This is a genomic window from Citrobacter sp. LJND-P06, assembly GCF_058188415.1.
Genome location: NZ_CP187317.1, coordinates 1 through 922,746, shown reverse-complemented (window position 1 = coordinate 922,746; position 922,746 = coordinate 1). Strand labels below are relative to the sequence as shown.

The 922,746-nt window shown below is 52.6% G+C and carries 850 protein-coding genes, 13 tRNA genes, 4 rRNA genes, 3 other RNA genes, 10 pseudogenes, 1 riboswitch and 1 other annotated feature (1 of these 882 only partly in view); of the genes and pseudogenes, 362 read left to right on the top strand and 518 right to left on the bottom strand.

The genetic code is table 11. The annotated features are described in order from the left end of the window. Positions 1–1,071: the 3' portion of an L-serine ammonia-lyase II gene (sdaB, locus tag ACO7SM_RS04400; protein WP_490469851.1), read on the top strand. 297 nt of this gene lie to the left of the window's left edge; 1,071 of the gene's 1,368 nt are visible here — the last part of the coding sequence; the start codon falls outside the window, past its left edge; it ends in the stop codon at positions 1,069–1,071. A gap of 111 nt (positions 1,072–1,182) precedes the next feature. Continuing rightward, a complete protein-coding gene (gene xni, locus ACO7SM_RS04395) occupies positions 1,183–1,938 on the top strand; it encodes a flap endonuclease Xni (protein WP_490469850.1) in 756 nt (251 codons plus the stop codon). Positions 1,939–2,043: 105 nt separating this feature from the next. Here xni and fucO read toward each other — a convergent pair whose 3' ends face one another. The 7 genes from fucO to ACO7SM_RS04360 all read right to left on the bottom strand — a co-directional run bounded on the left by fucO (position 2,044) and on the right by ACO7SM_RS04360 (position 10,221). Beyond that, the gene (fucO, locus tag ACO7SM_RS04390) at positions 2,044–3,192 is read right to left on the bottom strand and encodes a lactaldehyde reductase (RefSeq protein ID WP_490469849.1); all 1,149 of its coding nucleotides are present in this window, start codon (positions 3,190–3,192) and stop codon (positions 2,044–2,046) included. A 26-nt stretch (positions 3,193–3,218) separates the two neighbouring features. Then, entirely contained in the window at positions 3,219–3,866 is a 648-nt protein-coding gene (gene fucA, locus ACO7SM_RS04385) for an L-fuculose-phosphate aldolase (protein ID WP_490469848.1), read from the bottom strand. Between the two features lie 146 nt (positions 3,867–4,012). Next, on the bottom strand, positions 4,013–5,011 hold the full coding sequence (locus tag ACO7SM_RS04380; RefSeq protein WP_490469847.1) for a LacI family DNA-binding transcriptional regulator: 999 nt from the start codon (positions 5,009–5,011) through the stop codon (positions 4,013–4,015). A gap of 64 nt (positions 5,012–5,075) precedes the next feature. Beyond that, the gene (locus tag ACO7SM_RS04375) at positions 5,076–6,656 is read right to left on the bottom strand and encodes an FGGY-family carbohydrate kinase (protein ID WP_490469846.1); all 1,581 of its coding nucleotides are present in this window, start codon (positions 6,654–6,656) and stop codon (positions 5,076–5,078) included. A gap of 54 nt (positions 6,657–6,710) precedes the next feature. Further along, positions 6,711–7,661: an ABC transporter substrate-binding protein gene (locus ACO7SM_RS04370; RefSeq protein ID WP_490469845.1), complete on the bottom strand. Its 951-nt coding sequence runs from the start codon at positions 7,659–7,661 to the stop codon at positions 6,711–6,713. Between the two features lie 73 nt (positions 7,662–7,734). After that, positions 7,735–8,718: an ABC transporter permease gene (locus tag ACO7SM_RS04365; protein ID WP_203360161.1), complete on the bottom strand. Its 984-nt coding sequence runs from the start codon at positions 8,716–8,718 to the stop codon at positions 7,735–7,737. 3 nt (positions 8,719–8,721) lie between these two features. Next, entirely contained in the window at positions 8,722–10,221 is a 1,500-nt protein-coding gene (locus ACO7SM_RS04360; RefSeq protein WP_490469844.1) for a sugar ABC transporter ATP-binding protein, read from the bottom strand. Positions 10,222–10,672: 451 nt separating this feature from the next. On the opposite strand from ACO7SM_RS04360, the gene fucI reads away from it, so the two are divergent. The 4 genes from fucI to fucR all read left to right on the top strand — a co-directional run bounded on the left by fucI (position 10,673) and on the right by fucR (position 15,179). Beyond that, positions 10,673–12,448 (top strand): L-fucose isomerase, encoded by a 1,776-nt coding sequence (gene fucI / locus ACO7SM_RS04355; protein ID WP_490469843.1) that lies wholly within the window; start codon positions 10,673–10,675, stop codon positions 12,446–12,448. A 125-nt stretch (positions 12,449–12,573) separates the two neighbouring features. Then, positions 12,574–13,992 (top strand): L-fuculokinase, encoded by a 1,419-nt coding sequence (gene fucK / locus ACO7SM_RS04350; protein WP_490469842.1) that lies wholly within the window; start codon positions 12,574–12,576, stop codon positions 13,990–13,992. A 1-nt stretch (position 13,993) separates the two neighbouring features. Beyond that, positions 13,994–14,416, top strand: coding sequence for an L-fucose mutarotase (fucU, locus tag ACO7SM_RS04345; protein WP_192613310.1), 423 nt, complete (start codon positions 13,994–13,996; stop codon positions 14,414–14,416). Positions 14,417–14,459: 43 nt separating this feature from the next. Continuing rightward, the gene (fucR, locus tag ACO7SM_RS04340) at positions 14,460–15,179 is read left to right on the top strand and encodes an L-fucose operon activator (RefSeq protein WP_490469841.1); all 720 of its coding nucleotides are present in this window, start codon (positions 14,460–14,462) and stop codon (positions 15,177–15,179) included. 19 nt (positions 15,180–15,198) lie between these two features. Here fucR and rlmM read toward each other — a convergent pair whose 3' ends face one another. The 4 genes from rlmM to ACO7SM_RS04320 all read right to left on the bottom strand — a co-directional run bounded on the left by rlmM (position 15,199) and on the right by ACO7SM_RS04320 (position 18,200). After that, positions 15,199–16,299: a 23S rRNA (cytidine(2498)-2'-O)-methyltransferase RlmM gene (rlmM, locus tag ACO7SM_RS04335; protein WP_490469840.1), complete on the bottom strand. Its 1,101-nt coding sequence runs from the start codon at positions 16,297–16,299 to the stop codon at positions 15,199–15,201. Beyond that, a complete protein-coding gene (locus ACO7SM_RS04330) occupies positions 16,292–16,687 on the bottom strand; it encodes a DUF423 domain-containing protein (protein WP_192613313.1) in 396 nt (131 codons plus the stop codon). The genes rlmM and ACO7SM_RS04330 overlap by 8 nt, the downstream gene beginning before the upstream one ends. 17 nt (positions 16,688–16,704) lie before the next feature. Beyond that, a complete protein-coding gene (gene gcvA, locus ACO7SM_RS04325) occupies positions 16,705–17,622 on the bottom strand; it encodes a glycine cleavage system transcriptional regulator GcvA (protein WP_490469839.1) in 918 nt (305 codons plus the stop codon). Between the two features lie 350 nt (positions 17,623–17,972). Further along, positions 17,973–18,200, bottom strand: a complete 228-nt coding sequence (locus ACO7SM_RS04320) for a YgdI/YgdR family lipoprotein (protein WP_490469838.1) — start codon at positions 18,198–18,200, stop codon at positions 17,973–17,975. A 191-nt stretch (positions 18,201–18,391) separates the two neighbouring features. On the opposite strand from ACO7SM_RS04320, the gene csdA reads away from it, so the two are divergent. Then, on the top strand, positions 18,392–19,597 hold the full coding sequence (csdA, locus tag ACO7SM_RS04315) for a cysteine desulfurase CsdA (protein WP_490469837.1): 1,206 nt from the start codon (positions 18,392–18,394) through the stop codon (positions 19,595–19,597). After that, the gene (gene csdE / locus ACO7SM_RS04310) at positions 19,597–20,040 is read left to right on the top strand and encodes a cysteine desulfurase sulfur acceptor subunit CsdE (protein WP_490469836.1); all 444 of its coding nucleotides are present in this window, start codon (positions 19,597–19,599) and stop codon (positions 20,038–20,040) included. The genes csdA and csdE overlap by 1 nt, the downstream gene beginning before the upstream one ends. A gap of 96 nt (positions 20,041–20,136) precedes the next feature. Here csdE and tcdA read toward each other — a convergent pair whose 3' ends face one another. Both tcdA and mltA read right to left on the bottom strand, forming a co-directional pair. Further along, entirely contained in the window at positions 20,137–20,943 is an 807-nt protein-coding gene (gene tcdA, locus ACO7SM_RS04305) for a tRNA cyclic N6-threonylcarbamoyladenosine(37) synthase TcdA (RefSeq protein WP_490469835.1), read from the bottom strand. A 99-nt stretch (positions 20,944–21,042) separates the two neighbouring features. Then, positions 21,043–22,140, bottom strand: coding sequence for a murein transglycosylase A (gene mltA, locus ACO7SM_RS04300; RefSeq protein ID WP_490469834.1), 1,098 nt, complete (start codon positions 22,138–22,140; stop codon positions 21,043–21,045). Positions 22,141–22,347: 207 nt separating this feature from the next. Between mltA and ACO7SM_RS04295 the strand changes: the two genes are divergently transcribed. From ACO7SM_RS04295 to ACO7SM_RS04285, 3 genes are all read left to right on the top strand, one after another. Then, positions 22,348–22,424, top strand: a tRNA-Met gene (locus tag ACO7SM_RS04295). 49 nt (positions 22,425–22,473) lie between these two features. Further along, a tRNA-Met gene (locus tag ACO7SM_RS04290) sits at positions 22,474–22,550 on the top strand. A 49-nt stretch (positions 22,551–22,599) separates the two neighbouring features. Beyond that, positions 22,600–22,676 (top strand) — tRNA-Met (locus tag ACO7SM_RS04285). An 88-nt stretch (positions 22,677–22,764) separates the two neighbouring features. Here ACO7SM_RS04285 and amiC read toward each other — a convergent pair. Continuing rightward, positions 22,765–24,018: an N-acetylmuramoyl-L-alanine amidase AmiC gene (gene amiC / locus ACO7SM_RS04280; protein WP_490469833.1), complete on the bottom strand. Its 1,254-nt coding sequence runs from the start codon at positions 24,016–24,018 to the stop codon at positions 22,765–22,767. 233 nt (positions 24,019–24,251) lie between these two features. Between amiC and argA the strand changes: the two genes are divergently transcribed. Next, on the top strand, positions 24,252–25,583 hold the full coding sequence (argA, locus tag ACO7SM_RS04275) for an amino-acid N-acetyltransferase (RefSeq protein WP_490469832.1): 1,332 nt from the start codon (positions 24,252–24,254) through the stop codon (positions 25,581–25,583). A gap of 205 nt (positions 25,584–25,788) precedes the next feature. Here argA and recD read toward each other — a convergent pair whose 3' ends face one another. From recD to rppH, 12 genes are all read right to left on the bottom strand, one after another. Next, on the bottom strand, positions 25,789–27,633 hold the full coding sequence (recD, locus tag ACO7SM_RS04270; RefSeq protein ID WP_490469831.1) for an exodeoxyribonuclease V subunit alpha: 1,845 nt from the start codon (positions 27,631–27,633) through the stop codon (positions 25,789–25,791). After that, positions 27,633–31,172, bottom strand: coding sequence for an exodeoxyribonuclease V subunit beta (gene recB, locus ACO7SM_RS04265; RefSeq protein WP_490469830.1), 3,540 nt, complete (start codon positions 31,170–31,172; stop codon positions 27,633–27,635). Before recB ends, recD begins: the two co-directional genes overlap by 1 nt. Next, on the bottom strand, positions 31,165–34,053 hold the full coding sequence (ptrA, locus tag ACO7SM_RS04260) for a pitrilysin (RefSeq protein WP_490469829.1): 2,889 nt from the start codon (positions 34,051–34,053) through the stop codon (positions 31,165–31,167). Before ptrA ends, recB begins: the two co-directional genes overlap by 8 nt. Before the next feature lie 175 nt (positions 34,054–34,228). Next, a complete protein-coding gene (gene recC / locus ACO7SM_RS04255) occupies positions 34,229–37,600 on the bottom strand; it encodes an exodeoxyribonuclease V subunit gamma (RefSeq protein WP_490469828.1) in 3,372 nt (1,123 codons plus the stop codon). A 12-nt stretch (positions 37,601–37,612) separates the two neighbouring features. After that, complete coding sequence (locus tag ACO7SM_RS04250) at positions 37,613–37,936, bottom strand: prepilin-type N-terminal cleavage/methylation domain-containing protein (RefSeq protein ID WP_490469827.1); 324 nt, start codon at positions 37,934–37,936, stop codon at positions 37,613–37,615. Continuing rightward, complete coding sequence (locus tag ACO7SM_RS04245; RefSeq protein WP_490469826.1) at positions 37,921–38,328, bottom strand: DUF2509 family protein; 408 nt, start codon at positions 38,326–38,328, stop codon at positions 37,921–37,923. Before ACO7SM_RS04245 ends, ACO7SM_RS04250 begins: the two co-directional genes overlap by 16 nt. Beyond that, complete coding sequence (locus ACO7SM_RS04240) at positions 38,325–38,888, bottom strand: prepilin peptidase-dependent protein (protein ID WP_490469825.1); 564 nt, start codon at positions 38,886–38,888, stop codon at positions 38,325–38,327. The genes ACO7SM_RS04245 and ACO7SM_RS04240 overlap by 4 nt, the downstream gene beginning before the upstream one ends. Continuing rightward, the gene (locus ACO7SM_RS04235; protein ID WP_490469824.1) at positions 38,879–39,349 is read right to left on the bottom strand and encodes a prepilin peptidase-dependent protein; all 471 of its coding nucleotides are present in this window, start codon (positions 39,347–39,349) and stop codon (positions 38,879–38,881) included. The genes ACO7SM_RS04240 and ACO7SM_RS04235 overlap by 10 nt, the downstream gene beginning before the upstream one ends. Positions 39,350–39,531: 182 nt before the next feature. After that, positions 39,532–40,326 carry a thymidylate synthase gene (gene thyA, locus ACO7SM_RS04230; protein ID WP_301699444.1) on the bottom strand — a complete coding sequence of 265 codons (795 nt, stop codon included), beginning with the start codon at positions 40,324–40,326 and terminating at the stop codon, positions 39,532–39,534. Between the two features lie 6 nt (positions 40,327–40,332). Further along, a complete protein-coding gene (gene lgt / locus ACO7SM_RS04225) occupies positions 40,333–41,208 on the bottom strand; it encodes a prolipoprotein diacylglyceryl transferase (protein ID WP_490469823.1) in 876 nt (291 codons plus the stop codon). 282 nt (positions 41,209–41,490) lie between these two features. Then, positions 41,491–43,737, bottom strand: a complete 2,247-nt coding sequence (gene ptsP, locus ACO7SM_RS04220; RefSeq protein ID WP_490469822.1) for a phosphoenolpyruvate--protein phosphotransferase — start codon at positions 43,735–43,737, stop codon at positions 41,491–41,493. Positions 43,738–43,749: 12 nt separating this feature from the next. Next, complete coding sequence (gene rppH / locus ACO7SM_RS04215) at positions 43,750–44,280, bottom strand: RNA pyrophosphohydrolase (RefSeq protein WP_162381426.1); 531 nt, start codon at positions 44,278–44,280, stop codon at positions 43,750–43,752. Between the two features lie 684 nt (positions 44,281–44,964). Between rppH and mutH the strand changes: the two genes are divergently transcribed. The 4 genes from mutH to ACO7SM_RS04195 all read left to right on the top strand — a co-directional run bounded on the left by mutH (position 44,965) and on the right by ACO7SM_RS04195 (position 47,972). Then, a complete protein-coding gene (gene mutH / locus ACO7SM_RS04210; RefSeq protein ID WP_490469821.1) occupies positions 44,965–45,660 on the top strand; it encodes a DNA mismatch repair endonuclease MutH in 696 nt (231 codons plus the stop codon). Between the two features lie 75 nt (positions 45,661–45,735). After that, positions 45,736–46,449, top strand: coding sequence for a TerC family protein (locus ACO7SM_RS04205; protein ID WP_192613333.1), 714 nt, complete (start codon positions 45,736–45,738; stop codon positions 46,447–46,449). Between the two features lie 144 nt (positions 46,450–46,593). Beyond that, complete coding sequence (gene ygdR / locus ACO7SM_RS04200) at positions 46,594–46,812, top strand: lipoprotein YgdR (RefSeq protein ID WP_490469820.1); 219 nt, start codon at positions 46,594–46,596, stop codon at positions 46,810–46,812. 119 nt (positions 46,813–46,931) lie between these two features. Continuing rightward, positions 46,932–47,972 (top strand): NADP(H)-dependent aldo-keto reductase, encoded by a 1,041-nt coding sequence (locus tag ACO7SM_RS04195; protein ID WP_490469819.1) that lies wholly within the window; start codon positions 46,932–46,934, stop codon positions 47,970–47,972. Positions 47,973–48,063: 91 nt separating this feature from the next. On the opposite strand, the gene lplT is transcribed toward ACO7SM_RS04195, so the two are convergent. Continuing rightward, positions 48,064–49,257 (bottom strand): lysophospholipid transporter LplT, encoded by a 1,194-nt coding sequence (gene lplT / locus ACO7SM_RS04190; RefSeq protein ID WP_490469818.1) that lies wholly within the window; start codon positions 49,255–49,257, stop codon positions 48,064–48,066. Then, positions 49,250–51,409, bottom strand: a complete 2,160-nt coding sequence (aas, locus tag ACO7SM_RS04185) for a bifunctional acyl-ACP--phospholipid O-acyltransferase/long-chain-fatty-acid--ACP ligase (protein ID WP_490469817.1) — start codon at positions 51,407–51,409, stop codon at positions 49,250–49,252. The genes lplT and aas overlap by 8 nt, the downstream gene beginning before the upstream one ends. Before the next feature lie 601 nt (positions 51,410–52,010). On the opposite strand from aas, the gene galR reads away from it, so the two are divergent. Continuing rightward, on the top strand, positions 52,011–53,048 hold the full coding sequence (gene galR / locus ACO7SM_RS04180; protein ID WP_490469816.1) for an HTH-type transcriptional regulator GalR: 1,038 nt from the start codon (positions 52,011–52,013) through the stop codon (positions 53,046–53,048). Between the two features lie 4 nt (positions 53,049–53,052). Continuing rightward, positions 53,053–54,069: a LacI family DNA-binding transcriptional regulator gene (locus ACO7SM_RS04175; RefSeq protein ID WP_490469815.1), complete on the top strand. Its 1,017-nt coding sequence runs from the start codon at positions 53,053–53,055 to the stop codon at positions 54,067–54,069. Here ACO7SM_RS04175 and lysA read toward each other — a convergent pair. Beyond that, positions 54,061–55,323, bottom strand: a complete 1,263-nt coding sequence (gene lysA / locus ACO7SM_RS04170) for a diaminopimelate decarboxylase (protein ID WP_490469814.1) — start codon at positions 55,321–55,323, stop codon at positions 54,061–54,063. The genes ACO7SM_RS04175 and lysA overlap by 9 nt on opposite strands. A gap of 119 nt (positions 55,324–55,442) precedes the next feature. Here lysA and ACO7SM_RS04165 point away from each other — a divergent pair, with 119 nt between their 5' ends. After that, on the top strand, positions 55,443–56,378 hold the full coding sequence (locus tag ACO7SM_RS04165; RefSeq protein ID WP_490469813.1) for a LysR family transcriptional regulator: 936 nt from the start codon (positions 55,443–55,445) through the stop codon (positions 56,376–56,378). Here the strand turns inward: ACO7SM_RS04165 and ACO7SM_RS04160 are convergent. The 5 genes from ACO7SM_RS04160 to ACO7SM_RS04140 all read right to left on the bottom strand — a co-directional run bounded on the left by ACO7SM_RS04160 (position 56,350) and on the right by ACO7SM_RS04140 (position 61,525). Continuing rightward, positions 56,350–57,057 carry an aspartate/glutamate racemase gene (locus ACO7SM_RS04160; RefSeq protein WP_490469812.1) on the bottom strand — a complete coding sequence of 236 codons (708 nt, stop codon included), beginning with the start codon at positions 57,055–57,057 and terminating at the stop codon, positions 56,350–56,352. The two genes, ACO7SM_RS04165 and ACO7SM_RS04160, sit on opposite strands and share 29 nt — an antisense overlap. 206 nt (positions 57,058–57,263) lie before the next feature. Continuing rightward, positions 57,264–58,025: a 2-dehydro-3-deoxy-D-gluconate 5-dehydrogenase KduD gene (gene kduD / locus ACO7SM_RS04155; protein ID WP_192613342.1), complete on the bottom strand. Its 762-nt coding sequence runs from the start codon at positions 58,023–58,025 to the stop codon at positions 57,264–57,266. A 56-nt stretch (positions 58,026–58,081) separates the two neighbouring features. Beyond that, complete coding sequence (gene kduI / locus ACO7SM_RS04150) at positions 58,082–58,918, bottom strand: 5-dehydro-4-deoxy-D-glucuronate isomerase (protein ID WP_490469811.1); 837 nt, start codon at positions 58,916–58,918, stop codon at positions 58,082–58,084. Between the two features lie 440 nt (positions 58,919–59,358). After that, positions 59,359–60,537, bottom strand: a complete 1,179-nt coding sequence (locus tag ACO7SM_RS04145; protein WP_490469810.1) for an acetyl-CoA C-acetyltransferase — start codon at positions 60,535–60,537, stop codon at positions 59,359–59,361. Between the two features lie 112 nt (positions 60,538–60,649). After that, the gene (locus tag ACO7SM_RS04140) at positions 60,650–61,525 is read right to left on the bottom strand and encodes a LysR family transcriptional regulator (RefSeq protein WP_490469809.1); all 876 of its coding nucleotides are present in this window, start codon (positions 61,523–61,525) and stop codon (positions 60,650–60,652) included. Positions 61,526–61,629: 104 nt separating this feature from the next. Here ACO7SM_RS04140 and ACO7SM_RS04135 point away from each other — a divergent pair, with 104 nt between their 5' ends. After that, a complete protein-coding gene (locus ACO7SM_RS04135; RefSeq protein WP_490469808.1) occupies positions 61,630–62,085 on the top strand; it encodes a multidrug/biocide efflux PACE transporter in 456 nt (151 codons plus the stop codon). A 142-nt stretch (positions 62,086–62,227) separates the two neighbouring features. Then, complete coding sequence (locus ACO7SM_RS04130; RefSeq protein WP_490469807.1) at positions 62,228–63,457, top strand: amino acid permease; 1,230 nt, start codon at positions 62,228–62,230, stop codon at positions 63,455–63,457. 64 nt (positions 63,458–63,521) lie between these two features. On the opposite strand, the gene ACO7SM_RS04125 is transcribed toward ACO7SM_RS04130, so the two are convergent. Beyond that, entirely contained in the window at positions 63,522–63,989 is a 468-nt protein-coding gene (locus tag ACO7SM_RS04125; RefSeq protein WP_490469806.1) for a YqeJ family protein, read from the bottom strand. Next, positions 63,979–64,785, bottom strand: a complete 807-nt coding sequence (locus tag ACO7SM_RS04120) for a winged helix-turn-helix domain-containing protein (protein WP_490469805.1) — start codon at positions 64,783–64,785, stop codon at positions 63,979–63,981. Before ACO7SM_RS04120 ends, ACO7SM_RS04125 begins: the two co-directional genes overlap by 11 nt. Positions 64,786–65,395: 610 nt before the next feature. On the opposite strand from ACO7SM_RS04120, the gene ACO7SM_RS04115 reads away from it, so the two are divergent. Both ACO7SM_RS04115 and ACO7SM_RS04110 read left to right on the top strand, forming a co-directional pair. Further along, positions 65,396–66,097, top strand: a complete 702-nt coding sequence (locus ACO7SM_RS04115) for a helix-turn-helix transcriptional regulator (protein WP_490469804.1) — start codon at positions 65,396–65,398, stop codon at positions 66,095–66,097. 70 nt (positions 66,098–66,167) lie between these two features. Further along, a complete protein-coding gene (locus tag ACO7SM_RS04110; protein ID WP_490469803.1) occupies positions 66,168–66,482 on the top strand; it encodes a hypothetical protein in 315 nt (104 codons plus the stop codon). A 31-nt stretch (positions 66,483–66,513) separates the two neighbouring features. Here ACO7SM_RS04110 and rcnR read toward each other — a convergent pair whose 3' ends face one another. Continuing rightward, positions 66,514–66,786 (bottom strand): Ni(II)/Co(II)-binding transcriptional repressor RcnR, encoded by a 273-nt coding sequence (gene rcnR, locus ACO7SM_RS04105; RefSeq protein ID WP_192613352.1) that lies wholly within the window; start codon positions 66,784–66,786, stop codon positions 66,514–66,516. A gap of 120 nt (positions 66,787–66,906) precedes the next feature. Between rcnR and ACO7SM_RS04100 the strand changes: the two genes are divergently transcribed. Beyond that, entirely contained in the window at positions 66,907–67,791 is an 885-nt protein-coding gene (locus ACO7SM_RS04100) for a nickel/cobalt efflux protein RcnA (RefSeq protein ID WP_490469802.1), read from the top strand. 59 nt (positions 67,792–67,850) lie between these two features. Here ACO7SM_RS04100 and ACO7SM_RS04095 read toward each other — a convergent pair whose 3' ends face one another. The 7 genes from ACO7SM_RS04095 to ACO7SM_RS04065 form a co-directional block, all read right to left on the bottom strand. After that, positions 67,851–69,233 carry an amidohydrolase family protein gene (locus ACO7SM_RS04095; RefSeq protein ID WP_490469801.1) on the bottom strand — a complete coding sequence of 461 codons (1,383 nt, stop codon included), beginning with the start codon at positions 69,231–69,233 and terminating at the stop codon, positions 67,851–67,853. Positions 69,234–69,245: 12 nt separating this feature from the next. After that, complete coding sequence (locus ACO7SM_RS04090; RefSeq protein ID WP_490469800.1) at positions 69,246–70,196, bottom strand: carbamate kinase family protein; 951 nt, start codon at positions 70,194–70,196, stop codon at positions 69,246–69,248. A gap of 24 nt (positions 70,197–70,220) precedes the next feature. Beyond that, positions 70,221–71,771: a xanthine permease gene (locus ACO7SM_RS04085; RefSeq protein WP_490469799.1), complete on the bottom strand. Its 1,551-nt coding sequence runs from the start codon at positions 71,769–71,771 to the stop codon at positions 70,221–70,223. Between the two features lie 118 nt (positions 71,772–71,889). Further along, the gene (locus tag ACO7SM_RS04080; protein ID WP_490469798.1) at positions 71,890–73,308 is read right to left on the bottom strand and encodes a YlbE family protein; all 1,419 of its coding nucleotides are present in this window, start codon (positions 73,306–73,308) and stop codon (positions 71,890–71,892) included. Then, the gene (gene fdrA / locus ACO7SM_RS04075; RefSeq protein ID WP_490469797.1) at positions 73,308–74,855 is read right to left on the bottom strand and encodes an acyl-CoA synthetase FdrA; all 1,548 of its coding nucleotides are present in this window, start codon (positions 74,853–74,855) and stop codon (positions 73,308–73,310) included. Before fdrA ends, ACO7SM_RS04080 begins: the two co-directional genes overlap by 1 nt. Beyond that, positions 74,833–75,732 carry an oxamate carbamoyltransferase subunit AllH family protein gene (locus ACO7SM_RS04070; protein WP_490470862.1) on the bottom strand — a complete coding sequence of 300 codons (900 nt, stop codon included), beginning with the start codon at positions 75,730–75,732 and terminating at the stop codon, positions 74,833–74,835. The genes fdrA and ACO7SM_RS04070 overlap by 23 nt, the downstream gene beginning before the upstream one ends. 15 nt (positions 75,733–75,747) lie before the next feature. Further along, a complete protein-coding gene (locus tag ACO7SM_RS04065; protein ID WP_490469796.1) occupies positions 75,748–76,353 on the bottom strand; it encodes an ankyrin repeat domain-containing protein in 606 nt (201 codons plus the stop codon). Positions 76,354–76,744: 391 nt separating this feature from the next. Here ACO7SM_RS04065 and ACO7SM_RS04060 point away from each other — a divergent pair, with 391 nt between their 5' ends. Next, positions 76,745–77,674, top strand: a complete 930-nt coding sequence (locus ACO7SM_RS04060) for a LysR substrate-binding domain-containing protein (RefSeq protein WP_490469795.1) — start codon at positions 76,745–76,747, stop codon at positions 77,672–77,674. A gap of 43 nt (positions 77,675–77,717) precedes the next feature. On the opposite strand, the gene ACO7SM_RS04055 is transcribed toward ACO7SM_RS04060, so the two are convergent. After that, positions 77,718–77,990 (bottom strand): GNAT family N-acetyltransferase, encoded by a 273-nt coding sequence (locus ACO7SM_RS04055; RefSeq protein ID WP_490469794.1) that lies wholly within the window; start codon positions 77,988–77,990, stop codon positions 77,718–77,720. A gap of 11 nt (positions 77,991–78,001) precedes the next feature. Continuing rightward, positions 78,002–78,232 (bottom strand): 4Fe-4S mono-cluster protein YjdI, encoded by a 231-nt coding sequence (gene yjdI / locus ACO7SM_RS04050; protein WP_490469793.1) that lies wholly within the window; start codon positions 78,230–78,232, stop codon positions 78,002–78,004. Positions 78,233–78,484: 252 nt separating this feature from the next. Between yjdI and ACO7SM_RS04045 the strand changes: the two genes are divergently transcribed. Continuing rightward, positions 78,485–80,065 carry a hypothetical protein gene (locus ACO7SM_RS04045; RefSeq protein ID WP_490469792.1) on the top strand — a complete coding sequence of 527 codons (1,581 nt, stop codon included), beginning with the start codon at positions 78,485–78,487 and terminating at the stop codon, positions 80,063–80,065. A 131-nt stretch (positions 80,066–80,196) separates the two neighbouring features. Here the strand turns inward: ACO7SM_RS04045 and ACO7SM_RS04040 are convergent, their stop codons facing one another. Then, the gene (locus tag ACO7SM_RS04040; RefSeq protein ID WP_490469791.1) at positions 80,197–81,990 is read right to left on the bottom strand and encodes a glycoside hydrolase family 2 protein; all 1,794 of its coding nucleotides are present in this window, start codon (positions 81,988–81,990) and stop codon (positions 80,197–80,199) included. Positions 81,991–82,164: 174 nt separating this feature from the next. Between ACO7SM_RS04040 and ACO7SM_RS04035 the strand changes: the two genes are divergently transcribed. The 5 genes from ACO7SM_RS04035 to arsA (ACO7SM_RS04015) all read left to right on the top strand — a co-directional run bounded on the left by ACO7SM_RS04035 (position 82,165) and on the right by arsA (ACO7SM_RS04015) (position 87,848). Next, the gene (locus ACO7SM_RS04035) at positions 82,165–83,661 is read left to right on the top strand and encodes an MFS transporter (RefSeq protein WP_490469790.1); all 1,497 of its coding nucleotides are present in this window, start codon (positions 82,165–82,167) and stop codon (positions 83,659–83,661) included. 23 nt (positions 83,662–83,684) lie between these two features. After that, on the top strand, positions 83,685–84,800 hold the full coding sequence (locus ACO7SM_RS04030; RefSeq protein ID WP_490469789.1) for a hypothetical protein: 1,116 nt from the start codon (positions 83,685–83,687) through the stop codon (positions 84,798–84,800). A 287-nt stretch (positions 84,801–85,087) separates the two neighbouring features. After that, the gene (locus ACO7SM_RS04025) at positions 85,088–85,633 is read left to right on the top strand and encodes a sigma-70 family RNA polymerase sigma factor (RefSeq protein ID WP_490469788.1); all 546 of its coding nucleotides are present in this window, start codon (positions 85,088–85,090) and stop codon (positions 85,631–85,633) included. A 74-nt stretch (positions 85,634–85,707) separates the two neighbouring features. Continuing rightward, positions 85,708–86,070, top strand: coding sequence for an arsenic metallochaperone ArsD family protein (locus ACO7SM_RS04020; RefSeq protein WP_490469787.1), 363 nt, complete (start codon positions 85,708–85,710; stop codon positions 86,068–86,070). Positions 86,071–86,090: 20 nt separating this feature from the next. Beyond that, a complete protein-coding gene (arsA, locus tag ACO7SM_RS04015) occupies positions 86,091–87,848 on the top strand; it encodes an arsenical pump-driving ATPase (protein ID WP_490469786.1) in 1,758 nt (585 codons plus the stop codon). A gap of 30 nt (positions 87,849–87,878) precedes the next feature. Here arsA (ACO7SM_RS04015) and arsC read toward each other — a convergent pair whose 3' ends face one another. From arsC to arsR, 5 genes are read right to left on the bottom strand one after another with little or no spacing between them, the layout of a single operon-like run. After that, positions 87,879–88,304, bottom strand: a complete 426-nt coding sequence (gene arsC / locus ACO7SM_RS04010) for a glutaredoxin-dependent arsenate reductase (protein ID WP_490469785.1) — start codon at positions 88,302–88,304, stop codon at positions 87,879–87,881. Positions 88,305–88,316: 12 nt separating this feature from the next. Beyond that, positions 88,317–89,606, bottom strand: coding sequence for an arsenite efflux transporter membrane subunit ArsB (gene arsB, locus ACO7SM_RS04005; RefSeq protein WP_490469784.1), 1,290 nt, complete (start codon positions 89,604–89,606; stop codon positions 88,317–88,319). A 46-nt stretch (positions 89,607–89,652) separates the two neighbouring features. Next, the gene (arsA, locus tag ACO7SM_RS04000; protein ID WP_490469783.1) at positions 89,653–91,404 is read right to left on the bottom strand and encodes an arsenical pump-driving ATPase; all 1,752 of its coding nucleotides are present in this window, start codon (positions 91,402–91,404) and stop codon (positions 89,653–89,655) included. A gap of 17 nt (positions 91,405–91,421) precedes the next feature. Then, entirely contained in the window at positions 91,422–91,784 is a 363-nt protein-coding gene (gene arsD, locus ACO7SM_RS03995; RefSeq protein ID WP_490469782.1) for an arsenite efflux transporter metallochaperone ArsD, read from the bottom strand. A 46-nt stretch (positions 91,785–91,830) separates the two neighbouring features. Beyond that, positions 91,831–92,184 (bottom strand): As(III)-sensing metalloregulatory transcriptional repressor ArsR, encoded by a 354-nt coding sequence (arsR, locus tag ACO7SM_RS03990; RefSeq protein WP_192613370.1) that lies wholly within the window; start codon positions 92,182–92,184, stop codon positions 91,831–91,833. 173 nt (positions 92,185–92,357) lie between these two features. Between arsR and ACO7SM_RS03985 the strand changes: the two are divergent. After that, positions 92,358–92,585 (top strand): annotated as a pseudogene (locus ACO7SM_RS03985) (IS3 family transposase); the annotation flags it as partial. Here the strand turns inward: ACO7SM_RS03985 and ACO7SM_RS03980 are convergent. The 10 genes from ACO7SM_RS03980 to ACO7SM_RS03935 form a co-directional block, all read right to left on the bottom strand. After that, positions 92,580–94,106 carry an O-antigen ligase family protein gene (locus ACO7SM_RS03980; RefSeq protein WP_490469781.1) on the bottom strand — a complete coding sequence of 509 codons (1,527 nt, stop codon included), beginning with the start codon at positions 94,104–94,106 and terminating at the stop codon, positions 92,580–92,582. The pseudogene ACO7SM_RS03985 and the gene ACO7SM_RS03980 overlap by 6 nt on opposite strands. 86 nt (positions 94,107–94,192) lie before the next feature. Further along, positions 94,193–95,131, bottom strand: coding sequence for a fimbrial protein (locus ACO7SM_RS03975; protein ID WP_490469780.1), 939 nt, complete (start codon positions 95,129–95,131; stop codon positions 94,193–94,195). Between the two features lie 12 nt (positions 95,132–95,143). Next, positions 95,144–95,656: a fimbrial protein gene (locus tag ACO7SM_RS03970; RefSeq protein ID WP_490469779.1), complete on the bottom strand. Its 513-nt coding sequence runs from the start codon at positions 95,654–95,656 to the stop codon at positions 95,144–95,146. A 32-nt stretch (positions 95,657–95,688) separates the two neighbouring features. Further along, entirely contained in the window at positions 95,689–96,204 is a 516-nt protein-coding gene (locus ACO7SM_RS03965; RefSeq protein WP_490469778.1) for a fimbrial protein, read from the bottom strand. 5 nt (positions 96,205–96,209) lie between these two features. Further along, positions 96,210–96,773: a fimbrial protein gene (locus tag ACO7SM_RS03960; RefSeq protein WP_490469777.1), complete on the bottom strand. Its 564-nt coding sequence runs from the start codon at positions 96,771–96,773 to the stop codon at positions 96,210–96,212. After that, positions 96,766–97,365: a fimbrial protein gene (locus tag ACO7SM_RS03955; protein ID WP_490469776.1), complete on the bottom strand. Its 600-nt coding sequence runs from the start codon at positions 97,363–97,365 to the stop codon at positions 96,766–96,768. Before ACO7SM_RS03955 ends, ACO7SM_RS03960 begins: the two co-directional genes overlap by 8 nt. A gap of 19 nt (positions 97,366–97,384) precedes the next feature. Further along, positions 97,385–98,137, bottom strand: a complete 753-nt coding sequence (locus tag ACO7SM_RS03950; RefSeq protein WP_490469775.1) for a fimbria/pilus periplasmic chaperone — start codon at positions 98,135–98,137, stop codon at positions 97,385–97,387. Between the two features lie 100 nt (positions 98,138–98,237). After that, positions 98,238–100,760 (bottom strand): outer membrane usher protein, encoded by a 2,523-nt coding sequence (locus ACO7SM_RS03945; protein WP_490469774.1) that lies wholly within the window; start codon positions 100,758–100,760, stop codon positions 98,238–98,240. A gap of 23 nt (positions 100,761–100,783) precedes the next feature. After that, positions 100,784–101,323: a fimbrial protein gene (locus ACO7SM_RS03940; RefSeq protein ID WP_490469773.1), complete on the bottom strand. Its 540-nt coding sequence runs from the start codon at positions 101,321–101,323 to the stop codon at positions 100,784–100,786. A 111-nt stretch (positions 101,324–101,434) separates the two neighbouring features. After that, positions 101,435–101,962 carry a fimbrial protein gene (locus ACO7SM_RS03935; protein ID WP_490469772.1) on the bottom strand — a complete coding sequence of 176 codons (528 nt, stop codon included), beginning with the start codon at positions 101,960–101,962 and terminating at the stop codon, positions 101,435–101,437. A 592-nt stretch (positions 101,963–102,554) separates the two neighbouring features. Between ACO7SM_RS03935 and ACO7SM_RS03930 the strand changes: the two genes are divergently transcribed. Continuing rightward, on the top strand, positions 102,555–103,229 hold the full coding sequence (locus tag ACO7SM_RS03930; protein ID WP_490469771.1) for a helix-turn-helix domain-containing protein: 675 nt from the start codon (positions 102,555–102,557) through the stop codon (positions 103,227–103,229). Positions 103,230–103,651: 422 nt separating this feature from the next. Further along, positions 103,652–104,299 carry an ECs1377 family protein gene (locus tag ACO7SM_RS03925; protein ID WP_490469770.1) on the top strand — a complete coding sequence of 216 codons (648 nt, stop codon included), beginning with the start codon at positions 103,652–103,654 and terminating at the stop codon, positions 104,297–104,299. 496 nt (positions 104,300–104,795) lie between these two features. Here the strand turns inward: ACO7SM_RS03925 and ACO7SM_RS03920 are convergent, their stop codons facing one another. The 3 genes from ACO7SM_RS03920 to actS all read right to left on the bottom strand — a co-directional run bounded on the left by ACO7SM_RS03920 (position 104,796) and on the right by actS (position 106,324). Beyond that, the gene (locus ACO7SM_RS03920) at positions 104,796–105,197 is read right to left on the bottom strand and encodes a hypothetical protein (protein ID WP_490469769.1); all 402 of its coding nucleotides are present in this window, start codon (positions 105,195–105,197) and stop codon (positions 104,796–104,798) included. A gap of 215 nt (positions 105,198–105,412) precedes the next feature. Further along, positions 105,413–105,486, bottom strand: a tRNA-Gly gene (locus ACO7SM_RS03915). Between the two features lie 79 nt (positions 105,487–105,565). After that, entirely contained in the window at positions 105,566–106,324 is a 759-nt protein-coding gene (gene actS, locus ACO7SM_RS03910) for an amidase activator ActS (RefSeq protein WP_490469768.1), read from the bottom strand. 316 nt (positions 106,325–106,640) lie between these two features. Here actS and xdhA point away from each other — a divergent pair, with 316 nt between their 5' ends. From xdhA to xdhC, 3 genes are read left to right on the top strand one after another with little or no spacing between them, the layout of a single operon-like run. Beyond that, positions 106,641–108,941: a xanthine dehydrogenase molybdenum-binding subunit XdhA gene (gene xdhA, locus ACO7SM_RS03905; RefSeq protein ID WP_490469767.1), complete on the top strand. Its 2,301-nt coding sequence runs from the start codon at positions 106,641–106,643 to the stop codon at positions 108,939–108,941. Between the two features lie 10 nt (positions 108,942–108,951). Continuing rightward, the gene (gene xdhB, locus ACO7SM_RS03900) at positions 108,952–109,830 is read left to right on the top strand and encodes a xanthine dehydrogenase FAD-binding subunit XdhB (protein ID WP_490469766.1); all 879 of its coding nucleotides are present in this window, start codon (positions 108,952–108,954) and stop codon (positions 109,828–109,830) included. Beyond that, positions 109,827–110,306: a xanthine dehydrogenase iron sulfur-binding subunit XdhC gene (gene xdhC, locus ACO7SM_RS03895; protein ID WP_490469765.1), complete on the top strand. Its 480-nt coding sequence runs from the start codon at positions 109,827–109,829 to the stop codon at positions 110,304–110,306. The genes xdhB and xdhC overlap by 4 nt, the downstream gene beginning before the upstream one ends. Before the next feature lie 40 nt (positions 110,307–110,346). On the opposite strand, the gene ACO7SM_RS03890 is transcribed toward xdhC, so the two are convergent. Then, on the bottom strand, positions 110,347–112,125 hold the full coding sequence (locus ACO7SM_RS03890) for a sigma 54-interacting transcriptional regulator (protein WP_490469764.1): 1,779 nt from the start codon (positions 112,123–112,125) through the stop codon (positions 110,347–110,349). A gap of 485 nt (positions 112,126–112,610) precedes the next feature. Between ACO7SM_RS03890 and ygeW the strand changes: the two genes are divergently transcribed. Genes ygeW through arcC form a run of 5 tightly spaced genes read left to right on the top strand, consistent with a single transcriptional unit; the run spans position 112,611 to position 118,744 of the window. Further along, positions 112,611–113,798 (top strand): knotted carbamoyltransferase YgeW, encoded by a 1,188-nt coding sequence (gene ygeW / locus ACO7SM_RS03885; RefSeq protein ID WP_192613383.1) that lies wholly within the window; start codon positions 112,611–112,613, stop codon positions 113,796–113,798. A 57-nt stretch (positions 113,799–113,855) separates the two neighbouring features. Beyond that, the gene (gene dpaL, locus ACO7SM_RS03880; RefSeq protein ID WP_490469763.1) at positions 113,856–115,052 is read left to right on the top strand and encodes a diaminopropionate ammonia-lyase; all 1,197 of its coding nucleotides are present in this window, start codon (positions 113,856–113,858) and stop codon (positions 115,050–115,052) included. A gap of 57 nt (positions 115,053–115,109) precedes the next feature. Continuing rightward, positions 115,110–116,321 (top strand): YgeY family selenium metabolism-linked hydrolase, encoded by a 1,212-nt coding sequence (locus tag ACO7SM_RS03875; protein WP_490469762.1) that lies wholly within the window; start codon positions 115,110–115,112, stop codon positions 116,319–116,321. A gap of 52 nt (positions 116,322–116,373) precedes the next feature. Beyond that, positions 116,374–117,759 carry a dihydropyrimidinase gene (gene hydA, locus ACO7SM_RS03870; protein ID WP_490469761.1) on the top strand — a complete coding sequence of 462 codons (1,386 nt, stop codon included), beginning with the start codon at positions 116,374–116,376 and terminating at the stop codon, positions 117,757–117,759. Positions 117,760–117,811: 52 nt separating this feature from the next. Further along, entirely contained in the window at positions 117,812–118,744 is a 933-nt protein-coding gene (arcC, locus tag ACO7SM_RS03865) for a carbamate kinase (RefSeq protein ID WP_490469760.1), read from the top strand. A gap of 103 nt (positions 118,745–118,847) precedes the next feature. On the opposite strand, the gene yqeB is transcribed toward arcC, so the two are convergent. Both yqeB and yqeC read right to left on the bottom strand, forming a co-directional pair. Next, the gene (yqeB, locus tag ACO7SM_RS03860; protein WP_490469759.1) at positions 118,848–120,473 is read right to left on the bottom strand and encodes a selenium-dependent molybdenum cofactor biosynthesis protein YqeB; all 1,626 of its coding nucleotides are present in this window, start codon (positions 120,471–120,473) and stop codon (positions 118,848–118,850) included. A gap of 48 nt (positions 120,474–120,521) precedes the next feature. Beyond that, positions 120,522–121,292 carry a selenium cofactor biosynthesis protein YqeC gene (yqeC, locus tag ACO7SM_RS03855; RefSeq protein WP_490469758.1) on the bottom strand — a complete coding sequence of 257 codons (771 nt, stop codon included), beginning with the start codon at positions 121,290–121,292 and terminating at the stop codon, positions 120,522–120,524. A gap of 70 nt (positions 121,293–121,362) precedes the next feature. Here yqeC and mocA point away from each other — a divergent pair, with 70 nt between their 5' ends. The 11 genes from mocA (at position 121,363) to idi (ending at position 137,461) form a co-directional block, all read left to right on the top strand. After that, complete coding sequence (gene mocA / locus ACO7SM_RS03850) at positions 121,363–121,929, top strand: molybdenum cofactor cytidylyltransferase (protein WP_490469757.1); 567 nt, start codon at positions 121,363–121,365, stop codon at positions 121,927–121,929. A 334-nt stretch (positions 121,930–122,263) separates the two neighbouring features. Continuing rightward, positions 122,264–125,368 (top strand): putative selenate reductase subunit YgfK, encoded by a 3,105-nt coding sequence (gene ygfK / locus ACO7SM_RS03845; protein WP_490469756.1) that lies wholly within the window; start codon positions 122,264–122,266, stop codon positions 125,366–125,368. Positions 125,369–125,370: 2 nt separating this feature from the next. After that, complete coding sequence (gene ssnA / locus ACO7SM_RS03840) at positions 125,371–126,699, top strand: putative aminohydrolase SsnA (RefSeq protein WP_490469755.1); 1,329 nt, start codon at positions 125,371–125,373, stop codon at positions 126,697–126,699. Positions 126,700–126,744: 45 nt separating this feature from the next. After that, positions 126,745–127,524: a molybdopterin-dependent oxidoreductase FAD-binding subunit gene (gene ygfM, locus ACO7SM_RS03835; protein WP_490470861.1), complete on the top strand. Its 780-nt coding sequence runs from the start codon at positions 126,745–126,747 to the stop codon at positions 127,522–127,524. Then, the gene (locus tag ACO7SM_RS03830) at positions 127,521–130,391 is read left to right on the top strand and encodes a molybdopterin-dependent oxidoreductase Mo/Fe-S-binding subunit (RefSeq protein WP_490469754.1); all 2,871 of its coding nucleotides are present in this window, start codon (positions 127,521–127,523) and stop codon (positions 130,389–130,391) included. Before ygfM ends, ACO7SM_RS03830 begins: the two co-directional genes overlap by 4 nt. A 161-nt stretch (positions 130,392–130,552) precedes the next feature. Then, positions 130,553–131,953, top strand: a complete 1,401-nt coding sequence (locus tag ACO7SM_RS03825) for a nucleobase:cation symporter-2 family protein (protein ID WP_490469753.1) — start codon at positions 130,553–130,555, stop codon at positions 131,951–131,953. Positions 131,954–131,970: 17 nt separating this feature from the next. Further along, entirely contained in the window at positions 131,971–133,287 is a 1,317-nt protein-coding gene (gene guaD, locus ACO7SM_RS03820; RefSeq protein ID WP_490469752.1) for a guanine deaminase, read from the top strand. 32 nt (positions 133,288–133,319) lie between these two features. After that, positions 133,320–134,687 (top strand): guanine/hypoxanthine transporter GhxQ, encoded by a 1,368-nt coding sequence (gene ghxQ, locus ACO7SM_RS03815; RefSeq protein WP_490469751.1) that lies wholly within the window; start codon positions 133,320–133,322, stop codon positions 134,685–134,687. A 508-nt stretch (positions 134,688–135,195) separates the two neighbouring features. After that, a complete protein-coding gene (locus ACO7SM_RS03810) occupies positions 135,196–136,644 on the top strand; it encodes a nucleobase:cation symporter-2 family protein (protein WP_490469750.1) in 1,449 nt (482 codons plus the stop codon). Between the two features lies 1 nt (position 136,645). After that, positions 136,646–136,771: a hypothetical protein gene (locus tag ACO7SM_RS03805; RefSeq protein ID WP_238929190.1), complete on the top strand. Its 126-nt coding sequence runs from the start codon at positions 136,646–136,648 to the stop codon at positions 136,769–136,771. A 141-nt stretch (positions 136,772–136,912) separates the two neighbouring features. Next, the gene (gene idi, locus ACO7SM_RS03800; protein WP_490469749.1) at positions 136,913–137,461 is read left to right on the top strand and encodes an isopentenyl-diphosphate Delta-isomerase; all 549 of its coding nucleotides are present in this window, start codon (positions 136,913–136,915) and stop codon (positions 137,459–137,461) included. Between the two features lie 49 nt (positions 137,462–137,510). On the opposite strand, the gene lysS is transcribed toward idi, so the two are convergent. From lysS to xerD, 5 genes are all read right to left on the bottom strand, one after another. After that, positions 137,511–139,028, bottom strand: coding sequence for a lysine--tRNA ligase (gene lysS / locus ACO7SM_RS03795; RefSeq protein WP_490469748.1), 1,518 nt, complete (start codon positions 139,026–139,028; stop codon positions 137,511–137,513). 9 nt (positions 139,029–139,037) lie between these two features. Then, a protein-coding gene (gene prfB, locus ACO7SM_RS03790) for a peptide chain release factor 2 (RefSeq protein WP_490469747.1) occupies positions 139,038–140,136 on the bottom strand; the annotation gives its coding sequence in 2 pieces (ribosomal slippage) (positions 139,038–140,060 and positions 140,062–140,136; 1,098 coding nt in all). 90 nt (positions 140,137–140,226) lie between these two features. Next, positions 140,227–141,960 carry a single-stranded-DNA-specific exonuclease RecJ gene (recJ, locus tag ACO7SM_RS03785; RefSeq protein WP_490469746.1) on the bottom strand — a complete coding sequence of 578 codons (1,734 nt, stop codon included), beginning with the start codon at positions 141,958–141,960 and terminating at the stop codon, positions 140,227–140,229. 5 nt (positions 141,961–141,965) lie between these two features. Then, a complete protein-coding gene (gene dsbC, locus ACO7SM_RS03780) occupies positions 141,966–142,679 on the bottom strand; it encodes a bifunctional protein-disulfide isomerase/oxidoreductase DsbC (protein ID WP_490469745.1) in 714 nt (237 codons plus the stop codon). 23 nt (positions 142,680–142,702) lie between these two features. Further along, positions 142,703–143,599, bottom strand: a complete 897-nt coding sequence (gene xerD, locus ACO7SM_RS03775) for a site-specific tyrosine recombinase XerD (protein WP_490469744.1) — start codon at positions 143,597–143,599, stop codon at positions 142,703–142,705. A 110-nt stretch (positions 143,600–143,709) separates the two neighbouring features. Between xerD and fldB the strand changes: the two genes are divergently transcribed. Further along, positions 143,710–144,231 (top strand): flavodoxin FldB, encoded by a 522-nt coding sequence (gene fldB / locus ACO7SM_RS03770; protein ID WP_490469743.1) that lies wholly within the window; start codon positions 143,710–143,712, stop codon positions 144,229–144,231. Between the two features lie 67 nt (positions 144,232–144,298). On the opposite strand, the gene ACO7SM_RS03765 is transcribed toward fldB, so the two are convergent. Genes ACO7SM_RS03765 through ACO7SM_RS03755 form a run of 3 tightly spaced genes read right to left on the bottom strand, consistent with a single transcriptional unit; the run spans position 144,299 to position 145,176 of the window. After that, positions 144,299–144,712 (bottom strand): protein YgfX, encoded by a 414-nt coding sequence (locus ACO7SM_RS03765; RefSeq protein WP_490469742.1) that lies wholly within the window; start codon positions 144,710–144,712, stop codon positions 144,299–144,301. Beyond that, on the bottom strand, positions 144,693–144,959 hold the full coding sequence (gene sdhE, locus ACO7SM_RS03760) for an FAD assembly factor SdhE (RefSeq protein ID WP_490469741.1): 267 nt from the start codon (positions 144,957–144,959) through the stop codon (positions 144,693–144,695). Before sdhE ends, ACO7SM_RS03765 begins: the two co-directional genes overlap by 20 nt. Next, positions 144,949–145,176 (bottom strand): hypothetical protein, encoded by a 228-nt coding sequence (locus ACO7SM_RS03755; RefSeq protein ID WP_490469740.1) that lies wholly within the window; start codon positions 145,174–145,176, stop codon positions 144,949–144,951. The genes sdhE and ACO7SM_RS03755 overlap by 11 nt, the downstream gene beginning before the upstream one ends. Before the next feature lie 39 nt (positions 145,177–145,215). Between ACO7SM_RS03755 and ygfZ the strand changes: the two genes are divergently transcribed. Then, complete coding sequence (gene ygfZ, locus ACO7SM_RS03750; RefSeq protein WP_490469739.1) at positions 145,216–146,196, top strand: tRNA-modifying protein YgfZ; 981 nt, start codon at positions 145,216–145,218, stop codon at positions 146,194–146,196. Between the two features lie 77 nt (positions 146,197–146,273). Here ygfZ and trhA read toward each other — a convergent pair whose 3' ends face one another. Beyond that, positions 146,274–146,933, bottom strand: a complete 660-nt coding sequence (trhA, locus tag ACO7SM_RS03745; protein WP_301699375.1) for a PAQR family membrane homeostasis protein TrhA — start codon at positions 146,931–146,933, stop codon at positions 146,274–146,276. Between the two features lie 162 nt (positions 146,934–147,095). Then, positions 147,096–147,407, bottom strand: coding sequence for a N(4)-acetylcytidine aminohydrolase (gene yqfB / locus ACO7SM_RS03740; RefSeq protein WP_490469738.1), 312 nt, complete (start codon positions 147,405–147,407; stop codon positions 147,096–147,098). 52 nt (positions 147,408–147,459) lie between these two features. On the opposite strand from yqfB, the gene ACO7SM_RS03735 reads away from it, so the two are divergent. Both ACO7SM_RS03735 and bglA read left to right on the top strand, forming a co-directional pair. After that, entirely contained in the window at positions 147,460–148,188 is a 729-nt protein-coding gene (locus ACO7SM_RS03735; protein ID WP_490470860.1) for a MurR/RpiR family transcriptional regulator, read from the top strand. Between the two features lie 121 nt (positions 148,189–148,309). Continuing rightward, complete coding sequence (gene bglA / locus ACO7SM_RS03730; RefSeq protein ID WP_490469737.1) at positions 148,310–149,743, top strand: 6-phospho-beta-glucosidase BglA; 1,434 nt, start codon at positions 148,310–148,312, stop codon at positions 149,741–149,743. A 73-nt stretch (positions 149,744–149,816) separates the two neighbouring features. Here bglA and ACO7SM_RS03725 read toward each other — a convergent pair whose 3' ends face one another. From ACO7SM_RS03725 to ACO7SM_RS03690, 8 genes are all read right to left on the bottom strand, one after another. After that, positions 149,817–150,560, bottom strand: a complete 744-nt coding sequence (locus ACO7SM_RS03725) for an SDR family oxidoreductase (RefSeq protein ID WP_203360062.1) — start codon at positions 150,558–150,560, stop codon at positions 149,817–149,819. 60 nt (positions 150,561–150,620) lie between these two features. Beyond that, positions 150,621–153,494, bottom strand: coding sequence for an aminomethyl-transferring glycine dehydrogenase (gene gcvP, locus ACO7SM_RS03720; RefSeq protein WP_490469736.1), 2,874 nt, complete (start codon positions 153,492–153,494; stop codon positions 150,621–150,623). A 178-nt stretch (positions 153,495–153,672) separates the two neighbouring features. Then, positions 153,673–154,062, bottom strand: a complete 390-nt coding sequence (gcvH, locus tag ACO7SM_RS03715; RefSeq protein ID WP_162380169.1) for a glycine cleavage system protein GcvH — start codon at positions 154,060–154,062, stop codon at positions 153,673–153,675. Between the two features lie 25 nt (positions 154,063–154,087). After that, positions 154,088–155,182 (bottom strand): glycine cleavage system aminomethyltransferase GcvT, encoded by a 1,095-nt coding sequence (gcvT, locus tag ACO7SM_RS03710; protein ID WP_490469735.1) that lies wholly within the window; start codon positions 155,180–155,182, stop codon positions 154,088–154,090. 452 nt (positions 155,183–155,634) lie between these two features. Continuing rightward, positions 155,635–156,837 carry an FAD-dependent 2-octaprenylphenol hydroxylase gene (ubiI, locus tag ACO7SM_RS03705; RefSeq protein WP_490469734.1) on the bottom strand — a complete coding sequence of 401 codons (1,203 nt, stop codon included), beginning with the start codon at positions 156,835–156,837 and terminating at the stop codon, positions 155,635–155,637. Positions 156,838–156,969: 132 nt separating this feature from the next. Continuing rightward, positions 156,970–158,148 (bottom strand): 2-octaprenyl-6-methoxyphenyl hydroxylase, encoded by a 1,179-nt coding sequence (ubiH, locus tag ACO7SM_RS03700; RefSeq protein ID WP_490469733.1) that lies wholly within the window; start codon positions 158,146–158,148, stop codon positions 156,970–156,972. Then, complete coding sequence (gene pepP, locus ACO7SM_RS03695; RefSeq protein ID WP_490469732.1) at positions 158,145–159,470, bottom strand: Xaa-Pro aminopeptidase; 1,326 nt, start codon at positions 159,468–159,470, stop codon at positions 158,145–158,147. The genes ubiH and pepP overlap by 4 nt, the downstream gene beginning before the upstream one ends. Positions 159,471–159,494: 24 nt before the next feature. Further along, positions 159,495–160,073 (bottom strand): YecA/YgfB family protein, encoded by a 579-nt coding sequence (locus ACO7SM_RS03690; RefSeq protein ID WP_490469731.1) that lies wholly within the window; start codon positions 160,071–160,073, stop codon positions 159,495–159,497. A gap of 166 nt (positions 160,074–160,239) precedes the next feature. On the opposite strand from ACO7SM_RS03690, the gene zapA reads away from it, so the two are divergent. The 3 genes from zapA to ACO7SM_RS03675 all read left to right on the top strand — a co-directional run bounded on the left by zapA (position 160,240) and on the right by ACO7SM_RS03675 (position 161,429). Further along, a complete protein-coding gene (gene zapA, locus ACO7SM_RS03685) occupies positions 160,240–160,569 on the top strand; it encodes a cell division protein ZapA (RefSeq protein ID WP_162380175.1) in 330 nt (109 codons plus the stop codon). A gap of 41 nt (positions 160,570–160,610) precedes the next feature. Further along, positions 160,611–160,794: non-coding RNA, 6S RNA (gene ssrS / locus ACO7SM_RS03680), on the top strand. A 20-nt stretch (positions 160,795–160,814) separates the two neighbouring features. Continuing rightward, positions 160,815–161,429, top strand: coding sequence for a 5-formyltetrahydrofolate cyclo-ligase (locus tag ACO7SM_RS03675; protein WP_490469730.1), 615 nt, complete (start codon positions 160,815–160,817; stop codon positions 161,427–161,429). 434 nt (positions 161,430–161,863) lie between these two features. On the opposite strand, the gene serA is transcribed toward ACO7SM_RS03675, so the two are convergent. Together serA and rpiA are read right to left on the bottom strand one after the other, a co-directional pair. Next, the gene (serA, locus tag ACO7SM_RS03670) at positions 161,864–163,096 is read right to left on the bottom strand and encodes a phosphoglycerate dehydrogenase (RefSeq protein ID WP_490469729.1); all 1,233 of its coding nucleotides are present in this window, start codon (positions 163,094–163,096) and stop codon (positions 161,864–161,866) included. A 267-nt stretch (positions 163,097–163,363) separates the two neighbouring features. Further along, on the bottom strand, positions 163,364–164,023 hold the full coding sequence (gene rpiA / locus ACO7SM_RS03665) for a ribose-5-phosphate isomerase RpiA (protein WP_271443918.1): 660 nt from the start codon (positions 164,021–164,023) through the stop codon (positions 163,364–163,366). Between the two features lie 158 nt (positions 164,024–164,181). Between rpiA and argP the strand changes: the two genes are divergently transcribed. The 5 genes from argP to scpC all read left to right on the top strand — a co-directional run bounded on the left by argP (position 164,182) and on the right by scpC (position 170,689). Then, complete coding sequence (gene argP / locus ACO7SM_RS03660) at positions 164,182–165,075, top strand: DNA-binding transcriptional regulator ArgP (protein ID WP_490469728.1); 894 nt, start codon at positions 164,182–164,184, stop codon at positions 165,073–165,075. A 194-nt stretch (positions 165,076–165,269) separates the two neighbouring features. Beyond that, positions 165,270–167,414 (top strand): methylmalonyl-CoA mutase, encoded by a 2,145-nt coding sequence (gene scpA, locus ACO7SM_RS03655; RefSeq protein ID WP_490469727.1) that lies wholly within the window; start codon positions 165,270–165,272, stop codon positions 167,412–167,414. After that, positions 167,407–168,402, top strand: a complete 996-nt coding sequence (gene meaB, locus ACO7SM_RS03650) for a methylmalonyl Co-A mutase-associated GTPase MeaB (RefSeq protein WP_490469726.1) — start codon at positions 167,407–167,409, stop codon at positions 168,400–168,402. The genes scpA and meaB overlap by 8 nt, the downstream gene beginning before the upstream one ends. A 10-nt stretch (positions 168,403–168,412) precedes the next feature. Beyond that, positions 168,413–169,198, top strand: coding sequence for a methylmalonyl-CoA decarboxylase (gene scpB / locus ACO7SM_RS03645; RefSeq protein ID WP_490469725.1), 786 nt, complete (start codon positions 168,413–168,415; stop codon positions 169,196–169,198). 24 nt (positions 169,199–169,222) lie between these two features. Next, positions 169,223–170,689: a succinyl-CoA:acetate CoA-transferase ScpC gene (gene scpC, locus ACO7SM_RS03640; protein WP_490469724.1), complete on the top strand. Its 1,467-nt coding sequence runs from the start codon at positions 169,223–169,225 to the stop codon at positions 170,687–170,689. Here the strand turns inward: scpC and srsR are convergent. From srsR to epd, 7 genes are all read right to left on the bottom strand, one after another. After that, positions 170,686–171,582 (bottom strand): LysR family transcriptional regulator SrsR, encoded by an 897-nt coding sequence (srsR, locus tag ACO7SM_RS03635; RefSeq protein WP_490469723.1) that lies wholly within the window; start codon positions 171,580–171,582, stop codon positions 170,686–170,688. The two genes, scpC and srsR, sit on opposite strands and share 4 nt — an antisense overlap. Positions 171,583–171,732: 150 nt before the next feature. Continuing rightward, positions 171,733–172,479, bottom strand: a complete 747-nt coding sequence (locus ACO7SM_RS03630) for an oxidative stress defense protein (protein WP_490470859.1) — start codon at positions 172,477–172,479, stop codon at positions 171,733–171,735. 93 nt (positions 172,480–172,572) lie between these two features. Then, entirely contained in the window at positions 172,573–173,208 is a 636-nt protein-coding gene (gene argO / locus ACO7SM_RS03625; protein ID WP_203360046.1) for an arginine exporter ArgO, read from the bottom strand. A gap of 208 nt (positions 173,209–173,416) precedes the next feature. After that, on the bottom strand, positions 173,417–174,277 hold the full coding sequence (gene mscS, locus ACO7SM_RS03620) for a small-conductance mechanosensitive channel MscS (protein ID WP_490469722.1): 861 nt from the start codon (positions 174,275–174,277) through the stop codon (positions 173,417–173,419). A gap of 190 nt (positions 174,278–174,467) precedes the next feature. Next, positions 174,468–175,547, bottom strand: a complete 1,080-nt coding sequence (gene fbaA, locus ACO7SM_RS03615; RefSeq protein WP_276293956.1) for a class II fructose-bisphosphate aldolase — start codon at positions 175,545–175,547, stop codon at positions 174,468–174,470. A 92-nt stretch (positions 175,548–175,639) separates the two neighbouring features. Further along, entirely contained in the window at positions 175,640–176,803 is a 1,164-nt protein-coding gene (gene pgk / locus ACO7SM_RS03610; RefSeq protein ID WP_490469721.1) for a phosphoglycerate kinase, read from the bottom strand. A 48-nt stretch (positions 176,804–176,851) separates the two neighbouring features. Then, positions 176,852–177,871 carry an erythrose-4-phosphate dehydrogenase gene (epd, locus tag ACO7SM_RS03605; protein WP_490469720.1) on the bottom strand — a complete coding sequence of 340 codons (1,020 nt, stop codon included), beginning with the start codon at positions 177,869–177,871 and terminating at the stop codon, positions 176,852–176,854. Between the two features lie 375 nt (positions 177,872–178,246). Between epd and ACO7SM_RS03600 the strand changes: the two genes are divergently transcribed. From ACO7SM_RS03600 to ACO7SM_RS03580, 5 genes and pseudogenes are all read left to right on the top strand, one after another. Next, positions 178,247–178,672, top strand: coding sequence for a PPC domain-containing DNA-binding protein (locus ACO7SM_RS03600; protein WP_490469719.1), 426 nt, complete (start codon positions 178,247–178,249; stop codon positions 178,670–178,672). 25 nt (positions 178,673–178,697) lie between these two features. Continuing rightward, on the top strand, positions 178,698–179,276 hold the full coding sequence (locus ACO7SM_RS03595; protein WP_301699353.1) for an ECF transporter S component: 579 nt from the start codon (positions 178,698–178,700) through the stop codon (positions 179,274–179,276). After that, positions 179,276–179,982, top strand: a pseudogene (locus ACO7SM_RS03590) (energy-coupling factor transporter transmembrane component T). The gene ACO7SM_RS03595 and the pseudogene ACO7SM_RS03590 overlap by 1 nt, the downstream one beginning before the upstream one ends. After that, positions 179,970–180,647, top strand: coding sequence for an ABC transporter ATP-binding protein (locus tag ACO7SM_RS03585; RefSeq protein ID WP_490469718.1), 678 nt, complete (start codon positions 179,970–179,972; stop codon positions 180,645–180,647). The pseudogene ACO7SM_RS03590 and the gene ACO7SM_RS03585 overlap by 13 nt, the downstream one beginning before the upstream one ends. After that, positions 180,641–181,294, top strand: coding sequence for an ABC transporter ATP-binding protein (locus ACO7SM_RS03580; RefSeq protein ID WP_490469717.1), 654 nt, complete (start codon positions 180,641–180,643; stop codon positions 181,292–181,294). Before ACO7SM_RS03585 ends, ACO7SM_RS03580 begins: the two co-directional genes overlap by 7 nt. A gap of 52 nt (positions 181,295–181,346) precedes the next feature. Here ACO7SM_RS03580 and tkt read toward each other — a convergent pair whose 3' ends face one another. Next, positions 181,347–183,338, bottom strand: coding sequence for a transketolase (gene tkt, locus ACO7SM_RS03575; protein ID WP_490469716.1), 1,992 nt, complete (start codon positions 183,336–183,338; stop codon positions 181,347–181,349). Between the two features lie 280 nt (positions 183,339–183,618). Between tkt and loiP the strand changes: the two genes are divergently transcribed. Beyond that, positions 183,619–184,377, top strand: coding sequence for a metalloprotease LoiP (gene loiP / locus ACO7SM_RS03570; protein WP_490469715.1), 759 nt, complete (start codon positions 183,619–183,621; stop codon positions 184,375–184,377). 149 nt (positions 184,378–184,526) lie between these two features. Here the strand turns inward: loiP and ACO7SM_RS03565 are convergent, their stop codons facing one another. From ACO7SM_RS03565 to ACO7SM_RS03500, 14 genes are all read right to left on the bottom strand, one after another. Next, a complete protein-coding gene (locus ACO7SM_RS03565; protein WP_490469714.1) occupies positions 184,527–186,167 on the bottom strand; it encodes a thiamine pyrophosphate-binding protein in 1,641 nt (546 codons plus the stop codon). Between the two features lie 13 nt (positions 186,168–186,180). After that, on the bottom strand, positions 186,181–187,650 hold the full coding sequence (locus ACO7SM_RS03560) for an aldehyde dehydrogenase (protein WP_490469713.1): 1,470 nt from the start codon (positions 187,648–187,650) through the stop codon (positions 186,181–186,183). Between the two features lie 9 nt (positions 187,651–187,659). Next, complete coding sequence (locus tag ACO7SM_RS03555) at positions 187,660–188,430, bottom strand: aspartate dehydrogenase (RefSeq protein WP_490469712.1); 771 nt, start codon at positions 188,428–188,430, stop codon at positions 187,660–187,662. Between the two features lie 9 nt (positions 188,431–188,439). Beyond that, positions 188,440–189,234 carry an SDR family oxidoreductase gene (locus ACO7SM_RS03550; protein ID WP_490469711.1) on the bottom strand — a complete coding sequence of 265 codons (795 nt, stop codon included), beginning with the start codon at positions 189,232–189,234 and terminating at the stop codon, positions 188,440–188,442. Beyond that, positions 189,218–189,988, bottom strand: a complete 771-nt coding sequence (locus tag ACO7SM_RS03545; RefSeq protein WP_490469710.1) for an alpha/beta fold hydrolase — start codon at positions 189,986–189,988, stop codon at positions 189,218–189,220. The genes ACO7SM_RS03550 and ACO7SM_RS03545 overlap by 17 nt, the downstream gene beginning before the upstream one ends. A gap of 9 nt (positions 189,989–189,997) precedes the next feature. After that, a complete protein-coding gene (locus ACO7SM_RS03540) occupies positions 189,998–190,528 on the bottom strand; it encodes a cupin domain-containing protein (protein WP_203360032.1) in 531 nt (176 codons plus the stop codon). Between the two features lie 10 nt (positions 190,529–190,538). Beyond that, on the bottom strand, positions 190,539–191,795 hold the full coding sequence (locus ACO7SM_RS03535; protein WP_490469709.1) for an MFS transporter: 1,257 nt from the start codon (positions 191,793–191,795) through the stop codon (positions 190,539–190,541). A gap of 26 nt (positions 191,796–191,821) precedes the next feature. Then, positions 191,822–193,009 carry an NAD(P)/FAD-dependent oxidoreductase gene (locus ACO7SM_RS03530; protein ID WP_490469708.1) on the bottom strand — a complete coding sequence of 396 codons (1,188 nt, stop codon included), beginning with the start codon at positions 193,007–193,009 and terminating at the stop codon, positions 191,822–191,824. Then, the gene (locus ACO7SM_RS03525; RefSeq protein ID WP_490469707.1) at positions 193,006–193,932 is read right to left on the bottom strand and encodes a VOC family protein; all 927 of its coding nucleotides are present in this window, start codon (positions 193,930–193,932) and stop codon (positions 193,006–193,008) included. The genes ACO7SM_RS03530 and ACO7SM_RS03525 overlap by 4 nt, the downstream gene beginning before the upstream one ends. A gap of 88 nt (positions 193,933–194,020) precedes the next feature. Beyond that, on the bottom strand, positions 194,021–194,809 hold the full coding sequence (locus ACO7SM_RS03520; protein ID WP_490469706.1) for an IclR family transcriptional regulator: 789 nt from the start codon (positions 194,807–194,809) through the stop codon (positions 194,021–194,023). Between the two features lie 14 nt (positions 194,810–194,823). Next, positions 194,824–195,573 (bottom strand): SDR family oxidoreductase, encoded by a 750-nt coding sequence (locus tag ACO7SM_RS03515; protein WP_490469705.1) that lies wholly within the window; start codon positions 195,571–195,573, stop codon positions 194,824–194,826. Next, positions 195,573–196,595 carry a Rieske 2Fe-2S domain-containing protein gene (locus ACO7SM_RS03510; RefSeq protein ID WP_490469704.1) on the bottom strand — a complete coding sequence of 341 codons (1,023 nt, stop codon included), beginning with the start codon at positions 196,593–196,595 and terminating at the stop codon, positions 195,573–195,575. Before ACO7SM_RS03510 ends, ACO7SM_RS03515 begins: the two co-directional genes overlap by 1 nt. Before the next feature lie 10 nt (positions 196,596–196,605). Next, on the bottom strand, positions 196,606–196,914 hold the full coding sequence (locus tag ACO7SM_RS03505) for a recombinase-like helix-turn-helix domain-containing protein (RefSeq protein ID WP_490469703.1): 309 nt from the start codon (positions 196,912–196,914) through the stop codon (positions 196,606–196,608). Beyond that, positions 196,911–197,234, bottom strand: coding sequence for a Rieske (2Fe-2S) protein (locus ACO7SM_RS03500; RefSeq protein WP_035892012.1), 324 nt, complete (start codon positions 197,232–197,234; stop codon positions 196,911–196,913). The genes ACO7SM_RS03505 and ACO7SM_RS03500 overlap by 4 nt, the downstream gene beginning before the upstream one ends. A 415-nt stretch (positions 197,235–197,649) precedes the next feature. Between ACO7SM_RS03500 and ACO7SM_RS03495 the strand changes: the two are divergent. Next, a pseudogene (locus ACO7SM_RS03495) lies at positions 197,650–197,916 on the top strand (MFS transporter); the annotation flags it as partial. Between the two features lie 89 nt (positions 197,917–198,005). Here the strand turns inward: ACO7SM_RS03495 and speB are convergent. The 4 genes from speB to ACO7SM_RS03475 form a co-directional block, all read right to left on the bottom strand. Further along, positions 198,006–198,926 (bottom strand): agmatinase, encoded by a 921-nt coding sequence (gene speB, locus ACO7SM_RS03490; protein WP_162380198.1) that lies wholly within the window; start codon positions 198,924–198,926, stop codon positions 198,006–198,008. Positions 198,927–199,097: 171 nt separating this feature from the next. Beyond that, positions 199,098–201,074, bottom strand: a complete 1,977-nt coding sequence (speA, locus tag ACO7SM_RS03485) for a biosynthetic arginine decarboxylase (protein WP_203360024.1) — start codon at positions 201,072–201,074, stop codon at positions 199,098–199,100. A gap of 8 nt (positions 201,075–201,082) precedes the next feature. Then, on the bottom strand, positions 201,083–201,214 hold the full coding sequence (yqgB, locus tag ACO7SM_RS03480; RefSeq protein WP_162380248.1) for an acid stress response protein YqgB: 132 nt from the start codon (positions 201,212–201,214) through the stop codon (positions 201,083–201,085). Between the two features lie 93 nt (positions 201,215–201,307). Next, complete coding sequence (locus tag ACO7SM_RS03475; protein WP_276293946.1) at positions 201,308–201,451, bottom strand: hypothetical protein; 144 nt, start codon at positions 201,449–201,451, stop codon at positions 201,308–201,310. Positions 201,452–201,864: 413 nt separating this feature from the next. On the opposite strand from ACO7SM_RS03475, the gene metK reads away from it, so the two are divergent. The 8 genes from metK to ruvX all read left to right on the top strand — a co-directional run bounded on the left by metK (position 201,865) and on the right by ruvX (position 209,130). After that, positions 201,865–203,019, top strand: coding sequence for a methionine adenosyltransferase (gene metK, locus ACO7SM_RS03470; RefSeq protein ID WP_490469702.1), 1,155 nt, complete (start codon positions 201,865–201,867; stop codon positions 203,017–203,019). Between the two features lie 401 nt (positions 203,020–203,420). Then, positions 203,421–204,815: a galactose/proton symporter gene (galP, locus tag ACO7SM_RS03465; RefSeq protein WP_490469701.1), complete on the top strand. Its 1,395-nt coding sequence runs from the start codon at positions 203,421–203,423 to the stop codon at positions 204,813–204,815. A gap of 79 nt (positions 204,816–204,894) precedes the next feature. Then, positions 204,895–205,392, top strand: coding sequence for a SprT family zinc-dependent metalloprotease (locus ACO7SM_RS03460; RefSeq protein WP_271443935.1), 498 nt, complete (start codon positions 204,895–204,897; stop codon positions 205,390–205,392). Between the two features lie 94 nt (positions 205,393–205,486). Next, positions 205,487–206,194: a deoxyribonuclease I gene (gene endA / locus ACO7SM_RS03455; RefSeq protein WP_490469700.1), complete on the top strand. Its 708-nt coding sequence runs from the start codon at positions 205,487–205,489 to the stop codon at positions 206,192–206,194. Between the two features lie 76 nt (positions 206,195–206,270). After that, on the top strand, positions 206,271–207,002 hold the full coding sequence (gene rsmE, locus ACO7SM_RS03450) for a 16S rRNA (uracil(1498)-N(3))-methyltransferase (protein ID WP_490469699.1): 732 nt from the start codon (positions 206,271–206,273) through the stop codon (positions 207,000–207,002). A 12-nt stretch (positions 207,003–207,014) separates the two neighbouring features. Next, positions 207,015–207,962, top strand: coding sequence for a glutathione synthase (gshB, locus tag ACO7SM_RS03445; protein WP_490469698.1), 948 nt, complete (start codon positions 207,015–207,017; stop codon positions 207,960–207,962). A 188-nt stretch (positions 207,963–208,150) separates the two neighbouring features. After that, positions 208,151–208,714, top strand: coding sequence for a YqgE/AlgH family protein (locus tag ACO7SM_RS03440; protein ID WP_490469697.1), 564 nt, complete (start codon positions 208,151–208,153; stop codon positions 208,712–208,714). Beyond that, positions 208,714–209,130: a Holliday junction resolvase RuvX gene (gene ruvX / locus ACO7SM_RS03435; RefSeq protein ID WP_490470858.1), complete on the top strand. Its 417-nt coding sequence runs from the start codon at positions 208,714–208,716 to the stop codon at positions 209,128–209,130. The genes ACO7SM_RS03440 and ruvX overlap by 1 nt, the downstream gene beginning before the upstream one ends. A gap of 47 nt (positions 209,131–209,177) precedes the next feature. On the opposite strand, the gene ACO7SM_RS03430 is transcribed toward ruvX, so the two are convergent. Next, positions 209,178–210,158: a type IV pilus twitching motility protein PilT gene (locus ACO7SM_RS03430; RefSeq protein ID WP_490469696.1), complete on the bottom strand. Its 981-nt coding sequence runs from the start codon at positions 210,156–210,158 to the stop codon at positions 209,178–209,180. A 17-nt stretch (positions 210,159–210,175) separates the two neighbouring features. Between ACO7SM_RS03430 and ACO7SM_RS03425 the strand changes: the two genes are divergently transcribed. From ACO7SM_RS03425 to hemW, 5 genes are read left to right on the top strand one after another with little or no spacing between them, the layout of a single operon-like run. Further along, positions 210,176–210,880, top strand: coding sequence for a YggS family pyridoxal phosphate-dependent enzyme (locus ACO7SM_RS03425; RefSeq protein WP_490469695.1), 705 nt, complete (start codon positions 210,176–210,178; stop codon positions 210,878–210,880). Between the two features lie 18 nt (positions 210,881–210,898). Next, positions 210,899–211,465, top strand: coding sequence for a YggT family protein (locus ACO7SM_RS03420; protein WP_490469694.1), 567 nt, complete (start codon positions 210,899–210,901; stop codon positions 211,463–211,465). Continuing rightward, entirely contained in the window at positions 211,462–211,752 is a 291-nt protein-coding gene (gene yggU / locus ACO7SM_RS03415) for a DUF167 family protein YggU (RefSeq protein WP_490469693.1), read from the top strand. Before ACO7SM_RS03420 ends, yggU begins: the two co-directional genes overlap by 4 nt. An 8-nt stretch (positions 211,753–211,760) precedes the next feature. Continuing rightward, on the top strand, positions 211,761–212,354 hold the full coding sequence (locus tag ACO7SM_RS03410; RefSeq protein ID WP_490469692.1) for an XTP/dITP diphosphatase: 594 nt from the start codon (positions 211,761–211,763) through the stop codon (positions 212,352–212,354). Further along, entirely contained in the window at positions 212,347–213,483 is a 1,137-nt protein-coding gene (gene hemW / locus ACO7SM_RS03405; RefSeq protein ID WP_490469691.1) for a radical SAM family heme chaperone HemW, read from the top strand. Before ACO7SM_RS03410 ends, hemW begins: the two co-directional genes overlap by 8 nt. Before the next feature lie 100 nt (positions 213,484–213,583). Here hemW and ansB read toward each other — a convergent pair whose 3' ends face one another. The 4 genes from ansB to trmB form a co-directional block, all read right to left on the bottom strand. Next, on the bottom strand, positions 213,584–214,630 hold the full coding sequence (ansB, locus tag ACO7SM_RS03400) for an L-asparaginase 2 (RefSeq protein ID WP_490469690.1): 1,047 nt from the start codon (positions 214,628–214,630) through the stop codon (positions 213,584–213,586). A gap of 189 nt (positions 214,631–214,819) precedes the next feature. Beyond that, positions 214,820–215,539, bottom strand: coding sequence for a YggN family protein (locus ACO7SM_RS03395; RefSeq protein WP_490469689.1), 720 nt, complete (start codon positions 215,537–215,539; stop codon positions 214,820–214,822). 52 nt (positions 215,540–215,591) lie between these two features. Continuing rightward, positions 215,592–215,918 carry a YggL family protein gene (locus ACO7SM_RS03390; RefSeq protein WP_206162993.1) on the bottom strand — a complete coding sequence of 109 codons (327 nt, stop codon included), beginning with the start codon at positions 215,916–215,918 and terminating at the stop codon, positions 215,592–215,594. Further along, positions 215,918–216,637, bottom strand: a complete 720-nt coding sequence (gene trmB / locus ACO7SM_RS03385; protein WP_490469688.1) for a tRNA (guanosine(46)-N7)-methyltransferase TrmB — start codon at positions 216,635–216,637, stop codon at positions 215,918–215,920. The genes ACO7SM_RS03390 and trmB overlap by 1 nt, the downstream gene beginning before the upstream one ends. 161 nt (positions 216,638–216,798) lie before the next feature. On the opposite strand from trmB, the gene mutY reads away from it, so the two are divergent. From mutY to ACO7SM_RS03365, 4 genes are all read left to right on the top strand, one after another. Then, complete coding sequence (mutY, locus tag ACO7SM_RS03380) at positions 216,799–217,851, top strand: A/G-specific adenine glycosylase (RefSeq protein WP_490469687.1); 1,053 nt, start codon at positions 216,799–216,801, stop codon at positions 217,849–217,851. A gap of 27 nt (positions 217,852–217,878) precedes the next feature. Beyond that, positions 217,879–218,154: an oxidative damage protection protein gene (locus tag ACO7SM_RS03375; RefSeq protein WP_192613456.1), complete on the top strand. Its 276-nt coding sequence runs from the start codon at positions 217,879–217,881 to the stop codon at positions 218,152–218,154. A gap of 53 nt (positions 218,155–218,207) precedes the next feature. Further along, positions 218,208–219,293 carry a membrane-bound lytic murein transglycosylase MltC gene (gene mltC / locus ACO7SM_RS03370; RefSeq protein WP_490469686.1) on the top strand — a complete coding sequence of 362 codons (1,086 nt, stop codon included), beginning with the start codon at positions 218,208–218,210 and terminating at the stop codon, positions 219,291–219,293. A gap of 216 nt (positions 219,294–219,509) precedes the next feature. Beyond that, on the top strand, positions 219,510–220,766 hold the full coding sequence (locus ACO7SM_RS03365) for a nucleoside permease (protein WP_490469685.1): 1,257 nt from the start codon (positions 219,510–219,512) through the stop codon (positions 220,764–220,766). 52 nt (positions 220,767–220,818) lie between these two features. Here ACO7SM_RS03365 and ACO7SM_RS03360 read toward each other — a convergent pair whose 3' ends face one another. Further along, the gene (locus ACO7SM_RS03360; protein WP_490469684.1) at positions 220,819–222,954 is read right to left on the bottom strand and encodes an ornithine decarboxylase; all 2,136 of its coding nucleotides are present in this window, start codon (positions 222,952–222,954) and stop codon (positions 220,819–220,821) included. A 427-nt stretch (positions 222,955–223,381) separates the two neighbouring features. Between ACO7SM_RS03360 and ACO7SM_RS03355 the strand changes: the two genes are divergently transcribed. Continuing rightward, complete coding sequence (locus ACO7SM_RS03355) at positions 223,382–224,089, top strand: DUF554 domain-containing protein (protein WP_490469683.1); 708 nt, start codon at positions 223,382–223,384, stop codon at positions 224,087–224,089. A 105-nt stretch (positions 224,090–224,194) separates the two neighbouring features. Further along, positions 224,195–224,270 (top strand) — tRNA-Phe (locus ACO7SM_RS03350). Positions 224,271–225,220: 950 nt separating this feature from the next. Here the strand turns inward: ACO7SM_RS03350 and ACO7SM_RS03345 are convergent. From ACO7SM_RS03345 to gss, 6 genes are all read right to left on the bottom strand, one after another. Then, positions 225,221–226,180 (bottom strand): endonuclease/exonuclease/phosphatase family protein, encoded by a 960-nt coding sequence (locus ACO7SM_RS03345; RefSeq protein ID WP_490469682.1) that lies wholly within the window; start codon positions 226,178–226,180, stop codon positions 225,221–225,223. A 13-nt stretch (positions 226,181–226,193) separates the two neighbouring features. Then, positions 226,194–227,438: an NAD(P)-dependent oxidoreductase gene (locus ACO7SM_RS03340; protein ID WP_490469681.1), complete on the bottom strand. Its 1,245-nt coding sequence runs from the start codon at positions 227,436–227,438 to the stop codon at positions 226,194–226,196. A gap of 2,316 nt (positions 227,439–229,754) precedes the next feature. Beyond that, positions 229,755–230,189, bottom strand: coding sequence for a nuclear transport factor 2 family protein (locus ACO7SM_RS03335; protein WP_490469680.1), 435 nt, complete (start codon positions 230,187–230,189; stop codon positions 229,755–229,757). Between the two features lie 425 nt (positions 230,190–230,614). Then, positions 230,615–231,025: a hypothetical protein gene (locus ACO7SM_RS03330; RefSeq protein WP_490469679.1), complete on the bottom strand. Its 411-nt coding sequence runs from the start codon at positions 231,023–231,025 to the stop codon at positions 230,615–230,617. Positions 231,026–231,218: 193 nt separating this feature from the next. Further along, positions 231,219–231,719 carry a hypothetical protein gene (locus tag ACO7SM_RS03325; RefSeq protein ID WP_490469678.1) on the bottom strand — a complete coding sequence of 167 codons (501 nt, stop codon included), beginning with the start codon at positions 231,717–231,719 and terminating at the stop codon, positions 231,219–231,221. A gap of 618 nt (positions 231,720–232,337) precedes the next feature. After that, a complete protein-coding gene (gss, locus tag ACO7SM_RS03320) occupies positions 232,338–234,197 on the bottom strand; it encodes a bifunctional glutathionylspermidine amidase/synthase (RefSeq protein WP_490469677.1) in 1,860 nt (619 codons plus the stop codon). A 237-nt stretch (positions 234,198–234,434) separates the two neighbouring features. On the opposite strand from gss, the gene yghU reads away from it, so the two are divergent. Continuing rightward, on the top strand, positions 234,435–235,301 hold the full coding sequence (yghU, locus tag ACO7SM_RS03315) for a glutathione-dependent disulfide-bond oxidoreductase (RefSeq protein ID WP_490469676.1): 867 nt from the start codon (positions 234,435–234,437) through the stop codon (positions 235,299–235,301). Positions 235,302–235,403: 102 nt separating this feature from the next. On the opposite strand, the gene ACO7SM_RS03310 is transcribed toward yghU, so the two are convergent. The 13 genes from ACO7SM_RS03310 to yghX all read right to left on the bottom strand — a co-directional run bounded on the left by ACO7SM_RS03310 (position 235,404) and on the right by yghX (position 247,081). After that, positions 235,404–236,096, bottom strand: a complete 693-nt coding sequence (locus ACO7SM_RS03310; protein WP_490469675.1) for a molybdate ABC transporter substrate-binding protein — start codon at positions 236,094–236,096, stop codon at positions 235,404–235,406. Beyond that, on the bottom strand, positions 236,096–237,148 hold the full coding sequence (locus ACO7SM_RS03305) for an ABC transporter substrate-binding protein (protein WP_490469674.1): 1,053 nt from the start codon (positions 237,146–237,148) through the stop codon (positions 236,096–236,098). The genes ACO7SM_RS03310 and ACO7SM_RS03305 overlap by 1 nt, the downstream gene beginning before the upstream one ends. Before the next feature lie 77 nt (positions 237,149–237,225). Then, the gene (hybG, locus tag ACO7SM_RS03300) at positions 237,226–237,474 is read right to left on the bottom strand and encodes a hydrogenase maturation factor HybG (RefSeq protein ID WP_192613473.1); all 249 of its coding nucleotides are present in this window, start codon (positions 237,472–237,474) and stop codon (positions 237,226–237,228) included. A 27-nt stretch (positions 237,475–237,501) separates the two neighbouring features. Beyond that, entirely contained in the window at positions 237,502–237,843 is a 342-nt protein-coding gene (gene hypA, locus ACO7SM_RS03295) for a hydrogenase maturation nickel metallochaperone HypA (RefSeq protein WP_490469673.1), read from the bottom strand. Then, a complete protein-coding gene (hybE, locus tag ACO7SM_RS03290) occupies positions 237,836–238,324 on the bottom strand; it encodes a hydrogenase-2 assembly chaperone (protein WP_490469672.1) in 489 nt (162 codons plus the stop codon). Before hybE ends, hypA begins: the two co-directional genes overlap by 8 nt. Next, positions 238,317–238,811, bottom strand: a complete 495-nt coding sequence (locus ACO7SM_RS03285; RefSeq protein ID WP_203359992.1) for a HyaD/HybD family hydrogenase maturation endopeptidase — start codon at positions 238,809–238,811, stop codon at positions 238,317–238,319. Before ACO7SM_RS03285 ends, hybE begins: the two co-directional genes overlap by 8 nt. Further along, positions 238,811–240,514, bottom strand: coding sequence for a hydrogenase 2 large subunit (gene hybC, locus ACO7SM_RS03280; RefSeq protein WP_490469671.1), 1,704 nt, complete (start codon positions 240,512–240,514; stop codon positions 238,811–238,813). Before hybC ends, ACO7SM_RS03285 begins: the two co-directional genes overlap by 1 nt. Beyond that, a complete protein-coding gene (hybB, locus tag ACO7SM_RS03275; protein WP_490469670.1) occupies positions 240,511–241,689 on the bottom strand; it encodes a Ni/Fe-hydrogenase cytochrome b subunit in 1,179 nt (392 codons plus the stop codon). Before hybB ends, hybC begins: the two co-directional genes overlap by 4 nt. After that, positions 241,679–242,665 (bottom strand): hydrogenase 2 operon protein HybA, encoded by a 987-nt coding sequence (hybA, locus tag ACO7SM_RS03270; RefSeq protein ID WP_490469669.1) that lies wholly within the window; start codon positions 242,663–242,665, stop codon positions 241,679–241,681. The genes hybB and hybA overlap by 11 nt, the downstream gene beginning before the upstream one ends. 2 nt (positions 242,666–242,667) lie before the next feature. Continuing rightward, positions 242,668–243,786: a hydrogenase 2 small subunit gene (gene hybO, locus ACO7SM_RS03265; protein ID WP_203359988.1), complete on the bottom strand. Its 1,119-nt coding sequence runs from the start codon at positions 243,784–243,786 to the stop codon at positions 242,668–242,670. A 188-nt stretch (positions 243,787–243,974) separates the two neighbouring features. Further along, complete coding sequence (locus ACO7SM_RS03260; RefSeq protein ID WP_490469668.1) at positions 243,975–244,262, bottom strand: DUF2623 family protein; 288 nt, start codon at positions 244,260–244,262, stop codon at positions 243,975–243,977. An 85-nt stretch (positions 244,263–244,347) separates the two neighbouring features. After that, positions 244,348–245,988: a methyl-accepting chemotaxis protein gene (locus tag ACO7SM_RS03255; RefSeq protein WP_490469667.1), complete on the bottom strand. Its 1,641-nt coding sequence runs from the start codon at positions 245,986–245,988 to the stop codon at positions 244,348–244,350. Positions 245,989–246,193: 205 nt separating this feature from the next. After that, entirely contained in the window at positions 246,194–247,081 is an 888-nt protein-coding gene (gene yghX / locus ACO7SM_RS03250) for a YghX family hydrolase (RefSeq protein ID WP_490469666.1), read from the bottom strand. Between the two features lie 156 nt (positions 247,082–247,237). Here yghX and ACO7SM_RS03245 point away from each other — a divergent pair, with 156 nt between their 5' ends. Further along, on the top strand, positions 247,238–248,278 hold the full coding sequence (locus ACO7SM_RS03245; RefSeq protein WP_490469665.1) for an aldo/keto reductase: 1,041 nt from the start codon (positions 247,238–247,240) through the stop codon (positions 248,276–248,278). A gap of 167 nt (positions 248,279–248,445) precedes the next feature. Here ACO7SM_RS03245 and mscS (ACO7SM_RS03240) read toward each other — a convergent pair whose 3' ends face one another. From mscS (ACO7SM_RS03240) to exbB, 3 genes are all read right to left on the bottom strand, one after another. After that, positions 248,446–249,363, bottom strand: a complete 918-nt coding sequence (mscS, locus tag ACO7SM_RS03240) for a small-conductance mechanosensitive channel MscS (protein ID WP_490469664.1) — start codon at positions 249,361–249,363, stop codon at positions 248,446–248,448. Positions 249,364–249,781: 418 nt separating this feature from the next. Continuing rightward, a complete protein-coding gene (gene exbD / locus ACO7SM_RS03235) occupies positions 249,782–250,207 on the bottom strand; it encodes a TonB system transport protein ExbD (protein WP_162379505.1) in 426 nt (141 codons plus the stop codon). Positions 250,208–250,213: 6 nt separating this feature from the next. Beyond that, positions 250,214–250,948 (bottom strand): tol-pal system-associated acyl-CoA thioesterase, encoded by a 735-nt coding sequence (exbB, locus tag ACO7SM_RS03230; protein ID WP_490469663.1) that lies wholly within the window; start codon positions 250,946–250,948, stop codon positions 250,214–250,216. A 253-nt stretch (positions 250,949–251,201) separates the two neighbouring features. On the opposite strand from exbB, the gene metC reads away from it, so the two are divergent. Both metC and yghB read left to right on the top strand, forming a co-directional pair. Then, positions 251,202–252,389 (top strand): cystathionine beta-lyase, encoded by a 1,188-nt coding sequence (metC, locus tag ACO7SM_RS03225; protein WP_490469662.1) that lies wholly within the window; start codon positions 251,202–251,204, stop codon positions 252,387–252,389. A gap of 131 nt (positions 252,390–252,520) precedes the next feature. After that, positions 252,521–253,180, top strand: coding sequence for a DedA family general envelope maintenance protein YghB (gene yghB, locus ACO7SM_RS03220; RefSeq protein WP_490469661.1), 660 nt, complete (start codon positions 252,521–252,523; stop codon positions 253,178–253,180). 39 nt (positions 253,181–253,219) lie between these two features. Here yghB and ACO7SM_RS03215 read toward each other — a convergent pair whose 3' ends face one another. Further along, entirely contained in the window at positions 253,220–254,119 is a 900-nt protein-coding gene (locus ACO7SM_RS03215) for an AraC family transcriptional regulator (RefSeq protein WP_490469660.1), read from the bottom strand. Between the two features lie 193 nt (positions 254,120–254,312). On the opposite strand from ACO7SM_RS03215, the gene yqhD reads away from it, so the two are divergent. The 3 genes from yqhD (at position 254,313) to ACO7SM_RS03200 (ending at position 258,058) form a co-directional block, all read left to right on the top strand. Continuing rightward, on the top strand, positions 254,313–255,476 hold the full coding sequence (gene yqhD, locus ACO7SM_RS03210; RefSeq protein ID WP_490469659.1) for an alcohol dehydrogenase: 1,164 nt from the start codon (positions 254,313–254,315) through the stop codon (positions 255,474–255,476). Positions 255,477–255,580: 104 nt separating this feature from the next. After that, complete coding sequence (gene dkgA / locus ACO7SM_RS03205) at positions 255,581–256,408, top strand: 2,5-didehydrogluconate reductase DkgA (RefSeq protein ID WP_490469658.1); 828 nt, start codon at positions 255,581–255,583, stop codon at positions 256,406–256,408. 174 nt (positions 256,409–256,582) lie between these two features. Continuing rightward, positions 256,583–258,058 (top strand): DASS family sodium-coupled anion symporter, encoded by a 1,476-nt coding sequence (locus tag ACO7SM_RS03200; protein WP_490469657.1) that lies wholly within the window; start codon positions 256,583–256,585, stop codon positions 258,056–258,058. Between the two features lie 98 nt (positions 258,059–258,156). Here ACO7SM_RS03200 and ACO7SM_RS03195 read toward each other — a convergent pair whose 3' ends face one another. The 6 genes and pseudogenes from ACO7SM_RS03195 to ACO7SM_RS03170 form a co-directional block, all read right to left on the bottom strand. Next, positions 258,157–260,376, bottom strand: coding sequence for a YgiQ family radical SAM protein (locus ACO7SM_RS03195; RefSeq protein ID WP_490469656.1), 2,220 nt, complete (start codon positions 260,374–260,376; stop codon positions 258,157–258,159). A 108-nt stretch (positions 260,377–260,484) separates the two neighbouring features. Further along, entirely contained in the window at positions 260,485–261,897 is a 1,413-nt protein-coding gene (ftsP, locus tag ACO7SM_RS03190; RefSeq protein WP_490469655.1) for a cell division protein FtsP, read from the bottom strand. 71 nt (positions 261,898–261,968) lie between these two features. Continuing rightward, on the bottom strand, positions 261,969–262,706 hold the full coding sequence (plsC, locus tag ACO7SM_RS03185; protein WP_490469654.1) for a 1-acylglycerol-3-phosphate O-acyltransferase: 738 nt from the start codon (positions 262,704–262,706) through the stop codon (positions 261,969–261,971). 184 nt (positions 262,707–262,890) lie between these two features. Then, positions 262,891–265,149, bottom strand: a complete 2,259-nt coding sequence (parC, locus tag ACO7SM_RS03180; RefSeq protein WP_490469653.1) for a DNA topoisomerase IV subunit A — start codon at positions 265,147–265,149, stop codon at positions 262,891–262,893. A gap of 121 nt (positions 265,150–265,270) precedes the next feature. Continuing rightward, positions 265,271–265,423, bottom strand: a pseudogene (locus ACO7SM_RS03175) (hypothetical protein); the annotation flags it as partial. Between the two features lie 189 nt (positions 265,424–265,612). Further along, positions 265,613–266,005 carry a YgiW/YdeI family stress tolerance OB fold protein gene (locus ACO7SM_RS03170; RefSeq protein WP_490469652.1) on the bottom strand — a complete coding sequence of 131 codons (393 nt, stop codon included), beginning with the start codon at positions 266,003–266,005 and terminating at the stop codon, positions 265,613–265,615. 152 nt (positions 266,006–266,157) lie between these two features. Between ACO7SM_RS03170 and qseB the strand changes: the two genes are divergently transcribed. Next, positions 266,158–266,817 (top strand): quorum sensing response regulator transcription factor QseB, encoded by a 660-nt coding sequence (qseB, locus tag ACO7SM_RS03165; protein ID WP_490469651.1) that lies wholly within the window; start codon positions 266,158–266,160, stop codon positions 266,815–266,817. Beyond that, a complete protein-coding gene (qseC, locus tag ACO7SM_RS03160; RefSeq protein WP_490469650.1) occupies positions 266,814–268,163 on the top strand; it encodes a quorum sensing histidine kinase QseC in 1,350 nt (449 codons plus the stop codon). Before qseB ends, qseC begins: the two co-directional genes overlap by 4 nt. 7 nt (positions 268,164–268,170) lie before the next feature. On the opposite strand, the gene ACO7SM_RS03155 is transcribed toward qseC, so the two are convergent. Genes ACO7SM_RS03155 through ACO7SM_RS03145 form a run of 3 tightly spaced genes read right to left on the bottom strand, consistent with a single transcriptional unit; the run spans position 268,171 to position 269,702 of the window. Further along, positions 268,171–268,503, bottom strand: a complete 333-nt coding sequence (locus ACO7SM_RS03155; protein WP_490469649.1) for a DUF2645 family protein — start codon at positions 268,501–268,503, stop codon at positions 268,171–268,173. A 6-nt stretch (positions 268,504–268,509) separates the two neighbouring features. After that, positions 268,510–269,220, bottom strand: coding sequence for a hypothetical protein (locus ACO7SM_RS03150; RefSeq protein WP_490469648.1), 711 nt, complete (start codon positions 269,218–269,220; stop codon positions 268,510–268,512). Between the two features lie 2 nt (positions 269,221–269,222). Beyond that, positions 269,223–269,702, bottom strand: a complete 480-nt coding sequence (locus ACO7SM_RS03145; protein ID WP_490469647.1) for an Hcp family type VI secretion system effector — start codon at positions 269,700–269,702, stop codon at positions 269,223–269,225. A 247-nt stretch (positions 269,703–269,949) separates the two neighbouring features. On the opposite strand from ACO7SM_RS03145, the gene ACO7SM_RS03140 reads away from it, so the two are divergent. Together ACO7SM_RS03140 and ACO7SM_RS03135 are read left to right on the top strand one after the other, a co-directional pair. Continuing rightward, positions 269,950–270,531, top strand: a complete 582-nt coding sequence (locus tag ACO7SM_RS03140) for an NAD(P)H-dependent oxidoreductase (protein ID WP_192613503.1) — start codon at positions 269,950–269,952, stop codon at positions 270,529–270,531. 88 nt (positions 270,532–270,619) lie between these two features. Next, the gene (locus tag ACO7SM_RS03135; protein WP_490469646.1) at positions 270,620–270,934 is read left to right on the top strand and encodes a putative quinol monooxygenase; all 315 of its coding nucleotides are present in this window, start codon (positions 270,620–270,622) and stop codon (positions 270,932–270,934) included. A gap of 99 nt (positions 270,935–271,033) precedes the next feature. Here the strand turns inward: ACO7SM_RS03135 and ACO7SM_RS03130 are convergent, their stop codons facing one another. The 3 genes from ACO7SM_RS03130 to ACO7SM_RS03120 are packed head-to-tail and all read right to left on the bottom strand — an operon-like array spanning position 271,034 to position 275,364. Next, entirely contained in the window at positions 271,034–272,221 is a 1,188-nt protein-coding gene (locus ACO7SM_RS03130; RefSeq protein ID WP_490469645.1) for a glycoside hydrolase family 88 protein, read from the bottom strand. A 28-nt stretch (positions 272,222–272,249) separates the two neighbouring features. After that, a complete protein-coding gene (locus ACO7SM_RS03125; protein WP_490469644.1) occupies positions 272,250–273,518 on the bottom strand; it encodes an oligosaccharide MFS transporter in 1,269 nt (422 codons plus the stop codon). A gap of 28 nt (positions 273,519–273,546) precedes the next feature. Continuing rightward, the gene (locus ACO7SM_RS03120; protein ID WP_490469643.1) at positions 273,547–275,364 is read right to left on the bottom strand and encodes a DUF2264 domain-containing protein; all 1,818 of its coding nucleotides are present in this window, start codon (positions 275,362–275,364) and stop codon (positions 273,547–273,549) included. 166 nt (positions 275,365–275,530) lie between these two features. On the opposite strand from ACO7SM_RS03120, the gene ACO7SM_RS03115 reads away from it, so the two are divergent. Beyond that, entirely contained in the window at positions 275,531–276,367 is an 837-nt protein-coding gene (locus ACO7SM_RS03115) for a helix-turn-helix transcriptional regulator (RefSeq protein ID WP_490469642.1), read from the top strand. 108 nt (positions 276,368–276,475) lie between these two features. On the opposite strand, the gene parE is transcribed toward ACO7SM_RS03115, so the two are convergent. From parE to nudF, 5 genes are read right to left on the bottom strand one after another with little or no spacing between them, the layout of a single operon-like run. Beyond that, complete coding sequence (parE, locus tag ACO7SM_RS03110) at positions 276,476–278,368, bottom strand: DNA topoisomerase IV subunit B (protein WP_490469641.1); 1,893 nt, start codon at positions 278,366–278,368, stop codon at positions 276,476–276,478. Positions 278,369–278,396: 28 nt separating this feature from the next. Then, the gene (gene yqiA, locus ACO7SM_RS03105; RefSeq protein WP_490469640.1) at positions 278,397–278,978 is read right to left on the bottom strand and encodes an esterase YqiA; all 582 of its coding nucleotides are present in this window, start codon (positions 278,976–278,978) and stop codon (positions 278,397–278,399) included. Next, positions 278,978–279,805, bottom strand: a complete 828-nt coding sequence (gene cpdA, locus ACO7SM_RS03100) for a 3',5'-cyclic-AMP phosphodiesterase (RefSeq protein ID WP_490469639.1) — start codon at positions 279,803–279,805, stop codon at positions 278,978–278,980. The genes yqiA and cpdA overlap by 1 nt, the downstream gene beginning before the upstream one ends. A 24-nt stretch (positions 279,806–279,829) precedes the next feature. Beyond that, on the bottom strand, positions 279,830–280,252 hold the full coding sequence (locus tag ACO7SM_RS03095) for a DUF1249 family protein (protein WP_012135164.1): 423 nt from the start codon (positions 280,250–280,252) through the stop codon (positions 279,830–279,832). Next, positions 280,249–280,881, bottom strand: coding sequence for an ADP-ribose diphosphatase (gene nudF / locus ACO7SM_RS03090; protein WP_490469638.1), 633 nt, complete (start codon positions 280,879–280,881; stop codon positions 280,249–280,251). Before nudF ends, ACO7SM_RS03095 begins: the two co-directional genes overlap by 4 nt. Before the next feature lie 205 nt (positions 280,882–281,086). Between nudF and tolC the strand changes: the two genes are divergently transcribed. The 3 genes from tolC (at position 281,087) to ACO7SM_RS03075 (ending at position 284,612) form a co-directional block, all read left to right on the top strand. After that, entirely contained in the window at positions 281,087–282,559 is a 1,473-nt protein-coding gene (tolC, locus tag ACO7SM_RS03085; protein WP_490469637.1) for an outer membrane channel protein TolC, read from the top strand. 215 nt (positions 282,560–282,774) lie between these two features. Further along, the gene (locus ACO7SM_RS03080) at positions 282,775–283,446 is read left to right on the top strand and encodes a DUF1190 family protein (RefSeq protein ID WP_490469636.1); all 672 of its coding nucleotides are present in this window, start codon (positions 282,775–282,777) and stop codon (positions 283,444–283,446) included. A 5-nt stretch (positions 283,447–283,451) separates the two neighbouring features. Then, positions 283,452–284,612 carry a glutathionylspermidine synthase family protein gene (locus ACO7SM_RS03075; RefSeq protein ID WP_490469635.1) on the top strand — a complete coding sequence of 387 codons (1,161 nt, stop codon included), beginning with the start codon at positions 283,452–283,454 and terminating at the stop codon, positions 284,610–284,612. Between the two features lie 83 nt (positions 284,613–284,695). Here ACO7SM_RS03075 and ygiD read toward each other — a convergent pair whose 3' ends face one another. Continuing rightward, entirely contained in the window at positions 284,696–285,484 is a 789-nt protein-coding gene (gene ygiD / locus ACO7SM_RS03070; protein WP_490469634.1) for a 4,5-DOPA-extradiol-dioxygenase, read from the bottom strand. A gap of 142 nt (positions 285,485–285,626) precedes the next feature. On the opposite strand from ygiD, the gene zupT reads away from it, so the two are divergent. Next, positions 285,627–286,400 (top strand): zinc transporter ZupT, encoded by a 774-nt coding sequence (zupT, locus tag ACO7SM_RS03065; protein ID WP_490469633.1) that lies wholly within the window; start codon positions 285,627–285,629, stop codon positions 286,398–286,400. A gap of 74 nt (positions 286,401–286,474) precedes the next feature. Here zupT and ACO7SM_RS03060 read toward each other — a convergent pair whose 3' ends face one another. Continuing rightward, positions 286,475–286,651: a hypothetical protein gene (locus ACO7SM_RS03060; RefSeq protein ID WP_490469632.1), complete on the bottom strand. Its 177-nt coding sequence runs from the start codon at positions 286,649–286,651 to the stop codon at positions 286,475–286,477. A gap of 283 nt (positions 286,652–286,934) precedes the next feature. Beyond that, complete coding sequence (gene ribB / locus ACO7SM_RS03055; RefSeq protein WP_192613514.1) at positions 286,935–287,588, bottom strand: 3,4-dihydroxy-2-butanone-4-phosphate synthase; 654 nt, start codon at positions 287,586–287,588, stop codon at positions 286,935–286,937. A gap of 105 nt (positions 287,589–287,693) precedes the next feature. Further along, a riboswitch (FMN riboswitch) is annotated at positions 287,694–287,906 on the bottom strand. A gap of 132 nt (positions 287,907–288,038) precedes the next feature. Between ribB and ubiK the strand changes: the two genes are divergently transcribed. Next, complete coding sequence (gene ubiK / locus ACO7SM_RS03050) at positions 288,039–288,335, top strand: ubiquinone biosynthesis accessory factor UbiK (protein WP_192613515.1); 297 nt, start codon at positions 288,039–288,041, stop codon at positions 288,333–288,335. A gap of 33 nt (positions 288,336–288,368) precedes the next feature. Here ubiK and glgS read toward each other — a convergent pair whose 3' ends face one another. The 4 genes from glgS to ACO7SM_RS03030 all read right to left on the bottom strand — a co-directional run bounded on the left by glgS (position 288,369) and on the right by ACO7SM_RS03030 (position 294,463). Further along, positions 288,369–288,578 carry a cell surface composition regulator GlgS gene (gene glgS / locus ACO7SM_RS03045; protein ID WP_490469631.1) on the bottom strand — a complete coding sequence of 70 codons (210 nt, stop codon included), beginning with the start codon at positions 288,576–288,578 and terminating at the stop codon, positions 288,369–288,371. A gap of 240 nt (positions 288,579–288,818) precedes the next feature. Further along, positions 288,819–290,252, bottom strand: coding sequence for a bifunctional D-glycero-beta-D-manno-heptose-7-phosphate kinase/D-glycero-beta-D-manno-heptose 1-phosphate adenylyltransferase HldE (gene hldE, locus ACO7SM_RS03040; RefSeq protein WP_490469630.1), 1,434 nt, complete (start codon positions 290,250–290,252; stop codon positions 288,819–288,821). Positions 290,253–290,299: 47 nt separating this feature from the next. After that, positions 290,300–293,140 (bottom strand): bifunctional [glutamate--ammonia ligase]-adenylyl-L-tyrosine phosphorylase/[glutamate--ammonia-ligase] adenylyltransferase, encoded by a 2,841-nt coding sequence (gene glnE / locus ACO7SM_RS03035; protein ID WP_490469629.1) that lies wholly within the window; start codon positions 293,138–293,140, stop codon positions 290,300–290,302. Positions 293,141–293,161: 21 nt separating this feature from the next. After that, positions 293,162–294,463, bottom strand: coding sequence for a CYTH domain-containing protein (locus ACO7SM_RS03030; protein WP_490469628.1), 1,302 nt, complete (start codon positions 294,461–294,463; stop codon positions 293,162–293,164). A gap of 241 nt (positions 294,464–294,704) precedes the next feature. Here ACO7SM_RS03030 and ACO7SM_RS03025 point away from each other — a divergent pair, with 241 nt between their 5' ends. Both ACO7SM_RS03025 and ACO7SM_RS03020 read left to right on the top strand, forming a co-directional pair. Further along, positions 294,705–295,325 carry a TIGR04211 family SH3 domain-containing protein gene (locus tag ACO7SM_RS03025; protein ID WP_490469627.1) on the top strand — a complete coding sequence of 207 codons (621 nt, stop codon included), beginning with the start codon at positions 294,705–294,707 and terminating at the stop codon, positions 295,323–295,325. A gap of 63 nt (positions 295,326–295,388) precedes the next feature. After that, positions 295,389–296,627 (top strand): multifunctional CCA addition/repair protein, encoded by a 1,239-nt coding sequence (locus tag ACO7SM_RS03020; protein ID WP_490469626.1) that lies wholly within the window; start codon positions 295,389–295,391, stop codon positions 296,625–296,627. Between the two features lie 81 nt (positions 296,628–296,708). Here ACO7SM_RS03020 and bacA read toward each other — a convergent pair whose 3' ends face one another. Further along, complete coding sequence (gene bacA / locus ACO7SM_RS03015; RefSeq protein WP_490469625.1) at positions 296,709–297,527, bottom strand: undecaprenyl-diphosphate phosphatase; 819 nt, start codon at positions 297,525–297,527, stop codon at positions 296,709–296,711. 91 nt (positions 297,528–297,618) lie between these two features. Next, positions 297,619–297,987, bottom strand: coding sequence for a bifunctional dihydroneopterin aldolase/7,8-dihydroneopterin epimerase (folB, locus tag ACO7SM_RS03010; RefSeq protein ID WP_490469624.1), 369 nt, complete (start codon positions 297,985–297,987; stop codon positions 297,619–297,621). Positions 297,988–298,093: 106 nt separating this feature from the next. Between folB and plsY the strand changes: the two genes are divergently transcribed. Beyond that, a complete protein-coding gene (plsY, locus tag ACO7SM_RS03005; RefSeq protein ID WP_490469623.1) occupies positions 298,094–298,711 on the top strand; it encodes a glycerol-3-phosphate 1-O-acyltransferase PlsY in 618 nt (205 codons plus the stop codon). A gap of 2 nt (positions 298,712–298,713) precedes the next feature. Here plsY and ttdR read toward each other — a convergent pair whose 3' ends face one another. Further along, a complete protein-coding gene (gene ttdR, locus ACO7SM_RS03000; RefSeq protein WP_490470857.1) occupies positions 298,714–299,664 on the bottom strand; it encodes an L-tartrate utilization transcriptional activator TtdR in 951 nt (316 codons plus the stop codon). A gap of 209 nt (positions 299,665–299,873) precedes the next feature. Between ttdR and ttdA the strand changes: the two genes are divergently transcribed. From ttdA to ACO7SM_RS02985, 3 genes are read left to right on the top strand one after another with little or no spacing between them, the layout of a single operon-like run. After that, a complete protein-coding gene (gene ttdA / locus ACO7SM_RS02995; RefSeq protein ID WP_490469622.1) occupies positions 299,874–300,785 on the top strand; it encodes a L(+)-tartrate dehydratase subunit alpha in 912 nt (303 codons plus the stop codon). Then, complete coding sequence (ttdB, locus tag ACO7SM_RS02990) at positions 300,782–301,387, top strand: L(+)-tartrate dehydratase subunit beta (protein ID WP_192613526.1); 606 nt, start codon at positions 300,782–300,784, stop codon at positions 301,385–301,387. The genes ttdA and ttdB overlap by 4 nt, the downstream gene beginning before the upstream one ends. A gap of 48 nt (positions 301,388–301,435) precedes the next feature. Then, a complete protein-coding gene (locus ACO7SM_RS02985) occupies positions 301,436–302,899 on the top strand; it encodes an anion permease (protein WP_490469621.1) in 1,464 nt (487 codons plus the stop codon). A gap of 100 nt (positions 302,900–302,999) precedes the next feature. On the opposite strand, the gene tsaD is transcribed toward ACO7SM_RS02985, so the two are convergent. Further along, on the bottom strand, positions 303,000–304,013 hold the full coding sequence (gene tsaD, locus ACO7SM_RS02980) for a tRNA (adenosine(37)-N6)-threonylcarbamoyltransferase complex transferase subunit TsaD (RefSeq protein ID WP_490469620.1): 1,014 nt from the start codon (positions 304,011–304,013) through the stop codon (positions 303,000–303,002). Between the two features lie 237 nt (positions 304,014–304,250). Here tsaD and rpsU point away from each other — a divergent pair, with 237 nt between their 5' ends. The 4 genes from rpsU to ybiA all read left to right on the top strand — a co-directional run bounded on the left by rpsU (position 304,251) and on the right by ybiA (position 308,995). Then, positions 304,251–304,466: a 30S ribosomal protein S21 gene (gene rpsU, locus ACO7SM_RS02975; RefSeq protein WP_001144069.1), complete on the top strand. Its 216-nt coding sequence runs from the start codon at positions 304,251–304,253 to the stop codon at positions 304,464–304,466. Positions 304,467–304,618: 152 nt separating this feature from the next. After that, positions 304,619–306,364, top strand: coding sequence for a DNA primase (gene dnaG, locus ACO7SM_RS02970; RefSeq protein WP_490469619.1), 1,746 nt, complete (start codon positions 304,619–304,621; stop codon positions 306,362–306,364). A gap of 165 nt (positions 306,365–306,529) precedes the next feature. Next, a complete protein-coding gene (gene rpoD / locus ACO7SM_RS02965) occupies positions 306,530–308,374 on the top strand; it encodes an RNA polymerase sigma factor RpoD (RefSeq protein WP_192613530.1) in 1,845 nt (614 codons plus the stop codon). 57 nt (positions 308,375–308,431) lie between these two features. Next, complete coding sequence (gene ybiA, locus ACO7SM_RS02960; RefSeq protein ID WP_490469618.1) at positions 308,432–308,995, top strand: riboflavin biosynthesis intermediates N-glycosidase; 564 nt, start codon at positions 308,432–308,434, stop codon at positions 308,993–308,995. 45 nt (positions 308,996–309,040) lie between these two features. Here the strand turns inward: ybiA and mug are convergent, their stop codons facing one another. Further along, positions 309,041–309,547, bottom strand: coding sequence for a G/U mismatch-specific DNA glycosylase (mug, locus tag ACO7SM_RS02955; protein ID WP_490469617.1), 507 nt, complete (start codon positions 309,545–309,547; stop codon positions 309,041–309,043). 125 nt (positions 309,548–309,672) lie between these two features. Between mug and ACO7SM_RS02950 the strand changes: the two genes are divergently transcribed. Both ACO7SM_RS02950 and ACO7SM_RS02945 read left to right on the top strand, forming a co-directional pair. Then, positions 309,673–309,748 (top strand) — tRNA-Ile (locus tag ACO7SM_RS02950). A gap of 118 nt (positions 309,749–309,866) precedes the next feature. Beyond that, on the top strand, positions 309,867–310,250 hold the full coding sequence (locus ACO7SM_RS02945; protein ID WP_490469616.1) for a hypothetical protein: 384 nt from the start codon (positions 309,867–309,869) through the stop codon (positions 310,248–310,250). A gap of 326 nt (positions 310,251–310,576) precedes the next feature. Here ACO7SM_RS02945 and ACO7SM_RS02940 read toward each other — a convergent pair. The 3 genes and pseudogenes from ACO7SM_RS02940 to ACO7SM_RS02930 form a co-directional block, all read right to left on the bottom strand. Then, positions 310,577–310,894 (bottom strand): annotated as a pseudogene (locus tag ACO7SM_RS02940) (Fic family protein); the annotation flags it as partial. Between the two features lie 109 nt (positions 310,895–311,003). Continuing rightward, a complete protein-coding gene (locus tag ACO7SM_RS02935; protein WP_490469615.1) occupies positions 311,004–311,327 on the bottom strand; it encodes a DUF1889 family protein in 324 nt (107 codons plus the stop codon). 237 nt (positions 311,328–311,564) lie between these two features. Then, positions 311,565–312,347 carry a siderophore-interacting protein gene (locus ACO7SM_RS02930; RefSeq protein ID WP_490469614.1) on the bottom strand — a complete coding sequence of 261 codons (783 nt, stop codon included), beginning with the start codon at positions 312,345–312,347 and terminating at the stop codon, positions 311,565–311,567. A gap of 240 nt (positions 312,348–312,587) precedes the next feature. Between ACO7SM_RS02930 and ACO7SM_RS02925 the strand changes: the two genes are divergently transcribed. Further along, positions 312,588–313,331 (top strand): PadR family transcriptional regulator, encoded by a 744-nt coding sequence (locus ACO7SM_RS02925; RefSeq protein ID WP_490469613.1) that lies wholly within the window; start codon positions 312,588–312,590, stop codon positions 313,329–313,331. Between the two features lie 71 nt (positions 313,332–313,402). Here the strand turns inward: ACO7SM_RS02925 and ACO7SM_RS02920 are convergent, their stop codons facing one another. Beyond that, positions 313,403–314,923 (bottom strand): methyl-accepting chemotaxis protein, encoded by a 1,521-nt coding sequence (locus tag ACO7SM_RS02920; RefSeq protein ID WP_490469612.1) that lies wholly within the window; start codon positions 314,921–314,923, stop codon positions 313,403–313,405. 430 nt (positions 314,924–315,353) lie between these two features. Here ACO7SM_RS02920 and ygjG point away from each other — a divergent pair, with 430 nt between their 5' ends. Beyond that, positions 315,354–316,733 carry a putrescine aminotransferase gene (gene ygjG, locus ACO7SM_RS02915; protein ID WP_192613541.1) on the top strand — a complete coding sequence of 460 codons (1,380 nt, stop codon included), beginning with the start codon at positions 315,354–315,356 and terminating at the stop codon, positions 316,731–316,733. 100 nt (positions 316,734–316,833) lie between these two features. Here the strand turns inward: ygjG and ACO7SM_RS02910 are convergent, their stop codons facing one another. Beyond that, a complete protein-coding gene (locus ACO7SM_RS02910; RefSeq protein WP_490469611.1) occupies positions 316,834–317,166 on the bottom strand; it encodes a tRNA-binding protein in 333 nt (110 codons plus the stop codon). Positions 317,167–317,314: 148 nt separating this feature from the next. Between ACO7SM_RS02910 and ebgR the strand changes: the two genes are divergently transcribed. The 7 genes from ebgR to ACO7SM_RS02875 all read left to right on the top strand — a co-directional run bounded on the left by ebgR (position 317,315) and on the right by ACO7SM_RS02875 (position 329,557). Then, positions 317,315–318,298, top strand: coding sequence for a transcriptional regulator EbgR (gene ebgR / locus ACO7SM_RS02905; RefSeq protein WP_490469610.1), 984 nt, complete (start codon positions 317,315–317,317; stop codon positions 318,296–318,298). A gap of 206 nt (positions 318,299–318,504) precedes the next feature. After that, positions 318,505–318,951 carry a beta-galactosidase subunit beta gene (locus ACO7SM_RS02900; RefSeq protein WP_490469609.1) on the top strand — a complete coding sequence of 149 codons (447 nt, stop codon included), beginning with the start codon at positions 318,505–318,507 and terminating at the stop codon, positions 318,949–318,951. A gap of 82 nt (positions 318,952–319,033) precedes the next feature. Beyond that, complete coding sequence (locus ACO7SM_RS02895) at positions 319,034–322,183, top strand: glycoside hydrolase family 2 TIM barrel-domain containing protein (RefSeq protein WP_490469608.1); 3,150 nt, start codon at positions 319,034–319,036, stop codon at positions 322,181–322,183. Between the two features lie 95 nt (positions 322,184–322,278). Next, positions 322,279–323,778, top strand: coding sequence for an APC family permease (locus ACO7SM_RS02890; protein ID WP_490469607.1), 1,500 nt, complete (start codon positions 322,279–322,281; stop codon positions 323,776–323,778). A gap of 140 nt (positions 323,779–323,918) precedes the next feature. Continuing rightward, a complete protein-coding gene (gene ygjJ, locus ACO7SM_RS02885) occupies positions 323,919–324,995 on the top strand; it encodes a protein YgjJ (RefSeq protein WP_490469606.1) in 1,077 nt (358 codons plus the stop codon). 46 nt (positions 324,996–325,041) lie between these two features. Then, positions 325,042–327,393, top strand: a complete 2,352-nt coding sequence (ygjK, locus tag ACO7SM_RS02880; protein WP_490469605.1) for an alpha-glucosidase — start codon at positions 325,042–325,044, stop codon at positions 327,391–327,393. Positions 327,394–327,538: 145 nt separating this feature from the next. Then, positions 327,539–329,557, top strand: a complete 2,019-nt coding sequence (locus ACO7SM_RS02875; RefSeq protein ID WP_490469604.1) for an oxidoreductase — start codon at positions 327,539–327,541, stop codon at positions 329,555–329,557. Positions 329,558–329,647: 90 nt separating this feature from the next. Here the strand turns inward: ACO7SM_RS02875 and rlmG are convergent, their stop codons facing one another. Beyond that, on the bottom strand, positions 329,648–330,784 hold the full coding sequence (gene rlmG / locus ACO7SM_RS02870) for a 23S rRNA (guanine(1835)-N(2))-methyltransferase RlmG (protein ID WP_490469603.1): 1,137 nt from the start codon (positions 330,782–330,784) through the stop codon (positions 329,648–329,650). 199 nt (positions 330,785–330,983) lie between these two features. On the opposite strand from rlmG, the gene ACO7SM_RS02865 reads away from it, so the two are divergent. From ACO7SM_RS02865 to sstT, 4 genes are all read left to right on the top strand, one after another. Continuing rightward, complete coding sequence (locus tag ACO7SM_RS02865; RefSeq protein WP_490469602.1) at positions 330,984–331,484, top strand: M48 metallopeptidase family protein; 501 nt, start codon at positions 330,984–330,986, stop codon at positions 331,482–331,484. 72 nt (positions 331,485–331,556) lie between these two features. Further along, on the top strand, positions 331,557–332,555 hold the full coding sequence (locus ACO7SM_RS02860; RefSeq protein ID WP_490469601.1) for a Gfo/Idh/MocA family protein: 999 nt from the start codon (positions 331,557–331,559) through the stop codon (positions 332,553–332,555). Positions 332,556–332,827: 272 nt separating this feature from the next. Beyond that, entirely contained in the window at positions 332,828–333,796 is a 969-nt protein-coding gene (locus tag ACO7SM_RS02855) for a TerC family protein (RefSeq protein ID WP_490469600.1), read from the top strand. 252 nt (positions 333,797–334,048) lie between these two features. Further along, positions 334,049–335,290, top strand: coding sequence for a serine/threonine transporter SstT (gene sstT / locus ACO7SM_RS02850; protein WP_490469599.1), 1,242 nt, complete (start codon positions 334,049–334,051; stop codon positions 335,288–335,290). Between the two features lie 16 nt (positions 335,291–335,306). Here sstT and ACO7SM_RS02845 read toward each other — a convergent pair whose 3' ends face one another. The 3 genes from ACO7SM_RS02845 to uxaC form a co-directional block, all read right to left on the bottom strand. Beyond that, the gene (locus tag ACO7SM_RS02845; RefSeq protein WP_490469598.1) at positions 335,307–335,861 is read right to left on the bottom strand and encodes a YgjV family protein; all 555 of its coding nucleotides are present in this window, start codon (positions 335,859–335,861) and stop codon (positions 335,307–335,309) included. Positions 335,862–335,938: 77 nt separating this feature from the next. Further along, on the bottom strand, positions 335,939–337,426 hold the full coding sequence (locus tag ACO7SM_RS02840) for a UxaA family hydrolase (protein WP_490469597.1): 1,488 nt from the start codon (positions 337,424–337,426) through the stop codon (positions 335,939–335,941). A 14-nt stretch (positions 337,427–337,440) separates the two neighbouring features. Further along, positions 337,441–338,853, bottom strand: coding sequence for a glucuronate isomerase (gene uxaC, locus ACO7SM_RS02835; RefSeq protein WP_490469596.1), 1,413 nt, complete (start codon positions 338,851–338,853; stop codon positions 337,441–337,443). Positions 338,854–339,329: 476 nt separating this feature from the next. On the opposite strand from uxaC, the gene ACO7SM_RS02830 reads away from it, so the two are divergent. From ACO7SM_RS02830 to ACO7SM_RS02780, 11 genes are all read left to right on the top strand, one after another. Beyond that, positions 339,330–340,631, top strand: coding sequence for an MFS transporter (locus ACO7SM_RS02830; RefSeq protein ID WP_490469595.1), 1,302 nt, complete (start codon positions 339,330–339,332; stop codon positions 340,629–340,631). A gap of 132 nt (positions 340,632–340,763) precedes the next feature. Further along, entirely contained in the window at positions 340,764–341,540 is a 777-nt protein-coding gene (gene exuR / locus ACO7SM_RS02825) for a transcriptional regulator ExuR (protein ID WP_490469594.1), read from the top strand. Positions 341,541–341,886: 346 nt separating this feature from the next. Further along, positions 341,887–342,549 carry a DedA family general envelope maintenance protein YqjA gene (gene yqjA / locus ACO7SM_RS02820; protein ID WP_192613558.1) on the top strand — a complete coding sequence of 221 codons (663 nt, stop codon included), beginning with the start codon at positions 341,887–341,889 and terminating at the stop codon, positions 342,547–342,549. Positions 342,550–342,552: 3 nt separating this feature from the next. Further along, a complete protein-coding gene (mzrA, locus tag ACO7SM_RS02815; RefSeq protein WP_490469593.1) occupies positions 342,553–342,936 on the top strand; it encodes an EnvZ/OmpR regulon moderator MzrA in 384 nt (127 codons plus the stop codon). A gap of 147 nt (positions 342,937–343,083) precedes the next feature. After that, entirely contained in the window at positions 343,084–343,452 is a 369-nt protein-coding gene (locus tag ACO7SM_RS02810) for a DUF1090 domain-containing protein (RefSeq protein ID WP_490469592.1), read from the top strand. 41 nt (positions 343,453–343,493) lie between these two features. After that, the gene (locus ACO7SM_RS02805) at positions 343,494–343,799 is read left to right on the top strand and encodes an ElaB/YgaM/YqjD family protein (RefSeq protein WP_162379426.1); all 306 of its coding nucleotides are present in this window, start codon (positions 343,494–343,496) and stop codon (positions 343,797–343,799) included. Between the two features lie 2 nt (positions 343,800–343,801). Beyond that, the gene (locus ACO7SM_RS02800) at positions 343,802–344,200 is read left to right on the top strand and encodes a phage holin family protein (protein ID WP_490470856.1); all 399 of its coding nucleotides are present in this window, start codon (positions 343,802–343,804) and stop codon (positions 344,198–344,200) included. Beyond that, positions 344,197–344,496: a YqjK-like family protein gene (locus tag ACO7SM_RS02795; RefSeq protein ID WP_490469591.1), complete on the top strand. Its 300-nt coding sequence runs from the start codon at positions 344,197–344,199 to the stop codon at positions 344,494–344,496. Before ACO7SM_RS02800 ends, ACO7SM_RS02795 begins: the two co-directional genes overlap by 4 nt. A 219-nt stretch (positions 344,497–344,715) precedes the next feature. Then, on the top strand, positions 344,716–345,108 hold the full coding sequence (locus tag ACO7SM_RS02790) for a DoxX family protein (RefSeq protein ID WP_193568566.1): 393 nt from the start codon (positions 344,716–344,718) through the stop codon (positions 345,106–345,108). Between the two features lie 71 nt (positions 345,109–345,179). Further along, complete coding sequence (locus tag ACO7SM_RS02785) at positions 345,180–346,166, top strand: glutathione S-transferase family protein (protein ID WP_490469590.1); 987 nt, start codon at positions 345,180–345,182, stop codon at positions 346,164–346,166. Positions 346,167–346,290: 124 nt separating this feature from the next. Continuing rightward, positions 346,291–346,656 (top strand): DUF805 domain-containing protein, encoded by a 366-nt coding sequence (locus ACO7SM_RS02780; RefSeq protein ID WP_490469589.1) that lies wholly within the window; start codon positions 346,291–346,293, stop codon positions 346,654–346,656. A gap of 39 nt (positions 346,657–346,695) precedes the next feature. Here the strand turns inward: ACO7SM_RS02780 and yhaJ are convergent, their stop codons facing one another. Beyond that, positions 346,696–347,592: a DNA-binding transcriptional regulator YhaJ gene (yhaJ, locus tag ACO7SM_RS02775; protein ID WP_192613565.1), complete on the bottom strand. Its 897-nt coding sequence runs from the start codon at positions 347,590–347,592 to the stop codon at positions 346,696–346,698. 104 nt (positions 347,593–347,696) lie between these two features. On the opposite strand from yhaJ, the gene ACO7SM_RS02770 reads away from it, so the two are divergent. Both ACO7SM_RS02770 and ACO7SM_RS02765 read left to right on the top strand, forming a co-directional pair. After that, positions 347,697–348,398 (top strand): pirin family protein, encoded by a 702-nt coding sequence (locus ACO7SM_RS02770; RefSeq protein ID WP_490469588.1) that lies wholly within the window; start codon positions 347,697–347,699, stop codon positions 348,396–348,398. A gap of 25 nt (positions 348,399–348,423) precedes the next feature. Beyond that, on the top strand, positions 348,424–348,585 hold the full coding sequence (locus tag ACO7SM_RS02765) for a hypothetical protein (RefSeq protein WP_490469587.1): 162 nt from the start codon (positions 348,424–348,426) through the stop codon (positions 348,583–348,585). A gap of 84 nt (positions 348,586–348,669) precedes the next feature. On the opposite strand, the gene ACO7SM_RS02760 is transcribed toward ACO7SM_RS02765, so the two are convergent. The 14 genes from ACO7SM_RS02760 to garP all read right to left on the bottom strand — a co-directional run bounded on the left by ACO7SM_RS02760 (position 348,670) and on the right by garP (position 366,206). Next, positions 348,670–349,980, bottom strand: a complete 1,311-nt coding sequence (locus tag ACO7SM_RS02760; RefSeq protein WP_490469586.1) for an L-cysteine desulfidase family protein — start codon at positions 349,978–349,980, stop codon at positions 348,670–348,672. A 27-nt stretch (positions 349,981–350,007) separates the two neighbouring features. Continuing rightward, a complete protein-coding gene (locus ACO7SM_RS02755) occupies positions 350,008–351,339 on the bottom strand; it encodes an SLC5/6 family protein (protein ID WP_490469585.1) in 1,332 nt (443 codons plus the stop codon). 309 nt (positions 351,340–351,648) lie between these two features. After that, complete coding sequence (gene tdcG / locus ACO7SM_RS02750) at positions 351,649–353,013, bottom strand: L-serine ammonia-lyase (protein WP_490469584.1); 1,365 nt, start codon at positions 353,011–353,013, stop codon at positions 351,649–351,651. Positions 353,014–353,110: 97 nt separating this feature from the next. Continuing rightward, positions 353,111–353,500, bottom strand: coding sequence for an enamine/imine deaminase (locus ACO7SM_RS02745; RefSeq protein WP_490469583.1), 390 nt, complete (start codon positions 353,498–353,500; stop codon positions 353,111–353,113). 13 nt (positions 353,501–353,513) lie between these two features. Beyond that, positions 353,514–355,808 (bottom strand): formate C-acetyltransferase, encoded by a 2,295-nt coding sequence (gene pflB / locus ACO7SM_RS02740; RefSeq protein ID WP_490469582.1) that lies wholly within the window; start codon positions 355,806–355,808, stop codon positions 353,514–353,516. A gap of 33 nt (positions 355,809–355,841) precedes the next feature. Then, positions 355,842–357,050 carry a propionate kinase gene (gene tdcD, locus ACO7SM_RS02735; protein ID WP_490469581.1) on the bottom strand — a complete coding sequence of 403 codons (1,209 nt, stop codon included), beginning with the start codon at positions 357,048–357,050 and terminating at the stop codon, positions 355,842–355,844. A gap of 26 nt (positions 357,051–357,076) precedes the next feature. Beyond that, positions 357,077–358,408 (bottom strand): threonine/serine transporter TdcC, encoded by a 1,332-nt coding sequence (gene tdcC, locus ACO7SM_RS02730; RefSeq protein ID WP_203359886.1) that lies wholly within the window; start codon positions 358,406–358,408, stop codon positions 357,077–357,079. Between the two features lie 20 nt (positions 358,409–358,428). Beyond that, positions 358,429–359,418, bottom strand: a complete 990-nt coding sequence (tdcB, locus tag ACO7SM_RS02725; RefSeq protein ID WP_276293795.1) for a bifunctional threonine ammonia-lyase/L-serine ammonia-lyase TdcB — start codon at positions 359,416–359,418, stop codon at positions 358,429–358,431. Positions 359,419–359,513: 95 nt separating this feature from the next. Continuing rightward, a complete protein-coding gene (tdcA, locus tag ACO7SM_RS02720) occupies positions 359,514–360,452 on the bottom strand; it encodes a transcriptional regulator TdcA (RefSeq protein ID WP_490469580.1) in 939 nt (312 codons plus the stop codon). 1,046 nt (positions 360,453–361,498) lie between these two features. Next, an RNA gene (rnpB, locus tag ACO7SM_RS02715) (RNase P RNA component class A) lies at positions 361,499–361,876 on the bottom strand. Positions 361,877–361,908: 32 nt separating this feature from the next. Continuing rightward, positions 361,909–363,054 (bottom strand): glycerate 2-kinase, encoded by a 1,146-nt coding sequence (gene garK, locus ACO7SM_RS02710; protein ID WP_490469579.1) that lies wholly within the window; start codon positions 363,052–363,054, stop codon positions 361,909–361,911. Positions 363,055–363,151: 97 nt separating this feature from the next. Further along, positions 363,152–364,042 (bottom strand): 2-hydroxy-3-oxopropionate reductase, encoded by an 891-nt coding sequence (gene garR / locus ACO7SM_RS02705; RefSeq protein WP_490469578.1) that lies wholly within the window; start codon positions 364,040–364,042, stop codon positions 363,152–363,154. Positions 364,043–364,072: 30 nt separating this feature from the next. After that, positions 364,073–364,843, bottom strand: coding sequence for a 2-dehydro-3-deoxyglucarate aldolase (gene garL / locus ACO7SM_RS02700; protein ID WP_490469577.1), 771 nt, complete (start codon positions 364,841–364,843; stop codon positions 364,073–364,075). Between the two features lie 28 nt (positions 364,844–364,871). Further along, entirely contained in the window at positions 364,872–366,206 is a 1,335-nt protein-coding gene (gene garP, locus ACO7SM_RS02695) for a galactarate/glucarate/glycerate transporter GarP (RefSeq protein WP_490469576.1), read from the bottom strand. 402 nt (positions 366,207–366,608) lie between these two features. On the opposite strand from garP, the gene garD reads away from it, so the two are divergent. Next, on the top strand, positions 366,609–368,180 hold the full coding sequence (garD, locus tag ACO7SM_RS02690) for a galactarate dehydratase (RefSeq protein ID WP_490469575.1): 1,572 nt from the start codon (positions 366,609–366,611) through the stop codon (positions 368,178–368,180). Positions 368,181–368,244: 64 nt separating this feature from the next. Here garD and ACO7SM_RS02685 read toward each other — a convergent pair whose 3' ends face one another. Next, positions 368,245–369,054 (bottom strand): DeoR family transcriptional regulator, encoded by an 810-nt coding sequence (locus tag ACO7SM_RS02685; RefSeq protein ID WP_490469574.1) that lies wholly within the window; start codon positions 369,052–369,054, stop codon positions 368,245–368,247. Between the two features lie 249 nt (positions 369,055–369,303). On the opposite strand from ACO7SM_RS02685, the gene kbaZ reads away from it, so the two are divergent. The 10 genes from kbaZ to ACO7SM_RS02635 all read left to right on the top strand — a co-directional run bounded on the left by kbaZ (position 369,304) and on the right by ACO7SM_RS02635 (position 379,558). Then, on the top strand, positions 369,304–370,599 hold the full coding sequence (gene kbaZ, locus ACO7SM_RS02680; RefSeq protein WP_490469573.1) for a tagatose-bisphosphate aldolase subunit KbaZ: 1,296 nt from the start codon (positions 369,304–369,306) through the stop codon (positions 370,597–370,599). Between the two features lie 19 nt (positions 370,600–370,618). Beyond that, on the top strand, positions 370,619–371,092 hold the full coding sequence (agaV, locus tag ACO7SM_RS02675; protein ID WP_490469572.1) for a PTS N-acetylgalactosamine transporter subunit IIB: 474 nt from the start codon (positions 370,619–370,621) through the stop codon (positions 371,090–371,092). Between the two features lie 10 nt (positions 371,093–371,102). Then, on the top strand, positions 371,103–371,882 hold the full coding sequence (gene agaW, locus ACO7SM_RS02670) for a PTS N-acetylgalactosamine transporter subunit IIC (RefSeq protein WP_490469571.1): 780 nt from the start codon (positions 371,103–371,105) through the stop codon (positions 371,880–371,882). Further along, positions 371,872–372,750, top strand: a complete 879-nt coding sequence (gene agaE, locus ACO7SM_RS02665) for a PTS N-acetylgalactosamine transporter subunit IID (protein ID WP_490469570.1) — start codon at positions 371,872–371,874, stop codon at positions 372,748–372,750. The genes agaW and agaE overlap by 11 nt, the downstream gene beginning before the upstream one ends. Before the next feature lie 18 nt (positions 372,751–372,768). Next, positions 372,769–373,203 (top strand): PTS galactosamine/N-acetylgalactosamine transporter subunit IIA, encoded by a 435-nt coding sequence (agaF, locus tag ACO7SM_RS02660; protein WP_490469569.1) that lies wholly within the window; start codon positions 372,769–372,771, stop codon positions 373,201–373,203. Then, positions 373,200–374,333, top strand: coding sequence for an N-acetylglucosamine-6-phosphate deacetylase (gene nagA, locus ACO7SM_RS02655; RefSeq protein WP_490469568.1), 1,134 nt, complete (start codon positions 373,200–373,202; stop codon positions 374,331–374,333). Before agaF ends, nagA begins: the two co-directional genes overlap by 4 nt. 307 nt (positions 374,334–374,640) lie before the next feature. Continuing rightward, complete coding sequence (locus ACO7SM_RS02650) at positions 374,641–375,795, top strand: AgaS family sugar isomerase (protein ID WP_490469567.1); 1,155 nt, start codon at positions 374,641–374,643, stop codon at positions 375,793–375,795. 12 nt (positions 375,796–375,807) lie between these two features. Next, positions 375,808–376,680 carry a tagatose-bisphosphate aldolase subunit KbaY gene (kbaY, locus tag ACO7SM_RS02645; RefSeq protein WP_490469566.1) on the top strand — a complete coding sequence of 291 codons (873 nt, stop codon included), beginning with the start codon at positions 375,808–375,810 and terminating at the stop codon, positions 376,678–376,680. Between the two features lie 121 nt (positions 376,681–376,801). Beyond that, entirely contained in the window at positions 376,802–378,373 is a 1,572-nt protein-coding gene (malX, locus tag ACO7SM_RS02640) for a maltose/glucose-specific PTS transporter subunit IIBC (RefSeq protein WP_490469565.1), read from the top strand. A 12-nt stretch (positions 378,374–378,385) separates the two neighbouring features. After that, positions 378,386–379,558 (top strand): MalY/PatB family protein, encoded by a 1,173-nt coding sequence (locus ACO7SM_RS02635; RefSeq protein ID WP_490469564.1) that lies wholly within the window; start codon positions 378,386–378,388, stop codon positions 379,556–379,558. A 217-nt stretch (positions 379,559–379,775) separates the two neighbouring features. On the opposite strand, the gene ACO7SM_RS02630 is transcribed toward ACO7SM_RS02635, so the two are convergent. From ACO7SM_RS02630 to rsmI, 3 genes and pseudogenes are all read right to left on the bottom strand, one after another. Further along, positions 379,776–380,021, bottom strand: coding sequence for a winged helix-turn-helix domain-containing protein (locus ACO7SM_RS02630; protein WP_490469563.1), 246 nt, complete (start codon positions 380,019–380,021; stop codon positions 379,776–379,778). Positions 380,022–380,050: 29 nt separating this feature from the next. Further along, positions 380,051–380,164: pseudogene (locus tag ACO7SM_RS02625) on the bottom strand (Fic family protein); the annotation flags it as partial. A 2-nt stretch (positions 380,165–380,166) separates the two neighbouring features. Then, positions 380,167–381,030 (bottom strand): 16S rRNA (cytidine(1402)-2'-O)-methyltransferase, encoded by an 864-nt coding sequence (rsmI, locus tag ACO7SM_RS02620; protein ID WP_490469562.1) that lies wholly within the window; start codon positions 381,028–381,030, stop codon positions 380,167–380,169. 62 nt (positions 381,031–381,092) lie between these two features. Between rsmI and ACO7SM_RS02615 the strand changes: the two genes are divergently transcribed. The 4 genes from ACO7SM_RS02615 to dolP are packed head-to-tail and all read left to right on the top strand — an operon-like array spanning position 381,093 to position 384,696. Further along, positions 381,093–383,147 carry a penicillin-binding protein activator gene (locus ACO7SM_RS02615; protein WP_490469561.1) on the top strand — a complete coding sequence of 685 codons (2,055 nt, stop codon included), beginning with the start codon at positions 381,093–381,095 and terminating at the stop codon, positions 383,145–383,147. Continuing rightward, on the top strand, positions 383,105–383,500 hold the full coding sequence (locus tag ACO7SM_RS02610; protein WP_490469560.1) for a YraN family protein: 396 nt from the start codon (positions 383,105–383,107) through the stop codon (positions 383,498–383,500). Before ACO7SM_RS02615 ends, ACO7SM_RS02610 begins: the two co-directional genes overlap by 43 nt. 20 nt (positions 383,501–383,520) lie before the next feature. Continuing rightward, positions 383,521–384,111, top strand: coding sequence for a DnaA initiator-associating protein DiaA (gene diaA / locus ACO7SM_RS02605; RefSeq protein ID WP_012908572.1), 591 nt, complete (start codon positions 383,521–383,523; stop codon positions 384,109–384,111). Positions 384,112–384,120: 9 nt separating this feature from the next. Next, the gene (gene dolP / locus ACO7SM_RS02600; protein WP_490469559.1) at positions 384,121–384,696 is read left to right on the top strand and encodes a division/outer membrane stress-associated lipid-binding lipoprotein; all 576 of its coding nucleotides are present in this window, start codon (positions 384,121–384,123) and stop codon (positions 384,694–384,696) included. 49 nt (positions 384,697–384,745) lie between these two features. Here the strand turns inward: dolP and ACO7SM_RS02595 are convergent, their stop codons facing one another. Next, on the bottom strand, positions 384,746–385,381 hold the full coding sequence (locus tag ACO7SM_RS02595) for an NAD(P)H-binding protein (RefSeq protein ID WP_192613599.1): 636 nt from the start codon (positions 385,379–385,381) through the stop codon (positions 384,746–384,748). 36 nt (positions 385,382–385,417) lie between these two features. Continuing rightward, the gene (locus tag ACO7SM_RS02590; protein ID WP_490469558.1) at positions 385,418–385,858 is read right to left on the bottom strand and encodes a YhbP family protein; all 441 of its coding nucleotides are present in this window, start codon (positions 385,856–385,858) and stop codon (positions 385,418–385,420) included. A 50-nt stretch (positions 385,859–385,908) separates the two neighbouring features. On the opposite strand from ACO7SM_RS02590, the gene ACO7SM_RS02585 reads away from it, so the two are divergent. Continuing rightward, positions 385,909–386,211 (top strand): GIY-YIG nuclease family protein, encoded by a 303-nt coding sequence (locus tag ACO7SM_RS02585; protein ID WP_490469557.1) that lies wholly within the window; start codon positions 385,909–385,911, stop codon positions 386,209–386,211. On the opposite strand, the gene ACO7SM_RS02580 is transcribed toward ACO7SM_RS02585, so the two are convergent. Then, positions 386,198–386,701, bottom strand: coding sequence for a GNAT family N-acetyltransferase (locus tag ACO7SM_RS02580; RefSeq protein ID WP_203359861.1), 504 nt, complete (start codon positions 386,699–386,701; stop codon positions 386,198–386,200). The genes ACO7SM_RS02585 and ACO7SM_RS02580 overlap by 14 nt on opposite strands. Continuing rightward, positions 386,695–387,219 carry a ubiquinone anaerobic biosynthesis accessory factor UbiT gene (gene ubiT, locus ACO7SM_RS02575; protein WP_490469556.1) on the bottom strand — a complete coding sequence of 175 codons (525 nt, stop codon included), beginning with the start codon at positions 387,217–387,219 and terminating at the stop codon, positions 386,695–386,697. The genes ACO7SM_RS02580 and ubiT overlap by 7 nt, the downstream gene beginning before the upstream one ends. 220 nt (positions 387,220–387,439) lie before the next feature. Here ubiT and ubiU point away from each other — a divergent pair, with 220 nt between their 5' ends. From ubiU to ACO7SM_RS02560, 3 genes are all read left to right on the top strand, one after another. After that, complete coding sequence (ubiU, locus tag ACO7SM_RS02570) at positions 387,440–388,435, top strand: ubiquinone anaerobic biosynthesis protein UbiU (RefSeq protein WP_490469555.1); 996 nt, start codon at positions 387,440–387,442, stop codon at positions 388,433–388,435. Positions 388,436–388,443: 8 nt separating this feature from the next. After that, positions 388,444–389,322: a U32 family peptidase gene (locus ACO7SM_RS02565; protein WP_490469554.1), complete on the top strand. Its 879-nt coding sequence runs from the start codon at positions 388,444–388,446 to the stop codon at positions 389,320–389,322. 78 nt (positions 389,323–389,400) lie between these two features. Continuing rightward, positions 389,401–390,408, top strand: coding sequence for a luciferase-like monooxygenase (locus ACO7SM_RS02560; protein ID WP_490469553.1), 1,008 nt, complete (start codon positions 389,401–389,403; stop codon positions 390,406–390,408). Between the two features lie 90 nt (positions 390,409–390,498). Here ACO7SM_RS02560 and mtr read toward each other — a convergent pair whose 3' ends face one another. The 12 genes from mtr to ACO7SM_RS02500 form a co-directional block, all read right to left on the bottom strand. Beyond that, entirely contained in the window at positions 390,499–391,743 is a 1,245-nt protein-coding gene (mtr, locus tag ACO7SM_RS02555) for a tryptophan permease (protein ID WP_490469552.1), read from the bottom strand. 153 nt (positions 391,744–391,896) lie between these two features. Next, positions 391,897–393,828 (bottom strand): ATP-dependent RNA helicase DeaD, encoded by a 1,932-nt coding sequence (deaD, locus tag ACO7SM_RS02550; RefSeq protein WP_490469551.1) that lies wholly within the window; start codon positions 393,826–393,828, stop codon positions 391,897–391,899. Further along, positions 393,821–393,901 (bottom strand): protein YrbN, encoded by an 81-nt coding sequence (gene yrbN, locus ACO7SM_RS02545; RefSeq protein WP_010723222.1) that lies wholly within the window; start codon positions 393,899–393,901, stop codon positions 393,821–393,823. Before yrbN ends, deaD begins: the two co-directional genes overlap by 8 nt. 106 nt (positions 393,902–394,007) lie before the next feature. Continuing rightward, positions 394,008–394,892 carry a lipoprotein NlpI gene (gene nlpI / locus ACO7SM_RS02540; protein WP_490469550.1) on the bottom strand — a complete coding sequence of 295 codons (885 nt, stop codon included), beginning with the start codon at positions 394,890–394,892 and terminating at the stop codon, positions 394,008–394,010. 109 nt (positions 394,893–395,001) lie between these two features. Further along, complete coding sequence (gene pnp, locus ACO7SM_RS02535; RefSeq protein WP_490469549.1) at positions 395,002–397,137, bottom strand: polyribonucleotide nucleotidyltransferase; 2,136 nt, start codon at positions 397,135–397,137, stop codon at positions 395,002–395,004. 243 nt (positions 397,138–397,380) lie between these two features. Further along, a complete protein-coding gene (gene rpsO, locus ACO7SM_RS02530; protein WP_003861789.1) occupies positions 397,381–397,650 on the bottom strand; it encodes a 30S ribosomal protein S15 in 270 nt (89 codons plus the stop codon). Positions 397,651–397,801: 151 nt separating this feature from the next. Further along, positions 397,802–398,746: a tRNA pseudouridine(55) synthase TruB gene (gene truB, locus ACO7SM_RS02525; RefSeq protein ID WP_490469548.1), complete on the bottom strand. Its 945-nt coding sequence runs from the start codon at positions 398,744–398,746 to the stop codon at positions 397,802–397,804. Then, positions 398,746–399,147, bottom strand: coding sequence for a 30S ribosome-binding factor RbfA (gene rbfA, locus ACO7SM_RS02520; protein WP_049848849.1), 402 nt, complete (start codon positions 399,145–399,147; stop codon positions 398,746–398,748). The genes truB and rbfA overlap by 1 nt, the downstream gene beginning before the upstream one ends. A 167-nt stretch (positions 399,148–399,314) precedes the next feature. Then, positions 399,315–402,011: a translation initiation factor IF-2 gene (gene infB, locus ACO7SM_RS02515; RefSeq protein ID WP_490469547.1), complete on the bottom strand. Its 2,697-nt coding sequence runs from the start codon at positions 402,009–402,011 to the stop codon at positions 399,315–399,317. Positions 402,012–402,035: 24 nt separating this feature from the next. Further along, positions 402,036–403,523: a transcription termination factor NusA gene (gene nusA, locus ACO7SM_RS02510; RefSeq protein WP_490469546.1), complete on the bottom strand. Its 1,488-nt coding sequence runs from the start codon at positions 403,521–403,523 to the stop codon at positions 402,036–402,038. A gap of 28 nt (positions 403,524–403,551) precedes the next feature. After that, a complete protein-coding gene (rimP, locus tag ACO7SM_RS02505) occupies positions 403,552–404,004 on the bottom strand; it encodes a ribosome maturation factor RimP (protein WP_203359850.1) in 453 nt (150 codons plus the stop codon). Positions 404,005–404,211: 207 nt separating this feature from the next. Next, positions 404,212–404,288: transfer RNA gene (locus tag ACO7SM_RS02500), tRNA-Met, on the bottom strand. A 347-nt stretch (positions 404,289–404,635) separates the two neighbouring features. Between ACO7SM_RS02500 and argG the strand changes: the two genes are divergently transcribed. Next, positions 404,636–405,979 carry an argininosuccinate synthase gene (gene argG, locus ACO7SM_RS02495; RefSeq protein ID WP_490469545.1) on the top strand — a complete coding sequence of 448 codons (1,344 nt, stop codon included), beginning with the start codon at positions 404,636–404,638 and terminating at the stop codon, positions 405,977–405,979. 214 nt (positions 405,980–406,193) lie between these two features. On the opposite strand, the gene ACO7SM_RS02490 is transcribed toward argG, so the two are convergent. The 6 genes from ACO7SM_RS02490 to rlmE all read right to left on the bottom strand — a co-directional run bounded on the left by ACO7SM_RS02490 (position 406,194) and on the right by rlmE (position 411,790). Continuing rightward, positions 406,194–406,280: transfer RNA gene (locus ACO7SM_RS02490), tRNA-Leu, on the bottom strand. A gap of 13 nt (positions 406,281–406,293) precedes the next feature. Then, positions 406,294–406,626: a preprotein translocase subunit SecG gene (gene secG / locus ACO7SM_RS02485; RefSeq protein WP_162379368.1), complete on the bottom strand. Its 333-nt coding sequence runs from the start codon at positions 406,624–406,626 to the stop codon at positions 406,294–406,296. Between the two features lie 226 nt (positions 406,627–406,852). Then, a complete protein-coding gene (gene glmM, locus ACO7SM_RS02480; RefSeq protein ID WP_490469544.1) occupies positions 406,853–408,190 on the bottom strand; it encodes a phosphoglucosamine mutase in 1,338 nt (445 codons plus the stop codon). Continuing rightward, positions 408,183–409,031, bottom strand: coding sequence for a dihydropteroate synthase (gene folP, locus ACO7SM_RS02475; RefSeq protein ID WP_490469543.1), 849 nt, complete (start codon positions 409,029–409,031; stop codon positions 408,183–408,185). The genes glmM and folP overlap by 8 nt, the downstream gene beginning before the upstream one ends. Positions 409,032–409,129: 98 nt before the next feature. After that, positions 409,130–411,061 carry an ATP-dependent zinc metalloprotease FtsH gene (gene ftsH / locus ACO7SM_RS02470; RefSeq protein WP_192613616.1) on the bottom strand — a complete coding sequence of 644 codons (1,932 nt, stop codon included), beginning with the start codon at positions 411,059–411,061 and terminating at the stop codon, positions 409,130–409,132. Between the two features lie 99 nt (positions 411,062–411,160). Then, positions 411,161–411,790, bottom strand: coding sequence for a 23S rRNA (uridine(2552)-2'-O)-methyltransferase RlmE (rlmE, locus tag ACO7SM_RS02465; protein ID WP_192613617.1), 630 nt, complete (start codon positions 411,788–411,790; stop codon positions 411,161–411,163). A gap of 126 nt (positions 411,791–411,916) precedes the next feature. Between rlmE and yhbY the strand changes: the two genes are divergently transcribed. Beyond that, positions 411,917–412,210 carry a ribosome assembly RNA-binding protein YhbY gene (yhbY, locus tag ACO7SM_RS02460; protein ID WP_004139797.1) on the top strand — a complete coding sequence of 98 codons (294 nt, stop codon included), beginning with the start codon at positions 411,917–411,919 and terminating at the stop codon, positions 412,208–412,210. A gap of 155 nt (positions 412,211–412,365) precedes the next feature. Here yhbY and greA read toward each other — a convergent pair whose 3' ends face one another. Beyond that, positions 412,366–412,842, bottom strand: coding sequence for a transcription elongation factor GreA (gene greA / locus ACO7SM_RS02455; protein ID WP_192613618.1), 477 nt, complete (start codon positions 412,840–412,842; stop codon positions 412,366–412,368). A 250-nt stretch (positions 412,843–413,092) separates the two neighbouring features. On the opposite strand from greA, the gene dacB reads away from it, so the two are divergent. Beyond that, positions 413,093–414,526: a serine-type D-Ala-D-Ala carboxypeptidase gene (gene dacB, locus ACO7SM_RS02450; RefSeq protein ID WP_490469542.1), complete on the top strand. Its 1,434-nt coding sequence runs from the start codon at positions 413,093–413,095 to the stop codon at positions 414,524–414,526. A 100-nt stretch (positions 414,527–414,626) separates the two neighbouring features. Here the strand turns inward: dacB and cgtA are convergent, their stop codons facing one another. From cgtA to rplU, 4 genes are all read right to left on the bottom strand, one after another. Continuing rightward, positions 414,627–415,799 carry an Obg family GTPase CgtA gene (cgtA, locus tag ACO7SM_RS02445; RefSeq protein ID WP_490469541.1) on the bottom strand — a complete coding sequence of 391 codons (1,173 nt, stop codon included), beginning with the start codon at positions 415,797–415,799 and terminating at the stop codon, positions 414,627–414,629. 15 nt (positions 415,800–415,814) lie between these two features. Beyond that, the gene (locus ACO7SM_RS02440) at positions 415,815–416,780 is read right to left on the bottom strand and encodes a DMT family transporter (RefSeq protein ID WP_490469540.1); all 966 of its coding nucleotides are present in this window, start codon (positions 416,778–416,780) and stop codon (positions 415,815–415,817) included. Positions 416,781–416,908: 128 nt separating this feature from the next. Further along, positions 416,909–417,166: a 50S ribosomal protein L27 gene (rpmA, locus tag ACO7SM_RS02435; protein ID WP_003025030.1), complete on the bottom strand. Its 258-nt coding sequence runs from the start codon at positions 417,164–417,166 to the stop codon at positions 416,909–416,911. A 19-nt stretch (positions 417,167–417,185) separates the two neighbouring features. Then, a complete protein-coding gene (gene rplU, locus ACO7SM_RS02430; RefSeq protein WP_203359842.1) occupies positions 417,186–417,497 on the bottom strand; it encodes a 50S ribosomal protein L21 in 312 nt (103 codons plus the stop codon). A gap of 257 nt (positions 417,498–417,754) precedes the next feature. On the opposite strand from rplU, the gene ispB reads away from it, so the two are divergent. Together ispB and sfsB are read left to right on the top strand one after the other, a co-directional pair. Next, positions 417,755–418,726, top strand: a complete 972-nt coding sequence (gene ispB, locus ACO7SM_RS02425; protein ID WP_276293756.1) for an octaprenyl diphosphate synthase — start codon at positions 417,755–417,757, stop codon at positions 418,724–418,726. A gap of 227 nt (positions 418,727–418,953) precedes the next feature. Beyond that, positions 418,954–419,238, top strand: coding sequence for a DNA-binding transcriptional regulator SfsB (sfsB, locus tag ACO7SM_RS02420; protein ID WP_490469539.1), 285 nt, complete (start codon positions 418,954–418,956; stop codon positions 419,236–419,238). Between the two features lie 58 nt (positions 419,239–419,296). On the opposite strand, the gene murA is transcribed toward sfsB, so the two are convergent. The 7 genes from murA to mlaF all read right to left on the bottom strand — a co-directional run bounded on the left by murA (position 419,297) and on the right by mlaF (position 424,146). Continuing rightward, on the bottom strand, positions 419,297–420,556 hold the full coding sequence (gene murA, locus ACO7SM_RS02415; RefSeq protein WP_192613624.1) for a UDP-N-acetylglucosamine 1-carboxyvinyltransferase: 1,260 nt from the start codon (positions 420,554–420,556) through the stop codon (positions 419,297–419,299). 53 nt (positions 420,557–420,609) lie between these two features. After that, positions 420,610–420,864 carry a BolA family iron metabolism protein IbaG gene (gene ibaG / locus ACO7SM_RS02410; protein ID WP_192613625.1) on the bottom strand — a complete coding sequence of 85 codons (255 nt, stop codon included), beginning with the start codon at positions 420,862–420,864 and terminating at the stop codon, positions 420,610–420,612. Between the two features lie 170 nt (positions 420,865–421,034). Beyond that, complete coding sequence (gene mlaB, locus ACO7SM_RS02405; protein WP_490469538.1) at positions 421,035–421,328, bottom strand: lipid asymmetry maintenance protein MlaB; 294 nt, start codon at positions 421,326–421,328, stop codon at positions 421,035–421,037. Continuing rightward, on the bottom strand, positions 421,328–421,963 hold the full coding sequence (mlaC, locus tag ACO7SM_RS02400) for a phospholipid-binding protein MlaC (protein ID WP_490469537.1): 636 nt from the start codon (positions 421,961–421,963) through the stop codon (positions 421,328–421,330). The genes mlaB and mlaC overlap by 1 nt, the downstream gene beginning before the upstream one ends. 18 nt (positions 421,964–421,981) lie before the next feature. Continuing rightward, positions 421,982–422,539, bottom strand: coding sequence for an outer membrane lipid asymmetry maintenance protein MlaD (mlaD, locus tag ACO7SM_RS02395; protein ID WP_490469536.1), 558 nt, complete (start codon positions 422,537–422,539; stop codon positions 421,982–421,984). A 4-nt stretch (positions 422,540–422,543) separates the two neighbouring features. Further along, positions 422,544–423,326, bottom strand: a complete 783-nt coding sequence (mlaE, locus tag ACO7SM_RS02390; RefSeq protein WP_162379349.1) for a lipid asymmetry maintenance ABC transporter permease subunit MlaE — start codon at positions 423,324–423,326, stop codon at positions 422,544–422,546. A 7-nt stretch (positions 423,327–423,333) separates the two neighbouring features. Further along, positions 423,334–424,146 (bottom strand): phospholipid ABC transporter ATP-binding protein MlaF, encoded by an 813-nt coding sequence (gene mlaF / locus ACO7SM_RS02385; protein ID WP_490469535.1) that lies wholly within the window; start codon positions 424,144–424,146, stop codon positions 423,334–423,336. A 212-nt stretch (positions 424,147–424,358) separates the two neighbouring features. Between mlaF and ACO7SM_RS02380 the strand changes: the two genes are divergently transcribed. From ACO7SM_RS02380 to yrbL, 12 genes are all read left to right on the top strand, one after another. Then, positions 424,359–425,336, top strand: coding sequence for a calcium/sodium antiporter (locus tag ACO7SM_RS02380; protein ID WP_490469534.1), 978 nt, complete (start codon positions 424,359–424,361; stop codon positions 425,334–425,336). Between the two features lie 13 nt (positions 425,337–425,349). Then, positions 425,350–426,336 (top strand): arabinose-5-phosphate isomerase KdsD, encoded by a 987-nt coding sequence (gene kdsD / locus ACO7SM_RS02375; protein WP_490469533.1) that lies wholly within the window; start codon positions 425,350–425,352, stop codon positions 426,334–426,336. Positions 426,337–426,355: 19 nt separating this feature from the next. Next, the gene (kdsC, locus tag ACO7SM_RS02370) at positions 426,356–426,922 is read left to right on the top strand and encodes a 3-deoxy-manno-octulosonate-8-phosphatase KdsC (protein WP_192613631.1); all 567 of its coding nucleotides are present in this window, start codon (positions 426,356–426,358) and stop codon (positions 426,920–426,922) included. Next, positions 426,919–427,494, top strand: coding sequence for an LPS export ABC transporter periplasmic protein LptC (gene lptC / locus ACO7SM_RS02365; RefSeq protein WP_490469532.1), 576 nt, complete (start codon positions 426,919–426,921; stop codon positions 427,492–427,494). The genes kdsC and lptC overlap by 4 nt, the downstream gene beginning before the upstream one ends. After that, positions 427,463–428,017, top strand: coding sequence for a lipopolysaccharide ABC transporter substrate-binding protein LptA (gene lptA / locus ACO7SM_RS02360; protein WP_490469531.1), 555 nt, complete (start codon positions 427,463–427,465; stop codon positions 428,015–428,017). The genes lptC and lptA overlap by 32 nt, the downstream gene beginning before the upstream one ends. A 6-nt stretch (positions 428,018–428,023) precedes the next feature. Further along, positions 428,024–428,749 carry an LPS export ABC transporter ATP-binding protein gene (gene lptB, locus ACO7SM_RS02355; protein WP_490469530.1) on the top strand — a complete coding sequence of 242 codons (726 nt, stop codon included), beginning with the start codon at positions 428,024–428,026 and terminating at the stop codon, positions 428,747–428,749. Positions 428,750–428,796: 47 nt separating this feature from the next. After that, complete coding sequence (gene rpoN / locus ACO7SM_RS02350) at positions 428,797–430,230, top strand: RNA polymerase factor sigma-54 (RefSeq protein ID WP_490469529.1); 1,434 nt, start codon at positions 428,797–428,799, stop codon at positions 430,228–430,230. A gap of 22 nt (positions 430,231–430,252) precedes the next feature. Further along, positions 430,253–430,540 (top strand): ribosome hibernation promoting factor, encoded by a 288-nt coding sequence (gene hpf, locus ACO7SM_RS02345; RefSeq protein WP_192613636.1) that lies wholly within the window; start codon positions 430,253–430,255, stop codon positions 430,538–430,540. Positions 430,541–430,658: 118 nt separating this feature from the next. Continuing rightward, entirely contained in the window at positions 430,659–431,150 is a 492-nt protein-coding gene (gene ptsN / locus ACO7SM_RS02340; RefSeq protein ID WP_162379339.1) for a PTS IIA-like nitrogen regulatory protein PtsN, read from the top strand. 45 nt (positions 431,151–431,195) lie between these two features. Beyond that, positions 431,196–432,050 carry an RNase adapter RapZ gene (rapZ, locus tag ACO7SM_RS02335; protein WP_162379338.1) on the top strand — a complete coding sequence of 285 codons (855 nt, stop codon included), beginning with the start codon at positions 431,196–431,198 and terminating at the stop codon, positions 432,048–432,050. After that, complete coding sequence (npr, locus tag ACO7SM_RS02330; RefSeq protein ID WP_012135339.1) at positions 432,047–432,319, top strand: PTS phosphocarrier protein NPr; 273 nt, start codon at positions 432,047–432,049, stop codon at positions 432,317–432,319. The genes rapZ and npr overlap by 4 nt, the downstream gene beginning before the upstream one ends. Positions 432,320–432,622: 303 nt before the next feature. After that, positions 432,623–433,255: a PhoP regulatory network protein YrbL gene (gene yrbL / locus ACO7SM_RS02325; RefSeq protein ID WP_490469528.1), complete on the top strand. Its 633-nt coding sequence runs from the start codon at positions 432,623–432,625 to the stop codon at positions 433,253–433,255. 7 nt (positions 433,256–433,262) lie between these two features. Here the strand turns inward: yrbL and mtgA are convergent, their stop codons facing one another. The 4 genes from mtgA to mnmL form a co-directional block, all read right to left on the bottom strand. After that, positions 433,263–433,994 (bottom strand): monofunctional biosynthetic peptidoglycan transglycosylase, encoded by a 732-nt coding sequence (mtgA, locus tag ACO7SM_RS02320; RefSeq protein ID WP_490469527.1) that lies wholly within the window; start codon positions 433,992–433,994, stop codon positions 433,263–433,265. Beyond that, the gene (gene elbB, locus ACO7SM_RS02315; protein WP_490469526.1) at positions 433,991–434,644 is read right to left on the bottom strand and encodes an isoprenoid biosynthesis glyoxalase ElbB; all 654 of its coding nucleotides are present in this window, start codon (positions 434,642–434,644) and stop codon (positions 433,991–433,993) included. The genes mtgA and elbB overlap by 4 nt, the downstream gene beginning before the upstream one ends. A gap of 231 nt (positions 434,645–434,875) precedes the next feature. Continuing rightward, positions 434,876–437,212 (bottom strand): aerobic respiration two-component sensor histidine kinase ArcB, encoded by a 2,337-nt coding sequence (arcB, locus tag ACO7SM_RS02310; RefSeq protein WP_490469525.1) that lies wholly within the window; start codon positions 437,210–437,212, stop codon positions 434,876–434,878. A gap of 171 nt (positions 437,213–437,383) precedes the next feature. Beyond that, entirely contained in the window at positions 437,384–438,319 is a 936-nt protein-coding gene (gene mnmL / locus ACO7SM_RS02305) for a tRNA modification radical SAM protein MnmL/YtqA (protein WP_490469524.1), read from the bottom strand. A 685-nt stretch (positions 438,320–439,004) separates the two neighbouring features. Between mnmL and gltB the strand changes: the two genes are divergently transcribed. After that, positions 439,005–443,465 carry a glutamate synthase large subunit gene (gene gltB / locus ACO7SM_RS02300; RefSeq protein ID WP_490469523.1) on the top strand — a complete coding sequence of 1,487 codons (4,461 nt, stop codon included), beginning with the start codon at positions 439,005–439,007 and terminating at the stop codon, positions 443,463–443,465. A gap of 9 nt (positions 443,466–443,474) precedes the next feature. After that, the gene (locus ACO7SM_RS02295) at positions 443,475–444,893 is read left to right on the top strand and encodes a glutamate synthase small subunit (protein ID WP_490469522.1); all 1,419 of its coding nucleotides are present in this window, start codon (positions 443,475–443,477) and stop codon (positions 444,891–444,893) included. 109 nt (positions 444,894–445,002) lie between these two features. Here ACO7SM_RS02295 and ACO7SM_RS02290 read toward each other — a convergent pair whose 3' ends face one another. The 7 genes from ACO7SM_RS02290 to nanR all read right to left on the bottom strand — a co-directional run bounded on the left by ACO7SM_RS02290 (position 445,003) and on the right by nanR (position 455,081). Beyond that, positions 445,003–446,019, bottom strand: coding sequence for a tetratricopeptide repeat protein (locus ACO7SM_RS02290; protein WP_490469521.1), 1,017 nt, complete (start codon positions 446,017–446,019; stop codon positions 445,003–445,005). After that, a complete protein-coding gene (locus ACO7SM_RS02285; RefSeq protein WP_490469520.1) occupies positions 446,016–450,020 on the bottom strand; it encodes an RHS repeat-associated core domain-containing protein in 4,005 nt (1,334 codons plus the stop codon). The genes ACO7SM_RS02290 and ACO7SM_RS02285 overlap by 4 nt, the downstream gene beginning before the upstream one ends. 123 nt (positions 450,021–450,143) lie before the next feature. Continuing rightward, a complete protein-coding gene (gene nanQ, locus ACO7SM_RS02280; protein ID WP_490470855.1) occupies positions 450,144–450,611 on the bottom strand; it encodes an N-acetylneuraminate anomerase in 468 nt (155 codons plus the stop codon). Further along, positions 450,611–451,483 carry an N-acetylmannosamine kinase gene (gene nanK, locus ACO7SM_RS02275; protein WP_490469519.1) on the bottom strand — a complete coding sequence of 291 codons (873 nt, stop codon included), beginning with the start codon at positions 451,481–451,483 and terminating at the stop codon, positions 450,611–450,613. Before nanK ends, nanQ begins: the two co-directional genes overlap by 1 nt. Then, positions 451,480–452,967 (bottom strand): MFS transporter, encoded by a 1,488-nt coding sequence (locus ACO7SM_RS02270; protein ID WP_490469518.1) that lies wholly within the window; start codon positions 452,965–452,967, stop codon positions 451,480–451,482. The genes nanK and ACO7SM_RS02270 overlap by 4 nt, the downstream gene beginning before the upstream one ends. A gap of 294 nt (positions 452,968–453,261) precedes the next feature. After that, positions 453,262–454,155: an N-acetylneuraminate lyase gene (gene nanA / locus ACO7SM_RS02265; protein ID WP_490469517.1), complete on the bottom strand. Its 894-nt coding sequence runs from the start codon at positions 454,153–454,155 to the stop codon at positions 453,262–453,264. Positions 454,156–454,289: 134 nt separating this feature from the next. Next, positions 454,290–455,081 carry a transcriptional regulator NanR gene (nanR, locus tag ACO7SM_RS02260; RefSeq protein ID WP_490470854.1) on the bottom strand — a complete coding sequence of 264 codons (792 nt, stop codon included), beginning with the start codon at positions 455,079–455,081 and terminating at the stop codon, positions 454,290–454,292. Positions 455,082–455,515: 434 nt separating this feature from the next. On the opposite strand from nanR, the pseudogene ACO7SM_RS02255 reads away from it, so the two are divergent. Next, positions 455,516–455,706 (top strand): annotated as a pseudogene (locus tag ACO7SM_RS02255) (anaerobic C4-dicarboxylate transporter DcuC); the annotation flags it as partial. 55 nt (positions 455,707–455,761) lie between these two features. On the opposite strand, the gene sspB reads toward ACO7SM_RS02255, so the two are convergent. The 5 genes from sspB to zapE form a co-directional block, all read right to left on the bottom strand. Next, complete coding sequence (gene sspB, locus ACO7SM_RS02250) at positions 455,762–456,265, bottom strand: ClpXP protease specificity-enhancing factor (protein WP_490469516.1); 504 nt, start codon at positions 456,263–456,265, stop codon at positions 455,762–455,764. Between the two features lie 5 nt (positions 456,266–456,270). After that, positions 456,271–456,909: a stringent starvation protein SspA gene (gene sspA, locus ACO7SM_RS02245; protein WP_490469515.1), complete on the bottom strand. Its 639-nt coding sequence runs from the start codon at positions 456,907–456,909 to the stop codon at positions 456,271–456,273. Positions 456,910–457,225: 316 nt separating this feature from the next. Further along, complete coding sequence (gene rpsI, locus ACO7SM_RS02240; protein ID WP_003860436.1) at positions 457,226–457,618, bottom strand: 30S ribosomal protein S9; 393 nt, start codon at positions 457,616–457,618, stop codon at positions 457,226–457,228. Positions 457,619–457,633: 15 nt separating this feature from the next. Next, positions 457,634–458,062: a 50S ribosomal protein L13 gene (gene rplM, locus ACO7SM_RS02235; protein WP_024551131.1), complete on the bottom strand. Its 429-nt coding sequence runs from the start codon at positions 458,060–458,062 to the stop codon at positions 457,634–457,636. 218 nt (positions 458,063–458,280) lie between these two features. After that, positions 458,281–459,408 carry a cell division protein ZapE gene (gene zapE, locus ACO7SM_RS02230; protein WP_490469514.1) on the bottom strand — a complete coding sequence of 376 codons (1,128 nt, stop codon included), beginning with the start codon at positions 459,406–459,408 and terminating at the stop codon, positions 458,281–458,283. A gap of 192 nt (positions 459,409–459,600) precedes the next feature. Between zapE and zapG the strand changes: the two genes are divergently transcribed. The 3 genes from zapG to degS all read left to right on the top strand — a co-directional run bounded on the left by zapG (position 459,601) and on the right by degS (position 462,694). Further along, on the top strand, positions 459,601–459,999 hold the full coding sequence (gene zapG / locus ACO7SM_RS02225; RefSeq protein ID WP_162379323.1) for a Z-ring associated protein ZapG: 399 nt from the start codon (positions 459,601–459,603) through the stop codon (positions 459,997–459,999). A 167-nt stretch (positions 460,000–460,166) separates the two neighbouring features. After that, the gene (degQ, locus tag ACO7SM_RS02220; protein ID WP_490469513.1) at positions 460,167–461,534 is read left to right on the top strand and encodes a serine endoprotease DegQ; all 1,368 of its coding nucleotides are present in this window, start codon (positions 460,167–460,169) and stop codon (positions 461,532–461,534) included. Positions 461,535–461,626: 92 nt separating this feature from the next. After that, on the top strand, positions 461,627–462,694 hold the full coding sequence (gene degS, locus ACO7SM_RS02215; protein WP_490469512.1) for an outer membrane-stress sensor serine endopeptidase DegS: 1,068 nt from the start codon (positions 461,627–461,629) through the stop codon (positions 462,692–462,694). A 73-nt stretch (positions 462,695–462,767) separates the two neighbouring features. Here the strand turns inward: degS and mdh are convergent, their stop codons facing one another. Beyond that, a complete protein-coding gene (mdh, locus tag ACO7SM_RS02210; RefSeq protein WP_192613659.1) occupies positions 462,768–463,706 on the bottom strand; it encodes a malate dehydrogenase in 939 nt (312 codons plus the stop codon). Between the two features lie 415 nt (positions 463,707–464,121). Here mdh and argR point away from each other — a divergent pair, with 415 nt between their 5' ends. From argR to yhcN-B, 3 genes are all read left to right on the top strand, one after another. Next, positions 464,122–464,592 carry a transcriptional regulator ArgR gene (gene argR / locus ACO7SM_RS02205; RefSeq protein ID WP_162379319.1) on the top strand — a complete coding sequence of 157 codons (471 nt, stop codon included), beginning with the start codon at positions 464,122–464,124 and terminating at the stop codon, positions 464,590–464,592. Positions 464,593–464,969: 377 nt separating this feature from the next. After that, positions 464,970–465,233: a peroxide/acid stress response protein YhcN gene (yhcN, locus tag ACO7SM_RS02200; protein WP_162379318.1), complete on the top strand. Its 264-nt coding sequence runs from the start codon at positions 464,970–464,972 to the stop codon at positions 465,231–465,233. A 99-nt stretch (positions 465,234–465,332) separates the two neighbouring features. Beyond that, the gene (gene yhcN-B / locus ACO7SM_RS02195; RefSeq protein ID WP_162379317.1) at positions 465,333–465,599 is read left to right on the top strand and encodes a DUF1471 family stress response protein YhcN-B; all 267 of its coding nucleotides are present in this window, start codon (positions 465,333–465,335) and stop codon (positions 465,597–465,599) included. Between the two features lie 62 nt (positions 465,600–465,661). On the opposite strand, the gene ACO7SM_RS02190 is transcribed toward yhcN-B, so the two are convergent. The 4 genes from ACO7SM_RS02190 to aaeX all read right to left on the bottom strand — a co-directional run bounded on the left by ACO7SM_RS02190 (position 465,662) and on the right by aaeX (position 469,175). After that, positions 465,662–465,934, bottom strand: a complete 273-nt coding sequence (locus ACO7SM_RS02190) for a barstar family protein (protein ID WP_490469511.1) — start codon at positions 465,932–465,934, stop codon at positions 465,662–465,664. Positions 465,935–466,058: 124 nt separating this feature from the next. Further along, positions 466,059–468,026 (bottom strand): p-hydroxybenzoic acid efflux pump subunit AaeB, encoded by a 1,968-nt coding sequence (gene aaeB / locus ACO7SM_RS02185; RefSeq protein ID WP_490470853.1) that lies wholly within the window; start codon positions 468,024–468,026, stop codon positions 466,059–466,061. Between the two features lie 5 nt (positions 468,027–468,031). Then, positions 468,032–468,964, bottom strand: a complete 933-nt coding sequence (aaeA, locus tag ACO7SM_RS02180) for a p-hydroxybenzoic acid efflux pump subunit AaeA (RefSeq protein WP_490469510.1) — start codon at positions 468,962–468,964, stop codon at positions 468,032–468,034. A gap of 7 nt (positions 468,965–468,971) precedes the next feature. Continuing rightward, the gene (aaeX, locus tag ACO7SM_RS02175; RefSeq protein ID WP_162379314.1) at positions 468,972–469,175 is read right to left on the bottom strand and encodes a p-hydroxybenzoic acid efflux pump operon protein AaeX; all 204 of its coding nucleotides are present in this window, start codon (positions 469,173–469,175) and stop codon (positions 468,972–468,974) included. Positions 469,176–469,357: 182 nt separating this feature from the next. On the opposite strand from aaeX, the gene aaeR reads away from it, so the two are divergent. Further along, positions 469,358–470,290: an HTH-type transcriptional activator AaeR gene (gene aaeR / locus ACO7SM_RS02170; protein ID WP_490469509.1), complete on the top strand. Its 933-nt coding sequence runs from the start codon at positions 469,358–469,360 to the stop codon at positions 470,288–470,290. Between the two features lie 79 nt (positions 470,291–470,369). Here aaeR and tldD read toward each other — a convergent pair whose 3' ends face one another. The 8 genes from tldD to csrD form a co-directional block, all read right to left on the bottom strand. Next, complete coding sequence (tldD, locus tag ACO7SM_RS02165; RefSeq protein ID WP_490469508.1) at positions 470,370–471,815, bottom strand: metalloprotease TldD; 1,446 nt, start codon at positions 471,813–471,815, stop codon at positions 470,370–470,372. Positions 471,816–471,890: 75 nt separating this feature from the next. Beyond that, positions 471,891–475,691, bottom strand: coding sequence for an AsmA2 domain-containing protein YhdP (gene yhdP, locus ACO7SM_RS02160; RefSeq protein ID WP_490469507.1), 3,801 nt, complete (start codon positions 475,689–475,691; stop codon positions 471,891–471,893). A 129-nt stretch (positions 475,692–475,820) separates the two neighbouring features. Continuing rightward, on the bottom strand, positions 475,821–477,290 hold the full coding sequence (rng, locus tag ACO7SM_RS02155) for a ribonuclease G (protein WP_192613665.1): 1,470 nt from the start codon (positions 477,288–477,290) through the stop codon (positions 475,821–475,823). Beyond that, entirely contained in the window at positions 477,280–477,873 is a 594-nt protein-coding gene (locus ACO7SM_RS02150) for a Maf family protein (RefSeq protein WP_203359803.1), read from the bottom strand. Before ACO7SM_RS02150 ends, rng begins: the two co-directional genes overlap by 11 nt. Before the next feature lie 8 nt (positions 477,874–477,881). Further along, positions 477,882–478,370, bottom strand: coding sequence for a rod shape-determining protein MreD (gene mreD / locus ACO7SM_RS02145; RefSeq protein ID WP_490469506.1), 489 nt, complete (start codon positions 478,368–478,370; stop codon positions 477,882–477,884). Continuing rightward, positions 478,370–479,386, bottom strand: coding sequence for a rod shape-determining protein MreC (gene mreC, locus ACO7SM_RS02140; protein ID WP_490469505.1), 1,017 nt, complete (start codon positions 479,384–479,386; stop codon positions 478,370–478,372). The genes mreD and mreC overlap by 1 nt, the downstream gene beginning before the upstream one ends. A gap of 64 nt (positions 479,387–479,450) precedes the next feature. After that, the gene (mreB, locus tag ACO7SM_RS02135; protein WP_000913396.1) at positions 479,451–480,494 is read right to left on the bottom strand and encodes a rod shape-determining protein MreB; all 1,044 of its coding nucleotides are present in this window, start codon (positions 480,492–480,494) and stop codon (positions 479,451–479,453) included. 306 nt (positions 480,495–480,800) lie between these two features. Then, positions 480,801–482,741 (bottom strand): RNase E specificity factor CsrD, encoded by a 1,941-nt coding sequence (gene csrD, locus ACO7SM_RS02130; protein ID WP_490469504.1) that lies wholly within the window; start codon positions 482,739–482,741, stop codon positions 480,801–480,803. Positions 482,742–483,009: 268 nt separating this feature from the next. Here csrD and acuI point away from each other — a divergent pair, with 268 nt between their 5' ends. The 13 genes from acuI (at position 483,010) to ACO7SM_RS02065 (ending at position 494,337) form a co-directional block, all read left to right on the top strand. Beyond that, positions 483,010–483,984 carry an acrylyl-CoA reductase (NADPH) gene (gene acuI / locus ACO7SM_RS02125; protein ID WP_490469503.1) on the top strand — a complete coding sequence of 325 codons (975 nt, stop codon included), beginning with the start codon at positions 483,010–483,012 and terminating at the stop codon, positions 483,982–483,984. Positions 483,985–484,102: 118 nt separating this feature from the next. Beyond that, positions 484,103–485,107, top strand: coding sequence for a protein-methionine-sulfoxide reductase catalytic subunit MsrP (msrP, locus tag ACO7SM_RS02120; protein WP_490469502.1), 1,005 nt, complete (start codon positions 484,103–484,105; stop codon positions 485,105–485,107). Continuing rightward, complete coding sequence (msrQ, locus tag ACO7SM_RS02115; RefSeq protein WP_490469501.1) at positions 485,108–485,707, top strand: protein-methionine-sulfoxide reductase heme-binding subunit MsrQ; 600 nt, start codon at positions 485,108–485,110, stop codon at positions 485,705–485,707. Between the two features lie 395 nt (positions 485,708–486,102). Then, complete coding sequence (accB, locus tag ACO7SM_RS02110) at positions 486,103–486,573, top strand: acetyl-CoA carboxylase biotin carboxyl carrier protein (protein ID WP_203359798.1); 471 nt, start codon at positions 486,103–486,105, stop codon at positions 486,571–486,573. A 10-nt stretch (positions 486,574–486,583) separates the two neighbouring features. Then, positions 486,584–487,933, top strand: a complete 1,350-nt coding sequence (accC, locus tag ACO7SM_RS02105) for an acetyl-CoA carboxylase biotin carboxylase subunit (RefSeq protein WP_490469500.1) — start codon at positions 486,584–486,586, stop codon at positions 487,931–487,933. A 108-nt stretch (positions 487,934–488,041) separates the two neighbouring features. Continuing rightward, a complete protein-coding gene (locus tag ACO7SM_RS02100; protein ID WP_192613676.1) occupies positions 488,042–488,284 on the top strand; it encodes a YhdT family protein in 243 nt (80 codons plus the stop codon). Then, positions 488,274–489,725, top strand: a complete 1,452-nt coding sequence (gene panF, locus ACO7SM_RS02095; RefSeq protein WP_490469499.1) for a sodium/pantothenate symporter — start codon at positions 488,274–488,276, stop codon at positions 489,723–489,725. Before ACO7SM_RS02100 ends, panF begins: the two co-directional genes overlap by 11 nt. Before the next feature lie 11 nt (positions 489,726–489,736). Next, positions 489,737–490,618 (top strand): 50S ribosomal protein L11 methyltransferase, encoded by an 882-nt coding sequence (gene prmA / locus ACO7SM_RS02090; RefSeq protein WP_490469498.1) that lies wholly within the window; start codon positions 489,737–489,739, stop codon positions 490,616–490,618. Between the two features lie 142 nt (positions 490,619–490,760). Next, positions 490,761–491,501, top strand: a complete 741-nt coding sequence (locus tag ACO7SM_RS02085; RefSeq protein ID WP_490469497.1) for a carbonic anhydrase — start codon at positions 490,761–490,763, stop codon at positions 491,499–491,501. A gap of 330 nt (positions 491,502–491,831) precedes the next feature. Then, on the top strand, positions 491,832–492,797 hold the full coding sequence (gene dusB / locus ACO7SM_RS02080) for a tRNA dihydrouridine synthase DusB (protein ID WP_490469496.1): 966 nt from the start codon (positions 491,832–491,834) through the stop codon (positions 492,795–492,797). Positions 492,798–492,822: 25 nt separating this feature from the next. After that, complete coding sequence (gene fis, locus ACO7SM_RS02075) at positions 492,823–493,119, top strand: DNA-binding transcriptional regulator Fis (protein ID WP_000462905.1); 297 nt, start codon at positions 492,823–492,825, stop codon at positions 493,117–493,119. A gap of 86 nt (positions 493,120–493,205) precedes the next feature. Next, on the top strand, positions 493,206–494,090 hold the full coding sequence (gene yhdJ, locus ACO7SM_RS02070; protein ID WP_490469495.1) for an adenine-specific DNA-methyltransferase: 885 nt from the start codon (positions 493,206–493,208) through the stop codon (positions 494,088–494,090). Between the two features lie 82 nt (positions 494,091–494,172). Further along, the gene (locus ACO7SM_RS02065; protein WP_490469494.1) at positions 494,173–494,337 is read left to right on the top strand and encodes a DUF2556 family protein; all 165 of its coding nucleotides are present in this window, start codon (positions 494,173–494,175) and stop codon (positions 494,335–494,337) included. 54 nt (positions 494,338–494,391) lie between these two features. Here the strand turns inward: ACO7SM_RS02065 and envR are convergent, their stop codons facing one another. Further along, the gene (envR, locus tag ACO7SM_RS02060; RefSeq protein ID WP_490469493.1) at positions 494,392–495,054 is read right to left on the bottom strand and encodes an acrEF/envCD operon transcriptional regulator; all 663 of its coding nucleotides are present in this window, start codon (positions 495,052–495,054) and stop codon (positions 494,392–494,394) included. Between the two features lie 405 nt (positions 495,055–495,459). Here envR and ACO7SM_RS02055 point away from each other — a divergent pair, with 405 nt between their 5' ends. The 7 genes from ACO7SM_RS02055 (at position 495,460) to ACO7SM_RS02025 (ending at position 504,843) form a co-directional block, all read left to right on the top strand. Further along, the gene (locus tag ACO7SM_RS02055) at positions 495,460–496,617 is read left to right on the top strand and encodes an efflux RND transporter periplasmic adaptor subunit (protein ID WP_490469492.1); all 1,158 of its coding nucleotides are present in this window, start codon (positions 495,460–495,462) and stop codon (positions 496,615–496,617) included. Positions 496,618–496,628: 11 nt separating this feature from the next. Then, positions 496,629–499,742: an efflux RND transporter permease subunit gene (locus tag ACO7SM_RS02050; protein ID WP_490469491.1), complete on the top strand. Its 3,114-nt coding sequence runs from the start codon at positions 496,629–496,631 to the stop codon at positions 499,740–499,742. A gap of 270 nt (positions 499,743–500,012) precedes the next feature. Beyond that, positions 500,013–500,234 (top strand): lipoprotein, encoded by a 222-nt coding sequence (locus ACO7SM_RS02045; protein ID WP_203359788.1) that lies wholly within the window; start codon positions 500,013–500,015, stop codon positions 500,232–500,234. 451 nt (positions 500,235–500,685) lie between these two features. Then, a complete protein-coding gene (locus ACO7SM_RS02040; RefSeq protein ID WP_490469490.1) occupies positions 500,686–501,711 on the top strand; it encodes an amino acid ABC transporter substrate-binding protein in 1,026 nt (341 codons plus the stop codon). Positions 501,712–501,782: 71 nt separating this feature from the next. Next, positions 501,783–502,964, top strand: a complete 1,182-nt coding sequence (locus tag ACO7SM_RS02035; RefSeq protein WP_490469489.1) for an amino acid ABC transporter permease — start codon at positions 501,783–501,785, stop codon at positions 502,962–502,964. A gap of 9 nt (positions 502,965–502,973) precedes the next feature. Next, positions 502,974–504,077, top strand: coding sequence for an amino acid ABC transporter permease (locus ACO7SM_RS02030; RefSeq protein ID WP_490470852.1), 1,104 nt, complete (start codon positions 502,974–502,976; stop codon positions 504,075–504,077). A 7-nt stretch (positions 504,078–504,084) separates the two neighbouring features. Further along, complete coding sequence (locus ACO7SM_RS02025) at positions 504,085–504,843, top strand: amino acid ABC transporter ATP-binding protein (RefSeq protein WP_490469488.1); 759 nt, start codon at positions 504,085–504,087, stop codon at positions 504,841–504,843. 163 nt (positions 504,844–505,006) lie between these two features. Here ACO7SM_RS02025 and rrf (ACO7SM_RS02020) read toward each other — a convergent pair. The 7 genes from rrf (ACO7SM_RS02020) to ACO7SM_RS01990 form a co-directional block, all read right to left on the bottom strand. Then, positions 505,007–505,122: ribosomal RNA gene (gene rrf, locus ACO7SM_RS02020) — 5S ribosomal RNA — on the bottom strand. Between the two features lie 40 nt (positions 505,123–505,162). Continuing rightward, positions 505,163–505,238, bottom strand: a tRNA-Thr gene (locus ACO7SM_RS02015). Positions 505,239–505,252: 14 nt separating this feature from the next. Next, positions 505,253–505,368: ribosomal RNA gene (rrf, locus tag ACO7SM_RS02010) — 5S ribosomal RNA — on the bottom strand. A 97-nt stretch (positions 505,369–505,465) separates the two neighbouring features. Then, positions 505,466–508,372: ribosomal RNA gene (locus ACO7SM_RS02005) — 23S ribosomal RNA — on the bottom strand. A gap of 206 nt (positions 508,373–508,578) precedes the next feature. Next, positions 508,579–508,654, bottom strand: a tRNA-Ala gene (locus ACO7SM_RS02000). Positions 508,655–508,764: 110 nt separating this feature from the next. Continuing rightward, a tRNA-Ile gene (locus ACO7SM_RS01995) sits at positions 508,765–508,841 on the bottom strand. Positions 508,842–508,911: 70 nt separating this feature from the next. Further along, positions 508,912–510,453: ribosomal RNA gene (locus ACO7SM_RS01990) — 16S ribosomal RNA — on the bottom strand. The 16S, 23S and 5S rRNA genes sit together here with 3 tRNA genes alongside, the layout of an rRNA operon. Before the next feature lie 472 nt (positions 510,454–510,925). Here ACO7SM_RS01990 and ACO7SM_RS01985 point away from each other — a divergent pair. After that, complete coding sequence (locus ACO7SM_RS01985) at positions 510,926–511,480, top strand: gamma carbonic anhydrase family protein (RefSeq protein WP_490469487.1); 555 nt, start codon at positions 510,926–510,928, stop codon at positions 511,478–511,480. Here the strand turns inward: ACO7SM_RS01985 and ACO7SM_RS01980 are convergent. Genes ACO7SM_RS01980 through dprA form a run of 6 tightly spaced genes read right to left on the bottom strand, consistent with a single transcriptional unit; the run spans position 511,456 to position 515,248 of the window. Further along, positions 511,456–511,713, bottom strand: a complete 258-nt coding sequence (locus ACO7SM_RS01980) for a DUF1488 family protein (protein ID WP_490469486.1) — start codon at positions 511,711–511,713, stop codon at positions 511,456–511,458. The genes ACO7SM_RS01985 and ACO7SM_RS01980 overlap by 25 nt on opposite strands. Further along, entirely contained in the window at positions 511,710–512,528 is an 819-nt protein-coding gene (aroE, locus tag ACO7SM_RS01975) for a shikimate dehydrogenase (RefSeq protein ID WP_490470851.1), read from the bottom strand. The genes ACO7SM_RS01980 and aroE overlap by 4 nt, the downstream gene beginning before the upstream one ends. A gap of 4 nt (positions 512,529–512,532) precedes the next feature. Then, positions 512,533–513,105 (bottom strand): L-threonylcarbamoyladenylate synthase type 1 TsaC, encoded by a 573-nt coding sequence (gene tsaC, locus ACO7SM_RS01970; RefSeq protein WP_490469485.1) that lies wholly within the window; start codon positions 513,103–513,105, stop codon positions 512,533–512,535. After that, positions 513,098–513,652, bottom strand: a complete 555-nt coding sequence (locus ACO7SM_RS01965; RefSeq protein ID WP_490469484.1) for a DNA topoisomerase family protein — start codon at positions 513,650–513,652, stop codon at positions 513,098–513,100. Before ACO7SM_RS01965 ends, tsaC begins: the two co-directional genes overlap by 8 nt. 26 nt (positions 513,653–513,678) lie before the next feature. Continuing rightward, entirely contained in the window at positions 513,679–514,152 is a 474-nt protein-coding gene (gene smg / locus ACO7SM_RS01960; protein WP_192610784.1) for a DUF494 family protein Smg, read from the bottom strand. Continuing rightward, positions 514,124–515,248, bottom strand: a complete 1,125-nt coding sequence (gene dprA, locus ACO7SM_RS01955; RefSeq protein ID WP_490469483.1) for a DNA-protecting protein DprA — start codon at positions 515,246–515,248, stop codon at positions 514,124–514,126. The genes smg and dprA overlap by 29 nt, the downstream gene beginning before the upstream one ends. 129 nt (positions 515,249–515,377) lie before the next feature. Here dprA and def point away from each other — a divergent pair, with 129 nt between their 5' ends. The 5 genes from def (at position 515,378) to mscL (ending at position 520,145) form a co-directional block, all read left to right on the top strand. Then, positions 515,378–515,887 (top strand): peptide deformylase, encoded by a 510-nt coding sequence (def, locus tag ACO7SM_RS01950; protein ID WP_192610782.1) that lies wholly within the window; start codon positions 515,378–515,380, stop codon positions 515,885–515,887. A gap of 14 nt (positions 515,888–515,901) precedes the next feature. Then, on the top strand, positions 515,902–516,849 hold the full coding sequence (gene fmt, locus ACO7SM_RS01945; protein ID WP_490469482.1) for a methionyl-tRNA formyltransferase: 948 nt from the start codon (positions 515,902–515,904) through the stop codon (positions 516,847–516,849). A 52-nt stretch (positions 516,850–516,901) separates the two neighbouring features. Continuing rightward, the gene (rsmB, locus tag ACO7SM_RS01940) at positions 516,902–518,191 is read left to right on the top strand and encodes a 16S rRNA (cytosine(967)-C(5))-methyltransferase RsmB (RefSeq protein WP_490469481.1); all 1,290 of its coding nucleotides are present in this window, start codon (positions 516,902–516,904) and stop codon (positions 518,189–518,191) included. Positions 518,192–518,212: 21 nt separating this feature from the next. Further along, the gene (trkA, locus tag ACO7SM_RS01935; RefSeq protein WP_490469480.1) at positions 518,213–519,589 is read left to right on the top strand and encodes a Trk system potassium transporter TrkA; all 1,377 of its coding nucleotides are present in this window, start codon (positions 518,213–518,215) and stop codon (positions 519,587–519,589) included. Between the two features lie 145 nt (positions 519,590–519,734). Further along, the gene (mscL, locus tag ACO7SM_RS01930; protein ID WP_203359776.1) at positions 519,735–520,145 is read left to right on the top strand and encodes a large-conductance mechanosensitive channel protein MscL; all 411 of its coding nucleotides are present in this window, start codon (positions 519,735–519,737) and stop codon (positions 520,143–520,145) included. Here mscL and ACO7SM_RS01925 read toward each other — a convergent pair. From ACO7SM_RS01925 to rpsJ, 31 genes are all read right to left on the bottom strand, one after another. Next, the gene (locus ACO7SM_RS01925) at positions 520,142–520,360 is read right to left on the bottom strand and encodes an alternative ribosome-rescue factor A (RefSeq protein WP_490469479.1); all 219 of its coding nucleotides are present in this window, start codon (positions 520,358–520,360) and stop codon (positions 520,142–520,144) included. The two genes, mscL and ACO7SM_RS01925, sit on opposite strands and share 4 nt — an antisense overlap. A gap of 54 nt (positions 520,361–520,414) precedes the next feature. Continuing rightward, complete coding sequence (gene zntR / locus ACO7SM_RS01920) at positions 520,415–520,840, bottom strand: Zn(2+)-responsive transcriptional regulator (RefSeq protein WP_203359774.1); 426 nt, start codon at positions 520,838–520,840, stop codon at positions 520,415–520,417. A gap of 10 nt (positions 520,841–520,850) precedes the next feature. Then, a complete protein-coding gene (locus tag ACO7SM_RS01915) occupies positions 520,851–521,219 on the bottom strand; it encodes a DnaJ family domain-containing protein (protein WP_490469478.1) in 369 nt (122 codons plus the stop codon). Positions 521,220–521,325: 106 nt separating this feature from the next. Next, positions 521,326–521,712, bottom strand: coding sequence for a 50S ribosomal protein L17 (gene rplQ / locus ACO7SM_RS01910; RefSeq protein ID WP_001216372.1), 387 nt, complete (start codon positions 521,710–521,712; stop codon positions 521,326–521,328). 40 nt (positions 521,713–521,752) lie between these two features. Further along, a complete protein-coding gene (locus ACO7SM_RS01905) occupies positions 521,753–522,742 on the bottom strand; it encodes a DNA-directed RNA polymerase subunit alpha (protein ID WP_001162094.1) in 990 nt (329 codons plus the stop codon). A 25-nt stretch (positions 522,743–522,767) separates the two neighbouring features. Beyond that, a complete protein-coding gene (rpsD, locus tag ACO7SM_RS01900) occupies positions 522,768–523,388 on the bottom strand; it encodes a 30S ribosomal protein S4 (protein ID WP_000135224.1) in 621 nt (206 codons plus the stop codon). A gap of 33 nt (positions 523,389–523,421) precedes the next feature. After that, a complete protein-coding gene (gene rpsK, locus ACO7SM_RS01895) occupies positions 523,422–523,811 on the bottom strand; it encodes a 30S ribosomal protein S11 (RefSeq protein WP_001029684.1) in 390 nt (129 codons plus the stop codon). A 16-nt stretch (positions 523,812–523,827) separates the two neighbouring features. Beyond that, positions 523,828–524,184, bottom strand: coding sequence for a 30S ribosomal protein S13 (gene rpsM, locus ACO7SM_RS01890; protein ID WP_003031135.1), 357 nt, complete (start codon positions 524,182–524,184; stop codon positions 523,828–523,830). Between the two features lie 146 nt (positions 524,185–524,330). Next, positions 524,331–524,447 (bottom strand): 50S ribosomal protein L36, encoded by a 117-nt coding sequence (gene rpmJ, locus ACO7SM_RS01885; RefSeq protein WP_000868187.1) that lies wholly within the window; start codon positions 524,445–524,447, stop codon positions 524,331–524,333. A 31-nt stretch (positions 524,448–524,478) separates the two neighbouring features. Then, positions 524,479–525,810: a preprotein translocase subunit SecY gene (gene secY, locus ACO7SM_RS01880; RefSeq protein ID WP_001118864.1), complete on the bottom strand. Its 1,332-nt coding sequence runs from the start codon at positions 525,808–525,810 to the stop codon at positions 524,479–524,481. Positions 525,811–525,817: 7 nt separating this feature from the next. Then, positions 525,818–526,252 carry a 50S ribosomal protein L15 gene (rplO, locus tag ACO7SM_RS01875; protein WP_162383474.1) on the bottom strand — a complete coding sequence of 145 codons (435 nt, stop codon included), beginning with the start codon at positions 526,250–526,252 and terminating at the stop codon, positions 525,818–525,820. A gap of 3 nt (positions 526,253–526,255) precedes the next feature. Continuing rightward, entirely contained in the window at positions 526,256–526,435 is a 180-nt protein-coding gene (gene rpmD / locus ACO7SM_RS01870) for a 50S ribosomal protein L30 (protein WP_001140434.1), read from the bottom strand. A 3-nt stretch (positions 526,436–526,438) separates the two neighbouring features. Further along, entirely contained in the window at positions 526,439–526,942 is a 504-nt protein-coding gene (gene rpsE / locus ACO7SM_RS01865; RefSeq protein ID WP_003031131.1) for a 30S ribosomal protein S5, read from the bottom strand. 14 nt (positions 526,943–526,956) lie between these two features. Then, complete coding sequence (gene rplR, locus ACO7SM_RS01860; protein WP_000358956.1) at positions 526,957–527,310, bottom strand: 50S ribosomal protein L18; 354 nt, start codon at positions 527,308–527,310, stop codon at positions 526,957–526,959. Between the two features lie 9 nt (positions 527,311–527,319). After that, a complete protein-coding gene (rplF, locus tag ACO7SM_RS01855; protein WP_162383475.1) occupies positions 527,320–527,853 on the bottom strand; it encodes a 50S ribosomal protein L6 in 534 nt (177 codons plus the stop codon). Between the two features lie 12 nt (positions 527,854–527,865). Beyond that, positions 527,866–528,258 carry a 30S ribosomal protein S8 gene (gene rpsH / locus ACO7SM_RS01850; RefSeq protein ID WP_003031127.1) on the bottom strand — a complete coding sequence of 131 codons (393 nt, stop codon included), beginning with the start codon at positions 528,256–528,258 and terminating at the stop codon, positions 527,866–527,868. A 33-nt stretch (positions 528,259–528,291) separates the two neighbouring features. Then, entirely contained in the window at positions 528,292–528,597 is a 306-nt protein-coding gene (gene rpsN / locus ACO7SM_RS01845; RefSeq protein WP_012135425.1) for a 30S ribosomal protein S14, read from the bottom strand. 13 nt (positions 528,598–528,610) lie between these two features. After that, complete coding sequence (gene rplE / locus ACO7SM_RS01840) at positions 528,611–529,150, bottom strand: 50S ribosomal protein L5 (RefSeq protein ID WP_003031123.1); 540 nt, start codon at positions 529,148–529,150, stop codon at positions 528,611–528,613. Between the two features lie 14 nt (positions 529,151–529,164). Beyond that, a complete protein-coding gene (gene rplX / locus ACO7SM_RS01835; protein ID WP_003031122.1) occupies positions 529,165–529,479 on the bottom strand; it encodes a 50S ribosomal protein L24 in 315 nt (104 codons plus the stop codon). A 10-nt stretch (positions 529,480–529,489) separates the two neighbouring features. Then, positions 529,490–529,861: a 50S ribosomal protein L14 gene (gene rplN, locus ACO7SM_RS01830; protein ID WP_000613954.1), complete on the bottom strand. Its 372-nt coding sequence runs from the start codon at positions 529,859–529,861 to the stop codon at positions 529,490–529,492. A 162-nt stretch (positions 529,862–530,023) separates the two neighbouring features. Then, positions 530,024–530,278, bottom strand: coding sequence for a 30S ribosomal protein S17 (gene rpsQ, locus ACO7SM_RS01825; protein ID WP_003031120.1), 255 nt, complete (start codon positions 530,276–530,278; stop codon positions 530,024–530,026). Continuing rightward, positions 530,278–530,469 carry a 50S ribosomal protein L29 gene (gene rpmC, locus ACO7SM_RS01820; RefSeq protein ID WP_049839668.1) on the bottom strand — a complete coding sequence of 64 codons (192 nt, stop codon included), beginning with the start codon at positions 530,467–530,469 and terminating at the stop codon, positions 530,278–530,280. Before rpmC ends, rpsQ begins: the two co-directional genes overlap by 1 nt. Continuing rightward, positions 530,469–530,879 carry a 50S ribosomal protein L16 gene (gene rplP, locus ACO7SM_RS01815; protein ID WP_000941212.1) on the bottom strand — a complete coding sequence of 137 codons (411 nt, stop codon included), beginning with the start codon at positions 530,877–530,879 and terminating at the stop codon, positions 530,469–530,471. Before rplP ends, rpmC begins: the two co-directional genes overlap by 1 nt. 12 nt (positions 530,880–530,891) lie before the next feature. Next, positions 530,892–531,593, bottom strand: coding sequence for a 30S ribosomal protein S3 (gene rpsC, locus ACO7SM_RS01810; protein WP_000529945.1), 702 nt, complete (start codon positions 531,591–531,593; stop codon positions 530,892–530,894). 17 nt (positions 531,594–531,610) lie between these two features. Continuing rightward, positions 531,611–531,943: a 50S ribosomal protein L22 gene (gene rplV / locus ACO7SM_RS01805; RefSeq protein WP_000448832.1), complete on the bottom strand. Its 333-nt coding sequence runs from the start codon at positions 531,941–531,943 to the stop codon at positions 531,611–531,613. 14 nt (positions 531,944–531,957) lie between these two features. Then, on the bottom strand, positions 531,958–532,236 hold the full coding sequence (rpsS, locus tag ACO7SM_RS01800; RefSeq protein ID WP_001138115.1) for a 30S ribosomal protein S19: 279 nt from the start codon (positions 532,234–532,236) through the stop codon (positions 531,958–531,960). 16 nt (positions 532,237–532,252) lie between these two features. Then, positions 532,253–533,074: a 50S ribosomal protein L2 gene (rplB, locus tag ACO7SM_RS01795; RefSeq protein ID WP_000301869.1), complete on the bottom strand. Its 822-nt coding sequence runs from the start codon at positions 533,072–533,074 to the stop codon at positions 532,253–532,255. A 17-nt stretch (positions 533,075–533,091) separates the two neighbouring features. After that, positions 533,092–533,394 (bottom strand): 50S ribosomal protein L23, encoded by a 303-nt coding sequence (gene rplW, locus ACO7SM_RS01790; RefSeq protein ID WP_004868363.1) that lies wholly within the window; start codon positions 533,392–533,394, stop codon positions 533,092–533,094. After that, positions 533,391–533,996, bottom strand: coding sequence for a 50S ribosomal protein L4 (gene rplD / locus ACO7SM_RS01785; protein WP_003031119.1), 606 nt, complete (start codon positions 533,994–533,996; stop codon positions 533,391–533,393). The genes rplW and rplD overlap by 4 nt, the downstream gene beginning before the upstream one ends. 10 nt (positions 533,997–534,006) lie before the next feature. After that, a complete protein-coding gene (rplC, locus tag ACO7SM_RS01780) occupies positions 534,007–534,636 on the bottom strand; it encodes a 50S ribosomal protein L3 (RefSeq protein ID WP_162383477.1) in 630 nt (209 codons plus the stop codon). A 32-nt stretch (positions 534,637–534,668) separates the two neighbouring features. Next, on the bottom strand, positions 534,669–534,980 hold the full coding sequence (gene rpsJ, locus ACO7SM_RS01775) for a 30S ribosomal protein S10 (protein WP_001181005.1): 312 nt from the start codon (positions 534,978–534,980) through the stop codon (positions 534,669–534,671). A 378-nt stretch (positions 534,981–535,358) separates the two neighbouring features. Here rpsJ and ACO7SM_RS01770 point away from each other — a divergent pair, with 378 nt between their 5' ends. After that, entirely contained in the window at positions 535,359–535,826 is a 468-nt protein-coding gene (locus ACO7SM_RS01770; RefSeq protein ID WP_490469477.1) for a prepilin peptidase, read from the top strand. On the opposite strand, the gene bfr is transcribed toward ACO7SM_RS01770, so the two are convergent. The 11 genes from bfr to fkpA all read right to left on the bottom strand — a co-directional run bounded on the left by bfr (position 535,823) and on the right by fkpA (position 544,036). Next, positions 535,823–536,299, bottom strand: coding sequence for a bacterioferritin (gene bfr / locus ACO7SM_RS01765; RefSeq protein WP_276293682.1), 477 nt, complete (start codon positions 536,297–536,299; stop codon positions 535,823–535,825). The two genes, ACO7SM_RS01770 and bfr, sit on opposite strands and share 4 nt — an antisense overlap. A 72-nt stretch (positions 536,300–536,371) precedes the next feature. Beyond that, positions 536,372–536,566 carry a bacterioferritin-associated ferredoxin gene (gene bfd / locus ACO7SM_RS01760; RefSeq protein ID WP_203359770.1) on the bottom strand — a complete coding sequence of 65 codons (195 nt, stop codon included), beginning with the start codon at positions 536,564–536,566 and terminating at the stop codon, positions 536,372–536,374. Positions 536,567–536,748: 182 nt separating this feature from the next. Then, entirely contained in the window at positions 536,749–537,933 is a 1,185-nt protein-coding gene (tuf, locus tag ACO7SM_RS01755; RefSeq protein ID WP_192610773.1) for an elongation factor Tu, read from the bottom strand. 70 nt (positions 537,934–538,003) lie between these two features. Further along, entirely contained in the window at positions 538,004–540,118 is a 2,115-nt protein-coding gene (fusA, locus tag ACO7SM_RS01750; RefSeq protein ID WP_203359769.1) for an elongation factor G, read from the bottom strand. A gap of 96 nt (positions 540,119–540,214) precedes the next feature. Beyond that, entirely contained in the window at positions 540,215–540,685 is a 471-nt protein-coding gene (gene rpsG / locus ACO7SM_RS01745) for a 30S ribosomal protein S7 (protein ID WP_003023657.1), read from the bottom strand. 95 nt (positions 540,686–540,780) lie between these two features. Beyond that, positions 540,781–541,155, bottom strand: coding sequence for a 30S ribosomal protein S12 (rpsL, locus tag ACO7SM_RS01740; RefSeq protein WP_003023654.1), 375 nt, complete (start codon positions 541,153–541,155; stop codon positions 540,781–540,783). Positions 541,156–541,280: 125 nt separating this feature from the next. Next, positions 541,281–541,568, bottom strand: coding sequence for a sulfurtransferase complex subunit TusB (gene tusB / locus ACO7SM_RS01735; RefSeq protein WP_192614278.1), 288 nt, complete (start codon positions 541,566–541,568; stop codon positions 541,281–541,283). Between the two features lie 13 nt (positions 541,569–541,581). Further along, a complete protein-coding gene (gene tusC / locus ACO7SM_RS01730) occupies positions 541,582–541,941 on the bottom strand; it encodes a sulfurtransferase complex subunit TusC (RefSeq protein ID WP_490469476.1) in 360 nt (119 codons plus the stop codon). After that, a complete protein-coding gene (gene tusD, locus ACO7SM_RS01725) occupies positions 541,941–542,327 on the bottom strand; it encodes a sulfurtransferase complex subunit TusD (protein ID WP_490469475.1) in 387 nt (128 codons plus the stop codon). Before tusD ends, tusC begins: the two co-directional genes overlap by 1 nt. Then, positions 542,327–543,052 carry a helix-turn-helix transcriptional regulator gene (locus ACO7SM_RS01720; RefSeq protein ID WP_192610769.1) on the bottom strand — a complete coding sequence of 242 codons (726 nt, stop codon included), beginning with the start codon at positions 543,050–543,052 and terminating at the stop codon, positions 542,327–542,329. Before ACO7SM_RS01720 ends, tusD begins: the two co-directional genes overlap by 1 nt. A 165-nt stretch (positions 543,053–543,217) precedes the next feature. Then, on the bottom strand, positions 543,218–544,036 hold the full coding sequence (gene fkpA, locus ACO7SM_RS01715) for an FKBP-type peptidyl-prolyl cis-trans isomerase (protein ID WP_490469474.1): 819 nt from the start codon (positions 544,034–544,036) through the stop codon (positions 543,218–543,220). Between the two features lie 218 nt (positions 544,037–544,254). On the opposite strand from fkpA, the gene ACO7SM_RS01710 reads away from it, so the two are divergent. After that, positions 544,255–544,473: a protein SlyX gene (locus tag ACO7SM_RS01710; RefSeq protein WP_490469473.1), complete on the top strand. Its 219-nt coding sequence runs from the start codon at positions 544,255–544,257 to the stop codon at positions 544,471–544,473. Positions 544,474–544,545: 72 nt separating this feature from the next. Here ACO7SM_RS01710 and slyD read toward each other — a convergent pair whose 3' ends face one another. The 4 genes from slyD to kefG all read right to left on the bottom strand — a co-directional run bounded on the left by slyD (position 544,546) and on the right by kefG (position 547,794). Further along, on the bottom strand, positions 544,546–545,133 hold the full coding sequence (gene slyD / locus ACO7SM_RS01705; RefSeq protein WP_203359765.1) for a peptidylprolyl isomerase: 588 nt from the start codon (positions 545,131–545,133) through the stop codon (positions 544,546–544,548). A 94-nt stretch (positions 545,134–545,227) separates the two neighbouring features. Next, a complete protein-coding gene (locus tag ACO7SM_RS01700; protein WP_192610765.1) occupies positions 545,228–545,428 on the bottom strand; it encodes a YheV family putative zinc ribbon protein in 201 nt (66 codons plus the stop codon). Between the two features lie 9 nt (positions 545,429–545,437). Next, entirely contained in the window at positions 545,438–547,243 is a 1,806-nt protein-coding gene (kefB, locus tag ACO7SM_RS01695; RefSeq protein ID WP_490469472.1) for a glutathione-regulated potassium-efflux system protein KefB, read from the bottom strand. Beyond that, complete coding sequence (gene kefG / locus ACO7SM_RS01690; protein WP_162383517.1) at positions 547,243–547,794, bottom strand: glutathione-regulated potassium-efflux system ancillary protein KefG; 552 nt, start codon at positions 547,792–547,794, stop codon at positions 547,243–547,245. Before kefG ends, kefB begins: the two co-directional genes overlap by 1 nt. Positions 547,795–547,922: 128 nt before the next feature. Here kefG and ACO7SM_RS01685 point away from each other — a divergent pair, with 128 nt between their 5' ends. Continuing rightward, positions 547,923–549,824: an ABC transporter ATP-binding protein gene (locus ACO7SM_RS01685; protein ID WP_490469471.1), complete on the top strand. Its 1,902-nt coding sequence runs from the start codon at positions 547,923–547,925 to the stop codon at positions 549,822–549,824. A gap of 106 nt (positions 549,825–549,930) precedes the next feature. Here the strand turns inward: ACO7SM_RS01685 and ACO7SM_RS01680 are convergent, their stop codons facing one another. Both ACO7SM_RS01680 and prs read right to left on the bottom strand, forming a co-directional pair. After that, positions 549,931–551,421, bottom strand: a complete 1,491-nt coding sequence (locus ACO7SM_RS01680) for a nicotinate phosphoribosyltransferase (protein WP_490469470.1) — start codon at positions 551,419–551,421, stop codon at positions 549,931–549,933. 13 nt (positions 551,422–551,434) lie between these two features. Then, positions 551,435–552,292: a ribose-phosphate diphosphokinase gene (gene prs, locus ACO7SM_RS01675; protein WP_490469469.1), complete on the bottom strand. Its 858-nt coding sequence runs from the start codon at positions 552,290–552,292 to the stop codon at positions 551,435–551,437. 194 nt (positions 552,293–552,486) lie between these two features. Here prs and ACO7SM_RS01670 point away from each other — a divergent pair, with 194 nt between their 5' ends. The 4 genes and pseudogenes from ACO7SM_RS01670 (at position 552,487) to ACO7SM_RS01655 (ending at position 555,448) form a co-directional block, all read left to right on the top strand. Next, entirely contained in the window at positions 552,487–553,206 is a 720-nt protein-coding gene (locus tag ACO7SM_RS01670) for an NUDIX domain-containing protein (RefSeq protein ID WP_490469468.1), read from the top strand. Between the two features lie 35 nt (positions 553,207–553,241). Then, a pseudogene (locus tag ACO7SM_RS01665) lies at positions 553,242–554,304 on the top strand (hydrolase). Positions 554,305–554,306: 2 nt separating this feature from the next. Then, positions 554,307–554,525 (top strand): YheU family protein, encoded by a 219-nt coding sequence (locus ACO7SM_RS01660; RefSeq protein WP_490469467.1) that lies wholly within the window; start codon positions 554,307–554,309, stop codon positions 554,523–554,525. A 53-nt stretch (positions 554,526–554,578) separates the two neighbouring features. Then, complete coding sequence (locus ACO7SM_RS01655) at positions 554,579–555,448, top strand: phosphoribulokinase (RefSeq protein ID WP_490469466.1); 870 nt, start codon at positions 554,579–554,581, stop codon at positions 555,446–555,448. Between the two features lie 88 nt (positions 555,449–555,536). Here ACO7SM_RS01655 and ACO7SM_RS01650 read toward each other — a convergent pair whose 3' ends face one another. Continuing rightward, entirely contained in the window at positions 555,537–555,941 is a 405-nt protein-coding gene (locus ACO7SM_RS01650; protein WP_271444043.1) for an OsmC family protein, read from the bottom strand. Positions 555,942–556,249: 308 nt separating this feature from the next. Here ACO7SM_RS01650 and crp point away from each other — a divergent pair, with 308 nt between their 5' ends. After that, the gene (crp, locus tag ACO7SM_RS01645; RefSeq protein ID WP_000242758.1) at positions 556,250–556,882 is read left to right on the top strand and encodes a cAMP-activated global transcriptional regulator CRP; all 633 of its coding nucleotides are present in this window, start codon (positions 556,250–556,252) and stop codon (positions 556,880–556,882) included. Between the two features lie 51 nt (positions 556,883–556,933). Then, complete coding sequence (locus ACO7SM_RS01640) at positions 556,934–559,021, top strand: YccS/YhfK family putative transporter (RefSeq protein ID WP_490469465.1); 2,088 nt, start codon at positions 556,934–556,936, stop codon at positions 559,019–559,021. Here the strand turns inward: ACO7SM_RS01640 and argD are convergent. The 5 genes from argD to ppiA form a co-directional block, all read right to left on the bottom strand. Continuing rightward, on the bottom strand, positions 559,011–560,231 hold the full coding sequence (argD, locus tag ACO7SM_RS01635; protein ID WP_490469464.1) for a bifunctional acetylornithine/succinyldiaminopimelate transaminase: 1,221 nt from the start codon (positions 560,229–560,231) through the stop codon (positions 559,011–559,013). The two genes, ACO7SM_RS01640 and argD, sit on opposite strands and share 11 nt — an antisense overlap. An 85-nt stretch (positions 560,232–560,316) precedes the next feature. Further along, positions 560,317–560,880: an aminodeoxychorismate synthase component 2 gene (pabA, locus tag ACO7SM_RS01630; protein WP_490469463.1), complete on the bottom strand. Its 564-nt coding sequence runs from the start codon at positions 560,878–560,880 to the stop codon at positions 560,317–560,319. Positions 560,881–560,911: 31 nt separating this feature from the next. Continuing rightward, a complete protein-coding gene (locus tag ACO7SM_RS01625; RefSeq protein WP_490469462.1) occupies positions 560,912–561,514 on the bottom strand; it encodes a putative adenosine monophosphate-protein transferase Fic in 603 nt (200 codons plus the stop codon). Then, the gene (locus ACO7SM_RS01620; RefSeq protein ID WP_490469461.1) at positions 561,504–561,671 is read right to left on the bottom strand and encodes a YhfG family protein; all 168 of its coding nucleotides are present in this window, start codon (positions 561,669–561,671) and stop codon (positions 561,504–561,506) included. Before ACO7SM_RS01620 ends, ACO7SM_RS01625 begins: the two co-directional genes overlap by 11 nt. Before the next feature lie 105 nt (positions 561,672–561,776). Continuing rightward, entirely contained in the window at positions 561,777–562,349 is a 573-nt protein-coding gene (ppiA, locus tag ACO7SM_RS01615) for a peptidylprolyl isomerase A (protein WP_192610751.1), read from the bottom strand. Positions 562,350–562,616: 267 nt separating this feature from the next. Here ppiA and tsgA point away from each other — a divergent pair, with 267 nt between their 5' ends. From tsgA to cysG, 5 genes are all read left to right on the top strand, one after another. Beyond that, complete coding sequence (gene tsgA, locus ACO7SM_RS01610) at positions 562,617–563,798, top strand: MFS transporter TsgA (RefSeq protein WP_490469460.1); 1,182 nt, start codon at positions 562,617–562,619, stop codon at positions 563,796–563,798. A 285-nt stretch (positions 563,799–564,083) separates the two neighbouring features. Continuing rightward, complete coding sequence (gene nirB / locus ACO7SM_RS01605) at positions 564,084–566,627, top strand: NADPH-nitrite reductase large subunit (RefSeq protein ID WP_490469459.1); 2,544 nt, start codon at positions 564,084–564,086, stop codon at positions 566,625–566,627. After that, positions 566,624–566,950 (top strand): nitrite reductase small subunit NirD, encoded by a 327-nt coding sequence (gene nirD, locus ACO7SM_RS01600; protein ID WP_490469458.1) that lies wholly within the window; start codon positions 566,624–566,626, stop codon positions 566,948–566,950. The genes nirB and nirD overlap by 4 nt, the downstream gene beginning before the upstream one ends. Positions 566,951–567,138: 188 nt before the next feature. Next, the gene (nirC, locus tag ACO7SM_RS01595; protein ID WP_490469457.1) at positions 567,139–567,948 is read left to right on the top strand and encodes a nitrite transporter NirC; all 810 of its coding nucleotides are present in this window, start codon (positions 567,139–567,141) and stop codon (positions 567,946–567,948) included. A gap of 11 nt (positions 567,949–567,959) precedes the next feature. Continuing rightward, positions 567,960–569,333: a siroheme synthase CysG gene (cysG, locus tag ACO7SM_RS01590; RefSeq protein ID WP_490469456.1), complete on the top strand. Its 1,374-nt coding sequence runs from the start codon at positions 567,960–567,962 to the stop codon at positions 569,331–569,333. A 52-nt stretch (positions 569,334–569,385) separates the two neighbouring features. On the opposite strand, the gene ACO7SM_RS01585 is transcribed toward cysG, so the two are convergent. The 20 genes from ACO7SM_RS01585 to ACO7SM_RS01490 all read right to left on the bottom strand — a co-directional run bounded on the left by ACO7SM_RS01585 (position 569,386) and on the right by ACO7SM_RS01490 (position 587,265). Then, positions 569,386–570,480, bottom strand: a complete 1,095-nt coding sequence (locus ACO7SM_RS01585; RefSeq protein WP_490469455.1) for an aminotransferase class I/II-fold pyridoxal phosphate-dependent enzyme — start codon at positions 570,478–570,480, stop codon at positions 569,386–569,388. 10 nt (positions 570,481–570,490) lie between these two features. Continuing rightward, on the bottom strand, positions 570,491–571,855 hold the full coding sequence (locus tag ACO7SM_RS01580) for a YhfT family protein (protein ID WP_490469454.1): 1,365 nt from the start codon (positions 571,853–571,855) through the stop codon (positions 570,491–570,493). Between the two features lie 8 nt (positions 571,856–571,863). Beyond that, positions 571,864–572,226 carry a DUF2620 domain-containing protein gene (locus ACO7SM_RS01575; RefSeq protein WP_490469453.1) on the bottom strand — a complete coding sequence of 121 codons (363 nt, stop codon included), beginning with the start codon at positions 572,224–572,226 and terminating at the stop codon, positions 571,864–571,866. 87 nt (positions 572,227–572,313) lie between these two features. Continuing rightward, positions 572,314–573,192, bottom strand: a complete 879-nt coding sequence (locus tag ACO7SM_RS01570) for a phosphotriesterase-related protein (protein ID WP_490469452.1) — start codon at positions 573,190–573,192, stop codon at positions 572,314–572,316. Further along, positions 573,189–574,415 carry a phosphopentomutase gene (locus ACO7SM_RS01565; RefSeq protein WP_490469451.1) on the bottom strand — a complete coding sequence of 409 codons (1,227 nt, stop codon included), beginning with the start codon at positions 574,413–574,415 and terminating at the stop codon, positions 573,189–573,191. Before ACO7SM_RS01565 ends, ACO7SM_RS01570 begins: the two co-directional genes overlap by 4 nt. Then, on the bottom strand, positions 574,415–575,578 hold the full coding sequence (locus ACO7SM_RS01560; protein WP_490469450.1) for a YhfX family PLP-dependent enzyme: 1,164 nt from the start codon (positions 575,576–575,578) through the stop codon (positions 574,415–574,417). Before ACO7SM_RS01560 ends, ACO7SM_RS01565 begins: the two co-directional genes overlap by 1 nt. An 83-nt stretch (positions 575,579–575,661) precedes the next feature. Continuing rightward, a complete protein-coding gene (locus tag ACO7SM_RS01555; RefSeq protein WP_490469449.1) occupies positions 575,662–576,024 on the bottom strand; it encodes a PRD domain-containing protein in 363 nt (120 codons plus the stop codon). 15 nt (positions 576,025–576,039) lie between these two features. Beyond that, on the bottom strand, positions 576,040–576,945 hold the full coding sequence (gene yhfZ, locus ACO7SM_RS01550; protein WP_490470850.1) for a GntR family transcriptional regulator YhfZ: 906 nt from the start codon (positions 576,943–576,945) through the stop codon (positions 576,040–576,042). 163 nt (positions 576,946–577,108) lie between these two features. Beyond that, positions 577,109–578,113: a tryptophan--tRNA ligase gene (gene trpS, locus ACO7SM_RS01545; protein ID WP_490469448.1), complete on the bottom strand. Its 1,005-nt coding sequence runs from the start codon at positions 578,111–578,113 to the stop codon at positions 577,109–577,111. Further along, positions 578,106–578,864, bottom strand: a complete 759-nt coding sequence (gph, locus tag ACO7SM_RS01540; RefSeq protein ID WP_490469447.1) for a phosphoglycolate phosphatase — start codon at positions 578,862–578,864, stop codon at positions 578,106–578,108. Before gph ends, trpS begins: the two co-directional genes overlap by 8 nt. Next, positions 578,857–579,534 carry a ribulose-phosphate 3-epimerase gene (rpe, locus tag ACO7SM_RS01535; RefSeq protein ID WP_162380530.1) on the bottom strand — a complete coding sequence of 226 codons (678 nt, stop codon included), beginning with the start codon at positions 579,532–579,534 and terminating at the stop codon, positions 578,857–578,859. The genes gph and rpe overlap by 8 nt, the downstream gene beginning before the upstream one ends. 17 nt (positions 579,535–579,551) lie before the next feature. Then, positions 579,552–580,388 carry an adenine-specific DNA-methyltransferase gene (gene dam, locus ACO7SM_RS01530; RefSeq protein WP_490469446.1) on the bottom strand — a complete coding sequence of 279 codons (837 nt, stop codon included), beginning with the start codon at positions 580,386–580,388 and terminating at the stop codon, positions 579,552–579,554. 69 nt (positions 580,389–580,457) lie between these two features. Further along, complete coding sequence (gene damX / locus ACO7SM_RS01525) at positions 580,458–581,786, bottom strand: cell division protein DamX (RefSeq protein WP_490469445.1); 1,329 nt, start codon at positions 581,784–581,786, stop codon at positions 580,458–580,460. Between the two features lie 90 nt (positions 581,787–581,876). Then, on the bottom strand, positions 581,877–582,965 hold the full coding sequence (aroB, locus tag ACO7SM_RS01520; RefSeq protein WP_490469444.1) for a 3-dehydroquinate synthase: 1,089 nt from the start codon (positions 582,963–582,965) through the stop codon (positions 581,877–581,879). Between the two features lie 57 nt (positions 582,966–583,022). Next, a complete protein-coding gene (gene aroK / locus ACO7SM_RS01515; protein WP_042322869.1) occupies positions 583,023–583,544 on the bottom strand; it encodes a shikimate kinase AroK in 522 nt (173 codons plus the stop codon). Positions 583,545–583,948: 404 nt separating this feature from the next. Continuing rightward, positions 583,949–585,187, bottom strand: coding sequence for a DNA uptake porin HofQ (gene hofQ / locus ACO7SM_RS01510; protein WP_490469443.1), 1,239 nt, complete (start codon positions 585,185–585,187; stop codon positions 583,949–583,951). Continuing rightward, positions 585,099–585,503, bottom strand: coding sequence for a HofP DNA utilization family protein (locus tag ACO7SM_RS01505; protein ID WP_490469442.1), 405 nt, complete (start codon positions 585,501–585,503; stop codon positions 585,099–585,101). The genes hofQ and ACO7SM_RS01505 overlap by 89 nt, the downstream gene beginning before the upstream one ends. Further along, positions 585,493–585,963, bottom strand: coding sequence for a HofO family protein (locus ACO7SM_RS01500; RefSeq protein ID WP_490469441.1), 471 nt, complete (start codon positions 585,961–585,963; stop codon positions 585,493–585,495). The genes ACO7SM_RS01505 and ACO7SM_RS01500 overlap by 11 nt, the downstream gene beginning before the upstream one ends. Further along, positions 585,947–586,486, bottom strand: a complete 540-nt coding sequence (locus ACO7SM_RS01495; protein ID WP_490469440.1) for a PilN domain-containing protein — start codon at positions 586,484–586,486, stop codon at positions 585,947–585,949. Before ACO7SM_RS01495 ends, ACO7SM_RS01500 begins: the two co-directional genes overlap by 17 nt. Further along, the gene (locus ACO7SM_RS01490; RefSeq protein ID WP_490469439.1) at positions 586,486–587,265 is read right to left on the bottom strand and encodes a DNA utilization protein HofM; all 780 of its coding nucleotides are present in this window, start codon (positions 587,263–587,265) and stop codon (positions 586,486–586,488) included. Before ACO7SM_RS01490 ends, ACO7SM_RS01495 begins: the two co-directional genes overlap by 1 nt. Positions 587,266–587,385: 120 nt before the next feature. Between ACO7SM_RS01490 and mrcA the strand changes: the two genes are divergently transcribed. Beyond that, positions 587,386–589,938: a peptidoglycan glycosyltransferase/peptidoglycan DD-transpeptidase MrcA gene (gene mrcA, locus ACO7SM_RS01485; protein WP_490469438.1), complete on the top strand. Its 2,553-nt coding sequence runs from the start codon at positions 587,386–587,388 to the stop codon at positions 589,936–589,938. Positions 589,939–589,997: 59 nt separating this feature from the next. Here mrcA and nudE read toward each other — a convergent pair whose 3' ends face one another. Beyond that, complete coding sequence (nudE, locus tag ACO7SM_RS01480) at positions 589,998–590,558, bottom strand: ADP compounds hydrolase NudE (protein WP_490469437.1); 561 nt, start codon at positions 590,556–590,558, stop codon at positions 589,998–590,000. 322 nt (positions 590,559–590,880) lie between these two features. On the opposite strand from nudE, the gene igaA reads away from it, so the two are divergent. From igaA to nadS, 7 genes are all read left to right on the top strand, one after another. After that, positions 590,881–593,013, top strand: coding sequence for an intracellular growth attenuator protein IgaA (igaA, locus tag ACO7SM_RS01475; RefSeq protein ID WP_490469436.1), 2,133 nt, complete (start codon positions 590,881–590,883; stop codon positions 593,011–593,013). A gap of 65 nt (positions 593,014–593,078) precedes the next feature. After that, entirely contained in the window at positions 593,079–593,747 is a 669-nt protein-coding gene (yrfG, locus tag ACO7SM_RS01470; protein WP_490469435.1) for a GMP/IMP nucleotidase, read from the top strand. Positions 593,748–593,757: 10 nt separating this feature from the next. Continuing rightward, complete coding sequence (hslR, locus tag ACO7SM_RS01465) at positions 593,758–594,159, top strand: ribosome-associated heat shock protein Hsp15 (RefSeq protein WP_490469434.1); 402 nt, start codon at positions 593,758–593,760, stop codon at positions 594,157–594,159. A 24-nt stretch (positions 594,160–594,183) separates the two neighbouring features. Beyond that, positions 594,184–595,062, top strand: coding sequence for an Hsp33 family molecular chaperone HslO (gene hslO, locus ACO7SM_RS01460; RefSeq protein ID WP_490469433.1), 879 nt, complete (start codon positions 594,184–594,186; stop codon positions 595,060–595,062). Positions 595,063–595,463: 401 nt separating this feature from the next. Continuing rightward, positions 595,464–597,083 carry a phosphoenolpyruvate carboxykinase (ATP) gene (gene pckA, locus ACO7SM_RS01455; protein WP_490469432.1) on the top strand — a complete coding sequence of 540 codons (1,620 nt, stop codon included), beginning with the start codon at positions 595,464–595,466 and terminating at the stop codon, positions 597,081–597,083. A 126-nt stretch (positions 597,084–597,209) separates the two neighbouring features. Then, positions 597,210–597,527 carry a type II toxin-antitoxin system RelE/ParE family toxin gene (locus ACO7SM_RS01450; RefSeq protein WP_490469431.1) on the top strand — a complete coding sequence of 106 codons (318 nt, stop codon included), beginning with the start codon at positions 597,210–597,212 and terminating at the stop codon, positions 597,525–597,527. A gap of 71 nt (positions 597,528–597,598) precedes the next feature. Next, positions 597,599–597,895 (top strand): NadS family protein, encoded by a 297-nt coding sequence (gene nadS / locus ACO7SM_RS01445; protein WP_490469430.1) that lies wholly within the window; start codon positions 597,599–597,601, stop codon positions 597,893–597,895. 68 nt (positions 597,896–597,963) lie between these two features. On the opposite strand, the gene envZ is transcribed toward nadS, so the two are convergent. Next, positions 597,964–599,316, bottom strand: coding sequence for a two-component system sensor histidine kinase EnvZ (gene envZ, locus ACO7SM_RS01440; RefSeq protein WP_490469429.1), 1,353 nt, complete (start codon positions 599,314–599,316; stop codon positions 597,964–597,966). Then, positions 599,313–600,032, bottom strand: coding sequence for an osmolarity response regulator transcription factor OmpR (gene ompR / locus ACO7SM_RS01435; protein WP_001157751.1), 720 nt, complete (start codon positions 600,030–600,032; stop codon positions 599,313–599,315). Before ompR ends, envZ begins: the two co-directional genes overlap by 4 nt. Before the next feature lie 227 nt (positions 600,033–600,259). Here ompR and greB point away from each other — a divergent pair, with 227 nt between their 5' ends. From greB to feoC, 5 genes are all read left to right on the top strand, one after another. Beyond that, complete coding sequence (greB, locus tag ACO7SM_RS01430; RefSeq protein WP_490469428.1) at positions 600,260–600,733, top strand: transcription elongation factor GreB; 474 nt, start codon at positions 600,260–600,262, stop codon at positions 600,731–600,733. 97 nt (positions 600,734–600,830) lie between these two features. Further along, the gene (locus tag ACO7SM_RS01425) at positions 600,831–603,164 is read left to right on the top strand and encodes a Tex family protein (protein WP_490469427.1); all 2,334 of its coding nucleotides are present in this window, start codon (positions 600,831–600,833) and stop codon (positions 603,162–603,164) included. Between the two features lie 484 nt (positions 603,165–603,648). Next, positions 603,649–603,876 carry a ferrous iron transporter A gene (gene feoA / locus ACO7SM_RS01420; protein ID WP_490469426.1) on the top strand — a complete coding sequence of 76 codons (228 nt, stop codon included), beginning with the start codon at positions 603,649–603,651 and terminating at the stop codon, positions 603,874–603,876. Between the two features lie 18 nt (positions 603,877–603,894). Then, positions 603,895–606,213 (top strand): Fe(2+) transporter permease subunit FeoB, encoded by a 2,319-nt coding sequence (feoB, locus tag ACO7SM_RS01415; RefSeq protein WP_490469425.1) that lies wholly within the window; start codon positions 603,895–603,897, stop codon positions 606,211–606,213. Positions 606,214–606,224: 11 nt separating this feature from the next. After that, positions 606,225–606,461 (top strand): [Fe-S]-dependent transcriptional repressor FeoC, encoded by a 237-nt coding sequence (gene feoC, locus ACO7SM_RS01410; RefSeq protein WP_490469424.1) that lies wholly within the window; start codon positions 606,225–606,227, stop codon positions 606,459–606,461. Positions 606,462–606,512: 51 nt separating this feature from the next. Here feoC and bioH read toward each other — a convergent pair whose 3' ends face one another. Continuing rightward, positions 606,513–607,283 carry a pimeloyl-ACP methyl ester esterase BioH gene (bioH, locus tag ACO7SM_RS01405; protein WP_490469423.1) on the bottom strand — a complete coding sequence of 257 codons (771 nt, stop codon included), beginning with the start codon at positions 607,281–607,283 and terminating at the stop codon, positions 606,513–606,515. 37 nt (positions 607,284–607,320) lie between these two features. On the opposite strand from bioH, the gene gntX reads away from it, so the two are divergent. The 3 genes from gntX to gntT all read left to right on the top strand — a co-directional run bounded on the left by gntX (position 607,321) and on the right by gntT (position 610,267). Next, positions 607,321–608,004 (top strand): DNA utilization protein GntX, encoded by a 684-nt coding sequence (gntX, locus tag ACO7SM_RS01400; protein WP_490469422.1) that lies wholly within the window; start codon positions 607,321–607,323, stop codon positions 608,002–608,004. A gap of 58 nt (positions 608,005–608,062) precedes the next feature. Next, a complete protein-coding gene (nfuA, locus tag ACO7SM_RS01395; protein ID WP_192614270.1) occupies positions 608,063–608,638 on the top strand; it encodes a Fe-S biogenesis protein NfuA in 576 nt (191 codons plus the stop codon). A 312-nt stretch (positions 608,639–608,950) separates the two neighbouring features. Further along, positions 608,951–610,267, top strand: a complete 1,317-nt coding sequence (gene gntT / locus ACO7SM_RS01390; protein WP_203359719.1) for a gluconate transporter — start codon at positions 608,951–608,953, stop codon at positions 610,265–610,267. Between the two features lie 205 nt (positions 610,268–610,472). On the opposite strand, the gene malQ is transcribed toward gntT, so the two are convergent. Both malQ and malP read right to left on the bottom strand, forming a co-directional pair. Next, the gene (gene malQ / locus ACO7SM_RS01385) at positions 610,473–612,560 is read right to left on the bottom strand and encodes a 4-alpha-glucanotransferase (RefSeq protein ID WP_490469421.1); all 2,088 of its coding nucleotides are present in this window, start codon (positions 612,558–612,560) and stop codon (positions 610,473–610,475) included. 9 nt (positions 612,561–612,569) lie between these two features. Then, positions 612,570–614,963 (bottom strand): maltodextrin phosphorylase, encoded by a 2,394-nt coding sequence (gene malP, locus ACO7SM_RS01380; RefSeq protein WP_490469420.1) that lies wholly within the window; start codon positions 614,961–614,963, stop codon positions 612,570–612,572. A gap of 633 nt (positions 614,964–615,596) precedes the next feature. Between malP and malT the strand changes: the two genes are divergently transcribed. Further along, positions 615,597–618,302, top strand: a complete 2,706-nt coding sequence (gene malT / locus ACO7SM_RS01375; protein WP_490469419.1) for an HTH-type transcriptional regulator MalT — start codon at positions 615,597–615,599, stop codon at positions 618,300–618,302. Positions 618,303–618,376: 74 nt separating this feature from the next. On the opposite strand, the gene ACO7SM_RS01370 is transcribed toward malT, so the two are convergent. From ACO7SM_RS01370 to glpE, 3 genes are all read right to left on the bottom strand, one after another. After that, positions 618,377–619,135 (bottom strand): DeoR/GlpR family transcriptional regulator, encoded by a 759-nt coding sequence (locus tag ACO7SM_RS01370; RefSeq protein ID WP_192614265.1) that lies wholly within the window; start codon positions 619,133–619,135, stop codon positions 618,377–618,379. A 65-nt stretch (positions 619,136–619,200) separates the two neighbouring features. Further along, a complete protein-coding gene (gene glpG, locus ACO7SM_RS01365; RefSeq protein WP_490469418.1) occupies positions 619,201–620,031 on the bottom strand; it encodes a rhomboid family intramembrane serine protease GlpG in 831 nt (276 codons plus the stop codon). Positions 620,032–620,075: 44 nt separating this feature from the next. After that, the gene (glpE, locus tag ACO7SM_RS01360; protein WP_490469417.1) at positions 620,076–620,402 is read right to left on the bottom strand and encodes a thiosulfate sulfurtransferase GlpE; all 327 of its coding nucleotides are present in this window, start codon (positions 620,400–620,402) and stop codon (positions 620,076–620,078) included. A 188-nt stretch (positions 620,403–620,590) separates the two neighbouring features. Here glpE and glpD point away from each other — a divergent pair, with 188 nt between their 5' ends. Further along, positions 620,591–622,099: a glycerol-3-phosphate dehydrogenase gene (gene glpD, locus ACO7SM_RS01355; RefSeq protein WP_490469416.1), complete on the top strand. Its 1,509-nt coding sequence runs from the start codon at positions 620,591–620,593 to the stop codon at positions 622,097–622,099. Positions 622,100–622,143: 44 nt separating this feature from the next. Here the strand turns inward: glpD and ACO7SM_RS01350 are convergent, their stop codons facing one another. Continuing rightward, positions 622,144–623,256, bottom strand: a complete 1,113-nt coding sequence (locus ACO7SM_RS01350; RefSeq protein WP_490470849.1) for a glycerol dehydrogenase — start codon at positions 623,254–623,256, stop codon at positions 622,144–622,146. Between the two features lie 337 nt (positions 623,257–623,593). Here ACO7SM_RS01350 and ACO7SM_RS01345 point away from each other — a divergent pair, with 337 nt between their 5' ends. Genes ACO7SM_RS01345 through ACO7SM_RS01335 form a run of 3 tightly spaced genes read left to right on the top strand, consistent with a single transcriptional unit; the run spans position 623,594 to position 627,596 of the window. Beyond that, positions 623,594–624,925, top strand: coding sequence for an MFS transporter (locus ACO7SM_RS01345; protein ID WP_490469415.1), 1,332 nt, complete (start codon positions 623,594–623,596; stop codon positions 624,923–624,925). Further along, entirely contained in the window at positions 624,922–626,637 is a 1,716-nt protein-coding gene (gene ilvD / locus ACO7SM_RS01340) for a dihydroxy-acid dehydratase (protein WP_490469414.1), read from the top strand. The genes ACO7SM_RS01345 and ilvD overlap by 4 nt, the downstream gene beginning before the upstream one ends. 53 nt (positions 626,638–626,690) lie before the next feature. Beyond that, entirely contained in the window at positions 626,691–627,596 is a 906-nt protein-coding gene (locus tag ACO7SM_RS01335; protein ID WP_490470848.1) for a dihydrodipicolinate synthase family protein, read from the top strand. Between the two features lie 51 nt (positions 627,597–627,647). Here ACO7SM_RS01335 and ACO7SM_RS01330 read toward each other — a convergent pair whose 3' ends face one another. The 8 genes from ACO7SM_RS01330 to asd form a co-directional block, all read right to left on the bottom strand. After that, positions 627,648–628,403 carry an IclR family transcriptional regulator gene (locus tag ACO7SM_RS01330; RefSeq protein ID WP_490469413.1) on the bottom strand — a complete coding sequence of 252 codons (756 nt, stop codon included), beginning with the start codon at positions 628,401–628,403 and terminating at the stop codon, positions 627,648–627,650. Between the two features lie 191 nt (positions 628,404–628,594). Next, a complete protein-coding gene (locus ACO7SM_RS01325) occupies positions 628,595–629,548 on the bottom strand; it encodes a PstS family phosphate ABC transporter substrate-binding protein (RefSeq protein ID WP_490469412.1) in 954 nt (317 codons plus the stop codon). 211 nt (positions 629,549–629,759) lie between these two features. Then, positions 629,760–632,207 (bottom strand): glycogen phosphorylase, encoded by a 2,448-nt coding sequence (gene glgP / locus ACO7SM_RS01320; RefSeq protein WP_490469411.1) that lies wholly within the window; start codon positions 632,205–632,207, stop codon positions 629,760–629,762. Between the two features lie 19 nt (positions 632,208–632,226). Then, a complete protein-coding gene (gene glgA, locus ACO7SM_RS01315) occupies positions 632,227–633,660 on the bottom strand; it encodes a glycogen synthase GlgA (RefSeq protein WP_192614260.1) in 1,434 nt (477 codons plus the stop codon). After that, the gene (glgC, locus tag ACO7SM_RS01310) at positions 633,660–634,955 is read right to left on the bottom strand and encodes a glucose-1-phosphate adenylyltransferase (RefSeq protein ID WP_490469410.1); all 1,296 of its coding nucleotides are present in this window, start codon (positions 634,953–634,955) and stop codon (positions 633,660–633,662) included. The genes glgA and glgC overlap by 1 nt, the downstream gene beginning before the upstream one ends. Before the next feature lie 17 nt (positions 634,956–634,972). After that, positions 634,973–636,946, bottom strand: a complete 1,974-nt coding sequence (gene glgX / locus ACO7SM_RS01305) for a glycogen debranching protein GlgX (protein ID WP_490469409.1) — start codon at positions 636,944–636,946, stop codon at positions 634,973–634,975. After that, positions 636,943–639,129 (bottom strand): 1,4-alpha-glucan branching enzyme, encoded by a 2,187-nt coding sequence (gene glgB / locus ACO7SM_RS01300; protein ID WP_490469408.1) that lies wholly within the window; start codon positions 639,127–639,129, stop codon positions 636,943–636,945. The genes glgX and glgB overlap by 4 nt, the downstream gene beginning before the upstream one ends. A 269-nt stretch (positions 639,130–639,398) precedes the next feature. Further along, entirely contained in the window at positions 639,399–640,505 is a 1,107-nt protein-coding gene (asd, locus tag ACO7SM_RS01295; RefSeq protein ID WP_490469407.1) for an aspartate-semialdehyde dehydrogenase, read from the bottom strand. A 189-nt stretch (positions 640,506–640,694) separates the two neighbouring features. Here asd and yhgN point away from each other — a divergent pair, with 189 nt between their 5' ends. Together yhgN and ACO7SM_RS01285 are read left to right on the top strand one after the other, a co-directional pair. Next, positions 640,695–641,288, top strand: coding sequence for an NAAT family transporter YhgN (gene yhgN / locus ACO7SM_RS01290; RefSeq protein WP_490469406.1), 594 nt, complete (start codon positions 640,695–640,697; stop codon positions 641,286–641,288). 295 nt (positions 641,289–641,583) lie between these two features. Continuing rightward, complete coding sequence (locus ACO7SM_RS01285) at positions 641,584–642,537, top strand: hypothetical protein (protein ID WP_490469405.1); 954 nt, start codon at positions 641,584–641,586, stop codon at positions 642,535–642,537. Between the two features lie 51 nt (positions 642,538–642,588). Here the strand turns inward: ACO7SM_RS01285 and gntU are convergent, their stop codons facing one another. From gntU to ACO7SM_RS01260, 5 genes are all read right to left on the bottom strand, one after another. Next, a complete protein-coding gene (gene gntU / locus ACO7SM_RS01280) occupies positions 642,589–643,929 on the bottom strand; it encodes a gluconate transporter (RefSeq protein WP_192614253.1) in 1,341 nt (446 codons plus the stop codon). Beyond that, positions 643,929–644,459, bottom strand: coding sequence for a gluconokinase (gene gntK, locus ACO7SM_RS01275; protein WP_203359706.1), 531 nt, complete (start codon positions 644,457–644,459; stop codon positions 643,929–643,931). The genes gntU and gntK overlap by 1 nt, the downstream gene beginning before the upstream one ends. A gap of 139 nt (positions 644,460–644,598) precedes the next feature. Further along, complete coding sequence (gene gntR, locus ACO7SM_RS01270; protein ID WP_490469404.1) at positions 644,599–645,594, bottom strand: gluconate operon transcriptional repressor GntR; 996 nt, start codon at positions 645,592–645,594, stop codon at positions 644,599–644,601. Between the two features lie 133 nt (positions 645,595–645,727). Further along, positions 645,728–646,423, bottom strand: a complete 696-nt coding sequence (yhhW, locus tag ACO7SM_RS01265) for a quercetin 2,3-dioxygenase (RefSeq protein WP_490469403.1) — start codon at positions 646,421–646,423, stop codon at positions 645,728–645,730. Between the two features lie 123 nt (positions 646,424–646,546). After that, a complete protein-coding gene (locus ACO7SM_RS01260; protein ID WP_490469402.1) occupies positions 646,547–647,584 on the bottom strand; it encodes an oxidoreductase in 1,038 nt (345 codons plus the stop codon). Positions 647,585–647,645: 61 nt separating this feature from the next. On the opposite strand from ACO7SM_RS01260, the gene ACO7SM_RS01255 reads away from it, so the two are divergent. The 5 genes from ACO7SM_RS01255 (at position 647,646) to ACO7SM_RS01235 (ending at position 651,384) form a co-directional block, all read left to right on the top strand. Next, complete coding sequence (locus tag ACO7SM_RS01255) at positions 647,646–647,834, top strand: hypothetical protein (protein ID WP_490469401.1); 189 nt, start codon at positions 647,646–647,648, stop codon at positions 647,832–647,834. 181 nt (positions 647,835–648,015) lie between these two features. Then, positions 648,016–648,504, top strand: coding sequence for an N-acetyltransferase (yhhY, locus tag ACO7SM_RS01250; RefSeq protein ID WP_490469400.1), 489 nt, complete (start codon positions 648,016–648,018; stop codon positions 648,502–648,504). Positions 648,505–648,554: 50 nt separating this feature from the next. Further along, positions 648,555–649,439: a hypothetical protein gene (locus tag ACO7SM_RS01245; protein WP_490469399.1), complete on the top strand. Its 885-nt coding sequence runs from the start codon at positions 648,555–648,557 to the stop codon at positions 649,437–649,439. Positions 649,440–649,714: 275 nt separating this feature from the next. Next, positions 649,715–650,869, top strand: coding sequence for a type VI secretion system tube protein TssD (gene tssD / locus ACO7SM_RS01240; protein ID WP_490469398.1), 1,155 nt, complete (start codon positions 649,715–649,717; stop codon positions 650,867–650,869). A 20-nt stretch (positions 650,870–650,889) separates the two neighbouring features. Next, positions 650,890–651,384, top strand: a complete 495-nt coding sequence (locus ACO7SM_RS01235; RefSeq protein WP_490469397.1) for a YrhA family protein — start codon at positions 650,890–650,892, stop codon at positions 651,382–651,384. Between the two features lie 383 nt (positions 651,385–651,767). Here ACO7SM_RS01235 and ACO7SM_RS01230 read toward each other — a convergent pair. Further along, a pseudogene (locus ACO7SM_RS01230) lies at positions 651,768–652,045 on the bottom strand (IS630 family transposase); the annotation flags it as partial. An 11-nt stretch (positions 652,046–652,056) separates the two neighbouring features. Here ACO7SM_RS01230 and ACO7SM_RS01225 point away from each other — a divergent pair. Then, entirely contained in the window at positions 652,057–652,311 is a 255-nt protein-coding gene (locus ACO7SM_RS01225) for a MarR family transcriptional regulator (RefSeq protein ID WP_490469396.1), read from the top strand. A 73-nt stretch (positions 652,312–652,384) separates the two neighbouring features. On the opposite strand, the gene ggt is transcribed toward ACO7SM_RS01225, so the two are convergent. Then, positions 652,385–654,130, bottom strand: coding sequence for a gamma-glutamyltransferase (gene ggt, locus ACO7SM_RS01220; RefSeq protein ID WP_490469395.1), 1,746 nt, complete (start codon positions 654,128–654,130; stop codon positions 652,385–652,387). Positions 654,131–654,251: 121 nt separating this feature from the next. On the opposite strand from ggt, the gene ACO7SM_RS01215 reads away from it, so the two are divergent. Then, positions 654,252–654,632: a DUF2756 family protein gene (locus ACO7SM_RS01215; protein ID WP_490469394.1), complete on the top strand. Its 381-nt coding sequence runs from the start codon at positions 654,252–654,254 to the stop codon at positions 654,630–654,632. Here ACO7SM_RS01215 and ugpQ read toward each other — a convergent pair. From ugpQ to livK, 10 genes are all read right to left on the bottom strand, one after another. Then, complete coding sequence (gene ugpQ, locus ACO7SM_RS01210) at positions 654,613–655,362, bottom strand: glycerophosphodiester phosphodiesterase (RefSeq protein ID WP_490469393.1); 750 nt, start codon at positions 655,360–655,362, stop codon at positions 654,613–654,615. The two genes, ACO7SM_RS01215 and ugpQ, sit on opposite strands and share 20 nt — an antisense overlap. Beyond that, on the bottom strand, positions 655,359–656,429 hold the full coding sequence (locus ACO7SM_RS01205; RefSeq protein WP_490469392.1) for a sn-glycerol-3-phosphate import ATP-binding protein UgpC: 1,071 nt from the start codon (positions 656,427–656,429) through the stop codon (positions 655,359–655,361). The genes ugpQ and ACO7SM_RS01205 overlap by 4 nt, the downstream gene beginning before the upstream one ends. A gap of 1 nt (position 656,430) precedes the next feature. Then, complete coding sequence (gene ugpE / locus ACO7SM_RS01200) at positions 656,431–657,276, bottom strand: sn-glycerol-3-phosphate ABC transporter permease UgpE (RefSeq protein WP_490469391.1); 846 nt, start codon at positions 657,274–657,276, stop codon at positions 656,431–656,433. Continuing rightward, positions 657,273–658,160 (bottom strand): sn-glycerol-3-phosphate ABC transporter permease UgpA, encoded by an 888-nt coding sequence (ugpA, locus tag ACO7SM_RS01195; RefSeq protein ID WP_490469390.1) that lies wholly within the window; start codon positions 658,158–658,160, stop codon positions 657,273–657,275. The genes ugpE and ugpA overlap by 4 nt, the downstream gene beginning before the upstream one ends. Positions 658,161–658,260: 100 nt before the next feature. Beyond that, positions 658,261–659,577 carry a sn-glycerol-3-phosphate ABC transporter substrate-binding protein UgpB gene (ugpB, locus tag ACO7SM_RS01190; protein ID WP_490469389.1) on the bottom strand — a complete coding sequence of 439 codons (1,317 nt, stop codon included), beginning with the start codon at positions 659,575–659,577 and terminating at the stop codon, positions 658,261–658,263. Between the two features lie 248 nt (positions 659,578–659,825). Then, positions 659,826–660,539, bottom strand: a complete 714-nt coding sequence (gene livF, locus ACO7SM_RS01185) for a high-affinity branched-chain amino acid ABC transporter ATP-binding protein LivF (protein WP_490469388.1) — start codon at positions 660,537–660,539, stop codon at positions 659,826–659,828. 1 nt (position 660,540) lies between these two features. Then, the gene (livG, locus tag ACO7SM_RS01180; RefSeq protein ID WP_490469387.1) at positions 660,541–661,308 is read right to left on the bottom strand and encodes a high-affinity branched-chain amino acid ABC transporter ATP-binding protein LivG; all 768 of its coding nucleotides are present in this window, start codon (positions 661,306–661,308) and stop codon (positions 660,541–660,543) included. Beyond that, complete coding sequence (livM, locus tag ACO7SM_RS01175; RefSeq protein ID WP_490469386.1) at positions 661,305–662,582, bottom strand: branched chain amino acid ABC transporter permease LivM; 1,278 nt, start codon at positions 662,580–662,582, stop codon at positions 661,305–661,307. Before livM ends, livG begins: the two co-directional genes overlap by 4 nt. Next, complete coding sequence (livH, locus tag ACO7SM_RS01170; protein WP_192614234.1) at positions 662,579–663,505, bottom strand: high-affinity branched-chain amino acid ABC transporter permease LivH; 927 nt, start codon at positions 663,503–663,505, stop codon at positions 662,579–662,581. Before livH ends, livM begins: the two co-directional genes overlap by 4 nt. Positions 663,506–663,552: 47 nt before the next feature. After that, positions 663,553–664,662, bottom strand: coding sequence for a high-affinity branched-chain amino acid ABC transporter substrate-binding protein LivK (livK, locus tag ACO7SM_RS01165; RefSeq protein WP_192614233.1), 1,110 nt, complete (start codon positions 664,660–664,662; stop codon positions 663,553–663,555). A gap of 422 nt (positions 664,663–665,084) precedes the next feature. Between livK and panM the strand changes: the two genes are divergently transcribed. Beyond that, positions 665,085–665,468 (top strand): aspartate 1-decarboxylase autocleavage activator PanM, encoded by a 384-nt coding sequence (gene panM, locus ACO7SM_RS01160; protein WP_490470847.1) that lies wholly within the window; start codon positions 665,085–665,087, stop codon positions 665,466–665,468. Between the two features lie 85 nt (positions 665,469–665,553). Here the strand turns inward: panM and ACO7SM_RS01155 are convergent, their stop codons facing one another. From ACO7SM_RS01155 to ftsY, 6 genes are all read right to left on the bottom strand, one after another. Then, complete coding sequence (locus tag ACO7SM_RS01155) at positions 665,554–666,657, bottom strand: branched-chain amino acid ABC transporter substrate-binding protein (protein WP_203359692.1); 1,104 nt, start codon at positions 666,655–666,657, stop codon at positions 665,554–665,556. 206 nt (positions 666,658–666,863) lie between these two features. Beyond that, positions 666,864–668,129 carry a 4-aminobutyrate--2-oxoglutarate transaminase gene (locus ACO7SM_RS01150; protein ID WP_490469385.1) on the bottom strand — a complete coding sequence of 422 codons (1,266 nt, stop codon included), beginning with the start codon at positions 668,127–668,129 and terminating at the stop codon, positions 666,864–666,866. Positions 668,130–668,259: 130 nt separating this feature from the next. Continuing rightward, the gene (gene rpoH / locus ACO7SM_RS01145; protein WP_192614230.1) at positions 668,260–669,114 is read right to left on the bottom strand and encodes an RNA polymerase sigma factor RpoH; all 855 of its coding nucleotides are present in this window, start codon (positions 669,112–669,114) and stop codon (positions 668,260–668,262) included. 253 nt (positions 669,115–669,367) lie between these two features. Beyond that, positions 669,368–670,426, bottom strand: coding sequence for a permease-like cell division protein FtsX (gene ftsX / locus ACO7SM_RS01140; protein ID WP_490469384.1), 1,059 nt, complete (start codon positions 670,424–670,426; stop codon positions 669,368–669,370). After that, entirely contained in the window at positions 670,419–671,087 is a 669-nt protein-coding gene (ftsE, locus tag ACO7SM_RS01135; protein ID WP_192614228.1) for a cell division ATP-binding protein FtsE, read from the bottom strand. The genes ftsX and ftsE overlap by 8 nt, the downstream gene beginning before the upstream one ends. Before the next feature lie 2 nt (positions 671,088–671,089). Further along, entirely contained in the window at positions 671,090–672,664 is a 1,575-nt protein-coding gene (gene ftsY / locus ACO7SM_RS01130) for a signal recognition particle-docking protein FtsY (protein ID WP_490470846.1), read from the bottom strand. Positions 672,665–672,814: 150 nt separating this feature from the next. Between ftsY and rsmD the strand changes: the two genes are divergently transcribed. Together rsmD and ACO7SM_RS01120 are read left to right on the top strand one after the other, a co-directional pair. Continuing rightward, positions 672,815–673,411, top strand: coding sequence for a 16S rRNA (guanine(966)-N(2))-methyltransferase (gene rsmD, locus ACO7SM_RS01125; RefSeq protein ID WP_490469383.1), 597 nt, complete (start codon positions 672,815–672,817; stop codon positions 673,409–673,411). Then, positions 673,401–673,676: a DUF1145 family protein gene (locus tag ACO7SM_RS01120; RefSeq protein WP_192614226.1), complete on the top strand. Its 276-nt coding sequence runs from the start codon at positions 673,401–673,403 to the stop codon at positions 673,674–673,676. Before rsmD ends, ACO7SM_RS01120 begins: the two co-directional genes overlap by 11 nt. A 24-nt stretch (positions 673,677–673,700) precedes the next feature. Here the strand turns inward: ACO7SM_RS01120 and ACO7SM_RS01115 are convergent, their stop codons facing one another. Then, positions 673,701–674,069 (bottom strand): DUF2500 domain-containing protein, encoded by a 369-nt coding sequence (locus ACO7SM_RS01115; protein WP_490469382.1) that lies wholly within the window; start codon positions 674,067–674,069, stop codon positions 673,701–673,703. A 141-nt stretch (positions 674,070–674,210) separates the two neighbouring features. On the opposite strand from ACO7SM_RS01115, the gene ACO7SM_RS01110 reads away from it, so the two are divergent. Beyond that, positions 674,211–674,837 (top strand): lysoplasmalogenase, encoded by a 627-nt coding sequence (locus ACO7SM_RS01110; protein WP_192614224.1) that lies wholly within the window; start codon positions 674,211–674,213, stop codon positions 674,835–674,837. 76 nt (positions 674,838–674,913) lie between these two features. After that, the gene (zntA, locus tag ACO7SM_RS01105) at positions 674,914–677,112 is read left to right on the top strand and encodes a Zn(II)/Cd(II)/Pb(II) translocating P-type ATPase ZntA (protein ID WP_490469381.1); all 2,199 of its coding nucleotides are present in this window, start codon (positions 674,914–674,916) and stop codon (positions 677,110–677,112) included. Between the two features lie 589 nt (positions 677,113–677,701). On the opposite strand, the gene tusA is transcribed toward zntA, so the two are convergent. Next, entirely contained in the window at positions 677,702–677,947 is a 246-nt protein-coding gene (gene tusA, locus ACO7SM_RS01100; protein WP_490470845.1) for a sulfurtransferase TusA, read from the bottom strand. A 168-nt stretch (positions 677,948–678,115) separates the two neighbouring features. Between tusA and ACO7SM_RS01095 the strand changes: the two genes are divergently transcribed. Together ACO7SM_RS01095 and ACO7SM_RS01090 are read left to right on the top strand one after the other, a co-directional pair. After that, positions 678,116–678,781, top strand: a complete 666-nt coding sequence (locus ACO7SM_RS01095; protein ID WP_192614222.1) for a 7-cyano-7-deazaguanine/7-aminomethyl-7-deazaguanine transporter — start codon at positions 678,116–678,118, stop codon at positions 678,779–678,781. A gap of 72 nt (positions 678,782–678,853) precedes the next feature. Then, positions 678,854–679,411: a DcrB family lipoprotein gene (locus tag ACO7SM_RS01090; RefSeq protein WP_192614221.1), complete on the top strand. Its 558-nt coding sequence runs from the start codon at positions 678,854–678,856 to the stop codon at positions 679,409–679,411. A gap of 3 nt (positions 679,412–679,414) precedes the next feature. Here ACO7SM_RS01090 and ACO7SM_RS01085 read toward each other — a convergent pair whose 3' ends face one another. Continuing rightward, a complete protein-coding gene (locus ACO7SM_RS01085) occupies positions 679,415–680,674 on the bottom strand; it encodes an MFS transporter (protein ID WP_490469380.1) in 1,260 nt (419 codons plus the stop codon). Positions 680,675–680,765: 91 nt separating this feature from the next. On the opposite strand from ACO7SM_RS01085, the gene ACO7SM_RS01080 reads away from it, so the two are divergent. From ACO7SM_RS01080 to nikR, 8 genes are all read left to right on the top strand, one after another. Further along, entirely contained in the window at positions 680,766–681,815 is a 1,050-nt protein-coding gene (locus tag ACO7SM_RS01080) for an AI-2E family transporter (protein ID WP_490469379.1), read from the top strand. Positions 681,816–681,869: 54 nt separating this feature from the next. Continuing rightward, the gene (gene acpT / locus ACO7SM_RS01075) at positions 681,870–682,457 is read left to right on the top strand and encodes a 4'-phosphopantetheinyl transferase AcpT (protein ID WP_490469378.1); all 588 of its coding nucleotides are present in this window, start codon (positions 681,870–681,872) and stop codon (positions 682,455–682,457) included. A gap of 179 nt (positions 682,458–682,636) precedes the next feature. Then, on the top strand, positions 682,637–684,211 hold the full coding sequence (gene nikA / locus ACO7SM_RS01070; RefSeq protein ID WP_490470844.1) for a nickel ABC transporter substrate-binding protein: 1,575 nt from the start codon (positions 682,637–682,639) through the stop codon (positions 684,209–684,211). Next, the gene (gene nikB, locus ACO7SM_RS01065; RefSeq protein ID WP_490469377.1) at positions 684,211–685,155 is read left to right on the top strand and encodes a nickel ABC transporter permease subunit NikB; all 945 of its coding nucleotides are present in this window, start codon (positions 684,211–684,213) and stop codon (positions 685,153–685,155) included. The genes nikA and nikB overlap by 1 nt, the downstream gene beginning before the upstream one ends. Continuing rightward, a complete protein-coding gene (gene nikC / locus ACO7SM_RS01060; protein ID WP_490469376.1) occupies positions 685,152–685,985 on the top strand; it encodes a nickel ABC transporter permease subunit NikC in 834 nt (277 codons plus the stop codon). Before nikB ends, nikC begins: the two co-directional genes overlap by 4 nt. Then, positions 685,985–686,749 carry a nickel import ATP-binding protein NikD gene (gene nikD / locus ACO7SM_RS01055; protein WP_490469375.1) on the top strand — a complete coding sequence of 255 codons (765 nt, stop codon included), beginning with the start codon at positions 685,985–685,987 and terminating at the stop codon, positions 686,747–686,749. The genes nikC and nikD overlap by 1 nt, the downstream gene beginning before the upstream one ends. After that, a complete protein-coding gene (nikE, locus tag ACO7SM_RS01050; RefSeq protein ID WP_276293578.1) occupies positions 686,746–687,543 on the top strand; it encodes a nickel import ATP-binding protein NikE in 798 nt (265 codons plus the stop codon). The genes nikD and nikE overlap by 4 nt, the downstream gene beginning before the upstream one ends. 15 nt (positions 687,544–687,558) lie before the next feature. After that, entirely contained in the window at positions 687,559–687,960 is a 402-nt protein-coding gene (gene nikR, locus ACO7SM_RS01045) for a nickel-responsive transcriptional regulator NikR (RefSeq protein ID WP_490469374.1), read from the top strand. A 40-nt stretch (positions 687,961–688,000) separates the two neighbouring features. On the opposite strand, the gene ACO7SM_RS01040 is transcribed toward nikR, so the two are convergent. The 8 genes from ACO7SM_RS01040 to ACO7SM_RS01005 form a co-directional block, all read right to left on the bottom strand. Next, on the bottom strand, positions 688,001–689,167 hold the full coding sequence (locus ACO7SM_RS01040) for an iron-containing alcohol dehydrogenase (RefSeq protein ID WP_490469373.1): 1,167 nt from the start codon (positions 689,165–689,167) through the stop codon (positions 688,001–688,003). Between the two features lie 32 nt (positions 689,168–689,199). Further along, positions 689,200–689,514, bottom strand: a complete 315-nt coding sequence (locus tag ACO7SM_RS01035) for a putative quinol monooxygenase (protein WP_490469372.1) — start codon at positions 689,512–689,514, stop codon at positions 689,200–689,202. Between the two features lie 31 nt (positions 689,515–689,545). Continuing rightward, entirely contained in the window at positions 689,546–690,106 is a 561-nt protein-coding gene (locus ACO7SM_RS01030; protein WP_490469371.1) for a glycerol-3-phosphate responsive antiterminator, read from the bottom strand. Beyond that, complete coding sequence (locus ACO7SM_RS01025; RefSeq protein ID WP_490469370.1) at positions 690,106–691,662, bottom strand: FAD-binding oxidoreductase; 1,557 nt, start codon at positions 691,660–691,662, stop codon at positions 690,106–690,108. The genes ACO7SM_RS01030 and ACO7SM_RS01025 overlap by 1 nt, the downstream gene beginning before the upstream one ends. After that, a complete protein-coding gene (locus tag ACO7SM_RS01020) occupies positions 691,659–693,338 on the bottom strand; it encodes a glycerol-3-phosphate dehydrogenase/oxidase (protein ID WP_490469369.1) in 1,680 nt (559 codons plus the stop codon). Before ACO7SM_RS01020 ends, ACO7SM_RS01025 begins: the two co-directional genes overlap by 4 nt. After that, complete coding sequence (locus tag ACO7SM_RS01015; protein WP_490469368.1) at positions 693,335–694,879, bottom strand: FGGY family carbohydrate kinase; 1,545 nt, start codon at positions 694,877–694,879, stop codon at positions 693,335–693,337. Before ACO7SM_RS01015 ends, ACO7SM_RS01020 begins: the two co-directional genes overlap by 4 nt. Continuing rightward, positions 694,876–696,351, bottom strand: a complete 1,476-nt coding sequence (locus ACO7SM_RS01010; RefSeq protein ID WP_490469367.1) for an MFS transporter — start codon at positions 696,349–696,351, stop codon at positions 694,876–694,878. The genes ACO7SM_RS01015 and ACO7SM_RS01010 overlap by 4 nt, the downstream gene beginning before the upstream one ends. A 264-nt stretch (positions 696,352–696,615) precedes the next feature. Further along, on the bottom strand, positions 696,616–697,815 hold the full coding sequence (locus ACO7SM_RS01005) for a BaiN/RdsA family NAD(P)/FAD-dependent oxidoreductase (RefSeq protein WP_490469366.1): 1,200 nt from the start codon (positions 697,813–697,815) through the stop codon (positions 696,616–696,618). A 230-nt stretch (positions 697,816–698,045) separates the two neighbouring features. Between ACO7SM_RS01005 and pitA the strand changes: the two genes are divergently transcribed. Then, on the top strand, positions 698,046–699,542 hold the full coding sequence (gene pitA, locus ACO7SM_RS01000) for an inorganic phosphate transporter PitA (RefSeq protein WP_490469365.1): 1,497 nt from the start codon (positions 698,046–698,048) through the stop codon (positions 699,540–699,542). A 76-nt stretch (positions 699,543–699,618) separates the two neighbouring features. Here the strand turns inward: pitA and uspB are convergent, their stop codons facing one another. Beyond that, positions 699,619–699,954 (bottom strand): universal stress protein UspB, encoded by a 336-nt coding sequence (uspB, locus tag ACO7SM_RS00995; RefSeq protein ID WP_490469364.1) that lies wholly within the window; start codon positions 699,952–699,954, stop codon positions 699,619–699,621. A 391-nt stretch (positions 699,955–700,345) separates the two neighbouring features. On the opposite strand from uspB, the gene uspA reads away from it, so the two are divergent. Both uspA and dtpB read left to right on the top strand, forming a co-directional pair. Continuing rightward, entirely contained in the window at positions 700,346–700,780 is a 435-nt protein-coding gene (gene uspA / locus ACO7SM_RS00990; protein WP_000323571.1) for a universal stress protein UspA, read from the top strand. Between the two features lie 282 nt (positions 700,781–701,062). Further along, on the top strand, positions 701,063–702,535 hold the full coding sequence (gene dtpB / locus ACO7SM_RS00985) for a dipeptide/tripeptide permease DtpB (protein ID WP_490469363.1): 1,473 nt from the start codon (positions 701,063–701,065) through the stop codon (positions 702,533–702,535). A 35-nt stretch (positions 702,536–702,570) separates the two neighbouring features. Here the strand turns inward: dtpB and ACO7SM_RS00980 are convergent, their stop codons facing one another. Next, entirely contained in the window at positions 702,571–703,074 is a 504-nt protein-coding gene (locus tag ACO7SM_RS00980) for an RrF2 family transcriptional regulator (RefSeq protein WP_490469362.1), read from the bottom strand. Positions 703,075–703,293: 219 nt separating this feature from the next. Here ACO7SM_RS00980 and ACO7SM_RS00975 point away from each other — a divergent pair, with 219 nt between their 5' ends. Next, positions 703,294–704,496, top strand: a complete 1,203-nt coding sequence (locus tag ACO7SM_RS00975; protein WP_490469361.1) for an NAD(P)/FAD-dependent oxidoreductase — start codon at positions 703,294–703,296, stop codon at positions 704,494–704,496. 128 nt (positions 704,497–704,624) lie between these two features. Here ACO7SM_RS00975 and rsmJ read toward each other — a convergent pair whose 3' ends face one another. After that, complete coding sequence (gene rsmJ, locus ACO7SM_RS00970; RefSeq protein ID WP_490469360.1) at positions 704,625–705,377, bottom strand: 16S rRNA (guanine(1516)-N(2))-methyltransferase RsmJ; 753 nt, start codon at positions 705,375–705,377, stop codon at positions 704,625–704,627. A 7-nt stretch (positions 705,378–705,384) separates the two neighbouring features. Then, on the bottom strand, positions 705,385–707,427 hold the full coding sequence (gene prlC / locus ACO7SM_RS00965; protein WP_490469359.1) for an oligopeptidase A: 2,043 nt from the start codon (positions 707,425–707,427) through the stop codon (positions 705,385–705,387). Between the two features lie 292 nt (positions 707,428–707,719). Between prlC and ACO7SM_RS00960 the strand changes: the two genes are divergently transcribed. Next, a complete protein-coding gene (locus tag ACO7SM_RS00960) occupies positions 707,720–708,562 on the top strand; it encodes a 23S rRNA (adenine(2030)-N(6))-methyltransferase RlmJ (RefSeq protein WP_490469358.1) in 843 nt (280 codons plus the stop codon). Between the two features lie 71 nt (positions 708,563–708,633). After that, positions 708,634–709,986, top strand: coding sequence for a glutathione-disulfide reductase (gene gorA, locus ACO7SM_RS00955; RefSeq protein ID WP_490469357.1), 1,353 nt, complete (start codon positions 708,634–708,636; stop codon positions 709,984–709,986). A 1,090-nt stretch (positions 709,987–711,076) separates the two neighbouring features. Here gorA and ACO7SM_RS00950 read toward each other — a convergent pair. From ACO7SM_RS00950 to ACO7SM_RS00920, 7 genes are all read right to left on the bottom strand, one after another. Continuing rightward, positions 711,077–711,742 (bottom strand): EAL domain-containing protein, encoded by a 666-nt coding sequence (locus ACO7SM_RS00950; protein WP_490469356.1) that lies wholly within the window; start codon positions 711,740–711,742, stop codon positions 711,077–711,079. A gap of 75 nt (positions 711,743–711,817) precedes the next feature. Beyond that, the gene (locus ACO7SM_RS00945; RefSeq protein ID WP_490469355.1) at positions 711,818–712,675 is read right to left on the bottom strand and encodes a hypothetical protein; all 858 of its coding nucleotides are present in this window, start codon (positions 712,673–712,675) and stop codon (positions 711,818–711,820) included. A 47-nt stretch (positions 712,676–712,722) separates the two neighbouring features. Continuing rightward, on the bottom strand, positions 712,723–713,253 hold the full coding sequence (locus tag ACO7SM_RS00940) for a fimbrial protein (protein ID WP_490469354.1): 531 nt from the start codon (positions 713,251–713,253) through the stop codon (positions 712,723–712,725). After that, a complete protein-coding gene (locus ACO7SM_RS00935) occupies positions 713,253–715,871 on the bottom strand; it encodes a fimbria/pilus outer membrane usher protein (protein ID WP_490469353.1) in 2,619 nt (872 codons plus the stop codon). The genes ACO7SM_RS00940 and ACO7SM_RS00935 overlap by 1 nt, the downstream gene beginning before the upstream one ends. 50 nt (positions 715,872–715,921) lie before the next feature. Next, the gene (locus tag ACO7SM_RS00930; RefSeq protein WP_490469352.1) at positions 715,922–716,623 is read right to left on the bottom strand and encodes a fimbria/pilus periplasmic chaperone; all 702 of its coding nucleotides are present in this window, start codon (positions 716,621–716,623) and stop codon (positions 715,922–715,924) included. Between the two features lie 73 nt (positions 716,624–716,696). Beyond that, positions 716,697–717,218: a fimbrial protein gene (locus ACO7SM_RS00925; RefSeq protein ID WP_490469351.1), complete on the bottom strand. Its 522-nt coding sequence runs from the start codon at positions 717,216–717,218 to the stop codon at positions 716,697–716,699. A gap of 60 nt (positions 717,219–717,278) precedes the next feature. Next, a complete protein-coding gene (locus ACO7SM_RS00920; protein WP_490470843.1) occupies positions 717,279–717,581 on the bottom strand; it encodes a helix-turn-helix transcriptional regulator in 303 nt (100 codons plus the stop codon). A 537-nt stretch (positions 717,582–718,118) separates the two neighbouring features. Between ACO7SM_RS00920 and ACO7SM_RS00915 the strand changes: the two genes are divergently transcribed. From ACO7SM_RS00915 to ACO7SM_RS00905, 3 genes are all read left to right on the top strand, one after another. After that, complete coding sequence (locus ACO7SM_RS00915; RefSeq protein WP_490469350.1) at positions 718,119–718,883, top strand: winged helix-turn-helix domain-containing protein; 765 nt, start codon at positions 718,119–718,121, stop codon at positions 718,881–718,883. A gap of 1 nt (position 718,884) precedes the next feature. Then, on the top strand, positions 718,885–719,328 hold the full coding sequence (locus ACO7SM_RS00910; protein ID WP_490469349.1) for a hypothetical protein: 444 nt from the start codon (positions 718,885–718,887) through the stop codon (positions 719,326–719,328). Between the two features lie 916 nt (positions 719,329–720,244). Then, positions 720,245–721,894, top strand: coding sequence for an alpha,alpha-trehalase (locus ACO7SM_RS00905; RefSeq protein WP_490469348.1), 1,650 nt, complete (start codon positions 720,245–720,247; stop codon positions 721,892–721,894). A gap of 8 nt (positions 721,895–721,902) precedes the next feature. Here ACO7SM_RS00905 and ACO7SM_RS00900 read toward each other — a convergent pair whose 3' ends face one another. After that, entirely contained in the window at positions 721,903–723,489 is a 1,587-nt protein-coding gene (locus tag ACO7SM_RS00900) for an STY4199 family HEPN domain-containing protein (RefSeq protein WP_490469347.1), read from the bottom strand. A gap of 265 nt (positions 723,490–723,754) precedes the next feature. Here ACO7SM_RS00900 and ACO7SM_RS00895 point away from each other — a divergent pair, with 265 nt between their 5' ends. Then, positions 723,755–724,282, top strand: a complete 528-nt coding sequence (locus ACO7SM_RS00895) for a GNAT family N-acetyltransferase (RefSeq protein WP_490469346.1) — start codon at positions 723,755–723,757, stop codon at positions 724,280–724,282. 63 nt (positions 724,283–724,345) lie between these two features. On the opposite strand, the gene ACO7SM_RS00890 is transcribed toward ACO7SM_RS00895, so the two are convergent. After that, positions 724,346–725,104, bottom strand: coding sequence for an SDR family NAD(P)-dependent oxidoreductase (locus ACO7SM_RS00890; RefSeq protein WP_490469345.1), 759 nt, complete (start codon positions 725,102–725,104; stop codon positions 724,346–724,348). A 119-nt stretch (positions 725,105–725,223) separates the two neighbouring features. Between ACO7SM_RS00890 and ACO7SM_RS00885 the strand changes: the two genes are divergently transcribed. The 3 genes from ACO7SM_RS00885 to ACO7SM_RS00875 all read left to right on the top strand — a co-directional run bounded on the left by ACO7SM_RS00885 (position 725,224) and on the right by ACO7SM_RS00875 (position 728,828). Next, positions 725,224–726,123 (top strand): LysR family transcriptional regulator, encoded by a 900-nt coding sequence (locus ACO7SM_RS00885; RefSeq protein WP_490469344.1) that lies wholly within the window; start codon positions 725,224–725,226, stop codon positions 726,121–726,123. 80 nt (positions 726,124–726,203) lie between these two features. Then, positions 726,204–727,232 carry an inner membrane protein YhjD gene (yhjD, locus tag ACO7SM_RS00880; protein ID WP_490469343.1) on the top strand — a complete coding sequence of 343 codons (1,029 nt, stop codon included), beginning with the start codon at positions 726,204–726,206 and terminating at the stop codon, positions 727,230–727,232. A gap of 273 nt (positions 727,233–727,505) precedes the next feature. Next, positions 727,506–728,828 (top strand): MFS transporter, encoded by a 1,323-nt coding sequence (locus ACO7SM_RS00875; protein WP_490469342.1) that lies wholly within the window; start codon positions 727,506–727,508, stop codon positions 728,826–728,828. 67 nt (positions 728,829–728,895) lie between these two features. Here the strand turns inward: ACO7SM_RS00875 and ACO7SM_RS00870 are convergent, their stop codons facing one another. Then, the gene (locus tag ACO7SM_RS00870; RefSeq protein ID WP_490469341.1) at positions 728,896–729,498 is read right to left on the bottom strand and encodes a hypothetical protein; all 603 of its coding nucleotides are present in this window, start codon (positions 729,496–729,498) and stop codon (positions 728,896–728,898) included. Between the two features lie 520 nt (positions 729,499–730,018). Beyond that, the gene (pdeH, locus tag ACO7SM_RS00865) at positions 730,019–730,786 is read right to left on the bottom strand and encodes a cyclic-guanylate-specific phosphodiesterase (protein WP_490469340.1); all 768 of its coding nucleotides are present in this window, start codon (positions 730,784–730,786) and stop codon (positions 730,019–730,021) included. Positions 730,787–731,018: 232 nt separating this feature from the next. Between pdeH and kdgK the strand changes: the two genes are divergently transcribed. Continuing rightward, a complete protein-coding gene (gene kdgK, locus ACO7SM_RS00860; RefSeq protein ID WP_490469339.1) occupies positions 731,019–731,948 on the top strand; it encodes a 2-dehydro-3-deoxygluconokinase in 930 nt (309 codons plus the stop codon). Positions 731,949–732,053: 105 nt separating this feature from the next. Here kdgK and ACO7SM_RS00855 read toward each other — a convergent pair whose 3' ends face one another. The 9 genes from ACO7SM_RS00855 to bcsR form a co-directional block, all read right to left on the bottom strand. Further along, entirely contained in the window at positions 732,054–733,550 is a 1,497-nt protein-coding gene (locus tag ACO7SM_RS00855; protein WP_490469338.1) for a M16 family metallopeptidase, read from the bottom strand. A gap of 223 nt (positions 733,551–733,773) precedes the next feature. After that, positions 733,774–735,060, bottom strand: a complete 1,287-nt coding sequence (locus ACO7SM_RS00850; protein WP_490469337.1) for a dicarboxylate/amino acid:cation symporter — start codon at positions 735,058–735,060, stop codon at positions 733,774–733,776. Positions 735,061–735,217: 157 nt separating this feature from the next. Then, positions 735,218–737,224, bottom strand: coding sequence for a biofilm formation regulator HmsP (gene hmsP / locus ACO7SM_RS00845; RefSeq protein WP_490469336.1), 2,007 nt, complete (start codon positions 737,222–737,224; stop codon positions 735,218–735,220). An 81-nt stretch (positions 737,225–737,305) separates the two neighbouring features. Further along, entirely contained in the window at positions 737,306–740,788 is a 3,483-nt protein-coding gene (gene bcsC, locus ACO7SM_RS00840; RefSeq protein WP_490469335.1) for a cellulose synthase complex outer membrane protein BcsC, read from the bottom strand. Further along, the gene (gene bcsZ, locus ACO7SM_RS00835; RefSeq protein WP_490469334.1) at positions 740,770–741,876 is read right to left on the bottom strand and encodes a cellulose synthase complex periplasmic endoglucanase BcsZ; all 1,107 of its coding nucleotides are present in this window, start codon (positions 741,874–741,876) and stop codon (positions 740,770–740,772) included. The genes bcsC and bcsZ overlap by 19 nt, the downstream gene beginning before the upstream one ends. Before the next feature lie 6 nt (positions 741,877–741,882). Further along, positions 741,883–744,234 (bottom strand): cellulose biosynthesis cyclic di-GMP-binding regulatory protein BcsB, encoded by a 2,352-nt coding sequence (gene bcsB, locus ACO7SM_RS00830; RefSeq protein WP_490469333.1) that lies wholly within the window; start codon positions 744,232–744,234, stop codon positions 741,883–741,885. A 10-nt stretch (positions 744,235–744,244) separates the two neighbouring features. Further along, on the bottom strand, positions 744,245–746,863 hold the full coding sequence (gene bcsA / locus ACO7SM_RS00825; protein ID WP_490469332.1) for a UDP-forming cellulose synthase catalytic subunit: 2,619 nt from the start codon (positions 746,861–746,863) through the stop codon (positions 744,245–744,247). Then, a complete protein-coding gene (gene bcsQ / locus ACO7SM_RS00820; RefSeq protein ID WP_490469331.1) occupies positions 746,860–747,612 on the bottom strand; it encodes a cellulose biosynthesis protein BcsQ in 753 nt (250 codons plus the stop codon). Before bcsQ ends, bcsA begins: the two co-directional genes overlap by 4 nt. Positions 747,613–747,623: 11 nt before the next feature. Continuing rightward, positions 747,624–747,812, bottom strand: a complete 189-nt coding sequence (gene bcsR / locus ACO7SM_RS00815) for a cellulose biosynthesis protein BcsR (RefSeq protein ID WP_162382606.1) — start codon at positions 747,810–747,812, stop codon at positions 747,624–747,626. Between the two features lie 307 nt (positions 747,813–748,119). Between bcsR and bcsE the strand changes: the two genes are divergently transcribed. From bcsE to bcsG, 3 genes are read left to right on the top strand one after another with little or no spacing between them, the layout of a single operon-like run. Next, positions 748,120–749,679 (top strand): cellulose biosynthesis c-di-GMP-binding protein BcsE, encoded by a 1,560-nt coding sequence (bcsE, locus tag ACO7SM_RS00810; RefSeq protein WP_490469330.1) that lies wholly within the window; start codon positions 748,120–748,122, stop codon positions 749,677–749,679. Continuing rightward, complete coding sequence (bcsF, locus tag ACO7SM_RS00805) at positions 749,676–749,867, top strand: cellulose biosynthesis protein BcsF (RefSeq protein WP_490469329.1); 192 nt, start codon at positions 749,676–749,678, stop codon at positions 749,865–749,867. Before bcsE ends, bcsF begins: the two co-directional genes overlap by 4 nt. Next, positions 749,864–751,543, top strand: a complete 1,680-nt coding sequence (gene bcsG / locus ACO7SM_RS00800) for a cellulose biosynthesis protein BcsG (RefSeq protein WP_490469328.1) — start codon at positions 749,864–749,866, stop codon at positions 751,541–751,543. The genes bcsF and bcsG overlap by 4 nt, the downstream gene beginning before the upstream one ends. Positions 751,544–751,626: 83 nt before the next feature. On the opposite strand, the gene ACO7SM_RS00795 is transcribed toward bcsG, so the two are convergent. Then, the gene (locus ACO7SM_RS00795) at positions 751,627–751,734 is read right to left on the bottom strand and encodes a type I toxin-antitoxin system toxin Ldr family protein (RefSeq protein ID WP_490469327.1); all 108 of its coding nucleotides are present in this window, start codon (positions 751,732–751,734) and stop codon (positions 751,627–751,629) included. Between the two features lie 436 nt (positions 751,735–752,170). Here ACO7SM_RS00795 and megL point away from each other — a divergent pair, with 436 nt between their 5' ends. Together megL and ACO7SM_RS00785 are read left to right on the top strand one after the other, a co-directional pair. Continuing rightward, positions 752,171–753,367 carry a methionine gamma-lyase gene (gene megL, locus ACO7SM_RS00790; RefSeq protein WP_490469326.1) on the top strand — a complete coding sequence of 399 codons (1,197 nt, stop codon included), beginning with the start codon at positions 752,171–752,173 and terminating at the stop codon, positions 753,365–753,367. A 129-nt stretch (positions 753,368–753,496) separates the two neighbouring features. Next, complete coding sequence (locus ACO7SM_RS00785; RefSeq protein ID WP_490469325.1) at positions 753,497–754,795, top strand: aromatic amino acid transport family protein; 1,299 nt, start codon at positions 753,497–753,499, stop codon at positions 754,793–754,795. 42 nt (positions 754,796–754,837) lie between these two features. Here ACO7SM_RS00785 and ACO7SM_RS00780 read toward each other — a convergent pair whose 3' ends face one another. From ACO7SM_RS00780 to ACO7SM_RS00730, 11 genes are all read right to left on the bottom strand, one after another. Further along, positions 754,838–756,052 (bottom strand): sigma-54 interaction domain-containing protein, encoded by a 1,215-nt coding sequence (locus ACO7SM_RS00780; RefSeq protein WP_490469324.1) that lies wholly within the window; start codon positions 756,050–756,052, stop codon positions 754,838–754,840. 180 nt (positions 756,053–756,232) lie between these two features. Further along, entirely contained in the window at positions 756,233–757,237 is a 1,005-nt protein-coding gene (dppF, locus tag ACO7SM_RS00775) for a dipeptide ABC transporter ATP-binding subunit DppF (protein WP_490469323.1), read from the bottom strand. Beyond that, positions 757,234–758,217 (bottom strand): dipeptide ABC transporter ATP-binding protein, encoded by a 984-nt coding sequence (gene dppD / locus ACO7SM_RS00770; protein WP_490469322.1) that lies wholly within the window; start codon positions 758,215–758,217, stop codon positions 757,234–757,236. The genes dppF and dppD overlap by 4 nt, the downstream gene beginning before the upstream one ends. A 10-nt stretch (positions 758,218–758,227) precedes the next feature. Beyond that, positions 758,228–759,130, bottom strand: a complete 903-nt coding sequence (gene dppC / locus ACO7SM_RS00765; protein ID WP_490469321.1) for a dipeptide ABC transporter permease DppC — start codon at positions 759,128–759,130, stop codon at positions 758,228–758,230. Between the two features lie 9 nt (positions 759,131–759,139). Next, complete coding sequence (dppB, locus tag ACO7SM_RS00760; protein WP_490469320.1) at positions 759,140–760,159, bottom strand: dipeptide ABC transporter permease DppB; 1,020 nt, start codon at positions 760,157–760,159, stop codon at positions 759,140–759,142. A gap of 161 nt (positions 760,160–760,320) precedes the next feature. Beyond that, positions 760,321–761,928, bottom strand: a complete 1,608-nt coding sequence (gene dppA, locus ACO7SM_RS00755) for a dipeptide ABC transporter periplasmic-binding protein DppA (protein WP_490469319.1) — start codon at positions 761,926–761,928, stop codon at positions 760,321–760,323. 824 nt (positions 761,929–762,752) lie between these two features. Next, a non-coding RNA gene (locus tag ACO7SM_RS00750) (RtT sRNA) lies at positions 762,753–762,885 on the bottom strand. 34 nt (positions 762,886–762,919) lie between these two features. Then, positions 762,920–762,996 (bottom strand) — tRNA-Pro (locus ACO7SM_RS00745). Positions 762,997–763,087: 91 nt separating this feature from the next. Beyond that, entirely contained in the window at positions 763,088–764,779 is a 1,692-nt protein-coding gene (gene eptB, locus ACO7SM_RS00740; protein ID WP_490469318.1) for a kdo(2)-lipid A phosphoethanolamine 7''-transferase, read from the bottom strand. Between the two features lie 278 nt (positions 764,780–765,057). Further along, positions 765,058–766,260, bottom strand: coding sequence for an L-lactate MFS transporter (locus ACO7SM_RS00735; protein ID WP_203359630.1), 1,203 nt, complete (start codon positions 766,258–766,260; stop codon positions 765,058–765,060). Between the two features lie 253 nt (positions 766,261–766,513). Next, on the bottom strand, positions 766,514–767,218 hold the full coding sequence (locus ACO7SM_RS00730; RefSeq protein ID WP_490469317.1) for an autotransporter domain-containing protein: 705 nt from the start codon (positions 767,216–767,218) through the stop codon (positions 766,514–766,516). A 156-nt stretch (positions 767,219–767,374) separates the two neighbouring features. Here ACO7SM_RS00730 and tag point away from each other — a divergent pair, with 156 nt between their 5' ends. Beyond that, on the top strand, positions 767,375–767,956 hold the full coding sequence (gene tag / locus ACO7SM_RS00725; RefSeq protein WP_490471011.1) for a DNA-3-methyladenine glycosylase I: 582 nt from the start codon (positions 767,375–767,377) through the stop codon (positions 767,954–767,956). After that, positions 767,934–768,374: an N-acetyltransferase gene (locus tag ACO7SM_RS00720; RefSeq protein ID WP_490469316.1), complete on the top strand. Its 441-nt coding sequence runs from the start codon at positions 767,934–767,936 to the stop codon at positions 768,372–768,374. Before tag ends, ACO7SM_RS00720 begins: the two co-directional genes overlap by 23 nt. Here ACO7SM_RS00720 and ACO7SM_RS00715 read toward each other — a convergent pair. Further along, a complete protein-coding gene (locus ACO7SM_RS00715; RefSeq protein ID WP_490469315.1) occupies positions 768,343–770,676 on the bottom strand; it encodes a molybdopterin guanine dinucleotide-containing S/N-oxide reductase in 2,334 nt (777 codons plus the stop codon). The genes ACO7SM_RS00720 and ACO7SM_RS00715 overlap by 32 nt on opposite strands. Positions 770,677–770,833: 157 nt before the next feature. Here ACO7SM_RS00715 and ACO7SM_RS00710 point away from each other — a divergent pair, with 157 nt between their 5' ends. From ACO7SM_RS00710 to ghrB, 6 genes are all read left to right on the top strand, one after another. Beyond that, positions 770,834–771,496 (top strand): OmpA family lipoprotein, encoded by a 663-nt coding sequence (locus ACO7SM_RS00710; RefSeq protein WP_203359625.1) that lies wholly within the window; start codon positions 770,834–770,836, stop codon positions 771,494–771,496. Positions 771,497–771,645: 149 nt separating this feature from the next. Next, complete coding sequence (locus ACO7SM_RS00705; protein ID WP_490469314.1) at positions 771,646–772,662, top strand: LacI family DNA-binding transcriptional regulator; 1,017 nt, start codon at positions 771,646–771,648, stop codon at positions 772,660–772,662. Positions 772,663–772,762: 100 nt separating this feature from the next. After that, positions 772,763–773,512 carry a sugar phosphate isomerase/epimerase family protein gene (locus tag ACO7SM_RS00700; RefSeq protein WP_490469313.1) on the top strand — a complete coding sequence of 250 codons (750 nt, stop codon included), beginning with the start codon at positions 772,763–772,765 and terminating at the stop codon, positions 773,510–773,512. A gap of 3 nt (positions 773,513–773,515) precedes the next feature. Further along, positions 773,516–774,454 (top strand): sugar kinase, encoded by a 939-nt coding sequence (locus ACO7SM_RS00695; RefSeq protein WP_490469312.1) that lies wholly within the window; start codon positions 773,516–773,518, stop codon positions 774,452–774,454. 65 nt (positions 774,455–774,519) lie between these two features. Further along, a complete protein-coding gene (locus tag ACO7SM_RS00690; protein WP_490469311.1) occupies positions 774,520–775,800 on the top strand; it encodes an MFS transporter in 1,281 nt (426 codons plus the stop codon). A 22-nt stretch (positions 775,801–775,822) separates the two neighbouring features. Then, positions 775,823–776,800, top strand: a complete 978-nt coding sequence (gene ghrB / locus ACO7SM_RS00685; protein ID WP_490469310.1) for a glyoxylate/hydroxypyruvate reductase GhrB — start codon at positions 775,823–775,825, stop codon at positions 776,798–776,800. A gap of 76 nt (positions 776,801–776,876) precedes the next feature. Here ghrB and ACO7SM_RS00680 read toward each other — a convergent pair whose 3' ends face one another. Further along, entirely contained in the window at positions 776,877–777,587 is a 711-nt protein-coding gene (locus ACO7SM_RS00680) for a DUF3053 domain-containing protein (RefSeq protein WP_490469309.1), read from the bottom strand. Positions 777,588–778,013: 426 nt separating this feature from the next. Between ACO7SM_RS00680 and ACO7SM_RS00675 the strand changes: the two genes are divergently transcribed. The 3 genes from ACO7SM_RS00675 to cueP all read left to right on the top strand — a co-directional run bounded on the left by ACO7SM_RS00675 (position 778,014) and on the right by cueP (position 779,508). Next, the gene (locus ACO7SM_RS00675) at positions 778,014–778,304 is read left to right on the top strand and encodes an HTH-type transcriptional regulator (RefSeq protein ID WP_490469308.1); all 291 of its coding nucleotides are present in this window, start codon (positions 778,014–778,016) and stop codon (positions 778,302–778,304) included. A 276-nt stretch (positions 778,305–778,580) separates the two neighbouring features. Continuing rightward, positions 778,581–778,793, top strand: a complete 213-nt coding sequence (cspE, locus tag ACO7SM_RS00670) for a transcription antiterminator/RNA stability regulator CspE (protein WP_004126446.1) — start codon at positions 778,581–778,583, stop codon at positions 778,791–778,793. A 175-nt stretch (positions 778,794–778,968) separates the two neighbouring features. Continuing rightward, on the top strand, positions 778,969–779,508 hold the full coding sequence (cueP, locus tag ACO7SM_RS00665; protein WP_490469307.1) for a copper-binding periplasmic metallochaperone CueP: 540 nt from the start codon (positions 778,969–778,971) through the stop codon (positions 779,506–779,508). Between the two features lie 56 nt (positions 779,509–779,564). Here cueP and glyS read toward each other — a convergent pair whose 3' ends face one another. The 3 genes from glyS to ACO7SM_RS00650 all read right to left on the bottom strand — a co-directional run bounded on the left by glyS (position 779,565) and on the right by ACO7SM_RS00650 (position 782,953). Beyond that, positions 779,565–781,634: a glycine--tRNA ligase subunit beta gene (gene glyS / locus ACO7SM_RS00660; RefSeq protein WP_490469306.1), complete on the bottom strand. Its 2,070-nt coding sequence runs from the start codon at positions 781,632–781,634 to the stop codon at positions 779,565–779,567. 9 nt (positions 781,635–781,643) lie between these two features. Then, positions 781,644–782,555: a glycine--tRNA ligase subunit alpha gene (glyQ, locus tag ACO7SM_RS00655; protein ID WP_004126458.1), complete on the bottom strand. Its 912-nt coding sequence runs from the start codon at positions 782,553–782,555 to the stop codon at positions 781,644–781,646. A 95-nt stretch (positions 782,556–782,650) separates the two neighbouring features. Then, positions 782,651–782,953: a YsaB family lipoprotein gene (locus ACO7SM_RS00650; protein ID WP_490469305.1), complete on the bottom strand. Its 303-nt coding sequence runs from the start codon at positions 782,951–782,953 to the stop codon at positions 782,651–782,653. A 178-nt stretch (positions 782,954–783,131) separates the two neighbouring features. Here ACO7SM_RS00650 and ACO7SM_RS00645 point away from each other — a divergent pair, with 178 nt between their 5' ends. Then, positions 783,132–784,127, top strand: coding sequence for an acyltransferase (locus tag ACO7SM_RS00645; RefSeq protein ID WP_490469304.1), 996 nt, complete (start codon positions 783,132–783,134; stop codon positions 784,125–784,127). A gap of 24 nt (positions 784,128–784,151) precedes the next feature. Here ACO7SM_RS00645 and ACO7SM_RS00640 read toward each other — a convergent pair whose 3' ends face one another. The 3 genes from ACO7SM_RS00640 to xylA form a co-directional block, all read right to left on the bottom strand. Then, positions 784,152–784,505 carry a hypothetical protein gene (locus ACO7SM_RS00640; protein ID WP_490469303.1) on the bottom strand — a complete coding sequence of 118 codons (354 nt, stop codon included), beginning with the start codon at positions 784,503–784,505 and terminating at the stop codon, positions 784,152–784,154. Between the two features lie 173 nt (positions 784,506–784,678). Beyond that, positions 784,679–786,133: a xylulokinase gene (gene xylB, locus ACO7SM_RS00635; RefSeq protein WP_490469302.1), complete on the bottom strand. Its 1,455-nt coding sequence runs from the start codon at positions 786,131–786,133 to the stop codon at positions 784,679–784,681. A gap of 74 nt (positions 786,134–786,207) precedes the next feature. Then, on the bottom strand, positions 786,208–787,530 hold the full coding sequence (gene xylA, locus ACO7SM_RS00630) for a xylose isomerase (protein WP_490469301.1): 1,323 nt from the start codon (positions 787,528–787,530) through the stop codon (positions 786,208–786,210). A 370-nt stretch (positions 787,531–787,900) separates the two neighbouring features. Here xylA and xylF point away from each other — a divergent pair, with 370 nt between their 5' ends. The 4 genes from xylF to xylR all read left to right on the top strand — a co-directional run bounded on the left by xylF (position 787,901) and on the right by xylR (position 792,955). Then, positions 787,901–788,893 (top strand): D-xylose ABC transporter substrate-binding protein, encoded by a 993-nt coding sequence (gene xylF / locus ACO7SM_RS00625; protein WP_490471010.1) that lies wholly within the window; start codon positions 787,901–787,903, stop codon positions 788,891–788,893. 101 nt (positions 788,894–788,994) lie between these two features. Continuing rightward, complete coding sequence (locus ACO7SM_RS00620) at positions 788,995–790,536, top strand: xylose ABC transporter ATP-binding protein (protein ID WP_490469300.1); 1,542 nt, start codon at positions 788,995–788,997, stop codon at positions 790,534–790,536. Continuing rightward, positions 790,514–791,695, top strand: a complete 1,182-nt coding sequence (xylH, locus tag ACO7SM_RS00615) for a xylose ABC transporter permease XylH (RefSeq protein ID WP_490469299.1) — start codon at positions 790,514–790,516, stop codon at positions 791,693–791,695. Before ACO7SM_RS00620 ends, xylH begins: the two co-directional genes overlap by 23 nt. Before the next feature lie 81 nt (positions 791,696–791,776). Continuing rightward, positions 791,777–792,955, top strand: a complete 1,179-nt coding sequence (gene xylR / locus ACO7SM_RS00610) for a D-xylose utilization transcriptional activator XylR (RefSeq protein ID WP_490469298.1) — start codon at positions 791,777–791,779, stop codon at positions 792,953–792,955. Between the two features lie 47 nt (positions 792,956–793,002). Here the strand turns inward: xylR and ACO7SM_RS00605 are convergent, their stop codons facing one another. Further along, positions 793,003–793,827, bottom strand: coding sequence for a protein bax (locus ACO7SM_RS00605; protein WP_490469297.1), 825 nt, complete (start codon positions 793,825–793,827; stop codon positions 793,003–793,005). A 316-nt stretch (positions 793,828–794,143) separates the two neighbouring features. On the opposite strand from ACO7SM_RS00605, the gene malS reads away from it, so the two are divergent. Continuing rightward, the gene (malS, locus tag ACO7SM_RS00600) at positions 794,144–796,174 is read left to right on the top strand and encodes an alpha-amylase (protein ID WP_490469296.1); all 2,031 of its coding nucleotides are present in this window, start codon (positions 794,144–794,146) and stop codon (positions 796,172–796,174) included. A gap of 177 nt (positions 796,175–796,351) precedes the next feature. Beyond that, the gene (gene avtA, locus ACO7SM_RS00595) at positions 796,352–797,602 is read left to right on the top strand and encodes a valine--pyruvate transaminase (RefSeq protein WP_490469295.1); all 1,251 of its coding nucleotides are present in this window, start codon (positions 796,352–796,354) and stop codon (positions 797,600–797,602) included. 43 nt (positions 797,603–797,645) lie between these two features. On the opposite strand, the gene ACO7SM_RS00590 is transcribed toward avtA, so the two are convergent. Beyond that, positions 797,646–798,119, bottom strand: a complete 474-nt coding sequence (locus ACO7SM_RS00590) for a 4Fe-4S dicluster domain-containing protein (protein WP_490469294.1) — start codon at positions 798,117–798,119, stop codon at positions 797,646–797,648. A 130-nt stretch (positions 798,120–798,249) separates the two neighbouring features. Next, the gene (locus ACO7SM_RS00585) at positions 798,250–799,068 is read right to left on the bottom strand and encodes a helix-turn-helix domain-containing protein (RefSeq protein WP_490469293.1); all 819 of its coding nucleotides are present in this window, start codon (positions 799,066–799,068) and stop codon (positions 798,250–798,252) included. Between the two features lie 237 nt (positions 799,069–799,305). Here ACO7SM_RS00585 and ACO7SM_RS00580 point away from each other — a divergent pair, with 237 nt between their 5' ends. Then, positions 799,306–800,706 (top strand): MFS transporter, encoded by a 1,401-nt coding sequence (locus ACO7SM_RS00580; protein ID WP_490469292.1) that lies wholly within the window; start codon positions 799,306–799,308, stop codon positions 800,704–800,706. Positions 800,707–800,716: 10 nt separating this feature from the next. Beyond that, on the top strand, positions 800,717–802,672 hold the full coding sequence (locus tag ACO7SM_RS00575; RefSeq protein WP_490469291.1) for a glycoside hydrolase family 127 protein: 1,956 nt from the start codon (positions 800,717–800,719) through the stop codon (positions 802,670–802,672). A 114-nt stretch (positions 802,673–802,786) separates the two neighbouring features. On the opposite strand, the gene ACO7SM_RS00570 is transcribed toward ACO7SM_RS00575, so the two are convergent. Further along, the gene (locus tag ACO7SM_RS00570; protein ID WP_490469290.1) at positions 802,787–803,527 is read right to left on the bottom strand and encodes a MipA/OmpV family protein; all 741 of its coding nucleotides are present in this window, start codon (positions 803,525–803,527) and stop codon (positions 802,787–802,789) included. A gap of 121 nt (positions 803,528–803,648) precedes the next feature. Here ACO7SM_RS00570 and ACO7SM_RS00565 point away from each other — a divergent pair, with 121 nt between their 5' ends. Next, positions 803,649–804,626 carry a LysR family transcriptional regulator gene (locus tag ACO7SM_RS00565; RefSeq protein ID WP_490471009.1) on the top strand — a complete coding sequence of 326 codons (978 nt, stop codon included), beginning with the start codon at positions 803,649–803,651 and terminating at the stop codon, positions 804,624–804,626. Here ACO7SM_RS00565 and ACO7SM_RS00560 read toward each other — a convergent pair. The 9 genes from ACO7SM_RS00560 to ACO7SM_RS00520 form a co-directional block, all read right to left on the bottom strand. Continuing rightward, positions 804,620–805,756, bottom strand: a complete 1,137-nt coding sequence (locus ACO7SM_RS00560) for an HlyD family secretion protein (RefSeq protein ID WP_490469289.1) — start codon at positions 805,754–805,756, stop codon at positions 804,620–804,622. The two genes, ACO7SM_RS00565 and ACO7SM_RS00560, sit on opposite strands and share 7 nt — an antisense overlap. Before the next feature lie 5 nt (positions 805,757–805,761). Continuing rightward, entirely contained in the window at positions 805,762–806,085 is a 324-nt protein-coding gene (locus ACO7SM_RS00555) for a DUF3302 domain-containing protein (protein ID WP_490471008.1), read from the bottom strand. 222 nt (positions 806,086–806,307) lie between these two features. Continuing rightward, positions 806,308–807,846 (bottom strand): aldehyde dehydrogenase AldB, encoded by a 1,539-nt coding sequence (gene aldB / locus ACO7SM_RS00550; protein WP_490469288.1) that lies wholly within the window; start codon positions 807,844–807,846, stop codon positions 806,308–806,310. A 93-nt stretch (positions 807,847–807,939) separates the two neighbouring features. Then, complete coding sequence (gene yiaY, locus ACO7SM_RS00545) at positions 807,940–809,091, bottom strand: L-threonine dehydrogenase (RefSeq protein WP_490469287.1); 1,152 nt, start codon at positions 809,089–809,091, stop codon at positions 807,940–807,942. Positions 809,092–809,281: 190 nt separating this feature from the next. Next, complete coding sequence (gene selB, locus ACO7SM_RS00540) at positions 809,282–811,129, bottom strand: selenocysteine-specific translation elongation factor (protein ID WP_490469286.1); 1,848 nt, start codon at positions 811,127–811,129, stop codon at positions 809,282–809,284. Beyond that, positions 811,126–812,517 (bottom strand): L-seryl-tRNA(Sec) selenium transferase, encoded by a 1,392-nt coding sequence (gene selA, locus ACO7SM_RS00535; protein ID WP_490469285.1) that lies wholly within the window; start codon positions 812,515–812,517, stop codon positions 811,126–811,128. The genes selB and selA overlap by 4 nt, the downstream gene beginning before the upstream one ends. 98 nt (positions 812,518–812,615) lie before the next feature. Then, the gene (locus ACO7SM_RS00530) at positions 812,616–813,224 is read right to left on the bottom strand and encodes a glutathione S-transferase (protein ID WP_203359600.1); all 609 of its coding nucleotides are present in this window, start codon (positions 813,222–813,224) and stop codon (positions 812,616–812,618) included. A 91-nt stretch (positions 813,225–813,315) separates the two neighbouring features. Next, positions 813,316–814,452: an HlyD family secretion protein gene (locus ACO7SM_RS00525; protein ID WP_490469284.1), complete on the bottom strand. Its 1,137-nt coding sequence runs from the start codon at positions 814,450–814,452 to the stop codon at positions 813,316–813,318. Positions 814,453–814,454: 2 nt separating this feature from the next. Next, positions 814,455–814,817, bottom strand: coding sequence for a DUF3302 domain-containing protein (locus ACO7SM_RS00520; RefSeq protein WP_490471007.1), 363 nt, complete (start codon positions 814,815–814,817; stop codon positions 814,455–814,457). Between the two features lie 535 nt (positions 814,818–815,352). Here ACO7SM_RS00520 and mtlA point away from each other — a divergent pair. The 3 genes from mtlA to mtlR all read left to right on the top strand — a co-directional run bounded on the left by mtlA (position 815,353) and on the right by mtlR (position 819,151). Then, entirely contained in the window at positions 815,353–817,269 is a 1,917-nt protein-coding gene (gene mtlA / locus ACO7SM_RS00515; RefSeq protein WP_490469283.1) for a PTS mannitol transporter subunit IICBA, read from the top strand. Positions 817,270–817,412: 143 nt separating this feature from the next. Further along, entirely contained in the window at positions 817,413–818,558 is a 1,146-nt protein-coding gene (gene mtlD, locus ACO7SM_RS00510; protein WP_490469282.1) for a mannitol-1-phosphate 5-dehydrogenase, read from the top strand. 5 nt (positions 818,559–818,563) lie between these two features. After that, positions 818,564–819,151: a mannitol operon repressor MtlR gene (mtlR, locus tag ACO7SM_RS00505; RefSeq protein ID WP_490471006.1), complete on the top strand. Its 588-nt coding sequence runs from the start codon at positions 818,564–818,566 to the stop codon at positions 819,149–819,151. A 12-nt stretch (positions 819,152–819,163) separates the two neighbouring features. Here the strand turns inward: mtlR and ACO7SM_RS00500 are convergent, their stop codons facing one another. Then, positions 819,164–819,373, bottom strand: coding sequence for a hypothetical protein (locus ACO7SM_RS00500; protein WP_490469281.1), 210 nt, complete (start codon positions 819,371–819,373; stop codon positions 819,164–819,166). Positions 819,374–819,662: 289 nt separating this feature from the next. On the opposite strand from ACO7SM_RS00500, the gene ACO7SM_RS00495 reads away from it, so the two are divergent. The 6 genes from ACO7SM_RS00495 (at position 819,663) to trmL (ending at position 825,952) form a co-directional block, all read left to right on the top strand. Then, positions 819,663–820,025 (top strand): YibL family ribosome-associated protein, encoded by a 363-nt coding sequence (locus tag ACO7SM_RS00495; RefSeq protein ID WP_203359596.1) that lies wholly within the window; start codon positions 819,663–819,665, stop codon positions 820,023–820,025. A gap of 253 nt (positions 820,026–820,278) precedes the next feature. After that, positions 820,279–821,934: an L-lactate permease gene (gene lldP / locus ACO7SM_RS00490; RefSeq protein ID WP_490469280.1), complete on the top strand. Its 1,656-nt coding sequence runs from the start codon at positions 820,279–820,281 to the stop codon at positions 821,932–821,934. Continuing rightward, positions 821,931–822,707, top strand: a complete 777-nt coding sequence (lldR, locus tag ACO7SM_RS00485; protein WP_490469279.1) for a transcriptional regulator LldR — start codon at positions 821,931–821,933, stop codon at positions 822,705–822,707. Before lldP ends, lldR begins: the two co-directional genes overlap by 4 nt. After that, the gene (gene lldD, locus ACO7SM_RS00480; RefSeq protein WP_490469278.1) at positions 822,704–823,894 is read left to right on the top strand and encodes an FMN-dependent L-lactate dehydrogenase LldD; all 1,191 of its coding nucleotides are present in this window, start codon (positions 822,704–822,706) and stop codon (positions 823,892–823,894) included. Before lldR ends, lldD begins: the two co-directional genes overlap by 4 nt. Positions 823,895–824,091: 197 nt before the next feature. After that, positions 824,092–825,432 (top strand): MFS transporter, encoded by a 1,341-nt coding sequence (locus ACO7SM_RS00475; protein WP_490469277.1) that lies wholly within the window; start codon positions 824,092–824,094, stop codon positions 825,430–825,432. A 46-nt stretch (positions 825,433–825,478) separates the two neighbouring features. Further along, entirely contained in the window at positions 825,479–825,952 is a 474-nt protein-coding gene (gene trmL / locus ACO7SM_RS00470; RefSeq protein ID WP_490469276.1) for a tRNA (uridine(34)/cytosine(34)/5-carboxymethylaminomethyluridine(34)-2'-O)-methyltransferase TrmL, read from the top strand. 228 nt (positions 825,953–826,180) lie between these two features. On the opposite strand, the gene cysE is transcribed toward trmL, so the two are convergent. The 5 genes from cysE to ACO7SM_RS00445 form a co-directional block, all read right to left on the bottom strand. Then, positions 826,181–827,002, bottom strand: coding sequence for a serine O-acetyltransferase (cysE, locus tag ACO7SM_RS00465; RefSeq protein WP_192614113.1), 822 nt, complete (start codon positions 827,000–827,002; stop codon positions 826,181–826,183). Positions 827,003–827,081: 79 nt separating this feature from the next. Next, a complete protein-coding gene (gene gpsA, locus ACO7SM_RS00460) occupies positions 827,082–828,101 on the bottom strand; it encodes an NAD(P)H-dependent glycerol-3-phosphate dehydrogenase (protein ID WP_490469275.1) in 1,020 nt (339 codons plus the stop codon). Next, the gene (gene secB / locus ACO7SM_RS00455) at positions 828,101–828,568 is read right to left on the bottom strand and encodes a protein-export chaperone SecB (RefSeq protein ID WP_003024155.1); all 468 of its coding nucleotides are present in this window, start codon (positions 828,566–828,568) and stop codon (positions 828,101–828,103) included. Before secB ends, gpsA begins: the two co-directional genes overlap by 1 nt. Positions 828,569–828,630: 62 nt before the next feature. Continuing rightward, positions 828,631–828,882: a glutaredoxin 3 gene (gene grxC, locus ACO7SM_RS00450; protein ID WP_152400605.1), complete on the bottom strand. Its 252-nt coding sequence runs from the start codon at positions 828,880–828,882 to the stop codon at positions 828,631–828,633. A gap of 25 nt (positions 828,883–828,907) precedes the next feature. Beyond that, the gene (locus tag ACO7SM_RS00445; RefSeq protein ID WP_203359590.1) at positions 828,908–829,339 is read right to left on the bottom strand and encodes a rhodanese-like domain-containing protein; all 432 of its coding nucleotides are present in this window, start codon (positions 829,337–829,339) and stop codon (positions 828,908–828,910) included. A gap of 248 nt (positions 829,340–829,587) precedes the next feature. Here ACO7SM_RS00445 and gpmM point away from each other — a divergent pair, with 248 nt between their 5' ends. Genes gpmM through ACO7SM_RS00430 form a run of 3 tightly spaced genes read left to right on the top strand, consistent with a single transcriptional unit; the run spans position 829,588 to position 833,400 of the window. Beyond that, entirely contained in the window at positions 829,588–831,132 is a 1,545-nt protein-coding gene (gpmM, locus tag ACO7SM_RS00440) for a 2,3-bisphosphoglycerate-independent phosphoglycerate mutase (RefSeq protein WP_490469274.1), read from the top strand. Positions 831,133–831,165: 33 nt separating this feature from the next. Beyond that, positions 831,166–832,425, top strand: coding sequence for a murein hydrolase activator EnvC (envC, locus tag ACO7SM_RS00435; protein ID WP_490471005.1), 1,260 nt, complete (start codon positions 831,166–831,168; stop codon positions 832,423–832,425). Positions 832,426–832,449: 24 nt separating this feature from the next. Then, positions 832,450–833,400 (top strand): divergent polysaccharide deacetylase family protein, encoded by a 951-nt coding sequence (locus ACO7SM_RS00430; protein ID WP_490471004.1) that lies wholly within the window; start codon positions 832,450–832,452, stop codon positions 833,398–833,400. Between the two features lie 97 nt (positions 833,401–833,497). On the opposite strand, the gene tdh is transcribed toward ACO7SM_RS00430, so the two are convergent. Then, positions 833,498–834,523: an L-threonine 3-dehydrogenase gene (gene tdh, locus ACO7SM_RS00425; RefSeq protein WP_192614107.1), complete on the bottom strand. Its 1,026-nt coding sequence runs from the start codon at positions 834,521–834,523 to the stop codon at positions 833,498–833,500. A gap of 9 nt (positions 834,524–834,532) precedes the next feature. Beyond that, positions 834,533–835,729, bottom strand: coding sequence for a glycine C-acetyltransferase (kbl, locus tag ACO7SM_RS00420; RefSeq protein ID WP_490469273.1), 1,197 nt, complete (start codon positions 835,727–835,729; stop codon positions 834,533–834,535). A 215-nt stretch (positions 835,730–835,944) separates the two neighbouring features. Between kbl and rfaD the strand changes: the two genes are divergently transcribed. Genes rfaD through rfaC form a run of 3 tightly spaced genes read left to right on the top strand, consistent with a single transcriptional unit; the run spans position 835,945 to position 838,892 of the window. Then, positions 835,945–836,877 carry an ADP-glyceromanno-heptose 6-epimerase gene (rfaD, locus tag ACO7SM_RS00415; protein ID WP_192614104.1) on the top strand — a complete coding sequence of 311 codons (933 nt, stop codon included), beginning with the start codon at positions 835,945–835,947 and terminating at the stop codon, positions 836,875–836,877. Positions 836,878–836,879: 2 nt separating this feature from the next. Continuing rightward, a complete protein-coding gene (gene rfaF / locus ACO7SM_RS00410) occupies positions 836,880–837,926 on the top strand; it encodes an ADP-heptose--LPS heptosyltransferase RfaF (RefSeq protein WP_490469272.1) in 1,047 nt (348 codons plus the stop codon). Positions 837,927–837,929: 3 nt separating this feature from the next. Beyond that, on the top strand, positions 837,930–838,892 hold the full coding sequence (gene rfaC, locus ACO7SM_RS00405) for a lipopolysaccharide heptosyltransferase RfaC (protein ID WP_490469271.1): 963 nt from the start codon (positions 837,930–837,932) through the stop codon (positions 838,890–838,892). 36 nt (positions 838,893–838,928) lie between these two features. Here the strand turns inward: rfaC and ACO7SM_RS00400 are convergent, their stop codons facing one another. The 9 genes from ACO7SM_RS00400 to rfaQ are packed head-to-tail and all read right to left on the bottom strand — an operon-like array spanning position 838,929 to position 847,823. After that, a complete protein-coding gene (locus ACO7SM_RS00400) occupies positions 838,929–840,185 on the bottom strand; it encodes an O-antigen ligase family protein (protein WP_490469270.1) in 1,257 nt (418 codons plus the stop codon). A gap of 34 nt (positions 840,186–840,219) precedes the next feature. After that, positions 840,220–840,993 carry a glycosyltransferase family 25 protein gene (locus ACO7SM_RS00395; protein WP_490469269.1) on the bottom strand — a complete coding sequence of 258 codons (774 nt, stop codon included), beginning with the start codon at positions 840,991–840,993 and terminating at the stop codon, positions 840,220–840,222. A gap of 41 nt (positions 840,994–841,034) precedes the next feature. After that, entirely contained in the window at positions 841,035–842,063 is a 1,029-nt protein-coding gene (locus tag ACO7SM_RS00390; RefSeq protein WP_490469268.1) for a glycosyltransferase family 8 protein, read from the bottom strand. 27 nt (positions 842,064–842,090) lie between these two features. Beyond that, on the bottom strand, positions 842,091–842,783 hold the full coding sequence (gene rfaY / locus ACO7SM_RS00385) for a lipopolysaccharide core heptose(II) kinase RfaY (protein ID WP_490469267.1): 693 nt from the start codon (positions 842,781–842,783) through the stop codon (positions 842,091–842,093). A 4-nt stretch (positions 842,784–842,787) separates the two neighbouring features. Next, a complete protein-coding gene (locus ACO7SM_RS00380) occupies positions 842,788–843,789 on the bottom strand; it encodes a glycosyltransferase (protein WP_490469266.1) in 1,002 nt (333 codons plus the stop codon). A gap of 19 nt (positions 843,790–843,808) precedes the next feature. Beyond that, the gene (gene waaO, locus ACO7SM_RS00375; protein WP_490469265.1) at positions 843,809–844,825 is read right to left on the bottom strand and encodes a lipopolysaccharide 3-alpha-galactosyltransferase; all 1,017 of its coding nucleotides are present in this window, start codon (positions 844,823–844,825) and stop codon (positions 843,809–843,811) included. Between the two features lie 16 nt (positions 844,826–844,841). Then, positions 844,842–845,639, bottom strand: coding sequence for a lipopolysaccharide core heptose(I) kinase RfaP (gene rfaP, locus ACO7SM_RS00370; protein ID WP_490469264.1), 798 nt, complete (start codon positions 845,637–845,639; stop codon positions 844,842–844,844). After that, entirely contained in the window at positions 845,632–846,756 is a 1,125-nt protein-coding gene (locus ACO7SM_RS00365; RefSeq protein WP_490469263.1) for a glycosyltransferase family 4 protein, read from the bottom strand. The genes rfaP and ACO7SM_RS00365 overlap by 8 nt, the downstream gene beginning before the upstream one ends. Next, positions 846,753–847,823 carry a lipopolysaccharide core heptosyltransferase RfaQ gene (gene rfaQ, locus ACO7SM_RS00360; RefSeq protein ID WP_490469262.1) on the bottom strand — a complete coding sequence of 357 codons (1,071 nt, stop codon included), beginning with the start codon at positions 847,821–847,823 and terminating at the stop codon, positions 846,753–846,755. Before rfaQ ends, ACO7SM_RS00365 begins: the two co-directional genes overlap by 4 nt. 403 nt (positions 847,824–848,226) lie before the next feature. Between rfaQ and waaA the strand changes: the two genes are divergently transcribed. Further along, positions 848,227–849,504: a lipid IV(A) 3-deoxy-D-manno-octulosonic acid transferase gene (gene waaA / locus ACO7SM_RS00355; protein WP_490469261.1), complete on the top strand. Its 1,278-nt coding sequence runs from the start codon at positions 848,227–848,229 to the stop codon at positions 849,502–849,504. Between the two features lie 8 nt (positions 849,505–849,512). After that, positions 849,513–849,992 carry a pantetheine-phosphate adenylyltransferase gene (coaD, locus tag ACO7SM_RS00350; RefSeq protein WP_490469260.1) on the top strand — a complete coding sequence of 160 codons (480 nt, stop codon included), beginning with the start codon at positions 849,513–849,515 and terminating at the stop codon, positions 849,990–849,992. Positions 849,993–850,048: 56 nt separating this feature from the next. Here coaD and mutM read toward each other — a convergent pair whose 3' ends face one another. From mutM to radC, 4 genes are all read right to left on the bottom strand, one after another. Then, entirely contained in the window at positions 850,049–850,858 is an 810-nt protein-coding gene (gene mutM, locus ACO7SM_RS00345; protein WP_490469259.1) for a bifunctional DNA-formamidopyrimidine glycosylase/DNA-(apurinic or apyrimidinic site) lyase, read from the bottom strand. A 98-nt stretch (positions 850,859–850,956) separates the two neighbouring features. Then, positions 850,957–851,124: a 50S ribosomal protein L33 gene (gene rpmG / locus ACO7SM_RS00340; RefSeq protein WP_003024094.1), complete on the bottom strand. Its 168-nt coding sequence runs from the start codon at positions 851,122–851,124 to the stop codon at positions 850,957–850,959. Positions 851,125–851,144: 20 nt separating this feature from the next. After that, positions 851,145–851,381 carry a 50S ribosomal protein L28 gene (gene rpmB / locus ACO7SM_RS00335; protein ID WP_003024071.1) on the bottom strand — a complete coding sequence of 79 codons (237 nt, stop codon included), beginning with the start codon at positions 851,379–851,381 and terminating at the stop codon, positions 851,145–851,147. A 216-nt stretch (positions 851,382–851,597) separates the two neighbouring features. Further along, positions 851,598–852,263: a RadC family protein gene (gene radC / locus ACO7SM_RS00330; protein WP_490469258.1), complete on the bottom strand. Its 666-nt coding sequence runs from the start codon at positions 852,261–852,263 to the stop codon at positions 851,598–851,600. Positions 852,264–852,443: 180 nt separating this feature from the next. On the opposite strand from radC, the gene coaBC reads away from it, so the two are divergent. The 3 genes from coaBC (at position 852,444) to slmA (ending at position 854,812) form a co-directional block, all read left to right on the top strand. Then, entirely contained in the window at positions 852,444–853,664 is a 1,221-nt protein-coding gene (gene coaBC, locus ACO7SM_RS00325; RefSeq protein ID WP_490471003.1) for a bifunctional phosphopantothenoylcysteine decarboxylase/phosphopantothenate--cysteine ligase CoaBC, read from the top strand. Then, positions 853,642–854,100: a dUTP diphosphatase gene (gene dut, locus ACO7SM_RS00320; protein WP_490469257.1), complete on the top strand. Its 459-nt coding sequence runs from the start codon at positions 853,642–853,644 to the stop codon at positions 854,098–854,100. Before coaBC ends, dut begins: the two co-directional genes overlap by 23 nt. Positions 854,101–854,215: 115 nt before the next feature. Further along, on the top strand, positions 854,216–854,812 hold the full coding sequence (gene slmA, locus ACO7SM_RS00315) for a nucleoid occlusion factor SlmA (protein ID WP_490469256.1): 597 nt from the start codon (positions 854,216–854,218) through the stop codon (positions 854,810–854,812). A gap of 88 nt (positions 854,813–854,900) precedes the next feature. Here the strand turns inward: slmA and pyrE are convergent, their stop codons facing one another. Both pyrE and rph read right to left on the bottom strand, forming a co-directional pair. Next, entirely contained in the window at positions 854,901–855,542 is a 642-nt protein-coding gene (pyrE, locus tag ACO7SM_RS00310; RefSeq protein ID WP_490469255.1) for an orotate phosphoribosyltransferase, read from the bottom strand. A 65-nt stretch (positions 855,543–855,607) separates the two neighbouring features. Beyond that, positions 855,608–856,324: a ribonuclease PH gene (gene rph / locus ACO7SM_RS00305; RefSeq protein WP_192614088.1), complete on the bottom strand. Its 717-nt coding sequence runs from the start codon at positions 856,322–856,324 to the stop codon at positions 855,608–855,610. 125 nt (positions 856,325–856,449) lie between these two features. Between rph and ACO7SM_RS00300 the strand changes: the two genes are divergently transcribed. After that, positions 856,450–857,313, top strand: a complete 864-nt coding sequence (locus ACO7SM_RS00300) for a YicC/YloC family endoribonuclease (RefSeq protein ID WP_490469254.1) — start codon at positions 856,450–856,452, stop codon at positions 857,311–857,313. Between the two features lie 257 nt (positions 857,314–857,570). After that, on the top strand, positions 857,571–858,188 hold the full coding sequence (locus ACO7SM_RS00295; RefSeq protein WP_162382369.1) for a trimeric intracellular cation channel family protein: 618 nt from the start codon (positions 857,571–857,573) through the stop codon (positions 858,186–858,188). On the opposite strand, the gene ligB is transcribed toward ACO7SM_RS00295, so the two are convergent. Beyond that, positions 858,185–859,870, bottom strand: coding sequence for an NAD-dependent DNA ligase LigB (gene ligB / locus ACO7SM_RS00290; RefSeq protein ID WP_490469253.1), 1,686 nt, complete (start codon positions 859,868–859,870; stop codon positions 858,185–858,187). The two genes, ACO7SM_RS00295 and ligB, sit on opposite strands and share 4 nt — an antisense overlap. A 256-nt stretch (positions 859,871–860,126) precedes the next feature. Here ligB and gmk point away from each other — a divergent pair, with 256 nt between their 5' ends. The 5 genes from gmk to recG all read left to right on the top strand — a co-directional run bounded on the left by gmk (position 860,127) and on the right by recG (position 866,233). Beyond that, on the top strand, positions 860,127–860,750 hold the full coding sequence (gmk, locus tag ACO7SM_RS00285; RefSeq protein ID WP_203359566.1) for a guanylate kinase: 624 nt from the start codon (positions 860,127–860,129) through the stop codon (positions 860,748–860,750). Positions 860,751–860,804: 54 nt separating this feature from the next. Further along, positions 860,805–861,080, top strand: coding sequence for a DNA-directed RNA polymerase subunit omega (rpoZ, locus tag ACO7SM_RS00280; RefSeq protein WP_000135058.1), 276 nt, complete (start codon positions 860,805–860,807; stop codon positions 861,078–861,080). 18 nt (positions 861,081–861,098) lie between these two features. Continuing rightward, positions 861,099–863,210 (top strand): bifunctional GTP diphosphokinase/guanosine-3',5'-bis pyrophosphate 3'-pyrophosphohydrolase, encoded by a 2,112-nt coding sequence (spoT, locus tag ACO7SM_RS00275; RefSeq protein ID WP_490469252.1) that lies wholly within the window; start codon positions 861,099–861,101, stop codon positions 863,208–863,210. 128 nt (positions 863,211–863,338) lie between these two features. Next, the gene (gene trmH, locus ACO7SM_RS00270) at positions 863,339–864,151 is read left to right on the top strand and encodes a tRNA (guanosine(18)-2'-O)-methyltransferase TrmH (protein ID WP_490469251.1); all 813 of its coding nucleotides are present in this window, start codon (positions 863,339–863,341) and stop codon (positions 864,149–864,151) included. Then, positions 864,152–866,233: an ATP-dependent DNA helicase RecG gene (gene recG / locus ACO7SM_RS00265; RefSeq protein ID WP_490469250.1), complete on the top strand. Its 2,082-nt coding sequence runs from the start codon at positions 864,152–864,154 to the stop codon at positions 866,231–866,233. A 41-nt stretch (positions 866,234–866,274) separates the two neighbouring features. On the opposite strand, the gene gltS is transcribed toward recG, so the two are convergent. Beyond that, positions 866,275–867,480, bottom strand: coding sequence for a sodium/glutamate symporter (gltS, locus tag ACO7SM_RS00260; protein ID WP_490469249.1), 1,206 nt, complete (start codon positions 867,478–867,480; stop codon positions 866,275–866,277). A gap of 226 nt (positions 867,481–867,706) precedes the next feature. Between gltS and xanP the strand changes: the two genes are divergently transcribed. Together xanP and ACO7SM_RS00250 are read left to right on the top strand one after the other, a co-directional pair. Next, on the top strand, positions 867,707–869,098 hold the full coding sequence (gene xanP / locus ACO7SM_RS00255) for a xanthine/proton symporter XanP (protein WP_192614080.1): 1,392 nt from the start codon (positions 867,707–867,709) through the stop codon (positions 869,096–869,098). Between the two features lie 121 nt (positions 869,099–869,219). Next, on the top strand, positions 869,220–870,944 hold the full coding sequence (locus ACO7SM_RS00250) for an AsmA family protein (RefSeq protein WP_490469248.1): 1,725 nt from the start codon (positions 869,220–869,222) through the stop codon (positions 870,942–870,944). Positions 870,945–871,365: 421 nt separating this feature from the next. Here the strand turns inward: ACO7SM_RS00250 and yicI are convergent, their stop codons facing one another. Next, the gene (yicI, locus tag ACO7SM_RS00245; protein ID WP_490469247.1) at positions 871,366–873,684 is read right to left on the bottom strand and encodes an alpha-xylosidase; all 2,319 of its coding nucleotides are present in this window, start codon (positions 873,682–873,684) and stop codon (positions 871,366–871,368) included. Positions 873,685–873,696: 12 nt separating this feature from the next. Further along, complete coding sequence (locus ACO7SM_RS00240) at positions 873,697–875,091, bottom strand: glycoside-pentoside-hexuronide family transporter (RefSeq protein ID WP_490469246.1); 1,395 nt, start codon at positions 875,089–875,091, stop codon at positions 873,697–873,699. A 278-nt stretch (positions 875,092–875,369) separates the two neighbouring features. On the opposite strand from ACO7SM_RS00240, the gene ACO7SM_RS00235 reads away from it, so the two are divergent. After that, a tRNA-Sec gene (locus ACO7SM_RS00235) sits at positions 875,370–875,464 on the top strand. A 232-nt stretch (positions 875,465–875,696) separates the two neighbouring features. Continuing rightward, positions 875,697–878,564, top strand: coding sequence for an SIR2 family protein (locus ACO7SM_RS00230; protein ID WP_490469245.1), 2,868 nt, complete (start codon positions 875,697–875,699; stop codon positions 878,562–878,564). A gap of 83 nt (positions 878,565–878,647) precedes the next feature. On the opposite strand, the gene ACO7SM_RS00225 is transcribed toward ACO7SM_RS00230, so the two are convergent. Continuing rightward, positions 878,648–878,815 (bottom strand): YlcI/YnfO family protein, encoded by a 168-nt coding sequence (locus ACO7SM_RS00225; protein WP_490469244.1) that lies wholly within the window; start codon positions 878,813–878,815, stop codon positions 878,648–878,650. Between the two features lie 128 nt (positions 878,816–878,943). Between ACO7SM_RS00225 and ACO7SM_RS00220 the strand changes: the two genes are divergently transcribed. Then, a complete protein-coding gene (locus ACO7SM_RS00220) occupies positions 878,944–879,234 on the top strand; it encodes a SymE family type I addiction module toxin (protein WP_490469243.1) in 291 nt (96 codons plus the stop codon). A gap of 158 nt (positions 879,235–879,392) precedes the next feature. On the opposite strand, the gene ACO7SM_RS00215 is transcribed toward ACO7SM_RS00220, so the two are convergent. Beyond that, entirely contained in the window at positions 879,393–879,515 is a 123-nt protein-coding gene (locus tag ACO7SM_RS00215; RefSeq protein ID WP_490469242.1) for a hypothetical protein, read from the bottom strand. A 51-nt stretch (positions 879,516–879,566) separates the two neighbouring features. Here ACO7SM_RS00215 and ACO7SM_RS00210 point away from each other — a divergent pair, with 51 nt between their 5' ends. Beyond that, positions 879,567–881,273, top strand: coding sequence for a SulP family inorganic anion transporter (locus tag ACO7SM_RS00210; RefSeq protein ID WP_490469241.1), 1,707 nt, complete (start codon positions 879,567–879,569; stop codon positions 881,271–881,273). Positions 881,274–881,353: 80 nt separating this feature from the next. Here the strand turns inward: ACO7SM_RS00210 and ACO7SM_RS00205 are convergent, their stop codons facing one another. After that, positions 881,354–882,262 carry a LysR family transcriptional regulator gene (locus ACO7SM_RS00205; protein WP_490469240.1) on the bottom strand — a complete coding sequence of 303 codons (909 nt, stop codon included), beginning with the start codon at positions 882,260–882,262 and terminating at the stop codon, positions 881,354–881,356. A gap of 175 nt (positions 882,263–882,437) precedes the next feature. Here ACO7SM_RS00205 and ACO7SM_RS00200 point away from each other — a divergent pair, with 175 nt between their 5' ends. Further along, positions 882,438–883,340: a carboxylate/amino acid/amine transporter gene (locus ACO7SM_RS00200; protein WP_490469239.1), complete on the top strand. Its 903-nt coding sequence runs from the start codon at positions 882,438–882,440 to the stop codon at positions 883,338–883,340. Positions 883,341–883,368: 28 nt separating this feature from the next. On the opposite strand, the gene nlpA is transcribed toward ACO7SM_RS00200, so the two are convergent. Then, positions 883,369–884,187, bottom strand: coding sequence for a lipoprotein NlpA (gene nlpA / locus ACO7SM_RS00195; protein ID WP_490469238.1), 819 nt, complete (start codon positions 884,185–884,187; stop codon positions 883,369–883,371). 166 nt (positions 884,188–884,353) lie between these two features. Next, on the bottom strand, positions 884,354–884,770 hold the full coding sequence (locus ACO7SM_RS00190) for a GNAT family N-acetyltransferase (protein ID WP_490469237.1): 417 nt from the start codon (positions 884,768–884,770) through the stop codon (positions 884,354–884,356). A gap of 128 nt (positions 884,771–884,898) precedes the next feature. Here ACO7SM_RS00190 and ACO7SM_RS00185 point away from each other — a divergent pair, with 128 nt between their 5' ends. Further along, positions 884,899–885,192, top strand: a complete 294-nt coding sequence (locus ACO7SM_RS00185; protein WP_490469236.1) for a YicS family protein — start codon at positions 884,899–884,901, stop codon at positions 885,190–885,192. Between the two features lie 128 nt (positions 885,193–885,320). Beyond that, positions 885,321–886,703, top strand: a complete 1,383-nt coding sequence (locus ACO7SM_RS00180) for a glycoside hydrolase family 1 protein (RefSeq protein WP_490469235.1) — start codon at positions 885,321–885,323, stop codon at positions 886,701–886,703. Between the two features lie 33 nt (positions 886,704–886,736). Here the strand turns inward: ACO7SM_RS00180 and nepI are convergent, their stop codons facing one another. The 5 genes from nepI to ACO7SM_RS00155 form a co-directional block, all read right to left on the bottom strand. Then, positions 886,737–887,933, bottom strand: coding sequence for a purine ribonucleoside efflux pump NepI (gene nepI / locus ACO7SM_RS00175; protein WP_490469234.1), 1,197 nt, complete (start codon positions 887,931–887,933; stop codon positions 886,737–886,739). A gap of 120 nt (positions 887,934–888,053) precedes the next feature. Further along, a complete protein-coding gene (locus ACO7SM_RS00170; protein WP_490469233.1) occupies positions 888,054–888,353 on the bottom strand; it encodes a helix-turn-helix domain-containing protein in 300 nt (99 codons plus the stop codon). A gap of 208 nt (positions 888,354–888,561) precedes the next feature. Beyond that, a complete protein-coding gene (locus ACO7SM_RS00165) occupies positions 888,562–889,101 on the bottom strand; it encodes an SRPBCC domain-containing protein (protein ID WP_490469232.1) in 540 nt (179 codons plus the stop codon). A 99-nt stretch (positions 889,102–889,200) separates the two neighbouring features. Continuing rightward, positions 889,201–889,653: a DUF1198 domain-containing protein gene (locus ACO7SM_RS00160; RefSeq protein WP_203359535.1), complete on the bottom strand. Its 453-nt coding sequence runs from the start codon at positions 889,651–889,653 to the stop codon at positions 889,201–889,203. A 52-nt stretch (positions 889,654–889,705) separates the two neighbouring features. Continuing rightward, positions 889,706–891,040 carry an NCS2 family permease gene (locus ACO7SM_RS00155; RefSeq protein WP_490469231.1) on the bottom strand — a complete coding sequence of 445 codons (1,335 nt, stop codon included), beginning with the start codon at positions 891,038–891,040 and terminating at the stop codon, positions 889,706–889,708. A 175-nt stretch (positions 891,041–891,215) separates the two neighbouring features. Here ACO7SM_RS00155 and adeD point away from each other — a divergent pair, with 175 nt between their 5' ends. Both adeD and ACO7SM_RS00145 read left to right on the top strand, forming a co-directional pair. Continuing rightward, on the top strand, positions 891,216–892,982 hold the full coding sequence (gene adeD / locus ACO7SM_RS00150; protein ID WP_490469230.1) for an adenine deaminase: 1,767 nt from the start codon (positions 891,216–891,218) through the stop codon (positions 892,980–892,982). A gap of 31 nt (positions 892,983–893,013) precedes the next feature. Further along, positions 893,014–893,925, top strand: coding sequence for a LysR family transcriptional regulator (locus ACO7SM_RS00145; RefSeq protein ID WP_490469229.1), 912 nt, complete (start codon positions 893,014–893,016; stop codon positions 893,923–893,925). A gap of 28 nt (positions 893,926–893,953) precedes the next feature. Here ACO7SM_RS00145 and uhpT read toward each other — a convergent pair whose 3' ends face one another. The 7 genes from uhpT to ivbL form a co-directional block, all read right to left on the bottom strand. Then, the gene (uhpT, locus tag ACO7SM_RS00140; RefSeq protein ID WP_203359532.1) at positions 893,954–895,345 is read right to left on the bottom strand and encodes a hexose-6-phosphate:phosphate antiporter UhpT; all 1,392 of its coding nucleotides are present in this window, start codon (positions 895,343–895,345) and stop codon (positions 893,954–893,956) included. A 143-nt stretch (positions 895,346–895,488) separates the two neighbouring features. After that, complete coding sequence (locus tag ACO7SM_RS00135; protein WP_490469228.1) at positions 895,489–896,817, bottom strand: MFS transporter; 1,329 nt, start codon at positions 896,815–896,817, stop codon at positions 895,489–895,491. Between the two features lie 9 nt (positions 896,818–896,826). Next, positions 896,827–898,329 carry a signal transduction histidine-protein kinase/phosphatase UhpB gene (uhpB, locus tag ACO7SM_RS00130; RefSeq protein ID WP_490469227.1) on the bottom strand — a complete coding sequence of 501 codons (1,503 nt, stop codon included), beginning with the start codon at positions 898,327–898,329 and terminating at the stop codon, positions 896,827–896,829. Further along, positions 898,329–898,919, bottom strand: coding sequence for a response regulator transcription factor UhpA (gene uhpA, locus ACO7SM_RS00125; protein ID WP_203359529.1), 591 nt, complete (start codon positions 898,917–898,919; stop codon positions 898,329–898,331). Before uhpA ends, uhpB begins: the two co-directional genes overlap by 1 nt. 197 nt (positions 898,920–899,116) lie before the next feature. After that, a complete protein-coding gene (ilvN, locus tag ACO7SM_RS00120) occupies positions 899,117–899,407 on the bottom strand; it encodes an acetolactate synthase small subunit (protein ID WP_490469226.1) in 291 nt (96 codons plus the stop codon). A gap of 3 nt (positions 899,408–899,410) precedes the next feature. Next, complete coding sequence (ilvB, locus tag ACO7SM_RS00115) at positions 899,411–901,099, bottom strand: acetolactate synthase large subunit (RefSeq protein WP_490469225.1); 1,689 nt, start codon at positions 901,097–901,099, stop codon at positions 899,411–899,413. A gap of 104 nt (positions 901,100–901,203) precedes the next feature. Next, the gene (gene ivbL / locus ACO7SM_RS00110) at positions 901,204–901,302 is read right to left on the bottom strand and encodes an ilvB operon leader peptide IvbL (RefSeq protein ID WP_047460165.1); all 99 of its coding nucleotides are present in this window, start codon (positions 901,300–901,302) and stop codon (positions 901,204–901,206) included. A gap of 450 nt (positions 901,303–901,752) precedes the next feature. Between ivbL and ACO7SM_RS00105 the strand changes: the two are divergent. The 4 genes and pseudogenes from ACO7SM_RS00105 to emrD all read left to right on the top strand — a co-directional run. Next, positions 901,753–901,864, top strand: a pseudogene (locus tag ACO7SM_RS00105) (hypothetical protein); the annotation flags it as partial. Further along, a complete protein-coding gene (gene tisB / locus ACO7SM_RS00100; protein WP_000060506.1) occupies positions 901,861–901,950 on the top strand; it encodes a type I toxin-antitoxin system toxin TisB in 90 nt (29 codons plus the stop codon). The pseudogene ACO7SM_RS00105 and the gene tisB, both read left to right, overlap by 4 nt. A gap of 119 nt (positions 901,951–902,069) precedes the next feature. Next, the gene (locus ACO7SM_RS00095; protein ID WP_490469224.1) at positions 902,070–902,903 is read left to right on the top strand and encodes an EamA family transporter; all 834 of its coding nucleotides are present in this window, start codon (positions 902,070–902,072) and stop codon (positions 902,901–902,903) included. Positions 902,904–903,079: 176 nt separating this feature from the next. Beyond that, on the top strand, positions 903,080–904,264 hold the full coding sequence (emrD, locus tag ACO7SM_RS00090) for a multidrug efflux MFS transporter EmrD (protein ID WP_490469223.1): 1,185 nt from the start codon (positions 903,080–903,082) through the stop codon (positions 904,262–904,264). Here emrD and ACO7SM_RS00085 read toward each other — a convergent pair. Continuing rightward, positions 904,191–905,252, bottom strand: a complete 1,062-nt coding sequence (locus ACO7SM_RS00085) for a cellulase family glycosylhydrolase (protein ID WP_490469222.1) — start codon at positions 905,250–905,252, stop codon at positions 904,191–904,193. The two genes, emrD and ACO7SM_RS00085, sit on opposite strands and share 74 nt — an antisense overlap. A gap of 86 nt (positions 905,253–905,338) precedes the next feature. Next, the gene (gene dsdC / locus ACO7SM_RS00080; protein ID WP_490469221.1) at positions 905,339–906,265 is read right to left on the bottom strand and encodes a DNA-binding transcriptional regulator DsdC; all 927 of its coding nucleotides are present in this window, start codon (positions 906,263–906,265) and stop codon (positions 905,339–905,341) included. Positions 906,266–906,493: 228 nt separating this feature from the next. Between dsdC and dsdX the strand changes: the two genes are divergently transcribed. Both dsdX and dsdA read left to right on the top strand, forming a co-directional pair. After that, positions 906,494–907,831, top strand: a complete 1,338-nt coding sequence (gene dsdX, locus ACO7SM_RS00075) for a D-serine transporter DsdX (protein ID WP_490469220.1) — start codon at positions 906,494–906,496, stop codon at positions 907,829–907,831. Positions 907,832–907,848: 17 nt separating this feature from the next. After that, positions 907,849–909,171, top strand: coding sequence for a D-serine ammonia-lyase (gene dsdA / locus ACO7SM_RS00070; protein WP_490469219.1), 1,323 nt, complete (start codon positions 907,849–907,851; stop codon positions 909,169–909,171). Here dsdA and ACO7SM_RS00065 read toward each other — a convergent pair. The 6 genes from ACO7SM_RS00065 to ibpA all read right to left on the bottom strand — a co-directional run bounded on the left by ACO7SM_RS00065 (position 909,168) and on the right by ibpA (position 913,501). Next, positions 909,168–909,704, bottom strand: coding sequence for a radical SAM protein (locus tag ACO7SM_RS00065; protein WP_490469218.1), 537 nt, complete (start codon positions 909,702–909,704; stop codon positions 909,168–909,170). The two genes, dsdA and ACO7SM_RS00065, sit on opposite strands and share 4 nt — an antisense overlap. Then, positions 909,701–910,063, bottom strand: coding sequence for a DUF202 domain-containing protein (locus ACO7SM_RS00060; RefSeq protein WP_490469217.1), 363 nt, complete (start codon positions 910,061–910,063; stop codon positions 909,701–909,703). The genes ACO7SM_RS00065 and ACO7SM_RS00060 overlap by 4 nt, the downstream gene beginning before the upstream one ends. Continuing rightward, positions 910,056–910,400 carry a YidH family protein gene (locus ACO7SM_RS00055; protein WP_490469216.1) on the bottom strand — a complete coding sequence of 115 codons (345 nt, stop codon included), beginning with the start codon at positions 910,398–910,400 and terminating at the stop codon, positions 910,056–910,058. The genes ACO7SM_RS00060 and ACO7SM_RS00055 overlap by 8 nt, the downstream gene beginning before the upstream one ends. A 353-nt stretch (positions 910,401–910,753) precedes the next feature. Then, positions 910,754–912,415 carry a putative transporter gene (locus ACO7SM_RS00050; RefSeq protein ID WP_490469215.1) on the bottom strand — a complete coding sequence of 554 codons (1,662 nt, stop codon included), beginning with the start codon at positions 912,413–912,415 and terminating at the stop codon, positions 910,754–910,756. Positions 912,416–912,539: 124 nt separating this feature from the next. Then, on the bottom strand, positions 912,540–912,968 hold the full coding sequence (gene ibpB / locus ACO7SM_RS00045; protein ID WP_490469214.1) for a small heat shock chaperone IbpB: 429 nt from the start codon (positions 912,966–912,968) through the stop codon (positions 912,540–912,542). Between the two features lie 119 nt (positions 912,969–913,087). After that, positions 913,088–913,501 carry a small heat shock chaperone IbpA gene (ibpA, locus tag ACO7SM_RS00040; protein WP_045448945.1) on the bottom strand — a complete coding sequence of 138 codons (414 nt, stop codon included), beginning with the start codon at positions 913,499–913,501 and terminating at the stop codon, positions 913,088–913,090. Next, positions 913,495–913,567, bottom strand: a sequence feature (ROSE (Repression Of Heat Shock gene Expression) occurs in the 5'-region of heat shock genes and acts as an RNA thermometer to modulate expression.). (Overlaps the previous gene by 7 nt.) A gap of 241 nt (positions 913,568–913,808) precedes the next feature. Between ibpA and ACO7SM_RS00035 the strand changes: the two genes are divergently transcribed. After that, entirely contained in the window at positions 913,809–914,141 is a 333-nt protein-coding gene (locus ACO7SM_RS00035; RefSeq protein ID WP_490469213.1) for a YceK/YidQ family lipoprotein, read from the top strand. A 1-nt stretch (position 914,142) separates the two neighbouring features. Here the strand turns inward: ACO7SM_RS00035 and ACO7SM_RS00030 are convergent, their stop codons facing one another. The 6 genes from ACO7SM_RS00030 to dnaA all read right to left on the bottom strand — a co-directional run bounded on the left by ACO7SM_RS00030 (position 914,143) and on the right by dnaA (position 922,746). Beyond that, on the bottom strand, positions 914,143–915,369 hold the full coding sequence (locus tag ACO7SM_RS00030; RefSeq protein ID WP_490469212.1) for a YidR family protein: 1,227 nt from the start codon (positions 915,367–915,369) through the stop codon (positions 914,143–914,145). 183 nt (positions 915,370–915,552) lie between these two features. Beyond that, complete coding sequence (gene yidA, locus ACO7SM_RS00025) at positions 915,553–916,365, bottom strand: sugar-phosphatase (RefSeq protein ID WP_490469211.1); 813 nt, start codon at positions 916,363–916,365, stop codon at positions 915,553–915,555. Between the two features lie 212 nt (positions 916,366–916,577). Then, positions 916,578–918,992 carry a DNA topoisomerase (ATP-hydrolyzing) subunit B gene (gene gyrB / locus ACO7SM_RS00020; protein WP_490469210.1) on the bottom strand — a complete coding sequence of 805 codons (2,415 nt, stop codon included), beginning with the start codon at positions 918,990–918,992 and terminating at the stop codon, positions 916,578–916,580. 28 nt (positions 918,993–919,020) lie between these two features. Then, positions 919,021–920,094, bottom strand: coding sequence for a DNA replication/repair protein RecF (gene recF / locus ACO7SM_RS00015; RefSeq protein ID WP_490469209.1), 1,074 nt, complete (start codon positions 920,092–920,094; stop codon positions 919,021–919,023). Between the two features lie 146 nt (positions 920,095–920,240). Next, the gene (gene dnaN, locus ACO7SM_RS00010) at positions 920,241–921,341 is read right to left on the bottom strand and encodes a DNA polymerase III subunit beta (RefSeq protein WP_192614034.1); all 1,101 of its coding nucleotides are present in this window, start codon (positions 921,339–921,341) and stop codon (positions 920,241–920,243) included. Positions 921,342–921,345: 4 nt separating this feature from the next. Further along, positions 921,346–922,746 (bottom strand): chromosomal replication initiator protein DnaA, encoded by a 1,401-nt coding sequence (dnaA, locus tag ACO7SM_RS00005; RefSeq protein ID WP_162382320.1) that lies wholly within the window; start codon positions 922,744–922,746, stop codon positions 921,346–921,348.

Below are 922,746 nucleotides of genomic sequence, written 5' to 3'. Positions count from 1 at the left end.
AATGGTCAGCATGAAGTCGAATTCCCGGTAGACAAGTGCATGAATTTTCATGCCGACAACCTGTCTCTCCATGAGAACGGGATGCGTATTACGGCACTGGCGGGCGAAAAGGCCATTTACAGCCAGACCTACTATTCCATTGGCGGTGGTTTCATCGTTGATGAAGAACATTTTGGTTTGCCGAACAGTGCGCCGGTAAACGTGCCGTATCCGTATAAATCGGCAGCCGATCTGCAAAAACATTGTCAGGAAACGGGATTGTCGCTTTCCGGTCTGATGATGCAAAACGAGCTGGCGCTGCACAGCAAAGAAGAGCTGGAACAGCACTTTGCCAACGTCTGGGAAGTGATGCGCGGCGGTATTGAGCGCGGTATCACCACCGAAGGCGTACTGCCGGGTAAACTGCGCGTTCCGCGTCGTGCGGCAGCGCTTCGCCGTATGCTGGTCAGCAGCGATAAAACCACCACCGATCCGATGGCGGTCGTTGACTGGATCAATATGTTCGCGCTGGCGGTTAACGAAGAAAACGCCGCCGGTGGACGCGTGGTCACGGCACCGACCAACGGGGCCTGCGGTATTGTTCCGGCAGTGCTGGCGTACTACGACAAGTTTATTCGCGAAGTAAACGCTAACTCACTGGCACGCTACATGCTGGTCGCCAGCGCAATTGGCTCTCTGTACAAGATGAACGCCTCTATTTCCGGTGCGGAAGTCGGTTGTCAGGGTGAGGTTGGCGTGGCGTGCTCCATGGCCGCCGCAGGCTTAGCCGAGTTACTGGGCGGTAGCCCGACTCAGGTGTGCATTGCCGCAGAAATCGGCATGGAACACAACCTCGGTCTGACCTGCGACCCGGTTGCCGGTCAGGTACAGGTTCCTTGCATCGAGCGTAACGCAATTGCCTCTGTGAAAGCAGTCAATGCCGCTCGCATGGCGCTGCGTCGCACCAGCGAGCCGCGCGTGTGTCTCGATAAAGTTATCGAAACCATGTACGAAACCGGTAAAGACATGAACGCCAAATACCGCGAAACCTCTCGTGGTGGTCTGGCCATGAAGATTGTCACCTGCGATTAATCTCCCCAAAGGGCTTCGTTTTGCGAAGCCCTTTCCCATTTTCACCGCTGTGAATAGCCTGACTTTGCCGTGAATGTTACCCTTAGCGCATGATCTATCAGGGAGAACGCCGTGGCCGTCCATCTGCTCATTGTCGATGCACTTAATTTGATTCGCCGTATTCATGCGGTTCAGGGATCTCCCTGCGTCGAAACCTGTCAGCGCGCGCTCGATCAATTAATCATGCACAGCCAGCCAACACACGCTGTCGCCGTGTTTGATGACGAAGCACGCAACGATAGCTGGCGCCACCAGCGACTCCCGGATTACAAAGCGGGTCGCCCGCCGATGCCCGACGACCTGCATCGCGAAATGCCCGCTTTACGCGCCGCCTTTGAACAGCATGGGGTGGCCTGTTGGGTTTCAGACGGGAATGAAGCCGATGATTTAGCGGCAACCCTGGCCGTAAAAGTCACCCAGGCCGGACACCAGGCTACCATCGTCTCGACCGACAAAGGCTACTGTCAGCTACTTTCTCCTGCACTGCGCATTCGCGATTATTTCCAAAAACGTTGGCTGGATGCCCCCTTTATTGAAAAAGAGTTTGGCGTACTTCCTCAGCAACTCCCCGATTACTGGGGGCTGGCGGGAATCAGCAGTTCGAAAGTGCCCGGTGTTGCCGGGATAGGCCCGAAAAGCGCCACGCAACTGTTGGTTCAGTTCCAGACGCTGGAAGGGATCTATGCGCAGTTAGACGAAGTGCCGGAAAAGTGGCGGAAAAAACTTGAAGCGCATAAAGAGATGGCGTTTTTATGCCGTGACATTGCCCGTCTGCAAACGGATTTACATCTCGACGGAAATTTACAGCAGCTTCGGCTGCCCCGGTAATTTTGCGACCGGATAGCGATGCAAACACCGTATCCGGCCAACAATATCACTCACACGGTAAGCCGGATATGCGCAGCGCCATCCGGCCATTTTTACCCCGCCCAATTACCAGGCGGTATGGTACAGCTCGACGATTTCAGAAAGCGTCGCTTCCCGCGGGTTACCGCCGGTGCAAATATCGTCAAACGCAGCCTGCGCCAGCGCTGGAATATCCTCTTTAAGCACGCCGACATCGCGCAGATGCAATGGGATACCGACATCACGGTTGAGGGCAAAGACAGCATCAACCGCCGCATTGCGTGCCTCTTCCAGGCTCAGACGTTCTACGTTTACCCCCATGACTCTGGCAATGTCACGGAATTTTTCCCCGGTAAATTCTGCGTTATAGCGCATGATATGGGGGAGCAGAATCGCATTGGCGACACCATGAGGCGTGTTATAAAACGCGCCGAGCGGATGCGCCATCCCATGCACCAGTCCCAGCCCGACATTGGAAAAACCCATGCCGGCAACATACTGCCCCAGCGCCATGGACTCTCCTGCGTCACGATCTCCGGCAACGGAACCCCGCAGCGCGCCAGCAATAATTTCAATCGCTTTGATATGCAGCGCATCGGTCAGAGCCCAGGCGGCACGCGTAATATACCCCTCAATGGCGTGCGTCAGCGCATCAACGCCGGTTGCCGCTTTGAGCGCGGCAGGCATACCGTCCATCATGTCGGCATCAATAAACGCGACCTGAGGAATATCATGCGGATCCACGCAGACAAACTTGCGCCGCTTTTCTTCATCAGTGATCACGTAGTTAATGGTGACTTCGGCCGCAGTCCCCGCCGTGGTGGGGATTGCCATAATCGGCACGCTCGGGTGGCGCGTCGGTGACAAGCCTTCCAGGCTGCACACGTCGGCAAATTCCGGGTTGTTGCTGATAATACCGATTGCCTTGCAGGTATCCTGTGGAGAACCACCGCCGACCGCGATGAGATAATCCGCCCCGCTTTGCTGGAATACGCTCAGCCCCTCTTTGACGACACCGATAGTCGGATTTGGGATCACGCCGGAGTAAATCTCCCAGGCCAACCCTGCTGCATCCATCTTATCGGTGACTTTCGCGACCACGCCGCACTGCACCAGCGTTTCATCGGTCACAATCAGTGCCTTAAGGTAACCACGGCGTGTGACCTCGCCGGTTAACGCCTCTACCGCCCCACGGCCAAACCATGCCGTTTCATTCAGAATCATTCTGTTAGCCATATCCGTCTCCTTTTCGCCTTGCGAAATTACTCTTCAATACGTAACCCGTAGGTTTTAAATTTCTCCAGTACTACGGCAATTTCTTCATCATCCAACACCGGTACGGGATCGGTAATCGCCAGCGTACTGAGGTAAAGCTGTGCCAACACTTCCACTTCATGTGCCAGCCACAGGGCCTTTTCCAGATTAACTTCACAGGCGATGAGCCCGTGATGTTGTAACAGCGTTGCTTTACGATCTTTTAACGCCGTTACGACGAATTCGGACAGGGCCTGCGTGCCAAATGTGGCGTACGGAGCGCAAGGAATCGTGTTTCCCCCTGCGGCGGCAATCATGTAGTGGATCGCCGGGATAGGACGGTTGAGGATCGAGACAGCGGTACAATGAATGGCGTGATTGTGTACCACGGCATTTGCATCAGGGCGCGTCTGATAAGCCGCCAGATGAAAACGCCATTCGCTGGAAGGTAACTGCCCTTCTTCATATTTCCCATCGTTATCGACATACACGATCATATTTTCAGTGAGGCGCTCATAAGGAATTCCGCTAGGCGTAATTAACATACCTTGTTCATAGCGAGCGCTCACGTTACCTGCGGTGCCTTGATTTAAACCAAGACGAGTCATTTCAAGACAGGTTTCAATTATTTCACGAGATAAACGCGATCTTTCCATCTTTATTCTCCGGGTACAGTTCCCCTCGTCTTTATCGCGAAAAGAAACAACCGCAAATGAAGACGGGTCAGGTTTCAGATAAGGGCAGCCACTGAATACTTATATTCTGATTCATATGGCTGTTTTATTTATATTGCTGTCGCGTATTATTTTTGTCGTACGCGCTTGATAAGTTTCATCTCAACTTTTACCGTCTCTTTAATGGGTCGTTCCTCAATAGCACTCAACATCATATCGAATGCTTTTTCGGCCCAGGCATTTTCATCCTGTTGCATTGACCATACATTATTGGACAGGAACCCCAGCATGGGGTGTTCATCGAATGTGCCAATGTTGATCTCCGGTGGAACCACGCCGAAGCGATCGCGAATAGCGCTGACTGCGCCTTCCAGTACCGGTAATGATGAGGCGATAAACGCCTGCGGGCAGCCCCGCTCACCGATCAACCGCTCCATAATCAGATAGCCACCTTCAGGTGTATTAACCGGGCCTTCGCGAACCCATTCCCGATGGTAAATGCCGTTTTTTTCCAGTGCGTTAAGATAACCGGTAATACGGTCGCTAATACTGGGCAATACGGCATCGCCGACGATAAGCCATACCGGCGATTTACCGGCATCCAGTATGCTTTGCGTCAATTTTTCACCGCCAGCGATATTGTGACTTTCGACCAGCGCGTTATCCGTATATTTAAAGTCACGGTCAAGTAATACCATTGGCTTTCTGACCTGACGTAAATGATGCTGTTGGTTCTCTAATGTCGAAGGCACAATAAAAAGGCCGTCAACATTCCTGGCAATTAACGCTTTCGTTAATTTATTTTCGTAATCAACATCATCATAAGTACAACTGATCGTTAATTGATAACCCGAACGACGGCAGCGCTGTTCAAGTTTTTCAGCAAGCGTTGCAAAAAAGACGTTAGAAATATTGGGCACGATCAAACCCAACGTGTCCGTCTTATTAAGTTTCAGACTCCGGGCCGAATGATTAATCACATAACCATATCGTTCTACATACTCATTGATGCGCGTTTGTGTTTTGACGCTGATCCTATACTGTTCAGCTTTTCCATTTAGCACCAGTCTTACGGTTGTCACCGATAAATCCAGATCACTGGCTATCTGCTCTACTGTTTTAGCCATTTATGTGCCTCAGTACACTTCCAAACACCTATGCCCAATCATAAAAGTATTTTGAACATTTGTCTTACTGCATCAGTCGGTTAAGTAACTGCTGCTGCTCCCAGAGCGCGAGGTAAGCCTGATACTTGCGTTCAAAGAAGTCCTGCCTCGCAGGATTTGCCTTAATCACCTCACCTGCCGCTACCATCTCCTGACATGCAGATGAGAAATCTGGCCAGCTACCGCTTGCCACCGCCCCGGTAATCGCCGCCCCCAGCGTTACCGCATCTTCCTCTTGCATAAGATGGATGTCGCAGCCCGTGGCATCCGCATATTCACGCAGCCACAGCGGATTGTGCGTTGCGCCGCCGCATAATGTCAGCCGGGAAATCGTATGCCCGCTTTCGCGCATGGCATCCATAATATGTCGCGTACCACAGGCGATAGCCTGTAGCGTGGCAAGGTACAACCGCGCCACCTGAGATTCTCCTCGCTCCAGTGTCAGGCCGCAAACGCTTCCTCTGGCATCCGGACGCGCACGTGGTGAACGGTTACCGTGATGATCGGCCAGCACATGCAGATAGCGAGTCGGTTCATGTTCATTCTCTTCCAGCGCCGCCACCCATTCATTGACCAATTCAACCGGATGGCATCCCCGCTGTTCAGCCTTGCTAAACAACGCCGCACTGGCTCCGGATTCCTGTAGCGTCCAGTCAACCAACGCCCCCGCGGCACTTTGCCCACCTTCCGTCAGCCAGTAGCCCGGCAGCATCGCCGACCAGTAAGGCCCCCACACACCCGCCGTGTGGATCTCCTGCTCGCTGCATAACATGTGACAGTTTGACGTTCCGCTGATCAGCGCCAGCGTCCCCGCAGGCTGTGCCCCGGCGAGCGCAACGCCGCCAGCATGGGCATCAATCATTCCGCTGGCCACCACAACGTCTGTCGTCAAGCCTAAGGCCTGTGCGGCGTCAGGACTCAGCGTTCCGGCGGCGGCACCAGGCGGGAGGATCTGCCGAGGAATTTTACTGAGCAAGTCGGTTAACCCGACAGCCCCCAGCAGGGAATCACTAAAACGCTGTTCGTGCGCTAAGTAGTTCCATTTGCAGGTCAGCGTGCACAGCCCGGCAACATCATTGCCGGTGGCTTTCCACACCAGGAAATCGGCCAGGTCGAAAAAGCGATGCGCCTGCTGCCAGGTTTCTGGAAAATGGTTTTTCAACCACAGCACCTTGGGCAGTTCCATTTCAACGCTAACTTCGCCGCCAACGTAACGCAGTGCAGGATCCCGGGTGGCATTAATGCGCTCAGCCTCTGCGATCGCACGGTGATCCATCCACATAATAATGTCGTGATCGGCTACGCCTTCAGGCGAAACCGCCAGCCCTTTTCCCTGCTCATCCAGCGCAACCAGAGAACACGTAGCATCGAAGCCTAACGAGCGAATCGCACTGACAGGAATACCCGCACTGGCTACCGCCCCTTTGACTACCAGACAAACCTGCTGCCAGATTTCAGCAGAAGATTGCTCCACCCGCTCCCCACCAGGTCGAAATTGAGAAATAGGGAGTGTGGCAAAAGACAGTCGCGTTCCGCTGGCATCAAATACCCCCGCCCTTACGCTTGCCGAACCGACATCCACACCGAGGAAATATCCACTACGCATAATGACTCCCTGACGCTGGCTTAAAAGGGGGGCGAAATGGTCGCCCCCACGGGTTTATTTCTTACCAAATGGGTGTAATAACTTCTCAATTTCCGGCGTATTAATGTTCTGCGCATTAACGAATTTCACCGGAATATCGATTTCTTTCGGTACAGTTTGACCAGACAGCGAGGCGTTCAGCGTTTTGATCCCCTGGTAGCCAATCTGGAAAGCATCCTGGACGACGAAGCCCTGAATGACGCCTGAGTTCAGGAAATTAATAATGGCCTCAGTGCTGTCAAAACCAATGACCTTAACTTTGCCTTTCAGGTTCTGGCTATCAATTGCGTTCGCGACGCCCAGCGTCGATCCTTCATTGGTGCCGTAGATCCCCGCCAGATCCGGGTTCGCCTGAATCATATCAATGGTTTTATCCATCGCCTTTTGCGGGTCGCCATCACTGTACTGAACCGGCAGCACCTGGATATCAGGATATTTTTCCTTCATGCGGGCGACAAATCCTTCCGAACGCTCAATCGCTGAAGAGGTGCCCGCCACGTGAGCAATAATGCCGACTTTCCCTTTATTATTGACCTGTGCAGCCAGCGCATCGGCAGCTTCGGCACCCGCTTTACGGTTGTTTGTCGCCACAAAACTGACCGGGATATCGGAATTGACGCCAGAATCAAACGTTACCACCTTGATCCCGCGTGAATTGGCGGTTTCCACCAGCGGAGCAAGGGCATTGGCGTCTAACGCCGCCAGCAGCAATCCGTTCGGTTTTTTCGCCATCGCGTTTTCAACCAACTGGATTTGCTCAGCAATCTGGGTTTCATCCGCAGGGCCAACATAGCTGGTTTTATCGCCCAGCTCTTTAGCCGCTGCTTCTGTCCCCATTTTCACGGTTTGCCAGAATTCATGCTGGAAACCTTTACTGACGACAGGAAGATTCAAATCTTTAGCCAACGCGCTGGATGTCATGCAAGCCAGCAGAGATAACGCATAGACAAAATGCCTGGTTTTCATTGTGGTACTCCGTTTTAAGTGAGTCACCCTTAACGTCAGGGTCATTGTTCCCCGTGACTTCCGGGAGCGTAAATCAACGAATCTTTTTGCGTAATGTGTCGAGATAGACGGCAGCGATCACCACGATACCCATCGCTACCATTTGCCAGAACTGCGAAACTCCCATCAGATTCAGGCCATTTTTCAGCACACTCATAATGAATGCGCCAATAATCGTGCCGCCAATGGTGCCAATGCCACCCATCAGGCTCGTGCCACCAATGACGACTGCCGCGATAGCTTCCAGCTCATAACCCACGCCGACCGTCGGCTGTCCTGAGTTCAGACGCGATGCCAGGATGACGCCCGCGATCCCGGTCAGCAGGCCGCAGAAGGCGTAGACGAAAACCTTGACGCGCTGGACTTTGATCCCGGAAAGGTGAGCCGCCACTTCATTGCTGCCGACGGCGTACACATAGCGACCAATAACGGTTTTCTTCAGGATGTAGCTGGCCACCAGCGCCACGATGACGAGGTAAAACACCGGATAAGGAAGCACGTCGAATAACCGTCCCTGCGCCAGCATTTTGAATGAGGGGTAGTCAGCAAAGTAAATGGCGCGACCATCGGTCATGACCATATTGATCCCCCTGATAGACATCATCAGACCCAGCGTGGCAATAAACGGGGGGATGGTTGCTTTCGTGACCAGCAGCGCATTAGCGTAACCGCACAGCCCTCCCGCCAGTACCCCTGCCAGAATGCAGACGGGCAACGGCATACCGAAACTGGCGCAAATCCCGACGGCGACGCCGGAAAAGGCCACTACCGATCCCAGAGAGAGATCGATCCCGGCAGTAATAATCACAAAGGTGACGCCAATCGCCATAATCCCGATCACCGACGTTTGCAGAGCAATCGTCATAATGTTTTCGGTATTAAAGAAAAAAGGTGAACTGAAACTGAAAAACACCACTAAAATAATCAGGCTAAAAAGTGGCGCAAGGCGCATCAAGAGTTCTTTATTAATTTTTATCTTCTTATTATTGCTGTCTGAAGAGGTTACAGAGATGGTCATAATTTAATCCTCTAACGTCGCATATTGCATGATTTTTTCTTGTGTGGCGTCATCAGAAGTTAACTCCCCGGTAATACGTCCATTACGCATCACTAAAATGCGATCGCACATACCCAGTACTTCCGGTAATTCAGAGGAAATCATAATAATTGACTTCCCTTTTGCCACAAGGCGATTCATTAATTCATAAATTTCCAGTTTCGCACCGACATCAATTCCTCGGGTAGGCTCATCAAAGATGAGAATATCGGTATCCTTACACACCCAACGCGCAATAATGATTTTCTGCTGATTACCACCACTTAAATTCAAGGCCGCTTGTTCCAGATGCGGGGTCTTAATTCTTAGCGCGCTAACCTGTTCCTGGCTCGTTGTCTGGCAGCGTTTGCTGTCCACGTTGCCATAGCGATCGGAATATTCAGGATAATTTCCCAGCATGATATTGCGTTCAACGGACAAGCCTAACGCCAGACCTTCTTTTTTCCGGTCTTCGGTTAAATAGCTAATCCCCTGTTTGATCGCATCAGGGATATCTTTAATTACCGTCACGTTACCGTTGAGTTTGATGGTTCCGGCATCAATCGGGTCTGCACCAAAAATAGCTCTGGCCAGTTCCGTACGCCCGGCGCCCATCAGACCGGCAAACCCTAAAATCTCACCACGATAAAGCGTAAAATCGATATTGTTCAGGACGCCTTTTCGCGTCAGGCCGCTGACTTCCAGCACCGGCGCCTGGCGAGCCTTCGCCTCACGACGCGGATAGATGTTCCCCAGATCGCGTCCAACCATCATGGCTATCAGGTCACTGATATTGACCGCGTCATAGTCGACGGTATCAATGTATTGCCCATCACGCATCACGGTGGCGCGATCGGCAATCAGCGCCAGCTCCTCCAGTCGATGCGAAATGTAGACAATTCCCGTCCCCTGTGATTTAAGCAAGCGCGTCACCTGAAATAAACTTTCTATTTCTGTTTCCGTCAGTGCCGCCGTTGGCTCATCCATAATAAGGATTTTGGCATTCACCGAGATAGCTTTCGCAATTTCGACCATTTGCTGCTGTGCAACGGTAAGGTCGGCAACCAGAGTGTCCGGTGAAATATTCAGGTTTAATTTTTGCAAAATTTCCGTCGCAGCCTGTCGCTGTTGTTTTTCGTCCAGGCGCCAGCTGTTATTTTTGCAAAACTCCCTGCCAATAAATATATTTTCTTCAACTGTTAATTCAGGGAAAAGATTAAATTCCTGGTGAATAATCGTAATTCCAGCCTGCTGCGCACTTAGCGGGCTGGAAAATGAAACGGGTTGATCTTCAAAAACAATATTACCTTCATCAGGTTGATAAACACCTGATAAGATTTTCATCAGCGTCGATTTTCCCGCACCATTCTCACCTAATAGCGCATGAACTTCGCCTCTGCGTAAACTAAAATCCACATTACTCAACGCCAATACACCGGGGAATCGTTTAGTAATATGACTCATTTGTAAAAATGTTTCGGACATTGCTGCTTTCCTCAATCATCAGAAATGGCAGTCAGTGAATCAGGCGAAGAACATGCCAGGGAACCCTCGTCACCGTTAATGCGAATACGTCCAGTCAACACATCTTGTTTTTGCTAACTCGAGTTAGCGATTGCCTTTTAAAGCTATTTTAGCCGCCCGAAATAACCAAATCATTTGATTTGAAATTGTGACGCCGAACAAGCATTTTATTATAACCACCTGATTATCAATAAATTAAGTTCATTAGGCCACAATTATTTATTTGACAGAGATCGAATTTTAACCACTTCTCGTGAAGCCTCTCACATATCCACAATAAAGAAGTTGTGTAAAAAACGCCACAATACCTAAGCTAACTCGAGTTAGCAAAATCAGCTATTCAGCCGACTGCTGAGGTGGGGTCCAAACGTCACCGGAGCAGAGCGCCATAAAGTGAGATGAGGAACCACGAATGAAGAAAATCAGCCTACCGAAAATTGGTATTCGCCCGGTCATTGATGGACGCCGCATGGGCGTGCGTGAATCGCTGGAAACGCAGACCATGAATATGGCGAAGGCCACCGCGGCCCTTCTTACCGAGAAGCTCCGCCACGCCTGCGGCACCCCCGTTGAGTGTGTCATTTCGGATACCTGTATTGCGGGTATGGCAGAATCTGCAGCCTGTGAAGAGAAATTCAGCAGTCAAAATGTGGGCTTAACCATTACCGTCACGCCATGCTGGTGCTACGGCAGTGAAACCATCGACATGGATCCGACACGACCAAAAGCCATTTGGGGATTCAACGGTACGGAACGCCCGGGGGCTGTGTATCTGGCCGCTGCGCTGGCCGCCCACAGTCAAAAAGGACTCCCTGCGTTTTCCATTTACGGTCAGGACGTACAGGACGCCAATGACACCTCTATTCCGGCCGACGTTGAAGAAAAACTGCTGCGCTTCACCAGAGCGGGTTTAGCAGTCGCCACGATGAAAGGCAAAAGCTATCTCTCGCTGGGCGGGGTTTCGATGGGCATCGCCGGTTCTATCGTCGACCACAATTTCTTCGAATCCTGGCTGGGTATGAAAGTGCAGTCTGTCGACATGACCGAACTGCGCCGCCGCATCGATCATAAAATTTATGACGAAACCGAGCTGGAAATGGCGCTGGCCTGGGCCGATCAGCACTTCCGCTACGGCGAAGATAAAAACGCTCAGCAATATCAGCGTAACGCCGAACAAAACCGGGAGATCCTGCGCGAAAGCCTGCTAATGGCAATGTGTATTCGCGACATGATGCAGGGTAACAGTAAACTGGCGGAAATCGGTCGCGTAGAAGAATCATTGGGCTACAACGCTATTGCTGCGGGCTTCCAGGGACAGCGTCACTGGACCGATCAATACCCAAATGGCGATACGGCCGAAGCACTGCTGAACAGCTCCTTTGACTGGAACGGCATACGCGAACCTTTTGTCGTGGCGACCGAAAACGACAGTCTGAATGGTGTGGCGATGCTGTTCGGGCATCAGCTCACCGGCACGGCACAAGTGTTCGCCGATGTGCGCACCTACTGGTCGCCGGAAGCCGTAGAGCGCGTGACGGGACAACCGCTGACCGGGCTGGCGGAACACGGCATCATCCACCTGATCAACTCAGGGTCTGCCGCCCTCGACGGCACGTGCAAACAGCGCGATAACGAAGGCAAACCGACCATGAAACCTCACTGGGATATCAGCCCTAAAGAGGCGGATGATTGTCTGGCCGCAACCGAATGGTGCCCGGCGATCCACGAATATTTCCGTGGCGGCGGCTACTCTTCGCGCTTCCTGACTGAAGGCGGCGTGCCGTTCACCATGACGCGCGTCAACATCATCAAAGGTCTGGGCCCGGTACTGCAAATCGCCGAAGGCTGGAGCGTCGAACTGCCGAAAGAGGTTCATGACACCCTCGACAAACGTACCGACTCCAGTTGGCCAACAACCTGGTTCGCCCCACGTCTGACGGGACAAGGCCCCTTCACCGACGTCTACTCCGTGATGGCAAACTGGGGAGCCAACCACGGCGTGCTGACCATTGGACACGTCGGGGCTGATTTCATTACCCTCGCCGCGATGCTGCGCATTCCAGTCTGCATGCACAACGTGGAAGCGGCGAAGATCTATCGTCCCTCTTCCTGGTCAGCGCACGGGATGGACATCGAAGGTCAGGATTACCGCGCCTGCGAGAACTACGGCCCGCTGTACAAACGTTGATGCGTCCCGCTCTCTAATTTCTTTGCCCGGTGGCGCACGCTTGCCGGGCCTACAACAACGCATTTTTTAGTGATTTTGTAGGCCGGATAAGCGCAATGCCATCCGGCAAAGTTCCAGGAGTTTTTATGAAGCAAGAGGTTATTCTGGTTCTCGACTGCGGCGCAACCAACGTAAGGGCCATCGCCGTCGACCGCCAGGGAAACATTGTCGCCCGGGCCGCAACCCCTAATGCCAGCGAACTCGCCACGGAAAATACCGCCTGGCATCAGTGGTCGCTGGAGGCCATTTTGCAACGCTTTGCCGATTGCTGCCAAACGCTCTCTGCGCAGCTCTCGACATGCCAGATTCGCGGCATTACGGTCACCACGTTTGGTGTCGATGGCGCGCTGGTCGACGAACACGGCAAGCTACTTTATCCGATCATCAGTTGGAAATGCCCGCGCACTGCCGCAGTGATGAATAACATCAGCCGAATGATGACGCCACAGCGGTTGCAGGAAATTTCCGGGGTCGGCGCATTCAGCTTCAACACATTGTATAAACTCGTGTGGCTCAAGGAGAATCATCCTCACCTGCCTGAACAGGCTCATGCCTGGCTGTTTATTTCATCCTTAATTAACCATCGTTTGACCGGTGAGTTCACCACCGACATCACCATGGCAGGAACCAGCCAGTTACTGGATATCCATCAGCGCGATTTCAGCCCGGAGATCCTACAGGCCGCCGGTTTGCCACGCCGTCTGTTTCCACGGTTAGTCGAAGCGGGAGAGAAAATCGGCACGCTGCAATCCGACATTGCTCGTCAACTGGGATTACCGGCAGGTATTCCGGTTATCTCTGCCGGGCACGACACACAATTTGCCTTGTTTGGCGCGGGTGCCCAGCAGGATGAGCCCGTGTTGTCATCCGGGACATGGGAAATTCTGATGGTACGCAGTTCCCGGGTAGATACCCCGTTGTTAAGTCAGTATCCCGGCTCTACCGCTGAACTGGACAGCCAGCGAGGCCTCACGAATCCGGGTATGCAGTGGCTGGCGTCCGGGGTGCTGGAGTGGGTACGCAAACTATTGTGGAGCCCAGAAACGCCCTGGCAAACGCTGATTGATGAAGCGCGCGCCATTCCCGCAGGCGCCGACGGCGTGAAAATGCACAGCGATCTGCTGACCAACGCCCAGGCCGGATGGCAGGGCGTCACGCTCACCAGCACCAGGGGCCACTTGTACCGTGCCGCGCTCGAGTCATTAACGGCTCAACTCAGGCAAAACCTGCAGACGCTGGAAAAGATCGGTCAGTTCAGTGCGACAGAGTTGCTGCTGGTCGGCGGTGGCAGCCGTAACGCGCTGTGGAATCAAATTAAAGCCGACACGCTTGGCATTCCAATCAAAGTATTGGATGACGCAGAAACTACCGTAGCCGGCGCGGCGATGTTCGCCTGGTTCGGCGTCGGTGAATTTGCCAGCCCGGAACAGGCCAGAGCGCAGGTGCGTTATCAATATCGTTATTTTTATCCGCAAACCGAATCCGAACGCATTGAGGAAGTGTGAAATGCTGAAAACAATTTCGCCGTTAATTTCCCCTGAACTACTGAAAGTCATGGCACAAATGGGCCATGGCGATGAAATTATCTTTTCTGACGCCCATTTCCCGGCTCACAGCCTGGGGCCGCAGGTTATCCGTGCCGACGGCCTGATGGTCAGCGACCTGCTCAGGGCAATCATTCCACTGTTTGAACTGGACAGCTACGCCCCGCCGTTGGTGATGATGGCCGCCGTTGAGGGGGATTCGCTCGACCCGGAGGTAGAGTCCCGCTATCGCGATGCGCTCTCATTGCAAGGCGTATGCCCTGACATTTCCCGTATCGACCGCTTTGCATTCTACGAACGGGCGCAAAAAGCCTTTGCAATCGTGATAACCGGTGAACGGGCAAAATACGGCAATATTCTTTTAAAGAAAGGCGTTACGCCGTAATCTCATTCCCAGGCAGGTGTACACGAATGATGGAGTGAGAAAAATGAAGACGACACGCCAGCACGCGATTGTAGACCTGCTCATGCATCACCAGAGTCTGACCACTGAGACGCTGGCGGCACGGCTTAACGTCAGTCAGGAAACCATTCGACGCGATCTGAACGCGCTGCAATCGCAGGGAAAAGTACGACGTCATCACGGACGCGCCACCGTGATTCATCGGGAAAACCCGGACGGCGGCGCCCCCTTTCATCTTCGACGAAAAAGTCACTACGCACACAAAGCGGATATTGCCCGCGAAGCGCTGACCTGGATAGAAGAAGGCATGGTGATCGCCCTGGACGCCAGCTCGACATGCTGGCATCTCGCCCGCCAGCTACCGGATATAAACCTACAGGTGTTCACCAACAGCCACCCAATTTGCCTTGAACTGGGAAAGCGCGAGCAGATCCAGCTCATCAGTTCTGGCGGCACGCTACAACGCAAACACGGCTGCTATGTCAATCCGTCGCTGCTCTCGCAGCTAAAACCCCTCGACATTGACCTGTTTATTTTCTCCTGCGAAGGGATCGATAACCGCGGCATATTGTGGGATTCCAGCACGTTCAATGCGGATTTCAAATCAACGTTGCTCAGGCGTGCATCGCAATCGTTATTGCTGATCGATAAGAGTAAATTTAATCGCTCGGGAGAGGCGCAGATTGGGCATCTGGATGATGTGACGCATATAGTGTCGGACACAAGACAGGTAGAGGCCGGATAGCTCACCCGGCCTCAGTATGTTATCGCTCGTCGCGACGACCGCCGACGGCAGCCCACAGGCGACGTACATGCACCGTCACTTCTTCACGGTCATGATAAAGCTGACGCGCCTGAATCTGTGCATTAATGTGGTGTTCATCAAGCTGGGCCTGAATATACGCCAGGTTCTGCGACACCTCTTCGTAGCGCTTTTTCATCGGCAGCTTGAGGTTGAAAATAGTCTCACGGCACCAGCCATTGACCAGCCACTGCGCCATCAACGCAGCTACTTTTGCAGGCTTCTCCACCATATCGCAGACCATCCACGAGATGTTGTTGCGATTCGGGCGGTACTTAAATCCGTCTTCACGCAGCCAAGTCACCTGCCCGGTATCCATCAGGCTTTGCGCCATCGGGCCATTATCAACGGAGTAAACCCACATGTTGCGTTTCACCAGTTGATAAGTCCAACCGCCAGGACAGGCACCTAAATCCACCGCATACATCCCGTTTGCCAGACGCTCATCCCATTCATCTTCCGGAATAAAGACATGCAGCGCTTCTTCCAGCTTCAGCGTTGAACGACTCGGCGCATCAGCCGGGAACTTCAGGCGCGGAATGCCCATGTAAAACGGTGAGTTATTATCAGGCCAGGAATAGCCGGTGTAACAACAGCCCGGTGCGATAAAGAAAACATGGACTACCGGACGTTTTGGCGTTTCATGTTTTGCCAGTACGCCGGCTTCGCGCAGCGCCGCGCGCAGCGGCACGGTAAATTTGCGGCAAAACTTGACCAGCTCTTTGCTTTCGTTGGTATCAGCCACTTCGACACGCAGGTCGCCGCCTTTCTCCACGACGCCCTGCAACATACCGACAATGGGTGTAATACGGTCTTCCGGCGGAAGATATTGCAGCAACTCGCCGACGACAAACATTTGGCGGGCAAAAATCAGCGAACTGAACGGTAGCTCTTTCACTAACTTTTCAGCATCACCCTGCTGGTAGCACTCAAAGATGACGTAACCCGCATTATCTTTTACGCGAGCGAAACCAAACACTTCCCGACGAGTTGCTTTATCCGTGATCTCTGCGGCACACTCTTTTTCAAACCCCGGGCGGCACAACAACACAACCTTATTCATGACTAACGCTCTTACGTTTCAAACGGATGGCGCCAATTAACATCAGCACCCAACCTGCCAGGAAACTCACGCCGCCGACAGGAGTAACAAACGCCCACAGGCGTAAATGGGACAGCGCCAGGCAATAGAGGCTGCCGCTAAACAGCACCGTGCCTAAAGCCAGAAAAACGCTGCTCCAGTAAAACCAGATACTGATGCGTCGCTGCATAGCAACAGCAAGACCAAAAATCGCCAGCGTGTGAAATGCCTGATATTCAAGGCCGGTCTGGATCCACCCCATTTCAACCACGCCAAGGGTCTTGCTCAGGACATGCGCCCCAAAGGCGCCCAGAGCAACAAAAATGAAGCCGCTAATGGCGGCGAAAATCAGCATAAAACGGCTGGTCATGGCAGTACCTACATAAATTATTGGTCGTAACGAAAGCGGAATTTTTCTTGTTCAGTGGCCGCTTTTGCCAGTATCCACTGACGAAAAGCAGCTATTTTACCCAGTTCTGCCTGACTGTCATGACAAACCAGATAAAAAGCATTTTTGCTGACCAGGACATCATTAAACGGACAAACAAGACGCCCGGCCTCAATTTCGGACTGCGCCATCACGTTGTTGGCCAACGCGACCCCTTGTCCATGGATGGCAGCCTGTAGCACCATGGCGCTATGGCTGAAGATAGGCCCCTGCTGCACATTAATATGATTCAGCCCCAACTGACGCGTATAGGTTTGCCAGTCACGCCGCGAAGCATCATGCAGTAACGTGTGTTGTGCCAGATTCTCCGGCGCCTTCAGCGGTTTGTCACCGGTGAGCAGCAAAGGCGAACAGACGGGCAGTAAATATTCTGCGTACAATTTTTCGACACGCAAACCCGGCCAGTTTCCACGACCATAAAAAATCGCGACGTCCACATCGTCCGCCAGTTTATCTTCCTGACGATCCACGGCCTGGATTCTGACATCGATTCCCGGATAAGCTGAATTAAAGCTTGTGAGTCTGGGCACCAGCCATTGAATGGCAAAACTGGGCAATAAACTGACCGTTAAAGCCCCTTTTGCACTACGAGCCTGAAGTTTACGCGTCGCTTCAGTTAATTGCGAAAAAATCTCTTTGATGTCGAGGAAATAGCTTTGCCCTTCCTCCGTCAGCAAAAGCGATCGGTTGCGACGGCGAAACAGCTTAAGTCCCAAAAAATCCTCAAGAGACTTGATTTGGTGGCTTACTGCGGCCTGTGTCACAAAAAGCTCTTCCGCCGCGCGCGTGAAGCTCAAATGCCTTGCGGCGGCATCAAAAACACGTAATGCATTCAGGGGTGGTAATCGTTTTGACATGGCTTTTAAACTTTGATGTTAAAAGAATTTAACAATTAGGTAACGTTATGTAACCTATTAGTTTTTTTAATCTGAGCCATTATAAATTGTCCGTTGAGGTTCTACCAGCAAATACCTATAGTGGCGTCACTTCCTGAGCCGGAACGAAAAGTTTTATCGGAATGCGTGTTCTGGTGAACTTTTGGCTTACGGTTGTGATGTTGTGTTGTTGTGTTTGCAATTGGTCTGCGATTCAGACCACGGTAGCAAGGCTACCCTTTTTCACTTCCTGTACATTTACCCTGTCTGTCCATAGTGATTAATGTAGCACCGCCAATTTGCGGTGCTTTTTTTTGCCCACGACTGACCGGTTACTGATCCAGTTCGACCATCTCTTTCACGTCAGTACGATTGATCTGCTGTTTGTTGCCATTCGCATCCTGGTACGAAATCATCCCTGTTTCATCATCCATCCTCGGTTTCCCCTCAGAGACAATGGTTCGCCCATCATTGGTGTGCATCACGTAATTGGAACCAGAACAGGCGCTGAGGGTAAATGTCAGCATACAGGCAGAGATAATGGCGGCTGTCTTATTCATCTTCTTCTCCTTACAGCGATTTATGCTATCTAAATAAATGTTCATAACAGGCAAAATCGTTTGCCCAACACTATTCAGCATAAGCCACTGGTCGGATTTCACATGGATAAGCAGACGATTCCGAGGGTAGGACAAACCTTGTATCAGGGCTCTTTTTGCGCCACGATCTGTTCACTGAACAGAGGAATTCCATGAACGCTTTTAATCCCGCGCAGTTTCGTGCGCAGTTTCCCGCACTCGTTGATGCCGGTGTCTATCTCGACAGCGCCGCCACCGCCCTCAAACCGCAGGCGGTTATCGACGCCACGCATCAGTTTTACAGTCTGAGCGCCGGAAACGTCCATCGCAGCCAGTTTGCCGAAGCCCGGCGCCTGACCGCACGTTACGAGGCGGCCAGAGAAAAAGTCGCGCAGTTGATCAATGCTCCCGACGACAAAGCGATCGTCTGGACCCGTGGCACTACCGAAGCAATCAACATGGTGGCGCAAAGTTATGCCCGCCCTCGCCTGCAACCGGGCGATGAAATTATTGTGAGCGCGGCCGAGCACCATGCCAATCTCGTGCCCTGGCTGATGGTGGCAGAGCAGACGGGCGCAAAGGTCGTCAAACTGCCGCTCAATGCGCATTTTGTTCCCGATGTTGGGCGTTTGTCCGATCTGATCACCCCTCGCAGCCGCATTCTGGCGCTGGGACAAATGTCCAACGTGACGGGCGGATGCCCGGATTTGGCCCGCGCGATAGCGCTGGCGCACGCAGCCGGGATGGTCGTGATGGTCGACGGCGCGCAGGGAGCGGTGCATTTCCCCGCCGACGTCCAGTTGCTCGACATCGATTTCTACGCATTCTCGGGCCACAAACTGTATGGCCCGACCGGCATTGGCGTGCTCTACGGTAAACCAGAACTGCTGGACGCCATGTCACCCTGGCTCGGTGGCGGCAAAATGATCAACGAAATCAGCTTCGAGGGATTTACCACGCAACCCGCGCCGTGGAAGCTGGAGGCCGGTACGCCAAACGTTGCAGGGGTTATTGGCCTGAGCGCCGCGCTGGAATGGCTTTCTGAGTTTGATATCGTGCAGGCCGAAAACTGGAGTCGTGGGCTGGCCACTCTGGCTGAAGAAGCGCTGGCGACCCGTCCGGGTTTTCGCTCGTTCCGCTGTCAGGACTCCAGCCTGCTGGCCTTCGACTTTGCCGACGTACACCACAGCGATATGGTGACGTTACTGGCAGAATATGGTATCGCACTGCGTGCCGGGCAGCACTGCGCTCAACCGTTGTTGGCGGAAATGGGCGTCACCGGGACTTTGCGCGCCTCTTTTGCGCCGTATAATACAAAGAGCGATGTCGATGCGTTGGTCAATGCGATTGACCGCGCGCTGGAAATACTGGTGGATTAATGACAAACCCTCTGTTCGCTGGACACCCGTTTGGCACAACCGTAACCGAAGAGACGTTACGTAATACATTCGCCCCACTGACACAGTGGGAGGATAAATATCGCCAGCTTATCCTGCTGGGTAAGCAGCTTCCCGCGCTACCGGAAGCGTTAAAAGCGCAGGCAAAAGAGATTGCCGGATGTGAAAACCGCGTCTGGCTGGGGCATACCCTGTCGGCCAATGGCACAATGCACTTTTTTGGCGACAGTGAAGGTCGTATTGTGCGCGGCCTGTTGGCCGTATTGCTGACCGCGGTAGAAGGCAAAACGGCGGCGGAGATTTTGACCCGCTCGCCGCTGGCATTGTTTGATGAGTTAGGCCTGAAAGCGCAGCTCAGCGCTTCGCGTAGCCAGGGGCTGAATGCACTTAGCGCGGCGGTTGTGGAGGCGGCGCGTAGCGCCTGATGGTTGTTGTGCCGGATGGCGACGCTGACGCGTCTTATCCGGCCTACAAAACCACTTGAACCACAGGGCGGATAAGCGTCGCGCCATCCGACACCATTAAGCCTCGCGCGCCGCTTTCGCCATCATTTTCTTCAACGCGTGGGAAACGGCAACAAAACCGAACGTGGCAGTCACCATGGTTGCCGCACCGAATCCAGAGGCGCAGTCCATGCGTTTTGGCCCTTCCGCCGTTGCTTTCATTGCGCAGACAGAACCGTCCGACTGGGGATACACCAGCGCTTCGGTTGAGAACACGCAGTCAACGCCCAGCTTGCCTTTGCTGTTTTTCACCACGCCAAAATCACTTTTCAGGCGCTCACGCAGTTTTGCCGCCAGCGGATCCTGAATGGTTTTCGCTAAATCGACGACCTGAATCTGCGTCGGGTCTATCTGTCCACCCGCACCGCCGGTGGTGACCAGTGGAATTTTATTGCGTCGACAATACGCAATCAGCGCCGCTTTTGGCCGTACGCTGTCAATCGCATCGATCACATAGGAAAAACCTGCCTTCATATACTCCGCAACGTTATCCGGCGTCACGAAATCATCGACAACGTTCACCCGGCATTCCGGGTTAATCAGACGGATACGATCCGCCATCACTTCCGCTTTCGCCAGCCCAACGTTATCGCGCAGGGCATGAATTTGACGATTCGTATTGGTGACGCAAACGTCATCCATATCAATCAACGTGATCGCGCCAATTCCGGTTCGCGCCAGCGCTTCTGCCGCCCATGAACCCACTCCACCGATCCCGACCACGCAGATATGCGCATCGGCAAACAGTTGCAACGCTTTTTCACCATACAGGCGCGCGGTGCCGCCAAAACGCTGACGCCAGGCATCACTTATTACAACAGACATAACACCTCAAATTCATTAATACCGAGCGGTATGACTCGGCTGTGCCTTATCCGGCCTACTCGATGATGTAGGCCGGATAAGCGAAGCGCCATCCGGCGACTAGCCGCTAAACACGTTACCTGCGCCTGACCCGCTCTTCAGCACCCAGACACGACCATAGTGATTATACCAGCCTGCACGGTGCCCGGCGTCCGCGCCAATGCCCTGGTAAATGTCAAAGTGCTGGCCTTTAATTGCGCCGCCAACGTCCAGCGCCACCATCAGGCGCAGTTCATACTGGCCGGTAAACTTACCGTCATTATCCAGCAGCGGCACTTCTGCCAGCAGCGTTGTGCCCGGTGGAATAATGCTGCGGTCAGAAGCAACAGAGGCGCGACCAATCAACGGTACCGCGCTGGCCCCTTTCACCGGAGCATAAGATTGCGGTTTAAAGAAGACAAATGAAGGGTTCTGCTCCAGCAGCTCACGCACTTCTGCTTCGCTGTGCGTTTCACCCCAATGGCGAATCGCCTGCATCGACATATCTTCTTTCTTTACTTCACCGCGGTCGATAAGCACCTTACCGATACTGCGGTAAGCATGGCCGTTCTTCCCGGAATAGCTGAAGAAGTTAAGCGGGCTGCCGTCGCCAAAATCAATATAGCCGCTGCCCTGTACATCCATGATGAAGTTATCCATCAACGAATTACTGTAAGCCAGAATGTAACTGTCGCTCAGTGCGCCGGAGTAGATCTCCGCACGGGACGGCAGGCGTCCGCGTTTTGGCGGCATCCGGTAAATCGGGTACTGGAACTCTCCCTGACGCGTATGGCGCGCCTGGATGACAGGCGTGTAGTAGCCGGTAAACTGTACGTTGCCGTAGTTATCCGCGCCTTCCATCTGCCAGGCATCAATGCCGAACTGACGCATACTGCGCGTATCGCCGCCAGCACGCAGCCAGTCCTGAACAGCGCTATAAACGTTGCTCTGATTACCATATAAACGCGGTGATGCACTGCGAATCTGATTCACCTGCTCGGCAAAGTCGCCCGCGTTAATCGGCGCGCCTACCGCATCAGGTTGGTTCACCAGTGAGAAAGGCTGGGTAAACTTCCCGTCTTTATACTGCTGTCCGCGATCGGTGGGTTTAGAGGAACACGCAGCAAGCATCGCCACGACGACTCCGGTGAGAAGATATTTTGCCCAACGTCCTTTCATTGTTCTCGTCTTTAAGTTGCCAATAATGCGAGATGAAGATAACAAACCCCCGGGCCTAATGAAATGCGCATCCAGCCCTTGTCGCAAATTTTGTGCAAAAAACGAGCCGATCAGAACCATTTTTAACCACTCTCGTACCAAATTTATGATCTGGTTAAAAAAAGGGTTGCATGAAAACGTTAGCAGAGTATAGTGCGCATCCACGGACGCGGGGTGGAGCAGCCTGGTAGCTCGTCGGGCTCATAACCCGAAGGTCGTCAGTTCAAATCTGGCCCCCGCAACCAATACAATGTGAAGAAAAAGACGTTACTTGTTCGTAGAGTAACAGACGGACGCGGGGTGGAGCAGCCTGGTAGCTCGTCGGGCTCATAACCCGAAGGTCGTCGGTTCAAATCCGGCCCCCGCAACCAACACATTGTGAAAAAGAAGAAGTTACTCGATGGAAGAGTAAAAGACGGACGCGGGGTGGAGCAGCCTGGTAGCTCGTCGGGCTCATAACCCGAAGGTCGTCGGTTCAAATCCGGCCCCCGCAACCAACAACATTAAGCACCCTTACGGGTGTTTTTTTGTTTCTGGCGTTCGGAAAAAATAGCTGTAAAAAAAGCGCTTTTCAGCGCTTTTTTATTATCCTCTTCTCGCCAGCGTCGCCCCATCGGCGAAGTAAGCTTTGATCCCCGCCAATATCGACTCCGCCACTTCCTGCTGGAACGTCGCTGTTTTGAGCTTCCGCTCTTCTTCAACGTTACTGATAAAGGCAGTTTCAACCAGAATCGAAGGGATGTCTGGCGCTTTCAACACGGCAAACCCGGCCTGCTCTACCTGATTCTTGTGCAGGTTGTTGATCTGACCCAGTTTCTTCAGCACCGCTTTCCCGAACTTCAGACTGTCGGCAATGGTCAGCGATTGCACCATGTCGAACATCGTATGATCGACGTAGCGATCGCCGCTTTTACTGACCCCGCCGACCAAATCCGAGGCGTTCTGCGTTTGCGCCAGGTATTTTGCCGCCGTACTGGTTGCGCCTTTGGTGGAAAGAGCAAACACCGACGACCCGCTGGGCTGTCGACTGGTAAATGCATCCGCGTGAATTGAGACGAAAAGGTCGGCACGCTGTTTTTGAGCTTTCGCGACGCGCACTTTCAGCGGAATGAAGATATCTTCGTTTCGCGTCATATAGACCTTCATGTTGCCCTCTTTCTCGATCAACGCCCGCAGGCGACGGGCTATCTGCAACACCACATCTTTTTCACGCGTTTTGTATTTGCCCACAGCGCCGGAGTCTTCGCCGCCGTGCCCCGGATCGAGCATGATCACAATCGGACGATCGCGCCCCGCTTTACCCGGTTGCGGGCCGCTCTGCGCGGGCGGAACCTGTTTCTCCAGATCGCCTTTGTTGTAATCCTCAAGCAACGCCAGCAGCGGATCCTGCATGTCCTGCGCATTGGCAGGATAGAGATCCATGACCAGACGTTCTTTAAAACCCGCCACTGGCGCGAGGGCAAACAGTTGCGGCTTCACGTTCTGCTTCAGTTCAAACACCATGCGCACGGTCTGCGGATCAAACTGCCCCACTCTTGCCGATTTGATGTAGGGATCATCCGGGCGGATCTGAGTTCCGATGCCTTTGAGCACAGAGTTCAGGTTCACACCTTCAATATCCACCACGACGCGCTCAGGATTACTCAGGGCGAATTGCTTGTATTTCAACTCGCGGTTCGATTCCACCGTCACGCGGGTGTAACTGGATGCTGGCCAAATACGAACCGCAACGACCTGACTGACCGCAGCCAGACCGACCTGGCTTACGCTCAATAGCCACATGGCGCCCGCCCCTTGCAGTAAACGACGACGGCTGATTGGTGGATTGGATCCCGACATGCTTCTCCCGAGCAAAACAAATCTAACGGTGCTGATTTACAAAACGTCTGAATTGACCGGAAACTTTAGCGAATGACGCATAATCTGTCATCTATAAAACGGTAAACTTTCTTTTTATATTCACGGTATTACTGATAAATACCTTCGATGGCAGGCAAAATTGCACTTGCGCCCGGAGAAAAAACAGAATAAAAATACACAAAATACGAATAATCATGCAAAGAGGGTGTGCCATGGTGAAGGAACGTAGAACCGAACTGGTACAGGGATTCCGCCATTCTGTTCCCTATATCAATACCCATCGGGGGAAAACGTTTGTCATTATGCTGGGCGGCGAAGCCATCGAGCATGAGAATTTCTCCAGTATCGTCAATGACATCGGACTTCTTCACAGCCTCGGCATTCGCCTGGTGGTCGTGTATGGCGCACGTCCACAAATCGACGCGAACCTGGCCGCACACCATCATGAGCCGGTGTACCACAAAAATACGCGTGTCACGGACGCCAAAACCCTGGAACTGGTCAAGCAAGCGGCGGGGACATTACAACTGGATATCACCGCCCGTTTGTCGATGAGCCTCAACAACACGCCGCTACAGGGGGCGCACATCAACGTGGTCAGCGGCAACTTTATCATCGCACAGCCACTGGGCGTTGATGATGGCGTCGATTACTGCCACAGCGGGCGTATCCGTCGTATTGATGAAGAGGCGATTCACCGCCAGCTCGACAACGGCGCGATTGTTCTGATGGGCCCCGTCGCCGTCTCTGTCACCGGTGAAAGTTTTAACCTGACCTCAGAAGAGATAGCCACCCAGCTCGCCATCAAACTGAAGGCGGAGAAAATGATTGGCTTCTGTTCCTCGCAAGGGGTTACCAACGACGATGGCGACATTGTTTCTGAACTGTTCCCGAATGAAGCGCAGGCCCGCGTTGAAGCGCAGGAAGAGAAAGAGGATTACAACTCCGGCACGGTGCGTTTTCTGCGCGGTGCGGTGAAAGCCTGTCGCAGCGGCGTACGTCGCTGCCATTTGATCAGCTATCAGGAAGATGGCGCGCTGTTACAGGAATTGTTCTCGCGTGACGGTATCGGCACGCAGATCGTGATGGAAAGCGCCGAACAAATCCGCCGCGCCAACATTAATGATATTGGTGGAATTCTCGAGCTTATCCGCCCACTGGAACAGCAAGGGATTCTGGTGCGCCGTTCCCGCGAACAACTGGAGATGGAGATCGACAAATTCACCATTATTCAGCGTGATAACCTGACCATCGCCTGCGCGGCGCTGTATCCTTTCCCGGAAGAAAGGATCGGCGAAATGGCCTGCGTGGCGGTGCATCCAGATTATCGCAGTTCATCACGAGGAGAAGTCCTGCTGGAGCGGATTGCCGCCCAGGCCAGACAAATCGGGCTTAGCAAGCTGTTCGTACTGACCACGCGGAGCATTCACTGGTTTCAGGAGCGTGGCTTTACGCCGGTGGATATCGACCTGCTCCCCGAGAGCAAAAAAGAGATGTACAACTATCAGCGCCGTTCAAAAGTGTTGATGGCGGATTTGGGGTAGCGGGTTGATACGGTGTCCGTCTGATAAAACCGTTTCACGTCGCCATCGGGCACATTGCCGGATGGCGCTTACGCTTATCCGGCCTACAGTGCGAATCTGGTCGCCATCGGGCACATCGCCGGATGGCGCTTACGCTTATCCGGCTTACAGTGCTAATCTGGTCGCCATCGGGCACATCGCCGGATGGCGCTAACGCTTATCCGGCCTACAAATCCTGCTGCGTATTACCTTCGTTAAACAAGGCCGACAGCCCGCTACGACGCTCGGTACGGGTCGCGATTGCGCCACTCAACACCCGTTCATCGGTATACAGCGACAGGCGACGGCGCGCGCGCGTCACCGCGGTATACACCAGCTCGCGCGTCACAACCGGCGTACGCTGCGTGGGTAGAATAAGCGCCGCGTGATCAAACTCCGAACCCTGAGATTTATGCACCGTCATCGCCCAGGTCGTTTCATGTTCAGGAAGACGACTCGGCTGCACAGATTTAATAACGCCGTCCGGCATCGTAAACCAGACTCGCAGCCCCTGACCGCGATCGAGCGCAATGCCGATATCGCCGTTAAATAATCCCAACGCGCTGTCGTTTCGCGCAATCATCACCGGCCGCCCTTCATACCAGCGCGAGTGCGCAAGAGTGGCAATTTTACGTTTTTCCCGCATCACGTGTTCGATACGTTCATTCAGTCCTTTTACGCCAAATGGCCCTTCGCGCAGCGCACACAGCAACTGGTAATCATTGAACGCCTGAATGATGGCATCGGGTTCCGCCCCCGCCCGAACCAGATCAAGATACCGCCCGTACCCAGCCATTGCCTCATCCAGCATCGCGGCATAGTCTTCACTGCTCAGCAGCGTGCGTTTTTCAATGTCGCCAAATCCCTGCTGGAAGACCGCCTTAATTGCAGATTTATCGCCGCAATTAATAGCGGCAGCCAGTTGCCCAATGCCGGAATCACTGCCAAAACGGTAGCTTTTTTGCAGCAGACAGAGGCTGTCACGCAGTGACGCGGCGGCTTCTGTTTCTGCGCCTGCCAGAACCTGGCATCCGGTAAGCCGACTGAGCTGTTGTGCACGTGCGGGCGTAAAGCCGTCCTTCACACAGGCACAGATATCCCCCAGCACAGCGCCCGCCTCAACGGATGCGAGCTGGTCGCGATCGCCCAGAAAAATGACCCGCCCGTGCGGCGGCAGCGCCTCAATCAGGCGCGACATCATCGGCAGGTCAATCATTGATGCTTCATCGACCACCAGCACGTCCAGATGCAGCGGGTTGCCAGCATGATGGCGCAGACGCTGGCTGCCAGGCTGCGCGCCTAACAGCCGATGCAAAGTGCTGGCGTCATCCGGGATCCGTTTTTTTTGCTCATCGGTAAGCGGTAGCTGGCGTAATGCTTTCCCCAGCGATTCCGTCAGTCGCGCCGCCGCTTTGCCCGTCGGTGCCGCCAGCCGGATACGACAGCGTTCGCCGTCAGCCATCTGAATCAACGCCGCCAGCAGCTTTGCCACGGTCGTGGTTTTGCCCGTGCCGGGGCCACCGGAAATCACCGAGATACGCCGGGTCAACGCCACGGCAGCCGCCACTTTTTGCCAGTTGATTTCATCAGTGGGAGGGAAAAGCGCATTAAGCGTCTGGGTTAGCTGCTGCTCATCCAGTTCAATGGCCTGATTCACCTCGCTAAAAAAACGCGCTACCGTACGTTCATTACGCCACATTCGGTTCAGATAGAGGCGGTCGTCGTGCAAAATGAGCGGCGTTGGCTGTTCGCCACGGCTAACCGCGGCAGACGTTAACAGGCGTTGCGTCCAGTCGATGCGCTCTGGCGCTTCTTTGAGCCATGTCTGCAACAGCGGATGCGCGTCCTCTGTGTTGGCCAGCCGCGAAAGCGGCAGACAGACGTGGCCTTCCCCCGCATCACGACTGAGCAATGCCGCCGCCAGCGTCACCGCTGGATCGTCATTGCCAGCAACCGCCAGCGCAAACTGCGCATCCAGCGGCCTTAACTGTTTTTGTTCTACCGCATCCAGTAAGCGTTTCTGGATTGTCATTACGCCTCCTCCCCTACCAGGCCTGCAAACATCTCGTCCATCTGTGCAATTAATTCGCGGTCTGGACGGGTCGCGTAAATGCCTTGCTGTGGTTGTTCGCTATCCACGCCGCGCAGGAAGAGATAGATAACGCCGCCGAAATGGCGCTCGTAGTCGTAGTCTGCGATGCGATGGCGCAGATACCGATGCAGGGCCAGGGTATACAACTGGTATTGCAGGTCGTAACGGTGCGCCTGCATCGCCGAGGCCATCGTCTGTTGGGTATAGGCGGCACTGTCCTCGCCAAGCCAGTTAGATTTGTAATCGAGCAGGTAATAACGCCCTTGATGGCGAAACACCAGATCAATAAATCCTTTCAACATGCCGCGCACCTGCATAAAGTCCAGCGGCGGGCACCCGGCAGAGAGCGGATCGTACTGGCGAATCAGCGCATCCAGTTGGCGGGCATTCAGCGGCTGGGCTATTGGCAGATAAAATTCCATCTCGACCTGTTTTTCTCGGTCGGAGAGCTGACGCAGACTCACGCCGGTATCGTTAAGCGGCGCCTGTAAGACGGCCTCCAGCCACGCGGTCAAAACCGGTTCCCAGTGAGCGTCGAAGCCTCCCAACGCCAGTCTTTCTTGTACCCAGGCGGCATCAACAGACTGAGTAAAATCGAGGTCTTCAAACAAGCTGTGCAGGAAAGTGCCCGGCGATGCGCCGCGCGGAAACTGATGTGGGGTTAACCCCGGCTCAACCGTCACCTCAGCGACACCGGCGGCATCAACATCAAGGCGAGGAATTAAGTCCTGTGCAACACTGTGACCCCGCTGCTGTAGGCCGGAATAACTGGTTACGCGCCAGCTATCACTCAGGGAGCGTTGTAACACTTTCGCGCTCAGTTCGGCGCGGGCGGCTTGCGCCACCTGCCAGCGCTCGGTGTCCGGCGCGCCCGCTATTTGCAGGGCAATATCTTCGCCACACAACGATTCAATACACGCGCGAAGCCCGGCGGCATCTTTCGGTTCCCCTTTTTGCAGCAGACGACCCAGCGCGCTCTGGTGAACATCCGTCTCCCCTTTTTTATCACTACGGCGGCGCACCAGCGGCGCAACGCCGAGACTGCAATGCCATACCGAACGGGTCAGCGCAACATAGAGCAAGCGGAGATCTTCCGCCAGCCGTTCAGCTTCTGCCAGTTCAATACTCTCGTCGGCCTCGCTGAGATCCAGTACCGCTTCAAATGAGCGGCGATCGTGATAATAGGCCTGATCCTGAATACGGAAATGGCTAATAAAGGGCAGCCAGACCAGCGGATACTCCAGCCCTTTCGATTTATGAATGGTGACGATTTGCACCAAATGCTTATCGCTTTCCAGACGCATTTGCTGGCTGGAGGCATTGCTGTCGGGTTCCAGAATATGCTGCGAAAGCCAGCGAACCAGCGCATGTTCGCTCTCCAGTTGCGATCCCGCTTCCTGCAAAAGTTCGCTGACGTGCAGAATATCGGTCAGGCGGCGCTCGCCTCCCGCTGTCGCCAGCAGGTTTTCCGCAATATTTCTCTGCGACATTAGCGCGCGCAGCATCGGCATCACACCGCGTTTGCGCCAAATCTGACGGTAGCCGTCAAACTCCTCCACAACCGCGTCCCAGGCGTTCTCGTTATCATTAAGTCTATCGATGTCCTGCGCATTTAGCCCCATCATCGAGGCGGCAAGCGCGCTGCGCAGCGTATTTTCGCGCTCAGGCGTCATCACCGCCTGTAAAATCCACAGCAGCTCTTGCGCTTCAAGGGTGTCAAAAACGCTGTCGCGGTTAGAGAGATAAACTGACGGGATATCCAGTTGCGTCAGCGCATCACGAATCTGGGCGGCTTCCTGACGACTACGCACCAGTACGCTGATATCCGAAGCGCGAACGGGTCGCGAGGTTTTGCCACTGTTCAGCAGCGCCTGACCCGAGTGTCCCGCCTTCAGCCAGTCACGGATTTGCGCGGCGCAAATGTGCGCCATGGTGCTTTGGTAGTCGCCAATGCCACAACTCTCACCGTCCATTAACCACATGCGCATGGCGGGTTGCGTCTCACCGTTCAACACAAATTGCAGCGCCTGGTTTTTATCAGCGGACTTCACCGGCGTGAACGGGATCTCGCGGAACATGAAGGCATCATCCATCTGAGCAAACAGCGTATTGACGCTGTTGACCATGCCGGGCGCAGAACGCCAGTTCGTGTCGAGCGTATAGTGCGCCGTCACCTCGCTACGCGCCTTCATATAGGTGAAGATATCCGCGCCGCGAAACGCGTAAATCGCCTGTTTTGGATCGCCAATCAGCAGCAGCGCCGTCTCCGGTTGATGCTGCCAGATGCGGCGAAAAATTCGGTACTGTTGTGGATCGGTGTCCTGGAATTCATCGATCATCGCCACCGGAAAACGACCGCGAATGGCCGACGCCAGCGCCTCGCCGCTTTCACTTTGCAGCGCCGCATCGAGGCGGCTGAGCATGTCATCAAAGCCTAACTCCCCCCGACGCTGCTTTTCCCTGGCGACCGTTTGCCGAATCTCCGCCAGTGCCCGGGTGATAACCAAATCGCGAATCGTCAGCGGCTCTGCAAGGAGTTCATCAATGGCCACAAACAGTGCGTGCTCAGGCGTGACGCCGCCCGCTTTGGTTCGCTCTTCTAAAAAGCGCTGCGAGAATTTCTCCAACGCTTCAGGTAACTGATAAGTCTGCGTTTCTGCCTGCGCCCATGCGGTTATCTTCTCGATCCATTTTGCCTGGTTACCACGGTTGAATTTTCTGCGATCGATGCCTGACGATTCGATCAGCGCGTCAAGCTCCTCAACGGATTCGCACCATTGCTGTTTGATCCGGATGATTCGCGCCAGAATCTGCGCATGGCGCGATGCCAGCGTCTCTTCGTCTGACGGAGGCGCTTTAATCACCGGCGCTTCACCCTGCAGATAGCGGTCAATATCTTTCAGCAGCGCCTGCGGGCCTTTCCATGTTTCAAAGACAACCTGGGCAATTTCCCGCGGAAGTGGGTAACAGTGACGACGCCAAAAATCCGCACAGGCCTGATAACGCAGGAGGGATTCGTCTTCAATGAGCTGTTGCTCAAATAACATCCCCGACTCGAACGCGTTAAGACTCAGCATGCGCTGGCAAAAACCGTGAATGGTGAAGACGGCAGCTTCATCCATCTGCCGTTCGGCCAACAATAACCACTGTGCGGCCTGCTTTTTATCGTTAATTTCGTCTAACAGGCGGGCATAGAGCGGGTTGTCGGTCGATTCCCGCAGACAGGCAATGCGCAATTCGTGGATATTACTGCGGATTCGGCCGCGTAGCTCTTCGGTGGCGGCCTCGGTAAAGGTCACCACCAATAACTCTTCTACGGTTAACGGACGGGGAAAGGCGGCAGAGCCGCCCAGTCCAAGTAGCAGGCGCAGATAGAGCGCTGCGATAGTAAAGGTTTTGCCAGTGCCTGCGGACGCTTCAATCAGGCGCTCGCCCGTGAGGGGCAAGCGTAGAGGATCAAGAGACTCAGCATCATTCATTCTTTTCACTCATCAGGGGCAAGGTTTGCTGCAACGCGCTGACGGTCTGCCACACTTTCCCGCCTTCCAGGGTCGCATATTCTGCTTTCCCGTTCTGGCTTCCGGAAACCTGTGACAGTATCGCCATGCCTTGCGGCTCTACCACCGCCTGATGGAAGAAGTCGGCAAGTTTTTGCGGCGTCAGCAGTTTAATCTGAGCCACGATTTTATCACGCGAATCGAAGCGCATATTACCCCGATCGAAATCTTTGCTTAATTGCGAAGCCTCCGCGCCCAGCGTTTGCGGCGCTTCTAACATTTGCGTAATGACCGCCTGCTGAATTTGTGCAAACTCGCCCGGTTTCATTGCCCGCAGCTTCGCTTCCGCCGTCGGGAAAAAGGCTTTATAGCGTTCCCAGAGATACGCCGGCTGTTTGTCGCTGCTTTGCAACAGGAAGCCCATTCCCCACTGACGACCCACGCTCATCGGAAAAGCAAACACCGCATAGCCTAACTGCTCTTCGGTACGCAATTGGTTGTAGAACCATGGCTGAACGATTTGCCCCAACATGGCGCTGTACGCGGTGCTGGTGTATTCATCGTATCCCGCAGGTACAAACACCGCCGCCAGCGCAGAGTCCGTGCTGCTGCCCGCTTTTTCAAAAATGACCGACTGTTTTTTATCGACCAGCACATCTTTGTTGCGACACCATTCAGAACCCTTTGCGCCCAACTGATTCTGGATATCCTGCGCCATGGTTTTGGCCTGCGCTTCGCTCATGTTGCCGATAACCAAAAACTCCGGACGGGCCCCCACTTTTAACGCATCGCGGTACGCCATAACCTCTTCCAGGGTGATTGATGGCAACAACTTACGGCGTTCATCGCGTGAGAAGTAAGGCACCTGAGACATCATCTGCACAGGCATAATGGCCTGATCGTAGGCTTTACCTTTCTCGGCAGAGTCCATCATCTGCACATACCAGGACTTCGCCTGTTCCAGTTGCTCTTGTGTCGCAGAGTAGCTGAAGTAGCCTTCCAGCAACGCCTGGAAAAGCTGCGGCAAACGCTGGGTGTAGCCATTGGCGTTCAGCATCAAGCCATTATTGGCGTTAGTCGAAAAACCTATCCCGCCCACCGCGGCCTGATTACTTAACTGATCAAGCGCAATACCGGCCAGATAATCATTCAGCGCAAATATCACCTGATTTCTGGCGCTGTTCATGGCTTTTGGATTACGCAGCACCACGCTCACATCGGCTTTTGGCTCACTGGCAAAGTAACGGCTCGGCGCGTACACCACGCGTAAATCCGGTTTATCGATGATCAATTCCGGGTGCGCATATTCCTTCTCGTTCTTAATCAACGAGAAGTCATCAGGAATGTAGGGGTTGAGCTCCGGCAGGGAGAGCGAAATCGCCTGCGCTTTTTGCTGCCACTGGGCAAAGGTGTTGTCGTCGATTTTGTTGACCTGATAAGGGGCATCAACAAAGTAGGCGGTTTTGTTATGTGGCTCATTCGGACTGATGTACCAGACGCGGGCATTCTGCGGCGTCATCATCGCCAGTCGGGCTTTTACCGCATCAGCGTCATACTGATCGGCGATGTTAACCGCATCGAGGGTATGGGCGACAGGTACGCGAATCATGGTGTCAGCCAGCCATTCCACGTAATCCATATCACGGGTGATGGACGGATAGCGGAAGTCGAGATCCAGGACGTGCGCCAGCTCATCAAAGTAGCGTTTATCCACGCCTTTTTCACGTAACAGATTGAGATAGCTAAAGATGGCCGCGACAACTTCATCACGATTCGCCAGACCTTTGTCGGTAAGCGTGGCTGAAATGGCCAGTACACCGCTGTTACCGTTGACGACAGGATCGGAATCCGCGCGAATACCTTCCACCAGTCCTTGCTTTTGCAACCAGTCAGAAAGGGTGCCCGGGCTACGATTACCAATCAGATAGGTCACCAGCTCGTCGGTTTTGCTACGGAACTGAGCGCTGTTGTTGTCGATACGAAACTCGACGCGCAGCACTTTACGCGGCAGCGCAGGCACATAATGGATGATGACCCCTTTTTGCGCGTCAGTGACTACCGGAACCGTGATTTCGGGTTTTACGGTATTTTTATTCGGTACCCGACCATAGGTGTCAGCAGCAATACGCGCCAACTCTGGCAACGGTTTATTGCTATAAATCACCGCCTTCATCAGGTTGGCTGAATAGTATTTCTCATGAAATTCCTGCAAAGCCTGCAACACCGGCTTACCGGGTTTGTCGCTTAACGTTTGCAGATTCCCGCCAGAAAAACGTGAGCCGGGGTGCGCCGGGTTAATGGTTTCCGCACTCACCTGCGCCATACGCATACCATCTCGCGTGCGCGCCAGTGTCAGTTCAGCGTTAACGGCATTGCGTTCGCGTTCGGCATATTTTTTATCCAGCAAGGGCGCTGCGATGGCATCGGCCAGGCGATCCACCGCCCCCACCAGCGCATCGTTCTCAACCTCCAGATAGAAGGCTGTGCGATAAGGCGCGGTGCTGGCATTGTGGCTGCCGCCGTGCATCTTGAGGAATTCAGACAGACTGTCAGCCTGCGGATATTTTTTCGAGCCCATCAGACTCATGTGCTCAAGGTAATGCGCCAGCCCCTGGTGCGCTTGCGGGTCTTCCAGCGATCCCACAGGAACCACTAATGCAGAAAGCGACTTTACGGCTTGCGGATCGGATACCAGCAAGACCACCATGTCATTATCCAGGCGTACGGCCTGATACTGACGGGTGTCTTTATCACTTTTACGGATGGTATCTGCCAAAGGCTGCCAACCTGTATCTGCCTGACTTAAAGGTGCCCAAAGGGCGACAAACAACAATAACGCGCTGAACCAGGTGCTGCGGGGCATTCACGAACCTCATCATTAACTTTCATTCCTGCTCGTACCCCACGCCACGAGGACATGTTTTTGAACAGGGCAAAGACTTTGTGCTGAACCCGTCAGCCTCTCTTAATGTAAAAATCAGTCCGTGACAGAAAACGCATGATAGTAGAAGACTCTCAATTGCGCAATTTTTATACAATCATCGAGACTGATTAAAACGAAATAACGGTAATAAATAGTGCTGCGACGTCTGGATAATGGCTTCCATGGTGTCTGGTTCCAGATGACGCCACAGGCGCTGATACCAGATGTCATCCCCTTCGCCACGCACCATCACGTTGCCTTCGTACGCCTGCAAAAACTTAGCCCTGGCTTTTTGCAGCGTGTCGTCGTCATCTACCATGGCATCATTTGCCGCGTCGTAACAGGTTTTTATCCATGCGCCTCCGCTTTCAGGTAGCACGAAGAGCGGGGAAGACATGCCTGCCCGATAACCGTCAATCAACTGCGCCAGGTAACCCTGCGCCTGCCCGGCCTCCATCGGCGGAAAACGCCATTCCCCTTCTTTACGCAGGAATAAACGACTCTCCCCGGTTCCTCCGCACGCACAATAGACAAGATGTTCCAGCCAAAGTTGCATTCCCTGAGCGACGCTGATTAATGATGGACGCCAACGCAACAACCCATCCTCCTGTACTTGCGGTAGCCAACCGGTCAGGTGTACGCCGTTACAGATGAGATCGATTTCCATGCTCTGACATGGCTGGCGACAGGCGATGACTCTCTGTGCAAGGCCTTGCATTTCCTGATGTTGCGTATCCCAGAGGATCTCGCCAAACGCGCCATAGGGCAGATCTCCTGCTGCGCGGAATCGGCGAAACAGGCGTTCGGCGTCCTCCTCCTGCACCAGGGCGTTAAGCAATTGCTGATTGAGCTGGTAACGGCTTAATCCTTCGAGGGTGAACGGCTCGGTTTCAGGAATATCGCTCTCTTCGGAGCGGAAATTCACCTGCAGGCGCATCTGGAAAAACGCGCGTACCGGATGCGCCCAGAACCGCTGCAGCGCTTCCAGTGTGAGTGTTTCAGGCATGACATAGGAGATAGGCTGTACAAAATTAGCATGCGCCTCCCCGGCCTGATTTGCCGCTGGCAGCCATTCACGGGCATAACTTTGCCACTCACCAGGCAGATAGTTTTGCGCATCAAAAGGCATACGGGTATGCAGGTGAACGATATGCGCTTTTACACGCGCCTCGCTCTCATCAGAGGTCAGTAACGCATCGCCAGGCAAATAGTGACTTTGCCCGATGTAATCCATCAACTCCTGAACCAATACTGACGGGAATCGTTCGCTGTTATCCTGAATGGAACGCCCAATGTAGCTGATGTAGAGTGTCTGCTGCGCGGAGATCAGCGCCTCAAGAAACAGGTAGCGATCGTCGTCACGACGGCTGCGATCCCCGCGTTTCGGTTTCTGATTCATCAGATCAAAACCGAGGGGCGCCAACTGTCGGGGGTATACTCCGTCGTTCATACCGAGCAGGCACACCACTTTGAAAGGAATAGAACGCATAGGCATGAGCGTACAGATATTCACCGGCCCGGCGAGAAAACGCTGGCTGATGCGTTCCTGATCTAATCGTTGCGCCAGCTCATCACGCAGTAGCGTCAGCGGTACTGCGTCGGCATACTCAGCGCCAACGCCCTCAGAAATCATCGCCTGCCACTGTTGCTCAATGAGCGTCATTGCGGCTTCTGTTTCCGTGTCTGGCTGGAAAAAATCATTCAGCATGTTACGGCAAACCGGCAGCCAGGCGTCCAGAGGACGTTCTTGCGCCAGCTCCCGACGCCAGATATTTAACTGCATCAGTAACGAGGCCAGATGACCTACCAGCTCGGCAATCAAACCGCTGGATTCGTCATACGGAAGCACCGACTGCCACTCTCCCTGCGCACTTTCCATGGCGTATCCCAGCAACATGCGTGTCAAACCAAATTGCCAGGTGTGCTGGCCGGTGGCGGGTAGCGCTAACTCGCGGACGTTGTCATCATCAATTCCCCAACGAATTCCCGACTCATTGACCCACAGGCGAAGATAACGCAGTCCTTCTTCATTGATATTAAAACGGGCAGCCAGAACAGGGACATCCAGCAATGCCAGTACATCTTCAGAGACAAAGCGGCTGTCCGGTAACGAAAGCAGACTGATAAATGCCTGCAAAACCGGGTGCGACTGACGGGCGCGACGATCCGAAATAGCATAAGGCAAATAGCGTTCAGCAGGCGCGCTGCCGAACACCGACTGAATAAACGGACTGTAGCTGTCGATGTCCGCCACCATCACAATAATGTCCCGCGGCGTCAGCGTGGGGTCTGCTTCCAGCATGGTAAGCAGTCGGTCATGCAATATTTCAACTTCTCGTTGCGGACTGTGGCAAACGTGAAAACTCACGCTGTTGTCGTTCGGGTCGAGCAGTCGTTTATTGTCGCTACGGGAATACTCGTCAAGATTCACCCCAGCCACCGCGTGGCTTTCTAACTCAAGGATGTCTGACTGAATGTTATGCAGCAGATTGTCCGGCGTGATATCAACGAACGCATCCAGCTCCTGCGCGCTGTCCAGCTCAGAAAGCAGATAAATATAATCCCGCCCCAGTTTTCCCCATGACGCTAACAGGGGATTCCCCACGTCCTGTTCGCCGTCGCTGTTAAATAATCCCTCTGCGTTTTGACCGTCGCGAAATAGCGGCAAATGGCGGTCTTCAAAGCTGTGACGACGCTGGCGAGCCATCAGCTTTGCCAGATACGCCGGATCTTTGATATCGCCCCAGTAGTAGCGACAGGGGTTGGTAAACAACAGGTGAATTTCGATATGTTTACCCAGCGCCTGTAACGCCTGAAGATACACGGGCGGCAACGCGGAAATACCACAAATAAAGACGCGCGACGGTAATCCCGCCGGGCAGGTTGCTGCGTTTTCCAGCGTCTGAATAAAACGCTGATAGAGATTGGCGCGATGCCAGCGAGGCTGCCCCAGTTCTTCTGTGTACTCGACCAGCGCCTTCCACAGAGGCGCTTGCCAGATTTGAGCTTCTCCCAGCCCTTCAACTAAACGCCCCGCTTCCCAGTGCGTGAGCCAGTCCGGGCGGTAGACCAGATACTGGTCAAACAGATCCGCAGCGCGAGAAGAAAGCTGAAACAGCTTGCGTTTGTCTGTGTCGTCAATCAGGTAGTTGCGCAGTAAGGCAAAGTCATCCTGATGCAGCAACTTCGGCAGCAAGGTCATTAACTTCCAACTCATGCTTTGCTTGCTAAAGGCGCTTTCTTTGGGGATCTCCGGCAGTACGCGCACGAACATATCCCAGATAAAACTCGCCGGCAGCGGAAAATCAATATTGGCGGCGATACCAAATTTCTGTGAAAGGGTCATCTGTAGCCACTGCGCCATACCGGTGCTCTGCACCAGTATCATCTCCGGCTCAAACGGATCGTTCAGACGCTCGCGCTCGACGATAAATTCCATCAACTCTTCCAGCACGTCCAGACGATTAGAGTGGTAGACCCTTAACATAGAAACTCCTGGCTACTGACTTGTTGGGCAATGTAAGCGCGTCATTTGGCCTTGTCTGCCCAGGGGAGAAATAAGTTTACTGCTGATGCTGACACATCCCGCCGATGTTGTCTGCATTCGGCTGACCTGCCAGTTCTCAGGCGGTGAAAATGAACGCAACGCCGTTTGCTGCCAGCCGTTTCGCCAAAGCTGCTGATACTGACTTTTAACGGCAAAGCCGTTCATTAATTCACGCTGATAGCCTGACAGCGCCGTAACGACCATCACCATTAAAAGCAGCGCCAGCATCACTTCCGGCAAGCTAAAACCGCGTTGTGTATTCAGGGTATCTGACATAGAAATACCTTGTTTAATGGACAAAAATCACTCCAGCCCTGCGAAGAAAAGACCAGGCGCCTCTCCTCAACGTTTCCAAGACGCCAAAGGGAAACGTCTTCATATTGTGCAATCAGCAAGAGTTCATCATCGGAAAGCACACGCAGACAAACGCGCGCTTGCGTCGACAAATACGCCCGGCACTGTACCGTGGGTTGCAGCAGCCAGGGCTGTACTCGCCCCCACTCCATCGCTGACTGCACAACGACCTGGCGTTGTAATGACTGACTTTCCATCGCGACACGGTTCGTGAAACTGACCTGCTGTTGATTCATCCCCTGGAGCATCAAACTCCCCAGGATCAGCAGCAACAGCACCATTGCCAGCGACGATACGCCCTGTTCACGGTTCACTGATTGAACCCCGTGACGCTGTAATCAGCCTCAATCGCTATCCGGGGTTCCGATGTAGTCGCCCCCCGAAGATGAACAGTGAGGATCGGCGAAAAACCCGCTATTTGCTGGCGTTCAACCTGAAATGTCGTTACCAGGAGAGTCTCAGGATCGGTCATTTTATCCCACCCTTTACCTTCGCATGACGTCGCCCCGCGCAATGTTTCAAGCGCCTTGTCTTTTAAACGAAATCCCGTTTGCTCAGCATCTTTAACCGGTAACGCGTCCCAGACGCCGTTATTGTTTGCATCCCACTGCGCAATGACGCAGTCCCCTTGCGCGGTAATCACCAGCCCAACACCGGCGCATTTTCCATGGCAGTATCCCGCTCGCTGTAGATGCTTTGCCACGGTATAGACGCGCTGCCAGAGTTCATCCTCCAGCGAAAGCTTGCGCGTGTTGTACAAAATCTCACGCTGCAACGCAGGTAAAAACCTGGCCGCCCCCATCAGTAAAATGCTGCTTATCGCCATGGCGATCATCACTTCCAGGAGGGAAAAACCCCGCTCGTTTACCGGCATACATCCCCTTCATTGCGCTCGCAAAGTCTGATTCGTCCCATCCCGGAGACGATCACTCGCCACTCGCCTGCGGCATTTCTCAGATAAATATGTCCAGCCCACGCGGTGTTTCGTAAGCCGAAAAATGCCAGTGACGGCGTTATATCCACCATCTCGACATCGGCCCATAACGGCGTAAAGACGAATGCGTTCTTTGATGCACAGGTGCTTTGTGGGACAACCGAACTGATGAAACACCATGACGCGCCCTCCCTGTTGATGCTGATGACATGATCCCGGTTATGCCAATTGGCGTCCTCACGCAGTTGCAGCAAGTAATCACGCACCTGAAAAGCGGTTTGCCACAGGCGTTGCTGTTGCTGCCAACGTTGCCAGCCATACAGCCCCGTAGCGCTGAGGACGGCAATCAGGAGCATCGTCACCATCATTTCAATAAGCGTGTAACCCTGCTGTTTTTTCATGACGGCAGTATGGAACGATGAGGAATAAACACGAGGGGAGAATTCAGACGGTGCGAGGCGCTACGAGGAGTGTTTACGCTGTTGCAGTACGTTGCACTATTTCGGGAATCCGCGTCGAACCAGGGAAATTAACGCAAAAAAAACCGACGCACGTTGGCGTCGGTTATGACAGAGTGAGCGCGTCAGATGGCAACCGGCGCTTTAATGCCCGGATGCGGATCGTAGCCTTCAATCTCGAAGTCGTCGAAACGATAATCGAAGAGAGAGTCCGGCTTACGTTTAATCACCAGCTTCGGCAACGCACGCGGTTCACGGCTCAGTTGCAAATGCGTCTGTTCCATGTGATTGCTGTACAAATGCGTGTCTCCGCCCGTCCAGACAAAGTCACCGACTTCAAGGTCGCATTGCTGCGCCATCATATGCACCAACAACGCATAGCTGGCGATGTTGAACGGAAGACCGAGGAAAACATCGCAGGAGCGTTGATAAAGCTGGCAAGAGAGCTTGCCATCCGCGACGTAAAACTGGAAGAAGGCATGGCACGGCGCCAGCGCCATTTTATCCAGTTCGCCCACGTTCCACGCAGAAACAATAATACGGCGGGAATCCGGGTCGTTTTTCAACTGGTTGAGCACGGTAGTGATTTGGTCGATATGGCGGCCATCTGGCGTTGGCCACGCCCGCCATTGTTTGCCGTAAACCGGCCCTAAATTACCGTTTTCATCAGCCCACTCGTCCCAGATTGAGACGTTGTTTTCATGCAGGTACGCAACGTTGGTGTCGCCCTGTAAGAACCACAGCAGTTCATGGATGATGGAGCGCAAATGGCAGCGTTTTGTCGTAACCAGCGGAAATCCTTCCTGCAGATTGAAACGCATCTGATGACCAAAAATGGACAGCGTTCCGGTACCTGTACGGTCGTTTTTCTGTGTGCCTTCATCCAGCACTTTTTGCATCAGTTCTAAATACTGTTTCATGGTTCCTCAGGAAACGTGTTGCTGTGGGCTGCGACGGTACGCCCAAACCATCATGATGATACCCGCGACAATCATTGGGATAGAGAGGATCTGCCCCATGCTGATGTACTGTACCCAGGCGCCGGTAAATTGCTGATCCGGTTGGCGGAAAAATTCAACGATGATACGAAACGCACCATAGCCAATCAGGAATAAGCCTGAAACGGATCCCATCGGGCGCGGTTTACGAATGAACAGGTTAAGGATGATAAACAGCACAATCCCTTCCAGCGCCATCTCATAAAGCTGGGAAGCATGACGCGGCAGCGCGCCGTAGGTATCGAAAATGGACTGCCACTGCGGGTTGGTTTGCAGCAGCAAAATATCTTCTGTACGGGATCCCGGGAACAACATGGCATACGGGAAGCTAGGGTCGACACGTCCCCACAGCTCACCGTTGATAAAGTTACCCAGACGCCCCGCGCCCAGACCAAACGGAATCAGCGGTGCAATAAAATCAGAAACCTGGAAGAAGCTGCGCTTCGTGCGTCTGGCGAAGATAATCATCACCAGAATCACGCCGATAAGACCGCCATGGAAGGACATACCGCCATCCCAGACGCGGAACAGATAGAGCGGATTCTCCAGGAACAGCGAGAAGTTATAGAACAGCACATAACCAATACGCCCGCCGAGGAAGACCCCAAGGAAGCCTGCATAGAGTAAGTTTTCAACTTCGTTTTTAGTCCAGCCACTACCAGGACGATTAGCACGGCGAGTCGCCAGCCACATCGCGAAGATAAACCCCACCAAATACATCATGCCGTACCAGTGAAGGGCGACGGGTCCAATTGAGAAAATGACCGGATCGAACTCCGGAAAATGCAGATAGCTACTGGTCATCTATCACCACAATTTCTTGTTATGTCGCTGAAATCAGACAGCGATTGATAAGCGCGCCTGAAGGTTACAGGCGCTCCAAAGGTGCGAATAATAGCACAAGGGGTGCATCGGAGATGCCGGGAAGATGTAAAAGATCTGTATAGGCTATCAATGACATACTCAGGAATGCCTGATGGCGCTGCGCATACCAGGCCGACAGATAAAGCGCAATCTATTGAGAATACCGCCGTTTGTCAGCCAGATAAGGCGATTTTCCCCCGATACCCCGAGACAGAACGCCTGTCACAGTCCCCCGCGAATTAAGCCTCCCATCCCGCGACGTTCCATAAATGCCGCCACCTGATGACGTACTTCGGTCGCCAGTTGCGCTTCCAGGCTACGTTGCGCAAGGGTTTGCGCTTCGTCAAACTCGATATGCCGCAACAGATATTTCACACGTGCGACTGAACGGCCGTTCATCGACAAATGCCGGAAGCCTAAACCGATCAGGATGACGACACACATGGGATCGCCCGCCATTTCGCCACACAGACGCAGATCGATACCGTTTTTTTCCGCTTCCTGGGCGATCATCGCCAACGCGCGCAGCATCCCTGGATGCAGACTGTCATAAATACTGGCCACCCGGGTGTTGTTACGATCGACCGCCAGAATATACTGGGTTAAATCGTTGGTTCCCACCGAGATAAAGTCGACCCGATTCGCCAGGTGCGGCAGCATGAACACCATTGAAGGCACTTCCAGCATGATGCCAATGCGCGGTTTCGGGATCGCGTAACCGATCATCTCTTCCACTTCGCGTCCGGCACGTTCAATCAGGCGGCGCGCTTCATCCACTTCATCAATGCTGGTCACCATCGGCAACAAAATGCTTAAATTTCCGGTCGCCGCATTGGCACGCAGCATGGCGCGAACCTGGATCAAAAAGATCTCAGGTTGATCGAGCGTTATGCGGATCCCACGCCAGCCCAGACACGGATTTTCTTCGCTGATCGGCATGTAGGGCAATTGCTTATCCGCTCCGACATCCAGCGTACGCAGCGTCACCGGTTTGTCGTTGAACATTTGCAGCATGCCCTGATACTGCGCAACCTGCTCTTCTTCCGAGGGAAAACCGCTTTGCAACATGAAGGGGATTTCGGTGCGATAAAGCCCAATGCCGTCGATCCGGGCGCCCAGTTTTTCTTCATGTTCCGGACTCAGACCGGCGTTGAGCATGACCTTCACCCGCTCGCCGCTTTTCAGTTGCGCGGGCTGATTGACGTCATCTTCCGCCAGGCGGCTCAGTTCGATCTCTTCACTGATAAGGCGCTGATATTCCTGAATCAATACCGGTTCAGGATCCACCAACAATTCACCGCGATAACCATCAACCACCAGCGTACGACGGTGCAAAACTGACGGTTGAATATCCGCGCCCATGACGGTCGGAATACCGAGCGCACGCACCATTATCGCCGCATGAGAGTTGGCAGCGCCGTCACGCACGACGACGCCTACCAGTCTGTCCTGGGGCAGTTCTGCCAGCGTCGTCGCGGAAAGTTCGTCGGCCACCAGTACAAAGCGTTCAGGCCAGGCGTTGGGGCCCTGAATGGAATCATCGAGATGGAACAGCAGTCGCTGACCCAGCGCACGTAAATCGCCAGCGCGTTCCTGGAGATATACATCGGTTAGTGCGGCAAACTGTTCGGCGAACTTTTCGATGATCTTTTTGACGGCCCACTCGGCGACCGATCCATTGTCGACCTCGGCGAACAGCTCCCGACGCAGTCGGGCATCCGAAAGCAGATGCGAGTAAAGATCAAAGATAGCCGCCGTCTCTTTCTGCGCACCGGCGGCGAAACGCTTGCTGTAACGGCGGAATTCATTTGCCGCTTCTTCGAGCGCCCCGGTCAGTCGTTCTCGCTCAAGCGCGGCATCCAGCGTCGAGGCTTCATAGACCTGCTCCATCAGCGGCAACGTGGCATCCTGCCAGCCTTCAGCAATCGCCACCCCAGGTGCGGCGGGCAGCGCGCGAATTCGCGTCTGTCGGTATTGACCAAACAGCGCGGTGAGCTGGGACTGGGAAAGAATGGCTGCCATTTGTGTGGCGAGCGTCACCAGGAAAGACTCTTCGCTTTCATCGTACTGGCGCAGCTCACGCTGCTGTACGACCAGCACGCCTAAAAGCTGCCGACGCTGAATGATCGGCACACCTAAAAACGCTCGGAAGCGCTCTTCTTTCACGGAAGGAATATATTTAAAACTGGGGTGTTTTTGCGCATCTGCAAGGTTGATAGGCTCTGCCAGCCTACCGACCAGGCCGACGATACCTTCATCAAACGCGAGCGCGACTGTGCGACCACGCGGTTTTTTTAGCCCCCGGGTCGCCATCAGGTAATAACAACGTCGGTCATGGTCGGCGAGATATACCGAACAGACCTCTGTGTCCATCGCAAGACAGATGTCAGTGACCAGAATATTCAGCGCCTCATTGAGACGCGGGGCACTGGCCACCTTTTCGACTATTTCTCGCAGGCGGGTGAGCATAATTTGCGTGGCTTAACCTCTTTTACGTCGATAAGCAGGTGCACTTTGCGGCTTAGGGGTACTTTCCTGAAGCGCCATCACAACACTTGCGAACTCTTTCATCACCCTGCGGTAGACATCGCGTTTAAATGACACCACCTGTCGAACCGGATACCAGTAGCTCACCCAGCGCCAACCATCGAACTCAGGAGTGCTGCTGGTTTGCATATTGATTTCCGCGTCACCGCTCATCAGTTGCAGTAGAAACCATTTCTGTTTCTGGCCGATACACACCGGCTTCGTATCCCAACGCACCAAACGTTTCGGTAACTTGTAACGCAACCAGTTGCGAGTAGATGCAAGGATCCGCACATCTTTGCGGCTTAACCCTACCTCTTCAAACAGTTCCCGGTACATCGCCTGTTCTGCTGATTCTCCTGGATTGATTCCACCTTGCGGGAATTGCCAGGAGTGCTGACCAAACCGCCGGGCCCACATAACCTGCCCCTGACGATTACAAATTACGATCCCTACATTTGGGCGGTAGCCATCGTCATCAATCACCGGACTACCTCAACATAAACCTTATATATGAACGATTGTTTCACACTACAGGGAGACGGTAAACCACTCTCTTAGCCGTACACATTTCTAATAACAATTGAATAACTCACAGTTAAGGACAGAGTTATAAACAGAGGAAGGGGCCTGAAGGCGATTTTATTCACTTTTTCTGTGGATATAGTTGTGAAGAAGTATGGAATTACCACGGGAAAACTGGGAACAATCTGAACATAGCTCTGGAACTCGTTAAAAAATAGCCGCGTATATTCATTGAGTTAACGGTCATATTCGCAACTCAAACCACAGAATCGTGATGGGTGTCACATCCAGGATCATCGGGCTGATGAAAGATCGACCAGCGTCGGTTTTATCCACAGATTGTGCCAATAAGTTAGGCACAATTTGTGTGAAAATTCGATTTTCGTCTCACGTCAAGGCTGTAAATTGAAACAGTAGTGAGGGTTTTGCACAGTTATCCCATCTTTCTGTGGATAACATGGTGTAAGATCCTGTTTACTTTCAGTGACCAGAATTGGAAAACTCATTTCTCTGTTGCGCAACTCGTCGATCAGAAAACTAAAAATCAATATAAATCATGAGATTGAACATAGCGTGTGGAAAAAGATAAACTCTGGTCACACGGTATAAAATCATTGCTCATTTTTTCACCTAAAGGATAACCCGATGTCCGGACTCCACCCATTACTTTCACCGCCTGAATCGGAGGCTCTGTTGCTGGCTCAGGCACAGCGACTTTCAGGCTACACATTGGGTGAACTGGCGGCACTGGCAGGGATCGTGACGCCAAAGGATCTGAAACGGGACAAAGGCTGGATCGGTGTGCTGCTGGAGATTTGGCTTGGTGCCAGCGCAGGCAGTAAGCCAGAGCAAGATTTCGCGGAATTAGGCGTGGAACTGAAAACCATCCCGGTGGACAGTCTGGGGCGACCTCTTGAAACCACTTTCGTTTGTGTTGCGCCACTGACTGGAAACAGCGGCGTAACATGGGAGACAAGCCACGTCCGCCACAAGTTAAAGCGGGTGCTGTGGATACCCGTTGAGGGTGAGAGATCCATCCCTCTGGCAGAGCGTCGCGTCGGTTCGCCACTACTCTGGAGCCCAAATGAAGAAGAAGAGCAGCAGTTACGTCTCGACTGGGAAGAGTTAATGGACATGATCGTACTGGGCCAGGTTGAGCGGATCACCGCCCGCCATGGCGAATTTTTACAACTGCGACCAAAGGCCGCCAACGCGAAAGCGCTGACAGAGGCTATTGGCGCGCAGGGCCAGCTAATCCTGACGTTACCGCGTGGTTTCTACCTGAAAAAAAGCTTCACTCGCCCACTTCTGGAGCGCCATTTTTTAATACAGCGTGATTAGGCACGCCCTGGCCTTTCCCCTGCCGCGTTAGACGCATATAATCACCGCTTCATTTTTTTTGCAGGACTTTGTTCGATGTTATTTGCATGGGTATCCGATCCTAACGCCTGGCTTGCGCTCGGTACGCTGACGATTCTGGAGATCGTTCTCGGGATCGACAACATCATTTTCCTTTCTCTGGTCGTCGCAAAACTCCCGACAGCGCAACGCAGTCACGCCCGTCGTCTTGGGCTGGCGGGTGCCATGTTGATGCGTTTAGGTTTACTGGCGTCAATTTCTTGGGTAATCAGTCTGACTAATCCGCTGTTTGAGGTGATGGGGCAAGCCATTTCCGCACGCGATCTCATTCTGTTTCTGGGGGGCTTGTTCCTTATCTGGAAAGCCAGCAAAGAGATCCATGAATCGATCGAGGGTGAAGAGGAGGGGCTTAAAACACGCGTGAGTTCCTTCCTGGGCGCCATTGTGCAGATCATGATGCTGGACATTATCTTTAGTCTGGATTCGGTGATAACCGCAGTAGGCCTTTCCGATCATCTGTTCATTATGATGACGGCGGTCGTTATTTCTGTTGGTGTGATGATGTTCGCCGCGCGCTCAATCGGTGATTTTGTCGATCGTCACCCTTCGGTAAAAATGCTGGCGCTCGCCTTCCTGATTCTGGTGGGCTTCACCTTGATTCTGGAAAGCTTCGAGATACATGTGCCGAAAGGGTACATTTATTTCGCCATGTTCTTCTCTATTGCCGTAGAGACGCTGAACCTGCTGCGCAATAAAAAGAATCCTCTCTGATTGACCCCTTCGCTCCTCTTTCGAGGAGCGAAGACTCACTTCCCTCTCCGATCCTCACAGTTTCAGATTTTCCTGCTTTCGCCAGGCATAACTTCGCGTTATTACTAGACTATTATCAGACTCAAGCCACGCGAGGATAAATGGATGAAAAAATGGGCAGTAGTAATTTCCGCTGTAGGACTGGCTTTTGCTGTATCTGGATGTAGCAGTGATTATGTCATGGCAACGAAAGATGGCCGCATGATCCTGACCGACGGCAAACCCGAAATTGATGACGATACCGGTCTGGTGAGCTATCACGATCAGCAAGGCAACTCCATGCAAATTAACCGTGATGATGTCTCCCAAATTATCGAGCGCTAACATACCTCCCCAAGATTGAGGTCAGCCTCCTGCTGGCCTTTAGAATTTTCGCTTCCCCTTTTCCCTTCCCTCTGCCATTTTTATAGTCCTTATGTCGTAATAATAAAAAGGAAACGGCTATGCAATATCACCGTATACCCCACAGCTCGCTTGAAATAAGTACACTGGGGCTGGGCACAATGACGTTTGGTGAACAAAATAGCGAAGCCGACGCACATGCACAGCTCGACTATGCCGTGGCTAACGGCATCAATTTGATTGACGTTGCCGAAATGTATCCGGTGCCGCCTCGCCCGGAAACCCAAGGATTAACAGAAACTTACGTAGGTAACTGGCTCGCCAGACACGGCAACCGCGAGAAGCTTATCGTCGCCACCAAAGTCAGCGGCCCAGCGCGTAACAATGACAACAGCATCCGCCCCCATCAGGCACTGGATCGTAAAAATATCCGCGAAGCGCTGCACGATAGCCTCAAGCGTCTACAGACCGATTATATCGATTTATACCAGGTTCACTGGCCGCAGCGCCCGACCAACTGCTTCGGAAAACTGGGTTATAGCTGGACAGATTCCGCGCCGGTAATTTCACTGCTTGATACGCTGGAAGCGCTGACCGAATTCCAGCGGGCGGGCAAAATTCGCTATATCGGCGTTTCCAACGAAACGGCCTTCGGCGTGATGCGTTATCTGCATCTGGCGGATAAACACAATTTGCCGCGCATCGTCACCATCCAGAATCCTTACAGCCTGATCAACCGCAGCTTTGAAGTCGGCCTGGCGGAAGTCAGTCAGTACGAAGGGGTGGAATTGCTGGCGTATTCCTGTCTGGGGTTTGGGACGCTGAGCGGAAAATATCTGAATGGCGCAAAACCGGCTGGCGCACGTCATACACTGTTTAGTCGCTTTACGCGCTACAGCGGCGAGCAGACGCAAAAAGCCGTCGCGGCGTATGTCGATATTGCAAAACGCCATAATCTCGATCCGGCGCAAATGGCGCTGGCCTTTGTCCGTCGTCAGCCGTTTGTCGCCAGCACTCTGCTCGGCGCAACGACGCTGGAACAGTTAAAAACTAACGTGGAAAGTCTGCATCTGGAATTAACCGAAGAGGTGCTGGCAGAGATTGAAGCGGTGCATCAGGTTTATACCTACCCGGCACCGTAATGGAAAAAGCCTGATGGCGTTACGCTGTTCGGGCCCACAACACGCATGATGCGTTGGCCGGGTATGGCAAAGCCGCTACCCGGCACACACATTACTGGCGGCGTTGCCAGATCCACAGCGCCGTTATCGCAAACGCAAATAGCGCCCCAAATCCGATACCAATCGCAACCGCCGGAATCCCCACCAGAACCGCTAGCGAGTAGATGCCCAGCATCAGCAGCATCGCGCTGTTTTCGCCCAGATTCTGCACGGCGATGGCATTCCCTGCGCCAACGCTTTTTTTACCGCGTTCTTGTAATAACGCATTGAGCGGAACCACAAAAAAGCCACCCAGTACGCCAATCAGCATCAGTAAAGCATAAGCCGGGAGCAGCGCGTGCTGGAGTGAGAAAATCAGTACCACCACGCCAATCAGAATCCCTGCTGGCATACAGCGTGCCACAGATTCCAGCGTGACCAGTTTTGCCGCCGCACCTGCGCCAACCACAATCCCAATCGCCACCATCGCATTCAGATAGGTCGGGGTGGCGTTATCGGTGATCCCCAGCGCCACAGGCACCCATAGCACCAACAGAAAACGCAGCGTAACCCCAGCCCCCCAAAAGAGACTGGTGCCAACCAGAGAGAATCGCGTTTCGCCATTGCGCCACAGTGAGATACAGGCGCGGAAAAAGCTACGCGCCATCTTGCCCAGGTGCCAGGATTGCCCCGGACGCGCGGCAGCCAGTTTAGGAATAAAGACATTCGCCGCCACCGCGCCGCCATACGCCAGGACACACGCCACCAGCGCGGCAATCACGTGCCAGTCTGCCAGCACGCCGCCAGCAACAGAACCCAATAAGATAGCCGCAATGGTCGAGGCTTCCATCAGGCCGTTGGCTTTCACTAACTTGTCGCCCGTGGTCAGCTCGCCGAGGATGCCGTATTTCGCCGGAGAGTAAGCCGCGGCACCAATCCCGACCAGCGTATAACCCACAAACGGGTTAAACCCGAAGCAGATACTGGCGGCGCCCAGCAGTTTGAGGCCATTGGCGAACATCATGACCCGACCTTTGGCAAAACTGTCCGCGACCTGCCCGACAAAAGGAGCAAACAGAATGTAAGCGCCCACAAACACCATTTGCAGGATCGGCTGACTCCAGTCCGGATAAAACTGCGCTTTCAACAGCGCCAGCGTGGCAAAGAGCAGCGCGTTATCGCCAAACGCAGAGAGAAACTGCGCGACAATAACGGACATCATCCCTTTCGACCAAATTGAAGTGTTAGTGTGCACTGACTCACTCATTATGTTTTTCCGGTTCATCCACCCAGCTTTTCAGCGTCACAAAATCGGGCTTGCCGCTGCCAAGAAGCGGAAGTTGTTTCAGGTAACGAATATCCCGCGGGACAGCCAGTTCAGGAATGCCGTGAGCGCGGGCATACTGCAGCAGTTTTTCACGCGTAAGCTCGCTATCGGTCGTGAAAAGAACCAGTGCTTCCCCTTTGCTGGCGTCGCTCTTGATGGCGGTGGCGTGCATTTTTTCAGCCGACACGCCCTGCGCCAGTTGTTCCACCATTTCTAGTGAGACCATCTCGCCTGCAATTTTAGCAAAGCGTTTGGCGCGGCCCTGAATTTTCACAAAACCATTTTCATCAATGCGCACTATATCGCCGGTGTCATACCAGCCGCGTTCTGTCTCACCCTGCGCATTTTCAGCGGTGGGGACTTCAAGCACGCCCGGTTTTTCGACCCGCAAATATCCGCTCATGATGTTGGGCCCTTTAAGTTGCAGACGACCGCCCTCTTCAATGCCAGGAACTGCAAGCAAACGCGCATCCATTCCGGGTAGGATCCGGCCAACCGTGCCCGGTTTTGCCGCCATCGGAACGTTAATCGAGACGACGGGGGCACATTCGGTGACGCCGTACCCTTCCAGGATACGCAGGCCAAATTTGTCCTGCCAAAGTTGTTTGGTGCTGTCCTGCAGTTTTTCCGCGCCCGCCACGACATAGCGCAGACGGTAGAAGTCATACGGATTGGCAAAACGCGCGTAGTTACCGAGGAACGTTGAGGTGCCAAACAGGACGGTGCAGTTACGGTCGTAGACCAGCTCCGGCACGATGCGATAATGCAGCGGGCTGGGATAGAGGAACACTTCCGCACCGGTCAGCAACGGCGTGAACAATCCGACCGTCAGTCCAAATGAGTGGAACAGCGGCAATGCAGACATAAAACGGTCATTGGCGGTGAAGTCCGCAATGGTTTTGATCTGCTCCACGTTTGCCAGCAAACTCTTATGGCTGTGTACCACCCCTTTCGGGTGCCCCTCAGATCCCGAGGTAAAGAGGATCATCGCGGCATCTTCAGGCTGCTGTTTCACCTGTGCGAGACGTGGCATCAGTAGATGGGCAAAAATCCACACTTTATCGGCAGTGGTGACATCCGCTTTGAGATCTTCCAGATACACCCAACGAACCTGCGTCAGTTGCTCAGGAAGATGCCAGAGTTTGCCTTTATCAAGGAACTGGCGGGAAGTAAAAATGGTTTTGATTTCAGCGGCGGTAATCGCGCTGGTCAGCCCTTTGACGCCTGCCGTGTAGTTCATCATCGCCGGAATACGGCGACGCGCAACCGCACCAAAAATCACCGCCGCGCTGATGCCCGCGTTTGGCAGCATCAGGCCAATCTTCTCACCTTCGACGCTGTATTTTTCCAGAATACGGCCAACAAACAGCGTCTTAGTGAGCAGTTTACGATAGGTATCCGGCGTGAAGTTGACATCTTCAATGCAGTTTTTGCCCGCACCGTAGCGATACTGAGCCGTCAGGAGCGACTCAAACAGAGTTTCACGCGGTCGCACGGCCATGCGCGCTTCCATCATGATTTGATGCAGCATCTCCCCTGCCAGCTTTCGGCGATCGCGCGCACGCGGCGCTTCTGGCATCGGTAAGTGCGTCGGCGGCAGGATGTGCAGGCGAATTTGCGGGAAAAAGCGCTGCTTCACCAGACCTTTCAGGCGGCTAAAACGCGTTAACTCGGCGCCTTCGATCCGGATAGGAACCACCGTCGCCCCCGATTTCGCCGCCACAAACCCGGCGCCATCGTAGATTTTCATCAACGAACCGCTCGTCGTAATACGCCCTTCCGGGAAGATAACGACCGGGCGTCCCTGCTCAACCAGACGTACCAGATGTTTAATGGCCATCGGTTTGGTGGGATCAAGCGGAACAAAATCAATCAGCGGCGTGAGCCAACGCATATACCACTGCTGGCTGATAGAGGAGTAGACCGCAAAGACAGGGCGAACCGGTAAAAATAGCGCAAGCAATATGCCATCAATAAAAGAAACATGATTTGGGGTGATTAAAACACGCTGTCCCTGCAACGCTCCGGCATCCCCCGTGACGCGTACGCGGTACAGCACGCGGAACAGGTTACGAAAAAATCCAAATAGCATTACCACTCCCTTTGTCCATCAATTGGGTAAAAATGAGTGGAGGCAGATTACACGAGATGAGCAGTGGGGGCGACAGTGAGCATAAAACAGAGGCAAAAAAAAACCTGCGCATCTGCGCAGGTTGGTGCAAGAGACAGGGTACGAAGTGCGTACCGAATAATCTCACCAATCAATACCTCTGGGATCTTGATTGTGGTCTCCACACTGGATGTGTGCCAGTGCGAAAACGCAAAGGAATGAACGCAAATGCAACGAGTTGTGTAAATTATGAGTTACTGTTTACAGATTGCGTCGGGGCAAAAAAAAACCTGCGCATCTGCGCAGGTTGGTGTAATTCTTGTGATCAACCCGAAAGCTGATTTCACCTATCAATACCTCTGGGATCTCGACTCTATCAATTCGCGCTAATTCCTCACCAGCGAACATTCGAAACAGCCTTTAGCAAAGTGTAACCAAAGGTTTGCATTCTCTATTTTCTGTCTTACTTCAGTGGTGTGCGCTCACATTTGCGAGGTCAGGATGGGCAATCTGCTTGAATAGCCCCTCTTTTTCCGTAACACTGGCAGGATGTAAGCGTTTGCCCCCAATAGGTACAAGTGTCATGGCGACCATAAAGGATGTGGCCCGACTGGCTGGTGTTTCAGTCGCCACCGTTTCTCGCGTGATCAATGATTCCCCAAAAGCCAGTGAGGCGTCTCGTCTTGCAGTGACTAGCGCGATGGAATCTCTCAGTTATCACCCCAATGCCAATGCCCGCGCTCTTGCCCAGCAATCGACAGAGACGGTCGGTCTGGTGGTGGGTGATGTTTCCGATCCTTTTTTTGGCGCGATGGTAAAAGCCGTTGAGCAAGTGGCCTATCACACCGGTAATTTTTTGCTGATTGGCAACGGCTACCACAACGAACACAAAGAGCGTCAGGCGATAGAACAGCTGATCCGCCACCGCTGCGCCGCACTGGTTGTTCACGCCAAAATGCTCCCGGATGCCGAGCTGGCCTCGCTTATGAAGCAAATTCCCGGCATGGTATTGATCAACCGGATCCTGTCTGGATTTGAGAAACGCTGTGTTGCCCTGGACGATCGCTATGGCGCCTGGCTTGCCACTCGCCATCTTATTCAGCAAGGACACACCCGAATCGGCTATCTGTGTTCAAACCACACTATTTCGGACGCGGAAGATCGCCTGCAAGGTTACTACGACGCGCTGGCTGAGAGTCAACTGCCGTGTAACGACAGGCTGGTGACCTTTGGCGAACCCGACGAAAGCGGGGGCGAACATGCCATGACGGAGCTGTTAGGTCGTGGACGAAACTTCACCGCAGTCGCCTGTTATAACGACTCCATGGCGGCGGGTGCCATGGGGGTATTAAATGATAACGGCATCGACGTCCCGTCGAAGATTTCCCTGATTGGCTTCGATGACGTTCTGGTTTCCCGCTATGTGCGCCCACGATTAACCACCGTTCGTTATCCTATTGTGACGATGGCCACGCAGGCAGCGGAGCTGGCGCTCGCGTTGGCGGAAAAGCGTCCTGTGCCGGACATCACTCATGTGTTTAGCCCTACTCTGGTTCGTCGACACTCTGTTTCGACGCCGGCGGAGTCAGGGAATCCTTCGTCAAACGAATCACCGGAATAGCGTCATGACAACAATGCTGGATGTTTCACGTCGTGCGGGCGTATCAAAGGCGACTGTTTCTCGCGTACTGAACGGAACGGGACAGGTAAAAGAGAGCACGCGGCAAAAAGTCTTTAACGCGATGGAAGCCCTGGATTATCGCCCCAACTTTTTAGCGCGATCGCTGGCAAACCGTACCAGTAACAGCATTGGTCTGGTGGTGTCGACGTTTGACGGATTCTACTTCGGTCGACTGTTGCAACAAGCCTCGCGCCAGACGGAATCTCACGGTAAGCAACTGATCGTCACCGACGGCCACGATACGCCGGAGCGCGAGCAGGAAGCCGTTCAGATGCTTGCCGACAGGCAATGTGACGCCATCATTCTCTATACCCGCTATATGAGCGAAAAGGCGATCATGGCGCTAATCAATACGATCGCCATGCCGCTGGTGGTTATCAATCGCGACGTCAGCCTGGCACGGGATCGCGCCGTCTTTTTCGAACAGGAAGATGCGGCTTTTCAGGTCGTGGATTATCTGATCTCGCAGGGCCATCGCGATATCGCCTGTATTACCGTTCCCATCCACACGCCGACCGGAAAATCCCGCTTAATGGGGTATCGTAAAGCGCTGGAGAAAAACGGCATTGCCTGGGATCCGGCAAAGGTAAAATACGGGGACTCCAGCATGATGCGTGGCTACGATGCATGCCGCGAATTGCTCGATGAAGGTGTGACGTTTAGCGCTCTTTTCGCCTGTAACGACGATATGGCGTTAGGCGCATCAAAAGCGCTGCATCAGGCTGGGCTTCGAATCCCACAGGATATTTCACTGTTTGGTTTTGACGATGCCCCCAGCGCAAAATGGCTTGAGCCGGGGCTTTCTACGGTCTATCTGCCCATTGATAATATGATAACCACCGCTATCGATCAGGCCATACGCCTGGTCAGCGGCAAGGTGCTGGAGCCCATCCCTCCCTTTACGGGAACTCTGGTGCTCCGCGATTCCGTCACCACCGGGCCGTATTACAAATCAGAATAACTCCAGCGCCAACAGCTCTTCGATAGTCTGACGACGGCGAATCAGTGTTGCTTCGCCGTTATCAAACAGCACTTCCGGCAGCAGTGGACGACTGTTGTAGTTTGAGGACATGGATGCGCCATACGCCCCCGTATCGTGCAGCACCAGATAATCACCGGGAGCCACCGCCGGTAACGCGCGGGTTTCCACTTTTCCGCCTTCCTGTTGGGTAAACACATCGCCTGATTCGCACAGCGGGCCCGCAACAACGGTATCCACTCGCGGCGCCGTTTCCAGTGAGCGGCCATCTGCCGCCAGGGCGCTGATACGATGATAGCTACCGTACATGGCCGGGCGCATAAGATCGTTAAAACCGGCATCCACTAACACAAAGTGTCGGCTACCCATCTGTTTTACGCTGCGCACCTGCGTCACCAGGACACCGGATTGCGCGACCAGAAAGCGCCCTGGTTCAATTTCCAGCGCCACGTGATGCCCAAGGTGACGCGCAATTTGCTCACGCGCGGCATTCCACAACCCGTAATAGTGCTGCGTATCAACGGATTCTTCGTCGTCTCGGTAAGGAATCGACAATCCACCGCCTGCGGAAATCGCCTCCAGATCCTGACCACATTCGATAACCTGACGCACCATCGCGCCGCACACCTGTTCCAGGTGACCGTAGTCAACGCCAGAACCGATATGCATATGAATACCCACGAGTTTAAGCTGGTGACGTTGGATAACCTCCAGCGCCGCAGGCAGATCGGTATGCCAGATACCGTGCTTACTGTTTTCGCCGCCGGTGTTGGTTTTTTGGCTATGACCATGACCAAATCCAGGATTCACACGCAGCCAGACCCGATGCCCGGGAGAAACCTGGCCGAGTTGATCCAGCATGTCCACAGACCCGGCATTGACCGGGATACGCAACTCGCTCACGCGGGCGATGGTGGCGGCGTCAATCACATCGGCGGTGAATACAATGTCATCCGGATGCGTTTGCGGGTTGTACCCTGCCGCCAGCGCGCGCTCGATCTCGCCCAACGAGACGGAGTCAACTTTTACCCCTTGCTCACGCATCAAGCGCAAAATATGGATGTTCGAGCAGGCTTTCTGCGCGAAACGCACCACATCAAACTGTTGCAGAGCGGCTATCTGGCGGCGAATAACCTGCGCGTCATACACCCAGACCGGGCAACCAAACTCAGCCGGTAAGTGAAGCAAATTCTCAGCGTTAAGCGAGGTTTCTGTGCAGTTCAGCGAATGTGGCATAGCGGGCTCCGGGCAAGATATTTTTTATGATTACGCCACAGCCTGAAGAGAATAAAAAATATCGTTTTATCCCGACTCTATGCAAAAATGATATGGATTACCCCCATTAAGGAAAAACGATGCCCGCCGTGAATCTTCGTCATATTGAAATCTTCCATGCGGTGATGACTGCCGGGAATCTGACCGAGGCGGCGGTGCTGCTGCATACCTCGCAGCCGACCGTCAGCCGGGAACTGGCGCGGTTCGAAAAAGTGCTGGGATTAAAACTCTTTGAACGAACTCGCGGGCGACTACACCCAACGGTACAAGGGCTGCGACTGTTCGAGGAAGTGCAGCGTTCCTGGTATGGGCTGGATCGCATTGTGAGCGCGGCGGAAAGTTTACGTGAATTCCGCCAGGGGGAGCTGTCGGTCGTCTGTCTGCCGGTGTTCTCGCAATCCTTTTTACCGGCGCTGTTGCAGCCTTTTCTTGCCCGTTACCCGGATGTCAGCCTGAACATTGTGCCGCAGGAATCGCCGTTGCTGGAAGAGTGGCTTTCCGCACAGCGCCACGATCTCGGCCTGACAGAAACCCTGCATGCGCCTGCGGGGACTGAACGCACCGCGTTACTCACGCGAAATGAAGTGTGCGTTCTGCCGTCAGGTCATCCACTTGCGGCAAAGTCCGTGCTGACGCCGAACGATTTTCAGGGGGAAAATTACATTAGCCTGTCGCGCACAGACAGTTACCGTCAGTTGCTGGATACGCTGTTCAATGAGCATCAGGTTAAGCGCCGGATGGTCATCGAAACCCACAGCGCCGCCTCGGTCTGCGCAATGGTGCGCGCGGGAGCCGGGATCTCCGTCGTCAACCCGTTTACCGCCCTGGATTATGCGGCAAGCGGCGTTACCGTGCGGCGTTTCAGTATCGACGTCCCCTTTACCGTCAGCCTGATCCGCCCCTTACACCGCCCATCGTCCGCACTGGTAGACGCTTTCAGTGAACATCTACAAGCTTCATTGCCGCGCCTTATCGACCCGCTGGACGCTATTCTTTCGCAGACGACGAAAGCATAAACTCCACCGCATCTGCGGCATGAATTGCAGCGGTATCAAACACCGGGAGCGCGCTGTCCGCTTCCGGAACCAGCAAGCCAATCTCGGTGCAGCCAAAAATGACGCCCTGCGCGCCTTGCGCCGCCAGGCTCTCGATCACCTGTAGATAATAATGGCGTGACCGTGCGGAAAACTCGCCAAGACACAGCTCATCGAAAATAATTTGGTTAATTTTGCCACGCGCATCCGCTTGTGGAACCAGGGTTTCAATCGCAAACTGCTGCGCCAGTCGCCCCCGGTAGAAATCCTGCTCCATGGTATAGCGCGTTCCCAACAGGGCCACGCGCGTCATATTTTGGCGGGTAATGGCGCGCCCCGTCGCATCGGCAATGTGCAAAAACGGTAACCGGCAACGCGTTTCAATGGCATCTGCCACTTTATGCATCGTATTGGTACACAGCACGATCCCTTCAGCGCCCGCCTGCTCAAGACCCAACGCCGCCTGTGTCAGAATATCGCCCGCTTTATCCCACTCGCCGCGGCTTTGGCACGCTTCAATTTCATGAAAATCAACGCTATGTAGCAACAGGCTCGCAGAGTGCAAACCGCCCAGACGTTGCTTAATGCCTTCGTTGATTAAACGGTAGTAGGGAATGGTAGATTCCCAGCTCATGCCGCCCAGCAAACCAATCGTTTTCATTGCGCACTCCTTCGTTGAAAGCTGATTGCAGTGAAACAAAGTTATGTTCAAGTTTCCAGTTCAATTGCGATGCGGTGAGAATCTGAGAATGTCAGGCCAGCGAAAAAACGAAGAGAAGAACAGAAGAAGGGAAGAAGGGAAGAAGGGAAAAGGAGAGGAAAATGCCCGACCCGCGTTCGCAGTATCGGGCATTTACGGTTGGCGAATTAACGCGCCAGCCAACCGCCGTCAACAGCCACGGTATAGCCGTTGATGTAGTCAGACGCGCTGGAGGCCAGGAACACAATCGGCCCCATCAGATCGCTCGGCAGACCCCAACGACCCGCCGGGATACGCTCAAGAATCGCCGCGCTGCGCTCTTCATCAGCACGCAGTTGCTGCGTGTTGTTAGTCGCCATATAGCCCGGTGCAATCGCGTTCACGTTGATGTTGTGCTTCGCCCACTCGTTCGCCATCAGACGGGTTACGCCCATAACGCCGCTTTTTGATGCGGTGTAAGACGGAACGCGGATGCCGCCCTGGAAGGAGAGCATAGACGCGATGTTGATGATTTTGCCGCCGTTGCCCTGAGCAATAAAGTGCTTCGCCGCTGCCTGAGACATGAAGAACACGCTCTTGATGTTCAGGTTCATTACGTCGTCCCAGTCTTTTTCACTGAAGTCGATTGCATCTTCACGACGAATCAGGCCCGCGTTGTTGACCAGAATATCGATATGACCAAATTCTGCCACCGCACGTTCCAGCAGAGCCGGGATACCGTCGATCTGACGCAAATCAGCGGTCAGACTTAAAAAGCGACGACCCAGCGCGGTAACGCGTTCAATCGTTTCTGTTGGTTCAACGATGTTAATCCCGACAATGTCGCAGCCCGCTTCTGCCAGACCCAGCGCCATACCCTGACCAAGACCGGTATCACAACCCGTAACGACCGCGACTTTACCTTCGAGAGAAAATGCATTCAGAATCATTGTAAACCCTTAATTTTTTAGTACCTGTCACGGACAGGCATCATTGCCGTTCGCGACTAGCGCAGATCTTTAACTGCGACGTGGTCCATGTCATCAAAGACCTGGTTTTCGCCTACCATGCCCCAGATGAATGTGTACGCTTTGGTGCCCACACCGGAGTGAATAGACCAGCTCGGCGAGATCACCGCCTGCTCGTTGTGCATCACGATATGACGCGTTTCCTGCGGCTGCCCCATCATGTGGAAAACACAGGTGTCTTCGTCCATGTTGAAATAGAAGTACACTTCCATACGGCGTTCATGGGTATGGCACGGCATGGTATTCCACAGGTTGCCTGGCGCCAGCTCAGTCAGCCCCATGCTCAACTGGCAGGTTTCCAGAACATCCGGAACGAAATATTTGTTGATGGTGCGACGGTTGCTGGTGAGGTCGTCGCCTAAAGTGACCGGAGCCACATCGGCTGGCGTCACTTTCCTGGTTGGGTAAGCGGTGTGTGCCGGTGCGCAGTTGTAGTAGAACTTCGCCGGTTTTGCGGTATCTACGCTGGCAAAAACTACTTCTTTCGCGCCTTTACCCACATACAGCGCATCGCGATGACCAATTTCATAGCACTGGCCGTCAACGGTAATCGTGCCCGGGCCGCCAATGTTGATCACGCCTAATTCGCGACGTTCCAGGAAGTAGGTCACGCCCAGTTGCTTACCAACTTCACCGCCGACCGACACTGATTTCGCCACCGGCATAATACCGCCGACGATAATGCGATCGATGTGGCTGTAAACCATGGTGTATTCGTCAGCCACAAACACGCTTTCAACTAAAAACTCATTGCGCAGTTCCTGGGTGTCCAGCGTTTTCGCGTGCGCACTGTGGATACTTTGTCTTACGTCCATATTTACCTCCAATGATAAATCGACCGTGAATTCCTGAACGGAGAGCAAAACGCTGTTCCGTTTTACCTAATGAAGCCATGATAGCCCTCCGCGAATCTGTTTTCAATTATAAATAAAACAACGTTTCATTTTTTCGGTGATTATTGTCAAAAATGCAGACCCGATCACGGTCAGGCACAGCGCTGAAAAAACATGAAAAATAATTTGTTTAAAAACAAAATGATATATGGAAAATTGAGATTATTACCCGGCAGAGAGGCGATGTGCAGAAAACGGAATGGAAATGAAGAGGCGGTTATGACGCGTTTTATCATCAAGTTGCGTCATGAATCACAAATATTAAAACGCTGTTTTGATAAATTATTCTTTGTTCGAGTGTTTCTGTAACTGGTCTTGCCCTCCGTGTGGAGGGCTTTTTTATGCAAGCGGCAAGCTGATGATCAGTCTCTCTCGATAGCCAATGCCACGCCCTGCCCGCCACCGATACATAACGTTGCCAGCCCTTTACGCGCTTTACGTTTAAGCATTTCATGCACCAGCGAAACTAAGATTCGACAGCCTGAAGCGCCAATAGGATGGCCGAGAGCAATGGCGCCGCCGTTGACGTTCACCCGACGTTCATCCCACTCCAGCATTTTTCCGACCGAAAGCGCCTGAGCGGCAAACGCTTCGTTGGCTTCGATGAGATCCACATCGGCAAGCTGCCAGCCAACCCGCTCCAGACAGCGGCGAGTGGCATAAACGGGGGCGATTCCCATCAGCGCCGGGTCGACGCCAACGCTGGCAAAAGCACGAATACGCGCCAGAATGGGTAAATTCAACGCCTGCGCTTTGGCTTCACTCATCATCATCACGGCGGCAGCGCCATCGTTAATTGACGAGGCATTTCCTGCCGTGACCGATCCCAGAAGATCGAACGTGGGATCGAGCCTGGCCAGCCCTTCGGCGCTGGCATCGGTTCTCGGCTGTTCGTCCGTATCAATCACCCTTGGTTGTCCATTGCGCTGAGTGATAACAGGCACGATCTCATCTTTAAAGCGACCCGCATCAATGGCCGCACGCGCTTTTTGCTGAGAGCTGAGCGCATAGGCATCCTGCAACTCGCGGCTGATCCCGTATTCCCGCGCCAGATTTTCAGCGGTCACGCCCATGTGGTAATCGTTGAACGCATCCCACAAACCGTCGTGAACCAGGCTGTCGACCAGTTGGCTGTTGCCCAGTTGTGCTCCGGTACGGCTGTCGGTGAGGACATGCGGCGCGCGGCTCATGTTTTCTTGTCCGCCCGCAATCACAATATCCGCCTCACCGCACTGGATGGCCTGGGTCGCCAGATGCAACGCTTTTAGCCCTGAGCCACATACATCGTTGATGGTGATAGCGGAAACCGTATTCGGCAACCCGCCTTTGATGGCGGACTGACGAGCAGGATTCTGCCCTGCTCCTGCTGTGAGAACCTGACCGAGGATAACTTCATCGATGGCATGTACATCAACACCCGTGCGCGCCAGCAACGCTTTGACGACCACGCTGCCAAGCTCAACGGCAGAATGACGCGACAACGCTCCCTGGAAGCAGCCAATGGGAGTCCGTAATGCCCCAACTATCACAACCTCTTTCATTACCACCTCTGCGCAAAATAACACCGCAATAGTAGAGGATTGTTAAAATATTGTTGTCATGAATGTTTAAAAAAAGTGAGTTTTATCACAAAGGAAATTCGTATTGATGTGGCTACGTCGCGACACGCCCCTGTTGTAAATGGTATCGGAGCCAGCTTCCCGCAGCACCTGGAGGGGATTTCTTATTCCAGAGGAGGTCGATTGAGATAGCCCTGGGCCAGCCAGGCACATCCAGTTGAACCAACGGTTTCTCAGCGGCAAATTCTTCGACCAGCGCACAGGGTAGCGCGCACCAGCCGAATCCCTGTACCGCCATACTGAGCAATAATAAATAGTTAGGCGCAGACCAGACCGGCCCTCTCGCCACGTTGGCGCCGCTTTCAAAATAGGTATTCAGTCGCAGCTCACGCCAGGTATGCAGTTGATCCCAGGAGACTTTTTCCTGCGTTGCCAGCGGGTGCGTCGCGGCGGCATACAGTCCCATCCAGGTTTGCATCGGCAACCGCGTGACGCCCATATCCGTAGGGTAGTCGTCACGGGCCTCTATCAACCCCACCTGCGCGCGCCCTTTTTGCAGCAGATCGATGACATCTTCATCTTCACCGATCAGGCATTCAAACTCGGTATGCGGAAATTGCCGATCAAACTGCACCATCAGCTCTTCGAGAACATCCGGATGCAGAGTGTCGGAAAGGACAAAGGTCAGGCGCGCTTCCGTTTCGCCGGACAGCGACAATGCCACTTCATCCAGCCGGTCGCTCGCCGACAAAATAGCCTGTACATAACTGAGCACCCGTTTTCCCTCTTCCGTCAGCACCGGTTGCCGCGACGTTCGGTCAAACAGCGAAAAGCCAAGATCGGCCTCCAGATGCGCTATCGCCGTACTGATGGTGGACTGGCTTTTACGCAGCCGCCGCGCCGCCGCAGAAAAGGAACCGCAGGAGACGGTTTCGACAAATGCCGTTAATGCTTCAGGAGAGTAGCGCATGAACTATCTACTTTATCGATGGATACTATCTTTTAGATATCACATTAAGCGATAAAATGCGCAGGAATCCACATTATTCCGAACATAAAAGAAGGTTTCACGCTATGCAACACGATGCTGTACAACGCCGCTCCTTACCTGAGCGTATTTTTCATGCCGTCTGCTTTGAAGGCATCGCAACGGCTATTCTCGCCCCAACAACAGCATGGTTGATGCAGCGCTCCGTTCTCGAAATGGGCGGCCTCACCGTGCTGCTGGCAACCACCGCGATGATCTGGAATATCATCTATAACGCGCTGTTTGACCGTTTTTGGCCCGCACATCTGGTCAAACGTACCGCCAAAGTCCGCGCCTTTCATGCCCTGGGATTTGAAAGCGGCTTTATCGTGATTGGGGTGAGTATTGTGGCGTATGTGCTGAGTGTGAGTCTGCTACAAGCATTCACACTGGAAATCGGTTTCTTCCTGTTCTTCCTGCCCTACACCATGCTCTACAACTGGGTCTACGATACGTTGCGCCATCGCGTTGTCAAACATCGCCAGCAGCGCGTTACTGCCTGATAACTCACTAATTTGCCGGAGTCGCTGTGATTCCGGCATTTTATCTGTTCGCTCCCTCTATGTATAAGCCTCCCTCAATAACCCCTGTTTATGGTAAATTGTGCTTCTTTTTTGTTTATTTTATAGTTGATACGTTCAGATAATGTCGAAAATTTGGTCAAAAGAAGAGACTCTCTGGAGTTTCGCGTTATATGGAACTGCCGTAGGTGCAGGAACCCTCTTCCTCCCCATACAGTTGGGTTCAGCGGGGGCGATTGTTCTGTTTATCACCGCGCTGGTCGCCTGGCCTTTGACTTACTGGCCGCACAAAGCGCTGTGTCAGTTCATCCTCTCTTCTAAAACTTCAGCAGGAGAAGGGATCACCGGCGCGGTCACACACTACTACGGTAAAAAAATCGGTAGCCTGATAACCACGCTGTACTTTATTGCCTTCTTTGTGGTCGTGCTAATTTATGCCGTGGCGATCACCAACTCGCTCACCGAACAGGTGGCAAAACACCTGCAGGTAGATCTCCGCATCCGTATGCTGGTCAGTCTGGGTGTGGTGGTGACGCTGAACCTGATTTTCCTGATGGGACGCCATGCCACGCTTCGTGTGATGGGATTTCTGGTGTTTCCGCTCATCGCGTACTTTCTGTTTCTTTCGTTCTATCTGACCGGAAGCTGGCAGCCCTCTTTATTGACCAGCCAGATGTCGTTCGACAAGCACACGCTTCATCAGGTATGGATATCTATTCCAGTGATGGTTTTCGCTTTTAGCCATACGCCGATTATTTCCACGTTTGCCATCGACAGACGTGAAAAATATGGCGAGCAGGCCATGGGTAAATGCAAAAAAATCATGAAGGTCGCCTACCTGATTATCAGCCTGAGCGTGCTGTTTTTCGTCTTCAGTTGTCTGCTCTCTATTCCACCCGCTTACATCGAAGCGGCAAAACATGAGGGCGTAACCATTCTGTCTGCGCTGTCGATGATGCAAAATGCCCCCGCCTGGCTGTCTATTTCCGGGATCATTGTCGCCGTTGTCGCCATGTCGAAGTCATTCCTCGGCACCTATTTTGGCGTGATCGAAGGGGCAACCGAGGTGGTGAAAACTGGCTTGCAACAGGTTGGCGTGAAGAAAAGCCGCGCCTTTCATCGCGCGCTTTCCATTATGCTGGTTTCGGTGATCACCTTTATTGTCTGCTGCATTAACCCAAATGCAATCTCAATGATTTACGCGATAAGCGGCCCGCTCATCGCCATGATTTTGTTCATCATGCCGACGCTGTCGACCTATCTGATCCCAACGCTAAAACCCTACCGCTCATTGAGTAATCTGCTCACCCTGATTGTCGGCCTGCTCTGCGTTTCCGTGATGTTTTTTGGCTAACAACCCTTTTAACGGCTCCTCCATCTGAAAGGGGGGGAGCCGTTAAATCTCCCTTCATTTCTCGTTAATTCGCATCCATACAGAGCAACGACGGCGAACCCACGGTGGTAAACGCCCAACCTTCCCGATACTTGTTAATCAACAGCGAAAATGAAACACCACTCGCTAAATAAAATGCGGGGAGTGCTTTGTACTCAACCGTGTCTTTTAGGTTGTCGGAAGGGAACTGAACAATCCTGCTGCTGGTAAGAATATAGTGTTTACGTATTTTCTCATAGGCGAAGTAAATAACACGACTGACTTTATAACGTTGTGAGTCAGATGTTTTCAATATCCCGGTAAGGGTAATGATCCCCTGACGGTTATGCATTTGATAAGAAATATCGCCTGAGAATACCTCATGATCAATATCCCAGACCGCATAACCACTGCAATCTATTCTTGGGTTAGTTTTCTTTGAATACCATATGCTTCCCCCTGTGGCCAGAGAGACTAATGCAACAATAGCGAACAATAGTATTTTAGTTTTCATTATTAATCGAATAGTAAGTTGTACATTTGGTAGAAGTCTTTTTCCTGACGTCCTGTGGGCATATCACGGCAGCAATATTTTTGGCACTATCCATTCCAGAAAGAAAGATATAATTATGCTCCCGGCATAATTCTTTATGCTTTCGAACAAACTGCAAGTACTGATTTTTCAGCGCATCATCCCCCTTCTGAAATACAGTACAGGCGGATAATTTATCCGTAGCTAAAATAGCATACGACGATAACAAGGATTTCTGGTGAAGAGGAAAAACACCGAGTACCCCACCGATAATAGCGACCAACAGCGATAAAGAAAGAAACAGGCCAGACGGAGGAAAACGGAACGGCAGTGTTTTCGGTTTATTCTGCCCATCAGCCACCGATTCAACAACAGGAACTTCAACCGGTGGCGTTAAAGCTGTTTCTGCCAGGGGTGTTTGTGCTACCTCGTGAACCTGAATATCCGCTGAAATCATTAGCCCACGGCGAGCAATTGTTTTGATTATGTCGCGGGGTAAACCCATGCCTTCTAATGCGTTTCTGAGAATAAGAATGGTTTGATAAAACGTATTTGCCGATGTCACACTGTTCTTCTCCCCCCACCCCGCAGCGATAAGTTCTTTCTGCGAAACGACGCTCCCATTATTCATTATTAGACATAAGAGAATCAGGCTCGCAGGCGTTTGTAGGGTAACCACTTCATCTGTAACACTATTTGAAAGTGTACGTTCGCCAGTGTGAAAGTAAACCTGGTGATTAATAGTGTAATATCCAGCATATTTTAACACGGCAGGCACGTACCCCTTTTTGTATTGATGTCGTGAATGTAATGCTACAAAATTCTTATATTGAGATCACTATAAATATCTTCCAATGCGGTAAGCATCAAAAAACATGACTAAAAATAGTTATAAATCAAACGCTTTAATTTTTACTAAGATCACTTTTTCTTAGCTAAGATACTTTTTGATGAATATTCACTCTTCCCTGGATATTATTACGACAAGACTAAAAACCGAACAAACAGATAAATTGCTCTTTATCTAACTCAATAGTCGCGTTACAAACTAACGGTTAAAATTAACAAAATTACAACCTTTAACTATTGATGCCATTTAGAGATAAATCTCATACATTTTTTTAATATAAGTATTCCTGGTACCATAGATAAAAATCCTGGTCGACCCGTACATGCGTTACGAGCTTGTGCCTTTCTCTCGACTGGATGTGCAAATGCAAACAAGCATTCAATTATTTTTTGAAAAATCAAAAAATACGATCAGTAAGAAAAGTCGTAATTTTTGATATTTAAATGTTTTCACGACAGAAACACGGCATGTTGTGGAGTATTGACAGGTTTAAAAACGGATGAAATTATGAAATTATCTACGGATAGGGAGGTTCTTTATGGGGCTGGATGTTAAATTAAAAAACATTACCTGCAGCAGTTGTACTTTACGTTGTAATATCATGCCAGAGAAATCACCGCGATTACAGTACTGCACCAATGCATGTTTTTGCATGTGGCCAGAACAAAGTATTTATTTTAATCGTGGGATCATGGATGGTATTTTAAATAACAATCACAACGCCAGATTAAGTGGCTATATCTTCGTGGATTTTTCGATTAGCTATCTGCGACTGTTTCTGAATACGGAATGGATCGAGTATCTCGCCAGTACCGGGATGGGGATAATTTTGGTCAGCGATCGAAATATGCAGTCGTTAGCAAACTATTGGCGAAAAAATCACACTGCCGTGTCGGCTGTCATCTACCATGACGACGGACTGGAGATCGCCAACGAAAAAATACGGCAAGTTTTCATTGGCCGTTATTTGTCTTTTTCGAAAGGGAATACACTCACGCAGATGGAATTTACCATTATGGGAAATATGGTGTCAGGGAAAAACCCACATCAAATAGCTCAAGCGTTAAATACGGATATACGCAGTGTGTATGCTTATAAGCAACGAATCGAAAAAAGAATGGGGGGAAAAATAAATACGCTATTTATTCATTCGCTGCCTATTGCAAAGGGGAAATCGCCCTTTCCGATGGTAAAGAAAGAATTTGATAGCTCGCTAATTCATTGGCAAAGACATCGGTAACACAACAAGGAACAGGTTTCAGGAAAGAAAGTCCGAAGCCACTATGTTTTGCACATGCAGGGACATCCAGATGGGATATTACGAAGAAGAGACGCAAGCATTAAACGCAATATTGTTATTGATTTTTACCATGCAGGTGGACGAAGCCTTTGCCGAACTGGAGCAGTCACTGCATCAACTGGCTTTTCCCCCCGCGGTACGCCGTTTATGTGAGAGCGCGCTGCAAAATCATATCGCCGCTCACAGCGCCCCCTTGGCGCATCAGTCTGCTCAGCCAGAAGCGCAAGCCGTCTCCTGCCTGTTACTGGCACTGGAGTCGATCAGCGGTTTTAAATATGTTGAACGTTATATTATGCACCGGAACCAAATATCTGTTTGTTGTTAATGACTCCGTCATAGTCGGGTGGCGCCCCCGGCTATTTGATATAGGAATCCAGCACTTTCAGGATCACATCCAAATCTTCTTCGCGCTTTACTTCATCGCCCTGATGAACAATATGTTCGGTCAGATGACCCTTGATCACTTCCCGCATAAGTCCGTTCACCGCGCCCCGAATCGCTGCGATCTGCTGTAAAACAGCCGCGCATTCATGGGGTTCATCCAGCATTTTTTTTAAGGCAACGACCTGCCCCTGAATTTTGCTGGTACGCGCTTTAAGCTTTTGTTTATCCCTGATTGTATGTGACATAACAATGCCTCCTTAACATAAATCATTATGGATTATAGCATTGCGTTTCTACTGGGGGGTAGTATTCAGTACTGGGGGGGAGTAGAATGAAACCAGGTAAAACAACTAAGAATCATTCTCATGGGTGAATTTTCGACACTTCTTCAGCAAGGCAATGCCTGGTTTTTTATCCCCAGCGCGATTTTGTTAGGCATTTTGCACGGGCTTGAACCGGGGCATTCCAAGACGATGATGGCGGCATTTATCATCGCCATTAAAGGCACCGTCAAACAGGCCGTGATGTTGGGGCTTGCCGCTACGCTCTCGCATACCGCGGTTGTGTGGCTTATCGCGCTTGGGGGCATGTATATCAGCCGGGCATTTACCGCAGAATCGGTTGAACCCTGGCTACAGTTTATTTCCGCGATCATTATTCTGGGAACCGCGACCTGGATGTTCTGGCGCACATGGCAAGGTGAGCGAAACTGGCTGACAGAAGCGCATGACCATCATCACCATGAGCACGATCATCATCACGATCACCACCATGAGCACGAGCATCACCACCACGAGCATGATCATGAGCATGAGCATGAGCATCATGACCATGCGGGACTGGAAGGGTTAACCGCAGGTACAAAAGAGTATCAGGATGCCCATGAACTCGCGCATGCTAACGACATCCAGCGCCGCTTTCACGGCAGAGAAGTGACGAACGGACAAATCGTGTTATTTGGTCTGACCGGCGGGCTTATCCCCTGCCCTGCGGCAATCACCGTACTGCTGATTTGCATCCAGCTTAAAGCCTTCACCCTGGGAGCAACGATGGTGCTCTGCTTCAGTGTGGGTCTGGCGTTCACGCTGGTGACTGTGGGTGTCGGAGCGGCAATCAGTGTCCAGCAGGCGGCTAAACGCTGGAGCGGGTTCAATCGTCTCGCCAGAAAAGCCCCTTACCTGTCCAGCCTGTTGATTGGACTGGTCGGCATTTACATGGGTATCCATGGCTATCTGGGGATTGTCAGATAAAGCATAGGTTGCGGGAGTCACTCACCGTGGAACACGCGGTTCCACGGTGAGCGTACACATTAGCTGGCGACGCTCCCCCACACCAGTTGGCCTTTATGGAAGGTCGCGGTACGCGGCGAAATCCGCGCCACCGCTTCGGCAGAACACGAGGCGTCCACCAGCACAAAACTGGCTTCATCCTGCGCCTTCGGCCAGACGCGTTCACCTTTATCATTCAATGGCAACACATCCCCCGTCGCCAGGAACAACGCCCGCGACAGATTTTGCTCATTAGGACGAATGTAGAGCTGCGCGTACAAGTTCGCTTTCTCCAGCATGTCGCCCTGGCCATATGGCGACCAGTGATCAATAACGCTGTCCGTACCGGTGATCACCGTCACGCCTTTATCGCGCAACTGCTTAAGCGGCATATGTAACGTGCCAATCGGCACCGTCGAGGCAATAGTGATTTGCTGAGCGGCCATTCGGGTTGCCAGCGTATCGATCTGCTGCTCATTCAGCGTGGCGAGTGCAAAGGCATGGCTGATGGTTAACTTCCCTTTGAGTTGCGGCGTTTTTTCTACCCGTTCAACCATGAAATTCACCGCCGCAACGCCCGCCGGGCTGGTTTCGTGCAGGTGAATATCGACGCCTTTGTCATAATCCAGCGCAATCTGGAACATAGTGTCGAGGGATTTCTCCATCGCGCCATCCACGCTGGTTGGGTCAAGCCCGCCAACGTAGTGCGCCCCCGCCTGCATTGCTTCGCGCATCAACGGTTCTGATTTTGAAAGCAGCAAACCATGCTGTGGAAACGCCACAATTTCACACGCAAAACCGGGTTTGCGACGTGCCAGTACCGCCTGCAAATTCTCAAGGTTCTTAAGCCCGGATACCGGCTCAATATTGCAGTGACTGCGTGCTACAGAGGTTCCTTTTGACTGCAACAGGTCAATCAGCTTTTCTGCCCGTTCCTGGGTATACGGCTGTAGCTCAGGCAACAACTTTTGTTCAAGCGCGATCATATCCTGAATGGTGGTGCCCGCCGGGCGATTCAGCGATCGCCACGGCCCGCCGTAGAAGGTTTTATCCAGGTGGATGTGCATATCGCGCATCGCAGGCAACATCAGCTTCCCGCCCGCATCGTAATGCGCCAGCGTCGCATCCGGATGGCTTTTATTGGCGCGGAGCGCAACAATTTTCCCGTCCTGAATCTCAACGGTTTGCAGCTCGGTTCGGGTATGCACCGCCACCGCATTCTCGTAATCGAAGCCGGCTTCCAGCAGAACGTTATCCAGATAGTAATGTGTGTCGTTGATGGTCATAGCGCCTTTCCCGTCGCCGGTTGTCCCGACAGAATTAGCAGCATACGCGACCGGCGCCGCCGCGCCAAACAGTGCGGCGGCGGTGACCATTTTGCCGCTCTGACTCAGAAACTCACGGCGGCTTTTGTTTTCCTTCATCGTATCTTCCTTTTATGAATGGACGATATGGGTGCCCGTTTCGCCGCGCAGTGCGGCGGGCAGGCATTCCGGCGTGGTGATGATCACCCGTTTGCCGCCCTGTTGCAGAAACGCCAGGCTGGCGACAATTTTGGGCAACATGCTGCCGGGCGGGAAATGCCCTTCCTGCATATAGCGGGTCATGGTGGGAACATCCACCTGCGCCAGCGCCTGCTGCTCAGGTTTGCCAAAGTGAATACAGACTTTCTCAACGCCGGTGGTGATAACCAGAATGTCGGCGTGGATCTCGCGGGCCAGCAATGCCGTGGAGAGATCTTTATCAATGACCGCATCCACGCTGTGATAATCGCCCTGCGGGCTTCGCACTACCGGTATCCCGCCACCGCCCGCGCCAATCACCACAAAACCTTGTTGAGTCAGCGTTTTAATGGCATCCGCTTCGACAATGCGTTTCGGCTCCGGTGAGGCGACTACACGACGATAGCCGCGACCGGAATCCTCCACAAAACGCCATTGCGGATTCGCCCGTTGCAGTTCATCGCGCTGGGTGGCGTCAAAAAACGCCCCGATAGGCTTCGTGGGGTGGGCAAAACCCGGGTCGTTTTTGTCCACCTCCACCTGCGTCACGACGGTCACCGCTTTCTGTTCCCCATGACGCGCCAGCCGGTTGTTCAACGCCTGCTGGATCAGATAACCGATACCGCCCTGAGTATCCGCCACGCAGTTCGCCAGCGGGGTTAACGGCAGCCCTTCGCGTTCATGGGCGATTTCCGCACGGCGCAGATCCAATCCCACCTGCGGCCCGTTACCGTGGGTCAGCACAATGTTGTAATCCGATGCCAGCATCTCCAGCACCGTATCCGCCACTGCTTTCACCGCCTCAGCCTGATGTTCAATCGACTGGCTGGCGTTATCTTTGATAATGCTGTTGCCGCCAATGGCAACGACCACAAGTTCTTTCATCGTGTCTTCATCCCATCAACGTATTCAGGTGGTTTTCGTCGGTTCTTGCGCGGTATCAGTCACCGCTTCCCGACTATCGAGAAAATGCTTCAGTACAAACACGCCGCTCACCATCAGATAGGCGAGGACGAACATCAGTGAAGTGCCTTCGGCAATCCCCACCATCGGTGAATGGATAACCCCAAACAGCGACAGCAGCGCGCCACAGGCGGCAGCCACCGCGCCACGTAGTGGTTTATTGATAATCGCGAAGATGGCAATACAGCCCCACAGCATACTGGCGAGCGGCGCGCCGTTGCCAAGATGCACCAGTCCGTCGTAATAGACGCCTTTACTGTGCAACAGATCGCTGCCCAGCTTCGCCGCCGACGTTCCCGCCGCCCCCATCACGCTATTCACGATGGTCAGCGCCCAGTTCGCAATCCACGGGAACAGACAGATGAAAATGACCGGTACCTCTATTTTTGGCGTTTCGCGCACCACCTGGTTGGCGGTGACCACGCCGATAAAGACCAGAATCGGCACGATGGCGGTCATCGGAATAATGGCGAGCATAAATGCCCCCAGTCCAAACAGCGGGACGAGGAACATGGTGACGCCCGACGCCAGGGTATAACCAATGCTGGCGCCCATCGCTTTCCACCCGGCATGTCCCACATAAACGGTGACCGGGAACGGGTTCCCCATCAAACAGCCGAGCATGGAAGAAAGCCCGTTCGCCAGCATCACTTTGCGGGTGTTGTACTCATCGCCAGCGGCGTGGGCGCTTTCGATGTTTTCGAGGTCAAAAATGTAGTTCGCCAGCCCCAACGGCACCGCCGAGGCCAGGTACGGCAGCGCATGTGGCAGCCCTTGCAGGAAGCTATCGACATGGATTTCCGGCGGGTTAAAACCGAAAGAAGACATCGACGCTTTAATCGCTTCCGGGCTTTGCAGACCGGAAATCCACGCCAGCGCAGTACCGGCAATCAGCAGTAACAGACCGGTAGGAATACGCGCAAAGATAGGCTTTTTGCCAAACCAGTTAATAAAGATCAGCAGCAAGACGATGAAGGAAACCGTTGGCGCTTCAAAAGCCTGCAACATCGGGTTCATTGCCAGCAGCAATAAACCAAGGCCGGAGAGACAGGAGAGCAGTACGGTACGCGGGATCATCTTACGGATGGTTTCGCCGAGGAAAGAACCGCCCGCCAGGATCATCGCTTCAACAAAACACCAGACCAGGCCTATCTGAATGGCGAACTCGGCATCCTGAGTTTGCTGATAAACCGGCATCAGTACGAGGAAAGTTACGGTAAAGATCGACGGCGCGCTCGGCCCCGAAGGCAGCGCCGTCACATCGGTACGTCCCGTCTGTTTTGCCATCTGCATGGCAAACCAGGCATAAAAGATACTCGCCACCAGCACCGCCAGGCCAAAAGCAGGCGCAATGCGGCCATAGACTATCTCTTTAGGGATCCCCACAACAAAGATGAGGAGCCCCATCATCGTCAGCAGGTTAGTCAGATTGTTGGTCATCAGCCCGAAGTAGGCGGCCCAGTCACCACGTTTCCACTCTAGTTTTATTCTGTTCATGGAATATCCTTCACAGGTTAAGCATCATTTGCGATCCCGACGATCGCCCGGCCCTGCAGGTGAACAACGTTATTAGCTTTGCGACACAGGGGCTAACGGCTGTTAGCCCCTGTGGTTGTTATTGGCAGTAGCGGTCACGCCAGCTCAGAATCGCCTTCTCAAAGCAGGCGAACGGCGGGTGGACAATGCCAGCGCCGATCATGCCGATCCCCGCATCTTTGTGCGCTATAGCGGTATTGATAACCGGCAAAATGCCGGTACTGCCGACACGCGTAATGTCGATAGCCGTAGGGATCCCCATAAAGCCCAGCAGTGGAATGGTGACGTTCGGATTTTCGCCCAGCGTTATCTCTCTCATCTGGCGGGAGAAATCGACGGCTTCTTCCACCGTGCCTCCCACCAGCGCCACGATGGCGGGCGCGGTTGCCATGGCAAAACCCCCGATGCCGTAGGTTTCCGTGATGGCGCTGTCGCCGATATCACGCCCGGAGTCCTCTGGCTTATAACCGGCGAACATCGGGCCTATCACCTGCTGTGCCGGGCCGGTGAACCAGTGTCCTGGCAGACCGCTGATGCGCAGACCAAACTCCACGCCGTTACGCGCCATGGTGGTCACGACGGTGCTGTACTCAATGCCGTGAGCGGCATCCATCGCGGCTTTACACATCGCCATCCATGTCGGGCCGGAGAAATAGTCGCTGCTGGCGACGAACTCAAACACTTCACGCTGCTGCGCCACCGGATACCCGGTCTGAATAATCCACGGCGTCAGGGCCTGAATCAGCAGCGCGGTGCCTGCGTTGTTGCGGTTATGGCATTCATCGCCCATATGCAACGCCTGCGCCAGCATCAGTCGCAGATCGATTTCACCCGCCAGTTTCATGGCATCACGCAACATCGGCCCCATCACATCGCGCATCCACACCAGACGGTCGATGACGCTCTGATCGTTAGCGCCCATGCGCAGGATCTTCGCCATCTGCTCGCTCATGTTGGTATACGCGCGATTGCCGTAGGTTTTGTTCTCCACGATGTGCATAAACATCGAGGCGGAAGTGACCCCAGCCATCGACCCCACGCAGTCGTGCTCATGGCAGGGCGAGAAAGTGATTTCACCGGAAGCAGCAAGCTCTGCGGCCTGTTCCAGATCGCTCGCCAGCCCTTCAAATACCAGCGCTCCCGTCACGGCGCCTTTCATCGCACCGCACATTTTTTCCCAGCGAATCGGCGGGCCCGCGTGGAGAATGGTTTTGCGGGTCATTCCCGGAACGACGTTGATCGCCTGGTCGTAGCCAATCAGTACCGGATGGGACTGAATAATGCGTTCCAGCGCCTGCTGGTTGGCGGCGGCAATTTTTTCCGCCAGCGGAGAATCGGTAATATCATCCAGCGCGCCGACAACCTGCATGTTGCCCTGACCCGGCGGCGTCCAGTCGAGTTGAGTGACCGGTACATGCTGTTTTTTCAGATCATCGCTGAACATGGCAATGCCGACGTTGATCACATTGAGTGGCTGGTTAAACAGTGACTGGCTCATCAGGCTTCCTCCCCTTTGCAAACAAATTCACGCGCCAGCAATCCGGTATTGGTGCTGCTGCTCGCCCAAATCACGCCAGCGTCCGTCAGCATCTGGCACTGTTTTTCCAGCGACGGCGTATCGAGATCGGTGCCAAGCACATAACCCAAAATTTCCAGCGGACGTCCTTCTGCGGCGGCAATCGCCTTCGCCTCTTTGATAGCATCGATCATGACGCCGACCGGATCCTCGTGCGATCCGAACCCGAGCACAAAATCCATCACGATCACGCCGACTTGTGGATCGCGCGCTTCCTGTAACAGGCGGCTGATGCGATTGGTGGGGTCGATCATCGGGTGCGGCTTGCCGTTGGTAAAATCGTCATCGCCAAAATCGAGGAAGGTATGCGCCACGCTGCGATTGAGATCCGTCAGACGACGGCTCGGATCCGGGTGGATATTGCTATAAACCTCGTCATGTTTTTCCATCGCGGCGAACATGGCTTCGTCGCACAGCGTGCCGCCGCAGAACAGTCCACGAATGTATTTTTGCTGCGGCGTCAGGCGGGCGCGCACCTCTTCGATCAGCGGCCAGTTGAGCGGATGGAGATCCAGACTCTCTTTTTTCACGCCCGTCAGCAGCACCGCTTTCAGCGCCGCCTCTTTGGTTCCGCGCGCAAACAGCAGACCGTTTTCGTCTGCGGGCGGTGCTTCACGACCGAGGAAACAGACCACTACCGGTTTCTGACAATTGCGCGCGCGTTCCAGCACCTTGCGGGCAACGGCAGGCGCAGGGGGTTTGGAGATCAGCGCGATAATGTCTGTTTGCGGGTCGGCTTCCAGCATACCGATGGCATCCAGCATCATCAGACCGCCGATCTTTTCACTCAGATCGCGCCCGCCGGTGCCGATAAGCTGGGATATCCCCCCGCCAAATTCGTGGATACGTACGCTCAGTTCCTGGCTACCGGTTCCCGATGCGCCCACAATACCGATATTGCCGCGACGCACGGCGTTGCCAAAGCACAGCGCCGTACCGTTGATGATGGCTGTGCCGCAATCCGGCCCCATCATTAGCAACCCTTTTTCGTGCGCCAGTTGCTTGAGCGCCAGTTCATCCTCAATGGAGACATTGTCGGAGAAAAGCATCACATTAAGGTTGTTTTGCAGTGCCTGCCGGGCTTCGCGCGCCGCAAATAACCCGTTGACCGAGATCACCGCCAGGTTGCTGTCTGGCACATGCGTTTTCGCGCTGGCGAGGGTGGCGTAACGCGCTTCATGTTGGCCGCCCTGTTCTTTATGTGTGAATAACGCATCAATGGCGACCAGGGTTTGCTCGTTCGCCGCGTCGCTGGCCCCCTTAATCACAATCATCAGATCGCCGCTTTTTGCCTCATTCAACTCTGACGTCAGCAGACCGAGATTTTTCAGTACGCCTTTATTCATCTCTGTTGCCATCGCCACAAACGCCTGTTCCACACCTTCCAGCTTATTGGCGCGGGTGGAGATGGACATCAGCGAGACAGAATCAAAATACGTGTTCTTTTTAACAACTATCCTGATAGACATAATTCCCTCCAGAGCAGTGGCTCAACGCGCAGGCATCCGCCATGCCGTAAAGCATGTCGCAGCCAGAACTTGAACCGATATTTTTAATGTCGGTAATAATGTGGGTAGAAAAATCATCTGACCCGGTAATAATGTTTTTTACCAGTCGCGTAATACTTTCCCGATAACGTCGATGAAAAGCCTCCTCCAGCGTTATTTTGCTGAACAGTGTGGTATTTTTTCCGGCGTATCGTAAGGCTGTTAAAAATGTGTCCTGATATTTTTCCAGCGGATGTCCGCGGATAAATAAAATAATGCTCAGGCCTACTAAATAATCATCAGATGACGGCGTTAATCCGATTCCAAGACCGATTAGGCGGGTAATCGAATCCGTCATATTTTGTTGTTGCTGCAACGCAGAAAGTAAATATTGGCGGCGCTGCTGCAATTCTCTGGCTAATTCGCGATAAAAGGGATTATCGCCGGTATACAAAAACAGAGTGTCGTCACATCCGAGATGCTGATACAGCGTCCCGGCCCAGCGTCGCCAGGGAATGGCGGTAAAACAGTCTGCGCTCAGTGATATTTCAGGCATCAACCAGCGCGTGCAGGCAACGGTTTCAATCCATTTATCATCGCCTATTGCTAACCCTGACGCCGTAAATCTGACCTGTTCACCTGGGCGGAACAGGTGGTTGCAATGTGTCAGCGCCAGACGGCAGCTATTGGGGGCGTTGTCACAGCGTTCACTGAGGAGTGTCAGTAAGCGCTGCTGTCCGGGAATGAGCAGGTTTACCGCCCGGGAAAAAACCTGTTCAACCCGTCCCTCCATTCGCTGTGCGAGAAACGCGCTATCTGCCGTTAACGCCCTGACGCATTGCCGTAATGGCGATGCGATAATGGTATTCCTCCGTCAGGCGCCTGCGGCAATCAACAGTTCGGCAATCTCGTGATACCCCTTCTCCTGCGCCAGTTCCAGCGGGGTTTTACCGTACTTGTCCGTCATGTGTGGGTTCGCACCGTTGTCCAGCAGCAGCTTGACGATTTCCTGCTGTTTTGCGCCGCCATCATTTAGCACAATGGCTTCCAGAAGCGGCGTCCAGCCAACAAAATTGGTGTGGTTGACGTTAATATTCGTTCGCGTTAGCAGTTCACGGACAATCTCGACGTGACCTTTTTCGCTGGCGGGCGTAATTCCCACACCGCCAAAACGGCTCAGACGGTCGAGATCAGGGTTGGCAGGTAATACCGTTCGCAGCAGGGTTAAATCGTTGGTCAGGCAACTGATGAGGAAAGGGTTAAAACAGGTTTGATCCTGCTTATTAATATCCGCACCTGCCGCAATCAATAAAGACACACACTCGTAGTGTTTATTCAGACTGGCAATAATAATTGCAGTACGTCCCTGACGATTCGTGGCGTTAATATCCACATTATTGTCGAGACAGGATTTTAATCCTTCAGCATTGCCCTGCTCTGCTGCTAGCAGAAATTCTGTAATGAGTTCGTTCTCAGACATATTCCCTCTCCTGCAGTTTTTAGACTTCTTGCAATTCCGATAGCCTGAGAATAGCAACAGAGTGATGAGAAAAACATCCGCTTAAATTTCATTCATCGTAAGTGCGTCGATTATTGAAATAAATTCCACAATAAAGACAAAATGTGCGGCAGTGCAACCTTTCTCTTATCGTTAGCCTCCTTTCTATCCTTAGTGGTAATGCGTAAGCGCCCCGCGCCAGGCAGCACAGCGTGTGGCCTGTCACTAAAGTTCAGAAGTGTGATTCTCTTCAAATCAAATGTAACTTTAGTGTTAAATTTCGTTCAAAACTGATTGTCTGCCATAAGGATTACAAATACATTCAACAATCGCTGCATGACAGACGGTACACTCAGGGCATGAGGGGAGAAGGATGAATTCAATTTTTACCGAGGAGAATCTGCTGGCCTTCACGATGGCTGCCCGCTATGGCAGTTTTAGTAAGGCCGCCGAAGAGCTTGGCGTAACCACCTCAGCCATTAGCTACACCATCAAGCGGATGGAAATGGGACTTGATGTTGTGCTGTTTACCCGCAACACGCGCAGCATTGAGCTAACCGAGTCCGGCCGCTATTTCTTTCGCAAAGCGACCGACCTGCTGAACGACTTCCACGCCATCAAGCGCAGTATTGACACCATTGCCCAGGGCATTGAAGCGCGAGTGCGCATTTGCATCAACCAGTTGCTCTATACCCCAAAACATACCGCCCGACTGTTGCAGGTACTGAAAAAGCAGTTTCCAACCTGCCAGATAACGGTGACGACCGAGGTGTACAACGGCGTCTGGGATTCCATTATCAATAACCAGGCCAACATCGCGATTGGCGCGCCGGACACGCTGCTCGACGGCGGCGGTATCGACTACACCGAAATCGGCGCTATCCGTTGGGCGTTTGCTATCGCCCCGGATCATCCGTTGGCCTTTATGCCGGAGCCCATTTCCGAGAGCCAACTGCGCTTGTACCCAAACATCATGGTCGAAGATACGGCGCACACGATTAATAAAAAAGTGGGCTGGTTGCTGCATGGTCAGGAGTCGATTCTGGTGCCAGATTTCAACACCAAGTGCCAGTGTCAGATTCTGGGGGAAGGGATTGGCTTTTTGCCAGACTACATGGTGCGGGAAGCGATGGAAAAATCACTGCTGGTGACGCGTCAGATCCACAACCCTCGTCAGGACTCACGTATGTTGCTGGCGACTCAGCATTCGGCTACAGGCCGCGTGACCCAGTGGATTAAAAAGGAATTTGGCTCACAAGGGGTGCTGACGGGAATTTATCAGGATCTGCTGCACCGGGAATGATATGCCGGATGGCGGCGGTGCCCTATCCGGCGGGAAATCCTACTCAGGCGCGGATATCGTCATACTCACGAGTATTATCAAATTCGTGTTTCGCAAACGGGCAGAGCGGAATGACCTTGCGGTTTTCCTGGCGCATTTTTTCCACCACTTTCGCCACCAGTTTTTTACCTACCCCCTGCCCTTTCAGACTGGGATCGACATCGGTATGCTCAATGATGCTCAGATGCTCCCCTGTCGGTACAAATACAATCTCCGCAACCTGAGTGCCTTCAGCATCGTTAACATAAAATTTGTTATGACCTTCAAGTATTTCCATTCGTCGCTCGCTTATTTATGCCGATACTTCAGCGCGCCGCTCGGGCACGTATCAATCACTCTGACCACCGTGGCGACATCCACTTCATCCGGGATAATCCACGGTTTGCGTTTCAGGTTAAAAAGCTTCGCGCTGCCGCGCACGCAGTTCCCCGAGTGCTGGCAAATCTGCGTATTGAAGTAGACATCTATTTTCTCACCGGTATAAGCCCGGAACCCCGCTTCCAGTAGTTCTTTATCCATGACATTGCCTCTGTTGTTTTTAGGGTGTCGAGACTAAGCATAGTCCTGTGCGCGTCTGGTGACTACGATACATTCACCAAAATGATATTTTAAAAAATGAGAACATCCGCCGGGACTCACCCTATTTTTGATTTTCATTCGACTTTTCCACAGTGTTTTAATCTGCTATTGGCCCTAACTAACTCTGGTGCGACAGAAGCAACGGCTATAAAATAGAAGGTATGGTTAACATTGTTCGCGTGGTTTCTTTAAGTGCAGACCTCTATTCCGCTTCGTTTATTAGAAGTGAATTCTTCGCTGATCTGGCACTGGCCATATTTGCAGAGTGTTATTGCGGTGATGGTTCGTGACCAATTTAATGGACTGGTCATTAACCAGCAGAATTTATTATCTTTATTAGTCTCACCCTCAGTTTATTGTCAACATGGCCGTGAAAATCTGCTACGCGAGCGTCAGGAACATTTATTATATCTGCAACGTTTATGCCGTTACTGTCGGGCATCAGGTATTGGTGTTTGGTTACAAGGTGAAGCCCTGCCCCGGGATGGAAAAATACAAGAAAAGTATCCCGAATATGCATTAATTGAAAATAGTAGTGCAGATGAAGTTTTCTGGAAAAACTTTTATCAGCAGGCGCTCTTTGAAGCCTTGCAACAATTATCCGGTATTGATGGCATAATTGTTAATCTTCCCCGACATCAACCCTACAAAGCCAGTTGGGTCACGACAATCCCTTACCTTTATCAAACCCTGCGAAGCCTCGGCAAGAAAATGGTGCTGCGTGACTATATGGAGGACGAGGCAGCATCATGGCAATTAGTGAATGCGTTAAAGGTATTACCACCGGATGTACGGGTGTCAATTAAGGCCGTGGCGCATGGTTATCGCCCCGGCTTTGTGAATAACCCTTTGCTGACTCAACTTGAAGGGCGGGTCAAGTGGATTGAATTTGATATGTGGGGGCTGGAGTACGGCTGGACACTGTTGCCTTGCTACTTATTAGAAGAGATTCAGGGTCGGCTAAGCTGGGTCGAAAGCATGGCTGGCGAGCATCTGGAAGCGATTACGGGTCGGCTCAGTTGGGAATGGATCTCTAACAGTTCCTTGATCAACTCGGTAAATTCAGTGAATTTACATGGTTTAGCCATGTTTGGCCGTGAAATATTTATGTCTGAAAAACAGGCGTTTCACTGCTGGCTCACCGATATGTTAGGGCATAAAGTGGGAATGGCTGAATTAAACACCTTTCATCAATTGTATACCTGTAGCTATGAATGGATGAGAAAAACACCCTATATCCTGGGGCATGTTTTACACCATTACAGCCAGGTACCTGAAAACTATGCCCAGGCCGTAAAACAGCTTCAGTTACATTTACGCCATTCTGACGATTATACGATGTCGGTATTATTCCCGATGGGCGATCCCGACACCGGACGCGAACAATACCAGCAATTATTATTAGAAAAGCAACGGGCCATTTTTTTGGCACAAGATTCCCGCAACCGACTACATCAAATAATACATTCGATTACGATGTCGGAAGAGAAAAGGGATCTGTTCAAACGCGTCTGGGAACGCGTCCCCTACTACACCGAGATGTTTAATGGCGTCGCTCGATGCGTTGCCATGAAAATGATGTTAGATCGCTACGGAAATCAAAGTGGCATCTCTTTATTTGAGTTAACCAAAGAAGTTAATCAACTACGCTTGTTAGCCCATCGAATTTCCGAATGGCTCGATAAAGAAGAACAACAGCAACCCCATTATCTGGCCATGTTATTTGATCCTGCCAGGCTACTTAGCCTGGCAGAAAGTCTGACAGCAGATTAATCCGCTAATGACTTAACACCGTTCACTTAAGTCAATGAATTAGGGGAAACACCGGGATTTGGTTCCCGGTGGGACGCCAAACCCGGTGGTCGCCCCGGATATCTCGGTCTTAAACTAACAGTGTTATCTTATTACCCGGCATTTTTGAGCTGCTGATAAAAATCGCGCAGCACATAAAATGCCTTTTTGCGTGTTATTTTGTCAGCAGTAATCAGCCCCTTACAGTTGAATCCTTTCTGGTAAGGATTCTGGCGTCTTTCTGTACGGTAGTCATACAATAGCCACGGGGTAAAACCACGGACATAATTAAGTTTTGGCAAATACTCGGTCTGCTTACGATACACATCCGCCATATAATTTTCCGAGAACGGCCCTGACTGAGGCGCATGATCGCCTATCACACCTTCGGCCCCTGTTTCAGTAATGACCACCGGTTTTGTGGGTGACGAATTTTCTCCCAGTACAATCAGATCATCAAAATTCTCTTCATACCAACCGTAATATTCGTTCAGTCCGATGATGTCGAGAAAATCGGCCAGACGATCTTCAATTTTCATTTTGGCATGATTGACCAGGCAAGCGGCAGAAATCAAACGGCTGGGATCGGCCTGGCGGGCGGCATCAACCAGCGAAGTCATAAAATTCAGTCGCTCATCGGTATCGGCATTTTCATTACCGACTGACCAGATAATCACGCTGGCACGATTTCGGTCACGGTAAATAAGCTCCATCAACTGATTATGCGCATCGCGTTGGGTTGCCGGATTTTTAAAATCGATGGCCCAGTAGTTTGGAATTTCCTCCCAGAGCAACAAGCCCACCTCATCCGCAATACGCGCGGCCATCTCATGGTGAGGATAATGCGCCAGTCGCAGGTAGTTGCAGTTGAGTTCTTTGGCATCCTGAAAACGGCGGCGAATATCCGCTTCGTTGGTCATTTTCCCTAACAGGACATCATCTTCATGGCAATTGACGCCTCGCAGATAGAGCGACTTGCCGTTAAGACGAATATCCGTCCCCACAACCTCAATGTGCCTGAATCCCACGCGGTCGCTAACACAGTCACGTCCCAGCGTCGCCATGACCCGATACAATTTAGGATGCTCAGGCGACCAGAGCTGCGGCTCAGCAGACAATGTCGCTTCAGCAACCCCGTCAATCACCGGCAGATTCACGCAGATACCCAATTCAGCGAGGGTGACATTGACCTCCGTCGCATCGCCTTCAACCGCTATTCTCACGGCAATTCGATTATAGTTTCCATCGGGGACTAAATAGACAAACAGATCCCGAATATAGGTTTGCGGCGTTCGGATAATATCGATTTCACGATAAATTCCGCCATAGTTAAACCAGTCGTTATTTCTCAGAGGAAGCCTGTCGGTGGTGCGATTATTATTCACGCACAGCATCAGCACATTATTGCCTGGTTGTAATAGCGGCGTTAACTCAGCACAAAATGGGGTGGAGCCACCGTAATGATTGCCGATGAACTGATGATTGAGGAAAACTTTGCAATCGTAGTTGGCGGCGCCAACGCGTAAGAAAATGCGTTCATCAGCGTCCTGAACAATATAGTCGATTTCGCGGGTGTACCACGCACTGCCCTCAAAATAGAACCATTTTTCGTTCATCATCTGCCAACATCCCGGCACTGGAACGGTATCACCGGCAAAAGGATCGTAATCGTAAGGATCCCGGCGCGTTTCAGCATCGCGCTTCTCCAGGAGATGCCATTTTTGCCGTAGCCCGGTGTCGTGAAGATCCAGCGTGAATCGCCATTCCCCGCTCAGACTTTCGCACTCGCGACCGCCAGTAAACAACAGATTGGTATGGTTAAGATTCTGCGCGTTGTAGGGCTGGTCATATTGCTCGTTGTGTAGGCATTCAACGGCATTTTCTGCCAGGTCAGATTTTTCCAGCATGAGATATCCTTCATAAAAGAGGTGTTGCTGAAGAATAACGGCTCAAAAACCGGGCTTGATGGCGATCCTTGGGATCAGAAGACTGAGAGTGAGGAAAAAACAAGTAAATGTGACAAAAGTCTAAAATGTTGAGCCTTTCAGTGTGACCAGCATCTCATAATAAATTTTATCGTAGTGATCTGCATCACATTAACAACCCTGGGTAGCGATATTACTCACATAAAATTATGGCAGGACTTCAGGGATCTCAATTCTCTTTCTAACCCGTCACGGACTCAGACCAGGTCACTTACACTGGCTGAACGTAATTTTAGCTGGGTCTGTTTGGAAAAGTTCTCATATCGTGACGGAGGAAATACGATGGGGCAGTTGCAAAGTGGTGTCAGTAATCAAGCAGTAAAGATGAGTTCTACAACCAGTCGATATCGATGGACAATTTGCGCGTTACTCTTTTTTTCAGTCACCATAAATAACCTTGATAGATCTATTTTAGGGTTACTCGCGCCAATGTTACAAAAAGATATTGGCTGGAACGAAATTGAATACGGCAATATTGTGACGGCATTTCAGGCCGCCTATGCGTTAGGTTTATTCCTGTGTGGACGTATCGTTGATGTTTATGGTGCCCGCCTGGTCTTACCTATCGCTCTGGCACTCTGGAGTGTGGCGGCGATGGCACATGGTATGGTCGGCACCGTGATTGGATTCATTTACGCCCGTATATTCCTTGGGCTGGGGGAAAGCGCCAACTTTCCTTCCGCAGTAAAGGTTGCCGCTGAATGGTTCCCGAAACGAGAACGTGCCTTTGCGACCGGTATTTTTAATGCGGGCTCCAATGTCGGTAATATTTTTGCCCCCATCATTATTCCCTGGATTGCCTTGCAATGGGGATGGCGTGAAGCGTTCGTCGTAACCGGTGCGGTCGGGTTTATCTGGATTGTTTTCTGGTTATTTTTATACGGAAAACCGGAGAAAGTAAAAAAAGTAAACGAAGAAGAGTTAGCCTGGATTAATCAGGATGATGACGCGGGCAGCACCGAACAATCACAGCAAAAAATTAGCTGGTTGGGGCTGCTGAAATATAAACAAACCTGGGCATTTGCCATTTGTAAGTTTCTGACTGACCCGATCTTCTGGTTCTTCCTGTTCTGGTTACCGAAGTGGCTGCATGATGCCCGCGGTATTGATATGGCTCATATGGCAATGCCTTTGGTTTTAATCAATATTTTGGCAACCATCGGGGGTCTTGCTGGCGGATATCTCCCGGCATGGATGGTGAATCGCGGTATGGCTGTCAATAAGGCGCGCAAATTAACGTTATTGCTCTGCGCCACCTGCGTGCTGCCTATTTTGTTGGTTTCGAATGCGTCTAATCTTTGGGTCGCGGTTTCGCTGATTGGACTTGCTGTTGCAGCGCATCAGGGCTGGTCAGTCAATCTTTATACCAGCGTATCGGATATGTTCCCTAAACAGGCTGTGGGTGCCGTTGTCGGTATTGGCTGCTTAATTGGTTCTCTCGGTTCAATTCTCTTTACACAGGCAACAGGCCATATCCTGCAAGCAACAGGCAACTATTGGTCTATTTTCCTGATGGGCGGATTTGCCTATCTGCTGGGTTTCCTGATTATGCATTTTTTAATTCCGACAATGGCTGCGGCTAAATTTAAATAATTTTCATCGTATAGGAACTGAACATGTCATTTACCGATAGCCTGTTACAGGAACGAATTCTTGCAGCCAAAGAGAAAAGTCTCCTCTGGCTTAACAGTATGCAACTCCCCAACGGAACGCCTGGCGTATTACGCGTCAGCGAACTTCATCAGCCAGAACAGTGGCCGCAGATGCTGCTGCCAGGTACGTATGATGGAACAATGGCTCGCGTTTTATTAGGCGATGAAATATCGGAGAAAAAAGCGCTGGCGGATTGGGTATTAGGTCATCAGCAAGAGGAAGGATTCTTCCAGTTGCCGGGGCTGCGCTGGAGCGAAACCTGGAAAGGGCCGGATGCCAATATCACTCGTCAATACATGCGCTTCCATGCAACAAACTACTGTATGGGTACGCTGGATGTTCTGGATCAACTGGATCGCCTCGAACTGCCGTTTTTGAAACCGTACCTCGACCCACAATATTTTTGGGCATGGTTAGGTCAACGCGATATGCGCGATCCCTGGCTGGAAGGGAACAATATCGTCAATATGGGCAGCTTTCTGTTACTCGAACAGCAAAGAGATCCAAACGGCCCTGCGGCTCAGCGTTTGCAGGATATGATCTTCTGGCATAATCAGCAAAGCGAGCCCTACTCCGGTTTCTGGGGGCCAGGCCAACAGTACAGTCAGGAGGCATTATTATTTGCTCTCTGCGGTGCGACGCATAATTTGCATGTCTTTTATGCACTCGATGAAAATATTCCCTATTTCAACCAGTCAATGAGCCGTTGCCTGGAGCAACCTCTGGCTGTTCGCAGTAGCTGCATTGATGTCGATATTATCGATATTCTGGCGCACGGTTATGCCCGTTGCCCACAACGCAAAGACGAAATTGAGCATTGGTTACGCAGTATGCTGGTGAAATTGCTCGATTTCCAGAATGCAGACGGCGGGTTCCCGGACACCCTGCTCGGCGAACGAGGTTATGACGGTTGGGTGAAGGGATATAAAGAGCCTCAGGGACACAGTAATACCTTCGCCACCTGGTTCCGCTGGATAGCCATTGCGATGATCGCCGATGTATTATGGCCACAATGGCAAAACTGGCGTTTTCGTAAAACGATCGGTATTGGTTATTTTAAACCAACAGTCGGAAAATAAATCGTTTATAGCCGCGTTGTTATATTTTCACGGCAACATGTTATTACCCGACAGCAACGATATTGAATAAACCTTCATGCAAGGCAGGATAATATCCTGAGGCTATCCTATACATATTGGTATAAGTTACGGCCGCCCCCTGCGCGATGTGCAAAGACATTCTGTTATTGTTCTATAAAAAGACAGGTATATAATGACCTGTCTTTTTTCTATTCTTTTTTCGTAATACAGCCTGACTTTTTTTATTTTGTCGAATCGCAAAAGCACTTTTACCACGGAGGTCTGACATGAGTAGTACCCGTGATTTCAACGCATGTATGACCATTTTCTGGCAACAGCACAAACCTGAACTCTTTCGTTTTCTGGTCTCAAAAACAGGCGATGAGGAAAAAGCCGCTGACCTGCTGCAAGAGCTTTTTCTGCGTGCCCGTGCTCATTCCGATCATTTTTGTGAGATGGAAAATCCGCGTGCCTGGTTGTATCGTGCGGCGCGAAATTTGCTCATCGACGAACACCGCAGCGCCAGGGAGTTTGTCGAACTGGAAGAAGAAACCCTGCTGTCTGATACATCTCCTGATGCCATTGCAATGCTGAATGTTTGTCTACCTGAAACCCTGCAGGCATTACCAGAAGATGAGCGATGGCTGATTGAAGAATCCGACCTGAACCGGCGTCCGCAGCAGGAGCTGGCAGAAGAGCTTGGCATCTCACTGACGGCGTTTAAATCCCGTTTGCTGCGGGCCAGAAAACACCTGAGAGAAGTGATGACCGCGCTCTGCCAGATTGAGGCGGATGACACATCTCCCGTCTGCTGTCACAAAAAAATGATGTAACCGCGCATCTTTTTCCCACCATCTTCGTTTACCTCAGTGTAAAGGCAAATAACTAACACTGAGGTAAATAACACATGGCAAAAATCGAGATCTTTGAAGCTGCGGGCTGCTGTGCCACCCGCAGCGTCGTGGTCAGCGACGAGGCGGTTAAATGGAACGCCAGCGCAGAATGGGCGAAGAAAAACGGCGTTGATATCCAGCGCTACAGCCTTGCGAAGAACCCGCAACAGTTCCTGAATACGCCGGTCATCAAAACGTTTCTTAACGCATCAGGGATGGAGTCTCTGCCGGTCACTTTGCTCGACGGTACGCTGGTGATGGCAGGCAAACTCCCAACTCGTGAAGATATCGCCCGTTGGGCGGGTATTCCGCTGACTCAGGACTGGAGTGAAGACAGCACTGAGCCACGCTGCTGCACCATTCCGCGTATGCCTTAATTCCAGAGGAGAAATCACTGATGAATATGCCATTTTTAAAAGACATTCCCCCGTTTATTTTCTTCACCGGTAAAGGTGGTGTCGGTAAAACATCTCTGGCCTGTGCCACTGCGGTATGGCTGGCCGATCAGGGTAAGAAAACGCTACTGGTGAGCACCGATCCGGCGTCCAATGTCGGCCAGGTCTTTAGTCAGACTATCGGCCACCGAATTACAGATATCAGTACCGTAGAAAATCTTGCCGCGATGGAAGTTGACCCGATGGCTGCCGCGCAGGCATACCGCGATAGAGTGCTTGATCCGGTTCGTGACATGATGCCCGCCGACGTAGTCAGCAGTATTGAGGAACAGCTTTCGGGTTCCTGTACGACGGAAATCGCGGCATTCGATGAGTTTACCGGTCTGCTCACCAACCATGAGCTGCGGGAGAAGTATGACCATATCGTTTTTGATACCGCGCCAACCGGGCATACGATCCGTATGCTTGAACTGCCGGGGGCGTGGAGCGGTTATCTGGCAGCAAATCCCGATGCCGCCGCTAATCTCGGCCCCCTGGTCGGACTGGAAAAACAGCAACACCAGTACGCAGATGCGGTTAACGCGTTATCTGACGCCACGCTTACGCGCCTGGTGCTGGTCGCCCGCGCCCAGACTTCAACGCTGAAAGAGGTTTCCCATACGCACGATGAGCTGTCTGCTATCGGTTTGCAGCATCAACACCTGGCCATCAATGGCGTGCTGCCTCCTTTTGCAGGTGAAAACGATCGACTGGCGCAAAGTATCCTGGCGAGGGAAGAAAAGGCATTACAGGCAATGCCTGATAATCTGGCGAATCTCCCCCGCTCGCAGCTGTACCTGAAGCCGTTTAATCTGGTGGGTCTGGATGCGCTACGGGCGTTATTTACTGACAGCAATGCAGCACCAGAGACTCCCATTACGGTTCTGAATACCCTCAAATTGCCGAAACTTGCTTCACTGGTCGATGAACTGAGCCAGACAGGGAAAGGTCTGGTCATGACGATGGGTAAAGGCGGTGTAGGAAAAACGACCGTCGCGGCATCCATTGCCGTATCGCTGGCAAAGCGCGGCCACAAAGTCCATTTGACGACGTCCGATCCGGCTGCGCACCTTGCATACACGCTGGATGGCTCCCTGCCAAATCTTCAGGTCAGTCGCATCGACCCGAAAGCAGAGACTGAGCGTTATCGTCGTTTTGTTCTGGAAAATCAGGGGAAAGGGCTTGATGCTGAAGGTCTTGCGGTGCTGGAAGAAGATCTCCGTTCACCCTGCACCGAAGAGATCGCCGTTTTCCAGGCATTCTCCCGGGTCATTAAACAAGCCGACGATCAGTTTGTTATTATGGATACCGCCCCGACGGGTCACACACTCCTGCTTCTGGATGCAACAGGGGCGTATCACCGTGAAATGGTACGTCAGATGGGGAAAACACATGACCATGTGATAACGCCAATGATGCAGTTGCAGAACCCGGAGAAAACGAAGGTGATTATCGTGACGCTGGCTGAAACAACGCCAGTGCTGGAGGCGGCAAATCTGCAAAACGATTTGCGCAGGGCTAAGATCGAGCCGTGGGCATGGGTTGTGAATAACAGTCTGGCAGCCGCTAAGCCGTCTTCACCTTTCCTGTTGACCAGAGCAAGCCGTGAGCTACCGCTGATCTCTGACGTAAAAGAACGGTATGCGAAGCGCATTGCGTTAACGCCTTTGCAAAGCGAAGAGCCGGTAGGCATAGACCTGCTGGAGGAAATGGCAAAATAACGGATAAGGGGGCAAATGCCCCCTTCATGTTTACTTCAGTCGTTTACCGGCAACATCGACAACTTGCTCACCGTCTTCCTTGGCGAAAGCCCCTTTCTGCGCATCCGGCAGAATATCCAGCACCACTTCAGAAGGACGGCACAGTTTGGTTCCCAGCGGTGTCACCACAATCGGACGGTTAATCAGAATGGGATGTTGCAGCATAACGTCGATGAGCTGATCGTCAGTAAAGCGGTCTTCGGCAAGCGCTAACGTTTCATACGGTTCCACGTTTTTACGCAGCAGCGCCCGCACCGTGATGCCCATATCGGCAATGAGTTTGACCAGCTCATCGCGCGTAGGTGGGTTCTCAAGATAATGAATAACCGTCGGCTCGATACCGCTGTTACGGATCATCTCCAGCGTGTTACGCGAGGTGCCGCAGGCCGGGTTGTGATAGATGGTGATGTTGCTCATATCAGTATCTCATTACAAAGTGACAGAGAGACGTAGCGCCAGCGCAGCCAGCGTTACAAACAGCACAGGCAGGGTCATGATAATCCCAGTGCGGAAGTAGTATCCCCACGTGATTGTCATATTCTTCTGTGAAAGTACATGCAGCCAGAGCAGTGTCGCCAGGCTACCAATAGGGGTAATTTTCGGCCCCAGATCGCAGCCAATGACGTTGGCATAAATCATCGCCTCTTTGATAACGCCGGTCGCAGTGCTGCCATCAATCGACAACGCGCCAACCAATACGGTCGGCATATTGTTCATGATAGAAGACAGAAATGCGGTCAGGAATCCTGTCCCTAGCGTGGCGGCCCACAGTCCTTTATCTGCCAGTACGTTCAGCACGCCAGAGAGATAATCCGTCAGCCCGGCATTACGCAACCCGTAGACCACCAGATACATACCCAGCGAGAAAATCACAATCTGCCAGGGCGCGCCGCGCAACACTTTACCGGTGTTGATGCCATGACCTTTTTTAGCCACCGCAAACAGGATTGCCGCCCCCACCGCCGCAATTGCACTGACAGGAATGCCCATCGGCTCAAGGACAAAAAAGCCGACCAGCAGAAGGAGGAGCACAATCCAGCCGGTTCTGAATGTTGCCGGATCTTTAATGGCTTTTGCAGGTTCTTTCAGGCGTTCCAGGTCATATGTTGGCGGGATATCTTTGCGAAAAAACAGATGCAGCATCACCAGTGTGGCAGTAATGGCGGCAATATCCACCGGCACCATGACTGACGCGTATTCCGTGAATCCCAGGCCGAAGAAATCAGCCGAAACGATATTGACCAGGTTTGACACAATGAGCGGCAGACTGGCGGTGTCGGCAATAAACCCTGCGGCCATCACGAACGCCAGCGTAGTGCTTTTACTGAATCCCAGCGCCAGTAGCATGGCGATAACGATAGGTGTCAGAATCAACGCCGCACCATCATTGGCAAACAGGGCTGCCACCGCCGCGCCAAGCAGTACGATATACGTAAACAGCAGTCGCCCACGCCCATTGCCCCAGCGAGAAACATGCAGTGCGGCCCATTCGAAAAAGCCGGACTCATCCAGCAACAGACTGATGATAATGACGGCAATAAAGGTTGCCGTGGCGTTCCAGACGATATTCCATACCACCGGAATATCAGCGATATGTATCACACCCGACGCCAGAGCCAGTACAGCGCCCAGCGTGGCGCTCCAGCCAATGCCCAATCCTTTTGGCTGCCAGATAACCAACACGATGGTCAGGATGAAAATGGCTCCTGCCAGTAACATAAAACCTCCTGACAGGGCAGCAATGCCACCCTGTTTACGTAAAAAATTAACCTGCGAGTTGTTTGAGTTTTTCGATGCCCGTCGGCTCTGACGCCAGCAGCGGCACCAGCGCGACACGAGAGGCGTGCTGCTGTTTAACTGCCTCTATTTGCGGGAGTTCCTGTTGCGCTCGCAGACGAAGCAGCGGCGAACGGGTATCCGCAATGGAAAGGCTGTTATTGATAATCCAGCCCCAGGGATGAATTCCCGCACGTTCAAGGTCGGCCTGCAAATTTGCCGCCTCCAGCACAGGCGTGGTTTCCGGCAGCGTGACCAGTAACACTTTGGTTCGCTCCGGGTCCTGAAGCTGCATCATTGGCGTGGTGAAATGGCCCTTATCGCCCATTTTCTTCGCAATTTCGCGGTGATACGCCCCGGTGGCATCCAGCAGCAGTAGCGTATGCCCGGTGGGTGCCGTATCCATGACCACAAAGCGCTTGCCCGCTTCACGAATCACCCGTGAAAAGGCCTGGAAAACCGCAATCTCTTCGGTACAGGGAGAGCGTAAATCTTCTTCCAGCAGGCGTTTTCCCACATCGTCCAGCGTTTTTCCCTTCGTCTCAAGAACATGCTGACGATAGCGTTGCGTTTCCTCGTGAGGATCGATTCTGCTGACTTGCAGATTGTTGAGACTACCGTTGAGGGTTGTGCTGAGATGCGCCGCAGGATCAGAGGTTGTCAGATGGACATCAAATCCCATTTCGGCCAGCCTGACGGCAATGGCAGCCGCCATCGTGGTTTTCCCCACCCCGCCTTTGCCCATCAGCATAATCAGGCCGTGTTCATTGCGAGCGATATCATCGACTAACGCTGAGAGCGACGGAATTTCAGGGCGTTGCTGAATGTATTCTTCAGAAAATGATGCCGTCTCCGGTTGTGGGGCGAGAAGCCCTCTCAGTGCCGGCACGCCGACCATATTAACCGGTTGAAGGAATAACGTGTCAGTGGGGAGTGCCGACAAACCGGCGGGAAGATTCGCCAGCGCCTCCTGCTCCCGCCGCCCGATTGCAGCAGTCAATGTGTCGCTTGCCGCTTCAGTTTCGGGCAGAACGCCATTGATGACCAGAAACTGGTTTTTAAGGCCAATCGCGGCAAGTTCGTCATGCGTACGCGCAACTTCCTGCAAGGTGGATTTTTGCAGTCGGGCGACAAGAACTAATCGGGTGCGTTGCGGATCAGAAAGCGCCTCAACGGCATGGGCATACTGTTCACGCTGCTTTTCCAGCCCCGCCATCGGCCCGAGACAGGACGCGCCATCGGGATTGCTTTCAATAAAGCTACTCCAGGCGCCTGGCAACTGAAGAAGGCGGATCGTGTGACCGGTCGGCGCAGTATCAAAAATGATATGGTCAAACCGGGTCAGCAGAGAGACGTCAGTCAGCAATCCGGTAAACTCGTCAAACGCGGCAATCTCTGTCGTGCAGGCTCCCGAAAGCTGCTCATTAATGCTATTGACCACCTCATCAGGCAGAAGTCCTTTGATGGGGTCAACGATTCTGGCCCGGTACTGTTGCGCTGCGGCCTGGGGATCAATCTCAAGTGCCGACAATCCAGGCACGGTGGCGATGGGCTGAATAGTATTGCCAATCGCCTGGTCAAAGACCTGGCCTACGTTTGAGGCCGGATCGGTACTCACCAGCAGTACCCGTTTGCCCTGCTCTGCCAGACGAATTGCCGTGGCGCAGGAAATCGAGGTTTTACCCACGCCCCCCTTACCGGTAAAAAACAGGTAGGGAGGGATATTCTGTAAGAATTTCATCTGTCCTCCTGACATACTTAACAACAAGACGTATTGCCACCACAGCAGCCTGAAGCCGCTAATCCTACTTTCTCCAGCGGAATACCAAACCAGCGAGCCAGTTCAGCGCGTTTTGGGTAACGCCCAGCCATCACCGTTTCACCATCCAGCAACAACAGCGGAAGCCCTTCTGCTCCAGAAGCCTCAAGAAATGCTTTCGCTTTCTCGTTCTGAACAAAGCTCATCGGCTGTTGCGCCAGGTTGTAACGCTCTACCTGAACACCACGCCCTTTCAGCCATTGCACATCCGCAGAAAAATCAACCAACACCTGATCGACATCTGTACCGCAGACACCGGTGCTACAACACAGCGCGGGGTCAAATACCGTTAACGTTTTCATTTCAACACCTCACATTCGAAAAATCACATATGTTCAGGCAAATTTTTTAGATGCAGACCGCTTTACCGCTACCAGAGCAGTTGGCGGATGCCAGCTTACGGGCGATAGCCTGAACGTCGTCCTGTTGGCTTAACCAGGCTTGCTCGATCACCTGAGCAGACCAGGAAGGAATATGTGGAGATAAGCGATAATGAACCCATTTGCCCTGTTTACGATCCAGCAATAGACCGCTTTCTCGCAACATTGCCAGATGACGGGAGATCTTAGGTTGCGACTGGTCCAGCGCCGTGCAGAGATCGCACACGCACAGTTCCCCCATCTCTCTGAGCAGCAACACAATGCCCAGACGAGTTTCATCGGAGAGCGTTTTGAAGAGTTGTAGAGAAGTCAGAGACATCATTCCTCCTGTTCAATGTAAAGACAGGATACGCCGCTCAAAAATAAAATCAAACACACATTCATAAAAACAGATATGAACACTAACTGCCACAGATGTCACAGACACCCCTGCGTCATTGAAGATGGTTTTAAGAGAGAGGCCCATGAGCGGTAAGTGTTATCCTGGAGAGTTTAAACTGGGTTGTGGACAGTTTTTTCCAGTTACTGAAGCGTGACCGGGTAAAGAAAACGATCTACGGAACGCGGGAAGAAACCTGGAGTGATATTTTTGATAACATCAAAATGTTTTATAACAGTAAGCGCCGGCATAGCTCGAGCACTCAAATGTCACCGGCGGAATATGAACATCGATATTATCAACCACCCGGAAGTGACTGGATTATCCATGGCGATTTATTATGACTCAGGGAAAAGCTTGTTGAATTGGCATTCAAGTCGATCTGCTTCGCTCCAGTGTCTCTGGTAATGTGCAATGGATATCATGCTGGACAATATATTCTTATCATTATGTTTTTCTAAATATTTTTCTCCGCTACGCATAAACACCGCCAGATCATTGGGATTTCGCGTGCGGTTATAATCGATCAGTATGGCCACCATCGCATCATAGTGCGCACGTTCATATTGCGCGGAAAAGTACCATGGCATCGGGTTAGGGAAAAAGGTGTATCCCTCCCGTTCATAGCGCGTCAGCTGCTGATGGGCACAAAGCGCTACAATGCTATAGCAAACCAGTCCTGCCCCGGTCATTACAGAGGCGATACGCGTGGTCCGATGATTCTCCATCACCACTGCCGGTTTGTCCTGCTCGCCCAATCTCAGCAGGACAACAAACACGGCGAGATGGATAAATGACTGATAAAATGGGTATTCCAGATTAAGATGGACAAGCAGCGGTATAATTAAGAGTGTATACCCCAGGGTTACGTTTTTATTCCGGGCAGCAACAATAATATTTTTGACCCAGCCCACGAACAATAAAATCATCCCCAGCAGGGCAATAATTCCCCCCTGGAACCAGGCGAAGAGAAGTTCGTTGTGAGGATGTTTAACAACAGCGTATTGATAGCCAGGATCGGAATGCAACATCCAGTATCGACTGAATGCGTACTCATAGGTGCCGTAACCCCATCCCAACCATGGCTTGAGCATAATCATCTTCATCGTGGTCGATAAAATATGCCACCTTTCGTTGTTAGAACCTTCGAATGCCCGTGCCATTAAGATCATTTTGCCATTGACCAGGACATGCGTGTGCTGTACAACCCATTGCCCAATAACTGCGGCGACGAAGCAAAGGGCAAGTAGAATGGCCACTCTGCGTTTTTGTTTTCCACCATAGAGACAGGCCAGCGCCACCGCAATGATCAGTGCGCCCAACTGCCCGGTTCTCGACTGGATAAGTGATAGCATAAAGGAGAGCAGCGTAAGTCCCACCAGCCAGACCACACTGAGATTCCTGCGTGTCTCTCTCAGCAATAACAACACCCCACAACCGAATCCCGTCGCCAGAAAACTGGCTAACAGATTATATTGCTGAAATATACCGTAAGGCCTGCCGTGATTAGCCAGCCAGTTATATTCATATAAACGGTAAGCCAGCGTCGGGAAAAATGTTTGCAGCAACGCAATAGCACTTTGCATTATCGCAAGGCAAAAGATCAGCATGACAACCTGATGTTTATGCGTATCACTAATGTATTTACGCCGCATCAGCAACCAGCACAAAATGGCCATCAGCAGAATAATGCACCCAGGGCTATTCTTAATCTGTAAAGCCCAGGGGACAATAAGGCAAGCAGCACCCAAAAGCATCAATATCTGATTATCATTCGCCCTGGAACGAGAAGGGCTTCTGAGGGCGGTGAGGATGACTATCAGGCCAAGACCTGAAAGAAGAAGTAAATTATAACCCAGATTCACCCCAGTACCTCCCGCGGAGGGGAGGTACCAGCACGAAATCAGGCAGCAGATAATAAAAATTACAGCAAACATATTATTAATAACACTTATTGTTCAGTCATAATAACGGTAGCACTGGCACTAAATGCCCCCGTAGGTACATCACCAACCACGGTATTAGGATCACGCACCGCCTCGAATGCTAAATCAATGACGTTAGACCCTGAATTAAACTGCACCGGTGTCACATCCGATTTAGAGAGGATCTGTTCATTATAAATGATTGATACCCCCAATCCATTTGCAGACGTCTGAACAACTTGTTTGCCATTAATGCTCATGGGCGTAAAACTTAACGTCATATTTACCGATATCGTCGGCGCACCACTGCACTCAACAGGAATTTGTATATGCCGTGCTGATCCTGTTCCGGGTACCGTCACTAATAATGCGCGATCAAGTGTGCCTAAATTGACGTTAAGTGCATTTGAATTATTAATGGTACAGGTCGTTGGGGGCGCGGGTGGGTCTGGAGGAAATGGCGTGGTTCCCCCTTTGCTACAACCGCTATAATCCCAACCGTTAAATCGGTAGAATTTACCCTCTCCGTACAAGTAGTAACACAGTTTCCCCACTGCACCTGATAAGCCGTGAGTAGAAGAACCTGAAGAAAAATCAAGCGACTGTTGGCTAATGGGTTTTGTTGAATCAATATGTACCCCACCCCCAGTCCATCCATATCCCCCCACATCAATTGCGATTGAGTAATTTCCAGTTTTGGGTGCATAGTTGTTTTGTGGAACGTTTAGCGTGCATGTTGGCACTGCCCATACAACTTCACCCGATGGCGGATATAGAGTCGCTCCTTGAGAACAGAATTGCGCGCTTGAGGGTTCGGTGTAAAAATCGGAATAAGCACCGCCAAAAACATGCGTCATCGATGCATGACATTTTCCAACGCAAATAATACACAGCGAGAGAAAAAAGCATAAAGCCACAATATATTTGGAAACATCTATATCTGCTTTAAAGGATTGTATCTTCATAATATCTGAACACTAATTATAATTCATTTCAAAAGTGGCAATCGCCGAAAAACTACCGGGAACAACAGATTGATTTTTTATCTCATCCGGCTCACCTTCAAGGAAAGCTTGAAAAGTGTAGGTATTTGTTCCGTTATTTAAGGTCAATTGCGGTGTAGGCTGGTTAAAAGGCAGTGGTGTACCATCCGGCATTTCCATGCCTATTGCCGCCCCCTTTGCCGAACCGGTAATGGCTAACAACCCCGGCAATGCCATACTTTCCGTACCTTTAAACGTGATAGTAACCTGATTTCCCAGCGTGATATCGCAATTTATAAGGTTAATGGTGAATGTTTTACTGTTAGTCCGCGTATTAAGGTACAGATATTTTTCAATCACGGTACCAAAATCAACCGTAATATCCGATGTCACGGGGTCTAAATCACAAGGTTCACTCACCAGCGTGCCATTAAAGCTCAGGTTATTTTCTATTGCCTGAACCGGCGAAATAAATGCAGCCACGCTGGAAATCAGAAAAGCAAACATGATAAGTCTATATTTGTGTCTCATTGATGGACTCACTGATATTCTGCCGTCAGCGTTGCCACTGCCGTAAATGGCTGCTCGGTTAATTCTTTAGACGGATCTTTTACCGGCACTGCGGTCAACGTTATCGATGAAACCGAGCCTAGTGTTGTAGACAGTGCTTCATTTAACGGCATCGGCTGACCGTTCGCCTCTATTCTTATTCCCAGCCCATCTGCGCTGGTCGTTACCGCGGCATTGTCATAGGACGTTACAGTACCTGTTACCATCAGATTTAACGGCGAATCATCCGGCGCGCCATGGCAATCAACGGTATACGGGATGATTTTCTGGTAATCCACCCCGTTCACCCTTTTCACCCCGACGTTACCAAAAGGGATATTCATCACCTGATCGTTATTGACTGTACAAGGCGTCGAGACCACAAAGGTGCCGGAAAAATTGTAGGTTACCGTATCTCCCGTTTGTTCAGCCTGAAGGTCTGAGGCGAAAACCAGGGAAAGCAGACTCACTACTTTTAAAATACGTATGGTGAAATTCATCATCATTCTGCCTAGTTGAACGCCAGCGTCAGCGTACCGGAGGCGGTAAACGTATCGCCACTGTCAACATTGCTACTATTGTTGGTGTCAATCTGCACCAGTTGCGCCTGTAATACTTGTGAACTGTCGGTACCAACGTTGAACCAGCTACCCATGTTTTGCGCCACACCGTTCACTAACAGTTGAATCGCCACAATCCCTCTGCTGGTAGCCAGTACTTTGGTGCCCTGATAGGTTTCATAGCTGCCGGAAGCCGACGTAAACTGCATCTGTAAAAGCCCGGCGACATCGCCTGAACAGAAGAAGTCGCTGGCCAGTGGACGTTGATAATCGCCATCAAGCAGTACCGTGTTATTCCCGGTATTTTTTAGCACCACCGTGCCAAAACTCACGGCGAGTGAACCATTCTGATTAAAGCCACAGGAGCCATTGGCCACTACCGTTCCGGAGATCGCAACATCCAGCGAATATTTATCACCGGTATCCGCCCTCACCACAGAAGTAAGGCCACCGAGAGCGATAACGACCAATAAAACAAAACGAACCAACATCACGCGATAATTACGGTTAGTCATAACTCACCTTAAAATCAACTACCGTTCTAAATGCCCCGGCAATGAGCGGCCCTTTTGTGCGTACCGGCGTGATGGTGTAAACCAGTTGATTACTGCCCGGTGTTACAAACTGCGGTTGCCCCCGTTCTCCAGGGCGAACCTGTCGTCCTTTGGTATCGAGAATACTGAGACCGGCGCCGTGAACGCCCTTCATCAGTAAAAGCGAGGGGTTATCCGGATCGCGCACCGCTTCAAAACTGATGGTGAGAACAGGTTGAATCGCATCCCACGTCACCGTTCCGCGCCGGTTGTACGTCTCTTTACCGCCTCCGCGCTGGCAGTCGTACAAGCGCAGGATCAGGTCGGCTGATTTCCCTCTGTCGCCCGGTTTTTTCATTGTCCCCAGAGCAGAACTGTCCATCACCACTTCCTGAAATTCAGAACGCATACCCAGGCGGCAACCACCTTCGCTCAAGGTGCCGTAAACATGCAGCTCACCATGCTCACCATCGATATTCCAGCCATCCTCAGCCTGGCAGGAAGCGGCCATCGTCAGGCCGAGCAACAGCGTGAGGCAAATCGCTGAAAGCGGAGTCTGTGCAGCGTTCATCATGTTCTCCTGCCCTCAGCGGTTAGCCCGCTTTTACATTACTGACAAAGCAGTTGCTGCCTGCACAGTTGAACGTCAGTTGTGGACGACCACCAAAATCATTGATAAACGTCAGTATCGGCTGCTTGCCCAGTGCCGCCGCGCTGCCACCGAGCGCAATTTTACCCTTCGGTTCCACCATCACTGGCTTAAAGCCACTCACGTTCTCGCCTTTCACCGACGCCTTCGCCTCAACGATAGTGACGTAGTACGGTGTCGGATTGTTCAGTTCAAAACCTTCACCCTGGCGGGTGAGCGTCAGTTTCTTCTCAGCTTCATTTTCCTGCCCCTGACCAATTGCCAGTGCCGCCGGGCGATAGAACATCTTCACGCGGGTTTGCAACGCCAGTTGCAAGGTATTGGGCTTATTACTTTTTGGTGGAATTTCGCGCACGTTAAAATAGAACAGCGATTCACGATCCTGCGGTAACGAAGCCGGATTACCGGTGGTCTGTATTTTCACCTGCCCTTTAGCACCCGGCTCAACACGCTGCAGCGGCGGCAACGCGGTAAGCGGCGTCTCCAGTTTGTGGCCACTGGCATCTTCTACCCAGGACTGTGCGAGATACGGCAGGGATTTGTTTTGGTTGGTGATCGGCACACTCATTGAGCTTTTGCTGCCATCGTAAATCACACGGGTACGGTCGAGGGCGATGGCGGCATGCGCCTGCTGAGCCAACAGGGCCAGGGCAACAACGCTGAGAACGGTTTTGGTCACTTTCTGAGTCTTGGTCATGGTTAGTTCACTTCTTACAAAATTTAAGAGATTAAAGGGTTAGGGCGTCCGGGCCTGGGCAGGGAGGGGGCATCATCAGTGATCCCCCGTTGCCTCATCCTCATTTCACCGGGACACAGGGCAGTAGCAGCCCCTTACCCAGTTCTGGTAACGGTGTGGGCAGCACTATCCGGCACTGCACGCCATCGTCCCAGCTCACGTCCATTTTTTCTCCGGCGCGAATACCTGCAAGCCAGGTACTGCCACCATCGCCGATAATCCCTGTCTGCGCTCCGCTTCCATTGCGAACTTCAGCGCCGAACGGCGGTGCTGAGCCATCAGCCAGTTTGATAACCGCCATCGCTTTTTCACCGGCTAAAATGCCAAACTTGCGATAACCAATAGCGCCTTCTGTTAAGGTGCCTTCGACGACAGAGCGCGTCGCATCGACGTTCTCCGGGAGTGCGTCCAAATCCACGGTAATATCACTGCGGTAATAGCTGTTGATATCGCCCACCACGGCTTTGCCGAAGTAGTTGGTTTTCACGTCGCCGCCGTAACCCCTGATGGGAACACCGCTCACGCCGTCCGTATCCACCATCATGCGGGTGCCGCCTGCCGCAGCGGTTCGGTGTAACGCCGCGCCGTGAGCAGTGGCGGTCATCCCACCCTGAAGCGACAAGCCTAACGCGTTGCTATTGTTGCCGGTCATACTGGCGTTCGCCGTCATGCTGGCCATATCCCCTTCATGGGTGAAGTAGCCGCTGCCCGTACCGCCGCCATCGCTGCTGGTGCCAACATCAATGCGATAATTATTGTTGTCATCGATGCGATCGTAATACCCCAGGGTATTGCTGTTATCACTGCCGTTAATCTGACCGTTATAACTGAGCGTACCGCTTTCCCCCCAGGGAAGCGTGACTCCGATATACATGCCATCATCTTGTGCACCGTCAAACTGCGTGCGGAACGCCGAGAGATTGACGTTGATATTCTTGAACCGACCAATATCAAAGAAATCCGATACCGACAGGTTCCAGTTATCACTCGCTTCACGATTCCAGTAGGTCTGGTGGCTATAGTTCAAATAGGCGCTCATGTTCAACGGGCGGAACTGCTTATTCAGAGTGATGGTGTACATCTCTTTATCATCACCCTCATCAGTGTTGTCGTGATAGCGTTCATCAATATACTGATTCATATTCATGTAGTTGCGATCAGCAAAGCGATAACCCGCGAACGTTACTTCACTGTCCATCTCTTCAAAGCGTTTGGAATAACTCACACGATAAGAGTTACCGCTTTTCGTCGCCTGGTTTGGAATGGCGGCCTGCGAATGCGTGATATCAAATGAGATCGCACCAAAATTCAGCAGGTCCCGACCAACACCTATCGCCGCAGAATTATAATCACCGGCAAAAATGCCGCCGCTATACAATGACCAACCGCTGTTCACGCCCCAGGAAAACTCACCCGTTACGAATTCCGGCCCCTGGCTATGGTGGTCATAGTCCGACGGTTTACCCGCAGCAACCTTGTAGCGAACCAGCCCCGGACGCGTCAGATAGGGAATGTTCGCTGAGTCAACCTGCCAGGTACGCACGCTGCCATCCTGTTCTTCTACCTTAACGTCCAGCGTCCCGGAGACGGCCGAGTTCAAATCCTGAATTCGAAATGGCCCCGATGCGACCGTCGTTTCATAAATCACTCGCCCCTGCTGGCTTACCGTGACCTTGGCGTTAGTTTTTGCAACGCCGGTCACTTCCGGTGCATAACCACGCAAATTCGGCGGCAGTTGTTTATCATCCGTCGCAAGGCTCACACCACTAAAACGGAAGCTGTCGAACAACGATGAATTCAGGTAGTTCTCCCCCATCATCAACTGCGCCTTAAGCGACGTAATGGCGCGATAAGCATAGTAGCGGCTCCAGTCCCAGCTTTGCTGATTGCCTGAACTGTCACCACTCTGCTGCTGATACTGCGCCTGCCAGTCGGCACGTAATCGCCATGGCCCGAAGTTGGCTCCGGTCGTGCCGTTACCACTGACGCTATTACTCCGCCCCCCGGTCTCCTGACGCGTGGACATGGCGTTCAGGTTGTAATCGAACAGCACGCCCGGAATACCATTATCCCAGCGTGAAGGCGGATCCCAGTTCTCTGCGGTATATTCCAGAAACGCCTGTGGCACGCTGACATACAATGCGCTACTGCCCAAATCAGGGCGAACCGTTACCCCTTCGAGCGAATTAAGATCAAGACACTGTCCGTCATGCCACCACTTTGCCTCTTTCAGTGCCGCATCTTTCAAGCCGAATAATTTCACAATATCCGGTGTCAAACACACTTCACTGCCTTTAGGGTCTTTTTCCGGGGTGATAAATTCGATAGTCTGCTCAGGAATTTCAGATTTATTCAAACGAATAATCATCTGATATTTACCTGGCATCAAATACCCGGCTTTTGAGAACTGACCAAGATCGATATTGCTACGCTCTTTGACGTCTAATACATCGGTATTAAATTCAACAGCATCCTCAGCCTGGGCAATTTGCATTGAACCGATCGCAATAAATACGCCTATAGCAATAGGATTAAACACACCGTCAAAAATATAAGGAAAACGACGAGAAACTGTTTTTAACATTACATTTTTCACTTTGTGTATATTTAAAAATAATCGACCTTAAATCGCAAAACAGTATGATAATCGCCAGTTTTAAATTGATGGCTATTTTCTACCAAGCGAAGTTTGTAAGTCAGATATTGTGAGCCAGCCGTAATTAAGTTCTCTGGCAAGGCCTGGCCCGGGATAGCGATATTACCGGCGGCATCAATAATTTGTAACCCAACGCCCGCAACACCCACTACGCTAAAGTTCTTACCTTCTGCCGGGCCATCAAATGTTACGCTGAAACGGTTATGATCGTTTCCCATTGACGATGAAGACGGTAAAGTACAGTTCACCAGTTCCAGGGAAAATTCGCTCTCTGGCCCATATCCGTTACGAATAATTTCACCCACGGTAGCCTTACGCATATGAATCGTTTGGTCGCGATCCGCGGTGGCTATCGCACAGGGGGTATCAATAATGCTGCCTTGCATGCTGACGCTACCATGCCCCGGGCTGAAGGGCTGGGCAAAAGCCATTCCCCAGACGCAACACACCAGCATGCAGGGAAGCACTCTCACCCTGAAAGAATTCTTCATATATTGATTCCAAATATTTACTGGAATAGCACACCGTGCCAGCCATGATAAATTACACACCTGGCACGGTGAATTGCCTGACAGATACTCACGAGTACCTGTCAGGCAAAATTACTGGTAAGACAGGGTGAAATCAGCAACAGACTGGAAGCTACCCGGGACGATAGTGGCAGAAGCACCGTCACCCTGCAGGTAAGCAGAGAATTCCAGGGTGTTATTGCCATCTTGAATAGTCTGCGCCGGAGACGCGGTACCCAAAGTAATAACCTGACCAGAACCGTCGGTGATCGCGATGGAAGCACCTTTCGCCGTACCGGTGATACCCAGTAAATCTTTGTTACCTGTAGACGCTGCGCCAGTGAAAGTCGTAGAGACAGTACTCACGGTAGAGGTGTCGCACTGTTCCAGTTTGATATCAAACGGACGCGGTACAGAAGTACCGTTGTCTTTCAGTGCAACACTGGAGACTTCACCCAGGTTAACCGTCTGGTCAATCGTATCCGGAGAAATAGAGCATGGAGCATTAATAATAGAACCGGTAAAGGTTACAGTACCGTGCCCCTGATCTTCCGCATGAGCCACACCCATTGCCATACCGGAAGCCATAGCCATTGCCAGAACGATTTTTTTCAAATTCATGATATTTCCTTACTGCGTTACTTTATGTTGAGATTAAATTTATTATTCCATTTCATTAATGAAATAAAGCAAACCGGACCAACATCAAACACGGATGCAACTGGGCAATTAAATCAATTAAATTGAATTTAAAAATCGCCATTAAATAACATTCGATGTATTCTGTCGAATCACTTCTCGGTGAAATTACTCACGGAGCGCAATCAGTTGGTGTGTGTATTTTGTGATTCCCATCCCGTTTAGTCAAAACGATATCTGTCCGAATTTGGACACCCCCTTCCCTAACCACACGCAACAAAAGAGGGTTTTCCATTGCCTGACTCATTTTTACCGAAACAGCACAATCACGCATAATACATTGATTTTAAACTAAAAAATTAAACCCGTAACGTTTATACCACAGTGAGCGTTGACAACAAAATATCGAGACAAAGCGTTGCCCCTATAGTTTTCATGTCAGTTTTATTTTTACCTTTCAGGCATATAATTTATATGTAACTTCTTTTTTTGTTTTCTCTTCTGTCTATACTCATAGCTGTAATATTTCGGTGGCGTCGGCCCCGTTGTTTAAAATGTGTATAAGGTATTCACCATGAACAACTCCCTCCCCCATAAAAACTATAAACGGACTTACAATGAATCTGTTTTTCTGATTAAACCACCTTATGAGAGCATTAATAGAATCATTCAGAAGCTTACGCCTGTTGGAACGCCAATGACAAAAGCACGTGGAAACCGTCTGTCCATGGACAAAAATGGCGAAAAAGTTTGCTACATATTACTCAGTGGGCACGTTTCATTCTGTAGCCTGGCAACCAACAAAACCGTCGCTTACGTTTATCCGCAAGCCATTCTTGGCCTGACTGAGATTTTGACTACAACGGTAGTTGGTCATTTTCGCGTTGAAGATGACTGTGAGTTGCTCAGAGTATCGCTCACTGATTTCATGGCGGTTTTAGGTAAAAATCAAGATCTTTGGCAGGATATTACCTATTTTTTATGCTTTATGGTTCAACGAATGTACGCCCGTGACGCTTCTCTTCATGGCGCAACTTCTTACGAAATCATTAAAGGCTTACTCACAGACCTCAATATGCAACCTGATGAAATCAAAAAGAAAACAAACGTATCAAAGTACATCATGGAGCGTGTTGCGATGTCGCGAAGCAATATCATGAATGTGTTATCACAGCTGCAAAAAGGGGAATATATAGAGATAGAAAACGGCTGTCTGGTGTCGCTAAAACAGTTGCCCGCTAAATGGTAGATCGGCAGGATTTGAGCACGGCGGCCCTCACCCCGCAGAGGCGAACAGTGCGCAGTCGCCCCCGGTCAGTTAAAGGAAATATCCTTGTTTGTTATCGGACTCAAACTGACAGAAGCAAACAATCCCGCCACCAGCGGTAGCGGGAATTATCTTTACTTCTGACGTTCGAAAGAGAAAGACCAACATCCAGAGTACTGACTGCATCTGAGTCATTTTGGTCAAGAATGAGTTGGGCAGATCACCCCTGTTCAGGTGGCCAAATTCATTAACCAATACAGTTTTAACCTCCCCACAAACAATGGCAGTAAGATGAAAACAAAGGCAAGCAAATCCATGTCGCGTGAAAATGACTTTTCCAGAGATCCCTCCGTGCTGGTAAAGTGAAGAGTTGAGACTGAAATGTAATCGGGAGGGAACTCAGGGTGACGGGACTGATTGACTATCAGATTGAAAAATATCGTTTTACGGAAGCAACTGAGACGCCACGTCTTAGCCAGCAATGGGCGGATGTGATTGCGGAATGCCGTGATGAGAAAGCCGATCCCCTGACGCGAGTGCGTATTGCCTTGCTGAATGTGGATTACGTCACCAGCTTTGAGCTTCCTTTTCGTCTTCTGCTAACCCGTACCCCCCAGTTAATTGCCAGCCTGCGTGAGGAATTTCAGCTTAGCCAGAAAAACGTGACCTTTAACGGAAAACGCTTTGGCTGCGTCTGGAGTCTGAAAGAGAATCTTATCGATATCCCTGAAACCTACCAGTACCGCCTTGCGACCCGTATACGACGGGTGGATCCGACAGGAACCACCGCGACACCTTATCAGCACATTGCAAAAGAGGTGAAGGCTCCGCGCGAACGACTCCGGCAGGCGCTGACGTCCGGACTGCAGGTCACCGCACTGGACGGGTTGTTCTGGTTTGGTCTTCAGCGCATCGCAGCAGATGTGCAGCGGTTGAGAAAAGCGGGCATGGTGATAGCCACATCGGAAACGGACGTCTTTGATAATCTGACCGGGACTACCCGGCGTGTCCCCGTCTACCGGAGCGAAATAGGTAAAGCCCCGTCACCCTGAAACGATGTACCTGAATACGACTAGCGAAAGCGTTACGCGCTGGCAGATGTATCAGATAACGAAAGGGAATTAACTAATCAGCCTTCTCCTGAAAACAATTGTTGCTGCGATCCTTGTCCTGTGGGCCGTTGATGCTCTGAGGGTAAAGCGAAAAAAAGAGCATAGCGACCCTGCTATTGCAGAGGCTGATGCCAATGAACGGCATCAATGGCGCTATGCCAGATGGGGGTTCCGGGTAATACAAATCGCCTGTGCAATATATTTCGTCCTGTCAGCAATTAAGTTCATACTGATATAGCCACGGAATGCTGAATTATTCGAAGATGAGATCTTCTGATAATTAACCTCACCTTGCAATCTAACGGAATTTAATGCTCGCCCAAAAATCGCCGCTACAGCCGCCTTTGAAACATCGTGTGTAGTGATGTGATGGACGCCCTTTCCTGTACACCGTCAGTCAGATTTCGAAACTGTTCAATGTAATATGACTTCATCATCAGTCCGCAATCGCTGTTTCATGCAGATAATGCCAGCAGGGTTGCTCATTCTGGATATCAATCACGGCAACCGACCAGCGAGAGTGCACATTGCCCTCATTGCGGTGAGTTTCACGGTAACGGCAAATGACTGAAGACGCCGACAACTGCAGGGTTTCAAAGCTATCAATGTCAATTTGCAGGTTCGGGCGACCACCTGTGTTATTGCGAAACAGTTTTTCCACCTCCTCAAAACCAATACTCTGCCCTTTCATGGTCACCATTTTGAACGACGGGCTGAAACTGCCGAGCAGGCGATTCAACGCGGCGGGATAATCAGAACGTCCCGCAAACACCTCTTCAATCCATTGATGCAGGTCTACTACGCTTTGATGTGCAATTAATTCTCTTTTCGATTGCATAATGAGGTCATCTTATAATGGTTATTGTGAGTGCTACTCACCTTCAATCTGAAACAGTAAATACCCTTCCGTTGATAAAGATAAGCATTGGCAGTCTGAATCATCGCTTGTAGACCCAATCAGGGTTACACAGTAGGTTACAGTCAGCTACTGTCGGGAGGCTTTACGCCACGTCTTCAAGGGATTCAACGAGATAGGTACTGAAAGAATGGTTTTGGAGCGGGCGAAGGGAATCGAACCCTCGTATAGAGCTTGGGAAGCTCTCGTTCTACCATTGAACTACGCCCGCTTTGAATTGCGTAAGGCATTATAAACCTTACGCTCTTGTTAGCAAGGGACTCGCACACTGACTGGCGATTAATTCGCCGTCAGCATTTTGGTTTACTCCCTTGCGGCGGTAAATATCGCAGAGGATCGATAGCCGTAGCGCGGTAGCGAATCTGGAAGTGCAACTGCACGGAAGCGGCGTCAGTGCTCCCCATCGTGGCGATTTTCTGCCCGGCTTTCACGCTTTGCCCGTTATTCACCAGCATCGTGTCGTTATGCGCATACGCAGTGATGTATTCCTCATTGTGTTTAATCATAATGAGGTTGCCATAACCACGTAATTGGTTGCCGACATACACCACCTTCCCGGCACCCGCCGCATAGATTGGGGTTCCACGCGCAGCAGAAATATCAATCCCTTTATTGCCGCCATCCGCTGTCGAATACCGCAGGACAACCTTACCGTTGGCAGGCCATACCCAGCAACGTTGTCCCACAGGAGGCCAGGAAGACTGCGGCACCGCAGAAGACGGTGTGACTGCAGCCGTTTTTGTCGAGGATTTTGTCGTTTTTTTGCTGGATGCTTTACTGGTTTTGGCCCCGCCGCTGACTTTCAGCTTTTGCCCGACTTCGATGGTATAAGGCGGCGAAATTCCGTTAAGACGCGCAATTTCTTTAACGCTGGTTCCCGTCACACGCGAAATGCGGTAGAGCGTATCCCCTCGCTTCACTGTGTAAACAGAACCAGAATAACTGCCTGCATCAGAGGATTGATCGCTGGAGCAACCGGCTAATAGCAGCCCCGCGCACAGTAACATCGCAATACTCAGGCTATTTTTGTTCAGGCATCCCGCACTCAAAACCATTCCTCGCAATATTTCCAGACCCCCTATAATAACAGCCAGAAGCCGGATGCCCAATGTATTGCGTCCGGAAAGGATCGCCATGAGCGGTATCACGACGTTATGCCCGTGTATCACAATGATTTGATTAAACTCATAATGATAAGTGGAATAGGCAGAATTCTGCGTTTATTACACCGTGGCAGCGTTATATTTTTAACATCATCACATTTCCCTGACATCCTTCCGCCAATTTGGTTTTCTGGCGTAATTCTTGCCTGATTTGACGAATACATGGCCGTAAGAACTAAATGTTCAAATCAAGGGGATGTCTATGGAAGCGCGGGAAGCAACCGCAACCGGGGAATCTTGCATGCGCGTGGATGCTATTGCGAAAGTCACCGGACGGGCTCGATACACTGATGATTATGTTATGGCGGGCATGTGCTACGCGAAATACGTTCGTAGCCCTATTGCCCATGGTTATGTCGTCAGCATCAACTGCGATCAGGCCAAAAATCTGCCTGGGGTGCTGGCCGTCTTTACCTGGGAGGATGTGCCTGATATTGCGTTTGCGACCGCAGGTCATGCCTGGAGCCTGGATGACAAGAAACGTGATGTTGCCGACCGTTTTCTGCTAACCCGCCACGTTCGCCATCACGGGGATGCTGTCGCTATCGTCGTGGCAAGAGATGAATTAACCGCAGAAAAAGCAGCGCTGCTGGTCAACGTCGAATGGCAATCGTTACCTGTGATCACGACGCTGGAAGCGGCTCTGGCACCTGACGCCGTCGAGATTCATGCCAGTGGAAATCTGCTTAACCAGAGCGAAATGACGACCGGCAATGTACAGCAAGAGATTGATGCGGCGGACTATAAGATTCAGGGCCGCTATCAAACCCCCGTCATTCAGCATTGCCATATGGAAAGCGTGACCTCTTTTGCCTGGATGGAAGAAGACTCCCGGATTTCAATCGTCACCAGCACGCAGATCCCCCATATTGTACGTCGGGTGGTGGGTCAGGCGCTCGGCATTCCGTGGTCGAGCGTTCGGGTTATCAAACCGTATGTCGGTGGGGGTTTTGGCAACAAACAGGATGTGCTGGAAGAGCCGATGGCGGCATTTCTGACCAGCAAACTCGGCGGCATTCCAGTAAAAGTGTCTCTCAGCCGTGAAGAGTGTTTCCTCGCATCCCGCACCCGCCATGCGTTTACGATAAACGGGCAACTGGGCATTAACCGTGACGGTACGCTGAAAGGCTACAGTCTTGATGTCCTGTCAAATACCGGTGCTTACGCCTCGCACGGCCACTCCATCGCTTCTGCCGGGGGGAGTAAGGTCGCATATCTTTATCCTCGCAGCGCTTACGCTTACCGATCAACAACGTGCTACACCAATCTCCCCTCCGCTGGCGCGATGCGTGGATATGGCGCACCGCAGGTGGTATTCGCCGTAGAGTCCATGTTGGATGACGCCGCCGCCGCATTGGGTATCGATCCGGTGGATATCCGTTTACGCAATGCTGCCCGTGAGGGGGATTCGAATCCAATCACGGGAAAACGCATCTACAGTGCAGGGCTCCCGGAATGTCTGGAAAAAGGCCGCGAACTGTTCGAGTGGGATGCGCGCCGCGCTGAATGCCAGAACCATCCGCAGGGTAATATTCGTCGGGGGATTGGCGTCGCCTGCTTTAGTTATACGTCCAACACCTGGCCTGTGGGGGTCGAGATCTCCGGCGCCCGCCTGTTGATGAACCAGGATGGAACAATCAACGTACAGAGCGGCGCCACGGAAATTGGCCAGGGGGCCGATACCGTGTTCTCACAGATGGTGGCTGAAACCGTCGGCGTACCGGTCAGCGATGTGCATGTCATTTCAACACAGGACACCGATGTTACGCCGTTCGATCCAGGCGCATTCGCCTCTCGCCAGAGTTATGTTGCCGCTCCGGCACTGCGCAAAGCGGCGTTGCAACTGCGGGAGAAAATCCTGGCACATGCCGCTGAAATAGTGCACCAGTCAGCCATGAGTCTGACGCTGAAAGGCGGCAATATCGTCCTTACCGATCGTCCGGACGAGCCGTTACTGTCATTAAAAGATCTGGCCATGGATGCGTTTTATCATCCCGAGCGCGGCGGTCAACTGTCTGCAGAATGCTCGGTAAAGACCACCACAAATCCGCCCGCGTTTGGCTGCACGTTTGTCGATCTGACGGTCGATATCGCGTTGTGCAAGGTCACCATTAATCGAATCCTTAATGTCCACGACTCCGGGCATATCCTGAACCCATTGCTGGCACAAGGTCAGGTACACGGCGGTATGGGAATGGGCATTGGCTGGTCGCTGTTTGAAGAGATGATCATCGATGCCGACAGCGGCATTGTGCGTAATCCCAACCTTCTGGATTACAAAATGCCCACCATGCCCGACCTCCCACAACTGGAAAGCGCCTTTGTCGAAACGCAGGAGCCGCAATCCGCTTACGGACATAAATCATTGGGTGAGCCCCCCATCATTCCCGTCGCAGCGGCCATTCGCAATGCAGTAAGAATGGCAACAGGCGTAGCAATCGATACGCTGCCCCTGACGCCGAAACGTCTGTTTGAGGAGTTCCATCTGGCAGGTTTGATTTGAGGATATCACCATGTTTGATTTTGCTTCTTACCACCGTGCTTCGGCTATTTCCGATGCCATCAGCCTGCTGACATGCTATCCGCAAGCGAAACTGCTGGCAGGTGGAACCGACGTGCTGATTCAACTTCATCACCACAATGACCGCTATCGCCATATTGTCGATATTCACAATTTGGCGGAGCTGAAAGGGATTACGCTTGCCGATGATGGCGCACTGCGAATAGGCTCCGCCACCACCTTTTACGAACTGATTGAACACCCCTTAACGCAACGCCATCTCCCTGCATTGTGCGCCGCTGCCGCTTCCATCGCCGGGCCGCAAATCCGTAACGTCGCCACCTACGGCGGCAATATCTGCAACGGCGCGACCAGCGCAGACTCTGCGACGCCGACCTTAATCTATAACGCCACACTGGAGATCCATTCACCAAAGGGGGTGCGTTTCACCGCGATTAACGGTTTTCACACCGGCCCTGGCAAAGTTTCTCTTGAACATGATGAAATACTGGTCGCCTTCCACTTCCCGCCGCAGCCCCCCCCCCATAGCGGCAGCGCGCATTTTAAATATGCAATGCGTGACGCCATGGATATATCCACGATCGGTTGCGCGGCCTTCTGTCGACTGGAGAATAGCAATTTCAGTGAGTTACGGCTGGCTTTTGGCGTCGCCGCGCCAACGCCAATCCGCTGTCAGCATGCCGAACAGACGGCGCAAAATGCACCATTAACCCAGCAAACGCTGGACGCCATCAGCGAAGCCGTCATCCAGGACGTCGCTCCGCGCTCTTCCTGGCGTGCCAGTAAGGAGTTTCGTCTACATCTGATCCAGACGATGACGAAAAAAGTGATCAGTGAAGCCGTCGTTGCGGCGGGGGGAGTACTGCAATGAACCACACCGACAGAATCGCGATGGAATGCGCAATCAATGGCGTCCCTTTTCAGCTAAGCATCATGCCGGGGATGCCGCTCTCCGAACTGTTACGCGAACAGGGATTGCTCAGCGTGAAGCAAGGGTGCTGTGTAGGTGAATGCGGTGCCTGTACCGTACTGGTTGACGGAACTGCCATCGATAGCTGTCTGTATCTGGCCGCATGGGCGCAAGGAAAGCATATCCGCACTCTGGAAGGCGAATCGGTGGGGGGTCAGCTTTCCCACGTTCAAATGGCTTACGCGAAATCCGGCGCCGTACAGTGCGGCTTTTGCACGCCAGGTTTGATCATGGCGACAACTGCGATGCTGGCTAAACCGCGTAATCAGCCGCTAACCATTCTTGAGATCCGCCGTGGCCTGGCAGGAAATCTGTGTCGTTGCACCGGGTATCAAATGATCGTCGATACCGTGCAACGCTGTGAAGAGCAGAAATAATCTACTATCCGGCCTGAGTGCAGGCCGGATAGTAAAAGATTTATACGTTCAACAGCTCATACTTTTTGATCTTGCGATACAGCGTGGCGATACCGATACCAAGCTCATCTGCCACCTGCTTTTTATTCGAGTGCCGGGACAGCGCTTCACGGATCATCTGTTTTTCCATCTCCTCCAGCGCAGTACCTCCGGCATCATCAGACAGCAGAAGCGTGGCACTGGTGGCACCCCCTTCTGAGTCTGGCGCTTTGCCATTGCAGGTCAGATTCGGCGGTAAAAGCGTACTGTCTATCACTTCACCAGAGGGAACAACGTTAACCAGATACTCCATCAGATTACTCAATTCGCGCAGGTTGCCTGGCCAGCGATGGCGCCTGAGCAGAGCCACAACATCCGGTGCGATACCCGGATAAACCAGCCCCAAACGACGAGTATGCAGATGCAGGAAATAATGCACCAGCAGTTCGATGTCCTCCTGGCGTTCGCGCAGAGGCGGTAATGTGAGCGGAATAACGTTCAGCCGGTAGAAGAGGTCTTCGCGGAATTTCCCCTCGGCAATGAACTGTCCAAGGTTCTGGTTAGTGGCCGAGATAATACGGATATCGACCTGCACCGGGCTACTGGCGCCAATGGGCAAAACCTCCCTCGCCTCAATGGCCCTCAGCAGTTTCGCCTGTAACATTAACGGCATATCGCCAATCTCATCAAGAAACAGCGTTCCGGTATTAGCCGCCTGAATCAGGCCTGTTTTTCCGTTAACAGATGCGCCGGTAAACGCACCTTTCACATAACCAAACAGCTCACTTTCCAGCAACTGTTCCGGAATAGCCGCGCAGTTAATGGCGATAAAGGGTTTATTACGTCGCTCACTCAGTTTGTGGATAGCCCTGGCAACAACCTCTTTTCCTGTGCCGCTTTCCCCCACAATCAAAATGCTGGAAGGACTGGGAGCGATACGGCCAATCAAGCGCTTAAGCTGGCGCATGACCCGACATTCACCAACCAGTTGTTCAATATGCGGTTCGTCCGGAGCAATCGCCACGGACGAACTGGTATGCGACTGGTGGAATGCCATCAGGAATAATTGCCGCCCCTGAACGCTATGTAACTGACCGATGATCAGCTCACTTTTATCGTCCCAGGAGACTATATGTTGCATATGTCCATGGGTGAAATTACTTTCAAATGTTAACGGTCTGAACCTGACTGATTTACCAACCATATTATTCTGTACAACGCCGAGTATTTTCAGCGCCGTTTGATTAGCAAACTGCACACGATTATCTTCATCAATAACCAACACGCCCTGGTCCATATTCTCAATCATCGTCGAGAATATTTTACTGATACTGTCACTCCCGCCCTGATCCTCCAGGAGTTTCGAAACAAAAATCGTGGATATATGGCGAACGTAATCTGAAAATTCCCGTAGGTTGTCATTGATATGTTCTTGTTGCTCATGCGTTACCGCAATCAGACTTATCACTCCCACACATCGATCCTGTAGAATAACCGGGGTTCCCAGGAAGGCCTTCTCACGGCAATTTTCTTTGCTGTCGCACCCTTCACACAGCGGGTCGAATCGGGAATGCGTGACGACTTTTTCTTTTTTTGTTTCCAGAACATAGCTCAGCAGCCTGGAATTGCCGCTCAATTGACGACCGAGAAATTTTCCATAAGCGCCAGTCCCTGCGACGCGGCACAGGTTTTCATCGACAATCTCAACCTCAAGTTGCAAAACGCTGGCAAGCATTCTGGCGAAACGCTGAATTGTCGGTTGAATATGCATCAAAACGGACTGCGTAGTTGCAAGCACCATGTTTTACCTTCCGAATCGCTTAAATGACTGATCATTTAGGACATTTATGGTTCGTAAAATATAATGATATTAACTCAGACAGAATTTACTTTGATAGAAACACGGGCTGTTTATCATTTTCTAATGAAATTATGGAAGAGAAATCACATTTCCATATCAATATGAGAATTACCGGCATTAATTTATCAAACTGGCGAGTCGTAACGCACACACCAACATTAATTTTCACGACGACGCAGAGTGACGAATGCAATATTTAAAAACCAAACGTTTCCGCTAATTCATTCCTTTAGGATACACCAGCATAATTTGTGATCAAGAGCACATATAGCCTGACAAAATACGCTTTCGCCACCATTTATATAATTCTGGCACACTTATTGTTAGTCCCAGGTATGGCTGTGATAACCCCAATCAGGAGGCTTAGTCACAGTGAAACAAAATAAACCGTTTTTTGCCTGTCATTCCACTACCGGGACCTTACAATGAAAACTGTTAATGAGCTGATAAAGGATATCAATTCGCTGACCTCACACCTTCATGAGAAGGACTTTTTGTTAACGTGGGAGCAGACGCCGGACGAACTAAAACAAGTACTGGATGTTGCTGCGGCGCTGAAAATACTGCGTGCCGAGAATATCGCGACGAAAGTCTTCAATAGTGGATTAGGTATCTCTGTTTTCCGCGATAACTCCACCCGTACTCGCTTCTCTTATGCTTCCGCCCTCAACCTGCTCGGTCTGGCTCAGCAGGATCTCGATGAAGGAAAATCACAAATCGCTCACGGCGAAACCGTGCGTGAAACGGCCAATATGATCTCTTTCTGCGCTGATGCTATCGGCATTCGCGACGACATGTATCTTGGCGCAGGCAACGCCTATATGCGCGAAGTCGGTGCCGCACTTGATGACGGTTACAAACAGGGCGTTCTGCCGCAGCGTCCAGCGCTGGTCAACTTACAGTGCGACATCGACCACCCGACCCAGGCGATGGCCGACCTTGCCTGGCTGCGCGAACACTTTGGTTCTCTGGAAAACCTGAAAGGTAAAAAAATCGCCATGACCTGGGCTTACTCACCCAGCTACGGTAAACCCCTTTCCGTACCGCAGGGCATTATCGGTCTGATGACCCGCTTTGGTATGGATGTCACGCTGGCACACCCTGAAGGCTATGACCTGATCCCGGATGTTATCGAAGTCGCGAAAAACAACGCGAATGCTTCAGGCGGCAGCTTCCGTCAGGTCACCAGCATGGAAGAGGCGTTCAAGGATGCAGACATCGTTTATCCGAAGTCATGGGCCCCGTACAAAGTGATGGAAAAACGCACGGAACTTCTGCGTGCGGACGATCACGCCGCCCTGAAAGATCTGGAAAAACAGTGTCTGGAGCAGAACGCGAAGCACAAAGACTGGCACTGCACTGAAGAGATGATGAAGCTCACCCGCGATGGCGAAGCACTTTACATGCACTGTCTGCCCGCAGACATCAGCGGCGTCTCCTGCAAAGAGGGGGAAGTCACCGAGGAAGTGTTCGAAAAATACCGCATTGCCACCTACAAAGAAGCCAGTTGGAAACCGTACATCATCGCCGCGATGATCCTGTCCCGTAAATATCCAAAACCAGGCGCATTGCTTGAGCAATTGCTGAAAGAAGCACAAGTACGCATGAAATAAAATCCCGAGCCGACCTGCCGGTCGGCTCTCCATTCCTGGAGGCCAAAAGGATAGGATATGTCCGTGTTCTCATTGAAGATCGATATTGCCGATAACCATTTTTATACTGGCGAAACGTCACCGCTCTTTTCGCAGAAACAAGCCAGAGTGGCACGCCAGTTCCACCAGAAAATCGCTGGATATCATCCAACGCCGCTCCGCGCGCTGGACAGCCTTGCCAGCCTCTTTGGCGTGAAAAAAATCCTCGTCAAAGATGAATCACAACGTTTTGGACTTAACGCATTCAAGATGCTCGGCGGCGCCTACGCCATCGCCCGACTGCTCTGCGAAAAATATCATCTTGATATAGAGACGCTATCCTTCGAGCAGCTCAAAAAAACCATTGGCGAAAAAATGACGTTCGCCACAACCACTGACGGTAACCATGGTCGCGGCATCGCATGGGCAGCCCAACAACTCGGGCAAAATGCGGTTATCTACATGCCTAAAGGCTCCGCTCAGGAACGCGTTGATGCCATTCTCAACCTCGGGGCAGAATGTATTGTCACCGACATGAACTATGACGATACCGTTCGCCTGACCATGCAGCATGCCCAACAAAATGGCTGGGAAGTGGTGCAAGATACCGCCTGGGAAGGCTACACCAAAATTCCCACCTGGATTATGCAGGGTTACGCAACTCTGGCTGATGAAGCGGTAGAACAAATGCGTGAGATGGGCGTTACACCGACCCACGTTCTGCTGCAAGCGGGCGTTGGCGCAATGGCGGGCGGTGTACTCGGCTACCTGGTGGATGTCTACACGCCACAACAGTTACGCAGCATCATCGTCGAGCCGGATAAAGCCGACTGCATTTATCGTTCAGGCGTAAAAGGTGACATCGTTAATGTCGGCGGCGATATGGCCACCATCATGGCCGGTCTGGCCTGTGGCGAACCGAACCCGCTCGGCTGGGAAATTTTGCGTAACTGCTCCACACAGTTTATCTCCTGCCAGGACAGTGTTGCCGCGCTGGGAATGCGCGTGTTGGGCAATCCATTGGGCAACGATCCGCGAGTCATCTCTGGTGAGTCTGGCGCTGTAGGCTTAGGCGTTCTGGCGGCGGTTCATCATCACCCACAACGTCAGACACTGATGGAAAAACTGGCGCTGAATAAAGACTCCGTCGTACTGGTTATCAGTACTGAAGGCGATACCGATGTGAAGCACTATCGTGAAGTCGTCTGGGAAGGCAAACATCCGGTCGCACCGTAATCCCCCTATTGGAACAGACTCCGTAGGAGATACGGGGTTAAATACTGGAGAAAAATAATGGCTAAGCACATTCCATTCAAATTGATTCTGGAAAAAGCAAAAGACTACCAGGCCGATATGACGCGCTTCCTGCGCGATATGGTCGCCATCCCCAGCGAAAGCTGCGATGAAAAACGCGTCATACATCGTATTAAAGAAGAGATGGAAAAAGTCGGCTTCGATAAGGTAGAAATCGATCCGATGGGCAACATCCTCGGCTATATCGGTCACGGCCCCCGGCTGGTCGCAATGGACGCCCACATTGATACCGTAGGTATCGGTAATATCAAAAACTGGGAATTCGATCCCTACAAAGGGATGGAAACCGATGAGCTGATCGGCGGGCGCGGTACGTCCGACCAGGAAGGCGGCATGGCGTCAATGGTTTACGCTGGCAAGATCATTAAAGACCTCGGTCTGGAAGATGAATACACGCTGCTGGTCACCGGTACGGTGCAGGAAGAGGACTGCGACGGCCTGTGCTGGCAGTACATTATCGAGCAGTCAGGCATCCGCCCGGAATTCGTCGTGAGTACCGAACCAACCGACTGCCAGGTGTATCGCGGGCAGCGCGGACGCATGGAAATTCGCATCGATGTGCAGGGTGTCAGTTGTCACGGTTCGGCGCCGGAACGCGGGGATAACGCCATCTTCAAAATGGGCCCGATCCTCAACGAATTACAAGAACTTTCACAACACCTGGGCCATGACGAATTCCTCGGTAAAGGCACACTGACCGTTTCTGAAATTTTCTTCACTTCACCCAGTCGCTGTGCCGTCGCAGACAGTTGTGCTGTTTCTATCGACCGCCGCCTGACCTGGGGTGAAACCTGGGAAGGCGCGCTGGATGAAATCCGCGCCCTGCCTGCGGTCAAGAGCGCAAACGCCGTTGTCTCCATGTACAACTACGACCGCCCATCCTGGACCGGACTGGTATACCCAACCGAATGCTACTTCCCGACCTGGAAAGTAGAGGAAGATCATTTCACCGTTAAAGCGCTTGTCAGCGCCTATGAAGGGTTGTTTGGTAAAACGCCGGTCGTTGATAAATGGACGTTCTCCACCAACGGTGTCTCGATCATGGGACGTCACGGTATTCCGGTCATCGGCTTTGGCCCAGGCAAAGAGCCAGAAGCCCATGCGCCGAACGAGAAAACCTGGAAATCTCATCTGGTCACCTGCGCCGCAATGTACGCAGCGATTCCACTGAGCTGGCTGGCAACCCAATAATTATCCTTCACGCCTCTCCCTCCGGTTCGCCGGAGGGAACATGGAGTCTGCTATGCGCGTATTAATCAAAAATGGCACAGTCGTTAACGCTGACGGACAAGCAAAACAAGACTTACTGATTGAGAGCGGCATCGTACGCCAACTGGACACAGAAATTACGCCACAGCTCCCCTGTGAAGTGATTGACGCTGATGGCTGTTATGTTTTCCCCGGTGGCGTGGATGTGCATACACATTTCAATATTGATGTCGGACTTGCCCGTAGCTGTGATGATTTTTTTACCGGTACCCGCGCGGCGGCGTGTGGCGGTACAACAACCATTATCGACCATATGGGATTTGGACCGACAGGATGTCGGCTGCGTCATCAACTGGAGGTTTACCACGGTTATGCCGCACACAAAGCGGTGATCGATTACAGCTTCCACGGCGTCATTCAGCATATCAATCACGCCATCCTCGATGAGATCCCGATGATGGTGGATGAGGGGATCAGCAGTTTCAAACTGTATCTGACGTATCAGTACAAACTCAATGATGACGAAACGCTGCAAGCGCTGCGCCGTTTGCATGAGTCCGGCGCGCTGACCACCGTACACCCGGAAAATGACGCCGCTATCGCCAGTAAACGGGCGGAATTTATCGTGGCAGGGTTAACGTCCCCCCGCTATCACGCGCTGAGTCGACCGCTGGAGTGTGAAGCTGAAGCTATTGCCCGGATGATCAATCTTGCGCAGCTCGCGGGCAACGCACCGCTGTATATCGTCCACTTGTCCAACGGATTAGGGCTGGACTATTTACGCCTGGCCAGAGCCAATCATCAGCCGGTATGGGTGGAAACTTGTCCGCAGTATCTCCTGCTCGACGAGCGTCGTTATGACGCAGAAGACGGCCTGAAGTTCATCCTCAGCCCACCGTTACGTAATGTTCGCGAGCAGGACAAACTCTGGTGCGGCATCAGCGACGGTGCGGTCGATGTGGTGGCAACCGATCACTGCACATTTTCGATGGCACAACGCCAGCAGATCTCCGGCGGCGATTTCAGCCGTTGCCCCAATGGGTTACCCGGTGTGGAAAACCGCATGTCGCTCCTTTTCTCCCACGGCGTCATGAGCGGACGTATTACCCCAGAGCGCTTTGTCGATTTAACCAGCGCAATGCCCGCCAGGCTGTTCGGCCTGTGGCCGCAAAAAGGGCGGCTTGCGCCAGGTTCTGATGGCGATGTGGTCATTATCGATCCGCGGCAACGCCAGGAGATTCGCCATGCCGACCTGCACGATAACGCTGATTACTCCCCCTGGGAGGGATTCCGCTGTCAGGGAACGATTGTCCGAACCCTCTCCCGTGGTGAAACCCTTTTCTGCGATGGCGTCTTTACCGGTAAAGCGGGTCGTGGACGATTCCTGCGACGTAAAGCATTTACGCCTCCCGCGATGTAATGACAGCCCGGGATTCATAAAACAGACAACTGAATAAAATGAGTGAGGAAAAATGAGTAAGAAAATTGTTCTCGCGCTGGGCGGCAATGCGTTGGGAGACGATCTGGCGGGACAGATGCAGGCGGTTAAAATTACCTCTCAGGCCATTGTGGATTTAATTGCGCAAGGCCATCAGGTGATTGTCACCCACGGCAATGGGCCTCAGGTAGGCATGATCAACCAGGCATTTGAAGCCGCATCAAAAACACAAGCGCACTCCCCCATGCTGCCAATGTCTGTCTGCGTGGCATTGAGCCAGGGCTATATCGGCTACGATCTGCAAAATGCGCTGCGCGAAGAGTTACTCTCTCGCGGTATGCACAACCCGGTTGCAACGCTGGTGACGCAGGTCGAAGTCGACGCCAACGATCCCGCCTTCCTCAACCCGACCAAACCGATCGGCTCGTTCTTCACTCAACAGGAAGCAGAACAACTTGAGAAGCAAGGTTATACGTTGAAAGAAGATGCGGGTCGGGGTTACCGCCGCGTTGTCGCGTCACCTAAACCGGTAGACATTATCGAAAAAGAGACGGTCAAAGCGCTGGTTGAAGCAGGTCAGGTCGTTATTACGGTTGGCGGCGGCGGTATTCCGGTGATTCGTGAGGGTCATCATTTACGTGGCGCCAGCGCCGTCATCGACAAGGACTGGGCCAGCGCCCGACTGGCAGAGATTATCGATGCGGATATGCTCATCATCCTGACCGCTGTCGAAAAAGTGGCGATTAACTTTGGTAAAGAAAATGAACAGTGGCTGGATCGCCTGTCACTAACCGATGCAGAACGCTTTATCAACGAAGGTCATTTTGCCAAAGGGTCAATGCTGCCAAAAGTCGAAGCGGCTGCCACATTTGCCCGCTCCCGTCCAGGACGCGAAGCCTTAATTACAGTGTTGAGCAAAGCGAAAGAAGGGATTGAAGGGAAAACCGGCACGGTCATTTGCCAGTAACCCGTGCGCCGCTGGCGACGCTAACACGTCTTATCGGGTCTACATGGCGAATCTGCGTTGTAGGCCCGATAAGATAAGCACAGAACAAGCCGGCGATTCGACGTCAGGCAACTTCCAGTACTTCCTTAGTCGATTTCACGCCCTGATGCATCAGCATCATTAAGGCCTCCAGGACACCGCCGCCAATCGCTCTTGCTTTATCGGATACGCTGGTAAAATCAGCCGTCTCTCCACGGGGGTCAATATCGCCAATTTTAAAACCGCCTACGACCGCCAGCCCGTCATTTAACAATCCACGCACCATGCCCGACAGCGGCGCTTTAATTTCATTTTCGCCAATCCAGGCAATCACGTCGCCCTCTTCCACCAGGTCGCCTAATTTAACGTTGGTTCGCATAATGCCCGCAGCTGGCGCACGGATCACGCGCCGGGAAGTATGCCCCATAATATTTCCAGGAACGCCGGTATTCTCCAGGGCGCAACCAGAGTAAATGACTTGCCCGAGCCAGTGCCCGCGATTTGTTTCAATCACCGCATGACAGTCTTCACCCACCGTAAATCCCGGCCCCAGGGCTATCGTCACTGGTGCCATATCGGCGCGTGTACCGAGGTTTTGTTTTGCCAGAATCGCATCCACCACGCAAACAGGTTGCAGCTCATCAATCAGCGTACAGTCAGGATCAATCAATACGGGAATAAAACCGCGATCCGACAACGTGAGCGCTTCCCCGGAGGTGGTTGCCAGTTGCGCCGTCACGCCTTCTACCGTCATCTCCCCATCGAATACGGCCTGGGCAAATGCTACGCTACGGCGGATCACCGTCGGTTTTTCCACTTCCAGCATGAAAACTTTGAATCCGGCATGGAACAAACGCAACGCCACACCACTGGCGATATCCCCCGCGCCACGAATCACCACGCGTTGATGCCCGGACGGATGTGCCGCTCGCATCATCAATCCGCCAGGCGCATTGTTTTTAACCTGTAAGATTTCCGCCAGCACGCTTACCGCAATCTCCTGCGGCGTTTCAGCGCCAATGTTATACCCCACCGGAGCATGCAAGCGGGCAATGTGTTCTTCATTGACGCCTTTTTCCCGCAACTGGCGCATGAAAAGTTGGACTTTACGGCGACTCGCCAACAGGCCGAGCCACGCAACGGGTCGTTCGATCAATTTATCTAACGCTTCCCGATCCTGATTGTTCGTGGCAATGAGGACAAAATTATCGTCCCGGATCTCCAGCGCATCCACGGCGGCGGCAAAGGAGTCGGCATGCAATAAGTGGACAGACGGAGGAAAGGAATCTGGGTTTAAACTGTCGCGATAGATATCCGCCACGGCAATATCAAACCCCAGCAGCGCTGCGCCCTGCGCGATTGCGCGATTCACATGCCCGGCGCCGATTAATACCAGACGAGGTCGCAGACCGTGCACACTAATAAACACGGACATCGCCCCCCCGCAATCCGATCCCACGGCATCAGCGCCGTTACGGGCCATCCGCCCATGAAACAGACGCGGTTTTCTCTCTTGCAACGCCTGTAGCGCTTCCTCAATAACTTTTCGTTCTACCATCCCACCGCCAATGGTTCCGATAATAGACCCATCCTGACGTACCAGCATTTGCGCGCAATGACGGGGCGTTGACCCCCGGCTATCAACAATTTGCGCCAGCGCAAACGGACAATTTAACGTTTCAAGTCTTGCAGCCTCTGTGAAAATATTCATAAAAACCTCAATGGATATCCTTTCGGTAACCCGGTTTCCCCGGGGTCGCTATCTCACAAATCTGCGTGTGATTGCAGGGCGTTCCTGAGCATCCCCCAACCAGACGGCATCTATATCTCCCTGTAATAGCGGTTGAATCAGTTCATTTTCATCAACGTGATTCTCACATTGAGAAAAACGGTTGATGAACCAGATCCGCCGACTGGTTGGCGGAGTGTTCTTAAATGCGCCCTGTGGATGTTGAACCAGCCGGATAAGATCCCTCAGTCGTAGGGGAACATCAGCCCTCAGGCCAGTGATCCCAGCAAACGTCGACCATCGATGCACATTGTCTGCCCCTGTTTTTTGCCCCAGGGTATGCCCGCCCATGACGGCAATCACACTGCAACTGCATTCAGGTATGCAAGGTTCGTGCTCATCCGGCGCTTTCAGCGGAAATCCGCGCGCGCCATCAGCTTCGACGAGAATCACGTCACATTCTGGCCGTTCAACTAACGCGTCAATGACGGCGGGCTGAAAGCCACGCGCTTTACCCAATGGCGCTTTCCATGCGTGAAAACATACCTGTATCGGTTGCATGAGTTGTTGATGAGGTAATTTCGCGGGTTCGTGACAGAAGATAATCGGCCAGGGTGTCTGGGGCAGAAACATATGCGTGGTCGTCGTAATCAACACCCGTCGACCGCAAGCGTGAAAAAGTTGAGCCAACCAGAAAAGGGTACTGGTTTTTCCTCCGGCGCCGACAACCGAAATAATCGTCGGATGTTTCTGTACACCCAAATCAAAGAATAACGACGTGGGGGTTATTATACTCTTCACTATCCTTCATGAGCCTCTGTGGTGACGACATTCTCTGGTCATGCCATAACAACAAAATAAAGGAATCACTATGCCAGACATCGACTGCATAATTACTGCCGCCGGATTATCATCAAGAATGGGAAAATGGAAAATGATGTTACCCTGGCAAGAGGGAACAATTCTTGATGCAAGTATCAAAAATGCGCTGCAATTTTGCAGCCGAATTATTCTAGTCACTGGCCATCGCGCCGATGAACTTCATCATCGCTATGCTGACCAGTCGAATATCATTATTACGCACAACCCAGAGTATGCCCATGGATTATTTTCGTCAATACAAACGGCAGCCACCGCAGTGAGCAGCGAATACTGCTTTATCACGCATGGCGACATGCCCTGCCTGAATGCGAATATTTTTAGCAAACTCTGGTCGTTACGTAATAATGGCGCACTCATTCCATACTATAAAGGTCGGCCAGGACACCCTGTTTTATTACCGAAAACGTGTCTGATACAGGCGATATCCCAACCCAATGTCAGTAGTATGCGCCAGGCATTACTGTTGGGTGAACATTATACGATTGAAATGACAGAGGCTGGCATTACTTTAGATATCGATACCCCCGAGGATTTTATCCGTGCGAGGAATAGGTAATAACAAAATTAATCAGCGGAGTTAAACGATTGCGTTCAAATATTTTTACTGCATTCTCCCCCCTTATCATAATGATAAGATCTCGCTATTTTGAGAAAATTAATCAAGCCATTCAACCAGGCACCATCAATATCCACCCAGACTGATTTTAATTCTCATCTGGTATCTGTGAGATATTTCACAAAGCATATCTAAGATTAGAAGCTCCTCACAAAATTTTATTTTTATGCCGTTAATTCGTAAGAGTGGTGCGAATGTTGCTCTATATCCCCAAACCGCCGGATTTCTCTACACCGGTCAATCAATGATATCTGTATAAGCTAAGGAGAGGGTTATGGGGGATATTATGCGTCCCATTCCGTTTGAGGAGCTTTTGACGCGCATATTTGATGAATACCAACAACAACGCTCTATCTTTGGTATTCCCGAACAACAGTTTTACTCGCCAGAAAAAGGGAAGTCGGTCAGCGTATTTGGTGAAACCTGTGCCACTCCCGTCGGTCCCGCCGCTGGCCCGCACACTCAGCTTGCCCAAAACATTATCACCTCCTGGCTAACCGGTGGTCGCTTCATCGAACTCAAAACTGTCCAGATCCTGGATCGCCTGGAGCTGGAAAAACCCTGTATCGATGCTGAGGATGAGTGCTTTAACACCGAATGGTCTACCGAGTTCACGCTGCTTAAAGCCTGGGATGAATATCTCAAAGCCTGGTTTGCCCTGCACTTGCTGGAACAGTTACTGCAGCCTTCTGACTCAAACGCAGGTAAATCATTTATCTTTAATATGAGCGTCGGCTACAACCTTGACGGAATTAAACAGCCACCGATGCAACAGTTCATCGACAATATGATGGACGCATCGGCACATCCGAAGTTCGCGCAATACCGCGACACGCTCCATCAGTGGCTGCATGACGACGCCTTTTTGGCGCGTCACGACCTTCTCCAACACCGGGAAAATCTGCACTCATTACCTGCCCGCATCCCTGCCAGCATGGTGCAAGGGGTCACGCTTTCGACAATGCACGGTTGTCCACCACACGAAATCGAAGCCATCTGCCGCTACATGTTAGAAGAGAAAGGGTTAAATACTTTCGTGAAGCTCAACCCAACGCTATTGGGTTACGAGAGAGTGCGTGAAATTCTTGATAACTGCGGCTTCGGTTACATTGGACTGAAAGAGGAGTCTTTCGAGCACGATCTTAAGCTGGCTCAGGCCCTGGAAATGCTGCAACGGTTGATGGCGCTGGCAAAAGAAAAATCACTCGGTTTCGGCGTTAAACTGACGAACACGCTGGGAACAATTAATAACAAAGGCGCCCTCCCCGGCGAAGAGATGTACATGTCCGGTCGGGCGCTATTCCCACTCTCCATCAATGTGGCAGCCGTTCTTTCCCGCGCCTTCGACGGCAAATTACCTATCTCCTATTCCGGCGGCGCAAGCCAGCTCACTATCCGCGATATCTTTGATACCGGTATTCGCCCTATCACCATGGCAACCGACCTGTTGAAACCCGGTGGTTACCTGCGCCTGAGCGCCTGTATGCGGGAACTGGAATCCTCGGATGCGTGGGAGATGCAACACGTCGATGTCGCACGCCTGAACGCACTGGCGGAAGACGCCATTACCATGGAGTACACGCAGAAGCACTGGAAGCCAGAAGAGCGTATTGACGTTGCTGAAGGTTTACCGCTTACCGACTGCTATGTCGCGCCCTGCATTACAGCCTGCGCCATCAAACAGGATATTCCTGAATACATTCGCCTGCTCGGCGAGCACCGCTACGCCGACGCGCTGGAACTTATCTATCAACGCAACGCCCTCCCGGCTATCACCGGCCATATCTGCGATCATCAGTGTCAGTACAACTGTACCCGACTGGACTATGACAGCGCGCTGAATATCCGCGAACTTAAAAAAGTCGCACTGGAGAAAGGCTGGGAAGAGTACAAACAACGTTGGCATAAACCGGCCGGTTCCGGTTCACGTCATCCTGTCGCGGTGATTGGCGCAGGCCCTGCGGGACTCGCCGCAGGTTACTTCCTCGCCCGGGCTGGGCATTCCGTCACCCTGTTCGAACGTGAAGCAAATGCGGGCGGCGTGGTGAAAAATATCATCCCTCAGTTCCGTATTCCGGCGGAGTTAATTCAGCATGATATCGACTTTGTCGCCGCTCACGGCGTGAAGTTTGAATATGGCTGCGCACCGGATCTGACCGTTGAGCAGTTAAAAAATCAGGGCTACCAGTATGTCCTGATCGCGACCGGTACCGATAAAAACAGCGGCGTAAAACTGGAGGGCGATAATCCACACATCTGGAAATCACTCCCCTTCCTGCGCGAATACAACGCGGGAGCAAACCTGACGCTGGGCAAACATGTCGCGATCGTCGGCGCAGGTAACACCGCGATGGATTGCGCACGCGCCGCGCTTCGCGTGCCTGGCGTGGAAAAAGCCACCGTCGTTTATCGTCGCTCTTTACAGGAAATGCCCGCCTGGCGCGAAGAGTATGAAGAAGCGCTGCATGATGGCGTCGAATTCCGTTTCCTGAACAATCCAGAACGCTTTGATGCCGACGGCACGCTAACGCTGCGTGTGATGTCACTTGGCGAACCCGATGAGAAAGGTCGACGCCGTCCCGTCGAAACTAACGAAACCCTGACCCTCCATGTCGATAGCCTGATCACGGCCATTGGCGAGCAGCAGGATACCGAGGCGTTAAATGCAATGGGTGTGCCGCTGGATAAAAATGGCTGGCCGGAGGTCAACAATAGCGGTGAAACACGTCTTACCAACGTCTTTATGATTGGCGACGTCCAGCGTGGCCCCTCATCCATCGTTGCGGCTATCGACTCGGCACGTCGGGCTGCGGATACCATTCTCTATCGGGAAAATATTCGTTCCCATCACGGAGATAAGCGCTGGAGCAACGTCAGCCCCGCAGAGATCTACCAACGCAAAGGCGCGATATCCGTGGCGATGGTCGACAAAAACGATCGCCACGCGTTTGTGGCGCAGGAAGCGGCGCGCTGCCTTGAATGCAACTATGTCTGCAGCAAGTGCGTTGACGTCTGTCCGAACCGCGCCAACGTTTCGATTCCGGTGCCTGGCTTCCAGAATCGCTTCCAGACACTGCACCTGGACGCGTACTGCAACGAATGCGGCAACTGCGCCCAATTCTGCCCGTGGCAAGGTAAACCATACAAAGACAAGATCACTGTCTTCAGCCTGCCACAGGATTTCGACAACAGCAGCAATCCAGGATTCCTGGTGGCAAATGACCAGGTGCGGGTACGGCTCAATCGTCAAAACTGGGTATTAAACATTAACAGCGAAGGTCAGTTCGCCAGCATACCGCCAGAGCTGGATGAAATGTGCCGCATCATCAGTGAAGTCCACCAGCATCATCATTACCTGCTGGGTCGGGTGGAGGCGTAATCATGTTAATACTGAAAAATGTCACCGCCGTGCAACTCCATCCGGCAAAAGTGCAGGAAGGCGTTGATATTGCCATCGAAAAAGACGTTATCGTCGACATCGGCGATGCGCTGACGCAGCGCTACCCGGCAGCGCAGTGGAAAGAGATGCATGGCCGGATTGTGATGCCAGGGCTGGTCTGTGCGCATAACCATTTTTACTCCGGTTTATCACGCGGGATCATGGCGAACATCGCCCCCAGCCCGGATTTTATCTCGACGCTGAAAAACCTCTGGTGGCGACTGGATCGCGCGCTGGATGAAGAGTCGCTCTACTACAGCGGGCTGATTTGCTCAATGGAGGCCATTAAGAGCGGATGCTCAGCGGTCATCGATCACCATGCGTCCCCGGCATACATTGCCGGGTCGCTCTCCACGCTGCGCAGCGCATTTTTAAACGTTGGCCTGCGCGCCATGACCTGCTTTGAAACCACTGACCGTAACAATGGAATCAAAGAGTTACAGGAAGGCGTTGAGGAGAATATTCGTTTCGCTCGCCAGATAGATGACGCGCGTAAAACCGGAAGTGAGCCGTATCTGGTCGAAGCGCATATTGGCGCTCACGCCCCCTTTACGGTACCGGACGCCGGGCTGGAGATGCTACGCGAAGCGGTTAAAGCGACGAAGCGTGGGTTACATATCCATGCCGCTGAAGACCTTTACGACGTTTCCCACAGCCACCACCTGTACGGCAAAGATTTGCTGGTCAGGCTGGCCGAATACGACCTTATCGACAGTAAAACACTGGTGGCGCACGGCCTGTATCTGTCTGCTGAGGATATCGCTCTGCTGAATCAGCAGGATGCCTTCCTGGTGCATAACGCCCGTTCCAACATGAATAACCATGTCGGCTACAACCCTCACCTTACCCACATTCGCAATCTGGCATTGGGTACTGACGGTATCGGCTCCGACATGCTTGAAGAGATGAAGTTTGCCTTCTTCAAACATCGCGACGCTGGCGGACCGCTATGGCCAGACAGTTTTGCGAAAGCGCTGGCTAACGGTAACGAGCTGTTGAGTCGTAACTTCGGAGCGAACTTTGGTCGACTGGAAGCAGGCTACAAAGCTGATTTAACGCTGTTCGATTATTCTGCGCCGACCCCACTGGTGGCAGAAAACGTCGCCGGGCATATCGCTTTCGGCCTCGGTTCCGGCAGTGTGCATAGCGTCATGGTAAATGGCGTGATGGTGTATGAAGACCGCCAGTTCACTTTCGATTGTGATTCAATTTATGCGCAGGCCAGAAAAGTCGCCGCCAGTATGTGGCGCCGGATGGATGCACTGGCATAGCCCACGCCCTCTCCTTCAAAGGAGAGGGATTGATGAGGAAAGATGATGATTGAACAATTTTTCAGGCCCGACTCCGTAGAACAGGCGCTGGAACTTAAGCGCCGCTACCAGGACGATGCCATCTGGTTTGCCGGGGGCAGCAAACTCAATGCCACTCCGACACGTACCGAGAAACGTATTGCCATTTCCTTGCAGGATCTGGAACTGGATTGGGTGGACTGGGACAACGGCGCATTGCGCATCGGGGCGATGACTCGCCTGCAACCCTTACGCGATGCCCGCTACCTCCCGGCTGCGCTACGGGAAGCGTTAGGTTTTATCTACTCCCGCCATTTACGCAACCAGTCAACCATCGGTGGTGAAATAGCCGCCCTACAGGAAGAATCCGTTTTACTCCCCGTGCTGCTGGCTCTGGATACGCAGTTGGTTTTTGGTAACGGCGAAAACCTGTCACTGGAGAGCTATCTGGCCTCCCCACGCGATCGTCTGCTGACTGAAATTATCATTAAAGATCCATACATCCCCTGCGCCACCCGCAAAGTCAGCCGCTCGCAGGCAGGATTAACCGTGGTGACCGCGGCCGTTGCGCTAACAGAACACGACGGTATACGCATCGCGTTGGATGGCGTGACAGACAAACCGCTACGGTTGCGCGATGTGGAAACGCAAAAACTGGAAGGCAGCGCGCTGGAACACGCGGTGGCTAACGCAATATTCCCGCAGGAAGATGTACGAGGCAGCGTAGCGTATAAGCGCTATATCACAGGAGTCCTGGTGGCCGATCTTTATGCTGACTGCCAGCAGGCCGGGGAGGAAGCCGTATGATAATTCACTTTACGTTAAACGGCGCGGCGCAGGAGATGAAAGTGAATCCTGGCGAAAACGCGCAAGCACTGCTGTTCAACCTGGGTATGCACTCAGTACGCAACAGTGACGACGGCTTCGGCTTCGCCGGCTCCGACGCGATTCTGTATAACGGACGCATCGTCAACGCCTCCCTGCTGATCGCCGCGCAGTTAGATCAGGCAAAGATCAGCACGACAGAATCCCTGGGTAAATGGAATGAACTGAGCCTGGTGCAGCAGGCAATGGTCGATACCGGTGTAGTACAATCCGGATACAACGATCCGGCCGCCGCCCTGATTATCAGCGATCTGCTCGATCGTATCGCCCTCCCCACCCGTGAAGATATCGATGATGCACTCTCTGGTTTGTTTAGCCGCGATGCGGGTTGGCAGCAATACTATCAGGTGATCGAGCTGGCTGTGGCGCGTAAAAACGACCCGCAGGCCAGTATCAATATTGCGCCCACCTTCCGTGATGACCTCGCTGTGGTTGGCAAACTCTTGCCTAAAACAGATGCCGCTAAAATGGTGCAGGCCAAGCCCTGCTATGTAGAAGACCGCATTACACCAGACGCTTGCGTCATCAAAATGTTGCGAAGCCCGCACGCACACGCGCTCATTACGGATCTGGACGTCAGTAAAGCACAAGCGCTGCCCGGCGTGGTTCACGTAATCACCCATCTTAACTGCCCGGACATCTATTACACACCGGGCGGTCAGAGCGCGCCGGAACCCTCTCCTCTCGACCGCCGTATGTTTGGTAAGAAACTGCGTCACGTCGGCGATCGTGTTGCCGCAGTGGTCGCGGAAAGCGAAGAGATTGCGCTGGCTGCATTGAAGCTCATCCACGTCGAGTATGAAGTGCTCAAGCCGGTCATGTCGATTGATGAAGCCATGGCAGAAGACGCGCCGGTGGTTCACGATGAACCGGTCGTGTATGTCGCCGGTGCGCCGGACACACTGGAAGAAGATAACCGCCACGCGGCGCAGCGCGGCGAGCACATGATCATCAACTTCCCGATTGGCTCACGCCCCCGGAAGAATATTGCGGCCAGCATTCACGGTCATATCGGCGATATGGAAAAGGGCTTTGCTGATGCTGATGTCATTATCGAACGCACCTATTCCTCCACTCAGGCGCAACAGTGCCCGGCAGAGCCTCATATCTGCTTTACACGTATGGACGGCGATCGCCTGGTGATTCACGCCTCAACCCAGGTTCCGTGGCACCTTCGCCGTCAGGTTGCGCGTCTTGTCGGCTTGAAGCAGCACAAGGTACATGTCATTAAGGAGCGCGTGGGCGGCGGCTTTGGCTCCAAGCAGGACATCCTGCTGGAAGAAGTCTGCGCGTGGGCCACTTGCGTGACCGGGCGTCCGGTTTATTTCCGCTATACCCGCGAAGAGGAGTTTATAGCCAATACTTCCCGCCACGTCGCGAAAGTGACGGTGAAACTGGGCGCGAAAAAAGACGGTCGCCTGACAGCAGTAAAAATGGATTTCCGTGCCAATACAGGGCCTTATGGCAACCATTCCCTCACCGTCCCCTGTAACGGCCCTGCGCTTTCGCTGCCACTGTACCCCTGTGACAACGTCGATTTTCAGGTCACCACCTACTACAGCAATATTTGCCCCACTGGCGCTTATCAGGGTTACGGCGCACCTAAAGGTACGTTTGCCATGACCATGGCACTGGCGGAGCTGGCTGAGCAGTTGCAAATAGACCAACTTGAGATTATTGAACGCAATCGGGTTCACGAAGGGCAAGAACTGAAAATACTCGGCGCAATCGGCGAAGGTAAAGCGCCGACCTCTGTCCCTTCTGCCGCCAGTTGCGCACTGGAGGAGATCCTGCGCCAGGGACGTGAAATGATTAACTGGACTTCACCCAAACCGCAGGACGGTGACTGGCGCACAGGTCGTGGGGTCGCCATCATTATGCAGAAATCGGGGATTCCGGATATCGATCAGGCCAACTGCATGATCAAACTGGAATCGGATGGCACCTTTATCGTTCACTCCGGCGGCGCAGATATTGGAACCGGACTCGACACTGTGGTGACGAAGCTGACGGCGGAAGTGCTGTGCTGTGCGCCGCAAGAGGTTCACGTCATCTCAGGCGATACCGACCATGCGCTCTTCGACAAAGGCGCCTACGCCTCGTCCGGAACCTGTTTCTCGGGTAATGCGGCGCGTAAAGCGGCGGAGAATCTGCGGGAAAAAATCCTCTTTCACGGGGCGCAAATGCTGGGTGAGCCTCTGGCCGACGTTCAACTGGCCTCGCCAGGCGTCGTGCGCGGCAAACACGGAGAGGTCAGCTACGGTGATATCGCCCATAAAGCGGAGACTGGCACCGGCTTTGGTACGCTGGTTGCCACCGCCAGTTATATCACCCCCGATTTCGCCTTCCCGTATGGCGCAAACTTTGCCGAAGTCGCAGTCAATACGCGTACTGGTGAAATCCGTCTGGATAAATTCTACGCATTGCTGGACTGCGGCACGCCGGTGAACCCAGAGTTAGCGCTGGGACAGATTTACGGTGCGTCGATGCGTGCTATCGGCCATAGCCTGACCGAAGAAATTCTCTATGACGCGCAAGGCCATCCGCTGACCCGCGATCTGCGCAGCTACGGCGCCCCCAAAATAGGCGATATTCCGCGTGATTTTCGTGCAGTCCTGGTGCCGAGCGACGATAAAGTCGGCCCCTTTGGCGCCAAATCCATCTCTGAAATCGGTGTTAACGGTGCCGCCCCCGCCATCGCGACCGCGATTCATGATGCCTGTGGCGTCTGGTTGCGGGAATGGCATTTCACACCGGAGAAAATACTGACCGCACTGGAAAAAATGTAACGACGTGGGCCGCTTCGGCGGCCCGTTTCCATGATTCAATAACGATTAAATGTCGTCTGCGGAAATGAGATAAGCCGTTCTCAGGGCGTCCTATACCTTAAATTCCCAGAATTTAATCCTGCTGACTCAGATGATCAAATTTGCTTATAAGGAGTGAAGGGATGTCTGATTTAACGCGTGCAGGCTCAGATCTTATTTACGAACTGGAGGATCGCCCTCCCTTTCACCAGGCCATTATTGCCGCCATCACTCATCTGCTGGCCATCTTCGTGCCGATGGTGACGCCAGCATTAATCGTTGGCACCGCGCTACAGCTCTCTGCTGAAACGACCGCCTATCTGGTTTCAATGGCGATGATCGCATCCGGCATCGGCACATGGCTACAGGTAAACCGCTACGGTATTGTCGGTTCCGGCTTACTCTCCATTCAGTCGGTTAACTTTTCATTTGTGACGGTCATGATTGCGCTTGGCAGCAGTATGAAAAGCGACGGTTTTCATGAAGAGTTGATCATGTCGTCTCTGCTCGGTGTTTCCTTCGTCGGCGCCTTTCTGGTGGTGGGTTCTTCTTTTATCCTGCCTTATTTGCGCAGAGTGATAACCCCAACCGTCAGCGGTATTGTGGTGCTGATGATTGGCCTGAGCCTGATTAAGGTCGGCATTATCGATTTTGGCGGCGGTTTCGCGGCAAAAAGCAGCGGTACATACGGGAATTACGAAAATATTGGCGTCGGTTTGCTGGTACTGGTCGTGGTCATCGGATTCAACTGCTGTCGCAGCCCGCTACTGCGAATGGGCGGTATCGCGATTGGGCTGTGCGTTGGGTATATCGTCTCTTTATGCCTTGGTATGGTGGACTTTCGCAGTATGCAGAACCTGCCGCTGGTCACCATACCGCACCCCTTCAAATATGGTTTTCAGTTCAATTTTCATCACTTCCTGGTCGTCGGCACCATCTACTTACTGAGCGTGCTGGAGGCGGTGGGTGATATTACCGCGACGGCAATGGTGTCCAGACGCCCGATTCAGGGAGACGAATATCAGTCACGCCTGAAAGGGGGCGTGCTGGCGGACGGTCTGGTATCCGTCATCGCTTCGGCAGTGGGTTCTCTGCCGTTAACGACCTTCGCACAGAACAACGGGGTGATTCAGATGACTGGCGTCGCTTCACGCTATATCGGACGCTCGATCGCCGTGATGCTGGTGATCCTCGGGTTATTCCCGATGATCGGCGGGTTCTTTACCACTATCCCTTCGGCGGTACTTGGCGGCGCAATGACGTTAATGTTTTCGATGATTGCGATCGCCGGGATCCGCATCATTATCACCAACGGGCTTAAACGCCGGGAAACGCTGATTGTCGCCACCTCGCTAGGACTTGGGCTTGGCGTCTCCTATGACCCGGAAATTTTCAAAATATTGCCTGCCACCATTTATGTGTTAGTGGAAAACCCCATCTGCGCAGGCGGGCTGACAGCCATTCTGCTGAATATCATTCTCCCCGGCGGCTACCGACAAGAAGAAGTCTTATCGGGCATCGCGGCTGTGGATGAGACGGATTAACTGTAAAGGAGTTTACGATGTCAGGAGAACAGACGTTAAAAGCAGTACGGGGCAGCTTTATTGATGTCCCTCGTACCGTCGAAGACCCCGAAGAAATCGCATCGGCGCTACGGTTTATTGAAGACGGGCTGTTGCTTATCCGCCACGGGAAAGTCGAGTGGTTTGGCGAATGGGAAAAGGGAAAACATCAAATCCCTGACTCCATTCGCATCCGCGACTATCGCGGAAAACTGGTCGTGCCGGGGTTTGTCGATACCCATATCCACTATCCACAGAGCGAAATGGTGGGCGCTTATGGCGAGCAGTTGCTGGAATGGCTGAACAAACACACTTTCCCCACAGAGCGCCGCTACAAGGATCTGGAATATGCCCGCGAGATGTCCTCTTTTTTCATCAAGCAGTTATTACGTAACGGCACCACCAGCGCTCTGGTCTTCGGCACGGTTCATCCCCAATCGGTAGATGCGCTGTTTGAAGCCGCAAGCCATATCAATATGCGCATGATTGCTGGCAAAGTGATGATGGATCGTAACGCGCCGGATTATCTGCTGGATGATGCCGAAAGCAGTTACCTGCAAAGTAAGGATCTGATTGAACGCTGGCACAAAAATGGTCGTCTGCTGTACGCCATCACGCCGCGCTTCGCACCGACCTCCTCCCCACAGCAGATGGCGATGGCTCAGCGCCTGCGGGAAGAGTACCCCGATACCTGGGTGCATACCCATTTATGTGAAAACAAAGACGAAATTGCCTGGGTGAAAGAACTCTACCCTGACCATGACGGCTATCTGGATGTGTATCACCAGTACGGTTTAACCGGTAAAAATTGCGTTTTCGCCCACTGCGTACATCTGGAGGAAAAAGAGTGGGATCGCCTGAGTGAAACCGGTTCAAGCATCGCCTTCTGCCCAACCTCCAACCTCTACCTCGGCAGCGGTTTATTCAACCTGCAAAAAGCCTGGCGTAAGAAAATTAAAGTCGGCATGGGGACTGACATTGGGGCAGGAACAACATTCAACATGCTGCAAACGCTGAACGAAGCCTACAAGGTCGTGCAATTGCAGGGATACCGACTCTCGGCCTATGAAGCGTTTTACCTTGCCACACTGGGCGGAGCGAAAGCACTGGGGCTCGACAACCTGATCGGCAATTTTATTCCGGGCAAAGAGGCGGACTTCGTGGTGCTGGAGCCCACGGCGACGCCTCTTCAACAACTGCGTTATGACAACTCGGTATCTCTGGTCGACAAATTGTTCGTGATGATGACGTTGGGCGACGATCGCTCGATTTATCGCACCTATGTCGATGGTCGTCTGGTTTACGAACGGACCTGATGTAACACTCACATTCTGCTGAGGACATTATTATGTCTGGAGATCTACTGCAAAACACCGACTCACCGAAATCTCGCGGCGCGTTGGATGCTTATTTTAAAATTTCAGCCCGGGGTAGCACGGTTCGCCAGGAGGTGCTGGCCGGATTAACCACTTTTCTTGCCATGGTGTATTCCGTCATCGTTGTCCCCGGAATGCTGGGTAAAGCGGGCTTTCCACCCGCCGCCGTTTTCGTCGCCACCTGTCTGGTTGCGGGTTTCGGCTCATTGTTGATGGGGCTATGGGCAAACCTGCCAATGGCGATCGGCTGTGCTATCTCTCTTACCGCCTTTACTGCATTTAGTCTGGTGCTGGGGCAACACATCAGTATTCCTGTCGCCCTCGGCGCTGTCTTCCTGATGGGGGTTATTTTTACCGCCATCTCCGTCACCGGCATACGCACCTGGATCCTGCGTAATCTACCGATGGGGATCGCCCATGGTACGGGGATCGGAATTGGACTGTTCCTGCTACTCATCGCGGCTAACGGTGTCGGTATGGTCATTAAAAATCCGCTGGAAGGGCTGCCGGTGGCGCTCGGGGCATTCACCTCATTTCCGGTTCTGATGAGCCTGTTGGGACTGGCGGTGATTTTTGGTCTGGAGAAAAGTCGCATCCCTGGCGGGATCCTGCTGGTCATTATCGCCATCTCGGTTATCGGCCTGATTTTTGATCCCGCAGTCAAATACCATGGCCTGGTGGCGATGCCCAGCCTGAGCGGTGAAGATGGAAAATCACTGATTTTCAGTCTTGATATCATGGGCGCATTACAGCCAGCGGTATTACCTAGCGTGCTGGCGCTGGTCATGACTGCGGTGTTTGATGCCACCGGTACTATCCGTGCCGTCGCCGGTCAGGCGAATCTGTTAGACAAAGACAACCAGATAATCAATGGCGGTAAGGCGCTGACCAGTGACTCCATTAGCTCCGTGTTCTCCGGACTGGTGGGCGCCGCACCTGCCGCCGTGTATATCGAATCTGCGGCGGGCACCGCTGCCGGTGGCAAAACCGGGCTGACCGCCACTATCGTCGGCTGTCTGTTCCTGTTGATTCTGTTTCTATCACCGCTCTCGTATCTGATCCCTGGCTACGCAACCGCCCCCGCGCTGATGTATGTGGGGTTACTGATGTTGAGTAACGTATCGAAGCTGGATTTCAATGACTTCATTGATGCTATGTCCGGACTGGTTTGCGCCGTCTTTATCGTTCTGACGTGCAACATCGTTACCGGGATTATGCTCGGTTTTGTCACCCTGGTCGTGGGGCGCGTTTTCTCACGCGAGTGGCATAAGCTGAATATCGGAACCGTCATCATCACCATCGCGCTGGTCGCATTTTATGCGGGTGGATGGGCGATATAAAAACACAGGCTCCGCGCAAGTCTGCACGGAGCCTGTCCCTGTGAATGTCCGTCAGACCGCCTGTCACCCGGCAGGCAGTTCGAGCTCAGATACCGCGAGGCAATAAACGGGCATATCTTTGCGAGCAGTGAACGTTATTTGATACGTTGCAACTTGCATCAAACTAAAAAATGAATAGCGGTGAATCTTTCTTTAATTAACCTCATTGATGATTCTTAAAATTCCACAGAAATAGCCGGTAAAATACAGGCTGCCTGGGTAATAAAAATGAATCACCCGATCCCATAATGATTAAAGAGTTATCAATATGAGAATAACAAAAGATCAAATCCAGGCCGTCTCTCTTTATCCAATGTTCCCAACATTCACCATAATGTGACTCCTTCCGCATTTCCACCCTATACCTATCCACACAGACTAAAACTGGCATCCCACGAGCATGTCCTTTTACTGTTTTAGCAAGCGTAAACGGTTGCTTTTTACTCAGGCGAGTTAAAGGAGAAAACGCATGAGCGCCATAGATTCTCAATTGCCCTCATCCTCGGGTCAAAACCGCCCTACCGATGAGGTTGACCGCATACTCTCTCCAGGAAAACTTTTCATACTCGGTCTCCAGCATGTTCTGGTCATGTACGCTGGCGCAGTTGCGGTACCGCTGATGATTGGCGACAGACTCGGGCTCAGCAAAGCGGAAATTGCTCTGCTCATTAGCGCCGATCTTTTTTGCTGTGGTGTCGTTACGCTTTTGCAATGTATCGGCATCGGTCGCTTTATGGGAATTCGCCTGCCAGTGATTATGTCGGTTACGTTTGCCGCCGTTACGCCAATGATTGCTATCGGTATGAATCCGGATATCGGTCTGCTGGGTATTTTTGGCGCGACAATTGCTGCGGGTTTTATCACAACGTTACTCGCACCGCTAATCGGTCGTTTAATGCCATTATTCCCCCCACTGGTGACCGGCGTGGTGATTACCTCTATTGGACTGAGTATTATTCAGGTTGGCATCGACTGGGCGGCGGGAGGGAAAGGAAATCCTGAATATGGCAACCCGATATATCTAGGCATTTCTTTTGCCGTATTAATTTTTATTTTACTCATTACACGTTATGCCAAAGGTTTTATGTCCAACGTTGCCGTTTTACTCGGCATTGTATTTGGCTTTGCATTATCGTGGATGATGAATGAAGTTAATCTGTCAGGCCTGCACGATGCCTCATGGTTCGCGATTGTGACACCGCTGGCCTTTGGCACACCGGTTTTTGATCCCGTCTCAATTCTGACGATGACGGCAGTACTGATCATTGTTTTTATTGAATCGATGGGGATGTTCCTGGCGCTCGGGGAAATTGTTGGGCGTAAACTCTCCTCACAAGACATTATTCGCGGGCTGCGCGTGGACGGCGTAGGCACAATTATTGGCGGCCTTTTTAACAGCTTCCCTCATACCTCATTTTCACAAAACGTCGGTCTGGTCAGCGTGACGCGCGTGCACAGCCGTTGGGTTTGCATTGCTTCCGGTATCATTTTAATTCTGTTTGGCATGGTGCCTAAAATGGCTGTCCTGGTCGCCTCAATTCCGCAATTTGTCCTCGGCGGCGCGGGTCTGGTGATGTTTGGCATGGTGCTGGCAACCGGGATCCGCATTCTGTCACGCTGTAACTACACCACCAATCGTTACAACCTCTACATTGTGGCGATTAGCCTTGGCGTCGGCATGACACCCACGCTGTCCCATGACTTTTTCTCCCAGCTACCCGCCGTTCTCCAGCCGCTACTCCACAGCGGCATTATGCTGGCAACGGTCAGCGCCGTGGTATTGAATGTTTTCTTTAACGGCTATCAGCATCACACCGAGCTGGCGCAAGAATCGATCTCCGATAAGAAATTAAAGGTCAGAACCGTCCGTATGTGGTTACTGATGCGCAAACTGAAAAAAAACCAGCAGGATGAATAAAATGCATATTTTATTGCGCTGTATTCTGAGTGTTCTGCTGCTGATGCTTATCTCAATACCCGCCATTTCTGAAGGTATTGCTCTGGGTATTGAAAGTCGGTTCAATTTCATGCTGCTGTTTTTCTGACCCCTCTTTTGCTCCTGACCCCCGCGTCAAATGACGCGGGGGGCGTAATTCCTCGCCATCACAGACTTTCGTGAGAAATCATTCTGTCGCGATATTTCATGCCCTATAATGGTGTGTGCTTAACATTCACTGCGAGACATCATGCAACAGGAACACATTATTTTATTGGATGAGCAGGCCAGGCCTTCCGGTACACTGGAAAAATATGCGGGGCACACCCTCAATACCCCTTTACACCTCGCCTTCTCTTGCTGGTTGTTCAACGCGCAGGGCCAGCTTCTGGTCACCCGCCGCTCGCTAGCGAAAAAAGCGTGGCCTGGCGTCTGGACGAATTCGGTTTGCGGCCACCCACAGCAAGGAGAAAGCACTGAAGACGCCATTATTCGACGCTGCCGTTTTGAGCTGGGCGTGGAGATTTCCAGCCTGACCCCCGTCTATTCGGCGTTTCGATACCGTGCAACCGATCCAAACGGGATCGTGGAGAACGAAGTGTGTCCGGTCTATGCGGCGCGAATGGTCAGCGAACTCAGCGTGAATAACGATGAGGTGATGGAATACCAGTGGAGCGCGCTGGAGAAGGTTCTGGATGGGATTGGCGCCGCGCCGTGGGCGTTCAGTCCGTGGATGGTGATGCAGGCATCAAACGATGCAGCGCGTGAAGCATTGTTGCATTACAGCCACCAAAAATAAAAAACCCCGACGCATTTGCCGGGGTTGGATTTATCTGACGCCGTGAGGTTTATTTAACCGGACGCATCGCCGGGAACAGGATCACGTCGCGGATGGTGTGGCTGTTGGTGAACAGCATCACCATACGGTCGATACCAATGCCCAGACCCGCCGTCGGCGGCAAACCGTGTTCCAGAGCCGTCACATAGTCTTCGTCATAGAACATCGCTTCGTCATCGCCCGCATCTTTCGCGTTAACCTGATCCTGGAAACGCTGCGCCTGATCTTCAGCATCGTTCAGCTCGCTGAAACCGTTACCGATTTCACGGCCACCGATGAAGAATTCAAAGCGGTCAGTAATTTCTGGGTTGTCATCGTTACGACGCGCCAGTGGAGAGACTTCTGCCGGATATTCAGTGATGAAGGTCGGCTGAATCAGGTGCGCTTCCGCCACTTCTTCAAAGACCTCGGTCACGATACGGCCCAGACCCCAGCTCTTCTCTACTTTGATACCGATGCTTTGGGCAATCGCTTTAGCAGAATCGAAACTGTCCAGATCCGCCATATTCGTCTCTGGACGATATTTCTTGATGGCTTCACGCATGGTCAGTTTTTCGAACGGTTTACCAAAGTCGAAGACTTCTTCACCGTAAGGCACTTCAGTGGTGCCGAGAACGTCCTGCGCCAGCGTACGGAACAGAGATTCGGTCAGTTCGATCAGATCTTTGTAGTCCGCATACGCCATGTAGAGTTCCATCATGGTGAACTCTGGGTTATGACGAACGGAGATCCCTTCGTTACGGAAGTTACGGTTGATTTCGAATACGCGTTCGAAACCACCGACCACCAGACGCTTCAGATACAGTTCCGGCGCGATACGCAGGTACATATCCAGATCCAGCGCGTTATGATGGGTGATGAACGGGCGTGCTGCAGCGCCGCCTGGGATCACCTGCATCATCGGGGTTTCAACTTCCATAAAGCCACGACCCACCATGAACTGACGGATACCCGCCATGATCTGTGAGCGCACTTTAAAGGTGTTGCGGGATTCATCGTTAGAGATGAGATCCAGATAACGCTGACGGTAACGTGCTTCCTGATCCTGCAGACCGTGGAATTTATCTGGCAGCGGACGCAGCGCTTTGGTCAACAGACGCAGCTCGGTGCAATGGATAGACAGTTCACCCGTTTTGGTTTTGAACAGCTTACCTTTCGCGCCGAGGATGTCACCGAGATCCCATTTTTTGAACTGCTCGTTGTAGATACCTTCCGGCAGATCGTCACGGGAAACGTACAGCTGAATGCGGCCGCCGACGTCTTGCAGCGTAACAAAAGACGCTTTACCCATGATGCGGCGTGTCATCATACGACCCGCTACGGATACTTCGATATTCAGCGCTTCCAGCTCTTCGTTTTCTTTCGCGTCGAAGTCAGCATGCAGTTGGTCTGAGGTGTGATCGCGACGGAAATCATTCGGGAACGGGATACCCTGCTCGCGCAGGCCAGCCAGCTTCTCGCGGCGCGTTTTCAGTTCATTATTAAGATCGGCTACCGCGTCAGCGCCCTGTGCGTGTTGTTCAGACATGTTGGTTCCTCATAACCCTGCTTTCAAACTTGCTTCGATAAATTGATCCAGGCTGCCATCCAGCACCGCCTGCGTGTTACGGGTTTCAACCCCGGTACGCAAGTCTTTAATGCGGGAGTCATCAAGGACATATGAACGAATCTGGCTACCCCAGCCAATGTCAGATTTATTGTCTTCCATCGCCTGTTTCTCGGCATTTTTCTTCTGCATTTCCAGTTCATAAAGCTTCGCTTTCATCTGCTTCATGGCCTGGTCTTTGTTTTTGTGCTGAGAACGGTCGTTCTGGCACTGGGTGACCGTCCCGGTCGGAATGTGGGTGATACGCACCGCGGATTCCGTACGGTTAACGTGCTGTCCGCCCGCGCCGGATGCGCGATAGACGTCGATACGCAGGTCAGCCGGGTTGATATCGATATCGATATCATCGTCCACTTCCGGGTAAACAAACGCAGAACTAAACGACGTATGGCGACGACCGCCGGAGTCGAACGGGCTCTTACGCACCAGACGGTGAACGCCTGTTTCGGTACGCAGCCAGCCATACGCGTAATCGCCAGAGATCTTAATGGTCACGGATTTGATCCCTGCCACTTCACCTTCTGACTCTTCGATAATTTCTGTTTTAAAGCCGCGCGCTTCTGCCCAGCGCAAATACATACGCTCCAGCATGCTTGCCCAGTCCTGCGCTTCAGTACCGCCGGAGCCCGCCTGAATGTCGAGGTAGCAATCCGCGCTGTCATACTCACCGGAGAACATACGACGGAATTCCAGCTGCGCCAGTTTGTCTTCCAGCGAATCAAGTTCAGCAACGGCTTCGTTAAAGGTTTCTTCGTCGTCGGCTTCTACAGCCAGTTCCAGCAAGCCGGAAACATCTTCCAGTCCCTGCAACATTTGATCGAGCGTATCGACAATGGCTTCAAGGGAAGAACGTTCTTTCCCCAGCGCCTGAGCGCGTTCAGGTTCGTTCCAGACGTCCGGCTGCTCCAGCTCGGCGTTTACTTCTTCCAGACGCTCTTTCTTGGCATCGTAGTCAAAGATACCCCCTAAGAACGTCGGAGCGTTCCGTGAGGTCCTGAATGCGGTTATTTACCGGATTAATTTCAAACATGGTCTGATTTCTTTTATTGGACGAGTCAAAATGCGGTTATAAGGGCGGAATAGTAGCGGATTTCGCCCTTTAATTACAGTGAAAGTGATGCTAAATCGGCCAGATGTTATCAATGATAATCTGTAAACTGCGATTGCCGCGGAACTCGTTAATATCCAGCTTGTAGGCCAGTTCCACTTCGCGCACACCGTTGTCCGGCCAGCACGTCGTGTCGACGTTAAACGCAATGCCGTCGAGTAATGGGCCACCACCGACGGGTTCGACCATCACCTTCAGATGACGCTCCCCCACCAGCCGTTGCTGCAACAGGCGAAAACGTCCGTCAAACAACGGTTCAGGGAACATTTGTCCCCACGGCCCGGCATCGCGCAACAGTTGCGCCACTTCCATCGTCATCTCATCCGCGCTGAGCGGCCCGTCGGAAACCACTTCACCTTGCAAGAGCGCCGGATCCAGCCACTCGGTGACCAGTTCGCCAAAACGTTGCTGGAAGCGTTCAAACTGGGCTTCCTCGAGGGATAACCCTGCCGCCATCGCATGACCGCCAAACTTCAGCATCATGCCCGGATAGAGCGTATCTAAACGCTCCAGCGCATCGCGCATATGCAGTCCCTGAATCGAACGACCAGACCCTTTTAGGGTGCCGTCGCCCGCAGGGGCAAACGCAATCACCGGGCGGTGAAAACGCTCTTTAATACGAGAAGCCAGAATCCCAACGACCCCCTGGTGCCACTCGGGATGGTACATCGCCAGACCGCCGGGAAGCGTTTCACCGCTGCGCTCCAGCTTTTCGCACAGCGTCAGCGCTTCAGCCTGCATGCCCTGTTCTATTTCTTTGCGGGTCTGATTCAGCGCATCGAGTTCGTTGGCCAATACGCGCGCTTCACCAATGTTGTCGCACAGTAGCAACGCCACGCCAACGGACATATCATCCAGTCGGCCTGCCGCATTGAGTCGTGGCCCCAGGGCAAAACCCAGGTCGCTGGCCGCCAGTTTTTGCGGATCGCGATTAGAGATCTCCAGCAGCGCTTTAATACCCGGACGGCACTTGCCCGCCCGAATGCGGCTTAATCCTTGCCAGGTCAGAATGCGATTATTCACATCGAGCGGCACCACGTCCGCCACCGTCCCTAACGCGACCAGATCAAGCAAGTCCGCCAGATTCGGCGGCGCAATGCCACGCTCGTCAAACCACCCTTTATCACGCAGGAACGTCCGCAGCGCCAGCATCAAATAAAACGCAACGCCGACGCCCGCCAGTGACTTTGACGGAAAAGTACAGTCCCGCAAATTCGGGTTGATGATGGCCTCTGCGGCGGGCAGTGTGTCGCCCGGCAAGTGGTGATCGGTGACGACAACAGGGATCCCCAGCGCTTTCGCATGTTCCACGCCCGCATGGGAGGAGATGCCGTTATCCACGGTCACGATCAGTTGCGCGCCACGGGCATGCGCCTGATCCACCACTTCTGGACTTAAACCATACCCATCTTCAAAGCGGTTAGGCACCAGATAGCTGATGTTGCCACAGCCCAGCGCGCGCATTGCGAGCACGCTGAGCGCGGTGCTGGTCGCCCCGTCCGCATCAAAGTCACCCACGACGATAATGCACGTTCCCTCGCGAAAGGCGTTATAGAGGATCTCAACGGCCTTTTCGACACCGCTCAGTTGCTGCCACGGCAGCATGCCTTTAACGCTACGCTCAAGATCCTGCGCGCAACGCACTCCCCGGCTGGCGTACAAACGTCGCAGCAAAGGTGGCAAATCGCCGGGAAGATCAGCCGTCTCATCGGCTTCACGCCGACGCAGTTGTATCTGTTGTTTCACGCGAATTATTTACCGCTGGTCTGTTTCTGGTGCTCGTCAAGAAACGCTTTCATCTCTTTCGGGCCTTGATATCCGGGAACGACATAGCCGTTGCTTAACACGATTGCCGGCGTACCGCTGACGCCAAACTGCACGCCCAGCGCATAATGGTCAGCGATATTCACGTCGCAACTGGCAGCAGTGACGCTCTTGCCCGCCATCGCATCATCAAAGGCTTTATTTTTGTCTTTTGCACACCAGATGGACTTCATATCTTGCTCAGCCTGGCTTGCCAGCCCCTGGCGTGGGAAGGCCAGATAACGCACGGTGATCCCCAGCGCGTTATAGTCTTTCATCTCTTCATGCAGCTTGTGACAGTAGCCGCAGGTGATGTCGGTGAAAACGGTAATGACGTGTTTTTCCTGCGCCGCCTTATAGACGATCATCTCTTTTTCCAGCGCGTTCAGGTGATTCATCAGCAATTTATTGGTGACGTTGACCGGATGGGCGCCGCTGACGTCATACATCGGCCCCTGGATAATGTGTTTACCGTCTTCAGTCACGTACAGCACGCCGCTGTTGGTCATCACCGTTTTCATTCCGGCAACCGGCGCCGACTGAATCTCAGTGCTCTGTACACCCAGTTTAGCCAGCGACTGTTTTATCGCGGCGTCGTCGGCATGGGCCATACCCGTAAACGCCGTCGCCAGCAGGGTGAACATCACAATACTTTTTTTCATAACCTATCCTTTCCTGTCAGCATTCACGCTCTGGGGTGATGCTGTTGATGAAGTTGACGCAAGCGCTCGGTCGCGACATGAGTATAGATTTGCGTCGTCGAGAGATCGCTATGCCCGAGCAGCATCTGCACAACGCGTAAATCCGCGCCATGATTGAGCAAATGCGTGGCAAAGGCGTGACGCAAAACGTGTGGCGACAATTTCTCGCTGTCGATCCCCGCCAGCACGGCATAGTGTTTAATTCGGTGCCAGAACGTCTGGCGCGTCATCTGCTGCGCACGTTGGCTGGGAAACAAAACATCAATCGACACGCCGTTTAACAACCAGGGACGGCCATGCTCGAGATACGTTTCCAGCCAGTACACTGACTCTTCGCCCAGCGGAACCAGCCGTTCTTTGTTTCCCTTACCGATGACCCGCACAACCCCCTGGCGCAGGCTAATGTCGCTCATTGTTAGCCCCACCAGTTCAGAAACTCGCAGCCCTGTGGCATACAAAATTTCAAGCATGGCTTTATCGCGTAACTCCAGCGGTTGGTCAACCACGGGCGCCTGTAATAATCTCTCAACTTGCGCTTCACTGAGATCTTTCGGCAACCGCTGCGGGAGTTTAGGCGACGCCAGCGTCGCGCTCGGATCGTCAGCGCGTATCTTCTCGCGATAAAGATGTTGGAAAAGCCGTCGTACCGCACTCAGCAATCGCGCGGTACTGGTCGCTTTATACCCACCGTCCATCCGTTCTGCCAGCAACGCCTGTAAATCGTCACTTTGCGCCGTCTCCAGTGACACGTCGCGGTGCGCGAGCCACTCCACCAGCATGGTCAGGTCGCGTCGATAGGCGCTCAGCGTATTTTCCGCCAGATTTTTCTCCAGCCAAAGCGCATCAAGGAATTGTTCGATACGTGCGAGATCCTGCTCCACTTTCGCCCCTTATTCCATTCTCATTTTTGATGCATTATGCCTCATTGTGCCGTGAATGCAGCGATTCTGGTACACTACCGGCAACGACAGCAGAATCGAGATGTTACGTAATGAACATGGGTCTTTTTTACGGTTCCAGCACGTGTTACACCGAAATGGCGGCAGAAAAAATCCGCGATATTCTGGGGCCCGAGCTGGTGACATTGCACAACCTCAAGGATGACGCCCCTACCTTAATGGAGCAGTATGATGTGCTCATTTTAGGTATCCCTACCTGGGATTTCGGTGAAATTCAGGAGGACTGGGAAGCCGTCTGGGAACAACTGGACTCTCTCAATCTGGAAGGCAAAATCGTCGCGCTTTACGGCATGGGCGACCAGTTGGGATACGGTGAATGGTTCCTGGATGCGCTTGGCATGTTGCATGACAAACTCGCCACCAAAGGGGTGAAATTTGTCGGCTACTGGCCAACGGAAGGATACGAGTTCACCAGCCCTAAACCGGTGATTGCCGATGGGCAACTGTTTGTCGGTCTGGCGCTGGATGAAACCAATCAGTACGACCTTAGCGACGAGCGCATTCAGGCCTGGTGTGAGCAAATTCTCAGTGAGATGGCTGAACACTATTCCTGAAACCAGCGCCGTTAAAAGATCGCTTTCTGACGCTTCTCACTGACGAACCAGGCATTCCGCCCGTTCGTCAGTGCTTCTGTTGTTCCGCTTGCTGCAACATTACCCGACGCAACTCACGCCATTCTTTTTCATCCATGCTATCCGCCGCCAGCCATAAATGCTGACGTCGACCGCTATCCGAGCGCAAACGCAACATCATTCCCGTTTTGAGCATCCAGGGTGCACTCTGAATCGCCCACTCCAGCCCCTGCCAGCGCAAACGCCCATCCATCAGCAATTTAATCTCGCCCTGACGGGTATTGATACGCCGCTGGCTGCGTACGCAATCGAACACCACCAGTGAGAGCAATATCAGCCACAAAGGGGTATAGCTCAATGGCCAGGGCATCAACAAAATCAATGCGGCAACCAACCCATGAAGAAGCAGGGACAACCACTGTGCGCGCCAGGAGACGCGTAAATCAGATTGCCACAGGACCACGTTCCCGATTCCGTGTCTGGATGAGTCTCACCATCTGCTCCAGTTCTGCATCTGCCGGTTTACCATGATTCATTAACCAGTTAAATAAATCCGGATCATCGCATTCCAGCAAACGAATAAAAGTGCGTTTTTCATCATCACTGAGGCTATCGTACTCATGTTCGAAAAACGGCATGATGGAAATGTCGAGCTCACGCATACCACGACGGCATGCCCAGTGAATACGTGCTTTATTGTTAATATCCATGTTCTTCTTCCTGTCTCGCGAAAATGAAGTACCCGGCTATTGTAACGTGTTTTTCATGTTCTTTTGCGGGAATCTCCATCATCGGAAGCACGATCGCTAAATAAAAAGTCATAGCCTCAAATGCGTCATCCATTTTGCATGGCGCTTCGCAAAGCAGACGAAAGGGCACAAATGGAATGTCTAAAGCACTTGCAATGGGCAATAGCTCTTTTACCATTAGTCATTATTACGGCGTTAAGCAAATCAGGACATTATTATGGCTTTTACACCTTTTCCTCCTCGTCAGCCTTCAGCATCGGCGCGTTTGCCTCTGACGTTGGTAACATTAGATGACTGGGCGCTGGCCACCATTACCGGCGCAGACTGCGAAAAATATATCCAGGGGCAGGTCACTGCCGACGTAAGTCAACTGACAGAGCATCACCATGTCCTGGCCGCCCATTGCGATGCCAAAGGAAAAATGTGGAGCACTCTTCGTTTGTTCCGTGATGGCGATGGATTTGCCTGGATTGAGCGCCGCAGTCTGCGCGATGCCCAACTGACTGAACTGAAAAAGTACGCCGTGTTCTCTAAAGTCGTCATTGCGCCTGATGATGAACGCGTTCTGCTTGGCGTCGCTGGGTTTCAGGCACGCGCAGCACTGGCACCTCTCTTTAGTGAACTGCCGGACGCCGAAAACCCGGTAGTAACGAAAGGGGCGTCTACGTTGCTGTGGTTTGAACATCCGTCAGAGCGCTTCCTGCTGGTAACCGATGTCGCCACGGCAGAAACCCTGACCGAAAAATTACGTGGCGAAGCCGCGCTTAACAACAGCCAGCAGTGGCTTGCGCTGGATATTGAAGCCGGTATCCCGGTCATTGACACGGTAAATAGCGGACAGTTTATTCCTCAGGCAACCAATCTTCAGGCGCTGGGAGGAATCAGCTTTAAGAAAGGCTGCTATACCGGTCAGGAAATGGTTGCTCGTGCGAAATTCCGTGGCGCGAACAAACGGGCGCTGTGGTCTCTGGTGGGGGTTGCCAGTCGGGTGCCGGAAGCGGGTGACGATCTTGAACTGCAGATGGGTGAAAACTGGCGTCGTACCGGTACGGTTCTCGCCGCAGTACAGTTAGACGATGGCCGATTGCGGGTACAAGTTGTGATGAATAACGACATGGAAGCCGACAGCGTATTTCGCGTTCGCGACGATGCCAACACATTGCACATTGAACCGCTGCCGTATTCGCTGGAAGAATAAGATATTAATGCCGGATGGCGGCTTACGATGTGCTTTTACAGGCCGGATAAGCGCAAACGCTATCCGGCAACAACGGTTCATGCCTGTCCGACATACAGATAAATCGCCAGGAAATGGCAGACGCTGCCTCCCAGCACAAAACCGTGCCAGATTGCATGGTTATAAGGAATGCGTTTGCAGACGTAGAAAATCACACCCAGCGAGTAAATCACGCCGCCGACCGCCAGCAACGTCACGCCACCCGCCGCCAGTTTGACCGCGAGCTGATACACCACAATCAGCGACAGCCACCCCATCGTCAGATACGTCACCAACGAGAGCACTTTAAACCGATGCGCGATGGTCAGCTTGAACAGTATTCCCAGCAGCGCCAGACTCCAGATAACGATCATCAGTCCATGCGCCAGCGGTGAATCCAACCCTACCAGCAGAAACGGTGTGTAAGTCCCCGCTATCAACAGGTAAATCGCGCAATGGTCGAATTTTTTCAACCACACTTTCGCTCGTTGATGGGGGATTGCGTGATACAACGTAGAGGCGAGAAACAGCAGAATCATGCTGCCGCCGTACAGGCTATAGCTGGTAATTGCCGTGACACTGGCATGGCTGTCTGCAGCCTGCACCAGCAGCAGAACCAGACCCACAATACCAAATACCAACCCAATACCGTGGCTAACGCTGTTGGCAATTTCTTCTGCCAGAGAATATCCCTGCTTAATTAAAGGTTTTTCAGCCATGAGCTACTCCGGAGAAACGTTCACGTTCGTGATTGCCTCTCTAGCGTAACTGAGAATGGTTCCAGTGAACACCTGTTAGCTCAAATAAATATCCAGTTTAAAATAAGCATTATAAATCATGCAATTAAATTAATTTTTTCAACTAACAACTGTTCTCAACAATCAAAGGCATTTAAAATCAATCACATAAAATTGTGACTGCCCAGGGTAAATTTCGGTAATCACCCGCTTCAACTCATCAAGAGACATGTTTTCTTGTTGCGCATGTTTTTCACCGATCGTGTCCAGGGTTACGGTAGAGGTTCCTGTGACTTTGATGGTGCAGAAATAGCCGTCATCTTCAAAGCGCCCCACGCGCAGAACATCCCCCACGTTAAAATGAGACTCTGAGGCGTCCCGGAGGGTAATGGTTTTCCGCCCGGCCAAAATGTCATCCTGAAAGCGCTGAAAAAAAGTGATGTCGTTTGGCTGCATGTTATTATTTCCTGAAGATGAAGTCTGATGAGTGAGTATTGCCATTGTGAGTATGTTCTCCCACGCTGCCATCGCCAGTCTCAACAATCTTGAGATGTTGGTCTACAACTATGTCATCAAAAATCGCGATAACATCGTCTACATGACTATTCGCGAACTGGCTGACGCTGCAGGGGTTTCGACCACCACGGTGCTGCGCTTTTGCCGCAAACTGAACTGTGATGGCTACTCTGAGTTTCGCGTACGGTTTAAATTATATTTAGAACAGAATGAACCGCAACAGGCTAATTTCGGTGCAAGCGAAATTATCAGTTTTTTTAAAAGTGTGAATAATGACGAGTTTGATAAATTACTCGATCAGGCGGTAGAGATTATTTTATCTTCCGAGCGAATTATATTCGTCGGTGCCGGAACCTCCGGCGCCTTAGCTAAATATGGTGCGCGCTTTTTCTCAAACGTTGGGAAATTCAGTAACCACATTGATGATCCTTATTTCCCTGTCACCAATGATATGGCCAGAAATGCCCTTGCGATCGTGCTTTCAGTCTCTGGGGAAACCGCAGAGATCCTGCGTTTTGCCAGCCAGTTCAGCCTGCATAACTGCAAAGTATTGTCTGTTACCAGCCATGAACACTCCGCACTGGCAAAACTGGCCGACTTTAATCTCTCCTGGCATGTGCCGCAAACGCGTATTGCCGGTGTTTATGATATTACAACACAGATCCCTGTCATTTATATTCTTGAAACATTAGGCCGTAAACTGGCGAAAAAATTAGCGTAAAAAAACAATTTGTTTTTTCGATGTAACAAGTCACAACGCGGCTATTTTGTTATATCGTGACATTTCAATTCCCTTTGTTAGACTCAAAATCAGAAGATCATTAATTTGAGATTGAGCCCAGATGAAAAAACTCACCTTACCGAAAGATTTCTTATGGGGCGGCGCAGTCGCTGCCCACCAGGTTGAAGGCGGCTGGAACAAAGGCGGCAAAGGCCCAAGTATTTGTGACGTACTGACCGGCGGCGCACACGGCGTTCCGCGTGAAATCACCCAGCACGTGGTGCCGGGAAAATACTATCCCAACCACGAAGCGGTCGATTTCTATGGGCGGTACAAAGACGATATTAAGCTCTTCGCAGAAATGGGCTTTAAATGCTTTCGAACCTCGATCGCCTGGACCCGTATCTTTCCACAAGGTGACGAAACCCAACCGAACGAAGAAGGGCTGCAATTCTACGACGACATGTTCGATGAGTTGCTCAAATACAATATCGAACCCGTTATCACCCTCTCCCACTTCGAAATGCCGTTGCATCTGGTACAACAGTACGGAGGCTGGACTCACCGTAAGGTGGTGGATTTCTTTGTGCGCTTCGCTGAAGTGGTGTTTGAACGCTACCAGCACAAAGTCAAATACTGGATGACCTTCAACGAGATAAACAATCAGCGGAACTGGCGCGCGCCATTGTTTGGTTACTGCTGTTCCGGTGTGGTCTACACCGAACATGAAAACCCGGAAGAGAGCCTGTATCAGGTTCTGCACCATCAGTTTGTCGCCAGCGCTCTGGCAGTGAAAGCGGCGCGCCGTATTAATCCTGCAATGAAAGTCGGCTGTATGCTGGCGATGGTGCCGCTTTATCCCTTCTCCTGCAAACCCGAAGATGTCATGTTCACCCAGGAATCCATGCGTGAGCGCTATGTCTTTACCGACGTTCAGCTTCGCGGTTACTACCCCTCTTATGTGCTGAACGAATGGGAACGCCGCGGTTTTAACATCAAAATGGAAGAAGGAGATGACGCGGTTCTGCGTGAAGGAACCTGTGATTATCTTGGTTTCAGCTATTACATGACCAACGCCGTGAAAGCCGAAGGCGGCAGTGGCGATGCCATTTCCGGCTTCGAAGGCAGTGTCCCAAATCCACATGTGAAAGCCTCGGATTGGGGGTGGCAAATTGACCCGACGGGTCTGCGTTACGCGCTTTGCGAACTGTATGAACGCTATCAGAAACCGTTGTTTATCGTGGAAAACGGGTTTGGCGCCTACGACAAAGTGGAACAAGACGGCAGCATCAACGATGACTACCGTATCGACTATCTGCGTGCCCACGTCGAAGAAATGATGAAAGCCGTGACCTATGATGGCGTGGATCTAATGGGCTACACTCCGTGGGGCTGCATCGACTGCGTATCTTTCACCACCGGACAGTACAGCAAGCGCTACGGCTTTATCTATGTGAATAAGCATGACGACGGCACTGGCGATATGTCACGCTCACGTAAGAAGAGCTTTAACTGGTATAAAGAGGTGATTGCCAGCAACGGCGAGACGCGCTAATTTTTTGCCGCCTTATCCAGCCTACACATCCCGTTGTAGGTCGGGTAAGGCGTAGCCGCCACCCGACAAAAAACTATTTGCCACCCGCCAGCTCAAGAAAACTGCCCGTCACATACGACGCCTTCTCACTCAACAGCCAGACAATCGCCTGAGCCACCTCTTTCGGTTGCCCGCCACGCTGCATAGGTAACGTAGACTTAACGCGATCAACCCTGCCAGGCTCACCGCCGGAAGCATGCATGTCGGTATAGATAAGGCCAGGACGCACGCAGTTCACACGTATCCCTTGCGCCGCAACCTCCAGCGCCAGCCCGGTGGTGAGCGTATCTACCGCCCCTTTCGACGCAGCGTAATCGACATACTCGAAAGGTGCGCCAAGCCGTGCTGCCGCCGAGGAGACATTCACAATCGCCCCGCCTTTGCCGCCATGCTTAAGCGACATTCGCTTCACGGCCTCCCGGCAACAGAGGAAATAACCGGTCACGTTAGTGGCCAGCACGCGATTAATCCGTTCGGCGGTCAGATTTTCTACCGTGCTTTGTTCAAATAAAATCCCGGCGTTATTCACCAGCGCCGTCAACGGTTCGCCGGTACGATCGAGAGATTCAAACATCGCCATCACCTGGCTTTCATCGCTAATGTCAGCACGCAGGGCGAATGCCTTACCGCCCGCAGCGACAATCGTGTTGACCACTTCCGTTGCCGCGCGGATATTGTGATGAAAGTTGACGGCGACGGTGTAACCCTCTGTCGCCAGTTGTAATGCGGTTGCGCGCCCGATCCCCCGACTGCCGCCCGTTACCAGTGCGATTGCCATACTATTCTCCCAAAAAATAAAGGCGCCGAAGCGCCTTTAAAAGATAGTTGAAGCGGAAAATTACTGGTATTCGCTCATCGGTACGCAAGAGCAGAACAGATTACGGTCACCGTAAACATCGTCGAGACGTTTTACCGTCGGCCAGTATTTGTTCTCTACGCCCGCCGGGAACACGGCGATTTCACGGGTGTATCCATGATTCCACTCCGCCACCAGCTCATTCTGAGTGTGCGGCGCGTTAACCAGAGGGTTATCTTCCAGTGGCCACTCGCCCGCTTTCACGCGATCGATTTCGGCACGAATCGCCAGCATCGCATTGATAAAGCGATCCAGTTCAACCTTGCTTTCGGATTCCGTCGGTTCCACCATCAGCGTACCCGCCACCGGGAAGGACATGGTCGGTGCATGGAAACCGTAGTCAATCAGGCGTTTGGCGATATCCAGTTCACTGATGCCCGTCTCTTCTTTCAGTGGGCGAATATCGAGAATGCATTCGTGCGCCACGCGGCCATCACGACCCGTGTACAGCACCGGGTATGCATCTTTCAGACGGCTGGCAATGTAGTTAGCATTGAGAATAGCCACCTGGCTTGCTTTTTTCAGCCCCTCTGCGCCCATCATGCGGATGTACATCCAGCTAATCGGCAGAATAGAAGCGCTACCGAACGGAGCCGCAGATACCGCGCCCTGACGGGTCAGCATGCCTTCGATCTGCACCACGCTATGACCTGGCACAAACGGCGCCAGATGCGATTTCACCCCGATAGGGCCCATACCTGGGCCGCCACCGCCGTGCGGAATGCAGAAGGTTTTATGCAGGTTGAGGTGCGATACATCTGCGCCGATAAAGCCTGGCGTAGTGATACCGACCTGCGCGTTCATGTTTGCGCCGTCAAGGTAAACCTGGCCGCCAAACTGGTGAACGATTTCGCACACTTCACGGATCGTCTCTTCATACACACCGTGGGTGGACGGGTACGTCACCATGATGCAAGAGAGGCTGTCGCCGTGCTGTTCCGCTTTCTCACGCAGATCCACCAGATCGATGTTGCCCTGTTTGTCGCACGCGACGACAACGACCTGCATCCCCGCCATTTGCGCGGATGCCGGGTTAGTACCGTGGGCTGACGCCGGGATAAGACAGATATCGCGATGCCCTTCGTTGCGGCTCTCGTGGTAATGACGAATCGCCAACAGACCCGCATATTCACCCTGCGCACCTGAGTTTGGCTGCATGCACACGGCGTCGTAACCGGTCAGTTTAACCAGCCAGTCAGAAAGTTGGCTGATCATCTGGTGATACCCTTCAGCCTGATCCGCCGGGCAGAAAGGATGCAGTTCAGCAAATTCCGGCCAGGTAATCGGGATCATCTCGGCAGCGGCGTTCAGCTTCATGGTGCAGGAACCCAGTGGGATCATCGCCTGATTCAGCGCCAAATCTTTGCGTTCCAGAGAGTGCATGTAACGCATCATCTCGGTTTCGCTGTGATAGCGGTTAAACACCGGATGCGCCAGGATCTCGTCGTCACGCAGCATGCTGTCCTGAATAGAACGGCTGTCATACGCAACGTCTTTGTCCAGCGTGTCGATATTCAGGCCATGGTTTTCACCAAGCAGCACGGAGAACAACGCCAGCACGTTTTCACGGGTGGTCGTTTCATCCAGCGTGATGCCGACCGCATTGTGGATATCGCTACGCAGATTGATTTCTGCCGTTTCCGCGCGCGCCAGCACCGCAGCTTTGTCAGCTACTTCAACGCACAGGGTGTCAAAGTAGTGCGCATGGCGCAGCTTCATCCCTTTCTGTTGCAGGCCGGTTGCCAGAATATCGGTCAGGCGATGAATGCGATTTGCAATGCGTTTCAGCCCTTCAGGCCCATGATAAACCGCATACAGGCTGGCGATATTGGCCAGCAGCACCTGAGAGGTACAAATGTTGGAGTTCGCTTTCTCGCGACGAATATGCTGCTCGCGGGTCTGCATCGCCATGCGCAGAGCGGTATTGCCCGCCGCATCTTTTGATACGCCGATAATACGGCCTGGCATAGAGCGTTTGAATTCATCTTTCGCGGCAAAGAATGCCGCATGCGGGCCGCCGTAGCCCATCGGCACGCCAAAGCGTTGTGCAGAACCGAAAACGATATCTGCGCCTTGTTTGCCTGGTGCGGTCAGCAGAACCAGCGCCATAAAATCGGCGGCGACGCTGACCACAATTTTGCGCGACTTCAGCTCGGTAATCAGCGCGCTGTAATCGTGTACTTCCCCGGTTGTGCCCACCTGCTGTAACAGCACGCCAAACACATCCTGGTGATCAACCACTTTTGCGGCGTCGTCGACGATCACGTCAAAACCGAAGGTTTCCGCACGGGTGCGAACCACGTCCAGCGTTTGAGGATGCACGTCGGAGGCGACGAAGAAACGGTTAGCGTTTTTCAGCTTACTCACGCGTTTCGCCATGGCCATCGCTTCGGCCGCCGCAGTCGCTTCGTCGAGCAGAGACGCAGAAGCCATATCCAGGCCAGTCAGATCCAGCGTCACCTGCTGGAAGTTGAGCAGCGATTCCAGACGCCCCTGGGAGACTTCCGGCTGGTATGGCGTATACGCGGTGTACCAACCCGGATTCTCTAACATATTGCGCAGGATAACCGGCGGCAATTGCACGGCGGTGTAGCCCATGCCGATGTAAGACGTGAAGCGCTTATTGCGGCTGGCGATCGCTTTGAGTTCTGCCAGCGCAGCATATTCGGTCGCAGCTTCACCCACCTGCGGCGGGGTCGCAAGCTGAATATCTTTCGGCACAATCTGGCCGATCAGCGCGTTTAACGACTCGGCGCCAACGGCATTCAGCATTTCTTGCTGTTGCGCAGCGTCCGGTCCGATGTGGCGTTCAATGAAAGCGCCGCTGTTTTCAAGCTGGCTTAACGTCTGTGTCATGGGCGATGGTTCCTGAAACGTGCAGTGAATCGTAGGTGTCTCTACTTACCTGAATACGCAAAATAATTCGCGTTGCAGGAAGGCGGCAAGTCAGTGAATCCCCAGGAACGTACATAAGTACGTGACTGGGGTGAACGAGCGCAGCCAACGCGCCTGCAGCGCGAAGTATGAAGCGTATTTATTCGTCTTCTAACAGGGCTTCGTATGCAGTGGCATCCAGCAGCGCGTCGATTTCGCTCGCGTCGTTGGCTTTGATTTTGAAAATCCAGCCGCCCGCATACGGTTCGCTGTTGATAAGCTCCGGAGAGTCGCTGAGCGCGTCGTTAACGGCCACGATCTCGCCTCCTACCGGCGCATAAATATCAGAGGCCGCTTTGACGGACTCTGCGACCGCGCAATCATCGCCTGCGCTAACGGTGCTGCCGACGTCTGGCAGATCGACAAACACCATGTCGCCCAACAGTTCCTGAGCGTGCTCGGTAATGCCCACGGTGTAAGTACCGTCCGCTTCTTTACGCAGCCATTCGTGTTCTTTGCTGTATTTCAGTTCTGCAGGTACGTTGCTCATCAATCAATCTCCAAAAAAGGATGAATCACGCGACGGCTTTGCCGTTACGCACAAAAACAGGTTTCGTTACTTTTACCGGCATCTCGCGGTTACGGATCTGCACAATCGCCGTTTCACCAATGCCCGCTGGCACTCGCGCCAGCGCAATGCTGTAACCCAGCGTCGGAGAGAAAGTGCCGCTGGTGATAATGCCTTCCTGCGTGTTGCCCTGCGCATCGATAAAGCGAACCGGCAACTCATTACGCAACACGCCTTTTTCCGTCATGATAAGACCGACCAACTGCTCGTGCCCTTTTTCACGCTGCGTTTCCAGCGCTTCGCGACCGATAAAATCACGGTCGGTCGGTTCCCAGGCAATAGTCCAGCCCATGTTGGCGGCTAATGGAGAAATGCTTTCGTCCATCTCCTGGCTGTACAGGTTCATGCCTGCTTCCAGACGCAACGTATCACGCGCGCCCAGACCACACGGCTTCACGCCTGCTTCCACCAGCGCACGCCAGAAATCTGCCGCCTTTTCATTTGGCATGGCGATTTCATAGCCCGCTTCACCGGTATAACCGGTTGTCGCAATGAAGAGATCGCCCGCCTGGACGCCAAAGAACGGTTTCATCCCGTCGACTGCGCGACGCTGTTCTTCAGTAAACAACGCGGCTGCTTTCGCCTGCCCGTTTGGCCCCTGTACGGCAATCAACGACAGATCGTCACGGACGGTAATGTCGATGGCATAAGGTTCGGCGTGTTGGGAAATCCAGGAGAGGTCTTTTTCGCGGGTGGCGGAGTTAACAACGAGGCGGAAGAAATCTTCAGTGAAGTAGTAGACGATAAGGTCATCTATCACGCCGCCCGAGGCATTAAGCATACCGGAGTAGAGGGCTTTCCCGGTTTTCGTTAGCTTTGCCACGTCATTTGCCAGCAGATAACGCAAAAACTCCCGGGTGCGGCTGCCTCGCAGATCGACAATCGTCATATGCGAAACATCAAACATACCGGCATCGGTGCGCACAGCATGATGCTCATCGAGCTGGGAACCGTAATGCAGCGGCATCATCCAGCCATGGAAATCGACCATTCGTGCGCCACATAACGTGTGTTGTTCGTACAAAGGAGTCTGTTGAGCCATCTTTTCCTCGTTGAATAAGCAGGGCTTACAACCATTTCGTGATGAAATTTACGCCACGAAACCCGTCATCGAAGCCACGTTATGGCCTCAACGCAAACGTTCTCTTTTCCATTGAACTTACCACCGAAACTGGCGCTTAACCATAAGGTAAAATTAACTATCACATTAGCTTATGCCAAAAAACGGCAAAGCAGACCACAGAACAAAAAACCAAAAATATAATTAACAGACCTATAACATGCAAACCACAAGCGCAATCCATCGAGATTATCGATATTAAATTCTAAAAAAATGTCAAAAATCGAGACGAGAGAAAATCATGATATAAAAAAATCTAATGCGAAAAACGGCGTGGAATTAGATTATTTCAAATGAGAGGAGTCCCCCGGCGCGAAGGCCGGGAGAAGAAAGTGTGACGGGTCTCAAACTCTTAGAAGCGGGGGCGAAATTTCTTAACGAAGCCACTCAGGCAAATCATTCAGTCCCATCGCCTGACGGATAAGTTGCGGTTTTACACCAGGGAGGGTATCGGCCAGTTTCAGACCAATGTCGCGCAGCAATTTCTTCGCCGGATTCTCCCCAGCAAACAGCTCGCGAAAACCTTGCATACCTGCCAGCATCATGGCGGCACTGTGCTTACGGCTACGCTCATAACGACGCAAATACAGATATTGACCAATATCTTTGCCCTGGCGCTGCAAGCGCTTCAGTTCGTCGATAAGTTCCGCAGCATCCATAAAGCCGAGGTTAACTCCCTGCCCCGCCAGCGGATGGATGGTGTGGGCGGCATCACCGACCAGTGCCAGACGATGGGCGGCAAACTGGCGCGCATAGCGCCCCGTCAGCGGGAAGACCTGACGTTCGCTTTCCACGCGACACAACCCGAGACGGTTATCAAACGCAATATTCAATGCCCGGTTGAATTCCTCTTCGCTCGCATGTTGCATCCGCTCAGCCTCTTGCGGCGAAAGCGACCAGACAATAGAGCAAAGATGCGGATCGACGAGGGGCAGAAATGCGAGAATACCTTCGCCATGAAACGCCTGGCGAGCAACGGCATCATGCGCCTCTTCGGTACGAATAGTCGCGACCAGCGCATGGTGGCGATAGTCCCAGAAGGTCAGCGGAATATCTGCTTTACTGCGCAGCCAGGAGTTTGCGCCGTCTGCCCCAACCACCAGGCGAGCAGTTAACATCGAGCCATCTTTCAGGGTCAGAAACGTTTCATTTTCCCCCCAGGCCACCTGCTGCAGTTCTGCGGGAGCCATCAGCGTAACATCCGAGGATTGCTGCGCTTTTTGCCACAGAGCGTAGTGGATCACCGTATTTTCAACGATATGCCCAAGATGGCTGTAGCCCATGCTTTTATCATCGAACGCAATGCGTCCAAAGCTGTCTTTGTCCCAGACTTCCATGCCGTGATAGCAACTGGCCCGACGGGCAACGATATCTGACCACACGCCGAGACGCGTGAGCAATTTTTCACTGGCAGCATTAATGGCCGACACGCGAAGCGCCGGTGGAGCATCATTTTCCAGTGGCTGAGGGACATGCTGTTCCAGCACGGCGACACGTAAGCCGCTACCCTGTAAGCCGCAGGCGACGGCCAGACCCACCATGCCGCCACCCACAATAGCTACATCAACACTTTGCACTGTTTGTTCCTCGAAAATGGGACTCTCAAAAACCGTAGGCCGGATAAGGCGAAGCCGCCATCCGGCATTGTTAGTTGCCCGATGGCGCTACGCTTATCAGGCCTGCCAGGTTCTGCGGCCTACAGGTCATATTTAACGCGCTACCCAACCCAGGGTCCGCTCCGCCAGCACATCGCGTGCCGGTGTCAATAATTCCATTGCCATCAACCCGATATTGCGTCCGACAACCAGCGGCGCCCAGTGGTTGGCAAACAGATAAACCAGACTGTTCGTCACGCCAATTGTTGTTTCACGGTCTGCCTGTCGACGTTGTTGATAACGCGACAGCACGCGATATTCGCCGATGTCTTCGCCAGCTTGCCCTGCCTGGGTCAGCGTTTCGGCAAGACTCATCACATCGCGCAATCCAAGATTAAAACCTTGTCCGGCGATAGGGTGCAGTGTCTGCGCGGCATTTCCCACCAGCACCGTACGATGGGTGACGGCTTTGACCGCCGTCGTCAGCGAAAGCGGATAGGCGCTGCGTTTCCCCGCCTGGGTAATACGTCCCAGTCGCCAGCCAAATGCGTTCTGCAATTCATGGCAAAACTGTTCATCGGACCAGGCCATCACCTCTTCACGTCGCTCCAGCGGATGACACCACACCAGTGAGCAGCGCCCGGCAGACATTGGCAACATCGCCAGTGGGCCATGCCGGGTAAAGCGCTCAAATGCACGACCTTCATGAGGCACAGAGACAGCCACGTTGGCGATGACCGCTAATTGTTCGTATGGCGTTTGCTGCCAGTCCACGCCGCAGGCCGTTGCCAGCGCAGAACGCGTGCCATCAGCCGCAACCAAAACGTCGCCGGTAATCACATTACCGTTTTCCAGCGTGACATTGACCTGCTCCTGCGTGCGCGAAACCGTCGCAACGCGAGCGGGGCAATGCAGCGTCACGCCCGGTGCTTTGCGCAACAGTCCGAACAAACGCTGACCGACATCGTGCAACTCAACGACCTGTCCTAACGCCGCAATACGATAATCTTGCGCATCCAGGGTCACAAACCCGGCATGCCCGCGATCGCTAACGTGAACGGTATTGATGGCCGTTGCGCAATCGGCAATCGCCTGCCAGATACCCATCCGTGCCAGTTGCTGACAAGTCCCTGCCGCCAGAGCTATCGCCCGGGAGTCGAAACCGGGGTGATCCTGTGCTTCAGGCGCCGTCGCTTCAATCAGATGCACCGGCAGTTTGCCATGACTCAATTGAGATATTGCCAGCGCCAGCGTCGCGCCGGCCATCCCGCCGCCTACGATAATCACGCTCATTGTTGACGCGCCGCAGCCATTAAGGCTTCGATGTCGTCCGCGTTTTTCACTACGCTGGCGGTCAGGTTTTCGTTACCGGTTTGTGTGATGACGATGTCATCTTCAATTCGGATACCAATACCGCGATACGCTTCCGGTACGTCGGCATCCGGCGCGATGTAAAGACCAGGTTCAACGGTCAGAACCATACCTGGCTCAAGCAGACGGGAGCGATCCTTACCATAGGTGCCGACATCATGCACATCCAGCCCCAGCCAGTGACTCAGGCCATGCATAAAGAAAGGACGATGGGCGTTATCGGCGATCAGTTGATCGATTTCGCCCTTCAGGATACCCAGTTTCACCAGGCCAGTTACCATAATGCGCACCACCTCGCCGGTCACGTCCTGAATGGAGGTGCCCGGGCGATACAGACGTAAACTGGTTTCCAGCGACGCCAGCACAATGTCGTAAATCTCGCGCTGAGCGGGCGTGAATTTGCCGTTGACCGGGAAGGTTCGCGTGATGTCTCCGGCATACCCTTTGTATTCACATCCGGCGTCAATCAACACCAGCGAGCCATCGCGCATTTCGCTTTCATTTTCGGTGTAATGCAGGATGCAGCCATTTGCGCCGCTGCCAACGATGGTGTTATAGGAAGGATAACGTGCGCCGTGACGGGTAAATTCGTGATGAATCTCCCCTTCCAGTTGATACTCAAACATGCCCGGACGGCATTTCTCCATCGCCCGCGTATGCGCCAGTGCGCTTACCTCTCCGGCACGCCGCATGACGGCGATTTCTTCTGCGGATTTAAACAGGCGCATCTCATGCACCATCGGGCGCCAGTCGGTGAGCGTCGCGGGCGCTTTCAGATTCTGACGCGCCCCTTTGCGCAGTTTATCCAGCGCGGTAAAGACAATTTCATCCGCCCAGGCATACTCGCCTTGCGCGTGATACACCACATCCAGGCCATTAAGCAGTTGGAAGAGTTGCTGGTTAATCTCGCTGAACGCCAGTGCGCGATCCACGCCCAGCTTTTCTGGCGCGGCATCCTGCCCAAGACGACGACCAAACCAGATCTCCGCAGTCAGGTCGCGAACCCGGTTAAACAAAACGCTGTGGTTATGAGTGTCATCGCTTTTAATCAGCACCAGCACAGCTTCCGGTTCATTAAAACCGGTGAAATACCAGAAGTCGCTACTTTGGCGATACGGATATTCACTGTCCGCGCTACGCGTCGCTTCTGGCGCGGCGAAAATCAGCGCCGCACTGCCTGACGGCATTTGCGCCAGCAATGCCTGGCGACGACGCAGGTATTCTTGCAGGGATAGTTCGCTCATAACACTCTCCTTGGCGTTTTGTTCTTAGTGCAGGGTCGGTTTGCGCACTTCCGGCGCGGTTGGCTGCTGACGCGTGAAGGTGTCGTGGCACAGCAGCGCCGCAACACGCACATATTCGATGATCTCTTCGAGCGACATCTCCAGCTGTTCCTGATCTTCGTCTTCGTCATAGCCCAACTGCGCAATGTTGCGCAGGTCGTCAATCGCTTCGCCGGTTTCACCCGTCACTTTGTCGAGCTTAGGCTGTGTGACGCCAAGGCCGAGTAAAAAGTGGTTGACCCAACCCGCCAGCGCATCGGCGCGATCGAACACGCTGACATCGTCTCCTTCAGGCAGAAAAAGCTGAAAAAGAAAGCCGTCATCTTCCAGCGCATCGCTGGTTGCAGCATGCATTTTGCGCAATGCTTGCGCCAGTTCATGACCAAAGGCCAGACCTTCGTTTGTCAGGTCATGAAGCAGCGGCTGCCAGGAGCTGTCGTTGTTGCCACCGCAAATCATTCCGCTGATCAAACCGTGCATTTCAGCAGGGGTCAATCCAGCCCCTTGTTGGGTCAAAAACTGGTTCATTTCGGTGTAACCAGGCATTTCGTTCTGTATAGACATAAGCATTCGTCATCAAAGGGAGGATATTCATGATATGCTACCACTTTGGACCCTGGTGAACCAGAAAAGGGCTTGTATCTTCATACCAGGGTAGCTATAGTGTCGCCCCTTCGCGAACCCTGGGTTCACAGACGAAGGCAGCGCAGTCAATCAGCAGGAAGGTGGCATGTCTGCACAACCCGTCGATATCCAAATATTTGGCCGTTCACTGCGAGTGAATTGCCCGCCTGAACAAAAGGATGCGTTGAATCAGGCAGCGGACGATCTTAATCAGCGGTTGCAAGATCTAAAAGTTCGCACTAGAGTCACAAATACTGAGCAGTTGGTTTTCATCGCTGCATTGAACATCAGCTATGAATTAGCTCAGGAAAAAGCGAAGACGCGTGACTACGCGGCGAGCATGGAACAACGTATTCGGATGCTGCAACAGACCATCGAACAAGCGTTGCTTGATCAGGGTCGCATAACCGAAAAAACGGGCCAAAACTTTGAATAACACTTTTCGGTTTACTATGGTAGAGTGACCGTGAAGACAAAATTTCTCTGAGATGTTTGCAAGCGGGCCAGTCCCCTGAGCCGATATTTCATACCACAAGAATGTGGCGCTCCACGGTTGGTGAGCATGCTCGGTTCGTCCGAGAAGCCTTAAAACTGTGACGACGCATTCACCTTGAACCAAGGGTTCAAGGGTTACAGCCTGCGGCGGCATCTCGGAGATTCCCCTTCTACCTACCAACAGCTATGACACAACTTCCCGAACTCCCTTTATCCCGACAAGAAATCCGCCAGCTAATACGTCAACGTAGACGAGCACTGACTCCTCAGCAGCAAACCCATTTCGGCCAGCTCGCGGCGAACAGAATGCTTGCTTACCCGCCGGTAGTCATGGCGCACACTGTCGCGTTATTTCTCTCGTTCGATGGCGAGCTCGACACGCAACCGCTGATCGAACAACTCTGGCGGGCAGGCAAACGTGTTTATCTCCCTGTCCTGCATCCGTTTAGCCCCGGTAATTTACTGTTTCTGCACTATCATCCCCAAAGCGAACTGGTCACCAATCGCCTGAAGATTCAGGAGCCAAAACTGGATGTGTGCGACGTATTGCCGCTGGCGCAACTGGATGTGCTGGTAACGCCGTTAGTGGCGTTTGACGAAGAAGGGCAGCGTCTGGGTATGGGCGGTGGATTTTATGACCGGACATTGCAGAACTGGCGGCAACACAAGATCCAACCGGTAGGCTACGCCCATGACTGTCAGTTAGTCGAAAAACTGCCGGTTGAAGAGTGGGATATTCCCTTACCGGCGGTAGTGACACCGTCGAAAGTGTGGGAATGGCCGGCGCCTTCTTCCCATTGACACCGCTTTTTTTTTGACCTAAATTTCTCGGTAAAGGGTGAGGGAGGCGAACCTCCCTCCTGCTTCCTCTCTGTTAATATGCTGGCCAGGCGATGATTAACAGGATTAGCAGCATGATGACGTATCTCATCATCGTCCCTTTCCTTTTTTAAGCCCCTGCTTCGGTAGGGGCTTTTCCGTTTCAGCCCTATGCTGAAGCCTCTATCGTAAATTCCTTTTTCTGATGCTCAACGCGCCACGATGCCTTTAATTGCCGATTGCGGCAACGCTCGTAAACAGGATGTATACGTTGCAAGAGGACTCAACTGCGACAGGAAACGACTCAGGGATGTTCATCCGAACCGGGCGACGTCTGTGCCTGGCCGGGACTACGAAGTGGATGAGTACACGAAATAAGACCCGGTAGCGTCGCGCCACCGGGCAGGACAGGTAAATTAGTACAGCAAACGCGCGCGAATGGTGCCCGGGAGCGCCTTCATCGCCAGCAGTGCTTTCTCCGCCACATCTTCATCGGCTTCAATATCAATGACCACATAACCCACTTGTGCAGAGGTTTGCAGATATTGCGCCGCAATGTTGACGCCCTGCTCAGCAAAAATCTGGTTAAGCGCCGTTAATACGCCTGGACGGTTTTCGTGGATGTGCATCAAACGGCGGCCGCCGTGCAGCGGCAGTGACACTTCCGGGAAGTTAACCGCAGAAAGCGTGGAGCCGTTGTCAGAATATTTCGTCAGTTTACCGGCAACTTCAAGACCGATATTTTCCTGCGCTTCCTGAGTTGAGCCACCAATGTGCGGGGTCAGGATCACGTTGTCGAACTCACACAGCGGCGAGGTGAAAGGATCGCTGTTGGTTGCCGGCTCCGTCGGGAAGACGTCGATCGCGGCACCCGCCAAATGTTTGGTTGCCAGCGCATCGCACAGTGCCGGAATATCCACAACTGTTCCACGCGCGGCGTTGATCAGCAGTGCACCCGGCTTCATCAACGCAATCTCTTTCGCGCCCATCATGTTTTTGGTCGAGGCGTTTTCCGGTACGTGCAGGCTCACGACATCGCTCATGTTCAGCAAATCGGAGAGGTGCTGTACCTGAGTCGCATTACCCAGCGGTAATTTGTTTTCAATGTCATAGAAGTAGACATGCATCCCCAGCGATTCCGCCAGAATACCCAACTGAGTACCGATATGACCGTAGCCAATGATGCCCAGTTTTTTGCCACGCGCTTCAAAAGAGCCCGATGCCAGTTTATTCCAGACGCCACGATGCGCTTTGGCATTTGCCTCCGGCACGCCGCGAAGCAGAAGCAGCAGCTCACCAATCACCAATTCTGCGACAGAACGGGTATTTGAGAATGGCGCGTTAAACACGGGGATCCCGCGTTTTGACGCCGCGCTCAAATCAACCTGGTTAGTGCCGATGCAGAAACAGCCAATCGCCACCAGTTTCTCTGCCGATTCAATCACATCCTCTGTCAGATGAGTACGGGATCGCAGGCCAATGAAGTGGGCATCACGGATCGATTCTTTCAGTTGCTCGGCATCCAGAGCGCCTTTATGGAATTCGATGTTGGTATAACCTGCTGCGCGAAGGTTTTCCAGTGCACGTTGGTGCACGCCTTCAACCAGCAGAAATTTAATTTTGTCTTTCTCCAGCGATACCTTTGCCATTTCCCCGATCCTGTCTTTTTATCAATCTGATGTTGTGTGTGTGGATTTGCATCCGCCTTCAACATATCAAAAAAAACTATCGCGGCAATATGAACGTTTGCGTCACCATTCTGGGGACACCGGATTCGGCAGGAAATAACAGAGGAAAATGCTGGGAAGTCGCGGGAGTTTAGCGAGATCGGTAGGGCAAGTTTCTAAACGTGATACATGTCACCAAATTTGCCCTACCGAAAATTTTTTAACAGGGGAAGCGGTTCCCCTGTCAGATTATTTCACGATAGTTTTCACACCGTCAGCGGTGCCAATCAGCGCAACGTCCGCGCCACGGTTGGCGAACAGACCGACTGTCACCACGCCCGGAATCGCGTTAATGGCATTTTCCATCGCGATAGGGTCGATGATTTCCATACCGTGTACGTCGAGGATCACGTTGCCGTTATCAGTCACCACGCCCTGACGATACTCCGGACGACCGCCGAGCTTCACTAACTGGCGTGCAACGGCGCTGCGCGCCATCGGGATCACTTCTACCGGCAGTGGGAAATTCCCCAGAATATCCACCTCTTTGGAAGCATCTGCGATACAAATGAATTTCTTCGCCACCGAGGCAATAATCTTTTCACGGGTTAACGCCGCGCCGCCGCCTTTGATCATCTGCATGTGGCCGTTGATTTCATCCGCGCCGTCAACGTAGACACCCAGGCTGTCCACTTCGTTAAGATCAAAAACGTGAATGCCAAGGCTTTTGAGTTTTTCAGTGGACGCATCCGAACTGGACACTGCGCCTTCAATCTGGCCTTTCATTGTACCCAGCGCATCAATAAAGTGCGCGGCGGTTGAGCCTGTCCCTACTCCTACAATGGTTCCGGGTTGTACATACTGAAGTGCCGCCCATCCTACTGCTTTTTTCAGTTCATCCTGCGTCATGGTCGTTTCGCCTGTGGTGTGAAATTTCAGGCGCATTATAGAACATTGATGAGAAAAATGTCCCAACCCCCATTTGCCAACGGTGGAATTCGTCTGTACCCAACTAAAATTTGTGTCATAGTGCATAACCCCCCAAATTTCAGGAGTACGTCATAGCAATGAAACGTCCGGACTACAGAACACTACAAGCATTGGATGCGGTGATACGTGAACGAGGATTTGAGCGCGCGGCACAGAAGCTGTGCATCACGCAATCCGCCGTCTCACAACGCATAAAACAGCTTGAGAATATGTTCGGGCAGCCGCTGCTGGTACGTACCGTTCCGCCACGCCCGACGGAGCAAGGGCAAAAGCTGCTGGCGCTGCTGCGTCAGGTTGAACTGCTGGAAGACGAATGGCTGGGAGACGAGCAAACTGGCTCAACGCCGCTGCTGTTGTCGCTGGCGGTGAACGCCGACAGCCTGGCAACCTGGCTGCTGCCCGCTCTGGCTCCCGTGCTGGCTGATTCGCCTATCCGCCTGAATTTACAGGTGGAAGATGAAACCCGTACGCAAGAACGTCTGCGTCGCGGCGAGGTGGTGGGCGCGGTGAGTATTCAGCACCAGGCGCTGCCAAGCTGTCTGGTCGATAAGCTCGGCGCACTCGACTATCTGTTCGTGGCCTCACGCGCCTTTGCGGCACGCTATTTTCCGAACGGTGTCACCCGCTCGGCGCTGCTGAAAGCGCCCGCGGTAGCATTTGACCATCTCGATGATATGCACCAGGCCTTCCTGCAGCAGAACTTCGACCTGCCGCCGGGTAGCGTACCGTGCCACATCGTTAACTCTTCTGAAGCCTTTGTGCAACTGGCTCGTCAGGGCACGACCTGCTGTATGATCCCCCATTTGCAGATCGAGCAAGAGCTGGACAGCGGCGAGTTGATCGACTTAACGCCCGGTCTGTTTCAGCGCCGGATGCTTTACTGGCACCGTTTTGCGCCGGAGAGCCGCATGATGCGCAACGTCACTGACGCGCTGCTGGCATACGGTCATAAAGTGCTGCGTCAGGATTAATGCCCGATTGCCGGATAACATTGAATTTATCCGGCTCACTTGCAAATAAAAGTCTTTGAAATACATCACAAAATAAATAATTCCAGGCGGCAAAAAACGACGCGTCGTTGGCTGTTTTTTGCTGGCGACAGCGCAGGTTAAAAAGCTCACCGTATTCGCAAGAACCCCTTCCATTGCGTAATACGGAGCAACACATGTCACATTTGCAGGACTGGCAACGGCTGGCCAATAAGGAACTCAGTCGTCAGGAAAAAACCGTCGAAGACCTTGTTCGCCACACGGCAGAAGGGATCGCCGTCAAGCCGTTATATACCCCCGCCGACCTCGATAATCTGGAAGTGATGGATACCCTCCCCGGTCTGCCGCCCTACGTTCGCGGCCCACGCGCCACCATGTACACGGCGCAACCCTGGACTATTCGCCAGTACGCCGGTTTTTCCACTGCCAAAGAGTCCAATGCCTTTTACCGTCGCAACCTTGCTGCGGGGCAAAAAGGATTATCCGTGGCGTTTGATCTCGCCACCCATCGCGGTTACGACTCTGATAATCCGCGTGTGGCGGGCGATGTGGGTAAAGCCGGTGTCGCCATTGATACCGTGGAAGATATGAAAGTCCTGTTCGACCAGATCCCTCTGGATAAAATGTCCGTCTCAATGACCATGAACGGCGCGGTATTGCCGGTAATGGCGTTCTATATCGTGGCAGCGGAAGAACAGGGCGCCACACCAGAACAACTCACCGGCACGATTCAAAACGATATCCTGAAAGAGTACCTGTGCCGCAACACCTATATTTATCCACCAAAACCCTCCATGCGCATTATCGCCGACATCATTGCCTGGTGTTCGGGCAATATGCCGCGCTTTAACACCATCAGTATTAGCGGTTATCACATGGGGGAAGCTGGCGCCAACTGTGTACAGCAGGTTGCGTTCACCCTGGCGGACGGCATCGAGTACATCAAAGCGGCACTCTCTGCCGGACTGAAAATTGATGATTTTGCCCCTCGCTTATCTTTCTTCTTCGGTATCGGCATGGATCTGTTTATGAACGTCGCCATGCTGCGCGCCGCACGTTACCTGTGGAGCGAAGCGGTCAGCAGTTTTGGGGCAACCAACCCGAAATCGCTGGCGCTGCGCACCCACTGCCAGACCTCCGGCTGGAGTCTGACCGAGCAGGATCCCTATAACAATGTCATCCGCACCACCATTGAAGCGCTTGGCGCAACGCTTGGCGGTACCCAGTCTCTCCATACCAACGCCTTCGACGAAGCGCTGGGCCTGCCCGGCGATTTTTCGGCGCGTATCGCCCGCAACACGCAAATTATCATTCAGGAAGAGTCAGAAATTTGTCGCACCGTCGATCCGCTGGCGGGCTCTTACTACGTAGAGTCGCTGACCGATCAGGTCGTCAAGCAGGCGCGGGCGATCATTCAGCAAATCGACGAGGCGGGCGGCATGGCGAAGGCTATCGAAGCCGGGCTGCCGAAACGGATGATCGAAGAGGCATCCGCTCGCGAACAGTCGCTTATCGATCAGGGCAAACGGGTGATCGTCGGGGTGAACAAATACAAGCTGGAGAAAGAAGATGAAACGTCAGTGCTGGAAATTGACAACGTTAAAGTCCGCAACGAGCAAATTGCCTCACTGAAGCACATCCGCGCCACCCGCGACGACGCAGCGGTCAAATCCGCACTGCGCGCCCTCACCCATGCCGCACAGCATAATGAAAACCTGCTTGCCGCCGCAGTCGTTGCCGCCCGGGCCCGCGCCACATTGGGTGAAATTTCCGATGCGCTGGAAACGGCGTTCGACCGTTACCTCGTCCCCAGCCAGTGCGTCACCGGCGTGATTGCGCAAAGCTATCATCAATCCAGCAACTCCGCCGCTGAGTTCGACGCCATCCTTGCGCAAACCGAACAGTTTCTCACCGATCATGGCCGCCGTCCGCGGATCCTGATCGCAAAAATGGGCCAGGATGGCCACGATCGCGGCGCGAAAGTGATCGCCAGCGCCTATTCCGATCTCGGTTTCGACGTTGATCTCAGCCCGATGTTTTCCACGCCAGAAGAAATAGCCCGTCTGGCGATCGAAAACGACGTGCACGTGGTAGGCGCATCGTCGCTGGCCGCCGGTCATAAAACGCTGATCCCTGAGCTGGTGGCTGCGCTCAAAAACTGGGGTCGCGAAGATATCCTGGTCGTGGCAGGCGGCGTGATCCCACCTCAGGATTACACTTTCCTGCAAGAACGCGGCGTCGCGGCAATTTATGGTCCCGGCACCCCCATGCTGGAAAGCGTGCGCGATGTGTTGACCCGCATTGAGCAACAGCATGATTAACGACGCCACGCTGGAAGAGACTATCCGGCGACTCCAACTGGGCGATCGCGCCACGCTCGCTCAGGCGATGACGCTGATAGAAAGCCGTCATCCCGGGCATCAGGCGCTGAGCACAACACTGCTGGATGCGATCATGCCGTTCACCGGCAATGCCCTGCGTCTGGGCATTACCGGTACGCCAGGTGCGGGGAAGAGCACCTTTCTCGACGCATTCGGCATGTTGCTTATCCGCCACGGCCTGCGGGTGGCGGTCATCGCCGTCGACCCGAGCAGCCCGGTGAGCGGCGGCAGTATTCTCGGGGACAAAACCCGCATGACGGAACTGGCGCGCGCCGATGCCGCGTTTATTCGCCCGGTGCCCTCCAGCGGGCATCTGGGTGGAACCAGCCAGCGCGCTCATGAATTGATTCTGCTCTGCGAAGCGGCGGGCTTTGATGTGGTCATTGTCGAAACCGTTGGTGTGGGTCAGTCAGAAATTGAAGTCGCCCGCATGGTGGACTGCTTTGTCTCGCTGCAAATTGCGGGCGGCGGCGACGCTCTGCAAGGGATCAAAAAAGGGATCATGGAGATGGCTGACCTGATCGTTATCAATAAGGATGACGCCGATAATCGCCCCAACGTCGCCATTACCCGCCATATGTATGACGCTGCGCTGCACATTTTACGCCGCAAGTATGAAGAGTGGCAGCCGCAGGTTCTGGCCTGCAGCGCTCTTGAGAAACGCGGCATTGACGAGATATGGCAAACCATCACCGACTTCAGAGCCGCACTCACCGCCAGCGGTCGGCTGGCGCACGTTCGCCAGCAGCAGTCGGTCGAGTGGCTGCAAAAACAGACCGAAGAATCGGCGCTGCGCCTGCTCTTTACCCGTACCGAATTTGATCGTTATTTCCATCAAATGCTGCAGGCGGTCAAAAACAATGACCTGTCACCGCGTACCGGCCTGCGTCACATCAACGAATTTCTTCAGCATCAGTATTTTGAATAAAGGAACTTTTATGTCTTATCAATATGTTAACGTTGTCATTATCCATAAAGTTGCGGTTATTGAGTTTAACTATGCCCGTAAACTCAACGCCCTGAGTAAAGTGTTTATGGACGATTTAATGCAGGCGCTGAGCGACCTGAATCGACCAGACATTCGTTGCATCATTTTGCGCGCTCCCAGCGGGGCAAAAGTCTTCTCGGCGGGCCATGACATTCACGAACTGCCCACCGGACGGCGCGATCCGCTCTCGTATGACGATCCGCTGCGCCAGATAACCCGCATGATCCAAAAATATCCTAAACCGGTTATTTCCATGGTCGAAGGCAGCGTCTGGGGCGGTGCGTTTGAAATGATCATGAGTTCCGATCTGATTATCGCCGCCAGCACGTCGACCTTCTCGATGACCCCGGTCAATCTCGGCGTGCCGTATAACCTGGTGGGCATTCACAACCTGACGCGGGACGCAGGTTTCCATATCGTCAAAGAGCTGATTTTTACCGCCTCCCCCATTACCGCACAACGGGCGCTGGCTGTCGGCATTCTTAACCATGTGGTCGATGTTGCTGAGCTGGAAGATTTCACCCTCCAGATAGCGCACCACATTTCAGAAAAAGCGCCTTTGGCGATCGCCGTCATCAAGGAAGAGCTACGCGTACTGGGTGAAGCACACACCATGAATTCTGATGAGTTCGAGCGTATCCAGGGAATGCGCCGCGCCGTTTACGACAGCCAGGACTATCAGGAAGGGATGAACGCGTTCCTGCAAAAACGGAAACCGAATTTTGTCGGTCACTAATAGCGTCCAACGAAGGAACGCAGAATGAAACGAATGAGCGCCGATGAAGCGGCGGAGTTTATTCAGCACGATGATATGGTTGCCTTCAGCGGCTTTACCCCGGCGGGTTCGCCGAAAGCCCTGCCCGCCGCCATTGCCAGACGTGCCAGTGAAAAGCATGGCGCGCAACAGCCTTTTCAGATCCGTCTGCTGACCGGCGCTTCTATCGGCGCGGCGGCCGACGACGCATTGTCAGAGGCGGACGCCGTCTCCTGGCGAGCGCCGTATCAGACCTCCGCCTGTCTGCGGGAAAAAATCAATCAGGGGCAGGTTAATTTTGTCGATCTGCACCTGAGCGAAGTGGCGCAAATGGTCAATTACGGTTTTTTTGGCGACATTGATATTGCGGTAATTGAGGCCTCCTCGATTGCGCCGGATGGCCGGGTCTGGCTTTCCAGCGGGATCGGCAATGCGCCAACCTGGCTGCTGCGGGCGAAAAAAGTGATCATTGAACTGAATCACTACCATAGCCCGCGAGTCAGTGAACTGGCCGATATTGTCATTCCCGGCGCGCCACCGCGGCGCAATAGCGTACCTATTTTTCATACCATGGATCGCGTAGGCAGCCAGTGTGTGCAGATTGATCCCAAAAAGATCGTCGCCCTGGTGGAAACTGAATTACCCGACGCCGGAAACACGACGGTAAAAGAAAACCCGACCTGCCAGCAAATTGCCGACAATGTCGTGGCGTTCCTACTCAATGAAATCGTGAATCAGCGCATTCCACCGGAATTTCTGCCCCTGCAAAGCGGGGTCGGCAATATTAACAATGCGGTTATGGCGAGGCTTGGCGAAAATCCGCAGATCCCGCCGTTTATGATGTATTCCGAGGTACTGCAGGACTCGGTGGTGCATCTGCTGGAGACGGAGAAAATTATCGGCGCCAGCGCTTCCAGCCTGACCGTTTCGGCCAGTTCACTGCAAAAGATTTACGACAATATGGATTTCTTCGCCAGTCGCATCGTGCTTCGCCCACAGGAGATATCCAATAATCCGGAGATTATTCGCCGCCTGGGGGTGATTGCGCTGAATGTCGGCCTTGAGTTTGATATTTATGGTCACGCCAACTCGACGCATATTGCCGGTGTCAATCTGATGAATGGTATCGGCGGCAGCGGCGATTTTGAACGTAACGCCTATTTGTCTATCTTTATGGCGCCGTCTATTGCGAAAGGCGGGAAGATTTCAACGATTGTCCCGATGTGCAGCCACGTTGATCACAGTGAACACAGCGTTAAGGTCATCATTACCGAGCAAGGTATTGCTGATTTGCGCGGGTTATCCCCGCTTCAGCGCGCGCGCACGATTATCGACAACTGCGCGCATCCGCTGTACCGGGATTATCTGCACCGTTATCTGGAAAATGCCCCCGGCGGGCATATCCATCACGATCTTCGTCACGCGTTTGATCTGCACCGCAACCTGCTGGAAAGCGGTTCGATGCTCGGTTAGTTCGCTGTACCGTCACGATCTTCGGCAATATGCTGAAGCATCGTGGTGGTATAACGATGGTTCTTCAGGGAATAGAGAAATTCCCGCATATACATCGGGCTGTGCGGCGCGTCGAAATACTTGAGTTTTGCCGGATTCACCAGACGCCAGGCAAAATGCGGTATTACCGTCAAAAACTGCCCGCGCTCCACGGCGCTGATCTTCGCCATAAAACTGTAAGGCCGATAAATAATTGTAGGGCTAATCCCACACGGGCGCATATACGCATCCAGCATTGCTTCAAAATTGGCTCTGTTCTGAAAGCGCATTTGTAGCCAGGGTAACTCCTGTAAGAGCTCCTGCGGCTGCCTCTCTTCATAACGCCGGGAAACCAGAAACCCCAGACGCAGCGGCGGCAGGTCTGTCACGGTGAGATTGTCCAGTTGCTCGACGCGGGCTGAAACCTGCTGCGGCGAAAGAATAAAATCGAGCTTCCTGTCGAACAAATTATCGATAACCCCGTTCTCGCTAAATTCAACGGCCTGCGCGGTCACACCGTCATACTTGTCACCGAGGCTTATCAGCTGATCGAAAATAATGGTGGGATACGTATTGTCGATTCCGATCACAATATTGCGCGAGCGGCGGGCCGAGTGCTGAATGTCGTTATCGATTGCGGATAAACGCTGATAAATCGGAAAAAGTTTTTGATACAACTCCTGCCCCGCCTTATTCAGGCTGATGCTGTTATCTTTGCGGGTAAACAGCGTGTAACCGATCTGCTCCTCCAGCGCCGAAATGCTTTTGCCAAAGGGAGAGGCCGTCATATGTATTTTTTCCGCCGCTCTGACAATATTGTTGGTTTGCGCCAACAGAATGAAATTACGCATCTTCTTTGAAATAAAGATATCCATAGTTACCTCATGAAATCACCATGGCATATCCTCATTTTGTCGAAGAAAAAGACTGGAAGCAGCGTCCCACTTTTACAGTTGTTCACAAAATAGATGAAGGGAAATACGGAAAGGATTAAAAAACCCGGCAGTGACGCCGGGTTCTGTAGATTACTGTGCTTTAGGGGGCGTTGCCTGTTGCTGCCCTGCGGCAGGTTCCAACTGGAATACCACATCGACCTGATCGCCAAACTGGATGGTTGGCTGCTCATAGCTTTCCTCAGCCGACACGGCAGGCGCCGCATCCGCTTTCATCATCCGTACCACCGGGCTGGGCTGATAGTTGGAGACGTGGTAGCGCACGCTGTAGACCGGCCCCAGTTTGCTGTTGAAACCCGCCGCCAGCTCCTGAGCCTGATGGATTGCATCGTCAATCGCCGCTTTGCGCGCCTTGTCTTTATATTCTTCCGGCTGCGCAACACCCAGCGAGACTGAACGGATCTCGTTCAAACCGGCCTTCAGTGCGCCATCCAACAGGGCGTTAAGCTTGTCCAGTTGTCGCAGAGTCACTTCAACGGTACGCACCGCACGGTAGCCTTTCAGAACACTTTTACCATTCTGATAATCGTAGTCCGGCTGCGTGCGCAGGTTGGCTGAACTGATATCTTTCTTCGCTATCTGATTTTGCTCAAGGAAGGAAAGATACTGCGCCACGCGCTCGTCCGCCTGTTTCTTGGCGGTTGCCGCATCTTTCGCCGCAACATTCACTTCAATCGCCAGGGTAGCGATATCTGGGGTCGCGTCCACACTTGCTGTACCGGAGGTCACAATGTGCGGCCCGGCAGGTAATTCATTTGCCTGTACCGAGATTGCACTGAATCCGACTAATGCCGCCAGGGCCATCATTTTGAACTTCACTGTCGCTCCTCCATGTTTCATTTATTGCCCTGAAACTCAGGGCGCATGCAGGCAAGCTTAGCGTGTATCTGCATATTGTCTATCAGACCAGGCCTAAATAAAGAGGGCATGAACGTGCGCAACACCTTCTTTTGCCAGTTGAAAAGCGATAAACCACATCACCAGTCCAACCAAAATATTGATCGTGCGTTGGGCTTTGGCGGTACGCAGTCTCGGTGCCAGCCAGGCGGCCAGCAGCGCCAGACCAAAGAACCAAAGAAATGACGCGCTCACCGTACCGAGAGCGAACCAGCGCCGGGGTTCGACATCCAGTTGCCCACCCAGACTCCCCAGCACCACGAAGGTATCCAGATAAACATGCGGATTGAGCCAGGTTACCGCCAGCATGGTGGCGATGATTTTCCAGCGCCCCTGTTTCATCACTTCCGCGCTGGCGAGTTCCAGGTTACTGCTCATTGCCGTTTTTAACGCGCCGAAACCATACCACAGGAGAAAGGCCACGCCGCCCCAGGTGACAAGCGCCATCAGCCACGGCGACTGCATTAACAATGCGCTGCCGCCAAAGATCCCCGCACAAATCAGCAGCAAGTCGCTGACAGCGCAAAGTAAGGCAATCATCAGGTGATACTGCCGACGAATCCCCTGATTCATGACAAACGCATTCTGTGGGCCGAGAGGCAGGATCATGGCCGCGCCGAGCGCAAGCCCTTGAAAATAATAAGACAACACGTTAGATATCCTGAGCAATTCATCTTTAATGCAGACTATAGCGCGGCAAAATCATTAGCGGAAATTGATAATTTTAATCACATATTAGAGGAATTAATGGAGAGCGAAGAAAATGCCGAATGGACTCTAATGCGTGATACGGACGACGAAAGACTGCCGTTGCAGGCCTGACAGCATCGCGCCATCAGGCCCTACGCGAACGTAAAAATTACTCTGCTACGCTCTCTTTCACACGCTTGAAGTTGACGTCCATTTTCGGCGACGGGAAGCGAATGCCCTGCGCATCAAACTCACGCTTAATGCGTTCCAGCACATCCCAATACACCTCTTGTAGATCGCCGCTGTTGCTCCAGGCACGCACCACGAAATTAATCGATGACGCGCCCAGCTCATTCAGGCGTACGGTCATTTCACGGTCTTTCAGAATACGATCTTCAGACTGAATGATATCGGTCAGGATCTTTTTCACCTGATCAATATCGGCGTCATAGGTCACGCTGATAATAAATTCGTTGCGGCGAACCGGCTCACGGGAAAAGTTAATGATATTTCCGGCGATGATTTTACCGTTGGGAATCACCACGATTTTACCGTCGAGAGTGCGCATGGTGGTGGAGAAAATCTGCACGTTAAGTACCGATCCCGCAACGCCGCCCAGATCAACATACTCACCGGCACGGAACGGACGGAACATCACCAGCAATACCCCAGCAGCGAGGTTAGACAAAGACCCTTGCAGCGCCAGACCAACGGCTAAACCTGCGGCACCCAGTACCGCAATGACGGAGGCCGTCTGAACCCCGACTCGACCCAATGCCGCAATCAGCGTAAAGGCGATGATACCGTAACGCACCAGCGCGGAGAGAAAGTCAGCGACCGTCGTATCAATTTGACGCGCAACCATCAGACGGTTCACGGTATTTGATACGATACGCGCCACGATCATCCCGACGATGATGATAGCGATTGCAGCAACGATGTTAACGGCATAACTCAGCAGTAATGCCTGGTTGCGAATCAGCCAGGTGCCTGCACCGTTAATGCTGTCGACAACATTGAGATCTTCCATTCACTATTCCTTTTTTGCTTACCCAAACGGGAGACATAAAGCCGGCCCCAAAAGACCGGCAGTCTGACAAGAGTAAACAAAAAGGAGGAATTCTGCCAAATTGATCACATATTCTGCACAAACAGTATATTGAATTCGCCATAAAAAAGGCCCGCAAATGCGGGCCTCATGTCATGCAGAATGGCTTACATTACAGAACGTCAACCGCGTTCAGTTCAGTGAAAGCCTGCTCCAGACGGGTGATCATGGTTGCCTGACCAGCACGCAGCCATACGCGCGGATCGTAGTATTTCTTGTTCGGCTGATCTTCGCCTTTCGGGTTGCCCAACTGGCCTTGCAGGTAAGCTTCGTTCGCTTTGTAGTAGTTCAGAACACCTTCCCAGGTCGCCCATTGGGTGTCGGTATCGATGTTCATTTTCACTACGCCGTAGCTTACGGAGTCTTTGATTTCCTGAGCAGTAGAACCGGAACCGCCGTGGAAGACGAAGTTCAGGCTGTTGTGCGGCAGGTTGTGTTTCTTAGAAACATAGTCCTGAGAGTCGCGCAGGATCGTCGGAGTCAGAACCACGTTACCTGGTTTGTAAACGCCGTGTACGTTACCGAAGGAAGCGGCGATGGTGAAACGCGGGCTGATTTTGCTCAGCTCGGTGTACGCGTAATCAACGTCTTCCGGCTGGGTGTACAGTGCAGAAGCGTCCATGTGGCTGTTGTCCACGCCATCTTCTTCACCACCGGTGCAACCCAGTTCGATTTCCAGGGTCATGCCCATTTTGGACATGCGCGCCAGGTATTTGGAGCAGATTTCGATGTTCTCTTCCAGAGACTCTTCAGACAGGTCGATCATGTGAGAAGAGAACAGCGGCTTGCCGGTAGCAGCAAAGTGTTTTTCACCCGCGTCCAGCAGACCGTCGATCCACGGCAGCAGTTTCTTCGCGCAGTGGTCAGTGTGCAGGATAACCGGAACACCGTAGTGTTCAGCCATCTGATGAACGTGATGCGCGCCAGAGATAGCACCGAGGATTGCTGCGCCCTGAGGAACGTCAGACTTCACGCCTTTACCCGCGATGAAAGAAGCACCACCGTTAGAGAACTGGACGATAACCGGCGCTTTTACTTTCGCAGCGGTTTCCAGAACGGCGTTGATGGAGTCGGTACCGACGCAGTTAACTGCTGGCAGAGCGAAGTTGTTTTCTTTTGCTACCTGGAACACTTTCTGTACGTCATCACCAGTGATTACGCCTGGTTTTACGAAATCAAAAATTTTAGACATGTTTCGTTGTCCTGTATCGTCGGGCCTTAGAAAATGGTGCGTGCTTGCAAAGCGCGCTGAAAATTGGGCAGGTTTCCCTGCCCTTAAATGACTTACTTCTTAGCGCGCTCTTCGAGCATAGCTACTGCCGGCAGTACTTTGCCTTCCACGAATTCGAGGAATGCGCCGCCGCCAGTGGAAATGTAGGAGATCTTGTCAGCGATACCGAACAGATCGATAGCGGCCAGCGTGTCGCCGCCGCCAGCGATGGAGAATGCTTCGCTGTCTGCAATGGCGTTAGCAACGATTTCAGTGCCTTTACGGAAGTTCGGGAATTCAAACACGCCTACCGGGCCGTTCCACAGAATGGTTTTTGCATTCTTCAGGATTTCAGCCAGTTGCTGTGCGGAAGCATCACCGATATCCAGGATCTGCTCGTCTTCTTTCACGTCAGAAACAGATTTCAGGGTAGCCGCTGCGGATTCAGAGAACTCAGTCGCGACGCGAACATCAGCCGGAACCGGGATGTCACAGATAGTCAGCAGACGTTTTGCTTCATCAACCAGGTCAGCTTCGTACAGGGATTTGCCGACGTTGTGGCCTTGAGCAGCAACGAAGGTGTTGGCGATACCACCGCCAACGATCAGTTGGTCAGCGATTTTAGACAGAGAGTCCAGAACGGTCAGTTTGGTAGAGACTTTAGAACCACCAACGATAGCGACCATCGGGCGAGCCGGTTCTTTCAGTGCTTTACCCAGTGCTTCCAGTTCGTCAGCCAGCAGCGGGCCTGCACATGCTACGTCTGCAAATTTGCCGATACCGTGGGTAGAAGCCTGTGCACGGTGAGCCGTACCGAAAGCGTCCATCACGAATACGTCGCACAATGCAGCGTATTTTTTGGACAGTGCTTCGTCGTCTTTCTTCTCGCCTTTGTTAAAGCGAACGTTTTCCAGAACCACCAGTTCACCGGCGGCAACTTCAACGCCGTCCAGGTAATCTTTTACCAGACGAACCGGGTTAGACAGCTTGTCTTTCAGGTAGTTAACAACCGGCAGCAGAGAGAATTCTTCGTTGTACTCGCCTTCGGTAGGACGACCCAGGTGGGAAGTTACCATCACTTTTGCACCCTGCTTCAGGGCCAGTTCGATGGTTGGCAGAGAAGCACGGATACGCGCGTCGCTGGTTACTTTCCCTTCTTTAACTGGTACGTTCAGATCCGCACGGATAAAAACACGTTTACCAGCAAGATCCAGATCGGTCATCTTAATTACAGACATGGTGAATCCTCTCGTTGATTCTTAAAGTTTTGCAAGCGCTTACGCGCTTTACCTGAAACCAATAGCAGCCATAGCTAACGTTGTGTCGAGCATGCGGTTAGCAAAGCCCCATTCATTATCACACCAGACCAGAGTCTTAATCAGGTGCGCACCACTCACGCGTGTTTGAGTCCCATCAACGATGGCACTGTGCGGGTCGTGGTTAAAATCTATCGAGACCAACGGTAATTCCGTATAGTCAACTATACCATGAAATGCACCTTGTGCTGCTTTTTGCAGCAACTGATTGACTTCATTGGCTTTTACTGGTTTTTTCACCGTCACACTTAAGTCGATCGCCGTCACATTTATGGTCGGTACGCGAACAGCAATCGCTTCGAATCGATCGTTGAATTGCGGAAAAATTCGCGTAATACCGGCAGACAGTTTGGTATCAACCGGAATAATCGACTGGCTCGCGGCTCGCGTACGTCGCAGGTCAGGATGATACGCATCAATCACCTGTTGATCGTGCATAGCCGAGTGGATCGTGGTGACGGTTCCGGACTCAATGCCATAAGCATCATCCAACAACTTGATGACCGGAATAATGCAATTCGTCGTGCAGGAGGCATTCGAGACAATGTGGTGTTCTGCCCGCAACTGTTCCTGATTCACGCCAAATACCACGGTGGCGTCGAGATCGTTGCTGCCAGGATGTGAAAAGAGCACTTTCTTTGCGCCAGCGGCGATATGTGCCTCGCCGTGTTCGCGGTTACCGTAGACGCCGGTGCAATCCAGCACAATATCAACACCCAGTTCACGCCAGGGCAGCACGTCGAGAGTCCGTTCGTGCAAAATGCGAATAGCATCATCGCCAACGATGAGTTGATCGCGCTCCTGGCGAACATCCCATGCAAAACGTCCATGGCTGGTGTCATATTTCAACAAATGCGCCATGCCTGCAGCATCCGCCAGTTCGTTGATTGCCACCACGGTGATTTCCGCCCGACGTCCGGATTCATACAAAGCACGAACCACATTACGCCCGATGCGACCAAAGCCATTAATCGCTACGCGTACGGTCATAGGTCTCCTGCAAGGCTATCCCGATTCAAATGAGGCTGACAGAGTAATCCAGCAAATCGTCGAGGAAAACCTTACCTGTCGCAAACTGCGACTGATTGATTATTTGTCGAACATTTAATCGACTGAAACGCTTCAGCTAGAATAAGCGAAACGAGGAATAAAAGGAATGATTGTCCAGCCAAAGAACGCAGTTATCTGACATACGTCACATTTTCGTACCTGAACACGTCAGTTTTATTCCATATTCCAGAATTGCGAATAAGCGTAGCAAAATCTTTTCGTTGTCGCGTTAAAAATCCTGATTTATATCAGGAAGTACCGCCACCAGCGTCTATATTATCAGCGTTACGTCCGAGTCTCGGAGTCCCCCAAAATATGACTACATCTCATCTCTCCTCGTCTGAAGCACGGTTTTATGCGCTTCGTTTGCTTCCCGGTCAGGAAGTCTTCACACAGTTACATGCGTTTGTAAATCAACACCAGTTGCAAGCCGCCTGGATTGCAGGTTGCACCGGCAGTCTGACCCACGTCGCCCTGCGGTACGCCGGACAAGAAGACACCACACTGCTTCGCGGAACTTATGAAGTTATCTCGTTGAGCGGCACGCTCGAACTTGCTGGCGAACATCTGCATCTCTGCGTTTCAGACTCAAAGGGCGCCATGCAGGGCGGTCATATGATGTCTGGCTGCACCGTTCGCACCACGCTTGAACTGGTGATCGGCGAGCTGACCGCACTGGCGTTTAGCCGCCAGCCTTGTGCGGTGTCTCACTATGACGAACTGGTTATTTCCCCCCGTTAACCCATTACCTGGTAAGAGGTTTTTTATGGCGCGTCGTCAATTTTCCAGCCAGTCGCTGGTGCTGATTGTGATTTCTATAGCCATCAATATGATCGGCGGACAGCTCATCAGCATGCTGAAGCTGCCCATTTTTCTCGATTCGATCGGTACCCTGATAAGCGCCGTGCTGTTAGGCCCCGTCATTGGTATGTTGACCGGATTACTGACCAATCTACTCTGGGGATTGTTGACCGATCCGATTGCGGCGGCATTCGCGCCAGTCGCCATGGTAATTGGTCTGGTCGCTGGATGGCTGGCACGGGCAGGCTGGTTTCGCACATTGCCGAAAGTCGTGGCCAGCGGCGTGGTGATCACACTGGCGGTCACGCTGGTTGCCGTGCCCTTGCGTACCGCACTCTTTGGCGGGGTGACTGGCAGCGGTGCCGATCTGTTCATCGCCTGGATGCACTCTGTCGGCCAGAATCTGGTGGAATCTGTCGCCATTACCGTGCTGGGCGCCAACCTGGTCGATAAGATCCTGACGGCGGTCATCGTCTGGATGCTACTGCGACAGTTGCCGCTTCGCACTACACGCCATTTCCCCACAATGTCTGCCGTGCGCTAATGCACCCGTTCACCTCGTTAACCCTGTGGGCACTGGCGGCATGCTCCACGTTGCTGCTGCCTGCTAATACCGTACTTCCGCTCTACAGCGGAGCCGCCTTTCTCTGCTTAGCGGGGGGAAGGCCACACGTCAGCGGGCAAAATACGTTGCCTGGCTGATGCTATCGCTGGGATTTGGCCTGTGGCTCGTACACGGCGGGTGGTTGAGCGAGTGGTTAAGCGGTAAGCCGCGCGATCCACAGCGCTGGGCGCAGGCCATCACGTTGTGGCTACGGATTCTGGCGATCGTCTCCACGTCACAGCTTTGGATGCAGTACGTACCGGTTCGCCAGTTTATCCGCGCGCTGTTTGCGTCTCGCTTACCCCCAGGTGTCGCCTACCTGTTCGCGGGGCCGCTTTTGGTGGCAGAACAGCTCAGGCAACAACTGTCTATCATTCACGAAGCGCAACGCGCACGCGGCGTGCCGCTGGATGAAGGCTGGTATCAGCGGCTTCGCGCCATGCCAGCACTGATTGTTCCTCTGACACATAATGCCCTCAACGATCTGGCGGTACGCGGCGCAGCACTGGATATGCGGGCATTTCGATTACACCGACGCCGTACCACGCTATGGGCGCCAGTGGACAGTACGTTTCAGCGCGTGGCGCGCTACAGTATGGTGTTTTTCATGCTGGCGGAAGCAGGAGTCTGGATATGGTTACGCTAGAACAGTTTTGCTACCACCCAACACAAACCACGCGCCCTGCGTTTAGGTTTGATTTCCACTACGCGGAATCCGGTATGGTGGCGATTTTTGGTGATAACGGCAGCGGAAAAAGCACCCTGGCTCAACTGATGGCTGGCTGGTATCCCGACTTTCTGCCCGGTGAGATTGCGGGCAAAGGCACCCTTCTGGGCGTGCCCATCGGCGAGCGCTCTCTGGTGGAGCAATCGCAAACCGTTCAGCTCGTCCAGCAGTCGCCTTATCTGCAGCTTTCCGGTTGTACCTTTAGCGTGGAAGAAGAAGTCGCCTTTGGCCCGGAAAATCTCGGGCTCAGCGAAGCGGAAATCATGCGCCGCATCGACCACGCACTCACTCTGACAGCGTGTCAGACGCTGCGCCATCGCCATCCCGGCACGCTCTCCGGCGGAGAGACGCAACGGGTGGTGATTGCCAGTGCATTGGCGATGCAACCGACGCTTCTGATCCTTGATGAAGCCTTCAGTCGTTTAACCGCCCAGGCCACCCGGTTGCTGCTGGAGCGTTTGCAGGACTGGGCGCAGGCGCAACAGGCACTGGTTATCCTTTTCGAGCGCAACCCCGAACCTTTTCTCGCCTATTGCCAACATAGCTGGCAGCTTCACAACGGAGAATTGTCTGTACGATGCTAACGCTAACTGAGGTCAATTATCGCTGGCCGGGCGCGTCGGACGATTGTCTTCGGGCAATCTCGCTGGAGTTAAAAACTGGCGAATGGCTGGCGCTGACCGGCGATAATGGCGCGGGTAAATCCACGCTGCTGCGAGTTATGGCCGGGTTACTCTCCCCGTCTTCCGGTTCCGTCCACCTTCAGGGAAGACCGATTGCGCAACTGAAAAACCGTGAACGAGCAAACGTGTTCGGCGTCCTGTTTCAGGAAGCCGAAAACCAACTGTTTCACAGCAAGGTATCTGAAGAAGTCGCCTTCGGATTGCGATTACAAAAACGACCGCCGGATGAGATTGCGCAACGCACCGCCGCCGCATTGCAATTGTGTCAGTTAGACGATGTTGCCGACGCGCACCCGCTGGATCTGCACACGGCGCAGCGCCGAATGGTCGCAGTTGCAAGCCTTGAGGCAATGGCGCCCGCCATTCTGCTGCTGGATGAACCCAGCCGGGACTTTGACGCACACTGGCTGGGCGTCTTCGAGAACTGGCTCGCAGTTTGCCGCCAGCGGGGCAACAGCGTGGTAGCAATTAGCCATGACGCTGCATTTACACAGCGTCACTTCCCACGGGCGGTTCGCCTGGAAACAGGGCAATTGATTATGGCGTAGCATGAAAAAAAACGGGCCGCCTGAGCGACCCGTTTTAACGATAACCGCGTAATTACAGCAGCGATTTCGCTTTGGCAACCACGTTATCAACGGTGAAGCCGAACTCTTCGAACAGCAGCTCAGCCGGTGCAGACTCACCGAAGGTGGTCATGCCGACGATAGCGCCGTTCAGGCCCACGTATTTGAACCAGTAGTCTGCGATACCGGCTTCCACAGCAACGCGTGCGGAAACGGCTTTCGGCAGTACGGATTCACGGTAAGCGGCATCCTGCTTGTCGAACGCATCGGTAGACGGCATGGAAACCACGCGCGCCTTAACGCCTTCGGCAGACAGTTTGTCCCACGCAGCCACAGCCAGTTCAACTTCAGAACCGGTGGCAATGAAAATCAGCTCCGGCTGACCGGCGCAATCTTTCAGCACGTAACCACCGCGAGCGATGTTCGCCAGTTGCTCAGCGGTACGATCCTGCTGCGCCAGGTTCTGACGGGAAAGGATCAGCGCGGTCGGGCCGTCCTGACGCTCAACGCCATATTTCCACGCTACCGCGGATTCAACCTGGTCACACGGACGCCATGTGGACATGTTCGGGGTCACACGCAGAGAAGCGACCTGCTCTACCGGCTGGTGAGTCGGGCCATCTTCGCCCAGACCGATGGAGTCGTGGGTGTAGACCATCACCTGACGCTGTTTCATCAGCGCAGCCATACGTACGGCATTACGTGCGTATTCAACGAACATCAGGAAGGTCGAGGTGTACGGCAGGAAACCGCCGTGCAGGGAGATACCGTTGGCAATCGCGGTCATACCGAATTCACGTACACCGTAATGGATGTAGTTACCGGCAGTATCTTCGTTAATAGCCTTAGAACCAGACCACAGGGTCAGGTTGCTTGGTGCCAGGTCAGCGGAACCGCCGAGGAATTCTGGAAGCCAAGGGCCAAACGCTTCGATCGCATTCTGAGACGCTTTACGGCTGGCGATTTTAGACGGGTTAGCCTGCAACTTAGCAATGAACTCGTTCGCTTTCGCGTCGAAGTCAGACGGCATTTCACCTTTCATACGACGGGTGAATTCAGCAGCTTCCTGCGGGAAGGCTTTCGCGTAAGCGGCGAATTTCTCGTTCCATGCGGACTCTTTCGCCTGGCCTGCTTCTTTCGCATCCCACTGCGCGTAGATTTCAGACGGGATTTCGAACGGCGCGTATTTCCAGCCCAGTTGCTCACGGGTCAGTGCAATTTCTGCATCGCCCAGCGGCGCACCGTGGGAGTCATGCGTACCGGCTTTGTTCGGGGAACCGAAACCGATGATGGTTTTGCACATCAGCAGGGACGGTTTGTCGGTCACAGCACGCGCTTCTTCTACTGCGCGTTTAATTGCTTGTGCATCATGTCCGTCAACACCACGCACCACGTGCCAGCCGTAGGCTTCGAAACGTTTAGCGGTATCGTCGGTGAACCAGCCTTCAACATGACCATCAATAGAGATGCCGTTGTCATCGTAGAACGCAACCAGTTTACCCAGTTTCAGCGTACCGGCCAGGGAACATACCTCGTGAGAGATACCTTCCATCATGCAGCCATCGCCCATGAAAGCGTAAGTGAAGTGGTCAACGATGTCGTGGCCAGGACGGTTAAACTGCGCTGCCAGCGTTTTTTCTGCGATGGCCATACCGACTGCGTTAGCAATACCCTGACCCAGCGGCCCCGTCGTGGTTTCAACACCCGCGGTGTAACCCACTTCCGGGTGACCCGGAGTTTTGGAATGCAGCTGACGGAAGTTCTGCAGCTCAGACATCGGCAGGTCATAGCCGGTGAGGTGCAGCAGGCTGTAAATCAGCATGGAGCCGTGGCCGTTAGACAGCACGAAGCGGTCACGGTCAGCCCAGGCCGGGTTCTGCGGGTTGTGGTTCAGGAAATCACGCCACAGGACTTCGGCAATGTCAGCCATACCCATCGGGGCACCCGGATGGCCGGATTTGGCTTTCTGTACTGCGTCCATGCTCAGCGCACGAATAGCATTGGCAAGCTCTTTACGTGAGGACATTTTGACTCCAGATCGGATGATGAAGGCCATACCCAAACGGCTTGACGACCGCGCGTTTTGGGCTACGCCGGAAAAAAGTGCCAACAATGTAACCCAAGCCGCGTGCCATGTACATGGAGCATCCTTTTGCCGTTTCGGAAATCTCCTGAACACGATCGTAGGTTGCGCAATCTACTCGCTCATTTATAAGGATTCTCTTTATACTTTGTCTAAATTCCCTGCTCTTCAACAGCGGGAAATTTCAGATGATGGCAATAATCATTAACGTGGAATAATCACAATGAAAATTCGTTCTGCATTACTAGCCTGTGGAATTGCATTCGCTCTGACCGGTTGTCAGAACATGGATTCAGGCGGGCTGATGACGTCTGGTAGTGAAGCCTTACAGGCTTATAGCCTGAGCGATGCACAGATCAAGACACTGAGCGATCAGGCTTGCCAGGAGATGGACGGTAAAGCAACCATCGCCCCGGCCAGCAGTGAATACGCTAAACGTCTGAGCAAAATTGCGGGAGCGCTCGGTGACAACATCAACGGGCAGCCAGTGAACTACAAAGTGTATATGGCGAAAGACGTGAACGCGTTTGCGATGGCCAACGGCTGTATTCGTGTCTATAGCGGACTGATGGATATGATGACCGATAACGAAGTCGAGGCGGTGATCGGCCATGAAATGGGGCACGTTGCGCTCGGTCACGTGAAGAAAGGGATGCAGGTTGCGCTGGGCACTAACGCCGTTCGCGTCGCCGCTGCCTCTGCGGGCGGGATCGTCGGTAGCCTGTCACAATCGCAATTGGGCGATCTTGGCGAAAAACTGGTGAATTCACAGTTCTCCCAGCGCCAGGAGTCCGAAGCGGATGACTATTCCTACGATCTGTTGCGTAAACGCGGGATTGATCCATTGGGACTGGCCACCAGCTTTGAGAAACTGGCGAAGTTAGAAGCGGGCCGTCAAAGCTCTATGTTTGACGATCACCCTGCGTCTGCCGAACGTGCGCAACATATTCGCGATCGCATGTCGACAGACGGCATTAAGTAACCATTGAACAGTGCCGGATGGCGGCGTAAACGCCTTATCCGGCCTACTTATTTCGTCCTGTGATCGGACGTTATTGGCGAAGTCAGTTTGGGGGCGGCCAGCGTGGTATGCCGGATAAGATGCGTTAGCATCGCCATCCGGCTTTTCTCTCAATACAACGTCTTCTGCGGCGGCCCGGCGAACTTCAGTGCGCCAATCTGCCCCATCTTCACCTCCACCACTGACGGCCCCGGGATCGCCAGCGCTTCAGTCATCACGGCATTAAAATCCTCCGCTCGCTCGACACACCATGCCTGTAGCCCAATAGCTTGCGCCAGCAGAGTAAAGTCCGGTGTATGCAGTTCGTTGTAGTACTGCCGTCCGCCGAAGTATTTATCCTGAATGCCGCGCATCACGCCGTAGCCACCGTCGTTCATAATCAGCAGCGTAACGTTGGCTTTCTCCTGCGCCAGCGTTGCCAGCTCGCCCAGGTTCAGACTCAGACCGCCGTCACCGACCAACCCCACCACCTTACGCTGTGGGTTAGCAATCGCCGTGCCGATAGCCATCGGCAGACCCATACCTATTGCACCAGCGAGGGAGTGGATGTTCATCAGTGGGCCGTTAGCGCGGAACAAGCGGCTGCCCCACAGGCTGCCAGACACGGTAATATCGCGTACCAGCAGGCCGTTTTCCGGCAGCGCCCGGTCGATGGCGTCGTTGAGTTTTGCATACTCGCCGCACTGCGTGCGCAACTCCTGCTCCGCTTTAGCGACCGCCTCGCTCACCCGCGCATCCCACTGCGCATTCCCCCACTCACGGCCCTGTACTTTCTCCGCCAATGCGGCGAGCAGAACAGAACAGTCGGCAATCAGAGTGTTGTCCATCAAATAGTTACGGCTGGCCGCCGCCGGATCGATATCAATTTGTACGCGCGGATGCGGTAGCTCCAGCGTCCAGGAACGCGTTTCATTGCTACGCAGGCGCGAGCCCGCCACCAGCGTAAAATCACAGGCAGAAATGACCGCTTCAACTGACGGCGAGTTATGGAAGGCCCGCAGGCTGGCGCGATGGCTGTCCGGCAATACGCCACGAGCGTGGGTACTGGAAATAACGGTCACCCCGGCATCGGCCAGCTTTTTCACCGCGTCTGCGCTACCCAGCGCCCCGCCGCCCAGCCACAGCAGCGGTAACTTCGCCTGCTTCAGTTGCGCCCACAGCGCATCCACCACATCGCTTGTTACGCCCGCCGCCGGAGGCGTTTGTACCGGTGCCGTCACCAGCGAAGCAGGGATTTTAGCGCTCTGAATATCGATCGGAATTTCAACCGAGACTGGCCCACACGGCGGCGTTTTCGCCTCCTGAATGGCCTTATGCAGAATCGCGATGGCCTGGTTGGCATTGCTGATGCGATACGCCCGCTTTGAGCTCGCCTTCAGGAAGGTGAGCTGATCGCGCGTCTCGTGAATAAAACCAGTGTCGGCATCCAACCAGGCCTTTTCGACCTGGCCCGTTAAGTGCAGCAACGGTGTGCAGGCGTTCATTGCTTCAACCAGCGCCCCGACCGCATTTCCGGCGCCCGCGCCGGTACTGGTCAGCGCCACGCCAAGCCCGGAGAAACGCCCGTGGGCGTCGGCCATGGTGACCGAACCCGCCTCGCCGCGCCCGGGCACGAAGCGGATATTGCCGCGCTGGCCGACCGCATCGGCGATCGGTAGGTTATGGATAGAGATGACGCCGTAGATGGCCTCAACGTGATACTGCTCCAGCGTTCTGGCGATGGCGTCGCCGACGGTTATCATTTCGCTCATTGCTCACCCTTTCTCAGTCGCACCAGTGGTTGACGCTATTACCCGTCGCCAGATAAATGCTCTTTTGTTGCATCCAGGCCTTCAGCCCCTGAATGCCCTTTTCGCGGCCCAGACCGCTCTCTTTAAAGCCCCCAAACGGGGTCGAAATAGAGAAAACTTTGTAGGTATTAATCCACACCGTTCCCGCCTCCAGCCGTTCGCTCAGGCGCAGGGCGCGGCCGGTATCACGCGTCCAGATGCCCGCCGCTAGCCCGTAGACCGAGTCATTGGCTTCGCGAACCAGCGCATCTTCATCGTGAAAAGGCATCACCACCAGCACCGGGCCGAAGATCTCCTCCTGGCTGGCGCGAGCGCTGTTCTTCAGCCCCTCGACGATCGTTGGCAGAAAGAAACTGCCCGCCGCCAGAGCAGGATCCGCCGGGATCTCACCACCGCACAGCACGCGCCCGCCTTCCCGCTTCGCAAGCTCTACATACTCCAGCACATGCTGGCGATGCGCTTCGCTAATCAGCGGCCCTACATGCGTGTCGCGGTTGAAAGGATGGCCTACGCGCAGACTGCGAGTTAGCTCCAGCAGCCGCGCCATCAGCGGGGCGTAAACCTGTTCGTGAATAAACAGCCGCGAACCCGCAATGCACGCCTGCCCGGCTGAACTAAAAATGCCGTAGCAGATGCCGCGCGCCGCCTGCTCGATATCGGCATCTTCCAGCACGATAGTCGGCGATTTGCCGCCCAGCTCCAGCGAGGTGGGGATTAACTTTTCCGCCGCCACGTGCGCCAGATGGCGACCGGTTGTCGTACCGCCGGTGAAGGAGATTTTGCGCACCTTCGGATGACGCGCCAGGGCGTCGCCGATCACCGAGCCTTTGCCCGGCAGCACGCTCAGCAGGCCTGCCGGCAGCCCCGCCCGTTCGAAAATTCGCGCCAGTTCCAGCGCCATCAGCGGCGTGGCCTCGGCGGGTTTCAGGATCACCGCGTTGCCAGCGGCAATGGCTGGGGCCACTTTTTGCATTTCGCTGGCAATCGGCGAGTTCCACGGCGTAATCGCCGCCACTACGCCGAGCGCTTCATAACGGCTCAGCGTCAGCAGATCCGGTTGGCGCGGCGTCGGCAGTTCGCCTTCCAGCAGCTCACAGGCGGCGGCGAAATAGCGGGCGGTCGCCGCTGCACTCATCACCAGGCCTCGCGCTTCCGCCAGCGGCTTGCCGTTGTCGCGGCTCTGCATGTGCGCCAGCTCATCGGTACGGGCTTCAATGTCATCCGCAACCTTGTGCAGGATCTTCGCACGCTGGTGCGACAGCGCGTTGCGCCACGTCGGCTCACGCCATGCGCGGTCCGCGCACTCAATCGCTTCCTGTAGATCATCAAGGCTTGCCGCGTGCATCGTGGCGTTGATAGAACCGTCAGCCGGGAAGCTGCTTTGCATCATCTTTCCGCCGCCGTGCCGCCAGTGGCCGCCGATAAAAATCATTAATTCATCCATTTCAGCCTCTCAGCGCTGGACCAGCTCGCGGCAGGCGCGCACTGCGCTTAACGCCGCCAGGGTGGAAGTTTTCGGGTTGCTGGCCAGCGGTAAGCCGCTCAGTTCCAGATGAAATTCGCCAAACAGACCTTCAACGTGCAGGGTGTGGGTATTGCGTTTCGTGGCCGGGTCTACCATCAGTTGCACGCGGGTGTCATCCATACCGATACCGCCGAGCGCCACGGTCGCCGCCACGTTGGCGTTAGCCGGAAACAGCCTGGCCGCCTCGCGGGCACTGCCTTCAAAGAAAATCTGCGCCTCGGAAACGGTGTTAAGATCGATAAGCTGTTCAGCGTGGCTACCGCGCCAACTGGCCGGGCTTTTACGCGACTGGTAGGTAACGCGCTCAAGCCCGCCCTCTTTCGCCGCCGCCAACCCGTCAATCCCCGCTACCGCGCCGCTCAGCAGCGTGAGCCTTCCGCTCGCGTTCAGCAGGCGTTGCTCCAGCGCGCTGTCGGCCAACGCCCCGGTGGAGATCACCGCCAGATGCCAGCCGCGCGCCAGTACCGCCTCGCCGTACTGCGCCACCGCCTGCTGACTGGCACACTCCAGCACCAGATCCGGCGTCTCAGCACAATCCATTGGCGTGATCAGTGCGGTGACTGTGCCGCCAAACTGCTCGTGGATCGCCGCGTGGTGAGATTCACGCGCGACGATCCAACCGATAGCCACCTGCGGCGGCAAGCGTTCAATCACCGCCTGCGCCATCGCGCCGTAGCCAATTAACATGATCTTTTTCATGACGCTTCCTTAAAGGTGACGGCAGAAACCGCCGGAGACATCCAGCGCCGCACCGGTAGTAAACGAGGCCAGCGGGGAGGCGAGGAATAACAGCGCCTGCGCTGGCTCCTGCGGTTTGCCCAGGCGGGCCATGGGAATACCGCGCTTGCGGGCGATATCCGCCGTCCACTCCGGCCAGCTCTGGTTCTTATCGGCGCGGTTAGCAAACCGGCGTTGCCACTGCCCGGACTCGACCATGCCGAGTAAAATTGAATTAACGCGAATGCCTTTTTCCACCAGATCTTTTGACAGTGTTAGCGTCATATTCAGTAGCGCTGCGCGCGCCGCCGAGGTGGCAATCATGTGCTCTTCCGGCTGTAGCGCCAGCAGGGAGTTTACGCAGGTAATCGAGGCGATATCCGACTGCTCAAGCTGCGGTAAAAACGCCTGCACCGGGTTAATCACGCCGAACAGTTTCAGCTCGGCTTCATGCAACCACGCCTCGCGCGGGGTATCAGCAAAATGCGCCACATAGCCCTGTCCGGCGTTGTTGATCAACATATCTGCCGGGCCAAAACGGGCGTTCACCGCCTCGGAAAACGCCTGCACCTCTTCGGCTTTCAGCACGTCGCAGCGCCATGAAAACACCTCGCCCTCAGGATATTCGTTTTGCAGCGCCGCGTGGGCGCTGGCAAGGCGGTCAGGATCGCGTCCGCAGAACGCGACTTTCGCCCCTTCGCCCAACAGCAGACGCAGCGTTTCAAAACCAATACCCGAAGACCCTCCGGTGACCACCGCGACACGTCCGTTAATTTGTGCATTCATCGCGCACCTCTTGTTTAATACGTAAAAGCTGTTGATTAAAAAACGCGTTGTTATCGAGATAACTAGCATGTCCGGCCTGCGGAATAGCGGTGTACGACATGCCGTAGCGCAGCGCCAGTCCGTGTACCAACTCAGGCGGGGTGATGGCATCCTGCTCGCCGCACCAGACTTCAAATGCGCCGCCGTAGATCCTGAGCCAGCCGTGAATGTCGTCGTGCGCCAGCATCCACGCGGCAGCGAGATAGCCCTCGGCGCGCAGCCTGCGCATCCCGGCGGCTACGGTGGCGATATCTGCCTCACGCGCACCGGGGTGCAGTAGCTTCGCCGCCCGGGTTTGCGCGAGGATCTCGCCACCGAGTGCGATTTGTTGCTCACGGCTGCGCCAAACTTTCTCGCGCTGCTCGGGCGCGCTCTGGCCGTAGCCCTGTGCGGCATCTGCCAGCACCAGGTGCAGCACGCGGTCGGGGTATTTCGCCGCAAACGCGCTGGCGACCAGCGCACCGAGTGAATGCCCTACCAGCACCGTCTGCCGAACGCCTGCGCTGTCCAGCATTGCCGCCAACGCGTCGGCGTAATCCCCCGCGTTGGCCTGTGCAACATCAAGTATTGGGCTCTCGCCGTAACCAGGCATATCCCAGGCCAGCACGCGGAAACCCGCCAGCGTCATCTGCTTATGCCAGGAGCTCGCGCCGGAGCTGATACCGTGCAACAGCATCAGCGGAATACCGCAGCCCTGTTCACGAAAACCCGTCATAGCGCCCCCTTAGCCCCGCTTCACTTTTGACAGTGGATGATCGGTCGGATAGGTCGGGATGTGCGGTTTCTGTGTACCCAGCATCACGCACATCAGCGCTTCTTCTTCGCCGTGGTTAAACAGTCCGCGATAAATACCCGGCGGCACAGAGATCAAATCGCGTTCGCGCAGCACGGTTTCGGTGTAGTTATCGCCGTCCTGAATCATCAGTGTGATCTGCCCTTTCAGCATGAAGAAAACCTCTTCCACATCATCGTGCAGGTGCAGCGGCCCTTCGCATTTTGACGGCAGCACCATGGTGGAGAAGGTGAAGTGCTCGGCGGGAACGGTATTGGCATCGGTTGCCACGCCCGTCGCGCCGGTGCCGATGTAGCGCATCTGCGCACGGCGATATTTCGGGTCATAGTCGGCCTGGAACTTCAGCGCGTTCCAGTCGTACTTGCGTCCTTCAAAGCGCGCAATGCGCGACTCGACCCACTCTTCCATGGTCAGATGGTCAGGTTTAATGCCCGGTTTTGCGGTTACGGTTGAATCAGTCATGACACTCTCCTCAGTAACGTTTCAGCAGCGGCAGTAACAGGACGCAGCCCACCGCCGCCATCACCGCCAGAAAAATCAGCCCGGAATCCATGCTGTGGGTGAAGGCGATAAGCACCCCCATCACCGCTGGCGACAGCGCACCCGCAAAGTTTCCCAGCCCGTTGAAGATACCGCCGGCGGTAGCGCTCACCCTCGGGTGGGTCGCCTTCGCCAGCAGCGCAAAAATGTTGGGGGCGCCGGTTCCCCACATAAAGGTGCTAAAGCTCATTGCCGCGATGACGGCCAGCGGGGTATTCAGATGCATCACCACCGCCAGCCCAACCCCTGCGCCCGCCATCGAGATAAAGCAGGCCGCCGCGCGTTTATCGACGCGGTCCGACAGCCATGCGCCAATCACTTCCCCTGCCAGCATGGCGATAAACGGCATCGATGAGAGCCAGCCGGCATGTTCGAGATGGATGCCTTTGCCTTTGATCAGATAACCCGGCAACCAGCCGTTAATGCCCCACAGATAGGTCAGGAAGGTGATGTTAAAGATGCAAATAATCCAGAAGTGCGGACTGACGAACAGCTCACGGCGCGCCAAACGTCGCGCTTCTTGTGTCGCCTGCGCGGTGGTCGGCTTTGCATCCAGACGGATGCCCCGCAGGCCAATGCGCACGAAAATCAGTACCGGCACAGTCAGCATCGCCATCACGAAGAAGGTGCTCTGCCAGCCGAAGGTGTTGAGCAGCCACAGGGAGAGCGGGAAGCCAATCGCTGCGCCAAACGGCGTGCCGAGCAGCCACAGCATGGTGGCCCGCGCCTGCAGACGCTGCGGGAAGTTGTGGCGAACGATGGCGAAAGCCAGCGGAAACAGCGGCCCCTCAGCGACACCGAGCAGAATGCGCAGCACAATCATCAGGGTGTAGTTGTGGGTGAAGCCCATCGCCACCATCAGCACGCACCACACCGCCATCATCCCGGTCAGCAGGCGCAGCGGCGCAATCTTGTCGCCGAGGCCGCTCAGAAATACCGATGAAAAACCGTAGCTCAGCAAAAACGCACTCATCAGAATGCCAAGGCGCGTGGTGTCAAAATCAATGCCCATCGCCTGCTGAAAATGGCCGTCAGAAAACAGCGCGGCAATGCTGATTTTGTCGAAAAACGCCAGCAGTACACAGGCCAGCAGCGACAGCGGGATCGCCCAGCGAACAGCTTTTTCAGGCGTACGGGTTCCCTCACCGTTCGCCTCTGCGGGCGCGGTGTTCGTCTCGAATGTGGTCATTTACCCCCCCTAAGGGTACGCGTCGGTTATCGCAATGACATCAGTGAAAAGGTCGGGTCGGCGAGCGGAACGTCAGACAGATCCCGTCCAGCCGCCATCCAGCGTTTCGCCAGCTTTACGGTGCGTGCGTCATTGAACGCCACCAACTGCGCCAGCCGTCCGTTTCCGTCCAACGAGAAGAAAAGCGTATTCTCACGGACGATCGTTTTACTGTCAGGCTGTGGAATGCCGAGGATCTGAATGTTGTTCTGGTATTGATCCGACCACAGCCACGGAGCTTCGTCATAACCTGCGGCGTCTGCATTGAGCATCGCTTTTGCCGTCGCCACCGACTGATTCTGCGCAAAGGCCCAGGACTGAATGCACAGGCCGTACTGGTGATGCTGCGCCACATCGCCTGCGGCAAAAATGGCCGGATCCGAGGTTCGCCCCTGCGCATCGACGACGATCCCGCGGTCGGTGTGCAGCCCGGCGTCACGCGCCAGCTCCAGATTGAGATCGACGCCGATCCCCACCACGACTGCGTCATAGGTTTCACGCTGGCTGTCACAATGGATCGTCGGCAGGCCATCGTTATCCTCCAGTTCCAGCGTGCCGCAGCCGGTACGGATATCCACGCCCTGCTCGCGGTGGACAGCCGCCAGGTGCGCAGAGACGTCGGCACTGACCGAGCGCATACACAGCGCAGGCTGCTGCTCAAACAGCGTAACCGCTATGCCGCTTTTGCGCGCCGAAGCGGCAATCTCCAGGCCAATCCAGCCGCCGCCGATGATCGCCAGCGTTTTGCACTCCGTCAGGCGTCCTTTCAAACGCTGGGCATCCTGCCAATGACGCAGCGTGTAAACCTGCGGATGCTGTTCCCACGCCGCCCCCGGCAAGCGTGCCCGTCCACCGGTGGCGATTAATAGCATGTTGTAACTAAGCAGTTCTCCGTTGCTTAGCTGTACCGTTTTCGCCTCACGGTGGATGGATTCCACCCGCAGCGGACGGTACCAGTTCAGGTTCAGCGCCTGTTGTGCCGCTTCGCTAAACAGTCGCGGCAACACAGCGTCCGGCTCCAGCAACGTGGCTTTCGACAGCGGCGGGCGCTCGTAGAAGTCCCACGCCTCTTCAGCGACGACGCAAATCTCGCCGTCAAAGCCTTCGTCGCGCAGGGTTTTCGCCGCCCATCCGCCCGCCTGACCGCCGCCAACAATGACAATACGCGTCGTCATAGGGCCTCCGTTTTCTTCTGCTGGCGACGCGTGTCATGATCGATACCGCCTTCCACCGCCCATTCAGTAAAAGAGACCAGCGAATGCTCCAGCTCACGCGGCTGCCAGTTTTCCGTCAGATAGTCGTCGTTGGTGTAGTACTCAAACGCGCCGCCGGTCGGACTGTTGACATACCAGAAGTAAGCCGACGACACCGGGTGGCGTCCCGGCCCAATAAAGGTGCTCCAGGCATTCTTGTTCATGGCGATGCCGCCGCCGATCACTTCATGGATATCACGCACGGTAAAGGCAACGTGGTTCAGACCACGCTTGCGGTTCGGCAGTTGCAGTAAGAAGAGGTTGTGGTGGCCGCCGCGTACGCCGCAGCGCAGGAACACCGCGCGATTGATATAGCGATCGGAAACCTGAAAGCCGAGCACGTCGCGATAAAATCTCTCCACCGCAGCCAACTCTTCGACGAAGAACACCACGTGGCCGACGTTGATCGGCTCAGCGCGATCGTAAACCGGGCTCGGCGTGTCGATACGGCGGACGTCGCCCCACTGATTGATTGGCTCGACGTTCAGCTCAACCGGCACCTGCTGGCTCACCTGTACGCGCAGAGTCATGCCGTTCGGATCGCGGCATTCCAGCGCGCCGTCTACTTCACGAAAACCCGGCTGCTGCGCCAGCTTCGGCTTTAAGGCTTCCAGTTCCTGCGGGCTGGCTACCGACCAGGTCATGCGGCGCAGGGTGTTACCGGCTTCAAACGCAGCAGGAAGATCCGGGCTGTCGATCGGGTTCAGCTCCACGCGGGCACCGCTTAGGGTGGTAAAACGCTGGCCGCTGGCGTCTCCCGTCAGGCCAAAATCACGCATAAATTTGGCGCAGTGCGTCAGGTCGTCGACGCCAAATTCCAGCTTTTCAATTCCGATTACGCTCATCGTTCGTTGCCTCATTTACCGTTCATCACCCGAATTTGGGCGTAAAATATGCCCGACGCAGTCAAGCGCCTGGCGTTAATCTTTTGATTTAGCTAGCTTTCGAGAGATAACCTAAGAAGCCGGAAATTTTATCCGCCGCCAGGCTCACCTCGCTTTGCAGCCGTTCGCGATCGCTTTGCGGGATCTCTTCCGACGGCACCAGAATGCTCACCACAGCCGCCACTTTCCCGCAGCGGTCATACACCGGATAAACGATGGAGGAGATGCCGTGGCGGAAGAAAGATTCGCCAATCACGTAGCCGCGCACCTTATCCTGCTGCACCATCTGCCACAGCGCTTCGCGGTCCTGCAACTGGCCCGGCGTGTTCCCCGGCAGGCGCTCTTGCGGGAACAGTTGTTCAAAATCGGCGCGGCTAAGGTCGGTCAGAAGCATGCGCCCCAGCGAGGTGCAGTGCACCGGTAAGCGGGTGCCAATGCTGACCTGGTTGATACGCGAGCCAGCGGCGCTGACACGGGCGATATAGATAATGTCGCGCCCATCGCGGATCGCCAGATGGCTGCTGCACTGGCTGGTGTCACGCAGTTGTTCAATCACCGGCTGGCCCACCTGGGCCACATCCAGCGAAGCAATATATTCAAAACCCAAACGCAGTACGTTCATGCCCAGCGAGAAGGTGTTGGTGCGCGTATTGCGCTCCAGAAAACCCATATACTCCAGCGTTTGCACCACCCGGTAGGCGGTGGCCTTCGGCATATCCACCAACCGGTGCAGCTCGGCAAAGGTCAGTTCGCGATGCTGCTCGCCGAAAGCCAGCAGCAGTTGCAATCCGCGCTCCAGCCCCGGCACCAGATATTTCACTTCCTGATCGTTTGCCATATCGACTCCGAAAATCAGTTAAAAACAAAGCCGCCGTTGACCGGAATCAACTGCCCGGTGATGAAACGCGACAGATCGCTGAGCAGCCATACCACGCTGCCGGTCACATCATCCGGCTGCTGCGCTCCGGTGAGTGCGCGGCCGTTTTCATACAACTGATGACGTTCAGCAGGCACGTACTCTGTCGCCTCAACGCGGGTCAGCCCCGGCGCGATGGCGTTGATACGGATGCGTTTTTCGCCTAGTTCGCGCGCCATTGAGCGGGTCATAGCAATCACCGCACCTTTACTGGCGACGTAGGCCATCAGGCGCGGCGCGCCCCATAGCGCGGTGTCCGACGCGATATTGACGATCCCCGCACCTTCACGCAGCAGCGGGACTGCGGCGCGTGTCACCAGCCAGGTTCCCTTCACGTTCACGGACATCACGCGATCCCAAAGATCCGGATCGTAATCGATCATGTTTTTACCGCCGACGCCGGTCGCCATCGCCGCGTTGTTCACCAGGCCATCAATTGGCCCGCGTTCGCCAACGGCGTTGAATACCGCGTCTATTGAGTCAGCATCCGCCAGGTCGATAACGTGTGATTCAATCGTGTAGCCCTGCTCGCTTAACTGGTGCGCACGCTCCAGCAGCTCACCTTTCAGGATGTCGCACATCACCACCGCCGCCCCCTGTTCCGCACAGGCTTTGGCGAAGTGGTAGCCCAGGCCGCGCGCAGCGCCAGTCACTACGATGCGTTTACCGTTCAACAGCCCATTCATCAGGCAACCCCCTGCTGCTGTTCGCGGATGGCCAGTTGCTCTTTGGCCGATTTTTGCATCATCCGGCGCAGGCGGGAAAGACCGACGTCATGCTGATAGAGATACTCATGGTCACGGGCGTTCGGCGCCATGCTTTCCAGCACTACGCGGTCCTGCTCAAGCACTTCCCAGTGCAGTTTTTCCAGACGGTTGCGGTACATAAAGCGCCACATGTCACGCTGCCAACCCTGCACGCGGCGGATACGCCAGAAGAAGACGCGACAGTTGTCGTTATCTTCCGGTACCACCATACCGACGATAAAGAAGTGACCACCCGGCCCAAAACGCTTCTTATACGGAATGGACAGACGCATCCAGAAGGTGCCGCTGTTGCCCAGTTCAACCCAGTCAAAGTTGACGCCGCTCTGGCCTTTTTTCTCAAAGATAAAGCCGGTTTTGGTTGGCTGTAGCACCATATCGGCCTTGCGGTCGCCTTCCGCCATCGAGTGCGATGAAGAGTGCAGATAGGTACCGTGCATCGGATCCATCACGTTTTCCAGCGCATACTGGTAGTTACATTTCCAGGCCGCAGTACACAGGAAGTTGCTGTAGGTTTCCGTATCGGCCAGCTCAGCCGGGAAGCTCAGCGCATCCGGCTGCTGATCGGCTGTCACGCCAAACCACAGGAAGATGGCACCGTGCGCCTCCTGGACGTTGTAGCTGCGCACGCACTGCTGGCCCACCAGCGGACACTTGTCGACGGCGGGGACATCTTTCACTTCGCCGTTGCCAGCCACTTCTACGCCGTGATACCAGCAGGCAATGCGGTCGCCGAGATTCCAGCCCATCGACAGGCGTGCGCCCCGGTGCGGACAGCGGTCTTCCAGCGCCTGCACCTGGCCGTCTTTGTTACGCCAGACCACGATTTGCTCGCCAAGACGAGTGATGCCCACCGGCGCAGACTGCACTTCCCAACTGGCCAGTACCGGATACCAAAGACCGCGCAGGCCTTTATCGAGATAATTTTGTACGGTTGTCGTCATCGCCTTGCCCTCAGTAGCCGTTAACCTGTAAGAATGCCTCGAAGCTGGCATCGCTCCACGGCTCGCCCTGCTGGTCGTGCATACGCACCGCGTTCAGCCCGCTCACCAGCTCCGGTAGGGTTTCGGCCCCTTGCTCAAAGAGATCTTCCAGCGTGGCGATAAGGTTCACTTCCCAGTTTTCCGGCGTGCGACTGCGGGTTTGCCAGATCAGGTTCTGGTAATCACCCGGCTTATGGATTGCGCCGTTGCCGCCTTCTGCGGGCGGGGTAAACTGGCGGCTTTCCGGCAGTGCCGGGTTAAAGTTCGGGGTGTCGCTCATGCCACGGTCTCCTCGATAAACGTAATCTGGATCTGGTTTTCAAATACCCGAACCGGGTAGCGGTTAAGATTGCGGCCGCCGGGGCCGTGCAGGCACTGCCCGGTTTTGACATCGAAAACCGCTTCATGCAGCGGGCACTCCACTTTGCCGTCTTCCACAAAACCCTGGCTCAGCAGCGCATAGGCGTGAGGGCATACGTCTTCCAGCGCGTAATATTCACCGTCAATTAAATAAACGCCGATCTCTTTGCCTTCGACATTGCCGCTAAAAGGGAAATCTTCCTGTACTTGTTCTGCGTCACATACGCCTATCCAGCTCATCGCGATCCTCCAGGCTTTTGTTTCATATATGAAACTCTGTTTCTTATTTAATACGGTCAATATAAAAGCGGTGAATGTTTCGTCAAGCATAAATGTGACTAATTTGTTAATTAATGCGCAGTTAATTAGCTAAGTGTGCAAACGATCACGAAAAAATGCAGCGATATGAAATTTTCATTATTCTGATGTGAATAGATACGCTTATTGATGGTTTCTTATTTTGAATAATAGATATTGACTTCTTTTCTTTTTACTCCTTGAAAATAATAAAGCCGAGCAAACACAGAGTTTCACCTGTGAAACAATAATTTATTTTATTGTTTATAAACAATGAGTTTCACAGGTGAACCATTTTAGCTGCGTGACAATCACATTGATAAAAATATAAATAAACAGAAAGGTTAAGGCGGGCTTGATGGCGGTAAGATGGCAAGGAACAATAGCACTCTTGTTGCTAACTATTCGCTCCTACGTTGACCGGGTGAATATCCCGGTAATGATTTTAAATCAGGAATTTGTCGAACACCCTCAGTTAAATGAAAACAAAATGTTACAGAGAATGCGGATGACATGCTTTCTTCTGGGTTATGGATTTTCCGCTTTATTATTAACTCAGGTTATTGAAAGAAAATTACATTACCGACAGGGATTATTAAGCAGCATCGCGATTTGGGCTGCGGTTTTGCGCTGGTGACCTGGCAGACGCCGCTGCTGGCTGGAGGAATTCTGCTGCTACGCATACGTCGCGCAGCAGCAGTGAGCGTCTGAGGCTTATTCGCCTTTTTTCGCCGCCTGGATGTACAACATTTCCAGCGCCAGGGTCGCCGCGGCCAGCGCGGTGATTTCAGACTGATCGTAGGCCGGAGCCACTTCGACCACGTCCATACCGACGATATTCAGATCTTTCAGACCACGCACCAGCTTAATGGCGCGATCGGTAGTCAGGCCGCCGATCACCGGTGTGCCGGTGCCAGGCGCAAAGGCCGGATCCAGCGCATCGATATCAAACGTCAGATACACCGGCATATCACCAACAATCTGCTTCACCTGCGCGATGATGTCATCCACGCCACGATCGTTGACCTGGCAGGCATCCAGCACGGTAAAACCGTTGTCTTTGTCGAACTCGGTACGAATGCCGATCTGCACGGAGTGGTTCGGATCGATCAGACCTTCGTTCGGCGCGGTAAAGAACATAGTGCCGTGGTCAAATTCACAGCCGTTGGCGTAAGTGTCGGTATGCGCATCAAAATGCACCAGCGCCATTTTGCCAAAGTGTTTCGCGTGTGCGCGCAGCAGCGGCAACGTCACAAAGTGGTCGCCGCCAAAGGAGAGCATACGCTTACCGGCGGAAAGCAGCTTTTCTGCGTGCGCCTGTAATTTCTCGCTCATTTCGCGGGCATCGCCAAACGCATACACCAGATCGCCGCAATCTACGACGTTCAGACGTTCGCGCATGTCGAAGTTCCACGGGAAGCGGTTGTGCTCCCAGGCCAGGTTGGTTGATACCTGACGGATAGCCGCCGGGCCGTGACGACCGCCCGCGCGACCGGACGTTGCCATATCAAACGGAACGCCGGTGATCACCCAGTCAGCGTCGCTGTCGTACGGCTGGAAGTTCATCGGAAGGCGTAAAAAACCAAACGCGTTAGATACCAGAGAGTTATCGTACTGATGACCTAAAGTGCTCATGTCCTGACCTCTTATAAAATCACTGTAAAAAAAATCCCCTCCGCGTCGTTAGGCCCGACGAGGAAGGGATTGATTTGCATATTACGTATTGGGCGTAATTATCGCCGTTAAATTGTTCAGGTTCAAGTATCCCGTAGGCCCGGTAAGCGCAGCGCCACCGGGCACGAGCGGTTACTCGTCTTCCAGATAGGTATACCCATAGAGTCCGGCTTCAAACTCTTCAAGGAACTGCTGTTGTAACGCATCATCCAGATCGGTTTGTTTTACCTGATCGCGGAAATGGGTCAGCAGCGTGTTCGGATCCAGCTGTACGTATTGCAGCATGTCCGCCACCGTATCGCCCTCGTCAGACAGTTCAACTTCTACGCTGCCGTCCGGGAAGACAAACACATCAACCGCTTCGGTATCGCCGAACAGGTTATGCATGTTGCCGAGGATCTCCTGATACGCGCCAACCATAAAGAAGCCGAGCATCGGCGGATTCTCAGGATCGTATTCCGGCATCGGCATGGTGGTGGCAATGCCGTCACCGTCGATGTAGTGATCGATAGCCCCGTCGGAATCACAGGTGATATCCAGCAACACCGCACGACGCTCTGGAACCTGATCCAGCCCTTCCAGCGGCAGAACCGGGAACAACTGGTCGATACCCCAGGCATCCGGCATTGACTGGAACAGCGAGAAGTTGACGTACACTTTGTCCGCCATACGTTCTTGCAGTTCGTCGATGATCGGGCGATGCGCGCGGTTTTGCGGGTCCAGTTGTTTCTGCACTTCGTGACACATGCTGAGGTAAAGCTGTTCCGCCCACGCACGCTCTTGCAGGCTAAACGTCCCGGAAGAGTAACCAACGTGGATATCGTGCAAGTCCATCTGGCTGTCGTGCAGCCATTCACGCAATGAGCGACGGGTACCCGGCTCGTGCATCTCCTGCCAGGTTTCCCACATACTTTGCAGCGCACGCTGAGCATCTTCGCCAGGCGCTGTAGGTTCGGTATATTCGTTACGCTCAACGCCGATGATGTTGGAAACCAGCACGGTGTGGTGTGCCGTCACTGCACGCCCGGATTCGGTGATCACCGTCGGATGTGGCAGGCCGTTCTCTTCACACGCATCGCCAATCGCCCAGATGATGTTGTTGGCGTATTCATTCAGGCCATAGTTGACGGAACAGTCAGACTGCGAGCGGGTTCCTTCGTAATCCACGCCCAAACCGCCGCCGACGTCGAAGCACTGAATATTGACGCCCAGTTTGTGCAGTTCAACATAGAATCGCGAGGATTCACGTACGCCGGTCGCGATATCGCGGATGTTCGCCATCTGGGAGCCAAGATGGAAATGCAGCAGTTGCAGGCTGTCCAGACGCCCGGCTTCACGCAGGGTTTCAACCAGTTGCAATACCTGAGTCGCCGCCAGGCCGAACTTGGATTTTTCACCGCCTGAAGACTGCCATTTGCCGGAGCCTTGCGACGCCAGACGCGCACGCACGCCCAGACGCGGAATGACGTTCAGACGCTCGGCTTCATCCAGAACAATGGCGATTTCCGACATCTTCTCAATGACCAGATAGACCTTATGGCCCATCTTCTCGCCGATCAGCGCCAGACGGATATATTCACGGTCTTTGTAGCCGTTACAGACGATCACGCTGCGGGTCATTCCGGCATGTGCCAGAACCGCCATCAGCTCTGCTTTAGAACCTGCTTCCAGTCCCAGCGGCTCGCCGGAATGGATCAGCGATTCAATCACCCGACGGTGCTGGTTAACTTTGATCGGGTAAACGAGGAAATAGTCGCCGTTGTAACCGTAGGATTCACGCGCACGTTTGAAGGCGGCGTTAATCGAACGCAGACGGTGTTGCAGGATCTGCGGGAAGCAGAACAATGCCGGCAGACGCTGGCCTTGCGCTTCACGCGCTTTTACCAGTTTGGCAAGATCAACGCGCGCGTCAGGGACGTCCGGGTCCGGGCACACACTGATGTGTCCCAGTTCATTGACGTCGTAGTAGTTATTGCCCCACCAGGCAATATTGTAAGTACGCAGCATCTTGCTGGCTTCCTGGGAACTCATTGCAACCTCCTGCATGGAGCGTAGTACACCCTGTCCGCCTGCTGACGAAAGCGAACCCATAGAAATGTCGTCAGACATAGCGAACCTCAGATTTTATTAACAAGTGTAAAACAGTTGACTACTATCGCAGTCCGAAGACGCGATAACAACCCATAAACAGGCGGATTTTCCAGCGGATAGTGCTGACGCTCCGACTGCGCGACCGGTTTCTTTTTCATATCATTGTAAAACACGTAACCGAACTTAAGCATGACGGTTCGGCGAAACCACGAGAAAACTCTTGTTTAACCAAGAGCGCCCTTGTTCAGTCCTTAGATGCCGTAACCGGCCCTGGAGTCCTGAGAAGCGCCGAGATGGGTATAACATCGGCAGGTATGCAAAGCAGAGATGCAGTATGTGGGGGACATTCGTACACCAGAACGGTGCGACTGATTCAGCAGAATACAACGGTTCATTATCTCGTATCACCTCCACGGCCGCTCCACACGGAACGAACCCACAAGCCAAAGCAAAAGTTTTAGCCCGGCTGGAAGTGGCAACACGATGAAAACGTCGTGTGCTGTATGAGCCGCGCGCCGCGTTTTATACCGACATGAAGCGTAAAAAGCAAAACATAAATGCGTACATTGCCATCACCGTCAGGAAAAATTTCCAGCTGTGTTTTCAACGCAATGAGGCTTTACTCAAAAAAAGCTGGAAATCGGGTGAACAAGTAACCTAAAATAGCCATCCAGATGTTAATCCATCCATACTGATTAACACTCAGACTGCCAGTGTCGCTAACCTGCAGGCCTTGGTAGAATCTTCGGCTATGGCTACTCCGCACAACAGTTTGAGCTAAACAAATTCTCCTTAGGTGAAATTAAACATGGCAAAACACCTTTTTACGTCTGAGTCCGTTTCAGAAGGGCATCCTGACAAAATCGCTGACCAAATCTCTGACGCCGTGCTGGACGCTATCCTGGAACAGGATCCCAAAGCACGTGTCGCATGTGAAACCTACGTTAAAACCGGTATGGTTTTAGTTGGCGGTGAAATCACCACCAGCGCCTGGGTTGATATTGAAGAGATCACCCGTAATACGGTGCGCGAGATTGGCTATGTGCATTCCGACATGGGTTTCGACGCGAACTCCTGCGCAGTGCTGAGCGCTATCGGTAAACAATCCCCGGATATCAATCAGGGCGTTGACCGTGCCGACCCGCTGGAACAGGGCGCTGGCGATCAGGGCCTGATGTTTGGCTACGCCACCAATGAAACCGACGTGCTGATGCCAGCGCCGATCACCTACGCACACCGTCTGGTGCAGCGTCAGGCTGAAGTGCGTAAAAACGGCACGCTGCCGTGGTTGCGTCCGGACGCGAAAAGCCAGGTGACCTTCCAGTATGACGACGGCAAAATCGTCGGCATTGATGCCGTGGTTCTGTCCACTCAGCATTCCGAAGATATCGACCAGAAATCCCTGCAAGAAGCGGTGATGGAAGAGATAATCAAACCGGTTCTGCCGAGCGAATGGCTGAGCGCGTCCACCAAATTCTTCATCAACCCAACCGGCCGTTTCGTTATCGGTGGCCCAATGGGCGACTGTGGTCTGACTGGGCGTAAAATCATCGTAGATACCTACGGCGGTATGGCACGTCATGGCGGCGGCGCTTTCTCCGGTAAAGATCCGTCTAAAGTTGACCGTTCTGCGGCATACGCGGCGCGTTATGTCGCGAAAAACATCGTTGCTGCGGGCCTGGCTGACCGTTGTGAAATTCAGGTCTCCTACGCTATCGGCGTGGCGGAGCCGACCTCCATCATGGTTGAAACGTTTGGTACTGAGAAAGTCCCTTCAGAGCAACTGACTCTGCTGGTGCGCGAGTTCTTTGACCTGCGTCCTTACGGCCTGATTCAGATGCTGGATCTGCTGCACCCGATCTACAAAGAAACCGCAGCCTATGGTCACTTTGGTCGTGAACATTTCCCATGGGAAAAAACCGACAAAGCGCAACTGTTGCGTGATGCCGCCGGTCTGAAATAATCCTCTGACTGAACGCTCTTAAAGGCCAGCCTCGTGCTGGCCTTTTGCTTTTCTCATACCGCCTTTCCCCCGCTGTTACCCATTCCGGTTTTCCGTATTTACCCTTCCACAGCTAAACAATGGAAGCGATTACATTCAATTTTACGTTATTAAAACTGGAGTAATGCTTCACCACAGTCAGACAGGCGTTGTTGTTACATTACATTTCGGCATTATCTTAATGCCGGGCAACACTTCATGTTACATGATTATTAAATTCACTATTTTTCATATAATTAAATAATACACCAACTAAATACCAGTGTAACCGATTACACCAATGTGATTAACCTCACATATTTTTACGCCGTACTCACCTACCCTTACCATCAACAAAATTGGCAACCCAATCGGAGGGCTTTATGCCTGACACTAAAAAACAGGGGCGTTCGAACAAGACAATGACATTTTTTGTCTGCTTTCTTGCCGCCCTGGCTGGATTACTTTTTGGCCTGGATATCGGTGTTATCGCCGGTGCATTACCCTTCATCACTGACGAATTCCAGATAAGCCCGCACACTCAGGAATGGGTGGTAAGTTCGATGATGTTCGGCGCCGCTGTCGGTGCCGTCGGCAGCGGCTGGCTCTCCTTCAAACTGGGTCGTAAGAAAAGCCTGATGATCGGGGCGATTCTGTTTGTAGCCGGTTCGCTATGTTCTGCCGCCGCGCCTAACGTTGAGATCCTGATTATCTCCCGCGTGCTGTTGGGTCTGGCCGTCGGTGTCGCCTCCTACACCGCGCCGCTGTACTTATCCGAAATTGCGCCGGAGAAAATTCGCGGCAGCATGATCTCGATGTACCAGTTAATGATCACCATCGGTATTCTGGGCGCGTATCTCTCCGATACCGCCTTCAGCTACAGCGGTGCATGGCGCTGGATGTTAGGCGTTATCATTATTCCCGCCATTCTGCTGCTGATTGGCGTGTTCTTCCTGCCGGACAGCCCGCGCTGGTTTGCCGCGAAACGTCGCTTCGTGGATGCAGAACGCGTCCTGCTGCGTTTGCGTGATACCAGCGCAGAAGCCAAACGCGAGCTGGACGAAATCCGCGAAAGCCTGCAGGTGAAACAGAGCGGCTGGGCGCTGTTTAAAGAAAACAGCAACTTCCGCCGTGCCGTCTTCCTGGGCGTGCTGTTACAGGTGATGCAGCAGTTCACCGGGATGAACGTCATCATGTACTACGCGCCGAAAATCTTTGAACTGGCGGGCTACACCAACACCACGGAACAGATGTGGGGAACCGTTATCGTCGGTCTGACCAACGTTCTGGCGACCTTCATCGCCATTGGTCTGGTAGACCGTTGGGGTCGTAAACCAACGCTGACGCTGGGCTTCCTGGTGATGGCTATCGGGATGGGTACACTGGGCACCATGATGCATATCGGTATCCATTCGGCCTCCGCACAATACTTTGCCATCGCCATGCTGCTGATGTTTATCATCGGGTTTGCGATGAGCGCCGGCCCGCTGATTTGGGTACTGTGCTCTGAAATTCAGCCGCTGAAAGGCCGTGATTTTGGTATCACCTGCTCTACGGCAACCAACTGGATTGCCAATATGATTGTGGGCGCGACATTCCTGACCATGCTCAACACGCTGGGCAACGCAAACACGTTCTGGGTGTACGCCGGTCTGAACCTGTTCTTCATCGTTCTGACCCTCTGGCTGGTTCCGGAAACCAAACACGTCTCCCTGGAACACATCGAACGTAACCTGATGAAAGGTCGTCGACTGCGCGAAATCGGCGCTCACGATTAATCCGCTACCGCTTCCTCCCGCAATTGGGAGGAAGCTTCCCCCTTGCAGTCCCCGCCCCCTCGCACTATTCTCTGCCGTTATGAAAACCGTCCGTCTCCCTATCGCCATCCAGCAAGCCGTTATGCGCAGCCTGCGGGAAAAGCTCGCCCAGGCTAACCTGAAACTGGGTCGTGACTACCCGGAACCTAAACTGGTCTATCAGCAGCGCGGCACCGCAGCAGGAACCGCCTGGCTGGAAAGTTATGAAATCCGCCTTAATCCGGTGCTATTAGCCGAAAATGTCGATGCGTTTGTCGACGAAGTTGTCCCGCACGAACTGGCGCATTTACTGGTGTGGAAGCACTTTGGCCGTGTTGCGCCGCACGGAAAAGAGTGGAAATGGATGATGGAGAACGTCCTTGGCGTGCCCGCCAGACGCACTCATCAATTTGAGCTGCAATCCGTTCGTCGCAACACCTTTGCCTACCGCTGCAAATGTCAGGAACATCAACTCACCGTGCGTCGCCATAACCGAATTGTGCGCGGCGAAGCCACTTACCGCTGCGTCCATTGCGGCGAACCGCTCGTCGCACAATAACATTCAGAATTATCAGGAACTTTTCTGATCTGCCTGATTGCATACAGGAACAACTTTCGCTACGTTGCGAGCTCGATTTAACACGGAGCTCGTGATGTACCGTAATTTTACTTTTGCAGTGGCGTTTCTGGCGACTGCTCTCTCAGGCCCGGCGCTGGCCGAAGGCATTAACAGTTTTTCTCAGGCAAAAGCCGCTGGCGTCAAGGTCAATGCCGACGTACCCGGCGACTTCTACTGTGGATGCAAAATTGACTGGCAGGGTAAAAAAGGTGTCGTAGACCTGAATTCCTGCGGTTATAAAGTGCGCAAAAATGAAAACCGCGCCAGCAGAATCGAATGGGAACACGTGGTACCCGCCTGGCAATTTGGCCACCAGCGGCAGTGCTGGCAGGAAGGCGGACGCAAAAACTGCGCCAAAGACCCGGAATACCGCAAGATGGAAAGCGACATGCATAACCTGCAACCGGCGGTCGGTGAAGTCAACGGCGATCGCGGTAACTTCATGTACAGCCAGTGGAACGGCGGCGAAGGCCAGTATGGACAGTGCGCGATGAAGGTCGATTTCAAAGAGAAAGTGGCTGAACCGCCAGCGCGCGCACGGGGTTCGATTGCTCGTACTTATTTTTATATGCGCGATCAATACAACCTGAACCTTTCCCGCCAGCAGACACAACTTTTCAACGCCTGGGATAAGCAATATCCGGTCACCGACTGGGAATGCGAACGCGACGAACGCATCGCCAGAGTACAAGGGAACCACAACCCGTACGTGCAACGCGCTTGCCAGGCGCAAAAGAGCTAACCTACACTAGCGGGAATAATTGTTAACCCAACCCCACGTGACTCGCTTGCGTGGGGAGATACGCGGATTTTTAACCATGCGCATTCCCCGCATTTACCACCCTGAACCTCTCTCTTCTGGCAGCCAGATTTCGCTGTGCGAAGATGCCGCCAACCATATCGGTCGCGTGTTACGCATGGGGCCGGGGCAGGCTTTGCAACTGTTTGACGGTAGCAACCAGGTTTTTGATGCCGAAATAGCCAGCGCCAGCAAAAAAAGCGTGGAGGTGAAGATACTCAGCGGTGAATTAGACGACCGTGAGTCCCCGTTGCATATTCATCTCGGACAAGTGATGTCGCGTGGTGAAAAAATGGAATTCACTATCCAGAAATCAATAGAACTGGGTGTAAGCCTCATTACGCCACTTTTTTCTGAGCGCTGCGGCGTTAAACTGGATAGCGAGCGTCTGAATAAGAAGCTCCAGCAGTGGCAAAAAATCGCCATTGCCGCCTGTGAACAGTGCGGTCGTAACCGGGTGCCGGAAATTCGCCCGGCCATGGATCTGGAAGCCTGGTGCGCTGAGCAGGATGAAGGTCTGAAGCTGAATCTGCACCCGCGCGCCAGTGCCAGTATTAATACGTTGCCACTGCCGGTTGAACGTATTCGCCTGTTGATTGGCCCGGAAGGCGGGCTGTCGGCAGACGAAATCGCCATGACCGCACGCTACCAGTTTACTGATATCCTGTTAGGACCTCGCGTTCTGCGTACAGAGACAACTGCGCTCACCGCCATTACCGCGCTACAAGTGCGATTTGGCGATCTGGGCTAACGGAGAAGAACAATGATCAAGCTCGGCATCGTGATGGATCCCATCGCTAGCATCAACATCAAGAAAGATTCCAGCTTCGCTATGCTGCTGGAAGCACAGCGCCGCGGTTACGAACTTCATTATATGGAGATGGCCGATCTTTATCTGATTAACGGTGAAGCCCGCGCCCGCACGCGTACTCTGAGCGTCGAGCAGAATTACGACAAATGGTATGACTTTACCGGCGAACAGGATCTGCCGCTGGCGGATCTGGACGTTATTCTGATGCGTAAAGATCCACCGTTCGACACTGAATTTATCTACGCCACCTATATTCTGGAACGTACAGAAGAGAAAGGCACGCTGATTGTGAACAAGCCGCAGAGCCTGCGCGACTGTAATGAAAAGCTGTTCACCGCCTGGTTCTCCGATCTGACGCCAGAAACATTGGTCACCCGCAACAAAGCGCAGTTGAAAGCCTTCTGGCAAAAACACAGCGATATCATTCTCAAACCGCTGGACGGTATGGGCGGCGCGTCGATCTTCCGCGTGAAGGAAGGCGATCCCAACCTCGGCGTGATTGCCGAAACGCTGACCGAGCACGGCACCCGCTACTGTATGGCGCAGAACTATCTGCCCGCGATTAAAGACGGTGATAAACGCGTACTGGTGGTGGATGGCGAACCGGTGCCGTACTGCCTGGCGCGTATTCCGCAGGGTGGCGAAACCCGCGGTAATCTGGCCGCTGGCGGCCGTGGCGAACCGCGTCCGTTAACGGAAAGCGACTGGGATATTGCCCGTCGTATTGGGCCAACCCTGAAAGCGAAAGGGCTTATTTTCGTCGGTCTGGACATCATTGGCGACCGTCTGACCGAAATTAACGTCACCAGCCCAACCTGTATTCGCGAGATTGAAGCAGAATTCCCGGTCTCAATTACCGGTATGCTGATGGACGCGATTGAAGCGCGCCTGCAGAAGTAAGCCGTCTGCTGGATGATGACATCCAGAATGCCTTTGTAGGCCAGATAAACGCAGCGCCATCAGGCATTAAAACACCGATGCCGGATGGCGACGCGAGCGTCTTATCCGGCCTCCGGTAGTGACATCCGTGCTCTTTACCCACATACTGACCCCTGTTGCTTTTTAAACCAGGAACAGAACCTCTGACAATGAATTTACAGCATCACTTTCTTATTGCCATGCCTGCTCTTCAGGATCCGATTTTCCGCCGCTCTGTGGTCTATATTTGCGAACATAATGAAAATGGCGCAATGGGGATCATCATCAATAAGCCTCTGGAAAATCTACAAATTGAAGGGATTCTGGAAAAGCTGAAAATAACGCCGGAACCCCGTGATCCCGCCATTCGCCTGGATAAAGCCGTGATGCTGGGCGGCCCGCTGGCAGAAGACCGTGGGTTTATTCTGCATACCCCGCCGTCGCGTTTTTCGTCCAGTATTCTGATTTCAGATAACACCGTGATCACCACCTCCCGTGACGTGCTGGAAACCCTGGGCACACAAGAACAACCTTCCGAGGTACTGGTAGCCCTGGGATACTCCTCATGGGAAAAAGGCCAACTGGAACAAGAGTTACTGGATAACGCCTGGCTGACAGCGCCTGCGGATCTCAATATTTTATTCAAAACGCCGATTGCCGATCGCTGGCGCGACGCAGCCAGACTGATTGGGATTGATATCCTGACCATGCCTGGCGTGGCGGGGCACGCATGATGAGCGAAACCTTACTGGCCTTCGATTTTGGCACGAAAAGTATTGGCGTCGCGATTGGTCAGCGGGTAACCGGCACTGCCCGCCCGCTGCCTGCTATCAAAGCGCAGGATGGAACCCCTGACTGGAACCTCATTGAACGCCTGCTCAAAGAGTGGCAACCCGATGAAGTCATTGTGGGACTGCCGCTCAACATGGATGGCACCGAACAACCGCTGACCGCCAGGGCACGCAAGTTTGCCAACCGTATTCACGGTCGATTTGGCGTGACGGTGACCCTGCATGACGAACGGCTCAGCACGGTTGAAGCACGCTCCGGCCTGTTCGAACAAGGCGGATACCGGGCGCTAACCAAGGGCAAGGTCGACTCCGCCTCGGCGGTCATCATTCTCGAAAGTTATTTCGAACAAGGGTACTGATCTCCCTCAGTCCGTAATCATGGCAGTGCGCATCGCCCTGACCCGTTTTAAAGCCTCCCTTGCGCCTGCCGCTGTTGCAGGCTTTGGGCGAAGGTCTGCATTCCCATCTGCTGCCCGGTTTGAATGATGCCGGGCAACTGGTGGCTCTTCCCTTCCCGGATCAGATTCCCTGCCGCTGGCGTATTGATGAGTAGCTCAAACAGCGCCACGCGCCCGTCCTGTTTGTCTTTTTCCAGTTTTTGCGACAATACCGCACGCAAACTGCCCGCCAGTTGACTGCGCACCGGATCCTTCTCCTGTGCCGGAAAAGAGTCGATCAGTCGCTCGATGGCTTGCGCCGCACCACGCGTGTGCAGCGTCGCCAGAACCAGATGCCCCGTTTCTGCTGCGGTCAATGCCAGACGGATCGTTTCGCTGTCACGCAGTTCGCCCAGTAAAATGACGTCAGGATCTTCCCGCAATGCCGCACGCAGTCCAGAAGCAAACGAACGGCAATGTACGCCAACCTCACGCTGCTGAATCAAACAACGCTGACTGGCGTAGCAGTACTCAATAGGGTCTTCAAGGGTCAGAATATGCGCTTCAGTATGCTGGTTGAGATAGTCAACCATCGCCGCCAGGGTGGTCGATTTCCCGCTGCCGGTGGCCCCGGTCACCAGAATAAGTCCATTCTCGCCGCTCAGCAGATTCGTTAAGACAGGTGGTGCCTGAAGTTCCGCCAGGATCGGGCAGGAAGCGGGTAACAGCCGCAGCGCCAGCGACGTCCCCTGCTGGTGAACAAAAGCGCTGGCGCGTAGGCGCAAGTTCCCCGCCAGCGACACCGCAAAATCAAGCTGACCATTTTTGCGCAATTGTTCCTGCTGAGCGTCATTAAGCCACTGCGCTAAGAGCGCCTGAATGTCCGGCGACGTAAAGGGTGCTATTTCCACCCGCCCCCGTTTTCGCCAACGCGCAGACCAGGCATTACACAGGTGTAGATCCGAGACGTTATGCTTTACACTAAGGGCCACAATTTCTTCCATATTCATATGAACATCCTCGGAAAATGAACGATATCGCGCATAACCTGGCACAGATCCGGGACAAAATCTCAGCCGCTGCGACGCGTTGCGGGCGGTCTTCAGAAGACGTTACATTGCTTGCAGTGAGTAAAACCAAGCCTGCGAGCGCCATCGCAGAAGCGATTACCGCTGGACAACGCGCATTTGGCGAAAATTACGTTCAGGAAGGTGTGGAAAAAATTCGCCATTTCCAGGAGAGTGGCGTCGACGGGTTGCAATGGCACTTTATTGGCCCGTTGCAGTCCAACAAAAGCCGCCTGGTCGCAGAACATTTCGACTGGTGCCATACGATTGACCGTCTGCGTATTGCTGCCCGTCTGAACGAACAACGCCCGGCAACGCTGCCGCCGCTGAACGTACTCATTCAAATCAATATCAGCGATGAGAACAGCAAGTCAGGAATTCCGCTGACAGAGCTGGACGCGCTCGCTGCAGAAGTGGCGGGAATGCCACATCTTCGCCTACGCGGACTGATGGCGATCCCGGCGCCTGAGTCAGATTATGTAAGGCAGTTTGAAGTTGCCCGTCAAATGGCTGTAGCATTTGACGGTCTAAAGACCCGTTACCCTGATGTCGATACGCTGTCTCTGGGTATGTCAGACGATATGGATGCCGCGATCGCGGCAGGTAGTACGATGGTGCGCATCGGCACTGCTATTTTTGGTGCACGTGATTACACAAAAAATTAAGGAAAACTAAGGAACGCCATGAACACGTTGACCTTCCTGCTCTCGACCGTTATTGAGCTGTATACCATGGTGCTGTTGCTGCGCGTGTGGATGCAGTGGGCTCGCTGTGATTTTTATAACCCGTTTTCGCAGTTTGTGGTGAAAGTCACTCAACCGATTATCGGGCCGCTGCGCCGTGTCATTCCGCCGATGGGGCCGATTGACAGCGCATCAGTCGTGGTGGCATTTATTCTCAGCTTTATCAAAGCGATAGTGCTGTTTAAAGTGGTCACTTTCCAGCCAATCATCTGGATTGCTGCCGTACTTATCGTACTGAAAACCATTGGTTTGCTGATTTTCTGGGTTCTGTTGCTGATGGCGATCATGAGTTGGGTTAGCCAGGGCCGCAGCCCGGTGGAATACGTACTCATCCAGCTTGCCGATCCGCTGCTGCGCCCGATTCGCCGATTACTGCCTTCTATGGGTGGCATCGATTTCTCTCCGATGATCCTCGTACTGTTGCTGTATGTCATCAACATGGGCATCGCAGAGGTTTTACAGGCGACAGGCAACATGCTGCTGCCGGGGCTGTGGATGGCGCTATGAGTGCCGTTACATCCTGCGATGACGGTCTGGTTTTACGGCTCTATATTCAGCCGAAAGCCAGCCGTGACAGCATTGTGGGTTTACATGGCGACGAAGTAAAAGTCGCCATTACCGCACCACCGGTTGATGGCCAGGCGAACAGCCATTTGGTGAAGTTTCTCAGCAAACAGTTCCGCGTGGCCAAAAGCCAGGTCGTTATTGAAAAGGGCGAACTTGGCCGCCACAAACAGGTTAAAATCATTCATCCGCAACAGATCCCGCCAGAAATTGCGGCGTTAACTGATTAGGTATCCCTATGCAAAAAGTAGTCCTCGCTACCGGCAATGCCGGTAAAGTGCGTGAGCTGGCTTCGCTTCTGAGCGATTTCGGGCTTGATGTCGTGGCGCAGACGGCGCTGGGCGTCGACTCCGCCGAAGAGACCGGCCTGACCTTTATTGAGAATGCAATTCTGAAGGCTCGCCATGCCGCGCAGGTGACGGGGCTGCCCGCCATTGCCGACGACTCCGGTCTGGCCGTTGACGTGCTGGGCGGCGCGCCGGGTATCTATTCCGCACGTTATTCCGGTGAAGATGCGACCGACCAGCAGAATCTGGAAAAACTGCTGGATGCCCTACAGGACGTACCGGACGATAAACGTCAGGCGCGCTTTCACTGCGTGCTGGTCTATCTGCGCCACGCGGAAGATCCTACACCGCTCGTGTGTCACGGAAGCTGGCAGGGCGTGATTACCCGTGAGGCAGCCGGCAACGGCGGCTTTGGCTACGATCCCATTTTCTTTGTGCCGTCTGAAGGTAAAACCGCCGCAGAGCTGAGCCGTGAAGAAAAAAGCGCGATTTCGCATCGTGGACAAGCATTGAAGCTGCTGCTGGACGCCTTACGACATGGTTAAGCTGCCGCCGCTGAGTCTCTATATTCACATCCCGTGGTGCGTGCAGAAATGCCCGTACTGCGATTTCAACTCGCATGCGCTAAAAGGCGAAGTGCCGCACGACGATTATGTGCAGCACCTGCTGCGCGATTTGGATACCGAAGTGGCTTACGCGCAGGGACGTGAAGTAAAGACCCTTTTTATCGGTGGCGGTACACCGAGCCTGCTTTCCGGCCCGGCGATGCAAACGTTGCTGGATGGCGTGCGGGCGCGCCTGAACCTAGCGGCAGATGCAGAGATAACGATGGAAGCGAACCCAGGTACGGTCGAAGCGGATCGCTTTATTGACTATCAGCGCGCCGGGGTGAACCGTATCTCCATTGGCGTGCAGAGTTTTAGTGAACCCAAGTTACAGCGTCTGGGGCGTATTCACGGCCCGGAAGAAGCTAAACGCGCGGCGAATCTGGCAAGCGGGCTGGGGCTGCGTAGCTTCAATCTCGATCTGATGCATGGCCTGCCGGATCAAACGCTGGAAGAGGCGCTGGACGATTTACAGCAAGCCATTGCGCTTAATCCGCCGCATCTTTCCTGGTATCAGCTCACCATCGAACCCAATACGCTGTTCGGCTCGCGCCCACCGGTATTACCCGATGACGACGCCCTGTGGGATATCTTTGAGCAGGGACATCGGTTATTAACCGCAGCAGGTTATCAGCAGTATGAAACCTCCGCGTATGCGAAACCCGGATATCAGTGTCAGCACAACCTGAACTACTGGCGCTTTGGTGATTACTTAGGTATTGGTTGTGGCGCTCATGGCAAAATAACGTTCCCGGATGGGCGTATTCTCCGTACCACCAAAACACGTCATCCACGTGGCTATATGCAGGGGCGTTATCTTGAAAGCCAGCGCGATGTCGAAGAGGCTGATAAGCCGTTTGAGTTCTTTATGAACCGCTTTCGCCTGCTGGAACCCGCGCCACGCGCTGAATTTACGCAGTACACCGGGTTAACTGAAGACGCTATTCGTACGCAGATTGATGAAGCTATTGCCCAGGGTTATCTGACCGAGTGCGAGGAGTACTGGCAAATTACCCGGCACGGTAAGCTGTTCTTAAACTCCCTTCTTGAGCTGTTTCTTGCCGAATAGTGTGGGATAACGCGTAGACCAGATAAGTACAGCGCCATCAGGCTATTTGCCGGATGGCGGCTACGCCTGTGAAAGACTAAGGCGTAGCCGACACTCTGGATTAATACTGATTAAACATGGTCTGGATCTGTTTTGGATCTTTGGTTTGCGTGAGTGCCAGTTGCAGCAGCACACGGGCTTTCTGCGGGTTCAGCGAACCTGAAGCGACAAAACCGTACTTCGCATCATCGATTTCAGCATCCTGAGTCGTGGCGCCGGTCGGTACGCGGGAAGAGCGAACAACGGCAGTCCCTTTTTGCGCAGCTGTCGCCAGGGTATCAAAGACCGTTTTGTACAGGTTACCGTTACCGACACCCGCACTTACAATCCCGTCATAACCTGCATCGACCAGCGCTTTTGCCGGCAGATCGGACGCATTCGCATAGTTATAGATAATCCCCACCTTCGGCAGTTCGTTCAGCTTAGAGACATCGAACGGCGTGGCGGAAGTGTGTTTACGCGCCGGAGTGCGCTGATAGTCGATTTTGCCGTTGTGGATGTAACCCAGCGGTCCGTAGTTAACGGACTTGAAGGTAGCAACATCGGTGGTATTGGTTTTCGTGACGTCACGACCATCCAGAACGGTGTCATTCATCACCACCAGCACGCCACGGTTGGCAGAGGCTTTGTCAGCCGCAGTCACCACCGCGTTATAAAGGTTGAACGGGCCGTCTGCGCTCATCCCGGTAGAAGGACGCATTGCCCCTACCAGCACGACCGGTTTGTCGCATTTCACGGTCAGGTCGAGGAAGTAGGCAGTCTCTTCCATGGTATCGGTGCCGTGAGTGATGACGAAACCGTCGGTTTTATCGCACTCGGTATTGATCTTCTTCGCCAGCGTTAACCAGACTTCATCGTTCATATCCTGAGAACCGATATTCACGACCTGTTCGCCTTTCACCACAGCAATATCCTTGAGCTGAGGTACTGCATTCACCAGGTTTTCAACGCCCACTTTACCGGCTGTGTAGTTCGATTTTGTTGCTGAGTCACCGCCGCCGGCAATCGTCCCACCGGTGGCAAGAATAGTGACATTAGGTAAAGCGAGTGCGGCACCGCTGAACCCCATAACCAGTGCGGCAAGTGCCGTTTTCTTGAAAAACTCCATGTTATTTCTCCAGTTACGTAAATAGTTGACGCATTATCGCAAGACAGGAGATGAATAATGTGACGCCTTCCAATTAAACAGATAAATATGTCATCCAATGTATTGATTCTAGAGATGGATATCAAAATGGGGGAAAAAAACAAAAAAAACGGCACAAAACCGTGCCGTAGCTTCAAAAAACAGAAAGGATTATTTCAGGCTACTGACCAACGCTTTGCGATTATCTTCCAGCGTCACCACGCGGCTACAGACATCTTTGCCAAACTGCTGGAAGTCTTTTTCCTGATTCTTCCATTCGTTTTGAATCGATGTTTGCAAGCCGCCAAGGCTTCCCAGTACGCCTTGCAGCGGATTACCGCCGCCTTTGAGCACCGCTTTGGCGCCCATCTCATTAATGCTGTCCTGCAGAATGCCGCCCATCGCCTGATTCACCAGTTGCTGGCCATCCGCACGCACCTGATCAATCGCCTTGTAGTGGAATGTCAGGCCGTCGGTGCGATGTTCGATAATACGGTTCATCTGCTCTTTCAGTTGCGCATCAAGTTTGGTCAGACGACCGCGCATACTGCTGCTTTCACCCACTTCTTTGGCGATGATTTTGTCCAGCGCCGCACGGCTTTTCTCGACCCGGGTTCTGGCGCCTTCGTCGATCCACGGTAACGCGGTGCGTAATTCAGACTGGTAATCTTTCGCCTGTTCACGCTGTGCAGCGCTCAGGGTGTACGACTTATCGTTGAATGTCAGGTTACCGTCCGGCGTAATGACCAGGTTGCCATTTTCGCCTTTCACCTGCACCGTTTGCGGGCTCAAAATAACATCGTCACGCGGCGTGACGCTGCATTTGTAATCTGCGTGTGCGGCCATCGCCGTGAACGTTAGGACTGCCGCCAGCAGCGTTTTGCGCATCATAACTTTCCCTCAAGACAAATCGGGCCAGCAAATGCTGGCCCCGTATGTTTTGTTAGTCCCACCAAACATCGAAAAGTTCGCTGGTGCGCACTTCTTCAAGTTTGCGCTCTTCCAGCCACTTACGGACTATTGCCTGATGTTCTTCCGTGCATTTACCGATTTCCTGCATGCAGATCAGACCTTCCCAGGCCAGATAACCGCTGCCGTCAAAGGCCAGTTTGTTCGGTTCAATGACGTCATTAATAAAATCATCAACGATTTTATCAACCTGCTCTTCAGATGTACCTTCCGGAAAACGCCATGCAACCGAAAATCCTAATTCCTGGAATTCGTCGATATGCATTTTTTTACGCAGACGACGGCTACGGTTCTTTGCCATTATTTCACCCTCTCGAACATTAAGTCCCATACGCCGTGGCCAAGACGATGACCACGCTGTTCAAATTTGGTTACCGGGCGCGATTGCGGGCGCGGTACATAATCGTTGGTTTCAGACTGGTTTTTATACCCGTCGATGGAGGTCATCACCTCAAGCATGTGTTCTGCATAGGCTTCCCAGTCGGTCGCCATGTGGAAAACACCACCCAGCTTCAGCTTGCTCTTCACAAGCTCAGCAAACGGTACCTGAACGATACGGCGTTTATTATGACGCGCTTTATGCCACGGGTCAGGAAAAAAGAGCTGAACCATGGATAAAGAATTGTCAGGAATCATTTTATGCAGCACCTCGACCGCGTCGTGGCACATCACTCGCAGGTTCTCAACCCCTTCCTCATGGGCTGAGGCCAGGCATGCGCCCACCCCCGGTGAATGCACTTCAATGCCGAGGAAATTCTGTTCCGGACGTTCTTTTGCCATCGCCACCAGCGATGCGCCCATCCCAAAACCGATCTCCAGCGTGATCGGCGCTTCACGGCCAAACAGCGCGGCAAAATCCACAGGATCTTCGCTGAATTCAACGCCCATCACCGGCCAGTAGTTTTCCAGCGCGTGCTCCTGCCCTTTCGTCAGTCGCCCCTGGCGACGAACAAAACTACGAATACGGCGCAACGGGCGGCCGTTTTCATCAAATTCCGGTGAAATGACGTCGTTCTTCATAAAAGTTAAGTCTGCTTGTGATTGAGTTGCGAAAACGGGCATTATCCAAAGTTAGTTGGCGGATGCAAGTAAAGGAAGAAAGTCAGCACCGGAAAGTTCCGGTTTACACCCTGTTGCCTCTGTGCTGCAATCTGCCCCCCAGCAAATATTAAGCGGTGACCATGCAAGCGTCTCAATTTTCAGCTCAGGTGTTGGGCTGGTACGACAAATACGGGCGGAAAACGCTGCCCTGGCAAATTGACAAGACGCCTTACAAAGTATGGCTCTCAGAAGTGATGTTGCAACAAACTCAGGTTGCCACGGTTATTCCCTATTTTGAACGCTTTATGTCGCGCTTTCCCACGGTGACGGATTTAGCCAATGCGCCGCTGGACGAAGTGCTTCATTTATGGACCGGTTTAGGTTACTACGCGCGAGCGCGAAATCTGCACAAAGCGGCCCAACAGGTTGTCACGCTACATGGCGGTCAGTTTCCGGAAACCTTCGATGAAGTGGCGGCATTGCCTGGCATCGGGCGTTCTACCGCGGGTGCCGTACTTTCTCTCTCTCTGGGTAAACATTTCCCGATTCTCGACGGCAACGTCAAACGCGTGCTGGCGCGCTGCTACGCCGTGAGCGGCTGGCCGGGCAAAAAAGAGGTCGAGAAAAAACTGTGGGAGATCAGTGAACAAGTCACGCCCGCCAACGGTGTTGCGCGTTTTAACCAGGCGATGATGGATTTAGGCGCGATGGTGTGTACGCGGTCGAAGCCAAAGTGTTCCCTTTGCCCGTTACAAAACGGCTGCATTGCGACCGCCAGTGACAACTGGTCGCTCTACCCCGGTAAAAAACCGAAACAGACGCTACCGGAACGGACAGGCTATTTTTTGCTGATGCAGCATGAAGACACCGTGCTGCTAACACAGCGGCCGCCCAGTGGATTGTGGGGAGGCTTGTACTGTTTTCCTCAGTTTGAAGATGAGGATGGCCTGCGTAAGTGGCTGGCGCAGCGGAATATTAAAGCTGATAATCTCAGCCAACTGAATGCGTTTCGCCATACCTTCAGCCATTTCCATCTGGATATTGTGCCTATGTGGCTTCCCGTGTCTTCCTTCACCTCATGCATGGATGAAGGCAACGCGCTCTGGTATAACTTAGCGCAACCGCCGTCAGTCGGACTGGCGGCTCCCGTGGAGCGTTTGTTACAGCAGTTACGCACCGGCGCTTTGGTCTAAGCCGTCGGGCGATAAAGAGGATAATTTATGAGCAGAACGATTTTTTGTACTTTCCTGCAACGTGATGCTGAAGGTCAGGATTTTCAGTTGTACCCAGGCGAACTGGGAAAACGCATCTATAACGAAATCTCCAAAGAAGCCTGGGCGCAGTGGCAGCATAAACAAACGATGCTGATCAATGAAAAGAAACTCAACATGATGAATATTGAGCATCGTAAATTGCTGGAACAGGAGATGATTAACTTCCTGTTTGAAGGCAAAGATGTACACATTGAAGGCTATACGCCGGAAGACAAAAAATAAGGGCTTAACCGCCCTTTTTTACATCACATAACAACACAACACGCACTCCCGGAATGATGAAAAAATTTTTCGCGCTTGCACTTGTTGCGCCGTTGCTCATCTCCTGTTCCAGTTCGACCGACAAAGGCGATTCGTACAATGAAGCCTGGGTCAAGGATACCAACGGTTTTGATATTTTGATGGGGCAATTTGCCCATAACATTGAAAATCTGTGGGGGTTCAAGGAAGTTCTGATCGCCGGTCCAAAAGACTATGTGAAGTACACCGATCAGTTTCAGACCCGCAGCCATATCAACTTTGATGCCGGTACCATCACCGTTGAAACGATTGCCGGAACGGATCCCGCCGGGCATCTGCGTCGGGCGATTATCAAGACGCTGTTAATGGGCGATGATCCGACGACCGTCGATCTCTATTCTGACGTTGATGATATTCAGATCTCCAAAGAGCCATTCCTGTACGGTCAGGTGGTGGATCACACAGGCCAACCCATTCGCTGGGAGGGTCGGGCGACAAACTTCGCCGATTATCTGCTGCAAACCCGGCTTAAAAGCCGCAGCAACGGTCTGCGCATCATTTACAGCATCACCATCAACCTTGTCCCAAACCACCTGGATAAACGCGCGCATAAATACCTCGGAATGGTGCGTCAGGCATCACGGAAATATGACGTCGAAGAATCACTCATTCTGGCGATTATGCAGACGGAATCTTCATTTAACCCGTACGCGGTCAGCCATGCCGACGCGCTGGGTCTGATGCAGGTAGTTCAGCATAGCGCCGGAAAAGACGTTTTCCGTTCACAAGGACGTTCGGGTACCCCAAGCCGCAGCTTCCTGTTCGATCCTGCCAGTAACATTGATACCGGCACCGCCTATCTGGCGATGCTCAACAATGTGTATTTAGGGGGAATCGATAACCCGACCTCACGACGCTACGCGGTGATCACCGCCTACAACGGCGGCGCGGGCAGCGTGTTGCGCGTATTCTCCAATGATAAGACTCAGGCTGCTGCTATCATTAACAGCATGTCGCCGGGAGATGTTTACCAGACGCTGACCACCCGACACCCTTCTGCAGAATCGCGTCGTTATTTGTATAAGGTCAATTCGGCGCAAAAATCATATCGCCGTAAATAGCCTCTCTGCGTCCCCTCCCGTCCTCTGTAAACCTCGAGGGCGGGAGATAAAAGTGTTAACTCCATCACTCTTTCGCCCTGCAATTGGAAAATGTTTGCAAATATTTGTCACAGGTAACAAAAAACGAAGGTCTGTCGTTGATAGAATCACATCATATTGCAACGGCAAATGTGCCTTTTAAAACATTCATCCGCATTACGGTGTGAGGAAATTAACATGAATCTTAAGCTGCAGCTGAAAGTCCTCTCCTTTCTGCAGTTCTGCCTGTGGGGAAGCTGGCTCACGACCCTCGGCTCGTATATGTTTGTCACCCTTAAGTTTGACGGTGCCTCCATCGGTGCTGTTTATAGCTCCCTGGGGATCGCCGCCGTCCTGATGCCTACGCTGTTGGGGATTGTGGCGGACAAATGGTTAAGTGCGAAATGGGTGTATGGCATTTGCCACCTGGTCGGTGCCGCAACGCTGTTTATGGCGGCGGAGGTGACCACGCCGGGCGCGATGTTCTTCGTGATCCTCCTTAACTCGTTGGCCTATATGCCGACGTTGGGCCTGATCAACACCATCTCCTACTACCGTTTGCAATCTGCGGGGATGGACATTGTGACCGACTTCCCGCCAATTCGTATCTGGGGCACCATCGGCTTTATCTTTGCCATGTGGGGTGTGAGCTTCTCCGGCTTCGAACTGAGCCATATGCAGTTGTACATCGGTGCAGTCCTTTCTCTTGTTCTGACGCTGTTCACCCTGACGCTGCCGCATATTCCGGTAGCCAACCAGCAGAAAAACCAGAGCTGGACTTCAATGTTGGGTCTGGATGCCTTCGCGCTGTTTAAGAATAAGCGCATGGCGATCTTCTTCATCTTCTCAATGATGCTGGGCGCTGAACTGCAAATCACCAACATGTTCGGGAACACCTTCCTGCACAGCTTCGACAACAACCCGCTGTTCTCCGGGAGCTTTATTGTTGAGCACGCCTCGGTGATGATGTCGATTTCACAGATCTCCGAAACCCTGTTTATCCTGACGATCCCGTTCTTCCTGAGCCGCTACGGCATTAAGAACGTCATGCTTATCAGTATTGTGGCGTGGATGCTGCGCTTCGGTCTGTTCGCCTATGGCGACCCGACGCCGTTCGGTACCGTGCTGCTGGTTCTGTCGATGATTGTTTACGGTTGCGCTTTCGACTTCTTCAACATCTCCGGTTCGGTGTTTGTTGAAAAAGAAGTTCGCCCTGAAATCCGCGCCAGCGCACAGGGGATGTTCCTGATGATGACCAACGGCTTCGGTTGCATCCTGGGAGGGGTGGTCAGCGGGAAAGTGGTTGAGCATTACACACTGAACGGTATTACCGACTGGCAAAGCGTATGGCTGATTTTCGCCGGCTACTCTCTGGTTCTGGCCTTCGCGTTTGTCGCCCTGTTTAAATACAAACACGTTCGCACGCCTGCTGGCTCTCAGCCCGTGACACATTAATTCTTCTCTGACAAAAACGGGTCGCCTTTGGGTGACCCGTTTTTTTTCGCGCTTACTTCAGCACATAGCCATACAAACGCTTAATGCCGTCTGCGTCTGTTTCGCTGTACACGCCCTGTAGCTCCGGCGAGAAACCTGGCAACAGGTTCACCCCCTCTTCCAGCGCGAGGAAGTAGCGCTGGACTGCCCCGCCCCACACTTCACCAGGAACCACGCACAGGACGCCAGGAGGGTAAGGCAACGCCCCTTCCGCCGCGATACGACCTTCTGCATCGCAAATACGTACCAGCTCGACATCCCCGCGGATGAACGCGCTGTTAGCATCCTGAGGATTCATTGCCACTTTTGGCAAACTCTCCTGACGGAACATCGCTTTTTGCAGATCTTTAACATCGAAGCTGACGTACAGATCGTGCATTTCCTGGCACAGTTCGCGCAGGGTATAGTCGCGATAGCGCACCGGGTATTTATTGAAGATGGTCGGCAACACCTCTGAAAGCGGCGTATCGTCTTCAATATGCTGCTCAAACTGCGCCAGCATCGCCACCAGTTGCGCCATTTTTCCAGCGCTTTCAGCGGGCGTCAGGAGGAACAAAATCGAGTTGAGATCGCATTTCTCCGGCACGATGCCGTTTTCGCGCAGATAGTGCGCCAGAATGGTGGCTGGGATCCCAAAATCGGTATAGCGCCCGGTCTGGGCATCAATGCCAGGCGTGGTCAGCAGTAGCTTGCAGGGATCGACAAAATACTGATCGTCGGCATATCCCGCAAAACCGTGCCATTTCGCACCAGGTTCAAAACTGAAGAAGCGGCGTTCACTGGCAATCACTGCCGTGGGATGTTCCTGCCACGGTTTGCCGTCGACGACGGGAGGAATAAAAGGCAGAAGCATCTTACAACTGGCGAGAATGGCTTTACGCGCTTCAATACCCAGCGTGACGCATTCCGCCCACAAACGGCGGCCGCTCTCCCCTTCATGAATTTTGGCATTAACATCCAGCGCCGCAAACAGCGGATAGAACGGACTGGTCGAGGCATGGAGCATAAAGGCATTATTCAGCCGCTTATGCGGGCAGAAACGCGCCTGACCGCGAATATGGTTATCTTTCTTGTGGATCTGCGAGGTTTGCGAGAAGCCGGCCTGCTGTTTATGAACAGACTGGGTAACGAAAATGCCCGGATCTTTTTCATTCAGATCCAGCAACAGCGGCGAGCCATCCGCCATCATTGGGATAAATTGCTCATAGCCCACCCAGGCCGAATCAAACAGGATGTAGTCACAAAGATGACCTATCTTGTCGATCACCTGACGCGCGTTGTAGATAGTGCCGTCATAGGTGCCAAGCTGAATAATGGCCAGACGAAAGGGCCGCGCTTTATCAGCATTTTCCGGCGCGACATTGCGAATTTGCTCGCGCAGATACGCCTCGTCAAAACAATGCTCATCAATGCCGCCGATAAAACCAAACGGGTTACGTGCCGCCTCAAGGTAAACCGGCGTAGCACCCGCCTGAATCAGCGCACCATGGTGATTCGACTTGTGGTTGTTACGATCGAACAGCACCAGATCACCACGCGTCAACAGCGCATTGGTGACCACTTTATTCGCCGCTGACGTCCCGTTGAGCACAAAATAGGTTTTATCCGCATGGAAGACTTTGGCGGCAAATTTCTGCGCATGTTTCGCCGACCCTTCGTGGATCAGCAGATCGCCCAACTTCACATCGGCGTTGCACATGTCTGCGCGGAACAGATTTTCACCGAAAAAGTCGTAAAAATGGCGACCCGCAGGATGTTTTTTAAAAAACTCGCCGTGCTGATGCCCTGGGCACGCAAAAGTACTGTTGCCCATCTCAACGTACTGCGTCAGCGTGTCATAAAATGGCGGCAGCAGATCCTCTTCATAGCGGCAGGCAGCAGACTCCAGCTCCAGCCAGTCCTGCGCGCTGCCCGCAATGACCGCCTCGACGCCCGCAGGCGCATCTGTCGTCTCTTCTGAAAACATAAATACCGGCAAATGAAAGCCGGTACGTTTGAGCAGGGAAAGAATGCCGCTACGGCTGTCCGCAACGGTAATGACGACTGCCGCGACGTCGGTAAAATCGGTACTGTCCAGCGCCACCACATGACGGTGGGTAGACAAGCAGGATACCAGCTCACCGCTGGCGGCAATATTCATTGATTTCATAAGCACAAAAACCCGTTTCGGGAGTGTAAAAGCCCCGGACAAAGCACAATGGCCCTGCCGAACGATTTGTCGGGTCAAACTGGTCACCAGCTCCGACCGCCAGACATCAGTAAAAGCAGACATTATCTGATTTTACTGTTGTCCTGCAGTGAGCGTACGCTTCCCTCACCGCATGGCGAGCGAATGTCGGGAGGTCACAGGAAAGGGCAAGCTTCGCGCGAGATGGCGATGTTGAAGGTGATGTGAGGGGAATACAATCATCCCAGGCAACCCCATTCAGACAGGAGAAAATTCGCGCAATCATGGCACCTTTCCCCAGGGGCTGCAAGATAAAATCCGTATGCATTCACTTTGCTAAGAAACCGCCATTAAACGCGATAATCAGAGCATAATAATGCAATCTGACAGTATAGTTATGGGAGCTAATATGGTAATTGGTCCTTTTATTAACGCCAGCGCTGTGTTGATAGGCGGTGTGATCGGTTCACTTCTCAGCCAGCGTTTACCGGAACGTCTTCGCGTCTCAATGACCTCGATATTCGGTCTGGCCTCACTCGGTATCGGTATTTTACTGGTCATCAAATGCGCCAACCTGCCCGTGATGGTTTTGGCGACCCTGATTGGTGCGCTGATTGGTGAGATCTGTTTTCTGGAAAAAGGCATCAACTCAGCGGTCGCAAAGGCGCAGCAACTGTTTAAGAAGCCGGGGAAAACGCCCGTCCACGACACCTTTATCCAGAATTATGTGGCTATCATTGTGCTCTTTTGCGCAAGTGGCACCGGTATATTCGGCTCGATGCATGAGGGCATGACGGGCGATCCGAGCATTTTAATCGCCAAGTCTTTTCTCGATTTCTTTACTGCGATGATTTTTGCCTGTTCGTTGGGGATCGCGGTTTCCGCCATCTCTGCGCCAATGCTCGTAATCCAGTTAATTCTGGCCGCCAGCGCTGCGTTGCTCCTGCCGCTCACCACCCCCGCCATGATGGCGGATTTTAGCGCCGTGGGCGGACTGCTCCTGCTGGCGACCGGTTTACGTATCTGCGGAATTAAGATGTTTGCCGTGGTAAACATGCTGCCTGCCCTGCTGCTGGCAATGCCGATCTCTGCCGCCTGGACAGCGTTTTTTTCCTGAAGATGTGTGCAATAACAGCAAAGTGGTGATAGATTGTGCAGTCTGCGTTAATTTGAAGAAATTTCGTTGACGAAACGAGGCGGATCGGTTTTAATGCGCCCCGTTGCCCGGATAGCTCAGTCGGTAGAGCAGGGGATTGAAAATCCCCGTGTCCTTGGTTCGATTCCGAGTCCGGGCACCACTATTTAAAGAAACCAGCCTACGGGCTGGTTTTTTGCTTTCTGGGGTTCCGGTAGATTTCTGGTCGTGTCGACCACAAGAGACACTGCTTTACACCTTGGGCCCCACCTGAGCATTGTCCTTTATATATGCCCTTCCAGTCACTGTGCCAACGTCTGCTGGTCTTCACTCTGCCAATAAATACTATTTCCACTAGGTATACCTATTGGTGAATTGATCATTGAAATGCAGAATCCGGTCTTTGTCCGGTCAGGAGAAGACAAGCAGCATCGCTTCACTTCGGAGCTCTGCAAAACACTACCGCGCCGGTAGGCTTGCTCAACCCCTCCCAATCCCGGAAAGTATTCCCGGCCTTGCTCACGGTTCTCAATAAAACCGGTTATCAGCCCTCAGGGAAACCAACTTACTCCCCACCACTGTTAAGCCTCCAGTAATTGATGTGAGAATCGCCCCATTCTTTAAATCACTCTTCAAAGTAAACCCTTTGCCCAAAAATAAACCTGAACTTTTTTCCGTTCTGATCAGTGTAGATTGTGGGCGGCAGCTCACAGTTCTCCTCTGGCATTTGCGAGGGGTCAGTCCAGATCAATAGGTGACTGGTTAGAGTTTGTGTAGTTTACTGCGTATTAGTGTGATGACCAGGGGACACTGACGGTATCCGTGTGGGCTCTGATTTTCTCCAACATGGCAGATATCCACTGGGTATCTTTTTTCATGTAACGCTCACACCAAAAGGTAAGCATTTTTTCGTCAGCCCGGAGATTGAATTTTTCTCCCTTCTTACAGCGCCATTGTTCATTCAGCCGTAAATCAAATTCCAGCGCCGTCTCTTCATCATCGGGAAATCCCCAATCTCATGGTAAACATCACTGTAAAATGCAGCCACCTGAGAGATGTGCGCCATCACACTGGTAACCGCCATGTTAGATGTGGTTTGAGTGCGACTGATATTCACCGTTTAAGCGTGACACTGACAGGATAGTGGTCACTAAATCCTGCAGTATCTCTCTCTTTTGGCTTAATACCGAATCGCCTTGGCCCATTACTTTGTGGGTGTGTCATTAAGGCAACGGCCTCAATCTGAGCATTTCCATGTTGCCGCCAACCGCCTTCTCCGCTAACAATCCCGCGGCTTATCATAATTTGGTCGAGCATGTTCCATTGCTGATTGTAAATGTGGGATCCTTTACTTGAGGCAAGGATTGGCCACATAAGATTCAGTAGGTATGGGTTTTTTCCATCGATAACTCGACTGCTATCGTTAATGGAGAGTGCGTATTCGGTGATCGAACGGTTAAATGGCTCATCATTAAAATCCCCCAGTGCAATGATAGGAATATCTTCGCCAAATTCTTGCTGAATCCGCTCAACCCAATAAGACAATGTTTCACCAGCCGTCATCCGGTATGGCTCAGTTTCATACTGCCCAGCAGTTCTTGATGGCCAGTGGTTTCCGATGAGTACTACTGTTTGTCCATCAATATTAAAATTCACCTGAAACAGCTCGCGAGTCGCATATCGCTTGACGACCCAATGTTGGTACATTTTGTCTGTGGATGTGCTCGCAATAGTGGGGTCGTAGAGAAAAGCAACATCAATTCCCCTGTTATCACTGGTATCTGCGTGTGCGATCTGATATTGACGTCCACCGTCAGTGACGATTTTCCCAGCGAGTTTCATCAGAACAGTTTGATTCTCGACTTCACATACACCTAGAATATCTGGCCCCTCCCCATTATTCATGGCTCTGATCACCTTTGAAAGCTGGCTCAGCTTTGCTTCTAGTAGGTCATCATTCCAACCCTCGATATCTTTACCGATAAGTTTGCGAACTTTCTCTGGTCGATCCGCAGACTCCACATCAAATAGATTTTCGACGTTCCAAAACGCGATGAACAGTTCATTTGGCATACGGCCTCCTGTGCTAATAACGAGGAATGCCCAACTTCAAGCTTTCTGGGTAGTCCCACACTTTATCATCTAACGACAATGGGAAATCTTCCGAGTGTGCTCTAAGCCAAGCTTTTGAAACTTCATCTTGTATCGCAGGCGGGGATTTTGTAAGTCCAATAGGTGCGCGTTTTGCTGCAACCTCGCGCATGCATACAAATAGTTCGCAATAAATCATGTCGAGAATTGTTCCAAGTATGCTGCTGTCTCTGAAGTTGATCGGAGTTCCTCCCAAAAGAACATAAAACAGCTTGCCGTTTGGCTGCTTAAATCTCCACACAAGGTCGGAGAATTTTTCAACCTCACATTCCCTTTCAAAATCTACGATAGCGAATTCGACAACTTTTGAGCTTGCACTCGCCAGAACCGCACCGTCCTTAATGAATGGCATATCTACGAGACGAATAGAAGTTTGCCCCGTGCATCCAACTACCAGATCAGATTTTGGCAATAAATCATGCAATGGCACCGGAAAGAAGCCTTCCACTTTTGCGCTCATATCTTTGGCAGGATTAATATCATAAATGGATACAACTGCTTCGCGTCCTTTTAGCGCAACTGCTGCAGATCGTCCGATTTTTCCAAAGCCAATGACCGCGCATCGTAGCCCCTGACAAATTGCCGCAAATTCCTCTCGGAGCACACGCTCAATGCTGAAAAGCACTGCATCTCCAATAATTGAGTCCTCAACTGCTTTCAAGGGGCTCAGGGCCATAGACATTACTGGTATGGGATGTGGCCCAGTCCTTTCATACAACCAGTGGCCATTATTCGTGTCCTCAACAACCCCCAAAAAATGCTGAAATGCAGATAGTTTCACAGAAGCATGAGCGAGATACCCCCCTACTTCTTGAGCCAATAACGGCTCTTGTGACTCGGTTAGAGCTGCAATTGCTTGCCTTTCAGCTTCTACAAAGGTATCGGGGATGGTGGCAGGTACTACGATATTGAATCCTTTTTCTTTAAGAGTCTGCACTGCGACTGACGATGCCGAATACGGAATTGCCACGATTCGAGCAACAGGGAATATCATATTAACAGCTTCAATATATGCAACTGCAGTGTCGAGCACATGCGTGATTAAAATTGAGCGCGGCCTTTGCCCTAGTGGAACCGTCGATAGCAAATGCGTCAAAGCGGGTAATTCAGCACCAAATTTTGGAACAGCATATGGCTCGACTGCGGCCTTCTCAGCAAATTGTAATTTTGAGAATTGCATAGAACCTCCAAGCATCTAACGTTTGAAGTAACGGGCCGACTTAGCAGGTCCCGGTTGACTGAAGTGTTAGAGGGCTAACGATTCGTGAGCATAGACAGTTTATGGTGGTTCGTAAGTTTGGATATTTTCTGGGACGAGGAAAGCATTGCCACCGGAATCAATCTTCACGTATTCAAGGTAGACGAACTTCCAAGAAAAGAGCAAATTGCTGGACTTTGCTCCGTTCCGGGTATTCATTACGGATAAGGAAACGCTTGGTTAGCGGTGCGGCGAGTGGCAGTGCTTCAGGAGTAACGAGTGGTAGTGGCTCAGGTAGCGGTTCAGGAGTTACGAGCGGCAGTAGTGGTTCAGGTAGCGGTGTAGAATCGGGGAGCTGTTCAGGTGGCAAGCCCAATCCCAACGATTATCCAGCTCCTGACGATCCTTCAGGCATGAGTTCCTACTACCCAACGCCCGATGACTGGTAGCCCAACCCCGACGATCCGAACGGCGGTGGTGGCCCAGCATCTGCAGGAGTTCGTAAAGTTGCTGGCATGGCGTTAGTTGGCCAAGGCATGTTGGGTTTTATCGTCGAAACAAGAATTGGGTCAGTGAGAATGCCTGGTGCATTTTCGGTAATAGACCAAGAAGGCGCAAGCCGAAACTACTTGGCGGCTTCGTTACTAGCCAGTGCACCTTAATCGTTTTGAAACCGACTGTTTGCAGGCAAGAAATTTGCTGTTGAGCCGTGGCTAGTGGTGTAGATTGTTTTCATCGGCTAGCGTTGGCCAAACCATGTGAGAATGGAGATCAGTACAAAGCAACTACTTAGCCAGTAACTGGGAGAGTAGATGGTCAAGTGCGATGCACTTACGTTGGTAGAGTCCACATACTGCGTGACTTCTAAACATCTGATGTGCATCAGAGGTCTTGTGGCGTGCCAAGGGACACTCCACAGCGTGTAAACTGAGAGTCAGGCACACCAAGCACGAGTTTTGAAAATCCCCGTGTCCTTGGTTCGATTCCGAGTCCGGGCACCACTATTTAGAAGAACCCGCCTATGGCGGGTTTTTTGCTTTTTCGGTTCCGGTAGATTTCTGGTCAACCTGACCACAGGTGAGACTGTAAGTGATCTCCTCCCTGAAAAAAGTGACAGTCTAAACTGAAGTATCCGGTCTTTCTTCCATCTCAGTTCGGGCTGGAGAGATTTTGGGGCAGGTAACAGTCAGAGTGCGCATAAGGCTATCGGATGGGTTTTACCGTCTGATGCTATCAAACTTTTAGCCGAAACAGATGCTGAACGTCGAATTGAGCTATTTAAATCGATTAGCGATGTTGTCGAATAGTGCCGCAAACAGCCAGGCGGTATTAGCTAAGACCTGACAGTTACCGGCTTTTTAACCGGTTCCGCCCGTTCACAAAACGGGCATTTTACGTCAGCTTTAGCCATTCAAGACACTCTGTCAAAAGAGCAATCTTGCAACATAATCAACACGTTGAATGCTTGAACAATAATGTTCAGTCGTAAAAATGAAAAAGCCCCTGCGATAAAACGCCGGGGCTTTTAAGATACTTTCAAATTAATATTTAACATTAATCAACTTAATTATTTAATACTACTTCTAAAGATGTACATGTTTTTACAGGATAAATCAGCACTTCACTTCAGATACGACTATCCTCCTGAAATCCTATTAGATAAATTTCTATCCTGTTTATTTCATTGAGAATTATCTTTACGACTTTTCTCAACAAGTACATCACCCGCGCGATATATACTCTTTGATGCGTTGCCTTACTCTCTTCGCCGTCCTTTCAATGTCGTATCTGCGACCTACCGAACCGCGGAATAACTATCAACAACAAGGCCTTACATCATCGCGCCATCGTCCACATTATGCGATTGTAGAGATTTACTACGTGGCCTTAAAACCTCTTCACACGGGCATAAACTTCCTGCTCAATGCTGAAGAACCCAAACAAAAAACACTTCGTGGCCTTTATCGCATCTCACTTACCTTGCAGGGTAAGTCATACCGGTAAATAACACTTTAACTTAATTCCATACCGGGTATAAGGTCAATCTACTCGTTATTAATCGTCTGTCAACACTGTATTTTAATACAGCACTTATGAGGTAATTCGTACCTGCATCACACGTAATAATCACGACTCACTGATCTCTGGTTTGATGCATCCACAGCAAGCTGATCGCTGGGGGGTACGCATGGGAGTCGCGGCAGAAACGCCTGTCTGGTTTTATGGAGCCCTGAGATGACAGGGCCTATAGTGCTAAATCAGGTACATCCGTCATTTGATGTACCTGATTCCTGAATATTACTGCGGTAACTTATACGCCTGACGCGCTAACAACTTCCATTCTCCAGCGCTGTCTTTTTTCATGACCAGCATCACGCCGATTTTAACTTCACCCGCCGGTTTACCGCTGTCATGGGTTTTTGCCTCCAGAATATGGCGGACAATGGCAACATCCCCGTCAACCTGAACAGTCTGGTCGTTAAGGTTCAGCGTCTCAAATTTTGATTTCCCGGTCACAATCGCATCAACAAACTCGGCGTTATTTTCAATTCTTCCGCTTGAGTGACCATAGCTCAGAGAAGGCAGGCCAACCTTTTCAAGACTGGCCTTTTCAGCGCTAAGCATGGCAAGACGCATATTTTCCACCGCATCAGTCACCGCTTTAACATCAGTACTTTGTGCAAAGCAGGAGGTGCTCAACAGCAATAATGCCGTACAAAATAATTTTTTCACGTTTGTCTCCAGTTATACGTATTGCGGTCAGAGTTGACCATCTGTCGGGATCCACGCCCCAGATCCCGAAAGTCGTGGCAACAACAGAATCCCAGAGGCGGAGTGTTACTGCCTGACACCGCGTAAATAAAACATATAACCGAATAAAATAAAACAGCGTTCTATAAACATGCATCACATATTTATAAAACTCTGGGATCCACAGATGAGAAGCACTCAGCCAGGCAGTCTGTGGTTACGCTGATGGGTTTTGATCTGGCAGTTTCCCCCTCCAGAGCGACTCAACCTTTACATTGCTCCTTGTCCCCTGGCGATTGTATGTCTGTGTTATCGGATTTGGCTGCAAACCCGAGTGTTGAAAATGCGACCATGCAGACTAAAACGAATAGCCAGCGCAACGCGCGAGATTCGCTCACTTCCTGAAGTCAACATCCATCCACGGTGAATGACAGAGCGATAAATTGGCCGTCGATGCCTAATGGTGAAATCAACATTGGCTGGACTGAATGATATGTTCCTGTTTTCGATTTATCTGAGAAACAGATTGTGTAATCAACAACGCCGTCTCTGTTCTTGTCTTTTTTCTCTATAACGCTAAATGTATAGATCCAGTCTTTATTTTCTATCGATAATCCATTACTAAAATACTCAGGAGCAGGAAGCCCTGCCTGACTTAAATAGACCATGTTTTTCGTTCTCTTTGGCATCAAAGAACTTCGAAAAGTTGAGATATTTAATTTATCGTATATGGCTTGCAATTCCGATAGTGCGAATAATTGATCTTTAGCCATGGCAGGAAATGAAAGTAGCAAAATAACGATAGTTATAATTTTCATAGTAAACCTTTTAGACATTTCTCTTCTCTACGCTGTCCTGAGCGTAAGTGAAAAAGAAAAATGAGGCAAGCAAGATCAACCAACACATACCCTGCCAATATGCGAAACGTCGATTGTTATGATGTGCAGTGCAATGACGTCTGAAGAAGGAAAGCGTTACCGCTTCCCTTCTGAATAATTCAAAAAGTTATGATCAGCGCTGCACAATACTGACACTATTTTGTGAACCGCTTTGGCTAACATATGCTGAAGCCGCAGTATTTTGAGTAATATTCACAGAACTCCCTGTCGCGCCAAGTTGCTGAACGTGAACCGTTCTTGCATCACGAGAATCCGTACCTAAATCCATAGTCCCCTGGTTAATGGTAATATCGCTGTTAGAGGTCGCGATATCCTGTTGCACATCAGCCATATCATAGCCACCATTTTGAGAGATCGACAGGCTATTATTATTACCATTTTGCTTTATATCTGCCGTATTCCCTGCATTCGCCTGAGTAATCGAGACTCGATTATTTACGCCGCCCTGCTCGACAGTCGCCATATGACGAGAAGCGCTTTGCATATGAGTAGCGGCACCGCTCTGATAAATTTTAGTCGTTTTAATCACTGCCGGAGTCACTGTAAAATCTGCTGCCAATACACTGCCAGAAATAACAAATAAAAAAGCCGCAACCAGTTTAATGAAATGCATTGCTAATACCTGTCTGTTGACTGTTAATAAATAGAGAGTGATGTTATTTTGTATGTAACATTGTTTATATCTGATGAACAATATCACTTAACAAAATTAAATGTATTTGACTACTCCAGAATTAAAACCAAACCCAGTACTGCCAGGTGTTATTTTATTTAGTTGGAATATTTTGATATGGGGCATAACAGTATGAGAACGTCTTGTTAACTCATGTCGCTGTATATCGAATTCTGCGACTGTGCATCTTTGCCAGTCACTTTTCATGGTGGGAATAATATCACACTTTTAATTTTCTGCTCAGAAATAACACAACACGTAATGCGAAAACACGCTAAAAGTAGTATTGCCTTAAATAAAAAAACAGAAAATTTGAAACAAATTGCGCCCCATTGCTCTGAAGTCAGTGACCCCATGAAAGTCGGCGTATAATTTCAGTTAAATATATCGCCGCTCAACACTAAATTCAGATATTTCAAGGGGAATACCGCGCCAGGGCAGGAGTTGTCGCATCAGCATGTCTGCCTGGAAGTCGTTTTTAGCGTTTTGAGAATGAAACGACCGTAATGAATCAGCGGCGGCAGACAACCACCGCTGATTTCGCTTCAAAACGAGAGGCTACGCCTTCACAACGATCAAAGGTTCTATATCACTCTCTTTCTTAATCACCAGTGATTCGTCACCACGCAGGCAAGTGCCGCCGTAGTTGCCGCCAACGGTGAACGTACAGACCTGAATGTACTTACCCGCCACGTTTGGCAGACACCAAAGTTGCTGATAAATGTTCTTCTGCTCTGCAAATTTACCGCTGGTTTTATCCAGTAGCTCTTCCTGATGGCTGACCAAATCGATGTTGCTGCCACAGCGGCCCGCGATCGGCTTCACCGCATATCCTGTCTGCGCCAGTTCATCGTTAACGGTGAAATCCGTATCAAGCAGATAGCGATGATGGGGGAACAGTTGCCACAGAATCGGCAGGATAGCTTTGTTGCCGGGGATCATTGTCCACAGCGGCTCAAAGACTAAAACTTCCGGGCGGAGCAGCACATCAATCAGCCGGACTTCCTGATGGGTATGCCCGGTACGAATAGGCACTGCCGCGTATTCTGTTTCGCTGACCTCGCGTACCTGTTCAATAGCCGTTTCCCACGCCCAGGTTTTCCAGACACAGTTCACCAGTCGACCCTCGCCATCAATCAACTGACCGGCATCATCCCAACGCAGTTCATCCAGACCGTGCAGGATCTTGCTTTCAAATCCCGCCTGGTGCAGCGCCTGCTGCATAAACTGCGCATGATAGTTCTCCTCAATATCCTTATCCTGCATGATATGCACGAAAGGACGCGCCCGGCTGTGCTTCCAGGCACCCGCCAGTTCGTTGATCAAACCCTCCGCCGGATTATGTCCCGTCCCTTTATAACCCTGCTCCGCCCATCTTTCGAGGATCAACCCTGCCTCGGTGTGACACGATGCGGAATCGGCGTTGTATTCGTAGACCTTCAGCCCGCGTTCATCCATACAAAAATCCATACGACCGGTGATCATATGGTGGCGACGGCGTTGCCAGGAGAGCCGCAAGCGCGGCCAGAGAATTTTCGGGATATCAAACAGCGCCAGCAGGCTGTCATCTTTCAGTACTTTGTCGGTCGCATGCAGGTACATCAGATGTAACTCATTGGTCGCTTTGATCAGCTCCTGCTCTGCGCTCTCAGTAATGGTGAAATACTGATGCGGATCCTGATTGATCACATGGCCGTTAGCCTGCACGTACGCTTTCTGCAACGGATCCTGTTCATTGAGCCATTTACCGTCAAACTGCCCGGTGTTCTCCAGTCGCGCACCACGGATCTTCAACGCGTCGTTGTCGATCTCAGGTTGCGGCAGGCTGTGGCGCGTATCATTCGTCTGGATCATCCAGCCCAGAATGGTGGTGTCATCAAAGGTGTCGCGAAGGGTATAACAGCCGTTCTCGACCACCATCTCCAGTTCACGAGTCCACTGTTGACCCGGAGGAAGCGGCGTGTGGATTACGTTCTGTTCCGCAATGCGGACTTTGGTGCCCAGTAGTTGGGTGATGATCGCCACATGGCCGGTATCTTTGAACTCACCGCCTTTTTGCCAGATCAGCAGCGCGCCCGCAACGGGTGCCCGGGGAGAACCATTAGGAAAAGCTTGTAACGGCAGGATGTTGTCATTCACCACTTCACGCAGGAAGCGCAGCGAGAAGATTTCCCACGCCATTCCAACATCAGTGAACACAACACCATAATTAAGAAAGAGAAAACGGCGGGCGAACTCAACGCACTGCCATTTGTGGCCCATATATTCGTCGTCAATGTAGCTACGAAAAGCTGCATCATCGTCGTAGTCCCGTGGGTCGAGGGAGCTGTAATCTGAAGAGTAGATCGCCACACCACCGGGGGCGTAGCCCAATAATGTCCCGAAAGGGGCATCCTGACTGGTCGTTCCTTTGCTCATGCACCTTACCTCAAAACAATACAGCCTGAGCAGCCTGGCGTGAATTTTTCGCTCTGATGGCCTGCTCTGCGACACTAACCGGACAGAGGTCGACTTATCATACACCTCAACGAAGCGGATGGCGTTCAGTGGCGAAAAATTCACAATCGGCGGCCATCTTAATGTCCCAATCTGTTAAATGAGGGTCGACTGAACTGCTACACTGCTTCAACACAACCCCTCTGAAGGCAGGTCAACATGTCCGATAACACTTATCAGCCCGCGAATGTCTGGACGTGGGAAAAATCCAACGGCGGCCCGTTCGCCAATATCAATCGCCCAGTTTCTGGCCCAACCCATGAAAAAACGCTGCCTGTCGGCAAGCATCCTCTACAGCTCTACTCCCTGGGAACGCCTAACGGTCAGAAAGTGACAATCCTGCTGGAGGAGTTGCTGGCGCAGGGCGTAACCGGGGCGGAATATGACGCCTGGCTTATCCGCATTGGCGAAGGCGATCAGTTCTCCAGCGGCTTTGTTGAGGTCAATCCAAACTCGAAGATCCCGGCGTTGCGCGATCATTCGCTGACCCCGCCGTGCCGTGTGTTCGAATCAGGTTCTATCCTGCTTTATCTGGCGGAAAAGTTTGGCTATTTCCTGCCCCTGGAACTGGCAAAACGCACCGAAACCCTGAACTGGCTGTTCTGGCTCCAGGGCGCAGCACCGTTCCTCGGCGGTGGTTTTGGCCATTTTTACCACTACGCGCCGGTGAAAATTGAGTACGCCATCAATCGCTTCACCATGGAAGCTAAACGTCTGCTGGATGTGCTGGATAAGCAGTTAGCGCATCACCAGTATGTTGCGGGAGATGAGTACACCATTGCCGATATGGCAATCTGGCCGTGGTTCGGTAACGTCGTGTTAGGTAACGTTTACGATGCGGCAGAGTTCCTCGATGCGGGCAGTTATCAAAACGTCCAGCGCTGGGCGAAAGAGATTGCTGAACGTCCGGCCGTGAAGCGTGGGCGGATTGTAAACCGCACTCACGGACCGCTGAACGAGCAGTTGCATGAGCGTCATGATGCCAGCGACTTTGACACACAGACCGAAGACAAGCGTCAGAGCTAAACCCGGATGCCGGATGAGACGTTTACGTCGCCATCCGGCATGAGATTGCCTGATGGCGCTTTGCTTATCAGGCCTACGCGTTTGTCCCTGTACATCTGGCCGTTACGTAAACCCGTGCTGCCTGAGGATCGCCCCCGCGGGTGGTGAAAGCAGAAAGTCTGAAAACGGCTTACCCTGTTCACTTAAGCAAGCAAAAGCGTACTGGGCTACCGGGTTATACGGCTCTGGTATCGCCAGGATTTTTAGCGTAGCAACCTCACGCAATCTGGGCGCATAGCTGGCGTAACCGATGAAGATATCGGTGTCGTCGTTGTTGATTAACCACTCAGCAGCCAGCCTGCCCGCCGGAGGAGTTAATGTGCCCCTGCCTCCGACCAACGCCACCGCACGCTCCCGCACACGTTCTCCTGCTTCCCCCATTCGTGAGAAAAGCTGCTGGGTATAATCACCTGACGGGTCGCAACCCGCTGTTGATGTCCCAATCCGTAGCGTCGGCCGGGTTAACAGCGCCAGCCAGTCATCACCGGCACGCACGAGATCTGCCCGCACACAAAGACACAGGCGATTGGTGGTGAATGGCGCGACAAACAGCGCGCGTCCGGCGTCCAGCAACGCTTGCGGATGCGCCAGGTTTGCCGAGGCAAAAAAGTCGCACGGCTCCCCTGCTTCAATCCGTTCACGCAGCAACCCCGCGGGACCAAAATCACAGGAAATATCCTGTCTTTCTTGCGCCTGAAAACACGCCATCAGCGGTCGCCAGACCGCGCGTAAACTCCCGGCTGCCAGTATGTGCATCAGTCAACGCCCTGATAATCGGTACGATAAAAACGCTGATACCAGTTATTGGCGACGTGACGCATATCAATATCCTGAAACGTCTGCGGATAGAGTTTTTTCGCCATCCACAATTCACCGATGCCCATCGCTTCCGGCATCGGGTAGCCCCAGGCTTTGGCGTAGTCCGGCATCAGGTATACGCGGTGATTTTTCACCGCATCAATCACCTGCCACTGCGGGCTTTGTAGGATCTCGTCGACCACTTTCGGATAGCGATCCTGCACAAAGATTACCTGCGGGTTCCAGGCGATCACCTGTTCCATGGCAACCGGTTTGAAGCCTTTAATCGTGGCAGCCGCTACATTCAGCGCCCCCGCATGTGCCATCATCAGCCCGGTATATTTACCGGAACCGTAGGTGGTCAGATCCGGATTCGCCATATAGGCGCGAACACGCTGATTTTCAGGAATAGCCTGTAAACGATCGCTAACACTCTTGCGCCCGTTATCCGTTGCTGCAATCAGCGCTTTTGCCTCTTCCGGCTTGTTGACGATATCGCCGATAAGCGTAATACCTTCGCGCAGACCCCGATCGTAAGCCTGTTCTTCATCCGCCATCGTCGGATTCATTTTGGCCTGTTCACCGGCGGTATCATGACGCAAAGAAATCGCCACCACCGGAATACCGAGGTGGCTTATCTTGTCGATCATCTCTTGTGGCGCGTAGTTTGTGACGAACACGACCTGGGGATGCAGAGCCACCAACGCTTCAGCATCCACATGGGTTAAATCGCCAAGGGCGGCTTTCTTTGTCAGTTCCGGAGCCAGGCGCGCGTAACCGTCGCCAAGCTGTTGTTTCCAGTTCGCCATCACACCAACAATTTTGTCGGTGGCATTCATTTGTACCAGCAGGTTGAGTGTCTGATGCTGAAGCACGACCACGCGATCCACGGAGTCTGGAACGGTCACCTGGCGGCCAAGCTGATCGGTAAATGTTCGGTCGGCCTGCGCCAGTAACGGCAGGGAAAAAAGCAACGCCAGCAAGGAAAGCTGGCGTAAGGATTTGAGCATAGGGGTGTCCTCACTATCGATATATAATTAAGTATACAGCGATGTGAGAACACTTAACAGATTGTCATCAGGGGTTATCAGGCGCTGGTGACGTCATACTCCATACGGCGTAGCGCATCTAATGTGGCTTTGGCTTCCTCTTCGTCAATGATACTCATCGCAAATCCCACATGCACCAGTACCCACTGCCCGACCAACTCAGCAGTATCGCCTTCACATATCAGCGCAATGTTGACATCACGCTTGATGCCACACACTTCAACCTGCGCAAGCTGGTGAATGTCTTCACCGACGGCCAACACCTGACCCGGAACTCCAATACACATAGTTAACCACCTGGAATGTACAACCGGTTATTCAACTTCAATACTTTTTACTTTCAACGTATCGCCAGTTTCAACACGCAGACGATCGCCATGGCAAAGCGGACACTGCGCATCATGCTGCGAGATTTCAACCACCTGGCTACAATCCCAACACCAGGCCTGAGCCGGTTTGTAGTCGATGTGAAGCTCACATCCCTGCGCAACCGTACCCTGGCAGACGATATCGAAACTGAAACGCACAGCGCTCTCTTCAACGCAAGAGAGCGCCCCGATCTCCAGCCACACACCGGTGACCCGCTTTACATCATGTTGTTCTGCCTGCTGCACGATGATCTCAACGGCGCTCTGGCACAGAGACAACTCATGCATTTTCGCAGTTCCTACGGCCCAGCAGCAGCGCACGACGATTTAGCTGTGGCGCGTCAGGGTTGCTGACCGGCAGCGACAGCAACATCCGCGCACAGTCGTCCGCCAGGCGAACCCCTTCTTCAGCCGACATGCTGTGATTAAGCGGCGACATCAGCGAACAGGAGAGATACTGTGAAACGCCATCCAGTTCGCCAACGGTGAAGGTCATTGTGCCATAGGGTAGACGAAGCCCCAGTTTTTCACTGACTTTACGCTGCGGCCAGAGTTGCTCCGGCCCAGGGAAAATCAGCGCACTCAACATCCACGGGGTGATAACACACCCCGTCCATTGACCTTCAAATAGCGTAAAATCAGAGACGTACACCGGCATGTTCGGATGCAGAAAAGAGAGATCGTGCATCGAACGCTGCGCAATCTCTTCAAACGCGGCCTGAACCTGCGCCTTCGGGGGAGTCTGGAACCCTAACAACTCCTCAGACATGCGCCGCCTCCCGAGGGATAGCTTCAACACCTGATTCGCGCAGCGCGGCAAGAACCTGCTCTAAAGCAGGTTCAATCATCGCTTCCACTGTTGGCGTTAAGCCAATATGCGGTTCCAGCGATTCCGGGATAACACCCACCAGGGTCAGTTTCTTCGGAAATTCGTCGGTGAAGCGAAGGGCCGACAAAACGTCGGCCAGGCCAAGCTGGTGCGGTGAGATCTTGTTGGTAAACAGCGCCGGAATCTCTTCATCCCGCAGGATCATCATGGTTCCCGGTGTGTTTTTTCTCGACACAATGGCATCAGCAATGATCAGATGATCTCTGTTCGCCATATCGCCGAGAAGCTCCATTCCCGCCGTGCCGCCATCGAGGATCTCAACGAAATCCGGCAGCACATATCGCTGCTCTAACGCTTCAACGATACGAACTCCGATGGCTTCATCGGTCAGCAAAATATTGCCGACCCCTAAGACTAATATCCGCATTACAGAACCTTAACTGAGACGACTTCGTTCCCGTCAACGTCCACCACATGCACCGCACATGACATACAAGGATCGAAGGAGTGAATGGTACGCACCACTTCCAGCGGTTTGTTCGGATCGGCGATCGGCGTCCCTACCAGAGAGCGCTCATACGGCCCCACTTCGTCATTAAAGTTACGTGGGCCAGAGTTCCAGGTTGACGGTACAACCGCCTGGTAGTTGCTGATAATGCCGTCTTTAATCACCATCCAGTGAGAAAGCATACCGCGTGGCGCTTCGAGGAAGCCAACACCTTTGAATTCACCGGTTGCCGGAATATTCGGTTTCACGAAGGTCGTGTGGTCGCCTTTACCGATGTTCACGATCAGCGCGTTATACTGATCCTGCAAAACATTCTGCAGTTCACAGCAGTGAACAGTACGACCAATAATGCGGCCCAGCGTCGAATGCAGTTGCGCCACTTCAATCGTTTTACCGGTCAGCTTGGTGTAAATCGCAATGATTTCATTCAACTTGGCATGGGTAGACTCACGTTTAGCCGCCAGTTTACACAGCATGTTGGCCAGCGGCCCCACTTCGACAGTCTTGCCGTAGAAGGTCGGTGCTTTAACCCAGGAGTATTTGCCGTCATCTGACCAGCCGGTGTAATCCGGAACCGTTGTGCCTTCCCACGGTGCCTGCGGATCTTCGTCTTTGTACCACGCGTGTTTCGCACTTTCCTGAATCCCTTTGATCAGGTATTCATCGGAGTGAGAGGTGATCGGACGATAGGTAGACAGGTTTGCATCCGTGATGTAACCACCAGGGAACAGGAAGCTACCGTTTTTACCGTCTGTCGGGAATTCCGGTGCGCTCAGGTAGTTCACCGCACCCTGACCGCGTTCCAGCCATTCAGGATAGAACGCTGCAATAACCGCGGTATCTACCTTGTAAACCTGCTCAACAAAGTCGCTCAGCTTATCGATGAAGGACTTAATGTACATCAGGCGTTCAAGGTTCAGCACGCCCAGACCGTCCAGATTGATTGGGTTCGCTACCCCACCGACCGCCAGGTTCTGAATGTGCGGTGTTTTACCGCCCAGCAGAGCCACGACGCGGTTTGCATCACGCTGGCATTCCAGCGCCTGCAGGTAGTGCGCCACCGCAATCAGGTTCACTTCCGGCGGCAGTTGCATCGCCGGGTGACCCCAGCAACCGTTAGCGAAAATGCCTAACTGACCGCTGGCAACCAGGTCTTTAATCTTGTTCTGAACCTTGGTGAACTCTTCCGCGCTGTTCAGGTGCCAGGTCGACACGCCGTTCAGCATCGCCGAGGCTTTCGCCGGATCGGCTTTCAGTGCGGAGGTGATGTCCACCCAGTCCAGCGCAGACAACTGGTAGAAGTGCACGATATGGTCGTGCGTGGTGTGCGCTGCCAGAATGATGTTACGGATGTACTGCGCGTTCACGGGAACATCGATATTCAGCGCGCTTTCTGCTGCACGCACTGAAGAGATAGCGTGAGTCGTGGTGCAGACACCACAAATACGCTGCACAATCATCCACGCATCGCGCGGATCGCGGTTTTTCACGATCTCTTCCATGCCGCGCCACATGGTGCCGGATGCCCATGCTTTTGATACCACGCCATTTTCGATTTCGCAGTCGATGCGTAAATGCCCCTCAATACGGGTTACCGGATCAATAGTAATTCTCTGGCTCATGCTTTGCTCGCCTCATGACGATTTTGATCGTTTTGCTTTAAAGGAGGAAGTATCGGCAGTAGACGAATGAGTACGATATATGCGCAAATCTCAATAGCCACAAAACCAATAGAAATCAACAGTTCTTCCCAGGTCGGGAAGTAGTGGTAGCCGCCGCCTGGATTAAATGCCACCAGCGAGTAGGACAGACGCCATGTTGCACAACCTAACAACGCGCTCAGCGCGGACAGGTACAACATGCGTGAGTCGTTACGCAGTTTCGCGACACGCAGCACCACCAGCGGGAAGACCATCAGAACAACTTCAAGCCAGAACATGGCTGAGTAAAAGTCGCCCGCAAAGGCATACGACAGTTTGTCCCGATAGATAAGTTCACCAAAGCGCAGAACCACGAAGATCGCCAGCAAGACGCTGATCGTGTTCGTCAGTTTCACGAACAGGCTTTTCTCATCCGGGCCGTTCCCTTTCAGACCGGCTTGTACCAAAGACCCCTCAAAGATGACTATCGAGAAGCCCATGATAAAGGCGGTCAATACCGAGAACAGCGGCAGCATTTCATAGGCTTGCCATAGCGGATGAACCTTATTACCCGCAGAAATCATCAATGAACCCATTGAAGACTGGTGCATGGTTGGCAGCAGCGCGCCAAGCGCGATGATAAAGAACATCACTTTGTTCAGACGTTTGAGCGAAACCTTCCACCCCAGACGTTCAAACAAGGCTGGGGCAAATTCCAGCGCCATGATGCCGATATAGATGGTCATACAGACCGCCGTCTCGAACAGTACCGAGTTCACGTTAAAGTGGCCCGGAATGTAGAAGTACGGCAGGTTCCAGTAGCGACCAACGTCAATGGTGATTGACAGGCCACCCAGGGAATAACCAAACAGGCTCGCCAACAGTGCAGGACGCACCAGCGGGTGATACTGTCCTTTATTAAAGACATATACCGCCCACGCCAGCGCCCAGCCACCACAGGCGAAACCGGTGCCGATCAACAGGTCAAACGCGATCCACACGCCCCACGGGAAACCGCCGTTCAGATCGGAGACAGACCCCAATCCGAATACCAGACGTTTCACGATGAGGATCATGCAGAGGATGATAAGCGGCCCAAAAATAATGACCGGTTTGCTGACTATTTTTCCGCCCAGCGGTTTAGGATCATGACTCATGATCGTCTCCTCCGTCGTGATGGTCGTTTTTGGTGTTACGACGAACCAGCACGGTTAAGCCCGCCAGCACGGCCAGTGGTAGCATCATGCCTTTATACAGGGTGTGTTGAACATGTTCTGAACGTGCGCCCGTTGAAAGATCGGCCAGTTGCGGAAGATCCAGATTCTCATAAGGAACCCCCGTCAACACCAGCACCTGTGTACCGCCGCCCTCTTTTTCACCGTAAAGATGCGGGTAGTACTTCGGTACCGTATGCAGATAGGTATCGTCCGATTTCAACGTTTGACGCGGATAGTGGTAGTCGCTGCCTGGTTTCAGTGCCAGACGTTTTTGCGCTTCCGCCATCAGTTCTTCACGCGTACCAAAAATGACCGCCCCGGCCGGACAGACTTCGACACAGCCTGGCAAACCGCCTTTATCAAGACGCTCAACACCTTTCTGGTTACACAGTTCACATTTATGAAGCGCACCAAACGGGTTGTTGTAGTCGTATTTCGGCACGTTGTAAGGACACGCAACCATGCAGTAACGACAACCGGTACACACATCTTTGTCATAATGAACGATGCCGGTTTTAGGATCTTTTTTGAGTGCAGATACCGGACAAACAGAGACGCAGTTGGGATCGACGCAGTGCATACATTGTTTTTTAATGTACGCGTAGCCGTTCTCTTCCTGGTCCTTGTTGACGCCATCGCCACTACGCCACACCTGAATAACGTTATTGGTGTATGGCGACAGTTTGTCGTTATTAGACCAGGTCTGCTCCCCTTCCGGGTTACGCGCCGGGAAGTTGATATCCTGACACTTGGTTACGCAGGCCTGACAGCCTACGCACAGCGTCGAGTCATACAACATCCCCAGCGATCCTGGGATCGGCGGGCGATTTTCGGCAGCTGCATAGCTGACAGACGGCGCGGCGCCTAACAGCAATGCCCCGCTGGAGGCTGCTTTAATAAAGTTACGTCTGTTCACGGTTATTCTCCCCGTGAGTCAGCGTCATCTTTCTTTTGCTGACGCCCCAGTTCACGTACCGCCATCACGCTGACACCGGCAACCAGCCCAGCAACACCGCCAAGCAACCCGATAGCGCCAGCAGAAACGTTGCCGCCCTCTTTCATGTTCACGTCAGGTTTTTCTGATCGCGGAGTTTGATTTTCCACATGAGCGAGCTGGTGGATACCTTTATTGAAACCGATGCCTTCTTCGTTACAGCCGTAGCAAGGGTGTCCAATCGCGACCGGCCACACACCGCCGACATCACAGAACTGCAGTGTAGAGCAGTTACCGTAGGTTTCTGGCCCTTTACAGCCCAGATGGTAGAGGCACCAGCCTTCACGGTGGCCTTCATCACCAAACTCTTTCGCAAAACGACCGGCATCAAAGTGCGGACGGCGTTCGCAATGTTCGTGAATCAAACGACCATAGGCAAAGGTAGGACGATTTTTCGCATCCAGTTTCGGTGGTTTACCATAGGTAATGATGTGCGCAACTGTCGCAAGGAAGTTGTGCGGGTTAGGCGGACAGCCTGGGATATTGATGATGGTTTTGCCTGGCAGCACTTCCTGCAAACCGACGGCACCCGTTGGGTTCACGCCCGCAGCCGCTACCCCGCCCCATGCAGCACAGGAGCCGATAGCGATAATCGCCGCCGCGCCTTCAGCCGCTCTGCGGATATGATCCACAATAGGCTCACCGGCAACCATGCAGTAAATACCGTTATCTTTTAATGGGATAGAACCATCAACGACCAACACATACTGCCCTTTGTATTTCTCCAGAGCATTATGTTTGTTCTCCTCGACCTGATGGCCGAAGGCGGCGGAAAGAACCTCATGATATTCAAGAGAGATAGTCTCCAGAACAAGGTTTTCTACCGTTGGGTGAGTTGCCCGCAGCAGGGATTCGGTACACCCCGTACATTCCTGAGCGCCAATCCAGATAACGGGTGGACGCTGAGGACGGGTAACCGACTCGGCCATTTCTGCGGCGGCTTTGCTACTGAGCCCCATCGTAGCGGCTAGTGCTGCACAAAGCTTCATGAAATCACGACGGTTAACGCCGTGAGAATTGGTGAGAGTATTATCTCCAGTCATTATATTGTTATTCCGTTGCAAAGACCTGGCTCTATTTTGCACCCATCGCAAAAACCATACTGCGATCGGTGCGCCATTTACCACACTTTCTTTATGGTTATGTATATTATGATACTGCGACGGGACAATAAAACGAAGGTGTAAGACAATAGTGTAATTAATTAAAGCAAGATAATACCCCTTTTGGATCAAGCTTCGAGTCGATAACCGGCCATGAAAAATCGAATTGTAGTATTCGACTGATTCTCTCTGAAGAAGTCCATCACCATCTCTTTATCCAGACCATAACGGCGAGTCAGTATTCCCGCCTCCCAGGCGCTAAGTTGGCGATCGCCTGTTTTTTCAAACATTCGATGCGAAAAACCTAATACGAAGCCACGTTTATAATCGGCACAAAAATTCGCCACATGACACGCGCTGTTAGCGTGCGATGCGTTTAACCCAGCCATCAAACCTTTGCCAAAATGATTTTTCATACCGCCCCCCAATCGCTATATAATAAATTATATAGCGATTTTTTAAACAAAGGCCAGCGGTATTGCGTACTTTTTTGCCCCCTGATTAAAAGGCTACCCACTCATCGGTTAAACCTGTAGTAGAAGCCCCGGTTTGGGCTGAGCCGGAGGCGTTTTTTCCCGGCTGAGTCTGCGGCTCGTTATGAGAGAGACGGAACCGTTGCACTGAGCGCTGCAGCTCCTCGGTCTGGCGCTCCAGCGCTGACGCCGCCGCTGAAACCTGCTCCACGAGCGCAGCGTTTTGTTGGGTTACGCTGTCCATCTGGGTGATCGCCACCCCCACCTGAGAGATGCCTTTACTCTGCTCCTCGGAGGCCGATGCAATTTGCTTCATGATGGTAGTGACTTCCGTGACGCCCCGCAGAATGGCCTCCATGGTCGAGCCAGTCTCTTTCACCAGTTGCGCGCCCTGCCCGACACGGTGCGCTGATTCGGCAATCAGCGTTTCGATCTCCTTCGCGGCGCCCGCGCTGCGGCTGGCCAGATTGCGCACTTCACCTGCGACAACCGCAAATCCGCGACCTTGCTCGCCCGCTCTGGCGGCTTCAACGGCAGCATTCAGCGCCAGGATATTGGTCTGGAAAGCGATGCTGTTGATAACGGTCGTGATTTCGGCAATCTGCTTTGAACTTGCGGAAATACCGTCCATGGTACCTATCACTTCCGACACCAGCGCGCCGCCTTTTTCGGCGGTGGCCGATGCAATATCAGCAAGCTGGCTGGCCTGGCGCGCGTTATCTGCATTCAGTTTTACCGTTGCGGTGAGTTGTTCCATGCTGGCCGCCGTCTCTTCCAGTGCGGCAGCCTGCTCCTCGGTGCGGGAAGAAAGATCGTTGTTTCCGCTTGAGATCTCCGTCGCGCCACGCCAGATATTGTCACTGCCCGAGCGAATCGTGCCCACCGCTTCACGCAGACTGTCCTGCATTGCACGGAGCATAGGCATCAGTTGCCCCACACAGTTACGCCCCAGATCCTCAATCGGCTGGCTGAGATCGCCCTGCGCAATCTGGCGAAACTGCTGACGGATGCGCGCCAGCGGTTTTATCATCAGCACCACAAGATAACGGTCAGTAAAGAGGAGGATCGCGATACCCAGAATCACCGCGGCGATGATCATGGTGCGGATAACCGATGTTTGACCATCGACCATGACGCGGGTGTGATCCAGTCGGGTTCCGGCTTCGTGGTTAAAACGCTCTACGCTGGCGCCAAACGCACGACTTAAGGCGGGCGTCACCGTCGTTGCCTGCTCGCGCCATGCCGCCTGAGAATCCTGCTTTGCCAGTTGCATTTGCGGCATAATCCCCTTGTCCAGCAAGGCTTGCCAACTCGCCAGCACCGCAGCAGCCACCTCCGGTTCCATTGGCCCCGGCGACAGCGTTTTCATTTCCTGGAGCTTTTTACGCATATTATCAAGCGATTGCTGTGCAGGCGCGAAGTCCGGGATGCCGCCGCCGATTTTCACGTCCATTGCGCGACTCAGACGGGTAACAAAGCGGAAATACTGATCGTTGCCCTGGCTAAGTACCGTCATCTGGCGCACCAGATGCCGGTCAACTTCATTCCCTTGCGTGACGTTAGATAAGGCATGGATGCTAAATGCACCGACGCCCGACCAGAGCAGACAAAAAAGACCCAATATTGTCAGCATGACAATACGAATAGAGAGGTTTCGCAATAAGTACATAAGAATTCCCTTGCCGTAAATGAGGATTCGCCATTAGGCGTGACTTATCCTGGTTATCGGCAAAGTGTGAAGAAGATATACTTACTTTTCATTTTTTATGCGATAAGACCTCCCTCAATCACAATATTGAATAATATGCTAGTGGAATGGGAAACTATTATTATTCAATATTTGGTCTTAATACTTATAAGCAGACTCATACCTTTCAGCGTAAATACTTTTCGAACCAGGCCAATGTACGCTGCCAGGCAAGATCGGCGGCAGATTTGTCATAACGTGGCGTCGAATCATTGTGAAAACCGTGATTTACCCCAGGATAAATATAGGCTTCAAAGACGTTATTATTGGCTTTAAGCGCCGTTTCATAGGCGGGCCACCCTTCATTAATCCGCGTATCCAGAGCGGCATAGTGTAATAACAAAGGCGCGTTGATTTTGGGGACATCTGACGCCGGAACCTGGCGACCATAAAACGGAACCGCGCAGGCCAACTCCGGATATGCTACCGCCGCCGCATTCGATACCCCGCCGCCATAGCAAAAGCCGGTGATACCGACCTTACCCGTCGCCGCCGGATGGCGATGCATAAACTCAATAGCGGCAAAAAAGTCATTCATTAATTTTGTGGGGTCAACCTGTTGTTGCAGCTCCCGACCTTTATCATCGTTGCCTGGGTAACCGCCCACAGAACTCAGGCCATCTGGTGCCAGTGCAATGTATCCGGCCTTTGCCACTCGCCGCGCCACATCTTCTATATAGGGATTCAATCCCCGATTCTCATGAACCACCACCACCGCGGGCGTTTTACCTTCAGCTTTTGCGGGCCTGACCAGATACCCGCGCACGTCGCCATGCCCGTTCGGTGACGGATAGGTAATGTATTCCGGCACAATATCCGGGTCGGTAAATTCCACCTGCACCGCCAGTGCATAATTCGGTTTCAGCAGGTTAAACAGCGCAAGCGCCGTCACACCCCCCACCGCGTACTTCGCGGCGAGGTTGAGAAACTCACGTTTGGATATCTTTCCATGCGCATAGTAGTCGTAGTAATCGAGCAGTTCTTGCGGAAAATCTTTGGCAGTTAGTCTTGGCATACCGTCACTCCGGCACAGATGTTTTTTTAAGCAAAGCATAGCCGCGTATTTTTGCCCAATATTTCATCCCAATGTGACCTGGCGAACGGGACTGTTCTGACACAATCGCTAGAATAGAAACGTTGTTTTGAAATCCAACAGCCTTAAGGAGATTGCATGACCTGGTTAGCTAACCCTGAACGTTATGAGCAAATGCTTTATCGCTATTGTGGGAGAAGTGGCTTGCGTTTGCCCGCGCTGTCACTGGGCTTGTGGCACAGTTTCGGTCACGTTCACGCGCTGGATTCACAGCAAGCCCTGCTGCGTAAGGCATTTGATTTAGGTATCACCCATTTTGATTTGGCCAATAACTATGGGCCGCCTCCGGGCAGCGCAGAGGAAAATTTTGGTCGCCTGTTGCGCCGCGATTTTGCGAATCATCGTGATGAACTGATTATCTCCACCAAGGCCGGATACGACATGTGGCCGGGTCCTTATGGCGCTGGCGGTTCACGTAAATACCTGCTGGCGAGTCTCGATCAAAGTTTGCAACGTATGGGACTGGATTACGTCGATATCTTCTATTCACACCGGGTCGATGAAAATACGCCGATGGAAGAGACGGCTTCTGCGCTGGCTCAGGCGGTACAAAGCGGGAAGGCGCTGTATGTCGGCATCTCCTCATACTCGCCCGAACGAACTCAACAGATGGCCGACCTGCTGCGCGAATGGAAGATCCCGCTGCTTATCCATCAACCTTCCTACAACCTGTTAAACCGTTGGGTTGATAAAAGCGGGCTGTTAAATACGCTGGAAGCCAACGGGACAGGCTGTATCGCCTTTACCCCGCTCGCCCAGGGGTTGCTCACGGGAAAATACCTGAACGGTATCCCGGAAGGTTCCCGCATGCAGCGTGAAGGGAAAAAGGCCCGCGGCCTGACGGAGAACATGCTCACCGAAGAGAATATTACCAGCCTGCGTCTGCTCAACGAGATGGCGCAACAGCGCGGACAGTCGATGGCGCAAATGGCATTAAGCTGGCTGCTGAAGGATTCCCGGGTCACATCCGTACTGATTGGAGCCAGTCGCCCTGAACAACTGGAAGAGAACGTTCAGGCGCTGAATAACCTGACGTTCACTCCTGAAGAACTCACGCAGATTGATAAGCATGTTGCGGATGGCAAACTGAATCTGTGGCAAGCATCATCAGATAAGTAAAGACATTGCGCCGGCTGAGCAGCAGCATCCCCCGGATGGCGGTAGAGATACCTCGCGTTAGGGAAGGTTTGCATGTCTGCTCACTGGCGCCACCGCGCTACCATCAACGGGTGGCGGTGATGCGCCAGGGCAGGGTTTTCAGTAAAGGAATTACCGGGATTGTGCGTTTACTGCAACGAGTCTTTTAATCTCAGTGTTGCATCAGGCAAATCGAGCCGCTGTAACGGGTTCGACGCTTTGGCGGCAATATTCTGGACACGAATATCCATCTGCGGATACGGCAAGTCGATATGGTTGGCATCCATTGCCTCTTTGATATTTTCCAGCAGGTCGTAATAGGTGTTCCAGTATTCCGCATTGGGTACCCACACGCGGACATAGAAGTTCAGTGATGAAGCAGCAAGTTCACCTAAGCGGACGGTGGTGCCACGCTGTTGGTCGATACGACTATCCTGCTCAATAATGCGCATAATGACTTTTTTCACATCAGCGATGCAACTGTGGTAGCCAACACCGATGACCAGATCGATACGGCGGTACGGATGCCGGGAATAGTTGATGATATTGTCGGCAATAATTTTACCGTTGGGAATCACAATCTCTTTGCTGTCACCGGTCAATAACGTGGTGGAAAATATATGGACTTTCTCCACCGTCCCGATTACAACACCAATTTGTACAATTTCACCCGCACGAAAGGGGCGCAAAGAAACCAACATTACGCCTGCGGCAAAATTAGACAATGAACTTTGCAATGCCAGGCCAATTGCCAGACCTGCTGCGCCAATTACCGCAATGATGGAAGAGGTTTCAATGCCGACGCGACCCAATGCGGCGACAATGAAAAACGCGAGCGTAATGTAGCGAACCAGGGCGGTAAAAAACTGCACGATGGTGATATCGACTTTACGTTTTAATAGCAGGTTCTCCAGCCCACGAGCGAGAAGGCGAGAAAAAAGTTTGCCTATAAACAATAAGATAATGGCGGCAATGATGCTCCAGCCAAACTGGATAACCGCTTCACTGTGCCCGGAAACCCACTCAATGCTTTCTCTTATTTTTGGGAATAATGTATAGCCACTCATGGTATTACCTTGTTATATTTAAAATATATATATTGAGCTTAATAAAAATAAAATAATATATGCAAATTAATAATACATATATCAGTTATATTTTTATTTATTATGAATTAGTGTTTTTATCTGTGTTTGATTTTTTTATGCCAAATAAACAGCAACGTTAAAAATCTGCCGAATGGTGCGGCGAATAATAAAGAAAAGATTGTGTAATTGTGCGGAATAAAGGACGAGCGGTTGATGTGATAAGTTATGGCGCAGGCAAAAGGTCGTGAGATGGAGATCTCAAATCCCTTAGCGAAAGTGTGTGGGGGGAGTTTTCAAGGACAACGCTGAGTAGGGTTGTGCCAGGCGACGATGCCTGCCCGACCAACAACCCGCAGAAAGCAGGCCGGACAGGCCCAGGCACCGTCCGGCAAAACGATTACTTCGCTTTTGCGACCTCTTCGCCAACCAAACCAATTTTCAGGTAACCCGCCTGATGCAGCGAGTCCATTACCTTCATCATGGTTTCGTAATCAACCGTTTTATCGGCGCGGAAGAAGATCGTGGTGTCTTTCTTTCCTTCGGTCAACGTATTGAGCGCGTTGATCATGGTTTCATCCGTGACCTGATCGTTGCCGATGAACATGGAGTTATCGGCCTTCACAGACAGGTAAATCGGTTTTTCCGGACGAGGTTGCGGCACACTGGAGGAGGCAGGCAAATTCACCTTCACATCCACCGTCGCCAGGGGCGCAGCCACCATAAAGATGATCAGCAGAACCAGCATAACGTCGATAAACGGCGTCACGTTGATTTCATGCATTTCACCGTTATCGTCCAGGTTTTCGTTAAGACGCATTGCCATGAAGCATTATCCTACACGTAATTTCTGCGCGGTACGTACCGGCTGAGCGGAGACACTCGCGTTCAAATCCAGATCACGGCTTTGCAGCAACAGCACCTGTGCCGCCACGTCGCCCAGCATCGCTTTATAGCCGCCAATCTGGCGTGCAAAGACGTTGTAGATAACCACCGCAGGAATAGCCGCCACCAGACCAATCGCCGTCGCCAAAAGTGCTTCTGCGATACCCGGAGCCACGACAGCAAGGTTAGTGGTTTGCGTTTGTGCGATACCGATGAAGCTGTTCATGATGCCCCATACCGTACCGAACAGACCCACAAAAGGAGAGATCGCACCGATAGTCGCCAGATAGCCGTTGCCCCGTCCCATATGACGACCCACGGCTGCGACGCGGCGTTCCAGACGGAACCCAGTACGCTCTTTAATACCTTCGTTGTCTTCACTGCCTTCTGACAGTTCAAGTTCGTTTTGCGCTTCGTTAATCAACATCGCGCTATAACTTTTTGCGTCAAATTCAGAAGCGATATCGCTTGCCTGATCCAAAGAACGGGCTTCAGCCAGTTGCTCCTGCTCACGCTTGAGTCGGCGCTTCTGCGTGAAATGTTCAACGCTTTTGCTGAAGAAGATAGCCCAGGTGACCACTGACGCCAGAATCAGACCAATCATCACGCACTTAACCACAATGTCGGCGTGCTGATACATACCCCAGACGGAAAGATCCGTCTGCATCAAATTATTACCCACTCTGTATCTCCAGGACGCAAATCACAAAATCTGAGCGTAATAATATCAAAACGACGTCGAATTGATAGTCGTTCTCATTACTATTTACATATTGCCGCACCTTTGGTTTCTTTTCCTTGCGCTTACGCAGTAAAAAAGTCACGAGAGGTTATTTTGATAAAATTTTCTGCTTTATCGCCATTCCTCTGGATGCGCGGTGCCGCATTCATGTTAGTTTAGACATCCAGACGTATAAAAAAACAGGTCGTGCGACATGGCAAAAAAACACCTTGATACCCAATTTGTGAATGCAGGGCGCAGTAAAAAGTACACCCTGGGATCGGTAAACAGCGTGATTCAGCGCGCGTCTTCACTGGTATTCGAGACAGTCGAAGCGAAAAAACACGCCACTCACAACCGCGCCAACGGCGAGCTTTTCTATGGCCGTCGCGGAACGTTGACCCATTTCTCTCTCCAGGAAGCAATGTGCGAACTGGAGGGCGGCGTCGGATGCGCCCTGTTCCCCTGCGGCGCGGCGGCCGTCGCCAACACCATTTTGGCTTTCGTCGAACAGGGCGATCATGTGCTGATGACCAACACAGCCTATGAGCCAAGCCAGGATTTCTGCACCAAAATTCTCGCCAAACTCGGTGTGAGCACCGGCTGGTTCGACCCCATGGTCGGCGCCGATATCATAAAACACATTCAGCCCAACACCCGAATCGTTTTCCTGGAATCGCCGGGCTCCATCACAATGGAAGTCCATGACATCCCAGCGATTGTTGAAGCCGTCAGACGCGTTGCGCCGGATGCGATTATCATGATGGATAACACCTGGGCCGCCGGGGTGCTGTTTAAAGCGCTGGATTTTGGAATCGATATCTCTATTCAGGCAGGGACAAAATATCTGATTGGTCACTCTGACGCGATGGTCGGCACGGCCGTTTCCAACGCCCGCTGCTGGGAACAACTGCGTGAGAATGCCTATCTGATGGGGCAAATGCTGGATGCCGACACGGCGTACATGACCAGCCGCGGTTTACGTACCCTGGGCGTGCGCCTGCGTCAGCATCATGAAAGCAGCCTGAAAGTGGCTGAATGGCTGGCAAACCACCCCCAAGTGGCGCGCGTCAATCACCCTGCGCTCCCTGGCAGCAAAGGCCATGAATTCTGGAAGCGCGATTTTACCGGCAGCAGCGGTTTGTTTTCATTTGTCCTGAATAAAAAGCTCAATAATAACGAGATGTCAGCCTACCTCGACAACTTCAGCCTGTTCAGCATGGCCTACTCATGGGGTGGCTTTGAATCCTTGATTCTGGCGAATCAGCCTGAACATATTGCCGCCATTCGCCCGGAAGGCGTGGTGGATTTCAGCGGAACACTTATTCGCTTACATATTGGTTTAGAAAATGTTGACGATCTTATTGAGGATTTAGCCGCAGGATTTGCCCGGATCGTGTAAAATTGCCGCCAATGGACATAATTGCAGACACTTCCAGCAGAAAAGTCTGTGTTTGTTGCGTCCGGGATCAAAGCGTCCCGGGCAATTCGAGAGTACAATAGGCACTTAAACGCGGTTCCACAGGAAAGTCCATGGCTGTCATTCAAGATATTATCGCTGCGCTCTGGCAACACGATTTTGCTGCGCTGGCGGATCCACACGTTGTTAGCGTTGTCTACTTTGTGATGTTTGCCACGCTGTTTTTAGAAAACGGCCTGCTGCCTGCATCCTTTTTACCCGGAGACAGCCTGCTGATACTGGCAGGAGCGCTGATTGCACAAGGAGTGATGGACTTTGTACCCACCGTGGCTATTTTAACCGCGGCGGCCAGTCTGGGCTGTTGGCTCAGCTATATTCAGGGTCGATGGCTGGGAAATACCCACACGGTGAAAGGCTGGCTGGCTCAGCTACCGTCCAAATACCATCAACGCGCCACCTGTATGTTCGACCGACACGGCCTTCTGGCCCTGCTCGTTGGGCGCTTTTTGGCGTTTGTTCGCACGCTGTTGCCCACAATGGCGGGAATTTCCGGCCTCTCTAACCGCAGATTCCAGTTTTTTAACTGGCTGAGCGGACTGCTGTGGGTTGGCGTGGTGACCAGTTTTGGCTATGCGCTTAGCATGATCCCCTTCGTCAAACGCCATGAAGATCAGGTGATGACGTTTTTAATGATCCTGCCGGTTGCCCTGCTGACCGCGGGTTTGCTCGGCACGGTGATCGTCGTCATTAAGAAAAAGTACTGCAACGCCTGAGCCTCTTCTCTTTCCCGGCCTTGCCAGCCGGGAAGTCAATTAACTCCCCTGAAGTGTCCGAATTCGCGCCGCATCCTCACCCGGCGTAACGCCAAAATAACGTTTAAATTCCCGACTGAACTGCGACGCGCTCTCATAGCCTACCCGCATCGCGGCAGCACTCGCTTTCATCCCATCATGAACGATCATCATACGCGCCTTGTGCAGTCGGTAGCTTTTCAGGTATTGCAACGGCGAGGTGCTGGTAACTGATTTAAAATTATGATGGAACGCGGAGACGCTCATATTGGCCTCTGCTGCCAGTTGCTCAACGTTCAGGTTTTCAGTGTACTTATTTTCTATGCGCTTCAGCACGCGGCTAATCAGGCTGAAGTGCGTCTGGCGACTCACCAGCGCCAGCAGCGCTCCCCCACGTGGCCCGGTCAACACGTGGTAAAGTATTTCACGGATGATCTGTTTGCCCAGAATACGCGCATCCAATGGACGTTCCATCACATCTAACAGCCTCTCGGCGGCGCAGAGGATCTCGTCTGACAGCGTGGCGGAGTTAATCCCGCTCGCCGCCATCGACGGCTGGAAGCGATCGTCCTCACCAATATCCATCAGCAGCTCCTGCAGTTGCAGGATATCAACATTCAGACGAATACCGGCCAGCGGGCGTTCTGGCGTCGCATAAGTTTCACATTCAAAGGGTAAAGGTACTGTCAGCAGCAGATATTCATTGGCGTCGTAGCGAAATACGCGCTCATTGATATAACCGATTTTATGTCCGGAGAAGAGAAATATGATGCCAGGCTCATACATCACCGGCGTACGCAGGCCAGGTTCAGTACCATACAGCAAGCGAATATCAGGAAGCCATTCACTGAGTTTCTTCTCATTATTTTTCAGTTGCTTAATTTTATCTGTCAGCAGAAGACAGGTCTCTTCTCGGTTCATAGCGCGCCACTTTGCCATTGGTTTACGACCTCTACATAGTGCGCACTTTTATCCGTTTTCTCCAGCCCTCTGGAGAAATGGGCAAGACATTGGCAGAAATGAGCATTGAGAGGCGCGCCGCTGAAGACCACAATATCCACCATCAGGCAGACATCCACCTGCCCTCTTTTCTACCCATATAAGGGAACGAACAATGAACAATTTTAATCTGCATACCCCAACCCGTATTCTGTTCGGTAAAGGCGCTATCACCGATCTGCGCCAGCAAATTCCGCAGGGCGCTCGTGTGTTAGTCACCTACGGTGGCGGGAGTGTGAAAAAGACCGGCGTTCTGGCTCAGGTACATGACGCCCTCAGCGGTCTTGATGTGCTGGAGTTTGGTGGGATTGAGCCGAACCCGTCGTATGAAACGCTGATGAATGCCGTCAAAATGGTGCGTGAAGAGAAGGTGACTTTCCTGCTGGCTGTGGGGGGAGGCTCCGTGCTGGACGGTACTAAATTTATCGCTGCCGCCGCTCACTACGCAGAAGGCGTCGATCCGTGGCAAATTCTGGAAACCCGTGGCAACGACGTGAAAAGCGCAGTCCCGATGGGCTCCGTTCTGACGCTGCCCGCGACCGGTTCCGAATCGAACTCTGGCGCGGTTATCTCACGTAAAACCACCGGTGATAAGCTGGCGTTTATGACGCCGTTTGTACAGCCGGTCTTTGCTGTGCTGGATCCGGTTTACACCTATACGTTGCCGCCTCGCCAGGTTGCCAACGGCGTCGTCGATGCGTTTGTGCACACGGTAGAACAGTATGTCACCTACCCGGTCGACGGAAAAATTCAGGATCGCTTCGCTGAAGGTATTTTGCTGACGCTGGTTGAAGACGGCCCGAAAGCGCTGCAAGAGCCTGAAAACTATGATGTCCGCGCCAACGTGATGTGGGCGGCGACGCAGGCGTTGAACGGCCTGATTGGCGCCGGTGTTCCTCAGGACTGGGCAACGCACATGCTGGGCCATGAACTCACCGCCATGCACGGCCTCGATCATGCTCAAACACTGGCTATCGTTCTGCCGGCGCTGTGGAATGAAAAACGCGATACCAAACGAGCCAAACTGCTGCAATACGCCGAGCGCGTCTGGAACATTACCGAAGGTTCTGATGACCAGCGTATTGATGCTGCTATCGCCGCCACCCGCAGTTTCTTTGAGCAATTAGGTGTGCCGACCCGCCTCTCGGATTATGGTCTGGATGGCAGCTCTATCCCGGCGTTAGTGGCGAAACTCGAAGCGCACGGCGGTACAAATCTCGGTGAACATCAGGACATTACGCTGGACGTCAGCCGCCGTATTTATGAGGCAGCGCGCTAAGGTTTTTTCGCTTCAGGCTTTCGTTTTCGGGCATTTCGTCCAGACTTAAGTCACACAACCTCACCGGGGCTATGCTCCGGTGAGCTCATATGAAGGAGGAACGCATGGCTACACCAACCATTATCAAGCTTCAGGATGGCAATGTAATGCCGCAACTGGGCCTGGGTGTCTGGAAGGCGAGCAATGAGGAAGTGATCTCCGCCATTCATAAAGCGCTGGAAGTGGGGTACCGCTCAATTGACACTGCTGCTGCGTATAAGAATGAAGAAGGGGTCGGCAACGCGTTAAAAAACGCGGGCATTGCCCGGGAAGAGCTGTTCATCACCACCAAATTGTGGAATGACGATCAGAAACGTCCTTATGAAGCATTGCAGGAAAGCCTGGAAAAACTGCAGCTCGACTACGTGGATCTCTACCTGATGCACTGGCCTGTCCCTGCCATTGATCATTATGTTGAAGCATGGAAAGGAATGATCAACCTGCAAAAGCAGGGGTTGGTGAAAAGCATTGGCGTATGTAACTTTCAGGTCAATCACCTCCAGCGTTTGATTGACGAAACGGGCCTGGCGCCGGTTATCAACCAGATTGAACTACACCCTTTGATGCAGCAGCGCCAACTGCATTCCTGGAATGCCACGCACAAAATCCAGACGGAATCCTGGAGTCCGCTGGCGCAGGGTGGCGAGGGGGTATTTGATCGCCCCATTATTCGCGACCTGGCTGACAAATATGGCAAATCCCCGGCGCAAATTGTGATTCGCTGGCATCTGGACAGCGGTCTGGTGGTTATCCCGAAATCCGTCACGCCTTCACGTATCGCAGAAAACTTTAACGTCTGGGACTTCCGCCTCGATAAAGATGAATTGAGCGAAATTGCCAAACTCGATCAAGGAAAACGTCTGGGGCCAGACCCGGATCAATTCGGCGGTTAACGCATCCACTTTCCTTTTTGAAGCCCGACGTTCTGTCGGGCTTTTTTCATTTTGACATACACCGAAACATTATCCGCCTGATTCTCTGTATATTTCCTGCCAGCTCAGGTGCAGCATTATATTAGTTAACCATTTGGTTACTCATGGAAATTATATTCACCATAACTGATAACAATGTTTTATAGGTGGCTTATTGTGAAGGAAAACAAATCCCAGGGCGTCAAATGGCTCCCGCTTATTATTATTATGTTGATCACCGTCGGACTGTGGCAACTCCCTCCTCCCTCCGGATTAACGGTACCCGCATGGCACTCGGCCATTATCTTTGTCGCCACTATCGCGTCTATTGTTGCAAAAGTACTGCCCATTGGCGCAGTGGGCCTCATTGGCATTACCGTTTTTGCACTCGTCTATGCAGCCGGGGATAAAACCGCCAGTGGCGCGATTACCACGGCACTGAGTGAACTGAACAGTTCGCTGATCTGGCTGATTGTCGTGGCGTTTATGATCGCCCGGGGATTTATCAAAACCGGCCTGGGTCGGCGTATTGCTTTGCAGATGATCCGCCTACTGGGCAAACGTACGCTGGGGCTCGCCTACGGCCTGGCCTGCGCCGACCTGATCCTCTCTCCGGCGATGCCAAGTAACACCGCTCGCTGTGGCGGCGTAATTTATCCTATCGCCGACTCACTGGCGCGCAGCTTTAATTCACGACCCGATGATGAGTCCCGCAGTAAAATCGGCACCTTTCTGATCACCTGTATCGGGAACGTGAATGACGTTACCGCCGCACTCTTCATGACGGGCTACACCGGTAACCTGTTGGCGGTGAAACTGGCGGCAAACGCAGGCGTCACCTTGACCTGGGGAAGCTGGTTTATGGCGGCGCTGCTGCCCTGTCTGGTCTCGCTGCTGCTCGTCCCCCTCCTCGTCTACTGGTTGACCCGACCAGAAATCAAACATACTCCCGATGCCCCCAATATCGCCCGCAAAGAGCTGGCAGAAATGGGAAGCATGACGCGGGGTGAATGGTTGATGCTGGCAACCGTCGGCGTCCTGCTGGTGCTGTGGATTTTTGGTGATGTGCTGGGGGTGGATGCGACAACGGCCTCGTTTGTCGGTCTCTCCATTCTGCTGCTGAGCGGCGTTCTCAGTTGGGAAGACGTCAAAAGCGAGAAAGGCGCATGGGATACGCTGATCTGGTTTGCGGCATTGTTAATGATGGCAAACCAGTTGAAGAAATTAGGTTTCACGACCTGGTTTGGCAATCTGATTGGCGACAGTATCGGCAGCACGATGCAGGGAACCAGTTGGGTAATTGTTCTGCTTATCCTGAATGCCGCCTATTTCTACACCCACTACTTCTTCGCCAGCGGTAACGCTCAGATCGCCGCCCTGTATGCCGTATTCCTGGGGGTTGGCCTGCACCTGAATATCCCGGCGGCGCCGATGGCGTTGATGTTGGCGTTTACCAGCAGCCTGTATTGCTCACTCACCCAGTACACCCACGCACGCGGCCCGATCCTGTTTGGCGCAGGATATGTTCCAACCGGTGTGTGGTGGCGAACGGGATTTGTCATCAGCTTGTTTAATCAGGCGGTCTTTTTGACCGTGGGTCTGGCATGGTGGAAAGTGCTGGGTCTGTACTAAGACGGTGACGCTGGCCGGAGGGTGGTGCAAGTCCCTTCCGACCGTTCATAAAGTAAAACGAAAGCCCGGTCAGCGTTAGCGCTGCCGGGCAATACGGTTTAGCGCCCTGCCGCAGGTTTCGCGCGTTTTTTCGCCCCTTCAGACGGTTTGCGCGACGGCGTTGACGGTGCTTTCTTCGCGCTCGCCGGAGTCTGACGCTGATGCGCCACTGGCGTGTGCTTGGTCAACGCCGGACGCGTATTACGGTTCTGACGACGCGCTTCGCGCATCTCTTCCAGCGTCGGAGACGGAACCAGGCACTCACGGCGACCGCCGATCAGATGCTTTTTACCCATATCTTCCAGCGCCTGACGGATTAATGGCCAGTTAGCCGGATCGTGGTAACGCAGCAGCGCTTTATGCAGACGGCGCTGTTTGTCCCCTTTCGGCACCACCACATCTTCACTCTTATAACCAATTTTACCCAGCGGGTTTTTCCCGGTGTAATACATGGTGGTCGAGTTCGCCAGCGGCGACGGATAGAAGTTCTGCACCTGATCAAGACGGAAACGACGCTGCTTCAGCCACAGCGCGAGATTCACCATATCCTCGTCTCGCGTACCGGGGTGCGCAGAGATGAAGTAAGGGATCAGGTATTGCTCTTTACCCGCCTGTTTCGAATAGGTATCAAACAGTTCCTTAAAGCGGTCATAGCTGCCCATACCCGGCTTCATCATCTTCGACAATGGGCCTTCTTCGGTATGTTCCGGCGCAATCTTCAGGTAGCCGCCGACATGATGGGTCGCCAGCTCTTTGATATAACGCGGGTCTTCAACGGCGATGTCATAACGTACCCCGGAGGCGATCAGGATCTTCTTGATGCCCTTCAGATCGCGAGCGCGGCGATAAAGGTTAATCGTCGGCTCATGATTGGTGTCCATATGCGGGCAAATATCCGGATAAACGCACGACAGACGGCGACAGGTTTGCTCCGCGCGCGGTGACTTACAGCGCAACATATACATGTTCGCCGTGGGGCCGCCGAGGTCAGAAATGATGCCCGTAAAGCCTGGAACGGTGTCGCGGATCGCTTCGATCTCATTGATGATCGAATCTTCCGAACGGCTCTGAATAATGCGCCCTTCGTGTTCCGTTATCGAACAGAAGGAACAACCGCCAAAGCAACCACGCATGATGTTGATCGAAAAACGGATCATCTCATACGCCGGGATACGGCTGTCGCCATATGCCGGGTGCGGCACGCGCTTATACGGCAGAGCAAAAACGCTGTCCATCTCTTCAGTCGAAAGCGGTATGGCCGGCGGGTTGATCCAGATATAGCGATCGCCATGTTTTTGCATCAGCGCGCGCGCACAGCCTGGGTTGGTTTCATGGTGCAAAATACGCGAAGCATGCGCATACAGGACTTTGTCGCCCTTCACCTTCTCAAAAGATGGCAGCAGCACGTAGGTTTTCTCCCACGGCTTCGGACGCGGCGGCTGCACAGTGACTGCTTTTGCTTCCTGCTTTTTCGGTGCTACCGGCTTGTTATCGGCGCACGGCAAATCTTCACCATACGGATGCGGGATGGGATCGATTTTACCCGGCGTGTCCAGACGCGTGGAATCCACGCCGCTCCAGCCCGGCAGTGCTTCTTTAACCATAATCGCGGTGTTACGCACATCACGGATCTGGTCGATGGTTTCTCCCATCGCCAGACGGTGCGCAACTTCTACCAGCGGGCGCTCACCGTTACCGAACATCAGCATGTCGGCTTTGGAGTCCACCAGTACCGAGCGGCGCACGGTATCCGACCAGTAATCGTAGTGCGCGGTGCGACGCAGACTGGCTTCAATGCCACCGAGGATCACCGGCACATCTTTCCACGCTTCTCTACAACGCTGGGTATAGACCAGCGTAGCGCGATCCGGGCGTTTGCCCGCCACGTTATCCGGGGTATAGGCATCATCATGGCGCAGTCGACGATCGGCGGTATAGCGGTTGATCATCGAGTCCATGTTGCCCGCGGTTACGCCGAAAAACAGGTTCGGTTTGCCCAAACGCATAAAGTCGTCTTTGCTGTTCCAGTCTGGCTGAGCAATGATGCCGACACGAAATCCTTGCGATTCCAGCATACGACCACAAATCGCCATACCAAAACTCGGATGATCGACATACGCATCGCCGGTAACCAAAATAATGTCGCAGCTATCCCAGCCAAGTTGGTCCATTTCGTCGCGTGACATCGGCAAAAAAGGTGCGGGACCAAAACAGGCTGCCCAGTACTGAGGCCAGGAGAAAAGGTCTCTGTCTGGCTGGATCAGGGATATTGCGCTCATAACACTTCCAAAAATGGTAAAAAAATAATCAAAGGCCGGCGATTATAAGCCGGAACGAATGAGAAATCGAAAGGTATTCTTATCTCGCCCTCGCGGGCGAGAAGAGGATTACGGCGCCGGGTTCACCAGTAACTGCCCGATAGAACCACGGTCGGCCATTTCCAGCGTCTGGCTGGTAAAGTAGAACGGGAAATGCGCCCAGGACGGTTGTCCATAATAGACCAGCAGTTCCACCTGACCATCCACCCAAACGGTGTCTTTCCAGCCCCGGTCTTCCGGGAAAGGCATTGCGCCGTTCACGTTGCGAATCAGGAAGGTCACACCCTCAATGTGGAACGACTGCGGCAGATCGGCGCGTACCGTCCAGCGCTCCCAGGAGCCCTGCTGAGCAGTGATATCGATACGGTTTACATCCCACAACTGCCCATTAATACCCGGATCTTCGCCAAGGCTGATATCCCGACTGCGAATCGGCGCGCCGCTCATGATTTCCGTCGGCAACAGGCGCATCGGCAGATTGTCTGTCACCAGCGGCAGAAGCCCCGTTGGGCGCAACGTCAGCACCAGCGTCGATACCAGAATACTGGAAGGCTCAAAGAACCCGCGGATCCTGTCGACAATGCTTGCCGCTTCGCCACAGGTGATCGACACCTCATCACCGTTGGTCATGTCTACCAGGATCTCACGACGCTCGCCCGGCGCCAGCGACAACTGTTTAACCGACACAGGCGCAGGCAAAAAGCCCTGGTCACCCGAAATCACATGCAGTGCACGACCGTCGCTCATCTGTAAAAGATAGCGACGTGAGTTGGAAGCGTTCAGCAAACGCAATCGCACCCAGCCGCGAGACACTTCCACATACGGGCTTTGTACGCCGTTAACCAGCAAGGAATCGCCGACAAAACCGCCGCTTCCCGGTTCGCTGTACTCTGGCGCACCAAAATTATCCAGCCGTTTGTCCTGGATGATGATAGGAAAATCATCCACACCGTAGTGGTTAGGGATCGGCAGCGACTTGCTGACTTCATCTTCTACCAGCCACATCCCGGCCAGGCCGTTGTACACCTGCTGCGCGGTTCGGTTCGGCGTATTGGCGTGATACCACAAGGTGGCGGCGCTCTGGCGAATCGGCAACACCGGCGCCCAGTCGGCATTCGGTGACATCATGCGCGCCGGGCCGCCCATCAGCGGTCCCGGCACCTGAAGACCCGCAATGGTCATCGAGACGTTTTCCGCCAGCCGGTTACTGTAGATAAGCTTAACGTCGTCCCCTTTCCAGACGCGGATCGTCGGCCCCAAATAGCGTCCATTAACGCCCCAGACCGGTGCGCGAGTCCCTTGGGTAAAAGACCAGTGCGCGCGCTGCAACGTCATAAATAATGGCTGTCCACGACGGGACTCTAACAGTGGCGGAATCGGCAACGGTTGCTGCTGTCCGGCAGCATGTGCTCGCAGCGGAACAGCACCAGCACACAGTGCGATCCCTGAGGCCTGAATGAACTGACGCCGACTGAGTGACATATAAGCTCCATGTAAAACTGGCTAAAATAATGCGCAGGAAATCGTATTCCGCAAATCTCTTGCTAACCGACTTAAACGTTGCCGGTCGCTTCCCGTTCTGCGACTTCTTTGTCGAGTTCCGCGATTTTTTGTTCCATCAGTGTACGGCAATGTGCCGCGAGTTCCCGAACCTGATCTTTACCAAAGGCGCTGATATCAATCGGCGGCAACATCTCAACAATCACCAGACCGTTATTCAGTCGGTTAAGGTTAATCTTATTTGAGGTATTGGATACGCACACGGGAATAACGGGTACGCCTGCTGCAATCGCGGCATGAAACGCCCCGGTCTTAAACGGCAGCAGACCACGCCCGCGGCTGCGCGTGCCTTCCGGGAACATCCAGACGGAAATATGACGCTTCTTAATATGGCGTACCACTTGTGCAATGGTACTGTGCGCTTTGGCCCGGTTATCTCGGTCGATCAATAAGTTGCCGGTTAACCAATATAACAGCCCGAAAAACGGTACCCACAACAGGCTTTTTTTACCCACGGTAACGGTAGGCGGTTGAACAATATTCGCGGCCGTAACCATGTCGTAATTATTCTGATGGTTAGCGATATAAATGGCATTGCCGTGGTTTTCAACACCGGCAGGCAAACGACATTCCACTTTCAAGCCATACAGCGGGGCCAGGCGGCCAAACATACGACCAAAGGTCGAGACGTGCTTAGGATTTCGTGGACTGAAGAGACAGTAGATACACCCAAAAATACAGACCAGAATGCAGTAAATAACAGTAATAAAGAGACGAAAAATATATAGCATAACAACCTCTGAAGCCCCAAGAGCCTACTATTGTACGTCACCTGCTATCAGGTTAGAGCTTTGTTAAGAGCGGCTCTCTGGAAAAGCGTATTGTTAATCGCAACGCACGAATAAACAACGGTTTCACGGGAATTTTTAACGTTTATTCTCCCTCCATGAAAGGAGGGAGAACAAGACGAGACAATTACTCTTCGCTATCGCCACTGCTTGCACGACGAGGAGAGTCGATCTCAATACGGTCGATACGTTGCAGACCACGCATCAGCGTACCGCGGCGACCACGTTCGCCAGTCACTTTTTGCAGCTCTTCAGGACGCAGTTTAATTTTGCGTTTGCCGACGTGAATCGTCAGCGTGCTTTGTGGCGGCAGAACGTAAAGCAGCGCCAGGCCATCTTCGCCTTTCGCGGCTTCTGCAGAAGGAACATTGATTATCTTATTCCCTTTGCCTTTCGACAATTGCGGCAGATCGCTGACCGGGAACATCAACATACGGCCCGCATGTGTTATTGCCAGCAGCATATCGGTGTCATCTTCAATCACCACCGGCGGCATGACATGCGCATTTTCCGGTAACGTAATCAGTGCCTTGCCCGCACGATTGCGCGCGACCAGATCGTTGAAGGTACACACAAAACCGTAACCCGCATCAGACGCCATCAACAGTTTCTGCTCATCGCCTTCCATCAGCATATGATCCACCGTCGCCCCCGGCGGCAGCGTAAGCTTACCGGTCAGCGGTTCGCCCTGACCCCGTGCCGACGGCAGCGTAATCGGGTCGATGGCATAGCTGCGCCCGGTCGTGTCGATGAAGACCACGGGCTGGTTACTCTTGCCTTTCACGGCGGCTTTGAAGCTGTCACCCGATTTATAGTTCAGCCCTTGTGCGTCAATATCGTGACCTTTGGCGCTACGCACCCAGCCCATTTGGGAAAGCACGATGGTTACTGGCTCAGACGGCAGCATGTCGTGCTCGCTCATCGCCTTAGCTTCTTCGCGTTCCTGCAACGGTGAACGACGATCGTCGCCATAGGCATCAGCGTCAGCCTGGAGCTCTTTCTTCAGAAGATTATTCATTTTGCGCTCAGAAGCCAGAATGCTCTGCAACTGATCACGCTCTTTCGCCAGCTCATCCTGCTCACCGCGAATTTTCATCTCTTCCAGTTTGGCAAGATGACGCAGTTTCAGTTCGAGGATGGCTTCAGCCTGCGTTTCAGTGATGCCAAAGCGCGACATCAACGCCGGTTTTGGTTCATCCTCGTGACGGATTATCTCAATGACTTCGTCGATATTGAGAAACGCCACCAGCAAACCTTCGAGGATGTGCAGGCGCTTGAGGACTTTCTCCAGGCGATAGTTCAGGCGGCGGCGCACGGTGTCACGACGGAACGCCAGCCATTCGGTCAGGATCTCCAGCAGATTTTTCACTGCCGGACGACCATCCAGGCCGATCATATTCAGGTTAATGCGATAGCTTTTTTCCAGATCCGTGGTGGCGAACAGGTGGTTCATCACCTGATCCATGTCCACACGATTGGAACGGGGTACAACCACCAGACGCGTCGGGTTTTCGTGATCCGACTCGTCACGCAGATCGTCCACCATCGGCAGCTTTTTATTGCGCATCTGGGCCGCGATTTGCTCAAGGACACGCGCGCCGGAAACCTGGTGCGGCAGCGCGGTAATCACCACTGCGCCGTCTTCTTTATTCCATACCGCACGCATACGCACGGAACCGCGCCCGTTCTCATAAATCTTACGGATCTCAGCACGGGAGGTAATGATCTCGGCTTCCGTCGGGTAGTCCGGCCCCTGCACGATATCCAGCAGTTGATCCAGCGTCGTTTTCGGCTGTTCAATCAGGGTGATGGCCGCTTTCGCCACTTCGCGCAGATTATGTGGCGGAATGTCTGTTGCCATCCCGACCGCAATACCGGTTGTTCCGTTGAGCAGAATGTTCGGCAGACGCGCAGGCAGCATTTTCGGCTCCTGCATCGTACCGTCAAAGTTCGGCACCCAGTCTGACGTTCCCTGCCCCAGCTCGCCCAGCAGAATCTCCGCGTACTTCGACAGGCGAGATTCGGTATAACGCATCGCGGCGAAGGATTTCGGGTCGTCCGGCGCCCCCCAGTTCCCCTGACCGTCAACTAACGGATAACGGTAAGAGAATGGCTGCGCCATCAGCACCATGGCTTCGTAGCAGGCGCTGTCACCATGAGGATGATACTTACCCAGTACGTCACCGACGGTACGGGCGGATTTTTTAAATTTGGCGCTGGCATTCAGTCCCAGTTCCGACATCGCATACACGATGCGACGCTGAACCGGCTTCAGCCCGTCACCAATAAACGGCAACGCCCTGTCCATGATGACGTACATGGAGTAGTTCAGATAGGCGTTTTCCGTGAATTCATGCAGCGCAAGGCGCTCTGCCATATCGCTCATTAATCGTGGTTCCTCAACTGTTAGCCTGAACAATACCCGCTATCTGTCAGGCAATATTGCCGCAGATATTACCCTATCTGGCGCGTTGAGTCACAAAGTCTGCCAGCTTTCCCCTATCCCGTTAGCAAGGACGGGGGCAACGCCACGAGTGTGCAGTGATGTACAACTCTTTGCTGTAGATATAATCCTGCGGATTGTGGACAGGAAAGCCGCCCACATACGGTTTAAGCAGTTTAATCAGCGGTTGCTAATAGAGTGGGATCAGCGGGGCTGGCGGATAAAATCGGTTTCCCTGCTTTAAATCGGCGGCCTGCGCCAGCAAGGCAACACAGTGCGCATTTTCATGATATCTCTGTCAGACAACGTTGAGCGTATCACTTTACGCCTGAATGCGGTCAGAAGGCTGATTTACATCATCTTTCAGACATAAAGAACAGGGCCGCCAGCGCGGCCCTGATGAGGATTATTTGGTCACTTTAGTTATCTGTTTTACATCGATCTCCACAGAGTTCCAGTCTTTATCGACCTCTCCCTGAATTTCCACAACGTCCTGCGGCGTCACGGTCACCCCGTTCCAGCGTTTGTGGTCGATATCCACATTCACGGTGCCGGAGGCATCTTTAAACAGATACAAATCGTCGGAAATGCGCTCAACGATATTCCCGCGCAGCGTTACCCAGGCATCATCGCGCAGCGATTTAGCACTTTCGACTGTCGTGCTGCTACCGTTCGGGCCAACAAACCCACCGCTTTGACTTTGCGTCGCCGTCGGACCAGAAAATCCGCCCTGTTGAGCCGCCAGGACCGGTGCAGAACTCAATGCCATCACGGCAATTATTGCAGCCAATTTCTTCATGATACTTTCTCCCTTTAATGTTGTTAGACGTCCATTAAATACGTTAATTCTTAACAACTTCTTAAGCCAAAAAAAGAGATTTTATTTCTGTACATCACCCGCAGCGCCGAGGTTTACTGACCACAGTCTGAATCACTGCAGGGACGAATATCATGCGAATTTTACTGGTAGAAGATGACGCGTTGATTGGCGATGGCATCAAAGCGGGTCTGGGTAAAATGGGATTCAACGTCGACTGGTTTACCGAAGGACGCCTGGGTAAAGAAGCGCTCTACAGCGCCCCTTATGATGCGGTGATCCTCGACCTGACGCTGCCGGGAATGGACGGGCGGGAAATTCTGCGCGAGTGGCGTGAAAACGGTAAACGCGAGCCGGTATTGATTTTGACGGCGCGTGATGCGCTGGCGGAACGTGTTGAAGGTTTGCGTCTCGGCGCAGACGACTACCTCTGCAAACCCTTTGCGCTCATCGAAGTCGCCGCCCGACTGGAGGCGCTGGTGCGCCGTGCCAACGGCCAGGCCAGCAGCGAACTGCGCCACGGACAGGTGGTGCTCAATCCCGGCAACCTGATGGCGACACTGGCGGGGGAACCTTTACCGCTCAAACCGAAAGAATTTGCGCTGCTGGAACTGCTTATGCGCAACAGCGGGCGCGTTCTGCCGCGCAAACTCATCGAAGAAAAACTGTATAGCTGGGACGATGACGTCTCCAGCAATGCCGTTGAAGTGCATGTCCATCATCTGCGCCGCAAACTCGGCAGCGACTTTATCCGTACCGTGCATGGAATTGGCTACACCCTGGGTGACGCATGAAATTAACGCAACGTCTCAGCCTGCGGGTCAGGTTAACCCTGATCTTTCTGATCCTGGCATCCCTGACCTGGGCGGTTTCCAGCTTTGTCGCGTGGAAGAAAACAACCGACAACGTTGATGAGCTGTTTGACACGCAACTGATGCTGTTTGCCAAACGTTTGAGCGCGCTGGATATTAACGACATCAACGCGTCAGAGCGAATGGCGCGCACGCCAAAAAAATTCAAACACGGCCACGTCGATGACGATGTTCTGGCCTTTGCGGTGTACACCCGCGACGGCAGAATGGTGCTGCACGATGGCGATAACGGACGGGACATTCCCTACAGTTACCGTCGGGATGGCTTTGATGATGGTCGGCTGAACGGGGATAACGATAAATGGCGGTTTATCTGGTTAACTTCCGCCGACGGTAAATACCGTATTGTGGCGGGGCAAGAGTGGGAATACCGCGAAGATATGGCGTTGGCGATCGTCACGGCGCAACTCACCCCCTGGCTTATCGCCCTCCCACTGATGCTGCTGATACTCATTGTGTTGCTCAGTTGGGAACTCAAACCGTTGAAAAAACTGGCGCAAACGCTGCGTGTGCGCGCCCCGGAATCAGAGGAGCCGCTTGATCCTAAAGGCGTCCCCAGTGAAGTCCGCCCGCTGGTTGAAGCACTCAATCAGTTATTTATCCGCACGCACTCAATGATGGTGCGTGAACGACGCTTCACCTCAGATGCGGCCCATGAACTGCGCAGCCCCTTAACGGCGCTGAAAGTCCAGGCTGAAGTGGCGCAACTCTCTGACGACGATCCGAAGGCGCGGGAAAAAGCGCTTGCGCAACTTCATGCAGGCATTGACCGCGCCACACGTCTGGTGGATCAACTCTTAACCCTTTCACGGCTCGACTCGCTCGACAATCTACAGGATGTGGCAGAACTCTCTCTGGAGGAGGTTCTGCAATCCGCGGTGATGGAGATTTATCATCTGGCGCAGCAGGCCCGCATCGATGTGCGTCTGAACATTAATGCACACAATGTTATTCGCACCGCGCAGCCGCTGCTGCTGAGTTTACTGGTACGAAATCTGCTGGATAACGCCATTCGCTACAGCCCGCAGGGTAGCATCGTGAACGTGACCTTACAGGCGCGCTGTTTTACCGTGACCGATAATGGCCCCGGCGTGGCGCCCGACATTCTGCCCCACATCGGCGAACGTTTTTATCGCCCACCGGGACAGAGCGTGACAGGCAGCGGGCTGGGCCTGTCGATCGTTCGCCGGATCGCCGCATTGCATGGTATGGAGGTGACGTTTGACAACACTCCGGAAGGTGGTTTTGAAGCTAAGGTCAGTTGGTAGACCAGACTCAGTGGCAATATAAATAACGCCCCCAAAAAAGCCACCAGCCAAAGAAAAGACAGGTGGCTACCGAGAGACAATATAACCAGAACTCAAACATTCTTCGGACATAGAGTTTTCTGATGAGGGTAATGATAAGCGGCGTGAGCAGAAAAAATGCTGCAACGGCAGCCTGCAAACCGCGATTATCGTTTGATACGACAGGTATACTACAGATTGAGTCATTCGGCTCAAGCATCCAACCGTATTTATTGAAGGCAAATAATGTATCAGTTAACCAATACGCAAGGACTATGTATATAGATACTTCAAGTATGGATATTGTTTTTTCTTTTAACATATACAATTATTCCCTAAGCAATGTTCTGATATGTTCTCTTATTTCCAGCAATCTCATACCATAGGATATATAGTTATAGTCTTCCGTACCTCGTTTGGGTACGTTTCTTATTAATCGGATAAAATCTTCTAAACGCCTTTGAACTCCCCGATTATACCTCACACCTGCCATTATGTATTGCTCATTGGTAATATAAAGTGTTGCTACATCAGGATAATCATAGAGAATAAGATCTCTCAAATAATTTGCTGTTACTCGCAAGTTAAAATCATCCTCCATGAGGCAAGTTGCTAACTCCAACTGATCCCTGGTAGTAAGCTCCGAAGGATCAAGACCAAGTGTAACAGCCGCGACGCGTATCTGTGCAGCTACAGAACCAAATGATGTTTTATCTGCAGATTTGCTCCCCCACCCAATCATCCTTTTAGCTTCAAAAACCTGAAATTTAAAATTTTCAGGCATTCCCCCTGATTCAATCCATGCTACTGCACCAAGCAGGTCGGGGCGTATCCCCGCAACATTAGCATTATTAATGATTTTATCTCTGTTGTATTGTACATATGCATCTTTATAGGCATTCAAATAAAAGACTCCTGAACGTCCACGGGCATCATTTATACCCAACTTCCAAAACAAAACATCAATTTCATCCCATTTCCGAAATTTTGTCTGTGGGATGGTACAGAAACGGTTCCTCAGCATAAAATCGTTTTTCATCGTTAGAAAACCCTTTCTTCCCAGAAGCTATATGACTCAGTACCTGCTATAAGATGTTTCCACGTGATATTTTTATAGCTCAGCATAACGACTTCCTCTGGCTGATTACCTGCATGTGTTAGCACATGAGGATAGCAGGATGAAATGTTAGACAAATAAGCTTCTTGTAACTCAATAGAGTAAAATCGTTCAATACCACCACCAGAAGCTGTTCTGTAAAAGTCAAATACAACAGATAGTTTTTCATTTTCAGATATCGCAGCATTTAACAAGGGTGATGACTTATCTATCGGTTTATAAAATTTCACAGGATGATGTAAAACATTATGCTCTCGACTCATGGAATGATCGAATTGCAGGACAAAAATTTCATCAGCGTGGTTTATTTGATATTTATTACCGATAGAAGCAATTGTTCCACAATCAGCAGAAATCACGCCCTGTTTTTCACCGGTAACAGTCGCATATATAATATTTGCCATGATTACTCCCTGTATATTGGTGTTTTTGGATAACTCAGCTACAGACAATTTATTCCTTCACTGTGATAAAAAAAAACGCTACCTATCAGTTACACACAATTCAGAATTCATTTAGCCTTAGCTAACCACTCTGGTCTCTCAAAAAATTATTGCTAAATTAGCAAAAGACTTTGCACATTTTGCTCATTTTACCAGGGCGTTCATCCGCGTAAAATTGCCTTCAAACGCATTCCTGTGAGGACAAATAATGAGCAACATTCTGATTATCAACGGCGCGAAAAAATTCGCCCATTCCAATGGTCAGTTGAATGACACCCTGACCGAGGTCGCGGATGGCCTCCTGCGCGACCTCGGGCATGATGTTAAAGTCGTCCGTGCCGACAGCGATTACGACATCAACACCGAAATTCAGAACTTCGTCTGGGCCGATACAATCATCTGGCAGATGCCAGGCTGGTGGATGGGCGCGCCGTGGACAGTTAAAAAATACATTGATGACGTTTTCACTGAAGGTCACGGCATCCTGTACGCCAGCGATGGACGCACCCGTTCAGACGCCTCGAAGAAGTACGGTTCAGGCGGTCTGATTCAGGGCAAAAAATATATGCTCTCGCTGACCTGGAACGCACCGATGGAAGCCTTCACCGAGAAAGATCAATTCTTTGAAGGCGTGGGCGTGGACGGCGCATACCTGCCGTTCCATAAAGCTAACCAGTTCCTGGGGATGGATCCGCTGCCGACCTTTATCGTCAATGACGTGATTAAAATGCCGGACGTCCCACGCTATATCGCAGAATATCGCAAGCATCTGAGCGAAATTTTTGGTTAACTGGTCATTCAAAATTAGCCCCCAGTAATTCGAGTTGCAGCCAACGCAGCTGCAGCTTGAAGTATGCCGGGTATAGAAGGAGTTAACCATGCTTACAGTCATTGCTGAAATCCGTACGCGTCCAGGCCAACACCACCGCCAGGCGGTACTGGAACAGTTCGCTAAAATCGTCCCTACTGTCTTGAGAGAAGAAGGTTGTCACGGCTATGCGCCGATGGTCGATCACGCCGCGGGTGTGAGCTTCCAGACCACCGCCCCTGATTCAATCGTGATGATCGAACTGTGGGAAAGCGTGGCGCATCTTGAAGCGCATCTGCAAACCCCACACATGAAAGCCTGGAGCGAAGCTGTTAAAAGCGACGTGCTGGAAACGAATATTCGTATTCTGGAGCAAGGGATTTAAGTTCAGTGGTATTGCCGGGCAGCATTGCGTTTACCCGGCCAGGAAAACCTTAAAACTTAATCTTCAGGCCCGGTAAGCGCTAGCCACCGGGCTTTTTTATTACCAGTACAACTTCCAGCTCTGGGTAAACCGCACCAGCGCCTCAACGTAGAAATAATCGCCCCAGCTTGCGCACTCATCCACGCCCTTGTTGCTCGCCAGATGGTAAACCGAGTGCTTCAGCAGACCATTCCCCTTCTCGTCTTTGCCCATCAGGTAGTGTTTCGTCAGCGATGACATGATCCCTTTCGCCCACGCCAGATAACGCTCTCGATCAGGATCGGTGACCGGCAGGTGTTTCACTAACTCCAGCAGCCCGCACACCGCGATTGCCGCCGACGAAGAATCACGCAATGCGTTGGTGCCGACCAGCGCCAGATCCCAGTGACAGACATAATCTTCCGGCAGACGGTTCAGGAAGTAGTTCGCCAGCCGTTTCGACAGAGCAATCATCGTCTTGTCGCCGGTGTAGATATAGCTCAGCAGAAAGCCGTAAATTCCCCACGCCTGGCCGCGCGACCAGCAGGAGTCGTCCGCGTAGCCCTGCTGGGTATTGCCGTAACGCGGCGCGCCCGTTATCACGTCCATATAATAGGTGTGGAACGTGGACGCATCCTCACGAATCAGGTACGTCGCTGCCTGCATCACGTGCGCTTTCGCCGCGTCTGCAAAACGCGGATCGCCAGTCTGCTCGGTTGCCCAGTAAAGCAGCGGCAGGTTCATATTACAGTCGATAATCATCCGCCCGGCTTGTTCAGGATCAGACAGATCGCCCCACGCCTGGATGATCTTCGCCTTCTCGTGGAAGCGCTCAAGCAGGGCTTCGGCAGCCAGCAGCGAGAAACCGCGCGCCTCGCGATTGCCCGTCAGACGCCAGGCCGCCACGCATGAGAGGGTGTACAGAAAACCTAAATCATGGGTATTGGTGTCGTTGCGCCCGGCGATGCGCAGGCCAAACGAACGCACATTTTTTTCTGCACATTGGCGGAATGCCTCATCCCCACTCATCTCCCACGCCAGCCACAGTTGGCCAGTCCAGAAACTGGTCGTCCACTCCACGTTTTCCGTCAGCGGGTAAAATCCGTCCTGGCAGGTTTCCGCCGGAAATTTTTCACCGAACTCCGTTAAATGACGGCGAATCAGTTCGAGGACATGGCCGCGCGCGGAACATAATTCATCGTTAAATGCGTGGGCATCAACGGGCGCAGGAATATCGGCCAGGCGTTCCTCTACGATACAACTTAACATATTTCGGTTCCTTCTTTTAAAGCTGTAATTAGCGTGATGGATGGTGTTCTGCAACGTTCATGGTCTGCGTCCCGCGCCATTTGCTCTGGCAGGCGGATAACGTAAAGGCAGAAATCAGGGTAAAGGTCAGCGCCGTGGCGCCCATGATGATATAGGTCTGTTCAAAACCAATGCGGTCGTACAGATATCCGGCCGGTGATGACACCACCACGTTTCCGACATACAGCATCGCCTGATAACCTAATAAATACATAGTGGCGTTAACGCGTTTATCGAAATGCTCGGCGATGTATTTAAATACCGACACCAGCAGCAGACAGATTTCCAGACCATACAGCGGTTTGAGAATCGAAATTAACAAGTGCGAATCACACATCCCGGAAATAATCAGACGCGCGCCCACCACCAATCCCACAATTAATAATCCGCGCTTGGCACCAATGAAATTCACAAACAGCGGGATAACCATATACATCAGGAACTCCATTCCCGACTGCACCGTGCCCAGGTAGCCAAACACCGCGTTGCCCTGTTGCACGTCATCAAAGAAGGTAACGAAATAACGCGAGAACTGTTGTTCGGCAATAAACATCATCCACGCTACGCCCGCCACGTACAGGCAGAAGGCCCAGAATTTGCGATTACGCAGCAGCGCATAAACGTCCGACGGCGCGATTTTCTCTTTGGTCAGTACTTCCCCGGCGTGAACGGAGTCAGTGTTCACTTTCAGGTTCAGCAGGACAATCAGCATGATGACCGACGCGACGCTGCCCATCATAAAGTTATACGCCGGAGAGAGGTTAAACAGCAGGCCGGAGAACGAGGACGCCACCGCCCAGCCGAGCGATCCCCACATTCTGATCTGGCCAAACTCCATCCCGTTCAGGCGGCTAAAACGATCAGAATAGGATTCGCACGCCGCCACGCCCGCATACCAGGCAAAGCTCAAATAGAGCGCCCCGATAATAATCCCGAGCATGGTGTTGGACATTAACAGCGGCTGATAGACGTAAATAAAGAACGGTGCCATCAGCGCCGACATCGCCACCACAAAATAGAGCAGGTATTTGCTCATGCCGATTTTATCGAGAATATAGCCGTAAATCGGTTTCAGAATAACGGCGAAGACGCCGTTAACCGCAAAGACGGTGCCAATGACCGAACCGCTCAGATTCGCCTTTTGGCCGAGCCAAATAGCCAGCAAGCCAATACTGGCTGACCAGGTAAAAAAGTAGAGAAAAATAAAAGTACTGATTTTGTAATATTCAGTTCTGTTATTCGTTGATGTATTTTTCATACCATCCTCGCCGGGATATCCCGAGTGATTAGATAAAGAATGCCAATTGACGTTCGTTTCCCGGTTCGTGAATCACGACCTGGTCGCTGTTGATGTGCAGTTGCGGAGTCACCGCGTCGTTTTTCTGTTTGCCTGAAGCTGTGACGGCGCAACAGAGCCAGCTTTCACCCACGGGAATCTCGGTGGTGAGCACAGGAATAGAGGCGCACTGCGCAAACATAATGCTGCTGTTCGGCGGCGTGACGACGCTGTCGGGCGCGCGGGCAATCACGGGAGACAAATCAATAATCACGCTGCTGCCGTTTTCCGCGTTCAGATAACAGCCTTTCTCCTGTATCTGGTGTTCGGTTTTTATGACCGCAAAACCGCCCTCTACCGTTTGCAGGGTACGCGCGCTATTAATGCGATGCAGACGCAGATGCCACTCGCCGAACGGCACCAGCCAGGTGTCGATATGCACGTCATGCCACGGCGACCAGCGCGAGAAAATGAAATTCTCATCGACGCGCACGTCCTCGCAGTCGCGACGACCACGGAAGTAGTTATCGCCGTCAGAGAGCAGCAGCATCGAGTCGCAGGCAGCGTGTTTAAGACCGTAACGCCCACGCTCAATGGTGAATCCAAAGCGGCTGGAATAGGCAAATTTGGTGTATTTCGCCTCGGTGTTGACGTAGTTATTCAGCTCCAGTTGCCCTGCGGTGAGCATCGTGACGTGCTGCGATTGCTCTGCGTGGATCAAAATCTGCTGCGCATTGGGGATCAGGTGTTTTTCAGCGCGTTCTGGCAACGGCTGTTCCTGCGCCTGCCAGAATGGATGGTTCTCGTTCAGCGCGAGGATCAGGTACGTTTTTAACGCCCAGTACGGCGATCCCGGCGAGTTGTAGTCTTCGCACATCGCCAGATTGGGGTACGCGAAACCCAGCGTCAGAATGCCATCGCGATCGCAGATCGGCTGCTGCTGCCACCAGCGCAGATGGCGCAGGATCACCCCTTTCACGACGCCTGGCGTGAAGACATCCAGCTCAGAAAACGCCACCGCGCTCCAGAAGGCGACCATCGCAAAACGGTAGGTCAGGCTGCGGCCAAAGGGGATAGATGCGCCGTCGGCGGCAGACATGTAGATAAAGTCTTCGGCAAACAGGCGCGCGCGGTCACGCAGTACCGCAGACCTCTCCTCGTCACCGCTGAGCGTGGCGTAGATCAGACCGTAGAAGTGAAACGCCATCGAGATGTAGTAATCTTTCGGGCGACCTGAGCCGTCGGAATACCAGCCATCGCCCAGGTAATATTCCTCCATCATGGCGAAACGACGGTCGATAGCGCCCTGGTCAAACGGCAGTCCGGCGCGTTTAAAACCGAGCTGAACCATAATGGCAAAATAGTTCCAGTTGCTGTCCGGCATCTGCGCATCGGTGATTTGATTCAGCCATGAATGCAGGTTCTGTAACTCGCGTTCGCTAAATCTGGCGGTGAGCTTATCCTGCAATAGCGAAAGCCCCAGGCCATACGCCGCCATCTCTACCAGACGCTGGTCGTACGGCGCCGTTTCACCCCAGTAGCCTGCGCTGTGTGGATCGGTTCCCAGCTTAATAGCCGTGATGTATTTGTCGCCAAACGGCGTGGCGTCACCGGACGCCATCAGCGGGAACAGCCCCCACAGTGCGCGGGAAAGTCCTTCCATCTGCGCAATATCCGTGGCGTAGTGCGCACAGGTATCGCCCAGAGAAAAGCGGGAACTCTCCTGCGGGAATTGTTTGTCCAGCGCGCCCAGCATCGCGTTTAACGCTGCCACGACATCCCGACGGGAAGACAACGGATTTGATTTTTCTCTATTTGCCGCCAACATACGCTCGTCCTCATAATCAACTGCGGCAAAGGATAGTGAATCAGGGCGGCGTAGAAATGTTAGCCATGTCACAGCGACAAGAGATGAATAAACTCATAGTTGAGAAAATTTAAAAAGGTGGTTTATAAATGCAGTGTGAGAGGTAAAAATTGAGTTTTATTGCACTATGCGCGACACGCCAAAATCCGATCATCTAGAGCTGATTGCCTTAAACGACGCCACCGTGTCGTTCAGTCGGCTATTTGCCAATACCGTGCGTTATCACCACTGGCATCAGTGCCTGGAAATTCTCTATGTCGAAGAGGGGTTTGGCGTGGCGATTGTCGATAATCGTCACTACACCATGCGCCCCGGACGGCTGTTTTTCTTCCCGCCGTTTACCCTGCATAAAGTGATGGTGGATGAGCAGGCCGTGGCGATTTACCGCCGCACCATTATTCATTTCGATCACCACGCGATATTGAAAACTCTGCGCGATTTCCCGCAAACCCAGCAACGATTGCAGAAACTGTCCCGGCGCGGAGGAGAGGCGTGGGTTGTCGATGTCGCGCACTGCCATACGCACGTTGTCCATCTCTTTGACTGTTATCAGCCGCCGCTGAACAGCGAAAATATCGCCAGCCTGCTCATCGGTCTGTTTGCCATGCTGCCAGGAAATGATGACAGCGCGCCCGGCAACAGCCACGGTATTGCAAGCCTCGTGATGTTCTGGCTGGATGAGAACTATCAGCACAAATTCAGTCTTGATGCGCTGGCGCAGGAGTTAGGAAAATCACGCAGTTACGTTTCACGAAAATTCCACGCTGAAATGGGCGAGAAAATTCATGATTATCTGAACACATTGCGGCTACGAAAGGCCTGTGAAAGGTTGCTCCACAGTGAGGAGAGCGTGCGGGAGATTGCCGCCAGAGTCGGGTTTTCTGACGTGACGTACTTTATCAGCGCGTTTAAAAAGGGTATCGGCGAGACGCCGTTACAATACCGTAAGGCGCATAAATCGTAATCCTGGATAGTGGCATGAACGCCTTATCCGGCCAGTGGGTTATTTCATGAACGACAGGCCGGATAACACGCTTTCGCGTCGCTATCCGGCACATAAGCGCGAGTGCGATTACCCTTCGAGATCCGCCAGGTCGCCTTTCTCCTGCAGCCAGTTGCGGCGATCTTCAGACCGCTTCTTAGCCAGCAGCATATCCATCATCGCGTTAGTACGCTGATCGTCTTCGTCATCAATGATGAGCTGCACCAGGCGGCGGGTGTTCGGATCCAGCGTGGTTTCACGCAACTGCATCGGGTTCATTTCGCCCAGCCCTTTAAAGCGCTGCACGTTCGGCTTGCCTTTCTTGCGCTTCAGTTGCTCGAGAACACCGGCTTTTTCTTCTTCCGTCAGCGCGTAATAGACCTCTTTGCCAAGATCGATACGGTATAGCGGCGGCAGCGCAACGTGGACGTGTCCATGCTTCACCAGCGTACGGAAGTGTTTCACAAACAGCGCGCACAGCAAGGTGGCAATGTGCAAACCATCGGAGTCCGCATCCGCAAGAATACAGATCTTGCCGTAACGCAGTTGGCTTAAATCATCGCTATCGGGATCAATACCGATCGCCACAGAAATATCATGAACCTCCTGCGACGCGAGAACTTCATCAGAGGAGACTTCCCAGGTGTTTAGGATCTTACCTTTCAGCGGCATGATCGCCTGATACTCACGATCGCGCGCCTGTTTTGCAGAACCGCCCGCCGAATCCCCTTCCACAAGGAACAGTTCGGTACGGTTGAGATCCTGTGCAGTGCAGTCCGCCAGTTTGCCCGGCAGCGCTGGGCCGCTGGTCAGTTTTTTACGCACCACTTTTTTCGCCGCCCGCAAACGGCGCTGCGCGCTAGAAATCGCCATTTCCGCCAGCAATTCCGCTGCCTGCACGTTCTGGTTCAGCCACAGGCTAAAGGCATCTTTCACCACGCCAGAAACAAAGGCCGCGCACTGACGCGAAGAGAGGCGTTCTTTGGTCTGACCGGCAAATTGCGGATCCTGCATCTTCACGGAAAGCACGTACGCGCAGCGATCCCAGATATCCTCCGCAGACAGCTTCACGCCGCGCGGTAAAATATTGCGGTATTCACAGAATTCGCGCATGGCATCCAGCAGCCCCTGACGTAAGCCGTTGACGTGGGTACCGCCCTGCATGGTCGGGATCAGGTTAACGTAGCTTTCGGTGAGCAACTCGCCGCCTTCCGGCAGCCACAGCAGCGCCCAGTCGACCGCTTCCGTTTCACCGGAGAAGTTACCGACAAACGGTTTTTCCGGCAGCAACGGCAAACCGTTCACCGCTTCGCTCAGATAGTCCGTTAAACCATCGTCGTAGCGCCAGGTCTGTTCGGTATCGTTGACCTTATCTTTAAAGATAATCTCAACGCCCGGGCAGAGTACCGCTTTAGCTTTCAGCAGATGACTCAGGCGGGAGGCGGAGAAACGCGGGCTGTCGAAGAAACTTTCATCCGGCCAGAAGTGGACGCTGGTTCCGGTGTTGCGTTTACCGCAGGTGCCGGAAACGTGCAGATCTTCGACCTTTTCACCGTGCTCAAAGGCGATACTGTGGATCTGACCGTCGCGGCGAACGGCAACTTCAACACGCTTTGACAGGGCGTTAACCACAGAGATCCCCACGCCGTGCAAGCCGCCGGAGAACTGGTAGTTTTTATTAGAAAATTTACCGCCTGCGTGCAACCGACAAAGGATCAGCTCAATGGCCGGAACGCCCTCTTCCGGATGGATATCGACGGGCATACCGCGACCGTCATCGATAACTTCCAGTGACTGATCGGCATGAAGGATTACCTCGACACGTTTCGCGTGCCCGGCAAGCGCTTCATCCACACTGTTATCAATAACTTCCTGACCCATGTGGTTAGGGCGTGTGGTATCTGTGTACATCCCCGGGCGGCGGCGAACCGGCTCAAGCCCAGTGAGTACCTCAATGGCATCGGCGTTATAAGTTTGCGTCATGGTTTAAATTAGCAATTCGAGTTGATCGTCAAAAACTGTGCAGCCCAAGGAAATCGACAATCTGGTTGAAATAATCTTCGAAGCCTGTGAATGCGTGGTTTCCGCCCTCAATCACTGTCTGACGGCAGGAGGCGTAATTCGCCACCGCCTGGCGGTAGTCCAACACTTCATCCCCCGTTTGTTGCAGCAGCCAAATCAAATCCGGCGCTTCCAGCGGGTCAATCTGCATGACTTTAAGATCGTAAATATGCCGTGACTCTAGCACATATTGCTGCCCCGTGTAGGGGTTCTCGTTCTGACCCAGATAGTCGACCAGCAGTTCAAAGGGTTTTACTGCGGGGTTTACTACCACGGCCGGTAACATGAAACATTGCGATAACCAGGTGGCGTAATATCCGCCAAGCGAGGAACCGACGATACCCAGCGATTCTCCGCCATGTTCAAGCACAATCGATTCCAGAAGCTCCGCCGCGTCGGCAGGATACGGCGGTAATTGCGGTACCACCATCTCAACATGGGGATGATGCTCCGCCAGCCAGCCTTTGAGCAGGCAAGCCTTTGCCGAGCGAGGAGAACTATTAAATCCGTGTAGATAAAGAAGCGTAGACATCAGTAGCCTTCTGAAGCGGTATCAGGTCGGAACTGTGTCCCCTGCAGACGACAGACTTCCGTTTTCAGCGTACCGTCGGCAAAGAGCTCCAGCGTACGCCAGCCAGGACCAATCGTGTCCAGCGTGAAATTCGCGCAATGCGGCTTAAATTGAACGCATGTCGACGGGGTCGCCATCAGGCGACGGCCGTTCCAGTCCAGATCCTGTTCCTGATGAATATGCCCGCACAACAAATACTTAACGCGAGGATAGTTCGCCAGTATGTTGTCCAGTTCCGCGGCGTTGCGCAGACTGTGCTGGTCAAGCCAGCTACATCCCGCAGGCAGCGGGTGGTGATGCAGAAGCAGCAGCGTATTTCGCTCCGGCGCATCGGCAAGTTTACGCTCCAGCCATTCAAGCTGGAACTCACTTAATTCGCCGTGGGGAACGCCAAAAACCTGACTGTCCAGCAACAAAATTTGCCACTGTTCGCCAATCCAGATGCGTTTAGCCGGGGAGATCCCCGCATCCTGTAGCGCACTGTACATCGCGGGTTGAAAATCGTGGTTGCCAGGCAACCAAACGCAGGGCGCACGAAAGCTTGCGATGCCTTCAGCAAAATGCTGATAGGCCGCAGAACTTTGATCCTGAGCCAAATCGCCCGTTGCCACGATCAGATCGAACGCAATCTGCTGCGCATGGATCGCATCCAGTACGGCCCGGTAGCTTTCCCAGGTATTCACGCCCAGTAGTGTTTCGTGCTTTGCGGCAAACAGGTGAGTGTCTGTAATTTGTAAAATCCTGACTCTGGCCTCACCAGCCAAAGGAAGGGTTAACAGGCTTTCCAAATGGTGTCCTTAGGTTTCACGACGCTAGTAAACCGGAATCGCCATCGCTCCATGTGCTAAACAGTACCTTAACCAATCAGCTAAAAACTGATTAATTTGATGCTTTTCGTCGCGTTGATGCAACTTTTTATTTGGATAATCATACCGCGCTTTGAAGCGAAAGATCTGCTGACTTGAACACACTTCAGCCACCATCGCATCATGATACAGGCGCACCGTCAGCGACGGCAGGCTCCAGTAGGTGATGGCAGGCGCGGTCTGCTCAATCGCCACCAGGGTAGTGTATCGGGTCGATTCCACAATCGTTAGCCGATATTGTGCGTTTGCCACCTGATAGCTCACTGTTTCGCCGGGTGCGTCATTACGTGGCAGCAGGCGGCGCAATTGCGAAAAGTTGGTTTCGCACAGGCGCATCATCTCAGGAAAGTCAGGTGTATAACGCTTCATTTTTTCCACTCGTTTTTTAACTCTTGATAGTGCAGTTGCAGCCATTGCAAAGCGATGACAGACGCCGCGTTGTCGATTTTCCCCTCTTCCACCCACTGGTATGCCTGTTCCCGACTTACCACATGAACACGAATATCTTCGTTTTCATCCGCCAGACCGTGAATCCCGCTCGCGGTCGTGGCGTCCACTTCGCCCACTAAAATTGACAGGCGCTCACTGGTGCCGCCAGGGCTTGCCAGATAACTCAACACCGGCTTCGTTCGTTTGACGTCAAGACCGGCCTCTTCCATCGCCTCGCGGCGGGCAACATCGTCTACGGTTTCGCCCTCTTCGATCATCCCGGCAACCATCTCCAGCAACCACGGACTCTCACTGGTGTCATACGCCGCAATACGGATCTGCTCTACCAGCACAACTTCGTCGCGCTCAGGGTCAAAGGGTAGCAAGACTGCGGCGTGCCCGCGCTCAAAAATTTCACGCTGAACCTCGCCGCTCATTTCGCCATTGAATAAACGATGGCGAAAGCGATAAAGGTCCAGTGAAAAAAAACCGCGATAAAGTGTTTCTCGTGCAATAATTTCTACATCGTTTTTGGAGAAAGTCATCGGCGAGCTGTCTTGTTTATGCATTGTTCTGTCCTGGTTACCAATAGTGATTAGAATGTGAATTTCAAGGCCGTTTGAATACTGTTTCACCTGGCTTGTGATAAATTGGTGCAAATTAACGCCGTATGGCACATAACGCCAACTTTTCGCAGTGGCGGATTCTGCTAGAATCATCAATTATTTTACAATTTGATCAGCGCTAAATACTGCTTCACAACAAGGAATGCAAATGAAGAAATTGCTCCCCATCCTTATCGGCCTGAGCCTGTCGGGGTTCAGCACTTTGAGCCAGGCAGAGAACCTGATGCAAGTTTATCAGCAAGCACGCCTGAGCAACCCGGAATTGCGTAAATCCGCCGCCGATCGCGATGCTGCATTCGAAAAAATTAACGAAGCGCGTAGTCCTTTACTGCCGCAACTGGGTTTAGGTGCCGATTACACCTATAGCAACGGTTACCGTGACGCCAACGGTGTCGACTCCAACGCAACCAGCGCCTCTTTGCAATTGACTCAGACCCTGTTCGATATGTCGAAATGGCGTGCGCTGACATTGCAGGAAAAATCTGCCGGTATTCAGGACGTCACCTTTCAGACAGACCAGCAAACGCTGATCCTGAACACCGCAACAGCCTACTTCAATGTGCTGAGCGCCATTGACGCGCTCTCCTTTACCGAAGCGCAGAAACAGGCGATTTATCGTCAGTTGGATCAAACCACTCAACGTTTTAACGTGGGTCTGGTCGCGATCACCGACGTTCAGAACGCCCGTTCACAATACGATACCGTGTTAGCGGACGAAGTGACCGCACGTAACAACCTCGATAATGCGGTTGAAACGTTGCGCCAGGTCACCGGCAATTACTACCCGGAACTGGCATCCCTGAATGTTGATGGTTTTAAAACCAACAAACCACAGGCCGTGAATGCACTGCTGAAAGAAGCAGAAAACCGTAACCTGGCGCTGTTGCAAGCCCGCCTGAGTCAGGATCTGGCGCGTGAGCAAATCCGTCTGGCGCAGGACGGTCACTTGCCAACGCTGGATTTAAACGCATCAACGGGGATCTCCGACACCTCATACAGCGGGTCGAAAACCAACACGTCTCAGTATGACGACAGCAACCTGGGCCAGAACAAAATTGGTCTGAGCTTCTCCTTGCCGTTGTATCAGGGCGGACAGGTCAATTCTCAGGTGAAACAAGCGCAATACAACTTTGTTGGCGCGAGTGAACAACTGGAAAGCGCACACCGCAGCGTCGTGCAGACCGTGCGTTCCTCCTTCAACAACATCAATGCGTCTATCAGCAGCATTAACGCGTATAAACAAGCCGTTATCTCTGCACAAAGTTCATTGGATGCCATGGAAGCCGGTTATTCCGTCGGTACGCGTACCATCGTGGATGTGTTGGATGCCACCACTACGCTGTACAACGCGAAGCAACAGCTTTCCAGCGCTCGCTATAACTACCTGATTAATCAGCTTAACATCAAAGCTGCACTCGGTACGCTGAATGAACAGGACCTGGTTGCTCTGAACAACACGCTGGGCAAACCGATTTCCACTACGCCAGATATCGTGGCGCCGGAAAGCGCACAGCAGGACGCCAGCGCTGACGGTTATACCGCCGACAACGCGGCCCCGGAAACGCAGCCTGCGTCAGTACAACCGACCAGCAGCAACGGCAACAATCCATTCCGTAACTGATAAAATTGCCGATGGCGCTTTGCTTACCGGGCCTACAAACGCGTAGGTTCGGGAAGCGCAGCGCCAGTTGGCGCTAAATTGCTGGTCGAACGTAAGGCAACGTAAAGATCCCGCGATTCCCCGCATTCTCGCCTCTTCTCGCTTCATTTTCGACCAGCCATCCTCTATCCTGAGCATTATTTGCCATATTCACCACTGGGTCCTGGAAGACGAAAATGAAACGGACAAAATCCATACATCACGCCTCGTTCCGCAAAAGCTGGAGCGCTCGCCATTTAACGCCGGTCGCACTGGCGGTCACCGCAGTCTTTATGCTTGCGGGCTGTGAACAAACCGATGAAACGGTTTCGCTTTATCAAAATGCGGACGACTGCTCTGCGGCGAACCCAGGTAAAAGCGCGGAATGTACGACGGCATTCAACAATGCCGTGAAAGAAGCAGAACGTACCGCGCCAAAATACGCCTCGCGTGAAGATTGCATCGCCGAATTCGGCGAAGGCCAGTGCCAGCAAGCGCCTGCTCAGGCAGGTATGGCGCCAGAGAATCAGGCACAGGCACAACAATCCAGCGGCAGTTTCTGGATGCCGTTGATGGCCGGTTACATGATGGGCCGCATGATGGGCGGTGGCGCTGGCTTTGCGCAACAACCGCTGTTTAGCTCGAAAAACCCGGCCAGCCCTGCTTACGGTAAATATACCGATGCCGGCGGCAAGAACTACGGTGCCGCGCAGCCAGGCCGCACTATGACCGTACCGAAGACGGCGATGGCGCCTAAACCGGCAACCACATCAACCGTGACGCGCGGTGGTTTTGGCGAATCTGTTGCGAAACAAAGCACAATGCAGCGTAGCGCCAGCGGCACCACAACACGTTCGATGGGTGGTTGATACTCATGGAAAGAGTCAGCATTACTGAGCGCCCGGACTGGCGCGACAAAGCCACAGAATACGGTTTTAATTTTCACACCATGTACGGCGAGCCGTACTGGTGTGAAGATGCCTACTACAAGCTGACGCTCGCCGAGGTTGAGAAACTGGAAGAGGTCACCGCTGAACTGCACCAGATGTGCCTCAAAGTCGTTGAGAAGGTCATCGCCAGCGACGAACTGATGACGAAGTTTCGTATTCCGAAGCATACCTGGGGATTTGTTCGCCAGTCATGGCAGACGAGTCAGCCTTCGCTCTATTCCCGCCTTGATCTGGCGTGGGACGGCATCGGTGAACCCAAACTGCTGGAGAACAACGCCGATACGCCGACCTCGCTGTATGAAGCGGCATTTTTCCAGTGGATCTGGCTGGAAGATCAGCTCAATGCAGGCAACTTGCCGGAAGGTAGCGATCAGTTTAACAGTCTGCAAGAGAAGCTGATCGAGCGCTTTGCAGCACTTCGTGAGCAGTACGGTTTTCAACTTCTGCATTTAACCTGCTGTCGCGACACGGTTGAAGATCGCGGTACGATTCAATACCTGCAGGATTGTGCGGCCGAAGCCGAAATCGCCACTGAATTCCTCCACATCGAAGATATCGGTCTCGGTGAAAAAGGTCAGTTCACGGACTTACAGGATCAGGTTATCGCCAACCTGTTCAAGCTCTATCCGTGGGAGTTTATGCTGCGTGAGATGTTCTCCACCAAGCTGGAAGATGCTGGCGTACGCTGGCTGGAACCGGCATGGAAAAGCATCATCTCCAACAAAGCGCTGTTACCGTTGCTGTGGGAAATGTTCCCGAACCATCCGAACCTGCTGCCGGCCTATTTTGCCGAAGATGACCATCCGCAGATGGAAAAATTCGTCGTGAAGCCCATCTTCTCTCGTGAAGGCGCCAACGTCTCGATCATTGAGAACGGTAAAACGATCGAAGCGGCAGAAGGTCCGTACGGTGAAGAAGGCATGATCGTGCAACAGTTTTATCAGTTGCCGAAATTTGGCGACAGCTACATGTTGATCGGCAGTTGGTTGATTAACGATCAACCCGCCGGGATCGGCATTCGCGAAGACAGAGCGCTGATCACGCAGGATCTTTCTCGTTTCTACCCGCATATTTTCGTTGAGTAATTCGTTGTGCCGGGTGGCGGCTTCGCCTTACCCGGCCAACAGCGAACGGCAGGCCCGATAAGCGTAGCGCCAACGGGCATTAATCACCCCACCTGTACCGACAACATACTCAGACTGCCCATCTCGATACCGTCCACCGGTATTGATACGGGTTCTTTGCCGTCCCACGCACCTAACACATACAGCAGTGGCAGGTAGTGATCCGGCGTTGGATTCGACAACGAACCCCCTTCATGCTCGAGATAGTTAACCAGCGGATGCTGCTCAACTGGCCCCTGCCACGTCAGATTCGCCTTCACATAATCATTGAATGATGTCGCCCACGGATACGGCGTATTCTCGCCGTGCCAGCGCGCCGTGCGCAGGTTATGCACCACGTTACCGCTGGCGACCAGCATAATCCCTTCATCGCGTAGCGCCGCCAGTTTACGCCCCATTTCGAGGTGCCAGGCGGCGGGTTTTGTGCTGTCGATGCTTAACTGCACCATCGGGATATCCGCGTCGGGATACATCTTGATCAGCACGCCCCAGGAACCATGGTCAAAGCCCCAGGCCTCTTTATCGAGCGTAACAGGAACCGGTGACAGCAGTTCCACCAGACGTTGCGCCAGCTCTGGCGAACCGGGCGCAGGATAGTGGGTGTCGTAAAGCGCCTGTGGAAAACCGCCAAAATCGTGAATGGTTTTCGGGGCTTCCATTGCCGTCACGCCGGTTCCGCGTGTGAACCAGTGAGCCGACACCACCACGATCGCTTTTGGACGCGGTAATACCTCCCCCAGATGCCGCCAGGCGCGGGTATAGACGTTATCTTCCAGAACATTCATAGGGCTGCCGTGTCCCAAAAACAATGCTGGCATACGCGTTGAAGACATGATGATATCCTTACTCAGGGAGGTCATTTTGATATCCTCACAATACGCTTTTTCGGTAGTTGAAGAACTCAGATAACCATGATGAAGATCATCAGTTATTTTGAAGGTCAGGCCCGGACAGCAGAATCATAAGGAGTTGTCGATGTCAGTACCTTTAATTCTGACCTTATTGGCGGGTGCCGCCACTTTTATTGGCGCCTTTCTTGGCGTACTGGGACAAAAACCCTCTAATCGCGTACTGGCGTTTTCGCTGGGATTCGCGGCGGGCATCATGCTGCTTATTTCGCTGATGGAAATGCTGCCGGCGGCGCTGGCTGCACAAGGAATGTCCCCCCTTTTGGGCTACGGCATGTTTATTACCGGACTGCTGGGTTATTTCGGGCTGGATCGCCTGCTTCCTCACGCCCATCCGCAAGATTTAGTACAGAAAACAACGCGCCCGCTGCCTGGCTCCATTAAACGCACCGCCATCTTATTGACGCTGGGCATCAGCCTGCACAACTTTCCTGAAGGGATCGCGACGTTTGTTACCGCCAGCAGCAATCTTGAACTGGGCTTCGGTATTGCTCTGGCAGTCGCCTTACACAATATTCCCGAAGGTTTAGCGGTTGCCGGGCCGGTTTATGCCGCAACAGGTTCTAAACGCACGGCCATTTTCTGGGCAGGAATTTCCGGTATGGCGGAAATTCTTGGCGGCATATTAGCCTGGTTAATTTTGGGCAGTTTGATTTCGCCTGTCGTAATGGCGTCGATTATGGCTGCGGTAGCGGGAATTATGGTAGCGTTATCCGTAGACGAATTAATGCCTCTGGCAAAAGAGATCGACCCTAATAATAACCCAAGCTACGGCGTACTGTGTGGGATGTCGGTGATGGGACTCAGTCTGGTGATACTTCAATCGATGGGAATCGGGTAAAGCAACCACAGATGTTGTCCTCATAATTAAGGACAACATCATGCTTTCCCATCAAGAAAATATGAGAATAAAAGTTATTCCCGATCCCCGGCAACATGACCGTCTTCACCAGTGCGGCGAAATAGCGTGTTGCGGGCTTCGAGCAGCGCGTCCCTGTCTTGCCTGAACGCTCTGCAATAACGTTTCATATGGCAAAAATAACCTACAACGACAAGAACAATTAATACAATCCAATACCAGGCGATAAACATCCTTTTACCCTTAAAATTTAACATTGCCAAACATTTAACGTTAAAATTTTACATACCTATCTTTAGGTATATTCATATACTGGCACAGTATGAAATTGAGAATATGATTTTGATCATAGAGAAAAAGATTGGGCTTTTATTAAAGGTCTGAGCGTCTGCAAAATTAAAGTATGTGGGATAAACGGTGTATTTTTTCGAACCGATAAAAACAAAAAACCGAAGTCAGTAAACTGGCTTCGGTTTCTTTTCATCACGTATTACCACCCGACGGGTGGCGCGCCAGTCAACTGGCCTTACGCGCGTGTGCCTGGCGGTAAGCCACCAAATCTTCAATGGTGACGACGGCCATATTGTGCTCGCCGGCAAACTTGATGCACTCCGGCGCGCGCGCCATTGTGCCGTCATCGTTGGTCAGTTCACACAGAACACCTGCCGGTTTAAAACCCGCCAGCGTCACCAGATCGATGGTCGCTTCCGTATGACCGCCGCGAGTCAACACGCCACCCGCCTGAGCGCGCAGCGGGAAAACGTGTCCCGGACGGTTGAGGTCAGAAGGTTTAGCGCCGTCGGCAATGGCAGCGCGCACGGTGGTAATGCGGTCGGCCGCAGAAACACCGGTGGTCACGCCTTCTGCGGCTTCAATCGTCACCGTAAAGCCCGTGCCGTAAGCGCTGGTGTTATTTTCCACCATCATAGGCAGGTCGAGCTGTTTGCGGCGATCTTCAGTGATACACAGGCAAACGATGCCGCTACCGTGACGAATGGTCAATGCCATCTGCTCAACGGTCATTATTTCGGCAGGGAAAATCATATCGCCTTCGTTTTCACGATCTTCGTCGTCAAGCACCATCACTCCGCGTCCTTCACGCAGCGCGGACAGAGCGTGTTCGACACGGTCAAAAGGCGTACCAAAAGAGGAAAGTAGCGTCTGATTCATGGTAAAAAAACCTCACTAAAATTATGGTTACCAGAATCAGGGCAGTCTTAGGAGTACCGCTATGCGGCAAAAAAATAACGTGAGCGGGTCCATGCCCGGCTGGATCGTTACTCTCTCCCATCCGGACTCTAACCGTCGGCTCCGGAATTACACCGGATCTGCTGACCTTTGAGTTTGCACCCAAAGCGCTCGCGGGCTTTCAACCTGTCCTTCATCTTTCACGCCGCAGCGGCATTGACTGCCTTGCTGCACGCGAAATCTTTTGGACATCGCTGATTTACCGCCGGTGGGGAATTTCGCCCCGCCCTGAGAATAAGCGAGTTAACTATAACGCTATTGATTACCTTCATCAACGCCTTTACTCCGCCACAGGTCACACAATTCTGGTTTATGCCTCACGCAGATCGCACTACAATGTGCCTCAACACTTACCAGTTCAGGGAAACCACAATGATTGACCCGAAAAAAATTGAGCAAATCGCTCGCCAGGTTCACGAGTCGATGCCGAAAGGGATCCGGGAGTTCGGGGAAGATGTCGAGAAGAAAATTCGTCAAACGCTGCAATCACAGTTGACGCGTCTCGATCTGGTGAGCCGCGAGGAGTTTGATGTGCAAACTCAGGTGTTACTGCGTACCCGTGAAAAGCTGGCACTGCTTGAGCAGCGCCTCAGTGAACTGGAAACGCGCCAGTCGCCTGTCGACGTCAAACCTGCGCCCGCCATTCCGCCGGTCGATACACAAGAGTAAAAAAGAAACGGGCCGATCGGCCCGTTTCTTTTTTCAGTGTTCGAGTTCTAATTGTTTTGCTCGTGTCGCCTGTTGGCAGTACAGCGCGTAGCGCTTGCAGAACCAGCTACGGTGCTCCTCATCCATATTTCCGGTAACGGCGTGGATATCGACAGGGCGACCTTCAGCCTGCATTCTGGCAAAGCTACGTGCCAGAAAATCGAAGTTGTTCAACGAATACACAGTCTTGTTGTTCATGAGCATACCCTCCAGTTAACGAATTTCTGATAAGGCCATATGCTTTTTCTGATTCCAGTATTCGCTCCCGGGCGCAAAGTATCTGTACATTATGTGCGCAAATTACCTGCAGGAAGTCACACTTTTCCAGGAAATGTAAAGGGATGGGAGTCAATGATAACGGAGCGCTTATCAGACCTGCATCGCACAGAGGCTCACAGGCCTGATAAGGTGTTTACAGCGCCGCCTAACTTACTGGCGGAGAGATTATTTGTTGCTGTCTTTCTGGATTTTTTTGATGATGTTGGTCGTTGAACAGCCGTCTTCAAAGTTCAGCACCAACACTTCACCGCCGTTGGCCCAAACTTCTTCACTACCCGCAATCTCTTCCGGCTTGTAGTCGCCGCCTTTAACCAGCAGATCCGGCAGTACGCCTGCAATCAGACGCTGTGGGGTATCTTCTTCAAAAGAGACCACCCAGTCGACGGATTCCAGCGCGCCCAATACGATCATGCGTTGTTCAAGCGGATTGACGGGACGTGTTTCACCTTTCAGACGTTTAGTGGACGCATCGCTGTTGACCGCCACAATCAGGCGGTCGCCCAGCTTACGCGCATTCGCCAGATAAGAAACGTGCCCGGCATGCAGGATATCGAAGACGCCGTTGGTCATCACCACTTTCTCACCGCGCTTACGCGCGCTGGCAACGGCCTGCTTCAGCTCGTTTTCAGTCATCACGCCAAAGCCCGTGTCAGCACGACCACGAACGGCATTTTCCAGCTCAATGGGTGAGACGGTGGATGTCCCCAGTTTACCGACGACCACACCTGCCGCCGCGTTGGCGAAGTAACAGGCTTCTTCCAGCGATTTCCCTGCCGCCAGCGTCGCCGCCAGCACGCCAATCACCGTATCGCCCGCACCGGTAACGTCATACACTTCCTGTGCCTGCGTCGGCATATGCAGCGGCGCTTTGCCCGGTTGCAGCAACGTCATACCTTGTTCAGAACGCGTCACCAGCAGCGCAGAGAAATCGAAATCCGCAATCACTTTCATGCCACGGGTGACAATCTCTTCTTCGTTTTTACACTTACCGGCCACCGCTTCAAATTCCGACAAATTCGGAGTCAGCAACGTGGCACCGCGATAGCGTTCAAAATCGGTGCCTTTCGGATCGATCAACACCGGTACGCCCGCTTTGCGCGCCAGCGCGATCATCTGCTGAACGCTGGCCAGCGCGCCTTTCGCGTAGTCAGAGAGTACCAGCGCGCCAATCGAACCCAGCGCCTGATTAATGCGCTCATGCAGCGGTTGCGGATCGACGCCCTCAAAGCCTTCTTCAAAGTCCAGACGAATAAGCTGCTGGTTGCGTGAGAGTACGCGCAGTTTGGTGATGGTGGGATGTGTCGGGACAGAAACAAAGTCGCATTTCACGTTCACCTCAGCCAGCGTTTTGCTGAGCGCACGCGCGGCATCATCAATGCCGGTCAATCCGACCAGGCGTGAATTGGCCCCCAGGGACGCAATGTTCATCGCCACGTTAGCCGCGCCACCAGGACGTTCCTCAATGGTGTCCACTTTGACAACGGGTACTGGCGCTTCCGGTGAAATACGGCTGGTCGGCCCGTACCAGTAGCGATCCAGCATCACGTCACCAACAACCATGACCCCTGCACGTTCAAACTCTGGCAGCGTTACTTTCATTCCTGTCTCCTGAGAGATTCAAAATTTGCGCGCGATAATAGCACATTTCACTCGGCAACCAGCCACTTCTGCCAGCTAGCCCGTACCCGCTCACGCTCTTTGCTAAAACACGTCTGCGCCACATGCCCCGGCAACTCTTGCAATGCCAGATGGTGGAGTTCGTCACGCAACGTGGTGTAGGCCAGCGTCAGCGCCTGCGCTTCCTGTTCTTCCATAATGTCATTTTGCGCCAACAGCTCCAGAATACGCACATTATCCGACCAACGCGTCAGCTTTGGTTTCTCATGCGCGTAGCGCAGCACCAGGTATTGCGTAATAAACTCAATGTCGGTGATCCCGCCCTCGTCAGCTTTAATATCAAAGCGGTCGCGATGCTTATTCCCCAGATGCGCGCGCATCTTTTCACGCATTTCACGCACGTCGGTTTGCAGCGTTTTACCGTCGCGAACGAGCGTCATGATCGTACGCCGCACGGCGTCAAACTGCGCAGTCAGTTGCGGATCGCCATACACCACGCGCGCACGCGCCAGCGCCTGATGTTCCCACGTCCAGGCTTCGTTTTTCTGATAATCGGCGAAGGCTTCGGCGGAGGTTACTAACATTCCCGCCGCGCCGGACGGGCGTAATCGCGCATCCACCTCATACAAAATACCCGAGGAAGTACGGGTGCTGAACAGGTGCATAATCCGCTGCGACAAGCGCAGATAGAACTGCCGGCCGTCAATTTCGCGCTCGCCATCGGTCATCACGTCCATCGGACAGTCGTGAAGGAAAATCAAATCCAGATCGGAGCTGTAGCCCAGTTCCCATCCGCCCAGCTTACCGTAACCGACTACGGCAAAGCCTCGCCCCTGGCGCTCGCTCAGGTGCGTCGGCTGACCGTAACGCGCCACCATTTGCGTCCACGCCTGTTGCACCACGGCGTCGATGATGGCTTCCGCCAGCCAGGTCAAATGGTCGCTGACTTTCATCACCGGTAACGTGCCCGCAATATCCGCCGCTGCGATACGCAGCAGTTGAGTCTGCTTAAACTGCCGCAACGCCTCCAGTTGCTGCTCTTCGTCATCTTCCGGCACACGCAGCAGATACTGACGCAACTCATCGCGATAAGCGTCTGTCGCGGTCGGCTGATACAGCGTGTTCGGGTCGAGCAGTTCGTCGAGCAACAGTGGGTAGCGCGCCAGTTGGCTGGCGACCATCGGGGAGGCGGCGCAAAGCGAGATCAGATGCTTTAGCGCCCCCGGGAATTCGCTCAGCAATTCGAGGTATGTAGTGCGGGTTACAATGCTCACCAGCAACGGCGTAATACGCGACAACGGTACGGAGGCGTCTTCACGGGAACAGACGTCGCTGAGCAGGTGCGGCATCAGATGATCGAGAACCTGACGGCCACGCGGGCCAATGGGGCGTTTATCCAGCTCTTTGCGGAAATCCGCAATCAGCGCCAGCACGCGTCCTCGCCCTTCATCGGTAAGATGGGCCAGGACGGGCGTGGAATCGTCTTCCTGTAGCGTATCCTGCCACAGTTCGCGCCACTGTTCTGACAATGACTCTTCCTGCGTCTCGGTTTCGTCATCGCCAATCAACTCATTAAACACCCGGCGCACATTCGCCATATGGCCGTCCAGCGCGTCGGTGAGCTGTGACCAGTCATCCGCATCCATTCCCCACGCCAGACGCGCCCGATTCAGCTCATCTCCCGGCAGTGTCTGCGTTTGCTCATCATTGATGCTTTGCAGCAGGTTTTCCAGGCGACGCAGGAAGAGATAAGCAACGCGCAACTGGTCTGCGTCGTTCTCAGACAACAGATGCAGCGCGGCAATCGCGCTTAATGTGGGTAAAAGAGAACGTGATTGCAGTGAAGGTTCACGACCGCCGCGAATAAGCTGGAACACCTGAACAATAAATTCGATTTCGCGAATGCCGCCCGCGCCGAGTTTAATATTGTCCTTCAGACCCCGACGGCGAACTTCACGGGCAATCATCCCCTTCATGTTTCGCAGAGACTGGATCACGCTGAAGTCGATGTAGCGGCGGAAGACGAAAGGCCGCAGCATGGCCCGCAATTCGTCAACATAAACGCCATCGGTATCGCCCATGATCCGCGCTTTAACCATCGCATAGCGTTCCCAGTCACGCCCCTGTTCCTGGTAATAATCTTCCAGCGCGGCAAAACTCAACACCAGCGGGCCGCTCTCGCCAAACGGACGCAGACGCATGTCGACACGGTAAACAAAACCATCCTGCGTGGGTTGGTCCAGCACCTTGATGAGTCGTTGCCCCATTCGCGTAAAGAACTGCGCGTTATCCAGCTCACGCCGCCCGCCTTGCGTGGAACCGTGCTCCGGCCAGGCAAAAATCAGGTCGATATCGGAAGAGAAATTCAGCTCACCGCCGCCCAGTTTTCCCATTCCTAAAATCAACAACGGCTGTGGGACGCCACTCTGGTTGCAGGGGGTTCCCCACTCACGACAACAGGCGGCGTACAGCCAGTCCCGCGCCGCGATAATCAGCGTTTCAGCCAGATGGCTTAATTGCTGCAAAATGCTCTCTTCTTCCACAAGCCGCAGTGCCTGCGCCCAGGCAATACGCACCATAATGCGACGGCGAAACACCCGCAGTTCCCGCATCAGCGACGCTTCGTCAGCGACCTGCGCCAGTGCTTCCTGCAACCAGGCCGCGTAATGTTGCCATTCGTCGGCCTGCGGCGACGCGCTTTCCAGTTCAGCAAGCCATTCGGGATGCGCAATAACGCTGTCCCGAACAAAATCGCTGAAGGTAAGTACTGACTTCGCCTGAACACCCGGCGTTGTCTCTGAAATTGCGGCTGGCAGGTTCTCAACAACGGTCTGCCAGTACTGCTGTAAGGGAGAAGAGAGCGGCTTCATAAAAGACGTATCCTTGCCAGATTATCGTTTTCCGCTGTGCAGCCAGAACGGTTCCTGAGAAATCGCTTCGTTGCGGAAATGTTCAATTTCAATATATTGGCGGGTCGCAATCGCATAACGTAATCCCTGCCAGTTCTCCAGCCAGCCCTGCGCCACATGAGTGTCGTAATAACCGGCCAGCAATAAGATGCTGTCAATGTTACGGTTCAGGCGCGGAATCTGATCGTTATACTGATCGCCTAACGGCTGGTCGAAAACAGATTTCAGATCGGCGGCATGTCGTGAGAGGTGAGTATCCGCAAAGCGCTTAAACGAACCGGAAATTTTGTCCTGCGCTTTGGCATCGAGGAACGGCTGCCAGCCTTTGGTCACCAGCCATTGCGTCAACGCCAGTTTCGCCATCGCGGTTTGTGTACTGTAAACCGCCGTCACCGCTGAAACCGCAGAGGCGATGGTCGCTTCTGACTGGGTTAACAAATCACGTAAGTGAGCGCTCGCTTTACGAGGAACAATCCCGCCGAACAGCATGAGGGTGTGGCGAACCAGCCCCATTGCCGCCAGAACATCAGCTTTGGCCTTTTTCTCACCGCGAACCCACAACTCTTCATGGTATTGCCACTGTGACAGCGCTAACTCCAGCGCCGCCTCAAGCCCCTGCTCAACGCTGGCTTTCGCTGGCACTTTCAGAATTTGTGTCGCCTTGATTTCACGCGGCGGGTTTCCCTGCGCCAGATGGTAGCCACGGGCGGCCTTGCTCAGACTGCCCTGGCGTAATCCGGATTGGGAAACCAGTTGATTTGCCAGTTTCAGCACGCTGCGCGTATCGCCTTTTAGCAGCTCAAGTTCCAGTTCGCAGATAGGCTCTGCAAACTCTCCCGCCTTCACGTCCCCCAGATCGAGCGCGATTTCAATCTGGCTGCCTTCAACCTCAACCACCCATTTTTCACGATAAAAATCCGTGCTGAACAGCGGCTGTACGTGTGAAGCGAGATCGGCCGGCATTTCGCCGTTTGGCCAGACTTCGGGAGGGAGTTTGGCGAGATCCAACGTCGGTTCGGTCAGCGGGACATTGTATTCCGGGCGCTGATGCAGTCCCCCAATCACCCGGCCGGCGATTTTCAGGGTCATTTCATACTGACCGTTCTCGCCCCGAATACGCAGCCCCATATCGTGACTGCGCAACCAATTCTCTGATGTTTCGTAGTAAATATTCAGCAATTGACTGGGGGCATGATGCTCCCCGCCTAACGTGTGCAGATGGTCACGCAGTGCGTCTACCGCTTCGCGATCGACGATAAATTTTAATTCGATTTCCTGAGCCATGGCCTTGTACTTATGGGTTATGTCACATATGGGAAGAATGACGGCGAACTTAATGCGTTCTTGTTTGTCAGTACATAGTATTTTGCGCCAAATTGCCATACAACGAGCAATTTGACGGGCGTAAAAGTTTGAAACAGTGGCATAGATGACACAGAAGATTCCGATTGATGCCGAATACTTTGCGTAGAGACACTGATGCCACTACTATCGTTCCACTTTCTATGACAATAACGACAGCCTGATGCCAAAATTACGCCTGATTGGATTAACTTTACTTGCACTTAGCGCCACTGCCGTCTCCCATGCTGAAGAAAAGCGCTATGTTTCTGACGAACTGAACACCTGGGTCCGTAGCGGCCCGGGGGACAACTATCGCCTGCTGGGGACGATTAACGCCGGCGAAGAAGTGACGCTCTTACAAACCGATGCGAATACCAATTATGCTCAGGTAAAAGACAGTACCGGCCGTACTGCCTGGATCCCGATGAAAGAGTTGAACAACTCGCCCAGCCTGCGCATTCGCGTACCGGATTTGGAAAATCAGGTCAAAACGCTGACCGATAAGCTCAACAATATCGATACGACCTGGAATCAGCGCACCTCCGACATGCAGCAAAAAGTGTCCCAGAGTGACAGCGTGATTAACGGGTTAAAAGAAGAGAACCAGAAGCTTAAAAACGAGCTGATTGTGGCGCAGAAGAAAGTCGATGCTGCCAGCGTGCAGCTTGATGACAAACAGCGCACCATTATCATGCAGTGGTTTATGTATGGCGGCGGCGTGCTGGGGCTCGGTCTGCTGCTTGGCCTCGTCCTGCCACACATGATCCCAAGCCGTAAACGCAAAGACCGCTGGATGAACTAAATCGCCTTCTCCGCCGCACTGACATATCATTGAGAGATGATGTTTTTCAGGAGAGGAAGTGGCGTGAAGATTTATCTGGTCGGTGGTGCTGTTCGGGACGCGTTATTAGGGCTACCGGTTAAAGATAAAGATTGGGTGGTGGTTGGCGCCACGCCTCAGGAAATGCTCGACGCGGGCTACCAGCAGGTAGGCCGCGATTTTCCCGTATTTCTTCACCCGCAAACGCGCGAAGAATATGCGCTGGCGCGCACCGAGCGTAAATCGGGTTCGGGCTATACCGGCTTTACCTGTTATGCCGCCGCCGATGTGACGCTGGAAGACGATTTGCAGCGCCGCGACCTGACGATCAACGCCCTTGCGCGTGACGATTACGGCCAGATAATCGATCCCTATCACGGGCATCGCGATCTGAACAACCGCCTGCTACGCCATGTCTCCCCCGCTTTCAGTGAAGATCCGCTGCGCGTCCTGCGCGTAGCGCGTTTTGCCGCCCGTTATGCCCACCTCAGTTTCCGTATTGCTGATGAAACCATGACGCTCATGCGTGAGATGACGGCTGCCGGTGAGCTGGAACACCTCACGCCGGAAAGGGTGTGGAAAGAAACCGAAAATGCCCTGACCACGCGTAACCCGCAGGTCTACTTTCAGGTGCTCCGCGACTGCGGCGCGTTGCGCGTGCTGTTCCCCGAAATAGACGCCTTGTTTGGCGTTCCCGCCCCGGCAAAGTGGCACCCGGAAATTGACACCGGGATCCATACGCTGATGACGCTGTCGATGGCCGCCATGCTCAGCCCTGAAGTGGATGTGCGCTTCGCCACGCTGTGTCACGATTTGGGGAAAGGATTAACGCCAAAGGCGTTCTGGCCGCGTCATCACGGTCATGGCCCGGCGGGCGTTAAGCTGGTGGAGCAGTTATGTCAGCGGTTACGCGTTCCCAATGACATTCGCGATTTAGCCAAACTGGTGGCGGAATTCCACGATCTTATTCATACCTTCCCCATCTTGCAGCCAAAAACGATCGTTAAACTGTTCGATTCGATTGATGCCTGGCGAAAACCGCAACGGGTGGAACAAATCGCGCTGACCAGCGAAGCGGATGTTCGCGGGCGTACGGGCTTTGAAGCTGCTGACTATCCGCAAGGTCGCTGGTTACGAGAAGCCTGGCAGGTGGCGCAGGCCGTCCCGACCAAAGAGGTGGTTGATGCAGGATTTAAAGGCCCGGCGATCCGTGAAGAGCTGACCCGGCGCCGTATTGATGCAGTGACGGACTGGAAAGCATTGCGCTGCCCGAAGCCGGAATAATTGCCGGATGACGGCGTAAACGCCTTATCCGGCCTACACGATGAATATCCGTAGGCCGGAACGCCATCCGGCAAGCTTACATCAGAAGAACACCACGTAAACGGCCGCTGCAACGATAAAACGGTAAATCGCAAACGGAATGAACGAGATGCGTTTGATCAGTTGCAGGAAGGTTTTGATCGCCACCAGCGCGACGACAAAAGCGGTGACAAAGCCGACGGCAAACATCGGGATGTCAGCAACCGTCAGGAACGACCAGCTTTTGTAGAGATCCAGCGCAGTGGCGCCCATCATCATCGGCACGGCCAGCAAGAAGGAGAATTCAGAGGCGGCATAACGGCTCACGCCCATCAGCATACCACCGGAAATCGTGGCGCCCGAGCGGGAAAAGCCCGGCCACAATGCCAGACACTGGAAACAGCCAATCATAAATGCCTGCCGATAGGTCATGTCATCCAGACCCGGTGCGCGCGGCTCTTTCGGCTTCAGGCATTCCGCCGCAATCAGCAACAAGCCACCGACCACCAGCGCATACATCACGTTAACCGGGTTAAACAGCGACTTAATAGCGTCGTGGAACACCAGTCCCAGCACCACCGCAGGGATCATCCCCAACAGAATATGACCCAGCGTCAGACGCCCTTTTCCGGTGCCTTCATGCGCAGGCTTGCCAAAGTGAATGCCGATCAGTCCGAATAAACGTCGCCAGAACATCACCACGACGGCCAGGATAGACCCCAACTGAATCACCACCTCAAACGTCTTCGCGGTATCGCCTTCGAACCCCAGCAGATGGCCAACGATAATCATGTGCCCTGTACTGGAGACGGGCAAAAACTCCGTCAATCCTTCGACCACACCCAATATTGCCGCCACCAGCAGCGAGTGCATATCGCTCATCAATAAACCCCTAAATGTAAAAAATCATGCAGCAAAAAATGGATCCTGCGTTAAGACCCATTTATACCCAGTTGGTTTAAAAATTATAAAGTTAATTATTTTCTTTCAGATTTTTGCCACGCTCAATGATTACACCCACATTTGCCGCGCGCGCCACGGCGCCGGGTTTGCTGAGCTTGATACGCACCCACGGCGAATTAAACCGTGCCAACAGCAGATCGGCAACCTCTTCCGCCACCCGTTCCACCAGCGCGAAACGACTGCCTTCCACATGATTAACAACCGTTTCGGCAATGTCAGCATAGCTTAGACAATCCGCTACATCATCGCTTTTGGCAGATTTGCGGTTGTCCCACGCCATTTCGATATCGAACACCAGTTTCTGTTCAATGGTCTGTTCCCAGTCGTAAACACCGATAGTGGTGATGACCGAAAGTTGCTCTATAAATACAATATCCATCACGACCTGCTCGCTTTTTGGCTAACCCGGATACCACTTCCGGCGAATTATGCGTATTATCCACAGAAGTAACGTTTAACACGACATTTTCAAAACGGAACAGCTTATGAGTGCAATCGCGCCTGGAATGATCCTCTTCGCGTACCTCTGCGGCTCAATTTCCAGCGCCATTCTGGTCTGCCGCATCGCTGGACTGCCTGACCCGCGTCAGAGCGGTTCCGGTAATCCGGGCGCGACCAATGTGTTACGAATCGGTGGCAAGGGAGCAGCCGTAGCAGTACTGGCTTTCGACGTCCTGAAGGGCATGTTACCCGTCTGGGGCGCATACGCGTTAGGCGTCAGCCCTCTCTGGTTGGGATTGATTGCGATCGCTGCCTGTCTGGGGCATATCTGGCCGGTCTTCTTTGGTTTAAAAGGTGGCAAAGGCGTCGCGACTGCATTTGGGGCGATAGCGCCCATTGGTTGGGACTTAACGGGCGTCATGGCGGGCACCTGGTTGCTGACCGTGTTGCTGAGCGGCTATTCATCGCTCGGCGCGATTGTCAGCGCCCTGATCGCGCCATTCTATGTCTGGTGGTTTAAACCGCAGTTTACCCTCCCGGTATCTTTGCTTTCGTGCCTGATTTTGCTGCGTCACCATGACAACATCCAGCGACTGTGGCGTCGTCAGGAGACGAAGATCTGGACAAAACTGAAGAAGAAGAGCGAAAAAGATCCCGAGTGATCTTATTCGCATCCCATCGTCAGCGCAGGCTGGTAGCCTTCATTGGGCCTGCCTAGCCGCTGCTGGCACCATGCCGCCAGAAACTCGACGCAAACCCTTAACTTCACGCTGCGATAAAGCGGTTCCTGATAAACCGCCCAGATATTGGCGCTTTGCGCATACTCCGGCAACACCCGAACCAGTTTGCCGCTGGCCAGAAACGGCTGCACATCCCACTCAGAACGCAACATAATCCCTTTTCCCTCCAGCGCCCATTGCAGAACAATTTCACCGCTGTTGGAGGAAAGATGGCCCGTCACCTTCACCGATTTTTTCTCTTCGCCATTTCCCAGTTCCCATACTCCGTGAGTCATATCTCGTTCTTTTGTTACCAGGCAGTCATGACGGATTAATTCCTGTAATGTTTTCGGTTCGGCATATTTTTGCAAATACGCGGGGGAAGCACACAATATTCTTTTATTTTTCGTTAACAAATGCGCAATATAATAATCAGGAATCTCATCATTAATCCGAATATCGAGATCGATATTGTCTTGCACCAAATCAATCTGCCGATCAAAGAGTTCAAAATGGACCTGTAATTCAGGATAATTGCGCATCAGTTCGGTAATTGCGGGGGCAATATGGCTACGCCCAAAACCAAAACTACAGCCAATGCGAATCATTCCCTCCGGACGCGTTTTGATTTGCGTCACGTCATCCACCAGATGCTGATACCGGGTAAGAATTTCCAGCGCATGTTCATAGCACCGCTGCCCGCTTTCCGTGAGCGCAACGCCTCTTGCCGAGCGGTTCAGCAGCGTGACGGCAAGGGTTGTCTCGAGGATCTGGATCCGTTTAGTCACAAACGCAGGCGTTTGCCCCAGCGCCGCCGCCGCCGCGCTAAAGCTTCCCGTATGGACAATTTCAATCAGTACCTGCAGGTCTTTGGCTAAGGGATAGTTGTTCAGCATTTTCGGATTACCCGTGATTTTGATAATCACAGTGTAATTCCCTTCATGCCGTTAATCCCTGCCTTTGCTCAATATTAATCACCTTTCTACAACACGATTCACGAACTGTTAATTGCAGATACACAGCAGCAAAAAATATAAACCCACATTTTTAGTGGTAGTTTACTTCGGAGAATTTATTTCCAGATAAATAAAGAACTGGAGTTAACATGATGAGCAATCAAAATAATCAAAGTGCGGTTAATACGTTGACGGAAATTGTCGCTAATTTTACCGCTATGATTTCTACCCGGATGCCCGACGACGTGGTGGATAAGTTAAAACAACTGCGGGATGCCGAAACATCATCCATGGGGAAAATTATCTACCACACGATGTTCGACAACATGCAAAAGGCGATTGATCTGAACCGCCCGGCCTGTCAGGACACCGGCGAGATCATGTTTTTTGTCAAGGTCGGCTCCCGCTTCCCGCTGTTAGGTGAGCTGCAAAGCATTCTTAAACAGGCCGTAGAAGATGCCACTGTGAAAGCACCGCTACGCCACAACGCCGTCGAAATCTTCGACGAGGTGAACACCGGCAAAAACACCGGCAGCGGCGTGCCGTGGGTAACCTGGGACATCGTTCCCGACGGCGATGACGCCGAAATTGAAGTCTACATGGCAGGCGGCGGTTGTACGTTGCCGGGTCGCTCCAAAGTGCTGATGCCCTCCGAAGGCTACGAAGGCGTAGTGAAATTTGTGTTTGAAAATATCTCCACGCTGGCCGTCAACGCCTGTCCACCGGTTCTGGTGGGCGTGGGAATCGCAACCTCCGTGGAAACCGCCGCCGTGCTGTCTCGCCGGGCCGTTCTGCGCCCCATCGGCACCCGCCATCCAAATCCGAAAGCGGCAGAACTTGAACTGCGTCTGGAAGAGGGTCTGAACCAACTGGGTATTGGCCCGCAAGGGCTCACCGGCAACAGTTCGGTGATGGGCGTACATATCGAATCTGCCGCGCGTCACCCCTCAACCATCGGCGTGGCGGTTTCCACCGGCTGCTGGGCGCACCGTCGCGGTACGCTGCTGGTTCATTCTGACCTCTCCTTCGAAAACCTGTCTCACACCCGGAGCGCGTTATGAAAAAGATCCTGACTACCCCGATCAAGGCCGAAGACCTGGAAGATATCCGCATTGGCGATGTTATCTACCTGACCGGCACGCTGGTGACCTGCCGCGACGTCTGCCACCGCCGTCTGATCGAACTTAAGCGTCCGATCCCTTACGATCTCAACGGCAAAGCAATTTTCCACGCCGGCCCCATCGTGCGTAAGAATGGGGAGAAGTGGGAGATGGTCTCCGTCGGGCCCACCACCAGCATGCGTATGGAAGCCTTTGAAAAAGAGTTTATTGAACAGACCGGCGTGAAGCTGGTGGTGGGGAAAGGCGGCATGGGGCCGCTCACCGAAGAAGGCTGCCAGAAATTTAAAGCACTGCACGTTATCTTCCCGGCGGGCTGCGCGGTCGTTGCGGCGACCCAGGTCGAAGAGATTGAAGAAGTGCACTGGATGGAACTTGGCATGCCGGAATCCCTCTGGGTTTGCCGGGTGAAGGAGTTCGGCCCGCTGATTGTTTCTATCGACACCCACGGCAACAACCTGATCGCCGAAAACAAAAAACAGTTCGCCGAACGTCGCGGCCCTATCGTCGACGAGATCTGCGAGCACGTCCATTACATTAAATAACCCTTCCGGAGAGGCTTTGCGCCTCTCCCTTTTCGCAGGGATACGACAATGGCACCTTTATCTGGTTGGTGGCGATACCTGGCTCCGCTGGTGGTCATCGCCATTATTGCTGTTTTGCCCGTCCCCACCGGTCTTGAGAGCCATACCTGGCTCTATTTTGCGGTCTTTACCGGCGTCATCGTGGGACTCATTCTGGAACCTGTACCGGGCGCGGTCGTCGCGATGATAGGGATTTCGATCATCGCCGTCCTGTCACCGTGGTTGCTGTTCAGCCCGCAACAACTCAGTCAGGAAGGCTTCAAATTTACCGCCAAATCACTGTCATGGGCAGTATCTGGTTTTTCTAACTCGGTTATCTGGCTGATTTTCGCCGCCTTTATGTTTGGCACCGGCTATGAAAAAACCGGACTCGGTCGGCGTATCGCCTTGATGCTGGTGAAGAAAATGGGGCATCGCACGCTGTTTCTTGGCTATGCGGTGATGTTCTCCGAGCTGATCCTCGCCCCCGTCACCCCCTCCAACTCCGCGCGCGGCGCCGGGATAATCTACCCGATAATCCGTAACCTGCCGCCGCTCTATAACTCACAGCCCAATGACGCCAGTTCCCGGTCTATTGGCTCCTATATTATGTGGATGGGAATTGTCGCCGACTGCGTGACCAGCGCCATTTTTCTGACTGCGATGGCGCCTAATCTGCTGCTGATGGGTCTGATGAAAGGCGCTTCCCATACGGCGCTAAGCTGGGGAGACTGGTTTTTAGGCATGCTACCGCTGAGTATTGCATTGGTTTTGCTGGTGCCCTGGCTGGCCTACGTGCTGTACCCGCCAGTGCTAAAATCAGGCGATCAGGTGCCGCGCTGGGCGGAGACGGAGCTGAAAGCGATGGGGCCGCTATGCTCGCGTGAGAAAAAGATGTTGGTGCTGATGGTTGGCGCGCTGGTGCTGTGGATCTTCGGCGGTGAATATATCGATGCCGCGATGGTCGGTTACAGCGTGGTGGCATTAATGCTGGTATTACGCATTATCTCCTGGGATGACATCGTCAGTAATAAAGCCGCGTGGAACGTCTTCTTCTGGCTCGCCTCGCTGATTACCCTTGCCACTGGGCTCAACAATACCGGCTTTATCGCCTGGTTTGGCAAGCAGCTGGCAAACGGGTTGAGCGGCTATTCGCCGGTGATGGTGATGGTCGCGCTGATTGTGGTGTTCTATCTGCTGCGCTACTTCTTTGCCAGCGCCACCGCTTATACCTCGGCGCTGGCACCGATGATGATCGCCGCTGCGCTGGCGATGCCGGAGATCCCGTTACCGGTGTTCTGCCTGATGGTGGGCGCGGCGATTGGTCTGGGCAGCATTCTTACCCCCTATGCGACCGGGCCAAGCCCCATCTACTACGGCAGTGGTTATCTGCCAACAGTCGATTACTGGCGGTTAGGCGCCATTTTCGGCCTGATCTTCCTTGTTCTGCTGGTCGTCACCGGCCTGCTCTGGATGCCACTCGTTTTGCTGTAAACCCGGTTGGGGCGCCATGATGTCGCCCCTTTTTTCCTACGCATCTCAGATGACCATCTTGCCGGATAAGGCGCTTACGCCGCCATCCGGCAAACACGCATTACGCCGCGGGTAACTCCGCCAGCGGCCAGCGTGGACGCACGGTCACGCCGAGATCCGCCGTCGCTCCGGCGTTAAAACGCACCATCCCGGCATAGGCGATCATCGCGCCGTTATCCGTACAAAACTCCGGGCGCGCATAGAACACTTCGCCACGACGCTTTTGCATCATCTCGGCAAGCTTTGCACGCAGCGTGCGGTTGGCGCTCACGCCGCCCGCCATCACCAGACGTTTAAAGCCGGTCTGATCCAGTGCGCGTTTGCACTTGATCATCAACGTGTCCACCACCGCATCTTCAAACGCGCGGGCGATATCCGCACGAGTCTGATCGTCATCGCCATTGTTGCGAATCGTGTTAGCCGCAAACGTCTTCAGGCCGGAGAAGCTGAAGTCCAGCCCCGGACGATCGGTCATCGGGCGTGGGAAGACAAAACGCCCGGCAGTGCCCTGGGCCGCCATTTTCGACAACATCGGGCCGCCAGGATAATCGAGCCCCAGCAGTTTGGCGGTTTTATCAAAGGCTTCACCCGCCGCATCATCAATGGATTCGCCCAACAGTTCGTACTGGCCAACCCCTGTCACGCTAATAAGCTGAGTATGACCGCCAGAAACCAGCAGCGCGACAAACGGAAATTCCGGCGGGTTATCTTCCAGCATCGGTGCCAGCAGATGGCCTTCCATATGGTGCACTGGGATGGCAGGAACATTCCACGCAAAGGCCAGTGAACGCCCAACAGTTGCGCCGACCAGCAGCGCGCCGACCAATCCCGGCCCCGCGGTATACGCCACCGCATTAATATCTTTCGCCGTTAAACCTGCCTCTTTCAGCGCTGCCTGGATCAACGGTACGGTTTTACGCACGTGATCGCGTGAGGCCAGTTCAGGCACTACGCCACCGTAGTCAGCATGCAATTTCACCTGACTATACAATTGGTTGGCCAACAGACCCTTTTCATCGTCGTAAATGGCGATGCCGGTTTCATCGCAGGATGTCTCAATACCCAATACACGCATGACTTATTCTACCTCGCTCTATTACCGCGCAGTGTAGGACCAATGCGGGTTGATGTAAAACTTTGTTCGCCCCTGGAAGAAGCCTCGTGTATACTCCTCACCCTTATAAAAGTCCCTTTCAAAAACGGCCGCGGTGCTTTACAAAGCAGCAGCAATTGCAGTAAAATTCCGCACCATTTTGAAATAAGCTGGCGTTGATGCCAGCGGCAAACCGAATTTATTAAAGGTGAGAGTTACATGCCGGTAATTAAAGTACGTGAAAACGAGCCGTTCGACGTAGCACTGCGTCGCTTCAAGCGTTCCTGCGAAAAAGCAGGTGTTCTGGCGGAAGTTCGTCGTCGTGAGTTTTATGAAAAACCGACTACCGAACGTAAGCGCGCTAAAGCTTCCGCTGTGAAACGTCACGCGAAGAAACTGGCTCGCGAAAACGCACGCCGCACTCGTCTGTACTAAGTCTTCTGAGGGTCGCGGCCCTCAATTCAGACCGAGTTGTAGTTGTAAGGCCGTGCTTCCGAAAGGAATGCGCGGCTTATTTTCGTTTATGCATTGGCATATACACAAAATCATTCATGATGCGTGAAAGATGAAGTGTATAAAAGGGGCATATGGCTGGACGAATTCCACGCGTATTTATCAATGACCTGCTGGCGCGCACCGACATCGTCGATCTCATCGACGCGCGGGTGAAGCTAAAAAAACAGGGCAAAAACTACCATGCGTGCTGTCCATTCCATAACGAAAAAACCCCCTCTTTCACCGTAAACGGTGAGAAACAGTTTTATCACTGCTTTGGATGTGGCGCACACGGTAACGCCGTCGATTTTCTCATGAACTACGACAAGCTCGAGTTCGTGGAAACGGTCGAAGAGCTGGCGGCGATGCACAATCTTGAAGTGCCCTATGAAGCAGGCAACGGCCCCAGTCAGATAGAGCGCCATCAACGGCAAAGTCTTTATCAATTGATGGACGGTCTGAACACATTTTATCAACAGTCTCTGATGCAACCCGCCGCTACCCCCGCGCGCCAGTATCTGGAAAAGCGAGGATTGAGTCGCGACGTGATCGCCCGTTTTGCTATTGGTTTTGCGCCTCCCGGCTGGGACAACGTCCTGAAACGGTTTGGCGACAATACTGAAAATCGCAAATCGCTGGTTGATGCGGGTATGTTGGTTACCAACGATCAGGGACGCAGTTACGATCGCTTCCGCGAACGGGTGATGTTCCCCATCCGCGATAAGCGTGGACGGGTGATTGGTTTTGGTGGACGCGTGCTGGGTGACGGCATGCCGAAATACCTGAACTCCCCGGAAACCGATATTTTTCATAAAGGCCGTCAGTTGTATGGCCTTTATGAAGCCCAGCAGGATAACGCTGACCCGCAGCGCCTGTTAGTGGTGGAAGGCTATATGGATGTGGTCGCGCTGGCGCAATACGGCATTAACTACGCCGTGGCGTCTCTGGGGACATCGACCACTGCCGATCACATCCAACTGTTATTCCGTGCGACGAACAACGTCATTTGCTGTTACGACGGTGACCGTGCCGGACGCGATGCCGCCTGGCGAGCGCTGGAAACCGCGCTGCCTTATATGACGGATGGTCGCCAGTTACGTTTTATGTTCTTACCTGACGGTGAAGATCCTGACACCCTGGTACGTAAAGAAGGTAAAGAAGCATTCGAAGCCCGGATGGAGCAGGCATTGCCGCTCTCCGCGTTTTTGTTTAACAGCCTGCTGCCACAAGTGGATCTGAGTACCCCGGACGGACGTGCCCAGCTCAGTACGCTGGCGCTGCCGTTAATCACGCAGGTGCCGGGTGAAACGTTGCGTATTTATTTGCGACAGGAACTGGGTAACAAGCTTGGCATTCTGGATGACAGCCAGCTTGAACGTTTAATGCCTAAATTGTCCGAAAGCGGTACTTCCAGGCCAGCTCCGCAGCTAAAACGCACGACCATGCGTATACTGATAGGACTACTGGTGCAAAACCCAGATTTAGCACCGCTGGTTCCACCGCTGAGTGGCCTGGATCCGAAAAAATTGCCAGGACTTGGCTTATTTGTAGAACTGGTCAACACTTGTCTGTCTCAGCCAGGTCTGACCACCGGGCAACTTTTAGAACATTATCGCGGCTCAAATGATGCGGCGACCCTTGAAAAATTGTCGATGTGGGACGATATAGCAGATAAGGATATCGCAGAAAAAACCTTCACCGACTCACTCAACCATATGTTTGATTCGATGCTTGAGCTGCGCCAGGAAGAGTTGATAGCTCGTGAGCGCACACACGGTTTAAGCAGCGAAGAACGCCGGGAACTCTGGACGCTAAACCAGGAACTGGCGAAGAAATAAACGAAAGACAAAAGTATTTAACGGCTTAAGTGCCGAATATCGTTCGGGAAGCCCCCGACAGCCGCACTGAGAGGCAGCGGCACAAATATAAGTACGCCCTCGTTTTGCCGTTGGCGGTTTAACCGCCCAACACCAATCAAACGAAATAAGTGTGGATACCGTCTTATGGAGCAAAACCCGCAGTCACAGCTGAAGCTTCTTGTCCAACGTGGTAAGGAGCAAGGCTATCTGACCTATGCCGAGGTCAATGACCATCTGCCGGAAGATATCGTCGATTCAGATCAAATTGAAGATATCATCCAAATGATCAATGACATGGGTATTCAGGTGATGGAAGAAGCACCGGATGCCGATGATCTGCTGCTTGCTGAAAACACCAACAGCACCGATGAAGACGCGGAAGAAGCTGCGGCTCAGGTTCTCTCCAGCGTGGAATCTGAAATCGGTCGCACAACTGACCCGGTACGCATGTATATGCGTGAAATGGGCACGGTTGAACTGTTAACCCGTGAAGGCGAAATTGACATCGCTAAACGTATCGAAGACGGGATTAACCAGGTTCAATGCTCCGTTGCCGAGTATCCGGAAGCGATTACCTATCTGCTTGAACAGTACGATCGCGTTGAAGCTGAAGAAGCGCGTCTGTCCGATCTGATCACCGGTTTTGTTGACCCGAACGCGGAAGAAGACCTGGCGCCTACCGCCACTCACGTCGGTTCTGAACTCTCCCAGGAAGAGCTGGATGACGACGAAGATGAAGACGAAGAAGAAGACGACGACAGCAGCGATGACGACAACAGCATCGATCCTGAATTAGCGCGTGAGAAATTCGGTGAGCTGCGTACTCAGTACGAAATCACCCGCGACACGATCAAAGCGAAAGGCCGCAGCCATGCAGCCGCTCAGGAAGAAATTCAGAAGCTTTCTGAAGTGTTCAAACAGTTCCGCCTGGTGCCGAAACAGTTCGACTACCTGGTGAACAGCATGCGCGTCATGATGGATCGCGTGCGTACCCAGGAACGTTTGATCATGAAGCTCTGCGTTGAGCAGTGCAAAATGCCGAAGAAAAACTTCATCACGCTGTTCACCGGTAACGAAACCAGCGAAACCTGGTTCAACGCCGCAATCGCGATGAACAAACCGTGGTCTGAAAAACTGCACGACGTGGCAGATGACGTTCACCGCGGTCTGCAAAAACTGCAACAAATTGAAGAAGAAACCGGCCTGACCATCGAACAGGTAAAAGACATCAACCGTCGTATGTCCATCGGTGAAGCGAAAGCCCGCCGTGCGAAAAAAGAGATGGTTGAAGCAAACTTGCGTCTGGTTATCTCCATCGCCAAGAAATACACCAACCGTGGTCTGCAGTTCCTGGATCTGATTCAGGAAGGCAACATCGGTCTGATGAAAGCGGTAGACAAGTTCGAATACCGTCGCGGTTACAAGTTCTCCACCTATGCAACCTGGTGGATCCGTCAGGCGATCACCCGTTCGATCGCGGATCAGGCGCGCACCATCCGTATTCCGGTGCATATGATTGAGACTATCAACAAGCTCAACCGTATCTCCCGCCAGATGCTGCAGGAAATGGGCCGCGAACCGACGCCGGAAGAACTGGCTGAACGTATGCTGATGCCGGAAGATAAGATCCGTAAAGTGCTGAAGATCGCCAAAGAGCCAATCTCCATGGAAACGCCGATCGGCGACGATGAAGATTCGCATCTGGGTGATTTCATCGAGGATACCACCCTCGAGCTGCCGCTGGACTCTGCAACTACCGAGAGCCTGCGTGCCGCAACGCACGACGTTCTGGCTGGCCTGACCGCCCGTGAAGCGAAAGTTCTGCGTATGCGTTTCGGTATCGACATGAACACCGATCATACGCTGGAAGAAGTGGGTAAACAGTTCGACGTTACTCGCGAACGTATCCGTCAGATCGAAGCAAAGGCGCTGCGTAAACTGCGTCACCCGAGCCGTTCTGAAGTGCTGCGTAGCTTCCTCGACGATTAATCGTAATTAATTGTTCTTAAGCCCTCCTCGTGAGGGCTTTTTTACAGGAGCACTGTCATGCAACAAGGATGCTATTCACTCCCCGCGCTAATCCGTGCGCTCAATAACAAACAGCATGTTGAATACCTGTGGTTCTGGGGACATCAACCCTCCGCTGACGGCACGATTACCGCCTCTTGTTTCAGTCAGTGGTGGCAGAATTCGCCATTCAGTCATAACGGTGTGGTCTATGCCACGGCGGAGCACTGGATGATGGCCGGAAAAGCGCGTCTGTTTGGCGATCAGGCCACGCTGGCGAAGATCCTCGCAGCGCAAACGCCCGCAGAAGCCAAAAAGCTGGGACGCAAAGTCGAAGGATTTGACGAACGCTGCTGGCAGGAGAGCTGTTTTGAGCTGGTATGCGAAGGCAATTACCAGAAGTTTAGCCAGCATCTTGCGCTTAAATCATTTCTCCTCAGTACCGCCCCTCGTGTTCTGGTGGAAGCCAGTCCGGTAGACAAAATATGGGGAATTGGTCTGGCAAAAGATCACCCTGATGCCGCAACACCGTCACGCTGGCAAGGTGAAAATCTGTTGGGATTTGCCCTTATGGACGTTCGTGATCGCCTGGCGAAAGAGTGATAATTCAACGTAACCCCGGCTTGCGTCGGGGTTTTCAAGTCATGTTTAACGTCCGCGCGCCGTCAACTCCTCATCCAGCTCCCGATAGGCTTCGACCAGCTTGTCCAGAGCGATCCGGCTTAGCCCACTGGTATTCGGTAACACCCAGACCTGAGTCGCGCCAATACTCATCGCCTGTTTGCCCCACTGCACGCCACGCTGTCTAAATCCCTGCTCAAAAGCCTGCTTACCCAGAATGGCCAACGCCTGCGGCTGATAGAATTCAATCTTCTCAATCAGGTTACGACCACCGCTGTGTAACTCCTCTCGCGACACCTCATTTGCTTGTACCGTCGGCCTGTCGACCAGTTTGGTCACGCCACAGCGGAAATCCAGCAGATGCTGCGCCTCTTCCGGTTTTAGTTGGCGATCGGTAAATCCGGCCTGATGAATCACCTTCCAGAAGCGGTTAGCAGGATGCGCAAATGGAAACCCCGTCCCCGCCGAAGACAGCCCCGGATTAATGCCGCAAAACACAACACGAAGCCCCGACGCCAGTATGTCCTTAACCATGATACCCCCCAAACAATACAACGGAGGGAAAGTATAACGAATTGAAAATACGTTGTTTATAAAAACAGCATACGTACGGTTATGGCTGGATTGCAGCAGAGAGTTACTTTATAATCCCTCGCCACGGCCCCTTAGCTCAGTGGTTAGAGCAGGCGACTCATAATCGCTTGGTCGCTGGTTCAAGTCCAGCAGGGGCCACCAAATTTTAGCTTTAAAATCATTGATTTAGGCCACTCAACAGAGTGGCCTTTTTTATTGCTTCTCAACGAGTGTCTCAAAAGTGTCGCACGAGACAAATGCTCCACTTAAGTAAACGTGGATGAGTGAGGTTAAAAACATGGCGATAGATTCAGAAACTTTCAGATGGTGTGCAGGCGGGTTCTTCACTGCAATGAGCGTGATTTCTGGTATTGCGTACCATGACCCGAACTTCTTTCTCAGCTGGTTTTTAAAAAAACTAATAGGTGCGATACTATTTATTGGCGTTGTCGTATCTGCTTTTTGGGGTGGCGCCAGGCTAATAAATGATTATGTAAATTATAAATTATCAATCCCGACAGACCAGACAGAAAAATTATTAGCTACTTACAATAACTTAACTGATATTTTATTCTTGCTGATTATTGGCGCTTTCATCGCATACTTTTGGGTGTTGGGACTTTATAGCCTCTCGGTTGAACGTCAAAAAAAGAAATCTCCATAATGTTTCCCTCGCCGATAACTATGCACTTTTTTCAGTTTTAAAACACATATCGACTTTCACCAGCCCAATAAGCGGCTGGTGTCTCCGCGTTTTACTATCTAGCCTTTCATCAACCTTGCCAGTACATTTCAGTACAACTACAATCCTGAAAAACATAACGAGGTCTTGCTAATGAGACCTGAATCAGCGCCATCTCAGGTTACCAAGGCACAGATATACCGTTCTGTTGCCAGCTCAACCGCTATCGAGACAGGTGTTTCAGTGCAAAAAATTGAGCAGCAACTCAAACAAAATCTGGCACAGGCGAAAGCCGTTGGCCTTGCACGCTAGTTTGGCAAGATGTCGTTCACCAGTTGCATCATAGGGCTGTAGTTCCCTGATACACCTGCCTGTATTGCCTTGAAGTAAAACGCCTTGTGCTCATCCCACAGGCTGTAATCCAGTAAGCCCTTCCCCGCCAAAACCGACAGCACATCACAAAGCAATCTCGACAGACGCCCGTTACCTTCTCTGAATGGGTGGATCACAATAAACTCCACATGGCATTCAGAAAGATAGCTAACCAGTTCAGAACGAGACAGGGATTTTAACTCACCAGACATGGAGAGAAACTGCTTCTCGAAACCATCAAGAAGAAGCGATAAAGAAAATGCGAAGGTAGGCTGTTCTGCCCATCCTTTATGGCAGAAATGGATGCTCCCACATCGGAGGTGAGAGCATTGGGAATAAGGTTATCTTTTGAAGCGTGTCGACCTATACCAGAGCCTGAAGTTGCTCACGCATATAGGACGTAAAAAATTCAGGGTTTTTGATCAGTACACGCTCCCCTGACGCAATTTTTTCAGCCCATCCGGCTACTTTTTGAGTGAATTCGGCGTTCCATCCCTCCTGCTCGCCTCGTGCAGTAATCTCGGCTGCGCTGGCGGGTACACCTAACTCATTCAAATACTTTAAAATTCCCTTAGTGGTACTTTCATCCATTGAGTCTGGGGGGGCGACGGATGTATTCATACCGTTAATGAAATCCAGTGCTTTCTCAATTGCTGTTGGCATGCTCTTATCCTTAAAATTAACCACGTAAACATCACATCTACACTATGACCTTAAACCGATCTTAATATCAAAGAAATCATTAAATTTATGTCGGTTTACGCGGTTCATTCCTTCGTTGCCGTTTCGTTGAGACGAAAAGGCGCCAGGGTGCTGGCGATACCTTTTCTATGCTAACAGCACCGACGCAACTCGGTTCGCGGCCATCGGGCAAGCCTCATCGCCCAATCCCCTCATTGCCTTTTTAGGGGGATGACTGATGAATTAATCGAGCGATGGCTTGCTGTGCCAGTAGGCTGCCGCCCGCACCAAATGAGGATCAAAAGCCGCAGTATCGAACCGTTGACTGAGATTTTTAACAACCTTCCCCTCACCGGTTATCCAGATGAAATAATCATCCGCAGGAATCGAAAGCTGGGACAATCGCGCATCCACTGCCTGCTCGTCCTGACCGACGAACCACTCAATCGCAAATCCATCAAGATGGGAGAGGTAATCCTGATACGCCGCGTTTTGCACACTGACCAGCACCGTGACATTTGGGCGCACCGTCAGTCGGCTGATAGCCTCCAGGCGGCGGCGCAATGCCGGCATTCCCGATTCATCACAAACATAAACCTGGTATGCGTAATCGTCTGGCACCACCAGCGAACCGCGCGGCCCGCCAATCGTGAGCGTGTCCCCCTCGCGGGCCTGCTTCGCCCAGGTGCTCGCTACCCCACCCTCATGGAGATAAAAATCCAGCACCAGTTCATGGCGTTCCTCATCGTATAACGGTGTGTAATCACGCGTTGTCGGACGAATACCATCAGCCCAAACGATACCTTCGTCAGTCACGGTCGGCGGTACAAAGTGACTGCCCGGCGCCGGGAAAAAGACCTTGGTGTGGTCGTCAAATCCCAGAGAGCGAAAGCCTTCCAGGGCATTCCCTCCCAGCACAATACGCTGAAAACCCGCGCTGATACGTTCAACACGCAGGACGGTCAGTTCGCGAAAGCGCAGTTCATTACGAATGCGCTGTGGGTAGCGTGAGGTTTTTTTGGTCATTCTTTTCGCCTTCGTGAGTGTATTACGATATATCTAAATCAACCATTCCAAATGATAATGATTGTTAATTAGAAATATTGCAAGTCTTTTCTGATATAGCCATCGTTCTTCAATCCATCATCAAAAACAAAATAAACACCAATAAAATCATAAAATTAAAAAACAAAACAACTTAAAACTTGCACAAATAAAATATTTAGATATAAATTAGATATATCGAAACAACATCAGGAGATGATCATGCGACACCCACATGAGGGTTGCTGTAAAGGCGAAGGACACCAGCACGAAGGCTGCCATCACGAGCATCATCAAGAGGGTTGCTGTAAAGGCGAAGGACATCAGCGCGAAGGCTGCCATCACGAGCATCATCAAGAGGGCTGCTGTAAAGGTGAAGGAGATCAGCACGAAGGCTGTCATCAAGGGCATCATCAAGAAGGTTGCGGCAGGGAACGTCATCACGGCCATGAACATGGCTGCGAGCATCGCCTCGGTCGGGGCGGGGGCGGAGGCGGACGTCGCCAGCGATTTTTCGGTCACGGCGAATTACGTCTGGTGATTCTGGATATCCTGACCCACGACGCGAGCCACGGCTATGAGCTTATCAAAGCCATTGAAACGCTGACTCAGGGTAACTACACCCCAAGTCCGGGTGTGATCTACCCAACACTTGATTTCCTGCAAGATCAGGAATTTATCAGCATTAGCGAAGAAGAAGGCGGTCGGAAGAAAATAGCGATCACCCAGGCCGGACAGCAATGGCTGGATGAAAATAATGAACAGCTAGAACGTATTCAGGAACGTGTAAAAGCACGCTGTGTCGGTTTCGAATTACGTAAAAACTCGCAGATGAAGCGGGCGCTGGATAACTTCAAAGCCGTACTGGATCTGCGGGTGAATCAGGCTGATATCAGTGAAGCACAGATCAAAAAAATCATCGGCGTGATTGACCGTGCGGCGCTGGACATTACCCAACTCGATTAAGCGGGCTGTGTATTCGCGTCCCTGCCCCGCCTCCTTCTGGAGGCGAGAGAAACCGCGTCAGGGACGCGGACTCAGTGCAGAACCGTGACGGCATCTTCCAGACGGCTGGCGCGGTGTTTTACCATTGCTGAAACTCTGGCGCTCTCTTCCACCAGTTCGGCATTCTTATGCGTGATGTTATTTAACTCATCCACCGCCAGCGTCAGGCTGGAAAGCCCGTCCGACTGCTCCAGCGTCGAATGACTGATTTGGGCGATGAGTTGGGTCACATTTTGCACCTGTGCCACAATGTCGTCCATCGTCCTTCCTGCCGCATGAACCTGCTCTGAACCGGACTGCACCCGGGAAGCACTGGCATCTATTAGCTTACGAATATCATTCGCCGCGCTGGCACTTCGACTGGCAAGGTGGCGAACCTCCCCGGCGACCACCGCAAACCCTTTGCCCTGTTCGCCTGCCCGCGCGGCCTCAACTGCGGCATTCAGCGCCAAAATATTGGTCTGAAACGCGATATCGTTAATGAGTGCGGTGATCGTGCCGATCCGTTGCGTACTGTCGGCAATGTCATCCATCGTTTTGATGACCGTCTCCATCGCCTCCCCACCCTGAGTTGCCGCACCGCTGGCCGCGATGGAAAGTTTGTCGGCAGCCGATGCGGTGGCGGTATTTTTCTTCACCGACTCCGCCATCTGGTTCATGGTCGTTACGGTTTGCTGCACATTTTCCACCGTCTGGCGGGTGTGTTTGTTCAGATCGTCATTCCCTTTCGCCAGGGTTTCACTGCCATTTCTGACGCTGGAAACCTGACTTGAGACATCATTAATGAGCCAGCGACACATCAACCCGAGCTGGCCCACAGCCCGCAACGTCAGCCCCAACTCGTCGCTACGATTCAGATGCGTCACACTGTTACGATCCCCTGTCGCCACCTTCAATGCCTGCCGGGCCACATTTTCAATCGGACGCACAATTTGCCACTCAAACATCGCCGTCCCCAGCAGCATGACCAGCGCGCCGATCACGAGAGAAGCCACGGGCGCACTCTGCTGCACCAGGCTCGCCGCCAGTACCGCGAAGATAAACGCCATCACACAACGTACCCGCCAGCGGATGGGAAGTGCCGGAAGTTTGCCTAACCAACCCTTACGCACCACCAGCCCTTTGTGGAGACGTTTACGGCAGCGTCCTTCCTTCAGAGCGTGATACAACGGCTCAACCGCCGCAATTTCATCTTCCGTCGCGCGGATACGAATGGACATATACCCGGTCACTTTTCCCTCGCGAACCATCGGCACCGCGTTGGCGCGGATCCAGTAGTGATCGCCATTCTTGCAGCGATTTTTCACGATGCCGCTCCACGGTTCTCCTTTTTGCAGGGTGTACCACATATCCGCAAATGCCGCTTTCGGCATATCAGGATGGCGCACAAGGTTATGCGGCTGCGCCTGGAGTTCGCTCAGCGAATAGCCGCTCACCTGGACGAAGGTGTCATTCGCATGCGTGATATAGCTGTTTAAGTCAGTCGTGGACATGAGGGTCGTATCGTCGTCCAGCGGAAGGCTTTTCTGGCTGACGTAGAGATGAGAAGACATGATCGCGTCCTATGCAGGTTATTTTGGTGTTAACTTTTCTGTCAGATGTTATTTCGGCGCTAATCGATTTATCTTTAGTTGTTAAAATTGATTTGGATCGCAATTTGCGATTAAACCTCAACATTTGTACGCAATCTAATCCATTGATTTAAAATACTTTCATTACGTAACTATCAAGCCATGCTGAATCCTCCGCCCTGTTTTTGGGCATTTTTTGCACTTTTTCGGGGCATTTTGCGGGTAAAAAGGAACGCGTCGACGTACGTAAAGTCGGTTATGCCGCCACGATTGTTAACAAATGAGATTAAATGTTGCGTAAATGCGATTATTCCTGGTGTTTATCCCGATTTTCGTGAACGCCTTCGGGATGGCGCAATCCCTGCAATACTTAAATCGGTATCATGTGATACGCGATCCCCGGGAGCACATTTTGAACAGGTTACCTTCCAGCGCCTCAGCGTTAGCCTGCAGCGCGCACGCACTGAATCTCATTGAGAAGCGAACGCTTGATCATGAGGAGATGAAAGCACTGAACCGAGAGGTGATTGAGTATTTCAAAGAGCACGTCAATCCGGGGTTTTTAGAGTACCGAAAATCTGTGACTGCTGGCGGGGATTACGGAGCCGTAGAGTGGCAAGCAGGAGGTCTGAATACGCTTGTCGACACTCAGGGACAAGAGTTTGTTGATTGCCTGGGTGGTTTTGGAATTTTCAACGTGGGGCACCGTAATCCAGTTGTGGTTTCCGCCGTACAGAATCAACTCGCGAAACAGCCATTGCATAGTCAGGAATTACTTGACCCGCTTCGTGCCATGCTGGCGAAAACACTCGCCGCACTGGCGCCCGGTAAACTGAAATACAGCTTCTTCTGTAACAGTGGAACAGAGTCTGTGGAGGCCGCGCTGAAACTGGCGAAGGCGTATCAGTCGCCGCGAGGCAAATACACTTTCATCGCCACCAGCGGCGCGTTCCACGGAAAATCGCTGGGCGCGCTTTCCGCTACGGCAAAATCCACCTTCCGTAAACCGTTTATGCCGCTGCTGCCGGGATTCCGTCATGTGCCTTTTGGTAACGTTGAGGCCATGCGTACCGCGCTTAGCGAGTGTAAAAAAACCGGTGACGATGTGGCCGCCGTTATTCTGGAACCTATCCAGGGCGAAGGTGGGGTGATCCTGCCGCCGCCAGGTTATCTGACCGCCGTACGTAAACTCTGCGATGAGTTCGGCGCGTTGATGATTCTGGATGAAGTGCAGACCGGAATGGGGCGCACCGGCAAAATGTTCGCCTGTGAACATGAGAATGTGCAGCCTGACATTCTGTGCCTGGCAAAAGCGTTGGGGGGCGGAGTGATGCCGATTGGCGCCACTATCGCAACCGAAGAAGTGTTCTCGGTGTTGTTCGACAACCCCTTCCTGCATACCACGACGTTTGGCGGTAACCCGCTGGCCTGTGCGGCGGCGTTAGCCACCATTAACGTGCTGCTGGAGCAGAACTTGCCGGCTCAGGCGGAACAGAAAGGCGATATCCTGCTGGACGGTTTTCGTCAGTTGGGTCGGGAATATCCGGATCTTATCCAGGAAGCGCGTGGTAAAGGGATGCTGATGGCGATTGAGTTTGTCGATAACGAGATCGGCTACAACTTTGCCAGCGAGATGTTCCGCCAGCGCGTGTTGGTTGCCGGAACGCTCAACAACGCGAAAACGATTCGTATTGAACCGCCTCTCACCCTGACCATTGAGCAGTGTGAACTGGTACTCAAAGCGACTCGCAAAGCGTTGGCGGCCATGCGCGTCAGCGTGGAGCAAGTGTGACAGATGCCGGATGGCAACGACGTTCTTAACCGGCCTACGCAGGCACCACACGTAGGCCGGATAAGATAGTTAGCATCGCCATCCGGCCTGTTCACACCACTCACACAATCCGCACACCGGCGGGCATCACGCGTTCCGGCGTCAACAGAACGCTTTCGCTACCATCGTCGGTTTCGGCGCACAGCAACATGCACTCCGAGGTTTCGCCGCGCATTTTGGCTTTGGCGAGATTACACAGCACCACCACCGTTTTCCCTGCCAGTTCCGCCTCACTGTAGTAAGGCACCAGGCTGGTGACGGTCTGCAACGTCCTCTCGCCAACATCGACCTGAACGATGTAAAGCTTATCGGCGTTTTCATGGCGTTTAACCTGAACAATTTTTCCAACCCGCAGTTCCAGCCGGGCAAACTCCTCAAATGCAACAGTATCCATTTCCCCTCCCCTAGTAAAATTTTACTAAAAAATAATAGCGCATTTATGAGAGACTAAGGCTAAAGAATTTACTAAAAGCAGATGCATATCATGGGGCTTCATTTACAATAACCCCCCATGCAGTCGAATGGCGGAATGAAAGGCAAATATGGCAACACTTAAAGATATCGCAACGGAAGCAGGCGTTTCCCAGGCAACTGTTTCCCGAGTTTTGAATGACGATCCAAATCTGAATGTGAAAGAGGAAACACGGCACCGTATTCTGGAAATTGCAGAAAAACTGGAATACAGGAGCAGTTCTTCACACAAAACGCAGGTTAACATCGTCAGCCAGCACCACATTCTTGTGCTTTATAGCTATCAGCAGAAGCTGGAGATCAACGATCCTTACTATCTGTCTATTCGCCACGGTATCGAAACTCAGTGTGAAAAGTTGGGCATTGAGCTAACGAGCTGCTACGAACATCATAGTTTACCCAGTATCAAAAAACTCACCGGGGTCCTCGTTGTAGGGAAGGCCAGCGATGCAATTCAGCGTACTGCGGCAACGTTGACGGATAACATCTGTTTTATCGATTTTCAGCCCCCATGCGGCAACTACGATTTTGTCGATACCGACCTGGCAAAGATCAGCCAAGATATCATCAACTTTTTCATACAGCAGGGCGCGACAAGAATCGGTTTCATTGGCGGCGAGGATGTGCCCGGTGAAACAGATATTCGTGAAGTCGCCTTTGTTGAATACGGGCGACAGAAAGGCGTCGTGTCAGAAACGGATATTTACCGCGGTGGCTTTTCCAGCGCCTCCGGTTATGAGCTGGCCCAAACTATGCTGGCTAAAAAAGATTACCCACCAGCGTTATTCGTCGCTTCCGACTCCATCGCTATCGGCGTATTGCGTGCGATTCATGAAAATGGGATTCGTATTCCAGAGCAGATATCGCTCATCAGCATCAACGATATCCCGACCGCACGCTTCACCTTTCCTCCACTCTCAACCGTGCGCATTCACTCCGAAATGATGGGTATCCAGGGCGTTAACCTATTGATAGAAAAAGCGCGTGATGGCCGAGAATTGCCGCTTCAGGTCTATGTTCCGAGTCAGTTGAAGTTACGCGGAACCACCCGCTAAGATCCACCTGGCCCGGCCATGTCGTCGGGCTCCCTCCTCTTCGTTGTTACGTGTCCAATTTCTTCATTTCGTGATCGAGTTAAAGTAAATCAGTTTTCTTAATTCCATTTAGTAAAATTTTTACTAAAATGATTACCTATGATGCAGCATCACTTATGGTAGCTCCGCAAACGTTGTTGACGATGGTTCATGCATAAGGAAGAAAAATGAGAATTCTCGATAGCTTCGAACTGTTTCAACAACATGCACATACGAAGAGTCACTGGCAGCGTTGTGCCGAGTTGATGGAAAAAATTGATGATCTCCCTACTGGTGTCATCCGTTCTCAGGGAAATACCCTGAACTACGGCATAAGAATCGACAGTACCACCGATGCCTTATTTATCGGTCATCGCGATTATGTTGAGGTGCATTGCTATTTACGCGGAACACAAAAGATCGAGTATGCGGCGAAAGAGCAACTACAGGAAGTCGATTACTATCGGAAGGAAACCGACCGGGAATACCTGAAAGGTTTAGGACAAACCGTTCAGATCCATGAAGGACAGGTGATCATTTGCGATAATCGTGAAGCGTACCGCTTTATTACCCACTCCACGGTAAAGAAACTGGTTATTAACCTCATAGATAAAGAAACCGAACAACTACCGTAAATAATGTTTGCGGAGATAACATCAAACCATTAATACATATCACAAATAGCATTATAAATATCATTTAATCTGGAGATATATTATGAGTGCCGTTGTCTCTGACAAACAGAAAATTATTTCTTTGTATGCAGAATACAATCATGTTCCAGCGGTGATGGAAGACCATCGCATCAATGGCATTAACAAAGAACCACCAAGACCGCATCTATTCCCATTTACTAGCTCGTATCTGGCAATAAAAAATGTACCCTCAGAAGCCAGCAACTACCTTTCTCTAAATGGAATATGGAAATTCAATTGTTCGAGTAACCCACAGTCAAGGCCAAAAGAATTTTACGAGGAATCCTATGACGTCTCTACATGGGATACGATTAAAGTGCCGGGTAATTGGGAAGCTCAAGGTTTTGATAAAGCTATTTATATTGACGAGCGTTTCCCGTTTACCACCCAATGGCCCGAAGTGCCTCGAGATTATAATCCCGTAGGCTCTTATCGCCGTACTTTTTCTCTGGACAACAGTTGGGCCGATCGTGAAATTTTTCTACAACTGGCCGGAGCCAGAACGGCATCATTTATATGGATAAATGGTCAACGCGTGGGTTATACCCAAAACGCTAAAAACCCAGCAGAATTTAACATCACACCTTATGTCAGAGCGGGTGAAAACACCATCGCACTGGAAATTTACCGTTGGTCCAACGCGAGTTATGTAGAAAAGCAAGATATGCTGGATATGTCAGGTCTTGAGCGGGAGGTTTTTATCTATTCGACCGCAAAAACGAGGATCTACGATGTCTATTGCAAGCCAGAATTAAACGATGATTATACGCAAGGAATATTCAACGTTAACGTAAGCCTGAAGCATTATGATAACCATTCTGACGACTTCTCATTGAATATAAAACTGCTGGACGATGCGTGTGATTTTTCTGTATTAATAGACAAAAATCAGTTATTTGTTCGCAACGGCACAGAACAACAATTCAGTTTCATCGATTACGTGCAGTCCCCTCGCCTTTGGAGCGCAGAAACCCCCAACCTTTATACATTGCTCGTTACGCTTACCAATCAACATGGTGAAACAATTGAGGCGACAAGCCATAAAATTGGCTTCCGTAAGATACAAATCATCAATAGTCAGCTAATGGTAAATGGCAAAGCGATTAAAATTAAAGGGGTAAACCGGCACGAACTCCACCCGTCTTTGGGACACGTCCCAACGGAAGAAAATATGCTCACTGATATTAAACTCATGAAAGAACATAATATCAATGCAGTGCGCACCAGCCATTTTCCCTGCCATTCCCGCTGGTATCAGCTATGCGATGAATATGGTATCTATATTGTCGATGAAGCCAATATTGAATCACACCCGTTAGCCTTAAAACCGGAGACGCAAATCGGCGACACCGAGTCCTGGATTCCCGTTCATTTAGATCGCGTACAGGCGATGGTCGAACGGGACAAAAATCATGCCTGCGTTATCGTATGGTCGATGGGAAATGAAGCCGGTACCGGATGTGTCTTTGAAACGCTTTATCAATGGATAAAAGAGAAAGACAGCAGTCGTCCGGTACAGTATGAGCCGGCAGGCGAAGCGCATTACAGCGATATTGTTTGCCCAATGTACCCCACACTTGAGCGTTTAGAGCAATTTGCCCAACAGGGCAGCGATCGCCCTATGATTATGATCGAGTATGCTCATGCCATGGGTAATTCAGTAGGAATTCTGGGCGATTACTGGAAAATTATCGACAGCCATAACAATCTACAGGGTGGTTTTATTTGGGAGTGGATGGATCATGCGCTGGAATTAACCAATGAACGCGGTCAAAAATATTGGGGATACGGTAAAGATTATCACCCTGATAAGCCCAGCGACGGTAATTTTATGAATGACGGACTGGTCGCTGCTGACCGCACTCCACATCCTCACATGGCGGAAGTGAAAAAAGTGTATCAACCCGTCAAATTTCACTCATCGAATCCGGTAGCGGGATTGTTCGAAATAGAAAATCGTTATGATTTTATTGAGTTATCTCATCTCGATATTCAGTACAGTATCACTGAAAACGGACATCAACTCACCAACGGTAGCCTGGGCTCCCATTCCGTTGCACCGGGTCAGCGTCAATCAATTTATATCCCCGTAGAAAATTTAGTGTTTCAGGAGAATAAAGAGTACCTGGTTACGCTTAGCGCAGTGACCAAAAATGAAGCTCCGCTTATTGGTAGTGGTTATGAAATCGCCTGGGAACAATTTAGCGTAACACCGCCCGCAGCTTATCTTATCAGCCCTGATGCGTGTTCCCTGGCTTTATCCGTTCAAGAAACACCGACTACCATTGATATCCGCGGTTCTGATTTTACCCTCGCATTCGATCGTCGAAATGGGCGAATGGATCACTTTGTCGTGGGAGGGAAAAATCTGATTCTTACCGGTATTGAACCCAATTTCTGGCGAGGACTGACAGATAACGATCTCGGCGCCAAACTTTTCGAAAAATCTGCAATTTGGCAAGACGCGGGTAAGCAACGCGTATTATCCAGCCTCAGCGTAGAGCAACCCTCCAGCCATAAAGCGATCGTCACCACAGAATTTACGCTTCCTACGGTTGATTGCAAATATACGCTGACCTACGCCCTATATGCGACGGGTGAAATGCACATCAGCATTGATTTTATACCGGGGTCTCGTGAACTTCCTTTGATGCTACGTGTGGGCTCACAACTGACCCTGCCCAGTGAATTTAAATACATCCAGTGGTTTGGTCGTGGGCCAGTAGAAACCTATGCGGACAGAAAGGGGGCAAAAGCAGGTATCTACGGCGGGACTCTATGGGAACAATTTCATGCCTACCCAAGACCGCAGGAAAGCGGTAATAAAACAGATGTTCGCTGGGTACGTATCGTAAATCATGACGGATTCGGACTAGAAGCGATTGCTGACGGCCAATTGTTAAACACCAGCGCCTGGCCCTTCGCCGCTAGCGAGCTCGATTTTGTCGCTGATAATAACGGCAGCAGCGCGTCGGGATTAACACCATTATCACGTAAACATGGCGTTGATGTTCAACCGGGAGATATAACCACGTGGAACATTGATCTGGCACAAATGGGCACGGGGGGACAAAACTCATGGGGCTCTCTCCCCCCCAAAGATTATCAATTACCGATACAGCCTTATCACTATGCGTTTTATTTACGCCTGGTTCAGCCCAATAGACAGTAACATTTAATGTACTCCCCTTTCGAATGCTCTTTAACGGGCATTCGAAACTACCTGTTAAATAAAACGATACTGATACACAAATAAAGGGAAATGGTATGTCTGAAAAATCCGATACAAGATATCAGATGTCATTAATTACATTCTTGTTTTTCTCTATTGCTGGGGGAGGTTTTGTTCTTAAAGGTGTGGTAAGTCAATATACTGACTGGGGCTATAACTCCTGGTTATTATATGCCTTCGCTTCATTATTTTATGCAATCCCCTATACGTTTATGATCATTGAGCTTTCATCGATTAAAAAGCTGCGTGAATCTGAAAGCGGATACCAAACATGGCTGAACCTGATTTTAGGCAGGAAATTTGGATTCATCGCCGGTTTTTTCTACTTCTACGTTAATATTTTTTACTTCGTTGATCTGTTGCCTAACATCATTACTTATTTTATCTATACCTGTAGTAGTGATGTGGCCTTTGTCACTGCGTTAACGAACCAGACCTGGTTTAAACCGGTGATCAGTATTACCTCGATTGCTTTGTTCTGGCTGGCAACCTGGGTATCGATGAAAGGGCCAAAGTGGCTATCGCGCGCACTGTCATTCTCCGGTTATGCTGGGTTTGCCTTGACCATGTTGTTCATCATTGCCGCAACCTGGAAGTTATCTACCGGCACCGTCACGTTTAACGGCACACCTATTGCTCCAGAGTATTTGCAGCACATTGACTTATCCTGGTCTAAAGTCGCATCAATGTCCTGGGCATTACAGTCATTGGGTGGGCTGGAAGCATTAGCCGCCTATAAGCGAAATATCCGCGGCGGCGATCGTAATTTCAGAACCGGGCTTATCCTTAACGTCTTCATCTTCTCAGGTATTATTGTGATTTCATCTATCTTGATGAACTTTATTTTACCTGCAGATCAAGCGTCTAACCTTGGCCTGCTTTCTGCAATCTACGTCGCATTTCAGCAGTTAGGTTTTCCTGCCTGGTGGACCAACGTTATTGCCTTGTTCCTGATGATTACCACGCTGTGTGGTTCCCTGATGCTGTGGACTGCCGCCCCCGTAAAAATGTTATTTGTCGATGCGCCAAAAGGCATTTTTGGACATAAACTCTCTGAAGTAAACAGCGAGGGTACTCCCATCAATGCTTTGAAAATGCAGGGCGTTGTCGTCACAATTATCATTATTCTGTTTATGCTAGGCCAGTTTAACTCCGAGATGAACACCATTCTGGTGGCGGTAAAAAATCTGGATGGCGGCGCAGCGACAATTCCGGTGCTGTTTATGGTTGCTGGCTATATTAAGCTGCGAATGAAATCCAACCATGAAGACTACGTTCGCGATTTTCACTTCCTTGGTAAAGGTCGCCTCTGGGCACTGTTATCCGTTGCACCAATAGTGATTATTTTTACCGCCTCTACAGTTGCCGCATTAATTCCTGGTCCAGAAGACTGGAATACAAACTTTATGGGGTCATTAATTCAGCTCATCCTGGGGCCTGTCAGTATCATTGCGGTGTTCTATTACTGTAGCATTATGTTTAATCGGTGGAGGGTCAAAAACCCTAACGATAATTCGCTGTTTAATAAAATTTAAGCCATCGTTTTATCGTTGCAATGCCATTATTTGAAATTTGCCACCCTATCAATAACATGACAGGGTGGCAAATTTATGGGCGAAATAATTACAGGATAATATATAAAAATATAATCATTTTTATCTAATGGAATAGAAACATGATACTTAATATTAATACTGGTAAGGCGTTGATAGCCTTATCCTTTTGCTGTTGCCTTCCTTCGGCAGTTGCGGAAGAGAACATTCCGGCAAGTCACGACGATACTAAAGTACCAGAAATAACAACGTCTTCTCCTTCATTTCGCTTTTACGGCGAAATGGGTGTTGGGGGTTATATGGCTCTGGAGGGTGATTACAAGGACAAATATGAAGATGGTACTTATATTGAAGGCGGCGTGGAGGGGAAATACGGTCACTGGTTTGGTTTGATTTATGGCGAGGGCTGGACAGTACAAGCAGATCATGACGGCAACGCCTGGGTACCGGATCACAGTTGGGGAGGATTTGAAGGTGGCATTAACCGTTTTTACGGCGGCTACCGTACCGATAATGAGACCGAAATAATCCTCAGCCTGCATAACGACTCCTCACTGGATGACCTGCAATATTGGGCCGACTTTACGCCTGAATTCGGTTACGAAATTCCTAATACCCGCGATATCACTACCGCGGTAAAAGTACAAAATCTCAGCGGTGATTTTCGCTATAGCGTCATCGCGACGCCAGCGGGGCACACAGATGAAAGTAAGGCGTGGCTGCATTTTGGTAAATACGACCGCTACTCTGATAAGTACATTTATCCAGCAATGATGAACGGTTATATCCAGTATGACCTAATGAAAGACGTGACCTGGATGGGAGGTGCGGAAATCACCGATGGCACCGGGCAACTGTTCGTGACCGGCCTCCTGACGCCAAATTTCGGTGCACGCGTCTGGCACCATACCGGGCGCGGCGAAGGCCTCGGTAACCCCGGCACGGAAACCGGCACCATGCTGAGCGCCATGTATGAGGCGTTTAAAGGTTTCTATCTATCCAGCGCCTACAGCTATGCAAAACACAACCTGGATAACGACCCTGACAAAACCACATCCTACGCGCAATTTGGTATCTGGTACGAGTATTACGGCGGCAAGTTTGCGACGGCTTTAGACAGCAGATTCAACCTGGGAAACAGTAGTGACGGGTCTGATAACAAGTTGTTTCTGATGCAATATTACTATTGGGGTCATTGATTTCGTTACTCATTGCGCCGTTAGCGTGAAAAGGAGCTTCATCATTATGAAAAAATTTTATGTATTCACCCCCCTGGCCTATGCGCTGTTACTCAGCATTTCTGCTCACGCGGCGACGGCTACCGATTTTAAAAACGTGATCGACCGCTATGGTGCACCTGAATATATGCGTGACGACGGCAATGACAGCCACCAGCGGTTTAATCCATTTTTCGATCTGGGCTCCTGGCACGGGCATTTGTTACCGGATGGCCCGAATACCATGGGCGGCTTCCCTGGCGTAGCGCTACTGACGGAAGAATACATCAACTTTATGGCGACGAATTTTGATCGCCTGACGGTATACCAGAATGGGAAAAAAGTGGCGCTCACTATGCAAGCCTGGAGCATTCCCGGTGCGTTGAAACAAACTCTCTCCGCCCCAGGCATCAGGATTGATATGACGCTACGTTTTGCCAGTTCACATACCTCCTTACTGGAAACCAAAATCAGCAGCAGCTCCCCACTGGATCTGGTATGGGACGGTGAATTGTTGGAGAACCTGGAAGCCACGGACGGAAAAGCGCTTTCTGATAAAACAATTGATAGCGAATACCCGGACTACCAAAGAAAAATCACAGCAACACGTAATGGCCTGAAGGTCACCTTCGGCAAAGTACGATCAACATGGGATCTGTTGACCTCTGGCGAGTCGGAGTATCAGGTACATAAATCCCTTGCAATGGAAACGACCGTTAACGGCCATCGATTTACCAGTAAAGCACATATCAACGGTTCTACGACCCTTTACACTACCTATTCGCATCTACTCACCGCGCAGGAAGTCAGTAAAGAACAAATACAGATCCGCGATATTCTGGCCCGCCCCTCTTCGTATATGGTTTCCTCAAAGAAACGGTGGGAGGAGTATTTGAAAAAAGGGTTAAACAACCCGGACGCCACCCCAGAGCAAACCCGCGTGGCAGTGAAAGCTATCGAAACGCTGAACGGCAACTGGCGTTCACCGGGTGGGGCGGTGAAACATAATACCGTCACGCCATCGGTAACAGCGCGTTGGTTCTCTGGCAACCAGACATATGCCTGGGATTCGTGGAAGATTGCCTATGCGATGGTGCACTTCAACCCGGAGATTGCAAAAGAGAGCATCCGTGCGCTCTTTGACTGGCAAATCCAGCCTAACGATCCGGTGCGCCCGCAGGATGCAGGTATGATCCTTGATTTAATCACATGGAACACGATCCCAGTGCGCGGGGGCGACGGCGGTAACTGGAACGAGCGTAACACCAAGCCAAGCCTGGCGGCATGGTCGGTGATGGAAGTCTACAACGTCACCAAAGACAAGAGCTGGCTCAAAGAGATGTATCCGAAGTTAGTGGCATATCACGATTGGTGGTTACGTAACCGCGATCACAATGGCAACGGCGTCCCGGAATATGGTGCAACCCGAGATAAAGCCCACAACACAGACAGCGGCGAAATGCTGTTTACCGTGAAGAAAGGCGACAAAGAAGAAACCCTGTCCGGTCTGAAAAACTATGCCGCCATCATCAGTAAAGGACAATACGACAGCCTGACAATCCCGGCGCAGGAAGCTGCTGGATGGGAGTCTGGCCGCGATAATGCCGCGGTATTTGGTTTTATCGATAAAGTGCAGTTGGATAATTACGTCGCCAATGGAGGGAAACGCAGCGACTGGATAGTCAATTTCGCTGAAAATCGCAGTAATGAAGGTAAATTACTGGGATATTCGCTGCTACAGGAATCAGTTGACCAAGCCAGCTATATGTACAGCGATAAACATTACCTGGCGGAAATGGCAACCCTGCTCGGTAAAACGGAAGATGCGAAAAATTATCAGGCACAGGCGAAGAAACTGGCTGATTACATCAATACCTGCATGTTTGATCCCACGACCCAATTCTTCTATGACGTGCGAATCGAAGATAAGCCACTGGCAAATGGGTGTGCGGGGAAACCGATTGTCGAGCGAGGCAAAGGGCCGGAAGGTTGGTCACCGCTGTTTAACGGTGCTGCCACACAACCCCATGCGGATTCGGTCGTTAAGGTTATGCTCAATCCTAAAGAATTCAATACGTTTGTACCACTTGGCACAGCCGCACTGACCAACCCGGCCTTCGGCCCTGACATTTACTGGCGCGGGCGCGTATGGGTGGATCAGTTCTGGTTTGGGCTACAAGGGATGGAGCGCTACGGTTATCGCAACGAGGCGTTAAAACTGGCGGACACATTCTTTAGACATGCCAAAGGACTCACCGCAGACGGCCCGATACAGGAAAACTACAATCCGCTGACCGGCGCACAGCAGGGTGCACCCAATTTCTCCTGGAGCGCGGCTCATCTCTATATGCTGTACAGTGACTTTTTTAAAAAGCAGTAACGTCAACCCCGCTCTCCCTTCGGGGGGAGCTTCTTTTTTGAATCCCATCACAATCATTACATTCCTCTTTTCCCTTTTGCGCGCCGACAGCTAAATTAGAACTCATCCGACCACATAACAATAATTTTACATACTGGACACCCTTATGAGCTATCCGTCGCTGTTCGCCCCCCTTGACCTGGGCTTTACCCAGCTTAAAAATCGCGTGCTAATGGGTTCAATGCATACCGGCCTCGAGGAGTATCCCGACGGCGCACAACGTCTGGCGGCCTTCTACGCCGAGCGCGCGAAACATGGCGTCGCGCTGATTGTCAGCGGTGGTATCGCCCCTGCACTCTCCGGCGTGGGAATGGAAGGCGGCGCAACGCTGAATGACGCCAGGCAATTGCCATTCCATCGCGAAATCACCGATGCGGTTCATGATGAAGGCGGTAAAATCGCCCTTCAGATCCTGCACACCGGTCGCTACAGCTACCAACCGCATCTGGTGGCGCCCTCTGCGCTACAGGCACCGATAAACCGCTTTACGCCTCATGAGCTGACCCATGATGAGATCCTGCAACTGATTGACGACTTCGCGCACTGCGCCCAACTGGCGCGCGAAGCGGGATACGACGGCGTGGAAGTGATGGGCTCTGAAGGGTATCTGATAAACGAGTTTCTCACCCTACGCACCAACCAACGCCAGGACCAATGGGGCGGCGACTATGCCAACCGTATGCGTTTTGCGGTAGAAGTCGTGCGGGCAGTACGCCAGCGAGTCGGCAACGATTTCATCATTATCTATCGCCTGTCGATGCTGGATTTGGTGGAAAATGGCGGCACTTTTGAGGAAACAGTACAACTGGCGCAGGCCATTGAAGCCGCTGGCGCAACGATCATTAACACAGGCATCGGCTGGCATGAAGCCCGTATTCCTACCATCGCCACGCCGGTTCCGCGCGGCGCGTTTAGCTGGGTAACCCGCAAGCTGAAAGGCCATGTGACGATCCCGCTGGTCACCACCAACCGCATCAACGATCCGCAGGTGGCCGACGATATTCTGTCCCGTGGCGACGCGGATATGGTGTCGATGGCGCGTCCGTTCCTCGCCGACGCCGAACTGCTTTCAAAGGCACAGTCCGGGCGTGCCGACGAGATCAACACCTGCATCGGTTGTAACCAGGCGTGCCTGGATCAGATCTTCGTCGGCAAAGTCACTTCATGTCTGGTAAACCCTCGCGCCTGTCACGAAACGAAAATGCCGGTCTTGCCGACGGTGGTGAAGAAAAAACTGGCGGTAGTCGGGGCCGGGCCCGCAGGTCTTGCTTTTGCGATCAACGCCGCCGCGCGCGGTCATGATGTCACCCTGTTTGATGCCAACGCCGAGATCGGCGGGCAATTTAACATCGCCAAACAGATCCCCGGCAAAGAAGAATTTTATGAAACGCTGCGCTATTACCGCCGGATGATCGACGTCACTGGCGTCACGCTGAAACTAAATCAGTTGGTGAGCGCCGATGCCCTTCAGTCCTTTGATGAAGTGATCCTCGCCAGCGGGATCGAGCCGCGCAAGCCGCCGATCGCCGGTATCGAACATCCGAAAGTGCTGACCTATCTTGACGTCTTGCGCGACAAAGCTCCGGTCGGAAAGCGCGTGGCGATTATCGGCTGCGGTGGGATCGGTTTTGATACCGCCATGTACCTGAGTCAGCCTGGCGATCCCACCAGTCAGAGCATTGCCGAGTTTTGCGTGGAATGGGGTATCGACACCAGCCTGCAACAGGCAGGCGGCCTGCGCCCGGAAGGCCCGCATTTATCACGCAGCCCGCGACAAATCGTGATGCTGCAACGCAAAGCCAGCAAACCCGGTCAGGGGCTGGGGAAAACGACGGGCTGGATCCACCGCGCGACCCTGCTCTCTCGCGGGGTAAAAATGATCCCGGCGGTCAGCTATCAGAAGATCGACGATGACGGATTACACGTATTGATCAACGGCGAGCCGCAACTTCTGGCCGTCGACAACGTGGTGATTTGCGCCGGGCAGGATCCAAGGCGCGAGCTGGCCGATCCGTTGCACGCGGCAGGTAAGGTGGTGCATTTGATTGGCGGATGCGATGTGGCAATGGAGCTGGATGCCCGACGCGCCATTGCCCAGGGGACAAAACTGGCGCTGGAAATTTAACCTATTGCCCGGTGGCGCTACACTACGCTTACCGGGCCTACAAAACCTCGTAGGCCGAAGCAAGCGAAGCGCCGCCCGGCAAACAATAGTTTAGCGACGACGGCCCAGTTTCACCGCCTTCAGCACCACAAATTTATTGTTGGTGGCGATGGTTTCGCAGTTGCCGAAGATCTTCTTCAGTTTGTGGAAGTAGTCGAGGTGACGGTTCGCCACAATATACAACTCGCCGTTGATTTTCAGGCAGCGGCGCGCGTGATGGAACATTTCCCACGCGACGTTATCCGTCAGGGCGTGCTTCTGATGGAACGGCGGGTTGCACAGCACAGCGTTAAAGCGGAATGGCTCCACACCAGAGAGTGCGTTATTGATCATAAATTCGCAGCGATCCAACGCTTCCGGCATGTTGGTTTCCACGTTCAGACGACTGGACGCCACCGCCATTGGCGACTCATCGGTAAAGATGACGCTGGCTTCCGGGTTTTTCTCCAGCAGCGTCAGACCCACAATACCGTTGCCACAACCGAGATCGACGATTTCGCCTTCCAGATTGTCCGGCAGATGTTCCAGGAAAAAGCGGGCGCCAATATCCAGCCCGGTACGTGAGAAGACGTTGGCATGGTTATGAATGGTCCAGTTGGTTCCGTCCAGCTTCCAGCTCAGCGTCTCTGGTGCATCGGCAAGTTCAGGTTTAGTGAACGTTGGGTTGATCAAACGCGCCTTTTTCCACGCCAGCGTAGTGGTGGTTGGCCCCAGCACTTTTTCGAACAGCTCAAGCGTGGAGTTGTGAATGTCACGCGCTTTAGCGCCCGCGATAATCCGCGTTTCTGGGGTGACTACCTGACGCAGTGCGCGCAGTTGCTGTTCCAGCAGGGCCAGCGTTTTAGGAATTTTAATCAGCACCACACCCGGCGCCTGCGGGTATTGTGCAGTGCTGTCGAGGAACTTGACGCTGGATTCTGCAATATCGTTATGGCGCAGGTTTTCACGCGTGGCGAGTTCGCTTAAATAGGAATCACCGATGCTGTAAGGCGAGTGTTCAGCCAGTGCGCAACCCAGTGCTCCGAAGGTATCATTCAGGATCAAAACCGGGCCGACAATTTCAGTGTCATCCAACTGTTGCAGCAGATATTCATCCGCCGCTTCCCACGCCTGAAGCGGGTTAACGTCGTCCGTTTCCGGGAAACGTTTAAGATTGAGTGAACGGAAACCGTTGTCTAAGTGGCTCATCGGCCCTCCTGAGTGGTAAAATTTCGGCGTTATCCCTGAAAAGGGTGCGTGAGTATACCCTTTTTATACACAAAATCATTCAAGTTGCATGAAGTCGGCAAGGGAGAGAATCCCCAGGAGTTTACATAAGTAAGTAACTGGGGTGAACGAACGCAGCCAACGCACAGGCAGCTTGAAGGATGAAGAGTATGGAGCGTTGATGAGCAATCTTAGTTATCTGCAGGGCTATCCGGAGAACTTACTTTCCCAGGTACGCACCTTAATTGCCGAAGAGCGGCTGGGCAGCGTTCTTGAAAAACGGTATCCAGGAACACACAGTTTCGCGACCGATAAAGCGCTCTGGCAGTACACCCAGGATCTGAAAAGCCAGTTTCTGCGTAATGCACCGCCGATCAATAAAGTGATGTATGACAATAAGATCCACGTCCTCAAGAACGCCCTCGGCTTACATACCGCCGTTTCACGCGTCCAGGGTGGAAAGCTGAAAGCGAAGGCGGAGATCCGTGTCGCCACCGTTTTTCGCAATGCGCCGGAGCCGTTCCTGCGGATGATCGTCGTCCATGAACTGGCGCATCTCAAAGAGAAAGAACACGACAAAGCGTTCTACCAGTTGTGTTGTCATATGGAGCCGCAGTATCACCAGCTTGAGTTTGATACCCGCCTGTGGCTGACGCAGTTGTCGTTAAAGGAAACTGCGTAGTCGCGCACTGGCTTTGCCATAAAGGCGTGATACATTGGCGCGAGAATCCCTTTATGGAGCCTGAAGGCGTTTATGATACGTTTCGCTGTTATTGGCACAAACTGGATCACCCGCCAGTTTGTCGATGCCGCTCATGAAACCGGCAAATATAAGTTAACCGCAGTCTATTCCCGCAGCCTCGAGCAGGCGCAAACGTTCGCTAACGACTATCCCGTCGAACATCTGTTTACCTCGCTGGACGCCATGGCGCAAAGCGAGGCGATTGATGCGGTCTATATCGCCAGCCCAAACTCGCTGCATTTTTCCCAGACCCGGCTCTTTCTCAGTCACCAAAAACATGTGATTTGCGAGAAGCCGCTGGCATCGAATCTGGCTGAGGTTGAAGCGGCTATCGCCTGTGCCCGCGAAAATCAGGTCGTGCTCTTTGAAGCCTTTAAAACGGCCAGCCTGCCCAATTTCTTGCTGCTGCAACAGGCCTTGCCGAAGGTGGGGAAAGTACGTAAAGCATTGATCAATTACTGCCAGTACTCCTCGCGTTACCAGCGCTATCTGGACGGTGAAAACCCCAACACCTTTAATCCGGCGTTTTCAAATGGCTCGATCATGGACATCGGCTTTTATTGCCTGGCGTCCGCCATCGCACTCTGGGGTGAGCCTCGCGGCGTGCAGGCGTCTGCCAGCCTGCTGGAAAGCGGCGTTGATGCCCACGGCGTCGTGGTGTTGAATTACGGTGATTTCAGCGTGACCTTGCAGCACTCCAAAGTCAGCGACTCTGTACTGGCCAGCGAAATTCAGGGTGAAGCCGGATCGCTGGTGATCGAAAAAATCGCCGAATGCCAGAAAGTTTGCTTTATTCCACGCGGCGGCAAGACGCAGGATCTCTCGGTGCCGCAGCATATTAATACTATGCTCTATGAGGCAGAGGTCTTTGCACATTTGGTTGAAACGCATGAGGTGAATCATCCCGCTCTGGAAGTCAGCCGCATTACCGCGAAACTGCAAACGGAAATTCGTCGCCAGACAGGCGTGGTATTCCCGGCAGATGACCAAAACCCGGTCGCCACTGCGTAAATCAATGTAAAACAGATGTAACAGGCCATTGACTGGAAGCATGGCCTGTCATATTTTGTTACCCGCAAAGGGGAGTAACTTCCTTGCCGGTGGATCGTCATTACGATGTGTGAAAAACCACATCCGGTCACCGGGCAACAACACAGGAATGCGTCGTCGTATTCCTGCGTTGTTGTAAGTGAGACCTTGCCGGAAGGCGAGGTCTATGCATATAAAAAGCAACGGCTGCCGTCTTCTGACGTCAGCCGTTTTTTTATGTGTAAGGAAATTTTATGAATACTGTCGGCACACCGTTGTTATGGGGTGGATTCGCTGTCGTTGTGGTGATTATGCTGGCTATTGATCTTCTGCTACAGGGGCGTCGTGGCGCACATACGATGTCAATGAAGCAGGCGACAGTCTGGTCCCTGGTCTGGGTAACGCTCTCATTATTGTTTAACGCCGTGTTCTGGTGGTATCTGGTTCAAACGCAAGGACGTGCGGTCGCCGATCCGCAAGCGCTGGCGTTTCTGACCGGTTATTTGATCGAAAAATCCCTGGCAGTGGATAACGTCTTTGTCTGGCTGATGCTGTTCAGCTACTTCTCTGTCCCGCCCGCGCTGCAACGTCGGGTGCTGGTCTATGGCGTACTCGGTGCGATCGTGCTGCGTACTATCATGATCTTTGCCGGAAATTGGCTGATAACACAGTTCGAGTGGCTGTTGTATGTGTTCGGCGCCTTCCTGCTGTTTACCGGTGTAAAAATGGCGCTGGCGAAAGATGATGCGTCCGGCATCGGCGACAGGCCGGTAGTCCGTTGGCTGCGTGGACATCTGCGCATGACCGACACCATCGAAAACGAGCATTTCTTTGTGCGTAAGAACGGCCTGCTGTTCGTGACGCCGCTGATGCTGGTACTGATTCTGGTTGAACTGAGCGACGTCATTTTCGCCGTCGACAGTATTCCGGCTATCTTTGCCGTGACGACCGACCCGTTCATTGTACTGACCTCTAACCTGTTCGCGATTCTGGGTCTGCGTGCAATGTACTTCCTGCTGGCGGGAGTCGCAGAGCGCTTCTCAATGCTCAAATATGGTTTGTCGGTAATCCTGGTGTTCATTGGGATTAAGATGCTGATTGTCGACTTCTATCATATTCCTATCGCCATCTCGTTAGGTGTGGTGTTTGGGATCCTGGCCGTCACGCTGCTCGTTAACGCATGGGTAAACCATCAAAACGACAAGAAACAGCAAGCGCAGTAATCACCATGGCCCGGCAGTGCCACTGCCGGGCCAATAAAAACAGGTTCCGCTGAGCGGTAAACGTAGCGCCCCCTGGCAATACGTAAATAAATAGTTAAAAAATATGATGTAACGCGTAAATTTCAGTATTTTACGCTTCCCCACACCGCATCTTTCCTTATACTCATTCAGGCAAACACTTATTACATCCGGGCATAAACGTAACAAAGAGTACGTTCCAGGATGAACGCAATATCACTTAAGGAAATCTTCATGAAGTCATCAACTTCAGGCCTGCTCGCGCGCCTGTCGCAAGGTAGTCTCGTAAAACAAATCCTCATCGGTTTAGTGCTCGGCATTTTACTGGCGCTGGTGTCTAAGCCTGCGGCGGAAGCATCCGGTCTGCTGGGAACGCTGTTTGTTGGCGCCCTGAAAGCCGTTGCACCTGTTCTGGTGCTAACGCTGGTCATGGCCTCTATCGCCAATCACCAGCAGGGTCAGAAAACCAATATCCGTCCGATTCTGTTCCTGTACCTGCTGGGTACATTTTCTGCGGCCCTGGCGGCAGTAGTGTTCAGTTTTGCCTTTCCGTCAACGCTGCATTTATCCACTGGCGCAGGCGATATCGTACCGCCCTCCGGTATTGTAGAAGTGTTACGCGGCCTGCTGATGAGCATGGTCACTAACCCGATCGATGCCCTGCTCAATGCGAACTACATTGGTATTCTGGTCTGGGCCGTGGGTTTGGGCTTTGCGTTTCGCCACGGTAATGAGACGACAAAAAATCTCGTGAATGACATGGCAAATGCCGTGACCTTCATGGTGAAAATGGTTATCCGTTTCGCCCCTATCGGTATCTTTGGGCTGGTTTCATCCACGCTCGCCACCACCGGTTTTGCGACGCTTTGGGGCTACGCTCAACTGCTGGTCGTGCTGATTGGCTGTATGCTGCTGGTCGCGCTGGTTATTAACCCGCTGCTGGTATTCTGGAAGATTCGCCGTAACCCGTATCCGCTGGTCATGGCCTGTCTGCGCGAAAGCGGAATCTATGCATTCTTTACCCGCAGTTCTGCCGCCAATATCCCGGTCAACATGGCGTTGTGCGAAAAGCTGAACCTGGACAGGGACACCTACTCCGTTTCTATCCCGCTGGGTGCGACCATCAATATGGCCGGGGCGGCGATCACCATTACCGTCCTGACGCTGGCCGCAGTTAACACGTTAGGCGTTCCGGTGGATCTCCCGACGGCGCTGTTACTGAGCGTGGTTGCCTCGCTGTGCGCGTGTGGTGCGTCGGGTGTGGCGGGGGGCTCTCTGCTGCTGATCCCGCTGGCGTGCAATATGTTCGGTATTCCTAACGATATTGCTATGCAAGTGGTAGCCGTCGGCTTCATCATCGGCGTACTGCAGGACTCCTGTGAAACGGCGCTGAACTCATCGACTGACGTCCTGTTCACCGCAGCGGCCTGCCAGGCAGAAGACGAACGTCTGGCTAACAACGCTCTGCGCGGTTAATCTCTTCCCCCCTCCGTCAACGTGCGGAGGGGTTTTCCTGCGACGCTGCATTCTCCATTCTGAAAGGATCAATACCGCGTTTTTGCATACGTCTGAAGCGGATGATATTGAGACCATTTATCACCAAAAAGCTGCCCTCAATAAGCGTACCGCCAATCGATCCCAACCAGAAGTTATGAATGACCCAACAGGCCGTGGCACACCACATCACGCAGCGCACGGTTAACCCTTTGCAGCGAAACAGCGCCCAGGTGCTGGCGAGCGTGCCCATAATGGGCAACAGTTCCATCGCATGTTGCAGTTTCGCCAGGCCGAGAACCAGCGTGAGCACAATGAAAACGGTCATCACCCAAAGCCGCCGGGTATACATCGACACCAGTGTGCGTATGGTGTTGAGTTCGGCACTCATTCCGGCAGGGGCGGCGCCCATCAAAAAGAAATGCACGCCAATGGTGGCGCTATAGACGGCAAGTTGCAGTCTGAAACGACGCTCGTCACGGTTGAAAAAGGTGGTAATACCAATCAGAAAAGCGATGACGCCAACGCTCTGGGCCAACCAATACGCGGTCATGAAGAGTCCCTGTAGACAGGCAAAAAGAAACGGCGCCCCATTGAATGAAACGCCGTTTCAATTTTAAAGCAATCGGTTTATAACGTCACGCCGCTTTTGAAGATCGCCAGTTCCCGGAAGTCGTTACGCTCATTGCAGGTCTGCTTACCATTAGCAAAATCAACGATCGTATCGACAAACTCATTGAGTAGCTGCGGCATCGCTTTACCGTGGATCAGTTGCCCGGCATCAAAATCGATCCAGTGCTTTTTCTTCGCCGCCAGCTCGCTGTTAGTGGCGATTTTTACCGTCGGTACAAAGCCGCCGTAGGGCGTGCCGCGACCGGTACTAAATAGCACCATGTGACAACCTGCCCCTGCCAGCGCACTGGTGGCGACAGCATCATTACCCGGCGCGCTCAGCAGATTCAGGCCCGGCGTTTTCAGACGCTCGCCGTAGCGCAGCACATCCACCACCTGACTGGCCCCCGCTTTCTGGGTGCAGCCCAGCGATTTATCCTCAAGCGTAGTGATACCGCCCGCTTTGTTGCCCGGTGACGGGTTCTCGTAGATCGGCTGGTTATGCGCAATGAAGTACTGCTTGAAGTCATTGACCATGGTGACCAGTTTTTCAAACGTCTCTTCGTCACGGCAATGCGTCATCAGCAATTGCTCTGCGCCAAACATTTCCGGCACTTCCGTCAATACGGTCGTTCCGCCATTGGCAATCACGTAATCGGAGAAGCGTCCCAGCATCGGGTTGGCAGTGATGCCAGACAGGCCATCTGAACCACCGCACTCCAGACCAAACTTCAGTTCGCCCAGTTTGCCCGGTTCGCGCTTGTCGTGACGCATCACGTTATACAGCTGATGAAGATGCTCGAGGCCCGCTTCCACTTCATCGTCCTGCTGCTGACAGATCATAAAGTGAACGCGGTCGGCATCAAACTCGCCCAGCGTTTCGCGGAAGGCGTCCACCTGGTTGTTTTCACATCCCAGGCCAATCACCAGCACCGCACCGGCATTCGGGTGGCGCACCATGTTTTGCAGCATGGTGCGGGTATTGATATGGTCGTCCCCCAACTGTGAACAGCCGTAGGTGTGGCTGAAGAGATGCACGCCGTCAGTTCCCTCGGCGTCGTTGGTCTCCTTCAGGAAGCGAGTCTGGATCTGACGTGCAATACCGTTCACGCAGCCGACCGTCGGCAAAATCCACAATTCGTTGCGCACACCCACCTCGCCGTTGGCGCGGCGATAGATCTGCACATTGCGATCGGCAGGCTGTACTTCTTCGGCCTGAAAATCGGGTTGATAGCGATACGTATCCAGATCGCTCAGATTGGTACGGGTATTGTGGGCGTGAATATGCTCCCCCGCCGCAATGTCCGCCAGCGCATGACCGATCGGCAGACCATATTTAATGACGTTTTCGCCTTTTGCGATCCGGCTTAACGCAAATTTATGTCCACGAGCAATGTCCTGACCTAGCGTTACGATGTGGTTATCAATACTGACTTCTGCGCCCTGCGCCAAATCGGCCAGGGCAACGGCAACGTTATCCAGCGAGTGGATCCTGATGTATTGCATATCAACCCCAGACCTTAGTTCAGTTCAATAGCGAAGTAGTCACGCGCGTTGTTAAAGCAAATATTCCGTACCATCTCGCCCAACAACTGGATATCCGCCGGCGCTTCGCCAGCCGCGACCCAGCGGCCAATCATCTGGCACAGGATGCGACGGAAATATTCATGGCGGGTGTAGGACAAGAAGCTGCGGCTGTCGGTCAGCATACCGACAAAGCGGCTCAGCAGGCCAAGCTGCGCCAGTTGGGTCATCTGACGTTCCATGCCGTCTTTCTGGTCGTTGAACCACCAGCCGGAACCGAACTGCATTTTGCCCGGCATCCCTTCGCCCTGGAAGTTACCGATCATCGTGCCCAGCACTTCGTTATCGCGCGGGTTCAGGCAGTAGAGGATGGTTTTCGGCAACAGGTTCTGCTCGTTCTGTTTGCTCAGCAGTCTGGAGAGCTCTTCCGCCATCGGGCGGTCGTTGATGGAGTCAAAGCCGACGTCTGCGCCCAGCAGTTTGAACTGGCGCAGGTTGTTATTACGCAGCGCGCCAATGTGGTACTGCTGTACCCACTCGCGACGCGCGTATTCTGCGCCAAGGAACACCAGTACAGCCGTTTTGAACTGCGCCACTTCGTGCTCGCTCAGGGTTTCGCCTGCCAGACGACGCGCCAGAATGCTGTCCAGCTCGGCGTCGCTCGCATCAGCGAACATCACGACGTCCAGCGCGTGGTCGGAAACTTTACAGCCATGTGCGGCGAAGTGATCCAGACGTTTGGTCAGTGCGGTTTGCAGGTCGGTGAAACGACGAATCTCGGTGTCGGAGACTTCGCCCAGTTTCGCCATGTAATCGTTAAAGGTCGCCTGCTCAATGTTGAAGGCTTTATCCGGACGCCAGCTCGGCAGCACTTTGATGGCAAAGGTGCTGTCTTTGGCAACCGTTGCGTGGTGCTCCAGCGTGTCGATCGGGTCATCGGTGGTGCCGACCATTTTCACGTTCATCTGCTGCATGATGCCGCGCGCGGAGAAATTGTCCTGCGCCAGCAGTTCGTTGCACTGGTTCCAGATTTCGTCAGCGGTAGACGGTGAAAGCAGTTTGCCGGTAATACCAAACGGACGACGCAGCTCGAGGTGCGTCCAGTGGTATAACGGGTTGCCGATAGTGTGCGGAACGGTCGCCGCCCAGGCATCAAACTTCTCACGATCGGAGGCATCGCCGGTACACAGGCGTTCAGCGACGCCGTTGGTACGCATAGCACGCCACTTGTAGTGATCGCCTTTCAGCCAGATGTCATACAGGTTGTTGAAGCGGTAGTTTTCGGCGATTTGCTGCGGCGGCAGATGGCAATGGTAGTCGAAGATGGGCTGGTCTTTGGCGTAATCATGGTATAGCCGACGGGCAAATTCGGTATCCAGCAGGAAATCTTCAGTCATAAACGGAGTCATTTATCGTCTTCCTCTCAACGAGTGCGTCAGATTGCTTATGTTTAGATGCTGCAAAGTTATCACACCAATTTCCAGTCACTGAAGAATTTTTCGTGAGATAGATCAATAAACCTAAACAATTAAATTCCCCTTCACGAAGTAAATAGCGCTCCAGACCGCGCCACTACTGGCTTCATGGAATCAAAATAATACCCCTGTGAAGATTCATACTTTTGTGATGTCACTCACCTTTTGAAGTTGTATGACAAGTTATCTTTTTTGCCGTCGCGATACATAAGCCGACTGAATCTAAAAATACCGGGGGTTCACTCCCGGATTAAACGGTACGGAAACCGAATTAGCACGATGACTTACATGGCAAGGTTCGGGGAGTATCTCATTTCACGGTTACCCCCCTTTCGTTAAAGAACATCCTCCGCCCCGAGCAGGAAGATAGCCGCATTTCTTGCGGAAATAACAAAACGATGAGGTTTTACATGCGTAAAATTAAAGGGTTACGTTGGTACATGATTGCACTGGTGACCTTAGGCACCGTGCTGGGTTACCTGACACGTAACACGGTTGCAGCCGCTGCGCCAACGCTGATGGAAGAGTTGCACATCTCCACCCAACAGTACTCCTATATCATCGCAGCTTATTCTGCGGCTTACACCGTTATGCAACCTGTCGCTGGCTACGTCCTGGATATACTCGGCACGAAAGTGGGCTACGCGATGTTTGCGGTATTGTGGGCCATTTTCTGCGGAGCAACAGCGCTGGCAGGAAGCTGGGGCGGTCTGGCCCTGGCGCGTGGTGCCGTCGGCGCCGCTGAAGCAGCCATGATCCCGGCAGGTCTGAAAGCCAGTTCTGAATGGTTCCCGGCAAAAGAACGTTCCATTGCCGTGGGATATTTCAACGTCGGCTCCTCGATTGGCGCGATGATAGCGCCACCTCTGGTGGTCTGGGCGATCGTCATGCACAGTTGGCAAATGGCGTTCATTATTTCCGGCGCGCTGAGTTTTATTTGGGCGATGTCATGGCTGGTTTTCTACAAACATCCTCGCGATCAGAAAAAACTGTCTGACGAAGAGCGTGACTACATCATTAGTGGTCAGGAAGCACAGCACCAGGTGGGTGCGGCGAAGAAAATGTCCGTTGGCCAGATCCTGCGTAACCGCCAGTTCTGGGGGATTGCACTGCCGCGTTTCCTGGCTGAACCGGCCTGGGGTACCTTCAACGCATGGATCCCGCTGTTCATGTTTAAAGTCTACGGCTTTAACCTGAAAGAGATCGCCATGTTTGCCTGGATGCCGATGCTGTTTGCCGACCTGGGCTGTATCGTTGGGGGCTACCTGCCACCGCTGTTCCAACGCTGGTTTGGCGTGAATCTGATCGTTTCCCGTAAAATGGTCGTCACCATGGGCGCATTTCTGATGATTGGCCCGGGCATGATCGGCCTGTTTACCAGCCCCTATGCCGCCATCGCGCTGCTTTGCGTCGGCGGCTTTGCTCACCAGGCGCTTTCCGGCGCACTGATTACGCTCTCTTCGGATGTCTTTGGTCGTAACGAAGTGGCGACGGCAAATGGTCTGACCGGGATGTCCGCCTGGATGGCAAGTACGATGTTTGCGCTGGTGGTTGGCGCACTGGCCGACACCATTGGCTTTAGCCCGCTGTTTGCGGTGCTGGCGGTGTTCGACCTACTGGGCGCGCTGGTCATCTGGACCGTGCTGCAAAACAAATCGGCGGACGATTCAGGTTCAGGCGAATCACTCAACGACCCCGCCCCGCAAAATTGACCCAACACAATCTGTCATCAACTACCGCTAAAGCCGCCTGTTCACAGGCGGCTTTTTCATCAGTACAAGTGGAGCCAGACTCGCAAAAGTGGTATAACAAATATAGTCTGCCGTATCATGCTTGGAGCGCATATGGAAATCACCGAACCACGACGTTTGTATCAACAATTAGCCGCTGACCTTAAAGAGCGTATCGAACAAGGCGCTTATCTCGTGGGCGAAAAACTGCCTGCAGAGCGTTTTATTGCCGATGAAAAAAATGTCAGCCGCACCGTGGTTCGCGAAGCTATCATCATGCTGGAGGTTGAAGGCTATGTAGAAGTGCGCAAAGGTTCCGGTATTCACGTCATTTCGAACCAGCCAAAACACTATGTTGCGCCAGACGAAAACCTTGAATTCGCCAGCTATGGCCCGTTTGAGCTGCTCCAGGCTCGACAACTCATTGAAAGTAATATCGCCGAATTTGCTGCCACCCAGGTGACCAAGCAAGACATCATGAAATTGATGCAGATTCAGGAGAATGCGCGTAACGAGAAATGTTTCCGCGACTCCGAATGGGATCTCCAGTTTCATGTCCAGGTTGCGCTGGCCACACAAAATACCGCACTGGCCGCCATCGTTGAGAAAATGTGGACTCAGCGCGTGCATAACCCTTACTGGAAGAAACTTCACGATCATATCGATCTCCGCACTGTGGATAACTGGTGCGACGACCATGATCAGATCCTGAAAGCGCTGATTCGCAAAGATCCCCACGCGGCCAAACTGGCGATGTGGCAGCATCTTGAGAATACAAAACAGATGCTTTTCAATGAAACCAGTGACGATTTTGAGTTCAACGCCGACCGTTATCTTTTTGCAGATAATCCCGTCGTTCATCTTGATACTGCGGCCAACAGCGCAAAATAAACACTCTGACGTCGGCAGGCGCGGCAATGCGCCTGTCAGCAGTATTCAGTAAGCGGAAGGTATAAAGTGTCAGCCTGTGTAAATCCTCTCGCCACCCTCCTTTGCGATAAGCAAAATCAGCGTGTATCAACGGCAATTTCTATAACGGACTACGTTGACCTTTGTTACACTTAGATGTTTTTTAAATTATGTGTGTTAGTACTTGCTTACTTCATAACTTAACCATGAATTGTGCAAGCCGTGACTTTGCACCCTACAGCGACCCATACGAAAAAACGAAGAATGTCGCAATGTTGCAAACTCCAGAAAACCGGCATGACGATAACCGATTCTCCAGGAATACTGAATGGAACTTTTGACCCAATTGCTGCATGCCCTCTGGGCTCAGGACTTTGAAACACTGGCCAACCCGTCAATGATTGGCATGCTTTATCTAGTCTTGTTTATGATTTTGTTCCTGGAAAACGGGTTGCTTCCTGCTGCCTTTTTGCCTGGCGACAGCCTGTTGGTTTTGGTCGGCGTACTCATTGCAAAAGGCGCCATGGGATTCCCACAAACAATTCTGTTACTCACCACCGCAGCCAGCTTAGGCTGCTGGGTCAGTTATATACAGGGTCGATGGTTAGGCAATACCCGAATCGTACAGAACTGGCTGTCTCATTTACCGGCGCACTATCACCAACGCGCTCACCATCTTTTCCACAAGCATGGCTTATCGGCATTATTGATCGGCCGCTTTATCGCCTTTGTGCGTACATTACTGCCCACCATCGCTGGTTTGTCTGGCCTCAATAATGCGCGTTTTCAGTTCTTCAACTGGATGAGCGGCTTATTGTGGGTGGTTATTCTGACCACCCTGGGCTACATGCTGGGCAAAACGCCCGTCTTCCTGAAGTACGAAGATCAGCTAATGTCGTGCCTGATGTTACTCCCCGTAGTCCTGCTTGTGTTTGGGCTGGGAGGTTCGCTGATTGTGCTGTGGAAAAAGAAATACGGTAATCGAGGGTAAGTGATGCTGAAACCACGCCTGACGCTTCGACAACTGGGCTGGACAACCTCATTTTTGGTGCTGCTGACCGTACTGATTCTGGTGTGGTCGGCGATTCGGCAACAAGAGTCGACGCTCGCTATCCGTGCGATTGATCAGGGCGCCAGCATGCCGGATGGCTTTTCAATCTGGCATCATCTGGACGCCAATGGCATTCGTTTCAAAAGCATCACCCCGCATAACGACACCTTACTGATCACATTCGACTCTCACGCACAAAGCGTGGCCGCCCGGGCGGTGTTAGTCAGAACGTTGCCCCGTGGCTACATCATTGCCCAACAAGATGGCCAAAACCCAGCGGTGCAGTGGATTTCCCGTTTACGAGATACCCCGCTTCGCTTCGGATAATTTCAAACAATCCGAATCATATCACTCACTTTGGTGATTTCGCTGTTTACTGGCTATGATTAAGTGAGCGGGTACATAACCCGCCGCGTTGTTATTTGGATCATCGGGCCCGAAAAATGGGTACGAGTCACAATGGAAGGTTCACGAATGAAATACCGCATTGCTTTAGCTATTACCCTTTTCACGCTCAGTGCCGGCAGCTACGCCAACACCCTCTGTCAGGAAAAAGAGCAGGATATTCAGCGGGAAATCAGCTATGCCGAGAAGCACAACAACCAGAACCGCATCAACGGTTTGAATAAAGCACTCAGTGAAGTCAGAGCAAACTGTAGCGACAGTCAGCTACGTGCTGACCATCAGAAAAAAATCGAAGAACAGAAAAATGAAATTTCTGAGCGACAACGTGACTTAGCAGAGGCGAAACAAAAAGGCGATGCGGATAAGATTGCAAAACGCGAACATAAGCTTGCCGAAGCTCAGGAAGACCTGAAAAAGCTGGAAGCTCGCGACTACTGATTTATCTGTAACAATCACTACTCACTCACCTGGAGAAAACTATGTCGAATGATAACACTACGGAACATCTGCGCGCTGAGTTGAAATCCCTGGCCGATACGCTTGAAGAGGTGCTTAGCTCCTCTGGCGATAAGTCAAAAGAAGAGCTGAGTAAGATTCGTAGCAAAGCCGAGCGCGCGCTGAAAGAAAGCCGCCATCGTCTGGGAGAAACCGGAGACGCGATTGCGAAACAGACCCGTGAAGCTGCGGCCCGCGCCGATGACTATGTGCGTGAAAATCCGTGGACGGGCGTCGGCATCGGCGCTGCGGTAGGTGTCGTGCTGGGCGTACTGCTGACGCGTCGTTAATGATGGCGGATTCTCATCAAACACCAGGACCGGGTAAAAGCGTTCTGGGGATTGGCCAGCGAATTGTCACTATTCTCGTTGAGATGGTGGAGACCCGTTTGCGACTGGCGGTTGTTGAGCTGGAGGAAGAAAAAGCAAACCTCATCCAGCTTTTGCTGATGCTGGGTCTTACCATGCTGTTTGCCGCTTTCGGTCTGATGAGCCTGATGATTCTGATCATCTGGGCCGTTGATCCCCAGTATCGACTCAATGTCATGATCGCCACGACAGCGGTGCTGCTGGTGATGGCATTGATCGGCGGAATCTGGACGTTACGCAAGGCGCGTCGCTCTACCCTGTTGCGCCACACACGACGCGAACTGGCGAACGACAGACAAATCCTTGAGGATGATGCCCAATGAGCAGCAAAGTCGAACGCCAAAAGCGTAAGGCCATCCTGCTTAGTCAGATCCAGCAACAAAGGCTGGATCTGTCTGTCTGCCGTCGGGACTGGCTTGAAACCACCCGGGCATACGATCGCGGCTGGAACACGCTACTCAATCTACGCTCCTGGGCGCTGGTGGGCAGCAGCGTGATGGCCATCTGGACACTTCGTCACCCCAGCAGGCTGGTGCGTTGGACGAAACGCGGATTCGGCCTCTGGAGCGCCTGGCGCCTGGTTAAGTCGACGCTACGGCAGCAGCATTTACGCGATTAACCTTGTCACACCTCAAGCCTGATAACGCTTCGTTTATCAGGCTGCCCCCCTTCTTCTGCGCATCACTCAAATTTTTTGAAAAATACTGACAGTTTTCCTTGCTAACAATTGTCATTAGCCACGTTTATGATTCTCTCCATCGACAGCAACGACGCGCCTTACCGCGTAATAGCATAAAAAAACATAATCAGCAGCCTGAGTGGTTTCCTGGAGAGTAAAATGAAAAAATTAGAAGATGTTGGTGTACTGGTAGCGCGCATTCTGATGCCAATCCTGTTTATTACCGCAGGATGGGGAAAAATCAGCGGATATGCGGGTACCCAACAATATATGGAAGCGATGGGCGTCCCTGGCTTTATGTTGCCGCTGGTTATCCTGCTTGAGTTTGGCGGCGGTCTGGCAATCCTGTTTGGTTTCCTGACCCGTACGACGGCGCTGTTCACTGCGGGCTTTACACTGTTAACGGCATTCCTGTTCCACAGCAACTTTGCCGAAGGCGTAAACTCGCTGATGTTCATGAAAAACCTGACCATCTCTGGCGGCTTCCTGCTGCTGGCTATCACGGGGCCGGGCGCATTCAGCATCGACCGCGTGCTGAATAAAAAGTGGTAAGCGCACTATAATTAAGAATCAAAAAACGAGGAGACTGACTCCTCGTTTTTACTATCCGCAGGAGAGAGAAAATGGGACAACTGATTGACGGCGTCTGGCATGATGTCTGGTATGACACCAAATCTACCGGCGGGAAATTTCAACGTTCCGTATCGGCGTTCCGTCACTGGCTCACTGCGGATGGCGCGCCGGGCCCGTCTGGCAGCGGGGGTTTTGCCGCGGAAAAAGACCGCTATCATCTGTACGTCTCTCTAGCCTGCCCCTGGGCGCACCGCACGCTAATTTTACGCAAGCTCAAAGGCCTGGAACCGTTCATCTCAGTGTCTGTCGTCAATCCGCTGATGCTGGAAAACGGCTGGACGTTCGACGATGATTTTCCCGCGGCGACGGGAGATACGCTCTATCAGCATGAATTTCTCTACCAACTTTACCTGCACGCCGACCCGCAATACAGCGGTCGCGTCACCGTGCCGGTGTTGTGGGATAAAAAGAATCACACCATCGTCAGTAACGAATCGGCGGAAATCATCCGCATGTTCAACACCGCGTTTGACGCGCTGGGTGCGAAAGCGGGCGATTACTACCCTCCGGAACTGCGCTCTGAAATAGACGAACTGAACAACTGGATTTATGACAATGTGAACAACGGTGTCTATAAAGCCGGTTTTGCCACCAGCCAGCAGGCTTATGATGACGCCGTGACCCATGTCTTTGATTCGCTGGCGCGCCTGGAACAGATTCTGGGGCAGCATCGCTATCTGACCGGCGATCGGTTAACGGAAGCAGACATCCGACTGTGGACGACATTAGTGCGCTTCGATCCGGTGTACGTGACGCATTTCAAATGCGACAAGTACCGTATCAGCGATTACCTGAATCTGTACGGTTTTTTGCGCGATATTTACCAGATTCCGGGCATCGCGGAAACGGTCAATTTCGACCATATTCGCCACCACTATTTCCGCAGTCACAAAACCATCAACCCAACCGGCATTATTTCTGTCGGCCCGTGGCAGGATCTTAATGAGCCTCACGGACGCGATCTCCGTTTTCGTTAGTTTACAGGGCACCCTTCAGGGTGCCTTATTTATTCACGTGGCAAATATTTACCACCAATCCATTCGCGACTATTCTTGATTTGATTACTTTAAAAACAAGTGATTGACCACGATTGAGGAAAAAATGGACTGGTATTTAAAAGTATTAAAGAACTACATCGGTTTTGGCGGTCGTGCGCGGCGCAAAGAGTACTGGATGTTTGTTCTGGTCAACGGCATCTTTACAGTGGTACTGGCGGTACTGGACAAGATGTTTGGCTGGGAGGGCACTGCGGGAGAAGGCACGCTGACCACTATTTATGGGTTTCTGATTTTTTTACCCGGATTAGCGGTACTGTTTCGCCGTCTGCATGACACAGACCGCACAGCATGGTGGCTATTGATATTACTCATCCCCATCATCGGCTGGCTGGTCATTTTTATCTTTACCTGCCAGAGCGGCGTGTCGGGCGAAAACCGTTTCGGCGCGGATCCGAAGCTTAACGCCTGATGTCAGCTTCGCACCTCTCGTCAGAGGTGCGTTTCACGTTTATTTTCCGGCAAACAGTTTGGGGATCTCTCGCAGACACCAGGACTTCGCTTCTCCCATGCTGTCACGTCGCCACGCCATGATGATATCGATCTCGCTGGTCGATTCCGGGCTGACAACGCGTAGCCGTCCTTCGGCAATATCCTGCTCCACCAGCGGATACGGCATCGTTGCAACGCCAAGTCCGGCCAATAGCGCCTGACGCTTATCCTCAATGGTGCTCACCGTCAGACGAGGCTGTTTATCCAGAAGCTGAACAGTTAACACCGGACGCTCACGGGCGGTATCCGCCACCGCAATCCCACGATATTTGACGCGCGTAACTTCCGATAATGGTTCAGGCTCCTGATGAATAGGGTGGTCAGGTGCTGCCACATACACGTTCATCAGGGTGTACAGCTTGCGGGAATTAATTTCTGACGATGAACGAAAATGCATATCCGGCGCGATGACAATATCGGCACGCCCCTGCTCCAGACGTTCCCATGCGCCCGCCAGCACTTCGGTAATAACCGAAAGCTGGGTATTCGCTTTACCGGCCAGCCTGTCGATCAGCGGGAAGAACGCCGACGTCGGCACCAGAGCTTCCGTTACCAACGTCAGATGCGTTTCCCAGCCACGCGCCAGCGCTTCCGCATCCGTCGTGAGCTTGTCAGCCGCTTCCAGCAGTACCCGCCCGCGCTCCAGCAACATACGCCCGACATTGGTGAATTTTGTCCGGTGGCCCGAGCGGTCAAACAGCACCACATCCAGCTCTTCTTCCAGTTTTTGCATGGTGTAGCTGAGCGCAGAAGGCACGCGCCCCAGCTCATCCGCCGCCGCAGCAAAACTGCCACGCCTGTCAATCGCATCCATTACACGTAACGCTTCCAGCGTTAACGCCCTTTCTTTGGCCATAGCGTTCTCATTCAGGAAATTTGAACATACCGGGCAGAATATCTGGCTAACAATGCAGCGTCCAGCCCCTTAACATAAAAGGAAGTAAAGAGAGGTCAAGAATTATGATTACTACACGAACAGCCAAACAATGCGGCCAGGCAGATTATGGATGGTTGCAGGCCCGTTATACCTTTTCTTTTGGACACTACTTTGACCCCAACCTGTTGGGATACGCCTCGCTGCGCGTCCTGAACCAGGAAGTCCTTGCGCCGGGCGCCTCTTTCCAGCCGCGCGCCTATCCGAAGGTGGATATTTTAAATCTGATTCTGGAAGGTGAAGCCGAGTATCGCGACAGCGAAGGCAACCATGTCCAGGCGAAAGCGGGAGAAGCATTACTGCTCGCTACCCAGCCGGGAATCAGCTACAGCGAACACAATCTCAGCAAAGAGAAGCCGCTGACCAGAATGCAGCTGTGGCTGGACGCCTGCCCTGAACGGGAAAATGCGCTGGTACAAAAAACCGCGCTAACCCTGGGCAAGCAGCAACTGATCGCGTCCCCGGACGGCGCGCAGGAAAGCCTGCAACTGCGTCAACAGGTGTGGGTGCATCACATTATGCTCAATCAGGGTGAATCCGTGAGTTTTCAATTGCATGGCCCACGCGCCTATCTGCAATCGATCCACGGTACGTTCCATGCGGTGACGCATAATGAAGAAAAAGAAGCGCTAACCTGCGGTGATGGCGCCTTTATTCGTGATGAAGCTAACATAACGTTAGTGGCCGATACGCCATTGCGCGCATTGCTGATAGATTTGCCTATATAGTCTGGAAAAACAAGGGAGTATGACTATGAGCAAAAAGTCGGCTAAACAGCGCCAATCCGTATCAAAAAAAAGCGTGCAGGACACCGTGAGCAAACCTGCCCCGTTTGGTTATGAAGAGATGTTGACCGAGCTGGAAGCGATTGTCGCGGATGCCGAAATCCGGCTGGCGGAAGAAGACGCCGCCTGACAACCCGATAAGCACAACGCCATCGGGGAGTCAGACGGTAAATTGCCGGATAATGACGCCAGCGCGTCTTATCCGGCCAGGCAATTAATGTGCCTTACTGGCCATGATCTCAATGATCTGCTTGTCCGTTTGCTGCATGGAGCGAGACGCCAGCGCACACAGGTTCGAGATAGACTGTTCGACGTTGTGCGCCACAATCCCCTCATTACCGGTCACCGCCGTATCATCCAGTGCCATTAACACCGCTTTCCATGCCGACGATGCGCTGGTGGACACTTTCATTGCACAACTGTTCGATGCACCATCGCAAATCATCCCACTGACGTCGCCGATCATACTGCCAATCGCCATCGCAATGGTGTTGTAGCGCCCGTCAATCAGCCACGCCATTCCTGCTGCTGCCCCCATCGCCGCCGTGGTCGCCGCACACAGGGCGGACAAACGCGGCAACTGGTAATGGATGTAAATCGCACTCAGGTGTGACAGCATCAACGCACGTGCGAGACGCTCCTCATCAGCGCCGAAATGCTCAGCAACCACCATCACCGGCACCGTCGCGGTAATCCCCTGATTACCCGAGCCAGAGTTACTCATTGCCGGTAACGTTGCGCCCCCCATTCGCGCATCCGACGCCGCACTGGTGCGGATCAGAATGGCGGTGGACAGATCGTTTGCCAGCAGACCCCGGGCACACTGTTTCTCCATCGTCGCCCCGATATGCAGACCCCAGGCGCCACGCAGGCCTTCCTGAGACAGCGCGCCGTTGAGCTTCGCAGCGTCGAGAATAAAACGGATCAAGTCGAACGGAACCGCGTTCACAAAGGCTAAAATCTCCTCCAGCGACGTCTCAGCAAGTACGTCCAGCGGCGACCCCTGCTCTTCATGCTGACGGCATTCATCCTGCGTAAACACCACGCCCTTGTTTGTTTCAACACGCACGATGTTGGTATGACCGCCGACGATCGTCACGCATGCCCATCCTGACGCGCTATAGACTTTAGCGCGTGAGAACAGGATATCTTCGCAAGGCTCCTGCAACATCACCGAAACCTTGCCGGCCGCCAGCAGGTTTTTCGCCTCTGCAATCGTCTTGGCAGACGCGTCTTTCAGTACTTCAAGACCGGCATGTGCATCTCCCCCCAACGCCCCCAGAGCTGCCGCAACGGGCAACCCGACCATCCCTGTGCCTGGCACGGTAACCCCCATGCCGTTTTTCATCAGGTTTGGTGAGACCCACGCATCAATGCGTTCGACCTGGCCTTCAAGCTCAGAGACCGCAACCGCTGCCGCCAGGGCCAGTGAAATGGGTTCAGTACATCCCAGCGCCGGTTTGACTTCTTCCTGCACCGCCAGGATAAAACGCTGCCATAATGGATTTACTGTAGTCTCAAACATAACAATGACCTTAAAATTTCATCAATATCAAGAAAATGCCAGGAACGGAGAAACGCACAGCAACAGGCCAGTGAAGATAATCAGATATAACGACGCGCCTTTGTATTTGTGCAATGCAGGAACTTTGTAGACCAGCCACGCTGGGATCAAACATCCCACCATGCCGAAGATTGGGCTACAAATTGAGGTAAAGCTAAGGACGGGCGCATTCAATACAATCGCGCTCCAGGCCAGTAAGATGGCGAACAGCATAATGCCGCGCTGAACGAGTGTTTCGTTGATTTTCTCGGCAGGCATTTTGCGGCGCAACAGGTTCATCACAATCCCTTGCGTGGCTTCACGAAAGCCCAGGTAAACCCCGAAGAATGCAGTCATCACCGCAAAGATGTTCAGAATGACGCTGACCACTTTGACCCAACCGGCCCCATCGCCACTGATAAACTGTGCAGCAATCGCGAGAGCGGAGATATTCTGCTCATACGCTTTCACCGCTTCATCGTGGCCCATCGCCAGAGTGAAAGAGACAGCATAGAAAAAGACCGTGACAAACAAGATCCCAAACGCAATATTCATGGCACGCAGGGCTTTATGACGCGCCACCTCGATGGATTTTGAACGTGAACGGTAAGAGATAACCATCGGGCTTAAGGTTTGGATAAACAGGATTGACGTCAGGGTAAACGGCAGCGTGATGATGGCGTTTTTCACCAGCAGCGCCATCGGCGGCAGTGCGCCAATGTTATACAGATGCCACATCCCGATCATTGATACACCCAATGCCGCCACCACTAATAGCTTGGTCAGCACCATGCCGGTAGAGATTTTAAACAGCAGCTTTTCACCGCGTGATGAGATGGCCACCAGCGCACAAATCAGTACCAGGCCATAGAACGGGCTGTCAGAGAGTAAACCTTCAGTGACGCCGAAGGTGTGCAGATATGACGCGCTGTCATTGGTTATGGCGGTGGAATACACAAACATCCAGATAACCAACATCACAAAGTAAAGCGCACCTAACAAGATCCCCCAGTTTTTACCCAGATAGCCGCTGATGACGCTGGGGTAGTCTTTGCACTCAGGGGATTCCGCCAGGGTGTTAATAAACAAACGCTGAAACAGGTACATCGCCGGGTAGCCAATAATGGAGGAGAGCAAAAAGACCCACAGCCCCATTAATCCCACCTGGACAGGGAGAAAAACAATCCCCGCGCCAATCGCCATGCCGATACTCATAATGACCCAGCCAGTATCCATGCTGTCGAATTTAATCGCTTCACGCCATTCACTTTCACTCATTCCAGCCCGGCGCGCTGGAGCCGATGCGTCGAGTATGACGCTGTTATTCGTTGCCGTTTCCATAGGGTTCTCGCTTAATGTCCAGGTAGAGGTATTTTTTTATTTTTTTCGTGCCGCATCAAGGCGATACGCGGTACGTTTTCTGCAGGCGAGCTTTTGTAATGAAGAAATCATACGCCCAGGGTCAGAGAAAAACTTCACAATAAAGCCCCTACAATTTCTAAAAGTTAAGAAATATTTTCTATTTAAAAAGCAATAAGTGAGTACATTTTCTCTATTTGAAGGGGATCACAACATGAATTTGACGGAGATCACAACATAAAAAAAGGCGCACCAGGATGCGCCTAAAGGGGGAAGAGAAGAAGGGTTATGTCAGGTACAAACGACTTTAATTGCCAGACCGCCACGTGAGGTTTCACGGTATTTATCGTTCATATCTTTACCGGTCTCATACATCGTCTCGATGACTTTATCGAGAGAAACCCGTGGTTCAGATGTCCGGCGCAACGCCATACGCGCCGCATTCACCGCTTTTACAGCATTAATCGCGTTACGTTCAATGCACGGAATTTGTACCTGTCCGGCTACCGGATCACAGGTTAATCCCAGGTTGTGTTCCATCGCGATTTCCGCCGCAATACAGACCTGCGCCGGACTACCGCCCAGCAATTCTGTGAGTCCTGCCGCGGCCATCGAACAGGCGACGCCTATCTCGCCCTGACAGCCAACTTCCGCCCCGGAGATGGAAGCATTCATCTTGTACAACGCGCCAATAGCGCCAGCCGCCAGTAAATAACGGGCAATTGAGTTTGCATTCACCGGACGGCGGAACTTGTCATAATAGGCCAGTACGGCAGGGATAATGCCACACGCACCGTTTGTCGGCGCGGTCACGACCCGTCCTCCCGCCGCGTTTTCTTCACTCACGGCTAAGGCAAACATGTTGATCCAGTCGATAACATTCATCGGATCGCTCGACAGGCTGTCGCTGGAAACCAGTAACCGACGCAGCGCGACCGCGCGACGCGGTACATTAAGCGGTCCTGGCAGCACGCCTTCGGTGTTCATGCCACGTTCTATCCCGGCATGCATCACCTCCCAGATACGCGCAAATCCCGCATCCACTTCGTCTTTACTGCGCATCGCCAGCTCATTTTGCATCATCAAGCCAGAGACGGAGAGACCATTTCGTTCACACAGTTTCAGGAGTTCGCTGGCGGAGTGAAAGCCATAAGGTACAGACGTTTCAACGTCATGCGCCTGACCAAAACGCTCCTCTTCGACGATAAAGCCGCCGCCAACGGAGTAATAGGTTTTGCTTAGCAGTTTTTCCTGCCCGTTCCACGCGGTGATGCGCATCCCATTCTCATGGCGCGGGAGCGTTTCTTCATGGAAGAGAATACTGTCGGCTACGGGAAAATCGACGACGTGAGCGCCTTGTGCCACCGACAGGCGTCCGGTACGGGTAGCTTCCTGAATAAACGCAGGAATACCATCAATATCAACATCCTGTGGGCTATTTCCAGCCAGTCCCATCATGATGGCGACATCCGTCGCATGACCTTTTCCGGTCAGCGATAACGATCCATACAGATCGACCACCATACGCGTCGTCTGCAGCAGTGCCCCAGAACGGGTCAGTTGATCAATAAAACATTTTCCAGCATTCATTGGCCCTACGGTATGCGAGCTGGAAGGTCCAATGCCAATCTTAAAAATTTCGAATGCGCTAATCATATCCACACCCTCGGATTGCCGTTCAGTGAAGACCAGGTTTCACACTCATTATTGAGTTCGGGGCGATCCTAACGATCGCCCCGCAGGGGATGACGACTTACGCGCTGCGCACCGCGATGGCTTCAATCTCCAGTTTCACGTCCTTCGGCAAACGGGCAACCTGAACGCAACTGCGTGCGGGATAGATAGCCTGGTGTTCGTCAAAGAACTGCTGGTAAACCTGATTGATAGTGGCAAAGTCATTCATATCGGTAATGAAGACAGTTGTTTTCACGATGCTGCCCACGTCTAACCCGGCGGCAATCACGATGGCCTTCACGTTCTCAAGGCTCTGGCGCGCCTGATCGGCAACGTTTTCAGCAACCTCACCCGTTTGCGGGCAAACCGGGATCTGGCCCGACGTCAGCACCATACTGCCTAAATCAACGCCCTGTACGTAGGGGCCGATGGCCCCCGGTGCACGTTGGGTCTCAATACTCTTTCTCATATCGCCTCCGGCGTTAAATCGCCTGGGTGAAAGTACGCGAAATGACATCCTGTTGCTGCTCGCGGGTCAGCGCATTGAAGCGCACAGCGTAACCGGAGACACGGATTGTCAGGTTTGGATAGTTTTCCGGGTGCTCAATCGCATCCAGCAGCATTTCACGGTTCATCACGTTCACGTTCAGGTGCTGCCCACCTTCAACATGTGCTTCATGATGGAAGTAACCGTCTAACAGACCGACCAGGTTGGTTTTGCGCACGCCATCGTCTTTACCCAGCGCCGCTGGCACAATGGAGAAGGTGTACGAAATACCGTCTTTGGCGTAGGTGAACGGCAGTTTTGCTACCGATGTCAGCGACGCTACAGCCCCTTTACGGTCACGGCCATGCATCGGGTTAGCCCCTGGCGCGAACGGCGTACCGGCGCGACGACCATCCGGGGTGTTCCCGGTTTTCTGTCCATACACCACGTTAGAGGTAATGGTCAGGATAGACTGCGTCGGCACTGCATTACGGTAGGTTGGCAACACTTTAATTTTCTTCATAAAGCGTTCAACCAGATCGCAGGCAATGCTGTCCACACGCTCGTCGTTATTCCCGTACTGCGGATAGTCGCCTTCAATTTCAAAGTCGACAGCCAGTCCGTTTTCATCACGAATCGGTTTCACTCGCGCATACTTGATGGCTGAGAGGGAATCCGCTGCGACGGACAAGCCCGCCATTCCGCACGCCATCGTCCGATAAACATCGCGATCGTGCAGCGCCATCAGTGACGCTTCGTAGCTGTACTTGTCATGCATGTAGTGGATGATGTTCAGGGCGCTGATGTACTGCACCGCCAGCCAGTCCATAAAGTGGTCAAGGCTCTCCATCACCGTGTCGTAATCCAGCACGTCATCCATCAATGGCGCCGTTTTCGGCCCAACCTGGATTTTCAGCTTCTCATCAACACCGCCGTTAATTGCGTACAGCAGGGTTTTTGCGAGGTTGGCTCGCGCACCAAAGAACTGCATTTGCTTGCCGATCACCATCGGGCTTACGCAGCAGGCAATGGCATAATCGTCGCTGTCGAAGTCAGCACGCATCAGATCGTCGTTTTCATACTGCAACGATGAAGTGACGATAGAAACCTGTGCAGCATACTTTTTAAACGCAATCGGCAACGCTTCCGACCACAACACGGTCAGGTTTGGTTCTGGCGCTGGCCCCATGGTGTGCAGCGTATGCAGGTAACGGTAGGAGTTTTTGGTCACCAGCGTGCGACCATCCAGCCCCATCCCGCCGATCACTTCGGTCGCCCAGATAGGGTCGCCGGAGAACAGCGTGTCGAATTCCGGCGTACGCAGGAAGCGCACCATACGGATCTTCATGATGAAGTGGTCGATCAGTTCCTGTGCCTGCTGCTCCGTCAGGACGCCGGCTTTGAAGTCACGTTCGATGTAGATATCAAGGAACGACGCGGTACGACCGAGTGACATTGCACCGCCGTTCTGCGATTTCACCGCCGCCAGATAGGCAAAGTAAACCCACTGTACGGCTTCCTGCGCATTACGCGCCGGACGGGAGATATCACAACCGTATTTCGCCGCCATTTCCTGCATTTGCAACAGCGCGCGACGGTGCTCTGAGAGTTCCTCACGCAGACGAATGGTCGCCTCAAGATTCTGCCCCCACTCCAGATTCGACTGGAGATCGGCAAATTGCTGTTCACGCTCACGCACCAGATAGCGGATACCGTACAGCGCGACGCGGCGGTAATCGCCAATGATGCGGCCACGGCCATAGCCATCCGGCAGACCGGTCAATACGCCGGACTTACGGCAACGCAGCATATCCGGGGAATAGGCGTCGAACACGCCCTGGTTATGGGTCTTACGCAGTTCTGTAAATTGATATTCGAAATCGGCATCCATCTCACGACCATAAGCATCGAACGAGCTTTTGATCATATTGACACCGCCAAACGGGTGCAGAGCGCGCTTCAACGGTTTATCCGTTTGCAGACCGACGATCTTTTCCAGCTCTTGTTCAATATATCCCGCATCATGCGCGGTGATCGTTGTCGCTACATTAGTATCGAAATCAACCGGGGCATGGGTTGAGTTTTCAATACGAATTCCCGCCATGACTTTTTCCCACAGTGCTGTGGTTGCCGGGGTCGCTTCTGCGAGGAAAGATTCATCCCCTTCATATGGCGTATAGTTGTGCTGAATAAAATCACGGACATTAATTTCTTCTTTCCAGTCCGTACCTTTAAAACCAAGCCAGGCGTCGGCATACAGCATATCGCTGGTATCGATATTTACCTTCATGAAAAATAATCTCTCTACAGAACAACAAATAAGTTATGCAAATTCCACGGGGGCGTTAACTTTGCCTAAATGAATAGCATCGAGTGCAATCATTTTTTCTTCATTCGTTGGAATGACGGCGCAAATAACACGAGCCTCTTTGCCTGAGATAATTCTTTCGCCATGGGAGTTAGGCAGACTGTTCATATCGCTGTCTACACTCACGCCCAGTACGGCCAGGTGTTCAATCACCAGGCGGCGAATTAACACGGAGTTCTCACCGATACCGCCAGTGAAAATAATGCCGTCCAGACGATGTAACGACGCAGCGTGGCCAGCAATATGGCGTGCAATGCGATGCACAAACGTTTTGATCGCCAACTGTGCGCGTTCATGACCTTCGTGCCAGGCTTTTTCCAGCACACGTAAATCAGAAGACAGACCCGAAATTCCCAGTAAGCCGGACTCTTTGTTGACCACACGCTCAAGGTCACTCAGCGTCTGGTTGGTTTCGCTGGCTACCCACGCCATGGCGCCAAAGTCCACGTCGCCGCTGCGCGTGCCCATCATCAGCCCTTCCAGCGGCGTCATCCCCATCGAGGTGTCGACGCTCTGTCCGTTACGCACAGCGCAGATTGACGCGCCATTGCCGAGATGAGCAATCACCAGACCTGAATCCGGCTCCTGAAGTTCGAGGAGATCGTACGCACGTTGTGAAACGTAGCGATGCGATGTGCCATGAAATCCATAGCGACGCACACCCAGCTCTTCAAAATATTTCCACGGTAAACCGTACAGGTAAGCCTCAGGTGCCAGCGTTTGATGGAAGCTGGTATCAAAAACGGCCACCTGCTGAACACCAGGGAACAACTGCTTTGCCGATTCAATTCCGCTTAAATTCGCGTAATTGTGTAAGGGTGCTAAAGGAGAAACCCGGCGAATATTTTCAATAACTTCATCAGTGATAATGGCCGACTCAGTAAAGATATTTCCGCCGTGGGCGATACGGTGGCCAATTAAGGCCACGCTATCGATTAAATTACGTTTTTCCAGCTCAACGGCTATTGCCTGGAATGCACCTTCGTAGCTGTGGTGAGCCAGCTGAGCTGGCTCTCCTCCATTCACGACCAAAAAAGCATTTTCAGAATTAATCCCGTCCGCAATACCCGCCATCAAAACATCACAATGGGTTGCATCCAGCACTGAAAACTTAATTGAAGATGATCCACAGTTAATAACCAAAACTACCGGGAATTCATTCATTTCACTACTCATCCTGCGTTTAAGGATTAAAACAGTTTGTACACGATGTTCAGAATGGTCAGCAGACCAATGACGGTAACAAACACGTTATCCAGACGACCACGGTACTTCGCCAGAGACGGCGCTTTACGGATGGCGTACATCGGCAGCAGGCAGAGCAGCGATGCAATGATCGGCGCACCCATGGCTTCAATCAGGTCCAGAATGTTCGGGTTGGCGTAGGCCACAACCCAGGTGGAACCCATGATGAAGATCATGCTGATGGTGTTAAGTTTGCCGGAGGAAACTTTGGTTTTATCGCCTTTATAACCGAACTTCAGCACCAGACCGTTCAGACCTTCCAGCGTGCCCAGATAGTGACCGAAGAAAGATTTGAAAATGGCGACCAACGCGATGATGGAAGCGCCGTACTCCAGAACCGTGGCGAAAGTCGATTTCGTGCCGGACAGTGAAGCAAAGTGGTTTGCCAGGTAAGAAAGCACCGGAATGTTCTGCGCTTTGGCTTCCGCCATGTTTGCCGGAGAGAGCGTGAACAGGCAGCTAAAGGCGAAGAACATCACCACGGCAACCATCAACATACTGGCGCGGGAGATGATTTTGGAACATTTCTGCTCAGTAAACTCACGACCGAAATCTTTCTCATACTCTTCGCGTTTAGAGACCACGAAAGAAGACACAATCGGCGAGAAGTTGAAAGAGAACACCATGATGGAAATACCCAGCCATACGGTAACCAGGATACCGTCATGCCCGGTCAACGCGATATTACTGAGATCCACCTGATCGATAACCGCTGAGTTCCAGTAAGGGATCAAGGACATGGAGATCAGCACCAGGCTGGCAATGAACGGCCATACCAGGTAGCTCATCACTTTAACCATCAGATCTTTACCGAACCAGATGACGAATGCCATCAGGAGCAGCAGGAACAGTGCCACGAAGCCACGGTTAAGCGCTGGCATCTGCAACTGGTTTTCCCAGAAAGTCATAAAGGTGTTGGTGATGGTGACGCCATAAATCCACAGCAGTGGGCAAATCGCAAAGAAGTAGAGGAACGTGATAACCACGCCGCCTGTTTTACCAAAATGCTCTTCAACCGTTTCTGTGATGTTCCCGGATGGATTAGAACCGGAAAGACACAGGCGTGCCAGTGCACGGTGGCAATAGAACGCGATGGGGTATGCTAGCACCAGCATCAACAAAATGGGGATCAGTCCGCCAAAACCTGCGCGGATGGGGAAGAACAATACCCCTGCGCCGATGGCTGTACCAAATAAACCCAGTGTCCAGGTGGTGTCCGATTTGCGCCAGGACGACTGTTTTGTCTGGCTGGATACAATGCTATCAGTAGTACTCATATCCTATCCTCAACGAAATATTAAGCGTCAACTAAACCAGTAATTTGAGAAACACGAGAAAGATCGATATTACCGCCAGAAATAATGCAGACTGTTTTTCTGTTCTGGATATAGCTATCTAATTTCCCGCTTAATAATGCTGCACAAGCCAGAGCACCAGCGCCTTCGGTGACAACTTTATTACGCTGTATTAACGCAATCATACTGCTGCGAATTTCGTCCTCGCTGACCAGTACGATGTCGTCAACTAATTCACGAACAATTTCATAGGTCAAATTACCCGGGCGAGAGACATCACAACCATCCGCCAGGGTGCCGGTCGTTCGATGCGTGGTTATTTCACCGGCATGGTAAGATGCCGCCATACCGTGTACGTTTTCAGACTGTACGCCGATAATTTTAATAGTCGGGTTGATCGATTTAATCGCAATCGCAACACCTGCAATTAAGCCGCCGCCGCCGATTGGCACAATCACGTTATCGACATCATATAAATCTTCCATGATTTCCAGGCCAATTGTACCCTGACCGGCAATCACTTTCGGATCATCATAAGGCGGAATAAAAATACGCCCTTCGGTTTCAACAATTTCACTGACTTTGGCAATCGTGTCGTTGAAGTTGTCACCGTGCAGGATTACTTCTGCAGAATAGTCACAGGTGGCCGCGACTTTAGACTTAGGCGCGCCTTTAGGCATAACAACCTTGCCGTCAATTCCGAGCATGGCACAGGAGAGAGAAACCCCTTGCGCGTGATTACCCGCAGAACAGGCCACCACACCTTTGCGTCTTTCCGCTTCCGTTAAAGAGCTGAGTTTATTAAATGCGCCACGGATTTTAAATGAGCCGGTACGTTGCATATTTTCAAACTTCAGGAATATTTCACCTTTGCAACGTTCACTCAAATAGTTGGAGCGAGGCATCCCCGTTTTATAGATTTTGCCCGCAAGTCTTTTTTTCGCTTCGATGACATCTTCAATAGCAACCGGGAGATCGTATGTAATGTGCATGAAAACCTCTTACCTGGGTATTAAACTAATATGAATAGCTGTTACCAATGCCTGATATTCAGACACATGGCGTCAATTACGGATTAAAACTAAGTTCAGTTAATTTCGATTAATTGCTTTCGTCTGCAACCATTATATGATGAATATTCTTTGGCTAATTCAACCAAAACCGATGCCGCCTTTTTAATTCGATAATTTTTAGACCATACCGCGGCATATCGCGCAACCGGTAAAGTCTCTTCTACTGGAATAGTAATAAACTGATTTGAACCAAAAGGTGTGGTCATATCGCAAGGAATGACTGTCAAGAAATCAGCATTGAGAACCAGATTATAAATGGTGACAACAGAATCTGTTTTAACGATGTTTTCACTGTTGATGCCGTTTCTTTGTAACGTGGTGAGGAGTTCGCTGTAGTAGCCCATATTCGTTTGTGGCAACACCCACTGTTCGTTCTTCAACGATTCCAGCGTAGTGATGCCGTTGCATGTTCGGGACTTGCTGGCAACTAACACAAACTCGGATTCAAAGAGCGGCTCCACATGCAGATCTTGCAGTTTCATCTCATCGCTCAGCGTACCGATAGCGAAGTCCAGTCGGCCATCACGAATCGCAGGTAGAAAAGAGGAAAGCTGCGCTTCGTACATCGAAACCTGCGCTTTCGGGAACACCTCTTTAAACTTGTGAATCATGTCTGACATGAACGTAAAGCCAATCAGCGAAGGAAAACCAAACGAGACGTCGACGACCGTATTACAGGTCATGCTATTCATCTCACTCACCATGTTTTTCATTTCACGGGTAATTGTTTCGGACCAGGACAACAATACCTGACCCGCACTCGTCAATGTCACACCCGTATTTTTACGAACGACTAACTCAACACCAAAATAGGCTTCAACATCACTGACAATTTTGCTGACTGCGGGTTGAGTTAAGCCTAATTCTTTTGCAGCCGAACCGATAGAACCACTCCTAATGACTTCCTGGAAGACCACTAAATGCTGTGTTTTAGGGAGAAGAATATTATTCATATCGGCCTGCACTAATTACTTTATTGACGGCAGGAAGTGTACCAAATAAAAGTTATGTGGTTATGTGCGACCACTCACAAATTACCTTACCTTACATTTATCAGACCTATGATTTTCAAAATAAACACTTATAAATCAATGCTATATTGGCTTATATCGAGGCTTTGACAGGACTTTCATCAAGAAAAACCACAGGGGATAACGATATTTTATGGCGATAACATCTGCGTTTTAGAGGTTATTTTAAAAAGACCGCACAGACGATAATTCAAGCAATTACAGCGTGATTATCACACAAATTTACATTTAAATTTATAAAGTAATTTATCAACTATCTGTATAAGCAGGACAAGATCGCCGTTAAAAATTGTGGCACATCACACTTTTTCACCCCGTTTGTTTGTAAAAAAATATTATATTTATCATTTCTTAAACTATTTAACTCCTTTTGTTATCATTTAAAACATTATTTTAACACTTAGTTTGTCAATTTTTGCAGCGCGTAATTTTGTGATTTTGATCATCTGCATTTCTTTTGTCTGGCAAAAATACTCAGCGGTAGCGATTTGCGTTAATCGTCACAAAACAAGAAATCTTTCCCGGTGGATGCTGCCCGCGTTATTTCAAATATGCCGATTTATTACCCGACCCCTCCCCACTTATTACGCTCCGGGAGCGCTAAATTCATGCCATCAACGAGTACATTATCCGCTAAAAAACGGGTTGTGCGGACACCGGCTCGCTCCCGGAGGGGAGCAAGCCTCACCCCCTGCCCCGTAAAAGCAAAAAAACGCCGAAGCGGTAACACCGTTAGTTGATGATCGAGATGTCCGGGGCGACCACCGGGTTTGGCGTCCCTCCGGGAACCAAATCCCGGCGTTTCCCCTCATTCATTGGCTTAAGTGAACGGTATTAGCCGAAGCGGGGTTCTTTAAGCGGTGAAACTGACCGATAAGCCGCTTTCTTTTGGGTATAGCGTCGTTGGACAGTCATTCATCTTCCTGCCCCTGAAAAGCAAAAACCCCGCCGAAGCGGGGTTTTTTAAGAGGTGAAACTGACCGATAAGCCGGGTTCTGTCGTTGGACAGTCATTCATCTAGGCCAGCAATCGCTCACTGGCTCAAGCAGCCTACCCGGGTTCAGTACGGGCCGTACCTTATGAACCCCTATTTGGCCTTGCTCCGGGTGGAGTTTACCGTGCCACGGACTGTTACCAGCCGCGCGGTGCGCTCTTACCGCACCCTTTCACCCTTACCTGATCCCGCTTGCGCGGGCCATCGGCGGTTTGCTCTCTGTTGCACTGGTCGTGGGTTTCCCCCCCAGGCGTTACCTGGCACCCTGCCCTATGGAGCCCGGACTTTCCTCCCCTCCGCCCGTCTCCCCCGAAAGGGACGACGACGAAGCGGCGACTGTCTGGTCAGCTTCGGCGCGAAGTATAGAGGGTTTGCGTGCCCTTGTCACCCCGCACTGTGCATCCCGACGGCCAGCGTGGCTGCAATATTGCGCGAGGCACGATAAATATTGTCAAATGCGCCCCGGAAGGCCTCTTCCAGCGTCTCAATCCGGGTCAGTACGCTGAAGACCGCGTCAATACCATACTGATGCACAACTGCGACATCGCTTGTCAGGCTGCCTGCAATGCCAATCACCGGTTTATGGTATTTTTTCGCCACGCTTGCCACGCCAACCGGCACTTTGCCGTGAATGCTCTGGCTGTCGATGCGCCCTTCACCTGTCACCACCAGCGTACAGTCGTGGATATGCTCTTCGAGATGAAGCGCCTGGGTCACTATTTCAATTCCGCTCTTCAACTCAGCGCCAAGAAACGCCATCAGTGCCGCGCCCATCCCTCCAGCCGCGCCCGCGCCAGGCACGTCTTTCACATCGATACGCAGTGATTTTTTTATTACGTCAGCATAGTGCGCAAGATTGCGATCCAGTTCAGTAATACGCGCTTCGGTCGCCCCTTTCTGAGGCCCAAAAATACGTGAAGCGCCATTCTCGCCGAGAAGCGGGTTGGTCACATCACAGGCGACGCGGATAGAGCAGCCTTTTAAGCGTGGATCCAGACCGGAGATATCAATGGAGTTCAGGCTGTTCAAACTCCCACCGCCGTAACCTATCTCTGTGCCATTTGCATCACAAAGTCGGGCGCCCAGGGCCTGTACCATACCGGCCCCACCATCATTGGTCGCGCTGCCGCCAATACCGATAATGATGCTTCTGGCGCCGCTTTCCAGAGCATGCAGAATGAGTTCCCCGGTTCCACGCGAGGTCGTGATTAACGGGTTACGCTTTTCCGGGGGAACCAGAGCCAGCCCGCTGGCCGCCGCCATTTCGATAAACGCGGTTTTACCGTCGCCGGATATCCCCCAACAGGCATTCACCTTGTCACCCAGCGGCCCGGTTACCCGCGCGACATGTGCAGAACCTTGCGTGGCGGCAATCATGGCTTCAACAGTCCCTTCGCCACCATCGGCAACAGGAACAGAAACATATTGCGCATCGGGGAAAATTTCCCGAAATCCTTTTTCTATCGCCTGTGCTACCTCGGTGGCAGAAAGGCTTTCTTTGTAAGAGTCTGGGGCGATTACGATTTTCATAGTAGTAGCCTGTTACTGCACAACGCCGGATGGCGTTTCACTTATCCGGCCTGGGATCCAGGCCCGGAGCGCTGGGCGCCATCCGGGCACAACGTCATTAGCGAGTGACTTCCACTTTCGCCAGTTTTTCGTAGTAGCATGCAAGCGCGCTGTGATCGGCCGTCCCCAACCCATCAGCACGCAGCGCCTGCATCATCTCCATCACTGCTGCGGTCAGCGGCAACTGCGCCCCAACGCCGTGAGAAGTATCCAGCGCATTGGCCAGATCTTTAATGTGCAGATCGATACGGAATCCCGGCTTGAAGTTACGATCCATCACCATCGGTGCTTTCGCATCCAGCACGGTGCTGCCCGCCAGACCGCCACGAATCGCCTGATAAACCAGATCCGGATTCACGCCCGCTTTGGTTGCCAGGGTCAGTGCTTCAGACATCGCGGCAATGTTCAGCGCGACAATGACCTGGTTTGCCAGTTTGGTAACGTTACCCGCACCGATTTCCCCGGTGTGTACCACAGAACCGGCCATCGCTTTCAGCAGGGGGTAATATTTGTCGAAAATCGCTTTATCGCCGCCCACCATCACCGACAACGTGCCATCGATCGCCTTCGGTTCACCGCCGCTTACCGGCGCATCCAGCATATCGATACCTTTCGCTTTCAGCGCGTCGCTGATTTCACGGCTCGCCAGTGGTGCGATGGAGCTCATATCGATAAGCACTGTCCCCGGTTTCGCCCCGTCGATGATGCCGTTTTCGCCCAGCGCCACCTCCTTAACGTGCGGGGAGTTTGGCAGCATGGTGATAATCACATCACACTGCTCCGCGATTGCTTTTGCCGTTGTCGCGGTTTCTGCGCCTGCCGCAATAACTTCAGCAATCGCATCACGGTTACGGTCTGTCACCACCAGCGAGTAGCCCGCTTTGAGGAGGTTTTTGCACATGGGTTTGCCCATAATGCCCAGGCCAATGAAACCTACTTTCATCGTCATAATTGCGTCTCTCTCTTCTTTTGGTGGTGTTTATTTCTTAAAGGAATCAGCCAGTTTTTGCGTAGCAGAACGGAAGACACCGAGGTCGCTGCCGACAGCAACGAAGGTTGCGCCCCATTCCAGATAGCGGCGCGCATCAGCGTCAACTGGCGCCAGAATGCCGCTCGGTTTGCCGTGTGCTTTTGCACGGGCAAAAATATGCTGGATGGCTTTTTGTACTTCCGGATGCGCCGCATTACCGAGATGGCCGAGTGCCGCCGCCAGGTCACTTGGCCCGACGAAGATCCCGTCCACACCGTCGGTGGCGGCGATGGCATCAACGTTGTCCACCCCTTGCTGGCTTTCAATTTGCACCAGAATGGTGATGTTCTTGTTTGACTGCGCAAAATAGTCCGGCACGGTGCCAAACATGTTGGCGCGGTGAGAAACGGAGACGCCACGAATGCCTTCCGGCGGATAACGGGTGGACGCCACAGCCAATACCGCTTGCTCTTCTGTTTCCACAAACGGGATCAGAAAGTTATAGAAACCGATATCCAGCAGACGCTTAATGATCACCGGCTCGTTGGTCGGGACACGCACTACCGGCGCGCTGGTACTGCCTTTCAGCGCCATCAGTTGCGGGATAAAAGTGGAGATATCGTTTGGCGCATGTTCGCCATCCAGCACCAGCCAGTCGAACCCGGCCAGACCCAGCACTTCTGTGCTAATCGGGTTTGCCAGCGCAGACCAGCAGCCAATCTGTACCTGTTTGGCAGCCAGCGCGGCCTTAAACTTATTCGGGAAGATATCGTTATTCATCGCTTATACCTTGTCTCTTAACCGTTAATTACTTTTGTAATTCCATACGTTTAATGTCGCCGACAATAAACAGGTAGCAGACCATCGCCATCAACGCTGAACATCCAACGAACACCAGCGCGGCATTAAATGAGTGCAGTTCACTGACCAGGTAGCCAATCACCAGTGGGGTGACAATGGAGGCCACGTTACCGAATACGTTGAATACCCCGCCGCACAGGCCAACAATTTCTTTCGGCGCGGTGTCGGAAATCACCGGCCAGCCCAGCGCGCCAAACCCTTTACCAAAGAACGCCAGCGCCATCAGCATCACCACTAACACGGTATTGTCGGTGTAGTTACACAGAATGATGGTCGAGGCCAGCAGCATACCGAGAACAATCGGTAACTTACGTGCCAGTGTAAGGGTAGCGCCGCGTTTAATCAGATAATCGGAGAACACGCCGCCGAGTACACCGCCCGCAAATCCACACAGCGCCGGGATAGACGCCACCAGACCCACTTTCAGAATCGACATCCCCTTTTCCTGCACCAGATAGATCGGGAACCAGGTCAGGAAAAACCAGGTAATGGTGTTGATGAAATACTGTCCGAAGAACACGCCCAACATCATGCGGCTGCTCAACAACTGCTTGATGTAATGCAGTTTTGGGCCGCTGGCTACCGCGTTGCCAGGCTTTTTGTGGTCCATATCCACCACTGCGCCGTTTTCAGAGATGAACTTCAACTCTTCCGCAGACATGCGTGGATGGTCTGTCGGGTTGTGGATCAGTTTTACCCACAGCGCCGTCAGTACGAAGCCGATGCCTCCCATCACGGTAAACACGTGCTCCCAACCCCAGGCAAAGGTCAGCCAGCCCAACAGCGGCGAAAACAGCGCCAGCGAAAAATATTGTGCCGAGTTAAAGATAGCGGAGGCAGTACCACGCTCTTTGGTCGGGAACCATGCGGCGACAATACGGGCGTTAGCCGGGAAAGAAGGCGCTTCTGAAAAGCCCAGCATAAAACGCATACAGAACATGGAGACACCCGCCCAGGCCAGCGGGAACATATCCACAAAGCCCTGCAGGAAGGTAAACAGCGACCAGAAGAACAGACTCCAGGTATAGACTTTCTTCGAGCCAAATTTGTCGAGCAGCCAGCCGCCAGGGATTTGCATCAGCAAATAGGCCCAGCCGAAGGCAGAAAAAATGTACCCCATTGACACCGCACTCAGCTGTAGCTCTTTCGCCACTTCGGTACCGGCAATGGAAAGTGTCGCGCGGTCAGCGTAGTTAACGGCCGTCACAATAAAAATTATTAGCAAGATTAAATAGCGGGTATGCGTACCTTTCTTTTTCTCTTCAACCGTATCCAGTATCATTTTATTTACCTCAGGCACTTAAGAAGACATTCTTATTATTATTTGATTGTGATTTCATATGACAAATTACTAAACAAAGAGAATATCAAATAATTTATCAGACACCTTAAACCGTGATTCAGTATAATCAGCGAGGCGATATCAGGCATTGTGCAAAAGAACATTTAATCCATAATATTTAAATATTATCTTGAGCAAATGCACATAATGCTGGGCGCTGATGCACAGATTTACGCTTTACTGCCCCTTGTGGCGCGGCGCTCACAGCAATGAGTGACATTGATCACATTCTTGACTTTGAACTCCTGACATTCTTATTTCACAACATTGAATCTTTAATTCTTATCATCAGATTCGACTCTTATTTTTTATTATCACCACCTGGCTGGAGAATACTGGACAATGGCCGACATCGAAATTAGGCAAGAATCGTCACCGGCGTTTTATATTAAGGTGCATGACACTGACAATGTAGCGATTATTGTCAATGACAATGGTCTGAAATCCGGAACCCGCTTCCCTGACGGACTGGCGTTGATTGAACATATTCCTCAGGGCCATAAAGTGGCACTGGAGGCCATTCCGGCTCACGGTGAAATCATTCGCTACGGCGAAGTCATTGGGTACGCAGTTCGCGACATTGCGCGCGGGAGCTGGATTGATGAATCGCTGGTTGAGCTGCCCAAAGCGCCGCCGCTGAATACCCTGCCACTGGCAACCAAAGTACCGGAACCGCTACCGCCGCTGGAAGGCTATACCTTTGAAGGCTACCGCAACGCCGATGGGAGCGTCGGGACCAAGAACCTGCTCGGTATCTCGACCAGCGTCCATTGTGTTGCCGGGGTTGTGGATTATGTGGTGAAAATCATTGAGCGCGATCTGCTGCCCCATTATCCAAACGTAGATGGCGTGGTGGGGCTAAACCACCTCTATGGTTGCGGCGTGGCGATTAACGCCCCGGCGGCTATCGTACCGATTCGCACCATCCATAACATCGCACTGAACCCGAACTTTGGCGGCGAAGTGATGGTTATCGGGCTGGGTTGCGAAAAGCTGCAGCCGGAACGTCTGCTGGAAGGCACCGACGATGTGCAAAGTATCCCGGTGGATAGCGCCAGTATCGTGACGCTCCAGGATGAGAAACACGTAGGCTTTAAATCGATGGTCGATGATATTTTGCAGGTGGCGAAACGGCATCTGGAAAAATTGAATCAACGCCAGCGCGAAACCTGTCCGGCCTCAGAACTGGTGGTGGGTATGCAGTGCGGCGGCAGCGATGCGTTTTCCGGTGTAACGGCCAACCCGGCGGTGGGTTATGCCTCTGACCTGTTAGTACGCTGCGGCGCAACGGTGATGTTCTCAGAAGTGACCGAAGTGCGCGATGCGATCCATTTGCTGACACCGCGCGCCGTGAATGAAGAGGTGGGCAAACGCCTGCTGGAAGAGATGGCCTGGTACGATAACTATCTTGATATGGGGAAAACCGACCGCAGCGCTAACCCCTCCCCTGGCAACAAAAAGGGCGGCCTGGCGAATGTGGTGGAAAAAGCGCTTGGCTCTATCGCAAAGTCCGGTAAAAGCGCCATTGTGGAAGTTCTCTCTGCGGGCCAGCGACCGAGTAAACGCGGTCTGATTTATGCCGCCACGCCCGCCAGCGATTTTGTTTGCGGCACGCAGCAGGTGGCTTCGGGTATTACCGTCCAGGTCTTTACCACCGGACGCGGAACACCGTACGGTTTGATGGCAGTACCGGTGATTAAGATGGCGACCCGTACAGAGCTGGCGAACCGCTGGTACGACTTAATGGACATTAATGCGGGTACGATCGCCACGGGTGAAGAGACCATCGAAGAGGTGGGACTGAAGCTGTTCGAGTTCATCCTTGACGTCGCCAGTGGCCGCAAGAAAACGTTCTCGGATCAATGGGGACTACACAATCAACTGGCCGTATTTAACCCCGCGCCAGTGACCTGATATTGATACCCTGGCCGGGTGCGGCACCCGGCCTTCCCCTCTTCTACACGGTGTAGAGAGGGGATTAATTCTCAACCAGAATCACATCAATACCCATTTTCCGTAATGCTTCCAGACACTCAACGGGAATGCCTTCATCAACAATAATCATATCAATACGCTGCATATCAATGATTTTATGCAGGCTGGAGCGGTTAAATTTGCTGGAGTCGGTGACGACGATAATCCGTTCCGCCACTTCACACATTCGGCGATTGAGTCTGGCTTCATCTTCGTTGTGTGTGCTGACACCGCGATCTAAATCGATAGCATCGACACCGAGAAACAACATATCAAAGTGGTAATTTTGCAGTGACTGTTCCGCCTGATCGCCGTAAAACGACTGCGACTGGCGACGCAAATGCCCGCCCGTCATCAGTAGTTCGACCCCTTCAGCGTCGAGTAACGCATTGGCAACGTTCATACCGTTGGTCATCGCAATCACATCGGTATGCTGGCGTAGCATACGGGCAATTTCACAGGTGGTGGTACCGGAGTCCAGGATCACACGATGCCCGGGTTTGATCAGTTCCGCGGCCGTTCTGGCAATACTGCGTTTCACCGCCGTATTAAGAGAACTTTTATCTTCAACAGAAGGTTCCGCGGCAGGCGTATTGCTATCGCAAATCAGCGCGCCGCCGTAGGCTCGAACAGCAATGCCCTGTTTTTCCAGAAATGCCAGATCGTTGCGGATTGTTACCGTGGAAACCCCGAATAAGGCTGAAAGATCGTTTACCTGCACACTTCCCTGCTGTCGCAACCGCTGAATAATCTGCTCACGCCTTTCGCTGGTACCCGTTACCCGCTTATCTGCAGAAGCGTCGGTATTACTCATAAAAAATCCTTTAGTAAATCTTTCGTTTCATTTCGTTTTCCTTATTAACGCCTTTCTTTTAGCGGAATGCAAGTCCCATAAGCCTGTCATGCCTCCGTCAACACGTCGCTGAAACCTTTCACTATGTTTCTTTTGTGAAGCAGATCGGAAAACCAATATCTTTCGTTTTATTTTTACAACACGATAAAGCAGTATCAATCGAAACAAAACGAAAGATTATTGTCATATACATCTGACCGGGAGAGGGAAGTGAAACATCTGACAGAGATGGTGGAACAGCATAAACGGGGAAAAACAAACGGGATCTATGCCGTTTGTTCCGCACATCCACTGGTGCTTGAAGCCGCATTACGCTACACCCACGAACACCAGACTCCGCTGCTGGTAGAGGCAACGTCGAACCAGGTTGATCAGTTCGGTGGCTACACCGGTATGACGCCCGCCGATTTTCGCGGATTCATTTGCAGGCTCGCCGACTCACTTGGCTTCCCACAGTCGCAGCTTATTCTGGGAGGCGATCATCTTGGCCCTAATCGCTGGCAAAATCTCCCCGCCGATCAGGCCATGGATAATGCAGACGAGCTGATCAAAAGCTATGTCGCCGCAGGATTCAAAAAGATCCACCTTGATTGCAGTATGTCATGTGCCAACGATCCTGTTCCGTTGACTGACGAGATTGTCGCAGAGCGCGCCGCTCGCCTCGCGAGGATCGCGGAAGAAACCTGCTGCGAACATTTTGGCGAAGCCGATCTGGTTTATGTCATCGGTACCGAAGTCCCCGTCCCCGGCGGCGCTCATGAGACACTCACTGAACTTGAAGTCACAACGCCAGATGCAGCACGCGCGACACTGGAAGCCCATCGGCACGCATTTGAAAAGCAAGGGTTAAATTCTATCTGGCCCCGCATCATTGGGCTGGTGGTACAACCCGGCGTCGAGTTCGATCACACGCATGTTATTGACTACCAGCCGCATAAAGCAGAAGCACTCAGCGCGATGGTAGAAGCGTATGACACGCTGATCTTTGAAGCACATTCAACGGACTATCAAACACCTCAGTCGTTGCGCCAGTTGGTGAAAGATCATTTCGCAATTCTGAAAGTCGGCCCGGCTCTCACCTTCGCCTTGCGCGAGGCGCTCTTCTCACTGGCAGCCATAGAAGAAGAATTACTCCCGGCAAAAGCAGGTTCTGGACTGCGTCAGGTTCTTGAAAACGTGATGATTGACCGCCCTGAGTACTGGCAAAGTCACTACCACGGTGATGGAAATGCGCGTCGGTTTGCTCGCGGTTACAGCTACTCCGACCGCATCCGCTATTACTGGCCTGACCAACACATTGATGACGCGTTTGCCCGTCTGGTGCGCAACCTGGCTGACGAACCGATTCCACTGCCGCTCATTAGCCAATATTTACCGCTGCAGTACGTCAAAGTCCGCGAGGGGGTTCTCAAGGCTGCACCACGAGACCTCATCATCGACCATATCCAGGACATCCTGCGACAGTACCATGCAGCCTGTCAGGACGTTACGTCCCATAACGCGTAGCCACAACGAGAAAAATACTATGCCAAACATTGTATTGAGTCGCATTGACGAACGTTTGATCCACGGTCAGGTCGGCGTTCAATGGGTCGGATTCGCCGGAGCGAATCTGGTGCTGGTCGCTAACGATGAAGTTGCTGAAGACTCTGTGCAGCAAAACTTAATGGAAATGGTGCTCGCAGAAGGTATCGCCGTACGCTTTTGGTCACTGCAAAAAGTGATCGATAACATTCATCGCGCCGCCGACCGGCAGAAGATTTTGCTGGTTTGCAAAACACCGGCGGATTTCCTCCGCCTGGTCGAGGGCGGCGTTCCCATCTCGCGAATTAACGTAGGAAACATGCATTACGCCAATGGCAAACAACAAATTGCCAAAACGGTTTCTGTCGACGCGCAGGATATTACTGCGTTTAACGACCTGAAAGCTGCCGGAATAGAATGCTTCGTTCAGGGTGTCCCAACAGAACCCGCTTTGGATCTCTTTAAATTACTCTGAGGGATTCACAATGGAAATCAGTCTGTTGCAGGCTTTCGCACTCGGCATACTTGCCTTTATTGCGGGCCTGGATATGTTCAACGGTTTAACGCATTTGCACCGCCCCGTTGTGCTTGGGCCGCTGGTCGGCCTGATTCTGGGGGATTTGCAAACCGGTATTTTAACCGGCGGTACGCTCGAACTGGTCTGGATGGGTTTGGCCCCGCTGGCCGGTGCCCAGCCGCCGAACGTCATCATTGGTACTATCGTGGGGACGACCTTCGCCATTACCACGGGGGTGAAACCTGATGTCGCTGTTGGTGTCGCGGTGCCGTTCGCCGTAGCGGTACAAATGGGGATCACCTTCTTGTTCTCAGTGATGTCCGGCGTGATGTCTCGCTGTGACCGTATGGCCGCGAATGCCGATACGAGAGGGATCGAGCGCATTAACTATTTAGCGCTATTGGCGTTAGGTATTTTCTATTTCCTGTGTGCTTTTCTACCGATTTATTTCGGCGCGGAACATGCGAAGACCACCATCGATGTCCTCCCGGAACGTTTGATCGACGGGCTTGGCGTCGCAGGCGGCATTATGCCTGCTATCGGTTTTGCCGTGCTGCTGAAAATCATGATGAAAAATGTCTACATCCCCTATTTCATTATCGGCTTTGTTGCCGCCGCCTGGCTCAAACTTCCTGTGCTGGCTATCGCTGCTGCCGCGCTGGCTATGGCGATGATCGACCTGCTGCGCAAATCTCCTGAAACAACGGCCCCAGCGGTCCAGAAAGAGGAATTCGAAGATGGCATCTAATCAAACCACCCTGCCAGGCGTCTCAGATTCCGAAGAGACATTGCTTTCCGGCGTGAATGAAAACATCTATGAAGACCAAAACATCGGTGCAGAGTTGACGAAAAAAGATATTAATCGCGTCGCCTGGCGTTCAATGTTACTTCAGGCCTCTTTTAACTATGAACGTATGCAGGCTTCCGGTTGGCTGTATGGTCTGCTCCCCGCACTGAAAAAAATCCACACCAATAAACGCGACCTGGCCCGCGCCATGAAAGGTCACATGGGGTTCTTCAACACCCACCCATTCCTGGTGACGTTTGTTATTGGCATTATCCTTGCCATGGAACGATCCAAGCAGGATGTGAACAGTATCCAAAGCACTAAAATTGCGGTAGGCGCGCCTCTTGGCGGCATTGGTGACGCCATGTTCTGGCTGACGTTGCTACCTATTTGCGGTGGTATCGGGGCCAGCCTCGCCCTACAGGGTTCCATTCTCGGCGCAGTCGTCTTTTTTGTGTTGTTCAATGTGGTTCACCTCGGCCTGCGTTTTGGTCTGGCTCACTATGCTTACCGCATGGGTGTCGCTGCAATTCCACTGATTAAAGCCAATACAAAAAAAGTGGGGCACGCAGCATCGATTGTCGGCATGACCGTGATTGGTGCCTTAGTTGCCACCTACGTGCGGCTTAACACGACGCTTGAAATTACCGCAGGTGATGCTGTGGTGAAATTGCAGACCGACGTTATCGACAAACTCATGCCTGCATTTTTACCTCTGGTCTACACGTTGACAATGTACTGGCTGGTGCGTCGTGGCTGGAGCCCGCTGCGTCTAATCGCCATCACCGTTGTACTGGGTGTCGTCGGCAAATTCTGTCACTTCTTATAGATACAGAGGGGTTATCGGATGTTAGGGATTATTTTGACGGGCCATGGCGGATTTGCCAGTGGTATGGAAAAAGCGATGAAACAAATCGCGGGTGAGCAGTTGCAATTTGCCGCCATTGATTTCCCCGAAACCTCAACCACTGCGCTGCTGACTTCTCAGCTTGAACAGGCGGTTGCTGAACTGGATAGCAAAGAAAATATCGTTTTTTTGACAGATCTTCTGGGCGGCACACCCTTTCGCGTGGCGTCAACACTGGCGATGCAAAAACCGGGAAGCGAAGTGATCGCTGGCACTAATCTTCAGTTGCTGCTGGAAATGGTGCTGGAACGCGAAGGATTAGATAGCGAGACGTTTCGCCTACAGGCGCTGGAGTGCGGACATCGGGGGCTGACGAGCCTGGCCGATGAACTGGAGCGCTGTCGTGAAGAAACCCCAGCAGAGGAAGGAATATGAGTCAGTGGCTACGCGCCAGGCGCCTGCTCACTGAAGAGGGCTGGCTCGACGACCACCAACTGCGTATCGAAGACGGCATTATCACAGCAATAGAGCCTATTCCTGCCGGTATCACCACGCGCGATACCGAGATGCTGTGTCCGGCTTATATTGATACGCATGTCCATGGTGGTGCAGGGATTGATGTCATGGATGAGGCTCCCGACACGCTCGACAAACTGGCGCTGTATAAAGCCCGTGAAGGCGTGGGGGGTTGGCTGCCCACGACCGTCACCGCTCCATTGAGCGCTATCCACACTACGCTTGCGCGTATCGCACAGCGTTGCCAAAACGGGGGGCCTGGCGCACAGGTATTGGGCAGTTATCTGGAGGGGCCGTATTTCACGCCGCAGAATAAGGGCGCGCATCCGCCTGAGTTGTTCCGCGAACTGAATATCGCCGAACTGGACGCACTGATTTCTGTCTCACAACACACGTTACGCGTGGTGGCGCTGGCTCCGGAGAAACCGGGGGCGCTGGCGGCTATTCAGCATCTCAGGCAGCAAGGCATTCGGGTAATGCTGGGTCATAGCGCGGCCACCTATGAGCAAACGCGTGAGGCATTTGATGCGGGAGCCGATGGGTTAGTGCACTGCTTTAACGGTATGACCGGCCTGCATCATCGGGAACCCGGAATGGTCGGCGCCGGACTCATCGATTCGCGAGCCTGGCTGGAACTTATTGCAGACGGACATCATGTCCATCCGGGCGTCATGCGAATTTGCTGCTGCTGTGCAAAAGAACGGGTGGTACTGATTACCGATGCAATGCAAGCCGCAGGGATGCCTGATGGGCGTTACTCGCTGTGTGGCGAGCAAGTAGAGATGCGTGATGGCATTGTGCGAACCGCCGCTGGCGGACTCGCTGGCAGCACACTCTCACTTGATGCGGCAGTGCGTAATATGGTTGAACACGCGGGTGTCACGCCAGAAGATGCCATCCACATGGCCTCGCTTCACCCGGCCCGATTACTCGGTATAGAGCGCCAACTCGGATCGCTAAGAGCAGGCAAGTGCGCCAACATTATTGCCCTCGATAGTGGACTCCATCTTCAGCAGATCTGGATTCAGGGTCATCCCCACCCTCTTTAGCCCTGATACGTTGTCTCACGCAGGCCTTCGGTACTCACCCGAAGGCCTTTTCTTTCTTTTCCTTTCGTTTAGTCAACTTTCTCCTGGCCCAGAGCCCAAATTCAAGAGATTAAATATCAATGAGATATCTTTTACTTTCATTTCATTGATCACAATTTTCGTTTTATTCCCCTTTCTTTCATTGAAGTTTCGATTTCTTTCTTATAGATTTCACTTAATTGATTATGTGAACAAGTGAAATGAAACGAAAGGTGATGACCTTTTGGCCAGCATCTGATGTGGAATTCACACGACTAAGGATTGAGTTATGCCTGAAACCTATACTTACGCCACCGCCGCAACCGGCACCTGGACTGAAGAAGAGATCCGCCAGCAACCCGCAAGCTGGACCCGCTCACTTAAAAACATCGACACTCTTCGAGCCGCTATCGATGATTTTCTTACACCGCTGTTGCGTAAGGATGATCTGCGGATCGTATTGACCGGCGCCGGTACCTCGGCATTTATCGGCGACATCATCGCCCCCTGGCTCGCCAGTCATACAGGAAAAAACATCAGCGCCGTACCGACGACCGATTTGGTTACCAATCCGATGGATTACCTGAATCCTGCACACCCTCTGTTGCTGGTTTCTTTCGCTCGCTCTGGCAACAGCCCGGAGAGCGTTGCCGCCGTTGAACTGGCAAATCAACTCGTCCCCGAGTGCTACCACCTTTCCATCACCTGCAATGAAGCCGGAAGCCTGTATCGAAATTCCGCCGATAGCGATAACGCCTTCGCTCTGCTGATGCCTGCAGAAACCCACGATCGCGGGTTTGCAATGACCAGCAGTATCACCACCATGATGGCCAGTTGCCTGGCGGTATTCGCCCCTGAAGCAATTAACAGCCAAACGTTTCGTGATGTGGCCGATCGTTGCCATGCGATCCTCACTTCACTCGGTGATTTCAGCCACGGCGTGTTCGGCAATGCGCCATGGAAACGCGTCGTTTACCTCGGTAGCGGTGGATTACAGGGCGCTGCGCGCGAATCGGCATTGAAAGTACTGGAACTGACGGCGGGTAAACTGGTTGCGTTCTATGACTCCCCTACCGGTTTCCGTCACGGTCCAAAATCACTGGTCGATGGCGAAACACTGGTTGTGGTGTTTGTCTCCAGCCATCCATACACACGCCAGTACGATCTTGATCTGTTGGCTGAATTACGTCGCGACCAGCAGGCAATGCGCGTCGTGGCGATTGCGGCTGAAAGCGATGCCATCATCGAGGCAGGCCCACATATCCTGCTGCCCCCTTCGCGCCCATTTATCGATATGGAGCAGGCATTTTGCTTCCTGATGTACGCGCAAGTATTTGCGCTGACGCAATCCATCAATGTCGGTAATACCCCGGATACACCTTCCGCCAGCGGCACGGTAAACCGTGTTGTGCAAGGCGTCGTTATTCACCCCTGGAATGCGTAAGAGGATCTCGCGATGAGTATTATTTCCACCAAATATCTTCTTCAGGATGCCCTGGCAAAAGGCTATGCGGTTCCCGCCTTCAACATCCATAACGCCGAAACGATCCAGGCGATCCTCGAGGTCTGCGCTGAAATGCGATCGCCGGTGATCCTTGCCGGGACGCCAGGCACCTTTAAACACATTGCCCTGGAAGAGATTTACGCACTGTGCAACGCCTATTCCACGACCTATGACATCCCGCTGGCACTGCATCTTGATCACCATGAATCGCTGGATGACATCCGCCGTAAAGTGAATGCCGGCGTTCGTAGCGCCATGATCGACGGCAGTCACTTCCCGTTCGAGGAAAACGTGAAACTGGTGAAATCGGTTGTCGATTTCTGCCACGCGCGTGATTGCAGCGTTGAGGCAGAACTGGGACGTCTGGGTGGCGTAGAAGATGACATGAGCGTCGATGCAGAAAGCGCCTTCCTGACCGATCCCCAGGAGGCAAAACGTTTTGTTGAGCAGACAGGTGTCGATAGCCTTGCCGTCGCTATCGGTACTGCACACGGTCTTTACACCAAAACGCCCAAAATCGATTTCCAGCGTCTGGCAGAGATTCGTGACGTTGTCGATATCCCACTCGTGTTGCACGGCGCAAGCGATGTACCTGACGAATACGTCCGCCGCACAATCGAACTCGGCGTCTGCAAAGTCAACGTCGCCACCGAACTGAAAATCGCCTTCGCCGACGCGGTCAAAGGGTGGTTTGCTGAAAATCCACAGGGTAACGACCCCCGCTACTACATGCGCGTCGGTATGGACGCCATGAAAGAGGTGGTGAGAAGCAAAGTCAATGTCTGCGGCTCGGCTAACCGCCTGCTGCTCACTGCTGAAGCCTGAAAAATATCAGGTATCAGGATCACCACATAAAAAAATAATTCTAAACCTCTCAAATATGAAGGTGCGTTCTTAATACAAGGCGGACCTTCAATTAATATTATCGATTCCGAGGAGTCCCTACATGACGCAGGCAAAGTCGTTTAAATCGAAGGCGTGGGAGTTTTTTCAGAGTCTGGGAAAAACATTTATGTTCCCAGTATCCCTCCTTGCATTTATGGGTTTATTACTGGGCATTGGTAGCTCAGTCACCAGTCCTTCTACAATCAAAAGCTTCCCCTTTTTGGGAGGAGAACTTACCCAATTAACCTTCGGCTTTATTGCTATGGTCGGTGGGTTCGCCTTCAGCTATCTTCCTATCATGTTTGCCATGGCTATCCCTATGGGCCTCGCCACACGTAACAAAGCGGTAGGTGCCTTTGCTGGCTTTGTGGGTTACATGCTGATGAACATGAGCATTAACTACTATCTCACCGTTACTCACCAACTTGCCGATCCTGCGGCGATGAAACAAGTGGGTCAGTCAATCGTGTTAGGTATCCAGACTCTTGAGATGGGGGTACTTGGCGGGATTGTGGTGGGCGTAATTACCTATTTTCTCCATGAGCGCTTTCAGGACACCGTGCTGCATGATGCTTTCGCATTTTTTAGCGGCATCCGTTTTGTCCCGATTATTACGGCGTTAACACTCTCGTTGGTGGGTCTGTTTATTCCTCTTCTGTGGGAGTACGTCGCGCTTGGCATTGCCGGGATTGGTCACCTCATTCAGGGTACCAGCGTCTTTGGGCCATTCCTGTACGGCGTGGGCGTGCTGTTGCTCAAACCCTTTGGCCTGCACCACATTCTGCTCGCGATGGTGCGTTTCACCCCAGCGGGTGGCATGGAAATTGTTAATGGTCATGAAGTCGCCGGGGCACTGAATATCTTCTACGCAGAACTTAAAGCGGGTTTACCGTTTAGCCCACACGTTACGGCATTTCTGTCACAAGGGTTTATGCCAACGTTCATTTTCGGCCTGCCTGCCGTGGCTTACGCTATTTATCGCACTGCTCGCCCGGAAAACCGCCCGGTGATTAAAGGTCTGTTGCTTTCTGGCGTGCTGGTGTCAGTGGTCACGGGGATTTCTGAACCTATCGAATTCTTGTTCTTGTTTATTGCCCCAGCGTTGTATGTCTTCCACATTGTGATGTCAGGTCTGGCCTTGATGGTCATGGCGCTGTTAGGCGTCACAATCGGTAACACCGACGGCGGTATTCTTGATTTACTGATCTTCGGTGTTATGCAGGGCTTGTCAACGAAATGGTACCTGGTCTTCCCTGTTGGGATCGTATGGTTCGCCACTTACTTCTTTGTCTTCCGTTGGTACATCCTCAAACACGATATCAAAACACCAGGACGCGAAGAGGACCAACAAGGCGCATCACAAGCGGTTGAAGCTAACACCAGAGCACGAGGGAAATCGAAATACGATCATGGCCTGATTCTCCGCGCCCTTGGCGGGAAAGAGAACATTGATTCGTTGGACAACTGCATTACCCGCCTGCGTCTGGTCGTGAAAGATATGAGCAAAATCGATCAGCAAACACTAAAGAATGCGGGTGCATTATCAGTGGTCGTTCTTGATGCGCACAGTGTGCAGGTCATTATCGGACCACAAGTCCAGAGCGTAAAAACAGGCATTGAAGCATTAATCTAACAGGGGGTTGTTGTGTTTGATTTTGATAAAATCATCGAACGAAAAAGCGATAAATGCCGGAAATGGGATCACGCTTTTGTCTGTTCTCGCTTTGGGGAGATCCCTGCGGACTTTATTCCGCTGTGGATTGCCGACATGGATTTCACTTCACCGCCTGAAGTTATTGAGGGTTTCCAGCGGATAGTCACGCACGGGACATTTGGATACACATGGTGCTTTGACGAATTTTACGATGCCGTTATTAATTTCCAGCGGCAACGTCATCACGTCAGTGTTGAAAAATCATGGATAACATTAACCTACGGTACTGTTTCTACATTGCACTACACGGTTCAGGCGTTTTGCCAGCCGGGCGATTACGTAATGATGAATACGCCAGTCTACGATCCTTTTGCAATGGCGGCGCAGCGACAGGATGTACGCGTTCTCGCCAACCCACTTCAGGTAGAGAACAATCGCTATCAGTTGGATTTTGATCTCATTGAAAACCAGCTTAAAACCTATCACCCTAAACTGTGGTTCTTCTGCTCTCCGCATAACCCGTCAGGGCGGATATGGCGCGCCGCTGAAATTCGTCAGGTTTCAGAACTGTGTAAACGCTACGGTGTGATACTGGTCGTCGATGAAGTGCATGCTGAACATATTCTTGACGGCGAGTTTGTCAGTTGCCTGACATCGGGGTGCGCAGCGCCAGATAACCTGATCGTCCTTACGTCGCCTAACAAAGCCTTTAACTTAGGTGGGTTGAAAACCTCGTACTCCATGATCCCGGATGCAACACTCCGGCAGCGTTTTCGCCAGCAACTGGAGAAGAACTCGATTACCTCGCCAAATATCTTTGGCGTCTGGGGAATTATTTTCGCCTATCAACAGGGACTTCCGTGGCTGGATGCGTTAAATAGCTACTTACGCAGCAACGCGTTATATCTGACGGACGCTATCAGATCACACTTCCCTGACTGGAAAATGATGAATCCAGAATCTTCATATCTTGCATGGATAGATGTCAGTGCCGATAAACGCAGCGCGACACAATTAACTCAGCATTTTGCCCGGCAGGCGGGTGTGGTGATTGAGGATGGCAGCCATTATGTACAGGATGGTGAAAACTACTTACGCATTAACTTCGGTACTCAGCGTTATTGGCTGGAACAGTCAATAGACCGAATGCTGAAGCATTACTGATCCTCGTACGGCAGTGCTGTCCCTTTTGGGGCAGCACTGTTTATCTTAAAAAACGAAAACCAGCACTCACCGTGAAACTAAGCCAACGGCAAAATACACTCCAGGCTATAGCGGTGAAAACTACTTGACGACGGCCATTCCGGCCTCGTTTTTGTGGCTGCATGACAATACAACATGCTTACTACTGGATGGCTCGCGTTATTCAGACCGATAGCCCTCAGCACACTCGCCACGTCCCGCCTTTCTTCGCGCCAACGCGTTGCAACTTTCCTTTTTGCTGCAACGCTTTCAGATATGGTTCAACGGTTCGGGATGAGATTTCGCATTCATCCGCAATATTTTTAGCGGTTAACTTAGGCTGAGTCGATAAGAGCCGTAGAATGCGTCTTTCTATTTCCACTAACTCAAACGGCGTTTCTTCCGACATTTCTTCCGACACTTCTTCCGATATTTCTTCCGACATCGTCGGCGCTTGCCCTAATCCTTCTTTCAAAGCGGAGATGATATACCCGCCATCGCCGCCCAGTGTCCCATAAGCTCACCAATCTCAATCACTTGATTGAGTATCAATGGGGTAACAACGAAAGGAGGCTGATATCCACCCACTCTTATTCTCCCTGCTGCTCCAGCGCATACTTATACAGCGCATTCTTTTTCACGCCGTGAATTTCAGCGGCCAGCGCGGCGGCCTTTTTCAGCGGCAGTTCCGCCTGTAATAATGCCAGCGTGCGTAGCGCATCGGCGGGAAGATCGTCGTCCTGCGCTTTGTGCCCTTCGACAATCAGAACCATCTCACCTTTGCGACGGTTTTCGTCCTCTTTAACCCATGCAAGTAATTCACCCACTGGCGCGCCATGGATCGTTTCCCAGGTTTTTGTCAGCTCACGGGCCAGTACCACATAACGGGACTCTCCCCATACGGCGACCATATCTTCCAGGCTGTCTAATAAACGGTGGGTGGATTCATAGAAAATCAGCGTACGCGGTTCTGTTTCGATAGCTTTCATCGCATCGCGACGCCCTTTGGATTTTGCCGGCAGGAATCCTTCGTAGCAAAAACGGTCAGACGGCAACCCAGCCGCACTTAAGGCCGCAATCGCGGCGCACGGCCCCGGTAAAGGCACCACGCGAATCCCTGCTTCACGGCAGGTACGCACCAGGTGGTAGCCAGGATCATTGATGAGCGGCGTTCCCGCATCGGAAACCAGCGCAATGTTCTGCCCTTCTTTGAGTTTCGCCACCAGCGTTTCAGCCTTTTGCTGCTCGTTATGGTCATGCAGCGCAAACAGGCGAGCGTTAATCGCAAAGTGTTGTAACAATAAACCCGTGTGGCGAGTATCTTCAGCAGCAATTAAATCAACGGCTTGCAAAACTTCGAGCGCTCGTTGGGTAATATCAGCCAAATTCCCGATAGGAGTAGGTACAATAAAGAGCTGGCCTTGAGAATTATCCGCCGATTCGTGTTGTTTCATTGTGTCGTCCGTATTGCCGATTTAATATTGAGCATTGCGTAAAAAATATCACTGGATACAGTATGGTACCCTCAACATTTTGTCGTTTGAAAGCCGCGCGTTGTCTGCCCGTCATCCTGGCAGCCTTGATGTTCGCCGGTTGTGGCACCCAGGCGCCCGATCAGAGTGCAGCCCATATGCAGGGCACTGCACAGGCTGATTCCGGCTTTTATCTGCAACAGATGCAGCAAAGTTCAGATGATAGCAAGACCAACTGGCAATTACTCGCCATTCGTGCACTGCTGAAAGAAGGTAAAAGTCAGCAGGCGGTCGAATTGTTTAACCAGTTGCCGCAAAAGCTGAACGATACCCAACGCCGTGAGCAGTCTCTGCTGGCGGTGGAAATCAAGCTGGCGCAAAAAGATGTGGCTGGCGCGCAGGCGTTGCTGGATAAGCTGACCCCTGCTGATTTCGATCAAAATCAACAGGCGCGTTACTGGCAGGCGCAAATTGATGCCAGCCAGGGCCAACCTTCCCTCTCCTTGCTGCGTGCATTAATCGCTCAGGAGCCGTTGCTGGCCGCTAAAGATAAGCAGAAGAATATCGATGCTACCTGGCAGGCGCTTTCGTCCATGACGCAAGAGCAAGCTCAGGCGCTGGTCATCAACGCGGATGAAAATGTCCTGCAAGGATGGCTGGATCTGCAGCGTGTCTGGTTTGATAACCGTAACGACCCGAACATGATGAAAGCTGGCATTGCTGACTGGCAAAAACGCTACCCGCAAAACCCGGGGGCGAAAATGTTGCCAACGCAGCTAACTAACGTTCAGAGCTTTAAACCCGCCTCGACCAGTAAAATCGCGCTTTTGCTGCCGTTGAACGGCCAGGCGGCCGTCTTTGGTCGCACTATCCAGAAAGGTTTTGAAGCGGCAAAAAATATGGGGACTCAGCCGGTAGCCTCGCAACCGACTGCAGCACCCGCGCCCGCGGCGGAACCTGTCGTCGCGGAGAGCCAACCGCAGGTCACGGACGGCGTCGCCAGCCCTTCTCAGGCCTCCGTCAGCGACCTGACGAACGATCAGCAGACGCAACCCGACGCGCCAGTCAGCGCGGTGCAAGCCGCACCGGCGCAAACGGTAACGGCCAGCGCCCCTGCGAACCCTTCGGCGGAACTGAAAATCTATGACACCAGCGCCCAGCCGCTGAGCCAGGTTCTGGCTCAGGTTCAGCAAGATGGCGCCAGCATTGTTGTTGGCCCGCTGCTGAAAAATAACGTCGAAGAGCTGATGAAGAGCAACACGCCGCTGAATGTACTGGCGCTGAATCAGCCTGAAGCGGTACAGAATCACGCCAATATTTGTTACTTTGCCCTTTCGCCGGAAGATGAAGCTCGCGATGCGGCACGCCACATCCGTGAGCAGGGGAAACAAGCCCCCCTGTTGCTGGTTCCGCGTAGCGGGCTGGGCGATCGCGTGACAAACGCGTTTGCTCAGGAATGGCAGAAATTGGGCGGCGGAACCGTGTTGCAGCAGAAGTTTGGCTCAACCGCTGAGCTGCGAATGGGCGTCAACGGCGGCGCAGGTATCGCGCTGAGCGGAAGCCCGGTCACCACCGGTAGCGCGTCACAACCTGGCGTTACGATTGGCGATCTGACGATTCCAGCCCCGCCGACAGACGCGCAAATCACGGGCAGCGGTGGTCGGGTGGATGCGGTCTATATTCTGGCAACACCAGAAGAGATCGCCTTTATTAAGCCGATGATCGCCATGCGTAACGGTAGCCAGAGCGGTGCGACGCTGTACGCCAGCTCACGCAGCGCACAAGGAACCGCAGGCCCGGACTTCCGTCTGGAAATGGAAGGTCTGCAGTACAGTGAAATTCCCATGCTGGCGGGCAACAATGCCCCGTTGATGCAGCAAGCACTCAGCGCGGTGGGGAATGACTACTCTCTCGCCCGTATGTATGCCATGGGCGTTGATGCCTGGTCTCTGGCCAACCATTTCTCGCAGATGCGCCAGATGCAAGGTTTTGAGCTTAACGGAAATACCGGCACATTAACTGCCACGCCAGATTGTGTGATTAACAGGAAGTTATCATGGCTCAAATACCAGCAAGGACAGGTTGTTCCCGCCAGTTAACGCATAAACAGACCGGAGACGCGTGGGAAGTAGCCGCGCGTCGATGGCTGGAGCGCAAAGGACTGCATTTTATTGCCGCCAACGTGCATGAGCGCGGTGGCGAAATCGATCTGATCATGCGTGAAGGCAATACCACAGTTTTTGTTGAAGTCCGTTACCGACGCTCTGCCTTGTTTGGTGGAGCGGTAGCCAGTGTGACCCGGAGCAAACAACACAAATTATTACAGACCGCCCGCGTGTGGCTCGCGCGCCATAACGGAAGTTTTGATACTGTGGATTGCCGGTTCGATGTGTTAGCCTTCACCGGAAACGACGTTGAGTGGATTCAGAATGCGTTTAACGATCGCTCGTAATTGAAGATTTAAGGATTAGCGTGCTAGAAAGAATCAAAGTTTGCTTTACAGAAAGCATTCAAACTCAAATTGCTGCGGCAGAAGCGCTCCCGGATGCTATCTCCCGTGCCGCCATGACGCTGGTTCATTCCCTGCTTAATGGCAACAAAATTCTCTGTTGTGGTAATGGTACCTCCGCTGCCAACGCACAGCATTTTGCTGCCAGCATGATCAACCGTTTTGAAACAGAACGGCCCAGTTTACCTGCCATTGCACTTAATACCGATAATGTGGTCTTAACAGCGATTGCTAACGATCGTCTGCATGATGAAATCTATGCCAAACAGGTCCGCGCGCTGGGACACGCGGGAGATGTCCTGTTGGCAATTTCAACGCGTGGCAATAGCCGCGATATCGTGAAAGCCGTAGAAGCTGCCGTCACTCGTGACATGACCATTGTGGCGCTAACCGGTTATGACGGAGGCGAACTGGCGGGATTGTTAGGGCCGCAGGATGTTGAGATTCGTATCCCTTCACACCATAGCGCGCGCATTCAGGAAATGCATATGCTGACGGTAAACTGCTTGTGCGATCTGATCGATAACACGCTTTTCCCTCACCAGGATGATTAAGGAGTACACATGAAGGCACTTTCGCCGCTCGCAGTCCTTATTTCTGCGTTGCTGTTGCAAGGTTGCGTCGCTGCTGCCGTTGTCGGTACTGCAGCCGTTGGAACAAAAGCCGTCACTGACCCACGTAGCGTAGGGACTCAGGTAGACGACAGTACCCTGGAGTTACGCGTGAACAGTGCGCTGTCTAAAGACGCGCAAATCAAGAAAGAAGCACGCATCAACGTAACAGCCTATCAGGGTAAAGTTCTGCTCGTCGGCCAGACGCCGAATGCTGAGCTTTCCTCACGAGCAAAACAAATTGCGATGGGTGTGGAAGGAACGACGGAGGTGTTTAACGAGGTTCGCCAGGGTCAGCCCATTAGTTTGACTGAGGCCTCTAACGACACCTGGATTACGACCAAAGTTCGCTCCCAGTTGCTCACCAGCGACCAGGTAAAATCGTCTAACGTGAAAGTAACCACCGAAAATGGAGAAGTCTTCCTGATGGGTCTGGTGACTGACCGTGAAGCAAAAGCGGCGGCGGATATGGCCAGTCGCGTCAGCGGTGTGAAACGCGTCACCACTGCCTTTACTTTTATTAAGTAGCCGTCATCCATTGCCCGGTGATGCTTCACCGGGCATGTTCACGATACCTTCACGCCGCTCTTTCACGAAGCTGTGAAGAGTTCAAAATAGTCACACCCTGTTGGTCTGGTGACAGAGCTTGCGCCAGCATCACGCTTGCCACATCACGCGCCTCGATCGATTTCCAGTTTCCTGGCAGCAGCCGAAACAACGGCGCAAAGATCGTTTCATTCATGCGTTGCTTTGACCTCTCGCCGAGCAACATGGAAGGACGCACAATGGTTAATCTGGGCCAGTTTTGCGCCATCAGCGCCTCTTCCATTTCGCCTTTTACCCGATTGTAGAAAAAAGGCGAATGGGCATTTGCCCCTATCGCGCTCACCACCAACATATGTTGCGCCCCCAGACGTTTCCCCGTCAGAGCGGTGTCCACCACCAGCGTATAGTCCGCATGGATAAACGCTTCTTTACTTCCTGCCTCTCGCCGGGTCGTTCCCAGACAGCAAAAAACAATATCTATCGGATCGGTGACCTGCGCCAGCGCATCGGTGAGTTGTGGATCGTGCGGGTTATAGATACCTGGCGTATCCGGGAGAGGACGACGTGTAGGCGCGGCGATGGAATGGATCTTCGGTTCGTTCAGCAACATTCGCAGTAGATGGCCGCCCACCAACCCTGTCGCTCCCGTGATTAACACCTGGCTCATCGCGTCTCCTGGTTTCTGGCACAATACGCCTGTTAACTATAGAACACCGGTTTGCTCACGTAACCAGTGCATTTTTTTGCCAAAACCCATGGTGTTGTCAGTAAACTTGATTTCGTCCAGGCGAATTTCCCATACCGGCGCATGTAGCACTCTGGCAACGGGGAAACGGCGGTTGTAGAGCCTGCGCGCGGAGTCACTGTCCTCACCGTCAAGACGCCGGATTTCCCCTTTAAACTGGACGCCACGGATCAGGGCGACGGTTTTTGGCTGACCATTCACCGTCCCGGCGACGGGCGCTCGCGGCCCTGACATCCGGGCGTGGCGGGTTTTCTCTTCCGTCAGCACATAAAATGCCATTTTCTGAGCATCAAACAGGTAAAAGGCATTGGCGCACCACAGTTCGCCGTCATGGTGTACACACCAGGTCACAACGTGCTGTTTCGTTAGCCAGCGAGTAATCGCCGCAAGTGTTTCCATCTCTGTTCTCTCTTATACTAAGCGCCTGAACGTTAACATATGATCATTCAATGACACCCTGGTATCTTTATCTCATCCGCACCGCAGACAACGCTCTCTACACCGGGATAACCACCGATGTGGATCGCCGTTACCGGCAACATCAACGTGGGAAAGGGGCGAAAGCGTTACGGGGAAAGGGGGAATTAACGCTGGCTTTTTCGGCACCCGTCGGCGATCGCTCTCTCGCTCTGCGCATGGAATATCGGGTCAAGCAACTGACCAAGCCCCAGAAAGAGCGTCTTGTGGCGAAAGGGGAAGGGTTTGAGGCGTTGTTAGCCAGCCTGCAAACCCCTTCGCTTAAAAACGATTGAAATGGTCGTGGTATTCCACCAGACCGGTGACGCCGTTTAGCGCGTCTTCTGCCAGTCGGTGCACCTGGAAGGCGCTTTCTGTTCCCGGCCAGCGGCAATGCAGATCGTAATGCGCTGCCAGTTCGAAGCCAAAGCGGCTGTATAATGCCGCATCGCCTAACGTCACGACGGCGGCATAGCCGAACTCATTAAGCGAATCCAGTCCTTCGTAGACCAGTTGGCGGGCCAGCCCCTGTCCACGGTAGTTTTCATCTACCGCCAACGGCGCCATCCCTACCCATTGCAGATCCTCGCCCTGCACATCGACAGGACTGAATGCAACGTAACCAATCACCTGACCTTCATCGTCAGTGGCCACCAGGCCCAGCGTCAGAAAACCATCTTCACGCAGGTCATGGACCAGTTTCGCTTCCGCATCGCTTTCGAACGAACGGCGTAACAGGGCATCAATACCAGGGGCATCAATGGGAATTTCTACTCGAATCAGCATGGTTCACCTACCGATGTCTGTTTAGTTTCCGGCGAGTGTTTCATGCCCGCCTCAACAAAATCTGCCAGTTGCATCAGCATAACGCGTAACGCTTTTGGCATCTGCTCCAGTTCGATCGCATCCATCAGGTTTTTCACATACAGCCCTAACTCGGTATCGCCTTCGATCACCAGGCGGCGCTGAAAGAAAAGCGTATCCGGATCCTGTTTACGTGCCGCGATCATCAGCAAATCACTGGCGTCGGCACTAAAACTCACGTCTGCATCAGCATTCTGGCTGACGATAAGTTTGCCATTCTCAACAGAGGTATACCATCTGAGATCAATATCACGAACATGAATACTCAACCAACGGCCTTCGAGGAACTCCAGCTCCCCATCTGCCAGCGCCTGGCGGAATTGCCAGCTCAGGACTTGTTCCAGAACCTGGCGCTTTAATGCAAAGGGCGTCAGTTTAACCGGTACACTCATCAGAGAAGGACCAACATGTACTAAGCGTGAACGCAGTTTTTCCAACACGAGCTTTACTCCCTGTTTCATTAGTCCTGCTATTTTGCCATATCAGATAAACAACATAGCGGCGTAAATCAACAATTACGTGTGAATTTGCTACCCCGTTATTGCTGTTACCAATACGACTTTAACTGCCTCAAATCAAAAATTGTCGCAGCAAGGTTAACTAAAATCCCTGTTCGTTAACAATTATGCGTCCCAGGCGGCGCAACCTTCAGGATAAATTATGGAGCTGCTCTGCCCTGCCGGAAATCTCCCGGCGCTTAAGGCGGCCATTGAGAACGGCGCTGATGCCGTTTATATCGGGCTGAAAGATGACACCAACGCCCGCCACTTCGCCGGCCTTAACTTTACCGAAAAAAAATTGCAGGAAGCGGTGAGTTTTGTCCATCAACATCGCCGTAAGCTGCACATCGCGATTAACACGTTTGCACACCCGGACGGTTACGCCCGCTGGCAGCGCGCTGTGGATATGGCGGCGCAACTCGGTGCGGATGCGCTGATTCTGGCCGACATTGCCATGCTTGAGTATGCCGCAGTTCGTTACCCCCATATTGAGCGCCATGTCTCTGTTCAGGCATCTGCGACCAATGAGGAGGCGGTGAACTTTTATCATCGCAATTTCGACGTCGCGCGCGTTGTACTCCCACGCGTACTGTCGATTCATCAGGTCAAACAACTGGCACGCTCAACTCCTGTACCGCTGGAAGTGTTTGCTTTCGGTAGCCTGTGCATCATGGCGGAAGGTCGTTGCTATCTCTCGTCTTATCTGACAGGAGAGTCGCCCAATACGGTAGGCGCGTGTTCCCCTGCCCGATTTGTACGCTGGCAGCAAACGCCGCAGGGTCTGGAATCCCGCCTGAATGAGGTGCTTATTGACCGTTATCAGGACGGTGAGAATGCCGGTTACCCAACACTGTGCAAAGGCCGCTATCTGGTGGATGGCGAGCGCTATCATGCGCTGGAAGAACCGACCAGTCTCAACACGTTAGAGCTGTTGCCGGAACTGCTGGCCGCCAATATCGCCTCCGTGAAAATCGAAGGTCGCCAGCGTAGCCCGGCCTACGTTAGCCAGGTGGCGAAAGTGTGGCGTCAGGCGATCGATCGCTGTAAAGCTGACCCACAAAACTTTGTCCCGCAACGCGCCTGGATGGAAACACTCGGTTCGATGTCCGAAGGCACGCAAACAACGCTTGGCGCATATCACCGTAAATGGCAGTGAGAAAAGCAATGAAATATTCATTAGGGCCGGTGCTGTATTACTGGCCGAAAGAGACGCTGGAAGCGTTTTACCAGCAAGCCGCGACCAGCAATGCCGACGTGATTTATCTCGGCGAGGCGGTCTGTAGTAAGCGCCGCGCAACCAAGGTCGGTGACTGGCTGGATATGGCGAAATCACTCGCCGGAAGCGGCAAACAGATTGTGCTTTCAACGCTGGCACTGGTTCAGGCATCGTCCGAACTGGGCGAACTGAAACGTTATGTTGAAAATGGTGACTTCCTGCTGGAAGCCAGCGATCTCGGTGTCGTGAACATGTGCGCTGAACGCAAACTGCCGTTTGTCGCCGGACATGCGCTCAACTGCTACAACGCCGTGACGCTGCGCCTGCTGCTCAAACAGGGAATGGTGCGTTGGTGTATGCCGGTGGAACTTTCACGCGACTGGCTGGTGAATCTGCTCAACCAGTGCGATGAACTGGGCATTCGCCAGCAGTTTGAAGTGGAAGTGTTGAGCTACGGCCATCTGCCGCTGGCTTATTCAGCCCGCTGCTTTACCGCCCGTTCAGAAGACCGCCCGAAGGATGAGTGTGAAACCTGCTGTATCCACTATCCGAACGGTCGCAATGTGCTGTCTCAGGAGAACCAGCAGGTGTTCGTGTTGAACGGGATTCAGACGATGAGCGGGTACGTCTACAACCTCGGAAATGAACTGAACTCCATGCAAGGGTTGGTCGATATCGTACGCTTATCGCCGCTTGGCACAGAAACGCTCTCCATGCTTGACGCCTTCCGCGCCAACGAAAATGGTTTATCGCCGCTGCCTCTGACAGCTAACAGCGACTGCAACGGCTACTGGAAGCGTCTCGCCGGTCTGGAGCTACAGGCGTAAAAAAGCTCACTTTGTTAACAACGATAATCAAATTTTAATGCAGTATTAAATGATTAACCGTCGACAAAGTGAGCTGTTATGACAGACAACACGATTCCCTTTTCGGTGCTGGACCTGGCGCCGATCCCCGAAGGCTCCTGTGCCAAAGAAGCGTTCTCGCACTCGCTGGCTCTCGCCCGTCTGGCAGAAAAGCGTGGCTATCATCGCTACTGGCTGGCAGAGCATCACAACATGACCGGTATAGCCAGTGCGGCAACCTCGGTACTGATTGGCTATCTGGCGGCGAACACGACCACCCTGCACCTGGGATCCGGCGGTGTCATGTTGCCAAACCATTCCCCGCTGGTGATTGCCGAACAGTTCGGTACGCTCAACACACTTTATCCGGGGCGTATCGACTTAGGGTTAGGTCGCGCGCCGGGCAGCGATCAACCGACAATGCGCGCGCTACGTCGCCATATGAGCAACGATATCGATAACTTCCCGCGCGATGTGGCCGAACTGGTCGACTGGTTCGATGCCCGCGATCCTACGCCACAGGTTCGCCCGGTGCCCGGCTACGGCGAAAAAATCCCGGTGTGGTTACTCGGCTCCAGCCTGTATGGCGCTCAGTTGGCCGCACAGCTCGGTCTGCCGTTTGCATTTGCCTCTCATTTCGCGCCAGACATGCTGTTCCAGGCGTTGCATCTGTACCGCACCCAGTTTAAGCCGTCTGAGCGGCTTGAGAAGCCCTATGCCATGGTGTGCATCAACATTATCGTCGCCGACAGCAACCGTGATGCTGAGTTCTTGTTTACCTCGATGCAGCAGGCGTTCGTAAAATTACGCCGTGGCGAGACAGGGCAACTGCCGCCGCCGGTAGAAAACATGCATCAGCTATGGTCTGCCTCTGAGCAGTACGGTGTGCAGCAGGCGCTGAGCATGTCGTTAGTGGGGGATAAAGCGAAAGTGCGCCACGGTCTGGAATCCATCCTTCGTGAAACCCAGGCCGATGAGATCATGGTCAACGGGCAGATCTTCGATCACCAGGCGCGGCTGCACTCGTTTGGGCTGGCGATGGATGTGAAAGAGGAACTGTTGGGGTAATTTGTCGTTTGCCGGATGGCGACTGCGTCTTATCCGGCCTACAAGAACCTGTAGGCCCGGTCATACAGCTGCGCCATCCGGCAAACGGTTTTACTGATAAACCGGCAACAAATTAAAGCTCGACAGAATATGCACCAGCGCGTTACCGACACCAAATACCAGAATCAGCGCAATCATCGGCTTGCCACCCCAGACGCGGAATTTCGGGCTGCCAAAGCGCTTACGTGACGCACGCGCCAGCAGTGCCGGTACAATTGCCGCCCAGATGGTCGCCGCCAGTCCGGCATAGCCGATAGCGTACAGGAAGCCGTTCGGCCACAGCAGGCCACCAATAATTGGCGGAATGAAGGTCAGCAATGCCGTTTTAAAGCGGCCCGATGCAGAATCGTCAAAACCAAACAGATCCGCCAGATAGTCAAACAGACCCAGCGTGACGCCGAGGAAAGAGCTTGCGACCGCAAAGTTAGAGAACACCACCAACAGCAGATCCAGGCTGCGGCTATTCAGTACGCCGCTCAGCGCCTGCACCAACACATCAATATTGCCGCCCTTCTGCGCGATACCGATAAATTCCGGGCGTGGAATATTACCCATCGTTCCCAGCAACCAGACCGTGTACAACACCAGCGCCAGGAGCGTTCCGTAGACCAGACACTTAACGATAGTGCGCGGATCTTTGCCGTAATACTTCATCAGGCTCGGGACGTTACCGTGATAACCAAACGAAGCCAGACAGAACGGCAGGGTCATCAACAGATATGGCGTGTACGATGCGTGGCTTTCCGTCACGTTAAACAGGGTTGTTGGCGTCACGTGCCCCAACAGACTGCCGAAGGTCAGGAAGAATGTAATCACCTTCGCACCCAGCACAATCGCCGTCATCCGGCTAACGGCTTTGGTACTCAGCCACACCACAAACGCCACCAACAGCGCAAACCCCAAACCTGCCGCCCGCGCCGGAACGTTCAATGACATTTCGGCAAAGGTGTGGTGCAGAATCGAACCACTCGCAGAGATGTAGGCATAGGTCAGGATATACAGGACAAAGGCGATGGAAATACCGTTGACCACGTTCCAGCTTTTACCCAGCAGGTCTTTGGTGATGGTGTCAAAACTCGAACCAATCCGGTAGTTGAGGTTAGCTTCCAGGATCATCAGCCCCGAGTGCAGCATACAAAACCAGGTAAAGATCAGCGCCGCCATTGACCAAAAGAACCAGCTACCCGCCATCACTACCGGCAGGGAAAACATCCCTGCGCCAATAATGGTTCCGCCAATAATCACAACGCCGCCAAGCAGCGAAGGGGACGTTTGGGTGGTGGTTAGTGTTGCCATTCAGCCATCTCTCCAGTGAATAATATTGCAACTGCATTTTATTGTGTCGCACTGTACCAGTACATGAGTACAAAAGAAATAAAAAAAGCCCCGATCATGAATATCGGGGCTGTATATTTTACTTTACAGTACGGGTGCGTTGATCAGCGTAGATTACGCGTCACCACCGAAACGACGACGACCGGTGGAGTCATCGCGACGCGGCGCACGGCCTTCACGACGCTCACCGCTGAAACGACGACCGTCACCACGGCCACCTTCACGGCGCTCACCGCTGAAACTACGACCGCCTTCGCTACGACCGCCTTCACGACGCTCGCCGCTGAAACGACCACCGCCACCACCACGACGCTCGCCACCGGTATGCGGAACTGCATCGCCAACCAGTTGCATGTTCATCGGCTTGTTCAGGATGCGGGTACGGGTAAAGTGCTGCAGCACGTCGCCCGGCATACCTTTCGGCAGTTCGATGGTGGAGTGGGAAGCAAACAGCTTGATGTTACCGATGTAACGGCTGCTGATATCACCTTCGTTAGCGATCGCGCCAACGATATGACGTACTTCCACGCCGTCATCACGGCCCACTTCAATGCGGTACAGCTGCATATCGCCAACGTCACGACGTTCACGACGCGGACGGTCTTCACCACCACGTTCTGGACGATCGCCACGCGGGCCACGGTCGTTACGATCGTTACGATCGCGTGGACCACGGTCATCACGGTCACGGAACTCACGCTTAGGACGCATTGGCGCATCTGGCGGAACGATCAGAGTACGTTCGCCCTGTGCCATTTTCAGCAATGCGGCGGCCAGGGTTTCGAGATCCAGCTCTTCACCTTCTGCCGTCGGCTGGATTTGTGCCAGCAGTGCGCGGTATTGATCCAGATCGCTGCTTTCCAGCTGCTGCTGAACTTTCGCGGCGAATTTCTCCAGACGGCGTTTGCCCAGCAGTTCTGCGTTCGGCAGTTCCACTTCCGGAATGGTCAGTTTCATGGTGCGTTCGATGTTACGCAGCAGACGACGCTCACGGTTCTCAACGAACAGCAGAGCACGACCAGCACGGCCCGCACGACCGGTACGACCGATACGGTGAACGTAAGACTCGGAATCCATCGGGATGTCGTAGTTCACAACAAGGCTGATACGCTCAACGTCCAGACCACGGGCTGCAACGTCAGTTGCAATCAGGATATCCAGACGACCGTCTTTCAGACGCTCCAGAGTCTGCTCACGCAGCGCCTGGTTCATGTCGCCGTTCAGCGCTGCGCTGTTATAACCGCTACGCTCCAGCGCTTCGGCCACTTCCAGGGTCGCATTTTTGGTACGAACGAAGATAATCGCCGCATCAAAATCTTCTGCTTCGAGGAAACGCACCAGCGCTTCATTTTTGCGCATACCCCAGACAGTCCAGTAGCTCTGGCTGATGTCCGGGCGAGTGGTAACGCTGGACTGGATACGCACTTCCTGCGGCTCTTTCATAAAGCGGCGGGTAATGCGGCGAATCGCTTCCGGCATGGTGGCAGAGAACAGAGCGGTCTGATGACCTTCCGGGATCTGCGCCATAATGGTTTCAACGTCTTCGATGAAGCCCATACGCAGCATTTCATCGGCTTCGTCCAGTACCAGACCACTCAGTTTAGAGAGATCCAGCGTACCGCGCTTCAGGTGATCCAGCAGACGACCCGGCGTACCGACAACGATCTGCGGCCCCTGACGCAGGGCACGTAATTGCACGTCATAACGCTGGCCGCCGTACAGGGCAACCACGTTCACGCCGCGCATGTGTTTAGAGAAATCTGTCATGGCTTCAGCAACCTGAACCGCCAGTTCGCGGGTCGGTGCCAGCACCAGGATTTGAGGTGCTTTCAGCTCAGGATCAAGATTGTTGAGCAGCGGTAAAGAGAACGCTGCAGTTTTGCCGCTACCCGTCTGGGCCATACCCAGAACATCGCGGCCGCCCAGCAGATGCGGAATGCACTCTGCCTGGATTGGAGATGGTTTTTCGTAACCCAGATCGGTAAGGGCTTCAAGGATAGGAGCCTTCAGGCCCAGATCTGCAAAAGTGGTTTCGAATTCAGCCATGTAGTACGTGTGCCTCAAAATTAATGGCGGCCAGTCTACATAACTCATCATGAAATTGATCTGCAATTTTCATTGAAAAGTGTGAACCGGCTCAAAGTAGGTGTATTAACGAACAACAACGCCCTCACCCGTTAAGGTGATGGCAATCAAAAAAGATTACGGGCTGATGTGTACGTCAGCTATTGCTGGTCCGATTCTGCCAGGTCATCTTGGTCCTGGCCCAGGAGCGATAATTCCAACAATGCGTATCGGTGCTCAACAAAGTTATGAACGTTGTTAGCCACCGCCAGTTTGAACAATGCCGTAGCGTTGTCCAAATCCCCCAGACTTAGGTAGTACTTACCTAAATAGAAGTTGGTTTCACTGAGATGCTCAGCGAGCGAGGTGTTATCCGTTGCGTCTGCCTTGAGCCTTTCCATCAACGTTGCTTCGTTAATGTTGCCCAGGTAGAACTCGACAATGTTCCATCCCCATTGCTCTTTATCCGATTTCTCGAAACGTTGCTTTAACGCTTCTTTAGCCTGCTTCTCATCGAGCTTCTGCTCAGCGAGATAAAGCCACAGACTGCGGAAAGGATCATTGGGATCGTCTTGATAAAACGCCAGCAGATCATCTTGCGCTAACTTGTCGCGGCCGCCGTAATACAATGCGATACCACGATTTAAGTGCGCGTAGTTGTAAGTTGGATCAAGCTCAAGTACAGAATCAAACGCTTCATAGGCAGCATCAAAATTGCCTGCCTGCGTTAAATAAATGCCTAAGTAATTGAATACTTCAGGCATATCTGGTCGGATTGCCAGCGCTTGTGAAAAATCATTTCGCGCTAATGCCCTCAGACCGAGACTATCATACAACACTCCGCGCTCATATAAAAGCTGTGCGCGTTCGTCATCGGTTAAAGCCCGACTGGCAAGAATTTGTTCCATGCGTGCCAGAATCACTTCCTGCTGCAAAGTCGGTTGCAATGGCACTGCGAGGACTTCACTCTTACGCCAGGCAGAGTTGCTGCATCCTGCCAGCGTGAGTGCTGTCGCAACGAAACACCAGCGCAAAAAAGGCTTCATTTCCCACTCCCGAAGACAACGATTGAATGAACGTCCTGTTCCCCGGTTGCTAACAAGGCTTCCTGCCGGGTCAGAGGCCCTCCGCAATGGCGGAGGGCAAATGGCAACCTTACTCGCCCTGTTCTGCTGCCGGTGCTTCCGGCGCAGCAGCTGGCTGAGAGTGCTCAGTTGCTTCTTTAATGCTCAGACGTACACGGCCCTGGCGATCAACTTCCAGAACTTTCACCGGTACTTCCTGACCCATCTGCAGGTAATCAGTCACTTTCTCAACACGCTTGTCAGCGATCTGAGAGATGTGAACCAGACCTTCTTTACCGCCACCGATAGCAACGAATGCGCCAAAGTCAACGATACGGGTTACTTTACCAGTGTAGATGCGACCCACTTCAATTTCTGCCGTAATTTCTTCGATGCGACGGATAGCATATTTTGCTTTCTCACCGTCGGTCGCCGCAATCTTAACAGTACCGTCATCTTCGATTTCGATAGTGGTGCCAGTTTCTTCGGTCAGGGCACGGATAACAGAACCGCCTTTACCGATGACGTCTTTGATCTTGTCCGGGCTGATCTTAATGGTATGGATACGCGGAGCGAACTGAGAAATGTCGCCGCGCGGCGCGTTGATCGCCTGTTCCATCACACCCAGGATGTGCAGACGCGCACCTTTAGCCTGGTTCAGAGCAACCTGCATGATCTCTTTGGTGATACCTTCGATTTTGATATCCATCTGCAGTGCAGAGATACCATCGCGGGAACCCGCCACTTTGAAGTCCATGTCGCCCAGGTGATCTTCGTCACCCAGAATGTCAGACAGAACAACAAAATTATCGCCTTCTTTCACCAGACCCATTGCGATGCCCGCAACAGCCGCTTTGATCGGCACGCCTGCGTCCATCAGCGCCAGAGAGGCACCACACACGGAAGCCATGGAAGAAGAACCATTGGATTCAGTGATTTCAGATACTACGCGAACGGTGTACGGGAACTTCTCGATATCCGGCATAACCGCCAGCACGCCACGCTTCGCCAGACGACCGTGACCGATTTCACGACGCTTCGGAGAACCGACCATACCCGTTTCACCCACGCAGTACGGAGGGAAGTTGTAGTGGAACAGGAAGGTGTCAGTACGCTCGCCCATCAGTTCATCGAGGTTCTGAGCATCACGCGTCGTACCCAGCGTTGCAGTAACCAGCGCCTGAGTTTCACCACGGGTGAACAGTGCGGAACCGTGGGTACGCGGCAGAACACCAGTGCGCACATCCAGGCCACGGATCATGTCTTTTTCACGACCGTCGATACGCGGTTCGCCTGCCAGTACGCGGCTACGAACAACGTTTTTCTCGATTGCGTGCAGGATTTCACCCAGTTCGTTAGCGTCCAGGGTTTCGTCTTCTGCAACCAGCGTCGCGATCACTTCAGATTTGATAACATCAACCTGAGCATAACGTTCCTGCTTGTCGGTGATGCGGTAAGCATCGCTCAGGCGGGATTCTGCCAGGGCTGCAACACGCGCGTTCAGTGCGTCGTTTGCTGCTTCCGGCTGCCAGTCCCAACGCGGTTTGCCCGCTTCTTTAACCAGATCGTTGATAGCCTGAATAACAGTCTGCTGCTGCTCGTGACCGAAGACAACGGCACCCAGCATGACGTCTTCGCTCAGCAGTTCTGCTTCGGATTCAACCATCAGTACAGCGGCTTCAGTACCGGCAACGACCAGATCCAGTTTGCTTTCTTTCAGCTCGTCCTGGGTCGGGTTCAGAACATACTGGTCATTGATATAACCAACACGTGCAGAGCCGATTGGGCCGTTGAACGGAATACCAGACAGAGACAGCGCTGCGGAAGCACCGATCATCGCAACGATGTCCGGGTTAACCTGCGGGTTTACGGACACAACGGTCGCGATAACCTGAACTTCGTTGACGAAGCCTTCCGGGAACAGCGGGCGAACCGGGCGGTCAATCAGACGCGCAATCAGGGTTTCGCCTTCGCTTGGACGGCCTTCACGACGGAAGAAGCTGCCCGGGATACGACCAGCAGCGTAGGTACGCTCCTGATAGTTAACGGTCAGCGGGAAAAAGTCCTGGCCTGGCTTCGCTTTCTTCTGACCTACAACGGTAACGAATACCGCAGTGTCATCCATGCTAACCATCACAGCGGCAGTTGCCTGACGCGCCATCATGCCGGTTTCCAGCGTTACGGTATGTTGGCCGTACTGGAATTTACGAACGATCGGATTAAGCAAAATTCTATCCTTTCTCTAATTTTTGATAGCACCACCGGCGCCATCGTTAATACCCGATCTTCAGCGCATCCTCGCGACTAATGACAATCCTAACCCGTCAGCGGGTCAAGCCTCTCATTAGCCGCGCGAACCTCTGCAACAGAAGATCATACTTAGCAACAATACATTAGTTTCCAGTGAATTGCTGCCATCAGCTTGAAAAAAGGGGCCATGAAGGCCCCCTCTTTCTGAAACTCGCAAGAATTAGCGACGCAGACCCAGACGCTCGATCAGCGCGGTGTAGCGTGCAACATCTTTACGTTTCAGGTAGTCGAGCAGTTTACGACGCTGAGAAACCATACGCAGCAGACCACGACGGCTGTGGTGATCTTTTTTGTGCTCTGCAAAGTGACCCTGCAGGTGGTTAATCTGTGCAGTCAGCAGTGCAACCTGAACTTCGGTAGAACCGCTGTCGTTAGTACCACGACCAAACTCAGAAACGATTTTAGCTTTAGCTTCAACGCTTAGAGACATGATGAACTCCAAAAATAATAAAAAATGAAAGGGTGCCAATCTCTAATTCAGCAACCCCAGGTAAACACCGCATGAACTGTTAAAAAATTTACGCGGTGTTAAGCGGCAGTATTCTACCCGCAGCGTCCTGTTATCGCAAGACTGAGCAGAGTTACGCCGGATACTCCACGACCAGACGACGAGGCGCTACGCGGCCTTCATCATCCATTTCGCCCATCCCGATAAACTTACCGTCATCGCCTTCCGTTACGCGAACTAATCCTTCCAGTGGCGCGCCTGTCGTACGAACCGGATTACCATTTTTAAAGTAAACCGACGAGGTTAAAGGAAGATTAACGATGGGGTAGTCCGAAGCCGGACTGTCCATGGGCATCAGCAGCGGATCAAGCAGTTGGGCTGCAGGGATCCCCTGCTGTTCGGCCTGCTCGATGAGAAAGCGTAAATGCTCCAGGGTGACCATCCGATCAACCGGGTATTTGCTGACAGTCAGACGACGCAGGTAAGTCACGTGCGCGCCGCATCCAAGCGCCTCACCCAGATCATCAATAATGGTCCGAATATAGGTGCCTTTAGAACAGTGAACTTCCAGCTCCAGTTCGTTACCTTCGTGACGAATAAAGAGCAGTTCATAGACGGTAATCGGTCTGGCTTCTCGCGGAACCTCAATACCCTGGCGCGCATATTCGTACAGCTTTTTACCCTGGTATTTCAGCGCCGAGTACATCGACGGTATCTGCTCGATATCACCTCTGAACGTTTCCAGCGCAGCCGCCAGTTGTTCCGGGGTAAACGTGACAGGACGTTCCTGCACGATTTGACCATCGGCATCTGAGGTGTCAGTCCGCTGTCCCAGCCGTGCAATGACACGATAACGCTTATCCGAATCAAGCAGATACTGGGAAAACTTCGTCGCTTCACCGAGACAAATCGGCAGCATACCCGTCGCCAGCGGATCCAATGCTCCGGTATGACCAGCGCGATTGGCGTTGTAAAGACGTTTTACTTTTTGCAGCACGTCATTGCTGGACATGCCCTGCGGCTTGTCCAACAACAGGACACCGTGAATGTCGCGACCACGACGACGAGGACGACTCATTAGTCCTCCTTGCTGTCGTCCGGGTTCACACGACGTTCTTCGTCATGTTTCACCACGTTAGTCACCAGGTTTGACATACGCATCCCTTCTACCAACGAGTTATCGTAGAAGAAAGTCAGTTCCGGCACGATACGTAAACGCATCGCTTTTCCGAGCAGGCTGCGGATAAAGCCAGAGGCTTCCTGCAACGCTTTGATGCCCGCTTTTACTGCGGCTTCATCTTTGTCGTTCAGGAAGGTGACAAACACTTTGGCATAGGCCAGATCACGCGACATTTCGACACCGGAAACCGTGGTCATCATGCCCAGACGAGGATCTTTAATTTCGCGCTGCAGGATGATAGCAATCTCTTTTTGCATCTCCTGAGCGACGCGCTGTGGGCGACCAAATTCTTTCGCCATAACAAATTCTCCAGAAAAAAGACAAAAAAGGGGCCAAAAGCCCCTTTTTAAAATAAGTTCCAGGTGGTTCGGGCTGTTCACCGTAGGCCTGATAAGCATATCGCCATCAGGCATCACATTACCGGACGCGGCGTAAACGCCTTATCCGGCCTACAACCCAGAAAACCTTAAGCAATAGTACGTTGGATCTCGATGATCTCGAATACTTCAATCATATCGCCAACGCGTACATCGTTGTAGTTTTTCACGCCGATACCACATTCCATGCCGTTACGGACTTCGTTAACGTCATCTTTGAAGCGGCGCAGGGATTCCAGCTCACCTTCGTAGATAACCACGTTGTCACGCAGTACGCGGATTGGGTTGTGACGTTTAATCGTACCTTCGGTAACCATACAGCCCGCGATCGCACCAAATTTCGGTGATTTAAACACATCGCGAACTTCAGCCAGACCGATGATCTGCTGTTTCAGTTCCGGAGACAGCATGCCGCTCATCGCCGCTTTCACTTCGTCAATCAGGTTATAGATGACGGAGTAGTAGCGCAGATCCAGGCTTTCGGATTCAATCACTTTACGTGCAGAGGCATCAGCACGAACGTTGAAGCCGACCAGAATCGCGTTGGATGCCGCAGCCAGGGTTGCGTCGGTTTCGGTGATACCACCTACGCCAGAACCGATGATCTTCACTTTAACTTCGTCAGTAGACAGTTTCAGCAAGGAGTCGGAGATCGCTTCCACAGAACCCTGAACGTCAGCTTTCAGAACGACGTTCACTTCGTGAACTTCGCCTTCGGTCATGTTAGCGAACATGTTCTCGAGTTTGGATTTCTGCTGACGAGCCAGTTTAACTTCACGGAATTTGCCCTGACGGTACAGTGCAACTTCACGCGCTTTCTTCTCGTCACGAACAACGGTAACTTCGTCACCCGCAGCCGGAACACCGGACAGACCCAGGATTTCGACCGGAATAGACGGGCCGGCTTCCAGCACTTCCTGACCCAGTTCGTTACGCATTGCACGAACACGGCCATATTCGAAGCCACACAGCACGATATCACCCTTGTTCAGGGTACCTTCACGCACCAGGACGGTAGCCACTGGGCCACGACCTTTGTCCAGGAAGGATTCAATTACCGCACCGCTCGCCATACCTTTACGAATCGCTTTCAGCTCCAGAACTTCAGCCTGCAGCAGGATAGCGTTCAGCAGGTCATCAATACCGGTACCCGCTTTCGCAGAAACTGGGATGAACTGTGATTCGCCGCCCCACTCTTCCGGCATAACACCGTACTGAGACAGTTCGTTCTTAACGCGATCCATATCGGCTTCTGGCTTATCGATTTTGTTCACTGCAACAACCATCGGTACCTGCGCTGCTTTCGCATGCTGGATAGCTTCGATAGTCTGCGGCATCACGCCGTCGTCTGCTGCAACAACCAGAACAACGATATCCGTTGCCTGCGCACCACGAGCACGCATAGAGGTAAACGCGGCGTGGCCCGGGGTATCCAGGAAGGTGATCATACCGTTGTCGGTTTCAACGTGGTACGCACCGATGTGCTGGGTAATGCCGCCCGCTTCGCCAGAGGCCACTTTCGTTGAACGAATGTAGTCCAGCAGAGAGGTTTTACCGTGGTCAACGTGACCCATGATGGTCACTACCGGTGCACGCGGTTCAGCCGCAGCGCCAGTGTCACGGTCGCTCATTACCGCTTCTTCCAGTTCGTTTTCACGACGCAGGATAACTTTGTGGCCCATCTCTTCGGCAACCAGTTGTGCGGTTTCCTGGTCGATGACCTGGTTGATGGTGGCCATTGCGCCCAGTTTCATCATCGCTTTGATGACCTGAGAGCCTTTAACCGCCATCTTGTTAGCTAAGTCGCCAACGGTGATGGTTTCGCCAATCACAACGTCACGGTTAACCGCCTGAGCTGGCTTCTGGAAGCCCTGCTGCAGAGAAGAACCTTTACGCTGTTTGCCGCCTTTACCGCCACGAACCGCTGCACGCGCTTCTTCACGGTCAGCTTTAGATTCAGCGTGTTTGTTGCCTTTTTTAGCCGGACGAGCCGCTTTCGTGGTGCGAGTACGGCCACGACCGCCTTCGACTTCACGATCGTTTTCGTCTTCAGCCTGGCGTGCGTGCTGAGAAGTGGTGACGTGATAATCGCTCTTATCCTCTTCCACTTTCTCTTTCTCTTGTTCAGCCCAAACACCGGCATTTTCTTCAGCCATACGGCGAGCTTCTTCAGCCACTCGGCGAGCTTCTTCTTCAAGCTTACGGCGTGCTTCTTCTTCCGCTTTGCGCTTCAGTTCAGCGGCTTCATTTTCACGGCGGGCTTTTTCTGCCTGGGCGGTTTTGGTCATATCGTCGGTCTGTTGATTGCTCACTTTGTCTTTTTCCGCAGCTTCACGTTTCGCTTTTTCAGCGGCTTCACGCTTAGCTTGTTCTGCGGCCTCACGTTCAGCTTTTTGTTGCGCCTCGCGTTTGGCTGTTTCTTCAGCTTCACGACGGGCTTGCTCTTCCGCTTCACGCTGCGCCTGCTCTTCCGCGGCAAGGCGTTCAGCCTCTTGCGGATCGCGTTTTACAAAGGTGCGTGTCTTGCGGACTTCGATTTGTACCGATTTACTTTTTCCACCGGTACCTGGAATATTGAGAGTACTGCGCGTTTTGCGCTGCAATGTCAACTTATCTGGGGTTGAACCGTTTTCACGGTTCAGATGCGCCAGTAAGGTCTGTTTCTCTTGTGCGGACACAGAGTCATCAGCAGACTTCGGGATACCTGCATCAGCAAATTGCTGTACCAGGCGATCCACGGAGGTCTGTATCTCTGCAGCCAGCGTTTTTACGGTTACATCTGTCATACTGTTCCTTCCTGCTACAGTTTATTACGCTTCGTCGCCGAACCAGCAAATATTACGGGCAGCCATAATCAGCTCACCGGCTTTTTCGTCGGTCAACCCTTCGATATCAGCCAGATCATCAATGCCCTGTTCAGCGAGATCTTCCAGCGTACAAACACCACGGGCAGCCAGTTTGAATGCCATTTCGCGATCTAATCCTTCCAGATTCAGCAGATCGTCAGCCGGTTTGTTATCACCGAGGCTTTCTTCCTGGGCCAGTGCCAGAGTGGTCAGTGCGTTTTTAGCACGCTCGCGCAGCGTTTCAACGGTCTGCTCATCGAGGCCGTCAATTGCCAGCAGTTCTTTCATTGGCACGTAAGCCAATTCTTCCAGCGTAGCAAAACCTTCTTCCACCAGAACAGTCGCGAAATCTTCATCGATATCGAGATATTTGGTGAAGGTATCAATGGCTGCATGCGCTTCAGCCTGATGCTTAGCCTGCAGGTCATCAACGGTCATCACGTTGAGTTCCCAACCGCTCAGTTGTGAAGCCAGGCGGACGTTCTGACCGTTACGTCCAATCGCCTGTGCCAAATTACCGGCTTCAACCGCGATATCCATAGTGTGTTTATCTTCATCCACTACGATAGAAGCGACGTCTGCTGGCGCCATTGCGTTAATCACGAACTGTGCCGGATTATCATCCCACAGGACGATATCGATACGCTCACCGCCCAGCTCGGTAGAAACCGCCTGAACACGCGCACCGCGCATACCCACACAAGCACCAACTGGATCAATACGCTTATCGTTGGTTTTCACTGCGATTTTCGCACGAGAACCTGGATCGCGAGCAGCCGCTTTAATTTCAATCACTTCTTCGCCAATTTCTGGCACTTCAATGCGGAACAGTTCAATCAGCATTTCCGGTTTGGAACGCGTCACAAACAGTTGCGCACCGCGCGCTTCTGGGCGCACGGAGTACAAAACGCCACGAATGCGGTCACCCGGACGGAAGTTTTCACGCGGCAGCATGTCTTCACGCTGGATCACGGCTTCAGCATTGCTGCCCAAATCCAGGGAAATGTTGTCACGGTTTACTTTCTTCACGACACCGGTAACGATCTCGCCTTCGTGTTCACGGAACTGATCAACAACCATCGCACGTTCGGCTTCACGTACTTTCTGTACGATAACCTGTTTTGCCGTCTGGGTAGTGATACGGTCAAAGGTGACAGATTCAATTTGATCTTCAACGTAACCGCCCACGTTCAGACTTTCGTCTTCATAACGTGCCGCTTCCAGCGTAATTTCTTTCGTCGGTTGAGTAACTTCTTCCACAATAACCCAACGGCGGAAGGTATCGAAATCACCGCTTTTGCGATCGATCTCTACGCGAACGTCGATCTCTTGCTCATATTTTTTCTTTGTAGCTGTAGCCAGCGCACTTTCCAGCGCTTCAAAAATTTTCTCGCGTGGCAGCGCTTTTTCGTTGGAGACGGCTTCAACAACAGCCAAAATTTCTTTGTTCATCGCGGGCTTTTCACCTCAATCCAGACTGTTAAAAGTGGGGAACCAGGTTCGCCTTCTGGATATTACTCAGCGCGAACACTTCATCTTTACCTTCGACTGTGACAGTGATCATTTCACCGTCCACCGCTTTGATAACGCCCTGCCATTTACGACGGTTTTGTACCGCCATACGAAGCACCAGTGCAACTTCTTCACCCAGGAAACGCACATAGTGTTCGGCAGTGAACATTGGACGGTCGAGGCCCGGTGAGGATACTTCCAGGTTGTAAGCAACGGTGATTGGATCTTCAACGTCCATTACCGCGCTGACCTGGTGGCTCACATCAGCACAATCATCAACATTGATGCCATCTTCACTATCAATATAGATGCGCAGTGTGGATGTGCGACCGCGAATAAATTCGATGCCGACCAGTTCGTAACCTAAGGCTTCAACTGGTGCTGTAATCATCTCTGTTAATTTTTGCTCTAATGTGGACAAGCCCACCCCCAAGACATAAAAAAAGGGCCTAAAGCCCAGTTATTCTGTAGTCAGATAACAAAAAACCCCGATAAATCGGGGCTTTAGATAACTGAACCCTATAACCGCAACTGCGGTCTGGAGAACCTTCCGAAAGAATTTTTTTCAAATCCAGCTACGAAGGCCATAGTCTTCACAGTATATTTGAAAAAGAACTCTAAGGGAAAGTGGTTGCGGGGGCCGGATTTGAACCGACGACCTTCGGGTTATGAGCCCGACGAGCTACCAGGCTGCTCCACCCCGCGCCTGAAACGTGGCAAATTTTACTCGCTTTGGGTAAAAAATGCAAATACTGCTGGGATTTGGTACCGAGGACGGGACGTAAAATCTGCGCGTAGTATAGTGATCCAGAGCGCATTTTGTCAACCAGGTTAATAATATGCACATTAATGAATAGCCGCGTTCTCCTCATAGCCTCGAAGCCAGATAAACACAGGGATACAATCAGGGGCATTTATTAACGAAATTATCACGAAGCTCTTCCTGTCACCCGCAAAAGATGATTAAATGAAAACTCATTTATTTTGCATAAAAATTCACTGAGAACAGAAAACCGATCTCTTCATCAGTCAATCAAGCAGGATTTTATTTTATGACGACGATTCTCAAGCATCTCCCGGCAGGTCAACGTATTGGTATCGCTTTTTCCGGTGGTCTGGACACCAGTGCTGCGCTGCTGTGGATGCGACAAAAAGGGGCTGTCCCATATGCATATACTGCAAATTTGGGTCAACCGGATGAGGATGACTACGACGCCATTCCTCGCCGTGCAATGGAGTATGGCGCAGAGAACGCTCGCCTGGTTGATTGCCGTAAACAATTAGTTGCGGAAGGGATTGCCGCTATCCAGTGTGGTGCATTCCATAACACCACCGGCGGGCTCACCTATTTCAACACGACGCCATTAGGTCGCGCCGTGACGGGCACCATGCTGGTTGCCGCCATGAAAGAGGACGGCGTGAACATTTGGGGCGACGGCAGCACCTATAAAGGCAACGACATTGAGCGTTTCTATCGTTATGGTTTGCTGACCAATGCCGAACTGCAGATCTACAAACCGTGGCTGGATACCGATTTCATTGATGAACTGGGCGGCCGCCACGAGATGTCTGAGTTTATGATTGCCTGCGGTTTCGACTACAAAATGTCCGTTGAGAAAGCCTACTCCACCGACTCCAATATGCTGGGTGCGACTCACGAAGCGAAAGACCTGGAATTTCTTAACTCCAGCGTCAAGATCGTTAACCCGATTATGGGCGTGAAGTTCTGGGATGAAGATGTGAAGATCCCGGCAGAAGAAGTGACCGTACGTTTTGAACAAGGCCATCCGGTTGCCCTGAACGGTAAAACCTTCAGTGACGACGTTGAGATGATGCTGGAAGCCAACCGTATCGGTGGTCGTCACGGTCTGGGCATGAGCGATCAAATTGAAAACCGTATTATTGAAGCAAAAAGCCGCGGCATCTATGAAGCCCCAGGAATGGCGCTGCTGCACATCGCTTACGAACGTCTGCTGACCGGTATTCACAATGAAGACACCATCGAACAGTATCATGCGCATGGACGCCAGTTAGGTCGCCTGCTGTATCAAGGACGCTGGTTCGACTCCCAGGCACTGATGCTGCGTGACGGTCTGCAACGTTGGGTGGCAAGTCAGATTACCGGCGAAGTGACTCTGGAACTGCGTCGCGGTAACGACTACACGATCCTGGATACCGTCTCCGACAACCTGACCTATAAGCCAGAACGTCTGACGATGGAAAAAGGCGACTCCGTGTTCTCTCCGGACGATCGTATTGGTCAGTTGACCATGCGCAATCTGGACATCACGGATACCCGCGAGAAGCTGTTCGGTTATGCGCAGTCCGGCTTACTTTCCGCCTCTTCTGCGACAGGTCTGCCGCAGGTTGAGAGTCTGGAAAATAAAGCGAAGTAATCGCGTTCCCGAGAGAAGATTAAAGCCGCGAAAGCGGCTTTTTTATTGCGTGAAGCGTAGGCCTCATCTAATGGCTTGTAGGTCGGATAAGGCGCTTGTGCCGCCATCCGACATTGAGCAGCGAGTGCATGCCTGATGGCGCTATGCTTATCAGGCCTACGTTCGGCTACAGACGAAAAAAAAGACGCTTTTCAGCGTCTTTTCTTCGGAATATTGGTACTGAGGATGGGACTCGAACCCACAAGCCCGTTAGGGCACTACCACCTCAAGGTAGCGTGTCTACCAATTCCACCACCTCAGCACGGATACTTCTATTAGTGTGGGATATCGCTGGTCGGCTTAGCCGGAGCAGCTGGCTGAGTTTGCTCAGTTTTCGCTGGAGCACTCAGATTTTCCCACTCACTTCCTTTATTGGTTTTGTTGCTGTTGATATTGCCCAGCACCAGACTGATAACGAAGAACAAGGTTCCAAACAGCGCTGTCATTCGGGTCATGAAGTTACCAGAACCACTTGAACCAAACAGCGTACCGGAAGCGCCTGCTCCAAAGGAAGCACCCATATCAGCGCCTTTACCCTGCTGCAGCATGATCAAACCAACCAATACAATTGCTACGACAAGGAAAATACCTAAAAGAGCTTCGTACATAATCAACCTGTTCCTTGCGGAGTTGCCGCGTACCAATGCTTCAACCAATAAAGCGGGACCATTTACTGTTTCCCACTGAAGCGGGTTTGAATACTAACCAAAGCGAATGACCTTCGCAAGGGCAATTTAAGCGCATTGTATCAACTGCGGAAAAAAACAGCAAAGCTGTCTCTTTCCGCGACTAAAAGGCGGTAATTGCCGCCTCTTTAGTCACTTAATACCCGCATTAAGCCGCTTTTACCGCATCAGCGATACGATGAGCAAATTCGGTCACCTGGTCTTCATCTTCGCCTTCAACCATGACACGAATTAACGGCTCAGTACCGGACTTACGCAGCAGCACGCGGCCACGATTGCCCAGCGCGGTTTCAACGTCAGCCATAACAGCCTTAACCGTTTCATTTTCCAGCGGATCGCCACTACCTGCGGTGTAGCGCACATTCACCAGGATTTGCGGGAACATTTTCATACCGCTACACAAATCGTGCAGACTCATATGATTACGAACCATTGCCGCGAGAACCTGCAAACCGGCCACAATACCGTCACCGGTGGTTGTTTTGTCCAGCAGGATCACGTGACCGGAGTTTTCTGCACCGATACGCCAGCCTTTTTCCTGCAGTTTCTCCAGCACATAGCGGTCACCCACTTTGGCACGGGCAAACGGAATGCCAAGCTGTTTTAACGCCAGCTCCAGACCCATGTTGCTCATCAGCGTGCCCACCGCGCCACCGCGCAACTGACCCTGACGCAAACCCTCACGGGCGATGATATACATGATTTGATCGCCGTCGACTTTGTTACCTTCGTGGTCAACCATGATCACACGATCGCCGTCGCCATCCAGCGCAATACCGATATCCGCTTTTTCCGCGAGCACGCGCGCCTGTAGCGCCCGCACATCTGTGGCACCGACTTCTTCGTTGATATTGACGCCATTTGGCTCGCAGCCAATCGTGATGACATTCGCGCCCAGCTCACGTAATACATTAGGCGCAATGTGATACGTCGCGCCGTTAGCGCAATCCACCACGATCTTGAGCTCATTGAGGCTCAATTCGTTCGGGAAAGTCCCTTTACAGAATTCGATGTAACGCCCGGCAGCATCCACGATACGGCTGGCTTTTCCCAGCTCAGCAGAGTCCACACAGGTTATCTCTTTTTCCATCTCCGCTTCGATGGCTTCCTCAACCGCATCTGGCAGTTTGGTTCCGTCGATGGAGAAGAATTTAATCCCGTTGTCGTAGAACGGGTTGTGTGAAGCAGAAATAACAATCCCGGCTTCTGCACGGAAAGTGCGCGTCAGATAAGCCACCGCAGGAGTAGGCATTGGCCCGGTGAAGGACGCAGATAAACCTGCCGCCGCAAGACCCGCTTCTAACGCAGACTCCAGCATGTAGCCAGAAATACGCGTATCTTTACCGATAATAATTTTACGGGAGCCATGGCGCGCCAGTACTTTCCCTGCGGCCCAACCCAGCTTAAGTACAAAATCAGGGGTGATCGGCGCATCGCCCACGCGACCACGGATCCCATCGGTACCAAAATACTTGCGATTACTCATAACGTTTATTTCCCTTCGCAGACAGGGTGGCCTCAACCACGCGCATCGCTTCAACAGTTTCTTTTACATCGTGGACGCGAACTATGTGCGCGCCCTGCATGGCTGCAATTACTGCACACGCCAGGCTGCCGCTAAGGCGCTCTGACGGCCCCACGTTAAGCAGCTGACCAATCATCGATTTCCGCGACATTCCCACAAACAGCGGTAGCCCAAAATGATGAAACTCAGACAGGCGAGCCAGTAAAGCATAATTATGAGAGAGATTTTTACCGAAACCGAACCCCGGGTCGAGCAACAATTTATCTTTTGCGATGCCCGCCTGCTCGCAACGTGCGATCTGCTCGACAAAGTAGCGATTAACATCAGCAAAGACGTCATCATACTTTGGTGCATCCTGCATCGTTTTGGGGTTGCCCTGCATATGCATCAGCGATACCGGCAGCCCGGTTTCCGCCGCGGCTTCCAGCGCGCCGGGTTCGCTCAGCGAACGGATATCGTTAATGATGTGCGCCCCCACGCGGGCAGACTCGCGGATCACTTCCGGCTTTGAGGTGTCGACTGAAATCCAGACTTCAAACCGTTGAGCAATCGCTTCAACGACCGGGATCACGCGTTCCAGCTCCTCTTCCACACTGACATCGGCCGCACCGGGTCGCGTTGATTCGCCGCCAACATCAATAATAGTTGCTCCGGCGTTAATCATCAGATTTGCATGTTTCACCGCCTCAATCAGCGTATTGTGCGTTCCGCCGTCGGAGAAAGAGTCTGGTGTGACATTCAAAATCCCCATGACGTGAGGATGGCTGAGATCCAGCGAAGTCCCCTGGGCAAAGAGTTTCATGGTGTTATCCCTGGTATGAAATGGGTTAAGCAGATAAGAAAAACCCCGGAGCAAGCCCCAGGGTTTTCGATTAAAACGCAGCCATCGACAACGTGAACTTATTTGTCGCCTAACTGCTCTGACATGTTGCCCGGATTCGGCGTACGCGGCTCTTCAGTCGGACGCGGCGCACTCGGGGTGCCATTGTTGCCAGAGTTGTTAGACGTACCGGACTCTTCCCAACCCGCAGGCGGGCGCACATCGCGACGAGCCATCAGGTCATCAATCTGCGGCGCATCGATGGTCTCATATTTCATGAGCGCATCTTTCATCGAGTGCAGAATGTCCAGGTTATCGTTCAGAAGACGACGTGCGCGGTCATAGTTACGTTCAATCAGCAATTTAACTTCCTGATCGATAATACGCGCGGTTTCATCGGACATATGTTTTGCTTTCGCAACAGAACGTCCCAGGAACACTTCGCCTTCTTCTTCTGCGTACAGCAATGGACCCAGTTTTTCAGAGAAGCCCCACTGCGTGACCATGTTACGTGCCAGGTTAGTCGCGACTTTAATGTCGTTCGACGCACCGGTAGAAACGTGTTCTACACCGTAAATAATCTCTTCTGCCAGACGACCGCCGTACAGCGTAGAGATTTGGCTTTCCAGTTTCTGACGGCTGGCGCTGATCGCGTCGCCTTCAGGCAGGAAGAAGGTCACACCCAGCGCACGACCACGCGGGATAATCGTTACTTTGTGTACCGGATCGTGTTCCGGCACCAGGCGACCGATAATCGCATGGCCTGCTTCGTGGTACGCGGTAGACTCTTTCTGCGCTTCCGTCATCACCATGGAGCGACGTTCCGCACCCATCATGATTTTGTCTTTCGCTTTCTCGAACTCAACCATCGATACAACGCGTTTGTTGCCACGGGCAGCGAACAGTGCCGCTTCGTTTACCAGGTTCGCCAGGTCTGCACCGGAGAAGCCAGGGGTACCGCGGGCAATGATTGCCGCATCGATATCCGGCGCCAGCGGTACGCGACGCATGTGAACTTTCAGGATCTGCTCACGACCGCGAACATCTGGCAGGCCAACCACAACCTGACGGTCGAAACGGCCAGGACGCAACAGCGCCGGGTCCAGAACGTCCGGACGGTTAGTTGCCGCGATAACGATGATACCTTCGTTACCTTCGAAGCCGTCCATCTCAACCAGCATCTGGTTCAGGGTCTGCTCACGTTCATCATGACCGCCGCCCAGGCCCGCGCCACGCTGGCGGCCTACGGCATCGATTTCATCGATAAAGATGATGCACGGGGCTGCTTTCTTGGCCTGTTCGAACATGTCACGCACACGAGATGCACCAACACCCACGAACATTTCAACGAAATCAGAACCGGAAATCGTAAAGAAGGGAACCTTCGCTTCACCTGCGATAGCTTTCGCCAGCAGGGTTTTACCAGTACCCGGAGGGCCGACCATCAGGACGCCTTTCGGGATTTTACCGCCCAGTTTCTGGAAACGGCTCGGTTCACGCAGATATTCAACCAGCTCAGCCACTTCTTCTTTCGCTTCGTCGCAACCGGCAACGTCAGCAAACGTGGTTTTGATCTGATCTTCTGTCAGCATGCGCGCTTTGCTCTTACCGAACGACATGGCACCTTTGCCACCACCGCCCTGCATCTGACGCATGAAGAAGATCCAGACGCCGATTAGCAACAGCATCGGGAACCAGGAAATGAAGATAGAAGCCAGCAGGCTTGGCTCTTCTGGTGGTTCACCAACAACCTTAACGTTTTTAGTCAGCAGGTTATCAAGCAGCTTCGGATCGTTAACCGGTATGTAAGTCGTGTAACGGTTACTATCTTTCTTGGTAACGTTGATCTCACGTCCGTTGATACGCGCTTCACGAACCTGGTCCTGGTTGACCTCTTGCAGGAAGGTAGAATAATCCACCTTACGGCCATTAGACTCGCTGGGCCCAAAGCTCTGGAATACTGACATCAGCACGACGGCAATGACCAGCCAGAGTATTAGGTTTTTCGCCATGTCACTCAAGGGATTAACCTCTTATTACAACTGTGTTAAAAACAGCGTCAGGATACTCTATATCCAGTGTCTTTCAAACTTTCGTTTGAAATCTACCGGTTATGGTTTTCGCCCGGTCGCTACAATGTACACTTCACGTGAACGCGCACGAGAAGAGTCCGGCTTACGAACTTTCACCTTCGCAAACAGGGAGCGAATTTCTCTTAGATACTCATCGAATCCTTCGCCCTGGAACACTTTCACTACAAAACTACCACCTGGCGCTAAAACATCACGAGCCATTCCCAGCGCCAGTTCTACCAGATACATCGCCCGGGGAATATCGACCGCCGGTGTACCACACATATTTGGCGCCATATCAGACATGACAACTTGTACTTTACTGTCACCGACACGTTCAAGTAACGCTTTCAGGACTAATTCATCACGAAAATCGCCCTGAAGGAAGTCTACACCAACGATTGGATCCATCGGTAAAAGATCACAAGCGATAATGCGACCACTGTTCCCTATCTGCGTAACCGCATACTGAGACCAACCACCGGGTGCTGCACCGAGATCGACAATCGTCATCCCCGGTTTAAAAATCTTGTCACTTTGCTGTATTTCATCAAGTTTAAACCAGGCACGAGAACGTAACCCTTTTTTCTGCGCCTGCTGAACATATTTATCGCTAAAGTGTTCCTGGAGCCAGCGACTGGAGCTGGCAGAACGCTTTTTACCTGTCATTTCACTTTCCCATCGGGGCAGTTCATCGTAACCAACGGTGTAAATTTCTACACGGCTATTTGGTGATATAAGGGAGATGGCGGTAGAATGACCCGTTTTCAATCCCAACCTAAGCAAAAATATACGATGAATCTGAGTACTAAACAAAAACAGCACCTGAAAGGTCTGGCACATCCGCTCAAGCCTGTAGTTATGCTTGGCAATAATGGTTTGACCGAAGGGGTACTGGCCGAGATTGAACAAGCGTTAGAGCACCATGAACTTATCAAGGTGAAAATCGCCTCGGAAGATCGCGAAACCAAAACCTTGATCGTGGAAGCTATCGTACGCGAAACCGGCGCCTGTAACGTACAGGTCATCGGTAAAACGCTGGTACTGTATCGCCCGACTAAAGAACGTAAAATCTCGCTGCCACGCTAAGAATATCCTAAAGTTGAACACGAATTCTGTGTAAAACGAGGGGTTTTCCGCAAGCAGGAGAGCAAAATGCCACGCTCTGTTCGTTGATAAAAGGCCGCTATGCGGCCTTTTTCCTTTCTTTACAATACATCAACAACCTGAGTATTGGGTAATTCTTACAGGTATTCTACCTTAATCACTTCATATTCTACTTCGCCGCCTGGCGTTTTAATCACCACAACATCATCCTGCTCTTTGCCCACCAGGCCACGCGCGATAGGTGAGTTCACAGAAATCAGGTTCTGTTTAAAATCCGCTTCATCATCGCCAACGATGCGGTAAGTCTGCTCTTCGTCAGTGTCGAGGTTCAGAACGGTGACGGTGGAACCAAAAATCACGCGGCCATTGTTTGGCATTTTAGTGATGTCGATGACCTGCGCATTGGACAGCTTTGCTTCGATATCTTTAATGCGTCCTTCGCAAAAACCCTGCTGCTCACGCGCGGCGTGATACTCAGCATTCTCTTTCAGGTCGCCATGTTCACGCGCATCGGCGATAGCGGCAATAATTTCAGGACGGCGCACAGATTTCAGAAAATCCAGCTCTTCGCGCAGTTTTTCAGCACCACGTAAGGTCATCGGGATAGCTTGCATTTGTTATACCTCTTGAACATTCCTGTAGGGGGGCGATAAACCCTGCCCCGGCTGCTAAGCCCGCCCTGGCATGACGCCACACCAAGGCCAGAAGCAAAAAAATACCGACCCGGGGCGCAAGGTCCCAGGTCAGCTACAATTCTCTATTTGATAGTCATTTTACCCTGGAGTTCCCTATGGGTCATCGTTTACTTTTCAGGGCAATGCGCCGTAGTATGACGGCTTGTTTCCAGGTTGTTAGCGCGAGATTATGCGATTTTCCAGATTTATCATCGGATTGACCACCAGTATAGCGTTCAGCGTTCAGGCCGCGAATGTTGACGAATACATCAATCAACTCCCCGACGGGGCCAATCTTGCCTTAATGGTACAGAAGGTCGGTGCCCCCGCGCCCGCCATTGATTATCACAGCCAGCAGATGGCGCTTCCCGCCAGTACGCAAAAGGTGATCACCGCGCTGGCGGCATTGATTCAGCTTGGCCCCGACTTTCGTTTTACCACCACGCTGGAGACAAAAGGGGCGGTGGAAAATGGAGTGTTGAACGGTGACCTGATTGCGCGATTTGGGGCCGATCCGACGCTAAAACGTCAGGATATTCGCAATATGGTCGCCACCTTGAAGAAATCTGGCGTGACGCAAATTTCAGGTAATGTCCTCATCGACACCTCCATTTTTGCCAGTCACGATAAAGCGCCCGGCTGGCCCTGGAACGACATGACGCAATGTTTTAGCGCGCCGCCCGCTGCCGCCATTGTCGACAGGAACTGCTTCTCGGTTTCGCTTTACAGCGCAGAAAAAGCGAATGATTTAGCGTATATCCGCGTGGCCTCGTATTACCCGGTGACGATGTTCAGCCAGGTTCGCACGCTACCGCGTGGCTCTGCCGAAGCGCAATATTGCGAACTGGATGTCGTCCCCGGCGATCTAAATCGCTTTACGCTCACCGGTTGCCTGCCTCAGCGTAGCGAACCTCTTCCACTGGCCTTCGCGATCCAGGATGGCGCCAGTTATGCGGGAGCCATCCTGAAAGATGAGTTAAAACAAGCGGGGATCGCGTACAGCGGTACGCTATTACGCCAGACGCAGAGCAACGAGCCAGGAACGGTCATTGCCAGTAAACAGTCTGCCCCTTTGCATGACCTGCTTAAGATTATGTTGAAAAAGTCAGACAACATGATCGCCGATACGGTGTTCCGTATGATTGGTCACGCGCGTTTTAACGTCCCTGGGACGTGGCGCGCAGGCTCTGATGCCGTTCGCCAGATCCTGCGTCAACAGGCAGGGGTTAATATCGGCAACACCATTATTGCAGACGGCTCTGGTCTTTCCCGCCATAACCTGATTGCCCCGGCCACCATGATGCAGGTGCTGCAATACATTGCCCAGCACGACAATGAACTGAACTTTATCTCGATGCTGCCGCTGGCGGGCCACGATGGTTCTCTGCAATACCGCGCAGGGCTTCATCAGGCCGGCGTAGATGGCAAGGTATCGGCGAAAACGGGTTCACTGCAGGGGGTGTATAACCTGGCGGGCTTTATCACCACCGCCAGCGGACAGAGGATGGCATTTGTGCAGTACCTTTCCGGGTATGCCGTAGAGCCAGCCGACCAACGCAACCGTCGTCTTCCACTGGTTCGTTTTGAAAGCCGTTTGTATAAAGATATTTATCAGAATAACTGAGTGCGTTTTACCGGATGACGGCGCGGTTGCGCCTTATCCGGCCTACGACAAGACGCAAAACGGGCCGCTGATGCGGCCCGTTTTTATGTGACGATGCGAATTAACGCTTGTAGATGAACTCGACGCCTTCTTCGTCGTCTTCATCCCAATCTTCATCCCAGTCATCTTCCGCTTCGTCTTCGACTTCCGCGAGCTGCTGACGGTGATAATCGTCCCACATGAACTCGACTTTCTCTGGCTGTTTCGCTTCTTCAGCCTGAACAATCGGATTCTCAATGATAAAGGTCATCACATCCCAGCAGAGATCTTTCACGCCTAACTGGCTGGCTGCGGAGATCAGATAGTATTTATCTTCCCAACCCAGCGCCCCGGCGATAGCTTTCGCTTTTTCTTCCGCTTCCGCTTTGTCCATCAAATCAATTTTGTTGAACACTAACCAGCGCGGTTTGGAGGCCAGATCCTGACTGTATTTTTCCAGTTCGCCAATAATGATACGGGCATTCTCAACCGGATCAGAACCGTCAATTGGATCGATATCAATGAGGTGCAGCAGTACGCGGCAGCGCTCAAGATGCTTCAGGAAGCGAATGCCCAGACCGGCGCCTTCAGCAGCACCTTCAATCAGACCAGGAATGTCGGCAACCACGAAGCTCTTTTCGTTATCCATACGCACAACGCCCAGGCTCGGCACCAGCGTGGTAAACGGATAATCCGCTACTTTGGGTTTCGCTGCAGAGACTGCGCGGATAAACGTCGATTTACCGGCGTTAGGCATCCCCAACATACCGACATCAGCCAGCAGCATCAGCTCCAGCATCAGATCGCGTTTATCACCCGGCGTACCCATCGTTTTCTGACGCGGAGTACGGTTCACCGAAGATTTGAAACGGGTGTTCCCCAGGCCGTGCCAGCCACCTTTGGCAACCATCAGACGCTGACCATGCTTGGTCATGTCACCCATCGTTTCGCCGGTACCCTGATCGATAACGCGCGTCCCTACAGGCACTTTAACGGTGACATCTTTGCCGCGTTTACCGGTACAGTCACGACTGGCGCCATTCTGGCCACGTTCTGCACGGAACGATTTTTCAAAGCGGTAATCGATCAGCGTATTCAGGTTTTCGTCGGCTTCCAGCCAGACGTCACCGCCATCACCACCATCACCGCCATCCGGGCCACCTTTCGGGATGTATTTCTCGCGGCGGAAGCTGACGCAACCATTACCGCCATCACCTGCAACGACCAGAATCGATGCTTCATCAACAAACTTCATTTTACTCTCCGTAAATCATTCGCCTGAGCGGGGTTGCGAAACCACCGTTTCATGCTTACGTAATCCGCCCCAAATACGATGACCAATGGCGGAATACATCGCGCCCGCAACCACGACAAACGCACCGAGATAACCTAAAAGGTTTAACATCGGTCTGGCGAAGAAATCGGGCCAGGCCATAGATAATAGATCTGAAAATAACAGCGTAAACAGCGGCGTGAGCGTGATTAACGCGCTCACCTGCGCTGCTTGCCAACGCGCCATCGCTTCCGCCAGGGCGCCATATCCTACCAGCGTATTCAGCCCGCAGAAAACTAAACACGCGAGCTGCCAGTCGCTAAGCTGCGATATCACCCCAGGCTTCGCCAAAGGCAATAACGCAATTGTACACAAAGTGTACAGCAAAAACAGAATCTGCTGTGAGGCCAGACGACGCAATAACACCTTTTGCGCGACGCCATAACTCACCCAGACTGTCGCCGCCCCGACACCAAAAATTACACCCCAGGTGTAATCCGTCAGTTTGGTAAAAATCTCGAACAGACTGGTGTTAAAGAACATCACCAGCCCACTCAGAAGCATGATTGCGCCAACAACCTGCGTGCCACGCATTTTCTCCTTGAGGATAAATACGCTGGCGACCATCATGCCAACCGGTGACAGTTGACCGATAACTTGCGAGGCCGTGGGACTCAAATACTGCAGAGAAGAGCTGAACAGGATGAAATTCCCGAACAACCCGCCAGTGGCAATGGCCAGTAATACCAGCCAACGCGGTTTACGAAAAATACGCAACGGCGGGAGCTTTCTTCTAACCGCAAGAATGGTTCCAAGACCGAGACTTGCCATTAGAAAACGGTAGAACACGACGGTAGGTGGTTCCATCACCTCCAGCACTTGCTTCATCGCGATTGGCAACGCACCCCAGCATATTGCGGTGATCAGCGCCAAAAGAATACCAATGCCTGCCTGCTGCTTCATACCGTATTCCCTGCAAAATCTCGCTTTCCGAAAGATAACGGTACCGCGAGCATATTTACCGGTCGTCGAATGTAAAAAGCCCCGCAACACGTTGCGGGGCTTTTATCCGTTACCGGGACGCGAAAAACTTATTCAGCAACGATGCTGATGAACTTACGGTTTTTCGGGCCTTTCACTTCAAATTTCACTTTACCGTCTGCTTTGGCAAACAGAGTGTGGTCTTTGCCGCAACCAACGTTAGAACCAGCGTGGAACTTAGTACCACGTTGACGAACGATGATGCTACCAGCCAGAACTGTTTCGCCGCCGAAGCGTTTTACGCCCAGACGTTTAGCTTCTGAATCGCGACCGTTACGAGTCGAGCCGCCAGCCTTTTTATGTGCCATTTAATCTGCTCCCCTTAACTTAAGCGCTGATGCCAGTGATTTTCACATCAGTGAACCACTGACGATGGCCCTGCTGCTTACGGTAGTGTTTACGACGACGAAACTTAACGATTTTAATTTTCTCGCCACGACCATGAGCAACAACTTCAGCTTTGATTACGCCGCCATCAACGAAAGGAACGCCGATTTTGACTTCTTCACCGTTTGCGATCATCAGAACTTCAGCGAACTCGATAGATTCGCCAGTTGCGATGTCCAGCTTTTCCAGGCGAACGGTCTGACCTTCGCTTACTCGGTGTTGTTTACCACCACTTTGGAAAACCGCGTACATAAAAAACTCCGCTTCCGCGCACACCTTTCAATGATTCAGAGTGCGCTATAAATATTCACAATAGGGCGCGAATATTACGCAAAACGCGAGCCTTTGACAAGTGCTAGCATCAATACATGAAGAAAAAAAACACAACACGTACGGTAACGTTTATCTATGGCGTTTTTTCAGTACAATCAGCATATATTCCTAACCCTAAACCCTAAGTTACCTTGTTGCACTGTGAGGTAATCGGGGCGATAAGCCCGGCTTTTGCGATGAATTTAGAAAAAATCAATGAGTTAACCGCGCAAGATATGGCGGGTGTCAATGCGACAATCCTTGAACAGCTTAATTCCGACGTCCAACTGATCAATCAGTTAGGGTATTACATCGTGAGTGGCGGCGGAAAACGCATCCGCCCGATGATCGCCGTCCTCGCTGCACGCGCCGTCGGTTATGAGGAGAAAAAACACGTCACGATTGCAGCGTTAATCGAATTTATCCACACGGCAACCCTGCTTCACGACGATGTTGTCGATGAATCAGATATGCGCCGTGGGAAGGCAACGGCAAATGCGGCGTTTGGCAATGCGGCCAGCGTATTAGTGGGTGATTTTATCTATACCCGCGCCTTCCAGATGATGACCAGCCTCGGTTCGCTGAAAGTGCTGGAGGTGATGTCTTCAGCCGTCAACGTTATTGCAGAAGGTGAAGTCCTGCAGCTAATGAACGTGAACGATCCTGACATCACCGAAGAAAACTATATGCGCGTCATCTACAGCAAAACGGCGCGACTGTTTGAAGCAGCGGCACAATGTTCAGGCATTTTGGCGGGTTGCAGCGACGAACAGGAAAAAGGATTGCAGGATTATGGCCGCTATCTTGGCACCGCTTTCCAGTTGATTGACGATTTACTGGATTACAGTGCGGATGGCGAGCAGTTAGGTAAAAACGTGGGTGACGACCTTAACGAGGGTAAACCAACGTTACCTCTGCTGCATGCCATGCGTAATGGCACCCCAGAGCAAGCGCAGATGATCCGTAGTGCCATTGAACAAGGTAATGGCCGACATCTTCTGGAACCTGTTCTGGAAGCAATGACCGCCTGCGGGTCACTGGAGTGGACGCGTCAGCGTGCAGAAGAAGAAGCCGATAAAGCGATCGAAGCCCTTCAGGTTCTCCCTGACACCCCATGGCGCGAGGCATTAATTGGCCTGGCGCACATTGCCGTGCAACGCGATCGTTAATCCCTTTCTCTCATCCCGTGCGATGCGCGGGATGATTCCTGTATGTTCCAAAAAAATCTAAAAACACCTCTACAACCCTTGCATGTGTTGCACCTTTCCCTTGGTATATTCTGAATATGCACACCCGTTACATGAACATTTTAGAACATTCGTTCTCCGGGAGTATAGTGTCTATCACCCGCTGATTTTTCCAACAGCAAGTGACTGACCAAAGGAGTGAGGGATTAATGGAGAGCAAACTCATTGACTGGCATCCCGCCGATATTATCGCTGGATTACGTAAGAAAGGGACATCTATGGCTGCGGAATCACGCAAAAATGGGCTCAGTTCTTCTACGTTAGCGAATACCTTGTCCCGCCCGTGGCCTAAAGGTGAATTGATTATTGCACAAGCACTCGGAACGGATCCCTGGGTGATTTGGCCATCACGCTATCATGATTCGCAGACCCACGAATTTATCGACAGAACACGACTGATGCGCGCTCGCAGAGAGAAGAAGGTCGTAGAGTGAAGGAAAACGGTAATCCCCATCTTGCTGTAAAAATGGGGATTACCAAATCAGAAGGCGATTATTCGCCTTTCACACGCTCAATGTTCGCACCCAGCGCACGCAGTTTATCTTCAATGCGCTCGTAGCCGCGATCGATGTGATAAATGCGATCCACCACCGTGGTGCCTTCCGCAATACAACCCGCCAGTACCAGGCTCGCAGATGCGCGCAGATCCGTCGCCATGACCTGCGCGCCGGAGAGTTTTTCAACGCCGTGGCAAATCACCGTGTTGCTTTCGATTTCTGCATGTGCGCCCATACGACTCAATTCAGGGACGTGCATAAAGCGGTTTTCAAAAACGGTTTCGGTGATGAATCCAGTCCCTTCCGCCACCAGGTTCAGCAGAGTGAACTGCGCCTGCATGTCGGTCGGGAACGCCGGATGCGGCGCAGTACGCACATTGACCGCTTTCGGACGTTTGCCGTGCATGTCGAGGCTTATCCAGTCAGCGCCAACTTCAATGTCCGCGCCTGCATCACGCAGTTTTGCCAGAACGGCGTCCAGGGTGTCTGGCTGCGCGTTACGGCAGACAATTTTGCCGCGAGAAATGGCGGCTGCCACCAGGAACGTACCGGTTTCAATACGGTCAGGCAGAACACGGTAGACACCGCCCCCCAAACGCTCAACGCCTTCGATGGTGATACGGTCAGTGCCCTGCCCGCTGACCTTCGCACCCATCGCAATCAGGAAGTTCGCCGTATCGACAATCTCCGGTTCACGAGCGGCGTTTTCGATGATGGTGGTGCCTTCTGCCAGCGTAGCGGCACACATGATAGTGACCGTCGCGCCAACGCTGACTTTGTCCATCACGATATGCGCGCCTTTCAGACGCCCTTCCACTGACGCTTTAACGTACCCTTCTTCCAGCTTGATGGTGGCACCCAGTTGCTCCAGACCCGTGATGTGCAGGTCTACCGGACGCGCGCCGATAGTACAACCACCCGGCAGAGAAACCTGGCCCTGACCAAAACGCGCTACCAGCGGGCCAAGCGCCCAGATGGATGCACGCATGGTTTTCACCAGGTCATAAGGGGCGCAGAAAACGTTCACGTCGCTGGCATCAATATGCACAGAGCCATTGCGTTCAACTTTTGCGCCCAGTTGGCTCAGCAGTTTCATTGACGTATCAACGTCTTTCAGTTTGGGGACGTTCTGAATTTCTACCGGCTCTTCTGCCAGCAATGCGGCGAAGAGGATCGGCAGTGCGGCATTTTTAGCGCCTGAAATTGTGACTTCGCCCTGGAGCGTAGTCGGCCCCTGAACACGAAATTTATCCATTATTCTGTTCTCTGTTAAGAATTCATACTCGCTACCGGTGTGTCACCCGTAGCTCAAAAACCGTTAAGTTTGCGATCGCGCGCCCACTCAGCAGGCGTAAACGTTTTGATCGACACGGCATGGATGCGGTTGTCCGCAATGTACTCCATCAACGGACCATAGACCGATTGCTGTTTCTTGACCCGGCTCATACCGTCAAACATCTCACCCACGGCGATAACCTGAAAGTGACTGCCATCGCCAGAGACGTGGACTTCCTGGAGGGAGAGTGCGTTCATCAGCACGCTCTGAATTTCATGATTTTCCATGGGCTCTTTATTCGTCAAATAGTGAAAACAGCCCAACATCTTAGAGCAAAGTGGCGCTGTCTTAAATAAGCAAAAAGCCCCGCCGATAAATCAGACAAGGCTTTGGTGGTTACTACCCTTTCAGGGGGGTTGCCGGATGGCGGCACAAGGCCTTATCCGGCCTACAATAATTAGCGTGGCAGCACGTCGTTGGGCAAATTGTAAAGCTGAGCCAGCGTATAAACTTTTTCGTTTACTCCGCTAAGCGAAACGGTATTACCCTGCCGTTTTGCCTGATTAATGAGATGGACCAGTAACGCCAGACCTCCCGAATCCACCCGGGAAACCTGGCTCAGATCGATGCAGGTGACACCTTTCATGACCTCCACACGTGCATCCCATAACGGGTTTAGCACGTCCTGATCCAGTTCACCCGCTAACGCCAGCTTTTCACCTTCACGCGTCCAGCTGAGTGACTGCGTCATTATTTTTTCTCTTCCAGTGTAATTTTTTGTTGAGCAATGGATTTCAACTGTGCGGTCAGGCCATCAATGCCTTTGGTACGCAGCAGGTCGCTCCACTCATTCTGTTTCGTGGTGATCATGCTGACGCCTTCCGCGATCATGTCATAGGCCTGCCAGTGACCGTTTTGCGAGTTTTTACGCCACTGAAAATCCAGGCGAACCGGAGGACGACCGTTCGGATCATTGATGGTGACACGAATCGGTACAATGGTCGCATCGCCCAGCGGTTGTTCCGGCGCAATCTGGTAAGTCTGACCATGGTACATCGCCAAAGCCTGACCATAAGCCTGTTTCAGGTATTCACGAAAAGCAGCAAAATAGGCATCGCGTTGTGCCGGAGTGGCGTCTTTGTAGTAACGCCCCAGAACCAGAGCGCCAGCGTATTTCACCTGCACATACGGCAGCAGTTCCTGATCAACGACAACACGCAGGTAATCCGGGTTAGCACGGATTTTAGGCTGTTCATTTTTAAGACGGTCAAAGGTTTTTTGCGCCGCTTCGTCCATCTGTTTGTACGGGTTGGTCTGGTCAGCCGCCGTTGCAGCGCTCAGCGGTGCAATCACCAGCAGCGCTACCATCATTAATCGTTTAAACATACGTCGATTCTCCTGAGATTATTTCGTTGCGCCCGCAGGCCCAGTAGCATCATTATTGCCGTCCGTTGCGCCAGGCGCATCGCCAGAATTCTGATTCTCATCCCCTTTACTGTTGCTGTTGTAAAGGAACTGACCAATCATATCTTCCAGAACCATTGCAGATTTGGTGTCCTGAATAGTGCTGCCATCCTTGAGCATAGACGTTCCCAACTCTGGATCGTCAAAACCGACGTTCAGAGCCAGGTATTGCTCGCCAAGCAGACCGGAGGTACGGATGCTCAGGGAACTGGTATCAGGAATTTGGTTATAACGCTCTTCGATATCCAGCGTAACGCGTGGCAGATAGGTTTTCGGATCTAACGAGATGTCTGACACCCGTCCCACAACCACCCCGCCAATACGGACGGGAGAACGTTCCCTCAGTCCACCGATGTTATCGAAAGTCGCATAAACCGTGTAGGTCGGCTCCGTTCGCATGGAGGTCACGTTTGCCGCTTTCAGGCAGATAAACAACGCCGCCAGCAGCGCAACCAACAAGAAGATCCCCACCCAAATTTCATTTTTTTTCGTTTGCATGAACTCAATTCCCAAACATCAGTGCGGTCAGCACAAAATCCAGACCGAGAACGGCCAGAGACGCGTGCACAACGGTGCGTGTCGTTGCCCGGCTAATCCCGGCAGAAGTCGGGATCGCGTCATATCCATTGAACAGTGCAATCCACGTTACTGTAATGGCAAACACCACGCTCTTAATCAAACAGTTCACCAGGTCCAGACGCCAGTCGACAGCGTTCTGCATCGCCGACCAGAAGAAACCAGCATCGATACCTTTCCAGCTTACGCCAACCAGCGACCCGCCCCAGACTCCCACCGCGACAAAAATAATGGTGAGCAACGGCAACGAAATAACGCCCGCCCAGAAGCGCGGTGAAATCACCCGGCGCAACGGATCGACCGCCATCATTTCCATACTGGAAAGCTGCTCGGTCGCACGCATAAGACCAATTTCCGCAGTTAAGGCAGAACCGGCGCGCCCGGCAAACAACAGCGCCGCAACAACCGGCCCCAGTTCACGCAGCAACGATAGCGCCACCAGCATACCGAGACTGGTTTCCGCGCTGTACGTCGTCAGAACCAGATAGCCCTGCAGCCCCAGCACCATACCAATGAACACGCCAGACACAATAATGATAAGCATCGACAAGACACCCACATTATAGAGCTGGCGAATCAGTAACGGCGCATGCTTGCGAAACTCCGGCTTACCAACCACCGCATTGAATAACATTAACCCGGCCCGCCCGAACGTCCTGAGAGTTTTGATCCCTCTGTGTCCGAGTGATGCCAGCGCATTTAACAGCATGAGTGGCTTAACTCCCTGTTTCGAGTAAATCGGTGTGATAGTCGCCCGCCGGGTAGCGGAACGGAACGGGTCCGTCGGCGATACCATCAAGGAACTGGCGTACACGCGGGTCTGCGTTGTCTTGCAGCGCCTGAGCACTGCCATGAGCCACAATTTTTTTATCCGCCATGATAAAGGCGTAATCCGCAATGCTCAGCACTTCGGGAACATCGTGAGACACCACGACGCAGGTCACGCCCAGTGAGCTGTTCAGTTCTGAAATCAGCTTCACCAGTACGCCCATGGTGATAGGATCCTGACCAACGAACGGTTCATCAAACATGATGAGATCCGGCTCCAGAGCAATAGCACGCGCTAACGCCGCCCGTCGCGCCATCCCACCAGAAAGTTCAGAAGGCATTAATTTTGCGGCACCGCGCAGACCAACCGCCTCAAGTTTCATCATGACGGTACTTTTGAGTAAGGCCGCAGGTAAATGCGTATGCTCACGCAGCGGATAGGCCACGTTATCAAACACATTCATATCAGTGAACAGCGCCCCTGACTGAAACAGCATACTCATACGCTTACGCACAGTGTATAGCCGTGAACGGGACATGGCGGGCACATTCTCGCCATCAAACAGAATCTCTCCTTTGTCAGGCGCGATCTGTCCACCGATCAAGCGTAACAGCGTGGTTTTACCGATGCCCGACGGCCCCATGATCGCTGTGACCTTTCCACGTGGCACCGTCAGGGAAATATTATCGAAAATACAACGATCGCCCCGGGTAAAGCTGACGTCGCGCATATCGACTAAATTCGCCACAGACTGACCCATTGATTCATCCTTCGTATTACTTTGTTGATCTCATCATGGAGCTGAATTTCACCATGAACCCAACATATTTACAGAATATTACCCGCCCTGGTTAGCTAAAGCTGGCATTTGTTTTACTTTTTAGCCGCATAAAGTCAAAATTAAGAATTCGTTACGGCCTCCAGGCAATCTCTCCCGTGGACCGGCGAGTATACCTGAAGAAAGGACTTTAGATGCTTTTAGCAACGGCGCTGTTAATTATTGGTTTACTTCTGGTCGTCTACAGTGCCGATCGCCTGGTGTTTGCCGCATCCATTTTATGTCGAATGTTGGGTGTCCCTCCTCTCGTCATTGGGATGACGGTGGTCAGCATCGGGACATCATTACCGGAAATTATCGTGTCGGTTGCCGCATCGCTACATGGACAACTCGATCTCGCGGTCGGTACGGCAATGGGTTCAAATATCACCAACATTCTGTTGATTTTAGGCCTGGCCGCGCTATTTCACCCTTTTACCGTACATTCTGATGTTCTGCGTCGTGAATTGCCATTAATGTTATTCGTCAGCGTTCTGGCAGGTTATGTCCTGCACGATGGGCAACTCAGTCGCAGCGATGGGATCTTTCTCTTACTTCTGGCTGTGCTATGGCTGCTATTCATTGTTAAAATCGCCCGTCTGGCCGACAGTCAGGGAAATGACAGCCTTACCCGTGAACAGGTGGCAGAGCTACCGCGTGAAGGCGGATTGCCCGTTGCATTTTTGTGGCTCGGCATCGCCCTGATTATCATGCCAATGGCAACCCGTATGGTGGTTGATAACGCGACGGTACTGGCCAATTATTTTGCCATGAGCGAGCTGACTATCGGGTTAACGGTGGTCGCCATCGGCACCAGCTTGCCTGAGCTGGCGACCGCTATCGCGGGTGTGCGTAAAGGAGAAAACGATATTGCCGTCGGCAACATCATCGGCGCTAATATTTTTAATATCGTTATCGTGTTGGGGTTACCGGCGCTGATAGCACCCGGTGGCGTTGACCTTTTGGCCTTTGGCCGTGACTACAGCGTCATGCTGCTGGTCAGCATTATTTTTGCAATACTCTGCTGGCATCGTTCACGCCGAATTGGTCGGGGCGCGGGCGCATTGTTGACTGGCGGTTTTATCATATGGCTGGCGATGCTGTACTGGATATCGCCACTTCTCGTTGGGTAACTGGAAACGGATTATGTCTCACTTAGAGTTGCAACCGGGTTTTGACTTTCAGCTAGCAGGCAAAGAAGTCCTGGAAATTGAACGTGAAGGCCTGGCCGAGTTAGGCCAGTACATCAACCAGAATTTCACCCTTGCGTGTGAAAAAATGTTCTGGTGCCCGGGCAAAGTCGTCGTGATGGGAATGGGGAAATCAGGACACATTGGGCGCAAAATGGCGGCAACATTTGCCAGTACCGGTACGCCGTCATTTTTTGTTCATCCTGGTGAAGCAGCCCACGGCGATCTCGGCATGGTGTCGCCGCAGGATGTGGTTATTGCCATTTCAAACTCCGGCGAATCGAGTGAAATCACGGCGTTGATTCCCGTACTCAAGCGCCTGCATGTCCCGCTCATCTGCATTACCAGTCGACCAGAAAGCAGTATGGCGCGTGCCGCAGATGTGCATCTGTGTGTTAAAGTGCCCCGGGAAGCCTGCCCTCTGGGCCTGGCGCCAACCAGCAGCACCACCGCCACATTGGTGATGGGGGACGCGCTTGCCGTCGCCTTACTAAAAGCCCGTGGATTCACCGCAGAAGATTTCGCGTTATCCCATCCGGGCGGGGCACTCGGACGTAAACTTTTGCTACGCGTTAACGATATCATGCACACAGATGATGAAATCCCGCATGTGAAAAAAGACGCCAGCCTGCGTGATGCGCTATTGGAAATCACGCGTAAGAATCTTGGGATGACCGTCATTTGCGATGACGATATGAAGATTAACGGTATCTTCACGGATGGTGATTTACGTCGCGTCTTTGATATGGGCGGTGATGTTCGCCAGTTAGGGATTGCCGATGTTATGACGCCTGGGGGCATTCGCGTACGCCCAGGTATTCTCGCCGTTGATGCTCTGAATTTGATGCAATCCCGCCATATTACCTCGGTGTTGGTTGCCGATGGCGACCAGTTACTCGGTGTGTTACATATGCATGATCTCCTGCGTGCAGGCGTAGTGTAGAAACTCAAGGATAATAAAAATGAGTACAGCAGGTGCGTCGCTTGCGACCTGTTATGGACCCGTCAGCACTCAGGTCATCGCCAGGGCGGAAAACATCCGTCTTCTCATCCTCGATGTTGATGGCGTACTGTCTGACGGTCTGATTTATATGGGCAATAACGGTGAAGAGCTGAAGGCCTTCAACGTCCGTGATGGCTACGGTATTCGTTGCGCACTCACTTCCGGGATTGAGGTTGCCATTATTACCGGACGAAAAGCTAAACTTGTAGAAGATCGCTGTGCCACACTTGGGATCACACATCTTTATCAGGGTCAGTCAGACAAGCTGGTCGCCTTTGCCGACCTGTTGAATAAACTGGGCGTGGCGCCTGAAAACGTCGCCTACGTCGGTGATGATCTGATCGACTGGCCAGTGATGGAAAAAGTGGGATTGAGCGTTGCCGTGGCGGACGCTCACCCATTGTTGATTCCACGCGCCGACTACGTGACGCGTATTGACGGAGGTCGCGGCGCCGTTCGGGAAGTTTGCGATTTATTATTATTGGCACAAGGCAAACTGGATGAGGCCAAAGGGCAATCGATATGAGTAAAACCAGACGTTGGGTTATCATTGTGCTGTCGTTGGCCATTCTGGTGCTTATCGGTATCAATCTGGCCGATAAAGACGATGCGCCCCAGGTTGTCGTGAATAACAGCGACCCAACTTACAAAAGTGAGCATACGGATACCGTCGTATACAGTCCCGAGGGGGCGCTGAACTATCGCCTCATAGCTCAACATGTTGAATACTATTCAGATCAGGCGGTTTCGTGGTTTACCCGCCCGGTGTTAACCACCTTTGATAAGGATAAAGTCCCGACATGGTCGATTAAGGCCGACAAAGCTAAATTGACCGATGACCGGATGCTGTACCTCTACGGCCATGTTGAAGTCAACGCGTTGGTGCCTGACTCTCAACTACGCAGAATTACGACCGATAACGCGAAAATCAATCTGGTAACGCAGGATGTTACCTCTGACGATCTCGTGACGTTATACGGAACAACATTTAACTCCAGCGGACTGAAAATGCGCGGCAACTTACGCAGCAAGAACGCCGAGCTGATTGAAAAGGTTAGAACCTCCTATGAAATTCAAAACAAACAAACTCAGCCTTAATCTTGTGCTTGCCAGCTCACTTCTGGCCGCCAGCATTCCGGCGTTCGCCGTCACGGGCGATACCGAGCAGCCGATTCATATTGAATCGGACCAGCAGTCCCTGGATATGCAGGGCAATGTCGTTACCTTCACCGGTAACGTTATTGTCACCCAGGGCACCATCAAAATTAATGCCGATAAAGTGGTCGTTACCCGTCCAGGCGGCGAAGAAGGCAAAGAAGTGATTGATGGCTTCGGCAACCCTGCCACCTTCTATCAGATGCAGGACAACGGTAAGCCGGTAAAAGGCCACGCCTCGAAAATGCATTATGAGCTGGCAAAAGATTTCGTCATTCTTACCGGAAACGCCTACCTGGAGCAGCTCGACAGCAACATTACCGGCGACAAGATCACCTATCTGGTGAAAGAGCAAAAAATGCAGGCCTTTAGTGAAAAAGGCAAACGTGTGACCACGGTTCTGGTTCCGTCGCAGCTGCAAGACAAAAACAAAGGCCAGGCCCCGGCACAGAAGAAGGGTAACTAATTCGTTATGGCAACATTAACTGCAAAGAATCTTGCAAAGGCCTATAAGGGCCGCCGGGTGGTGGAAGATGTCAGTCTGACCGTCAACTCCGGGGAGATCGTGGGTCTTCTTGGCCCAAACGGCGCGGGCAAAACCACGACCTTTTATATGGTTGTGGGCATCGTGGCGCGCGATGCAGGCAACATCATTATTGATGACGAAGATATCAGCCTGCTGCCGCTTCATGCGCGTGCACGCCGCGGTATTGGCTATTTGCCGCAGGAAGCCTCTATTTTCCGTCGCCTGAGCGTATTTGATAACCTGATGGCGGTGTTGCAAATCCGTGACGATCTGTCGAGCGAACAACGCGAAGACAGAGCCAATGAGCTGATGGAAGAATTTCACATCGAGCACCTGCGTGACAACCTGGGGCAGTCGCTCTCCGGGGGTGAACGCCGTCGTGTGGAAATCGCCCGTGCGCTGGCGGCAAACCCTAAATTTATCCTGCTGGATGAACCTTTTGCGGGTGTTGACCCCATTTCCGTTATCGATATTAAACGCATCATTGAGCATCTGCGCGACAGCGGACTCGGCGTATTGATAACTGACCATAACGTCCGTGAAACGCTGGCGGTCTGCGAACGCGCGTATATCGTGAGTCAGGGACACCTCATCGCACACGGTACACCGACTGAAATCCTGCAAGACGACCACGTTAAACGTGTATACCTTGGGGAAGACTTCAGACTCTGATAGGGTAGAAGATTGCGACGTCATAGCGGGAGAAAATCATTCTGAACATGAAGCAAGGTTTGCAACTCAGGCTCAGCCAACAACTGGCAATGACGCCTCAACTACAACAGGCTATCCGTCTGTTGCAGTTGTCCACGCTGGAACTTCAGCAAGAACTTCAGCAAGCGCTGGATAGTAATCCACTGCTCGAGCAAACCGATCTTCACGAAGAAATCGACACCCAGGAAACTCAGGACAGCGAAACCCTGGACACCGCAGACGCACTCGAACAAAAAGAGATGCCGGAAGAGCTGCCGCTTGATGCCAGTTGGGATGAAATCTACACCGCAGGAACGCCGTCCGGCCCCAGTGGCGACTATATCGACGACGAGCTTCCGGTCTATCAGGGTGAGACTACGCAGTCGCTCCAGGATTACCTGATGTGGCAGGTGGAGCTTACGCCGTTCTCGGACACCGACCGGGCAATCGCCACGTCGATCGTCGATGCAGTAGATGAAACCGGCTATCTCACCGTCTCGCTGGATGAGATCCTCGAGAGCATGGGTGACGAAGAGGTAGACCTTGATGAAGTCGAAGCGGTACTTAAACGCATTCAGCGTTTCGATCCTGTCGGCGTGGCGGCAAAAGATCTTCGCGACTGTTTGCTGATCCAACTCTCGCAATTCGACACCGCTACCCCCTGGCTGCAAGAGGCTCGCCTGATCATCAGCGATCACCTTGATCTGCTGGCCAATCACGATTTTCGCTCATTGATGCGCGTCACCCGCCTGAAGGAAGAGGTGCTTAAAGAAGCGGTCAATCTTATTCAGTCGCTCGATCCCAGACCCGGGCAGTCGATCCAGACTGGCGAGCCGGAATACGTGATCCCTGATGTGCTGGTTCGTAAACATAACGATCGCTGGACGGTAGAACTGAACAGCGACAGCATTCCGCGTTTGCAGATCAATCAGCACTATGCCGCCATGTGCAATGGCGCGCGTAACGATGCGGACAGCCAGTTTATCCGTAGCAATCTTCAGGATGCGAAGTGGCTGATCAAAAGTCTGGAAAGCCGTAACGATACGTTGCTGCGCGTCAGTCGCTGTATCGTTGAGCAGCAGCAAGCCTTTTTTGAGCAGGGCGAAGAGTTTATGAAACCGATGGTGCTGGCGGATATCGCCCAGGCCGTCGAAATGCATGAGTCGACAATTTCCCGTGTGACCACACAAAAGTATCTGCACAGTCCGCGCGGAATTTTTGAACTGAAATATTTCTTTTCCAGCCACGTCAATACCGAAGGCGGCGGTGAAGCCTCGTCCACGGCAATACGGGCGCTGGTGAAGAAGTTAATTGCTGCGGAAAACCCCGCGAAACCACTGAGCGACAGCAAGTTAACCTCTATGCTGTCAGAACAAGGTATCATGGTGGCGCGCCGTACCGTTGCGAAGTACCGAGAGTCTTTATCCATTCCGCCGTCTAACCAGCGCAAACAGCTGGTATGACCCAACCGATAAGGAAGACACTATGCAGCTCAATATCACTGGAAATAACGTCGAAATTACTGAAGCTTTGCGCGAGTTTATTTCAGGCAAGTTCGCTAAGCTTGAACAGTATTTTGACCGGATTAATCAGGTCTACATTGTGTTGAAAGTGGAGAAAGTGACCCACACCTCGGATGCGACACTGCATGTGAACGGCGGCGAGATTCATGCCAGTGCCGAAGGTCAGGATATGTATGCCGCTATTGACGGATTGATTGATAAACTGGCCCGGCAATTAACGAAACATAAAGATAAACTGAAACAACACTAATTGTCCGGGCAGTTAACGGGTGCAGGACGGCCTGTTGTGAAGCACAACAGGCCATTTGTACAGTTAGCGCTCCGAATCTGACCCGTCAGTTGGATGGGGCAGGTTCTTAGGTGAAATTATGATAAATAACGATTCGACTCTACAACTGAGCAGTGTACTTAACCAGGAATGTACGCGCAGTGGTGTCCACTGCCAAAGCAAAAAACGCGCGCTGGAAATCATCAGCGAACTGGCGGCAAAACAGCTCAGCCTGCCCTCTCAGGTGGTTTTTGAAGCCATTCTGACGCGTGAAAAAATGGGCAGTACCGGGATTGGCAATGGCATTGCAATTCCACACGGGAAGCTGGAAGAAGATACGTTACGCGCTGTCGGCGTGTTCGTACAACTCGAAACGCCTATTGCTTTCGACGCTATAGATAATCAGCCTGTCGACCTGCTTTTCGCCCTGCTCGTTCCCGCCGACCAAACCAAAACGCACTTGCATACGCTGTCTTTGGTGGCGAAACGTCTGGCGGATAAAACCATCTGCCGCCGCCTGCGCTCAGCCCAGAGTGACGAAGAACTCTATAAAATCATCACTGACACCGAAGGTGAACAGGATGAAGCATAACAACCCAATGGCATCTCTTTTTGTCGTTGTGAGGAGAAACGGTACATGGTACTGATGATCGTCAGCGGTCGTTCAGGGTCAGGTAAGTCTGTCGCCCTGCGTGCGCTGGAAGATATGGGTTTTTACTGCGTGGATAACCTTCCCGTAGTGCTGTTGCCCGATCTGGCCCGAACACTGGCCGATCGCCAGATTTCTGCGGCCGTCAGCATCGATGTGCGCAACATGCCGGAATCGCCGGAGATTTTCGAGCAGGCAATGAACAACCTGCCGGACGCCTTCTCCCCTCAGTTGTTGTTTCTCGATGCCGATCGCAACACACTCATTCGCCGTTACAGCGACACGCGCCGCCTGCACCCGCTGTCCAGCAAGAATCTGTCGCTGGAAAGCGCCATTGATGAAGAGAGTGATTTGCTGGAACCCTTGCGTTCCCGTGCAGATCTGATCGTTGATACATCCGAAATGTCGGTGCATGAACTGGCAGAGATGTTACGAACTCGCCTGCTGGGTAAACGTGAACGCGAACTGACGATGGTCTTCGAGTCTTTCGGCTTCAAGCACGGTATTCCGATTGATGCGGATTATGTGTTTGACGTGCGCTTCCTGCCTAACCCGCACTGGGACCCGAAACTGCGTCCAATGACGGGCCTGGATAAGCCGGTCGCCGCGTTTCTCGACCGCCACACAGAAGTACACAATTTTATTTATCAGACTCGCAGCTATCTTGAGCTATGGTTACCGATGCTGGAGACAAACAACCGCAGCTACCTGACCGTAGCCATTGGTTGTACTGGCGGGAAACACCGTTCGGTGTATATTGCAGAGCAGCTGGCAGACTACTTCCGTTCTCGCGGCAAGAACGTGCAGTCACGCCATCGTACGCTGGAAAAACGCAAAACATGACCGTGAAGCAGACTGTTGAAGTCACGAATAAGCTGGGTATGCATGCCCGGCCAGCAATGAAACTCTTTGAATTAATGCAGGGTTTTGAAGCTGAAGTATTGTTACGCAATGATGAAGGGACTGAAGCTGAAGCAAACAGTGTGATTGCACTCCTGATGCTGGACTCAGCGAAAGGACGCCAAATCGAAATCGAAGCCACCGGCCCCCAGGAAGTCGAAGCACTGGCGGCGGTCATCGCGCTGTTCAATTCAGGATTCGACGAAGACTAATCAGTCGTTCCTCTGCGATAGCGTCATCTCTCCCGAAAAACACCGTCCAGCCCGGTATGTATAAGCTTACCGGGCTGAACTGCCTGTATACACACTGATACGGTACGCCCCCTTCGGCAAACCTGCGATGTTCACCACCTTCGTGCTGCCCTCTTTACTGTTACATTCAGACATTACTTGTACATTTAGTGCGCTTTTTTGCCCTATAACAATATTAAGAAAACCTTAAGGCTGATCGTTTAGGATTCATTTAAGTTAGAAGGTCATACTGGATTTATGTCAGAAAACATTTCCAGAGATCTTATGATACGTTTATCCCAACAGATCCCCCTGGGCACCGGAAGACATCGTAAATGTTATGCGCATCCGGATGATGCCCAGCGTTGTATTAAAGTCGTCTACCACAATGGAGATGGCGGCGATAAAGAAACCCGACGCGAGCTGAAATACTACGCGCACCTGGCACGCCACCTGAAAGACTGGAGCGGTATTCCGCGCTATTACGGTACGGTGGAAACCGATTGTGGTACAGGTTACGTCTACGATGTCATCGCCGACTTTGACGGCAAACCGTCCGTCACGTTGACGGAGTTTGCTGCCCAGTGCCGCTATGAAGAAGACACCGTTGTCTTGCGTCAGCTCCTGAAAAAACTCAAACGCTATTTGCGTGACAACCGCATTGTCACCATGACCCTGAAGCCGCAGAATATTCTGTGTCATCGCATCAGCGAATCAGAGGTTATCCCGGTGATTTGCGACAATATCGGAGAGAGTACGTTTATCCCACTGGCGACCTGGTCGAAATGGTTCTGTGAGCGTAAACAGGAAAGATTGTGGGAGCGGTTTATCGCCCAACCTGCACTCGCGGTAGCGCTGAAGAAAGACGCGCAGTCGAAAGACAGAAACACGCTGGCTCTGTCATCCCGCGAAGCGTAACGCCCGTTTATTGATACAGACGGTGGCGGGTCATAAATGACTCTCCGCCTAGCTGGCGCATCTGGCGAAGGATCCACGCCTGACGGCTACGCACATACCCTGATGGCGCACTGGCTTTAAACCGCAATGGATTCGGTAGCACCGCCGCCAGAAGCGCCGCCTCCGACATCGTTAATCGGCTGGCGGGCTTGTGAAAGTAACGAAGCGCTGCGGCTTCCACACCAAAAACGCCGTCGCCAAATTCCGCGATATTCAGGTAAACCGTCAGAATACGTTTCTTGCTCCAGACCGTTTCCATCCCTAATGTTAAACCGGCTTCCAGACCTTTACGCACCCAACTGCGACCATCCCATAAGAACAGGTTTTTTGCGGTCTGCTGGGATAACGTAGAAGCACCACGAATACGGTTCTCATTGCGCTCATTGTGCGCCAGCGCTTTCTCAATGGAAGCCATATCAAATCCCCAGTGATCGGGGAACTTCTGATCTTCTGCGGCAATCACCGCCAGCCCCATCCACGGAGAAATTTCGTCCATGCTAACCCAGTCGGAATGCGCCACGTAGCCAAAGTTGCCCTGCAACCATGCGCCAATTTGCCGTTCCACCATGACCGCCGAGAAGGGCACGGGCACCACGCTGAAGAGCGCAATCCCCCCGCCCCAAAAAACCGCCAGCACGATAACCGCGCGCAGAAAAAAGCGCTTTAAGATAGCCAGCGGTATACCGTGCCCTTTACTCATTCGGTTAAAGCCAGTACGCGCGATACCAGTTTTTCGATACCGAGTGCCGCCTGAGCAATATCCTGCGCCAGCATATAGGCGGGCGTGGTGACAATTTTGTTGTCTTCATCCACCACGATATCGTCGACCGGGCACGGCACATGCTCTGCGCCCATATCTTCCAGCACTTCAGCCGTATCAATATCAGTGCCGATGGTTACGCGCAGCGGAAAATCGAAAATTTTCGGTAACATCGCGGGCGCAATGCACATAAATCCCAGTGGTTTACCCGCCTGATGCATCGCCACCGCCAGCGCCGCCAAATCGCTGTCGACCCGACATTCACTGCCCTGACTGGCAAAATTACTCAGGTTTTTCGCTGCCCCAAAACCACCGGGGACAATCAGCGCATCCAGGTCGCTGGCAACGGCCTGAGCCAGCGGGCGAATATCGCCCCGCGTAATACGCGCCGCTTCAATCAGAACATTGCGTGATTCTGCCATCGCTTCGCCAGTCAGATGATTAATCACATCCATTTGCTGCCTGTCAGGTGCAAAACAGATGGCCTGAGCGTCATTGCGGGCTATCGCCAGCAACGTCAAAACGGCTTCATGAATTTCAGAACCGTCATAGACACCACAGCCACTGAGCACTACACCAATTTTTTTCATCGTCATCGTCCTTTTCGCATCTGACTGAAACGCATTAATAATTGTAATAAAAATGCTACGCTTCACACATTTCGCTGTTTCGTGTAACAAAATATTTAAGATGTTGCTATCTTAACTGCGTGCGGCCTGAAAAACAGAGCTGCGCCCTTGTAAATCATCACTATAACTTACGGCGCAGCCACGATTTCCCTGGTGTTGGCGCAGTGTTCGCGCACCCCGGTCAAGCCGGGGTCATTTTTTTCCAGCGTTTGCCACCCAGGCTTTCAGTACAGCGACGTCGTGCTGCCACTCCTGCTTCATCTCTTCAATCCATTCACCCACGTTATCTTCCCAGGCCGGGAGATCCGGTGATTGAATTTGCTGACCGAGCTGTTGCAAGCGGCGCAGGCCAACGGAACCCGCCGCACCTTTGATTTTGTGGCCTTCTTCAACAACACCTTTTTTGTCACGCGCCGTTAAATTAGATTCCAGCACGCTTAAATAACCCGGCATCATCTTCTCAAACACCGCCAGACCGTCGGTAATTAACTTCGGCCCAACCAGGTCGATGTACTGCTCTAACATCGGGATATCTAACAGCGCTTGCGATTTACTGCTTTCTTCAGGTGTCACAGTGCTCTCCTCTTTATCACGGGTATCCCAGTATTTTTTAATCATGGCCATTAGCGCCGGAACTGACAACGGCTTGCTCAGCACATCGTCCATTCCCGCATCCAGGTACTCTTTTTTGTCTTTCAGCACGTTGGCGGTCAATGCCACCAGCGGCGGTAGCTCTTCCCGCGCAAAGCGCTGGGTGAGCTCTCTGGAGATATCCAGTCCGGTCATGTCCGGCAATTGAATATCCAGCAGCACCAAATCGTATTCACCCGGAGTAAACATTTCCAGTGCGGCTTTTCCGGTCATCGCCACATCCACGCTGTTACCCAGTTTTTCCAGCACCGAGCGCGCGACAATCACGTTCAGTTCAATGTCTTCGACCAGCAGTACATGAAGCGCCGGCAGCGGTAATTCGTTTTCCTCAAACGCATCCTCTACCTCTTCGGCAACGGCGGGCGCGTGCACGGTAAGCGTAAAGACAGAGCCGTGGCCCGGCTGGCTGGAAACCGTAATATCACCGCCCATGTTTTTGGCCAGACGCCGCGAGACGGCAAGGCCGATCCCGGTGCCCGTCGCAGGTTTACCGCCGTGGCTGTCTTTCACCTGATAATACATAGCGAAGATTTTATCCTGCTCATCCTGCGGGATACCGATCCCGGAATCTTCGACTTCGAAGTGCAGCATATCCCCTTCATCAAAGCGGGCCCGCACCGTGACCTGTCCTTGCTGGGTGAACTTCACCGCATTACTGATCAGATTCCACAGGATCTGACGCAGTCGCGTACCGTCAGTGATCACTTTATGCGGTAATGGCAAGGTCGGATCAAGGACAAAACGCAGCCCTTTTTGCTGGGCCTGCAGACCAGAGAGATTCTCGAGATCCGCCATAAAGCTGGTGAAATCGACCGGCTGGTTATCCAGTTGAACCTTACGCCGCTCCATCTTATCCATATCAATAATATCGTTGAAAATATTGCCCAGCGTCACCGCTGATACATGGATAGTTTTCAGGTATTTTTCTTGTTCGCTCGTCAGGTCAGTGTCGAGCAGAATGCGGCTTAAGCCGACAATACCGTTAAGCGGGGTGCGTAGCTCATGGCTGATGGTCGAAATAAACGTCGTTTTGTCGCGGCTGGCGCGCTCCAGCGCATCCTGATAGCGTTTACGTTCGGTAATATCGCGGCCAAAGCCCATAAGACCGTGGCGCTTACCTACGCGGTCGTAATAAGGGACTTTGCGAATTTCAAAGCAGGCTTTGCGCCCGTCGGGATAATCCAGCCATTGCTCATAGGTCAGCGAAACATTGTGGCGAAAGACTTTCTCGTCCGTTTCAATCACCTTCTCCGCGGCTTCTGGCGAGTAAACATCAATAGGCCTTAAATTAACCAGTTGCTTTTCGCTCTTCCCGGTCAGCAGTTCCATCGCGCGGTTACAGCCAGAAAACTCTTTATCTTCATTACGATAAAAAACCAAATCCGGCGAAGCGTCGAGGAAGGAACGTAAGAAGGAGGATTGCTGTTCAAGCTGGATTTGCGTCTCTTCACGCTCTTTAATTTCCACCTTGAGCTGCTCAAACGTCGAGTGCCGTTCCGCTTCTGCTTTTTCGCGGTCAGCGATCTCCTGATTAAGCTGGGAAATATTGTCTTTCAACTGCACATTGAGCTTGAGATCGCGTTCGCGCATCTCTTCCAGTTTTTGGACCAGACGCGACAAACGTTGCCTGGACTCTTCCAGTTGCTCCACCACCACCGACAGAAAATAGACCGCCCAGGGGGTGATTAGCAGGCCGAAAAAGATCGAGCGAATGACATCGATACTTTCGACCTCGCCATGCAATACCATGGTGACAGCCATCTGCACCACAATGGCCAGCACGACCAAAGCCAGCGCTAACAACAGCGAAAAGCGCACCAAACCCAATTTCATCATCAGGTCGACATAGTACTGCGCCAGCATACGGATTTGCTTCATAGAGGGTTCCTTCACGACAACCTGGCACAATAATACTCAATTCTGAGCAAGGCGTTGAAGAATGTGTGAAAAATACGTGAACGACACCATTTTTACGCCGGATGGCGCCAGCGCCTTATCCAGCTTGTGTTTTTCTGCCCATGTCGGATACGCGCTGCGTCCTCCAACATCTTAACGCACAGTGTCAGGTAGCACCCAACCGCGCCCCAGCGCCGAGCCCTGCACGCCGTGTTCATTCAGGTACTTATCCAGCTCTACCATACCGGTCCAGCGGTTTTCGCACCACAGCGGGGCCAGCAATGTTGGCCGACGGGCGCTGGCAGAGATGCGATGGAAAATCACCTCCGGCGGCGTGTGGCGGATCATCTCGCCCGCAGTAACGGTGTAATCCTCCAGTGCAATGCCGCTTAAGCGCCCCGCTTCCCACGCTTTCGCCATAATGCTGCCTTTAACAATGTGCAGCGGGTGCAACTTAATGCCATCGACGCCGGTTTCCACGACACGCTCCAGGGTTTGCAGACATTCGCTCTGCCCTTCTCCCGGTAGGCCGACAATCAGGTGCGAGCAGACTTTTAATCCGCGCTCACGGGCACGTTGGGTGGTGTGTTGATAACAGGCGAAATCATGGCCGCGATTGATGCGGTGTAGCGTTTTATCGTTCGCGGTCTGCAGCCCCAGTTCCAGCCAGACTTCATAGCCCTGGTCTTTGTATTCGCACAGCAGATCCAACACGGCATCGGGAACGCAGTCCGGGCGCGTGCCCACGCACAGTCCCACAATGCTGGCCTGGCTTACCGCCTGTTGATACATCGAGCGCAGTACCTGGACTTCGGCAAAGGTGCTGGTATACGCCTGGAAATAGGCCAGATAACGTTTGGCGCGATTCACCAGATTCGCCTGATGCGCGAGTTGCTCTGCAATGGAGTGATGCTGCTGCGCTTCATCGGCAAACGAGGCGACATTACAGAAAGTGCATCCGCCACGTCCGATGGTACCATCACGGTTTGGGCAGCTAAACCCGCCGTGTAGCGTCAGTTTATGAACCTTTTGCCCATAACGACGTGAAAGATCACCACCAAACATATTGACTAATTTCTGTAACTGCATAATCTGAGAGACCGCGCCTTGAAAAGAGGCCAAAGCCTGCCATTTTTAGCCTTTGTTGGCGATGACCTGGATCAATCGTCACGGCGGCCTTTTATCAATTGCATAATCAATCAAAATAAACGATATTTCATTCAAAGTAGCGTTGATTACTTTTCCTTATCTTTAGCCCTTTTTTTCATCTTCTGACAGCTTCAGCGCAAAAACAGTATCATGAAACGCCTGCCATCCATAAACCAGCATAAAATGCTGAATCTCACGGTTTATCAAGCGTAGACTGGGGTCAACAGCCCTTCCAGACAGTGAGACAGATCACACTCTCCGCTCCGTTTACCGAGCGTTAAATCAATGTAAAAAGCCTATCATTTTCAATGCATTCAATACATTAATCGACCAATAGCACATTTTTGCATAAATAAGATTGCCATTTGACCTGTGTGTGGATTCCCGATAAGTTGGAAATCCGCTGGAAGCTTTCTGGATGAGTCGTGTGCTCATCATATTTATGCAGTAATTGAGATTCCCTCTGACAGCAAGTCCTCAAACTTGTTTGACCTACGCGAAACGGATGAAAGAGGGCGAATGCGAGGTAAGCGTATGACACGCAAACCCCGTCGCCATGCTCTTGGTGTGCCCGTGCGCAGCGGTTCAGAGAGGCGTCCCTCAGAGCCTGGGGAGGTTCACTGATATGTTGTACGATAAATCTCTTGAGAGGGATAACTGTGGTTTCGGCCTGATCGCCCACATAGAAGGCGAACCTAGCCACAAGGTAGTGCGTACTGCTATACACGCGCTGGCCCGAATGCAGCACCGTGGCGCCATTCTTGCGGACGGAAAAACCGGCGATGGCTGCGGTTTGCTGCTGCAAAAACCCGACCGCTTTTTTCGCATTGTTGCCGAAGAGCGCGGCTGGCGTTTAGCCAAAAACTACGCCGTCGGCATGATCTTTCTGAATAAAGATCCTGAGCTGGCGGCCATATCCCGTCGTATTGTCGAAGAAGAACTCCAGCAGGAAACCCTGTCGATCGTTGGCTGGCGCGAAGTACCGACCAACGAAGGCGTTCTCGGTGAAATCGCCCTCTCCTCTCTGCCACGTATTGAGCAAATTTTCGTTAACGCACCGGCGGGTTGGCGTCCACGTGATATGGAACGCCGCCTGTTTATCGCCCGCCGCCGCATCGAAAAACGTTTGCAGGACGATAAAGAGTTCTACGTCTGTAGCCTCTCGAACCTGGTGAACATTTATAAAGGTCTGTGTATGCCGGCGGATCTGCCGCGCTTTTACCTGGACCTCGCGGATCTGCGTCTGGAATCAGCTATCTGCCTGTTCCACCAACGCTTTTCCACTAACACCGTGCCGCGCTGGCCGCTGGCGCAGCCGTTCCGCTACCTGGCGCACAACGGTGAAATCAATACCATCACCGGCAACCGCCAGTGGGCACGCGCCCGTACCTATAAATTCCAGACGCCGCTGATCCCGGATTTGCAGTCTGCCGCCCCGTTCGTCAACGAAACCGGCTCCGACTCCAGCTCACTGGATAACATGCTGGAACTGTTGCTGGCCGGCGGGATGGACATCATCCGCGCCATGCGCTTGCTGGTACCGCCAGCCTGGCAGAACAACCCGGATATGGATCCGGATCTGCGCGCTTTCTTTGACTTTAACTCCATGCACATGGAGCCGTGGGACGGCCCGGCAGGCATCGTAATGTCTGATGGTCGCTTTGCGGCCTGTAACCTTGACCGTAATGGCCTGCGCCCGGCGCGCTACGTGATCACCAAAGATAAGCTGATCACCTGTGCTTCTGAGGTGGGGATCTGGGATTACCAGCCTGACGAAGTGGTCGAGAAAGGCCGCGTCGGCCCGGGCGAACTGATGGTTATCGATACCCGCAGCGGGCGCATCCTGCACTCTGCGGAAACTGACGACGACCTGAAAAGCCGCCACCCGTATAAAGAGTGGATGGAGAAAAACGTCCGCCGTCTGGTGCCGTTTGAAGAACTGGCTGATGACCAGGTGGGTCAACGCGAGCTGGATGACGACACCCTCGCCAGCTACCAGAAACAGTTTAACTACAGCGCCGAAGAGCTGGATTCTGTGATCCGCGTATTGGGCGAAAACGGTCAGGAAGCGGTGGGATCAATGGGTGACGACACCCCGTTTGCCGTGCTCTCCAGCCAGCCGCGTATCATTTACGATTACTTCCGCCAGCAGTTCGCGCAGGTCACCAACCCGCCGATCGATCCGCTGCGTGAAGCGCACGTAATGTCGCTGGCCACCAGCATCGGTCGCGAAATGAACGTCTTTTGCGAAGCGGAAGGCCAGGCGCACCGCTTGAGCTTCAAATCGCCGATTTTGCTGTACTCCGATTTCAAACAGCTCACCACCATGAAAGAGGAGCATTATCGCGCAGACCGGCTTGACATCACCTTCGACGTAACAGAAACCTCGCTCGAAGAAACGGTGAAAGCGCTGTGCGACAAAGCGGAGCAAATGGTTCGCAACGGCACCGTGTTGCTGGTGCTCTCCGACCGTAACATCAGCAAAAACCGTTTACCGGTTCCGGCGCCGATGGCGGTTGGTGCGGTGCAGACACGTCTGGTAGAACAGAGCCTGCGCTGTGACGCGAACATCATTGTCGAAACCGCCAGCACCCGCGATCCGCACCACTTTGCCGTGTTGCTGGGCTTTGGCGCGACGGCAATCTATCCCTACCTCGCGTATGAAACGCTGGGCCGCCTGAGCGATACCCACGCGATTGCGAAAGACTATCGTACGGTGATGCTGAACTACCGTAACGGCATCAACAAAGGTCTTTACAAGATCATGTCCAAAATGGGCATCTCGACCATCGCCTCTTACCGCTGCTCAAAACTGTTTGAAGCCGTCGGGCTGCACGATGATGTGGTCAGCTTATGCTTCCAGGGCGTGGTCAGCCGCATCAGTGGCGCGGGTTTTACCGACTTCCAGCAAGACCTGCTGAATCTCTCTAAACATGCCTGGCTGGCGCGTAAACCGTTGGGTCAGGGCGGTCTGCTGAAATATGTTCACGGCGGCGAATATCACGCCTATAACCCGGATGTCGTGCGCACCCTGCAACAAGCCGTTCAAAGCGGCGAGTACAGCGACTATCAGGAGTACGCGAAACTGGTCAACGAACGCCCGGCGACAACGCTGCGCGATCTGCTGGCAATCACGCCCGGCGAAAAAGCCGTGAGCATTGATGAAGTTGAGCCCGCCACGGAACTGTTCAAACGCTTCGATACGGCAGCGATGTCAATCGGCGCACTGAGCCCGGAAGCGCATGAAGCGCTGGCGGAAGCGATGAACAGCATCGGCGGAAACTCTAACTCCGGCGAAGGCGGTGAAGACCCGGCGCGCTATGGCACCAACAAAGTGTCGCGCATCAAGCAGGTGGCTTCCGGTCGCTTTGGCGTGACCCCGGCGTATCTGGTGAATGCCGATGTGATTCAAATTAAAGTCGCTCAGGGCGCGAAGCCGGGCGAAGGCGGTCAGTTGCCGGGGGATAAAGTGACCCCGTACATCGCCAAACTGCGCTACTCGGTACCGGGGGTGACGCTGATTTCCCCGCCGCCACACCACGATATCTACTCTATCGAGGACTTAGCGCAGTTGATTTTCGACCTCAAGCAGGTCAACCCGAAGGCGATGATCTCCGTGAAGCTGGTTTCCGAACCGGGTGTCGGCACCATCGCCACCGGCGTGGCGAAAGCCTATGCCGATTTGATAACCATCGCCGGATACGACGGCGGCACCGGCGCGAGCCCGCTCTCGTCAGTGAAATACGCGGGCTGTCCGTGGGAACTGGGCCTGGTGGAAACCCAGCAGGCACTGGTCGCTAACGGTTTGCGCCACAAGATCCGTTTGCAGGTCGACGGCGGTCTGAAAACCGGTGTCGATATCATCAAAGCGGCAATCCTGGGTGCGGAAAGCTTCGGCTTCGGTACTGGCCCGATGGTAGCGCTGGGGTGCAAATACCTGCGTATTTGCCACCTGAACAACTGCGCAACGGGCGTGGCAACCCAGGACGAAAAACTGCGTAAGAACCACTACCACGGCCTGCCGTTCAAAGTGACCAACTACTTTGAATTTATCGCCCGCGAAACCCGCGAGCTGATGGCAAGCCTGGGCGTTACTCGCCTGGTGGATCTGATTGGCCGTACCGACCTGCTAAAAGAGCTGGAAGGGTTTACCGCCAAACAGCAGAAACTGGAGCTGTCTCGCCTGCTGGAAACCGCCGAGCCGCATCCAGGCAAAGCGGTGTTCTGCACCGAAAACAATCCACCGTTCGACAACGGTGTGCTGAACGCGCAGTTGCTACAGCAGGCAAAACCGTTCGTCGACGAGTGCCTGAGCAAAACGTTCTGGTTTGATATTCGTAACACTGACCGTTCCGTCGGCGCGACGCTCTCTGGCTATATAGCGCAGACGCATGGCGATCAGGGACTGGCGGCAGACCCTATCAAGGCACACTTCAGCGGTACTGCAGGTCAGAGCTTCGGCGTCTGGAACGCGGGCGGCGTGGAGTTGTACCTGACCGGCGATGCCAACGACTATGTTGGCAAAGGCATGGCGGGCGGCTTACTGGCGGTGCGTCCTCCGGTCGGTTCGGCCTTCCGCAGCCATGAGGCGAGCATTATCGGTAACACCTGTCTGTATGGCGCCACCGGGGGACGTTTGTTTGCCGCAGGGCGCGCGGGTGAACGTTTCGGCGTACGCAATTCCGGCGCGATCACGGTCGTGGAAGGCATTGGCGACAATGGCTGTGAATACATGACCGGCGGTATTGTATGTATTCTCGGTAAAACCGGGGTGAACTTCGGCGCTGGCATGACGGGTGGATTCGCCTACGTGCTGGACGAGAGCGGCGACTTCCGCAAACGCGTGAACCCGGAACTGGTGGAAGTGCTGAGCGTCGACTCGCTGGCTATCCACGAAGAACACCTGCGCGGTTTGATCACCGAGCATGTGCAGCACACCGGTTCTCAACGTGGTGAAGAGATTCTGGCAAACTGGCCTGCTTTCTCCGCGAAATTCGCGCTGGTTAAACCGAAGTCCAGCGATGTGAAAGCACTGTTGGGTCACCGTAGTCGTAGCGCAGCTGAGCTGCGTGTGCAGGCGCAGTAAGGGGTTAAGATGAGTCAGAACGTATATCAATTTATCGACCTGCAGCGCGTTGATCCGCCGAAAAAACCGCTGAAGATCCGTAAAATCGAGTTTGTAGAAATCTACGAGCCGTTTTCCGAAGGTCAGGCAAAAGCACAGGCGGATCGCTGTCTCTCCTGCGGCAACCCGTACTGCGAGTGGAAATGTCCGGTTCATAACTACATCCCGAACTGGCTGAAACTGGCGAATGAAGGGCGCATTTTTGAAGCGGCGGAGTTGTCTCACCAGACCAACACCCTGCCAGAAGTGTGCGGTCGCGTCTGCCCGCAGGACAGACTGTGCGAAGGTTCCTGTACGCTGAACGATGAGTTTGGCGCGGTGACTATCGGCAACATCGAACGCTATATCAATGATAAAGCGTTCGAAATGGGCTGGCGCCCGGATATGACCGGCGTACGCCAGACCGACAAACGCGTGGCGATTATCGGTGCAGGGCCTGCTGGGCTGGCGTGTGCCGATGTGCTGACCCGCAACGGTGTGAAGGCGGTGGTTTATGATCGTCACCCGGAGATTGGCGGCCTGCTGACCTTTGGTATTCCTGCCTTCAAGCTGGAAAAAGAGGTGATGACCCGCCGCCGTGAAATCTTCACCGGGATGGGCATTGAGTTCAAACTCAACGTTGAAGTGGGTCGCGACGTACAGCTCGACGCGCTGCTGAAAGAGTACGATGCTGTCTTCCTCGGCGTTGGAACCTATCAGTCGATGCGCGGCGGTCTGGAAAACGAAGATGCCGATGGCGTGTTCGACGCCCTGCCGTTCCTCATCGCCAATACCAAACAGATGATGGGCTTTGGCGAAACCACGGCTGAGCCGTACGTCACCATGGAAGGCAAACGCGTCGTGGTGCTGGGCGGTGGCGATACCGCGATGGACTGTGTGCGTACCTCGGTTCGCCAGGGTGCGACACACGTAACCTGCGCCTATCGTCGTGACGAAGAGAACATGCCAGGCTCCAGACGCGAAGTGAAAAACGCGCGTGAAGAAGGTGTCGAGTTCCAGTTCAACGTCCAGCCGCTGGGCGTTGAGATAAACGCGAACGGTAAGGTGTGCGGCGTGAAAATGGCGCGCACTGAGATGGGTGCACCGGATGCAAAAGGTCGTCGTCGCGCGGAGATCGTTGCCGGTTCCGAGCACGTTGTTCCGGCTGATGCGGTGGTGATGGCGTTTGGTTTCCGACCCCACAGCATGGAATGGCTGGCGCAACACAGCGTTGAACTGGATCCTCAGGGGCGGATTATCGCGCCGGAAGGCAGCGACAACGCCTTCCAGACCAGCAACCCGAAAATCTTCGCCGGTGGCGATATCGTTCGCGGTTCGGATCTGGTGGTCACAGCGATTGCCGAAGGCCGTAAAGCGGCGGATGGGATCATGAACTGGCTGGAAGTGTGATTCATTTACATTTTAATATTATATTATTTTAACAATAATATCTCCGCCCCGGTTTAATCCGGGGTGATTGCTTATTATAAAACCCACTGAAAATAAGTAATTTATTGCATTATGGATATCTACATTCTCTTTTAGATTTATATGTATCATTTTCTTGTTTTGATGATGGGTATTTTTCAATATAATCACCAGACACCAACACAGCCTGTTCAAGCTCTTTTCCTGTAAGTTTCATTGCTATTTTATCTCGTGAATCACTCGCATCCTTCTGGCCATTGAAAAATGCCACAGAAAACCAAGCATAAGCCTGGACATTATCTTGAGGTGTTTCACTATTGCCATTTGAATATACCAACCCCAGATTATTCTGTGCTACAACATAACCCTGACATGCCGAAGCCTTTAATAACCTCAGAGCTTTATAATTATCAACTGGAATATATCCTATTTCTTGTAGATAGTATAAAGCCAGCATATTTCGAGCCTTCATGGATCCTAAATCAGCCGATTTTTGATACCACTCGATAGCTTTGGAATGATTTTTTGGTATACCTAATCCTGAGCTATACATGTAGCCTAAGTTATTCATTGCTATAGTATTGTTTTTATCTGCGGCACTTTGAAACCAATGCCGTGCCTCTTTATAATCATTGATTCCTGCAATTCCTTCGAGATACATAGCCCCCAAATTAACTTGTGCCTGTTCAATCCCTTGCTCAGCTGAGCGGCTATACCATTTTCTTGCTTGTTGTAAATCACGTACGGTACCACGACCATTTTCATAGGCCGCGCCAAGATTATATTGTGCTATTGCATAGCCTTGCTCTGAGGATTTTTTATACCAATAAAATGCCATGCTGTAATTTTTCTCTACTCCTTTCCCATTCTCATATAAAAGGCCAAGGTCAGACTGTGCCTTCATATTTCCTTTTTCAGCATTTTTTCGCAGTTCGCTTACCGTGCTACTTGTATAGTATTTTTCTTGTATGTTTACAGCACCTACATTACTATCCCCTATCGAGATACTTTTCCAAATAAAAAAAACCAATAGCGACATCACTATTAATAGCGAAAGAATTCTCCTCACTATATTTTTGTTCATTTTACACATTTTCATAACCATCATGCTTTCTGTTTAAATGATGACAAACTATCAATTAAAAAATCGGACCATTTACTTTGTAAAGTCGACGTTCCTTTGTTCATAAAACTTTTTGTACAAGTCAAAGTCAATTCTTTGGCGTTTATATTTCCTTCCACTATCATTTCCTTAGCTACATCTTCAATGCATGCCGCGCTTTTCTCTGCCACGATAGCACCTGTTGCAGGCGCACTAAGTACAGCCATACCTACAACGGCGGGAATAACTGAAACTCCATAAGCAAATTCACCTAGTGGGTTATATACATTATGCATGGTTTCATTATTGTTTATCGCTATTTCAGCATCTTCCGGAGACAGATAATTAACAGCGGACCAAATACCCTGACAATATTTATCTGCCCCTCCCCCCCCAAGACCTAATCCTGTCAATCCCAGAGGATCCACGTTTTGGAGTGGGTCTAACGGATAAACATATCCATTCCATCCCCCCCTCAACCCAATCGGGTCCTGCGTAATATACCGTCCTTGCTGCGGGTCATAATAGCGATGCCGGTTATAATACAGACCTGTTTCTACATCGTATTGCTGTCCCGGCAGACGAATCAGCTGTTGCAAATTGCCCGGATTGTCTTCGTGCAGGAAGTTTCCCCATTCATCAAACTCAGCCTGCCACGCGAGACTCCCGTCTTCATTCACTAAGGCCAGCGGCAGCCCCCGGTGGTCGCAGTGGTACAGGTGGATTTTCCGCGCCGGAGTGTATTCCGGCTCCATCTGGTTTTTCATCTGCTCTGCCGTCAGCCCGTACCCGGCCAGCCACTGCTGATTGGGTTCACTTATCTGGTTGCGTTTCAGTTCCTGTTCCAGGTTATCCAGCCTCGCGATCAGCTCCGGCGCAAACACCATGTTTGCATCCTGCTGAAGTTTTTCCGCCAGCGAGCGGCGAATGGCTTTCGTCAGTTCGTCTGTGGCGGTTTCGACACGCAGCAGCGGGGTGAAAGCGCCCGGCTGGTAAATCGTCTGGATGCGTGTGGTGTCCGTCTGCGTGGTGGTCAGCCGGTCGCCGTCCCAGCCGTACCATACCGATTCGGCGGGCTCTGGCGGAACCCACCATCCGCCGTCGTATGCCTCACCCTGCCAGACCTGTTTGCGGATACGACGCCCGGACGGATCATACGCGTAACAGCTCTCAGTCAGCAGGTTGCCGTTCTGCATTTTTTGGTACTGCGTGAGCCGGTGCTGGTTATCGTATCCGTAGTGATGGGTGATGCTGCCGTCTTTATGAATGCAGCGCTCGTCTTTTTCCGTCAGCCTGCCGTGGCTGTCGTAATGGTAAAAGTGGTCTGCGTCCTGGGCGATGCGGTTATCGCGCCAGACATCCGGCAGGGTTTCCTGCGCCGCAATACGGTTACCCGCCGGGTCGGTCGGTGTGTGTTGCGACAGGTCATGGTGCGCGGAGGTGATGCGGGTGCTGAGCAGACGTCCGTTCTCATACCCGTAGTCGCGCTGGTCGTGCAGGCCACGGATTCGGGTGAGCTGGCCACTGTTGTTCCAGGTGTAGTCCCGGTTAAGCTGCGGGATGTTCAGGTGATGGCTCTGGAGCTGCCCGCCCGGCGTGTACGTCGTGGCTAACCCGTAGCCACCGAAGCAGCGCTGCGTTTCCCGGTGCAGGCGGTCACGGGTGTACTCGATTAGCGGCGTGTCGCCGAGCTTCATCCCGGCCAGGTAACCGGAGCCATACGTCAGCCATTCCACCGGCGGCAACTGATCGTGCTGCACCCGGTTCACCATACCGGCGCGGTAGTCGTGTTTTGTTTCATGCTGCCAGAGCAGAGCGTGCGTTTCGGGACAGTGCGCCATCTGGCGCTCACCGGTCAGGCGGCCTGTCTGGTCGTAACCATACTGCACCGCGATGCGATAACCTTCACTGAGATGACTGATGTCCGTCAGCCAGCCGCGCGCATCGTACTGCCACGCTTCTGCCGGTTCTCCATTTACGGTGCGACTGAGCAGACGGTCAGCGTCGTCGTATCGCCAGACTGTGACCACTCCTTCGTCTTCGCTATGGCTGAGTCTTCCTGCCGGGTCGTAGTGATACCGTTTTGTGCGCCCGTCAAAACCGGTTTCCTGTGTCAGTCTGTCCAGAACATCGTAAGAGAATTCAGTGTGGCTGCCGTTCTCGTTGATAAGGGTGGTGACACGGCCTGCGGCGTCGTACGCCATTCGCCGGGTGAGCGTGCCCTGTGTTGCGAGGATGATGTTGCCGAGGGCGTCATAACCCGTTTCACTGCGCTGACCATCCGGGGATATCACCACCGTCAGGTCGCCTGCGACATTGTATTCGTAACGGGTCTGATGACCGGCGGCATCGGTCTGACTGACCAGCCTGCCGCGCGCATCGTATTCCCGGTACTGGCTTAAACCCTCCTCCCGATGAACGGCGGTCAGCTGGCCGAAACGGTCGTATTCATTGCGGGTTTCATACCCCGAGCAGTCGGTGTACGTGAGAAGCTGGCCGTAGCGGCTCCAGGTCATCTGTTTCCGGCTGCCGGTCGGGTCTTCGGTCGCGGACGGATATTCGCTGTGCGGACGGTCATACTCATGGCGCGTCACGTCGCCCTGGCGCGAAGTGTCAGCCGTCAGCCTGCCCAGGTCATCGTACTCCTGACGACTTTTCAGCCCGTCCGGGTACACCGTGCAAGCCAGTTGGCGCTGGCTGTTGTAATAAAACTCCGTGAGTCTGCCGTCCGGCGTGACGGTTCCCGTCAGCAGACCCGAACCGGGGCTGAGCCGGTATTCGGTTTTGCGGCCTGCCGCATCGGTCTGAGCCACCAGGCGGCCTGCGTTGTCGAACTCACTGTGAATGATGCTCCCGTCTGCCAGCTCTTTCTTCACAACCCGTTTCAGACCGCCTTCACCTTCAGTGTGCAGCACTTCGCGGCGGTTCAGGCTGTCAGTGATGACCGTATGGTGTTTTTCATACTGGTAGCGGTAGCTGAGGCCGTTCTGACTGAGCTGTTCCGTAACGCGTCCGGTGGCATCGTAGCGATAGGTCGTCTGCGGTCTGCCTGCGTACTGATGGGCCACCATCCGGCCCGGAACTTTTTCATCGTAAGTGAAAGACCGCACCTGAATGCCGCTGCGGTCAAAGACGGCCACCAGTTCACCGCGCGGGGAATACTGATAACTGACCAGCGGTGCGGCGGGCAGATTGGCCGGGTATTCCGGGTCATGCATCAGCCAGACTTCGGAAAGCCGGATGCCGCTGGCTGTCGTGGCCAGCACCAACCGGAAGCGGCGACCTGCACCGTCGGTCACGCCAGTGACGACGCCGGTAAATTCCCCGGAGGCGGCGCGGTGAAACGTCAGCGTGCGGCCGAAATTATCCACCAGCCCGGTCAGCACCCGGTATGGCGGCAGCGGGGCGGGTAGGGTTTCATCCGCGGACGGCACACGTTCAGACCAGCCAAGGATCCACCACGGACCCTGCAGGCTGTTGGTGGCCAGCCAAATATTCGGGCTGAGGCGGATATCCTCGGGCAGGGTCTGCCAGAGACGATGCAGGGGATGAACTTCATTCAGATTCAGCACGCCACCGCGCGCCAGCCAGAAGGACTCGGTGCGGCTGAACGTCACCTCGCCCGGCAGTAGCAGGTCAAAGTGAATGCTGCGACCGCCGTTGTCGTTGAGGATGAGTGCGTTATCGCGAAGTTGCAGAAAAATATCAAAGGGTGCTTTCCAGCCGGAACCGAAAACGCCATCGGGTGCCGGGGTTCTGGTGAGGTAACTGCTGTAGGTTCGCGACAGGACAAACGGCAGCGGACCGGGAAGGGCGAGGTCGGTTTCGCCCGGCAGGACTTTGGCCCCGAGCAGCGGGTTCACCGGACTGCCGGACACCACACCGCCCGGGCACACCGAACAGGCAACGCCGGTCGGCGCGCCAATCATCACCCCGAGGCTGCCCTGCACAATGGGGCCACCGCTGGCAGTCATGTCGCCCTGGCGGGCGGCGGGTTTTCCGCTCATGGTCAATTCCTTTTGAAATTAGCGATGAGCGAAGACTACAGGGAACAGCGTCTGAAAAAATGGTCTGAAAAGCGACAACTGCAACTTTAGGAATTTATAAAGGCTGATGACATCAATCAGTCTTTATCTGTTCACCAAACCAGCACGCACCTTCACCACCACTTTCTTAATCTCTTCCGGTTCCTTCACCATACACCCAGGTTTATGCGGTTCGCCGGGCATAAAGATAGCGTACATGCCGGGTTTCAAATCAAGCGTCTGCATACCTTCGATAGCGCTGCACAGTTGATAATCCTCCTCGATATGCATCTCTTCACACTGACGCGCCGCGCCGGTGATGCCGAACAGAATGCGTTCCTCACCCGCCAGCAGCAGTTGGATATCGATATACTTTTCATGCAGCTCTGCCTTCTTCTCCTGCGGAGGCTGCGTGGCAAACTGCATCACATTCATAAAGATATCGTCACCGCGCAGTTCATAGCGCCCTGGCGTTGTTTCCTGTGGTCGGGCCGCTAACGCCAGCATCAGCGCCTCTTCCAGTACCGGATGTAGCCCCGCAGTCGGTAGCGACTGCACGTCCCCCATCATCATCATCTGTCTCCCTGAGCTATCAACGCAGCCCCTAATAACCCGGCGTCATGCCGGTAATGCGCGGCACTCAGCGCCACGTGGTACACCGACAACTCCTGCGCCAGAAAGTGACGAACCTGCGCCAGATACCCTGGCGACAGGCCGACACTGCCGCCAACGACCACCCACTGGCAATCGGTGGTGGCTTTCACATCAGCAATTAACCGTGCCAGCACCTGAGCGGAATGCTGAACCAACCGTATTGCCTGTTCATGCCCTTCAGCCGCCCGGGCAAAAATTGTTTTTGCATCACATCCGGCAAGTTCCCCCTGAGCCGCTGCCGCGATCCCACGTCCGGAGGCGATCGCCTCCACACACCCCACGCGGCCGCAGCCACACACCGGCCCCCGCGGATCCGCCAGCGTATGTCCCAGATGTCCGGCAAGTCCCCCCTCTCCGGTCAGTAATTGACCGCCGCTGACGATACCTCCCCCGACGCCGGTTGAAACGGTGATAAACACCATGTCGCTGACCTCTTTCGCCATGGCATGGTATTCCGCCCAGGCCGCCGCCTGAGCATCATTCACCGCCAGCGCCGGTAATCCGGTCAGTTTCTCTAAGGTGTGTACCAGCGGGAAGTGCATCAACCCACCCAGATTTTGCGGATTAATCGACTGCAAGACGCCCTGATGAATAATGCCGGTCGAGGCAATCGCCACCCGTTTCGCCTGACTTTGCAGCGGTTCAATCAGCGCTTTTAAGGCTTCACGTAGCGCATCCGGTGTTTTGCTGGCAGGGGTAGGACGTTCACAACGTTCACGGATCTGCAGATCGTCGCCCACCAGCGCGGCAGCCAGTTTGGTGCCGCCGATATCTATTGCCAACGTCGTCATTTCACCGCCTCGCGCTCGCTTTTGATGCTGCCCAACGGTACGACGCCGCTGAACGGTTTGCCGTCAATAGCGTCATGCGTACGCAGCGCTTCTGGACGCAGCCAGCGCTGAACACGCGTCGGCATATCGAGGCCAATCAGCAGGATCACCACAAACGTCAGGCTAAAGGAGAGCGATGCCAGCGCAGTGCCCAGATCCAGGCGTTGCGCAATCAATGCGCCGAGGATCGGCGCCAGCGCGCCACCCAGAGCACCCACGTTATAAGTAAAGCCCAGACCGGCCGCACGCTGGTCGGTATCAAAATAGCCGCCGATCAGTTTCGGCAGGATCCCTGAGATCCCCTGACCCAGCATCTGTTGGAAGAACAGCAGAAAACCCAATACCCACACGTTTGAACCGCCGATGGCAAAGACCGGGATAATGAGCAATTGTGAGGCCAGCAGGCTACAAACGTAGGCTTTGCGGGTGCCCAGCCAGTCGCCGAGGAAACCGCCCACGCAGCAGCCAACTGCCGCGCCGAAGCCGCTAAAGAACAGGATGTTCGCTACCGTGTGTGGATCATAAGACAGCTCGGTTTTGAGATAGGTCGGGAGCAATGCCTGGATAGGCCAGGAGTAGAGGAACGCGAACAGCACCACCAGCATGAGCGTGACGCCGGTTGGCCAGCGTTTACCGCTGCTCTGTACCATAAAACTGATGAAGATGACGGCACACAGCAGACCTAACCCCGCCACAATGGCGGCATTGTGCAGATTGCCTGCGAAGCAGAACCACAACGCAGTCGCCGCCACGATAGTCATCAGGATATTCATGACCCGATGTTCGCCCCGGTAGAGAATATCGACCATGGTGCGTACCGGCGCTTTTCCTTCGTGTTTTTCTTTCCAGTCTTCCGCTTCCGGGATATTTTTTCGCAGCCAGAGTGCAAAGACGATCGGTACGATGCCGATGAAAAAGAGGACTCGCCAGCCCCAGATGGGTACCACCAGACTGTAGACCTGGGCTGCGATAACCGCGCCAATAGAAAAGCCGGAGATCAAAAATCCGCTGGCTTTGTTACGCAACTGCTTCGGCCAGCTCTCAATCACGTAGGTTGCGCTTGAACCATATTCGCCTGCCATGCCCATACCAATGACCAGACGAGCGATAAACATGGTGGTGTATCCAGGTGCAAAACCGCAGGCCAGCGTACCGACGGAAAAAAGGATAATGCTACTGACCATTGCCAGACGGCGACCGTAACGGTCCCCCATGGCGCCAAGCATCAGCCCGCCGAACCAACGGGAAATAAACGCAGCCGAGATCAGACTTGCCGCCTGAACCGTCGTCAACCCAAACTCACTTTGCACATCTGTCAATACAAGCGCAATTAATACAAAATCAAATCCATCAAGCACATACCCTAACCAGGCGGCGGAAAATGCCCGCCACTGTGCCCGGTTGAGATAGCGATACCACGGGATGCTCTGGGTATTAGTACTCATTTTACTCTCCCGACGATCTTTGTTTGTATTGCCGGATGGCGGCTGCGCCTTATCCGGCCTACGTGTCATGTTTGGTAGGCCGGATAAGCGAAGCGCCATCCGGCCTATGTGTCGTGTTTAGTAGGCCGGATAAGCGAAGTGCCATCCTGCCTATGTGTCGTGTTTAGTAGGCCGGATAAGCGAAGCGCCATCCGGCCTACGTGTCATGTTTGGTAGGCCGGAAAAGCGAAGCGCCATCCGGCCTATGTGTCGTGTTTAGTAGGCCGGATAAGCGAAGCGCCATCCGGCATTGGGCTAACGCTGCTCCGCCATTAACTGCTCTGCGAGGGCTTTCAGCTCCGGCAGATACTTTTCATCCACAGGCGCAAACGGCTTGCGGCACAGCGGTACCGAGACGACGTCCATGTAGTGCAGTACGGTTTTCAGCCCACGGAACACGCCCACTTTGATCAGCAGGTCAATAACCTTGTTACATTCGCGCTGTAACTGCTGCGCTTTAGCGACATTTCCTTCTTTCAGGGCCTGCACGATCCCCATATAGCGCCAGCCCATAATGTTGTAGGTACTGCCGATCCCACCATCCGCGCCCGCCAGCAGGCCGGAAGCAAAAATTTCGTCGTAACCGTTGTAGAGCACCAGATCCGGATGCGCACGGCGGATCTGCTCCATCTGATAGAGATCGCCCGAGGTCTGTTTTAGCGCGCCAACGCCTGGCAGCGTGACCAGCGTATTGATTTGATCCAGCGTCAGTTTGACACCGCTCAGCGCCGGGATGTTGTAGACCACCATCGGTAATCCATCAGCAGAATCGATAATCGCACGGTAGTGATCGCAATGTTCTTCAAAGCTGAACGGGTAGTAGAACGGCGTAACCGCAGAGACAGCATCAAAACCATAACGTTTTGCCGCCGCTGCCAGTTGCTGGCTTTCCGCCGTGCTGACACAACCCACATGGGCAATCAGGGTGATTTTGCCTTTTCCCTCTTCGGCCACGATTTCAAGCACTTCTTCGCGCTCGGCAAGGCTTTGCACAAAGGCTTCCCCGGTGGAACCGCCGACATACACCCCATCAATTCCCTGCTCAATGTTGAATCGCACCAGGCGGCGCAGGCTGTCCTTATCAACCTTCTGCTGCGCGTCGAAAGGGGTCAGGAGTGCGGGCATCACGCCACGTAAATTGCTTGCCATAAATACCTCGTAGTGGTGTTTTAACTGATTAACTGTGTACCTTTATACCTGTTATACCAGATCGTTTTTACGACAGCGTAATACAGAAAGCTTATTGTGCGATCGACTTCACTAAACCGATCGCAATACGGGGATTACTTGCGGGATTTTTTGGCTTTACCGAAGGCGTGCCAGGTGGCAGACACGCTGTTGAGATGGCTTTGCAGTGCGCGATCCGCTTCGTCAGGATCGCGGGCGCGGATCGCATCGACAATAGCGATATGCTGTTGATAACTCACGCTGTTATGCTCATACAACGCTTCGTCGGCCACTTTCGGGCGCGTGGCGATCAGCCAGTCGAGTAGCGCGACGTGGATCGCCATAAAGATCGGATTACCCGGGATCTCTGCCAGCACACGGTGAAAATCAACGTCGGAACGAATGAACTGACTATTGTCATCCAGCGACTGACTGTTGATCTCCAGAGCTTTGCTCAACAGGGCTATCTGTTCGTCCGTGGCGTGCTCGGCGGCGTAACGCACCAGGCTTGATTCAAAGAAAAGACGTAGTTGTTCAAAATGCGCGATACCGCCAGGGTGCGAGAGAAAATCTTTCGCCATGCCGGAAAGTTCGCTGATGATGGTGTCCGCCGAGGGGCGCGAGACGCGCGCGCGTTCACCGTTGTTGATTTGTACCAGACCTTTGCGCTTGAGTGCGGCCAGTGCTTCACGTACCGACGGGCGTCCGACGTTAAAGAAGGCCATCAGTTCGCGCTCGGATGGCAACGGCTCACCTTCGCCAAATTCACGGCGCCGGATCATCTGCTCCAGTTCTTCTTCAACCATTTCAGAGAGTTTTTTACGTGCCAGCGGGCGGCGACGCAAACTGTTACCGATGGTTGATGGAGAATCTTCTGCTTGCGAATCAAATGCGTTCATAGCGTCCAGTCTGATGAATTATGACCAACAACAACAAAAGTTATCCTAACACAGGATCGAAAGCGGGGTGAAATGCGCCGGCTTATTCATTCAGAAAACATATGTTTCCTGAGTTCTATGATTATACATGAATTAGTCAGTGCGCTATTTTCCCCTCTATTTTCTCTTTATTTATTCTCTCTGTTTTAAGGAGATGCGTCCTCTGACCAGGTTAGTGAAACTTAAGAATATGATCTTGAAAAATAATCATAACAATATGTTTTTAAACACAATAACTAAATCTGCAATTTAAAAACACGATATCCCTACCACAAAGAGCGTAAAGGCAAATATAACATCCGCTTCAGCACACTATTATCACCTGTTTCATCTTCTTTCTGGCACATACCGACTGTATGCAGTCAGAACTCGATTTGGTCGTGGTGATGCTGATGAGCATTTCCGCCGTCGCTATGATCATGCCGATGCATTTTGCGACAACGCTGGCTCGTACGGTTTCACCGATCACCGCCGTCATTGTTGTGACGTCAGGCATTGCGGGCGTCTCACCCTTTGGGTGGTTAAGCGTACGGCGATCCCAAAGGCAGTAGGATTCGTGGTGAATATGATTGCCACTATCTTATTATTTTATTAGCGGACAATAGAATGCAAAACAGGCCCCTGGGGGCCTGTTTGATTTCATAGACGACTTATTTTACGACGCGGAGCGCCGGTCGACCACCACGCGGCGGTGGCGGCGGATCGTCATCGGGACGGTTGTCATCATCATGATCCGGCTTATCGCCATCGATAAGCGACATGACCGTTTCGCCCTCAACACCAGCGATTTCGTCGTCATCATTGATACTGGTGACGTTTTCGTCGTAAGCGGCTTCAGGTTCGAACATTGTACCCGCGCCATTCTCACGTGCATAAATCGCCAGTACGGCAGCAAGTGGAACTGAAACCTGGCGAGGTACGCCGCCAAAGCGCGCATTGAAACGCACTTCGTCATTCGCCAGCTCCAGGTTCCCCACCGCACGAGGCGCAATGTTCAGGACTATTTGCCCGTCACGCGCATATTCCATGGGGACATGCACGCCAGGAAGCGTCACATCCACCACCAGGTGCGGCGTTAGCTGGTTATCCAGCAGCCATTCATAAAATGCACGCAGCAGGTATGGACGGCGTGGGGATAGCTGTGACAAATCCATACAGATTAACCCCGGCCGAGGCGCATTTCACGCTCAGGTTCGGTCAGCGACGCCAGGAAAGAGTCACGCTCAAATACGCGAGTCATGTACCCTTTCAGCTCTTTCGCACCCGCACCACTGAACTCAATGCCCAACTGCGGCAAACGCCACAGCAACGGCGCCAGGTAGCAATCGACCAGGCTGAATTCATCACTCAGGAAATACGGTTTCTGACCAAATACAGGCGCAATCGCCTGCAACTCTTCACGCAGTTGTTTGCGTGCAGCGTCAGCTTCAGAAGCAGATCCGTTTACGATGACGTTCATCAGCGTATACCAGTCTTTTTCTATACGCTGCATGTACAGGCGGCTTTCACCGCGAGCAACCGGGTAAACCGGCATCAGCGGCGGATGAGGGAAACGCTCATCAAGATATTCCATAATGATGCGAGATTCCCATAGGGTCAGCTCACGATCCACCAGTGTCGGTACGCTCTGATTCGGGTTGAGGTCAATCAGATCCTGAGGTGGATTGTCCTTTTCCACGTGCTCGATCTCGAAACTAACACCTTTCTCAGCCAGCACAATGCGGACCTGATGGCTATAGATGTCAGTAGGACCAGAAAACAGCGTCATTACCGAACGTTTGTTGGCAGCGACAGCCATGAAAACCTCCAGGTATATTCAGAATTTTTACTGCTACCAGCCACCAGGTGACCAGTCAGAAGTTATGTTTCCCATCGTCGGAAAAGTCATTCGCTGTTCAAAAATCAAACAAAAAATGAACAATACTCGATATTTGGGCAGAAAATTGGATGATAGTTTACCAGATTTTGTGACCTTTGTGGTGAGTCGATTCTGGAAATGGGGAAAAAGAGGGCGCTAATCGGAGGATAGCGGTGCGTTTGATGGTGATATATCGATAAAAAAACCCGCCGAAGCGGGTTTTTCGCCAACTGTGCTCTGCCGAAGCAGAAACCAATTAACGTTTGGAGAACTGCGGACGACGACGTGCTTTACGCAGACCGACTTTCTTACGTTCAACCTGACGAGCGTCACGAGTAACGAAGCCAGCTTTACGCAGTTCAGAACGCAGGGATTCGTCGTACTCCATCAGAGCGCGGGTGATACCGTGACGGATCGCACCAGCCTGACCAGAGATACCACCACCTTTAACGGTGATGTACAGATCCAGTTTCTCAACCATGTCGACCAGTTCCAGCGGCTGACGAACTACCATGCGGGCAGTTTCACGACCGAAGTACTGTTCCAGAGAACGTTGGTTGATTACGATTTTACCACTGCCCGGTTTGATGAAAACGCGAGCTGCGGAACTTTTGCGGCGACCAGTGCCGTAGTATTGATTTTCAGCCATTGCCTATAATCCCGATTAGATGTCAAGAACTTGCGGTTGCTGTGCCGCATGGTTGTGCTCGTTGCCCGCGTAAACTTTCAGTTTACGGTACATAGCACGGCCCAGCGGGCCTTTTGGCAACATGCCTTTAACCGCGATTTCAATCACACGCTCAGGACGGCGGGCAATCATCTCTTCAAAGGTCGCTTGTTTGATACCGCCGATGTGGCCAGTGTGGTGATAGTACACTTTGTCAGTACGCTTGTTGCCGGTTACAGCAACTTTGTCAGCGTTCAGAACGATGATGTAATCACCGGTATCTACGTGCGGAGTGTATTCCGCTTTGTGCTTACCGCGCAGGCGACGAGCCAGTTCAGTAGCCAGACGGCCCAGAGTTTTACCGGTCGCGTCAACAACATACCAGTCGCGTTTTACGGTTTCTGGTTTAGCTGTAAAAGTTTTCATTAAAAGCTTACCCAAATAAATAAGTTACACGTTGGTGAACACCCAAACGTTTAGTCAGTTGAGGTTCACACGACATTGTCCAGCAAACCTACCCCTTCGAATAGCCTATGCCGGCGCAGAGAAAGTTTCGGGAAAAAAACTCTCTTGTAACGTGGGGTCGCAAGATTATAGAGAAGTCGGGGTCAAAGGTCGACCCCTTTATGTGATTTGCGACAGGTTTAACCGGCAAGGTGCTCCCGCTTGAGGTACTCCTCGCTCTGCATCTCCTGTAAACGCGACAGACAGCGCTGAAATTCGAACTTCAGACGCTCGCCCCGATAGATCTCATATAAAGGTACGGCGGCGCTAACCACCAGTTTGACGTGGCGCTCATAAAACTCATCCACCAGCGCAATAAAGCGACGCGCTTCGCTTTCCATCAACGGCGTCATCACGGGAACATCAAATAACAGCACCGTATGGAAAAGACGCGACAACGCAATGTAGTCATGCTGGCTGCGGGCATCCACGCACAGCGTAGAGAACGAGACTGCCAGCGTTTGGTTTTCTACTCCCAGCGTTGCGAGCGGACGATGGTTAACTTCCAGCGTCGGCGCATGCTCACGCTTTGCTCCCGCAAGCGCCAGCCAGAGCGAATCCATCTGCCGCTGCGTGTCATCGTTGAGCGGGTCGAGCCATAAATGCGCCTGAGTCAGCGTACGCAGGCGATAATCGACCCCGGCGTCCACATTCATGATGTCGCAGTGCTGTTTTATCGCGTCGATGGCCGGAAGAAAACGCGCACGTTGCAGGCCGTTACGGTACAAGTCGTCCGGTGGAATGTTGGATGTCGCCACCAGCGTGATACCGCGAGCAAACAGCGCCTTCATTAATCCACCCAGCAGCATCGCATCGGTGATATCCGAAACAAAAAACTCATCGAAACAGAGCACATCCGTCTCGGCTTTAAAACGATCGGCAATGGTCTCCAGCGGATCGGTTTTCCCCTGTAGGGCGGTCAATTCTTCATGTACACGCAGCATAAAGCGGTGGAAATGCAGTCGCTGTTTACGTTCGCCCGGCAAGCTGTGATAAAACAGATCCATCAGCCAGGTTTTCCCGCGTCCCACCCCGCCCCACATATACAGGCCGCGCACCGGTAAACGTGTTGCTGGCTCACGTTTTCCCAACAATTTGCCAAAACGGGCCATCAGTCCACCGGCCTGTGGCTCAGGGGACACGCTGCTCGTCAGCTCCTGGTAAATGGTTTCCAGCCGGTTAACCGCTTCTTTCTGTACGTCGTCGGGTTGATGGCTTCCCTCGTTGAGGGCATGGAGGTAACGCGATGTCGGGGAAAAGCTTTGCATGATGTTATTGTTATTCCTTGAGAATCGATGTGCCGTCGTTCACGGTTGACGAAAAAAAGGCCGTTCTACACTACGCGATATAAAGTCGGGATTCCACTTCTACGGGATTAGCGGTTATAGTGGCATAATCAGGCGCAGGCATGGAGCCTAAAGCCAACACCCTACGGAAACAAAAGACAACGGGAGATGTTCATGACCTGGGAATATGCGCTAATTGGGTTAGTCGTCGGTATCATTATTGGTGCCGTAGCCGTGCGTTTTGGTAATCGTAAATTACGTCAACAGCAGGCATTGCAGTACGAACTGGAAAAGAACAAAGCTGAGCTGGAAGAGTATCGTGAAGAGCTGGTCAGCCACTTTGCCCGCAGCGCTGAGCTGCTGGATACCATGGCGCATGATTATCGCCAGCTATATCAACACATGGCAAAAAGCTCCAGCAGCCTGCTGCCGGAACTGTCTGCAGAATCTAACCCGTTCCGTAATCGCCTGGCGGAGTCTGAAGCCGGTAACGATCAGGCGCCGGTTCAGATGCCACGTGACTATTCCGAAGGGGCATCTGGTCTGCTGCGTGCAGGCACTAAACGCGGTTAACCACACAACGTAAATTATTTTATTGGGCGCAGTCATTGCGCCCTCTCTTCTCTCCTGTCCCAGCTATTATTTAGTCAGCAGTCTCATTGTTGCCATGTCGAAAATTCAATAACATCAAACTGTTTTGAATCGTCTTTCCTTTCACTCAAGGTACGAGAGCAGGATCCATGAAAAAACAAACCCAGTTGTTGAGTGCATTAGCGTTAAGTATCGGTTTAACGCTCTCAGCGCCGTTTCAGGCCCTCGCGTCAATACCAGCACAAATTCCAGGCCAGGCAGCGCTGCCAAGCCTCGCCCCAATGCTGGAAAAGGTACTGCCTGCCGTGGTGAGCGTCAGAGTCGAAGGAACGGCTGTCCAGGGGCAAAAAGTCCCGGAGGAGTTCAAAAAATTTTTTGGCGATGAGTTGCCTGAACAACCGTCACAGCCATTCGAAGGTTTAGGGTCTGGGGTCATCATTGATGCCGCAAAAGGGTATGTTCTGACCAATAATCACGTTATCAGTCAGGCGCAGAAGATCAGCGTCCAGTTAAATGACGGGCGCGAATTCGATGCCAAACTGATCGGCAGTGACGATCAGAGTGATATCGCTCTGCTGCAAATTCAGAAAGCCAGTAATCTGACGCAAATTGCCATCGCTGACTCCGACAAGTTACGCGTAGGGGACTTTGCCGTCGCCGTAGGCAATCCGTTTGGGCTGGGGCAAACGGCGACGTCCGGTATTGTGTCTGCGCTGGGACGTAGCGGGCTGAATCTGGAAGGACTGGAGAACTTTATTCAGACTGACGCGTCCATTAACCGCGGTAACTCCGGCGGGGCCTTGCTCAACCTAAACGGCGAACTGATCGGTATTAACACTGCCATCCTCGCCCCTGGCGGCGGCAGTATCGGAATTGGGTTTGCGATCCCGAGCAACATGGCGCGTACGCTGGCGCAGCAGTTGATTCAGTTCGGGGAAATCAAGCGGGGTCTGCTGGGCATCAAAGGCACGGAAATGAGTGCCGATATTGCCAAAGCGTTCAAACTTGACGTACAGCGTGGTGCATTTGTCAGTGAAGTGCTGCCAAACTCAGGTTCCGCAAAAGCGGGCGTGAAGTCCGGCGATGTCATCACCAGTCTTAACGGCAAGCCACTCAACAGTTTTGCAGAGTTACGTTCGCGTATTGCAACAACGGAGCCCGGCACCACCGTGAAACTGGGTCTGTTGCGTGACGGTAAACCCCTGGAGGTCGACGTTACCCTGGACTCCAACACATCCTCCTCCGCCAGTGCTGAGATGATCGCCCCTGCGCTGCAAGGCGCTACATTAAGCGATGGCCAATTGAAGGACGGCAGTAAAGGCATCAAGATTGATAATGTTGAAAAAAGCAGCCCTGCGGCTCAGGCGGGTTTACATAAAGATGACGTCATCGTCAGTGTAAACCGCGATCGCGTGAACTCTATCGCAGAGATGCGCAAGGTGCTGGAGGCTAAACCGTCCATCATCGCCCTGCAAATCGTTCGCGGAAATGAGAGCATTTATTTGCTTTTACGTTAAGTCCGTCGTGAACCGGACATCAGCCTCGCGTGTGATGTCCGGTAAACTCATGGTATGCTGCTGCCGTTCCCTTTTTTAATGACGCCTCCATCATGTTTGTGAAGCTCTTACGTTCAGTCGCGATTGGTTTAATTGTCGGCGCCATTTTGTTGGCTGCTATGCCTTCGCTGCGCAAAATAAATACCCTTACGGCTCCGCAATTCGACAGCACCGATGAGACGCCTGCCAGTTACAACTCGGCGGTTCGCCGTGCGGCGCCTGCCGTCGTTAACGTCTATAACCGCAGTATGAACAGTACGGCGCATAACCAGCTTGAGATCCGCACGCTGGGCTCCGGTGTTATCATGGATCAGCGCGGTTATATCATCACCAACAAGCATGTCATTAACGACGCCGATCAGATAATCGTGGCCCTGCAGGATGGACGCGTGTTTGAGGCGCTGCTGGTAGGGTCAGATACGCTGACCGATCTGGCCGTGTTAAAAATTAATGCCGCCGGTGGACTCCCGACCATTCCGATAAACTCGCGCCGTACGCCGCATATTGGCGACGTCGTTCTGGCTATCGGCAACCCGTATAATCTCGGACAAACCATCACCCAGGGGATCATCAGCGCAACCGGTCGCATTGGTCTGAACCCTTCCGGGCGCCAGAATTTTCTACAAACGGACGCCTCCATCAACCACGGTAACTCCGGTGGCGCGCTGATCAACTCGCTGGGTGAGTTGATGGGCATTAACACCTTATCCTTTGATAAAAGTAACGACGGTGAAACGCCGGAAGGCATTGGCTTCGCCATTCCATTCCAGTTGGCGACAAAAATTATGGATAAACTTATCCGTGATGGTCGCGTGATCCGTGGCTACATCGGGATTGGCGGTCGCGAAATCGCGCCAATGCATGCCCAGAGCGGTGGGATAGATCAAATTCAGGGAATCGTCGTCAACGAGGTATCCCCGGATGGCCCGGCAGCTCAGGCTGGCATTCAGGTCAATGATTTGATCATTTCGGTGAACAACAAGCCTGCTGTTTCCGCGCTGGAAACGATGGACCAGGTGGCTGAAATTCGCCCTGGCTCGGAGATCTCGGTAGTCGTCATGCGGGATGACAAGCAGTTGACGCTGCAGGTGACCATTCAGGAATATCCGGCAACGAACTGAGTCTTTCCCGAAGCCAGAGACAAAAAAACCGGAGTCGCAATGCTCCGGTTTTTTTTCACTGATGGCGGTTCGCTTACTTATTAACGAACTCTTCGCCCAGGGTGATATCTTTCTTCAGCGTATCCAGCATACCTTCCATCGCATTCTGCTCAAAGGCACTCAGTTTGCCGATAGACTGGCGCTCTTCCACACCATTTTTGCCCAGCAGCAGCGGCTGTGAGAAGAAACGCGCATACTGGCCGTCGCCTTCAACGTAGGCACATTCCACAACGCCTTTTTCGCCCTGCAGCGCACGAACCAGCGACAGGCCAAAACGTGCGGCAGCCTGACCCATAGACAGGGTTGCAGATCCGCCACCGGCTTTAGCTTCAACCACTTCAGTACCCGCGTTCTGGATACGTTTGGTCAGGGCTGCGGCCTCTTCCTCGGTGAAGCTAACGCCAGGGATTTGCGACAGCAGTGGCAGAATCGTCACACCAGAGTGTCCGCCAATCACCGGTACTTCAACCTCAGTTGGCAGCTTGCCTTTCAGTTCCGCAACAAAGGTGTTGGAGCGGATGATGTCCAGCGTGGTCACGCCAAACAGTTTGTTCTTGTCGTAAACACCGGCTTTCTTCAGGACTTCTGCAGCGATAGCGACAGTGGTGTTCACCGGGTTGGTGATAATACCCACGCACGCTTTCGGGCAGGTTTTCGCAATCTGCTGAACCAGGTTTTTCACGATACCGGCGTTAACGTTAAACAGGTCGGAACGATCCATACCCGGTTTACGCGCCACACCCGCGGAGATCAGAACCACATCCGCACCTTCCAGTGCCGGGGTTGCGTCTTCGCCACAGAAACCTTTGATCTTCACAGCAGTTGGGATATGGCTCAAGTCAGTGGCCACACCTGGGGTCACTGGAGCGATGTCGTACAGGGAGAGTTCTGAACCTGAAGGCAGTTGATTCTTTAACAGTAATGCTAGCGCCTGACCGATACCGCCAGCTGCGCCGAGGACTGCAACTTTCATCCTAAACTCCTTATTATATTGATAAGCTAAGTGTTTAATGCTCCGCGGCGGCGACCTTAATTCACAAAATTAATGATTACAATACTCACGTGTCAAGAATGCGGAGTCACGCGAATTTGGCTTTTATGCATTTAATTTACGTAATCCAAAGCCACTGCAGCAGTAGAGCAACTTTTCCACAGGTGCGGACAATATACCCTACTCCCCCCTCAAAACAACATCAATTTGATAACATTTAATTTACTTTTAACCTTATTTGCGAGCCGTGACACAGGCATGTTTCTTGATAACGAAATTTGATAAAATTCCGCTCTTTCATAACATTATTTCAGCCTCGAACAAGGCAGACTGTTTGCATAAAAATTCATCTGTATGCACAATAATGTTGTTTCTACCGCCATATTACGGGTGACTTATGCGAAGCTCGGCAAAACAAGAAGAATTAGTAAAGGCGTTTAAAGCGCTGCTTAAAGAAGAAAAATTCAGCTCACAGGGTGAAATCGTCCTCGCTTTGCAGGATCAGGGCTTTGATAACATCAACCAGTCCAAAGTCTCACGTATGCTGACAAAGTTCGGCGCCGTGCGAACCCGCAACGCAAAAATGGAGATGGTGTACTGCCTCCCGGCAGAGTTGGGTGTCCCCACGACATCCAGCCCGTTAAAGAACCTGGTATTAGATATCGACTTCAATGATGCCGTTGTGGTGATCCATACAAGCCCTGGCGCTGCGCAACTGATCGCACGCCTGCTGGATTCACTGGGCAAAGCGGAAGGTATCCTCGGGACAATTGCGGGCGATGACACCATTTTCACAACCCCTGCTAATGGCTTCTCGGTGAAAGATCTGTACGAAGCGATTCTCGAACTGTTCGAACAAGAGCTGTAATCCCCTCTCCCCGCCGCCATACACGGCGGGGAAAATCCTGTCTTCCCCCCTGCTTCACGCATGTTTCCACTGCTTTTAATTTAACGAATAGTGCGTTTAACCGCTGAAACACATTCACCCAATCAATGATAAATTCAAAAACGCACATTTTGTTAAATATCATATCTTTATGAATTTATTAGCTTTAAATCGAAAAACTCGCCATCAGGCGCATTTTTAATTCCATGTGATTATAAAAACCATATTTTTTAATACTTAATTACCCACTAAACCATTAGCAGGGTATTAATTAATCGCGTGACTAGTGTATACTTGATTTTGTGATGAGGGTCACGAAACAAAAGACCCCAATAAAAGAATTCGACGAGGTAAATATCATGAAAATCAAAACAACGGTTGCTACGTTAAGTATTCTGTCTGTTCTCTCATTCGGTGCATTCGCCGCAGATTCCATCAATGCCCAGCAGGCGCAAAACCGCGAAGCTATCGGTTCGGTTTCCGTCAGCGCGGTCGGCTCTTCACCGATGGACATGCATGAAATGCTGAACAAAAAAGCGGAACAACAAGGCGCCTCCGCATATCAGATAACCGAAGCGCGTAGCGGTAGCCACTGGCACGCCACCGCAGAACTGTACAAATAAGTTACGCCTGGTATCGCTAATGCAAACAGTCACTCGCGGGAATATCGCATAAGAACACCCTGCAAACCGCTGAGTTAACCGTATTGAGGAATGTCTATAATGAACACTAAATATCTTATCGCTTCACTCGGCCTGGCTTCCGTTCTCTCTTTCGGCGCAAACGCCGCCGTACACCAGGTCAACGCGCAAGAAGCACAAAATCTGCAATCCATGGGCAGTATCTCTGTTTCTCAGATTGGTAGCTCGCCGATGGATATGCGTCAGGAACTCGCCGCTAAAGCCGAGAAAGCAGGCGCCAGCAGCTATCGCGTGGTTGAACTGAAAGAAGGGTCACAGTGGCACGCCACGGCAGAACTCTATAAATAAACCCTCGTCGTCTAGTCCGACGACTTGCCCCCGCCTGTCGGGGGCTTTTTTATACCTGACGTTTAGATCCGAACGTTAAAACGTAGCTGTCCTTCCAGCTCTTCTTCTGCTTCATCGAACAGCAAAATCAACGCCCCATAACGTCGGCGCTGCTTTTCAGGTAGATGAACAAACTCTATTTCCAGCGGCAACGGCAATACTTCGCCGGTCACTATCTCCCACAAAGAATCCAGATCGCTGATCTGTTCTCTGGCAATACCAAACATCCGCGCAAACTCACGGTAAAAATCACTCTGGTTTTCTATCTCATCAAAATCAAAGGTATAGATATTCATTGCCCGCCACCACCTCCGGTAAGCGCTTTCGCATCCCACCACACTACCTGCCACGACGATTCCTGCACATCGGTTAAGTATAGCCATAAAAAAACCGGCGCTTTTGGCGTCGGCTTTTCCGTGTTTAGTTATCCGTCAGGGCATGCTGGTATTTATGCAACATGCCAGAGAGGCGTTTTACCGGCTCCGTAACCTGCGGTGGCGCTTCCCAGATGCGCAGTTTTTCCTGATAGACATCGAGTTCCTCAAGGAGTTGTCCGAAGTATCGCCGACGCTTGTCGTCGCTGCTGGCGGAAATCACGCGATCGGCGGAGCGGCGAAGCTGACGGTGGAAAATAGAGAGATCGTCATTCACCGGAACCGGCGCGTCACGAAGACGTTGATGCGCAATGATCATCGTCAGCGCCAGGCGGAACTTGGGTAAGTCCCCGGGGAATTTGTTCATCAGCAAAAACAGTTGCTGGTAGAGCGCCGGCAGATGGTTTTGCTTACGCCGAACCACATTGGTGGTCATGGCTGAGACAGCCGCCGACACAAACTGATTGAGCAACACGCGACCGGTTCTGTCACGAGAGTTATCCCGCACCAGTAAGATCACGATAAACGCCAGCATACAGCCGACAATCTGCCCCAATGCACTGTCCAGAAACTGGCTGAAATGGAAGGTCATGGGGTTATCGAGCACGATGATGTTAATGGTACTCGCCAGCGCGCCCATGGAGCCCAGACGGCGTTTCTGGACTTCAATGCCCAGAAAGAAGCCCAGTACCGCCAGACTCAAACAGAGCAGCAACATACTTTGTTGGGTGTTAGGGATGATCACCAGAAAATAGAGTAACCCCAACGGCAGCGCCGCCAGCGTCCCGTAGATAAAGTCGATCGCGACCATTCGCGGATTCGGTAATCGCATCGCCAGTGAGGTTACGACGGCAATCATCACCATCGCGCCGCTACCCGACGTCCATCCCGTCCACAGCCAGAACAACGTCCCCAGCACGCATGACAAGGTGGTGCGCCAGAAGTTGACCATCGCATGGTGACGCTCGGCGGACTCCACCTTCACCACGGGCTCACCCTGTAAAACCTCTTCTTCAGTCGCACTGATTTTCGTATTGCCTACCACGCCGCGTTTCAATAACAGATACCGCGTTGCAGCCCCAGCCCAGGTGTACAGGGTGACAGGCGTTTCCCGCTCCCCCGTCCAGGCGATCACGCGGCGCATGCGCTTGAGCTGCCGATGAACATCCTGCGCAGTTTCAACGGGGGTTTCGAACAACTCACGAAACGTATCGGTGATCAGCTCCGGACGCGTATTTTGAATCATGTAGGTTTCACAGGATTGCGTAATCAGCGTCAGGGAGAGCGTATTCAGCGCCTTCAGGCGTCGGTTAGCACGCCCCCAGCGCGAGGACTCCATGTTCAGATTGCTGCGCATGCCATCCAGTGCCGCGGTACGGCGCACAAGTGCGCTCCAGGCGCGATCCACTTCCTCACTGTCACCGTGTTTAATACACAGTTGCATCAGTTGATACTGTGCGATGAGCAGGTTATCCAGTTCAAGATCAACCTCTTGCTTCACCGATCGTGGAGAGAAAATGAGATCCGCGACGATGGCGCAGACGATGCCAATCACAATCTCGCTACAGCGCTCAAGGGCAAACTGCGGCGTCAATAGCGGTTCCGTTTGAATGGTGATGACGATAATGAGTGCGGTATACCCCGAAAGCCCCCATGCGTAGGAATTTTCAAGGCGCACCAGAGAAGAGATCCAGGTACAAAATCCCGCCCAGATACAGCACACCAGAATCATCAGCAGCGGTGCGCGAATCATGGTGATGATGATCGCCAGCGCGGCGATACAACCAATAAAGGTTCCGATGATGCGCAACATACCGCGATAGCGGATGGCCCCGGAATAGGGTTCGCCTCCGGCAGCAAATGCCGGGCCCGCCGCAACAAGCGCCGCAGTCAGCACCGCCCAGCGTGGCGTTTCAAGCTGAAAGTGAAAGCCAACAAACAGCGCCAGTACAATTGCGCACGCCAGTTTTATCGCGAAGCGAACGTGTTGGCTGGCGATGGTGAACATCCCCATCATGATTAACCAAACTCGCGCAGACGATGCGCTATTTTGCGAAAGAAGGAATCCTGGCTTTCATCACGATCCTGCTGACCGGTGATCACGACCGTCGCCGTTGTGCCTGCTGGCCATATGTTGTTCTGCTGGTCATCAAGACGGATCCGCACCGGAACACGCTGCGCCAGCCGCACCCATTCGAGGTTGGAATCAATGGTCGCCATGCCTTTCGCATCGCGGGTACTGCTGGCATTTGTGACCCCTGCCGCCACGCTGTCCACACTTCCTTTTAATACCCGATTACTGCCCAGTGGCGTAATTTCCGCACGATAGCCCGGATGAACCCCCTCCAGCTTGGTTTCTTCCATATACGCCAGTACATAGAAAGAGTGCTGTTTTACCAGAGCAACCGCCGTGGAACCACGGGTAATAAACTCACCGGTATAGACGTTCAGGTTGGTGACCCACCCGTCTGCCGGCGCACGAATCACGGTTCGTTCGAGATCTAATTTTGCCAGGTCACGGGTAGCCTGCGCTCTCGCGAGCTGGTGTAATACGGTTTGCAGCATGTTGTTGGCCTGATCGATCTCTTCACGAGACATCGCCTGGACGCCAAGACGATTACGTCGACCGGCCTCCTGGCGTTTTTCCTGCGACAACACCTGGTAATACGCCACATCGGCTTCGGCCTCTTCAAGCGCCTTTTTATAACGCGGCTGATCGATGGTGAACAGCACCTGATCCTTTTTCACCAGTTGGTTATCGCGAACATTAACATGGGTGATAAGCCCTGCCACATCTGGCGCGATGGCCACAACATCCGCGCTGAAACGCGCATCACGCGTCCACGGTGACTCGGTGTAATAGACCCAGGCACGAAAAATGGCGATGAACGCCAGAATGACCAGTAACAGCGTAATGGCCGTGCGGGAGATTTTTCTTGTTAGTGTTTTCACTTCAGCCTCAAACAAACATGCGCGATATCAGATAAAACAGGCAGCAATAGAGCGCGGTATTAAACAGCGCCGGATGCCATACAAAATCATAGATACCTGTCGGTACCAGCACCCGGCGCACCAGCCAGAAAATCGCCAGTGATAAAAGAAGTTCGAAAAATATCGGTGGGAAGGACAGCCCAAACACCACGATAACGGGAAACAGACTCATGTTGACCTTGATTGTAGAGAGAGTGCAGGCGATAGAATTATCAGCCGGTGTCACCGCAGAGAAGGGCAAGGAAAGCCAGGCGAGAGCGACACTGCTGTTATTTGAATAATAATATATTAGCGTAACTGTTATGCTGTTATCTATATTATGTGATCTAAATCACTTTTAAGCCAGAGTGAATAATGGAACGATTAAAACGTATGTCGGTGTTTGCCAAAGTGGTTGAATTTGGCTCCTTTACCGCCGCTGCCAGACAGCTACAAATGAGCGTCTCCTCCATTAGCCAGACCGTGGCAAAACTGGAAGATGAACTGCAGGTGAAGCTGCTGAACCGCAGTACTCGCAGCATTGGCCTTACCGAAGCCGGTAAAATTTACTACCAGGGCTGCCGCAGAATGTTGCATGAAGTCCAGGATGTCCATGAGCAGCTCTACGCGTTTAACAACACCCCTATCGGTACGTTGCGCATCGGCTGTTCTTCAACCATGGCACAAAATGTCCTCGCGGGGATCACCGCCAAAATGCTCAAAGAGCATCCTGGTCTGGCGGTCAATCTGGTGACAGGGATCCCCGCCCCTGACCTGATTGCCGACGGTCTGGACGTCGTGATTCGGGTCGGCGCGTTGCAGGACTCGAGCCTGTTTTCTCGCCGTCTGGGAGCCATGCCGATGGTGGTCTGCGCCGCAAAAAGCTATCTCGCACAGTTTGGCATACCGGAGAAACCCGCCGATCTCAGCAACCACTCCTGGCTGGAATACAGCGTGCGACCGGATAACGAATTTGAACTGATCGCCCCGGAAGGGATCTCCACCCGGCTAATCCCTCAGGGAAGATTCGTGACCAACGATCCTATGACGCTCAGCCGCTGGCTGACTGCAGGTGCCGGGATCGCCTATGTGCCGCTGATGTGGGTGATCAACGAGATCAATCGGGGAGAACTTGAGATCTTACTGCCCCGCTATCAGTCGGATCCTCGTCCGGTCTACGCGTTGTACACCGAAAAAGACAAATTACCCTTAAAAGTGCAGGTGGTGATCAACTATCTGACGGACTACTTTGTCGACGTGGCGAAGCTGTTTCAGGGGATGTACGGTCGGGGAAAGAAAAAGTCATAATAAGGCCCGATAGCGCTGCGCGTATCGGGCCTGGAACAAGAATCAAATTCGCAGGCCGGATGAATCCGGCCTCTGATAATCAGGCAGTACCACCCACCGTCAGGTTATCCACCTTCAGCGTTGGCTGACCCACGCCAACCGGCAGGCTTTGCCCTTCCTTACCGCAGACGCCAACGCCGTTATCCAGTTTCAGGTCATTGCCGACCATCGAAATTTGCTGCATGGCTTCAATACCAGAACCAATCAGCGTGGCACCTTTGACCGGCTTAGTCACTTTTCCGTTTTCGATCAGATAGGCTTCTGAGGTCGAGAACACAAATTTGCCGGACGTGATATCCACCTGACCGCCGCCAAAGTTAGGCGCGTAGATCCCGAATTCAACCGATTCGATAATTTCCTGCGGTGTGGATTTTCCTGGCAACATGTAGGTGTTGGTCATACGCGGCATCGGCAGGTGCGCATAAGACTCACGACGCCCGTTCCCTGTCGGCGCAACGCCCATCAGACGCGCATTCAGTTTATCCTGCATGTACCCTTTCAGAATGCCGTTTTCGATCAAGACGTTGTACTGGCCCGGCGTCCCTTCGTCATCAATGGCGACAGAGCCACGGCGGTCAACCATGGTGCCGTCGTCAACCACGGTACAGAGCTCAGAGGCCACCAGTTCACCCATATGGCCGCTGAACACTGAGGTGCCACGACGGTTGAAATCGCCTTCCAGTCCGTGCCCTACTGCTTCGTGCAATAACACGCCCGGCCAGCCTGCACCCAATACCACCGGCAGCGTCCCCGCTGGCGCGGCAACCGCAGAGAGATTCACCAGCGCCATACGTACCGCTTCTTTTGCCCAGGCATCCGCGCGCACTTCGCCGTCCAGCGAACCTAAGAAAAACTCATAGCCAAAACGACCGCCGCCGCCGCTGGCGCCGCGCTCGCGTTTGCCGTCCTCTTCAACCTGTACACTGACAGACAGGCGCACCAGCGGGCGAACATCTGCCGCCAGCGTACCGTCGGTCGCAGCCACCAGAATAAGCTCATAAACGCCGGTCAGGCTGGCAGTCACTTCCTGCACGCGTTTGTCGGCTTCACGCGCCACTTTGTCCACGCGGCGCAGAATGTCCAGCTTCTCTTCACGGCTCATGCTTTGCAGCGGATCAGCCGAGGTATACAGCGCCTGATGCTCCACGGCACCCAGCGTTTTCACTTTGCCGTCGCCACTGTCCCGCACAATGGTACGCGCCGCGTGAGCACTTTGTTCAAGCGCCAGCAGGCTTATCTGATCCGCGTAGGCAAATCCGGTTTTTTCACCACTAACCGCACGTACACCGACGCCCTGATCGATGTTGTAAGAACCATCTTTAATGATGCGGTCTTCTAAAACCCAGGATTCGTGATAGCTCGACTGAAAATAGAGATCGCCGTAATCAAGACGGCGTTCGGCCAGTTGGCCCAGAATAGCGAACAGATCCTGATGTTTCAGGCCATTCGCCGCTAGCAATTGTTCACTTACCAGGTTCAGACTCATCGTTTTGCTACTCGTTAGTTACTGCGGTAGAAGTTCTATTTACTGAGATTGGGGCAATTACTCGCCCCCGTCAAATCATTGCGGGCTTTCTTTACGCGCCTGGCGCAGGACTTCGTTAATCTGCGGTTTGTCTACCGGCCCCGTGATGCGGTAGCGCAGGATCGACACTTTGCTCCACAACGGCCCCAGCACTTTACTGGCAGCAAACACTGCCGCACCGACAATCGGGTTAACCGCAAACGCAGCCGCCACGCCTACTGTCGCGGAGATCTCCGGCGCCACAACGGCTTCCAGATTGAGCTCCCGGCGCACCAGATTCACCGACCCCTTCATGGCGATATCGGCCTCCAGGCCATCCACCAGCGTGTCGTCTGTATTCAGGACGCCGTCTTTAATCCACGCCGTACTGCGGATGGAATCGAAATAAAAACCTTCGTTAAAGGTGTCACTGAAATCAAAACGCAGCTTACGTAGCAGGGCATCAAAACTCAGCAAACGCAGCAATTGACCGGCATGACCGGTACTCAGCTCCGTGATCTCACCTTTGCCAAGATTCACTTTTAAAATACCGTTAAGCGAGGATTCTTCGGGCTGCCACGGCGGGTTACGCCAGTGCAGATCGTAATCCACATTAAACGTCGCATTACGGATCGGGGTTGAGAAACCAAAGAATCCCGCAGCGGCGTCAATCTTGTTACCGCGCAGTTTACCTTTGAGCGATGTGCGTTCACGGTCAGGGATATTTACCCACTCGCCGTCTACCGTCAGTCGGGCGAAACCGGTATCCAGTAACCCATTAGACAGCGTCAGCGTGTCGCCTTTGATACCCACATCCCCGTCGATTCGCCCGTATTTTTGTCCCCACATCCAGCACTCTTCACAACGCAGTTGTACGTCTGGCCAGCCACGGAAACTCACCCGGTCAGTCGACGAGAACGGTGAGGGTGACGGCGTGCTTCCGCTACTCTTCGCTATGTTCGGGTTGTAATAGAGGTACTTAATATTGGCCAGCCATGGCGCGTTATTACGCATCGCCAGCGTTGCGTTAATTTCTCGTCCTTGTGCAGCGACCTGAGCGCCATTCGACGAGGGTTCTGAGACAATACTCAGGTTATTCCACTGCTGCCCACCGAGAGCCAGAGAAGGCGTACGCAGCGTAATACGCTGAGGGAAATTGGCATTGGCGCCGACATTATCTGCCGCACCTTTCTGGAACAGCGCTAACCATTCTGCGCCATCCATTGCCGGCAGGTTGAGTTCGACACCTTCTTTCTCCGGCAGTTGCGGCGTTGTGTGGCTGTCGGTTGTCCAGATAGCGCGATCCAGCGTCAATTTGTGATTCAGCAGCCAGCGGGTATTAAAATGGTTTTTATTGCCTGCGCTACCTGTCAGGTCGAAACTCTGCAAGTTACCCGTTGCTTTAAGATTCACAGGCAACGGTTCACCGGGCTGTTTATTTAACGGCGCGGGTAAGTGACTACTTACATTGCGCAGATCGCCCGTCATGTCGATGTTGTACGTTGCACCTGCGTGATACGGGAGATCGATCCCCACTTTGCCGTTCCACGCCATGCTCCCGTTTAACGCACCGCTGACTTGCTCTGGCAGCACGCCCATGCGCGCTGGATGCCAGTTGCCCTTGAGATTGACCGCGACCTGATAGGCTTTCGCGCCTTCGTTGGTAGAAAAATCCACATTCAGCGGCTGATTAAACCAGTTCGCCGTCAGCGGCTCGCTCTTGAGATTGCCATTCACAAAACTAAATTTGCCGGTCAGATTTTTCAGCGTGCTGTCGAGCGGTTGAATGAACAAGCTGTTGTTGTTCAATGAAACATCGCCCTTCGCCGTCACCTGCTCGCCATCCAGCGGGATGTCGAGATGTAAGCGAGCATTCACATCACCATCAATCTGGAGTTGTTCCAGCGTCGCGCCGAGAGAGTCCTTCAGCGGCGTTTCGTCGAAATAGGGGCCGACCGCTTTACCTGGCCCCTTGATATCCGCGTCAATCAGCAGTTTTTGTTTGCTGTAGTCAGGGATATTCGCCGTCAAATTGCTGGCCCTGACGCCGCCCAGATTGACGCCATCGGTCTTCATCCACAGGCCATCGTTCAGGAAGTTGAGCTCAATATTGAGATTTGTCAGCGCGGGCCAGTCCGGCTGAAACGCAAATGTCGCATTACGCAGCGGCACCAGTACCTGGAACTGACCTTCATTATGTTTATACGGGAACAGACGCGGATTACCGCCATAGACCAGCGTGGCATTATCCGCCTGGCCCCCCTGAATCGCACCACTGAGATAATCGACCAGCGCAGTACCCATCAGGTTTTCCGGAAAGTAGCGCCAGGCCTGGGAACCGTCGTCCGTGCTGATGCCCGCCAGAATGCCTAACCAGGGTTCATCGCCCGCAGGTTGCAGATAACGGAAACCACCGCGCGCATGGACAGCTTTTGCCTTAACGTCAATATTTCGCCCGTCTAACTGAAAACCCTTATCGTTCTTCAGCCAGTTCAATGTCGCTACGCCGCGTTCAATTTCTAATGGCGCGCGGAAGACGGTTTCATACGGCATTTTGGCCTGTTGCATCGAGGCCGTCAGCGCGCCATTTTCAACGCTCCCCGACAGCGTGCCGGAGAAATTCTCCGCACCGGGTAGCAGTTTCCATTGTTTCCAGGCCAGATCATTCCATGAGGCCTGGAAGCGCGTTTTTTCCGTCGCCTGCAGGGGAATATCCAGCGCCAGGATGTCAATCTTTCCGCTCGGTTGTGTGGCTTGCCAAATGTCACCCAACGCAGGGGAAAGTTTTGTGACGACAGGGCGCAACCCGTCCATATCGGACAGTTCAAGGTTACTGGCTCGAATACGTAATTCATCACTACGTTTATTGTTCTGCCCGCCCACTTCCTGTTCCGGAACCCAGGCCAAGGTCAGCGCCCCACGCGGCCAGGGCTTGTTATCCAGCGTGATGCTGGTATTCGGAATATAAAATTGCCAACCGGGCTGTGCGCGGCTGATATGCGCGGTCAGATTGTCGACGGAGAGGGAGTGTGCATTATTGTCGCCCTTCCAGCTTGCCCCACCCTTTTTAAGCCAGATATCGCCGCTGGAGACTTCGCCTTTGTTAAGCGTCATCCACCCTTCCAGGCTAAAACGTGCCGTCTGTAACGCCACATTGTCCTGCATCCATTTGCCCAGCCACGGCTTCACGTCGATGTCATCAGCCTGTAGCCAGACCCGACCATTGTTGAGCAGTCCTTCATCGTCTCGCAGATCCATACGAACCTGCATTACGCCATGCTGCCCGGTGAGGCTGGAGAGGCTAACCTGCCCTTCAGCGCGGTGTCTGTCTTTGCCGTTTAGCCAGGTAAGTTGCGGGATCGCGAGTTCAGCGCGCTCGCCTGAAAGCGTGAGAAAACTGATTTGGCTGTTGCGCAGATCGAAGTGATCAAACTGGCGCAGGAAGAGATCGCTAACGCGGTTGGTTTCAAATCCGTCGCCGTTCTCGCTGCGTTGGATCGGCGTATTGGTGCGGATATTCAACTGCCAGAAGGTCAGGTCGCGAAACTGCCAGCGCATGTTCAGCAGGCTTTGCCAGACATCCAGAGCCAGCGTGACGCGCTTGACGGAGAGTTCACCGCCATCTTTCAGGCTGGCGTGAATGTCTCTCGCCTCGAGTGTAGGGCCGAAATTTTGCCAGTTGGCGTTCAGTTGGCTGGCAGAGACAGGGATCCCCGTTGCCGACTCAATCCGGGAAAGAATCGTTGGTCGCCAAGTGTCCAGATGGGGCAACGCAAGGCGCAGCCCACTGACCAGCAGCGCTGCGACGACAACGAGCGCGGCTCCAGTGAGCAATAAAATCCCCGGCAATCGCCTCACGCGTCTCTCCTTGTCTACCTAAAAATATGACTCACAAACCCACTTCTCCGGATGGCGGCGTGAACGCCTTATCCAGCCTACGTCCGGTTTGTAGGCCCGATAAGCGCAGCGCCATCGGGCACAGTCGTTTTACATCATGACTACGTCAAACTGCTCCTGGTTATAGAGCGGTTCAATTTGCACTTTGACCTGCTTGCCGACGAAGATTTCCACTTCAGCCAACGCATGCGACTCCTCGCCTTTCAGCGTTTCCGCAACGGAAGGAGAAGCATAGACCAGGAAGCGGTCAGAGTCGTAAGCATGATGAACGCGGACAATTTCACGCATGATCTCATAGCAGACGGTTTCGACCGTTTTCACCGTACCGCGCCCGTGGCAAGTCGGACACTCATTGCATAGCACATGTTCCACACTTTCGCGCGTACGCTTGCGCGTCATCTCCACCAGCCCCAACTGCGAAAAGCCGTTGATACTGGTCTTCACGCGATCTTTGCTGAGCGCCTGCTCCAGTGAATGCAGCACGCGGCGTCGGTGATCTTCATTATTCATGTCGATAAAATCGATAATGATAATCCCGCCCAGATTGCGCAATCTCAGCTGTCGGGCAATGGCCTGCGTCGCTTCAATGTTGGTATTGAAGATGGTGTCATCGAGGTTTCGATGCCCCACAAACGCGCCAGTATTAATATCAACGGTGGTCATGGCTTCAGTCTGATCGATAATCAGATAGCCGCCAGATTTCAGCTCAACTTTGCGCTCCAGCGCCCGCTGGATCTCATTTTCGACATCAAAGAGATCAAAAATGGGCTGACGTCCGCTGTAATGCTCCAGCTTACTGGTCATCTCGGGAATATATTCTGCGGTGAACTCCAGCAGCGCTTCGTAAGTCAGGCGGGAATCCACACGGATCCGGTCGAGTTGCGCGTCGGCAAAATCACGTAAAACACGCTGTGCCAGTGCCAGTTCGCCATACATCTGATAGCGGGTTTGCGGGCGCTTTTTGCGCTCCATGACTTTAGTCCAGACGCGCTTGAGATAGGCGGCATCTGACGCCAGATCCTCTTCGCATACCCCTTCCGCCGCCGTACGAATGATAAACCCGCCCTGCTCGTCGCAATAATCGGCGACTACATTTTTCAGGCGTTCACGTTCGGCTTCGCTTTCAATACGTTGAGACACGCCAACGTGTGATGCGCCAGGCATAAAGACGAGATAGCGGGAGGGCAGCGTAATGTCCGTGGTCAGGCGGGCGCCTTTCGTGCCGAGCGGATCTTTCACCACCTGCACCATCAGATCCTGTCCCTGACGCACTAACTCAGAGATGTCACGCACGGTGAAGTTTTTTTGTTCCTCACCGGCCACGCACTCGGTGTGCGGCATAATGTCTGAAGCGTGAAGAAATGCGGCTTTATCCAGTCCAATATCTACAAAAGCCGCCTGCATACCCGGAAGTACACGACTCACACGACCTTTGTAGATATTGCCTACGATTCCGCGTCGCGCTTCACGTTCAATATGAATTTCCTGAAGAATACCGCCATCAATGTACGCTACCCGTGTTTCCGATGGCGTTACGTTTACCAACAATTCAGCCGTCATGTGTATCCCTTTTCTCACGCAGTGAGTTAAAATTACTCAGCAACTCATACGTTTCAACCAGCGGTAAGCCGACCACGGCGTGATAGCTGCCATTTATCTTCCTGACAAAACAGCCACCCAGCCCCTGAATACCGTATGCACCTGCTTTATCCATCGGTTCACCGCTGGCGACATAGCCTGCGATGTCCTCGTCGGTCAGTGCTCTGAAAGTCACCTCTGTCACCACCAGGCAGTCCAGCACGTACTGGCTGTCAGCCAGCGCAACGGCGGTCATCACCTGGTGCGTTTGTCCGGACATTTTGCGCAACATCTGCGCCGCGTGCGCAGCATCACGCGGTTTTTCCAGCACTTCACCACCCAGGATAACGATGGTATCTGCACCCAGCACCGGTAAATCACGCGGCGTTTGCGCCACGCCAGCTTGCGCCTTTTCTCGCGCCAGACGAGAAACATACTGTTGAGCGCTTTCTCCCTCGCCGCGTTTTTCTTCAACGCCGGTAAGGATACGTTCAAAAGAGACGCCAAGCTGCGTTAACAACTCCTGACGACGCGGAGAACCGGAAGCTAAATACAGAGAAGTCATAAAAACCTTTATTGCACCGCGAACTGCTGACGCACTTTACGCATCAGCAAGAATAACCATGGCCAGAGCACACCATTTACTACACTACTCCAGAATACTTCAGGTCTGAAAGAGACGTTGATCACTAAAAACTCTGACCAGAACACAATAATATCGACGACCAGAGAAAGTAGCATGACCACCAGCGCCTGTTGCCAGAGCGCCAGGTTTCTGAATAGTTGAAATTTCAGTGCGACCAGATAGGCAATGATGCTCATGGACAATGCCCGCACGCCAAGCGTTGAGCCGCTGATCAAATCCAGTATGGCACCCATCACAAACCCCGTACCGACATTTACGCGGTGCGGTAGTGCAAGAGTCCAGTACAACAAGATGAGCTGCACCCAGTTTGGCCGGAAGACGATAATGTCGTCCGGCCAGGGCATGACTTGCAGCAAAAGTGCGATCAGAAACGAGAGCCAGATAACCCAGCGTCCCTGGCTACGGTAACTTGCCACTATTGCCCTCCCGGCGCGCGTGGCGGAGGCGTTGCCGCATCCGCTGGCGGTGGGGTTATCCCTGTCGCAGGAGCTGGAACGGGCGCAGGCGGCCCCATCGCGTCTGGCGCAGGAAGAACTTGCGGCATCATCTGCATCAGGCGTTCATTTGCTACACGGTGCACTTCTTCCGGCGTCATGGGGTTCGCGCCATTACGGTCAGCACCCCACAGCAACAACAGGTAACGCAGGCGCTGTAGCCCCGCCGTCGGACGAGCCTGAATCACGGTGTAAGCACGCTGTGTATCCAGCTTAACGGAAGAAACCACGCCAACCGGATACCCTTCCGGGAACCGACCACCCAGACCGGATGTCACCAGTACATCACCAACGCGAATATCGGTATTGGCCGGTAAATGCTCAAGCTGCAAATCATCCGTGCAACCATTACCCGCAGCGATAACGCGAATATCGTTACGCAGTACCTGAATCGGCAGCGCGTGCGTCGCATCGCAAATCAGCAGCACACGGCTGGTCAGTTTTGCGACGGCAACAACCTGACCGACCACGCCTTTGTCACTGATGACCGGCTGGCCTTCATAAACGCCGTTAACGCTACCTTTGTCGATCACCACCTGATCGCTGTAAGGGTCGTTCACCGTTGAGATGACCTGAGTCACCATCTTTTGCTCATCCTGACGCAGCGGCGATCCCAGCAGCTCGCGCAAACGCGCGTTCTCCTGTTTATATTGCCCCAGCATCAGTATTTCGCTGTTTTTCAGCAGCAGTTCCTGGCGCAATGCCCGGTTTTCAAGTTCGAGTTGATCACGCGACGCCAGCGTTTGCGACACGCCGTCGAGCAATTCCCGGGGGCCATTTGAAATAAAGTAGAAAGGACTGACGGCGGTATCCATGTACGTTCGAATTTGGCTGAACGTACCCAGGCGGCTGTCGGCAATAATCACGCCGAGCGCAACCAGCACCGCCAGAATGAGGCGAATCTGTAGCGACGGACCACGGCTAAAAATGGGCTTCATAGGCTATGCGTATTCTCGTGTCAGAGCGGAAGGGCAGCCCACGGACTGCCCTGCCTGCACTCGACTACTCTTCGCTAAACAGGTCGCCGCCGTGCATGTCGATCATTTCCAGCGCCTTGCCGCCGCCGCGCGCCACACAGGTCAGCGGATCTTCAGCGACAACAACTGGGATACCGGTCTCTTCCATTAACAGACGGTCAAGGTTACGCAGCAATGCGCCACCGCCGGTCAGAACCATACCACGCTCGGAGATATCGGACGCCAGCTCCGGCGGGCACTGTTCCAGTGCAACCATCACCGCGCTCACGATACCGGTCAGCGGTTCCTGCAGTGCTTCCAGAATCTCGTTTGAGTTCAGGGTAAAGCCACGCGGAACGCCTTCAGCCAGGTTACGACCGCGAACTTCGATTTCGCGCACTTCGTCGCCCGGATAAGCAGAGCCGATTTCGTGTTTAATACGTTCTGCGGTGGCTTCACCAATCAGAGAGCCGTAATTGCGACGCACGTAGTTGATGATCGCTTCGTCGAAACGGTCGCCACCAATACGTACGGAAGAAGAGTAAACCACACCGTTCAGAGAGATAACCGCAACTTCAGTCGTACCACCACCGATATCGACAACCATTGAACCGGTTGCTTCGGAAACTGGCAGACCAGCACCAATTGCCGCCGCCATCGGTTCTTCAATCAGGAACACTTCACGGGCGCCTGCACCCTGAGCGGATTCACGGATCGCACGACGTTCAACCTGAGTAGCACCAACCGGCACACAGACCAGCACGCGCGGGCTTGGGCGCATAAAGCTGTTGCTGTGAACCTGTTTGATAAAGTGCTGAAGCATTTTTTCAGTCACGAAGAAGTCAGCGATAACGCCGTCTTTCATTGGGCGGATCGCGGCGATGTTACCTGGGGTACGACCCAGCATCTGCTTCGCATCGTGTCCTACGGCTGCCACGCTTTTCGGGGAGCCGGCACGATCCTGACGAATGGCCACAACGGAAGGCTCATTCAATACGATGCCTTGTCCTTTTACATAAATCAGGGTATTCGCAGTACCCAGGTCAATGGACAGGTCATTGGAAAACATGCCACGAAATTTTTTCAACATACTAAGGGATAATCCTGAAAGCTGGGGCGGAAAACAAAATCCGCTTACTTTACCAACCACGCGCAGCAGCGACAAGGCGCAAAAATCATCTGCTACGGTGAAAATTAGTGCAGTTCGTTTCCTTTGTTACAAATCTCGGCCTGAGTCCCTCAGGGCTGAGCACACCGGCAGCCATCCTCGCCGCATTTGCAACCTGTCAAAGGTCATTCACCTGCATATTTGCTGCAACAATCTGGCGAGCAGACAAGCACACCCCCATGAGGCACAGCGCGCGTTATTCTACGTGAAAACAAATTAAACGGCAGGTTAAACCGAGTATCTTTGCGAATATTTTTTCACGTTGGTGTCAAGTGGCTGTGATGCGGCAAAAAAATCGCCCTGTCCACCCGCCACTCCGCGCTCTGTCAGTATGCGCCACTCGCTACGCGATCGAACGCCCGTGGCGTAAACCTGCGTATGGGTGCCCGTGCAAGCCTCTACCAGACTTTGAACCAACAGTTGGTTCTCTGTTCGCTTCCCAATATTTCTTACCAGGCTGGGATGCAGCTTAAGTAATTCGACATTGAGCTCTTTAATCCAACTGGTGCTAACCAGCGTCAAACCCGCCTGTGTAACCGCCACTCTAACGCCAAGCGCGTTCACCAGACGAATCACAGGCTGTAACCGGCTGATGTGTTGACACACATCCGCCTCTGCAAGTTCAATAATTATGCGTTTGCGATACGATTTTTCACATTGCATCAAGGTATCGCGCAACCAGCGCTGGAAACGGGGACGAATTAACGACTCCACCGTCACCTGCATGGCCAGGGATTCTTGCGGCCAGTAACCTAATAATGGGATCAGGCGGCCGATCTGTAGGCGGTCATACTCTTCCGACAAACCAAACTGCAGCACCATCGGCATGTATTCCGCAGCAATCACCTCTTCTTCGCCATCAAAAATGCGACACATCAGCTCCCGATGGTGCACATGGCCTTCGCGCGTCACCGCCGGTTTTTGATAAATTCGCGGCCCCCCGCGGGTCAGCATCTGCTCAATGAGCGTCCGCCAGCGCACGTTGCCACGGCCTTTTTCCGGCAGGGAATCGTCATAAACGGCCCAACTGTTCCCTCCCTGCAATACCGCATTGCGGGTGGCGGCTTCAGCATGTTCCATCACTTGTTCCGTTGACTGCCCGCTGCGCCAGGCGCAAATACCGATATGCATCATATCGTCCCGATCGAGCATTTTATTCACCGGTAACGCATCGACCGCTTTTAGCAACTGCCCGGCAATACTTTCAGATTCTTTCAGTGTGCGGTGCGGTAATAAAACGGCAAAGTCGCTGCGGTGATAGCGCGCCAGTAGCGATCCCGGGTAGCGCATGATGAATGTCGAGAGCAGATTAATAAGCATGAACAGTTGCTCTTCGGCAAGGCTACGCCCCCCACTGTCACGCAGAAGATTAAAGTCAGGCAGCCGGATCATCATCACCACCCCATGCGCGCCGACCTTCTCCTGATCTTCCAGCAACGTCGCCAGTTGGTTATCGAAAAACAGGCGGTTGCCCAGCCCTGTTTTTATATCCTGCGCCGCGTAAGAACGGATCAGCGTGTCCAGCCGACTGCGTTGCTCGCGGGCATTCTGAATTTCAGAGAGCAGCATGTCGAGCGCACTACTGGTTCGCGCTGGCCACTCATAGACGGAGCCACGCACGTTTGGCCCACGCTCGCCATTTAAAATGCGCGTCGAGCGCACCTCCAGCAGTTCCTGACCGAAAAGCTGACGCTGCAGCCAACGCACCGCCAGAAACAGCATGAGAATAATGAATCCAATCGCCAGCGTCAGCGGTGCGGTGGTCATCAGCGAATGGAAATAATTGCCCATCGGATCCTGATACACCAGATGCAATGACATTCCAGGCTGCTTCATCAAAGGTACCGTCACCTCGTGACAAAGGTTATTGGTGCCTGCCGGGCGATAGCTGCTGTGACGTGAATAACTGTAAACCGGCCGGGTTCCCTGCAGAAGATCGACGCGCACAATATCGGCCGACATCATCAGTTCGTTAACCTGGGGCGTCAATGTGACGAAATCGCTGGAGACGAGACGGGTATCGATCGCCGTGGCAACCGCCTGAACGCGGCTGGCGTACTTGTTCTGAATGGCATTGTAGAAACTCAGCGAGCAGCCAATGAGCGTCACAAAGATCGTAAGCCCAGTGAGCAACGTAACAAAGGCTGAAAATTTCGTCGTTAATCGCATCCTTGTGTTAACTCCGATAGTGATAAAACTGCATAAGAGTGATAAAGCGACGCGAAAACGCAAAACTGAATACGAAATCCGCCCTGTTGCGCAAAGTGTGGGGGCATACTACCAAATCAGGTATATCTGGCAATTTATTGCGCTGAATCGACATCACGTTTTAATTAGCGAGTATAGTCTTCGTAGATAATTTTCCAATCCACGATGCCCACTGGATTTCGGGTTGCCGCTTGAAAAACGACGGGCACATGCAAATTGAGGACAGGTTATGCAGGCTTTGATCTTAGAACAGCAGGACGGTAAAACCCTCGCATCCGTACAGACCCTCGAAGAAAGTCGGCTGCCGGAAGGTGATGTGACGGTGGACATACACTGGTCGAGCCTGAACTACAAAGACGCACTCGCTATCACGGGCACAGGTAAAATTATCCGTCATTTTCCGATGATTCCTGGTATTGATTTCGCAGGGACGGTTTGCGCAAGCGACGATCCCCGTTTTCAGGCAGGGCAAGAGGTATTACTGACCGGCTGGGGAGTGGGTGAAAACCACTGGGGCGGTCTGGCAGAACGCGCACGGGTGAAAGGTGACTGGCTGGTTGCCCTTCCGCAAGGGTTGGATGGCCGTAAAGCGATGGTCATCGGCACCGCCGGATTTACGGCAATGCTGTGCGTAATGGCGCTGGAAGATGCAGGCATCCGCCCTGAAGACGGCGAGATTGTGGTCACTGGTGCCAGCGGTGGCGTGGGCAGTACCGCCGTCGCGCTGCTGCATAAGCTGGGTTATCAGGTCGCGGCGGTATCGGGCCGTGAAAGTACCCATGACTATTTGCGCAACCTTGGCGCTAACCGCATTCTCAGCCGCGATGAATTTGCCGAATCTCGCCCGCTGGAGAAACAGCTCTGGGCAGGTGCAATTGATACTGTCGGCGACAAGGTGTTGGCAAAAGTGCTGGCGCAAATGAACTACGGTGGCTGTGTCGCCGCCTGTGGATTGGCGGGAGGATTTACGCTGCCCACCACGGTGATGCCGTTTATTCTGCGCAATGTGCGTTTGCAGGGCGTGGATTCGGTCATGACCCCTGCCGCTCGCCGTGCGCAAGCATGGGCACGCCTGGCCTGCGATCTACCGGAATCCTTCTATACACAGGCAGCAACGGAAATTACCCTGGCTGACGCACCGAAGTTTGCGAATGCCATCATTAATAACCAGATCCAGGGCCGCACGCTGGTGAAAGTAAAATAAGGGCGCGGGCAGCAGAAATTTACACTTTATTAACTAAATTTCGCAGCACATTGACAGACTTCCTGCCATAGTAACTACGCGCCACCCGTGAGCCATGGCGCGTATACCGGGGTCTGTTATGAAAAAAATACGTCCATTTACAGAAGCCGATGTCACTGCCGAATCGGCTTTTTTTATGCAACGCCGCCAGGTCCTCAAAGCGTTAGGGATCAGCGCCGCGGCCCTGTCATTACCCGCCACTGCCCATGCCGATCTCCTGGATTGGTTTAAAGGCAACGATCGCCCGCCCGCACCTGCCGGTAAGCCGCTGAAGTTCAGTAAGCCTTCTGCCTGGCAAAACGATCTGCCGTTAACGCCAGCGGATAAAGTCTCCGGCTATAACAACTTCTACGAATTTGGCCTCGATAAAGCAGATCCGGCGGCCAATGCGGGTAGCCTGAAAACCGATCCCTGGACGCTAAAGATCAGCGGAGAGGTGGCGAAACCCTTAACGCTGGATCATGACGCGCTAACCACGCGTTTTCCGCTGGAAGAACGTATTTATCGCATGCGTTGCGTTGAAGCGTGGTCCATGGTCGTCCCCTGGATTGGTTTTCCTCTGCATAAATTGCTGGCACTGGTTGAACCCACCAGCAACGCCAAATATGTCGCGTTCGAAACCCTCTACGCCCCCGACCAAATGCCGGGGCAAAAAGATCGTTTTATTGGCGGAGGGCTGAAATACCCCTACGTTGAGGGGCTGCGTCTGGATGAAGCGATGCACCCGCTCACGCTGCTCACCGTTGGGGTTTATGGCAAAGCGCTCCCCCCACAAAACGGCGCACCTATCCGTTTAACCGTACCGTGGAAGTATGGTTTCAAAGGGATTAAGTCGATTGTAAGTATCAAATTGACCCGTGAACGCCCTCCAACCACCTGGAATCTGGCCGCCCCTAACGAATACGGTTTTTATGCCAATGTGAACCCGCAGGTCGATCACCCTCGCTGGTCGCAAGCGACTGAACGTTTTATCGGTTCAGGCGGTATTCTTGATGTGCAACGCCAGCCCACACTGCTGTTTAACGGTTATGCCGATGACGTTGCCGCGCTCTATCGCGGTTTGAATTTGCGGGAGAATTTCTAAGTGCGATTGTCGGTAAAACATATCACCTGGCTGAAAGTGCTTTTACATCTCGCCGGTTTGTTACCGTTTCTATGGCTCGTTTGGGCAGTGAACCACGGGGGATTAAGCGCTGACCCCGTCAAAGATATTCAACACTTTACCGGTAGGACTGCACTGAAATTCCTGCTGGCGACCTTGCTCGTCACCCCACTGGCGCGCTACGCTAAACAGCCATTATTGATACGTATCCGCCGCTTATTAGGGCTATGGTGTTTCGCCTGGGCGACGCTGCATTTGACCAGCTATGCGACGCTGGAGTTAGGTATTAATAATCTTGCGCTGTTCGGTCGCGAGTTGATTACGCGCCCCTATCTGGTGCTGGGGATTATCAGTTGGACTATATTGTTGGCCCTCACATTAACGTCCACGCAGACTGCACAACGAAAACTGGGTAAACGCTGGCAACTTTTGCACAACTTCGTCTATCTTGTGGCGATTCTTGCGCCCATTCATTACCTGTGGTCGGTAAAAATTATCTCCCCGCAACCGGTCATTTATGCGCTGCTTGCATTCGCGCTTTTGGCATGGCGTTACAAGAAGTTCCGCCAGTGGTGGCGGTAGTTGCCGGATATGTGCGGCTTGTTGCAAAACACAGACTCTCTGATGGCGTTTACAGGTTAGCGGTTGATTATCTTCCCTGATAAGACCAGTATTTAGCTGCCAATTGCTACGAAATCGTTATAATGTGCGACTTTAGTTTCCCTGACAGTGTTTTTAAGCCGCTGAAAAGGTGACATTCGCGCATTGAAGGTATATTTTGTTTTTTGCCGGAGGATTGCAGAAGATCGCAGCACAATGTCCGACAAGTCTCATCTAACAACGTGAGGCCGAATATACCGGCGTCCCGATCTGACTGGAGATTCACTCTATGATTGCCAGCAACGGGATATACGCTTTACAGACGGCAGTAAAACGCCTGTCACAATCACACTAAACAAAGAGTACGGAACCCACTCATGGATATTCGTAAGATTAAAAAACTGATCGAGCTGGTTGAAGAATCAGGCATCTCCGAACTGGAAATTTCTGAAGGCGAAGAGTCTGTACGCATCAGCCGTGCAGCGCCAATGCAAAGTTTCCCAGTGATGCAACAAGCTTACGCTGCACCGATGATGCAGCAGCCAGCTCTGTCTAACGCTGTCGCCACAGCGACAACTCCAGCGATGGAAGCGCCTGCAGCAGCGGAAATCAGTGGTCACATCGTACGTTCCCCGATGGTTGGTACCTTCTACCGCACGCCGAGCCCGGATGCAAAAGCGTTCATCGAAATCGGTCAGAAAGTTAACGCGGGCGATACCCTGTGCATCGTTGAAGCCATGAAAATGATGAACCAGATCGAAGCCGATAAATCCGGCGTGGTAAAAGCGATTCTGGTCGAAAGTGGTCAGCCGGTAGAATTTGACGAGCCGCTGGTCGTCATCGAATAACGAGGCGAACATGCTGGATAAAATTGTTATCGCCAACCGCGGCGAGATCGCACTGCGTATTCTTCGTGCCTGTAAAGAACTGGGCATCAAGACTGTCGCTGTGCACTCAAGCGCGGATCGCGATTTAAAACACGTATTGTTGGCGGATGAGACGGTCTGTATTGGCCCGGCTCCGTCCGTAAAAAGCTATCTGAACATCCCGGCTATCATCAGCGCCGCTGAAATCACCGGCGCGGTGGCAATTCATCCGGGTTACGGCTTCCTCTCTGAGAACGCCAACTTTGCTGAGCAGGTTGAACGCTCTGGCTTTATCTTCATCGGCCCGAAAGCCGACACCATCCGCCTGATGGGCGACAAAGTGTCTGCAATCACCGCAATGAAAAAAGCCGGTGTTCCAACCGTACCAGGCTCTGACGGCCCTCTGACTGACGACATGGATGCTAACCGTGCACATGCTAAACGCATTGGCTACCCGGTTATCATCAAGGCGTCTGGCGGCGGCGGCGGTCGCGGTATGCGCGTTGTGCGTAGCGATGCTGAACTGGCGCAGTCCATCTCCATGACCAAAGCTGAAGCGAAAGCCGCTTTCAGCAACGACATGGTTTACATGGAAAAATACCTGGAAAACCCACGTCACATCGAAATTCAGGTGCTGGCTGACGGTCAGGGTAACGCTATCTATCTGGCAGAACGTGACTGCTCCATGCAGCGTCGTCACCAGAAAGTGGTCGAAGAGGCTCCAGCACCGGGCATTACGCCGGAACTGCGCCGCTACATCGGCGAGCGTTGCTCTAAAGCGTGTGTCGATATCGGCTATCGCGGTGCGGGTACTTTCGAGTTCCTGTTCGAAAACGGCGAGTTCTACTTCATTGAAATGAACACCCGTATTCAGGTTGAACACCCGGTTACCGAAATGATCACCGGTGTTGACCTGATCAAAGAGCAGTTGCGTATTGCTGCCGGTCAGCCTCTGTCCATCAAGCAGGACGAAGTTGTGGTCAAAGGCCATGCGGTAGAATGCCGTATCAACGCCGAAGACCCGAACACCTTCCTGCCAAGCCCGGGTAAAATCACGCGTTTCCACGCGCCGGGTGGCTTTGGTGTACGTTGGGAATCTCATATCTACGCCGGTTACACCGTACCGCCGTACTATGACTCAATGATCGGTAAACTTATCTGCTACGGCGAAAACCGTGACGTGGCGATTGCCCGCATGAAGAACGCCCTGCAGGAGCTGATTATCGACGGTATCAAAACCAACGTTGAACTGCAGATGCGTATCATGAGCGACGAGCACTTCCAGAATGGTGGAACCAACATCCACTATCTGGAGAAGAAACTCGGTCTGCAAGAAAAGTAAGCATACGCTAACTGAGAAAGGCCGGATAATCCGGCCTTTTTTATTTCTGGGGGGAGTTATGCCCCATCATGTACAATCCCCGCTTTCTTGATCCACAAGGGACAAAAAATGGACAAACGTTTTGTTCAGGCCCATAAAGAAGCGCGCTGGGCGCTGTGGCTGACCCTTTTATATCTGGCGGCTTGGTTAGTGGCTGCTTACTTACCTGATTCGGCGCTGGGCATCACCGGACTGCCGCACTGGTTTGAAATGGCCTGTCTGTTAACGCCGCTGGTCTTTATTTTACTCTGCTGGGCAATGGTGAAATTTATCTATCGCGATATTCCTCTGGAGGATGACGATGCAGCTTGAAGTCATTTTGCCGCTTGTTGCTTATCTTCTGGTGGTGTTTGGCCTCTCGGTTTACGCCATGAGAAAAAGAGCCACCGGCAACTTCCTGAACGAGTATTTTCTCGGTAGTCGCTCGATGGGGGGGATTGTCCTTGCGATGACGCTGACCGCCACCTACATCAGCGCCAGTTCATTTATTGGTGGCCCCGGCGCCGCCTACAAATACGGACTGGGTTGGGTACTGCTGGCGATGATCCAATTACCCGCCGTCTGGCTCTCGCTGGGCATTCTCGGTAAAAAATTTGCCATCCTGGCGCGACGTTACAACGCCGTGACACTCAACGATATGTTGTTTGCCCGTTACCAAAGCCGTCTGCTGGTGTGGCTGGCAAGTATCAGTTTACTGGTAGCCTTTGTGGGCGCAATGACCGTGCAATTTATTGGCGGCGCGCGTCTGCTGGAGACAGCAGCGGGTATCCCTTACGATACCGGCTTGCTGATTTTTGGTATCAGTATCGCGCTGTACACAGCATTTGGCGGTTTTCGCGCCAGCGTGCTCAACGACACCATGCAGGGCATGGTGATGCTGATCGGTACAATCGTCCTGTTGGTGGGCGTAGTACATGCAGCAGGCGGTTTAAGCCATGCCGTAGAAACCCTGCAAACGATCGATCCGAAACTGGTTTCGCCACAGGGTGCGAACGATATTCTGTCGCCAGCCTTTATGACCTCGTTTTGGGTACTGGTCTGTTTCGGCGTTATCGGCCTGCCACATACGGCAGTACGCTGCATCTCCTATAAAGACAGTAAAGCGGTACACCGGGGAATCATTATCGGCACGATTGTGGTGGCGATCCTGATGTTCGGTATGCACCTGGCGGGTGCGTTAGGCCGTGCGGTCATCCCCGATCTGACGGTGCCCGACCTGGTTATCCCGACGCTGATGGTCAAAGTGTTACCGCCCTTTGCTGCAGGGATCTTCCTGGCTGCCCCCATGGCGGCGATCATGTCGACGATCAACGCCCAGTTGCTGCAAAGTTCCGCTACGATCATTAAAGATCTCTATCTGAACATTCGCCCGGAACAGATGACCAACGAAAAACGGCTCAAGCGGATGTCGGCGGTGATCACCCTTTTGCTGGGCGCGCTGCTGCTGCTTGCCGCGTGGAAACCGCCAGAGATGATAATCTGGCTGAATCTGCTGGCATTCGGCGGGCTGGAAGCGGTGTTCTTGTGGCCTCTGGTACTCGGGCTGTACTGGGAGCGTGCAAACGCGGCAGGCGCATTGAGCGCCATGATCGTCGGCGGTGTGCTGTATGCCGTACTGGCCACCTTTAATGTTCAGTACCTGGGCTTCCACCCTATTGTGCCCTCGTTGCTGCTAAGCTTGTTGGCTTTCCTGGTCGGAAACCGTTTTGGTTCAACCGCCCCACAAGCCTCCGTATTGACTACTGATAAATAAAGAGTTTTGCTATGCCTTGGATCCAACTGAAACTGAATACCACCGGTGCGAATGCTGAAGAGTTAAGCGATGCGCTGATGGAAACGGGCGCCGTGTCTATCACCTTCCAGGATACACACGATACGCCGGTGTTTGAACCGTTGCCGGGCGAAACCCGTCTTTGGGGCGATACGGATGTGACTGGCCTTTTCGACGCCGAAACCGATATGAAAGAGGTGGTGGCCATCCTTGAGAACCACCCTCTGCTGGGTGCGGGCTTCGTGCATAAAATCGAACAGCTTGAAGACAAAGACTGGGAGCGCGAATGGATGGATAACTTCCACCCAATGCGCTTTGGCGAACGTCTGTGGATTTGCCCAAGCTGGCGCGATGTGCCTGACGCGAATGCCGTCAACGTGATGCTCGATCCGGGCCTGGCCTTTGGTACAGGCACCCATCCAACCACTTCTCTGTGCCTGCAGTGGCTTGACGGGTTAGATCTGGAAGGCAAAACCGTGATCGACTTCGGCTGTGGCTCCGGCATTCTGGCCATTGCGGCCCTGAAACTGGGTGCGGCAAAAGCGATCGGTGTGGATATCGACCCACAGGCCATTCAGGCCAGCCGTGACAATGCCCAACGTAATGGCGTATCCGAGCGCCTGGAACTCTATTTGCCAAAAGACCAGCCAGAGGCCATGAAAGCCGACGTGGTCGTGGCAAACATCCTGGCAGGCCCTTTACGCGAACTGGCGCCGTTAATCAGCGTGCTGCCCATTGAGGGCGGTTTACTGGGACTTTCTGGCATCCTCGCCAGTCAGGCAGACAGCGTCTGTGAAGCGTACGCCGATCTCTTTACCCTCGACCCCGTGGTAGAGAAAGAAGAATGGTGTCGTATTACTGGTCGTAAAAAGTAATACATTTGGCGTGGTCATCTGACCACGCTTTTCTCCCTCTGATAGATAGTACTCACACCCCTTCCTGAATTTCAGTAAACTAATCTCGCTAATTATAACTAAATAAATTAATACAAATACAATAATTAACGGGATTAATAAAATGACGTTCTTTACTGGCAAGACAGCGCTTCTGGCGCTGAGTATTATCTCGTCTTCAGCTTACGCATCACACTGGAGTTACGAAGGAGAAAGCGCTCCGGAGCACTGGAGCGAACTGGACGATGCTTACAAGACCTGCCAAAGCGGAATGAATCAGTCCCCTATTAATATTGATTCAACGGCTCAAGCTCACCTCTCGCCACTGGAAACGCACTACAGCGAGGGGCCAGTGACCCTGACGAACAACGGGCACACCATCCAGGCCGGCGAGAAGGTTGATACTCGCGATAGCATCACCCTCGATCAGCAAAACTGGTTCTTGCAGCAGTTCCATTTCCATGCCCCGAGTGAAAACACGGTGCACGGTAAAAAATACGCGATGGAAATGCACCTGGTGCATAAAAATGCCCATGGCGAACTGGTGGTTGTCGCGGTGATGTTTGATACAGGCGCGGCCAACAACGAGCTGGAAAAACTGTGGACCGTGATGCCCGGGCAGGTCGATCAGAACATTACTATCAAGCCGAATCTTGATATGAACAAACTGCTGCCAAAGAGCAAAACCTACTGGCGTTTTAGCGGTTCTCTGACCACACCACCGTGCTCTGAAGGTGTCACCTGGATTGTGCTCAAACAACCGCTGACGGTTTCGGTTGAGCAACTGGAGAAATTCACCCACACGATGCATCACGATAATAATCGCCCGGTTCAGTCACTGCATGGCCGCGTTGTGGTGGAATAACACGCATTTTTAGCGCTGAAATCATATCCTGAAATGCGACACAGATCGCAAAGAAGAGGGATAATCTGCTGCTAAAAACAGCAGATTATCCCGGGCAATGGATTCATTTATTCAGAAATAGTGAGAAGTTCCGGGAAATTGTAAGCGCCCATAAAACAATCAAAAAAATATAACGCAATGATTTAAATGATGAATATTTTTTACCGGGAAGACTGAGCGGTGATTCCTTGATCTACAACAGAGGATTGTTCAAAGTTTGGCCTTTCATCTCGGGCAAAAAATGCGTAATATACGCCGCCTTGCAGTCACAGTATGGTCATTTCTTAACTCATGCGCATCGGACAATACCAGCTTAGAAATCGCCTGATCGCAGCGCCCATGGCTGGCATTACTGACAGACCTTTTCGGACGCTGTGTTATGAGATGGGAGCAGGTTTGACAGTATCTGAGATGATGTCTTCTAACCCACAAGTCTGGGAAAGCGACAAATCTCGTTTACGGATGGTGCACGTTGATGAGCCAGGAATTCGCACGGTGCAAATTGCCGGTAGCGATCCTGTTGAGATGGCTGCTGCCGCACGTATTAACGTGGAAAGCGGCGCCCAAATTATTGATATCAATATGGGGTGTCCGGCTAAAAAAGTGAATCGCAAGCTTGCAGGTTCAGCCCTACTACAGTACCCGGATCTCGTGAAGTCGATACTCAACGAAGTCGTCAGTGCTGTGGACGTTCCTGTCACTCTCAAGATTCGCACCGGTTGGGCTCCGGAACACCGTAACTGCGTAGAGATTGCCCAACTGGCTGAAGACTGTGGCATTCAGGCTCTGACCATTCATGGACGCACCCGCGCCTGTTTGTTCAATGGAGATGCTGAGTACGACAGCATTCGGACAGTTAAGCAGAAAGTTTCCATTCCGATTATCGCGAATGGCGACATAACTGACCCGCTTAAAGCCAGAGCTGTACTCGACTATACGGGGGCGGACGCCCTTATGATAGGCCGTGCAGCTCAGGGAAGACCCTGGATCTTTCGGGAAATCCAGCATTATCTGGACACTGGGGAGTTGCTACCCCCCCTGCCTCTGGCAGAGGTTAAGCGCTTGCTTTGCGCGCACGTTCGGGAACTGCATGACTTTTATGGTCAGGCGAAAGGGTACCGAATTGCACGTAAACACGTCTCCTGGTATCTCCAGGAGCACGCTCCAAATGACCAGTTTCGGCGCACATTCAACGCCATTGAGGATGCCAGCGAACAGCTGGTGGCGTTGGAGGCATACTTCGAAAATTTTGCGTAAACAGAAATAAAGAGCTGACAGAACTATGTTCGAACAACGCGTAAATTCTGACGTACTGACCGTTTCTACCGTTAACTCTCAGGATCAGGTAACCCAAAAACCCCTGCGTGACTCGGTTAAACAGGCACTGAAGAACTATTTTGCTCAACTGAATGGTCAGGATGTGAATGACCTCTATGAGCTGGTACTGGCTGAAGTAGAACAGCCCCTGTTGGACATGGTGATGCAATACACCCGTGGTAACCAGACCCGCGCTGCCCTGATGATGGGCATCAACCGTGGTACGCTGCGTAAAAAATTGAAAAAGTACGGCATGAACTAATTTCGATTAGCTAATTGCTTGTTTAAAAAGGCGCTACTCGGCATGGGGAAGCGCCTTTTTTATTCGCATCACACAGGAGTTTAACCATGAATGCTGGATTTGCCCCTAACTACTATGGCGATGAATCTAAAAAAATAATCCATGGTGATGCGCTGACTGAACTGAAAAAACTGCCCTCCGACAGCGTCGACCTTATCTTTGCCGATCCCCCTTACAACATCGGAAAAGACTTCGATGGCATGGTCGAATCATGGAACGAAGAGGTTTTTCTTGCCTGGCTGTTCGAATGTATTGAAGAGTGCCACCGGGTACTGAAGAAACAGGGCACGATGTATATCATGAACAGCACCGAAAACATGCCGCACATCGATCTTAAATGCAGAAAGCTGTTTGATATTAAAAGCCGTATCGTGTGGTCATATGACAGCTCAGGCGTACAGGCTAAAAATTTCTTTGGTTCGATGTATGAACCGATCCTGATGATGGTCAAAGACCCCAAAAGTTATACCTTCAACCGGGAAGACATTTTGGTTGAAGCCAAAACCGGCGCCAAAAGAGCGCTGATCGATTACAGGAAAAACCCACCGCAACCCTACAATCAGCAAAAGGTGCCCGGAAATGTCTGGGACTTCCCGCGGGTGCGTTTCTTGATGGATGAATACGAAAACCATCCAACGCAAAAACCCACGGCACTGTTGAAGCGGATCGTGCTGGCCTCCTCGAATCCGGGTGATACTGTATTGGATCCATTTGCAGGGAGCTTCACCACCGGAGCCGTGGCGGTGGACGCAGGGCGAAAATTTATCGGTATCGAAGTCAATAATGAATACGTCAAAATGGGTCTGCGAAGACTGCGCATCAGTTCGCATTATTCGGAAAAAGACCTTGAAAAAGTGAAAAAGCGGAAGACGAAAAACTTGTCCAAAAAGAGTCGCAATACAGAAACGACAGACGTGAATTCAACGAATTAAAAGCATTGTAAGTCTGCTTTTCCGTCATCAAAATTCCTGTATATTCCCTGCACGTTCGGGCATGAATACATGGGGTTTAGCAATGATTCGCAAATATTGGTGGCTGGTTGTTTTTGCTGTTTCTGTTTTTCTGTTTGATGCACTACTCATACAATGGATCGAACTGATGACCACAGAATACGACAAGTGCCGTAATATGAACTCCGTCAATCCCCTCAAACTGGTCAATTGTGCCGACCTCCAGTAAGACCAGGGTATTCGACTCACTCATATTCGATGAAAAACCGTTGTCAAAAAGTAATTATGCTTCCTCAATGCAGTTATCGCTCTGCATCAGTTGCATTACGCAACCCTCCGGGCTGAGCATTCTCAGAACATTATCGACTAATACGGGCGCCTGGTTGTAGAGATCATAACTTGCCGGATTCATTAACCAGTTTTTTACTATTCCGCTAAAACTACCGTGCAGAATAATTAAGATGACATCTAAATCAAGGCTGATTGAAATCAAACTTTTCGCCATGCATTGTTGAAGTAGCTCACGCATTGTCTGATGGCTGAAGCCAATTTTATCTCGAATTTCCTGTTCTGATGTCATGCCGTTAAGGAATTCACATTTATGATATAAAATTTGCATTAACGCCTGCTGTCTTGGGTTTTCTGCAATATATTGTAAACCAGCCACTAATTTCTCACGCAGATCCTGTAACGGATTCACCCCAGGGTAAGATGTCAATCTGTCCTGAATAAGATCGCGCAGTGCGGGCTGTTGCAACCACAACTCATTAAAAAGCTGATTTTTATTTTCAAAATGCCAATAGATAGCCCCACGGGTGACGTTCGCCGCATCCGCGATATCGTTTAAAGTCGTATTGCCTACACCACGCAAGGCAAACTGCGTAATTGCAGTTTCAATCACGTGTTGCCGGGTCTTGAGGGCATCAGCTTTCGTTTTTTTAACCATGATTCAGCGTGTCTGGGACAGAGTAAGAGACGATAAAGAGATGATTAAGACAATCTCATAATATCTTTAATAGTGAAGGAATGTATCACTTACTTTTAATTAAGCACGAAATATTCAAAAAAACAATAAATGTAAGACATATAAAAACGTTAAATATTCATAACATAAATATAAATTTCAAGATGTGTTAATAAACATCAAAGCTTTACCTCTCCAATCATTTAAAGAATGCAAAATGTTAATCTTTTTTTTGTGTTTCCGTGCCGTTGGCGGCGCAACGAATAAGTATTGCTTACATCGCAAGCTAATAATTTGTAGGATAGCCAACTGTTATTTTATTTGTACACGTTAACGCCTTACCGTTACCCGGTAAATAACGAGCTTTTGGTTTTTTAAGGAACAGTAATGACGAAATATGCCAGGTTTTCACTCCTGCCCTCATTCATCATAATCTCTGCTGCGTTACTTGCCGGTTGTAACGATCAAGGGGAAACACAGGTGAATCCCGCTGAACCACAAGTTACCGTTCATGTGGTCGAATCCGCACCTCTCGCTATCACCACTGAGCTGCCTGGACGCACAGCCTCATTTCGAATTGCAGAAGTACGCCCTCAGGTAAGTGGAATTGTTCTCAAAAGGAATTTTACTGAGGGCAGCGATGTTGACGCCAGTCAGTCGCTTTACCAGATCGATCCCGCGACGTATCAGGCCGATTACAACAGCGCTAAAGGCGAACTGGCAAAAAGTGAAGCTGCGGCCACTATCGCACATTTAACCGTGAAACGTTATGTTCCGTTAGTAGGAACAAAATACATCAGCCAGCAAGAGTACGACCAGGCCGTTGCTGATGCTCGTCAGGCCGATGCCGCGGTGGTTGCGGCAAAAGCAGCGGTTGAGAGTGCGCACATCAACCTTGCTTACACGAAAGTGATATCGCCAATTAGCGGGCGTATTGGTAAATCCAGCGTAACGGAAGGCGCTCTGGTGACCAATGGTCAGTCAACCGCGCTGGCGACCGTGCAGCAGCTTGATCCTATTTATGTGGATGTGACGCAATCCAGCAACGATTTTATGCGCCTCAGACAGTCGGTTGAACAAGGAAGCCTGCATAAAGACAATACCCGCAGCGATGTTGAACTTGTCATGGAGAATGGCCAGGCATATCCGCTGAAAGGCACCCTGCAATTCTCAGATGTGACGGTTGACGAAAGCACCGGATCAATAACGCTCAGAGCCGTTTTTCCTAACCCTCAACACACCCTGCTTCCCGGCATGTTTGTGCGCGCGCGCATTGACGAAGGGGTTCAGCCCAATGCCATTCTCGTTCCGCAACAAGGCGTCACACGCACACCTCGCGGCGATGCCACAGTGATGATGGTCAACAAACAAAACCAGGCAGAAATGCGCACGGTTATCGCCACGCAGGCGATTGGCGATAAATGGCTCATCAGTGAAGGCTTGCAACCCGGCGACAAAGTCATTGTTAGCGGATTACAGAAAGTTCGCCAGGGTATCCATGTCCAGGCAACCACCGACGCCCCGACAGCCGATGCGGCGCAATAAGGTAACAGGACATGGCTAATTTTTTTATTAATCGCCCTATCTTTGCCTGGGTACTGGCCATCATTCTGATGATGGCCGGTGTTCTGGCAATAATACAGCTACCTATTGCGCAGTACCCCACTATTGCGCCGCCTGCTGTTGCTGTTAGCGCGACTTACCCAGGCGCGGATGCGCAAACGGTGCAGGACACAGTGACCCAGGTTATCGAGCAAAATATGAATGGCATCGATAACCTGATGTATATGTCATCCACCAGCGACTCTTCCGGAAGCGTGACGATCACGCTGACATTCGAGTCAGGTACCGACCCTGATATTGCGCAAGTTCAGGTGCAGAATAAGCTGCAACTGGCTATGCCTCTCCTGCCTCAGGAAGTACAACAGCAGGGCATTAGCGTCAAAAAATCCAGCAGCAGCTTTCTGCTTGTGGCGGGATTCGTTTCCGACAATAAGAGCCTGACGCAGGATGACATTTCCGACTATGTCGCGTCTAACGTCAAGGATGCCATCAGCCGCACATCAGGCGTGGGCGACGTGCAACTGTTTGGTGCGCAGTATGCCATGCGAATCTGGCTCGACAGCAACGCGCTGAATAAGTATCAACTCACGCCGCTGGACGTTATCAATCAGCTAAAAACGCAGAACAACCAGATTGCGGCTGGCCAGTTGGGAGGAACCCCCTCCATCGCCGATCAACAGTTAAACGCATCGATCATTGCTCAGACAAGGCTGAAAACACCCGAGGAGTTTGGTCGCATCACGCTGAAAGTGAACCAGGACGGTTCAATGGTTCACCTCAAAGATGTAGCTCGCATTGAACTTGGCGGCGAAAACTACAACATGGTGACCAAAATTAATGGTCAGGCGGCAACAGGCTTGGGGATTAAGCTGGCAACTGGCGCCAATGCGCTGAATACAGCGGCGGCGATCAAAGCAAAACTCGCAGAATTGCAGCCTTTTTTCCCACAAGGTTTAAAGGTCGTTTATCCGTATGACACGACCCCCTTTGTAAAAATCTCGATTCACGAAGTCGTGAAGACACTGTTTGAAGCCATTATCCTTGTCTTCCTGGTTATGTATCTGTTTTTACAAAACCTACGAGCAACGTTAATTCCCACCATCGCTGTGCCAGTTGTACTGCTGGGTACGTTCGCCGTACTGGCAGCCTTCGGATTTTCGATCAATACCCTGACGATGTTTGGGATGGTTCTTGCCATTGGCTTGCTGGTTGATGACGCCATCGTGGTGGTAGAAAACGTCGAACGCGTGATGGCGGAAGATAAGCTGCCGCCGAAAGAGGCAACGCAGAAATCCATGGAACAGATACAGGGGGCGCTGGTCGGCATTGCGATGGTGCTCTCCGCAGTGTTTGTCCCGATGGCTTTCTTCGGTGGATCGACCGGCGCAATATACCGCCAGTTCTCGTTGACCATCGTGTCAGCGATGGCGCTTTCCGTGCTTGTCGCGCTCATTCTGACCCCTGCCCTTTGTGCCACGCTGCTCAAACCGGCCTCTGAAGAACATCATGAAAAGAAAGGCGGTGTCTTCGGCTGGTTTAACGCGCTATTTGAAAAGAGCGCGGATCACTACAGCAGCAGCGTGAGCGGTATTCTGCGCAAGACAGGACGTTATTTGTTGGTATATGTCCTTATTGTCGGTGGGATGGCCATCCTGTTCCTGCGCCTGCCAACCTCCTTCCTCCCGGATGAAGATCAGGGCGTTTTCATGACGATGGTGCAGCTTCCGGCAGGCGCGACGCAGGATCGAACACAAAAAGTCCTCGATCAAATTCAGAATTATTATCTGAACCAGGAAAAAGCCAACGTTAACTCCGTCTTCACCGTTAATGGGTTCAGCTTCAGCGGTCAGGGGCAAAACTCCGGTATTGTCTTTATTAGTCTTAAGCCATGGGAAGAACGCTCTGGAAAGGAAAATGGTGTAGGCGCGATCGTGGCGCGTGCAACTCAAGCCTTCGGCCAGATCAAAGACGGGCTTATCTTTCCGTTTAACCTCCCGGCCATTATCGAATTAGGTACGGCAACGGGTTTCGACTTCGAGTTAATCGACCAGGCTAACCTCGGCCATACGGAACTCACCAATGCGCGAAATCGGTTGCTGGGCATGGTGAGAGAACATCCGGATTTACTGGTACGTGTGCGTCCTAACGGCCTGGAAGATACCCCGCAATTCAAGCTGGAAATCGATCAGGAAAAAGCGCAAGCGCTGGGAGTGAGTCTGTCTGATATCAACCAGACGATCTCTACCGCTCTCGGTGGCACCTACGTGAATGACTTTATCGATCACGGCCGGGTGAAAAAAGTCTATGTACAGGCGGATGCGCCGTTCCGCATGCTGCCCAGCGACATCAACAATTTCTATGTGCGCAGCGCAAATGGCGAAATGGTGCCGTTCTCAACCTTCAGTTCGGCTCACTGGGTATATGGCTCGCCGCGCCTGGAACGCTACAATGGTATGCCGTCAATGGAAGTGCTGGGTGAAGCAGCACCTGGCAGAAGTACGGGCGAGGCCATGGTGCTGATGGAAAGTCTGGCAGCCAAACTTCCTGGCGGGATTGGTCACGACTGGACGGGGATGTCATACCAGGAACGTCTTTCTGGCAACCAGGCCCCCGCGCTGTATGCGATCTCGTTAATCGTGGTCTTCCTCTGCCTCGCCGCACTGTATGAAAGCTGGTCCATTCCGTTCTCGGTCATGCTGGTGGTACCGCTCGGTGTGGTCGGCGCGCTTCTGGCAGCATCGCTTCGCGGCATGAACAATGATGTGTACTTCCAGGTTGGTCTGCTAACGACGATCGGGCTTTCAGCCAAAAACGCCATTTTGATTGTCGAGTTTGCCAAGGATCTGATGGAAAAAGAGGGACGCGGATTGATCGAAGCTACCCTCGAAGCGTCACGTATGCGCCTGCGTCCTATCCTGATGACATCCCTCGCCTTTATTCTGGGGGTTATGCCACTGGTTATCAGCCATGGTGCAGGCAGCGGTGCGCAAAATGCGGTAGGCACAGGCGTGATGGGGGGAATGCTTACGGCGACATTGCTGGCTATCTTCTTCGTGCCCGTGTTCTTCGTTGTGGTTAAACGCCGCTTCAATCGACATCCCGATTAATTTGTAAAATAAAGACGCCTCCGGGCGTCTTTTTACAAAATATCCACCGCCTTATTTATTAAATAGATAGTTATTTATTTTTCTCTATTTCATCCCGATAACGTTCTCTCAACCGCTTTGTTTCTCCATTATGTTTACAATCCACACGAATTGAGATTATTCCCTATGCCAGCCGCTTTTTAAGTGGTGGTAAAATAACCACGAGTTCGCAGATGGCCTGGCATTTGTCTTTGCTGTATTTCGCGAAACGTTTATTTTTGAGGTAACACCATGAAAAGATTAATTTCAGTTGCATTGCTCACCGCATTGCTGGCGGGCTGTGCACATGATTCCCCTTGCGTACCCGTGTATGATGATCAGGGCCGTCTGGTTCATACCAATACCTGTATGAAGGGAACCACTCAGGATAACTGGGAAACTGCAGGGGCTATCGCCGTCGGGACTGCCGCCGTAGCTGGCATGACAATGGGGATCATCGCCCTGTCCAAATAAATGTTAAAAGCGCGGCATTGCCGCGCTTTTAACGTCAAAGAAATAATCTTCATATAAGACAAAATGTTGGCTTCGTTTTAATCCCTGATTTTTAATTATTCGTTTTACTTACAGAGTACAGCGATAAATTTAACAACCAAATCCTTCGCAACTATCATCATTTTTTTCTACATCCTTACCCTGTCAATTTTCACGCCCGAAATCATTATTCAACACATCACCTGAAATTTAAATATTTTGCTCCAAAATGTGGCTTACGTTTCAATTTCGCACCATTTCAGGGCGCTGAATTTATTTTTTCCTGTCTACACTCAGACATATTGCGTTAGAGATCCGAACGCAAAACCTGGCACTACCTTTGCTTAAAAGAGTATGGCCAGAGCCACAGACAGGTAAAAGGCGTTTCCAGAACGTCTCTCAATAACAATAATTTCGCCACACAGGATGCATTATGAAAAAGATGATGATAGCCAGCTTTGCTGCGGCCGGCGTGCTGCTTGCGGTTGCAAATCAGGCACATGCCGGAGCCACTCTGGATGCAGTGAAGAAAAAAGGTTTCGTACAATGTGGTATCAGTGACGGCCTGCCTGGTTTTTCTTACGCTGACGCGAGCGGTAAATTTTCGGGCATTGATGTTGATGTTTGTCGTGGTGTCGCCTCTGCAGTCTTTGGCGATGATACAAAAGTAAAATACACCCCGCTCACGGCAAAAGAACGTTTTACTGCATTGCAGTCTGGCGAAGTTGATATGTTATCCCGCAATACCACCTGGACCTCTTCCCGCGATGCCGGCATGGGCATGTCTTTCACCGGTGTGACTTACTACGATGGCATCGGTTTCCTTACGCATAATAAAGCAGGCCTGAAGAGCGCCAAAGAGTTGGACGGTGCCACCGTTTGTATTCAGGCGGGAACCGATACAGAACTTAACGTGGCCGATTACTTCAAGGCCAATAACATGAAATACACACCGGTGACTTTCGACCGTTCTGACGAATCAGCCAAAGCGCTGGAATCAGGCCGTTGCGACACATTAGCCTCCGATCAGTCTCAACTGTATGCCCTGAGGATCAAACTCAGCAACCCGGCTGAATGGGTAGTGTTGCCGGAAGTCATTTCAAAAGAACCGCTGGGGCCTGTCGTGCGCCGTGGCGACGATGAGTGGTTCTCTGTCGTCCGCTGGACGCTCTACGCCATGTTGAACGCAGAGGAAATGGGCGTGAACTCGAAGAACGTCGATGAAAAAGCCGCTAACCCGGCAACACCTGATATGGCGCACCTGCTGGGTAAAGAAGGGGATTACGGCAAGGATCTTAAGCTCGATAACAAGTGGGCTTATAACATCATTAAGCAAGTGGGGAACTATGCGGAGATCTTTGAACGTAACGTGGGATCGGAAAGCCCACTGAAGATCAAACGCGGTCAGAATAATCTCTGGAACAACGGCGGTATTCAGTATGCCCCTCCCGTGCGCTAATCCGATGTGATGTAACGGGCGCCGCGACCAGGCGGCGCTCAGCCAAGAGTCATGGTTTCCGAGGTTCTCTTATGTTCCATCGCCGCTCCCCCGTAAAAGGAACGTTATCCTTTTCTAACCCTGCGGTACGCGCCTGGTTATTTCAAATACTCGCCGTCATCGTGGTTGTCAGCGTTGCTATCTATTTAATACATAACACCATTAATAACTTGAGCAACCGGGGCATTACCTCTGGGTTTGCTTTTCTCGATCGCAGTGCCGGATTCGGAATCGTCCAGCACCTGATCGATTACGAACAGGGTGATACCTATGGCCGCGTTTTTATCGTCGGATTGCTCAATACGCTCTTGGTTTCTGCATTATGCATTGTATTCGCGTCATTTCTCGGTTTCTTTCTGGGGCTTGCTCGCCTGTCGGACAACTGGCTATTACGCAAACTCTCCACTCTCTACATCGAAACCTTCCGCAATATCCCGCCGCTGCTGCAGATCTTCTTTTGGTATTTTGCCGTACTGCGCAATCTTCCGGGACCGCGTCAGGCCGTCGGCGCACTGGATCTGGTCTTTCTGAGCAACCGGGGGCTCTATATCCCAGCCCCATTGATTGGGGAAGGTCTGTTCGCGTTTTGCCTTGCGATCCTGTTTGCCGCAGCAGTATCCGTTGGACTGTTTCGCTTCAACAAAATGCACCAGATGAAAACAGGTCGGCTACGCAGAACCTGGCCGACGGCAATGGCATTGTTAGTCCTGTTCCCCATGATGGCGCACTGGATTTTTGGCGCTGCGCTTCACTGGAACGTACCGGAATTACGCGGGTTTAACTTCCGGGGGGGAATGGCTCTCATCCCCGAGCTGGCGGCGCTGACTCTGGCGTTATCTGTGTATACCTCCGCATTTATTGCAGAAATCATTCGGGCCGGTATTCAGGCGGTTCCTTATGGTCAACATGAGGCTGCACGTTCACTGGGTCTGCCAAATACGGTGACGCTACGCCAGGTCATTATTCCTCAGGCGCTACGCGTGATCATCCCGCCACTCACCAGCCAGTATCTGAACATTGTCAAAAACTCTTCGCTTGCCGCCGCTATTGGCTACCCGGATATGGTGTCGCTGTTTGCCGGGACGGTGCTCAACCAGACGGGGCAAGCCATTGAGACTATCGCCATTACCATGTCGGTGTACCTCATTATCAGTCTGTCTATTTCACTGCTGATGAACATTTATAACCGCCGCATCGCACTGATAGAGCGCTAAGGAATCATGATGACAAAAGCTCTGCTGTCTCATCCCCCGCGCCCAGCCAGTCACGGCGCAGACCGTGCAGTGTTGTGGGCCCGTAAGAATTTATTTTCCACCTGGTCCAATAGTCTGCTGACGATTTTCTGCCTATGGCTTATGTGGGAACTCATTCCCCCTCTACTGAACTGGGCATTCTTGCAGGCTAACTGGATAGGTTCTACCCGGAGTGATTGCACAAAAGCAGGCGCTTGTTGGGTGTTTATCCATGAGCGCTTCGGCCAGTTTATGTATGGACTCTATCCACATGAACAGCGCTGGCGTATCAATATTGCATTACTCACAGGCCTGCTCTCCATTGCCCCCATGTTCTGGAGGTCGATACCGCATCGCGGGCGCTATATTGCGGCCTGGGCCGTTATCTACCCTATCGTTGTTTGGTGGCTTCTGTATGGCGGTGTTTTGGGGCTCGATCGGGTAGAAACGCGGCAGTGGGGCGGGTTAACGCTGACCCTGATTATTGCCTCGGTGGGCATTGCGGGGGCACTGCCATTAGGGATTTTGCTGGCTCTAAGCCGCCGTTCTCATATGCCAGTTGTTCGCGTACTGTCCGTCATTTTTATTGAATTCTGGCGCGGCGTCCCCTTGATTACCGTCCTGTTTATGTCTTCCGTCATGCTACCGCTCTTCATGGCGGAAGGTACCAGCATCGACAAACTTATCCGCGCATTGGTAGGCGTAATTCTGTTCCAGTCCGCCTATGTCGCTGAAGTGGTGCGTGGTGGACTACAGGCGTTACCAAAAGGCCAGTATGAAGCCGCAGAGTCTCTGGCATTGGGTTACTGGAAAACCCAGGGGCTCGTCATTCTTCCGCAAGCGTTGAAGCTGGTGATCCCAGGCCTTGTAAACACCATCATTGCCCTGTTTAAAGATACCAGTCTGGTGATCATCATCGGCCTGTTTGATCTGTTTAGCAGCGTGCAGCAGGCCACTGTCGATCCCGCCTGGCTGGGCATGTCGACCGAAGGATATGTTTTTGCTGCCCTGATTTACTGGGTTTTCTGCTTCAGCATGTCTCGCTATAGCCAGCATCTGGAAAAACGTTTTAACACCGGGCGTACACCGCACTGAGGAATCTATGAGCCAATTATTAATCCAACCTGCCGACGCGATGATTACGCTGGAAAACGTCAACAAATGGTACGGACAATTCCATGTCCTGAAAAATATCAATCTGAACGTGAGACAAGGCGAGCGAATTGTACTTTGCGGGCCATCCGGCTCTGGTAAGTCGACTACCATCCGCTGTATTAACCATCTGGAGGAACATCAGCAAGGACGTATCATCGTTGATGGGATTGAACTCAATGACGACATCCGCAATATCGAGCGTGTCAGACAAGAAGTTGGGATGGTGTTCCAGCACTTCAATTTGTTTCCTCACCTGACGGTTTTGCAAAATTGCACGCTCGCGCCGATTTGGGTTCATAAAATGCCAAAGAAAGAGGCTGAAGCGCTAGCGATGCATTATCTGGAGCGGGTACGAATTGCAGAACATGCACATAAATTCCCGGGACAAATATCGGGAGGCCAACAACAACGCGTGGCGATTGCACGATCGCTGTGCATGAAACCGAAAATTATGCTTTTTGACGAACCCACCTCGGCTCTGGATCCTGAAATGGTAAAAGAGGTACTGGATACCATGATTGGCCTGGCGCAATCCGGGATGACGATGCTGTGTGTGACGCATGAAATGGGGTTTGCCAGAACGGTAGCTGACCGGGTGATCTTTATGGATCGTGGTGAAATTGTTGAACAGGCGCCCCCGGAGGAGTTTTTCGCGCAACCAAAATCGGAGCGTACCCGCGCGTTTTTATCGCAGGTACTGCATTAATTTTGATGATTTATTGTCTGGCAAGACCCGTAAGCCGGATAAGGCGTTTACGCCACCATCCGGCTAAATTCCTGCACCTGTCGCGCCTTATGCCACTGCGCTTATCAGGCTGATAAACGCAAAAAACCCCGGACCTTGCGGACCGGGGTTCTTCTTATTTGATGTCTGGCAGTTCCCTACTCTCGCATGGGGAGACCCCACACTACCATCGGCGCTACGGCGTTTCACTTCTGAGTTCGGCATGGGGTCAGGTGGGACCACCGCGCTACAGCCGCCAGACAAATTCTTTTCTACTGCACCGAACTTTAACCGAATTAAGTGGTGCTGATACCCAGAGTCGAACTGGGGACCTCACCCTTACCAAGGGTGCGCTCTACCAACTGAGCCATATCAGCACGCTAAATTTGATGCCTGGCAGTTCCCTACTCTCGCATGGGGAGACCCCACACTACCATCGGCGCTACGGCGTTTCACTTCTGAGTTCGGCATGGGGTCAGGTGGGACCACCGCGCTACAGCCGCCAGGCAAATTCTGTTTATTAACACGCATCTCTGCGCGTTAATTTAATCTGTATCAAGCTGATATTGATGTCTTTCTTTCACCAAAACACCTTTGGCGTTGTAAGGTTAAGCCTCACGGTTCATTAGTACTGGTTAGCTCAATGTATCGCTACACTTACACACCCAGCCTATCAACGTCGTAGTCTTCAACGTTCCTTCAGGAGACTTATAGTCTCAGGGAGAACTCATCTCGGGGCAAGTTTCGTGCTTAGATGCTTTCAGCACTTATCTCTTCCGCATTTAGCTACCGGGCAATGCCATTGGCATGACAACCCGAACACCAGTGATGCGTCCACTCCGGTCCTCTCGTACTAGGAGCAGCCCCCCTCAATTCTCCAGCGCCCACGGCAGATAGGGACCGAACTGTCTCACGACGTTCTAAACCCAGCTCGCGTACCACTTTAAATGGCGAACAGCCATACCCTTGGGACCTACTTCAGCCCCAGGATGTGATGAGCCGACATCGAGGTGCCAAACACCGCCGTCGATATGAACTCTTGGGCGGTATCAGCCTGTTATCCCCGGAGTACCTTTTATCCGTTGAGCGATGGCCCTTCCATTCAGAACCACCGGATCACTAAGACCTGCTTTCGCACCTGCTCGAGCCGTCACTCTCGCAGTCAAGCTAGCTTATGCCTTTGCACTAACCTCCTGATGTCCGACCAGGATTAGCTAACCTTCGTGCTCCTCCGTTACTCTTTAGGAGGAGACCGCCCCAGTCAAACTACCCACCAGACACTGTCCGCAACCCGGATCACGGGTCTACGTTAGAACACCAGCCATTAAAGGGTGGTATTTCAAGGTTGGCTCCATGCAGACTGGCGTCCACACTTCAAAGCCTCCCACCTATCCTACACATCAAGGACCAGTGTTCAGTGTCAAGCTATAGTAAAGGTTCACGGGGTCTTTCCGTCTTGCCGCGGGTACACTGCATCTTCACAGCGAGTTCAATTTCACTGAGTCTCGGGTGGAGACAGCCTGGCCATCATTACGCCATTCGTGCAGGTCGGAACTTACCCGACAAGGAATTTCGCTACCTTAGGACCGTTATAGTTACGGCCGCCGTTTACCGGGGCTTCGATCAAGAGCTTCTCCCTAAGGATAACCCCATCAATTAACCTTCCGGCACCGGGCAGGCGTCACACCGTATACGTCCACTTTCGTGTTTGCACAGTGCTGTGTTTTTAATAAACAGTTGCAGCCAGCTGGTATCTTCGACTGATTTCAGCTCCACGAGCAAGTCGCTTCACCTACATATCAGCGTGCCTTCTCCCGAAGTTACGGCACCATTTTGCCTAGTTCCTTCACCCGAGTTCTCTCAAGCGCCTTGGTATTCTCTACCTGACCACCTGTGTCGGTTTGGGGTACGATTTTGTGTTACCTGATGCTTAGAGGCTTTTCCTGGAAGCAGGGCATTTGTTACTTCAGCACCGTAGTGCCTCGTCATCACACCTCAGCGTTAATAAGCGTCCGGATTTACCTAAACGCTCCGCCTACATGCTTAAACCGGGACAACCGTCGCCCGGCCAACATAGCCTTCTCCGTCCCCCCTTCGCAGTAACACCAAGTACAGGAATATTAACCTGTTTCCCATCGACTACGCCTTTCGGCCTCGCCTTAGGGGTCGACTCACCCTGCCCCGATTAACGTTGGACAGGAACCCTTGGTCTTCCGGCGTGCGGGCTTTTCACCCGCATTATCGTTACTTATGTCAGCATTCGCACTTCTGATACCTCCAGCAACCCTCACAGGCCACCTTCAACGGCTTACAGAACGCTCCCCTACCCAACAACACATAGTGTCGCTGCCGCAGCTTCGGTGCACAGTTTAGCCCCGTTACATCTTCCGCGCAGGCCGACTCGACCAGTGAGCTATTACGCTTTCTTTAAATGATGGCTGCTTCTAAGCCAACATCCTGGCTGTCTGTGCCTTCCCACATCGTTTCCCACTTAACTGTGACTTTGGGACCTTAGCTGGCGGTCTGGGTTGTTTCCCTCTTCACGACGGACGTTAGCACCCGCCGTGTGTCTCCCGTGATAACATTCTTCGGTATTCGCAGTTTGCATCGGGTTGGTAAGTCGGGATGACCCCCTAGCCGAAACAGTGCTCTACCCCCGAAGATGAGTTCACGAGGCGCTACCTAAATAGCTTTCGGGGAGAACCAGCTATCTCCCGGTTTGATTGGCCTTTCACCCCCAGCCACAAGTCATCCGCTAATTTTTCAACATTAGTCGGTTCGGTCCTCCAGTTAGTGTTACCCAACCTTCAACCTGCCCATGGCTAGATCACCGGGTTTCGGGTCTATACCCTGCAACTTAACGCCCAGTTAAGACTCGGTTTCCCTTCGGCTCCCCTATTCGGTTAACCTTGCTACAGAATATAAGTCGCTGACCCATTATACAAAAGGTACGCAGTCACCCCATAAAGAGGCTCCCACTGCTTGTACGTACACGGTTTCAGGTTCTTTTTCACTCCCCTCGCCGGGGTTCTTTTCGCCTTTCCCTCACGGTACTGGTTCACTATCGGTCAGTCAGGAGTATTTAGCCTTGGAGGATGGTCCCCCCATATTCAGACAGGATACCACGTGTCCCGCCCTACTCTTCGAGTTCACAACACATGCGATTTTGTGTACGGGGCTATCACCCTGTATCGCCGGACTTTCCAGACCGTTCCACTACCACACATGCTGATTCAGACTCTGGGCTGCTCCCCGTTCGCTCGCCGCTACTGGGGGAATCTCGGTTGATTTCTTTTCCTCGGGGTACTTAGATGTTTCAGTTCCCCCGGTTCGCTTCATTACGCTATGTATTCACGTAATGATAGTGTGACGGATCACACTGGGTTTCCCCATTCGGAAATCGCCGGTTATAACGGTTCATATCACCTTACCGACGCTTATCGCAGATTAGCACGTCCTTCATCGCCTCTGACTGCCAGGGCATCCACCGTGTACGCTTAGTCGCTTAACCTCACAACCCGAAGGTGTTTCGTAAAACACATCGTGTTGCGAAAATTTGAGAGACTCGAACACACCATTTTTCATTTCTTATTACGGAGAAATGAAACAGTGTGTCGTTTCAATTTTCAGCTTGATCCAGATTTTTAAAGAGCAAAACTTCGCAGTGAACCTTTTCAGGTACACTCTGAAGTTTTCTTGTGTTTTTGCAGTAAGTAATGGTGGAGCTATGCGGGATCGAACCGCAGACCTCCTGCGTGCAAAGCAGGCGCTCTCCCAGCTGAGCTATAGCCCCATCACAAATGCTAAATCTCATTACCGGTAATTTATACTGAGACAAGGCGTGGAAGGGCGAAGCATACTGAAGTATGCGAGTCGTTTCACAACGCAGTATCAGGATAAATTTGGTAGGCCTGAGTGGACTTGAACCACCGACCTCACCCTTATCAGGGGTGCGCTCTAACCACCTGAGCTACAAGCCTGCAGAGATTTCTTACTGCTAATTTTCATCAGACAATCTGTGTGAGCACTACAAAGGCAGGTTCTTTAAGGTAAGGAGGTGATCCAACCGCAGGTTCCCCTACGGTTACCTTGTTACGACTTCACCCCAGTCATGAATCACAAAGTGGTAAGCGCCCTCCCGAAGGTTAAGCTACCTACTTCTTTTGCAACCCACTCCCATGGTGTGACGGGCGGTGTGTACAAGGCCCGGGAACGTATTCACCGTGGCATTCTGATCCACGATTACTAGCGATTCCGACTTCACGGAGTCGAGTTGCAGACTCCGATCCGGACTACGACATACTTTATGAGGTCCGCTTGCTCTCGCGAGGTCGCTTCTCTTTGTATATGCCATTGTAGCACGTGTGTAGCCCTACTCGTAAGGGCCATGATGACTTGACGTCATCCCCACCTTCCTCCAGTTTATCACTGGCAGTCTCCTTTGAGTTCCCGGCCGAACCGCTGGCAACAAAGGATAAGGGTTGCGCTCGTTGCGGGACTTAACCCAACATTTCACAACACGAGCTGACGACAGCCATGCAGCACCTGTCTCACGGTTCCCGAAGGCACTAAAGCATCTCTGCTAAATTCCGTGGATGTCAAGAGTAGGTAAGGTTCTTCGCGTTGCATCGAATTAAACCACATGCTCCACCGCTTGTGCGGGCCCCCGTCAATTCATTTGAGTTTTAACCTTGCGGCCGTACTCCCCAGGCGGTCGACTTAACGCGTTAGCTCCGGAAGCCACTCCTCAAGGGAACAACCTCCAAGTCGACATCGTTTACGGCGTGGACTACCAGGGTATCTAATCCTGTTTGCTCCCCACGCTTTCGCACCTGAGCGTCAGTCTTTGTCCAGGGGGCCGCCTTCGCCACCGGTATTCCTCCAGATCTCTACGCATTTCACCGCTACACCTGGAATTCTACCCCCCTCTACAAGACTCTAGCCTGCCAGTTTCGGATGCAGTTCCCAGGTTGAGCCCGGGGATTTCACATCCGACTTGACAGACCGCCTGCGTGCGCTTTACGCCCAGTAATTCCGATTAACGCTTGCACCCTCCGTATTACCGCGGCTGCTGGCACGGAGTTAGCCGGTGCTTCTTCTGCGAGTAACGTCAATCAACACGGTTATTAACCGTATCGCCTTCCTCCTCGCTGAAAGTACTTTACAACCCGAAGGCCTTCTTCATACACGCGGCATGGCTGCATCAGGCTTGCGCCCATTGTGCAATATTCCCCACTGCTGCCTCCCGTAGGAGTCTGGACCGTGTCTCAGTTCCAGTGTGGCTGGTCATCCTCTCAGACCAGCTAGGGATCGTCGCCTAGGTGAGCCGTTACCCCACCTACTAGCTAATCCCATCTGGGCACATCCGATGGCAAGAGGCCCGAAGGTCCCCCTCTTTGGTCTTGCGACGTTATGCGGTATTAGCTACCGTTTCCAGTAGTTATCCCCCTCCATCGGGCAGTTTCCCAGACATTACTCACCCGTCCGCCACTCGTCACCCAAGGAGCAAGCTCCTCTGTGCTACCGTTCGACTTGCATGTGTTAGGCCTGCCGCCAGCGTTCAATCTGAGCCATGATCAAACTCTTCAATTTAAGTTTGATGCTCGTGAATTAAACTTCGTAATGAATTACGTATGTTCACTCTTGAGACTTGGTATTCATTTTTCGTCTTGCGACGTTAAGAATCCGTATCTTCGAGTGCCCACACAGATTGTCTGATAAATTGTTAAAGAGCAGTTGCGACGCGCTTTAGCGCTCTGTCGCGAGGTGGCGTATATTACGCTTTCCTCTTTCAGAGTCAACCCTGATTTTCAGAATTTTTCTCTTCAACCGAACCGGCTGTTTGTGTGAAGTGATTCACATCCGCCGTGTCGATGGAGGCGCATTATAGGGATCCGTGATTTTTGCACAAGAGTTTTTTCGATCTTTTTTTCTGTTTGCTGTTTTTTCACCCCTTTCGTTCCATTCCTGCGCAATTCGCCTGGTTTTTGATACTCAAATCGCTTGCACAGAGCCAATAATCCAACCAAAGTCATCATTACGGTTCTATTTTGTTGAGGTAACTATGTCTGACGTACTACGTCCTTATAAGGATCTTTTCCCTCAGATCGGACAGCGAGTGATGATCGATACCAGCAGTGTCGTCATTGGCGATGTCCGTCTGGCGGATGATGTCAGTATTTGGCCGCTCGTTGCTATTCGCGGAGACGTGAATTATGTCGAGGTCGGCGCCCGTACGAATATTCAGGATGGCAGCGTACTGCATGTCACTCATAAATCGACCTCCAACCCACAAGGTAATCCCCTGATCGTGGGTGAGGATGTGACCGTCGGCCATAAGGTCATGCTACACGGCTGCATTATTGGTAACCGCGTCTTAGTCGGTATGGGATCGATTCTGTTGGATGGCGTAGTAATAGAAGATGACGTCATGATCGGGGCGGGTAGTCTCGTGCCGCAAAACAAACGTCTTGAGAGTGGATATCTGTATCTGGGAAGCCCGGTGAAACAAATCCGCCCTCTGAGCGACGCGGAGAAGGCGGGTCTGCAATACTCCGCGAATAATTACGTGAAGTGGAAAGACGAATATCTCAGTCAGGACAACCAGATCCAACCGTGATCGTCTTCTTGCTGGGACTGGATCAGCGCTTCAGCTTCTTCTTCCAGATCCCAGCGATGTTCACAAAAAGCAGCCAGCCACTGCTCCGGGGTATCGCCGCCAAAACGATGCGCCAGCCTCTCTCCTTTAATTGCACACATGAATTGCATACCATTTACCAGCGCAGGAAAGCTGACAGCGTCAATATCTGCGTTCCACTCTTCCCTGTCAGGGAACTGGATAGCCTGATTCATGCCGATAACTCCTGTTGCAGCAATTTAATCACTGGCTCAACGTCTGGTAATGTACCGTGCCAAAGCAAAACAGCATGCGCCGCTTGCCCCACCAGCATACCCAGACCATCTGCGTAAGATCGGGCTCCCTTTTCTATACACCAGGTAAGAAACGGCGTATTCCCTTTCTGATAGAACATGTCGTAGCAATAAACAGAAGGATGAATAAGGGATGCCGGAATAGCAGGAATATCACCACTGATCCCGCTGGATGTTGCGTTAATAATCAGATCGAACTCATGATCCACCAGCGCATCCATTTTCAGAGACTGAACACTCCCTGTATGGGCAAAAATTTGCGCCAGTTCTTCCGCACGCGAAGCGGTTCGGTTCACGATCGTCACTGCACAATCCATCGAAAGCAGTGGCAACAATACGCCACGGGAAGCTCCACCCGCGCCAATGAGCAAAACGCGCGAGCCCGGTCGAATGAAGGATAAGCGTTCAAGATCGCTTAACAGCCCAATGCCGTCAGTGTTATCACCCAGTATGCGACCATCCTCAAGCTTTTTAAGCGTGTTGACAGCCCCGGCAAGAGCCGCACGCTCCGTCAATTCATCCGCCCGTGCGAACGCTTCCTCTTTAAAAGGAACGGTAACATTCGCCCCTTTTCCCCCTTCAGCAAAGAAGGTATTAAGCGTACCAATAAAATCATTGATCGGCGCTAATACACGCCCATAGGGATGTTCAATTTGCAGTTGTTGTGCAAAATGCTGATGAATGAACGGCGACTTACTGTGTGCGATCGGATTACCAAAAACGGCGTAGGTTTCCATCATCTTACCCCTGTCGAAACAATTCACCCGTCAGGGCATCACGAATTTCAGATGGATTCAAACGACCTCCCGTTTCACCTTCAACAACAGGGAAGTCTGCCCCGAACTGCTCCCGTACTTCTTCAACGGTACGGCATGGTGGCAATCCACTCAGGTTGGCGCTGGTAGAAACTAACGGCTTACCATAAGCCTGGCACAATGCAACCACGAGCGGATGGTCGGTGACGCGCACGGCCAAAGATGAAAACCGACCTGTCAGCCAGCGAGGCGTCGATGCAGGGGCTGGAAAAACAAACGTGACAGGACCAGGCCAGCGGGCAAATACGGCTTCCCGTTGGGCATCCGTAAGCATGCTGTCATCAATATAAGATCTAAGCTGTTCAAAATTTGCTGCGATCAATATGAGACCTTTATCAACGGGTCGCTGTTTCAGCTCCAACAATCGAGTGACCGCGGTTTCGCTGTCAGGATCGCACCCGACACCGAAAACAGCTTCTGTTGGATAGGCGATGACATTTTCTTTATTCAGTACTTCTATCGCCGCGGCGATAGCGTCTGCTGGCAGGTTCTTATTCACTTTTAATATCCGCCGGTAACGGCTTTCCACATTGTTTACTGGCACAGACGTGTTTCACACCCTGCGCGGTTTTCTTTTCGATGAGTAGAGGGTAGTGGCACTCAGGACACTCTCCCGCTATCGGTTTGAAGTTGATGACAAACTGACACTCAGGATAGCGATCGCAGGAATGAAAGGTTTTGCCATAACGTGAACGGCGCTGAACCAGATGGCCCGTCCGGCACTGAGGGCAGGTAATCGCGGTTTCATCAGGTTTATCGATAATTTCGGTATGCCCGCACGCGGGATAATCGCTGCAACCAATAAACATACCAAACCGCCCCTGCCGCAACACAAGTTCAGCGCCGCATGCAGGACAGAACTTACCCTCCAGAACTTTGACAATATGTCCGTCCGCTGACGATTTCAGAGGACGGACATAATCACATTCCGGATATTGCGAGCAGCCGAGAAACGGACCGTGTTTCCCGGAACGAATAACAAGCTCAGCCCCGCATTGCGGGCAGGGCTCATTTTTGCGCACCGTGAACAGTGCTGATTTAGCCATAACAACTCATGCTGAATGAAGATCGTTTAATGCAGCATACCTTCATTCACTTCAAAGAGTAATTCTTCCATTTGTTGATATGCATTTTCACAACCTGGAATGTTGAACAGAACCATCAGGATCACCCACTTTAGATCTTCCAGGTCGAATTCTGCAGTATCCAACGCGAGCACACGTTCAATGACCATTTCCCGTGTTTCGAGGTTTAGCACCTGTATCTGCTCCAGGAATAACAAGAATCCCCGGCAACTGGCATCCAGGCGATCGCACTCCTCAGCAGTATAAATACGTACAGAGAGCGGATCTGAGGCAAGTTGCATGGGTTCAGCGAGGCCTTCCTGATAGTCAGCAAGCTTTTCCAGCCACAATAACGCGTTGTAGATGTCTTCACGATCAAAACCAGCGTCGGTAAGATCCCGTTCCAGTTTGTCCTGATCCACACGCAGTTCAGCTTCGTTATGGATGTATGTCTCAAACAAATACATTAGTACGTCGAACATGGCTTGCCCTCCTCAATCGGACATAGCCGCCGGGTACAGCTGCGATCCATCCTGCTAACTCCAGTTCGAGTAGCTGAGCCACTACCTCTGGCACAGGTTGGCCGGCACGTTCAGCGACGACGTCAACAGGTGTTGCCTCATCTCCTACGTTAGCCAGGAGCTCAGGAAATGGCAATGCCACCGCTTCGTGATCTGGTGAATAAAGTGTATTTTCAGGCTCATCTGGCAACCAATGTAACCCGTATTGCAAATTTTCAAATATATCCTCTGGCGCTGTCACCAGTGTGGCCCCCTGCTTTATCAGCCAATGGGGACCTTCACTTCCCGGGCTGCCTATCGGCCCTGGTAAAGCAAAGACCTCTCGCCCTTGCTCCATCGCGCAACGTGCGGTAACCAGAGAGCCACTGCGCAGAGCTGCCTCAATCACCAAAACGCCTTTACTGAGACCACTAATAATGCGGTTTCGCCGGGGGAAATGATGCGCTAACGGAGGTGTCGCCAGCGGAAACTCAGAGATCAGGGCGCCTCCCATACCAATGATGTTTTCTGCGAGCTGAGCATGCCGACGCGGATGTACAGCCAACAGACCGTTACCCAATACGGCAACGCTTTTCCCATTGACACTTAACGCGGCTTTATGTGCGACACCATCGATACCAAGTGCCAGTCCGCTGGTCACCGTAATCCCTGCCGCGGCAAGCTTTTCGCAGAATATGCGCCCCCATCGTTCACCATACCAGGAGTGTGAGCGACTCCCCACAACAGCAAGCTGGACGGAGTCGAGACATTCTGGCTCCCCGGAGACAAAGAGCACGCCAGGGTAGTCTTCAATCGCACGAAGCTGTGGAGGGTAATACTGACTCTCCGCCGTAATGAAATAGTGATGGGGCTGCGCTAACCAATTCAGCGCAGAGTCCAGCTCCTTTTGCGGCAGCGTTAAAAAGCGTTCAGCCTGACGGATTGAGAATCCTGCACTGTGCAACAATTCCGAATCGATATGGGTCTGGTTAATGAGAAAATTGGCCGTACGTACCATTGTGTCACCGTACATCTCACTGACACGCATTAGGCGTAACCAAATTTCGATATGGGTCATCCTTCTCCCCCTGTCACAAGCGGTCCTGGCAATCTTTGCGATTGGTCAGTGATGCTGTCAATCAGCAGGGGTTTTGTCTAGAATAGAGGTAATAATCTTTCCAACTCCTGAACACAACTCTGGATAACTATGTCAGTTTTGCAAGTGTTACATATTCCGGACGAGCGCCTTCGCAAAGTCGCAAAACCGGTAGAAGAAGTGAATGCAGAAATTCAGCGTATCGTCGATGATATGTTCGAGACGATGTACGCCGAAGAAGGTATTGGTCTGGCGGCAACGCAGGTCGATATCCATCAACGTATTATCGTGATTGATGTATCCGAGAACCGCGATGAACGCCTGGTACTCATCAATCCAGAGTTGCTGGAAAAATACGGTGAAACCGGTATTGAGGAAGGCTGTCTTTCTATTCCAGAACAGCGTGCGTTAGTGCCACGTGCAGAGAAAGTAAAAATTCGCGCCCTCGATCGCGATGGTAAACCTTTTGAACTGGAAGCGGATGGCCTGCTGGCGATTTGTATTCAGCATGAGATGGACCATCTGGTCGGTAAACTCTTTATTGATTACCTGTCGCCGTTGAAACAACAACGTATCCGTCAGAAAGTTGAAAAACTCGACCGCCTGAACGCCCGAGCTTAAGGACAAGAATCAACGTGTCAGACTCACTACGTATCATTTTTGCGGGTACACCTGACTTTGCAGCGCGTCATCTCGACGCGCTGTTGTCTTCAGGACATAACGTCGTTGGTGTGTTTACCCAACCTGACCGCCCGGCAGGACGCGGCAAAAAACTGATGCCCAGCCCTGTGAAAGTCCTGGCCGAAGAGAAAGGGTTACCGGTTTTTCAGCCCGTCTCTTTACGCCCGCAGGAAAACCAGCAACAGGTCGCCGACTTAAACGCGGATGTCATGGTCGTAGTGGCCTATGGGCTGATTCTGCCAAAAGCGGTACTGGACATGCCACGTCTTGGCTGCATCAACGTTCACGGATCCCTGCTCCCTCGTTGGCGCGGCGCCGCACCTATTCAGCGTTCGCTGTGGGCTGGCGATACCGAAACGGGTGTAACCATTATGCAAATGGATGTCGGCCTGGATACGGGTGACATGCTTTATAAGCTTGCATGCCCAATCACAGCAGAAGATACCAGCGGCACGCTGTATGACAAACTGGCAAACCTGGGCCCGCAGGGGCTGATCGATACACTCAAGCAACTCGCTGCAGGTACCGCAAAACCTGAAGTGCAAAACGACGCTCTGGTTACCCATGCAGAGAAGCTCAGCAAAGAAGAGGCCCACATAGATTGGTCTCTCTCTGCCGCACAGTTAGAACGTTGCATTCGTGCCTTTAACCCCTGGCCGATGAGCTGGCTGGAAATAGAAGGTCAACCCGTGAAAGTCTGGCAGGCATCAGTCATTGAGGCCTCTACGCAAGCAGAACCCGGCACCATCCTTGAGGCCACAAAACAAGGAATCCAGGTCGCGACGGGCAGCGGCATCCTGAACCTGCTCTCATTGCAACCCGCAGGGAAAAAGGCGATGAGCGCCCAGGATCTACTAAATTCACGTCGGGAATGGTTTATTCCTGGCAACCGTCTGGCCTGACGGTCACCTCTCAATACGCCCGGTGTAACCGGGCATTTTTATTTTTGCGGTTATGAAAAAACAATTTAATTTACGTAGCATAGCGGCGCAAGCCATTGAGCAGGTCATCGAGCAAGGACAATCGCTTAGCAATGTCCTGCCTCCCTTACAGCAAAAGGTTTCTGATAAAGACAAAGCGCTTCTCCAGGAGTTGTGCTTTGGTGTATTGCGCACGCTTTCGCAATTAGACTGGCTGATCAACAAGTTAATGTCTCGGCCGATGACTGGTAAACAGCGCACCGTGCATTACCTGATTATGGTGGGCTTCTACCAACTGTTGTACACCCGCATTCCTCCCCATGCCGCCCTGGCGGAAACAGTAGAAGGTGCGGTTGCAATTAAGCGCCCACAGCTTAAAGGGCTGATCAACGGGGTATTGCGCCAGTTTCAGCGCCAGCAAGAAGCGTTGCTGGCTGAGTTTGCCGGCAGTGATGCGCGTTTTTTGCATCCTTCCTGGCTGTTAAAACGTTTACAGAATGCGTATCCCACACAATGGGAAGCCATTGCGGAAGCCAATAATCAACGCCCGCCTATGTGGCTGCGAGTGAACCGTACGCACCATTCTCGTGACGGCTGGCTGGCATTGCTGGAAGAAGCGGGTATGACCGGCTTTACTCATCCAGCTTATCCTGACGCCGTTCGCCTGGAAACACCGGTACCCGTTCATGCTTTACCCGGCTTTGACGCGGGTTGGGTCACCGTTCAGGATGCTTCTGCGCAGGGTTGCATCACTTATCTCTCTCCCAAAAATGGTGAGCAGATTTTGGATCTTTGCGCAGCCCCTGGCGGTAAAACAACGCACATTCTCGAAGCTGCCCCAGACACGCACGTTATGGCCGTTGATATTGATGAGACGCGACTTTCTCGCGTCTATGACAACCTGAAACGTCTGGGCATGAAAGCGAGCGTTAAGCAAGGTGATGGGCGTTATCCAGCACAATGGTGCGGCGAGCAGCAGTTTGACCGTATTCTGCTGGATGCCCCCTGTTCAGCGACTGGTGTTATTCGTCGCCATCCGGACATCAAGTGGCTGCGTCGTGACCGTGATATCGCTGAACTTGCTCAGTTGCAGTCTGAAATTCTGGATGCCGTATGGCCACATCTGAAACCAGGCGGTACGCTGGTTTACGCTACCTGTTCCATTCTGCCGGAAGAAAACAGTCAGCAGATTAAAACCTTCTTGCAGCGCACGCCAAACGCTCTGTTACAGGAAACAGGTACACCTGATAATCCAGGGCTGCAAAATCTACCAGGACTGGAAGACGGTGATGGCTTCTTTTACGCTAAGCTAATCAAAAAGTGATGAGATAACGGGTCGCGACTGATGAAAATTATCATTCTGGGCGCAGGACAAGTTGGCGGTACGCTGGCTGAAAACCTGGTCGGAGAGAACAACGATATCACGGTGGTCGATACCAACGGTGAGCGCCTGCGCAGTTTGCAGGACAAATTCGATCTTCGCGTGGTACAAGGGCATGGTTCCCATCCTCGTGTGCTGCGTGAAGCGGGGGCTGATGATGCGGACATGCTGGTCGCCGTTACCAGCTCCGATGAAACCAATATGGTCGCCTGTCAGGTAGCCTATTCTCTCTTCAACACGCCGAACCGTATTGCACGAATTCGCTCGCCAGATTATGTCCGCGATGCGGATAAGCTATTCCATTCCGACGCGGTTCCTATTGATCATCTCATCGCGCCGGAGCAATTAGTCATTGATAATATCTATCGACTAATTGAATACCCTGGCGCATTGCAGGTGGTCAATTTCGCGGAAGGTAAAGTCAGCCTGGCTGTGGTAAAAGCCTATTATGGCGGTCCGCTGATTGGAAACGCATTATCCACCATGCGCGAACATATGCCGCATATCGATACCCGTGTCGCGGCAATTTTTCGCCACGACAGACCGATTCGTCCGCAAGGATCCACCATTGTCGAAGCGGGTGACGAAGTCTTCTTTATCGCTGCCTCTCAGCACATTCGTGCTGTGATGAGTGAATTGCAACGCCTGGAAAAACCCTACAAACGCATCATGCTGGTCGGTGGCGGGAATATCGGCGCAGGCCTTGCACGTCGTCTGGAAAAAGATTACAGCGTGAAGTTGATTGAGCGAAATCAGCAACGTGCAGCCGAGCTTGCCGAGAAACTACAGAATACAATCGTCTTCTTTGGCGATGCTTCGGATCAAGAATTATTGGCGGAAGAACATATCGATCAAGTTGATCTGTTCATCGCGGTCACCAATGACGATGAAGCGAATATTATGTCGGCAATGCTCGCCAAACGGATGGGGGCCAAAAAGGTGATGGTGCTGATTCAGCGTCGTGCCTATGTCGATCTTGTTCAGGGCAGCGTGATTGATATTGCGATTTCACCGCAGCAGGCAACCATCTCCGCACTTCTCAGTCACGTACGTAAAGCTGACATTGTCGGGGTATCTTCATTACGACGTGGCGTTGCGGAGGCCATAGAAGCTGTTGCACACGGTGATGAGACGACTTCCCGCGTCGTGGGCCGCGTGATCGATGAAATAAAACTTCCGCCGGGAACGATCATTGGTGCAGTTGTCAGAGGAAACGATGTCATGATCGCCAACGATAATCTGCGTATTGAGCAGGGCGATCATGTCATTATGTTCCTGACAGACAAAAAGTTTATTACCGACGTTGAACGTTTATTCCAGCCAAGTCCTTTCTTCCTGTAATTTTAAGAGGGCACCGTTTCGGTGCCTTTTTTAATTCCCTTTATTTATCAAGGTTTAATTTATTTTCCTAAAGAGAATATCCATAAATGGAAAATACTTTAACATTTGTTAAACTTAGACTCGTCAGCTGCTTAGGGAGAATAAAATGAGCATAATTAAAGAATTTCGCGAATTCGCGATGCGCGGGAATGTTGTGGATTTGGCGGTGGGCGTCATTATTGGTGCGGCATTCGGTAAAATTGTTTCCTCACTGGTTGCCGATATCATCATGCCGCCTCTGGGATTATTAATTGGCGGGATCGACTTTAAACAATTTGCTGTCACATTGCGTGCCGCGCAGGGAGATATCCCGGCGGTCGTCATGCACTATGGTGTATTCATTCAGAACATCATTGATTTTGTGATTGTCGCATTTGCCATTTTTATGGCAATCAAACTGATCAATCAACTCAATCGTAAGAAAGAAGAACCGGCTGCTGCACCTGCGCCGACAAAAGAAGAAGTGTTACTTACCGAAATCCGCGACCTGCTGAAAGAGCAAAATACGCGTTCTTAACACGTCGCTGAAAGCAGAAGGCCAGTGGTAAGAGAGTGATTTACGCTCTTGCCACTGGCCTCCCAGTTCCCCCGATTGCCATGCTTACCTTTTCGTAGATAACTTCCTTTCCCTTTCTTATTTTTTTCTACGCGCTGCCTGAATAAAGGGTCATGCAGTAATGCCTCGATGGCATTGTCCTTTATCTGCCCTTTCGTATGCTGATAACGACTCATAATTTCTCCAGTGGTTGTTTTACGGCGCGAGTGTAAGCGCCTGCGTTCAATAAATCAACAGCCTGTTTTGACTCCACTCGCCCCCTGTTCCAGGGCCTCCAGAATCGAACAATAGACACTACTGTGCGCTTTGCCACAGCAAGCATCATTGAGTCTTTGCAGTGAACGCTGCATGGTTTGCAGTTCTGCAATTCTGGCTTCCACTTCTTTCAGTCGCTCCTGCACAATCCCCTTCGATTCCTGACATGTGTGATGTTCAGGATCAACGCGGATCGAAAGCAGTTCGCGGATCGACTCAAGCGTAAAACCAAGCTGGCGCGCATAACGAATAAACTTAAGCCGCTGGAGATCGCTTTCGGTATAAAGCCGAAATCCCCCTTCGGTACGCACTTCATGCTCCATCATTTGCTGCTTTTCATAATAGCGGATGGTATCAGGGGTCACTTCTGCCAGCTTTGCCAGCTCACCAATGCGGTACATAAGAACTCCGTTATTGATCGTTGATTTTATGCATCAGTTTGTCTGCATATTCTCCACGTAAAAACTCAGTACTCAAACCCGCCTGTCTCAATTTTAACTCGAGCAACGACAGACGTCGGCTAACTTCCTGATACTGCGGGTCGTCCTGCCTGATACCCTTGAGCATATCAAGTAACTGAATGGCCTCTCTGCGGTGTTCCAGCTCCGGAGGCAGGCATCCTGCATTTTTTAATAAACGATAACCAACACGAAGATCTTCGGGGACATGCGAGTCATCATCAAGAATGAGCGCTTTCCCGCTACCAGGAAGATTATCAAACTCGCCTTTGGATTGTGCATCGACAATATGGCGCTCTGCCCACTGGTCAAGTAACCACATAAATACTCCAGGGGATGAACAAAAAGAGTACAGATATTGTAGGCAAGTGGGGACACAACGGATATAAAAAAACCCGCCGGGGCGGGTTTTTTTACGTTACTACAGATTACTCTGCAGCAGCTTCTGCTTTCGATTCAGAGCGATCAACCAGCTCGATGTATGCCATCGGCGCGTTGTCGCCTGCACGGAAGCCACACTTCAGAATGCGAGTGTAACCACCGGCGCGGCTCGCGAAACGCGGGCCCAGCTCGTTAAACAGTTTTGCCACGATCTCGTTATCACGAGTGCGGGCGAATGCCAGACGACGATTAGCTACGCTATCAGTCTTGGCAAGAGTAATCAGCGGCTCAACTACGCGGCGCAGCTCTTTCGCTTTAGGCAGGGTCGTCTTGATGATTTCATGACGAACCAGTGAACCTGCCATGTTGCGGAACATTGCCTGGCGATGGCTGCTGTTGCGGTTCAGTTGACGACCACTCTTACGATGGCGCATGACCTTATCCTTCTCAGTAAAACCTTAACCTGTGATCCGGTTACTCGTCAGCGATGCTTGCCGGTGGCCAGTTTTCCAGGCGCATGCCCAGAGACAGTCCACGGGAAGCCAGCACGTCTTTAATCTCAGTAAGAGATTTTTTACCAAGGTTAGGCGTCTTAAGAAGCTCAACCTCAGTACGCTGTACCAGATCACCGATATAGTGGATAGCTTCTGCTTTAAGGCAGTTAGCAGAGCGGACAGTCAATTCCAGATCGTCAACAGGGCGCAGCAGGATCGGATCGAATTCTGGTTTCTCTTCTTTCACTTCAGGCTGACGTACATCACGTAAGTCAACAAAAGCTTCCAGTTGTTCAGCCAGAATGGTTGCCGCACGACGAATCGCCTCTTCAGGATCGATTGTGCCGTTGGTTTCCATTTCGATGACCAGCTTGTCCAGGTCGGTACGCTGTTCTACACGCGCTGCTTCAACATTGTAGGCAATACGCTCTACAGGGCTGTAGCATGCGTCGACCAGCAGACGGCCGATTGGGCGCTCATCTTCTTCCGAATGAATTCGGGTAGAAGCCGGCACATAACCACGACCGCGCTGAACTTTGATACGCATGCTAATAGACGCGTTCTCATCGGTCAGGTGGCAGATCACGTGCTGCGGCTTGACGATTTCGACATCCCCATCATGGGTGATATCGGCTGCAGTCACAGGGCCAATGCCAGATTTATTCAAGGTAAGAATAACTTCATCTTTACCCTGAACTCTCACCGCCAGCCCTTTCAGGTTGAGCAGGATTTCCAGGATATCTTCCTGAACGCCTTCTTTGGTGCTGTACTCATGTAGTACACCATCAATCTCAACCTCGGTCACCGCGCAACCCGGCATCGATGAGAGCAGAATACGGCGCAGTGCGTTACCCAGAGTATGGCCAAAGCCACGCTCTAAAGGCTCAAGGGTCACCTTGGCGTGCGTCGAACTCACTTGCTCGATATCTACCAGGCGCGGTTTTAGAAACTCTGTCACAGAACCCTGCATTGTGTCCTCTCTTTGGTACTAAGCTTTACTTGGAGTAAAGCTCGACGATCAGGTGTTCGTTAATGTCCGCAGACAGATCAGAACGCTCAGGCTTACGCTTAAACGTACCTTCCATCTTGCCAGCATCAACTTCCAGCCAGGTTGGCTTTTCACGCTGCTCAGCCAGCTCCAGAGCGGCTTTCACGCGAGACTGCTTCTTCGCTTTCTCACGAATGCTAACAACGTCATTCGGACTAACCTGATAAGAAGCGATGTTAACAACACGACCGTTTACCATAATTGCTTTATGGCTTACCAGCTGACGTGCTTCTGCACGAGTGGCGCCGAAGCCCATACGGTATACAACGTTGTCCAGACGACCTTCCAGCAGAGCCAACAGGTTTTCACCGGTGTTGCCTTTCAGACGTGCTGCTTCTTTGTAGTAGTTACGGAACTGACGCTCCAGCACACCGTAGATACGGCGAACTTTTTGCTTTTCACGCAACTGCACACCATAGTCAGACAGACGCGGTTTACGCGCACCGTGCTGGCCAGGAGCTTGTTCAATTTTACACTTGGTATCGATCGCGCGAACGCCAGACTTAAGGAATAAGTCGGTGCCCTCACGACGGCTCAGCTTGAGCTTAGGACCCAAATATCTTGCCATTTTCTTTCTCCAACAAACCTGGAAACGACAGCGTTATACGCGGCGTTTTTTCGGCGGACGACAACCGTTATGAGGGATCGGAGTCACATCAGTAATATTAGTGATGCGGAAACCAGCGGCGTTCAGTGCACGAATAGTAGATTCGCGACCTGGACCCGGTCCTTTGACCATAACTTCCAGATTCTTGATGCCGTATTCTTTCACGGCGTCAGCGCAACGCTCTGCTGCAACCTGAGCTGCAAACGGAGTGGATTTGCGAGAACCACGGAAACCGGAACCACCGGCTGTTGCCCAACCCAGCGCGTTACCCTGACGATCAGTGATAGTCACGATGGTGTTGTTGAAAGAAGCATGGATATGAGCCACGCCGTCAGAGACTTGTTTTCTTACACGTTTACGTGCACGAATTGGTGCCTTTGCCATTATTCAATCACCCCGATTATTTCTTGATCGGTTTGCGCGGACCCTTACGGGTACGTGCGTTGGTCTTGGTACGCTGACCGCGAACCGGGAGACCACGACGATGACGCAAACCGCGATAGCAACCAAGGTCCATAAGGCGCTTGATGCTCATGCTAACTTCACGGCGCAGATCACCTTCAACGACAAATTTGGCAACTTCGTCACGCAGCGTGTCGATTTGTTCTTCAGACAGCTCACTGATCTTAACATCTTCAGCGATACCCGCTGCAGCCAAAATGGCCTTGGAACGGGTCTTGCCGACGCCGTAGATCGAAGTTAATGCGATCACAGCATGTTTTTGATCAGGAATGTTAATGCCTGCTATACGGGCCACTATGCACTCCTACTATTTAATATGTACGCACCATGCTGAAAAGCCCGTTTTCAGGATACTCAAATGGAAACGCACAGACATACAAAAGATTGGCTGGCTAATCTAGCCAGCTCAACCCAACTTTGCAAGAAAAATATGCGAATAAATCAGCCTTGGCGCTGTTTATGCTTCGGCTCGGCACTGCAAATCACACGGATGACACCATCACGCTTAACGATTTTGCAGTTACGGCATAATTTCTTGACGGAAGCACGAACTTTCATTTTTACTCTCCGTAACTTCTCGGGCGACCAGTTATCGGCCGTAGCCTTTCAGGTTCGCCTTCTTCAATGCAGACTCGTACTGACTTGACATCATTAGAGTTTGCACTTGAGCCATAAAGTCCATAATCACGACAACAACGATAAGCAGTGAGGTCCCACCGAAGTAGAACGGTACTTTCATTGCATCACGCATGAACTCCGGGATCAGGCAGATAAAGGTAATGTAAAGCGCACCAACCAGGGTCAGGCGGGTCATTACTTTATCGATATACTTCGCCGTTTGCTCTCCCGGACGAATTCCTGGTACAAATGCACCGGACTTCTTCAGGTTATCTGCTGTTTCACGCGGGTTGAAAACCAACGCCGTGTAGAAGAAACAGAAGAATATGATTGCAGACGCATAGAGTAACACATAAAGCGGTTGCCCAGGCTGCAAATACAGCGAAATTGTTGTCAGCCAGTTCCAACCGGTTCCGCCCCCGAACCATGACGCGATGGTTGCTGGGAACAGAATGATACTGGAAGCGAAAATTGCCGGGATAACCCCCGCCATATTCACTTTCAGCGGTAAATGTGTGCTCTGTGCAGCATAGACACGACGACCTTGTTGACGTTTCGCGTAGTTTACCACAATGCGGCGTTGACCACGCTCAACAAATACAACAAAGAACGTCACTGCAAATACTAATACTGCAACCAACAGCAACACGAGGAAGTGCAGGTCGCCTTGACGCGCTTGCTCGATAGTATGGGCAATGGCTGGCGGGAGTCCCGCAACGATACCGGCGAAGATAATGATCGAGATACCGTTACCGATACCACGTTCAGTAATCTGTTCGCCGAGCCACATCAGGAACATAGTCCCTGTAACCAGACTCACAACAGCGGTGAAATAGAATGCAAAGCCCGGATTCATTACCAGGCCTTGCATACCAGGCATATTCGGCAGACCGGTAGCAATACCGATCGACTGGAATATTGCCAGCACCAGAGTACCGTAGCGGGTGTACTGGCTGATCTTACGACGACCAGACTCCCCTTCTTTCTTGATTTCTGCCAACGTTGGGTGAACCACCGTCAGTAGCTGGATAATAATTGATGCCGAAATATACGGCATGATACCCAGAGCAAAGATAGAAGCACGGCTGAGAGCACCACCAGAGAACATGTTGAACATTTCAATGATGGTGCCTCGCTGTTGCTCAAGCAGTTTGGCAAGTACAGCGGCATCAATACCAGGGATCGGAATGAAAGAGCCAATACGGAACACAATCAGCGCGCCGATTACAAACAGCAGTCTGCGTTTCAGCTCGCCTAAGCCACCTTTGGCACTTTGAAAATCTAATCCCGGTTGTTTAGCCATCTGCTACTTATTCCTCGATTTTACCGCCAGCAGCTTCGATAGCAGCACGAGCGCCTTTAGTAACACGCAGGCCACGAACAGTTACCGGAGTTGAAACTTCACCAGCCAGGATCACTTTCGCGAACTCGATCTGGATACCGATAATGTTAGCTGCTTTCAGCGTGTTCAGGTCTACAACGCCGCCTTCTACTTTAGCCAGGTCAGACAGACGAACTTCGGCTGTAATCGCTGCTTTACGAGAAGTGAAGCCGAATTTCGGCAGACGACGGTACAGAGGCATCTGACCACCCTCGAAACCGCGACGTACGCCACCGCCAGAACGAGACTTCTGACCTTTGTGACCACGACCACCGGTTTTACCGAGGCCAGAACCGATACCACGACCCAGGCGTTTACCCGCCTTTTTGGAGCCTTCGGCCGGAGACAGAGTATTTAAACGCATCTCTTACTCCTCAACTTTAACCATGAAGGAAACCGCGTTGACCATACCACGAACAGCAGGAGTATCCTCGCGTTCTACGGTGTGACCAATACGACGCAGACCCAGGCCAAGCAGCGTTGCCTTGTGTTTCGGCAAACGACCGATTGCACTGCGGGTTTGAGTAATTTTAATAGTCTTTGCCATGGTTTATTTCCCCAGAATTTCTTCAACGGATTTACCACGCTTGGCAGCGACCATTTCCGGAGATTTCATATTTTCCAGACCATCGATAGTTGCACGAACCACGTTAATCGGGTTGGTGGAACCATACGCTTTAGCCAGAACGTTACGAACTCCAGCGACTTCCAGGACGGCGCGCATTGCACCACCGGCGATGATACCGGTACCTTCGGAAGCCGGCTGCATGAATACACGAGAACCCGTGTGAGTACCCTTAACCGGGTGCTGCAGGGTGCCGTGGTTCAGCGCGACGTTAATCATATTGCGACGAGCTTTTTCCATCGCTTTCTGGATCGCTGCCGGAACTTCGCGTGCTTTACCGTAACCAAAACCAACGCGGCCATTACCATCACCAACAACAGTCAGAGCTGTGAAGGAGAAAATACGACCACCTTTAACGGTTTTAGATACGCGGTTTACCGCGATCAGCTTTTCCTGCAGTTCGCCAGCTTGTTTTTCGATGTGAGCCATCTTACACCTCTACCTTAGAACTGAAGGCCAGCTTCACGGGCAGCATCTGCCAGTGCCTGGACACGACCATGATATTGGAACCCGGAACGGTCAAAGGAAACATCTTTGATGCCTTTTTCCAGAGCGCGTTCGGCGACAGCTTTACCCACAGCTGCAGCAGCGTCTTTGTTACCGGTGTACTTCAGTTGTTCAGCGATAGCTTTTTCTACAGTAGAAGCAGCTACCAGAACTTCAGAACCGTTCGGTGCAATTACCTGTGCGTAAATATGACGCGGGGTACGATGTACCACCAGGCGAGTTGCGCCCAGCTCTTTGAGCTTGCGGCGTGCGCGGGTCGCACGACGGATACGAGCAGATTTCTTATCCATAGTGTTACCTTACTTCTTCTTAGCCTCTTTGGTACGCACGACTTCGTCGGCGTAACGAACACCCTTGCCTTTGTAAGGCTCAGGACGACGGTAGGCACGCAGATCTGCTGCAACCTGACCGATCACCTGCTTATCAGCGCCTTTCAGCACGATTTCAGTTTGAGTCGGGCATTCTGCAGTAATCCCTGCCGGCAGCTCATGATCAACAGGATGAGAGAAACCCAGAGACAGGTTTACTACATTCCCTTTGACCGCTGCACGATAACCTACACCAACCAGCTGCAGCTTCTTAGTGAAGCCTTCGGTAACACCGATAACCATTGAGTTCAGCAGGGCACGCGCGGTACCAGCCTGAGCCCAACCGTCTGCGTAACCATCACGCGGACCGAAGGTCAGTGCATTATCTGCATGATTAACTTCAACAGCATCGTTGAGAGTACGAGTCAGCTCGCCGTTTTTACCTTTGATCGTAATAACCTGACCGTTGATTTTTACATCAACGCCGGCAGGAACAACGACCGGTGCTTTAGCAACACGAGACATTTTTTCCTCCGATTAGGCTACGTAGCAGATAATTTCGCCACCAAGACCAGCTTGGCGCGCTGCACGATCAGTCATAACACCTTTAGAGGTAGAAACAACTGCGATACCCATGCCGGCCATAACTTTCGGCAGCTCATCTTTACGTTTGTAGATGCGCAGGCCTGGGCGGCTGACACGCTGAATGCTTTCTACAACAGCTTTACCCTGGAAATACTTAAGAGTCAGTTCCAGTTCCGGCTTGGTGTCGCCTTCAACTTTAAAATCTTCAATAAAACCTTCTTCCTTCAGCACGTTGGCAATTGCCACTTTCAGCTTGGAGGAAGGCATGGTGACCGCAGCTTTGTTCGCGGCCTGACCGTTACGGATACGGGTCAGCATATCCGCGATCGGATCTTGCATGCTCATCTGTCTTTACTCCCGTGATTCAATTGGTGACAATTACCAGCTAGCCTTTTTCAAGCCTGGTACTTCACCGCGCATGGCGGCTTCACGCAGCTTAATACGGCTCAACCCGAACTTGCCCACATAACCATGTGGACGACCTGTTTGACGGCAGCGGTTACGCTGACGAGACGGGCTGGAATCACGCGGCAGAGTCTGCAGCTTAAGAACGGCATTCCAACGATCTTCGTCGGAAGCGTTCACATCAGAGATGATCGCTTTCAGTTCAGCGCGTTTCGCGAAGTATTTATCAGCTAAAGCTACGCGTTTTACTTCGCGTGCTTTCATTGATTGCTTAGCCATTAGTAACCCTACCTTACTTGCGGAACGGGAAGTCAAAGGCAGCCAGCAGAGCACGGCCTTCTTCGTCAGATTTCGCAGTAGTGGTAATGGTAATATCCAAACCACGCACGCGGTCGACTTTATCGTAGTCGATTTCTGGGAAGATGATCTGCTCACGGACACCCATGCTGTAGTTACCACGACCGTCGAAAGACTTAGCGGACAAGCCACGGAAGTCACGGATACGTGGAACAGCAATAGTGATCAGGCGCTCAAAGAACTCCCACATGCGTTCGCCACGCAGAGTTACTTTACAGCCGATCGGATAGCCCTGACGGATTTTGAAGCCTGCAACTGATTTGCGTGCTTTGGTGATCAACGGCTTTTGACCGGAGATTGCTGTCAGATCAGCTGCTGCGTTATCCAGCAGTTTCTTGTCAGCGATCGCTTCACCAACACCCATGTTCAGGGTGATCTTCTCGACCCGAGGGACTTGCATGACAGAATTGTAGTTAAACTCAGTCATGAGTTTAGCGACTACTTCGTCTTTGTAGTAATCATGCAGTTTCGCCATCGTACTACTCCAAATTACTTGATAGTTTCGCTGTTAGACTTGAAGAAACGGACTTTTTTGCCGTCTTCGAATCTAAAGCCTACACGGTCGGCCTTGCCGGTTGCCGCGTTGAAGATAGCAAGGTTAGAGATCTGAATAGCTGCTTCTTTCTCTACAATGCCGCCTGGTTGGTTCAGGGCCGGAACCGGCTTCTGATGTTTCTTAACCAGGTTGATACCTTCAACAATGACCTTGCCGGAAGACAGGACATTTTTTACTTTACCGCGTTTACCTTTATCTTTACCGGTTAACACGATAACTTCGTCATCACGACGGATTTTCGCTGCCATGATTCGCTCCTTAGAGTACTTCTGGTGCCAGAGAGATAATTTTCATGAACTTCTCGTTGCGAAGTTCACGAGTTACCGGCCCAAAAATACGCGTACCGATAGGCTGCTCACTGTTATTGTTTAAAATAACGCATGCATTACCATCGAAGCGAATGACAGAACCGTCCGGGCGACGAACACCCTTCTTGGTGCGCACCACTACCGCCTTCAGCACATCACCTTTTTTGACCTTACCACGCGGAATTGCTTCCTTGATGGTGATCTTGATGATGTCGCCTACGCCTGCGTAGCGACGGTGCGAGCCACCCAGAACCTTGATACACATTACGCGACGTGCACCGGAGTTGTCGGCGACGTTCAGCATAGTCTGTTCTTGGATCATTTTAGTGCTCCGCTAATGTCAACTACTACTGAGACCCGAATATCAGGTCATTAAAAAGCCCCATATTGAGGGCGCAGCATTATAACACCGCTCAAACGATATGGGTAGAAAAAATAAACGGCTCACTGCTGAGCCGTTTATTCGTTGAGAATGCATACTCTATTACAGAACAGCTTTCTCTACAACGCGAACCAGCGTCCAGGACTTAGTCTTGGACAGCGGACGGCATTCGCGGATTTCAACCACGTCACCAGTACCGCATTCGTTGTTCTCGTCATGTACGTGCAGTTTGGTCGTACGCTTAATGAATTTACCGTAGATCGGGTGTTTCACAAAACGTTCGATAGCAACAACAATGGATTTCTCCATTTTATCGCTAACAACGCGACCTTGCAGAGTACGGATTTTATCGGTCATTACGCACCCGCCTTCTCAGTCAGTAAAGTCTTAACGCGTGCGACATCACGACGCACTTGCTTCAACAGGTGAGACTGTTGCAGCTGGCCACTTGCTGCCTGCATACGCAGGTTGAACTGCTCACGCAGCAGATTCAGCAGTTCGGCGTTCAGCTCTTCAACACTCTTCTCACGCAGCTCTTTTGCTTTCATTACATCACCGTCTTAGTTACAAAGGTGGTTTTAATCGGCAGTTTCGCTGCTGCCAGCTTGAATGCTTCACGGGCCAGCTCTTCCGGTACGCCGTCCATTTCATACAGGACTTTACCCGGCTGAATCAAGGCAACCCAATACTCCACGTTACCTTTACCTTTACCCATACGCACTGCCAGCGGCTTTTCAGTGATCGGTTTGTCTGGGAATACACGGATCCAGATCTTACCTTGACGCTTAACTGCACGGGTCATAGCACGACGTGCTGCTTCGATCTGACGGGCAGTCAGACGACCACGGCCAACAGCTTTCAGACCGAAGCTGCCGAAGCTAACATCCGTACCCTGCGCCAGACCGCGGTTACGGCCTTTGTGCATTTTACGGAATTTTGTACGCTTTGGTTGTAACATCAGCGACGCTCCTTATTTACGGCCTTTACGCTGCTGCTTTTTAGGTTGAGCAGCCGGTTTTTCCGGTTGTTCAACAGCAGCCATACCACCCAGGATCTCGCCTTTGAAGATCCACACTTTAACGCCGATTACACCGTAAGTGGTGTGCGCTTCAGAGGTGTTGTAGTCGATGTCAGCACGCAGAGTGTGCAGAGGAACGCGACCTTCGCGGTACCATTCGGTACGTGCAATTTCCGCGCCGCCCAGACGGCCGCTAACTTCAACTTTAATACCTTTCGCGCCCAGACGCATTGCGTTCTGTACAGCACGCTTCATAGCACGACGGAACATAACGCGACGTTCCAGCTGAGAAGTGATGCTGTCAGCAACCAATTTTGCGTCCAGTTCAGGCTTACGCACTTCGGCGATATTGATCTGGGCAGGAACGCCAGCAATATCCGCTACGACTTTGCGCAGTTTTTCTACGTCTTCGCCTTTCTTACCGATAACGATACCCGGGCGAGCGGTGTGAATGGTCACACGGATGCTCTTAGCCGGACGCTCGATAACGATACGAGATACAGACGCTTTAGCCAGTTCCTTAGTCAGGTACTGACGTACTTTAAAATCGCTGTCCAGGTTGTCAGCGAATTCTTTGGTGTTCGCAAACCAGGTTGAGTTCCATGGTTTTACAATACCCAGGCGAATACCATTAGGATGTACTTTCTGACCCATTGCTAGTCTCCAGAGTCTCAGCGATCGGACACAACCACAGTAATGTGGCTGGTGCGCTTCAGGATGCGATCTGCACGACCTTTTGCACGCGGCATAATGCGCTTCATGCTCGGGCCTTCGTCTACGAAAATTTTCGTAACTTTCAGATCGTCAATGTCAGCGCCATCGTTGTGTTCAGCGTTAGCAATGGCAGATTCCAGAACCTTCTTGACCAGTACAGCCGCTTTCTTATTGGTGTAGGTCAGAATATCCAGGGCCTGCGACACTTTCTTACCGCGAATCAGGTCTGCAACAAGGCGAACCTTCTGAGCAGAAGAACGAGCATGGCGATGTTGAGCTAAAGTTTCCATCTCTTCCTCCTACCTTATTTCTTCTTCGCTTTTTTATCAGCAGCGTGGCCGCGATAAGTACGAGTCGGTGCGAATTCACCCAGTTTGTGACCGACCATTTCATCGGAAACAAATACCGGAACGTGCTGACGACCATTATGGACAGCGATGGTCAAACCGATCATGTTAGGAAAGATCGTTGAACGACGGGACCAAGTGCGCAGGGGCTTCTTGTCTCCGCTTTCCACCGCTTTCTCTACCTTCTTCAGCAAGTGCAGGTCAATAAAAGGACCTTTCTTGAGAGAACGTGGCATGGCTTATCCTCTAAAATTATTTGCTACGGCGACGTACGATGAATTTATCAGTACGCTTGTTGCTGCGGGTCTTCTTACCTTTGGTCTGAACGCCCCACGGAGTTACCGGGTGCTTACCAAAGTTACGACCTTCACCACCACCATGTGGGTGGTCGACTGGGTTCATCGCAGTACCGCGAACGGTAGGACGAACACCACGCCAGCGTGCAGCACCTGCTTTACCCAGAACGCGCAGCATATGCTCAGCATTGCCAACTTCGCCCAGAGTTGCACGGCAGTCTGCTTCGACTTTACGCATTTCACCAGAACGCAGACGCAGGGTGACATAAGCACCATCACGAGCAACGATCTGAACGTAAGTACCAGCGGAACGTGCCAGCTGACCGCCTTTACCTGGTTTCATTTCTACGTTATGAACGGTAGAACCAACCGGGATATTGCGCATCGGCAGGGTGTTACCTGCTTTGATTGCAGCATCAACGCCAGACTGAATCTGGTCGCCAGCTTTCAGGCCTTTAGGGGCCAGGATGTAACGGCGTTCGCCATCTTTGTACAGAACCAGCGCGATGTTCGCGGAACGGTTCGGATCGTACTCAAGACGTTCAACAACTGCCGGGATACCGTCTTTGTTGCGTTTGAAGTCAACAATACGATAAGCCTGCTTGTGACCACCACCGATGTGACGAGTGGTGATGCGGCCATTGTTGTTACGACCACCGGATTTGCTGTTTTTTTCAACCAGCGGAGCAAAAGGTTTGCCCTTGTGCAGCTCTGGGTTGACCACTTTAACGACGTGGCGACGACCCGGAGATGTCGGTTTACATTTAACAACTGCCATTGTATTACTCCTCCGACTTACTCAGCGCCGCCGACGAAGTCCAGATTCTGGCCTTCCTTCAGGGTGACGTAAGCTTTTTTCCAGTCGCTACGACGACCGATACGCTGTCCGTGACGTTTAACTTTCCCTTTAACAACCAGGGTGTTAACGACTTCGACTTCGACTTCAAACAGTTTCTGCACAGCAGCTTTGATTTCTGCTTTGGTCGCGTCTTTAGCAACTTTGAGAACGATGGTATTGGTTTTTTCCATCGCAGCAGACGCTTTTTCAGAAACGTGCGGTGCACGCAGCACCTTCAGCAGACGTTCTTCACGAATCATGCCAGCATCTCCTCAACTTGCTTAACAGCATCAGCAGTCATTACGACTTTGTCGAAGGCGATCAGGCTAACCGGGTCGATACCCGTTGCATCGCGAACGTCAACCTTGTGCAGGTTACGTGCTGCGAGGAACAGATTTTCGTCCAGCTCACCGGTGATGATCAGCACATCTTCCAGAGCCATGTCTTTCAGTTTCTGTGCCAGCAGCTTAGTTTTAGGCGCTTCTACAGAGAATGATTCGACAACGATCAGACGATCCTGACGTACCAGTTCGGACAGAATGCTTTTCAGCGCGCCGCGGTACATCTTTTTGTTAACTTTTTGACTGTGGTCCTGCGGGCGAGCAGCGAAGGTCACGCCACCGGAACGCCAGATCGGGCTCTTGATAGAACCTGAACGCGCACGGCCGGTACCTTTCTGGCGCCACGGCTTTTTGCCTGAACCAGTTACTTCAGCACGAGTCTTCTGAGCACGAGTACCCTGACGAGCACCAGCTGCATAAGCAACAACAACCTGGTGAACCAGCGCTTCGTTGAAATCACGACCGAAGGTAGTTTCGGAAACAGTCAGCGCGCTCTGCGCGTCTTTCAATACTAATTCCATTGCTATCCCCTTACGCCTTCACAGCTGGTTTAACGATCAGGTCGCAACCGGTCGCACCCGGAACACCACCTTTAACCAGCAGCAGGTTGCGCTCAGCGTCAACGCGTACTACGTCAAGGCTCTGAACGGTGACACGCTCGTTACCCATCTGACCTGCCATTTTCTTGCCTTTGAACACTTTGCCCGGAGTCTGGTTCTGACCGATAGAACCCGGAACGCGGTGAGACAAGGAGTTACCGTGAGTAGCGTCCTGGGTACGGAAGTTCCAGCGCTTAACGGTACCAGCGAAACCTTTACCTTTAGAGGTACCGGTTACGTCAACTTTTTTAACGTCAGCAAACAGTTCAACGCTAATGCTCTGACCTACGGTGAATTCTTCACCATCTGCCAGACGGAACTCCCACAGGCCGCGGCCAGCTTCTACGCCAGCTTTAGCAAAGTGGCCAGCTTCCGGCTTAGTTACACGGTTAGCTTTTTTAGCACCGGTGGTAACCTGAACAGCGCGGTAGCCATCGTTAGCCAGGTCTTTAACCTGAGTAACGCGGTTTGCTTCAACTTCGATTACGGTTACTGGGATAGATACGCCATCTTCAGTGAAGATGCGGGTCATACCCACTTTTTTACCGACTAAACCAATCATTGTATCAACCTCTCAATCGCTCGATGACCTGATTAACCCAGGCTGATCTGCACGTCTACACCGGCAGCCAGGTCCAGACGCATCAGAGCATCAACGGTTTTTTCAGTTGGCTCAACGATGTCAACCAGACGCTTGTGAGTGCGAATTTCGTACTGATCACGCGCGTCTTTGTTAACGTGCGGGGAGATCAGAACGGTAAAGCGCTCTTTGCGGGTCGGCAGCGGGATCGGACCACGAACTTGCGCACCAGTGCGCTTAGCAGTCTCGACGATTTCCGCGGTTGATTGATCGATCAGACGATGATCAAACGCTTTCAAACGGATACGGATTCTTTGGTTCTGCATGAGACCAGAGCTCCAATTATTTTATAGACGAAATAGTTACTCCTCAAACCCATTACGATTGATGGGAGAGTGTAACCGTTCTTACAGAGTTCCCCGATTGGGAACATTGTCTGGTATCGCTTTCGCAGTACCTGTGGCTCATATCGAACCGCTGTCAATATTAGACAAGCCCGCGCATTATACGTAAATCTCAGTCTTACGCAAGCGCCGCGTAGATATTAATCATTTTTTCGCCAATGCGGGCACCGTTCCATCCTGTCTGTAATAATTGCAAATTTCATTTTTTCTGCGGAACGAGGGGAGCAAAGCAGCAGATACGACATTGCGTGGAAAGCTGTCGCCGCTAATGTGGTTCCACTGTCTACTCAGGAGTTATCCATGTACTCTGCGCTCCCTTTTCTGCTCACATATCTTATTTTATCAGGACGTCTGTGGGTCACCGATTTACGAACGGGTTTTTTACCCGATCGATTAACCTGCCCTCTTCTGTGGAGCGGTCTCATTTACCATCAGCTTTTGCTGCCCGTACGCTTGCCCGCTGCCCTATGGGGAGCCGTAGCGGGATATGGCCTGTTCGCTCTTCTGTACTGGGGTTATCGTCTGACTCACCGACAAGAAGGGTTGGGCTATGGCGATGTGAAGTTTCTTGCCGCCCTGGGCGCATGGCATGAATGGCAGTCGCTACCCATGCTGGTGTTTATTGCTGCTTGTTTGGCCTGCGCCGCGGTGGGGATAGATTACTTCAGGTATGGTAAGGCGGTATTAAAAAACCCGCTGCCTTTTGGGCCATATATGGCGGCTGCGGGTTTTATCATGGGATGGAAAACACTGATGCCAGAGAGTTAGTCTGCGACTTTAATTTGCGATTGCAGATAATTTTGCAAGCCAAGTTTCGAAATTAAATCCAGCTCGGTTTCCAGCCAGTCGATGTGCCCTTCTTCATCGGCAAGAATTTCAATCATCATATCCCTGCTGACATAATCATGAACGGTATCTGCGTAAGCAATAGCTTCACGTAGATCCTTCGCGCCTTCAAGTTCTAGCCGAAGGTCGGATTGCAGCATCTCTTCGACATCTTCACCAATGCCTAACTTGCCAAGATCCTGCAAATTGGGAATGCCCTCCAAAAACAAGATACGCTCGATGTACTTATCAGCGTGTTTCATCTCATCAATGGACTCATGGTATTCGACATCATTGAGGCGAATCAGTCCCCAATTTTTAAACATACGAGCATGGAGAAAATACTGGTTGATCGCGACAAGCTCATTACCCAATAGTTTATTGAGATAACTTATGATTTTAACATCACCTTTCATTTTATAGTCCCTCCGCTTCCACTCTTTGAAGAGTAGATGGGGCTACAGGGATGTCAAAAAAAAGAATGTGACTCAGGCGATCTCTTTAAATTCCGGTATCTGTGTCAATTCGTCCTGCATTACTTCACGTGCAGCCCGAACACACTTACCACATTGATTTCCAACAGCAATAAACTTGCGCAATTGTTGGAAAGATTGTGGATGAAACTGGCGTACCGCCTGACGGATTTTTTTATCACTGACACCATTACACAAACAAACGTACATGATCGCTCCCGTTCAATTTCTGCGCAAAGTGTAAATGAGAATAGTTATGATTACAATAGCACAAATATATAGACGCAGCCGGAGAGCAATAAAAAATGCGAATAAATATGACAGACTAAATGCCAGGCAGCAAAAAGGGCGCCGTAGCGCCCTTTTTAAGCTCAAAACTAATTAGTAAATAATTAGCTCATTACTTTAGCAACAACGCCCGCACCAACAGTACGGCCGCCTTCACGGATTGCGAAACGCAGACCGTCGTCCATCGCGATCGGGTGGATCAGGGTAACAACCATTTTGATGTTGTCGCCCGGCATTACCATCTCTACGCCTTCCGGCAGTTCGATGGTACCAGTCACGTCAGTAGTACGGAAGTAGAACTGCGGACGGTAGCCTTTGAAGAACGGAGTATGACGGCCGCCTTCGTCTTTGGACAGGATATAAACTTCAGATTCGAACTTGGTGTGCGGCTTGATAGAACCCGGCTTAGCCAGTACCTGACCACGTTCGATTTCTTCACGTTTGATACCACGCAGCAGAACACCAACGTTCTCACCAGCACGGCCTTCGTCCAGCAGTTTGCGGAACATTTCAACGCCAGTACAGGTAGACTTAGCAGTCTCTTTGATACCAACGATTTCAACTTCTTCGCCAACTTTAACGATACCGCGCTCTACACGACCGGTAACAACGGTACCACGGCCGGAGATGGAGAATACGTCTTCGATAGGCAGCAGGAACGGCTTGTCAATCGCACGCTCTGGTTCTGGGATGTAAGAATCCAGGAAGCCAGCCAGTTCGATGATTTTCGCTTCCCACTCTGCTTCGCCTTCCAGCGCTTTCAGAGCAGAACCACGAACGATCGGAGTGTCGTCGCCCGGGAAATCGTACTGAGACAGAAGTTCACGAACTTCCATTTCTACCAGTTCCAGCAGCTCTTCGTCATCAACCATGTCGCATTTGTTCAGGAACACGATGATGTACGGAACGCCTACCTGACGACCCAGCAGGATGTGCTCACGAGTCTGCGGCATCGGGCCGTCAGTCGCAGCAACAACCAGGATCGCGCCGTCCATCTGCGCAGCACCGGTGATCATGTTTTTAACATAGTCGGCGTGGCCCGGGCAGTCTACGTGCGCGTAGTGGCGAGTCGGGGTGTCATATTCAACGTGAGAAGTGTTGATGGTGATACCACGAGCTTTTTCTTCCGGCGCGTTATCGATCTGGTCGAATGCGCGAGCAGCACCGCCGTAGGTTTTAGCCAGTACGGTGGTGATTGCAGCGGTCAGAGTAGTTTTACCGTGGTCGACGTGGCCGATAGTACCAACGTTGACGTGCGGTTTTGTACGTTCAAATTTTTCTTTAGACACGGCTATATTCCTTACTATAGTGCTCCCCCCTTCAGGAGAGAGCACGGGACTTAGGTTTTAACCCCGGGGCTTATTTACCACGGGCTTCGATTACGGCCTGAGCAACGTTGTTCGGCGCATCATCATACTTCAGGAATTCCATCGTGTATGATGCACGACCTTTGGTCAGAGAACGCAGCTGAGTTGCATATCCGAACATTTCAGACAGCGGAACTTCAGCGTGGATCTTAACGCCAGTTACTTCAGATTCCTGACCGCGCAGCATACCGCGACGACGGCTCAAGTCACCGATAACATCACCAGTGTTCTCTTCCGGAGTCTCTACTTCAACCTTCATGATCGGCTCAAGCAGAACAGGTTTTGCTCTCTTAAAGCCTTCTTTAAAGGCGATAGAAGCAGCCAGTTTAAACGCCAGTTCAGAGGAGTCAACGTCATGGTAAGAACCGAAGTGCAGACGAACACCCATGTCTACTACCGGGTAACCAGCCAGCGGACCAGACTTCAACTGCTCCTGGATGCCTTTATCAACGGCAGGGATGTATTCGCCAGGAATTACACCACCTTTAATGTCGTTGACGAACTCGTAACCTTTCGGGTTAGAGCCCGGCTCCAGCGGGTACATGTCGATAACGACGTGACCATACTGACCACGACCACCAGACTGTTTCGCGTGCTTACCTTCGATATCGGTAACTTTCGCACGAATCGCTTCGCGGTAAGCAACCTGAGGTTTACCGACGTTCGCTTCAACGTTGAATTCACGCTTCATACGGTCAACGATGATGTCGAGGTGCAGTTCACCCATACCGGCGATGATGGTCTGGTTAGATTCTTCGTCAGTCCATACGCGGAATGACGGGTCTTCTTTAGCCAGACGACCCAGAGCCAGACCCATTTTTTCCTGGTCAGCTTTGGTTTTCGGTTCTACTGCGATGGAGATTACCGGCTCAGGGAATTCCATACGCTCCAGAATGATCGGCTTGTCCGGATCACACAGAGTATCACCAGTAGTCACGTCTTTCAGACCGATCGCAGCAGCGATGTCGCCTGCGCGAACTTCTTTGATCTCTTCACGTTTGTTAGCGTGCATCTGAACGATACGACCGAAACGCTCACGTGCAGATTTCACGGAGTTCAGTACGGTATCACCAGAGTTAACCACACCGGAGTACACACGGAAGAAGGTCAGGTTACCTACGAACGGGTCGGTAGCGATTTTGAACGCCAGCGCAGAGAACGGCTCGTCATCACTTGCGTGACGCTCAGCCGGAGTATCTTTACCGTCGTCCAGGATACCGTTGATCGCAGGAACATCAGTCGGAGCCGGCAGGTAATCGATTACCGCATCCAGCATCGCCTGAACACCTTTGTTCTTAAACGCAGAACCGCAGGTTACCAGGATGATTTCGTTGTTCAGAACGCGCTGACGCAGAGCTTTCTTGATTTCTTCCTCGGTCAGCTCTTCGCCGCCCAGGTATTTTTCCATCAGCTCTTCAGACGCTTCCGCAGCGGACTCAATCAGGTTCTGGTGCCATTCTTCAGCCAGTTCCTGCATGTCAGCCGGGATATCTTCGTATTCGAAGGTTACACCTGCGTCTGCTTCGTTCCAGTTGATGGCTTTCATTTTCACCAGGTCAACAACACCGGTGAAACCTTCTTCAGCACCAATTGCCAGCTGCAGCGGAACCGGGTTCGCGCCCAGACGGGTTTTGATCTGACCAACAACTTTCAGGAAGTTCGCACCCATGCGGTCCATTTTGTTAACGAACGCAATGCGCGGAACTTTATATTTGTTTGCCTGACGCCATACGGTTTCAGACTGCGGCTGAACACCACCAACTGCGCAGTAAACCATTACCGCACCATCAAGAACACGCATGGAACGTTCTACTTCGATAGTGAAGTCAACGTGCCCCGGGGTGTCGATGATGTTTACGCGATGCGGCTCATACTGCTTAGCCATACCTGACCAGAATGCAGTAGTCGCTGCGGAAGTGATAGTAATACCACGTTCCTGCTCCTGCTCCATCCAGTCCATGGTAGCTGCGCCGTCATGAACTTCACCGATTTTATGGTTTACACCGGTGTAGAACAGAATACGTTCGGTAGTGGTGGTTTTACCGGCGTCGATGTGCGCACTGATACCGATGTTACGGTAGCGTGCGATGGGTGTTGTACGAGCCATTTGATTCCTCGTTTATCTTTTAGGCGTTCAATATAAGTAGCCCAAAGCGGGCTGCTTGCTAGAAGCGCCCGCCTGGTGACTATTACTCCGAAGGGATTACCAACGGTAGTGTGCGAACGCCTTGTTGGCTTCTGCCATACGGTGAACGTCTTCACGTTTCTTAACTGCAGTACCTTTGTTTTCTGCAGCATCAGAAAGTTCGTTCGCCAGGCGCAGAGCCATGGATTTATCACCGCGTTTACGAGCAGCTTCAACGATCCAACGCATTGCCAGAGCATTACGACGAACCGGACGGACTTCAACTGGTACCTGATAAGTAGAACCACCAACGCGGCGAGACTTAACTTCGACAGTCGGGCGCACGTTTTCGAGAGCTACTTCGAAAGCTTCCAGTTCGTTTTTACCAGAACGCTGAGCCAGGGTCTCAAGCGCGCTGTATACGATAGTTTCGGCAGTAGATTTTTTACCATCTACCATCAGGATATTTACAAATTTAGCCAGCAGTTCTGATCCGAACTTCGGATCCGGCAGAATTTTACGCTGACCAATGACGCGACGACGTGGCATGGAAATACTCCGTTGTTAATTCAGGATTGTCCAAAACTCTACGAGTTTATTTTGACATTAATTTAAAACGTTTGGCCTTACTTAACGGAGAACCATTAAGCCTTAGGACGTTTCACGCCATACTTGGAGCGTGATTGCTTACGGTCTTTAACGCCGGAGCAGTCAAGCGCACCACGAACGGTGTGGTAACGAACACCCGGGAGGTCTTTTACACGACCGCCACGGATCAGGATCACGGAGTGCTCCTGCAGGTTGTGACCTTCACCACCGATGTAGGAAGTCACTTCAAAACCGTTAGTCAAACGAACACGACATACTTTACGCAGTGCGGAGTTCGGTTTTTTAGGAGTGGTAGTATATACACGAGTACATACGCCACGTTTCTGCGGGCATGCTTCCAGCGCAGGCACGTTGCTCTTTGCAACTTTGCGTGCGCGTGGTTTGCGTACCAGCTGGTTAACTGTTGCCATTAAATAGCTCCTGGTTTTAGCTTTTGCTTCGTAAACACGTAATAAAACGCCCTCATACAATATGAGGACGCAGAATTTTAGGGCGACGTCGAAAAGGTGTCAAGAAATATACAACAATCCCGCAATTACCAGGTCATCTGGCGGGGATGTTTCGCCACAAGTCTGACGAAGTCAGTATAGTCAACCCTGACGACGCTGTCTGAAATTTGACCACCCAAACCGCGAGCTTTAATGTCTTCTTCCAGCACGTATATCTTAATGGGGGCATTCAGCAAACTTTCAAGGAAACGGCTGCCTTCAATAGCGGTCATCACGCCATCCTGTAGCAACAAAAGCTCATCCCCTTCTTTGAGCAGACGAAGAAGAGAGGAGAGATCCGAATGCCACGCAGAGCGATGTAAAGTGTGCAGTATAGACATAAGGGACTCAGAACCTCAGGATAACGTCATAGCCGTCGAGCTCATTGCGCAACGCTTCAGGCTCAAGCCGTGTCGCATCAATGACAAAGCGCGTGTCTTCCGCCAGACCTCGTTCACGCAAAGAGGCGGCACAGAGCCAACACTGCTCAATGTCGTAGAGTTCCAGCAGTTTAAAGGTAGCAATGTAATCGCGCGCCAACACCACATCAGGTTTTTGCCCCTGAAGTATCTGAAAAACGCCATCGCCAATAAAAAAGACGCCAAGCGCTTCTGTTAATGCAGATGTTGCCAGCAACGCATCCAGCCCTTCACGGCCCGATGCGCTACCGTGCGGCGCAGTAGAAAATACAAAAGCAATGCGTTTCATTAAAATTGCACCACGCGATCGCAGGTCAGCGACGCTTCCGCCAGAGCCCCAAGCCCACTGAGAACAAAACCTGGCTGTAAGTTAGCCGCCGCCAGGCCGAGTCTGGAGGACTCCGTCTCATCCACAATCCCCCGGCGCAACGCCGCCGCAACACAGATGTTTAACGTCACACCCTGCGTTTGGTTCAGTTGTTGCCAGGCTCGTACCACGTCAAATTCGTCACTGGCAGGCGAAGTCAGCATGTTTGCGTTATAGACACCGTCCTGGTAGAAAAAGACGCTGCTCAGTTCGTGCCCTTCATTGAGCACCGCTTGGGCAAACTGCAAGGCGCTGCTCGCCTGCTGTGTGCCGTAAGCAGGCCCAGTGACCACAATGGCGAAACGCATTACTTAGTATCCTGTCCCTGAAAATCGCCGCTTTTGAACTGACGTATGTAAAGGTATACCGTGTGCTTGGAGATGTTCAGGCGGTCAGCCACCTGGTTAATCGCATCTTTGATATCGAAGATGCCTTTCTCGTAGAGGTTGAGCACAATCTGGCGGTTCTTCGTATTGTTAGACACGTTTCGGTCAGCGTTCACTTCTTCAATCGTGAACTCCAGCGTTTGCGTGACTAAATCTTCTACCGAGGAGGCAAAGTTAACTGAGGAACCCACTTCCGGCGTTTCCGGCGGAATGAAGGTATTCATAATCTGTGAGAACGGTACATCAAGGTTCATGTTAATGCACAGTAGACCAATTACACGATGCTCGCGGTTGCGAATAGCAATCGTCACCGACTTCATCAAGACACCGCTTTTCGCGCGTGTAAAGTAGCACTTCGACACGCTGCTGTCCGCACCCGTCATATCATGCAGCATGCGCAACGCAAGGTCAGTAATCGGCGAGCCAATTTTGCGGCCCGTGTGTTCACCGTTAGCAATGCGAATTGCCGAGCATTTCAAATCCTGCAAAGAGTGCAATACGATTTCACAATGGGAACCAATGAGCATCGCTAACCCGTCCACCACCGCTTCGTAGGATTTCAGAATATCGAAGTCGGTTTGATCGAAAGGACGTTGATCCAGCAAATCAAGTTCACTGGTTTCGTTGGTTAAAAGCGACCTGGACATGAAAAAAAACACTCCTTTTCAGGAGCCTGTCGGTATGTTTTCAGGGCAGGCTCATTATTTACGCGGACAACTAAATTAATACAGCGGAGGTTCCGCTTTCCAGTACTAATTATATCCGGCCTGCAATTAAAAAACCGCCGCCATACTGGCGGCGGTTCTCAGTTTTTATTTTTTAGCAGCATCTGCTGCTTTAGCGTCAGCTTCTGCTGGCGCTGCGGCATCCGCTTTCGGTGCCGGTTTGATGTCCAGCAGTTCTACGTCGAATACCAGCGTAGAGTTAGCCGGGATACCCGGAACGCCCGTTTTACCGTAGGCCAGATCCGGTGGGATAACCAGTTGGATCTTACCGCCTTTCTTGATGTTCTTCAGACCTTCAGTCCAGCCCGGGATCACACCATCCAGACGGAAAGAGAGCGGCTCACCACGGGTGTAAGAGTTATCGAACTCTTTACCGTCAATCAGCGTACCTTTGTAATTCACTACCACAGTATCGCTGTCTTTCGGTGCATCGCCAGTACCGGCTTTTTCTACTTTATAGACGAGGCCAGTAGAAGAGGTTTTGGCCCCTTTCTCTTTAGCGAATGTCTCGCGGAATGCTTTACCTTTGGTTTCGTTTTCAGTCGCGTCTTTTTCCATCTTCGCCTGAGCGGAGGTCTTCACGCGAGCTTCAAACGCCTGCAGCGTTTGTTCGATTTCCTGATCAGACAATTTGCTCTTGTCTGCAAACGCATCCTGAACACCCGCGATCAGCTGATCTTTGTCCAGCTTAATGCCTAATTTTTCCTGCTCCTTCAGGGAGTTTTCCATGTAACGACCCAGAGAAGCACCCAGCGCATACGCTGATTTCTGATCGTCATTTTTGAACGCAGCTTTGCTCTCGGCAGTTGCCGCAGGTTTTGCAGCATCAGCAGCGAAAGTGATCGGAGCGTGCAGAGCAACGGCCATTGTGGTCGCCAGCAGCGTTACTTTAAACAGTGATTTCATCCATATCTCCAGGGCCGGGGCATCTCACCCCAGGGTTAACTTACACAAGAAACGTACTATAAAGCGTTGTAGAACAAATCAACATACGAACACGCCCTATTATCACCCCTTTTCAGACTCTTTTTATGTAATTTAGTTTCCTGAAAGGATAATGGGTACTGTGCAATCCCGTAAAGTTAAGTAGAATCCGCGGCCGGGAACAACAAAAGAGGTGAATCATGCAGGATATAACGATGGAAGCTCGCCTGGCTGAACTGGAGAGTCGCCTGGCTTTTCAGGAGCAAACCATTGAAGAACTCAATGTGACAGTGACCGCTCATGAGTTGGAAATGGCTAAACTACGCGATCACCTGCGTTTGCTGACGGATAAACTCAAAGCCAGCCAACCGTCAAACATTGCCTCTCAGTCCGAAGAGACGCCACCACCACATTATTGAGACGTAAAAAAAGCGGGTTCCCCCGCTTTTTTTGTGCCCGGTATCGCTACGCTTACCGGGCCAGCATGCCGATTAATGGCAACCGCAACCGCCATTACCGCCACAACCACCTTTGCCGTGCTCATGACCATGGTCATGATCGTGGCCGTGGCCACCGCAGCAACCTTCGTGGTCGTGGTCATGGTCGTGACCGTTAGCACCGTGAACGTGGCCATGAGCCAGCTCTTCTTCGGTTGCTTCACGAATCGCGACAACTTCCACGTTGAATTTCAGGTTCTGGCCAGCCAGCATGTGGTTACCGTCAACCACAACGTGGTCGTCTTCCACTTCGGTAATTTCTACCGGTACCGGGCCCTGGTCGGTTTCCGCCAGGAAGCGCATGCCAACCTGCAGTTCATCAACACCCATGAACACGTCTTTAGGAACGCGCTGCACCAGGTTTTCATCGTACTGACCGTAAGCGTCGTTAGCGCCTACAGCAACGTCAAATTTGTCGCCAACATCGTGACCTTCCAGCGCTGTTTCCAGGCCAGAGATCAGGGAACCGTGACCATGCAGGTAGTCCAGCGGCGCACTCACCGGAGACTCATCAACCAACACACCGTCTTCTGTACGTACCTGATAGGCCAGGCTGACCACCAGGTCTTTTGCTACTTTCATGATATCTCCTGAGCATGGGAAGAATAGTGGCGCAGATTGTAGCGGAATTCTGCACTCGTGTACCCACTAGCTTAAAAAAACCTGCGACATATCGCTAGTCCGGATGAAAAATCCCGATCACTTGCTCTTCTTTGCGAACATGCTCGCGCGCCGCTTTATCGGCTTCACGCATCTGATGGCCACACTTAACGCATTCAACAATATCAACATTATTTTCGCGCCACATCGCCAGAGAATCCTGCGCCTGGCAAGATGGGCATTTTGCACCTGCAATAAAACGTTTACGAATTGCCATACTGCTCCCCTACTCAAATTCATCCCAGCCATCCAGTTGGCGCCGTTCTTTCTGCATCTCTCGCTGGAAGATCTCCTCCAGCTCGCGTCGGGCTTCCGTGGCGCGTGAGATTTGAACCGTATCGGTGTGCATCGGGATCAACTCCCGTAACATACGCATGTCCAGGCGACGAAAGTGCAGTTGCGCCCGCTGCGCCTGATGCGGATGCATCCCTAATGACACCAGCGTTTTGCGCCCCAACTCCAGCGCACTGGAGAAGGTTTCACGAGAAAACTGCGTCACCCCCACCTGTAATAACTCATGTGCTTCTACACGTCCGCGCGCCCGCGCAAGAATATGCAAATGCGGGAAATGCTGCTGGCACAGTTCCACCAGCTTCATGGTGTCTTCAGGCTCGTTACAGGTGATGACGATCGATTCTGCCGCTTCCGCCCCTGCCGAACGCAAGAGATCTACCTGGGTGGCATCACCGTAATACACTTTGTAACCATACTTGCGCATCAGGTTGACGGCGCTGATATCCCGCTCAAGCACCGTAATACGCATTTTGTTCGCCATCAACAAACGCCCAATCACCTGACCGAATCGCCCAAACCCCACCACAATGACCTGCGGTTTATCATCATCCACCCACGGCGCTTCGTCTTCCTCTTCCGGGCCATTGATCTGTCTGGAAAGCCATTTATCAATGAGCTTCATTAGCAAGGGTGTTGTCATCATCGACAGCGTGACGGTCACCAACAGCAACGCCATCTGATCGCCCTGGAACAATCGCTGCGAAGACGCGGTAGAAAAGAGCACAAAGGCAAACTCGCCCCCCTGACTCAACACGCCCGCAAACTGCATTCGCTCCGAACTCCTCACACCATACACGCGCGCCAGCAAATAGAGCACCAGCGTCTTGACGGCCACCAGAATGACGACGCTCATTGCGACCCACAACAGATGGGTGTAGAGCACACCAAGATTCAACGACATCCCGACCGAAATAAAGAACAGCCCCAGCAGCAAGCCTTTAAAGGGATCGATGGCGGTTTCCAGCTCATGACGATATTCACTTTCCGCCAGTAACACACCCGCAATAAACGTCCCCAGAGCCATCGACAGCCCCAGCGCGTCCATAAACAGCGCCGAAGCCAGCACCAGCAGAAGGGTGGCGGCAGTGAAAACCTCCCTCACCCCTGAACTGGCGATAAAGCGAAACACGGGGCGCAGCAGATAGCGTCCGCCAATCAGCATGCCCGCAAATGCCAGCACCTTCATGCCCACTTTGATCCAGTCAAAATGTTCATCTGCGGAGCCCGCCAACAGCGGCACCAGTGCCAGCGCCGGGATCACCGCCAGATCCTGAAACAGCAGCACAGAAAAACCCAGTTGTCCGGATTCACTGCGGTTCATCCCTTTTTCACGCATCAACTGCAATGCCATAGCAGTTGACGACATCGCCAGACCGATCCCCCCGACCACCGCCGCCTGCCACGAAAAGCGGGTCAGCATTAATAACCCCGCCAGCACCGCCGCGCTTAACATCACCTGCGCCGCCCCAACGCCAAAAATGGAACGTCGCAACTGCCAGAGCTTTGCCGGATTCAGCTCTAACCCAATGATAAACATCAGGAAGACAACACCCAACTCAGAGAAATGCAGAATTTCATCAACGTCGCTGATAAACCCCAGCCCCCACGGACCAATGGCGATCCCGGCCAGCAAGTAGCCCAGAACCGCACCGATACCCAGTCGCGCAGCCAATGGCACCGCAACCACTGCCGCGAAGAGAAACAGCACGCCCGCAGTCAATAAATCGGAACCTTCCATCAGCGACCTCCCGCAACAACGGGGTTTGCCAGCCACTCACCATACGCCCTGGCATGACTGGCTAATTCCTGCGCACTTTGTCGCCTGGCCCAGTAAATAATGATCGGACTCATCCAATGCATACGACACATCGCCGCCGTCAGTTCAAAGGGGCGCAACACGTCGCTCATCGGATAACGGTTCAGCGCGTCATAGCGGTAAGCACTTTCCGGCTCGCCGGTCGTGATCACGCTTCGCCAGTACTTTCCCGCCAGTTGATTTCCTCCGGGGCCGCTGGCAAAACCGCGGCTCAACACCCGATCGAACCACTCTTTGAGCAGTGCCGGGCAACTGTAGGTATACAAAGGGTGCTGAAAAACAATCACGTCGTGTTCACGCAATAGCGCCTGCTCATGCGGAATATCGATAAAAAAATCAGGGTAGTGCGCGTAAAGATCGTGCACTGTCACATTACTGAGCTGCATGGCCGGCTTAAGCAGAACCCGATTGGCGACCGAGTCCTGAGATTCCGGATGGGCATACAGCAGCAAAACTTTCGCTGGCTGGGACATCATCCCCCTCCCGGTTTTTGTGTATAGTCGTTGTTTTGGGCTACCATTGCGCTCCAGTGCGGCAGTACGCCCACACACACTACATTATCATAATGATAAATTAACATAGTCTGAACATACGGCGCCTTATGATTGTTTTCTCCTCGTTACAAATTCGCCGCGGCGTACGCGTCTTGCTGGACAATGCTACAGCGACCATCAATCCTGGTCAGAAAGTCGGTCTGGTGGGTAAAAATGGCTGCGGAAAATCTACCCTGCTGGCATTGCTAAAAAATGAAATCAGCGCCGATGGCGGCAATTTTTCCTTCCCCGGCAACTGGCAACTGGCGTGGGTGAATCAGGAAACGCCTGCGCTTCCTCAACCTGCGCTGGAATACGTTATTGACGGTGACCGTGAGTATCGCCAGTTGGAAGCGCAACTGAACGATGCCAACGAACGTAACGACGGACACGCGATTGCCACCGTGCATGGCAAACTGGACGCCATCGACGCCTGGACCGTGCGTTCCCGCGCCGCCAGTCTGCTCCACGGCCTCGGTTTCTCTAATGAGCAACTTGAGCGCCCGGTTAGCGACTTTTCCGGCGGCTGGCGCATGCGTCTTAACCTGGCCCAGGCGCTGATCTGCCGCTCAGATTTACTGTTGCTCGATGAACCGACCAACCACCTTGATCTGGACGCCGTCATCTGGCTGGAGAAATGGCTGAAGAGCTATCAGGGAACGCTGATCCTTATCTCCCACGACCGCGACTTCCTCGACCCGGTGGTCGATAAAATTATTCATATCGAACAACAAACGATGTTCGAGTACACCGGCAACTACAGCGCGTTTGAAATTCAGCGAGCCACGCGCCTGGCGCAACAACAATCGATGTACGAAAGCCAGCAGGAGCGTGTCGCGCACTTGCAAAGCTATATCGACCGTTTCCGCGCCAAAGCGACCAAAGCGAAGCAAGCCCAGAGCCGCATTAAGATGCTGGAGCGCATGGAGCTTATCGCTCCGGCGCATGTCGACAACCCGTTCCACTTCAGCTTCCGGGCGCCGGAAAGCCTGCCTAACCCGCTGCTGAAAATGGAGAAAGTGAGCGCTGGATATGGCGAGCGCGTTATCCTCGACTCCATCAAACTTAATCTGGTTCCCGGCTCACGTATCGGACTGTTAGGACGCAACGGCGCGGGGAAATCGACGCTGATCAAACTGCTGGCGGGCGAGCTCAACCCTGTCAGCGGGGAGATCGGTCTGGCAAAAGGCATCAAACTGGGGTATTTCGCCCAGCATCAACTGGAGTTCCTGCGCGCAGACGAATCACCGTTGCAGCATCTGACGCGAATGGCACCGCAGGAGCTGGAACAGAAGCTGCGGGATTATCTCGGCGGCTTTGGCTTCCAGGGCGATAAGGTCACTGAAGAGACTCACCGTTTCTCCGGCGGTGAAAAGGCCCGTCTGGTGCTGGCGCTGATCGTCTGGCAGCGTCCGAACCTGCTGCTGCTCGATGAACCGACCAACCACCTGGATCTGGATATGCGTCAGGCGCTGACTGAAGCCTTGATCGACTTTGAAGGGGCGCTGGTTGTCGTTTCGCACGACCGTCACCTGCTGCGCTCAACCACTGACGATCTCTATCTGGTTCATGACCGTAAAGTCGAGCCGTTCGATGGCGATCTGGAAGATTATCAACAATGGCTGAGCGACGTGCAGAAACAGGAAAGTCAGCCTGATGACGCGCCGAAAGACAACGCCAATAGCGCACAGGCGCGTAAAGATCAGAAGCGCCGTGAAGCAGAGTTACGCACGCAAACTCAGCCACTGCGTAAAGAAATTGCGCGACTGGAAAAAGAGATGGAGAAACTGAACGCGCAACTGGCGCAGGCGGAAGAAAAACTGGGCGACAGCGAGTTGTACGATCAGAGCAGAAAGGCCGAGCTCACCGCCTGTCTGCAACAGCAAGCCAGCGCCAAATCAGGGCTGGAAGAGTGTGAAATGGCCTGGCTTGAGATACAGGAACAGCTCGAACAGATGCTGGCCGAGTAGCCGTGATTGCCGGATGGCGGCGCTTTTGCGCCTTATCCGGCCTACGGACGGATAGCGATGTTGAAGCGCCGCTATCCGGTCTGCTGTCTGAAAAACAGGTAGGAGTTCAGCATTGCGTCGCCAGTCGCTGGCGGATTTGTTCAAAATGTTCACGGTTGTAAAGCCGCCCATCAAGGAAACGCGTCTTCAGCTCACCCTCTTGCTCCTGAACCCAGCTTTGTTCATCGTGCAGACGTAACTCACCCTGCTCATCACGCGCAACGCGCAGCAAACCGCGGGCAGAGCGTTTCAGTCCATTATCGGTTTTCGGCGCTTTAAAGATTGTACGGCCGTTGCCGTCTACCTCACCCCAGGTCGCTTTCATCGCAAAACCAAAGGTGTCCCGCGTGTTGTATTGATAGGTGAAAGAACCGACCCCGAAGACCACGTTTGAACTGGCAAACCCTTTTGCCTCCAGCCGCCGCAGGATCTCATTCGCCCGTTCAAGGGTGATCGAGTCGCCATAAATCAGCCCGACGTGCGGGTCGAGTACCTTATAACCTTTATCATTGATTGTGCCGCCAAAAATCTCCCACAGCACTTCCACCGATCCTTTCTCTTGTGGGCTGCGGTCGCCGCGATCATCCTCGTCCAGTCCGGTGCCACAAAGGATCGCCACCGGATCACCGCTGTCGGGGCGAAAGACCACCCGCCCTTCCCGCGCCAGAATGGTATTTTTGAGTTCACGGGTATACTCCGTCAGCACCTGCCAGTAGTCCCAGGTATCAGACACTATCGACACAAAACCCTGCGGGTAAAGATCGACAATCAACCGACGGAACGTTTCAATCTCATGTTCACGCTCGCCCATGCACATCACGCTGTGCTCGGTCGCCGGAATACTGGCACCGATAAAGTACGCGTCGCCGTCGGTGTAGTAATCACGGGCATACAACAGTGACGGAATGCTATCCGTGCCTTTAAAACTCAACAGATGTCCACTGCCCGCCTGCATGGTGTCCTGAAGACCCGCCATGCCGCGAAACGAAAAATCATGGCACTGAAAATCGAGATGCGTCAGGTCGCTACAGGTTTTCTGTGCCCAACGCGCGCAAATTTTTCGGTAATGGTGAGCAATAGTGGCGTTCGTTGAGGCTTTCCAGAGTTCCGCCGACAGTACGGTTTCCAGGTAATTCACCAACCAGAAAAACTCGGGTTTGGTGTTGATAATGGTGAGTACGGGCACCGCCATGGGTACTTTAGTACCTTCATCCAGCGCCTTAATATGCAGCGGCAGGTAACCCAACTGATGCAGCGCGCGAATATGATCAACCGCGACGGCATCGCGACCGAGGTAGCTGTCCATCACCTGCTTATACTCGTTGACCACCTCGTCTTGCGGGCGAGCAAAAAAAGCCTCATTAAACAGATCAACCAGAAACCACTGCAAAAAGCCCTGTAAACCAAAGAACACCAGCTTGCCGTCCGGCAGCGGCGACTGAAAATAGCGATCGCTGCGCGGCGTGAAGTTGGAATACACCCGGGTGGTTCCCTGCGGATACTGTACGCGGTGGGAGACTTTATAGCCGTCGATAGCCAGAATTGGATTCATTTTCATTATGTTGTCTCCCTCAGCGGTAAATTGCGTCAATGTCGATAAGTTCAAGCTGCGGATGCGCCAGCGTCGGTGCAGCCAACGAGGTGGTGGTGTAGAGGGCATCAATGCCATTGGCAAACAGGTGTTCCACACCTTTCGAGAAGATGCCATGCGTCACGTACAGACTGACACTGCGCGCTCCGGCATCACGTAATACCTGCGCCGAACCAATGAAGGTGCCACCCGCGTCGCACAGGTCATCGACAATCAGCACATCCCTGTCCTTCACGTCCCCCGCCACCAGCGCGAAGCCGGTCAGATTACCGCTCGCCACATCGCGTTTTTTGCTCAGAATGGCGTACTCCGCTACCCCTGCAGCTCTGGCCACAGCATCGATTTTCTTCAGCGCCCCGGCATCCGGCGCCACCAGCATCAGCGCATGGTGTTGAAACTGACGGCGCAGAGTCGCGCTTTGCAGCAGGCAGGCTTCCTGTGGCACCGCGACCAGGTTATCTATCGCCGCCGCTGCCGCGTCGCTATGCGGGTCGAGCACGTTCACCTTGTCGAACTTCAGCGTGTTGAGCTGACGGGCAAAGACTTTCAGCGCAAAGCTGTCACCGGCAACCATATGGCGGTCTTGACGCGCCCACGGCAGCCAGGGAAGTTCAAGATGGCTCACCAGCACATCCGTCTGGTGGCGTACCGCCTCAACCAGTTGCGCCAGCAGCATGAAATCGTTCATATCCCGCATCGCCGCTGCGCGAATGCGCATCAGACGGGCGGAGGACGGTAACGTCTCCGTCACCTTGATCCAGACAGCGCCATCCGGAAAAACACCGCTGGCAATGGCGTAGACCTGCTCATCCAGCGTTAATGTCAATTTTTCGCTCATCTCATATCCCGCCTTTAATTGTGTCCCTTCGACACAATTAATAATGTCCCTAAGACACATATTAAGCAAGCGCAAAATTGATTAATTTTTCACAGAGAAGTTAATCACCTGATAAGTATTGGAAAAAAACGCGCCTTGCCGCCTGATGTCGTGCTGGTACACTTGTGAGCGTTCCACATCACCGTGAGTGCCTTATGACAACCGAAGCCGACTATCTGAAACAGTATGATGCCAGCCGCTTTCCTTCTCCCCTGGTCACAGTGGATAGCGTGTTGTTCACCCTGCATGAACAAACGCTGTGTGTCCTGCTGGTCGAACGGGCAAAGCAGCCGCAGAAAGGGCGCTGGGGATTGCCTGGCGGCTTTATTGATATGGCACGCGATGATTCCACCCGCGCGACGGCGCTACGTAAACTGACAGAAAAAACAGGGGTTTCCCCTTCATGGCTGGAGCAACTGGATACCGTCTCCGGGCCTGATCGCGACCCACGCGGCTGGAGCCTGACCGTCACCTGGTTCGCGCTGATCGCCTGGGCCGATTGCGCGCCGCATATCGCCAGCGTTAGCGACGCCCGCTGGGTGCCGCTCGACAAGCTTGCCGAATATCCTCTGGCGTTCGACCACGAGAACATCATTGCCTCAGCGCTGCATCGCCTGCGGCAAAAAACGATGTACTCGTTACTGCCCGTTTACTGTCTACCGGCGTCGTTTACCCAGGGTCAGTTGCAGGAGGCGACCGAAATCATTTTGGGTCAGGCCATTCAGCGTAAAAGTCTGATTCGCCGTTTTGAGGCGTCGGGCATGTTTGAAGAGACAGGGGAAAGTGCGGCGACAGGGACACGTAAAGCCCGTCTCTGGCGGCGTAAACCCGGGGTGGACATCCATCTTTTCTCACGTAACCTCCTGACTGACTAAGCGTAAAATCACATATTGGCTAACCTGCCAGCCGTGTGCGCGGTATAGTTATTCTTCCCGATGATTAATTGCTCTGGTGCTATGGTTGAAATCACCCCCACAGAAATGACCCCGACCGACGCTGATTCGTATGAGTTCCGCCCGATGCGCGGCATCAGCAATCGCCATCTACAAACGATGCTCCCACGACTGATCCGCCGTAAAGTGCAGTTCAGCCCACACTGGCAACGCCTGGAATTACCCGACGGCGATTTTGTCGATCTGGCATGGAGTGAAGATCCACATCAGGCGAAGCACAAACCACGTCTGGTGGTGTTTCATGGTCTTGAAGGGAGTCTGAACAGCCCGTATGCCCACGGACTCATAGAGGCCGCACAAAAGCGTGGATGGCTGGGTGTCGTGATGCACTTTCGCGGTTGCAGCGGCGAACCCAATCGCCTGAATCGCATTTATCACTCCGGGGAAACGGAAGACGGCACCTGGTTTTTACAGTGGCTGCAACGCGAGTTTGGTCGTGTTCCCACCGCTGCGGTTGGCTATTCGCTCGGCGGCAATATGCTGGCCTGCCTGCTGGCGAAAGAGGGTCGGGGGATTCCTGTCGATGCGGCAGTGATTGTCTCCGCGCCTTTCGTGCTTGAAGCCTGCAGCTATCACATGGAAAAAGGATTTTCGCGCGTTTACCAGCGCTACCTGCTCAATCTGCTCAAAGCCAACGCGTCACGCAAACTGGCGGCCTATCCCGGCACGCTTCCTGTCAATCTGGCGCAGCTAAAAGCGGTACGACGTATCCGTGATTTTGATGATCTTATTACTGCCAAAATTCACGGTTTTGCTGATGCGATAGACTATTATCGTCAATGTAGCGCCATGCCGTTGCTCAATCAGATCGCCAAACCTACGCTGATTATTCACGCGAAAGACGATCCGTTTATGGACAGTCATGTGATCCCGAACCCCGAGAATCTGCCGCCGCAGGTAGAGTATCAATTAACCGAGCATGGCGGGCACGTCGGCTTTATCGGCGGGACGCTGCGCCGCCCGGAAATGTGGCTTGAATCGCGCATCCCTGACTGGCTCACCACATATCTGGAAGCATAATCATGATCATCCCCTGGCAGGAGTTGTCCGCTGAAACGCTGGATAACCTGATTGAAAGCTTTGTATTGCGCGAAGGCACCGATTATGGTGAACATGAACGTTCGCTTGCGCAAAAAGTCGCCGACGTAAAACGCCAGTTACAGCGCGGCGAGGCCGTTCTGGTGTGGTCCGAACTCCACGAAACGGTCAATATCATGCCCAAAAAGCAGTTGCACGAGTAATCCCCCGCTGAGGGCCGACTATACTAAAACGAGTGTTTATTCATGGAGTTGTTATGTCTGCCAAACATCCAGTGATTGCGGTAACAGGATCCAGCGGCGCGGGGACCACCACCACCAGCCTCGCGTTCCGTAAAATTTTTTCACAGTTAAATCTGCGCGCCGCCGAGGTGGAAGGCGACAGCTTTCATCGCTATACGCGTCCGGAAATGGACATGGCGATCCGCAAAGCGCGGGACGCCGGGCGACATATCAGTTATTTCGGCCCCGAAGCCAATGATTTTGGTCTGCTGGAACAAACGTTCGGCGAGTACGGACACGCGGGCAAAGGCCAGTCGCGGAAATATCTGCATACCTACGATGAAGCAGTACCGTGGAATCAGGTGCCGGGAACCTTCACGCCATGGCAACCCCTGCCCGAACCGACCGACGTCCTGTTCTATGAAGGACTGCACGGTGGCGTAGTGACGCCGCAGCATAACGTGGCGCGCCATGTGGATTTACTGGTTGGCGTAGTACCGATAGTCAACCTGGAGTGGATACAAAAACTGATCCGCGACACCAGCGAGCGTGGACACTCCCGCGAGGCGGTGATGGATTCGGTGGTTCGCTCTATGGATGATTACATCAACTACATCACCCCGCAGTTCTCCCGTACGCATATTAACTTTCAGCGCGTCCCCACGGTGGACACCTCGAATCCCTTCGCGGCAAAAGGCATCCCGTCATTAGACGAGAGCTTTGTCGTTATTCATTTTCGTAATCTGGAAGGGATCGATTTTCCCTGGCTGCTGGCAATGCTTCAGGGCTCGTTTATTTCACATATCAATACATTAGTCGTGCCGGGCGGCAAAATGGGACTGGCAATGGAGTTGATCATGCTGCCGCTGGTTCAGCGACTGATGGAAGGCAAAAAAATCGAGTAAGGTAAGATTTTGCCGGATGGCGGTGTTGCGTTATCCGGCCTACTCCTGTCGTAGGCCCGATAAGCGCAGCGCCATCAGGCAAGGATCATCAGGCAGCAATCACTTCGTATGAATGCGTGATATTCACTGCTTTTTCCAGCATCAACGCCACGGAACAATATTTTTCAGCAGACAGATCGACTGCGCGCGAAACGGCGGCGTCTTTGAGATCATTGCCAGTCACAATGAAATGCAGATTGATATGCGTGAACAGGCGCGGCGCCTCTTCACGACGCTCGGAAGTGAGCTTCACTTCGCAATTGGTCACGTCCTGGCGTCCCTTTTGCAGAATAGACACCACATCGATCGCACTGCACCCACCCGCAGCCATTAACACCATTTCCATCGGACTCGGTGCTTTATCACCGGAGTTACCATCCATCAAAACCTGGTGTCCGGAAGCAGACTCTCCCAGGAAGGTTAGGCCTTCAACCCATTTCACACGCGCTTGCATATTTCGTAACTCCAATGTTTCAATTTTCCTGACAGATTACGCGGACATAACAAATCTCGCAACGGAAGGCGACCTGTATCAAGCTGAAGCGAGACACCAGGAGACACACAGCGAAAGCTATGCTAAAACAGTCAGGATGCTACAGTAATACATTGACGTACTGCATGTATGCAGAGAACATCACATTACAGGCTGCAGTACATTTTTAGCAGCCCCCTTCCCTGGCAGCGGGAAGCATATTTTGGCAACCCCAGAGACAGCGTCGTTTTCTGGCTCTGGAGACAGCTTATAACAGAGGATAACCGCGCATGGTGCTTGGCAAACCGCAAACAGACCCGACTCTCGAATGGTTCTTGTCTCATTGCCACATTCATAAGTACCCGTCGAAGAGCACGCTGATTCACCAGGGTGAAAAAGCAGAAACGTTGTACTACATCGTTAAAGGCTCAGTGGCTGTGCTGATTAAAGACGAAGAAGGGAAAGAGATGATCCTTTCTTATCTGAATCAGGGCGATTTTATTGGCGAATTGGGCCTGTTTGAAGAAGGCCAGGAGCGCAGTGCATGGGTTCGTGCAAAAACGGCCTGTGAAGTCGCTGAAATCTCCTACAAAAAATTTCGCCAATTGATCCAGGTGAACCCGGATATTCTGATGCGCCTGTCTTCCCAGATGGCTCGTCGCCTGCAAGTTACGTCCGAAAAAGTCGGCAACCTTGCCTTCCTCGACGTAACCGGTCGTATCGCTCAGACTCTGCTGAACCTGGCGAAACAACCCGATGCGATGACTCACCCGGACGGCATGCAAATCAAAATCACCCGTCAGGAGATCGGTCAGATCGTTGGCTGTTCTCGCGAAACCGTTGGTCGTATTCTGAAAATGCTGGAAGATCAGAACCTGATCTCCGCGCACGGTAAGACCATCGTCGTCTACGGCACTCGTTAACCCCGTCAAAATGGCGTATTACCCTGTAATACGCCATTTTTGTTGGCACCGATGTGGCGAAGACTGATCTATCACCCTGAAATCAACTACGCACTGCGGCAAACGCTGGTGTTGTGTTTACCTGTGGCGATCGGCCTTATCATCGGCCAGTTGCATCTGGGATTGCTCTTTTCTCTCGTTCCCGCCTGCTGCAACATCGCCGGGCTTGATACCCCCCACAAACGCTTTTTCAAACGCTTAGTCATTGGTGCATCGCTGTTTGCCGGATGCAGCCTGGCAATGCAGCTCCTGCTCGCGCAAGCAATACCGCTGCCGCTGATTCTGACGGGTTTAACGCTGATTCTTGGCGTGACGGCTGAACTCAGCGCCTTACATGCCCGACTCCTGCCGGCTTCGCTGATCGCCGCCATTTTCACACTCAGCCTTGCCGGTAACATGCCCGTGTGGGAGCCGTTGCTGATCTATGCCCTGGGCACCCTGTGGTACGGGCTTTTTAACTGGTTTTGGTTTTGGCTCTGGCGTGAACAACCGCTGCGCGAGTCGCTCAGTTTGTTGTACCGCGAATTGGCCGACTACTGCGAAGCCAAATACAGTCTGCTCACCCAGCATGCGGATCCTGAAAAAGCGCTGCCGCCTTTGTTGGTACGCCAACAGAAAGCGGTGGATCTCATCACCCAGTGTTACCAGCAAATGCACATGCTGTCGGCGCATCACAACAATGAATACAAACGTCTGCTGCGGGCCTTCCAGGAAGCGCTGGACCTACAGGAACATATCTCCGTCAGTCTGCATCAGCCGGAAGAGGTGCAAAAGCTGGTCGAACGCAGCCATGCGGAACAGGTGATTCGCTGGAACGCTCAAACGGTCGCCGCACGTTTACGCATCCTGGCGGATGATATTCTGTATCACCGCCTGCCAACTCGCTTTACCATGGAAAAACAGATTGGTGCGCTGGAGAAAATCGCTAACCAGCATCCCGATAACCCGGTCGGTCAGTTCTGTTACTGGCACTTTAGCCGCATTGCCCGCGTATTGCGGACCCAACGCCCGCTCTACGCCCGCGACCTGATGGCGGATAAACAGCGCCGACTCCCGCTGATCCCGGCGTTAAAAAACTATCTGTCCTTCAAGTCGCCCGCGCTGCGAAATGCCGGGCGTATTAGCGTCATGCTGAGTATCGCCAGTCTGATGGGCAGCGCGTTACATCTGCCGAAACCGTACTGGATCCTGATGACGGTGCTGTTTGTGACGCAAAACGGCTACGGCGCGACGCGGGTTCGCATATTACACCGTTCGGTAGGTACGCTGGTCGGGCTGGTGATTGCGGGCGTGACGCTACACTTCCATATTCCCGAAGGCTTCACGCTAGCGGGCATGCTGGTCATTACACTGGTGAGCTATCTGATCATTCGTAAAAATTACGGTTGGGCAACGGTCGGGTTTACGGTCACTGCGGTGTATACCCTGCAATTGCTGACGTTAAACGGTGAGCAGTACATTGTGCCGCGGTTTATTGATACGGTGATTGGCTGCCTGATCGCGTTTGGCGGAACGGTCTGGCTCTGGCCGCAGTGGCAGAGCGGTCTGTTACGCAAAAACGCCCACGACGCGCTGGAAGCCGATCAAGACGCTATACGCCTGATCCTCAGCGACAATCCACAGGCAACACCGCTTGCGTATCAGCGTATGCGTGTCAATCAGGCGCACAACACGCTGTACAACTCGCTGAATCAGGCCATGCAGGAACCCGGCTTTAACGCGCACTATCTGGCCGATATGAAACTGTGGGTGACGCACAGCCAGTTTATTGTCGAGCACATCAACGCCATGACCACGCTGGCGCGGGAACATACGATGCTGACGCCAGACCTTGCGCAACGCTATCTGGAATCGTGCGAAATTGCGCTCCAGCGCTGCCAGCAGCGTCTGGAGTATGACGGGCCGGGCAGTTCTGGCGATGTGAATATCCTGGAAGCGCCAGAGATGCTCTCCCATGGGTCATTAAGTACCCTGGAACAGCACCTGCAGCGCATACTGGGCCACCTGAAAACCATGCACACCATTTCGTCGGTCGCCTGGCGTCAACGGCCTCACCACGGGATCTGGCTCAGCCGTCAGTTACGGGATATTAAGCGTTAACGACTTTCGCGACGGCCTGAGCGAAACGCTGCATTCCCTCATCGATATCCGCCTCTTCCACCACCAGCGAGGGGGCGAAGCGCATCACATCCGGGCCGGCATTCAGCACCATCACGCCTTCATTCGCGCCCGCATAAAGAAACTCGCGCGCTCGTCCCTGATATTGCGGCTTCAACTCTGCCCCAATCAACAGTCCCATCCCGCGAATGTCGCTGAAGACGTCGTACTGCTCGTCAATTTTCTGCAAATGCTGAACAAATTTCTGCCGTTTTGTCTGAATGCCGTCCAGCACGTCTGGCGTGTTAATAATATCGAACGCCGCGCCAGCAACCGCGCAGGCCAGCGGGTTGCCACCGTAGGTAGAACCGTGGGAACCGACGTGAAACGCACTGGCAATCTCCTGCGTGGTCAGCATGGCGCTCACCGGGAACCCGCCGCCAAGCGCCTTGGCGCTGGTCAGAATATCCGGCGTCACGCCATAGTGCATATACGCAAACAGGGAGCCTGTACGCCCCATGCCGCACTGCACTTCATCAAAGACCAGCAATGCCTGATGCTGGTCGCACAATTCACGCAGTCCTTTCAGAAACTCGGGAGTTGCCGCCGTTAATCCTCCTTCCCCCTGGATGGGCTCCACCACCACCGCGCAGGTATGGTCATCCATCACGGCTTTCACCGCATGAAGATCGTTAAAGGGAACGTGGACGATGTCGGCCGGTTTCGGCCCAAAACCATCGGAATACTTCGGCTGGCCGCCAACCGTTACGGTGAACAGCGAGCGACCGTGAAACGCATTGTGGAAGGCGATGATTTTGGTTTTGAATGGGCTGTGGCGCACGCAGGCGTAATGACGTGCCAGTTTGAAGGCCGTTTCATTCGCTTCTGTACCAGAGTTCATGAACAGCACGCGTTCTGCAAACGTCGCGTCGATAAGCTTACGCCCCAGTCGTAGCGCCGGTTCATTGGTGAAGACGTTACTGGTGTGCCACAACGTTTCGCCCTGGGTTTTCAGCGCCTCAACCAGCGCCGGGTGACAATGCCCCAACGCCGTTACTGCAATCCCGCCAGCAAAATCAACGTATTCCTTTCCTTGTTGATCCCAGACGCGGCTACCTTTGCCTTTTACCGGAATAAACTCCGCCGGTGCATAAATCGGCAGGATAACCTCATCAAAAGTCGCGCGCGTAATTGCAGTTTGTTCAGTTGCCATCTTATGACCACCCAGTTATGCAGAAATTAATGTGAAATTATAATCACAAAATATGCATAAAAAATCACTAGATAGCAACTACAAATCAGCGCTGGAGGAAATTTGCCAGTAGCTGATGCCCTTGTTCGCTGAGAATACTTTCTGGATGAAACTGTACGCCTTCCAGATCCCATTCCCGATGACGAATGCCCATAATTTCCTGGGTTTCACTCCAGGCGGTGACGTCAAAACAGGCGGGAAGCGTGGCGGGGTCAATCACCAGAGAATGGTAACGCGTCACACGCAATGGCGTCGGCAACCCCAGGAAAACCCCCTGACCGGTATGGGTTATCGGTGAGGTTTTGCCATGCATGACTTTCGCGGCCCGAACGATGGTCGCGCCGAACGCCTGCGCCAGTGCCTGGTGGCCCAGGCACACGCCCAGGATGGGCAATCGCCCGGCATAATGGCGAATCACATCCAGCGAAATTCCGGCTTCGTTCGGCGTGCAGGGGCCTGGAGAAATTACGATCTTTTGCGGATTGAGCGCGTCGATTTGCGCCAGCGTCAACTCGTCATTCCGTTTGACCAGCACATCCGCGCCAAGCTCGCAAAAATACTGGTAGAGGTTCCAGGTGAAAGAATCGTAGTTGTCGATTAGCAGGATCATGGCGGCTCCGGTACGTTAGAACCGCGCTATTCTACTCAGTTTCCTCCGCTTCGCTCACCACTTTACGAAATATTGCCTGCAATGCCGACAGGTCGCCCATGGCGCCACTCTGGTTGGCCTGATTCCACTCATCCGCCTGAATACCGTTCCAGCTCAGCGCGTAACCGGCATGAATCGCCAGTTGTTCAAAGAAGATGCGCTGCGCCAGGCCGCTGCCGATACGAAACGGATGCAGCACATTAATTTCACAATAATAATGCGCGAGCCTGACGACGAATTTCTCTTTTGGCAATCCGGACAGATACCCTTCTTCTTCCAGATCCTGCATCAGGGCATTGCCCTCTTTTTCGATCCAGGCAAAATGGCAGAAAGGCGTGTCCCCCTGATAGATATCCACTTCGCGTAATTTTCCCGCCCAGTCGAAAATGTCCTGATAAAGTTGGCGATGAATAGCGCACAGGTAAGGTAAACCACGAACCCGCGGCCCCAGTTCAATGGTCGCGGCGCGTAATGCCGTCAGTTCATATGCTGCCTGCTCCAGACGTTGAACCTGACGAATGCCTAAACGGTTACGCATGACATCGAGACCGTCGTAAAGATAGGGGTCGCGTCCTTCACCAAATTTATCGCTCATAGTGCCTCCTCAACGCCTCAAGGCGTACAAGGGCTTCCTCAGCGGTCAGAGTAACCAGTAGGATTTCAACACCTTCAAGACAGCGGCTGGCCTGGAAATTGGCGTTTCGCAGATGTTTCCAGAGACGAGATTTTTGTTTATCGGTGAGCTTTTTCACGTGACCTCCCTGAATGCGCCTTCACTTGCCACAAGTATAAGCAGCAATTTCGGGTTACGCAGAGGCCGGGAGTCGCGCGGGCATCAGTGCCCGCGCAAAATGCGATTACGGCAGAACTTTCGCGGAGAGGATAACAACCGGTTTTGACGGAACGTTTTGATACGGCCCCACGTCATGGGTCTGAACCTGGGAGATTTTGTCCGCCACATCCATCCCCTTCACGACTTTACCGAAAACGGCATAGCCGAAGTCACGCTGGCCGTGATCGAGGAAAGCATTGTCCGCGATGTTGATAAAGAACTGGCTGGTCGCGCTGTCTTTGTCGGCCGTACGCGCCATCGCAATGGTGCCACGGGTGTTACGTAAACCGTTATCCGCTTCATTTTTGATTGGCGGGTTAGGTTTCTTCTGCTGCATTTGTTCGTTAAAACCGCCGCCCTGAACCATAAAGCCGGGGATCACACGGTGAAACGTGGTGTTATTGTAGAAACCACTGTTTACATAATCGACAAAATTTTGTACTGAAACAGGCGCTTTCTGGCTATTCAGCTCCAGCTCAATATTACCGGCAGAAGTTGTCAGCAGAACGCGAGGATCACCTTTCGCTGCCAGCGCTGCAGGAGAGAGAGCGGAAAGAGCGAGAACAGCTGCAACAGCCGCCAGAGTCGATTTGAGCATGAGATTTCCTTAACGGGAGCAGAAACAAAAGCAAGTGGATTGATTCTAAAGAGCCTTCCATGACAAGGCCATCCCTTTACTTAATTTTACGTATCGGATCCCCTGGTCATGTCAGGCCGCCTAATTTTTTTGTGACAAATATCACTTTAAAAAATGCAACAAATGTATCAATTACTAAAAAATATTTAAATACATCACTAAAACGCCTAAAATCTGCCCGCCCATTGCGCTGTCAACGCGCTTTACACCTCTATACACAGGCCAGTCATGACTAACAGCAATCGTATCAAGCTCACATGGATTAGCTTTCTCTCCTACGCCCTGACAGGGGCGTTAGTGATTGTCACCGGAATGGTGATGGGAAACATTGCAGATTACTTCCATCTGCCTGTTTCCAGTATGAGCAACACTTTCACCTTCCTCAATGCCGGTATTTTGATCTCTATCTTCCTCAATGCCTGGCTGATGGAAATTGTCCCGCTGAAAACACAGCTGCGTTTTGGGTTTATCCTGATGCTACTGGCGGTTGTCGGACTGATGTTCGGCCACAGTCTGGCGCTGTTTTCTGCCGCCATGTTTGTTCTCGGGCTGGTCAGCGGTATCACTATGTCGATCGGTACGTTCCTGATAACGCAAATGTACGAAGGTCGTCAGCGCGGTTCACGCCTGTTGTTTACCGACTCTTTCTTTAGCATGGCGGGGATGATTTTCCCGATGGTTGCCGCGTACCTGCTGGCACGCAGCATCGAGTGGTACTGGGTTTATGCCTGCATCGGTCTGGTCTACGCGGCAATTTTCATTCTGACTTTCGGCTGTGAATTCCCGGCGCTGGGTAAACATGCGCAGCAAACCGAAGCCCCCGTGGCAAAAGAAAAATGGGGCATCGGCGTATTGTTTCTGGCCATTGCAGCCCTGTGCTACATCCTCGGTCAGTTGTGTTTTATCTCCTGGGTGCCGGAATACGCCAAAGGTCTGGGTATGAGCCTGAATGATGCCGGTACGCTGGTCAGCGATTTCTGGATGTCGTACATGTTCGGGATGTGGGGATTCAGCTTCATTCTGCGTTTCTTTGACCTGCAGCGTATTCTGACGGTGCTGGCAGGCCTGGCAACCGTGCTGATGTACCTGTTTATTACCGGCACGCCAGAACATATGCCGTGGTTTATCTTGACGCTGGGCTTCTTCTCCAGCGCCATTTATACCACCATCATCACACTCGGTTCACAGCAGACCAAAGTCGCCTCGCCAAAACTGGTTAACTTTATTTTGACCTGCGGCACCATCGGCACGATGTTGACCTTTGTGGTTACGGGGCCAATCGTGGCGCACAGCGGCCCGCAGGCGGCGTTGTTCACCGCCAATGGTCTGTACGCGGTCGTCTTTGTGATGTGTTTTATCCTCGGATTTGTCACCCGTCATCGTCAGCACAGCGTCCCGGCAGCCCACTAAGTTTTTCCTGCCCCTTTTCGTCCTGAAAAGGGGTTTATTCCCTCCTCATCCTGAAGGCGTAAACCTCGACATCGCCAGAGGTAGCGGCTAACTCCTTAAAACCTTTCAGTTTGTATTCTTTTTGTACAAGCACGAAAAGCCAGACAATTCCGTGACTTAGAAAAATGCTGACAAATCAGCAATATACCTCTAAAGGAGTATATAAAGGTGAATTTGATTTGCATCAATAAGTGGGGTAGCTGAATCGTTAAGGTAGGCAGTAATAGAAAAGAAATCGAGGCAAAAATGAGCAAAGTCAGACTCGCTATTATCGGTAATGGTATGGTCGGCCATCGCTTTATTGAGGATCTTCTTGATAAAGCTGACGCGACCCAGTTTGATATTACCGTCTTCTGTGAAGAACCCCGCAAAGCCTATGACCGTGTCCACCTGTCTTCTTACTTCTCCCACCATACGGCTGAAGAGCTGTCGTTGGTGCGCGAAGGGTTTTACGAAAAGCACGGTGTGAAAGTTCTGGTGGGCGAACGTGCCATCACCATTAACCGCCAGGAGAAGGTTATCCACTCCAGCGCCGGGCGTACGGTTTATTACGATAAGCTCATCATGGCGACCGGTTCTTATCCGTGGATCCCACCGATTAAAGGTTCCGAAACGCAGGATTGCTTTGTTTACCGCACCATTGAAGATCTCAACGCCATTGAGTCCTGCGCTCGTCGCAGCAAGCGTGGGGCCGTTGTAGGCGGTGGTCTGCTGGGGCTGGAAGCCGCTGGCGCGCTGAAAAACCTCGGCGTCGAAACGCACGTGATCGAATTTGCACCGATGTTGATGGCTGAACAACTGGATCACATGGGTGGCGAGCAGTTGCGTCGCAAAATTGAAAGCATGGGCGTGCGCGTACACACCAGCAAAAACACCAAAGAGATCGTTCAGGAAGGAACTGAGGCGCGCAAAACCATGCGTTTTGCCGATGGCAGCGAACTGGAAGTGGATTTTATCGTCTTCTCCACCGGTATTCGCCCGCGTGACAAGCTGGCCACCCAGTGTGGTCTGGACGTCGCTCAGCGCGGCGGTATCGTGATTAACGACACCTGCCAGACCTCTGACCCGGACATCTACGCGATTGGTGAATGCGCTAGCTGGAACGATCGCGTATACGGTCTGGTCGCACCGGGCTACAAAATGGCGCAGGTCGCCGTTGACCATATTCTTAACCACGAAAACGCCTTTGAAGGCGCGGATCTGAGCGCCAAGCTGAAACTGCTGGGCGTCGACGTGGGCGGTATCGGCGATGCGCATGGCCGTACGCCTGGCGCACGTAGCTATGTCTATCTTGATGAAAGCAAAGAAGTCTACAAACGCCTGATCGTAAGTAAAGATAACAAAACGCTGCTCGGCGCGGTTCTGGTCGGTGACACCAGCGATTACGGCAACCTGCTGCAACTGGTGCTGAACGCCATCGAACTGCCGGAGAACCCGGACTCGCTGATCCTGCCAGCGCACGCGGGCAGCGGTAAGCCGTCCATCGGCGTAGATAAACTGCCGGACAGCGCGCAGATCTGCTCCTGCTTCGACGTCACGAAAGGTATGCTGGTCGCCGCCATCAACAAAGGTTGCCACACCGTCGCCGCCCTGAAAGCGGAAACCAAAGCAGGAACCGGCTGCGGGGGTTGTATCCCACTGGTCACTCAGGTACTGAATGCCGAACTGGCGAAACAGGGCATTGAAGTGAACAACAACCTGTGCGAGCACTTCCCGTACTCTCGCCAGGAGCTGTTCCATCTCATCCGGGTGGAAGGCATCAAAACCTTTGAAGAACTGCTGGCGAAACACGGTAAAGGCTACGGTTGTGAAGTGTGTAAACCCACCGTTGGCTCCCTGCTGGCCTCCTGCTGGAATGAATACATTCTGAAGCCGCAGCACACACCGCTACAGGATACCAACGACAACTTCCTGGCCAACATTCAGAAAGACGGCACCTACTCCGTGATCCCACGTTCCGCGGGCGGTGAAATTACCCCGGAAGGTCTGGTGGCGGTGGGCCGTATCGCCCGTGAATTCAATCTGTATACCAAAATCACCGGCTCTCAGCGTATTGGTCTGTTTGGCGCGCAGAAAGACGACCTGCCGGAGATCTGGCGTCAGCTAATTGACGCAGGCTTTGAAACCGGTCATGCGTACGCGAAGGCGCTGCGTATGGCGAAAACCTGCGTCGGCAGCACCTGGTGTCGTTACGGCGTGGGCGACAGCGTCGGTTTCGGCGTTGAGCTGGAAAACCGTTACAAAGGCATCCGCACCCCGCACAAAATGAAATTCGGCGTTTCCGGCTGTACCCGTGAGTGTGCGGAAGCCCAGGGTAAAGACGTCGGTATTATTGCGACGGAAAAAGGCTGGAACCTGTACGTCTGCGGCAACGGTGGGATGAAACCGCGCCACGCCGATCTGCTGGCGGCGGATATCGACCGCGACACGCTGCTCAAATATCTCGATCGTTTCATGATGTTCTACATCCGCACGGCAGACAAACTGACGCGTACCGCACCGTGGTTAGATAGCCTGGAAGGCGGTATTGAATACCTGAAGTCCGTCATTATCGACGACAAACTGGGGCTGAACGAACACCTGGAAGAAGAGATGGCGCGTCTGCGTGAAGCCGTCATCTGCGAGTGGACAGAAACCGTCAACACGCCGTCTGCCCAGGTTCGCTTCAAACACTTTATCAACAGCGATAAACGCGACCCGAACGTGCAGGTCGTTCCTGAACGTGAACAGCATCGTCCGGCAACACCGTACGAACGCATTCCGGTAACTCTGGTGGAGGAGAACGCATGAGCCAGTGGAAAAACATCTGCAAAATCGATGACATTCTGCCTGCAACCGGCGTCTGTGCGCTGTTAGGCGAAGAGCAAGTCGCTATTTTCCGTCCTTACCATAGCGACCAGGTCTTTGCGATCAGCAACATCGATCCCTTTTTCGAATCCAGCGTGTTGTCTCGCGGGTTGATTGCAGAGCACCAGGGGGAGTTGTGGGTCGCCAGCCCGCTGAAAAAACAGCGTTTTCGCCTGAGCGACGGCCTGTGCATGGAGGACGAAAGTCACTCCGTGGCGCACTACGAAGCCCGTGTTAAAGACGGTGTCGTGCAGTTGCGCGGTTAATGGATTAACGGGAGGTGCAACGCCTCCCTTATTTGACGTATTGGGTAGGCCTTTTTTCGCAGGCCTGATAAGCGTAGCGCCATCCGGCAAATTGCATAAGCACATTGCCGGATGGCGACATAAATGCCTTATCCGGCCTACGTATGATTGTTTTTTTTATTATTTATATTTCAAGGATAATCAAATACATGTTCACAGACACTATCAATAAGTGTGCGGCTAACGCTGCGCGCATCGCACGCTTGTCGGCGAAAAACCCGCTTGGCTTCTGGATTAGTTCTGCAATGGCGGGGGCCTATGTCGGTCTCGGTATTATCCTTATTTTTACCCTCGGGAATCTGCTCGACCCTTCTATTCGTCCACTGGTGATGGGTGCAACCTTTGGTATTGCGCTGACGCTGGTGATTATTGCCGGTTCTGAACTCTTCACGGGTCACACCATGTTCCTGACGCTCGGCGTCAAAGCAGGTACCATCAGCCACGGGCAAATGTGGGCTATTCTGCCGCAAACCTGGCTGGGCAACCTGGTGGGTTCGGTGTTCGTCGCGCTGCTGTATAGCTGGGGCGGTGGTAGCCTGCTACCGGTCGATACCAGCATTGTGCACTCGGTTGCCCTTGCCAAAACAACCGCCCCGGCCACCGTGCTCTTTTTCAAAGGCGCGCTGTGTAACTGGCTGGTTTGCCTGGCAATCTGGATGGCAATCCGTACCGAAGGCGCCGCGAAATTCATCGCTATATGGTGGTGTCTGCTGGCGTTTATCGCCTCTGGCTATGAGCACTCCGTTGCCAACATGACCCTGTTCGCCCTCTCCTGGTTTGGTCATCACAGCGACGCGTATACCTTGTCCGGGATCGGTCACAATTTGTTGTGGGTAACACTAGGTAATACTTTGTCCGGTGTCGTGTTCATGGGATGGGGTTATTGGTATGCTACGCCGAAATCGGAGCGTCCGGCTCCGGCAAAAATCAACCAAACTGAGGCTGCTGCCAATAATTAAGGGGTAATGTCGTGGATCATTTGCCTATATTTTGTCAACTACGTGACCGCGACTGCCTGATCGTCGGCGGGGGTGATGTCGCAGAACGCAAAGCGCGGTTACTGCTGGAAGCCGGTGCCAGACTCACGGTCAATGCACTGGCGTTTATTCCACAGTTTACCGTATGGGCAAATGAAGGCATGTTAACGCTGGTGGAAGGGCCGTTCGACGAAGCGCTCCTCGACCCTTGCTGGCTGGCTATTGCAGCAACCGATGACGATGAAGTGAATCAACGCGTTAGCCGCGCTGCCGAAACTCGCCGTATTTTCTGCAATGTGGTCGATGCGCCGAAAGCCGCCAGCTTTATTATGCCCTCGATTATTGACCGTTCGCCGCTGATGGTCGCCGTCTCCTCGGGCGGCACATCGCCGGTTCTCGCGCGTTTATTGCGTGAGAAACTTGAGGCCATGCTGCCCCAGCATTTAGGCCAGGTTGCGCAGTATGCCGGGCAGTTACGCTCCCGGGTGAAAAAACAATTCGCCACCATGGGCGAACGCCGTCGCTTCTGGGAGAAACTCTTTGTCAACGACCGTCTGGCGCAGTCGCTCGCCAACGACGATCGCCAGGCCATTGAACACACCACGGAACAAATGCTCAGCGAACCGCTGGATCACCGTGGTGAAGTGGTGCTGGTGGGTGCCGGCCCTGGCGACGCCGGTCTGCTCACCCTGAAAGGGTTGCAGCAAATTCAGCAGGCCGATGTGGTGGTGTACGACCGCCTGGTTTCCGACGACATCATGAACCTCGTCCGCCGCGATGCTGACCGCGTCTTCGTGGGCAAACGGGCGGGATATCACTGCGTGCCGCAAGAAGAGATTAACCAGATCCTGCTGCGTGAAGCCCAACAGGGTAAACGCGTCGTGCGTCTGAAAGGCGGCGATCCGTTTATTTTTGGTCGCGGCGGCGAGGAGCTGGAAACCTTATGCCACGCAGGGATCCCCTTCTCGGTGGTTCCGGGAATTACGGCGGCTTCAGGCTGTTCAGCTTACTCCGGGATCCCGCTGACCCACCGCGACTACGCGCAAAGCGTCCGTCTGGTTACCGGGCATCTGAAAACCGGTGGCGAGCTGGACTGGGAGAACCTGGCGGCTGAGAAGCAGACGCTGGTGTTCTACATGGGGCTGAATCAGGCGGCGACCATCCAGGAAAAACTGATTGAATTCGGTATGCAGGCTGATATGCCTGTTGCGCTGGTTGAGAATGGCACTGCCGTGTCACAACGCGTGGTTAACGGGGCGCTGTCGGAGTTAGGTGACCTGGCGCAACGTGTTGAAAGCCCTGCGCTAATTATTGTCGGTAGAGTGGTCGCTCTGCGCGATAAGCTAAACTGGTTCTCGAACCATTAATGTAAAAAAACCGGGAATTTCCCGGTTTTTTTATGCCTGTCATCACCGGGCGCTAGCCAGCCATGACCTGCCCGATGCTTTCCCGCAAGATTCGCAGCACCGTCTCTTCGCCGCTACGGTTTGGATTAATACGAATCGCATACTGTTCCAGACCCGGCGCGGCTTCGCGAAACGTCCCGGAGAGACGATAAAACAGAGGCGGGATCTCATATTTTGATTCCGCCCCCACCGGGTAAGGCAGCGCCCCGCGTTTGTGCGCTTCTTCCAGCACTCTCCCGGCAATCGGGTGATTGAACTCCACGATCAGCACTTTCGACTGCGCATTGGCAATGACCGCCTGCTTCACCTCCGGCAAACTCCCGCCATTGAGTCGTGCGAGCAAACGCTCGGATACCCCCGCCTGCACGGCATGCATCACGGGTGCGAAAACCAGTCCACGCAGTACTTCCAGCGCTTGCGCGCCCTGGATCTGGCTCCCGCCGGAATACAGGGTAGAGCGGATTTTAGCGATAGCGTCGGCCTCTCCAACCACCGCCCCCACCCCTTCAGGCCCGAAGAGTTTAAAGCAAGAGAACGTAGAAAGTGTGGCACCGCACTCACACCCGATGCTGTCCACTTTCATGACCGCATAGTTGTCATCGGTCAGCGTGGGAACCCCGCTCTGTGCGATTTCCTCCAGCACCGCCGTCAGCGAGTAGCTGTCCCGGGGTTGCTGGCGTGTGTGCTGAACTAGCGCCGCCTGAGGGCGGTGCTGGGCAATAGCCTGCGTTATCGCGCCGGGAGTATTGAAATCGGCACGGATAAGTTCAATACCCATCTGTTCAATGATGCACGCCGTGGTGGGATACACCGGCGCATCATGTGCCAGTAGCCGCTGCCCGGGTTTGAGCAACGCGCACAGCCCTGCACGAATAGCCCCCGTACCCGCGCCCTGCACCAACACGGCCGCCCCGGCGTGAAACGCATCCGCCAGTACCTGTTCTACACGCTGCGTTACCCGGGGCTGATTTAGCCCCGGCACCAACCCTAGATCGCCGCCTGCCAAAAAATCAGCACCGGGAAAATGGCGGCACAGTGTGTCCACCAGCGCAAATTGCTTCTCCTGAGCCTCCATCAGCGTCAGGCTTTGTAATGGATAGGTTTCCATGGCGATGACCTTAGGGTTGCACAATACCGATAAAATATAAGAGGTTAGCCAGTATCCCGACGGCAATCGTGGCAACCGGGCCAATAGACATCTCCACCAGTGGTCTACGGGAGGTTCGGTTAAGCAGATAAATGCCTGCAACGATCATGAATCCCATACCCGGTAAAATGGCATTAGACGCAATCATCCCACCCACCAACAGCGACACTTCCAGCATTCGTGTGATCGCGGTGCGGATATGATCGCCACACGCTTTGACGCCAGGATATTTGTCCAGCCAGATAGCCGTTCTGGCGAGCAGTCTAATCTCCAGGAACATAATGACGCCGCCTGCAATGAACGCGATAAAAGGGTTGTTCGTCGCAAGGCCGGCAACAAAAACAAACTTCATGCCTTCCGGGCTGTAAACCCCTGTCGCAATGGCCGTCATACCGACCAGGGGGATAAAACTGATCGCTCGCGCCAGGGCGACCAGCATGGCACTGGTTTGCTCTCCCTGCGCCATCAATTGCAGCGAAACGGGGCCTTCTGCCAGCAAACTGAATGACATCGAACCGGCCATCGCACATAAGCCGCCGCTGAACACCAACAGCCATTTGTTTTTCTGAATGCGCTCTATACGTGCCGAAAAGAGGCCCACCAGCATCTCATTCGCGCCTTTCGTCTTTACCCCATCCGCATTTTCTGACGTCGCAGGACGCTCTTGCATGGTGAAATAGAACATCGCGATCATCGCAAGCAATAGCGCAATGCCGTTCGGGTCAAGCTTGACGGGTTTTTCAATGCGCCCGCCAAAACTGATACTGCCAAAAGAGTGCGCGACCAGATATCCCACCAGTGTCGCCACCAGCACCCACATGCCTTTTTTGTATCCGTACTGATAACCGACAACCAGTGCAGGAAAGAGGGCGAAACAGACAATAATCGGGTCTCCCACCTGGCTGAGGTTATTCATAAAATTCACGGGCATCATGTTGAACAGATCAACCACTGAACGCAGTCCAACCATCAGCGCCACGCCATAAAGGGCACCAATGACGCCGGAGAGCAGAAAGCCACGGCGACTATTGTTACACCATGTGCCCACCACATCGGTTCCCAGCAACAGGCTATGCACCAGAATAATCGGCGCGGTCAGTGAAAATGGCAGCCCAAATCCGATGACCAATCCGAAACTCAGTGCAAAGCTGGTTGCCGCCAGCGTTTTGTGATCCATTCTCCCTTCGAGATATTCAGGCATCAATGGCCGCAGGCCATCATGAAAAACCGCAATCCCCCGGTTGGCCATCATCGCAGACAGCCCGCCAATGAGCGCGATCAATCCAGCCTTCATGGGATCGATGGTTAACAGACGCATCAGAAACTCATGTTCCATTTTTCCTCCTATGCGCCCAGGATTGCCTTGATAATTACCGGGACAACGATTTCAGTGTCCTGCCCCGTAAAACCGAATGCTTTTTTCCCTGCGTTTACGCCTGCAATAATCTCTTCATTTGACAGAATTTTTCCCGGCATGCCGACGGTAATACATTGGCTGGCCCCCGCAATTGCAATCGCCATTGCCAGCGCCCCGCCGCCACCGGTATTACACGCGCCGAAATAGTAGTCGGCCGCGCCACTTTTTAATGCCATGGCTGCTTCAATGTCCCCCATGACAGTGACTGAGGTTGCACGATCGCCCGCTTCACGGCGGACTGTTTCAGCTATTTTGTCTTTCTCAATCTGACCACCAATCACGATTTTCATTGTCTGTATCCTTATTGATTTATTTCTATCGCTAATACGTTATTAAAAACGCCTACCCTCAACGCGCGCTGTCTCAATCAAACCGACCTACTGGAAGAAACGAGCAGGGTTATCACGCAGCATCATGTCCACATCGACCTGACTGAACCCTGACTGGCGCAGTTGTGGGACAAAGGTGGTTAACAGGTAGTCGTAGCCATTACCGCCGTTCGCTTTCAAATGTGACCGGCGGGTAATATCCATTGAGAGCATCACGCGGTTGAGCAAACCGCGATCGCGAAGCACATGCAGCATCCCAATACGTTTCTCGTCCGGGTAGTAGCTGCTTTTACCGATAGTGTCGAACTGCACATACGCGCCGAGATCGATCATGCGTAAGATATTGTCGAGGTTATCTTTGAGATCGCAGTGACCAATCACCACTCGCGAGAGGGAGACGCCCTGCGTTTTCAGTAAGGCCAGTTGTTCCAGACCCATCGTGCCGAACGAGGTGTGTGTAGAGATTGGGCGCCCGGTTTCATTGTGGGCACGCGCGGCAGCAATAAAGACCTTTTCTTCAAGCTCCGTGATTACGCCTTCACTGGAGCCGATTTCAGCGATGACCCCGGCTTTCAGTTCAGTGCCATCGATTCCGTCGACAATTTCATCGACCATTTCCTGGGCCAGTTGCTCCACGCTGCGGGTCGCGACGTGTTCCGGGAAAAACTGATTCTGGTAATACCCCGTGCAGGCCACCACATTCATTCCCGTATCACGCATCAGATCGAGCATAAATTGCGGGTTACGCCCCATGTAACGGTTGGTCATCTCAATGATGTTACGCACGCCCAACGCCATCAGAACGTTCATCTCCTGGCAGATGAGATCGTACTGATCGAACCGGCAGTCGAGATTATTTTTGAACCCGGAGAGATCGATATGCAGATGCTCGTGGGCGTAGGTGTAGCCTGAAGTATCAATGCTCATAACGCGTCTCCTGTGAGCCGTAATGCCGAAAGAAAAGAGGTGCCGTTTTGCGGGGCGGCGGCGCCAAAGAATTCGCATACTGTGGCGCCCACATCTGACAGCGTGGCGCGAACGCCTAACTGCGCGGGTTCCAGCCCCTGTCGATACACCAGCACCGGCACCACTTCACGGGTGTGGTGGCTGTGCCCGATCGTGGGATCGTTGCCGTGATCGGCCATGACGACCAGGTAATCATCGGCTCCCATATCAGACAGAAGGCGCGTCAGATTACTGTCAACAACCTGTAGCCGTTCCGCATAACGTGCGACATCCTCAGCATGACCGGCGAGATCGGTTTCCTGGATGTTGGTGCAAATAAACACGGTCTGTTCCGCGTTAAATTCGTCTCGTGTGATATCCATAATGCGCTGGCTATCGACCAGGTTTTGCCAACTGCGCCCATGTGGGTTGCTGACAATATCGGCCACTTTGCCGACCAGTACGGTTGGCACGCCGACCTCATGCAGCTTCTGCGGAACCTGAACCTGCGCATCAACGCCATAGCCCATGTGAATCACCTGAAAACCGTGTTTATACGCCCCGGAGCGCGGTGCATTGATACCGATAAAGCGTTCCGCTTTCGTCTCAACGGCATCCAGAATCTGTTGGCTATCGTTCAGCATGCCGCCAAAAGCAATGACCCGCCCAACCTGTACATGCTCACGCACGATGCGGCCAATTTTCACCACCTCGTCGAAGTCAATGACGGAAAGGTTGCCGGTAATGTTGTAGACCTGCCCCAAATCCGCTTCGAGGTTATCGCCAATAGCGACCGCCTGATTCACCCACAGAAACGCCAGCCCATCGCCACGCCGCTCCACCTGCCAGCCTGCGGCTTTCAGCGCCTGTTCAACGCGCCCAATAACCTCGCTAAACGGCATGCGCAGCGGCGCCTGGGGTCGCGAACCTAAAATCTCCTGATGCCCCATGAAAGTATCGCCCCCTTCATGTTGCAATTCCGCGACGCCCCATACCGCAGATGCAGACGGTTTCATCACGCCAGGCGTGTACCCCAGCGCATTCATCAACCCCAGTTTTTCCAGCGTTGGCAGACGTAACTGCGGCTGCTGACTCAGGATATGCCCGCAAGTATTCGCGCCAGCATCCTGCGGTCGGGTCAGTGCAACATCTTTCATGGCCCCGACGCCGAAGCTATCAATCACTACCACCACGAAACGAGCCATTAGTCCTCCAGAAGGTTTCCGAGGCTGTCATAACGGGCGACAATCTCAGGCGCGCCGCGCTGAATACCGGACACCAGCACAACGTCACTGCGCGTCACAAAGATTTGTGTGCGAAAACAGAGCACAACGGCACTGCTTACCGGAAATTCCCCGGTAAGCGGCAGGTAATAATCAATACTGCTGTCATCAACAGGTTTCAGTTGCGTCTCAACCGGCGCGGCATTTTCATGGGCAAACACCAGCGCATTACGCGCATGCCCGCGACGGTAATAACCGCCGCCATAGCAATAACTGTCGCCGTGAAAATGGTGAGAAATCTCGCTTAGCCAAAGCATCGCAATGCGCTCAGGCTGGTCACCCTGTTGATTAGAAGGAATCGTGCCGGTCAACGCATGACCAGGCTCAGCGTGAGTGACGCCATACTTTGCCAGCAGCGGCAAAGAGGCGCAGCTGGTCGCAGATGGAGCATTCAGTTGTTCGATAGCAACGCCTGACGCTTCCACCTGGCGTCGCGCATCAACCAGCGTGTGCAGGTTAGGCGTTGGTACAATTTCACCTGCCGCCTCATCCCAGAGCAGACAGGGAAAATGCGTTAATCCGCTCAGATGCAAACCCGGTAGCCGTTGAACCTCGGCAACAACCTCATCCAGATTGGCCAGCGGGAAGCCGCTTTCCTGCCCGGGATAAAGAAAGTCGTTGTCGTCATACACCTTGAGCATCACCGCCTGCGTCTGCCCGGCTTTCACGGCGGCCGCAGAAACTTCTCGCGCTTTCTCTAACGAAAACAGCGTGATGACATCCGTATTTTGTTGTACTGCGGCATCAACGAGTCGGGACGGGATCTGCACCAAATGACCCTGATGTGCGATCGGTAATCCGGCGCGGCGCAGGGTTCGGCCCTCTTTATAGTCCACCACGACAATCCCGGCATAACCCAGCGCCAACAACTTTTCCGCCAGCCAGGGATTTCGCCCAACCTGCTTGGTCATCAGATACAGCGTGATGCCGTGTTGCTGCGCGACATCAATCAGGCGCTTACCATTTTCCAGAACCTGGTCAACATCAATCACCCAACTATCGGGGACAATCTTCCCCTGTTGCCATAGCCGAAGCGCGGCGGTAATAAGCGCAGGGTTCTGCCGTTTCAGTGCGTGTGTAAACATCTTTTAGCCTCGTTTCCAATCCCTGATTTAAATATTCATTTTTTTGAATATTTAAGGTGTAGGACATTGCTATTCCATCAATTTCAAACGCCTTCTTCTGCCGCCATCCACAATCCGTACAGGTTCGCCAGCAGATATCCCTCTTCATTTGCATGAAGCGTCACCGCAAACTCTTTCAGCAATGCCTGGTGCACCAGCAAAATGGTCGGCCAAAAGTTTGATTGCGCCATTTCAGCCAGTAACTCGTCATCCAGCGGCCCAATCACTTCCCCACGGCGGCTGCGCATTAACGCGCTCGCCATGTGCGTCATCGCCATCGTCCCTTGCTCGGTGTGAACCGGCAGATGCCACTCATTGCTCAACCGTTCAACAACCTGCAGCATGCCGCTGCAGATATCTTTATCAATCACACCCGCTTCACATAGCAGGTTCAGTCGGTATTCCATCAAAACGCCCTTAACTTAATAGCTGGGTTCCTGCTCACCTTTAACGACCCGTTGCTGGTGGGCGAGCAGCGCCTGTTTATCCACCACCGCGCGCAGTAATTGCTGCATCGGATAATCATCTGCGCGTGTCAGTACGACGGCTTCCGTTGCCTGTAAGAATCGGGGATCGCGGGTGAGCGGGGTCGCTTCTAAACCCAGCATCGCCAGTTCGGCATCCGCCACGACGTTCCAGATCACCGCATCCACATCCCCTTTCACAATGCGCTGGAGGCTTTCGTGGTAGGAAAGGTCTACCAACTCCACGTCACTGTCGCCAAAACACGCTTCCGTCATGATTTTCTGATCCGCCGAGCGGTTATCCAGACCTACACGTTTCACGTGTTCAGCTTCACCTTTGCGACAAATGAGCTGATGCTCGCCGACATAAGTATGTGGGCCCAGTTCCAGCGCAATGCGTAACCCGTTCTGCGCCAGATAACTGTCCGCCGCCAGACGGGAAACCACCGCCATGTCGTAGACACCGTTCAGTAAACATTCCACGCGAATATCCGCCCCACGCATGTGTGCGTAATAAAAGGGGATCCCCTCAAATTGCGCTTTCAGGCCGCTCGCCAACCCTTCGTACAGACGGGTATACGGCAACGGCATGGCACACACCACGTTGTTGATATCCACATGCGTCAACAGCGTTTTGTTATCCATTTCGACCAGGAAACTGCCATTACGCCCACGACGCTCAATGCGGATTGCCCCTGAGGATTCCAGCGTTTTCAGCGCGGCCTGCGTTAATCCGACTGATGAGCGGCATTCATTTGCCAGCTCATCTATGGTTTTCAAACGGTTACCACACTTTTCACCCAACAGGTAACGAGCCAGAGTTGTTAAGACAACCCCTTCTTTCTTGATAAATGTCCGACGCATCATATATTTTCAGTAAATTGAATATTTATATCTTCATTAAATTGAATATATAGCGCAATGGCGAGATGTGCAAACGGCGAGGCGCTTCACAGTTTTTATCGGTCACAGAAAAGACAGGCGAAAAAAAACCGGGATTTACCCGGTTTTTAGCGACACAGTTGAATTACGGTTTTGCGACAAAGCCGATCGCTTCGTACACCGCTTTCAGGGTGACGGAAGCCCGAGCGCTGGCTTTTTCAGCCCCTTCCTTCATCACGTTCTGCAGGAATGCTTCATCGTTGCGGTAGCGATGATAACGCTCCTGCAACTCGGTCAACATGCCGGAAACCGCGTCCGCCACTTCACCTTTCAGATGACCGTACATTTTGCCTTCGAAGCGTTGTTCCAGCTCAGGAATGCTCTGGCCGGTCACAGCAGAGAGGATATCCAGCAGGTTGGACACGCCCGCTTTATTCTGGACGTCGTAACGCACAACTGGCGGCTCTTCGGAGTCTGTCATCGCGCGTTTGATTTTCTTCACGACGGATTTCGGGTCTTCCAGCAGGCCAATCACGTTGTTGCGGTTGTCGTCCGACTTAGACATCTTTTTCGTCGGCTCCAGCAGCGACATCACGCGCGCGCCGGATTTCGGAATGAACGGCTCTGGCACTTTGAAGATATCGCCGTAGATGGCGTTAAAACGCTGGGCGATGTCGCGGCTCAGCTCAAGGTGCTGTTTCTGATCTTCACCGACCGGAACCTGGTTGGTTTGGTACAGCAGAATGTCCGCCGCCATCAGAACCGGATAATCAAAAAGGCCGGCGTTAATGTTTTCCGCGTAACGCGCAGATTTATCTTTGAACTGCGTCATACGGCTCAGTTCGCCGAAGTAGGTGTAGCAGTTCAATGCCCAACCCAGTTGCGCATGTTCCGGCACGTGGGACTGAACGAAGATGGTGCTTTTCTCAGGATCGATACCGCACGCAAGATAAAGCGCCAGCGTATCCAGCGTCGCTTTACGCAACTGCTGCGCATCCTGACGCACGGTGATGGCATGCTGGTCAACGATGCAGTAGATGCAGTGGAAATCATCTTGCATGTTCACCCACTGACGCAGCGCACCCATGTAGTTGCCAATGGTCAATTCACCTGAGGGCTGTGCGCCACTAAAAACGATGGGCTTAGTCATTTTTCAATTCCTGATTTTCGCTTTGCAAAAGCCCGAGAGCGGGCAGAATGTCATTAATACTGTCATAAACAACGTCTGGCTGGCTAAGGTCAATCGCTTCACCGTAGTTATAGCCATACGTAAGTCCCACAGACGGACAGCCTGCGGCAACCGCGGCCTGAATATCATTTCGTGAATCACCCACGAAAAGCATCTGCTCAGGCGCAATACCCATGCGGCTCGCAACGAGCAGTAGCGGGTCTGGATGCGGTTTTTTGTTCTGTACGTCGTCACCACCGATGACCACGCTAAAATATTTGGCGATATCCAGCGCTTCCAGCAGAGGCGCAACAAACGGCGTCGGCTTGTTGGTGACCAGACCTAACGGCAACCCGCTGGCGTGTAGTGCGCCCAGCGTATCCGCGACGTTGGGGAACAGGAACGTCCCCTCTTGCGCCACATCCGCATAATAACGGTCGAACAGCTTACGCAAAATACGCACCTGTTCTTCAGCAGGGATGCCATCATCAACAGGCGGTTTACCCATTGTTTTACGCTGCATTGCACGTTCCTGGCGAGACCAGGTCAGTGCGCGTTCCATCAGCACATCTGCGCCGTTACCAATCCAGGTAATAACACGCTCTTCGCCTGCCGTCGGCAGCTCCAGCGCATACAACGCCATATCTACCGCAGCGGTCAATCCCGGTGCGCTGTCGACCAGCGTCCCGTCGAGGTCAAATGCAACACCCCGAATATTCTGCAATTTATCCATGACTTACCTTCGCCAGTTCACGGCGCATTTCATCTATCACTTTTTTGTAGTCTGGCTGGTCGAAGATGGCAGAACCAGCCACAAACATATCCGCGCCAGCCGAGGCGATTTCACCGATGTTGTCCACCTTGACGCCGCCATCCACTTCCAGGCGGATATCGTAGCCGGATTCATCGATACGACGACGTACTTCGCGCAGCTTCTCCAGCGTCTGTGGAATGAAGGACTGACCACCGAAGCCCGGGTTAACGGACATCAGCAGGATCACATCCAGCTTGTCCATCACATAGTCCAGATAGCTGAGCGGTGTAGCCGGGTTGAATACCAGGCCAGCTTTGCAGCCGTGCTCTTTTATCAGTTGCAAGGTGCGGTCGACGTGTTCGGAGGCTTCCGGATGAAAAGTAATGATGTTGGCGCCTGCGGCGGCGAAATCCGGCACAATACGGTCAACCGGCTTCACCATCAGATGTACGTCGATAGGTGCTGTAATACCGTATTTACGCAGGGATTTCAGCACCATGGGCCCGATAGTCAGGTTCGGCACATAGTGGTTGTCCATGACGTCAAAATGCACAACATCGGCGCCAGCAGTCAGTGCTTTCGCGGTGTCCTCACCCAGGCGAGCAAAATCAGCCGACAGAATTGAGGGGGCAATCAAATACTGTTTCATCCGCTTCTCCTTGAGAATTATTTTTTCGCGGGCGAAACGACTCCTGGTTGGTACAGAGCCAGCAGTTCGTCCACCTTTTTTCGTGTGCCGCCGTTGCTGCTTATACTGCGCCGCACTTTAACCTGAAAATGTTTCGCCGCTTTGTACCACTCACGGGTATCGGGCGTGTCATGGTTCGAAATTAACACTGGGATCCGCTTACTGACCAGCTTTTCTGCCATTTCTGCCAGATGTGCCTGCTCTCTGTGGCTGAAGCTGTTGGTATGATAAGCGGTAAAATTCGCCGTCGCAGAAAGGGGCGCATATGGCGGGTCACAATAGACCACAGAGTCTGCATCCGCACGATCCATGCACTCTTCATATGAGAGACAATGGAACTCTGCATTCTGCGCTTTTTCGGCAAAGTGATACAACTCCGCTTCCGGGAAGTAGGGCTTTTTGTAACGGCCAAACGGCACGTTAAATTCCCCGCGCAGGTTATAGCGGCACAATCCGTTGTAGCCAAAACGGTTCAGGTACAAAAACAGCACCGCACGGCGGAACGGATCCTGACACGCGTTGAATTCCCCGCGGAACTGATAGTAAACCTCAGCCTGATTTGTCTCAGGCGTAAACAGCTCGCGGGAAGCCTGCACATACTCATCGGTACGTGACTTCACGATGTTATAGAGACTGATGAGGTCGCTGTTGATATCGGCGAGGATATAACGAGAAAAGTCGGTGTTGAGAAACACCGACCCGGCACCCACGAAGGGTTCAACCAGACACTCACCCGGTGGCAAATGCCGTTTTATATCATCAAGCAGGGGGTATTTTCCCCCTGCCCACTTCAAAAAAGCGCGATTTTTTTTCATGCTGACTAACTAATTACACCTTCTCCGGCTGTGGAGAAAGCTCCGACAGCATCCTGCGCTTTAATAACATTACTTCAGATCGGCCTGAACCTGATGCAACGGTTTTGCCCACGGGTTTTTCGCCTGCACATCGGCTGGCAGCGTAGACACCGCGCGTTTCGCATCGTCTTTCGAGGCGTACACGCCCGTGACCAGAACATACCACGGCTGGCCGTTACGCGTCGTCTGATACACCACAAAGTTTTTCAGGTTCTCTTTCTTCGCCCAACTGTTCAGGTTGTCGTAGTTAGAAGAACTGCTGAGCTGCAGGGTGTAATGGCTGCCCGGTGCAGATTTTAACGACCCAACGTTGCCTGCACTCTTCCCACCAGCCGCGCTGGGTGTCGCAGCAGCCGTCGGCGCAGTTTGCGCAGGCTGTGCCGTTTGCGCAGGCGCAGTCGTCGTGCTGGCGGTCGCTTTCGGGGCAACCGTTGCAGCCGGTGCAGTTGTTGCTGCAGGGGCTTTCGTGGTTGTCGCCGGAGCCGTTGGTTCCGTACGTTTCGCCTGAGCGACAGGTTTCGGTTCAGTTGCCGTCGCCTTCACCGTCGTCTGCGGTTTCTTCGGCTCAATCACGGCCTGTTTGCGTTCCGGACGAGTGGTTGTGGCAGGAGCCGCAGGTTCCTTTGTCTCCTGACGCGACGCAGCGCCGTTGCGGATTGGCGCAACCGTGGCCGGTTCAGTCGGCAGTGTGGAGTTAACCACCACATTGTTAACCTGGCTCTGGTTTTGCGGCTGCGAGAGCGCATTGTTCAGGTCACCCTGAACTTCAACACGCTGCTGGCCTTCGGCCGTTGCAGGCGCTTGTCCTTCGGTCGGCGTGGACGAAATTGGCGGCAAGGAAACTTCTTGCTGCGGTGCATTACCGGCGGTTTGCTCAGCAGATGTTGCACCCGGCGCAGGCTGGGTTGCATTCGCTTGATCGGCGGTATTGCCAGAAAGATCGATACTCTTCTCGCCAGAAGCAGTTTGCTCGCTTGAAGAGGAGGTTGAAGGTGCCTTCAGCGCAGAGCCGATTCCAATGATCAGCAGCAGCAGGACAAGAACACCAACACCCATCATCATGTACTGACGAGAAGCCGGCTTACTGACCGCTTTTTTGCGCTTGCGCGGACGACGCTCTACACGTTCTTCGTCATCATCCACCGCATCATCATCGGATTCGTAATCTTCTTCAGGCTCGACATCCGACTCCTCATTGCGGTCTTTACGCGCACGTGTCGGGCGATGATCGTCCGTATCCAGATCAACATCATCAAAGTTGATCTGCGGCTCACCACGTTCAGAAGATTGACGAGAACGACCAGTACGACGATCGCTGGGATCGGGTTTCAGCTCGTCTTCTGGTTTGAATTCATCCATTTAACACCCCACTCAAAGGTTAATGCTTACAACGTTGCAGTTAACCTGAAGCTAAAAGACCCAATAATTGCGGTCTGACCTTTCTTGTTGTTACGCCTGCTGACAATCAGCAATCGCGCTAAGAACCACCTCGTGCGACACTCCGCCGCGGACTTCACTCTTCCCTATTGCCAGCGGGAGAATTAAACGCATTTCACCCGCCAACACTTTTTTATCACGCAGCATGTGCGGCAAATAAGCCTGTGCGGACATCTCGCGGGGTCCGTTAACAGGTAAGCCAGCACGCGCAAGCAGCGTAATAATACGCTGTGTGTCAGTTGCATTAAACTGACCCAGACGTTCTGACGTGCGAGCAGCCATCACCATACCTGCAGCGACCGCTTCACCGTGTAACCAATTGCCATAACCCATTTCGGCTTCGATAGCATGGCCAAACGTATGCCCCAGATTCAGTAAAGCACGTAAGCCCATTTCTCGCTCGTCTGCGGCAACAACTTCTGCTTTCAGCTCACAACAACGGCGAATACAGTACGCCATCGCTGCGCCATCCAGACGCAACAACGCATCCAGATTTTCCTCCAGCCAGGTAAAGAACGCCCCATCCAGAATGATGCCGTATTTGATCACTTCCGCCAGACCCGAAGCCAGCTCACGCGCAGGAAGCGTTTTCAGACAGTCGAGATCCACCACCACGGAAGCAGGCTGGTAGAACGCGCCAATCATGTTTTTACCGAGGGGATGGTTTACAGCGGTTTTCCCGCCAACGGAGGAGTCAACCTGAGACAACAGGGTTGTTGGAACCTGGATAAAACGTACACCGCGCTGATAGCTCGCCGCCGCAAAACCGGTCAGATCGCCAATCACGCCGCCACCAAGGGCTACAAGCGTGGTATCGCGACCGTGCGGTTTTTGCAGCAGAGCCGTAAAGACCGTATCAAGCACCGTCAGGCTTTTATACTGCTCGCCATCAGGAAGAATAACGCTATCAACGTTAACACCCGCCTGTTCAAGTACGTCGCGAATCTTATCAAGATAAAGAGGAGCCAGGGTTTCGTTGGTCACCAACATAACCTGCTCGCCCGATTTCAGCGGTAAGAATGAAGCTGGTTCGTTAAACAAACCAGCCGCGATGGTGATAGGGTAACTACGTTCCCCGAGAGTGACTGTAATCCTCTCCATGACGCGATATCCACCTTAATGGCTTGTACCCGCAGGCAAGTGTGTATTAAGCCAGAATCAGTTGCTTTCCAGCATGTGAATAATCTGGTTTGCTACGACTTTGGCGCTCTGATCGTCGGTACGAATGGTCACGTCTGCAATCTCTTCATACAGAGGATTGCGTTCGTCAGCCAACGCTTCCAGAACTTCACGAGGCGGAGCTTCGACCTGCAACAGCGGACGTTTTTTATCGCGCTGCGTACGCGCAAGTTGTTTTTCGATCGTCGTTTCAAGATAGACCACGACGCCACGCGCGGAGAGACGATTACGGGTTTCACGTGATTTTACAGAGCCACCGCCGGTTGCCAGCACAATACCCTGTTTTTCCGTCAACTCGTTGATGACTTTCTCTTCACGATCGCGGAAGCCGTCTTCACCTTCTACATCGAAGACCCAGCCCACATCAGCTCCGGTTCGTTTCTCAATCTCTTGATCAGAATCGTAAAATTCCATATTGAGTTGTTGAGCTAACTGGCGCCCAATAGTGCTTTTTCCGGCACCCATAGGCCCAACCAGAAAGATATTGCGTTTCTCTGCCATTTTTTCGGTACTACTAAGACTATTCGTTAATGATAAACCCGCGTCGCAGATACCCAGCGCAGCAGGACATGAACTGAAACCTCATAAGATATTGCGAGAGTCAGGTTGAAAATTATCTCAATACTCAAGCAGGTTTGGCAACTGAATAAATTACCAAACCCCGTGCATTTCCGGTCACGACAAACCAGCAGTCTCATAAACACTGAACTCAGCGACATATCGCGAAGCCAGATAACACGAAACCAGCCAACTATTTGCCGCTTGAATGGTGAAGAGTAATCACGGGTGCGTAAGCAACGAAAAGTACTGACTCTCAAATCGGTACTCCTTGTATGCTAAATACACCCCCACGTCAAATCCCTGAAACGTGTTCAGCGCAAAAACAGCGGTATTTCTCGCACAAATCATTCCGCCGATACCAGCCTGGGCGTGATGAACACCACCAGCTCACGTCGCTCATCTTCTTTACCATCGTGGCTAAAAAAATGGCCGAGCCAGGGAATATCCCCTAGCAGCGGGACACTATCCTTACCTGATTTTTTCTTTTGAGAAAAAATACCGCCCAGCGCCAATGTTTCACCGCTTTTCACCTCGACCTGCGTTTCGATCTCCTGCTTATCAATAGCCAGCACTTCGCCATCCGATTGTTGCAACACCTGGCCGGGCATATTCTGACTAATGCGTAACTTCAAACGAATGCGTCCTTTCTGTAACACCGTCGGCGTCACCTCCATCCCCAACACCGCTTCTTTAAATTCCACAGAGGTCGCGCCGCTTTCGCCGCTGGAAACCTGATAGGGGATCTCACTGCCCTGCTTGATACTGGCCGGTTGTAAATGCGAAGCGAGCAGACGTGGGCTGGCGATAATATCGAGTTGCTGTTTTTGCTCCAGCGCCGAAAGTTCAAGATCCAAAAGTCGCCCGTTAATGCGTCCGATGTTAAACCCAACGCGCGTCGTTGCCGTGGCAACGGAGAGATCGCTGGTCATCGTGGTCACATCCCCCACGCCTCCAGCCTGCTGGGCATCCGCAAGCGTCCATTTCACACCCAGCTCACGTAAACTTTTTTCGTTAATGGTCACAATATGCGCCGCCAGTTCAACCTGCGCGATGGGCAAATCCATCTGTTCCACCCATTTCTCCAGCATGGCCAACGCAACCCTGTTATCGCGAAACATTATCCTGTTGGTACGCTTATCCACCGTAATGCTGCCTTTTGCGCTCAGCAGTTTCTCACCGACTTTCGCCAACTCTGTCGCATCGGCGTTTTGCAAAAAAATGTTGCGGTTTTCCAGTGGCATTGTTGCCTGCTGCTGCGCCCGCTCAGCCTCCTGACGCGCCATCATTTCTTGCTGCCCGGCCGCCGTCTGAACATGCAAAATGCCCCCTTCCTGGCGTAATACCAGTCCGGCGCTTTTCGCGACGGTTTGCAGCGCCAGCGTCCACGGAACATCCGTCAGATGGAGTGACACCGAGCCACTCACATCCGGCGAGATCACCATATTTTTCCGCTCCTGTTCAGCAAGCGCCTGCAATACCTGAGCCACCGGAACGTCATCCACCATTAGCGTGACGTTTTGCGCTTTTCCCGCCTGCGCTGTCTGCATGATGATCATCAGCGCGGCGGCTATCCATCGCTTCATCCTTTTCTCCTTGTCGTTGCCACTGCCACTGCGATGGCTCACAGCTTTCCCCAAGCTCAAGCGTTAACGTTTGTGTGGTCAGTTGGGAGACTCGCCATCCGTTATCCAGTGACTCGTCAGGTTCCACCCGGCGCCATTTCTGTTGACTGTCTTTGACAATACCGATCAGCTTTTCGCCCCGACTTACCGCCCCCTGAAAGCGCCATTGCAAGAGCTCGCCACTCTTGCAGCGGTCTTCTGGTAGTTTGAAAGGATCGCGCATCCCGGTCAGCGTCAACAGAGAAAGGCCAACCAACAGCCAGCGTTTACCCCTCATTCAGACGCTCCAGTTCCAGCGTCAGCCGTAATTCCGACCTTTCCACGCTCAGTGAAAACCGACGTACGTTCATCCCGCATGCCGCCAGTCGAACAAAGACGTCAGGAACGGCCTCCCAGACCGAGGCCAACGCCATCTCGCCACCTTCTGCAGAAGGCAACCAGTGAACAAGACGACGATGTGACGTCTGAAAATCCAGCGGAGAAAAAGGCAGACGCTTTTCATCTGGAGCAACGCGGGCTTCACCGCTCGCTGCCATCAGCCGGTACTGTGCTCTCCACTGCTGCTGCACGGTTTCCCGCTGCGCAACCAGCGCTTCCCGCTGTATGTGAAGCGCTGGCCCGCCCAGATAAAACAGGCAAATAAGGAGCAGGATCCCCAGACAGAGGTTTCCGGCACACCAGCAGAGCATTCGGGTTCGGGGCGTTAACGCGCACCAGACATCAAAGAGGGCGTTCATTCATCTCGCTCTTTTTTAACTGATAGTGAAACTGCCAGCGCCCCTCTGCGTCCTGGCGGGTTGCGCCGGTGTTGCTTAACGCGAACATCGGCAAATGACGCAACATCGCCTCCAGTGAACGTAACGCGGTAAAGCTCAGCGCGTTGCCTTCAAGCTCAAGCGTCTCCTGTTGGTAGGCCATTCTGGTGAACCATGCCTGCTCAGGCATCTGGTGAGAAATCACGTCCAGCACCGACTGCCAGCGATGCGTCTGGTCACGCAGTATTTGTCGCTGCAACACTTGCTGGCGCTGCTGGTGCTGTTGATCCAAACCCCGCTTTCTCGCCATCAGCGCGGCGGCCCTTGTTTGTTCGGCCTCCAGTAAAACCGTGTTGGTTCGGGCTTCCTGCTCTGTAACACAGTAAACACGCAGTGCAATAACGATGAATAAGAGCAGTGAACCGCCGAACAGCACTGCCCAACATCGCAGGCACGCCATCCGTCGTGAGCGACGCCAGGGCATAAAATTGATCGGTGGGCTCATCAACGCATCTCCCCCATCGCAAGACCGAGGGCGATGGCAAAAGCATGTCCTTGCGGCGGAATGGGGGGCTGGCGTACGGACACGGCTTCCCAGGGGGAGAAACCGTCTTCACTGCACATGACCAACGTGTCGGGAGGCATGGACAACGCTGCGGCGAGATCATCAAGACGGCCAATTTCTTCAGCGGTTTTACGCCCCCAGGCATAACGTGTCGCCCACAACCACTGCACGTCATCACGCCACACCAGACACTGCTGCCCCGAGGCTAAATACGGAATAAATCGCTGTAACGCACAGGCATCCGGCGTGACCGCCGTCACCCGCACCTTTAGCGTTTGCATGAGAGTCAGTAACGCCGAGATCTCCTTGCTTTGCGCAGCAGTCACATTGAACGACGAACTTAACGTATCCTCGCTATAGTCAAAACGTAGGGAGTCAGGATCCATGTCCAGATCGCGCGCCATCGAACCGGTTAACCATGCTGTCTGTTCGCGTTCCCGCAGCGACATCGCCGGGCGCGGAAAGCGTCTTTGCAGTGTTCTGCTGGAGGGAAATGAAAGGTGAATGGCGTGCTGATGAGGAAGCTCACGGCTCCACGGTTGGAGTACCGCGGCAAGCTGTTCAGGATTGCAAATGTAACCTTCTTTGAGGACGAGCTGGTCGAGCGGCATACGCCACCAGCGTTGTAAAAGCCAGCCCGATGCGCCGCGAACAACGGCAACCGCCAGTACTTCATGCGGTTGAATATGAAGGCCTATTTGCCAGAACCGGAAAGCCATAGCTGATGATCTCCTTATCACCCGTCACTCTAACGGGTATATCAATGCGTCTGGCTTGCCTTTATACTACCGCGCGTTTGTTTATAAACTGCCCAAATGACACTAAATGGGAAATCTCCAGTGAAGTTCGTAAAGTATTTATTGATCCTTGCAGTATGTTGCATCCTGCTGGGAGCAGGCTCGATTTATGGTCTCTATCGCTATATCGAGCCGCAACTACCTGACGTCGCGACGTTAAAAGACGTGCGTTTACAGATTCCGATGCAGGTTTATAGCGCGGAGGGTGAACTGATCGCGCAGTATGGCGAAAAACGTCGAATTCCGGTCACGCTCAACCAAATGCCACCCGTCATGGTGAAAGCCTTCATCGCCACGGAAGACAGCCGCTTTTACGAGCACCACGGTGTTGACCCTGTCGGGATCTTCCGTGCGGCAAGCGTAGCGCTGTTCTCTGGCCATGCGTCGCAGGGGGCGAGCACCATTACTCAGCAGTTGGCGAGAAACTTCTTCCTCAGTCCTGAACGGACGCTAATGCGTAAAATTAAGGAAGTGTTCCTTGCCATCCGCATTGAGCAACTTCTGAGTAAGGATGAAATCCTCGAGCTCTATCTGAACAAAATCTACCTCGGTTACCGTGCCTACGGTGTGGGCGCCGCGGCGCAGGTCTATTTTGGTAAAACTGTTGACCAGCTTAGTCTGAGTGAAATGGCGGTCATTGCCGGCCTGCCAAAAGCCCCTTCCACGTTTAATCCGCTTTATTCCATGGATCGCGCCACAGCGCGACGTAACGTGGTTCTGTCGCGTATGTTGAGCGAAGGGTATATCACCCAGAATCAGTACGATCAGGCGCGTAACGAAGCGATTGATGCAAATTACCATGCGCCGGAAATTGCGTTTTCTGCCCCCTATTTGTCAGAAATGGTGCGCCAGGAAATGTACAACCGGTACGGTGAAAATGCCTATGAAGATGGCTATCGCATTTACACCACCATCACCCGCAAAGTCCAGCAGGCGGCTCAACAAGCTGTCCGCAACAACGTACTGGACTACGACATGCGCCACGGCTATCGCGGCCCGTCGAATGTCTTGTGGAAAGTGGGTGAAACAGCCTGGGACAGCAAAAAAATTACCGACACGCTGAAAGCGCTGCCGACCTACGGCCCCTTGCTCCCGGCTGCGATCACCAGCGCCACCCCGCAAGAAGCCACGGCAACGCTGGCGGATGGCACGTCGGTATCACTGCGTATGGAAGGTGTACGTTGGGCGCGTCCGTACCGCTCAGATACACAGCAGGGCCCTACGCCGCGTAAAGTGACCGATGCCGTACAAGCCGGTCAGCAAATCTGGGTTCGTCAGGTGGGCGATGCCTGGTGGCTGGCGCAGGTGCCGGACGTTAACTCCGCGCTGGTTTCCATTAACCCGCAAAACGGCTCGGTAATGGCGCTGGTCGGTGGTTTTGACTTCAACCAAAGCAAATTTAACCGTGCCACCCAGGCGCTGCGTCAGGTGGGCTCGAATATCAAGCCGTTCCTCTATACCGCCGCGATGGATAAAGGTTTAACCCTGGCGAGTATGTTGAACGACGTGCCTATTTCACGTTGGGATGCCGGTGCCGGTTCTGACTGGCGCCCCAAAAACTCACCGCCGCAGTACGCCGGCCCGATCCGTTTACGTCAGGGTCTCGGTCAGTCGAAGAACGTGGTCATGGTGCGTGCTATGCGCGCAATGGGTGTCGATTACGCAGCAGAATATCTGCAACGTTTTGGCTTCCCGGCGCAAAACATCGTGCATACCGAATCGCTGGCGCTGGGTTCCGCATCCTTCACGCCGATGCAGGTAGCGCGAGGTTATTCCGTTATGGCAAATGGCGGCTTCCTGGTCGATCCCTGGTTCATCAGTAAGATTGAAACCGACCAGGGCGGCGTCATATTTGAAGCGAAGCCAAAAATTGCCTGCCCGGAGTGCGATATTCCGGTCATTTATGGCGATACGCAAAAATCGAACGTCCTGGAGAACAGCAACGTCGAAGATGTCGCCGTTTCTCAGGAGCAGAAAAACGCCACCGTGCCGATGCCACAGCTTGAACAGGCAAACCAGGCGCTGGTTGCCCAAAGCGGTACACAGGAATACGCCCCGCACGTGATTAGCACGCCGCTGGCGTTCCTGATAAAAAGCGCGCTGAACACCAACATCTTCGGCGAGCCCGGCTGGATGGGCACCGGTTGGCGAGCGGGTCGCGACCTGCAGCGTCGGGATATCGGCGGAAAAACCGGTACCACCAACAGCTCGAAAGACGCATGGTTCTCCGGATACGGTCCAGGCGTGGTGACATCGGTGTGGATTGGTTTTGACGATCACCGCCGCGATCTGGGACGCACGTCGGCGTCTGGTGCTATCAAAGATCAGATCTCCGGCTATGAAGGCGGAGCGAAGAGTGCGCAACCGGCATGGGACGCGTTTATGAAGTCCGTTCTGGAAGGCGTACCTGAACAACCGCTGACGCCACCGCCGGGGATTGTGACGGTCAATATCGATCGCAATACCGGTCAACTGGCCAATGGCGGTAACAGTCGCGAAGAGTATTTCATCGAAGGCACCCAGCCAACACAGCACGCGGTGCATGAGGTGGGAACAACCATTATTGATAATGGTGAGTCGCAGGAACTGTTCTGATCAAAAAAGGCGCTTCGGCGCCTTTTTGTTTTTACTGCGTTGGTCTGCCGGGCGAAGGCCTACAGGCGCCCTTGCCCTTTCAACCACTCGCGCACCAGAAACAGAGCGCTCACGTTACGCGCCTCATTAAAGTCCGGCTCTTCCAGCAAGTCCATCAAATGCGCCAGCGGCCAGCGCACCTGCGGCAGCGGTTCGGGCTCGTCGCCTTCCAGTGATTCCGGGTAGAGGCCTTCAGCCGCCACGATATTCATTTTGCTGGAAAAATAAGATGGCGCCATGCTCAGTTTCTTTAAGAACGTCAGATCCTGCGCACCAAAGCCAACCTCTTCTTTTAATTCTCGATTCGCGGCCTCAAACACACTCTCTCCGGGATCGATAAGCCCCTTGGAAAACCCCAATTCGTAGGACTCCGTTCCCACCGCATATTCACGGATCAGAATCAGGTGATCGTCAACGATAGGTACAATCATTACCGCTTCGCGGGTGGACGGACGCATACGCTCATAGACACGTCGCACACCATTGCTGAACTCAAGGTCCACGCTTTCAACGTTGAACAGGCGCGATTGTGCGACAGTTTCTACTTTCAAAATGGTGGGTTTTTGTAATGATTTGCTCATCGTGAGAGTCTTTGCAGTGAAATCTGACGCCATTGTGCGATATGCAGCACGGTTTCGGCAATGTGAATTGCCATTTATTTACATTTATGCAACGCAGTTAAAATTAATTCTTATTTCAAATTAAAAGTCAATAGGTTGAAATAACTCCAGGAATTTGCTGATATTCCGCATTTGGTGGTTTTGCTATGATTTGCATTCAATGGGATGCGCTTAAAAATGCTCAAGTTCAACTCCACACTTGCCGATAGCCAACCACAAAATCACGTTTATTGGACAGGGTGCGACTGACCACGCCTGACAGACTTAGTAAGATGGGGAAAGCATGAGCACCATTTTGATTTTTTTAGCTGCTTTGCTGGCCTGCTGTCTACTGGCAGGATGGCTACTCAGGACACGCGCCAGGCGGCGAAGCCTGCCCTGGATCAATGCCTTCCCGGAGGCAGCCACGCGTAAGCTGACGCCCGAAGAGCGCAGCGCCGTTGAGAACTATCTCGACAATCTCAGCCAAATCCAACAAGTGCCAGGCCCCACAGGCGCCAGCGCCGCGCCTGTGTCGCTCACACTCAATGCTGAGAGCAACAACGTTATCGTTCTGACGCATTCGATTACGCGTTACGGCATTACCACCGACGATCCCAACAAATGGCGATACTATCTCGACTCGCTTGAGGTTCATCTGCCGCCTTTCTGGGAACAGTACATCAATGACGAAAATAACGTTGAGCTGATCCATACCGATAAGCTGCCTTTGGTTATCTCGCTGAACGGTCACACGCTGCAGGAATACATGCAGGAGACGCGTGGCTATGCATTGCAGCACACCGCCTCCACTCAGGCATCGATCCGCGGTGAAGAGAGTGAACAAATTGAGCTGCTCAACATTCGTCAGGAAACGCATGAAGAATATGCGTTGAGCCGTCCTGCGGGTCTTCGTGAGGCATTGCTGATTGTCGCCTCTTTCCTGTTGTTTTTCTTCTGCCTGATAACGCCAGATGTCTTTGTTCCCTGGATGGCGGGCGGCGCTATTTTGTTGTCGGCAGCGGGACTCTGGGGATTGCTTGCCCCGCCGTCTAAAACCGCGTTACGGGAAATCCACTGCCTGAGAGGCACCCCGCGTCGCTGGGGATTATTCGGTGAAAACAACCAGGAGCAAATCAACAACATCTCACTGGGGATCATTGACCTGATTTACCCGGCTCACTGGCAGCCGTATATCGCGCAGGATCTCGGTCAGCAAACCGATATTGATATCTATCTGGATCGCCACGTTGTACGCCAGGGCCGCTTTTTATCCCTGCATGACGAAGTCAAAAACTTCCCACTACAGCACTGGTTGCGCAGTCTGGTCATCTCCGGAGGTTCCCTGCTGGTACTGCTGATGCTGCTGTTTTGGATCCCGCTGGATATGCCCATCAAATTCACGCTGTCGTGGATGAAAGGCGCCCAAACCATTGAAGCCACCAGTGTGAAAAAGCTCGAAGAAGCCGGGGTTCGTGTTGGTGATACCCTGCATTTGAGCGGTAAAGGCATGTGTAATATTCATACGCCGGGAAGCTGGACTGCGCAGGCTGGTTCCCCGTTCATGCCTTTTGATTGCTCGCAAATTATCTGGAATGACGCTAAGGCTCTGCCGCTGCCGGAGTCCGAACTTGTCAATAAAGCGACGGCGCTCAATCAGGCCATCAGCCGACAATTGCACCCCAAACCCGAAGATGATTCGCGGGTCAGCGCCTCATTACGCTCGGCGATTCAAAAATCTGGCATGGTTTTATTGGATGACTTCGGTGACATCGTGCTGAAAACGGCTGACCTGTGTTCCGCCAAGGATGAGTGCGTACGTCTTAAAAATGCGCTGGTGAACCTCGGCAATAGCAAAGACTGGAATGCGCTGGTTAAACGCGCCAACGCCGGTAAGCTCAATGGCGTCAATGTTCTACTGCGCCCGGTCAGCGCAGAGTCGCTGGATAATCTGGTGACCACCTCGACAGCGCCGTTTATTTCGCGTGAAACAGCGCGTGCTGCCCAGGCGTTAAACAGCCCCGCGCCGGGGGGATTCCTGATTATCAGTGACGAAGGCAGCGATCTGGTCGACCAGACTTACCCCGCCGTTTCACTGTATGACCACCCGGCTCAGGAGCAATGGGGTGCCTTCCAGCGGTTGGCCCAAATGCTTATGCAAACGCCGTTTAGCGCGGAAGGGATTGTTACCAGCATTTATACCGACGCCAACGGAACGCAGCACATCAGCCTGCACAGTATTCCAGACCGTTCAGGCCTGTGGCGCTATCTCGGTACGACGCTGCTGATGCTGGCGATGCTGGGCAGCGCGATTTACAACGGCATACAGGCGTTCAGACGCTATCATCGTAATCGCACCCGTATGACCGAAATTCAGCAATACTACGAAAGCTGCCTGAACCCGAAACTGACAGCGTCCCCTGAAAGCCTCATCTGATAACACGCCCGTGCGGCAGGGTGTGCTACCCTGTCGCGCAAATTGCTTCACTCAGGAGAGAACCCATGCACATTGATATCGCCTGGCAGGACGTAGACACCGTTTTGCTGGATATGGACGGCACGCTGCTTGATCTCGCGTTCGATAACTATTTCTGGCAAAAACTGGTGCCGGAAACCTACGGCGCGCAGCACGGTATCTCTCCACAAGAAGCCCAGCAATTTATTCGCCAGCAGTATCAAGACGTACAGCATACGTTAAACTGGTACTGCCTGGATTACTGGAGCGAACGGCTGGGGCTGGATATCTGCGCCATGACCACGGAACAGGGGCCGCGCGCCGTTCTGCGCGAGGATACCGTTCCGTTTTTGGATGCGTTAAAAGCAAGCGGTAAACGCCGTATTTTGCTCACCAATGCGCACCCACACAACCTGGCGGTGAAGCTGGAACATACCGGTCTGGCCTCACACCTTGATTTATTACTTTCTACCCACACATTTGGTTATCCCAAAGAGGATCAGCGGTTATGGCACGCTGTGGCTGAAGAGACGGGCATGAACGCGGAGAAAACGGTGTTTATCGATGACAGCGAGCCTATTCTCGATGCCGCCGCCCAATTTGGCATTCGTTACTGCCTCGGCGTGACCAATCCCGACTCCGGCATCGTGGAAAAGCAGTATACTCGCCATCCGTCGCTGAATGACTACCGCCGATTGATCCCCTCGCTGATGTGAAGGAGTCGCCATGAAAGAGAAACCCTCTGTTGAGGTCAGGCTGGATAAATGGCTGTGGGCTGCCCGTTTTTATAAAACCCGCGCCATCGCGCGTGAAATGGTGGAAGGCGGTAAGGTGCACTACAACGGGCAGCGCAGTAAGCCGAGTAAAATTGTCGAGCTGAATGCCACCCTGACGCTGCGCCAGGGAAATGACGAGCGCACGGTCATCATCAAAGCGATTACCGAGCAACGCCGCCCGGCAAGCGAAGCCGTCGCACTGTATGAAGAGACGGCAGAAAGCGTAGAAAAACGCGAAAAAGTCGCGCTGGCGCGTAAGCTTAATGCGTTGACCATGCCGCACCCGGACAGGCGCCCGGATAAAAAAGAACGCCGCGACCTGTTACGATTTAAACACGGCGACAGTGAGTGACTGTCACCTGCAAGAGAGATGATTATGCCGCAACATGACCAATTACACCGTTATCTGTTTGAAAACTTTGCCGTACGCGGCGAGCTGGTGACCGTATCGGAAACCCTGCAACAGATCCTCGAGAATCATAGCTATCCGCAGCCGGTGAAAACCGTGCTCGCCGAACTGCTGGTTGCGACCAGCCTGCTCACTGCAACGCTGAAATTTGCGGGTGATATCACCGTGCAACTGCAGGGTGACGGCCCGATGAGCCTGGCGGTGATCAACGGAAACAATAACCAACAGATGCGTGGCGTCGCCCGCATTCAGGGCGACATTCCTGAAAATGCCGATCTGAAAACGCTGGTCGGCAACGGTTATCTGGTCATCACCATCACGCCAGAAGAAGGCGAACGCTACCAGGGCGTGGTCGGTCTGGAAGGCGATACGCTGGCAGCATGTCTGGAAGACTATTTCCAGCGCTCTGAGCAGTTGCCCACACGCCTGTTTATTCGTACGGGCGACATCGAGGGTAAACCGGCGGCAGGCGGTATGCTGTTGCAGGTGATGCCAGCACAGAATGCCCAAACGACTGATTTTGATCATCTGGCGACGCTGACAGAAACCATCAAAACTGAAGAGCTGTTGACGCTGCCTGCGACCGAAATACTGTGGCGTCTGTATCACGAAGAAGAGGTCACGCTCTACGATCCGCAGGACGTTGAGTTCAAATGCACCTGTTCGCGTGAACGTTGTGCGGGCGCGCTGAGAACACTGCCGGATGAAGAGGTCGACAGCATCATTTCTGAAGAAGGCGAGATCGATATGCACTGCGATTATTGCGGCAGTCACTATCTGTTCAACGCGATGGACATTACTGAGATCCGCAACAACGCCTCTCCTGCCGATCCGCAAGTCCATTAATCGCGTATAAAACGCCGGATGGCGACGCGACAGAGTCTCTAAAAGGCCGGGTGTGCGGTAACACCGCCCGGCATTCCTCACATTTTTCTCGCTGCCCCTCACTTTTTATTTCGACGTGAATCGATAATTTAAATTTTGTTGTTACGTAATTTTCTTCTATGAATGCGATTACAGTCACAATATTCCCGCCAAATACACTTCTGTTTAACGTTTTAAGAACATTTTCCACAACAAAAAAGTGTTTCCTGCCATAATAATCGCCGCTTCGTGACAGGAGTTGCAGCGTTTTCAGTCACTCGTGATTTTTTTCAGATGCGTAAATCTATGAGCCTTGTCGCGTTAAACAAACCCTAAAAAACCTTAATATTTCAGGCAATACATCTTGGCTAAGGAGCAGTGAAATGCGTGTGAACAGTTTAACCCCGCAAGATCTCAAGGCTTATGGTATCAATGACGTTCAGGATATCGTTTACAACCCAAGCTACGAAACGCTTTACCAGGAAGAGCTCGACCCTTCCCTGGAAGGCTATGAGCGTGGTGTGCTAACGAACCTCGGCGCCGTTGCTGTTGATACCGGTATCTTTACCGGACGTTCGCCAAAGGATAAGTACATTGTTCGTGATGACACCACGCGTGATACGCTCTGGTGGTCCGACAAAGGCAAAGGGAAGAACGACAACAAACCGCTCGCCCAGGAAACCTGGCAGCATCTGAAAGGTCTGGTGACCCAACAACTCTCTGGTAAGCGCCTGTTCATTGTTGATGCCTTCTGTGGCGCCAACGCCGATACCCGTCTTTCTGTGCGCTTTATTACGGAAGTGGCCTGGCAGGCACACTTCGTTAAAAACATGTTCATCCGCCCGAGCGATGAAGAGCTGGTCAGCTTCAAACCTGACTTTATCGTAATGAACGGCGCGAAATGCACCAACCCGCAGTGGAAAGAACAGGGATTAAACTCCGAGAACTTCGTGGCGTTCAACCTGACCGAACGCATTCAGTTGATTGGCGGTACCTGGTACGGCGGTGAAATGAAGAAAGGGATGTTCTCCGTGATGAACTACCTGCTGCCGCTGAAAGGCATTGCGTCCATGCACTGCTCCGCCAACGTGGGCGAGAAAGGCGATGTCGCGGTCTTCTTTGGTCTTTCCGGCACCGGCAAAACTACCCTCTCTACCGACCCGAAACGTCGTCTGATTGGCGATGACGAACACGGCTGGGACGACGACGGCGTGTTTAACTTTGAAGGCGGTTGCTACGCGAAGACCATCAAGCTGTCTAAAGACGCTGAGCCGGAGATCTATAACGCCATTCGCCGTGATGCGCTGCTGGAAAACGTGACAGTTCGCGACGACGGCACCATTGATTTTGATGATGGTTCAAAAACCGAGAACACCCGCGTTTCTTACCCGATCTATCACATCGATAACATCGTCAAGCCGATCTCCAAAGCGGGTCATGCCACTAAAGTTATCTTCCTGACCGCTGATGCGTTCGGCGTATTGCCGCCGGTTTCCCGTCTGACGGCAAACCAGACCCAGTACCACTTCCTGTCAGGCTTTACCGCTAAGCTGGCAGGGACTGAGCGTGGCGTTACTGAACCCACACCGACCTTCTCCGCCTGCTTTGGCGCAGCCTTCCTGTCGCTGCACCCAACACAGTACGCAGAAGTGCTGGTGAAACGTATGCAGGACTCAGGCGCGCAGGCATACCTGGTGAACACCGGCTGGAACGGTACTGGCAAACGTATCTCCATCAAAGATACTCGCGCCATCATCGATGCCATCCTGAACGGTTCCCTGGACGACGCGGAAACCTTCAGTCTGCCGATGTTTGACCTGGCAATCCCTACCGAACTGCCGGGTGTGGACACGCGTATTCTTGATCCGCGTAACACCTACGCGTCACCTGAACAGTGGCAGGAAAAAGCGTCCGCGCTGGCAAAACTGTTCATTGAGAACTTCGAGAAATATACCGATACCCCAGCAGGCGCAGCGCTGGTGAGCGCCGGCCCGAAGCTGTAAATTTCTAAGATAATGATCCAGCCCCTTTTCCTTCAGGATTAGGGGCTTTTTTATTGTGAGAACGCTTTTAAAATGTACACGGTACACCTATAATCCTGGTTAGCATCACTATACGCAGGAAGCGTCATGTTCACTTTTATCGAACTACATGGATTCAGTAAGCGACGTCAGATGCTGTTACCTGATGATGAGTTCCGCGCTTTCCAGGAGATGCTCATTGAAGATCCTGAAACTGGAGCTACCATCGCCGATACGGGAGGATTTAGAAAAATCCGCTGGAGCCGTTCTGGTATGGGTAAGCGTGGCGGTGTTCGGATAATCTACTATAACGTGATGCGAAACGGTCGAATTTATCTGGCACTGGTCTACCCCAAAAATGAGCAGGATGATTTAACCGCAGAACAGAAAAAAATTCTGAAGCAACTATCCGATATGCTGCAGTAACGCAGAGGTTCTGTTACTCCCACCATGGGAAAAATCCTGAGTGTGGTGTCAACAAGGGCAATGAGAGACAGATGAAAGACGAATTATTTGCCGATCTGCTGGCCAGTGCAGAAGAAATGGTACGTATCGAAAAGGGCGAAGAAACCCCTAAACCGGAATGTGTGCATACCTTTAGTGAGATTGATGTCAAAGCCATTCGTGAAGCAACCGGATTACGTCAGCAAGATTTTGCCGTCGCGGTTGGCGTGAGTTATGACCTGGTTAAAAGCTGGGAAACAAAACGACGTCAACCTACCGGGGCCCCGAGAAAATTACTCCTTCTGCTCCAGGCTAATCCTTTTATCATCAATCAATTAAAAATGATTTAAAACATGAGATTTAGTGTTGAGCACTAAACGAAGGGAGGCATTTAGCCTCCCTTTTTTACACGTTTTTTCTACACGTCTTTGATTGACGCCGGAATGCGAGCCATCGGAACCGGCAGCCAGGCGCGAATTGAGAGCCCACCCCGCTCGCTGGTGCCTATCTCCAGCATACCGTTATGGTTATCAATGATACGTTGCACAATCGCCAGACCCAGTCCGGTACCGCTGGTACTGCGGGCGCTATCGCCGCGTACAAACGGCTGGAACAGGTGTTTGCGCTGCTCCGGTTTAATCCCCGGGCCGTCATCTTCAACCTGGAACCAGGCGCGATGAGGTTCCGTCCCGCTACTGACTTTAATCCAGCCATTACCATAGCGTGCCGCGTTGACCACCATATTGGCGACCGCACGCTTGATCGACAACGGATGCATCTTCACCTGAATCATGCCCGGCTGTAGCCCGGTATCGATTTCGCGCTCGTAACCGCTTTCCGCGGCAATGACTTCGCCCAGCACGGCATTAAGATCGGCCATTTCCATCGGCATTTCCTGCCCGGTACGCAGGTAATCGATAAACTGCTCGATAATGGCGTTGCACTCTTCGATATCTTTGTTGATGGACTCCGCGAGGTAACCGTCCTCTTCGCCCATCATCTCAGTAGCCAGACGAATGCGCGTCAGCGGAGTACGCAGATCGTGGCTCACCCCCGCCATCAGCAAGGTGCGGTCATCGGCCAGTTGCTTCACGCCCGCCGCCATATGGTTAAAGGCTCGGGTCACGGAGCGCACCTCCGACGCGCCATACTCACGCAGCGGCGGCGGAATAATGCCCTTCCCGACCTGTAACGCCGCATGCTCGAGATCCACCAGCGGTCGGTTCTGGATACGGATAAACAGCCATGCGCCGCCTATCGCCATGAGCATTATCGCCAGCGTATAGCGAAACAGTGGGGAGAAATCGCCCTGATGGATTTCAGTCAGCGGCACACGCACCCAAATGTTGGGCGATAGCCAGGTTTTTAGCCAAACGACGGGCGAGCTTTTGTTGACCTCAACGCGAACTTCCGTGGGGCCACCCAACTGCTGCGCCATCTGATGGCTTAAGAACTCATAGTGTTGCGCCCAACGAAGGCCAGCCTCTTCGGCGGCTTCGTTAGAGTAGAGGGAAATGCCCAACTCACGGTAAATTTCCCGGCGGAACGCGGGAGGCACAACGAGCTGCGTGCCGTCCTCCAGTTGCAGTTTATCCGTCATCAGCATACGAACTTCGTAAGCCAGGACCTTATTAAACTGCTGGAGGCTCGGCAGAATCGCAAAGTTCAGCACCACCAGATAGGTCGTCACCAGGCTGACAAACAGCAAAGTGACGATGAGTAGCAACGTGCGGGCAAATGAACTTCGTGGAGAGAAGCGCATTCGCCTCATGCTTTAGAACCGTCCGGCACAAAGACATAGCCCAGACCCCAAACGGTCTGAATATAACGCGGGTGCGCCGGATCTTCTTCCACCATACGACGCAAACGCGAAATCTGCACATCGATGGAACGTTCCATTGCGGAGTATTCACGACCACGCGCCAGGTTCATCAGTTTGTCGCGCGACAGCGGCTCACGCGGGTGGCTCACCAGCGCCTTCAGAACCGCAAACTCACCGCTGGTCAGCGGCATCGGCTCGTCTTCACGGAACATTTCGCGGGTGCCCAGATTCAGTTTGAACTTACCGAAAGCAATGACCGCTTCTTCCTGAGAAGGTGCGCCTGGCAACTCGTTCGCCTGACGACGTAGCACTGCACGAATACGCGCCAGCAGTTCACGTGGGTTAAACGGTTTAGGAATATAATCGTCAGCACCGATTTCCAGCCCCACAATGCGGTCAACTTCCTCGCCTTTGGCGGTCACCATGATGATCGGCATCGGGTTGCTCTGGCTACGCAGACGACGGCAAATTGACAGGCCATCTTCTCCTGGCAACATTAAATCCAGTACCATGAGGTGAAAGGATTCGCGGGTTAGCAGACGATCCATCTGCTCAGCGTTGGCGACGCTTCGAACCTGGAAGCCCTGCTCGGTCAGATAACGCTCCAGAAGCGCGCGCAAACGCATGTCGTCATCTACCACCAGAATCTTATAATTCTCTTGCATTGTTTGTACTCCCAAAGGTTCGCAACAATTGTAAGTGTGTATTCTTAAGAAAGCTCACGTTCGCCACCAGTGAATTCTGGTATGAATTCCAGGCTAAATTGTTACAAAGCATATTTAACAGCAGCTTAAGTATACAATGAAACTTGCGGCACATTATTTATTCTGTTGATTACGTCGCGTAATACTAATTGTGCGCATAATCACAGCGTCGAAGGTAAATCAATAAGATGAAAACGCCCCTGATTACCCGGGAAGGGTACGAAAAACTCAAGCAAGAGCTGAATTATCTCTGGCGTGAAGAGCGCCCTGAAGTCACCAAAAAAGTGACCTGGGCTGCAAGTCTTGGCGACCGCAGCGAGAATGCCGACTACCAGTATAATAAAAAGCGGCTGCGTGAGATTGACCGCCGTGTCCGTTATCTCACCAAATGCATGGAAAATCTCAAAATTGTCGACTACTCCCCGCAGCAGGAAGGCAAAGTGTTCTTCGGTGCGTGGGTGGAAATCGAAAACGACGACGGTGATATCCGTCGCTTTCGTATCGTCGGTTACGATGAGATTTTCGGCCGTAAGGATTACATCTCTATCGACTCGCCGATGGCGCGCGCGCTGCTGAAAAAAGAGGTGGGCGATCTCGCGGTGGTGAACACGCCTGCGGGAGAAGCGAGCTGGTACGTTAACGAAATTGAATACGTAAAATGAGCAGGAACAATCCGAAGCCCCTGTGGATGACTGGCATTTTTGCCAGTCAGTCCGTATAACTATTCCCTGATTTTTACTCAGTAGATGAAGCCAATCCATGATGAATGATTCTTTCTGCCGCATTATTGCGGGCGAAATTCAGGCACGCGCCGAACAGGTAGAAGCTGCCGTTCGCCTGCTTGACGAAGGGAACACCGTGCCGTTTATCGCACGTTATCGTAAGGAAATCACCGGCGGTCTGGATGATACGCAACTGCGTAACCTGGAAACGCGTCTGGGGTATTTACGCGAACTGGAAGACAGACGTCAGTCGATCCTCAAATCTATTTCCGAGCAAGGCAAACTGACCGATGCGCTGGAAAATGCCATCAACGGGACGTTAAGTAAGACCGAACTCGAAGATCTCTACCTGCCCTATAAACCGAAGCGCCGTACCCGTGGGCAAATCGCCATCGAAGCAGGCCTTGAGCCGCTAGCCGATCTGCTGTGGACCGACCCGTCCAACGACCCGGAAACAGAAGCCGCCAACTATATCGATGCCGAAAAAGGCGTGGCCGACACCAAAGCGGCACTCGACGGCGCGCGTTACATCCTGATGGAGCGTTTTGCCGAAGACGCCGCTCTGTTGGCGAAAGTGCGTGATTATCTGTGGAAAAACGCCCACATCGTGGCAACCGTGGTGGCAGGCAAAGAGGAAGAAGGCGCGAAATTCCGCGACTACTTCGACCATCACGAACCGATCTCCTCCGTTCCGTCTCACCGCGCGCTGGCAATGTTCCGCGGTCGTAACGAAGGCGTATTACAGCTCTCGCTGAATGCCGATCCGCAGTTCGACGAGCCGCCGAAAGAGAGCCACGGCGAACAGATTATCCAGAACCACCTCGGCCTGCGCCTGAATAACGCCCCGGCGGATGGCTGGCGTAAAGGCGTCGTGAGCTGGACATGGCGTATTAAAGTGCTGATGCACCTCGAAACCGAGCTGATGGGAACCGTGCGCGAGCGCGCGGAGGATGAAGCGATTAACGTCTTCGCCCGTAACCTGCACGATCTGCTGATGGCAGCGCCTGCCGGTCTGCGTGCCACCATGGGTCTCGATCCCGGTCTGCGTACCGGCGTGAAGGTCGCCGTTGTCGACGGCACCGGCAAACTGGTCGCCACCGACACCATTTACCCGCATACCGGTCAGGCAGCGAAAGCCGCCGTCGCGGTTGCCGCGCTGTGCGAAAAATACAACGTTGAGCTGGTCGCCATCGGTAACGGCACCGCATCGCGTGAAACGGAGCGTTTCTTCCTCGACGTACAGAAACAGTTCCCGAAAGTGACCGCCCAGAAGGTGATTGTCAGCGAAGCTGGCGCCTCGGTTTACTCGGCTTCCGAACTGGCAGCACTGGAGTTCCCGGATCTCGACGTTTCGCTGCGCGGCGCGGTTTCTATCGCCCGTCGCCTGCAAGATCCGCTGGCCGAGCTGGTAAAAATCGATCCGAAATCCATCGGTGTAGGCCAGTACCAGCATGACGTTAGCCAGACTCAGCTCGCCCGTAAACTGGACGCCGTGGTCGAAGACTGCGTAAACGCCGTCGGTGTCGATCTGAATACGGCTTCCGTGCCACTGTTAACCCGCGTGGCAGGTCTGACCCGAATGATGGCGCAGAATATCGTGAGCTGGCGCGATGAAAACGGCCAGTTCCAGAACCGCCAACAGTTGCTGAAGGTGAGCCGTCTGGGGCCAAAAGCTTTTGAACAGTGTGCGGGCTTCCTGCGTATCAACCATGGCGATAACCCGCTGGATGCGTCCACGGTTCACCCGGAAGCGTATCCCATCGTCGAACGCATTCTGGCGGCCACCGAACAGTCCTTGCGCGACCTGATGGGCAACAGCAACGAGCTGCGTAATCTGAAAGCGTCTGATTTTACTGACGAACGCTTCGGGGTACCGACCGTCACCGATATCATCAAAGAGCTGGAAAAACCGGGTCGCGACCCGCGTCCGGAGTTTAAAACCGCCCAGTTTGCCGATGGCGTGGAAACCATGAACGATCTGCTGCCTGGCATGATCCTCGAAGGCGCCGTCACCAACGTGACCAACTTTGGCGCGTTTGTGGATATCGGTGTCCATCAGGACGGACTGGTACATATCTCTTCCCTGTCGAACAAGTTCGTCGAAGATCCGCATACCGTGGTGAAAGCGGGCGACATCGTTAAAGTGAAAGTGATGGAAGTGGATCTGCAACGTAAGCGTATTGCCCTGACCATGCGTCTGGACGAACAGCCTGGTGAAACGAACGCCCGTCGCAGTAGCGGCAGTAACGAACGTGCCCAGGGCAATCGTCCGGCGGCAAAAGCGGCGAAACCACACGGTCGCGACGCTCAACCTGCCGGTAACAGCGCCATGATGGACGCACTGGCCGCAGCGATGGGTAAAAAACGCTAACGCCTGTTTGCTTGCCTCTTCCTGCTTCTGGCACACCTCTCGTGCCAGAAGCAGTCTTCTGTTTCCCGGATACCCAACGTTTTTCCCTTTTCTTCCCGGCAAGCCATTCCATTTACCGATTAACAATTAATGTTTGCAGAATGAATCTGTTAATTAATTTCATCAGGTGAGAATGACACTTTTAATTATCACACCGTTAACATATAAAACGTTAATTAAACATTAAGAAGGGGTCATTATTGCCGAAGGGCATGACCTGTCCGTAAGGGGAATAAATGTTGAGCCATATCAAGATTGGTTCAATTTATTATACAAAACCACATTCGGTCACATTTTAAGTATTGATGATAGAAACCATTCTCATTATCATTGTACTGTTGATTATTTAATCTTTCCTTCGTTGGCTAATCATCTGGTCTCATGCCCTCCGCTCTGCGCACCGCATGAGGTAAACATCCAGTTAGCGAGAAACAAAGTAGGCCCTATGCAATTTACTCCAGACACTGCGTGGAAAATTACCGGTTTTGCCCGTGAAATCAGTCCGGCGTACCGTCAGAAACTGCTTTCTCTTGGCATGCTGCCCGGCTCTTCTTTTAATGTGGTGCGCGTTGCGCCCTTAGGCGACCCCATTCATATCCAAACGCGTCGTGTTAGCCTGGTATTGCGTAAAAAAGATCTGGCCTTATTAGAAGTGGAAGCGGTTTCCTGTTAATACAGTGAGTCTATAAAAATGAAAAAATTAACCATTGGTTTAATTGGCAATCCAAATTCCGGCAAGACAACCTTATTTAACCAGCTTACCGGTGCGCGTCAGCGCGTGGGTAACTGGGCTGGCGTGACCGTCGAGCGTAAAGAGGGTCAGTTCGCCACGACCGATAACCAGGTCACGCTGGTCGATTTACCCGGCACCTATTCGCTGACCACCATTTCGTCGCAAACCTCGCTTGATGAGCAGATTGCCTGCCATTACATTCTGAGCGGCGACGCTGACCTGCTGATCAACGTGGTCGATGCCTCTAACCTTGAGCGCAACCTCTATCTGACGTTACAACTGCTCGAATTAGGCATTCCCTGCATTGTGGCGCTCAACATGCTGGATATTGCTGAAAAACAGCAGATCCGTATCGATATTGATGCCCTGTCCGCACGCCTTGGCTGTCCTGTGGTTCCGCTGGTTTCCACGCGGGGTCGCGGGATTGAAGCGCTGAAACTGGCCATTGACCGCCATCAGGCGAATGACAGCGTTGATCTGGTGCATTATGCCCAGCCGCTATTACGTGAAGCCCATTCACTGGCTGATGCGATGTCCACGGAAATGCCGTTGCAACAGCGTCGCTGGCTTGGCCTGCAAATGCTGGAAGGCGATATCTACAGCCGCGCCTATGCCGGTGACGCAGCCCAAAATCTGGACGCCTCCATAGCGCGCTTAAGCGACACGATGGAAGACCCGGCGTTGCACATTGCCGACGCGCGTTACCAGTGTATCGCCGCCATTTGCGACGTGGTGAGTAATACGCTGACGGCAGAACCCAGCCGGTTCACTACGGCAGTGGATAAAATCATCCTTAACCGCTTCCTCGGCCTGCCGATTTTCCTGTTCGTCATGTACCTGATGTTCCTGCTCGCCATTAACATCGGTGGCGCTTTACAGCCGCTGTTTGACGTCGGTTCGGTCGCGCTGTTTGTACATGGGATCCAATGGATTGGCTACACCCTTCATTTCCCGGAGTGGTTGACTATCTTCCTGGCCCAGGGTCTTGGCGGTGGGATCAACACCGTTCTGCCGCTGGTACCGCAGATCGGGATGATGTACTTGTTCCTCTCCTTCCTTGAAGACTCCGGTTACATGGCGCGCGCCGCGTTTGTGATGGACCGCTTGATGCAAGCGCTGGGGCTGCCGGGCAAATCATTCGTGCCGCTAATTGTGGGCTTTGGTTGCAACGTCCCCTCAGTGATGGGTGCGCGTACCCTGGATGCACCGCGTGAACGCCTGATGACCATCATGATGGCGCCGTTCATGTCCTGTGGCGCACGCCTGGCGATTTTTGCGGTGTTTGCGGCTGCGTTCTTTGGGCAGAATGGCGCCCTGGCGGTCTTCTCACTCTACGTACTCGGTATTGTGATGGCAGTATTGACCGGCCTGATGCTCAAACACACCATCATGCGTGGCGAAGCCTCTCCGTTTGTTATGGAACTGCCGGTCTACCATGTTCCGCACATTAAGAGTCTGGTCATTCAAACCTGGCAGCGCCTGAAAGGCTTCGTCCTGCGCGCCGGTAAAGTGATCATCATCGTCAGTATTTTCCTCAGTGCCTTTAACAGCTTCTCTCTGAGCGGGAAAATCGTCGACAACATCAACGACTCCGCCCTCGCCTCCGTGAGCCGCGTGATCACCCCTATCTTTAAACCGATTGGTGTTCATGAAGATAACTGGCAGGCAACGGTAGGGCTGTTTACCGGGGCAATGGCGAAAGAGGTCGTGGTCGGTACGCTCAACACGCTCTATACCGCAGAAAACATCCAGGAAGAGGAGTTCAACCCCGCAGAGTTCCACCTCGGTGACGAGTTGATGGGCGCGGTAGACGAAACCTGGCAGAGCCTGAAAGATACCTTCAGCCTCAGCGTACTGGCGAACCCGATTGAAGCCAGCAAAGGCGACGGCGAAATGGCGACCGGCGCAATGGGCGTGATGGGTGCCAAATTCGGTAGTGCGGCAGCAGCTTACAGCTATCTGATTTTCGTCCTGCTGTATGTCCCGTGCATCTCGGTGATGGGGGCTATCTCCCGTGAATCCAGTCGCGGCTGGATGGGCTTCTCCATTCTGTGGGGTCTGAACATCGCCTATTCACTGTCGACGTTGTTTTATCAGGTTGCCAGCTACAGCCAGCACCCGACCTACAGTCTGGTCTGCATTCTGGCCGTCATCCTGTTCAACATTGTGGTGCTGGGTCTGTTGCGTCACGCCCGTAGCCGTGTGGATATCGAACTGCTGGCAACGCGTAAAACGGCAAGTTCCTGCTGCGCCAGCTCAACGGGCGACTGCCACTAAGGCGGTGAACAATGGCTTCACTTATTCAGGTTCGTGATTTACTGGCGCTGCGGGGGCGGATGGAGGCTAAGCAAATTAGCCACACACTTAATACCCCGCAACCTATGGTTGATGCGATGCTGGGTCAACTGGAGAACATGGGTAAAGCCGTGCGCATTCAGGAGGATGCCGACGGGTGCCTCTCCGGAAGTTGTAAGAGCTGCCCGGAGGGGAAAGCGTGTCTGCGCGAGTGGTGGTCGTTACGCTAGTTCACCGCACAAGGCCCGGCGAACAACACATCGCCGGGCAACATGCTGCTGTTACAGTTTTTCCTTCACGGCGATGAGCGCCTGACAAAACGCATCAGGATGCGAGATAAACGGCGCATGTGCCGCTTTCGCAAAAACCTCAGATTCACTCTCCGGCCATAACGCATCCAGCATCGGCACCACTTTGCGCGGCACCAGACCATCCAGATGACCGTACAGACGCAAAAACGGCATAGTCAGTGTTTTTAGCGGCTCACGGAGATCGACGGTTTTGAGGATTTCCAGACCGCCATTCAGCACCTCGACTTCCGGCATGGGCAGTGCCAGTACGGCTTTTTTCAGTGCACGTGCATCCTGACGCGCCGTCTCCGTTCCCAACGTTTGCAGCGCCAGAAAACGTTCCACCGTACGCTGGAAGTCTTCACTCAGTTGATGTTGAAAACCGGCTAAAATTTCCGGTTTGATGCCAGGCCACGCTTCATGAGCGCTAAAGCATGGCGATGAGGCCACGGTGACCAATGCCTGAACACGCTCAGGATGCGTTAACGCCACCTGACTGGCGACCAGCCCGCCCAGACTCCAGCCGAGCCAAACGGCTTTATCCGGCGCCTGTTTCAGTACGCATTCCGCCATCGCCTCGAGCGTCATTGCGCCAAATCCCTGACTCCGGCCAAAGCCCGGTAAGTCAACGAGATGCAGAGTGAAATGCGAAGCCAGTTCCGCGCTTATGCAATTCCAGACTTCGGCATTCAATCCCCATCCGTGCAGCAGCACAAGATGACAATTTCCCTGACCTTCGGTCTGCCACCAGATGTCATTCATCAGTTACTGTTCTCTTTTAGCTAACAAGGATGTGCATATGCTATCAGTACCGGGTTTATGCTGGCTATGCCGAATGCCGCTGGCGCTCGGCCATTGGGGAATTTGTTCGGTATGCGCGCAGTCGGTACGCTGTCGCGTTTGCCTGTGTCCGCAGTGCGGTTTACCGGCCGCACATACCACGCTTCCCTGCGGGCGTTGTCTGCAAAAATCGCCCCCCTGGCAACGACTGGTCACCGTTAGCGACTATGCGCCGCCGCTGAGTTCGCTCATCCACCAGCTTAAATTTTCCCGTCGCGCTGAGATTGCCGTCGCCCTTTCGCGTCTGCTATTGCAGGAGGTATTACTGGCGCGGCGCGCCACTGGCCTCAGGTTGCCAGACCGGATAGTCAGCGTACCGCTTTGGCAGCGTCGCCACTGGCGCAGGGGATTTAACCAAACCGATCTCTTATGCCGTCCGCTGGCACACTGGCTGGGATGCGCCTGGAATAGTCAGTCCGTGACGCGGGTTCGGGCGACGGCCACTCAGCACCATCTCAGCGCGAGATTACGCAAACGTAACCTGAAAAACGCATTCCGCCTTGAATTGCCGGTGCGGGGACTCCATATGGTTATTGTGGATGATGTCGTCACTACCGGAAGTACCGTTGCGGAGATCGCGCAACTGCTTTTACGCCACGGCGCAGCGACTGTCCAGGTATGGTGCCTGTGTCGAACCTTGTAGAGCCTCGATGATGGGCGTATTATAACCAACTAGAATAGTCAACTATTAGGCCATTACTATGATCCATATTTCCGAGGCTGCACAAGCGCACTTTGCCAAACTGCTGGCAAATCAGGAAGAAGGGACACAAATCCGCGTATTTGTGATCAATCCCGGTACGCCTAACGCTGAGTGTGGCGTTTCTTATTGTCCGCCGGACGCCGTGGAAGCAACCGACACGCCCATCAAATTTGACCTGCTGACGGCTTATGTCGATGAGCTGAGCGCGCCGTATCTGGAAGATGCGGAAATTGATTTTGTGACCGACCAATTAGGTTCTCAGCTGACGCTGAAAGCGCCAAACGCGAAAATGCGTAAAGTTGCTGATGATGCGCCGCTGATGGAGCGCGTGGAATACGCAATCCAGTCGCAGATCAACCCACAGCTAGCGGGCCACGGCGGTCGCGTGACGCTGATGGAGATAACCGACGAAGGCTACGCCATTCTGCAGTTTGGCGGCGGCTGTAACGGCTGTTCTATGGTCGATGTCACCCTGAAAGAAGGCATCGAAAAACAACTGCTGAATGAGTTCCCTGAACTGAAAGGCGTTCGCGATCTGACCGAACACCAGCGCGGCGAGCACTCTTACTACTAAGAGCCTGCCTTTGCCCGGTGACACCCTGCTCACCGGGCCTGTATTTGCCTTCTCTTTCCTGCAAGATCCGACCACATAACATGACCTACGTCTCATAATTCAAATTTTGCCTGCCTGGGTGATTCTCAACCCACGCATGTTACCCGTATCATTCATGTGGGCACCTAACCACCCCATAACAGCCGACTAAACTAAAGAGTTTCGAAGGCACTCAGTACTGGTGCCGCTGCGGTTCTGTTCCCCATTGGGAAAACCGGATTTTGTCATCTAAACACTGACGTTACCCATAACAAAGTAAAGGCCAGGTAAATCATGCCATTAGTCATCGTTGCTATCGGTGTAATCTTGTTACTTCTTCTGATGATCCGCTTCAAAATGAACGGATTTATCGCTCTCGTCCTGGTAGCGCTTGCAGTCGGTCTGATGCAAGGCATGCCGTTGGTTAAAGTGATTAGCTCCATCAAGGCTGGTGTTGGTGGAACCCTGGGCAGTCTCGCCCTGATTATGGGTTTCGGCGCCATGTTGGGCAAAATGCTGGCGGATTGTGGTGGCGCGCAGCGTATCGCCACCACGTTAATTGCCAAATTTGGTAAAAAACACATCCAGTGGGCTGTCGTGTTAACCGGCTTCACCGTAGGTTTCGCCCTGTTCTACGAAGTGGGCTTCGTACTGATGCTGCCGCTGGTGTTCACCATCGCTGCTGCTGCCAATATCCCGCTGCTGTTTGTCGGTGTACCGATGGCGGCCGCGCTTTCCGTGACCCACGGCTTCCTGCCGCCGCACCCGGGCCCAACGGCCATTGCGACCATTTTCCATGCCGATATGGGTAAAACCCTGCTGTTCGGTACTATTCTGGCAATCCCAACCGTTATTCTGGCCGGCCCTGTTTTTGCTCGCTGCCTGAAAGGCATCGACAAACCGATTCCGGAAGGTCTGTACAGCGCCAAAACCTTTACTGAAGAAGAGATGCCTGGCTTCGGCGTCAGCGTCTGGACTTCCCTGGTGCCGGTTATCCTGATGGCGTTCCGCGCCGTTGCAGAGATGAGCCTGCCGAAAGGTCACCCGTTCCTGGCTGTCGCAGAATTCCTCGGCGACCCGGTCATGGCGACGCTGATTGCGGTTCTGATTGCGATGTTCACCTTCGGTCTGAACCGTGGTCGCTCCATGGATCAGATTAACGAGACCCTGTCCTCTTCCATCAAAATCATTGCCATGATGCTTCTGATCATCGGCGGTGGCGGTGCGTTCAAACAGGTTCTGGTTGATAGCGGCGTTGATAAATACATCGCCTCTATGATGCACGAAACCAACATCTCCCCGATTCTGATGGCGTGGTCTATCGCTGCCGTCCTGCGTATCGCGCTGGGTTCAGCAACGGTCGCCGCCATTACTGCGGGCGGTATCGTGGCACCGCTGATTGCTACCACTGGCGTAAGCCCTGAGCTGATGGTTATCGCCGTAGGTTCTGGTAGCGTGATTTTCTCCCACGTGAACGATCCGGGCTTCTGGCTGTTCAAAGAGTATTTCAACCTGACCATCGGTGAGACCATCAAATCATGGTCAATGCTGGAAACCATTATCTCTGTCTGCGGCCTGGTAGGGTGTCTGCTGCTGGGTATGGTGGTTTAACACCGCACTTCCAGACTAAAAAGCCGGGGATTCCCCGGCTTTTTTTATGCTTAGCGTTCACCGTGTCGGCCTGATAAGCGAAGCGCCATCAGACGCGATTCGGCACATTGCCGGATGGCGGCTTTGCCTTATCCTGCCTACAACAACCTCACTCGGCCAGGCTACAGATAAGAAAACGCCGGGGTTTGCCCCGGCGTTTTGGTGTTTACTTCTTCTTCGTTGCCGCTTTTCGCCGCTTATCCAGATCCTTAATCAGCTTGTTCACCTCATCATCGGCAAACATCTGTTCAAGAGGGATAGCCAGTTTACGCCGCCAGTTCTTGTACTGTTCGCTGGTGCCCGGAATATTGACCGGCTCCGCCATATCCAGCCAGTCTTCCGGCTGCAACCCCAGCAGCGCGCTATTACTGTCTGCAATATAACGCTGTAGGCCACGATTAAGCGTCGACGTCATCGACATCAGCGATGCCTTATGCCCTGCGCGTTTTGGCAAGCAGCCATACTTGTGCAACGCATCCAGCAGCCCTTGTTTCGCCTGCTCGCGATCCTGATACAGCTCACGCAGAACCGCTTCATCCGGGTAAAGCCCCAGCGTTTTGCCGAGCGTCAGATCGCCGCTGTCCCAATAGCCACGCAGCGTAGGAAGATCATGCGTCGTCGCGACAGCCATTGATTGTTCCGGGTACGCTTGCGGCGCACGGAAGGTCTTCTCATGGTCATTTTCAAAATAGAGGACTTTGTAAGAATAGACGCCGCTATTACGCAGTTTGCTGACGATCTCCACCGGCACAGTACCCAGATCTTCACCAATCACCATACAGTGATTACGTTGACTTTCCAGCGCCAGAATAGAGAGCAGATCGTCCACCGGATAATGAACATAAGCGCCATGATCCGCCGTTTCACCGTAGGGGATCCACCACAAACGCAGCATCGACATCACATGATCGATACGCAGCGCGCCGCAGTTTTGCATATTGGCGCGCAGTAGCTCGATAAACGGCTCATAGGCACGTGCGGTGATAATGTGGGGATCCATTGGTGGCAATCCCCAGTTCTGACCGAGCGGGCCGAGGATATCCGGCGGCGCACCGACAGAGGCTTTCAGGCAATACAGCTCCCGGTCACACCAGGTTTCCGCACCGCCCTCCGCGACGCCCACGGCCAGATCACGATACAGGCCAATCGGCATGTCGAATCCCTGGCTGGTTTGCCAGCAGGCGGCGAACTGGGTATACGCCAGCCACTGTAGCCAGAGATAGAAATCCACCTCATCCTGATGCTGTTCGCAGAACTGTTTGACCTGTGGAGAATCCACCGACTGATACGCCTTCGGCCACACCGGCCAGCCCCAACGCAAGGCGTCCTCTTTCACCTGATAAGCATGCAGCGCGTCGAACGCGGCCTGCCAGTACAGGCTTTCGCCTTCCTGTTCGACAAAGTGGCGAAACTCAGCCATTTGCTCGTCATCACGGGCGGCGAAACCAGGCCATGCCATACGCAGCGCCGTCATTTTCAACGCCGTCACGGCGGTGTAATCCACCCATTCGGCGTCCCGCGCCTGTTTCAGCGCTTTCTGCGTAGCGGGCTTCTGCCACCACGCCTGCGCCTCTTCGCTCTGGCGGAAGTCTTCTACTGCGTTCACATCAATGTAAATGACGTTCAGCCAGCGGCGCGAAGAGGGGCTATACGGACTGGCGCTCTCGGGGTTCGCCGGATACAGCGCATGAATGGGATTCAATCCAATGAAGGAACCGCCGCGTTTCGCTACGTCTACCAGCATGGCCTTGAGATCGCCAAAATCGCCAATCCCCCAGTTACGCTCTGAACGCAGGGTGTAGAGCTGCACACATGCGCCCCACAGTTTTTGGCCCGTCAGCAACGCCTGAGGTTCGTAGCAGCGCTTCGGTGCCACAATGATCCGGCAGTGCGAACGCTGTTCGCCCTGGGTTAATGTCAGCGTGTGATACCCCTCCGGCAGCTTTGCCGGAAGATGAAATGCTTTGCCACCCGTGGCGTGCCCTTTGTGCTGCGCCCCCTCTTCGGTGGTCAATATCCACGTAAACTCCCCACTCCCTTCGACCGCCAGCGGCATTTTTTTGCCTGCGATATACACCATCACATTTGGCACGGGTGTCACCGCCACCGTTGTGGCGGCGGTGGTGCGATGCATGGCGTCAAGCAAACGCCGCTTGGTTTCGGCGCCAATCGACTGCGGTTTACCGTGGGCATTGATATAATTGGGGCTGATCCCCGCCGCTAACGCGGCATTATCCAGACGTTTGCTTTCCATCGCGTTTCCTCAGCGCTTTGCCTGCCAAATGCGGGCCTGATAATCACGGATGGAACGATCCGAGCTGAACATGCCGCAACGCGCCGTATTCAGAATCGCCGCACGGGTCCAGGCTTCCTGGTCGCGATACAGCACATCGACCTGCTTTTGCGCCTCAACGTAGGCAGCAAAGTCCGCCATCACCAGATACGGGTCACCGCCCTGCTTGCCCATGCTATGCAGCATCTGGTCAAACGCGTGCTTATCGCCGCCGCTGTACTTCCCGCTTTCCAGCTCTTTGAGTACCGCATCCAGCACTTTGTCTTTTTTACGCCATTTCACCGGGTCGTAACCTTTGGCTTTCAGCGCTTTCACCTCTTCCACGGTATGACCGAAGATAAAGATGTTCTCATCGCCCACCTTCTCGGCGATTTCGACGTTTGCCCCGTCCAGCGTACCGACAGTCAGCGCACCGTTCAGCGCCAGCTTCATATTGCCGGTGCCGGACGCTTCCTTACCGGCCGTCGAGATCTGCTCGGAGATATCCGCCGCCGGGATCAGCATTTCCGCCGCCGAGACACAGTAATCCGGCAGGAACACCACTTTCAGCATGTCACCCACTTTGGGATCGTTATTGACAGCTTCCGCCACCTTGTTGATCGCAAAGATAATGTTCTTCGCCAGGTAATAACCCGGCGCCGCTTTCGCGCCAAACAAGAACACGCGCGGCACGCGGTCTGCTTTCGGGTTCTCACGGATCTCTTTGTAGAGAGCCAGAATATGCAGCAGGTTCAGATGCTGGCGTTTGTATTCGTGCAGACGCTTAATCTGGATATCGAAAATCGCCTGCGGGTTAATTTCAATCCCGGTACGCACCTTCACAAACTCGGCCAGACGGATTTTGTTCGCCTGTTTAATCTCGCGATACGTCTGACGGAATTTCGCGTCGTCGGCAAATTTCTCCAGATTGATCAGTTGATCGAGATCGTTGGCCCACTCTTTCTTCAGCGACTTGTCGAGCAGCGCGGCAAGTTGAGGGTTGCACTGTTTGATCCAGCGACGCGGCGTAATGCCGTTGGTCACGTTATGGAATTTATTCGGCCACAGTTGGTGATATTCCGGGAAGAGATCTTTTACCACCAGATCCGAGTGCAGCGCCGCCACGCCGTTGACCGCAAAGCCACTCACCACACACATGTTCGCCATGCGCACCTGTTTGTCGTGAACCACTGCCAGCTTAGCCCACACCGCTTTGTCGCCCGGCCAGGTTTTATCCACCAGCGTCTTAAAGCGGTCGTTAATCTCTTTGATTATCTGCATATGGCGCGGCAGCAGCGCTTTCACCAGTTTTTCATCCCAGCACTCGAGCGCTTCCGGCATCAGGGTGTGGTTGGTGTAAGCGAAGGTTTTGCTGGTGATCGCCCACGCATCGTCCCAGCTCATCTGGTGCTCGTCGAGCAGCACGCGCAGTAGTTCAGGAATGGCGATAGTCGGGTGGGTGTCGTTCAGTTGAATCACTTCGAAATCGGCCAGCTCATGCAGCTTGCGACCCGCCAGGTGGTGGCGACGCAGAATGTCAGCCACGGAGCAGGCACACTGGAAGTACTGCTGCATCAGGCGCAACTTTTTGCCTGCGGTGTGGTTGTCATTCGGATACAGCACTTTCGTCAGTTTTTCTGCGTCGATGCCCTGCTGTTCCGCCCGCAGGAAATCGCCATCGTTAAATTTGGTCAGATTAAACGGATGCGCATGGGTTGCCTGCCACAGACGTAGCGGTTGCGCCATCCCATTGCGATAGCCAAGCACTGGCAAATCCCACGCCTGACCCGTTATTACAAAGCCAGGTTCCCAGTGGCCGTCTTTACTCACCTTGCCGCCAATACCGACCTGGACATCCAGCGCTTCGTTATGGCGAAACCACGGGTAACTCCCGCGATGCCAGTCATCTGGCGCTTCCATTTGCTGCCCATCCGCAAAAGACTGACGGAACAGGCCGTACTGATAATTCAGGCCATAGCCTGTCGCGGACTGACCCACGGTGGCCATCGAGTCAAGGAAGCACGCCGCCAGACGCCCCAGACCGCCGTTACCCAGCGCCGGGTCGACTTCTTCTTCCAGCAGGTCGCTCAGGTTGATGTCGTGTGCTTTCAACACGTCACTCACCTCCTGATACCAGCCCAGGTTAAGCAGGTTATTCCCTGTCAGGCGGCCAATCAGAAACTCCATTGAGATGTAGTTAACATGGCGCTGATTTTTCGCCGGTTTTGCCGCGGGTTGCGCGCTGAGTAACTCAGCCAGTGCGCCGCTAACAGCCTGCCACCATTGACGAGACGTCATCTCTGCAGCCGACAGTAAACCGAAACGCTGCCACTGACGCGTCAGGGCAGCCTGAAATTGCTCTTTATTAAAGGTAGGCTGTGACATAGGAATTCCGGGTCCTCAGGTAATAAAACAACGTTATTGCTAGTTTGCCTGGCTCGTTGTTGACCTTCCTCCTCCCACCGGGGATTAGGCGGGGAGGAGTAGTGGGGATGAGCATAAAAATGTGATCGCCGCCACTTAATGATAGTGCGATGACCCGTCAATGCTCAGAATGACCACACAGATCCCTGCAAGCCATACATTGTTTTACGCATTCTCGAAGGGAATAAACAGAGGCCAGGAAAAATTGTGGAATATCATTTAGAAAGAACATGTAAATACGGAAATAATTTCTAACCTAAAATACCCCCCTGGTTTATCACTTTTTCGTAAATGTTTATTCTCCCGAAACGAAAAATGACGATATTCATGACAAAAACGCAGTCGCAATGCAGCGCTGATGACATGCTCTGAAACAGCCTGAATAAGGTATCAATCCAGGATCCGCGCACATTCAGACGATAAAAGAGCGTTTCCAAGCAGATATATTTATATTTGTGACATAGTGCAAATTCAGAAGCACAAAAAGTCCGCTTAACTTGCATTAAACCGGTTTCTGTCCGACCTTATATCTATTAATTACGAAGCGCAAAAAAAATCGTTTTTCCCCATTTCCTCACAGTGAAGTGATTAACTATGTTGATTCCGTCTAAATTAAGTCGTCCGGTTCGACTCGACCATACAGTGGTTCGTGAGCGCCTGTTGGCTAAACTTTCCGGCGCGAACAATTTCAGGTTAGCCCTAATCACAAGTCCTGCTGGTTACGGGAAAACCACGCTCATTTCACAATGGGCGGCCGGAAAAAATGAGTTAGGTTGGTTCTCACTGGATGAAGGTGACAATCAGCAAGAGCGATTTGCCAGCTATCTGATTGCCGCTATCCAGCAAGCCACTGGCGGACACTGCTCGACCAGTGAAGTGATGGTGCAAAAGCGCCAGTACGCCAGCCTGACGTCACTTTTTGCCCAGTTGTTTATCGAACTGGCAGAATGGCATCGCCCGCTGTATCTGGTCATTGACGATTACCATCTCATCTCTAACCCGGTTATCCATGAGTCGATGCGCTTCTTCCTGCGTCATCAGCCAGAAAACCTCACGCTGGTGGTACTGTCGCGCAACTTACCGCAGTTGGGCATCGCCAACCTGCGCGTACGCGATCAGCTCCTGGAAATAGGCAGTCAGCAATTAGCCTTTAACCACCAGGAAGCCAAACAGTTTTTTGACCGTCGTTTATCTTCCCCGATTGAAGCCGCTGAAAGCAGTCGGATGTGTGACGACGTCGCTGGCTGGGCAACGGCGCTACAGCTTATTGCCCTTTCCGCCCGCCAGAACAATAGCCCCGCTCACCAGTCGGCCCGTCGCCTGGCGGGGATCAACGCCAGCCACTTGTCTGATTATCTGGTGGATGAAGTGCTGGACAGCGTCGATGTTGACACCCGTCACTTCCTGTTAAAAAGCGCTGTTTTACGCTCCATGAATGACGCCCTCATCGGCCGTGTTACTGGCGAAGAAAACGGCCAAATGCGCCTGGAAGAGATTGAACGTCAGGGTCTGTTTCTGCAACGGATGGATGACACCGGTGAATGGTTTAGTTATCACCCGCTATTTGGCAACTTTTTACGTCAGCGTTGCCAGTGGGAACTGGCGACCGAGCTGCCGGAAATTCACCGCGCCGCCGCCGAAAGCTGGATGGCGCAGGGGTTCCCCAGCGAAGCCATTCACCATGCGCTGGCGGCAGGCGACGCACATATGCTGCGCGACATTCTGCTTAATCATGCGTGGGGCCTGTTCAACCACAGCGAACTGGCGTTGCTGGAAGAGTCACTGAAAGCGCTGCCGTGGGAAAGCCTGCTGGAAAATCCACGACTGGTGCTGCTGCAAGCCTGGCTGATGCAAAGCCAACACCGTTACAGCGAGGTCAACACCCTGCTGGCGCGCGCCGAGCAAGAGATCAACGGCGTGATGGAAGGTACACTTCACGCGGAGTTTAACGCGCTACGCGCACAGGTGGCGATTAACGACGGCAACCCGGATGAAGCGGAACGGCTGGCAAAACTGGCGCTGGACGAACTGCCGATTGCCTGGTTCTATAGCCGAATTGTTGCCACTTCCGTACACGGTGAAGTTCTGCACTGTAAAGGCGATCTTGCCCAGTCGCTGTCATTGATGCAGCAAACGGAGCAAATGGCGCGCCACCATGACGTCTGGCACTACGCGCTGTGGAGCCTTATCCAGCAAAGCGAAATTTTGTTTGCCCAGGGCTTCCTGCAAGCGGCCTGGGAAACGCAAGAGAAAGCGTTCCAGTTGATCAAAGATCAGCACCTGGAACAGTTACCGATGCACGAATTCCTGGTACGCATTCGCGCGCAGCTCCTGTGGGCGTGGGCGCGTCTGGATGAGGCTGAAGCCTCAGCCCGTAGCGGCATTGATGTGCTCTCTGGCTTCCAGCCGCAACAGCAGTTGCAGTGTCTGGCGCTCCTTGTGCAATGCTCGCTGGCGCGTGGCGATCTGGATAATGCCCGTAGCCAGTTGAACCGGCTGGAAAACCTGTTGGGCAACGGCCAGTATCACAGTGACTGGATCTCCAATGCGGATAAAGTGCGGGTGATTTACTGGCAGATGACGGGCGATAAAAAATCGGCCGCTCACTGGCTGCGACACACGCCAAAACCGGAGTTTGCCAACAACCACTTCCTGCAAAGCCAGTGGCGCAACATTGCCAGGGTGCAGATCCTGTTAGGCGAGTTCGAACCCGCAGAAATTGTGCTGGAAGAGCTGAACGAAAATGCACGTAGCCTGCGTTTGATGAGCGATCTGAACCGCAACCTGCTGCTGCTCAACCAACTGTACTGGCAGGCCGGACGTAAAAACGATGCCCAGCGCGTGCTGCTTGAGGCGCTGCAACTGGCGAATCGTACCGGTTTCATCAGCCATTTTGTGATTGAAGGGGAAGCGATGGCGCAGCAACTTCGCCAGTTGCTTCAGCTCAACATGCTGCCGGAACTCGATCAACATCGGGCGCAACGTATCCTGCGGGAGATTAACCAGCATCACCGACATAAGTTCGCCCATTTTGACGAGGGTTTCGTTGAGCGTTTGCTTACGCACCCGGAGGTGCCGGAACTGATCCGCACCAGCCCGCTGACACAACGTGAATGGCAGGTTCTGGGGCTTATCTATTCCGGTTACAGCAATGAACAGATCGCGGGCGAGCTGGCAGTCGCCGCAACCACCATCAAAACGCACATTCGCAACCTGTATCAGAAACTTGGCGTCGCACACCGGCAGGATGCGGTGCAGCACGCGCAGCAATTGTTGAAGATGATGGGTTATGGGGTGTGATTTTGCCCGGTGGCGCTAGCGCTTACCGGGCCTGCGAGGCGGGTGATTTTTTAGCTGTCATCCGGCAAACGTCATTAGCACAGCTCCAGCTGAATATGATGCTCTGCAATCACCTGCATCACGCCTGCGGGCGGCATGGTATCGGTATAGACCGCATCGACCAGACTAATGCTGCCCATGTTCACCATCGCATTACGACCAAACTTCGAGTGATCCACCACCAGCATGACGTGGCGTGAATTTTCAATGATCGCGCGCTTGGTGCGTACTTCGTGATAATCAAACTCCAGCAATGAGCCGTCGCTATCGATGCCGCTGATCCCCAGAATGCCAAAATCGAGGCGGAACTGAGAGATAAAATCGAGCGTTGCTTCGCCAATGATCCCGCCATCACGGCTGCGAAGCTCACCGCCGGCCAGAATAATGCGAAAATCCTCTTTCACCATCAGCGTGTTCGCCACGTTGAGGTTGTTGGTCACAATACGCAGATTGCTGTGATCCAGCAGCGCATGCGCGACCGCCTCCGGCGTTGTACCGATGTCGATAAACAGCGTGGAGCCATTCGGTATTTGCGTGGCGACTTTACGCGCGATACGCTCTTTTTCCGCCGTCTGCGTTGCTTTTCGATCATGCCATGGCGTGTTCACGGAACTGGAAGGCAGCGCCGCACCACCGTGATGACGCAGAATCATATTCTGATCGGCCAGTTCGTTGAGATCGCGGCGAATCGTCTGCGGGCTGACGGAGAAATGCTCCACCAACTCCTCGGTGCTGACGTATCCCTGCTTTTTTACCAGTTCAATGATCGCATCATGTCGTTGTGTTTGTTTCATTCTGAATCCCTGGAATTATGAAATTCGTCCAGCAGGCGTTATTGTTGCAGCCCGTGGGCGAATTTCTATGTTCGTTTTCGCACATTAACAGTATCAGCCAATGCCATTGCCAAACCTACCGCCAGCCCGGCGATGTGTGCGCCATTCGCCATCGACATCCCAAACATGTCAAACCAGCCAGCCACTATCCAAATCAACGCAAAAATAATCAAACCACGCTGAAGGTATATGCCACTTTGCGGATCGCGTTCACCGCGCAGCCAGACATACCCCATCAAGGCGTAAACAACACCCGAAAGCCCGCCAAACCACGGGCCGCTAAATTTCTGCTGCACATAGCCGCTCAGCAGTGCGCTGATCACCGTAATGACGATCAATTTGCCGCTGCCCAGACGTTTTTCGACCGCCCCGCCAAGGTACCACCACCACAGCAGGTTAAAGAGAATGTGCATCAGCGAGAAGTGCATAAACGCGTGGGTGAAATAGCGCCAGAACTCATATTTCAGCGACGGGTCAAACGGCCAGGCCAGCCACAGCATCACGTTCTGATCGCCCATGATGTTCATCGCGAGAAACACCAGAATGCATGCCGCCATGACCAGCCAGGTCACGGGGCCTGCCCGTTCACGCAGCGTGGCAATAAACGGGAAACGGCGGTAGTGGAGCCCGCTGTCGGTATGACCGGACTGCCAGCTCGCCGCCAGATAACGCGGATCGCCCGGGTTTTCGAGGAATCGCGCCAGCTCCGCCTGTACACGCCCGGCCTGGGATTCATCCGCCAGCCAGACGTCGCTTTGGTCATGTTGTTGAATCGTCAGGATAACGCCCTGCGTCGCCATATAATCAACAAATGCCTGCGCCACGCGGGGGTTAGCAAAAGAGGTAATCATCAACATCGTTGCTGTCGCTTAGTCCACACAAAAGAGGACAGTATAAAGGCTTACGAGCCGTATGCCACCTCTGAGGGAAAATGGCGGTGCCAGGCATCAAAACCGCCATCAATACTGTAGACCGCGTCATAGCCCTGCTGGAGAAGATACTGCGCCGCCCCTTTGCTGCTGTTTCCGTGGTAGCACATCACCATCACCACGTTATCAAAGTCATGCTCGCGCATAAACGTACCCAGCGTGTCATTGGTCAGATGGAACGCGTGCGGCGCATGTCCCATCGCAAAACTTTGCGGATCGCGGATATCGACCAGTACCGCCTTTCCGTGATGCAGTTTTTGATGAGCTTCTTCAACATTAATACATTCAAACTGATCCATAGACTCTCTTTCTTTTATTACCGGTAAGCCATAGTAACGCCCAGTGTACGTTCAGACGGCAGGTAAACACCATAATGTTATATGTATCACTCTAAAATGTTTTTTCGATGTTACCAATGGCGCGTTTCTTTGCTATTATGTTCGATAACGAACATTTCTGAGCTATAACGAAAGCGTAAGAGGGCAGCATGGAAACCAAAGATCTGATTGTGATAGGCGGGGGCATTAACGGTGCCGGTATCGCGGCAGACGCCGCTGGACGTGGTTTATCCGTGCTGATGCTGGAAGCGCAGGATTTAGCCTGCGCCACCTCCTCTGCCAGTTCTAAACTCATCCACGGTGGCTTGCGCTACCTGGAACACTACGAATTCCGCCTGGTCAGCGAAGCGCTGGCCGAGCGTGAAGTACTGTTGAAAATGGCGCCGCATATCGCCTTCCCGATGCGTTTTCGTCTGCCGCACCGCCCGCACCTACGCCCGGCATGGATGATCCGTGTCGGTCTTTTTATGTACGATAACCTGGGCAAACGCACCAGTTTACCCGGTTCAACCGGTTTGCGTTTTGGCGCAGACTCTGTGCTGAAACCTGAGATCGTGCGCGGTTTCGAATATTCTGACTGCTGGGTAGACGATGCGCGACTGGTTCTGGCAAACGCCCAAATGGTGGTTCGCAAAGGGGGTGAAGTGTTAACCCGTACCCGTGCGACCTCCGCCCGCCGCGAAAACGGTTTGTGGGTCGTGGAAGCGGAAGACATCGATACCGGTAAAAAACTGACCTGGCAGGCGCGTGGCCTGGTCAACGCGACGGGCCCGTGGGTGAAGCAGTTCTTCGACGACGGTATGCATCTGCCTTCACCGTACGGTATCCGCCTGATCAAAGGCAGCCACATCGTCGTGCCACGCGTCCACACGCAGAAGCAGGCTTACATCCTGCAAAACGAAGACAAACGCATTGTGTTTGTGATCCCGTGGATGGATGAGTTCTCGATAATCGGCACCACCGACGTTGAATATAACGGCGACCCGAAAGCGGTGAAAATTGACGAAAGTGAAATCAATTACCTGCTGAAGGTCTACAACGCGCACTTTAAGAAACAACTGGGGCGCGACGATATCGTCTGGACTTACTCTGGCGTACGCCCGCTGTGTGATGACGAATCCGATTCGCCGCAGGCCATCACGCGTGACTACACGCTGGATATTCACGACGAAAACGGCAAAGCCCCGCTGCTGTCTGTGTTTGGCGGCAAGCTGACCACCTACCGTAAGCTGGCCGAACACGCGGTGGAAAAACTGTCGTCTTACTATCAGGGCATTGGCCCGGCCTGGACCAAAGAGTGCATCCTGCCAGGCGGCGAGATTGGCAATGACCGCGAAGATTACGCAGCAAAACTGCGCCGCCGCTACCCTTTCCTGACGGAATCGCTGGCGCGCCACTACTCGCGCACTTACGGCAGCAACACGGAATGGATCCTGGGCGAAGCCACGTCGATTGCGGACTTAGGCGAAGATTTCGGTCACGAGTTTTACGAAGCGGAGTTGAAGTATCTGGTCGAGCACGAGTGGGTACGCCGCGCAGACGATGCGCTGTGGCGTCGCACCAAAGAAGGGATGTGGCTCAACGCCGAACAGCAGTCCCGCATCACCCACTGGCTGGCGGAATATCTGGATAAACGCCAACTGTCGTTAGCGTCTTAATCAAAAAACGCCCATTAGAGAAACACTAACGGGCATTTTTAGTCCTATCTGAGTGACTTTATTTTTCCTTTTCGGGTTTGTCCAACCGCATCTGCAGCTCTCAATGCTGCAAGAACGGCGTCTGGTGTAATTTCACACGGCTCATTATGAATGGTTTCTCCCGGCTGGCAGGCTGCCTGTGCTACCGCCAATAGCTCTTCGTCACTGACATCAGTCAGACCAATGTCTGCCAGCGTTGTCGGCAGTCCTACTTCTTCGCAGAACTGATACACCTCTTCAATGAGTTCAGGTGCCCTGTCAGTTAATAGCAACATTGCCAGCGTACCAAAGGCAACCTTTTCGCCGTGCCAGTACTGATGCGTTGCGGGAAGTACTGTTAAACCATTATGAATAGCATGCGCTGCCGCCAGTCCTCCACTTTCAAAACCAAGTCCGGATAAAAGGGTGTTGGCTTCAATAATATGCTCCAGTGCTGGCGTAACCTTATGTTGCTCACAAGCCAGCTTTGCCAATTGGCCATAGCGGATCAACGTGTTGTAACAGAAACGCGCCAGTTCAAAAGCGGTCATCGGTCCTGGACGGGAGGTCATATTACCGGCCCCTTTTATCCGACAATCTTCCGCTTCAAACCAGGTTGCCAGCGCATCCCCCATACCAGAGATTAAGAAACGAACCGGGGCTGCGGCAATAATCGCACTGTCCACCAGCACCAGTGTGGGATTACGAGGGATCATCAGATAACGTTTGAATTTACCTTCCGGTGTATAGATAACCACTAATGAACTGCAGGGAGCGTCTGTTGAGGCCAGCGTGGGGACGACAGCAATCGGAAGGCGCAAACTTGCCCCTGTTGCTTTGGCTGTATCTAATGTTTTTCCACCGCCCATACCTACAATAACATCTGCCCCAGTCTGCTGCGCGCGCGAAGAAATTCGGGCGATCTCTTCATCGCTGCATTCACTATTGAACACCTCAATCTCAAAATCAATCACGCCGCGAAGTGCCGACGCGAGAATATCCTGATACCCCTTATAAACCACAGGATCTTGTAAAATAAGCGCTTTATGACCTAAAGATGCAAGTTCCTGAGGCAAATGTGTTGTTAATGCCCCTTTCCCCTGAACGTAGCGCGACGGAAATATTGCCGTTGTAACCATTTTGATTCTCCTCATAATTCAAGTTCCATATACAGAACATAAATTCTACCCATGGAATTTATTGTAAGATATCTGATGCACACAACCCGAAAATAAGAAGAAAGGTTCATCCTGTGAAGGGTGACACAGTTTTGCTATCGCTTCGCAAAACTGGCCTGTTTTAAGCAAGGAGACGGATATTCCACAGCCGTTAACAACAGGATATGAAGCAAATCACAAAACATAACCTTTCTTTAAGCATGGAATTGACGCTAAAAAAATATCCCCTCATAGTATTTACATGCAGAACAATAGTTCCATACACAGAACACACTATTTTATATAAAGGGATGTGCTAATGAGCATTGAAATCGACAAACCGACTACACGAGGACGCTGGCTACACATCATTCCAGCAACCATCCTCGTCTATATCGTGGCTTACATGGACAGGACGAATATCGCTATTGGGATAGCAGGGGGAATGGAGGAAGACCTTGGCATGACCGCCTCTTTCGCCGGTCTGGTTGCAGGGATTTTCTTTATTGGATATATCTTTTTGCAAATTCCCGGCGGTCAAATCGCGGAACGATTAAGCGCCAAGAAATTAATCGCCTGGACAATCGTTGCGTGGGGCGGATTTGCGCTGTTGACAGGCTTCGTACAGACCCCCACACAGTTGTTAATTATCCGCTTTGTCCTTGGCGTTGCTGAAGGCGCAGTCTATCCCGCCATTCTGGCACTAATTGGTCACTGGTTCCCCAATGAAGAACGCGCCAGGGCGATTGCCTATTTCCAGATGAACCTTGCCGCGGCTTCTATTATCACCGGGCCACTTTCCGGGTGGTTAATCGAAACGTATGGCTGGCGAGAAATGTTTATTATCGAAGGCTTACTTTCCCTGGGCCTGCTGTTTGTCTGGTTGCCTTTGGTCTCTGACCATCCTCACCAGGCCAAATGGCTGGATCCTAAAGAACGTGCCTGGATAGAGCAGAAATTGCAGTCAGACCGCGCACTCGCCATCGGCGGAGATACAAACAGTATCCGCAGTGTCCTGCGCAGTATTAATTTGTGGAAGCTTATCGGTATCTATTTCTTCGTGCAGGTCGGTTTCTACGGTTTTGCTCTCTGGATGCCTAATCTGATTAAACACCTGACAGGCAGCGGGATGACCATCGTCGGTTTGCTTACTGCTGCACCTTATATTTTGTGCATCGTCGGTCAGTATTACATTGCAAAATGGTGCGACAAAACAATGAATCGCCGCCTCTATACGGCCATTCCATTGCTGGGTTTTGCCGCTTGCCTCGCACTCTCCTTAATGTTGAAAGATAGCGTCTGGCTTTCATACGGCATGATGGTCATCTGCGGCTTCTTCCTGCAGGCCTATGCGGGACCTTTCTGGACATTACCACCGTTACTCTTTGCACCCAATGTCCTGGGAGGTGTACGCGGCACAATCAACGCACTGGGCAATATCGGCGGTTTTATCGGTCCTTATCTGGTGGGACTGTTAACCGTCTCGTTCTCACAAACGGCTGGGATGACGGTCCTGGTTGCCGCGTTGCTCATCGCTGTCGCACTGCTTTTCAGTCTACCTTCTGTTACCGCCCGTCCTGCTGGCAGTAACAACACTCATCATGCACCGGCGTCCGATACGTCGCTGAAACAAGAAGGAATCGCCAAATGAGTCAGAAATGCCAACAAGCCCGTGACCTGTGGTCACAACTGGACGCCTTGCGTCTTGGGATGAATTACACCAAAGAAGATGTTAATAAGCTGCAAGTTCTGGTGGATGACTGCTATGGCGAAAGTCATCCGGGCAGCTTTCATCTCAATCATCTGGGCGATGAAGCCGTATTAGGTATCCATGAAAGTGGCGGTCGTGCGGTTCGCCATCATGTGACCGATATTTGCGATGGCTGGGGCCAGGGACATGATGGGATGAACTATATTTTAGCCTCCCGTGAGGCTATCGCGAATATGGTCGAAATCCACGCTTCCGTCGTGCCCTATGATGCAGGCATCCTGATCTCAAGCTGCGATAAATCTATCCCGGCACATCTGATCGCCGCTGCACGCCTGAATTTACCTATGCTGCATATCCCCGGTGGCTCAATGCGTCCGGCCCCCAATATGAGTACCTCCGATCTTGGTGGCATTACTGCCAAACTCAAGAAAGGCGAGATAGGCATCCAGCAGGTGGAAGCCATGCAGCAGTGCGGTTGTCCTACAGCAGGCGCTTGTCAGTTTATGGGAACGGCCAGCACTATGCAGTGCATGTCTGAAGCGCTAGGACTGGCCTTACCGGGAAGTGCATTACTACCTTCTACGCTGGCCGAGATCCGTCGCATCGCACGTAGCGCGGGCCATCAGGCGCTCTATCTGGCAGAAAAAAATATCACAACACACAAAATTCTCACCCCGGCTGCGTTTGAAAACGCCATTAAGGTGCATGCCGCCATTGGTGGCAGTACCAACGCCATGATCCATCTTCCGGCAATCGCTCATGAGCTAGGTTGGGAGCTCAAACCGGAACTGTTTGACCAGATTAACAATCAGATCCCTTATCTCACCAATATTCAACCCAGCGGTCAGTACGTCACTGAAATGATGTGGTTCGCAGGCGGCGTACCAATGGTGCAATGGTATCTTCGCGACTATCTGGATCTGGATGTCCTGACGGTAACGGGGCGCACACTGGGCGACAACCTGGAGATGCTCCATCAATCTGGCTTTTTTACCCGTAACCACGGATACCTCAGTAATTATAAAGTCAGTCCAGAAGAGGTGATTCGTAAACCAGAAAATGCCACCAAGAAAGGCTCAATTGCCGTGCTCAAAGGCAATATCGCGCCAGAAGGTGCGGTGATCAAATATGCAGCGTGCGCGCCAGATATGCACCACCATACAGGGCCTGCGCGCGTCTTCAATTCTGAAGAGGATGCGCAGCAAGCCATTATTCATAACCATATCGAACCGGGCGATGTCATTTTTATTCGTTATGAAGGCGCCAGGGGGTCAGGCGCGCCAGAAATGCTCATGACAACAGACGCGATTGTTTACGACAAACGTCTTGATGGCAAAGTCGCGCTGATTACCGATGGTCGTTTTTCTGGCGCCACCAGCGGACCGTGCGTCGGTCATGTTTCTCCGGAAGCTGCGGATGGCGGCCCCATCGCGCTTGTCGAAGAAGGCGATCTCATTGAGATGGATGTCAAAGGGCGCAAACTCAACATTGTGGGCATTAACGGCGAGTATAAAACAGAAGAGGAAATCCAGCGCTGCCTTGAAGACCGTCGGGTGAACTGGACGAAACCCGATTATTCACATCGACGTGGCATCTTTAAGCAATTTACGACCAACGCAACCTCATTAATGGCGGGCGCCTGGATTAAATAATTTCCCTGGTGGGCTGAGTCATTTTTAGCCCACCTGCTTTTAAGGATAAATACATCATGCAAACAGAAAAATTTAAAGGCGTCTTTCCGCCTGTACCCACTATTGTCAACGCGCAGGGAGAATTAGATAAGAAAGGGATGGCGACTTTGCTCGATCATCTTATTGATAACCAGGTCGACGGTGTATTATTACTGGGAAGCGGTGGTGAATTTTGCCACATGACAAAAGAGCAGCGCTTTGAAGTCGCCGAGTTTTGTGTTCAGCACATCAATCATCGAATTCCAGTCTTATTAGGGATCAGTAGCACCAGCACTCAAGATGTGATCACTTACGGTCAGCATGCCGATCACCTTGAGGTTGATGCCGTGCTGGTTCTCAATCCTTATTATGCGAAACTGACTGATGACTATATTTATCATCATTTCAGAATGGTCGCCGAGAACATAAAAACACCGGTAATTCTTTATAACTTTCCGGCGCTCACCGGTCAGGATCTCAGCGTTGAATTAATTACTCGACTCGCACATGACATTCCCAATATCATTGGGATAAAAGACACAGTGGATAATATTAGCCATATTCGTGAAATCATTAATACAGTAAGACCTGTTCGCCCTGATTTTATTGTTTTCTCGGGCTATGATGAATATATGATGGATACATTGATCATGGGCGGAAATGGCGGGATCCCCGCGACGGCTAACTTTGCCCCGCAGCTAACCTGTGGCATTTATCGTGCATGGTGTGAAAAAGAATATGAAACCATGTTTAACCTGCAACGCAGACTGTCTGCATTATCGACCATTTACAGTCTGGATACCCCTTTCTTCGGGATTATCAAAAAAGCAATTCAACTCAGTGGCATCGATATACCGGTAGGAGTTATGCCCCCGGTACAACCTGCAAATGACGCACAAATTGTCAGTCTTAAAAAAGTATTACATCGCGCGGGGTTGTAAATGATAAGCGGGCTTAACGCCCGCATTTTTCTGCATGATCCCATCGGAATGCTAGCGCAACATATACGACAGGCGGCGACTGGCGTCCATCATCTGCGTCGCGAGCGATTCTCTTTTTTCATCCGGGATTTGAAATGCCACGCCCGATACGCTCAATGCCGCAACTACCTTCCCTTCGGCATTAAATACAGGAGCCGCGATGCAACGAACCCCCAAAGAATCTTCTTCATTATCATAACCCCAACCACGCCGACGAATCCCCGCTAACTCTTGCTTAAGAATATTAACATCGGTAATTGTCGTATCAGTAAATCGGGTCAGTACCTGATCGGGAGGCAACAGATCATCCAGTTCTTCACTGCTAAGCCAGGCAATCAGTACTTTCCCCAAACCAGAACTATGCAGAGAGAGGCGCTTCCCTTCCCAACTGCGTATTACGATAGCCTGTGGGCTTTCCAGCTTCAAAAGATAAATAGGGGAGTCGCCTTCAAGAACGCCAAGGTGACACGTTAAACCTGTTGAATCACGAATTTCTTCCAGAACCGGTAAAGCAATTTTTTTAATATCGTACTGTTCTGCGGCTTTATTACCTAATTCATAAAGGCGTAAGCCCAGATAATACTTGTCTTTTTCCTGACGCAATAAGCCATGAGCAACCATACCCGTAAGTAAAGATGAGGTACTGCTTTTTGCGATCCCTGAATTCTGGTGAATCTGCGTGAACGTCGCGCCATCGCACTCCATAAGGTAAGCGAAGACCCGCATAATTTTGTCGAGAGCAGGAATAGATGTTGTGATTTTTTTCATAAGTTTATCAATTAATTATAATTAATTCTTTGAATACTATACACCACCAGACGGTTATTATTCCATATCAACGCACAATAACTGAGCATAAAAATGCGACCCCAAGGGCTAACACTTGTGAGCTAAGCTTTTGAAAGAAGCCACAGCGCCTGGCGTTGCGGCTGCTTTACTGCCGTGGATAGGGGTTCACTCTATTGCAACGTCTTATACAGCGGTACATACCCCACATCCTGCACCAGTTGCTGCCCCTGCGGGCTTAAAAACCAGTCCACCAGCTTTTGCGTTTCCGGCGTTGGGTTTTCGCGGGTGACCATATATGCCTCGACAATGTACGGATAAGTCCCGTTGCGGATATTTTCTTCCGTTGGCGCGATGCCGTTGATTGCCAGCAGCTTGATCTGTTTGCGCATTTTGAGCATGTTCGCGTTCATACGCGTCACATAGTAGCGGAAGGTGTAGCCAATCGAAGAGGGTGTATTCTGGTAATCAGCCACTTCCGTGATGAGGCCGCCCATCAGATCAATCACCGTCGATTTTTTGGCAGGCAGCATCGGCGTCCCTTGCATCACCACCTCCTGCATGACCGTCTGACTCCCGGAGTCTTCCGGGCGTTGCCAGACTTTTATACGCTCGTTGCTGCCTCCTGCTTTATTCCAGCGGGTGACTTTACCACTGAAAATATCCTTCACCTGCTGTGAAGTAAGCGTGTTAACTGGATTTTTTATATCAACGATAAAGACAAAGGCTTCGCGGGCGAAAGGCGTGTAGGTCAGTTTGACGCCAGCCTCCGCCGCCCGTTTCTTTTGCCCTTCAGAAGGTTGAGCGACAAAAATAATATTGGCAGTGCCTTTGATGAGATTGTCATACGCTTCAGGCGTGCGTGTCTGATACAGACCATAATTTTGCCAGGCCACAGAGGTTTGAGCGGAATCCGTGGGTTCTGGCACTAACTGGTAGTAAGCAGAAGCATAAAGCGGATATAAGGCCGTTGCGCCATATACCCTCGGCCACTTTTGCCACTCATCGGTGTAACGGAGGGTCGGCTCTCCCCATATAGTGGTCAACTTATGGCTCTCTTCTTCTCTTACGCTGTTGTAGTATCCTTCCCGATCGACACAACCTGCCGTCAGAGTTAACACCGTCATCAAGAGCAATGCTGAGCATAGACAATCGCTAAATGCCGTTGTTTTCCGTAATAATTCCATCTTGTTAAAGTCCCTTTATATCGTGTGCTTATCACATTCCCGGTTTCCATTTGAGTATAAATCACACGCATCGCAGTTCCTTCCGGGCGCTTTTCTGAAATAACGGCAAAAAAACGGGACCGTGTGGTCCCGTTGACGTTAGATAAACAACTTACAGCCGCACCGAATCAATATGCCAGATGGTGTCGGCATACTCTTTGATCGTCCTGTCGGAGGAGAAATACCCCATATTGGCGATGTTGAGCATGGTCTTGGCCGTCCACTCTTCCGGGCGCTGGTACAGGTCGTCGACCTTATCCTGACAGTCAACATAGCTGCGGTAATCTGCAAGCACCTGATAGTGGTCGCCAAAGTTGATCAGCGAGTCCACCAGGTCACGATAACGGCCGGGTTCTTCCGGACTGAACACACCGCTGCCAATCTGCGTCAGCACCTGATGCAGTTCTTCGTCTTTCTCGTAATACTCGCGAGGTTTGTAGCCCTTACTGCGCAGCGCTTCGACCTCTTCCGCCGTATTACCAAAGATAAAGATATTTTCCGCACCCACATGCTCCAGCATCTCGACGTTGGCGCCGTCCAGCGTACCGATCGTCAGCGCGCCGTTGAGGGCAAATTTCATATTACTGGTGCCGGACGCTTCAGTTCCTGCCAGTGAAATCTGCTCAGACAGGTCGGCGGCAGGAACGATCACCTGCGCCAGGCTGACGCTGTAGTTAGGAATAAAGACCACCTTCAGCTTGTCGCCAATCAGCGGATCGTTGTTGACCACTTTCGCAACGTCGTTGATCAGGTGAATGATGTGTTTCGCCATGTAGTAAGCGGAAGCCGCTTTCCCGGCGAAAATATTCACACGCGGCACCCACTCGGCATCAGGATCGGCCTTGATGCGGTTGTAACGGGTGATCACATGCAGCACGTTCATCAACTGACGTTTGTACTCGTGAATACGCTTGATCTGCACATCAAACAGCGCTTTCGGATTCACCACCACGTTCAGGTGCTGAGCGATAAGCAGCGCCAGACGTTTTTTGTTCTCCAGCTTCGCCTGACGCACCGCATGGTTAACCAGCGGGAAATCGCAGTGCTGTTCAAGCTCGCTCAACTGGCTGAGATCGGTACGCCAGGTGCGGCCAATGTTCTCATCCAGCACGTCGGAGAGCGGCGGGTTCGCCAGCGCCAACCAGCGGCGCGGCGTCACACCGTTGGTGACGTTGCAGAATCGCGTCGGGAAGATCTTCGCAAAATCGGCAAACAGCGACTGTACCATCAGGTTGGAGTGCAGCTCGGAGACACCGTTAACTTTGTGGCTCACCACCACCGCCAGCCACGCCATCCGCACGCGACGACCGTTGGACTCGTCAATGATCGACGCGCGTCCCAACAAAGCGGTATCGTTGGGATACTGTTCCTGTAGAGTTTTCAGGAAGTAGTCGTTGATCTCAAAGATAATCTGCAAATGACGCGGGAGAATTTTACCCAGCATATCGACCGGCCAGGTTTCCAGCGCCTCACTCATCAACGTGTGGTTGGTGTAAGAGAAAACCTGGCAGCACACTTCAAACGCATCATCCCAACTGAACTTATGGTCGTCGATAAGCAGACGCATCATTTCAGGAATCGACAGCACCGGGTGGGTGTCGTTGAGGTGGATAGCAATTTTATCCGCCAGATTGTCGTAGGTTTTGTGCAACTGGTAGTGGCGACTCAGGATGTCCTGGATAGTCGAAGAGACGAGGAAGTACTCCTGGCGCAAACGCAGTTCACGCCCCGAATAGGTCGAATCGTCCGGATAGAGGACGCGGGAAACGTTTTCGGAATGGTTTTTGTCTTCCACTGCCGCAAAGTAGTCACCCTGGTTAAATTTACCGAGGTTGATTTCACTGCTGGCCTGCGCATTCCACAAACGCAGTGTGTTAGTCGCATCGGTGTCGTAACCCGGGATTATCTGGTCGTAGGCAACGGCCAGAATTTCTTCGGTTTCAATCCAGCGCGTCTTCTTGCCTTCCTGCTGAATACGTCCGCCAAAACGCACTTTATAGCGTTTGTTATGGCGTTTGAACTCCCACGGGTTGCCGTACTCCAGCCAGTAGTCCGGAGACTCTTTCTGCCGCCCGTCGACGATGTTCTGCCGGAACATGCCGTAGTCGTAGCGGATACCGTACCCGCGTCCCGGCAGACCTAACGTTGCCAGCGAGTCGAGGAAACACGCGGCCAGACGCCCCAGACCGCCGTTACCGAGGCCCGGGTCGTTCTCTTCATCAATCAATTCCTCAAGGTCGAGCCCCATACCTTCCAGCGCATTTTTGACATCGTCATAAATACCTAACGATAACAGCGCATTGGAAAGGGTGCGGCCAATCAGAAACTCCATCGACAGGTAGTACACCTGACGGGTTTCCTGTGACAGTTGAGCACGGTTAGAACGCAGCCAGCGCTCCACGAGACGATCGCGCACCGCGAACAATGTAGCGTTCAACCACTCATGTTTGTTGGCAATGACCGGATCTTTGCCAATCGTAAACATCAGCTTATAGGCAATAGAATGCTTAAGGGCTTCTACGCTGAGTGTGGGCGATGCATAAGAAAATGGAGCATTCATATAAGTGATTCCTGGATAACTATTTCAAACGATAGTAAAGCTCGCGGTACGACTTCGCCGCGACGTGCCAGCTAAAGTCCATAGCCATTGCCTGTCGCTGGACAAAACGCCAGAGCGAAGGCCGGGACCACAACACGAAAGCCCGTCTAATCGCTCTTAATAGCGACCAGGCGTTACTATCTTCAAATACAAAACCACTGGCAATGCCGTCCGCCAGATTCTCCAGAGAACTGTCCGACACGGTATCAGCCAACCCACCAGTACGCCGCACCAGGGGCAGCGTGCCGTACTTCAAACCGTATAACTGCGTTAAGCCGCACGGTTCAAAACGGCTGGGCACCAGAATGACATCCGCGCCACCCATAATGCGGTGTGAGAACGCCTCGTGATAGCCGATCTGCACGCCGACCTGACCCGGGTGCTCTGCGGCGGCAGCAAGAAACCCTTCCTGCAAGATGGGGTCGCCTGCGCCGAGCAACGCCAGTTGCCCGCCCTGCTCTAACAAACCGGGTAAGGCTTCCAGCACCAGATCCAGCCCTTTCTGGCTGGTCAGGCGGCTGACGACCGCAAACAGCGGAGCCTTGTCATTGACCTTTAAGCCCATCGCTATCTGCAACTGCCGTTTGTTTTCCGCTTTCTCTTCCAGCGAATCACGCGTGTAACGTGACGCCAGCAGAAGATCGGTTTCCGGGCTCCAGATATTCTCGTCCACACCGTTCAGCACGCCGGAAAGACGTCCTTCACGGTGCCGTTGCTGCAGCAGACCTTCCATCCCGTAGGCAAACTGCGCTTCCGTGATTTCACGCGCATAGGTCGGGCTGACCGCCGTGATATGGTCGGCGTAGTACAGCCCCGCCTTCAGGAATGAAATCTGTCCGTTAAACTCCAGTCCGTGCACATTAAAGAACGACCATGGCAGTTGGATGTCATCCATATGCTTTGCATAAAACATGCCTTGATATGCCAGGTTGTGTACGGTGAACACCGATTTCGCTGGATGGCCGCGCGCCGCCAGATATGCAGGCGCCAGACCTGCATGCCAGTCGTGCGCATGCACCACATCCGGGCGCCAGAATGGGTCAAGGCCGCAGGCCATTTCACATCCGACCCACCCCAACAACGCAAAACGCAGCACGTTATCGGTGTACGCAAATAAGTTGGTGTCGTGATACGGGCTACCCGGGCGGTCATACAAATGGGGCGCATCAATCAGGTAGATACCGACCCCGTTGTAATGACCAAACAGCAGCGTGATCCTTCCAGCGAAGGTGTCGCGTCGGGTAACCACCTTTGCATCGGTGACCCCCCGACGAATGTCAGGAAATGCTGGAAGCAATACACGGGCATCCACGCCATCCGCAATTTGTGCCGCGGGCAATGCGCCAATCACATCCGCCAGCCCCCCGGTTTTCAACAGGGGGAACATCTCTGAACATACATGTATAACCTGCATTATCGCTCCTGATTGACCTGCAGTTTGCGCAGCATCTCACGCGTGACCAGCACAATGCCTTCTTCTGAACGGTAAAAACGACGCGCATCCTCTTCCGCGTTTTCACCAATCACCATGCCTTCCGGGATAACACACGCGCGATCGATGATGCAACGGCGCAACCGGCAGGAACGTCCGACCCAAACTTCTGGCAACAAGACTGCCGAATCAATGTTACAGAACGAATTCACCCTTACCCGTGGGAACAGAACCGACTGCACTACCACCGAACCGGAAATAATACAGCCGCCGGAAACCAGCGAGTTGAGCGTCATCCCGTGACTGCCGGAACGGTCTTGCACAAATTTCGCGGGCGGCAACGGTTCCATGTGCGTACGGATAGGCCATTCCTGGTCGTACATATCGAGTTCTGGCGTAACAGACGCCAGATCCAGGTTGGCTTTCCAGTACGCTTCCAGGGTTCCAACATCGCGCCAGTACGGTTCGGCATCTGCGTCAGACTGCACGCAGGACAATGGGAATGGATGAGCAAACGCCATGCCAGCTTCGGTAATTTTCGGAATAATATCTTTGCCGAAGTCATGGCTGGACGCCTCATTCCCATCATCTTCCTCCAGCAGTTCGTAGAGGTAGTCGGCATCAAAAACATAGATGCCCATACTGGCGAGGGACTTGGTCGGATCGTTTGGCATCGCTGGCGGGTTCGCCGGTTTCTCCACGAACTCGATAATTTTGTCGCTCTCATCAACAGCCATCACGCCAAATGCGCTGGCTTCTTCGATAGGCACCGGCATACATGCCACGGTGCAACGCGCCCCTTTTTCAACATGGTCTATCAGCATACGAGAGTAATCTTGCTTATAGATGTGATCGCCCGCGAGGATCACCACATATTCCGCTTTATAGCGACGAATGATGTCCAGGTTTTGGGTGACGGCATCTGCCGTGCCGCGATACCAGTTTTCGCCCTGCATCCTTTGCTGGGCGGGCAGCAAGTCAACAAACTCATTCATCTCTTCACTGAAGAATGACCAGCCGCGTTGAATGTGCTGCACCAGGGTATGGGACTGATACTGCGTGATGACGCCAATACGGCGGATCCCGGAGTTAATGCAATTGGATAACGCAAAATCGATAATGCGGAACTTGCCACCAAAGTGAACGGCTGGCTTGGCGCGTTTGTTAGTTAAGTCTTTTAGACGGGTACCACGGCCACCGGCCAGGATCAGGGCAACAGATTTTAATGGCAGCTGGCGCGCCAACATTAAACGATCGTTTTTATCTAAACTCACCATGACTAACTCCTTTTTTATCATCTTTGGAACACACACAGTCCGTGCGCAGGTCCCTGCCAGACAGCCGTAATCACTGGATTATCCTCTCCAGCGAATGGGGGAATAGCGCGCCATTCCCCTTCAGGTAAAACGATATCTGTTACCTCAAGCGTGGCGTTTATCGCGATCAGAAAACGACCCGACAGCAAGATTTGTAGCTGTTTCGGTCCGTTTTGCCACTCATCCCCACTCAAGGGTTTTGCATACTGATTAAGCCACTGCACATTACCGTCATTTTCTTCCCACCAGCTATCCCGGGTTAACGCAGGGATCTTCTGGCGAAGATGAATCAACGCGGCAGTGAAGAGGGTTAACCCGCTGTTCGCCTGCTGCCAGTCCAGCCAGGTTAAGGCATTATCCTGGCAGTAAGCGTTGTTGTTGCCATGCTGGCTATGACCATGCTCATCGCCCGCAAGCAACATCGGCGTCCCCTGAGAGAGCAGCAGCGTCGTCAACAGGGCATGAATGCTGTCGCGCCGCCGTTCAATCAGGTCTAACGTACCGCCTAATCCTTCTTTACCATGATTGTTACTGTAATTGTTGTTGGTGCCGTCGCGATTTTCCTCACCGTTTGCCTCATTATGTTTCTGATTGAAACAAACACAGTCTCTGAGCGTAAATCCGTCATGCGCAGTAACCAGATTCACGGTTGCGCTGGGTTTACGGCCATTGCGTTTAAACACATCGCTGGAGGCGGCAAAACGCTGCGCAAAATCACCTGACGACAGATTGTGTTGCAACCAAAAACGCCGGGTTGCGTCGCGGAAATGATCGTTCCACTCGGCAAACGGTGGCGGGAAATTACCGACCTGATATCCCCCTTCACCGATGTCCCATGGCTCAGCAATCAGCTTAATATTTGAAAGCAACGGACAGTTTTTGATGGCGTTAAACAGTGGCGCATCCTGACGAAACTCAGGCGTACGCCCCATGACGGAGGCCAGGTCAAAACGAAAGCCATCAACATGGCACGTCTCAACCCAGTAGCGCAGGCACTCGCACGCATACTCCACCACGCCGGGATGGCTTAAATTGAGCGTATTACCGCAGCCAGTCCAGTTGTGGTAATCACCATCTTCTCTAATCCAATAATAGCTACGGTTGTCGATTCCGCGCAGAGAGAAGAACGGGCCATCGAGATCCAACTCCGCGCTGTGGTTGAGAACAATGTCGAGAATGACTTCGATACCGGCTTTATGCAGCGCTTTCACCGCGTCGCGAAACTCATCGAGCGCCGTCTCCGGGGAGCAGGCATAGGCCGGATGAAGCGCGAACATCGCCATGGGGTTGTAGCCCCAGTAGTTCGACAGCCCCAGCCGCTGTAAACGCGGTTCGCTGGCGAAATGCACCACCGGCAACAGCTCCAGGGCGGTGATCCCCAACTGTTTGAAATACGCCACCATCACCGGATGACCGAGCGCCTTGTAGGTGCCGCGTATCGCCTCCGGGATCCCCGGATGCAGATACGTCAGCCCCTTCACATGCGCCTCGTAGATAACCGAATTGCCCCACGGCGTACGCGGCGGGGCGTCATCTTCCCAGTCATAATGATCGGCCACCACCACGCATTTGGGCGCGATGGCGGCACTGTCACGGCGATCCGGCGCGTCGTATCCACCATGCAACTCGGGATGATCTTTCAGAAAGCCCTCAACCCGACGCGCATAAGGGTCAATCAGCAATTTCGCCGGATTGAAAAGCAACCCCTGTTCAGGCTGCCACGGGCCGTACACACGATAACCGTAACGCAGACCGGGTCTGGCATCGGCCAGAAAACCATGCCAGACATCGCCGCTCCGCCCCGGTAGCTCATAGCGTTTCTCGCCCCCCTGCGCGTCGAAAACGCACAGTTCTACGCGCGCGGCATGTGCAGAAAAGAGCGTAAAGTTAACGCCATGACCGTCGTAGGTTGCGCCATGCGGCGTGGCATTGCCGATGGCCAGTTGGCTCATTCCCCCTCCCGCATCAGCCAGATGGTGGCTAACGGCGGCAATGTGAGGCTCAGTGAGTGCTGGCGACCGTGACTGGCAATTTCATCGCTTTGTACAGCTCCGCCATTGCCAGTATTACTGCCGTGATAGTGCATAGAATCGGTATTCACTATCTCGCGCCATTTCCCCGGCTGATTAATGCCGAAGCGATAGCCAGGACGTGGAACCGGCGTAAAGTTGCTGGCGACAATAATTTCGTTACCGGCTTTGTCCCGACGGGCAAAAATCAGCACCGAACGTTCGTTGTCGTCCACCACCAACCATTCGAATCCATACCCATCAAAATCAACCTCATGCAGCGCTTTATGGTGACGGTAGGTGTGGTTCAGATCGCGAACCAGGCGTTGGACGCCGTGGTGCCAGTTGTCGCCGCCTTCCAGCAGATGCCAGTCAAGGCTGGCGTCGTGGTTCCATTCGCGCCCCTGGGCAAACTCGTTACCCATAAACAGCAATTTCTTACCGGGGAAGGCCCACATCCAGCCATAATAGGCACGCAGGTTGGCAAATTTCTGCCAGGCGTCGCCAGGCATGCGATCAAGAATGGATTTTTTGCCGTGAACCACTTCGTCATGCGACAGCGGCAGAACAAAGTTTTCGGTGTAGTTGTACAACATGCCGAACGTCAGCTTATCGTGATGATACTGACGATGAACCGGATCCAGCTTCATATAATCCAGCGTGTCATGCATCCAGCCGAGGTTCCATTTGAACCAGAAGCCCAGCCCCCCCATGTCCTGCGGGCGAGAAACCCCTGCAAAATCCGTAGACTCTTCCGCCATACTGACCGCGCCGGGCACCTGCTCGCCCAGAATACGGTTGGTATTGCGTAAAAACTCGATCGCTTCGAGGTTTTCGCGACCGCCATACTCGTTGGGGATCCACTCCCCGTCTTTGCGGCTGTAATCGCGATAAATCATCGACGCGACGGCGTCCACGCGCAGCGCATCGATCCCGAAACGTTCAATCCAGTACAGGGCATTGCCGACCAGATAGTTACTGACTTCGCGGCGACCGTAGTTGTAGATCAGCGTGTTCCAGTCCTGATGGTAGCCTTCGCGCGGGTCGCTGTGTTCGTACAGGTCGGTGCCGTCAAACTCTGCCAGGCCAAAATCGTCTGACGGAAAATGCCCCGGCACCCAGTCGAGGATGACATTCAGCCCCGCCTGATGCGCGGCATTGACGAAATAACGGAAGTCGTCGCGCGTACCAAAACGGCGCGTCGGCGCATACAGGCCGGTAGGCTGGTAGCCCCAACTGCCGTCAAACGGGTGTTCATTAATCGGCAGTAATTCAATGTGCGTGAAGCCCATCCACTTCACGTAAGGAATCAACTGGTCTGCCAGTTCACGATAACTGAGCCAGAAATTATTGTCGGTGTGACGCCGCCAGGAGCCGAGATGCACCTCATAAATGGAGATCGGCGCGTCGAACTGATTGGCCTGTTTGCGCGCCTCGCTCTGGACGACCTTTTCCGGCAAACCGCAAATGAGCGACGCCGTCTCCGGGCGCATTTGCGCCTCAAACGCATAGGGGTCGGCTTTAACGCGCAGGCGGCCATGTGCGTCGATCATTTCGTATTTATACAACTGGCCATTATGCGCGCCGGGGATAAACAGCTCCCAGATGCCGCTCTCTTTGCGCAAGCGCATTGGGTGGCGACGACCATCCCAGTAGTTAAACTGTCCGACTACCGAGACGCGCCGGGCGTTAGGCGCCCAGACGGAGAAACGCGTACCGGTAACACCGTCCATCGTATCCGCATGTGCCCCCAGGGTTTCATACGGACGCAGATGCGTGCCTTCAGATAATAACCAGGCATCCATTTCCTGGATCAAAGGGCCAAAGCGATAAGGATCATCAATCAGATTCTGTTGCCCATGCCAGACAACAGCGAGTTGATAGCGGAAGACATTTTTACGCCGGGGCATTACGCCGCAAAAGAAACCCCGTGAGTCGAGGCATTCCAGATTGCCGACTTTACGCCCGGTTTTAGGTTCGATCACCCACACTTCGGTGGCGTCAGGTAATAGGGCCCGAACTTCAAGGCCAGCGTCAGTTTGATGCATACCGAGTACGGAAAAAGGATCCGCAAAGTGGCCTGCAATAAGCGCATTAATCACGTCTCTATCGATACGAACGGACATGGTTGTCATCCTGTTTTATGGTATCGCCCCTTCCAACTGATCTTCGACATCAGGTAGCGACACTTCTTTGACCTGAACGGCGCAGCACACTGTGCATCCTTTCTGCTCCGTCCTACCTCCAGGTAAAGACTAAATACGCACCGTATTTAGCCACCCTTAAAGAATAGCCAATGCTCTATCTAACTCCTGGTAAATAATGAAACATCGCGTTTACTCCTGTATTACGCAAAAAAGGGGTGACTCAGCACCCCTGTATATTTAACACACTGTTATGCCAACTGACGCAGCATTCTGCGCAGCGGTTCTGCAGCACCCCAAAGCAGTTGATCGCCGACGGTAAACGCTGAAAGGTATTCTGGTCCCATATTCAGCTTACGCAGACGCCCGACTGGCGTGGTTAGCGTGCCGGTAACGGCCGCCGGGGTTAACTCACGCACGGTAATATCACGATCGTTGGGTACCACTTTCGCCCACGGGTTATGGGCCGCCAGCAGTTCTTCCACGGTCGGAATAGACACATCTTTTTTAAGTTTAATGGTGAACGCCTGGCTGTGGCAGCGCAGCGCGCCCACGCGCACGCACAGGCCATCGACCGGGATCACAGACGCGGTATTGAGGATCTTGTTGGTTTCCGCTTGTCCCTTCCACTCTTCACGGCTCTGGCCGTTATCAAGCTGTTTGTCGATCCACGGGATCAGGCTGCCCGCCAGCGGTACGCCAAAGTTATCAACCGGCAACTCGCCGCTACGGCTTAGAGTGGTGACTTTACGTTCAATATCGAGGATCGCAGAAGAAGGAGTCGCCAGTTCCTCGGCCACATGACCATACAAATGGCCCATCTGGCTCAGCAGTTCGCGCATATGGCGTGCGCCGCCGCCGGATGCGGCCTGGTAGGTCGCGACAGACACCCAGTCAACCAGATCGTTGGCGAACAGGCCGCCCAGCGACATCAGCATCAGACTCACGGTGCAGTTGCCGCCGACGAAGGTCTTAATGCCTTTATTTAAGCCGTCGGTGATGACATCCTGGTTAACCGGATCGAGAATGATGATGGCGTCGTCTTTCATACGCAGTGAGGAAGCGGCATCAATCCAGTAACCCTGCCAACCGCTTTCACGAAGCTTTGGATAGATTTCGTTGGTATAATCGCCGCCCTGACAGGTCACAATGATGTCGAGCGCCTTCAGCGCGTCCAGATCAAATGCGTCCTGAAGCATACCGGTGGAGGTCGCACCAAACGTCGGTGCCGCCTGCCCGAGCTGGGAAGTAGAAAAGAAAACAGGGCGAATGGCGTCGAAGTCGCGCTCTTCAACCATGCGTTGCATGAGTACAGAGCCGACCATACCGCGCCAGCCGATAAAACCAACATTTTTCATAGCGTTTTTTCCTGCAGAGATGTGTGCTGTGTATGTGTGCCAGTATCCTGCGGCACATCCTTCACCATACAAAAAGCAGCCAAAGTCGCAAGTGAAATTAATCAATGATAGCGAAGCCATCAGTAACGCGACTTATCCCGCTGCGCAAACAAGCAGAAAGTCCGTATTGATTATCTGGGAATTTGACTTATGAATGAAATCATTTCGGCGTCAGTTTTATTGATCTTGATTATGGATCCGCTCGGAAATCTGCCCATTTTCATGTCCGTACTGAAACATACCGAACCCAGGCGCCGACGCGCAATTATGGTTCGCGAGCTGTTCATTGCGCTGTTGGTGATGCTGATATTCCTGTTTGCGGGCGAGAAAATTCTGGCATTTCTGAATCTGCGCGCAGAAACCGTGTCGATCTCCGGCGGTATCATCCTGTTCCTGATCGCCATCAAGATGATTTTCCCCAGCGCGTCAGGCAACAGCGCCGGGCTTCCGGCGGGTGAAGAGCCGTTTATCGTGCCGCTGGCGATCCCGCTGGTCGCAGGCCCGACTATCCTGGCATCGTTGATGCTGTTATCGCATCAGTACCCAAATCAGATGGGGCATTTGGTGATTGCGTTGCTGATCGCCTGGGGCGGTACATTTGTGATTTTGCTGCAATCGTCGCTATTTTTACGCCTGCTGGGCGAGAAAGGGGTTAACGCGCTGGAACGCCTGATGGGGCTGATTCTGGTGATGATGGCGACCCAGATGTTCCTGGACGGCGTTCGGATGTGGATGAAGGGGTGAAAGAAGGTAATCCCTGCCAAAAAAACAACCCCGAAACCATTTTCATGATTTCGGGGCCGGTATCCTTTCGCTTGTTATCGAAGAACTGGCACCACGACAAGGTGGGAGAAGAACTTTCGACTAGCTACGTGGTTAAGTATATCGGCTCATTTTTTGAGTATCAAGTAATACCATGTATGTACCCTGTATTTACGATATATAGCCATTAGTTAACAGCACAGGACCTTCAGGATTTAGTGGTTAACCCTCTGAGGATTTGGAATAATGACTAAAAAACCACTGCATACGAACGATCATGCCTGAATCCTATGACTACTCTGAACCAGCAAGGCTCCTAAGCCGTATACGACTAAGCAGTTATACCACGTCACTTGCAACGAAAACGGATGCTCAGCTTTTAGGCGCTTATTGCTGGAATCTCGCTGTTGTGGGCGCGTTTTATCCTCTTATTCAACTTGTTGAAGTCGCATTACGCAATGCCCTTCACGACGTGGCGTTTTCCAAATACCAGGCAGCGAATGGCGAGTATTGGTTTGGACTCGTGCCATGCAGTCAAGGTACTGACGATAGTGGCAACCCGGCGACGGCTGAACAAGTGCGTAAATTCAACGATAGCATTAAGACTGCGAAAAAGAGCGCTAAGCGAAATCTGGAAAACAAAGGAATTGCGAACCCTACACCGACAGTTGATCAGGTAATATCACAATGCGATTTTGCGACCTGGGAGTATCTGCTGGACAAGCATTTTTATGACGGTTCAAATAAAAGTTATCTCTGGCCCCATGAATTAACCAAAGTCTTTCGTAAGCTTCCCAGGGTCCCGGAAAAGAAAAATGTTATGTTTCATCAACGAGATACCATTAGACGCCGCATAGAGGAAGTTCGATCTTTCAGAAATCGAATTTCCCATAATGAACCTGCATGGATGATAGGGTCGGTAAGGAATAAACAGGATGTCATTGAGACTCTTACAGAAAAGCTCAATCACATTATGGAGTTACTTTTTTGGATTTCTCCCAAGTTCAAAAATTACATTATGGATGTGGGCATTGAATCACGTATTCGTCAAATTCTCTGTATGCGAGAACTCGACCGATATATGCATTGTTATGAACGTTATGACATTGATGATCTTCAGAAAATCAGTGAATTGCTCACCGAGTCCAATACTCATAACTACCGATGCTATTTCAACATAAACGGGACCCCGGGAATTCTGTCTCCATCCAATTCATCGCTATTGCAATAAATTAGGGCCTCCTGACTGGAAGCCCTAATTATAGGGTGAATTAGAACACTATTAGCTCAGAAGCTGGAACGCAATCATACCGACAATCGCGCCAACGGTGCCGAGGATGGTTTCCATCATCGTCCAGGTCTTCAACGTTTGGGCTTCGGTCGCTCCGGTAAACTTACCGAATAACCAGAAACCGGCGTCGTTAACGTGACTGACCACGATTGAACCGCCAGCAATACAGATGGACAGTGCCGCCATTTGTGCGCCGGAGAAGTTCAGTTGTTCAATCACCGGCATCACCAGACCCACCGCCGTTAAACACGCAACCGTCGCAGAACCCTGAATGATACGTACCGCCGCCGCCAGCACGAAGCAGGTAATGGCAATCGGTAAGCCCATCCCGGTCAACGCTTCGCCCAACGCCGGGCCCACGCCGGAATCGACCAGCACCTGTTTAAACACGCCGCCTGCACCGATCACCAGCAGAATAATCCCCGCCGGTTGCAGCGCATGACCACAAATTTCCATCACCTTGTCTTTCGGCATACCCTGACGCATTGCCAGGCCGTAAATCGCCACCAGACACGCCACCAGAATCGCGGTGAACGGATGACCAATAAATTCAAACCATTGGTAAGCGTCAGACCCGACCGGCACAAAGCGTGCCGCGATAGTTTTGAACCCGACCAGTACCAGCGGCAGCAGGATCAGCGACAGGCTAAAACCGAAGGACGGCATTTTGCCTTCGCCCAGATGCGGTTCGGTAATGTCATCAGGAATATTCAGCTCGACATAACGGCTGATGAAATTGCCCCACAGCGGCCCGGCGATAATCATGCCTGGGATTGCCGCGCACAGGCCAATCAGGATCATCCAGCCAAAATCGGCGTGCATTTGAGAAGCCAGCAGCATCGGCGCAGGCCCAGGCAACAGAAAGGCGGCAGCGGCAGCCACACCCGCAAACAGCGGGATCACCAGCTTCACGAGGTTGGTGCCGGTGTGACGCGCCATAGAGAACGCGACGCTAATCAGCAGGACGATCGCCACCTCAAAGAATAGCGGCAGCGCGCAAATCAGCCCCGCCAGACCAATCGCATAGTGCGCCCGGCTGTGGCCAAAAGATTTGAGCATTTTGACGGCGATCTGATCGACCGCCCCCGTCTCATGCAAAATCTTGCCGAACATGGCGCCCAGCGCAACTACAATCGCCAGGAAGCCCAGGGTTCCCCCCATTCCCTTTTCCATCGTCGCTGCGATTTTGTCGAGCGGCATTCCGGAAAAAAGACCTGCACCAATAGACACCACCATCAAAGCAACGAAGGCGTGCATACGCGCCTTCATCACTAAAAACAACAGCAGTAAAACAGACCCTACTGCTGTTAAAACAAGCGTTAATGTACTCACTACTTACTGCCTTTGTTAATAACCTCAACGGTGCTTGCGACAACACCTTCCAGCGGCTGATCGATATTCACCACCAGGACATCGCTCTCGTCAGCGCCCGGTTCTTCCAGTGTTTCAAACTGGGTCACCAACATCTGCGTTTTAAAGAAGTGGCCTTTACGCGCCTTCAGGCGGTTTTCGATCACTTCAAAGTCCCCTTTCAGATAGATGAAAGAGAGGTTCGGGTTACCGTCGCGCAGCAGGTCACGGTAATGCTTTTTCAAGGCGGAACAGACAATCAACGAAACCTTGTTGGTACGCTGCATCGCGAACGCGGCATCATTCAACGCCTGTAACCACGGTTTACGGTCGTCGTCATTCAGCGGTTCGCCGGACGCCATTTTTGTGATGTTGCAGCGCGGATGGAGAAAATCGCCATCAAGAAACGCGGCATTCAGTTGATGCGCCACTTCGCTGGCAACAGCGGATTTGCCGCTGCCTGATACGCCCATCAGAACGTAAACGTGGTGATCATGGTTAGTCGTGCTCAAAGTGGGCCCCCACAGTACAAGGTTCAGGAAATTGTTACGGGTAACTGTTATCGGTAACATTGTCCAGCCGGACAAATAGAGAAGCAATATCCATTCGTGCCAGAAGTGAATAAGTGTGAGCTACTTCAAACTTGTTGGGTTAAATAGATCCGCCCGGTGACAAGGTGAAACCTAAATCTAACATTTTAGGTGTCACCGTTTCACCGCGAATACGCGCCAGCAGACGTTCTGCGCCAATGCTGCCCATCCGTTCACGGGGTGTGAGCACGCTGGCCAGTCGGGGTTCCATCACCTGACCAATGTCATGTCCGTGGAAACCGGCGATCGCAATATCATCAGGAATTTTGAGGCCTAAACGCTGGCACTCAAACGCCGCACCGACAGCCAGGTCATCGTTGGTACAGAACACGCCATCCAGTTGCGGATATTCGCGTCTTGCCTGACGAATCAGCTCAATACCGGCAGAGTAAGAAGAAGACTGTTCCACCATCACGCTGTAAGGCACCAGACCGGCATCCAGCATCGCCTGCTCGTAGCCCTTCTGTTTGATGATAGTACGTTCGTCGAGACGCGCCCCCAGATAGGCGATATGGCGATGACCCCGCGCGATAATCGCGGCAGTCATCTGACGCCCGGCTTCATAGTTGTCAAACCCCACCGCAATGTCCAGGCACGGTGACTGGCTGTCCATCAGTTCGACCACCGGAATACCCGCGACCTCAATCATCTTCAGGGTGCGCGCCGTGTGAGTACGCTCAGTGAGGATCAGGCCATCGATATTCCATGACAGCATCGATTCCAGACGTTCCTGCTCCATCTCGGGTTTATAGCCATAGTGCGCCAGCATCGTCTGATATCCGTGGGCGTCAGTGACGGCCTCAATGCCGCGGAGTACTTCAGCAAAAACCTGGTTGGTGAGAGAGGGTAACAGCACGCCGATCGCACGACTGGTGGCGTTAGAAAGGATATCAGGAGCACGATTGGGAATATAACCCAGTTCATCAAGTGCGGCTGCAATTTTGCCGCGCAGCGCAACAGAGACTTGCTCTGGATTACGCAAGAAACGGCTGACCGTCATTTTGGTCACGCCTACGCGGTCGGCCACATCCTGAAGTACGGGTCTTTTCTTTTTCATCGTCCTGAAGGGTACAAAAAGGGGATCATTCCCCTGAGTTTATCACGGACTTGCAAAATTAATGACAAACGATGAAGGCCGGATGGCAACGCTCACGCGTCTTATCCGGCCTATGGAAGGTTAGGACACTTATTTAGACGGGCGGCAGATCAAACAGCAGAACTTCACTGTCGCTATCGGCATGAATAGAGATTGCCTGCTCATCCCAGATTGCCAGACCGTCACTGGTCGACGCGTTGGTGCCGTTAATGGTGACATTGCCTTTCACCACCTGGATCCAGACGCGGCGCTCAGCGGAGATCTGATGCACTGACTGCTCATCTTTCAGCAACGCCCAGCGATACAGTTCCATATCCTGATACACCTTCAGCGAACCGTCTCGCGCATCCGGCGACAGCACCAGTTGCTTGCCCTGTACGGCGTCAAAACGACGCTGTTCGTAACGTGGCGTAATTCCGTTTTCCTGCGGCATGATCCAGATCTGGTACAAACGCAGACGTTCGGTGTCGCTCGGGTTGTATTCAGAGTGACGGATCCCCGTCCCGGCGCTCATTATCTGAAATTCGCCCGCCGGAACCTGCTCTTTATTGCCCATACTGTCCTGATGTTCAACCGCGCCTTCCAGAACATACGTCAGAATTTCCATGTCTTTATGGGGGTGGGTTCCAAAGCCCTGACCGGCTTCAATCACGTCATCGTTAATGACACGCAGCGCCGAGAATCCCATAAAGTTCGCGTCGTAATAGTTGGCAAACGAGAAGGTGTGCCAGGAATCCAGCCAACCATGATTGGCATGGCCACGGTCGTTTGCTTTGCGTAAGTAGATCATTGTATTCACCCCCAGATGTTTTCGATGGACTCAGTGTGAACCCAATCCTTCTGCGATCATAGAGGGTGAAAATTGACTCCTCTGTTCAAAAATTATGAACAAATACAGAGGAGCCGATTTTACTTATCTGGCGAGGGTAATCGTCGCTGGAGACGCCTGTTCGAAGGCGCGCTCGAGGAGTTCCAGGTTGGTGAGAACGTCAGATTCCTTGACGTAGTTCGGTTTGCCGGTGGCTAACGTCTCATACAACGCATCATAGACGCGCCCGTAGTCACCGATCTCTGGCGTCATCACTTCTTTAACGGTGATGCCGTCTTCGTTCACATACTCCAGTTGCCCCACGGAATCGTCAGCCGCAAATCCGGGTTCGCCGGGCATGATATTGGCCTTCAGGCTGGTTTCCTGCTGGTCGATACCATATTTCACAAACGAGCCTTTCGTCCCGTGGACGATAAACTTCGGATACTCGATTTTTACCAGATGACTGGTTTTGACGATGGCTTTGAGGTTGCCGTAAAAGAGTTGCGCTTCAAAGGTGTCATCCGGGTTAGCGCGGTCACGCACGCTACGGATGTCGTAAGCCACATGATCCGGTCGGCCAAACAGCGAGATGATTTGGTCAAGGGTATGCACGCCAAGACCGTAAAAAGCGCCATCCTGCGGTAAACCTGGTTTGGTTTCCACCACCGGGCGGTAATAGTCAAAGTGACTTTCGATTTCCACAATATCGCCCAGCTTGCCGCTTTCAATCGCTTTTTTGGCGGTCAGAAAACAGGAATCAAAGCGACGATTCTGGTACGGCGTAACGGTCAGCCCTTTGCTTTTCGCCAGTTCAAACAGCGCTTTCGCTTGCGCCAGCGTCGGGGTAAACGGTTTTTCAACCAGCACGTTTTTCCCGGCTTCCAGCGCGCGACGGGCGTAATCGAAATGGCTGTCAGCGTGGGTACATACGATCACCAACGTCACCTGCGGATCGTTAAACACCTCATCAAGATCACTGGTGAAATGGATGTGGGAGTACTGCGGATGCTGCTCCTCCGGCTTCGCGCTACGACGATAGATATGTGCAACGTGCCAGCGGTCTTTACGATGGAGGACATACGGTAGGTGGTAGCGAGTGGTACTTTTACCGAACCCGATGAATGCGCAGTGTAAGGTCATGAAAGCGTCCTATTGAAGGTGATTGCCTACACCATAGCGCAAAGCAGAGAGGGACAAAACATTGAACGTTGTAGCCCGGATAAGCGCCAGTGCCGTCCGGCAACAGCCGTGCAGCAACAGCCGTGCAGCGCCGGATGGCGGCGTTGCCTTATCCGGCCTACAAAACATTGATGCCCGCACACCCGCCGTCGGCGGTGCAGCCAGGCTGGAACAAGACAAAAAAAAGCCAGCGCAAGGCTGGCTAAAATAATACTGGAAGCAATGTGAGCAATGTCGTGCTTCAGGTTCTCCGCATGGGTTTCCCTGAACGCATGGCAATAATAATCATTATCATTCGCACTTGTCCAATACTTTTTGCAAAAAAAGACGGTTGACTCAAATTTCAAAGTCAATGATGTTTAAAGGACATTTACCCCACAGAGGACGAAGGAATGAGTGACATTGTGATACGCCATGCAGAACCAAGAGATTACGACGCAATCCGTCAAATCCATGCTCAGCCAGAGGTGTATCACAACACGCTACAGGTTCCTCATCCTTCCATGGAGATGTGGCAGGATCGGCTAGCCGATCGCCCTGGCATCAAACAACTGGTTGCCTGTATTGATGATATTGTCATGGGGCATCTGACCATTGAGGTTGCCCAGCGCCCGCGCCGTAGCCATTTTGCCGATTTTGGTATTTGCGTCGGTGCGCAGTGGCAAAATCGCGGCGTCGCCAGCGCGTTGATCCGTACCATGATTGACATGTGCGACAACTGGCTGCGGGTGGATCGCATTGAGTTAACGGTGTTTGTCGATAACGCCCCGGCGGTTGCGGTGTACAAAAAGCATGGATTCACGATTGAAGGCACCGGGAAGAATTACGGTCTGCGCAATGGTGAGTATGTGGATGCGTATTTTATGGCGCGGGTGAAATAATTTTTTGGGCGAGTCATCTCGCCCTATTTTATTTATTGAAAGGATTCATCGTGAAAAAATATTTATCGCTGGTTCTGCTGGCAATGATTTCCCCCGGTTACGCCACGACCGTTCAAAATCTGGATTCAGTTCCCGGCGCCATTCAACATTCGGAAGGCAAGCAGATTTTCGCCGAACAAATGAGGGGTGCCACACCCGCCAACGGGTTTGGCGAACTTCCGCAGGGATTAGATGAGGACCGGTGGATTGCCTGGGTTGCGCCAAATGAAGATCCCAAAAATCTTATCCTGACCGGCGCCAAACCCTGGGGTAAAAATGGGAAATATATTGGTGTCGCCTGTTTTGCCGATAATCCGGCAGATGCCGAACAAGCAAAACAATACACGGGTAACGATTGCCCGGAAAATAACAACAGCGGACGCGTCAATAAATTATATCTCGGTGTTTTTTCCTGGCAGAACCAACAATTGCAGCCGATCGCACGTTCGGAAAAACCGCTGGAACAACTTTCAGCATGGAATAAAAACGCCGAAAAAGAGAGCAATGATGAGTCAGTCAGGCAACTGGCATATTATACAAAACTGGATCTGGCGCCCTATCGGATAGCACCGGATACCCTGGCGTTCGGGGTACGAGGCGGGTACTCAAATGCCTATTCCGGCGGTGGCGCATTTTATGAAGTTCTGGAACTCTACATGATTAAAGACAATAAGATAATCAATGTGTTTTCCGACCTGGTTTATCACTATGAGGACATCGCCGGAGACTGGAATCAAGACGGCACGCGACAGCACGACATCAGCGAAAGTAAATACATCCTGAAACTGCGCTCAGCAAAGACCAACGGGTTTTATGATTTAGAGCGCGTTAACCTGCAGGATAAAAGCAGTCACATATTTCGTTGGTCCGAATCACTGCAACAGTATGTCCCATAACCCACAGATAAGGCCTGTCGCGTTTAACACGCGCCAGGCCGCTGACGGCGGTTAATCAATACCCACACACGCGCCATTAATAACCCTCCCTTATTAAATATATAAATATCTACTCCGCGCCTTATTCATAATCAGATTTCACTCAAACAAATACACGTAAAGTGAAACATTTTATTTTTCCTCTATACGAACATCATCATAAAGCGTAAATAAAAGATTAAGAATATTAGCCGCCGTTATTTTACGACAGCACGTAATAAAAGGATAAGGATGTCATGAGTGATATCGTCTACCTGACGGTTTCAGGAGAACAACAGGGCGCTATTTCTGCCGGGTGTGGAACCGTTGCCTCTGTGGGAAACCGTTGGCAATTTGGGCATGAAGATGAAATATTCACATTTTCGCTCTCTACTAGCATAACCAGTACTGGCGAAGGCTCTCAACGGCAAGGACTGCGTTTCTGTAAACTGATTGATAAAAGCACACCACTGCTGAGTAATGCCATTAACAATAACGAACAGTTATATATGGAGTTTTATTTTTCCCGAATCAATAAATTTGGCAGATGGGAGAAGTATTATTACATCCAGATTCGTGGCGCATTCTTATCAGGCATTCAGCGGAGATTCAGCGAAAACAGTCTTGATACAGAAACGATCGCTGTCCGTTATGAATACATCCTCTGTAAGCATCTTATCGCCAGCACCGAATTTAGCTATCTGGCACTGCCCGCAGACTATGACCGCCTGTTTATCCCCCGCCCAAAAACGCCCGCAACTAACGGCTTCAAAACGATAAACAGCAAAGCGGCTGGCAGACTCCTCGCCGCTGGCGGCGTTTATAACGGAAATATCGAGGGATTCAGAGAAACAGCGAAGAAACTGGGGAGCGATGCACCTGCGGGTTACGATCAAGTCCTGAATGAAAGGACAGCAGGTACTGCGCTCGTTGCCGCATCTATTTTGTTAGCTAAACGCCCTAATTCTGATATTTATGCTGAAATTAATACCTATATGGGTAGATTACGAGGTGAGTCAAAATTACTCAAGGACGTTACAATAAAAGAAATAAATTATATTAGAAGGAATCCAACTGAAACTGCAATGTTACGAAAAGAATTCAATAGCACTGTGAGAAAAAGCTTTCTTATTAATCTTTCAAAAACACCGGATATCAATAATAGATTCAGTCCAGAAAATATTTTAAAAATGCATAACGGAAGCGCCCCCAATAATTATAGCGTTCATCATAAACTACCTTTAGATGACAGCGGTACAAATGCTTTTGATAATCTAACACTGATAGAAAATGAACCCTATCATAAGACATTTACAAACATGCAATCGACTGTGATAAGAAATATGCTACCCGGTGAAAGCAAAACCACTCTTTGGGCCATTCCATCAGGTTCAATCTACCCACTTAAATAATCACTCAGGAGATAATTTAAATGAATATTGGAAACCTTTTAATTGAACTAACGAATATGATGGGCGTTTTAGATTACCAAATAGAAGATGCCATCAAGAATTCATTTATTGAAAGCATCACAAAAAGAAAGCCAGAAACGAATACATCTCCAATTTTTGAACAATTATGTGCTGAAACTTGCATACTGTTTTCCAATCAACCAGATTATATGACGTTCTTAGAAAAAATGGATGGGTTTGAGTATAACGGATTGAGAATTTTCAGCCTATCAATACCAGAACCATTAGTTAAAAACTTATTTGTAATGAATGAGTTCTACAGAAATAATGGTGATTATATAAACCCCGACCTTGCAGAAAGATTAGTTATTGGTGATGACAGTATTTCTTTATTCACCTATGACACAAAAACAGACCTTTTTGAAATTCGAGACAACATTGGCACAGATAATGTATTTGGTTCATTTAATTGCTTTTCTGACTTTCTCAATGAAATATTAGACACTGTTCGTTAACATATTAATAATCACAAAGTGAAAAAATACCTTTAGATGATTTACAAGACGATAAAGAAAACAAAATGCATCAGGCCAGGTTTACGTTAGTCTAGCCATGCACACCCGGACGCACCATCATGATAAACAATACTGAACTTAACATCTTGAAACTATTAGCCTCCAGAGATGATGTAAATTGGACCTGGTATAATCTTGATCGCGCAATGACCAGCAGGAGAATGGATGGGGTTGGTAACGTAGCCAGACTGGTAGGTAACCTCTCCAAAGCGGGTTTAGTCGACATAGGGCCAAGAACACCATCAGGTATGGATTATTACCGCGTATCCGCCCAAGGTCATAAGTTGCTAAATGAATTGGCTAAATAGCTGTGCCTGATGAAGTTACACTTTTGCCAAAGCATGTTTCCCTCCCGGGAATGGGCGGGCGTTTTTCATAAAGTGGTGAACTTTTTTCAGCAACCACTACATCGAACGGCGCTGACGATTACGGGTTATCGTGTCGTGAAGCGCCTGCCATAACCGCTCAACGTGATTTACCCACGGCAAGTAAACCGACTGGTAAATCAATCTGAACTCTGGATTCGCTTTCTGCCAGCGTTGTGTTTTATGGCGTTGTGGATGATGTAGTTCTCCACGATAAGCGTGATGGTTTTCACCCGGACGCAAAAAAATGACAATAAACAAAATCGAGTTTAACGTACTGAAAGTAATGACAGAAAAAGATTTTGATTGGAACTGGATGATTTTGGATCGTACTCTTTCTACGAGAAACATTCCTGGATTTGGCAACGTTGCGAATATCGTCACTCATCTCGTTAATCACGGATTAGTTGATGTCGTATATGGTGAGGACAAATCAAGACCACGCTACAGAGTTTCCCAAAATGGTTTTGAGTTTCTTAAAGACCAACAACATCTGTTTTAGTTTGAAATTTGGCGGTTCTCCAAAAATTGAGTCTGGTAAATTTGCCCTCTTCCACTGAAGAGGGCCGTTCACCTTAGTATCCTGCCGTTAAATCATCGACTGAACGCGGGTCTGACGCGCCATACAACGCGCCGTCCGGCCCCACCATAATGCTCTGGGTGCTGCCCATCGCCTCTTTCAGCGCGACTTTCTGCCCCTTTTGTTCCAGCAGTTTGAGAGTATCCGGGCTGAAGCCTTTCTCCACGCGCAACTCATCCGGTAACCACTGATGATGGAAACGCGGCGCATTGGTTGCTTCAGCGACGTTCATCCCAAAATCAACACTGTTGACTACCATTTGCAGCACAGTGGTGATAATTCGGCTACCGCCAGGGCTGCCGGTCACCAGCCAGGTTTTGCCGTCTTTCACCACGATGGTTGGCGACATGGATGACAGCGGGCGTTTCTTCGGCCCCACCGCATTCGCATCGCCACCCACCAGACCGTAGACGTTTGGCACGCCCGGTTTGGCAGAAAAGTCGTCCATTTCGTTATTAAGCAGAATCCCGCTGTTTCCGGCCACAATCCCGGTACCAAACGTGGTGTTCAGGGTATAGGTCACCGCCACGGCGTTACCGTCTTTATCCACCACCGAGAAGTGGGTGGTCTGGTTACTTTCGTACGGCGCAAGTTTACCCGGTTTTATTTCGCTGGACGGTTTAGCTTTGTTGATATCTATCTGATCGGCAATAGATTTTGCATACGCTTTATTTGTTAATGCCTGCCACGGCACCTTCACAAAATCCGGGTCGCCGAGATATTCCGAGCGATCGGCATAGGCATGTTTTTCAGCTTCCGCCATTACCTGCATCGCGTCTGCGCTACCGAATCCGTATTTCTTCATATCGAAGTTTTCAAGAATATTAAGGATCTGCACGATATGAATACCGCCGGAGGACGGTGGCGGCATGGAGAAGACCTGATAGCCACGATAGTCGCCGCCGATCGGCGTGCGTTCCACCGCTTTATAGGCCGCCAGATCGTCTTTGGTCATCAACCCGCCGTTCTTCTGCATCTCTTGCGCAATCTGGTCTGCTATCGCCCCTTTATAAAAGGCATCCGGGCCGTTTTCCGCAATCAACTCCAGACTTTTCGCCAGATCTTTCTGTACCAGTTTGTCGCCCTTTTTCAGAGGTTCGCCGTCTTTCCAGAAAATCGCTTTACTGTTCTCATGGTTGGGGAGCACTTCGCTGCCGTAGGTTTTCAGATCGTCGGCCAGCGCATCGTTAACGATGAATCCCTCTTCCGCCAGTTTCATTGCCGGGCGCACCACTTTGTTCAGCGGCATCGTGCCGTATTTCTCCAGCGCCAGCGAGAAGCCGGCGACCGTTCCCGGCGTACCGGAAGCCAGATGCGAGGTCAGCGATTTATTGCTGTCGGGATTACCCTGATCGTCGAGGAACATGTCACGGGTGGCGCCCGCAGGCGCCATTTCACGAAAATCGATCGCCGTGGTATTACCGTCTTTGGTGCGCAGCAGCATAAATCCGCCACCGCCTAAATTACCGGCCTGCGGATGGGTGACGGCCAGCGCGTAGCCCACCGCCACTGCGGCATCCACGGCGTTACCGCCTTGCTTAAGAATATCGACCCCCACCTGGGTGGCCATCGCATCCACTGAGGCCACCATCCCCTGCGTCGCCCGCACAGGATGGAACACATCCTCTTCAACGCCGTAAGACACCGGAGATGGCGCTGGCGGCGCAGCAATAGCACTAAAGCAGCTTCCTGACAGCAGAGCAGCAAGCGCTACCCGGCGAAAAAACGTCGGTTTCATCATTATGATTCTCCAGAAGTTCCGGGGTAAGCCCCCCACTAATCCTGGTGCATAACTCTGAAATAACCATCGTTACGGTAAGAAAGGAGTAAACTTAAGAGATCCCCCCAGAGGAGGAAAGACGATGAAACGATTCTTTATTTTAACGGCGCTGCTGCCGTTTGCTGTTTTTGCACAGCCCATCAACACCATGAATAACCCGAACCAGCAAGGTTATCAGATCCCCAGTCAGCAACGTATGCAGACGCAAATGCAGTCGCAGCAAATCCAGCAGAAAGGGATGCTCAACCAGCAGTTGAAAACACAAACTCAAGTACAGCAGCAGCATCTGCAAACGCAGATGAACAATAACACCCAGCGAGTCCAGCAAGGTCAGGTACGCGCACAACCGCTACCGAATACCAACGGCGGTATGTTGAACAGCGGAACAAGTCAGAATAGCGGTCAGCAGCATATGCTGCCACCGCGTCAGAATGGCGATATGCTTAATAATTCGCAGCGGTAAAGTCCGGGCCTATAACGTCGATCGCATCGGTGCAAATGCAGTTTACTCCCCAGCGCAGCAGTTGTGCGGCGCGCTGGGGTTTGTTGACGGTGTAGACCAGAATCTTCAGCCCCGCCTCGCGCAAACTCACGACCCGCGCTTCATTCAACAGATGATGATTAAGATGAATGGAGACGCACGCCAGTCGCGTGGTCAGTTCACGCCAGTCATCGCGCCACTCATCCAGCAGCAGCCCACGCGGTAATTCCGGCGCGGCCCGTTGCGCGGCTTCCAGCGCATCTATTTCGAAAGAAGAGAGTAGCGGCGGCGTCATATCTGCCCACAGCGCGCGTGCCGCCAGCGCCACCGCATTTCCCGTCAACGGCCCGGTGCCCGTGGTGGGTTTAATTTCGATATTGGCCATCATGCCGTATTTCCGGCAGCGTTCCGCCACCTGTGCGAGCAACGGCAACGGTTCGCCTTTGAACTCGCCGCTGAACCAGCCGCCCGCATCCACACGCAAGAGATCCTGCCACGCCAGCTCACCCGCCACGCCCCAGCCGTTGCTGGTGCGCTCGAGATTGTCGTCATGCAGCAGAAAGATTTCGCCGTCTTTCGACAACTTAACGTCAAATTCAATCATGGTGTGCCCATAACGCGCCCCCACATCAATGGCCGCCAGCGTGTTTTCCGGCGCCAGTTTGCCGCCGCCGCGATGGGCTGCAACGTGGGGGTAAGGCCAGTTACTCATAGTCGTTGTCCTGTTTCACCATCAAAAAGATGCAAATGATTGTCCGGCAGATGGAGCCACAGTGTGTTACCTGCGGTTGGACGTTCCTGATGCGCGAGGCGCACCACCAGCTTTTGCTCGCCCCAGCGACCGTGCGCGAGGTTATCCGCGCCCAGCATCTCCAGCGTCTCCACCACCAGCGGCACGCCGCCTTCTGCCTGCGAGCTTAGCGCAATATGCTCCGGGCGGATACCGAGGGTCATTTTACGCCCGGCGTGTTGGCGATGCGCGCCGTTAAGCGGCAGTGCGAGGCCGCCGTCCAGTTCAAAATGAGTCCCTTCACCGTTGAGCCGCCCCGCCAGCAGATTCATCGCCGGGCTGCCGATAAAGCTCGCCACAAACAGGCTGGCGGGCTTTTCGTAGACGTCCACCGGCGTACCGATTTGCTCGGCAATACCGTTGTTCATCACCATCACCCGCTGGGCAAGGGTCATCGCTTCCACCTGGTCATGAGTCACATACAGCGAAGTCGTTTTCAGGCGGCGGTGCAGTTGTTGCAGTTCAAGACGCATCTGCACACGCAGTTTGGCATCGAGGTTAGAGAGCGGTTCATCGAACAGGAACACCGCCGGGTCACGCACGATGGCGCGCCCCATCGCTACACGCTGGCGCTGACCGCCGGAAAGCTCGCGCGGGCGACGTTTGAGCAAACCGTCCAGTTCCAGAATTCGGGCGGCCTCTTTAACGCGTTCGGCAATCTGACCTTTGTCCATTCCACGGATCTTCAGCCCCCACGCCATGTTCTCCTCTACGCTCATGTGTGGGTAGAGCGCGTAGTTCTGGAACACCATCGCAATGCCGCGATCTTTCGGCTCCAGTTCAGTCACACACTGGCCGTCGATCCAGATATCGCCGCTGGTCGCCCGCTCCAGCCCGGCCACCATCCGCAGCAGCGTCGATTTTCCGCAGCCGGAAGGCCCCACCATCACGATAAATTCACCGTCTGCCACCTCCAGCGTCAGCGGTTTAATGACCTGGGTTTTGCCATCCCAGCTTTTGGTCACTGCCTGTAACGTTAATCCCGCCATCTTATTTCTCACTGTCCACTAAACCGCGTACGAAGGCACGCTGCATCACTAAAACAACCACTACCGGCGGGATAAGCGTTAACAACATCGCCGCCATCACATGGTTCCACTGGGTCGTGCCTTCGCCGGTGGCAATCATCCCCTTAATGCCCGCCACGGCGGTACCGAGATCAACATCGGTGATAATCAACAACGGCCACAGATACTGATTCCAGCCGTAGATAAAAGTGATCACAAACAGCGCCGCGAGGTTGGTTTTCGACAACGGAAAAACGATATCGCGAAAGAAGCGCATTGGCGAAGCGCCGTCGATGCGCGCCGCTTCCACCAGCTCATCCGGCAACGTCATAAAGAACTGGCGGAACAGAAAGGTCGCGGTGGCAGACGCCATCAGCGGCAGCGTCAGACCAGCGTAGCTGTCGAGCATTTTCAGGTTGGCGATCACTTCGACCGTCGGGAAAATACGCACTTCAACCGGCAGCATCAGGGTGATAAAGATCATCCAGAAGAACAGGTTACGCAGCGGAAAACGAAACCAGACGATGGCGAACGCCGAGAGCATCGAAACCGTGATTTTGCCCACCGTGATGCTGAACGCCATCACAAAACTGTTGAGCATCATCCGCCAGAACGGCGCACTGTTCACACCGACGCCGTTGATCCAGATGGAGTGCATATTTTCCAGCAAATGCCTGCCGGGGATCAGCGTCATCGGCGCGGCAAACACCGCCTGGTCATCCAGCGTCGCCGCCACAAACGCGACGTACAGCGGGAAGAGAATTACCGCGATCCCCAGAATCAACATGGTGTGGCTGAATATTGTCAGCCACGGACGGTTCTCAATCATTGGTAGCGCACCTTACGTTCGACATAGCGGAACTGCACCACCGTCAGCACAATGACGAGGAACATCAGCACCACCGACTGCGCGGCGGAAGCCGAGAGATCCAGCCCGGTAAAACCTTCACGGTAGATCTTATAAATAAGCGTCGTCGTCGCCTGCACCGGCCCCCCGGCGGTGGCCGCGTCGATCACCGGGAAAGTGTCGAAGAAGGCGTACACCAGATTGACCACCAGCAGGAAGAAACTCACCGGCGCAATCAGCGGCAGGGCGAGTTTAAAGAAGCGGCGAATCGGGCCTGCGCCATCAATGGCCGCCGCTTCGATAAGCGATCGGGGAATGGATTGCAGCGCGGCATAGAAGAACAGGAAGTTGTAACTAATCTGCTTCCAGACAGAGGCGAACACCACGAGGAACATCGCCTGACCACTGTATTGCGCGTGGTTCCAGTCATAGCCAAATTCAGCGAGAAAATGGGTGATCAGTCCGCGACCAGGGTTAAACAGGAAGATCCACAGCACGGCGGCCACCGCAGGCGCAACGGCGTAGGGCAGCAACATCAAGGTTTGATAGATACGGCTACCGCGCACGATGTACTCCACCAGCGCAGCGAAGAACAGAGAAACTAGCAGGCCACTGACGGTGACCAGGGTGCTGAATTTTATCGTCGTCCAGAAAGAGTCGAGGTAATAGCTGTCATGAAACAGCGCGACGAAGTTTTCCAGCCCAACAAACCGGCTTGAGAAACCAAACGGATCAACGCTTTGCAGGGAGTACCACAGCGCTTCACCCGCAGGCCAGATAAAGAAAATAAGGGTGATAACCAACTGCGGAGCGACCAGCAAATAGGGCAACCAACGCGAGCGGAACACCGGACGGGATGAAGACATAAGGGGTTGATTCCTGAACAACGCCGGATGACGCTACGCTTACCCGGCCTACAGATTCGTGTAGGCCGGGTAAGGCGAAGCCGCCACCCGGCATTTCATATTACGATTTCGTTGACTGTTCAAAACGACGCAGCAGTTGATTCCCGCGCTCAACGGCGGAATCCAGCGCCTGCTGAGGGGTTTTCTTGCCGGTCCACACGCTTTCCAGCTCTTCATCCACAATGGTGCGGATTTGCGGCATATTGCCCAGACGCAGCCCTTTGGTGTACGGCAACGGCGGCTTGTTCAGCATCTGGCGCGTCGCGATATCTGAGCCAGGATTCTTATCGTAGTATCCCTGTTCGCGGGTCAGGTCATACGCTGCGGTGGTGATCGGCAGATAGCCGGTCTTTTGGTGCCACTCAGCCGCATTTTCCGGCTGCGCCAGGAAGTTGAGGAATTTCGCCACACCGGCGTAAGTCTCTTTGTCTTTACCCTGCATCACCCACAGGCTCGCCCCGCCAATGATGGCGTTTTGCGGCGCGCCTTTCACGTCAGCGTCGTAAGGCATCATGCCGACGCCGTAATTGAATTTGGCATACTGACGAATGTTGGCAAGCGATCCGGAAGAGGCCGTCGTAATGGCGCAATCCCCGTTGTAGAACTTCTCGGTGGACTCATCTTTACGCCCCACGTAGCTGAAATCGCCCTTCTTGTTCATCTCTTGCAGCAGCGCAATATGTTTCACCTGCTCCGGTTTGTTGAACTCCAGCACCGCGTCCGCGCCGTCAAAGCCATTGTTTTTGGTCGCAAAGGGCAGGCCGTTCCAGGCGCTGAAGTTTTCCAGTTGGATCCAGCCCTGCCAGCCGCTGGCGTAACCGCACTTCATGCCCGCCGCTTTCAGCTTCTCGGTATAGGCCGCCAGATCCTGCCAGGTTTTCGGCGGTTGCTCGGGATCTAAGCCCGCTTTTTTGAAGGCATCTTTGTTGTAGTAGAGCACCGGAGTCGAACTGTTGAACGGCTGTGAAAGGAGGTGCCCGCTTTTACCATCGGTGTAATAACCAGACACCGTCGGCACAAACTGCGATTCATCAAAGCTGATGCCCGCATCTTTAAACACTTCATAGACCGGTTTAATCGCCTTCGACGCCATCATGGTGGCGGTGCCGACTTCATATACCTGCAAAATCGCCGGGGCGTTACCGGTACGGAATGCCGCAATACCTGCACTGAGGTTTTGCTCGTAGTTGCCCTTGTAGACAGGCACCACTTTGTAATCCGGGTTGGCCGCATTGAAACGTTGCGCCAGAGAATCAACTTCTTTACCTAATTCCCCTTCCATTGAGTGCCAGAATGGAATAGAGGTCACTGCCAGTGCTTGGCCAGCCAATGCCAGGCTGAGCGCCAGTCCTAAGGCTGTATGTCGTAACGGTTTCATTGATTATCTCTCTTGTTGTTTCGAATGCGCGATTTCACGCGTTTTATGTTCGCGGAAGTAACATGACATGCTCGAATTACAAAAAAATAACGTTTTGATTACAAAAAAAAGATAGTAAGGCGTCAGTGGGATGGCAAGACGATGAAGGCTCGGTGACAGGAAAATGGGAGCTGAGGCACGTATAAGTCAAATAAAAAGCCGGGTGGTGGCATCACCTTACCCGGCCTGGGATTCAGGACATCGCGGTATTACCCGCCCAGATAGGCGCTTCTTACCGCTTCATTCGCCAGCAGTGCATCGCCGGTATCGGAGAGCACCACATGACCGTTTTCGAGCACATAACCGCGGTCGGCAAGCTTCAGCGCCTGGTTGGCGTTCTGCTCAACAAGGAAGATGGTCATCCCCTGCTCGCGCAGTTGTTCGATGGTGTCGAAAATTTGCTGAATGATGATCGGCGCAAGCCCCAGCGACGGTTCGTCCAGCAGCAGCAGGCGCGGGTTGCTCATCAGCGCACGACCAATCGCCAGCATTTGCTGTTCACCGCCGGACATGGTGCCCGCACGCTGAATGCGGCGCTCATGCAAACGGGGGAACAGTTCGTACACCCACTTGATGCGCTGCTGGAACTGGTCGCGTTCGGCAAAGAAGCCGCCCATCGCCAGGTTCTCTTCCACGGTCATACGTGAGAAGACGCGACGCCCTTCCGGGACAATCGCCACCGCTTCACGCATAATTTTCGCCGTCTGCCAGTCGGTAATATCTTTGCCGTCAAACACAATCCGGCCGCTGGTCGCACGCGGATCGCCGCACAGCGTGCCCAGCAGGGTGGTTTTCCCTGCGCCGTTCGCGCCAATCAGGGTGACGATTTCCCCCTGGTTAATGTGCAGGCTCACCTCGTGCAACGCCTGGATTTTGCCGTAGTGGGCGCTGACTTTGTCAAAAGACAACATGACTTTTTCCATCTTATGCCTCACCAAGGTATGCGCGGATCACGTCCGGGTTGTTACGAATTTGCTCCGGCGTCCCTTGCGCCAGCGGCGTTCCCTGATTCACTACATAAATGCGATCGGAGATGCCCATCACCAGCTTCATGTCATGTTCAATCAGCAAAATCGTGGTGTTGTGATGGTTACGCAGTTCAGCAATCAGCTCGTCCAGCTCTTTAGTCTCTTTCGGGTTCAGACCCGCCGCCGGTTCGTCAAGCATCAGGATCTCCGGTTGCGTCACCATGCAGCGGGCGATCTCCAGACGGCGTTGATCGCCGTACGCCAGGTTACTGGCCTGACGGTTGGCGTGCTCCAGCAAACCAATACGCTCCAGCCAGCTCGCCGCGCGGTCCAGCGCTTCGCTCTGCGCCCGTCGGAAGGCCGGCGTTTTGAACAATCCCGAAAAGACGCCGGTTTTCAACTGTTGATGTTGTGCCACCAGCAGGTTTTCAATCACCGTCATTTCACGGAACAGACGCACATGCTGGAAGGTACGCACCACGCCCATACGGGCAATTTGCTGGCCCGGCAGCCCTTCCAGATGCTGGTCACGTAACGTGATGGTGCCGCCAGTGGGTTTATAAAAACCGGTCAGACAGTTAAAGACGGTGGTTTTGCCCGCACCGTTCGGACCAATCAGAGAGACGATTTCCTGCGGGTGCAGCTCCAGGTTGACGTTATTTACCGCCAGCAAACCGCCGAAGCGCATCATCAGACCGTTAACCGATAATAATGGCTGACTCATGCCTGCTCTCCTTTCGGTTGCCCGTTTTTCAGTTTCAACTGGGGACGGGTCATCGGCAGCAAGCCCTGCGGACGCCAGATCATCATCAGTACCATCAAGCCACCCAGCATCAACATGCTGTATTCGTTGAAGTCACGCATCAGCTCGCGCGAAACCACCAGCAGAATAGCCGCCAGGATCACCGCAAACTGCGACCCCATGCCGCCCAGAACCACAATCGCCAGCACAAACGCCGATTCGGCAAACGTGAACGACTCCGGGCTGACAAAACCCTGGCGCGCGGCGAACAGTGTTCCGGCAAAACCGGCAAACGCGGCGCTGATGGTAAAGGCCGTCAGCTTGATGCGCGTCGGGTTTAAGCCCAGTGAACGACAGGCGATTTCATCTTCACGCAGCGCTTCCCATGCACGACCCAGCGGCATACGCAGCAGGCGGTTAATCACGAACAGTGAGAACACCACCAGCAACAGCGCCACCAGATAGAGCCAAATCACGCGATCGGACGGATCATACTTCATGCCAAAGAAGTTACTGAAGGTGTCCCAGCCGCCTTCACGGGCGGTGCGACTGAACTCCAGACCAAAGAAGGTCGGTTTCGGGATCTGGCTGATCCCGTTCGGGCCGCCGGTCACTTCGGTGTTGTTGAGCAGCAGAATACGGACGATTTCACCAAAGCCGAGAGTGACAATCGCCAGATAGTCGCCGCGCAGACGCAGCACCGGGAAGCCGAGCATGAAGCCCGCCGCCGCAGAAACCAGCCCCGCCAGCGGCAAACAAGTCCAGAAGCCGAGGCCGTAATAGTGGTTCAGCAGCGCGAAGGTGTAAGCGCCGATAGCGTAAAAACCGCCATAACCCAGCACCAGCAGGCCGGAAAGCCCGACCACCACGTTCAGCCCAAGACCGAGGATGATGTAAATCATGGTCAGGGTGGCAATATCCACCGTCCCGCGCGACACCATAAACGGCCACGCCACGGCGATAACCAGCAATGCCACAAGGAACAGCTTCTGTTTGGCGGTTGAACCGTCAATGGCCGGCAGAATAAATTTCGGCCCGGAAACGCTCTTCAGCCCCTTCTGGAATGTCGGGCGCAGCATCTGGAAGATAAAGACCACCGCCGTACCGATAAACACCCACTGCCAGCGAATGTCACCCGCCGTGTCGACCACCAGCTTAGTGCCATCGAGCTCTAACTGGACACCCATAAAAACGCTCGCCAGCACGAAGAACATCGCGGCAGAGAGCAGCGCCATCGCAAAATGCATCGGTTTCATACTTTCTCTACCTCCGGACGACCCAGAATACCGGTCGGCATCACCAACAGCACCAGAATCAGCAGGGCAAACGACACCACATCTTTGTATTCTGTGCTCAGGTAGGCAGAAGAGAGCGCCTCGGCAACGCCAAGGATCAGGCCGCCAATCATGGCGCCCGGAATGCTGCCGATACCGCCCAGTACCGCTGCGGTGAAGGCTTTCATCCCGGCCATAAAGCCGATGTACGGGTTGATAACGCCGTAAAATTGTCCGAGCAGCACACCCGCTACCGCCGCCATCGCTGCGCCAATAACAAAGGTCAGCGCAATCACACGGTCGGTATTGATCCCCAGCAGACTCGCCATTTTCAGGTCTTCTGCACAGGCGCGGCAGGCGCGCCCCATACGGGAATAACGGATGAACAGCGTCAACGCCAGCATCGCCACGAAGGTGACAATCCAGATAACCAGTTGCATGGTGGTGATGCTGGCAGAGAAGTTCTCACTGCTGCCCACCACCCACTGGCCGTTAAACAGGCTTGGCAGCGCCACGTCGCGCGACCCTTCGGTCAGGCTGACGTAGTTTTGCAAGAAGATCGACATCCCGATGGCAGAGATCAGCGCAATCAGGCGCTTGGAGCTGCGCACGGGTCGGTAAGCCACCCGCTCGATACTCCAGCCGTAGGCGCTGGCGATCACAATGGCGCCAACAAACCCGGCGGCCACCAGTAGCCAGCCGGTATCAATGCCCATCATCATTAGCGCGGCAATGATCATAAAAGAGACATAGCTGCCGATCATGTACACCTCGCCGTGGGCGAAGTTGATCATGCCGATAATGCCGTACACCATCGTGTAACCGATAGCGATCAGCGCGTAGGTGCTTCCCAGCGTGACGCCGTTAAACATCTGCTGCAGAAAATAGAGAAACTGCTCGGACATAAGACTACCTTTCTCATTCCGCCCGGTAACGCCGGGCGGTGGGATGATTATTTGGCTACCGAGGAAGAACCGTCGGCGTGCCACTGGAAGACACCAAATTCAAATCCCTTTAGATCGCCTTTTTCATCCCATTTCAGCGGCCCAATCACGGTATCAGCCCCGTGTGCTTTCAGATCTTTCACCAAATCCAGCGGCGCTTTGCTGCCGCTACGCTCCAGGGCTGTCGCCAACGACTGCACCGCAGCATAGGTTATCCACACATACGGACCGCTCGGATCTTTTTTCTCTGCCTTCAGCTCATCCACGATAGCTTTGTTCGCCGGATCCTGGTCATAGCGTTTCGGCATCGTCACCAGCATACCTTCGCCCGCCTCGCCCGCGATGTTCGACAATGACGCATTACCCACGCCTTCCGGCCCCATAAACTGCGTTTTCAGGCTGACAGCACGCGCCTGGCGCAGCATCTGGCCCATTTCCGGGTAGTAGCCGCCGTAATAGACGAAGTCGATGTTGTCTTTTTGCAGACGCGCAATCAGCGCAGAGAAATCTTTCTCTCCAGCCGTGATCCCGTCAAAGAAGACGATATTGGCGTTGCCCGCTTTCAGGCCATCCTGCACCGAACGCGCCAGCCCTTCGCCGTATTGCTGCTTATCGTGAATGATGGCGATACGCTGCGGCTTCACGGTTTCAAGAATATATTTGGCCGCGGTCGGCCCCTGAGAAGAGTCCAGGCCCGCCGTACGCATGATGTGTTCATAGCCACGCTGCGTCAGCTCCGGGTTCGTCGCCCCTGGCGTTATCATCAGAATGCCTTCTTCTTCATAGATGTCAGACGCAGGCTGGGTGGAAGAAGAACACAAGTGGCCGATAACATACTGAATGCCGTCGTTGACGATCTTGTTCGCCACCGCCACGGCCTGTTTTGGATCGCAGGCGTCGTCATACTCAACGCCAACCAGCTTGTCGCCTTTGATGCCGCCTTTGGCGTTGATGTCTTTAATGGCCTGACGCGCACCATTAAATTCCATGTCTCCCCATTGCGCCACCGGGCCGGACATCGCCCCCACGACCGCCACTTTAATATCCTCAGCCATTGCTGCATGCGATATCGCTAATGCAATGACCCCTGCGATGACCGTTTTCGCATTCCGTTTCATTCTGAGAACCCCATTTGTGATGTGATTTATAGTTTGTATTTATATGGTCAAAAAGCAGTCTGTGCTTTTTTTGAACTTCGCTACTTTTATCAATCCCATTAATGGTTTAGCGATGCCTTTTAAGCAAATACAGATTAAAATCTCTATTTTTCAGTCTATTAAGAAAAGATAATATTCTGCTTTTCACTATAGATAAACAAAAAAAAACGCCGTTGTCAGCATAAAATAACGATACAAAGGGCGGAATAAAACACTGCCTTTTAGGGAATTATTCTGCCTAATTTTCATTCTCTAATGTTTCAAACTGTACTTTTCGCTGTCAAAACATTAATCACCTAACAAATGATAGAAAAAAGAGAAAGCCTCCGGGGAAATTATTTCGGTAAACTGTCCCCATCTTTTGAGATTTGGACATGCTGTTGATGAAGCTGACCATCATTCGTTTAGAAAACTTCAGCGCCCAGGATCGCATCGATCTGGGCAAAATTTGGCCGGAATATTCCGCCTCCTCGTTAACACTTGATGAGACGCACCGGATCTACGCCGCGCGCTTTAACGAGCGTCTGCTGGGCGCCGTTCGGGTCACACTCGGGACAACGCAAGGCGCGCTGGATTCATTGTGTATTCGCGAAGTCACACGCCGCCGTGGCGTGGGGCAATATTTAATCGAAGAAGTGCTGCGCGATAACCCGAACGTCGTCTCCTGGTGGATGGCGGATGTCGGCGTTGAGAACCGGGATGTGATGGCGGCGTTTATGCAGGCGTTGGGCTTTACGGCCCAGGAGAATGGCTGGGAGAAGCGGTAAAAAAGCCGGGTGGCGACTGCGCCTTACCCGGCCTTGAGATGGCGTGTTGTAAGCCCGGCAAGCAAAGTGCCACCGGGCAATGCCGTTATTTAGCGTCGGTCGCCGTACCGTTGGCGTGCCAGTCAAAGACGCCGAATTCGAAGCCCTTCAGGTCGCCTTTCTCATCCCAGGAGAGCGGCCCCATCACGGTTTCTACGGTGTTCGCTTTCAGGTAGTTGGCGATCTCTGCCGGATCTTCGGACTGATTCAGGCCAGCCTGTAAAGATTGCAGTGCCGCGTAGGTAGTCCATACGAACGCACCGCTCGGATCCTGCTTCTTCGCTTTGATAGCATCCACAATCGGTTTGTTCGCCGGAACCTGATCGTAGTTCTTCGGCTTCGTCACCAACATCCCTTCGGCAGATTCACCAGCAATGTTAGACAGAGAGACGTTCGCCACCCCTTCTGGCCCCATAAACTGCGTTTTCAGACCCGCCGCACGCGCCTGACGCAGGATCTGCCCCATCTCCGGGTGGTAGCCGCCGTAGTAGACAAAGTCGATGTTCTCTTTCTTCAGACGCGCCACCAGCGTAGAGAAATCTTTCTCACCCGCCGTAATACCGTCAAAGAAGACGACGTCGGCGTTACCTTTTTTCAGGTCGTCCTGAACGGCACGCGCCAGACCTTCACCGTATTGCTGTTTATCGTGAATGATCGCGATACGCTTCGGTTTCACGCTGTTCAGAATATATTTCGCCGCCGTCGGCCCCTGGTCAGAATCCAGACCGGTGGTACGCAGCAGCAGTTTATAGCCACGCGCGGTCAGTTCCGGTGCGGTTGCCGCTGGCGTGATCATCAGAATGCCTTCGTCTTCATAGATGTCAGACGCAGGCTGAGTGGATGAAGAGCACAGGTGACCAATCACGTACTTAATGCCGTCGTTAACCACTTTGTTGGCAACCGCGACCGCTTGTTTCGGGTCACAGGCATCGTCATATTTCACGACGACCAGTTTGTCGCCTTTAATGCCGCCTTTCGCGTTGATATCAGCAATCGCCTGCTCCGCACCCGTAAACTCCTGATCGCCATACTGCGCGACCGGCCCTGACATTGCGCCGACGACTGCGACTTTAATATCCTTAGCAAACGCCATATTGCTCAAAGACAGGGCGATACATCCTGCCAATAACGCTTTACCCTTCATATTCATCCTGAGAATCCCCATTATTGTGGTTATTACGTGTGTTGTGATGTTGTTGTTTAGCGTTTTATTTCAATTATAGGTGTGCAGTTCACGCTTTTTCAGCACACTCTGCTAAAACATACCCGATTTTTAAGATTTTGGAATAGCTAATTTGACAGTCAGATAACAAGTTGATGACAAAAAAAGTGGCCGCCGCAATGGGCGGCGCAGGTTTATCGTGTCAGCGAGTGCGTAATAATCTCCAGCGCTTTACGAAATTGCGCGTCGGGGATAGTCAGCGGGTAGAGGAAGCGGATCACATTGCCGTAGACGCCGCAACTGAGCAGCAAGAGTCCTTGCGCCAGCGCTTTACTCTGCACCTGGCGGGTAAATTCAGGAGACGGCTGGCCGGATGACGGGCAGTTAAACTCCACCGCCACCATGGAGCCCTGCGCACGAATATCCGCAATATGCGGGCAATTCGCTTTGGCCGAGTTGAGCGCCTCAACCAGATGTTGGCCTAAGGCGGCGGCACGCGCACACAGTTTCTCTTCGTCAATCACATCCAGTACGGCATGTGCGGCGGCAACGGCCAGCGGATTCCCGGCGTAGGTGCCGCCGAGTCCTCCTGGCGCCGGTGCATCCATAATATCGGCGCGCCCGGCAACTGCCGACAGCGGCATCCCGCCAGCCAGACTTTTCGCCATCGTGATGAGATCGGGTTGCACGCCATAATGCTCCATCGCAAACAGCTTGCCCGTACGGGCAAAACCGGTCTGCACCTCATCGGCAATCAGGAGAATACCGTGGGTATCGCACAGTGCGCGCAGCGCGTGCATAAATTCGCCCGGCGCGACGTTAAAGCCCCCTTCACCCTGTACCGGCTCAAGGATTATCGCCGCCACCTGATCGGGTGCGATATCCGCTTTGAAAATTCGTTCCAGGCTTTGCAGCGCGTCTGCCGTGCTAACCCCGTGCACCGCATTAGGATACTGGGCGTGATACACCGATCCGGGAAACGGCCCAAAGCCAATTTTGTAGGGGGCAACCTTTCCGGTCAGTGCCATGGTCATAAAGGTTCGCCCATGGAAGGCGCCGCCAAAGGTGATAAGTCCTGGTCGTTTGGTGTAGGCGCGGGCAATCTTCACCGCGTTCTCTACCGCTTCCGCCCCGGTAGAGAAAAAGGCGGTTTTTACCGGCCCGTTGATGGGGACACGTTCGTTGATGCGTTCCGCAAGCCGGACGTAGCTTTCATAAGGAACGATTTGATAAGCCGTATGGGTGAATGACTGAAGCTGTTTCTCAATGGCCGCGATAATTTTTGGGTGTCGATGACCGGTGTTAAGCACCGCAATACCGGCGGCAAAATCAATCACCTCATTGCCTTCCACGTCCCACAGCGTTGCGTTTTCTGCTCTGTCGGCATAAAAATCGCACATCACGCCGATACCGCGCGGCGTCGCCTGTAAACGCCGTTCATTCAGTTCGTTATTTTTCATTTTGATCCCCTAAGATGCGCAAAACCCATCGGTAAGTGTTTGCCAGGGGGAGAAAATTCGCCAGAGCAGGCGTTAAAAAAACAAAACCCCCGAATTTGCATTCGAGGGTTTATCGGGGACTTCGCGGGAATTACGCTTCGATAGCGGCGCGAAGTTTTTTCATGGCGTTCTTTTCAAGCTGGCGCACACGTTCTGCGGAAACGCCGTAGCGATCGGCCAGTTCCTGCAAGGTAGACTTGTTGTCTTCATCCAGCCAACGCGCACGAATGATGTCCTGGCTACGTTCGTCCAGCCCCTGCATGGCGTCGGTCAGACGGTTTGCCGCCTGCTCTTCCCAGTTATCGTCTTCAATGCCGTCGGCAAAGTTAGACGATTTGTCCTGCAGATAGAGCACCGGTGCCATCGGCTGGCTGTCGGACTCGTCGTCCGAAGACATATCAAATGTCATGTCCTGGGCCGACATACGGGATTCCATTTCGCGGACGTCTTTGCTGGAAACACCCAGCTCGCGAGCCACCATTTCGACTTCATCCTGATTAAACCAGCCCAGACGCTGCTTGGTTTTACGCAGGTTGAAGAACAGCTTACGCTGCGCTTTGGTGGTCGCGACTTTGACGATACGCCAGTTACGCAGAACATATTCGTGGATCTCAGCTTTGATCCAGTGCACGGCGAAGGAAACCAGGCGCACACCCACTTCCGGGTTAAAACGGCGCACGGCTTTCATCAGGCCGATATTACCTTCCTGAATCAGATCCGCCTGCGGCAGGCCATAGCCCGCATAGTTACGAGCAACATGAACAACAAAGCGCAGGTGAGACAGAATCAGCGTCTTCGCTGCCTCCAGATCGCCCTGGTAATGCAGCTTTTCAGCAAGTGCCCGCTCCTCGTCAGCCGACAACATCGGCCACGCGTTCGCAGCCCGGATGTAAGATTCCAGGTTACCAACAGGGGCTAAAGCTAAATTTTGCATTTCTTTGGTCATTCAAATCCTCTCAATCTTTATCTTCCGGCGTTACAACAACAATCGTGCCAGAGCTTATGAGCAACGAGAATATCATTCACATTTTTATCAGACAGTGATTCTATCCACAAGTTCAATGCAACGCTGTGAATAAACTACGCACAAAATGTGACACCGTTATGAAAAATACGCGGGCAGGGACAGGAGATTTTTTTTGAAGCTCTTTCCCTGCGAACGGGAATTCATTGCAGGGAAAGATTATATCACGGTTTTTTTAGTCGGGAGTAAAGTGACGTAAATGTTGTACCGTGGCAAGCCAGGCTGCCACCCAGCCAATCATTGAGCACACCAGCAACAACAGCAGACACTCGTCGAACGATAACCCGTTGATATCGAATTTCGTTCCGAAAACCTGCGCCACTTCCGTCACGGCGGACGACAGCCGCATCACCATAATTTCCGACAAAATCAGAGAGAGAAATGCGCCAGAGAAGCCCAGCAGCGCACCGCCATACAGGAACGGACGCAGAATAAAACCGTCTGTCGCCCCGATCAGTTTCTGCACATTAATGGTATCGCGACGGGCAAAGATGCTCAGGCGCACGCTGTTGCCGATGACGAGGAATACCGCCGCCACCATCAGTACGCCGATCATCGCCGATACCCGACCCACCAGACCGGTCAACGCAGCGAGACGGGCAAACCAGCTATCATCCATTCGCACTTCGTCGATACCGTTAATTTGCGAAATCCGATCGCGCAACGTATTCAACGAATCCGTTCCCTGAAAGTCGAGTTTCGGCACCACCACCGCCACTGCCGGCAGCGGGTTCTCTTCCAGCATGTCCAGCGCGCCGCCAAATCCTGACCAGTTACGGAATTCACCCAACGCGTCGTCTCGCGACAGATAATTCACTTTTTCCACGCCCTGCTCAGCATGCAACTGCGCCACCACCCCTGCCGCGGCGTCATCGTCCAGCGTTTTTTGCAGATAAACGGTTATCTGCGGAGAAGGGTAATATTGCGTCGCCGCATGGTTCACGTTTTTGTAAACCATGTAGCACACGCTCGGCAGAGTCAGGGAGATAGCGATAACCATCACCGTCAGAAACGTCGCCAGTGGTTTGCTTTTCAGATCCTGCAACGCCCCCTGGAACGCGTAGCGTACCTGCTCGTTAAAGACGTTAGTCTTACGCGAGTTCGGTTTTGGCGAAGACTTCGCACGTTTTGGCGCATTGCGACCGCCGTCTGGGGACGCGCCGCCAGATTTACGGAAGCGGTCAAGCCGACCTCCGAATTGCCTGATTTGATTAATCGCGTCGCGCTTATTCACGGGCCTCGCCTCCATGCAAATGTCCATCGCTCAGGGTCAGCATCCGATACGAACGACGGGAGATCAGTCCAATGTCGTGCGTTGCCATCAGTACCGTTACCCCGACGCGGTTAAACTCTTCGAACAGACGTAAGATCCCTTCCGACAGCGCATCATCCAGGTTCCCGGTCGGTTCATCCGCCAGCAATACTGCCGGTTTGTTCACCACCGCACGGGCAATGCCCACACGCTGCTGTTCACCGCCGGAGAGTTGAATCGGGAAGTTCTTCGCTTTGTCCAACAGGCCTACTTTGTCCAGTGCCGCCGACACGCGACGACGAATGTCGTCTCCGCTGGCGCCCGCAATAATCAGCGGGATCGCCACGTTGTCGAAGACCGTCCTGTCCATCAACAGGTGGTGATCCTGGAAAATCATCCCGATCTGACGGCGCAGAAACGGCACTTCACGGTTTTTCAAACGCGTGATGTCATGCCCGCTGAAGTAGATTTTCCCGGCGCTTGGCCGCTCAATCCCACAGATCAGCTTCAGCAGGGTACTTTTCCCCGCACCTGAGTGACCGGTCAGGAACGCCATCTCGCCAGGCTGCATGTGGAATGTGACCCCTTGCAGCGCTTGTCTCCCACCGAGATAGGCCTTGCTGACATGTTCAAAGCGAATCATTGTTAATCCTCTCGGGCAAAAAGTGCCTCTATAAAATCGCCCGCTTTAAACGGACGTAAATCCTCGATACGTTCGCCCACACCAATATAGCGGATAGGAATGCCAAACTGATCGGCAACGGAGAAGATAACGCCCCCTTTCGCCGTTCCGTCCAGCTTGGTCAGCGTGATACCGGTCAACCCCACCGCTTCGTGGAACAGTTTGGCCTGGCTTATCGCATTCTGCCCGGTGCTGGCATCAATAGTCAGCATAACTTCATGCGGTGCGTCTTCATCCAGTTTCTTCATGACGCGAACGATTTTCTTCAATTCTTCCATCAGGTGCGCTTTGTTCTGCAGGCGACCTGCCGTATCGGCGATCAGCACGTCAACGTTACGCGCCTTCGCCGCCTGGATCGCATCAAAGATCACGGAAGCGGAATCTGCGCCTGTGTGCTGAGCAATCACCGGTATGTTGTTACGTTGCCCCCAAACCTGCAACTGCTCTACCGCAGCGGCACGGAAGGTGTCCCCTGCCGCCAGCATCACGGTTTTGCCCTGCTGTTCAAATTGACGCGCCAGCTTACCGATGGTGGTGGTTTTACCCACGCCGTTAACGCCCACCATTAAAATAACAAACGGGGTTTTGCCTTCCACATTCAACGGTTCTTCGACTTTCGCCAGAATCTCGCCCATTTCATCCTTGAGCAACCCGTAGAGCGCTTCGGCATCGCGCAGTTGCTTACGGCTCGCGCCGTCGGTCAGATTAGCAATAATCTTGCGGGTGGTTTCCACCCCAACGTCGGCGATCAGCAACTGCTCTTCCAGCTCTTCGAAGAGATCATCGTCGATTTTCTTGCCACGGAACAGACTGATAAATCCGGAACCGAGGTTTTCTTTGGTTTTTAGCAGACTGCGTTTCAGACGTGCAAAGAAACCTTCTTTGGTCGGTTTTTCTTGTTCCTGAGCGCTCTCTTCAACCGGCGTCTCTTCTTGTGCTTCTTCGGCGTCAACAACCGCCTCTTCTGTCTCTTCGACTTCTTCTGCTGCGTCGGCGGCCAGCGCCTGCACTTCCAGCTCTTCGTCGGTTAATTCGGGTTCGTTTTCCGCCGCTTCCTCGACCGCCTCAATGATTTCGACGGTTTCCGCTTCCGCCTGCCACTCTTGCGGTGAAATCTCTTCGGCTTTCACCTCTTCCGGCAACGGCAGCGCTTCAGGTTCGATAACATCGGCGACAGCAACGGTCGGTGCAGGTGTTTCAACAACCGGTTCTTCGACGATCGCAACGGGTGTTTCTACGACCTCAGGCTGCGGTTCAACGTCGGATTCGACCGGCGCGGCGTCAACAATGGCTTGCTCCGGCAGCGATTTTTCACTTTCAACAACCTGTTCAGTGACCTCGACCACTTCAGCGGCAAAGGCTTCCGATTCAGCCTCTTTGTGCGGTTCCGGGGTGTGCTGCTGCTCTTCAGTCGCCACAACCTCATCAGTAACCTGTTGTTGTTCTTCGCTTTTTAATTCTGTCTCGTTTTCCGGTGCCTGCTCTTTTTGACCAAAGCCCAGCCAGGAAAAAAAGCCACGTTTTTTCTCTTTCGCCATTTGCGACCATACTCCCCGCTGTTGCTTCATGGCACAGCGTCAACGCTATGTACATAGCAGCTATAAAAATGATGAAATAGTCTATCACTTAACTTAATTCACATCACCGCCTGGTATTACGTATCAGCCGCGGATTGGGCCATTATTGACATGAAAAAACCGAATCACTCAGGCAGCGGTCAAATCCGGATTATTGGCGGACAATGGCGAGGTCGTAAACTCCCGGTTCCGGACAGCCCGGGTCTGCGCCCGACGACTGACCGGGTGCGCGAAACGCTGTTCAACTGGCTGGCGCCCGTCATGGTCGACGCCCACTGCCTGGACTGTTTTGCGGGCAGCGGCGCACTGGGGCTGGAGGCGCTGTCTCGCTACGCGGCTGGCGCGACGCTACTGGAGATGGATCGCGCGGTTTCCCAACAGTTGCAAAAAAATCTGGCGACGCTGAAAGCCAGCAATGCCCGGGTCATCAATACCAACACCCTGGCGCACCTTGCCCAAACCGGGACGCCGCACAACGTGGTTTTCGTCGATCCCCCCTTTCGTAAAGGACTGCTGGAAGAGACGCTGACATTACTGGAAACGCGCGGCTGGCTGGCGGATGAAGCCTATATTTATGTCGAAAGCGAAGTCGAAAACGGTCTGCCGCCCGTCCCGGAAAACTGGTCGCTGTATCGCGAAAAAGTGGCCGGACAAGTCGCATACCGTTTATATCAAAGAGAAAAACAAGGAGAATGTAATGCTGATTAATCTGGGACGGTTGTTGATGCTCTGCGTCTGGGCGTTTTTATTGCTTAACGTGGTACAACCTTTCCCACGGCCACTCAATATCTTCGTGAATGTCGCGCTGATTTTTATGGCGTTGATGCACGGTATGCAGCTCGCGTTGCTGAAAAGCACCTTGCCAAAAGAGGGGCCGCAGATGACTACCGGTGAAAAAATCCGCATTTTCCTGTTCGGTGTGTTTGAACTGCTGGTCTGGCAGAAGAAACTGAAGTCACAGATGAAGAAGTGATTTTTTTGCCCGGTATCGCCACGGTTACCGGGCCTCTGTCTGACCCACAAAATCGACAAAGCGCGTTCCTTTGTAGCTCAGCGTGCCTTTGTCTCCCACGGTCAGCGCATGATATTGCTGTGCATCAAGACGGAAGGTTTGTTCCAGACCGCCGCTCTGCGGTTTAAAGCTCGCTTCATAACGCATACACGTACCCGCCGGGGTGACCTGCTGCTGGCGCGAGCGTCGGTCATTGAGCGGTTTTTCACGTTTATTGCTGACCACTACCGACTTTTGCAGTAACGGCGCGTTCTCATTATCTGCTTTTTCTCGCCGCTGTTGAACAAAGCGAAACGACGCAGCAACGACAATCAACCCAATGATAACAATGAAAAAAAGAGGTGGCTTACTCATGTTTTTAACCCATCAGAAAATACGGAAATAAGCATACCTTGCCTGTTATGGTGTTGTCATCCGCCTGTACCCGCCTCTACACTGGACACTGTGGCCGTGAGCATATCGCTTACGAAAAAATAACGAATTCAAGGAACTAAGATGCTTTGGTCGTTTATCGCTGTCTGTCTTTCCGCATGGTTATTTGTGGATGCTTCTTATCGTGGGCCGGCGTGGCAACGTTGGGTCTTTAAACCCGTCACTCTATTACTCCTGCTGTTACTGGCCTGGCAAGCGCCGATGTTCAGTGCCGTCAGCTACCTCGTCCTCGCGGGGTTGTGCGCCACACTGGTGGGCGACGCGCTGACCCTGCTGCCTCGCCAGCGTCTGCTGTATGCCATTGGCGCGTTCTTCTTGTCGCACTTGCTGTACACCATCTACTTCGCCAGCCAGATGACGCTCTCCTTCTTCTGGCCGCTGCCGCTGGTACTGCTGGTGCTGGGTGCGCTGCTGATCGCCGTCATCTGGACGCGTCTGGAAGAGTTACGCTTACCGGTGTGTACGTTTATCGCGATGACGCTGGTGATGGTCTGGCTGGCCGGTGAACTGTGGTTCTTCCGTCCCACCGCACCGGCGTTTTCTGCGTTTATGGGGGCGGCATTGTTGTTCATTAGCAATATTGTCTGGCTGGGAAGCCACTATCGCTATCGCTTCCGTGCGGATAACGCGATTGCCGCCGCCTGCTACTTCGCGGGGCACTTCCTGATTGTTCGCTCACTTTATCTCTAATAACGCTTGACTCTGGAGTCGACTCCAGAGTGTATCCTCCGGTTAATGAGAAAATTATCATCGACCGGAGGATGCCATGTCGACACCCGAAACTGATGGCAAAAAGGCACCACAATTTTCATCCTTTACCCTTGCTCCCGCGCCACAGAAGTCAGATGACTGCTGCTGTGAAGGGACGTGTAGCGCCTCTTCCCTCCCTGTTTCCGACACGATTGAAGGCACCCGTTATACCTGGAAAGTCGCGGGTATGGATTGCGCCGCCTGTGCGCGAAAAGTCGAGAATGCCGTACGCCAGGTGAGCGGCGTTAATCAGGTTCAGGTGCTCTTCGCGACGGAAAAACTGGTGGTCGACGCAGGCCCAAATCTGCGTCAGCAAATTGAAAGCGCCGTCCAAAACGCGGGCTACACCCTGCGCGACGAACAGGCATCAGCAGAAGCCCCGGAGTCCCGGTTTAATGAAAACCTGCCGTTGATTACGCTTATCATCATGATGGCGATCAGTTGGGGGCTGGAGCAGTTCAACCATCCTTTTGGTCAGTTCGCGTTTATCGCCACCACGCTGGTCGGTCTTTACCCGATTGCCCGCCAGGCGCTGCGCCTGATGAAAACCGGCAGCTATTTCGCCATTGAGACGCTGATGAGCGTCGCCGCCATTGGCGCGCTGTTTATTGGCGCCACCGCAGAGGCGGCAATGGTGCTACTGCTGTTCCTGATTGGCGAACGCCTGGAAGGTTGGGCTGCCAGCCGCGCCCGTAAAGGGGTCAGCGCGCTGATGGCGCTCAAGCCAGAAACCGCCACGCGCATCCGCAACGGACAGCGTGAAGAGGTGGCGATCGCGACCCTGCAACCGGGAGATATGATTGAAGTTGCCGCCGGGGGGCGCTTGCCCGCTGACGGTAAACTGGTTTCCGGTTTCGCCAGTTTTGATGAAAGCGCGCTGACGGGAGAATCCATCCCGGTTGAACGCGCAACAGGCGAAAAAGTGCCTGCGGGCGCTACCAGCGTTGACCGTCTTGTTACGCTCGAAGTGCTTTCTGAACCGGGCGCCAGCGCGATTGACCGCATTCTGAAGCTGATTGAAGAGGCCGAAGAACGCCGCGCGCCGATCGAACGTTTTATCGATCGTTTCAGCCGAATTTATACGCCGGCGATTATGGCCATCGCGCTGCTGGTCGCCCTCGTTCCGCCGCTGCTGTTCGCCGCCTCATGGCAGGAGTGGATTTATAAAGGTCTGACGCTGCTGCTGATTGGTTGCCCGTGTGCGCTGGTTATCTCAACACCCGCCGCGATTACTTCCGGGCTGGCCGCCGCGGCGCGCCGTGGCGCGTTGATAAAAGGAGGGGCCGCGCTGGAACAACTGGGCAGAGTCACCCATGTCGCGTTTGATAAAACCGGTACGCTGACCGTCGGGAAACCCCGTGTTACGGCGATTCATCCGGCAGCAGAAATTAGCGAATCTGACCTGCTGGCACTGGCAGCGGCGGTGGAGCAAGGAGCGACGCACCCGCTGGCGCAGGCCATCGTCGGTGAAGCCCAAACGCGCAAACTGAGTATTCCCGCCGCGCAGTCTCAACGTGCGCTGGTCGGTTCCGGCATTGAAGCGCTGGTCAACGACGAGCGCGTGCTGATTTGCGCGGCAGGTAAACAACCAGCCGGTACCTTTGCCGGGCAGATAGACGCGCTGGAAAACGCCGGACAAACGGTGGTGCTGGTGCTGCGTAACGAGACGATTCTTGGCGTGATTGCGTTACAGGATACGCTGCGTGAGGATGCCCACACCGCCGTTAGCGAACTCAAAACGTTAGGGGTGAATGGCGTGATCCTGACCGGCGATAACCCGCGTGCCGCAGCGGCGATCGCCCGTGAGCTTGGTCTGGAATTTAAAGCCAGGCTGCTGCCAGAAGATAAGGTCAAGGCCGTTTCTGCCCTTAACCAGCAGTCGCCGCTGGCGATGGTTGGCGACGGTATTAACGATGCGCCCGCCATGAAAGCGGCCGCGATTGGCATCGCGATGGGCAGCGGTACAGATGTCGCGCTGGAAACCGCCGATGCCGCTCTGACCCATAACCGCCTGCGCGGGCTGGTTCAGATGATTCAACTGGCGCGTGCGACCCACGCCAATATTCGACAGAACATCGGCATTGCGCTGGGATTAAAAGGGATTTTCCTTGTCACGACGCTGCTGGGGATAACCGGTCTTTGGCTGGCGGTGCTGGCGGATACGGGGGCGACGGTGCTGGTGACGGCGAACGCGCTGCGGCTGTTGCGCCGCTGATACTATTGCCGGATGGCGGCGTTGCCTTATCCGGCCTACGGGCTGCACGTGAAGTATTATTCTTTGCAGGCCGGATAAGCGTAAGCGCCATCCGGCTTACGGGCTGCACGTGGAGTATTATTCTTTGTAGGCCGGATAAGCGTAAGCGCCATCCGGCTTACGGGCTGCACGTGGAGTATTATTCTTTGCAGGCCGGATAAGCGTAAGCGCCATCCGGCTTACGGGCTGCTCGTGGAGCATTATTCTTTGTAGGCCGGATAAGCGTAAGCGCCATCCGGCCTACGGGCTGCGCGTGGAGTATTATTCTTTGTAGGCCGGATAAGCGTAAGCGCCATCCGGCTTACGGGCTGCTCGTGGAGTATTATTCTTTGTAGGCCGGATAAGCGTAAGCGCCATCCGGCCTACGGGCTGCACGTGAAGTATTATTCTTTGCAGGCCGGATAAGCGTAAGCGCCATCCGGCTTACGGGCTGCACGTGGAGTATTATTCTTTGTAGGCCGGATAAGCGTAAGCGCCATCCGGCTTACGGGCTGCACGTGGAGTATTATTCTTTGCAGGCCGGATAAGCGTAAGCGCCATCCGGCACCGCTTACCGTCCTTTACGGATCAAATAGCGGTACGGCAGCGATTCCGTCTCTTTCGCTAACAGCTCATGTTCCATAAAGGTACAAAAACCGGGGATGTCGCGGGTCGTCGCCGGATCGTCAGCGACAATCAACAGCGTTTCGCCTGTCTGCATGGTGCGTACCGTTTTACGTACCATCATGACGGGTTCCGGGCAGCGCAGTCCCTGAGCATCAAGCGTATGGTCGGGAGTAGAAAGCAGGAAAGTCATCATCGTCTCATTTACGCAAAAAACGGCGGTAGTTTACCGCCAGTTTGCAAGTAAGCCAATCAGGTTAACGATTGCGTGAAAAACAACCATTGCAAAGCGCGCAGAACGCAGTATCATTCGGCGGTTTTTTATTGGGTTCCCTCACCCCATCGCTAAAAAGGTCACAATATGACGCAGTTCTCTCAAACGCAGCGCGTAAACGCGTTGTTCTGGCTATCGCTTTTCCATTTGCTGGTGATCACCTCCAGTAACTATCTGGTGCAGCTCCCGGTTTCCATTTTTGGTTTCCACACCACGTGGGGCGCGTTTAGCTTTCCCTTTATTTTTCTCGCCACCGATCTGACCGTGCGTATTTTTGGCGCGCCGCTGGCACGGAGAATCATCTTTGCCGTGATGATCCCGGCGCTACTGATCTCCTATGTCATCTCGTCGCTGTTCTATATGGGTTCCTGGCAGGGATTTGGCGCGCTGTTGCACTTCAACCTGTTTGTCGCCCGTATTGCCGCCGCCAGTTTTATGGCTTACGCGCTGGGGCAGATTCTGGATGTGCACGTCTTTAATCGCCTGCGCCAGAATCGTCGCTGGTGGCTGGCGCCGACAGCATCGACGCTGTTTGGTAATGTCAGTGATACGCTCGCCTTCTTCTTTATCGCTTTCTGGCGTAGCCCGGACGCGTTTATGGCCGAGCACTGGATGGAGATAGCGCTCGTCGACTACGCATTCAAAGTGCTGATCAGCCTCGTCTTCTTCCTGCCGATGTATGGCGTATTGCTGAATATGTTGCTGAAAAGGCTGGCAGATAAATCTGAAATCTCGGCATTACAGACGAGTTAAAGGTTCATTTTCCGAGTTGTGATAAGATGGGCGAATGAGCCGTTATGGCCGTTTATCGAAAGGAAGAAGTCAATGCGCAATCTGGTTAAATATGTCGGTATTGGCCTGCTGGTTATGGGGCTTGCGGCCTGTGATAACAGCGATACGAAAGCTCCGGCAGAGGGTGCCACAGCGGAAAGTAACGCAACCGGACAACCTGTCAGCCTGATGGATGGCAAACTCAGTTTCTCACTGCCGGCAGAGATGACCGATCAGAGCGGCAAGCTGGGGACTCAGGCCAACAATATGCACGTCTATTCTGACGCCACCGGCCAGAAAGCCGTCATTGTGATTGTGGGCGACGACACCAAAGAAGAGCTGGCCGTGCTGGCGAAACGTCTGGAAGAGCAACAGCGTAGCCGCGACCCGCAATTGCAGGTCGTGACCAACAAATCTATCGAGCTGAAAGGCCATACGTTCCAGCAGTTAGACAGCATTATTTCGGCGAAAGGCCAGACCGCTTACTCTTCCGTGGTGCTGGGTAAAGTGGGCGACCAACTGCTGACCATGCAAATCACGCTGCCTGCGGACGATCAGCAAAAAGCGCAAACTGCCGCTGAAAACATCATTAACACGCTGGTCATTCAGTAACGGTTAAGACGATGATACGGCCTCCTGCATTGTTGCCGGGGGCCGTTTTTTTAACCGCCAGGTCAACAAAAACGCAACCGCCACCAGTCCCGCCGCCGCCAGATAGATAACCGGCACACCCGCCCATGTCATCACCAGCCCGGCCAGTGGCCCGGTAACGCCCAACGACAAATCCATAAACACCGTATAGGTTGCCAGCGCTGCGCCCTGGTTTTGCTGCGGCACCGCTTTCACCGCCACCACGCCCAGCGCCGGGAAGACCAGCGAGAATCCGGCCCCTGCCAGCAATACGCCGATTTTCGCCATCCACGGCAGTACTGCCATCCCCACCAGCAGCAACCCGACAACCTCCACCGCAAAGCAGATCATCGCCACATTTAAACCGCCGATCCGATTGATGCCATTGGGAAACAACAGACGCGTGCCGACAAACGCACAGCTAAACAGCGTGAGGGCGAACGCCGCGCCGTCCCAGCCTTTGGCGTCATAAAACAGGGTGATAAAGGTGGCTATTACGCCAAATCCGGCAGACGCCAGCGACAGGGCCAGGCCGTACAGCCAGACCCGTCCGAGCACAGCGCGAAACGGCATGGGTTTGCCTTTACTGGCTTTCACAGCCGGGCGCGGGAGCGCAAACAGCACCGCCAGCAAGGCGACGCCCATTATGGTCAGCGCCAGCCCTTGCAAACCACCCCAGGCGTAGAACAGCACGCCGAGCGGCGCCCCCATCGCCATTGCCCCATAGGTGACAATTCCGTTCCACGAAATCACCCGCCCAATGTGCAACGACCCCACCACCCCGACACCCCACAGCGTGGAGCCGGTTCCCGCAAAACTTTGGCCGACACCTAATATCACCCGCCCCAGACACAATAGCAGTAAGCTCGCTATCGGCCAGCCGCTGGTGACGCCCGCCAGAAAATAGCTCAGGCCACTTAAAAAACAGCCGCACAGACCGAATACCACGATTTTTTTTGGCCCAAGGAGATCGGCAAAACGTCCGGCATGGGGCCGACTCAGGAGGGTCGCAAAGTATTGCAGACTGATGACCAGCCCCGCCCAGAAGGCGCTGAATCCCATCACATCATGAACATAGCCAGGCAGTACCGCGAGCGGCAGGCCGATGGTCAGATAGCTGGCGAAGTTAAAAATGACAACCGAGACAATGCGTAGATTAAGACGTAATCCATTGAGCGCCGGTTCAGCGACGGGTTCTGGCATGGGATCCACCACGTTCTTACAACAGTGTTTCATTTCTATCATGCCCGGCCACGAAAATCAGCAGCAAGATTCAGATTAGCAGCCGCAAGCCAGCCGCTACACTTAGCAAACGAAACACAAGAAGGACGTAGACATGACGACCCCTCAGCCTGACAAAACGGGTTTGCACATTCTGCTAAAACTGGCGGCGTTAGTGGTCATTCTGGCCGGGATTCATGCCGCAGCAGATATCATTGTGCAACTCTTACTGGCGCTCTTTTTCGCCATTGTCCTGAACCCGCTGGTCACCTGGTTCATTCGACGGGGTTTGCGTCGTCCGCTGGCGATCACGCTGGTGGTCGTCGTGATGCTCATCGTGCTCACTGCGCTTGTCGGCGTGCTGGCCTCCTCGGTGAATGAGTTCATTGCTATGTTGCCGAAATATAACAAAGAGCTGACACGCAAACTCCTGCACCTGCAGCAGATGGTGCCGTTTCTCAATCTCCATTTGTCGCCAGAGCGTATGCTGCAACGCATGGATTCTGAAAAGCTGATGACCTTCACTACGGCGCTGATGACCGGGCTGTCAGGCGCGATGGCCAGCGTTGTGCTGCTGGTGATGACCGTCGTGTTCATGCTGTTTGAAGTCCGCCACGTCCCGTACAAACTGCGTTTTGCGCTGAATAATCCGCGGATCCACATTGCCGGACTGCATCGGGCGTTAAAAGGCGTCTCACACTATCTGGCGCTGAAAACGCTGCTGAGTTTATGGACCGGCGCCATTATCTGGCTGGGGCTTGCGCTGATGGGGATTCAGTTTGCGCTCATGTGGGGCGTGCTGGCCTTCCTGCTGAACTATGTTCCCAATATCGGTTCTGTTATTTCTGCGGTGCCGCCGATTGTCCAGGCGCTGTTATTTAATGGGTTTTATGAATGTATCCTGGTGGGGGCGCTCTTTTTAGTGGTTCATATGGTTATCGGTAATATTCTGGAACCACGCATCATGGGACATCGTCTGGGAATGTCCACTCTCGTGGTATTCCTCTCATTACTGGTATGGGGATGGTTATTAGGCCCGGTAGGTATGCTACTTTCTGTTCCCTTAACCAGCGTGTGCAAAATTTGGATGGAAACCACCAAAGGCGGCAGCAAACTGGCAATACTGCTGGGGCCAGGACGACCGAAGAGTCGATTACCGGGATAAGATGACAAATGATACACTGTGTAAATTCCATTATTATTAAACGTTGGTCCTGATATGTACCGGATCGTTCTGGGAAAAGTGTCGACACTGAGCAAAGGCGCCCTGCCGTCTTCGCTGTACGCTCAAGCCCCACAAGGCAAGCGTCGCGCCCGCTGGCTGGCGGGCCGTGTGCTGCTATCCCACGCGCTTTCACCCTTGCCCGAGATTGTTTACGGCGAACAGGGAAAACCGGCGTTTTCAGCCCAGACCCCGCTGTGGTTCAATCTGAGTCACAGCGGCGATGACATCGTCCTGCTGCTGAGCGACGAAGGCGAGGTGGGTTGCGATCTCGAAATCATTCGTCCGCACCATAACTGGCGGGCGCTGGCCAATGCGGTATTCAGCCTCGGGGAACATGCCGAGATGGAAGCAGAGCATCCGGACCAACAACTGGCCGCGTTCTGGCGCATCTGGACACGTAAAGAAGCGATGGTGAAACAGCGCGGCGGCACCGCCTGGCAAATCGTCAGCGTCGATAGCACACTCGCATCTACCTTGTCGGTCAGCCACTGCCAGCTTGATGCACTGAGCCTGGCCGTATGCACCCCTACGCCGTTTCAGATTACCGCTGCATCAGTACAGAGACTGGACGCGGTTGCCTGACATAACCGCTGAGAAACACGGGCATCCCGCGCCCGTTTCTCACTATTTACTCTACGATTTTTGTATACATTTCCCTTCTGGTTGCCCATCTATTGATCCAGAACACGTCAAAAGTATGATGAATCTCTAGAATCGTCATACCCTTTTAGTCGTACTTCTATTCATCATTTAGGGCCACCATTTTGACCAGATTACGCCGCACTGTATTTGCGCTGCTGGCCTGTGCGTCATTCCTCGCACACGCCGCCGCACCTGACGAGATAACCACCGCATGGCCGGTAAATGTGGGGCCACTCAACCCGCACCTTTACACGCCGAATCAAATGTTCGCCCAGAGCATGGTGTATGAACCGTTGGTAAAATATCAGGCAGACGGTTCCGTGAAACCGTGGCTGGCAAAAAGCTGGAGCCACTCGGCAGACGGTAAAACCTGGGTGTTTACCCTGCGCGATGACGTTACATTCTCGAATGGCGAAGTCTTTGATGCGCACGCCGCAGCGGAAAATTTCCGCACGGTGTTAGATAACCGCCAACGTCATAGCTGGCTGGAATTGACCAATCAGATAACCGACGTCAATGCGTTGAGTAAAACCGAGCTGCAAATCACGCTGAAAAGCGCGTACTACCCCTTCTTGCAGGAGCTTTCCCTGCCGCGCCCTTTCCGCTTTATCGCCCCATCGCAATTTAAAAACAACGAAACGATGAACGGTATTAAAGCACCCATCGGCACGGGGCCGTGGATACTGAAAGAATCAAAGCTCAATCAATACGACGTGCTGGTACGTAACGACCATTACTGGGGGGAGAAACCCCAGATTCGCCAGATTACCGTCAAGGTGATCCCAGACCCGACCACCCGTGCCGTGGCCTTTGAAACCGGTGATATCGATCTGCTTTACGGTAACGAGGGGTTGCTGCCCCTCGACACGTTCGCCCGGTTTAGCCAGACACCGACTTACCACACCCAGCTTTCACAACCGATTGAAACCGTGATGCTGGCGCTCAACTCTGCTAAAGCCCCCACCAACGAGCTGGCGGTACGCGAAGCGCTGAATCATGCCGTGAACAAAAAGTCCCTCATCGACAATGCGCTGTACGGCACACAGCAGGTGGCGAATACGCTGTTTTCGCCCTCAGTGCCTTACGCCGACATCGGTCTGAAACCACGCGAATATGACCCGCAGCAGGCCAAATCACTGCTGGAAAAAGCCGGTTGGGTTCTGCCCGCCGGGAAAGAGATCCGCGAGAAAAACGGCCAGCCGCTGCGCATTGAGCTGTCGTTTATCGGCACCGACGCGCTGAGCAAATCAATGGCCGAAATCATTCAGGCTGATATGCGTCAGGTTGGCGTCGATGTGGCACTTATCGGCGAAGAAGAGAGCAGTATTTACGCCCGCCAGCGCGACGGGCGCTTCGGCATGGTTTTCAACCGCACCTGGGGCGCGCCGTACGATCCGCACGCCTTTATGAGTTCAATGCGCGTTCCCTCGCATGCTGACTTCCAGGCACAGCAAGGGTTGCCAGACAAACCGCTGATCGATAAAGAGATTGGCGAGGTGCTTTCCACCACAGATGAGAACAAGCGCCAGGCGTTGTACCGCGACATTCTGACCCGCCTGCACAACGACGCGGTCTATCTGCCGATAAGCTACATCTCCATGATGGTGGTTGCGAAACCGGCACTGGGAACCATCCCTTATGCTCCTATCGCCACTGAGATCCCGTTTGAACAGATAAGCGCGGTGAAACCCTGATGTTACGTTATGCTTTGCGGCGTATTCTGCTGCTGATCCCGATAGTTTTCGCCGCCTCGGTGATTATCTTTTTGATGCTGCGCCTGGGAACCGGCGACCCTGCGCTCGACTATTTACGTCTCTCTAGCCTGCCGCCGACGCCGGAAATGGTCGCCTCTACGCGGGTCATGCTGGGACTGGATCAGCCGCTGGCCGTCCAGTACGGAACCTGGCTGTGGAAGGCGCTGCATCTGGATTTCGGCATCTCGTTCGCTACTCAGCGTCCGGTGCTGGATGACGTACTCAACTTCCTGCCTGCCACACTGCAACTGGCGGGCGCGGCGTTGGTGCTTATCCTGCTCACCTCCGTACCGCTCGGCATCTGGGCGGCGCGTCACCGTGACCGTCTGCCGGATTTTGCCGTGCGTTTCATCGCCTTTCTCGGCGTGTCGATGCCTAACTTCTGGCTCGCCTTTCTGCTGGTGATGTTCTTCTCCGTCTATTTGCAATGGCTACCCGCAATGGGTTACGGCGGCTGGCAGCACATCGTTTTGCCTGCCGTGTCGATAGCCTTTATGTCGCTGGCGATCAACGCCCGCTTGCTGCGCGCCAGTATGCTCGAGGTCGCCGGACAACGGCACGTCACCTGGGCGCGTCTGCGTGGTCTGAATGAGAAGCAAACGGAACGTCGTCATATTCTGCGTAACGCATCGCTGCCGATGATTACGGCGGTGGGTATGCATATTGGCGAGCTGATTGGCGGCACCATGATTATCGAAAACATCTTTGCCTGGCCTGGCGTCGGGCGCTATGCGGTTTCGGCGATTTTTAACCGGGACTACCCAGTCATTCAGTGCTTTACGCTGATGATGGTGGTGGTTTTTGTCGTCTGTAATCTGATTGTGGATTTACTGAACGCTGCGCTGGACCCGCGCATTCGCCGCCATGAAGGAGCGCATTCGTGAACTTTTTTCTCTCTTCGCGCTGGTCGGTGCGCCTGGCAATGGTCATTATCGCCCTGCTGGCGATGATTGCACTCACCAGTCAGTGGTGGCTGCCCTACGATCCGCAGGCCATTGATTTATCGTCGCGTTTGCTCTCTCCGGGGAGCCAGCACTGGTTGGGCACCGATCATCTGGGCCGTGATATTTTTTCTCGTCTGCTGGCGGCAACGCGAGTCTCGCTGGGTTCGGTGATGGCCTGCCTGCTGTTAGTGCTGGCGCTGGGGCTTGCCGTTGGCGGCAGCGCCGGGTTGATCGGTGGCCGTGTCGATCAAATCACCATGCGCATCGCCGATATGTTTATGACCTTCCCCACCTCGATCCTCTCCTTTTTTATGGTCGGCGTGTTGGGGACGGGACTGACGAACGTCATCATCGCCATCGCGCTCTCACACTGGGCATGGTACGCCCGCATGGTGCGCAGTCTGGTCATCTCTTTGCGCCAGCGTGAATTTGTGCTCGCGTCGCGCCTTTCCGGTGCCGGTCATGTGCGGGTGTTTGTCGACCATCTGGCCGGAGCGGTGATCCCCTCTTTGCTGGTACTGGCGACGCTGGATATTGGTCACATGATGTTGCACGTCGCCGGGATGTCATTCCTCGGCCTCGGCGTCACCGCCCCCACCCCGGAATGGGGCGTGATGATTAACGATGCGCGCCAGTATATCTGGACTCAGCCATTACAAATGTTCTGGCCGGGTCTGGCGCTGTTTATCAGCGTGATGGCCTTTAACCTGGTGGGTGACGCACTGCGCGATCATCTCGATCCCCATCTGGACACGGAGCATGCTCACTGATGCCGCAACAGATTGAATTACAGAATATTACCCTGACAGCGGACAGACCGCTGGTGCATGGCGTTTCGCTGTCGCTCAAACGCGGGCGGGTACTGGCGCTGGTAGGCGGCAGCGGCAGCGGTAAATCGCTGACCTGCGCGGCAGCGCTGGGCATTCTGCCTCCGGGCGTACGTCAAACGGCAGGAACCCTGCTGGCGGATGGTAAACACATTTCCCCCTGCGACCTGCGCGGCGTCAAAATCGCCACCATTATGCAGAACCCGCGTAGCGCGTTTAATCCGCTGCACACCATGGCGGCCCATGCGCGGGAAACCGGTCTGGCATTAGGTAAACCCGCTGACGACGCCACGCTTATCCAGACGCTGGAGGCCGTGGGGCTGGAGAACGCGGAACGCGTCCTGAAACTTTACCCGTTCGAGATGAGCGGCGGGATGTTACAACGCATGATGATCGCGATGGCGGTGCTGTGCGACGCGCCGTTTATCATCGCCGACGAACCGACCACTGACCTGGACGTTGTCGCGCAGGCGCGCATTCTCGACCTGCTGGAGAGCATTATGCAACGCCGGGCGCCCGGTATGCTGCTGGTCACCCATGATATGGGCGTCGTCGCGCGACTGGCGGACGATGTGGCAGTCATGGACAACGGGAATATTGTGGAACAGGGCGACGTCGAAACCGTGTTCAACGCACCAAAGCACAGCATTACCCGTAATCTGGTGTCGGCGCACCTCGCCCTGTACGGTATGGAGCTGGCATCATGACATTACTCACCGTCTCTGACCTTTCGCACCAGTATGCGCACTCAAACCTGAGCGGCAAACATCAGCATCAGGCGGTGTTGAAAGAGGTGTCATTGCACCTGAAAAAGGGCGAAACCGTGGCATTGCTTGGCCGCAGCGGCTGTGGCAAAAGTACCCTCGCGCGTCTGCTGGTCGGTTTAGAATCCCCGACGCAGGGTGAGGTGTGCTGGCAGGGAAAACCGTTATCCCAGCTTAACCGCGCGGCGCAAAAAGCGTTTCGCCGTGATATTCAGATGGTGTTTCAGGACTCCATCAGCGCGGTGAATCCGCGTAAAACTGTCCGTGAAATTCTGCGCGAGCCGATGCGTCATCTGCTGTCGCTGAGCAAGTCTGAGCAAATGGCCCGCGCCAGTGAAATGCTCAACGCGGTAGATCTGGACGACAGCGTACTCGACAAGCGGCCACCGCAGCTCAGCGGTGGACAGCTCCAGCGTGTGTGCCTGGCGCGGGCGCTGACGGTTGAACCCAAACTGCTGATTCTTGATGAGGCGGTCTCTAACCTCGACCTGGTGTTGCAGGCGGGCGTGATCCGCTTGCTCAAAAAATTGCAGCAGCAGTTCGGCACCGCCTGTCTGTTTATCACGCACGATTTACGTCTGGTCGAGCGCTTTTGCCATCGCGTGATGGTGATGGAAGACGGCAAAATTGTGGAGACGCAGGATGTGGGCGACGCATTAACGTTTTCCACGGATGCCGGACGTGTGCTACAAAATGCGGTACTTCCCGCATTCCCCGTGCGCCGCAGCCGGAAATAATAAGGTTTAACTCAGATGCAACGTGTCACCATCACCCTCGATGACGATTTACTGGAAACGCTGGACAGCCTGAGTCAGCGCCGTGGCTACAATAACCGCTCGGAAGCAATCCGCGATATTCTGCGCGACGCGTTGTCGCAGGAGACGACGCAAGAGCATGGAACCCAGGGTTTCGCGGTGCTTTCATACGTTTATGAGCACGAGAAGCGCGATTTAGCCAGCCGCATTGTCTCGACCCAGCACCATCACCATGATTTGTCCGTTGCCACCTTGCATGTACACATCAATCACGACGACTGTCTGGAGATTGCCGTTCTGAAAGGCGACATGGGCGACGTCCAACATTTTGCCGATGATGTCATCGCCCAGCGCGGCGTGCGTCACGGTCATTTGCAGTGTCTGCCGAAGGAAGAGTGATATCCCGCCCGACAGGTGAATCGTCGGGCGTGTTTTCGTCTCAGAATGCCTGCTGATAAAGCCGCAGCGCGTCATCTTCACTCAGTTTCAACGGATTATTCACCAGCAAGCGCGTTTGCTGCATCGCGTCATGCGCCAGCGCAGGCAGATCTCCCTGCTGAATATCGACATCACGAAGCCGCTGCGGCGCGCCGCTTGCCGCGATAATCCGTTGCATCTCGTCGATAAACGCCTGCGCATCCTGTTCGACATTGCCGGTTCCCCCGACCCCAACCACCGCGGCCAGTTCCGCGTAGAGTGGCGCCGCCACCGCAGCATTAAACCGCAGCACAGGAACCAGCATGAGCGCATTCGAGAGGCCGTGAGGGATGTGATGCCGCCCGCCCAGCGGATACGCCAGGGCATGCACGGCAGCAACGGGCGAGTTAGCAAAAGCCTGACCCGCCAACAACGCGCCCAGCAGGACACTCTCCCTCGCTTCACGGTGTTGTCCGTCATGGCACGCGGTAACCAGATGGCGGCTTATCAAGCGTAACGCCTCACGGGCAAGCGCATCCGAAATCGGGTTTTTCTTGTGCTTCCCGGTATACGCCTCAATGGCATGTACCATGGCATCGATTCCCGCGGCAGCCGTATGAACGCGGGGTAAACCCAGCGTCAGTTGCGCATCCAGCAGTACCAGATCGCAATAGAGCTGTCTGTCGACAACCCCCATTTTGCTGTTTTCACCAGTGGTGAGAATCGCAATATTGGTCACTTCAGAACCGGTTCCTGCGGTGGTCGGGATCTGCACCAGCGGCAGACGCTGCCCGCTCACTTTCCCAATGCCATACAGATCCTGTACTTCTTGTTCTGAAGGGATTAATACCGCCGCCAGTTTAGCCACATCCAGGGAGGAACCACCGCCCAGGCCAATCACCATGTCGCAGTGATGTTCCCGCGCCACACGCGTCGCCTTGCGGACAATACACTCCTGAGGATCGGCCTGAACCTGGTCATAAAGGGTGACCTGAAAACCGGCTTCCCGCAGGCTAAACAGAACCGGTGGGAGAACCCCGGCGTTCACCAGGCCAGGATCGGTCACTACCAGCGCATTGCGGGCGCGCAAGCGCGTTTGCAGTATCTCTCCAAGCCGCGCCGCGCCTGCCCACTCAACAATGACTTCCGCCACGGTGGCAAATTCAAAAGGTTTAATGACATTATTCATTCAGGTATTCCTTGCTTGCACACTGTGCGCTTTTAACCTCGCGGATCGTCGGCGTTGACGAGAAAACTTTTCACCTCTTTACGCAGCAGAAGTGGCGTGATGACCCCAACGCCAATCCGTTGGAAGTGCTCCGTTTGTCGGTGAAGTTCAAGGCCGTCGGCGCTGCGGTAGGTTTCCAGAATGACAAAACGATCGCTATCTTCCGTCGAGCGGAAAAATTCATACGAGAGGTTTTCAGGTTCCTGACGTGTTGCGTCAGCAAGCGCCCTGAGCGCCTCATCAACCTTATCGCCCATTGATTCACGGACAAAATACCAGGCTATCACCTGTAGATGCGTATTCCCCATTCCTGACTCCCGCTTTTCTAACGTTGAATATTCAGATTCCACAACGCGCTGTCACTGCTTGAAACAGCGACTCACCGTGTTGTAAGGCTGTGCGGGCATGTTCCTGATTAGAGACAAACCCGGAGGCCACAATCGGCGGCAGTACATTGCGATCGGTTTGTGACAGGAGCGGCAACATCTGCGCCGGCATCAGTTGCACATAATCAGGTTCGCTTTGCTCAACCGCATGCAGACTTCGTGACCATGCAGAGCGGTCAGTCACAAAGATTTTTTGCATCGTGACCAGCCCGCATTTCTTCGCCCGTTGCACCGTTTGCAAACGCGTTGAGAGCAGCCCCATCGCGCCGGTTTCAGCAACAAAATCGATGCCGCCTTTGTCCTGCGACAAGCCGTTGCAACTGTCAATATTCACAATGACGTACTTCCCCGCTTTCGAAAGCACTTCGATGACCGGTTGCAGCTTAATGAGGTCAATATTGGCGATAATGCACACTTCTGCCGTACTGGAGAGCGCGGTTTTCAACTGCTCAATACCGTAAATCGCCATGATGACGGGCTGGCGCGCCAGAAGCGCGCCAAGATTTTTGATCATTACTCACCTGCCTGATGGGGTGAAAGTGTGGCGCTCAGTCCCAGTTTTCCTGGATTAAGGATATTTTGCGGATCGAGCGCCTTCTTAATATCAGCCAGAACGGTGAGCGTTTCGCCCAACGATGCCTGCATATAAGGCGAGCGAAGCAATCCCACACCGTGATGGTGACTGAGTGACGTATTGTGTTGAATTAATACGGCATTCGCCGCATCCCACGCCGCACGGTACCAGGCGGCACGCTGTTCGACGGCGACATCCCCACGTAATGAAAAATAGAGACAGGCGCCATCGACATACGCGTGGGACTGGTGTGCGGAACCGGCCAGCGTCCCCGGTACCGCGTTAATCGCCGCCACCACATCATCATAGACGATACTGAGAGAGCGCCAGGGGCCAACCATCTCCAGCGTGTCTGCCACCAGCCCTGGGCTTTTCTTGAAGCCTTCGGCACTTTTTCCGGTCAGATAGCGAGTGTCCAGCCAACGCTCGAACAGCGTATCGCCATCGAGTTTTTGCCCGCTACGCTGGCAAACGCGCTCGCTGATTGCCAGCACGGCATCAACAATTTCAGGTTCGCCTTCATCCGCAATTAACAGGACATTGGTGTCAGGCAGGCCAAACTGCACGCCGCTTTCCAGATTATCGTACAGGCGAAGCGCGGCAGGGTTCGCGCCATGCTGTAGGATTTCGCGACAGGCGTCTAACCCACTGGCGAAACTGGAGAAACCCCAGGCAATCGCACGGCCATAATCAGGCAGGCGGTGCAGTTTCAAACGCAGGCGAACAATCACGCCCAGCGTGCCTTCCGAGCCGATAAACATCTGCTGCAAATCCGGCCCCGTCGCACTTCGCGCATAACCGCCGACGGTAATTAAGCGTCCATCCGCGAGCACGACATCCATGCCAAACACCATATCTTCGATTTTGCCGTAACGCGTGGAAAGCTGACCTGCGCCGCGACAGGCCGCCCATCCCCCCACGGTGCTGATCCCGAAGGATGACGGCCAGTGTCCGAGGGTCATGCCATATTCTTGTTGGATCGTTTGCTCGAAAATATCGCCAAACATGCCCGCTTCGACCTCAACAATCTGGCTTTCCTTGTCAAAACCGATCAATTTATTGAGTTCGCACACATCCAGCACGATCCCGCCGCGAAGCGGCAGAGCCGCCCCTGTGACATTACTACGTCCTGCTGAAACCGTGACCGGAATGGCGGACTCGCTCGCAAGGCGCATCACGTCCTGAATCTGTTCCACCGTCGAGACGCGAACAATCGCCCCTTTTGGCGTGGCGGGCGCGCCTTGCGTTTCCGCAATCATAGAGCCCGCCCACCAGTCGCGGGTCCAGGTGATGACATCGGCTTCTGCCGTCATCACCTCATCGGCAATCACCCGCAGCCGGTCAATGGCCGCCTCGCTCATGACGATGGGGTCAATCTGCATCCCTTTTGCGCCGTGACTGCTGTCGATTTCGGTTGCCCATCCCGGGCGCGTATGTGCGCCAACGGTGTAATTGCCCCGGTTATAGCCTCGTTTTATCGCCTCTTTGCTGATCATTCAGATGTCCCCATCAGTTCGGATTTTTCATGTTTAATTGCCGCCCGATAGCTGGCGACCTGTTCTGCGACCTGTTCCGGTTGCAGTTTGAGTTCTTTTTGCAGAATTTCACCGACACGCCCGGCGGCGCTGGCTGACGCATCCCGGGCCATTAACCGCGCGCGAATTCGGCGCGACAACACATCATCCACGGTGCTGGCAAGCTCGTGACGCACGGCATACACCACCTCAGCTTCGGTATACGGAAGTCCTTCAACGATAGGGGTGAGCAAGCGGGGATCGCTCTGGATAATGTCGCTCACGAAATGGGCCTCCGTGCCGTAACGCTCACCCAAATGTGCGGATAGCCCGCCGGACGCCAGAATGGCCTGCGAGTCGTACCCTGCGGCACCTAACAGGTACGCCGTTTTCGTTGAACAGGCTTTTTTACGCCCCAGGATCTTGCTGGCCACATCGATCGTCTCTTCCGCCATATGACGAGATGTGGTGAGCTTGCCACCCACAATCGTGATCAGCCCATCCGGCGAGACGGTAATTTCATGGTTACGTTTCATCTCCACCGTCTTCCCGCCAGCCGTGCCGACCAGAGGGCGACAACCGGCAATGCTTCCCACGACGTCCTCGGGGCGAAGATCTGTTTTCAACGCCGAATTTGCCCCCTCTAACAGAAAGTCCAGTTCAGAACGTTTGCAGTGCACATCATTGAGATCGCCCTGGTAATCTTCATCCGTCGTTCCCAGATAAGAAACGTTGCCCCAGCGCGTGATGGTGGCGCGGCGACTGCGCCCGGCGACCGGGATCGTCACCGTGCAGTCGTTGCGAATCTTCATCCACGGAATCGCGACGTGAACCCCCTTTGCAGGACGGATATGCAGCGGCGACGCCTCGCCTTTCTTCAGCCCATTCCAGTCGCGCAGCCAGACGCCGGTCGCCATAATGACCACCCGTGCCTTGACATGAATCTCCCGGCTATCGGCATGGATCATGGCTCCGTTCACCTTGCCATGCGGGTCGCGCGTGGTGGCGATCACCTCGGCATGATTAGTCACCACCGCGCCATGAAAAGCCGCCGTGCGGATCAGCGCGAGTGTCAGCCGGGCGTCGTCCACGCGGGCATCGAAATACATAAACCCGCCGGACAACTGCTCCTCTTTCAGCGTCGGACAGTGCGAAAGCACCTCCGCTGGCGTTAATTTTTGATGCAGGATGCCTTCACGCCATCCGCCAGCGAGATCGTATGTCCAGAGCAGACTTTCAAACGCCGAAGACAACCGCTTATCAAAGACGCCGTTTTTGTCGAGCACAGGAAATAAAAACGGCAGCCGTTGCACCAGGTGGCGCGCGTTTCGCCGCATACGCTGGCGTTCAAGCAGAGAATGGCGAACCAATCCCAGATTCCCTTGTTCGATATAACGCAACCCGCCGTGAACCATTTTTGATGACTTCGACGACGTACCGGAGGCAAAGTCGCTCTTTTCGACCAATGCCACCCGATAGCCGCGCAAACTGGCGTCGAGCGCGGCGTAAGCACCGGTCACGCCACCGCCAACAATCAGAATGTCGAAGGTGTCGCTCTCCAGCATGCTCAGTTGTTCAGCGCGGTGAAGACGCAGCGGTTGTGCGCCGTACATTTCACTGCGGGATTTATTTGGCTTTCGCGAGGGGAAAAATTTCATGAGCGGCTGGACTCCTGAGTAGCAGAGGTGTGACGGGAAGCCGTCTCCATTTCGAGCGCAATGCGGGACTCCCACCAGGCGAGCTTCTGTTCACGGCAGCGATCGTCAATGCGGGGTTCAAACAGTTGTGCCGTTTTTAGCGTGGCGCAGGCATCAGACAGCGAATCCCACAGCAGGCCCGCGGAACCAGCCAGAAACGCCGCGCCGCGAAGACTGGCCCTTGCGGTTTCCGCCATCCGGCGAACAGGAACGCCGCTCAGGTCGGCCTGAATTTGCAGCAATGTGTCGCTGTTGGAGAGTCCTCCTCCAACCACCAGCTCTTTTACCGCGATCCCGGTCGACGCTTCATTGGCCCGCATACAGGCCGCTACCGAATGCGCGATGCCTTCCAGAACGGCATACGCCACCTGCGAACGAGTCGTTGAAATAGAGATGCCGTTAAGCGATGCGCGCGCCTGCGGCTGGAGATGCGGCACCCGCAGCCCGGTTAACGCCGGAATGAAACTGACGCCACCGGAATCGGTCGCCTGCAACGCCAGCTCGCTGATGTGTTCCGGCGAGTCAAACCAGTGCAGCTTGTCGCACACCCAGTTCAGCGCCGAACCGGTGGTTGGCACAAAGGTTTCGACGGAGTAATGCGAAATCCCCTTCTGACGGCGCGCGGTCATCGTGAGCGTACTCTCACAGACAGGGTTCAGCACCGGAACCTGCGGCCCCACCATCAGATCAACAAAACTCCCCGTGCCATGCATACAGAAAGCGTGTCCGCGCTCTGTGCAACCCAGCCCAATCGCCCCGGCAAACTGATCGCCCGCGCAGGCAAGGATTGGGACGTGAATGCCCAGAATTTTTTGACTTGTTGCGCCAAAGTTATCGGCGTCGTCACGGAGTTCAGGCAGCAATAAAGCAGGAAAATTAAGGGTCTGGAGCCATTCAGAGTGGTACTGGTGGTCTTTGAGACGATAAGCGCCTGCTGACGTCGCATTGGTTGGCGTCGTGACGCATTTTTTTTCTTCCGCCAGATGCCACAGCAGCCAGGTGTCGACAGTGCCAAACACTAAGGTTCCCGCCTGATGCGCCTTCGCCACCGCGGGCGTATTCGCAATATGGTGCGCCGCCCACAGATAAGGTGAACGAATTCCTACCGGGCGGCCAATCTGCGGGATCAGTTTCGCATCCCACTGTGGGGCCAGTTCGGCAAGAACATCCGTAAAACGCGAATCCTGCCAGACCATCGCAGGGGTTAGCGCGTTTCCTGTTTGCGAGTCCCAGAGCACCGCCGTTGAACGCTGGGTGGCAATCGCCAGCGCCACGATACGCATATTCTGCTGTTGCGCGCTGGCAATCGCTTTGCGACAAACGGCAACGGTAGCGCACAGAATTTCATCAGCATCTTGTTCAACAACGCCATGCCGTGGGCTACTCACCTGCAGCGTTTGATATTCCAGACAGTGAACCTGACTGTCCTGGGTGACTACCGCAGCACGCGTGCCCGACGTTCCCTCATCAATCGCCAAAATTACATCTTTATATTCTGTCATTTAGAACTCCTGCTGGACTCCGGTGCCATTGACTCAGGATAGGGAGAGGTGCGCGATTCAAATTGCGGTGCGCCCGGTTCGTTATCCGGTTGAATCGTGGTACGCGTTGGGTCCCACTGGATAACAAAGCAGACGACACTGGCAAAAAGAGGGACGACCGACATGATTAAGAACGTCGTTTGCAGGCCATACAGCTCGCGGAACACGGGGAAAATAAACAGCCCCAGCGCCGCGCCGATGGCTCCCAGAGCCCCGACCACACCGTTTGCGCCAGCGCGTAATTCGCTACGAAACGACAGCGATGACAGGCTCTTCCCGTTCGCACCGGGGCCGCCCGAGTGGCAAAGGATAAATAACGCGGGGACCAACAAAGAGGCCCACAGCGGCATGCTGTCACTGAACAGCCCCAGTGTGAGCAGGACGAGGAACGCGACGGCGAAACCCATTGCAGAGGCCCGGCGTAAACCAAGACGACGGCCAATCACGGGCGACAGAAATCCCCCGACGATCCCGAATACGTTAAAAAATAGTGAACACAAAGTTGCATAGACAAAGTTTTTACCAAACATCGCCGCGCTGATCACGGGTAAATACCAGCCGACACCAAAATATTGAATCGACTGGCACACTTGTACCGTAGAGGCCAGAATCGTACGGGGTAAATAAACACCACGAAAAATCAGCAGAACATTTTTAGCGCCCTTTTGCGCCTGCCCAATAACAGGTTTTTGTTCTGATTTTGGCGCCAGAATAAATTGATCACCGTATATTTTATTCATGGCTACCGTTGCTTCAGAAAGGCGTGACTTTCTTGCCAGCCATACCGGACTTTCAACCAAATAGCGGAACTGGAAAAACAGGATAATTAATCCACACAATGCAGTTACGGCAATAGAATAACGCCAGATAGCATCACCGACATTCCATGAATAAAACATTAAGGCCAGTGCCAGATTTAAACACACGGCGACATACCAGACCCCTTGCCAGGTGTTTAATCGGCTCTTGAGTTTCGCCGGGGTGAACTCGGCCAGCATCGCCATGGCGACGGCAAAATCCATTCCATACGAGACGCCAACAAAGAAGCGCCCCAGTATTATCGTGCCAAAATCCGCGGAGAACATCACCAGCAGCGCACCGATAACGGCCATCAGCTTGGCGATGATCAACGGCGGAACCCGGCCCCAGCGATCGGCAATCCAGCCGCCAATCGGATTAAATAAGATAGCAACCCACGATGAAAAAGAGGTCAACAGCGCGACTTCCGTTGCACTGAGATTTAAATTACGCGTCATTGGGTTTAATCCAGCGCTAAGCGCCGAATTTGAAAATGCATCAAGAAAAAGGCCACCTAATGCTAACCACCAAATAACACTGGCTCTGCCGGCAATATGCGTCCTGGCATCGATGAAATTAATAACATCATCAACACCGCGGATTTTTACAGGATGTGAGAATGAGCATGCGGACATGGCGTTCCCCTTCATAATATTAGGAAGAAGGTCGCCAATGGCTAAAAAAAAGCAATAAGAGACCATCTTAATAGCACAGATAGTCTCTTATCTAAAATCTGTAAGTTTCACTCTAGAAGGGAAGGAAAAGCGTGTCAAAGCGACTTTTCAGTGGGAGCGTTATTTTGTGATATGTAGCACAATTGTTAATGATTAATTAACAAAACAATCAGGTAAAACGATAGAGACAACGTCTTCCACCGTTTACCTGTTGCTCAGGTTGGGTTACGCGTGGGCTGGCGTTAAATCCTGCGCACAGGCCCAGGCGCTCGACCACGCCCACTGGAAATTATACCCACCCAGCCAGCCGGTCACGTCCATCACTTCACCAATAAAGTAGAGGCCTGGCACCTTACGCGCTTCCATTGTGCGGGAGGAAAGCTCATTGGTATCGACACCGCCCAGCGTGACTTCCGCCGTGCGATATCCTTCCGTGCCGTTAGGCTGCACGCGCCATTCCGTTAACGTCTCCACCAGCAGTTGTTGGTCGCGTACGTTGAGCTGTTTCAGAGAGATCTCGGGGATTTGCCCTAACGCTTGCAGACATTCCACCAGGCGTTTCGGCAACTGCATCGCCAGCGTGTTTTTCAGGCTCTGATTCGGGTGCGCGCTACGCTGTTCATTGAGGAAAGCGTCCAGATCAATATCAGGCAATAAATTAATGCTGACAAATTCTCCGGGCTGCCAAAAACTCGAAATTTGCAAAACAGCCGGGCCTGAAAGTCCGCGGTGCGTAAAGAGCAGATTTTCACGAAATACCGTGCCGTCCTGCGACGTAATCACCGAAGCAACGGAAACGCCCGACAGCACCTGGAGCTGTTCCAGCAACGGTTTATGCAATGTAAAGGGCACCAGACCCGCGCGCGTTGGCAGCACGTTCAGGCCAAACTGCTCGGCAATTTTATAACCAAACGGCGTTGCCCCCAGACCCGGCATCGAGAGCCCGCCGCTGGCAATCACCAGGTTTGGCGCGCTGACCGTCATACCGTTCAGCTCGAGGGTGAATCCGTCATCATCACGATTAACGCTGAGCACCTCACTGCGCAACCGCAGAGTGACGCCGCCCTTCTCGCATTCCGCCACCAGCATGTCGACGATTTGTTGCGCAGAATCGTCGCAAAATAGCTGGCCGAGCGTTTTCTCATGCCAGGCGATTCCGTGTTTACCGACCAGATCGATAAAGTCCCACTGGGTATAGCGCGCCAACGCTGATTTACAGAAATGAGGGTTTTGACTTAAATACGCCGCGGGTTCCACATAAAGATTAGTAAAGTTACAGCGTCCCCCGCCGGACATGAGGATTTTACGCCCCGGCTTTTTACCATTATCAATGAGCAACACGCGGTTACCCCGTTGCCCAGCCTGTGCGGCGCAGAACATACCCGCCGCGCCAGCGCCTATAATAACGGTATCAAACCTTTCCACTTTGCGATCCTCTCTTAAATCCGGGCGTGGATTGTAAAGTTTCCTCAGTGAGCGTACCAGCGACAAGATCGTGAAAAACAAGTATTTATTTGAAATATATAAGATAATTCTTTACTTGGAGAAAACAATTCAGGAGACAAATCAAAAAAAGTCTATATTTCACTTTGCCCGCGTCGCCAAAGTCCCTGATAATGCGCCGCGTTCATGTCCTCAAAATGGCGTAACGTCCTATGCTACATTTGTTTGCTGGCCTGGATTTGCATACCGGGCTTTTACTATTGCTTGCTTTGGCTTTTGTGCTGTTCTACGAAGCGATTAACGGCTTCCATGATACGGCAAACGCAGTCGCAACCGTGATTTATACCCGCGCAATGCGTTCGCAACTCGCGGTTATCATGGCGGCGGTCTTCAACTTTTTTGGTGTTTTGCTGGGCGGTCTCAGCGTAGCGTATGCCATTGTGCATATGTTGCCAACGGATCTGCTGCTTAACATGGGTTCTTCACATGGCCTCGCCATGGTGTTCTCCATGCTTCTGGCGGCAATTATCTGGAACCTGGGTACCTGGTACTTTGGTCTTCCGGCCTCCAGTTCTCACACTCTGATTGGCGCCATCATTGGTATTGGTTTAACCAATGCTTTGATGACCGGCACATCGGTAGTGGATGCCCTTAACATACCGAAAGTGATCAATATTTTCGGTTCTTTGATTATTTCCCCCATTGTCGGCCTGGTGTTTGCTGGCGGTCTGATCTTTTTGTTACGTCGCTACTGGAGCGGCACCAAAAAGCGGGCGCGTATTCACCTGACCCCAGCGGAACGTGAAAAGAAAGACGGCAAGAAAAAGCCGCCATTCTGGACGCGTATCGCTCTTATTCTGTCTGCTATCGGCGTCGCATTCTCCCATGGCGCTAATGATGGACAGAAAGGCATTGGTCTGGTGATGCTGGTTCTGATTGGCGTGGCGCCTGCGGGCTTCGTGGTCAATATGAACGCTTCCGGCTATGAAATCACCCGTACCCGTGACGCCATCAACAACGTCGAAACGTACTTCCAGCAGCATCCTGATATGCTGAAAAAAGTGACCGGCGTCGATCAGCAGATTCCACCTGTGGAAACCGCGACAACGACAGAGACCGAGTTCCACTGCCACCCGGCAAACACCCTGAATGCGCTCGATCGCGTGAAGGGCATGCTGGCGAATCTGGAAACGTACGACAAGTTAAGCGTTGACCAACGTGGTCAGTTGCGTCGCATTATGCTGTGCATCTCTGACACCACCGATAAAGTGGTGAAACTGCCTGGCGTAAGCAACGACGACAAACGTCTGCTGAAGAAACTGAAAACCGATATGCTGAGCACCATTGAGTACGCACCGGTCTGGATTATCATGGCCGTCGCACTGGCGCTGGGTCTTGGTACGATGATCGGCTGGCGTCGCGTGGCTACCACTATCGGCGAGAAGATCGGTAAGAAAGGCATGACGTATGCGCAAGGGATGTCTGCGCAGATGACTGCCGCGGTGTCTATCGGTCTGGCGAGTTACACCGGTATGCCTGTTTCCACCACCCACGTACTTTCTTCCTCTGTTGCGGGGACGATGGTTGTCGACGGTGGCGGTCTGCAGCGTAAAACGGTTACCAGTATTCTGATGGCCTGGGTCTTTACCCTGCCTGCAGCGATTGTGCTTTCCGGGGGGCTGTACTGGCTCTCCCTGAAGCTTATCTAAGCGGGTTAGTCTGTAAAAAAAGCGGGTCCAGGAAACTGGCCCGCTTTTTTTTGCCTGTGCGATACGCCCAAAGGGCTCAATGCCACATCACCAACCCTACCATACTGATAATCACCAGACCGCATAACGCGCTGGTGAGGATGAACTGGCCGCGAACACGTTCACAACGGCGAATAAACTCATCATCGTGATGATCCCGATAGCGTTGGGCATAGATATACCACACCAGACGCATTTGCTTGTTGGGTTGGCCATGCGAGGTAAAAAACCCCCCTCCATCGACATATTGATAGAGCAATGGATCGCAACCACGAAGTACCACTAACAGTGCACGTAATGACGAGAAATAACGCGCCATATTCACAATGCAAACGACACATAACGCCCAGAATAATGCGACGGTGCTTATCATACCACCTCCCCGGCGACCCACCCACGGAGCTCCTCTCCGGGACAATCGCTCCCCGATACCCTGCCAGACAGTTCAATGGAAAAGCCCTACCAAGCCATGATGAGGATGCTCTGCATCCGAACGGCTCTTTAAATATTGTAGGAGATCAGTTAATTTTTTTGCCAGAACGTTAACCGCTATCAATGCATTTAACAGAAAAATTTGTTTAACTGATTGGCAACCAAGGCGGATTGACGGATTATCCTGGTCGCTATAATGTAATGATAGTCTAAACAATCCATCTTTACGGCTGGGCTAGCCCCGCGCATATAGTTCGCAGGACGCGGGTGACGCGACGGCAAAGAAACGCTAGCTGGCTAGTCATCGACAACTTTATGGAAGGAGTAACACTATGGCTTACAAACACATTCTTATCGCGGTTGACCTTTCTCCGGAAAGCAAAGTTCTGGTAGAGAAAGCGGTTTCTATGGCGCGTCCTTACAACGCGAAAGTTTCCCTCATCCACGTGGACGTGAACTACTCTGACCTGTACACCGGGCTTATCGACGTCAATCTCGGCGATATGCAGAAACGCATTTCTGAAGAAACCCACCATGCGCTGACTGAACTGTCCACCAATGCGGGCTACCCCATCACCGAAACACTGAGCGGTAGCGGCGATCTGGGTCAGGTGCTGGTTGATGCTATCAAGAAATACGACATGGATCTGGTCGTCTGCGGCCACCACCAGGACTTCTGGAGCAAGCTGATGTCTTCCGCACGCCAGTTGATCAACACCGTTCACGTTGACATGTTGATTGTTCCACTGCGTGACGAAGAAGAATAAAAGTTCGGCACCGGAGAGCATCTGACGCTTTATCCGGTTAATCGTCGATACCACTGCGCCCGCTTATGCGGGCGTTTTTATTTCTGCTTTTTTAAATAGTTAGTACATCACTCCAGTCCACAAATCATAAATAGTGTGATCATCTAGTTAGATCGAAACCACTCAATATAATACTCTACCCATCCGGTTAATGACCGCAGTCTATAACAGAGTCAGACTTTTTCAGCGCGTTTTAGCATACGCGTTCATACTTTTCAGGATGGCATTTAAAGGCGAAGGAATATGAATACAACTGCACCTACGGGTTTGCTGCAGCAACCTCGTCCGTTCTTCATGATCTTTTTTGTAGAATTATGGGAACGATTTGGCTATTACGGCGTTCAGGGCATCCTGGCGGTCTTTTTTGTTAAACAGCTTGGGTTCTCTCAGGAACAGGCGTTCATTACCTTTGGCGCGTTTGCCGCGCTGGTCTATGGCCTGATTTCGATTGGCGGCTACGTTGGCGATCACCTGTTGGGAACCAAACGTACGCTGGTGCTCGGCGCGATCGTCCTGGCGCTGGGTTACTTCATGACCGGGATGTCACTGCTCAACCCCGATCTGATTTTTATTGCACTTGGCACCATTGCCGTCGGTAACGGGTTATTTAAGGCAAACCCGGCAAGCCTGCTGTCTAAATGCTATCCGCCGAAGGATGCCCGTCTTGATGGCGCCTTCACCCTGTTTTATATGTCGATTAACATCGGTTCCCTGCTGTCGCTATCGCTGGCGCCGGTCATTGCCGAAAAATTTGGCTATGCCGTCACCTACAACCTGTGCGGCGCGGGTCTGATCGTCGCTCTGCTGGTCTATTTCGCCTGCCGCGGTATGGTGAAAGATATCGGTTCAGAGCCAGACCACAAGCCGCTGGTTCTGCGTAATCTGCTGTTTGTGCTAGTCGGTACTGTGGCGATGGTGTTCCTGTGCGCCTGGCTGATGCACAACGTCAAAATCGCCAACCTGGTGCTGATCGTGTTGTCGATCATCGTCACAATTATCTTCTTCCGTGAAGCATTCAAGCTGGATAAAACCGGGCGCAACAAGATGTTTGTCGCCTTCATTCTGATGCTGGAAGCGGTGCTGTTTTATATTCTTTACGCACAGATGCCGACCTCGCTCAACTTCTTTGCTATCAACAACGTACACCATGAGATCCTTGGCATCACCATCAACCCTGTCAGCTTCCAGGCGCTGAACCCGTTCTGGGTCGTGCTCGCAAGTCCGGTGCTGGCGGCCATCTACACCCGTCTGGGGAACAAAGGCAAAGACCTGACCATGCCGATGAAGTTTACGCTCGGTATGTTCTTATGTGCGCTGGGCTTTCTGACCGCTGCCGCGGCGGGAATGTGGTTTGCCGATGCGCAGGGGCTGACGTCACCGTGGTTTATCGTGCTGGTTTATCTGTTCCAGAGTCTGGGCGAATTGCTGATTAGCGCCCTGGGTCTGGCCATGGTTGCCGCACTGGTACCGCAACACCTGATGGGCTTTATCCTGGGGATGTGGTTCCTGACGCAGGCCGCCGCGTTCCTGATGGGGGGATATGTGGCAACATTCACAGCCGTACCGGAAAACATTACCGATCCGTTGCAGACGCTGCCCATCTACACGGGCGTGTTCAGTAAAATCGGGCTGGTGACGCTGGCCGTAACGATAGTGATGGCAATTATGGTGCCGTGGCTAAACCGGATGATCAATACGCCGGATAGCAGCAAATAACGGCAATAACCTCAGTCAGCCTGGGCTGGCTGAGGTTAGCTTTTCCGCGCGGCAATCCACTCCTGAACTTCAACCACAAACGTCTCCGGCGCTTTGCGGTACATTTTGCGCGCAAGGTCGAGGATTGTATGTTGGCTGAGCGCCTCTTCCATCCGCTGTTGCGCCGCATCCATTACCGAACGCACACCGCAAATGCCAGCGCATGCCCATTCCGGCGGTTGCTCATCAAACACCGCCAGTCGCTGACGAATTTCACGGCATTCGAAAATACGTTTGTCACCATCAATCGCGTTAACGACATCCAGTACAGTGATGTGTTCAGCAGGCCTGGCCAACTGGAATCCACCGCCCTTACCTTCAATGCTGCGCACCAGTCCGGCCTTTGACAGACGCGTAAAGATTTTGGCCAGGTAGTCATAGGGAACGCTTTGCAGCTCGGCAATCTCCCGTACGCTCATATCGCGGGCATCACCTTTGCTGTCGACCATACACATCAGGCTATGGATGCCGTACTCAACCCCGGAACTGTAAAATGCCATTCTCTAATCTCAGCCAACATAATTCTGAGTTATTGTAGCTATTTCACCCTCGCCATGCCATACCGTTCCTTTCATACCGGCTCAACTTAAGAAATAAATAATTATTAATCAATACGATAAGCACCAAACAATCAACACTTTCACTTTTCGCATTGCATTTCCTAACTACGACCAATAAAATCCGAGTCAATTAATCGGAGTTAACAGAGTGAAAAAGCAATGCGTAAACAAATTCTGATCGTCGGTGCCGGTTTTGCAGGCATGTGGGCCGCCCTGAGCGCGGCACGTCTGGCCGATAAACATGACAACCAGGCCATTGATATTACAGTGATTGCCCCACAACCGGAGCTTCGCGTACGTCCGCGTTTTTATGAGAGTCACGTTGAAACGCTGGTCTCTCCGTTACAACCGCTGTTTGACGTCACCGGTGTGAAATTCCTGCGCGGCACCGTATCAAACATCCATCCCGACTCGCACAGTGTGAGCTGGAAAGATGCCAACGGTGAAACCCATCAGCACCCCTATGATCGCCTGATTCTGGCGAGCGGCAGCCACGTAAACCGTTCATTTGTCTCAGGTGTAGAGGCGCACGCCTTCGACCTTGATCAACTGGAAAGCGCCGCCATTTTAGAGAAACATCTGAACTCGCTGGCCCACCAGCCAGAAAGCGAGGCGCGTAATACGGTCGTGGTTTGCGGCGGCGGCTTTACCGGTATTGAGATGGCGATGGAACTGCCGGGCCGTCTGCGCGAAATCCTCGGCTCAAATGCTAAGACCAGAGTAGTCGTAGTTGAACGCGGCCCGCAGCCAGGCTCGCGCTACAGCGAAGCTCTGCGCAATGTCATCGTCGACGCCTCTGCCGAACTGGGCGTCGAGTGGTTAGTGAATGCGGAAGTAGAATCCGTTGATGCTTCAGGCGTGACGCTGAAAGAGGGGCAGAGAATCGCCGCGTCGACGGTTATCTGGACTGTGGGTGTCCAGGCAAGCGACCTGACGGCGCAGATTAACGCCCCGCGCGATCGCCAGGGTCGTCTGCATGTGAATGCGGATCTGCAGGTGGTAGGCTATGACGATATCTACGCCACCGGCGATGTCGCCTGTGCCGCCACTGATGACAAAGGCAACCACGCGCTGATGACCTGTCAGCATGCGATTTTGTTGGGTAAATTCGCCGGGAACAACGCGGCGGCCAGCCTGTTGAAGGTGGAACCGTCGCCGTATCGCCAGGAGATGTATGTCACCTGTCTGGATCTCGGCGCCTGGGGCGCGGTCTATACCGAAGGCTGGGATCAGCAGGTGAAACTGACGCGCGAAGAGGCCAAGACCTTGAAGATGTCGATTACCCGCGAGCTGATTTACCCGCCGAAGGCAGAGAGAACCGTGGCGTTTGAGATGGCGGATCCGTACGCGCCATTTGTGTAGACCTGCTCGTTGCCGGAGCACTGATAAGCGTGGCGCCCTCCGGCAATTTTTGCACCATTGCCGGAGGGCGGCGCAAGCGCCTTATCCAGCCTACCGAAGACGGCGCGATCGGTTCGGCGGCGAAAAATCTATTCCGCCGTCCCCGCATAAATATCAAACCGATGGCCTTTGGTCACCACCGCGTTAGGGGTAGCGACATCGGCAAGCGGCGGCGCGTAGTCCGGGCGTTTCACCACCACCCGTTTTGTCGCCAGTTGCCGCGCGGGTTCCAGCAGCCCGTCGGCATCTAAATCCGGCCCCACCAGCGACTGAAACACGCGCATCTCTTTTTTCACCAGCGCGCTTTTCTGCTTGTGCGGAAACATCGGGTCGAGATAAACCACCTGCGGGCGCGGGGTAATGTCGGTCAACGCCGTCAGGCTGGAGGCGTGGATCAACTGCAAACGCGCCTGCAACCACGGGCCGATTTCCGGGTCGGCATAACCCCGCGCCAGACCGTCATCAAGCAGCGCCGCGACAACCGGATTACGTTCCAGCATCCGCACGCGACAACCCACCGACGCCAGCACGAAAGCATCACGCCCCAGTCCTGCCGTGGCATCCACCACATCCGGCAAATAATCGCCTTTGACGCCGACCGCTTTCGCCACCGCCTCGCCACGACCACCACCAAATTTGCGGCGGTGCGCCATCGCCCCACCGACAAAATCCACGAAAATGCCGCCAAGCTTCGGTTCATCGCGCTTACGCAACTCCAGATGTTCCGTGGTCAGCACCAGTGCCATCAAATTATCTTCATCGTGTTCCAGCCCCCAGCGGGCGGCAAGAACAGATAAGGCGCCGTCTCCGGCGCCCGTTTCATCAATTAAGCAGATTTTCACTCGTGGACTAACCTTTGATTCCGTAATGCTCCAGCATCGCGTCGAGCTGCGGTTCGCGGCCACGGAAGCGTTTGAACAGCTCCATCGGCTCTTCGGAACCCCCACGGGTCAGGATGTTGTCGAGGAACGACTGTCCGGTATCGCGGTTGAAAATCCCCTCTTCTTCGAAGCGCGAGAAGGCATCAGCCGCCAGCACATCGGCCCACAGATAGCTGTAGTAACCCGCCGCATAACCACCGGCAAAGATGTGGCTGAAAGCGTGCGGGAAACGGCCCCATGACGGCCCCGGCACCACAGCAACCTGTTTCTTGATTTCTGCCAGCGTATCGAGGATTTTCGCCCCTTGTTCCGGGCTAAATTCGGCATGCAGGCGGAAGTCGAACAGACCGAACTCCAGTTGACGCAGAATAAACAGCGCCGCCTGATAGTTTTTCGCCGCCAGCATTTTATCCAGCAGTTCTTTCGGTAACGGTTCGCCAGTCTCATAGTGACCGGAAATGAACGCCAGCGCATCCGGCTCCCAGCACCAGTTTTCCATAAACTGGCTCGGCAGCTCGACCGCATCCCACGGCACACCGTTGATACCAGAAACACCGGCGGTTTCAATGCGGGTCAGCATATGGTGCAGGCCATGACCGAACTCGTGGAACAGGGTGATCACTTCGTCGTGAGTAAACAGCGCCGGTTTGCCGTTGACCGGGCGGTTGAAGTTACAGGTCAGGTAAGCGACCGGTTTTTGCAGCGAGCCGTCGGCTTTACGCATCTGACCGACACAGTCATCCATCCACGCCCCGCCGCGTTTGTTTTCACGGGCGTACAGGTCGAGATAGAAACTGCCGCGCAGTTCGTTGTTTTCGTCATACAGTTCGAAGAAGCGCACTTCGGGATGCCACACGTCCACATCCGTACGCTCTTTCGCGGTAATGCCATAAATACGTTGAACGACCTCAAACAGACCGTTAACCGCTTTGTTTTCCGGGAAGTACGGGCGCAGTTGCTCGTCACTGATGCTGTACAAATGCTGCTTCTGTTTTTCGCTGTAGTACGCGATATCCCACGGCTGGAGCTCATCAACGCCAAATTCCGCTTTTGCGAACGCGCGCAGTTGCGCCAGTTCTTTCTCACCCTGAGGACGGGCGCGTTTCGCCAGATCGGTTAAGAAATCGAGCACCTGCTGCGGGTTTTCCGCCATTTTGGTGGCCAGCGATTTAAAAGCGAAGCTTTCAAAGCCCAGCAGTTGCGCCAGCTCATGACGCAGGGCGAGGATCTCTTCCATCACCGGGCTGTTATCCCATTTGCCTGCGTTCGGGCCCTGATCGGAAGCGCGGGTCACATAGGCGCGATACATCTCTTCACGCAATGCCTGGTTGTCGCAATAGGTCATCACCGGCAGATAGCTCGGGATGTCCAGCGTCAGCAGATACCCTTCCTGCTCTTTCGCTTCGGCCTGGGCTTTGGCTGCTGCCAGCGCGCTCTCCGGCATCCCGGCGAGCGTGGCTTCATCCGTCACTAACTTCGTCCAGCCCATCGTGGCGTCAAGGACGTTGTTGCTGTACAGGTTACCGAGTTCAGACAGGCGGGTGGCGATTTCACCGTAGCGCTGCTGTTTTTCTTTCGGCAAACCAATACCCGAGAGTTCAAAATCACGCAGCGCGTTATCCACGGCTTTTTTCTGTGCGGTGGAGAGCGTGGCGTAGTGATCGCCGTCGCGCAGGTCGCGATACGCCTGGTACAGCCCTTCGTGCTGTCCAACCCAGGTGCTGTATTCAGACAGCAGTGGCAGGGTTTGTTCATACGCTTCGCGCAGTTCAGGACTGTTTTTTACCGAGTTCAGGTGGCTGACCGGCGAGAAAAGACGTCCCAGCACGTCATCCACTTCCGCCAGCGGTTGGCATAAGTTTTCCCAGGTGTACGGTGCGCCCTGCGCGACCACACGTTCCACATTTTCGCGGCAGTCATTCAGCGCCTGGGTAACGGCGGGAACCACATGCTCTGGCTGAATTTTGGAAAACGGCGGCAGGTCGAAGGGAGTCAATAATGGATTCGTCATATGCACAGTCCTGGTTAAAAAGGGGGAACGAAACGCGTCACGCGTTTTCGCCGGATGCGGAGCGTCTTATCCGGACTACAGGTTTCATCATGTGTAGGCCGGATAAGGCGTCAGCCGCCATCCGGCGCGTCATACTCAGTAGCATGGGGTTAAGTGTAGTGAATTTCAATGCTGTGCGTTGTCCTTTCGCGGCGATGGTGACTTTTCTGTATACTGTGCCGATATGCTTTATTTTCGCCCGATGGCGCTTCGCTTATCGTGCCTACGCTTTTAACCTGGAACTCCGTTACCCATGCTCAGTTATCGCCACAGCTATCACGCTGGCAACCACGCCGACGTCCTTAAACACACCGTTCAGAGCCTGATCATCGAGTCGCTCAAAGAGAAAGAAAAACCGTTTCTCTATCTGGACACCCATGCGGGCGCTGGCCGGTATCAACTGAGTGGCGAGCATGCCGAGCGCACCGGGGAGTATCTGGAAGGCATCGCGCGCATCTGGCAGCAGGATGATTTACCGGCTGAGCTGGAGCCGTACATCTCCGTCGTGCAGCATTTTAACCGCAGCGGTCAGTTGCGTTATTACCCGGGTTCACCGCTGATTGCCCGCCAGTTGCTGCGTGAGCAAGACAGCCTGCAACTGACCGAACTGCACCCAAGCGATTTCCCCCTGCTGCGCTCCGAGTTTCAGAAAGATGAACGCGCCCGTGTGGCACGCGCAGACGGCTATCAACAACTGAAAGCGAAATTACCGCCAGTTTCCCGTCGCGGACTGATTCTCATCGATCCGCCTTATGAAATGAAAACGGACTATCAGGACGTCGTCAGCGGGATCAACGAAGGGTATAAACGTTTTGCCACTGGCACCTACGCGCTGTGGTATCCGGTCGTCCTGCGTGCGCAAATCAAACGCATGATCAAAGAGCTGGAAGCCACCGGTATTCGCCGTATTCTGCAAATTGAGCTGGCCGTTCGCCCGGACAGCGATCAACGGGGAATGACCGCATCCGGCATGATTGTGATCAACCCGCCGTGGAAGCTGGAGCAGCAGATGAATGCCGTGCTGCCGTGGCTGCACAGCAAGCTGGTTCCGGCCGGCACCGGTCATACCTCGGTAAACTGGGTCGTGCCGGAGTAATCACAGCCATCGGTGGAACCTTTTAAGTCTCGCGCTACAATCGCAGCAATCAACGATTAAGGACAAAAGTCATGACCAAACACTATGATTACATCGCTATCGGCGGCGGCAGCGGTGGTATCGCCTCCATTAACCGCGCGGCCATGTACGGCCAGAAATGTGCGCTGATTGAAGCCAAAGAGTTAGGCGGCACCTGCGTGAACGTCGGCTGCGTACCGAAGAAAGTGATGTGGCATGCCGCGCAGATTCGCGAAGCGATCCACCTGTATGGCCCGGATTACGGCTTTGACACCACCATCAACGCGTTCAACTGGAACACGTTGATCGCCAGCCGTAGCGCCTACATCGACCGTATCCACACCTCATACGATAACGTACTGGGCAAAAATAAGGTTGATGTGATCAAAGGCTTTGCCCGTTTCATTGATGCGAAAACCATTGAAGTCAATGGCGAAACGATCACTGCCGACCACATTCTGATTGCCACCGGCGGTCGCCCAAGCCACCCGGAGATTCCGGGCGTGGAATACGGTATCGACTCCGACGGCTTCTTTGAACTGCCCGCGCTGCCGGAACGCGTTGCGGTCGTCGGCGCAGGTTACATCGCGGTTGAACTGGCCGGTGTGATCAACGGTCTGGGTGCTAAAACGCATCTGTTCGTGCGTAAACACGCGCCGCTGCGCAGCTTTGACCCGATGATCACCGAAACCCTGGTCGAAGTGATGAATGCCGAAGGCCCTCAGCTTCACACCAACGCCATCCCGAAAGCGGTGGTCAAGAATGCCGACGGCAGCCTGACGCTGCAACTGGAAGACGGTCGCAGTGAAACCGTTGATTGCCTGATTTGGGCTATTGGTCGCGAACCGGCAACCGACAACGTTAATCTGGCGGCAACGGGCGTGAAAACCAATGAGAAAGGTTACATCGTCGTCGATAAATTCCAGAACACGAATGTAGATGGCATTTACGCGGTAGGCGATAACACCGGCGCCGTAGAGCTGACGCCAGTGGCGGTGGCGGCGGGTCGTCGTCTTTCTGAGCGTTTGTTTAACAACAAACCGAACGAGCATCTGGACTACAGCAACATTCCGACCGTGGTCTTCAGCCACCCGCCGATTGGCACCGTGGGTCTGACTGAACCTCAGGCGCGCGAGCAGTATGGCGACGATCAGGTAAAAGTGTACAAATCGTCATTTACCGCGATGTACACAGCGGTGACCTCTCACCGTCAGCCGTGCCGTATGAAGCTGGTTTGCGTAGGCCCGGAAGAGAAAATTGTCGGTATCCACGGCATCGGTTTCGGTATGGATGAAATGCTGCAAGGCTTTGCGGTAGCGCTGAAAATGGGCGCAACCAAAAAAGACTTCGACAACACTGTCGCCATCCACCCCACCGCATCGGAAGAATTCGTTACCATGCGTTAAGTCAAACCTGCTGCCGACACACGTTAGTCGCCCTGAAAAACTGGCTGTTACAGGCCAGTTTTTTATTTCTATTAATAGTGGTTAATATTCTAATTTTAAGTTTTTTTCTACATAATATTGAGACCAAGATTAAACAGGTGAAAACAAAAATGCATCAATCACTTGTTTATATAGAGAACTAATTTTTAGATTCATCGCATGATCTGGGATAGAAAAAGAAGATGTACTCGCTTCAGTGAATTCCATTTTCAGATCTGTTTCTCCGAATTTTTTTATACCCTTTCTTTCCATGAAGCCCTGAGATACAGACGATGTCTCATGTACGGGTAATGACCATTCATCCTGTTGTGTATGTAAAAATTTATAGTCCTCTGGTAAGTCCTCGGCCAGTCTCACCATAACCTAAAAAGTCAAATATTGTCGTTCCAAAGCCTAAGGTATCCAGAAGATTTCGGTATTTCTAGAAAACGGACCGATCTTTACCGCCGCCATGAAGCATAAGGACATGTCCATTGCACCCAAATGTGCTTTCAGCGTTAATCGTTTTGCAATGAAACGGGGCCTGGAAATAGTGACTAGAAATCATCTGCGTATGTGTTTTTGGAGTAACGATTTATTCGTTGTATCAAACCCGATCGCACCATGCAGTGTCAGTTGGCGTTTTAGTTGCCTTATAATATGAATCACAGTAAGGGAAGAGTTTAATCGTTAAAAATGCCGCACACTACAATTCATGTTAGCGACTATCTCATCATGAATTCTCAGTACGGGCTATAATAATCGTACGCGCAAGGTGGAATGACGAAATATCATCGGGAATTATCACTCTCGTTTCATAAAACTGACAAGTTTCATTACAGTGGAAAATGGAAAAGGACCGCCCTTAGACGGTCTCCGGGCTATCATAGCTACACTATATTGAGTTTCTAAGAAAGATGAATGTAGTTCATCTATTAACAAAATAAAATAGATGCTATTTGATGCAGATCACATATAACCCAATGAAAAGTAGAATGCAACATCCTTCAATCCATTAACAATAGTCATGAACTAATTCGTGATAGATTTATCAAAATCTGAGGTTTACTGGTTATGATCTCTCACGCAATCCAGTAATTAAGTTGTGTTTTTTCCATAAAAACCCTTGAGCGTTTTTGATTCCATGTTTTTTGATTAGCTTCAAGTCAGAGGGGGTTTCGATGCCTTCTATTATTATTGGCAATTCACCTAAGTGTTCTTTAATCAATGATATCAGCTTAAGCAATTCCTGCCCGTTTAGTTCTGAACGGTCTATTTTAACACCATCAACTCTTCCGATAAATAAAGGCAGGAAAATTGAGTTAAACCTGGTCAAATCGTCAATCCAGACGTTAATGTCTACACATCGCAGTTTACTGATGTTTTTCAAGAAGGTGACCATTTCATCCTGAGGCAGTAACGCAATATTGCTTACATCTGAGATTTCAATGCTGAACCGTTTGTATTTACTTATCTTTGTAATGTCATCATGCGTAAGCGCTATAAATCCCTGCACCGTCAAATTAAAGAAGCATTTCCGGAGAAGGGATAGCTGATGAACGAGTTCCATCTGTCGGTGGAGACATTGCACCTGCGTAGCAGGGTCAAATGATGAAAACCATGTTTCTGGACACACTTTTTCATTTAATCCAGACAAAATCTCATAGCCCCATATCAGGGAGTTTTCTGATTCCACTAAGGGCTCCAGTCGCAAATATTCTATGTTGAATTTTTTCATTTTCTCTCCATTTATAAATACTAGACCGGCTTTAACAAACAATTAAACCTGGATTTGTATTTATGATATCTACGTTTAGTTACAGTTTACTGTCACGTTAAAAGTACGGCTAAATGGACCCAAAGCATCTTTCGTTGCAGTCACCTGGGCCTGAATATCAATAGGCTTATCACTACTGTTATCACCAGCGAAGAATTCACGTTCTTTAAGAATCAGTCCATTACCATAAGACTGGAAAGATGTTCTACTTGGATTCAAATCAATTGTTACACCAGGATTATTAGTTGGGATTTTTTTACCTAAAGACGGGTACTCACCACCACCATTTATTATTATTTGCCCGGTGGTGAGTCGTCCGAAGTTAACAAGCTTAGACTCGCCTGCAACAAGGTCGGGGATTTCAATAACATCCTCAACTTCTGCTTTTGTTATATACCGTGTTAAAAAATCGTGACCAACGCCTGCATCTGTGTTTAAGGTTGAATTATTTGCATCCCCGGTAAACAAAATCCTATAATCCTCAAAGTTCCGATGTTCAAGATATAAGTCATCAACGTTTTCAGTGGAGATTCTCCGATAAGAAATGTATTGGCTCGAGCTATTTTGCTGTGTAATTTGAAAAGGGAAGCTTGTTGTAGATTCCCAGTAATCATAATCATTCGTGCTTTGAGAAACATGATTTATGAACGTAGATGAATGAACTGCCCCGCTATGATAGTCAGTCAATGTTATCGACTCTAAATAAATCTTTCCTTTTGGTTTCGATTTGACTATTAGTGTTTTATTTACATTATGCATTGTAAAGCCGGGTATAGCTCTGTTAGTTATGACACCATTGCTCGATTCCCATACGGCCCTGCCGCAATAAATTTCCTGTGAATGTGCAACAGGCATACCCAGCATAAAAATTACTGCTAAAATTACCTTTTTCATGTTTTAGCCCTGTTTTTACTCAATGTCAGTGATATTTTGTTAAAGTATTACATGTATTCAAAAAACAAATCTGCTGTCGAATAAAAGCTACCAGGTTCAACCGGCATGGATGTGACCATATAAGCTGCTTTCATTTTCAAACTTCCATTGCTGTTTGTAATAATCATTTCTCTATCTTCGCCCGCAGGGCTAATGATATGGTCATCATCAGCAAAGCTGAGTCTGAGACCAACGTTTTTTGCTGTTCCAGCATTTAAAAAAAGTGTGCCTGTAGAGTCGGGTTCTGATGCACCTGATATTGTAATTTTTAATCGCGATACTGATTCGTGACATGAGGTGATATTAACCATAAATTCAGTCACTCCTGAAATGCCCTGATTTGAGAACGAATTCGATGTTACATCTTTCAATAAAACGCTTTGGTTTTTTTCTTCAAAAGTACAGGTTCGAGGCACCACATTCCCGGAAATTGTCACGGTTGTAGATGAAAGAGCACTTCTTACCTCGGAACTCATCAAAGCAGCGAAAAAAACGCAAATTAAGATGAGCAGTTTGTGGTGAATATTTTGCGTCATCATTACACGCATTCCCCTGTGACATTTGCCATATATAACGATTTTGATTTTTCATTAAGATGATATTCAGCAGTACATTGCTGCTCAGGTTGGTCACCCCATTTTATCAAAACGCGCCCCTTATCCGGCATGCCGGTCATATACACTTGTCCTGAGTCACCAACAATACCGCTATAGTTGCCCAGTGATGCTATTGATCCGAAGGGAATCGGATTACTTTTATGCGTCAGCGTTAAAAGAAGTTTCTGGCCCTTATGTACGGTGAAATCAGCCTTCACAATCGCTCCTTTTGTAGGAACAACGCGAGTAACCGCACTATCAATTTCCGTTTTATCGTCGAGGTTACTAATATCGAGAGACACGCTGTTTTCACGATAGGGTGATGCGTATGGTTTAATCGCGTATCCACGGCTATCAGTTTTTACTCCCCGCTCGTATTTGAGGTTTGTTCCTGAAGCCCCTGGGGCGGCAATGAGAACTGCACTATCGTTTATTGGCTGGCCTAGTGTCAGACCATCACTGTGTAAAAGAGCACTTCCGTTAAGACCGTAATTTACTTTCTTGTAATTATTTCCATAGCTATAACCAGCGCTCATGTTACCGCTGCCACCTCTGTAAGATAATCCTGTATTCCCGCTATACCCCTGGTTTTGATCATGCCCCTGGGATACGTTCCAACTGAGGTTGTTGTTCTCCAGCATGGACCCGCTTAAACCCGCCTGATGAGTCATGCCACCCTGGCTGGTTCTGGTTGTGTTATAAGTTGCATTAATAGGACTGACTTTATTGTCAGAGGACAGTATTCTTCCTAATGGGACTGATATTGATAAATTAGCCGTGCGCTCATTATAAGAAGGGGCATCTGTTCGGCTTTGCTTGCTGTACCCATAGGAAAGTGAATAATTAACAGACCCCACACTGCTGCTGAAACCTGACTGGAGGGAGTTGCTCGTATTACTGGTACCCCAGAACGTCTGTCGAACTCCGGTGACATACATAGAGCCGATGCTGCCCAAGCTTTGAGAAATATTTGCCTCTAACCGGGCGCGCTTAGTGTTATATAGCGAATAGTAATCTCTGTAGTTGTCCTTAATCAGTTCTCCAAAATCGTCGTAAACGTCCTGCTCATACAATCGACCGCTCATTCGGTTCAGTGCGGTTTCATCTAAAGTGTAGAATCCTTTTGTCGAGTATCTGTAGCCGGTAAGTCGGAAAGTCGTCCCGAGATTATTCAGTGAATGTCCGTACAGGAAACGAACGGATTGTCCCTTATGGTGGCTTCCGTCAGTAAGTGTGCTGTCGGCGTGAGTGACATCGACTGAAACGGCCCCGAGTGAACCAATATTGACGCCGCTACCTAACTGAGTCGCTAGATATTTTTCTGAATACTGCATACCACCGTATGCAGTAAAGTTATGCGGGAGTCCCCATAACAGTGTGCCTTCACCGAACGTTGGGTTTTCGTACTGCACGCTACTGTTCTGATACTTACCAGCAGTAAGACTGTACTTTACCCGTCCTTCGCGTTGTAAAATCGGAACCGAGGAGTAGGGAACAGTGAACACTCTGGTGTTTCCGTTTGCTTCTTTTACGGAAACTTCCAGATCACCACTTGAATACATTGGGTAAAGATCATCAATCTCAAACGCCCCTGGGGGCACAGTCGTTTGGTAGACGTTGTAACTATTCTGGCGAATGCTTACCTGCGCATTACTTTCAGCAACACCTCGAATTGTTGGTGCATAACCCCGACGCGTATCTGGATACATGTTGTCATCAGTGATTATTTGTACGCCGCGAAAACCAAGCGAATCAAATATTTCACTACTTGTGCTACTTTCGCCAACACTGAGTGAGCTGCGCAGAGGAATAATACTGCGCTCCGCATACGTTTTAACGCGTTGCCATTGCTGGCGGGAAGTGTACTTGTTCTTGTAATAATTCCAGATGCGGTAATCGCGTAAACGCCAGGCGCCTAGGTTTAAACCAGAAGTCAGGTTCAGATAATAATTATCACTGCTGCTGTCACTGGACGTACTGTTGCTGCCAGAAAAATGATAATTCATTAACGCTGCATTAATTCCTTCGTCCCAAAGTTCAGGCTCAATGTATCCTCTGGCATTAGCATTAATTGCAGCTTGAGGAATGCTGATGTCCAGGCGCATACGTGTAAAACTGAAACGACTAAATGCTTCTGGTATTGACTGCTCCAGGTCAATACATGTTGTTTTGTCAGCTGCCGCTAGGGCAGGGTAGTCAGCGACCTTGACCCCCATCTGGAACAGATCCTTACGAGTCAAACATGCCATCAGTCCCGTGTTGTCGGCATGCTTTATTGATTTTTCTCCTGAAACCTGGGCGCTATCCTCTCTTATTACAAAACCGAGTGTTTTTGCATAGATGAATTGCTGGTTAAGGAAGACATCAACTGAATATTCGCCAGGTAATTGATTTCCATCCCCCTGAAAATGAGACAAACTAGCTACCTGTTGCTCACCAGTAGAAAGCAACTCCGGAGGGAAATATAGTTCGGAGCCATGACCATTTTGGGATAAAAAAATAATCATAGAGATGCAAACACATAAACTTGTTTTGTTCATCTTTCTATTTTTAAGCTTCATAGTAATCACTAATTCTCAGAGCGTTGCTACACAACAACTGGTACTGTTAGCTATTTAAGGACGGACGTTTTCTGCGGCGTTGTCGCACCATGGTCATTGATGGTGCTGTAGTGGATCATGGGGCTGGCACCTTTTGGCAAAACAATGGTGTCCTCACTCATCGGGGCAATCATCAAATCTTTAAGTGGCGTATTTCCTACCTTCATGTTCACCATCGTAATGTAGTATGGCGAAGGGTTGTGGATCGATAACCGCTCCCCCGAACGACTGAAGACCAAAGAGGAAGCAGCCTCACTGGGTGAGGTTTTCAGACCTTCGGGCCGCACGAAAACCTTGATTCGGGTAACTGCAGCGAGCAGCAAGACGTTTTTACCTTCCAGCGCTTTTTTATCAACGGAAGGAACTGATTTTGCGTTGAAGTAATAAAGTGTTTCCCGGTCCTTAGGTAAAGGCTTACCCGTATACATTACTCGTAATACATTCTCATCCTTTGGGTTACTGACATACAATGGGGGGGTGACGAGGAAGTCAGTTGCTTTCTTCCCATCACTTGATTCAATCCAAGTTTGCACCAAATAACTTTTTTTAGATGAAGTGTTACGAATGGATTGGGTAACCTGCTTATTTTCAGCCGGATAAATAATCCTCGTCCCGGCCAAAGCAATACCTTCAGCAAGGGTTGCCACAGGGAAGAGCATTGCAATAAGAGAAAGACCTAATGCAGCATGTTTTGCCATGTTAATACCAAACATTTTATTCTCCTTATTCATTAATGCATATATGTCGCCCCACATATATAATATGTTGATGTGGGGCATTAATTAACTACCGATATTCAACCGTGAAATTGGCGTTTGCTTTTGCATCACCAACCCCAACTGTATTGTCCAGAGCAATATAGCGAGTTGTGAAATCGAAAGTATTAGTCCCACCCTGCAATAATTTTTCAGCTGAAGATGATGAACCGTCCAGCGCGAGAGGGATTCCATTTTCAAGAATTTGAAGACCAAGGTTTGTAGCACCACCAGTTACACTCAACTGGGTGTTGGCGCCAATAGTGTCTCCACGAAAAGTAATCTTCGCATTTTCATATGTACTGGGGTTACAGTCTTCAAGTGAGATGGAAAAACCATGCTCTAAGCTCGTATCATTAACAGCACTGAATGTATTTGACGCTATCGTTCCAAGATCAATTTGCTGACCTATTTTGGATGTATTATCGAGCGTACAAGTACTTTCAACAATTTTACCTGTGAAACTGATGGTGCTGGTTTCACCTTCAACGTCTGCATAGGCGTTAGAAAAAAGTGCAGATGTAATTGCCAAAGCCAGTGTTAGTTTTTTCATGATGTATAATCCTTAAGGTTGTGGTTAAGTTTCACCCAATTAAAAAGCTGACATGCGACATCAATTTTTTCTGATGAAGTCCATATAATCTCGGAAACAAGAGAAGTTATGTTTTTTGTACATCTGTTCAAGGTATGCCCTGATGGTTTTCTCAGAAAGAGATAAGTTGTCTGCTACTTCCTTTATGTTTAAGGTTGATTTAAATAGATGCTTTATATATACCTGGCGTCTAGTCAGGTGTTTTCCATTGATATAGATAGAAAACAGTTGCAACCACTCATCACGCGAAGGCTTACATTGTAACTTCAGAATTTTAAACCAGTTATCGATTGGCTCATGTATAGATATTCCACCATGCTTCATCAAGGGTTGCGAATTAACACCCCCTCTCAAAATGATAACTATGACGTCATTACATGATGCAGAGTTTATAAATAACTTTATACTCTGGTAATTATAAATTCGATCTACATCAATGAACTGATATCTTTTGTTTTCATAGCCTTTGAATAAACAGGTTATGCCGATAACAAGATAAGCATCATCACTCTGTATACTTACAGTCACATTTAATTTACCTCCAAAAATACCGAACAATTCTGATTCGTAAGCCCAAGTAGTGAGTTAATCCCTCCCCCTCTCCGGCAACGAAATTAATTATAAGCAAAATCCCAAAAATCGATACGATATAATTCATATATTGATAATTATAGGTTATTATGCTTAAATACATGGGTTTTATAGGCGGCTATGGATAATGATACTATGCTGTTGCAACGTAAGCAGGCTTGGTAAATTCTATAAAATGTCGACAACATAATTCACCGGACTGAATCAGCTTATATTAGGCAAAGCTTCGGCTGCGTATACGTGGATTTAGTGTCGTTTGGTAGGAGAACCATGATCTACATCATAAATAATGTCGTGGTGTATGACAGTGCAAGTGCGACAATCTCACTTATCGCAGCGCATGAAGAACCTGAGCATAAGGTGACGGCGATCAATAACCGCCTGCTCAGTCTTCTCATAGAGAATAAAGGTGAGATTCTGTCTAAGGAGCAGTGCCTGCAAAGTGTATGGGAGGCACATGGCCTGGACGGATCAGTGAACACATTGACACAATACATTAGCAACCTCCGGAAAATTTTCTCCGTATATTTCGATGGTGAAGAGTTTATCATCACGGTACCGCGTAAAGGGTACAAGGTGTCCACAGACTTTAACATCACACAGGCCCCTCAAAAAGATATACAACTGTTAGATACTGTCGAAACTCAATCACAGGAGCATTTCACCAAAAAAAATAATAAAGAGAGTTATTTTTTCATTGGAGGGATAGCCTTAACACTAATCATGGCTGTGTACCTGTATATGGGTAAATCGGACATACCTAAGTTGGAAAATGCCCTGCTCTTCACTTATGAAGAGTGTCCGGTCTATACACTGGACACTGCTAACCACGACATGGCAATTGAATATCGAACAAAAGTCGCAAGGTTACTTCTTAGTGAGCATGAAATATCTTGCTTGCCGTCTTCTTCTTTTTATATAAGTGTTAATAAAGGTGCGGAAAATGGAATTTCTGGGAGCGTAATGCTGGCGAGATGTCTTGATAATGAATCTGCTTCGAACTCCTGTATAACATATCATTACAGTCGGTGGTGAAATGATTAAGCGTAATATTGCACAGGCATTTGCCTTATTTATATTAACCATATTTGGTGGCGTCGTATTTTTTGCACAACAAAATAAAGGTACTGACCTTACTTGCGAAGGAGTCCTGGTAGGCAGCGTTCATCATGATGACCCTCTTTTTTCATATCAAATAACACACCGCCTGATTATTGGAAAAAACAATATGGCAAGGCGTGAGATTAACGGATTTGGTTACAGTAATGGAAAACGTTACACTTATAACCGGACTGTTTTTTATAAATACTCCAGCCTCCAGGGTGAGAGTAATAAATACCATGTCAAAGTTGTTGATGTTCGTAAAACCGGGGCGGATGATATCCCACCCGAACTAGAAAAAAATTCTTATCTTTTGATATTACTGGGGGTGAAAGGACTGTGGGGATTAGTGAAACCTCTTTCGGTGATTTATTGTTAACTACCGCGAATGGTCCTTTTTTTATGTGTGACAGAGTTAACTAAAAAGGTGGTGCTTAATATTTTCGCAAGACCTTGTTATTCCTCGGTCATAGTTTCCTCATCGGGTAAATATGTACATTTTTCAGTTTCTACCCCCCTCACTCCGGCACCTCCCCTTTAAGCACTGACTTCGGGAAAACAAGCATGCGCCTAAAAAACAATCAAAACAGCGCGGATAAGTTACTTAGGTTGTCTGCTACTACAATCCCCAACCTTCTCAGTCAGTTGTTTATGGACTGACAGAAAGTAAAAAAGCCTATTAAAAAGAGCAAAAATAAGCAGCTAAACAAACAGGAAGCCTCTCAATCAAATGATAGTATTCCGAAATCAGCAGTTCAGTATGTAATAGATACAAAATTTTTTTAATAAACGCCGTTATCTTGATTAGCCACCTGAGTCAAAAGCAAGACGACATAAGTAATCTGTACACGAGGGAGTTATGGTCTCTAATGAATCGAGTTAACCAAGCACAAGAAGGATGGAAATTGCCGGACACGAAACTCTGGAAAATTCCCTTCTTGCCCAGAAGGCTTCTCCCACAAGGCTTTCCAGTTTTTCTACAGTCAAATCCTGTATGGGTAATTCGTTACCATGCGGTAAGTCGAATGCCCCTCCCCGGAGGGGCATTTTTTTATCCTTCATCAATCGCTTTTCACCGAATGCTCTGAATTTTTTCCCGCTATTGTTGTAAATCCCTCTGGTGATAACGGCTTAGAAATCATCAAGTAACGAGAGATGCGCACTCGTTCCCCTCAGCCATAAATGTGAACCACCGCACACTTTGCCCCCCACGCACCGAAGCGAATGTCTACGCTTAAAAAACAGCCGGGCAATACCCGTATCCTTTACGACGCAATCCGGAGGCCCTTCTCATTATGCTCAACCAGAAACTGCAACACGTCCCATCCGACGAAATGACGATCGAGGTTGATCTGATTTATGAAACGGATCCGCACGAGTTAAAGCTGGATGAAATGATCGAGGCAGAACCTGAACCCGAGATGATTGAGGGGCTTCCCGCCTCCGACGCGCTTACGCCAGCCGATCGTTACCTCGAACTGTTCGAGCATGTGCAATCCGCCCGCATCTTTGCCGACAGCAAAACCTTCCCGGACTGCGCGCCGAAAATGGATCCGCTCGATATCCTGATCCGCTACCGGAAAGTCAGACGACACCGGGATTTCAACCTGCGACAGTTTGTTGAACGCCACTTCTGGCTGCCGGACGCGTCCTCCACGGAGTATGTCTCTAACCCGGAAAACTCGCTGAAAGAGCATATCGATCAGCTCTGGCCTGTGCTGACGCGCGAGCCGCAAGACCACATTCCGTGGTCTTCGCTGCTGGCGTTACCGCAGTCCTACATTGTCCCGGGCGGGCGATTCAGCGAAACCTACTACTGGGACTCCTATTTCACCATGCTGGGGCTGGCGGAAAGCGGTCGCGGAGATCTCCTGAAATGTATGGCGGACAACTTCGCCTGGCTGATTGAGAACTACGGCCATATTCCGAACGGCAACCGTACCTACTATCTGAGTCGTTCCCAGCCGCCGGTGTTTGCCCTGATGGTCGAACTGTTCGAGGAAGATGGCGTACGCGGGGCGCGGCGCTACCTCGAACATCTGAAGATGGAGTACGCATTCTGGATGGATGGCGCCGAATCACTGGTGCTCAATCAGGCGTATCGTCACGTCGTCCGGATGCCCGACGGTTCGCTGCTCAACCGTTACTGGGACGATCGCGACACCCCGCGTGACGAGTCGTGGCTGGAGGATGTGGAAACCGCCAAACATTCCGGTCGCCCTCCCAATGAGGTGTATCGCGATCTGCGTGCCGGAGCGGCTTCCGGCTGGGATTACTCATCCCGCTGGCTGCGCGATACAGCGCGCCTGGCGAGTATTCGCACCACCCAGTTTATTCCCGTCGATCTCAACGCCTTTTTGTTCAAACTGGAGAGCGCCATTGCCAATATTTCTGCGCTGAAGGGCGATCGGGATACCGAGGCTCTTTTCCGCCAGAAGGCCAGCAACCGTCGGGCCGCCGTGAACCGTTACCTGTGGGATGACGATAATGGCTGCTATCGGGACTATGACTGGCGGCGCGAGCAGATGGCCCTGTTCTCCGCCGCCAGCATTGTGCCGCTGTATGTTGGCATGGCGACACATGAACAGGCCGATCGCCTGAGCCACGCAGTTCGTAGCCGCTTACTGACACCCGGCGGGATTATGGCGACCGAATACGAAACCGGCGAACAGTGGGATAAACCCAATGGCTGGGCGCCGCTACAGTGGATGGCGGTTCAGGGGTTCAAGATGTATGGCGACGACGCCCTTGGTGATGAGATTGCCCGTAGCTGGCTACAAACGGTAAACCATTTTTACCAGCATCATCATAAGCTTATCGAAAAATACCATATTGCGGGCGGCACGCCGCGTGAAGGCGGCGGCGGCGAATATCCCTTACAGGATGGATTTGGCTGGACTAACGGCGTGGTGCGCCGCCTGATTGGGTTATACGGGGAGCCGTAACGCCCCCGCTAGCCGCGAATCTCCTTATAAATGGCGGTCTGAATCTTCAGCCATTTCTTGTTGTCCGCGCTGGGTTCAGCGCGGGCGCGTAATGTCGCCTGCTCAGCCTCATGTTTTTGGCGCGCCACGACCGCAGGCACCGTGCAAAAACGTTGCAAATACAAGGCGTGTTCGGCGGTCAGCGTCGCGCCGTTCGACATGGCGTGCCCCAGGGTATTAATAAACCGTCGACAGGGTTTAAGCTCATCCATCTGCGAAGGGTAACGTAGCAACAATTGCAGCACGTCAGTATTTCCCAGTGAGAAAGCCTGCTCGGTCCAGGCTAACTGCCAGTTCATCCCGCCCTGTAAAAACAGGGTGGTGACATGGGTGTCATTCCTGTCGATAGCCGCCCGCATGTTAAAGGCATCCCAGGTGATCCCTTTCTGCGTGATACTCTCCCGCGGCGAAGGCGATTCCCGTTTTGGCTCATTCTGTACGATCTCAATGCCCGGCGCAGTGGGCGACGCTTGCGAGCTGAATAACCAAATCCCGCCCCCCAGTATCGCCAGCACCATGGCGCCGACAGCGCCCCACAGGGTGCCGGAGATCAGCTGTTCCCGCTCTTCTGCGCTACGTTGCGGCCGTTTGCGCGGGGGTTCTATCGTTTCACCAATCTCTTGCCGCTCGCCACCCGCCTGGTGATTTATATGTCGCGCACGCTCCCAATACTGTTCCAGTGGCGCGTCATCGACAATCAACAACGAGGCGGGATTCACCCGCGTACGCCCGCGCTCAAACGCCCGCTGTACCGGGCGGGTAATATGCTGATACTGGCAGGAGAGCAGCGTCAACTGCGCCGCCGTGAGCGGTTCTCCGGCAATCACGCGATTACGCGCCTGTCGACAGTCGTCGAGAAATTGCCGCAGTGTCGCACGAGGTTCAACAAACAGCGTCAGTACCGAGGTATCGTTAAACACCCCGGCGTAGTGGCGAGCGAAGCTCTTTTTATCGACCACCATCAGCGCCAGCTCACTAAAACACATTCCACTGAGCGCGTCCTGGCCGTCGCCCTGTTTAATCCAGTGCCTGAGGCGATCGGCGCCAAAGTGCTGTTTTAAATACGCATTCAGTGACTGGCTGTCCGGCCAGACCTGCGCCACCAGTCCTTTTAAAACCAGCTCAATCACGCGAAGCTGGCGTTCTGCACGCCGTTGCTGGCTTTCATCGCTGGCGTCGACGTCTGTGAGATACGTCAGCAGCGGCTGGCACTGGCGTAGCTGCTCCAGCGCGGTGACGAAACGCAGCGCGGCAATCAGTTGATTCTCACTCACCGCCTGACCGCTTTCATATTGCGGTACGCATTGCTGGAGATGGCGCAATCGCAGGGTAAACTGGCTGAGTTGCGCGTCATTCATATGCAGTCGTTTTGCCACGGCATTCCAGCCGCCAAGGTTCAAACGGGCCTGATCCAGTTGTTCGAGAAACCAGCGCGGATCTTTCCCTTCGCAGGCGTGAACCCCTAACAACAGCAAAATTTCCACCGAGGCATGGCGGATAATACCCAGACAGTGCTCAAAGGTGGTGCTTGTCGTCTGTAAAACGCTGATCGTCATTATCATCCTTAATCTAAAAAAACGCCCACCAGGGTAACACCGTTCACTTAAGCCAATGAATGAGGGGAAACACCGGGATTTGGTTCCCGGAGGGACGCCAAACCCGGTGGTCGCCCCGGATATCTCGGTCTTAAACTAACAGTGTTCCCCCTGGGGAAGTTCGTTATATTCATTTTAATTATCTGTTTTTATAGATATAACAAGTTAAACATATATAACAGTGACCACGACGTGAACATTGAGAAAATTATTCGGAGGAACGCTCGTGCCCGTATTGAAAACCTCTCGCCTGACCTGTCGCCCGCTTGAGCCCACCGACTGGCCCTTTTTTCTCTCGCTAGAGCAACAACCTGACGTGATGCGCTATATCGCTGATGCACGTAGCGAAGCAGAGATTCGCGAGGCCTTCGACTCCCGATTACCCGAATGGCAGCCCGGGAGTCCACACTGGCTGTGTCTGATCCTTTGCGACAACGAAACGGGCAAGCCGCTCGGCCTCAACGGGTATATTCATCGTGGGAAAGATTGCGCCGAAGTCGGGTTCCTGCTGGCGCCCGAAGCTCAGGGAAAAGGCTATGGGACGGAGTCTTTACGCGCCGTCTGCGATTATGCATTTTCCGCGGGCGGCCTGCGGCGACTGACAGCCTGCGTCACTGCTGGTAATCAGGCTTCGCGCCAGTTGCTGGAAAAAACAGGATTTGTGCTGGAAGGGACGCTGCGCGAAAGCTACTGGCTACAGCAACGCTGGCAGGATGACTGGCTTTTTGGCTTGTTAAAGCATGAGTGGCGCTGATATTCACTCGCCGATGCTAATCCGGTGGACAATCTCACCCACCGGATTAGCATCGCCCCACGCTTACAGAAACATGCCGCCTGACACTTCAATCCGCTGCGCCGTCATCCAACCCAGTTCATCGCTGAGCAATGCGGCAATGGCATCACCAATATCCCCCGGCAAACCGGCGCGTCCCAACGCGGTTTGCGACGCAACGTAGGCATTCAGCTCTTTGTTGTCTCGCAGTCTGCCGCCGCCAAAATCAGTTTCTATCGCGCCTGGCGCAATGCTGTTCACCGTGATCCCGCGCTCACCCAACTCTTTGGCCTGATAGCGCGTCAGCACTTCCATCGCCCCTTTCATTGAGGCGTAAGCGGCATACCCCGGCAGGGCAAAACGGGCCAGTCCCGTTGAGACATTCAGGATCCGTCCCCCATTTTTAATCAGCGGTAACAGGCGCTGAGTCAGGAAGAAAGGGCCTTTAAAATGGATGCTCAATAATTCATCAAACATGGCTTCCGGCGTGTCTGCAAACGGCGCATACAGACCGACACCCGCATTGTTCACTAAATAATCAAACGTCTCGCGATTCCAGACATTTTTCAGTTGTGTTTTGACGTCGCGGGTGAACGTCTCAAAACTGGCAATATCACTGACGTTTAGCTGTATTGCCACCGCTTTTCGCCCTTTTCGCTCAATTTCAGCGACAACATCCAGAGCCGCCTGCTGCTGGCTATTCCAGGTAAAAATAATATCCGTTCCCTTGTCTGCCAGCTTCAACACCGCGTTTTTACCCAATCCACGGCTACCACCGGTCACTAATGCGATACGTTGTGTCATAAGAAACCTCATTTCAGGTGTTGTTAAGATTGAGATAGAGCTTATTAGGTGATAGAAAAACTATAAAGATAGCCAGATACGCATCACTGTTTCACACAGAACAACAATAGGCGGTCGGGATGGATAAAATTCACGCAATGCAGTTGTTCATCCGCGTCGCGGAACTGGAGAGTTTTTCGCGCGCCGCCGAGACATCCGGCCTCCCTAAAGGTAGCGTATCTCGCCAGATTCAGGCGCTGGAAAACCTACTTGGAACGCAGCTACTGCACCGGACTACGCGGCGCGTTCAGCTCACGCAGGACGGGATGGTCTATTACGAGCGCGCCAAAGATCTGTTGAGCAATCTTGATGAGCTGGACGGTCTGTTTCAGCACGATCCGAAAAGCATCAGCGGTAAACTGCGGGTGGATATGCCGGTCGGCATCGCCAAAAACCTGGTTATGCCGCAGCTCCCTCAATTTTTGCATCAGTATCCGGGAATTGAACTGGAGCTCAGCAGCAGCGACCGCATGGTCGATTTAATTCGCGAGGGCTTTGACTGCGTCGTGCGCGTTGGCGCGCTGAAAGATTCTGGATTGATCGCACGCCCGCTGGGAAAACTGTCGGTTATAAATTGCGCCAGCCCCCAGTATCTGGCGCGTTTTGGCTATCCAGAGAGTCTGGAAGACCTGGCCACGCACGCGGTGGTGCACTATTCCCTGAACCTGGGCACACGGCCACTGGGTTTCGAAGTCGCCACGGTCAATGGGACACAGTGGATTAAAACAGGCGGCATATTAACGGTGAACAGCACTGAGACTTACTACGCGGCTTGCCTGGCGGGTCTGGGCATCATTCAGGTGCCGCGCGTTGGGGTGCGTGATGCGCTGCGTGCAGGGACGCTCATTGAAGTGTTACCGCAATATCGCGCCGACGCTATGCCGGTTTCGCTGCTGTACCCACACCGTCGCAACCTTTCCCGCCGGGTTCATCTGTTTATGGAGTGGTTAACCGGGGTGATGAAAGGCTATGTGGATTAGCATCCGGTCGCACTTTTCGGGAAGCCGCCCTAAGAGGCTATACTAACCCGATAGCAGACAAAAGAAGGACTATCGACCTGATGATGCAGGAAAATGATGTAAAACACCCGGATCAGGAACTGGAGCACGACCCGATTCAAAATGCAGAGACTGGCGCGCGAGAAGCGCCAGAAAAAAGCGGCAAAGCCCACAAGACGCTGAAAACCGTCACCACGACCGCGCAAAAGATCCAACGCCAGCCCGTGATTGCCCATCTCCTGCGTGCAGCAGAACGTTTTAATGACCGACTGGGAAACCAGTTCGGCGCGGCCATTACCTACTTCTCGTTTCTGTCGATGATCCCCATTCTGATGGTGTCATTCGCCGCCGCCGGGTTTATCCTCGCGTCGCACCCCACACTGCTCCAGGATATCTTCGAAAAAATTCTGCAAAATGTCAGCGACCCCACCCTGGCCGCTACGCTTAAAAGCACGATCAATACCGCCGTTCAGCAGCGTACTACCGTCGGTCTGGTCGGTCTGGGGATTGCGCTCTATTCCGGCATCAACTGGATGGGAAACCTGCGGGAAGCGATTCGCGCCCAGTCGCGGGACGTCTGGGAACGCACGCCGCAGGATCAGGAAAAGATCTGGATAAAATACCTGCGTGACTTTATCTCCCTGATCGGCCTGTTGGTCGCGTTGATCGTCACCCTTTCTATTACCTCCATCGCCGGGTCTGCCCAGCAACTGATCATTTCGGCGCTGTATCTCGACAGTATCGAATGGCTGAAACCCGCCTGGTGGCTGATCGGGCTGGCCATTTCAATCTTTGCCAACTACCTGTTGTTCTTCTGGATTTTCTGGCGATTGCCACGACATCGCCCACGCAAGAAAGCGCTGATCCGTGGAACGTTTATTGCCGCCATCGGCTTTGAAGTCATCAAAATCATCATGACGTGGACACTGCCCGCGCTGGTGAAATCCCCTTCCGGCGCTGCATTTGGCTCGGTGCTGGGTCTGATGGCGTTCTTCTATTTCTTCGCCCGCCTGACGCTCTTCTGCGCGGCCTGGATTGCCACCGCGCAATACAAAGACGACCCGCGGATGCCAGGCAAAACACACCGTTAAATCATTCACGGGGCTGATGAAAAACAAAAAATATCAGCCCCACTCGCCATTTCAGAATATAAATCCAGTCCTTAACTTTTATTTAACCAAAAACCAGTTTTATTATCTAAGTTTAAAATTCTGTGAAGCATTTCATAGAAGCGAAATCGCTGGCCTAAAAATTATCCCCTTTTTGCCGCTTTTATGAGCAAAACCCCATTTTGTTACATATTGAAATGTCTCTTTTGCTGTGCGTAATATGGCCATTCGTTCGCCAAAAAATAAGAAAATACTATGCAAGCAACCGCCACAACACTCGACAACGAACAGGAACACACGCCGGTCAACTCGCGTAATAAAGTCGTCATCGCATCTCTCATCGGCACCGCCATTGAGTTTTTCGACTTTTACATTTACGCCACCGCCGCCGTGATCGTGTTCCCCCATATTTTCTTCCCACAGGGCGATCCTGCGGCAGCCACGTTACAGTCGCTTGCCACCTTCGCCATCGCCTTTGTGGCGCGCCCGATTGGCTCCGCCGTATTCGGCCATTTTGGCGACCGCGTTGGACGCAAAGTCACTCTGGTGGCTTCACTGCTGACAATGGGGATTTCCACCGTCATCATTGGTCTGCTGCCCGGCTACGCGACAATCGGTATTTTCGCCCCGCTGTTGCTGGCGCTGGCACGTTTTGGTCAGGGGCTGGGACTTGGCGGTGAATGGGGTGGCGCAGCGCTACTGGCAACCGAAAACGCACCGCCGCGCAAACGCGCGCTGTACGGCTCCTTCCCCCAATTGGGCGCGCCCATCGGTTTCTTCTTTGCCAACGGCACGTTCCTGTTGCTCTCCTGGTTACTGACCGATGAGCAATTCATGAGCTGGGGCTGGCGTGTGCCGTTTATCTTCTCTGCGGTACTGGTGATTATTGGTCTGTATGTGCGTGTCTCTTTGCACGAAACACCGGTATTCGCGAAAGTTGCCGCGGCGAAAAAGCAGGTAAAAATCCCGCTGGGAACCCTGCTGACAAAACATGTGCGCGTCACGGTGCTCGGCACATTTATCATGCTGGCGACCTATACGCTGTTTTATATCATGACCGTCTATTCCATGACCTTCAGCACCGCTGCCGCCCCTGTGGGTCTCGGTATGTCGCGTAACGACGTATTGTGGATGCTGATGATGGCAGTTATCGGATTCGGCGTAATGGTGCCGGTAGCAGGCCTGCTGGCCGATGCCTTTGGCCGTCGTAAAAGCATGGTCATTATCACCACGATGATCATTCTGTTTGCGCTGTTCGCCTTTAAACCGCTGCTGGGTTCCGGTAATCCGGTGCTGGTCTTCGCCTTCCTGTTGCTGGGGTTGAGTCTGATGGGGCTGACTTTCGGCCCGATGGGCGCGCTGCTGCCGGAATTGTTCCCGACTGAGGTACGCTACACCGGTGCGTCGTTCTCCTATAACGTCGCGTCGATTCTCGGTGCCTCTGTCGCCCCCTACATTGCCGCGTGGTTGCAGACAAACTACGGTCTGGCGGCGGTGGGGATTTACCTGGCATCAATGGCGGGACTGACGCTGATAGCGCTCCTGTTAACACATGAGACGCGCCACCAGTCGCTGTAATGTGATTGCCGGATGAACGACATGTTGCCCCGGAATTCGATTGTTCAGGGGCAACATTATCGCTGAATTACGAGCCAGGAACGCACACTACGCTGGCGTTCGGGGTTAATGTTTGCGTGACCACCACAACAGGCTTACAGGGTGCTGGCGCTGGCGCTGGCTTACTGGAGAACAGGTCAATTAACCCCATTAACAGGCACAGTGCAATAATGAGGGAATAGGGCAAATGAACAAAATCCTGAAAGGCGGCTTTTTTTAAGCGAACAAAACGGCCTACCGGCTTATAATATTGTTCATATTTATAAATAGGGTTGTTCTTTGCATAAGACTTAAACCACCAATTATAAATCTGAAATGGCGCAGGGTTTTTAAATAAAATATCAGGGTCTTTTCGGAAATGCGCCTCAATAACTCTGATACGACTGGCAATCGCGTACTGGAATGTTTTCCATTTGGCTTCAAGATACCAAAAACAACTGGCGATCAGTGCAATTGAAAAAAGTGTCAGAAAGGTGATGGGTTTATCGCCATTGGTTCCCAACGCAAACCCGGCAATAGATCCTGCCCCTATCCAGCCTTTTATAAGCAAGGCTCTTCGGTCATAATCTTCATATTGATCTTGCAGCTTTAAGTATTCATCTTTAAGAAAACTGTCGCTTTGGTCTGTCATTGACGTATCTCCAGTCACGGATTTTCCCGGAGGTGTTCATAAGCAGGCTGTTCTCCTGCTGGTGAACCTGAGTCCACAAACACACATTCCATTTTCAATGCACTGATGTTTAAGACAATAATTATATTCCACGCTTAAAAATTGCGTATCTGGTTAATCTATAGAGTTAAATTAATGGCTGAACCATAGTAAATTAGAATGAATTTACTCTTCCAAAAACCACGAATACCCTATTGCATCTTCCGGGGAAAATGACCGTCATCTATCAGACAACGACGTCACGAATATTTAAATATCACCTATGGAGTGAATATCTGAACATTCACGAATTCGTGTCACAGGAAGATATACAGGAACAGGTCGACGGCTAGCGCAGGGAATATCATTAAATAAGAAACATATTCACCATTAAATATCCTGACCCCGCTAAATTTATCCGCAGCCAGGGAAAAGACGCAGATCGCTGGTTTTGTGCCGAACTGATTTTGAGCCAGAATCATGCCCTAAAGACAGTCCAGCATTACAGCGTCAAAATAACCTCTTTGAGGGTATCCAGCGCGACCGGGCGTGATAAGAAATAACCTTGCGCAGCAAACGCTGGCGAGTTCTGCACATCGCGCCACTCTTCCAGTGTTTCAACACCTTCAACAATGACGCCACGGCAATAACGGTTCATCAGTTGCAGCAGCAAAGTGAACAGATTTCGCCCCTCTGGGGTTTGCCGCAGCATAACAAACAGATCCCTGGCGACTTTGATGTAGTCGTAACGCACTTCACTGAGTGCGGAGAAGTTTGCCATTCCGGTTCCAAAGTCATCCAGCCAAAGCGGGCCAAACTCGCACATTGAGGCAAACGATGAATCTTTTGGCAGACGGATGTGCTCTACCAGCTCGAAGCGCAGCCAGGGCAGACGTTCAATCGTATTCAGGATATCGCTCTGTTGGCGCATGGCAATAAGCGTTGGGCCGTCGACGTTCACCGAGGCCAGCAAATCATGATCCCTGAAAAATCGTTCATTCTTTTCCAGCAGAGCGAGTTGCTCTTTGACAACATCGATACGGTGTCGCACCGCGACTTCGGCAAAGTAGCGATCCGGGGCCAGACGTTGAGCGGGATTATCAGGGTGTGTCACTACCGTCAGCAGTTCGACGGCCATCAATCGCCCACTGGTCTGATAGATCGGTTGGTAGGTATAAGCCCGCTCGCACTGCAGCCAAAAGCGCCGCTCCTGCAAGCTTTCGATGCTTGCATCAGGAATGCTTAGCTGCTGGATAACCTGCTTTATCATCTCAGATGTCCTGTGTGTGAGAGTGTGACTGCCCGGACTCGTCAAAGGTTATCGGCGCTTAAGCGGAGAACTTTATGTTCAGTCACTTGCAAAATAGAAAACAGATCGCCAAAAAATCATCTCAGAATACGCGTTGGCTCAAAAAAATAATGGAACGTTGTTTTAATATGGTTGACCACTAAACACCCACAGCGCACACTACCGCTATTATTTTCAGAGCAGGTTCACGACTATGTCCAAAAAGATTGCCGTGATTGGCGAATGCATGATTGAGCTGTCACAGAAAGGCGCCGACGTTCAGCGCGGATTCGGTGGCGACACGTTGAATACATCCGTTTATATCGCCCGCCAGGTCGATTCTGCGGCATTATCCGTTCACTATGTCACGGCACTGGGCACTGATAATTTCAGCCAGCAAATGCTGGAATCCTGGCAGGGTGAAAACGTCGATACCTCCCTGACGCAACGCATGGGGAACCGTCTGCCGGGCCTCTATTACATTGAGACCGACAGCACCGGCGAGCGCACCTTCTACTACTGGCGTAATGAAGCCGCCGCAAAATTCTGGCTGGAGAGCGAGCAGTCTGCCGCGATCTGCGAGGAGCTGGCGACATTCGACTACCTGTATCTGAGCGGCATCAGTCTTGCGATCCTGAGCCCTGGCAGTCGCGAGAAATTATTGACCCTGCTGCACGAGTGTCGCGCCAACGGCGGGAAAGTGATTTTTGACAACAACTACCGTCCTCGCCTGTGGGCAAGTATTGAAGAGACGCAGCAGGTGTACCAGCAAATGCTGGAATGCACCGACATCGCCTTCCTGACGCTCGATGATGAAGACGCGCTGTGGGGCGAAAAACCGGTTGAGGACGTGTTTGCACGCACCCATGCGGCGGGCGTACAAGAAGTGGTGGTAAAACGCGGCGCGGACTCTTGCCTGGTCTCAATTCAGGGTGAGGAACTGATCGATGTCGCGGCCGTGAAACTGCCGAAAGAGAAGGTGATTGACACGACTGCCGCGGGCGACTCCTTCAGCGCAGGCTATCTGGCTGTGCGTTTGACCGGCGGCACTGCGGTTGATGCAGCAAAACGCGGTCATCTGACAGCCAGCACCGTCATTCAGCATCGCGGGGCAATCATCCCACGCGACGCAATGCCTCAGTAATGCTCATTATCAGGCCTACGGTCTTGTAGGCCTGATAAGCGTAGCGCCATCAGGCATCACACTATCGCCGGATGGCAGCGTTAACGCCTTTTCCTGCCTACCTTTCTACTGTGCCGCCGGAATGTCGGTCACTTCCGGATGCGATTCATCCATTTCTATGCTGGTCGCGGCTGCCGCTGAAGCGACAGGCGTCATGATTTGATCCCATGTTGCCTGGAGATCTTTCATGTTGAACTCCGGTTCGCCTTTCGGTTGCAGCAGAATCAGTGCCATATCCTGCGATAACTGCTGGCGAAGATCCTGATTCAGCATTTCAACAGTGAGGCTGTTGAGGAAGTCCTGGCGTAGTTTCTGATACTGCTCAGGGGCGATATCCACCACCTGATTTTGCAGCGAACGCATGCGCTGGCTAATCAGGATATCAGTATCGGTACGCGCATAGGTCGCAAACAGCTTCTGCAATTCCAGACTCTTTTGCGCCACCAGCGCGTTAAATTCCTCTTCCGGCAGGCCATCGTTGCGAACTTTCGCCAGCTCACGCGCCACCATCCCCAGATTCGCATTCAGCCTGTCGTTGGCTGACTCGATGTTGATCGCGCATTGGGCGCGCAGGAACAGTACCCGGCAGTCAAAGCCCAGACCAATTTTCGCGTTGTTCTTGCTCAACGTTTGCTGAACATGCCAGAACAGCGCTTCACGGGCTAAATCAGCACGCCAGTAGCGCAGCAATGCGGCAGATTCGCGGATAGGTTGCCACGGCGCGTCCCACATAATGGAAAGACGATCCTGGCGTACGGCATCCGTCATGATACTGACCGCTTCCGCACGCAGCGGTGAAAGGGTCGGTACGGGCGCAGGCGTTTCACGCTTGCCTTTTAATTCACCAAAGGTTTTGTTGATTTGCTCTGCAACCGAACGCGCATCAACGTTGCCGACAATAATCAGCGTCATCGCGTCTGGGGTGTACCATTTCTGGTAGAAATCTTCGATTTTCGCCGCATCGACCGGCTGTTTCAGCGGGTCTGCAGGGTCATGGCCTAACAATGCCGACCCTTTCAGACGATAGCGCCACCACCCTTCTTTGGTGTCCATCGGCCAGGTCGTGACCATATCTTCGCTGCTCAGCGCGTAATTCACCGTTTCCGGTGTGATCGTTAGCTTACCGGAGACGGTGGCCAGGTAAGAGAGTGCTTCTTTAAGCAGATCGTTACGGCTATTCGGCAAGCTGAGGTTATACAGCGTGGAATCGTAGGAAACGATAACCGGCGGCATCGGGCGTTTAGGATCAAACCCTTGCTGCCAAAGTGAACGTGCTTGCGTGGCCTCCAGGCCGCCGCTTTGCGTCAGCGCAATACGCGGGATAGCATGGCTGAAACCGCTCTGTTGTGTGCTCTCAGCGAGAGAACCGGTATTGACCAGCAGGCGAACCTCAATTCGGTCGCTGGGGCGCTGCGGAGTGGCTAAAACTTGCCACTGCAAACCATTTGCCAGCGTCCCCTGTTGCCATGCTGGATCGGGCTGGAGCGCATCAGCCTGCACATAGCCGGCAGCGGCCATCATCAGCAAACCGCCCGCTAAAAGTCGAATTTTTGTGCCCTGCATGTGAACCCCTGATCAACAATCCTGGTAATAAAAAGACAATCCTGAAAAGGCTTATCTGAATATGACGTTAAAAACACTTCGTGTTAGACCGCAAGAACATGGAAATGTCACGGAAGAAGTGTAAAAAAACCGAAGCCGCCGGGTAAGGCGGATTCTGGTGCAGGGGTCAATTATGCGCAAACACCCGCAGTCCTGGAAGGGACTGCGGGCATTAGAGGCGAGATTAAGAGGATATTTCGTGCGATTTGCCTTCCGGCGAACGATTATTCAGCACATCGTCGAGTTTTTTGTGGTCCAGTTCTTTCACCCATTTGGCAACCACGACTGTCGCCACGCCGTTACCGACCAGGTTGGTCAACGCACGGGCTTCAGACATAAAGCGGTCGATACCGAGGATCAGCGCCAGACCCGCAACCGGTAAATGCCCGACGGCGGAGATGGTGGCAGCCAGAACGATAAAGCCACTTCCGGTCACCCCTGCGGCCCCTTTCGAGGAGAGCAGCAACACCACCAATAGCGTTATCTGATGGAAAATATCCATATGGCTGTTCGTCGCCTGCGCGATAAACACCGCCGCCATGGTTAGATAAATGGATGTGCCATCCAGGTTGAATGAATAGCCGGTTGGAATAACCAACCCGACGACCGACTTCCGACAGCCCAGTTTTTCCATCTTGTCGAGCATACGCGGCAACGCAGACTCGGACGAAGAGGTTCCCAGTACAATCAGCAGCTCTTCACGGATGTAGCGAATAAATTTGAAAATGCTAAAGCCAGTTGCACGGGCGATCCCACCCAGTACTACCACCACGAACAGGATACAGGTGATATAGAAGCAGATGATCAACTGCCCTAACTGCACCAGCGACCCCACACCGTATTTGCCGATGGTAAAGGCCATTGCGCCAAACGCACCGATAGGCGCCAGACGCATGATCATGTTGATGATGCCGAAGATGACCTGCGAGAAGCTTTCAATCACGTTGAAAATCATCTGCCCTTTGCTGCCCAGACGATGGAGAGCAAAACCAAACATCACGGCAAACAGCAAGACTTGCAGGATGTTACCGCTGGCGAACGCACCGATAACGCTGCCCGGGATAATATCCATCAGGAAGCCCACGATCCCCTGGTCCTTCGCCTGCTCGGCGTAAATCGCGACGGCTTTGGCATCCAGAGTGGCCGGGTCGACGTTCATCCCGGCGCCAGGTTGCACCACGTTTACAATGATGAGGCCGATGATCAGCGCGATAGTACTGACGACTTCAAAGTACAGCAGCGCAACCGCACCTGTGCGGCCAACGGCTTTCATGCTTTCCATGCCTGCAATGCCGGTTACGACAGTACAGAAGATGACAGGAGCGATGACCATCTTAATGAGCTTAACGAACGCGTCGCCAAGCGGTTTCATTTGAGCGCCTAATTCAGGGTAGTAATGGCCAAGGAGTATACCAATGGCGATTGCTGTCAGGACCTGAAAGTAAAGGCTTTTGAACAGAGAGGTTTTCATAGGGTGTCCTTGAAGTAAAAACCACAGGCCTTGTAAGGTTATGATTGACCTGCGGCCTTAAAATAACACCCCAACAACATGACAGAAATGTACCTGGATCATAATTGAAACAAAAATGTTAAAAAATTTGAACTGGCTCGCACAAGCCCGACCTTTTTTAAGTTTTGTAATCAGGCGATACGTCATTCAGGTAACGTTCTTCAAACACTTCAGCAGGAACAGGACGGGCAAATAAGAAACCTTGCGCCACTTCGACCCCCGCATTTGCCAGCCAGTCACGCTGCGCTTGTGTCTCCACGCCTTCTGCAATCATCTGTAAATTGAGGCTACGCGCCATCAGGATAATTGCGGTGACCATGCTGTTATCTTCCGGTAACCCATCAACAAACATTTTATCGATTTTGAGCACATCGACTGGCAGCGACTTCATGTGTTGTAGCTGGCGTAACCCCGCGTATCCCATGCCAAAATCGTCCAGCGCAATTCGAACGCCTGCATTACGTAATGGACGTAAGATCGCGACCGCGGCATGAGGGTCGTCAATCCGGCGGCTTTCTGTCACCTCCAGAATCAATGTGCCCGGCTCGATGCGGTAACGGTTTAACAACTCCAGCAGATCCGACACCATACTCGGGTGCATGAGCTGCAACGCGGAGAGATTCACGGAAAGCGGCATCATCTGACCGCGCTGTTGCCAGGCCGAAAGCTGGCGGCAGGACTCTTCCAGCACCCAATGGCCGACCGTCACCATCAGGCCACAGGATTCAATGCGTTCAATCAACCCTTCAGGCAGTTCCCAGCTTCCATCCGGCTGCTGCATACGCAACAACGCTTCTGCGCTCAGCACCTTGCCGCTGGACATCTCCACCTGCGGCTGTAACCAAAGGGAGAACTGGTGATTGTCCAGCGCGCTAAGAATATCGCTTTCTTCAGTCAGGCGTTGCTGTGCCAGCTCCATCTGTTTCGGATCAAAGAACTGAATTTGATTTTTGCCTTTTCGCCGCGCGGTAAAGGCGGCGGACACCGCGCGACCGTACAGTTGCTCTGCGGTTAGATCGCCATAAAACATTGCAACGCCAATGCTACAACTGGGGCGCAGTTGTATGCTTTCGATTGGCAGTCGTTCATTAATGATAGTGAGCACTTGCTGACCTAATGTTATCGCATGCCACGGCTCTTTGACGCCATGCGCGATGATCGCAAAGTCATAACCGCTCACCTGGGTGAGCACCATTCTCGGCGCCAGCACGGATTTCATCTTTTCCACCAGCGTCAGCAGCAGGATTTCCCGCTGCGTCTCTTTAAGAACGCCAGCGGTATCCCGCAGTGTTTCGCATGTCACAATCATCAATGCCGTTGTCTGCTGGCGCGCGACCACTTGTTCCAGCATCCCCATCAGGAACGCTTTATTCGGCAACTCTGAAACCGGAAAACGCATCGCGTTGTCCGTCTGCTCTTCGTTGTAACGCAGCAAAATCTGCTGATTCAGGTTGTAACTGCGCACCAGCATGCCGATTTCATCATCCTGATGCAGCCGCGGTAGCGTCAGTTGATGCCCGATCAGGTCTTCTTGCGAAACGTCATTGAGCTCACGCGCAATATTACGTAATGGATGCAAAATCAGGCGGTTTACACACCAGGAGATAGCCACCGTGAGCACCAGCGACAAAAGTAAGTAAATGGTCACTAATGTGGAGACGGTGCTCATGACAAACTTATACATGCGGAACGAGTCGGCCTGGAGCACCAGATACGCCAGCGGCTGCGGGTTTGCCGGGCGTTCAAGCGAATAAACCGGCAGCGAGATCTGTACCGGCAGCTCGAACAGGCGCGTGATCATGACCGGCACCGGGCGCTCGGGAATAAAGCTGATACGCAGCGCCTGAAACTGATTAGGCAATACGACATCGGCGCGGCTGACCACCCCGGCAGGTCTGATACTGACAAGAATAGATTCCGCTTCGGGGATATCGCCCTTGAGTATTGCCGCAGACAAAGGTTCCCGAACAGAGCGAGCGATGCTTTCCAGTTGCGTAGCCGTGTTATAGCGGTTCTGCTGTACCAGATGAAACAGCAAAACGGTGCAAAATATAAAAACGAACACCATGACAACGGCCGCAACCATTGCCATCTGCTTAATTGTTAACGAGCGACTGACGCGCAAATTGACTCTCCAGGAATATCTTTAAAAGCCGCCAGAGTATACCCGATCGTGACGGCATTAAGAGAGGCGGTATCTGAAAACTTACCAGTCGGCGTAAGGCACCAGCGGCTGTGGCGGCAAATCCATATCACCCTGCCAGCCTGCGGCAGAATAACGCGCATACAACAAGAAATGGCTTGGGGTGTAGTCCTTCGCCTCCTGAATATCTATCGCCGTTCCGATAAACCAGTTAGAGGTGACGCGACGTTCGATCAGCGCCCGCGCCGTGTAGCCAAAGCCCTGGCTACTACCGCCATCGTTGGTCTGGGTGCGTGCTTCATCCTGAAAATCTTCGGGGATTAGATTGATAAGTGGATAACGCGGCATTGTCTTGGTGCGCGAATGCGACCAGGACACGGAACCGCCCAACTCCCATGACCAGTGTTCTGTGCGTTGGCGCCACATCACCGGTACGGCGAATGAGAGATACTCTTGCGGGCTGTAGTAACCGCCCTGTCCCAGCGAATATCCGCTCAGGTCTTTGTCGTAGTGCCAAATCATGTTGTTCAGACCGATAGTGACACGACGATTATTCTCGTTAATGATCTTGTAGTAGTAACCGGTCATCCAGCGCACGCGCCAGTTGTCTTCCACGTTCTGCCCGGTGAGCTGATCGCCGGTCAGTGACGCCCAGACGCCGTTCGCTTCGCCTTTGTCATAGCTGAGGCTGACGCCGCCGCCGTCTGCACGCACACCACCCCATGTTTTGTTGGTATTACTTGGCGCATCTTTCTGCCCGCCAAAGGCCAGCAGAGAACTGGAGATAGGACGACGGTGCGCGTTCAGAGTGTATCCCAACGGGCCGATGTCGTTGCTGTAACTCACGCCGCCCACGACATCAACAATATTGAAGCCCATTGGCGTGGTGCCAATATCCCAGCTCCAGGTGTCATTCGCCCAGCCAACGGCGACGCTGGCGCCACGATCCGACTGACTGCGGCTGCCGCTACAGTCGGACAAGGTACACGTGCCCCAGTTGTCATCGTATTGCCCGTTGGCATCATCAGAGAAGCTGCCTACGTTCACGTTGACCATGTCGGTACGAAAGAACATGCGCCCGTCGGAATACGGCGCATCCACATGCAGCATGGTGGTGTGTGCTTTCAGGTCAGAATACCCGCCGGTGCCGCTCGATCCCCAATAATCATGCTCAAGGGTGACGTTGAGATCCTGCTGACGATATAAATCTGCCGCATCGCTACGTACGCCGCGTTTCAGCCAGTCGTCTTTCTCGTCATTGCGCGTCAAACGGGTAAACGTATCATTATCCTCGGGACGCGTTGGCGTGATCCCCGCAGCGACCATCGCATCTTTGTAGGTGTCGAGCGCCTGCTCTGGTTCGCCCGCCTGCGCCTGAATCGCAGCAGCGTCACGCAGCACCATCGCATTTTCCATTGACGGTGGTTGCGACTTCGCCTGCGGTACGATTTTATTGAAGGTTTGCTGCGCGCTCGCGGTGTCGCCCAACTGCATCTGCGCCAGCGCGATACGACGCTGCATATTGATGGACGGCGTTTCTCCGGCTTCTGCCGCCGGCAATTTTGCCAGTTCAGCGCGGGCCGCCGCTTTATCCCCTTGAGCGAGATAGACTTCCGTCAAACCAAGATGGGCATCAACGTTATTCGGCTCGCGAGCCAGAACCGCCTCATAGGAAGCGCGTGCAGTCGCGTACTCACGGCGCTGTTGCGCCCAGTCGGCAAGCGTTAAATCAATACGTGTGGAGGCGGGTTGCTGGCGGAGTAACTCTTCCGCGTCCTGTTCTTTGCCGCTGTCACGCAGACGGTTAGCGGTTTCCAGCACCTGATTGCTTTGCAACCGGTCTGCCAGTTCCTGAATGTTGCTGTTCCACTGGCTGCGCGGCAGGCTGTTAATATGCGCCATTGCCGCACGATCCTGATCGTTACCGGAGAGGTAAAGTCCGTAGGCGTAGACCTGTTCCGGGTCATTGGGCTTCTGGCGCGCCAGCGCGCTCATTTGCGCATCGGCCTGACTGCGCTGCCCGGCGTTCCATAAATCGCGTGATAAACGATAAGTGACCCAGACGCTGCCCGGATCCATGGCCAGTCGGCGACGGTGTAGTTCAGCGGCTTGCGCCCAGTTCCCCTGATTTTCCAGCGCTTCTGCTCGCTGCGCCAGACGATCGTTTTCCAGGCTGCGCTCAATGTCATCAATACTGCGACGCTGGCTGGCGGAGAGCGAGGCGATAAATGCCGAGGCTTTCTCCGGGGATTGCTGGCGATAAATATTCGCTAACCCACGCACTGCGTTGCTGTTGCTGCTGTCCATGCGCAGCGTTTGTTGATAGTACCGTTCGGCGGCGGCGTAATCTTTACGCGCCATCGCCACATCACCCAGTCCCAACACCGCATAGCTGTCAGTGTTATCAATGTTTCTCGCCTGCTGATAAAGACGCTCTGCCTGGTCTGGATTATTGGCTTTCAGGGCAGCGTCACCCTGCTGAATTGACAGCCAGTAACGGTTGACTTTAAGCAGGCTTTCCCACTTGTCGCGGCTGCTGCTTTGCGGGTCCATCGCCAGGGCTTTCTGAAATTGCGCCACGGCGCGTGCGCGATCGCCACGCTGTGAATAGGCTTGCCCCAGCGCGCCAACGGCTTCGCTGTCGTTATGGTTTGCGCTGACAGCCTGCTGTAATTCCGACACGGCTTTGCCGCCTTGTCCGGCGTCAACCGCAGCCATCCCCTGGGCTCTTGCTTTGAACGCGGGATCGGCCAGTTGTTTTTGTTGATCATTTAGCTTGCCGCGCGCTGCATTGACGCTGCCGCCTTCGCTGAACACCGTCAGGTACTTTTGCAGTGCCTGTACGCTGGATTCACTTACCGGCAAGTCTTTTATCTGACCATACCAAATATCCGACGCCGCGTTGCGTCCGCTGTTGGATTTCGCCATCTGTTCTAATACCGCAAACCCTTCGTCGCGCCGTCCACTGTCAAACATCAGCTGCGCCAGTGAGTTTTGTAAAGCGTTGTTGCCCGGGTTGCTGGCATTGATTTTTTTGAGCTGATTAATGGCCTCATTGCGTCGTGCGGGTAATTTCGCCACCGTCGTCCAGTATTCGACGGCCAGCTCACCCTCAGGCGGATTCCCCTTGAACAGCTTATCGTAAGCGGCAATCGCTTCTTCCGGATGCCCGGTGGTGGCCTGCAGACGCGCCTCCTGCAAAGACTGTCTTCCCTCCGCCGTGGAGAGCAGCATGGTCGTGTGGGACGATTTATACGCGGTGGAACTCGGTGCTAATTGGGAGAGTCGGTCGAGTTGCTTCTGTGCCCCAGCGATATCGCCCTGACGCAGTAAATAACGAAAACGGGCGGCAATCACGTCCGGATTATTCGGGTTCATCAGTTCCAGACGATACAAAGACTGTCGCACCAGATCTTCACGGTGCGAGGCTTCGCCGAGTCGCACCTGCTCCAGCAGTTGCTGTTGCGCGGAAGGCGCGGCATGAACCATCGGCATTAATGTCAGGCCGAGCGATATACTGAGTAAACTTAGTGTGAACTTGCGCATTCCTGGCCCCAGTCAGGTAGTAACTCACCACGAAGGGTGAAGCGAAAACGATGCTGATCCCAACCTTGTCCAAAAAGGGTCAGCACGTAGCTGTAATAGGCATCGCTGCCAGGAAAGTTGTCAGTCACACGCTGTCGCTGCACCGCTGTCGCATCGCGGTTTTGCAGAAAAGGCAGCATCGCGGCAGAGAAGCCCACCGGGCCATTGCCCTGTGCTTTGCCGCTGGCGACGTCCACTTTCTCCGGCGGAAGGCCGTTTTTTGTTGTCAGGGTAGCCATCGGTTTAAATCGCGCGAGCAGGCGCGCTTTTTGCGGATCGCCATCATGCAGCATACCCGCCCACATATAGACGCGAATGGCATCGTAGCTGCTGACCAGCGTTTTTTCCGGCTTCAACTGCCAGCCTTTGTTTTTCTCATAACGCACCCAGTCCGGCGAAAAGCCTTTCGGGGCTGTTTCCAGCAACAGGCGAAGATTGGTTTCACGCAGGGTAGTCCACGGCGCGCCAAAACGGGTAAAGTACTGCGCCAGTTGCGGCGGTAAATAGCTTGGATTAAAGCGCCAGCTTGTCGTTTCCGCGAAACCCACTTTGCCCGGCAACAGCATGGAGCCCAACCCCGGCACGGTGACCACTTCCTCGCGGGCAATGCGTTTTAACAGCGCAGTGCCGATGTCGGTATAGCGCGGCGCTTTCCACAATCTGCCCGCTTCCAGCAAAGACCAGACAATCCAGACATCGGCATCAGACGCGGAATTACTGTCCAGCACGCTCCACGTTTTCGGATCTTTTTGCCCCCAGAGCCAGGCTGGCAGATGCTCCTGCAAAGCGCCCTGCGCCAGGTTGTTCTGCGTCCAGTCCAGCAGAAGATCAAACGCCGGGCGGTCATTCGCGGCGAGGGCAAAGAACATCGCGTAGCTTTGCCCTTCCGAGGTAGAGATTTTACGCGCATCGCTGGGATCGATTACCCGCCCTTGCTGGCTGATGTAATCTTTTTTGAACTGTGTCCAGGCAGGCCATGTGCAGGCTGCCTGCACATTCACGGCGGCCACCATTAACACCGTTAACGTCCATCCACGAAGCGCGTTCATCGTTAATTACTCATTGTCCGGATCAAGACGGCGGCGGCTAATGATACGCAGCAGACGCCACAGCACCCAGGCCAGAAGCACGACACTCACCGCCGCCAGAATGGCCAGCAGTACCGGGTGATTCGACAGGGCATACCACAGGCGTTCAAACCACGGTAAATGTCCGACGTAGTAAACATCCCCTACCCGCAGGCTGTTAACACCAGACTCACGGATCACCGAAACAGAACCAAACATCGCCGCCCGTTTTCCGCTGTCGTTCATCGCTTCGTTCAGTAACGTATAACCGCGTGGGCTATCGGCCAACAACGCAATCACACTTCGCTGATCGTTAAACGGCGACTGGAAGCCCACCACGGCCGCCATTGGGCCAGAGGAGGTCAGGGTCGTACGCACATCCGCCGCACGATCGGCCATATCCGGCATAATGCTCGGGAATGAGGTCTGGCGCGTCGGGGTGTTTACCCAGCTCTGCGTCGCCTGCACCAGCAGATCGATTCGCTTATCATCTTTCAGCTTATCGGGAATGCTGCCGATTAACATGATGTCGACGTCTTTGCCCTGAATCTGGCTGCTATCGTCGGTGATGTTCAGGTTAATTGACGGGAAGCCGGTTTGCGCCCCGATCGTCCCGGTCACATCCAGCAGCGTTTCCATCTGCGCTTCGTTCGGGGTTTTCGGCATCACCATGATGGTTTCGGACAGGTCAGCCATACGGCTGAACGGGAAACCCGCATTCGCGAAAGCACGCAAGTCCGGCATCGCGATAAAGTGGTAATACTTCGAGAAGTCGATAGTGGAATCGTCGCTGATCACGACATGGTTTTGTACCGGCTGGAAAGTGACACAATTATCAACCGATCCCCCCGGCATCGGATTCATATACTGGAAGTCAAAGCGCAACTGGTTCATCGCCCCCAGTTTCAACGCCGGGATCGAAACATCCGTTTTGCCGTCCAGCAGCCCTTGCAGAACCGGCAGACGCAGCAACAGGCGATTGCTTTCCTGAGCGCTGTTCAGACTAAACGCTTGCAGGAACTGGTTATTCAGGCTGATATCCATCCGCGAACTGTCTTTCTGCGGCGGCGTGGTGTAACGGTAGTTGAGGTTCATATCAATACCGGTACTGCGTAACAGATAAAGATCCGGCGGCAGGTTCAGCGACATGTTGATCGGCGCAGGCTCCAGCCCCGTGGACTGTAACTGCTCCTCATAGGTTTTCAGCTCACCAAAGGTCACCGCGCGGTCAGTACGCACCCAGTTCGGCGCGTCATAGGGCTGACGGGCCAGCAGCGGTTTCACTTCATTGACCACCACGCTATTGCCACGGAACAGAATATTCCCCTGAGCTATCCCTTTCGCTGCCTGTAACAGGTCTTTGTCATCGCGACCGAAAACCACCAGCAGTTTCACATACGGGTTATCCGGATGGTTCATCAACTCGATAACCGGCGCTTTCACTGCCGGATGCTCGCGCAGGAAGTCAGGACGTTTGTCGTTAGTGGCAAAGACAATCGCATTACGGTCCGGCAGTTTGTTATACATCACCGGGAATTGCTGGCCGCGCCAGCCCGAACGCGAACCAAACCAGGAGGAGACGATCGACGCCGCCTGTTGCAGTTCCCGATCCGGTGATTGTGCAAATACCATTGGCAAGGTAACAGGACGATTATCTCGCGGGTCAAAGAACGGGATCGGGAAATGCGAGAGATCGTTGTTTACCGGCAGCGTCTGGTAGGTCAGATTCAGCACGCTGCTGCGGCCGACATCCAGCCACAATGTGCTGCTGGCCGGGTTTTCACAGACATCGCGGTAGTGCCCGACAAACTCCAGACGCACCCGGTTAAAATCGGTGATAAACAACGGGTTGATCGGCATCTGGGCAAACGTTTTTTTACCCAGTTGCTCTTTGGTGATAGGCAATACGCCCATCAATTCATCATTCAAATAAACCTTGAGCTGAGACTGTATCGGGAACAGCGACGGCGAAGGGGTGTATTCGAGGTTCAACACCGCTTTCGAAACCACTTCATCGCTGCGCATCCCGAACTCAATCCCCCCGTTCGGATTGACGCCGCGCAGAACCATGCTGCCCGGCGGCGGCGCAATTTGCGCAAAGGTGAGCTTCACGTCACGGGAAGGTGCATTCTGAGCGACAATGGGCGCGTTTGCCCCTGCCACACCCGGCATCACCTGCCCGACGGGCTGATTTTCATCTGCCGGCGCAGGCACAGCTGGCGCCTCTGCTGGCTCAGCATTTACCAGTGGTTGCATTGCAGGCGTCGCCTGCGTCATGAAAGAAGGGAACGTGCTCATCCCTATTGCCACTGCACAAATCCAGGAAAGTTTTCTTTTCATCGCGTTATCATCATTGTTGAGCCATAACCTGATCCGGCTGTTGTACTGCCACGTCCCGCTCCGGGCGACGTGGAATAAACGACACAATCCAGGAAACCAGCGTCGTCAGAGACCGGAAAATTACTTTGACGGAAGACGGGGCAAACTCAGCGAGGTGCCGATAACCACGGAAGCCCAGCTTCAGAATATCCAGCAGACTTTCCAGAGGTTTATCTTCCGGGAAGCTGTCCTGCCAAAGTGCCCAGGTATCTGCCCGGGCGAACGTGCACTGTACAAAATCAATATGTTGCTTCGTGGTCAATGGCATCAGTTGCAGCCCCACTTCATTACCCAGCACGCGCACGACCTGCGTCGGGAAGACATATTCCTGCTGGCCGCGTTTGAGCAACAAGTTCACCTTCTGTCCTTCCAGCACCTGCGCCCGTCCGTTGATCTTGATCCCCAGACCGCCGTCGGAGAAGTCATGCACGGTGCACGAGAACAGATGACCATCTTCACGGGCAATGGCGGCAGGCATTGAGATTTCAACACGATGCGCCCGTCTGACCTGTTTGCTCTCCACGGAGACAGCCACCGCGCCGCCGAGAATAATCAGGTTGTAGAAAACCCATACCAGGCTGACGATCACGGTGAGTATTTCGGTTTCAGGGCCGTAGTAGTAACGCCAGACGCCCACCGCCACGCCCAACAGGTTGAGCAAGACCAGGAAGATATAGGGCCGGGAGATAACCCAGTCCACGTACTCTTCTTCGACCAACCCGCCTTTTGCCGTGACGTTAAACTTCCCTTTGTGTGGGTTGATCAACGCCACCATCGTCGGCGGAGCGATATACCAGGCCAGCACCGTTTCGTAGATCTCACTCCAGAACGAGTGGCGGTATTTCCCCTGAATCTTCGAGTTGGTCAGGCTGGCGTGGATCATGTGCGGCAACACGAACAACGCAATCATCAACGCAGGGGCATAGATGATATAGGCGTGTAACAGCAGGAAGGCCAGCGGCGCCGTCAGGAAGATAAGCCGGGGAATACCGGACAAAAAGTGGAACATGGCGTTTACGTAGCACAACCGCTGCGCCAGTTTTAAGCCTTTGCCGGTAAGCGGATTGTCCAGACGGAAGATTTGCACCATCCCGCGCGCCCAACGAATGCGCTGCCCGATATGCGCTGACAGACTTTCTGTCGCCAGCCCTGCGGCCTGCGGAATACGCATATACGCAGAGGTGTAACCACGGCGGTGTAAGCGCAGCGAGGTATGGGCGTCTTCGGTCACGGTTTCTACGGCGATGCCGCCAATCTCATCTAACGGTTTACGACGGATCACCGCACACGAACCGCAGAAGAAGGTCGCATCCCACATATCGTTGCCATCCTGCACCAGCCCATAGAACAGCGTCCCTTCGTTCGGCGTTTTACGAAAACGTCCCAGGTTGCGTTCAAACGGGTCTGGCGAGAAGAAATGGTGCGGCGTCTGCATCATCGCGAGCTGTTTCTCTTTAAGGAACCAGCCCATCGTCATTTGCAGGAACGAGCGCGTCGGTACGTGGTCGCAGTCAAAGATCGACACAAACTCGCCCTTCGCATACTTCAGCGCGTTGTTAATGTTCCCGGCTTTCGCGTGTTCATGGGTAGTACGGGCGATGTATTGCACCCCGACGGACTGAGCAAACTGGCGGAACTCTTCTCGCCCGCCATCATCCAGAATCCAGACCGTCACCTTATCTTTTGGCCAGTCGATACCCAGTGACGCATAAATGGTGTTTTTTACGACGCTGAGATCTTCGTTGTACGTGGGCACAAAAATATCGACGGTCGGCCATTGCGCCATATCTTTTGGCAGCGGGACAGGTTGACGATTAAGCGGCCAAACCACCTGGAAGTAACCCAGCACCAGTACTATCCAGGCGTAGGTTTCAGCAAACAGTAAAACAAGACCGCAAACCAGACTCACCGGGTCATCCCAGTTCAGCGTCGAGGTGTAGCGCCACCAGATATAACGGCACGATACCGTCAGCGACAGCACAATCAGCATCAGAGCCGAGAAACGTCCCGGCAGTCGGCGCACCAACAATGCCACGCCCCACAACAGCATCAGGAAGATAAACTGCGACAGCGGGTTAAACGGCTGGGTAATACAAATCACCGCTAAAATCAGCGAAAACGTCACGATAATGCCCAAAATGAATCGACGCGCCCCAGTACTGAGATGCCCCAACTCTTTATGCGAGTCCAGGTGGTTCGTTCGCTGACTCACGCGCTCAGGTAACGCATCCATCCATTGATGATAGCGGCCACGTACCCCCTGAAAACGAGCAAAAGACCGCCAGCGCGGTTCTTTATTTTCTTTTCGCTGTGAAGTTGCCATCAGCCAGAGCGTCTGAATGGCGTAGCGGGCAGGATCCAGCGGCCGCGGGCGGGCAGCGTTAATATGCGGATACAGCGCTTTATGCTGGCCGCGAATACGCTGCCAGCGCGGATGTTCAAGCGGGATAAACACCCATGCCAGAATCACCCAAAAACAGCCCATCGCGGCGCTGAAACATGACGCACCATGACGACGATACCCCTGATAACGCTCGCTCAGGCGCGCGCTAACCGGCGGAATGAGCAACCACCGGGACAGGAGAGTCATGATGGGCTCCCGACAGGCGTTTTATGATCGGCATAATGCAACAGACACCAGTTTGCCAGCGTCATGATCTCTTCTGCCGCCAGCGAATCGCTGCGATATTCTCCCAGTGGCTGCTTCGACGCCATGCACTCCGCCATCGCTTCATCCCGATGAATAATCATCGGCAGCAGACGACGCTGACTTTGCAGCCAAATCTGGTACAGGTCATCCTGCAACTGGCTGCCAATACGTAAGTCATTAATCAGAATATGCGCGCCGGTGGGCAGCGCCTGCTGGTGAAGACGGATATGGCAGTTGGTGTCTGCTTTCACCACGGCCAGCGTGTGATCGCAAAGATTCACCCACTGGCGGGTTACCGGTGAGGTGTCAGAGGGAAGATCCAGCAAAATCCATGAATAGCGTCCGCTCTCTTTTAGCGCGGAGATCCCCTCGCAAACACCGCCCAGGCGATCCTGCCACTCCTGAGGATTTTCACGCTCTTGCGCACTCAGTTGACCAAATGGCAACAGATCGAGTTGCGAGGTATAGCGCATTCCGGCATCACGCCAGTCGCGGTTATCCAGTATCGCCCTCGCCCACCCTTCACGATGCACAAAGTCCACGTTGAATGACAGGCGCAATAAATTGTCGGGACTGGCGTCCACAACGAGCACGTTTTCCCCTAGTATCTGCAACGCCCAGGCGAGTGCCGAAGTGATCGACGTGGTACCCACACCACCGCGCACGCCCTGCAATCCCAGAATAGCCATCCACGGCTCCCTTATTGTTGTTGCGCAAATTCAGCCAGCAACGGCCAGCGTTTAATCGCCGCAGAGAGCTGTTCGCGTTGGGAAATATCGGTGTAATCTATTTCAGGCAGTGAAAAAGCCTGGCTTAGGGCCAGAAAATCATTTTGGAAGGTATAGCCCAAAGCTGAATCAGACTGAGTACCTGGTTCATTGTTATACATTCTGATTTATCCCTTTTGAATATACTCGCCACGCTTCAGACATTTTCCTGGCAGCATTCCGCCCCTTCTCATTGTTTATCTTTAGCACAGAAAATCGTTCATTTTTTGAACTTCTCATTGCGCGATTTATAATGATAATGAAAAACTCAGAGACCGGTGTCACAAGGCTTCCTGCCTGACAGATTGATTCACATGCTAAATCTGATACGTTTTAATTTCAATTATGTTTTAATTTCAATGTTAGGTTTATTTCTGTGCTTTCGCTAGTAAACTGATAAGCAGATAAAATAGTGACAAGAGGGACACTGTGGACCCCGTATTTTCTATCGGTATCTCATCATTATGGGATGAACTGCGCCATATGCCAGCCGGCGGTGTCTGGTGGCTTAACGCTGATCGCAATGAAGACGCCCTCAGCATGGTGAATCAAACGATTGCGTCTCAAACGGGCAGCGCGAAAGTCGCGGTCATTTGCATGGGGAACGATCTGGAAAAATCAGTCAAATTAGACGAGGCTCACGGTCCGGAAAAAATTCAGTTATTTTCCATGCCGAACTCGGAAAAGGGACTATACTCATTGCCCCGCGATTTGCTTTGTTCCCTCCAGCCCACTCATTATCTTTTCATCCTTATTTGCGCAAATAACGCGTGGCAAAATATATCCTCTGACCGACTGCGTCAGTGGCTGGTAAAAATGAATAAATGGACCCAACGCCATCACTGTTCACTGCTGGTCATTAACCCAGGGAACAATAATGACAAACAGTCATCATTGTTGATGGGAGAATATCGCTCACTTTTCGGTCTTGCCAGTTTACGTTTTCAGGGCGATCAACATCTGTTCGATATCGCATTCTGGTGCAATGAAAAAGGGGTTAGCGCACGTCAGCAACTCACCTTGCGCCATCAGGATAATCGCTGGGAACTGGCTCAGCAGGAGGAAGCGGCGATCCAGCCTCGCAGTGACGAAAAACGGATCCTCAGCAACGTTGCCGTACTCGAAGGCGCCCCTCCGCTCTCTGAGCACTGGATGCTTTTCGACAATAACGAAACCTTATTCAACGAAGCGCGTACCGCTCAGGCGGCGACGATCATTTTCTCTCTGGCCCAGAATAGCCAGATCGAACCGATGGCGCGCAGCATCCACACCCTGCGTCGCCAGCGGGGCAGTGCGCTGAAAATCATTGTGCGGGAAAACACCGCCAGTTTACGTGCCACCGATGAACGCCTGTTACTAGGCTGCGGCGCCAACATGGTCGTTCCGTGGAACGCGCCGCTCTCCCGCTGCCTGACGTTAATTGAAAGCGTTCAGGGGCAACAATTTAGCCGTTACGTACCGGAAGACATCACCACGCTTCTCTCAATGACACAACCGCTGAAACTGCGTGGCTTTCAAAAATGGGATGTCTTCTGCGAAGCGGTGCATAACATGATGGCCAATACGCTGCTTCCCGCAGATGGGAAAGGGGTTATGGTGGCATTGCGACCGGTACCTGGCATTCGTGTCGAGCAGGCGCTCACATTATGCCGTCCCAACCGCACCGGCGACATCATGACCATTGGCGGCAATCGTCTGGTGCTGTTTCTGTCGTTCTGCCGGGTTAATGATTTGGACACCGCGTTAAACCATATTTTCCCACTGCCGACAGGCGATATTTTCTCCAACCGTATGGTCTGGTTCGAAGATAGCCTGATTAGCGCCGAACTGGTGCAAATGCGCTTACTGTCGCCAGAGATGTGGGGCAAACCACTGCCGCTGACGCAAGGGCCGAACCCCGTATTAAATGCTGAACACGATGGGCGAGTCTGGCGGCGTATTCCGAAACCATGGCGACTGCAGGATGATACCGTGGAGAGAACATCATGATGAGTATCAATGATATCATTCAGATCATTGTCTTCTGCGCACTGATTTTCTTCCCGCTGGGCTATCTGGCACGCCATTCACTTCGCCGTATCCGGGATACAACCCGGCTTTTATTTGCCAAACCTCGCTATGTAAAACCAGCCGGAACCTTGCGCCGCGCTTCGAAAGTCAAGGCAGACAACAAATGACTCAGTATACTCAATCCTCATCAATGCCTTCGCCGTTATGGCAATACTGGCGTGGGCTTTCTGGCTGGAATTTTTACTTTCTGGTGAAATTCGGTCTGCTGTGGGCTGGCTATCTCAATTTCCACCCATTACAGAACCTGGTATTCATGGCCTTTTTGCTCATGCCAATACCAAAGTACAGTTTGCATCGCATTCGCCACTGGATTGCTATTCCGATTGGTTTTGCGCTTTTCTGGCATGACACCTGGCTACCTGGCCCGGAAAGCATCATAAGCCAGGGTTCGCAAGTTGCCGGATTTAGCGCCGACTATATGCTTGATCTGGTGACCCGTTTTATCAACTGGCAGATGATTGGCGCGATATTCGTTCTGTTGATCGCCTGGCTATTCCTGTCGCAGTGGATTCGGGTGACGGTTTTCGTCGTCGCGATCCTCATCTGGCTTAACGTTCTGACGCTGGCAGGGCCGAACTTCTCTCTGTGGCCAGCAGGTCAACCCACCAGCACGGTCACTACCACCGGTGGTTCCGCGGCAGCGACCGTCGCCACCGCGGGCGATACGCCAGTCGTGGGTGATATTCCGGCCCAGACGGCACCGCCCACCACTGCGAATCTGTCTGCCTGGCTGAACACCTTCTACAATGCCGAAGCGAAACGGAAAACGCCGTTCCCGAGCTCACTTCCAGCAGATGCTCAACCGTTCGAACTGTTGGTGATCAACATCTGTTCGCTCTCCTGGTCTGATGTCGAAGCCGCAGGCCTGGCGTCGCATCCGCTGTGGGCGCATTTCGATATTCTCTTCAAACACTTTAACTCCGCGACCTCTTACAGCGGCCCGGCGGCGATTCGCCTGCTGCGCGCCAGTTGCGGTCAGCCTTCGCATACGAACCTGTATCAACCCGCGGGTAATGACTGTTACATGTTCGATAATTTGTCAAAGCTGGGTTTCACCCAACATCTGATGATGGGGCATGACGGCGAGTTTGGCGGCTTCCTGAAAGAAGTTCGTGAGAATGGCGGTATGCAGAGCGAACTTATGGATCAGAAAGGTCTGCCTGTCACCCTGCTGGGCTTTGATGGCTCCCCGGTTTATGACGATACCGCGGTTCTCGATCGTTGGCTGGAAACCACCGAGAAAGATGAAAACTCGCGGAGCGCGACGTTCTACAACACCCTGCCGCTGCACGACGGAAACCATTTCCCTGGCGTCAACAAAACGGCGGATTACAAAGTCCGCGCCCAAAAACTGTTCGATGAGCTGGATGCCTTCTTCACTGAGCTGGAGAAGTCTGGCCGTAAAGTGATGGTCGTGATGGTGCCGGAACACGGTGGCGCGCTGAAAGGTGACAGAATGCAGGTCTCCGGTCTGCGTGATATCCCCAGCCCTTCCATTACCAACGTACCGGCTGCGGTGAAATTCTTCGGGATGAAAGCCCCTCACCAGGGTGCGCCGATCGATATAAACCAGCCGAGCAGCTATCTGGCTATCTCCGAACTGGTGGTACGTGCGCTTGACGGGAAGCTGTTTGCAGAAGACAACGTTAACTGGAACCAGCTGACGGGTGGACTGCCGCAGACCGCACCAGTCTCCGAGAACGCCAACGCGGTGGTCATTCAGTATCAGGGTAAACCGTATGTGCGCCTGAACGGCGGCGACTGGGTTCCTTATCCGCAGTAAACCGAAAAAGGCCGCAGAGTCTCCCCTGCGGCCTGGTTCGGGCGCATGTTGCCATCGCAGCAGGTTGACGCCCACAAGGCACATTACTTCCGGTGACGTAGCCAGTTCACAATCAGGCTGACAATAATGCCAGCGATGACCGGAGCCGCCAGATCGTGCCAGAAGGCCGTGCTCAGTTGCATGAGCGTCATAAAACCGCCTGTGTTGCAATGGCAACTGTTCGCGGCTATTCTTAACTTCTCTGGAGTCAAGTTAGCCCCCGTTTTGTTGCCTGGTTTATACCGAACAACGTGCGGGGGTTTTCTCTTTCCAGCAACCGATGCCGCCGGGGATCAAGCCCCCGCAACATTGCGCCTCACCGGGTAAACCCGGCTTAACGCAGATTCTACGGCAACGCCCAGCCCTTAACATCCCGCACACCCCCACACTGCGTGACGCCTCGCATTTAGCGGATTTTCATCACGATCGGCCACTCCGCCGCTGGAAAGATTTTTGCCAGTTGGCAACTTTCCTGACACTCGCCCTGACATAAATCCTCCTAATACATTGATATTAAACAACTCATTTCATGGCACAGCGATTGCTATCTGAGTATGAGCTGTTTTGTTTCGAATCAAAGGAGATATCATGACTGACTGTCGTACTTACGGATTCAACACCCAGATCGTTCACGCGGGCCAACAACCCGACCCTTCCACAGGTGCGCTCAGTACACCTATTTTTCAGACCTCAACATTTGTTTTTGACAGTGCAGAACAAGGCGCCGCCCGCTTTGCTCTCGAAGAATCCGGGTACATTTACACCCGCCTTGGCAACCCGACAACCGATGCGCTGGAGAAAAAACTGGCGGTGCTCGAAAGAGGTGAAGCGGCACTGGCAACGGCCTCGGGTATTTCGGCAATCACCACCACGTTGCTAACACTGTGCCAGCAAGGCGACCATATCGTTTCTGCCAGTGCGATTTATGGCTGTACCCATGCCTTCCTGTCGCACAGCATGCCGAAGTTCGGCATCAATGTGAGCTTTGTCAATGCCGCCAGTCCCGACGAAATTCGTGCGGCGATACGCCCGGAAACCCGTGTTGTCTATATCGAAACACCCGCCAACCCAACACTCTCACTGGTCGACATTGAAACGGTCGCCGGAATTGCGCATCAGCATGGCGCATTGCTGGTCGTGGACAATACATTCATGTCGCCGTATTGCCAGCAACCGCTGCGGCTGGGCGCAGACATCGTGGTGCACAGCGTCACGAAATACATTAACGGCCATGGCGATGTCATTGGCGGCGTTATCGTCGGTAGTCAGGCATTCATTGATCAGGCCCGTTTTGTCGGTCTTAAAGATATCACCGGCGGCTGCATGAGCCCTTTCAACGCCTGGCTCACACTGCGCGGTATTAAAACGCTGGGCATCCGCATGGAGCGCCACTGCGAAAATGCGCTAAAAATCGCCCGTTTTCTGGAAAATCACCCGGCAATCACGCGCGTTTACTATCCCGGGTTGCCATCGCACCCGCAGTACGCGCTTGGCAAACGGCAAATGAGTCTGCCGGGCGGCATTATCAGCTTTGAAATTGCAGGTGGACTCGAGGCTGGCAGACGAATGATCAATTCTGTAGAATTGTGCCTCCTCGCGGTCAGTCTCGGTGATACCGAAACCCTCATTCAGCATCCTGCGTCTATGACACATTCGCCTGTTGCACCAGAGGAACGGCTAAAAGCAGGTATTACCGACGGACTTATCCGTCTTTCTGTGGGTCTTGAAGATCCCGAAGATATTATTAACGACCTTGAAAATGCCATCAGAAAGGCAACGTTCTGACCATGACGCCCTGGACCGACATCACCGGTCCAGGGGGATGAAATCAAGGCACAAACAGCCTGGCTATACGCCTCATCCTTCGCCATGAAGCACCCCGGAGGATGATGTGTATTTTGGGCAGGGGGCTCTATGCAGGACAACACAATACAATTAAGTAACAATAAAGCAACCATTACGCCATCCTCAAAAAAATTACCGTTTACAAAATATGATTTTGGCTGGGTGTTATTATGCATCGGTATGGCCATTGGCGCGGGAACAGTACTGATGCCCGTGCAAATCGGTCTTACCGGAATATGGGTATTTATCGTCGCCTTTATTATTGCCTATCCGGCGACCTATATTGTGCAGGATATTTATTTAAAGACATTATCTGAAAGTGAAACCTGTAACGATTATACCGATATTATCAGCCACTATTTGGGTAAAAACTGGGGAGTATTTCTGGGGGTAATCTACTTCCTGATGATTATCCACGGTATCTTTATCTATTCGTTATCCGTTGTATTTGACAGCGCATCGTATATTAAAACATTTGGTTTGACAGAGGCAGACCTCTCGCAATCGATCCTCTACAAAGTGGCGATCTTTGCCCTTCTTGTCGCCATTGCATCCGGCGGTGAAAAGTTACTGTTTAAAATCTCAGGGCCGATGGTCGTGGTGAAAGTCGGCATCATTGTCGTGTTTGGTTTCGCCATGATTCCACACTGGAATTTCAGTAACATAACGGCATTTCCACAGGCATCAGTCTTCCTCCGCGACGTGTTGCTGACGGTTCCTTTTTGCTTTTTCTCCGCGGTGTTTATTCAGGTGCTAAACCCAATGAATATCGCCTACCGCAAACGCGAGGCCGACAGGGTTCTGGCAACCCGAATGGCGATCCGTACACACCGTATTAGCTACATCACTCTGATTGCGGTTATTTTATTCTTCTCCTTCTCGTTTACGTTTTCGATTAGCCATGAAGAAGCCGTTTCCGCTTTTGAACAAAATATCTCCGCACTGGCGCTGGCAGCGCAGGTGATTCCGGGGAAAATTATTCATATCACATCCACGATATTAAATATCTTCGCAGTGCTGACGGCCTTTTTTGGTATTTATCTCGGTTTTCATGAAGCGATGAAAGGCATTATTCTTAATTTACTGAGTCGCGTAATTAACGTTGAGAAAATTAGCCCACTGACGCTTACCCTGGGTATTTGTACTTTTATTGTCATCACACTGGTTATTTGGGTTTCTTTCCGCGTCTCGGTACTTGTATTCTTCCAGTTGGGTAGCCCGCTCTACGGAATTGTTTCCTGTATCATTCCATTCTTCCTGATCTATAAAGTCAAACAACTGGAAAAACTGCGCGGTCTGCGAACCTGGCTGATTTTGCTGTACGGGATCCTGCTGTGCTTTTCACCGCTATTGAAGCTGATTGAATAATTCGGGTTAAGCGCCGTCAGCGGCTCCTGCGAGTGGCGGCGCTTAATGAACACCCTCAAGTTGATAACTACGGATCTTATTCAGCACGGTGGTATGCGAGACACCCAGCGCTTTTGCAATATCCCGTGACGATACGTTCTCACCGACCATCTGCTCAATGATTTTACGCTCTGCATGCTGAACCTGCTCTTTAAACGGGAATGCCGTACCCTGGTTTATATTTGGGCATTCTTCAACCGGCAGGCTCACCAGACGTAAATCCTCCGTCGTTATCACATCACACTCAGACATTAGCATCAGCCGGATAATGGCGTTTTCCAGTTCTCTGACATTACCCGGCCAGCGATGACGGAGTAAAAATGAAAAACAGGCTCTGTCCAGAATAAGCCGCCGCTGAAACTCCTTTGCATATTTATGGACAAAGTGGCGGATCAGCAAGGCGATATCCTCCGGGCGTTCGCGAAGCGGAGGGATAGTGAGCGAAAGGACATTAATACGATAATAAAGATCGGCGCGCAGTTGACGCAGTTCAACCATCTCTTCCAGGTTGGCGTTGGTGGCGACAATAATACGCGCATTAACCGGGATAACGTGTGAACCGCCGACCCGGCGAATGCCGCCATCCTGCAACACACGCAACAATTTAACCTGAAGATTCAACGGCATTTCACCGAACTCATCCAGAAAAAGCGTACCATGGTCCGCCATCTCGAAAAGGCCTTTTTTCCCTTTGCTGTCAGCACCGCTGAATGCCCCTTTTTCATAGCCGAAAAATTCACTCTCCATCAGCGTTTCAGGAAGTGCAGAACAGTTCACGGGGATAAAAGGATAAAAACGACGCTGCCCGGAATTATGAATAGCGCGTGCCAGCAATTCCTTACCGGTTCCGGTTTCACCCCGGATCAACACCGTATATTTGCTGTCGGCAATTTTTATCGCTTTTTCAATCAGCGACTGCATGCCCGGGCTGCTGCAAATGATATCGGAGAAATAACGCGGGCGAGTCAGTTCTGACGACGAGCGCTCAGTCATATCTTCGGAAAGGTAAGTAACATTGATAATGTCTGCGCGCTGGCATAACCGGGCCTGCACGCTGGAAATATCCTGCATGCGACGGCACCAGGATTTAATCAGGATCCTGCCGGGCGCGACCTTCATTGAAATAATATTAGTGTCGCAGCAGGAGAACTCCTTGAGGACATCCTCAACCATGGACAGGCGATCGATTGTTCTGATATCCCAGCGTATCGTGACCACGTTTGCTCCATTTTATTCAGCAACTGCGATTTAACCGATAATTCTGTGACGTTACGAATTCTGCATACATTCTAATCTATACGAAATAATCTTCTGCCAATGGACTCACATTGTGGGTTCAAAAATAAAATATAAAAAAACCGGAGCACAAGGCTCCGGTTATGCGGGGATAATCGGCAGTTATTGCTGCGGATTTTCATCCTGATCGACAGCGAAGCAGGCCACCATTTGACCACGGTAGTCTTTAAGCTGCGGCTGCAACTGAGTGCAGGGGCCGAAGCGACGACGACAGCGCGCATTAAAGGCGCACCCCGGCGGCGGATTCAACGGGCTGGGCAGTTCGCCAGTCAGTTTGATGCGCTCGCGGCGATCGTCCGGGTTCAGACGCGGCGTTGCGGAAAGCAGAGCCTGCGTATACGGATGGCGGGGATTGCTGAAGATCTGGTCTTTCGTTCCTTTCTCCACGCAGCGGCCTAAATACATCACCATCACTTCATCGGCAATGTGTTCCACCACCGACAGGTCATGCGAGATAAAGACATACGAAAGCCCCAACTCCTGCTGCAAATCCATCATCAGGTTCAGCACCTGCGCGCGCACAGAAACGTCCAGCGCGGAGACCGGTTCGTCGGCAATCACCACATCGGGATCGAGCATCAGTCCACGGGCAATGGCGATACGCTGCCGCTGACCGCCGGAGAACATGTGCGGATAGCGATCGTAATGCTCGGTTTTGAGTCCGACTTTCGCCATCATCGCCAGCGCTTTTTCACGGCGCTGCTCTTTGCTGAGCGAGGTATTAATCAGCAGCGGTTCTTCCAGAATCTGTCCCACCTTTTTACGCGGGTTCAGGGAACCGTACGGGTTCTGGAAAACGATCTGGATTTTCTGCCGACGCAGTTTCTGCGCCTGCGGATCGTGCTTGAGCAGATCCTGTCCCTGATAATACAGCTCACCGCCGGTCGGGGTTTCAATCATCGTCAACAGACGACCAAGCGTGGATTTCCCACAGCCAGACTCGCCCACCACCGCCAGGGTTTTACCGCGCTCCAGGGTAAATGAAACGCCATCCAGCGCTTTTACCAGTCGTTCAGGGGCGAACAGCCCCTTTTTCACCGGATAGTATTTCTTCAGATCGATTGCCTGCAACAGCGGTTGTTGCGAGGTGGCCTCGTGCGTACTCATAGTGTTGGCCTCCCGGCATCATCGAGTGGGTAGTGGCATTTCGACTGGCGACCTTCACCCAGTTGCATCAGTTCCGGCTCTTCGCTACGGCATTTGTCCGTCGCATACGGGCAGCGAGGATTCAGCAGACAGCCATTCGGGCGGTCATATTTCCCCGGCACCACGCCCGGCAGCGAGGCCAGTCGCGCCTTGTCCTGCGCAAATTCGGGCAATGCGCGTAACAGCGCCTGCGTATACGGATGTCGCGGAGCGCGGAAGATATCATGCGCATTACCCGTTTCCACCACCTGACCGGCGTACATCACAATGATTTTGTGTGCAGCTTCCGCCACCAGCGCGAGGTCGTGGGTAATCAACACCAGCGCCATGTTCTCTTTCTGCTGCAGTTCCAGCAGCAGTTCGATGATTTGCGCCTGGATAGTCACATCCAGCGCGGTGGTGGGTTCATCGGCGATCAGCAGCTTTGGCCGACAGGCGATGGCCATCGCAATCATCACACGCTGGCTCATCCCACCGGACAACTGGTGCGGATAGACATCCAGGCGTGAGGCCGGGTCAGGAATACCGACCAGGTTTAACAGGTCGATCGCACGCTGAAGGCGAGTTTTCTTGTTGCCGCCCTGATGCACCTTGATGGCTTCCATAATCTGGAAACCGACGGTGTAGCACGGATTAAGGCTGGTCATCGGATCCTGGAAGATCATCGCCACTTCGGCACCAACCAGATTGCGTCGCTCTTTCTCAGAGATCCGCTTCAGATCCTGGCCGTTAAACTCCAGCTTTTCCGCCATCACGCGACCGGGATAATCAATCAGTCCCATGATCGCCAGCGAACTGACCGATTTACCCGAGCCGGACTCACCCACAATACCGACCACTTCGCCCTGATTTACGCTATAGCTGATACGGTCTACGGCGCGAAATGGGGTACCTTCGTCGCCGAAGTGTACCGATAATTTGTCTACATTTAATAACGCCATCTCGAACCTCTTACTGCTTCAGTTTGGGATCGAGCGCGTCACGCAGACCGTCACCCATCAGGTTAAATGCCAGCACCGTCAGCAGGATCGCCAGACCCGGGAAGGTCACGACCCACCAGGCACTTTGCGCGAACTGCAACACGTCGGAGAGCATGGTGCCCCACTCCGGCGTTGGCGGCTGCGCGCCCATACCCAGGAAGCCAAGGGCAGCCATATCGAGAATGGCGTTAGAAAAACCGAGCGACGCCTGAACGATCAGCGGCGCAAGGCAGTTAGGGAATATATTGACGAACATCTGACGCATCGCGCCAGCGCCTGCCACGCGGGATGCGGTGACATAATCGCGGTTCACCTCGACCAACACCGCCGCACGCGTTAAACGCACATAGTGCGGCAGCGCCACGAAGGTCAGCGCCAGTGCGGCGTTACCAATCGAGGGGCCAAATATCGCCACCAATACCAGCGCCAGCAGCAGACTTGGCAAGGCCAGCATGATATCGACCACGCGCATAATGATGTTATCGACGATACCGCCGAAGTAACCCGCCACCAGTCCCAGCACGACGCCCATGATCAGCGACAACACCACCACCAGACAACCGACCAGCAGCGATAAACGCGCGCCGTACATCAGGCGCGACAGCACATCACGACCTACGTCGTCAGTTCCCAGCAGGTGCGCCAGCGTGCCACCTTCCTGCCATGCAGGCGGTGCCAGCAGCACATCACGGAACTGATCTGCCGGATTATAGGGGGAGAGGAAGTTTGCAAAGGCCGCAATCAGGATCATGATGACGACATACACCAGACCCACAACGGCACCTTTGTTGCGTTTAAAGTAGTGCCAGAACTCCTGCAGCGGGGTCATTGGCACCGGTGCAGCAATAACTTTATTTTCAGTAACCTGTGACATGATGGCCCCTTACTTCTTATGACGAATACGCGGGTTCACCACGCCGTACAGCAGATCGACCAGCAGGTTGACGAGAATAATCATCGTCGCGACCAGCAACACTCCGCCTTGTACTACCGGATAATCACGACGTTGCAACGCATCAATCAGCCAGCGCCCAAGTCCAGGCCACGAGAAGATAGTTTCGGTCAGGATTGCCCCGGCCAGTAACGTCCCCACCTGCAAACCAATCACCGTCACGACAGGCAGCATGGCGTTACGCAGGGCGTGAATGACGATCACGCGCATCCTGGTGAGCCCTTTGGCGCGCGCGGTACGGATGTAATCCTCACCCAGCACTTCCAGCATCGAGGAGCGCGTCATACGCACAATCACCGCCAGCGGGATGGTGCCGAGCACCATGGCAGGCAGAACCATATGCGCCAGCGCATCAATAAAGTTGCCCTCTTCACCCCAGATGGCCGTGTCGATCAGCATAAAGCCGGTCAACGGATTGGTATCGTCAAGGAACACCATATCGCTCACCCGCCCGGAAACCGGCGTCAGGTTCCACTGCACGGAGACCAACATAATCAGCATCATGCCCCACCAAAAAATAGGCATGGAGTAACCGGTCAGCGCAAGGCCAACGGCGGTGTGATCGAAAATGGAACCGCGCTTGACGGCGGCGAGAACCCCGACCGGAATCCCGACCGCAGTCGCGAAAATCATGGCGCAAACACCCAGTTCCAGCGTCGCTTTAAAGCGAGGGACGAACTCTTCCCACACCGGTAAGCGGCTTTTCAGCGAGATGCCTAAATCACCATGCATAACCCCCCAAATATAATGGAGGTACTGCTGCCACATCGGTTTATCAAGACCGAGTTCAGCCAGTAATTGAGCGTGACGCTCAGGGGAGATACCACGCTCACCCGCCATGATCATCACCGGATCGCCAGGGATCATATGAACGAAGGCAAAGGTGAGAAGAGTGATACCGATAAACGTGGGGATGACGAGTCCCAAACGTCGGAGAATGAACTGCAACATAACCCGGATTCTCTCTAATGACGCGCCGCCTGGTGACAGTGCATCTGTATTGCTCACAAATCTTATCTCCCCCTCACGCGAGAAGGAGATAAAGCATTACTGCCGGGGGCGATACGCGAACCGACTTAACGGTGCGTAGCGCCTCCCGGCGTTGCTTTTAATTATTCGATAGAAACGTTTTCGAAGTGGTGTTTGCCTAATGGATCAACCACATAGCCTTTGACTTCTTTACGCACTGGCTCATACACGGTGGAGTGAGCAACGATCAGCGCAGGCGCCTGGTCATGCATCACAACCTGAGCCTGCTTGTAGAGCTCAATACGCTTGTTGTGGTCGTCGGTCGCGCGAGCCGGTTGAATCAGGTCTTCAAACGGCTTGTAGCACCAGCGAGAATAGTTGGAACCGTCTTTCGCCGCAGCGCAGCTAAACAGGGTGGCGAAGAAGTTATCCGGATCCCCGTTGTCGCCAGTCCAGCCCATCATAACGGCCTGGTGTTCACCCGCTTTGGCGCGTTTCAGATACTCGCCCCACTCGTAGGTCACGATCTTGGCCTGAACGCCAATCTTCGCCCAGTCGGCCTGAACCATCTCAGCCATACGGCGAGCGTTCGGGTTGTACGGACGTTGTACCGGCATTGCCCACAGCTCGACAGTAAAGCCTTTGTCCTGACCCGCTTCTTTCAGCAGCGCTTTGGCTTTTTCCGGGTCATAGCTGTAGTCTTTAACGTCGTCGTTATAGCCCCACATGGTTGGCGGGATCAGGTTCTTCGCCGCAACGCCTGCGCCCTGGTACACCGCTTTAATGATCGATTCTTTGTTCACCGCATAGGTCAGCGCCTGACGGACTTTCACATCATCAAATGGTTTCTTCTCGGTGTTGAAGGAGAGATAGCCGACGTTCAGACCCGCCTGCTCCATCAGGTTGATGCTTTTGTCCTGCTTCATACGCGCGATGTCTGCCGGGTTCGGGTACGGCATCACCTGGCATTCGTTCTTCTGCAGTTTGGCGTAACGCACAGAGGCGTCAGGCGTAATGGAGAAAACCAGACGATCGATCTGCGGCTTGGTGCCCCAGTAGCCTGGGAACGCTTTGTAGAGAATACGGGAGTCTTTCTGGTACTGCAGCAACTGGAACGGACCGGTACCGATTGGGTTCAGGTCGACTTTTTCCGGCGAACCGGCTTTCAGCATGTTGTCAGCATATTCTTTAGAAAGAATAGAGGCGAAGTCCATTGCCAGGTCAGCAAGGAACGGCGCTTCCGGGCGCGTCAGCACGAACTGAACGGTGCTGTCGTCCACTTTCTTCACTTCGCTAATCAGGTCAGGCAGTCCCATCCCTTCAAAGTATTCATAGCTGCCGCCAGAAACTTTGTGGTACGGGTTTTGCGCATTTTTCTGACGATCGAAGGAGAACACGACGTCGTCAGCATTAAAGTCGCGCGTCGGTTTAAATTCTTTGTTGTCCTGCCACTTCACGCCTTTGCGCAAATGGAAGGTATAGGTTTTACCGTCTTCGCTGACATCCCACTTCTCAGCAAGGCCAGGAATGACTTCGGTCGTACCGGTTTTAAATTCTACCAGACGGTTATAGATAGGCACTGAGCTGGCGTCATAGGTTGTACCAGAGGTGAACAACTGCGGGTTGAACCCTTCAGGAGATCCTTCTGAACAATAAACCAGAGTTTTAGCCTGTACACTTGCTGCGACAGTCATAGCCACAAGGCTCAGACCAAGCTTCAGCATCCCTGACTTCTTCAAGGAAATACTCATTCTTCTGCTCCAATTGTGATGTTTTGTTGTTTTACCCTTTGCAGTGGGCTGCACCGCCTGGCCTTTTTTGTTTTTTACCCGGCCGGGTCGGCGTTAAGAGGATGGGGATTCCGTTCACATAAACGACTGAGTTGCAGTGCGGATTCTCCATGAAATGCCCCTCATGCCCTACAATCTGTCAACAGAATGTGAAAACGTCAATACAGGTAACCGCGATTTACAACAATGGTGAGAATTCACAAACAAAGATTAAAAAAACTTCAGACCGCTATTTTCAGCAGAGAAATTTGTGCTACGCGCACAACACCAGAATTAATCGCTTCATACTTCGCAACATTTAGTGGTTAACGTTTGTGCATATTATGAAAAATTTCTGACCAGATGCTGCATATCTGAGCGATTAATATCATGAACGTTAAAACGCACAGCGGAAAATGCTGGTTTCAGTCATAAGTAACGCAAAAAAAGATTCAAGCAAATATCAAAAAAGGCAATGGAATATGTCACAAAATCGTTAACACACAGTGAGAAGTGGGGAAGATTTTTTGTCGTAATCGCGCAGATCAGCCACAGGTGGGATTCGGGACGCACATTGCCTGATGGCGCTTCGCCCCCAGGACGGATAAGGCGCTTTCGCCGCCATCCGGCAATGCCAGGTACGATGCGGTGTTTTTGCCTGATGGCGCTTCACCCCCAGGACGGATAAGGCGCTTGCGCCGCCATCCGGCAATGCCGGGTGTGATGTGGTGTTTTTGCCTGATGGCGCTTCGCTTATCAGGCCTACAGATGCAAAAAGCCCGCTCAGAGAGCGGGCTTTTCTAATTTGGTCGGTGATAGAGGATTACTCGCCACTACGTGGCTCGCCCTGCGGGCCGTTGCTGACGCAACGTTCTCTCGCTACGCTCGAGTCGAACCTCTTGCCCCCGGAGGTTCTCATCCTCGTGGATTCCGGAAAGCAAAAAGCCCGCTCAGAGAGCGGGCTTTTCTAATTTGGTCGGTGATAGAGGATTCGAACCTCCGACCCCTTCGTCCCGAACGAAGTGCGCTACCAGGCTGCGCCAATCACCGAATGCGGGGCGCATATTACTGCTGGGGTGCGCGCCCGTCAATCCCTTAGTATTAAAATGTCCACTAATCGGCGAGAAAGTCAGCAGTGCGGTTAGTTCGCTGCGGCTTTCCCCGCGTCAGGAATACGACACCAGTTATTGTTCTCGTTAATTCCGCCATCTGGCGAGGTAAAACCGAGGCAACCCATAATGGTGTCATAGAGTTCAACATGACGACGCGGCACCTTCATTTCGGCTTCCTGCTTCAACTGAGCAAACATCTGCGCATGTTGCGGATTCTCAAGATACTTGTCGGACATCCAGACCAGCATGGGGACGCGGAACTGCTCTGGCGGCGCCATATTACGCGGTGTGCCGTGCAGATGCTCACGCTCATTGATCGACTCGCCATGATCCGCAGCATAGAACACAATGGCTTTCTTATCGCGCAACTGGTCATAAACGCTGGTAATAAAATGGTCGACGTAAGTCACCGAGTTATCGTAAGAGTTGATCATCTGGGCTCGGGTACAGCCGTTATCCACCCCAACACACTCCGGCGTCCATTGCGCATAGCTACGCGGATAGCGCTGGGTGTAGTTAAAGTGCGACCCTTTGGTATGCAGAATAATCAAATGCTTGCCGTCTGTATTACGCTTTAATGACTGCTGCATTTCCTCAACCAACAGCATGTCATCGACAGTCTTGCCACGGTTGCGCGGCTCGGCGCCAATCTGCTCACGATAGGCGATATTATCGGCCATCGTGTTGCTGTAGAACCACATCTCGCTCTGCATCGCATACAGGTCTGAGCTGAATCCTAACTGCTTAAGCACCGCAAAAATGTTCTGCTCTTTCAGCGTACGTTGCGGGTTATCTTCCGCCCCACCCTGACGCACAAACATGCAACGCAGGGAGAGTTTCGTCGCGGTATCGCATGAGTAACCACGGAATGCCGCCAGGTTCTTCTCCTGTGCCAGCTTAGGCGTGGTATTTCGTTCATAGCCGAAAATACCCATGTGATCCCAGCGCGTCGTTTCGCCAATGATAAACACCACATACGTGTCATCGACGTCTTTTGGCGCTACATAGGTGAATTTCTTGGCTGGGTTCATTAACGACTTATTATCGGAGGATTCATCCACCTGTGCCCAGGCGTATAAACCCAACGCGGATAGCCAGTTTGATGGCAGGTAAGAGTTTGCCACCACACCGCCATAACTGGGTAAATCGACCCCCGTTGCCCGCTCAACTTTCTTCTGCTGTACGTCAAGCAAACGAATCGGCGCCCAGACCATCAGTCCGGAAAGCACGACAACGGCCACACTGCGAACGCGCAGACCCGGCGTGCGCAACTGGCGCAGTAGCGTATAACGGCAGCGGTTGCTCCAGATAAAAAACAGCGGCAGGATGCTTACCGCCACTAACCATAGAATGAAATGCAGCCCCACAACCTCTTTCGATAAATCAATATCGGTGGTCATGACAGAAGCCACAATGCCGTAGCCGATGACCACATTCAGGAAGGTCATGTAATAACTGGCGCCAGCGGAAAAGAGTACAACCAGCGTGGTGAGTACACGCCAGGCTTGTCGGCCAAACAGCGAGAGAAGGCGTAATAAAAAGAACGTGACGAGAACAGTACCCGCCAATTCGACAGCCGCAGAGAGTCCTTTCCAGACGGTAAATTCTTGCGCGTAGCTACCGAAGCGACGGTAAAATACAGCACAATTCATAAACAGACCGATATAAAGCGCCAGCAAGAAGCTAAGCCTTTGCTGCGTTATCGACTTAATGTATCTCATGCAAACAAACCCTGGGAGTCGGGATTAAAACTGCCTGCGCAACGGTCAAACAGACCGGACAGGTGAAAATGCGGAAGTAGTAGTATCAGGACAATCTACAAGCGCGGCTAAGTAGACCACAAGAAGAGGAAAAAGTGTCTACAAAGTGTGTGATCAAAGCATAGATTTACAAAAATGCAAGAACCAATACACAAATTATCAGTGACAGCAGACGGGGAATACGAAAAAAGGCCAGTCATTAGACTGGCCTTTCTCAACGTGTTTATCCGGTGTGAAGGTTACGCATGCACCGCTTCGAGTCTTTCTTGTTTCGGCTGGCGAATCGTTGTGGAGAGCGCCAGAGAGATAATCAACAACGCGAAGATAACGCAGAAGGTAACGTAAAACCCACCAAACAGGGACGCAATCAGCGAACCGCAGATACTGCCGATACCAAAGCCCAGGTAAATAACACCGTAGTTTTTCGCCAGATTATTCAGGCCGAAGAACTCGCTGACCAGCGATGGGTACACCGTGATCGTACCGCCAAAGTTGAAAGCAACACAGGCGATGGCAGCAAAGAACGTCACCTCATTCAGCGGGGCGAAAAGCAGAGCCGCCATACCAACCAGTGAAATGACCTGACCGATCGTGATGACCCGGATACGGGACATTTTGTCAGACAGGATACCCAGCACCAGACGACCAGACAGGTTGGCGATAGAGATGACGGTCACTGCATTTGCCGCCGTCGCAACGTCCATATGCACCAGACCCTGAGCAATATCTTTCGCCACACCAATGACATACAAACCGCTCATGCACGCCGTCAGGAACATCACTGCCAGCATCCAGTACTGAGGTTTACGCATGGATTCAGCCAGCGTGTAGTCGTTCTCCATAACGCCATTTTTCGCTTTAACTTCCTGATTCGGTGCGTCTTTCATCAGTGTGGCACCAAAGACAATCATCACCAGCGCAATAGCGCCCCAAATCATGAACGTTTTTTCCAGACCTACGCTTGCCAGAAGATGGCTATCGATAAATTTGAAGCCCAGGCTGCCCAGACCATAAGAACCTATCGCAAAAGCAGAAATCAGACCTTTGCGCTCCGGGAACCACTTCACGCAGTTGGAGAGGGTTAACAGGTATCCTGCGCCATCCGCCAGGCCGACCAACACACCGGCACTCAGCCACAGCATGATCAGGTTGTCAGAGTGAGCCGTCAGGAAGAATCCCACGCCCAGCATAATCCCGGACGCCATCGTGACGCGTTTCACGCCGAAACGTTCCTGAAGTTTACCGGCAACGGAAGAAGAGATCGCCAGGCCCAGGCTCAACAGACCGAATGAGAACGCGACCTGACTGACGGGCGCATTCAGCTTTTCAGAGAGCGCGCCGTTAAACAGGCTCCAGGTGTAAACAGAACCTAACGCAAATTGTGTAATGATGGTGCCGATAAGCGTTAACCAACGGGTGCGCTGATAATCAGAATTTTTCATGGCCGTCTTCCTGCATAAACAAATGGAGTCATTCACTGCTGACCACAATAACGAAGTGCTTTTTATGCAGGGAAAAAACGGCATGAAATGCCATCAGAACGGAATGAAATGCCTGGATTGCGGAATGAATGACGAGACAAATAAGCGATGAGCTGATTTTTTTTGAGTCAGTTAGTACACACTATCGCTGAGAACGTTATAAATATTGAATACGGCATGTGAATAAATTGTTTTAATTAGGTATCCGTATTGATCAAAATCTGGCGCTTACCCCCATGGTGTAAAGATAGTCACTGGTATTCGCGCTATTTTCCGCCTGCGAAAGCGCCGCATAGGCCGCCATATGAGGGTTCAGCAACATGTCTGCGCCCACGGTCATATCCAGCCAGTTATTCTCCTGGCTCGTTGCTGTCATACGACTTAACCCCGATTGCGCTTTCCAGATATTTTCCCCAAATTGCTGGTTGTAGCTAATTTGCGCCCAGGGCCTCACGTCGCCAAACTGCGAATTAACTCGCCAGCCTAGCGTACTGACACTGGCATGCCACAAGGGATCGGTCAGCGTTTGCGTCGTCACGCTGTCGCCAAATTCGTTGTACGCCGTGGTGGGCGAACCGTCGTAATGCAGGGCTGCAATGGGCCCTGTGGTGACCCGCTCCGAAACGGGAATGTTCCAGCCCATGCTCATGCCGCTGGTTGACTCTATCGGCGATTCATCCGCCATACTGACCACCAGCCCAGGCGAATGCTGAGCAGCGCTAATACGTTCTGCCAAAATATCGTTATAACTTGGTTGGTGATCGCTATCCCATGTATAACGTTCTGTCGTATGACCCGAAACGGCATCGACGATATATTCTTGCTGCCAGGCATAAGCTGTGTTGATGTAAAACGAACAGACTACTACGCTCGCCGTCACGCATAACGCCCGGCGACCACTGCATTTTTTTATAATCATCAATGCGACTCCAGAGAAGAGCCGAATTCGGCGATATTATTGTCATTGTGTGAAGGATACCGGGCAACTTAGCCCTGTATTAAATATTGTCTTTTTAGCTGGCGCGTCAAGGCGAGCCGAATGAAATATTTACGCGAGTCAAAAGCGAGGAAGAATATGCAGCGTTGCGGCTGGGTCAGTCAGGATCCCCTTTACATTGCTTATCACGACAAGGAATGGGGCGTCCCCGAAACCAATGGCAAAAATCTGTTCGAAATGATTTGCCTGGAAGGGCAACAGGCCGGGTTGTCCTGGATAACCGTGTTGAAAAAGCGTGAGAACTATCGCGCGAATTTTTATCAGTTTGATCCCGTTCGCGTAGCGGCCATGCAGGAAGAGGACGTTGAACGCTTACTCCTGGATGCTGGCATCATTCGCCATCGTGGAAAAATTCAGGCCATCATCGGCAATGCCCGGGCTTACCTTGCGATGGAGCAAAACGGTGAACCTTTTGCCGATTTTGTCTGGTCATTTGTTGATAACCCGCCACAGGTGACGCGTGCCGCCGAACTGAGTGAGATCCCCACATCCACCCCCGCCTCCGATGCGCTCTCTAAGGCGTTAAAAAAACGTGGGTTTAAGTTTGTCGGAACCACTATCTGCTACTCCTTTATGCAGGCGTGCGGACTGGTCAATGACCATGTGACCGGCTGTTTTTGCCATCCGGGAGAACCTCATGATTCGCGAGTCTCAGAGTAACGATATGGCGTCACTACTGGCGCTATGGATGAAGAGCACCGTTTACGCCCACCCGTTCATTGAAGCGCGCTACTGGCAGGAGAGCGAGGATATTGTGCGGGATGTCTATTTGCCTGCTGCGCAAACCTGGGTATGGGAAGAAGACGGCATTCTGAAAGGTTTCGCCAGCATCATGGAGGCGAGATTTCTGGGCGCGCTGTTTGTCGCGCCAGAGGCCATCAGAAGCGGGATCGGCAAAGCGCTGGTTCAGTTCGTTCAACAGCGCTTTCCGGTTCTCAGTCTGGAGGTCTACCAGAAAAATCAGTCTGCCGTGAATTTCTACCATGCGATGGGTTTTCGTATTGAAGACAGCGCATGGCAGGAAGAGACCCAGCATCCGACCTGGATCATGAGCTGGCGGGCGGATCAAACGCCGTAAGCGTCAACGCCGGGCCGGTGTACTTCTCCACCCGTGCCAGTGCGGTGTTGCCTGCACAACCATTCCCCAGCCGCGAGCTGGGGAGATCTTTGGTTAACACGTTGACCGCGCCATTTTTGCACATTCCCCCCGCGGTATTCTCCAGGTCTGGCCACGCACCTTCGTGAATACACATAACGCCAGGCTTAATCCCCTCCGTCACCACCGCACCCGCAAGGATTTGTCCACGCTGATTCCAGACCCGCACCGTATCGCCATCGGCAATGCCCCGCGCCTGAGCATCCCGTGGATGCAGTGTGATCGGCTCGCGACCGGCCACCGCGTACTGCTCGCGGAGTGAGCTGTAGTTGAGCTGGCTGTGTAAGCGATGCGCCGGATGCGCAGACAAAACCTGCAGTTGATCCGCTTCAGCGTTACCGTGCCATTCGTCCGGCACCAGCCACGTCGGATGCCCTGGACAATCGGCATAACCGTAACCAGCAATTCGCTGGCAGAAGATCTCTATTTTGCCGCTGTCTGTTTTTAGCGGATAAGCCTTGGGATCACGACGAAAATCGGCGAAGCGAATAAACTGCGCATTGGCCGGGTGTTCCGCCATTTCAATAAGGGAATTCTCCGCCCAAAACGACGCAAACGGCGGCAGCGTCACCTGCTGGCTGGCACCGCGTTTCCCGGCAATGTTGTAAAACGTCTCCAGCCACTCCAGCTCGCTTTTTCCTTCGGTGAAACGCGCATAGCCGCCCGCTTCCCAGCGCTCGCACAGCGCAGCAAACACATCAAAATCATTACGTGCTTCATCACGCGGCGGCACAACCTGCTTCATGGGCACCAGGTGCTGATTGCTGTAATCCCCGGTCATGGTTAAATCGTTGCGTTCATAGGAGGTCGTGGCTGGCAACACAATATCCGCGTGCTTTGCCGCCGCCGTCCAGAAACATTCGGAGATAACCACCAGCTCTGGCTTTTGCCAGGCCTGAATCAGGCGATTCGTGTCCTGGTGATGGGTAAAGTTCGCCCCGCCCGCCCACCAGACAAAGCGAATGTCCGGGAAATGGCGATCCATACCGTTATGCTGGTAAAACCCGCCGGGATTCTCAAGCGCTTCGACAATGCGCGCTACCGGAATTTTATCCACCGCATCGGTGCCACCCTTGAGGCTCCCTTGCATGGAAGCCAGTACCGCCGCGCGTCGCGTCGGGTTGCCGCCATTGGCAAAGTGATAAGACAGACCAAAACCGCCGCCGGGCGTGCCAATTTGCCCAAGCATGGCGGCAAGCGTGACGATCATCCAGTGTTTTTGCTCGCCAAATTGCTGGCGCTGCATACCCCAACCGGCCATCAGCATAGTGGTGTTTTGATGAAAAATTGCTGCCAGTTCGCGAATTTTCGCTGCCGATAAACCACAAATTTCTGCTGCCCACTCCGCCGTCTTCGCTGTCCCGTCGCTCACGCCCAGCAGGTAATCAGCGAAGCGCTCGTATCCGGTCGTACAGCGCGCCAGAAAGGCTTCATCATGCCAGCCATTTTCGACCAGCGTATGCGCAATACCCAGCATCAGTGCGACATCCGTGCCCATATGCGGAGCGATCCACTCCATTTTGTCGCCAAAGAAATCGACGCTTTCCGATCGCATAGGATCGATGCAGATCAGTCGTTTACCGCTTTTACGCAGGGCATCAAAATAGGCGATGCCTTGTTCATCCGACGCATTCCACGCAATTTTAAGCGTATTCAGCGGGTTAGCGCTCCACAACACCACTACATCGCTGTGTTCCAGAATCATCGGCCAACTGGTTTGCTGCTGATAGACCTCATTGCCACCGACCACATACGGCATAATGGCCTGCGCCGCGCCGGTAGAATAATCTCCCAGATGTCCCGTATACCCGCCAGCAAGCGCCATATACCGCTGCAACAACGTCGCCGCTTTGTGAAGTACGCCGTTCGAGCGCCAGCCGTACGAACCCGCGAAAATCGACGCCGGGCCATGGTTGTCGCGAATGCGTTTGTGCTGCGCGTGAATCAGATCCAGCGCCTCATCCCAGCTCACGCGGACAAATTCATCCTGTCCACGCACGCCCTGCGGGCATTCTGGCGAGGCGAGGAATCCTTTACGCACCATCGGGAAACGAACCCGGGTTTTACTGTGTACCTGATCGCGCACGACGGTTTGCAGCGAGTTTGGATGTGGCGTAGGTAATGCTCCACGGGACGAAAAGACGGTGTTACCATCCGTCTCGACCAGAACGGGTCCCCAGTGAGCAGCGGTGAGTACTGAATAGCGTGATGATACGTTGGACAAGTGAGACGCTCCTGCAGGTGTGGCGGCTTTTTTATTGTTCCGTTCAATGTTACTTACAAATTTCAGAGTCTTCCCTGGAATTTTCTTCATGTTCACGCGTCATAATCAATCGCCACGGTCGCTGTGGTAAAGAATAAAAAGTCATTAAGGAATTAAGATGAAGAAACGTGTATTTGTGATTGCTGCCATTGTGAGCGGCGCCCTGGCGGTATCAGGCTGCACAACAAACCCTTACACCGGCGAGCGCGAAGCGGGTAAAGCCGGTATTGGCGCAGGTATTGGTACGCTGGTTGGTGCTGGCGTCGGCGCCCTCTCCTCATCCAAAAAGGATCGCGGTAAAGGCGCACTGATTGGCGCCGCGGCGGGCGCTGCATTAGGTGGCGGTATTGGCTACTACATGGACGCGCAAGAAGCAAAACTTCGCGAGAAAATGCAGGGAACAGGCGTGAGTGTGACCCGTAGTGGCGATAACATCATCCTGAATATGCCAAACAACGTGACCTTCGACAGCAGCAGCGCCAACCTGAAACCAGCGGGTGCCAATACCCTGACAGGCGTCGCGATGGTACTGAAAGAGTACAATAAAACGGCAGTCAACGTCCTTGGTTACACCGACAGCACCGGTAGCCAGGATCTGAACATGCGTCTGTCGCAACAGCGCGCAGACTCGGTGGCCAGTTCGCTAATCACCCAGGGTGTTGAAGCTAACCGTATCCGCACCAGCGGTATGGGCCCGGCAAACCCAATTGCCAGCAACAGCACCGCAGAAGGCAAAGCGCAGAACCGCCGCGTCGAAATCACCTTAAGCCCGATTCAGTAATTTCTGTTGCCGGAAAACGACGCGCCAGCGTCCAGTCCGGCCTCGGGTAGATATACGCAAGCCCGGTAAGCGTCGTGCTGCCGGGCAAAATACTTGATTAGCCAAATTTTCGCGCTAAGGTGTTCACTCTTTCAGGCGAGGGAATCTCCATGGCAACATCAGCGCGCCCCACTATCAGCGACGTAGCAAAAGCCGCAAAAACAGGTAAGACCAGCATTTCGCGTTATCTTAATGGCGAAAAGCATCTGCTGTCCGACGCGCTGCTGGCTCGCATTGAAAAAGCCATTGCCGAACTCGACTATCGCCCCAGCCTGATGGCCAGAGGTCTGAAGCGTGGCCGCACCCGACTGATTGGCCTGATCATCGCCGACATTACCAATCCCTATTCTGTAAACGTATTGAGCGGTATTGAAGCGGCATGTCGCGAAAAAGGCTTCACCCCGCTGGTCTGCAATACCAACAACGAAGTGGATCAGGAGTTGCATTATCTTGACCTTCTGCGCAGCTATCAGGTGGAAGGAATTGTGGTTAATGCGGTCGGCATGCGTGAAGAAGGGCTGAATCGCCTGCAACAATCCGCGCTCCCGATGGTACTCATCGACCGAAAAATCCCCGACTTCGCTTGCGATGTTGTCGGACTGGATAACACTCAGGCGGCGACCACCGCCACCGAACATCTCATTGAACAGGGCTTTGAAGCGCTGCTGTTTCTCAGCGAGCCGCTGGGCATGGTCAATACGCGCCGCGAACGTCTGAGCGCATTCCACGCGACGCTGGCGCGTTATCCCGGCGTGGTTGCCGAAAGCGCCGAAGTCCCCCTGGCGGAAAATAGCCAACTGGATAATACCTTGCGCCAGTTCCATCAACAGCACCGGGGCATGCGTAAAGCCGTTATCTCCGCCAATGGAGCGCTAACGTTGCAGGTTGCCCGATCGCTCAAACGTATTGGCCTTAACTGGGGCAGCGACATCGGTCTGCTCGGCTTCGACGAGCTGGAATGGGCAGAGCTGGCTGGCGTAGGTATCACCACCCTGAAACAACCGACCTGGCAGATTGGTTTTGCGGCCGTCGAACAGGTGGTGCGCCGGATTGAAGGCGGGTCGGGAGCTATCCACGAACAGGTATTCTCTGGCGAGCTGATCGTCCGCGGTTCCACCGCCCGTTAATTAACCTTCGTGATGCCGATCATAATTTCGCGATCCTGAACTTTTCTTTGGAACCGGTTCCATCTAGCGTATTAAAAAGAGCGTTAGATTTGGAGTTACCATGCAGAGAAAAATTATGGTGGTCACTGCCGCCTATGGTTATGACCCTATCCGTGCAGCAGGCGGACAAGCCGCGATTCTGCCCGTGATTGCTGAAGCCGGAGCAGACGGTGTCGAGATCCGTCGTGAAATGTTGACCCCGGCCGAGCTGAAAGCACTGCCAACACTGGCTTCCGCTATTGAAATTTTTGGTCTTCTGACCTGTTACTCCGCACCGGAACCGTTGTTTCTTGAAGACGGAACGCTCAATCCGCTTCTGCCAGACCTGCTCAACGAAGCCCAACACCTGCAAGCGCTGTGGCTAAAAGTCTCACTGGGCCATTTTACGCGCCTGGAAGAACCTGGCCGCCTACAGGAATGGCTGGAAAACAGTGGAATGGCCCTGGTGGTGGAAAACGATCAAACTGTCTGTGGGCAACTTCGTCCAATGCAGCAGTTTAATGCGGCGTGCCAGGCGCTGAACCTGCCTATCTCGCTCACCTTCGATATGGGTAACTGGTTATGGGTGGGCGACTCGCCGGAGGAGGCTGCACGTCTGCTGTCACCCGCCGTTGGCTATATCCATGTCAAAGCCGCCGAGCCTTATCGGGACAGTTTTCGCGCTATCGCACCAGATGTGGGCGATCCCCGCTGGCTGGCGCTGTTAAGCGCACTGCCTGCTGATGTGCCGCGCGGTATTGAGTTCCCACTGGAAGGACACGATTTAACGGCCGTAACCCGCCGCTATGTCGATTTGTTACGTAAGGAGTAACGCATGAAAAATGCTCTGGATGTCATCACCATTGGCGAAGCGATGGCGATGTTTGTCGCGACTCAGCCGGGTGATTTGGCAGATGTCGATTGCTTTATTAAACGTGTTGCAGGTGCCGAGCTTAACGTGGCAACCGGTCTTGCACGCCTTGGACTGAACGTGGGCTGGGTGAGTCGCGTCGGCAATGACAGTTTTGGCCGCTTTGTTCTGAACTCGCTGCAAAAAGAAGGGATTGATGCGCGATGCGTCACCCTTGATGAACATCACGCAACCGGTTTTCAGCTCAAATCTAAAATCGAAAATGGAACCGATCCCATAGTGGAATATTTCCGCAAAGGATCGGCCGCCAGCCGCCTCAGCCCCGAAGACTATAACGATGCGTACTTCTCCAGCGCCCGCCATCTTCATCTCAGCGGCGTGGCGGCGGCGCTGTCCACAAGCTCATACGCGCTGCTGGCACATACCGCTCGCACGATGAAAGCCCAGGGCAAAACACTCTCTTTTGACCCGAACCTACGTCCGGTGCTGTGGCACAGCGAGGCGGAGATGGTGGAAAAACTCAATCATCTCGCTTTCCAGGCTGACTGGGTGTTACCGGGCTTAAAAGAAGGCGTGATCTTAACCGGACAGCAGACACCGGAAGGCATCGCCGATTTCTACCTTCGTCGCGGCGTGAAAGCCGTGGTGGTGAAAACCGGCGCTGACGGCGCCTGGTATAAAACCGCCAAAGGCGAGCAAGGCTGTGTTGCCCCGGTAAAAGTCGACAATGTTGTCGATACGGTTGGCGCTGGTGATGGCTTTGCGGTAGGGGTCATCAGCGCCCTGCTGGAAGGACGCACGCTGCATCAGGCCGTCACCCGGGGCAATAAGATTGGCGCACTGGCCATTCAGGTTCAGGGCGACAGCGAAGGATTACCCACACGTGAACAATTAGGGGAATAACCCCAGACCCTTCTCTGCACCCTACACCGCAGAGGCGTCAGAACCTGAACCAAAGAGGCAGGCCTATGAACAGCTCAACAAATGCAGCAAAACGTTGGTGGTACATCATGCCCATCGTGTTTATCACGTACAGCCTGGCGTACCTTGATCGCGCGAATTTTAGTTTCGCATCCGCCGCAGGGATTAACGAAGACCTTGGCATCACGAAGGGGATCTCCTCCCTGCTGGGTGCCCTTTTCTTCCTCGGTTATTTCTTTTTCCAGATACCGGGCGCGCTCTACGCTGAACGTCGCAGCGTACGCAAACTGATTTTTGTCTGCCTCATTTTATGGGGCGGATGCGCGTCACTTACCGGGATGGTCAGCAACATTCCCATGCTTGCCGCTATTCGCTTTATTCTGGGCGTGGTGGAAGCCGCCGTCATGCCTGCCATGCTGATTTATATCAGCAACTGGTTTACCAAATCCGAGCGTTCACGCGCTAACACCTTCCTGATCCTCGGCAACCCGGTCACCGTGCTGTGGATGTCCGTGGTTTCCGGCTACCTGATCCAGGCGCTCGGCTGGCGTGAAATGTTCATTATTGAAGGTTTCCCGGCGATCATTTGGGCGTTTTGCTGGTGGGTGCTGGTGAAAGATAAGCCGTCCCAGGTGGGTTGGTTAACAGAATCTGAAAAAGCCGCACTCCAGGCACAACTGGAAAAAGAGCAACAGGGCATAAAAGCCGTGCGCAACTACAGTGAGGCCTTCCGTTCACGAAATGTCATTCTGCTGTGTATGCAATATTTCACCTGGAGTATTGGGGTTTACGGTTTCGTACTGTGGCTACCGTCAATTATCCGCAGCGGCGGCGCAAATCTAGGGATGGTGGAAGTCGGCTGGCTTTCGTCTGTGCCCTATTTGGCAGCCACCGCAGCCATGATCCTTGCTTCCTGGGCATCCGATAAACTCCAGAACCGTAAGCTGTTTGTCTGGCCATTGCTGCTGATTGCCGCCTTTGCCTTTATCGGCTCCTGGGCCGTAGGTGCAAACCATTTCTGGGTTTCTTATACCCTGTTGGTCATTGCGGGCGCAGCAATGTATGCGCCATATGGCCCCTTCTTCGCCATCATTCCCGAAATGCTGCCACGTAACGTTGCCGGTGGCGCAATGGCGCTGATCAACAGCATGGGCGCGCTGGGTTCGTTCTTCGGTTCGTGGTTTGTAGGCTATCTCAATGGCGCAACCGGCAGTCCTTCCGCCTCTTACATGTTTATGGGAGTGGCGCTTTTTACCTCAGTATGGCTAACTTTAATCGTTAAACCCGCTAATAATCATCAGTTGCCGGTTGGCGCACGCCACGCGTAAATTTTAACTCACGGAGATTCGCATGAAGCCGTCCATTATTCTCTACAAAGCGTTGCCTGACGATTTACTGCATCGCCTGGAAGCACACTTCACCGTGACTCAGGTGCCAAACCTGCGTCCGGAGACGGTAGAACAACACGCCACAGCCTTTGCCGCCGCAGAAGGTCTGTTGGGCTCCAGTGAAACCGTCAACGGCACATTGCTGGAGAAGATGCCGAAACTGCGTGCAACATCCACCATCTCAGTAGGCTATGACAATTTTGATGTGGATGCCCTGAATGCGCGCAATGTCCTGCTGATGCACACGCCCACCGTGCTGACAGAAACCGTTGCCGATACGGTGATGGCGCTGATCCTGAGCACGGCACGTCGCGTGGTGGACGTCGCAGAGCGCGTGAAGGCGGGCGAATGGACGAAGAGTATTGGCCCGGAGTGGTTTGGTACCGATGTTCACCACAAAACAGTGGGGATCGTTGGCATGGGCCGCATTGGTCTGGCACTCGCGCAGCGTGCCCATTTCGGTTTTAACATGCCGGTTCTCTATAACGCACGCCGCCATCACCAGGAGGCGGAGGATCGTTTTAACGCGCGCTATTGCGACCTCGACACGCTGTTACAGGAATCTGATTTTGTTTGCCTGATCCTGCCGCTAACGGAAGAAACACATCACCTGTTTGGCGCAGCGCAATTTGCCAAAATGAAGTCTTCCGCCATTTTCATCAACGCAGGGCGCGGCCCGGTTGTCGATGAAAACGCACTGATTGCCGCCCTGCAAAACGGCGTGATTCACGCAGCAGGCCTGGATGTGTTCGAGCAAGAGCCGTTGCCGGTAGATTCACCGTTATTGTCTCTGTCGAACGTGGTAGCAGTGCCGCACATCGGATCGGCGACCCATGAAACGCGCTATAACATGGCCGCCTGCGCCGTGGATAATTTAATCGATGCGCTGCAAGGCAAGGTAGAGAAGAATTGCGTTAACCCGCAAGTTGCGAGGTCGTGATAAAAAAAGAGGCGAATCGCTCGCCTCTTTTTCGAATCAACGGTTTCAATGCCCGATCCCCTCGGGCATTCATCGTTTATTCGGTCGCGTTCACCGCAGCCGTCCAGGCCTGAGTAAATGCCTGATGCTGGGATGCCAGCGGGCCAATCAGCGTGTTGTACTGGCTGGCTTGTTGAGAGGTAGGGAACTGAATGCCGTTCGCCACAAAGCTCACCTGTGCTTCTTGCTGCGCCACAAAATCGCCGACCTGTACCAGTTGCTGCGTAAAAATTTGCGCGGCGGGGATCAGCGGCTGCAACGCATCTGCCGGTGCGGTAACGACTTTGCTGTAAACCTTATCGAAAACAGGTTTCAGATCGTCAGCCTGTTTCAGCGCGCTATGCGCAGCATCTGCCTGCAATTTTGCGTTCTGCAATTGCTGGGCAAGCACACCTAACGAACCATTTGCCTGACGCAGCGGTTCACGTTGGGTTAAGTAATCCTGAGGAACGCGGATTGTATTGACGCTATCAACGACCGGGCGCAGACCCGCATCCATCGCCTGATTTACCTGCTGCGAAAAGCCATACAGAACGGCGTAATCAGAAACAAAGGGACCAAACTGTTTTTTCTGATCGGCGGTCAGCGTCGGTAAACGTTCCCCGCTACGCATTGCAGTATTCTGCAGGAAATCGATAAACGCTTTGCGCTGATCGCCTTCTTTATCAAAACACCCGCTCAGGCTAACTACCATTAATAACGCCACAACAGGCGCAAACCAGCGAGAGCAGGACTTACCTGTCGCCATTTTAATACTCCTTTCACCCATAAATGCGCACAACGACACCCGCGTGCCTGACGCTGACAAGGATAGTCCAGGTCAGGCTTGCAAGATACCCTTTCCACGTAATCTTGTAGCGGAAAATAACAGAAGTGAAGGCGGCAATACAACGAGACGCGAAAAGCGGATTCTGCGCGGCCAGTAACCCGCTTCCCACCCCACCTTCGCGATATAGTAAGAATTTCGTAATCTTTACAAATATTGCTGATACTGTGCATATATCGACCGATATCAGGCCATTAGAAAACGACCGATCCGCACCGGACTTTTGCTGAAACGAATCCACTTCGGAATAACAACCGGCGTCTTTCTCCCCGCCCTATTTTTCCCGACTATTCTTAATGAGCTTCGATGAAATTCACGATCCCGCTGTGTGATTTATAGGAGTTATCAATGGAATATAAAGATCCCATGTCTGAGCTACTGATCAGCCTGGAACAGATTGTTTTTAAAGATGAATATCAAAAGATGACCCTGACGCATAAGCCCAGTCCCTTCACCGAATTTGAACAACTGCGAAGAGGAACCGGGTTGCAAACAGATGAGTTCGCCAAAGCGTTGGGCGTGACAGTTGCCACGGTGCAAGAGTGGGAGTCAAAACGCGTAAAACCTTCTGCCACCGAGTTAAAACTGATGCGTCTCATCCAGGCGAACCCGAGATTAAGTCAGCAATTGATGGAGTAAGCGACCGACGAACGCCCTCATTTAACGGTCCTGCACCGGGACCGTTTCCCGATTAGTTTCCGAAAGGAGAAAATAATAGTTGCATCGATACGCGTTACATGAGTTAATGCACTCAACGGTTTGACGTACAGACCATTAAAGCAGTTTAGTAAGGTAGTCCCCTTCAAGAGTTATCGCTGATACCCCTCGTAGTGCGCATTTCCTTAACGCTTAAAAAATCTGTAAAGCACGCCATATCGCCGAAAGGCAAACTTATTTTTTAAAAGGTAATTCACTATGTCCGGTAAAATGACTGGTATCGTAAAATGGTTCAACGCTGATAAAGGCTTCGGCTTCATCACTCCTGACGATGGCTCTAAAGACGTGTTCGTACACTTCTCTGCTATCCAGAACGAAGGTTACAAATCTCTGGATGAAGGTCAGAAAGTTTCCTTCACCATCGAAAGCGGCGCTAAAGGCCCGGCAGCTGGCAACGTAACCAGCCTGTAAGCTTAAAAAGCTCAGAATTCAAGATCCCTGCCAAATGGCGGGGATTTTTTTATCTGAATCCTGCCTAACCTGCACTCTCCCCCGTCTTTGCATTACTTTACCTGCGTTACCTTTGACCTTTCCCTTAGGGCAAGCATTATAGTGAAATCCCTGTTTTTCACATGGAATTGAAGCTATGCCGAAACTTTCACTCTTGTTATGCCTGGGATTACTCACCAGCAGCGCCGCATTCGCCGCAACGTCAGAATCCGCATTCCTTGCTGAGCACGGGCTTGCCGGTAAATCCGTTGAGCAGATCGTCGAAACCATTGATCAGTCGCCACAAAAACGCCCACTGCCTTACTCTGCCTCCATAACCGGTACCGAGCTGAAGTTATCGGACGCAGACCAGACATACACCTTGCCGCTGGGTGATAAGTTCTATCTCTCCTTTGCGCCTTATGAACAGCAAACTCACCCCTGCTTCAACCACAGCCTTTCCGGATGTCGGGGGGAGATGCCGAACACAACATTTAATGTGAAAGTGACGGATAACAAGGGTGACGTTGTCGTCCAAAAAGAGATGAAAAGCCATCAGAATGGCTTTGTCGGCGTATGGCTGCCACGCAATATGGAAGGTTCCATTGAAGTGAGCTACAACGGCAAGAAAGCCGTTCATCCTATTAAGACTATGAATGACAGCCAAACCTGCCTGACCTCGTTGCAGCTTCTCTAACCCTTAGGCATAAAAAAACCTGCCATATGGCAGGTTTTTTGGCGTAAGAGCGAACCTTACTGCAGCAGCGAAATATCCGCGACGCGCAGGAACAGTTCACGCAGTTTTTCGAGCATAGAGAGACGGTTAATACGCAGATCTTTATCCTCGACGTTCACCATCACTTTCTCGAAGAAGGCATCGACCGGCTCACGCAGTTCAGCCAGTTCAACCAGCGCTTCCTGATAGCGACCTTCAGCAAAGAACGGCTCCAGCTTGTCACGCAGCACCACAACCTGCATCGCCAGCTTAATTTCTTCTGGCTCTTTCAGCGTCGCGGCGTTCACACGCTCGTTCAGCGTTTCGTCGGATTTCGCCAGAATGTTGGATACACGCTTGTTAGCCGCAGCCAGTGCAGATGCCGCTTCCAGAGTACGGAAGTGCGAAACCGCCTTCATACGCGCATCGAAGTCTGCCGGACGGGTCGGACGACGCGCCAGCACCGCCTGAATGGTGTCGACGGTGTAGCCTTCGTCCTGATACCAGGCGCGGAAACGGCCCAGCATAAAGTCGATAACGTCATCCACCACGTTAGCGTTCGTCAGCTTGTCGCCGTACAGACGCACCGCTTCTTCGGTTAAGGTCTGCAGATCCAGAGACAAATTCTTCTCAACGATGATGCGCAGCACGCCGAGCGCAGCGCGACGCAACGCAAACGGGTCTTTGTCGCCTTTCGGATGCTGACCGATACCGAAGATACCCGCCAGGGTGTCCATCTTGTCGGCAATCGCCACGGCACACGCCACCGGGTTTGACGGCAGTTCATCACCCGCGAAACGCGGCTGATACTGCTCGTTCAGCGCCACGGCCACATCTTCCGCTTCGCCATCATGACGCGCGTAGTGCATACCCATCACGCCCTGAGTGTCGGTGAACTCGAAGACCATATTGGTCATCAGGTCGCACTTAGACAGCAGGCCCGCGCGGGTCGCGTGGTTTACATCAGCGCCAATTTGTTCTGCAATCCAGCCAGCCAGCGCTGCAATACGATCGGTCTTGTCACGCAGCGTACCCAGTTGCTGTTGGAACAGCACGGTTTGCAGGCGCGGCAGATTGTCTTCCAGACGTTTTTTACGGTCGGTGTTGAAGAAGAACTCAGCATCCGCCAGACGTGGACGAACCACTTTCTCGTTACCGGAGATTATCTGCTGCGGATCTTTCGACTCAATGTTGGAGACGAAGATAAAGTTCGGCAGCAGTTTGCCGTCGTTCGCGTAAACCGGGAAGTACTTCTGGTCACCTTTCATGGTGTGTACCAGCGCTTCAGACGGCACGGCGAGGAATTTTTCTTCGAATTTCGCGGTCAGGACAACCGGCCATTCCACCAGCGAGGTCACTTCTTCCAGCAGGCTTTCGCTCAGGTCAGCGTTACCGCCAATCTTACGTGCAGCTTCTTCCGCGTCCGCTTTAATCTTCGCCTTACGCTCTTCGTAATCGGCGATAACTTTACCGCGCTCACGCAGAATTTCAGGATACTGATCGGCGTTGTCGAGGGTGAATTCCGGCTCGCCCATAAAGCGGTGGCCGCGAATCACGCGATCGGACTGAATACCGAGAATGGTCGCAGGAATGACTTTATCGCCCAGCAGCAGAGTCACGGTATGTACCGGACGCACAAAGTGGACGTCGCTTGCTCCCCAGCGCATCAGTTTAGGGATCGGCAGTTTCGCCAGCGAGGTTGCCACCATGTTCGGCACCAGCGCTTCAGTGCTTTCGCCCTTCACGTGGGCGCGATAGAGCAGCCATTCGCCTTTGTCGGTGGTCAGACGCTCGGCCTGGTCTACGGTTATCCCGCAGCCACGTGCCCAACCTTCTGCCGCTTTGCTCGGTTTACCTTCCGCGTCGAACGCCGCAGAGACGGCCGGGCCGCGTTTTTCAACTTCGCGGTCTGCCTGTGACTCAGCCAGATTCGCGACTTTCAGCGCCAGACGACGCGGAGCAGCAAACCACTCAACGTTGCCGTGTGCGAGGCCAGCGTTGTCCAGCTCCGCGGTAAAGTTCGCAGCAAAGGATTCCGCCAGGCTGCGCAGGGCTTTTGGTGGCAGCTCTTCAGTGCCGATTTCCACCAGAAAAGTTTTCTCAGACATGGCCGCCTCTTATTTATTCTTGTTGCACATCGGGAAGCCAAGGGCTTCACGGGAAGCATAATAAGCTTCTGCCACTGCTTTGGTCAGGGTGCGAATGCGCAGAATGTAGCGCTGACGCTCGGTGACGGAGATGGCTTTACGCGCATCCAGCAGGTTGAAGCTGTGAGCGGCTTTCAGAATACGCTCGTAGGCAGGCAGCGGCAGTGGGTTTTCCAGCGCCAGCAACTGTTGAGCTTCTTTCTCATACTGCTCGAAGCAGGAGAACAGGAAGTCCACGTCCGCGTATTCGAAGTTGTAGGTGGATTGCTCCACTTCGTTCTGATGGAACACGTCGCCGTAAGTGGTTTTACCCAGCGGGCCGTCGCTCCAGACCAGGTCGTAAACGCTGTCTACGCCCTGAATGTACATCGCCAGACGTTCCAGACCGTAGGTGATTTCACCGGTCACCGGTTTACACTCCAGACCGCCCACCTGCTGGAAGTAAGTGAACTGAGTCACTTCCATCCCGTTCAGCCACACTTCCCAGCCCAGACCCCAGGCACCCAGCGTTGGGTTTTCCCAGTTATCTTCCACGAAACGGATGTCGTGGATGGTCGGGTCCATTCCCAGCTCTTTCAGTGAACCGAGGTACAGTTCCTGAATGTTGTCCGGAGATGGCTTGATGACCACCTGGAACTGATAGTAGTGCTGTAAACGGTTCGGGTTTTCGCCGTAGCGACCATCGGTCGGACGACGGGAAGGCTGCACATAGGCAGTCGCCATCGGCTCTGGCCCCAGCGCACGCAGGCAAGTCATTGGGTGAGAAGTCCCCGCGCCGACTTCCATGTCCAATGGTTGAACAATGGTACAGCCCTGGCGAGCCCAGTAATCCTGTAAGGTCAGGATCAAGCCCTGGAAGGTCCTGGTATCAAACTTTTGCATATTATTTCGTGCTGGATACGTGTGGATTTAAAGGAAGGGATCAGTATACCCGCTGACTGCAAGATATACAGTACGAAACGGGAAAAAGGCAGGGCTTAACGCATGGAAAGGTGTAAAAACTGCCCGTCCGCGTCAAAAGAACAGACAAAACCCTCTTTGCGGAAGGTATAGCCACGCATTTCATAACTGCCCTGGAACTGCTCAAAGCCGGTGACATCAATTTTTTGTGGGCCGGTGTTGTAGCGCTTTGCCGCCTGACCTTTGCATAACGCTTCCATATTCAGCGTTCTCGAGGGGCTCACTTTGAGCTTCTGCGCTTTTTGCACCGGCGGTTGCTCGCCAGCACATCCCGCCAGCACCAGAGTTAGCATGGCCGGGAAGAGTGTCTTCATCATCATTTTTATTACCGCCTTATATGCCGGTCTGTCTTATTATTATTAACCTTCGTGTAGCCAGCGCATTTTGCGAATCTCGCCAACGCATCACAAGCTTTAGCGTATAAACTCAGATTATTCCAGTGAGATACACCGGCAAATCACCAGTCAGACTATTTTTAGAACAGCAACAGAGGCACTGATGCAGCCCAAAATATATTGGATTGATAATCTGCGCGGGATAGCGTGTTTAATGGTGGTCATGATTCATACCACCACCTGGTACGTCACTAATGCGCAAAGCATCAGCCCGATGAATTGGGATCTTGCGAATGTCCTGAACTCTGCTTCACGCGTGAGCGTTCCGCTTTTCTTTATGATTTCAGGCTTTCTCTTTTTTGGGGAACGTAGCGCCCAGCCACGTCATTTTTTACGCATTGCGCTGTGCCTGTTGTTCTACAGCGGCGTGGCGCTAGCGTATATCGCGTTATTTACCTCTATCAACGCAGAACTCTCGCTGAAAAATCTGCTGCAAAAACCGGTGTTCTACCATTTATGGTTTTTCTTCGCGATCGCCGTCATCTACCTCGTATCACCGCTGATACAGGTTAAAAATGTCAGTGGCAAAATGTTGCTGGTACTGATGGTGATGATTGGCATCATCGCGAATCCCAATACCGTGTCGCAGAAAATAGGGGGATTTGAGTGGCTACCGATAAATTTATATATCAATGGCGACACCGTCTATTACATCCTGTACGGCATGCTCGGTCGGGCAATTGGCATGATGGACACGCAAAAAAAAGCGCTCACATGGATTAGCTCGCTGCTTTGTATTACCGCTGTGGTGGTGATTTCTCGCGGCACGTTGTATGAACTGCGCTGGCGGGGAAATTTTGCCGATACCTGGTATGTCTATTGCGGGCCAGCGGTGTTTATTTTCGCGATGTCGCTGCTGACGCTGGTCAAGAATACGCTGAATACACAAACCGTTCCGGTGCTGGGGGTGATTTCGCGCCATTCACTCGGCATTTATGGATTCCACGCGCTCATTATCCATGCGTTGCGCACCAATGGGATCGAAATAAAGCACTGGCCGCCGCTGGATATTGTCTGGATTTTCAGTATCACGCTGGCGGGGAGTTTGTTGCTTTCCATGCTATTGCAGCGAGTGGATACGCGCAGACTGGTCAGCTAAGCCGACGAATGATGGCTTCGGCCATCATTCACTTTCACGATATGAGGCATACATGTCTGTGCCATACAGAGCCACGCCCACGGCCAACAGGCAGGTAACGTTCATTGCGGGTGACACCCCAATATTCCATAACCCAACCAACAGCATTCCAGAACCAAACAATAACAAATACTTACAGAGAGCGAGCAGACGTCCACCGCCGGTCTGTTCATAACGCATCAGAACGGGAAAGCCCATCATGGCGATGACGCCCAAAAAATAACCTTTCTGGAACAGCGTCTGGCAAACAGGCCAAAGCCCTGCGAGATAGACCAGAACCCCACTGACCAGCAGTAGTAACCCCACCGCCTGCTTCCTGCGCACAATGTTATCGTCCATATCACTCTCCTAATGCTTTGGTGATTCACATTAAGGCAAGAAATAGAAATGAGAAAGACGATGGCGCGGTCACACCGTGAAAATCAGAAAACACACATATTAATTTCTATGTGCATTCAATGAGGAATAGATATCGCGAATTCCTTCCGGCGCAAACCGGAAGGAGATACGGATTAAGACATCAGCGGCAAGAGTTGCTGATAGAGGCGGCGGAAAGTAGCGCGTTGCTGTTGATAGTGCGTATGGCGCTGCGTATCTGGAAAATGCGCCTGTTCCAGCGGGAGTTGTGGTAGCAAATCGGATAACGGTTTTTCGGGATTCACTGCAATTTGTGCCAGACGTGCCGCCCCTAATGCCGGCCCCACATCGCCACCCGTACGATAATCTAATTGCAATCCACTGATATCAGAGAGCATTTGTCGCCAGTACTCGCTGCGGGCACCACCGCCAATCAGCGTAATGCTGCCGGGCTGTACGCCACACGCATGTACCGCATCCATGCCATCAGCCAGCGCGTAACCGACCCCCTCCAGTACCGCCCGCGCCAACTCTGCCGGGCCATGCTGATGCGTCAGACCAAAGAACACCCCCTTAGCCTGCGGGTTGTTGTGTGGCGTACGCTCGCCGGAAAGATAGGGCAGGAACCAGACGGTTTCGACGTTATCACTCGCCTGCTGCGCGGCGGCGATCAGCGCAGGTACGTTTGCCATCCCGGTTAATTTTGTCGCCCAGTCCAGGCATGAAGCGGCGCTTAGCATAACGGACATTAAATGCCAGCGTCCGGGCAGCGCGTGACAAAAACTGTGTACTGCGCTCTCGGGTCTGCTGAGGAAGCCATCGCTCACCGCAAAATAGACGCCGGATGTGCCCAGGGAGAGCATTGCCTGGCTGGCATTCATCATCCCGATACCCACAGCACCGGCAGCATTATCGCCCCCGCCTGCCACGACGGGCACCGCAGACATCCCCCATGACTGCGCCACTTCTGGCAGCAGCGTTCCGGTGATGTCGCTCCCTTCGTATAAAGCGGGCATATGCTCACGGGTCAGTCCGCACGCTTCAAGCATGACGTCACTCCAGTCACGCTTCGCCACATCCAGCCACATCGTACCCGCAGCATCGGACATATCGCTGGCAAACTCGCCGGTGATGCGCAGACGCAGATAATCTTTCGGCAGCAACACGCTGGCGACCTGACGAAAAATCTCCGGCTCATGGCGTTGCACCCACAAAACTTTAGGCGCGGTAAAGCCAGGCATCATCAGGTTGCCGGTAATGGCGCGAGACGCAGGCACCTGTTTTTCAAGTAATACGCACTCTTCAGCGCAGCGACCGTCATTCCACAGGATCGCCGGGCGTAATACGTTCTGTTGTTTATCAAGTAACGTGGCGCCATGCATCTGTCCCGCAATACCCACGGCTTTCACGCCGCTCAAGGTGTGCTGTTGGCTCAACGCTTTTACCGCACGATCGGTCGCCTGCCACCACTGTTCTGGATCTTGTTCTGACCATAATGGATGAGGGCGGGAGACGGTAAGCGCCTCTGTTTGTGAGGCAACGACCTCCCCTTGCTCATTCACCAGAATGGCCTTCACGCCGGAGGTACCCAGATCAATCCCGATATACATAGCGATGATTCCTTTAAAAGAAATGCCCGGTGGCGTTCTCGCTTACCGGGCTTACGGGCAGCTAATGAAGCCGGTTACTTGTCGAACAGATAATGATTCACCAGATTTTCCAGCAGTTCCTGATGGCCGCTCTGATGAACCGGCGCCAGATTACGTTGTTCAGCATACTGCGACAGCTCACTGAGTGATAACTGACCTTTCAGGATTTGCTGACCCAGCTCGCCATTCCATCCGGCATAACGTTTCGCCACGCGTTTATCCAGTTCACCGTCTTCCAGCATACGCGCCGCCACCTTCAGCGACAGCGCCATGGTGTCCATTGCCCCAATGTGGCCGTAGAACAGATCGTATTTATCGGTGCTCTGGCGACGCACTTTGGCGTCAAAATTCAGGCCGCCGGTCGTAAAGCCGCCCGCTTTCAGGATCTCATACATCACCAGGGCGTTTTCTTCCACGCTTATCGGGAACTGATCGGTGTCCCAACCCAGTTGCGCATCGCCACGGTTGGCGTCAACGGAACCAAAAATACCCAGCGCGATAGCAGAGGCAATTTCATGGTGGAAAGAGTGTCCCGCCAGGGTTGCATGGTTCGCTTCAATGTTAACTTTGATCTCTTTTTCGAGGCCGAACTGTTTGAGGAAACCGTAGACAGTCGCCACATCATAATCGTACTGGTGCTTGGTGGGTTCCTGCGGTTTGGGTTCGATCAGCAACGTGCCCTGGAAGCCAATTTTGTGTTTATGTTCCACCACCATCTGCATAAAGCGACCAATTTGCTCGCGTTCCTGTCGCAGATCGGTATTCAGCAGGGTTTCGTAGCCTTCACGACCGCCCCACAGCACGTAGTTTTCCCCACCCAATTTATGGGTGGCATCCATTGCCGTCACCACCTGGGTAGCCGCCCAGCTAAAGACTTCCGGGTCGGGGTTGGTGGCTGCGCCCGCGCCGTAGCGAGGATTGGTAAAGCAGTTCGCCGTCCCCCATAACAGCTTTACGCCGCTCTGGTCTTGCTTTTGCGCCAGAACATCAACCATTTGCGCAAAGTTGTTTTTGTACTCTTGCAACGAAGCGCCTTCAGGTGAGACATCCACATCATGGAAACAGTAATACGGCACATTCAGTTTGTGGAAAAACTCAAACGCGACATCCGCCTTGCGCTTCGCAAGCTCAATCGCGTCGCCAGGTTGCTGCCATGGGCGATTAAACGACCCAACGCCAAACATATCGGCGCCATTCCAACAGAAGGTATGCCAGTAGCACGCCGCAAAACGCAAATGATCTTCCATGCGTTTGCCCAACACGATTTCGTCCGGATTATAGTGACGAAATGCTAATGGATTAGTTGATTTGGTGCCTTCATAACGAACACGTTCAAGCTGGTCAAAATAGGCTTGCATAATGAACTCCATAATCAGGTAATGCGGCGGGTGATTGATAATGTCGTAATATTGGGCACTCCCTGACCATTGCTCAATTATGTTATTTCACACTGCCATTGAGATAATTCACAAGTGTGCGCCACTTCGCAAAATAAAAGCCAAACAATTAAAAAAACGTTACATATCAAACTCAAATGCAAGTTCAGCGGTAATTCATTTAAAATAAGATCCCGGTCATAAATTACGAAATAAACCAAAAATCGTAACCGGAAGATAAAAATCTATAATTGCCTTCTGTGCATTACCTGTTAAAAATCTGCTACGTCTTACGCTGTGATTGTTACTTTTACTGCCGTCCTCTCCTACAAAAGGCATCACGATTATGAAGATGAAGATAAAAAATATTGTACTAACTGTCTGCACATCCCTTTTACTCACCAGCGTCGCGGGCCATGCCAAAGAAGTTAAAATCGGTATGGCGATTGATGATCTCCGCCTGGAGCGCTGGCAGAAAGATCGCGATATTTTCGTCAGCAAAGCGGAATCGCTCGGTGCAAAAGTATTTGTACAGTCTGCCAATGGTAATGAAGAAACCCAAATGTCGCAGATTGAAAACATGATCAACCGGGGTGTAGACGTCCTGGTGATAATTCCTTACAACGGACAAGTCTTAAGCAACGTTATCAAAGAGGCGAAGCAGGAAGGGATAAAAGTCCTGGCGTATGACCGCATGATCAATGATGCCGATATCGATTTTTATATCTCTTTTGATAATGAAAAAGTGGGTGAATTACAGGCTCAATCACTGGTCGATATTGTACCTCAGGGAAATTATTTTCTGATGGGAGGATCACCTGTCGATAATAATGCAAAACTGTTCCGCGCCGGGCAAATGAAAGTATTAAAACCGTATATTGACGAAGGCAAAATTAAGGTCGTCGGCGATCAATGGGTTGACGGTTGGTTGCCTGAAAATGCGTTGAAGATTATGGAAAATGCGTTGACCGCCAACAATAACAAAATTGATGCCGTCGTCGCCTCAAATGACGCAACGGCGGGCGGCGCGGTTCAGGCGTTAAGTGCGCAAGGTTTGTCAGGAAAAGTCGCTATTTCCGGGCAGGATGCAGACCTCGCCGGTATCAAACGTATTATGGCGGGAACGCAAACGATGACGGTGTATAAACCGATCACCCTGCTCGCCAACACCGCAGCAGAAATCGCTGTCGAATTGGGAAATGATCAACAACCCAAGGCAGATACCACGCTGAGCAATGGTTTGAAAGATGTCCCTTCCCGACTGCTTACGCCTATTGATGTGAACAAAGACAATATTACCGAGACGGTCATCAAAGACGGATTCCACAAGAAAAGCGAGCTTTAAGCGTTACGCCCTCTGAGTCATCAGAGGGCGATACCGACGTTGCAGCACAATAACGACAGGTATATTCGCAGGGTTCTCTCATTGGCTTATGTGGAGCAGTTATGCCATATCTACTTGAAATGAAGAGTATTACCAAGACATTCGGCGTCGTGAAGGCGGTTGATAACGTGAGCCTCAGGGTCAATGCTGGCGAAATCGTTTCATTATGCGGCGAGAATGGTTCCGGGAAATCGACATTAATGAAGGTGCTGTGCGGTATTTATCCGCATGGAACCTACGAAGGTGAGATAATTTTTGCGGGCGAAACGATTCAGGCTAACCATATTCGCGACACCGAACGCAAAGGTATTGCCATTATTCACCAGGAATTAGCCCTGGTTAAACATTTGACGGTTCTTGAAAATATATTTCTTGGCAGCGAAATCACGCGTCACGGCCTGTTGGATTACGACATGATGACGCTGCGTTGCCAAAAATTATTAGAACAGGTCAGTTTGTCCATTTCGCCTGACACACGAGTCGGTGATTTAGGTTTGGGACAACAGCAACTGGTCGAAATCGCCAAGGCGCTGAACAAACAGGTTCGTTTGCTCATTCTGGATGAACCCACGGCCTCACTCACCGAGCAGGAAACCGCCATCCTGCTGAATATCATTCGCGATCTGCAACAGCACGATATTGCCTGCATTTATATTTCTCACAAACTCAATGAGGTTAAAGCCATTTCGGATACGATTTGCGTTATTCGTGATGGTCAGCATATTGGCACCCGTGATGCCACTGGCATGAGCGAAGACGATATTATCACTATGATGGTCGGGCGTGAGTTAACCGCGCTCTACCCCAGTGAGCCGCACACAATGGGGGACGAAATTTTACGGGTTGAGCACCTCACCGCCTGGCATCCCGTGAACCGCCATATTAAGCGGGTTAACGATATTTCCTTCTCCCTTAAGCGCGGTGAAATTCTGGGTATTGCCGGACTCGTCGGAGCCGGGCGTACCGAAGCCGTGCAGTGTTTGTTTGGCGTCTGGCCTGGCCGTTGGGAGGGGAAAATATTCATTGAGGGCCATCCCGTGGATATTCGAAACTGCCAGCAAGCCATTGCTCAGGGTATTGCCATGGTTCCCGAAGACCGTAAAAGAGACGGCATTGTTCCCGTGATGGCGGTAGGAAAAAACATCACGCTGGCGGCTCTCGACACTTTTACCGGGACTCTGAGCCATCTCGATGATGCCGCAGAACAAAAATGCATTCTGGAATCTCTCCAGCAGCTCAAAGTCAAAACCTCCTCTCCCGATCTTGCTATTGGTCGTCTGAGCGGGGGCAATCAGCAAAAAGCGATTCTGGCACGTTGTCTGCTGTTAAATCCCCGCATTCTTATCCTTGATGAACCCACGCGGGGAATTGATATCGGCGCTAAATATGAGATCTACAAGCTTATTAACCAGCTTGTGCAGCAAGGGATCGCCGTCATTGTCATCTCTTCCGAATTACCCGAAGTGCTCGGGCTGAGCGATCGCATCCTGGTGATGCATGAAGGAAAACTGAAAGCTAACCTGGTGAATCATAACCTGACTCAGGAACAGGTCATGGAAGCCGCATTGAGGAGCGAACAGCATGTCGAAAAACACCCCGTCTGAAGTGAAACTCACGGCCCCACGGGCAGGCGGCTTCCCTGGGATCAAATCGCTTAATTTACAAGTCTTCGTCATGATTGCGGCGATCATCGTGATTATGTTGTTTTTCACATGGACGACAGAAGGCGCCTATCTGAGCGCCCGCAACGTCTCTAACCTGCTGCGGCAAACCGCGATCACGGGCATCCTGGCGGTCGGTATGGTGTTCGTGATTATCTCTGCCGAAATCGATCTCTCAGTCGGTTCGATGATGGGCCTATTGGGCGGCGTCGCGGCCATCTGCGACGTCTGGCTCGGGTGGCCATTACCGCTAACGGTGATCGTCACGCTGGCTCTGGGCTTGCTCCTCGGCACATGGAACGGATGGTGGGTCGCCTACCGCAAAGTCCCTTCGTTTATTGTGACGCTTGCCGGGATGCTGGCTTTTCGCGGAATTCTTATCGGGATAACTAACGGCACAACCGTCTCGCCCACCAGCGCCGCAATGTCGCAGATTGGTCAAAGTTACTTGTCTGATGGCACTGGCTTTATCATCGGCGCACTCGGGTTAATGGCGTTTATCGGCTGGCAATGGCGTGGGCGTATGCGCCGTCAGGCGTTAGGTCTTGAAGCTCCTGTACCGACGTCGGTTGTCGGTCGCCAGGCGTTGACGGCCATTATCGTATTAGGCGCAATCTGGCTGCTGAATGATTATCGTGGCGTCCCGACGCCGGTGCTGCTACTGACGCTGTTGTTGCTCGGTGGCATGTTTATGGCGACGCGCACCGCCTTTGGTCGTCGCATTTACGCCATCGGCGGCAATATCGAAGCCGCGCGACTGTCTGGTATTAACGTCGAGCGCACCAAGCTCGCGGTCTTCGCTATTAATGGCCTGATGGTGGCGATTGCCGGGCTGATCCTCAGTTCACGACTTGGCGCGGGCTCCCCTTCTGCCGGGAATATTGCGGAACTGGATGCAATTGCCGCGTGTGTGATTGGGGGAACCAGTCTGGCGGGCGGTATTGGGAGTGTCGCCGGTGCCGTTATGGGGGCATTTATTATGGCCTCTCTCGACAACGGAATGAGTATGATGGATGTTCCCACATTCTGGCAGTATATCGTGAAGGGAGCGATTCTGTTGCTGGCGGTATGGATGGACTCAGCAACCAAGCGCCGTGCCTGAATGTAAGAAAATGGGGAAGTTTCAATGCCGGTAAATGCCTACCGGCATTGTTTTTATGCATGATTCAGCAGGAAAAGAACCATGTTTGATAAACGTCATCGTATCACGCTGTTATTTAACGCCAACAAAGCTTACGACCGTCAGGTCGTCGAAGGTGTCGGTGAATATTTGCAAGCGTCGCAATCCGAGTGGGATATCTTTATTGAAGAAGACTTTCGTGCCCGGATTGATAACATCAAAGAGTGGCTGGGAGATGGCGTCATCGCCGACTTCGACGACGATGAGATCGCCCGCCTGCTTGCTGATGTTGACGTTCCCATCGTCGGCGTCGGCGGTTCCTACCATCTTCCTGAACATTATCCTCCGGTTCACTACATCGCCACGGATAACTTCGCGTTGGTGGAAAGCGCCTTTCTGCACCTGAAAGAAAAAGGAATTAACCGTTTTGCCTTCTATGGCCTGCCCGCCTCCAGTGGTAAACGCTGGGCAGCAGAACGTGAATACGCGTTTTGTCAGTTAGTGGCAGAAGAAAAATACCGCGGCGTGGTCTATCAGGGACTGGAGACGGCGCCAGAAAACTGGCAGCACGCGCAAAACCGCCTGGCGGACTGGCTGCAAACCCTGCCGCCACAAACCGGCATTATTGCGGTGACGGACGCCCGCGCGCGGCATGTACTGCAGGTCTGTGAACATCTACATATCCCGGTGCCCGAAAAGCTGAGTGTCATTGGGATTGATAACGAAGAACTCACCCGATACCTGTCACGCGTCGCGCTCTCGTCGGTCGCACAGGGCGCGAGGCAAATGGGGTATCAGGCAGCCAAAATGCTGCACCGCCTGCTGGCCAACGAAGAGATGCCTTTGCAGCGCATCCTCGTCCCTCCGGTGCGCGTCGTGGAGCGTCAGTCGACCGACTATCGTTCGCTCACAGACCCGGCCGTTATTCAGGCCATGCATTTCATTCGCAATCATGCCTGTAAAGGTATCAAGGTTGATCAGGTGCTGGACGCGGTAGGAATTTCCCGCTCAAATCTGGAAAAGCGATTCAAAGAGGAAGTGGGTGAAACTATCCATGCCGTAATCCACGCCGAAAAGCTGGAAAAAGCACGTAGCCTGTTGATTTCCACCACGCTGTCGATCAACGAAATCTCGCAGGTATGCGGCTATCCTTCCCTGCAATATTTCTATTCGGTCTTTAAAAAAGAGTATGGCACGACCCCGAAAGAGTACCGTGACCTGAACAGTGAAGTGTTGTTGTGATGTGCTTGCCGGATGGCGGCGCTAATGCGCCATCCGGCATGTAACGATTACATATGCGCGGCAATTAAGCGCTGGTTATCCTGGTACATGGCGAACAGATAGTTGTTGTAGCTCTGTCCTTTCGTTGAATAACCCTTCAGCTTATGAATCATCGCGGTCGCCGTCACTTCCTGATCCGCTTTGCGCAACTGTGCGCGCGACTTACGGAAGGAGGAGTAAGCCGGGTGGGTATTCAGGTTGATGACATAGGCGCTGACCGACTCTTTAATAGAGTCGAACTGAGAATAGCCTTTCACCTTACCAGGCGCGTTGCTGCAACGGCCTTTCCCGCACTTCATACCAAACAGATTGTTATTGTTACGGGCCAGCTTAGAGGTACCCCAACCGCTTTCTGCCGCCGCCATTGTCGCCACCATACTGGTGGGGATAATGTCGACACGCTCAAGCAACGTGTTCCACGGAACTTTACGCGTATTGCCAGACCAGCTCACCTTGTAGCGCTTCGCGATATCTTTCATACGCGCACGCTCAGAAGGCGACCAGCGGTTCTGGTATTGCTTTGAAATCAGCCAGTTACGATCAGCCGTAATGGCAGCATTTTGACTGGTAATATAAGGCATAACCGTCCGGAGAAACGCTTTTTTCCTTGGTGTTCCGGAAGGGTATTTTCGCAAATCAGGAAGTGAACTGCTCTTTGCACTATTGCGAGAATACTCTTGTTTACTGCTTGCCTGTGTATTACTTGTCTTGGTTATGTGGGACTTCTGACTCGTTGTCGTCGTGTGCGTCTTTGCCAGCACCTCACCCGAAAATGCGATGGTGAGTAACATAAGAATCATGGCCCCATATCGTCGAATGGGAGTCAATATCATTAGGTCTCCTGGTCGGATTTATACATTCCAACACCTTATATTTTTCACAAAAATGAGAGTTGAATCTCAAATCATATCAAAAATAGCCGTCAAGAGCATCCAAAGGAATAGTCCAATTCTGAAACTATGTCACGCACTAACGGTTAGGAATGTCATTAATTCGATGAAAATGTGGCGATTATCGCAAAATAAGACGGTTTTTTGCGCACGATCGCTCATCCTCGCGTCTCCTCCTGGATGTATTCATCCAAAGGATGAGTTTCCCGTCCCATTTCACTGGCAAACTGACTAAAATCGCAGCAACAAGGACCGCGTTATGAAACTTGCCGCCATTGCTCTGGCGTTAATGCCCGGCATTGCGATCGCCTCATCATGGACTGCGCCCGGCTTTCAGGCCTTCACGGCACAAGGAACCGGTAAATTTGTCAGCCATACCACGTTGACGAAGGGTACGCGTCCTTTAACGCTCACGTTTGACCAACAGTGCTGGCAGCCCGCAGAGACGATAAAGCTCAATCAGATGCTATCCCTCAAGCCGTGCGAAGGAACCCCTCCACAATGGCGGCTTTTTAAAGCGGGCGACTATACGCTGGAAGTGGATACCCGCTCAGGCACACCGACGCTGATGCTGTCGGTACAGAATGCCGCCGAACAGGTCGAAAACCCGGTACGCCAGTGTCCGAAATGGGACGGTTCACCGCTGACTCTGGATGTCGCCCAGACCTTTGCAGAAGGCTCAAAAGTACGCGATTTCTACAGCCAGCAAATCGCCACGGTTAAAGATGGTCACATCACGCTCCAGCCCGCGGCGACCAGTAATGGGCTTTTACTGCTTGAGCGGGCAGAGACGGACGCTCCCGCCCCATTCGACTGGCATAACGCCACCGTCTATTTTGTGCTGACAGACCGCTTCCAGAATGGCGATCCGACCAACGACAACAGTTATGGCCGCCATAAAGACGGTATGCAGGAGATCGGCACCTTTCATGGCGGCGATTTACGCGGACTGGTAAGTAAACTGGACTATCTGCAGCAGCTTGGCGTCAACGCCCTGTGGATAAGCGCCCCCTTTGAACAAATTCATGGTTGGGTCGGCGGCGGCACCAAAGGCGACTTCCCTCATTACGCTTACCACGGTTATTACACGCAGGACTGGACCCGGCTTGACGCCAATATGGGTACCGATGATGACCTGCGTGCGCTGGTCGACGGCGCACATCAGCGCGGTATTCGAATTTTGTTCGACGTGGTGATGAACCATCCCGGTTACGCCACGCTGGCGGATATGCAGGAGTACCAGTTTGGCGCGCTCTATTTATCGGGGGACGCACTGAAAAAAACGCTCGGTGAGCGCTGGACGGACTGGAAACCCGCAGCAGGTCAAAGCTGGCACAGCTTTAATGATTACATCAACTTCGGCGATAAAGCCGCCTGGGAAAAATGGTGGGGAAAAAATTGGATCCGCACCGACATCGGTGATTACGACGCGCCGGGCTTTGATGATCTGACCCTGTCTCTGGCTTTTCTGCCGGATCTCAAAACCGAGTCGACCGCCCCTTCTGGCCTGCCCGTCTTCTATCAACATAAACCGGACACCCACGCCAAAGCCATTGCGGGTTACACGCCACGAGATTATCTGACTCACTGGTTAAGTCAGTGGGTTCGAGACTACGGTATCGACGGTTTCCGCGTCGATACCGCAAAGCACGTCGAACTTCCCGCCTGGCAACAACTGAAAACGCAGGCCAGCGCAGCGCTGGTTGAATGGAAGCGCGCCAATCCGGACAAAGCGCTGGATAACAGCCCCTTCTGGATGACCGGTGAGGCCTGGGGTCATGGCGTGATGCAAAGCGACTACTATCGCCACGGCTTCGACGCGATGATCAATTTCGATTACCAGGAACAGGCGGCAAAAGCGGTCGATTGTCTGGCCAACATGGATCTCACCTGGCAACAAATGGCAGACAAGTTGCAAGATTTCAACGTTCTGAGCTATCTCTCATCGCACGATACTCGCCTGTTCCGGGAAGGTGGCGATAAAGCCGCGGAGCTGTTGCTACTGGCGCCAGGCGCGGTGCAGATCTTTTACGGTGATGAGTCCGCGCGACCTTTCGGCCCGACAGGTTCCGATCCTCTGCAAGGGACACGGTCAGCGATGAACTGGCAGGACGTGAACGGTAACGCGGCGGATACCGTGGCGCACTGGCAGCGTCTCAGCCAGTTCAGAGCCCGGCATTCCGCCATTGGCGCGGGGAAACAAACGACTCTCTCATTACAGCAGGGATACGGCTTCGTGCGCGAGCAGGGTGACGATAAAGTGATGGTCATTTGGGCTGGCCGCCCCTGACGCTATTCGGGTTCTGGCATCCGCCATGTGTCAGAACCCTTTAGCAATATAAAACACTAACCAGAAGGAAACTGGCAGCATAAAGCATGACTCTCTTCACCGTCGGCTGATTTGCACCCTGCCAGAGGTAGCGCTATGGTTAGCCACTTTACTACTCAGCCAGACAGATCACCTGCTATGACATTCTCACTTTTTGGCGACAAATTTACCCGCCACTCAGGCATTACCCGCCTGATGGAAGACCTCAACGACGGTTTACGTACGCCCGGCGCAATCATGCTTGGCGGCGGTAACCCGGCGCAAATCCCGGCGATGCAGGAATACTTCCACGCGCTGCTGGCCGGGATGCTGGAAAATGGCAAAGCCATTGATGCGCTTTGCAATTATGACGGCCCTCAGGGAAAAAACGAATTGCTGAACGCGCTCGCCGCACTGCTGCGTGAAACGCTGGGTTGGGAGATCGGGCCACAAAATATTGCGCTAACAAATGGCAGTCAGAGCGCGTTTTTCTACTTATTTAATCTCTTTGCCGGACGCCGCGCCGACGGCACGACCAAAAAAGTGCTTTTCCCGCTCGCGCCGGAATACATTGGCTATGCCGATTCGGGCCTGGAAGAAGATCTCTTCGTTTCGGCACGCCCGAATATTGAGCTGCTGCCGGAAGGCCAGTTTAAATATCACGTTGATTTTGAACATCTGCATATCGGCGAAGAGACGGGCATGATTTGTGTATCGCGCCCAACAAACCCAACAGGCAATGTCATCACCGACGAAGAACTGATGAAGCTGGACGCTCTGGCGCATCAACATCGCATCCCGCTGGTGATTGATAACGCCTACGGCGTTCCCTTCCCGGGGATTATTTTCAGCGACGCACGACCATTATGGAACCCCAACACTATCCTGTGCATGAGCCTCTCCAAGCTGGGGCTGCCGGGTTCTCGCTGCGGCATTATTATCGCCAATGAAGACATCATCACCGCCATCACCAACATGAACGGCATTATCAGTCTGGCGCCGGGGGGGATGGGGCCCGCGATGATGTGTGAGATGATCAAACGCAACGATCTGCTGCGCCTGTCAGAGACGGTGATTAAACCGTTTTATTACCAGCGCGTTCAGGAGACGATTGCCATCATTCGTCGCTATTTATCTGAAGACCGCTGCCTGATCCATAAACCAGAGGGCGCCATTTTCCTGTGGTTGTGGTTTAAGGATTTGCCCATCACAACAGAATTGCTCTATCAGCGTCTGAAAAAACGCGGCGTCCTGATGGTGCCAGGTGACTACTTCTTCCCAGGTCTTGATAAGCCATGGCCGCACACGCATCAATGTATGCGGATGAATTACGTTCCCGATCCGGAAAAAATCGAAGCGGGCGTAAAAATTCTGGCTGAAGAGATTGAACGCGCCTGGCTTGAGGGTTGAGATAACGTCATATTCCCGGTCATGATTGCCGGGAATATCGTGTTCACAGCGGTTGGGAAAGCAGACGATGACGTTGTAACGTGGCAACGTCCAGGCACGCTAAAGCATGGGTTGGACAGGCCTCGACGCAGGCGGGCCCCGCCTCGCGATGCCAGCAAAGATCGCACTTGATGGCCTGCGTCCGGGGCAACGTCGAAACCACATTCATCGCCCCAAACGGGCATGCCAGCATACAACTTTTACACCCGATGCAGCGCGATTGCTCAACGAAGATATGCCCATGTTCGCGACGAATCGCCTGCGTCGGGCAGACGTTCGCACACGGCGCGTCTTCGCATTGATGACAGGTGACCGCCGTGGTGAATGCATTATCTTTAATGACCCGGATTCGCGGGACGAATTCTCCAGAGGACACGGCTGCGCAGTCCTGGTTCTCCTGATGTGAAACCACACAGGCCACTTCGCAGGTCCGACATCCAATGCACTTCGTTGCATCCGCCACAATAAATGGGTTCATGACCTGCTCCCTCCGACCTAAAACGCCAGAGTGCCAGAGAGGTCGCCAACGCTGCTTTGATCCGACAACGGAAACCGCGCATTTTTGTCAGATGCCCGTCATGTTCTGGTGTTTTGCCTGATTGTCTTACTCACGCAGAATTAATATGTTCCTTGCAGTACCGTTGTTTCCAGGCGGCGGGAGTCAACCCTGTATTTTTACGAAATATTTGACGAAAATAGCCGACATCGTTAAACCCACATAATTCCGCCACTTCTTTCAGCGAGCAGGCATCACTGATGAGCAATTTCTCCGCTTCCCGCACGCGCTGACGGTGTATAGCCTCCGTTAATGTCAGGTGAAATACCCGGCGATACACCCGACCAAGATAATCCGCATTGCAATGAAGTTCTTTCGCCAAAATCGCGGTAGAAAGCGCTAAATGATAGTGAGTACGAATAAGCTGCCGCGCTTTCCAGGCCAATACGCTCCCCGCGTCATTGTGGTTCTCACGTTGTTGGGAAGCACAGGTAAGCTGCTGCAAAATAAGCAAAACAATAAACTCCAGCGCGGGGCCGCGCTGAAGTTTTTCCTGTTCACTCATAAATTGACGAAACAGCGCAACCAGCGCCTGGGGATCGGCGACGTGAGTATGCTGGGGCACAGAGAGATGGGTCAGCCAGCGTGGGTCATTGTCCGGCGCTTTAACTTCAAAGTGAAGCCAGTAAAACTTGAGGTCGGCGGGAAAATCCGCCGCGCCAGTATGACGCCGGTGTGGCCAGAGCAACAAGCTTTCCCCGGCATTCACGTAAAATGTGCGATCCTCTTCCTGAATGACCAACTGACCTTTTTCAACAAAGATAATTTCCCATGACGCCAGTCGCCTGGCAGGATGTCGCCCCACGCCACGGGAAATGAATAATCCACCGTTTTGCACTTTAATCGGTAATGTCATGGATAATTCGAGCATAAATATGTATTTTCCCGTTAAAAACGCATCATAAAATCACATTACACTTTGATTATTAATCAAAAAACAAAGCCACCCCGGATCTAAATCACAAATTTACTAACAGGTCGGAATCGTCATCTTTTTTTACTCAATCGTCGCCTTGTCGCCACCCGCGATCCGGGCAAAATTAATCAGGTCATAACGCGTAAAACAATAATCACTGAAAGATACCTCACCCTTTAGCGAGGAATATCCATGACCTCTACACCGATTGCGACCTCCCATAGTGTCCAAAATAGTGCCGATGATGCGCTGACCGTACGTGAGAAGATAGGCTACGGACTGGGAGATGCAGGCGGGACTGTCATCACCTGCCTGATCATGAACTTTCTCACTTTTTTCTACACGGATGTGTTCGGTTTAACCCCCGCGCTGGTCGGTACGTTGTTTATTGCCCTGCGTGTCTTCGATGCCATTTCCGATCCCTGCATGGGCGTGATTGCCGACCGCACACAAAGTCGATGGGGACGCTTTCGTCCATGGCAGCTTTGGATTGCCTTGCCCATTGGCATCATCGGCGTTCTGACCTTTACCGTCCCGGATGCCAGCATGGGGATAAAAATCGCCTGGGCATTCGGGACTTATCTCTTACTTTCGGTGGGTTATACCGCGATCAACGTGCCTTACTGCGCGTTGATCAATACCATGACCACCCGCCACAACGAGGTGATCTCGTGTCAGTCCTGGCGATTCGTTCTGTGCGGCGTCGCCGGATTTCTCGTGTCTGTCGGGCTGCCCTGGATGGTCGATATACTCGGTCAGGGCAATATGGCCGCAGGCTATCAACGGGGGGTTGGCGTACTGTGTGCGGTCGCCGTGGTGATGTTTTTATGCTGTTTCTTCTGGGTACGTGAGCGTGTCCCGTTGGCGATGATGGGGAAATTTACCCTGCGCGAACATCTCAGCGGACTGCGTAAAAATGACCAGTTATTGCTGATGCTGGTGATGTCTTTCTTGCTCATCAATGTGTTTAACATTCGCGGCGGCGGATATATGTACTTCATTACTTACGTCCTGGAGGGCAGCACCGCGTATACCTCACTGTTTTTCACCATGGTGACTTTCGCCTCTATTCTCGGTTCCGTGATTGTTAACCCCATGGCTCGCCGGGTCGATGCCGTCAAACTCTATTATTACACCAACCTGGTGCTGGCTCTGTTTGCCGTGCTGATGTGGTTTCTCCCTTCCGCTCCGGCTTACCAGACGCTGTGGCTGGTCGTCATTCTCAGCAACGGTATTATTCTTGGGTTCACGCTACCGCTGCACTTCTCACTGATGGCGTTTGCCGACGATTATGGTGAATGGAAAACCGGCGTGCGCTCTTCCGGCATGAACTTCGCCTTCAATCTGTTTTTCATCAAACTGGCCTGGGCTTCCAGCGCCGGGATTATCAGTTTGCTGTTCATTTTTGTCGCCTATCAACCCGGCACAGCGAATCAGACCCCACAGTCATTGCAGGGGATTACCGCCATGGAAACGCTACTCCCTGCCCTTTTTCACCTGCTGTTGGCGCTGTCGATCCGTTTTTGCAAACTCAATAACCCGATGATGTCTCGTATTGCCACCGACCTGCGTCAACGTCATGCAAAGCCTTAAGGAGCACACAGTGAACGTACAGGAAATCAATCTGCATAAACTCACGGTTAACGATCCGTTCCTCGGACAATATCAGCAACTGGTTCGCGATGTCGTTATCCCCTACCAATGGGACGCCTTGAATGACCGTATCCCTGAAGCCGATCCCAGCCATGCGATAGAGAATTTCCGTATTGCCGCAGGCCAGACGTCGGGGGAGTTTTACGGAATGGTTTTTCAGGACAGCGACGTGGCGAAGTGGCTGGAAGCCGTTGCCTGGTCGCTGTGCCAGAAACCGGACGCTCTTCTTGAAAAAACAGCCGATGAGGTCATTGCACTGATTGCGGCCGCCCAATGCCCGGACGGCTATCTCAACACCTGGTTTACAATAAAGGAGCCCGAGAACCGCTGGACTAACCTCGCAGAGTGCCACGAACTCTATACCGCCGGACATATGATAGAGGCAGCCGTTGCATGGTTTCAGGCCACCGGAAAACGCAATTTACTGGAGGTTGCCTGCCGCCTTGCCGATCATATCGACAGCGTATTTGGCGCTGAGCCAGATAAGTTGCAGGGTTACGATGGACACCCGGAAATTGAACTGGCGCTCATGCGCCTGTTTGAGGTCACTCAGGAAACGCGTTATCTGCAACTGGTGAATTATTTTGTTGAACAGCGCGGTGCGCAGCCACACTTCTACGACACGGAATTCGACAAACGTGGCGGTACCTGGCACTGGCCAAATCATGGCACCGCCTGGATGGTGAAAGACAAACCCTACAGCCAGGCGCATTTACCGCTATCAGAGCAGCCCGTAGCCATCGGTCATGCCGTCCGTTTTGTCTATTTGATGACCGGTGTCGCGCATCTGGCGCGCCTGAACCACGATGAAAACAAACGTCAGGATTGCCTGCGCTTGTGGCAAAACATGGCCCAGCGCCAGTTGTATATTACTGGCGGAATTGGCTCACAAAGCCGGGGAGAGGCCTTCAGTAGCGATTACGATTTACCTAACGACACGGTGTATGCCGAAAGCTGTGCGTCTATCGGGTTGATGATGTTCGCGCGCCGGATGCTGGAACTGGAAGCCGACAGCCAGTATGCCGATGTTATGGAACGTGCCTTATATAACACCGTGCTCGGCGGAATGGCGCTCGATGGGAAACATTTCTTCTATGTTAACCCGCTGGAAGTCCATCCAAAAACATTAAAATTCAATCACATTTACGATCACGTGCAGCCGGTTCGCCAGCGTTGGTTTGGCTGCGCCTGTTGTCCGCCAAACATTGCACGCGTACTAACCTCCCTGGGCCATTACATCTACACGCAGAGTGAAAACACCTTATATATCAACCTGTATGTAGGAAATCGTGTAGAAATTCCAGTGCAAGACAGCACGCTGCAACTCTGCATCAGTGGAGACTACCCCTGGCATGAGCAAGTCAACATCACCATTGAGTCCCCGCACCCCATCCGCCACACCCTGGCCTTACGCCTGCCCGATTGGTGTTCAGGCGCACATGTCACCCTGAATAATCAGGCGGTGGCACAGGAGACACGTAAAGGCTATTTGCACATCACCCATACATGGCAGGAAGGCGATACGTTGATTCTGACATTGCCGATGCCGGTGCGTCGCGTATACGGTAATCCGCTGGTACGCCACGTGGCGGGTAAAGTCGCCATCCAACGCGGCCCGCTGGTCTATTGTCTTGAGCAAGCGGACAACGGCGAAGAATTACACAATCTCTGGTTGCCCAAAGAGAGTGAATTTCGGGTGTTTGAAGGTAAAGGATTGTTCGCGCGTAAAATCCTGATCCAGGCTGAAGGCGTAAAACAAAGCGTCGGTAATGCTCACCAACAATCGCTGTGGCACTACGACGTCTCACCGGGTTCCCGACACGCGCATACGCTGACCTTCATTCCCTGGTTTAGCTGGGCGAACCGTGGCGAAGGTGAAATGCGGATTTGGATCAACGAGAAGTAATGGATAACCTGCCGGATAGCGACGCTAACGCGTTCTGTCCGGCCAGGCGTGATGGGTATTTCACGATATGGTGCAAAGAGTTGCCCCCTTCCCTGAGGGCGAACAGGATGATAATCAGAAGCGCCAGCTCAGCCCAGTCATGAAAGCAAAGCTGTCATCGCGATCCACCATCGGGCTGTCTTTAACATCGTCCGGCAGCACGGTATAGGTTGCGTTGGAAATCAACACCAGATTGTTGGTTAACGGATACTTCATGGTCAGACCCACATACGGCATCCAGCTATCGTCAGGCGAGTAGCTGGACATTCCGCTGCGGCGGGATTCGCTGCCCGATACACCGTAGTAGTAGTCGTTGAAATTTTCGTCGTAATAGAAGACACCAGCAGACGGTGTAAGGGTGAATTTACCCACAGGCATTTGGCGGAAAACAGAAACTTCACCCACCCAGCCATTGCTGTTATCCAGAACATCTGCGGCAGCAGAGACTTTCACGCTTCCCCATTTCTCGTGGCGATACCATGCGGCGCCGACCATCGCAGTGCTGTCGCGCTTATCGAGCTGCTTCATGTCATGCTCGTCGTTGTCGGAAGGATCAAACTCCAGCGGCATCCAGGAAGCGGTTATGCTAAATTCGTTTTTCTCATTTTTTGAAAGAATATAGCCTAAGGATGTTTGTCTGAAATAAAATGACTCACTTTCGTAACTGATCAGCGGTACCGCGTGAACATTTTCATTATAACCGCGATACGGTGATTCATTATAAACAGCACCTGCACCAAGAGAGAATTCTGAAGCAGTTGCACTGGCCATAAAAGACATTGCAAATATTGCCAAAATATTGCGTTTAATTAACATGCCCAACTTTCCATTTTAAAATAAGCTACAAAGCGCGTGCATAATAATGCTTACAATTTCATCGATGCAATGCACTTATTTATATAGTAATATATGATTTCATATATACATGGATTCTATGATGAATAAACAACAACTCAAGCTGAGAGAATTAAAGATTATCTCGGTGATTGCTGCCAGCGAAAACATCAGCCATGCCGCGTTAGCGCTGGGTATCGCACAGGCAAATGTCAGCAAGTATCTTGCTGATTTTGAATCAAAAATAGGATTAAAGGTTTTCGACAGAACCACCCGACAATTGACGCTAACGCCATTTGGGGCCGCGCTTCTCCCGTATATCAATACTTGCCTGGATAAAAATAATCAGTTAACTAATTTTATTGCTGATTATAAGCATGAAAAAAGCGGACGCGTTACCGTGTATGCACCTACAGGTATTACTTCTTATTTATCTAAGAATGTTATTGCTAATATATCGAATATTGGCGACATTATTTTAACACTTAAAACATCAAACCTTGAACGAAAAGCATTTTATGAAGGTGTCGACTTTCCAGATGATTGCGACATTATGGTGACGTATGCGCCGCCGAAAGATCAAACGCTGGTTGCCTCATTCCTGGCAAAATATGCTGTCAGCGCTTATGCCAGTCATGAATATCTAAAAAAACATCCCATTAATCATCCCCTGGAACTTGAAAATCATTCCTGTATTCTTATTGATTCAATGATGATTGATGATGCCAATATCTGGCGTTTTGCATCAAACGGCGGGGTGGATATTCATGAATATCGGGTGAAAGGAAATTATGTTTGCGACAATACTCAAGCAGCACTCGACCTTGCCCGCAATCATTTGGGCATTGTCTTTGCACCAGATACAACATTGAAGCAGGATATTCAGTCTGGAACATTGCTCCCCTGTTTTCCGGAGCAACATCAGTGGTGGCTGGATTTAGTCGTTATCTTCCGCAAGCGTGAATATCAACCCTGGCGGGTGCAGTATGTGCTGGATGAGTTGCTGAACGAAATTCGTCATCAGCTTGCTCACGTAATCCAGAAATCACCTGAGCAAGCTTGTCAGTTAACCGATCAATGATCGAGATACAGGTAGTGCATCCAACTGGTCATTCGCAACAGCACTTTACGCATAATGGAGACGTGGCTGAAGTGCTCGGAATAGACGGCAACCTGGGCAAAAATACCGTCAGGTAACGCGTTGAAATCCACATTCTCATTCAGTTCGATGCTGGCGATCACCCCATCCGTTCCAGGCGTGGTATTTAACGATTGTAAAGCGCCCATCGACTGATATGTCCCACCGGGTACTGCGGGGCTAATGGAAGAAAGCTTCCCGCTATACACTCTTCCCGGCAAGGCATTAAACACCACTTCAGCTTCATCGCCAGGTTTCAGACGCAGCAGCGAGTTCTGCCGGAACTGGGCGATAATTTGTCGTTTCTGGCTGGGAATAAACACCATCACCGGACGCAGAGGCAGAGCGGCGGCATAGGTGCCAGGACGGATTAATACCTGCGTCGCATAGCCATCACTCGGCGCACGCACGACGGTTTGTTCAAGGTTAAATTCCGCTTCCGCAAGTTGCGCTCTGAGGCTGGCGACCTGCGAGTTTTCGCCCTCAACCAGACTGTCTAACTGACTTTGAATCTGTTGCTCTTCTGCAATGGATGATTTTACTGCCGCTTCCTGCGCCAGATAGTTCTGCCGTGCAGCATCAATATCGCGTTCCGAGAACGGATTCACTTTTGCCTGACTGCCCTGCAGGTAACGCTGATAATCTTTCCCGAGCCGATCCCGCGTGGCTGTCGCCTTCTGAGTATTTGCCTGCATTTCTGCCAGTTGCGCGACAAGCGTCTGCTCTTTATGGGTCGCCGTGACAATATCTGCCTGCAGGCGATCAACCCGGGCCTGATAACGCCCCGGATTCAATTTAAAAAGAACTTCCCCTTTTTTTATCAGGGTATCTTTCTTATCCGTCACTTCAATGACAGTACCTGTCACCAACGGCACTACCGGAATAGAAACCACCGCCTTCTGCGCTTTAAAAGTATACGGATGGTTATAGTTCATCAGTAATATTAAACCGCTAACAATAAATATACCGCCTAATGCCGCAGTCGGTATTGTCCATTTATTGACGGGAATTTTGAAGATCTTAAACATGGCCCATGCAAAAGCCACATAGGTGAGAATAATCAGTAAATCCATATAAATTACTCCACTGGGGAGGACTTAGCCTCGGCCAGTTGTTTTTCCAGTCCTGCGACACGCTGCTGCAACGCAATAAGATCAGGGTTATGACTCTGCATTCCCCAGCCGCGATCAGGACGATAAAGCGTGGCCCAAATCCATAAGAAAGGCCAAATAATATGTAGCGTAAACAAGCTCACCCAACCGGCGACATGTATCGCGTCGGCATGAGGATGATTGCGTTTTTTCGCAATGAGGTAGGGAATATCATGCAGAATGATAATCCCATAAAAAATAACCAGGAATACGACAACCAATACACCTAGCGCAAAATAATTCAGGAACATATTTCCCTCAAAAAACCAAAAAATATCAATCAGCATTTTAACAAAAACAAATACATCTGGAGGATAGTACTGGGGGGGGCGCTCGCCAGGCAATGCCCATATTTATATAAAGTCATATAGTTTTATATATACTATGGCGATGTTGCGGATGGCGCAGCGTTGGTATTGAAGGGAATCATGCCCGATGAACGTGAAGTCACCGGGCATGTTATAAAATAAATATCAGAACAATCCTAGCGGTTTATCAGAGTAGCTCACCAGCAAACATTTGGTTTGCTGATAGTGCTCGAGCATCATTTTGTGTGTCTCACGACCAATGCCCGACTGCTTATAGCCCCCAAATGCGGCATGCGCGGGATATGCATGGTAACAGTTGGTCCACACGCGCCCGGCCTGAATACCACGCCCCATTTTATAGGCCAGATTGCCATTGCGACTCCAGACCCCCGCGCCGAGGCCATATTGGGTGTCGTTGGCGAGCGCCAGCGCTTCATCCATCGTTTTGAAGGTCGTCACCGCCAGCACCGGGCCGAAGATCTCCTCCTGGAATACGCGCATATTGTTCTTACCGAACAGGATGGTCGGCTCGAGGTAATAGCCCTCTTTTAACTCGCCGTCCAGTTGCTTACGCCGCCCGCCAGTCAGGACATCGGCCCCTTCTTTCTTACCAATATCAATGTAATTTAGAATGGTTTCCATCTGACCATGAGAAACCTGCGCTCCCATCTGCGTCACGCTGTCGAGCGGGTTACCGCTGCGGATGCTCTCCACCCGGCGAATCGCCCGTTCCATAAAGCGCTCATAAATGGATTCCTGCACCAACGCACGACTCGGGCAGGTACAGACCTCGCCCTGGTTAAATGCAAAGAGGGCAAAGCCTTCCAGCGCTTTGTCGAAGAACGCATCTTCTTCATCCATCACATCGGCAAAGAAGATATTCGGGGATTTCCCGCCCAATTCCAGCGTCACCGGAATAATGTTCTGCGTGGCATATTGCATGATCTGCTGCCCAACTTCCGTTGAACCGGTAAACGCCACTTTTGCGATACGTTTCGAGGTTGCCAGATATTCACCGATCTCCCCACCCGCACCGTTCACCACATTCACCACGCCTGGCGGCAGCAAATCGCCAATGATTTCCATCAGCAACAGTACCGAAAGCGGTGTCAGTCGTGCAGGTTTGAGCACCACACAGTTGCCTGCCGCCAGCGCGGGCGCCATTTTCCAGCTTGCCATCAGCAGGGGGAAGTTCCACGGAATGATTTGTCCCACCACGCCAAGCGGTTCATGGAAATGGTAGGCGACCGTGTCGCTGTCCACTTCACTGATGCCGCCTTCCTGCGCACGGATGCACGAAGCAAAATAGCGGAAATGATCGATCGCCAGCGGCACGTCGGCAGCACTGGTTTCACGAATCGGTTTGCCGTTATCCCAGGTTTCCGCCGTTGCCAGCAGCTCCAGATTTTGCTCCATACGATCGGCAATTTTGAACAGAATGGCAGCGCGATCCTGCACTGAGGTATGCGCCCATTTGTCTTTTATCTTATGAGCCGCATCAAGCGCCAGATCGATATCTTTTTTGCCGGAAGAGGCCACTTCACACAGCAGTTGCCCGGTTACAGGCGTCAGGTTCTGATAGTACTCACCGTCGGCAGGCGCAACCCAGTCGCCACCGATAAAGTTATCGTAGCGGGCTTTTAACTTCAGAGGATAACCATACTCGCCGGGCTGGATACGTGTTGAAGGGGGATTATTGGTCATGAACGTCTCCTTAGCTGTAGAGGTACTACAAGGGTAGACGTGGCTGGCGAAATCTTCGCCAGCCTTTTCATGCTTTACGACAGGTATCACGAATTACATGGCAGCACGATAAATCGCCATGATCTCCTCGTGGGTCGCCTGAATCGGGTTGGTCATGCCGCAGGCATCTTTCAGCGCATTGGTCGCCAGTACCGGAAAATCTTCTTCTTTCACGTTCAGATCCCGCAGACCCGCCGGGATGTTCACCTGATGTGCCAGTTCACGAATCGCGGCGATACAGGCTTGTGCTCCTTCCGCTTCACTCATACCGGCCACGTTCACGCCCATTGACGCCGCGCAATCACGCAGACGCCCTGCTGCAACCTTGCTGTTAAACACCTGAACGTGCGGCAGCAATACGGCGTTACACACGCCATGCGGCAGGTTGTAGAAACCGCCGAGCTGGTGCGCCATCGCATGGACATAACCAAGAGACGCGTTGTTAAACGCCATTCCCGCCAGGAACTGCGCATAGGCCATCGCTTCACGCGCCTGCGCGTTACTGCCATCTTCAACCGCAGTCGGCAGATTCTCGACAATCATGGTGATGGCTTTAAGCGCACATGCATCGGTAATCGGCGTGGCGGCGATGGAAACATACGCTTCAATCGCGTGGGTTAACGCATCCATTCCGGTCGCGGCGGTCAGCGATTTCGGCATACCGACCATCAGCGAAGAGTCGTTCACGGAGAGAAGCGGTGTGACGTGTTTATCCACAATCGCCATTTTAATGTGGCGCGCTTCGTCGGTGATGATGCAGAAGCGAGTCATTTCCGATGCAGTGCCTGCCGTGGTGTTGATGGCAATCATTGGTAGCTGTGGTTTTGCAGAACGGTCCAAACCTTCATAATCACGGATATCACCACCGTTAGCCGCCACCAGCGCAATACCTTTTGCGCAGTCGTGCGGAGATCCACCGCCCAGAGAAATCACGCTGTCGCACGCATGTTCTTTAAGCACTTTCAGCCCAGCGGCAACGTTTCCTGTGGTTGGGTTAGGATGCGTACCATCATAAACGACGCTGAAAATATCATGTTCCTGCAGTGCTTTTTGAATTTCGTCCGCCATGCCTAATTTTGTCAGCATCGTATCCGTGACAATTAACGTGCGGCGAAATCCATATTCCACCATCGTCGTCATCGCGTCTTTTAGTGAATCAGCGCCAATGATATTAACGGAAGGAATAAAAAATGTTGAAGCAGCCATATGACTATCCTTAATCTCATCAATAAATTAGAAAAACAGCATACGGAGTAACGTTTACTCAAAATATGATCAGCGTTATTTTTTTCATAATGACTAAAATAAAAAAGCACATTCGGCTAATAACTGAACGTGCTTTTTTCAAATCAATGTATTTTTTGTATTAATTTATGTAGTACATATATTAATCATATCATTTCTTTTCAGGAAATAATAAAGCATCCCGTAACAGGTGATCATTTCCCCGGCGACGCGTAAAACCAATCCGGTCAAAATACTCCAGAATCTGAATAGCAAGTTTTCGCCCAACATTGAGTCGATCACGAAAATCAGCCGCACAGGTTGAGCCTTTTTCCCGATCCAGGTCGCGGATCAAATTGGCAAAAGAGACAATCCGATCATTGCGGTAATAGCGATCTTTCACGATTGCCGTAATCATTCCTTGCTGCGCGGCTTGTCGTAATACCTGACGCATGATTTGTTCGTCAGTTCCGGTTTCCCGCGCCAGATCCCGCACCCACCAGGGTTCATCGCCAAACAGCGATTCGGTTTTGTGCCAAATGACCTGTTGCTCGTCGCTGAACCCCGCTTTGTGATCGGGGAGATGCAGCCACCCATGATGGCTATGAATAACGCCGCTTTCCCGCATACGTTCGATCAGTAACAGTACCAGCGCTTCGTCTTCCATTGGCAGCGCCATGCGTCGCAGCCGCTCGCGTCCAGGCCCCGGTTCGTCACGATGCTGCTCATGGTAGGTCGCCAGCGTATCGAGGATTTTACGCTGCCAGTGGGCGGCGACAGGGGCGTTCAACAGGCTGTATCCGGCCTGGATAAAACCAGGCTTACCAATAAGTTGACGCATACCCTCGCCATTGAGTTGGCGGGCCCACGCAAAATCGGGCAAATTGACGGCACCACGCTCCAGATGAATCGCCAGCGCGGCGTTGTCATCCTGCGCATTTTCCAACGCCGAGAGCCACTGTAAATAATCGGGCTTACGTTTACCGCGGCGCGGGGGATTGAGCATCACAACACGCGCGCCCGCCAACGTGGCGCGTGCGGAGATATCACGCAATACCAGGCGGTCGTTATCAGCAAGCCAGAGCGGAGTATCAAAAACCAGTTCAGCCAGCGAACCTTCCAGCAGAGAAACACGCCCGGTCACATGGCTGGCGGCATGGTGAATATGCAGTGGCTGCCACTGCGTGAGCGCCACCTGTTGTTCTAAAGAGACAATGACGCGGGTGAATGCCTCCGGCGGCGCATCGGAGAGCAGCCAGTCGCCACGGTTCAGTTGATCTTTTTCCGCGTCGCCCGCGATGTTCAACGCGATACGCTGTCCGGCATGGGCATGCTCAGTCGGCTGATTTTGCGCATGCAGACTACGTACACGCATCGGTTTATTCACGCCAGTGAGCCACAACGTGTCGCCGACATTGACCTCGCCACTGAGCGCTGTTCCGGTCACCACCAGTCCCGCCCCTTTCACCGTAAAGGCGCGATCGAGAGCCAGACGGAAACTCTGATTGCTTGCATGGGCACGCGTCGATAATTGCTGCAGATGTTCACGCAGCGTGTCAATGCCGCGCCCTTCACTGGCGGCGGTCACAAACAGCGCAGCCCCGGAAAAACCATAGTGGGCCAGCGTCGTCTGGATCTCTTCACGCACTTCGTCAATTCGCGCTTCATCCACGCGGTCAGCTTTGGTGAGTGCGACGGTGAGTTGCGGATTCCCCGTCAGTTTTAGGATCTGCAAATGTTCGCGCGTTTGCGCCATTACGCCGTCGTCGCAGGCCACCACCAGCAGAGCGTGGTCAATACCACCCACCCCCGCCAGCATGTTAGACAAAAATTTCTCGTGGCCTGGAACGTCAATAAACCCAAGCACGCGGCCATCCGCCTGCGGCCAGTAGGCATACCCCAGGTCGATGGTCATGCCGCGCTTTTTCTCTTCAGGCAGACGATCGGCATTCACGCCCGTAATCGCCTGTAATAACGTTGTTTTACCGTGGTCAACGTGTCCGGCAGTGGCAATAATCATTTCAACATCAACTCCATAAACCGGGTTTCATCTTCAAGGCAGCGCAAATCCAGCCATAAGCGGCCATCGTAAATTCGCCCAATGATGGGCGTGGGCAGCGCACGCCAGCGCGCCGCCAGCGCGTCAAGATGGCTTCCCCGCCCATCATGCGGGGTAAATGTCAGTGCCGCGCTGGGCAACCGATCCACCGGCAGTGAACCGCTGCCAATCTGCGACAAACAGGGCATGACATTGACGGCAAACGCCCCTTCATAATGCGCGGCCAGCAACGTCTGTAACCGCTGCGCCTGTGCCTGAATCGCCGCTTCGCTGCGGATTAACAGCCGCAGTGTCGGTAATTTCTCAGCTAAGGCTTCCGGGTGCAGGTACAGACGCAGCGTCGCTTCCAGCGCCGCAAGGGTCATTTTATCCGCCCGCAGCGCGCGTTTCAGCGGGTGACGTTGCAAACGGGCAATCATCTCTTTCTTACCGACAATAATCCCGGCCTGTGGCCCGCCCAGCAGTTTGTCGCCAGAAAAACTCACCAGGCTGACGCCGGCCGCAATCAGTTGCTGCGGCATCGGCTCTTTCGGCAAACCATACTGGCTCAGATCCACCAGAGAACCGCTCCCCAGATCGGTCACCACCGGAATATCCCGCGCCATCCCGATGGCCGCTAATTCAGCTTCATCCACCGAGTGAGTAAATCCTTCGATGCTGTAGTTGCTGGTATGCACTTTCATCAACAGACCGGTGTTCTCGTTCACCGCCTGGCGATAATCCTCTGCATGCGTCCGATTGGTCGTCCCCACCTCATGCAGCGTACACCCGGCCTGACGCATGACATCCGGGATGCGAAATGCGCCGCCAATCTCGACCAGTTCACCGCGGGAAACAACCACCTCTTTGCCGCTGGCCATCGCTGCCAGCATCAGCAGCACCGCCGCCGCGTTGTTATTGACGATACAGGCGTCTTCCGCACCGGTGATGCGGCACAACAGGTCAGCTAACGCCCGATCGCGATGCCCACGTCCTGCATCATCCAGGTCATACTCCAGCGTGACCGGAGAGCGCATCGCATCTGCGACGGCGTCAATAGCCTCTTGCGCCTGTATCGCACGCCCGAGATTGGTGTGCAGTACCGTTCCTGTCAGGTTGAACACCGGGCGTAACGCACTTTGCGATGCTTTTTCCAGCCGGGCTTTCGCTTCTTGCGCCCAGTTTTCACTCCATACCGGCAATGCCTGCGCGTCCCGAATCATCTCTCTGGCTTCATCAAGCATCTGGCGAAGCAGCTCCACCAACTGGGTATGCCCGTGAATGTCACGCAAAGTATGAAAGGCGCTATCACGCAATAAGCGATCAATAGCGGGAAGCTGACTGTAAAGCGAACGCGTTTCGGTTGTCATGAAAAAGCCTGGCTGTTGGTGGCCCTCTCCGGTGCGAAGAGGGAGGTAGATATAGGGGGGATTGTACCGTGAGTTTATTCAGGCGGACATAATGCGTATCAAGCCTTTGGCGGTTCCGTGCGCGCGAAGCTTTCACGACTAAAGAGCGTTTCAACCAGTTTGACTAACTGCGGCCTGTCCACACACCAGCCTGGCGCTACGCGGCGGAAGTTGAGATAGCCCACCGCACAGGCAATCGCGATAGTGGCGAGGTTCACCGTATCGGTGGTGATCGTCCCCTTCGCGAGATAGCCCTCCAGCGCATCCAGGCTGCGGTTGATCTTCTCCCGCTGGCGCAGCAGTTCTGTTTCTGATTGCTGTGCTGCGGGTCGCGCCTGTTCACGAACAGAAACCAGCCCGGCGTCCATGATGCCGTCCGCCAGCGCTTCAATCTGGCGTACTTTCAGTGACGCCATCGGTTCACGCGGTAGCATTGCCGGTGCGATATCCAGCAATTCGATATATTCCGCAATGATGGGCGAATCAAACCAGAATTCCCCGTCATCCGTCACCAGCGCGGGGACTTTGCCCAGCGGGTTGTAATCCGCCACACTATTTTCTGCGTTGTAAGGGAGTTCATTAACAAATTCGAAGGTGATGCCCTTTTCCAGCAACAGAATGGAAATTTTGCGCACAAATGGGCTGGTGTAGCTGCCGATGAGTTTCATGTTCAGTCCTTTTTGCCAACAAAAATATCAGTATGGCTCAGGATTGAGCAAAAGGCAGGTAATGCTTATCGCACGCCTGCCTTTCATTTCATTAGTGATCTAAATAGAGATAGTGCATCCAACTGGTCATGCGCAGCAATACCTTACGCATGACGGACACGTGGGCGAAATGGTCAGAGTAAACAGCCACCTGCGCATAGATACCGTCGGGTAATGCTTCTACATCGGCGTTCGGATCCAAATCAATCAGTGCGAGGACGCCATCCGTTCCCGGAACCACCGTCAGCGACTGCAATGCCCCCTGAGCCTGGTAAGAGCCGCCAGGAACCACCGGCAAAACGCTGTTCAGTTTGCCGTGAAAAACTTGCCCTGGCAGCGCGTTGAACACCACTTCCGCATCATCACCCGCTTCAAGACGTAACAATGAGTTTTGGCGGAATTGCGCTACGATTTGTCGTTTTTGCTCAGGAATAAACACCATCACCGGGCGTAACGGTAGCGCGGCTGCGTAGGTGCCAGGGCGAATGAGCACCTGGGTAACATAACCGTTGCTGGGCGCGCGAATAATCGTTTGTTCAAGGTTATATTTGGCCTCTGCCAGTTGTGCTCTCAGGCTGACTATCTGCGACTGCTCGCCGTTAACCATACTGTCTAACTGACTCTGAATTTGCGCTTGTTCCGCAACGGAAGCTTTTACCATGGCATCCTGCGCCAGATAGTTTTGCCGCGCGTTGTCGATATCGCTTTCAGAGAAAGGATTCACCTTCGCCTGACTGCCTTTCAGGTAACGTTGATAATCTTTGAACAACCGATCGCGTTCGGCGCTTACCCGCGTGGTATTCGCCTGCGCTTCAGAGAGCTGCGCTTTTAACGTCTGGATATTATGCGTCGCCGTCACCAGGTCAGCCTGCAGGCGATCGACTCGCGCCTGATAACGAACAGGGTCGAGTTTAAACAACACTTCGCCCTTATTAATCAACTGATTATTTTTATCCGTCACTTCGCTCACAATGCCGGTGACCTGCGGCGTAATCGGGATGGAAATAACCGCTTTCTGTGCCGTAAAAGTGTAGGGGTGGTTATAGTTCATTAAGAGAATGAGCCCACTCACCAAAAATACGCCGCCTAATGCTGCCGTTGCCAACGTCCATTGATTGACCGGGATCCTGAAAATCTTAAATACCGCCCACGCCAACGCCACGTAGGTCAACACAATCAGCAGATCCATGATTAGCGCTCCACAGAGGAATCATCGTCGGGGGTTTGAACCCGGGCCAGTTTTTGTTCTAGCTGTGTAATACGCTCTGACAGCGCGGCAATGTCGGGGTCAGGTTCCTGCCCTGGCGGTTTGACGTGGGATTGCATGCCCCAGCCTCGTTCAGGCTGATAGAGCGTTGCCCAAATCCACAGAAACGGCCAGATAATATGCAGCGTAAATAAGCTTACCCAGCCTGCCGTGTGGATGGCGTCGGCATGTGGGTGATTACGCTTTTTCGCAATCAAATAGGGGATATCGTGAATCGCGATGACTCCATAAAACAGAACCAGAAAAACGAAGATCAACACTCCTAACGCGAAATAATTTAGAAACATACCTGCCTCGCGTTCACGTTTAATTAGAGTTTTAAATTGCAGGCAGCCGACGAATGTCATGGCTGGTGTTTTGAACATAATTCGAAATCATCAATTACGCCATAGCACGAAATGCTAAATTTTCAGGGTGAGAGGTTGCTCAATTTCAGGGGCGTTTAAATGAAGGGTAGAACCTCTGATAGAACACGTCCATGCGTCGCCGCGACAAAAATATCTTGTGATTGGCATCACAAAAATTCAACAAACACCCAAAGAGAAAAAGTGATCAGCTTCACATTTAATTGCCATTTTTTGCCGCTTCGGTGGTTTTGTTGTTTTTTTACACTGCTTTATCGTGATCGATATCACATCAAATACCGCCCTACCCCCTATAGTTATGTGACAAAAATCACACAACAGGTCGTCGACTGGACAGTTGAACGATTCAGTGCCAGATTTCGCTGTATCTACAGGGTCCGGCTACCTCTGCCGCCACATTAACAATAATCCTCGGGCTTCCGGCCTGCGCGACAGCAACATAAGAAGGGGTGTTTTTATGTCATCCGATATTAAGATCAAAGTGCAAAGCTTTGGTCGATTCCTCAGCAACATGGTGATGCCAAATATCGGCGCGTTTATCGCGTGGGGTATTATCACCGCATTATTCATTCCAACAGGGTGGTTGCCGAACGAAACGCTGGCGAAGCTTGTTGGACCGATGATCACCTACCTGTTGCCGTTACTGATAGGTTATACCGGCGGCCGTCTGGTCGGTGGCGATCGCGGTGGTGTGGTGGGTGCCATCACCACGATGGGGGTTATCGTTGGTGCGGATATGCCAATGTTCCTCGGCGCGATGATCGCAGGCCCGCTGGGTGGCTGGGCAATCAAACATTTCGATAGCTGGGTCGATGGTAAGATCAAGTCCGGTTTTGAGATGCTGGTGAATAACTTCTCCGCTGGCATCATCGGTATGATCCTCGCCATTCTGGCGTTCCTCGGCATTGGTCCACTGGTTGAAGCACTGTCCAAAATTCTGGCTGCTGGCGTTAACTTCATGGTTGTCCATGACATGCTGCCGCTGGCCTCTATCTTCGTTGAACCGGCGAAAATCCTGTTCCTCAACAACGCCATCAACCACGGTATCTTCTCACCTCTGGGCATTCAACAGTCCCATGAGATGGGCAAATCCATCTTCTTCCTGATTGAAGCGAACCCGGGCCCGGGGATGGGCGTTCTGCTGGCGTACATGTTCTTCGGTCGCGGCAGCGCTAAGCAGTCTGCTGGCGGTGCGGCAATCATCCACTTCCTGGGCGGTATCCACGAAATTTACTTCCCGTACGTGCTGATGAACCCACGTCTGATCCTCGCCGTTATCCTTGGCGGTATGACGGGTGTGTTCACGCTGACCATTCTCAACGGCGGTCTGGTTTCTCCGGCCTCTCCGGGTTCCATTCTGGCGGTACTGGCGATGACGCCAAAAGGCGCCTACTTCGCGAACATCGCAGCAATCTGTGCGGCGATGGCGGTCTCCTTCGTTGTCTCTGCCATTCTGCTGAAAACCAGCAAAGTGAAAGAAGAAGAGGACGATATTGACGCGGCAACTCGTCGTATGAACGACATGAAAGCCGAGTCAAAAGGTGCCTCTGCGCTGACCGCAGGTGATGTCACCAATGACCTGAGTCACGTGCGTAAAATCATCGTTGCCTGCGATGCCGGTATGGGCTCCAGCGCCATGGGTGCAGGTGTGCTGCGTAAAAAAGTGCAGGATGCAGGGTTGAGCCAAATTTCCGTCACCAACAGCGCAATCAACAGCCTGCCGCCAGATGTGGATCTGGTGATCACCCACCGCGACCTGACCGAGCGTGCGATGCGCCAGGTGCCTCAGGCGCAGCATATTTCGCTGACTAACTTCCTCGACAGCGGCCTCTACTCGAGCCTGACCGAGCGTCTGGTTGCGGCACAGCGCCACAACGTCAACGAAGAGAAAGTTCGCGATCATCTGAAAGACAGCTTTGACGAAGGCGACAACAACCTGTTCAAGCTGGGTGCGGAAAACATCTTCCTGGGTCGCAAAGCGGCGACGAAAGAAGAAGCCATTCTCTTTGCCGGTGAGCAACTGGTGAAAGGCGGCTATGTAGAGCCTGAATACGTTGCTGCGATGCTGGAGCGTGAAAAGCTGACCCCGACCTACCTGGGCGAGTCTATCGCAGTTCCGCACGGCACCGTTGAAGCCAAAGACCGCGTGCTGAAAACCGGCGTAGTGTTCTGCCAGTACCCGGAAGGCGTTCGCTTTGGCGAAGAAGAAGACGACATTGCCCGCCTGGTGATTGGTATCGCCGCGCGCAACAACGAGCACATCCAGGTGATTACCAGCCTGACCAACGCACTGGATGATGAATCCGTGATCGAACGTCTGGCGCACACCACCAGCGTGGATGAAGTTCTGGAACTACTGGCCGGTTGTAAGTAAGTCACGTAGCCCGATGACGCTAACCCTAATCGGGCCTACGCCCTACTCTCTCCCGTAACGGGAGAGGGTTTGGGTGAGGGGGAACGTCTCGCAGTCCCTCACCCCAGCCCTCTCGGGTAAAAACATTAATGAAGGTTAACACTATGAAAGCATTACATTTTGGCGCAGGTAATATCGGTCGTGGCTTTATCGGCAAACTGCTGGCCGACGCGGGGATACAACTGACTTTCGCGGATGTAAATCAGGTGGTACTCAACGCCCTGAATGCCCGTCATAGCTATCAGGTTCATGTTGTGGGTGAAAATGAGCAGGTCGAAACCGTGTCTAACGTGAATGCCGTAAGCAGCATCGGTGACGAAGTCATTGATCTGATCGCGCACGTCGATATCGTGACCACTGCGGTTGGGCCGGTGGTGCTGGAGCGTATTGCACCGGCGGTCGCCAAAGGACTGGTGAAACGCAAAGCGCAGGGCATCGACACCCCGCTGAACATCATCGCCTGCGAAAACATGGTGCGTGGCACCACCCAACTGAAAGGCCATGTGATGAATGCGCTGCCAGAGGAAGATAAAGCCTGGGTTGAGCAACATGTGGGCTTTGTGGATTCCGCCGTAGACCGTATTGTTCCGCCTTCAGCATCGGCCACCAACGATCCGCTGGAAGTGACCGTAGAAACCTTCAGCGAATGGATTGTCGACAAGACTCAGTTCAAAGGCGAACTGCCAAACATCCCAGGTATGGAATTAACTGATAACCTGATGGCATTTGTCGAACGTAAACTCTTCACGCTGAACACCGGGCATGCTATAACCGCGTACCTCGGAAAATTGGCAGGTCATCAGACCATCCGTGACGCGATTCTCGATGAGAAAATCCGTGCGGTGGTAAAAGGCGCGATGGAAGAGAGCGGCGCGGTGCTGATCAAACGCTACGGCTTTGATGCAGATAAACACGCCGCTTACATTCAGAAAATCCTCGGTCGCTTTGAAAACCCGTATCTGAAAGATGACGTTGAGCGTGTGGGACGTCAGCCGCTGCGTAAACTGAGCGCAGGCGATCGTCTGATCAAACCGCTGCTCGGCACGCTGGAATATGCACTGCCGCATGCCAATCTGGTCAAAGGGATTGCCGGCGCAATGCACTATCGCAGCGATGAAGACCCACAGGCTCAGGAACTGGCTGCACTGATTGAAGAGAAAGGCCCGCAGGCGGCGCTGGCACAGGTTTCCGGACTGGATGCTAATAGCGATGTCGTTGCCGAGGCGGTTAGCGCGTATAACGCAAAGTAATTATGATGCCGTACCAGGCGCAGGGCATCCTGCGCCTGAATAATAGATTGTCAGATATGCAGCCAATAATGGAACAAACCCAGGCCTTTGAAAACCGTGTGCTTGAACGTCTGAATGCTGGCAAAACCGTACGAAGTTTCCTGATCACCGCCGTGGATCTACTCACCGAGGCGGTGAATATTCTGGTGCTTCAGGTATTCCGCAAAGACGATTACGCGGTGAAATATGCTGTTGAACCGTTGCTCGACGGCGACGGACCGCTGGGCGATCTTTCTGTGCGTCTGAAGCTCATCTATGGCTTAGGTGTTCTCAGCCGTCCAGAATATGAAGATGCTGAGCTATTGATGGCGCTGCGTGAAGAACTGAATCACGACGGCAATGAGTACGCATTTACGGACGACGAAATCCTCGGGCCATTTGGCGAGCTACACTGCGTGATGGCGCTTCCGCCGCCACCGCATTTCGACACCTCTGACCCCAGTTTGTATGCCATGCAAATTCAGCGCTACCAACAAGCAGTGCGCTCAACCATGGTGCTTTCTCTGACCGAGCTGATTTCCAAAATCAGCTTAAAAAAAGCATTTCAGAAATAGCCCGGCGCAGACCTACTGATTTTCGTCCTGCTTTGGCCTGTATATCTGTCGATAATATTCCAGCCGCTGCAGATACATCTCCACATTCGCTTGCGGTACCTCAGTAGGGACAACATTCCGCGGTGGTGTTTTATTCAGATATTCCCGGAAAGCCTGACTTGAAGCCATAAAATCTACAGTCTTATCAATAAGAACTGAAGCATTCTCACCGATTTTTCCCATGATAAACCCTCCATGAATTCTCCGCGTTTCAAAGACGCGATTGCCTATTGCAGTTTAGGATCAGATTAATAATGACATTGAGGAAAACGTGCTTAATCGTAAACCGATTAATTAATCTTTACATCCTCCCCTTTTAATCTAAAAATCTTATTTAATCAGTCTGCTACGCAAAATAATTAGCATCATAATACTTACCATGTTTCATTATTTTTATCCCATTAGTTGTGAATAATACCGCTCTGCGGGCATACTATAAGATATTCATCCTATTTCCATCAGAAGCTATCCCATGAAAGAAATTGAAAAAAACGAAATTAAACGCCTCAGCGATCGCCTGGATGCCATCCGCCACCAGCAGGCCGATCTCTCCCTGGTCGAGGGCGCCGAGAAGTACGCTGAACTGGAACAAGAAAAAACAACTCTGGAAGCTGAAATTGCGCGTTTGCGCGACGTTCACAGCCAAAAGCTGAGTAAAGAAGCACAGAAATTGATGAACCTGCCGTTTCGTCGTGCGATTACCAAAAAAGAACAAGCTGACATGGGCAAGCTGAAGAAAAGCGTCCGTGGTCTGGTGGTCGTACACCCGATGACAGCGTTAGGTCGCGAAATGGACCTGCAAGAGATGACCGGTTTCGCGAAGACCGAATTCTGATCTTCAGCCGGGTAACTGCCATGCTTACCCGGCCCCTTCGATTGGCCCTACCAATTCTTACCTAATCCGCCCAGTGGTTCACACTTCCCTAAATTTTCATTACACTACCGTTGCCAATAAATAACATTTAGTTAACTATTTGTTGTCATTACCCCTACATAACAATATTGGCAGGGCCACTTTTACACAGAATGTGACCAACAGATGAGCACAGACTCATTGCATTGTGTGCGTGGCCCTCAGGAGACCTGCAATGAATCTCTGGCAACAAAACTACGATCCGGCCGGGAATATCTGGCTTTCCAGTCTGATAGCATCGCTACCCATTCTGTTCTTTTTCTTCGCTCTGATTAAGCTCAAGCTGAAAGGCTATGTTGCCGCCTCGTGGACGGTGGTTATAGCGCTAACCGTGGCGCTGCTGTTCTACAAAATGCCTGTCGATCATGCGCTGGCCTCTGTGGTATACGGCTTCTTCTACGGTCTGTGGCCGATTGCCTGGATAATTATTGCCGCGGTGTTCGTCTATAAAATCTCGGTGAAAACAGGCCAATTCGACATCATCCGATCATCGATATTGTCGATCTCCCCTGACCAGCGTTTGCAGATGCTGATTGTCGGGTTCTGCTTCGGCGCATTCCTTGAGGGAGCGGCAGGTTTTGGCGCTCCGGTAGCGATTACCGCCGCGCTGCTTGTCGGCCTGGGTTTTAATCCGCTGTACGCAGCGGGACTGTGCCTGATAGTGAACACCGCGCCTGTGGCGTTTGGCGCGATGGGTATCCCTATTCTGGTTGCCGGTCAGGTCACCGGGCTGGACAGCTTCGAAATAGGCCAGATGGTGGGGCGTCAGCTACCGTTTCTGACAATTATCGTGCTGTTCTGGATCATGGCGATTATGGACGGCTGGCGCGGCGTGAAGGAAACCTGGCCAGCGGTCATGGTGGCTGGCGGTTCGTTTGCCATCGCCCAGTATCTGAGCTCTAACTTTATTGGACCGGAGCTGCCTGACATCATCTCGTCACTGGTTTCTCTGGTGTGCCTGACCCTGTTCCTGAAACGCTGGCAGCCGGTACGCATCTTCCGCTTTGGCGATATGGGCGCGTCACAGGTCGATCAGACCCTGGCCCGTACAAACTACACCGCGGGTCAGGTTGTTCGCGCCTGGTCACCGTTCCTGTTCCTGACCGCAACCGTGACGCTGTGGAGTATCCCACCGTTTAAGGCGCTGTTTGCGCCGGGTGGCGCGATGTACCACTGGGTGATTAACATTCCGGTTCCGTATCTCGACAAACTGGTCGCCCGTATGCCGCCGGTGGTACACGAAGCCACCGCCTACGCTGCGGTCTACAAGTTCGACTGGTTCTCGGCCACCGGTACCGCCATTCTGTTTGCCGCATTGCTGTCAGTGGTCTGGCTGAAAATGAAACCGTCTGCCGCCCTCCAGACTTTCGGCAGTACCCTGAAAGATCTGGCGCTGCCGATTTACTCCATCGGGATGGTGCTGGCCTTCGCCTTTATCTCGAACTATTCCGGCCTTTCCTCGACGCTGGCATTGGCACTGGCGCACACGGGCAGCGCTTTTACCTTCTTCTCACCGTTCCTGGGTTGGCTGGGGGTATTCCTGACCGGGTCAGATACCTCTTCGAACGCGTTGTTTGCCGCGCTCCAGGCGACTGCCGCTCAGCAAATCGGCGTCTCTGACGTGTTGATGGTGGCCGCCAATACCACCGGTGGCGTTACCGGCAAGATGATCTCGCCGCAGTCCATCGCCATCGCCTGTGCGGCGGTCGGACTGGTCGGCAAAGAGTCGGATCTGTTCCGTTTTACCGTTAAACACAGCCTGATTTTCACCTGTATGGTGGGCGTGATCACCACGCTTCAGGCCTATGTCCTGACCTGGATGATTCCATGATTGTGATGCCCAGACGCCTGTCGGACGAGGTCGCTTCTCGTGTGCGGGCGCTGATTGAAGAACAACAGCTGGAAGCGGGCATGAAATTGCCCGCTGAGCGCCAGTTGGCCGTACAGCTTGGCGTGTCGCGCAATTCCTTGCGCGAGGCGCTGGCAAAACTGGTGAGCGAGGGCGTGCTGCTAAGCCGCCGCGGCGGTGGGACATTTGTCCGCTGGCAGCATGAAACCTGGTCTGAACAAAATATCGTTCAGCCGCTGAAGACCCTGATGGCAGACGACCCGGATTACAGTTTTGATATCCTGGAAGCCCGCCACGCTATCGAAGCCAGTACCGCCTGGCACGCCGCGATGCGCGCCACGGAGATCGATAAAGAAAAAATTAAGCTCTGCTTTGAAGCCACGCTGAGTGAAGACCCGGATATCGCCTCACAGGCGGATGTTCGCTTTCATCTCGCCATTGCCGAAGCGTCGCACAATGTGGTGCTGCTGCAGACCATGCGCGGTTTCTTCGACGTACTGCACTCTTCGGTCAAACAGAGCCGCCAGCGTATGTATCTGGTTCCACCAGTCTTTGCCCGTCTGACAGAACAGCATCAGGCCATTCTCGACGCCATTGTGGCAGGCGACGCGGAAGGCGCACGTCAGGCGATGATGGCCCACTTAGGTTTTGTCCACACCACGATTAAACGATTTGATGAAGACCAAGCCCGCCAGGCACGAATCACCCGCCTGCCCGGAGACCATAATGATATTTCCAGGGAGAACAAAGCATGATTATCTCAGCAGCCAGCGATTATCGCGCCGCAGCCCAGCGCATTCTGCCCCCTTTCTTGTTCCACTATATTGACGGCGGTGCCTACGCAGAACACACCCTGCGCCGCAACGTGGAAGATTTGTCTGAGGTGGCACTTCGCCAGCGTGTCCTGAAAAACATGTCTGACTTAAGCCTGGAAACCACGCTGTTTAATGAAAAGCTGTCGATGCCGGTTGCCTTAGCCCCGGTCGGGTTGTGTGGTATGTACGCCCGTCGTGGCGAAGTGCAGGCCGCCGCCGCCGCTGACGCCCACGGCATTCCGTTTACGCTTTCCACCGTTTCCGTCTGCCCGATTGAAGAAGTGGCGCCGACCATCAAACGCCCGATGTGGTTCCAGCTTTACGTGCTACGTGACCGCGGCTTTATGCGCAACGCGCTGGAACGCGCGAAAGCAGCAGGTTGCTCAACCCTCGTCTTTACCGTTGATATGCCAACGCCGGGGGCGCGCTACCGTGATGCTCATTCAGGCATGAGCGGCCCAAATGCCGCGCTGCGCCGCTACTGGCAGGCAGTGACCCACCCACAATGGGCGTGGGACGTCGGTCTGAACGGTCGCCCACACGATTTAGGCAACATTTCCACCTATCTGGGTAAACCGACCGGACTGGAAGATTACATTGGCTGGCTGGCGAACAACTTCGATCCCTCTATCTCCTGGAAAGACCTCGAGTGGATCCGTGAGTTCTGGGACGGCCCGATGGTGATCAAAGGGATCCTTGATCCTGAAGATGCCCGCGACGCGGTGCGCTTCGGTGCCGATGGTATCGTGGTATCTAACCACGGCGGTCGTCAGCTCGATGGCGTGCTCTCCTCCGCACGCGCCCTGCCCGCCATTGCCGATGCCGTTAAAGGCGATATCGCTATTCTGGCCGACAGCGGTATCCGTAACGGTCTTGACGTCGTACGTATGGTCGCTCTGGGGGCTGATACCGTGCTGCTGGGACGTGCGTACCTATACGCGCTGGCCACGGCAGGACAAGCGGGGGTGGCCAACTTACTGAATCTGATCGAAAAAGAGATGAAAGTGGCAATGACGCTGACCGGCGCGAAAACGATTAGCGACATCAGCCGCGATTCTCTGGTGCAGGAGCTCGGAAAAACCCTGCCTGCCACGCTGACGTCACTGACCCGTGGTGACGCTGCGTAACTCAGTCCCCTCTTAACATCCTCTGTTTCCGAATGGCCGGTCTGATTTTCAGTCTGGCCATTTTTAATTCAAAAATAACGATTAGTTAACATTTACATCAAATTAATTTGACAATTTTTTGCGCGATCGCAAATGTATATACAAGCAAATACAAGAGCAATTCACACACATCCAACATCACAACGGGCGAGGGTTACATGGTGTATTCCGGCAAAGTGAATATCCAGCAGGCAATAGATGACACTCCTTTTTCGCGCTTTCACTGGGTGATTATCGTATTGGGGTTTCTGGTTCTGGCCATCGACGGATTCGATACGGCGGCGATGGGCTATATTGCGCCCACGCTCTCTGCCGACTGGGGGATTCAGAAGCAGGATCTCGGGCCGGTATTAAGCGCTGCACTGCTGGGGCTGTCACTCGGGGCGCTGGTTGCCGGGCCGATGTCAGATCGCATGGGGCGTAAGCGCGTGCTGGTCTTTTCCTGTCTGTTTTTCGGCCTTGCCAGTCTGGGCACCGCGTATGCGCAATCGCTGAATATGCTCACGCTCTGGCGGTTCCTCACCGGGCTCGGACTGGGTGCCGCGATGCCCAACGCCATTACGTTAGTATCTGAATTTGCGCCAAAGCGTTGCCGTTCGATGACGATTAACGCGATGTACTGCGGTTTTCCTCTCGGCGCGGCGGGCGGCGGGGCGATATCTTCCTGGCTTATCCCCCACTACGGCTGGCACAGTGTGCTGCTGGCGGGTGCTATCGCCCCGTTGGTCTTAACCGTATTACTGGTGCTATTCCTGCCGGAGTCGGTCAAATACCTGGTGCATCGTGGTAAAGACATCGCGCAAATCAGACGTGTCGCCCAGCGTTTCATCACGGGCAATCTTGAGCAGGTCACCCAGTTTTATCTGGATGAAGAACGCACCGCAGACAAAAAAGGCAGCGTGGCGCAACTGTTCAGTATGCCCTGGTTACCCGGCACGTTGATGCTCTGGACGACCTACTTTATGGGGCTGGTTATCTATTACGTGCTCTTGAGCTGGATGCCGACGCTGATGCTGGGAATGGGCTACCCGCTTGCAGAATCGGCGTGGCTCACCTCGCTGTTCACCTTCGGCGGCACCGCAGGGATCCTGCTGGCAGGCTGGATGATGGACCGCTGGGAAGCGCACAAAGTGGTCACCACCGGTTTTATCCTGACCATGCTGTTCGCCCTTGCGCTCGGGTTTGAAAACAACCATATCATCCTGTTTGGCGCGCTGATCTTCCTGATGGGGATCACCATGAACGGCGCGCAATCCGGCCTACAGACGCTGGCAGCAACGTTCTATCCTACCCACTGTCGCGCAACGGGTATCGCCTGGATGCAGGGCGTCGGACGCTTTGGCGGCGTGGCAGGCACCATGACCAGCGCGCAGTTGCTCTCTCTGCAATGGCAGGCCGACAGTATTCTGATGTTTCTCAGCCTGCCGGCGCTCGTGGCCGCCGCCGCCACACTTTATAAGCTGCAACGCTACAAGCTACAACGCCTGACCGTCGCATAATACGGGTGATTTCTGCTATTCTGCCCCCCGCACTCAAGGGGGCAGTATGCTAAACATCGTTCTATTCGAACCAGAAATCCCGCCAAATACCGGCAACATCATTCGTCTTTGCGCCAATACCGGCTTTCGTCTGCACATTATTGAACCGATGGGGTTCACCTGGGACGACAAGCGCTTGCGCCGCGCAGGGCTGGATTATCATGAGTTCACCGCAGTAAAGCGCCACCACGATTACGACGCTTTTGTGGCGGAGGAAAATCCCCAGCGTCTGTTTGCACTGACCACCAAAGGGACACCAGCACACAGCGCAGTCAGCTATCAGGATGGCGACTATCTGATGTTTGGGCCGGAAACCCGAGGTCTGCCAGCCAGTATTCTTGATGCCCTACCCGCTGAACAAAAAATTCGCATTCCAATGATGCCGGACAGCCGCAGTATGAACCTGTCAAATGCCGTGTCAGTGGTGGTGTATGAAGCGTGGAGACAGCTGGGATATCCCGGCGCGGTATTGCGGAGCTGATTTTTGTCGGATGGCGGCTGACGCCTTATCCGACCTACTAACGCATTTGCTATGTATTTTTCGGGCGTTATCGGCGCCGTCAGTCGGATGGCGCTGCGCTTACCCGACCGGTGAACGCATTTGCTATGTATTTTTCGGGCGTTATCGGCGCAGTCAGTCGGGTGGCGCTGCGCTTACCCGACCGGTGAACTTGTAGGCCCGGTAAGCGTATCGCCACCGGGCGTGAAATCAGATACCGTCGCCGAACTCAAACGTATGATGTATCCCGTTGAAATGCTGATCCATATCCATGGACGGCTTATCGCTGTCAGGTTTACCGACAATACGTGCCGGAACGCCCGCGGCGGTGGTGTGCGGCGGAACAGGCTGCAATACGACGGAACCTGCGCCAATCTTCGCGCCGCGCCCGACTTCAATATTGCCGAGGATTTTCGCCCCTGCGCCAATCATCACGCCTTCACGAATTTTCGGATGGCGGTCGCCGCCCGATTTACCAGTTCCGCCCAGCGTAACGGATTGCAGGATGGAAACATCGTTTTCAATGACGGCTGTTTCACCCACCACTATCCCGGTGGCGTGATCGAGCATAATCCCACGGCCAATTTTGGCCGCCGGGTGAATATCAACCTGGAAGCTCACTGATACCTGATTTTGCAGGAAAATCGCCAGCGCCCGGCGACCTTCATTCCACAGCCAGTGACCAATACGGTACGCCTGCAGGGCATGAAAACCCTTCAGGTACAAAAGCGGGGTTGAGTATTTATCGACTGCCGGGTCGCGCGTGCGCACCGCCTGAATATCGCACGCCGCCGAAGCGATCATTTCCGGGTCTGCCGCGTAGGCTTCTTCCACCACTTCACGTATGGCTATCGCGGGCATGATGGGCGAAGCCAGTTTATTCGCCAGCATATAACTGAGCGCACTGCCCAGATTTTCATGCTTGAGTAGCGTGGCGTGGTAAAAACTGGCCAGCATCGGCTCACAGTCCGCAAGTTGACGGGCTTCGGCTTTAATATTGTTCCAGACGATATCCAGTTCTTCACACGGCATTGCAGACTCCAGGTATTGAGGCTAACGACCGGCTCGTTCTTCGCGGGCCGGGTCATTTTGTGATGACAGATCCTTGCGGCTAGTGGCGGCTCAGCTCATCCTTGCGTGCACGACCTAATAACGTCAATGCTGCCTCGCGCGCGTTTTTTCCGCAATACAATACTTGATAAATTTCCTCGGTTATTGGCATTTCGACACCAAAACGGTGCGCCAATTCACGAACTTCTTTCGTATTGCGATAGCCTTCAACCACCTGACCAATCTTGTCCTGCGCACCCTGAACATCCATGCCCTGTCCGAGCATCATGCCAAAGCGGCGGTTACGCGACTGGTTGTCAGTACAGGTCAGAACCAGATCGCCTAACCCAGCCATCCCCATAAAGGTGGTCGGATCGGCGCCCAGAGCTGCCCCCAAACGTGACATTTCGGTCAGCCCACGGGTGATAAGCGCTGTACGCGCATTGGCGCCAAAACCGATACCGTCGGACATTCCCGCGCCAATCGCAATCACGTTTTTCACCGCGCCGCCCAACTGTACGCCAATGAAATCCGGGTTGTTGTAGACACGGAAACTTTTACCGCAGTGCAGCAATTGCTGCAGGTCGTCAGCAAACGTGTCATCCGTTGAGGCCAGGGAAATCGCCGTCGGTAAACCTGCGGCCAGCTCTTTGGCAAACGTTGGGCCAGAGATAACCGCAAGCGGAATTTCCGGCCCTAACGCTTCGCGCGCGACATCCTGCAACAGGCGTCCCGTCTCCGCTTCCAGACCTTTTGTCGCCCATACCAGGCGCGCATCCGGGCGCATCAACGGTTTTACCTGACGCAGAACTTCACCAAAGACATGGCTCGGCACCACGACCAGAATATTACGGCTGGCCGCCAGCGCAGTGGCTAAGTCACTTTCCAGGCGCAGCGAGTCAGGAAAAGGCACATCAGGGAGGAACGCGACATTACAGCGATCGTGTTCAAGGGTCGCGATATGTTTAGGATCATGGCCCCACAGGACAACCTGGTGGCCATTTCTTGCCAGCGTGATGGCAAGAGCGGTGCCGTACGAGCCGGCACCGATCACAGTCATTGAAGCATTACTTTGGTTCATCAGGCATCCTGATGTTCTTCAGTACCTTCGCCAGCCTGCTGCTGTAAATAGTTCATGAACAGCGCATCAAAGTTGACCGGCGCAAGGTTCAGTTGCGGGAATGTACCGCGGGAAACCAGGCTGGTGATGCATTCGCGGGCATACGGGAACAGAATGTTCGGGCAGTATGCACCCAGGCAATGCGCCATTTGAGTCCCTTCAATACCACTGATGGAGAAAATACCGCCCTGCTGAACTTCACACAGGAACGCCGTTTCTTCACCCAGGGAAGCCGTTACGGTGACACGCAGCACAACTTCATACACGTCATCTGCCAGTTGGGTTGATGCCGTATCAAGATCAAGTTTAACCTCTGGCTGCCAATCTTTCTGGAAAACATGCGGCGCATTTGGCGCTTCGAAAGAGACATCCTTGGTATAAATACGTTGGATCTGGAAAGCCATTTCAGTGTTGTTTTGTTCTGACATGTTTAGAAAACCCTTTAATGTTGTCCTTTAATACTGTCTTGATGCAATGTTAACGACGTGCGTTAGCTCAGCAGGGGATCCAGTCCACCACGCGCATCCAACGCATACAAGTCGTCACACCCACCGATATGCTGCGCATCAATAAAAATCTGCGGAACCGTCGTACGACCACTACGCTTGATCATCTCTTCACGCTTAACAGCATCGCCATCAATTGGAAGTTCCTGGAAACTCACACCCTTACTGCTCAGCAGCGCTTTTGCACGATGGCAAAACGGGCAGGTCGCTTTGGTGTAGATTTCAATATTGGCCATGACTTTGCTCCTGTTTACCTACAGCTTACTTACCGCGTACCAGAGGCAGGTTTTCACCACTCCAGCCTGCAACACCTTCTTTCAGCACAAATACTTTCTCAAAACCGGCTTTAATCAGCGCGGTTGCAGAGTCCTGGCACTGCATGCCAGAGCCATCCACCACGATAACCGGTTTGTCTTTGTGCTTCTCAAGCTCGCCGACGTTGTTGGCTTTAATTTCGCTCGGCAGCAGGTTAGTGGAGCCCGCGATATGGCCTTTGCGGAAGTCGTCGCGCTGACGTAAATCCACAACAACGGCATCTTCTTTATTGATAAGACGTGTCGCTTCGCCGCGTGTAATCACCTTCACTTTCGAGGTCAGGCCTTTGAACGTGGTGAATAATACCGCCACCAGTAACGCAATCCAGGCGATACTTAGAACAGGATGGCGGCCAACAAATTGCATAATTTCTTGCATGGGGGGTAACAACTCCCGACTCAGTGATTAAAAAAACCAGGGAAGAAGTATACCTGCGCGTTGTCGCAAATACAGCCAGAGCGTGCAATGGATTGCATTTTTGCGGGGTGCTACGGAAAAAAAACCGTAAATCCGCGCCATCCTCAGACCGCTCTACTTCATTCTTTGATCTTCTGAGGCTATTTTATCGATTCAGCTGTAGTAAAATTACGCAATTATTTTTGTCTCTTGAGTATGAGGTTGTCGCAATGTCGGTTTCTAAAAAACCTATGGTACTGGTGATCCTGGATGGCTATGGCTATCGCGAAGACAGCCAGGATAACGCCATTTTTAATGCCAAAACCCCAGTAATGGATGCTCTGTGGGCAAAACGTCCGCATACCCTGATCGATGCTTCCGGTCTGGAAGTGGGTCTGCCTGACCGTCAGATGGGTAACTCTGAAGTGGGCCACGTCAACCTGGGCGCAGGCCGCATCGTGTATCAGGATCTGACTCGCCTGGACGTTGAAATTAAAGAACGCACTTTCTTTGCGAACCCAACGCTGACCGCTGCCGTTGATCAGGCGAAAAACACCGGTAAAGCCGTACACATCATGGGTCTGCTGTCTGCGGGCGGCGTACACAGCCACGAAGATCACATCCTGGCGATGGTGGAAATGGCCGCCGAGCGCGGCGCAGAGAAAATCTACCTGCACGCCTTCCTCGATGGTCGTGATACTCCGCCACGCAGCGCTGAATCCTCGCTGAAAAAATTCGAAGACAAATTTGCCGCACTGGGCAAAGGGCGCGTAGCGTCTATCATCGGTCGTTACTATGCAATGGACCGTGACAACCGTTGGGATCGCGTTGAACAAGCGTATGACCTGATGACGCTGGCACAGGGCGAATTCCAGACCGACACCGCTGTTGCAGGCCTGCAGGCCGCCTATGCGCGTGACGAAAACGACGAATTCGTCAAAGCCACCGTGATTCGTGCAGAAGGCCAGCCCGACGCAGCGATGGAAGATGGCGATACGCTGATTTTCATGAACTTCCGTGCTGACCGTGCCCGCGAAATTACCCGCGCATTTGTTAACGCTGACTTCGACGGCTTCGCCCGTAAGAAAGTGGTCAATCTGAACTTCGTGATGCTGACCGAATATGCGGCCGACATCAAAACCGCAGTGGCTTACCCGCCCGCATCGCTGGCGAACACCCTCGGCGAGTGGATGGCGAAGAACGACAAAACTCAGTTGCGTATCTCTGAAACCGAGAAGTATGCACACGTGACCTTCTTCTTCAACGGCGGCGTTGAAGAGCCGTTCAAAGGCGAAGATCGCATTCTGATCAACTCGCCGAAAGTGGCGACCTACGACCTGCAGCCAGAAATGAGCTCCGCTGAGCTGACCGAAAAACTGGTTGCCGCCATCGAGAGCGGTAAATACGACACCATCATCTGTAACTATCCGAACGGCGATATGGTGGGTCACACCGGTGTGATGGACGCGGCGGTTAAAGCGGTTGAAGCGCTGGATCACTGCGTTGAGCAAGTGACCAAAGCCGTTGAGTCCGTTGGCGGCCAGTTGCTGATCACCGCTGACCACGGCAACGCTGAACAAATGCGCGATCCGGCGACGGGTCAGGCGCATACCGCGCACACCAACCTGCCTGTTCCGCTGATTTATGTCGGTGCTAAAAACGTGAAAGCGATAGAAGGCGGTAAACTTTCCGATATCGCGCCGACCATGCTGACGCTGATGGGTATGGAAATCCCGCAAGAGATGACTGGTAAGCCGCTGTTCATCGTGGAATAATCCCTCCCCATGAGGGGAAAGGCGTTTAATTCCATTACATGGGCCGTGAAACCGCAAAGGTTTTCAGTCAGGCCCCTGATCTACGCCAGCGTGATTAGCGCTGGCGTATTGTTGTGCGCCTTTTCCGCACACGCGGATGAGCGTGACCAACTCAAATCCATTCAGGCAGACATCGCCGCGAAAGAACGCGCCGTGCGTCAGCAGCAGCAGCAGCGTTCAAGCCTGCTTGCGCAGTTAAAAGCCCAGGAAGAAGCCATTTCTGCCGCCGCCCGTCAACTGCGTGAAACCCAGAATACCCTCGCCCAGTTGAATAAACAGATCGCCGAGATGAATGCGTCCATTGCCAAACTGGAGAAACAAAAAGCCAGTCAGGAACGCAGCCTCGCCGCGCAGCTTGATGCCGCATTTCGCCAGGGCGAGCATACCGGAATTCAGTTGATTCTCAGCGGCGAAGAGAGCCAGCGTGGACAGCGTCTGCAAGCCTACTTTGGTTATTTGAACCAGGCGCGTCAGGAAACCATCGCTGAACTGAAACAAACCCGCGAAGAAGTGACCTCGCAAAAGGCCGAGCTGGAAGAGAAGCAAAGCCAGCAGCAGACGTTGCTGTACGAACAGCGCGCTCAACAGGCCAAACTGGAACAGGCGCGCAGCGAGCGCCAAAAAACGCTCTCCGGGCTGGAATCATCGATTCAGCAAGGCCAACAGCAGTTGAGCGAAATGCGCGCTAACGAATCCCGCCTGCGCAACAGCCTTGCACGGGCAGAAGCCGCAGCAAAAGCGCGGGCTGAACGTGAAGCCAACGAGGCGCAAGCCGTGCGTAATCGCCAACAGGAAGCGACTCGCAAAGGCACAACCTATAAACCTACCGAAAGCGAAAAATCACTGATTTCACGTACCGGCGGTCTGGGTGCGCCTCGCGGCCAGGCATTCTGGCCAGTACGCGGTCCAACGTTGCATCGTTATGGCGAACAACTGCAGGGTGAGCTACGGTGGAAGGGGATGGTTATCGGTGCGTCTGAAGGCACCGAAGTGAAAGCCATTTCGGATGGCCGGGTCATTCTGGCGGACTGGCTACAGGGTTACGGTCTGGTTGTTGTTGTAGAACACGGCAAAGGCGACATGAGCCTTTACGGTTACAATCAGAGTGCGCTGGTCAGTGTTGGTACACAAGTGCGCGCGGGTCAGCCTATTGCGCTGGTTGGCAGCAGCGGTGGTCAGGGTCGACCAGCGCTCTATTTCGAAATTCGTCGCCAGGGTCAGGCCGTCAATCCACAGCCGTGGTTGGGAAGATAAGTTTTGCCTCAGTTTCGCCGTATCATGCTCTCACTGGTCAGCCTGCTGGCGTTCGCAACTCCTGTTTTTGCTGGCAAACTTGCCATCGTCATCGATGATTTCGGCTACCGCCCGCATAATGAAAATCAGGTGCTGGCGATGCCTTCCAATATCTCTGTCGCCGTGCTGCCCAATGCGCCGCATGCGCGTGAAATGGCAACCAAAGCGCACAATAGCGGCCACGAAGTTCTGATCCATCTGCCAATGGCGCCATTGAGCAAGCAGCCGCTGGAGAAAGACACCCTGCGCCCGGAGATGAGCAGCGCCGACATTGAGCGGATTATTCGCGACGCCGTCAACAGCGTGCCGTATGCCGTCGGACTTAACAACCATATGGGCAGTGCGATGACCTCCAGTCTGTTTGGTATGCAAAAAGTGATGCAGGCGCTGGAGCGTTACGATCTCTACTTCCTCGACAGCATGACTATCGGCAACAGCCAGGCAATGCGGGCCGCATCCGGAACGGGCGTGAAAGTGATTAAACGTAAAGTGTTCCTTGATGACTCGCAAAACGAAGCGGACATCCGCCATCAGTTTAATCGGGCTATTGAGTTAGCTCGCCGTAATGGTTCCGCCATTGCTATCGGGCACCCTCACCCATCAACGGTGCGTGTGTTGCAACAGATGGTCTATAACCTACCGGCCGACATCACGCTGGTGCGCCCAAGTACTTTGCTCAACGAACCTCAGGTGGATACTTCCACACCGAACCTGACGCCGCCGGGCAACAGCGAACCCAACGCGCCGCGCAACCCGTTCCGTGGTGTGAATCTGTGTAAACCGAAGCAACCGTTAGCACCGGTCTATGCCGACCAGTTCTTTAACGTATTGAGTGAAAGTATTCGCCAGAGCACCGTTGTCACCTACTTCCAGCATCAGTGGCAAGGTTGGGGGAAAACATCCTCATCCAACGGAATTAACGCTAACGCAAATTAAGCGCTTTACGCGCGCAGCGACAAATTTTTAGGACAACGCCTTCGTAGCGTTCAGATGTTCTTCAGAAAAAAGGGCTGGATAACCAGCCCTTTTACTATTAATCCCAGCTCAGGATCACTTTCCCTGACTGGCCCGAGCGCATTGCATCGAAGCCTTTCTGGAACTCATCAATTGAGAAGTGATGGGTGATGATCGGAGTCAAATCCAGGCCAGACTGGATCAGCGCGGCCATCTTGTACCAGGTTTCAAACATTTCACGACCATAAATGCCTTTGATAAACAGGCCTTTAAAGATAACCTTAGTCCAGTCGATCGACATGTCTGAAGGTGGTATCCCCAGCATGGCAATACGACCACCGTGGTTCATGGTATCCAGCATGGCACGGAACGCTGGCGGTGCACCGGACATTTCCAGACCCACGTCAAACCCTTCGGTCATTCCGAGTCTGGCCATCACATCAGGCAGGTTCTCTTTCGAGACGTTTACTGCATGTGTAATGCCCATCTTACGTGCCAGTTCCAGACGGTATTCATTGACGTCAGTGATGACTACGTGGCGCGCACCCACATGTTTTGCCACTGCCGCCGCCATAATACCGATCGGGCCCGCGCCTGATACCAGCACATCTTCGCCCACCAGATCGAACGACAACGCCGTGTGTACCGCATTGCCGAACGGGTCAAAGATAGAGGCTAAATCGTCGGAGATGTTGTCCGGGATTTTAAAGGCGTTAAACGCAGGAATAACCAGATACTCAGCAAAACAGCCAGGGCGGTTAACACCCACACCGGTCGTATTACGACACAGATGAGTGCGTCCGCCACGACAGTTACGACAGTGCCCACAGGTGATGTGACCTTCACCGGAAACGCGGTCACCCACTTTAAACCCTTTGACTTCCTGGCCGATACCGACCACTTCGCCAACGTATTCGTGCCCAACAACCATAGGTACCGGGATCGTTTTTTGCGACCATTCGTCCCAGTTATAGATGTGAACGTCGGTCCCGCAGATGGCTGTTTTACGGATTTTAATTAGCAGATCGTTATGTCCGAGTTCCGGTTCAGGAACGTCGGTCATCCAGATGCCCTCTTCCGCTTTCAGTTTGGATAACGCTTTCATCTCACATCCTCAGGCGATTACGCCCAGTTGTTTACCAATACGCGTGAACGCCGCAACGGCACGCGTAATTTGCTCAGGCGTATGCGCCGCAGACATCTGGGTACGAATACGCGCCTGACCTTTTGGCACCACCGGATAGAAGAACCCGGTGACATAGATACCCTCTTTTTGCAGTTCGCGAGCAAATTCTTGTGCAACCACCGCATCTCCCAGCATGACCGGGATAATGGCATGGTCAGCGCCCGCAAGCGTAAAGCCTGCAGCAGACATCTGCTCACGGAACTGACGGGCATTCGCCCACAGACGGCCACGCAGTTCGCTGCCCGCGTCCACCATCTCCAGCACTTTAATGGAGGCGGCAACAATCGCCGGAGCTAATGAGTTGGAGAATAAGTACGGGCGAGAACGCTGACGCAACCACTCCACCACCTCTTTACGCGCTGCCGTATAACCACCGGATGCGCCACCCAGAGCTTTACCTAACGTACCGGTAATGATGTCTACACGGCCCATCACATCGCAGTATTCATGAGAGCCACGACCGTTTTCACCCACAAAACCAACAGCATGAGAGTCATCGACCATCACCAGCGCATCGTATTTATCCGCCAGGTCGCATACCCCTTTCAGGTTGGCAATCACGCCGTCCATGGAGAAGACACCGTCGGTCGCGATCAACACATGGCGGGCACCGGCTTCACGCGCTTCTTTCAGACGTGTTTCCAGCTCCTGCATATCATTGTTGGCGTAGCGAAAACGCTTCGCTTTGCACAGACGTACACCATCAATAATAGAGGCATGGTTCAACGCATCGGAAATAATCGCATCTTCTGCGCCCAACAACGTTTCGAACAGACCGCCGTTGGCATCAAAGCAAGAGGAATACAGAATGGCATCTTCCATCCCCAGGAACGCTGCCAGTTTTTGCTCCAGCTGTTTATGGCTGTCCTGGGTACCGCAGATAAAGCGCACCGAGGCCATGCCGAAGCCGTGAGAATCCATGCCGGCTTTCGCCGCTGCAATCAATTCCGGATGATTCGCCAGCCCCAGATAGTTGTTGGCGCAAAAGTTGATGACGTGGCTTCCATCTGCCACGGTGATGTCCGCCTGCTGCGCAGACGTGATAATGCGCTCTTCTTTAAACAATCCTTCCACTCGAGCGGTTTCCAGATCGTTGTTCAACTGCTTATAAAAATCCCCACGCATTGCGATTCTCCAGACTGGGCAAATTTCAGCACATATTACCCAAACCTATACGTTGATACGAGATGACGCGTTATCACTTCTTTAAAATGCAGCATAAATCACGCGTATCCACATGGCTTATCGGTGAATGGCTGAAGCCAAGGGCTTGTGATGGTATGATTACAGATATTCGTGTCTGAGATTGTCTCTGACTCCATAATTCGAAGGTTACAGTTATGATCATCGTTACCGGCGGCGCGGGCTTTATCGGCAGCAACATCGTTAAATCCCTGAATGATAAAGGCATCACCGATATCCTGGTGGTGGACAACCTGAAAGACGGCACCAAGTTTGTGAACCTGGTGGATCTGGACATTGCTGACTACATGGATAAGGAAGATTTCCTGATCCAGATTATGGCAGGGGAAGAGCTCGGCGATATCGAAGCAATTTTCCATGAAGGCGCATGCTCCTCCACGACAGAGTGGGATGGCAAGTATATGATGGACAACAACTATCAATACTCCAAAGAGCTGCTGCATTACTGCCTGGAGCGCGAAATTCCGTTCCTGTACGCCTCTTCCGCAGCAACCTACGGCGGCCGCACATCCGATTTTATTGAATCTCGTGAATACGAGAAACCACTAAATGTTTATGGGTATTCCAAATTCCTGTTCGATGAATACGTGCGCCAGATCCTTCCAGAAGCCAACTCACAGATTGTAGGCTTCCGCTACTTTAACGTTTACGGACCGCGTGAAGGCCACAAAGGCAGCATGGCGAGTGTCGCATTCCACCTGAATACCCAGCTCAATAACGGTGAAACACCAAAACTGTTTGAAGGCAGCGAAAACTTCAAGCGTGATTTCGTCTATGTTGGCGATGTGGCTGCCGTGAATTTGTGGTTCCTCGAAAATGGTGTTTCCGGCATCTTTAACCTGGGAACAGGCCGTGCGGAATCCTTCCAGGCCGTAGCGGATGCCGCTCTCGCTTACCATAAAAAAGGCGACATCGAATACATTCCGTTCCCGGAAAAACTGAAAGGCCGCTATCAGGCGTTTACACAGGCTGATCTGACCAACCTGCGCGCAGCTGGCTACGACAAGCCGTTCAAGACCGTTGCCGAAGGCGTAACGGAATATATGGCCTGGCTGAACCGCGACGCGTAAGTATGAAAATTTTGGTGGTAGGCCCGTCATGGGTGGGCGACATGATGATGTCGCAAAGTCTCTATCGCACGCTCAAGGCGCGCTATCCCCAGGCGATAATCGACGTGATGGCTCCTGCGTGGTGCCGTCCGTTGTTATCGCGGATGCCAGAAGTCAATGAAGCAATCCCGATGCCGTTGGGTCATGGCGCTCTGGAACTGGGCGAGAGGCGCAAACTTGGACATGGTTTGCGTGAAAAACGTTACGATCGGGCTTACGTGCTGCCAAACTCGTTTAAATCGGCGCTCGTCCCCTTCTTTGCCGGCATTCCTCATCGTACGGGCTGGCGCGGCGAAATGCGCTATGGCCTGCTTAACGATGCGCGCGTGCTCGACAAAGCAGCCTGGCCATTGATGGTCGAGCGCTATGTCGCGCTGGCCTACGACAAAGGCGTGATGCAGACGGCAAAAGACTTGCCACAACCTTTACTCTGGCCGCAATTGCAGGTGAGTGAAGGTGAAAAATCACTCACCTGCAGCGAATTCGCACTTTCAACGGAACGTCCGATAATCGGCTTTTGCCCTGGCGCTGAATTTGGTCCGGCAAAACGCTGGCCGCACTATCACTACGCGGAACTGGCTAAACAGCTCATTGATGAAGGTTATCAAATTGTCCTGTTTGGCTCGGCGAAAGATCATGAGTCCGGAAACGAGATTTTGGCGGCGCTGAACACCGAACAACAGGCATGGTGCCGTAATCTGGCTGGCGAAACACAGCTAGAACAGGCTGTCATCCTCCTCGCAGCGTGTCAGGCCGTCGTTACCAACGATTCTGGCTTGATGCATGTGGCAGCTGCGCTGAACCGTCCGCTGGTCGCACTTTATGGCCCAAGCAGCCCGGATTTCACACCGCCACTGTCGCAGAAAGCGCGCGTGATCCGCCTGATTACAGGTTATCACCGGGTGCGAAAAGGAGATGCGGCAGAAGGGTATCACCAGAGCCTGATAGACATTACGCCAGAGCGTGTCCTGGAAGAACTCAACAGTCTGTTGTTGCAAGAGGAAGCCTGACGAATGCGGGTTCTGATCGTCAAAACATCATCAATGGGTGATGTGTTACATACGCTTCCTGCGCTCACGGATGCACAGCAGGCCATTCCGGGCATTCGCTTTGACTGGGTGGTGGAAGAGGGGTTTGCACAAATTCCGTCATGGCATGCTGCGGTTGATCGGGTGATCCCGGTGGCGATTCGCCGCTGGCGAAAAGCCTGGTTTTCTGCTGCCATTAAAGCTGAACGCAAAACCTTTCAGGCGGCAGTACAGGCACAACATTATGATGCCATTATTGATGCGCAGGGGCTGGTGAAAAGCGCGGCATTGGTCACTCGTCTGGCGCGTGGCGTCAAGCATGGCATGGACTGGCAAACAGCCCGCGAGCCGCTGGCCAGCCTGTTTTACAACTGTCGCCATCATATTGCTAAACAGCAGCATGCGGTAGAGCGCACCCGCGAACTGTTCGCCAAAAGTCTGGGTTACAACAAACCGCAGACTCAGGGCGATTACGCCATAGCGCAGCATTTTTTGATCAATATGAATACCGATGCGGGCCAGTATGCTGTATTTTTACATGCCACCACCAGAGATGATAAACATTGGCCGGAGGCAAACTGGCGGGAATTAATTGGTCTACTAAGCCAGTCTGGGGTACGCATTAAATTGCCGTGGGGAGCCGCTCATGAAGAGGCCCGGGCGAAGAGACTGGCAGAAGGATTTGATTACGTAGATGTTTTACCACGTATGAGTCTGGAAGACGTCGCGCGCGTATTGGCAGGGGCAACGTTTGTTGTGTCGGTTGATACAGGGCTGAGTCACCTGACTGCCGCGCTAGACCGTCCGAATGTAACGCTATACGGCCCAACGGACCCTGGGTTGATTGGTGGCTATGGAAGAAACCAGGTAGAATGCCGTGCTCCAGGGAATAATTTAAAATTACTAAAGCCAGAAACCGTTTTCGGTAATTTACAGATTTTTGAGTAATATGAGTGGGTTTAAACCCACTCATCCCTCGTTCTTTCATTTTATTTCTTCTTTCTTACTCAGTAATGAAACCGAAAGAAACAAGCACACAATCCATGCTGCAGGTATAGGTTTAGCATGCGTTACTACGTCGCTGAAACCGAATAAAATAATTGTCGCAGGGAAAATAAGTAGCAAATATTTTTTTTCGAAGATACAGTAATAAATCAATACTGAATAGAAAAAAAATAAAAAAATAACACCAAACACACCTTTAGTTGATAGTGCTTCTACAACCTCATTGTGCATGTGAACATCCAGAAATTCCGTCGCGCCTTTATAGATGCTATCTTGCTTACTTAGAGCTGTAATATTAATTGCTCGTTGTTCAAGTGACTGCCACTCAAGTCCAGGAGGTGCACTTTTAATACCTGCCTGAATCATAGAAAAACGGGCACCTACTGATGATACACTATTGTTTTTAGTTGTGTATGAAATTATATCTCCCTTAAATTCGTCAATGCGTCTTTCGATTTCTTTACTAAATAGTAATCCACACCCGAGTAATAATACCAATATCCCACTAATGCCCTTAGCCAGAAAAATTTTCTGTTCCCGGTGTTGAATGAATAACATCAAAACGGTTATAAATGGATAAGTAATGATTGCAGCTCGTGTCCCGGTCATCACTAATGCAGCAAAACTTAACCCAAAGTTGGCATAAAAGAGGAGCCATTTATACTTTGAGTTTAGCTTCAAAAACACAATTGACGCGTACAAAGCGCTGAACGTAATAATATAAGCTGCAATTGTGGCAGCCCCCATCTGACCAATATTTCCACTCATTGCCGACAAAGGAATCCTATCGGCATTTAATATAACCCCTTGATAATAAACTCTCGAAAAAATTATCGATTGTGTTAATGTAGCAGCAACAATATGAAATTTAATATTAGACCTAAGGTTGCTTTTATTTGATAATAAAAAAGTAAAGGAACTCAATAAAAACATTTTCCCAGCTTCCAGGTATCCCCTGTAGCCGTTTTTATAAATCACTTCACTCGTTTTATATAACTCATACCAAATTAAATCGATTGCACCCAACAAAAATAAGCCTGCAGCAAAATAAATTACACCTCTATCATATTGGTTCTTTTTTTGTAAAAGCAAACAGACAAAAGATACTATACCTGTCAATACTATGATTTTATTTGTGATATGAAGATTAATAGGGATAAATACGACCCCGACCAAATACAACAAAAAAATAAAATCACAAATAATATATTGGTTTTTTTTAAAGGATAGCTTCACGATAAATCGCTCGTATCTAATAATATAAAAAAGGTTACTTGAAAAAAGAGAAAAATGTAACCTTTGCCCAAGAACGAAGAAATTTCATTCTTTTCTGTAAATTACTACGTGGCTGTTTTTGTTCTGACCTTAACATTCTCTCATTTTCGAGATGGCTATTAAATTCATTCAAAACAGGATGCAATATAATTTCATCAAGATAAAAATCTTTAATGATATTTTTCTGATGCATGAGTTTCCAGCTATCTGCTCGATACGTACCGTATACATTGGTTAAGTCAATTAACTGACGAGCCATAATATTATTCATCAGATAGCAACAAGTTCTGCGAATTTTTTTTTGATTAAAATTTACACGATGGAAATTACAGCCAGCCACTTTTTGGGTACTAAAAAGGCTAACGCCTAATACAGGATAATCATGTAGACCTTTCTGACCACCAAGTAAATAAAGATTTTCTTTACTTAATTTTTTGTTTTCTTGTTCATTAAATAATGTTAAAAAAGTTTTGAACCGATGATCGACTATAACATCATCTTCTAAAATTATAGCCCAGTCAATGTTGTTTGAAAGCATGTCCTGATAAACAAACTGATGGCTCAACGTACATGCTATTTCACCATCAGTCATTTCGTGGCCAACTCCTTTTTCTCTCATACTTCCAATCAGGTCAGCATTACGAGAATCCTTTGCATCTATAGCATCAAAAAATCTAAATTCAATATCTAGTTCAGAAAAATCTTTTAGAATTTTATTTCTTCTTTCGCTATCTCTTTTCAGAGAGACAACATAGACGGGAACTTTCATCAATGAACCTTAAGGTAATTACGTTAATAACAAACGGTGTTTTACTTTGAAAATAATTTACGACTAATCTTTCTACAATAAAATTGAAATAAGCTAATATAAGCTGATAGATATATCCTATTTTTATTTTTATGTTTATATTTTACGTAATACTGTTTTTCCCCAAATGCTGAGATCAAAGGAATATCGTGCCAGAATGAAGCAGAGTAGGCATCATTAAAATATTTTTGACATGGATAGTTTGTCCAATCATGCCATGGTTTCGTGACACCAACGTAGTGAATGAGCTTCGTCTCATCGGTGATGATTTTTTTATAATCGTCATTTGTTTTATTTTTAAGCTCGTAATCGACACCATAAAAACAATCATAATCACCGCTGATAAATATACAATGACCATAAAATAATATATTTAATATATCCTGATCAAGGCACTTATATTTTTTATGCTCTGGGTCACTGGCTAACATCGCTATCGCTTTATTCATGAAGTCATTTTGTTTCCAGGCCTTCAACTGAAGATAAACAACACCCGCATTAAAATAATTCCCAGGCAACCCTTCTATGTTCAAACGTTTAGCGGGTTTTTCCTGCATAAACGGAACATCTCTTATCACAGCAGCAAATTTATCACTATGAAAATGAACATCCAACAGACCTGACAACGGTCCCTTACATATAACATCAGCATCAATATATAATAAATTCTCAATGCTATCACTGAGATATTGAAAAGCGACTAACCTAAAAAAAGTAGCATATGACCACTGCTTTAAACTCGGGAATATACCAATAAATACACTGGAAACTTTATAAATACATACCTGAATATTCTTGTTTTTCCCTGTGAAGAAATCAACTCTCTTTAGATAGTCATCATCAATATAATCCGTAAAGATATGAAACCGAAGAGAAAGATCAGTGTTGTGCATCGCAACAGATTGCATAGATACTGCAGCACCAAATAAAAAATTGCGGTCTATACCGTATGCTATATTTAACTCACGCCCACTGTCGATAACTTCCCCGGAAGTAAATACTTTACTAATACTTTCGCCTAACAAATCCATAACTTATTCCCAGAGTCAGTTTATCGCTTACGCTTTACCTTTCAATTTTTTAATTACTCTACGTAATTTTGCTTTGAAAATTACATAATAATAACCAAAGTCTTTAATTTCATTTTCAATATCAAGATGTCTTTCCATTGCCATGCGATCCCTCGCCTTCCTCTCGGATGTACTACTTTTGCCAGAAAGATCTATTATTCTGACACCATCCTTACTGACAATAAAATTACCACGATGTGGATCACCAGATAGCATATCCAGCGCATGCAATTTTTGCATTTCAGTTTTAATCTCTAACTTTACACTATCTGGTATTACGGACATATCATTGAGCTCAATGCCCTCAACATATTCAATCAGCATGACAAACACACTAGCGTAATTAAATATTTTACGCTCAGCTAAAAAATAAAAATCATTAGGGAAGAGAAGCCCTGCATTTCTGACACGATCTGTTTCTACAATTAAATTTTTATAATAGTCTCCCTTTACGAAAGACTTCAAAAATCGTTCAGTTTTTTTAGTTTTAGGCGCAAATACTTTAAAAACATAGCGACCATATTGAGTATCAATCAAAGACACTTTAGTGTCGTCTATGTTTCGTAATACCTTTACCGTTTTAAATTTGTAGGCAAGTATTTCATCAAATATTTTCTTATATTTATTATCGTTATCTTTAAAATAAAATGAGAAACCTCGATAATTCGTACTTTTAATCATAATATTAATGTGTTTTTTTAAGTTTATATTTAAACAATGATACAATACCGTTTAGGTACTCGCCATGTGCAAAACAATGTTTATATTTTTTTTGCATCTCGGCCACCGTTCTGGCCTCCTTTAAAGGATAGTTTTTCCATGGTGAGTTTTCACGCGCAACATTAAAAAATTGAGCAGCTGGATAATTAGCCCAACTATGCCAAGGTTTTGTTATACCAGTATAGTGAATTAAAACAGTGTCTTGGGTAATTACATCTTTATACTTCTGATGACTACGGTCGCTTAACTCATTTTTTAATGTATATATTTCATCATAGTTTTTTGATATATATATGTTGTTCATTTTGAATGCAATATTGAGTGCATCCTGATCTAAATACTTTAATAAACCGTATTCTGTCCCACCTCTTAATAACGTTAAAATATATGGAGTTAGATTGGATTCATGCCATTTATTAAGGTTAACATAGAGTACTCCCGCATTAAAATAGCGTCCATTCATCTCTGGAGTCTTGAGTCGCTCTGCACTCATGGCCTGAGTATTATCATTATCTGTAATAACTGCAGCAAACTCATCCTGAAATTCAATCTCAGTGATTAGCTTCAGACTTCCTTTGCATACAACATCAGCATCAAGATAGAGCAGAGTTGATAAATTCTCACTTAAGTATTCAAATGATAAAACTCGAAAGTATGTAGCGTATGACCAAAACTGTGAGGTTGGAAGATCAAGAAAGTAAGCTGGGTCAATGAGGTACACAATAATTGTTGTGTTAAAATTTTGTGCTGTTTGCTCAAACGTTTTTAAATATGTTTCGTCAGTATAATCAGTGAAAACATGAAATACAAAATTAATATCAGTATTATTTATCAAAACTGAAGAAATTGAGACTCCAGCCCCAAACAAAAAATTCTTATCAATTCCATAAGATATGTTTAGTTCAGGAGCATTCTGAATTTTAAGGCTAGCCTGAAAAACATGTTTTTCTTTGATAAATTCGTTCATATAATGAGATTCTCGAATATTATTTCACTATTTTCAAATAAAAATAATAGAGATAATTTTTTATTCCAGCCAAAGGTCTTCCTTGTTTAAAGTTATGCTTTGCACAGTAGCGAGCATAATTAGAATTCGTTGGCTTCATTAATGGTTCATTTTCCCACGGGGATTGCGATTTTGCGCTTCTGAACGGTTCACAACTTGGATAACATGACCAGTCATGCCAAGGTTTGGTAGGCCCAACATAGTGGATCAGAGCTGTGGTTTCATTGATCGGATTTACGAATGACTCTTTCAATTCATAGTTAATACTAAACTGAGTATTGTATGCAGAATCAATAAACTTCACTTTCCCAATCAATATGATATTCAGAATATCCTGATCCATGTACGTTAATCTTTGTGTCACGTTTTTGTCGGACAGCATCAACATCGCCTTACCCGAAACATGATATTTTTCCCATTCAGCAATATTTAGCAGTAAAACACCAGAGTTAAAATAACCTTTTGTCAAAGATGGACAGTCCAGACTTTTTGCCCGTACAGCCCACCATTTATCATCTCTTTCAACGACAACACCTGCAACATTCTCATCCAGAGAAATCGTCATTAAATTATTAATCTTTCCTTGACATACAATGTCTGCATCAAGATAGAGGATACATGCTTGCTTACCAATAAAGTAATCACCAATGATAAATCGAAAATACATGGCAACAGACCAGTTTTTCGTTGTAGGGAACACCCTCAGTCTATCGCAGTTAACAATATGAATTTGAATACAGGTTTTAAAGGACTGTGCTAACTGTAAAAAACGAGTCTTATCAACTTCCGATATTTCATCAATAAAAATATGAAAAACAAAATTCATCATACTATTGTTGATAAGAACAGAAGTTATTGAAACACCACAGCCAAAGAGAAAATTCTTATCAACCCCATAGGCTATGTGAAAAGGCGATGTCTCTAACGATACCGGAGTCTCATCGAAAATGATCGTGCTTTTGATTATTTCCGCATCATTCAGATACTGATAGTGCATATTTATTCCCCGGAATTTATAACGATTTTCTAATCGTTCTTTCCTTTATTTTATTGGCTTTCTTTTGCGCTATAGATAACAGTCCTTGTTCTTTCGTTATCATATCCCTGAGAGATTGGTCAAAATACACCTTCATAAAGCGGAAAACGTCCCGCTGAGTCAGGCCAATGTTCATTGAGGAAAAATAGAGACCGATCAAATCTTTATCGCGCCAGCGGCGTGGAACGTTATGACGAATCTGCGCCCGATGAAGGTCAATAACCGAAATCTTGAGATCTTTTTCCTCACCAGAGAAAGGCAGATGCAAAAGGAAGTGGCAGATATAGCAATCACGATGATTGATCCCGCCTGCATGCATTTTTTGCACCATCGTAGCGACACGCTCGATGATCATCCGCTTCACTTTTACATCCGGAGGATTGGTTGCCCAATCCGCGCAATACTCTTCCAGACTGATTGTGGGTGTGAGATCTTCGGTAATGATGAATGAGGTTCTGGTCAGAGGATTCACCCCTTTTTCACCAAACCCCACACCGTGCATCGTATCTACACCTAAATCACGGAGACGATGAATCGCATTCCACTCTCTGTCGGCACCTAACACCGGCATACGCAGTGAGAGTAGATTTTTGACAATCTCTTTTAGGGACGTGCCTTTATGCCATTTAAGGAAGTAGCTTTTATCGGCCAGTTCAAATCGCAGTGTTCTGCGAGTCTCCAGTTCTCTGAAGACTTCACCCTGCAACGTTTTAACTTCCTCGAACGCATCTTTACCTCGCCATAGCGTGGTCAGCGGCTCTTTCAGCTCAACCATCCAAATCACCTGTAATAATATCCGCCGCTTTTTCTGGCAGACTGTACAAATCTTGTGTATCGGCATAATGCCTGGCGTTTTCTGCCCAGGCTGTACGCAATGAAGGTTGAGTTAACGCTTTGCGTAGAATCTCATTTAACCCTTCTTGTCGATAAGGCTCTTCTATTACTGCACCGCAATTTGCATCCACAATATAATGTGCGTAGCCACAAACGGAGGTGGTCAGTACCGGTAATCCCGCGGTGATCGCCTCCAGTAGGACAATACCGGCGGCTTCCTGATAAGCAGGGTGTAATAATATGTCGGCGGCGGCCATTAACTCAGCCACGTCATTACGGCCAGAAAAGAAATGGACATTTGCTCTTACGCCCAGCTTTTCCGCCAGAGATTCAAATTTTCTCGGCTTATCCTGTCCCACAATAAACAGCAGCGTATTATGCCGCAGAGCCTCGGGTAATGATGCAAGCGCCTCGAGAGATCGATCGACGCCTTTACGCGTGAAATCAGAACCGACCTGTAACAGTAAATTCTGTTGCTCTGTGATACCGTTTTTCTGACGGTAAATTTCCCGGCTATCTGGAATTTGCTCACTGTATTTTCTGTCCGGATAAATTCCCGGCGGGAGAATGTGAAAGCGATCGGCTTCAGTCTGATAATGCTTCTGAAAATCGGCTATCTGCTTATCCGTTAACATCAGTAATTTCGTCGGCTTACCTTGTTCAAAGGTTGCACGTTCGAAGGCTGCATAATGGCGATACCGTGACGTTAGTCGGTAAAAAAAACCTTTTTCCTGTGCGACTTTTTCGGCATAACACACATCGGCTGCGTAGTAGACATCCAGCCCTGGCATTTTATTAAACCCGACAACCCGATCGACCGGATGCTCACGCATATGCGCCTGCACCCAGGAATAATACTCAGCGTTACGACCATGATTCGTGCGCGATTTCACTGGAACCCGGATCAGTTCAAAAACATCAGGGCACTCGCCTTCCCAGGACTGGGTATAGACCCGAACATGATGACCACGCGAGGCAACGGTCTGTGCAATACGCATAAAATCACGCTGTAAACCGCCGAAAGGAAAATATTTGTACAGGCAAAATGCGACGATCATGATGGGGTATCCGCCACTGAAGAAACGCAACCCGATGGCAGCAGCTTATCAACAGCCGCAATAACGTCACTTGCCGGAATCACGGAAAGGTACATTTCATTGCGATCGCGCTGCTCGCGTGGAGGCATGGCGCGATAGTCACCCGCCCAAAATTGAATCATATTATTCGACCACGGCCGCCAGAAATTATGGTCTGTCGCCCCAAACAGGCAAATCAGTGGAGTATCGACGGCAGCAGCAATGTGTCCAGGCGCTGAATCTACGCCAATAAACAGATCGGCATGATCAATCAACGCCCCCAGTTCCGGAAACGTCACTTTACCGGCAAGCGCCGTAACAGGTTGTGTTTTACAGCCCTGAGCAATGGCCTCAACACAGGCCAAATCGTCCTGCCCGGGCCCGGAAGTCAGCACAACCTCGTAACCACGATCGTGCAAAGCATCAACGACCTGTGAAAACTTGTCGTTATTCCAGCACTTAAAAATTTGCCGCGCGGTGGGTTGGATCACCACATAACGCTCACCGACCCCCGCCTTATCTAACTCGCGGCGCACACGCTCCCAGCAAGAAGGGTTATAACTCATGGTCGTGCGAGCCACGTTCGAGGTGACCCCTAATGGAGCCAGAACGGATAAGTTACTCTCTACCACGTTCGCCCCCTGCAGTGGCGCCATAGCGGTAAAGCTATTTCGCCAAAATGAGGACTGACGGTGGCTATAATCCTGTGAAATCCTGACCGGAACATTCAGCATTCGCACCAGCAAGGCGACGATCCACTGGTCGGTCAAATTTACAATCAGATCGTATTGGTTTGCCCGTAACGTTTTGACCAGTTGGATGAAGTTTGAAACTTTCTCCATCGCGCCGGCTTTCTTATTTTTTATGCCGTAAAGAGCATTAATCTCAGGATTTTCAGACAAAATGGGCATTGTGTCCTGGTAAAGCAGCACATCGATTTTTGCATCAGGGTAATTCTGCTTTAGCGTACTAATAACGGGAGTCGTGAGTAGCATATCTCCGTGAAAACGCATTTTTACGACCAGGATTTTTCTAAATGGCTTATCCACAAGCGACTCTTTTGTTGTGATTTTCCGGTAAAGGTAAGCAGAAAAAAAGCACGCTACCGCCCCAGGCTCAACAGCTACCTGAATACTGATACGCGCACTCACTTTGTGCATGTTAGTGTATCACTTCTTTCGCCGCGATCCGATATGAATAAATTTTAAGCGCGTCTCATTTTTTTTCTTTTATAATCAGTGAAATAATAAACAGCACGTCGAGCTAATACGGCCATTTAAGATTGCGATACAGGGGAAAATCAATGAATCGCATAAAAATACAAAAAAACTGTGGCCTCCTGCATTCTTTATCCACGTTTCAGGCTATTTGATTCAAAAATAGGAAAAGTAATGGTAAAGCCTGAGCTAAATACATAGAATCCCCAGCACATTCCTATGTCAGCTATTTATTATGCTCGAATTGCTTTACACCGCCCTTCTCTACCTTATTCAGCCATTGATCTGGATACGGCTTTGGTTGCGCGGACGTAAGGCGCCAGCCTATCGAAAACGTTGGGGCGAACGCTACGGATTTTACCGCCGTCCATTGAAACCCGGTGGGATCATGCTGCATTCCGTCTCCGTGGGTGAAACACTCGCCGCAATACCTTTAGTCCGCGCCCTGCGTCACCGTTATCCGGATCTTCCGATCACGGTCACAACCATGACGCCTACGGGTTCAGAGCGCGTGCAGTCCGCTTTTGGTAGCGATGTTCAGCATGTCTATTTGCCTTATGATTTACCAGACGCACTCAATCGTTTCCTCAATAAAGTCGACCCCAAACTGGTGTTGATCATGGAAACTGAGCTGTGGCCAAATCTGATAGCTGCACTGCACAAACGTCATATTCCGCTGGTGATTGCCAATGCGCGCCTTTCTGCACGGTCAGCAGCGGGTTACGCAAAACTGGGCAAATTTGTCCGCACGTTGCTGCGTCGTATTACGCTCATCGCGGCGCAAAATGGCGAAGACGGTGAGCGTTTCGTCACGCTGGGGGCGAGAAGCAATCAAGTTACCGTCACCGGCAGCCTGAAGTTCGATATTTCTGTCACCCCACAGCTTGCGGCGAAAGCCGTCACCTTGCGTCGTCAGTGGGCGCCGCATCGTCCCGTGTGGATTGCCACCAGTACCCATGACGGCGAAGAAAGCGTGATTATCGCCGCGCATCAGGCGTTGCTACACCAGTTTCCCAATCTGCTGCTGATTCTGGTTCCCCGACATCCTGAACGTTTTCCGGATGCGATTAACCTCGTACGTCAGGCTGGACTAAGCTTTACCACACGCTCCTCAGGAGAAGTCCCCTCCGCCAGTACTCAGGTGGTCATTGGCGACACTATGGGCGAGTTGATGTTGCTCTACGGTATTGCGGATCTCGCCTTCGTCGGCGGTTCACTGGTTGATCGGGGCGGGCATAATCCACTGGAAGCCGCTGCACACGCTATCCCGGTATTAATGGGGCCGCATACCTTTAATTTTAAAGATATTTGCGCCCGGCTGGAGCAGGCAAGTGGTCTTATCACCGTCACTGATGACACAACACTGGCAAAAGAAGTCTCTTCTTTGCTGACCGATGCCGATTACCGTAATTTCTATGGTCGCCATGCTGTTGAAGTGCTGTATCAAAACCAGGGCGCGCTTCAGCGTCTGCTACAACTGCTGGAACCCTACCTGCCACCTAAAACGCATTGAGGGCTGTCATGCAAAAACGGGCAATTTATCCGGGTACCTTCGATCCGATTACTAACGGTCATATCGATATCGTGACACGTGCGACTCAGATGTTTGATCGCGTGATTTTGGCCATTGCTGCCAGTCCCAGTAAAAAACCGATGTTCACGCTTGAAGAGCGCGTGGCGTTGGCGCAACAGGCGACGGCACATCTCGGTAACGTTGACGTGATGGGGTTTAGTGACTTAATGGCGAACTTCGCTCGTGAACAACAGGCGAGCATTCTGATTCGAGGTCTGCGTGCGGTCGCGGATTTTGAGTATGAGATGCAGTTGGCGCACATGAATCGCCATCTGATGCCTGAACTGGAAAGCGTCTTCCTGATGCCCTCCAAAGAGTGGTCATTTATCTCTTCTTCGCTGGTCAAAGAGGTGGCGCGTCATCAGGGCGATGTTACCCATTTCCTGCCAGCCAACGTCCATCAGGCGCTGATGGATAAGCTGAAGTAACGACGATGCCGGATAGTATTAGCGCTTGTCCGGCATGCAACCGCCCATCACTTCAATCACTTCTGACACTGACGACAATAAAACGTCGCGCGCTGAGCATGTTTGGTGGCGATAATCGGCGTGCCACAGACCCGACAAGGTTCACCTTTACGTCCGTATACCTGCAATTCCTGCGCAAAATATCCCGGCTTACCATCACTTTGCAGGAAATCCTTCAACGTCGTTCCGCCCTGCTCGATAGAACGCTGTAAAACAGCCTTAATCACGCGTGCGAGCCGCACATACTCATCCTGTGACAATGACGATGCCTGACGGTCAGGATGGATGCCTGCCGCAAACAGCGACTCGCTGGCGTAGATATTACCAACGCCCACCACTAACGTGTTATCCATCAACCACGGCTTTATGGCGGTTTTCTTCTTTGCGCACTTCTGTTGCAGATACTCGCCGTTGAAATCGTCGCTCAACGGCTCCGGGCCAAGATGCGCCAGGACATTATGCCCTTCCAGCGCTTTCGTCCACAGCCAGGCGCCAAAGCGACGCGGATCGGTGTAGCGGAGAATTTTCCCGTTGCTCATCACCAAATCAACATGGTCGTGCTTTTCTGCGGGGAGTTCTTCAGGGAGGATACGTAAGCTGCCTGACATCCCCAGATGAATGATTATCCAGCCATCCGGTAACTCCAGCAGCAGGTATTTGGCGCGGCGCTGCACGCTCAGTACGGGCTTATCGCTCAGACGGTAGATTTCTTCTGATACAGGCCATCGTAAACGCCCATTGCGCACATTGGCGTGCAAAATGGTTGCCCCGACCAGGTGGGGTTCGATCCCACGGCGGCTGGTTTCTACTTCAGGTAACTCAGGCATAGCGTCTCCGGCACTGTTTCATATGTTTTTATTATGGGGACAGCCAGAAAACAAAAAACCCCGCCGAGGCAGGGTTTTTCTTTACATCAAAACGAAAATTATTTGATTTTCGCTTCTTTGTATAAAACGTGCTGACGAACAACTGGATCGAATTTTTTCAGTTCCAGTTTTTCCGGCTTAGTACGTTTGTTCTTCGTGGTGGTATAGAAGTGACCAGTACCAGCAGAAGAAACCAGCTTGATTTTCTCACGAATACCTTTAGCCATGATTTATTTCCTCTTAGTACTTAGTACTTTTCGCCACGGGCACGCAGTTCAGACAGAACTGTTTCGATGCCTTTCTTATCAATAACACGCATACCTTTAGCAGATACGCGCAGGGTGACAAAACGCTTCTCGCTCTCAACCCAGAAACGGTGAGAGTGCAGGTTAGGCAGGAAACGGCGTTTAGTCGCGTTCAGTGCGTGGGAACGGTTGTTACCGGTCACCGGACGCTTGCCAGTAACTTGGCAGACTCGGGACATGTCTATTCTCCAAAAATCAAATTAGCTCGAGCTTCGTATGGGGTATTGGCGCCTCGTCAGGCTTCTCAGCCCGGTTATCGCAGTTCTAAGCGAACTCTCGATTGCCAGGCCCAAATGCCAAACCCGAGATTCTCAAAGGTGGCGTAGTATACGCTGTGTAAGCGGTGTGCTCAAGTCCCGAACAGACAAAGATCCCACTGGATCGCGCAAAGTGGTCTAAATCCAGCCACGTTCGGCAAAAGAAACGTACTCTCCGCGCCCAATCACGAGGTGATCAAGCACTCTGATATCCATGAACTGGCAACATTTTACCACACGCTCGGTGATGAGTTTATCCGCTTTACTCGGCTCTGCACACCCCGAAGGGTGATTATGTGCAAGGATCACCGCCGACGCATTTAATTTTATCGCCTCGCGGATGATTTCACGCGGATGCACCTCAACATGGCTGAGCGTTCCGGCAAACAGACGGCTGTGAGTAATGACGCGATGCTGGGCATCAAGAAAGATCACCAGAAAGATCTCCCGTTCCTCTTCCATGAGCTGGCTTTGCAAAAAATCCCGCGTCATTTCCGGACTCAGCAGCGAATTTTCCTCCATCATCCGCACGTTGTAGTAACGCCGGGCCAGTTCGGCAATCCCTTTTAGCTGCGCATATTTCGCAATGCCCACCCCTGAAATGGCACGGAACTGTATAAAATCAGCCGTCAGCAGGCCGTAGAGCGAACCGAAATGGCTGAGCATCTCTTCCGCCAGCGTCATCACATCTTTACCCGGCGTTCCCGTACGCAAAAAGAGGGCCAGAACCTCCACATCGCTGAGTGAACCAATTCCTGACTGCAGCATTTTTTCCCGAGGCATCAAATTTTCTGCGGTATCCATACGCACCCTCCCCTTAGTCATGCCACATGTTGGCACAGCCACTCAGGGGATTCGACGCCCTGTTATCACTCCTGCGTAGCGCTTCGCAAAGTGAATCGCGGGCAAAAACACGACGCGCTGTGGATTGTGATAAAATATCCGCCTTCTGGTGAAACCCAACACCCAACAGGAAAGATCATGATGAGCCTGGCCGGTAAAAAAATCGTTCTCGGTGTTAGCGGCGGCATTGCGGCCTATAAAACCCCGGAACTGGTACGTCGGTTGCGCGAACGCGGCGCCGATGTCCGCGTGGTAATGACTGAAGCGGCAAAAGCCTTTATTACCCCCCTGAGTTTACAGGCGGTTTCGGGCTACCCCGTTTCCGACAGCCTGCTGGATCCCGCAGCCGAAGCGGCCATGGGTCACATTGAGCTGGGGAAATGGGCCGATCTGGTTATCCTCGCGCCAGCGACGGCCGACCTGATTGCCCGCGTCGCTGCCGGTATGGCGAACGATCTGGTCTCAACAATCTGTCTGGCCACACCGTCACCGGTTGCCGTGCTTCCGGCGATGAACCAGCAAATGTACCGCGCCACGGCAACACAGCACAATTTGAGCGTTCTTGCCTCCCGCGGCCTGCTGATTTGGGGCCCGGACAGCGGAAGCCAGGCATGTGGAGACGTGGGACCAGGCCGCATGCTCGACCCATTAACGATTGTGGATATGGCCGCAGCACATTTTTCGCCTGTCAACGATCTGCAACATCTCAACATCATGATTACAGCGGGCCCAACGCGCGAACCTCTCGACCCGGTGCGTTATATCTCTAACCATAGCTCCGGCAAGATGGGTTTCGCGATTGCCGCCGCGGCCGCACGGCGCGGGGCTAACGTGACGCTGGTTTCCGGGCCGGTTTCACTGCCGACACCGCCTTTTGTTCAGCGTGTTGATGTGATGACGGCACTGGAAATGGAAGCCGCAGTTCAGGCGGCGGCGCAACAGCAGCATATTTTTATCGGCTGTGCCGCAGTGGCTGACTATCGGGCTGCCTCTGTCGCGAATGAAAAAATCAAGAAGCAAGCCACTCAGGGTGATGAATTAACAATAAAAATGGTCAAAAACCCTGACATTATCGCCGGGGTCGCCGCACTTGATGCTAATCGCCCCTTTGTCGTTGGGTTTGCCGCCGAAACGAATAATGTGGAAGAATATGCCCGGCAAAAACGCATCCGTAAAAACCTTGATATGATCTGCGCGAATGATGTTTCGACTACCACTCAAGGCTTTAACAGCGACTGCAACGCTTTGCACCTTTTCTGGCAGGATGGAGATAAAGTCTTACCGCTTGAGCGTAAAGAACTCCTCGGCCAATTATTACTCGACGAGATCGTGACCCGTTATGATGAAAAAAATCGACGTTAAGATTCTGGACCCGCGAGTTGGACAGCAGTTCCCGCTTCCGACATATGCCACCTCCGGTTCCGCCGGACTTGACCTGCGAGCCTGTCTCGACGCCGCTGTAGAGCTGGCGCCTGGCGCAACGATGTTGCTGCCGACAGGATTGGCAATTCATATCGCCGATCCCTCTCTGGCAGCCATTATTCTGCCGCGCTCTGGCCTGGGTCATAAACATGGTATCGTGCTGGGCAACCTGGTCGGCTTGATCGACTCAGATTACCAGGGCCAGTTGATGGTTTCCGTCTGGAACCGTGGTCAGGACAACTTCACCATTGAGCCTGGCGAACGTATCGCACAGATGGTTTTTGTTCCTGTTGTGCAGGCCGAATTTAATCTGGTGGAAGATTTTGATGCCACCGACCGTGGTGAAGGCGGCTTCGGCCATTCAGGACGTAAGTAGTACATCACGTATCCCACTACGCAATAACGTCATAACATTACCGCAAACCCTGAGTTTGCGGTCGTAGTGTGGGTGCCAGCCTGGCAAGTGCTTATTTTCAGGGGTATTTTGTAACATGGCAGAAAAACAAACTGCGAAACGGAATCGTCGCGAAGAAATACTTCAGTCTCTGGCTCTGATGCTCGAATCCAGTGATGGAAGCCAGCGCATCACGACAGCAAAACTGGCAGCTTCCGTCGGCGTTTCTGAAGCTGCGCTGTATCGCCATTTTCCCAGCAAGACGCGCATGTTCGATAGCCTGATCGAGTTTATCGAAGATAGTCTGATTACCCGTATCAATTTAATTTTGAAAGATGAGAAAGACACCGGCACACGCTTACGTTTGATTGTGTTGCTCATTTTGGGATTTGGCGAACGCAATCCCGGCCTGACGCGTATTCTCACCGGACACGCGTTAATGTTTGAGCAAGACCGCTTGCAAGGGCGAATCAACCAGCTTTTCGAACGTATCGAAGCGCAGTTGCGTCAGGTTCTGCGAGAAAAGAGAATGCGGGAAGGTGAAGGTTACGTCACGGAAGAAACGCTGCTGGCGAGCCAGATTCTGGCGTTCTGTGAAGGCATGCTGTCGCGTTTTGTACGCAGCGAATTCAAATACCGACCGACGGACGATTTCGACGCCCGCTGGCCGCTGGTTGCCACACAGTTACAGTAACGGTTTAGCCGGATGACAGCGATGCCTTATCCGGCTTACTAACGTGTAGGCCCGGTAAGCGCAGCGCCACCGGGTAAATCAACGCGAATTACACCCCAAACTCTTCCCGATACGCGCGAACAGACGCCAGATACTCAGCCATTTCTGGTTTCTCTCCCAGGTACTCAATCAAATCTTTCAGCGTAATAATAGAGATAACCTGGCAGCTATAGTCACGCTCCACTTCCTGAATGGCTGAAATCTCTCCGCGTCCACGCTCCTGGCGATCCAATGAAATCAGCACGCCCGCAAGCGTTGCGCCATTCGCCTGAATAATCTCCATCGATTCGCGGATCGCAGTACCGGCAGTAATCACGTCGTCCACCAGCATCACACGTCCCTGTAGCGCACTGCCGACCAGATTGCCGCCTTCGCCATGGTCTTTGGCTTCTTTACGGTTAAAGCAGTACGGCAGGTCTTTGTCGTGATGCTCCGCCAGCGCAACCGCAGTTGTGGTGGCAATCGGGATCCCTTTATATGCAGGGCCAAACAATAAATCGAACTCAATGCCGGAATCCACCAGCGCTTCTGCATAGAAACGACCTAACAGAGCCAGGTCGCGCCCGGTATTAAACAGTCCGGCATTGAAGAAATAGGGGCTCTTGCGCCCGGATTTCAGCGTAAATTCGCCAAACTTTAGTACCTGCTTGTTAAGCGCAAACTCAATAAACTGGCGCTGATACGGTTTCATGGATTCGCTCCTCATCTCACTTTATTTCAGACAAAAAAAAGGCGACTTCTCAGTCGCCTTAAAAATCAATTTTCTAACGCCGCCTTCTGCGTCGCTACAATAGATTCGATTCCCCCTCGGGCTAGCGCCAACAAGGAAAGAAGTTCTTCGTGGCTGAACGGTTCGCCTTCTGCCGTACCCTGAACTTCAATCATGCGGCCATCTTCAGTCATCACCACATTCATATCGGTTTCTGCAGCAGAGTCTTCAACATACTCTAAATCACACAGCGCTTCGCCATTCACGATACCCACGGATACCGCGGCAACCATTCCTTTCATCGGGTTGGTTTTCAACTTACCGTTCTCGACCAGCTTTTTCAGCGCATCGGCCAGAGCAACACAAGCACCGGTGATAGAAGCCGTACGAGTACCACCGTCAGCCTGAATAACATCGCAGTCCAGGGTGATAGTAAATTCACCGAGCGTCTTGAGATCAACCGCAGCACGCAATGCACGCGCGATCAGACGCTGAATTTCCATGGTACGGCCGCCCTGCTTGCCTTTCGCCGCTTCACGCGCATTACGCGTATGTGTAGCGCGTGGCAGCATACCGTATTCGGCAGTAATCCAACCCTGCCCTTGCCCTTTCAGAAAACGCGGTACGCCTTCTTCAATAGAGGCAGTACACAGCACTTTGGTATCTCCAAATTCGACCAACACCGAGCCTTCAGCATGTTTTGTATAATTACGGGTCAGGGTTACGGGACGCACCTGATTAGCGCTACGGCCTGCTGGACGCATATTGAGATCTCCGGCTTGAAACGAATGTGGCTGCGCATTATACGGACTTCCGTCGGTTATTCCTATCCTGACAGGGCATGCATAGCTATAATCCCCCCATCTCTCCTTTCAAAACAGGAACGTCTATGATCCGCAGTATGACCGCCTACGCCCGGCGTGAAATCAAGGGTGAATGGGGTAGCGCCACCTGGGAAATGCGCTCGGTAAACCAGCGTTATCTGGAAACGTATTTTCGTCTGCCGGAACAGTTTCGTAGCCTCGAACCTGTTGTTCGTGAACGTATTCGCACGCGCCTGACGCGCGGTAAAGTCGAATGTACGTTGCGTTTTGAACCTGATGCCAGCGCGCAAGGTGAACTCATTCTGAATGAGAAGCTCGCAAAGCAACTCGTCACCGCCGCTAACTGGGTCAAAATGCAGAGTGATGAAGGGGAAATCAATCCGGTTGATATTCTGCGCTGGCCGGGAGTCATGGCCGCTCAGGAGCAGGATCTGGACGCCATCGCAGCAGAAATCCTGAGCGCCCTTGACGGTACGCTGGACGACTTCATCATCGCCCGCGAAACCGAAGGCCAGGCTCTGAAAGCCCTGATTGAGCAACGTCTTGAAGGCGTCAGCGCCGAAGTCATCAAAGTACGCTCGCACATGCCGGAGATCTTACAGTGGCAGCGAGAACGTCTGGTGGCCAAGCTGGAAGACGCACAGGTTCAACTGGAAAATAACCGCCTGGAACAAGAACTGGTGCTGATGGCGCAACGCATCGACGTGGCAGAAGAGCTGGATCGTCTGGAAGCGCACGTAAAAGAAACCTACAACATCCTGAAGAAAAAAGAGGCGGTTGGCCGTCGTCTGGACTTCATGATGCAGGAATTCAACCGAGAGTCGAACACGCTGGCATCAAAGTCTATCAATGCAGACGTCACTAATTCCGCCATTGAACTGAAAGTATTGATCGAACAAATGCGCGAACAGATTCAGAACATCGAGTAAGCCATTTTCACCACGTAGCCCGTAAACATGAAGCGGTGCTACGTGTTTTTCCATTGTTTCAAGTCACCCGCCTCTTTTCCTATTAGTTTTTTTCATCATGTTTTTTCAATCACAGAACCTGAAAAGGCGTGAAATATGATGAATATTATAATATTGCATAAGAAAAAGTTATTAAAATCACCTCGCCTTAGAAAATCTCAATCGTGATACTGCGCACAAATCGCTAACCTTTATCCCCAGTAAATCAGGGGGAAGGCATGCTGTTACACGTTTTGTACTTAATTGGCATTACCGCAGAAGCCATGACGGGCGCACTTGCTGCAGGTCGTCGTCGCATGGATACCTTCGGCGTCATCATCATTGCAACCGCGACCGCCATTGGCGGCGGCTCCGTTCGAGACATTTTGCTTGGGCATTACCCGCTCGGCTGGGTAAAGCATCCTGAGTATGTCATTATCGTGACGACAGCTGCGGTTCTAACAACCATTGTTGCCCCCGTCATGCCTTATTTGCGCAAATTATTCCTTTTGCTCGATGCGCTTGGTTTAGTGGTCTTTTCCATCATCGGCGCTCAGGTTGCGCTGGATATGGGTCATGGCCCGATCATTGCGGTGGTCGCCGCAGTGACCACCGGCGTATTTGGCGGCATACTGCGTGACATGTTCTGTAAACGCATTCCCCTCGTCTTCCAGAAAGAGCTGTACGCCGGTGTGTCGTTTGCTTCTGCCGTGCTTTACATCGCGCTTCAGCACTACGTCTCCAGCCATGATGTGGTCGTTATCTCCACGTTGATCTTTGGCTTCACCGCGAGATTGCTGGCGCTGCGTCTCAAGCTGGGTTTGCCCGTGTTTTATTATCATCACGAAGGCCACTAAGGCATAAATCCCGCAATACGCTGAGCGGCTAACCACTGGCTCAGCGTTTTTATCTCCGGGTTCTCTCTCCACTGAATGACCTTTCTGGCGCGGCGCTCACCCGTTGACGGCAGCATTCGCCAATATTGCTCTGTCTGCGTCAATAATGGCCCCCACGAACGAATACCACTGGCCTTAAGCGCCGCCTGCGTTAGCGGCATATCCATCGCCATAACCCAGCGGATAAAGGGCTGGCGGCGCGCCATATTGAACTGATGCCACAATTGCGCGCCTTTCTCTTTGCCTACACCAGGTGTGTTCTGTAATTGCTCCTGAGTTAACGCAAGCCAGGAAAATATATGCTCAAAGTGATGTGTCTGATGAAGCGCACGCCATCCTGCCTCTCCTACACCATCCAGATCCAATACAAATTTCGCCCCCAACCAAACCAGTCTCGCGATGAATTGTTCCCGACACTCGGATGAGGCATAAAAACAGGTCAGCGGCCCCAAATGCCCTCCGGGAGGTGTTGGTTTAGTCCGCTGCGTACTCCGCCAGACAACATCGTCGATACGGGGAATACCTTGTCCGGCAAGGCTGACCAGAATGCGGTCGCCAGGTGCGATATCCCACTCCTCCCAACGCCTGACGGAACCCAAATTGACACGCTGAACCTTTTTATCGTCCAGCATGACAGGAACAAGCGATGCCACCACTGCGGTTTTCCCACTTTTTCCGGTGGTGAAGAGGATTTCCGCGACCTCTGCGACCTGCGCCACCGGAGTGTATTTCCAGGCAACCAGCCAGTCCCCTTCGCCAGGAAGCCAGCTTCGGGCGTCTGGTTCTTTCCCCATCCGTACCACTACGCCATCGGTTGCAAACGGTAGGCTCGTTGTCCACCCTCTCTCTCGCGCTTTATCAACCTCATCGACGTTGCTCACCGGTTGGGTATAGCGCTGCGTTAAACCAAACCCCGCATCGGTCAGTTTCTGCAATCGTTCAGGCATCGACTGCGGGCCATCAGGCCACGCCCAGATAAAAATGCCTAATGCGCTTAGCGAGGAAGAAGGCTCTGCACGCATCATCATCCCTGCGACTTTTGCGCGGGCATTCATTCCCCCCATTTGCCGCTGGATATGGTTTTCCTGAAGCAGGAAGATTTCGCCCTGTAGGATGCTATTGGCAAGCGTTCCTTTTGTGGTGCGCGGTACAGACGGAATATGGCGAACCTTTTGCGTCCAGTCCTCACCTTCCAGCCCGTTTCCCCGGCTAATCGCCCTGATGAGATTGCCGTCGCGGTACACTAGCGTCACCGCCACGCCATCCACCTTCGGCTGAACCCACAGATCGCTTCGATGATGCATCCATTGCTGCATTGCCTGCTTATCTGCAAGCTTACGTACACCGGTATGAGCAACAGGATGCAAGATTGCGCCATTTTTTGGTGGCGGAGGCGAGTCTGTCGTGGCGTCATCGCCAAAACAGCGTCGCCATTGTGTAAGTTGCGCACTGAGCTGGTCGTAAACGGTATCATCGACCGCACTAACGCCCTGCTTCCAGTAAATGTCATTCCACTGCGCGATTTGCCGCGTTAAGCGGGCAATTTCCTCTTCCGCCCTGGCCGTCGACCAGGCGGGGCAAATCGCGCCAGCCGATGAATGGCACAGCAATACACTGATTGCGATGTACTTCCATAATGTCATTTGCACCTCCGCTGCACGTTGTCCGGCAGGTATAGCGCAAAATGATTTAGCGACCGAGCGGCAAACGCACAGCCTGCGAGCAGGCTTCCTGTCATTTTCACTCATTGCAGTAATTTCACGGTAAATCAGGAAAAAGGTACGCAAAACGCAATAATCAGAGGCAAAAAGTGTGACAAGGACTACGTCATATAGCGCCGACGTGTATAATAAGCTCGTATGTAGGCTCTCTTTCGACAATCACATACATAAGATACTCATGGCTCAAGGCACGCTTTATATTGTTTCTGCCCCCAGTGGCGCGGGTAAATCCAGCCTGATTCAGGCTTTATTGAAAACCCAACCGTTGTATGACACCCAGGTTTCTGTTTCACACACCACACGCGCTCCGCGTCCGGGTGAAGTGCATGGCGAACATTATTTCTTTGTGAATCATGATGAATTCAAAACCATGATTGGCAGAGAGGCGTTTCTCGAACATGCCGAAGTGTTCGGTAATTATTACGGCACGTCTCGCGAAGCCATTGAGCAAGTGCTGGCTTCCGGTGTGGATGTTTTTCTTGATATTGACTGGCAGGGCGCCCAGCAAATTCGTGAGAAGATGCCGCAGGCACGCAGTATCTTTATTTTACCGCCGTCCAAAATTGAGCTGGACCGCCGTCTTCGCGGTCGCGGTCAGGATAGCGAGGAAGTCATTGCAAAACGTATGGCGCAAGCTGTTGCAGAAATGAGCCATTACGCCGAATATGATTACCTCATTGTGAATGATGATTTTGATACCGCCCTCGGCGATCTGAAAACTATCATTCGCGCCGAACGTCTGCGCATGAGCCGCCAAAAGCAGCGTCATGACGCTTTAATCAGCAAACTGTTGGCAGACTGAACCCACATTCAGTATCATGCCCAGTCATTTCTTCACCTGTGGAGCATTTTAAGTATGGCACGCGTAACTGTTCAGGACGCTGTAGAGAAAATTGGTAACCGTTTTGACCTGGTACTGGTCGCCGCGCGTCGCGCTCGTCAGATGCAGGTAGGCGGAAAGGATCCGCTCGTACCGGAAGAAAACGATAAAACTACCGTAATCGCGCTGCGCGAAATCGAAGAAGGTCTGATCAACAACCAGATCCTCGACGTGCGTGAGCGCCAGGAACAGCAAGAGCAGGAAGCCGCTGAATTACAAGCCGTTACCGCTATTGCTGAAGGTCGTCGTTAATTACTCAGCGGGTCACCCTTGTATCTGTTTGAAAGCCTGAATCAACTGATTCAACATTACCTGCCGGAAGACCAAATTAAGCGTCTGCGGCAGGCGTATCTCGTTGCACGTGACGCTCACGAGGGACAGACACGTTCAAGTGGTGAACCCTATATCACCCATCCAGTCGCCGTTGCCTGCATTCTGGCCGAGATGAAACTCGACTATGAAACGCTAATGGCGGCGCTGCTGCATGATGTGATTGAAGACACTCCCGCCACCTACCAGGACATGGAACAGCTTTTTGGTAAAAGCGTTGCTGAACTGGTAGAAGGGGTGTCGAAACTTGATAAACTCAAGTTCCGCGATAAGAAAGAAGCGCAGGCCGAAAACTTTCGCAAGATGATTATGGCGATGGTGCAGGATATCCGCGTCATTCTCATCAAACTCGCTGACCGAACCCATAACATGCGCACGCTGGGCTCATTACGCCCGGACAAACGTCGCCGCATTGCCCGTGAAACCCTCGAAATTTACAGCCCGCTGGCGCACCGTTTAGGTATTCATCACATTAAAACCGAGCTCGAAGAGCTGGGTTTTGAAGCGTTATACCCGAACCGTTATCGCGTTATTAAAGAAGTGGTGAAAGCTGCGCGCGGAAACCGTAAAGAGATGATTCAAAAAATCCTCTCAGAGATTGAAGGGCGTTTGCAGGAAGCGGGAATTCCGTGTCGCGTTAGCGGTCGCGAAAAACATCTGTACTCGATCTACTGCAAAATGGTGCTTAAAGAGCAGCGTTTTCACTCGATCATGGACATCTACGCGTTCCGCGTCATCGTCCATGATTCCGACACGTGCTATCGCGTGCTCGGCCAGATGCACAGCCTCTATAAGCCGCGTCCAGGGCGCGTGAAAGACTATATCGCCATTCCAAAAGCGAACGGCTATCAGTCTTTACACACCTCGATGATCGGCCCGCATGGCGTTCCGGTTGAGGTACAAATCCGTACCGAAGACATGGACCAGATGGCGGAAATGGGGGTTGCGGCGCACTGGGCTTATAAAGAGCACGGCGAAACCAGCACCACCGCGCAAATCCGCGCTCAGCGCTGGATGCAGAGCCTGTTGGAACTCCAACAGAGTGCCGGTAGTTCGTTTGAATTTATCGAGAGCGTTAAATCCGATCTCTTCCCGGATGAGATTTACGTTTTCACACCGGAAGGGCGCATTGTCGAACTGCCTGCCGGCGCCACGCCTGTCGACTTCGCGTACGCGGTACACACCGATATTGGTCATGCCTGCGTCGGCGCGCGCGTCGACCGTCAACCCTATCCGCTGTCACAATCGCTTTCCAGCGGCCAGACGGTTGAGATTATTACCGCACCGGGCGCACGTCCAAATGCTGCCTGGCTTAACTTTGTCGTCAGCTCGAAAGCGCGCGCTAAAATTCGTCAGTTGCTGAAGAACCTCAAGCGCGACGATTCCGTGAGCCTCGGCCGTCGCTTGCTGAATCATGCCTTAGGCGGCAGCCGTAAACTGGCTGAAATTCCGCAGGAAAGCATCCAGCGTGAACTTGAGCGCATGAAGCTCGCGACGCTGGACGATCTGCTGGCGGAAATCGGTCTGGGTAACGCCATGAGCGTCGTGGTGGCGAAGAATCTTCAGCAGGGCGAAGCATCGACAACCACATCGGCGCAGTCCAGCCACGGTCATCTGCCAATCAAAGGTGCAGATGGTGTGCTGATCACCTTCGCCAAATGCTGCCGCCCGATTCCCGGCGACCCGATTATCGCTCACGTCAGCCCCGGAAAAGGTCTGGTTATTCACCATGAGTCCTGCCGTAACATCCGTGGTTACCAGAAAGAGCCAGAGAAGTTTATGGCTGTCGAATGGGATAAAGAGACGGAGCAGGAGTTCATCGCTGAAATCAAGGTGGACATGTTTAACCACCAGGGTGCGCTGGCGAATCTGACTGCGGCAATTAACACCACCACCTCCAATATTCAAAGTTTGAATACTGAAGAGAAAGATGGTCGCGTCTATAGCGCCTTTATTCGCCTCACCGCACGCGATCGTGTGCATCTGGCGAATATCATGCGCAAAATCCGTGTGATGCCGGACGTGATAAAAGTCACCCGTAACCGAAATTAACTTATACACAAAATCATTCGAATTGCAGCAAGGTGGCAAGCGAATGAATCCCCAGGAACGTACAGAAGTACGAGACTGAGGTGAGTGAGTGCCGCCAACGCCGGGGCAATTTGAAGGAAGAAGCGTCTATGAATGCACAGCGTTATGCGCGTATCTGCGAGATGCTCGCCAGGCGCCAGCCTGACCTGACCGTCTGCATGGAGCAGGTCCATAAACCTCATAACGTTTCTGCGATTATCCGTACCGCAGATGCCGTTGGCGTACATGAAGTCCACGCCGTCTGGCCGGGTAGCCGTATGCGCACCATGGCCTCTTCGGCGGCGGGAAGCAACAGTTGGGTGCAGGTGAAGACTCACCGCACCATTAGCGACGCCGTCTCCCACCTGAAAAGCCAGGACATGCAGATTCTGGCTACTCACCTTTCGGACAAAGCCGTCGATTTCCGCGAAATTGATTACACCCGCCCGACCTGTATTCTGATGGGACAAGAGAAAACCGGCATCACGCAAGAAGCACTAGACCTTGCGGATCAGGACATCATCATCCCGATGATTGGCATGGTGCAGTCACTCAACGTCTCCGTCGCTTCGGCACTGATTCTCTACGAAGCACAGCGCCAGCGGCAAAACGCGGGCATGTACCGACGTGAAAACAGTATGTTGCCGGAAGACGAGCAGCAGCGTCTGCTGTTTGAAGGCGGTTATCCGGTACTGGCGAACGTGGCTAAACGCAAAGGCCTGCCTTACCCCCATGTGAATGCGCAAGGCGAAATTGAAGCCGATGCCGCATGGTGGGCAACCATGCAGGCCTCCAATATCAGGCAAAATCATTCACGTTGCATCGCGGCGGCAAATGAACAAATCTCCGGGAGCATAGAAAACGATGTGACCGGCGTGAGTGAATGCAGCCAGCAAAGAGGCAGCAGGAAGGATAACGCGTAAATGAAAGGACGCCTGTTAGATGCTGTTCCGCTCAGTTCGCTAACGGGCGTTGGTGCAGCACAAAGCAGTAAACTGGCGAAAATTGGCCTGCATACCGTCCAGGATCTCCTCCTGCACCTACCACTGCGTTACGAAGATCGTACTCATCTCTATCCGATAGGCGAGCTGCTACCGGGCGTTTATGCCACCGTAGAAGGGGAAGTGCTGAACTGCAACATCACGTTTGGCGGCCGCCGGATGATGACCTGTCAGATCAGCGACGGCTCCGGCATCCTCACAATGCGTTTTTTCAATTTCAGTGCGGCAATGAAAAACAGCCTGGCAACAGGTCGCCGCGTACTGGCTTACGGAGAAGCAAAGCGCGGAAAATATGGAGCAGAAATGTTCCACCCGGAATACCGCGTTCAGGGCGATCTCAGTACGCCGGAGTTGCAGGAGACGCTCACTCCCGTTTACCCGACCACCGAAGGGATAAAGCAGGCGACGCTGCGCAAACTCACCGACCAGGCGCTGGATTTACTTGATACCTGCGCCATTGCCGAACTGTTACCGCCAGAACTTCTACAGGGCATGATGAGTCTGCCGGAGGCATTACGTACCCTGCACCGTCCGCCGCCGTCGCTCCAGCTTAGCGACCTGGAAACCGGGCAACACCCGGCGCAGCGGCGACTGATCCTGGAAGAATTACTGGCGCACAATCTAAGTATGCTGGCGCTACGCGCCGGAGCGCAGCGATATCACGCGCTGTCGCTCAGTGCGCAAGGCGAACTCAAAAATCGTTTTCTTGCTTCCCTGCCCTTTAAACCGACCGGAGCGCAAACGCGCGTGGTGGCGGAAATCGAACGCGACATGGCGCTGGATGTGCCGATGATGCGTCTGGTGCAAGGTGACGTCGGCTCCGGTAAAACGCTGGTTGCGGCACTCGCCGCGCTGCGGGCGATTGCCCACGGCAAACAGGTGGCGATGATGGCGCCGACCGAACTGCTTGCTGAACAGCACGCCACTAATTTCCGCCTCTGGTTTGCCCCGCTTGGCATTGAAGTGGGCTGGCTGGCGGGTAAACAAAAAGGGAAGGCACGTCTTGCGCAACAGGACGCCATCGCCAGCGGTCAGGTACAAATGGTGGTCGGCACTCACGCTATTTTTCAGGAACAGGTGCAGTTTAACAAACTGGCGCTGGTGATTATCGACGAACAGCACCGTTTTGGCGTGCATCAGCGACTGGCGTTATGGGAAAAAGGCCAACAGCAGGGCTTCCACCCGCATCAGTTGATCATGACCGCGACACCGATCCCACGCACCCTGGCGATGACGGCGTATGCCGATCTCGACACTTCGGTGATCGACGAACTGCCGCCGGGGCGCACGCCGGTCACCACGGTCGCCATTCCTGACACCCGCCGCAGCGATATTATTGACCGGGTGCGTAACGCCTGCACCCACGAAGGACGCCAGGCTTACTGGGTCTGTACGTTGATTGAAGAGTCGGATCTGTTAGAAGCGCAGGCGGCGGAAGCCACGAGTGAAGAACTAAAACTTGCCCTGCCGGAGCTGAACATTGGTCTGGTGCACGGGAGAATGAAACCCGCCGAGAAGCAGGCGATTATGGCTGCCTTTAAGCAGGGTGAACTTCATCTTCTGGTTGCGACCACCGTCATTGAAGTGGGGGTGGATGTTCCCAACGCCAGCCTGATGATTATTGAAAACCCGGAGCGTTTGGGGCTTGCGCAATTACACCAGTTGCGCGGGCGCGTAGGCCGTGGCGCAGTGGCGTCGCACTGCGTTCTGCTCTACAAATCTCCCCTGTCAAAAACGGCGCAGACACGCCTGCAGGTTCTGCGCGACAGCAACGACGGTTTTGTGATTGCGCAAAAAGATCTGGAGATCCGCGGGCCTGGCGAATTGTTGGGAACCCGTCAGACGGGTAGCGCTGAATTTAAAGTGGCGGATTTACTGCGTGATCAGGCCATCATCCCGGAAGTTCAGCGCATTGCGCGCCACATTCACGAACGTTACCCACAACAGGCTACGGCGTTGATCGAGCGCTGGATGCCGGAAACCGAACGTTACTCCAACGCCTGAGACTCAAACAGCGCGGCGGTTTTTACACCGCCGCATTGTCCTTATTGCGCAAAAATCGGCAACAACAGATACAGCTTAATCACCAGCGCGTTGACGATATCGATGAAGAATGCCCCCACCATCGGCACCACCAGAAACGCCATATGCGACGGACCAAAGCGCTCGGTAATCGCCTGCATATTGGCAATCGCCGTCGGCGTCGCGCCAAGACCAAAACCACAATGCCCAGCAGCCAGCACAGCGGCATCGTAGTTTTTACCCATCATGCGCCAGGTCACAAACACGGCGTACAGCGCCATGAAGATCGTCTGCACCACAAGAATCGCCAGCATCGGCAACGCCAGCGAAGCCAGTTCCCACAGCTTCAGGCTCATCAGCGCCATCGCCAGGAACAGTGAGAGGCTCACGTTGCCCAGCACCGAAACCGCCCGCTCAAACACGCGATAAAAGCCCGCGAGCGCCAGACCGTTACTGAGGATCACGCCGACGAACAGTACACAGACGAATGTCGGCAGTTCCAGCACGGTTCCCACCAACATCTGGGCAACCACTTTGCCGACGGTTAGACAGATGGCGATAAGCGCAATGGTTTCGATCAGCACCAGTGAGGTGATCATGCGCCCAACGTCCGGTTTCTCAAACGCTGTCGGCACAGCCTGATCGTCCGGCATACCGTCTGGCGTGGTGGAGTGCTTCACCAGGTAACGCGCCACCGGGCCACCAATCAGCCCACCCAGCACCAGACCAAAGGTTGCGCACGCCATTGCCACTTCCGTCGCATTGGTGAAGCCATAACGTTCGATGAACAGCTTGCTCCACGCCGCGCCGGTGCCGTGTCCACCCGAAAGCGTAATTGAACCCGCAATCAACCCCATCAACGGATCCAGCCCCAACAGGCTGGCCATACCGATGCCGATGGCGTTTTGCATCACCAGTAAACCCACCACCACGATCAGGAAGATGCCAACAACTCGCCCACCCGCACGCAGGCTGGCAATGTTAGCGTTCAGACCAATGGTGGCAAAGAACGCCAGCATCAACGGGTCTTTCAGACTCATATCAAAATCCATTTCCCAGCCCATGCTCTTTTTCAGCACCAACAGGGCGATTGCCACCAGTAATCCACCGGCAACGGGTTCAGGAATGGTGTATTGCTTCAGAAAGGAGACAGACTGGACCAGCTTGCGTCCCAGCAGCAACGTCAGTGTTGCGGCAACAAGTGTCGATAAAGTATCGAGATGAAACATATTAAGCTCCTTTAAGTACGCATCGCTCATCGCGAACGATGTATTCCTCGGCCATTTCTCAGCTCTTAACGAGTAATCGGCATGGATTTTAATCAGAAAAGGTACAAAAGTTATATAAAAAGGTGATTTTATCTGTTTTAAATATTAAGAATAACACCTGGCAAACGTTTGCTTTTGCCCCCTGGTCGGATAAAATGCCCGCTTTTACACCACGGGATTGCCTCTGATGTCTGTTAACACTGTCGAGTCAGAAAATGCGCAACCGATTGCGCAGACTCAAAACAGCGAACTGATTTACCGTCTTGAAGATTGTCCGCCGCTTCCTCAAACTCTTTTTGCCGCGTCTCAGCATCTGCTGGCAATGTTCGTCGCCGTCATCACGCCCGCGCTGTTAATCTGCCAGGCGCTCGGTTTACCGGCCCAGGATACTCAACACATTATCAGTATGTCGCTGTTTGCCTCCGGTGTGGCCTCTATTATTCAAATTAAAGCATGGGGTCCGGTAGGCTCGGGGTTACTCTCGATTCAGGGAACAAGCTTCAACTTTGTCGCCCCGCTGATTATGGGCGGTACGGCGCTGAAAACCGGGGGCGCAGACGTTCCCACCATGATGGCGGCGCTGTTCGGCACACTGATGCTGGCGAGCTGCACCGAAATGATTCTCTCCCGCGTACTGCATCTGGCGCGTCGTATCATCACCCCGCTGGTTTCCGGCGTGGTCGTCATGATCATCGGGCTGTCGCTGATTCAGGTCGGCCTGACGTCCATCGGCGGTGGTTATGCCGCGATGAACGACAACACCTTCGGCTCGCCGAAAAACCTGCTGCTGGCGGGCGTCGTACTGGCGTTGATCATTCTGCTTAACCGTCAGCGTAACCCTTACCTGCGAGTGGCTTCGCTGGTGATCGCCATGGCCGCAGGCTACGCAATGGCCTGGTTTATGGGCATGCTGCCGGAAAATACCGCACCGACCACCCAGGATGTCATCATGGTGCCGACGCCGCTGTATTACGGGCTGGGCATTGACTGGAATCTTCTGCTGCCGCTGATGCTGGTCTTTATGATCACCTCACTGGAAACCATTGGCGATATTACCGCCACCTCCGATGTTTCTGAGCAACCCGTTTCCGGGCCTCTGTATATGAAACGTCTGAAAGGCGGGGTGCTGGCTAACGGCCTGAACTCGTTTGTTTCTGCGGTGTTTAACACCTTCCCGAACTCCTGTTTCGGACAAAACAACGGTGTTATCCAGTTGACGGGCGTTGCCAGCCGCTATGTTGGTTTTGTGGTCGCGCTGATGCTGATTGTCCTGGGCCTGTTCCCGGCCGTGAGCGGTTTTGTGCAACACATTCCAGAACCGGTACTCGGCGGCGCGACTCTCGTGATGTTCGGCACCATCGCCGCCTCCGGGGTGCGTATCGTGTCTCGCGAACCCTTGAACCGCCGCGCTATCCTGATTATCGCTCTTTCGCTGGCGGTGGGTCTGGGCGTTTCCCAACAGCCGCTGATCCTGCAATTTGCACCGGACTGGGTGAAAAACCTGCTCTCCTCCGGGATTGCTGCGGGCGGTATTACCGCGATCGTTCTGAACCTGATTTTCCCCCCCGAAAAGCCGTAAGCGGAATGTGGCGGCGATCGACAATCGCCGCCACTGAAACGCTCTTTCACTATTCCCGCCTTGAGGATTACGCCTAAATCGTGCATAACTCAGTTATGTGCACTTCGCGGGATGGAAGACCATGAAAATTATTGGAAAGCTGCTTATCTACGTGCTGACAGCCTTTTTGGTGGTGCTTCTCGGCCTCTATTTTCTGCTGCAAACCCGCTGGGGAGCAGAACGCGTCAGCAACTGGATCTCTGAAAATAGCGGCTACCACGTGGCCTTTGATGCGATGGATCACCGTTTTTCCTCCCCTTCCCACATCCTGCTGGAGAACGTCACCTTTGGCCGGGATGGTCAACCCGCCACGTTAGTCGCCAAAACCGTGGATATCGGACTCAGTAGCCGCCAACTGACCGATCCCCGGCATGTTGACACCATCCTGCTTAAAGACGGGACGCTGAATATCTCCTCGCAAACGGCGCCGCTTCCCTTCCGGGCCGATCGCCTGGAGTTGCACGAGATGGCGTTCAACAGTCCCGGCAGTGAGTGGAACCTGAGTGCGCAACGGGTGGACGGTGGCGTGATCCCCTGGGCTCCTGAAGCGGGACGGGTGCTTGGCAGCAAAGCGCAGATCCAGCTCAGCGCAGGTTCGCTAACCCTGAACGACGTTCCTGCCACTAACGTGCTGATTGAAGGCAGTATCGACAAAGAACAGGTGACGCTTAGCAACATTGGCGCAGATGTCGCACGTGGCGCATTAACCGGCGTGGCGCGACGAAATGCAGACGGCAGTTGGATTGTTGATAGCCTTCGTCTGAACGACATCCGCTTACAAAGCGACAAAGTACTGGCGGAATTCTTTGCGCCGCTCACCAGCATCCCGTCCCTGCAAATTGGCCGTCTTGAAGTCACAGACGCACGCCTGCAAGGCCCGGACTGGGCAGTCACCGATCTTGACCTCAGCTTGCGCAATCTGACCTTCAGCAAAGATGACTGGCAGACGCAGGAGGGCAAATTGTCGATGAATGCCAGCGAGTTCATCTACGGTTCGCTGCATTTGTTCGATCCCATCTTAAATGCTGAATTCTCCCCGCACGGCATCGCGCTACGTCAGTTCACCACCCGCTGGGAAGGTGGCATGGTTCGCACATCCGGCCATTGGCAGCGTTCCGACAAAGCCCTTGTTCTCGACGATACGGCCATTGCCGGGCTGGAATACACACTGCCGACAAACTGGAAACAGTTGTGGATGCAACCATTACCCGGCTGGCTCAACAGCCTGACGTTGAAGAAATTCAGCGCCAGCCGCAATCTGGTGATTGATGTTGATTCCACCTTCCCGTGGCAGCTCACTGCGCTGGACAGCTACGGCGCGAACCTGGGGCTGGTTCAGAACCATCAGTGGGGCGTGTGGAGCGGGAACGCCACCCTCAACGCCGCGGTGGGCACGTTTAATCGCGTTGATGTACGTCGCCCTTCTCTGGCGCTGACGGCGAACAGCAGTACGATTAACATCAGTGAACTGAGCGGCTACACCGAGAGAGGATTACTGGAAGCCACCGCCAGCGTTTCGCAGGTGCCGCAACGCCAGACCCAGGTAAGCCTGAACGGGCGAGGTGTTCCGGTGAACATCCTGCAAGCGTGGGGCTGGCCAGCGTTACCGATTTCTGGCGACGGGAATATCCAGCTCACCGCCAGCGGTACTGTTCAGGCCGATTCGCCGCTGAAACCCACGGTGAACGGTCAGTTAAACGCACTGAATACAGAGAAGCAGCAGATAGAGCAGACGATGACAGGTGGCGTGGTGTCGACGGTTTCTGCTGTAGTTCCCGCTGCGGCTTCTTCGTCACCCCAGCCCTGAATGCCAGCATAAAAGCCGGGTGGCGGCTTCGCCTTACCCGGCCTACAAAACCAAATCCACGAACCGTAGGCCCGGTAAGCGCAGCGCCTCCGGGCAATTTTAGGCTCTGGTGCCAACAAAAAAGCCGGGTGGCGGCTTCGCCTTACCCGGCCTACAAAACCAAATCCACGAACCGTAGGCCCGGTAAGCGCAGCGCCACCGGGCAATTTTAGGCTCTGGTGCCAGCAAAAAAGCCGGGTGACGGCTTCGCCTTACCCGGCCTACAAAACCAAATCCACGAACCGTAGGCCCGGCAAGCGCAGCGCCACCGGGCAATTTTAGGCTCAGGTGCCAGCAAAAAAGCCGGGTGGCGGCTTCGCCTTACCCGGCCTACACATCACACTCCGGCACCCCTCGCCCTTTTGGGGAGAGGGGAACAGCATCACAGGTGAATCACCAGCTCGTTTCCTGCTGCTTTCACCACCACACCCCACTCGCTGCTGATATGTGACCCCCCTTTCACACCCGCGATCTGCGGGATGTTACGCAGGCACAGCGTCCAGTCGCGCGCGTCGCCTTCGCCCGTTACCGTGAGCGTATTATGGGTACGCTTCGCTTTGAGCGTGAAGATGACCGAACCATCTGCGGCAGGGACTTCGCACAACGTTTCGCGCCCCTCTTCCAGATGGAACAACTGGAACGCGGTGCCTTCATGCCAGGCGTAATCCGGTTTCTGGCTATTGCTGCCCAGCGCCAGCAGGGTGTTGTCTCGCACGTACACCGGCAAACTCAGGACGTCATGCTGCTGTTTGTGCCAGCGGCTACCCGCGACCTCGTCATTGCGCCACAGGTGCGTCCAGCGGCCTTCCGGCAGATAAAACTGCACGTCGCCCGCCTCCGAGAACACCGGCGCCACCATCACGGAATCCCCCAGCATGTACTGGCGGTCGAGGTAATCGCAGGCGGGATCGTCCGGGAACTCCAGCATCATGGCGCGCAGCATTGGCGTACCGCACTCGCGAGCCAGCGCCGCCTGGCGGTACAGATACGGCATCATCCGGCACTTTTGCTCAGTGAAATAGCGCACCACATCGCAGGATTCGTCGTCATACGCCCACGGCACCCGGTAGGATTTGCTGCCGTGCAGGCGACTGTGGCTGGAGAGCAAGCCAAACGCGCACCAGCGTTTGTAGACGTGCGCTGGCGCGGTATTTTCGAAGCCGCCGATATCATGGCTCCAGAAACCAAAGCCGGAGAGGCCGATAGACAACCCGCCGCGCAGGCTTTCCGCCATGGATTCGTAGTTGGCGTAACAGTCACCGCCCCAGTGTACCGGGAACTTTTGCGCACCGACGGACGCAGAACGCGCAAACAGTACCGCCTCTTCTTCACCGACGGTCTCTTTGAGCACGTTCCACACCAGTTCGTTGTAGATGTACGCATAATGGTTGTGCATTTTCTGCGGATCGGCACCGTCGAACCACTGCACATCGGTCGGAATACGTTCGCCGAAGTCGGTTTTAAAGCAGTCGACGCCAATATCCACCAGGCCTTTCAGCTTGTCGGCATACCATTTACAGGCATCCGGATTGGTGAAGTCATAAATCGCCAGACCCGGCTGCCATTTGTCCCACTGCCACAGAGAGCCGTCCAGGCGCTTGAGCAGATAACCTTTCTCTTTCAGTTCCTTAAACACCGGCGATTTCTGGCCGATGTACGGGTTTATCCACACGCAGACCTTCAGCCCTTTGGCTTTGAGGCGGCGGATCATCCCCTCCGGGTCCGGGAACGTCACCGGATCCCACTCAAAATCACACCACTGAAAAGCCTTCATCCAGAAGCAGTCAAAGTGGAAAACATGCAGCGGCAAATTGCGCTCCGCCATACCGTCAATGAAGCTGTTGACCGTCGCTTCATCGTAATTGGTGGTGAACGAGGTGGTGAGCCACAGGCCAAACGACCACGCGGGCGGCAGCGCCGGGCGGCCGGTGAACTGCGTATAGCGGTTCAGCACCGCTTTCGGGGTCGGGCCGTCGATCACGAAATATTCCAGATACTCGCCTTCGACGCTGAACTGCACTTTGGAGACTTTCTCGGAGCCGACTTCGAAGGAGACGTTTTCCGGATGGTTCACCAGCACGCCGTAGCCGCGGTTGGTCAGGTAGAACGGAATGTTTTTGTACGACTGTTCGGTACTGGTGCCGCCGTCGCGGTTCCAGGTTTCAACCGTCTGACCGTTGCGCACCAGCGCGGTAAAGCGCTCGCCCAGGCCGTAAACCGTTTCGCCGACGCCCAAATCGAGGCGCTCAAACATGTAGTTACTGTCGGTGTTGCCATCCTGCACGTAGCCGTTGTTTTTCAACTGGCTGCCGGTGATACGCTGCCCATCGCGCAGGAAATCCAGCGCCCAGAACTCGCCCCTGGTGACGCGCACGCTGAGGTTACCGCTTTTCAGCTCGGCAAACTCCGCGTTGTTTTCAATCTCAACTTTTATGTCTTTCAGCACGTTCAGCGGATAATGCGGCCCGTTGTTAAGCTGACCCTGGAAGTGCTCGATGCGCACACCGACAATCCCTTCCTGTGGCGAGAACAGGCGAACCGTAAACATCAATGTGTCGAGCTGCCAGGTGCGCTCACGCACGTCGCGCGGCGCAACGTACACCACCAGGTCGTTGCCCTGCTGCTCCACATCAAACACCTGAACCGGATACGTCACATTCAGGCCCGGCTGAATGAGCCAGTTACCGTCACTGATTTTCATACTTTTATCCTCTTAGTTCTGCAATTCTTTGCTGACCGGCAGGGTTTCAAATTCCTGCTGATTGCGGCGCGCGCCTTGTGCCAGCTCGCCCAGGATTTTGGTCAGGAATGGCGTTTTCAGCGTGTAATAGCGTTTGGCGATAATCGCGCTCAGCACGTAGCAAATGGCCGGGGCCAGGGTGAACAAGCCAATGATGATGCTGATAGTGGTGCTGTTCTGCGTTTTGGCAGCGGCATCGTAGCCACCGCCTGCCAGCATCCAGCCAATCATCGCCCCGCCCAGCGCCAGGCCGAGTTTCAGCACGAACAGCGTGCCCGCGAAGCTGATGCCGGTCAGGCGTTTGCCGTTAGTCCATTCGCCATAGTCGACGGTGTCGGACATCATGACCCACTGAATTGGTGTTACCAGTTGGTGCAGTACGCCAATCACGAAGATAAAGACGAACATCAGGATTGTGGCCTGCATCGGCACGAAGAACATCGCTACGCTCACGACCGCCAGTGCGGCGTTAGTCCACCAGAAGATACTGACTTTACATTTCCAGTCGGTGAGCGGTTTCGCCAGCGCGGAACCGATCAGGTTGCCGACGCAGTAGGTGGTGAGGAACGCGACGAAGATTTCCGGCGAGCCCATGATCCAGGTACAGTAGTACATCATCGCACCGCCGCGCACGCAGACGGCAAGAATGTTGAGAATGGTGAGTGCGCCAACGACGCGCCACTGGTCGTTTTGCCAGATGTCGCGCAGGTCTTCACGCATGGAAGTGGTGCTCGGCGGCACCTGGATGCGCTCTTTGGTGGTAAAGAAGCAGAACGCCAGCATCAGAAACGCCACCACCGACAGCACGGCGATCCCGCCCTGGAAGCCGAACGCTTTATCTTCACCGCCCATCAGATTCACCAGCGGCATCATCAGCACCGTCGAGAGCATACCGCCCGCCGTCGCCAGCACAAAGCGCCAGGATTGCAGCGAGATACGCTGCGTCGGGTCGTTGGTGATCACGCCGCCCAGCGCGCAGTAAGGGATGTTGACCACGGTATAGAGCAGGGTCAGCAGCGTGTAAGTAACGGCGGCATAAATCATTTTACCGTTCAGGCTGAGATCCGGCGTGGTGTAGGCCAGCACGCAGACGATGCCGAACGGGATCGCACCAAACAAAATCCACGGACGGAACTTACCCCAGCGGCTGCGGGTACGGTCGGCAAGCAGGCCCATGCACGGGTCGGAAATCGCATCCAGCGCACGCGCCAGCAGGAACATGGTGCCGACAAAGCCAGCGGGAATACCAAAGATGTCGGTATAAAAAAACATCATGTAAAACATGACGTTATCAAAAATGATGTGGCTGGCGGCGTCACCCATGCCGTAGCCAATCTTCTCTTTAACGGATAACACTTCACTTTTCATCTGCTTATCCTTGGTGCTATGAGACCGGTTACAGACGTTGTAAACCATACTTGTCGGCGCGAGTATTCCGTTATTTTGTTATCAACTTACGATTCTTGTTTTCTGTGATCGGCGTAGCGCTGCCGGAGAGGTGAAGATGTAACTAATGGATTTTATAAGGATTTATATGAAACCGATCATAGTAAGACGAAACGGTGAGGAAAAAAGTGTGATTAGTGATGTGGAATCGCCAGGAAGTAGCTATAATGCGCCCCGCCTCCATGTAGCAATCGAGGCGCGGAAGATCGTCATCTCCGGTGAGGTGGCTGGACTTCAAATCCAGTTGGGGCCGCCAGCGGTCCCGGGCAGGTTCGACTCCTGTGATCTTCCGCCAAAATTCCACTGTTAAAACATGATTATCGTAGCTACTTGCTGTTTCATCTGGCACTATAATTTTTCTCAAACATCGTTGGTCACTTAGCTATCAATATAGATGAGGTGATTTTTATACTGATATATTTAGTGATTAATTAAAAACCCTCTTCTAACATATTAAATTTTCAAGCTATCTGACCACAATGAAAATCCTTGCTTACATAACCAATGATTAAAAACGGTGGATTATAATGGACTGTAAAATTCCAAACCAACTAAAAAATGCCATAAAAGAAGATAAACTTTTGATATTTGTTGGAGCTGGTTTATCATCTAGCGTTGGATTGCCGCTCTGGAAAGACATTGTTAGCAAGACCCTTGATAATCCTAACATTGAAAAAGGCCCAGGATACAAATCAGCTTTGAATGATGGTTTATTTAGCCCACTTGAAATACTCGACAAAATAAAAGAAAGCAATAAACGAGAAATATTTAAAACATTCGAATCAGAAACATCAAAGCAGATTAAATCTGGTATATATAAAAAACTTGAAAAATTAAGCAAAAAATTCATTACCACTAATTATGATACTTTAATTGAGTTTAACACCGGCATCAGAAAAATCGATACAAACAGTACATATAACCTCCAAAAAATTGATGAATCAGAACCTTTTGTATTAAAAATACACGGATGCACAAGTGCTATTGATAATGCTGTTATATTTACATCTGATTATAAAAATTTATATGAAGGAAATGGCTTAGCCAAATTCCAGCTTACTAAAATAATATCCTCACACAGTTGTCTCTTTATCGGATATAGTTTGAGCGATCATTATTTAGTTGATCTTTTTAGCACTCTTAATAGTATGTATGAAGGCATTGGAAAAGAACATTACATCATTTCAACGGAGAATATAAACCACGATTTTGTTGATACAATTAGATTAAATAACTATGATGAACTCCCATTATTACTAGAAAAATTAACAGATAATAGTGATGGTAAAGAAGTTGAAGTTATTAGTAATAATGAGGTCTATGAAAACAATGATAACGATGACGGATATCAAATCAAGTTAGTGCATGATACTCCACCTATAATTGAATGCTGGGCTGGACGAATCGATGAAATGAATGCATTAAGTTTATTTCATAAAGCTTGTTTTATTACCGGCATTGGCGGTCAAGGAAAGTCAGCTCTAGCATCAAAATATTTAACGGAAATTGCTCCGAGCGATTTTGACATTTGTGAGTGGAGAGATTTTAAGGAGGAAGAACTAAATTTCCAAACAAAACTATATCAACTAATAGAAATTATTTCGAAAAATGAAATCCTTACGAAGAATCTGATTGGGCTAGAAACTGATGCTCTCGTAGATATTTTCTTCCAGCAATTAGGTGAGCAGAAGGGTGTTTTTGTATTTGACAATATAGATAAGTATATTGATTTACAAAAATTCGTACCTTCAGGCGAAATGAAAAAATTCTTTGAATGTGTATTGAATATAAACCATAACTCAAGATTTATATTTACGTGCAGACCTTTTATCCATTTGGCACGAGTAGGTACTTATCAAATACGTTTAGAAGGATTAAAATACCATGAGGTTCAGGAACTAATTACTAAATATCATCATAACATTAAAGATAATGATTTAAAAAATTTAGCAGAGCGCCTATATAGAAACACCCAAGGGCATCCTTTATGGATGGGACTTATCCTTGCACAATCGAGAGTCAAGGTTGAAAACATTGATAAAGTTTTGAAAAAAATAGAAAGAAGGGACATATCAAAAGATGACACAAATTTTTCCACTATCGTTTCAGCAACAGTTTTAGAAAATTTATGGGACGAACTAAAGGAAAAAGAAAAAGTAATATTACGGACATTATCAATATGCAACATAGCAGAATCCCATGACGAACTTGCGAAAATAGTTTCAAGGAAACTTAATTATAATCAATTTTCAAAATCAGTAAGATCATTAAAATCACTTAATTTACTTGTTGAAAAAGGAGGTGAGGGATATTTAGAATTACATCCTTTGGTTAGAGAATTCATTAAAGGAAAATACGATGAAAGAGAGCAAGAGAGTTATATAGCATTATATGTTAGTTATTTAGATGGTATAATAGTATTACTAAAAAACAAATTTGGAAAAGTTCTTCCACAAGATGAAATAGAGTTAGTCCTAAAGAAAATAGAAATTCTCATTTCTGCCAACAAAATACAAGACGCTATTGATGAAATTAGATTAACTTCAGATTCATTATTACTTTCAGGCTACTGTGAAGAATACCTTAGGTTATCAGACCTATTATTAGAAAAAATAACATGGTCAAATAAACATATAACTAATCTTTTGGGGTTCTCAGATTTTATAGACATGTTCTTTACCCGGACATCTGTGTTTGGAAGATATGATCTCTTTGATAGATACTCAAAAAGATACGCTGATACATTTCAAATGGCAGACGCTAATTTAATCTTATTAAAATCAGCTCAGTGCCATAAATTTTGGATTGAAAATGATATTAAGCAAGCTATAACATTTGGCAAAAGTGCCTCTGATTTAATAGATATGCTTGGGGAGAAAGATATCTGGTTTGGAAAGCACAGATACAACCTTGCACTTCGTGACTCATGCTTTGAAAGTAATATTGACAAAGCATTGATTTACTTTTGCGAAGGTAAGAGCTTGGATGAAATCACAGATGATAAGATTGACATAACATTTGCTTCGCATTATGGAAACATTGGCAAGTGTTATCTTTTAAAGAAAGAGACAGATATGGCATTAAAGCTTATTTGCAAATCTTATACCGCATTCAAACAATCTTCGTTAAGTTATCACAACCAACATAATATTGGATATGCAGCAAAGTGGATATCTGAAATCTGCTTGTTAGCAGATAATTCAGATTTGAATGGAATATATTTTCTAGTTTATGCTAGAAATATTTGGAAAAATGACATGCCCGGTGAGGCTAATATTATTGAGCGCACAATATCTTCATTACCTTATACTACAGCAGTTCAAACTATTATTAGTCTAGAATCATGGCAAATTGAAAAGTACTGTAACGAATGGGTTGAGTCTGTCCTTGCTTAGAATCCCACTAAAATGATTACGAGCGCTTATTATGAGCGTTCGTAACACTTTTCCTTTTATTGAAGTAGTTTACTATAAATTAGTTAATCCTCTTTAAATTCTAATCTTATTTTACAAGCCTCTTTCACCCACTTACTAAAATTCCCTTTCCCCGCAGCTTTCTCGATCTGTTCTAAAAGCTCGTCCTCAAAACGGATGTTCTTCATCGTGCTTTTAGTACGGTCAAAATTGGGTTTCTTTTTCTCTTGCATGGTAGGTACCATTTCGGTTAGTTTATCTGCATGTGGTACCTACCACATGGATTCGTAATTCTGACAACGCCCAGCAGTGTTGGAGCACTAAAGGGCGTCTAACCTCACCAACTATCAAGGAGTTGATTATGGCTGATCCGCATTCTACCCCAGACACCCCGATTGCAAAAACCGATCGCACGCTCATTGTGGGATATCGCCCGCAGGGAACGAATAAAAGCACACCGAGCCTGACGCTTTCAGGGAAGTGGCTACGAGAAGCGGGATTTGATACCGGGCATCAGGTGACGGTAAAAGTCGCGGAGGGATGTATTGTCCTGATGGCCTGTGACGAACAGCAACAAAAGTTGCTGGATGCGCTAAAAGAGTCCCAACATAAGCTAAAAAGAATAGAAAGTATGCTGGCAGCCCCCCAATAGACCTCCGTTGAACCTGTAAGCGAGACTTACAGGTTCAATATGTGAATCAGCCCTTAATCTGGGCTGTCGGTTATCTCGCCCGCCACCCGTGGGACGCAATTTCAACAGTCGAGTCCTGCGGGCCACACCATAGCACCGATACACCAAGGCGCGCCTACTCAGCGTTCTGCCGCTTCTGTTACAATGCCTCCCCCCGGATCCTGGTGAATGGCGCTCCCGCTGGAGCGTGACGTCGCTGGCATCCATAATCTATCGGCGACGCGTTGCATTTCACATTGCATGATATGTCCGCTAAATGCAGTCGAGCAGTTAACCCGTATCCGGAGAATGCTATGCTCAAATATATTCTTTTAAATTACATGCCAGGCTTAAAGAATTTATTAGATTACGAAAAAAGCTGGCTAAAACAGGATATTAGAGCTGGATTATCCGTCGCGGCGGTGGCGCTTCCCGTTGCTATTGCGTATGCCGAGCTGGCCGGTGTGGGGGCTGTCGTCGGGCTGTATTCCTGCATTTTACCGATGATTGCCTATGCGCTGTTTGGTTCTTCCCGACAGCTTATTGTCGGCCCCGATGCCACCACCTGCGCCGTGATCGCGGCTGTCGTTATTCCTCTGGCCGCCGGAAACCCTGAACTTCACTGGCAACTGACCATCGTCATGACGCTGATGATGGGCCTGTGGTGTATTCTTGCCAGCCAGTTTCGGCTTGGCGCCATTGCCGACCTGCTTTCACACCCGATCCTGACCGGTTTACTTAACGGTGTTGCCATCACCATTATTGTGGGGCAACTGGGAAAAGTGCTGGGCATTACACTCAACCAGGAGCAGGTGATTGAGAAAATTATCGCCTTACCGGGTCGGATCCCGGACAGCCATTTATTAACCGCCGCGATTTCACTGTTAACGTTCGCCATCCTCATTACTGTCAAGAAGTTCCGCAGCCAGTGGCCCGCCCCTTTAATTGCCATCATATTGATGACACTGCTGATGTGGTGTACCCCGGCACAACAGCTTGGTGTTGCCACCATCGGCGGAAGTAACTTTCAGTCGGGTCTGCCCGTTGTCCACTGGGGAACATTCCAGCCCGGTTTAATGCGTGATTTAGTGATCCCGGCGCTCAACCTGGCGTTAGTCAGTTTTGTCAGCCTGATGCTGACAGCGCGCAGTTTTGCGGCCAAAAACGGCTATGGGATTAACGCCGACGTTGAATTCAGAGCCCTCGGCATTGCGAACATCATGTCCGGTTTATCGCAGGGGTTTGCGATAAGCGGCGCAGACTCCCGCACCGCCGTGAATGACGCCAACGGCGGTAAAAGCCAGTTGGTGTCTATTATCGCCGCGCTGGTGATTGCGGTTATCGTCTTGTTCTTCACTGACCCCTTAAAATACATCCCGGTTTCCGCCCTCGGCGTCGTTTTAATTTTTGCCTCATGGTCGTTGATCGATTTACGTGGGCTGTGGGGGCTGAGAAAGAGGAATAAACCGGCTTTCCGTCTGGCCTGTTTTACGTTTGTCTGCGTGTTACTGATTGGCGTTATTCAGGGTATCGGGCTTGCTGTATTACTGGGTTTACTGCAATTTTTGCGCACCGTATTTCGTCCTACGGAGCAACTGCTCGGGACAGATGAAAATGGGATGATCCACTCTTTAGGGAATTCAAACGAGATCAAAATGGTTCCTGGGGTCATGATGTATCGCTTTAATTCACCCCTGACCTATTTTAATGCGGCCTATTTTAAACGGCGGATACTGAATCTGGTTGATGGCGCCACGTTTGACCCCAAATGGGTGGTGATTGACGCCGTTGCGTGCTTTACCCATCCGGATATCAGCGTATTAGCCACCATTGATGAATTAATCAATGAACTCCAGACCCGTAACATCGTGTTAGTGCTGGCAGGCAGAAAAACGGAGTTAACACGCTGGTTTACTGAACACCGACCGATGATGGACGAGAGTAATATTATCTTTGCCCCCGACCTTTATCTGGCGCTCAGGCTGATTCAAAGTAAAGACAGTATGGATCAGGACGCGTAACCGGCGGCGTTTACAGACTGTACCAAAAGCGCATCCCTAAACACTTTTGGTACGGTCAATATTTCGCGTCGGGTTCAGGTTCAGGGAAGTGACTGCTCCAGCGCGTCGCAGCGCGCTTTGACCGCTTCATGCAGCAAGCGCACGGCGGCGGAGAGTTGTTTGCGGTGCGGGCAGATCATGTTTAATGGCGCGCTCTCGCCCTGATATTCCGGCATCAGCACCTGCAACTTTCCGTCTCGCACATCGTCACAGACGTCCAGCCAGGACTTGTACGCGACCCCTTCCCCTGCAATCGCCAGCCGCCGGATGACTTCGGCATCATCGCTCATCATGACGCCATTCACCTGCACGCTACTGACTTCGCCGTTGCGGATGAACGTCCAGCGGTCGTGAAGGCGTCCACGCAGCACGAACGTCAACGCATTGCGCTGCGCCAATTCCTCCGGGCTGTGCGGTTCGCCATGTTGCGCAATCCAGTCTGGCGAGGCCACCAGCACGCGGCGATTACCGGGTGCAACAGGCAGCGCGATGTACGAGGCGTCTTCGGTGTGGCCATAACGAAACGCGACATCAACCGGATCTTTGAACACATCGGCTATTTGATCGGAGAAAAATATCCGCAGCCGTAGCGCGGGGTGGCGACGGCGGAAGGACTGAAAAACAGGCAACAGCAGGTTTCGCCCGAGGTCGGACGGCACGGCAATTTGCAGCGTCCCGGAAATCTCGTCGTCCGGCGTGTGGATCTTTTGCAACCCCGCGTACATCGCCTCCAGCATCTGGCGGGCGTAGGGCAGCCAGATTTCGCCTTCCGGCGTCAGGCGCAGGCTGCGGGTCGAGCGGGCGAACAAGCGAATGTTTAATATGGATTCCAGCCGTTTGATGGCTGAACTGACCTGAGCAGGCGGCACGCCTGCTTCTCGCGCGGCGTCACTAAAACTGTTTAACGCCGCAGCGCGGACAAACAACGTGAGATCTTCAAGGCGGAACATGTGCACTCCCCGAGTATAAGTCCGGTCGCCGTCAGGCTATTTTTCCCGTTCTGCCGTCGGTTTGCCATCGAATTATTCATACAGAATATCCACGCGGTTACCGGTGACGACTTGCACATTATCTCTGCTATTATGCCTGCACATAAAAAAGACAAAACAACACGCAGAGGAAATAATGAGTTCCACCAGAAGAGGGATGATGAACGTCCTGATCGCCGCCGTTTTGTGGGGCAGTTCAGGGGTATGCGCGCAGTACATTATGGAGCAAAGCCAGATGTCGTCGCAGTTTCTGACGATGACGCGTCTGATATTCGCCGGACTGATCCTCCTTATGCTTTCCTTTGTGCATGGCGATAAAGTGTTTTCCGTCATCAGGAATCGCAAAGACGCCCTGAGCCTGCTTATCTTCTCCATCGCTGGCGCGCTCACCGTACAGTTGACCTTCCTGCTCACTATCGAGAAATCCAACGCCGCCACCGCCACGGTGCTGCAATTTTTGTCACCGACGATTATCGTGGCGTGGTTCGCGCTGGTGCGTAAAGCGCGACCCGGCATTCTGGTGCTAACCGCCATTCTCACCTCGCTGATTGGCACTTTTTTACTGGTGACTCACGGCAACCCAACGTCGCTGACGATTTCACCTTCCGCACTGTTCTGGGGAATTGCCTCAGCCTTTGCCGCCGCGTTTTATACGACCTACCCGTCGACGCTGATTGCGCGGTACGGCACGTTACCGATTGTCGGCTGGAGTATGTTAATCGGCGGGGTGATCCTGTTGCCGTTTTACGCAGGAGAGGGCACCCACTTCGTGGTCAATGGCAGTCTGATTCTGGCGTTTTTCTATCTGGTGGTGATCGGCACGTCGCTGACGTTTAGCCTGTACCTGAAAGGCGCGCAGATGATTGGCGGGCCGAGGGCCAGTATTCTGAGCTGCGCAGAGCCATTGAGCAGTGCGTTGCTCTCACTGCTGTTGCTGGGGATCACGTTCACCCTGCCGGACTGGCTGGGTACGCTGCTGATCCTCTCCTCGGTGGTGCTGATTTCAATGGACTCCCGCCGCCGCGCCAGAGGAGTCTGATGTCAACCGGCGCGGCAACGGGTGAGCATTACCAGCCCGGCACCGCGCCGCCGTTAAAGATTTTCTCTGCCGCTTTAGCGACTTCAGGCGACTGATAGGACTGAAGAAATTCTTTCACGTTTTCGGCGTCTTTATTGTCTTCCCGCGCCACCAGAATGTTCACATACGGCGAATTTTTATCTTCAATGAACACACTGTCATGCACCGGAGACAGCCCGGTCTGCTGAATGTAGGTGGTGCTGATGATCGCCACATCGACTTTGGCATCGTCCAGGACACGCGGTAACTGTGCGCCTTCCAGTTCCATAATGTTCAGGTGACGCGGATTGTCGGTGATATCCAGCGCTGTTGGCAGCAGCCCTGTCCCCGCTTTCAAGGTGATCAGCTTTTCTTTTTGCAGCAGTAACAGCGCGCGACCGAGGTTGGTTGGGTCGTTGGGGATCGCCACCGTCGCCCCCTCTTTCAGTTGATCAACGGTTTTAATTTTTTTCGAATAGCCCGCCATCGGGAAGACAAACGTATTGCCCACCGTCACCAGTTTGTAGTTGTGCGCTTTGTTATCCTGTTCGAGGAACGGGCGATGCTGGAAAACGTTAGCATCCAGTTCGCCGTGGTTGGTGGCGTCGTTGGGCAGCAGCGAACCGCTAAAACCGACCAGTTCGACGTCCAGGCCGTATTTCTCTTTTGCCACTTTTTTGGCGACTTCCGCCACATCCTGCTCGGCGCCGTTAATCACGCCCACCTTGATGTGTTTTGCATCGCTGCTTTGTTGATCGCAGCCTGCCAGCAGTAATCCCGCCAGCAATACTGCCGTGCCTGTCCAGACATGAGGTATCGTCAATTTCACGTTTTTATCCTTTTTAAATAACCGCCTAATGAGTAATGAAATGACTATAACGGGAGAGGCGCGGCGGTTTAAAAATCGAAAAAGCATCAATAAGAAGAAAAAGGCATAACGGGAAAATACCGGATGGCAGAAATCCCGGTTTTCTTCTGGCTCCGCCATCCGGTCATCAAAATGTTTTCGACAAATAGTGGCGGGAAATGCCTTTTTCCGGGAAGTCCGGCAAGGTCATTTGCTGTGTATAGCCGTGTTTCTGGTAAAACGGCAGCGCCTGGAAACTGAAGGTATCCACCAGCGCATGCAGACAACCCCGCGCCTGTGCAGTTTGCTCCGCCGCCTGCATCAGCTTGCTGCCATAACCCGCTTTACGTAAGGATTCACTCACCCACAAATACTCAATGCACAACCAGTCGCCCTTAATTTTCGCAATTAATCCCCCCTGCATTTCACCTTGCGAATCCCGCCAGTAGACAGCGAGATCGCCGAAATTCGTCGTTTTAATAAACTGGCCGTTATAGGCTCGCAGTCCCTTAAAGAGCGCATTCTGGTCGTCTTCGGTCACCGTATCGGTAATCTGTATTTGCATTTTATCCCTCTGAAAAACTACAACTTATGGTTGAACGCATTATTGAAGGTAGCACAGGCTGATGAGAGAGCACGGAACTGTCTACACTTACTCTAGTGATGATGCGCATTGATAAAAGGATGATGACTATGAAACGAATCATGTTACCGCTCGTGACCGCCCTGCTCGTATTGCCGGGAATTGCGCAGGCCAACTCCGCTTACAGCGGCCTCCAGACGGCGAATGAAAAGACGACGGTGCTGAACGACTTACGCAAAATATGCACACCGCAGGCCTCAATGTCGGATGCGGCCTGGGAAAAAAGCATTATGTCTGGTGAAAATAATCAGCAGCATATCCGGGAAGCCATTATCGCCATTGAGCGAAATAACCAGAATAACTACTGGGAAGCGCTGGGTAAGGTTGAATGCCCTGATATGTAGCACGCGGTAACGCGTTGTTAATCTCACCCGCGATACCTTGAAAACGGGCGCTGTAACCGGTTTCTTTTTTCTAAATTCGCTTATTCTCTTTGGAACAGACATTTGTTGCTGACCAAGGAGAAAAAACAATGCGATACCGTTTTCCTGAAAACTTTTGGTGGGGCAGTGCCTGCTCGGCGCTGCAAACCGAAGGCGACAGCCTGAACGGCGGCAAAAGCCAGACCACATGGGATGTGTGGTTTGCACGCCAGCCAGGTCGTTTCCATCAGGGGATTGGCCCAGAAAATACCTCTGGGTTTTATCAGCACTGGAAACAGGACATCGCACTGCTAAAACAGCTAAAACATAACAGTTTCCGCACGTCGCTGAGCTGGTCGCGCCTGATCCCCGACGGTACCGGCGAGGTCAATCCTGAAGCCGTTGAGTTCTACAATCAGGTGATCGACGAGTTACTGGCGCAGGGCGTCACGCCGTTTATTACGCTGTTCCACTTCGATATGCCGATGGTGATGCAGGAGAAAGGCGGGTGGGAAAACCGTGACGTGGTGGCGGCGTTTGGTCGCTATGCGCAAATCTGTTTCGATCTGTTCGGCAACCGGGTTAAGCACTGGTTTACCTTCAACGAGCCGATTGTTCCGGTCGAAGGGGGCTATTTATATGACTTCCATTACCCCAACGTGGTGGATTTCAAACGCGCGGCTACCGTGGCGTATCATACGGTGCTAGCGCACTCGTTAGCGGTTCGCGCTTATCGTGCCGGAAACCACGACGGTGAAATTGGCGTGGTGCTGAACTTAACGCCGTCTTACCCACGCTCGGCACATCCGGCAGATGTTAAAGCCGCACATCATGCGGATCTGCTGTTTAACCGCAGCTTCCTTGATCCGGTGCTGAAAGGAGAATATCCCGCCGACCTGATCGCATTGTTGAAAGAGTACGATCAGCTCCCCGCGTGTCAGCCTGGCGACAAAGAACTGATTGCCGATGGCAAGATTGACCTGCTGGGGATCAACTATTATCAGCCACGCCGTGTGAAGTGCCGGGATTCTGCCGTCAATCCTGACGCCCCCTTTATGCCGGAAGGATTATTTGATTACTACGAAATGCCGGGTCGTAAAATGAATCCTTACCGCGGCTGGGAAATTTATGAGCCGGGTATTTACGATATTATTACCAACCTGCGCGATCATTACGGCAACCCGCGTTGCTTTATTTCTGAAAACGGCATGGGCGTCGAGAACGAGCAGCGCTTTATCGAGGATGGCCATATTAACGACCAATACCGCATTGAATTTGTCAGTGAACATCTAAAGTGGCTACACAAAGGGATCAGCGAAGGCTGCAATTGCCTTGGCTACCACATGTGGACTTTTATTGATAACTGGTCATGGTTGAACGGCTATAAAAACCGCTACGGTTTTGTGCAGTTAGATTTAGAGACTCAACAGCGCACCATTAAACAGAGCGGAAAATGGTTTGCCGCAACGGCTGAAAATAACGGTTTTAATTGAGTAAAAGGGTGACCTCCGGGTCACCCTTCCTGCTTACGGATGGGCGCTTTTTATGCGCACTTTCGAAGCGACCAACAGCGCCGTCAGCAGCATCAATCCGCCGGAGAGCACCAACGGTGACAGCAACCCCAGGTTGTCGAGTGCGTAGCCCCCTGCCGCTGCGCCACAGGTGTTTGCAAGCTGGATCACCGCAACCTGAATAGATCCGGCTTTTTCCGCCTGATCGGCAAGCGTACGCGTGATCCACGTTGACCACCCGACCGGCACCTGCGCAAACGCCAGCCCCCAGATAATGGCGACCCCTGCGGCGACGCTTTTGTCACTCCCCCATAATGTCAGTACCAACGCGCTCACTGCCAGCACCAGCGGTGCGCCCGCCAGCGCCAGTTTGACCGACCGTTTGAGAATAACCGAAGAGAGCGACGTACCAACAAAGCTGGCAATACCAAAACTCAACAACACCAGCGTCAGACCATCAACGTCAAAGCCCGCCAGATTCATATACAGCGGGCGAATGTAGGTAAAGAACGCGAACTGACCGGCAAACGACATGAAGATGGCAATCATTCCGGCCATCACTCCGGGTCGTTGCAGCAGGCTAAGCATGTTTTGCTTTTGGTGAGACGGTTCGCCAGGCAGAGAGGGCAACGCTTTCACCACCCAGAAAATACACAGTACCCCCATCACCGCCGCCGCATTAAAGACGTTGCGCCAGCCAATAATACCGCCTAAAAAACTGCCCAACGGCGCCGCAATCACCAGCGCGATAGAGACTGCGCCAAAAATTACCGACAGCGCTTTTGGTACCGTTCGCGGCGGCACCAGGCGCATAGTGAGTGACGCAGACATCGCCCAGAAGCCGCCAAGCGCCAGTCCGAGGCAAGCACGCCCCATAAGCAGCAATGTGAAGGAGTTGGCAAACGAAACCAGCAGACATGAAATCGTCAGCAGAATGGCAAACAGGAGCACCACATAGCGACGGTCGGTCGCCTGGATAATTTGGGTCACGAACAGGCTGGCAAACATGGCGACAAACGCGGTGACAGTCACCGACTGACCAGCGACTCCCTCAGAGATCCCCAGATCCTGCGCCATGGGCGTCAGCAGACTGACAGGCAGAAATTCCACAGTGATCAGACAGGCGACGCAGAACGCCACAGCAAATACCGCAGACCAGTTAGGTCGGGCCATTTCTCCAGCGCGGGATTTTTCAGCTATACATTCACTCATTTTGTTACCTGCGTCGATTTTTTGTAGAAAAGTTACGCAGTGTAACATTTTAAATGTGACGAACTTAACGTTTTAGCAACTAAAACGCCTTAAACCGAAAGAATACGTCATCCAGGGGCATTAAATATGGAACGCCACTCTCTTACCTGTGGGCAACTTAACATCAATACTTAACTCGCCACCCAGCGCTGCTACGTAACGTTTCAACGTAGAGAGGCGAGGATCATTTTCAGCCTGTTCCATTTTTGCAATGGTTGGCTGCTTCACGCCCATTGCCGCAGCCAGTTCTGCCTGAGACATGTTAAGTTCTTCCCTTAACCTATTTAACGCGATAGCCTGGTGCATCTCCTCCACTTTCTCAGCAATACGCGCCTGACTTTCCGGGCTTTGTTTAACCATCAACTCTTTAAGAGTAGCCATAATTTTTCCTTACTTATTAAGGTGCTTTCTGTACTCAGCATCTGCAAACTTGATCATGTCTTCCTTGAGTGCTTCAGTCTGTTCGTCAAACCACCTGTCGAAAACGTCCGTTGTTTCAACATCCCACATTAGCGATCCCTCATAGCCAATAAGCTATAGATAAATTATAGCCTATTAGCTATAAAATCACTCTATCTCGTCACACTATTTACACGCTTGCCAGTCCGGCCTCACGCGCGGCACGCGCTAACCCGCTTATCCACTCCTGATGCCCGTTAATCATCGGATTCGGGATCGTGCGGGCCAGTTCTTGCGCGGGAACGCCAATCTGCGACTCCTGAGTCAGAATGCGCACGCGCCCCCCCGGTAAATCCTCAAATAGCCACGCGTGAATCACATCCAGACGCGTCTGCGCATCACCTTCCGCCCAACCGTGCCAGGCAATGCGCGCAGCCTGCCCATCCACGGGCGGCACATATTCAGTAATTTGCGCCTCAATCGGAAACCCAAAAGTGGTGAAGCGGAAGCGGGCATTGTCGCTCAACAGCGGGCCGGAGCCATCGTGAAAACGGATGTCCGCGACATTGCTGTAATAGGTCGGCCAGCGCGTGGTGTCGTTAAGCTGCGCCCAGACCCTGCTGGCGTTAAGCCCGGCAACAATGATTTCGTTAGAGGCAAAGTTATCCGTGGTGCCCGGCAGATACGCTTCTGGCCAGATAATGGCGTGTTGTTGAGTGGTTTGTTTCATGATGAACCTCGTCGTAATCGTTAACGAGGGACATCATGCGCGGGGTGAAGATATAAATATAATGACGATTTAGGATAACCATCATCACGAATATTGATATCAGTGCAACCAGTGAACGCCATCTTCGGGCTGAAAAAACGCGTTGTAGCGCATCTGAAAAGCGTTAATTTCCTGCATATCGGGCTCCATTTCGCGCAGAAAACCCAGCGCAAGGCGCACCTGCGCGTCGGTAATCGGTGCCGACAACCGGGCTTTTTGCAGTAAACGGTGCCACTGTTGCAGGCTCTGATCGCTGCCATCCACAATCACGTTCTGCCAGATCAGCAGCACCTGTGCGGCATTTTGCAAATGCGATTCATCGGGGCGATGCAGATACTGTAAAAACGCCTCGCCTTGCGTTTTGCCCATTTGATCGATCATCGATTCCACCGGCACCACATCAATACCAAGACGCTCGCTCAGACGGCGAATCGCCCGTCGGGATCCGGAAGTGAGTACCCGAAAACCGATAACAAACACCACCGCCAGTGTGGCCAGCATTATCCAGACCATGAGTTCTCCTGCTTTATCAGCACTCATGATATCTGGAAACCCCCTGTGAATACTAATCCACCAGAATGATTTTCAACGCAAAAAGCACCGCCACGGCAATGACGCAGAGGTTTAGCTCCCGCCAGCGCCCGGTAAACACTTTCATAATGCAGTACGACATAAAACCCAGCGCAATCCCCTCAGTGATGGAAAAGGTAAACGGCATCATCACCGTCGTGATAAACGCGGGAACCGATTCGGTAAAGTCATCCCAGTTAACGCGAGACAGGCTCGAGGTCATCAGTACGCCAACAAAAATAAGCGCCCCTGCCGTTGCATAGGCAGGAACCATCCCGACCAGCGGTGAAAAGAACATTACCAACAGGAATAATATTCCCACCACCACCGCCGTCAGCCCCGTACGTCCCCCCACGGCTACGCCAGAGGTACTTTCTATATAGGCTGTAACGGAAGAGGTGCCAATAAACGCCCCCGCAACCGAACTCAGGCTGTCGACATACAGCGCCTTATTCATGTTCGGAAATTTACCGTCTTGATCGATTAAGCCTGCTTTATCCGTTACACCAATTAGCGTCCCTGATGAATCAAATAAATTGATTAGCATGAAAGAAAAAATGATACCGGCCAAATTAAGCGATAATGCGCCGCTCAAATCGACTTCGCCCATCACAGCGCTGATATTGGGTGGAACAGAATATACGCCATTAAAATGAACATCACCGAAAAATAATCCACAACACGATGTCACCACGATTGAAACCAGTACGGCGGCATGAAAGTGTCGGGATGAGAGGATGGTAATAATAAAAAATCCCAAAATACCCAATAATACTGTATGTGAGCTTAAGTTACCGATCGCCACCAGCGTGTCTTTATTTGCCACGATGACGCCTGCATTTTTTAACCCCATCATCGCGATAAATAAACCGATGCCGCTGGTGATACCAATACGTAAACTGACAGGAATGTTAGAAATCATCCAGTAGCGAATGCGAAAAAGGGTAAGCAAAAACAGTCCCACGGCCCCCCAAAATATCGCGCCCATACCGGTTTGCCAGCTCACGCCCATCGCCCCAACGACCACAAATGCGAAAAACGCGTTCAGCCCCATTGCAGGCGCCAGTGCGACGGGTAAATTAGCCACCAACCCCATCGCAATACTGCCGATACCGGCAATCAGACAGGTCGTCACAAACACCACTTTGGGGTCCATCTGTGCGGCCCCCAATATCTGAGGGTTAACGAAAACAATGTACACCATCGTTAAAAATGTCGTCATACCGGCGATCATTTCAGTACGTACGGTTGTACCGTGCTGGTGAATTTTAAAGAATCGCGAAAGGCTACCGGAATCCTCTCTTATGTCATCACTGATCTCATTATTCATTTTTTCATCCATTAGCGAGAATATTAACCTGTCTCTTTTTTAAACATATCCCATACTTAATTCAGTGATAATTATCACATTGCAATTGTGCGTTAGCCGATAAACTTTAAATAATCATTTGGTGTTTCTTAATGATAAATAACAATCAAATTGATAAAATCAAAATGAGAAAAATATGGATACTTTTATTAGCTATAAGTTTCATTACATTAGCCGCCAGGAACAGCAGGAATTGTTGGCGGTTTCTCGTGGCGAAGTCGTCGCCGATTATATTATTGATAATGTCATTCTTCTCGACCTCATCAACGGCGGAGAAATGGCAGGGCCGATTGTTATTAAAGGGAAGCATATCGCGGGCATCGGCCCGGAATATATCGATGTCCCGGCATTGCATCGCGTAGATGCCCACGGCGCAACGGCAGTGCCTGGCTTTATCGATTCACACCTGCATATTGAATCGAGCATGATGACGCCCGTGACCTTTGAAACGGCGACGCTGCCACGCGGACTCACTACGGTCATCTGTGATCCGCACGAAATCGTCAATGTGATGGGTGAAACCGGATTTGCCTGGTTTGTCCGCTGTGCAGAACAGGCAAAGCAAAATCAGTACCTTCAGGTTAGTTCCTGCGTTCCGGCACTGGCGGGATGTGATGTGAACGGCGCCTCTTTCACCCTCGAGCAAATGCTTGCCTGGCGCGATCATCCCCAGGTGACCGGGCTGGCGGAAGTGATGGACTATCCCGGCGTCATTGCCGGACAGAATGCGCTTCTCGATAAAATGGATGCCTTTCGCCACCTGACGCTGGACGGTCACTGCCCGGGACTCAGCGGTAAAGCGCTTAACGCCTATATTGCCGCCGGGATCGAGAATTGCCACGAGAGCTACCGCCTGGAGGAAGGGCGCCGCAAACTGCAACTCGGAATGGCGCTCATGATCCGTGAAGGTTCCGCCGCCCGTAATCTCAACGCGCTGGCACCGCTTATCAATGAGATGAACAGCCCGCAGTGCATGCTTTGCACCGACGACCGTAACCCGTGGGAAATTGCGCATGAAGGACATATCGACGCGCTTATCCGGCGGCTGATTTTGCAGCATAACGTACCGCTTCATGTTGCTTACCGCGTCGCCACCTGGTCAGCCGCGCGGCATTTTGGCCTGCACCATCTTGGGCTGCTGGCTCCCGGTAAACAGGCGGATATCGTTCTGCTCAGCGATGCCCGCCATGTGACGGTACAGCAGGTCTTTGTCAAAGGAGAGCCCATCAACGCCGATGCTCTGAAAGCGGAAGAACCCGCAAGACTGGCGAAAAGCGCGCCTCCCTATGGCAACACCATTGCGCGGCAACCGGTATCCGCAGCCGACTTCCCGCTGCATTTCACGCCCGGAAAACGCTATCGGGTCATTGATGTTATCCCTAACGAATTAATTACTCACGCCAACACCAGCCTGTGCACCGAAACGGGTTTTGATCGCGATGATATCAACTATATCGCCGTCCTTGAGCGTTACGGACACCAGCTCCCCGTGGCCTGTGGTTTGCTGGGCGGATTTGGCCTGCGTGAAGGCGCTCTGGCGGCAACCGTGAGCCATGACAGTCATAATATTGTGGTGATTGGTCGCAGCGCCGAAGAGATGGTTCTCGCGGTGAATCAGGTGATCGCCGATGGCGGCGGGTTATGCGTGGTTTGTCACGGGCAAGTACAGTGCCATTTAGCGCTACCGATAGCCGGTCTGATGAGCACCGACACCGCACAATCGCTGGCGGAACAGATTGATGCGCTCAAGGCGGCGGGGCGCGAGTGCGGTGCACTGCCCGACGAACCGTTTATTCAGATGGCGTTTCTCTCTTTACCGGTCATCCCCGCATTAAAGCTCACCAGCCAGGGGCTTTTTGACGGCGAAACGTTTACATTTACCTCTCTGGAGATAGCTGACTAACTGAACAAGAGTAAAGCAAGGGCGAAAGGAGATGAAAACAGATATCCGTACGCTGGATCTCAACCTGCTGAAGACGCTGGATGCCCTGCTTGATGAGCGCAGCGTTACGCGTGCTGCCCAGCGCCTGTCACTGACGCAACCGGCAGTCAGCGGCATGCTAACGCGTCTGCGGGACTATTTTGACGATCCGCTGTTTACGCGTGCGCCTCACGGTATGGTGCCGACGCTGCGCGCTCAGCAGTTAGCGGCTCCCGTCAAACAGATCCTCAGTGACATTGATGCCTTGCTCAAACCCGCACAGTTCGACCCGCAAACGGCCACGCTCACGTTTACCGTCGCCGCCACCGATTACGCGCTGAAAGCGGTGATCGTCCCGTTCATTGCGGCACTGCGGATGCGTGCGCCGGGGGTTCGCGTACGGGTGGTTCCGGTCGAGCCAGAACGGCTGACCACGCAATTTGAGCAGGGTAAAATCGACCTCGCGCTGCTGACCCCGGACTCCACGCCGGGTGACCTGCACAGCCGCGCGCTTTACGACGAAACGTACGTCTGCATCCTGCGCGCCGATCATCCTGAGGCCCATAACGCATTAACCCTCGACAGTTTCTGCAAACTGGAACACGCGCTGGTTTCTTACGAAGGCGAAAGCTTCTGGGGCGTGACTGACGATGCGCTGGCCGGTGTCGGGCGCAAACGGCAGATTGGGTTATCGGTGAGCAGTTTTCTGGTCTTGCCGGACGTGCTCGCCATCAGCGATATGATTGCCGTCGTGCCTGCAAGGCTGGCACATGCCGATGCCCGGATGCAGGTTTTGCCGCCGCCGCTGCCGATCAAAGGTTTCACCAAAAGTATGGCCTGGCACGAACGAACACATCGAGATCCGGCGCACCAGTGGCTGCGTAATGTGGTGCATGACATCAGCCAAAAAAAAGCCCGGCATTAAGCCGGGCAAGACGTTACCAAATACACACTTAAGCGACTTTCAATTCTCGAATTTTCTTTTCACGGCGAATTTTGCGTTCTTCAAATACGGCCACGATGGCCATCAGGCAGATACAGCCGATGGCGGCCGTATCCAGCGCAGCGAAGGTGCCCGCCCAGCCGGTCAGACCGAAGACCGGCGTGCCGTCAGCAATCATCCCCAGTCCCAGCTTGGCGAAGCTGTCGCCAATCAGATACGCAAAGGTGCCTTTGATACCATCGGCAGCGCCGATCGCTTTTTTCGGTACAAAACCGACCGCCGCGACGCCGATTAACAACTGCGGGCCAAACACCAGAAAACCAAGGGCAAACAGGGATGCCAGATAAACGTACTGGTTGCTGGCATGTTGGTAGACGCCCAGCGTGGCAATGATCAGCGCCAGCGCAACGCAGGCCACCAGCGCACGACGCCCGTTCGCCAGGTCAGACAGCCAACCCCACAGCAGCGTCCCCACCAGTGCGCCCACTTCAAACAGGGTAAAGCCCTGAATCGCCACCTCTTTGGAGAGTTTCAGCTCCTGGAAGGCATACACGGTAGACCATTGGTCGATACCGATACGCACCACGTACAGGAAGATGTTGGAGAAGCACAGCAGCCAGATCACTTTGTTTTTCAGCACGTACTCAACAAAGATCTGCCATTTGGTCATCTCATTTTCTTCAGTCTCTTTGTCTTCTTCGCTGATCTCTTCGCCAAACAGCTCTTCCGCTTTACCAAGACCGTAAGATTCCGGGGAGTCGCTGCCATAGCGCAGGCCGATAAAGCCCACAATCAGCGCAATAATCGACGGGAAGATAAACATGCCGATCACATGACCGTCGAACAGGACGTTCGCGCCGAACAGCGCCACGCCCGCCGCGCCCGCGCCGCCAAGGTTGTGGGAAATGTTCCACATGCCGAGATAAGAGCCACGCTTACGGCGCGGCGTCCATTTAGTGATGGTGGAATAGCTGCAAGAACCGCCGGTACTCTGGAAGAAACCGCTCAGGGCATAAAAGGCGATCATCAGGAACAGGCTGGTAGAGCCGGTGCCCATGCTGGCGCTGAAGCCGAGCATACAGATAGCGGAGAGGATCAGCATAAACGGCAGAAATTGCTTGGTGTTTTTGCCGTCAGCGTAATAGGAGACGAGCGTTTTGCCCACGCCGTAGGTGATCGAAAAGCCCAGCCCAATCATCCCCAGTTGCGTCATGCTCAACCCGTAGGTGGAGATCATGTCGTTCTGCGCAATGTTGAAGTTTTTGCGGATCAGATACATGGTCAGGTAGCCGATGAAGACCACCAGATAGGACTGCATGAACGGTTTGAACCACATTTTGCGCCGGACATCGAGCGGCAGATCGAGGGTCGGTTTACGCACCTGGTTTAGGAAGGCCAGCATGGGTGGGATATCTCCTGATTTTTATACCTGCTTTATGGCAGTCATTGTAAAAATCAGCAGCCAACCCAGCCTGAGACAGCGTCCAGGCGGAACCGGGAAAATTTCTTAGTTTTGCCCGACTCGGTGTAAAAAGGAGAGGTGCGTCACGCTTCATTGACCTCGCGCGGCGCCTGGGCATTCAAAAATGGCAACAGCAGAAGCGCGGATATCCCGGCGGCAATGGCGATCACCACAAAAAAACCCGTCCAGTGCCAGGTTTCCATCACCTGCGCCAGCGGCCAGCCGGAGAGCGATGCGCCAAGATAGGCAAACAATCCGACAAATCCGGTAGCCGCCCCCGCGGCCTCTTTGTGCGAACACTCGGCCGCCGCCATACCGATCAGCATTTGCGGCCCAAAGACGAAGAAGCCGGTGGTGAAGAAGCAGGCGGCCTGCATCACGTAACTGGCAAACGGCATTAGCCACAGCGAGCCAACGGAAAGCAAAATGCCCGCCGCGAAGATCAGATTCATGGGCCCACGGTTGCCATTGAACAGTTTATCCGAGCCCCAGCCCGCCACCAGTGCGCCAATAAACCCGCCCAGTTCGAACATGGTGACAGCCGTGTTGGCGGTCACCAGGTCAACCCCCAGCGTCTCCGACATGTACAGGTTGCCCCAGTCGTTGATCGCCGCGCGCACCACGTACACCAGCACATAACAGAGCGAAAGAAGCCAGATGTAAGGGTTCAGCAAGACATATTTGGTGAGGATCTCTTTGCGGGTCAGCCCCGCGCCCTCCTGCTGCTGGGCGATTTCCAGCGCGTCATGCCGCCAGTCGCCCACCGGCGGCAAGCCGATGGCCTGCGGCCTGTCGCGCAGTCGCCAGCAGAGAAAAATGCCCACCGCAATCGCCAGTAGCCCGGCAATCATCATCCCGGCACGCCAGCCGTAATGCAGGGCGGCGGCCGCCATCACAATAGGAATCAGCGCGCCGCCAACGTTGTGTGCGGTGTTCCACAACGCCCACCAGCCGCCGCGTTCAGTGCGCGAGTACCATGCCGTCAGCAAACGGGCGCACACCGGCGAGCCCCAGCCCTGGAAGAAGGCATTCAGCGCCCACAGCAGGGCAAACGCCCACAGCGAGGTGGAGAAGCCGAACAAAATGTTCACCACGCCGGTGGCGATAAGCCCCAGCCCCATAAAATAACGGGCGTTAGAACGGTCGCTGACGATGCCGGAAAAAAACTTCGACAGCCCGTAGGTGATGTAAAACAGTGTGGCCAGCAGACCAATGTCGCTGCGGGTCAATACGCCGCTGGCGAGGATTTCCGGCACCGCCGCGTTAAAACTTTTACGGGTGAAGTAAAACAACGCGTAACCGAGCCAGATGGTGGTCAGAATATGTCGCCGCCAGTAGCGGTAACGGGCGTCGATTTCGCGTTTATCGTTAATTAACGGCGCATTCACCGGGGCTTTCAGAAACGTCAGCATCCCCTCTCCTTACACATAGCGCAGGGGCAATGAGACGCTCACGCGTGTGCCGTGGGTGCAGGAAATCGTTAGCATTCCCCCCAACGCCGTCACACGTTCACGCATTCCGGTCAGGCCAAAACCCAACTGACCCGATCCTGGCGGCAGCCCGCAACCGTCGTCCTCAATGACCAGCATCAGGCGTTCGTCCTGCTGCCAGCCCTGCAACGTCACCGCACTGGCGCTGGCATGCTTCACAATGTTATTCAGCCCCTCCTGACAGACCCGAAACAGGGTCACCCGCAGGCCTTCACTGAGCGTTGATTCGTCTATTTTCCAGTCGAGATGGCTGACGATACCGCGGCTTTCCAGCTCCATTTCACGCATCAGCGAACGAATGGCCTGCTCCAGCGTCAGATCGTCCAGTTGGCGAGGGCGTAAGCGCCCTAACAGGCGGCGCACCGCGTCATACACGCCCAACGATAATTGTTCGATATGCGCGCCGCTCTGCTTCACGCCCGCATTTTCCGGGGCCAGTCGTTGCACAATACCGGCCTGGGTGCGGATCGCGGTGATGGTCTGGCCGATATCGTCATGCAGCTCGCGCGCCACGTCGCGGCGTACGCTCTCTTCAGTTTCCAGCAGACGTTCCGCAAGGCGGTGATTACGCGCCAGCTCGTTTTGCAGCGACTGATTAAGTTCGCGCAGGCGTTGGATCCCGGTGCCGAGTAGCAGCCCGGTCAGGCTTTGCGCCAGCAATGAGAGCAATAAATCCACCGGGTGATCGTGCCAGGTCTGGCTGGCAATCAAGGCGATGGCGTTCATCAGAGTCGCAATCAGCGCCCCCTGCCAGCCGTAGTGCCAGGCCAGCGCGATAATCGGCAGCGCCAGACAAAACGGCGTAAAACGGGAAAGTTCGTCCGGCAACCCAAGCTGTAGCCACAGACTGACGGTGAACAACAGCAGATACCAAACCAGATGGCGACCGCGCCAGTTGACCGGCTGCGAAACCAGAGCCGGGCCGAGCGGCAGCCAGGTGGTGCTGGTGAGGTAATGCCAGAACACCAGGCAAATGGGGGCCAGCGTCAGCCCACCGGTGAGCGTCAGCAGCAGCGCGGTAAAGGCCGCTTCGCCTTGCCCCATCCACGGTAAAGACTGTAGCAATGCCGCCGCCGTGAGCGCCGCGCTCTGCAAAAGCAACGTGCGCCAGTCGCGTTGATGCCGATAGCGGGAGATTAACGCCACGGGAAGCAACGTCAGCACGCTTCCGATCATCAAAAGGGGAAGATGCGCAAGCGCCACTTCCTGCGCCAGCCAGTAAATCAGTAGCCATTCGGCACCCAGCAATACCGGCCAGTAGCCGCGCGGGCATTGCAGCATAAGCCCCAGCCGCAGACCAAATGGAAACAACAGCACCGCCATTTCCGGGCGCTCAACCAGATGCAGGCTGATGCTCCACAGGCAAAACCACGCGGCGGAGAAAATAAAAAAGCAGGCAATAACGGTAATTAACCGGGAGAAAAAGGTGCTCATTACCAGCCATCAAACATACGGCGAGCCAGTTCAACGTCATTGCTGACGCCCAGTTTTTCCATCAGATTGGCGCGATGCACGTGTACTGTTTTCGGCGACAGCCCCAGTTCGGCGGCAATCTCTTTGACCGCCATTCCCTGCGCCAGTTTTTCTGCCACCTGACGTTCGCGTTTGGTCAGTGGATCCTGACGCCCCGCCGCCAGCTTTACCGCAATATCCGGCGTCAAATAACACCCGCCGGTCGCCACCGTATGAACCGCAGAAATCAGTTCATCAGGACTACAGCGTTTGGAAAGAAAACCTCGGGCGCCTGCGTTCAACGCCTGCTCCACCAGCGCCGGACTGTCGTGAACAGAGAGCATGATAGTCGCCATCCCTTTTGGCAGTTGGCTTAACAACTCCAGCCCGGAAATATCCGGCATGGAAATGTCGCAAATGCAGACCTGCACGCCGCGCCCCGGCAGTCCCGCCAGCGCCTCACGCCCCGACCCGAACTCGGCTACAACCTGCAAATCAGGCTCCAGCCCCAGCAACTGTGCAAAGCCGGAGCGGACGATAAGGTGATCGTCAATAAGGGCAACGGTGATCATGGTTCTGTCCTGGCGGGTAATAAAACGCGCTTACCTTAACGATATACACTTCATCCTTCAAGCTGCCTCTGCGTTAGCTACATCTGCTCACCCCAGTCACTTACTTGAGTAAGCTCCTGGGGATTTTCAGACTTGCCGCCTTGATGCAGCTTGAATGATTTTGTGTACCCGCGCGTTGCTGTTCAAGCCTTGAGCTGTTATTCGAAAAAGACGGCAATCTTAGTAAACATGGTCGGATCTGACTGGTTACGCACCACTTTCACGACATCCTCCAGCTTATCAATCTGGCTAATCATCTGTTCAAGACGTTGATCGTCATTAACCAGTAGCCAGATGCGGCTTTGGTCGCTGCTCTGGATTGGCAAACAGAGGATGCCCTCCACGTTAAAGGCACGACGGGCGAACAGGCCGCAGACGTGGGTCATAACCCCCGGATGGTTACGCACGGTGAGTTCGAGAATGACGTTTTCATGTGACTGTTTCTGCATGGTTTATTCCCCCACCATTTCTGTATTTGCCGCGCCCGGCGGCACCATCGGATACACTTTTTGTTCCGCATCAATACGCACATGAATCAGCGCCGGCCCCGGACGGGAGATAATCGCCTGCAACGCCGCCTGCGGGTCAGCTTCATTATTCAAATCACAGGTTTCCAGACCAAATCCAGCGGCAATCTGCATAAAGTTGATCATCCCTGGATAGGTGGCGGCAAAGACGCCTTGCTTGTAGAACAGACTCTGCTGCTGATGAACCAGACCCAGCGCTTCGTTGTTCATCAGAATGATTTTCACATCCAGTTGGTTTTCGCTGGCGGTCGCCATCTCCTGAATATTCATCATCAGACTGCCGTCGCCGGAGAAACATAATACCTTACGGTCAGGGTTCGCCAGCGCGGCGCCAATCGCTGCCGGCAGGCCAAAACCCATGGTGCCCAGTCCACCGGAGGTCAGCCACTGGCGAGGGCGGTTGAGCGGATACGCCTGCGCCGTCCACATCTGATGCTGCCCCACATCGGTGGTGACAATCGCGCTGTCGTCCACGCAGGCCGCCACGGCATTAATCAGCCCATAATGGCTGAGGGGATCGCACTCTTGCGGGATCGCCCCCGGAAACTCGCGCTGCAAATCCGCCACCGTCCGGTGCCACTCCTCACGCGGTTGTACGTCAATGAATGGGATTAACTGGGCCAGAACATCATCCACATCGGCCTGAATCGCCACGTGCGCCGGCTTGATTTTCCCCAGCTCCGCACGGTCGATATCGACATGAATAATGTTGGCGTTCGGGCAGAACTGCTCCGTTTTACCAATCGCCCGGTCATCAAAACGCGCGCCAAGAACAATCAGCAAATCCGCCTCTTGCAGGATAAGGTTGGTGCTGCGTGCGCCATGCATACCCAGCATGCCTAACGACAGCGGGTGCGCTTTTGGCAACATACCCAGCGCCATTAAGGTCATGGTGGTCGGTAACTGCGCTTTTTCCGCCAATTCACGCACACGGGCAGGCGCATTGACAACACCGCCGCCGAGATACAGCACCGGGCGCTTTGACGCATTAATCATCGCGGCGGCATCACGGATACTTTCAGCGCTGAATTCCGGCGAGGGCGATTTCTCTGCCGCTGGCGGCAGTGCTTCCAGTTCGATTGTGGCGGTCTGCACATCCTTAGGAATGTCTATCCACACCGGCCCCGGGCGACCCGACTGGGCAATGCGAAAAGCATCACTCATCACCTGCGGCAATTCGTGAATATCTCTGACCAGATAGTTGTGTTTGGTGATGGGGATAGAAATGCCGTAGGTGTCCACTTCCTGAAAGGCGTCAGTACCAATCATGGAGGCGGGTACCTGACCGGTAATACACACCAACGGAATGGAATCGAGACGCGCATCGGCAATGGCGGTGACCAGGTTCGTCGCGCCCGGCCCGCTACAGGCCATACAGACAGCGGGTTTGCCATCAGTTCGCGCCATACCCTGCGCAATAAACCCCGCGCCTTGTTCGTGGCGCGCCAGGATATGACGGATTTGCGTGCTTTGGCTTAAGGCGTCGTAGACGGGAAGAATCGAACCGCCTGGGATCCCGGTCACCACGGTGATGCCCTGGCGTTCCAGTAAATGAACGATCAATTCTGCGCCCGTAAAGCGCTTACGTGTGGATGTTGTGCCCGAACTTGCCATGCTCCAGTCCTTTTGTTCTGGGCCGAGGCTCCGGGAGGGGCGCTTAAACGAAAAACCCCGCCCGGTTTGCGCCGGCGGGGTTTTGGAATCGTGTGTTCCGGACCCTACGGCGCATTGCCGACGACCACCACCACACGCACGACGACCACTGCGGCAGGTTGCGCAGTTTTTAGTAGGGTCGCAGTTAGCATGGAAGGGTTCATTAGGGACCTTGTCTGTTTATTGATTAACAGGATTTATACAAGCACAGCTTTTTAGATGTGACAATGGAAAAAATTTCATCTGTGAGAAAATGCGTCAACGATCACATTATCAATGATAACGATGTAAAAACAAAAAACCCCGCCGAAGCGAGGTTTTTATCAGCGTTATACGGCTGGTAACCGCAAAGCACACTGTGTTATGTCAACACCAGAAGTATACGCATTCCACGAAAAACACGCAATTTCGGCACAAATTTTGACGTTTTTGCGTAGGGTGCAGAGAGGTTGTCTCGCCTAAAAAATACTGTTTATTTATACAGTAAATCATCTATAATATCACTGTACGCAATGTGTTATGCGGGGCCGCATCGTAAACCGGCGCAACAAAGCCCTGGCTGAAACGGGTGGTGCCGTCAGCGCCTAAACCCCGTGTGAGCACACTGTGTTACGTCAACAAGCACAACGTTTCTTGCAAGAGAGACTGCGTGCGCAACAGCTGGCAACAGGCAGCGGAAAGGCACGTCGGCTGGCAGTGCTCCTTCACCACAGGAGACGCGTATGAGCCTCGTGGATATCGCTATTCTTATCCTGAAACTCATTGTTGCTGCACTGCAACTGCTTGATGCAGTTCTGAAATACCTCAAGTAATTCAGATTCAAGCCGCACCAAAGGGGAGCGGGCAACCGCTCCCCTTTTCCCCTCTGCCTGGTGCGTGTACCACAAGAGTATGTTACATTTTTATTACATCCCTTAAGACACTTGTCGCCATGACCCTTTCCGTTTTCTGCATTTTGCTGTTCGCCGCGCTGCTGCACGCCAGCTGGAACGCTATCGTGAAAGCAGGAAACGACAAGCTCTACTCGGCGATTAGCGTCAGCGGTTCTGCGGCATTAATGGCGCTGGTTTGTTTACCTTTTGCCCCGCAGCCTGCCGTTGCCAGCATCCCATTTTTAGCCGCCTCGACCGCGTTACAGGTGGTCTATACCGTTCTGGTCGCCAAAACCTATCAGGTTTCGGATATGAGCCAAACGTATCCCTTAATGCGCGGTTCCGCTCCGCTACTGGTCGCGATAATCAGCGTACTGTTTCTCGGCGACAGCCTCTCCGCACTGGCCTGGGTCGGTATTGTGGTGATCTGCATTGCCATCCTCGGTATGGCCTTTAACGGTCACGCCAGTTCCCGGCAGGGCGTGGTTCTGGCCTTGATTAACGCCTGTTTTATTGCCGGGTATACGCTGGTGGACGGAACCGGCGTGCGGCTGTCAGAAACCGCGCTGGGATACACATTGTGGACATTCTTCCTCAATGGCTCCTGCCTGTTGGGCTGGGCGATGATTGCCCGACGCCAGGAGGCCGCACGCTACCTGGTGCAGCACTGGAAGAAGGGAATTTTTGGCGGTATCGGCACAATGGGCTCTTACGGGCTGGCACTGTGGGCGATGACGCAATCCCCCCTGGCGGTGGTCGCCGCACTGCGTGAAACCTCTATTTTGTTCGGCGCGCTTATCGCGTGGCTATTGCTCAAAGAGCGGGTCGTCGGGTTACGTCTCGTCGCCGCTGGCGGTATTGCCGCTGGCGCCATGCTGCTTCGTCTGGCATGATGCAATCCGGCAACATTTGTTGCCGGATTTTGTTTACATATCCTGCCGTTCGCTGCTCCATCATTCCAGTCGTCTATCTGGCCTTCTTTTACTGGTGTGGTAGATTTCACTCGCATTTATCGCAATACATAGCTACTTATTCTTATTTTTTCTCTTTTTAAAAAGTAATCAGCGAAATGAAAAGGCAGAAAAGCGTCAATTTGTTGTTGATGTTGGTATTACTTGTCGCAGTGGGTCAGATGGCGCAAACCATCTATATCCCGGCAATTGCCGATATGGCGCGTGAACTGAATGTCCGCGAAGGGGCCGTGCAAAGCGTGATGGCCGCCTACCTGCTGACATACGGTCTGTCACAACTGGTTTACGGCCCGCTTTCCGACCGTGTCGGGCGTCGCCCGGTGATCCTCGTCGGTATGTCCATTTTTATGCTGGCCACCCTGGTCGCCATCACCACCCACAGCCTGACGGTGCTGATCGCCGCCAGTGCGATGCAGGGCATGGGAACCGGCGTTGGCGGGGTGATGGCGCGTACCTTACCGCGCGATCTGTATGAAGGCACACAACTGCGCCACGCCAACAGCTTGCTGAATATGGGCATTTTGGTCAGCCCGTTGATGGCTCCGCTGATCGGCGGTCTGCTGGACACTATGTGGAACTGGCGCGCCTGTTACATCTTTCTGCTGATCCTCTGCGCAGGCGTCACCGTTAGCATGGCACGCTGGATGCCAGAAACCCGTCCGACGGGCGCGCCGCGCACGCGGCTTATCACCAGCTACAAAACCCTGTTCGGCAACGGTGCGTTTACCTGTTATCTGCTGATGCTGATCGGCGGCCTGGCCGGGATTGCCGTCTTCGAGGCCTGCTCCGGCGTACTGATGGGTGCCGTATTAGGTTTAAGCAGCATGGTGGTGAGCGTCTTGTTTATTCTGCCGATCCCGGCAGCATTTTTCGGCGCATGGTTTGCTGGTCGTCCCAATAAACGCTTCTCGACGCTGATGTGGCAGTCGGTGATTAGCTGCCTGCTGGCAGGCGTGATGATGTGGGTACCAGGCTGGTTCGGGGTGATGAACGTCTGGACGCTGTTGATCCCGGCAGCCCTGTTCTTCTTTGGCGCAGGCATGCTGTTTCCGCTGGCAACCAGTGGGGCGATGGAGCCTTTCCCGTTCCTGGCCGGAACAGCAGGCGCGCTGGTGGGCGGTTTGCAAAACATCGGCTCTGGCGTGCTGGCGTGGCTCTCCGCAATGATGCCGCAAACCGGGCAAGCCAGCCTCGGGATGTTGATGACCTTTATGGGGCTGTTGATTTTACTGTGCTGGCTCCCACTGGCGTCTCGGGTGTCCCATCAGGAGCAGGCGGTTTAATCAGATGATGGCCCGGCTTATCGCCGGGCTGTTCGCACTCCGGCGATATCATCGCAGTCAATAGCGGTTCCAGCGCTGGCCGCCACGCCCCCTCTTCCCCATCATAAAACTGCGTATCTGCGTTGATAGCATACGGAATTTTCGCTTTCTTCAGCTCACAGGCCATAAAACTGGCAAAGGCTAACTGCGACGGTGAAGGCGCATTTTTGATGGTTTCACCCGGCGACCAGCCCCCAACCCAACTGGCATGACCGGTTTTCTGCTGCCAATGTAGGGCGGCGTTTATCCGCGCGCGGATGGCGGTTTTTTCCGCCGCTGTGCCGGAGGTCCAGGGGTATTTCCCATTACTTTTTAGCGGCCCCCACGGGAAGATATGCCATTGTGCCAACACGTAGTTTTGGCTTCCCGGCGGCAGTTTAAGACCCGGCAACGCCTCCGGGGTGGCGCGCATGCGTGGGGCAATAAAAATCATGCGCTGCGGGTCAATGGCATGGATCACGCGGATAGTTTTGTCATACACCCGATTGAGTGAAGCCTGATTATGGTTGAGTTTCTCCGCCGGTTCATCGATCACGTCAAAACCCAGCAACGGCGAGCTTTGCGCGAAATAGTGCGCTACGGCTACCCACCAGTTTTCCACCTCTTTTTCGTTTCCGGCGCTGGGATCGTTTTTATACTCATCGGCCTGATACGCAATAATGGGGATCACGCCATACTGGTTACAGGCTTCAACCAGTTTACGCAGGTGAATCAACCGCGCTTCCGTTGGCTCACCCGTGACCCGGATGCGCACGTGGGTTAATCCCTTTGCCCTGAAATCACGCACCACCAGTGGATCAAATTCGCGGATACCCCTGTCGGTTCGCGCCCAGTCGACCTCCATTCCTGTCCCCAACTGCTGCGCATAATGCGAAGCCGTGAGCGGCCGTTCAGCGGCGCACACGACAGCGCTGGTGAGCAACAGGAGAGAGATGAGCGGTTTTAACACGGTTGTCCTCAGTCATTAACCGGGAGGGATATCACGTATTTAGCATAATCCTCGCCATCAGGTGTAGAGTGCAAACGTAATAAATCTCATCGCACCTGCTCTTGCAGCCAGCCAATAAACGCCTCAATTTTCGGCCACTGCCTGCCAGGCAGCGTAGTCATGTAGTAATGCTGGTGGCATTTCAGCGCCATCGCCCCGAAAGGTGCGACAAGCTCCCCGCTGTCGAGTCGTTTTTGCACCAGCCGCTGACGCCCCATCGCGACGCCAATATGGTTCATTGCGGCAATCACCGCCAAATCAGACCGATCGAAGCCAATCCCCGATGATAACGGCAGATCCACCCCAAAGTGTTGCGCCCAACTGTGCCATTCATCCGTCCCGGAATCGTTGCTCCACGCCTGGCGGTCGTGCAACAGCGTGCAGTGACGCAGATTAACCAACGCCCCCTGCAGGTCAAAACGCCGGGCATAGTCCGGGCTGCATACAGGCAGGATTGCCTCGTCCATCAGGAAATGGTGCGTCAATTGCGCGGAGGGGGCGTCATCAAAGTAGATCGCCAGATCAATACCCGCGCGCTGGAGGTTCACGTTGTCGTTACCGGTCAATATGGTCAGCGAAATAGACGGATAGCGGCGCGTGAAATCACCTAATGCGGGCACCAGCCAACACTGGGCGATGGAAGGCCGCGAGTAAACCGTGAGCGTACCGGAGAGCTCCTGGTTTTTGATGTCGAGGATCTCCTGATTCAGCGTATCCAGCGACGATTTCAACGCCCAGAACACCCGTTTCCCTTCGTGCGTTAATTCCACTTTCCGGTGTGAGCGAACGAATAGCTGAATACCCAGTTCGTCTTCAAGCTGGTTAATACGATGACTGACGGCGCTGGGACTTAATGACAGCTCATCGGCGGCCAGTGCAAAAGACTGATGCCTCGCCGCCACTTCAAAGGTGTAAAGCTTTGATAACTGCCAGCCGTTGAGTAGACGATTTCTGACTTCGCGAAGGGGATCCATAACCACCTCTGAGACCTCTGATTATTGCCCGCAGTGTAAAAAAAGACGCTGGAAAAATCAGCACAAAGGTGAATCAGAGTGAACCATATCGCATAAAATAGTCATTATTAGATACATATCACCCTATTGATTCAATCTGGCTCATGTGAAGTGGGAATTATATCGTTTGTCAGACTACGCCGTTTTTTTGTCCAATATAACCACGTTAATCACAGGGCAAGGTGAGATATGCACTCTCAAATCTGGGTTGTGAGCACGCTGCTAATCAGCATCGTGTTAATCGTTTTGACCATCGTGAAGTTCAAATTCCACCCGTTTCTGGCGCTGCTGTTAGCCAGTTTCTTTGTGGGCACGATGATGGACATGGGCCCACTGGAGATGGTCAACGCCATTGAGAGTGGTATCGGTGGAACGCTGGGTTTCCTCGCCGCGGTTATCGGTCTGGGAACCATTCTTGGCAAAATGATGGAAGTTTCCGGTGCGGCAGAACGCATTGGCTTAACGCTCCAGCGCTGTCGCTGGCTCTCCGCCGACGTCATTATGGTGCTGGTGGGGCTGATCTGCGGTATCACGCTGTTTGTGGAAGTGGGTGTGGTGCTGTTGATTCCGCTGGCGTTCTCCATCGCCAAAAAAACCAACACCTCATTGCTGAAACTGGCGATCCCGTTATGTACTGCCCTGATGGCCGTACACTGCGTGGTGCCGCCGCATCCGGCCGCGCTGTTTGTCGCCAACAAACTGGGCGCCGATCTGGGTTCCGTTATCGTCTATGGACTGCTGGTAGGGCTGATGGCCTCGCTTATTGGCGGACCGCTGTTCCTGAAGTTACTCGGCAACCGTCTGCCGTATAAAGCTGTGCCCGCTGAGTTTTCTGACCTTAAAGTCCGTGACGAAAAAACGCTGCCATCACTGAGCGCAACGCTGTTTACCGTCCTGCTGCCGATTGGTCTGATGCTGGTGAAAACCGTCGCTGAACTGAACATGGCGAAAGGCAGTACGCTGTACACCCTGCTGGAGTTTATCGGCAACCCGATTACTGCCATGTTTATCGCGGTTTTCGTGGCGTATTACATTCTCGGTTTGCGCCAGCATATCGGCATGGGTACGCTGCTCACCCATACTGAAAACGGTTTTGGTTCCATTGCTAACATTCTGCTGATTATCGGTGCGGGCGGCGCGTTCAACGCCATCCTGAAGAGCAGCGGCCTGGCGGATACCCTCGCGGTGATCCTCTCCAATATGCATATGCACCCCATCCTGCTGGCCTGGCTGGTGGCGCTGATTCTGCACGCTGCGGTCGGTTCGGCAACGGTCGCGATGATGGGCGCAACGGCGATTGTCGCGCCGATGCTGCCGCTCTATCCCAACGTGAGCCCAGAGATCATCGCTATTGCCATCGGTTCTGGCGCAATTGGCTGCACGATCGTGACAGATTCCCTCTTCTGGCTGGTGAAGCAATACTGCGGCGCCACCCTGAATGAGACGTTTAAATACTATACGACTGCGACATTTATCGCGTCGGTTATTGCACTGGCTTGCACATTCCTGCTTTCCTTTATTATCTAAGCGCAAAGAGACGTACTATGGAAAACATTCAAAATCTCATCGCCCAGTATCCTTTGGTGGAGGATCTGGTCGCACTGAAAGAAACGACCTGGTTTAACCCGGCCACGACCACTCTGGCAGAAGGTTTACCGTATGTCGGCCTGACGGAACAGGATGTTCAGGACGCCCATGCTCGCCTGACCCGCTTTGCGCCGTATCTGGCGAAAGCCTTCCCGGAAACTGCCGCCACTGGCGGGATTATTGAATCCGAATTGGCTGCGATTCCCGCGATGCAAAAGCGGCTGGAAAAAGAGTACGGGCAGTCTATCTACGGCGAAATTCTGCTGAAAAAAGACAGCCATCTGCCCATTTCCGGTTCGATTAAGGCCCGTGGCGGGATTTATGAAGTGCTGACCCACGCCGAAAAACTGGCGCTGGCCGCCGGGCTGCTGACCACTGAAGATGACTACAGCGTGCTGCTCTCGCCTGAATTCAAACAGTTCTTCAGCCAGTACAGCATCGCGGTAGGTTCGACCGGTAACCTGGGTTTGTCGATCGGTATCATGAGCGCCTGCATCGGCTTTAAGGTCACTGTACACATGTCTGCCGATGCCCGTGCGTGGAAAAAGGCCAAACTGCGCAGCCACGGTGTGACAGTGGTCGAGTACGAAGAAGATTACGGCGTGGCGGTGGAGCAAGGGCGTAAGGCGGCCGAATCCGATCCAAACTGCTTCTTTATCGACGATGAAAACTCCCGCACCTTGTTCTTAGGCTACGCGGTGGCCGGGCAGCGCCTGAAAGCGCAGTTCGCACAGCAGGGGCGCGTGGTGGATGCCGATCATCCGCTGTTTGTCTATCTGCCGTGCGGCGTCGGTGGCGGCCCTGGCGGCGTGGCGTTTGGCCTGAAGCTGGCATTCGGCGATAACGTTCACTGTTTCTTCGCCGAACCGACTCACTCTCCTTGCATGTTGCTCGGCGTTTACACTGGCCTGCACGACGCCATTTCCGTTCAGGAGATTGGCATCGATAACCTGACAGCGGCGGACGGGCTGGCGGTAGGACGTGCATCGGGTTTTGTTGGCCGGGCGATGGAGCGTTTTCTGGACGGGCTGTATACCCTTGACGATCAAACCATGTATGACATGTTGAGCTGGCTGGCGCAGGAAGACGGTATTCGCCTGGAGCCGTCTGCACTGGCGGGGATGAGCGGGCCTCAGCGCGTATGCGGTTCAGCGGCATACCAACAGATGCACGGGTTCACTGCTGAGCAGTTAAACCACGCCACACATCTGGTATGGGCGACGGGTGGCGGAATGGTACCGGAAGCCGAAATGGCGCAGTACCTGGCTAAAGGTCGCTAAGTTTGACGCAGCATCGCCATCAGTTCCATCGGTGAGCGATGCTGTTTAATAAGATCACGCATCACCCGCATATACGGCGAAGAGTCGGTAAAAAAGGCTTTATAACCGGCACAAAGTACGCTTTTTCCGCTGCTATCACGATATTTCAGGCATTCACCAGCACAGAAGTGCAATACGTAACAGCTCCGACATTCAGCGCCGATATGCGAAGTATCCTGTAAATTCACCGCATCCGCACGACCACACCACTGCTTTAAGGTCTTATCAAAAAGCTGAATGGAAATCCGGTTAACATCTTCCCGTACCCAGAGAGCAAATACCGCATTTAAAAACAGCCCCCACCCTTCTGCGGTTACCGACTCTGCGGATAAATGGCCATTCCTGTCAAACTCGATGTGGGGAATAAACTGCACAGCCCTGATGCCAAGCTGCTGTAGGTTTCGATACAGTTCTTGCGCTTGTTGACTATTCTGGCGATTGACAACGATCTGATACGCCTCCTCACTGACATCCCTGTTTTCATTTCCCGTCATGCTAAATCCCCGATAAATGCGATAAGTTGGCGGACATGCGTTACAGCAAACAGTATTGCGAGGGATAACACCGCGAGGGAGATCATAAATTTGTCACGCACCGCGCGAGATTGAGAAAAATCGTGATGGGCGACGTCCATCAGGTTACGACTGCGGGTGTAGCGCCAGAGAATGATCGCCACAATCGCCAGCACGCCAATAGACACCCAGAACAAGAATCCCGCCTGGTGCCAGTGGTGTTTCAACGCCAGCGCCATTAGCGCGCCATAGCCCAGCAGCGTGCGAAACCAGGCCAGCGACGTGCGCTCCGGCTGAAGCCCCGGATCGGCAATGCGACGCGTTTTACGGCTTTCAGCCATACAGTACCAGCACCATAACGGTCACCGCGACGATCATCAAAATCAGACTGATAATCAGCAAACTGTGGGTGTACGGCAGATCCTCTTTCAGGCGCATCGCCTTTTCATTACGTAACCATCGCAGGTAGCCGTAAATCGCCAGGCCACCGGAAAACAAACACAGCAACAGCGCCAACAGTTCACGAATCACCGGCGTGGCAAAATCCGGCGCCAGTTGGTCAAGACCAACCCCCGCCGCCAGAAAACCCAGCGCAGTGCGGATCCACGCCAGAAAAGTACGCTCGTTTGCCAGCGAGAAGCGGTAATCCGGCGCTTCTCCAAGGCGAGAAATCTTCATCAGGGCTCCTTTTAATGACGTTCCCCCTCTTCAGGGGATCAGCGAAGGAAATCACAATAGTGCATCAGAACGTCGGCTTTTTCTCCTCTGCGTTCACACTTTGCGTGGGCAAGTCGGTATCGTCGCCTTGTTCCACCGGATATGAGCGTAGCCTGCGCGGATATGTGCTGAAAAGGTCACAATCTCCGGCTTGAATTGGCCTTATCGCGACGAAAGCAGGAAGGGAAGTGCGTGGGTAAGGTGAAGGTATGCTCTCAGCAAAGCCGTTACGCATAAATGGGATTCTTCACCGTCAACTGTGTTGAAACATCATCACCGGCACCCACAGGATGCCGGTCAGCAGGATTAACTCTCTAGCCTAATCCCCAAAAAATCACCGCCAGTAGCTGCGGCGTGATAATACGCAGGAACATCACCAGCGGATATACCGTCGCATACGAGAGCGCCGCTGCCCCGCTGGTGGTGTGCAGATTATTAGCAAACGCCAGCGCCGGTGGATCGGTCATCGACCCGGCCAACATCCCGCACAACGTCAGATAGTTCATTTTTGCGAAGATACGCGCCAGCAGACCCACCGTGATGAGTGGAATTGCGGTGATAAAGATGCCATAACCAATCCAGCTCAGGCCTTCGCCTTGCATCAGGGTGTCGACAAAATCACCGCCAGACTTCAGCCCCACCACGGCAAGAAACAGCACGATTCCCAGCTCGCGCAGCGCCAGGTTGGCGCTCGGCGGCATAAACCAGTACAGCTTACCAATGCTGCCAATACGCCCCAGAATCAGCGCCATGATCAGCGGCCCGCCCGCCAGCCCCAGCTTTAACGCCGCCGGGAACCCCGGTATAAACAGCGGGATTGAGCCAAGCAGCACGCCCAGCCCAATACCAATGAACACGGGCAACATTTGTACCTGTTGCAGTTTTTGTTGGGCGTTGCCCACAACATTGGCGACCGCTTCAATGGAAGAGGGCCGTCCGACCAGGTTGAGAATATCGCCAAACTGCAGACTCATCTCACCGCTTGCCACCAGCTCAACACCCGCACGGTTAAGCCGCGAGATAACCACGTCATAGTTCTCTTTTAGGCGCAGATCGCGAATGCGCTTGCCGAACACTTTTTCATGGGTGACGACCACACGTTCAACACGCAACTCCGTGCCCCGTGTTGAAAGCGAGGTGTCCACTTCCTGGCCAATCACCACCTGCGCATTGTGCAGATCCCCTGGCTGCCCCACCAGATGCAGCAGATCGCCAACCTGAATAATCGTCCCAGGCGAGGGCACCATCAGTGTTTCATCGTGTTTAAGTCGCGAGCAGATGATTTTGTCGCTATTGAGGATGGGCACATCCTGAATCGCCATATTGTTGAGATTCGGGTTCTCAACCCGGATGTTCATGGTCTGGATGAGCGAGTGGCCGCGGGAGAGCGTGGATTCATGCTGTTGCGCTTCCGCCTCGACATTGACGCGAAAGATCATTCGAATCAGCCACATCGAGAGTAAGATGCCGCAAATACCAAAAGGATAGGCCATGGCATAGCTCATCCCCATCTGATCCACCACTGCCGCCGGAGTGCCCAGATCGCGCAGAATTTGCTGACCCGCCCCCAATGCCGGAGTATTGGTTACCGCACCAGAGAATATTCCCAATACCACCGGTAACGGGATCGCAAAGACTTTATGCAGAATAGCGGTGATCAGACCGCCGATGATGACGATCAGCACAGCAAAGAGGTTCAGACGTAAACCTGAAACGCGCAGCGACGCAAAAAAACCAGGGCCAACTTGAATACCAATGGTGTAAACGAAGAGAATCAGGCCAAATTCCTGAATAAAATGCAGCATCTCGCCGCTAAGGGAGATGCCCAGCAGGTCAGCATAATGCCCGACAAGAATCCCGCCGAACAGCACGCCTCCAATGCCCAGCCCCACCCCGCGAACTCTGATGTTGCCGATCCATAATCCAACAACCGCCGCCAACGCCAGAACGCTAACTGTTAATGCTATCTCACTCATCTTCGTTTCCCTGTGAATAACATTATTATTTTAACCGGATTTTCGCAGAGTACAGGCGGTATGTATGGGTGGTAAAGCACAAAAAAGCCCCGTCATTTCTGGCGGGGCAAGGGCAAACAGCAAATTAGCTATTTAACGCAGGTCGTTCCTGAATCTCGATACGCTGCGGAGCGAGGGATTCTGGCACATTACGGGTTAAATCAATGTGCAGTAATCCGTTGGTGAACGTCGCACCAGAGACTTCCATATGTTCAGCGAGAGTAAAGCTCAAACTGAACGGTTGTGTGACCAGCCCCTGATGTAACCATTGGGTCTCTTTTTCCGGCTGCTCCGGGCTACCTTTCACCGTCAGGCGTGTGCCTTCCAGTTGAATATCCAGATCTTCCTGACGGAAACCGGCCAACGCAAGGGTGATGCGATAGTGGTTATCGTCGCTTTTTTCGATGTTATAGGGTGGGAAGCTCTGGCTTTCACCGGTGTTTTGCAAGGCGTTGGCCAGTTTGTCAAAACCGATCCATTGACGCAGCAGTGGGGATAAATCGTAGTTACGCATAATCATTTCTCCTTCTAAGAAGCGAGTAAGTACCTGCAAATCCACAGATTTGTAGATTTGCATATGCTCCCTGACGGCGAGCATGGGGATAACAGGCCGCGCAGCGCGGCCCGACAGAATTAATTGATTTCGATACGGCGCGGTTTATTCGCTTCCGGAATCACACGCTCAAGTTCGATATACAGCAGACCGTTCACCAGGTTTGCGCCTCGAACATGAATGTTCTCTGCTAACTGGAACTTGCGTTCAAAGTTGCGCTCGGCAATACCCTGATAAAGGTAAGTACGTTCTTTTTGCTCATCAGCATGAGCGCCTTTCACCACCAGCAGATTATCCTGGGCGGTAATTTCCAGCTCGCTTTCCGCAAACCCTGCCACGGCAATCGCAATGCGGTAATGGTTTTCATCCACCAGCTCAACGTTATACGGAGGGTAGCCGCCATTACTCTGGCTCTGATTGCTTTCAAGCAGGTTGAACAAACGGTCAAAACCAATAGCAGAACGGTACAGCGGGGATAAATCAAAATTACGCATAATCAATAGCTCCTGAAATCAGCGAGAATATGAGACCTTCCATCATGGACAGGTCAGGCGGACAGAACACCCCTCAGGCATGTTCTTCAATTTGTCCTTGTCTTAAAAATGGGTCCTGATATGAACTTTTCAAGCGTTTAATGGGGACTTTTTTTGCAGTTTGCTGTCTATGGCATAGACTGGGGGGGAAGCACAGATCGTTAAAGTGCGATAAGCACCACAGTGCGACATGCTGAGGGTATTCTTCCGGGCAATGGAACGCTATAACTCATCATGCAAACACCGTTGATCAACAGATGAATGAATCATGATAAAAAATGTGTTGTTACCGCTAGTGATGTGCGGCGGAATGGTTTTACTGGGTGGTTGCTCAAGCGTAATGTCACATACTGGCGGCAAGGAAGGAACTTATCCAGGCACACGCGCCAGCGCGACGATGATCAGTGAAAGTGATACAAACTGGGGTACAAAGTCTCTGGCAATACTCGACATGCCGTTCACCGCCGTGATGGACACCCTACTCCTGCCATGGGATCTCTTCCGCAAAGATGACTCGGTCAGGTCTCGCGTCGAAAGAAGCGAGGAGAGAACGCAGATAATGAACTCCGTTATCCCCCCGGCAGAAATGCCCACACCCTGATTTAACGCCCGGTTTCTGTCACCCACAACTGACGGAAACCCTGCACGTCTTCCATCCACGCAATTTGTCGTCCATCCGGTGAGAAAACAACGGCATCTGCGGAAGGCGGATTCCTGTGCTCCGACGTCAGGAAACAGACGTCTCCGCTGTGTGCGTCGCAGCAGGCAATTCGGTTCTCCAGCACATATCCCAACCATTTCCCCGACGGATGCCAGTTAAACGCCGACTGAATATCCGTTGCATGATGGGTAAGCTGACGCGGCTCTCCCCCTTGCGCGGCGATCAGCCAGAGCTGAACAACACCGTGCGCGTCACGCATCAAAAATGCAATCTCCGTGGCCTGCGGATTGCTACGCACCCAGTGACGCGGCACATTCACAAGTCCGGGGTAAGCGCGATCATGGGTAAACGTCAGACGGCGCTGGGTCACGCCGACTGGCGGTGCAGGCATCAATGATTCTGTTCCTGCCAGAGGTGTTTCTCCCGCCTGTTTCCAGTCGCTTTCTTCACGCGGCAGGTCGACGAGAAACAGTTCGGGCACCTTTTCGCCATTCACCGACCACGTATCGCCGATAAAGGCCAGCGCATGATCCCCGACCCAGCCCTCTTCATAGGCACGATTAATCTCATCGCTGCCAGGGCTCGGGGTGGGTGTCGTTTGACTGACCAGCACACACCAGTGGCTACCGCTGTATTCACGGGGATTCTGACCCGACACCGTAACCGGCCCCCATGGCGCCGCGACACCGACGTTGCGCAAATCCTGCATAGGGTCTCGCTCATGCAAGACGTGATCGTTATAGGTGAAGCTGACAAACTCGCCGTTCGGGCTGAAGACATGCACATGGCTACCACCGCGCAGCGCGCCGGGCGTGTACGGGGCGGTGATATCCATCGCATCCAGGTTGGCAACGTTTCCCTGATACGCAATAACTCCCCGGCGATGGTGAAAATCGTAATGCCATGCAGCATCTGGATTCTCAGGCCCATGAATAAACACATATTTATTCTCTTGCGGATGAACGGTCACCACACCCACATGCGCCCCCTGCGTGGCGCGATAAATCACCTCGACGGCCCCGGTTTCAACGTTTACCCGCTCGATGGTTTCCCCAGTAAAAGAGGCCCCCGACGGGCGTACATCGAACACCAGCCACTGACTATCCGGCGTCCAGGTATTGATATTGGTAAGCTGGTGATGACGTGGCGCAAAGGTGATTTGTTTCATTGCAAGAACCCTGATGCGAGACAATTGCGGCCATCATACTTCACAAGGGCTTCACTTTCAGGTTTTAGCATGCCTCCATCTCAATGACGGCGGGTAAACAGCAGCGGAGATGTAGACCCGCGCCCAGGATAAAAAAAACCCGCAACAGATGCGGGTCAGGAAAGCGTTTTTGTCGGAGGGGACTTAATTCAGCGCAAACTTCTCAATGGCGTACGCCACGCCATCGTCCAGGTTAGATTTGGTGACGAAATTGGCAACCTCTTTTACTGACGAAATCGCGTTATCCATCGCCACACCCATGCCGGCGAATTCAATCATTGCAATGTCGTTTTCCTGATCGCCAATGGCCATGATTTCATCGCGCTTAATACCCAGAGCATCGGCCAGCGATTTCACACCCGTGCCTTTATTCACGCGTTTATCCAGAATTTCGAGGAAGTACGGCGCACTTTTCAGCACGGTGTATTTCTCTTTTACCTCTGCCGGAATGCGGGCGATGGCTTTATCGAGGATGGCGGGTTCATCAATCATCATCACTTTCAGGAACTGCGTTGCCGGATCCATTTTCTCCGCTTCACAGAACACCAGCGGAATGGTCGCGACAAAAGATTCATGAACCGTGTAATAGCTGATGTCGCGGTTTGCGGTATACAGCGTATTGCGATCCAGCGCATGGAAGTGAGAACCGACGTCACGGGAGAGTTGCTCAAGATAGCGATAGTCGTCATAGCTCAACGCGGTTTGCGCAACCGTACTGCCATCACTCGCTTTCTGTACCAGCGCACCGTTATAGGTAATGCAGTAATCACCGGGCTGTTCCATGTGAAGCTCTTTCAGATAGCTGTGAACACCCGCAAACGGTCGGCCCGTGGTCAGCACCACGTTAACGCCGCGCGCACGCGCAGCGGCAATTGCCGTTTTGACCGCGGGTGAAATGGTGTGATCGGGCAGCAGAAGTGTGCCATCCATATCGATAGCAATGAGTTTGATAGCCATGAGTTCCCCGGATTAAATGAGTCTGTACTCATGCTAACGCGATTCCGCTCAAAAAACAGCAACGAAAAGGGGGATGGAAAGGGGAACAGGGATTCCCCTTTTGTAGAGCGGTTGTAGGCCGGATAAGGCCTAAGCCGCCATCCGGCAAACGTTGACGAACTGCCTGATGGCGCTTCGCTTATCAGGCCTACAGGAGCAGGCCTGGGGACAGGTTAAATATCGATGTTCGCTGCTTTCAGGGCGTTTTCTTCGATAAACGCACGACGCGGTTCAACGGCGTCGCCCATCAGCGTAGTGAACAACTGGTCAGCGGCAATCGCATCTTTTACCGTGACACGCAGCATACGACGGCTTTCCGGATCCATGGTGGTTTCCCACAACTGTTCCGGGTTCATTTCGCCCAGACCTTTATAACGCTGAATAGACAGACCACGACGGGACTCTTTCACCAACCAGTCCAGCGCCTGCTCGAAGCTGGTAACAGGCTGACGGCGCTCGCCACGTTCGATAAACGCGTCGTCTTCGATCAGACCACGCAGTTTTTCACCAAGCGTACAGATACGACGATATTCACCCCCGGTGACAAACTCATGATCCAGCGGATAGTCGGTATCGACGCCGTGGGTACGCACGCGAATGATCGGTTCGAACAGGTTCAGTTCAGCGTCTTTACGCACAAGGCTATTCCAGGTGCTGCCGTGCATTTCGTTTTCATTCAGCACGTTAACCAACTGGGAAACCCAGGCCGTGACTTTATCTTCGTCAGCCAGATCGGCTTCGCCCAGCGTCGGTTGGTAGACCAGTTCTTTCAGCAGTGAACGCGGGTAACGGCGCTCCATACGACCAATCATTTTCTGCGTCGTATTGTACTCAGAAACCAGTTTTTCCAGTGCTTCGCCTGCCAGCGCCGGAGCGTGGGCGTTGATATGCAGCGTGGCACCATCAAGGGCGATAGAGATCTGGTATTGATCCATCGCTTCATCGTCTTTGATGTACTGTTCCTGTTTGCCTTTCTTCACTTTGTACAGCGGCGGCTGAGCAATGTAGACATGACCACGCTCAACGATTTCCGGCATCTGACGGTAGAAGAAAGTCAGCAGCAGCGTACGGATGTGCGAACCATCGACGTCCGCATCGGTCATGATGATGATGCTGTGATAGCGCAGTTTATCCGGGTTGTACTCGTCACGACCGATGCCGCAACCGAGCGCGGTGATCAGCGTCGCCACTTCCTGAGAAGAGAGCATCTTGTCGAAACGCGCTTTCTCAACGTTAAGGATTTTACCTTTCAGCGGCAGAATCGCCTGGTTCTTACGGTTACGCCCCTGCTTCGCAGAGCCGCCCGCCGAGTCCCCTTCCACCAGGTACAGTTCAGAGTGGGCGGGGTCGCGTTCCTGACAGTCTGCCAGTTTGCCCGGCAGACCGGCTAAGTCCAGTGCGCCTTTACGACGGGTCATTTCACGAGCGCGACGTGCCGCTTCACGCGCACGGGCTGCGTCGATAATTTTGCCAACCACAATTTTGGCGTCGGAAGGGTTTTCCAGCAGGTATTCGGCCAACAGTTCGTTCATCTGCTGTTCAACCGCCGATTTCACCTCAGAAGAGACCAGCTTGTCTTTGGTCTGGGAGGAGAATTTCGGATCCGGTACTTTCACGGAAACAACGGCAATCAGACCTTCACGGGCATCGTCGCCGGTGGCGCTGACTTTCGCTTTCTTGCTGTAACCTTCTTTGTCCATGTAGGCGTTCAGAGTACGGGTCATCGCCGCACGGAAGCCTGCAAGGTGAGTACCGCCATCACGCTGCGGAATGTTGTTGGTGAAGCAGTAGATGTTTTCCTGGAAACCATCGTTCCACTGCAGCGCCACTTCAACGCCGATACCGTCTTTTTCGGTGGAGAAGTAGAAGATATTCGGGTGGATCGGCGTTTTGTTCTTGTTCAGATACTCAACAAATGCCCTGATACCGCCTTCATAGTGGAAATGGTCTTCTTTACCGTCGCGCTTATCGCGCAGGCGAATAGAAACGCCGGAGTTCAGGAAGGAGAGCTCACGCAGACGCTTCGCCAGAATGTCGTATTCAAATTCAACGACGTTGGTAAAGGTTTCATGGCTAGGCCAGAAACGAACCTGGGTTCCGGTTACTTCAGTCTCACCGGTCACCGCCAGCGGTGCTTGCGGTACACCGTGCACGTAAGTTTGCTGATGCACTTTACCTTCACGGCGAATCAGCAGTTCCAGTTTCTGCGACAGGGCGTTTACGACGGAAACCCCTACGCCGTGCAGACCACCGGACACTTTATACGAGTTATCATCGAATTTACCGCCTGCGTGCAGAACGGTCATGATAACTTCCGCAGCAGATACGCCTTCTTCCGGGTGAATACCGGTCGGAATACCACGGCCATCATCGGTAACGGACACGGAGTTGTCAGCGTGAATCGTCACCACGATATCTTTACAGTGACCCGCGAGCGCTTCGTCGATAGCGTTATCTACCACCTCGAATACCATGTGGTGCAGACCGGTGCCGTCATCCGTGTCGCCGATATACATACCCGGGCGCTTACGCACCGCATCCAGTCCTTTCAGGACTTTGATACTGGAGGAGTCATAAGAATTCGACATCAACGTTTCTCGCTCATTTTATCTTGGGTTAATCCGTTATTTTACCCTTTTCCACGGTGAACATCTTCGAATTTTTGTCCGACATGTCAAGAACGTGTTCAGCGCTGATTGCGCTGACAAAGACCTGAGATTGCGTTGCTTTTAAGCGGCTGGCCAGCAGCCCGCGACGCGCATCATCAAGTTCAGAGGCAAAATCATCTATCAGGTAGAGGCAGCGCCGCCCGCTTTCACGGGTCAGAAACTCCCCTTGCGCCAGACGTAAGGCGCACATCAGCAGCTTTAGCTGCCCACGCGATAAGGTATCTTCAACCGGCGCACCGTCGGCACGAATGCGGAAGTCCGCTTTATGCGGCCCGTGCGCGGTATAGGTCAACATGCGGTCGCGTTCAAAGCCCCGCTCCAGCACCTCGGCATAATCCGTCTCTTTTTCCCAGCCTCGCTGAAAAGAGAAAGAGAGAGAAAACTCGGGTAAAAATTGCTGACAGGTATCCGCCATATCGGCAGCGATACCGGCGCTGTACTCCGCGCGCCAGGTGCTGATTTGTTCCGCCAGCGGGATCAGCTCTTTATCCCACGGACGCAGTTGTTCATATCGACTCACCTGGCGCAACGCGGCATTGCGTTGTTTAAGCAAACGCTTGAGATTGCTCCAGGCGGTGAAGAATCCACGCTCATTATGAAAGCATCCCCAGTCCAGGAACGCTCTTCTGTATTTGGGGCCGCCGTTGAGTAAAGTAAACCCCTCTGGCGTAATCAACTGCATCGGCATCAGGTGCGCCAGTTCAGCCACCTTGTGGCCGTCGGTGCCGTCAATGCGGACTTTGCTGTCACCCTGCTTGTCTTTGGTCAGGCCGATGGAGGTCTCTCGTTCTTCACCCTGCAAACGACCATGAAGAACAAACGATTCCTGCTCGTGGCGAATCACGCGGCCAATCTGCAAACTGCGAAACGCCCGGCCATGGCCGAGTGTATAGATGGCTTCCAGCACACTGGTTTTGCCGCTGCCGTTCGCGCCCACCAGAAAATTAAAGCCGGGAGATAAAGCGAGATCCGCGTTTTCGATATTGCGGAAATCTTTGATTAGCAGTCGGGATAGCGACATATCAGCTCATCATCATTCAAGGGGCGTCGGTGTCACAGGCAGTTCGTCTGCCGCCAGCGCGCAAAAAGCGGAGCGTACACGAAGTACGTGAGCATTTTGAGCACTGCCGGGAGGCGAAATAGCAAGTAAACCAGCCCCTTTCAACACTACAAGCGCATTGGCATAACAACATAGGCTGCGCTTTGAGACGCCGCATCTTCAATTTGTACGCTGGAAACAGAGTCAGTCAGCATAATGCGCACGTTTTCGCACTTCAGCGCATTCAGAACATCCAGCACATAGCTGACGTTAAAGCCGATCTCCATTTCGGTGCCCGGATAAGTGACGTCCAGAATCTCTTCCGCTTCTTCCTGTTCCGGGTTATTGGCGGTGATTTTGAGCTGGTTTTCGCTCACATACAGACGCACGCCGCGGAACTTCTCATTCGAGAGGATCGCCGCACGGGCAAAGGCCTGTTTGAGAATATCGCAGCCCGCTTCCAGATGTTTGTCCGGATTCTTCGGCAATACGCGGCGATAATCAGGGAAACGGCCATCAACCAGCTTGGACGTGAAGATAAAATCGCCGACGTGCGCACGGATGTTGTTGCTGCCGATTTGCACGCGCAGCGGGTTATCGCCGCCATCAAGCATACGCATCAGTTCAATCACGCCTTTACGCGGCACGATCACCGAATGGTTCGGCAGCGATTGTCCGACCGGCATGGAACAGACCGCCAGACGGTGACCATCAGTGGCCACGGTACGCAGTTCTTCGCCTTCCGTCTCAAACAGCATCCCGTTTAAGTAATAGCGAACGTCCTGATGCGCCATCGAAAACTGGGTCGCTTCAATCAGACGCTTCATCGTCGCCTGCGGCAGGGTGAATTCGACTTCGCTCTGCCAGTCATCCAGGTTAGGGAAGTCGGCGGCTGGCAACGTGGAAAGCGAGAAGCGGCTGCGGCCAGAACGCACCAGCATCCGATCGCCTTCCAACTGAACGGCTATTTCAGCCCCTTCCGGCAAACCACGGCAGATATCAAAGAATTTCCGCGCCGGAACGGTGGTTGCGCCTGCTTCATGAGGCTGAATTAACGCCACGCGCGCCACCATTTCCATTTCAAGGTCGGTGCCGGTCAGAGAAAGCGTACCGTCTGCAACCTGCAACAACAGGTTACCGAGAATTGGCAGCGTAGGACGACCACCCAGCGGGCCGCTGACCTGCTGAAGCGGTTTTAATAAATGTTCACGTTCAACGGTAAATTTCATAGCGTCACGAAGATAATGTTCTGATTAAATTGGAGAAATCTTCTTTAATATCATGGCTTTCTTCACGCAACTGCTCAATCTTACGGCAGGCATGAAGAACGGTAGTGTGGTCACGCCCACCAAACGCGTCGCCAATTTCCGGCAGACTGTGGTTAGTAAGCTCTTTTGCCAGCGCCATAGCCATCTGACGCGGACGCGCTACCGAGCGAGATCGACGCTTAGAAAGCAGATCCGCAATTTTGATTTTGTAATACTCCGCCACCGTCTTCTGAATATTGTCGATGGTGACCAGTTTTTCCTGCAACGCCAGCAGATCGCGCAGCGCTTCCCGCACAAAATCGATGGTGATAGCGCGACCGGTAAAGTTCGCGTTAGCGATAACCCGGTTCAGTGCGCCTTCCAGTTCACGTACGTTAGAGCGTAGACGCTTGGCGATGAAGAACGCCACTTCGCCTGGCAAACGAATGTCGTTTTCGTCTGCTTTTTTCATCAGGATCGCGACACGCGTTTCCAGTTCTGGCGGTTCGATCGCCACCGTTAACCCCCAACCGAAGCGGGATTTCAGACGATCTTCAACGCCATTGATCTCTTTCGGATAACGATCCGACGTCAAAATGATCTGCTGATTACCTTCCAGCAAGGCGTTAAAGGTGTGGAAAAACTCTTCCTGGGATCGTTCTTTATTGGCGAAGAATTGAATATCGTCAATCAGCAACGCGTCAACGGAGCGGTAGTAGCGTTTAAACTCTTCGATCGCATTGTTTTGCAGGGCTTTTACCATGTCCTGTACAAAACGCTCGGAGTGCATATACACCACTTTTGCATTGGGTTTACGCGCCATAATGCCGTTACCCACAGCATGCAACAGGTGCGTTTTACCGAGACCAGTGCCGCCATAAAGGAATAACGGGTTATAGGCGCCGCCCGGGTTGTCCGCCACCTGACGTGCCGCCGCGCGCGCCAACTGGTTGGATTTACCTTCGACGAAGTTATCAAAGGTATGTTTAACGTTGACGTTGGAGCGATAGGTTGGCTCCGCCGGGGCCGGTACGTTGTCCCAACCTGGGCGTGCCGCAGGTGCTGCGCGTTGTGGCTGAACTTGCGCAACATGCGCTGGCGCAACAACATGATTAACAGGCGTCTTTAGCGTCTGAGTGACGGGTTTTGTTCCCACCTCAAAACGCAGTTGCGGGGCATCTGCGCCGCAAAAATTATTCAACAGTCCATTGATGTTATTAAGGTATTTATCCCTTACCCAGTCGAGCACAAAACGGTTTGGCGCATACAAAGCCAGCGTGTTATCGCTCAGTTCCGCCTGCAACGGGCGTATCCACATACTGAATTCTGTGGCTGGTAACTCATCCTGCAATCGGGCAAGACACTGCTGCCAAAGCGAAAGTGACAC

Coding starts and splice junctions, on each gene's coding strand:
- adeD (WP_490469230.1), top strand. CDS start 891,216: ATGGATACTTTTATTAGCTATAAGTTTCATTACATTAGCCGCCAGGAA.
- ACO7SM_RS03305 (WP_490469674.1), bottom strand. CDS start 237,148: ATGCTCAAATCCTTACGCCAGCTTTCCTTGCTGGCGTTGCTTTTTTCC.
- rpsD (WP_000135224.1), bottom strand. CDS start 523,388: ATGGCAAGATATTTGGGTCCTAAGCTCAAGCTGAGCCGTCGTGAGGGC.
- rpsJ (WP_001181005.1), bottom strand. CDS start 534,980: ATGCAGAACCAAAGAATCCGTATCCGTTTGAAAGCGTTTGATCATCGT.
- rplR (WP_000358956.1), bottom strand. CDS start 527,310: ATGGATAAGAAATCTGCTCGTATCCGTCGTGCGACCCGCGCACGCCGC.
- ACO7SM_RS03080 (WP_490469636.1), top strand. CDS start 282,775: ATGAAACGGACAAAATCCATACATCACGCCTCGTTCCGCAAAAGCTGG.
- yghB (WP_490469661.1), top strand. CDS start 252,521: ATGGCTGTCATTCAAGATATTATCGCTGCGCTCTGGCAACACGATTTT.
- ACO7SM_RS01565 (WP_490469451.1), bottom strand. CDS start 574,415: ATGGCTCGTTTCGTGGTGGTAGTGATTGATAGCTTCGGCGTCGGGGCC.
- ACO7SM_RS00920 (WP_490470843.1), bottom strand. CDS start 717,581: ATGAAGCATGGTGGAATATCTATACATGAGCCAATCGATAACTGGTTT.
- dusB (WP_490469496.1), top strand. CDS start 491,832: ATGCGCATCGGACAATACCAGCTTAGAAATCGCCTGATCGCAGCGCCC.
- ygjJ (WP_490469606.1), top strand. CDS start 323,919: ATGATACTTAATATTAATACTGGTAAGGCGTTGATAGCCTTATCCTTT.
- plsC (WP_490469654.1), bottom strand. CDS start 262,706: ATGCTATATATTTTTCGTCTCTTTATTACTGTTATTTACTGCATTCTG.
- mdh (WP_192613659.1), bottom strand. CDS start 463,706: ATGAAAGTTGCAGTCCTCGGCGCAGCTGGCGGTATCGGTCAGGCGCTA.
- ACO7SM_RS03125 (WP_490469644.1), bottom strand. CDS start 273,518: ATGAAAAATACATCAACGAATAACAGAACTGAATATTACAAAATCAGT.
- ygfM (WP_490470861.1), top strand. CDS start 126,745: ATGATTGAACAATTTTTCAGGCCCGACTCCGTAGAACAGGCGCTGGAA.
- mzrA (WP_490469593.1), top strand. CDS start 342,553: ATGCTGAAACCACGCCTGACGCTTCGACAACTGGGCTGGACAACCTCA.
- ACO7SM_RS00380 (WP_490469266.1), bottom strand. CDS start 843,789: ATGAACGAATTTATCAAAGAAAAACATGTTTTTCAGGCTAGCCTTAAA.
- gph (WP_490469447.1), bottom strand. CDS start 578,864: ATGGATAAATTGCAGAATATTCGGGGTGTTGCATTTGACCTCGACGGG.
- acuI (WP_490469503.1), top strand. CDS start 483,010: ATGCAGGCTTTGATCTTAGAACAGCAGGACGGTAAAACCCTCGCATCC.
- rng (WP_192613665.1), bottom strand. CDS start 477,290: ATGACGGCTGAATTGTTGGTAAACGTAACGCCATCGGAAACACGGGTA.
- malP (WP_490469420.1), bottom strand. CDS start 614,963: ATGTCACAGCCTACCTTTAATAAAGAGCAATTTCAGGCTGCCCTGACG.
- plsY (WP_490469623.1), top strand. CDS start 298,094: ATGAGTGCAATCGCGCCTGGAATGATCCTCTTCGCGTACCTCTGCGGC.
- fucU (WP_192613310.1), top strand. CDS start 13,994: ATGCTGAAAACAATTTCGCCGTTAATTTCCCCTGAACTACTGAAAGTC.
- ACO7SM_RS00295 (WP_162382369.1), top strand. CDS start 857,571: ATGCTGTTACACGTTTTGTACTTAATTGGCATTACCGCAGAAGCCATG.
- malX (WP_490469565.1), top strand. CDS start 376,802: ATGACGCAGGCAAAGTCGTTTAAATCGAAGGCGTGGGAGTTTTTTCAG.
- mlaD (WP_490469536.1), bottom strand. CDS start 422,539: ATGCAAACGAAAAAAAATGAAATTTGGGTGGGGATCTTCTTGTTGGTT.
- ACO7SM_RS01030 (WP_490469371.1), bottom strand. CDS start 690,106: ATGATCAAAAATCTTGGCGCGCTTCTGGCGCGCCAGCCCGTCATCATG.
- yhhW (WP_490469403.1), bottom strand. CDS start 646,423: ATGATCTACTTACGCAAAGCAAACGACCGTGGCCATGCCAATCATGGT.
- nudE (WP_490469437.1), bottom strand. CDS start 590,558: ATGAGCAAATCATTACAAAAACCCACCATTTTGAAAGTAGAAACTGTC.
- ACO7SM_RS00395 (WP_490469269.1), bottom strand. CDS start 840,993: ATGAAAGTTCCCGTCTATGTTGTCTCTCTGAAAAGAGATAGCGAAAGA.
- ghrB (WP_490469310.1), top strand. CDS start 775,823: ATGAAGCCGTCCATTATTCTCTACAAAGCGTTGCCTGACGATTTACTG.
- glpD (WP_490469416.1), top strand. CDS start 620,591: ATGGAAACCAAAGATCTGATTGTGATAGGCGGGGGCATTAACGGTGCC.
- exuR (WP_490469594.1), top strand. CDS start 340,764: ATGGAAATCACCGAACCACGACGTTTGTATCAACAATTAGCCGCTGAC.
- ACO7SM_RS00850 (WP_490469337.1), bottom strand. CDS start 735,060: ATGAAAACCTCTCTGTTCAAAAGCCTTTACTTTCAGGTCCTGACAGCA.
- rlmM (WP_490469840.1), bottom strand. CDS start 16,299: ATGAATAAGGTTGTGTTGTTGTGCCGCCCGGGGTTTGAAAAAGAGTGT.
- ACO7SM_RS00050 (WP_490469215.1), bottom strand. CDS start 912,415: ATGAGTGAGATAGCATTAACAGTTAGCGTTCTGGCGTTGGCGGCGGTT.
- rpmG (WP_003024094.1), bottom strand. CDS start 851,124: ATGGCTAAAGGTATTCGTGAGAAAATCAAGCTGGTTTCTTCTGCTGGT.
- ACO7SM_RS01625 (WP_490469462.1), bottom strand. CDS start 561,514: ATGAGCGATAAATTTGGTGAAGGACGCGACCCCTATCTTTACGACGGT.
- loiP (WP_490469715.1), top strand. CDS start 183,619: ATGAAAATTCGTTCTGCATTACTAGCCTGTGGAATTGCATTCGCTCTG.
- ACO7SM_RS02770 (WP_490469588.1), top strand. CDS start 347,697: ATGATTACTACACGAACAGCCAAACAATGCGGCCAGGCAGATTATGGA.
- kbl (WP_490469273.1), bottom strand. CDS start 835,729: ATGCGTGGGGATTTTTATAAGCAGTTGAACAACGATCTGGAAACCGCT.
- ACO7SM_RS02270 (WP_490469518.1), bottom strand. CDS start 452,967: ATGAGTACTAATACCCAGAGCATCCCGTGGTATCGCTATCTCAACCGG.
- ACO7SM_RS03215 (WP_490469660.1), bottom strand. CDS start 254,119: ATGAACCGAGAAGAGACCTGTCTTCTGCTGACAGATAAAATTAAGCAA.
- yhgN (WP_490469406.1), top strand. CDS start 640,695: ATGAATGAAATCATTTCGGCGTCAGTTTTATTGATCTTGATTATGGAT.
- ACO7SM_RS01425 (WP_490469427.1), top strand. CDS start 600,831: ATGATGAATGATTCTTTCTGCCGCATTATTGCGGGCGAAATTCAGGCA.
- ACO7SM_RS04330 (WP_192613313.1), bottom strand. CDS start 16,687: ATGACCAGCCGTTTTATGCTGATTTTCGCCGCCATTAGCGGCTTCATT.
- ACO7SM_RS00650 (WP_490469305.1), bottom strand. CDS start 782,953: ATGATGATGAAGACACTCTTCCCGGCCATGCTAACTCTGGTGCTGGCG.
- endA (WP_490469700.1), top strand. CDS start 205,487: ATGTACCGTAATTTTACTTTTGCAGTGGCGTTTCTGGCGACTGCTCTC.
- rpmJ (WP_000868187.1), bottom strand. CDS start 524,447: ATGAAAGTTCGTGCTTCCGTCAAGAAATTATGCCGTAACTGCAAAATC.
- ACO7SM_RS00930 (WP_490469352.1), bottom strand. CDS start 716,623: ATGTTTGGTATTAACATGGCAAAACATGCTGCATTAGGTCTTTCTCTT.
- ACO7SM_RS02035 (WP_490469489.1), top strand. CDS start 501,783: ATGTTCCATCGCCGCTCCCCCGTAAAAGGAACGTTATCCTTTTCTAAC.
- ACO7SM_RS03260 (WP_490469668.1), bottom strand. CDS start 244,262: ATGAAAAATCATTTTGGCAAAGGTTTGATGGCTGGGTTAAACGCATCG.
- ACO7SM_RS01655 (WP_490469466.1), top strand. CDS start 554,579: ATGTCTGCCAAACATCCAGTGATTGCGGTAACAGGATCCAGCGGCGCG.
- hslR (WP_490469434.1), top strand. CDS start 593,758: ATGAAAGAGAAACCCTCTGTTGAGGTCAGGCTGGATAAATGGCTGTGG.
- gshB (WP_490469698.1), top strand. CDS start 207,015: ATGATCAAGCTCGGCATCGTGATGGATCCCATCGCTAGCATCAACATC.
- trpS (WP_490469448.1), bottom strand. CDS start 578,113: ATGACTAAGCCCATCGTTTTTAGTGGCGCACAGCCCTCAGGTGAATTG.
- ACO7SM_RS03585 (WP_490469718.1), top strand. CDS start 179,970: ATGGTTACGCTAGAACAGTTTTGCTACCACCCAACACAAACCACGCGC.
- kduD (WP_192613342.1), bottom strand. CDS start 58,025: ATGATTCTGAATGCATTTTCTCTCGAAGGTAAAGTCGCGGTCGTTACG.
- ACO7SM_RS02860 (WP_490469601.1), top strand. CDS start 331,557: ATGATACGTTTCGCTGTTATTGGCACAAACTGGATCACCCGCCAGTTT.
- cueP (WP_490469307.1), top strand. CDS start 778,969: ATGCCGAAACTTTCACTCTTGTTATGCCTGGGATTACTCACCAGCAGC.
- ACO7SM_RS02790 (WP_193568566.1), top strand. CDS start 344,716: ATGAAAAAATTAGAAGATGTTGGTGTACTGGTAGCGCGCATTCTGATG.
- ACO7SM_RS00940 (WP_490469354.1), bottom strand. CDS start 713,253: ATGATGACGCAAAATATTCACCACAAACTGCTCATCTTAATTTGCGTT.
- dut (WP_490469257.1), top strand. CDS start 853,642: ATGATGAAAAAAATCGACGTTAAGATTCTGGACCCGCGAGTTGGACAG.
- ACO7SM_RS00695 (WP_490469312.1), top strand. CDS start 773,516: ATGAAAAATGCTCTGGATGTCATCACCATTGGCGAAGCGATGGCGATG.
- ACO7SM_RS03920 (WP_490469769.1), bottom strand. CDS start 105,197: ATGCAATCGAAAAGAGAATTAATTGCACATCAAAGCGTAGTAGACCTG.
- ACO7SM_RS03360 (WP_490469684.1), bottom strand. CDS start 222,954: ATGAAATCAATGAATATTGCCGCCAGCGGTGAGCTGGTATCCTGCTTG.
- rplF (WP_162383475.1), bottom strand. CDS start 527,853: ATGTCTCGTGTTGCTAAAGCACCGGTCGTTGTTCCTGCCGGCGTTGAT.
- glgX (WP_490469409.1), bottom strand. CDS start 636,946: ATGAGCCAACTGGCCATCGGCAATGCCACGCCGCATGGCGCAACCTAC.
- pflB (WP_490469582.1), bottom strand. CDS start 355,808: ATGAAGGTAAATATCGATACCAGCGATATGCTGTATGCCGACGCCTGG.
- ACO7SM_RS00855 (WP_490469338.1), bottom strand. CDS start 733,550: ATGCAGGGCACAAAAATTCGACTTTTAGCGGGCGGTTTGCTGATGATG.
- ACO7SM_RS01720 (WP_192610769.1), bottom strand. CDS start 543,052: ATGTCCAGGTCGCTTTTAACCAACGAAACCAGTGAACTTGATTTGCTG.
- pabA (WP_490469463.1), bottom strand. CDS start 560,880: ATGATCCTGCTAATCGACAACTACGATTCTTTCACCTGGAACCTCTAC.
- qseB (WP_490469651.1), top strand. CDS start 266,158: ATGCGAATTTTACTGGTAGAAGATGACGCGTTGATTGGCGATGGCATC.
- ugpQ (WP_490469393.1), bottom strand. CDS start 655,362: ATGAGTAACTGGCCTTACCCCCACGTTGCAGCCCATCGCGGCGGCGGC.
- ACO7SM_RS03025 (WP_490469627.1), top strand. CDS start 294,705: ATGCCAAAATTACGCCTGATTGGATTAACTTTACTTGCACTTAGCGCC.
- secB (WP_003024155.1), bottom strand. CDS start 828,568: ATGTCAGAACAAAACAACACTGAAATGGCTTTCCAGATCCAACGTATT.
- ACO7SM_RS02380 (WP_490469534.1), top strand. CDS start 424,359: ATGCTTTTAGCAACGGCGCTGTTAATTATTGGTTTACTTCTGGTCGTC.
- ACO7SM_RS01235 (WP_490469397.1), top strand. CDS start 650,890: ATGAATATTGGAAACCTTTTAATTGAACTAACGAATATGATGGGCGTT.
- lptC (WP_490469532.1), top strand. CDS start 426,919: ATGAGTAAAACCAGACGTTGGGTTATCATTGTGCTGTCGTTGGCCATT.
- argP (WP_490469728.1), top strand. CDS start 164,182: ATGAAACGTCCGGACTACAGAACACTACAAGCATTGGATGCGGTGATA.
- rplO (WP_162383474.1), bottom strand. CDS start 526,252: ATGCGTTTAAATACTCTGTCTCCGGCCGAAGGCTCCAAAAAGGCGGGT.
- ygdR (WP_490469820.1), top strand. CDS start 46,594: ATGAAAAAATGGGCAGTAGTAATTTCCGCTGTAGGACTGGCTTTTGCT.
- tdcG (WP_490469584.1), bottom strand. CDS start 353,013: ATGATTAGCGCATTCGAAATTTTTAAGATTGGCATTGGACCTTCCAGC.
- ACO7SM_RS01905 (WP_001162094.1), bottom strand. CDS start 522,742: ATGCAGGGTTCTGTGACAGAGTTTCTAAAACCGCGCCTGGTAGATATC.
- ACO7SM_RS04205 (WP_192613333.1), top strand. CDS start 45,736: ATGTTATTTGCATGGGTATCCGATCCTAACGCCTGGCTTGCGCTCGGT.
- yqjA (WP_192613558.1), top strand. CDS start 341,887: ATGGAACTTTTGACCCAATTGCTGCATGCCCTCTGGGCTCAGGACTTT.
- bfd (WP_203359770.1), bottom strand. CDS start 536,566: ATGTACGTTTGTTTGTGTAATGGTGTCAGTGATAAAAAAATCCGTCAG.
- tsaD (WP_490469620.1), bottom strand. CDS start 304,013: ATGCGTGTATTGGGTATTGAGACATCCTGCGATGAAACCGGCATCGCC.
- rplX (WP_003031122.1), bottom strand. CDS start 529,479: ATGGCAGCGAAAATCCGTCGTGATGACGAAGTTATCGTGTTAACCGGT.
- ACO7SM_RS02900 (WP_490469609.1), top strand. CDS start 318,505: ATGAGAATTCTCGATAGCTTCGAACTGTTTCAACAACATGCACATACG.
- hybC (WP_490469671.1), bottom strand. CDS start 240,514: ATGAGCCAGAGAATTACTATTGATCCGGTAACCCGTATTGAGGGGCAT.
- smg (WP_192610784.1), bottom strand. CDS start 514,152: ATGTTCGACGTACTAATGTATTTGTTTGAGACATACATCCATAACGAA.
- trmL (WP_490469276.1), top strand. CDS start 825,479: ATGCTAAACATCGTTCTATTCGAACCAGAAATCCCGCCAAATACCGGC.
- rfaC (WP_490469271.1), top strand. CDS start 837,930: ATGCGGGTTCTGATCGTCAAAACATCATCAATGGGTGATGTGTTACAT.
- arsD (WP_490469782.1), bottom strand. CDS start 91,784: ATGAAAACGTTAACGGTATTTGACCCCGCGCTGTGTTGTAGCACCGGT.
- ACO7SM_RS00910 (WP_490469349.1), top strand. CDS start 718,885: ATGATTAAGCGTAATATTGCACAGGCATTTGCCTTATTTATATTAACC.
- yqiA (WP_490469640.1), bottom strand. CDS start 278,978: ATGTCTACGCTTCTTTATCTACACGGATTTAATAGTTCTCCTCGCTCG.
- mscL (WP_203359776.1), top strand. CDS start 519,735: ATGAGCATAATTAAAGAATTTCGCGAATTCGCGATGCGCGGGAATGTT.
- glgP (WP_490469411.1), bottom strand. CDS start 632,207: ATGAATGCTCCATTTTCTTATGCATCGCCCACACTCAGCGTAGAAGCC.
- ygeW (WP_192613383.1), top strand. CDS start 112,611: ATGAAAACTGTTAATGAGCTGATAAAGGATATCAATTCGCTGACCTCA.
- gntR (WP_490469404.1), bottom strand. CDS start 645,594: ATGAAAAAGAAAAGACCCGTACTTCAGGATGTGGCCGACCGCGTAGGC.
- ACO7SM_RS03875 (WP_490469762.1), top strand. CDS start 115,110: ATGGCTAAGCACATTCCATTCAAATTGATTCTGGAAAAAGCAAAAGAC.
- ACO7SM_RS01215 (WP_490469394.1), top strand. CDS start 654,252: ATGAAACGATTCTTTATTTTAACGGCGCTGCTGCCGTTTGCTGTTTTT.
- rbfA (WP_049848849.1), bottom strand. CDS start 399,147: ATGGCGAAAGAATTTGGTCGCCCACAGCGCGTCGCTCAGGAGATGCAA.
- gpsA (WP_490469275.1), bottom strand. CDS start 828,101: ATGAACCAAAGTAATGCTTCAATGACTGTGATCGGTGCCGGCTCGTAC.
- ACO7SM_RS03560 (WP_490469713.1), bottom strand. CDS start 187,650: ATGGATGAATTAATGATTTTTATCGGCGGCCACTGGCGGCACGGCGGC.
- ACO7SM_RS02590 (WP_490469558.1), bottom strand. CDS start 385,858: ATGGAAACACTTGCGGCGATTACTCGCTGGCTAACGAAACAGCACGTT.
- xanP (WP_192614080.1), top strand. CDS start 867,707: ATGTCTGTTAACACTGTCGAGTCAGAAAATGCGCAACCGATTGCGCAG.
- ribB (WP_192613514.1), bottom strand. CDS start 287,588: ATGAATCAGACGCTACTTTCCTCTTTTGGTACGCCTTTTGACCGTGTC.
- envZ (WP_490469429.1), bottom strand. CDS start 599,316: ATGAGGCGAATGCGCTTCTCTCCACGAAGTTCATTTGCCCGCACGTTG.
- murA (WP_192613624.1), bottom strand. CDS start 420,556: ATGGATAAATTTCGTGTTCAGGGGCCGACTACGCTCCAGGGCGAAGTC.
- ACO7SM_RS04160 (WP_490469812.1), bottom strand. CDS start 57,057: ATGAAAACGATTGGTTTGCTGGGCGGCATGAGCTGGGAATCTACCATT.
- mscS (WP_490469664.1), bottom strand. CDS start 249,363: ATGAGTGGCTATACATTATTCCCAAAAATAAGAGAAAGCATTGAGTGG.
- ACO7SM_RS00230 (WP_490469245.1), top strand. CDS start 875,697: ATGGACTGTAAAATTCCAAACCAACTAAAAAATGCCATAAAAGAAGAT.
- ACO7SM_RS04060 (WP_490469795.1), top strand. CDS start 76,745: ATGAATTCAATTTTTACCGAGGAGAATCTGCTGGCCTTCACGATGGCT.
- dprA (WP_490469483.1), bottom strand. CDS start 515,248: ATGACCCATATCGAAATTTGGTTACGCCTAATGCGTGTCAGTGAGATG.
- rplD (WP_003031119.1), bottom strand. CDS start 533,996: ATGGAATTAGTATTGAAAGACGCGCAGAGCGCGCTGACTGTTTCCGAA.
- ACO7SM_RS04375 (WP_490469846.1), bottom strand. CDS start 6,656: ATGCGTAGTGGATATTTCCTCGGTGTGGATGTCGGTTCGGCAAGCGTA.
- ACO7SM_RS02150 (WP_203359803.1), bottom strand. CDS start 477,873: ATGACTTCTCTGTATTTAGCTTCCGGTTCTCCGCGTCGTCAGGAGTTG.
- ACO7SM_RS04020 (WP_490469787.1), top strand. CDS start 85,708: ATGGCAAAAATCGAGATCTTTGAAGCTGCGGGCTGCTGTGCCACCCGC.
- xylA (WP_490469301.1), bottom strand. CDS start 787,530: ATGCAAGCCTATTTTGACCAGCTTGAACGTGTTCGTTATGAAGGCACC.
- ACO7SM_RS01010 (WP_490469367.1), bottom strand. CDS start 696,351: ATGTCCGCATGCTCATTCTCACATCCTGTAAAAATCCGCGGTGTTGAT.
- ACO7SM_RS03520 (WP_490469706.1), bottom strand. CDS start 194,809: ATGGCAAACGATCAGGAAGTGAAATATCTGGTGCCGGGGCTGGAGCGC.
- galR (WP_490469816.1), top strand. CDS start 52,011: ATGGCGACCATAAAGGATGTGGCCCGACTGGCTGGTGTTTCAGTCGCC.
- yggU (WP_490469693.1), top strand. CDS start 211,462: ATGAGTGCCGTTACATCCTGCGATGACGGTCTGGTTTTACGGCTCTAT.
- nagA (WP_490469568.1), top strand. CDS start 373,200: ATGAGTCAGTGGCTACGCGCCAGGCGCCTGCTCACTGAAGAGGGCTGG.
- ACO7SM_RS00700 (WP_490469313.1), top strand. CDS start 772,763: ATGCAGAGAAAAATTATGGTGGTCACTGCCGCCTATGGTTATGACCCT.
- ACO7SM_RS01770 (WP_490469477.1), top strand. CDS start 535,359: ATGTACTCTGCGCTCCCTTTTCTGCTCACATATCTTATTTTATCAGGA.
- ACO7SM_RS00585 (WP_490469293.1), bottom strand. CDS start 799,068: ATGCTCGAATTATCCATGACATTACCGATTAAAGTGCAAAACGGTGGA.
- rplB (WP_000301869.1), bottom strand. CDS start 533,074: ATGGCAGTTGTTAAATGTAAACCGACATCTCCGGGTCGTCGCCACGTC.
- ACO7SM_RS01670 (WP_490469468.1), top strand. CDS start 552,487: ATGACAACCGAAGCCGACTATCTGAAACAGTATGATGCCAGCCGCTTT.
- ACO7SM_RS03830 (WP_490469754.1), top strand. CDS start 127,521: ATGATAATTCACTTTACGTTAAACGGCGCGGCGCAGGAGATGAAAGTG.
- dsdC (WP_490469221.1), bottom strand. CDS start 906,265: ATGGATCCCCTTCGCGAAGTCAGAAATCGTCTACTCAACGGCTGGCAG.
- ACO7SM_RS02910 (WP_490469611.1), bottom strand. CDS start 317,166: ATGGATACTGTTGCATTTGAGGAGTTTGCCCGGCTGGAACTGCGGGTT.
- coaBC (WP_490471003.1), top strand. CDS start 852,444: ATGAGCCTGGCCGGTAAAAAAATCGTTCTCGGTGTTAGCGGCGGCATT.
- ACO7SM_RS02830 (WP_490469595.1), top strand. CDS start 339,330: ATGCGTAAAATTAAAGGGTTACGTTGGTACATGATTGCACTGGTGACC.
- mlaB (WP_490469538.1), bottom strand. CDS start 421,328: ATGACGCAGTCACTCAGCTGGACGCGTGAAGGTGAAAAGCTGGCGTTA.
- ACO7SM_RS00730 (WP_490469317.1), bottom strand. CDS start 767,218: ATGATTATAAAAAAATGCAGTGGTCGCCGGGCGTTATGCGTGACGGCG.
- ACO7SM_RS00390 (WP_490469268.1), bottom strand. CDS start 842,063: ATGGATTTGTTAGGCGAAAGTATTAGTAAAGTATTTACTTCCGGGGAA.
- mtlA (WP_490469283.1), top strand. CDS start 815,353: ATGTCATCCGATATTAAGATCAAAGTGCAAAGCTTTGGTCGATTCCTC.
- waaA (WP_490469261.1), top strand. CDS start 848,227: ATGCTCGAATTGCTTTACACCGCCCTTCTCTACCTTATTCAGCCATTG.
- zupT (WP_490469633.1), top strand. CDS start 285,627: ATGTCAGTACCTTTAATTCTGACCTTATTGGCGGGTGCCGCCACTTTT.
- rapZ (WP_162379338.1), top strand. CDS start 431,196: ATGGTACTGATGATCGTCAGCGGTCGTTCAGGGTCAGGTAAGTCTGTC.
- bglA (WP_490469737.1), top strand. CDS start 148,310: ATGAAAAAACTCACCTTACCGAAAGATTTCTTATGGGGCGGCGCAGTC.
- argG (WP_490469545.1), top strand. CDS start 404,636: ATGACGACGATTCTCAAGCATCTCCCGGCAGGTCAACGTATTGGTATC.
- bfr (WP_276293682.1), bottom strand. CDS start 536,299: ATGAAAGGTGATGTTAAAATCATAAGTTATCTCAATAAACTATTGGGT.
- garP (WP_490469576.1), bottom strand. CDS start 366,206: ATGATACTGGATACGGTTGAAGAGAAAAAGAAAGGTACGCATACCCGC.
- parE (WP_490469641.1), bottom strand. CDS start 278,368: ATGACGCAAACTTATAACGCCGATGCCATTGAGGTACTCACTGGGCTT.
- ygfZ (WP_490469739.1), top strand. CDS start 145,216: ATGGCTTTTACACCTTTTCCTCCTCGTCAGCCTTCAGCATCGGCGCGT.
- ACO7SM_RS00225 (WP_490469244.1), bottom strand. CDS start 878,815: ATGCAAGAGAAAAAGAAACCCAATTTTGACCGTACTAAAAGCACGATG.
- fbaA (WP_276293956.1), bottom strand. CDS start 175,547: ATGTCTAAAATTTTTGATTTCGTAAAACCAGGCGTAATCACTGGTGAT.
- trmH (WP_490469251.1), top strand. CDS start 863,339: ATGAATGCACAGCGTTATGCGCGTATCTGCGAGATGCTCGCCAGGCGC.
- csrD (WP_490469504.1), bottom strand. CDS start 482,741: ATGCGATTAACGACGAAATTTTCAGCCTTTGTTACGTTGCTCACTGGG.
- malQ (WP_490469421.1), bottom strand. CDS start 612,560: ATGGAAAGCAAACGTCTGGATAATGCCGCGTTAGCGGCGGGGATCAGC.
- selB (WP_490469286.1), bottom strand. CDS start 811,129: ATGATTATTGCCACTGCCGGACACGTTGACCACGGTAAAACAACGTTA.
- bcsA (WP_490469332.1), bottom strand. CDS start 746,863: ATGACTCTCCTGTCCCGGTGGTTGCTCATTCCGCCGGTTAGCGCGCGC.
- ruvX (WP_490470858.1), top strand. CDS start 208,714: ATGAGCGAAACCTTACTGGCCTTCGATTTTGGCACGAAAAGTATTGGC.
- ptsN (WP_162379339.1), top strand. CDS start 430,659: ATGATAAATAACGATTCGACTCTACAACTGAGCAGTGTACTTAACCAG.
- recB (WP_490469830.1), bottom strand. CDS start 31,172: ATGAATGATGCTGAGTCTCTTGATCCTCTACGCTTGCCCCTCACGGGC.
- yghU (WP_490469676.1), top strand. CDS start 234,435: ATGTCCGATAACACTTATCAGCCCGCGAATGTCTGGACGTGGGAAAAA.
- emrD (WP_490469223.1), top strand. CDS start 903,080: ATGAAAAGGCAGAAAAGCGTCAATTTGTTGTTGATGTTGGTATTACTT.
- accC (WP_490469500.1), top strand. CDS start 486,584: ATGCTGGATAAAATTGTTATCGCCAACCGCGGCGAGATCGCACTGCGT.
- zntR (WP_203359774.1), bottom strand. CDS start 520,840: ATGTACCGCATTGGTGAGCTGGCAAAGCTGGCAGAAGTGACCCCTGAT.
- ACO7SM_RS03675 (WP_490469730.1), top strand. CDS start 160,815: ATGACACAACTTCCCGAACTCCCTTTATCCCGACAAGAAATCCGCCAG.
- mug (WP_490469617.1), bottom strand. CDS start 309,547: ATGGTTAAGGACATACTGGCGTCGGGGCTTCGTGTTGTGTTTTGCGGC.
- mocA (WP_490469757.1), top strand. CDS start 121,363: ATGCCAGACATCGACTGCATAATTACTGCCGCCGGATTATCATCAAGA.
- kdgK (WP_490469339.1), top strand. CDS start 731,019: ATGTCCAAAAAGATTGCCGTGATTGGCGAATGCATGATTGAGCTGTCA.
- livF (WP_490469388.1), bottom strand. CDS start 660,539: ATGGAAAAAGTCATGTTGTCTTTTGACAAAGTCAGCGCCCACTACGGC.
- ACO7SM_RS04165 (WP_490469813.1), top strand. CDS start 55,443: ATGCCCGCCGTGAATCTTCGTCATATTGAAATCTTCCATGCGGTGATG.
- arsB (WP_490469784.1), bottom strand. CDS start 89,606: ATGTTACTGGCAGGAGCCATTTTCATCCTGACCATCGTGTTGGTTATC.
- ACO7SM_RS02290 (WP_490469521.1), bottom strand. CDS start 446,019: ATGATGGTTATGAAAATGTGTAAAATGAACAAAAATATAGTGAGGAGA.
- ACO7SM_RS00605 (WP_490469297.1), bottom strand. CDS start 793,827: ATGATATTGACTCCCATTCGACGATATGGGGCCATGATTCTTATGTTA.
- ACO7SM_RS03945 (WP_490469774.1), bottom strand. CDS start 100,760: ATGTTAAAAACAGTTTCTCGTCGTTTTCCTTATATTTTTGACGGTGTG.
- ACO7SM_RS01505 (WP_490469442.1), bottom strand. CDS start 585,503: ATGAGGGGTAAACGCTGGCTGTTGGTTGGCCTTTCTCTGTTGACGCTG.
- ACO7SM_RS02875 (WP_490469604.1), top strand. CDS start 327,539: ATGAGCTATCCGTCGCTGTTCGCCCCCCTTGACCTGGGCTTTACCCAG.
- rsmE (WP_490469699.1), top strand. CDS start 206,271: ATGCGCATTCCCCGCATTTACCACCCTGAACCTCTCTCTTCTGGCAGC.
- ACO7SM_RS04145 (WP_490469810.1), bottom strand. CDS start 60,537: ATGAAAGAGGTTGTGATAGTTGGGGCATTACGGACTCCCATTGGCTGC.
- rplM (WP_024551131.1), bottom strand. CDS start 458,062: ATGAAAACTTTTACAGCTAAACCAGAAACCGTAAAACGCGACTGGTAT.
- hslO (WP_490469433.1), top strand. CDS start 594,184: ATGCCGCAACATGACCAATTACACCGTTATCTGTTTGAAAACTTTGCC.
- ttdB (WP_192613526.1), top strand. CDS start 300,782: ATGAAAAAGATCCTGACTACCCCGATCAAGGCCGAAGACCTGGAAGAT.
- slyD (WP_203359765.1), bottom strand. CDS start 545,133: ATGAAAGTAGCAAAAGACCTGGTGGTCAGCCTGGCCTATCAGGTACGT.
- sdhE (WP_490469741.1), bottom strand. CDS start 144,959: ATGGATATTAACAATAAAGCACGTATTCACTGGGCATGCCGTCGTGGT.
- ACO7SM_RS00185 (WP_490469236.1), top strand. CDS start 884,899: ATGAAACGAATCATGTTACCGCTCGTGACCGCCCTGCTCGTATTGCCG.
- ACO7SM_RS01965 (WP_490469484.1), bottom strand. CDS start 513,652: ATGGCTAAATCAGCACTGTTCACGGTGCGCAAAAATGAGCCCTGCCCG.
- cysE (WP_192614113.1), bottom strand. CDS start 827,002: ATGCCGTGTGAAGAACTGGATATCGTCTGGAACAATATTAAAGCCGAA.
- ACO7SM_RS03115 (WP_490469642.1), top strand. CDS start 275,531: ATGCGCGACACGCCAAAATCCGATCATCTAGAGCTGATTGCCTTAAAC.
- dppB (WP_490469320.1), bottom strand. CDS start 760,159: ATGTTGCAGTTCATTCTCCGACGTTTGGGACTCGTCATCCCCACGTTT.
- rpsL (WP_003023654.1), bottom strand. CDS start 541,155: ATGGCAACAGTTAACCAGCTGGTACGCAAACCACGCGCACGCAAAGTT.
- feoA (WP_490469426.1), top strand. CDS start 603,649: ATGCAATTTACTCCAGACACTGCGTGGAAAATTACCGGTTTTGCCCGT.
- yhdJ (WP_490469495.1), top strand. CDS start 493,206: ATGAATGCTGGATTTGCCCCTAACTACTATGGCGATGAATCTAAAAAA.
- arsA (WP_490469786.1), top strand. CDS start 86,091: ATGAATATGCCATTTTTAAAAGACATTCCCCCGTTTATTTTCTTCACC.
- trhA (WP_301699375.1), bottom strand. CDS start 146,933: ATGGCTGAAAAACCTTTAATTAAGCAGGGATATTCTCTGGCAGAAGAA.
- ACO7SM_RS02560 (WP_490469553.1), top strand. CDS start 389,401: ATGACAGACAACACGATTCCCTTTTCGGTGCTGGACCTGGCGCCGATC.
- rplP (WP_000941212.1), bottom strand. CDS start 530,879: ATGTTACAACCAAAGCGTACAAAATTCCGTAAAATGCACAAAGGCCGT.
- nusA (WP_490469546.1), bottom strand. CDS start 403,523: ATGAACAAAGAAATTTTGGCTGTTGTTGAAGCCGTCTCCAACGAAAAA.
- thyA (WP_301699444.1), bottom strand. CDS start 40,326: ATGAAACAGTATTTAGAACTGATGCAAAAAGTGCTGGATGAAGGCACA.
- rplC (WP_162383477.1), bottom strand. CDS start 534,636: ATGATTGGTTTAGTCGGTAAAAAAGTGGGTATGACCCGCATCTTCACT.
- nanA (WP_490469517.1), bottom strand. CDS start 454,155: ATGGCAAGCAATTTACGTGGCGTGATGCCCGCACTCCTGACCCCTTTC.
- ACO7SM_RS01345 (WP_490469415.1), top strand. CDS start 623,594: ATGAGCATTGAAATCGACAAACCGACTACACGAGGACGCTGGCTACAC.
- ACO7SM_RS02630 (WP_490469563.1), bottom strand. CDS start 380,021: ATGTCGGAAGAAATATCGGAAGAAGTGTCGGAAGAAATGTCGGAAGAA.
- gmk (WP_203359566.1), top strand. CDS start 860,127: ATGGCTCAAGGCACGCTTTATATTGTTTCTGCCCCCAGTGGCGCGGGT.
- rpoZ (WP_000135058.1), top strand. CDS start 860,805: ATGGCACGCGTAACTGTTCAGGACGCTGTAGAGAAAATTGGTAACCGT.
- ACO7SM_RS01015 (WP_490469368.1), bottom strand. CDS start 694,879: ATGACAGAATATAAAGATGTAATTTTGGCGATTGATGAGGGAACGTCG.
- ACO7SM_RS01120 (WP_192614226.1), top strand. CDS start 673,401: ATGCTGATTAATCTGGGACGGTTGTTGATGCTCTGCGTCTGGGCGTTT.
- ACO7SM_RS01985 (WP_490469487.1), top strand. CDS start 510,926: ATGTCTGACGTACTACGTCCTTATAAGGATCTTTTCCCTCAGATCGGA.
- rsmD (WP_490469383.1), top strand. CDS start 672,815: ATGAAAAAACCGAATCACTCAGGCAGCGGTCAAATCCGGATTATTGGC.
- ACO7SM_RS02890 (WP_490469607.1), top strand. CDS start 322,279: ATGTCTGAAAAATCCGATACAAGATATCAGATGTCATTAATTACATTC.
- hpf (WP_192613636.1), top strand. CDS start 430,253: ATGCAGCTCAATATCACTGGAAATAACGTCGAAATTACTGAAGCTTTG.
- lysA (WP_490469814.1), bottom strand. CDS start 55,323: ATGCCACATTCGCTGAACTGCACAGAAACCTCGCTTAACGCTGAGAAT.
- sspB (WP_490469516.1), bottom strand. CDS start 456,265: ATGGATTTGTCACAGCTATCCCCACGCCGTCCATACCTGCTGCGTGCA.
- ACO7SM_RS04030 (WP_490469789.1), top strand. CDS start 83,685: ATGTCATTTACCGATAGCCTGTTACAGGAACGAATTCTTGCAGCCAAA.
- aroK (WP_042322869.1), bottom strand. CDS start 583,544: ATGGCAGAGAAACGCAATATCTTTCTGGTTGGGCCTATGGGTGCCGGA.
- ACO7SM_RS00145 (WP_490469229.1), top strand. CDS start 893,014: ATGAAAACAGATATCCGTACGCTGGATCTCAACCTGCTGAAGACGCTG.
- ACO7SM_RS02755 (WP_490469585.1), bottom strand. CDS start 351,339: ATGGAAACGGCAACGAATAACAGCGTCATACTCGACGCATCGGCTCCA.
- zapA (WP_162380175.1), top strand. CDS start 160,240: ATGTCTGCACAACCCGTCGATATCCAAATATTTGGCCGTTCACTGCGA.
- ACO7SM_RS03545 (WP_490469710.1), bottom strand. CDS start 189,988: ATGACGGGTTTTCGTGAACAGGGCTGCGGTATTCCGCTGATGCTGTTG.
- dppF (WP_490469323.1), bottom strand. CDS start 757,237: ATGAGTACGCACGAGGCCACCTCGCAACAACCGCTGTTGCAGGCAATC.
- fucI (WP_490469843.1), top strand. CDS start 10,673: ATGAAGAAAATCAGCCTACCGAAAATTGGTATTCGCCCGGTCATTGAT.
- hofQ (WP_490469443.1), bottom strand. CDS start 585,187: ATGAAGCGATGGATAGCCGCCGCGCTGATGATCATCATGCAGACAGCG.
- malT (WP_490469419.1), top strand. CDS start 615,597: ATGTTGATTCCGTCTAAATTAAGTCGTCCGGTTCGACTCGACCATACA.
- rpsN (WP_012135425.1), bottom strand. CDS start 528,597: ATGGCTAAGCAATCAATGAAAGCACGCGAAGTAAAACGCGTAGCTTTA.
- mlaE (WP_162379349.1), bottom strand. CDS start 423,326: ATGCTGTTAAATGCGCTGGCATCACTCGGACACAGAGGGATCAAAACT.
- ACO7SM_RS04090 (WP_490469800.1), bottom strand. CDS start 70,196: ATGAAAGAACTTGTGGTCGTTGCCATTGGCGGCAACAGCATTATCAAA.
- uxaC (WP_490469596.1), bottom strand. CDS start 338,853: ATGACTCCGTTTATGACTGAAGATTTCCTGCTGGATACCGAATTTGCC.
- lgt (WP_490469823.1), bottom strand. CDS start 41,208: ATGACCAGTAGCTATCTGCATTTTCCGGAGTTCGATCCGGTCATTTTC.
- lptB (WP_490469530.1), top strand. CDS start 428,024: ATGGCAACATTAACTGCAAAGAATCTTGCAAAGGCCTATAAGGGCCGC.
- ACO7SM_RS03140 (WP_192613503.1), top strand. CDS start 269,950: ATGAGCAACATTCTGATTATCAACGGCGCGAAAAAATTCGCCCATTCC.
- xylR (WP_490469298.1), top strand. CDS start 791,777: ATGTTTGATAAACGTCATCGTATCACGCTGTTATTTAACGCCAACAAA.
- grxC (WP_152400605.1), bottom strand. CDS start 828,882: ATGGCCAATATTGAAATCTACACCAAAGCGACCTGCCCGTTTTGCCAT.
- def (WP_192610782.1), top strand. CDS start 515,378: ATGTCAGTTTTGCAAGTGTTACATATTCCGGACGAGCGCCTTCGCAAA.
- pckA (WP_490469432.1), top strand. CDS start 595,464: ATGCGTGTGAACAGTTTAACCCCGCAAGATCTCAAGGCTTATGGTATC.
- zntA (WP_490469381.1), top strand. CDS start 674,914: ATGTCGACACCCGAAACTGATGGCAAAAAGGCACCACAATTTTCATCC.
- ACO7SM_RS00095 (WP_490469224.1), top strand. CDS start 902,070: ATGACCCTTTCCGTTTTCTGCATTTTGCTGTTCGCCGCGCTGCTGCAC.
- deaD (WP_490469551.1), bottom strand. CDS start 393,828: ATGGCTGAATTCGAAACCACTTTTGCAGATCTGGGCCTGAAGGCTCCT.
- ACO7SM_RS02025 (WP_490469488.1), top strand. CDS start 504,085: ATGAGCCAATTATTAATCCAACCTGCCGACGCGATGATTACGCTGGAA.
- ftsP (WP_490469655.1), bottom strand. CDS start 261,897: ATGTCACTCAGTCGGCGTCAGTTCATTCAGGCCTCAGGGATCGCACTG.
- cspE (WP_004126446.1), top strand. CDS start 778,581: ATGTCCGGTAAAATGACTGGTATCGTAAAATGGTTCAACGCTGATAAA.
- ACO7SM_RS04125 (WP_490469806.1), bottom strand. CDS start 63,989: ATGAAAACTAAAATACTATTGTTCGCTATTGTTGCATTAGTCTCTCTG.
- ACO7SM_RS04130 (WP_490469807.1), top strand. CDS start 62,228: ATGTCGAAAATTTGGTCAAAAGAAGAGACTCTCTGGAGTTTCGCGTTA.
- ACO7SM_RS00030 (WP_490469212.1), bottom strand. CDS start 915,369: ATGAAACAAATCACCTTTGCGCCACGTCATCACCAGCTTACCAATATC.
- rpsS (WP_001138115.1), bottom strand. CDS start 532,236: ATGCCACGTTCTCTCAAGAAAGGTCCTTTTATTGACCTGCACTTGCTG.
- argR (WP_162379319.1), top strand. CDS start 464,122: ATGCGAAGCTCGGCAAAACAAGAAGAATTAGTAAAGGCGTTTAAAGCG.
- ACO7SM_RS02780 (WP_490469589.1), top strand. CDS start 346,291: ATGGACTGGTATTTAAAAGTATTAAAGAACTACATCGGTTTTGGCGGT.
- dsdA (WP_490469219.1), top strand. CDS start 907,849: ATGGAAAACATTCAAAATCTCATCGCCCAGTATCCTTTGGTGGAGGAT.
- garR (WP_490469578.1), bottom strand. CDS start 364,042: ATGACGATGAAAGTAGGTTTCATTGGCCTGGGCATTATGGGCAAACCC.
- ygjK (WP_490469605.1), top strand. CDS start 325,042: ATGAAAAAATTTTATGTATTCACCCCCCTGGCCTATGCGCTGTTACTC.
- rfaF (WP_490469272.1), top strand. CDS start 836,880: ATGAAAATTTTGGTGGTAGGCCCGTCATGGGTGGGCGACATGATGATG.
- dacB (WP_490469542.1), top strand. CDS start 413,093: ATGCGATTTTCCAGATTTATCATCGGATTGACCACCAGTATAGCGTTC.
- glpG (WP_490469418.1), bottom strand. CDS start 620,031: ATGTTGATGATTACCTCTTTTGCTAACCCCCGCGTGGCGCAGGCATTT.
- lldP (WP_490469280.1), top strand. CDS start 820,279: ATGAATCTCTGGCAACAAAACTACGATCCGGCCGGGAATATCTGGCTT.
- livM (WP_490469386.1), bottom strand. CDS start 662,582: ATGAAACCGATGCATTTTGCGATGGCGCTGCTCTCTGCCGCGATGTTC.
- eptB (WP_490469318.1), bottom strand. CDS start 764,779: ATGAGATACATTAAGTCGATAACGCAGCAAAGGCTTAGCTTCTTGCTG.
- ACO7SM_RS03525 (WP_490469707.1), bottom strand. CDS start 193,932: ATGAGCGTAATCGGAATTGAAAAGCTGGAATTTGGCGTCGACGACCTG.
- yiaY (WP_490469287.1), bottom strand. CDS start 809,091: ATGGCTGCTTCAACATTTTTTATTCCTTCCGTTAATATCATTGGCGCT.
- xylF (WP_490471010.1), top strand. CDS start 787,901: ATGAAGATAAAAAATATTGTACTAACTGTCTGCACATCCCTTTTACTC.
- tdcC (WP_203359886.1), bottom strand. CDS start 358,408: ATGAGTACTACTGATAGCATTGTATCCAGCCAGACAAAACAGTCGTCC.
- ACO7SM_RS03550 (WP_490469711.1), bottom strand. CDS start 189,234: ATGAATGCACAAATTAACGGACGTGTCGCGGTGGTCACCGGAGGGTCT.
- ACO7SM_RS01090 (WP_192614221.1), top strand. CDS start 678,854: ATGCGCAATCTGGTTAAATATGTCGGTATTGGCCTGCTGGTTATGGGG.
- nepI (WP_490469234.1), bottom strand. CDS start 887,933: ATGAGTGAATGTATAGCTGAAAAATCCCGCGCTGGAGAAATGGCCCGA.
- nikR (WP_490469374.1), top strand. CDS start 687,559: ATGCAACGTGTCACCATCACCCTCGATGACGATTTACTGGAAACGCTG.
- ACO7SM_RS02595 (WP_192613599.1), bottom strand. CDS start 385,381: ATGAGCCAGGTGTTAATCACGGGAGCGACAGGGTTGGTGGGCGGCCAT.
- ACO7SM_RS03365 (WP_490469685.1), top strand. CDS start 219,510: ATGAATCTTAAGCTGCAGCTGAAAGTCCTCTCCTTTCTGCAGTTCTGC.
- mutY (WP_490469687.1), top strand. CDS start 216,799: ATGCAAGCGTCTCAATTTTCAGCTCAGGTGTTGGGCTGGTACGACAAA.
- aas (WP_490469817.1), bottom strand. CDS start 51,409: ATGCTATTTGGATTTTTTCGTAACCTGTTCCGCGTGCTGTACCGCGTA.
- rfaY (WP_490469267.1), bottom strand. CDS start 842,783: ATGATTAAAAGTACGAATTATCGAGGTTTCTCATTTTATTTTAAAGAT.
- ttdR (WP_490470857.1), bottom strand. CDS start 299,664: ATGCTGAACAACTATCCCTTAGCCAAAGACCTGCAGGTACTGATTGAA.
- yhcN (WP_162379318.1), top strand. CDS start 464,970: ATGAAAATCAAAACAACGGTTGCTACGTTAAGTATTCTGTCTGTTCTC.
- ACO7SM_RS00890 (WP_490469345.1), bottom strand. CDS start 725,104: ATGACACAACGTATCGCATTAGTGACCGGTGGTAGCCGTGGATTGGGT.
- ACO7SM_RS00430 (WP_490471004.1), top strand. CDS start 832,450: ATGCTCTCACTGGTCAGCCTGCTGGCGTTCGCAACTCCTGTTTTTGCT.
- lysS (WP_490469748.1), bottom strand. CDS start 139,028: ATGTCTGAACAACACGCACAGGGCGCTGACGCGGTAGCCGATCTTAAT.
- ACO7SM_RS00875 (WP_490469342.1), top strand. CDS start 727,506: ATGCAAGCAACCGCCACAACACTCGACAACGAACAGGAACACACGCCG.
- rplU (WP_203359842.1), bottom strand. CDS start 417,497: ATGTACGCGGTTTTCCAAAGTGGTGGTAAACAACACCGAGTAAGCGAA.
- ACO7SM_RS00675 (WP_490469308.1), top strand. CDS start 778,014: ATGGAATATAAAGATCCCATGTCTGAGCTACTGATCAGCCTGGAACAG.
- yghX (WP_490469666.1), bottom strand. CDS start 247,081: ATGCCAAGACTAACTGCCAAAGATTTTCCGCAAGAACTGCTCGATTAC.
- igaA (WP_490469436.1), top strand. CDS start 590,881: ATGAGCACCATTTTGATTTTTTTAGCTGCTTTGCTGGCCTGCTGTCTA.
- lplT (WP_490469818.1), bottom strand. CDS start 49,257: ATGAGTGAGTCAGTGCACACTAACACTTCAATTTGGTCGAAAGGGATG.
- ACO7SM_RS00190 (WP_490469237.1), bottom strand. CDS start 884,770: ATGCAAATACAGATTACCGATACGGTGACCGAAGACGACCAGAATGCG.
- ACO7SM_RS03805 (WP_238929190.1), top strand. CDS start 136,646: ATGCATATTTTATTGCGCTGTATTCTGAGTGTTCTGCTGCTGATGCTT.
- dsbC (WP_490469745.1), bottom strand. CDS start 142,679: ATGAAAAAAAGTATTGTGATGTTCACCCTGCTGGCGACGGCGTTTACG.
- rph (WP_192614088.1), bottom strand. CDS start 856,324: ATGCGTCCAGCAGGCCGTAGCGCTAATCAGGTGCGTCCCGTAACCCTG.
- rcnR (WP_192613352.1), bottom strand. CDS start 66,786: ATGTCACATACAATCAGGGATAAACAAAAGCTTAAAGCGCGTACCAGC.
- ybiA (WP_490469618.1), top strand. CDS start 308,432: ATGCAACAAGGATGCTATTCACTCCCCGCGCTAATCCGTGCGCTCAAT.
- tdcA (WP_490469580.1), bottom strand. CDS start 360,452: ATGAATAATATTCTTCTCCCTAAAACACAGCATTTAGTGGTCTTCCAG.
- dppA (WP_490469319.1), bottom strand. CDS start 761,928: ATGAGTATTTCCTTGAAGAAGTCAGGGATGCTGAAGCTTGGTCTGAGC.
- yqhD (WP_490469659.1), top strand. CDS start 254,313: ATGAACAATTTTAATCTGCATACCCCAACCCGTATTCTGTTCGGTAAA.
- ACO7SM_RS04115 (WP_490469804.1), top strand. CDS start 65,396: ATGGGGCTGGATGTTAAATTAAAAAACATTACCTGCAGCAGTTGTACT.
- ACO7SM_RS03430 (WP_490469696.1), bottom strand. CDS start 210,158: ATGAATATGGAAGAAATTGTGGCCCTTAGTGTAAAGCATAACGTCTCG.
- ygiD (WP_490469634.1), bottom strand. CDS start 285,484: ATGTCTTCAACGCGTATGCCAGCATTGTTTTTGGGACACGGCAGCCCT.
- arsR (WP_192613370.1), bottom strand. CDS start 92,184: ATGATGTCTCTGACTTCTCTACAACTCTTCAAAACGCTCTCCGATGAA.
- ebgR (WP_490469610.1), top strand. CDS start 317,315: ATGGCAACACTTAAAGATATCGCAACGGAAGCAGGCGTTTCCCAGGCA.
- mlaC (WP_490469537.1), bottom strand. CDS start 421,963: ATGTTTAAACGATTAATGATGGTAGCGCTGCTGGTGATTGCACCGCTG.
- garK (WP_490469579.1), bottom strand. CDS start 363,054: ATGAAAATCGTAATCGCCCCAGACTCTTACAAAGAAAGCCTTTCTGCC.
- hypA (WP_490469673.1), bottom strand. CDS start 237,843: ATGCATGAGTTGTCTCTGTGCCAGAGCGCCGTTGAGATCATCGTGCAG.
- ACO7SM_RS00945 (WP_490469355.1), bottom strand. CDS start 712,675: ATGAAAAAGGTAATTTTAGCAGTAATTTTTATGCTGGGTATGCCTGTT.
- ACO7SM_RS02855 (WP_490469600.1), top strand. CDS start 332,828: ATGAATACTGTCGGCACACCGTTGTTATGGGGTGGATTCGCTGTCGTT.
- mtgA (WP_490469527.1), bottom strand. CDS start 433,994: ATGAGTAAAGGGCACGGTATACCGCTGGCTATCTTAAAGCGCTTTTTT.
- fucO (WP_490469849.1), bottom strand. CDS start 3,192: ATGGCTAACAGAATGATTCTGAATGAAACGGCATGGTTTGGCCGTGGG.
- ibaG (WP_192613625.1), bottom strand. CDS start 420,864: ATGGAAAATCATGAAATTCAGAGCGTGCTGATGAACGCACTCTCCCTC.
- ACO7SM_RS00900 (WP_490469347.1), bottom strand. CDS start 723,489: ATGACGATCAGCGTTTTACAGACGACAAGCACCACCTTTGAGCACTGT.
- fis (WP_000462905.1), top strand. CDS start 492,823: ATGTTCGAACAACGCGTAAATTCTGACGTACTGACCGTTTCTACCGTT.
- nudF (WP_490469638.1), bottom strand. CDS start 280,881: ATGCATAAACAAGACAGCTCGCCGATGACTTTCTCCAAAAACGATGTA.
- feoB (WP_490469425.1), top strand. CDS start 603,895: ATGAAAAAATTAACCATTGGTTTAATTGGCAATCCAAATTCCGGCAAG.
- ACO7SM_RS03930 (WP_490469771.1), top strand. CDS start 102,555: ATGAACAACTCCCTCCCCCATAAAAACTATAAACGGACTTACAATGAA.
- arcB (WP_490469525.1), bottom strand. CDS start 437,212: ATGAAGCAAATCCGTATGCTGGCGCAGTACTATGTCGACCTGATGATG.
- mscS (WP_490469722.1), bottom strand. CDS start 174,277: ATGGAAGATCTCAATGTTGTCGACAGCATTAACGGTGCAGGCACCTGG.
- ACO7SM_RS03955 (WP_490469776.1), bottom strand. CDS start 97,365: ATGATGAACGCTGCACAGACTCCGCTTTCAGCGATTTGCCTCACGCTG.
- rsmB (WP_490469481.1), top strand. CDS start 516,902: ATGAAAAAACAATTTAATTTACGTAGCATAGCGGCGCAAGCCATTGAG.
- ACO7SM_RS02920 (WP_490469612.1), bottom strand. CDS start 314,923: ATGTCTTCTCATCTCTACGTCAGCCAGAAAAGCCTTCCGCTGGACGAC.
- aaeR (WP_490469509.1), top strand. CDS start 469,358: ATGGAACGATTAAAACGTATGTCGGTGTTTGCCAAAGTGGTTGAATTT.
- ACO7SM_RS01035 (WP_490469372.1), bottom strand. CDS start 689,514: ATGGGGAATACGCATCTACAGGTGATAGCCTGGTATTTTGTCCGTGAA.
- ACO7SM_RS01915 (WP_490469478.1), bottom strand. CDS start 521,219: ATGTGGTTACTTGACCAGTGGGCAGAGCGCCATATTGTCGATGCACAA.
- ACO7SM_RS04240 (WP_490469825.1), bottom strand. CDS start 38,888: ATGCCGGTAAACGAGCGGGGTTTTTCCCTCCTGGAAGTGATGATCGCC.
- exbD (WP_162379505.1), bottom strand. CDS start 250,207: ATGGCAATGCGTCTTAACGAAAACCTGGACGATAACGGTGAAATGCAT.
- yidA (WP_490469211.1), bottom strand. CDS start 916,365: ATGGCTATCAAACTCATTGCTATCGATATGGATGGCACACTTCTGCTG.
- ACO7SM_RS00720 (WP_490469316.1), top strand. CDS start 767,934: ATGATTCGCGAGTCTCAGAGTAACGATATGGCGTCACTACTGGCGCTA.
- kbaY (WP_490469566.1), top strand. CDS start 375,808: ATGAGTATTATTTCCACCAAATATCTTCTTCAGGATGCCCTGGCAAAA.
- ACO7SM_RS04100 (WP_490469802.1), top strand. CDS start 66,907: ATGGGTGAATTTTCGACACTTCTTCAGCAAGGCAATGCCTGGTTTTTT.
- ACO7SM_RS03965 (WP_490469778.1), bottom strand. CDS start 96,204: ATGATGATGAATTTCACCATACGTATTTTAAAAGTAGTGAGTCTGCTT.
- ACO7SM_RS02650 (WP_490469567.1), top strand. CDS start 374,641: ATGCCTGAAACCTATACTTACGCCACCGCCGCAACCGGCACCTGGACT.
- ACO7SM_RS04085 (WP_490469799.1), bottom strand. CDS start 71,771: ATGAACAGAATAAAACTAGAGTGGAAACGTGGTGACTGGGCCGCCTAC.
- serA (WP_490469729.1), bottom strand. CDS start 163,096: ATGGCAAAGGTATCGCTGGAGAAAGACAAAATTAAATTTCTGCTGGTT.
- rpoH (WP_192614230.1), bottom strand. CDS start 669,114: ATGACCAAAGAAATGCAAAATTTAGCTTTAGCCCCTGTTGGTAACCTG.
- amiC (WP_490469833.1), bottom strand. CDS start 24,018: ATGTCGGGATCCAATCCACCAATCAGCCGTCGTCGTTTACTGCAAGGG.
- speB (WP_162380198.1), bottom strand. CDS start 198,926: ATGAGCACTTTAGGTCATCAGTACGATAACTCTCTGGTATCTAACGCG.
- ACO7SM_RS03245 (WP_490469665.1), top strand. CDS start 247,238: ATGACCTGGTTAGCTAACCCTGAACGTTATGAGCAAATGCTTTATCGC.
- ACO7SM_RS01650 (WP_271444043.1), bottom strand. CDS start 555,941: ATGCAAGCGCGTGTGAAATGGGTTGAAGGCCTAACCTTCCTGGGAGAG.
- dppD (WP_490469322.1), bottom strand. CDS start 758,217: ATGGCGTTATTAAATGTAGACAAATTATCGGTACACTTCGGCGACGAA.
- ACO7SM_RS03530 (WP_490469708.1), bottom strand. CDS start 193,009: ATGACGACGCGTATTGTCATTGTTGGCGGCGGTCAGGCGGGCGGATGG.
- ACO7SM_RS01040 (WP_490469373.1), bottom strand. CDS start 689,167: ATGAATAATGTCATTAAACCTTTTGAATTTGCCACCGTGGCGGAAGTC.
- ACO7SM_RS02565 (WP_490469554.1), top strand. CDS start 388,444: ATGAAATATTCATTAGGGCCGGTGCTGTATTACTGGCCGAAAGAGACG.
- ACO7SM_RS00925 (WP_490469351.1), bottom strand. CDS start 717,218: ATGAAAAAACTAACACTGGCTTTGGCAATTACATCTGCACTTTTTTCT.
- garD (WP_490469575.1), top strand. CDS start 366,609: ATGGCCGACATCGAAATTAGGCAAGAATCGTCACCGGCGTTTTATATT.
- ACO7SM_RS04025 (WP_490469788.1), top strand. CDS start 85,088: ATGAGTAGTACCCGTGATTTCAACGCATGTATGACCATTTTCTGGCAA.
- ACO7SM_RS04320 (WP_490469838.1), bottom strand. CDS start 18,200: ATGAATAAGACAGCCGCCATTATCTCTGCCTGTATGCTGACATTTACC.
- ACO7SM_RS01560 (WP_490469450.1), bottom strand. CDS start 575,578: ATGTTTACACACGCACTGAAACGGCAGAACCCTGCGCTTATTACCGCC.
- ACO7SM_RS01980 (WP_490469486.1), bottom strand. CDS start 511,713: ATGAATCAGGCTATCCAGTTCCCTGACAGGGAAGAGTGGAACGCAGAT.
- rpsQ (WP_003031120.1), bottom strand. CDS start 530,278: ATGACCGATAAAATCCGTACTCTGCAAGGTCGCGTTGTTAGCGATAAA.
- ACO7SM_RS02810 (WP_490469592.1), top strand. CDS start 343,084: ATGAAATACCGCATTGCTTTAGCTATTACCCTTTTCACGCTCAGTGCC.
- ACO7SM_RS03725 (WP_203360062.1), bottom strand. CDS start 150,560: ATGGCAATCGCACTGGTAACGGGCGGCAGTCGGGGGATCGGGCGCGCA.
- rfaP (WP_490469264.1), bottom strand. CDS start 845,639: ATGGTTGAGCTGAAAGAGCCGCTGACCACGCTATGGCGAGGTAAAGAT.
- ACO7SM_RS03510 (WP_490469704.1), bottom strand. CDS start 196,595: ATGACGACAACCGTACAAAATTATCTCGATAAAGGCCTGCGCGGTCTT.
- ACO7SM_RS01575 (WP_490469453.1), bottom strand. CDS start 572,226: ATGAAAATCGTGATTGGTGGTCAGATTGAGAAAGACAAAATAGCTGAA.
- panF (WP_490469499.1), top strand. CDS start 488,274: ATGCAGCTTGAAGTCATTTTGCCGCTTGTTGCTTATCTTCTGGTGGTG.
- ACO7SM_RS03130 (WP_490469645.1), bottom strand. CDS start 272,221: ATGTTAAGTTGTATCGTAGAGGAACGCCTGGCCGATATTCCTGCGCCC.
- agaV (WP_490469572.1), top strand. CDS start 370,619: ATGCCAAACATTGTATTGAGTCGCATTGACGAACGTTTGATCCACGGT.
- ACO7SM_RS01585 (WP_490469455.1), bottom strand. CDS start 570,480: ATGGAAACCTATCCATTACAAAGCCTGACGCTGATGGAGGCTCAGGAG.
- gcvT (WP_490469735.1), bottom strand. CDS start 155,182: ATGGCTCAACAGACTCCTTTGTACGAACAACACACGTTATGTGGCGCA.
- ACO7SM_RS03330 (WP_490469679.1), bottom strand. CDS start 231,025: ATGAAAATTATAACTATCGTTATTTTGCTACTTTCATTTCCTGCCATG.
- ACO7SM_RS00530 (WP_203359600.1), bottom strand. CDS start 813,224: ATGAAACTCATCGGCAGCTACACCAGCCCATTTGTGCGCAAAATTTCC.
- waaO (WP_490469265.1), bottom strand. CDS start 844,825: ATGCACTATCAGTATCTGAATGATGCGGAAATAATCAAAAGCACGATC.
- ssnA (WP_490469755.1), top strand. CDS start 125,371: ATGTTAATACTGAAAAATGTCACCGCCGTGCAACTCCATCCGGCAAAA.
- aaeX (WP_162379314.1), bottom strand. CDS start 469,175: ATGAGTCTGTTTCCCGTTATCGTGGTGTTTGGGCTGTCCTTCCCACCG.
- ACO7SM_RS03375 (WP_192613456.1), top strand. CDS start 217,879: ATGAGCAGAACGATTTTTTGTACTTTCCTGCAACGTGATGCTGAAGGT.
- ACO7SM_RS03060 (WP_490469632.1), bottom strand. CDS start 286,651: ATGTTTATCGCCTGGTATTGGATTGTATTAATTGTTCTTGTCGTTGTA.
- mtlD (WP_490469282.1), top strand. CDS start 817,413: ATGAAAGCATTACATTTTGGCGCAGGTAATATCGGTCGTGGCTTTATC.
- ACO7SM_RS00495 (WP_203359596.1), top strand. CDS start 819,663: ATGAAAGAAATTGAAAAAAACGAAATTAAACGCCTCAGCGATCGCCTG.
- livG (WP_490469387.1), bottom strand. CDS start 661,308: ATGAGTCAGCCATTATTATCGGTTAACGGTCTGATGATGCGCTTCGGC.
- folB (WP_490469624.1), bottom strand. CDS start 297,987: ATGGATATTGTATTTATAGAGCAACTTTCGGTCATCACCACTATCGGT.
- ACO7SM_RS03690 (WP_490469731.1), bottom strand. CDS start 160,073: ATGTCTATACAGAACGAAATGCCTGGTTACACCGAAATGAACCAGTTT.
- rpsH (WP_003031127.1), bottom strand. CDS start 528,258: ATGAGCATGCAAGATCCGATCGCGGATATGCTGACCCGTATCCGTAAC.
- ACO7SM_RS00205 (WP_490469240.1), bottom strand. CDS start 882,262: ATGTTCCGCCTTGAAGATCTCACGTTGTTTGTCCGCGCTGCGGCGTTA.
- ACO7SM_RS02045 (WP_203359788.1), top strand. CDS start 500,013: ATGAAAAGATTAATTTCAGTTGCATTGCTCACCGCATTGCTGGCGGGC.
- ACO7SM_RS03410 (WP_490469692.1), top strand. CDS start 211,761: ATGCAAAAAGTAGTCCTCGCTACCGGCAATGCCGGTAAAGTGCGTGAG.
- mnmL (WP_490469524.1), bottom strand. CDS start 438,319: ATGCAGTTACAGAAATTAGTCAATATGTTTGGTGGTGATCTTTCACGT.
- tag (WP_490471011.1), top strand. CDS start 767,375: ATGCAGCGTTGCGGCTGGGTCAGTCAGGATCCCCTTTACATTGCTTAT.
- ACO7SM_RS00975 (WP_490469361.1), top strand. CDS start 703,294: ATGCGTAAACAAATTCTGATCGTCGGTGCCGGTTTTGCAGGCATGTGG.
- fucR (WP_490469841.1), top strand. CDS start 14,460: ATGAAGACGACACGCCAGCACGCGATTGTAGACCTGCTCATGCATCAC.
- mtlR (WP_490471006.1), top strand. CDS start 818,564: ATGCCGTACCAGGCGCAGGGCATCCTGCGCCTGAATAATAGATTGTCA.
- ACO7SM_RS03170 (WP_490469652.1), bottom strand. CDS start 266,005: ATGAAGAAATTGGCTGCAATAATTGCCGTGATGGCATTGAGTTCTGCA.
- idi (WP_490469749.1), top strand. CDS start 136,913: ATGCAACAGGAACACATTATTTTATTGGATGAGCAGGCCAGGCCTTCC.
- ACO7SM_RS03595 (WP_301699353.1), top strand. CDS start 178,698: ATGGCGCGTCGTCAATTTTCCAGCCAGTCGCTGGTGCTGATTGTGATT.
- ACO7SM_RS04365 (WP_203360161.1), bottom strand. CDS start 8,718: ATGACCATCTCTGTAACCTCTTCAGACAGCAATAATAAGAAGATAAAA.
- arsC (WP_490469785.1), bottom strand. CDS start 88,304: ATGAGCAACATCACCATCTATCACAACCCGGCCTGCGGCACCTCGCGT.
- lptA (WP_490469531.1), top strand. CDS start 427,463: ATGAAATTCAAAACAAACAAACTCAGCCTTAATCTTGTGCTTGCCAGC.
- metC (WP_490469662.1), top strand. CDS start 251,202: ATGGCAAAAAAACACCTTGATACCCAATTTGTGAATGCAGGGCGCAGT.
- ACO7SM_RS00885 (WP_490469344.1), top strand. CDS start 725,224: ATGGATAAAATTCACGCAATGCAGTTGTTCATCCGCGTCGCGGAACTG.
- yhfZ (WP_490470850.1), bottom strand. CDS start 576,945: ATGCGTCGGACATTTATCAAGAAAGAAGGGGTTGTCTTAACAACTCTG.
- mltA (WP_490469834.1), bottom strand. CDS start 22,140: ATGAAAGGACGTTGGGCAAAATATCTTCTCACCGGAGTCGTCGTGGCG.
- ACO7SM_RS03200 (WP_490469657.1), top strand. CDS start 256,583: ATGTTTTATAGGTGGCTTATTGTGAAGGAAAACAAATCCCAGGGCGTC.
- glpE (WP_490469417.1), bottom strand. CDS start 620,402: ATGGATCAGTTTGAATGTATTAATGTTGAAGAAGCTCATCAAAAACTG.
- ygfK (WP_490469756.1), top strand. CDS start 122,264: ATGGGGGATATTATGCGTCCCATTCCGTTTGAGGAGCTTTTGACGCGC.
- glmM (WP_490469544.1), bottom strand. CDS start 408,190: ATGAGTAATCGCAAGTATTTTGGTACCGATGGGATCCGTGGTCGCGTG.
- glyS (WP_490469306.1), bottom strand. CDS start 781,634: ATGTCTGAGAAAACTTTTCTGGTGGAAATCGGCACTGAAGAGCTGCCA.
- recC (WP_490469828.1), bottom strand. CDS start 37,600: ATGTTAAGGGTCTACCACTCTAATCGTCTGGACGTGCTGGAAGAGTTG.
- ACO7SM_RS03310 (WP_490469675.1), bottom strand. CDS start 236,096: ATGCACATACTGGCAGCCGGGAGTTTACGCGCGGTCTGGCGACCGCTG.
- tdh (WP_192614107.1), bottom strand. CDS start 834,523: ATGAAAGCGTTATCCAAACTGAAAGCGGAAGAGGGCATCTGGATGACC.
- ACO7SM_RS04135 (WP_490469808.1), top strand. CDS start 61,630: ATGCAACACGATGCTGTACAACGCCGCTCCTTACCTGAGCGTATTTTT.
- gcvH (WP_162380169.1), bottom strand. CDS start 154,062: ATGAGCAACGTACCTGCAGAACTGAAATACAGCAAAGAACACGAATGG.
- ACO7SM_RS02190 (WP_490469511.1), bottom strand. CDS start 465,934: ATGAATATCTATACCTTTGATTTTGATGAGATAGAAAACCAGAGTGAT.
- ACO7SM_RS02945 (WP_490469616.1), top strand. CDS start 309,867: ATGAGTGAGGTTAAAAACATGGCGATAGATTCAGAAACTTTCAGATGG.
- bcsC (WP_490469335.1), bottom strand. CDS start 740,788: ATGCGCAAGTTCACACTAAGTTTACTCAGTATATCGCTCGGCCTGACA.
- ACO7SM_RS03890 (WP_490469764.1), bottom strand. CDS start 112,125: ATGGTGCTTGCAACTACGCAGTCCGTTTTGATGCATATTCAACCGACA.
- ACO7SM_RS02580 (WP_203359861.1), bottom strand. CDS start 386,701: ATGCTGATTCGAGTAGAAATTCCCATTGATGCCCCTGGTATTGATGCC.
- ACO7SM_RS01495 (WP_490469440.1), bottom strand. CDS start 586,486: ATGAGCCCACCGATCAATTTTATGCCCTGGCGTCGCTCACGACGGATG.
- ACO7SM_RS03940 (WP_490469773.1), bottom strand. CDS start 101,323: ATGAAGAATTCTTTCAGGGTGAGAGTGCTTCCCTGCATGCTGGTGTGT.
- ACO7SM_RS03825 (WP_490469753.1), top strand. CDS start 130,553: ATGTCTGATTTAACGCGTGCAGGCTCAGATCTTATTTACGAACTGGAG.
- ACO7SM_RS01020 (WP_490469369.1), bottom strand. CDS start 693,338: ATGAAATTTTTCCCCTCGCGAAAGCCAAATAAATCCCGCAGTGAAATG.
- ACO7SM_RS04360 (WP_490469844.1), bottom strand. CDS start 10,221: ATGTCCGAAACATTTTTACAAATGAGTCATATTACTAAACGATTCCCC.
- yqeB (WP_490469759.1), bottom strand. CDS start 120,473: ATGAATATTTTCACAGAGGCTGCAAGACTTGAAACGTTAAATTGTCCG.
- rplQ (WP_001216372.1), bottom strand. CDS start 521,712: ATGCGCCATCGTAAGAGTGGTCGTCAACTGAACCGCAACAGCAGCCAT.
- ACO7SM_RS03150 (WP_490469648.1), bottom strand. CDS start 269,220: ATGAAAAACGATTTTATGCTGAGGAACCGTTTCTGTACCATCCCACAG.
- secG (WP_162379368.1), bottom strand. CDS start 406,626: ATGTACGAAGCTCTTTTAGGTATTTTCCTTGTCGTAGCAATTGTATTG.
- ACO7SM_RS04370 (WP_490469845.1), bottom strand. CDS start 7,661: ATGAAAACCAGGCATTTTGTCTATGCGTTATCTCTGCTGGCTTGCATG.
- csdA (WP_490469837.1), top strand. CDS start 18,392: ATGAACGCTTTTAATCCCGCGCAGTTTCGTGCGCAGTTTCCCGCACTC.
- yrbL (WP_490469528.1), top strand. CDS start 432,623: ATGATACGTTTATCCCAACAGATCCCCCTGGGCACCGGAAGACATCGT.
- aroB (WP_490469444.1), bottom strand. CDS start 582,965: ATGGAGAGGATTACAGTCACTCTCGGGGAACGTAGTTACCCTATCACC.
- selA (WP_490469285.1), bottom strand. CDS start 812,517: ATGACAACCGAAACGCGTTCGCTTTACAGTCAGCTTCCCGCTATTGAT.
- ACO7SM_RS00035 (WP_490469213.1), top strand. CDS start 913,809: ATGATAAAAAATGTGTTGTTACCGCTAGTGATGTGCGGCGGAATGGTT.
- accB (WP_203359798.1), top strand. CDS start 486,103: ATGGATATTCGTAAGATTAAAAAACTGATCGAGCTGGTTGAAGAATCA.
- tdcB (WP_276293795.1), bottom strand. CDS start 359,418: ATGCACATTACATACGATCTCCCGGTTGCTATTGAAGATGTCATCGAA.
- ACO7SM_RS03580 (WP_490469717.1), top strand. CDS start 180,641: ATGCTAACGCTAACTGAGGTCAATTATCGCTGGCCGGGCGCGTCGGAC.
- greB (WP_490469428.1), top strand. CDS start 600,260: ATGAAAACGCCCCTGATTACCCGGGAAGGGTACGAAAAACTCAAGCAA.
- ACO7SM_RS02085 (WP_490469497.1), top strand. CDS start 490,761: ATGACGTTCTTTACTGGCAAGACAGCGCTTCTGGCGCTGAGTATTATC.
- yqfB (WP_490469738.1), bottom strand. CDS start 147,407: ATGCAGCCAAACGACATCACTTTTTTTCAGCGCTTTCAGGATGACATT.
- garL (WP_490469577.1), bottom strand. CDS start 364,843: ATGAATAACGATATCTTCCCGAATAAGTTTAAGGCCGCGCTGGCTGCC.
- rsmI (WP_490469562.1), bottom strand. CDS start 381,030: ATGAAACAACACGAATCGGCGGATAATTCTCAAGGCCAGCTCTTTATT.
- ACO7SM_RS03440 (WP_490469697.1), top strand. CDS start 208,151: ATGAATTTACAGCATCACTTTCTTATTGCCATGCCTGCTCTTCAGGAT.
- ACO7SM_RS00785 (WP_490469325.1), top strand. CDS start 753,497: ATGCAGGACAACACAATACAATTAAGTAACAATAAAGCAACCATTACG.
- coaD (WP_490469260.1), top strand. CDS start 849,513: ATGCAAAAACGGGCAATTTATCCGGGTACCTTCGATCCGATTACTAAC.
- yrbN (WP_010723222.1), bottom strand. CDS start 393,901: ATGAAAATTGCAGATCAATTTCATGATGAGTTATGTAGACTGGCCGCC.
- yhcN-B (WP_162379317.1), top strand. CDS start 465,333: ATGAACACTAAATATCTTATCGCTTCACTCGGCCTGGCTTCCGTTCTC.
- ACO7SM_RS00705 (WP_490469314.1), top strand. CDS start 771,646: ATGGCAACATCAGCGCGCCCCACTATCAGCGACGTAGCAAAAGCCGCA.
- dnaN (WP_192614034.1), bottom strand. CDS start 921,341: ATGAAATTTACCGTTGAACGTGAACATTTATTAAAACCGCTTCAGCAG.
- xylH (WP_490469299.1), top strand. CDS start 790,514: ATGTCGAAAAACACCCCGTCTGAAGTGAAACTCACGGCCCCACGGGCA.
- mutH (WP_490469821.1), top strand. CDS start 44,965: ATGTCCGGACTCCACCCATTACTTTCACCGCCTGAATCGGAGGCTCTG.
- ACO7SM_RS03120 (WP_490469643.1), bottom strand. CDS start 275,364: ATGTTGGCGGCAAATAGAGAAAAATCAAATCCGTTGTCTTCCCGTCGG.
- prmA (WP_490469498.1), top strand. CDS start 489,737: ATGCCTTGGATCCAACTGAAACTGAATACCACCGGTGCGAATGCTGAA.
- feoC (WP_490469424.1), top strand. CDS start 606,225: ATGGCTTCACTTATTCAGGTTCGTGATTTACTGGCGCTGCGGGGGCGG.
- ACO7SM_RS04110 (WP_490469803.1), top strand. CDS start 66,168: ATGGGATATTACGAAGAAGAGACGCAAGCATTAAACGCAATATTGTTA.
- ACO7SM_RS00905 (WP_490469348.1), top strand. CDS start 720,245: ATGCTCAACCAGAAACTGCAACACGTCCCATCCGACGAAATGACGATC.
- envR (WP_490469493.1), bottom strand. CDS start 495,054: ATGGTTAAAAAAACGAAAGCTGATGCCCTCAAGACCCGGCAACACGTG.
- tusD (WP_490469475.1), bottom strand. CDS start 542,327: ATGCGTTTCGCCATTGTGGTCACTGGGCCTGCTTACGGCACACAGCAG.
- tkt (WP_490469716.1), bottom strand. CDS start 183,338: ATGTCCTCACGTAAAGAGCTTGCCAATGCTATTCGTGCGCTGAGCATG.
- fucA (WP_490469848.1), bottom strand. CDS start 3,866: ATGGAAAGATCGCGTTTATCTCGTGAAATAATTGAAACCTGTCTTGAA.
- gcvP (WP_490469736.1), bottom strand. CDS start 153,494: ATGACACAGACGTTAAGCCAGCTTGAAAACAGCGGCGCTTTCATTGAA.
- ACO7SM_RS00620 (WP_490469300.1), top strand. CDS start 788,995: ATGCCATATCTACTTGAAATGAAGAGTATTACCAAGACATTCGGCGTC.
- ACO7SM_RS00500 (WP_490469281.1), bottom strand. CDS start 819,373: ATGGGAAAAATCGGTGAGAATGCTTCAGTTCTTATTGATAAGACTGTA.
- zapG (WP_162379323.1), top strand. CDS start 459,601: ATGACCTGGGAATATGCGCTAATTGGGTTAGTCGTCGGTATCATTATT.
- agaW (WP_490469571.1), top strand. CDS start 371,103: ATGGAAATCAGTCTGTTGCAGGCTTTCGCACTCGGCATACTTGCCTTT.
- agaE (WP_490469570.1), top strand. CDS start 371,872: ATGGCATCTAATCAAACCACCCTGCCAGGCGTCTCAGATTCCGAAGAG.
- rpsU (WP_001144069.1), top strand. CDS start 304,251: ATGCCGGTAATTAAAGTACGTGAAAACGAGCCGTTCGACGTAGCACTG.
- arsA (WP_490469783.1), bottom strand. CDS start 91,404: ATGAAATTCTTACAGAATATCCCTCCCTACCTGTTTTTTACCGGTAAG.
- yhbY (WP_004139797.1), top strand. CDS start 411,917: ATGAATCTGAGTACTAAACAAAAACAGCACCTGAAAGGTCTGGCACAT.
- ACO7SM_RS02610 (WP_490469560.1), top strand. CDS start 383,105: ATGGCTCAAATACCAGCAAGGACAGGTTGTTCCCGCCAGTTAACGCAT.
- ACO7SM_RS01080 (WP_490469379.1), top strand. CDS start 680,766: ATGACGACCCCTCAGCCTGACAAAACGGGTTTGCACATTCTGCTAAAA.
- nlpI (WP_490469550.1), bottom strand. CDS start 394,892: ATGAAGCCTTTTTTGCGCTGGTGTTTCGTTGCGACAGCACTCACGCTG.
- gcvA (WP_490469839.1), bottom strand. CDS start 17,622: ATGTCAAAACGATTACCACCCCTGAATGCATTACGTGTTTTTGATGCC.
- ACO7SM_RS03535 (WP_490469709.1), bottom strand. CDS start 191,795: ATGACCACATTCGAGACGAACACCGCGCCCGCAGAGGCGAACGGTGAG.
- guaD (WP_490469752.1), top strand. CDS start 131,971: ATGTCAGGAGAACAGACGTTAAAAGCAGTACGGGGCAGCTTTATTGAT.
- ACO7SM_RS01700 (WP_192610765.1), bottom strand. CDS start 545,428: ATGGCAATTCGTAAACGTTTTATTGCAGGTGCAAAATGCCCATCTTGC.
- ACO7SM_RS00710 (WP_203359625.1), top strand. CDS start 770,834: ATGAAGAAACGTGTATTTGTGATTGCTGCCATTGTGAGCGGCGCCCTG.
- pepP (WP_490469732.1), bottom strand. CDS start 159,470: ATGAGCGAACTATCCCTGCAAGAATACCTGCGTCGTCGCCAGGCATTG.
- rlmE (WP_192613617.1), bottom strand. CDS start 411,790: ATGACAGGTAAAAAGCGTTCTGCCAGCTCCAGTCGCTGGCTCCAGGAA.
- ACO7SM_RS02585 (WP_490469557.1), top strand. CDS start 385,909: ATGACACCCTGGTATCTTTATCTCATCCGCACCGCAGACAACGCTCTC.
- rlmG (WP_490469603.1), bottom strand. CDS start 330,784: ATGAGCCACTTAGACAACGGTTTCCGTTCACTCAATCTTAAACGTTTC.
- ftsE (WP_192614228.1), bottom strand. CDS start 671,087: ATGATTCGCTTTGAACATGTCAGCAAGGCCTATCTCGGTGGGAGACAA.
- arcC (WP_490469760.1), top strand. CDS start 117,812: ATGAGTAAGAAAATTGTTCTCGCGCTGGGCGGCAATGCGTTGGGAGAC.
- sfsB (WP_490469539.1), top strand. CDS start 418,954: ATGGAGAGCAAACTCATTGACTGGCATCCCGCCGATATTATCGCTGGA.
- tolC (WP_490469637.1), top strand. CDS start 281,087: ATGAAGAAATTGCTCCCCATCCTTATCGGCCTGAGCCTGTCGGGGTTC.
- ACO7SM_RS01685 (WP_490469471.1), top strand. CDS start 547,923: ATGATTGTTTTCTCCTCGTTACAAATTCGCCGCGGCGTACGCGTCTTG.
- mlaF (WP_490469535.1), bottom strand. CDS start 424,146: ATGGGTCAGTCTGTGGCGAATTTAGTCGATATGCGCGACGTCAGCTTT.
- ACO7SM_RS03145 (WP_490469647.1), bottom strand. CDS start 269,702: ATGGCAAATATTATATATGCGACTGTTACCGGTGAAAAACAGGGCGTG.
- fkpA (WP_490469474.1), bottom strand. CDS start 544,036: ATGAAATCACTGTTTAAAGTAACGCTGCTGGCGACCACAATGGCCGTT.
- mreC (WP_490469505.1), bottom strand. CDS start 479,386: ATGAAGCCCATTTTTAGCCGTGGTCCGTCGCTACAGATTCGCCTCATT.
- ACO7SM_RS04095 (WP_490469801.1), bottom strand. CDS start 69,233: ATGAAGGAAAACAAAAGCCGCCGTGAGTTTCTGAGTCAGAGCGGCAAA.
- rpmA (WP_003025030.1), bottom strand. CDS start 417,166: ATGGCACATAAAAAGGCTGGCGGCTCGACTCGTAACGGTCGCGATTCA.
- avtA (WP_490469295.1), top strand. CDS start 796,352: ATGACATTCTCACTTTTTGGCGACAAATTTACCCGCCACTCAGGCATT.
- dnaG (WP_490469619.1), top strand. CDS start 304,619: ATGGCTGGACGAATTCCACGCGTATTTATCAATGACCTGCTGGCGCGC.
- gss (WP_490469677.1), bottom strand. CDS start 234,197: ATGAGCAAAGGAACGACCAGTCAGGATGCCCCTTTCGGGACATTATTG.
- ACO7SM_RS04380 (WP_490469847.1), bottom strand. CDS start 5,011: ATGGCTAAAACAGTAGAGCAGATAGCCAGTGATCTGGATTTATCGGTG.
- ACO7SM_RS04040 (WP_490469791.1), bottom strand. CDS start 81,990: ATGCTGGAAAAATCTGACCTGGCAGAAAATGCCGTTGAATGCCTACAC.
- rpmD (WP_001140434.1), bottom strand. CDS start 526,435: ATGGCAAAGACTATTAAAATTACTCAAACCCGCAGTGCAATCGGTCGT.
- elbB (WP_490469526.1), bottom strand. CDS start 434,644: ATGAAAAAAATTGGTGTAGTGCTCAGTGGCTGTGGTGTCTATGACGGT.
- ACO7SM_RS01490 (WP_490469439.1), bottom strand. CDS start 587,265: ATGGCTTTCCGGTTCTGGCAAATAGGCCTTCATATTCAACCGCATGAA.
- ACO7SM_RS04055 (WP_490469794.1), bottom strand. CDS start 77,990: ATGGAAATACTTGAAGGTCATAACAAATTTTATGTTAACGATGCTGAA.
- ppiA (WP_192610751.1), bottom strand. CDS start 562,349: ATGCTCAAATCGACTCTGGCGGCTGTTGCAGCTGTTCTCGCTCTTTCC.
- livK (WP_192614233.1), bottom strand. CDS start 664,662: ATGAAACGGAATGCGAAAACGGTCATCGCAGGGGTCATTGCATTAGCG.
- degQ (WP_490469513.1), top strand. CDS start 460,167: ATGAAAAAACAAACCCAGTTGTTGAGTGCATTAGCGTTAAGTATCGGT.
- nirB (WP_490469459.1), top strand. CDS start 564,084: ATGAGCAAAGTCAGACTCGCTATTATCGGTAATGGTATGGTCGGCCAT.
- argA (WP_490469832.1), top strand. CDS start 24,252: ATGGTGAAGGAACGTAGAACCGAACTGGTACAGGGATTCCGCCATTCT.
- tldD (WP_490469508.1), bottom strand. CDS start 471,815: ATGAGTCTGAACCTGGTAAGTGAACAATTGCTAGCGGCGAATGGCCTG.
- ACO7SM_RS00160 (WP_203359535.1), bottom strand. CDS start 889,653: ATGGTCTGGATAATGCTGGCCACACTGGCGGTGGTGTTTGTTATCGGT.
- ACO7SM_RS02840 (WP_490469597.1), bottom strand. CDS start 337,426: ATGCAATACATCAGGATCCACTCGCTGGATAACGTTGCCGTTGCCCTG.
- tusC (WP_490469476.1), bottom strand. CDS start 541,941: ATGAAACGCATTGCTTTTGTATTTTCTACTGCGCCGCACGGTAGCGCA.
- rpsG (WP_003023657.1), bottom strand. CDS start 540,685: ATGCCACGTCGTCGCGTCATTGGTCAGCGTAAAATTCTGCCGGATCCG.
- mtr (WP_490469552.1), bottom strand. CDS start 391,743: ATGGCAACACTAACCACCACCCAAACGTCCCCTTCGCTGCTTGGCGGC.
- nanQ (WP_490470855.1), bottom strand. CDS start 450,611: ATGATGATGGGGGACGTGCAGTCGCTACCGACTGCGGGGCTACATCCG.
- ACO7SM_RS00570 (WP_490469290.1), bottom strand. CDS start 803,527: ATGTTAATTAAACGCAATATTTTGGCAATATTTGCAATGTCTTTTATG.
- degS (WP_490469512.1), top strand. CDS start 461,627: ATGTTTGTGAAGCTCTTACGTTCAGTCGCGATTGGTTTAATTGTCGGC.
- ACO7SM_RS03345 (WP_490469682.1), bottom strand. CDS start 226,180: ATGCCAAATGAACTGTTCATCGCGTTTTGGAACGTCGAAAATCTATTT.
- xdhB (WP_490469766.1), top strand. CDS start 108,952: ATGTTTGATTTTGCTTCTTACCACCGTGCTTCGGCTATTTCCGATGCC.
- tusA (WP_490470845.1), bottom strand. CDS start 677,947: ATGACTTTCCTGCTTTCTACTCCCGACCATACGCTTGATGCTCAGGGA.
- ACO7SM_RS04140 (WP_490469809.1), bottom strand. CDS start 61,525: ATGCGCTACTCTCCTGAAGCATTAACGGCATTTGTCGAAACCGTCTCC.
- pitA (WP_490469365.1), top strand. CDS start 698,046: ATGCTACATTTGTTTGCTGGCCTGGATTTGCATACCGGGCTTTTACTA.
- greA (WP_192613618.1), bottom strand. CDS start 412,842: ATGCAAGCTATCCCGATGACCTTACGTGGTGCTGAAAAACTGCGCGAA.
- folP (WP_490469543.1), bottom strand. CDS start 409,031: ATGAAACTCTTTGCCCAGGGGACTTCGCTGGATCTCAGCCATCCTCAC.
- hybO (WP_203359988.1), bottom strand. CDS start 243,786: ATGACTGGAGATAATACTCTCACCAATTCTCACGGCGTTAACCGTCGT.
- trmB (WP_490469688.1), bottom strand. CDS start 216,637: ATGAAGAACGACGTCATTTCACCGGAATTTGATGAAAACGGCCGCCCG.
- rpsK (WP_001029684.1), bottom strand. CDS start 523,811: ATGGCAAAGGCACCAATTCGTGCACGTAAACGTGTAAGAAAACAAGTC.
- ACO7SM_RS03755 (WP_490469740.1), bottom strand. CDS start 145,176: ATGGTAAAAGAGCTATTGCCCATTGCAAGTGCTTTAGACATTCCATTT.
- ugpE (WP_490469391.1), bottom strand. CDS start 657,276: ATGATTGAGAACCGTCCGTGGCTGACAATATTCAGCCACACCATGTTG.
- hemW (WP_490469691.1), top strand. CDS start 212,347: ATGGTTAAGCTGCCGCCGCTGAGTCTCTATATTCACATCCCGTGGTGC.
- rplW (WP_004868363.1), bottom strand. CDS start 533,394: ATGATTCGTGAAGAACGTCTGCTGAAGGTGCTGCGTGCACCGCACGTT.
- ACO7SM_RS03540 (WP_203360032.1), bottom strand. CDS start 190,528: ATGACTGATTCAACCGTAACCGCAAAACCGGGCATTAAACCTGACCAT.
- recF (WP_490469209.1), bottom strand. CDS start 920,094: ATGTCGCTATCCCGACTGCTAATCAAAGATTTCCGCAATATCGAAAAC.
- scpB (WP_490469725.1), top strand. CDS start 168,413: ATGTCTTATCAATATGTTAACGTTGTCATTATCCATAAAGTTGCGGTT.
- ACO7SM_RS00950 (WP_490469356.1), bottom strand. CDS start 711,742: ATGAAAAAATTCAACATAGAATATTTGCGACTGGAGCCCTTAGTGGAA.
- ACO7SM_RS03500 (WP_035892012.1), bottom strand. CDS start 197,234: ATGAGCTGGATAGGCGTATGTGACGCAGAACAAGTACAGGAAGATTTC.
- galP (WP_490469701.1), top strand. CDS start 203,421: ATGCCTGACACTAAAAAACAGGGGCGTTCGAACAAGACAATGACATTT.
- cgtA (WP_490469541.1), bottom strand. CDS start 415,799: ATGAAGTTTGTTGATGAAGCATCGATTCTGGTCGTTGCAGGTGATGGC.
- ACO7SM_RS01225 (WP_490469396.1), top strand. CDS start 652,057: ATGACAATAAACAAAATCGAGTTTAACGTACTGAAAGTAATGACAGAA.
- ACO7SM_RS03095 (WP_012135164.1), bottom strand. CDS start 280,252: ATGAAGCGTTATACACCTGACTTTCCTGAGATGATGCGCCTGTGCGAA.
- ACO7SM_RS01095 (WP_192614222.1), top strand. CDS start 678,116: ATGACGCAGTTCTCTCAAACGCAGCGCGTAAACGCGTTGTTCTGGCTA.
- ACO7SM_RS03395 (WP_490469689.1), bottom strand. CDS start 215,539: ATGATGCGCAAAACGCTGCTGGCGGCAGTCCTAACGTTCACGGCGATG.
- ACO7SM_RS00215 (WP_490469242.1), bottom strand. CDS start 879,515: ATGCAATGTGAAATGCAACGCGTCGCCGATAGATTATGGATGCCAGCG.
- tsgA (WP_490469460.1), top strand. CDS start 562,617: ATGACTAACAGCAATCGTATCAAGCTCACATGGATTAGCTTTCTCTCC.
- ACO7SM_RS00560 (WP_490469289.1), bottom strand. CDS start 805,756: ATGGATTTACTGATTATTCTCACCTATGTGGCTTTTGCATGGGCCATG.
- ACO7SM_RS00525 (WP_490469284.1), bottom strand. CDS start 814,452: ATGGATCTGCTGATTGTGTTGACCTACGTGGCGTTGGCGTGGGCGGTA.
- lldR (WP_490469279.1), top strand. CDS start 821,931: ATGATTGTGATGCCCAGACGCCTGTCGGACGAGGTCGCTTCTCGTGTG.
- ligB (WP_490469253.1), bottom strand. CDS start 859,870: ATGACATTATGGAAGTACATCGCAATCAGTGTATTGCTGTGCCATTCA.
- livH (WP_192614234.1), bottom strand. CDS start 663,505: ATGTCCGAGCAGTTTCTCTATTTTCTGCAGCAGATGTTTAACGGCGTC.
- yjdI (WP_490469793.1), bottom strand. CDS start 78,232: ATGGATAAAGAACTACTGGAAGCGGGGTTCCGGGCTTATACCGGTGAG.
- ibpA (WP_045448945.1), bottom strand. CDS start 913,501: ATGCGTAATTTTGATTTATCCCCGCTGTACCGTTCTGCTATTGGTTTT.
- ACO7SM_RS03325 (WP_490469678.1), bottom strand. CDS start 231,719: ATGCATTTCATTAAACTGGTTGCGGCTTTTTTATTTGTTATTTCTGGC.
- ACO7SM_RS03970 (WP_490469779.1), bottom strand. CDS start 95,656: ATGTTTGCTTTTCTGATTTCCAGCGTGGCTGCATTTATTTCGCCGGTT.
- ACO7SM_RS02800 (WP_490470856.1), top strand. CDS start 343,802: ATGGCGGATTCTCATCAAACACCAGGACCGGGTAAAAGCGTTCTGGGG.
- ubiH (WP_490469733.1), bottom strand. CDS start 158,148: ATGAGCGTGATTATCGTAGGCGGCGGGATGGCCGGCGCGACGCTGGCG.
- ACO7SM_RS00565 (WP_490471009.1), top strand. CDS start 803,649: ATGAATAAACAACAACTCAAGCTGAGAGAATTAAAGATTATCTCGGTG.
- ACO7SM_RS02100 (WP_192613676.1), top strand. CDS start 488,042: ATGGACAAACGTTTTGTTCAGGCCCATAAAGAAGCGCGCTGGGCGCTG.
- glgS (WP_490469631.1), bottom strand. CDS start 288,578: ATGCTCATGAACAACAAGACTGTGTATTCGTTGAACAACTTCGATTTT.
- xdhC (WP_490469765.1), top strand. CDS start 109,827: ATGAACCACACCGACAGAATCGCGATGGAATGCGCAATCAATGGCGTC.
- pgk (WP_490469721.1), bottom strand. CDS start 176,803: ATGTCTGTAATTAAGATGACCGATCTGGATCTTGCTGGTAAACGTGTT.
- infB (WP_490469547.1), bottom strand. CDS start 402,011: ATGACAGATGTAACCGTAAAAACGCTGGCTGCAGAGATACAGACCTCC.
- ACO7SM_RS03735 (WP_490470860.1), top strand. CDS start 147,460: ATGTTCTCCCACGCTGCCATCGCCAGTCTCAACAATCTTGAGATGTTG.
- ACO7SM_RS00590 (WP_490469294.1), bottom strand. CDS start 798,119: ATGAACCCATTTATTGTGGCGGATGCAACGAAGTGCATTGGATGTCGG.
- ACO7SM_RS02030 (WP_490470852.1), top strand. CDS start 502,974: ATGACAAAAGCTCTGCTGTCTCATCCCCCGCGCCCAGCCAGTCACGGC.
- ilvB (WP_490469225.1), bottom strand. CDS start 901,099: ATGGCAAGTTCGGGCACAACATCCACACGTAAGCGCTTTACGGGCGCA.
- prlC (WP_490469359.1), bottom strand. CDS start 707,427: ATGACGAATCCATTATTGACTCCCTTCGACCTGCCGCCGTTTTCCAAA.
- uspB (WP_490469364.1), bottom strand. CDS start 699,954: ATGATAAGCACCGTCGCATTATTCTGGGCGTTATGTGTCGTTTGCATT.
- ACO7SM_RS03565 (WP_490469714.1), bottom strand. CDS start 186,167: ATGAGCGAAATGATAACCGTCGGCGACGCCATCGCCAGAACGCTGGAG.
- fdrA (WP_490469797.1), bottom strand. CDS start 74,855: ATGTCTATCAGGATAGTTGTTAAAAAGAACACGTATTTTGATTCTGTC.
- ACO7SM_RS04195 (WP_490469819.1), top strand. CDS start 46,932: ATGCAATATCACCGTATACCCCACAGCTCGCTTGAAATAAGTACACTG.
- ACO7SM_RS00915 (WP_490469350.1), top strand. CDS start 718,119: ATGATCTACATCATAAATAATGTCGTGGTGTATGACAGTGCAAGTGCG.
- ACO7SM_RS01350 (WP_490470849.1), bottom strand. CDS start 623,256: ATGGTTACAACGGCAATATTTCCGTCGCGCTACGTTCAGGGGAAAGGG.
- ACO7SM_RS04065 (WP_490469796.1), bottom strand. CDS start 76,353: ATGTCTGAGAACGAACTCATTACAGAATTTCTGCTAGCAGCAGAGCAG.
- mltC (WP_490469686.1), top strand. CDS start 218,208: ATGATGAAAAAATTTTTCGCGCTTGCACTTGTTGCGCCGTTGCTCATC.
- rplE (WP_003031123.1), bottom strand. CDS start 529,150: ATGGCGAAACTGCATGATTACTACAAAGACGAAGTAGTCGCTAAACTC.
- ACO7SM_RS00445 (WP_203359590.1), bottom strand. CDS start 829,339: ATGCAAGAAATTATGCAATTTGTTGGCCGCCATCCTGTTCTAAGTATC.
- bcsB (WP_490469333.1), bottom strand. CDS start 744,234: ATGAAAAGAAAACTTTCCTGGATTTGTGCAGTGGCAATAGGGATGAGC.
- nikD (WP_490469375.1), top strand. CDS start 685,985: ATGCCGCAACAGATTGAATTACAGAATATTACCCTGACAGCGGACAGA.
- aroE (WP_490470851.1), bottom strand. CDS start 512,528: ATGGAAACCTACGCCGTTTTTGGTAATCCGATCGCACACAGTAAGTCG.
- panM (WP_490470847.1), top strand. CDS start 665,085: ATGAAGCTGACCATCATTCGTTTAGAAAACTTCAGCGCCCAGGATCGC.
- uspA (WP_000323571.1), top strand. CDS start 700,346: ATGGCTTACAAACACATTCTTATCGCGGTTGACCTTTCTCCGGAAAGC.
- acpT (WP_490469378.1), top strand. CDS start 681,870: ATGTACCGGATCGTTCTGGGAAAAGTGTCGACACTGAGCAAAGGCGCC.
- dpaL (WP_490469763.1), top strand. CDS start 113,856: ATGTCCGTGTTCTCATTGAAGATCGATATTGCCGATAACCATTTTTAT.
- ivbL (WP_047460165.1), bottom strand. CDS start 901,302: ATGAACCCTTCCATGCTAACTGCGACCCTACTAAAAACTGCGCAACCT.
- nirD (WP_490469458.1), top strand. CDS start 566,624: ATGAGCCAGTGGAAAAACATCTGCAAAATCGATGACATTCTGCCTGCA.
- ACO7SM_RS03975 (WP_490469780.1), bottom strand. CDS start 95,131: ATGAAGATACAATCCTTTAAAGCAGATATAGATGTTTCCAAATATATT.
- ACO7SM_RS00555 (WP_490471008.1), bottom strand. CDS start 806,085: ATGTTCCTGAATTATTTTGCGCTAGGTGTATTGGTTGTCGTATTCCTG.
- ACO7SM_RS02895 (WP_490469608.1), top strand. CDS start 319,034: ATGAGTGCCGTTGTCTCTGACAAACAGAAAATTATTTCTTTGTATGCA.
- ACO7SM_RS02685 (WP_490469574.1), bottom strand. CDS start 369,054: ATGAGTAATACCGACGCTTCTGCAGATAAGCGGGTAACGGGTACCAGC.
- nadS (WP_490469430.1), top strand. CDS start 597,599: ATGAAAGACGAATTATTTGCCGATCTGCTGGCCAGTGCAGAAGAAATG.
- nfuA (WP_192614270.1), top strand. CDS start 608,063: ATGATCCATATTTCCGAGGCTGCACAAGCGCACTTTGCCAAACTGCTG.
- ACO7SM_RS04235 (WP_490469824.1), bottom strand. CDS start 39,349: ATGAAAAAACAGCAGGGTTACACGCTTATTGAAATGATGGTGACGATG.
- pyrE (WP_490469255.1), bottom strand. CDS start 855,542: ATGAAACCGTATCAGCGCCAGTTTATTGAGTTTGCGCTTAACAAGCAG.
- ACO7SM_RS04175 (WP_490469815.1), top strand. CDS start 53,053: ATGACAACAATGCTGGATGTTTCACGTCGTGCGGGCGTATCAAAGGCG.
- kduI (WP_490469811.1), bottom strand. CDS start 58,918: ATGGACGTAAGACAAAGTATCCACAGTGCGCACGCGAAAACGCTGGAC.
- speA (WP_203360024.1), bottom strand. CDS start 201,074: ATGTCTGACGACATTTCTATGGGTTCGCTTTCGTCAGCAGGCGGACAG.
- ACO7SM_RS00135 (WP_490469228.1), bottom strand. CDS start 896,817: ATGCTGACGTTTCTGAAAGCCCCGGTGAATGCGCCGTTAATTAACGAT.
- dsdX (WP_490469220.1), top strand. CDS start 906,494: ATGCACTCTCAAATCTGGGTTGTGAGCACGCTGCTAATCAGCATCGTG.
- ACO7SM_RS02050 (WP_490469491.1), top strand. CDS start 496,629: ATGGCTAATTTTTTTATTAATCGCCCTATCTTTGCCTGGGTACTGGCC.
- ACO7SM_RS02760 (WP_490469586.1), bottom strand. CDS start 349,980: ATGTTTGAGACTACAGTAAATCCATTATGGCAGCGTTTTATCCTGGCG.
- ACO7SM_RS02930 (WP_490469614.1), bottom strand. CDS start 312,347: ATGACCAAAAAAACCTCACGCTACCCACAGCGCATTCGTAATGAACTG.
- glnE (WP_490469629.1), bottom strand. CDS start 293,140: ATGAAGCCGCTCTCTTCTCCCTTACAGCAGTACTGGCAGACCGTTGTT.
- ubiU (WP_490469555.1), top strand. CDS start 387,440: ATGGAGCTGCTCTGCCCTGCCGGAAATCTCCCGGCGCTTAAGGCGGCC.
- mutM (WP_490469259.1), bottom strand. CDS start 850,858: ATGCCTGAGTTACCTGAAGTAGAAACCAGCCGCCGTGGGATCGAACCC.
- rpoN (WP_490469529.1), top strand. CDS start 428,797: ATGAAGCAAGGTTTGCAACTCAGGCTCAGCCAACAACTGGCAATGACG.
- kefG (WP_162383517.1), bottom strand. CDS start 547,794: ATGTCCCAGCCAGCGAAAGTTTTGCTGCTGTATGCCCATCCGGAATCT.
- ACO7SM_RS03390 (WP_206162993.1), bottom strand. CDS start 215,918: ATGGCAAAGAACCGTAGCCGTCGTCTGCGTAAAAAAATGCATATCGAC.
- ACO7SM_RS01660 (WP_490469467.1), top strand. CDS start 554,307: ATGATCATCCCCTGGCAGGAGTTGTCCGCTGAAACGCTGGATAACCTG.
- bcsG (WP_490469328.1), top strand. CDS start 749,864: ATGACTCAGTATACTCAATCCTCATCAATGCCTTCGCCGTTATGGCAA.
- uhpT (WP_203359532.1), bottom strand. CDS start 895,345: ATGCTGGCCTTCCTAAACCAGGTGCGTAAACCGACCCTCGATCTGCCG.
- qseC (WP_490469650.1), top strand. CDS start 266,814: ATGAAATTAACGCAACGTCTCAGCCTGCGGGTCAGGTTAACCCTGATC.
- ACO7SM_RS03810 (WP_490469750.1), top strand. CDS start 135,196: ATGAGCGCCATAGATTCTCAATTGCCCTCATCCTCGGGTCAAAACCGC.
- dppC (WP_490469321.1), bottom strand. CDS start 759,130: ATGTCACAGGTTACTGAAAATAAAGTTATTGCTGCACCGGTGCCAATG.
- ACO7SM_RS00795 (WP_490469327.1), bottom strand. CDS start 751,734: ATGACGCTCATGCAACTGAGCACGGCCTTCTGGCACGATCTGGCGGCT.
- ttdA (WP_490469622.1), top strand. CDS start 299,874: ATGATGAGCAATCAAAATAATCAAAGTGCGGTTAATACGTTGACGGAA.
- tisB (WP_000060506.1), top strand. CDS start 901,861: ATGAGCCTCGTGGATATCGCTATTCTTATCCTGAAACTCATTGTTGCT.
- ACO7SM_RS00200 (WP_490469239.1), top strand. CDS start 882,438: ATGAGTTCCACCAGAAGAGGGATGATGAACGTCCTGATCGCCGCCGTT.
- damX (WP_490469445.1), bottom strand. CDS start 581,786: ATGGATGAATTCAAACCAGAAGACGAGCTGAAACCCGATCCCAGCGAT.
- ACO7SM_RS01110 (WP_192614224.1), top strand. CDS start 674,211: ATGCTTTGGTCGTTTATCGCTGTCTGTCTTTCCGCATGGTTATTTGTG.
- msrP (WP_490469502.1), top strand. CDS start 484,103: ATGAAAAAAATACGTCCATTTACAGAAGCCGATGTCACTGCCGAATCG.
- ilvN (WP_490469226.1), bottom strand. CDS start 899,407: ATGCAGAAACAGTCACATGAAAACGTCATTCTCGAACTCACCGTGCGT.
- ggt (WP_490469395.1), bottom strand. CDS start 654,130: ATGATGAAACCGACGTTTTTTCGCCGGGTAGCGCTTGCTGCTCTGCTG.
- ACO7SM_RS03255 (WP_490469667.1), bottom strand. CDS start 245,988: ATGTACTTATTGCGAAACCTCTCTATTCGTATTGTCATGCTGACAATA.
- uhpB (WP_490469227.1), bottom strand. CDS start 898,329: ATGAGCACCTTTTTCTCCCGGTTAATTACCGTTATTGCCTGCTTTTTT.
- glgC (WP_490469410.1), bottom strand. CDS start 634,955: ATGGTGAGTTTAGATAAAAACGATCGTTTAATGTTGGCGCGCCAGCTG.
- agaF (WP_490469569.1), top strand. CDS start 372,769: ATGTTAGGGATTATTTTGACGGGCCATGGCGGATTTGCCAGTGGTATG.
- rpmC (WP_049839668.1), bottom strand. CDS start 530,469: ATGAAAGCAAAAGAGCTGCGTGAGAAGAGTGTTGAAGAGCTGAACGCC.
- ompR (WP_001157751.1), bottom strand. CDS start 600,032: ATGCAAGAGAATTATAAGATTCTGGTGGTAGATGACGACATGCGTTTG.
- recG (WP_490469250.1), top strand. CDS start 864,152: ATGAAAGGACGCCTGTTAGATGCTGTTCCGCTCAGTTCGCTAACGGGC.
- ACO7SM_RS02845 (WP_490469598.1), bottom strand. CDS start 335,861: ATGACCGCGTATTGGTTGGCCCAGAGCGTTGGCGTCATCGCTTTTCTG.
- zapE (WP_490469514.1), bottom strand. CDS start 459,408: ATGCAAAGCTTTTCCCCGACATCGCGTTACCTCCATGCCCTCAACGAG.
- ACO7SM_RS00980 (WP_490469362.1), bottom strand. CDS start 703,074: ATGGCATTTTACAGTTCCGGGGTTGAGTACGGCATCCATAGCCTGATG.
- ftsH (WP_192613616.1), bottom strand. CDS start 411,061: ATGGCGAAAAACCTAATACTCTGGCTGGTCATTGCCGTCGTGCTGATG.
- glgB (WP_490469408.1), bottom strand. CDS start 639,129: ATGTCCGTTCGTATCGATAGAGACGTGATTAATGCGCTTATTGCAGGC.
- scpA (WP_490469727.1), top strand. CDS start 165,270: ATGTCACATTTGCAGGACTGGCAACGGCTGGCCAATAAGGAACTCAGT.
- gntX (WP_490469422.1), top strand. CDS start 607,321: ATGCTATCAGTACCGGGTTTATGCTGGCTATGCCGAATGCCGCTGGCG.
- ACO7SM_RS03425 (WP_490469695.1), top strand. CDS start 210,176: ATGAACGATATCGCGCATAACCTGGCACAGATCCGGGACAAAATCTCA.
- ACO7SM_RS00180 (WP_490469235.1), top strand. CDS start 885,321: ATGCGATACCGTTTTCCTGAAAACTTTTGGTGGGGCAGTGCCTGCTCG.
- aldB (WP_490469288.1), bottom strand. CDS start 807,846: ATGACCAATAATCCCCCTTCAACACGTATCCAGCCCGGCGAGTATGGT.
- ACO7SM_RS02795 (WP_490469591.1), top strand. CDS start 344,197: ATGAGCAGCAAAGTCGAACGCCAAAAGCGTAAGGCCATCCTGCTTAGT.
- ACO7SM_RS01085 (WP_490469380.1), bottom strand. CDS start 680,674: ATGATAGAAATGAAACACTGTTGTAAGAACGTGGTGGATCCCATGCCA.
- ptrA (WP_490469829.1), bottom strand. CDS start 34,053: ATGCCCCGCAGCACCTGGTTCAGCGCGTTATTGTTGTTTGTCGCCCTT.
- ACO7SM_RS02985 (WP_490469621.1), top strand. CDS start 301,436: ATGGCACCTTTATCTGGTTGGTGGCGATACCTGGCTCCGCTGGTGGTC.
- ACO7SM_RS00960 (WP_490469358.1), top strand. CDS start 707,720: ATGCTCAGTTATCGCCACAGCTATCACGCTGGCAACCACGCCGACGTC.
- kdsD (WP_490469533.1), top strand. CDS start 425,350: ATGTCTCACTTAGAGTTGCAACCGGGTTTTGACTTTCAGCTAGCAGGC.
- rpoD (WP_192613530.1), top strand. CDS start 306,530: ATGGAGCAAAACCCGCAGTCACAGCTGAAGCTTCTTGTCCAACGTGGT.
- gorA (WP_490469357.1), top strand. CDS start 708,634: ATGACCAAACACTATGATTACATCGCTATCGGCGGCGGCAGCGGTGGT.
- ACO7SM_RS00240 (WP_490469246.1), bottom strand. CDS start 875,091: ATGAAAAGTGAAGTGTTATCCGTTAAAGAGAAGATTGGCTACGGCATG.
- ACO7SM_RS03950 (WP_490469775.1), bottom strand. CDS start 98,137: ATGACCAAGACTCAGAAAGTGACCAAAACCGTTCTCAGCGTTGTTGCC.
- yhjD (WP_490469343.1), top strand. CDS start 726,204: ATGATGCAGGAAAATGATGTAAAACACCCGGATCAGGAACTGGAGCAC.
- fldB (WP_490469743.1), top strand. CDS start 143,710: ATGAACATGGGTCTTTTTTACGGTTCCAGCACGTGTTACACCGAAATG.
- tssD (WP_490469398.1), top strand. CDS start 649,715: ATGAGTGATATCGTCTACCTGACGGTTTCAGGAGAACAACAGGGCGCT.
- ACO7SM_RS00055 (WP_490469216.1), bottom strand. CDS start 910,400: ATGAAGATTTCTCGCCTTGGAGAAGCGCCGGATTACCGCTTCTCGCTG.
- dkgA (WP_490469658.1), top strand. CDS start 255,581: ATGGCTACACCAACCATTATCAAGCTTCAGGATGGCAATGTAATGCCG.
- rpsC (WP_000529945.1), bottom strand. CDS start 531,593: ATGGGTCAGAAAGTACATCCTAATGGTATTCGCCTGGGTATTGTAAAA.
- dolP (WP_490469559.1), top strand. CDS start 384,121: ATGAAGGCACTTTCGCCGCTCGCAGTCCTTATTTCTGCGTTGCTGTTG.
- bcsQ (WP_490469331.1), bottom strand. CDS start 747,612: ATGGCTATTCTGGGATTGCAGGGCGTGCGCGGTGGTGTGGGTACCACG.
- glyQ (WP_004126458.1), bottom strand. CDS start 782,555: ATGCAAAAGTTTGATACCAGGACCTTCCAGGGCTTGATCCTGACCTTA.
- ACO7SM_RS03075 (WP_490469635.1), top strand. CDS start 283,452: ATGGAAAGAGTCAGCATTACTGAGCGCCCGGACTGGCGCGACAAAGCC.
- ACO7SM_RS01555 (WP_490469449.1), bottom strand. CDS start 576,024: ATGGAATACCGACTGAACCTGCTATGTGAAGCGGGTGTGATTGATAAA.
- ACO7SM_RS03285 (WP_203359992.1), bottom strand. CDS start 238,811: ATGCGGATATTAGTCTTAGGGGTCGGCAATATTTTGCTGACCGATGAA.
- ACO7SM_RS02805 (WP_162379426.1), top strand. CDS start 343,494: ATGTCGAATGATAACACTACGGAACATCTGCGCGCTGAGTTGAAATCC.
- ACO7SM_RS04250 (WP_490469827.1), bottom strand. CDS start 37,936: ATGTCAGATACCCTGAATACACAACGCGGTTTTAGCTTGCCGGAAGTG.
- ACO7SM_RS01325 (WP_490469412.1), bottom strand. CDS start 629,548: ATGACGGTGTTAACTCTGACGGCAGGTTGTGTCGATCGGGAAGGATAC.
- ACO7SM_RS03460 (WP_271443935.1), top strand. CDS start 204,895: ATGAAAACCGTCCGTCTCCCTATCGCCATCCAGCAAGCCGTTATGCGC.
- slmA (WP_490469256.1), top strand. CDS start 854,216: ATGGCAGAAAAACAAACTGCGAAACGGAATCGTCGCGAAGAAATACTT.
- xdhA (WP_490469767.1), top strand. CDS start 106,641: ATGGAAGCGCGGGAAGCAACCGCAACCGGGGAATCTTGCATGCGCGTG.
- lldD (WP_490469278.1), top strand. CDS start 822,704: ATGATTATCTCAGCAGCCAGCGATTATCGCGCCGCAGCCCAGCGCATT.
- ACO7SM_RS03030 (WP_490469628.1), bottom strand. CDS start 294,463: ATGGCTCAGGAAATCGAATTAAAATTTATCGTCGATCGCGAAGCGGTA.
- epd (WP_490469720.1), bottom strand. CDS start 177,871: ATGACCGTACGCGTAGCGATTAATGGCTTTGGTCGCATCGGGCGTAAT.
- nikE (WP_276293578.1), top strand. CDS start 686,746: ATGACATTACTCACCGTCTCTGACCTTTCGCACCAGTATGCGCACTCA.
- yhhY (WP_490469400.1), top strand. CDS start 648,016: ATGAGTGACATTGTGATACGCCATGCAGAACCAAGAGATTACGACGCA.
- ACO7SM_RS03355 (WP_490469683.1), top strand. CDS start 223,382: ATGGTAATTGGTCCTTTTATTAACGCCAGCGCTGTGTTGATAGGCGGT.
- ACO7SM_RS02765 (WP_490469587.1), top strand. CDS start 348,424: ATGAGCAAAAAGTCGGCTAAACAGCGCCAATCCGTATCAAAAAAAAGC.
- ACO7SM_RS03505 (WP_490469703.1), bottom strand. CDS start 196,914: ATGAGCGACACCCCGAACTTTAACCCGGCACTGCCGGAAAGCCGCCAG.
- metK (WP_490469702.1), top strand. CDS start 201,865: ATGGCAAAACACCTTTTTACGTCTGAGTCCGTTTCAGAAGGGCATCCT.
- ACO7SM_RS01925 (WP_490469479.1), bottom strand. CDS start 520,360: ATGAGTCGTTATCAGCATACGAAAGGGCAGATAAAGGACAATGCCATC.
- gltS (WP_490469249.1), bottom strand. CDS start 867,480: ATGTTTCATCTCGATACTTTATCGACACTTGTTGCCGCAACACTGACG.
- nanK (WP_490469519.1), bottom strand. CDS start 451,483: ATGACGACGTTGGCAATAGATATCGGCGGCACCAAACTGGCTGCCGCG.
- ubiK (WP_192613515.1), top strand. CDS start 288,039: ATGATTGACCCGAAAAAAATTGAGCAAATCGCTCGCCAGGTTCACGAG.
- ACO7SM_RS01285 (WP_490469405.1), top strand. CDS start 641,584: ATGCCTGAATCCTATGACTACTCTGAACCAGCAAGGCTCCTAAGCCGT.
- aaeB (WP_490470853.1), bottom strand. CDS start 468,026: ATGGGGATGTTCACCATCGCCAGCCAACACGTTCGCTTCGCGATAAAA.
- xylB (WP_490469302.1), bottom strand. CDS start 786,133: ATGTATATCGGGATTGATCTGGGTACCTCCGGCGTGAAGGCCATTCTG.
- ACO7SM_RS00365 (WP_490469263.1), bottom strand. CDS start 846,756: ATGATCGTCGCATTTTGCCTGTACAAATATTTTCCTTTCGGCGGTTTA.
- nikB (WP_490469377.1), top strand. CDS start 684,211: ATGTTACGTTATGCTTTGCGGCGTATTCTGCTGCTGATCCCGATAGTT.
- ibpB (WP_490469214.1), bottom strand. CDS start 912,968: ATGCGTAACTACGATTTATCCCCACTGCTGCGTCAATGGATCGGTTTT.
- rpsI (WP_003860436.1), bottom strand. CDS start 457,618: ATGGCTGAAAATCAATACTACGGCACTGGTCGCCGCAAAAGTTCCGCA.
- ACO7SM_RS00935 (WP_490469353.1), bottom strand. CDS start 715,871: ATGAAGCTTAAAAATAGAAAGATGAACAAAACAAGTTTATGTGTTTGC.
- ACO7SM_RS02745 (WP_490469583.1), bottom strand. CDS start 353,500: ATGAGAAAGAGTATTGAGACCCAACGTGCACCGGGGGCCATCGGCCCC.
- ACO7SM_RS00680 (WP_490469309.1), bottom strand. CDS start 777,587: ATGGCGACAGGTAAGTCCTGCTCTCGCTGGTTTGCGCCTGTTGTGGCG.
- pdeH (WP_490469340.1), bottom strand. CDS start 730,786: ATGATAAAGCAGGTTATCCAGCAGCTAAGCATTCCTGATGCAAGCATC.
- ACO7SM_RS00870 (WP_490469341.1), bottom strand. CDS start 729,498: ATGACAGACCAAAGCGACAGTTTTCTTAAAGATGAATACTTAAAGCTG.
- ACO7SM_RS01025 (WP_490469370.1), bottom strand. CDS start 691,662: ATGATCAGCAAAGAGGCGATAAAACGAGGCTATAACCGGGGCAATTAC.
- yqgB (WP_162380248.1), bottom strand. CDS start 201,214: ATGAAAAAGAAACCGGTCGCGCAGTCGGAGCGTCAGCACTATCCGCTG.
- ACO7SM_RS03555 (WP_490469712.1), bottom strand. CDS start 188,430: ATGAAAAAGATCATGTTAATTGGCTACGGCGCGATGGCGCAGGCGGTG.
- ACO7SM_RS00155 (WP_490469231.1), bottom strand. CDS start 891,040: ATGAATAATGAGATCAGTGATGACATAAGAGAGGATTCCGGTAGCCTT.
- kefB (WP_490469472.1), bottom strand. CDS start 547,243: ATGGAAGGTTCCGATTTATTGACTGCGGGCGTGCTGTTTCTCTTCGCG.
- ACO7SM_RS03135 (WP_490469646.1), top strand. CDS start 270,620: ATGCTTACAGTCATTGCTGAAATCCGTACGCGTCCAGGCCAACACCAC.
- ACO7SM_RS02615 (WP_490469561.1), top strand. CDS start 381,093: ATGGTACCCTCAACATTTTGTCGTTTGAAAGCCGCGCGTTGTCTGCCC.
- ACO7SM_RS01500 (WP_490469441.1), bottom strand. CDS start 585,963: ATGAACGCCCTCTTTGATGTCTGGTGCGCGTTAACGCCCCGAACCCGA.
- rpsE (WP_003031131.1), bottom strand. CDS start 526,942: ATGGCTCACATCGAAAAACAAGCTGGCGAACTGCAGGAAAAGCTGATC.
- ACO7SM_RS01370 (WP_192614265.1), bottom strand. CDS start 619,135: ATGAAACAAACACAACGACATGATGCGATCATTGAACTGGTAAAAAAG.
- rplN (WP_000613954.1), bottom strand. CDS start 529,861: ATGATCCAAGAACAGACTATGCTGAACGTCGCCGACAACTCCGGTGCA.
- asd (WP_490469407.1), bottom strand. CDS start 640,505: ATGAAAAATGTTGGTTTTATCGGCTGGCGCGGTATGGTCGGCTCTGTA.
- ACO7SM_RS03195 (WP_490469656.1), bottom strand. CDS start 260,376: ATGAGCGCAATATCCCTGATCCAGCCAGACAGAGACCTTTTCTCCTGG.
- ACO7SM_RS03340 (WP_490469681.1), bottom strand. CDS start 227,438: ATGCAATTCTCAAAATTACAATTTGCTGAGAAGGCCGCAGTCGAGCCA.
- scpC (WP_490469724.1), top strand. CDS start 169,223: ATGAAACGAATGAGCGCCGATGAAGCGGCGGAGTTTATTCAGCACGAT.
- ACO7SM_RS00475 (WP_490469277.1), top strand. CDS start 824,092: ATGGTGTATTCCGGCAAAGTGAATATCCAGCAGGCAATAGATGACACT.
- ACO7SM_RS00520 (WP_490471007.1), bottom strand. CDS start 814,817: ATGTTTCTAAATTATTTCGCGTTAGGAGTGTTGATCTTCGTTTTTCTG.
- ACO7SM_RS00250 (WP_490469248.1), top strand. CDS start 869,220: ATGAAAATTATTGGAAAGCTGCTTATCTACGTGCTGACAGCCTTTTTG.
- ACO7SM_RS00735 (WP_203359630.1), bottom strand. CDS start 766,260: ATGAAAAATTCTGATTATCAGCGCACCCGTTGGTTAACGCTTATCGGC.
- yrfG (WP_490469435.1), top strand. CDS start 593,079: ATGCACATTGATATCGCCTGGCAGGACGTAGACACCGTTTTGCTGGAT.
- ACO7SM_RS04080 (WP_490469798.1), bottom strand. CDS start 73,308: ATGAGCCAGTCACTGTTTAACCAGCCACTCAATGTGATCAACGTCGGC.
- ilvD (WP_490469414.1), top strand. CDS start 624,922: ATGAGTCAGAAATGCCAACAAGCCCGTGACCTGTGGTCACAACTGGAC.
- gyrB (WP_490469210.1), bottom strand. CDS start 918,992: ATGTCGAATTCTTATGACTCCTCCAGTATCAAAGTCCTGAAAGGACTG.
- ACO7SM_RS00690 (WP_490469311.1), top strand. CDS start 774,520: ATGAACAGCTCAACAAATGCAGCAAAACGTTGGTGGTACATCATGCCC.
- ACO7SM_RS03155 (WP_490469649.1), bottom strand. CDS start 268,503: ATGTTAAAAGAAAAAACAATATCCATACTTGAAGTATCTATATACATA.
- gpmM (WP_490469274.1), top strand. CDS start 829,588: ATGTCGGTTTCTAAAAAACCTATGGTACTGGTGATCCTGGATGGCTAT.
- rpmB (WP_003024071.1), bottom strand. CDS start 851,381: ATGTCCCGAGTCTGCCAAGTTACTGGCAAGCGTCCGGTGACCGGTAAC.
- hldE (WP_490469630.1), bottom strand. CDS start 290,252: ATGAAAGTAACGCTGCCAGAGTTTGAACGTGCAGGGGTCATGGTTGTT.
- ACO7SM_RS01260 (WP_490469402.1), bottom strand. CDS start 647,584: ATGACCTTACACTGCGCATTCATCGGGTTCGGTAAAAGTACCACTCGC.
- dtpB (WP_490469363.1), top strand. CDS start 701,063: ATGAATACAACTGCACCTACGGGTTTGCTGCAGCAACCTCGTCCGTTC.
- trkA (WP_490469480.1), top strand. CDS start 518,213: ATGAAAATTATCATTCTGGGCGCAGGACAAGTTGGCGGTACGCTGGCT.
- ACO7SM_RS03420 (WP_490469694.1), top strand. CDS start 210,899: ATGAACACGTTGACCTTCCTGCTCTCGACCGTTATTGAGCTGTATACC.
- ACO7SM_RS02055 (WP_490469492.1), top strand. CDS start 495,460: ATGACGAAATATGCCAGGTTTTCACTCCTGCCCTCATTCATCATAATC.
- ACO7SM_RS00060 (WP_490469217.1), bottom strand. CDS start 910,063: ATGGCTGAAAGCCGTAAAACGCGTCGCATTGCCGATCCGGGGCTTCAG.
- ptsP (WP_490469822.1), bottom strand. CDS start 43,737: ATGCTCACCCGCCTGCGAGAAATAGTCGAAAAGGTGGCCAGTGCCCCG.
- argD (WP_490469464.1), bottom strand. CDS start 560,231: ATGGCAACTGAACAAACTGCAATTACGCGCGCGACTTTTGATGAGGTT.
- ACO7SM_RS00645 (WP_490469304.1), top strand. CDS start 783,132: ATGCAGCCCAAAATATATTGGATTGATAATCTGCGCGGGATAGCGTGT.
- sspA (WP_490469515.1), bottom strand. CDS start 456,909: ATGGCTGTCGCTGCCAACAAACGTTCGGTAATGACGCTGTTTTCTGGT.
- ACO7SM_RS00580 (WP_490469292.1), top strand. CDS start 799,306: ATGACCTCTACACCGATTGCGACCTCCCATAGTGTCCAAAATAGTGCC.
- recD (WP_490469831.1), bottom strand. CDS start 27,633: ATGACAATCCAGAAACGCTTACTGGATGCGGTAGAACAAAAACAGTTA.
- ACO7SM_RS01570 (WP_490469452.1), bottom strand. CDS start 573,192: ATGAGCATTGATACTTCAGGCTACACCTACGCCCACGAGCATCTGCAT.
- tcdA (WP_490469835.1), bottom strand. CDS start 20,943: ATGTCTGTTGTAATAAGTGATGCCTGGCGTCAGCGTTTTGGCGGCACC.
- nirC (WP_490469457.1), top strand. CDS start 567,139: ATGTTCACAGACACTATCAATAAGTGTGCGGCTAACGCTGCGCGCATC.
- ACO7SM_RS03515 (WP_490469705.1), bottom strand. CDS start 195,573: ATGAATGGGCTGTTGAACGGTAAACGCATCGTAGTGACTGGCGCTGCG.
- srsR (WP_490469723.1), bottom strand. CDS start 171,582: ATGGATATCTTTATTTCAAAGAAGATGCGTAATTTCATTCTGTTGGCG.
- rpiA (WP_271443918.1), bottom strand. CDS start 164,023: ATGACGCAGGATGAACTGAAAAAAGCAGTAGGATGGGCGGCACTTCAG.
- ACO7SM_RS02285 (WP_490469520.1), bottom strand. CDS start 450,020: ATGAGCGGAAAACCCGCCGCCCGCCAGGGCGACATGACTGCCAGCGGT.
- dam (WP_490469446.1), bottom strand. CDS start 580,388: ATGAAAAAAAATCGCGCTTTTTTGAAGTGGGCAGGGGGAAAATACCCC.
- crp (WP_000242758.1), top strand. CDS start 556,250: ATGGTGCTTGGCAAACCGCAAACAGACCCGACTCTCGAATGGTTCTTG.
- hydA (WP_490469761.1), top strand. CDS start 116,374: ATGCGCGTATTAATCAAAAATGGCACAGTCGTTAACGCTGACGGACAA.
- meaB (WP_490469726.1), top strand. CDS start 167,407: ATGATTAACGACGCCACGCTGGAAGAGACTATCCGGCGACTCCAACTG.
- ACO7SM_RS01115 (WP_490469382.1), bottom strand. CDS start 674,069: ATGAGTAAGCCACCTCTTTTTTTCATTGTTATCATTGGGTTGATTGTC.
- ACO7SM_RS01640 (WP_490469465.1), top strand. CDS start 556,934: ATGTGGCGAAGACTGATCTATCACCCTGAAATCAACTACGCACTGCGG.
- fusA (WP_203359769.1), bottom strand. CDS start 540,118: ATGGCTCGTACAACACCCATCGCACGCTACCGTAACATCGGTATCAGT.
- ACO7SM_RS02040 (WP_490469490.1), top strand. CDS start 500,686: ATGAAAAAGATGATGATAGCCAGCTTTGCTGCGGCCGGCGTGCTGCTT.
- secY (WP_001118864.1), bottom strand. CDS start 525,810: ATGGCTAAACAACCGGGATTAGATTTTCAAAGTGCCAAAGGTGGCTTA.
- yicI (WP_490469247.1), bottom strand. CDS start 873,684: ATGAAAATCAGTGACGGTAACTGGCTCATTCAGCCGGGCCTGAATGTG.
- mreB (WP_000913396.1), bottom strand. CDS start 480,494: ATGTTGAAAAAATTTCGTGGCATGTTTTCCAATGACCTGTCCATTGAC.
- ACO7SM_RS02785 (WP_490469590.1), top strand. CDS start 345,180: ATGGGACAACTGATTGACGGCGTCTGGCATGATGTCTGGTATGACACC.
- rpe (WP_162380530.1), bottom strand. CDS start 579,534: ATGAAACAGTATTTGATTGCCCCCTCAATTCTGTCGGCTGATTTTGCT.
- truB (WP_490469548.1), bottom strand. CDS start 398,746: ATGAGTCGTCCTCGTCGTCGTGGTCGCGACATTCACGGTGTCCTGTTG.
- bcsZ (WP_490469334.1), bottom strand. CDS start 741,876: ATGAACGCGCTTCGTGGATGGACGTTAACGGTGTTAATGGTGGCCGCC.
- ACO7SM_RS00300 (WP_490469254.1), top strand. CDS start 856,450: ATGATCCGCAGTATGACCGCCTACGCCCGGCGTGAAATCAAGGGTGAA.
- prs (WP_490469469.1), bottom strand. CDS start 552,292: ATGAGCGAAAAATTGACATTAACGCTGGATGAGCAGGTCTACGCCATT.
- npr (WP_012135339.1), top strand. CDS start 432,047: ATGACCGTGAAGCAGACTGTTGAAGTCACGAATAAGCTGGGTATGCAT.
- ACO7SM_RS01205 (WP_490469392.1), bottom strand. CDS start 656,429: ATGGCGGGATTAACGTTACAGGCAGTGACCAAAAGCTGGGATGGCAAA.
- ACO7SM_RS01155 (WP_203359692.1), bottom strand. CDS start 666,657: ATGAATATGAAGGGTAAAGCGTTATTGGCAGGATGTATCGCCCTGTCT.
- ACO7SM_RS01580 (WP_490469454.1), bottom strand. CDS start 571,855: ATGGAACATGAGTTTCTGATGCGTCTGTTAACCATCGATCCCATGAAG.
- hybB (WP_490469670.1), bottom strand. CDS start 241,689: ATGAGTCATGATCCTAAACCGCTGGGCGGAAAAATAGTCAGCAAACCG.
- ftsY (WP_490470846.1), bottom strand. CDS start 672,664: ATGGCGAAAGAGAAAAAACGTGGCTTTTTTTCCTGGCTGGGCTTTGGT.
- hybG (WP_192613473.1), bottom strand. CDS start 237,474: ATGTGTATTGGAGTTCCGGGTCAGGTGTTGGCCGTCGGTGAAGACATT.
- ACO7SM_RS03475 (WP_276293946.1), bottom strand. CDS start 201,451: ATGAACCGTTGTATTCTGCTGAATCAGTCGCACCGTTCTGGTGTACGA.
- ACO7SM_RS00220 (WP_490469243.1), top strand. CDS start 878,944: ATGGCTGATCCGCATTCTACCCCAGACACCCCGATTGCAAAAACCGAT.
- ACO7SM_RS01450 (WP_490469431.1), top strand. CDS start 597,210: ATGTTCACTTTTATCGAACTACATGGATTCAGTAAGCGACGTCAGATG.
- sstT (WP_490469599.1), top strand. CDS start 334,049: ATGAAGTCATCAACTTCAGGCCTGCTCGCGCGCCTGTCGCAAGGTAGT.
- ACO7SM_RS00170 (WP_490469233.1), bottom strand. CDS start 888,353: ATGGCTACTCTTAAAGAGTTGATGGTTAAACAAAGCCCGGAAAGTCAG.
- uhpA (WP_203359529.1), bottom strand. CDS start 898,919: ATGATCACCGTTGCCCTTATTGACGATCACCTTATCGTCCGCTCCGGC.
- hybE (WP_490469672.1), bottom strand. CDS start 238,324: ATGTCTGAGGAGTTGTTAGGGTTCCAGACTCCCCCGAAGGCGCAGGTT.
- kdsC (WP_192613631.1), top strand. CDS start 426,356: ATGAGTACAGCAGGTGCGTCGCTTGCGACCTGTTATGGACCCGTCAGC.
- ACO7SM_RS02065 (WP_490469494.1), top strand. CDS start 494,173: ATGATTCGCAAATATTGGTGGCTGGTTGTTTTTGCTGTTTCTGTTTTT.
- ACO7SM_RS02295 (WP_490469522.1), top strand. CDS start 443,475: ATGAGTCAGAACGTATATCAATTTATCGACCTGCAGCGCGTTGATCCG.
- ghxQ (WP_490469751.1), top strand. CDS start 133,320: ATGTCTGGAGATCTACTGCAAAACACCGACTCACCGAAATCTCGCGGC.
- megL (WP_490469326.1), top strand. CDS start 752,171: ATGACTGACTGTCGTACTTACGGATTCAACACCCAGATCGTTCACGCG.
- ACO7SM_RS03935 (WP_490469772.1), bottom strand. CDS start 101,962: ATGAATTTGAAAAAAATCGTTCTGGCAATGGCTATGGCTTCCGGTATG.
- ACO7SM_RS01680 (WP_490469470.1), bottom strand. CDS start 551,421: ATGAAAATGAATCCAATTCTGGCTATCGACGGCTATAAAGTCTCCCAC.
- csdE (WP_490469836.1), top strand. CDS start 19,597: ATGACAAACCCTCTGTTCGCTGGACACCCGTTTGGCACAACCGTAACC.
- ispB (WP_276293756.1), top strand. CDS start 417,755: ATGAATTTAGAAAAAATCAATGAGTTAACCGCGCAAGATATGGCGGGT.
- ACO7SM_RS00165 (WP_490469232.1), bottom strand. CDS start 889,101: ATGAAACAAACCACTCAACAACACGCCATTATCTGGCCAGAAGCGTAT.
- yhaJ (WP_192613565.1), bottom strand. CDS start 347,592: ATGGCCAAAGAAAGGGCGTTAACGCTGGAAGCGTTACGTGTAATGGAT.
- ugpA (WP_490469390.1), bottom strand. CDS start 658,160: ATGTCTTCATCCCGTCCGGTGTTCCGCTCGCGTTGGTTGCCCTATTTG.
- bcsR (WP_162382606.1), bottom strand. CDS start 747,812: ATGTATAACAATGAACCAGGTACTCAGTCTGATTCAGCTTTGGGCTAT.
- ACO7SM_RS03960 (WP_490469777.1), bottom strand. CDS start 96,773: ATGACTAACCGTAATTATCGCGTGATGTTGGTTCGTTTTGTTTTATTG.
- ACO7SM_RS02865 (WP_490469602.1), top strand. CDS start 330,984: ATGAGCAATCTTAGTTATCTGCAGGGCTATCCGGAGAACTTACTTTCC.
- ACO7SM_RS00210 (WP_490469241.1), top strand. CDS start 879,567: ATGCTCAAATATATTCTTTTAAATTACATGCCAGGCTTAAAGAATTTA.
- ACO7SM_RS00640 (WP_490469303.1), bottom strand. CDS start 784,505: ATGGACGATAACATTGTGCGCAGGAAGCAGGCGGTGGGGTTACTACTG.
- ACO7SM_RS02440 (WP_490469540.1), bottom strand. CDS start 416,780: ATGAAGCAGCAGGCAGGCATTGGTATTCTTTTGGCGCTGATCACCGCA.
- glgA (WP_192614260.1), bottom strand. CDS start 633,660: ATGCAGGTTATACATGTATGTTCAGAGATGTTCCCCCTGTTGAAAACC.
- parC (WP_490469653.1), bottom strand. CDS start 265,149: ATGAGCGATATGGCAGAGCGCCTTGCGCTGCATGAATTCACGGAAAAC.
- rfaD (WP_192614104.1), top strand. CDS start 835,945: ATGATCATCGTTACCGGCGGCGCGGGCTTTATCGGCAGCAACATCGTT.
- ACO7SM_RS00065 (WP_490469218.1), bottom strand. CDS start 909,704: ATGACGGGAAATGAAAACAGGGATGTCAGTGAGGAGGCGTATCAGATC.
- ACO7SM_RS01150 (WP_490469385.1), bottom strand. CDS start 668,129: ATGAAAAATAACGAACTGAATGAACGGCGTTTACAGGCGACGCCGCGC.
- rplV (WP_000448832.1), bottom strand. CDS start 531,943: ATGGAAACTTTAGCTCAACATCGCCATGCTCGTTCTTCTGCTCAGAAG.
- malS (WP_490469296.1), top strand. CDS start 794,144: ATGAAACTTGCCGCCATTGCTCTGGCGTTAATGCCCGGCATTGCGATC.
- bcsF (WP_490469329.1), top strand. CDS start 749,676: ATGATGAGTATCAATGATATCATTCAGATCATTGTCTTCTGCGCACTG.
- ACO7SM_RS01330 (WP_490469413.1), bottom strand. CDS start 628,403: ATGAAAAAAATCACAACATCTATTCCTGCTCTCGACAAAATTATGCGG.
- ugpB (WP_490469389.1), bottom strand. CDS start 659,577: ATGAAACCGTTACGACATACAGCCTTAGGACTGGCGCTCAGCCTGGCA.
- gltB (WP_490469523.1), top strand. CDS start 439,005: ATGTTGTACGATAAATCTCTTGAGAGGGATAACTGTGGTTTCGGCCTG.
- rpsO (WP_003861789.1), bottom strand. CDS start 397,650: ATGTCTCTAAGCGTTGAAGCTAAAGCTAAAATCGTTTCTGAGTTTGGT.
- radC (WP_490469258.1), bottom strand. CDS start 852,263: ATGGATACCGCAGAAAATTTGATGCCTCGGGAAAAAATGCTGCAGTCA.
- ACO7SM_RS03600 (WP_490469719.1), top strand. CDS start 178,247: ATGACTACATCTCATCTCTCCTCGTCTGAAGCACGGTTTTATGCGCTT.
- tdcD (WP_490469581.1), bottom strand. CDS start 357,050: ATGAATGAATTCCCGGTAGTTTTGGTTATTAACTGTGGATCATCTTCA.
- ansB (WP_490469690.1), bottom strand. CDS start 214,630: ATGGAGTTTTTCAAGAAAACGGCACTTGCCGCACTGGTTATGGGGTTC.
- fucK (WP_490469842.1), top strand. CDS start 12,574: ATGAAGCAAGAGGTTATTCTGGTTCTCGACTGCGGCGCAACCAACGTA.
- ACO7SM_RS01710 (WP_490469473.1), top strand. CDS start 544,255: ATGCAGGATATAACGATGGAAGCTCGCCTGGCTGAACTGGAGAGTCGC.
- gntT (WP_203359719.1), top strand. CDS start 608,951: ATGCCATTAGTCATCGTTGCTATCGGTGTAATCTTGTTACTTCTTCTG.
- bioH (WP_490469423.1), bottom strand. CDS start 607,283: ATGAATGACATCTGGTGGCAGACCGAAGGTCAGGGAAATTGTCATCTT.
- bacA (WP_490469625.1), bottom strand. CDS start 297,527: ATGAGCGATATGCACTCGCTGCTGGTGGCGGCAATATTGGGTGTGGTC.
- ACO7SM_RS02925 (WP_490469613.1), top strand. CDS start 312,588: ATGCGACACCCACATGAGGGTTGCTGTAAAGGCGAAGGACACCAGCAC.